Consider the following 914,546-nt stretch of genomic DNA (forward strand, 5'->3'; position numbering starts at 1 on the left):
GTTGCTGGCCACCACCAGGCAGCGAACACCGCTAACCGTGCCAATGCCGGCAATAATGCCGCCACCGGACAGGCTGCCGTCCTTGTCGTCATGCATCTTGTAGCCGGCCAGGGAGCACAGCTCGAGGAACGGCGTACCACGATCCAGCAGGCGATTGATTCGGTCACGGGGCAACAGTTTCCCGCGCTTGATGAACTTCTCCCGCGCCGCTTCCGCCAGATCAAGAACCTTCTGCTCCACATCGCGGAAGGTGGCAATGTGCGCCTCCATCACCTCCGCGTTTGCGCGAAAGTCATCCGACTGGGGATTTACGGTGGACTCCAGTACCTGCATCGAATTCTCCTCAGTCGTCACTCAACACTTTTGGCGTGACTGCCCGGTGGAACCCATTAAAGGGCTCATTGTTCTTCGCTTTCGGGAACGGCCAAACCCGGCCCCCCTGGGACGCGGCACCGTCAATTCGCAGGCAATCCCCACTGATAAACGCCGCCGCCGGGCTCAACAGAAAACAAATCGCTGCACTGACCTCGGACTCCGTCCCCATTCGCTTAAGAGGCACGTTATCCCCGAGGCTACGAATCCACTGCTTCATATGTTCGGGATAGTTATCCATCCCACTGGAGGCAATCCAGCCCGGTGCCACAGCGTTCACCCGAACCCCGGAGCAACCCCACTCAACTGCAGCGGTCTGGGTAAAATTCACCATCCCCGCTCGTGCAGCGCCGGAATGCCCCATGCCAGGCATGCCGCCCCACATGTCCGCCACAATGTTCACGATGGCGCCGCCGGTTTTTGACAACAGCTGATTGTAGGCTTCACGGGCAATGAGAAAGCCACCAGTAAGATTCGTGCGAACCACCGTCTCCCAACCTTTCTGGTTGATATTTGCCAGCGGCGACGGAAACTGACCCCCGGCGTTATTCACGACGCCGTTCAGCCCGCCATGTTCCTCAATGATGGCCGTGACGGTCGCCTTTACAGACTCTTCCTCACGGATGTCGCACACGTGAGTGGAAGCAATACCACCGTCCTCAGTAATCTCGGCTTTCACCGCCTCAACCTTCTCAGCCTTCCGCCCAACGAGCGCAACCCGAGCCCCAAGCGCGGCGAGTTCATGAGCGGTACAACGCCCAATTCCGGAACCACCCCCGGTAACGATAAAAACCTGATCCCGAAAGAGATTCGGGTGAAAAACAGACTGATAGCTCATAACAAGAGGACCTTTTCAAATGTTCGGGCGCTCTGGTGGGAGGATATGTCCGGGACCGTCAAAAACATGGATGTTTTTGTCGAGCGTACAGGGACGTATTCACCGCGTGTCCCGGACATATCCTCCCACCAGAGTGCATGCACCAATGTAAAATCAATCAAGCAGTTCAGCACGAACCGGAACAGGGAACTCAAGCAACTGCTGGGCAAACGCCTTCCCCTGCGGATCAATCCGCAAGCTGGCAACGCCCCCGCCGCCAAGACTGTGCTCCAACAGGAAATTAAAGGCCTGAAACCCCGGCAACGCCCAACGGGTCACCCGACCATGCTCAGGGTGTAGCGTATGGGCCATCCATTCCGCCACAGCCAACTCCGTCAACGCCGCCTCAATAAACGGCACAAACTCCGCCTTGCGGGCAATCACCCCGATATTGGTGTGATCCCCCTTGTCACCACTGCGCGCCCAGGCCAGTTGAATCAAAGGCACCGTGGTATCCGTGGCCGGAGCGGCCGCACTGGCAGACTGCTCAATCAGCTGGCTTGGCTCGAACCCGCCGTCAGTAGCCACGTCTACCGTCTGCTTGTCGCCACCAAGATCCACGGCAACGGACACCTCCGTTTTCGGAACCAGGCACGAATACAACCGAATCTTCGGCCACACCGTCGGCCGTCCACCCACAATGCCCGTAATCCCAGGTGCCATCCCTGTCGCCGCTTGGGCGATTTCCCGGGAAAACAGCACCAGCGCTTCCTTCTTGAGGTGGGCCGTGCTGATCTTCACTACCACCTCCCGACACTCTCCCATACGCCCCTGAGCGCCGTAGGTGGCCTCGGTGCCTAATAGTTCGATGCTGGTTTCCGTGTAGTCCGGCAAGCCCCGCTCACTGAACATCCGCGAGGTTTTGGCCAGGATCGCCTCGGCGACTGTCCGGGCCTTGGCTTTCGCATCCATGCCTGCCAACAAGAAGGTTACCGTGCACTTGAAACCGTCCGGCCAGGTGCCGGACACCTTATAGCTGTCCGTGGGGGGAAGCCCCTTGGCGCCAGAAACCCGAACCTCGTCCGTTGCCACTTCCTCAAGGGAGACCCCGGTAAAATCACAGGTCACATCCGGCAGCAGGTAAGCTCTCGGGTCGCCGATTTCATAGACCAACTGTTCCGCCACCGTGCCCCGGGACACTTTGCCCCCGGTACCTTGCGGCTTGGTCATGATGAAATCCCCGGTGGCGGAGACTTCTGCAATCGGAAAGCCCATATCGGCATAACCCTCGGCTACATCTTCCCAGTCGGTAAAGTTACCGCCCGTGGATTGCGCGCCGCATTCCAGTAAGTGCCCGGCCAGGCTGCCCTGGGCAAGTCGGTCGTAATCGCTCCAGCGCCAGCCAAATTCATGCACCAGAGGCGCCAGCACCAGGGCGCTGTCGGCAACCCGGCCGGTGATAACCATGTCCGCACCCTGTTCCAGTGCTGCGACCAATCCCGGAGCGCCCAAGTAGGCGTTCAGGCTGACCAGCATCGGCGGCATTGGCTGTGCGGTGGTCATCTCGGTGATGCCGGCATCGGCCAGTTGCTTCTTTTTCGGCAGAAGGTCATCACCCAGCACCAGGGCGATCTTCATATCCAACCCCGCTTTTTCGCACAAAGCCTGCAGGGCATCGCGGCAGGCGACGGGATTGACGCCACCGGCGTTCGCCAATACCCGGATGCCTTTCTGTTTGATCTCACCCAGCAAGGGGCCCATCACCGTTTGTACGAAGTCGCGGGCGTAACCCTGGCTTGGGTCCTTCATCTTCTGCCCCGCCATGATGGACATGGTGATTTCCGCCAGGTAGTCCGCCACCAGGTAATCAATATTGCCCTTGTGGACCAGTTGGGCGGCAGCCGTTTCGGTGTCGCCCCAGAAGGCGGCAGAGCAGCCAATACGGACGGTTTGTGGCCTGGAGATGTCGGAATCTGGCATGTCTTCACCTTGTTAACGGAAGCCGCAAAGTGCTTTCAGAGACCCTTACAGGGCCGCTTTTAGCGGAGATTGTCTATCATGCGGTTGACGATACCAAGCAAGCGCTTGGTTTGTAAACAGGCAAATTCGGGATAGAATGGGCGCTCTTCTGTTCCCTGGCTGGAAAACACTGTGAATCAAGACTCTATCCTGCGCTCACTGGTTGCCGACAACCTGGTTTCCGATCCCGCCGGAGCCCGTGGCCGGCTTCTCCACGAGGCCGCAAAGCTGTTTCGTGACAAGGGTTATGAGCGGACCACCGTCAGGGATCTGGCCGCCGCCGTTGGCATTCAGTCCGGTAGCCTGTTCCACCACTTCCGCACCAAGGAAGAAATCCTCAAGGCCGTCATGGTGGAGACCATTCGTCTCAACACAGCCCTGATGCAGGCTGCGGTGGATGCGGCCAGTACCCATCGTGACAAGTTGCAGGCGCTGATTCGCGCTGAACTGGAGTCCATCAACGGGCAGACCGGGGAGGCCATGGCAGTGCTGGTGTTCGAGTGGCGTAGCCTGTCCGAGGAATCCCAGGCTTACGTCCTTGAGCTTCGGGATATCTACGAGCAGTTGTGGTTGGATGTGCTGGAGACCTTGCGTCAGGACGGCGTGCTGGCGGCAGATCCCTTTGTGGTGCGCCGTATGCTCACGGGCGCCCTGAGTTGGACAGTGACATGGTATCGGCCTGATGGTGGCCTGACCCTGGATGATTTGACGGCGCAGGTGGTTGCAATGATGGGTTTAACGACGCCCTGAATCGGATAACCCGGCGTTAAATGCCGATGGTGGTACAAATGTCTCAATTGTAATTTTTTGCATAACTTATTGTTTTAAAGAAATTAAAAGATAATTTCCTCTCGTCTATGTGGGCCATTGGCCTGATCGGCATAACCAAATCGGCAATCCAGCCATTTTTGTCTGACAAGATTCAACGCATTCTTGCCCTCGTCAAAGATGAACGGGACAGTGATTGCGATCGCCCCCGACCTATAAAAACAATGCAAACAGGACGAACTATGAACTCCTCACTGGTGAATTCCTTTGGGCATGCCCTCAACGTTCGCAGCCGTCACCTGCTTCTTCTTGTGGTGACGTTTTTGGCCGGTTGCTCGGCCAACCCCATCTACACTACAACGGGTGTGGTGCTCTCCAATTACTCCGAGGGGGAAGCAACCCCTTACGTCATGCAGATGTCCGATCCGCAAATGGCCTGTGCGTTGGGTGAGGGCGTTGACCCGCTGTTGTACTCGTTTTCCCGCGTGACCGAGGCGCCTGAGAGCACCGGTTCCCTGTTGATGCTGCTGGCCGCGAACTGCTCTGAATACAAGGCATGGGAAGCGGAACTGGAATACCTGCGCGCTGACTTTGCCGGTGATGTACCTGCCGCAAAAGACGCGCGGGAGAAAGCAAAGCGGCTGAATGCCCGAACCGCCAAGCGTCGCTATGTCGCCTATCAGCGCGCCATGGCGGCCTATGACTTTGACCCGGCCGCAAAGGAATTCGAGTGTCCGTTCCTGTTCGATGACCAGGAGGAGCTGACTTTCCTGCTGGGCCTGCTGACCGGCATGCAGGCCATCGTGAACGACGCCAACTCCGGTGCCATGGCAGGGGTTCCCCGCAATATTGCGCCCCGGGCGGAGCGTGCCGCCGAATGCCTGGATAACGAAAAATGGGGCGGTTTACCGAATGCCATACGCGGCATGGTGTGGTTGCTGTTGCCGGACACCCGACCAAGCCTGTCTCCGGATCCTTGGGAAGTGCTTGAGGATAGCTCCCGCCTGGGGGTTGAATCGGGTATACGGGCGTCCATGGCTCTTGAGGCCGTGGCTGCAGAGACGTTTGGTCGCCCGGAGGTGCTCAAGGATGTCATCGCGCGGTTCGCCGAGGCGGATGGAGAGATCAAAGTATGGGCTGAGTATCGCCTGGTAGACGAGATCGCCCGAGACGTCATTCAGTTCTCGTCCGATAAGCATTGGACAGCGAACTACGGCTACCGCACGCCCCGTACCTATTTCGGAAGACTGAGCCCGGAACGGCTCGAAGAGCCTGAAACCATGGATCTGGACGGCCTGCTCTAAGCAGGCCCCCGACTCACTGTAATTACCTACAAACACAAGAAAGACCCGGAGGTCATTCATGATCCGTAAATCCCTTGCTGCCCTTTCTTTTGCTGCAGTTGCTCCGATGGCCGCCGCACAGTCTGTGACGATGTGCGTTTTCGATGTGATCGGCGCAAACGGTGATATGTACAACATGGTCAAAGACTATGCGCTGGAAATGAAAGCCCATGGGGTTGATTTTGAACTGCGCCCCTACACTGACGAAGGGGTTGCCGTGGGTGATTTCAATTCCGGACAATGCGACGCCGTCGCCGCTACGGATCTTCGGACCCGCCCGTTCAACCGATTTACCGGCAGCATCAGCGCCGTTGGCGCGATCCCGACCTATGACGATCTGAAAACAACCCTCGCCACGCTTGCGCAGGCCAAGGCAGCGCCCTTGATGAAACAGGGCGACTATGAGGTGCTGGGCATTGTTCCGGCGGGTGCAGGCTACCTGTTCGTCAATGACCGTAGCATTGATACCGCTGGTGAACTGGCCGGCAAGCGCATGGCCACACTGGATTACCAGAAGGACGCCATCCACATGGTTAACCATGTGAAAGCGACGGTTGTACCCTCCGACATCACCAACTTTGCCGGCAAGTTCAACAATGGCTCGGTGGATACGGCTTACGCACCGGCGTTTGCCTACGAAGCTCTGGAACTCTACAAGGGCATTGGTGAAGACGGTGGCATCGTTGATTATCCGCTGGCGCAACTGACCATCCAGGTCATTGCCCGAGACGATGTGCTCGACGACGACACGGCTCAGAAGTCCCGTGAAGTTGCCTGGGGGATGTACGGCCAGGCCATGGACCTGATTCAGCGGCAGGAGTCCGCCATTCCGGAGGAAAAGTGGATCCGTATTCCCGATGCTGACATCGAAGGCTATCAGGAGATGTTTCGGGAAAACCGCCTGCAGCTTCGGGATGGAACCGATGGTGCCAATAAGGTCTATCACCCGAAGATGATGAGCCTGCTCAGCAAAATCCGTTGCTCCAGCAATCCCGGTGCCTCCGAGTGCACAGCGCCTGACCGCGAATAATAAAGGCTGACCCTCCATGAACTGGCGAGCATTATCAGCGGCAGGCCCGAAAACGCTGTACCCCGTGCATCGATTGCACGGGGTTATCCTCCTGCTGCTCCTTATCTTTACGCTTCTTCTGGGTATGGGAAACTCACTCCACTCGCGCATGCTGTGGGTGGGGGAGCAGACCTGGCCGAACTACTACCTGCTGGACCCGGACGCCACGGAGCCGACCTGCACGTTGTCCATGGATGTGGATGCAGAGGTCAGGAAACGTGTCGAGGCCTACGAGCCAGATCCGGACGATCTTTTCAGCTCGCCGCCGGACCCGGATGCGATCCGCAAGTCCCTGGAAAAAAACCTGGCACTCTGCCAGCAGAAGCATCGCCTCTATGAAGAAAACCAGGAGCATGCCACCGAGGCGTTGGCAGTTTACAAGGCGGTTGAACAGGGCTTTGCGGATTTCCTGCTGGATAATATCGAGCTCACCAAGTTCCTGTTTATCGCCATGTTTGCCATGGCTGCGGCGATTTCGGCCTTCGACGCCGATCACATAGCCCTGCGATTGCCGCGCAACCGGTCAGAGTGGCGTCTGAGCCAGGGCATGCAGTTTGTGGTCAATGGCCTGATGGTGTACTCCCTGTTCTCTTACGTGGGTAAGTTATCCTCTTCGCCGGGCTCGGAAGGCACCGCGTTGCTGCAATACGCCTGGGCGGCAGTCTTCGGGCTGTTCATGGTGATTAACCTGATGCGGTTTGTGTCGGTGCCGTCTCGAATGAGGCCAGGATCACTGGCGGCGTCCTCCGGCCTGGTACTGCCGCTGTATTGCGCAATGGGCCTGATCGCGATGAGTTATTTCTTCTTCGTGGACGGCTACTCGTCCGGCCTGGCGATCTATTTCGGTATGATGACCAACCTGTCATCGATGTTTATCAACATCGGGCTCTATGTGCTTGTGGGCATGGCGCTGAAGCAGACTCGCATTCCGGACCTGCTGTTGAACGTCATCAAACCTTACCATCTGCCCGCGCCCATGCTGGCCTCGGTGATGATATTCGCGACCGCTTTCCCCACTGCGTTTACTGGCGCCTCGGGGATTTTCATCCTGGCCGTGGGTGGTGTCGTCTACGATGAAATGCGCAAGAGTGGAGCAGGGCGACAGCTATCGCTGGCTACCACGGCCATGTCCGGCAGCTTGGGGGTGGTTCTTAATCCCTGTTTGCTGATCGTGGTTGTGGCGGCGCTGAACAAGGAAGTGACCACCTCCGAAATGTACGGCTGGGGTTTCTGGGTGTTTATTATGTCGGCCACCCTGTTCTCTGTGGTTGTCTGTAAAACCCAGGGCAACTGGAAGCCTCGCCCGGCTCCGGGGGCATTCCGTAAATCGCTGGCGCAGCTTCGCCCCCTGGTGCCTTATGCCATCGTTACCGCGGTGGTTATCCTGGCCATCTGGGTCATTCTCGGTTTGGGATTCAATGAGTACAGCGCGCCGATGATCCTGCCGCTGGTGATGCTGGCGCTGGTCTATCTCGATTCGGGCAAGGATCCCAACGAACAGGGCCAATCCCGGGTGCGTGCTTTTTGTATGCGCACAACGGCGGCCGCCAGTGACTCTGCCGTACACATCGGCGCGCTGCTGGCGCTGATTGGTTTCTCTATCTGTCTCGGGGGCATCCTGGAACGTTCCGATGTGGTGCACGCATTGTTCCCGGAAAACCTGACCAGCCCCTGGATCGCCATGTTGGTGATTGTGGTTATGCTCACCATTATCGGCATGGTGATGGACCCGTTCGGCGCGGTCATCCTGGTGTCGGCCACCATCGCGCAGCCCGCCATCCAGTTGGGTATCGACCCGCTGCACTTCTGGATCGTGTGCCTGGTGGCGTTTGAACTGGGCTACCTGAGCCCGCCGGTGGCACTGAACCATCTGCTGACACGGCAGGTGGTAGGTGAAACCGAGGTGTTGGCCGCTGAGCGCACGGGTTCGTTCTGGCATCGCTATGAGAGACTGTTGCTGCCACTGGTGGTGATGGGACCGACATTGCTGACGGCGGCGTTCGTGCCTCTGTTTTTCTACGCACTGTAGATATAGAGCCTCGGAGACACCGACGCGAAACCGCCTGTGGGGTAACCTGCAGGCGGTTTTTTGCATCTGATTATGGGTTTGGAACGTAATCGGTTTCATAGGCGTTTAATGAGTACCATACTGAAAGCATATGGTGTCGTTCTCGCACTTCTAAGTTGTCGTCCTTGTGAGCCCATTATGATTCGGACTGTTCCTGTTACTGCTGGTTTGATCTCGTTTACATTGCTGTTCGCAGGCTGCGGCGGTGGTGGATCCGGTGGTAGCAGTGAGGCGCAACCCGATCTGAGTGGGGTGATTGACATCGAGAGCGGTACACGGGTGGACTCCGATACCGCAGATGATCGTCGTGTTGACCTTGCCACCGCCAATAACACGGCCGTGTCTGCCCAGACTCTGCCGCCGGGCGCAACGGTGGGTGGCTATCTGAGTTCTGGCTCCGATACCTACGCAAATTTTTTCCAGTACTTTGAAGATGCCGTTGATGTCTACGCCGTAGACCTGTCACCCGGAGACCGCGTCTCTTTTCAGGTGTTCAGTTCTCCGGAGGATCTCCTGCCCGCTGGCGCAGCGGCGCCGGAGCGTTCTCTTCGGATACTGAAACAGCAGGCGGGAACCGTTGTGGAAGTGGCGTCTCAGTCTGCTTCGGGTGATCTGCGACCGCTGGTCGAGGTGCTCGACGACACTTTCGAGCCCGGCTCTTACCTGGTGGAAGTCAGTACCACCAGCGGTATTCCATTTCGGTACGTGCTGTCGCTGGCAGGTGAAGGAACAGCCAGCGTGATGAACACCAGCTACTCGACGCCGCCATTCATGATTGATGAAGCCGTAGTCACCCTCGCGCCAGCCTCGGGGAACCTGCCAGTGATCGCAGCGATGGCGACGTCACAGCGCAGGGAACTGGGTCGAGGTGCCTGGCTGGTGCGCCGTGACCGGCCACGAAACCTGGCAACCATGTCGTCCGGGCAGCGAGAAAGTGCGCGTCAGGAAACCCTGGAATGGGTCAGGGAGTTGCAGCAACAGCCCGGTGTGACATCGGCGGAGCCGAACTACCTCTATTCCTCCCAACAAGTGTCCCCGGACAATGATCCACTCTACAGTCGCCAATGGAGTCTGCGACTGATTCAAACGCCGTTGGCCTGGCAGGCCGCACCGAGTGCGGGTGCAGATATTGGTATCGCGGTCATGGATACCGGCGTATTCCGCTCGCCACCGACGGCGACGGGCGACTGGCATCCGGACTTGAGCGCCAATGTGCAACTGATCCCAGGGCAGATCATGGATTACGTATCGGGTGATCTGGATATTGATCGGGAGGACAGTGGCCAACGTGACACAAACCCCGCCGACCCGGGTGACGGCAAGGCCCGGAGCAGTAATTTCCACGGAACCCATGTGGCAGGTATTGCCGCTGCCGTTGATAACACCCAGGGTGTCGTCGGGGTTTCGCCGGGGGCCACTATCTATCCGGTACGGGTGCTCGGGCGTGACGGTGTAGGGTCGTCCGCTGACCTGATTGACGCCCTGAACTGGGCAGCCGGCCGGAATGAAATAGATGTGATTAATCTCAGTCTCGGTGGGCTTGGCCCAAGCAACGCGCTCAAGCAGGCGATCGACGCCGCCTGGAATGGTGGCAACGGCAAACTGATTGTTGCCGCTGCTGGCAACCAGGGCACGGACGAGCCTACCTACCCCGCTGCCTATCCCAACGTTGTCGGAGTGGGGGCTGTAGACGGCGGAAGTGTGCGTGCCTCGTATTCCAACGTTGGCCAGTCCGTCGACGTGGTTGCTCCGGGTGGTGATGCAAGCAGGGATGCCAATCAGGATGGTACGGCCGATGTCATTGTCAGCGCCTGGGGGCGCGACGATACGGGCTCATTCGAGCCGGGATACGCTGGCCTGCAGGGCACCTCAATGGCGGCACCTCATGTGGCGGGCGTTTACGCCCTGATGAAGGCGGAAGTGCCGACCCTTACCCCTGCCGGATTTCAGAGTTTCCTGGTAAATGGTGACCTTACGGACGATGTGGGGCCCGCGTTTGAATACGGAGCGGGACAGATCAACGCATTGGCGGCGATGGATGCGGCCCTGGACGGCAACTTCCCAATCACTCTTGGTTCCTCGCCCACGGCCATACAGTTCAATGCTGCGGTGCTCAGCGAACAGCTGGTATTTTCGACCTACCCCGAAGGCGAGAGCGTCACCATCACAGACGTGGACCCTGGTGCGCCATGGCTTGATGTGAGTGAACCCAGCGATGCGCGACCGTTGTCACTGACAGTGACCGCAGACCCTACGCAACTGGGGGGTGACGGGCGCTACATGGCAACGCTGGTGATTACCTATCAAGCAGACGGCGCACCTGCTGCAACGCTTATGATTCCGGTATCTCTCAGCCTGGGTAGTCCATCGGATGAACGGAACGCAGGCCGACACTATGTATTGCTGGTCAGTGCGGACGACGAGCGCGATACTCTTGAGCAGGCCGTTGTCTCCGCCTCCCGGGGGCGGTACGAATTTGCGTTTGACGAGGTTGAGGCCGGTGAGTATTTCCTGGTTGCCGGCAGCGACATGGACAACAACGGGCTGATTTGTGAAAACGGCGAGGCCTGTGCCGAATATCCGGTCAATGGGTTACCTGAAAAAATCGTTATTGGCGAAGAACCGGTAGGCGGGGTAAGGTTGAGTACCAGTTTTCGTCGGCCCACCATTACCTCCCTGGGTCTGCCCAGAGTGGGCTTTGAGGGGTATCGCCTGAAATCAGGCCCGAAGTCAAAAACTGGCGGTGAGCCGATCCGCAACGTGGAGAGTACCCGTTGACCTGTCGTTTTACGCTGCTAACACTCTGTGTACTCGTGCTCAGTCTGATCACAGGCTGTGCGATCAATCGCTCGGCGACCGCTGATGGTGCGCCTCTGGCGAGACAGGTCACTGAGTCCGATCACTGTGGGCTTACGGCGCCGGGACTGGTCTATGTGTCCAGTGCCGGAGATCTGGACAAGCTTGCCCAACTGCCCTCCGGAAACCTGGCGCTGAGCATGCTTCGCGCCATTGATTTCAAGGAGGAACATCTGGTGTTGGTGGGGCTGGGGCAGAAAACCACTGGCGGCTACGGCCTGACACTGACGTCGTCCGAGATCGTAGACGATGTTCTGGAGTTGGCGCTCAAGGTCAGGCGGCCGGCGGCAGACGCCATGGTAACCCAGGCGTTGACCACACCCTGTGCAGTGATCGCCATCAGCCCCGCAGAGTGGGAGCAGTTGCGGGTGTCCGGGGGAGGCCTCGGGCGTTTCTCGCGACAGCGTTAACGGCGCCGGGGTCGTGCTGGTCCACACCAGCACAAAACAACCGTTGATCTTTCCCTGCGAATCCCTAAGCTATGGGCCAGTTTTATAACAAACCCGTGGAGTCGCTTCCTTCCCATGAGCCAGAAACAGTACAACGCCGATGCCATTGAAGTTCTGAGTGGTCTGGACCCTGTCCGCAAACGCCCAGGCATGTACACCGATACCAGTCGGCCCAACCATCTGGCCCAGGAAGTCATTGATAACAGTGTCGACGAAGCCCTGGCGGGGCACGCCCGCAGGATCGATGTCGTCCTGCACAGCGATGGTTCCCTGAGCGTGGAAGACGACGGCCGCGGGATGCCGGTCGACATGCACAAGGAACATGGCGTTCCGGGTGTGGAGCTGATTCTGACCCGCCTCCACGCCGGCGGTAAATTCTCCCAGGGTAACTACAACTTTTCCGGTGGCCTGCATGGGGTGGGTGTCTCGGTGGTCAACGCCCTGTCGACGCTCCTTGAGGTTTCCATCAAGCGTGATGGGCAACTGCACCGGATGACCTTCGCCAACGGCCACAAGAAGACGGAACTAACAGTTGTCGACTCTGTGGGCAAGCGGAACACCGGTACCCGATTGAAGTTCACCCCGGACCCAAGCTACTTCGACAGCCCGAAATTTTCCGTCAGCCGTTTGCGCCACAACCTGCGCGCCAAGGCCGTTCTCTGTCCCGGCCTGAACGTCACTTTCCTGCAGGAACACACCGGTGATAAAGATGAATGGTGCTACGAGGGCGGTTTGCGGGACTACCTGCGCACCGAGCTTGCCGACATCGAAGCCGTACCGCTGGAGCCGTTCACGGGCAGCTTTTCCGGCAACAAGGAAGCGGTGGACTGGGCGTTCCAGTGGTTGCCGGAAGGTGGCGAAGCGGTTATGGAGAGTTACGTTAACCTGATTCCGACCGCCCAGGGCGGCACCCACGTGAACGGCCTGCGTACCGGCCTGCTGGAGGCCATGAGGGAGTTCTGTGAGTTCCGTAACCTGTTGCCCCGGGGCGTCAAGTTGTCTCCTGAAGACATCTGGGAACGCTGCGCCTATGTGTTGTCGTTCAAGATGCAGGAACCCCAGTTTTCCGGCCAGACAAAGGAACGGTTGTCCTCCCGGGAAGCCGCCGCGTTTATTTCCGGTGTGGTGAAGGACGCGTTCAGTCTGTGGCTGAATCAGCACACGGACATTGCTGAAGCACTCGCTGAATTGTTCATCAGCAATGCCCAGCGTCGTCTCAGGGCCAGCAAGAAAGTGGCCCGCAAAAAGGTCACATCCGGTCCGGCTTTGCCCGGAAAACTGGCGGATTGTTCCGGCAGCGACACCAACCGCTCGGAACTCTTTCTGGTTGAGGGTGACTCCGCCGGCGGCTCCGCGAAACAGGCTCGTGACCGTGAATTTCAGGCGGTCATGCCCCTGCGAGGCAAGATCCTCAACACCTGGGAAGTGGACTCCAGCGAAATTCTTGCTTCCCAGGAAGTCCATGACATTGCCGTTGCCATTGGGGTAGATCCTGGCTCCGACAAACTGGAAGGCCTGCGTTACAACAAGATCTGCATCCTGGCGGACGCTGACTCCGATGGCCTACACATCGCCACCCTGTTGTGCGCGTTGTTCGTCAAGCATTTCCGACCGGTGGTTGCTGCCGGCCACGTATTTGTTGCCATGCCCCCGCTGTATCGTGTTGATTTGGGAAAGGAAACTTTTTACGCCCTTGATGAGCACGAAAAGCAGGGCATTATCGACCGGCTGGCGGCCGAAAACCGTCGCGGCAAGATTTCCGTTACCCGTTTCAAGGGCCTGGGCGAGATGAATCCGCTCCAGTTGCGGGAGACGACAATGGCGCCGGATACCCGCCGGCTGGTGATGCTGACCATTGAAGACGGCGACGATACCGACAGCCGCATGGACATGCTGCTGGGTAAAAAGCGGGCGTCTGACCGCCGCACCTGGCTGGAGACTTACGGAAATATGGCGGATATCGAAGTCTGAACAGCCCCATATTTCTTCTGGTGCTTTAAACAGCATCCTTTATTCTTTCTAAGTATTCGGCAAACTCGTTATCCTGCCCCTTTTATCCAAAGGACCACCAGATGGATTGGCAGGGCTGGTTTGCATTAAGCCTTACGGGTGTGGCGTTGTTATTGATGAGTGTCGGGCGGTTCGGCCCGCATCTCGTCATGCTGGGTGTACTCATCGTTCTCAGTGCCAGCGGCATTATCAGCGCCGATCAGGCCCTTGCCGGATTCAGTAACAGTGGATTGATCACGGTGGTTGCCATGTTCGTGGTGGCGGCGGGCATTCACCATTCCGGTGGGGTGGACCTGGTTGTCCATCACCTGCTCAGATCGCCTCGTACGGTGCGCTCGGCCCAGGCCCGCATCGCATTCCCTGTCGCGTTGCTGAGCGGCTTCCTCAACAACACCCCGGTAGTGGCCACCATGATTCCCGCGGTCCATGCCTGGTCCCGCAAGATTGGCATATCACCCTCGAAACTGATGATCCCCCTGAGTTACTCCGCCATTCTGGGTGGTACCCTCACCCTGATTGGCACCAGCACCAACCTGGTGGTCAATGGCCAGTACCAGCAATTGACCGGGGAGGGCGGTTTCTCGATTTTTTCCATCACCGCCGTTGGGTTGCCGGTTGCTGTGATCGGCTTGGCTGTCATGCTTCTGGTGTTACCGAGGGCGCTTCCGGATCGTAAGGACCAGCAGAAGTTCGGTTCCATGCGGGAGTTCACCCTGGAGGTGGCAGTTGCCTTTGATGGGCCGTTGGTGGGCAAGAGTGTCGGAGAGGCCGGGCTGCGTGAGTTGGAGAGGCTGTACCTCGTCGAGATTGAGCGGGATGGCAGCGTTGTTACGGCGGTACCTTCGGAAGAACGCCTTCGAGGCGGTGACCGGTTGGTCTTTGCTGGCGATACCCAGGCTATTTCCGATCTGCTGCGAATCAACGGTATTGTCCCTTCGGTACACGATGATGAGCCAAGCCTGAGTAAAGACCGGGCAGAGCGCCGGCTGGTTGAAGCCGCGCTGTCCCCGCAGTCGGAAGTGCTGGGTCTGACCATCCGGGATGCCCGTTTTCGGGATCGCTATGGCGCGGTGGTATTGGCAGTCGCCCGGGGTGGTGAGCGGGTGTCGGGCAATCTCGGCAATATTCGTCTGAAAACCGGCGACGTTCTGTTGCTGGAGGCACGTCCCGCTTTTGTCAGTCGTCAGCGATACGCCAAGGACTTCCTGCTGATCAACGACCTGGAAACCGAAACACCCCGCCATGACCGTGCCTATCTGTCCTGGGGCATCCTGCTGGTGCTCGTGGGCGCTGCCGCTTTTGGGGCATTGAGCATGCTGAACGCCGCGCTGATGGGGGCGGCCCTGATGGTTCTTAGCGGTTGCTGTTCCGTCGGTCAGGCACAGAAAGCGGTGGATGTACCAGTGATGCTTACAATTGCTGCGTCATTTGCCTTAGGGGCTGCGCTTCAGGAAACCGGGGCTGCAGGTTATGTTGCGACGGGCATTCTGGAGGTGAGCAGTGGTCACCCACTGCTGACCATCCTGCTGGTGTACTTCGCGGTATCGGTGCTGACCGAGGTCATTACCAACAACGCAGCCGCAGTGTTGGTACTACCCATTGTACTGTCAATGACAACGGCCCTGGGGATCGCGTCAGAGCCCTATGTTATCGCCGTGATGATGGCGGCATCCGCCAGTTTTGCCACACCACTGGGCTACCAGACCAATATGATGGTGTTTGGGCCAGGGGGATACCGGTTTATGGACTTCGTAAAGGTAGGCCTGCCGATGAACCTGTTTATCGGGCTGGTGACCGTCGGCGTGATCTCGGTGGTCTACGGGATCAGCCTTTCCTGAGGGCGGTTTCGGTAGGGTTGGCGAGAATGTCGCAGCAAAGAACCCTCAGCTCGCCCTTGTGGTAGTAACCGAGGGACAGGGTAACGCACATGTATGCGCCGGTAATACAGAGGTAGGGCGCGGTTATATGAACATGGCCTGGCTGGGCAATGGCCTGGCGTAGATACTGTTGGCGATACCAGTCGGCACTGGTGGTGCTTTCCAGCGGCCGGAATCGAGGGTCCAGGCCTCGGGCTGTGGCGTCCGATACCATGGTGTCATCAATTTGTACGCCGTTGGCATCGACCAGGTAACACCGCGACACCGCAGGATGATTCAGCAGGCTACTGCATGCCTCGTTCATCGGCATGCCCTGCGAGAGTGTGTCTACGGCACTACGAAAGAAATCCTCGAAGTAGGAAATCAGTTGCTGTGTTGGGTCTCTCGTTATCCGGTTTTTGCTCTTGTAGTCTTGCAGTAACCCGTCAAGGTCCGTCACTTTGTGGGGAATGTCCGCCAGGGCAGTACTTGGCCTGCTGAAATAGAATCCCTGGACAAAATCAACGCCCGCGTCGATAGCAATCATTGCCTGGTCGTGAGTTTCCACGCCTTCAAGGAGCACTAGGCACCCAGACTGATGCAGCAAAGAGACGATGCCGTTGAGTATCTGTCTGGCCTTGTGGTCGTCTGTGGCCCGAGTCAGAAGCTTACGGTCCAGCTTCACGATATCCGGTGACAGGTTCCAGATGCGCTCAAAGTTGGAATGCCCAGCACCAAAGTCATCGATAGCGGTCAGGCAGCCCAGCTGTTGGTAGTAGGCAACGGTTTCACGCAGTCGTTCTGCGTCGTCCGTTGGCTGCTCCACAATCTCCATCACGATGCGATGGGGGGGCAGGCCCGTTTTCTTCAACAGTTCGCCGAAAAAGCTGTCGGCACGGTTGCCAGCTGAAACCACACGGGGAGATACGTTAAGGAACAGCCAGTTCAGCTGGTCCTGGAATCCGGAATAGTTGCTGATGTGCAGGTATCGGCACAGGCGATCAAGCAGCAGGTTTTCGGCGTCAGAGCTCGGTAGCTCGAACAAATGAAGGGGTAATACCGCTGCATTATCGGTATCAAAGGCGCGAATCAGCGCTTCGTAGCCGACAACCCGTTTGTGGGAAATACTGAATATTGGCTGCAGCGCCGTTCGTAAAGTCAGGCCCTGGTAGTCGGCCGTCCATGATTCCCCCTCCCTGGTTAACATAGGCGACAGCACATCAACTTCCGGTGCGGTCATCTGCTCTGGGAGGGTTCGCGACATAGGCCTTTTCTGGTCCGGATAAACGAAAACATCGGGAAAGCCTGTGGCAGCCCGATCTGTTGATCCTGGTCGCATTTCGTTGACTTATAGGAAAGTAAATCAGTCAGCACGAACAGGATGGTCTAGATAGACAGAAGAGTGCCAAAAACAGCGGGTTATTACCACTATTTCATGTAAAAACAGGCAACGTCAGGCGGCAATGCGCAGGTGGGTGAGCAGGACCGGTGTCCGGCAGCTCCGGTGGGAGCTGCAGGGAATCAGTTGTTGCTGGGTACTGCGACGGATTCGTCGAATTCAAGTTCCATGTTTATTCCTCTCGTTCACTGAGTGACCCGAACCGGGTAAATGAAGTATGTAAAAAGTTTATCGTACCCATTGTTTTCCACAATCCGTAAAACCCGTATCAGACCAAAGGTATAAGGGATCGTACGTATGGGGTTGTTCATCAGAAAATCTGATCTTCGTCTCCAAAACATTTTGATTGGTTTTGTGCGGGGCTCTTCCTAAACTGTTGGGATCTTGTCTGGTATCAGGGAGTGGGACGTTAAGCGTCATGCAGGTACGCAATTCGAGCAGTAATTTTGGTGTGGTATCCGTAGCCATTCATTGGCTGGTGGCTGTAGCGGTGTTTGGCCTATTCGGGCTGGGTTACTGGATGGTGGATCTATCCTATTACGACGACTGGTATCGCACCGGCCCGGATATCCATAGAAGTATCGGTATATTGCTGCTGTTGGTCATGCTGTTTCGCCTGGTGTGGCGACTGTTCAATCCGCTGCCGCGTGCACTCCCGAGCCATAGCCGACTGGAAGTGTTGGCCGCTCATGGCGCACACTCTCTGCTCTATGTGCTGATTTTTGTTGCTATGGCCAGTGGGTATCTCATTTCGACGGCGGATGGGTCCTCAATAAGTGTGTTCAACTGGTTTGATGTGCCTTCGGTGACCGGCCAGATTAAGGGGATGGAGGACACCGCCGGGCTTGTCCATTACTGGTCTACCTGGGCACTTGTCGTGCTTGCCGGGGTACACGGTCTGGCTGCGGTTAAGCATCATCTGATTGACCGGGACGACACCCTTCGACGCATGTTGGGTTCAGGTCGCCGCCAATCGTAATTCAGACTATCGATTCAATCGTGCCTACGGGCTGTTTCAACAAGGAGATGAACATGAAAAAATTGCTGCTTGCATCTGCGGTTGCACTTGCGGTGTCTGGCGGAGCCCAGGCATCCGAGCACAGTGGAACCTATGCTTTTGATACCAAGGGTTCCCACCAGTTTATTACGTTCAAGATTTCCCATCTGGGCTATAGCTGGTTGTATGGTCGGTTCAACGATTTCGATGGTGAATTTGTCTACGATGCACAAAACCCGGCGAACAGTTCCGTTGAAGTTGCCGTGGACACATCCAGCGTTGATTCCAACCACGCCGAGCGTGACAAGCACCTGCGCTCGGAAGACTTCCTGTACGTTGACGAATTCCCAGAGGCCACGTTCAAGAGTAAAAGAGTGGTTGTGGACGATGAGGGCGAGGCCGATATCGTCGGTGACCTGACCCTGCGTGGTGTGACGAAAGAGGTCACCCTGGACGTGGAAATGCTCGGGCATGGTGACGATCCATGGGGTGGTTACCGCATGGGGTTTGAAGCTGAAACCGAATTCAAGTTGACGGACTTCGGTATCCCCATGGATCTGGGCAAGGCGTCTGAAACGGTTGAGATGATCATTTCTGTCGAAGGCATTCGCCAGTAAAAGCTTTCTAAATGCCGCCTTCAGATTTTAGTCCGGAGGCGGCAATGCTCCTTCCTTCAAATTCACACCTTGAACCGGCCAGTCTGCTGCTCAAGTTCCCTGGCATAGCCATCCAGCGATTCGCTAATGCGGTCGATGCTGCCTGAGCGCGTCATGCTCTCTGACGCCAGATCATTGATTTCAGTTACGCTTCGGTTGATTTCGTCAATTACCTGGGTTTGTTCCTCGGTGGCTGAAGCCACGCTGGTGTTCATGTCGCTGATATCCGCCATGGATTCGAGGATGCCCTGAAGCTCCGCCTCCGCCTCCGTGGCCAGCTTTTCAGTTTCCACCGCTTCCTTGCTGCCGGTCTCCATCACCGCAACGATATCGGCAACGCCGGTCTGCAGGGCAGTGATCATGGCCTGGATATCTTCCGTGGATTGTTGGGTGCGCTTGGCCAGGGTGCGAACCTCATCGGCCACAACCGCAAACCCCCGTCCCTGTTCGCCGGCCCGGGCGGCTTCGATGGCGGCGTTGAGGGCGAGAAGATTGGTCTGGTCTGCAATCTCGCGGATAACATCCAGTACCGAGGTGATGTTCTCCGAGTCCTGTGACAGCTTGCGTATAACCTCCACCGCCTTGGAAATCTGCGCCGCCAGTCGCTGTACCTGGACGGAGGAGTTGCGAATGATGGTGGCCCCGTTGCGGCCTTTTTCCTGGGCGTGTTTGGTAATGTCGGCCGCACGTGATGCATTGCCCGCCACTTCTTCAATGGCGCTTTGCATCTCATTGATGGCCGTGGCGACCATGGAGATAGCATCTGTTTGCCGTGTTATCCCGTCGCTGTTGTCGCGCGCCGCACTGGACAGCTCGGATGCGCCCGAGCCAAGTTGCTTGCTGAGGTCCTGGATGGAGCCGATCATGGCCTGGAGGTTTTCCAGCACCTGATTAAAGCTCGTGGCCAGTTTGCCGAGGTCATCGTCCATTTCCACGGGAATGCGTTGTGTGAGGTCTCCTTCGCCCCGGGCAATGTTGTCAAGTTGCTTCCTTAGCACACCAACGGACGCAATAATCATCCGAAGGAACACGATAAACAGAAGAATGCCGGCTATGACAGCGCTGGCGGTGATGGCCAGTATAAAGGCCGAGCTGGCAGCCCCCTCCTGAGATGCTTCGTTGGCTACAATCTGAGCCTGCTCATCGGCGTGAACCCCCACCTGGTCGTAGTAATCCCTGAGCTCACTGAACAGCGGGTTGCTTTGTTCAGTCAGTAGCCTGTGCCCAGCGGCGGGGTCTCCTGACTGTGCAGTCCGCATGGACTCTCGAGCGGTCTCCAGCCAGAGGTCATAGGTTTTGCGAAAACTCTCGGTTTTCTCGGAGATACCAGTGCCTTGCAGGCGTTCTATCGCTTTCTCCAGCCTCTCCAGTGCTTGGTCAGCGTTTTCCTCGAAGTCAGCCTGATACTGGTCCGGAGATTCATTGTTCTCCGTTGCGCTGAGAAAAGACATTTGCGCGACCAGGGCCTGATAAAGGTCTCGATCGCCGTTGAGCGCTTCGCTTACGGCGGGAAGATAACGTTCGGAGAGCGTATCTGTATCGGATACCAGATTCCGTGCCGTCAAGACGCTAAAAAGACCGATGACGATCAAAGCGATGGCGGAAATTGCGAAAGGTAAAGCGATCTTGGCTCTCAGGCCTAAGGAATTCTTGAAATTCATCTTTCCTTCCTGCTTTTCTGAAGACGCGTTTAGTCAGGATAGCATCGGAAAGAAGGTTGTCAGTGTTAGCGGGTTGCTTATGAGGTGTGGTTGGCAGGAATACCCTTAAAGCGTATCAGGGGACTCCTGGGCTGATTGTCCGTTTCGGCAGAGATGGCGCTGGCGCCAGAACTGGGCGAAGAAAATAACCAGTCCGATGAGCAACCCCGCCCACAGGTAAGGGCCCGCCAGTTGGAAAGTGCCGGTTATGGCAAACTCCACCAAGAGCATCAGGGTAAGAGCAAGAACAGCGTTCACCATGGCCGTAATCAGCGCCTGCCCACAGGCTTTCAGGTTGGGTCTCATAGTTCTCCACTCGTGGATGTCGTGAAACGGATCATCGTTTACTGATGGCGAGCATACGGTGAGGGTTACACTCTCTCCATGCGGGAATTCCGCTATTGGAAAATCCACGGGGTGTTGGTGTATCCGTCCCCGCCTCCATATAATGTGCAGTCCCGGCTTAGGCCGGGATAACCAGCGGAATTCATATCAGGCAATAACAAAGGGGCATCCATGCCAGAGTTTCAGACCACGGATGAAGGCTTTGAGCGGGTTTCATTGCGGGACTACACCGAAAAGGCCTACCTCGACTACTCCATGTACGTCATTCTGGACAGGGCGTTGCCCAACGTCGGAGACGGACTGAAGCCGGTGCAGCGGCGTATTATCTACGCCATGTCCGAGCTTGGTTTGAAATCCACCTCAAAGTATAAAAAGTCTGCCCGTACGGTGGGCGATGTCCTGGGTAAATTTCACCCCCATGGCGACAGTGCCTGCTACGAAGCCATGGTGTTGATGGCTCAGCCGTTTTCCTATCGCTACCCACTGGTGGATGGCCAGGGCAACTGGGGCGCGCCTGACGACCCCAAATCTTTCGCGGCCATGCGTTATACAGAATCCCGTCTCGCGAAATTCGCGGATGTCCTTCTCAGCGAGCTGGGGCAGGGCACAGTGGACTGGGTGCCAAACTTTGATGGCACCATGGACGAGCCTTCAGTATTGCCCGCGAGGTTGCCTCACGTACTTTTGAACGGCACCACCGGTATTGCCGTGGGTATGGCAACGGACATCCCGCCGCACAATGTCCGGGAGGTGGCAGCGGCCTGTGTAAGGCTGCTTGACCAGCCGGAGGCCACCACCGATGACCTGTGTGAGCATGTCCAGGGGCCAGATTTTCCCACCTACGCGGAGATCATTACGCCTCGCAAGGATATTCGCCAGATGTACGAGACCGGCCGGGGCTCGCTAAGAATGCGGGCGCGCTGGATTAATGAGAGCGGGGAAATCGTGGTGACCGACCTGCCTCATCAGGTCTCCGGGAACCGGGTGCTGGAGCAGATCGCCCAGCAGATGCAGACCAAAAAGCTGCCCATGGTCGCGGACCTGCGCGACGAATCCGACCATGAGAACCCGACCCGGCTGGTGATCGTTCCACGCTCCAATCGTGTGGATCAGGAAGGGCTGATGGCCCACCTGTTTGCCAGCACGGATCTGGAGAAAACCTATCGGGTGAATATCAACGTCATCGGCAATGACGGCCGCCCGGGCGTGAAGGGCCTGCGCGAAATGCTGACGGAATGGCTCAGCTTCCGTCGCACCACCGTCACCCGGCGCCTGCAGCACAGGTTGGATAAGGTCCTGGCGCGTCTGCATATTCTTGAAGGCCTGTTGGTGGCCTATCTGAACATCGATGAAGTTATCGCGATTATCCGCTACGAAGATAAACCCAAAGCAGAGTTGATGTCCCGCTTCGGGCTGTCCGGAGAGCAGGCTGAAGCCATTCTTGAGTTGAAGTTGCGTCACCTGGCCAAGCTTGAGGAAATGAAAATCCGTGGCGAGCAGGACGAGCTGTCGGCTGAGCGGGATGAGCTGCAGGCGATTCTTGGCTCCGAGGACCGCCTGAGGGAGCTGATCAAGGACGAATTGCTGGCGGATGCGGAAACCTATGGGGATGATCGTCGTTCACCCATTGTCGAGCGCCGGGAAGCCAGGGCCTTCAGCGAAACCGAATTGGTTTCCAACGATCCAGTCACGGTTGTGCTGTCGGAGAAGGGCTGGGTCAGGGCGGCCAAAGGGCATGATATTGAGCCTGAGGGGCTTAGCTATAAGGCGGGTGACAGTTTTGCCATGGCTGCCAAGGGGCGTAATAACCAGCAGGCGGTATTCCTGGACTCCACGGGGCGGGCTTACTCCCTGGTCGCCCATACGTTTCCATCTGCGCGGGGGCAGGGCGAGCCTCTGAGTGGCCGTATCAATCCGCCGTCGGGGGCAACGTTCTCTGGGTTGCTGATGGGCGATCCAGCGCGGAAGGTGTTGTTGGTTACCGATGGCGGCTACGGATTCGTGACCTCCCTCAATGACATGATCAGCAAAAACCGCAACGGCAAGGCCGTGGTGTCGGTACCGAAAGGGGCGAAGATCATGTCGCCGGTGGTGGTGCCCGGCTCGGACAAGCCGCTTTATCTGGGTGCCATTTCCAATGAAGGACGGATGCTGGTGTTCCCGCTGAGCGAGCTGCCGGAGCTGGCCAAAGGCAAGGGTAACAAGATCATCAGCATTCCCTCGGCGCGGGTTCAGAACCGGGAAGAATATGTGGTGGCTGTTGCCGTTTTCGCTGAGGACGACCAATTGGAGATTCGTGCCGGCAAGCGCAAGATGGGGCTTCAGTTCAGCGATCTGGAGCACTACCTGGGCGAGCGTGGCCGCCGTGGCCATAAACTGCCTCGCGGGCTTCAGAGAGTGGATGCGATAGATGTGATTCAGTCAGCCAGCAATGCGGCAGGCGTTTCCGATGCAGACAGCGTTGCCAATGCAGAGGAGCAGCCTGACAGTGAGTGAACTGGTTCTGATTAACGTTTCGGGGCGCGACAAGCCGGGCCTGACGTCGGAGATAACCGGCATCATGGGGCAGTACGATGTGCGTATTCTGGATATCGGCCAGGCGGTGATCCACGACCACCTGACCTGGGGTATCCTGATCGAGATCCCCGATGAGTCCAAATCCTCACCGGTGATTCGCGACCTCCTGTTCCGACTGCATGCGCTGGATCTGCAGGTGCGTTTTGCGCCGATTACGATCGAGGAGTATCAGCAATGGGCGGAGGGACGTAACCGCGCCTGTTACATCGTCACGCTGCTGTCGCGGGATATCAAGGCTGAGCAAATTGCGCGGGTGTCTGCGATTACCGCCCGCCATGGCCTGAACATCGATAACATCAGCCGGCTTTCTGCCCGCCCGTCGCTGAATTCCTCCGAGAACCGCATTGCCTGTGTGGAATTTTCTGTCCGTGGCACACCATCTGATCTCGAACAGCTGCGCTCCGACTTCCTGCATATCGCCGGAGAGATGAACGTGGATATTGCCTTCCAGGAGGACTCCATCTTCCGCCGTAATCGACGGCTTGTCGTGTTCGATATGGATTCCACCCTGATCGACGCCGAAGTGATCGACGAACTGGCTTTGGAAGCCGGCGTTGGGGCGCAGGTGGCGGAGATCACCGAGCGAGCTATGCAGGGTGAGCTGGATTTCGGGCAGAGCTTTGCAGAGCGTCTGGCGCTTCTCCAGGGGTTGGATGAATCCGTGCTTGAGGGCATCGCCGCCCGCCTGAATCTAACCGAAGGTGCGGAACACCTGATACTGAGCCTGAAATCCCTGGGCTACCGAACGGCGATACTGTCTGGTGGCTTCACCTACTTTGCTCGCCATCTGCAGAAAAAACTCGGGATTGACTATGTGTACGCCAACGAGCTGGAAATTGAAAACGGCAAGGTGACGGGCAAGGTGTCGGGCCAGATTGTTGATGGCAAGCGCAAGGCGGAACTGCTTCAGGAAATTGCGGAACGCGAGCATATTTCACGGGAACAGGTCATTGCGGTGGGTGATGGTGCCAATGATCTGCCCATGCTAAGCCAGGCGGGGCTCGGGGTGGCTTTTCGGGCCAAGCCTCTGGTCAAGGAATCCGCACGGCATTCGATTTCGACGCTGGGGCTGGATGCGATCCTCTACCTGATCGGATTCAGGGAAAGCGACAGTCTGCAGGCCCGGGAAAGGTAGCAGAACGCGCGGCATGGGAGGGCTATGCCGCGCGATTCTTCAGTGGTCACCGAAGTCGTAGTTCATCTCCGGGACCGGGGCCTGCAGATAATAGCCCTGGATGTAGTTCACCCCAGCCTGCCACAGGGTTGCAAGCACGCTGGCGTTCTCGACCAGAGGCACGATGGTCAGCTTGCCTGCACTCTGCAAGCTCTTGACCATTTCCTTGACCTCTTCCTTGGCGTCGTCCTTCTTCTGAAGTTCTTCAGTAAAGGAACCGTCGATCTTCACGTAATCCACGTCGATATGCTTCAGGGTATTGAACGGATTCAGAGCGCACCCGAACTGGCAGATCGAGATCTTGCAGTGCAGCTCGTGAACCGCCTTGGCAAACTCTTTGGCCTGTTTCATGTAGTTGTTGGCATCACCTTCGCGTATCTGGAAGATCAGTGAGTCGCCCGGCAGGCGAGCTGCCTTCAGGGCCACACTCAGCCAGGGGGTAAAGGTTTTGTCTTCCAGGGTCTCTGCCGTCACGTTCAGGAACAGGCGGGTATCGTGCCCGCGCGATCGATGGCTGGAAAGCTGCTTGATGGTCTGCAGAATCACCCAGCGGTCAATCTTGATAGCCATCTCCGAGGGGCCAACGGGCGGCAGGAAGTCGTACGGTGAGACTTCCTCGTTGTCCTTGTTCAACATCCTGACGAAGGCCTCGTAGTGTTCTTCACCCTCGCCGCGTAGATTGATAATGGGTTGGAAAAGCAGCTTGAAGCGATTGTCATCCAGGGCTTTCTGGATGGCATCGACCGAGTTGCTTTCATCCATGGCCTCGTAATCTGCCGGGTTGTACACCAGAACGCCGTTGCCCTGCTCATGGCCCGGCTTTTTCTTCAGCTCCGAGGAGGCGGTGTGGGCCCGGCCCATCAGGTCCGGTGCCTTGGGTGCATTCTCGGTAATCGCGGCAACGCCGATGCTGAGAGTCAGTTGTACCGTGCGGCCGTTGATGTCGAACAGATGGTCTTCGACCTTCTTGCGAATGGCTTCACATTGCTCCGCCATGACTTTCTCTTCGCACGGTTGGCACAGCAGGCAGAAGGCGTCGTCGCTGAGGCGGGCGAGGACCATATTCTCAGGCGCCTGCTCCTTCAGCAGGGTAGCCAGGTCGCCAAGCATCAGGTCGGCGCCGGCAATGCCCACCTGGCCTTTCAGGCTCATGAAGTTGTCCAGGGCGATATAGGCCAGTGCACCAGTCTTGTTGTCCTTGCCAGCCGTCGCAATCGTTTGGCCCAAGGCATCCATCAGGTATTGACGGTTAAACAGGCCGGTTAGCAGGTCCTGGCTGCTGATCTGACGAATCTTCTCTTCCAGCTCCGCGTCGCTGTGCTCTGGCTGGATCACGATCTGGGTGCAGGTCTCACCATCATACGTCGCTGCGGATACCGACATGGTGACGCTGAGTTCCTGGTCGTCACTGCGGCGGGCGACGCAGTTCATGGTCATGCCATCCTCACCACTATCGGCGAAGGATTTCATGAACTCCTTGTATTTTTCCTGGCTTTCCGGTGTCAGGGTGTCGAGCACAGGGATGCAGATCAGGTCGTCGATGTCGTCGTAGCCCAGGAACTCCATGTACGATTGGTTGGCGTAGATGTGCATGCCATCGTTAATGTAGGCGATGGCGTCCTTGGAACTTTCCAGCAGAAGCTGGCAGCGTTGTTCAGATTCCCGTAGGTGGGATTCGAGAGTCCTGCGACGCCGCCGATCCTCCAGGGCGCTCAGCTCCCGGTTAACCACCAGCACCAACTGATCCGTGTTCTCGAACGGAACCGTGTCCTGTCCACCGGCTTTCATAATGGAGACTGTGCGCTCGCGATTGAATTCGCCGGTCAGGAGAACGAACGGAATGTCCTTGTCCAAGCGCCGAATCATCGCCAGGGCGCCATCTGCGCCGAACTCCTGTTCAACATCGTCGCGCGCTAAAAGCAGGTCCCAGTTACCCGTTTTCAGGGTTTCTTCAAGGTCTTCCTCGGACGTGATGCGATGGGCTCGCGTGGCTTTGCCCGAGTTTCGGAGCAGGCTGACCAGGGTCTCGGCGTCGTTCTGGGACGGATCAAGGATGAGCAGGTGTACGGTTGCGTTCTTTTTCTGCATTTCGTCAGATGTCTCGTGATACACGTTGGCTGTGCCGACACCTGTCGTAGAACTCAGAGCACGGGGCCGGCTTTCACTAACGCTGAATGATGCAGGGGTTACCGGTTAATAACAACCCTTCGGGCGGGTTCATAAGCGTCCGTTCACAGTAACGGTGCGCTATAGCGAGGGCCATAGCGAGTCGAACTCGTCTTCACTGGTGCCTGCCTCCGGCGGATTGTTGCCGGCTGGCGTTACACTGGCGCTCTGAAGCTTGAGTTCAAACTGACTGACACTGCCGGTCGCTGAAATCTTGCGGGACAGTGTGCCCTGATCTTCCCGACCGTCATGAAGCAATGAAATCCGGCTGCCGGACTGGAACGGAAGTCGCGGTGTGATTAGGGTTGCTGCCTGGTTAACGACGCTGATTTCCGGTAGCAAGAGGCCGCGCAGGTACTCGCTGCTGTTGCCAATTTTCTGAATCAGTCTTACGCCGCATGGCGCCGCACTGGGGGCCAAAAGCTCAATGCCAACCTGTGTGCCCTGGTTGCGAACCTGTCTTATCCAGCGCACAACCGCTACGCTCCAGGGGTGGTTTGACTGCTCGCGGACGCCGAGAACCTCGCCCGCCTGAAGGGAAGAGGGGACGTTGGTCTCCCACGCGGCGCAGTATCCGCCGGGACTGGTGTTCACCAGCAGTGCATGGTGGCGTTTGGGTTTTCTTCGATCACTCTCACTGTCTGGTGTGGCGCCAATACTGTTACGGAAGTTAATTGGCGTATCTGCCGATTGCAATGGCTCGTCGTTGGGCCCGGCGTCATGGGCGCCGGCCCAGGCATCCTGTTTCTGCCGGGACGAGCGCAGGAACATGTTGTCGTCGCCGTTTTGGTTGTCGTTGCCGCTGACAAACTCGTTGAACGTTTTTTCGCCGGCCACGTAATAATGGGTTGCGGTCAGGCCTACGCATATCTCGAGCGTGCCCTGACTGGCAATGCGATTGAAGTTGCGCTTGGCAAGGATGCCGAGCGCCTGGCTCAGGTGAGTCAGAAGTGTGTCGCCAATGCGGGAGGGCAGCTCAAGTTCGCTGGATCCACCATCCCGTTTGTTGCGGGCGTGCAAGGCGTCCGTGATCTGTTCTGATAATTCCCGAGTGTCGAAGTTGTAGCAGTCGTTACCCGGCTTTTGTTCCAGCAGGCTGCGGTAGACCGGCGAGGTGTCCCGCTCCATGTTTACCACGAACAGGCTGTCGTTATCGGTTTCGGGCCCGCAGGAAACCAGGTGGGTCCAGTTCTCGAACAGCTCGTAAACCTGCACCAACTCGCCTTGCCGGAGTTGATTGGGGCGGGCGCAGCCTAGCAGCAGGATGCGCTTGTAGCAGTCTTCCACGGAGCTTCCACGGCGATGGGTCAGAGTATCGTCGTCGACGGACAGCCCCTGAATCTTGTTGCGATGGGCGAATCGGAAAAGTCGATGACATTCCAGCCAACTTTGCGCAGGGCTTGGGCAATACAGTTGATGGGCCCTTACGATCGTAGCCGCCAACTCTGAGATGGCGCGGTGAATCGCTGTCGAGACCGCCTTACGATTTTTGTCCAGGCCGCCGTTGTCCAGGAACTCAAGCACACACAGTTTGTAGCCGCTGGCGGCATGGAGCTGCAGGGCTTGGGACAGATTGGCAACCTTGCGCTGTTTTTCCGGTAGGGCAACGGCCAAGCCAAGGTAGTGGCGAGACAGTTCGGAGCAGACGAAGTGAATCTTCGGGCGAATCAGTTCCAGCAGTTGCAGCCGCTGCTGAGGCGCGATAAACAGATGATTGAGTTCAATGATGGCGTGATAGAGCTGCCGGGAAGCTTCCCCAATATTCGCCATTGGTAACTGGTTTACCCAGTCCCTGAAGGCTTTGGGGGAAGTCTGGCAAAAAGAGAGACTTGCCGTCTTCTGTTCAGGAACGCGGAGATCGGGCTTCAGAATCATGCCTTCCATGCTATCACGCCAATTGTCTGGACCACGGTAGGTACTCCGGGTTGCACCACGAACTACAGGCGTATCTTGGTAACGCCTGCGTGTTTTAATCGGAAAACGCCGCGAATATCGGTTTTTATTGTTATCGCTTTCTGCACTGTAAAATAGCAAACGCACAACAAAAAGCGAGAAAAGCACGAGTTGACAATGTTTAACAAGTAAAATTGGGCCAACATTGCCAAATGGGTCACGCAAACAGGTCCAATGGTGTTTTCCCAGGCTGGCCCGGAATCTCCCTGACAAGCCTGGGTACCAGGAAACCTGGCAGCACTGTGATCAGTTGCCGTACCAGGTCCCGAGCCTTGTCGTCACTAACTTCGAAGTGGTGGGCGCCGGCCACTGGGTCGAAGGCATGGAGGTAATAGGGCAGTACACCGCACTCGAACAATCGCTCGCTGAGTTCCGCCAACACTCTGGCGTTGTCGTTCACGCCTTTCAATATCACGCTCTGGTTCAGCAATGTGACGCCCGCGGCTTTCAGTCGCCCGAGGGCCTGTTGCGTGTCGGCATCCAGTTCGGCGGGATGATTGACGTGGATGACAACGACAGCCTGCAGGCGTGAGCCCGAGAGCCACGCGATCAGCGAATCAGACACCCTCTGGGGGATGACGACGGGCAGTCGGGTATGGACTCTCAGCCTGCGGATGTGTGGGATGGCTGCCAGTGCCTCCGCCCAGGCCGACAGCAGCCGGTCATTCGCCACCAGCGGGTCGCCCCCGCTGAAAATCACTTCGTTTATGCGAGTATCGTCGGAGAGGGCCTTGAGGGCCTGCGACCGGTCCTCCGGCGACAGTCGGTGGTCCTCGTAGGGGAAGTGGCGGCGGAAGCAGTAGCGACAGTTGATGGCGCATTGCCCGGTCACCATTAACAGGGCGCGGCTATCATACTTGCGAATCAGCCCGGTCGCTGGCATCGAGCCACTTTCCTGAAGTGGGTCGGAGACAAACCCGGGATAGGTGTCTGCTTCGGACGATAAAGGCAGCACCTGACGTAGCAGGGGGTCGTCGGGATCGCCCCTCGTGATTCGATTCAGATAGGGTTCGGGTACCCGTATGGGGAACAATCGGTGGCCTTCGTCCGCGCCATGGAGCCAAGCTGCCGGGTCAAGGTCAAGCCGGCGCAGGAGGGCATCCGGCGTAGTGACGGACTCCGAGAGCAGTCGCTGCCAGCTGTGATCAGCGTGATCGACGGGGCGGGCTTCTATACGGGTGGCGGTTCGCTGTATCATAGCCAGCTTCGAATTTCCAAAAGCATCGTTTCAGGTGATAATTTCATGGCTTCATATTCTACCAACGAATTCCGTGGCGGTCTTAAGGTTTTGCTGGACGGCGACCCCTGCATCATTCTCGAGAACGAATTCGTAAAGCCCGGCAAAGGGCAGGCATTCAACCGGGTAAAACTGCGTAACCTGATGACCAACCGGCAGTGGGAACGCACTTTCAAATCCGGCGAGAGCCTGGAAGCTGCTGACGTGATCGATCTGGAAATGGAGTACCTGTATACCGATGGCGAATTCTGGCACTTCATGAAAACCGACGGGTCTTTCGAGCAGTTTCCGGCGGATGCCAAGGCGGTTGGTGACTCGCTTAAATGGCTGAAAGAGCAGGATGTTTATACCGTAACACTCTATAACGGCGCGCCTCTGACAGTCTCCCCGCCCAACTTTGTCGAGTTGGAAGTGGTGGACACGGATCCGGGTATGAAAGGCGATACCGCCCAGGGTGGCTCCAAGCCGGCGACGCTTTCCACGGGTGCCGTTGTCAACGTGCCACTATTTATCACCATTGGTGAAGTGCTCAAGGTGGACACTCGCTCCGGTGAATACGTCAACCGGGTCAAAAACAGCTGATTGGAGCCCTGGTGACTGACTCCCTTCAGTGGCGGCCCTCGGCTTCACAGGTGGCTCTTAAAAGCCGCGCACAACAGTTTGCCTGGGTGCGTGGCTTTTTTGCGCAACGTGATGTGATGGAAGTCGAGACGCCCGTGCTTGGCCGGCATGGTGTTACTGATATCAATATTGACAGTATCTCCGCGAATCCCGCCTCGATCGGAGTCCGCCCAGCGGGCGGGTGGCTGCAGACATCCCCGGAATATCACATGAAACGGATGCTGGCGGCTGGATCCGGCCCTATTTATCAGATCGCCCGGGTGTTTCGCGACGGTGAGTTCGGGCGGCGACACAACCCTGAGTTTTCCCTGCTTGAATGGTACCGGCCCGGTTTTACGGATGTTGATCTGATGGAAGAGGTCTCCGAGTTGGTTTGTGGCTGGCTGGGTTGTGAGCCGCCACGCACCATGGATTATCGCGATGCGTTTGTCCGGTTCGCAGGTATTGATCCGTTTTTGGCCGGTAATGACGAGTTGTCAGAGCGTTGCGAACAATGGATGGAACCATCCCAGCTGGATGGCCTCTCTCGTGACGACTATCTGGATCTGCTGATGAGCTCTCAGGTGGAGCCGGCACTGGCGGGCGTTGGGCCGGTATTCGTGACCGGTTATCCGGAGTCCCAGGCTGCACTGGCCCGTGTGTCTGAACGGTCCGGGGTGCGGCAGGCTCATCGTTTCGAGCTCTACGTGGGCGGTGTGGAGCTGTGCAATGGCTACTGGGAACTGACCGATCCCGACGAGCAGAGGCGTCGGTTTGAGGCGGACAACCAGGCTCGCCGCAGAGTGGGAAAGCCCGAGATGCCCATCGACCAGGCGTTCATGGCGGCCCTGGAGTCGGGGGTGCCCGATTGTTCCGGAGTGGCCTTGGGCCTGGACCGCCTGTTGATGCTGAAGTTGGGGCTTGATGAGTTGGCCGGCGTTATTGCGTTCCCGGCTGACCGGTGTTGATGTCGCCGAAAGCTTCACCCATGCGCACCGTACCGCCTGCTACCTGATTGGCGTTCCATTTCACGGCGCCCTTGGGCATAACCATGATCACCGTTGAGCCCAGGCGGAACCGTCCCATTTCCTCGCCTTTTTCAAGCTGGATGGGTGTTTTGAGGCTGTCATAGCGACTCTCGGAAACCTCACCCCCGCCGGGTGCCACGACGCCAGCCCAGGTCGTCTCGACACTGCCCACGATCATTGCGCCGACCAGCACCAGGGCCATTGGGCCTGCGGGGGTGTCGAATAGACAGGCAACCCGCTCATTTCGGGCGAACAGGTTGGGCACGTTCTCCGCGGTGGTCGGGTTGACGGAAAACAGCTTGCCGGGAACGTACACCATTTCCCGGAGCGTGCCGGCCAGCGGCATATGAATGCGGTGATAGTCCTTAGGGGAGAGGTAGATGGTAGCGAATTCGCCATCGGTAAAGCTTGCCGCCCGCTCCTCATCGCCACCGAGCAGTTCGTTGAGGCTGAAGGACTGGCCCTTGGCCTGGAATACCCGATCATTGCTGACTTGACCCAGTTGGCTGATGGCGCCGTCAACGGGACTGACCAGAGTGCTTTCTCGCTCGTCCACGGGCCTCAGGCCGGGTTTCAGGGCGCGGGTAAAAAAGGCGTTGAAGCTTGCATAGGCCGCCGGGTCCGGTTCCAGCGCTTCGCTCATATTGACGCCATAGCGGCCGATGAACCACTTCACCACACGATCCTTTAGTCCGGGCATGCTTTCATTGTCCGCAAGTCGGCCCGCAAGGCGTGAAACCGCGAGTTGCGGCGTTATGTACTGGCTCATTACAAACAGCTTGTCGAACATTGGAAAGTGATCCTTGGCCCTCAAAGGCGCGAAGTTTAACAAATCGCGGGGTGTGTATAGAAATTGTTTCATATCTTCGCGGTTCGGTCCGCTGCTTGCTATTATCTGTGCAGGCCGGCCAGGCGGCTCCGCTTCAGGCGCCTAGCCTGACAGAAATCATAGAAGGTGTGTTCTCAATCCATGCTACTTATAATCGGTGCAGTCATTGTCATTGCCAGCGTCCTCGGCGGCTATGTCCTCCATGGTGGTAATCTTCTGGTGTTATGGCAGCCCACGGAAATACTCATTATCGGCGGCGCTGCAGTGGGGTCGTTCATCATTGCCAACCCCCTGCACACCATCAAGGAAGTGGCGAAAGGTGTCCTCAGCCAACTGACGGGTTCTCCCTACAACAAGTCCTTTTACATGGATTTGCTCAGCCTGATGTACGAGATTTTCGACAAATCCAGGAAACAGGGTGTGATGGCCATCGAGGAAGACATCGACAATCCGGAGTCAAGCCAGATCTTCAGCCGTTACCCCGCCATTATTAAGTCGAAGTACCTGCTGGCCTTTATCACCGACTACCTGAGAATTATCAGTTCCGGGAACATGGCAACCCATGAGCTCGAAGGCATGATGGAAAATGAGATCGAGAGTCGTCAGCACGAACTTGAAGAGCCAGCCCACGCTGTCAACAAGATAGCCGATGCTCTGCCAGGCCTCGGGATTGTCGCAGCCGTGCTCGGTATTGTTATCACCATGAACTTCCTGAGTGAGGGCCCTGAAAGAATTGGCCTCAGCGTGGCGGCGGCGCTGGTGGGAACGTTCCTCGGAATCTGGATGGGGTATGGCTTCGTTGGCCCCACCTCCATTGCCATGGAGCACACCGCCAAATACGAGATCAAGGCCTACGAATGCGCCAAATCCGCAATCGTTGCCACCGTGTCGGGCCAGGCGCCGCAGATGGCCATCGAGTTCGGCCGCAAGGCCCTGCCGTCGGATAAGCGGCCCGGGTTTCAGGAACTCAACGACCACGTGCGTTCAAAATAGTCTGAGCAAGAGCCGTCAGGAGCAGTTTCTTGGAAGAACAGCCAATCATCGTAAAGAGAAAAAAGAAAGTTGCGGCTGGGCACCACGGCGGTTCATGGAAAGTGGCTTTCGCCGATTTCGCTACCGCCATGATGGCGTTTTTTCTCGTGCTCTGGCTGACCGCAACGGCGTCTCCTGAACAGATTCGTGCTGTGGAAGGTTACTTCAAGGACCCGGTCGGGTTTACTGAGGGTGGGTCTCCCAATCCGGTGGATCTTGAGGGCAGTGCCTCGGTGATCAACGAAAGCAGCGAGGACATCGAGCGCAGCGATATCCAGATCGAAGACCAGGTTGTGGAGGAGCTGGCGCAGACTCTGGAGCAGCGGCAGATGGAGGAGCTCTTTCAGGACCTTCAGGACCGTATAGAGCAGAGCCAAACCCTTCAGGAGTTTAAAGATCAGCTGCTGATCGATATCACCAGCGAGGGCCTGCGTATTCAGATCGTCGACCGCTCACAGCGCCCCATGTTTGACAGTGGTCGGGCCGAACTCAAGTACTATTCTCAAGATATCCTATTTGAGCTTGCCAAGACACTCGGCACCGTCAACAACAAACTGAGCATTACCGGCCATACCGACTCCACGCCCTTCAGCGGTCGCCCGGGTTACACCAACTGGGAATTGTCGGCGGACCGGGCCAACACGGCTCGCAGAGCGCTCGTTGCAGGCGGTGTCAGGCAGGAGCAAATTGGCCGGGTTGTGGGGCTGAGCGATTCGGTGCTGTTTGATCAGGACGATCCTCAGGCGCCGGTTAATCGTCGTATTTCCATTATCGTGATGAACAAAAAGACAGCGGCTGGCATCCAGAGCAATGCCAGTCGATCGGGTGAGCCCTTGATTGACCTGACTGCCCCCTCTGAAGAGGAGCAGCAGGAGGCAATGAAACGGCTGGAAGAAGGCAGCTGGGCGGAAGAGAAGGAAGAACCCAAGCCCGGAGAGCTGAACTGGTAAGTCGGTTCAGTCGGCTTTCAGTCCCCGTGACTGCTGTTCCGCCATATCCTGAAGAATCCGGTTGAAGCTTTTCAGTCGCTCCGTGCTGATGCGACCATCCTCGGCAGCCTGCGCAATGGCACAGCCGGGGTCACCCATATGGCTGCAATTGCGGAACTTGCAGTGACCGATCAGGTCTCGTATCTCCCGGAAGCCGTACTCGATCTCTTGTGGTGTCATGTGCCACAGCCCGAACTCCCGGATACCCGGCGAATCGATGAGATCGCCTCCGCAGTTCAGGTGAAAAAGTTTGGCGGTCGTGGTGGTGTGAACCCCTTTCCCGGTGCTCTCCGAGACCGCGCCTACCCGGATCGATGCTTCCGGCAATAACGTCTGGATAATGGATGATTTGCCAACTCCCGATTGACCCACGAATACGCTAGTCTGACCTTTTACCAGGTCTTCAACCCTAACCGCCTGCTCACCCTCCAGGGTTTTTGCGGAGGTGCGTTCTATTCGATATCCGAGCTTTTCGTAGCGAGCCAGAAGTTGGTCGATTGCTTCCCGATTCTGGTCAGTCACCAGGTCGGTCTTGTTGAGCAGGATGATGACCGGAATGTCTGTGCTCTCGGCCGCCACCAGATAACGATCAATCAGGTTGTCGTGGGGTTCCGGTTCGGGGGCGATCACAAGGATGATGTAGTCAATATTGGCAGCGACGGGCTTGAGTGCGCCGAAGTTGTCGGGCCGTTGCAGTAGGGTGTGACGGTCGCAACGCGCCACAATGACGCCGGTATTGTCGCTGCCTGGGCGCCAGATCACCTTGTCGCCAGTTACCAGGCTGTCGATGTTCGCTCTCACAAAGCAGCGCAGCACCGTGCCGGTGTCTTCCCCCTCCAGGGCTTCCACGTCGAGTTGCTGGCCGTAGTGAGCGATAACAAGGCCTTGTTGCTCCGGGCCGAGATCACCAGCGTCCAGCTTTTCGCTGATGGATTCTTCTTTCTTCGCCGCCCGTGCAGCCCGCTCCTGCTGAATTTTCTTGATGCGCCACTGCTGCTGCTTGTTGAGTCGACGTTTAGCCATATCGTGGGTCGGTTAATTCCTGCTGGGAAATGGTGATTGCTGTAACATCATACGTGAATGATTTCGTCAGAGCCTGTTTGTTCTGTCGGGATTGGCCGATATATTACCAATATTACGAGGGTGGCCGGTCACTGCTTCCCGGGAGCGTCTGAAACCAGGGATGGTTTCAGTCGAGCGCACATGGATGTGCTTGTAGCGTATCCCGGGAAGCAGTGACCGGCCACCCATGCACGCATTGGAAGGCTGGGAGTCACCGAATGCCAGAAGCCAACTACCTTGTCTGGATTGACCTGGAAATGACGGGGTTAGACCCGGAAAAAGAGCGCATCATCGAGATAGCAACCATCGTTACGGATTCTGAATTGAACACGATTGAAGAAGGGCCGGTGATTGCCGTTCACCAATCAGACAAACTGCTCAGTGAAATGGACGAGTGGTGCACGCGGACCCATGGCGAAAGCGGACTGACCCAGCGGGTAAAGGACAGTAAGTACGGCGAGATCGATGCCGAACAGAAAACCCTGGAATTCCTGCAGCGGTATCTCGAGCCGGGGCAGTCCCCATTATGTGGCAATAGCATCGGCCAGGATCGTCGCTTCCTGGTGAAGTACATGCCGGAACTGGAAGCCTTCTTTCACTACCGCAATCTGGATGTGAGTACCATCAAGGAGCTGGCGAGGCGCTGGCGGCCGGATGTGCTGGACGGGGTGAAGAAGAAAGGCAGTCACCTGGCGTTGGACGACATTCGCGACTCCATAGAGGAGCTGCGGCATTACCGGGAACACTTTTTCCAACTGTAGGCCGCGGCGCTTTCAAGCTATAGGCCGTGCCTGCGAAGGGCCCAGTGCACATGCTCCCGAACCATCTCTGACGGAAAGTCAGCCCGCTGTTTTAGGGCTTCGATCACTGGGATGGTTGAAGGCGCATTGCCAAGGCCCACCGCCAGGTTCCTCAGCCATCCCTCGTAACCGGTGCGGCGGATGGCGGAGCCTTCAGTGCGTTTGAGGAATTGTTCTTCCGTCCAGAGGAACAGCGTAGCCAATTCGCTGTTGTCCAGGCCATGGCGGGGCTGGAAGTCTTTTTCCGCCGTTGGCTTGCTGAACTTGTTCCAGGGGCAGACCAGTTGGCAGTCGTCACAACCGAACACGCGGTTACCCATTTTGGGGCGCAGTTCTTCCGGAATGCTGCCCTTGAGTTCAATGGTGAGGTAGCTGATGCATTTGCGGGCATCGAGTTTGTGGGGGCCTTCAAAGGCATCTGTGGGGCAGATGTCCAGGCACGCGGCGCAACTGCCGCAATGTTCCTTTTCAAACGGTTCGTCCAGCGGTAATGGCGCGCTGGTAAAGATTTCTCCAAGGAAGAAAAACGACCCCGCTTTTGGATGAATCAGCATGTTGTTCTTGCCAATCCAGCCCAGGCCCGCGCGCTGGGCAAGGGCCCTTTCGAGCACAGGAGCACTGTCTACGAACGCTCTGTAATCGTATCCCGATACCGCCTCGTCAATGCGTTTTGCCAGGGTCGCCAGTCGTTTGCGCATCAGCTTGTGATAGTCACGCCCAGTGGCATAGCGGGTAATGTAGGCCTTCTCGGGGTTAGTGAGTATTCGCCCCGGGTTATCAGGCGCAGGCAGGTAGTCCAGCCGCACGGAAATGACTCTTTGCGTTCCTTCCACCAGTGAGGTGGGGGTATAGCGTTTGTCGCCATGATCTTCCATATACGACATTTCGCCGTGAAAACCCTTGCGGAGCCAGTCCTTCAGGCGAGCTCCGTGAGCACCGGTGTCCGGGAGGGTAATGCCGACATCACTAAAGCCGAGTTCCCGGGCCCAGGATTGGATATGTTCCGGCAGATGTTCGAGGTTTTGATCGATCGATTCGGTCATGGAGTGCCAGTCGAGTGGCGGCCGGTTTTCCCGGCGGCCCGAAGGGTAATGAAGTTTAATTTGATTAAGTTATGACCTTTTCCGCTGTTTTGCTATTCTTTACAGGTATCTGGCCGATTTTCTTAATCCGAATTCTTTAGCGGGAGCCGATTTTCATGCCCCTGTCTGGTGGTCATAGTTTACCAGAAGACCTCTACTCCGCCGATGCGGTGAGGGAGATTGATCGCTATGTAATTGATCAACAAGGGGTTGACGGATTTGACCTGATGCAGGCCGCAGCCGCCGGTGCGTTTCGCAGGCTGGTACGCAACTGGCCTGAACCGGGCCGGGTTCTGGTGCTGTGTGGCGCCGGCAACAATGGCGGTGACGGCTATTTGGTGGCGGCCAATGCCGTACGCCATGGTTTGGATGTGGACTGTATTGCCGTTGCGCCGACGGGAAAATTGTCTGGTGATGCCCGCAAGGCCTGGCAAAAATCCGTGGCCGATGGGGTAAAAGTGCGGGAACTTGCGGATCTTGGGAGCGGCGATGCGCAGCGATCAATTGCCAGCGCCGGTTTAATCGTGGACGCCATGTTGGGAACCGGCGTAGCAGGCGCTCCCAGGGAGCCCTTTGCGGCGATGATCGACGCGTGCAATGAGGCGCCTGCGCCCGTAATGGCGATTGATTTGCCGTCCGGCCTGAACGCAACCACTGGAGCGGTGGTCGGACAGGCGATACGGGCTGATGCAACAGTGACCTTTATTGGGCTCAAGGCCGGACTGTTTACGGGGCAGGGGGCTGAGTGTGGGGGTGACATCCTGTTCGAGTCCCTGGATACCGATGACTGGGCCTCCGAGAGCGGTCAGCAGCCTTTTGCTCGCCGGGTTGACTGGCAGTCGATTCGTTCGGTCATCCCCAGGCGATCAAGAACCGCGCATAAGGGTCGTTTCGGGCACGTGCTCGTGGTGGCCGGGGACCGGGGTTTTGGCGGTGCCGGCCTGTTGGCAGCCGAAGCAGCGGCAAGAGCCGGTGCCGGACTGGTTGCGCTGGCCACGCGCCCGGAATACGTCTCACCGGCCCTCGCTCGCTGTCCATCGGTCATGGTGCAGGGGCTGATTCATGGTTCTGAACTGCCGCCGTTGATTGAAGCGGCGGATGTCATAGTCTGTGGTCCGGGCATCGGCCAGGGCGCCTGGGGGCAGCAGATGCTCCAGCAGGTGGTTGCGAGCGGTAAGCCGAGGGTGCTCGATGCAGATGCCCTCAACCTGATGGCCTCAAGGGTGGCGCAGCCGGCACACAATCATATCCTTACCCCGCATCCTGGAGAGGCAGCGCGGCTTCTGGCGTGTGATGTGGCGGAAATTGAAGAGGATCGTGTAGGCGCTGCCGGGCGAATCTCTCAGATGTTTGGCGGAGTTGTGCTACTTAAGGGGGCCGGAACGGTGGTGGCAGGCGGAGGTGTAGTGCCGGACGTTGTCAGCGGCAGTAACCCTGGCATGGCGACTGGTGGCATGGGGGATGTTCTTTCGGGCGTGCTGGGTAGTTTGTACGCTCAACTGAAAGATGCCCGTGTTGCAACCTCGGCAGGCGCTGCATTGCATCTGGCGGCTGCGGACCTGGCGTCGGAAACCCGCGGTTATATGGGGCTGTTGCCGATGGACGTTATTGAGGCCCTGTCACAGGTATTGGTGGATTCTGAGCGCTGGCCGGATCGTCGTTCGGCTGGCGGTGGTGGAGACGAATGATGGACGTTGCAGCGCAGGAGCTCTCGCTGTTCCTGAAGGATGAGGTGGCAACAGAAAACCTTGGAAGGGGGCTCGCTACCGTTGTGGTTCAGGCCGGACAGGGAGCCACTGTATTTCTCGAGGGCAACCTGGGTACGGGAAAGACGACCCTGAGCCGTGGAGTTATGCGTGGCCTTGGCCATGACGGGGCTGTTAAAAGCCCGACCTACACCATTGTGGAGCCGTATGAGCACCTGAGCCCTCCCGCTTACCACTTCGACCTATACAGATTGGGTGATCCGGAGGAGCTGGAGTACATGGGTATACGTGATTACTTTCAGGGCCAGAGCCTTTGTTTGATTGAGTGGCCCGAGCGGGGTCAGGGAATCCTTCCGGATCCCGACCTTTGGATACGCTTGAGTGTCAGTGGAGATGGGCGTAAAGCGCTTGTCTCGGCGGCAACGGCTGTGGGTGTGGGGCTGCAGGCCAGGCTTGCAGCAATACCGTTGTCGAGTGTTCGAGGTTAATTATGTGTGATCAGTGCAGGTGGGCAGGAAAATGATGGCAAGAATGTTCTCCAGATGGTGCCTGGCCGGTAGTGTAATGCTGACTCTGTTGTTTCCTATGGCAGCAATGGCGGGCGTTAACGTGGAAGGCGTGAGGATCTGGCCTGCGCCGGACCATACCCGGCTGGTGCTGGATGTTGCCGACAAGATTGATCACAAGGTGTTTGCCCTTTCCGGGCCTTCGCGCCTGGTGATTGACCTTGAGAACACGACGCTCAAGGCCGATTTTGACAAGCTCGATCTCTCGGGCAGTCCCGTAAAGCGTATCCGCAGCGCCCCGCGCAACGGTAATGATCTTCGGGTAGTGCTCGATCTGAAGAGTGACATCAAGCCGCGCAGCTTTCAGCTCGAACCCAATCAGCAGTACGGTCACCGGTTGGTCGTTGACCTGATCGACGAAGGTGGTCTGAAGGCTCGAAAGCCTTCGGAGCCAACCGTCACCGAAAACGCCAACGGCAAGCGGGATATTATCGTGGTGGTTGATGCCGGCCACGGCGGCGAGGACCCGGGAGCAATCGGTCCCCGTGGCACCCGTGAAAAAGACGTGGTGCTGAGAATGTCAAAAACCCTGGCGGAACTGATCGACGCCAAGCCGGGTTATACCGCCAAGCTAACCCGTACCGGCGACTACTACATCGATTTGCGTAGCCGCACACTGCTGGCCCGGAAGCACAACGCCGACCTGTTTGTGTCGGTCCACGCCGATGCCTTTCGCACGCCTCAGCCCCGTGGTGCTTCGGTGTTTGCGTTGTCACAGCGGGGTGCCACCAGTGAAACCGCCCGCTGGCTGGCCAAGACCGAGAACCGCTCTGACCTGATCGGGGGTGCCGGTGGGGTGTCCCTTGATGGTCGAGATGACATGCTGGCGGGTGTGCTGCTGGACCTCTCCATGACCGCCAGTATCAATTCCAGCCTCGGTGTCGGGGACTCTATCCTCGGCAGGCTTGGCAGTGTCGCCAAGCTTCACAAGAAAGGCGTTGAGCAGGCTGCGTTTGCGGTGCTGAAATCACCGGATATTCCATCGGTTCTCGTTGAGGCGGGATTCATCTCGAACCCGAAGGAAGAGCAGAACCTTTCCAGTGCCTGGTATCGTGAAAAGCTGTCCCAGGCGGTGTTTCGGGGTATCGATGACTACTTCCAGAAAACGCCCCCGCCAGGCACGTTGCTGGCGTGGCAGAAGCAGAACGGCCGTGGCGATGGCAGTGTCAGTCAGTACCGGATTCGCCGGGGGGATACGCTCTCAGGTGTCGCTCGGGAGAACCAGACAACCGTCAGCGAACTGATGCAGTATAACGGCCTCAATGATGACCGTGTTATGGTAGGGCAAACCATTCGTATTCCTGCATCCTGACACGAGGTCCCCTGGTAACATGCCCTCCATTCGATTACTGACGCCCCGCCTGGCCAACCAGATTGCTGCCGGTGAGGTGGTTGAGCGCCCGGCTTCGGTCGTGAAAGAACTGGTAGAAAATGCGCTCGATGCCGGTGCCCGCCGGGTCGATATTGAGGTGGAGCAGGGGGGTGTCAAGCTGATCCGGGTACGTGACGACGGCATGGGTATAGACGAGACGGACCTTCCCCTTGCGCTCAGCCGTCATGCCACCAGCAAGATTGAAAATCTCGAAGACCTTGAAGCAGTGGCGTCCCTTGGTTTCCGGGGGGAGGCCCTGGCCAGTATCAGTTCCGTTTCCAGGCTGGCACTGACATCACGCACAGAGCGCCAGGAGGCGGCCTCAAAGGTAGAAGTGGAAGGGCGCGACATGGACGCCAGTATTTCCCCGGCGGCCCATCCGGTGGGCACGACGGTGGAGGTCCGGGACCTGTTCTTTAACACGCCCGCCCGACGCAAGTTTCTCCGTACGGAGAAGACCGAGTTCAACCATGTTGAAGAATGCATTCGCCGCCAGGCCCTGAGCCGTTTCGACACCGGTTTTACGCTTCGACATAACCAGCGTGTGGTCCAGAGCCTCAGGCCGGCTGAGAATCCGCTGGACCGGGAGCGGCGGATTGGCTCTCTATGCGGTCAGCAGTTTATCGACAACGCCGTGGTGATTGATGCTGAGGCTACGGGATTGAAACTTTGGGGTTGGGTTGCCCTGCCGACCTTTTCCCGCAGTCAGGCGGATTTGCAGTACTTTTTTGTCAACGGGCGGGTGATACGGGACCGGCTGGTAGCGCATGCCGTGCGCCAGGCTTATCGGGATGTGCTTTACAACAACCGTCACCCGGCGTTCGTGTTGTATCTGGAGGTTGATCCCGCGAACGTGGACGTGAATGTTCACCCCACCAAGCACGAAGTGCGTTTCCGCGATGGGCGCCTGGTTCACGATTTTATTTTCCGGACGCTTCACAAGGCGCTGGCAGATGTACGCCCGGATGATCATCTCAAGGGAGCGGTAGCCCAGTCCCACGGTCGGGAGGCCGGTACGGCAACCGGTGGTTTTGGCGTTCAGGCTGCCATGCCGGGTGTCAATCACCAGCCCGCCTCCGATCCGTTTACAGGTTCCGGCGGCAGCCCGCAGCATGCCGGGTTCTCAGGGAGCCCGAGGCCCCCGCAGCCTGAATGGCAGGCCCGCGATCAAATGGCGTTCTACCAGTCCCTGAACGGGGGCGGTGGAACCGGGGCGCAGCCCGCGATGGCTGACTCCGGTGATCTGGCCGTTGCGGCGCCTACGCCACCGCAGGACAGCGGTGATGAGCCGCCGCTTGGCTACGCCATTGCCCAACTGCACGGAATTTATATCCTGGCCCAGAGCCGTCAGGGCATGATCGTGGTGGATATGCACGCGGCCCATGAACGTATTACCTATGAGCGTATGAAGCGTGCGCTGGAGGCGCAGGACCTCAAGAGTCAGCCGCTGCTGGTGCCGGTTTCCCTGGCTGTCAGCCAGAAAGAGGCGGCATTGGCGGAGACTCATGGTGAAGAGCTTTTGCAGTTGGGATTGAGGGTGGAGCGCATTGGCCCCGAAACTCTCGCTGTGCGGCAGGTGCCTGCGCTGTTGCGGGGGGCGGACACCGAGCAATTGGTTCGGGATGTGCTGTCTGACCTGATTGAGAACGGCGAAAGCGACCGTGTGGAGGCGGTGATACATGAGTTGCTTGGTACCATGGCATGTCATGGTTCCGTGCGTGCCAATCGGCAACTGACCATTCCGGAAATGAATACCCTGTTGCGGGACATGGAGGCCACCGAGCGCAGTGGTCAGTGCAACCATGGTCGGCCCACCTGGACTGTGGTCACCCTCTCGGAGCTGGACAAATTATTCCTGCGCGGGCGTTAACACCGGTATGACGGCATCAACCGCTAAAGGCACCAAGCCCATGGCCATATGCCTGATGGGCCCGACTGCCTCGGGCAAGACCGACCTGGCCATCGAGCTCTGTCGCCACCTGCCCTGCGATATCATCAGTGTTGATTCGGCGATGATCTACCGGGGTATGGATATTGGAACCGCCAAGCCCTCGCACGAGGAGCTCTCCCAGGCGCCACACCGGTTAATTGATATCTGCGACCCGGCGGAAACATACTCGGCAGCGGACTTCCGTCGCGATGCCCTGCGTGAAATGAACGACATTGTGTCAGCGGGGCGGATTCCGTTGTTGGTGGGTGGCACCATGATGTACTTCAAGGCATTGCTGCATGGTATGTCCAACCTGCCGTCTGCTGATCCAGTCGTCCGGGAGGCCCTTGAGCAGGAGGCGAAGGAGCGAGGCTGGGGTGCCCTTCACCAGGAGCTGGAGCGACAGGACCCTGTGGCGGCGGGTCTCATTCATCAGAATAACCGGCAGCGACTTATTCGGGCACTTGAGGTGATTCGTCTGACGGGACGGCCGATTTCCTCAATATGGCAGGACAAGGCGAGCAGAGGCCAGGCAGAGAACCGTCAGAACAGCGATGGCATTGAGGATTACACCTATTTCACCCAATGGCAGGCAGACGAATCGCCGTCTCTTCCGTATACTGTAGTGCAGCTTGCGATGGCTCCCGCCGAGAGGCGGGTGCTCCATGAAAGAATAGCCCTGCGTTTCAACGCCATGCTGAATGCGGGTTTTCTTGATGAGGTCAGGGCGCTGAAGGCCAGGGGTGATCTGAATGCTGGCCTGCCCTCCATGCGTTGTGTCGGATATCGTCAGGGCTGGGCACATCTGGCCGGTGATTATGATTACGACACCATGGTAGACAAGGGCGTTGCTGCTACCCGGCAGCTTGCCAAGCGACAGCTGACCTGGTTGCGAAAGTGGTCCGATGTGGACTGGTTGGATAGTGGCGACAAACTTATGTCCGACACTGCCTTGAAAATTATTGAGTTTCGCACCACATTTAACAATTGAAGTTGACGATCTGCCTTTACTTATAAACAGGAGAAAACACATGTCAAAAGGGCACTCTCTACAAGACCCTTACCTTAATGCATTACGCAAGGAACGCATTCCGGTTTCCATCTTTCTGGTCAATGGTATCAAGCTTCAGGGCCAGATCGAGTCTTTTGACCAGTTCGTGATTTTGCTGAAAAACACTGTCAGCCAGATGGTCTATAAGCATGCCATTTCCACTGTGGTGCCCGCGCGGAACGTTCGTATTCCGCCACAGGCTCCGGGCGGAGAAGAATCTGAAGACTGATTTATCCGGGCACACCGGTGTTGTTACCCGCGCTCCCGAAGGGCCCGAAAAGGCTCCCAGGGCCGCGGGTGTTTGTTTTGGTGACAGGTGCAGTCTGACTGATTTGGAGTTGTTACTACTTGTTTGAGCGTCCCGACGTTGGTGAACGGGCGATTCTCGTTCATATCGAGTTTTCCTCACACGAAGAAGCTGAGGATCTGGGCGAGTTCCGTGAACTGGTCTGGTCTGCCGGTGTCGAACCCGTAGGTGTTGTCACCGGCTCGCGCAAGCAGCCCAGCCCGAGACTGTTTGTCGGCGAGGGGAAGCTGGAAGAAATTCGTGATGCCGTGACCGCCAACGAAGCGGATGTGGTGCTTTTCAATCACGCACTCAGCCCCAGCCAGGAACGAAACATTGAGCGTGAGCTGAGCTGTCGTGTGCTCGATCGCACGGGCGTCATCCTGGATATTTTCGCTCAGCGTGCTCGCACCCATGAAGGTAAGCTTCAGGTGGAACTGGCTCAACTTGAGCATATGTCGACCCGCCTTATTCGGGGTTGGACGCACCTTGAGCGCCAGAAGGGTGGTATCGGGTTGCGTGGCCCGGGTGAAACCCAGTTGGAGACGGATCGGCGGTTGCTGCGGGAGCGTATCAAGTCCATTCATCGCCGCCTTGAAAAGGTCCGTAAACAGCGTAACCAGGGTCGCCGGGCCCGGATGCGTGCGGATATTCCAACCGTCTCACTGGTGGGCTACACCAACGCGGGCAAGTCCACGCTGTTTAACCGCATAACAACGTCAACCGTTTACGCGGCGGATCAGCTGTTTGCGACCCTGGACCCGACGCTGAGGCGCCTGGAACTTCCTGACATTGGCCCGGTCGTAATGGCCGACACTGTCGGCTTTATCCGTCATCTTCCCCACAAGCTGGTTGAAGCCTTCCGTGCCACCCTGGAAGAAACCACCGAAGCCTCAATTCTGCTCCACATAATCGACTGCCACGATCACCGGCGTGACGAGAACATGGAGCAGGTGGAAGAAGTGCTGGCAGAAATAGGTGCTGACGAGATTCCGGTGTTGCAGGTTTTCAACAAGATCGACCTGCTGGATAACTTCCAGCCGCGGGTTGAGCGCAACGAAGATGGCGTTCCCGTGCGTGTCTGGGTTTCTGCGGTCACCGGGGAAGGTCTTGAAGGCCTGTTTGATACCATCGTCGAACGATTGGCGGAGGACGTGATCCATCAATTCGTACTGCTGGGCCCGACGGACGGCAAGTTGCGGGCGCTTTTGCATGAAGCGGGCTCTGTCGTGACGGAAAGTCACCGCGATAGCGGGGATTCGGTACTGGAAGTACGCCTTCAGCATCGTGACTGGTTACAGCTTTTGAGCCGCGCTGGCGTGCGCGAAAATGATGTAAGGCTTGAAGAACAACGTACATAGGCCGGCTGTGCTATTGCCGGGGCGCTTATAAATCCCTAGTATTTGCAGCCATTCGATTAGTTTGGAACGGAGAACACTATGGCCTGGAATGAACCGGGTGGAAACCGCAACGACAATGACCCCTGGGGTACTGGTGGTGGTCGTGGCGGAAATGACCAGGGCCCACCGGACCTGGACGAGGCGCTAAAAAAGGGTCTCGACAAGCTCAATCGCTTGCTGGGTGGCAAGGGCAACAAGTCCGGAGGCAGTGGCGGCAGTTCGTCCTCGGGTGGCGCCGGCGGTTTTGGTGCCATCCTGGCGTTGGCGGCCATCATTTTTGCCGGATACGTGGTCTTTCAATCGTTCTACACCGTGAACGAGCAGGAGCGTGCGGTTGTGCTTCGCTTTGGCGAGTTCAGTCGTACTGAAACGCCGGGTCTGCGCTTCAAGGTTCCGTTGATCGATAGCGTTTATCTGGTCCGGGTGACGAACGTCCGGAATGCGGAATCTACAGGCCAGATGCTGACACAGGACGAGAACCTCGTCTCTGTCGACCTTCAGGTCCAGTATCGTGTTGGTGATGCTCAGGCTTATGTGCTGAACGTCCGTGATTCCAACCAGGCATTGGCGTTTGCTACTGACAGCGCCTTGCGCCATGAAGTTGGTAGCTCAACACTTGATGACGTGTTGACGGAAGGTCGTGCCGAGTTGGCCGTTCGCGTGGAGCAGCGCCTGCAGAGCTTCCTGGAAGAATACGGCACTGGCTTGACCATTGTCCGTGTAAACGTCGAGAGCACTCAGCCACCCGATGCGGTGCAGGATGCCTTCCGTGAAGTGCAGCGCGCCCGTGAGGACGAGCAGCAGGTCAAGGAAGAAGCTGAAACCTACCGCAATAAAGTGGTCCCCGAGGCTCGTGGCCGGGCACAGCGCTTGACCGAGGAAGCGGCGGCCTACAAGGAAGAAGTGATTGAGCGTGCCCGTGGTGAAACCTCACGTTTCCTGGCGGTTCTTGGTGTGTATCAGACTGCGCCGGAAGTCACTCGCGAGCGTATGTACATCCAGGCGCTTGAAGGGGTTCTGTCGAATACCAGCAAAGTGCTGGTGGACACCCAGAGCAGCGACAATATGATGTACCTGCCTCTGGATAGGCTGACTAACCGTTCCGGTGCCAGCACCGGCAGCCAGAGCGGTTCCGGAAGCTCCGGCAGTGACATCGACATCAAGACCCTGTCAGATCAGGTGATTCAGGAGCTGCGTGGCAGGCAGGATAGTGGCGTTCGGAGGAGCAGATAATGATGGGACCCAAAAGTATTGTGGGCCTTGCAGGCGCCCTGATTGTCGTACTGGTTACGCTCTCCAGTGTTTACATTATCCCGGAAACCCATCGTGGCGTGCTGCTGCGGTTCGGTGAGTTGATCGAAACGGATATTTCAGCCGGGCTTCACTTCAAGGTGCCGGTCATTGATCAGGTCCGGGAATTCGACATCCGATTGCTGACAACGGATCTTCCATCGCGTCAGTATTTGACCATCGAGAAGAAGCCGCTGGACGTCGATTCCTACATCGCCTGGAAAATCCGCAACGTGGATCAGTTCTACCGGGCCACTGGTGGTGACGAATACCGCGCCTCCGAGCTGCTGTTGTCTCGCGTGGATAACGGCCTTCGGGATGAGTTCGGTGTTCGGACCATGGTCGAGGTCGTTTCCGGCCAGCGTGACGAGCTGATGCACACCCTGCGTGACCGGGTGAACGAAACGTCGCTCAAGGAATTTGGCATTGAAGTGGTGGATATCCGCGTCAAAGCCATTGAATTCCCGGGGCAGGTGAGCCAGAACGTCTATCGTCGAATGGCGACCGAGCGCGAGAAACTGGCGCAGGAATTCCGCTCCCGCGGTCGCGAGTTGGCGGAGGGTATTCGCGCGGATGCTGATCGCCAGCGCACCGTTATCCTGGCGGAAGCCTTTGCCAAGGCTGAGGAAATGCGTGGTGAAGGTGATGCTCAGGCCGCCCAGATCTATGCCGATGCCTATGGGTCTAACAGCGAGTTCTATAGCTTCTACCGCAGTCTGGAAGCCTATCAGAACACCTTTGCCAATGAAGACGACATCATGGTCATCGACACTGATAGCGACTTCTTGAAGTTCCTGAAGGACCCTCAGGGAAACCGCTAACCACGACGATGGTAGTGACAAAACCGGAATACCTCGGTATTCCGGTTTTTTTGTGTCTGCCAACAGTGTAAAATTCTGCCGGTTTTGGTTCGGGTTTTTATCTTTCCCCGAGCATCGCCCTAAATCCTGTGCACTCTCGCGGCAAGAAGCTTCCGCCCCGGGACAGAACGGACAACCGAATCTCATGACAGTATCTGATCGCTGGCTACTGCCTGATGGCGTGGAAGACATCCTTCCGCCATTGGCTGGACAGATTGAATCCCTGCGCCGGGATGTAATGGATACCTGCCAGCGTTGGGGTTACCAGCTGGTTATCCCGCCGTTGATCGAATACCTCGAATCACTTTTTACGGGCACCGGGCACGACCTGGAGCTTCAGACCTTCAAGCTGACTGATCAGCTGACCGGCCGGATGATGGGGCTGCGTGCGGACATGACGCCGCAGGCAGCACGCATTGATGCCCATACCCTTGGCCAGGAAGGTATTACGCGGCTGTGTTATGCCGGCCATGTGCTCCACACCCGACCGCGCCATATGCTGACAGGGCGCACGCCCATCCAGGCGGGTTGCGAGCTGTTTGGTAGCGCCTCCGAATCGGCGGATCTGGAAGTGATCAGCCTGATGCTTGAAACCCTGCGTGTATCGGGTTTGCCCAGAATCCATCTGGATCTTGCCCATGTCGCGATCTACGAGACATTGGTTGGAGAGGCCGGGTTTGATCGCGATACCGGCGCGGCCATCTTTGATGCCATGGCCCGTAAGTCTGTGCCGGAACTGGATGAATTGCTGGGCGGGTGCCCACCGGGTTCTGCTGGCGGCATGCTCAGAGAGCTGGCCAGAGTCAGCGGTGGGAAGGATGCCCTGCGTGAGGCAAAGCGCATTCTTGAAGGGGCGCCGGAACCGCTTCGTCAGGCGCTGGATCAACTGGATCGAGTGGCGGATATGCTGTCCGCGAGCTATCCAGAGGTAAGCTTCGGGTTCGATTTTTGTGAGCTTCGAGGATACAACTACCATACCGGGCTGGTGTTTGCGGCCTATGTGCCGGGGCATGGTGACGCGGTTGCCAAGGGCGGTCGCTACGATGCCATTGGCAGTGATTTCGGCCGTGCACGTCCGGCGACGGGCTTTAGTCTTGATATCCGTGCGCTGGTCTCACTTGGTCAGCGAACCGGCCGCGCTGGCAAGGCCATATGGGCGCCAGCCACCGAAGATCCTGCGCTGGATGGCGTGATTTCCGGCCTGCGGATGACGGAGACGGTTATCCGCGCCCTGCCGGAAGACGAGGGCGTTGATCCTGGCACGCGCAATTGCGATCGTGCCCTGGTGAAGCGAGACGGCCAGTGGGTCGTGGAGCAGTTGGACTGATGACCTTCGGGGTCGGGCCACTCATTTACAGGTAAACCTGCGGGCACCCCATCAATTGGCGGGGCCGCACTGAGAGAGAGTCATGGGTAAAAACGTTGTAGTGCTGGGCACCCAGTGGGGTGATGAAGGAAAAGGCAAGATTGTTGACCTGCTGACCGATAAGGTTGCGGCGGTGGTGCGCTTTCAGGGCGGCCACAATGCCGGCCATACCCTGGTTATTGAAGGTAAGAAAACCGCCCTTCATCTGATTCCGTCTGGCATTCTTCGCCAGAATGTCCAGTGCCTGATTGGCAACGGCGTCGTGCTCTCTCCGGAAGCGTTGCTGAAGGAAGTCCGCGAACTCGAAGGCAATGGGGTTGCTGTGCGGGAGCGTTTGAAGATCAGTCTGGCGTGCCCGGTCATCCTCAAGACCCATGTTCGTATCGATCAGGCGCGCGAGCGAGCGCGAGGTGTCGACAAAATTGGCACCACCGGTCGCGGTATCGGGCCGGCCTACGAAGACAAGGTTTCACGCCGTGGGATTCGCGTTGGAGATCTGTGTGACCCGAAGAGCTTTGAAGAGAAGCTCCGGGAAATCATGTCGTACCATAACTTCGTGTTGACCGAGTACTTCAAGGAAGAGCCCGAAGACATTGATCAGGCGTTTTCCGAACTGATGACCATGGGCGAGGAAATTCTGCCCATGTCTGCCGACGTCACGGATATCCTCCATGACCTTCGCAAGCGCGGCGAACACATCCTCTTTGAAGGTGCGCAGGGCTCGCTGCTGGACATTGATCTGGGTACCTACCCGTACGTCACCTCCTCAAATACCACGGCTGGCGGCACGGCTACCGGGTCTGGTTTTGGGCCGTTGTTCCTGGATTACGTGCTGGGGATCACCAAGGCCTACACCACTCGTGTCGGTTCCGGTCCGTTCCCGACCGAGCTGTTTGACGATATGGGCCATCACCTGGCGGTCAAGGGCAACGAGATTGGCACCACCACCGGGCGTTCACGCCGTTGTGGCTGGTTTGATGCGGTTGCACTGCGCCACGCCATCCAGATCAACAGCGTATCGGGCATCTGCCTGACCAAGCTGGACGTGCTCGATGGCATGGATACGGTGAAGGTGTGCATTGGCTACAAAACGCCTAACGGGGAGATTACCCGCCCGCCGATCGGTTGCGATACCTACAAGGACATTGAGCCGGTGTATGCGGATCTTCCGGGTTGGCAGGAGAGCACGGTCGGGCTGACAGGCCTGGACCAGTTACCGGAGAACGCCAGGGCCTATATCCGTTTCCTGGAAGAGCAGATCGAAGCACCGATCGATATCATTTCCACCGGTCCTGACCGGGTAGAGACGGTCATTCTGCGCCACCCCTTCGGCGAGTAACCTTCCTGGGTTGTCGCGGACACCTTCAGGGCTTGTCCGCGATAACCGTCGCCCTTTTCGGACCCGGATAACCTTCCACGGTCTTCGTTGGGTCGTCCGGGTCGAGAAAGTCCTGCAGCGACTGGAATTGCATCCAGTCAGTGCTGCGTTGCTCCTCGATCGTGGTTTCTGTCACATCCACCACGCGGGCGTTGCAAAAACCGGTTCGGTCCAGCCAGCGCAACAGAGTGTCGCAGCTGGGCAGGAACCAGACGTTGCGCATCTGGCCGTAGCGGTCCTCCGGCATCAGGCTGTAACCTTCCGGCCCATCCGCTATCAGCGTTTCCAGCACCAGTTCGCCACCCGGGCGGAGTGTGTCTTTCAGTTCCAGTAAGTGATCAAGTGGTGAGCGACGGTGGTAGAGCACACCCATTGAGAAAGTGGTGTCGAATGCTTCCAGCTTTGGCGGCAGATCCTCTACGCGCACCGGGAGCAGATCAATGCGCTGCTCCTGGCCTGCATACTGTTTGACGCTGAGAAACTGGAACAGGAATAACAGTCCTGGGTCGATGCCAATCACCCGGCCGGCTCCTTCGCCCAGCATGCGCCAACAGTGATAGCCAGAGCCGCAACCGACATCCAGTATCTGCCGACCACTCAGGTCTGACAGGTAGGGAGCGACGCGGTCCCATTTCCAGTCAGAACGCCATTCGGTATCGATATAGGTGCCAAAGAATTCGAACGGGCCCTTACGCCAGGGCATCAGTCCTCGCAGCCCTTCTTCGAGCTTTGCACGGTCTTCTGTGCTGAGGGGCTGGTCGGAGTTCAGGGTAATGGCCGACTGGTTCAGGTTCGCCGTGGCATCACCAATGTGGGGCAGGGTGTCCAGAGCCCGGTTCCATCGGGCAATATCCCCATGAGGGTTGTCGTCAAAGCGCTTTTGTAGCTGTTGCTGCAGTTGCTTTCGCCAGCGCTCAAGGCCACGGCTATCAAGATCGTCAAGCAGCGGGGCAAAGCACCCCTGCCAGTTGAAGGTCGTCATGGAGGCTCCGTTCAGTGCGATTTAATGGCGAGCATGGAGACAAAGTTGAAACACTGGTACCACACCATAACCTGACTAAATCCTGCGTTTATCAGTCTCTCACGGTGTTCGGCCAGGGTTTCCGGTATCAGTACCTGTTCCAGGGCGGAACGCTTCTGACTGATCTCCAGGTCGGAATAGCCGTTGGCCCGTTTGAACTCGTGATGGAGTTGGGTCTGTGTCGATTGCTCGGAATCGGATTCAAAGCGAATTTTCTCGGAGAGGATCAGTACTCCGCCGGGCAGTGTGGCGTCGGCGATGCGAGCCATCAGTTCTGCGCGTCTGTCTGGCGCCACGAACTGCAGTGTGAAGTTCAGGGTGGTCACCGACGCGTTCTCAATCGGGGTGTCGAGGATGTCCTCGCACCGCAGCGAAACCGGCAATGGGTGGTCGTCCAGAGCAATATAATGCTCGCAACGCTCAATCATGGCAGCCGAGTTGTCCACGCCTGTAAGGGTGCAGTCGCGGTCCCCAATGCCATGGCGCATGGCCAGAGTGGAGGCGCCGAGAGAGCAGCCGAGATCGTAGCAGTGACTGCCCGGGCGGGCATACTGTTCGGTGATCACTTCAATCATCGGAATAATCGTGGTGTAACCCGGTACTGAGCGCCGGATCATGTCCGGAAATACCCGAGCCACCGATGTGTCAAACCGGAATTCTCCGGTTTCCCGTTCAGTGGCGAACAGACGGTCCAGCGCCTGGCCCGGTTTTTTGTTCCTGTCAGCCATTGTCTGCTGGCTCCTGGCCCTCATTGACAGGCCTGTCGTGTGCGGGTGTCGGGCCTCGGCTGCAGCGTACGCCCCGGTTCTTGTAATCAACGAGGATGCCCCGGAACTCCGGGTCCACATCGGCGGCGATGGCCAGATACCCCTGTTCGCAGACAGCGTGGAGTTCCGATGACTTGGGCGACATGCGGAACTCTTCGCCAGGTTTGATGTGAACGGCCTCAAATTCCCCCACCGGCACATGATCCTTATTCTCGGCATGATCAATCCGCCCGCTGGCCTCCAAAACCACGATGGTAACGATGATGGTGGCAATGGCAGTGACAATCAGGCTGCGGACGGTAAATCGGGCCTCACTTTGGCTCATCGGTTGGTCTCCGGTCTGTCGGTAATAGTGGCCTCAATATTGGCCGGGTACATGAATGGAAGGGGCCTGTAGCGCCGCCAGTTGTTCCCGAAGTGACAGGATCTGGTCGGACCAGAAACGCGGCTGGGCAAACCAGGGGAAGAAACGCGGGAAGGCCGGGTCGTCCCAGCGCTTGGCCAGCCAGGTGCAGTGGGAAATCTGCCGGAAGCAGCGCATGGGTTCAATCAGATGACGCTCACGACGATTGAAATCGCGGAACATCTCGTAGCCTTCCAGTAGTTCACCAAATTGCTGGCCACGTTCAACGTCATCACCGTTCAGTAACAGCCACAAATCCTGAATCGCAGGCCCGGTACGGCAATCGTCCAGGTCGACAAACAGCATCTGTTCCTCGCGGCAGAGGATGTTGCCGGCGTGGCAGTCACCATGAATTCTCAGGGAGTGCACCTCGCCAGCGTCATCGATCCGACGGGCGCAGTGGTCGACAAGATCGGGAATCAGCGAGTCCCACGCTGGCCGAAGGTCATCTGGAATCCAGCGGTTTTCCGTAAGGAACCGATTGTTATCCTCAATGCCCGAAAGAATCGACATAACCGGGCGATGGTTGAAGGGCTCAGTGTCACCGATATTGTGGAGCTGGCCCAGCCACTGGCCGAGGCGGTACAGGGTATCTGTCACGCTGGTGTCGGGCGCCTGCCCGCCCCGCTGCTGAAATACGGCAAACAGAAAGTCCCCGCAACGGCCCAGTGTATCGCCGGAGGGCATAGCCATGGGCGCCACGACCGGAATATCGGCGTTGAGCAACTGGACGGTAAACTGATGTTCTTCCCGGATCTGGGCTTCGCTCCAGCGCCCCGGACGGTAAAACTTGGCGATTATCGGTGGCTGGTCTTCAATACCAATCTGGTAAACACGGTTCTCGTAGCTGTTGAGGGCAAACAGGCGTCCACTGACCACAAATCCGGCGTCTTCCAGGGCATCAAGAATGGTATCGGGGGTAAGGGCGTCGTAAGGATGGCTGGAGGTTTCGGTCATAAATAAGGTTTAGTATCTCGAATTCTGTTGGGACTTCATGCTGGCGAGGTGATACCAGTTTTCGTCCAGTTCCCATCGCACCCGATCAATGCCAGACGCGCTGAGGACGATGTTGCCTGCCTGGGCCTGGACCTGGGCCAGTTCACGCTCGGCCCGTTGCCAGTCACGATCATTGTCTCCCAGGTTACGCATGCTCGGAAAAATGGTGGTGAGTGCTTCGTGCGTCGAGGTTTCATGGGAGCGCAGTGAGCTCATGATGGCGGTCCCTCCTTCAACCCGGAGAACGCGATGCTGATAAGGATAGTTGGCCACCATTTCATCGGCCTTCAGTGCCTGGTTCAGGCTGATGACTTCAAAGCCTCGCCAGCCAAGCCAGCCAACAAATATGGCCGCCACCAGCATTACAATAATAAACTGCTTCCTGTCAGACATCGGTTCCCTGCTCCGTGCACTCAATTCACGGCCAAGTATAACGTTTCGGGGGCGACACCGTAATGCGATTCGGGCTTTTTAGCCAACGAGCGTGTTGGTGATGCTGACAAACGATCGAAACACAACGCGGGTGACGTTAAAGCAGATGACAGGGCGAGACATAGTACAGGCAGATACCGTGGTCGTCGGTGCCGGCATTGTCGGCCTCGCAGTGGCCAGGACGCTGGCCAAGCAGGGCAGGGAGGTGCTGGTGCTGGAATCCGGCGCTCACTTTGGCGAAGGGGTGTCGTCCCGCAATAGTGAGGTTATCCATGCTGGGATCTACTATCCCGAGGACTCCCTCAAGGCCCGGTTGTGTGTTCGTGGTCGTCGGATGTTGTATGAGTACTGTCAGACCCGTGGCATCGACCACCGCAAAACCGGCAAGTGGATTGTGGCCAATGGCGCGTCGCAGGTGGAGAGGCTCGACACTATCGCCAGTCAGGCCCTTCGCAACGGTGTTCCGCTCCAGCGGGTAACCCGCAGGGCCCTGCGGGTGTCTCTGCCGGACGTGACCGCCCAGGAGGCGTTGTACTCACCGGAAACGGGCATTGTAGACAGTCATGGTGTGATGCTGTCGTTGCTGGGAGAGCTGGAGGACTACGGTGGCCATTTGGTCCGCCAGGCGCCTGTAGAACATGCGGCGACCTGTGACGGAGAGCATCGGTTGCAGGTTGGAGGGCCGGCGCCCTGTGAGCTCAGGGCGCAACGGGTGGTGAACGCAGCCGGCCTCGGAGCAGTACCATTGGCCACGAGCTGGCAGGGAGTGCCAGCGGATATCGCGCCCCGCCAGTGGCTGGCCCGAGGTGTCTACTTCAGCTATTCCGGTCGCCACCCCTTCCGTTCATTGGTATACCCGATCCCTGAACCAGGCGGCCTCGGCGTTCACCTGACGCTTGATCTAGCGGGCCAGGCTCGATTCGGGCCCGATGTTGAATGGATAGAGCGAGTGGACCTCTCGGTTGACCCCGGTCGGGCAAGGTCGTTTGCTGAAAGTATTCGCCGTTGGTGGCCAGCATTGGACGAGTCCCGCCTGCAGCCCGCCTATGCCGGCATTCGTCCCAAGCTTGCTGGCCCGGATGGTGGGTTTGCGGATTTCCGGATCGCCGGAGAACGTCGGCACGGTGTTGCCGGACTGGTGCACCTGTTCGGCATTGAGTCGCCGGGATTAACGGCTGCTTTGGCCATTGCGGATGAAGTGGCAGGGCAGCTCGCCGACTAATGCGTTTGCATACCTTTATCCGGGGGTTCTTGCCAGCGCCCAGATCTGAACCTCCCTGGCGCCGGCCTCAAGCAGCACTTCAGTCAGGCTTCGTGCAGTGGCGCCGGTGGTGACCACGTCATCAACGATGGCAATGCTGGCCGGTGGTATACGGGTAACCTGGTAGATTCCCCGCAGGTTGGCCAGGCGCTCTTCGCGGTTCAGTCCTCGTTGTGGCCGGGTGCGCCGGTTCCTGACGACAAGGTCAGCGCTCCAGGGAATGCCCGATTGACGGCTGATGTGCTCTGCAATATCCGCCGCTTGATTGAATCCTCGTTTTCGTCGACGGGCCGGATGCATCGGGCTGGCCAGAAGCAGGTCCGGCGTGCGTTCAGGATGGGTCTCCAGCATCAATGTCAGATGAGTGCTCAGATCCTGGATCAGGGGGCGGGCATAGGCGCGTTGGCCATTGTATTTGTAGCGCTGGACCATACCGTCAACCGGGAATCGATAGCGCCAGGGCGCGACGATTCGGCTGAAGGGCGGTGGGTCTTTCAGGCACTGACCGCAGATGAGTTCATCGCCAGCGTAGGCGATAGGCAGTGCGCAGCAGCGGCAGTGCGAGTGGTTGGCGGGCAAGTCCTGCCGGCAGGGAGTGCAGAGCCCGAAATGGGCATGCGGTTCCAGGCAGGCCACGCATTGCCCGCCGCGCAGCTGAAATAAGCCCTTGATGCTGATTTGAGCGCGCGGAATCCGTTTCGCGCTGTTAACCTTTGGTGTGATCAAGGTTGACAGCGATTTCAGTCCCTTTATCATCTGTTCAATCCGTAAACCAGAATCCCGGTAAAGTTAACAGGACTGAATCATGACTGCCACCGCACACGCCGATGCACCCTCTATAGCGCCTTCTACCGCGCCTTCTACCTCACCGCGCCACGATTGGACCATGCAGGAAGCCCGTGCGTTGTTCGAACTGCCATTCAATGACCTGGTGTTCCGGGCTCAGAGCGTCCATCGTGAGCATTTCGACCCGAATGAAGTGCAGATCAGCACGCTCCTGTCCATCAAGACCGGTGCCTGCCCGGAGGACTGTAAATACTGTCCCCAGAGCGGTCATTACAACACCGGCCTGGAAAAGGAAAAACTGCTGGAAATTGAAAAAGTGGTTGCTGAGGCCAAGGCCGCCAAGGCAAAGGGCGCGTCCCGTTTCTGTATGGGGGCGGCCTGGCGTAGCCCGTCGAAGAAAAACATGGAATATGTCGTGGATATGGTGCGCCAGGTGAAATCCCTGGGCCTGGAAACCTGCATGACTCTCGGCATGCTGAAGCAGGAACAGGCCGACGAGCTGGCCGAAGCCGGGCTGGATTACTACAACCACAATCTGGATACGTCCGAAAAGTACTACAGCCATATCATTACCACCCGCACCTATCAGGACCGGCTGGACACCCTCGAGAATGTCCGTAATGCAGGCATGAAAGTATGCTGCGGCGGCATCGTGGGCATGGGAGAAGACCCTGACGATCGTGCTGGCCTTCTGGTTCAGTTGGCGAATCTGCCCCACCATCCGGAGAGCGTGCCGGTGAACATGCTGGTGAAGGTGGCAGGAACGCCGATGGAAAATGTGGAAGATCTGGACCCGTTCGACTTTATCCGCACCATCGCTGTTGCTCGGATCATGATGCCTGCCTCGCACGTGCGATTGTCTGCGGGCCGTGAAAATATGAATGAGCAGATGCAGTCCCTGTGCTTCCTGGCTGGTGCGAACTCGATTTTCTATGGCGAGAAGCTGCTGACGACCGCCAACCCCGAGGCGGATGCGGACCGCGAGTTGTTCAAGCGTCTGGGCATTCGGCCTGAAGAGCGCGAGCAGTCCTGCACCGAACAGGAAGCGGAAGAAGCTATCGTTGAAGCGGTCGAATACGAACAGACCCGTCACATGTTCTACGATGCCACCCGTGAGTCTGCATAGGCAGACAGCATGTCTGTGAGGGCTGGCCATGCGTGACTTTGCAGCAGAGCTGGAAGAGCGAAAACAGGCGGGGCTTTACCGCACCCGCCGCCAGATCAGCGGCCCCCAGCAGCCCGCGTTGGTTTCCGATGGCGTGCCGCTACTGTCGTTCTGCAGCAACGATTACCTGGGGCTGGCGAATCACCCCGGGATTATCAAGGCTGCCACTGAGGCCATGCCAAACACCGGTTTTGGCGGTGCCGCTTCGCATCTGATTTGCGGTCACCACGATGCCCACCACCAACTGGAACTGCGGCTAGCGGAATTTACCCGCCGCAGTGCTGCGCTGTTTTTTTCGACCGGCTACATGGCCAATATGGGCGTTATCTCTGCGCTGGCTGGCCGTGGCGATACCATCTTCTCTGATCGCCTGAACCATGCCTCCATCATCGATGGTTGTGTTCTCAGCCGCGCCAGGGTGCGTCGTTATCGCCACGGTGATATGAGTGCCCTGACTGACATGCTTGCCGCTACCGGTGGCCACAAGTTGGTGGTGACAGACGGCGTATTCAGCATGGACGGGGATATCGCACCATTGAGGGAGTTGGCGGCACTGTGCCGGGCGCACGAGGCCCTTCTGGTGGTGGATGACGCCCATGGTTTGGGCGTCCTGGGGCCCCAGGGGCGGGGCAGCCTGATGGAGCAGGGATTGTCCGAGGAGGACGTGCCCATATTGATCGGCACCCTGGGAAAGGCTGTGGGCACCAGTGGCGCCTTTGTGGCTGGCCCGCAGCTGTTGATGGATTTCCTGGTACAGAAGGCCCGCACCTATATCTACACCACCGCCATGCCTCCGGCCATCGCTCTGGCCACCTGTGCCAGCTTTGACCTGATCGAACGGGAAGATAGCCGTCGCAGTCACCTGCAGATGCTGATCTCAGAGTTTCGCCAGGAGGCATCGGCACTGGGCTATGAGTTGATGCCATCGCGCACACCAATTCAGCCAATCATGGTGGGCGACAACTGGGCAGCCCTGGCATTGAGCCAGGCCCTGGAGGAGAGGGGGCTAATGGTTACGGCGATCAGGCCGCCGACTGTGCCGGAAGGCCAGGCTCGTTTGCGGGTCACCTTCAGCGCTGCGCACTCTTCGGAAGACCTGGCAACGTTGCTGTCCGCATTGGCGGACTGCCGTTCACTACTGAACAGGCCCTCTGCAGAGGTGGTATGAACGCTGTGGAATCACGAATCCCGCTGGTGGTTGTGGGTGGTTGGGGTGTCGATGCCGCCATGTTGCTTCCGTTGTTTGATCGTTGGCCAGGGGAGATTCATCTGATATCGCTGAACGACGCCCTGATGTCCCGATGCGACTCGGTCACGGGGGTGGCGGATTATCTGCTGGAGCGTTATCCGTGCCCGTCAGTTTGGGCGGGTTGGTCCCAGGGGGCGCAGGTGGTAATGGCGGCTGCCTCACGCAGTTGTCCCCAGGTCCGCAAGGCAATCACTCTGGCGGGGTTTCCCCGCTTTGTGGCTGGGGAGCAGGGGTCCACAGGGATGGAAGTGGATACTTTTGAGACATTCCGGGAACAGGTGTCGCAAAACGCCGGCCTTGCCTGGCGGCGCTTTCAGCGACTTTTGATTCACGGCAGCCATGATGAGTCGCAAGCCCGGCAGGAACTGCGCCCCTGGCTTGCGCGAGGGCCTTCTGTCAGCGACGTGAACCTGGTTCGGGGCCTGGACTGGTTGGGCAGCGAAGATCAGCGGTCTCTGTGGGGTGCTTTACCAGTGCCGACGCTGCATCTTCAGGCGAGCAACGATGTGGTCGTTGAATGTTGGGAGCACTCGTTTCATCCGTCTCCAGCCGCCAAGGTCGTTAGGGTAGCCGGTATGACCCATTGGCCTCGAGGGCAGGCGCTTTCGCGTTGCCATGACGAAATCCTTCAGTTTGTTTTCGGCAAGGAGGTTGAATGGACCCTGTAACATCCAATATCCACGACTGGGTGCCTCCGAAATCCACAATTGCCCGCGATTTCGGCTCAGCTTCCCATACCTACAATCCCGCTGCCCGGCTGCAGCGCTATATGGGCCAGGTCTTGCTGGACCAGTTGAAGGAAGGGCTGCATCAGGCCCAAAGCGCAGATGGACTCCAGATACTCGATCTGGGTAGCGGCACTGGGTGGTTTACAGGGCAGTTGGCGTCGATTCCGGGGAGCCAGGTGACCGGCGTTGATATTGCTGCGGGAATGCTTCGTTACGCCCGATCTGCCAACCCGAGCGGCATTCGGTGGATCGAGGCGGATGCCGAGGCGTTGCCGTTGCCGGATAACAGTGTGGACGTGGTCTTCAGCAATTTGATGATTCAGTGGTGCCGTGACCCGGCCGGTGTGCTTGCTGAATGCCGCCGGGTTCTGCGCCCAGGCGGTCGGCTACTGGTGTCGACATTGCTGGAGGGTACCCTCGACGAACTTCGGGAAGCATGGCACCGGGCAGACCCCGGGCACCAGCATGTGAATCGTTTTGAATCGGAAGCGCGTTTTCGGGAGCAGGCATTTGAAACGCTCCCGGCTCCGCAACTTGCGATCGAGACCATTTCACTGGATTATCCCTCGCCGCTGGCTCTGCTGGCGGAGCTCAAGGCTATCGGCGCCGGGTACAAAGGCGCCTCGCGGCGGCAAAGCGCGACCGCGCCTGGCCGTTTGCGGGCCATGTGCCGTTATTATCCGCGAGACGGGGAACGCCGGATACAGGCCACTTACACATCGGCATGGCTGGGTTGCCGTCTGCCGGACTGACATGGGGATTCATTGATCTATGGCCAGAAAGAGTTACTTTGTGACGGGTACCGACACCGGCGTGGGGAAAACGCTGGTGTCTGCTGCGATTCTTGAGGCGGCCGCTACCCTGGGGAAGAAAACGCTTGCGATGAAACCGGTGGCGTCTGGTTGCGACGAAACACCGGAGGGGCTGCGCAATGAAGATGCGCTGATACTGATGGAGTCCATGTCGGAACCGTTGCCTTACGATCAGGTGAACCCGGTAGCCTTACAGCCCGCCATCGCGCCCCATGTGGCAGCTGCCCAGGCGGGTCGGCACCTCACGGCGGAACGGCTGGTCGGATTTTGCCGCGGGTTGCAGATGCGTCCCGCGGATTTACTGTTGGTGGAGGGTGCCGGCGGCTGGCGGGTACCACTCAATGATCGTGAAACATACGCCGCCATGCCTGTCGCTCTGGGTATGCCTGTCATTATGGTGGTACCCCTGAAACTGGGCTGTATCAACCATGCACTGTTAACCGCTGAAGCTATCCGCCGTGATGGCTTGCCTGTCGCAGGCTGGGTGGCCAATCGGCCGGACCCCACGGCCATGAACTGTGAGCAGGAAACCCTCGATTATCTGATTCAGAACCTGCCCGCGCCATGCCTGGGGGTGTTGCCATGGCAGAAGCGTGCCGACCCGAAGGAGCTGGCCGAAGCCCTGGATGTTGCCGTTTTGTTTGAAAATTGACCAAATTTGTGGCTTACTGGTGTCAATATATGGTCATTGGGCTGCGCGGTTATGATCAGCAATACATTAGGCATTGGTATTCAGGGTATCCAGGACGGCATGCAAGGCATGGAAAATGCCGCCCGCAGGATTGCCCGTGGCGGTGTTGATGGCCCCCAGGGCACGGCAGAAGGTGTCGGTGGCCTCGCGGAACCGATCATTGATCTGAAACTGTACGAGCGCAGCGTTGAAGCCTCGGCCCAGGTAGTGAAAACCGCCGACGAAACCCTGGGAACGCTTCTGGATATTACTGCCTGAACCCTCTCAGGGCGTCCGAGCCCTGTTCAGGTCCTTTGGATTCGACGGCCAGTCTGCTGACATGATGATTTCGGGCTCCCTTCCGTCAATGGCTCCTGCCTTTCCTGCGCCTTCCGTTGGCTCGGGAGACGCAGCTGCGGGTGCCCCTCTCCGGCCATCTTCGGATGAATCACCTTCATCTCGAACATCTCCTGAAACCTCCGGGTCCGGCCGCGTAGCTGACGATAATGCTGCGGAGGATCGTACCCGCTCGCAGGGTTCCAGCGTAGAGGATGCTCAGGGCCTGGATGAGGCAGAGCTGAAACAGCTTACGGAACTGAAAGCCAGGGACCGTGAGGTTCGTGCCCATGAGGCAGCCCATCAGGCGGTTGGCGGCCAGTACGCCGGTTCCATTTCCTACGTCTATGAACGGGGCCCCGACGGTGCCCAGTACGCTGTTGGTGGCGAGGTCTCGATCAGCACCTCGCCCGTGCGGGGAGATCCCCAGGCGACAATCGATAAAATGCGTGTGGTCAGGGCCGCAGCGTTGGCGCCGGCAGAGCCTTCCCCACAAGACCGGGCAGTGGCGGCAGAGGCCATGCAGTTGATGCTGCAGGCACAAGCTGAACTCTCCTCAGAGTTGGGTCGCACTGACGAGTCCGGGCAATCTGAAGTGTCCGAGGACCAGGCGGGTGACGAAAGCAGTGCAAAGCAGTCGCAGGAAGCGACGAATGCCTATCAGGTCATCTCCGGCGTCGGGAGCAATGATGTAAGCGCCAATCCCTCTTCATCCTTCCGGGCAACAGCCTGAAAACAAGCTGCTTTTTAGTCTAAAACCTCCCCGTGTGCTTAAGCCATCGGTACACATTCGCGACAAAACACAACACAAATTTTGATTGCGCCTATTGACAATTCTGTGCCTCTAAACGTATGTTTCAAACAAGTGTTTTATTGGCGTTCAGCTTCTCTTGCTGAGCGTATGAGTAAATCCCGAGGCTGAGTGTTGTGACCGTGTCGCAGCTGAGACCGAAAACCTGAGGTGGATTCCATGCCTGACTACAAAGCGCCCCTGCGTGACATTAAATTCGTAATGAACGAGCTGCTGGACAGCGAGCAGCACTACGCCAATCTGGAAGGCGCCGAAGATGCAACTCCGGATATGGTCGATGCCATCATCGGGGAAGGTGCCAAGTTCTGTGAGCAGGTTCTGTCTCCGCTGAACCAGGTGGGCGATAAAGAAGGCTGCACCTGGAGCGAAGACGGCGTGAAAACGCCAACCGGCTTCAAAGAGGCCTATCAGCAGTACGTGGAAGGCGGCTGGCCGTCCATGACCGCTGATCCCAACTATGGTGGCCAGGGCCTGCCACACTCTCTTGGCCTGGTAATGAGCGAGATGGTGGGTACCGCCAACTGGTCCTGGGGCATGTATCCCGGCCTCAGCCACGGTGCGACCAACACCATTGAAGCCCACGGCACTGAAGAGCAGAAGCAGACTTACCTCACCAAGCTGATCAGCGGCGAGTGGACCGGCACCATGTGTCTGACCGAGCCTCATTGCGGTTCCGACCTGGGCACGCTGCGTTCTAAGGCTGAGCCCAATGCAGACGGCACCTACAGCATCACCGGCACCAAGATTTTCATTTCCGCTGGTGAGCATGACATGGCCGAAAACATCGTCCACATTGTGCTGGCCCGGCTGCCAGGCGCTCCTGAAGGTACCAAGGGCATTTCCCTGTTTATCGTGCCCAAGCTTCTGCCGAATGACGACGGCTCTTCCGGTGAGCGCAATGCCGTTTCCTGTGGTTCCATCGAGCACAAGATGGGTATTCACGGCAACGCCACTTGTGTGATGAATTTCGACGGTGCCAAAGGCTGGCTGATCGGGCCTGAGAACAGGGGCCTGAACTGCATGTTCACCTTTATGAACACGGCGCGTATTGGTACCGCGATCCAGGGTCTGGGTGCTGCTGAGCTTGGCTTCCAGGGCTCCCTGGCCTACGCCAAAGACCGTCTGGCCATGCGCTCGCTGAGTGGTCCGAAGAACCCCGAGGGTATCGCTGACCCGATTATCGTTCACCCGGATGTTCGTCGCATGCTGCTGAGCCAGAAAGCGGTTGCAGAAGGCGCCCGTGCTCTGATTTACCTGACCGCACAGCAGGCTGATATCGTTCACAGCGGTAAGACCGAGGAAGATCGCAAAGCGGCTGATGAAGCCCTGGGCTTCCTCACCCCGATCGCCAAGGCGTTCCTGACCGAGATCGGTTACGAAGCAGCCAACCTGGGTATGCAGGTATTCGGTGGTCACGGGTTTATCTCCGAGTGGGGTATGGAGCAGAACGTTCGTGATTCCCGTATCGGCATGATCTATGAAGGCACCACCGGTATTCAGGCGCTGGATCTTCTCGGTCGCAAAGTACTGATGACCCAAGGTGAATCCCTGAAAGGTTTCACCAAGCAGGTTCACGTGTTCTGTAAGGAAAACGCCGACAACGAGCAGTTGAAAGAATTCGTTGAGCCGTTGGCCGCCATGAACAAGGAGTGGGGCGAACTGACCACCAAGGTTGGCATGTCCGCCATGAAGAACCGCGAAGAAGTTGGCGCGGCCTCCGTGGACTACCTGATGTACTCCGGTTACGCTGTTTTCGCCTATCTTTGGGCCCGTATGGCCAAGGTGGCGCTGGACAAGATGGTGGAAGGTACCACCGAGGAAATGTTCTATAACGCCAAGGTTCAGACAGCGCGCTTCTACTTCAAGCGCATGCTGCCGCGGGCCAAAGGGCATGCGGAAAGCATGCTGGCGGGCTCAGACAGCCTGATGGACATGCCGGAAGAAGCCTTCGCCCTCTAAGGCGGGTTTCACGGAACTCTAAAAGCCCGCTCTCCCAGGAGGCGGGCTTTTTTGATGACATGGCCGCCGGTGCTCCATGAGTTGGGGGCTCCAATAGGGTAGAATAGGCCACCATAAATATAACCTGTGCGGACACATAGCCGAGGAAGTGATCAGGGCCGAAGGTCCATCGTTGTTCACTTCGCAGACTGACTGAATTGTGGAGAGTTTTGAGATGGCTGATTATCAGGCACCTTTACGTGACATGCGCTTTGTCCTGAATGAAGTATTTGATGCGCCGGCTCTTTGGGCGTCTCTGCCCAAAGTGGCAGAGAACGTTGACCCGGACACTGCCGATGCCATTCTGGAAGAAGCCGGTAAGATTACCAGTGGTGTGCTGGCTCCTCTGAACCGCGAGGGCGATGAGCAAGGCTGTAAGTGGAATGACGGCGACGTGTCCACACCCGAGGGGTTTCGCGAGGCCTACCAGACCATCGTTGAGGGTGGCTGGAACGGCCTGGGCGGCAACCCGGAGTTTGGCGGTATGGGCATGCCAAAAACTCTGGTTGCCCAGTTTGAGGAGATGATGCAGGCGGCCAACATGGCCTTTGGCCTAGCCCCGATGCTGACGGCGGGCGCCTGCCTGGCCCTGGACGCCCATGGCAGTCAGGAGCTCAAGGAAAAATACCTGCCTAATATGTACGCGGGTACCTGGTCAGGCGCTATGGACCTGACGGAACCTCATGCGGGCACGGATCTGGGGATTATCCGCACCAAGGCCGAGCCTAATGGCGATGGCTCCTTCAGTGTAACGGGCACCAAGATTTTCATTACCTGGGGCGAGCACGACATGGCGGAGAACATCATCCACCTGGTGTTGGCGAAGCTGCCGGATGCGCCCAAGGGCCCCAAGGGGATTTCCCTGTTTTTGGTGCCCAAGTTTGCAGTCAACGAAGACGGCTCCCTTGGCGAGCGCAATAGCCTGAGCTGCGGTTCCCTCGAGAAAAAAATGGGCATCAAGGGGTCCGCTACTTGCGTGATGAACTTCGACGGCGCCAGGGGCTGGCTGGTTGGTGAGGAGAACAAGGGACTGGCCGCCATGTTCACCATGATGAACTATGAGCGTCTGGGCGTGGGCATCCAGGGTGTTGGTGCTGCTGAAGCATCGCTGCAGAGTGCTCGTGAATACGCTCTGGAGCGTATCCAGAGCCGAGCTCCCACGGGTGCCCAGCAGCCGGAAAAAGCTGCGGACCCGATCCTGGTCCACCCTGATGTGCGCCGCATGCTGCTAACCATGAAAGGGTATGTGGAAGGAGGGCGCGCGTTCTCTACCTATGTTGCTCAGTGGCTGGATATCGCCAAGTATTCCGACGATGACGAGCGCCGCAAGCATGCCGAGGGCATGGTGGCGCTGTTGACACCGGTAGCGAAGGCTTTCCTGACCGATCGTGGCCTGGACGCCTGTATCATGGGCCAGCAGGTTTTCGGCGGTCACGGCTTTATCCGGGAGTGGGGCCAGGAACAACTGGTTCGCGACTGCCGCATAACGCAGATCTACGAAGGCACGAACGGCATCCAGGCGCTGGACCTGATGGGTCGGAAAGTGGTCGGCAGCCAGGGCAAGCTTTATGAGCTATTTGCTGAGGACGTGGCCACCTTCATCGAGGAAAGCAGCAGCGACGAAAACCTGCGCCCCTACCTGGAGCCACTGGCTGCAGCATTTGAGCGCCTGTCGGATGTGACTGAGCATGTGATCAAGCAGGCTGGGGATAACCCGGACGCTGTGGGCGCGGCCTCCGTGGACTACCTCGACCTGTTTGGCCTGACGGCTCTCGGCTATATGTGGGCCAAAATGGTTAAAGTGGCGGCACCGAAGGCCGATGGCGACACCTCTGGCTTCTACACCGGCAAGGTGAAGAGCGCACGCTTCTACTTCGACCGATTGCTGCCGAAGACCGTCGCACTGGCTGAGGGCATTCGCAGTGGTAGCGACTCAATGATGGCTCTGACGGCTGAGGAGTTCTGAGTAGTCAGCGGTGAACAAAAAGGCAGGCCCGCGGGCCTGCCTTTTTTGTGCTGCTCTATATACTCGCTTACAGGTTTTCTATCCGGCCTGGATCAAGAACAAACGGGTTTTCGTTACCTTGAATGTCGGCCACCTGGCGATGGCGGACAAGCTCTCGATCATCCGGTGGATCGATCTGATTCCAGCTCTTGAACACCCGGGAAGCGCCTGCCCAGGGCAGGTCATAGGTGTCCACCATATAGGCAACCGTGCGGGCGATATCGCCTTTTACCTTTTGCGGGGGTTCAAAAAACTGCGCACTCTCGCGAATTCCGCACTCGTCCGGGCTGCTTGCATTGCCCAATTCTTCGTAAATCGCGTTTCTCCGGGACATTTCAATGCGACTGCGCACGGGGACCATGTTATGAAGGTCCGATGCAATCTGCCGGTATCTGTCGTCATCGTCGCATTGGCTGCTGGTGCCGCACCCAAGTGCATTGCGAACTTCTGCCAGAGGGTAGACATAGCCTTCCGTAAGGACAAAGCCTTTATTTTTGAAGGGTGTGTCACAGAAGAAGGAGTTGCCGCCTTGGGCATAAAGGTTGCCCCAGAACTCGTTTTTTACAACGGTGTCCGGGTCACTGAAGCGGGTGTTCTGGCTGATGACGAGAGACGGGATAAGCAAGGCCGCCAGTGCGACCAAAACAACGTTTTTAGTTTTCATAGGCCATTTATACCTCTCAGCGCGTGACAGCGCCTTTGCTGATCGGGCCAGGAAAGGAAGTGGTTAGATCTGGCCGGTCAGAAAAATGACGGTTTATTCATTTATAATTGAGAAGTATGACACAGAGGCTCCAAAGGGAGAGAGCCTCTGTGTGGCTATTTGTTGCATTATGTTAACTGGTTAACACTTCACTTCTTTCGGTTGCGCAGATTCTGGTAACCCGTTCTCAAATCTTCGCCCAGCTTATGAGCGGTCTCGCGAGCCTCTTTTGATGCATCTTCGGCGTCGTGAAGGATGTGATCGAGTTTGCTCCGAAACCGTTCCCAGTCCTTCTCCAGATCGTCCCACTCGTCTTTCACGTCCTCATGGGCCAGATGCATCTGAACCCGTGCTTCGTCACGGTACTGTTTAATCTTTTCGGACAGTTTTTTCAGTTCGTCCTGGAAGCTCATATCACGCACCTCCTTTAACAGTTAACAACTATACGATGCTACTGAATATCGAAAACTGTCAAGCCGGATGACGGCCATTTCGCGGAGTCAGGCGGGTCTTGCAAGCAAGGTGATCAGGTCTTGCAGGTAGTGCCAGGGGGAGAGCGTATCAAAGCCTTTGGCGGCCCTATCGGTGGTGCTGCATAGTTCCAGTGCGGTATTGAGCTGGTGGCGGTTCAGGCGTCTCGCCGCTTGTTCAACGGCCTTTGCGCGCTGGGGCTGGAACACTCCGCGCTTCTTGAGGAAGCCGGCAGTATTCTCCCGTTTGGCCGCGGCGATATTCAGCTCCATGGTGAGGTTCAGGTCCCGTGTCAGCACCGCCAGCAATCCCAGCGGGTTCTCGCCTTCCTGCTGCAGTACCCCGACGATTTTGCGAGCGTGGGCGGCCCGGCCAGCGAGGAGTTCTGTCACCAGCTCAAAACCGTTGAAGCGGGAGCTGTCCTGAACAGCCTGTTCGACGGTGTCTTCGTCGATGGTGGCGCCGGTGCCCAATAACGCCAGGCGATCCAGTTCCTGACTTGCCGCCAGGAGGTTGCCCTCGAGGCGTTCCGCCAGGATGTCCAGTGCGCCGCGGGTAAGGCTGAGGCCATGGTTGCGAGCCCGCTGTTGCAGCCAACCCGGGAATTTATCCGTATCTATGGGCCATACCGGCACGTGTACGCCTTTGTCCTGCAATTCCTTGTACCACTTCCGGCGGGTTTCGGCGGCATCCAGCCGTGCGCTGATCAGTAGCAGCACAATGTCGTCAGGAGGATTCTGCAGCACGCTTTCAAGAACGGCGCGGCCATCACCCAATTTGCCGGTAGGCAGGTGTATTTCGATACGGCGTTTTTCGGCAAACAGCGATAGCGCACCAAACTCCTCGCCCACGCGGTTCCAGTCCAGCTGCTGGTCGGCGTGGAAGGTTACCCGGTCCTGATAGCCCGCTTCCCGCGCAGTCTTCCGGATCTGGTCGCAGCATTCCTGAACCAGTAGGGGCTCATCGCCTGACACCAGGTAAACAGGTGACAAGCCTTTCTGGAGAAGCTGGGATAGCTGGTGGGCCTGGGTCTTCATGGTTGGCCACTGTCTTGATCGCGGGTCTGTTCCGCTTCCTGTTTCAGCCGGTCAATGCGATCCCGGTCAAGGGGCGCCAGGCGAAAGATAATTTGCTGGGCCAGTCGGTCATAGAGTTGCTCCTGGAGGGCTTCCTCTTCCCGTTGCTTGGCCAGCACATTGGATTCGTCGTAGCGATAGGTTTCACTGCTATTCAAGTCGGTTGGGGCGATCAGAGGAACCTTGTCGGAGGTCAAAACCTCAATATCGACCGTTTGCCGCAACGTATACTCAGCAGCCGCGGCGCGCACGGTGATGGCACTGGCACGACGTTCCCGGCGGAAATTGCTGATGTTGAGCACATAATCGGCTTTTTCGGAGGGCTGAAGGTCGATGTTGCCCAGAGACAGCTGTTCCTTCACCGAGCCACACAGCTGTTCTGGCACATCGCCGGAGCAATCAACAGCCAGCGGCTGCAATGCGGATGACACCGGCGGGGCGCCCCGTAGCTGAAACCCGCATCCTGACACCAGAAGTGACAGGGCGAGGCCAGCCGGAAGTACCTTGGGGAGGCTCGCCAGGAGGTTCATATCAGTTCGCCACCACGTTCACCAGTTTACCGGGCACAACGATGACCTTTCGCACGGTTTTGCCTTCGGTGAAACGGACAACGTTCTCGTTCTCGAGTGCCAGAGCTTCCAGTGCGCTCTTCTCGATGTTCGCTGGGACGTCGGCTTTTGCCCTGACTTTGCCATTCACCTGCAGGACAACCTGAATCTCGCTGCGAACCATGGCGTCCTTGTCTGCCTCAGGCCAGGGCGCGTCAACCACAGGCTCGTCGTGACCCAGTGCGTGCCACAACTGGTGACAGATATGGGGAACGATTGGTGACAGGACGAGTACCGCGGTATCCAGCGCTTCCTGGCGAACCGCCAGGCTCTGGGGCTCATTGTCGGTCAGTTTGCTGACATCGTTGAGCAGTTCCATCACCGCTGCGATGGAGGTGTTGAACGTCAACCGTCGGCTGACATCGTCGCTCACCTTGGCAATAGTCTCATGGGTCTTGCGACGAAGATTGCGCTGACCTTCACTGAGGCCGGTGGTATCCAGGGCAGGAACTATTCCGCTTTCAGTGTGCTCGCTGACCATACGCCACAGGCGCTTGAGGAAACGGTGGGCGCCCTCAACACCGCTGTCGGACCATTCCAGTGACTGCTCTGGAGGCGCCGCAAACATCATGAACAGACGCACGGTATCGGCACCGTGCTCATCGATAATAGCCTGGGGGTCAATGCCGTTGTTCTTGGACTTGGACATCTTGGTGACACCACCGGCCACCACCGGTTGTCCGTCGTCCTTGTGAACGGCGCGCACGACCTGACCCTTGTCGTCTTTCTCAGTAACGACATCCGCTGGCGAGATCCAGATTTTTGCACCGTTATCGTCTTCACGATAATAGGTTTCGGCCAGCACCATACCCTGGCACAGAAGGCGGTTAAATGGCTCGGAACTGTTGACCAGCCCCACATCCCGCAGCAGCTTATGGAAGAAGCGCGCATAAAGCAGGTGCAGAATGGCGTGCTCGATGCCGCCGATATATTGATCTACCGGCAGCCAGTAGTTGGCGGCAGCCGGGTCCAGCATGCCCTTGTCGTAGTTGGGGCTGCAGAAGCGGGCGTAGTACCAGGACGACTCCATAAAGGTGTCAAAGGTGTCTGTTTCCAGCGTGGCCGGTTGGCCTTCAAAGCTGGTCTTTGCCCATTCCGGATCTGCCTTGATGGGAGATTGGACGCCGTCCATCTCCACGTCTTCGGGCAGTGTGATCGGCAACTGATCGTCCGGTACCGGGCGTTCGGTGCCATCGTCCAGGGTCATCATCGGGATTGGAGCGCCCCAGTAGCGTTGGCGCGACACGCCCCAGTCCCGCAGGCGATAGTTGACCGTGCGCTTGCCAATACCGCTTTCTTCCAGATGATCGGCGATTGCGTCAAACGCCTCGGCACTGGTCAGGCCGTTGTACTTTCCAGAGGATACCAGAACACCTTTTTCGGTGAAGGCGCGCTCCTGAACATCGATTTCGCGGCTGTCTGTGGCGGCGATAACCTGCTTGATGGGCAGGCGATACTTGAGCGCGAACTCGTGGTCCCGGTCATCATGGCCAGGCACCGCCATCAATGCGCCAGTGCCATACTCCATGAGCACGAAGTTGGCGACGTAAACGGGAATCTCTTCCTGCGTCAGCGGATGAATGGTCTTGTAACCGGTATCAATGCCTTTCTTTTCCATGGTTGCCATATCGGCTTCGGCAACCTTGCTGTTACGGCACTGCTCGACAAATTCAGCAACCTCGCGATAGCGCTCGGAAGCGGCCTTGGCAATGGGGTGCTCGGCGGCCACGGCCATGTAAGTCACGCCCATGAGCGTGTCCGGGCGGGTGGTGTAGACGTCCAGCGCGTCCTCGCGGCCTTTGAGGGGGAAGGTCAGCTCGGTACCCACAGATTTGCCAATCCAGTTACGCTGCATGGTCTTGACCTGCTCAGGCCAGTCCTCCAGCTCGTCCAGATCATTCAGCAATTCTTCGGCGTAGTCGGTAATGCGGATAAACCACTGGGGAATCTTTTTCTGCTCGACCAACGCGCCGGAGCGCCAGCCGCGACCATCAACCACCTGTTCATTGGCCAGCACCGTCTGGTCGATTGGGTCCCAGTTGACGGTGGACATCTTCTTGTACACCAGGCCTTTTTCGTAAAGACGGGCGAAGAACCATTGCTCCCAGCGGTAATAATCCGGCTTGCACGTCGCCAGCTCGCGGTTCCAGTCGTAACCGAAGCCCAATTGCTTGAGCTGGTTTTTCATGTAGGCAATATTGGCGTGGGTCCACTTCGCCGGCGCGGTCTTATTGGCAATGGCGGCGTTCTCAGCGGGCAGACCGAACGCGTCCCAGCCCATGGGCTGCATGACGTTCTTGCCCTGCATGCGCTGGTAGCGGGAAATGACGTCGCCGATGGTGTAGTTGCGCACGTGCCCCATGTGCAGTTTGCCGCTGGGGTAGGGGAACATGGACAGGCAGTAGTATTTGGGTTTGCCCGGTTCTTCCTTCACCGTAAACGTGTTGTTTTCTTCCCAATAGGTACGGGCTTGTTGTTCAACATCGCGCGGATTGTATTGCTGGTCCATTCCTGCCATTACCAAAGTTACCCTTTATCAGACCGTGTCAAAAAAGATGTGCGAAGCGGCCGGACATTCTAACGCACACAAGGCTTAACAGGTAGTCTGCCAATTTGCCGATACTGTGCCATGCTTGGGGTTATGGTGAAGGGCAGAGCGGGCATGGCTGTCCAGGGCACGCTGTAAATACGTCCCTGTACGCTTGACAAAAACATCCATGTTTTTGACATCCCTGGACAGCCATACCCGCTCTGCCCCGGACTCTGGGAGTCAGGCTTACAAGGCAACTGCCAATGTCTGGTGTCGGGGTGTCGGTTGCCTTTGCGGGACTGTCTGCAGCATGGATGCTGCAGTCAAGCTTACATGGACGTATTTACAGCGTGTCCCGCAAAGGCAACCGACACACCGGCGCGGCACCTGTAACCCGGTATAAGGAGCTGTCATGACCGAACCAGAACGCAATCATCTCTCAGGCAGGGCTCTCGAGGCCTACGACCGCATGCTGGAGCGGGTCCAGGCCCGGCTCAGTGATATGGAGAATACCACTCGCGATACCTTGAAAGACGAAATCGAGCGGGCGGTGGAGTTTGAGTATGAACTGGCAGAGATGACCCGCGAAGAAGCGGACCTGCTTGGCGCGTATCTGCAGCGGGACCTCGAACACCTGCTGCATTTTGTGGAAGAAACCGGCGAAGGTCTGAAGGAATGGTTGCAACTGGATATCTCACTGCTGGAGCACCAGTTGGCGGATATGCTGTTCTCGGTGGCGGATAAGACCCGACTGGATACGCTGGAGCTGAACCAGAAATTGGAAAACCACGAGCCCAGTCAGTATATCAGCGGCGAAGTGGCCACGGCCGGCATGTTCAAATGCCTGAACTGCAGCCACATGCGATGCCTGACCGCAACCAGCCATCTGGAACCCTGTGACGCCTGCGGCTCCCACTACTACGAACGCGTCACCAGCCGCTGGCCACGGAAGTCAGAATAGCCATAGGAAGACTAGGGGAGTCCAGCGCAGAGCCAGAACGGCCATGGGGTGGGGGTCCCTTTTCTGCCAGAAAAAGGTGTCCGAGCAAAGCGAGTTCTTTTTCCAAAGAAAAGGGACCCCCACCCCGTGGCCAGGCACCATTCAGGCAGGCTACGAACCCGCCCCCAGGATAAATCAGTTCCGCGGAATCACTCGCTCCCGAACAAACACAATAAGAATCGCCGCCAGCGTCAGCACCGGCCAGGAACCGGATTGCATGTAGGGCGTATTGCCCTCCGCCGCATAGACCTCACCTGTCATCACCGCACGTTCAAACTGCGGGATGGTTTCGGTGATCTGGCCCTTCTCGTCAATAATGGCCGTTACACCATTATTCGTGCCCCTCAGCATATAACGACCGGTTTCCAGTGCACGCATGCGGGCGATCTGTAGGTGTTGCAGCGGGCCAATGGAATCGCCAAACCAGCCATCGTTGCTGATGGTCAGCAGCATGTCACTGTTGCGGGCATTGGTGGCGACGAAGTCCGGGTAGGCCACTTCGTAGCAAATAAACGGCATGATCCTGATGCCATTGGCCTCAAGCGGCGACTGATTGGCAGGGCCGCGACTGAAACTGGACATGGGCAGGTCAAAAAAGCCGATCAGACCGCGAAGCCACTGCTGCAGCGGCACATACTCACCAAAAGGCACCAGCTTCTGCTTATGGTAGATGCCGCCGCCGCTACCGATGGCCATGATGCTGTTGTGGTACGTAAAGTCTTCAATGCGGTCACTGAAGCCGTACCAGGGGATGCCGGTAATCAGTGTGCTGCTCTCTCCCAGTTCCTCACCGATGTGGTCGATGATTTTGCCAGCCTGGTCCTGGGGAATCGGAATAGCGGTTTCCGGCCACAGAATCAGGTCGGTATCCCAGTGGTCTTCAGTCAGCTCCAGGTAAGCGACGATCTGGTCCCGGAGGAAGTCCGGGTCCCACTTGATTTGCTGGGGAATGTTGCCCTGCATCGCGACAAACGTCGTTGGTTCTGTCTGCAGGGCCGTCCATTGTGCTTGAGAAAAAGCCGGGCCGGTTACCCAGGGCAGCAGCGCCACGCCGGCGACGAGCGCCGTGCTGGCATGGCGGGCTTTCCGGACCAGCCACCAACAGCCTGGAATTGCGCAGCCGGTCACGGCCACCCAGAACGTAAGCCCGTGGACGCCCGTTAAGGGGGCGAAGCCGCCCAGAGGCCCATCAACGTGGGCGGTGCCCAGATACAGCCAGGGAAACCCTGTCAGTAGCCAGCCCCGGACCCAGTCACAGAGTATCCACACCGCTGGAAACAGGATCAGCCGCCTGACCGCGTTGTTTTTGGCAAGTTTTCCCCAGGCCCAGAACGCCAGACCATGGAAAAGAGCGAGTCCCGACACAAAAATGACGGTGAGTATGATCGCGAGTGGAACGGACGTATTGCCGTGTTCACTGATGCTGATGTAGACCCAGCTTGCGCCCGTACCGAACAGCCCCAATCCGACCAGCCAGCCAGCCCGAAACAGCTTTTGCGGGGCGAGCGGCAGGCAGCAAAACAGTATCAGCGCGACCGACAACGGCCCCAGCCACCACCAGTTAAAGGGTGAAAAGGTGAGTGTTTGCAAGGCCCCGGCAACGAGCAGAGTGGCCGCTCGCAGCCAGGCGTGCTCGGACAGGGCGGATGTCAGTTCGGAGGTTCGGGCCGTTGTATTACTGGTCATCACCACGCGTTACCTGCAGCAGACGGATAACACGGTTATCGGCGTTGGCAATGGTGAACTGCAATCCGCCAAACTCAACCGACTCGCCCCGTCTGGGCAGATGGCCGAATTCCTTGAGCACAACGCCGCCAATGGTGTCGAACTCCTCTTCGTCCAGCTCGGTTTCGAAGAATTCGTTAAAGTCGTCGACGGGGGTGACGGCCTTCACGGCGTAAGTGCCATCGCCGCGGGCCTTGATGTGGGTTTCCTCGTCGAAGTCATGTTCGTCTTCGATTTCGCCCACGATCTGTTCCAGCACATCCTCAATGGTGATCAGGCCGGCTGTACCACCGTATTCGTCAACCACAATGGCCATGTGGTTGCGGGTTTCCTTGAACTCTTTTAATAGCTGGTTCAGGCGCTTGCTCTCCGGTACGAACGTGGGAGGGCGAAGAATCTCGCGGATGCGGGTCCAGTTGAGGTCGTTGTTCAGGGCCAGAGGGAGCAGGTCCTTGGCGAGCAGTACGCCAATGACATCGTCCTGGCTGTCGCCAATGACCGGGAAGCGGCTATGGGCAGATGAAATGATTTCGCCCAGGAACTCTTTCGGGTCCTGGGATGCCTTGACGGTGACCATCTGGGAGCGGGGAATCATGATTTCATCCACCCGCATGTCGATCACCTGCATGGCACCTTCGATGATGCTCATGGCATCGGTATCGATGATTTCCTGGGACTCGGCGTCCCGCAGGATTTCCAGCACGTCCTCGACGGACTCAGGCCCGCTGGAGAAGGCCTGTGATATACGCTCCAGCCAGGACTTGTTGCTGCCCTGACTGCGACTCGACTGATCGTCGTTCATGAGTCTTTTTCCGTTTCCTCTGTCTCGTAAGGATTGCTGAACCCGAGCTGCGCAAGCAGCCGGATCTCGAGGGCTTCCATGACCTCGGCATCATTGTCTTCAATGTGGTCGTAGCCCTGAAGGTGCAGCATACCGTGCACCACCATATGGGCCCAGTGTTCCGTCAGTGTTTTATGCTGCTCGGCTGCTTCTTTTTCAACAACCGGGGCACAAATGATCAGATCACCGGCCAACGGAACCGTTATACCGGCTGGCGCCTCAAATGGGAAGGACAGTACATTGGTTGGCCCTGATTTCCCGCGATACTGGCTGTTCAGCTCGGCGCTCTCATCACTGGCAACGATACGGATCGTCACCTCGGATGGATTCTCACCCAACCATGCGGCCCGGGCCCAGCGCTCAAACTCGATGTCATCTGGCGCCTCGGGTACCTCGATGGCCCGCTGCAAGTCCACTGTCAGTTCACTCACTGGCCTGTGGCGCTCCCGTCGTCAAAGGAATCGTAAGCCTCGACAATCCGCTGCACCAATGGGTGACGCACCACATCGCGGGCCTCGAACCGTGTGAAGCCAATACCGGACACCTTGCTCAGCACACCGGCCGCATGGATCAGGCCGGAATTCTGCCCGCGGGGAAGATCCACCTGGGTGGTGTCACCGGTGATCACGGCAGTGGAACCAAACCCGATCCGTGTCAGGAACATCTTCATCTGTTCGCGGGTGGTATTCTGGCTCTCATCCAGAATGATGAACGAATTATTGAGCGTGCGGCCGCGCATGAAGGCTAGCGGCGCGATCTCAATCACGCTTTTTTCGATCAGCCGCGTCACATGATCAAAACCCAGCATTTCGTAGAGAGCGTCGTAGAGGGGGCGCAGGTAAGGGTCCACCTTCTGGGCCAGGTCACCCGGCAGAAAACCGAGCTTTTCGCCGGCTTCCACGGCCGGCCGGACCAGCAAGATGCGCTTCACCTGTTCGTCTTTCAGTGCCTCAACGGCGCACGCCACCGCCAGCCAGGTTTTGCCGGTACCAGCGGGGCCGATGCCAAAATTCACATCGTGGGTACGGATGTTGTGCACGTATTTCTGCTGGTTCTCGCCTCTGGGCTTGGCCTGCAGTTTCGGGGTTTTGATGACGGTGACGGCGCCCTTGTAAGGCACGTCATCCGGCAGCCGTTCGAATCCGGTCTCGCGGATAAACAAATGAACCATGTCCGGCGAGATATCATCGTTGGCTTCGGTTTCCCGATACAGGTGCCGGACAACTTCCGTAGCGGCTGCCACGTGTTCAGTTTCACCTTCCACCCGGAAATGATGGCCACGGCGGCCAATTTTGACGTTCATGCGCCGCTCAATGTGCTTCAGGTGCTCATCAAACTGGCCGCAGAGGGTGGTCAGTCGGCGCTGGTCTACCGGGTGTAGGTCGAATTGTCGGTGATCGTTGGCGTTCAAAAGTGCTCCGTTTGTTTACTCCCGTGGATTCAGGGAGCGGGTATGTCATGAATTGTGCAATTGGGCGCTGGCCGGAGGACTATCCCAAAAAACGCCCGTGAATACGTCCATGTAGGGCTCGGTCGCGCCATCCCTGGCGCTCCACGTTTTTGGAATAGTCCTCCGGCCAGCGCCCTTATCCAACTATGTGCAGGCTCACTTGTTTAAATACAAGACCATTTGCACGCTGAAGACACGAGAAGAAGTTGCGGAGAGTGGTGGGGGCCTCCTCCCAAAAATGTGCGGAGCCATGGATGGCGGAGCCCAAGCGCACATGGATGTGCTTGTAGCGTTTTTTGGGAGGAGGTCCCCACCACTCGCCATTCACCAAACCCGAGACGCGTGGGGCCCAGGTTTAATACATCCCGGAACCCACAGGAACCCCGCGAAGAGAATTAGGCAGAGCCTCCCGAATCTCCACATCAATAAAGTGCCCAACCACCTCCGGATTCTCATGCCGGAAGTTCACAATACGGTTGTTCTCGGTACGGCCCGCGTATTCACCGGGGTCCTTCTTGGACAAGCCTGTCACCAGAATACGCTGTGTCGTGCCCACCATCTTGCGACTGATGTCCATCACATTCTGGTTCAGCCGGTCCTGGAGAATGCTCAGGCGCTGTTTCTTCACCTCCAGTGGCGTGTCATCCGGCAGGTCCGCCGCCGGAGTGCCGGGCCGGGCGCTGTAGATGAAGCTGAACGACATATCGAAGCCAATATCGTTGATCAGCTTCATAGTGTCCTCGAAATCCTTCTCGGTCTCCCCCGGGAAGCCAATGATGAAATCCGAGGAGAAACTGATGTCCGGGCGAATCTTGCGCAGGCGACGGAGTTTGGACTTATACTCCAGAGCTGTATGGCCGCGCTTCATGGCTGCCAGGACTCGGTCTGAGCCACTTTGCACCGGCAAGTGCAGGTGACTGACCAGCTCTGGTACCTGCTCATAGGCCTCGATCAGTGAGTCCGAAAACTCCACCGGGTGTGAGGTGGTATACCGGATACGGTCAATGCCGTCGATGGTGGCGATTAGGGTCACTAGCTCCGCCATGTCCATCACGTCGCCATCGTGGGTTTCGCCGCGGTAGGCATTAACGTTCTGGCCCAGCAGGTTTACCTCACGCACGCCCTGGCTGGCAAGGTGGGCGACTTCCGCGATCACGTCGTCCACCGGCCGACTGACTTCCTCGCCACGGGTGTAGGGCACCACGCAGAAGGTGCAGTATTTGCTGCAGCCTTCCATGATGGACACAAATGCGGACGGGCCGTCGGCACCGGGATCAGGCAAGTTGTCGAACTTCTCGATTTCCGGAAAGCTGACATCTACCACGCCAACGCCATTACCCTTGGCGCGGACTTCGGTGATCATATCCGGCAGGCGATGCAGGGTTTGCGGCCCGAAGACCATGTCCACGTAGGGTGCCCGGTCGATGATAGCCTGGCCTTCCTGGCTGGCCACGCAACCGCCTACACCGATGATCAGGTCCGGTTTGCTGTTTTTCAGTTTCTTCCAGCGACCCAGCTGGTGGAACACTTTTTCCTGCGCTTTTTCGCGGATTGAGCAGGTGTTTAGCAACAGGATGTCGGCGTCGTCCGGCGAGTCGGTCATTTCGACGGTTTCGCCGGTGCGAAGCAGGTCTGCCATGCGTGATGAGTCGTACTCGTTCATCTGGCAGCCATGGGTCTTGATGTACAGCTTCTTGGCCATGATTCTCAACGTGCTTGGTGTGTGATTTGCGCCGGGAGGTTGGGAGTGGCGCTTAAAAAAGTTAGCTGCACATTATAACGGGGTGATCAATCGGCAACCACCTTTGTCTCGGCAATCCTCTAAATCGCTTGTGGTAGTATTGGTTTTTCCAATTTTTTAGAACGCTCAAACAATCATGACTCCCGAACGCCTGGCCCGAATCAAACAAACCCTGGATACTCGCCAGCCCGATCTCAGCGTCCTCACCGACCAGGTCCACAAACCCCGCAATCTGTCGGCCATCATCCGCTCCTGCGATGCGTTTGGTCTTGCCAGCATGCACGTGGTCTGGCCGCGGGAAGGTTTCCGTGCCTTCCGAAAAACCGCCGGCGGCAGCTACAACTGGGTCACCACCCACACGCACCCCACCATGGACGATGCGGTTTCGGAGCTGAAAGGGCGGGGCCACAAACTCTACGCCGCCCAATTGTCGGAAAGAGCGATTGATTACCGGGAAGCGGATTTCACCGTGCCCTGCACGGTGATCATGGGTAATGAAGTAGATGGTGTCAGCGACAGCGCTGCCGAACAGGCTGACGAGCACATTGTGATCCCCATGATGGGCATGGTGGAGTCCCTGAACGTGTCGTCCGCCTGTGCGATTATTCTGTCCGAAGCACAACGGCAGAGGAAACAGGCAGGCCTGTATGCCCACCAGAGGCTACCAGACGATGAATACAACCGTCTGCTGTTCTGCTGGTGCCAGCCGGTCGTAAAACGCTACTGCGACGACCGCAACCTGCCATACCCGCCTATAGACCCGGAAACCGGTGAATTAGTCGACGGCGTAGGCTGGATGCAGGAAGTCCGAAAGCTGCGAGCCAACCGTCCGAGGTGGACTGATAAAACAGAATCAGCCACCAACGAACCTCAATAAAAGGATTAACCACAGTCGATTGATCGGTCACGGTGTGGGGTAGCATTTTCTGCCGGAAAAAGGTGTCCGAGCGCAGCGAGTTCTTTTTCCAGAAGAAAATGCTACCCCATGGCGGGACCAGCCCCAAGAGTTCTCAGTCTAGAAGGTCAGCCCCCAAAGTCATCAGATCAGTGAGCTGCTATTCCTCCCGGCCTTCAAGATAACGTTGCAGCTGCTCCCGCAACGCCTTAGGCAACCGCGTAATCGTCAATGCGTCGTTGTCACGGTCATAGTAAACCGCCTGATTCACCAGATCCGAAGAGAACGACACGCTCATACCACCACCTGAGCCCGCAATCCGAACCAGCTTCTTCACCTTGCGGTGATCTGGATGCAACACCCCGCTTTCCGGCAGCTCGGCAGTCTCACTGGCAAACTCCTTGAAACGCTGGGGCTCGTTCTCGTCCAGATAGCCCGACAGAGCTTCAATGGCCACCGGCTCGCCCAACGCATGCTGCTCCTTCGAGAACTCATAGGCTCGCGCACGAATCTTGCCCGCTTCTTCAGGCTCTGAAGACTTGGCAAACGCCTCCACCGCATCCATGAACGTCAGCGTCTCTTTCTCCACATCCACCTGATTGGTGAAACCGCATAGCTTGATGAACAGGTCACCGCCTTCCCCGGAACCACGAGCGTGGACCAGCGTAAGATAGTTCTCGCCGGCGTTGTCACTCAGCCAGTCGTCCAATTCCACGCGCACCGCCAGATTCAGCCGCGACAGGCTCAGGATGTCCGTCGCGTCCAACGTTTGCTGGGCATCAAAACGCATGGCGCTGTCGTTTTCCAGGATAAACAGATAAACCACCTCCGCATCCGCGAGGGCTTCGTGGACAATCATCAGGTGCCCCTCAAATTCCTCCTGGGCACTGTTCAGCAGTTCCTGCCACTGGCCAAAAAGACGGTCAGTCATCGACGCAAAGCTTTGCTTGTCCTCCCGGTAGTCCTTCAGCCAGCTGCTGAACGGACTTTCACCGATGTCCTCGGAAAAACGACCGTATTTCTTGCCGGGCTTGCTGTTGAACAGGCGCTTCATCTGCTTGTGAAGCGCCTCATAGTCGCCACCCGGCTCGGCCAACGCCTCGCCGGGACGAACCCGCGCCGGCTGTCCGGGCTGATACTGGCTGGCGAAGAGAGTGCGGAGCTGTTTGATGGCCATGGAGTCAAGAGTCCCTTGGTTAATAGAACGTGTAGGAGGCTGAGGGTAAACCTTCAGGGGTTGGGATTGTAATGGTTTTTATAGGACTGTGGGATCAGCCCCAAAACGAAGAAGCCCCCAAGGCCTAAGACCATGGGGGCTATCCTCAAGTCCCAAAAGCGAGGTTAAACCCGCTTATGCCGCATCAGGTCCTGAATCAGTGAAGTCACCGCTTCAGTGACCTCCTTGTCATCGTCTGCAGAAACAGACGCCGATGCCACATCCGCACCCAGGTTCACCGCAATGGCAATCAGGCCATGGGCACTGACCACCTGCGCTGCGCGCCGACGGTCTTCGGCATTGCCGGCATTGTCCTCGCTGAGGACAACGGAGGTCTTGCCCTGATCGAACAGCGCCCGTTCAACTGCCAGGGCCAGCGCCGTGGCCTGCTTGCCGTTACAGGCAATAATGGCAGGCTTCTGCGCCAGACGGCGCTCGCGCTCTTCGCTGGTCACCGGGTCCAGCGACTCAACTGTGCCTGCAGTGCCAGCAATCATGCCCGCACCGATCGTCACGTTGGTCAGTCGATCAATCACAATGAAGCTGCCCGTGGCGTGGTTGCGCTGATAGGCATCAAACGCAATGGGCTGGCTCAGGGTCAGCTCACACAGTCCGATTTCGTTCAGCTGAAGCGCAGACGGGTTGTCGTTCTTCTCCAGCGTGTTGACGTCGGTCTGGTGATGAATCTTTTTGACGGTAGCCGAGGTAAACGTCGGGCCGAGCTTGATGTCGTAAAGGCGACCGGTTTCCAGCGGGCCGTCCGTCATCCAGACAATGTTGGCGGTGAAGCGGTTGCCCACTTCTGGCTCATCCTCAGCCTTGACCAGCATATCGCCTCGGCTGACATCGATTTCATCGGTGAGCGTCAGTGTGACCGCCTGGTCGATATAGGCTTCTTCCAGGTTGCCATCAAACGTCACAATGTCTTTGATTGCGCTGGTGCGTCGTGAAGGCAAGGCCATCACTTTGTCGCCGGGGCGCACAACACCAGAGGCTATGGTGCCGCAGAAACCGCGGAAGTTCAGGTTCGGGCGCGTCACGTACTGGACGGGGAAGCGGAAGTGCTCCAGATTTTTGTCGTGGGATACTTCCACCGTCTCCAGAATGTCCATCAGGGGCTGGCCGTCGAACCAGGGTGTGTTCTCACTCCTGTTAACGACGTTGTCGCCTTCGAGGGCAGACAGTGGCACGAAGCGAATATCCTTCAGGCCAAGCTGATTGGCAAACGCCAGGTAGTCGTCCTTGATTTCGTTGAAGCGTTCTTCGCTGAAATCAACCAGATCCATTTTGTTCACTGCGACCACGATGTGGCGAATGCCAAGCAGAGAGGCAATGTAGGAGTGGCGGCGGGTCTGGGTCAGAACGCCGTGGCGCGCATCGATCATCAGGATCGCAACTTGAGCCGTCGATGCCCCTGTCGCCATGTTGCGAGTGTACTGCTCGTGGCCGGGAGTGTCTGCGATGATGAACTTGCGCTTATCAGTTGAGAAAAAGCGATAGGCAACATCAATAGTGATGCCTTGTTCCCGCTCGGCCTGCAGGCCATCGACCAGAAGGGCAAGGTCCAGCTTTTCGCCCGTTGTGCCCATCTTGGCGCTGTCACTTTTCAGGCTCGCCATATGATCTTCATAGATCATCTTGGTGTCGTGCAGCAGGCGACCAATAAGGGTGCTCTTGCCGTCGTCCACACTGCCGCAGGTGAGTAGGCGCAGCAGTTCCTTGTTTTCGTGTTGCTTCAGGTAGGCCTGAATATCTTCCGCAATCAGATCAGACTGGTGTGCCATCTTAGAAATACCCTTCCCGCTTTTTCTGTTCCATGGAGCCGGCCGAATCGTGGTCGATCACGCGGCCCTGACGTTCGGAGCTGGTTGCCAGCAACATCTCCTGGATGATCTCCGGCAGCGTGTCTGCCTCGGATTCGATGGCGCCGGTCAGTGGGTAACAGCCCAGGGTGCGGAAACGGATGGATTTCATCATCGGCTTTTCGCCTTCTTTCAAAGGCATGCGGTCGTCGTCCACCATGATCAGCGTGCCATCGCGTTCCACGACGGGCCGCTTGGCGGAGTAGTAAAGTGGCACGATTTCAATGTTTTCGAGGTAGATGTACTGCCAGATATCCAGCTCGGTCCAGTTGGACAGCGGGAATACCCGGATGCTCTCGCCTTTGTTGATCTTGCCGTTGTAGATGTTCCAGAGCTCAGGACGTTGGTTCTTTGGGTCCCAGCGGTGGTACTCGTCACGGAAGGAATAGACGCGCTCCTTGGCACGGGATTTTTCCTCGTCCCGGCGAGCGCCGCCGAAAGCAGCATCAAACTTGTACTTGTCCAGGGCCTGTTTGAGGGCCTGGGTTTTCATCACGTCGGTATGCTTGGCGCTGCCGTGAGTAAAGGGGCCGATGCCCTGTTTGATCCCGTCCTCGTTCTTGTGGACGATCAGGTCCAGGCCATACTCTTTTGCTTTGCGGTCCCGGAATTCAATCATCTGCTTGAACTTCCAGGTGGTGTCCACGTGTAAGAGCGGGAAGGGCAGCTTGCCGGGATGAAAGGCTTTGCGGGCCAGGTGCAGCATTACTGCGGAGTCTTTCCCGATGGAATAGAGCATGACCGGGTTGTCGAACTCGGCTGCAACTTCCCGGATGATGTGGATGCTTTCAGCTTCCAGCTGTTTGAGATGCGTCAGGTTGTAAGTGGTCATCGTGTCCTGTTACCGCTTTGCGTGCCTCCGGATTCGATAGAGGCTGGGCGTGTGAATGCCGCAATGATACCAGATCAGGCCATGGCATAAGAAGTCGGGTAACTAGAGTTTACTGCTATAACAATATAGCGGCAGGAAAGGCTGGAGGGTAAAACTTCCGAGTTAGTGCGACGAGGTGGAAAGCAGTTTGCTGACGTAGTTGTTCACGTAGTCGAAACCATTGCCTTCGAACTCCGAGAACTGGATGCCGAGCTGGAACTGGTCGCGGGCAATTCGTCGCATGTGTACAATGTTGCCTCCGGCGATCACAGAAACGGGTTGGTTGGCAACAACCGGCACAGAGAATGTCGTTGTTACGGATATCCAGTTTCCGGGTGCCGGTGTTTTCTGGCCGGGAACCAGTTTTCTCACGGAGTCCTGATCACAGAGGACCATCAGGCCGGTTCGGGAAATGTTGGAGACTTTACAGGTAAGGCAGCTGCCGTCGGTTTTTTCAATCCGGGCTTCGGTAGCGACATCGACGCGTTGTTGGTTGCGTAGGTTTGGCTTGGCGGCAACTGGTTTCATAGTCACTCTTCTTGCATCTCTGGTTTCAAAGCAGGCAGCCTTACCCATCGTTCAATCCTTTATTATTTTTACTCGCTGCCTTCTTTCCAGGCACGCTTTCTATACACACGAGAAAGCCAGCCAATTGTCATAAATCTGCAATATGGCGAGTGCGAAAAACAGCAAGCGCTTGTTGTTTCGATCTTAACTTCCTGAAAGTCTAGTTGTTTGTTTGGTGATCAGCAAGTTGCCTGTCGCCAAAACTGTCAGATTTGTGAACTGAATGTGAGCGTGGTGTCACCAAAATCGATTCGGAGCGCTCGCGATCAGGCGGATACGACGGGCAGCTGTTACTTACGGTGTCGGATTGGCTGCGGTAAACTACGCACCAACATCCACCGGGGCCGCTAACGGCTCCACGATTTCGTGCAGGTTATGACAAACAAGATTTCATCCCTTCCCGCAGGCAGCGGAAAAGTGGGTTTTATCAGTCTTGGCTGCCCCAAGGCCCTGGTTGATTCCGAGCGCATCCTTACCCAGCTTCGGCTGGACGGCTACGATGTGGTACCGACCTATAACGACGCTGATATCGTCGTGGTGAACACCTGTGGCTTTATAGATGCCGCCAAGCAGGAGTCCCTAGATGCCATTGGTGAAGCAATCAATGACAATGGCAAGGTCATCGTAACCGGTTGCATGGGTGTTGAAGCGGACAAGATACGTGACACTCACCCGGGTGTTCTCGCCGTGTCCGGCCCACACGCCTACGAAGAAGTTGTGGGAGCGGTGCACCAGTTCGTGCCGCCGAACAAGCAACACGATCCGTTTACGGACCTGGTACCTCCTCAGGGTATCAAACTGACCCCCCGGCATTATGCATACCTGAAAATTTCCGAAGGCTGCAACCACCGATGCACCTTCTGCATCATCCCGTCCATGCGCGGCGACCTGGTCAGTCGCCCGATTGGTGACGTGATGGACGAGGCCAAGCGCCTGGTGGACGCTGGCGTAAAAGAGCTTCTGGTGATCTCCCAGGACACCTCTGCATACGGTGTCGACACCAAGTACCGTACCGGATTCTGGCAGGGCCGCCCGCTAAAGACCAAGATGCAGTCCCTGTGTGAGGCGTTGGGTGAAATGGGCGTTTGGGTGCGCCTGCATTACGTTTATCCCTATCCGCACGTGGACGATGTGATCCCGCTGATGGCGGAGGGCAAAATCCTGCCGTACCTGGATATCCCGTTCCAGCACGCCAGCCCGAAAGTGCTCAAGGCCATGAAACGCCCGGCCCACGACAGCAAGACGCTGGAACGCATTCGCAAGTGGCGTGACATCTGCCCGGAGCTCACCATCCGTTCCACCTTTATTGTCGGTTTCCCCGGCGAAACAGAGGAAGATTTCCAGTACCTGCTGGATTGGCTGGATGAGGCTCAGCTTGATCGTGTCGGAGCCTTCAAATACAGCCCGGTGGAAGGTGCGAAGGCGAACGAGATCGAAGGTGCCGTTCCGGAAGAAGTAAAGGAAGAGCGCTTGGCCCGGTTCATGGAAAAACAGGCTGAAATATCAGCGGCCCGATTGCAGGCCAAAATCGGCCAGACTATTGACGTTCTCATCGACGAAGTCGACGAAGAAGGCGCCATCGGCCGCTCCAAGGCGGATGCGCCGGAGATTGACGGCATGGTTTACCTCAACGACGAAACCGATCTTGTTCCGGGGCAGATTGTTCAGGCTGCGGTCGAGCATGCGGATGAGCATGATCTATGGGGTCGGCTTGTTCGGTAGCCTCCCACCGAGGCCTCCCCCATATCAAGCAGGCTAGGGCTGCAGCAAAAAGCAACACCCGTAGCCTGCAAAAACGCTGAGAAATCAGCCCCCAAGTTTCTTAACAAGAATCTCATTAAACAGCTTCGGATTACCCTGGCCCTTGGAGGCCTTCATCAGCGGCCCCATGAACCCGCCGAGCATCTTCTTCTGCTTCTTGGGGTCGGATTCCTGCTGGTACTGGGCCACCTGATCCGGCATGGAGGCCAGAACCTCGTCCACCATTTTCTCAAGCTCGCCAGTGTCCGACACCTGCTTCAGGCCTTTGGCATCGATAATCGCATCCACGCTGTCATTTTCGCCGGCCCAGAGCGCCTCGAACACCTTCTTGGCACCCGCCGAGGAAATCGTGTTATCCGCGATGCGCACCACCAGATCCCCTAGCTGCTTGCCGGAAATCGGTGAGTCGGCAACAGATTTTTCCTCCGCATTCAGACGTGCGGAGAATTCGCCCTGAACCCAGTTGGAAGCCAACTTGGCGTCCTTCCCGCGATCAGCGGCGGCTTCGAAGAATGCGGCCAGTTTCGAGTCGCCAGCCAGTAGTCCAGCATCGTAGTCGTTCAGGCCGTACTGCTCCTTGAAGCGGGCCTTGCGGGCATCCGGCAGTTCCGGGAGGCTGTTGCGGGCTTCGTCGATAAAGGCGTCGTCGATTTCCACCGGCAGCAGGTCCGGGCAGGGGAAGTAGCGGTAATCGTTGGCTTCTTCCTTGGTGCGCATGGAGCGGGACTCGTCCCGGTCGCCATTGTACAGGCGGGTTTCCTGAACAATGGTGCCGCCGTCCTCGAGAATGTCCATCTGCCGCTCGACCTCATGGGCAATGGCCTGCTCCATGAAGCGGAAGGAGTTCAGGTTCTTGGTTTCGGTGCGGGTGCCCAGGGTATCGGAACCCTTGGGCTTGAGTGAGATGTTCACGTCAAAGCGCATGGAGCCCTGTGACATGTCACCGTCACAGATGCCCAGGGACGTGACAATGCCGTGGAGTTTCTTGGCAAAGGCGACAGCCTCATCGGCATTGGTCATGTCGGGTTCAGTGACCACCTCAATCAGAGGCGTGCCTGCACGGTTCAGGTCGATGCCCGTCATGCCGTGGAAATCCTCATGGAGAGATTTTCCGGCATCCTCTTCCAGGTGGGCATGGTGAATACGCACCCGCTTGGATTCGCCGCTGGCCAGATCGATATCCACATAGCCGGGGCCGACAATTGGGCGCTCCAGTTGTGTTGTCTGGTAGCCCTTGGGAAGGTCCGGGTAGAAATAGTTCTTCCGTTCGAACACTGAGCGGCGTTCAATCTCGGCGTTGACCGCCAGGCCAAACATCACCGCGTAGCGGAATGCCTGCTCGTTCGGCACTGGCAGCGTGCCCGGCATGGCCAGGTCAACGGCATTGGCCTGGGTGTTGGGTTCGGCACCATAGGCGGTGCTGGAGCCGGAAAAAATCTTGGTTTTGGTGGCGAGCTGAACGTGAATCTCCAGCCCGATCACAATGTCCCATTGCATAGTCGTTCTCCTGTATCGGGCTTATTGCGGTTCGCGCTGGTGCCAGTCGGTCACCTGCTGAAATTGATGGGCGGCGTTCAACAAGCGAGCTTCGGAGAAGTAATCCCCAATAATCTGCAGGCCTACTGGAAGCCCATCCACAAACCCGGCTGGAACGGACATGGCGGGGATGCCCGCCAGGTTGATGGCAATGGTAAACACGTCCTCCAGGTACATGGTCACCGGATCGCTGATTTTCTCGCCCTGGATAAAGGCCGGGGAGGGCGTGGTCGGGCTCATCAGCACATCCACTTCCTTGAAGGCGTTAATAAAGTCCCGCTGGATCAGCCGACGAACCTTCTGGGCTTTCAGATAATAGGCATCGAAGTAACCGGCGGACAGGGCGTAGGTGCCCACCAGAATCCGCCGCTTGACCTCGGTGCCGAAGCCTTCGGCCCGGGTGCGTGTGTACATGTCCAGCAGGTCTTTCGGGTCTTCGCAGCGGTAGCCATAACGGGCGCCGTCAAAACGGGACAAGTTGGCCGAGGCCTCGGCCGGGGCGATAACGTAGTAGGCCGCGATGGCGAGGTCAGCGTGGGGAAGGGATACTTCCTTTACCGTGGCGCCGAGCTTCTCGTACTCCCGGATAGCACCCCGAACCTGTTCTTCCATGGCGGCACTGAGGTTGCCAGAAAAGTATTCCTTCGGCAGCCCGATGCGTAACCCTGTCAACGGCTCGTTCAGCGTTGCGGTATAGTCCGGAACGTCACGGTCAATGGAGGTGGAGTCCTTGGGGTCAAAGCCCGCCATTACATTCAGCATCAGCGCATTGTCTTCGGCTGTGCGGGCCATGGTGCCGCCCTGGTCCAGGCTCGAAGCAAAGGCTATCATGCCGTAACGGGACACCCGGCCATAGGTTGGTTTCAGCCCGGTCACGCCACAGAGCGCGGCCGGTTGACGAATGGACCCGCCGGTATCCGTGGCTGTCGCCGCGGGCACGAGCCGCGCTGCAACCGCCGCCGCGGAGCCGCCGGAAGAACCACCCGGAACCCGCTTCTCGCCCCGGCTCAGCCCCCAGGGGTTGGCAGTGGCGCCAAAGTAGCTGGACTCGGTGGACGACCCCATGGCGAACTCGTCCATGTTGGTCTTACCCAGGCACACAGCGCCCGCCTTGCGGAAGTTCTCCGTGACCGTTGCATCGTAGGGCGGCACAAAATTCGCCAGCATCTTCGAGCCACAGGTGGTCGCCACGCCATTGGTGCAGAATATGTCCTTGTGGGCGAAGGGCACACCCGTCCAGGGTGTGGCCTTACCCGCCGCCCGTTGCTCGTCTGCCGCATGGGCGTCGGCCAGGGCCTGTTCTTCCGTAATGGTGATAAAGCTGTTGAGCTGCTCGTCTTCCTTTTCAAGGCGGCCCAGGAACTGCCGGGTCAGCTCCACGCTGGAAATCTTGCCGCTTTCCAGATCTCGGGAAAGCTCTGCTACGGATTTGTTATGCATGATACGTCCTGTTTACGTCGCTGTTCGTCGGGTCACTCGATGCCCTTTATTCAATCACTCGGGGAACCAGATAGAGGCCATTCTCGGTAGCCGGCGCAATGGCCTGGAAAGACTCCCGTTCATTGGTTTCCGTCACCTCATCCGGGCGCAGGCGCTGGACGGCATCCAAGGGGTGGGCCATGGGCGCCACCGAATCGGTATCCGCCGCGCTCAACTGGTCCACCAGATCCAGGATATTGCCCAGATCCTTTTCCAGCGCTGAAACCTGTTCCTCGTCCACCCGAATGCGGGCGAGCACAGCGACTTTCTCAATGTCCTTGCGGGAAATGGTCACGCTTCCTCCCATATATATGAAGTTTCAGTAATTTAAATGCGCGCTTTATATCAACTGAAGTTTGCACGGATGATGAGGGTGCTTGAGAGACAGCCTTCCAAAACTGTGCGGAGCCATGGATGGCGGAGCCCAAGCGCCACACGGACGTGCTTGAGCGTGTTTTGGAAGGCTGTCTCTCAAGCGCCCATGCACCCAAGTTCAAAAAGAAAGCGCTATGGTAACAGATTCAAACAATCGCGGGAGGGGCCAAAACAAAGGAGAAGAGCGCGAAAGGCGCCTCGGGAGCCCCGATGGTGCCTTGCCTGCGGGGGTGCTCACTGCTAAAGTTGCCGCATCATTTTTGCGACTGCAACTCTCAGGTTGAAACTACACGAATGTTGATCAAAAGACTCCGAGGTTTATTTTCCAGCGACCTGTCCATCGACCTGGGCACCGCCAACACCCTTATATACGTGCGCGAACGCGGTATCGTACTCAACGAGCCCTCCGTTGTAGCCATCCGCACCTCTGGCTCACAGAAAATGGTCGCAGCCGTCGGCGCCGAAGCCAAACGCATGCTTGGCCGCACACCGGGAAACATCACCGCCATCCGTCCGATGAAAGACGGAGTGATCGCAGATTTCGTGGTTACCGAGAAAATGCTCCAGCACTTCATTCACAAGGTGCATGAGAACAGCTTTATCACCCCAAGCCCCCGCGTACTGGTTTGCGTTCCCAGCAAATCCACCCAGGTAGAGCGTAAGGCTATCCGTGAATCCGCCCTGGGCGCTGGTGCCAGGGAAGTGTTCCTGATTGAAGAGCCGATGGCGGCGGCCATTGGTGCTGGCCTGCCGGTGGAGGAAGCCAGCGGTTCCATGATTGTGGACATCGGCGGTGGCACCACCGAAATCGCTATCATCTCCCTGAATGGCATTGTGTACGCCGAGTCTGTTCGTACCGGTGGCGACAAGTTCGATGAAGCGATCGTTACCTACGTTCGTCGCAACTACGGCAGCCTGATCGGTGACTCCACTGCGGAGCGCATCAAACACGAAATTGGCTGCGCCTATGAGGGGCTGGATATCCGCGAGATCGACGTTCGCGGCCGCAACCTGGCAGAGGGCGTGCCCCGGGCGTTTACCCTGAACAGCGAGGAAATCCTCGACGCTCTCCAGGAATCCCTGGCTCAGATCGTCCAGACGGTGAAAAGCGCCCTGGAACAGTCGCCGCCAGAGTTGGCGTCTGATATCGCTGAGCGTGGCATTGTGCTTACGGGTGGTGGTGCGTTGCTGCGCGGTTTGGATAAACTGATCAGCGAGGAAACCGGCCTGCCGGTGATTATTGCGGAAGACCCGCTGACCTGTGTCGCCCGTGGTGGCGGCAAGGCGCTGGAAGTGATTGATCGTGGCGGAATCGGAATGTTCTCCCAGGAGGGCTGACCTTGACTCCGGCTTTACGCCCCGACATTGCCTTTACCCGGCCGCCGCTCGTGAATGATCACGGCGGCGGTTGTCGTATGGACACCTGCATGGAGTGCGGGAGGGTGAGCTATTAAAACCATCTTTGTCCAAGGCCCCGTTCCCGGTTTCAGGCTGCTACTGGTTATTGTGCTCTCTGCGATACTGATTGTTGCGGATGCCCGCTTCGATCAGGTAACGCCGGTTCGCAGCGCGATCGGTACCGGCCTTGCCCCGGTTCACTGGCTTGGCAATGCACCTTCCGAATTCAGCGACTGGGTCGCCAGCCTGTTTACCACCCGTGAAGACCTCCAGGAAGAAAACGAAGCGCTGCGTGCTCGCTTGCTGATACTGGAGCGCCGGGCGCTCAAATATGCCGCCCTGGCCTCAGAAAACAACGAACTGCGCAAGCTGATGAACTCCTCAGAGGTCCTTGATGACCGGGTCATAGTTGGCGAAATAGTCGGTGTTTCACCGGACCCGTTCTCTCACGAAGTGGTGATCAACAAAGGCAGTCGCGACGGTGTTGTGGTCGGCCAGGCTATCCTGGATGCCAACGGCCTGATGGGGCAGGTCCAACAAACCAGCAGTTTTACCTCACGGGTTCTATTGGTATCGGACAGCAGCCACGCGGTGCCTGTGGAAGTGGTTCGCAACGGCTTGCGAGCTATCCTGCTTGGAAATGGGGACACCAGCACGCTTGAATTGGTGCATGTGCCGGATACCGCCGATATTCGCGAAGGGGATCTGTTGGTCAGCTCCGGGTTGGGGGGGCGTTTTCCCAAGGGCTACCCGGTGGCGGAAGTGGACCAGATTTCCAAGGAGCCGGGTGAACCGTTTGTGAAAATTCGTGCTACGCCAATGGCGGAACTGAACCGGAGTCGCCTGGTGTTGGTTGTGTTTTCACCGGAACAGGACGACGCCACGAATGACGCTGAAAGCTCGCCCGAAGGCTCCGATGCTGGATCACCAGAACAGGATGGGGTGCGCTAATGCTGTCGGTGATCAGTTATCCCGTTTTTGCCCTGAGCGTTTTGTTTGCCCTGGTGCTCAGCAGTTCGCTGTTTCCGCTGGGCTGGTTTGAGTTCCGGCCGGAATGGCTGGGCCTGATTGTGTTCTACTGGACATTCCGGGCACCGGCCCAGTTCGGTATCCTGTTGGCCTGGTGCCTCGGTCTGCTGCTGGACGTACTGGAAGCCACCCCGCTGGGCGTGAATGCCCTGGCCATGGGTGTTATTGCGTTCCTGGTGCTGACCATTCACCAGCGGCTGCGTATGTACCCTTTGCCGCAGCAGTGCCTGATGGTGTTCCTGTTGTTGGGCATCAACCAGATGCTGGTGCATTTTATCAAGCAGACACTGGGAGTTGACAGCTCCGGTTTCAGCTACTTGTGGCCGGCGCTGACCAGCGCTCTGGTCTGGCCGGTGTTGTGTGTGTTGCTGGATAACCTGAATCGCAAGCTTGGCTAGGATTGGAGGGCGCTATGCAGTCTATTGTTCTTGCCTCAGCGTCTCCTCGAAGAGCCGAACTGTTAAGGCAGATCGGTCTGTCGTTCCTGGTTCAGCCGGCGGATATTGACGAAACGCCCGCGAGCAACGAGTCAGCCGAACACTATGTCGAACGCCTTGCCCGGGAAAAGGCTCTGGCGGGAAGTGCTTCCAAGCCTGGCTGCCTGGTGATTGGTTCGGACACCTCGGTTGTACTGGAGGGCCGGATTCTGGGCAAGCCAGACAGCACCGGCGATGCGACCGTTATGTTACAGGCGCTCTCGGGAACCACCCATCAGGTCATGACCGGTGTCGCTGTGGTTCACAAGGGTATTTGTGAGTCCCGCCTGGTGATAGCGAATGTTCGTTTCCGCGAGCTGCTGGCGGCGGAAATCGATGCCTATGTGGCAACTGGTGAGCCCATGGATAAAGCGGGCGGCTATGGCATTCAGGGGCGGGGTGGTATTTTTGTAGAGGAACTCCGAGGCAGTTACAGCGCCGTAGTGGGACTGCCCCTGCAGGAAACCGCAGCATTACTGGCCGGTGCCGGATACCCGGTATGGGAAACCTGGAACAGCAGGCAGGAGAGCCGCAATGAGTGAAGAAATACTGATCAATGTGACCCCGGTGGAAACCCGGGTGGCGCTCGTGGAGAACGGTATGCTCCAGGAGGCCTACATTGAGCGCACCAGCCGCAAGGGCATCGTGGGCAACATTTACAAGGGCAAGGTGGTTCGTGTATTACCCGGCATGGAGGCGGCATTTGTAGATATCGGCCTGGAACGTGCGGCGTTTATTCATGCCTCTGATGTCGTCACCAGTCAGCAGCCGGCCAGCGAAGCCCCCGAGACACCGAAAACGGTTCCGGATATCCGCACCCTGCTCCGAGAAGGGCAGTCCCTTGTGGTTCAGGTCACCAAGGACCCCATTGGAACCAAGGGTGCACGGCTGACCACCCAGCTATCCATCCCCTCGCGCTATCTGGTATTCATGCCTGGCGTCCGTCATGTTGGTATTTCCCAGCGAATTGAAGATGAGACCGAACGTTCACGGTTGAAGTCACTGGTTGAAGAGGGTGCTGCCGCAGAACCGGACATCTCTGGCGGCTACATTATTCGCACCGCTGCAGAGGCTGCCTCGGAAGATGACCTGATCGGCGATATGACCTACCTGCACCGTCTGAACCAGGCCATTGAGGAGCGCATTACCCGAAGTCAGGCGCCTTCGGTGGTGTATCAGGATCTTCCCCTGTTTATCCGCACCATTCGCGACCTGATTCGTCCACAGACTGAGAAGGTGCGCATCGATAGTCGGGAAAGCCACCAGCGGGTGATGGAGTTCGTTGAGGAGTTTGTGACCGAGTTTTCCGACAAGGTCGAGTATTACCCGGGCGAACGTCCCATTTTTGACCTGTATTCCGTTGAGGATGAAATTCAGAAAGCCCTCAGTCGCAAGGTCCAGCTCAAATCCGGTGGCTACGTGATCATCGACCAGACCGAAGCGATGACCACGATCGATATCAACACCGGCGCGTTTGTGGGGCACCGCAATCTGGAAGAAACCATTTTCAAGACCAACCTCGAGGCGGCCCGTGCCATTAGTCGCCAGCTCAGGTTAAGGAATCTCGGTGGTATTATCATCATCGATTTCATCGATATGGAGGATTCCGAGCACCAGCGCCAGGTCCACCGAATGCTGGAGAAAATGCTGGAGCGGGATCACGCCAAAACCAAGATTACCGGGGTTTCCGAGCTCGGATTGGTGGAAATGACCCGTAAGCGCACCACCGAAAGCCTTGGTCAGATTTTATGTGAGCCTTGCCCCATCTGTGATGGACGCGGCTTTCTCAAGACCAGCGAAACGGTCTGTTATGAAGTGTTCCGTGAAATTCTCAGGGTCAATCGCGCCTACGACGCGGAAAGCTATCTGGTGATGGCGTCCCAGAGCGTGGTGGATCGGCTGTTGGATGAAGAGTCCGACAACGTGGCAGACCTTGAGACATTTATCAGCAAAACCATCCGTTTTCAGGTTGAGCCATTCTACAGTCAGGAGCAGTATGATGTGGTACTGCTGTAACGCCGGCCCGGCAGGCATTGGTTAGGCGTGGCGATTACCCCTGATGGCATCCAGTGTGGCTGATCAAACTCTGAAACATCTGTTACTTCGAATCGTCTCGGGCGCCGCCAGTCTGATCTGGTGGTTGTTGCTGGCGGTCGTCGTCCTGCTTGCACTTTATGCCGGAATAGGGCGCCAGGTTACTCAGAACATCAACGAGTATCGCTCTTCGATTGAACAACGGTTGTCGTCTGAGCTGGGCCAGCCGGTCAGTATTGGTGGGCTCTCCTCCAGCTGGAACTGGCTGGATCCCACCATTGTCGCCCGCGATATCGTGGTCGTCTCTGAAAGCGACCGTAGTGACGTTGTCGGGTCACTGAAGAGCGTCCGCATTGGCCTCGATTTTCTCGCCTCGCTCATGCGCCTGCGCATTGTGTTCGCTGATTTTAACGCCGACGGGCTGGAACTGACGATCAACCAGACTCCGAGGGGGGTGGTGACCGTCGAAGGTGTCGATATTCCCGATCCCGTCGCTAACGACCTGGAACTCTGGCTGGATATTGCCGGCGAATGGCTGTCCGACCCTTCCGTCAAGATTACACGCCTGGACCTGGGTATTCGCGACGCCAATGGCACTTTGAGGCATGTAGAGGTGCCCCAGTTGGACCTGATCTACCGGCGCGGGCTGTTTCATGCATCAGGCCGTGCCATGCGGCCCGGAACGACCGAGCAACTGGCCAGCTTCGAGCTGGTTGGCCGGCACTTCTTCCGTGGTGACTTCACGGGTCAGGTTTATGCGGATATTAACTCCGGCCGGTTGTTTGATGGACTGGCAGAGGAGTACGCCTGGCGGAACATCCGGGCGGAAGGTTTTGATCTCGGAGGTCAGGTCTGGATGACGTTTCGGGATGGGCGCATCGAGCAGGTCAGTGGCAACCTTGAAACGCCGTATCTGCAACTCGGTGTCGGTCACCAATCCCTGGCCCCACTTGAGAATATCAGGGCGAAATTTGGCTGGCGCAGGCACGACACGTTGGGCGAGCATGAGCCAGAAGCGGCGGCTAAGCCCTGGTACGCCACCGGTGAGTTTCACGTAAAGGAACTTGAGTGGGAGTGGAACGGCAATACGGTTTCTCCGTTCAGCCTCCGGTTCAGTCATCGCGACGGGAGCCGAAGATTGATCGCTGATGCGCTTTCACTCCAACCCCTTCGACAGTTGGCTGTGGGCATGAACCTGTTGCCAGGCAGGGCTGAAAGGGCTCTTGAGAATTATCGTCCCACCGGCCGTCTGGACCGGGTGATGCTGAACCTGCCCGCGGACGATAGCGATGGCTTTGAGCTAACGGCTGCGTTGAACAATCTTGGCGTCAGGGCTCATGATGGCGCGCCGGGTGTGTCTGGTCTCGATGGTACCCTGCTTGTTAATCCGGAAGGCGGTTTCGTCAGAGTGAACAGCGAGGGGCTGTCACTCGGTTTTCCGGAGCTGTTCCGGGGGTTCTGGAGCCTCCGCGACGTCCGCGCAGGTGTGGCCTGGCGTTTTGAGGGAGGGGTAACCCGCGTATACGCGGATGATATCCGTATGGTTTATGGTGCCAACACCCGGCTGACGGGTGCCTTTGACCTGCGGATGGATCTGGGCGGGGAGGACAATTTGGGGCTGAGGGTCGGTGTGCGGGATGGTACGGCCGATATGCTTGCCGACTTCGTGCCAATGAAGGTTGTCGACCCTGACCTCTACCAATGGCTGACGACGTCGATCACCAAGGCCGATATTTCCAGCGGTGAGTTTTACGGTCATGGCCAGATTGATCGTGACGCCCCGGAAAATTCTTTCTCGTCCTCAATGGTTTACCGATTCGAAGAAGCCAGTATCCGCTACGACGAGCGATGGCCCGAGGTGGCGGATGCCAGTGGTGAAGTCTTTATTCAGGATGGTCGCACCCGGGTCGACATCCGCGCAGGACGAACGGGAGGGCTGGAACTGGAGCCCGGCGAGGTGAGGGTTGTCCCGGAGGGTGAGGACATTCAGGTGTACGTCGATGCGTCAGCCCCGGTTCCCGGGTCAGCGTTGGCTTTCTGGATGGACAACAGCCCCCTGGGTGAGCTGGCGGGAGAAGCAGGGCGGAGCATCGTCCTGGATGGCGATTTTCACCTGGATCTCGGGCTTGGTTTGCCTTTGATATCCGATGCGCCGCCCACCATCAACGCCAGCGTCAGAGCCGATTCCGGTACCCTGACTTATCCCGAAGCCGATCTACAGTGGACCCAGGTCAATGGGGAACTGGGGTTTAACAGCGATGAGGGATTTTCCGAGAACCCCCTGCAAGCTCGGTTTATGGGAGCTCCGGTCACGGTTCTGATGCGGCGGAGTGAGAACGGTCAATCGCTCAATATCCGTCAATATGGTCGCCTTGACGTTCGCCAGCTCCTGGATCGAACTGAGTTGCCGGAGGGCATGGACATGGGGCTCAGTGGCGACATTGGCTACCAGGCAACGTTGGACGTCTCAACGGACACCGCTTCTGCCGTTACGCTGTATTCGGATCTGGCCGGGCTCTCGGTTGACTGGCCTGAACCGCTGGCAAAAGACATTGATGATGAAGCGCCCCTGAGGGTAACAGTCACGCCCCGACAAGAGTCCGGCGTTGATATGTCAGTCGACTGGCAAGATCGCGCCAACCTGGATATGACCTGGGAGTCGGGAATGGTAGACGTTGCCCTGAACGAACTGTTTCTGGGCGACCGCCAACTGACTGATATTACGGTGTCTGCGCGGCAAAGTGACAGTGAGTGGTTGATCACTACCGACTCGGAATGGGCGTCAGGCCATGTGCTCTGGCCCCAGGACGATCGACCGGTCAGCGTCGACTTTGAGCGCCTGATGCTCTCCAGGGGCAATAGTGAGTCGGGCGATGAACAGGAGCCCGAACAGCAGGCACAGACATTCCGTGACCTGGGCCTCGGCAACTGGCCGGACGTGGATGTCCATATTGCCGATCTCAACATGGATGGGGAAAACGCCGGTAGCTGGTCGTTCCAACTGAGGCCCGAAGCCACACAACTGCTAGTACAGGACATTGTTGGCACTCTCAAATCCCTGACCCTGACGGGAGAGCTGGCCTGGAGCATCGCAGCCGGGCGGGAAATCACCCGTTTTACCGGTGATATCAACGGTAAGTCGCTGGCGGACCTGGACACCTTGGTTGGCGCTGAGATTCCCTTCCGCAGCAAGAACACGGCCGTTAAGCTTGATGTTGACTGGCCCGGCCGCCCGGATCAGTTTGATGTTTCGGGCCTTAGTGGCTCGGTCAGTGTGCGTTTTGATGACGGTGTCATCCTTGAGGGCAACAATACGGCTCAGCTGTTCCGGGTGTTCAACCTGCTCAATGCTGACACGCTCTGGCGACGCCTCAAGCTCGATTTCTCCGATCTGTACGAAGCGGGTGTCGCCTTCGATGCCATCTCCGGCAAGGCCAGCATGATTAACGGCCTGCTGACGTTGGATCCAGAGCTGCAGGTGGTAGGGCCTTCCGGCGCGTTCAAGCTGACGGGCACCTCCAACATGATTGAGGAAACCCTCGACATGAGAATGGTGGTGGTGTTGCCACTGACTCAGAACCTGCCCCTCGCCGCTCTGTTGATGGGGGCCGGTGCTCCGATTGGCGGTGCGTTGTTTGTCCTCGACAAAGTGTTGGGCGACCCATTGAGCAAACTCACCAGTGCAACCTATAGTGTAAGTGGAAGCTGGGACGAACCAGACGTGCGACTGAGGCGGGTATTCGATACCGGCAATTGATGGTTTTGGCAGGAGGGCCGTAATGTCAACGCAAAGAGACAACCCCGTCAAATGGCAGGCAAGTCGGGTAGCGGCGATACAGATGGTGAGCACCCATGACATCGCCGCCAACCTCGAAGAGGCAGCAAGGCTGCTGAAGGAGGCAGCCGACGCAGGCGCCAGCATTGCAGTGCTGCCTGAGAACTTTGCGGTACTGGCCACAAAGCAGATGATCGGTTGCGGTCGACGGGAAGCGGAACCGGACAATGTGATTCGGCAATTCCTGGCGCAGAAAACGGCCGAACTTGGTATCTGGGTGGTGGGGGGCTCACTGCCCGTTGCGACCAGGTCAGACGGCTCCACTGTGACCGATCGGGTTCGTGCCTGCTGTTATGTCTATGACGACCGTGGCCGTGAGGTTGCCCGCTACGACAAGATCCATCTTTTTGACGCCACGGTGGAAGATGCCCAGGGGCAGTATCGCGAGTCGGATACCTTCGAGCCGGGTGAGGACGTGGTTGTGGTTGATACGCCGGCAGGGCGGCTCGGCATGGCCATCTGTTATGACCTGCGTTTCCCTGAGCTGTTCCGACAACTCCGGGAGCAGGACGCCGAATGGGTATCCCTGCCCAGTGCTTTTACCTGGCATACCGGTGACGCCCACTGGCATGCGCTGATACGTGCCCGTGCCATTGAAAATCAGGTCTGGCTGGTGGCGGCAGCCCAGGGCGGCCAGAACAGCGAGCGCCGGCGCACCTATGGGCACAGCGCGATCGTGGATCCCTGGGGCCGAATACTGTCCGAGATCGATGAAGGGCCGGGTGTCGTCGTTGGCGAGCTTGATCGCGAAACACTCAAGGACATCCGCACGCGGATGCCCGTCTGGGAGCACCGAAGACTTTAGTTTCCGGTGGCTTCCGCGTCGTCGATGCACTCCCTGAGGTAGCGAAACAGCTTTCGTGGCTGGCCGGTATTCTTTTCTTTCTGTACGTCCCGGCGAGCGTTGCGCGCGAGGTTGCGCAAATGCTGTATATCCGCCGTTGCGCAGTAGTTCAGGAATTCGCCGACGGCCGGGTCGCCTTCCTCAATCATCCGGTCACGCCAACGTTCAGCAAGGTGATGTCGGCGGGTGTGCTCTTCGCTCCCGGCATCGAAGGCGTCGATGGCTCGAGTCAGCCCTTCCGGGTCGTCTTCCTGGCGGATAATCTTGCCGATGTACTGCAGGTGGCGGCGACGGGCTTCGTTCTGGCGAATGCGACGGGATTCCTCGATGGCCGCCCGCAGGGTGTCGCTGATGGGCAGGGTATTGAGCTGATCGTTACTCAGATCCAGCATGCGCCTGCCAAGATCCTGCAACTGGTGCATTTCACGCTTGAGTTGGGATTTGCTCGGGCCGAGGTATTCCGGGGCGTCGTCTTGGGAGTCGTTCATTTTAAGTCCGTGTTGTCGGATACAGGTTATCCGTAGAATATCGTCGCCAGACCAAGGAAGGCCATAAAGCCGACCACATCCGTGACCGTTGTCAGTATAACGCTACCGGCCAGTGCCGGATCAATGTTGCGGGACTTCAGGAACAGAGGCAGCACGGTACCCACGAGGGCCGCAGCGATCAGGTTGATAATCAGCGCGGCGGCGATAATGGCGCCAATCATGATGTCGCTGAACCAGAGGGTTGCCGCTGATGCAACCACCACCGCCCACAGCAATCCGTTCAGGGCACCCGCAATAAATTCGCGGTTTAGCAGCCAACCCACGTTAGCGCCACTGATCTGTCCCACGGCCATGCCGCGGATGACCAGGGTCAGGGTCTGACTGCCGGCGATGCCGCCCATGGATGCCACGATGGGCATCAATACCGCCAGGGCCACAACCTTCTCGATGGTCGCCTCAAACAGCCCGATCACGGCCGAAGCGGTAAAGGCTGTGAGCAGGTTGATGCCCAGCCACACGGCCCTGCGCCGGGTGGTCTTCAGAATCGGCGCGAAGGTGTCTTCGTCTTCATCAAGGCCGGCCATGCTCATCAGGGAGTGGTCTGCGTCTTCGCGAATAACGTCAACCACGTCATCGATGGTGATTCGGCCCAGGAGTCGGCCTTCCTCACTGACCACGGGTGCTGAGATCAGGTCGTAACGTTCGAACAGGGTTGCCACCTTGGTGTCGGACAGCGTAACCGGTATCGGTTCGATGTCCGTGTCCATCACTTCCCGCACGGTTGCCGCCGGGTTGGATACGAGCATTTTGGTGATGGGCAACATGCCGATGAACTCGTCGCGCCGGCTGACCACGATAAGACTATCCGTCATCGGCGGCAGGTTGCGATGACGGCGCAGGTAGCGCAAAACCACGTCGATACTGATGTCCGGGCGCACCGTAATGGTGTCCGTGTTCATCAGGCCGCCGGCGGTATCTTCCGGGTAGGAGAGGACTTCCTCGACGCGTTGACGGTCCTGCTCGTCCATGGTGTCCAGGACTTCCTGGATGACCGTGTCGGGCAACTGCTGCAGTAAGTCGGCCAGATCGTCCGACTCGAAATCCTCGATGATGTCAGCGAGTTCCTGAGCGTTCAGCTGGCTCAGGAAGTAACCTCGGATATCGTCGTTCAGATACTGGAGAACTTCGCCTTCAAGCTGCTTGTCGACCAGGTTCCAGAGCAGGGCACGCTGGCGCGGTGGCGATGATTCCAGCAGGTGGGCGATGTCACTGGGGCTCAGGCCACCATTCAGGATGCGGGCAACCTGTTTCAGGGCGCCACTGTCCAGCGCTTCGCTCAGGGAGCGAAGGCGTTGGCGCGCTTGGCTTTTCTCCAGAATATCGGTCATGGATCACCCACGGTCAGAAAACCCTCGTATTATAGCGAAGTTAGGCAACATAGGTGAGGAAGAGTTGTAGGTGAATGCCGTAGACGGGCAAGGATGTCCAGTGTGGAGGTGGTTATTCGCCTTCCCCGAAGTAGTCGTTGATCAGCGTAACCAGCGCATCGACAGCTTCGGACTCATCCGGACCGTCTACAATCAGCTCTACCTCTGATCCCTGGCTGGCGGCGAGCATCATGACTGGCATGATGCTTTTGGCGTCCACCTGTCGCCCTTTGCGACTGATCTGAATGCTGCTGTCGAATTCAGATGCCTTGCCCACCAGTTTGGCTGCGGCCCGGGCATGGAGCCCAAGTTTGTTGATGATGGTAATGGGGCGGCGGATCATAGGCGGTTCAGCTTTCCCTGCTTTGCAGGTGGGGCAGTTCGGTGTGGCGAACCTGCACATTGCTGTATTTGCCCGAGAAATAGCGGCCGAGCTGATCGCAGATATAAACCGAGCGATGCTGGCCACCGGTGCAGCCGATGGATATGGTCATATAGCTGCGGTTGCTGTCTGAGAACGAGGGTAGCCAGTTTTCCAGGAATTGGGTCAGGTCCTCGACCATCTTACGGCTCAACGGCTCCTTTTCCAGGAAATCGATAACCGGCTGGTCGGTGCCCACAAACTGCCGAAGGCTGGTGTCCCAATAGGGATTGGGCAGGCAGCGCACATCGAACACATAGTCCGAATCCAACGGTACACCGTGCTTGAACCCGAACGACTGGAACAGCAGCGCCAGTTCCTGGTGACGCCTGCCCGCAACCCGCTGCTTCACCATATCCCGGAGCTCATACATGGACAGCCCCGTGGTGTCGATGTAGAGGTCTGCCAGCTTGGAGAGCGGCTCCAGAAGCTTCTTTTCGTTACCGATGGCCTCCCTCAGGGAGGTCTTGTCATCACTCAGTGGATGCTTTCGGCGCGTGGCATGGAAGCGCTGCAGAAGAGACTGTTCATCGGCGTCGAGATAGATGATCTCGATGGTTACGCCAGTATCCTGAAGGCTGCGGTAGATATCCTCGAAGTTGCTCAATTCTCCGGAAAGGTTACGGGCATCGATGCTGACCGCCATCTTTCCCAGCCGGCTGGGAGAGTTCTGGTTGGTGGCTTCCTGCGTGAGGGGGAACAGGAGGCCAATGGGCAGGTTGTCAATGCAGTAAAAGCCCAGGTCTTCCAGAACATGTAACGCGGTACTTTTCCCGGAACCTGATCGGCCGCTGACGATGATCAGTTTCATAGCCCGTTCACCTTGGATGTGGAGTGGTTCAGCCTGTCTCGGCTGTCATCCGGCGATAGAGAGAGCCTGCATCAGTGCACTGACGCAGCTGGTCGCAGAATGCACGCTCGTTGAACTTTTCGGCAAGCTGGCTCAAAAGCTCAAGATGCTCGCTGGTGGCTTCCTTGGGGACAATCAAGGTGAAGACGAGGTCCACCGGCTGATTGTCGATAGCATCGAACGCAACGCCTTCTTCCAGGGTCAGCAATACGCCGACCACGTGATCCAGCCCTTCCAGCCTGCAATGGGGGATCGCGATGCCCTGTCCGATGCCTGTGCTCCCCAGTCGCTCCCGCGCGACCAGGTTGGTGAATATCTGGGTGTCGCTGAGCAAAGAGTCGTGCTGCTGGATCTGCTCGGCAATGGTTTCCATAACCCGCTTTTTGCTGGAGGCAGGCACCCGGCAAAGGGTTAGCTCCGGCGCGAGAATGTTCTCGATAGTCAGGGATGTGTCGGTCATGAATCGACTGCATTTCCGTAAAAAAAGGCTGCGGCACCTATTGCATGGTTAGCCAGTGCCGCAGCTCGATTAACTGTCATGCCGGGGCGTCGTCCTAGCGGGCGCCATTCCCGTGCATCCGGTCTACGTTCTTTTCCTTGTGCTTCAGAATCTGCCTGTCCAGCTTGTCTACCAGTCCATCAATGGCAGCGTACATATCGCTGTTTTCGGCCTTTGCGTGAATCTCACCACCTATCACGTGAAGCGTAGCTTCCGCCATCTGGCGCACTTTTTCCACCTCAAGGGTAACCTGGCAATTGCTGATATGGTCGAAGTGCCGCTCAAGCTTTTCAAATTTGCCTGATACGTAATCTTTCAGTGCGGGAGTCAGTTCTACGTGATGGCCTGAAATATTGAGTTGCATAGGCTTCTCCTGTTTTCAGCTTGCCGGCACCCGTTAGGATACCGGCTGTGTGCCACAGCGTTATGCTGCAGGCGGTATACTTTCAGGAAAGGGCTCTCCCCGTGAGGCCGGGAACAGACGCTTCCTACACCAATCGCTTTCGCTCGTTGGACGGAGGAATGTGCATTGCCTCGCGATACTTGGCCACGGTTCGTCTAGCCACCTTTATACCCTGGTCTCCTAGCATGGCTGCAATTTTGCTATCGCTCAATGGCTTTTTCGGAGTTTCCGTTGCAATCAGCTTCTTGATCATCGCGCGGATTGCCGTGGATGAGCACTCTCCACCTTCGTCGGTACTGACATGGCTCGAGAAAAAATACTTAAGTTCAAATATGCCCCGCGGTGTGTGCATGTATTTCTGGGTGGTGACCCTTGAAATGGTCGACTCGTGCATTTCCACCGCCTGGGCAATATCCGAGAGAATCAATGGTTTCATGGCTTCCTCGCCATGGTCCAGAAACCCCTGCTGGTGCTCGACAATGCGCGTGGCCACCTTGAGCAGGGTTTCGTTGCGGCTCTGCAGGCTCTTGATGAACCACTTTGCCTCCTGCAACTGGTCCCGCAGGTAGGTGTTGTCGGCGCTGCTGTCCGCACGCTTTATAAGAGAAGCATAGCTTGCATTCACACGAATGCGTGGTGCAATTTCAGGATTCAGTTCCACGCGCCAGCGCTCATTGTGCTTGCGCACGATCACATCCGGGATGACATAGTCCGGCTCGGCCTGGTCCAGGGTGTCGCCGGGGCGGGGGTTCAAACCGGTAATAAGTGCCAGGACATCCCGTAGCTGTTCTTCTTTCAGGCGGCTGCGGCGCAACAGCTGGGCGTAATCGCGGTTACCCAGCAGGTTTATGTAGTGGGTAATCACCAGTCGCGCCTGAGCCAGCCAGGGTGTTTCCGGGGGCAGTTGGTTCAGCTGGATCAGCAGGCATTCCTGCAGATCACGGGCGAACACGCCGGGTGGATCGAAGTGCTGCAGGCGATGAAGAACGGCTTCCACTTCGTCCAGTTCCAGCGGGTCTTCGTCGGATTCGTCCACCATGCCTGAATGAATTTCTTCAAGCGGAGAGGTCAGGTAGCCGTGGTTATCAACCGCATCCATCAGGGCATGGGCGATGGCCTGATCCCGCTCGCTCATGGGCGTCAGGTTCAGTTGCCATTCCAGGTGGTCCTGGAGCGTTTCGGTGGGGGAGTTACGGGTTTCGAAGTCGTGGTCGTTTTCGTCGTCGTTACGGGCTGCTGACGCGGGGGCTGACTGGTAAATGTCATCCCAGGCGGTGTCGACGGGAAGATCATCGGGAATGGTGTCGGGACTGTCCGTTTCTGATGACCAGTCAGGTCCATTTTCGGATTCGTCCCACTCGGTAGCAGTGTCTGAAGCGGTGTTGGATTCCTCGGTTGACGCTGTTTCAGACGACTCGTTGTCACTGTCCGTTGATTCCGGATTCTGGTTGTCGTCGTCTTCCGAGGTTTCCAGCATTGGGTTGGATTCCAGTGCCTGCTGGATTTCCTGCTGGAGGTCCAGGGTGGAGAGCTGCAGAAGCCTGATAGCCTGTTGCAGCTGGGGCGTCATGGTCAGGCTTTGACCCAGCTTTAACTGTAGTGAGGCTTTCATAACCATGGTTCAGGATCCGTCACTCGGTCTCTCTCTTCCGTCACTCAGGCTCTCTCTTTACGTCATCAGGGCGCTTTCTGGAGCCGGGGTTGCACAAAAACTCTTTGTATGCTGGCTACTTGCCGCACCAAGCAAGTTCTTTGCCGAGTCTACTACAGGCGAAACTCGTTGCCTAGATACACTTCCTTGACCTGCTGGTTGGCCAGTATATCGTCCGAATTACCAGAGGCAATGATGTGGCCGCCGCTGACAATGTACGCATTCTCGCAGATGTCGAGGGTTTCCCGCACGTTGTGGTCGGTGATCAGTACGCCGATACCCTTGTCCCGCAAGTGTCGGATAATCTGCTTGATGTCGCTCACGGAGATCGGGTCGACACCGGCGAAGGGCTCGTCCAGCAGGATGAACGCCGGTTCCATCGCCAGCGCCCGGGCAATTTCCACCCGCCGTCGCTCACCGCCTGACAGGGCCATGCCGACACTATCGCGGATGTGGGTAATGTGAAACTCTTCAAGCAGTTCCTCTAACTTGGCCTCCCGGTCAGCGCGTTTGAGTTCGCGGCGGGTTTCCAGGATCGCCAGTATGTTGTCGCGCACGGTGAGCTTGCGAAACACGGATGCTTCCTGGGGCAGGTACCCGATTCCCTTGCGGGCACGGCCGTGCATGGGCAGGGGCGTGATGTCCTGATTGTCGATGGTGATGCGACCGTTGTCGGCGGAAACCAGGCCAACAATCATGTAGAAACACGTCGTTTTGCCCGCGCCGTTGGGGCCGAGCAAGCCGACGATCTCGCCACTGCGAATTTCCAGGGAAACGTCGATGACGACCTTCTTCTGTTTGTAGCTTTTTGCGAGGTTACTGGCCCTGAGAACTGCCATCGGTATCCTGTCCGTTAGGGTTGTTATCTGGATTGTTGCCGGAGTTGCCGCGTGGCTGGATGACCATTTCGACGCGACCGCTGCCATCGCCCTGGTCAGCAGAGCCCTCTGCGGTCACCACGCGTTCGGCGCTGTCGTAATGAATGACGTCGCCCCGGAACAGGTTGCCGCCCTGTTCGATCACAGCTTCGCGCCGAAAGGTAACCCGGTTGTCGGAGGCGGACCAGGTGATTGTAAGTGCGCGGGCGTCGGTTTCGCCCTGGCCTTCCATGGCAGGCTGGCGGTAGCGTGCCGGGGTACCGGTGGCTTCAATGCGGCTGACGCCATTCTCATCCCGGTGGAGTACAACCTTGTCCGCCATAAGGTTGGCATCGCCCTGGCTCATTTCAACCGAGCCGGTATAGGTTGCAATGCCCTGGCCTTCGTCGAGCCGAGCATTGTCGGCATTGACCCTGATGGGTTGGTCAGACTCAAGATCAAAGGCCGCGGCGAACGGCATGCCCACGGTCAATGTCAGCGCCAGGACAATCGCTGAGACTGCCGTGCGCGATGCCACCGGTTGGTGCCTATTGCGGTGAGGGTTGGGCATGAATTTACTTGCCGGTCTCATAGCGTCCTTCCACGTCAGAGTCGAGTTCGAGGATTCGGTCATCAATCCAGGCCTTCATGCCGGTGGCGCGGGTCAGGCTGAACGAGTCGGTCAGTTCCACCGGGGCGTCTGTGTAAACAGTACGCTCTGTGTTATCCAGTGTCAGCGTTGACGTGGTCAATGTCAGGGGGCGCCCGCCTTGGGGTTGCTGGGACACCCGAACATCCCCCGTCAAGTAAACCAGGTCGTCAGCTTCCATGAATTGGCCTTTGTTGGCCTGGACTTGCCAGGGTGCGTTGCCGGGTTCGCCGTAGAGCGTCGCATTCGGCGATTCCATAATGGTTTCGTTGCGGGCCTCGAATTGCTCGATACGTGGGCTTTCGAAGTGTGCGGTAAGCCGCCCGGTCTCGTCGAAAGACAGATAGCGACCATTGACCACGAAACCGTCTGGTTCCGATTCGCCTCTCAGCGCGGCGGCATCCACCGGCTCTGATGACTCGTCACTTTGCCAGAGCAGGAAAAACAGTGCCACTATCGTGACAGCCAGCCCCAGAGTTCGTACCCAGGGCCGGGTAAAGAGGGCTTCAGCGGCCATTCAGTCCTGCTCCAGGTAGGGTTGCAGGCTTGCGTTGAGCTGCCCGCAGGCGCAGAGCAGCAGTTCGCAGGCTTCACGGACGGCGCCGCTACCCCCCGCGGCCGACGTGCAAAAATCCGCGTGCTGGCGCACCAGCCAGTAGCCGTTGGGTACTGTTATGCCCAGCCCGGCGTAACGGATTGCGGGCAGGTCCGGCAGGTCATCGCCCATGTAGGCAATCTGGTGTGGCGCGATCTCCAGCCGTGCAGCCAGTTCCCGCAGGGCGATTTTCTTGTCCTCTCGGCCTTGCATCAGGTGCGGGATGCCGAGGTCATTCATGCGTTTCTCTGTCAGCGGCGAGCGCCGTCCGGTAATGACGGCAACGTTGATGCCAGCAGCCATAACCTGTTTGATGCCCAGGCCGTCGAGAATGTTGAACCCTTTCATCTCATCGCCTGAAGCGCTGAACAGCAGAGTGCCGTCGGTCATGATGCCGTCCACATCCAGGGCCAGCAGGCGAATGGCAGCGGCTTTTTCAATCAGCTCCGCTGGCCATTGAGGGCGCAGAGTGTCGGCCATCAGATGACTCCCGCCCGCAATAAGTCGTGCATGTTGATAGCGCCGGTCAGTTTGCCGTCGCGATTGATGACGGGCAGGGCGTTGATCTTCAGCTCTTCCATCATGTTCAGTGCCTCGGCGGCCAGTTGGTCATCGTGGATCACACGACCGTTGCGGGTCATGGCCTCGGCAATCGGTGTGTTGTGAATGTCCACGGAGCGGTCCAGGGTGCGGCGCAGGTCGCCGTCCGTAAATACACCGACCAGGTCGCCCTCGGCGTTAATGACCGTTGTCATACCCAGGCCCTTGCGGGAAATCTCCAACAGTGCGCCGCTGAGGGTGGTGTCTTCCTGCACTCGGGGGATCTGGTCCCCGGTATGCATAATATCGCTGACACGCAGCAGCAACCTGCGGCCCAGACTGCCACCGGGGTGTGAGAGCGCAAAGTCTTCGGTGCTGAACCCCCGGGCTTCAAGCAGTGCCACGGCCAGGGCATCACCCATCACCAAAGTGGCCGTGGTGCTGGAGGTGGGGGCCAGGCCAAGAGGGCAGGCCTCCTGGGCGACACTGATGTCCAGGTTGGCAACGGCCTCCCGAGCCAGGATGGAGTTCTCGTTGCCCGTCATACTGATCAGCGGGGCCCCCATGCGTTTGATTAACGGCAAAATGGTCAGCACTTCGCTGGTGTTGCCGCTATTGGAGATGCCCAGCACTACATCCTGGCTGGTGATCATGCCCAGGTCACCGTGGCTGGCCTCGCCCGGGTGTACGAAGAACGAGGGCGTTCCGGTGCTGGCGAGGGTGGCAGCGATCTTGTTGCCGATATGGCCGGATTTGCCCATGCCGGTCACGACAACACGCCCCTTGCACGCCATGATGACTTCGCAGGCGCGGACGAAACGGTCATCAATCCGGTCGGTCAGGGCGTGAATGGCCTCACGCTCGATCTCGATGGCTCGGAGGGCGGATTCTTTGAAGGTCTGGCTGGTTTCGGTGTTCATCTGGCTTCCGGGTTCGAAATGTTGATGCTTTCGTCGTGGCAAAAGTATATCACTTCAACGGCTTTGGCTGCCCTTCATGACAAGACGTTCAGCAAAACTGATCATTGACATCAGTTCATTTTGTGAAGGATGGATTGAGGTTCACGGCAGGTTGACATAATGTAGCGCACTCATTAAAGGCTGGGAATGCGGGTTCACCGACACTCAGGCGGTTCTGGAAGCAGGTATGGACACATCCCCCTACATTGAATTGAGAGACGTGGTTTTCAGTCGCGGGAATCGTCGTATCTTTGATGGCGTCAGCCTGGACATTCCCCGCGGCAAGATTACCGCCATCATGGGGCCGAGCGGCACCGGCAAGACTACCTTGTTGCGGCTGATCGGCGGCCAGCTGAAACCGGATTCCGGCAGCATATCCGTAGCGGGGGAGAACGTTCCTCAGCTCAAGCGCAAGGCGCTTTACCGTCTGCGGGAAAAGATGGGGATGCTGTTCCAGAGTGGAGCGCTGTTTACGGATCTCAGTGTCTTTGAAAACGTGGCGTTCCCGCTCAGGGTTCATACCACCTTGCCGGAGGACATGATCCGCGACATCGTTCTAATGAAGCTCGAAGCTGTGGGGCTTCGCGGAGCCCGGGATCTGATGCCGGCAGAGCTGTCAGGTGGTATGACCCGGCGCGTGGCCCTGGCCCGCAGCATCGCGCTGGACCCTGAGCTGATCATGTACGACGAGCCCTTTACCGGCCAGGACCCGATTGCCATGGGTGTACTGGTGAAGCTGATCCGGGATCTCAACAGCTCCATGGGCCTGACCAGCGTGCTGGTATCCCATGATGTGCCGGAGTCCCTGAGTATCTGCCACTACGCCTGTATCGTTGCAGACGGCCGTATCATAGGCGACGGCACGCCCGAGGAGTTGAGGGCGCACCCATCGGAGCAGGTTCAGCAGTTCCTGCGTGGTCATCCGGACGGTCCGGTGCCGTTCCACTATCCGGCTGCGGATGCGGCTCTGGACTGGAGTGTTGCCGGGAGGGGGGATTGATGGACCGGCTGGCGGCTTTTGGCCGATTGGGGCTGAACGTGATTGCATCGCTCGGTCGCTCCGGGCGTTTCCTTGTCGGTGCCCTGGCAGGTGTTCCGCGGCCCTCGGTTGGTTTTCCGCTGTTGCTGAAGCAACTCTACTCGGTCGGTGTTCTGTCCCTGGCCATCATTGTGGTGTCCGGCCTGTTTATCGGGATGGTTCTGGGGTTGCAGGGATACACCATTCTCAGTGACTACGGGTCTGAGGCCGCGATCGGTCAGATGATTGCCCTGACTCTGGTGCGGGAATTGGGCCCCGTGGTGACCGCGCTGTTGTTTGCCGGCCGTGCGGGTTCCGCACTGACGGCGGAAATCGGGTTGATGAAAGCCACCGAACAGCTTTCCAGCATGGAAATGATGGGTGTTGATCCGCTGCGCCGGGTGATTGCCCCGCGGTTATGGGCGGGCTTTATCTCAGTGCCCGTGCTGGCTGCTGTGTTTTCGGTGGTTGGTATCTGGGGCGGCATGCTCGTGGGTGTGGAGTGGCTGGGCGTGTTTGAAGGCTCTTTCTGGGGCAACATGCAGTCTTCCGTAAGCTTCACCGCCGATGTTCTGAACGGTGTCGTCAAGAGCCTTGTGTTTGGGTTCGTCTGTACCTGGATTGCGGTCTATCAGGGTTACGACTGTGTGCCCACCTCAGCTGGTATCAGTGCCGCAACCACGAAAACCGTGGTGTATTCGTCGCTGGCCGTACTCGGGCTGGATTTTGTGCTTACCGCCGTCATGTTTGGTGACTTCTGACCGCGGTATACTGAAACGTCAGGAAACAGGGGGCCGGAATGGCACAGAGAACAACAGAGGTGATTGTGGGGCTGTTCATGATCGCGGGCATCGCCGCCATAATGTTCCTGGCGTTGCAGGTCAGCGGGCTGACACCGAAGGCCCCGGAAAGTTCGTACACGCTCTACGCCAACTTTAACGACGCTGGCGGGCTGACGCCCCGGGCAAAAGTGTCCATGGCTGGTGTCACGGTGGGTAAGATCCGGGAGATAACCCTGAATCGGGAAACCTACCAGGCCCGCGTGACCATTGATGTGAACGCCAGTGTGGATAATATCCCGGCGGACAGCTCAGCAGTAATACGTACATCCGGGCTGCTTGGTGAACAGTACATTGATATATCGGTGGGCGGTGATATGGAGTCCCTGGGGGACGGGGATACCTTCTATTCCACACAATCCGCCATGAATCTTGAGCGGCTCATATCCAACTTTGCCTCCGGGCAGTCACAATGAAAGAAAGTGGTTCACGGGAGAAAACCATGGTTCTGATCAGACATAGCCTGATGATTGTTGCGTTGCTGATGGTGGCGCTGGCAGCACCGGCCCACGCCGGACCGGAGGAGGACCTCCGCACGTATGTGGATAAAAATACCCAGCGCCTGGTCGACAAGCTCCATCAGGAAAAGGGCCTGTACGAGCAGAATCCACAGGCGTTTTATCGGAGCATGGATCAGGAGCTGAAGAACTTCGTCGACTTTCGCCGAATTGCTGCCCGGGTCATGGGTCGCTATGCGCGGCAGGCATCACCGGAGCAGCGCGACGAGTTCGTTGAGAAGTTCAAACGCAGTCTTTTCGACAGTTACGCTCAGGCTCTGGTGAGCGCTGACGATTTTACCATCGAGGTAAAGGAAGCCACGATCAACCCGAATGACGACGGTCGGGCGTCTGTGCGTATGGAGGTGATCAGTGCCTCTGGCAATCGCTACCCCGTGACTTATTCCATGTACGAAACAGATGAAGGACGCTGGATGATGGAAAACGTGATCGTCGAAGGTGTGAACATCGGGCTGGCTTTCCGTGATCGTTTCAGCCAGGAGATGGAGAAGAACGGCGGCAAGGTCCAGGCTGTTATCAACGACTGGGGCGATGCAGTGGAATCGCTGAACCTCGAAGGTGAAGTCGACAAATCATGAATGCAAGCCGGCCCGTGGTGACTCTTGATGGCGACACGCTATTGGTGAGCGGCGCGGTTGATCCGCTCACCGTGATCTCCGTCAGGCAGGAAGGCGAGAAGTGGATACGGGCGGGCAAGGCGGATTTACAGGTGGACCTGTCCGCCATGGGCACCGCGCACAGCGTGGTGCTGTCTCTGCTGCTGTGTTGGCACCGCCTTGCAGTTGCCCGCAGTCAGGCTCTGCGATTCACCGGCGTAAGTGCGCGGCTGAACTCTTTGGCGGCCCTGAGCGGCCTTGATCGCCATTTGCCGGGCTTTTCCTCCCAGTCCTCTTCTGAAAACCTGCACCATAGCTGACCCGAATGCCATAATTGGTTACAATCTCGCCCCTGATTTAAAAACGCCCGAGGATTATTTATGGAAGCCACCGAAGTTGCCGAGTTGGTTAAAGAGGCGCTGCCTGGCTGTGAGGTCGAAGTGCAGGTCGATGGCAATCACTATCTTGTTGTTGTAGTGGGCGATGTATTCGAGGGTTTGCCAACCATCAAACGGCAGCAACTGATCAACAAGGCGCTGTTCCAGCACATTCTGGACGGTACCATTCATGCCCTGCACCCCAAGGCCTTTACGCCGGCTGAATGGGCCGCGCGCCAGGGCTGACATGCCCGCAAACTACAGGACACCATTGTGGACAAACTTCTGATCAGAGGCCGCAAGCCTCTCGATGGCGAAATCCGGATTTCCGGCGCCAAGAACGCCGCCCTACCGATTCTGGCTGCCACCCTGTTGGCGGATGAGCCGGTGACCGTGGGCAACCTGCCGCACCTGAACGACATCACCACGATGATCGAGCTGCTGGGCCGCATGGGTGTGGAACTGATGATCGACGAAAAAATGAGCGTCGAGGTGCACGCCAACACCATCAAGCAATTCCATGCGCCGTACGAGCTGGTCAAGACCATGCGTGCGTCGATCCTGGTGCTGGGCCCGCTGGTGGCTCACTTTGGTGAGGCAGAAGTCTCCCTGCCCGGTGGCTGTGCCATCGGTAGCCGACCGGTAAACCTGCACATCCAGGGCCTGGAGCAGATGGGTGCCGACATCAAGGTCGAGAATGGCTATATCAAGGCGAAGACCAATGGTCGCTTGAAAGGCGCGCACATCTTCCTGGACACGGTGACCGTCACCGGTACGGAAAACCTGATGATGGCTGCCGCGTTGGCCGATGGTAAAACCATCCTGGAAAACGCTGCCCGGGAACCGGAAGTGGTGGATCTCGCTGAATGCCTGATCGCCATGGGTGCTGACATCAAGGGTCATGGCTCTGCAACGATTGAGATCAACGGTGTCGAGCGTTTGCATGGCTGTCACTACGATGTGCTGCCGGATCGCGTCGAAACCGGCACCTACCTGGTTGCAGCAGCAGCTACCCGTGGCCGGGTCAAGCTCAAGGATACCCGCGAGGATCTGCTGGAAGCAGTCCTGCTGAAGCTGGAAGAGGCCGGTGCCCACATTGATACGGGCAAGGACTGGATTTCGCTGGATATGAAAGGCAATCAGCCAAAAGCGGTTAGCCTACGCACAGCGCCATACCCTGCGTTTCCGACCGATATGCAAGCGCAGTTAGCGGCGATGAACGCGGTATCCGAAGGCACTGGCACCATCGTGGAAACGGTCTTCGAGAACCGGTTCATGCACCTGCAGGAGCTGATCCGCATGGGTGCGGACATTACTCTTGAGGGCAACGCTGCGATCATCAAGGGCGTGGATCACCTCACCGGTGCCCCGGTGATGGCAACGGACCTGCGGGCGTCCGCGAGCCTGGTCATTGCCGGGCTGGTGGCGGATGGAGACACCATCGTTGATCGCATCTACCACATCGACCGTGGCTACGAGTGTATCGAAGAAAAATTGCAGCTGTTGGGCGCCAGTATCCGCCGCTTGCCAGCCTGAACACATTGAACCGGAAAGACGCATGACCGATTCCATCACCATCGCGCTGTCGAAGGGGCGAATCCTCGACGAGACCCTGCCGCTGTTAAAAGAAGCGGGTATCGAGCTGGTCGACGATGTTAAGAAGTCCCGGAAACTGGTGTTTCCCACCACGGACCCGAACGTACGGGTTTTGATCCTTCGGGCCACCGACGTGCCCACCTATGTGCAATACGGTGGAGCGGATCTGGGGGTAACCGGTAAGGATGTGCTGATGGAGCACGGCGGTGAGGGACTGTATGAGCCGCTGGACCTGAATATTTCCCGGTGTCGGTTGATGACGGCCGGGAAGAAAGACTGCAAAGCGCCAGAGGGCCGTTTGCGTGTGGCGACCAAGTTCGTAAACTTGGCTCGGCGCTATTACGCGGCCCAGGGGCGGCAGGCCGATATCATCAAGCTCTACGGTGCGATGGAGCTTGCTCCGATTCTCGGGCTCGCCGACGAGATTGTCGATATCGTTGATACCGGCAATACCTTGAAAGCGAATGGTCTTGAGGCTCGCGAGCTGATTGAAAACATCAGTTCTCGCCTTGTGGTTAACCGTGCCTCGATGAAGATGAAACACCAGGGCATTAATCCCATAATTGAGAAAATGTCGATCGCCGTTGAAAAAAGGCGAGCTTCAGAGTAAGAAGCGCTCAGGGACGGCTTTCCAAAACACGCTCCTTCGGCACGTCCATGTGACGCTTGGACTTCGCCATCCATGGCTCCGTACAGTTTTGGAAAGCCGTCCCTGATCACTTCCCATGCCAAGGCGTTGCCTTAAACACAAAGAGTAAACAATCCGAAACAGGATTTAGTGATGACCGATATCAGCATCAGACGATTGAGCGCTTCCGACAGTGACTTTGACAGTGCGCTGGCCAAGCTATTGGCGTGGGAAGACAGTGTGGATCATCAGGTGAATGAGTCGGTTCGTCATATCCTGCATGAGGTGAAAACCCGTGGGGATGCTGCGGTTCTGGAGTTTACCGAGAAGTTTGATCGCTTGAAGGTTGGCACTGTTGCTGAGCTGGAAATGGGGCAGGATCGCTTGCGGCAGGCGCTGGAGGCTATTCCCCAGGGGCAGCGTGTTGCCCTTGAAAAGGCCGCCGAGCGGGTGCGTGACTATCACGAGCGTCAGAATCAGACGTCCTGGCAGTATGAAGACGATGACGGCACCGTACTCGGTCAGAAGGTCACGCCGCTGGATCGGGCAGGGCTGTATGTGCCCGGTGGCAAGGCGGCCTATCCCTCCTCCGTGCTAATGAACGCCATCCCGGCGAAGGTCGCGGGTGTGGGCGAGGTGATTATGGTGGTTCCCACGCCGGACGGTGTGGTGAACGAACTGGTTCTGGCCGCTGCGGCGATTGCGGGTGTGGATCGCGTCTTTTGTGTGGGGGGGGCCCAGGCGGTGGGTGCATTGGCCTACGGCACACAGACCATTCCTGCCGTCGATAAGATTGTTGGGCCGGGCAATATTTTTGTCGCTACCGCCAAGCGAGAGGTATTCGGAACCGTTGGTATCGACATGATTGCAGGCCCTTCGGAGATTCTGGTGATTTGTGACGGCAAGACTGACCCAGACTGGATTGCCATGGATTTGTTCTCTCAGGCCGAGCACGATGAGCAGGCTCAGTCCATTCTTATCAGTCCCGATGCCGATTTCCTGGATGCCGTGGAAGCCAGCATCAACAAGCTGCTGCCGACCATGGAGCGGGCCGGCATCATCGCTACCTCGATGACGGATCGGGCTGCGCTGATTCACGTGGCCGACTTGTCGGAAGCGGCTCGCGTTTCCAATCGTATTGCGCCGGAGCACCTGGAGCTTTCGGTGGAAGATCCGGAAAATCTGGTGGACGAGATTCGCCATGCCGGTGCCATCTTTATGGGGCGCTATACGGCGGAGGCGCTGGGCGATTATTGCGCCGGGCCGAACCATGTGTTGCCGACGTCCGGGACGGCGCGTTTCTCCTCTCCTCTGGGGGTTTATGACTTCCAGAAACGGTCGTCCCTGATTGGTTTTTCTGCAGCCGGTGCCGACAGGATGGGGCGAGTTGCCTCTGTTCTGGCGCGTGGAGAAGGGTTAACGGCTCACGCCCGTTCTGCAGAGTATCGGGTTCGGGAGGGCCAGTCAGATGAGTAAGTTCTGGAGTTCACGGGTCAAAGAGTTGGTCCCCTATGTACCGGGGGAGCAGCCGAAAATGGCCAACCTCGTGAAACTGAATACCAACGAAAACCCTTTCGGCCCGTCTCCGAAGGTGATCGAGGCGATCAACACGGAACTGAATGACAGCCTTCGGCTTTATCCGGACCCCGAAAGTGAAGCTCTGAAAAGCACCATCGCGAAGTACTATGGCGTGCAGGGCGAGCAGGTTTTCCTCGGTAACGGTTCCGACGAAGTGCTGGCACACATCTTTTATGGTCTGTTCCAGCACGGTGAGCCCGTGTTGTACCCCGATATCACCTACAGTTTTTATCCGGTGTATTGCGGCCTCTACAACATCGAAGGCAAGACCGTACCGCTGACCGACAGCTTTGAGATTGATCCCAAGGACTATAAGCAGCCGAACGGCGGCATCATCTTCCCCAATCCCAATGCGCCCACTGGGCGTTACCTGGCGCTGGATAAGGTTGAGGCTATCGTCGCCGCCAATCCCGACCGGGTCGTGGTTGTGGATGAAGCCTATGTGGATTTCGGCGGCGAGAGTGCGATCAAGCTGGTGGGGAAATACCCCAATCTGCTGGTCTGCCAAACGCTGTCCAAGGCCCGTTCCCTGGCCGGGTTGCGCGTCGGTTTCGCCATCGGCAGCCCGGAGGTCATCGAAGCCCTGAACCGCGTCAAGAACAGCTTTAACTCTTATCCTATTGACCGCCTGGCTCAGGTCGGCGCCATTGCGGCATTCGAGGATGAAGACTGGTTTCGAGCCACCTGCGAAGGCGTCATTGGCGAGCGAGGGTGGGTTACCTCGAAACTGGAAGCCTTGGGGTTCGATGTATTGCCCTCAAAGGCCAACTTTATTCTTGCGCGCCACCCGGATCATGCCGGTGAGGCGTTGGCGAAGGGGCTTCGGGAGAAGGGGGTTATCGTGCGTCACTTCAATAAGCCCCGCATCTCGGACTTCCTGCGCATCACCATCGGCACGGCAGACCAGAACAAGCGACTGGTCGAGTGCCTTAAACCGTTGGTGTAACACAAGACATTCAAGGCAACCACATGGAGGCAGCATGGCTTCACGCAATGAGATACTCCGCACACTGAATGACTGGCTGGCCCCGGAAAACTTCAAGGATTATTGCCCTAACGGTCTTCAGGTTGAGGGCGCTGAAGAGGTCAGTACCATAGTAAGTGGCGTCACGGCTTCCCGGGCGCTCGTGGACGCGGCGATCGAAGCCGGTGCCGATATGATTCTGGTGCATCACGGGTATTTCTGGAAAGGTGAGGATCAGGCCATCCGTGGCATGAAGCGGGACAGGATCAAGCGTCTGCTGGAGCACGATATCAATCTGGTTGCCTATCACCTGCCGTTGGACGATCACCCTGAGTATGGCAATAACCGGCAGTTGGCCGACGTGTTGGGTATTCTCAATCCCCGGCCACTGGGAGGGCTTGTGTGGCAGGGTGAACTGAGCGCTCCGATGGAGCCCCGGGCGTTCGCGGAGTTGATCGGAGAGCGTCTGGCCCGTGCTCCGCTCTGGGTCGGGGACGGCTCCGCAGAGATTTCCAGGGTCGGCTGGTGTACTGGCGCAGCTCAGGGGTTCATTGGCAGCGCATTGGAAGCCGGGCTGGATGCCTATATCAGTGGCGAGATTTCAGAACCCACTACTCATACTGCCCGCGAATGCGGTATTCATTACTACGCAGCCGGCCATCACGCCACTGAGCGGTATGGCGTTCAGGCCCTGGGGCGGGCCCTGGAGCAAGCATTTGGGGTAAGTCACCGGTTTATCGACTGCGATAACCCGGTGTAAGCGTCAGGCTTTTTGCTGTTTTTCCGCCAGGCCAAAGTCTTCGGCCAGGGTGCCTTTTTCCTGGGGGTCGCTCTTGGGGGCGTAGTCCCGGGGTGGCTCTGCATCATCCTTGCTGGCGGCGCCTTCCAGACGCGCCTTGGCGTTCTCTTTCTCGAGCTCCAACAGCCAGTCTTCGTCGTTGCACAGGCGGTTAGCGCCCCGCGCCATGTGCTGATTTACGTCCCGGTAGGTGTCGTTGAAGCGGCGCAGCAGATGCGCAGATTCCATAAAATGCTCGTTCACTTGCGCCTGATAGCGTGTGTACTCGTTTCTCAGCTCCTCGATCTGCTGTTCAGCCCGGCGCTGCCGCAGCGTAGAGCCCTGACCAGACCGGCCAACCAGTACTCCGATGACAATGCCGACAATCAATGCGGCGATGGCTGCCAGAATCAGGTTTGTCATAAGCTGTATGATCCTTTTAATGAATAGGAATTCCTTCCCGAAGTATACCGTCCCAAGGCCCGTTCACGCACGATTGCCTCGTGCGCCAATCGTCGTATTGCGTCGTATGTCTGGCTCGCCCCCGCTGTTGCAGCGGTTTCTCAGGGTGTTGAACGTGGCGAAAAAAGCCAAAATCGGCCACAATACGCCGCCGTTATGAATGACCATACTTCGGGAAACGCCTTAATGACACCCCAAAAGCGAATCCGTATGACCACTACCCATATGACCCCATGGGAACGATACCAGCAGGACCTTGAGCGGCCCGAGTTTCACAAAGACCCGGCCCAGGAAGATGCGGTCCGCCGTTTGCAGTCACTTTACGACAAACTGGTGGCGGCGGAAAGGGAGCGGGACAAACCGATGGTCAAACTTCGCCTCAAGTTCAAGAAGGGCAAAGAAGATCCGGTGAAGGGTTTGTATTTCTGGGGCGGCGTGGGTCGCGGTAAAACTTACCTCATGGATACGTTCTATGAAGCTCTGCCCTTTGATCGCAAGATGCGGGTGCACTTCCACCGGTTTATGCAGCGTGTTCACAAGGAACTGAAAAGCCTGAAAGGCGAGAAAAACCCGTTGGATATCGTGGCGAAAATGTTTGCGGACGAAACCCGGGTGATTTGCTTTGACGAATTTTTTGTCTCTGACATCGGTGACGCCATGATACTGGCAACATTGATGGATGGTCTGTTCAGCCGTGGTGTGACCTTGGTTTGTACCTCCAATATCGTGCCTGACGGGCTTTACAAGGATGGCCTGCAGCGTGCCCGCTTCCTGCCCGCCATCGCGCTGGTCAAGAAACACACCGAGGTGGTGAATGTGGATGGCGGTGTGGATTATCGCCTGAGAACCCTGGAGCAGGCGGAGCTTTACCATTTTCCGCTGGATGAAGACGCGGACAAAAGCCTCCAGAAGAGTTACGACGGGCTTGCGCTTGAGGCTGGCAGCCACAGCCTGGAACTGGATATCAATGGTCGTAAACTCACGGCTCTCAGCCATGCGGACGATGTGGTCTGGTTTGAGTTCAAAACCCTGTGCGACGGCCCCCGTAGCCAGAATGATTACATTGAACTGGCCCGCGAATTTCACGCCGTCATCATCAGCAATGTGCCGGTCCTCGGTAAAGACAAGGAAGACCAGGCCCGCCGGTTCATTAATATGATCGACGAGTTTTATGATCGAAACGTGAAGGTGATCATTTCCGCGGAAGCCCCGATTACCAACCTGTACGCCGGTGGGCGGCTCGGGTTTGAGTTTGAGCGAACAGAATCCCGGTTATTGGAGATGCAGTCCAGGGAATATCTGGAAGCGCCCCACAAAGCCTGAAAAACAACCTGTCAATACGAGAGAGATCCCAATATGAGCACAGACAACGTCGTCATCGTCAGCGGTGTACGCACCCCCATGGGTGGATTCCAGGGCAGTCTGGCCGCCGTTTCAGCGCCGGAGCTTGGCGCCATCAGCATTGCCGAGGCGATTCGCCGTGCCGGGTTGCAGCCGGCCGACGTTCAAGAAGTCATTATGGGCAACGTGCTGCCCGCAGGCCTCAAACAGGGGCCTGCACGACAGGCCATGCGTCAGGCCGGACTTCCCGATAGCACCGGCGCTACCACGATCAACAAGCTTTGCGGTTCCGGGATGAAAGCCGCCATGTTTGCCCACGATGTGATCAAGGCCGGTACTAACGACATCATGGTGGCTGGTGGCATGGAAAGCATGTCGAATGCGCCTTACATCCTGCAGGGTGCCCGCAGTGGCTACCGCATGGGGCCCGGGCAGGCGCCACAGGACCACATGTTCCTGGACGGGCTTGAAGATGCGGAAACCGGTCGGTTGATGGGCGCCTTCGCCCAGGAAATGGCCGACAAGAAAGGCTACACCCGGGAAGAGATGGACGAGTACGCCATCACCTCCCTGACCCGGGCCAAGAAAGCCATTGAAGAAGGCCTGCTGAAAGACGAAATCATTCCCGTCACCGTCAAGACCCGAAAAGGCGAAGTGGTGGTTGAGGACGACGAGCAGCCCCACAACGCCAACATCGAGAAGATCCCGAGCTTGCGCCCGGCCTTTGCGAAAGACGGCACCGTCACCGCCGCCAATGCCTCCTCGATATCCGACGGCGCCTCCGCACTGGTACTGATGCGTGAATCCGAAGCCGAAAAGCGCGGCCTCAAACCGCTCGCCCGGATCGTTGCCCACAGCACCCAGTCCCAGCATCCGTCGGAGTTCACCTGCGCGCCGGTCGGTGCCATCGAAACCCTGTTCGCCAAAACCGGCTGGACAAAGGACGACGTGGACCTGTTCGAGATTAACGAAGCCTTCGCCATGGTCGCCATGATGCCCATCCGCGAGCTCGGCCTGGACCCCGAGAAAGTCAACATCCACGGCGGCGCCTGCGCTCAGGGCCACCCGGTTGGCTCCACCGGCTCCCGCCTGCTGGTGACGCTGATGCACTCCCTCAATCACTACGGCAAGAAGAAGGGTGTTGCAGCACTGTGTATCGGCGGTGGTGAGGCAACGGCGATGGCTATTGAAATGCTGTGATTTGTGCCGGCTGGTTGCATCCAAATTTGTTGACTATAGTGACTCAGTGCGAGGGAAGTCTGCCGCAGAGAGGGGCGTAATAGAGAGAGGCTTAATCGTAAAATCATACTTTTGACTGATCAAAGCGTTCGATGGCGTTAGCTATAGTGCCAACATCACGAGCACTGTGCATGAAGCCTCCAAACATCGTGAACACCAATAATCAGAGCAGCGACTCAGAACAACAATGGAGTAGCCTTCCAATGACAAGAAAAACACATCAATGGCAGCAGTGGACTAAATTGCCGCTGGCCGTAGCAGTTGCAGCCGGAGTATCCGGGCAGGCAGCTGCCTATTCATTTTACGTGGGGGATGTGGAAGCCTCTTTCAACACGACGCTGTCGGCGGGCGTTGGCTGGCGAACCGAGTCACAGGACAGAAGGTTGATTGCCCAGGGTAACCTGGGGCCTGAATACGCTCCCGGTCAGCCCTTGGCCAACATCGGTGCTTCTACCAACAACTATGACGACGGTAACCTCAACTTCGAGAAAGGGGATACCTACTCCAAGATCGTCAAGGGTAACAGCGAACTGTTTCTCAGCTACGATGTGGATAACGATACGCTTACCCGGGTCGGTGGCTTTGTGCGGGGGCGTTACTGGTATGACTTCGAGTTGAAGGATGAGAGCAGAGCGGTTGATCCTGTTGGTCAGCGTCGAGAGTTGAACGAAGAGGCCAAAAAAAATGCCTCTGGCGGTGAAATCCTTGATGCCTACGTATTCTCGGACTGGTACTTTGGTGATGTCCCGGTCAGTCTCCGCTACGGCAAGCAGGTGTTGAGCTGGGGTGAAAGTACCTTCATCCAGGGCGGCATCAATACCATTAACCCGGTTGACGTACCTGCCTTCCGGGCACCAGGCTCCGAACTGAAGGATGCGCTGTTGCCTGTTGAAATGTTCTACGCCTCGGCGGGTATCACGGAAAACGTGACTGTTGAAGCGTTTGTGCAAGCTGACTGGGAGCCGGTTCGCCCAGACGATTGCGGCACGTTCTTTTCCACAAACGACTTCGCTGCTGACGGTTGTGGTCCAGTTTTGCTAGCAGGTCAGTTGCCTGATTCTCAAGCGGCGGCACAGGGGTTCGTCGCTCCTCGTCTTGCGGACCGTGAGGCAGATTCCAAAGACCAGTTTGGTGTCGCGTTGCGCTGGTATGTGCCGGCCCTGAACGATTCAGAGCTTGGTTTCTACTACATCAAGTACAACAGCCGTCTGCCGTATGTCAGTGGTCTGGTGAACAACCCGTCTTCACCCAGCGGCAGCCAACAGAACGATCCGAATGAGCCGAACTCCACGTTTCCGAGCTACTTTATTGAGTATCCCGAAAACATCAATCTCTATGGTATCAGTATCAACACCACGACCCCGGGTGGTTGGTCTCTGGGTGCTGAATACAGCTTCCGTGATAACGTTCCGCTCCAGTGGAACGCATTTGAGCTGATCTTTGGTGGTTTGCAGCAGCGTGGTCCAAACGGGGAAATTCTAAGCAAGCTGGAAAAACAGCGGCTCGAAGAATCCGGTGGAGCCAACCTGGCTGGAAAGCCTGTTGACGGCTACGACCGGTTCAATGTTTCCCAGGCGCAGTTCACGCTGATCAAGTTCTTCGACCAGGTCATGGGAGCAAGCCGCCTGTCCCTGATCACTGAATTTGGTGCCACCTACGTTCACGATCTTCCGGACGAAGATGAAGCCCGTTACGGTCGCTCAGGCACCTTCGGTATCGGTACGTTGCCGGTGGACGGCTCCAACTTCACGGGTGATTTCTGTGAGGCAGGCGCCAACATCAATACCAACTATTGTAATAACGAGGGCTTTACCACGTCCTTTTCCTGGGGCTACCGTACCCGTCTGGTGTGGAGCTACCTGAACGCGTTCTCTGGCATTAACCTTTCACCACAACTGGCCTGGAGCCACGATGTGCAGGGTTACGCGCCTTCTCCGGGCGGTAACTTCAGCGAAGGCAACAAGGCCATTGGTCTGTCATTGCAGGCTGAATACCAGAACCGTATAACCGGTAATATCGGTTACACAAACTTTTTCGGTGGCAAGCCGTATAACGAGTTGACCGACCGTGATTTCGTGAGTGCGAGCGTTTCCTACTCATTCTGATTCGGCCTGAATTCGTTTAACGAGGTAATTTAAATGAAACTGAACAAGAAGCTATTGGCCACTGGCATTCTGTCCGCAACGTTGATTGCGGGTAACGCCTTTGGCGCGGTTTCCGCACAGGAAGCGGCCAAGCTCGGTGACTCGCTCACGCCAATGGGTGCTGAGAAAGCGGGTAACGGGGGCGCAATTCCGGCCTGGGATGGCGGTCTGACGACGCCTCCTGCCGGGTATAAAAACGATGGTATCTATGTGAACCCGTTCCCGAACGAAGAGCCAAAGTTCACCATCAACCAGAGCAACGTTGACCAGTATGCGGAAAACCTGTCCCCGGGACAGGTCGCAATGATCAAGCGTTATGACGATTACGTCATGCCGGTGTACGAGACTCACCGTTCCGCCGCATACCCGGAACAGGTCATGGAGGATACCGTTGACAACGCCACGACAGTGGAACTGATCAAAGACGGTAACGGCCTGGGTAATTACCAGACGGCCACGCCATTCCCGATTCCTCAGAATGGTCTGGAAGTCATCTGGAACCACATCACCCGTTACCGTGGCGGTTCGGTCCAGCGTAACGTTGGGCAGGTCACTCCGACAGAAGACGGCGCTTTCAGCGTTGTGAAATTCCAGGACGAACTGACGTGGAAAACCTATCTGGAAGATTACGAGGCGGGGCAGGACCCGAACGTACTGTTCTACTTCAAGCAGGCCATTACTGCGCCTGCGCGACTGGCCGGTAACGTCCTGCTGGTTCACGAGACTATTGACCAGGTTGAAGAACCGCGTCGTGCATGGGTATACAATGCCGGTCAGCGCCGGGTTCGTCGCGCACCGCAGGTAGCTTATGACGGCCCTGGTACCGCTTCAGACGGCATGCGTACCTCCGACAACTTCGATATGTTCAACGGTGCGCCTGATCGTTACAACTGGGAACTGGTTGGAAAGAAGGAAATGTACATCCCGTACAATTCCTACAAGCTGGTCGACCGTAGCCTGGACTATGACGAGATCATCAAGGCCGGTCATATCAACCAGAATCTGACCCGTTATGAGCTGCATCGTGTCTGGCACGTGCGTGCCACCCTGAAGGATGGTGAGCGTCATATCTACGCCCAGCGTGACTTCTACATTGACGAAGACACATGGCAGGCAGCGGTGATCGATCACTACGATGGCCGTGGAGAACTGTGGCGTGTGGCTGAAGCGCACAGCATGCAGTTCTACGATCAGATCGTGCCCTGGTACGCCATTGAAACTCTTTACGACCTGCTGTCTGGCCGGTATCTGGTCCTGGGGTTGACCAACGAAGAGTCCAACCCGTATGAGTTCGGTGTTGACCGAAGGTCACGTGACTACACGCCCGCTGCTCTGCGTCGTGCGGGGACACGGTAAGTTGTCATGATCCGGGTAGTTAGTTAATCCCGGGTGAAGTAAAAACGGCGGGCTCAAAGCCCGCCGTTTTTATTTAAAGCCTTTGATTTTCCCCGATTGTTGGAAACCTGCCGGTGTTTCGTCACCTCCCCGTCAAAGTTTTGCAGCCTACCCCTGATTTGGTTTAACCTCTCTCTACTAATACTAAAGGCGAACCCGATGCAGGGCGCCGCAGCAACAACAAAGCAGAGATCACATTTGCCGGAGTAAGGGCCCACCAGGCTCATAGATTCCGGGCTTTCAACGGGGCAAAGAGTGAAACCATTCGATGATGGCTGTGCGGCCAACGATGAGTTCCAGTCAACATTAGGCGGTAGTCATCGTGGTGAGTTGATCAGGGACTTGTTGCGCCAACGGATACGGATGCCGGAGCCCGTTCCGAATTATCTCAAAAGGCCGGCGTTGACCGAGAAACTGACCGCTGCAATAACACCGGGCTCTGCCCTGTTGCTGGAGGCGCCGTCCGGTTATGGAAAAACCCACGCCCTGAGTGCGGCGTTCCGTGAAACCGCCCGTAGCCCCGACACCCTCCGGTGGCTGGGCCTGACCGGACAGGAAAACGATGCCGGGCGTCTGTTGGCCTTGCTTGAAATTGCGCTGATACCACCCGACGCCACTTCCCGTCCGTCCGGACAACAGAAAGCCTCCAGTAATATGGATGCGCTTGCCCTGCTATTGTCTGATCCTTACTGGAGCGCCCCTAATGGCGACAACGTGCTCGTGGTTGATAACGTAGGCACGGTCGCCAACCCAACTGCCATAGCTCTGCTTCAGCAGCTCATTGAAAACATTCCTTCTGGTCTGGCCCTGGTTATGGTGTCCAGAAGGCCGTTACCATTTGAGACCCACACGTTCGAACTGGAAGGTCGATTCCACAGAATCGGTGCTGATTCGCTTGAGCTGACACGGTTGGAAACCTTCGAATTCTTTCACGCCGTGGTCAACCGTACTCAACTGACCACGGTTGCAGTGGAGCACCTTTATTCGCTGACAGAGGGGTGGATTACGCCTTTGGGGCTGTATCATAGGGAATTGGACTCCACACCGGAATCACGATTGCCGATCCAGGAGACCTTCAGTGTTGAGCGGTTTCTCAGGGATGCCGTGCTAATTCACCTAACGCCTGGTCAGCAGCGTTCGCTTCGAATTATTGCGGAAATGGAGATCGTCTCGGACGAGCTGTTTCTGGCATTGGCCGATGCCGGCTGTGACCACGCTTTTCGGCCCTCGGCAGCGTCGGAAAGTGGTGTCCCGCTGCGTCCATTACCGGGCCGTGGGCGTTGGTTCCGCTTGAACCCTTTGCTCCATGACTGGTTACAGACACCTGCCCTTGACGGGGCGCAGGAGCGTGCCCTGAAAGCCAGTCGCTGGTTTAGTGACCGTCATCAGTTTCCCGAGGCACTGCGTTATGCGTTGGTCAGCGGTAGTCTTGAGGAGTCGGTCCGGATAGCCTCTGAAGGCTCAGAGGCCTTGCTGATTGGGCAGGATACCGCGTCATTGCTTCGGCTTCGCCGGTCATTGCCGTCGGGGCTGCTGGAGAAAAGCGCGCGCCTGAAGATTGTCTACGGTTGGGTCCATTCCATCGGTGGTCAGTTCAGGCAGGCAAGAATGTTGATCAACGATCTCGATAATGGCGAGCGTCCCGAACTTGCTGGCCGGGTCGATGCGCTCAGGGCTTTTATTCTCCGCGGCGAGGGCAGTGTTGATGAGGCCCTGATGGTCGCAGACAGAGCTCTGCAGGCGGAGGAGTTGTCTACTCAGGGCCAGCTGGTGACGCAGCTGGTTCGTTCCAGTGCGCTATGCGCCGCCGGCAAATTTGGCGATGCCCGGGAGGCCAACCGCATTGCCGCAAGGCTGGCTCGAGAGGCTGGAGACGCTGGTTCGGAAGTTCTGGCAGTCTATGCCCACGCGCGGATCGAGCTGGGTAAGGGATCGTTGAAGCACGCAGAGCAACTGCTGCGCACCGGTCTGGATACCGCCATGAACGAGTCATCGCGGCCCGCACGTGTTGGCGAAACACGCCTACAGCTAAATCTGGTGATGGTGCTTTGGCACCAGGGACGGCAGGCGGAAGCAGACCGCCTCTTGGTGACCTGTATCCGCCATGCAGAGCAAACCCGCGATCTTGGGTTGCTGCTGGCCATGGCGCTGAGGGTGTTGATTTGTCGCACCCAGAATCGGATGGACGATGCGTTCGCCTGGATTGGTCGTGCCGAGCGAACCATGCAGTCGTGGCAGGTCGACGAGTCCGTCTATGTGCCTGTGCTTGAGGCTCTGAAAATCAGCGGCTGGCTGGCATTGGGTCAGACAGACACGGCGGCACAGGCTATGGAGCGGCTCAAGCCATGGCGGGACGTGAATTGCGTGCCGGAAATGTTCCCGATGATGCCCGGCATGCTGCAATGCCTGCAGGCGAGGATCGAACTGGCGCGGGGGGATGACATCAAGGCCGCTGAAACCGTCAGGAACATTCGGGACAACGGCGGCGAGACATTGCCTTTCGGTTTGGACTTATATTCCAGGCTGCTGGAAAGTGTCCTTAGCTGGCGCCAGAAAGGCCCTTCCGCTGCCCAGAAAATACTGACCGCCACTATAGCCATGGCAGGAGAGGAGCACTACATCAGCCCCTTCGCGGAGCTGAGGGGAGAGCTTCAGGAGCTGCTTGAGAAAACCTGGCCCCAACTGCCGGATACACCATTTGTCGGCGCAATAGGAAGGCTGTACGGTCTCACCGACATGAAAGAGCATGCGTCTCTGGCTGAACCCATCAGCGACCGGGAGCAGGGGGTGCTTGAGCTGATTGCCCAGGGGTTGTCGAACCAGGACATTGCTGACCGCCTTCACATCTCCTTGCACACGGTCAAAACCCATGCTCGTCGTATCAACGCCAAGCTTGAGGTGAAGTCACGCACGCAGGCCATCGTCCGTGCCCGCGAATTGGGGCTGCTGTAGCGGGCACGCTACAGCCCAGCACTCAGGCTGAACGCTTCAGTTCGTCTATAAGCGCATCCTTTTCTTCCCATACCTGGCTTACCCAACGCTGGAAGTCCGCCCGTGTTTCACGGTTGTTTTCGTAGTCCATGCCCAGGAAACGGTGTGGAATTTCCCGCGTTCGAATATCAACCACAATCCGTTGGATTCGCCCGCACAGGTAATCCCAGATGCCGGATTTGCCATCCGGATACACGATGGTCACATCCAGCATGGTGTGCAGGGACTCCCCCATGGCTTCCAGTACAAAGGCTGTACCCCCTGCGCGAGGCCTCAGCAGGTGTTTGTAGGGCGAATTCTGACTTTGGTGTTTGGCCGGTGTGAGCCGTGTACCTTCCATGAAGTTGAAAATGGTCACCGGTGTATACCGGAACTTCTCACAGGCGGCTCGAGTGGCTTCCACGTCCTTGCCCTTCAGTTCCGGGCGGCGGGCAATCTGCTCCTTGGTGTGGCGCTGCATGAAAGGGAAATCCAGCGCCCACCAGGCCACGCCCAGCAAGGGGACCCAGATCAACTGCTGTTTCAGGAAAAATTTCAGCAGCGGAATGCGGCTGTTCAACACGTGCTGGATGGCGGGAATGTCGGCCCAGCTCTGATGGTTGCAGGTGACGAAGTACCAGTGTTCGCGGCTCAGGCCCTCAGCGCCGCGGACATCCCACTTGATGTTGTGAAGCACGTCAGCCAGCACATTGTTGAAGCCAATCCAGAACCACGCGATGCGGTTCAGAACGATGGTGCAGCCTTTGCGAACCGAAGGCGTCGGAACCAGCAACTTGATTACCGCAAACACCATCAGGATCGGGAATAGCCAAAGGGTGTTAAGAACAATACAAAGCACTGCGAGCACACCTTTGACGGGTGCGGGCAAGAACCTGGACATTGACGGATGACTCCGGAATACGATTCAGCTTGGTGTTGTAATGGCGGGGGTTAGCCTTCGCCACTGGTTTCATCAGCGCCGGTGGCGCCTGGCAAGAGTGCCTCTGCCTGTTTCGCCGCAGCCAACTCCGAGAGTTGTCTGGAATCCGTTTCCTGAACAATCGCCTGGAATTCCTCGTCGAAATAATCCAGGTTGTTGTAGCGGATCATGCTTCGGATCTCCTCCACATAGTCCTCACCGCGTTCGGAATACCCCAACAGGCCGGCAGCAAGCCTGGCACCGTTGGCCAATTCACCACGGTTATGGGCTTTCAGGCGAATGTCCCTGAGTGGCTGGTAGGTGGGGTGGCGATTCAGGTTCTGGATGTAGGAGCGCACGGACAGGTACGGTGAGGAAAAGCTCGCCACCTCATGGCTGGCGCCTTCAACGCGGCCCCGGGGCACCAGGCCGCAGCCTTTGGAGAAGCACCATTGTCCGAACAGGTTGTTGCCTCTCCGGGCAAAACGGGAGGTGCCCCAGGCGGATTCATTGGCCGCTTGCGCCAGCACCAAAGACGGAGGAATCACATCCAGACGGTTCCGCAGGCGCCGGAACATGTCTTCGCTGGCCGGCTCTTCATCCACCCTCAGGCGCTCGGCCTGGTTTTTCAGCCAGGTCAGTTCCGATTTACTGAGTTTGTCCTTGCCAGCAAGGCTGTCCAGGTACTCGCGTTCGATCAGAACACGAGAGTTTGCCAGCACAATGCGCGGATAAAGAAACGAGAAAAACGCCGCTTTCTTCTCGGTGGTATCACGATAAGCGGAAAAATCCGGCAAGTTGGCTTGTGACCAATCAGGGAGCGACGGCAGCTCGGCCAGCGCAATATCCGAGTCTTCGTTGTCGCGATCATGGTCAGGGTCTGGCGTGTGCAGTGTGCCCCAGACACCAAAAACCACTATCGGAACAATCAGCCACAGAGCCCGGATACCTGAAGACATAAAACCTCTCGTTACAATCGATATGACAGCAATTATAACAGGTTATACGTGGGCGTCGCCCGGGTGGTTTGGTGCCCTCTATTCAGGTAAGCGTGTCGCCATCACCAATCCGAGCACCTCTTCCTGGCCGTCTGTCTGCCTGAGCTGCAGGAAAAACTGCTCCTGGTCGCTGGTGAAAAAGCCGTCCAGCGTCAGGCTACCTGCGTTAAACGTTGCCGACCCACTGTTGTTAGCGCTATAGGACAGGGAGATCGCCCCCGGAGACTGTGCCTGCGGGGCGGACACGGATTCGGCATCAACCTGGTGGACAACATCGAGCCTTCGGCCTTCCAGGCGGGCGCTGCCGGAGGATTCGATCACCAGCAGAGCGTTGTCGACATGCGCCAGCCGGTTGCTGGATTGCGCCATGCCCAGGCCCGCACCCTGAAGCCGGTAACGCCCCTGGGTGGGTGGCGAGGTATTGGCCCGCTCGGCCGCCACCAGGAGCCCATTACCGATGGCGCTGGTATCCAGGTTGAAGGCCATCAGGGAGCCGTCTGGTGTTGACGCACCAACGGCGACATCCGGTTTCTCATCCAGGCCGGCGGCGTCGTTCCGGTCCAGATTAAGGCGGCCGTTACTGACAATACGGTTGCCGGTGTTTGGGTCATAGGCCCGCGACTGGCGTTCACTGATGACCCAGTTGGCATCCCGTTGGCCCGGGTTGTCCGCGGGCACGGCAACACTGACAGCGCCTGTGTTGCCCCTGCGCAGGGTGGTGGTTGCCATGGTCTGGGTGACGTATGGGCCACTGATCTGCCAGTCTCCAACGCCGGCCTCCACCACGAAGGGCTCGGACTCATCCCCCATGCGGGTGGAAAGGTAAACAACGTTATAGTCTCGGCCGTCCAATGTTTGCCGCTCGAACCCCTCTTCCCGAAGCAGGTTCATTTCAAACACCGACAGGTAATGATCTTCCAGCGTGCGTTCGCGTTTCAGCTCGCCGCTTTCGGAGCGCAGTTCAATGGCTTTACCGGCACTGAAATAACCGCTGAGGACGCGGTCAGGCTGCTCGGTGCCTCCGCCGACGTAGGCATTCAGGAAATAAGGGTTTCGGGTCCAGCCGATGATCTTTGAGCTGCCTCGGCCAGTGATGCTCTGATAGAGAGCCCGGCCCGCCAACAGGCGGATTTCGTCCTCCACGGTGGCAGCGCCGGGGGATGAGGAATGGGTGTTCAGATCCCAGGCCGGGCGGTCGAAGAACTCATTGCCATCGGCGTGAATCAGGGCCCGGCGGTCATAGGGGATGTCGCTGGCAAGGGAAGTGGCCCGAATGTTGAAGGCGTCGAGGGAGGTTAGCGTCATGCCCGGGTAAACATAGCCGGTACCACCGTTCTGGTCGGTAGTGGTTTCCTCGCGGGCGATCCGCACGCCCCATTGGCCGGAGCCGGCAATGCTGGACTCGAGAAACGTTTGCCCCAATTCGACGCCCCAGAACACCGAATGGTAATTCGCGGCGCTGGCTTCTATCTTGCCAGAGGAGCTTTCTCCCAATAGTGCATAATCGGCCATAGCGTCCACATATCGGGCGAAATCTCCCCGTTCCTCTAGCAGAGCGAGCGTCCCATCGACATCAAGATTGCCGGGGATATTGATCTCAAAGTCATGAACCTGATCGGCGAGGGTGGCCCACACATACTTATTCAAACAAAGGGTGCTGTTGGCATCGTTCACACAGTCCATGATCTGGGAGAACTCACCAGAGCTGTAACTGTCCAGCGAATTGGCCACTAGGTATTCCGAGAACGGATTCACCTTCACGTCCCGGTCCGCGTCCGCTGCCAGTGCCCGCATGCGGCTGTTGCCATAGGTGGCCTCGATCACCACGTCCGGCCCTATTGGTAGCCCATCTTCAAAGCGAATAACAGTTCGCCCGCTGTCTTCCCGGCGGGACCGGGTGTCTACGGAGCCGAGTTCGCGAAGGGTTTGGTCAGTCTGGTAAACCCGGATGGTCTCTGGCTCCACGATACGCAGGTTGCGGCGGGTCAACTCTCCGCCCGGGGCAACGGCTTCCGGAACCTCCATGGTAATCCGCACTTCATTTCGGGCCAGGCCGGAGGCGTTGCTGGAGTCACCGGTAGAGCCGGACGTAAAGTCGTCGTTGGCATTCTTGGCCGGCGGGAAGCTGTTTCCCCGGCCCGCCACGTCGTCGTTCGCGTCGCCGCTACCGTCGCAGCCGGCCACCAAGGTGATTGTGGATAGGGTGAAAGCAGCGGTAAATGCCCGCGCAGCTAGTTGAAACATAGGGTTGTCCATGCCTGATAAACGTTCCCGGAGCGTGAGCCAGAAGTCTATCAAGTTGGCAAGGCACAAAGAGTGAGGAAGGGCACGAAATGGGGAGTGGTAACCCCGCCCTGATAGTGGCGGGCAGGGTTATCCTGCGGGATCAGGACCTGATCAGAAGAAGATCTTCATACCGGCCATGACGCCTTCATCCAGGTTCAGGTCACCACGACCGTCAAAGTCGGTATTCAGGTAGCGGTAACCGGCAAATAACTCGGCGTTGCGGATAACACGGTAGCTGCCGCGAAGCTCAAGGCTGGTGAGGTCATCGGAATCGCCAAAGGCAAGGATGCTGGGCGCGTAGTGAAGCCCGCCGGTGAACGACAGACCTGGTGCGTTGGGTACGTTTACGGTGGCAAAGCCGCCGAGAGCCACGGCGCCGCCGTCCAGCCGATCATCATCCCATCCGAAGGCGCGAACACCAATGCCCGCTGTGGTGGGCAGGTTGCCAATGGCCGTGCGGCCCTGGGCGTGGAAATCCACGTTGCCGATGTGACGGCTGCCTTCGTGATAGGTATAGCCGGTGCCGACCTGGATGTCGGAATTGGTGCCGAAGAAGTTGACCTGGCCCTTGACCGAGTCGTTGGTCAGGCTCAGGTCCACATCGGAGGCGTATACAGGTGCTGCCGCAAGTGACAGAACGATAAGGGGAATTCGGGACGCTTTCATTCTTCGACCTTCTTAATGTTTGAATGTAACCGCCGGAATGTTAACGGTCCGGCCCAAGTGGCTCAACTTAAAACGGGTTAAGGGCGGGTTAATGCGGGCGATCAATGGGTGGTTGTGTCGCCGCCCTGATCCAGATCGTCGGGGGATGCATTTTCTGCGGGAACACGATATTCCTCATTGGCCCAGGCGCCCAGATCAATCAGTTTACAGCGTTCGGAGCAGAAAGGGCGAAACGGGTTATTCTCATTCCATTCCGCGGACTTTTTACAGGTGGGACATTCTACGTTCATGGTGGCCTTGTGTCGGGTATTCAGGTGGATGCGGAGGATTGGCAGTATTGTTCCAGAACCGCCCGCAACATTTCAATATTGACCGGCTTGGCAACAAACGAGTCCATGCCTGCCTCGCGGCAGCGCTCTTCATCCTTTTCCATAGCGCTTGCAGTCAGCGCCACCACAGGTACCCGATTACGGTTGTGGTCCTTCTCCCATTGGCGCAGGCGGCGAGTGGCCTCGAAACCATCCACCCGGGGCATCACACAATCCATGAAAATCAAATCAAAGGGGTGCCATTGCCAGAGACTGGAGGCGGCTTCGCCGTCATTCGCCGTCATCACATCACAGCCCAACTTTTCCAGCAGCCGGCGGGTGAGGGTGCGGTTGACCGGGTTATCTTCCACCAACAGAACTTTCATGCGGCCGCAGGGTAATTCCTGGCGGCGGGTATTGTCACTGACGGCTTGCAGGGAAAACCGGGTCAGGAAGCGACGTTCGTTACGGACGGAATCCGAAAACAGTTGGTGCAGGATAGGGGTCAGGCACGATTCCCGCAGGGACTTGCTCAGGAAGGCATCGGCGCCGGCCTGCCGGAAGTGCTCTGCATCCCCCCGCTGGGGGTTGGACGACAGAATCAATAGCCGTGTATGGCCCCATTCCGGGTTGCTACGGATCTGTCGGCACAACAGGTCACTGTCCATATCCGGTACAAACCCGTCCAGCACCAAGGCATCAAAGGGCTTGTGGTTGTCCGAGGCCAACCGCAATGAGGTCAGTGCCTCGCCGGCGGATTTTACCGCTTCGATATCCAACTCGTGGCGTGAAAGCATTTCCAGGGTAATCTTGCGGGACAGTTCATAAGAGTCCACCACCAGAATGTGCCGCCCGCGGATCATGCTGGTATCCGGTCGACCGCGGGCGGCGCTCTCTGGCGCAACCTGCAGGCTGAGCTCCATCCAGAAGGTGGAGCCCTCGCCGGGTTTACTCTCAAGGTCCAGTGAGCCGTCCATCAACTGAACCAGCTGGCGACAAATGGTCAGGCCCAGGCCTGCACCCGGCAATTGTCGCTGGAAACGCTGACCGAGCTGAACGTAGGGCTCGTACACCAGCGGTATGTCCTCGGGGTTGATCCCCACGCCCGTGTCTTCAACCGCCACCCGAAGTCGTACGTTGTTATCCCGCCGACCCAGCACCTCGATGCTGATCAGCACGTGCCCGGAGTCGGTAAACTTGATGGCGTTGGATGTCATGTTGAGCAGAATCTGCCTCAGCCGTACCGGATCCCCTTTCAGGGCCCAGGGCAGGTTCTCGTCAATTCGCAGTTCCAGCGCCAGACCCTTTTCCCGAGCCCGTGCGCCCAGCATGTGCACCAGATCATTCAGGGTGTCGCGAAGGTCAAAGGGAATGTCATCCAGTACCAGCTTGCCGGCTTCCATACTGGAGATGTCCAGCAGGTCATTGATAATGGCCGACAACCCCTCCGAAGCGTTGAGCAGGGTGTGGACATATTCCCGCTGGTCCTGATCGAGGGGGGTATCTGACAGGAGATTAGCGTAGCCCAGCACCGATTGTAGCGGAATGCGCAACTCATGGCTGACGTTGGCCAGGAACTGATTCTTGGCATGGTTTGCCCGCACGGCTTGATCTCGTTCATCCTGGGATTGGATGGAGGTCTGGCGCAGGGAGCGGGTGTCTTCCAGCAGCTGCAGGCGCATGGTGTTCAGCGCCTGTTCCAGCTCACTCAGTTCGTCACCCCGCTTTGGGGGCTTGCGGCGGAGCCTCAGCGGTTCAATCAATGCGTCCAGGTTAAGCCGGGCGGCGTAGTCGGCAATCGATTCCAGATGACGGGAAAGGGTGAGCCGAACAATGACCAGAAGCCCGAGAGTGCCCAGCATCACGATCATCGACTGGAACAGCAGTGTGAGCAGCGCCCGGTCCATCAACTCGTTGTAGACGGTTTCCACAGACGACGTCACCGTCAAGGTGCCCATGGCTTCCGGGTTATTGAAGGACGCGCGATTGAACACCAGGGGGAAGGATTGGCTGATCACCCGGCCATCCGGATAGGTGCCCGTGTTGAACTCCTCGCCAGCGGCTGTGATCACCCGGGCATGCTGGATAACCGGAATGGCGCGCATGTCATCCAGGCTGTTGGCAACCTCGCTATAGTTCATCAACCAGAGGTTGTTGCTCATACTGCCGGCAACCAGTTCCGCAGCGCGTTCCTGGGTGCTGCGCAACTCTTCGGTTCTGCGCTCAAACTCGCCAATCATCTGAACGCCGGTGGCAGCCAGCGACAGGATCAGGCTGAACAACAGAACATATACCAGCAGCCTGGCAGCCAGTGGCCGTACACCTATTCGTCTGAATAACCGGATCGGAGGCAAGGCACGCATTCCCTGTGTCGAAAAATCAACCGATCTGCAGTTTAACAGACCGTTAGCACTTCGACACGTTCCTGTGATTCATCATGGATAAAGCGGAAGCGCACGTTCAGATCGTACAAATGCGCTCCGTATATCCGTTCTTCATCCCGGCCACGCCGGAACGACGGGCGAGGGTCGTAGCTCACCACATCTTCTATCAAGTCTCGGAAATCCGGATACTGATCCGCTGGCAAGGCTGCGAGCTGTTGGTCAGCCTCATCCAGGAACACTACCGGTAGACGATCCGTCGGTGCGGACTCCGCCCAACCCAGGGTGGCTTCCGGCACTGAATCTGCAAATGGCAGATAGGGCTTGATGTCCAGGATGGGGGTGCCGTCGATAAGATCGTGGTCCCCAATCCGCAAAATAAGGCGACCGTCTGCATCCCGCGTCAGTCCTTCATTTCGCACGACTGACAATCCCAGGCTGTTGGGCCGGAAAGGTGACCGGCTGGCAAACACACCTATCTTTTTGTTGCCTCCCAGCCGGGGTGGCCGAACCACTGGCCGCCATTCCGCCCGTACCGCCTCATGGAACTGGAACGTCAGCCACAGGTGACTGGCCGTCTCCAACCCTCGGAACGCATCCTCGCGATCGAAGGGCGATTGGATGACCAGGTCAGCGTGGGCAAAGCGGGTCAGTCCTGGTTGTCGGGGTACACCAAACTTGTCCCGGAAGCAGGAACGGGTAATAGCGATGGGGGTCAGCGTCAAGGCATCAACGGCGGGGCGGGAGGGGTGTCGGCTCATAGACACTAGCGCCCAAAGGCTGCCAGGAACGTCTGGTGTAACTGTTCAACCTGACGCTCAACATCCATTATAGCCAGGTTGTTGTCCACCACGTCATCGGCTTTCCGGAGTCGTTGTTCTCGCGGCATCTGAGCGGCGATGATGCGTTCAACCTGCTCTCTGTCGTTGGTATCCCTGGCCATGGTTCTCTGGATCTGCACATCGACCGGCACATCCACCACGACGACTTTCTCGGCCAGCTCATGCTGGTCGGTTTCCAACAACAAAGGCGACACCAGAAGTACATAGGGTAGGGAATAGTTATCCGGACGCAGTTGCCGCATCAGCTCCTCACGGATCACCGGGTGCAACAGCCCCTCGAGCCAAGCGCGTTCCTCCGGCGCATCGAATACGATTCGCCTCAGCGCCGCACGGTCCAGGCCGCCACCCGGCAGCAGGATCTCCTGCCCAAAATGCTCCGCAACCTTTTCAAGGGCAGGTGTGCCGGGTTCGACGACTTCGCGGGCAACATCATCCGCATCCACCCAGTGCACACCCAGTGCTCCGAACAGCCGTGCAACCGTGGATTTGCCAGAACCGATTCCGCCGGTAAGGCCTACGACTGCCATTCAAACCCCCAGATAGGTAAACCAGGCTGCCTGAATTTCTGCCCCAAACCAAAGGCAGAGCAAACCCGCCGCCGCCAAATAGGGCCCGAACGGAATTGGCACTTCGCGGCCGTGCTTGCGGAACACCATCAAACTAATCCCCACAACGGCACCGACCAAAGACGACAACAAAATCACCGCCGGCAGCAATTCCCAGCCCAGCCAGGCGCCCAGCGCCGCCAATAACTTGAAATCGCCGTGGCCCATGCCCTCCTTGCCGGTTACCAACTTGAACAGCCAGTACACCGACCACAGCGACAGATAGCCTGCCACCGCGCCCCAGAAGGCACTGCTGAAATCCGTCAGCACGCCGAAGTAATTCAGGATTAGCCCCAGCCACATGAGGGGCAGCGTCATGCTGTCTGGCAACAACTGGGTGTCGAAATCGATCACCGTCAGCGCGATCAGCACCCAAACCAGCAACAGCGACCATAGTGCAGCCTCAGACGGCCCCATGACCAGAATGGTCACCACCGAAAACAGCGCGGTAATTGCCTCAATGATTGGGTATCGCGGTGAAATGCCCGCTTTGCATGATGCGCATTTGCCGCCCAAAACCAGGTAGCTGATGACCGGGACGTTTTCCCAGGCGCGAATCCCGTGACCGCAGGAAGGGCAGGTGGAGGCAGGTTTGGAGAGCGTAATCGGCTCATCGTTCTTGCGTTGATCGTCTGATAGCTCCAGGAACTCTTCGCATTGGCAGCGCCAGTCCTGCTGCATCATCTTCGGCAGGCGAAGGATCACCACATTCAGGAAGCTACCGATGCAGAGGGAGAAGAAAATGACTGCGGTATAGAGAAGCCAGGGCGTGGCCAGGAACGTATCAACGGAAATCATCAAAACTCTCAATCTGTGCCATCAACCCCCCCTCCCATTGCGGAAGAGGGGTGGGGAGAGGGGTTGGTGAAAGGAAGGGCGTGATCAGCCAACCACCTGACCCATCTGGAAGATCGGCAGGTACATAGCGATGATCAAGCCGCCTACGAGTACGCCCAGTACCGCCATGATGATCGGCTCCAGCAGGGCTGTGAGGTTGTCGACCATGTCATCCACCACCGCTTCGTAATGGACGGCGACTTTCTCCAGCATTTCATCCAGGTTACCGGATTCTTCACCAATGGCAGTCAATTGCACGGCCATAACCGGGAACACATCCTGTTGGCGCATGGTGGCCTGTAATTGGGTACCGCTCGAAACATCGTTTTTTATTCGCTGGATAGCATCCCGATAAACGGCGTTGCCGGTCGCGCCGGCAACGGAGTCGAGCGCATCAACGAGCGGAACACCAGCCGCAAAGGTCGTGGAAAGTACGCGCCCAAACTTGGCAACGGCCGACTTATCCAGGATTTCGCCCACGACAGGCAGTTTCAGCACATATTTATCGACGAGATCCGAGAATTTCTGAGATCGTCTTACAGCTTCCTTGAACAGAAAGATAGTGCCGACAATGCCGAGCAAAACCACAAACCACCAAGTCTGAAGCCATTCCGACAACCGGACCACCATCTGTGTAAATACTGGCAGGTCTGCACCAAAGCCCTTAAACAGGCTTTCGAACTGGGGTACCACTTTTACCAGCAGGATGGCCGTTACGACGATAGCGACCACAACAATAGCAGCAGGGTAGGTCATCGCTTTCTTTACTTTTTTCTTAAGAATTTCAGTTTTCTCAAGATATGTGGCGATGCGGTCCAGCATGCTTTCCAGTGCACCGGCCTTTTCGCCGGAATCCACCAGGTTGCAGTACAGGTCGTCAAAATGCCTGGGATACTTCCGCAGGGCGCCGGCGAAACTGGTGCCCGAGGAAATATCGTTGCGGATGTTGGTAACCAGCTCTTGAAGGCCCCTGTTCTCAAGGCCGTCAGCCACAATATCGAAACTCTGAACCAGCGGAACACCAGCCTTCATCATGGTGGCGAGCTGGCGAGTAAGCATGGCGATGTCGAAAGGCGTGATCTTTTTGCTGCCGCCAAACAGGGGTTTTGGTTTCTTCTTCACCTTGTCTGGAATAATGCCCTGCTTACGCAACTGGGCCTTCACCAGAGCCAGGTTGGTGCCAGACACCTCGCCCTTGGTTTTGTTGCCCTTGCGGTCTTTGCCTTCCCAGACGAACGCCTGAAGTTTCTCTGCTTTCTCTGCCATGCTTAATCCTTCGTCACGCGGTTGGCTTCCTCAAGACTGGTCACGCCCTCAATGACTTTTTTAAGGGCAGACTGCCGCAAGTTCGGGAAGCCTTCGGCCTGTGCCTGCTTTGCAATTTTAATCGAGCTCGCTTCTTCCATAATCATGTTCGCCAGCTCCTCGGTAATCTTGACCACCTCGTAAATCCCGACGCGGCCTTTATATCCACCATTGCATTTATCACAGCCCTTGGGACGGTACAACGTGAACCCTGTATCAATTTGTTCCTGTGTGAACCCCTCCGCTAAAAGCACGTCTTTGGGGATGTCGGCAGGTTGTCGACATGAATTACAAAGCCGACGGCCCAGTCGCTGGGCAATGATCAGGCTGACCGACGTGGCGATGTTGAAGGAGGGAACGCCCATGTTCATCATGCGCGTGAGCGTTTCCGCAGCACTGTTGGTGTGCAGGGTCGAGAGCACCAGGTGCCCTGTTTGTGCCGCATTGATAGTAATGGTCCTTTTCGGCCGGATGGCAATTCCCTGGCTAGCCGCTTCATTGAGATTCGTTTTGCTAGGTGGGCTTCTGTGGTGTCTGCTTTCCTGGGCTATTCCAGAGCTGGTTTTCGAGAAAACCATGATTCGTGGTCTGCATTCCGGTGGTTCCGGGCGTCTGCCGCTTTGGGTCGAAGCATGGGAAATGAGTTTGCAGAACTTCCCGTGGGGAATGGGAGCGCAGTCATGGCTCACTCACACCACTCTTACCAGTAACTATTTGGCTGCGCGGACTCTTGGGCATCCGCACAACATGTATCTGATGTGGGCGGCAGAGTATGGCTGGGCGTTGATAAGTTTGGTCGCTGTTCTCATTTGCGTGAAGGTGAAAAGGCTTATTTCGCTGCGCAGACTGATGGGGTCGGGCATGCAGGGGGCAGCCTCTTTGGTGGTCGCTTTTACTGCCTCATGTGTAGCGGGTCTTGCTCACGCTGGAGTTTCTGCAGTCTTTCTTGTTCCCGCCACAATGTCTGTAGCCTTGCTGGTGCTGGCTATTTTTTGGGCTTTATCGTTACCAATGGTCACGACTGATTCGGACTCGAAGATTATTAGCGGGGAGGTAAAACGTTGGGTCCGCCCGAGTATGCTGCTTGCACCTTTCGTATTATTTTTTGGTATTTTGTGGATACAGGAGGTTTGGCGCTATCACGAAGCGATGACGGAGGACTTGAGGGTTTATGTTGAAAGCCAGAATGCTCCTCTTTTGCCGCGCTTCTGGCTACATGGATTTTTCCCGCGCCCAATACCTGGTGAGGTTGGTCCGGGTTTTGCTGAATGAAGGTATGTCTCGATTTCTGGAATACGTAATATGATTGGAAAAAACAGCGGATTTACCTTGATTGAGCTCATGATTGTTGTGGCGATCGTCGGCATTATTGCGGCAATTGCCATACCAAGCTACCAGGGATATGTTATGCAGTCTCAGGTAAATCAAGCGCTTGGAGAGTTGTCGGCTTACAAAACTGCTGTAGAGGAACGCTTGTCCCAGAGCGGAGCATTGGTTAATTCTGATATTGGTTATTCCCCCTCACCGTTAACAACGGGTACAGCCGCTATCGATATCGCTGTGCTGAATCCTGACGGTTCTGGTCACATTGAGGTGACCATGGGGGGCAATGCGCACGGGAGTCTGACAGGTGTCGTCTTAAGGCTGGAGCGCTCCGTTACGGGGAGTTGGAGCTGTATTGTCGACACAAGTGGCGCCCCTGGATGGAGTGACCGCTATAGTCCGTCAGGCTGTGCAGTCATTTAAGTCTTGGCCGCTTCAAACTAGCACCTGACTTCGGTGCCCCAACCAAGAAGTCTTACAGATTTGCTTTCTATTGACGTTGCTCGCAACTGCTTCTCCGTGGGCGTGGGTGACGTATAGACTTTATGCAGATCGAGAGAGTTATTGTCAGCTAATACCCCTCCACCCCAGTATTTCCCTCGAACCTTCAATGAAAGGTGCCTCCGCATTAGTTTTGATGTGTTGCGTCACTATCGCCCATAATAGCGCAAACGTAATTGACCTGACGCAGGAAGCCGACCCTCATGCACTACAGCTCCATCCTCCCCGATGTCCTGAAAATCGCAGACGCCGCCAGCGAAAAGGTGCTCAGCATCTACATGACGGACTTCAAGGTCGATTTTAAGGCGGACGAGTCGCCGATTACTGCGGCAGACGTCGCCAGCCATCGGGTGATTGTGGCAGGCCTGCGAAACCTCAGCCACGATATCCCCGTGCTTTCAGAAGAGGGTGCAGAGATCCCCTGGAGCGAGCGCAAACAGTGGCGGCGCTTCTGGCTGATTGACCCGATTGATGGCACCAAGGACTTTACTCAGCGCACCGGTGAATTCACCGTTAACATCGCTTTGATCGAAAACGGCGAACCCATTCTCGGGGTCGTCACAGCGCCTGCGTTAAAAGAAGCCTACTGGGGCTTGAAAGGCGAGGGCGCCTACAAGCGGGACCGTACAGGCCGCACCCGGCGGATCAGTGTGGTTGAGCCCGGTGAGGCCAAGCGCGTTGTTGCCAGCAAGAATCACTTGAACGACGAAACCAAAGCTTTCATCGAAAACCTTGGCGCTCATGAGCTGGTGCAGGCTGGCAGTTCCCTCAAGTTCTGCAAGATTGCCGAAGGCCATGCGGACATTTACCCGAGGTTGGGACCAACCTGCGAGTGGGATACAGGTGCCGCCCACGCCGTGCTCTCGGCTGCCGGGGGCAAGGTCGAAACGCTGGAAGGCCGGCCTTTGCAGTACGGAAAGGAGGATGTGCTCAATCCCAATTTCATTGCCGCTGGTAACTGGTACAAATGACCTGGTACGCATTGCAGCACAAACCCAGCCAGGGTGATCGCGCCCTGACTCATCTGCAGAATCAGGACATCGCCTGCTTCTACCCGAAAATCACGGTGGAAAAAATCAAGGCTGGCAAGCGCACCAAAAAGCTGGAGCCATTGTTCCCCGGCTATCTGTTTGTGAACCTGGAGCAAACGGATCCCATGTGGGCCAAGCTACGCTCCACGAGAGGCATCCTGCGGGTCGTCAGCTTTGCCAATAAACCAGCCGCCATTTCGGACGATGTCATACAGCACGTTAAATACAGTCTGCACACCGTTGCAGAGCAGGGTGGCATCAAACCCGGTCAGGCCGTGGATCTGGAAGACGGGCCCTTTAAGGGTATCAGCGCCATCTTCCAGGCTTACGACGGCGAAGAGCGTGCCATTGTCTTGATCAGCTTCATGCAGAAGCAGCAAACGGTCAAAGTTCCCCTATCCACCCTCCACCCACGTAAGTCGGATTAGCGCAGCGTAACCCGACAAGCCAGCCCTAGCTCAAAGAGGAACTTTTGTTCACTTCTATTCGTTCTTCAAACGGTCATAATGTCATTAACGCTTAACAAACGATGGTTACGGAATGCTAGACCCCTCACAAGGGCCATCACGGCCTCAATACGATGACGAAATTAATCTGGTTGATCTGGCCAGGACGTTCCTCAGGCGAAGGCGGGTGTTCTACATCGTTTTTGTGGTGGTCTCTCTCGGAGGCGTGGCGTACGCGTTGTTTGCGCCCGAGAAACACGAATACGTCACCTTGGTGAAATTGGCTGAAAAGGCGAACGGGGATTTCATCGAGGAGCCTGGCACCGTCATCGCCGAACTGGACAGCCTCTGGGTGCCGGATCTGCAGGCCACCTATCACGCAGAAAATAGCAGAAACCTGCCTTTCAAACTAACCGCCAGTAACCCGAAGGATACCGGACTTGTTAGAATCGTTTCCGAAGCCTCGCCCCCCTTGGCAGAGCTTATAGAGAAGAATCATCGGAAGCTGATCGAACGGCTAAGCTCTGAACAAGAGCAGGCATTGTCTAGGCTGCGCAAGAGTCTTGAGAAGCAGATTGCGTCCCTGGATTCGACCATCAAAATGCTCGAAGAAGGGGAGAACACCGGCGATGCAATTGCGTCCGCTGTAGAAAAGCAGCTTGCACTGGAATCGGATCTGCAATCGTTGTCACCATTTGAGGCTCTGGTCGTTAGCAGGCAAAGCGGTGAAAATGCGGGCACGTCGAGAAGCCTGATTGTCGTGCTATCAATAATGCTAGGGTTGATGGCGGGGGTATTTATTGCGTTTCTCGCTGAGTTTATTGGCCTGGTTAGAAATCAGCTTGCTGGCGAGTGATCAAATTTATGAGCCTTTGACAATTCTTCATTTCAGCGCACCTGACAAGGGGCATGTCAGGGGCATTGTCACTTGCGTGTCATATAGGATGCCGTAAAATCGTCACGCTTTTGACACAGAAGCTTCATCAACCGACAGGGATACAGTTGGGATTAGGTTGTTCCCTCCGTGTTGCTCGTTTTTCCTGTCATTTTTCAGAAAGTTGCCGGTATATGACCTCAAAACACTGGACTCTGGTCGGTGGGGCGGTAGCGTGCCTGATTGCCGCCACGTATTCTTCTGCGGCCTTTTCGGCACCTTGGCTGAAACCTGGCGATAACCGTGCCCGCTTTGCCCTGCAAAAGCTGGCGGACCGGGGGCACCTGAACCGCACAACCTCCACCTGGCCGGTGATGATGGGTACTGTCCATAGTGGCTTGGGCCGGGAAACCGGTAACGATGCCCCAGCCATCGGCGGCCCATTGGCTTACCTGAAGTTCGAGATGGATGAACAGGGCCAGCAGGGCTGGCGAGCGGAATACGAACTGGGCGCAACCAGCGAACCGACCTTTGTAAGAGGCTTTCAGGCTGGCCCACGCGAAACAGCCGAGACCAGCCTCAATGTGCAATGGCAGGGTGAATCCTGGGCCTTCGGCATAAAACCAGGCCTGGCAGCCAACCCGGAAGACGACGATACATTTCGCCTGGACGGCTCTTACCTCGCTGCAACCGCCGGCAACTGGGTGTTTGGCGCTGGTGCCATCGACCGCTGGTGGGGGCCCGGGTGGCAAAGTAGCTTGATCCTTTCCAACAACGCTCGCCCCATGCCCGCAGTATGGCTGAACCGTAAGGACGCCGCAGAGCCGGAAACGAGCTGGCTGAAATGGATCGGCCCCTGGCAGTTCACCACTTTTGCCGGCCAACTGGAAAGCGAACGTGCGGTTCCCGAGGCCAAGATGATCGGCATGCGCCTGACGGTAAGGCCGATCGACGGCCTAGATATCGGCTTCTCCCGCGCGATCATGTTCGGTGGCGAAGGTCGGCCGGAAGGCGCCTCCACCATCTGGAACGCCCTGATCGGCCGAGACAATGGTCAACTGGAAGAGAACGACCCCGGAAACCAATTGGCCAGTATTGACGCGCGCTACGGTTTTTCCATCGGCGACCAGGCCATGGGCGTCTACGGCCAGATGATGGGCGAAGATGAGGCCGGTGCCTTTCCAGCTCGCAAATCCTGGTTATTGGGCACGGATTGGACCACTCAATTGTTAGAGAGTGACCAGCAATGGTTTGTAGAGTACGCCAACACGTTGGCCGATGACTTTCTGGGTAATGCCATGCCCAACATCACCTATACCCACTCCCGCTACCGCAGCGGCTACCGGCACAAGGGCCGCAATATGGCCTCCACCTTCGACGGCGATGCGGAAACCCTGACTTTGGGCGTATTTAACTTCTTCCCCGATGGCCGTAACCTGTCCGCATCCCTGGGTTATCTGGATCTCAACAAAGACGGTGCCAATCGCACCGTCATCCCGGACGACGATATTTTCTATAATGTGCCAGAAGGCGATCAGAAAGCCGCCATCGCCTCCGTGGGTTACGGCACACAATTTCTCAACGGCTGGCTGGACCTAACCGCCCAGGCCACCGATAAAAAAATTGAACTCCTAGGTGGCGAAAAGGACCAATGGTCTGTCGGCGCTGCCTGGCGCTACCGCTTCTAAAAAACGGATTTGACTAAGTGAACCTGACTAAACGACTACTGACGTCACTGGCGCTTGTATTGCCAGTAACTACCGCCGCCCAATCCATAAGCCAGTCCCAGATTGAACAATTCAAAAGCATGCCACGGGCCCAGCAGGAAGCCCTGGCCAGCCAGTATGGGGTGGATCTGGATTCCATTGCTGGCTCGGCGAGCCAGCAGAAGCAGCGGCCACAAAATGTAAACGTGGTAGAGCCGGTTGACGCCATATCCGATGAAGAAAGGGAGCGCGCCCGGCAAGAGCAGGACGACAACGATGAACAGGACCGCAAGAACGGCGGCCTGAAGCCTTATGGGTACGATCTGTTTGTTGGAAGCCCCACAACATTTGCGCCAGTGACGGAAATTCCCATTCCCAACAACTACACCTTGGGCCCTGGCGATGTACTGCGGGTACAGCTCTGGGGCAAGGAAAACCAGCAACTGGAATTGCCTGTTTCGCGGGACGGTACCGTGAGCTTTCCGCAGTCAGGCCCCCAAACCGTTGCAGGTCTGACGTTTGACCAAGCCAGACAGCAGATTAAGAAGCGGGTCTCCGAGCAGTACATCGGTGTGCAGGCCAGTGTTTCCCTAGGAGAACTGCGCAGCATGCGGGTGTTCGTGCTGGGGGAGGCCAGAAATGCCGGTTCTTATACCGTCAGTTCTCTCTCCACCATTACCAATGCCCTTTATGTGTCTGGCGGCATCAAACGTACTGGCTCCCTGCGTAAAATCCAGCACAAACGGGACGGAAAACTGGTCGGTGAACTGGATCTCTACGACTTGCTATTAGCGGGCGACACCTCCGACGATAACCGACTGCAACCTGGTGACGTCATCTTTATCCCACCCGTGGGAGATCGCGTAGGCATAGAAGGCGAAGTTTACCGCCCCGCGCTCTATGAACTAAAAAGTGACACCAATCTGCAGGAACTGGTCAATCTTGCTGGCGGCCTTACGCCCCAGGCTTACCCACAATTGGTACGCATTGAACGCAACAATGACGACTTCCTTCGCATCATTGCCGAAGCCAACCTCACTACCCAGAAAGGCAAGCAGGCGAGGGTACGCCCCGGTGACCGCATTGAAGTCGCCTCTATTTCCGATATTACCGGCCAGTACGTGGAAGTAAAAGGTGCGGCCACCCGCCCCGGCCGTTACGCCTGGGTGCCGGGCATGCGGGTAAGCTCCGTGATTCGTTCGCTGGACAACGATCTACTCAGGGAAGCGGACAAACGCTATGCGGCCATTGTGCGCACAGACCCGGAAACCGACACCGTATCGGTCATCAACCTGCGCCTGCGGCAAGCCCTGAATAACCCGGGCGGTGAGAATGATATTCGTCTGCAGGAGAAAGACCAATTCCTGATTTTTGCGGATGAAGGAAAGGTAAGCGCCAGGAGCGAAGACCAGAATGACAACGAGCGCAATCGCGAGGGAGCCAGGCGGCGGAACCAGGAACGATCAGCAAACGAAACTGGAATACAAGATGAAGACGACGAAGACTACAGCCGCTTCAGCAGAGAAGTGTTGTTTGCACCGGTGCTGCAAAGATTGAAAGCACAGGCCAAACCGGGCGCACCACAACAAACCATAAGGGTAACGGGCCCGGTACGATACCCCGGCGAATACCCCTTGCCAGCTTCCGGGAAAGTGGCCGATGCCATCTATGTCGCTGGCGGCTTGAAAGACTCCGCTTCTCTGTACACTGCCGAGCTGGCCCGCTTTGGCATAGACGATGAAGGAACTGGCGAAACCAAAGTTCACAATCTGGACCTGCAGGCCATTATGAAAGGCGTGTCATCGATAACACTCAAAAGCCGGGACCGCTTGCTGATCAAATCCATACCGGAGTTCGCCCAAGCCAAGACTATAGTGCTGAATGGTGAGGTACGCTACCCGGGCGAATACACCATCCGCAACGGAGAAACCCTGAGAGACGTGATCAAACGAGCTGGCGGCCTCACCGACAACGCCTTCCCCGAAGGCGCTATATTCACCCGGGAGAAACTCCGCCAGCTGGAGGCCCAGCGTCTACGTGAAGCCGAAGAGCGGTTACAGGGTGACTTGGTAGGCGTACAACTGGAAGGCGATGACTTTGGTGGCCAAAATGCGGAACGCACCAAGCAGGTCCAGGACCTGCTTGAAGAAGTGCAGGATTCACGCCCCGTCGGGCGAATGGTGATCAACCTAGCGGCGGTTGTGGGCAGCGACGACTATCAGCCCATTCGCCTTCAGGACGGTGACATCCTAACCGTGCCAATCATCCCGCAAGCGGTTAGTGTATTTGGTGAAGTCCAGTTCCCCACCAGTCACCTGCACAGCGCAGGGTTGACCGTGGATGACTACTTGGAACGCAGCGGCGGCCCAACCCGCCAGGCGGATGAGGAAAGGGTGTACGTAGTGAAGGCCGACGGCTCGGTAATGCTGCCAGAGAAAAGCCGCTGGTTCGGCGGGCGCAGCCAGCAATTGGCGCCGGGCGACACCATTATTGTGCCCATTGATGTGGACAGACTGAATCAGTTGGAGCTGTGGAGTAACGTGAGCCAGATCGTTTATCAGATGGCGCTGGGTGCAGCGGCTGTGGGGAACCTGTAATGACCCGTTACGAGCGTGTACCAGAACCGCCAGAGACCAGACATTACCCGGATGATGAGATTGACCTTCGGGAACTCTTTGCCACCCTATGGGTGGGTAAGTGGATAGTCATCCTGGTGACCATACTGTTCGCTGCAAGCGGCGTTGCCTATGCGCTTTACAAACCCGACATCTACCAAGCCAATGCTCTTCTAGCGCCTGCGGATGGAGATAATAGTGGCCGGCTTGGTGGACAGCTAGGCAGCCTGGCCAGCCTTGCCGGTGTAAACATAAGTGAGGACGGCTCCAGCAATACGGTTATCGCCAAAGAAGTGCTTCAGTCGCGGGTGTTTCTGACTGATTTCATTCGTCGCCATGAACTCGCGGCACAGCTAATGGCGACGGAAGCATGGAATATTCGACAGAGCAAATGGGTCTATAACCGGGAAATTTACAACCCAGAGACGAGAGAGTGGGGCACCGATGAAGACGGTGAGAGCTTGGAGCCAACCAACTGGGACCTCGTAAAGAAGTTCAAGCAAAGCCATCTAAGCGTAAGCGAAAATCAAGATAACGGCATGGTAACTGTGAGTGTTAAAAGCCTTTCGCCGGTGGCTGCAAAACAATGGACCGAATGGCTGGTAAAAGACATAAACGAACACATGCGAGCCCAGGATATCGAAGACGCAGAAGCCAGCATTAATTATCTGGAAGCCAAGCTGGATGAAACCAACATCGCCGGCATGCAACAAGTGTTTTATCAGTTGATAGAAAGTGAAACACGAACGGTGATGCTGGCAAACGCGCAGCAAGAATACGTCTTCAAAACCGTAGACCCGGCTGTGGTTCCCCAAGAAAAGAGCGAACCGAAGCGTGTTCTTATAGCTGTCGTGGTGACCATGGTTGGCGGTATGCTCAGTGTATTCATCGTATTCGTTCGAGCCATGCTGCGCAGTGGCAAAGAGCCTGAGCTCACGCGTAAAGGATAAAACGACTTTAGACGGTATTTAAAAGTCAATGACTATTTCCGAAAGCCGTACATCGGTCAGAGCAAAACGAAACTCGGCTCTGTATACCGGACGCAACGTCTTTCTTGCAAATGAAAGTACGTAGTACCGTTTGGCAAACTCAAATCGTGCAACAATGGCGAGTCTCCTAGCGGCCCGTCCTGCCAGCAAACAACCAAAGGCCAAGTCCTAATTAAGAGGGCTTATGCCTCATTTACTCCTAACTCATAGGCACCAATGTTCAGCCAATTAAAAGAGCTCTACTCCTTACTAACGATCGACCAACGGAAAAAGCTCATACGTCTGCAAATCCTGGTCGTACTTATGTCTTTCGCCGAGATCGCTGGCGTCGTCTCCATCGGCCCGTTTATGGCCTTGGTAGGGGAAATCTCCCAGTTGGAAGGGGAAGGCTTCCTGGCAGAAATTTATCGCGGTACCGGCTTGGAAAGCCCACGCGACTTCTTGTTTTGGCTGGGCATTTTTATTGTTTTGTTTCTCGCACTGGCCACGTGTATTTCCATGTTCACTATCTGGCGCCTATCCATGTACGGTGCGCAGGTAGGCGCGGAATTGGCCAACCGCTTGTTTCGGCACTATGTGCAACAACCGTGGCTTTTTCACGCTACCGGTAGCAGCAGCCAGCTAACGAACCGCATCGCTCAGGAAGTACAGAGAATCACAAACCAAATCATTAACCCGCTGATGCAAATGAATGCGAAGCTGGTCATGGCTCTGTTCATGGCGGTGGCCGTTTTTCTTTACAATCCCGCTGTAGCAGTCTCTGGCCTGGTGATTTTTTCTAGCGCCTATTGGCTGCTGTATAAGGTCGTGCGCCGCCGCCTTATTTGGAATGGCCGCTCGATAAGCGAAGCGCAGCAAATGCGCTTCAAACTTATGGGTGAAGGCTTTGGAGGCATTAAAGATGTCTTGCTACTCGGCCGGCAAGACGGTTTCACAAATCGCTTCAAAACCGCCTGTGACAAATATGCTGCTGCTCAGGGTGCTAATATGGCGTTGGCGCAAGCTCCCCGCTACGCGATGGAACTAGTAGCATTTGGAAGTGTAATATTTTTGGTTTTGTACCTACTCGGGACCCATGAGGGTAATTTGGGCGCAATCCTCCCGGTATTATCCGTCTATGCTTTGGCCGGAATGAAAATGTTGCCTGCGTTCCAGCAAGCATACGCTGGGCTATCCCAAATCAGAGGTAATTTAGCGGCGTTTGACACTGTCCGCGACGATCTCCGGGCTAGCAGTCTGGAGTCAGCTAGAGCAGTCGCGCAATCGAATGAACGCCTGGTCCCGCAGCAGGAGGTACGCCTGAGCAACGTACTATTCAGGTACCCTGGTAAAGAGGAACCCGCGCTCAACAATATCGACATGCGAATTCCCGCCAATGGTGTAATTGGTTTGGTTGGTGCCTCTGGGTCTGGTAAATCTACCGCCATCGATTTGCTACTAGGACTTATTGAGCCACAGGAAGGAAGTTTGTTCATCGACGGAGAGCCGCTTACCAATGAGAAGCGTCGGGCTTGGCAAAATACAGTCGGCTTTGTACCGCAATCAATATTTCTGGCGGACAGCTCCATTAGAGAAAATATCGCTTTTGGCTTGCCTTTCGACGCAATAGACGAAGAGAGCGTCAGACGAGCCGCTAAAATGGCCCACTTGGACGAGTTATTAGCCGAGCTCCCGCGCGGGTTAGATACAGAAGTAGGGGAGCGAGGTGTTCAGCTCTCGGGCGGCCAAAAACAGAGAATCGGAATCGCCAGAGCTCTATATAACGATGCCGATGTGTTGGTACTGGACGAGGCGACAAGCGCGCTGGACGGCATCACCGAAAAGCTCATTATGGACGCCATTCATGATTTTTCGGGCAAGAAAACCATTATTATGATTGCCCACCGTCTAGCAACAGTGCGCCAATGTGAAACTATCTACTTATTGGAGAAAGGTGAATTGACGGATCACGGCTCTTATAACGATCTCGCGTTGAGAAGCCCGATTTTTCGACGCATGGCAGACAACGCCTAATCTAGCGTCATAGCCAGTTCAAGCGAATAGCCTAATTTGGAACAAATCTCTCAAAACGCCGAGAAATAGTAAATGAAAAAATGTCCCATATGTAATTCAGCTAGCCTGACTGTTATCCGGCAGCATTCTAGCCAAGAGGCGGCGATGCATGTATTGGAGGGAAATCAAGATAAAACTCTTTTAACAAAGGTTTCTCAATACATTGAAAATATTATTTGGGAGAGTGAATCAGCATTTTACAAACACTGTAATGAATGCGGCTTCGAGTTTTCTTCACCATTCAAGGCAGCGGATTCTCATCTCTATAACATTTTGTATTCCCAATCAAAAATAGATCAGCCATTCTGGAAATGGGATTTTCAAGAGGCCTTCAAGCTCATACCAAAGGAGAGTGGCCAGTTTAATCTATTGGATATCGGCTCAGGGTCCGGTCATTTTTTGAAAAAAATTGATGAATGTTTTTCAGGAAAGGCTCAGCTATATGCCATTGAGTATTCGGACGAGTGTCGTAAATACCTATCTGATTTTGGCGTCAGTTCGTACTCCAGTCTTCAGGGAGTTAAAGAGCTAGGGCCAGATTCCCTTGACTACGTTTGCATGTTTCAGGTTTTGGAACACATTGATGATTTCAACAGCTTGTTGAAACTTGTCCGGGATAGTCTGAAAGACGGCGGCCTTCTGATTATAACGGTTCCTAACTTTCTACAAAGAAAATTATATGATCAGGCAGGTGTGCACGAAGACATGCCACCTGTTCATATCAGCCGATTCAGTCAACAATCTTTGAGAATCTTGGCTAAAAATAATGGCTTTAAAGTGAATTTTTACCAAGTGGAGAAAAGCAAAGGTTATAGAAGAGTTTTACGGTTTGCATACATGGCGCTGAGACATAATGAATTTTATTTAAAAACAAGGAATATTTTCTCGAGTCGCGTCACAAAAAAGATTGCTACTGCTATATTTTTGTTAGTCACCGTGGTGCGTAATGCTTCCTGCGTAACAAAGCTGGCGTTCAAAAAACAAACGGGTGTTAGCCAGATGATCATTCTGGAAAAATGACACTTCATAATTAAGTGCGAGATATAAGAGTACGAATAATTTCAACTTATATTCCTTACCTTATGCAGAGAGTTTAGGAAAGTCTATCGCAATGAATGAAAAGAGCCGAAAAAAGGTCGTGTTTCTGCTGGTGCCGCCAAATTTTTTCGGCCATCGGCATTTTCACGAACGTAAGTTAGCAGCCCTGAGAAGTGTAAAAGTGTCGGCAAAGGCAGTAGCATTTGTGCCAGAGAGTTTGTTTCAGGCTAGGAAAGAAGCTTATAAATCAGTGAATTCAGATGATTTCGATATTGTTACCTATAAAAGAAAGATTTCTAAATCATTTTTAATGGCGAAATATTTTTATCGGGAGTTGGCATTAAAAAGGCATGTAATAGTTCATGCTCTCAGAGAGACCACGGTGCCCCTGATAATTCTTAGAAAATGTCTTTTCTTAAGCGCTAGGTTAAAAATAGCCCAGGAATTTGAGGGCGATAATAGATCGGAGTTCATCTATAACAAAGAGTTTTGTGATCCTGACCGTCCTCCAGACTATCCTAAAAAATTATCTAATGTCATAAAGTATAAAATTATTGCATTCTTTGATTTTTTCAAAGCACAGAATGCCGATGCTTTGATACTGATGTCGAAAGAACATGCCGAGCTATGGACCCAGCGCCTTGTTGGCAGGAAGAAGATGTTCATTTTTCCCACTTTGCCTCTTCCAGATGATGTTTTCTTTGACCGAAATGCTCGTGCGGAAATCCGGAAAAATCTCGGTGTTGATGACAAGATTATATTTGTGTACGTGGGCAATGTAACCTGTACATGGCAGAGGCTCTCGGGAATGTTCAAAGTTTTTAAAGAGATTTCTGAAGTTTACCCGACAGCCAGATTCCTAGTGCTCACTCGAGTCGAAGATTTCAAGCTCGTGAAAGATGAGGCCAAGAATTTCAATGTCGAGGATCGGCTTGTTTTAAAAAATGTACCTCATGAAGAAGTCTATAAATATTTGTCGGCTTCTGACCTAGGTCTATTCCTCCGACATAGTCATATAATGAATAAGGTTGTCACCTCCGGAAAGCTTGGTGAATATTTGGCTTCCGGCCTTCCCGTTGTAACCACGGGTGCTAACTCACGCAATCTGAATGACTTCATTAAAATGAACGATATGGGAGTATTTGTAGATGATAATTTAGGCACGGACGTGGAGATAGAGGAAAAAATAGAGCATATCGTAGCTAATTTGCCAGATTATTCAGAACGAAATGCTTTAGCAGTAAGTTTTCACGAGAGTATGAATTTAACGAATGTTGTGAACATCGACTATCCTAGATTTTTAACAGAGTTATAAAGTTCCAGATTGTTTTGTAATCAAATCGGTTTTCTGAGGTTTATAAGCCCGCTTAGGGGGTGAAATCTATGAAAGATACTTTATCCATTTTGTTCAGTGGTGATTTTGCTCCTTGTCGAGCGTTCGAAAATCCTGTACTTGAGAAGGAGGAGCAAGTTCTAGGCGATGCGTTGCCGTTGATTCAGAGCGCTGACTTGGCATTTGTAAATCTGGAATGCCCCCTCACCAACAGCAATGATCCGATAAGTAAAGATGGTCCAGTTTTAAAGGCTAATCCGGAGTGCATAAGCGCAATAGGCGCCTTTTCTGTTGTGGGGTTAGCGAATAATCACATCCTGGATTACGGTCAAGACGGATTAAGAAGCACCTTGGATGCCTGCGCATCGATCGGCCTGCCAACGGTGGGCGCGGGGGCGACGATCACTGAAGCGCAGAAGGTCTTCATTAAAGAATTGGACGGCGTTAAAGTTGCCGTCATAGCTATTGCAGAACACGAATTCAACCAATCTGAATGCGGCGGTGCTGGTTCTGCACCGATCGACCTTGTTGATAATTACCATCAGATTCAAACCGCTAAATCACTCGCTGACATAGTCATTCTTACATTGCATGGCGGGAACGAATACCTCCCCTATCCTCGGCCCCGTCACCGGAAGATGTTGCAGCATTTCATAGATCTGGGAGTCGATGCGGTGCTGTGTCACCATCCGCACGTCCCTGGTGCTTATGAGCTTTATAAAGGCAAGCCTATCGTTTACTCCTTGGGAAATTTTTTATTTGACCACGGGAATCCTCCAAAAGATTGGAATTTTGGATACATGGCGAAACTTATTTTTGATGTGGAGAGCAAGGCGTTCGCCTCAATTGAACTAATTCCATACGAGCAATCAGTTCAGCTCGGTGGAGTAAGGCTACTGAAAGGTGACAGAAAAGAAGAGTTATTGAGAAAGGTTGAGCATTATCGTGAGAAGCTTGGAAATGAAAGCGAGTGGCTGCAAGAGTGGGATTCTTTCGTAAGAAAGAAAGCAGACGGTTACCTCTTGAAAATGTTTTTTCCGTTCACAATGAGAGGATTGAACTTTTTATCGCGCTATATCCCCATAACACGAATTTTCTATAACAAACGAAATAGCCTGTCCAAGCTTAATTTGCTGCGTTGTCAGTCCCATAGAGAGTTGCTGATATACTCTCTTGAATCTCGAAGTACATCCCGCAATGATTAGTTCGTTTTCTCCGGGGGAGAGCCCTATAAAGTTGCAGGGAGACTTGGCGGGAGAGCACCCGATATACCTTTACTGGCCCAAAGACCGGTCAAGATTGGTTTATAGCCGTTCGATCACAACGCTATTGGACGATAGCCGCGTACCCAAGCCGCTTGCTTTCTCAAACGAGGGCATGTCGTTCATGCTCCAAAATGGCGTAGCCCCGCCACCCCGGACATCGTATGAAGAAATATACATTCTGGGAATCGGGGACGAGGCAAAGATTTTCAGTCGTGGCGACATGGTGGAAGTTGAGTTTACTCACGACTTTCCGTTTTCGAACCGTAACCGTTGTTTAGCGGGAGAAATGGATCCAGATGAGGACAAGATCCTCGAGATGCTGGCGACCGCAACCATCAGCCGGATAGACCCACGGCGCCCAAGCTTTCTGTTTCACAGCGCAGGTAAAGACAGTAACAGTATAGCTTTGGCTCTCGCTGAAGCTGGCTGGCAAAAACACGTAACCCTCATAACGCATAAGTCAAAAGGGCAGGCTGACGAAAGCGAAATCTCGGCTAAGTTTGCCAAGAAGTTGGGATTCAAGCATCGCATATTGCAAGAGGTGGATCAGCTCCAACCACTGCACCATCAATCGATTGATCACTACTTTGCTAATGCTCCGTTTCCTTGTACCGATAATGTGACACTGGCGTACCCGCTTTATGCGGTCCAAATACCGGAATTGCAGGAAGCGAACTTAATTGACGGCGGCGGCAACGATTCATATATGGCTACGCCACCTACTGAGCGCGAATTAAAGACCAATGAACTCGCAAAGCTCACCTCAAGATTGCCGGTTCTTCGGAATTACATCAAATCTGAGAGCATGCTTAATTCGTTGTTGAAAACCCCGGCAGAGTGGTGGGGTATGACGGGCTTTAGCTTGGCAGATGCCAACAGAATATACCCCGGCAATGTACCTGTTTATTCTTATTGGCAGAACGAATCGAAAATTCGTAAGGACTGGGATGTTTATGATTTTAAAACCGATGTTCTAACAACCCGAACTGCCGCAGAAGTGCATATTCGCAAAGTGAGAAATTTTTCTGACACAATCGGTTCCAAACTGATTTTGCCATTCTGTGATGAAAAAATAGCCGATTATTTTGCCAAGCTTCCCGAACCCTACTTATTTGATCGTAAGACGTTAAAGAATAAGTTGATTTTAAGAAAAATCATCAACGAGAAAATGGGTCTCGACTCAGACAAAGTAGGTAAAAAAGGCTTTTCCTACGACTCACGTAGTGTGGTGCTTCAAAATTGGGAAGTGATCATCCGGGAGATTTACGACTGTTCGTTATGGAGTCGAGCAGGGGTGGAAAGAGTAATTACGCGATTGAAGCATACCGTAGAGGCCAGTTCCCGGTACTCACCCCTAGCAGCAGAATTAATTTATCGAATTTATTTAATATCAAAACACAGTTCAAAAAATAAATACTGTTAGCTTCAGAATCAATAAAATTAAAGACACGAAACTTAAGTTAGGGATTGTATGAAGGCTTTCAATAATTTCAGGATAAAAACCGATAAAACAAGAAAGCCTTCCGTCCTGATGTTTGATGCGGCGTACCCGCCTCCAGTTGTTGGTGGAAAAGAAAAACAAGCACATTTGTTAGCAAAGGCACTGAAGGAAATGGGTCTTGATGTCGAGGCGCTATCGTATATCCACAACGGAAATAAAAGCGCACCTTACGAGGGGGTTTATGTAGAGCGAGTTCCAAATACTATTTTATCCTTGGTATTTGTTTTTTTAGCCATATTGAAAAAACGCTCGCGGTTTAATCTACTTCATATTCATACGCCGAGCCGAATAGGGCGTTTTGCTGCGCTGGTTGGCTGGTTAGCCGGTTACCAAGTAATATTTAAGTTTCCCAATGAGTATCTACTGGATAATTTAAGAGCCGTCGACCGCTGGTTTTGGAGGGTTGTCCTCAGCACGGCGTCACTGTTTGTCGTTCTGGAAAACAAGACAAAAGCAAGGCTTGAATCAATTAACGTGGGAAATCAGAGAATATTCCATGTTGCAAATGGTGTCTGTATGGGGCCGTTAAAAAACAGGTCGATAGATCATAACTACGTTAAGCTCGTCTTTGTCGGTCGTTTAACCGCCCAAAAATGCTGTGACCAGCTCATCTACGCTTGCGATCTGTTAGCGAGACGCGGTATTCATTTCCATTTAGAGATTGTCGGCGATGGTCCATTGCGCGATGAATTGCAATCACTGGTCCGGGAGCTTGGCCATGAGGCGAACATTTCATTTTTGGGCCATCAGTCGAATATCTTTTCGCATCTGACTACGGCTGATGTCCTCGTACTGCCCTCAGAAAAGGAAGGAATGTCTAACGTTATCCTGGAGGCAATATCAATCGGAGTTCCGGTAGTAGCAACAGACGTAGGCTCGGTAAGGAGCCAGGTTGGCGACTTTGGTGAGCAGTTTTTGTGTGAGCCTTATAATCCCGACTGTTTGGCTGATAAAATTGAAAGGTTGGTGAAAAACCCCCAGCTTTATTTAGAATTTGGACAGTACCTTCATACTCGGGGCCATAAAATTTTCTCCATGGACACGGTCGCCTCCCAGTACGTTGAAAAATATTTTGAGCTATTAAAAAAAAATGATTCAAACCGCTCCCATTAGAAGAATTATTAATTTAATTCCTGAACTCGTGGTTTAACTGGATGAGTTTTAATTAGAATGTTCTCAATGTTGATGGATGTTGAATGAAAGGGTCTAGTTTTTCCTATAAATTATACCATCTATTTATATATGGCGTGCTTGCCATTTTTTTCTTTTTTGCGTCATTTCTCCTTCTTTCTTGGTACAAAGCGGGTGACCAGGTTTATTACATCAAGTTTTATGAGGGAGTTAGAGAACTTTCGTATTTTGAAGCCTACGCTTACGCTAGAGGTGTTATTGGTGCATCTGATCCTTTAAGTATTTTCTTTCTTTGGTTTGGATCCTTTCTTGGCTTTTCAAAGTTAACGTACATTTCCTTTTGGAACTGCATTTTTTTGCTTTTTATTGTTAAGGTTATTCGAATTTACAAGGTTGATTTTTTTCTTTATCCGTTTATCTTCTCAAATTTCTACGTCCTTGTCTTGCTGACTGGAGCGGAGAGGTTGAAATTTGGTGTTTTTTTCATGGTTTGTTCCATTGTTTTTAGTAACTGGTTAAAGGGGGTTTTTTTTGCGTCAGCGCTTGTATCGCACTTTCAAACTATTTCTTTAGTCCCCAGCGCTTTTGTTTATAGTATGTACAATAATTTAGTTAGACTTTTTTTCTCAGGGAAATTGAGTTTTTACTTGCTTAGATATTTTGTTTTTTTAATATTTGTCTTTCTTTCTTTGGTTATTATTTTTTGGGACGCGCTATTCGGTAAGTTTTCAGATTATTTTAAAGAAGACTTTGATGGGTATAATTTTATAAATATCCTTGCTTTGCTTTTTTGTTCAGTTTTGGTTTCTTCAAATTGGAAAAGAATTGCTTGCTCTTTGGCCCCGTTCTTTTTCCTAGTTTTTTTATTTGGTGATTCCAGAGTGAATATTTTGGCGGTACTTTTTGTTTTTTTTGCTTTTATTAAAGAGAAGAGATTGAGTCACCCGTTGTCAATTGCCTTATTAGTGTATTTTTCATTCAAGTCTATTTTCTTGGTTTATAATATATATATATATGGACACGGTTTTGTATAACTCATCGGAGGACGAAGTTTGATAGTATTAGTTTTTTCTGGGAGCTACCTTCCAGGCTATAAAGGTGGGGGGCCTATAAAGACTGTCAAAAACTTGTTCGAACAAGTCGGGGATAAAATTAGCTTTAAACTTATTACCAGTGATAGAGACTTGGGTGACACATCACCATACGTTTCAATAATCAGTGGTACTTGGAACAAGGTAGGGAACGCATCCGTGTTCTACGCTGAACCCGGGAAAACTGGCTTCCTACAGATCGCTCAACAATTAGTTAATAGAGATTTTGATGTAATTTACCTAAACAGTTTTTTTTCCCCGCGCTTCTCGTTCTTTCCGCTTTTGCTGGGCAAGGTGCTGCTGAGGCAGACCGTAGTACTTGCCCCGCGGGGAGAGTTTTCGGTGGGCGCGCTTTCACTTAAATTTATAAAGAAGCGAATTTTTATTGCTGCATTCAAGATAATTGGCTTGCACCGTCGCATTGTGTTTCAGGCGTCCAGCGGTTTCGAGGCAGAGGATATTCGTAGAAGTCTGGGCCACGGCGTCGATATTCAAATTGCGGAAAATATCGGAACGCCCGAATTTTCAGAACAACTGCCGTCTCGCACTGCCGGGCCTTTGAAAGCTGTTTTTGTTTCACGTATTTCTCCTAAAAAAAATTTGTTGGCAGCTCTCGAGATGTTACAACAGGTCCAACAGCCTCTGGCGTATGATATTTATGGTCCTATCGAAGACAACGATTACTGGCAAATGTGTGAGACGGTAATTGCTGGGCTGCCCTCGCACATTCGCGTTCTGCACAGAGGCCCATTGAGATCCGATGATGTTGTTAAAACTCTCGAAAAGTACGATGTGTTCTTCTTGCCGACCAAGGGGGAGAACTACGGGCATGCGATTGCGGAAGCACTTTGCGCGGGCCTCCCAATTCTTATCGCAAACACCACCCCTTGGCGAGATCTTCAAAACCTTGGCATAGGTTGGGATCTGCCCCTCAACAATCCGGGCGCCTTTAGTGCGGTACTGGATGAGCTGGCTGCCATGCCCGCTGGTGAGCTTCAGAAAATGCGCCAGCGGGTGCTCACCTGGGCTAAAAACAAATTTGTTCAGCCCGATGCCATAGAAGCTAATATCGCTTTATTCAATTACGCCTACGAAAAAAAGTAAGGACCACTCCACATGCCCTTCAAGAGGAAGACCCTGTTAATCACCGGCGGCACCGGCTCCTTCGGCAACGCCGTCCTCAGCCGTTTCCTGAATACCGATATCGAAGAAATTCGCATCTTCAGCCGGGATGAGAAAAAGCAGGATGACATGCGCAAGCGCTACTCCCATTCTAAGCTGAAATTCTACATAGGCGATGTACGCGATTACCAAAGTCTCTTGAGTGCCACCCGGGGTGTCGATTTCATTTTCCATGCAGCCGCCCTGAAGCAGGTTCCGTCTTGTGAATTCCATCCGATGGAGGCGGTGAAAACCAATGTGCTGGGAACTGAAAACGTGCTGGAAGCGGCTATCCAGAACGAGGTAAAGCGAGTGGTCTGCCTGAGCACCGATAAGGCCGTATACCCCATAAACGCCATGGGGATATCGAAGGCGATGATGGAGAAGGTGATGGTCGCCAAATCCCGTAACGTGGACCCCGAGAAAACGGTTATCTGTGGGACCAGGTATGGCAACGTGATGGCGTCTCGAGGTTCTGTTATCCCATTGTTTGTGGATCAGATACGTTTGGCCAGGGCTATAACGGTTACTGATCCGAACATGACTCGGTTCATGATGACGCTGGCAGATGCGGTGGATCTGGTTCTGTACGCCTTCGAACACGGCAGCAACGGTGATTTATTTGTTCAGAAAGCGCCGGCCGCAACTATCGAAACGTTGGCCCGCGCCCTGACGGGTTTGATGGGTATATCAGATCACCCTATTCAAGAAATTGGTACTCGCCATGGCGAGAAGCTTTACGAAGTTTTGCTGAGCCGGGAGGAGATGGCCTGTGCGGAGGACCGGGGTGATTACTACCGCATTCCTCCAGATCTGCGAGACCTGAACTATGGAAAGTTTGTGGAGCAGGGTGAGGAGAAGATCTCTCATTCGGAGGACTACAACTCCCACAATACCGAACGCCTGGATGTAACCAGTATGCAAACCCTGCTTCGAAAGCTGGATTTCATTCGTGCCCTGGAACAGGGTGAATACCTCAACCCGGAGGATTGAGCCATGCGCGTACTGGTCACCGGTGCTAACGGTTTCATCGGTAAGAATCTACAAATGCATCTGCGCGAGCGGGGCGGATTAGAGATCGTGCCGTTCACGCGTAATCACAGCGAGACGGATTTGCCCGATTTGCTGGAAGGTGTGGATTGGGTATTTCATTTGGCTGGGATCAACCGGCCGGAAGATCCTTCGGAATTTGTTACCGGCAATACTAACCTCACTCAGGCTTTATGTGATGCAGTAAGGGAAACTGGCCGTAAGATTTTGGTGGTTTATACGTCCTCAATTCAGGTGGAACGGGATAACGACTACGGTACCAGCAAACGCGCTGCGGAAGAGGCGCTGCTGGAACTGAATCGTTCTTCAGGATGCCCGGTTTATATTTATCGCCTCCCAAATGTATTCGGCAAGTGGGCGCAGCCGAATTACAACTCCGCCGTCGCTACGTTTTGCCACAATATCGCTCGGGGTTTGCCGGTACAGATCAATGATCCGCAGGCCGTGATCAAGCTGGTTTACATTGACGATGTGGTGGCGAGTTTTGTGGCATTGCTGGATGGTGTAGAGCATTCCATGCCCTTTGCGGAAGTGAATCCGGTTTATGAGATCTCTGTTGGCGAGCTGGCTGACCAGTTGCAGCGCTTCAAGGCTACCCGGGATAACCTGGTCACGGAACCTGTGGGCACAGGGCTTACTCGGGCATTGTATTCTACCTACGTGAGCTATTTGCCGCCGGAAAGCTTTACCTACACGGTGCCTCAGCATGGTGATGAGCGTGGTGTGTTTGTGGAAATGTTGAAAACTCCGGACGCGGGTCAGTTTTCGTTCTTTACGGCGCATCCTGATGTTACCCGTGGTGGCCACTATCACCACTCCAAAACCGAAAAGTTTCTGGTGATTAAAGGAGAGGCCTGCTTTCGGTTCCGTCACATGCTGACAGGCGAGTTCTATGAGCTGTTTACCTCCGGCAACAACCCAGAGATTGTGGAAACGGTACCGGGCTGGACGCACGATATAACGAATGTGGGAAAGGAAGAGTTGGTGTGCATGCTTTGGGCCAATGAGATCTTTGACCGAGAGAATCCGGATACTTTTGCTTGCCCGGTAGGCACAAAAGCCTGAACGAATTTTGAAGGACTGTATGAAAAAGCTGAAAGTAATGACCGTGGTCGGCACCCGGCCTGAAATTATTCGCCTGTCTCGTGTGATGGCCAGGTTGGATGAGCATTGCGAACATATTCTGGTGCACACTGGCCAGAACTACGATTTCGAGCTGAATGAAATCTTCTTCCAGGATTTGGGCATTCGCAAGCCGGACCACTTTTTGGCCGCAGCCGGTGCTAGCGGTGCGGAGACCATTGGTAATGTGATTATCGCTGTAGACAAAGTTCTGGCCGAAGAACAACCGGAGGCCCTGCTGGTACTGGGCGACACCAACAGCTGTATGGCTGTTATTTCCGCCAAACGCCGCAAGATTCCGACGTTCCATATGGAAGCGGGCAACCGCTGTTTCGATATGCGCGTGCCGGAGGAGATCAACCGCCGTATTGTGGACCACACGGCGGATATCAACCTTACCTACAGCACCATTGCCCGGGATTATCTGTTGCGCGAAGGTCTGCCACCGGACCGGGTGATCAAAACTGGTAGTCCTATGTACGAAGTGCTTAACCACTTCCGCGAAGGCATTGACGCGTCAGACGTATTGGATCGCCTTGGACTGATGGAGGGGGGGTTCTTTGTAGTCAGCGCTCACCGTGAGGAAAATGTGGATTCCGACAGGAACTTCCTGGCTCTGGTAGAGACTCTGAATGCCATAGCGGAGCAATATGGCTTTCCGGTGATTGTTTCTACGCACCCCAGAACCCAGAAACGGGTGGATGTTATGGGTGTCCAGTTCCATGAAAATGTGCGGCTTTTGAAGCCACTGGGCTTCAAGGACTACAACAAGTTGCAATTAAGTGCCAAGGCCGTGTTGTCTGACAGTGGCACTATTAACGAAGAAGCTTCGATACTTAATTTCCCAGCCCTGAATATTCGGGAAGCCCACGAACGCCCCGAAGGTATGGAAGAAGCGGCCGCCATGATGGTCGGCCTGAGCAAGGAGCGTGTGCTGCAAGGGTTGGCCATTCTGGAAACCCAGGGCCGCGGTGATGAACGTTCCCTTCGGTTGGTGGCTGATTACAGCATGCCGAATGTGGCGGATAAGGTGGTTCGCATTCTTCATAGTTATCGTGACTATGTGATGCAGACGGTTTGGAAACAATATTAAGGTAACTCCCCCTGATGGGATCTAAAAAAACCGATCTTGCTATTGTGAACCGTAGTTTCTGGCCACAAAGCCAGGTGATAGGCGAGAGCCTGCTGCAGTTTGCCGAACAGGCAGCCAAAAAACATTCTGTTTGCGTAATTACTCAGGCCGATGGCGACTTGTCTGAAAAGCTTGCCAGGGAGGGCAGGGGGAAAGGCGTTCAGGTGCGTGCCTGCAAGTCTTACACAACCTCTGCCAGCGGGCTGGTGAAACGCATGGCGGAAGCCATTTTTTTCATGCTTTGGACGTTCATTAGTCTTGTACGAGCAAATCCAGCTAATGTTTATGTATCTACCAATCCTCCGGTGGTGGTGCCGTTCATTGTCTCTTTGTATTGCAGGCTGTTTAATGCCAACTACGTTTACCATTTGCAGGATATTCACCCTGAGGCAGCGAACATAGTGGTGCCTTTGAATGGGGTTATGTTTGGTTTGCTCAAGCGCATTGATAACCACACCCTGCGCCACGCCAAGGCAATTATTACGCTCTCTGAGGAGATGAAAGCGTACATCCGACAGCGCAGTGGTATCCCCGCCCCCATTTACCTGTTGGATAATCCATCCTTTGAAGTAGTTCCGGCCCCCATGGAAGAGCGCGCTAGAGACGTCGTTTTTTGCGGCAATGCTGGTCGTCTCCAGCGAATTTCTTTGCTGATGACGGCAATACGCGAGTACCTTCATAAAGGGGGTAAGCTGAGATTTACTTTCGCTGGTGGCGGTTTGTATGCCCCGGACATAAAAGCTCTGGCTGAAGAATATGTGCAGGTTGATTACCTCGGCATTGTGCCGGCAACTGAAGCAGTCGAGCTGGTTAACCAGCATCGATGGGCATTGCTGCCGATTGATGACGAAGTAACGAAGTACGCTTTCCCGAGCAAGTCCTCTGGTTATGTTTTGTCTGGTTCAGGGATTCTTGCCGTGTGTGGGGCAAAAACCAGTGTGGCGCGTTGGGTCGAGGAACTGAACGTTGGTGTGGTCTGTATGGCGGACCACGAGGCATTGGTTCAGTGCTTATTTTCACTTGAGAATAGAGAGTCAGAGAGTTTTGCGGTTGAGGAGGACGTTCGGGAGCGATTACAGATTCCTTATTTTGCGAAGCGATTGCTGGATTTGACCCTCGCTGAAGGGATGAAGGGTTAGCAGTTGGATATGTTAAAGAGACTTTTTGATATCGCGGGTTCCACCTTGGGTTTACTGCTGTTATCTCCAATCATTTTGATTGTGGCTTTGCAAGTGCGAGGCAAGCTAGGATCGCCGGTGCTTTTTCGACAAATCCGTCCCGGCATGCACGGCAAACCATTCGAAATGATCAAGTTCCGCACTATGAAAGATGCGGTCGATGCAGAGGGCAATTCCTTACCCGATTCAGAACGAATGACTGCCTTCGGACAATTTTTGCGTGCAACCAGCCTGGATGAACTGCCAGAGCTCTGGAACGTGCTGAAGGGCCAAATGAGTCTGGTAGGCCCCAGACCGTTGCTGATGGAATACCTTCCACTGTACTCAGAGGAACAGTATCGTCGACATCAGATGCGACCGGGAATCACTGGCTGGGCTCAGGTAAATGGCCGGAATGCAATTTCTTGGGAAGACAAGTTTAAGTTGGATGTGTGGTATGTCGACAACCGTTCGTTCTGGCTTGACTTGAAGGTGTTGTTTCTTACCGTGAAGAAGGTGGTGGTCCGTGATGGTATCAGCGGTGAGGGTGAAACGACCATGTCGAAATTTACAGGGAATAAAGACTGATGCATCTTGCCATTCTCGGAGCGAGCGGCCATGGCAAGGTGGTTGCCGACTCAGCAGAGCAGGCGGGTTGGCAGAGCGTTACCTTTTTTGATGATGCCTACCCTGGGATTAAAGAAAATGGCCCCTGGAGGGTGCAAGGAGGTACTAGTGCGTTGCTTGAAAATTTGTCGGATTTTGATGGTGTGATTGTTGGTATTGGTAACAACCATATTCGCGCAAATAAACATTCGGAGTTGGCTGATGCAGGCGCGAAACTGGTAAGTATTGTTCACCCCTCCGCAGTTGTTAGTCCGCATGTTGCCATTGGTTGTGGAACTGTCATTTTTGCGAACGCGGTTGTGAATGCCTGTGCTTCAATTGGTGCCGGTGTAATCTTGAACACTGGTGCCGTTGTTGAGCATGATTGTGTGATTGGAGACTTCGTCCACATCAGCCCGAACGCTGTTCTTGCAGGAGGCGTAGTGCTTGAACAACAAGCCTGGGTAGGTGCTTGCGCCTCCGTCAGGCAACTGGTTTCGGTCGGACATGCCTCTATTGTTGGTATGGGAGCCGTGGTGACCAAAGATGTGTCTTCTGGTGTGACTGTAGTGGGTAATCCTGCCCGAGTTCGCACAAAGTGATTATTCAAAAATTACTGGGTAGCCAATGCTGAACGGACCTTTCTCTCCCTGGCCTTCCTTCACTCAGGAAGAGGCCAGCGCTGTATATGATGTTTTGCTTTCTAATAAGGTGAACTATTGGACCGGCCACGAATGCCGGGAATTTGAGCGTGAGTTTGCCGATTTTTCCGATGCGGAATACGCCATTGCTCTCGCAAACGGCACCCTGGCATTGGATCTGGCTCTGAAGGGCCTGGGTATTGGCCCGGGGGACGAGGTGGTGGTTACCTCGCGCACCTTTCTGGCGTCGGTGTCCAGCATTGTAACGGCAGGTGCTACGCCGGTGTTTGCAGATGTAGATGCGGAGTCCCAGAACATCACCCCGGCATCCGTACACAGGGTAATGACGCCCCGAACCAAAGCGATCATTTGCGTTCATTTGGCAGGCTGGCCCTGCGAGATGGACGGCTTTATGGCGCTGGCCGAAGAGTACGGCCTTTACGTAATCGAGGACTGTGCCCAGGCCCATGGCGCCCGTTTTAAGGGGCGTTCCGTGGGTTCCATTGGTCATGTTGGTTGTTGGTCTTTCTGCCAGGATAAAATCATGACCACTGGCGGGGAGGGCGGCATGGTTACAACCAACAACCGCGACCTCTGGAAGCGTATGTGGGCCTTCAAGGACCACGGCAAAAGCTGGGATGCTGTATACGAACGAGATCACCCTCCTGGCTTCCGATGGCTGCACGAAAGCTTTGGCACTAACTGGCGGATGACTGAAATGCAGGGCGTGATTGGCCGTATTCAGCTGCAACGCATGCCGGAATGGACCGCCGCCCGCCACCGCAACGCTAATGCTATTTGGCAAACAGCCCGTCAGTTGCCGGGGCTACGCGTACCGGAGTTGCCAGTTGATATAGAGCATGCAGCATACAAGTGCTACGTATTCGTGGAGTCAGAGCAACTGGCCGACGGCTGGAATCGAGAACGCGTCCAACAAGAAATTGTAGATGCAGGCGTACCCTGCTTCTCCGGTTCGTGTTCTGAGGTGTATCTGGAGAAAGCGTTTGATGGCACCGACTGGCGGCCAAAGGAGAGGTTGCCAGTGGCCCAGGAGCTTGGAGAGACGAGTTTGATGTTTCTGGTGCATCCGACGTTAACAGACGCCGAGATTGACAAGACTTGTTCTGTGCTTACTGAAGTTATGGGTCGAGCTATAACTTAAGAATGAATTCAGTTACAGACACGAACTGACAGTCACCGATGGGATGGAGCTTGGTTATGGTCACGAAAGCATGTGGGTGCGCATCTTTCGGCTTGGGGAGATAGTAGTATCTTTATAGTCTCCAAGTTCGCGATAGCACTTATTTCCCCGCTAGGTACTGCAATATTTGGTGGTCTTCTGGCAGTGGTTCTGGGGTTGGCGAGCCGACACCGTTTGGCTTTTGGTCTCGGGATGGTGTCCGTTGCTTGGCTGTTGATCTGGTCTTTGCCGGTGACCAGCAATGCGATACGCGGTTACCTGGAAAATCAGCACCCGGCGGTGAATGTTAGCGCCATGCCGGAAGCGGGGGCGATTGTGGTGCTGGGCGGGGGCACGTCGCCCCTGAGTTACGGTGAGCAATACCCGAATCTTAGCGCAGCCTCGGACCGGGAATGGCACGGTGCTCGGTTGTATCAAGACGGTAAGGCTCCGTTGCTGATCCTGACCGGCGGGCATGATCCGCAATATCGGGCGACCTCTTCCGCCGAGGCCATGCGCCGGTTTATGAGTGCACTGGGTGTGCCTGATTCTGCCATGGTGCTGGAAGAGCGTAGCCGGAATACCTCTCAGAATGCGGTCTTTACCGCGGATATTCTTGCAAGGCGAGGGATTGATCGTATTTTGCTGGTAACCTCTGCTATACACATGCCTCGTTCCAAAGCGCTGTTTGAGGCCCAGGGGTTGGAGGTGATTCCGGCTGCGACGGATCACGAGGTGCAAGCCATCCCGGCCTGGCGCAACTGGTTGCCGAGCACCGATGCGTTGGATGGGAGCAGCCGGGCGATTAAAGAGATCGTGGGGCGGTTGGTGGGTCGATAATGGTTTTGCGACGTGACGCAATGTTGAATTGCCTCAGTTTTGGGTCTGATGGGTTTCAAATGTTTAATTCCGCGATTATTGCAACTCCCTCCTATACTCGATGCTGGGTTCGTCATTTTTTGAAGAGGGGTGGTTTTCTGATTTGGGATCAGGCCCGTGGGTGGCTGTTGGGCATTTCACTCCGTATGGTGAGGGAGATATCTTGTGAACGGGGATAAACGGAATAAACACTCGGGCAGTAATCCTGTTGTTAAGGCCTTTCTGAACCTTCCCCGGTTCCAGAAGCGGGTAGTCTCTGTACTTTCAGATGCGTTTGTTCTGTTTTTTGCCATCTGGGCCGCATTTTCGCTGCGATTGGAGCAGCACCTGTGGTTGCCAACCCAGGAGCAGTTGACGGTGGCAGCGATTACGGTGGTGTTTACGATTGCGGTGTTCATTCGCCTCGGATTGTATCGGGCAGTTATCCGCTATCTTGGGGACAGGGCTTTTCTGACCATCATCTACGGGGTGGTGGCTTCTGCAACCACCCTGATTGTTTTGGGCTATCTGTTGCAGGTGTTCGTGCCCCGTTCTGTGCCCATCATTTATGGTGCCCTGGCTTTCCTTTTTGTAAGCGGCACCCGTATGGGTGTGCGGATGATCGTAAACCACCCCAAGCAGATGGCGAAGGAAGCCGTTGCCATTGTCGGTGCGGGCGAAACCGGCATGCAATTGGCGTCTGCGCTGGAGCAGGGCACGGAGTACCGGCCGGTGGTGTTTGTGACGTTTGACCGGGCCAACCACAAGTCCATGATCAATGGCTTGCCCGTCGTCAGCATTAATCACATCGCCAAGCATATGCCTAAGCACCGTGTGCAGCGGATATTGCTGGCACTGGATGAGCATTCACAGGTTGACCGCAAGAAACTGCTGAAACAACTGGAGCCGTTGTCTATTCCTGTTCAGACCGTTCCCTCCATGTCTGAGTTGGTGGCTGGCCAGGCTCGGATTAATGACATTCGAGATCTGGAGATTGAGGATCTGTTGGGGCGGGATCCGGTTCGGCCGGATTCGGCTGTTGTTGCCAAGAGTCTGTATCAAAAATCCGTGATGGTGACTGGTGCAGGTGGTTCGATTGGTTCTGAGCTGTGCCGCCAGATTATTCGCCATCGCCCGCGTGTTTTGGTTCTTTTTGATCAGTCAGAGTTTTCCCTGTACGCCATTGAGCGGGAACTGAGTGTCATTAACCGCATCGAGGGGCTTGATGTAGAGCTACACCCACTGCTTGGCAATGTGAGCCACCGCCGCCGGTGTGAATCGGCGATGCGGGCGTTCGGTGTGCAGACGGTTTACCATGCCGCCGCTTACAAGCATGTGCCGCTGGTTGAGCACAATGTGATCGAGGGTGTGCAGAACAATGTATTTGGCACATGGCACACGGCGGAAGCGGCGATTGCAGCCGGTGTTGAGCGTTTTGTGCTGATTTCCACGGACAAGGCGGTTCGTCCCACCAATGTGATGGGGGCCAGCAAGCGGTTGGCGGAACTGGTGCTGCAGGCGTTGGCACAGCGGCAGAAAAAGACGGTGTTCTCCATGGTGCGTTTCGGCAACGTGCTTGGTTCTTCTGGCTCCGTAGTTCCGCTTTTCCGGGATCAGATTCGCGATGGTGGCCCGGTTACCGTTACCCATCCGGACATTATCCGGTACTTCATGACCATTCCTGAAGCCAGCCAACTGGTTCTCCAGGCCGGCAGTATTGGCTTGGGTGGCGAGGTGTTTGTGTTGGATATGGGCGAGCCGGTGAAGATTGCGGACCTGGCCCGCAAGATGATTCACCTCATGGGGCTGGAAGAGAAAACGGAAAGCAATCCCGCAGGTGATATTGAGGTGACCTTTAGCGGCCTTCGCCCTGGGGAAAAGCTGTATGAAGAACTGTTGATTGGTGACGATCCGCAAGGTACTTCGCACCCACGAATCATGATGGCACGGGAAGTTTATCTTCCCTGGGAGCAGGTAGAAGACTTCCTCAGTCAGTTGCAGCGGGCCAGCCAAGCCTTTGATTGTGGTGCGATTGTCGAAGTGTTGAAGAATGCCAAAACGGGGTATGCACCCAACGGCAATCTGGAGGATCTGGTGTGGTGCAATGGGCAGTCCGATGTGGTGGCTGCGGACCGCCAGGGTGATAAAGTGCACCGGTTATCGGTGTAGGAAAAACAAGTTTCAAGAGCAAGGTTGCTGTTTCATGTCTGAAAATATCGTCTGGCATCACCAGAAAGTCACCCGTGCTGATCGCGCTTCCATCAAGAACCAGAGCCCGTGCCTGTTGTGGTTTACGGGCCTGAGTGGTTCCGGCAAGTCCACTATTGCCAATGCGCTGGACGTGGCTCTGTTTGAGCGCGGTTACCACACCTTTCTGTTGGATGGAGACAACGTGCGCCATGGTCTGAACAAAGATCTTGGCTTTTCCGATGAGGACCGGGTTGAGAATATTCGTCGTATAGGTGAGGTGAGTAAGCTGTTCACAGATGCTGGGATGATTGTGCTCAGTGCGTTCATTTCCCCCTTTACCACCGACAGGCGCTTGGTGCGTAACCTGTTTCCGGCGGGTGAGTTCATTGAGGTGTTCATGGATACCCCGCTTCAGACGTGTGAAGAGCGGGATCCAAAGGGTCTTTATGAAAAAGCCAGGGCGGGCAAAATCAAACACTTTACGGGTATCGATTCCCCCTATGAGGCGCCCGAGCGCCCGGAAGTGCGCCTGGATACGTCGCAGATGTCAGTGGATGATTGTGTGAACCGCTTGATCAGCTACCTTCTGGACCGGCAATTGATCTTTGCGTCACCACAAGCCACCGGAGCGTAAGCGCCTATGGCGTGGGAAGCCATTGTTACCCTGCTTACCTTGTTCTCGGTTCTGGCAGCATTGGTGGTTACACGAGTGTCTGCCGATCTGGTGCTGATGGCGGCCCTGGCGTTCCTGTTGATTACCGGCATTCTGGGGCCGGCGGATGCGTTGGCAGGGTTCGCAAACCCGGGTGTGATTACCATCGCGACGCTCTATGTGGTGGCTGCCGGCCTGAAAGAAACGGGCGCCGTGCAGTGGATTGCCCGTTTGCTACTCGGGCATCCGAAGACCGAAAAAGGCGCGCAACTTCGGATGCTGGCGCCGACCGGTATCCTCAGTGGTTTTATGAATAATACGGCCGTTGTTGCCATGTTCATCCCCGCCATCCAGGACTGGGCCCAACGCCTGGGTATTCCTTCCTCCCGCCTTCTCTTACCCTTGAGCTACGCCGCCATTCTGGGCGGTACCTGCACGTTGATTGGCACCAGTACCAACCTGGTGGTGGACGGTATGCTGCAGGCGCGCCTGGGGGTTCATCTGGGGTTATTTGAGTTGGCCTGGGTGGGGGTGCCGCTATTGTTGGTGGGCGGTTGCTATCTGGTGTTGGTGGCCTCCCGGATACTGCCCGACCGTGGCGGCATGCGAGAAGAGCTGGAGCAGGTTCGGGAATACGGCGTAGAAGTGGAAGTGGACGCGGAAGGCCCATTGGTGGGCAAAACCGTGGCCCAAGCGGGTTTACGTGCGCTCAACTATGGTTACCTGACGGAGATTGACCGGGGTGGCCGGCTGATTACGGCAGTAGAGCCGGATCGGATGCTGCAGCCGGGGGATAAGTTGTATTTTGTGGGCGCGCCGGAATGCGCCAGTGAATTGCGTCGGATTCAAGGCCTGAAACCAGCCCATGCCAGTATCCAGAAGCTGGATCTGGCGAACCATCAGCGCTGCCTGGTGGAAGTGGTGCTGGGACAGGAATTCACGGCTCTGGGGAAGACCGTGCGGGAAAGCCGTTTCCGTACTCGCTTTAACGCCGCGATTCTCTCAGTTTCGCGTGAGGGGAGTAGGGTGCCTGGTAAACTGGGGGATATCACCTTCCGGATGGGCGATACCCTTTTATTGGAGGCCAGCCACCAATTTGTAGAGCAGTACCGCTTCCGCCGGGACTTTTTGTTGGTCAGCGCCCTGAACGATTCCACGCCACCGGATTTTCACCGGGCGCCCCGGGCGCTGGGAATCTTGTTGTTGATGGTTGTGGCCAGTGCTACCGGGCTATTACAGATTATAGAGGCGGCCTTCCTGGCCGCGGGCGCAATGATTGTCACTGGGTGCATTACGGCCAGCCGTGCCCGCCGGAGTGTGGATTTGCCAGTACTGGTGGTGATTTCGGCCTCTTTTGCGCTAGGCAATGCCATGACGGAAACCGGTGGGGCCGAGTGGGTAGCCGCCAGCCTGCTGGGCCTGTTCGGCCCGCTCACGCCTTGGCTCGCTCTGGCGTTGGTGTATATCCTCACCGCTGCCTTTACCGAAGCTATCACCAACAACGCGGCAGCGGTGCTGATGTTTCCGATTGCGTTGGCGGTGTCTGAACAATTAGGCGTTCATTTCCTGCCGTTTGCCGTGGCCGTGATGTTCGCTGCTTCGGCGTCGTTTATTACGCCTCTGGGTTATCAGACCAATCTCATGGTTTATGGCCCCGGCCGCTACCAGTTCATGGATTACGTGCGTTTGGGCTTTCCGTTGAGCCTGCTCGTAGGCTCAACTGCTATCGGTTTGATCCCGTTTGTCTGGGGGTTTTGAGCTGTTTGGGAATATACTGGCAGAAAGCGAATTGTGAATAACAAGGATGTGTTGAATGATCGATATAAAACACCACGGAGCGGTGTCAGGTGTAACCGGTTCTTGCCACGAGTTGGTCGTTGGCCGTTCCGGCATTCTGATTGATTGCGGCCTGTTCCAGGGCGCGGAAGCCGGTAACGGCGCGAGTGCGTCGAATCTCGCCGTTGATTTCTCCATTAGCCATATCCGTGCGCTGGTGGTCACCCATGTGCACATCGACCACGTCGGTCGCATTCCCTATCTTCTGGCTGCCGGGTTTGACGGGCCGATTATCTGTTCGGAGCCATCGGCCATTATGTTGCCGGAGATTCTTGAGGATGCCCTGAAGATTGGCTTCACCCGGGACCGAGCCCTGATTGAGAGGGTGCTTGGGTTGATTCGATCCCGTCTTGTGCCGGTGCCCTACGAGCAATGGCATTCGGTGTTCGATGGCAAGGATGAGTCGCTTTCCGTTCGGTTGCAGAGGGCCGGGCATATTCTTGGTTCGGCTTATGTGGAGTGCGAAGCGGAGAGCGATGGCGAGTTCGAGCGTGTCGTGTTCAGTGGTGACCTTGGGGCTTCCCATGCGCCACTGTTGCCTGAGCCACAGCCGCCGGAGCGTGCTGATAGGTTGGTGATTGAAAGCACCTACGGCGATAAGGACCACGAGAGCCGGGAAGAGCGTCGTTATCGTCTCAAGGCGGTGCTGGAGCACGCCCTTGAGGACGGCGGGATGGTTCTGGTGCCGGCGTTCAGCATTGGGCGTACGCAGGATCTGCTGTATGAACTTGAAAGTCTGATTCATGAGTTCGGCAGCGATGAAGTCGGGCCGGACTTGCCTTGGCGGGATCTCGAGATCGTTGTGGACTCGCCTCTGGCCGCCACTTTTACCCGTATCTACCGGGACCTAAAGCCTTTCTGGGACGCTGAAGCCACCGAATTGGTCAGTCAGGGCAGGCACCCGCTCTCGTTCGAACAACTCACGCTGATCAACAGCCATGAAGACCACCTCAATGCCGTGGATTATCTGGCAAAGTCACACCGCCCCTGCGTGGTGCTTGCTGGCTCTGGCATGTGTGCAGGGGGCAGGGTGGTGAACTACCTGAAGGCCATGCTGGCGGATGAACGCAACGATGTGTTGTTCGTGGGCTATCAGGCCAAGGGTACGCCGGGCAGGGATATTCTCGCCTATGGGCCTCGTGGTGGCTGGGTGGAGTTTGACGGCCAGCGTTACGATATTCGCGCCCGGGTTCATCAAGTGGGTGGTTACTCCGCCCATGCGGGGCAATCGGATTTGCTGCGGTTCGTAAGCGGAATTGAGTCGCCACCAACGGAGATCAGGATTGTGCATGGTGATGCGAAAGCCAAAGAATCGTTGAAAAGCCAATTTCATTCCGCCGGACTAACGGGGATAATGATCCCAGGTTTGGCGTAAACCAGTTATTTGTTATTAAAGGATTGTTGGAATCATGAAAAAGATCGCCGTCGTCGGCCTGGGATATGTCGGTTTGCCTTTGGCCGCCGCATTTGGGGAAAAGCGGGACGTTGTTGGTTTTGATATCAACGTAAAGCGAATAGCCGAACTAAAAGATGGCGTGGATTTTACCCGTGAGGTTTCCCGCGAAGAGCTGGCGGCTTCAAAAGGGTTGTCGTTTGCCGACTCCCTGGACGGTATTCGCGATTGCCAGATCTATATTGTGACTGTGCCCACACCAATTGATGAGTTCAAATCCCCGGACTTAACACCGCTGGTAAAAGCCAGTGAGAGTGTGGGGAGCGTGCTCAAGCGTGGCGATATTGTTATTTATGAGTCCACGGTTTATCCGGGGGCAACGGAAGAAGTCTGCGTTCCCATTCTGGAAAAAGTATCTGGTCTTGTTTTCAATCAGGACTTCCACGCCGGTTACAGCCCCGAGCGGATTAACCCGGGTGATAAAGAACATCGTGTTACCACCATTAAAAAGGTAACTTCCGGCTCTACGCCGGCCATCGCCGATGAAGTGGACGCGATTTATGCCGGTATTATTACCGCTGGTACTCACAAGGCCAGTTCCATTAAGGTGGCCGAGGCTGCCAAGGTGATTGAGAATACCCAGCGTGATTTGAACATTGCGCTAATGAATGAGTTATCAATGATTTTTTCCAAGCTTAAAATTGATACTCACGAAGTGATTGCTGCCGCATCGACCAAGTGGAATTTCCTCCCGTTCAAACCGGGATTGGTTGGCGGGCACTGTATTGGCGTGGACCCTTACTATCTGACTCACAAGGCCCAGGCCATTGGCTATCATCCGGAAATTATCCTGTCTGGCCGCCGCGTCAACGACAACATGGGCCCGTATGCAGCGTCTGAATTGGTGAAGGCGATGATCAAGGCCGGGCATACGGTTGCCAACGCTCGGGTGTTGATCATGGGCTTTACTTTTAAGGAGAACTGCCCCGATTTACGTAATACTCGCGTTATTGATGTGGTTAAGGAGTTGTCTGAATTTGGTTGCAAGGTGGATGTAACGGATTGCTGGGCCGACAATGAAGAGGCTGAGCACGAATACGGAATTACATTGAACCAGAATCCGGAGAAAACCCAGTACGATGCGTTACTTCTGGCGGTTCCGCATAGGGAGTATGTGGCGCGTTCGTCCCATAATCTACGCGAGTATATGAAAGACAATGGGGTTTTGTTTGATCTGAAAGGTGTATTGCCACTGGGTGAAGCTGATTTGCGTTTATAAACGCTTTGGCTATTTAAGTAAAAAAGCCAGCCTGCGGGCTGGTTTTTTTTGGGTTACTTTTCCGTAAATGAATTATTTTGCCATGGTCTGTTTTATGGATTACTATTTCTCGTGACTTTCAGTCATAACCGTCATATTCAAAAATTATCCATTCGCAGGTTCCGTGCTTGGTTGTCTGAACTAATTGCGGCCTTCGAATATCGGCAAATCAATAGCAGTTAATTAAATAAGGGTTTGTATCCATGGCAAAGATTAACGATTACTACCAGAAAAAACAGCTTATGGAAAAGCTCTCTGAAGAACTGGCGAAACTGGAGCAGGACCAGGCGCTGAAAAGCGAGCTTGAGTTTGAAAACAAGGTTCGCGACCTGATGAAGAAGTATGACAAGTCGCCAAAAGACGTTCTGCAGATTCTGGGCGCCATTGATCCGTCCATTTCAGGAGCCAAGGCCGACACAGCCAGCGGCAGCCGCCCCAAACGCCCCATGAAGACCTACAAGAACCCGAACACCGGTGAAGTGGTCAAGACGCGTGGTGGGAACCACAAGGTATTGAACGAGTGGCGTCAGAAGCATGGAAAAGAAACTGTGCAGAGCTGGCAGCAGGACTGATTGAGTCGTTTTTAACGTGGTGTCGGATTACGGCTTTGCGTAATCCGACCTACGATTGCTCCCCGAATACCACCACCCGGTTTCTTCCCCCTTCCTTGGCGGCGTACAACGCTTCATCCGCCTGCTGTAACCACTGCATATGATTCTCCGGCCTATCCGTTAAGGGAGCGATGCCAATGCTGACGGTGTACTGGATCGGTGCTGCCGTGGTTTGAACCGTGCTGTTCTGTATGGCCTCCCTTATGCGCTCGCAAATCACCCTGGCGCCTTCGGCATCGGTTTCCGGCAGGATGATGCCGAACTCCTCGCCACCGTAGCGGCCGGGGCTGTCGGACTGGCGCAGGTTGTCTTTCATAACCTTGGCGGTGTACTTGATGACTTCGTCACCCGCCAGGTGGCCGTAGGTATCGTTCACCGCTTTGAAGTGGTCTATGTCGAACATGATCAGGCAGGTGTTGTGACCATAACGGCGGTAGCGTTCGTATTCGGCGTCGATCAGGTTTTCCCAGGTACCACGGTTGAGCAGGCCGGTCAGGCGGTCGGTCATGCTCAGCTTGGCCAGTTGTTCGTTGGCGGTTTCCAGTGCCCGTTTGCTAGTGGCGATGTCGGTGACGTCGTAGACCATCAGGCAGATTTTCTCGACCTGGCCGTCTGGCCCGGAGAGAGGGCTGATGGTCAGATTCTGGTACATGAAGTCTTCCGTGCCGGTTATCGGGCGCGTGTTGCGAAAGCGGAACAGGTAAGGGCGCTGTTCCCAGGAGGTGAATGCCCGGGTGTTTAGCATGGCGACTGAGTCGACCTTGCGGGTCAGCCATGCTTTGGGGATGTCCGGGAACACGTCAAACAGAACCTGCTCGCGAATCTTGCTGGCGGTGATGCCGCTATGGTGTTCCATGAAGCCATTCCAGGCCTGCACGCGGAAGTCCAGGTCCAGAACCACCAGGCCGACTTCCACCGATTCCAGCATGTCCACCAGCCAGTGGAAGGTGCTTGCTCCGATCTCTTTAATGGCCATGGTTAATCCACCAGGTACTGTAGTCGTTGTTCAAGGAAGGGCACTGAATCTTCTGTCAGCAGTACCAGCATGTCGCAACTGATCTCCCGGTCTTCCAGTTCATAGCTGATTTCAATACACAGCAGCTTTTCGTGGCGAGTACTGTGGTGCTCTAGCAGGTCTCCGATCTGTCGATGCTGGCCCAGGACGGTTGGGTGACCAAGACCGAGTTTGAGATCCAGCTGGTCGCCAATGCCTTTGAGGAAGGCGCCAAACAGGATGCTGGACATGTCCATGAGCACCTCTACCTGAATGCTTTCGGTGTCCATGTCCTCGTAATGGAGCAGTTCGGCCATATCGTTGAAGCTGGCATCGGCAAACAACAGAAGGGCTTCCCCCGCAATACCAGCGCCGGTGAATCCCTGGCAGACAGCGGAGTAGTTGCTGTCCGCCTGGGCGGCCGAAATCGCCATGCTGAGCTCCGAGCGAGCAATCATTTCCACCCGGGGGATGGGCTGTTTGACGAATACCCGCAGCAGCCTTGCCAGCAAGTCGGACGAACGGCCCATGGCAACGTTGGCGATCTCCTGGAGATAGTCGTTCAGGCTAATCGGTGCGCTGGTTGAAGTGGTGTTGGTGGTATCGGACGCAGCGCTCTGCTCGTGTTCTTCAACCAGATCCTCAAGGCGCAGAAAACCGTAGTCCTGCAGCAGCTTTAAAACCAGGTCGGTGTCCGTAGGCTTTTTTATGAATTCGATGGCGCCGAGCTTGCGGACTCGAGCCCGCGCTTCTGGTTGGATGTCGCCGGAAACGACGATCGTCAACACGGGGAGATCCTCTTTCCTGATGGCGTCCAGAACCTCGTAGCCATCCATTTCCGGCATATTGAGGTCCAGAAACAGCAATTCGCCGGCACCGGCGCGGAGCTTTTCCAGAGCATTGCGGCCATCAAATGCGAAGGTAACTTCAGCGTTCCAGTTTTTGGGTAAAGCGCGCGCCATTTGTTTTCGGGCGAGAGAGGAATCGTCGCAGATAAGAACGCGGGTGGTCATGGGGGCTCCGTTTATTATTTAACCCCAGTATAGCAGTGCCTGAAGTGAATTCTATGCCCTGTGAACTATCTCACTCTATTGGCTCGGCAGCCTGGTATATAGTGCTCCTGCGGTCATAATAAGAATTGATTCAGAGACACAACACTATGAGACAGGATGCTTGTTGGTATGCTGTCCCTCTCACCATCTGTCTGGGTATGTCGCCTGTTGCCCTGGCAGAGTTGGAGCCTATTTCCGAACAGGAAATGAGCCAGGTGCAAGGGCAGGCAATGATGACGGTGGATCATGTGGATGGAGTAAACCACCGGTTTACCCGCGTGACACTGGGCGTGGACGCAGAAACCCGGCTGAACGCCGATGGTGTGGTGATGGGCGGGGATGATTCTGGCGCCGATCTCGATATCAAGAATTTCGCGCTCGGCCACTACGTGCGCGACGACACTCGTGTCCAGATCGACGGCAACACCTACAACGTGGACGAGGTGGTTCCGTTTGAGGGTGTTGAACCCTATCTTGAACTGGCTGAACGGGATGGTCAGCTCTCCGGTTTCCGCTTTGGTCTGAACCAGGCTCGGGGCACGCTTTCTGGCGAGATCGCCAGCTTCAGTGGCAACCTGAACCTGAAAATCAACGATGCAGACGGCAACCCGGTGGACGCCATGCTGTTCGATGATGCAGGAGTGGCCACCAATCACCGAGCAACCCAGATCGGTCTGGCGGGTGAAGACGGAACCTGCAGTCAATGTGTGCCGCTGACCAATCTGCTGTCCATGGATATTGGTGTGGACAATGGCGATGGCACGGTTGGCTTTACGGAAGACCTGTTCCTGGCGTTCCAGCGTGAGTCTGTGGACTGGCAGGACCTGGGAGGCCCTGGCGCCATTCAGGGGCCTGAAGGCGTGTTCCTGAATCTGCCCACCAGCATGACGCTGGACATGCAGACACTGCAGAACGGTGTTCAGCGGGAGCGCACGCATTACGTGGATCGCGGTACCGGGATGTTTTGATTACACTACCCTGCATTCGACCGATTCACGCAATGCAGGAGTTCTCTCGGTGATCCGTTCTTTCTACTGGCACGACTACGAAACCTTTGGTGTCGACCCCGTACACGATCGTCCCTCCCAGTTTGCCGGGGTGCGCACCGATGCAGATCTGAACATCATCGAAGACCCGCTGATTATCTACTGCGCACCGGCTGACGACTACGTGCCCTCGCCAGAAGCCTGCCTGATTACCGGCATTACCCCACAAAAGGCATTGGAAGACGGTTTTCCCGAGGCGGAGTTTATCGCACAGGTCAACGAGGCCTTCAGCCAGCCCGGCACTTGCGCCGTGGGTTACAATAGCCTGCGCTTCGATGACGAAGTGTCCCGCCATACCCTGTACCGTAACCTTCGTGACCCTTATGCCAGAGAATGGCAGAACGGCAATTCCCGCTGGGATATCATCGACATGGTGCGCCTGACCTACGCGTTGCGACCAGAGGGTATTCAATGGCCAAAGAAGGAAGACGGCAGCCCCAGTTTCAAGTTGGAAGAACTCACGGTCGCCAACGGCATTGCCCATGAAGCCGCTCACGATGCTCTGTCGGATGTAGAGGCTACCATCGCGGTGGCAAAGCTGATCAAGGAAAAGCAGCCAAAGCTGTTTGAGTTTGTGCTGCAAAACAAGGACAAGCACTCCGCCCGCGCCATGCTGGATACTGCCAGTATGAAGCCAGTGTTCCACATTTCCGCAAAGTACCCGGCCACCCGTGGTTGCTGCGCAATGGTGGCGCCATTGGCTGATCACCCCACCAACAAGAACCTGGTGATCGTGTACGACCTGCGCGAAGACCCAAGCGAGTTGATTCACGCTACGCCTGAGCAGATCCGTGAGCGGGTATTTACTTCCCAGGCGGAGTTAGGGGAGGGCACCAGCCGTTTTCCACTCAAAGGCGTGCAACTGAACAAGTGCCCGGTACTGGCCCCCGCCACCATGCTGAAATCCCTCTCTGAGGAGCGGCTTGCCGAGCTGGAACTGGACGGCGACAAGCTGCGTGAGCACCTGGCCATTTTGCGCAAGGCGCCGGATCTGCCAGCCCGAATCGCTCAGGCCTTCGATCACCCCCATGAAGGTGACCTGACGGATCCGGACGAACAGCTTTACGCTGGCGGTTTTATCAGCAAAACCGACCGCGAGAAGCTCAACTGGCTATTGCAACAGCCGGTAGAAACCCTGGGAGAGCAGGAAGTACGGTTTGAGGATGGTCGTCTGGAAGAAATGGTGTTTCGCTATCGCGCCAGGAATTACCCCAATACGCTGATATCCGAAGAGCAGGAGAAGTGGGAAGTCTTTCGTCAGCAGCGGCTGATGCAGCCCAAGAAAGGGTGGCGGTCTCTGGAGGAGTTCTTCAAGATTTTGCAGAATCTTGCCGCTGATCCGGAGCTTACGCCGGAAAAGCGGCATGTTCTGGAAGAGCTTCACCTCTATGGTGAATCCCTGATTCCTTACGTCTAGCGCCGGCGCTGGAAGTACACGGACAGGCCTTGACCCATCAAGCTTTGCACCTCGCTTCCCAGAGCCTCAGCCTGGATCTGTTTCTGTACAGGCTTGGTGGCGAGGCTGTGGCCGTCGGTGTCCCGGGCTTTTGCCAGTTTCCAGTCCACTTCGTTGCTGAGCAGCGCCATCAGCTCTTTTAGCTGCCTGGAATCCTGCTCACTGAACCAACGGTCGCGGCAGCCACCCAGGCCGTAGAAGTCGGTTTCGGCAACCAAGGATTGCCACATCGGATCCTGCCGATTGGTCAGTACCATCCGTCGGAGTTGACGCAGGGCCGTACGTGTCGGTTTGAGGTCGTGTTGGGAGATCAGGCGGCGGATCTGTTTGTCGCCATCGGTCTGTTCGTTGACGGCGGTGTGCATATGGACAACAGCACCGTTGCCGGTCGCTGAACTCACCAGGGCTGCGAGGGACACCTCGGTCATGCTTGTTGACGGCAGGCGCCCGATTTCGATCCAGTGCACCTTGTGGTCATCGGCGACGAATTGCTGGGCGATGGACCAGGGCCAGAACACGATGTTGCTGATGCCCATCTCGCCCGCGAGTCGCGTTGCCTTGGCAACGTTGGCCAGGGATTCATCCACGGCGATTACTTCCACGTCTTTCAGGTAGTGCGCCAGTTCCATGGCGCGCTGGCCGGACTGGGCGCCACACACCATGATTCGGATCGTTTCCGGCAATTGCTCGGTACTCATGCCCAGCTCGGTCGCCATTATGGCTTTCAGGCTGGTTTCGGAGCGATAGGCAAGTTTCGACCAGTTGGGCCAGGCCTGGGGCACATCGGTTTTCTCCAGACAAAGCTCGGCTGATTTCTCGTCGAAATTCTGTTTGATGGCCTCTTCCGACGCGCGGTTATAGTAGCTCGCGGCCATCATCCCCTGCATGGCAACCGGCCAGTCCACCAGGTTCCAGCGGCCAAGGTGTACAGCATACTTCTGATGGAACAGAGCGCCGTACATGGCACTGATGATCAGCGAACCGATCATGCCATCCTGTTGCTCGCCCATGGCAAGTTGGGCGCAAATGCTGTCGTTGATGGCTGAGGCCAGCCGTTCTTCGTCGTCCTCCGCGGTCAGGGCGTAACCGGTGCGATCGGCGTAGACCGCCAGGGCCAGCGCCAGCGGTTGAAGTTCGTCCCGCAGTTCAACAGTCTGTGCGACTTCCGCGATAATCGCCCGGCGCAGCAGGGTGGCCAGCTCTTCCACGGCTGGGTCTGGCATCAGGGTTTTTTCCAGTGCCAGGATCAGCAGTTCGTCCTCGCTGGCGGCGTCCAGAGCCACTTGGGCATTCGGGTTTTCCAGATCGTATTGCTGGCGGATGATGGCGCCTACGAAACGGCCGATTTCCTGGTGGGGCAGGCCGTCATGTCGCAGCAGAAGGATAGCGTCGCGGGCCAATTTGGTGTCAGCCCTGTTCACATCCAGATGCTCCGCACAAGTCAGCATGCCACTATAGATAGACGGCCATTCCAGGCCCATTTCCAGCAGCTTGCGGTAGTGCAGATAGGCTACGTCGAACTGGCCCTGCAGGCGCTTGGCATGGGCGACTCCGCCGAAAGCGGCGGCGGATTGCCGGTCCATTTCCAGGGCCTGGATGAAATACTGCTCCGCCAGGGCCGGGCGCTCGGACTTGATTGCCCAGTAGCCCAGGTTGGTGAACTGCTGGGGCTGTGCCGGGTCATGGCTCAGGCTGTCCGTGAACAGGGTGTGTGCCTTATCAAGTGCCCCTTCGTCCATTTCCACACGCCCCATCAAGCCCAGCGCGCCTGCGTTACCGGGTTCCTGCGCCAGAACCTCATTCAGGTAGTCACGGCATTCCTGCCGCGCCTTGAGACGCTGAACCAGCGATGTCGGGCTGTTTGACTCGGCATAAGCCAGGTTTGCCTGCAGCAGTAGCCGCGCAATGTGGGCTTTTTGTGCGTCTGTGGCATGGATGTTGTGCTGTGCTTGCATGGGGCTACCCCTTTGACTCTGTGACGAAACCCGATTAACCCTGCAGCAACTGCAGAACCTGCTGTGGCCTTGCGTTGGCCTGGGCCAATACCGACAAGCCGGCCTGCTGCAGCACCTGGGTGCGGGCGAGTTCTGCGGATTCAGCGGCAAAGTCTGCATCACGAATCCGTGAGCGCGCGGCCGACAGGTTCTCAGAGGTCGTGCTCAGGTTGGCAATGGTCGACTCGAGTCGATTCTGGGCGGCGCCCAGGTCGGCACGAATGCCACTGATGGTTTCCAATGCCGCGTCCACAACTGCGAGTGCGCTGGTGGCGCCGTCAACGGTGCTTATATCGATACCTGCCACTTCTTCAGGCGTAGAGCCGGCAGCGGTATTCTGCGCACTGTTCAGGACGCTGCCTGCGGCCAGGGTGGCGTCAGACGTCGCGGCGAAGCTAACGGACGAGTCCAGCGTCAATTCGCCGGCAACCCGTGTGGCATTAGCTCCACCACTTGTCAGTTCGATGGCGCTCGGGTCGCCGCTACCCTGTACCGCCAACTGTTGAGAGCCGGCAGCGGTAAAGTCTTCGATAGTGATGTCTTTACCCTGTTCCTGAATCAGCGTGATACTGCCGTCGTTAGCAACTTCCGCGGTAATGCCGGTCTTGCCAGACGCGGCGTTCACCTCACGTGCAATCGCTGAGAGGTCGTTTGCATCGGTGATCTGCGCGGAAATGGTCGCTGAGCTGCTCCCATTGGAAAGGGTGAGCGACACGGTTTGAGGCACGGCGATTGGCGTGGTAGCGGTGTTGCTCAGGGTCGCCGATGTTCTTGCCGTCGCGTTCACACCCGTCGTGGCACCAATGTCGTTGATGGCTGCGGCGATGTCTTCTGCCGTGTCACCTGCTGTAATGGGCACCACCTGGCTGTCCAGCGAGCTGGAAATGGTGAGATTCTGCGTGGCGATCGTGTTTTGTGCGGGTAACGTCGCATTCGCTGCCGTTGTTGAACCGGTGCCCTGGTTCAGGGTTGCGTTGGCCGCGTCGAGCGTGTTGTTGGCCAGGTCGGCGGTTCGGGCGCCTTCGATGGAAACGGCGATGCTCTGGTTTTCATTGGCGCCAGCCTGGAATTTTTGGGCCTGGAAGGTGCCGTCCAGGAGTTTCAGCCCGTTGAACTCGGTGGTGGTGGCAATGCGCTCCAGCTCGCCTTTTAGCTGGTTTACTTCGGACTGCAGGGCCTTCCTGTCAGATGCGGAGTTCGTTGCGTTGGCGGATTGTACCGCCAGTTCCCGAATGCGCTGCAGGATGTTCCCGGATTCGCCCAGCGCGCCTTCAGCAGTCTGAGCCAGAGAAATACCGTCGTTGGCGTTTCGAATGGCCTGGTTGAGGCCTTTGATCTGCGATGTGAATCGCTCAGAGATGGCAAGCCCGGCGGCATCGTCCTTGGCGGAGTTGATGCGCAGGCCGGATGACAGCCGCTGCAGGGCAACGTTGGAGTCTTCCTGTGAAGTGTTCAGGTTTCGCTGAGCATTCAGCGACGCGATATTGGTGTTGATGATCTGAGGCATAACATTTCTCCCTGCTCAGAGATGCCGGTAACCCGGTGCCCGATCAAAATGGACGCCTTGCCGGCGGAAGTTCATTTAATTGCCGTTTTGCAGGGAGGTAAGCGAAGGTTGTGCCAGTTTCGGAGTTTTTTTTGTAAAGCATTGATTGGTATTGGTTTTATTAGTCTGTTTTGAAGTCTGGAGCATGAGTCCAATCGTCAACATGTAGCGGTATAAGGAAGACTATTGCCGCTTTTACATTCCCTTACAAAATACCGTTAATTTTTTCTAAAGGTACGGACGGGGGCGCCGTTAAGCGCAATAACAGGGAGGCGCTCCCAAACTGAAAATGGGCGCCATTCCTTTTCCATGAAATAACGACATATGTCGAAGGAGAAGCAATATGGCTCTCGGTATTAACACTAACGTTGCGTCACTGTCAGCTCAGAACCAGTTGGGCAAATCGCAAAGCCTTTCTGACCAAGCCTTGCAGCGCCTGTCTTCCGGTCTTCGCATCAACTCCGCTAAAGATGATGCGGCAGGTCTTGCGATTTCCACCCGCTTCCAGTCTCAGATTTCTGGGTTGAATGTGGCTCAGCGCAACGCGAATGACGGTATTTCTCTGGCACAGACGGCTGAAGGTGCTTTAGAAGAAACGACCAACATTCTGCAGCGTATCCGGGATCTGTCCATTCAGTCGGCGAACTCTACTAACTCCTCGTCGGATCGCTCTGCGCTTCAGTCAGAAGTAAACCAGCTTCAACAGGAGATGCAGAGAATTGCTGAGACAACTCAGTTCAATGGTTTGAATCTGTTGGATGGCAGCTTTACTGCTCAGAAATTCCAGGTGGGTGCTAACGCGAATCAGACTATCTCGGTTGATGTAGGTAGCGCTAAAACAACTGACCTTGCGAATTATTCCCTGACAGCCGGTAGTGAAGATGCCAACTTTGGTTTGGGTACTGCGGCGAACCCGAACGCCACAATTCCAGGCACAAACACGGTAGCGGCGCAAGACGTCACTATCAACGGCCCTGTCGCTCAGGGCTCATTCAGTCTGACTGGTGGTGAGTCGGCTGAGCAGATTGCAGGTCAGGTCAATGACATTTCTGGGGCGACTGGTGTTTCTGCGACAGCGTCAACCTCCGCGACTTTGTCAAACCTGAGTGCAGGTGGCTCCGTAAGCTTGACGATTGAGAGTGGCGGTCAGTCCGCAACGGCAACTGCCAGTGTGACTACCGGTGATCTTTCTGCACTTGCTGATGCAATCAATGGTCTGACAGGTACGACTGGAGTTTCTGCAGAGATTAACTCCAGTAATGAAATTGTGCTTTCTCAGTCAACAGGTAAAGACATCGGACTTACCTTTCTGGGTGCGGCAGACGGAGATACAATTGAAGTCGCGGGTGCTGGTGACGGCACAACCGCCCAAACTGCAATCGATCTGACTTCAGCGAATACAACTGGCACCAATACGGATTCCACTGTAGTAACCGGCACCGTTGAACTGTCGGCCGATCAGGCGTTTTCAGCGAGCTCAAGCGTTGGAGATGATGCCGGCTCGATTTTTAATAGTGCAGCAGGTGATGTTAATAGCGGCTCTGCAAATACAGTCGCACAGATCGACATTAGCAGCGAGGACGGAGCTGCATCTGCGATTGCAGTAGTAGACTCGGCGTTGTCCAGGGTGAACTCTATTCGGGCTGACCTTGGTGCAATCCAGAACCGCTTCGAGAGTACAATTGCAAACCTGGCGACAACTTCCGAAAACCTGAGTGCCGCCAACAGTCGTATCCTGGATGCAGACTTTGCGGCTGAAACTGCAAAACTGTCTAAGTCTCAGGTTCTCCAGCAGGCTGGTATCTCTGTACTGGCGCAGGCGAATGCCCGCCCGCAGCAGGTTCTGTCCCTCCTGCAGTAACAGGGGCATAACGGCAAGGCCGGGGTCTTTGGGCCCCGGTTTACTGCTGTATGAGGATAGCGAGGTGAGCTATGAATGGCGTTAACCTGAATGGCCCGGATTTGAAGCTGATTCGTTCCAGCGAGCAAGCTCCGGCTCGGGCAATTTCGTCATCTCAGGCCGAAGGCAGGAATGCCTCCGCCCTGACTGCACCTTCATCACCTGGTCTTGCTGAGCGTTCGGAGTTGTTGTCCGGGGCTCAGGAACTTTCGAAAGCTGAGAGGCTCGAAAGGCGCAGTGAGGCACAGAAAGAGAAATTGGATGATGCCGTGTCTCAACTGAACGATTTCGTTCAGACGGTCCAGAGGGATTTGCAGTTTGAAGTGGATAACGAGCGGGGACAGACGATCGTCAAGGTCGTCGATCAGTCCACCCAAGAGGTTATTCGGCAAATTCCGGATGAAGTTGCGTTGAGGTTGGCAGAAAACTTGCAGCAGGATGAACCGCTGACGTTATTCAACACGAAGGTCTAGAGTTTGCCGCTCTTGGCCTGACGTTGAAAACGGTTGTTCAGCACCGCCGCACCCGAAAGGGGCCGGCGGTGTTTTGCTTACATGTGGTTACAAAATTGGTCGGTAGAAAAGGCAAAGTTTTGCCGCTTCAGGCCGATATATGGAATAGCATTGGAAATTGCCCTCCTGAGGAGGCACATACTATGGCAAATATATCATCGTTGGGTATCGGGTCTGGTGTTCTGACCTCCGAGTTGGTCGATCAGTTGGTGCAAGCGGAACGGGCACCGACGGAAAATCGTTTGGCTCAGAAAACCGAGCGCACCCAGGCGCTGATTTCTGCCTATGGCACGCTTCGCAGTGCAGTAACAGAGCTGCGCCTTCCAATGCGGCAATTGAGTGCTCCAGATAATCTCAAAGCCTTTTCTGCAACGTCGTCCAACGAAGACGTTGCTGTGTCTGTGGACAGCTCCAAGGCTAACCGCGGTACTTACAGTGTCGATGTGACAAGTCTCGCCAGTGCTCAGGCGCTCGCGTCTCGTGATGTATTCGCGGATCGCGACAAGACCAGTGTTGGCCAGGGAACAATGACGCTTTCTGTTGGTGACAACACCACCAATATTGTTATAGACAGCAGTAACGACACGTTGCAGGGCCTGGCAAACGCGATCAACGATTCTGATGCAGGGGTTTCAGCGGGCGTAATCGATACCGGTAGTGGTTTCCAGCTCGTACTATCGGCAGACGAAACCGGTACGGCAAACGCCGTTAGTATTTCCGTATCGGGCGACAGCGCCGGCACGGATACCGATGCCCAGGGGCTTTCCCGTTTTGCGTTTAACACATCAATGGATGCGGGCGCCGGTCTCAATGAGACAATCGCCGCGTCGGACGCCGTGATGAGTATCAATGGCGTAGAGGTTACCCGTTCTACCAATAGTTTTGAGAACGTCATTGATGGTTTGACATTTGATCTGACTGCCACTGGTACGTCCACGGTTAAGGTTGAACAGGATCTCGGAGCGGTAGCAGACCGTGTCCAGGGCTTTGTCGAGAAATTTAATGGCCTGCAGGAAACCATTGATGCGCTGGCAGGATTCAATGCAGAGAGCGGTAGCGGAAGCCTTCTGACTGGCGATAGCGTTATTCGGGGTATTCAGAACCAACTCCGCCAAGTGCTGACCCGCGTTGTTCCCGGGCTTGAAGACGCAAGTGTCCGAAGTCTGGCGGATGTGGGTATTACCACAAATTTCGAGACTGGCTCTCTGGAATTTGACCGCGAAGAGTTCATGGCGCAGTTAAAGGCTAATCCGGACGATGTCACGGCCTTGTTTGCCGAACAGGGCAGGGCTACCGACAGCCAGGTAGAGTTTGTTCGCAGTGGTGTAAACACCGAACCTGGAACCTATGATATCAACGTGACCCAGGCTGCGACCCAAGGCACGCTTGCCGGGAATGCCGCAGCCACTTTTCCCGTTACTATTGACGGAACAAATGATGAGTTTTCACTGCTGGTTAATGGTGATACCTCCGTTAACCTTCAGCTTACACAGCAGACTTACAACAGTGCACAGGATCTGGTTGACGAGATTCAGGCTCAGCTTAATAGCAACAACGCGCTGAACGCGTCAGATGGGTCCGTTCAGGTGAGCCTGGGGGCTGGGGATGAGCTGGTTTTCTCTTCCTCCACCTACGGCAGCGAGTCTTCGGTCACCTTGTCGTCCGCTGAAAGCGCGGCTACGTTTGGATTGGATGCCGCCACAAGCACGGATGGCCTCGATGTTGCGGGTACCATTGACGGAAGAACAGCTGAAGGCGAAGGGCAAACACTGTTTCTGGGCGAAAACAGCGGTGCTGCGTCTGGGCTCCAGGTACAAATATTGGGCGATCAGACTGGAAGTCGAGGCTCGATACAATTTATTGAAGGTGTTGGCGAACGTACGGTTGACCTGATCACCAACTTTGTCGGTGCCGATGGTGCAATTGATACCAGAACCGAGAGCCTGAACCGCGATCTGGAGCGAATTCAGGAAAATCAGATTCGGCTGGAAGAGAGAATTACAGCCTATCGAGAGCGCCTGGTGAGTCAATTTACAGCTGCGGATTCATTGATCTCGCAACTGAACAGTACACAGGACTTTGTGAGCCAGCAGCTTGCTGCGCTGGCACCACAGAATAATCGCAATAACAATTGATGTTTATTGCACGAAAAGCGAATAAAGAGGTCACTTATGAACGGTTTACAGGCTTACCAACGCGTAAACGCCCAAACCAGCATTACGGATGCCGATCCTCACAAGCTGATCCAGCTTCTTTACAACGGAGCGTTGGAACGCATTAACATGGCCAAAGCCAGGATGCAGGCGAAGGATTTTGAGGGCAAAGGCCGATTGATTTCCAAAGCGATTGAAATCATCGGTGGCCTCCGTGGCTTTCTGGATTTCGAGAAAGGTGGCGATCTGGCCGTGCGCCTGGAATCGCTTTATGACTACATGGAGCGGACCCTTTTTGAAGCGAATGCCAAGAATGACGTCGCTAAGCTTGATGAAGTCGCGGACCTTCTGCGCTCAATCAAAGACGGCTGGGATGGCATCCGCGAAGAGGCTACCTCCAAGCAACAGCAGGCTGTCTGAATACGACGTTCTGGTGTGAATACCGTGCATTCTATCCAAGATGCCACCTGGCGCCCTGCCGGTGGCATCCGCGGCCAGTAACGAGGTCGCACTCTTGCCCCAATAGCCATTCCCCCCGCTGTCCCGTACAATACGCCCCTTATTTTTGATACATCCATTCTGTTCAGTCTGGAGCAAGGGCATGTCTGATATTAAAAAGGTGGTTCTGGCGTATTCCGGTGGCCTGGATACCTCGGTAATCGTTCGCTGGTTGCAGGATACCTATGAGTGTGAGGTGGTGACGTTCACCGCCGACATCGGCCAGGGCGAGGAAGTTGAGCCGGCGCGTGAGAAAGCGAAAGCGCTGGGCGTGAAGGAAATCTACATTGAGGACCTGCGCGAGGAATTCGTTCGTGACTACGTGTTCCCGATGTTCCGCGCCAACACCATCTACGAAGGGGAGTACCTGCTGGGTACCTCCATCGCACGCCCGCTGATCTCCCGTCGTTTGATTGAGATTGCCAACGAAACCGGTGCGGACGCGATTTCCCACGGCGCTACCGGCAAGGGCAATGATCAGGTTCGTTTCGAGTTAGGTGCCTACGCACTGAAGCCGGGTGTGAAGGTGATTGCACCCTGGCGTGAGTGGGATCTGAATTCCCGTGAGAAGCTGCTGGCTTATTGCGACGAGCGCAACATTCCGGTGGAGAAGAAGAAGGGCAAGAGCCCATACTCCATGGATGCCAACTTGCTGCATATTTCTTACGAAGGTATCAACCTGGAAGATCCCTGGGCGGAAGCCGAGGAAGATATGTGGCGCTGGAGTGTGTCTCCGGAAGCAGCGCCCGACACGCCTTCCTATATCGAAGTGACCTATGAGAAAGGCGATATCGTGGCGATTGATGGCCAGGCCATGAAGCCTCACGAGGTGCTTGAACATCTGAACAAGGTCGCCGGCGAGAACGGGATTGGTCGTCTGGACATTGTTGAGAACCGTTATGTGGGTATGAAATCCCGCGGTTGTTACGAAACTCCGGGCGGCACCATCATGCTGCGCGCCCACCGTGCGATTGAGTCCATCACCCTGGACCGCGAAGTGGCGCACCTGAAGGACAGCATCATGCCGCGTTATGCGGAGGTGATTTACAACGGTTACTGGTGGTCCCCTGAGCGGGAAGCGCTGCAGGCGCTGATCGACCAGACCCAGACTTATGTAAACGGTACCGTGCGCCTGAAGCTCTACAAGGGCAACGTGGATGTGGTTGGGCGTAAGTCTGACGATTCACTGTTCGATGAGAAGATTGCGACCTTCGAGGAAGACCAGGGCGCCTACGATCAGAAGGATGCTGAAGGCTTTATCAAGCTGAATGCGCTTCGGTTGAGGATTGCGGCTGGCAAGGGTCGCAAGCTTTAAGTGGCCTCCCGTGACGCCCGGAACTCTCCGGGCGTCTTCCCCGTCTCTGCTTTGAACTTTCGGTGAAACGACGTTGTTTCGCTGTACCCCAGCCTCAACGCTATCTCCGGAATGCCCAGTTCGCTGTTCGTCAAAAAATCTTCCGCCATTGCCTGTCTTACCTCGTCCAGCAACTGCTGATACGAAACACCTTCCTGGCTAAGTTTTCTCTGCAGCGTTCGGCTGGTCATACCCAGATGGTCTGCGACCATGTCCTGGCGGGTGATGCCGTGCATCAACTGTTTGCGAATGCTGTGTTTAACCCGGTTGGTGAGGGCTGTGTCGGTTTCCAGGGTGGCCAGTTGGCTGAGGGCGTGGGCTTCCAGGGTTTTTCGCAGCAGTGGGTCAGGCTGGCGTAGGGGAGTGCCCAGCAGGTCTTTGTGCAGAACAATGGCATCTTCGTTGGAACGAAAACGTACCGGGCAGCCCCAGCGTTCCGTGTAGGCGCTCTCCAACTCCGGCCCGGGGGAAGGGTGTTCGAGGTGTACTTCCACTGGCGAGGCGGCGTTGTTGTCGGCCAGCCACCGGGCGTAGTTGATCCAGGAGGCGAAGACGTTGTCCACCATCTGGGGGCGAACGACCGGGTCGGTGTAGTTGCAGGCCCAGATCAGTTTGATGTGATCGCCGCTACCCGCAATTTGCGTCGTTCCCATGTCGCCGACCAGTTTCTCGAACGGGGCTATACGAGCTACTGCTTCTCCCAGCGTGGCGGAGCTCATGGTGATATACCCGAGAACACTGTAGGACCCCGGTTGCACGAAGTCACCGGTTTCAAGGCCGAGGATGAGGTTATTGCTTTGTTCACAAAGCAGCCGTATGAATGCCTGGAACTGCTCGCCGTTTATACGCTCGTCGTCGGTCTGGAGAATCGACGCATCAAGCCCGGCGTTGCTGAACAGTGCTGAGGTATCCAGGCCTTGGGTATTGGCGGCGCGGACATATTGTCTTAGGGCTGCTACGGAGGCGGTTCCGAGGGTCTTCATGATTACGGCAACGTCTTGGGGTTATTGTTGCCATCAGTATAACGGAAGCAGAAAAGAAAAAAGCCAGCTAAGAAGCTGGCTTAAAAACAAGGAAAGAACGAAAGTGCCTGAAAAATTCGTTAATTCTGCGGACTTTCCCCATTTGGCGGCGGAGGTACTACTCGGCTCCTCCGCCATGGGGGATACTGCTTAAATCCACAATTTCAGAATAGGGCTTTCGCTCATGGAAGTCTGTTTGTGATGTGTGTCGCAGTGTTACGTAGCGTAATCCGACACTCTTCCTTCAGGCTTTCTCAAGCTCTGGCCTGGTCTCGGTAAACCGCCGGGTCTCATAGGCATCTACCAAGCCTTGAACTGCTGCACGCTCCATCTCCTGAACCGAGGGGGTGCCGTTTTGGGCATCCGCCCTGCAAAGCACCATGCCTGCCTCAACCGAGATGTAACCCGCCGTGGTCTTCAGAGCTTTGTGGTTAATGCCGTCGAATACGCGGCGAAAAGCCGTTGTGGAGCAATGGTCGCTGTTTGGGAAGTGAGCGATAATCGCGTACTGGTTGTCGCCCACGCGGCACAGGGAATCCATGGGCCGGATCAGGTGGCTCAGGCGGCGGGCGATGCCAACGGCCAGCTCACTCATCACCGAGGGAGCGTGCTTACGCTTGAGTTCCTGCCAGTTGCGAATGCCGCACAGCACATAGGCAGAAGCACCGCCTCGGGATTCCGCCTGCCGCAGGCATTTGCCCAGCTTATTCCGGGCATAACGGTTGTTGCAGAGGCCCGTTTCAAGATCAATGATGTTGCTGCTTTCCAGTTCGCGGTTGTTCTCGATCAACAGGGAATTGGCGCGCAGCAGGGTGTTCTGGCGGTCTGCCATGCGGTCGGCCGCGAAAATCCTTGGAATCAGCTGCTTGGTCATGTCCGATTTATAGATGAAATCGTCGACGCCCCGGTCGAATGCTTCTGACAGGGCCTCCACGCTCTCCCGGGCGGTGAGCAGGATCACGTAGGTGTAGTGGTTGTTCTGCTCATCCTGCTGGCGGACCTGATCGGTCAGCTCCAGCCCGTCCATCTCCGGCATCAACCAGTCGGCAATCAGCACACTGACCGGGCGTTGGTCAATAAACTCAAGCGCGGCAGGGGCATTGTTGGCGATTCGTACGTCGCGGTACCCTGCATTGCGGAGGGTTCGGCCCACCACCATACTGCTGAATTTGGCGTCGTCTACCACGAGGATGGGAAGATCAAGATTTGGCATTGTTAACTACTACTCACCAGTCCATTGTCAGATGCGGTGCCGGCCCGGTCTTGGTATGCTTTGGCACCTTGCGCAACCAGAAGGGCACCAGTATAGCGTTTTGTACGTGCCCTGACGTGGATAATTGTAAAAAGTGAGAACACATCATGCCTTCTTTTGACATCGTTTCTGAAATCGACATGCACGAAGTCACCAACGCCGTGGACCAGGCCAAGCGCGAGCTGGGCAATCGCTGGGACTTCAAGAACGTGGACGCGGACATCGAACTGGACGACAAAGGCATCACCATCAGCGCCGAACAGGAATTCCAGTTGGAGCAGTTGATGGACATGCTGCGCATGGCCTTCGCCAAGCGCAATATCGATTCCCGGGCGTTGTCCGAAGACGGAGAAAGCAAAGCCGGCAAACTGGTCAAGCAGCATCTGCAATTGAAGCAGGGAATCGAAACCGACATGGCCAAGAAGATCGTTAAAATGATTAAGGACGGTAAGCTCAAGGTCCAGGCCAGCATCGAAGGTGACAAGGTAAGGGTAAAAGGGAAAAAACGCGACGACCTGCAAACGGCGATTGCGCTGTTAAAGGAAGCAGAGCTGGATATTCCACTGCAGTTCAATAATTTCCGCGACTGAACCGGGAGCCACACCATTTTATCCGGCAACACCCTGGCGTTACTTAAGGAAACCCTCCACACCTACACTCGTTGGCAGGTCATTGCGCTCCTGTTTCTGGGGTTTTCGGCCGGCCTGCCGTTCCTGCTGGTGTTCTCCACCCTGAACGCAAGGCTGGCGGATGTCGGGGTGGAAACGGCCACCATCGGTTTTTTCAGTTGGCTTGGCATAACCTATTCCATCAAGGTGTTCTGGGCGCCGGTGGTGGACCGGTTGAAACTGCCGTTTCTCGACAGGATGCTGGGCAAGCGCCGGAGTTGGATATTATTGGCTCAGGCGGGCATCGCAACGGGCCTGTACCTCATGGCCCACGTGGACGCCACCGTGGCACCGGAGATGATGGCGTTCTGCGGTTTGCTGGTGGCTTTCTCGTCCGCCACCCAGGACGTGGCGATTGATGCCTACCGGATTGAAGTGGCGGAAGAGCGGTTGCAGGCGGCACTGGCGGCCACCTATATCTTCGGCTACCGGCTGGCTTTGCTGGTCGCCGGGGCCGGGGCCTTGTATCTTGCGGAGTTCTGGTCCTGGCAGGTGTCTTACGAAGTGATGGCGCTGCTTGTTGGAGTAGGCATGGTGACGGTACTCATCGTGCGGGAACCCAGGGTCAATCACTACGCCGCCGCACAGGACATCGCCGACAAAATTGAGCATGAGGCGAGTAAGCGCACCCACCTCAACCCCCGCCTGGCTCGATTCATCGGATGGTTCTACGCTGCCATCGCTGGGCCCTTCCTGGACTTCTTCCGTCGCTACAAGGAACTCGCCATCCTGATCCTGGTGATGGTCGCTGTGTATCGCATCTCCGACATCGCCATGGGGGTTATGGCGAACCCCTTCTATCTGGATTTCATGGGCTTCTCAAAAACCCAGGTGGCCGACGTTACCAAAATCTTCGGCTTCTTCATGACCATCGCCGGCTCTCTGGTGGGTGGTGTACTCGTAGTACGGTACGGCGTACGTCGCATCCTGCTGGCTGGCGCCATCATGACCGCGGCCACCAACCTGCTTTTCGTCGTTCTGGCACAATACCCGCCCAACATTGTCACCCTTGCACTGGTGGTCAGTGCCGACAATCTCAGTGGCGGCATCGCCAATGTGGCATTGATAGCCTGGCTGTCCAGCATGACCAGCGCGGCCTTCACCGCTACCCAGTACGCCCTGTTCAGCTCCCTGATGACACTGCCCGGAAAATTCATCGGCGGCTTCTCCGGCATCGTCGTGGCCGGATTCGGTTACGCAGAATTCTTCCTGGTTGCCGGCATAATGGGCGTTCCCGCCATACTGCTGGCCATATACATGATGCGCAAAGGCGAACGCCTGGACGCCTTGGCACCGCGGAACGAAGCTGTTGAGTCGTCATGACCGAACCCACCAAAGACCAGAAAATCTGGCAGGTTGTCGCCGCTATCCCCCCTGGCTGCGTAGCCAGCTACGGCCAGATCGCAGATATGGCCGGCCTGGGCCGGCAGGCCCGGTATATCGGTAAAGCTTTGGGAAAACTCCCAGAAGGGCACGCCATTCCCTGGTATCGCGTGATCAGAAGCAATGGCCAGATCGCCTTCCCCATCGGCAGCGAGGCTTTTGAGACGCAAGCCCAGAGCTTGCGGGAGGAAGGAGTCGTCGTTGTAGATGGACGAATATCAATGAAGCAGTTCGGCTGGCGCCCGTAGTTTATTGGGTTGATATACATCGGAGTACAGTCGGGCACCACCCCCTAGCCAGCCCCCAAACCCTTCAGGCTAGGTAGCAGAGAGGGGCAAAGCTCAAAACCTACAGCCGAAGCGCCCCATCAACCTCAATCATCCGCCCCGACATATAGTCATTCTCAAAAATAAACGCCGCCGCAGACGCAATTTCCTCCGGCTTACCCATACGCTTCAAGGGAATACCAGCGGTCATCTTCTCAAGGGCTTCCGGTTTCATCGAGGCCGTCATCTCAGTCTCGATAAAGCCAGGCGCAATCCCCATGCACCGAATGCCATAACGGGCAAGCTCCTTGGCCCATACCGGCACCAACGCCGAAACCCCCGCCTTGGCGGCAGAATAATTGCTCTGGCCCATATTCCCCGCACGGGAAATCGACGCAATGTTGATAATCGCACCCTGATCGCCATTCTTGATCATCTGCGTAGACGCCTCACGGCCGCACAGGAAAACCCCCGTCAGATTCACATCAATCACCGACTGCCACTGCGACAGCTCCATGCGCTTCTCAACCTGGCCGTCCTTAACCTTCACCATCAGCCCATCCCGAAGGATGCCAGCGTTGTTAATCAACCCGTTAAGCTGACCAAAATCCGCTACGATAGCCTCAAATGTCTTCTCGACATCGTCTTCCTTGGCGACATTGCAGATATAGGTTCTGGCATCGCCACCGGCTTTCTTACAGGCGGCTGCAGCCTCTTCCAGCTTCTCCGGCATCAGATCAATCAGCGCCAGACGAGCCCCTTTGGCTGCCAGATACTCAGCCATGGCTCGGCCCAAACCCTGGCCGCCGCCAGTAATTGCGATCACGGAATCTTGAAGTTTCATGTTTTGCCCTAAGGTTAAGCATTAGCGGAAGCGGCGAGTATATCAGAGGTTTTTACGGTCGCAGCAACCAGACCAACGCTCATCCACGGAGGCTCCCTTGGGCATTTTTCTGTTTTTGTTCATTGTCATGCCCATCGTCGAAATGACGATATTGATCAAAGTTGGCACCATGATTGGCGCCCTGAATACCATTGGCCTTGTCCTCTTGACGGCCATCATTGGTGCCGCGCTGCTGAGGCAGCAAGGGCTCGCCACCTTGTTGAAAGCCAATCAGAGGCTCAATAGTGGTGAGTTGCCGGCGAAGGAAGTGGCGGAAGGCCTGATTCTGGCCGTGGGCGGCGCCCTGCTGCTGACACCGGGATTCGTCACCGACACCATTGGCTTCCTTTGCCTTATTCCGGGCACCCGCCATTGGTTTGCGGCCCAGGCCCTGAAGCGGATGGTGGTGGCCGGTCAGTCCGGCGGTTTCACATTTACCGCAGGCCAGCAGGGGCCTTTCCAGGGGCAGGGGCCCTTTGGTGGCCGCGAAGGGCCGTTCGGGCGTCAAAATCCTTTCGACAGGAACGATGACATTATTGAAGGGGAATACCGCGACGAAACCGAGCGCGACTACGATCGCCTGAACCGGAATACCGAAGGCCGAGAGGATAGTGATCACGGCGATGGCGGTCCGAAAAAAAACTGAAAAATTTTTTGGGGGAAGTGTTGAAAACGCATCGGCCACCCCCACATAGGTCTCACAAGTTCGCTGCGGGCTAATAACCGCTGTAAAACAGTTGGTTAAAAGCCCCGGCTTTTAACGCAACCATCATTGCCAAACCTAACCTGACATTGGAGATATCGAGCAATGAAAATTCGTCCGCTACACGATCGTGTTGTCGTGCGCCGTAAGGAAGAAGAAGAGAAAACAGCTGGTGGCATCGTACTGCCGGGTAATGCCAAAGAGAAGCCGTCCCAGGGTGAAGTTATCGCCGTAGGAAATGGCCGTATCCTCGACAATGGCGAAACCCGTGCGCTGGCGGTAAAGGTGGGTGACACCGTGGTCTTTGGCCAGTACGCCGGTAACACCGTAAAGGTTGACGGCGAAGACCTGCTCATCATGAGCGAAAACGACATTTTCGGCGTTCTCGAGTAAACGCTCGGTTACGCAGCAATCCGATTGAACGATTAAATTGGGTTTAACGAACAGGAATAGAAGACATGGCAGCAAAAGACGTTAGATTCGGTGACAGCGCCCGTAAACGTATGGTTCAGGGTGTCAACATCCTGGCGGACGCGGTTAAGGTAACCCTGGGCCCGAAAGGCCGCAACGTGGTTCTGGATAAGTCCTTCGGCGCACCGACCGTCACCAAGGACGGCGTATCCGTCGCCAAGGAAATCGAGCTGAAAGACAAGTTCGAGAACATGGGTGCCCAGATGGTCAAGGAAGTTGCTTCCCAGGCCAATGATACCGCCGGTGACGGCACCACCACTGCGACCGTTCTGGCACAGGCCATTGTTCGTGAGGGCATCAAGGCCGTTACTGCCGGCATGAACCCGATGGACCTCAAACGTGGCATCGACAAGGCGACAATCGCAGCAGTACAGGCCATCCGTGACCTGTCCAAGCCCTGTGACGACAGCCGCAACATTGCCCAGGTAGGCACGATCTCCGCCAACGGCGACGAGACCATCGGCCAGCTTATCGCAGACGCGATGGAGAAAGTGGGTAAGGAAGGCGTTATCACCGTTGAGGAAGGCCGTGGCCTGGAAGACGAGCTGGACGTAGTGGAAGGCATGCAGTTTGACCGTGGCTTCCTGTCTCCGTACTTCATCAACAACCAGGAAAACATGTCCACCGAACTGGATGACCCGTACATCCTGCTGGTTGACAAGAAGATCTCCAACATCCGTGAGCTTCTGCCCGTTCTGGAATCTGTGGCCAAGGCTGGTAAGCCTTTGCAGATTATTGCTGAAGACATCGAAGGTGAAGCGTTGGCGACCCTGGTCGTGAACAATATGCGCGGCATTGTGAAAGTAAATGCTGTAAAAGCACCTGGCTTCGGTGACCGCCGCAAGGAAATGCTGCAGGACATCGCTATTCTGACTGGCGGCACTGTTATTTCCGAAGAAGTCGGCCTGTCTCTGGAAAACACCACCATTGATGACCTGGGTACTGCCAAGCGCGTCAACGTCACCAAGGAAAACACCACCATTATTGGCGGTGCTGGTGCTCAGGGCGATATCGAAGCCCGCGTTGAGCAGATCCGTAAGCAGATTGAAGACAGCTCTTCCGACTACGACAAGGAAAAGCTCCAGGAGCGCGTGGCCAAGCTGGCTGGCGGTGTAGCCGTCATCAAGGTTGGCGCCGGTTCTGAAGTGGAAATGAAAGAGAAGAAGGCCCGCGTTGAAGACGCCCTGCACTCCACCCGCGCTGCGGTCGAGGAAGGCATTGTACCGGGCGGCGGTGTCACCCTGATTCGTGCCATTGCGGCCCTGGACAAGGTAGACGCCATCAACGAAGAGCAGAAGGCGGGTGTTAACATCCTGCGCCGTGCCATGGAAGCTCCGCTGCGCCAGATCGTAACCAACGCCGGTGGTGAAGCCTCCGTTGTTGTGAACAAGATCATGGAAGGCGAAGGCGCCTATGGTTACAACGCCTCTACCGAAGCATTCGGTGACATGCTGGAGATGGGTATCCTTGACCCGGCCAAAGTGACCCGTTCCGCGCTGCAGGCAGCGGCTTCCGTGGCTTCCCTGATCATCACTACTGAGGCGATGATTGCGGACGAGCCGGAAGAAGAAGGCGCCGGCGGCGGTATGCCGGACATGGGTGGTATGGGCGGAATGGGAGGCATGGGCGGCATGATGTAATGCCGGCCGGACCCGGACCAATTCTCAATTTCTGAGGAATGGCCCCATAAACCCGAAAAACCCCGCATTGGTTCACACCGATGCGGGGTTTTTTGTTTTTTTGTCATGAACTTGCGAAATGGCTTTGCTAGACTCGGCAACCGGCCATTTATCTTTGTGACACTCTATGAGCGAAACCCCAGCAAAAGCCTTTCTCAGACCCGGCAAAGTGTTCCTGCTGACCTTGGCCGGTGTGCTGGTTTATCTGGTGGCGCTGGTGGTTCTCGTACCGGCCGGATGGCTTTGGCATCAGGCGTCTGCCTATGTTGCGCTTCCGCCGGAAGTGCAGGTCAGTCAGGTGTCTGGCAGGGTCTGGTCAGGCGCTGCCGGTGTGGTGGTCGCCGGTTATCCTGTAAGGCTTGAGTGGCGGCTGGGCATGCCGTCCGTTTCCGGATTATCGTTACCCGTCGATTTTTCAGTGTCGTCGTCACAGTCTTCCGTGGATGGCAATGTTAGTCTCGGATGGCAGGGGGCAGGCACCCTCAACGCCAGTGGCCATCTGGCAGTCGCTGAATTTGAGGACTTGATCCGACGCAGCGGTGGAGCAGTCATCGAAGGTGACGTCACCATTGATCGATTGGTGTTGTCGTGGCAGGACAACCGCGTGACCCAGGCCGACGGCGTTGGCCGCTGGGCAGGAGGCCAGGTTACCTGGCCCATGGGGAATAATATTGGCCAGGCAGATTTCCCGCCCATGCTGGCGACGATGGACAGTACGGCCGATGGCGTTGCGCTGGTCATCTCGGAGCAGGGCGGCGATGGCCCCGCGGCGGATGCCGAGATTCGCTGGAACGGTATGATGGAGTTGCGAGTCTATAAACGCATGATCGACCTGGCCGACCAACCCTGGCCAGATTCTGCTAACCCCAGTGATGTCGTCTTCAGGGTCAAGCAGCCCTTGATTCCGGGAGGTGCTCTGTGACAGCAATGGCGGCTGTTATCGGTAGCCGGCGACTGCCCCGGTTGCTGGCCAATTTGTTACTGGCGGGCCTCGTGGTTTATGTTGCCCTGGTACTGGCGCAGACAACCTGGCTCATCGCCTGGGATGACCGCCCGGTGGCCATGGCACCCGCCTCTGACAGCCGCGCGAGCGCTTCAGGTGGCGGCCGATTACAGCCACTGGCGGCCCATCAGGTGTTTGGCAGGGCGGAAGAACAAACCCGTGTCGCAGAAGTGGTACGCCGGTCGGCACCGGAAACCAGGCTCAACCTCAGGCTTGAAGGTGTGCTGGTGGCAGAGCGCCCGGAGGACTCCGGTGCTATAGTTGCGGGAAGCAATGGAGTAACTGAGCACTATCGTGTGGGTGAGGTCTTGCCCGGTAACGCCGAACTGGCGGAAGTGGAACCAGGCCGGGTGCTGATTCGCAGGAATGGGCAATACGAAACCCTGACGTTTGAAGAACAGCTTTCCACTGGCCTGGTTGAGGGCGTGGAAGAAGATTTGGCGGAACCGGCGTCTTCGCCGGAGCAGTTCCTGAGTGAAGCACGGGAACAGCTTGATTCCCAGGGAGTTGCGGCGCTTGCACCATACGGGCTGAGCCCGACCGGGGAGGGAGGTACGTCCGGTTATGTGTACGATGGTTCCAATGCCATGCTCAATGCTGTCAACCTCAGGGCCGGTGACGTCATCACTGCCGTCAATGGCCAGCGGCTGGGGGATCTTGAGCAGGATATGATGCTTTTTGAGAATTGGCGGTCTGAGCCGCAATTGGAAATAGAAATTGAACGGGACGGATCCATTCTGACCGTGAGCTATGCCATACCTGAACAGTGGCGATGAACGGATTTAACGATACAGGACAATAACGCCAGATGCTTAACCACAGATCCAAATTATTCCGGGCCTTTGTTCTGGCCCTGCTGATGCCCCTGATGTCTGTTGCTTACGGGCAGGAAACGGAGACCTGGCGACTGAACCTCAAGGACGCCGACATTCGCGCCTTTGTGACCCAGGTGGCCGATATCACCGGCTACAGCTTTGTTGTGGATCCACGGGTAAAGGGAAAGGTGACCGTCCTGTCCAGCGCCCCCATGAACAAGGACGAGATTTACGACCTGTTCCTGGCCGTGTTGCAGGTGCATGGCTTCACCGCCATTCCCGGCGAGGAAGTGATCAAGGTGGTTCAGCAGGTGGACGCCAAACAATCCGCTGAGTCGCTGGAGCGGTTTACGGAGGTACCCTCAGAGCAGCTGATTACCCGTGTTATCCAGATCGATAACGCCAATGCCCTCGAACTGGTGCCCATCCTGCGCCCGCTCGTGGCCAAGTATGGCCACCTGGCGGGGGTGGCGGCCGCCAACGCCCTGATCGTCAGCGACCACTCTTCCAATATCCAGCGCATCGAACAGATTGTGAGAGAGCTCGACAGTCCGTCCAAATACGAGGTGGAGGTGATCCAGCTCGAAGAGGCCTGGGTGGGCGATATGGTCGAGTTGCTGCAGGAACTGGCTCCGGCGGAATTGGGCCAGGGTGGTGGCGATAACGCTGCCCGCAAGTACAGCGTAACGGCCGATGAGCGCAGCAACCGGCTTATTCTCAGGGGGGATGAAACCTTCCGTGACAAGATGAGGGAGCTGATCAGGAAGCTGGACCAGCCCTCAGCCACCGGCGGTACGACCAAGGTCATTCGCCTGAGCCACGCGGACGCGGAGAATCTTACCGAGATTCTCAAGGGTGTCATGGGTGAGGTGGCCAAGGAATCCACTGGGGGCTCAGGTGGTGCTGGCGGCAGTACCGGAAGCGGGCGTAATACGAGCTTTTCAGTGTTCGCTGACGAGGGTCTGAACGCACTTGTGGTACGCGGTGAACCGTCGATGATGCAAGAAGCTGAAATGATCGTTAAGGCTCTGGATGTTCGTCGTGCCCAGGTAATGATTGAGGCGGCCATCGTCGAAATCAGCGATGAACTGGGGCAGGATCTGGGCGTCCAGTTGGCGCTGGGGGATGAATCCGGCGAGTCTACGCCAGTAGCCGGCACTAACTTCAACAACGTCGGCCGAAGCCTGGGCGACGTATTGGGTGCGATCCTTTCTGATTCGGTGATTGCACCGGCCACCGGCGGTATTACCATTGGCGCAGGCCAGCGGAATGAAAACGGCGTTTCCTGGGGCGTGCTGCTGCAGGCTCTGTCGACCTCGGCGGCGGCAAATCTGCTGTCTACTCCCAGTATCATTACCCTGGATAACCAGGAATCCGAAATCATCGTTGGCCAGAACGTACCTTTCCGTACCGGTCAGTCCACTGTCACAGGTGACGGTACAACCAACCCATTTACCACGATTGAGCGTCGCGATATCGGTCTCACCCTGAAGGTGACACCCACTATCAGCGCCGATGGTCTTGTACGGTTGGTGGTGGAGCAGACCACCGAGAATATTGGTGACAGCGTGGAGTCCGCCTCCGATATCATTACCAACAAGCGTGAAATCAAGACTACGGTCTTGGCAGATGATGGCGAAACCATCGTTCTGGGTGGTTTGACAACCGATGATTTGCAGGTGAATAAGAGTAAGGTTCCCCTGCTGGGCGACATCCCGGTGTTGGGGCGTCTGTTTTCCTCCGAATCCGAGCGCCGGGTGAAACGCAACCTGCTGGTATTCCTGCGCCCGACGATCATGCTGGGCAAGGCCGATGCTGTAGCCGCCACGGATGAGAAGTTCCAGAGCCTGTGGGAGATCAATCTCGGTGTGCGCAAGAAGCTGGGCCTGCCAGACCCGGAAAGACCGCCAACGAAAGACTCGCTGTTCCGGCCTCAGCCTGACTGATCGGCCAAGGGGCTGATCTCAGGCTGCCAGTGGCGGCATCGGGCAGTCCAGTTGATCCGCCACCAGGCGGATCAACTCATATTCCGTGGTATTGATCTCTCCATCCGCAAGCACGCAATGGCCGCAAGCGTCGAGAATTGCCGGTTTTAGCAGCGGCGACAGGGTGTTCAGCACCAAAAGCGCATCCCGCAGATGCTTGATCGACACCGTCTCCAGAAGTTCCGGCTCCTTAGGTCCGTCGGTAAAACCTGCCATCGCCTCAGTGAACAGTCCCTGGCTGTCGATGCCCTGACGAGCACCCGCCCGGGCCATCAGGCTGAACAGCACTTGCAACTGGTCGGTTACTGTCCGGTAGCTGCGATGGCGTACCGGAACCGGGCGGGCCGAGTCTCCCGCCAGGTGGCGGCGAAGAAAGGTATGCATGGCCAGTTCGTAGAGGCTCAGTCGGTTGTCTGCCCTGATCAACACCTCCGTACACGACATTAACTGGTTGCGCTCATCCGGATCGAGCTTTCTCAGGGCCGGCATGGCCAGTTCCAGCGCCGGGAATCGTACTGCCTCGCCCAGTGAGGTAAGGGCGGGCAGCAGTTTGTTCAACAGGTCGGCGTTGGGCGCAAAGAGGGCGTTGGCGGTGACCAGCGCCAGTCGTTTCTGTTGCGATGACTCAGGAAGCTGGTAGATCAGTAGCGCATAGCACAGCTGAATGGCGCCGGCCCGGGTGTAAAGCAGGTTGCGAAATGTTGATGGCAGTCGGTTGAGAAGGTCCACGGCGTAGTCTTCGCTGCGTTTGTTGACGGTGCCTACCGTCGTTGAGATATCTGCCGATGGCCGGGTGTTCAGGGGCGATGTGGAGGCGCGAGGGCTGGCTGCGCTGAAGCCGGAAACCGCTCCATGGGCCGTATCTGCACTGGTTTCGGAGGTTTGGAGCGAGCCCATGGATCGAAGGGCACTTCCCGGTTCGCTGTCTCTAAGCCTGCTGCGAAGGCGGGCAAACATACCCGGCTGGATGGCTTCGATACGCTCCTGAACCGGAGGGTGGGACGCCAGCAATGCTGCAAATTTCATGCGTGCGCTTTCGCCAAAACACATGTGGTTCATGTCACTGGCATGGCTGGTGGTGTCCAGATAGCCCCCTTTGAGGCCAATCTTGAACAGCGCGCCGGCAATGCCTTCGGGGTTACGGGTGAATTGTACCGAGGAGGCATCCGCCAGCATTTCCCGTTGCCGTGATACCGCGGACTGAATCAGTCTTCCGAAGAACACGCCCACATAGCCGATTACCAGCAGCGCCAAACCTACCAGCCCGAAAACAGCCTGGCCCCGACGGTCACGGGATGAGTGGCTGGATACATGGGAGCGGTAGAAGGATGCCCTGAGCAGGAAGGCGCCGATCTGTCCGATCATCAGGATGCCGGCCAGGATGGCGATCAAACGGACGTTCAGACGCATATCGCCGTTGAGAACATGGCTGAACTCGTGACCAACGACGCCCTGGAGCTCATCACGGGTGAGTTGTGTCAGGGCCCCATGGGTCACCACCATGACCGCCTCGCCGGGCGTATAGCCGGCCACAAAGGCGTTGATGCCGGTTTCATGATCCATCACGTAAAGATCGGGCACACTGATGCCGCTGGCGATGGACATTTCTTCCACGATATTGCGAAGCCTACGCTCGTCGGTGTCCCTGGTGGCGGGGTCAATCGCACGGGCGCCGACCATTTTTGCAACACGCTCGCCACCGCCCGACAGGTCCGCCCAGCGGATCAGAGAGCCAATACCGATCAGGGCAACGACCGCTATCGCTGTATACAGCCCATGGCGGCTCAGTAGCCAGTCGGCAAACGCCAGCCCGGTGTATTCGCTGCGGGTTACCAGATAACCCACCAGACAAACCAGGAGCGTGATGATCACGACCGCGGCTAGAAACAGAGCCACCAGCAAGCCCGTGTTGCGACGGGCGCTGGCCTGGCGCTGGAAAAAACCGGGATGTGCCATGGCAACGGGCCTCAGAAGGCGACTTTCGGCGCCTGACGGGCCTCAGGAGATTCCAGCTCCAGCTGGGAGGAAGGTTTGAAAGCGAACAGTCCGGCCACGATGTTGTTGGGGAACTGTTCACGGAAGATGTTGTAGCCCATGACGCCATCGTTGTAGGCCTGGCGGGCAAAGGAAACCCGGTTCTCTGTGCTGGAAAGCTCTTCCATCAACTGCTGGATGGTTTCGTTGGCTTTAAGCTCTGGGTAGTTTTCCGCCACGGCGTAAAAGTTGGCGAGCGCTTTAGAGAGCATGTTCTCGGCGCTTCCCAGGCGCTGGATTTTGCCTCCATCTGCTGGGTCGCCCGCAGCGTCCTTCTGAGCGCTGACCGCATTATTCCGGGCTTCCATCACTTCGGTAAGGGTGTTGCGCTCGTGGGAAAGGTAGGCCTTGGCCGATTCCACCAGGTTGGGAATCAGGTCGTGGCGGCGCTGGAGTTGAACATCAATCTGGGCAAATCCGTTCTTGAACTGGTTTCTCAGAGATACCAGGCGGTTGTAGATAAACACGATGTAGACAACAACGATTGCAATAACAATCAGGCCGATCAGTGTGGTTCCCATGGGCGGCTCCTTGCGTTCCTGGTGGGGTGACTCAGTGGTCAGACATTATTCTCGACAATTTTGTTGTGAAAGCCAGCAACAAATACCTCAAAATCGTGGGGTTTGAGCGGCTTGCTGAAGTAGTAGCCCTGGGCCAGTTTGCAGCCACGCTGCGCGAGGTAGTATTCCTGTTCAGCTGTCTCAACGCCTTCGGCCACCACCGTCAGATTCAGACTCTTGCCAAGGTCGATGATGGTGTTGGCAATGCGGGTGTCTTCCTCGTTAACAAGCAGGTCATGAATGAACTGCTTGTCGATTTTCAGATGCTGGACTGGCATGCGCTTGAGGTAGGTCAGGGAAGAGTAACCGGTACCGAAATCATCCACCGCTATGCTGATGCCTGCTTTATGCAGGCGTTTCAGCTTCTTCACGGCGTCTTCCAGATTGGTCATGAAACTGGTTTCGGTCACTTCCAGTTCAAGACGTCCGGCGGGGATGTTGTGGCGTTTCAGGGTATCCAGAATCTCGTCCACGATGTGGTTCTGACGTAATTGTACCGCTGAAAGGTTGATCGCAATGCGCAGGGGCATGCCGTCGCTGGCCCAGCGCGCCGCCTGCCAGCAGGCCTGATCCAGAACCCACTGGCCGATTTCCACGATACTGCCGTTCATCTCGGCTACCGGTATGAAGTGATCCGGTGGCACAAGGCCCTTCTCTGGATGTTCCCAGCGAATCAGCGCTTCCGCCCCGATAATCCGGTGGGTTTCCAGGTTGATCTGTGGTTGGTAAACCAAGTGGAACTGCTGGTTGTGGAGCGCGATGGAGAGATCTTTCTCAAGCTGTTTGCGTTCACGAATTTCCTGGTCAACGCTGGCAACGTAGAACTGGAAATAATTGTGTCCACCTTCCTTGGCCAGGGCCATGGTTTGTTCGGCGTTTTGTAGCAACCTGTCGGCTTGACTCGCGTCTCCTGGAAACAGGGCGATGCCGAGGGTGGCGGTCATGGTGATGGTCTGCTCATCGAAGATCATCGGGCTGCTTAGAGAGGCCAGTATACGGTCGGCAGTGTCGGCGGCCTGAAATCCGTCTCTCAATCCCTTCTCCACCACAACAAACTGGTCGCTGCCCAGTCGGGCGATGGTAAAGCGCGTACCGCCGAGCTTCTGCGTAAGGCGATCGGCCACGGTTTGCAGGATCATGTCGCCGGTGCGGAAACCGCACTGCTCGTTGATGGACTTGAAGTCATCGATGCCACAACAAATCAGTGACAGGACCAAGTTGTCATCACTGGCGTCTGCAATATCGGCCTGGAGCAACTCCATGAAGGTGTCTCGGCTGGGCAGGCCGGTTAGCTGATCGTACCTTGAGAGCCGGGTAACACGATCTTCTGCTTCCCGGTGGCGGGTCTGGCTGTCGCCAATCGCAACCAGGAGGTTGTTGGTGGCGTTGACCCAAAGGCCCAATTCATCTTTCTGATGGCCGTGAGGCAGGTGGATCAGATTGTCATCGGGGTGATCCGGGTTGACCTGTTTAACAGAGCGTACAATTCGTAGCAGTGGGCGCGTCAGCAGTAGATGGAAAACCACAAACAGCACCATTCCGAGAATGACGGCAATAGCGATGCCGGAGGCGAAGGTGATGGAAGCGCGCTCAAGCCAGGTTCGGGCAGCCGGACCGGTGTCGTACTTTAGCTCAAGGTAACCGTAAACATTGCCGGTGCCAGTGTCCCGGGAAAGCTCTTTGCGATAGTAACGTTCAGATTCAAAAATCGGGTCCGTAATCCGGCGGGAGGCGCTTTCCTTCAAAGGGCGGTCACGGCTGCCGAGAGGTTCGCCGTCGGGGTGGGTAATGCGTGCGACACGCATGGCTTCCTGAGCAAACAGGCCGTCGACCACCTGTTGGGCAAGGTCAGCATCGATACTGAAAACGGCCTGGGTTGATGCGTCCTTGACCAGTGCCATGGTTTGCCGCGCCTGATCATCGAGAGACTGCGATACCCGTCCGGCATCAAGGATGACCTGCACGGTGCTGACGATGACCCCACTAATTAACGCCACGGCGAGTACCCATCGCAGCACCCGGTACCCCAGGCGATGTTCTACCTCATAAGAATTTTGCATGGAGGCCTGTTTGATTCGTTCCAACTGAATGAGACCCGGTATCGCTCACCTGGGGCAAAGGGGCTCTCGGCTGACATATTCTTTTTCAAGTATGGTTCAGTTTTTACCTACTGTACCCAGTATCGGCAATTCTTCCAGATAATTCAGGCTACGGGTGTATCAATTTGTAAGATCGTTTGTATCACAGATACGAAAACGCCCGCGAAGTGCGGGCGTTTTTGCGTGCAGGTTGTGGCCTGCAAGGTATCCGAAGCGCTGTTATGCCAGGTTTTCGTTGACGAAATCCCAGTTAACCAGTTTCCAGAACGCTTCCAGATAATTCGGACGGGAATTGCGATAGTCGATGTAGTACGCGTGTTCCCAGACGTCGACCGTCAGTACCGGCTTGTCGGCGGTTGTCAGCGGCGTTTCGGCATTGCTGGTATTAACAATGGCAACGCTGCCGTCGGCCTTCTTCACCAGCCAGGTCCAGCCTGAACCGAAGTTGTTGGCGGCCTTGTCGTTAAATTCTTTCTTGAAGTCTTCGAAAGAACCAAAGGCTTTTTCGATCGCGTCCTTGGCCGCTCCCGTAGGCTCACCACCACCGTTCGGGCTCAGGCAATGCCAGTAAAAGGTGTGGTTCCAGACCTGGGCAGCGTTGTTGAACAGTGGGCCGCTGGCGCTCTTGATAATGTCTTCGAGCGATTTGTTGGCGTTGTCGGTGCCTTCGACCAGACCGTTGAGCTTGGTTACGTAAGTGTTGTGGTGCTTGCCGTAATGGTACTCAAGAGTCTCCTGAGAGATGTGTGGTTCCAGTGCGTTCTTTTCATAGGGCAGTGCGGGAAGTTCAAATGCCATGAGGTCGTTCTCCCTGATTCTCTCTGTTTATGTGTATGTAAGCCATTATTAAATATAGGGGCGCTTTGAGTTATATCAACCCCTTGTGTGCACCCTGCCTACTGCTCGGACAGGGTGCTTTTAAACTCTGGACAACCGGGTAAAAACTGGGCGCAGTTCTTTACCCGCCAGACCAATTCTTCGTAGCTGTCCGCCAGAACGGTCACATGGCCAAGTTTCCGGCCCGGGCGCTCGCCTTTATTGTAGAGGTGTACATGAGCGTAAGGCAGTTCAAGGATTCGTTCAATGTCGCCATGCTCGGCAATAATGTTGATCATGCAGCTGACACCGCGAGCGTCGGTGCTTCCCAAGGGGTGGCCGCTCACGGCGCGGATGTGGTTCTCGAACTGGCTGGTCATGGCACCCTCGATGGTCCAGTGCCCAGAGTTGTGGACCCGCGGTGCCATTTCGTTGGCGACCAGACCTTCGGTGGTTTCAAAGAGTTCAAGCGTTAGTACGCCGACGTAATTCAGTTCGTTCAGCAGCGCCTTGATGTAACGTTCTGCGTCTTCCTGGACATGTTTTTCCAGCTTTGGTGCCGGAGCAATGGAATAACGCAGGATGCCTTCGTGATGAGCGTTTTCCGCCATCGGATAGAAGGCCAGTTCGCCATCCTCGGCACGCACGGCAATAATGGAGACTTCGCGGCGAAACCCGACGAATTTCTCGACGATCAGACGCGGATGACCAATGGATTTCCAGGCCTCTGCTGCGTCTTCCGGTGAACGAAGAACTGCCTGTCCCTTGCCGTCATAACCTTCGGTGTTGGATTTGGCAACCACCGGGCAACCGAGTTCTTCGGCAGCGGCCTGCAATGACTCTGCGGTGTCTGCAATTCTCCATTCTGGTGTGGGAATGCCAAGCTCGCCAAAGAGCGTCTTTTCAGCTTCTCGATTCTGGCAAACCTGCAGCGCTCGGGGGCAGGGGTGAACCGGCTTTTCTTTGGCAATTCGCTCTGCTACGTCCACCGGCAAGTGTTCGAACTCATAGGTGACCCGATCTACCCGGGAAATGAGGTCGTCCAGGTATTGACCGTCTCGATCAATAATCACTTCACCCAGCCCAGCACTGGGATTACCTGACATATCATAGAAAACAAACGTCTTGGCCAACGGGTAGCCAGCCAGAGCCAACATCCGGCCAAGCTGACCGGCCCCTAAAACACCAATTCTCATTCGTTGTCTCCTGCCTTTAATTAGGCATCTGCATTAGTTCGGGGAGTGGGTGGGGGATGCTTTCCAAAACTGTGCGGAGCCATGGATGGCGGAGCCCAAGCGCCACATGGATGTGCCGCAAGGAGCGTGTTTTGGAAAGCATCCCCCACCCGCTCGTACACCAAAGTCCGATTCCTGATTATTGATCGCTGGGATCAGGATTATCCAGGATTGTCTGTGTCTGTGTAGCGCGAAACTCATCGACCGCTATACGGACATCGTCCTTGAATGTACCGATAATCTGAGCCGCCAGCAGGCCAGCGTTAGTGGCACCGGCTTTACCAATTGCCAGGGTGCCAACCGCAATGCCGCCGGGCATTTGTACGATGGACAGCAGCGAATCAAGACCGTTGAGTGCTTTGGACTGGACGGGAACACCAAGGACCGGCAGTGACGTTTGTGACGCGACCATGCCAGGCAGGTGAGCAGCACCGCCCGCGCCTGCAATGATCACCTTCAGGCCCCGATCAGAGGCAGTCTTGGCATAATCAAACAGCAAATCCGGCGTACGGTGGGCAGAGACAACCTTCGTCTCGTAAGGCACGCCCAGCTTGTCCAGCATCTCGGCGGCGTGTTCCATGGTGGGCCAGTCAGACTTCGAGCCCATGATGAGTCCTACAAGCGGCTGCATATGCAACAGTCCTGATATGTGAGAAAGCCGGACATTGTATGTAAGGCCCCGTGGCCATGCAAACAGTCGATGGCCAAGGAGCGCATACTGTCAGCTCTCCTGGCCGTCATTTTGCTGAGTCGCAAGGTACGGGTATTATCGTGCTTTATTAACGTTACCGTCCATATACCGGAGCTGTTATGGAACCAATCCGTCCAGATGATGATGAAGTACGTACCGGCGTGCCCGGCAATAAAGTGGAAGAGCGCAAAAAACGCCAAGCACCCGTGCCAGAGTCGGCCGGTAATGGCGGCCCGGGCAAACCTGCTGGAAAACGCCGGAAAACATCTGGCGGTGGTGGTTCGGGCCGCAGTGCAGTGTTGTTGATCGCGCTGTTGATTGTTGCCGGAGCGGCGGGCGCTGGCTGGTATCAGCAAGAGCAGCGTATACAGGCACTGGAAGGTCAGCTGGAAGAAGCGGATTACTGGGCGCGCCAAAGCAAACTGGCGCTGGCCCGGTTTGAGGGGGAACTTTCCGAGACCGGCGAGAACCTGCAGGAGAAAGGGCAATCCATTGAAGACACGCTGGCATCCCACAAGGAACGCCTCAATACGGCTGACAGCGAGATCGCCAAGCTGTGGGGGGTTGCTAATGACCGCAACCGCAAGCGGCTCGACGACCACCAGGCCAGGTTGGAATCTTTGAGGTCAGATGTGGATAGCGGCAACAGCCAGCGGGAAGCATTGTCTGCCTCGGTCAAGGAGCTGGAGGCAACGGTGTCCTCCAGGCTGGACAAGGTTCAATCGGACTTTGAGCGGCAGCTTACCGCCGTTCGCGAAACTGGCCAGGAGAATGCCTCACAATTGACGAAGCTGGATGAATCCCTGGCCGGAGTGGACAAGCTGGTGGAGCGTCAGCTGTTGCGTTTCGAGCGAGAGCAAAACCTCACCATTGATGGCCTGGAAAGCCGTATTGCGGCGTTGGAAAAGGCCACCAATAACCTGTCCAGCGGCAGCCAGCTGGATGCCGTTCGCAAAGATCTGGCGGGGCTGAGGGAAACCGTGTCTTCGATTGACTCTTCGCGGGCGCAATTAACCTCAAGGCTGGTTCGCCTGTCGGAAGAGGTCAATGATCTGCGCTCGCGGATGTCCGGCCAATAGAAGGCGGCTGCGAACGGGTAAGCAGGCACAGCAGGGCAGGCAGGGCCTGCTGTGCTTTGTAACAGTTTGTATTCATCCCTTGCGGTAGCTCTCAGTTCCGCGAGATTGCAGTTGTTATGATCGGGACAACTCGCGAAAGGATGAAGAGTGCACAACAATGACAACCCGATTTCTTTTTCCCGGTTTTCCCCGGCCACTGGCGGCCGTATTTGTGGCTTTGCTGTTGGTTTCTGGTGCCGGCTGCACGGTGTACCAGTCCATCGGTAAAAGCGTTGGCTCGTTTTTGCACCCGGTATCCGGGCACGATTTCGTTCATATCGGCAATGATGAGTGGGATCGCAGCAATGCGGTTCTCTATTTCTACCGCACCCATTCCCAGTGGGCTGCGGACGAGATCGAGGCGCCAAGCGTTTACATAGACGACCACCACTATTTCAATATTCGAAACGACAGTTTTACCTGGCTTGAAGTTGCCCCTGGCGAGCGGCATATCGCCATCCGCCGGCCACTGCTGGGGCTTGAGGGGCTCAATTCGTTCAGCCTGAGCCTGATTGCAGACGCCACGCTCAAGGTCGAACCCGGAAGGGTGTATTACCTGCGCTATAACGAGTTGCAAGAGCCGGAGAGTAACCATCCGGAACTCGCCGAAGACCACCCCCTGAGGTCTGGCGACTTGCAGCTCGTGACCCGTGACTACGCCATGCAGGCCAAAGAAATTGTCTCCACGCGTTTTCTGAATAGTGATTTGCTTGCCCCTAATCACGCTGCGACCTCCATTGTTGAGGTGAATGAGGACGCAGACTACGAGCGCAATCTGGTTCTTCTGGAAGAGGAGCGAGCGGCTGAGATCGAGCGCCTGAGAGAGCAGGGGAAGTATGACGAAACGCCTTGGTACTGGCCCTTTGGCGGTGGCCCTACGGTGCCTCTTGAAAGCGATCGTCGATTGCGGGAACTGGAGCGGGAGTATGCGGCGTTGGAACAGGAGCGGGAGCGTCGGGAAGAGGCAGAATCCGGTGGCGGTTGGTGGATATTCTAACGTCGCCGATCTGGTGTGCTGCGAATTGTTGTTTCCGGTTTCGGTTACTAGACTGTGAAGTGTCCGTATTCAGAGGGTTGCCGGATCATGTCGCTGAGAGATTCATTACAACTAACGTTTCGCCGGCTTTCCGGAGAATTGCTTCCCGAGGCACTGGAAAACGCAGGCCACCGGATAGCTAGCCTCAGAAAACGTCTTGATCATCTCAATTGCTCGCTGGCGGAGCGGGCATTGCCTGCGGATCGAAAGTCGCGTGTGAACGAGCTGTCACTTGATCACAAGGCGAGGAAGGCAGGACAGAAAGCCACTCGGTTGAAGTCTGTGAAGGCGGCAAAGAAAACCGGGAGTGACAAACAGGCTTGATTGAAAATTGTACATTTTTTAACGAGTTGCAGGTTTTTTGAGAAAAACTCCGGAAAAAATTTGACACCGCCAGACAAATGCTTAAAATGCGCGTCTCACTTGGTTGAGACAGCAACGCTGACTCACCAGTGTGCTGTAAAAGTGGGCGGTTAGCTCAGCTGGGAGAGCATCGCCCTTACAAGGCGAGGGTCACTGGTTCGATCCCAGTACCGCCCACCACTTTTCAGCATCACCGGGCCACCCCGCCCGGTTTCAGGTCCCTAAGGCCGATCAGGCCGGGATTGATGCGGAGCGGTAGTTCAGCTGGTTAGAATACCGGCCTGTCACGCCGGGGGTCGCGGGTTCGAGTCCCGTCCGCTCCGCCATTTTTTGTTTCCAGATCCCGGGTGGTTAGCTCAGCTGGGAGAGCATCGCCCTTACAAGGCGAGGGTCACTGGTTCGATCCCAGTACCACCCACCATTTTCCCCTTGTTATTTCCCAATCAACGATTGCCCGCAAACCCGAACAACGTTCCCGTTCACGCCGTTTGATGCAGGATTGCAGTACCACGCAATAGCCTCGGCCACGTCGACTGGCAAACCGCCCTGAGACAAGCTGTTCATGCGCCGGCCGGCCTCGCGAATGGTAATCGGCATAGCGGCCGTCATCTGGGTTTCGATGAACCCGGGCGCTATCGCGTTGATGGTCACGCCGTTTTTCACCTGTTTTGCCATCGCCTCTACATAGCCGATCACGCCGCACTTGGCGGTGGAGTAATTGGTCTGGCCAAAGTTGCCAGCAATGCCGCTGATGGAGGAAATGCAGACAATGCGTCCGTTTTCACGCAGCAGCTCCTGGTGCATCAGCTCTTCGTCGATCAGTTCCTCGGCGGTCAGGTTCACGGCAATGGTCATATCCCAGAAATGCTCGGGCATGTTGCCCAGGGTTTTGTCACGGGTGATGCCGGCGTTGTGGATGACCAGATCAATGCCTTCGAAATGTTCCTTCACAAAGTCTGCAATCTGTTTTGGCGCTTTCTCATCCGTAATATCACACGCCATCGCCTTACCCTTGATGGGGGCCATAACTTTCTGCAGGTCCTCAAGGGCCGGTGGGATATCCAGGCCAATGACCGTGGCGCCATCCCGCGACAGGGTTTCGGCAATAGACGCGCCAATGCCGCGGGACGCACCGGTTACCAGTGCAATCTTTCCGGCCAGCGGCGCGACAGGGTTGGTGGCGTGAGCGGTCGCTCCCTTACTGATGCGGGTTACCTGGCCAGAGACATAGGCCGATCGGGGCGATAAAAAGAACCGGATGCTGGATTCCAGCTGCTGTTCGGCCCCGGGGGCCATCCAAAGCAGGTTCGCGGTAGCTCCTTTCTTGCCGACTTCCTTGCCGACACTGCGTACAAAGCCTTCCAGAGCCTGGTGAGCGGCGGCCTTGGCGGGTTGGCGGCAGGTGCCCGGGTCCTGGCCTATCACCAGCACCCTGCCGTTGCCCGCCAGCTTGCGGATGGAGGGGTGAAAGAAATCGTAAACCGCTTTCAGATCGGTGGTGTCTTTCATACCCGTGGCATCAAACACCAGGGCGGAGAATTTGCGATCAATGTCCGCGTTCAGGGGCAACGCTTCGGCCTTGTTGCCGCTTTTGGCAGAATCGTTCAGAGTATCCATGGCGCTGGCATGAAAGAGTTTTGCGGCGCTGGCGCCCAGCACCTTTCCAATCGTCGAGATAGCTTTGCTGCTGTTGGTAGCGCCGATCAGCACGTCGCCCTCAATAAACGGCTGGTCCGCGCGCTTCCAGCGTTTCAGGGGAACCGGGGCGGGCAGCCCCAGGGACTGGGCGGCGGTCTTGCCAAACGGAGTATTGACGAACTTGAGATAGCGATCAGACATGGCATTTTCCTTTTGCGAAACGAATATCGGCGTACAGGTTAAAGAATCCGGCCGCTTTTGAATTGACTCAATGCCCTGTTACGGTTGTCAGGGATGCCAATGAGCCGGGCCCAGTTGGCGCTAGACTGCAACGCAACGGATATACTCGTTTAAACAGGACATCATCATGGCACAGGCACCGAAAAGCACCCAAAAGAAAACGTCGACGGCAAAGAAGACCACGGCCGCTAAAAGCGATATCCGCCGGGTTGCCATTATTGGTGGCAACCGGGTTCCTTTTGCCCGCTCCAACACCGCGTATAGCAAGGTCAGCAACCAGGAGTTGCTGACGAGTGCGCTGCGAGGACTGGTTGATCGCTTCGGGCTGGAGGGGCAGCGCCTTGGAGAGGTCGTTGCTGGCGCGGTTATCAAACACTCCAGGGATTTTAACCTGACCCGGGAATCCGCGCTGAGTAGTGGCCTGGCGCCGGAAACACCCGCCTACGATATCCAGCAGGCCTGCGGTACGGGCCTCGAAGCGGCCATTCTGGTGGCCAACAAGATTGCGTTAGGGCAGATCGAGTGCGGCATCGCTGGCGGCACTGATACCACCTCGGATGCGCCGATTGGGGTAGGCGAGGGTCTGCGTGAAATTCTTCTGGATCTGAATCGGGCCAAGACAGCCGGAGAACGCCTGAAAGTGCTCAGTCGTTTTCGTCCGAGCCATCTGAAACCGGAAATTCCGCAAAACGGCGAACCCAGAACGGGGTTGTCCATGGGGGGGCACTGTCAGATTACCGCCCGCGAGTGGTCCATCCCCCGCGACGAGCAGGACAAGCTGGCCTATGAGAGCCATCAGAAACTGGCATCCGCGTATGATGAAGGTTTTTTCAAGGATCTGATGACCCCACTGGCAGGCCTGGAGAAAGACAACATTCTGCGCCCGGACACGACCCTTGAAAAGCTGGCGACGCTCAAGCCCGTATTTGATCGTGAGAACGGCACCATGACCGCCGCCAACAGCACTGCGCTGACGGATGGTGCCTCCTGTGTGCTGCTGGCCAGTGAAGAGTGGGCAAAAGCCAACAACATGGAGATCAAGGCGTACCTGACGTTCTCCGAGGTGGCTGCAGTGGACTTCGTCGACAAGAAGGAGGGCCTGCTGATGGCACCTGCTTACGCCGTGCCACGCATGCTTGAAAAAGCCGGGCTGACGCTGCAGGATTTCGACTTCTACGAAATCCATGAAGCGTTCGCCGCCCAGGTGCTCTCCACCCTGAAGGCCTGGGAAGACCCTGCGTTCTGCAAGGACCGGTTGGGTCTGGAAAAGCCGCTGGGGAGCATTGATCGAAACAAACTGAACGTCAAGGGCAGCAGTCTGGCCACCGGCCATCCCTTCGCGGCGACCGGTGGGCGTATCGTGGCCACTCTGGCGAAGCTGCTGGAAGAGAAGGGCAGTGGCCGTGGCCTGATCTCCATCTGCGCCGCAGGGGGGCAGGGGGTGACTGCCATACTTGAGCGGTAAGTTGGCGAAAAAATTCATTTTTCCCTTTGACAGACGCATCAGCGCCCCGTACTATGCGCACCTCGTTGATCGGGGCCTTACCCGGTTAACCAGCAGTTTGATGCGGGGTGGAGCAGTCTGGTAGCTCGTCGGGCTCATAACCCGAAGGTCGTAGGTTCGAATCCTGCCCCCGCTACCATCTCAATAAGGGCCGGTCTTTGACCGGCCCTTATTCGTCCGGATGGGTCAGGGCATTCAGGAAGGGGTTGGGCGGAACCCGGCAGGTACTGAGGCCCGTGTCGAGGCAGGCGCGGGGGCTCACCCGTGGACGAACGCGGAGCCGAACGCGCTGATGGAGCAGGTGCTTGAGCGCCCGAACCTGATGCGTGCGTATCAGCGGGTGGTGTCCAACAAAGGGGCGGCTGGCGTCGATCAGATGCCGGTAACAGCCCTGAAGGGCCACCTGCAACAGCATTGGCCAACACTGCGCGAGCGGCTGTTGGCCGGAGACTACCATCCTCAACCGGTACGCCGGGTCAGCATCCCCAAGCCGCAAGGCGGGGAACGGATACTGGGTATTCCGACGGTGCAGGATCGCCTGATCCAGCAAGCACTTCACCAAACACTGAGCCCGATGCTGGAGCCGACCTTCTCGGATCACAGCTACGGGTTCCGTCCTGGTCGAAGTGCCCATCAGGCGGTCAAGGCGATGCAACGGCATATCAACGACGGCCACCGCTGGGTGGTCGATCTGGATCTGGCCCAGTTCTTCGACCGGGTCAATCACGATGTGCTGATGAGCCTGCTGGCTCGTCACATCACTGACCGGCGGATACTCACCCTGATCCGGCGTTACCTGCGAGCAGGCATGCTGTCAGGCGGGCTGGTCAGCCCGAGGGGGGAAGGGACGCCACAAGGCGGTCCCTTATCTCCTCTGCTGTCCAATGTGCTTCTGACCGAACTGGATCGGGAGTTGGAACGCCGGGGGCACCGGTTCTGTCGTTATGCGGATGATTGCAACCTCTACGTTCGCAGCCGACGAGCCGGTGAACGGACCATGACCAGCATTACCCACTACCTGGAAACGCACCTGCGCCTGACGGTGAATACGGCGAAGAGTGCCGTGGATCGCCCCTGGCGCCGGAGCTTTCTGGGTTACAGCGTGAGCTGGCATAAACGTCAGGTCCGGTTGAGAGTCGCGCCCAAAAGCCTGAAGGCCTTCATGGCCAAGCTTCGCCCCCTGCCGTTTCAGGACACGCTTTTCCCGTATCGGCCACGAAAGCTTGCATTGCCACCATCCCCTGGGGTTATCATTAGCCGTCGCCTTTGCATTAGTTAGGCAACTACTAACACGGTGAAATGATGCCCCGTCGCTCCGAACACACATTCAGTCTGTCTGGCAACCTCGTTGCGTTGCTGGCACTGATATTTGTTGTCTGGACATCGGTTACCGTTGCGCTCCCCACCCTGGATGATCCTGTTGCCACCACTGTCGCGCTCAGCGATTGGCAAGGCAGTTCCGAATCCTCAGAAGGGGCCTCGTCACCCGGCGATGTGTCGTCGCTGTCGCCCACATTCGTTTATCCACCGTCGGCGTTGACGTCCCGCGCCCTTCACCAGTTGGCCTTTGACGGCCCCCCCAGAAGAATTCTCAGTTACCCAGGCCAGTCACAGGCACCTCCCTCCCAGCTATAGACATTCGAACTGATTCAGGCGCTGCTGCCCCTGCGTGGGTGCCCCGCGCCTGGAGAAATGGTCTTTAGCCAGGAGAATTGCCATGGGCAATCAATCAAGCGTTCAAGCGTCCCTGTCTGCCGGAGCCAGATACCGGCTTGTTTCACCGGAAGACGAGGACACCCTCACCAATGACGCCGCCGCGTCGGAACTGTTGAAGGACTTCACCAGGCAAGCCCCGGTGATCGTCCGGTCATCGCGAGAGATCCAGGAGGTCAAGAAGACACTGGATGTTTCCGGAGAAACCTTTTGTGTGGTTATCAATCGAAATGATGAAGAGGGCGGGATATTGACCCTGAATGGCCTGAGATCTGATGAATTAGTCGCCATTTTCAAGGGGCTTCATTCGGACTATCTTTTGGGAATGATCAGCATTTAGAGGAAGCTTCCATGGCCATTAAAAAAGTGCTCATCGCCAATCGCGGCGAAATTGCCGTTCGCATTGCGCGGGCCTGCAAGGAGTTGGGCATTCGGTCTGTCGCTGTTTATTCAGAGGCGGACCAGTACTCCTTGCATGTCAAGAAAGCGGATGAGTCCTATCAGATCAGTAAGGACCCGCTCAGCGGTTACCTGAATCCCCATCATCTCGTGAACCTGGCGGTCGAAACTGGCTGTGATGCTCTGCATCCGGGTTACGGCTTTCTTTCCGAGAATGCCGAGTTAGCAGCCATCTGCCAGCAGCGGGGGGTAACGTTTGTCGGCCCGTCATCCGAGGCGATCAGTGCCATGGGCGACAAGACCCAGGCCCGCAAGACCGCCATTGCCGCAGGTGTCCCCGTTACACCGGGTTCGGAAGGCAACCTGGATGACGTCGAAGATGCCGTACGCCAGGCGGAGGACGTTGGCTACCCGGTTATGCTCAAAGCCACGTCCGGTGGTGGTGGCCGGGGCATTCGTCGTTGCGATAATGAGAAAGAATTGCGGCAGAACTACGAGCGAGTGATTTCCGAGGCCACCAAGGCCTTTGGCAGTGCCGAGGTTTTCCTGGAGAAGTGCATCATTGAGCCTCGTCATATTGAAGTGCAGGTATTAGCGGATCATCACGGCAATGTGGTGCACCTGTATGAGCGAGACTGCTCCATCCAGCGCCGTAACCAGAAGCTGATCGAAGTGGCACCATCGCCACAGTTAAGTGAGGAGCAGCGAGAAACTATTGGTAACCTGGCCATCCAGGTTACCCGCCAATGCGGTTACGTGAATGCTGGCACGGTAGAGTTCCTGCTCGACCACGACGACAGCTTCTATTTTATGGAGATGAACACGCGGGTGCAGGTGGAGCACACGATCACCGAGGAAATCACCGGCATCGACATCATCAAATCGCAGATCCGAATCGCGTCGGGCGAGCCGCTGGAGTTTTCTCAGGCCGACATCAGTTATCGCGGTTTCGCCGCTCAATTTCGCATTAACGCGGAAGACCCGAAAAACGGGTTTCTGCCCAGCTTCGGTCGCATCAGTCGCTATTATTCCGCCGGCGGCCCGGGTGTGCGCACAGATGCCGCCATGTACACCGGCTACGAGATTCCCCCTTACTACGATTCCATGTGCGCCAAGCTGATTGTCTGGGCGCGGGAATGGCCGGAACTGGTAGCCCGTTCCCGCAGAGCGCTCAGCGACATGGCTATCTACGGGGTACACACCACGATCCCTTACTACCAGCAGATCCTGAACCACCCGGATTTCCAGGCCGGCACGTTTAATACCGGTTTCGTGGAGCGCAATCCGCAGTTGCTGGAGTACAGCGACAAGTCCCGACCGGAATCCATTGCCACGGCCGTTGCTGCCGCCATCGCAGCTCAGGCTGGCCTGTAATACGAATATTGGAGAGCACCATGAGTAAGAGAAAAATTCACATCACCGACGTCATCCTGCGGGATGCCCATCAGTCCCTGATCGCCACGCGTATGCGCACCGAGGACATGCTGCCGGCCTGTGAATGGCTGGATCAGGCCGGCTACTGGTCACTGGAATGCTGGGGCGGCGCCACGTTTGATGCCTGTGTGCGATTCCTTAAGGAAGACCCATGGGAGCGTCTGCGTACCCTGCGTAAGGCTCTGCCCAACACCCGTCTGCAAATGCTGTTGCGCGGTCAGAATCTGCTCGGGTACCGCCACTACGGCGACGACGTGGTGGAGGCGTTTGTTGAAAAGGCCGCGGAAAACGGCATCGATGTGTTCCGTATTTTTGATGCGCTGAATGACGTGCGCAATCTGGAGACCAGCATTAAAGCCGTGAAGAAGGCCGGCAAGCATGCCCAGGGTACGCTGTGCTACACGGTCAGCCCGGTGCACGACGTGAAAACCTTCCTGGCTCAGGCCGAGACCATGGCAGACATGGGTGCTGACAGTATCGCTATCAAGGATATGGCGGGCCTGCTGACGCCAGCGGTGACCGCCGAGCTGGTCAGTGGCCTGAAGAAGAACCTCAAACTGCCGGTATTCCTGCACTCCCATGCCACGTCGGGCATGGCGCCCATGTGCCAGTGGGCGGCATTGGAGGCCGGTGTGGATCATATCGATACCGCGCTGTCGGCGTTTGCGGGCGGGACCAGCCATCCGCCGACCGAATCGTTGGTGGCTGCGTTGCATGATGCTGGCTGTGAAACCGGCCTCAACCTCGAGTTGCTGGACAAGGCCACCCGCCATTTCCGCGAAGTTCGCAAGAAATACCATCAGTTCGAGAGTGACTACAATGGGGTGGATACTTCCGTACTCCTGTCCCAGGTGCCCGGTGGCATGATGTCCAACCTGGCGAATCAGCTAAAAGAGCAGGGCGCCCTCGACCGGATTCAGGATGTGTTCGAGGAAATCCCCCGGGTGCGTAAAGACCTGGGATACCCTCCGCTGGTGACGCCCACTTCACAGATCGTTGGCACCCAGGCAGTGATCAATGTGCTGGGCGGCAAGCGTTACGACACCATCACCAATGAGGTGAAGAAATACATGCAGGGCTGGTATGGCAAGGCGCCTGCAGAGGTGGACGCACAGCTGCAACGCCGCGCTGTGGGCAAGGAAGAGTTGATTGAAGAGCGCCCGGCCAACCTGATTCCCAAGGAGTTTTCCGAACTGCGCAAGGAGCTGGGTGATCTCGCCGAGAGCGAGGAAGACGTACTGACCTACGCCATGTTCCCGGACCAGGCCCGCACGTACCTGGAGCAACGCCGCGACGGCACCTTGCAGCCGGAAGCCCTGGAGCCCATCGCCAACGGTAAGACCGGCGGCAGTGTGTCCACCGAATTCCGGATCACGGTGCACGGTGAAAGTTACGATATTCATGTGACCGGTGCCAATCCGGTGAGCGAGACCGAGCGCCGGTTCTACATGACAGTGGACGGCGTGCCCGAGGAAATTCAGTTGGAATCCCAGGGCGAAGCTTCTGAAAATACCCGCAAGGGTGGTCGTGCCAGAGCCACCGGAGAAGGCCAGGTGACCACCACCATGCCGGGCAACATCGTTGATGTGCTGGTGAGCGAGGGTGACGAGGTATCCGCCGGTGACGCGGTGCTGATCATCGAAGCCATGAAAATGGAAACCGAGGTTAAAGCCACCAAGTCTGGTATCGTCAAGGCGGTGAATATCTCGAAAGGCGACCGGGTAGCGCCTGGTGAGAGCCTGATCGAAATCGAATAACCAAACCCCCCGGGACGATCGTCCCGGGCACTCCATCGCAGTTGGGAGCACCCCCTCGAATGAAGTCGATCTTGCTGTCGTTAGCGGCCGTGTTATCGCTGGCGCCCGGACCGGTGTGGGCAAATGCCGACCGGGCCGTGGATCTTATTTCCCACCCTGTGGGCTACATTGCCATCGCGATTTTCGTAGTCGCGTATCTATTGGTCATTCTGGAAGAACGGATTCACCTGGCCAAATCCAAGCCGATGCTGATCGCGGCAGGGTTGATCTGGATACTCGTGGCCCTGGCATACCGCGCCGCGGGCGCCAATGGCGAAGTCGAAGAGGCCATACGGCACAACTTCCTGGAGTACGCGGAGCTGTTCTTCTTCCTCCTGGTGGCAATGACCTACATCAACGCCATGCTGGAACGAGGCGTCTTTGACCAGTTGCGGATATGGCTGCTTGGCAAGGGCTTTGGTTACCGGCGTCTGTTCTGGATCACCGGTATCCTGGCGTTCTGTCTGTCACCGGTCGCGGACAACCTGACCACGGCACTGATCATGTGTGCCGTGGTGATGGCCGTGGGCCGGGACAGCGCCAAATTTGTGTCCCTGTCCTGTATCAATATTGTGGTGGGCGCCAACGCGGGCGGGGCGTTCAGCCCGTTCGGCGACATCACCACTCTGATGGTCTGGCAGAAAGGCATTCTCCCGTTCCAGGACTTCTTCCAGCTGTTGCTGCCTTCGATCGTCAACTTCCTGGTGCCGGCGGCGTTGATGCATCTGGCTTTGCCGAAGGGCCAGCCGTCATCACCCGAGTCATTCGGTAACGTTATTCGCCCGGGCGGGCTCGTCATCTGCGCTCTGTTCCTGCTGACCATCGCCACCGCCATCAGTTTTCACCAGTTCCTGCACATTCCACCGGTGTTCGGCATGATGACGGGGCTCGGTTACCTGAAGATTTTTGGGTTCTATCTCAAACGCCATGAGGAATATCACTGGAACGAGGGCTTTGAGTCCCCACCGGGAGATAGCTCGGGTGACCGGGCCCAGGGGCGTCGTGCTTTTGATGTTTTTTCCCATATTGCCCGGTCGGAGTGGGACACTCTGTTCTTCTTCTACGGGGTGATTATGGCGGTCGGCGGCCTGGGCTTCATTGGTTATCTCGGCATGATATCGGCCACGCTGTACGGCGATCTGGGGCCCACCGTTGCTAATGTCATGATCGGAGTGATCTCTGCGCTGGTCGACAACATTCCGGTGATGTTTGCGGTGCTGACCATGAACCCGGCCATGCCGGACTATCAATGGCTGCTGGTTACGCTGACTGCTGGCGTTGGTGGCAGCCTCTTGTCCATAGGCTCTGCTGCGGGCGTCGCACTGATGGGACAGGCCAGGGGGCAGTATACGTTTCTCAGTCACCTGAAATGGACACCGGCGATTGCGCTGGGTTACGGGGCCAGTATCTGGGTGCACTTTCTGGTCAATGGCTGAGGTCCGGCGGCTGCTGGAAGCCGGCAAGTCCGCTGGCTTCCAGCAGCTCTGCGAATCGGATCGTCGTCAGGTCCATCCCCGGCGCACCGATGACCTGCACATTGAACGGCAACCCATCCGCTGTTTTTCCAATAGGAACGGAGGTAGCGGGCAGCCCGAGCAAGGTAGCCAGGGCAATCCAGCAGAACTGGTCCATGTACGCCCTGGGCTGACCTGCAACGGTGATCTGCCGCTTGAACACCGGATTGCTGTGATCGTGGCGAATGGCCGTGGTTGGGGTGATCGGCGTTAATAGCACATCGAATTCGTCGAACAGGGTAGTGATTTCGGCCCTCATCTTCTCCCGCATTTCGCTCCAGGCCATCCACTGGTGTACCGGCTGGTTTACGCCGCGGCCGTATTCTCCGATGAAGGCCGTGACAGGGCCAAACAGGTGTAGCCAGCGTTCAAGCCGGGAGATCCACATCATTTGCCGGCGTTGGGCCGGTTTCATGGACGTGCTGAGAAGGCTGCCCAGTAAGTTGAAATAGGCAGGCAGGATGTGTTCCAGGTTGAGTAGTTGATGCTGGGCTTCGGCAACCAGTGCTCCATTGCTTTCCAGTGTCCGCCCGAGCTGTTGGTAGCCGTTCAGTAATTCGTCGTCGATGGGGCACAGCGGGTCTTTCAGCCAAAGGCCCACGCGTGTCTGTTCCAGAGAATGAATGGTGGCCGGTGCCATGGCCAGTTGCCAGCTGTTGCGTTCCCGTTCTGCGGGGCCGGCAATCACGTTCAGCAGCAGTTCCAGATCCTTTGCCGAGCGCGCCAATGGCCCGCCTTCGGCCAGGTCCGGCCGCGACTCTGTGCCCGGAGGCCCTGGAATGTGACCACGGAAGGAGACCAGGGCACGGGAAGGCTTGTGCCCGAAAACGCCGCAGAAATGCGCCGGTGTGCGGATGGAACCCGCGAGATCACTGCCCACTTCCAACGGTGTCATGCCTGCCGCAAGCGCTGCGGCAGCGCCCCCGGATGAGCCGCCGGGGGTATGTGCCAGGTTGTGGGGGTTGTTGGTGACACCGAAGAGCTTGTTGTAACTTTGGAGGTCGGTGGCGTAAATGGGGACGTTGGTCTTCCCCAGGATGATCGCACCGGCGTCTTCCAGGCGCTGGACCACGTCGGCGTGTTTTGTCGGGATGTAGTCTTTCAGCGCGGGTGCACCGGCGGTACAGGCCATGCCGGCAACCTCCCAAGTGTCTTTCAGGGTGAGTGGCAGCCCATGCAAAGCGCCCAGTGTCTCACCTTGTGCCCGTACCTCATCGGCTTGCCGGGCTTTTTCCAGGGCTTTCTCTTCATCGAGCGTCACCACGGCATTGATGGTGTCATTGCACTGGCGAATTCTGTTCAGGAAGGCCTGAGTGACGTCCACACTGGTTAGCTCCCCGTTTTTAAGGTCGCTAATCAATTCGGCGGCAGAATGGTAGTGCAGTGGTTCCATGAAAACCTCGATGTTGTTGGCAGGTTCAGCTCAGGTCAGTTCGCTACGCCAGTGTTTGACCCTGACCTGGCTTTTGACGGCATCCAGCACTTCGACAATCAGGTTGATCAGGGCTTCGTTGTGTTCGTCGTTATCGTCTTCGTTATCGGGCGATGGCAGGAATACGTTGACGATGTCTTCGATGAACGCGTGGTTGGATGCTGAAGCAAGGTCTTCCAGAATCTGATGAATCACGTTGGCGACGATGTCCCCCACGGCTTCTTCCAGGGTTTCCTGGATGGTGGGGCCGACGACGGGCAGGTATTTCAGCCTCGACAACTCCAGGTTCTGTTTGAGGGCGTTGTCGACGCGGGTTTCCAGGTAGCTTCGCAGGGCGCCGCGATTGGGGATGTACCCTTCCCGGGCTGCTTCCGCAACCCGTTGTGATACCCAGTCGGATAGCATTTCCCGCCTTGGGTAGAGGATGTCGTTCTGAATGCGCTCGAACAAGGGTGAGCCCTTGCGAATCTCGTCTTGAGCACCGGTGAGCACTTTGATGACGATGCGGTCGGAGAGTTCTTCCATAAAGGCTTCGTAGTAGAAGTTGAAGAACTGGAAGGCTCGCGTCTGGGTGACGTCGATCACTTTGTACTGGTGCAGCCGGTAGATGATGGAGATAACCCGCAGTATCCGCAGGAAGCGGAAGCTGCCAACGGGGATGCAGCCGATGATGTCGTACCAGTGGATGAACGGGTAGAAGTACCAGCGGTCGTAGACTTTGGCCTTGATGGCGTAGCCCCAGCGCACGACGAACTCGGTCAGGAAGATGCTGACGAAGATGAGGTCGTAGAACAGAAAGTTTTCGTGGATGGGGTGGTAGAGTTCTTTGATGACCGGGGTATTTTCGGCCAGCAGGTTTTGGACACCGGTGAAGTTGTAGATGGAGTCGAAGATGATGAAGGCCAGGTTGATGATAAGCAGGCCTAGCATCAGGAAGTCTATGATGAACCAGATGAGTTGGTGGCTGGTTTTCAGGTTCTCTCGGTTAATTTTCAGCATTCATCAATCCAGGACTTCGAGTTTGGAGTCTGCGGCGGATGTATCGCTTCTCCCCAGACACGCCGTTAACCCATCCATGGGGGCTCGGCATTGCCATCCTTGGCAATGCACGGTCTGGGGAGAAGCGATACATCCGCTGCGATCAGGCTCTGAGATGCCCGCCCTCCTGTTGAGAAAAACGGGTTGCACCTGCCTGATTTTTCGACGCTTTCGTACAGGTTAGCTTATTTCAGCTCTGCCGACGACTTACCGAGCAGTCTTCTGGCGATGATCAGTAGCTGGATCTGTTGGGTGCCTTCAAAGATGTCGAGAATCTTTGAGTCCCTGGCCCATTTTTCCAGTAGTTCAGTTTCGCCGTAGCCAAGGCTGCCGCAGAGTTCGACGCAGCGCAGGGTGACCATGTTGCCCACGCGGCCGGCTTTGGCTTTGGCGATGGAGGCTTCCTTGGAGTTGGGCAGGCCGTTGTCGGCCATCCAGGCGGCGCGGAGGGTTAGGAGCCGGGCTGCTTCGAGTTCGGCTTCCATTAGTTGCAGTTCGCGGGTGACGGCGGGTTGGGTCCAGGTCTGATGGTGGTATTCCAGGTCGGTGCCGGTTAATGCGATGAGTTCGCGGGTTTTCTGCAGGGCGGCGCTGGCGACGCCTATGGCCATGCCGGCGACGACGGGGCGGGTGTTGTCGAAGGTTTGCATGGCACCGGCGAAGCCTTTTTCGACGCTGACGTCGGGGTCGCCCAGGAGGTTTTCTTTGGGAATGCGGCAGTTGTCGAAGCGGATGGCGGCGGTGTCGGAAGCGCGGATGCCGAGTTTTTTCTCCAGGCGTTCGACGGTCATGCCGGCGGTACCTTTTTCCACCACGAAGGATTTGATGGCGGCGCGGCCTTTATTGCGATCAAGGGTGGCCCAGACCACGACGGCGTCGGCGCGTTCTCCGGCGGTGACGTAGATTTTTTCGCCGTTTAGGATGTATCCGTCGCCGTCTTCGGTAGCGGTGGTGCGGATGGCGGCGGAGTCGGAGCCGGCGCCGGGTTCGGTGATGGCCATGGCGGCCCAGGTGTTGCCCAGTCGGGCGAGTTGTTCTTCGTTGGCAACGGCGGCAATGGCTGAGTTGCCGAGGCCCTGTCGGGGGATGGACAGGGCCAGGCCGACGTCGCCCCAGCACAGTTCGGTCAGCCCCAGAACGGTTTTCATGTTGGTGCCGTTACGATTACCGCCCCCGCCGTTGCTTTCGGAGCGGGCCAGTTTTCCGGCGCCGGTGCCACCATCGGCCGCGCCGTCGTTCATGCCGTCCATGATGGAGGCAAGCAGGTCGAGTTCCTTGGGGTATTCGTGTTCCGCCCGATCGTATTTGCGGGATATTGGGCGAAACACCTCCCGGGCCACTTGTTGTGCCTGATTGATCAGAGGAGAAAATTTCTTCGGTATCTCGAGATTCATCAGAGGTGTCCTTACGTTTTGATCAGGCGTGAAGGCCGCCGCTCAGGGTGGAGATGGAGCGAAGTTCGCGATACCAGCGCTCGACCGGATGTTCCTTGACGAAGCCATGCCCGCCCAGCAGTTGAACGCCGTTGGTGCCGATCTCCATGGCTTTTTCGTTGCACAGTAACCGGGCCAGGGATGTTTCACGGTGCGTTGATAAGCCTTGCTCCAGTCGGCTGGCGGCGCGCCAGGTGAGCATGCGCATGCTGTCGGTTTCTATGGCGAGGTTGCTGATCATGAACGCCACGGACTGGCGGTGGCTGATGGGTTCTCCGAACGCCTCCCGTTCGTTGCAGTAGGGGATAACGTAGTCGAGAACGGCCTGTGATGTGCCGATGGCAAGCCCGCAACGGAGCAACGAGCCGCAGTCCAGGAACGCTTGGTAGTCGAAATCGTTGTCGCCCAGCAGGGCGTCAGGAGACAATTCAACGTTATCGAGCCGCAACTGGACAGGCGCGGAGGCTCTCAGCCCCATGCCCGGGTCGGGTTTGGCCTGGATGCCTGTCACGCCGGCTTCCACGATGAACAGCCGTGGTCGGCCATGCAGTTCCGCGGCAATCAATAGCAGGTCTGCACTGGCGCCGAGGACCACGCTGCTTTTCAGGCCGTTGAGGGTGTAGCCGGTTGCGGTTTCGATGGCGGTGGTCTGCAGCCTGTTCGGGTCAAACAGGGGCATGGGCTCGTCAATAGCAATGGTGGCTGTGGGCGGCGCGTCGTCGCAGAACGCTGGCAGGTATCGGCTCTGCTGTTCCCCGGTGCCCCAGCGGGTGATGGCCTGGGCGACACTGAACGGCGACAGGAGTGCGGTTGCGATGCCCATGTCGCCCCAGGCCAGTTGTTCGGCAATCAGCACGCTGGTCACGGGAGACTGATGTTCCGCCACGCCGCCAAAGGCTTCCGGTACTGCGTACAGGCCAAGGCCAAGCTCGGATGTGGCCGCTGTGACGGTTTCCGGTATTTCCCCGGCTTCATCCGCGTCTGAGGCCGCCGGTCTGATCCGATCCTCTGCCAGCCTGCGGAGCATGTCGGTGATCATCTGTTGGTCATCGGTCAGGGAGAGGTCGAACAGATCCCCGGGTATGCGATTCGGCAATTGCTTGCGGGGCAGCCAGTTGTTCACGCGCTTGAACTCCCGGCCAGCGTGAGCAAGGGTGCGAAACCCGGCACGGGTGCCGTGATAGGCGGTTCTTTCCAAAGACTGACGCAGTCCCAGCCGGTCCAGCATGGGGTTGGCCGCAAGACGATTCATCATCGACAGGGCGAGGCCGACGGGGGTGCGTGTCATACGTTCTCTCCTGGCCATACATTTTCTCCTGGCTAACGCCGCCCGTTTCCGGTTGTCTGGCGATCCGATGCAGTGGGTGTCACGCGATCATGGGGGCATCGGGCATCCTCGCCATTGGCATAGAGCGCATTACAGGCAGGCAAGATGGTCAATTGCCATGGATTAAACGGACCGCTACCCGGTACACTCATACTGCCAACGCGCCTTTTCACCCACTTTCACTGAAGTAATGCTGCTTGATGCGTTCCCACATTAGACCTCTGTTTCTACGCCCTGTCGGGATCGTCTGGCTGATGATGCTGGCAACACCGGGATTGACCTGGGCGCAGCAGGTGGAGGTCAACGTGGAGGGGGACTATCCGCAGCTTCAGGATAATGCGGAAGCCTTCCTGGGTGAGGTTGAGGGCCGCAGTGCCGGAAGCCTTAGACGATACGCCAGCACCGCCGAAGCACAAGTGGAAGAGGCGCTCCGTGCGCTGGGCTACTACAGCCCGATGATTCAGTGGGAAGTGGTCGAACAGCCCGGCGATGACGAAACACCCGCTCGCCTGGTATTGACCGTGCAGCCCGGCGAACCCATTCGCGTCCGTTCCCGGCAGGTGTCCATCGAAGGCCCGGCCAGTCGGGACCCCGATTTCGTGGGAACCCTGCCGGAAAAGCCATCGGAGGGGGATGTGCTGAATCACGGTCAGTACAGCACGTTGCGGCAGACCATCCAGAACCGAGCCACCCGGCTGGGGTATTTTGATGGTGAGTTCACCACCCGCCGGCTGGAAGTCAACCCGGAACAGCACACTGCGGATATTTCCCTGGTCTTTCGCAGTGGCGTGCGATATCGCCTGGGCGAAGTGAGCTTCAAGGAAGGGCATGGTTTCGAGGAGCAGTTGCTTGAGCAATTCGTACGTTTTGAGCCCGGTGAGATCTATCACGCCGACAAGGTCGCGAGGCTAAGCGGCGATCTCTCCAACAGCGGTTATTTTTCCGGAGTGGACATTGACGCTTCGCCTGGTAAAGCCGAGGAGGGAGTGATACCCGTGTCGGTGGACCTGACCACTCGTCCTCCGCGCTCGGTTGCAGCCGGTGTCGGTTTCTCCACGGATGTGGGGCCGCGTTTCAGCGGTAACTGGCGGGAGCACTGGATCAACCCCATGGGTCATCGCCGCGGCGCTCAGACGGAACTCTCGGTGCCGCGACAAAATGTGGGCGCCTGGTACGAGTTGCCCCTTGATCCTCCCATGACCGATTCCATTCGCCTTTCCGCCGGGTATCAGCGGGAGGATATTGAGGATGTGGAGTCTGAGCTGCTGACCCTTGGCCAGCAGTGGAAACACCAGCTCGATAACGGCTGGTTGCAGGTTGCATCGATTCGCTGGGAAGGTGAGCGTTTTCGCATCGGCGATGATGACCCCGAGCAGAGCAGCCTGTTGCTGCCGGGGCTTGGGTATTCGAAACTGCAGGCGGACTCGCCGTTGGATCCATCCCGGGGATATCGTATCCAGTTCGATGTGACCGGTTCTCACCGTGCCGTCATCTCCGATGTGGATATTCTCCATGCCAATGTTCTGGTAAAGGGCCTCTACACCCTGGCGGACAACCACCGTTTTCTGTCCCGGTTCCAGTTTGGTGGCGTGGCCACCAATCGCTTCTCGGATGTGCCGCCGTCATTGCGATTCTTTGCCGGTGGCGACCAGACGGTGCGGGGGTATGGCTATGAGACGCTGTCACCCCGTAACAGCGAGGATGTGGCCATTGGTGGCCGTTACCTGATGGTAGGCAGTGTCGAGTATCAGTACGAGTTTACCGAAAACTGGCGGGTCGCGGCGTTTGTTGACGAAGGCAACGCCATGGATGACCTGTCGGACCCGCTGGCGACGGGTGCCGGCCTGGGCATTCGCTGGATCAGCCCGGTCGGGCCGCTGCGCCTGGACGTCGCCAAAGGCCTGGATCCCGAGTTTGGCGGTGAGTGGCGCATTCACTTTTCCATGGGGCCGGAGTTATGAGCGACGAAGCGAAAACTCCAACACCAAAACGGTCAAAACGCCTGAGAAACGGGTTGTTGATAGCGCTGGCCGTTATTGTCCTGCTACCGCTGTTACTGCTTGGGTTGTTGGTGCTGGCGCTGCGTTCGGAAACCGGTACAGCCTGGGTGATTGATCAGGTTCCCGGCCTCGAGGTCGAGCAGGGGCAGGGTTCGTTGCTGGGACAGTGGCAGGCAGCCTCCCTGACATGGCAGGGCTACGGTGTGGGGCTAAAGGTAGAGTCGCCGGTCGTTGACTGGTCGCCCACCTGCCTGTTCAACAAACAGCTCTGTCTGGAGCGACTCCTGGCAGGCAGCATTGATCTGACTCTGCAGCCGTCCGGCGAGTCCAAAGAAGACAGCGGTGATATCAGTCTACCCAGTGTCGACCTTCCGTTGGGGCTGGTGGTCCGGGACGTGAACCTTGGTCCCTTTACGCTCAACGATGCCAAGGTCTGGGACCGGCTCCAGCTCAAGGCTCAGGGTTCCGGTTCGGACTGGCATCTGCAGAACCTCGCCTTTGTTCGGGACGATATCAGTATTGATGCCTCCGGCAGGCTCCAGACCCGGGGCGACTGGCCGCTGGATCTGGAGGTTGGGCTGATGCTCCCGCCCCCGTATGGCGCTGATTGGCAATTGGCACTCAATCTGACCGGGAGCGCTGCAGACCTGAGAGTTAAGGGCCAGAGCAGCGGTTATCTTGATGCCACGCTGGCTGGCCGGGTGGCGCCGCTGGACAGCGCCCTGCCGGCGGAACTGACCGTTCGTTCCAGCCGGTTCGTCCCGGCGGAGGGGTTACCGAAAACCCTGGTGCTGACAGACACCGTGGTTGCCTTGAAAGGCAGCCTTGAGAACGGTTTCCGCTCGGACTCCCGCACCGTGCTGCCCGGATCGACAGGCGATATTCCCGTGTCACTGAAGGGGTTGGTGACTACAGAGGGCCTCGATGGATTGGAGCTCGTGTTGACGGGCCCCGGGACTACTGAGGCTGAGACGGGCCGCCTCCGGGTCACTGGCAACGTAAGCTGGGAGCAGGCGCTTCAGGCAGACGCCAAGGTCAGTCTCGACGCTTTTCCCTGGTACAGCCTGATTCCGGATTTTGAACAGCCGCCGGTCACATTGCGCCAATTCAACGGCGACGTTCAATACCAGGGGGGAGCCTATCAGGCGAGCATTGATGCCAGTGTCAGCGGCCCCATGGGCGACGCCGATATGGCGGGGGATCTTGAGGGTGACCTGGAGTCCGTTGCGTTGACGAACCTGCGCGTTAATACCGGCGCGGGTTTTCTCGGCGGCCGTGCGGACGTGGCGTTCGCTGATCAGTTGTCCTGGGATGCAAGCCTGACGCTGGACAGCTTTAACCCTGGTTTCTGGCTTCCCGCCCTGGAAGCGAGCTTGAGCGGCGACGTGGATACCAGCGGACGTCTGCAGGAGGAAGGAACGCCTACGCTGCAGGCAAAATGGGACCTTTCCGGGAGTTGGCAGGCCAATGAGGCGCTGATACGAGGTGCGCTGGACAGTGATGCCGGTAACTGGACATTGTCGAACCTGGAGCTTGAGGTAGGGGACAACCGGGTGACCGGCCAGGGCCGATGGGGGCAACAGATTAACGGCAACCTGGAACTGAACCTGCCTGCGCCGGAAACCTTCCTGCCGGGGCTGGCAGGTTCGGTCAACGGTACGGCATCGGTTTCCGGCACCGTGGACCAACCCCGTGGCAAGGTAACACTCACTGGCAGCGACCTGGCATGGCAGGATCAATTGAGTCTGTCCAGCCTGGACCTGACGGCCACGCTACGCGAAGGGTTCAACATCCAGGCGGATCTTCGGGGAAAGGAAGTTCGGTATGGCGAACAGCTACTGGAAGACTTGTCGCTGGCACTGACGGGAACTCGGGATGATCACCAACTCAGGCTAAACGCCCGCCATAAAGAGGCGGAGTTGTCGCTGTTGCTGGCCGGAGACGCCTCGGAAAGCTGGAATGCCTGGGTGGGTGCGCTTGAGCAGGGGCAAATCAGTGTGCCTGCCCAAGGCCAGCAATGGACCCTGTCAGAGTCCGCGGCCCTCGAGTATACCGAAGCGGGCAAGCTCACGTTGGGACAGCACTGCTGGCAGTGGCAACAGGCGTCTGTCTGTGCCGAGGACCAGACTCTGCTCCCGACTCAAGATATCGCCTATCGCATTGAAAATTTCCCGACCACGGCACTCTCCCCGCTGTTGCCGAACACCCTGCGTTGGGACGCAACGCTGAATGCTGACCTGCAAGTGGTCATGACGGAAGATGGGCCGGATGGTGAAGTATCCATCGACGCTGGTTCCGGCGAGTTTGAAGTGCAGGTGAGGGACGAATGGGAGAGCCTGAGCTACAACACCTTCACCACCCGCCTGAGTTTGAAGCCGAATGTGGCGGAGCTGAACCTGCAGTTGCAGGGGCCCGATATTGGTAATCTCTCTGTCGGCATGTCGGTCGACCCGGATAGTGATGCCCGTGAAGTCGATGGGCAATTCAGCATCGAAGGCCTGGATATCGCCATGGCTGGCATATTTGCCGGGCTGGAGGTTGTTGAGGGAGAGCTCAATGGCGAGGGGACACTGTCTGGGCCGCTAATGAAGCCAGCTGTAAACGGCGAGCTTGCGCTCTCTGGCGGTCACATTGCCGATCCACGGTTACCGATTCCGCTTGAGGATCTGGTGGTCAGCCTGGAGTTGAAAGGATATAGCGCGAATTTGTCCGGACGTTGGCGCAGCAATGAACGCGGAAGCGGCAACATAGAAGGGTCGTTGGCCTGGGAGGCGGAACCGTCGGTGGAAGTGCGGCTGACCGGTGACCGTTTGCCCTTCAATTACGAGCCGTACGCCCAAGTGGAGCTGGTGCCGGATATCACTATCGCCTACGAAGGCGGCGATCTGTCGGTTTCCGGTAACCTGAACGTACCCCGGGGCACGATCGAAATTCGTGAGCTGCCCGCCCAGGCCGTGTCCGTATCCGAGGACGAGGTTATCGTCGGTGCTGAGGAGAAGGAAGGCGGGCTCCGCACTCTCAATATGGACGTCACTGTCGTGGTCGGTGAGGACGAGGTCAGCTTTAGTGGTTTCGGTGTCACCGGTAACCTTGAGGGGACACTGCGTATCGGCAACAACCTGGATACCCGAGGCGCCCTGCAGCTTGTTGAAGGCCGGTATGAGGCCTACGGTCAGGAGCTCGACCTGCGCCGGGCCAGGCTGGTGTTTGTGGGGCCACTGTCAGAACCGTACCTGGACATCGAGGCAGTGCGGCGTGTGGACAACGTGGTGGCCGGCATCCGCCTCAGCGGCCCGGTGAGCTCGCCCCGGACCGAAGTGTTTTCGGAACCGGAAATGCCTCAGACCGATGCGCTCTCGTATGTGATCCTCGGCCGGGCACCGCAAAGTCGTGGTGATGAGGGGCAAATGAGCAGGGCAGCCATATCGCTCGGGCTGACTCAGGCTAACAAGGTAACCCAGGGTATTGGCGAGGAATTCGGGATACGCAATCTGACGCTGGAGGCGGAAGGTTCAGGGGATGAATCGGCAGTAGTGGCCAGTGGTTACCTGACGGATGAACTCAGCATCCGCTACGGTGTCGGCATCTTCCAGCCCATCACCACGGTGGCGCTACGTTACGATATCGGACGTTACTTCTATCTGGAGGCTGCCAGTGGCCTGGCAGCCTCCCTGGATATATTCTATACGCGGGACTTCTGAGCGGGTGATTTACTCCAGTTCAAAAGTCGCGCTAACCCGGGCCTCCAGTTCACGGGAACCGACCGCTGAGACAGCGTCCGAGGCGCCTCGCATTTCCGCCATCATTGGCATCGGGGGTTGATGGCCACCATCGACGTTAATGGTCATCACTTCTCCGCACTGTTTGTCCAGTTCCCGGGCAACAAATTCGCAGCGTGATTTCGCATCTGCAATGGCGCCCGCCAGGGCCTGTTTACGTAAACCGACTTCATCGGAATGAAAAAACTGATGGGGACCGACGTTGTAGTCCATACCCAGTAATTGCGCCTGTGCAAGAATCGGGTTGAGCAGAGAGAGGTCATCGATGGTGAAGCTGACCGTTTGTGAAGCCACGGCCACTCGTCGGGGCTCCTCGTGACGCTCTGGTGATGGAATCGAACGGCTGTAAAGGTTCAACGAGGCGTCGCTGTAGGATTTGAGCCGGTCGCGGAAGTCCTCGATGCTCTCCCGCCACTTCTCCATCTGCTCGTTGACTTCCTCAGTGGCCGTCTCGGGAAGCTTGTGCTCGGCGCGGGCGGTGAACTGCAGCCGTGCGCTGTCTGGCGTATACTTGACTGAGGCCTGACCGCTCAGGCTGACTTCTGCTGCTGATGCGCCCAGGGGAAACAGAATCAGGGCCGTGGAGGCCAGCAGGTATCGATGGACGTTGTGGAACATAGTTGGATCTCCATGTTATTGCACGAGAATCAGGTCAGGTTGACGCCCCGGGAGCGTGATATCCTGTTCAGGCTGACCGGGAGCGATCCCCATTATGTGACCACCCGCGAGCAACTGAAAGAGTGGGCGGCCCGTTATTTGACGGCTCTGCCCGACGATGCTCGGGAAATTCGTGAAATTAAGGCCGTGTTGCAGCGTTATCTGCCATTTTGAGCGGTATTCTCATCATCTTCTCCGGCGGCTTCGACGGGTTCATCCAGCCGAATCAGCTTCCTGTCTTCCGCAGCCTGCACGAAATGGCTGAAAATCCGCCGGTGGCCGCCATGATAAAGCAGGTACTCCGGGTGCCACTGGATGCCCATTAGCCATTGCCCACGTGTATTTTCTATCGCTTGCACAAACGAGTCGTTGTCCACGGCGACAACGCGGAGATGTGTGCCCAGTTTTTTGATGCTCTGGCTGTGGATGCGGTTCGCGCCAATCACCGGGCTGCGCATCACCTCTCCCAGGCGGCTGTCACTGACGACCCGAACAGTCTGTAGCGGTAACAGTAACGGCCGGTGGCGGGTGTTCACCCGCAGAGGTGTCACGTTCTGGCACAAAGATCCGCCGCGGAAAATATTGATAAACTGGGCGCCGCGGCAGATACCCAGTACCGGGATGTTCAATTCTTCAGCACGGGACAGCAGACGAACATCGGTTTCGTCGCGGCGCACGTCATACCGGGCGGTTACCTGGGGAGTCTGACCGTACCGCGAAGGGTGCACGTGGGTACCACCGGAGAGCACAAGGCCGTCGAGCAAGGAGACGTCCACCTTCGAACCCGGGCGGATAAAATGGGTTCGCGCACCGTGGAGGCGCAGCGCGAAGGTGATCAGCCGGTGGGCGAGGCTGCGGCGTGCCGGGCCGCTGATGCCAATCGTAAGGCCCGGATGTTCAGGCTTATCTACCGGGCTTTCAGACATAGTTCCCGGACCGAAGCCACTGGTCAGACGTGTCTAACCAGCTGTGGGTCAGGTTATGGAGGCTCAGTTTGCGACTGTTGCGAAACTCCGTAACCAGTTTCGATAAGTCATCAGCGTTGGCCACCAGCTGTTCCAGCACAATCCAGTCATTCCAAACCGTGGAAAAATGCCAGTCAGGGTTATCAATGTCGCAGTCGGGTAGCCGGTAATGCAGCGTTGGCCGGCTTTTGATGCGCTCATCCTCCACATATTCTGCGAGCAAATCGCTGTTCAGGTGTGCGAACAGCGGGAGCAGGTCCAGGGCCTTGTTGCGGGTTGGATTGTAATGCAGATAGTCCCGCATTAATTGTTCCATGTCCGGCGCATAGTCCTCTGAAATCAGAAGGTCAATGTAGGTGCTGCTCCAGGGCTCAATGTAGCTGGTCAGCTTACGGCTGAAATCGATCTGGTGGCGTGCCTTCAGCCACTCGTAGAGCGCAGCGAAGGCCCGCAGGTAGCGCACCAGCGTTGTGGCTCTGAGGTCCGGTAGCTCCGGGTTCAATTGCAAACCAAAGGCATAATAGAGCGCCTCCCGGCTGCCGAGTGCGCCTGCTCTTCGAAGCTCATCGCAAAGTGTCTCTATGCGTTCCAGCTTACTGAAAGCCAGCGGAGGGCTGACGATCTCCAGGGGCACGATTTTCTCGGCGGCTGCGTCGATCACGCTCATGGCCTGGCCGCCAAGCTCCCTGACGGACTCGGGAAGACGCTCGTCGGCCAGATCAAGGTCCTTTATCGGGTCCGAATCCAGTTCGATGGTAAAGTCACCGAGTTCCGTTTCAACCTCGGACACATAGCGTGCAACAGACTTTCCGGTACCTCCCAGCAGTTTTGCGGACAGCGAGACGAGATCTTCGTAACCCAGGCCAGACAACTCAATTTCAACGCCAACTCTGCGTTCCTTGCCATCATCCGTCTTGAGGATGTCCGGTAACCTACATCTGTTGCTCATTCAGGCGACTCCCTATTTTGGTTGTGATTACCTTAACACAGTCATACGTCAGGGCGCGGTGGACGGCCACCCAGTGCGGCTCAAGGAAAAATTGCGTTTACAGGGTTTACACTGGATAAAACACTGTATATAGTCAAATCACTGTATATAAAAACAGGGCTAACCGGGGCAACCTAAATGAAGCTGACAGCTAGGCAGACACAGGTACTGGATATTATTCGTCGCTACCTTGACGAGACCGGGTATCCGCCGACCCGTGCAGAAATCGCGGCGGAACTTGGGTTTCGTTCTGCCAATGCCGCAGAAGAACATCTGCGGGCACTGGCCCGAAAAGGCGCCATCGAGATGGTGCCGGGAGCCAGCCGGGGAATACGTCTTCCCGATGTAGAGGCTGACCTTGGTTTGCCAGTGATCGGTCAGGTGGCGGCCGGTAGCCCCATATTGGCCCAGGAGCATATCGAAGACCATTGCACCCTGCAGCCTGAATTTTTCTCGCCCTCGGCGGATTATTTGCTCAGGGTACGCGGCATGAGCATGAAGGACATTGGCATCCTTGACGGCGACCTGTTGGCGGTGCACCGCACCCACGATGTGCACAACGGACAAGTGGTTGTGGCGAGGGTAGGTGAGGAAGTCACGGTCAAACGGTTCCGTAAGGAAGGCTCGAAAGTGTACTTGATCGCCGAGAACGAGGAATTCGAACCCATAGAAGTGGATCTGACAGAACAGGAACTCTTCATTGAGGGGCTCGGCGTCGGGGTCATACGGCGCTCGGACCTTCACTGACACCCCCAGGGTGTCCGGACATATCCGGCTGTGTTTCGTTGAGTGTTGAACACCGCGGGCGCGGCTTAACGGCAGGTGAGGCTTATCATGGAACAACTCAGCTTTAATCAGAATCTGGCTTATGCTCACGGAGGCGGCAGGTTTGTCGGTTCAGAGGTTGCCGGTATGAGCGACCATGATACCGTCAGGGCGCCTGCTGTCAGGAGTCGCCTAGCCAAACCGGCAGGCAATGTGACCGAAATCATTTTGCCCGAAGGGCAGGTTGAGAACTTCCAGCTATTGCTACCGATGCTTACGCAGTTGAATCAGGAGAAGCGTTGGTTAGCCTGGATTGATCCGCCCCAAAGCCTTGTCAGTAAGTGGCAGACCATGCGTGGCATCGTTGCAGGCGAACTGTTGGTGTTGAGGTCTACTCCTGACTACCCAGCCGGGGAGCTTGCCGAGCGAGCACTGAGCGCAGGCACCTGTCACGCTGTGGTCATGTGGACCCACAAGCTCGGGCGCGAAGCGCTCGCGTCACTGGAGCAGGCTTCGGCTCGGGGTAACAGTCATGGTGTGGTGCTGCGCCAGCGCTGATCGTCAATGAAGTGTGTAGGAGGGCCGGATGTCCTGAGTGTCCGGCTCTTCGTCTTCCCAGTCGATATCATGGGCAACGTTACCGACGGCCTCAATACCGGCTGCAATCATGGCCTTGGCCACGTTCATGTCCCGGTCTTCCATCATCTCCCTGGCTTCCGTCGAAAATGATATCTGGACCAGTGGTGCACTGTCGTCGTCGATGCGGCGAAGCGCATAGTCTCCGTTGCTCAGTTGTACAATCTCGAAAAACGATGGTGACATTAAGTTAGCCTTTCAGTTCATTCCTGTTGGGTCCGGCAACGCCGTGGTTCATTACCATTCGCTGTGCCGATCCTCGAGGATATCGATAAAGTGTTTCATCGCGCCCAGAGTGGTTTCCAGAGCCTGCTTTGAGCGATCCGGGCCGGTGTCAGCTGCAACCGCAATCACGTTTTCATTGCTGACCGTTTTTCGGGTCACCGGGGGATTGCCCTGATGACGCTCAAGCTGCTCGAGATGACTCCACCAACTCCGCCCGTCACTGGCCAGCTGCTCCAGTTCTGTCATTTCCGGGCTGTGGGTTCCGATCAGCTCATCCAGTGCCTCAAGGTCATCAGGCTGGCTATGTTTGTGCTGATACACCCTGGCGATCATTACCAGCGTCAGTTTTCGAGCCCTCAGCCCTAGCTCTATGCTGCCTTGCAGCAGCGCTTCTTGCGTTGGAACGCTGTCGCTGTGCTCCAGCTGCCCCAACAGGTTGCGAGCCAGGAATATTTTCTGGGAAACCAATGAATGCCACTGCGAAGCCATGGTAGTACCTGAGAGCGGTTCACTGCTGTGCGATGAATTAATCGCCAACTATAACATTTTTCATTGTGAATTTCTCCTCCCACCGTTGGTTTGGTGGTTTTGACAAGAAACTACAAAGATTCACTTGAAACGGTCGTTTGAATTTGGCAAAAAGGCGCCCCGATTGAATAACATTTGATCGCCTGTTGTTGTTTCCGGCGTAGGCATGCCAAACCGCGAATGATACATGGGTTGATCGGTTACCTTGGAGGTAGAAGGGAATGCGGAACCAATGGGTCACGGGTTTTACAGTGGCATTGTTTGGGTTGTCAGGCGTTGCGTTGGCAAAGGTCAGTGAATCCGAAGCTCAGCGGCTGGCTAGCGAGCTGACTCCAGTTGGAGCTGAGCGGCAGGGCAATGCCTCTGGCAGCATTCCGGCGTGGACAGGTGGGCTAACCAAGCCGCCCGCTAGTTGGAAACCGGGGCAGGTGGAAACCAACCCGTTTCCCGAGGATGAGCCTCTGTTTGTTATTACCGGCGCGAATGTGGATCTATATCGCGACAAGCTGACCGACGGACACATCCGTATGCTTGAGCAATATGGCCCGGAATTTGTGATGCCGGTGTACCAGACCCGTCGTACCGCGGCCTTCCCGGAAGATGTGTACGAAAAGTCCCGGGAGAATGCCCGCAGCGCGGAACTTCTGGCGAACGGAAACGGTGTGCGTGACACCATCATGACCAGCCCCTTCCCGATTCCAAAGAATGGCCTGGAGGTGATCTGGAACCACATCCTGCGTTATCGCGGAGAGGAACTGTCGTTCCGTAGCGCTTCAGCGACGCCCCAGGTGAACGGTTCCTACAACCAGGTTGTTAACCAGTACGACTATTACTTTGCCTACAGCCGCCGCGGCGCGAACCTCGCCGATATCGATAACAAGATTTTTTACCTGAAAACCGACACCATCGCGCCATCCAGTCTCGCGGGCACCATCACTCTGGTTCATGAAACCCTGGATCAGATTCGCTCACCCCGGCTCGCGTGGCGATACGATGCCGGCTCAAGGCGGCTGCGCCGGTCACCGAACCTGGCCTATGAAACCGATCTGCCGAACTCTTCATCCCTCCGCTCGGTTGATCAGAAAGACATGTACAATGGCGCCCCTAACCAGTACGACTGGGAGCTGAAAGGCAAGCGTGAGATCTTCGTGCCCTACAATGCCTACAAGCTTCACGACGCGGATGTCCAGCCGGACGATGTCATTCGGCCACAGCACATCAACCAGGAGTTGGCCCGATACGAGCTACATCGGGTATGGGTTGTCGAAGCGAAACTGCGGACCGGTATCAGTCATATCTATTCCCGCAGGGTGTTCTACGTCGACGAAGATAGCTGGCAGATTCTTGCAACGGAGGAGTACGACAGCAATGATGAACTCTGGCGGGTGTCCGAAGCTCACAACATCAGCTACTACAGTGAGCCGGTATTCTGGACTACCATGGAGATGACTTACGATCTGAACGCCCAGCGGTATTACATCGATGGTCTGGATAACGGCTTCCCCGCCTATGATTTCGAGCCAGGCTTCCGTGGTAATCAGTTTTCTGCCTCGGCAGCCCGGAGAGCAGCCCGCCGCTGATGACTGGCAGCCCCGGGCCGGTTGAGGCACGGGGCGCTACCGGACCGTTTTCAAGGAGATGCAATTATGTCGGTACCGGAACAGCTAGAGGCAGTGGATACCCTGGTTGAACACCTGAAGACCGCGCTTGCGGAGAAGAACTGGGACGAACTGTCCCGTCTGAATGAGCTGGTCAAACCGACGATCGAGCCAGTTATGGCGGCCCTTGAGGCCGGCGAGCTGAGCCCTGAGCCAGTCAGGGAAAGGCTGGCAGCCCTGCAGACATTCTGTGATCGTGCCAATATTTCGGCAAATGAAGCCAAGGCGGAAGCCCAGAAAGCGCTGAAAGGGGTGAACCAGAACCGCAGCGCGGCAAAAGCCTATCAAAACGTCTCGTTAAATCGGCCAAAATAGCGTCATAAAATTGACTCAGGCCCACTTACAGTCTTAAATACCGCACAAATCCCCGCAAGAGATTCGTTTGGATGTCGAAGAATAACAAGGTGCTGGTGCTCAGCGAGGACGATGCGAAAAGACGTGACATTTCTACCATTCTTGAGTTTATCGGCGAAGAGGGCATTGTCGTTGGGGCCGATGCCCATTCACTGCTGAGCAGCGGTGACGCTGAGGATCTGGAGTCAATTTCCGTTGCCGTTGTTAACGGCGAGGACGATGGCGTGACCGCAGTGATTTCAACCGTGTGCGAGGTCGCTCAGGGGGTGCCTTTGCTGTTGGTTGGCGACCCTGATCTGGCGGGCCTCTCCGACGACGAGACAAGCCGGGTAATTGCCCGCATGGAATGGCCGCTTAACTACACCAAATTCGTGGACTCGCTCTACCGTGCACAGATCTACCGGGATCAGTTTGCACGTTCCCGTGAACGGGGACAGCAACGTGGTCTACAGCTTTTCCGTAGCCTTGTTGGTACGAGTCGAAAAGTGCAATCGGTACGCCAATTAATGGAGCAGGTGGCCGACAAGGATGTGAGTGTGCTGATTACTGGCGAGTCGGGAACGGGCAAGGAAGTGGTGGCGCGAAACCTCCATTACCATTCCTCTCGTCGCGACAAGCCCTTCGTGCCGGTCAACTGCGGTGCCATTCCAGCGGAATTACTGGAAAGCGAATTGTTCGGGCACGAGAAGGGCGCGTTCACCGGCGCGATCACGTCGCGGGTAGGTCGGTTTGAAATGGCCGAGGGGGGCACCCTGTTTCTAGACGAGATCGGCGACATGCCGTTGAACATGCAGGTCAAGATTCTGCGGGTTCTGCAGGAACGCACTTATGAGCGTGTTGGCAGTAACCGGACTCAGTCAGCCGACGTCAGGGTCATTGCCGCGACTCATAAACATCTCGAAGACATGATTGAAACGGGCGATTTCCGTGAAGATCTCTATTACCGCCTGAACGTTTTCCCCATTGAAATGCCCGCTTTACGTGACCGGGTGGAAGACATTCCGCTGTTGATCAATGAATTGATTTCGCGGATGGAGAAAGAAAAGCGGGGCTCCCTCAGGCTGAACTCGGCTGCGATCATGAGTCTTTGCCGCCACGACTGGCCCGGGAATGTTCGCGAACTGGCGAATCTGGTGGAGCGGTTGGCGATTATGCACCCCTACGGTGTCATTGGGGTTCAGGAGTTGCCCAAGAAGTTCCGTTACGTGGACGATTACGACGAGAACCGGCCAGTGGAAGACTCCGGTATGCCCTCTGGCATTCCCGGGCTGGTGGGGCTGGATGCGCCGGCTCTGCTGCCGGTGAACGGCATCGACCTGAAGGACTACCTGTCCAATCTTGAAAGGCAGTTGATTCAGCAGGCGCTGGATGAAGCCGGAGGAGTAGTGGCCCGGGCAGCCGAAAAGCTTCGGATTCGTCGAACGACGCTGGTTGAGAAGGTCCGGAAGTATGGACTTCGGGATGAGGAGTCCGAGGAGAGCTGATCAATCCCCCAAAGAATCGGTTTCTGATGGCGTCAAAGGTTTGTAACCTTCGGCGCCATCGCTGTTTTTAGGCGACGGAAACCCGTCGTATGCCTTTCCTCTGTTTTTCCTTCCTGTTGAAAAATAAACAAAATTTAAAGTTGGCACAGTGCTGGCTTAGTCTCGTCCAAACGATCCATCCGATTGGTACGGGCCGGGGGTTAGTCCGGTCAGAGGGCGAGTTTATGAGTCAGTTACAGTTTGTGGGTTTGTCGTCAGCAAAGGCGTCTGCCAATGCGGCTGCCGATGTCAATGACAAGGTGACGGCGTTGTTCCCGGAGCAGGACGATGAGGCTGTGGGGACAGCGTTGGAGCTGTTTAATCAGATGTCCCGACAGATCACTGATTCCTACCGCACTCTTGAGTCCCGTGTTAATCAGTTGTCCGGGGAGCTGTCCGCGGAATCCCAGCAGCGCCAGGCGGAGCTGGAGCAGAAAGAGGAGCTGGCAGACCGGCTCTCGACGCTTCTGCATGCGCTACCGGCCGGGGTTGTGGTGCTCGACAGCCAGGGGGTGGTGACGCAGACCAATCCGGCGGCGATCACGTTGTTGGGGGAGCCTCTTGGTGGAGAGCGGTGGGTGGATGTTATCCGCCGCTGTTTTGCGCCCCGCCGCGACGATGGCCACGAAGTGTCACTCAAGGATGGCCGTCGTGTCAGTATTGAAATTCGTACCATGGAAAACCAGCCGGGGCAGTTGATCCTGCTGACGGACCTGACTGAAACCCGTCATTTGCAGTCTCAGCTCGCCCATGCCCAGCGGCTTTCCGCCATGGGCAAGATGGTGGCCTCCCTGGCTCATCAAATTCGCACACCGCTGTCGGCTGCCATTCTGTATGGCGGGCACCTCAGCCAGGAAGACCTGGACGAGGAGATGCGTCAGCGTTGTGCCTCACGGTTGATGTCCCGCTTGACGCACCTGGAGCAGCAGGTGCGTGACATGCTTATTTTCGCCCGGGGCGAGACGCGGTTGGCAGAGGAATTGTCTGCCGACACCCTGGTTCAGGCGCTGGCTTTCGCGCTGGAAGGACTGAAGCTCCCTGCCGGTGTGTCGGTGGAGTTGAGTGACCAGGTCAATAGCGCCGCGCTGATGTGCAATCGTGATGCTCTGGTGGGTGCCTGTACCAACCTAGTGAACAACAGCGTGGAGGCCGGGGCGACGAACGTTGAAGTTGCCGTTGTGTCCGTTGACGAGGAACTGGTGGTGCGCGTGAGTGATAACGGTCCTGGGTTTACCACGGAGCAGGCAAGTCAATTGCTGGAAGCGTTCTATACCACCAAATCCCACGGCACCGGCTTGGGCCTTGCCGTGGTCCAGGCGGTGGTGAAAGCGCACCAGGGTCGTTTCTCGATTGATGCGCCTGCCGCCGGAGGTGCTGTTGCCATCATTTCCCTGCCATTGATGCGTTCGTTGTCGACGGGTGACCGTCGGCAGCAGCCATCAAAGAATGACTGATCGGAGGCTATTATGGCCAAAGCCCAAATTCTGATTGTTGAGGATGACCAGGATCTTCGAGAAGCGCTGGTTACCACCCTTGAGCTGGCAAAGTTTCGCGTGCGTGAAGCCGCCAATGCGGAGCAGGCCCTGGCGAAGCTGGCTGAGTCGCCGGTGGATATGGTTGTCAGTGATGTGAACATGCCTGGAATGTCCGGTCACGATTTGCTGCATGAAATACAAAGACGGTACCCAGGTCTGCCGACCATGCTGATCACCGCCTATGGTCAGATCAGCCATGCGGTGTCAGCGATGCAGTCCGGCGCCATTGATTACCTGGTCAAACCATTCGAGCCCTCAGTGCTCGTGGATGCGGTGACCAGAGTGGTCGGCGGAGGCCGTCAGAAAAGTGTCGACCAGCCCGTTGCGGAAGATCCGATCAGCAAACGGATGTTCCAACTGGCGGCGAAGGTGGCAGCCAGTGACTCGACGGTGATGATTTCCGGGGAAAGTGGAACCGGTAAAGAGGTGTTGGCGCGCTATATTCACCAGCAGTCTCCCAGGTCAGACCAGGCGTTTGTGGCGATCAACTGCGCGGCAATTCCCGAGAATATGCTGGAGGCCATCCTGTTTGGCCACGAGAAGGGTGCCTTTACCGGTGCGGTTGCATCCTCCCCGGGCAAGTTCGAGCAGGCCAACGGTGGCACCATCCTGCTGGATGAGATTTCGGAAATGGATCCTGGTCTGCAATCCAAGCTGTTGCGGGTGCTGCAGGAGCGCGAGGTTGAGCGGGTCGGTGGTCGCAAGACCATCGCCCTGGATGTACGGGTTATTGCCACCACCAACCGGGATCTGTCCGATTACGTGCGGGAAAACAAATTCCGTGAAGACCTGTACTACCGGCTGACGGTCTTCCCCATGCACTGGCAGCCACTGCGCGAACGTACACTGGATATCATGCCGCTGGCGAATGCATTGCTGAAAAATCATTGCCGCAAGATGAAATTGACCGGCGTGACCTTCGCGCCCGACGCCAGAGATGCGCTGATGGGTCATCAATGGCCGGGCAACGTTCGCGAGCTGGACAACGCGATACAGCGGGCGCTGGTCTTGCACCAGGGGAATGTCATCCATGCTGGTGACCTTTGCCTGGAACTCGGAATTACCGGGCGTATGGAAAGTGGCTCCGCCGGCACGACATCTCCGGCCTCGCCACACCCAGTCGTTTCCGAATCCGGGGCTGAGTCACCTGATCGGGACGCTCAGGATACCTATGCTGAGGAAAGCCTGTCGGGTCTCGGAGCGCTATCTTCCACGTCACTGGGTGATGAAGTCCGACAGCGTGAATTCCGGATTATCATCCAAACGTTGAAAAAAGAGCGTGGTCGACGCAACCGGGCGGCGGAGCAGTTGGGTATCAGCCCGCGCACGCTCCGATACAAACTGGCCCAGATGCGCGATGCCGGCATCGATCTGGATGCAGAGCTGGCCGCCGCCTGACCACAGCCAACAGGCTCCTTCGTTCGGCACCCAAGGGTGCCGTTTTTTGTGCCCACGTCAAAAGACCGTCGCTGTCTTTCGCCTTTCTCTCCGATTGTTAATTAACATTATGAAAATTAACAAATTAATTATGTTGGCCTGCGGTTTGCTTTGACCTGTTCAGATATGTCCAGGTCAATGGCTTGCCCATTTATACGGCGGGCCGGGAGAGTGAATCATGGTTCAGCGTGCTGACATCAACAGTGTCCTTTCAGAAATTCGCAATATGCGCTCGCAGATGATGGAGAATCAGCGGGTTGAACAGGACAACAACATTCGCGGACGGATGGACGGGCCGTCCAAGGTCCAGGAAACCTCCGACACTCCCAAATTCAGCGACATGCTCAGCCAGGCTGTGGGTTCTGTGAACGAACTCCAGCAAACATCCAGTGATATGAAGACGGCGTATGAAATGGGCGATCCGAACATGGATATCTCCCGCGTCATGATCGCGTCTGAAAAAGCATCCATCTCCTTCGAGGCATTGACCCAGGTCCGTAACCGGGTGGTGAAGGCCTACGAAGACATCATGAATATGCCGGTTTGATAGCGGAGCGGACCCATGGCCAGCGTACCTGCTGAAACCTCATCCTCGAACATGCCCGCGGCGCGGGGAGACGATACCGGCGAGAGCCGTAGCGACCTGATTTTCGGCTTCAACCGGTTGAACCTGCTGCGACAGGTGGGCCTGATGGTGGGGCTTGCCGCCAGTGTTGCCCTTGGCGTTGCCGTGGTGCTCTGGGCCCAGGAGCCCAATTACCAGCCTGTGGTGGGGGATATGTCCGGCTACAACCCACAGGATGTCACGACCATTCTAGATGCCAACAACATCGACTACCGTATGGATCCACGCACAGGCGCATTGCTGGTGCCCTCCGATGAGGTCTATAACGCCCGCCTGAAACTTGCAGCAGAGGGCGTGACGGACGAGCAGACCATGGGCTACGAACTGCTGGACCAGGACCGTGGCCTTGGAACCTCCCAGTTTATGGAAACCATCAGTTTCCGCCGTGGCCTGGAAGGCGAGCTGGCACGAACGATTGGCAGCATGCGCACGGTTCGTGCCGCTCGGGTTCATCTGGCGATTCCGGAGCGCTCGGTGTTTGTCCGCGACGCGCGCACGCCGACAGCGTCCGTGTTCCTTGAAGTAATTGCCGGTCGTCGCCTGGAGCAGGAGCAGATTGCCTCGATCGTGAACCTGGTTGCCGGCAGCATTCCGGAAATGAGCAAGGACAATGTGACCGTGGTCGACCAGAGTGGAAACCTGCTCACCGGTCGTGAGGACGGCGGTGACAGCCAGCAGATTGAAGACCAGTACGATTACACCTCCCGCGTTGAGGATCGCCTGGCTCGTCGGGTTGCCTCCATGGTCAGGCCGGTGGTGGGCGACGGTCGTTTCCGTGCGGAAGTGACGGCGGATCTCGATTTCTCCTCGGTGGAACAGGCTGAGGAGCTGTTCAATCCCGAACAGCAAGCTGTGCGCAGCGAGCGCCAGATGTCCGAGCGGCGTGCCGGTGGCGGCGCCAGTGGAATCCCCGGCGCCCTGTCCAACCAGCCGCCCGCTCAGCCGACAGTTCCGGAACAGGCAACCGCCGATGACGAGGGCAACGTCCAGGCGCCGCCGGTGAACGTGCGTGAAGAGTCGACCCGAAACTACGAAATGGACCGCACCGTCAGCTATATCCGCCAGGAACTTGGCCGCATAAAACGTTTGTCGGTAGCCTTGGCGGTTGATGACATGAAAGTGGTGGATCCCCAGACCGGCGAAGTCAGCTATGAACCCTGGCCGGAACAGGAACTGCAGCGCCTGACCATGCTGGTACGCGATGCCGTGGGGTATTCGGCCGCCCGGGGTGACAGTGTTACGGTGATGAACACTGCGTTCGCCGCCGAAGAGCAGATCGAGTTTGAAGCACCGGCGTTCTGGGAGCAGCCGTGGTTCTGGGACCTGATGAAGCAGGTGCTCGCAGGCCTGGTCATTCTGGTTCTGGTTCTGGGCCTGTTGCGACCCACCTTGAAAAGTCTGTCCGGCGGTGGCCGCAGCGAACGCAGGGGCGACTCCGACGACGGCTATGACGGCCTTGATGGCATCGAAGGCGGCGACGCTCTGCGCGAAGCCATGCATTCACAGGACGATCTGCTTTTGCCCGGCGCGACAGACAGCTATGATAGACAATTGAATGCACTGAAAGGCCTGATTGCGGAAGACCCCGCAAGGGTCTCCCAGGTGATGCGCCAGTGGGTGAATGTCGATGACTGATGAGAACAACCGCCAGCCTGATGCGGCGCAAAAGCCCCAGCGCAAGATTCCGCGGGTGGAGCAGGCGGCAATCCTGCTGATGTCACTGGGCGAAAACGACGCTGCCGAAGTGCTCAAGCACATGGGGCCGAAAGAGGTCCAGCGGGTTGGCGTGGCCATGGCCCAGATGAAAGACGTCAGCAAGGACGACGTTACCTATGTCCTGAACCAGTTTGTCGAGGCTGTTGGCGGCCAGACCGGTCTGGGGGTTGGCAATGATGATTACATTCGCACCATGCTCACCCAGGCCCTGGGGGACGACAAGGCCTCCAGCCTGATCGACCGTATCCTTATTGGTGGCAACACCACCGGCCTGGATACCCTGAAGTGGATGGAACCCCGTGCGGTGGGCGATATTATCCGTTACGAGCACCCCCAGATTCAGGCCATCGTTATTTCCTACCTCGATCCGGACCAGGCCGCGGAGATCCTCGGCACTCTGGACGACAAGGTGCGCCTGGATGTAATGATGCGGGTGGCTTCGCTGGAAAGTATCCAGCCGCAGGCACTGCAGGAACTCAACGATATCCTCGAGAAGCAGTTCTCCGGTGGCTCAGCGGCCCAGACCAGCCGCATCGGCGGGGTCAAACGGGCGGCTGACATCATGAACTTCATGGATCGCAGCGTTGAAGGCGGCCTGATGGATTCCATCAAGGACATGGACCCGGACCTGGCGTCCACAATCGAGGACTTGATGTTTGTCTTCGATAACCTCAAGGACATTGACGACCGTGGTATTCAGGCGTTGCTGCGGGAAGTGTCTTCCGAGGTGCTGGTCGTCGCGCTCAAGGGCGCCGATGACGCCGTTCAGGAGAAAATCTTCAAGAACATGTCCAAGCGGGCCGCAGAACTTCTGCAGGATGACCTGGAGGCCAAGGGGCCGGTACGGGTCAGTGAAGTGGAGTCTGCCCAGAAGGACATTATTACCATTGCCCGTCGTATGGCTGAAGCTGGTGAGATCACCCTTGGTGGTGCTGGCGAAGAAATGATGTGATGAAAGATCCCCGTCGCAACCTCGATCGCATTCCCAAGGAAAACCTCACGGCCTACGAGCGTTGGGAGCTTCCGCTGTTGGATGCGCGCGGCAATGAAATCGCGCAGGAAGAAGACCGCGACGTAAAGCCGTTGACCGCCGCTGATATTGAGGAGATCCGCCAGGCGGCCCGTGAAGACGGTCATGCGGAAGGCCGTGACGCAGGGTATCAGGCGGGGCTGAGCGAAGGTCGTGAGCAGGGGCACCGGGAAGGCTTTGAAGCAGGGCTTGCCGAGGGCCGCGAGCAGGGCGCGGAGGAAGGCCTGGCGGACACCCGCAAGGAGGTGGATGCCAAGCTGGACCGGCTGGAGCATTTGCTTGGCGAATTACTGGAACCAATCAAACGCCATGAAGACGAGGTGGAAACGGCGTTGGTCAATCTGACGACCGTTCTTGCGCGCTCCGTGGTGTTCCGGGAGCTGTCGTTGGATTCTTCCCACATTACCGACGTGGTCCGCAAGGCGATGACGGCGCTACCATCTACAACGGAAAACGTGCGCATCCATATTCATCCGGATGACTATCAATGGGTCAGTGAGGTTGCCGACAGGTTCGAGGCGGCGACCTCCATTGTCGAAGATGCTTCTGTTCTCCGGGGCGGTTGCAAGCTGGAAACCCGCCACAGCCTGGTGGACTTCACGGTGGAAAAACGCTTCCAGAAGGCCGTTCAGGGCATGCTGGACCGCCAACTGGACACCGAATCCGCCGGTGAGGGGGAAGAGCTTGATGCCATGATGGGCGATCTGACCGACTTCCGGCACGATGTGCTTGACTCCGACGAGGATGAAGGCCATGACAGCACACCTGGCTGAACGCCTGACACGACTGCAGGATTACTTTACCGAAGACCCCCAGCCGGAACTGTCCGGGCGGCTGACGCGCATGGTAGGCCTTACCCTGGAATGTGTGGGTTGCCCCATGGTGGTCGGCGACCGCTGCGTGATTACCGGGCAGGGCGCCGGCACCGTGGAAGCGGAAGTGGTGGGTTTTGAGGATGACCGTGTCTATCTGATGCCGCTTACGGCCATAGAGGGGTTGCGCCCTGGAGCCAGGGTGGTGCCGTTGTCGGTGGCCAGCCGGGTGCCGGTCGGCCCGGAGTTGCTGGGGCGGGTGGTCAACGGCAACGGCGAGCCACTGGACGGCAAGGGCCCGCTGCAGGCGGAAGCCCGCGTGTCTCTCAGTGGCGATATCATCAACCCGCTGGACCGTGCGCCGGTGCGTCAGTCCATGGATGTGGGTATCCGGGCTATCAATTCACTGATGACCGTCGGCCAGGGGCAGCGCCTGGGCCTCTTTGCCGGCAGCGGCGTTGGCAAGAGTGTTCTCTTGGGTATGATGACCCGCTTCACCAACGCGGATATCACGGTGGTTGGCCTGATCGGCGAACGGGGCCGTGAGGTTAAAGAGTTCATTGAGGATATCCTTGGGGACGAAGGGCTTGCCCGCTCTGTTGTGGTTGCCTCCCCCGCCGATGACTCACCACTGATGCGCCTGCGTGCTGCCATGCTGACCACCCGAATTGCGGAATACTACCGGGATCAGGGCAAGCGGGTATTGCTGTTGATGGATTCATTGACCCGCTATGCGCAGGCCCAGCGGGAAATTGCCCTGGCCGTCGGCGAGCCTCCAGCCACCAAGGGCTATCCGCCTTCGGTCTTCGCCAAATTGCCGCAACTGGTTGAGCGTACCGGCAATGGCAGGCCTGGTGGTGGCTCTATCACTGCATTCTATACCGTACTGACGGAAGGCGATGACCAGCAGGATCCTATCGCGGACGCCGCGCGGGCGATCCTGGATGGCCACATTGTGCTGTCCCGGCGATTGGCGGAAGAAGGCCATTACCCCGCCATCGATGTGGAGGCGTCCATTAGCCGGGTAATGCCGCAGGTTACCGAGACCGAACATTTTGCCCGCGCCCAGCGCTTCAAACAGGTCTACTCCCGCTATCAGCAGGCAAGGGACCTGATCAGTGTCGGGGCCTATGTAAAAGGATCAGATCCTGAAACCGATTTTGCCATCACCCATATCGGCAACATGGGACAGTTCCTCCAGCAGGGGTTGAACGAAAGCGCACCGTTGGAGGACAGCATCCAGCAGTTGCTCGCGGTGGTGCCGGAAAGACGCTCTCCTGATCGCCCCAAGACCCCGCCGCAGGCTGATGGAGGTGGTAGGTGATGCTCAGGTCCCAGCGCCTTTCGGTCGTGCTCACTCTGGAAGAACGTAAAGAAAAGGCCGCTCTGGAAAAAATGGCGGAAGCACAGCAGCATCATGAAGCCCAGCGCCAGCAGATAGAAAACCTTGAGCGGTATCAGCGGGAATACCGGGAACAGATCCGCAGTAGCCAGAAAGGTGTGGTGTCTGTTGCTCGCCTCCAGGGCTGGCAGGCGTTTATAGCCCAGTTGGATCAGGTGATTGTGCAACAGCAGAAACTGCTGACACAGGCGGCAGAACGGCTCCAGGCATGCCGGGAAGAATGGCAGAGGGCCTGGGAGCGGCGCCGGGGAATGGAAAAGTACATTGAAACCTGTCGCCGGCACGAGCAGCGGGAGCAGGATGTCAGGGAACAGAAGCAAATGGACGAAGCCGCCGGGCGGATACTGGCGAGGCGGCGCTGAGCGGGTTGCCAAATGGCAAACGGCGGATGCAAATTCGGTGTTGTAAGCTATCCTTTATGTCAGGGTGCCCTGGGCACACCTGTCATTTCCCGTTACCCGGCACGCATACCATGGAGGCTCCGGAATGCCGATTCATACGCATCGCAGTGACGATGGCCAGACCCTGACCATAAAAATTGAAGGGCGTTTCGATTTCAGCACCCATCAGGCGTTTCGTGATGCGTACGAACATGGCGACGAAAAGGTGAGCTGCTTTGTCGTCGATCTTTCGGACACCACCTACCTCGACAGTTCCGCCCTTGGCATGTTGCTGTTGCTGCGTGATTACGCGGGGGGTGACCGTGCCCGGATTCGCATCGAAAACTGCAACAGCGATGTGCGTCGTATTCTGTCAATCTCCAACTTTGAACAATTGTTCGCGATTCGCTGAATCACCCGGGGAAGACGTCACGGAGGCCCGATGTGGATGATCCACTCCCAGAAAACCGGCCACTCCGGATTCTCATTGCCGATGACAGCCACAGTGATCGTCTGATACTCAAAACCCTGTTGCGCCGCCTTGGTCACGAGGTTGAAGACGCCGAAAACGGACTGGAAGCCGTCAATATTTTCCGCAAGTCCGCGCCAGACATCGTCCTGCTGGATGCATTGATGCCGGTTATGGATGGAATGGAGGCCGCCCGCCAGATCAAGGTGCTGGCGGGAGAGCAGTTGGTTCCCCTGATTTTCCTGACATCACTGTCGGACGCCGGCGCCCTGGCTCGTTGCCTGGAGGCTGGCGGCGACGATTTTCTGACCAAACCCTACAATCGCATCATCATTGAAGCCAAGATTAACGCCTTCAATCGCATGCGGTTGATGCACCGCACCCTGAGCCATCACCGGGATCTGATTCGCGAACGCAACAGCACGCTATTGGAAGAGCAGAAGGTTGCGAAGCGGGTGTTTGACAACGTTGCCCATACCGGTTGTCTGGACGCGCCCAATATCCGCTTTCATGCGTCGCCAATGTCAATTTTCAACGGCGACGTGCTGTTCGCCTGTCCACGCCCGGCTGGCGGCATGCAAATACTGATTGGGGATTTCACTGGTCATGGCCTGCCGGCCGCCATCGGCGCCATGCCCGTGGCGGAAATTTTCTACGGCATGACCAGCAAGGGATTCAGTGGCAGCGATGTACTCCGGGAGATCAACCAGAAACTGGGCCGGATACTGCCCACCGGAATGTTCTGTTGTGCAGCCATGATCCAGGCGGATTTTCACCTGAACCAGCTGCAGATCTGGAATGGAGGGCTCCCTGACGGAGTGTTACTGAGAAAGGATGGAGCGCGTGAAACCATTGTTTCACGGCACCTGCCCTTGGGGGTGCTCGGCAGTGCACGGTTTGATGCGGGTATGGATGTGTTCCATACCGAGCCGGGTGATACCTTGCTGATGATGACAGACGGTGTGATGGAGGCTGAGAACCATCAGGGTGAGATGTATGGAGAGCAGCGCCTTGCCCGTTCTCTCGACGAAATGAGCCGACAGGGGTCACCGTTTGAAACCATTATGGCCGGCATTCGTACCTTTACCGGAAATCAGCCTGAACAGGACGACCTGACGTTGATCAGCCTGCGAATGGCGGAAGACGCGGAACTGGTTGGTATTTCCGATCGACTGCCCCAGTCCGCACTGGAGGGGCCGTCGGAGTGGCGCTGTGTGTACGAGGTTCAGGATCGAACCCTGGGGCAGTTCAGCCCCCTACCTTTGCTGCTGCATATCTGCATGGAGGTGCCGGGGCTGCGCCGGAAAAGTGGTGAGATATATACGCTGTTGTCGGAGTTGTACAGCAACGCACTGGAACACGGTGTGCTTGGCTTGTGCTCGGACTGGAAGGCGACACCCGACGGATTCGGGCACTACTACGCTGAACGTGAGCGGAGGCTGGCTGATGTGGCGGGCCACTTTATACGCTTTACGTTGACCCATACCATGACAGACAGGGGCGGGCAGCTGGTTATTGTCTGCGAAGACAGTGGCAGTGGCTTTGATTTCAGCAGTGTGCGTCCGGAGGCCGAAGATGAGCGCCGCTATTCAGGCAGAGGTTTGCTGTTGTTACAAAAAATTGGGCGTTCCCTGAATTACCGGGAACATGGCACCAAGGCTGAAATTGTATATGATTGGTATTTTTCTGAGGTTACTGGCCGTGAGGGCAGTATCACCCAACAACCAGGGGGTTGGTCATGACGGACAAACCACACCTTGATGAAGAAGCGTTGGCCGAGTTGCAGGAAGTCATGGAGAATGAGTTCGACATTCTGATCAATACTTACCTCCATGATTCCTCTGACCGTATTGCGCATCTGCGGTCGGCACTGGAAAAATCGGATGCTGACGCGTTCGCAAAATCCGCTCACAGCTTCAAAGGCAGTTGCATCAATATTGGTGCCCCTCGACTGGGCGAACTTTGTTTCGAGGCGGAGAAGGCGGGCCGCGACAATCAATTGTCACAGGCCGGAGCAATGCTCGACGACATCGAGAATGAATTCCGACAGGTTGAGGGCACACTCAAGCGTTTTATTGCGTGACGTGAACGAATGGCATCGCTTTTGCTTTGATACCGTACAGGTGCGCTGAAAAGCAGGATTAGCGCGCTGAAAGGGCGTCTGCAGCGTTCAGATTCCACCGTCATCCAGTAAAAGCGGCAAGAGGTTGCCATGTCCCAAATGGTTCTTCCCCAGGCTTCCCCACAGGGTCCACAGGCCGATAACGGTTCGAAAAGCGTCTCAGGCAATCGGGAAAAAAACGGCGATAGTCCGTTTGATTCCGTGTCTCGTGAGGAGCAGCAACGAATCGATCGAAAACAGGCTGAAAAGCGTGATCAGGCTCGGGCCGAGGATACTGGCCGTGCCGACCAGGCCGGCCGGGACAAAAGCGAAAGCAAACCCGCCGATGACCCTGAGGAGCCGCGAACCAATGCCCAGGCTGACAACTCGGAGGTTCAGGGCAAGGAAGGGGCTCCGGAAAAACCGACTGCAGAAAAAGAGGAGGCCGCTCCAGCTGGGGATGCTGAGTCTCCATCGTTAGTGGATCAGGAAGCGCCGAAGGAGGTTGTTCCCCTGACATTCGCTGAGCTTCAGGCTCTGCTGATGCCGGCGGGGGGGAACACCACGGCAGTGTCAGGCGGCAACCCGGGTGCCGGTAATGGCGTACTGCCGGGTGTGCAAGCATTTGCCGGAATGATTGCAGGCCTGCCTGGCAATACCGCAGGCAAACAGGCTCTGTCGACAGCGCAGGGAGCTGGCTCAGGCGCTGCGCCGGGCCTGGCATTGACCGACGCTTTGTTGTCGGGTGTAGCAGCAGACGCATCGCGTCCTCAGGAAACCCCATCGCTGCAAGGCGCGGTGCGCTTCCAGGCCGCTGCAGAATTGGCTAACCAGCAGCTGGCCAATCCGAATACGGCAAAGCTGCCTGCAGAGGTTGCCAACTTGCGAGGGTATACCACCTCTATTGATGTACCGGTCAGTCACGCGGAGTGGGGGGACAAGCTCGTCGGAAAGCTGACCTGGCTGACAGCACGAAATATGTCTGTCGCCGAAATACATCTCACACCGCCTGATATGGGGCCCATGGAAGTCAGGGTTCAGGTTCAGCAGGAGCAGGCACACATTACCGTTCATTCTGCCAACCCGGCCGTGCGGGACCAGCTTGAACTGCACAGCCACCGTCTCAGGGACATGCTGAGTGAGCAGGGGCTGTCACTGGACCAGTTTGACGTCAGTGATTCATCGCAGCAGCAAGCCGGCGAGGACAATGCCGGGGAGGGCAGCAAGGATGAGAGGGCAGTACTTGCCGATGGCGGACTGGACGAACAGGATCTACCATCTGAATCCCTTGATCTGACCTGGAAAGGCGAAGTTGATATCTTCGCCTGACCTCGGCACCCCTTCACCTGATGATTCTGCATCACTCTCCCTTTGCCCATCCTCCCCAGCAACGCTAAACTGCTGTTCTGATAGGGAGGATGGGGTTATCTGGCCCGTCCTTTGCTTAAACCTCTTTATAACCGTTCCGGTTGACGGATTTCTGGCAGACCTACGTTATGGCTGAAAACAATGCGCCCCCTGAGGCGCCGGCAAAGAAAGGCAAGCTCAAACTGATACTGATGCTGACCGTAGTGATTGTTCTGGCGGTCGGGTTGTCAGTCGTTGGTACCATGTGGTTTCTGGGCGGTGGCATCCCGGGCATGGCTGATGCAGAACAGGAAGACAGCTCGGAGCAGGTTGAAGTGTTTGTGCCCAGCACCTACACGGTGCTGGAGAAGGCTCTGGTCACGACAGTGCAGGCCGAAGGGCGGCAACGCTATGCCCAGGTATATCTGGCTTTCGAGGCTCAGGACCCGGCAGCACTGGCTGCGGCCAACCAGCATATGCCGTTGCTTCGCAGCAAACTGATCGGCGTACTCGGTGGCAGGGACTTTAATGAGTTACAGACGCCGGAAGGCCGGAAGGCGCTGGCCGATGATATGCTGGCGACCGTTAACAGCGCGCTGGAACAGGAAGGGGAGCCACCCTTGCTGGCCGTGCTGTTCAGGAACTTTGTCGTTCAGTAGAGAATGCGTTAGAAATGCATTAACGATGTACTAGAGACAATCTAGGGCAAGCTAAAGAATGCAACCGCGCCCGCTAGGGCGGACATCACAGGCAGAGAAACGTATGCAGGACTTACTGTCACAGGACGAAATTGACGCGCTCCTCCATGGTGTGGATGACGGCGACATTGATACCTATGATGAAACCGACGAAGCCGGTATCAAGTCCTACGACCTTGCCAGCCAGGACCGCATTGTCCGTGGCAGGATGCCCACACTGGAAATGATCAACGAGCGTTTCGCCCGCTATACCCGGATCAGCCTGTTCAATCTGTTGCGCCGCAACGCCGATGTGTCCACCGGTGGTGTTCAGATCATGAAGTTCGGCGAGTACATCCACACCCTGTACGTGCCCACTAGCCTCAACCTCTGCAAGGTTCGCCCGCTTCGGGGGACTTCGCTGTTTGTGTTGGATGCCAAGCTGGTTTTCAAGCTGGTGGACAACTTCTTCGGCGGGGAAGGCCGACACGCCAAAATCGAGGGCCGCGAATTTACCCCGACGGAAACCCGTATCGTACAGATGGTGCTTGACCAGGTGTTTCATGACATGCGGGAAGCCTGGCATGCGGTGTTGAAGGTGGATTTCGAGTACCTCAGTTCCGAAGTCAACCCGGCCATGGCCAACATCGTCAGCCCCAGTGAGGTGGTGGTTGTGAGCACCTTCCACATTGAGCTTGATGGTGGTGGTGGCGAGCTGCACATGGCGCTGCCGTACTCCATGATTGAACCCATAAGGGATGTGCTGGACGCTGGCGTCCAGAGCGACATTGACGACGTGGATGAACGCTGGGTCAGTGCGCTTCAGGAAGATATCAAGGACGTGAATGTTCCCATTAACACCACGGTTTGCCGCCGACGCATTTCTCTTCGCGATATTGCCAAACTGAAGGAAGGTGACATCATCCCCGTGGAAATCCCCGAGTTACTGACCCTGACTGCCAATGGCATTCCGGTCTACAAAGCCACGATGGGAACCCGTGATGGCAAGCTGGCGCTAAGGATTCATGACCGGGCGACGGTGCCCAAAGTGAAAAAACAACTGAAGGTGGGACGCAATGGCTGACGACGATAAGAAAGACGAGCAGGAACTCAGCGAAGACGAGAAGCTTGCCGCCGAGTGGGAATCCGCCATGGAAGAGTCGGGGGATGCCGACGAAGATGGCCGCGAGGACGAGTGGGCTGCGGCCATGGCAGAGGCTGGAGAAACCGACGACGATGACGGCAGCGACGACGCCAAAGATAATGTCCGTGCGGCACCTATGGAAGAGTTTCCGGAGGGATCGAACTTCAGCCAGGGCACTGGTCCCGCACCGGACCTGGATGTCATCCTCGATATTCCCGTGACCATTTCCATGGAAGTGGGTAACACCCAGATTCCGATTCGCAACCTGTTGCAGTTGAATCAGGGCTCGGTCATTGAACTGGACCGGCTGGCGGGTGAGCCGCTGGACGTGCTGGTCAATGGCACCCTGATTGCCCACGGCGAAGTGGTCATGGTGAACGAGAAGTTCGGCATCCGCCTGACGGACGTCATCAGCCCCGGCGAACGCATTAAGCGGTTGCAGAAATAGGATGGTGCGGGTGCATCGTTTTGCTGTCCGTTATGGCGTTCCCGGCGTGTTACTGGCGGCCTTTATGCCTGCCTTGACGCGCGCTCAGGAGCAGGAAGGGCCGGCCCGGGAAGTTGCCAGCGCACCGGATACCGTGGCCACCATGCTGACGCTGGGCGTGGGCCTGCTGGCGGTGATTGCCATTATCTTTGGTTGTGCCTGGATTGTGCGTCGCATGAGCGGGATGACGGGCGGCAACACCCGGGCTATCAAGGTGGTTTCGGTGATGCCCATGGGCACGCGTGAGCGGATTGCCCTGGTCGAAGTCGGTGGCAAACAGATTCTGATTGGTGTTACGCCTTCAGCCATTCGCACTTTGCATGTGTTTGATGAACCGGTCGTCAGTGCCGGTGATCCTGTGTCCAGTGATTTCGCCCGTAAACTCCAGGGCATGATCGGGAAATCCTGGGGCTCCGGTTCTTCATCGAAGGAAGGTTCCTGACATGGCGGTACATGTGTCCGGGCGCATCCTGGCGTTACTGACCCTTTTCATTCTTACGGCCTGGGCGCCCACTGCGCTGGCGGATATACCCGGTATTCCAGCCTTTACGGTAACGCCGGGCGAGGAAGAGGGCGTTCAGGAATACTCCGTATCCCTGCAAATCCTGGCGCTGATGACGGCGCTGACGTTCCTGCCTGCCATGCTGATGATGATGACATCGTTCACCCGCATCATCGTGGTGTTCGCAATCCTGCGTCAGGCTCTTGGGCTGCAGTCCACGCCTTCCAACCAAATCCTTCTCGGCCTGACACTGTTCCTGACCATCTTCATCATGAAGCCGGTCCTGGAAGAGGTGAACGAAGTGGCTCTGCAGCCGTACATGCAGGAAGAACTCAGCTCGTTGGAGGCGGTTGAGCAGGCCAGTCAGCCCTTCCGGAAGTTCATGCTGGCACAAACCCGGGAGAGCGACCTGGGCCTGTTCATGCGTATCGCCGACGAAGAATACGACACCGCTGAAGACGTCTCTTTTTGGGTGCTGCTGCCGGCCTTCGTGACCAGCGAACTGAAAACCGCGTTCCAGATCGGATTCATCCTGTTTATTCCGTTTCTGATTATCGACATGGTGGTCGCCAGCGTACTGATGGCGATGGGTATGATGATGTTGTCTCCGATCATCATTTCACTACCGTTCAAAATCATGCTGTTTGTGCTGGTGGACGGCTGGGCCCTGATCATGGGCACGCTGGCCGCCAGTTACGGGATATAGGGGAGAGCCGACCATGACACCCGAAACCGTTATCGACATTCTGCGTGAAGCTCTGTGGATGATCGTGCTGTTGGCAAGCCTGATTATTGGGCCAGGCCTGGTGATTGGTCTTGTGGTCAGTACCTTCCAGGCCGCCACCCAGATCAACGAACAGACCCTCAGCTTCCTGCCCCGGCTGCTGGTGACACTGATCACCATTATCGTTGCTGGTCCGTGGATGCTGACCCAGCTCCTTGATCATGCAAACCGGCTGATCACCAGCATTCCTTACCTGATCGGCTGACCCGGCATGCCCACGGAGATATCAGCCGACCTGATCAACCAGTGGGTAGGTCAACACCTGTGGCCGCTGTTCCGGCTGGCCAGCTTCATGATGGTCATTCCCTTTATCGGCACCCAGCTTGTCCCGGCACGGGTTCGTTTAGGGCTCGCTCTTATTATCACTATCCTGGTAGTGCCCATGATCCCGCCCGTGCCCCAGGTGGATGCATTCAGTGCTGACGGGGTTGTGATCACCTTGCAGCAGATCCTCATCGGTGTGGGTATGGGGTTTGCCCTGACGGCCCTGTTCCAGCTGTTTGTTGTGGCCGGCCAGATGATCGCCATGCAAATGGGGCTTGGTTTTGCCTCCATGGTTGATCCGGCCAACGGCGTGAGTGTGCCGGTGCTGGCGCAGATCTACACCATCACCATTACTTTGCTGTATCTGGCGATGAACGGGCACCTGGTGGCGTTCGAAGTTTTCATAGAGAGCTTCCGTACCATCCCCATTGGCCTGGAAGGTTTGGGGCAGACTGGTGTGTGGCAGCTTGCCCATCGCATCAGCTGGATATTTGTGTCCGCTATATTGCTGGCCCTTCCTGCTGTCACTGCCGTGTTTATCGTGAATATTTCCTTTGGGGTTATGACACGTGCTGCTCCCCAGATGAACATTTTTGCCCTGGGTTTTCCGATTGGCCTGATTTTTGGATTATTTGCCATATGGGTGCTGCACGCCAATTTTCTGCCACATTTCGAGCAGTACACCCGGGAGACGTTTGAGTTCATGCGCAACCTGCAAGGGCAGCCTTAGTAGCGACGGAAAACCATGGCCGAAGAAAACGACAACAGCCAGGAAAAAACCGAAGAGGCCACCCCCCGAAGGCTTGAGAAAGCCAGGGAGGACGGCCAGACTGCGCGTTCCAAGGAACTGGCGACCATGGCTGTTCTGTTGGCTGGTGCCGGCGGCCTGCTGATGTTTGGCGCGTCAATGGGCGCTTCCCTGGAAAGTATCATGCGCGACAGCTTCGTGTTGGAGCGCTCCGCCATCTTCGACACCCGGCATATGAGCGTCCAGCTGATTGCCTCCACCAAGGAGGCCGCCCTGTCCCTGGCGCCCTTGCTGATCCTCTTGCTCGTCGCTGCAGTCGCGGGCTCGATTGGTATTGGTGGTCTGCTGGTCAGCGGAAAAGCCATCGCCCCCAAGCTCAATAGAATGGACCCTCTCAAAGGTCTCAAGCGCATGTTCTCCATGCGTTCGCTGATTGAACTGGTCAAAGCCATCCTGAAAGTCGGCCTGGTGATGGCGGTAGCGATCCTGATATTGAACCTGCGTACGGATGACCTGCTTAGCATCGCTGAAGAGCCTGCGAGATCGGCCATGGAGCATGTTGTGTGGACCATGGCCTGGAGCTTTTTCATCCTTGCCTGTGCCACCATCGTCATTGCCGCGATCGACGTGCCGTTCCAGATCTTTGATCACCAGAAAAAGCTGCGCATGACCAAGCAGGAGGTGAAAGACGAATACAAGGATACGGAAGGCAAGCCGGAAGTGAAGGGCAAGATCCGTCAGTTGCAGCGTGAGATGGCTCAACGTCGGATGATGCAGGATGTGCCGGGCGCGGATGTGGTGATCACTAACCCGACGCATTATGCGGTGGCTTTGAAGTACGATCAAAAGAAGATGGCGGCGCCGATTGTGGTGGCGAAAGGGTCGGACGAAACGGCCTTCAAGATCATGGAGATTGCCCGCGAGAACAAAGTGGAGATTCTCCGCACGCCACCCTTGGCGCGGGCGGTTTACCACAACACTGACATCGGGGGTGAAATCCCGGATGGCCTGTACATGGCGATCGCCCAGGTGCTTGCCTATGTGTTCCAGCTTCGTCAATTCCGTAAGGGACGGGGCGAGAAGCCCCAGATGCCGAAGTTTCCGATTCCTTCGGATTTGCGGCGCGATGTGTAGCTTGGTGCTGGCCTGCTGTCTAGCCTGATGGTTTGGGGGAGGTGGCTCTGCGGGTGGGCTGCCCAAAACACGCTCCTTCGGCACATCCATGTGACGCTTGGACTCCGCCATCCATGGCTCCGTACAGTTTTGGGCAGCCCACCCGCAGAGCCACTTCTGTCATCACAGATATCACAATAGGACCAATCTGATTACTTACTTTGCTTGCGATATCGATGTTGCCCGAGAGGGTGTGGGGAAGGGGCTCCCAAAAACGTGGAGCGCCATGGATGGCGCGACCGAGCCCTACAGGGACGTATTCACGGGCGTTTTTTGGGAGTCCCTTTCGCACACCCGTTAACGCCAAACCGGAAGGCTAAAAGCAGGTTACACCGAGGCCTCAATAACCCGAACCATAGGATCACGGCGGCTCTCCGGAATTGGAAGTTGGCCGTAGAGGTTAGCAGGGTTGTGGACGGTAACGGAGGGAAAGCCGCAGGCACCGAAGTGCTCAGCAGCTTGCTGGTCGTGCAGGAAGTGGAAGCTGACATCACTGCGGGTAACCGTGCTTAGCAGTCCACCGAGAGATTTCAGGGCACCGCGTAGCAGCGGCTGGTTCGGCATCAGGTAGCTTTCAGACAGGTAGACCGAACCCGGGCGCTGTTGCAGCAGTGCCGCCAGGCGTTTCCAGAATTCGGAAATAACCGGCAAGGAAAAATAACTGGTCAGTCCTTCGGTGACGACAACCACCGGTTCTTTGCTGTCGAACACTCTCTCGAAAACCGCCTCCAGCGTCTGTTCACCGGATTCCGCCAGGATATCGATGGGCATTACCTGATGGTGATCGCCCAGGCGGCCGGAGGCCAGGAGTCGTGCGGCTTTTTTGGTGGCCATGTCAGGGAGGTCGGCTTCCACCATATGGAGGTGTGGGTGCTTTTCCCGCAAGCGGATGCCCCTTGGAGACATTCCGCAGGCAATTTCCAGAACCTGGGTGACGCCACGTTCGAGGGCCTGTTCTATCAGGTGATCGATGATCAGGTGGCGCTGCAGCAGGAAGGTGCGGATGTTGCCGCCGATGAGTGTTTTGCTGCCGACCTCGAAGGGCGTCATCAGGTGATACAGCCAGCGCCCCTGATCCGTCGCAAGCACGTCGTCGGAAAGGCCGTACCGGTGCCATACGGCACCGGTATAGAGGGCGGTAAAGCTGATGCCGGAGCTGTCAGCCATTTTCATGGGTCGGCCGTCAGTGGGTGTCTTTCTCATGAATCCTTGCGCCCCATGCTTCGCCTTTGCCTGGCAGGATCAGGTTGAGGGCTATGGCAACCACCGCGCAAAGGGCGATGCCCTCCAGGTTACCAATCGCCATGCCACCAATCCCGAAGACCAGAGTGACGGCAACGATGACCAGGTTGCGTGCCTGCGACAGGTCGACCTGGTGACGAATCAGGGTATTCAGACCGACAACGGCAATAGAGCCGAACAGCAGGCACAGGATGCCGCCCATCACCGGCGCCGGGATGGTTTGCAGTGCTGCGCCGAACTTGCCGATGAACGCCAGCACGATGGCAATGCACGCCGCCCAGATCATGACTTTGGGATTAAAGTTCTTGGTCAGCACCACCGCGCCCGTAACCTCTGAATAGGTGGTGTTGGGTGGGCCACCAAGGGCTGAGGCAGCACTGGTGGCAAGGCCATCGCCCAGCAGGGTGCGGTGCAGGCCGGGCTTCTCCAGATAGTTTTTGCGGGTAACGGTACCGATGGCGAGGATGTCGCCAATGTGTTCAATGGCCGGTGCGATGGCCACGGGAATCATGAACAGGATGGCTGCCCAGCTGAACTCCGGCGCCACAAAGTTGGGGATGGCGAACCAGGGCGCGTTGGTGATGGGTGACAGGTCCACGATGCCGGCAAAGGCCGACAGAATGTACCCGACAATAATGCCGAACATGATCGGGATCAGGCGGAAGATGCCGCTGGACCAGACAGCCATAATCACGGTCACGGCCAGGGAGATCATCGCAATCCAGATAGCGGTGTCGTAGGGCACCAGTTGTTGCGCGCCATCACCGGTGCGGCCAGAAGCCATGTGGACAGCCACCGGCGCCAGGCCAAGGCCGATGACCATGATCACCGGACCGATGACCACCGGGGGCAGCAGGCGGGTGATGAAACCGGTACCGCGCAGACGTACCGCGCCACTCAAAATGATATAGAGGATGCCCGCAGCCATCAGGCCACCGAGTGTCTCCTCAAGGCCGAAGCGCCCCTTGGCGGCAATGATCGGGGCGATAAAGGCGAAGGATGAAGCCAGGAAAATGGGAATCTGGCCGCCGGTGACGATGTGGAAAATCAGCGTGCCAATACCGGCAGTGAACAACGCAACGTTGGGGTCGAGGCCGGTAATCAGAGGCATCAGTACCAGTGCGCCAAAAGCCACCAGCAGCATCTGTGAGCCGGCAATGGCCTGTTTCCAGACCGGGTCGGTGCTATGGTCCTGCATGATTAAACGTCCTTCTGCTTGGTGCCGAAGATTTTGTCGCCGGCGTCGCCAAGCCCCGGAAGGATGTAGCCTTTTTCATTCAGCCTGTCATCGATTGATGCGGTGTAGATCGACACATCTGGATGTTTCTCCAGCACCTTTTCCACGCCTTCCGGCGCTGCAACCAGAACCAGGGCGCGGATCTCGTTGCTACCGGCTTTCTTCAGCAGGTCGATGGTAGAGATCATGGAACCGCCGGTGGCCAGCATGGGGTCGATGATCATCGCCATGCGCTCATCCAGTTCGCCTACCAGCTTTTCAAGATAGGTGCTGGCTTCCAGGGTTTCCTCGTTGCGTACCTGGCCCACGACGCTTACCCGGGCACCAGGAATCAGGGTGAGCACGCCGTCCAGCATACCGAGGCCGGCCCGCAGGATTGGCACGATGGTGATTTTCTTGCCCTGGATCTGTTCAATTTCCACCGGGCCCGCCCAGCCTTCAATAGTTTTCTTCTGCAGCGAGAAGTCTTTGGTGGCCTCGTACGTCAACAGGGCACCGACTTCCTGAGCCAGCTCCCGGAAATTCTTGGTGCTGATGTCTGAGCGGCGCATCAGGCCGAGTTTATGGCGGATAAGGGGGTGCTTGACCTCGTGAATTGGCATGGGCTCACCTTTGCGTCTGGGTCGATGATGTGGTTGTGGGCGCAGTAAAGACGCCAGCAAATGGCGCAAGGATACCGTATCTTGCCGAGTCCGTCAGGCGCGGTGACAAGAAAAGCCGTAAGGGGTGGTACGGATCTTGCGAATACCCCGTCAAACGATGCGTCTGCGTCAAAAAAACGACCCGCACACCCCTGCGGTTAACCGCCAATCGGAGAGTTTCCCGGCATGGACCGAGCGCTAGTCCTCAATAATGTCAAATCCCTGACGCGGGGTAATATCGGCATTCCCGTGATGTTGATGGGATTGCTGGGCATGATGATTCTGCCCATGCCGGCGTTCATGCTGGACGTTTTCTTTACCTTCAACATCACCTTGTCGATCGTGATCCTGTTGGTGTGTGTCTACGCCTTGCGGCCGATGGAGTTTGCCTCCTTCCCGACCGTTTTGTTGGTGGCAACACTGTTGAGGCTGGCGCTCAACGTTGCCTCCACGCGGATTGTTCTGCTCAACGGCCATGAGGGCGGTGATGCGGCCGGTAAGGTGATCGAATCGTTCGGCGCGGTCCTCATCGGCGGTAACTACGCGGTTGGCCTGGTGGTCTTCGCCATTCTCATGATCATCAACTTCCTGGTGGTCACCAAAGGTGCCGGCCGGGTGTCGGAAGTTAGCGCGCGTTTCACCCTGGATGCCATGCCGGGTAAGCAGATGGCTATCGATGCCGACCTTAATGCCGGTCTTATCAACCAGGAAGAAGCCAAGCATCGCCGGGCTGAAATCGCCCAGGAGGCCGATTTCTACGGCTCCATGGACGGCGCCAGTAAATTTGTCAAGGGCGACGCCATTGCCGGCCTGTTGATCCTGGCCATCAACCTGATCGGTGGCATTGCCATCGGTATGCTTCAGCACAGTCTCGATTTTGGTACCGCTACACAGAACTATGCACTACTGACCATTGGTGACGGCCTGGTGGCACAGATTCCGTCACTGCTGCTGTCGACGTCTGCAGCGATCATGGTTACCCGGGTAACGTCCAGCCAGGACATGGGCGGGCAGATACTGCAACAAATGTTCAACGCTCCCAAGGCGCTGGGTATCGCTGCCGTTATCCTCATCATCCTTGGCCTGATTCCTGGCATGCCGCACGTGGCATTCCTTGGTCTGGGCGCGATTGCCGGTGGTATTGCCTGGTACATATGGCAACAGGAGCGCCAGACCGTTGAGGAAGATGGTGTGTTCCCGGTCCGGGGCGGTGGTGCCCGTCCGGCAGGCCCGGGGCGCGACCTGCCGCCCGGTGGTGAGGGCGGTGAACACAGTGCCCAGCTGCCGCCGCCGGGGGAAACCCGGGAACTCGGTTGGGACGATGTGGCCACCGTGGATGTCGTGGGCCTGGAGGTGGGCTATCGCCTGATTCCCCTGGTGGATAAGTCCCAGGGTGGTCAGCTTCTCAGCCGCATCAAGGGCGTTCGCAAAAAGCTCTCACAGGATCTGGGCTTCCTGATGCCTTCGGTCCATATTCGCGACAACCTCGACCTGATGCCCAATGTTTATCGCATCACCCTGATGGGGGTGACCATTGCCGAGGCAGAAATCCATCCGGACCGTGAACTGGCGATAGACCCAGGTCAGGTGTTCGGCAAGATCGAGGGGATAGAGGGCAAAGACCCCGCCTTTGGCCTGGACGCCAGTTGGATCGAACCGGACAAGAAAGACCAGGCACAGACCCTCGGTTATACCGTCGTGGACGCCAGTACCGTAGTGGCAACACACCTCAACCAGATCCTCCAGAAACACGCCCACGAACTGCTTGGCCATGAGGAAGTCCAGAAGTGGCTGGAACAGCTCGAGAAAGTATCTCCAAAGCTGGCGGAAGAACTGGTACCCACCACCATTTCCATCAGCCTGCTGCTGAAGGTGCTGCAGAACCTGCTGAAAGAGGAAGTGCCGATCCGTGACATGCGCTCTATTGCCGAAGCGATCGTGAACGTTCATCCGAAGAGCCAGGACCCGAAGCTGCTGACCACGGTTGCCCGCCAGTCACTGCGCCGGATGATTGTCCAGAGTATCTGTGGCAACGACACAGAGATCCCGGTGATCACTCTGGATCCAGACTTGGAACAGTTATTGCTGAAGTCCATGCAGCAGAGTCAACAATCCGGCGGTCAGGAAGACATCGGGCTGGTGCTGGAGCCAAATATGGTTGAGAAGCTTCAGCGGTCGCTCCAGGACAGCGTTCAGCGCCAGGAGATGTTGGGCAAGCCGGCGATTCTATTGGTTTCAGGGCCCTTGCGCCCGGTACTGGCGAAGTTTGCCAGCTACGGAGTAGAGCGTCTGCATGTACTGTCGTACCAGGAAATTCCGGATAACAAACAGATCACTATTGTCGCATCCGTCGGTCAGTAAAGGCCGCGGCTGGAAAGGCGGAAGGCGCTGGAAAGCGCTGACCGGGGAGGAAGCATCATTATGAAAGTTAAGCGGTTTTTTGCCCAAAGCATGGCAGAGGCACTGCGTCAGGTGCGGGATCAGATGGGTCCCGATGCCGTAATCCTTTCCAATCGTCGTGTGGATGGTGGCGTCGAAATTGTGACAGCGCTCGATTATGACGAAAATATGGCGCGCCAACGCCTCGGTGACGCTGCGCGGGAAGCCACCAATGGCTCACGGCTAGCCGAAATGCAGGCGGAACAGCATCGCCGCCTGGAGGACGAACTCGGCCGCTCTCGCGATCGTATTCGGGAAGTGCGGGAAAAGCGCGCGACCTATGGTAATGCGGTTGCGGGTGGGGACTTCGGTCACGCTGGCTTGTCGAAAGAATCGCTGGCCGACGATGACATGGTGGTTGAAGAGCCTACCGCTGCCAGCGCTGCCTATTCCGGAGAGCTGGCGCAAATGCGTGCGGAGATCAGTTCCCTCCGTGACCTGGTCAGTGCCCGGAATGGCGGTGAACCCGAACAAACAGCGGTTAACGCAGTACAGCAGAGGCTGTCTGAGAGGTTGCAGGAGTTTGGTCTCGGGCTGGAGCTCGCCAACTCTCTGTCCCGGCGCCACCGCGCAGGCCGGCTTGAGGATGGCTGGAAGCAGTCTCTGAAAATGCTGGCCGCCGGTGTGAAGACCGCGCGTACTGAATGGGCGGATGAGGGCGGTGTCTACGCCCTGGTGGGCCCAACCGGGTCCGGCAAGACGACGACCATCGGCAAGCTGGCCGCGCACTATGTGCTGCGCCACGGCGCCGACTCTCTGGCGCTGGTCACCACCGATCGCTATCGGGTCGCGGCCCATGAGCAACTATTCGTGTTCGGGCGCATACTGAACGTTCCGGTTCGGGTTGTGGACGAAACCCATTCCCTGGACGACATACTGGACGAACTGTCGGACCGGCACCTGGTGTTGATTGATACCGCTGGCCTGACCAGCACCGACAAGGGCTACGAGGAGCAGCTTATGGAGCTGGCTCGCAGTCACCATCGGATTCGAACCCATCTGGTGGTTTCGGCAACCAGTCAGCCGCGCATCATGAAATCCGTTTGGCATTGCTATAAGATGGCAAATCTTACGGGTTGTGTGATGACCAAAATCGATGAAGCACTGACCCTGGGTGAATCGCTGGGATTCGTCATGGAAACGGGATTGCCGGTGGCGTATTACACCGACGGGCAGAAAATCCCGGAAGACCTGCACCACGCTGAGTCCATTCCGCTGGTGCGGTTGGCCGTGGAGAGGCTGAAGAAACTCCAGCAGCAACAGGCAGTCGCTGTTTAAAAACAACACAGCCTGCGGTTAAACGCGGCAAGAGATCAGAGTCAGTATGAGCAAACCACATCCGGTACAGGTGATTGCCGTTTCCGGCGGGAAAGGGGGCGTTGGCAAGAGCAACGTATCAGTGAACCTTGGCATCGCCCTAGCACAAATGGGACGGCGGGTGGTGCTGCTCGATGCCGACCTGGGCCTTGCCAACATTGACGTTCTGCTTGGCATTACCGCCAATCGTAATATCCAGGACGTCATCGCCGGGGAATGTGACCTTCGGGATGTGTTGGTCAACGGCCCCGGTGGCATCAAAATCGTGCCCGCGTCCTCAGGTACCCAACGCATGACCCAGCTTTCCAATCTGGAGCACGCTGGCCTGATCAACGCGTTCAGCGAACTGGGTGACCAGATCGATGTGCTGATCGTTGATACCGCTGCGGGTATTTCCGAATCGGTGGTCAGTTTCCTCCGAGCCTCACAGGAACTATTACTGGTTGTCTGTGATGAACCTACCTCTATCACCGATGCCTACGCCCTTATAAAGCTTATGAATCGGGATTACGGCACCAACCGCTTCCGTATACTGGCCAATCAGGTCAGGAATGAGCAGGAAGGTCGCCATCTGTTTGAAAAACTGACCCGGGTTACCGAGCGCTTTCTTGATGTGGCACTACAATATGTGGGTATGGTGCCGTATGACGAGGCCGTAAAAAAAGCGGTACAGCGCCAGCGTGCCGTGCTGGACGCCTATCCGCGGGCAAAAGCATCGTTGGCGATCAAGAGCCTCGCGGAGAAAGTGGATAGCTGGCCGCTGCCATCATCGCCCCGGGGACATCTGGAATTCTTTGTGGAGCGGCTCGTCGAAGTCTGATTTTGATCCTGTCACTGAATAGCCGGATACATGACATTGGCGAAAGAACTTGGAACCTACAACCGGACGGGTACACGAGGACCTTCCCAGCTCGTTGAGGAGCAGGCCCCGCTGGTCAAAAAAATAGCGCTTCACCTCATGGCGCGGCTGCCGGCATCTGTCCAACTGGATGACCTTATGCAGGCAGGCATGATTGGCTTGTTGGAAGCTGCACAGCGATACAGTTCCGACAAGGGGGCTACCTTTGAGACATACGCCGGGATCCGGATTCGCGGAGCCATGGTAGATGAAATTCGCAAAGGTGACTGGGTACCCCGATCCGTCCACAGGAACTCCCGCCGCATTGCCAAAGCCATCAAGGCTGTCGAGGACCGCCTGGGTCGGGAAGCTCAAGACTCGGAAGTAGCCGAGGAGCTGGGGCTGGACCTCGACGAATACTATTCCTCCCTGAGCGATGCTAACAGTGGCCGACTTTTTAGCCTGGATGAGCTCAATGAATCCGGCGAGCTGCCGATAGAAGAAACAGAGGACAGTGATAACCCGTTGGATGGCTTGGCGTCCGACAACTTCCGGAAGAGCCTGGCAGCTGCGATTGGTGACCTGCCCGAGCGAGAAAAGCTGGTGCTCAGCCTTTACTATCAGGAAGAATTGAACCTGAAGGAAATTGGTGCTGTGTTGGGTGTCAGTGAAAGCCGGGTCAGCCAGATTCACAGCCAGGCCGCGCTCCGTCTGCGGGGGCGTCTTACTGGTTGGCAGAGCTGAACAGGCCGCCAGTCCCATTGAACGGCGTTACCAGGCATTCTTTACTGTAGCCTTTTGGTAACCGGTGCTTTACAACCGGCTCAAAGGCCACACAATAAGCGGTTAAACTACCGGCCTGCTAGACTGTGAGCCGGAAGCCAAAAACGAATTCCGGGCGTTTTTAACTGGAGGTCCCATTGGACAAGAACATGAAAATCCTGATTGTGGATGACTTCTCCACAATGCGACGGATCATTAAGAACCTGCTTCGCGATCTCGGTTTTACCAACACTGACGAAGCAGACGACGGCAATACAGCACTGCCTATGCTCAGGAGCGGCAAATACGATTTTCTGGTAACCGACTGGAATATGCCAGGGATGTCCGGACTCGATCTGCTCAAGGAAGTCCGTGCCGATGACAGCCTGAAAACACTGCCTGTGCTCATGGTGACCGCCGAGGCGAAGCGCGACCAGATTGTCGCTGCTGCGCAGGCCGGTGTGAACGGCTACGTGGTCAAGCCCTTCACGGCAGCCGTACTCAAGGAGAAGATTGAGAAGATCTTCGAACGCATCCAGTAATTCAGAGGTCGGACGGCTCCCATGAGCAATAGAAAAAAAGACCCACAGGGGCTCGACCCGGAGGTCACGGAGAAACTCCGCAGCCAGGCGGCCGAGTTGGTTGAACAGGTCAACGCCGGGGACTATGGCCGCGCGATGACGCTGATCAATGAATTGAGCGAGGTGAGGGACCAGAGCCTGTATCGGGAAGTCGGCCGCTTGACCCGCAGCCTCCACGAGGCGATCCGCAATTTCCAGATCGATCCCCGTAACGCCGAACAGTCAGAAGCTCTGTCGAAGATGACCGATGCGTCGGATCGCCTTGAGTACGTGGTTCAGATGACCGGTAAAGCAGCCAATCGGACCATGGATCTGGTTGAGGAGGCTATGCCCAAGGCCAGCGCACTCCGCGACGAGGCCGCCGAGCTGAGAGACCAGTGGCAGAAACTGCGTCGCCGCGAGATGGCGCCGGCTGAATTTCGTGAGCTCTATGCCCGTATCGACACGTTTTTCGTGACCCTGAATACCGATGCCGGGGCGATGTACGACAACTTGTCGGAAATTCTTCTGGCCCAGGATTTCCAGGACCTCACTGGGCAGGTGATCCAAAAGGTCACCACTCTGGTTAAAGAGGTGGAAGAGCATCTGTTGAGCCTGGTAGTGATGGCGAGTCATGTGGACCAGATGACCGGCACCGTGCATGAACTGGAAGAGCGGGAAAAGATATCGGCGGAACAGGGTGTTGGTCCACAGATCAAGGCCGAAGAACGCGAAGACGTAGTATCGGGACAGGACGATGTTGATGATCTTCTGTCCAGTCTCGGTTTCTGAGTAAGAGAGGGTAACGCATGGCGCTTGATGCCGATGAAGAGATCCTGCAGGACTTCCTTGTTGAGGCAGGCGAGATACTCGAAAAGCTGTCGGAGCAACTGGTCGACCTGGAACAAAACCCGGACGACAGCGATCTGCTCAACGCCATCTTCCGAGGCTTTCACACCGTAAAAGGCGGCGCTGGGTTTCTGCAACTCGATGCCCTGGTGAACTGCTGTCATTCCGCGGAGAACGTCTTCGATATCCTGCGCAACCACAAGCGCAAGGTAGACTCGGAACTGATGGACGTGGTGCTGGAAGCCCTGGATCACGTCAATGCCATGTTTGAACAGGTTCGCCACCACGAGGAACCGACGCCAGCTCCCGAGGAACTGATTGCCGCTCTGGACGCATTGGCGCAGCCGGCAGGGGAGTCGTCGCCAGCAAACGCAGCGGTCGCTCGCGAAGAACAGAACGAGAGCAACGAAGCCAGTTCTGGAGACGATGGCGGTGATATTACCGACGACGAATTCGAGCGGTTGCTGGATGCCCTGGAAGAGGAAAAGACCAGCAGCGCTCCGGTTTCCAGTGACGACGGCAATGAATCTTCAGGCGGTGACGGAGGGAGCGGAGACGACATCTCCGATGATGAATTCGAGGCCCTGCTGGACCAATTGCATGGCAAGGGCCAGTTCTCAGGCCCGCCTGAAACCGGCAAGGCAGCCCCTGACAGCCAGGATGCCTCGGGCGACAAGGTTACCAGTGATGAGGCCAGTGACAGCAAGGGTGGCGACGACCTGATTTCGGACGACGAGTTCGAAAAGTTGCTGGATGACCTGCACGGCAAGGGTGGTAGCCCTACGGCAGAAACTGCCAAGCCGGCCCCTGGGCCTGCTGCAAAGCAGCCGTCGGCCACGTCTCCCAGTGCCAAGGCTGACAAGCCCGCGCAACCGACTGGTAAGCCCGAAAAAGCGCCTGCGGATAATGGCAAGGCAGGCGTAACGCCCGCGATGCCGGCACGGGATGCGAATGCACCAGTGGCTGAAACTTCGGTGCGGGTGGATACCAAGCGCCTGGACGACATCATGAACATGGTGGGTGAACTGGTGTTGGTGCGTAACCGGTTGCAGCGTCTGGGCGCCCAGAGTGAAGACGAGCATATGCACAAAGCCGTCTCCAACCTGGACGTGGTGACCACCGATCTTCAGTCAGCGGTGATGGCAACGCGGATGCAGCCCATCAAGAAAGTATTTGGCCGCTTCCCGCGGGTGGTTCGCGACCTGGCACGCAGCCTGAAGAAAGAAATCAACCTTGAGATGCACGGCGAAGAGACCGACCTGGACAAGAACCTGGTCGAGGCGCTGTCCGATCCTCTGGTCCATCTTGTTCGCAACTCGGTTGATCACGGTATAGAGGCACCCGATGTTCGTGAAAAGGCGGGCAAGCCTCGTCAGGGTCGTGTGACGCTGTCGGCTGAGCAGGAAGGCGACCACATCCTGTTGTCCATCGAAGACGACGGTGCTGGTATGGATCCGGATGTACTGCGCCGAAAAGCGGTCGAAAAGGGCATCTACGAACAGGATGCCGCTGACCGACTGACCAACACCGAGTGCTACAACCTGATTTTCTCCGCCGGGTTCTCCACCAAGGATCAGATATCGGATGTGTCCGGTCGTGGCGTTGGCATGGACGTGGTGAAAACCAAGATCAGTCAGCTCAACGGGCAGCTGAGCGTCGAGTCGGAGCTGGGCAAAGGGTCTCGCATCGTCATCAAGGTGCCGCTGACCCTGGCCATCATGCCTACCCTGATGATCATGCTTGGCGACCAATCCTTCGCGCTGCCACTGGTGAACGTGGTCGAGATTTTCCATCTGGACCTCAGCAAGAAGAACATTGTGGATGGCCGTGAATGCATCGTGGTTCGAGACAAAGTCTTCCCGTTGTTCCACATCAAGCGATGGCTGGTCAAAGGCGCCGCTGGGCAGCCGGAACCAGAAAACGCCCACGTGGTTATCGTGGCGATGGGAACGCGGCGCGTCGGTTTTGTGGTGGATCAGCTGATCGGGCAGGAAGAGGTGGTGATCAAGCCCCTGGGCCGGGCCCTTCAGGGAACGCCGGGTATGGCGGGTGCGACCATCACTGGCGACGGTCGTATTGCACTCATTATTGATGTTCCGAGCCTGCTGCAAAACTACGGCAAATAACGTTGCGGCGGGCCCAGGTTTAGGAGAAATGGATGACGGTTTCTGTCCTGGTCGTTGATGATTCAGGTTTTTTCCGCAAGCGACTGACGGAAATCCTGACCGCTTCCGGTCAGATCAAGGTGGTTGGCGTGGCCACCAATGGGCGCGAAGGTGTCGAGCTGGCTGAAAAGCTGAGGCCTGACGTCATCACCATGGACTACGAGATGCCCGTCATGGACGGTATCAGCGCCGTCCGTGAGATCATGAAGCGACATCCGGCGCCGGTCTTGATGTTCTCCTCTCTCACCTACGAGGGTGCCAGGGTGACCCTGGATGCCCTTGAGGCAGGTGCCGTTGATTTCCTGCCCAAGAATTTTGAGGAAATTGCCCGGGATTCCAGTCAGCTTCAAAAAATACTCATTGAGCGTGTACTGGATGTCGCTGGCAGTCGCCCTGGTGCAAAACCGTCGGCGCCGCCTCCCACCGCTCCGCCGCCTTCGCCCCGTAGCCCTTCACCGGCAAGGCGCAGCGTCCCCGAGCGGCCGGCGGTACCGGACAGGTCCTCTCGCCCCAGCGCCCCAGAGCCTGAAGCACCGGCCCGTCGTTCGATTCGCCGCGGGCCTGCGAAACACTACAGTGTGGTTGCCATCGGCACGTCCACCGGCGGCCCGGTGGCCTTGCAACGTGTACTAATGGCGTTACCGGCCGGGTTTCCCGCGCCTGTGGTGCTCGTTCAGCATATGCCGGCCAGTTTTACCCCGGCGTTTGCCGAGCGCCTGAACAAGCTGTGCCAGATTCAGGTACGCCAGGCTGAAGACGGCGAAATGCTGAAGCCGGGCGTCGCGTTGCTTGCCCCCGGGGGCAAGCAGATGATGATTGAAAACCGGGGTGGCCAGGGCAGGGTCAGGATTCTTCCCGGAGATGACCGGCTTAACTACAAGCCCTGTGTGGATGTGACGTTCGGCTCCCTGGCCAGGAGTTTTCCCGGCAAGACCCTGGGTCTGATCCTGACGGGTATGGGCTCGGATGGAAAGGAAGGCTGTCGCCTGATGAAGCAGTCAGGCTCCGATATCTGGTCCCAGGACGAAAAAACCTCGGTGATCTACGGTATGCCCATGGCCGTGGCCAAGGCCGGGTTGTCTGACGAAATCCTTGCGCTCGATGACATTGGTCCCCGCCTGGCGGATGGGGTGAGCTGATGGATATTCTCAGCCTGCTGGGCGTCATTCTTGCCTTTGTGGCGATTCTCGGTGGAAACCTGCTGGAAGGTGGCGCCATCAGCTCGCTGTTCAATGGCCCGGCCGCGCTGATCGTGATTGGTGGTACGCTTGCAGCCACTATTCTCCAGACCTCCTGGCCGCTGTTAAAGCGGGCCTTTTCCCAGGTGCGCTGGGTGTTCTTTCCCCCCTACATCAGCCTGGAAGATGGTATCGGCAAAGTCATCGACTGGAGCGTCAAGGCCCGTAAGCAGGGTTTGCTGGGGCTGGAAGGGTTGGCTGAGAAGGAATCTGAGCGCTTTGCCCGTAAAGGGCTGCAACTGCTGGTGGACGGCGCTGAGACAGAAACCATCCGTAGCATTATGGAGGTGGACCTGGAGTCCCGTGAACAGCGGGATCTGGAGTCCGCCCGGGTGTTTGAGGCCATGGGTGGCTATTCGCCGACCATTGGCATCATTGGCGCGGTGATGGGGCTTATTCAGGTGATGACCAACCTCGAAGACCCCCAGTCACTTGGCAGCGGTATCGCCACTGCGTTCGTGGCCACCATCTACGGTGTTGCTCTGGCGAACCTGCTGTTCTTCCCGGTTGCCAACAAGTTGCGAGGCATTCTGCGGGAACGCACCCGTTATGAAGACATGATGATCGACGGCATCATCGCCATTGCCGATGGCGAGAACCCTAAATCCATCGAGCTGCGCCTGCGGGGCTTCCTGTAGTGCCGGCACCTGGCTGAGGGGTAAGCTGATGAGACGACGCAGGCAGCAGGATGACGATCTTCACAACAAGGAACGCTGGCTGATTTCCTACGCCGACTTCATCACCTTGTTGTTCGCGTTCTTTGTCGTGATGTATTCCGTGTCGTCGGTGAACGAGGGCAAGTACAAGGTGCTCTCTGAAACTCTGACTGGCGTCTTCAATGCCCCCCAGCGCTCCTTTCAGCCTATCGAAGTGGGCGACCAGCCCCGGCGCGCGACGCCGCAGGCCGCCGAGGATGTGATTAACCCGCCGGTGACCGAAGCTCCGCAAAATCCCTCCATGAGTGCAGAAGGGCGCACCGAGGCGCTGCGTGCCATGGCGGACCAGTTGGCTTTGGAGTTTGACGAACTGATCAATCAGGGTGTGGTTACACTGGAAACCAGCGACGAGTGGTTGGAGCTCAGTCTCCGCAACAGCCTGCTATTTGGTAGTGGTGATGCCGAGCCCCATTACGATGCCTTCGACGTGGTGGAGAAAATCGCTGCTGTACTCCGCAACCGGGATAACGCGATCCGGGTTGAGGGCTTCACGGATAACCGCCCGATAAACACCGGTGCCTTCCCCTCCAACTGGGAGCTGTCCGCTGCGCGATCAGCGGCGGTTGTGCGCATGTTGTCGATGGAGGGTGTTGAGGCCGAACGGCTGGCCGCTGTTGGTTACGGTGAGCACCAACCGGTGGCCCGCAACGATACCGAGGAAGGCCGCCGTCGCAATCGACGCGTGGTCCTGCTGATCTCCCGCGACGCCAGTATCCGTGGCGCGATGCGATAACACCTTTCTGATCATCACGTTGCGGAGTCATGGCGGAAGGTGCCTATAGGCGAGTTGGCACAATATCTGTATTAACGTCTGTACATCTTTAGATCCCGGCAAGCGCTTGCCGGATTGTTTTCAAGTTGAACGGATCGTGGCCGATAACTCGTTATGCGTGCGACGTTTCCGGAACGGGTATTTCTGGAGAATCAGTGTGGTGACGAGGTTGGCGATGAATTTGGTGACGGATATGGAGTGCACAGCGTGCGCATCTGGGCAGTAGCCAATCAAAAAGGCGGTGTGGGCAAAACCACATCGGTTGTCGCCCTGGGTGGCCTCTTGGCCGAGAGCGGCAAGCGCGTTCTGGTGGTCGACCTGGACCCTCACGGATCATTGACCAGCTGGTTCGGGTACGACCCGGATACCATTGCCCACAGTGTGTTCGATCTGTTCCAGCACCAGGGTAAAGTACCGGATGGTTTGCCGGCCCAGTTGATTACCGAAACCAGCTGTCCGGGGCTATCCCTGTTGCCGGCCAGCACAGCGCTGGCAACTCTCGAACGGAGAATGGTCGGTGTTGAAGGCATGGGACTGATTGTATCCCGGGCCCTGACTCAGTTGTGGGACGATTTCGACTACGTCCTGCTGGACAACACCCCATCGCTCGGCGTGCTGATGGTGAACGCGCTTGCCGCCGCACAACACCTGATCATTCCGGTTCAGACCGAGTTTCTTGCCATCAAAGGCCTTGAGCGAATGTTGCACACGCTCACCATGATCATGCGCTCCCAGAAGAACCAGCTTTCCTACACCATTGTTCCGACGCTGTTTGACCGGCGAACGCAGGCATCGGTAAAAAGTCTTAACCAGTTGAGAAAGACCCACAGCGATACGCTATGGCGCTTCGCCATTCCAGTGGACACCAAGTTCCGCGATGCCAGCCAGGCCGGGATTACCCCATCATCCATGGATGCTGAAACCCATGGTGTTCGGGGATATGCCCGCCTGCTGAGTGATCTACAGGAAATAACACGCTCGGTGGCGGAGCGTCGGCATGGCTGACAAAAAAATGACACAGGTGGCGGACCCTGGCTCCGCCATTGCCAGCTATCTGGACGAACTGCTGCATACGGCGACAGATAGCGCTCTGCGTGAGGAACCGGAACCGCCAAAACCGGTGGCTCGTGAACGCACTCGCATCGCGCCGAAGCCTGCGCCCATTGTGGCCCGTCCGGTCGCGGAGGCGAAGTCTGAGTTGCGAAAGCCGGTAACACCGGCCCCGGTGGCGGAAAAAGCACCGGAGGTGGAGTCGCCCCCGGTTGAGCACAAACAGGCCGCCGATATTCCGTCGCCTCCTGAGGTGGAGCCCCCGGGGCGGCCGGAATGGTCAGACAAACCGTTCGAATGCCTGATCTTCACGGTGGCAGGGCTGCAGCTGGCGGTGCCGTTGATACTGCTCGGCGCCATTCATCGAATAGAAGAGCCGGTGAAGCCGATCCCCGGCAGCCCCCGCTGGTATATGGGCATGCGCCCGGACCGGGAACGTAATCTCAGAGTGGTGGATACGGCGGAATGGATTATGGCGGGCCGGGCACCGGAGGACGCACGGGACAACTATCGCTTCGTGATCCGGCTGGACAGCAGTGAGTGGGGGTTGGCCTGTGACGATGTCGCGCAGTCGTTTACCCTGAAACCGGATGAAGTACGCTGGCGGACGGCCCGCAGCAAGCGGCCTTGGCTGGCGGGCACGGTCATCGACCACATGTGCGCACTGATTGATGTTAAAACCATGGCGGACTTGTTGGTCCGGGCTGAGCGGGAACACCACCTCGACCTGAGTTAGCAATTTCCGGTTACCGAATGAAACCGTGCTCTGCTGGCACGGTTTGTGCCCTGAACTATAGTATTGGGCACTGATGATGAATTTTTGACGATCAGGCTGCCCGCCGGGCAGCCGAACAGGAGATACAAGGCTATGGCATCCCCGAGCGGACAGCAAAATCAGGCCCAGGATGATCAGGTACTGCAGTACGTGACCTTCAGGCTGGACGACGAAACCTATGGCATTGACGTCATGCAGATTCAGGAAGTGTTGCGATACACCGAGATTGCGCCGGTTCCAGGTGCCCCGGATTACGTTCTGGGCATCATCAACCTGCGGGGCAATGTGGTCACCGTTATCGACACCCGCCGTCGCTTTGGCCTGGCGGATGCGGAAGTCACTGACGCGACACGCATTGTGGTCATGGAGTCGTCCAACCAGGTGATGGGTATCCTGGTGGATTCGGTTGCCGAGGTGGTGTACCTGAAAGCCAGTGAAATTGAGACCGCGCCCAATGTGGGGAACGAGGAAAGCGCCAAGTTCATCCAGGGGGTGTGTAACAAGAACGGCGAACTGATCATATTGGTCGAGTTCGACAAGATGTTGTCAGACCACGAATGGGCTGAAATCTCCTCACTGTAATGCCGGCTTTGGCCGGACAGCAGGCTGGATGGACGCCCCGTGGTTTCAACTAACCGAGGACGTCCATCATGTTTGCAGAAATCTCTTCCCTGGCCCCGTGGCTTCTGACAGCCGCTGCCCTGTGCCTACTGTTCGCCCAGGGTATGATGCTACGCCGTGAAAACCGAAAACTTCGGGAGCAAATGAAAGAGCGCTGCGAAACCCTTGGCCGCGAGCTCCACGCAACAGCCAGTGGCAGTATGGGGGTTGGGCAGCGAGTGGTCACCTGCGAGCGCCAGCTTCATGAATTGCGCGGTATGCTTGACGAAATGCGCCAGAACGATCCGTTAAGGATTTCCTACGATGAGGCCTCAAGGTTAGTGGACCTGGGGGCGGATATCGACGACCTGATGAATACCTGTGGCATTTCACGGCCGGAAGCCGAACTGGTATCAGCGCTCCGCAAGCGCCAGGCGGCCTGACCTAAGGGTTTATCTGTCTAATCTTCACGGGGCCGTCCGGCGTCCTCTGGCGTACGGCCCTGAAGATTGAAGGCAAAGGCAAGAATTTCAGCCACCACCCGGTAGAGTGTCTCCGGGATTTCGTCGTTCAGTTCCAGTCGCGCCAGTATGCTGGCCAGCTCCGGATTTTCGTACAGCGGCACATTATGCTCACGGGCAATGCGGATGATTTCCTCCGCCAGTTCGTGGGTACCGCTCGCCGCAATGACTGGAGCCCGTTCGCCATCGTATTTCAGTGCCACCGCCGCCGGTGAATCTGTGTTTTGATGATCTTTTCTCATACCCGCGTGTCCACCAGCCGGTGCTCAAGACGGGTGTTTGCACCCCTTGGTGTCCCTCTCCGGCACTCCAGGTCCACCACATCCAGGCCGATATCCGAAAGGCCCTTTCGTAATTGCGGCAGATCTTCCCGCACCTGACGCAGCGTGGACTGCTTCTCCGCCCACACCTGCGCAGACACCTGATCCTGCCGCAGCGATACATCAAAATGCAAAGGCCCGGCCTCATCCAGATCCATGGCCAGTGAAAGACGCCATTCCGTTGCCCGGGGGGTGCCAGAGGTTTTCTGGCCGCTGTCTGCCGGATCCTGTTCGATTCGCAACTGGGCGATCCGTGGTTCGTTGTTGGGGTTCAGCCAGGGGAGCTCAAGCAGCATGGTTGATACCGGTGTTGGCGCCTCGGCGGTGGTCCGTGTGGAGAGTATCTGGCTGTGTAACTGATTCACGGTAATACGATTGAGCATGCCAGCCAGCAGCCTGAGCATTTGCCCAGCTGTGGGTTCGGCAGACCCCTGTGGTGGCGGAGGTGGAAACGTATTGGGGAACTGAAGCGGTGCCTGCACCAGTTCCGGACTTGCCAGCGGTGTAAAGCGGTTGAAGGCGTCGGGGCCGCTCCCCTGTTGTGCGAGCAAGGCGGTAATCACCCGGCCGATAGCCAGCTTGAGATCGGGTAGGGCGGCCTGGGGCGCCCTCGCCAGCCGCGATTCGGCGAACAACCCGCTTTCCTCGACCCACTGCCGCAACTGGCCGGCCGCACCGGGTTGAGTTCCGGCACCTGGCGTCAGTGACTGGCTGGACGGCAGCCGTGATATCAGTTGTTCAATAGCCTGCCTCACCGGTTGGGGAAGTGGCTGTGGTGGATTGTTGATGGGGGTTCCAGTGGGCGCAACGCTGTCGGGTCTCGCACCGCCGGTCAGCGTTGTCAGAATTCTGGCAAGGCCGGCATCAACGGACTGTTGCCAGGGCAGGCGCTGCGCCAGCGCCCGGGAGATCGTGGTTTCCGGCGCCTGGGCCAGCTTCCCCATCAGTTGCAGTTCATTGCCCGCTCGCATGATCTTGACCCAGTCACCGGTTTCCAGGGATGTGTCTCCAATAGCCGCCTGAACGGTCAGCGACTGGCCGCGAACTTCCAGCAACAACTGCGCGCCGGCAGAGGATTGTCGGTTGATCACGTCTGCCACCCGAGCGAGTGTTGCCTCGCGATTGGCAAGCTTGAGCTGGTCGAGCTGCACACGGGCAGAGGCCGCGTCCAGTACCGCCGAAGGTTGTCCGCTGGCTGGCCGCTGAGCGATCGGCACCGGTGACTCGGTTTTGGGTGGTGGTGTGGGGTTACCGTTTGGTAATTTCATTGCCACTGATTTGATGTCAGACAAGAGTATTCCTGAGGCGCTTTCGCTATAATACGCCCCGCCGGTAAGTATTGCCTTTCCGAACGTCTGAACCCGCCGGGTCAGTAAAGTGTACACCAGCTCTGGGGCCCCGATGTCTGAGCCGTTACTACAGGCTGTCAATCTGCAATGTGAGCGTGATGACCGGATACTGTTCCGGGATCTCTCTGTCTCCATACTGCCCGGTACTCTGACCCGTGTCGAGGGGCCTAACGGCTCTGGCAAGACTACGTTGCTTAGAATTCTTGCCGGACTGAACGACAGTTACAGTGGTGACCTGCTCTGGCGAGGAAGGCCTCGTCATACCTACCGGGAGGAATTCCTCCGCAATATGCTCTACCTTGGCCATCGCCCGGGTATCAAACCGTTGCTTACCCCCATGGAAAATCTCCGCGCCCTGATGGCCGGGCGTCGGTATGTGACCGATAAGGTGCTCTGGCAGGCATTGGAAGGCACCGGCCTGGGTGGTTTCCAGAACGTACCCAGTCGTAACCTTTCCGCCGGGCAGCAACGTCGGGTGGCACTCGCCAGATTACTGGTTGCAGATGAACCCCTGTGGATTCTGGATGAGATATTTACCGCCATTGATGCCCACGGTGTGGCTGCTCTCGAGCGATTGCTGGTGGACCGGGTCGCAAGTGGTGGCGCGATCGTAGTGACCACACACCACGACCTTAATCTGCCTTCGATGCACCGAATTACCCTGGGGGGCAGTCATGACCATGGTCTCTGAAGCCAGGCTTCCTGTTCGTACACCGGAGGAGTCGGTAAGCGTATTGTCGGCCATGAAAGCCGTATTCTCGCGGGATCTGAAAACCGCCTTTCGCCAGCCCCAGGATTTGCTCAATCCGCTACTGTTTTTCGTCATGGTCGTAACGCTTTTCCCCCTCGGGGTTAGCCCCGAAGTATCATTCCTGCGGGAGGCGGGTAGCGGTATCCTGTGGGTTGCGGCCTTGCTGTCCGTGTTATTGTCACTGGATCATCTTTTCCGTCATGATTTCGACGACGGCACGCTTGAGCAACTGGTATTGCAGCCCCAGCCGCTGTTTTTGTTAGTACTGGCGAAGTCACTGGCCCATTGGGTACTCACTGGCCTGCCACTGGTGATGCTGGCGCCTGTTCTGGGGGTGATGGTGCATCTTGAGGGGAACTCTGTTGCCATTCTGTGTCTAACGCTGCTGATCGGAACACCGGTCCTCAGCTTGATCGGTTCCATTGGTGCGGCATTGACCCTCGGACTGAGATCGGCAGGCGTGCTCTTGTCCCTGCTGATCATTCCGCTGTACATTCCGGTGCTGATTTTTGGCACAGGCACGGTAATGGCTGCGTCTGAGAGCGCGCCGGTGGGTGGACAGCTCGCGTTGATGGGGGCGTTTCTGGTGTTGGCGCTGACACTGGCGCCGTTTGCATCGGCGGCGGCCCTGAGGATCAGTCTGTCCAACAGTTAAAGGTAAAAAGGTAACAACCTGATGTGGCAAATCTTTCACAAGCTGGGGTCGCCAAAATGGTTCTTCGGCATTGCCTCAACACTGATGCCCTGGCTGCTTGTGGTGGGGGCAGCCCTGTTGTTGACCGGTATTGTCTGGGGGTTGGGGTTTGCGCCACAGGATTACCTGCAGGGTAATAGTTATCGCATCATTTTCATTCACGTACCGTCTGCGTTTCTGGCCCAGTCGGTGTATATCATGATGGCCGTTGCGGCGTTGGTTACGCTGGTTTGGCGTATGAAACTGGCCGATGTTTTCGTCAAGGCCGTGGCACCGGTTGGTGCAGTGTTGACCTTCCTGGCCCTGTTTACCGGTGCGGTTTGGGGTAAGCCCACCTGGGGAACCTGGTGGATCTGGGATGCCCGGCTTACCTCGATGCTGATCTTGCTGTTTCTTTATTTTGGGGTGATGGCGTTGGGAGCGGCCATCTCCGATGAGAAATCCTCGGCACGTGCCGTTGCCGTGCTGGTACTGGTGGGAGTGGTCAATATACCGATCATCAAGTATTCCGTGGAGTGGTGGAATACCCTGCACCAGCCAGCGACGTTCAAGCTCACGGAAAAGCCCAGTATGCCCGCGGAAATGTGGGTGCCCCTGTTGCTCTCGGTATTGGGGCTTTATCTGATATTTGGCTGGCTCGCCTGTCTGCGTATGCAGACCAACATTTTGGCGCGTGAAGGCCGCACCCGCTGGGTAAAAGAACTGGTTCAGGCACGGGAGAACTGACGCAATGGCCTTCGACTCTTTTGGTGCTTTTCTGGCGATGGGCGGCCACGGCCCGTATGTCTGGGCATGCTATGCGGTGTTTTTCCTGCTGATGGGAGTCATGACGTGGTGGTCGCTGCGTCAGCGGCGGGTCGTAATTGCGCAACAGCGACGCCGTATGGCCCCCGCTCCGTCGGTGGACGAGCGCCCGGCGGCGGCCAGCTTTACCCAAATCGAATCTTCTCAAGACTGACTGGTAGATCAAACATGCACCCGATCCGAAAAAAACGGCTTACCATTGTCCTTTTTCTCCTTGTCGGGGTGTCGGTGGCCGTGGCCCTGACGACCTACGCGCTGCGGCAGAATATCAACCTGTTTTACGACCCAAGCCAAATTGCCGCTGGCGAAGCGCCGGTGGACGTCCGCATCCGTGCCGGGGGCATGGTGGAAGAAGGGACTGTGCAGCGTGATCCGGAAAGCCTGAAAGTGGAGTTCAAGGTGACGGACTTTACCTCATCGGTATTGGTGGAATACACCGGGATCCTGCCGGACCTGTTTGCCGAAGGGCAGGGCGTTGTCGCCATGGGGCGCATGGACGGCAATGGCCGTTTTGTCGCGGACCAGGTGCTGGCAAAGCACGACGAGAATTATATGCCACCGGAAGTGAACGACGCCCTGGAAAAGGCCGCCGGCAAGCGGGCCGCCATGCCTGCGACAGCCGGTGAATCCAGCGCCGGTTACTAGCGTTGCTGGCCCACGTTTAAGAGAGTTGGAGAATCCTGATGTATCCGGAACTCGGACAGATCGCCCTGATACTCGCGCTGTTGCTGGCAGTGCTCCTTTCCGTGGTCCCCCTGGTGGGCTCGGTGACGGGTCGTGACCAGTTGCTGGCCTTCGCCCGGCCGCTGTCAGCGGGCCTGTTCGTCTTCGTTGCCCTGGCCTTTGGTCTTCTGACTCACGCGTTTGTGACCGATGACTTTTCCGTGGCCTATGTCGCCAACAACAGCAATAGCATGCTGCCCTGGTACTACAAATTCAGCGCGGTGTGGGGCGGCCATGAAGGCTCGCTGCTGCTCTGGGTGCTGATGCTTGTTGGCTGGACGCTGGCGGTCGCCATATTCAGCCGGCGCCTGCCGTCGGTGATGGTATCCCAGGTGTTGTCGGTGCTTGGTATGGTCACGGTGGGCTTCCTGTTGTTTACCATCATGACCTCCAATCCTTTCGATCGTACGCTCCCCAATGTGCCGGCCGATGGCGCCGACCTGAACCCGCTGTTGCAGGATTTCGGGCTGATCGTGCATCCACCCATGTTGTACATGGGGTATGTGGGCTTCTCCGTGGCTTTTGCCTTTGCCATTGCCGCGCTGATCAATGGCAAACTGGATGCGGCCTGGGCTCGTTGGTCCCGCCCCTGGACCACAGTGGCCTGGGCTTTCCTTTCCCTGGGCATTGCCCTGGGTAGCTGGTGGGCCTATTACGAACTGGGTTGGGGCGGCTGGTGGTTCTGGGACCCGGTCGAGAACGCCTCGCTGCTGCCCTGGTTGTCGGGAACGGCGCTGATGCACAGTCTGGCCGTCACCGAGAAGCGCGGCGTATTCAAGAGTTGGACCGTGTTGCTGGCCATCGTAACCTTCGCCCTGAGCCTGCTGGGAACCTTCCTGGTGCGTTCCGGGGTGCTGACCTCTGTCCACGCCTTCGCCTCAGACCCCGACCGGGGGACATTCCTGCTGGCGCTACTGGCGATTACGATTGTTTCGAGCCTGACCCTGTACGCATTCAGGGCGCCGGTGGTGCATGTGCGCTCCCGTTACGGCAGCCTGTCCCGTGAAATCTTCCTGCTGATGAACAATGTGTTGTTGGTTGCCGCAACCCTGTTGGTGTTGGTGGGGACTCTTTATCCATTGGTTCTGGACTACCTGGACATGGGGCGGCTATCCATCGGTGAACCCTTCTTCAACCTGACCTTCAGCCCCCTTGGAATTGCCGCCGGCTTGCTGTTGGGGGCAGGTATATTCTCCCGCTGGAAGAAAACCGACGGCGGCTGGCTGGGCCGCAAACTGCTGTGGCCGTTGGCTGTTAGTATGATCGGGACCAGTGCTGTGCTGGTTGGGTACGGCACGTTCGAGCCCTGGGCGTTTGGGGGCCTGTTCTCAGCGATGTGGATTACGGTGGCCACCTTTTGGGATCTCTGGGAAAAGTCCGGGTCACGGAAGGGGCGCCTCCACGGCCTCAGGCGTCAATCCCGCAGTTACTACGGCATGGTGTTCGGGCATCTGGGGCTGGCCATCACCATGGCGGGTGCGACGGTCGCGTCCAACTACGGTATCGAGCGGGACGTACGCATGTCGCCCGGGGACACCGCGATGGTCGGTGATTATCGGGTTGCGTTTGCCGAAATTGGCAACCGAAGAGGGCAGAACTTCACCGCGGAATACGGTCGTTTTGACGTTTACGATTCGGATGGCGGTCTGATATCCACGCTATACCCGGAGAAGCGCCGATACATGGTTCAACGTAACACCATGACTGAGGCTGGTATTGACGGCGGTCTGTTCCGGGATATTTTTGTCGCCATCGGTGAGCGGGTGTCTGACGATGCCTGGGCGATCCGGCTTCAATACAAACCGCTGGTCCGCTGGTTGTGGTTGGGGGCGCTGTTTATGGCCGCTGGTGGCTTCCTGGCCATTTCGGACCGCCGCTATCGCATTCGCGGCAAGGTTGCGGAAAACGGTAAGGCCAAGGCACCGAACGCAGGCGGTGAGCGCGGAGCAGACCCGGTAGGAGCGGCGTCATGAAGCGGCTGCTGCTGTTCACGCCGTTGATCCTCGCTGTGGTACTCGGAGTGGTCCTGTTCGCCGGTATTGGCAAAGACCCCAACAAACTCGAGTCGGCGTTGATCGGCAAACCGGTGCCCGAGTTTTTGTTGACGGATCTCCACAACGAAAGTCGCGAGCTGACTCGTGAGGTTTTTGAAGGGCATGTGTCCCTGCTGAATGTCTGGGGTACCTGGTGCCCGGCCTGCCGGGATGAGCATGGTGATCTGGTCTGGCTGGCGGAAGAGAAAGGCGTGCGTATCGTTGGCCTTAACTATAAGGACAACCGGGATGATGCACTGGTCTGGCTTGATCGGTTGGGCGACCCGTATCAGGTGTCGATCTACGATCCCCGTGGCAGCCTCGGGTTTGACCTGGGGGTTTATGGCGCGCCGGAAACCTATGTCATTGATGCCGAAGGTATTGTGCGTTACCGCCATGTTGGCGTGGTCAACGAAAAAGTATGGGAGCAGGACATCAAGCCCATCGTCGACCGGTTCAGGGGGAAGATCTGATGTGGCGCCCGGTGTTTGCATGGCTGCTACTGATGACAATTGCGCCGATGTCGGTAGCGGATGCCCGAGACGTTTACGGGTTTGATACTCAGGCGCAGGAGCAGAGGTTCCAGACCCTGATTTCGGAGTTGCGTTGCCCGAAGTGCCAGAACCAGAACATCGCCGATTCCAATGCGCCGATTTCCAAGGACATGCGCGACGAGGTGTACCGGATGATGTCTGATGGCGCCAGCAACGAGGAAATTGTCGGAGCACTGGTCGACCGCTTTGGTGAATTCGTGCGATACAAGCCGGAGGTGGATAGCCGCACCATCCTGCTGTGGGCAACGCCAGCCATTGTGGTCCTGGGTGGCCTGATGGTGGTGGCCGGGATTGTCATCCGTTCCCGCAGGGCCGGCCAGGACGAGCCAGCCCTGACCGACGAAGAGCATGCACGGGCATCCAGAATGCTCGATGGCGATGACTCCAGCCGCACCTGACTTCAAACAACACTCTTTCTCAACCGGATTAATGACCGTTCTATGACACAGACCTTCTGGCTGACGGCCGCTGTATTAATCGTACTTGCCCTGGCGTTTGTGGTGGCGCCGTTGTTCCTGCACCGTTCCGGCCGGCGCGCGGAAATGGATCTGCGCAACCAGAACCTGTTGGCATATCGCAGCCGAATGGCGGAACTGGATCGCGAGTTTGAAGCCGGCGCGCTGGACGAGGAAAGCTATCAACAGCTCCGGGAAGAGCTGGCAGGCAGTATGCTTGATGATGTCCCGGATGCTGAGCGTGGTGTTATTGCTTCACCGGATCGGGCCAGGGGCGGGAAAAGCGCCATCGTCATTGCGATTGCCAGCCTCGCGGTTATTCCCGCCGCTGCGGTATACCTGTACGGACAGTGGGGCGCCATGGACGACGTCGAGCAGTTCCGCGCCATGCAGGAAATGATGGCAGCCGACAGCGATCGCCTGGGCCAGATGCAGGAACTGACGGCCCAGCTTCGCGAGCGGTTGGAGGACAATCCGGAGAACACCGAGGGCTGGGCCATGCTGGGGCGTAGCTATATGCGCATCGAGCAGTATGAGGATGCGGCGTGGGCCTTCGAACGGCTGGCAGAGAGTATTGAGGACGATGAGAGCGGTAAAGCTGTCGCCTGGGGATTGTCAGCCCAGGCTGCATTTTTCCTGAGTGAGGGTGACCTCAACCCAGAGGTGTCGAACGCCATTGAAAAAGCCAGGTCGCTGAATCCCGACGAGGTCAATTCCCTCGGCCTGCTCGGCATCCATGCCTTCAGCCAGCAGAACTTTGAGGAGGCGATCCGGTATTGGGAGCGCATTGTGTCGGTGGCGCCCAATCATCCCCAGATTACGTCCATCCGCCAGGGCATTGAACAGGCCTATCAGCGCCTGGGTCGGGAGATGCCGCAGGAGCAGCCGTCAGAGGTATCCGGGGCCGGCGTAACCGTCCAGGTGGAAATAGACGAAGCATTCCAGGGCGAGATTCCTGACGACACCACCCTGTTTGTTCTGGCGCGTCGCGCGAATGTTCAGGGCGGGCCACCTCTGGCTGTGGCACGGCTGAGTGCGGGCCAGTTACCGATGGAGATCCGATTGGACGACCGCTTCAATATGTCCGCGAATGCAAAGCTGTCGGAGGCGGGTGAAGTGCGCCTGCAAGCGCGCCTGTCACGCTCTGGCAACGCCAGGCCCCAGGCAGGAGACTGGCAGGGCGAGGTGGATCAGCCGGTGCCAGTGGGTGAAGGCGAAAACGAGCCTGTCACCCTGGTGATTGACACCCAACTGGTGCAGTAATCTGTCACCGGCTGGTGCTCAGGCCCTGCGGGTAGAGCGGCGGCAGCTGATCCCCGGGAGCTGATTCACCGGCGGTTCCACGCACGCGGATGAGCGCTGCCACAAGCCGTTCTCCCTGCCAGGGCTCTGACGTGGCCGATTCACCGGGTGTCCCGAATAATCGCTGCTGAAGCTGTTCGATCTCGGCGGCCAGTTCCGTGTCGTCCAGAAACCGGTTCACATCCGTTACGCTTTGGAAGGTGCGTTCCGGATGCCTTTGAGACATCCAGCGTACAAGCAGGTCGGTCGTTTTGGGCGATCCCGCCTGCGCTGCCTCGCACAGATCCCGGAATAGCACCTTTTCCCGGTTGTCTCCCTGACTCGCCACGACCTTGCCAGCACTGGTGCGATGCCTGCTGTACCACCAGGCCGCCAGAGTGATCAGCCAACCCACCACAACGGCCAGGGTGGCCAACGGCCAGAAGCCAGCGCCGGATTCTCCGTCAGGCTCACCTGATACCGGGTCATCGTTGGTCCTGGTGTCCGTTTCCGACGCGTCTTCCGGATTACTGGGCACCGAGTCGATCTGGCCGGGTATCCCCTCAACGACCAGCGTATGTGCTGGAATAACCGCTACTTTTTCGCTGTCGCTTTCAGTATCCCACCAGGGGATCCGGATCTCGGGTAAGGTTAATTTTCCAGGCTGCACGGGCACCAGTGCCGTGGTCTGGGTCAGTGTCGAAGTCAGCCCTTCGGTGCCGGGTGTGGTCGTGCGCTCGGGCTTTTCCGGGTAAGCCCGTATGCTATCGGGTGTCTGTTCCGGGAACGGCGGCAGGGATTCGGCAGGTAGGCCCTCCGCCCTCATGGTGAGGCTTCTGGTAAGGTTCTGGCCCGCTGTCAGGTTCTGGTTTCGTGGCAGTCCGGACTGGGCCAGCTCCAGCGTGCGGGCGGGCAACCAGGTGTCTCCGCTGAATTCCGCTGGCACACCCTTGACGGTGATATCAAACAGGTTGGCGCTGTCGCGGAGAAACTTCAATTGGCCCTGTTCATTCCGGGCCTGGCCCTCAAAGCGGATGGGCTGCAGACTGAGCTGTCCTTCTCTTTGGGGAAACAATGCGTAACGGCGCTCAACCACACGATAGCGAACACCGTCCCGGTAGCGGGTGTACTCGCTCTGCTTGCCCAGCGATTCGACAATGGCATTCGGGTGCTCCGGTTCGGAGAGCTCGCCGCGAATGAGGTTGCCGGTGAAAAACAGCTTGATGGTGAGCACCAGCTGTTCCTGAACGTACACTTCGTCCTTGTCCGCGGCCAGCTCGATAAAGCTGTCTCTTTGGACCTCGGTCTCCTGATCGGGTGGGGTGCCGCTGATAACCTCAATGGTGACGGGGGTTGAACGGGAATCTCGGAAGCTCAGGGGCGGAATGGTCAATTCACCGGTCTTTTTGGGCGCGAGCTGGTACGTCCATGTGATCTCGCCCACCATTTCATTGTTGACGGTGCGAATGGAGTATTGCTGGTTGCGGGCGAGAATTTCGAAGTCGTCTTCTACCTTTTCGATGTCCGGTTTTGGCAGACTCGACAAGTCGAAATCGAACAGGTTTCCCAGATTGATATCGATTTTGGTGCTGCCCTTGACGCTCAGGGTAAGCACTTCGCCCTCGTAAAGACGGGTTCTGTCGGGTTCGACGGTCAGATCGTTGGCTGCCATGGCCGGTCCTGCCATGGTGACAAGCAGCAGTATCAGAATAAACGGACCGGTCAGCCGGCTTACCATGGTGTATCGCCCTCGTCAGATGGTGTTTCTCGTTCCTGGTATTGTTGCAGGAATTTGCGCCTCAACAGTCCGCCCGGATTATCGGGCACGCGCCGGAGCCATTGTTCCTGTCCCTGGGTCAGCGGGGAAGTATCAAGCTCCGCCGGTGCCCTGGATGTTTGTCCGTCGCTCGCTGAAGCGTCGGCATCACGTTGGCGTTGTTGAGCGCTCTCCTCCTGCTTTTCCTGTTGGTCGCTTTGGCCGTTCCGTTGGCTATCCTCTGGCTCGTTCTTTTGCTGTCCATTGTGTTGATTATCCGGCTGGTTCTGCCCGGCCTGATCTGACGGGTCGCCGTCCTGGTTCTGAGTATCCGACCCATTCTGTGAGTTCTGCTGGTTACCCTGCTGCTGTTGATTGCCGTCCTGATCTGACGATTCACTGCCGTCCCCGCTGGATTGGTTCTGTTGCTGCTCCAGCAGCTGTTTCACCAGGTCACGGTTGAACAAGGCGTCTTCATGTCCAGGTTGCATCGCCAGCACATTCTCGTAGGCCTCGAGGGCTTCTTCCAGCTTGCCGGCACGGGCCAGGGCGTTGCCGCGGTTGTAGCTTGCCCTGGGCGTGTCTTCGCTGGCGAACGCGCCCGCTGCGGACTCATAGTCACCTGAGCGATAGAGTGCGCTACCACGCCACTGGGGATTGTCGAGAATCCTGGCTGCCTGTTCCGGGTCTTCTTCGATCAGCGCGGGCGCACGCTGATCCTCCCGGGACCAAAGGGCGTCCCAGTCCATGGCCATTGCGGGACGTGGGGTGAGGGGCAAAAGTGTTAGCAGTACCGCCACCATGGCACCGCGACGCCAGCCGAGCAATGCCAGTGGCGCGGCCAGCCACAATAGCCAGTAGCCATCATCCTGCCAGCGGTTGACCGTCAGGTCGCGCTCGCTGTCTTGCCAGTTGTCCGAGTCAATGGGGCGCAGCTCCAGGCTGCGGATGTCCTCGTCCGTAATGGTCAGGCTATGACTGTCTCCACCATTGCTTTTCGCCAGTTCCGCCATGCCTGCGGGGTCCGCACGGGTAATCACGATGTCGCCGCCATCACGAATGAATCCTTGGCGTGCCAGCGGTATTGGGCCACCCTCTGAAGTACCAACGGTCAGGGTGCTGAGCGCGAACCGACTGCCCGTCAGGGTATCGCTGATGCGAGGAAGGTAACGCTCGTCCACATTGTCTGCAATCAGTAACAGTCGCCCCGTCCCCGGGGCGCCCTGTTCCAGCAGGTCAAGGCCACGTTGTATGCCGAGATCGGTTCGGTTTCCTGCAGCGGGCATGATCACCGGTTCGAGTACCTCCAGCATGCCCTCGATGGTATTGCTGTCATCCGTCAGCGGTGTGACCGCATGAGCGTCCGCGGCATAGACCACCAGGGCGGTCAGGCTTCCCTCCCGTGCTTTCAGAATATCGCGAATCTTGCGCTTGGCCACGGTCAGGCGGTCGGGCGTTACATCGGTAGAAAGCATTGACAGCGACAGGTCCAGCACGATAACGAGGCTGTCATTCTGTTGTTGCAGTGGCGTGGGCGCCTTGCGCCACGACGGGCCGGCGAGGGCAACGGCAAGCACCACGAGGGCGGCAACGACCGGCAATACGGGCGAGCGTTTTTGACCGCCCGCTGCGCCAGACTGACTGATCAGTGGGCGCAGCAGTTGCGGCGGTATCACGCGGCTCCAGCCACTGTCGCTCTGGCGGACGCGTTTGAATACCAACGGCAGGACAAGGGCGACAAGAAGTAACAGCAGCCACAGTGGGCGCAGGAAGTGAAAATCAGCCATGATTCCCTCCCCGTGCGTTGTTTCTGGTCTCAAGCCGGTTGCTGGCCACTCTGGCGCTCTGGAGTAGCAGCCAGATCAGGACGGCAATTCCGGCGGGCCAGACGTACAGTTCAGTCACCGGTCGATAGTGTTTGCCTTCCAGTTCGATGGGTTCGAGCTGGTTGATGCTTTCGTAGATCAGTTCCAGCTCGGGCAGACTGCGGGCCCGGAAGTACTCACCGCCGGTCTGCTGGGCAATTCGCGTCAGCAAACCCTCATCGAGGTCGCGGGATGGGTTGACCCGGCGCGAGCCGAGCAGCCCACGCTGAACCATGGTTTCGGCACCAATCCCGATGGTGTAGATGCGTACGCCAGCGGCTTTTGCAATCTCCGCCGCCTTGTCCGGCGCGATCTCACCAGCGGTGTTGGCGCCATCGGTCAGCAAGATCACCACGCGTTGTTCCTGGGGGCGATCACGAAGGCGTTTGACCGCCAGACCAAGGGCGTCGCCGATGGCCGTGGCCCGCCCGGCCATGCCGATACCGGCTTCATGCAGCAGCGTGCGAACGGTGGCGAGGTCAAAGGTCAGCGGCGCCTGGATATAGGGTTCCGTACCGAACAACAGCAGCCCCAGGCGGTCACCTTCACGGCGCTGGATAAAGTCATCCAGCACGCGCTTCACCGCCTGTAGTCGGTTTATGCTGCGGCCCTGGATGACCATGTCCTGTTCGTCCATTGACGGGGAAATATCCACTGCCAGAAGCAGGTCACGACCGCTGACCGGCAACTGTACCTGTTCGCCGACGTGTTGGGGGCGCGCCAGGGCCACGACCAGCAGCAGCCAGATCAGCAACAGTGCCAGTTGCTGCCAAAGGGGGGCGTGGCTGCCGCTACGGCTGACACCCGGCAGGTCCGATAACCAATGCCCGACCGGAAAAACAGGTGCCTCCACAGTCTGAGCACTGCGTTTGCGTAAACGGATTATCAGGGGCACCAGAGCCAGTAGCAGGGCCCATGGAAACGCAAGGCTCAGCATTTTTGGCCTCCCAGCCAGACACGGGCGAACGCGATAGCATCACTGGTATGGCACTCGGGGGTTGGTTGCCAACTGCTGTTCACCATGGCTTCCACCACCGGGCGTGAGGCAATGCGATCCTTCGGGCTGGTTTCCAGAAGAAAGCGAACCCAGGGTTCGCCGGACAGGGATTCCGGGAGGCGTTCAGGGTAGCGGATACGCGCGGCTTGTTTCAGTAGAGCGTTCAGCGCGCCGAACCATTGGCTGTTGGGTGTTGCGGCCTGCTCCAGTCGGTTCAATTCTGTAATGGCGGTTTTCAGCCAGCGGTTTTTGCGCCGTTTTCGTCGGATCAGCACAAACGCCAGAATGCCCAGGGCAATTGCGATAGCCATCAGCAACCACCAGCCGGGCGCCGGTGGCCAGAAGCCTCCGGATTGTGGCAGGTGAATGTCTCTGAGCTGGCTCAGTGGGTCCTGTTGCATCATGGGGTCTTTGCGGTTCCTGTCATCCGATGTGCCCCCGGGGGCCAAGCAGTGCCTGCAACGCCAACGCTGGCTGATCGCCGGTCATGACGCTGGCGGGTTGTACCCCCGACGTTCGAAAGCACTCCTCAAGGGCCTCTGTATGCTGGCGAACCTTGTCCGCATAGGCCCTCTGGAAGCGGGGGTTGCTGCTATCGAACCACACCGGTCCGTCTTCGCCGGCAATGGCGAAACGACCGCTTTCAGGTAACTTCAGCTCCAATGGGTCAACAACTCTCAGTGCGCTGACCGTGTTGTGACGTGCCAGTGAACCGAGTAGCCGCGACGTTTCTGAGGTAATGGTCAGGAAGTCACTGATGACGAAAATGCGGCTACCGGTGTGGGCCACACGGCGAGCTTCCCGCAGGGCGGTATCCAGGGTGGCGTTTTCCACGCCGGCGGCCGCAACGGCGCTTGAGTCGCGCGTGCTTCTTTGCTGCCTTGCCACGGTGTCGAGGAACTGCAGTACCGATTTCTTGCGCCGCGCCGGGCGCTGTACGGTGAGTTCGTTGCCGTTGAAAACGATTCCTCCCACCTGATCGCCAGACCAAAGGGCAAGCCAGGCCAGGATACCGGCAATCTGGGCGCCGCGGACCTGTTTGTAGGCACCGGTGCTGGCGAAAAACAGTGAAGGCCCGAGGTCGCAAAGCAGGAGCACGGGGCGCTCGCGCTCTTCCTCGTAGAGCTTTGTGTGCGGCGACTGCCGTCGGGCGGTCACCCGCCAGTCGATGCTGCGGATATCGTCCCCGGGCTGATACTGGCGCACTTCAGCAAAGGCCATGCCCCGCCCGCGCCGGGGAGAGCGTTGCAGGCCGGCCTGCCGGGATCTTACCGGGCGCGCAGCAGGCAACTTCAATGCGCGGGCATCTGCCTGCAGGCGAATGAGACCGGAAAGGGGAATATGAGTCGCTGGCTCTTCGGGCGTCATGGTCACGGTGTCAGGCTGTTACCGGAACGCGGTCTATCAGGCGCTGGATAATAGCATCTGCAGTCAGGCCTTCGGCTTCGGCTTCGAAGGTCAGCAAAATACGATGGCGAAGAACGTCGAAGGCAATGTTCCTCACATCGTCCGGGCTGACGTAGTCCCGTCCTTCCAGCCACGCCATGGCTCTGGCGCAGCGGTCCAGCGCGATGGTGCCTCGTGGGCTGGCTCCGAAGGCAGTCCAGCGGGCCAGTTCCGGGTCGAGTGACGCCGGGTCACGGGTGGCCAGCACCAAAGCCAGCAGGTATTGCTCGACGGGCTCTGACATATAGATGTCGGAAACCGCATGCCGGGCTTCGAAAACCTGGTCGGCCGTCAGGCGGACTTCAGCGGCCACCTGCCCACGGCGGTAGTCGTTGCGCGCCAGGTGAAGAATCTCTTTTTCGGCCACGGCGGACGGATAGTCAATCACTACATGCATCAGGAACCGGTCGAGCTGGGCTTCAGGCAGGGGGTAGGTGCCTTCCTGTTCGATGGGGTTCTGGGTGGCCATTACCATGAACAGGCGATCCAGCGGGAAGGTGCGCATGCCGACACTGACCTGGCGTTCGCCCATGGCTTCGAGTAACGCTGACTGTACCTTGGCCGGAGCCCGGTTAATTTCATCGGCCAGCACCAGGTTATGGAAGATCGGGCCATGCTGGAACTCGAATTGCCCGGTTTCGGCTCGGTAGATCTCACTGCCGGTGACGTCTGATGGCAGCAGGTCCGGGGTGAACTGGATACGGTGAAAGTCGCCTTCGAGGTGGTCGGCGAGGGCCTTGATGGCGGTGGTTTTTGCCAGGCCGGGAGCGCCCTCAACCAGCAGGTGGCCATCGGCCAACAGGGCAATCAGCAAACGGTCCACCAGTTTTTCCTGGCCAATAATCCTTTTTGCTAACTGAGACCTGAGCTCTCCAAACGTATGCTGTAATGCCATGGGGGGTGTCCACTCCTACTGCAGAGACGGTTCGCGTAAGTAGATGCCGCAGTTTTCGCATCTGTGGGGCAAAAATCAAGGCTTTGACTATGCTTATGTGACGGTACACCGATTACGTTTATTTCACACTCACAGAGGTCGACTATGAATGCGCTGACGATCGCCAGCAAGGAACAGTTTTTCCAACAGCTGGACGAAGCTTTCGCTGAAAAAATAGCGAAAACCGAAGCGAAAAAGATCAGTGAATTCGCGAAGCAGCATTATGCTCACATTCCTCTTGAAGAACTTATAAGTCGACGATTTTCCGATACCTATGGGGCTATCCTCGCGGCCTGGCAATTTCTTCAGAAACGGTCCGCCGAGGAAACCCCTGTGTCCGTGTTCAATCCGGACCTCGAAAGTGATGGCTGGCAGTCAACGCATACTGTCATTTTTATTCTTCATCCGAACATGCCGTTTCTAATCGATTCCCTGCGAATTGCCATCAACCAGCGGGAAATCGGTACCCACTCGATTCAGCACTCCATACTTCAGGTGGAGCGGGACACTCAGGGCAAACTGAAAAAACTGCATCCTCCGAAAAAGAAGTCCGCCAATGCCAGCTACGAGGCGTTCATTGTGCTGGAGATTGACCGGCATAGCAGCCCGGAAGACCTGAGATCGCTTGAAGAGGTGCTGCAAACCATTCTTCATGAAGTCCGAATAGCGGTCAGTGACTTCCCGATTGTGACTGAAAAAGTCAATGAAATCAGCCGGGAGCTGGATAATACCACGGCCGGTATCGACGAGGAGGAAAAGGAAGAGGCGAAGGCCTTCCTGGCGTGGCTGGTCAAGGACCACTTCACCTTCCTTGGCTACGACGAATACGATTTCGCCAAGGACAAGAGCGGGTTGGTGGTCCGCCGTGTGGAGAATTCCGAACTGGGCATCCTGCGGGTGAACAACGAGCGCCCGGATCGCGTTCGGCTCAATGAATTGCCACAGCGCACCCGGCATGAAATGACCCGCACCGATGATATCTTCATTTTCGCGAAGTCGGCCCAGCGTTCACGGGTTCACCGTCCGGCCTATCCGGACTACATCGCCGTCAAGAAGTTCAACAGCAAGGGCGAGGTGGTCGGCGAGCGCCGTTTCCTGGGGTTGTATACCTCACGGGTCTACAACGAGCGCCCGGATGAAATTCCCCTGCTGCGCCGCAAGTTCCAGACGGTCATGCGGCGGTCGGGGTTCCTGCGTGATGACTACGCGGGCAAGGAACTGGATCAGATCCTCACGGTGTATCCCCGGGACGAACTGTTCCAGATAGAGCCGGGCGAGCTGCTGTCCGTCGCCAAGAGCATTCTCTATATTCAGGAACGTCGTCGTATCGAGCTGTTCATGCGGGAAGACGTGTATGGCCAGTTCGTGACCTGCCTGGCGTTCTTCCCCCGGGATATCTACAACACCGAGTTGCGCCTGAAGGTCGAACAGGAGTTGCTGGAGACCCTGGGTGCCGAAGACATCGAATTTGTGACCCACTTTTCCGAATCGGTTCTGGCGCGGGTGCAGTTCACGATACGGGTGCCCCAGGTGGAAAACCGGCAGCTTCCGATTTCCGAGATTCGTGACAAGGTGATCGGGCTGGCACAGTCCTGGCGTGATGGCCTGCTGGAAGCGCTGACCGAGGCCTATGGCGAAGAGCAGGGTAACGAGATGTTCCGCGTGTACTCTGGCGGTTTCCCTGCCAGTTACAAAGACATGTTCTCGCCCCGGCGTGCTGCCATTGATCTTGAGCATATCTCCGGTGCAGCTGAGGAAAAGCATCTCACCATGAGCTTCTATCGGGCTCTGGAAGAGGATGAGAGTACGCTTCACTTTAAGCTTTTCTACCCGGATGAGCCGCTGCCGCTGTCCGATGTGATGCCCATATTCGACAATCTGGGTTTCCGGGTGATCGGCGAGCACCCCTTTGAAGTCAGTGACCGGAAAGGCAAGACCGTATGGATACACGACTTCACCCTGCAGGCGCACAGTGGGAAAGTGGTGGATATCCATCGTATCCGGCCTATTTTCGAGGATCTGTTCCGTCGCGTGTGGTACGGCGATGCCGAGAATGACGCCTTCAACAGGCTGCTGCTGTCCTCCTATATGAGCTGGCGGGAGATCGCCTTGCTGCGGACCTTCGCCCGTTACATGCGTCAGATCCGCTTTTCCAACAGCCAGACCTTTATCTCCAACACCCTGGTCAACCATGTGGACCTGACGCGGTTGTTGCTGGAATTCTTTGAGGTGCGCTTCAATCCGGAGCGTTACCAGAGCGAGGGCAAAAGTGCGGCTGCGCAACAGAAGCTTGAGATCGAGTTCAACGCCGGGCTGGATGAGGTAGAGAACCTGAGTGAAGACCGGGTCCTGCGCCTGTTCCTGGAGCTGATGCAGGCTACCCTGCGTACCAACTATTACCAGCCCGACGGCGAAGGTAAGACAAAGCCCTATATCAGTGTGAAATTCGACCCCTCCCGCATTCCGGATATGCCGCTGCCCATGCCCATGTTCGAGATTTTCGTCTACTCACCGCGGGTTGAGGGCGTGCATCTGCGTGGTGGCAAGGTGGCCCGAGGGGGCTTGCGCTGGTCCGACCGTTTCGAGGACTATCGCACCGAGATTCTCGGGCTGGTGAAAGCCCAGCAGGTCAAGAACGCGGTGATCGTGCCAGTCGGTGCCAAGGGCGGTTTCGTGGCCAAACGCCTTCCGGACATGTCGGATCGCGAGGCCTTCCAGGCCGAGGGCATCGAGGCCTATAAAACGTTCATCCGTGGCCTGCTGGACATTACCGACAACCTGGTGGACGCCGGTATCCAGCCGCCAGCGTCGGTGATTCGTCACGATGAGGATGACCATTACCTGGTTGTGGCTGCGGACAAGGGGACTGCAACCTTCTCGGACATCGCCAATGGTCTGGCGGCAGAGTATGGCTTCTGGATGGGGGATGCTTTTGCCTCCGGTGGCAGCAACGGTTATGACCACAAGAAAATGGGCATAACCGCCCGTGGTGCCTGGGTGTCCGTGGAACGCCATTTCCGCGAGCTGGGCATCAACCCGGCCCTGGATGAGTTCACCGCCATCGGTATCGGTGATATGGCGGGAGACGTGTTCGGCAACGGCCTGCTTTCATCGGAAAAGACAAAGTTGGTCGCCGCCTTCAACCATGTGCATATTTTTATCGATCCGGCGCCGGACGCGGCGAAAAGCTACAAAGAGCGTAAGCGTTTGTTCGAGCTACCACGCTCGTCCTGGACTGATTACGACACCAGCCTGATTTCCAAAGGTGGTGGCATCTTTAATCGCAGCGCCAAATCCATTCCAGTCAGCCCGGAAATGAAGAAACTACTGGGGATTAAATCCGACCGGGTGCCGCCCAACATGTTGATTACCCACATTCTGAAGGCCCAGGCTGACCTGCTTTGGGTGGGTGGCATTGGAACCTACGTCAAGGGTCAGGGCGAGTCCCACGGGGACGTTGGGGACAAGGCCAACGATGCGGTTCGTATCAACGGTTCTGAGCTGCGCTGCAAGATTGTGGGCGAAGGTGGGAACCTGGGCCTGACGCAGTTCGGGCGTATCGAGTTCGCGCTACGCGGCGGCCGGCTCAATACCGACTTCATCGACAACTCCGGCGGTGTGGATTGCTCCGACCACGAAGTGAACATGAAGATCCTCCTGAACCAGGCGGTTGCGATGGGGGATCTAACGGATAAACAGCGCAACATCATGCTGGAGGAAATGACGGATGATGTGGCCGCCCTGGTGCTCAAGAACAATTATCGGCAGACCCAGGCCATCAGTATTGCCAGTGTGGGGGCCATTACCCGGCTCGAAGAATACCGCCGGCTGATGAACACCATGGAAAGCGAGGGCAAGCTGAATCGCAGTCTGGAATTCCTGCCTGACGACGAAACCCTGTCCGAGCGTAAGCTGGACAAGAAAGGGTTAACCCGTCCGGAACTGTCCGTGCTGATTTCCTACGTCAAGGGGGATCTGAAGCAGACCCTGATCGACAGCAGTTTGCCGGATGAGCCCCTGTTGGCTGGGGAAATGTACAAGGTGTTTCCTCAGGACCTGACCCGCAAGTTCTCCAAAGAGCTGGGTGAGCACCAATTGCGCCGTGAGATCATTGCGACGCAGATTGCCAACGACATGGTCAACCACATGGGGATCACCTTCGTGGAGCGGTTGAAGCAGTCAACCGGGGCCGACGCGGCGTCGATTGCGTTGGCCTGGATCATCGCTCGTGATGTCTTCCGGCTGGACACTTGGTGGGACAAGGTGGAATACCTGGATTACTTTATCCCGGCCAAGGTTCAGATGGATCTGATGGGTGACCTGATGCGACTGATTCGCCGAGCTGTTCGCTGGCTGCTGCGCAACCGCCGGGCAGAACTTGGTATTCAGAGCCATATGGAGCGTTTCGCCGACAGCGTCTGGAAGATCACGGCCGACCTGCCGGATTATCTCGGCGAACAGGCTTGTGCTGATTGGAAAAAACGCCATAACGAACTGGTCGAGTCTGGCTTGCCGGAAGATCTGGCCTCTGTGGCGGCAGGTACCAGCTACCTCTATTCGTCTCTCGGCATCATCGAGGCCCGCGAGGCAACGGGCATGCCTCTGAAAACCGTCGCCAACCTCTATTACGATCTCGGCGACAAGCTGGATCTGAACTGGTTTGCCAACGCCATTGCAGCCCTGGTGCCCGCGTCTCACTGGCAGGCCCTTGCGAGGGAGAGTTTCCGTGAGGACCTGGATTGGCAACAGAGGGCGTTGACCACGGGTGTACTCAGGCTGGCTGCAAAGCCTGGGGATGTCAGCGGTGCTGTTGATAACTGGATGGCGCGGCACAGCACCATGATAAGCCGCTGGAAGTCCATGCTGACGGAACTCAAAGGGGTACGTGAACCGGAATATGCGATGTTTTCCGTGGCGTTGCGAGAGCTACTGGATCTGGCTCAGAGCACCATGCACGAACATCACGACTCCGACCTGACTCAGACCAGTTGATGATTGATTTATGTCGCGGATTGCCGTTCAATTCTGGGCAATGTTGATCATTAGGAGGAGGTTTGATGGGGCAGCTTGATCATTTGCTGGACAATAACAAGGCCTGGGCCGATGGCATCAAGAGCCAGGACCCTCAGTTTTTTGACCGCCTGTCCAACCAGCAGGCACCAGAGTACCTCTGGATTGGCTGCGCGGACAGTCGGGTACCGGCCAATCAGATTGTTGACCTGATGCCTGGTGAGCTGTTTGTGCACCGAAACGTGGCCAATGTGGTGGTACACACAGACTTCAATTGCCTGTCGGTACTTCAGTTCGCCGTTGACGTGCTTAAGGTCAAGCATGTCCTCGTCGTTGGTCATTATGGCTGCGGGGGAGTTAAGGCGGCCCTGAACAATGAGGGCTTTGGCGTGATTTCGAACTGGCTGCGGCATGTTCAGGACGTTCGAGACAAACACCAGGGCATTCTTGATGGCCTGGCGACCGATCAGGACCGCGTGGACCGCCTGTGCGAGTTGAACGTGGTGGAGCAGGTTGGCCATGTCTGTCAAAACAACATTGTGCAGGAGGCCTGGCGTCGTGGGCAGGCGTTGACCGTGCACGGATTCGTCTACGACGTGGCCGACGGCATCCTTCGGGATATGGGGCTGTCCATTAGCTCCGAGGCCGATCACGAGGCCGTCAAACAAAACAGCATTGATGAACTGGTGTTGAGGCCGGTCCGTGCAGGTCGCCATAAAAATTGACGCAAAAAATGTCAAATTGTGTCAATTATTCGTGACAGGCGTCACTTTCTGACCCGGCACGTCATCACAGTTAACCTCCTGAAGGATTGTTACACTGAATTCGTAACATATCAGGAGGTTAACCATGCGAGAGATCGTTCAAAAAGCGCTCAGTGCCATGAGTCAGCGCAAAACGACGCAGTCCACCCAGGCTCGTCGCCGCACCAGTGAAACGACGCCGCAGCCGGAATCAGTGGAAGATTGGGGTATGTCGCCAGAAGACGCTTTGCGAGCCAACACGGTTGCCCGCTACAAGTAGGAGGCCGGAGTTGTAATCTGCCGGTTTCTGACCGCCCGGGCCAAGACTCAGGGCTCAATTCCGGTTAGAGTATCCCGCCTGATACGAACGCCGGGATACGCTGATCAATGTCTGCACTGCCTAATTCCCACGAAGTCCTGCTCAAGAACCAGAATCTGTTGCGTGGTCGCCTGGCCATTATTGGCATGGTCGATCCCGCGTTGCTTCCCCGGTTGCCGGATCGGGGACTGACGATTTCCGAACACTTTGGCAATTACCAACAGCTGCTGGCCGTCAGTGGCTGGACGGCGGCTTTTGGCTATGATGCGCCGGAGTTGTCATCGGGCATGGCCGATACCCTGGTGGTGTTCCTCCCCAAGGCCCGAGTTGAGTTGTCGGTAAGGCTTGAGTTGGCACTTTGGCTGGCGGCCGAAGGTGCTCGACTGGTCTTGGTGGGCGAAAAGAAAGAAGGTATTGCAGGCGCTGTGAAGCAGCTGAAGGAGCTTGCACCGCAAGCATCGAAGGCAGACAGTGCCCGCCACTGCCAGGTCTGGCAAGCCGATAGCCTGCCCAGGCGCCCAGTGTTTGACCTTCAACGTTGGCTTCAGTGGCATCCGGTTGAGTGCGAGGGAGTTGGCTTCAGGATGGCCGGCTTGCCGGGTATATTCAGTGACGGTGAGCTGGATGATGGTACCGCCATGCTGTTGCAAACCCTTGCTGACTCACCGCTGGGAAAAGGACCCGTGCTGGATTTTGCCTGCGGCGCAGGTGTTATCGGCACCTGGTTGCAGTTGCACCAACGAACCGCGGAGCAGGGCGTTTTTCCGGTCGACGGCGTAGACGTGCAGTTCCAGGCCGTTGCCTGTGCTCGTGCGACCTACCGGGAGGCGGGCGTGGATGGCTTGATTCACGCCTCCGACGGGTTGTCCGGCGTCGACGGCCGCTACGCTGCAGTTGTCACTAATCCGCCATTCCATACCGGTATCCGTACCGATACATCCATGACTGAGCGGTTCCTGCAGGGTGTGGCAAAGCACCTGGAGCCCGGCGGTGAGTTGCGCCTGGTGGCGAACACGTTTCTTCCCTATGAAGCACTGATCCGTCGTCACGTCGGGCCGGTCAAGACGATCGCCGGCGACCGACGCTTCACGGTGTGGAGCGCCCGCCGTCACTGAATTGTCGTCTGGCTGTCATACGGTCGTCATTGCCATCGGACAAGGTATGAATAATCCTTGAGCAGGCCGGTGGGGGAAGCCGATGCATCAGTACCGGAGCGTTTTCATTTCCGATGTTCACCTGGGATCCGCCGATTGTCAGGCGGACTACCTTCTGGATTTTCTCGACAACGTCAGCTGCGAGACCCTGTACCTGGTCGGGGATATCGTTGATCTGATCGCTATGCAACGGCGGGTGCACTTCCCGGAAAGCCATCAGGCGGTTGTGAGGCGGTTTATGGCTATTGCCGCTGCCGGCACGCGGGTGGTTTATGTGCCTGGCAATCACGATGAATTTCTGCGGCACTTCTGCGGCCAGACGTTGGCAGGTATCGAGTTGAAGCAAAAAGCCATTCACACGACGGCGGACGGTCGCCGGTTCGTGGTCTGCCATGGCGACCAGTTTGATCAGGTGGTGCGCTGCAGCCCCTTGATGCTGCTGGTAGGCGATAGGGCTCATGGCCTTCTGCTGCGCCTGAACCGCTGGTTCAATGCCTGGCGGCGCTTACGCCGCAAGCCATACTGGTCCCTGGCGGCCTGGGTCAAAAGCCGTATCGGCAAGGCGCGGTCATTCATTCGACGCTTCGAACTGGCTGCTCTGACGGCGGCAGAACGCGGACACTATGACGGTTTTATATGTGGTCACATCCACTCCGCTGGCTTTCTGCGCAGTCAGGAAGGACTCTACTGCAACGACGGTGACTGGGTGGAACACTGTACGGCGCTGGTGGAGAGGCACGATGGTAAGCTGGATATCCTGCACTGGTCCGAACAGCCGGGCATCCTTGCTTCGGAGCCTGCACAGCCCGCCCCTGAGTTCAGCGGCGGCCAGCGCCCCGTCATCGACGTTCTGTCGCCTGCGTTTATCGAAAGCATCAATGCGACGCCAAAATAGCGGTTTTTTTCGGGCATAAAAAAGGTTCATCGCGGGTTAGCGTGAAAAAGTAGGAGACGGCGGTAAAACCGGTTAGTTTTGAGTTCGCCAAAACAACAAAATTAGCCAATCCACCGCCGCCTCTATGAATGCTAATCTTCTTGATCTGTTCTGGGAAGGATTCACGATGGAATCCTACGTCCAGATTGACGCCCACTCCGTGCTCATCCGACTGCAACCTGCCGCTGATCATCTACCCTGCTGCAGTGGTTGTAACCAGCACACGCTTGCCATCCACGACACTAGTACCCGACGAGTTCGAGAGCGCGACCTGTTTCATTATCGAGTTTGGCTGGATGTGCCTGTCCGTCGAGTTCGCTGTGTATCCTGTGGTCCCAGACTTGAACAGATTCGCTGGTTACCAGGGCGACAGCGCCTGACAGCGGGCATGATCAATTGGATTGAGTCCTTGGTGCGCCTGATGCCAGTTCAGCATGTAGCAACCCTGTTGGGGTTGCACTGGCATACGGTCAAAGCCGTCGACCATCAACGTCTCAAGCGGGAAGTGACTGAGCCTGACAGGCATCGAATTCGCCGATTGATCATGGATGAGTTCGCCTTGTTCAAGGGGCACCGGTACGCCACCGTGGCGATTGATGCAGACACGCAGCAAGTGCTCTGGGTTGGAGAGGGGCGTAGCCGAGCCGCTGTGCGTCCCTTCTTTGAATGGTTAGGAGCTGAGGCGTGCACGCGGATCGAAGCTGTGGCGATGGACATGAATACCGCCATGGATCTGGAAGTTCAGCATCATTGCCCTAACGCTCGCGTGGTTTACGACCTGTTCCATGTTGTCGCCAAGTTCGGACGGGAAGTGATTGATCGGGTTCGGGTCGACCAGGCCAATCAGCTTCGACACGACAAGCCCGCTCGAAAGGTAGTGAAGCGAAGTCGCTGGCTATTGCTCAGAAATCGGACCAACCTCAAAGATGATCAAGCTCTGAAGCTCGAAGAGTTGCTGCAGGCTAACCAGCCTCTGATGACAGTGTATGTGCTGAAAGACCAGCTCAAAGAGCTCTGGTACGCCCCTTCAGAGGACGAAGCCAAGCAACGCTGGCAGGACTGGTTGAATCTGGCAATGAGCAGTGGGCTGGCACCAGTTCAGCAATTTGCCAGACGCCTCAAAGGCTATGTCGAAGGTATTATCGCCAGTGCTGTCTACCGGATGAATACCAGCGTCCTGGAAGGGATGAACAACAAGATTAAGGTCATCAAACGGATGGCCTATGGCTACCGGGACAACGACTACTTCTTCCTTAAGATAAAAGCAGCGTTTCCCGGTAAAGTGCGATGAACCATAAAAAAGCCCCTGGGGTGAGGGGCAAGAAGGTTTGCTACCACAACAAACGGAGCAACCTGAAATCGTTCTTTCAGAGTAGGGTTAATTTCTAGAGTAATCAGCCTAGAATGTCCGCAGTTTTCTGAATGACGATGCGGATGCCTAAAATGACAAGTGAGGTTCTAACATTCAGTGGCGGGCGCTTGCCCCTGAAACGCCCCGGTGGAGGCCACACCCTTCGGGCCTGGGACGCCGCTGATGAGCAGTTGCTGGAGCAGGTTCTGGAGCGTTGCACGCCGCAGAGCCACCCACGGGTGTTGATCATTGACGACCAGTTTGGGGCTTTGACCCTGGGTCTGGCGCCTTTCTTCCCTGTTTCCTTTGCCGATAGCTGTCTCCTCTCTGAATCCCTGGTTATTAATGCTCCGGCCGATCTGTCTATTCCGGCACCAAAGAGCTGGCTGGAGCTGCCGGAAGGGCCCTTCGATCTTGTTGTTATGAGGATTCCCCGGCAACTGGACTACCTGGCGTGCCTGTTGCGGTGGGTGAACAGCGTTCTGTCACCCGAAGGCAAGCTGATTGCCGGTGGCATGATCAAGCACCTGCCGTCACACAGCGCTGATGTGTTTGGGGAACTGGTCAACACCCGGGAAGTCTGTCCCGCGCGCAAAAAAGCGAGGGTGGTGGTTGCCGCCCGGGGTGAGGATACGTTGCGGGAGTGGCCGAATTTCTGGCGGGGATACAGGTTGTCGTCCCGGTACGAGCTATCGGGTATGCCAGCGGTGTTCGCCAGAGCAAAGCTGGATATCGGTTCGCGGTTGCTGCTGCCGGTCATTGAGCGGAAGATTGCGGATCTCGCCCCTGGAGCACGGGTACTGGATCTGGCTTGCGGAAACGGTGTGCTTGGGCTGACGGCCCTGGCCCGCAATCCGGCGCTTGAGATTGCGTTCGCGGACGTTTCCAGTCAGGCGGTTGCCAGCGCACGTCAAAATATCCTGACGGCTTTCCCGGACGCTGTCGCGAGCTTTTATCACAGTGATGGTATTCCGGAGGCGGCTGACCGTTATGATCTGGTGCTGTTAAACCCGCCATTTCATGAAGGCGGTGTGGTCGGTGACCATATTGCCCTTCGTCTCTTCAGTCAGGTGGCTCGGCACCTGTCCCCTGGCGGATGTATGTTGCTGGTGGGGAATCGGCACCTGGGTTATCACCGCAGTCTCCGTCACTACTTTGGCCAGGTGCGACAACTCGATGCAGACCCAAAGTTTGTGGTGTTCGAAGCCTCTGTTCAGGAGGGTGGCCGGTCGTAACCCATGCGTGCCAGCGTATCAACGATGGTCTGGGTCTGACTGTCGATCTCGATGTTAACCCGGTCGCCGACCGTCATATCGGCAAAGGTGGTTGCCCGCAGGGTCTCGGGGATCAGGTGAACGTTGAAGCGATTATCATTGACGTCGCCAATGGTCAGGCTGGCGCCGTTGATGGCGATGTAGCCTTTGGGAAAGATATAGCGAGCCCATGCCTGCGGCACCTCGAATTCGATGGTGCAATTGTTCTCGGGGCGGTCGATCGCGACGATATCGGCCGTGGTGTGCACGTGGCCGGAGAGGAGGTGCCCGCCGATTTCGTCGCCTATCCGGGCCGCACGTTCGAAATTGATGCGATCCCCTGGCTTCAGCTTTCCCAGGGTGGTCAGGCGCAGCGTTTCCTGCATGGCATCGAAATAAAGATTCTGGCCTTCCTGTCGCGTTACCGTCAGGCAGGTGCCGTCGATGGACACTGACGCACCAATGGTCACGTTGTGAGCCTGATTTTCCGGAAAGCGGATGCTGAAGGTGCTCAGACCGGGCACGGCAGAAATCTCGTCAACGATGGCAATACCCTGAACAATGCCTGTAAACATGTCTCAACCTCGACGACTGGTGTCTGTAGCCGTATAGGGCCACACTTGATGGTCGCAAGGATAGCGATCCTGTGGGTCGGTGCCAAGCCATCGTGACCATCTCAGGTATGCTCAGGCACGCTCAGGCATGTCTCTGTGACTCAAGGATCCGGGCCGTTGGCCGATAAACGGTAAGGGCAGGGTGTCGACGACAGCTATTGGCCCGGTGATCCATGACGGACAATCAACCATGGCAGAGAACGAAAACGTACGTCAGAGAACCAGCGATACCGCGCGTGGAGGAGAGCCCTTGCTGCGTAGGGGGCGGCCCGCGGACCCTCATCCGGAAACGGGTGATGCGGGGCGGGTGGCCGGTGCTGCTACTGCTACTGGTGCTGAAGTTCCTGCCAACCGCCCCGAGCGGGGTGCAACGGCCTCTGCTGGCCGGCTTGAGACTGACGACATTCCAGCGAGCGATGAGTCTGTTAAGGAATCGTCGACGGGTGAGAGCCCTCAGAACATCGAAAAAACCCTGGCGGAGTCGCGTCAACGTAAGCTTCGTTTGATGCTGCGCCAGTGCGACCGTGTGTTGCTGCTGGATTTCGACTTGTTGGCTCTGCCTGACTGGCCGGATAATTACACGCTTGCTGCGGCCCGGCGAAATCGTGACATCTGGCTGTTTGGTGCGTTGTTGGCGGCGGTGGTTTTTCTCAGCGGTATGACCGGCTTTGTGCCAGCGTGGATTGCCGGCGGTGGTTTTGGTGCCTTTGTCATCATCCTGCTACTGGGAGTGCCAGGTGTTCGCCGCCTTTATACGTCGCGGCCCTCGTATCTGGATCTGGTCATCCGCCGTCAGAGGATGATTCGCGACGCACGCAAGCACATCGAACACCTGGAAGGGAAAGAGGGGCTGGTGTGGCAGTGTGCTCGTATGGCCGAGTTTAACTCGGCTCTGAAAGCGACCCGGTTCAGTGAACTGCTGGCATTATCCGAACGGCGGGTATTGGCTCGGAACCTGACCCGGCGGGAACATATCCGTCTTTATCTGATCTATCTTCTGGAGGCTGAGAAAGCTTACGGACGGGCACAGCAGGCTTTTTTCGAGGGGCACCAGCAGGCCATTGACCGGGGCTGGTCATCGGTAGCTGCAGAGCCGGGGGACAGAGCTTGACATAGCTGCCGGTCAAACGTATGTTTCAAACAGACGTTTGCTTAGAGGCACTGATAATAAAATGGCTCAGTCTGATACGGTTGACCGAATTCTTGATGCAGCGGAAGAGCTCTTCGCCGAGCGGGGGTTCTCCGAAACTTCCCTTCGCATGATTACCAGTAAGGCTAAGGTAAATCTCGCTGCTGTCAATTACCACTTTGGTTCTAAAAACGCCCTGATCCATGCGGTGTTTGCCCGCTTCCTGACGCCATTCTCCGCCACGCTGGAGGATGCGTTCGATGATCTGGAGGCGAAATGCGACGGCGAACCGCCAACGTTGAACCAGACTCTATGGGCGCTAACTGAAAGCGCAGTACGCATGCCGCAGCGCAATGAAAAAGGTATTTCCATATTCATGCGTTTGCTCGGCCTGGCCTATACGCAGTCCCAAGGCCATCTTCGGAAATTTCTTGAGCAGGAATATAGCCAGCCGTTCAGCCGCTTTATGCGCCTGCTCAAGGAAGCGACGCCGCAATTGTCCGCGGTCGACCGCTACTGGCGCATTCAGTTCATGCTTGGTGCGACAGCGTTTACCATGTCCAGCAGTGATGCCCTGCGGGATATTCTGCAGAACAAGCTGGGTGTGGAAACCACGGTCCAGGAAATTGCAGCACGACTTGTGCCCTTCCTGGCGGCAGGTATGCAGGCTGATGACGCCATGCTGGTGCCACCTGCCCATAAAACCTCGGTTGCCTGAGTCGCTCGCTCTCGGTTAGGCTTCCGGTTGGTTTGTTCACCGGGAGCCTGACGCCGCATGCCACGTAATCCTGTTTCCATACCTGTTCCCGGAATCGAGATCAGTCTCAATGCGCAAACGCTGACACTGTTTCCTGGCGACACATCAAAGCCTCTCTCCTATCCCGTTTCGACGGCACTTAATGGCCCCGGTGAGCGCCAGAGCAGTGGGTGCACGCCCACGGGCCGGCATTACGTGCGCGCGATGGTGGGTGATGGCCTTCCCCTGAATACCGTATTCATCGCCCGCCGGCCCACCGGGGAGGTTTATTCCGAACAATTGGCGCGTCAGTTTCCCGAACGTGACTGGATACTGTCCAGAATTATCTGGTTATGTGGGCTTGAGTCGGGGAGAAATCGGGGCTCCGGGGTCGATAGTTTTCGTCGGTTCATATACATTCACGGCACACCGGATACCGAACCCATGGGCGTTCCGCGCTCCCATGGTTGCATACGCATGAGGAATGCCGACGTTGCTGACCTATACGACCGTGTCTCGCCGGGCCTGCCCGTCACGATACGATAGCGCCGGCGGTTGTCACTAAACCGGTTGTCATCAAACCGAGGGAAACGATGATCGAAGAAGCACCTTCCATACTCAATACCTGGATTCAGGACTGGAATCTGCTGTCAGAGAGCTGGCGAGTGGGGCTCGTGGTTTTCGCTCTGGTGGCTGGCACCGCGGTGGTTGCCTACATTGCGAGTTTCATCGTGGGCGCCGTCGAACGACGTTTCCAGAAAACCGACAACCTCTGGGACGACGCACTGCTTCACGCTGCGCGGAAGCCAGTGGTCGCGTTCGTCTGGCTGCAGGGTGTGTATTGGGCGGCAGAGGTTGCTCACCACTACTCGGAAGCCGAAATCTTTTCAGTCAATCAAACCATTTTGCAGATTGGCTTTGTTTTCCTGCTGGTCTGGACGCTGCTTCGGCTGATCAAACAGGGGGAACAGATTCTCGCTTCTCCGCTGAAGATGAAAAAGCCGATGGATTACACCACGGTCAATGCGGTGAGCAAGCTGTCCCGGACCGTTGTTATCATCACCGCGGTATTGATTGCCATGCAATCCCTTGGTTACAGCATATCCGGGGTGCTGGCCTTTGGTGGTGTTGGTGGTATCGCTGTGGGCTTTGCCGCCAAGGATCTGCTGGCCAACTTTTTTGGCGGGTTCATTATCCATCTGGACAGGCCATTCAAGGTCGGCGACTGGGTTCGCTCTCCCGATCGTAATATCGAGGGCGTGGTGGAGCACATCGGCTGGCGGCTGACTACGATTCGCACCTTTGACAAGCGCCCGCTCTACGTGCCGAATGCTGCCTTTACGACCATTGCCGTAGAAAACCCCTCGCGCATGCACAACCGCCGTATCTCTGAAACCATTGGTATACGCTACGTGGATGTCAGTGGCATGGCTGAGGTTGTGGCGGACATCCGGTCCATGCTGGAGAACCACGAGGACATCGACCAGGACCAGACCCTGATCGTGAATTTCCTGGCCTTTAACGACTCGTCGCTGGATATCATGGTTTATACCTTTACCAAGACCATCGAATGGGTGAGGTTTCATGAGGTCAAGCAGGACGTACTGCTGAGGATTAGCGAGATCATTGAAAGCCATGGTGCCGAAGTTGCCTTTCCGACCCGCACGCTTCACCTGCCTGACGGGGTGCGTGTCGCGTCGAACGGCAAGCCGGCAAAAGGTCGTAGCGATTCGGATTCGTCAGATGAGGCCGTTGACGAAGATGTTGAACAGGGACGTGCGCCTGTTTCCGGAAGCGAACACTCTTCGGAAACACGTGGCGATAGTAACCAGGCGGACGGGGACTGATCATGGGTGTGAATAACCAAGTTGCCCCCGTGGGAATCATCGGGGGAACCGGGCTCACGACGTTGTCTGGGCTGGAAATCACGGGTGAGCGGGTTGTCGACACGCCCTGGGGTGAGCCGTCGTCGGTTTTGGTGGACGGCCTGCTCGGGGATCAGCCGGTGGTGTTCCTGTCTCGCCACGGAAACCCTCACCGTATTCCTCCGCATCAGGTGAACTATCGCGCCAATCTCCATGCGCTCCAGCAGGCGGGAGTACGTACGGTGGTCGGTGTTAATGCTGTTGGCGGGATCCATGCCGATATGGGGCCTGCCCATATCGTGATTCCCGATCAGATCATTGACTACACCTGGGGCAGGGCGAGTACGTTCTTTGAGGGCGAGTTGGAGGAAACCACGCACATTGACTTCACCTTCCCATATTCAGAGTTGGCCCGGGCGCTGTTGATTGATGCAGCTCGTACAGTGGGTTGTTCGTTCTCGGATTTCGGTGTTTACGGTGCAACACAGGGGCCCAGACTGGAGACCGCAGCGGAAGTACGTCGCCTTGAGCGGGACGGCTGTGACCTTGTCGGTATGACGGGAATGCCGGAAGCGGCTCTGGCGGCTGAACTGAAGATGAATTACGTGTGCCTGGCGCTGGTGGTTAACCGCGCGGCAGGGAAGTCGGATCACATCATAACGATGACTGAGATCGAGGTCGCTATCGACCAGGGCATGTCCGGCGTCAAGCGGATCCTCGAAATCGCCATTGGCGGGCTTGGAGCCCTTACTCCTCAACCTTCTTGAAAAACACCAGCACGCCAATGGTGGGGGAGTCGAGGAAATGGACTTCCTCGCTGCGCATGCGGCGTGTTTCCCGTATCCAGGTGATTAACTCCGCCTTTGGCTGACTGGCGCTGGAAACCTGCGTCTGATCTGCTCTTGCAATGTCGCCACCCGTTGCCATTGAGGCCAGCGAGTCCCGGGCTTCATCGTTTTCGAGGGCAGGCTGGTCATTGCCCGTAGCTTCCTGCCCAGCACCGTCGTCCATTGGCTGATTGTTACCGCTTGCCGTCGCTGCTTCGTCTGAACTCTGGCTGAGCGTGGTCTGTTGCAATGACAGGGGCTGCCAGTGGTTGAGGTGGACATCCACGTGGAGATAGCGTTGTCGATCGATGGTGATATGGCCTTCCACTTCCCGGAGCCCGGCATCGGCCAGCCAATCGCCAATAGCGACCTTCAGGGGTTCTCCGTCAAAGTCAGGGGGGAAAGACTGGTACCACCCTGTGGCCAGGAGTATCCGGAAGCGGCCACTGTTTTCCAGTCGGTTGGCGGCTGTCCGCAGGTGAAGCTGGCTTCGCGGGACCAACTGTCGGGTGGTTTCCGCGGTTCCGTTGCGATCCACGGCTCGAAGTATTTCGGTGATGTCCAGGTTGGTCGGCTCTGGAATTCGGTTGGCCATTTTCTCGTTGACATCGGCCGGATCGACGATCCTTTCGAGGATTACGAACTCAGCCCGGTAGTAGTCTTCACGGGGAGGCTGGGCCTGTGACGCAGCGTTGTCGCGTCCCTGTTCTTCGGATGTTGCGCCTGCGGCGGGCCCGGATGATTCCTGGGCTGACACCCAGGGTGACAGGGCCAGCAGGGCCGCCAGAAATAGGGCGCGTGTTCCGTACAACGGTTTACCGGGCGTTCGCAAGGGCATTGCTCCAATGTTCCTGTGATCATCAGGGGGCGCTGAACCGGTTGTTTCAGGAGGCCAGCTGCCCCAGCATGTCGGAAATGCCGTCGAGTTTACCACTGGTTGAGGCATCCTTCAGCCGGAAACGGAAACTGTTGGCGCCTTCCAGCCGATACTGGTCTGGCGAGGATTGCACTTTTTTAACCAGAACCAGCGGATCCACTGGCGTAGAACTGCCGAATTCCAGCCTGGCCCATTCTTTTCCGGCGTCCACCTTCACGATTCCCAGGGCTTCCGCGTGGATTCGGAGCTCGGACTGTCGAATCAGGTTTTTTGCCGGTTCCGGTAATAGTCCGAAGCGGTCGATCATTTCAACCTGAAGTTCTTTTAATCCATCTTTGTCGTTCACGCTGGCGATTCGCTTGTAAAGCATGAGCCGGTTGTGGACATCGGGCAGGTAATCCTCGGGGATCAGCGCTGGTATGCGAAGGTTCATTTCCGTGCCGTGGCTCAGCGGCAACTCGGCATTAGGCGTTCTGCCGTCGCGTATTGCTTCCACGGCTTCGTCCAGTAGCTGCATGTAAAGCGTAAAACCAATGCTTTCGATCTGGCCGCTTTGCTCTTCTCCCAGCAACTCCCCGGCGCCGCGAATTTCGAGGTCGTGGGTGGCCAGCATGAAGCCGGCACCCAGGTCCTGCGCTTCCGAGATGGCTTCAAGGCGCTTTTTCGCGTCGGCGGTGATGGACCGGGGTGGTGGTGTCAGCAGATAGGCGTAGGCCTGATGGTGAGAGCGCCCGACACGGCCGCGGAGCTGGTGCAGCTGTGCCAGCCCGAACTTGTCCGCGCGCTCGATGATAATGGTGTTGGCGCTGGGAATGTCGATGCCGGTTTCGATAATGGTGGTGCACACCAGCACGTTGAAGCGCTTGTGATAGAAGTCCGACATGATCTGTTCCAGCTCGCGCTCGCGCATCTGGCCATGGGCAACGCCCACGCGTGCTTCCGGGATCAGTTGGCGCAGATCCTCGGCGGTTTTCTCGATGGTGGCCACATCGTTGTGCAGGAAGTACACCTGGCCGCCCCGCAGCACCTCCCGCAGGATGGCTTCCTTGACCATGGCCTCGTCCCGCTGTCGCACAAAGGTTTTTACCGACAGGCGTCGCGCGGGGGGCGTGGCGATGATCGACAGATCCCGCAGGTGCCCCATGGCCATGTTGAGGGTGCGGGGGATCGGTGTGGCGGTCAGGTTCAGCATGTCCACCTCGGCACGCAGGGCCTTCAGACGTTCTTTCTGCTGGACGCCGAACCGGTGTTCTTCATCGATGATCACCAGGCCCAGGTTCTTGAACTTGATGTCACCCTGGAGCAGCTTGTGTGTGCCGATAACAATATCGGCTTTGCCGGCTTCGATGGCGGCCATCGCTTTGGTGGTTTGCCCGCCGCTCCGGAAACGGCTGAGTAGCTCGACATGGACGGCGGTATCCGAGAAGCGGTCGCGGAAGGATTCGTAATGCTGCTGCGCCAGCAGGGTGGTAGGCACCAGCACAGCGACCTGCTTGCCGGAGTATGTCGCCATGAAGGCAGCGCGCATGGCCACTTCGGTCTTGCCGAAGCCAACATCGCCACAGACCAGGCGGTCCATGGGTTTTTCACTGACCATGTCCTCGAACACAGCCTCAATGGCCGCCTGCTGGTCCGGGGTTTCCTCAAAGGGGAAACCGGCGGCGAAGGCACGGTAGGCTTCTTTGGGGTCTTCAAAGGCAAAGCCCTTGCGGGCCTCCCGGCGCGCGTAGACATCCAGTAGTTCCGCTGCAGTATCGCGGATTTTCTCCAGAGCCTTTTGTTTGGCGTTGCTCCAGCGATCCGTGCCCAGCTTGTGCAAAGGCGCGTGATCAGTATCCGAACCGGTATAGCGGGAAATCAGATGCAGGCTGGAAACTGGTACATAGAGTTTCGAGCCGCCGGCGTATTCCAGCATCAGGAATTCGCTGGCTTCGCCTTCAACGGTAATGGTTTCCAGGCCCTGATAGCGGCCAACGCCATGGTCTATATGAACCACCGGCGCGCCAATGCGTAGCTCGGACAGGTCCCGGTAGCCGGCATCGTCGGCCTCGGTTGGTTTCTCCCGGCGCCGCCGCTGCAGCACCCGTTCACCGAAGAGGGCTGTTTCCGTGATCAGAGCGAGGTGATGGTCAGGCAATAGCAACCCATATTCCATGGGTGCGACGGTAATGCCGAGGGTGGCGGGCGGGTCGCTGACAAAGGCCTGCCAGTTTTCCAGAGTCGACAGTTTGAGGCCATGGTCAGCCAGGTTCTCAATCAGCGCCTCACGTCGGCCAGAGGACTCCGCACAGATCAGGACCCGACCGTGGAACTCACTGATAAAGCGCTTGAGGCGCCCAGCCGGGTCTGCGGCACGGCCATCCATCGCAACATCGGGCATGACGTCGGTCTGGCAATTGCGGCCGCCGCTGGACTCAGTGGCTTCCGTGGTCATTGTTACCCGGGGAAATCCCTTGAGCAGGCCGAACAGCTCGTCCTTCTGGAGGAAAAGTTCTGCTGGCGGCAGGATAGGACGCATCCGGTCGTGGCGACGGTCCTCGTAGCGTGCACGGGTGTCGGCGTCGAAGGCGCTGGCGGCCTCGTTAAGTCCGGATGCTGTGAATACCAGGGTTTCGCCGGGCAGGTAGTCAAAGAGCGTTGCCGTCTGGTCGAAGAACAGGGGTAGATAGTACTCGATCCCCGGCGGTGTAATGCCGTGGGTGACGTCCTGGTAGATCGGGGCGTCTTTATCGGCATGGGGAAACTGCTCAAACCACCGGTTACGGAACCCTGAGCGGGCTTCTTTGTGCCAGGGAAATTCGTTGGCGGGCAACAGCTCAATGCGTTCAATTCGGTCGATCGAGCGCTGGGTTTCCGGATCAAAGGTTCGCAGTGTTTCAATTTCGTCATCGAACAGGTCGATGCGGTAGGGGCGGGTGGCGCCCATGGGAAAAATGTCCAGGATAGCTCCGCGCACTGCGTATTCGCCGTGTTCATAGACATTATCGGCGTGCCGGTAGCCGGCTGATTCCAGCTGCATTCGCCAGTTGTCGATATCCAGTGACTGCCCAACCTCAAGAAGCAGAGTGTTGCCCTGCAGGTAACTGACCGGCGGCAGCCGGTGCATCAGGGTGCGGGCGGGCACCACCAGGACGCCGTGGTTTGTGGTTGGCAACCGGTGTAGAGCCCGGATTCGACGGGAGGTAATGTCCTGGTGTGGTGAAAACAGATCGTAGGGCAGGGTTTCCCAGTCGGGCAGCGACAGTAGCTCGAGTCCATCCGGTGTGATGGCCGGTTGGTCTTCATCGGTGGGCAGGCCCAGATAGAATCGCATGGACTGCTCGAGGCGGATGGACTCCTCGGTGCTGCAGGTTATTACCAGTGTCAGGCCCTGATGGGCCCTGGCGCTCTCGCAGATGGCCAGGGCGTCGCTGCTGCCATGCAGTTGCCCCCAGATGCGGTGATCCGCAGCCTTGACAGGTGCGACCGGCGCAACCAGTGCGGTGTGTCTGTCGGAGTGGGCGGCGGCTTGCGTCATGGGCTGGTTCTTTCTCCTGGATGCATTGGGAGCCGGGGAGTGGCGAGGCGCGTATTCTACCGGCCAGAAGTGTCGCTGTCATGACAGCGGTCCAACAGTTACGAAAGGATTAACGGGGTGTATTTGCTGTCTGAGAAATAACGTTGGATAATACTGCCCCAATTTTCCAGGTTCCAACTGCAGAGGTTCAAGCGTGAGTCACGAACAGATCAACCAGCACCTGTCTAACTGGACGGAAAGAGAATCCACTGCGGAAGCCATGATTCCGCTGATCGGTCGCCTCTACCGTAAAAACAATGTGGTCACGTCCGTGTACGGCCGGTCCATTATCAACCAGTCGGTCATCGACATCATCCGCGCACACCGCTTCGTGCGTCAGGTTGAAGACAGCGAACTGTCCGTTCACAACACCCTGCCTATTCTGCAGGCGATGGACAAGATGGATCTCGGGCGTGGCCATGTCGATATTGGCAAGCTTGCGGTGAAGTTCAAGGAAGAAGGTGGGTCTCTTGACGACTTCCTCAAACGTGAGATTGGCCCGATTATCGGCGAGTACCAGACCCAGTCTCAGGAAGATGCCGAAAACGACACCAAGGATGTGGTGCTGTACGGTTTCGGGCGGATCGGGCGGCTGCTGGCGCGGATCATGATCGAAAAGGCCGGTGGCGGCAACAACCTGCGCCTGCGCGCCATCGTGGTCCGTCAGGGTGGGGCAAGCAATGACCTCGAAAAGCGTGCCAGCCTGCTGCGCCGTGATTCGGTTCACGGTCCTTTCAACGGTACGATTACCGTGGATGAAGAGAACTCTGCGCTGATCGCCAATGGCAACTTTATCAAGGTGATCTACTCGCCGGGCCCTGATCAGGTGGATTACACCCAGTACGGTATCAACAATGCGATCGTCATTGATAACACGGGTATCTGGCGTGACGAGGCTGGTCTTGGGCTGCACCTGAAATCCAAGGGCGTCAGCCGGGTTTTGCTGACTGCGCCGGGCAAGGGCGACATCAAGAATATTGTTCACGGCATTAACAACGACTGGATCACCCGTGAAGACAGGATCCTGTCAGCGGCGTCCTGTACCACCAACGCCATTACGCCGGTGCTCAAGGCCATTTATGATGAGTATGGTGTTGAGGACGGTCATGTCGAGACGGTTCACTCCTACACTAACGACCAGAACCTGATCGATAACTACCACAAGGGTAGCCGTCGTGGTCGCAGTGCCCCACTAAACATGGTTATTACCGAAACCGGTGCTGCGAAGGCCGTCGCCAAGGCGCTTCCGGAGTTGAAGGGCAAGCTTTCCGGTAACGCCATTCGCGTTCCCACTCCGAACGTGTCCATGGCAATCCTCAATCTCAACCTGGAAAAAGACGTAACGGTGGAGGGTGTTAACGAATACCTTCGCGATATGGCGCTGCACTCCGAGCTGCAGAAGCAGATTGACTTCGTCAACTCGCCGGAAGTGGTTTCCACCGATTTTGTCGGTTCCCGCCATGCCGGCATTGTGGATGCGCAGGCCACCATCGCCAATGGCAAGCGCCTGATCCTCTACGTTTGGTATGACAATGAGGCTGGTTACAGCGCCCAGGTGATTCGCGTGGTTAATCAGATGGCGGGTGTTACCTATCCGATCTTCCCGAAGCGGGTTAGAGGCTGACGAGCCCAAAAGTGCTCTGAGGCAATTAAGAAACCCCGGTCGTTTTCGCGACCGGGGTTTCTTTTTGGGCCCATGTAAACCACTCTCTGATTACGTTAAGGCACAAACTCCGTAGGGTTTCTGGTGGAAATAGTATTCCTTAATCTCTATAATTGGCGCGATTTTGGGTACGTCTGACACCCGCTTCCCATCGCTTTTCCTTAACCGGATGCCTGGCTGTGATTAACGCCGGTGGATCCGTTGCCCTGGCGCCATCATTCGGTTCAGGCCGGATTGGCACAACTGGGCGGCACGCGTCGGGCGTTACAAATCCATCGAATAGTTTCTGATGATTGGATGAGGCTAATGATCAAGATCAAAAAAGGCCTGGATCTTCCCATCAGCGGCGCTCCTGAACAGACCATTACAGACGGCAAACCCGTTCGCCATGTGGCGTTGATCGGTTTTGACTACGTAGGCATGAAGCCAACGATGGCTGTGAAAGAAGGTGACCGTGTAAAGCGCGGCACGCTGCTGTTTACGGACAAGAAGACCGAAGGCGTTCGTTATACTTCACCGGCAGCCGGTGTGGTCAAGGAAATCAACCGCGGCGAGCGCCGTGTGTTTCAGTCGGTTGTCGTTGAAATCGACGGCGACGAAGCTGAGACCTTTGCGCGTTACGATGCGTCTGATGTTGCCGGTCTGGAGCGTCAGCAAGTCGTCGATAACCTGGTCGAGTCCGGGTTGTGGACAACCTTCAAGACCCGTCCCTACAGTAAGGTGCCTGCCATTGATACGGCGCCGCATTCCATCTTCGTGTCCGTCATGGACACTAACCCGCTGGCAGCAGATCCCACAGTGATCATCCGTGAAAACGGTGCGGCCTTCGAACAGGGGCTGAAGATTCTCTCCAAGCTGACCACCGGTAAGGTGTTTGTGACCGGCAAGCCGGGCTCTGATGTGCCGGTTCCGTCTGACGACAGCGTGGAAGTTCAGCAGTTTGAGGGTGTTCATCCGGCGGGTAACGTAGGTACTCATATTCATTACCTCGATCCCATTGCCGGGGACAAAGTGGTATGGAGTATCGGCTACCAGGACGTCATTGATATCGCAAAACTGTTCGAGACCGGCGAGCTGTCGGTGAACCGTATTGTTGCGGTCGGTGGTCCGAAGGCCCTCAAGCCGCGCCTGATTCGTACCCGTGTCGGCGCCAACCTTGATGAACTTCTTGATGGTGAAATCGCCACGGACTGCGAGGTTCGCAAAATTTCCGGCTCTGTGTTCGGTGGTCGTCGTGGTGACGGGCCCTGTAACTACCTTGGTCGTTTCGCCAACCAGATCTCGGTTCTGGAAGAGGGCAACAAACGAGAGTTTATGGGCTGGCTGTCGCCGGGAGCCAACAAGTTCTCGGTTATGAACATCTACCTGTCCAAACTGGTCGGCGGAAAGCGGTTTGATATGACGACCACGACCAACGGCAGTGAGCGGGCGATGGTGCCAGTAGGGATGTACGAAAAGGTCATGCCTCTGGACATTCTGCCTACCCAGTTGTTGCGGTCTTTGATCGTGGGCGACACTGAAATGGCACAAAAACTGGGTGCGTTGGAGCTGGATGAAGAAGATCTGGCGCTGTGTACCTTCGTGTGCCCGGGTAAATACGAGTACGGTCCGATTCTCCGTGAGAACCTGACCAGAATCGAGATCGAGGGCTAAAACGATGGCAATCCGACAGTTTCTCGATGGTATCGAGCATCATTTCGAAAAAGGTGGCAAGTACGAGCGCTGGTATGCGCTTTACGAAGCGGTGGATACGATTTTCTATTCACCGGCTAGCGTGACATCCACAACCTCTCATGTGCGTGATGGTATCGACCTTAAGCGCATCATGATTACGGTATGGCTGTGTACCTTCCCCGCTATGTTCTTCGGTATGTGGAACATTGGCTTCCAGGCCAACAGCTTCCTGGCTGAGAATCCAGACGCGCTGATGGGTGACGGTGGTCTGCGTACTGCCTTTATCAGTGCCCTGGCCGGCAATAATGCCGCCAGCATCTGGGACAACTTTGTCTACGGCATGGCGTACTTCGTACCCATTTACTTCGTCACCTTCGTGGTGGGCGGTTTCTGGGAAGTGCTATTTGCCACGGTACGTCGTCACGAAGTGAACGAAGGCTTCTTCGTGACATCCGTGCTGTTCGCGTTGATATGCCCGCCAACCATTCCGCTGTGGCAGGTTGCCCTTGGTATCACCTTCGGTGTGGTCATTGGCAAGGAAGTGTTTGGCGGCACCGGCAAGAACTTCCTGAACCCGGCCCTCACCGGTCGTGCGTTCCTGTATTTTGCCTATCCGGCCCAGATTTCCGGTGACACGGTATGGACGGCCGTCGACGGTTTCAGTGGCGCGACCGCGCTGAGCTGGGCTGCCAGTGGTGGCCTGGAAGCACTGGAAACCCAGATTGGCTGGATGTCAGCCTTTATGGGTTCGATTCAGGGCTCTATGGGTGAGACCTCAACGCTGGCGGTGTTGATCGGCGGCATTATCCTGCTGGTGATGAAAATCGCGTCCTATCGCATCGTCGGTGGCGTGTTGATCGGTATGATTGCCATGTCGCTGCTGCTGAACGTGATTGGCTCGGATACCAACCCAATGTTTGACGTGCCGGCACACTGGCATCTGGTGATGGGTGGCTTTGCCTTTGGCATGATGTTCATGGCGACCGATCCGGTGTCGGCGGCGATGACCAACACGGGTCGCTGGTGCTTCGGTATCCTGGTCGGCGTGATGACCGTACTGATTCGCGTGATCAACCCGGCATTCCCGGAAGGCATCATGCTGGCAATTCTGTTTGCCAACCTCTTTGCACCGCTGATGGACCATTATGTGGTTCAGGCCAACATCAAACGGAGGCTTGCCCGTGGCTAAAGCTAAAGAAACTGTCTCCAGAACACTGATGGTTGCTCTGGTGCTGAGCGTTGCGTTTTCTGTCGTGGTATCGACAGCGGCGGTAATGCTTCGACCGGCGCAGATCCAGAACCAGAACCTGGACATTCGTTCCAACATCCTGGCGGCCGCCGGAATGCTGAAAGAGGGCGCAACGGCTGAAGAGATTGAGGAGACCTTCTCTCGCTTCGACGTTCGGTTGGTTGACCTCGAGTCTGGTGATTACGTTGATCCCGGGGCCGTTGGCGTGAAGGAGCCGATGAAGTACGACATGTACAAGGCGGCTTCTGATCCGTCCATGTCGGTCAATATTCCTGCATCGGAAGACAAGGCCGGCATCAAGCGCCGTCCGAACGTTGCCAAGATCTACACCCTGAGTGAAAACGGTGAACTGGTCAGGGTAGTCCTTCCGATCCATGGCTACGGTCTGTGGTCCACCCTTTACGGGTTCGTATCGCTTGAGGGCGATGCCAACACCATTGAGGGCCTGGGCTTCTATGACCACGCTGAAACTCCGGGGCTTGGTGGCGAGGTGGATAACCCCCGCTGGAAAAGCCAATGGGTCGGCAAGGAAGTGTACGGCGATGAGTTGGAAGAGCCGCAGATTCGCCTGGTCAAGGGTGGCGTGGGCGCCGGTGCATCCGACAAGGAGCACAAGGTGGATGCCCTGTCCGGTGCGACCCTGACGAGCCGAGGTGTTGAGCAGTTGGTCAACTACTGGATGGGTGACCGGGGCTTCGCTCCGTACCTGAAAAAACTTCGTGAAGGGGAGGTCTGATCATGGCAGACGCTTCAGCCAAACAGGTTCTCTTCGAGCCGATATTCAGTAACAACCCTATTGCCTTGCAGATTCTCGGTATCTGCTCGGCACTGGCGGTGACCACCAGCATGAACGTAACTCTGGTTATGTGCATGGCGGTTATCGCGGTAACGGCCTTCTCTAACCTGGCCGTGTCGCTGGTTCGCACGCAGATTCCCGGTAGTATCCGGATTATCGTGCAAATGACCATTATCGCCTCCCTGGTTATCGTTGTTGATCAGGTCCTCAAGGCGTATGCCTACGAAATCAGTAAGCAGCTGTCGGTATTCGTTGGTTTGATCATCACCAACTGTATCGTCATGGGCCGTGCTGAGGGTTTCGCCATGAAGAACGGCCCCTGGCTGAGCTTCCTGGATGGCGTTGGTAACGGCATGGGCTATTCCGTTCTGCTTATTTTCGTGGCGTTCTTCCGGGAGCTGCTGGGCGCGGGATCGCTGTTCGGCGTGTCTCTGATGCCGGTCGTCAACGAGGGTGGTTGGTACATTCCCAACGGTCTGTTGCTGCTGCCGCCGAGTGCGTTCTTTATCATCGGCCTGGCGATCTGGGGTCTGCGTACCTGGAAGCCTGAGCAGGTAGAAGAAGCGGACTTCAAAATGTCCCGCCACACCGTTAAGGAGGCCTTCTGATGGAGCATTATATCAGCCTGATCCTGAAGGCCATTTTTGTTGAAAACATGGCGTTGGCCTTCTTCCTGGGGATGTGTACCTTCCTGGCGATCTCCAAGAAGATTGAGGCGGCCGCTGGCCTCGGTATTGCCGTTGTCGTGGTACTGACGATCACGGTGCCGGTGAACAACCTGCTCTACAACACTATCCTCAGGGAAGGTGCGTTGGACTGGGCGGGTCTACCGAATGTTGACCTGAGCTTTTTGGGCCTTATTACGTACATTGGTGTCATTGCGGCACTTATCCAGATCATGGAGATGGTTCTGGACAAGTATATGCCGGCTTTGTATGCCGCTCTTGGGGTGTTTTTGCCGCTGATTACCGTGAACTGCGCCATCCTGGGTGCATCACTGTTCATGGTCGAGCGGGACTACACCTTCAGTGAAAGCGTGGTTTACGGATTTGGTGCCGGTGTCGGCTGGGCGTTGGCCATACTCGCATTGGCCGGTATCCGCGAAAAGCTCAAATACAGCGATGTTCCCGAAGGGCTACGAGGCCTGGGTATCACCTTCATTACGGTTGGTTTGATGTCCCTCGGTTTTATGTCGTTCTCAGGTATTTCACTGTAATCAACCCGGTGATTCGGTTTAACGAAAAGGCGAGACCATGAATACAGAAATTATTCTCGGCGTGGTCATGTTCACCGTTATCGTGCTGGCCCTTGTCGCGGTCATTCTCGCGGCACGGTCCAGACTCGTAAGCACCGGTGATGTGACCATTGAAGTCAACGACGACCCAGAGCATACGCTGACAACGGAAGCCGGCGGCAAGTTGCTCGGAACCCTGGCCGGAAGTGGCATCTTCCTGTCCTCCGCCTGTGGCGGCGGCGGTACTTGCGCCCAGTGTAAGTGCAAGGTCCTGGAGGGTGGCGGTGCCATGTTGCCCACCGAAAAGACCCACTTCACCAATCGCGAGGAAAAGGAAGGCTGGCGCCTGTCCTGTCAGGTTCCGGTGAAGCAGGACATGAAAGTGGAAGTGCCAGAGGAGTTCTTTGGCGTCAAGAAGTGGGAATGTGAGGTTATCTCCAACCATAACGTGGCCACGTTCATCAAGGAACTGGTACTGAAGCTTCCCGAAGGTGAAGAAGTCGACTTCCGTGCCGGTGGTTACGTGCAGCTTGAGTGCCCCCCCTACGAAATCCCGTTCAAGGATTTCAAGATTGAGGAGGAGTTCCATGAAGATTGGGACAAGCACGATATCTGGCGTTACAAGGCCATCAACAAGGAGGAGACCATTCGCGCCTACTCCATGGCCAACTACCCGGAAGAGAAGGGTGTTCTCAAGTTCAACATCCGTATTGCCACGCCGCCTCCGGGCACGGATCATCCGCCTGGCATCATGTCATCCTACGTCTTCAACCTGAAGGCCGGTGACAAGGTGACGGTTATGGGGCCATTCGGTGAGTTCTTCGCCAAGAAGACCGAAGCTGAAATGGTGTTCATCGGCGGCGGTGCCGGTATGGCGCCCATGCGGTCCCATATCTTTGATCAGCTCAAGCGCCTGGAGTCCAAGCGTAAGATCAGTTTCTGGTACGGCGCACGAAGCGTCCGGGAGATGTTCTACGTCGAGGATTTCGACCAGCTGTCGGAAGAAAACGACAACTTCGAGTGGCATGTGGCGCTATCAGACCCGCAGCCAACCGATAACTGGGAAGGCGAGACCGGCTTCATCCATAACGTGCTCTATGAAAAATACCTGAAGGAGCACCCGGCTCCGGAGGACTGCGAGTACTATATGTGTGGGCCCCCAATCATGAACGCCTCGTGCATCAAGATGCTCAAGGATCTGGGTGTTGAGGACGAAAACATCATGCTGGATGACTTCGGGGGTTAATTAGCTCACATGACATTCAGCATGTTCCGACCCGTCAGGGTGGTTGCGGCCGGCGCCTTACTGGTGCTGGCCCTGGCCGCGCTGGCGGGTTGTTCGTTTGAGGAAGAGGAAAAAGTCTGGGAAATCGCCGGGCCGGTGTTTGGTACGCGTTATCATATCAACGTCGTATTGACGGACAATCCGGAGCGGCTGGAGAATCTGGCGCAAGGCATTGAAAAGGTTCTGGAAGGCGTGGACGCGTCGATGTCCACATGGCGTGAAGATTCCGAGCTTTCGCGCTTTAACCGTCTGGATGATCAGTCTGAGTGGGTGGAGATCTCAACGCCGCTCTACGAAGTGCTTGCAACAGCTGATCAGGTTTCCGAACTGACCGGTGGCGCTTTCGATGTCACCATTGGCCCGGTGGTCAATCTGTGGGGTTTTGGGCCGGATGCCCGTCCGGAGACGATCCCCAGCGACGATGAGCTCGCGGCCAGGATGGCAGCCACCGGTTACGGTAAACTGGACCTTCAGGCGGATCCTCCGGCACTGAGAGCGAGTCCCAATCAATACATCGATCTGTCAGCCATTGCCAAGGGCTACGGCGTGGACGCGGTGGCCCGTTACCTGAAAGATGAAGGTATCGCCGCGTATCTTGTCGAAATAGGTGGCGAAGTTCAGGCTCATGGGCATAAGCCGGATGGTGAAGCATGGCGCCTGGCCATTGAGCAGCCGGTGTCGGAAATGCGTGAAATCAACCGTGTGGTTGCCCTTGACCGACATGCAATGGCAACCTCGGGTGACTATCGTAACTACTACGAATCGGATGGCCGCCGGTTTTCGCATACAATAGACCCGAAAGACGGTCGACCGATTAGCCATACATTGGCATCGGTAACGGTCATTTCGGATGACTGCATGACGGCAGATGCCCTCGCCACGGCCTTTAATGTGATGGGGCATGATCGGGCAAAGGCGCTTGCCACGCGTGAGAACATAGCTGCGTATTTTATTGTGCGGGGTGACAACGGGTTTGAAACGGATTACACGCCTGCGTTTTCCTCGTTCCTGACACATTGACGGAGAGACCTTATGGGTACTTTTCTGCTGGTCCTGATGATTGTCGTGCTGCTGGTTGCAGCGATGTCCGTCGGGGTAATTTTCGGCCGCAAGCCGATCAGTGGCACTTGCGGTGGCATTGGTGCCATGGGTATCAGCAAGTCCTGTGATATCTGTGGCGGCAACACCCAGAAGTGTGAAGAAGAAAACGAACGTCTTGCCAACGACGGCAAGTCCGCGGAGGCACTGACGTATGACGCCTCCCGCTCAGACGACCGCTGATCCGGCGTCCACCAACCTATAAAAATTCCGGGAGCTTCTGAAAAGCGCCTGCGCCCTGCCAGTGCGTGCCTGCAGGGTCTTTTCAGAGGCTCCCTCACGACGTAGATAAGGAGTCACTGCAGAATGGCAGAACATCATTACGACGTCGTCGTTATCGGCGCAGGCCCTTCGGGAGAAGGTGCAGCGATGAATGCGACGAAACACGGCAAGCGTGTCGCAATCATCGAAGATAAACCCACGGTTGGCGGTAACTGCACCCACTGGGGCACTATTCCTTCCAAAGCGTTGCGTCACTCGGTCAAGCAGATCATCACCTTTAATACCAACCAGATGTTCCGTGATATCGGCGAGCCACGCTGGTTTTCTTTTCCCCGTGTTTTGCAGAATGCACAGAAGGTGATCGGCAAGCAGGTCAAGTTGAGAACCCAGTTCTATGCACGGAACCGCGTGGATCTGATTAACGGCCGTGCCAGTTTTATCGATAGCAACCGGCTCGAGATACGGGGTAATAAATCCCATGAAGTCCTGCATTTCAAGCAGGCCATTATTGCAACGGGCTCTCGTCCGTACCTTCCGCCGGATGTAGACTTCCGTCACCATCGCATCTACAACTCAGATACCATTCTGAATCTGTCCCACACGCCCCGCACGCTGATTATTTATGGAGCGGGCGTCATTGGTTCGGAATACGCCTCGATTTTCGCCGGCCTGGGTGTGAAGGTGGACCTGATCAACCCGGGAAGCCGCTTGCTCACGTTCCTGGACGATGAGATTTCGGATGCTCTGAGTTATCACCTGCGCAATAACGGTGTGCTGGTTCGACACAACGAGGAGTATGAATCGGTCGATGGTGATGATCACGGGGTCGTGCTGTCGCTGAAGTCCGGCAAGAAAATCCGTGCGGATGCGTTTCTCTGGTGCAATGGCCGTAGCGGCAACACCGAAAAGCTGGGCCTGGACAACATCGGTCTGACGCCCAACGGCCGTGGACAGTTGGCGGTTGACGACCATTATCGGACTGAAGTGGAGAATGTCTACGCAGCCGGTGATGTGATTGGCTGGCCAAGCCTCGCCAGCGCCGCCTACGATCAGGGGCGCTCTGCATCCTCCGACATCGTGAAGGACGACTATTTCCGGCTGGTATCGGATGTGCCGACGGGTATCTATACCCTGCCGGAGATCAGCTCGGTGGGTAAAACCGAGCGGGAACTAACCGAAGCCAAGGTTCCCTACGAAGTGGGGCAGGCGTTCTTCAAGGACCTGGCGCGGGCCCAGATCACCGGGGACCCGGTGGGCATGCTCAAGATCCTGTTTCACCGCGAATCCCGTCAACTGCTGGGGATTCACTGTTTTGGCGACCAGGCCGCAGAAATCGTTCACATCGGCCAGGCCATCATGAATCAGGAAGGCGAGGCCAACTCCCTGAACTATTTCATCAATACGACCTTTAACTACCCGACCATGGCTGAGGCTTATCGGGTAGCGGCGCTCAACGGTCTCAATCGGATTTTCTAGCTGCTGATTGCGGGCCGAGTGCTGTCCGTGCTTTCCGCGCTCTCCTGGGGCGTTGGAAGGTGGAGAGCTGCTTTCGCGCGGTTGTCGAAGAACATCCGCGTGCTTGTCGGATAGTCGGTGATGATGCTATCGACGCCCTTGGCTTCAAGCTGAACCATGTCGTGAATGCGGTTTACCGTCCAGGTGGATACGTGCATGCCGCGCCTGTGGGCATCGTCAACGATGGCACTGGTGCAGATACGCCAGCCGATACAGAGAAAATCGCAGTGCAAACGGGCTGCGGTATTGACCGGTCTCGGAAACTTCCGGTCCGTTACGAGTCCGATCCGCACCTTGCGGTCCCGGCGGCGGGCTTCCTGCAGGAACCAGCTGTCGGAGGAGGTAATGACCACCCGCTTGTAAAGATCGCGACGTTGAATGATTTCTGTCAGGCGATTGCACAGAATATTCAGTCGGTGACGGTTGTCTTTCTTTACCTCCAGTTGCAGGTGCTCGAACTCCGGGAATTCGTTGAGCAACGCCTCCAGAGTGGGAATGCCTGCTTTCCGCGGCCAGGCTGTGGTGTTGCGCCGGGCGTCCATGTCTGCCAGTTCGGATGCCGTGTAGTTGGCAACGTTGCCTTCCTGTCCGGTTGTGCGATCAACGGTCAGGTCGTGAATGACCATTGGCATACCATCTTTTGATAGAACCAGGTCAAGCTCAAAGTGCCGAACCCCGTGGCGGTAGGCGTGGGTAAAACCGGCCAGGGTATTTTCGGGGGCTTCCCCCTTAGCGCCCCTGTGTCCATACACGATCATTCTGCAGAAGATTCCTTCAGACGGTTATAGATTTGCTGGCGTTGCTTCCAGGTGTCGTGGCACAGCTGAATGTCTTCCAGATACGCCGGTAGTTCCCGCATCAGCAGGGCCTGAGGGCCATCCACCAAGGCTTTCTCCGGCTTCGGGTGGAAGTCCACCAGTACCATGTTGGCGCCCGCTATCACGCCCTGTGCGGTTGCGTGCATGACATCCAGGACGCCGTCGGGTGCGCGTTCGCGGCTGCCGACTGAGTGGGATGGGTCAACGCATACCGGCATGCGGGTAAGACGCTTTACCGCCGGGACATGGGCGAAGTCCACCATGTTGCGGTGGGGTTGCCCAGCTTCGGTCTTCATACCACGCAGGCAGAAAATCACATTGGCGTTGCCTTCGCTGGCCAGGTATTCGGCCGCGTTCAAAGATTCATTCAGGGTGATGCCGAAGCCGCGTTTAAGCAGCACCGGGTAAGTGCTCTGGCGGCCAATGGCTTTGAGCAACTCAAAGTTTTGCGTGTTGCGCGTGCCTACCTGCAGCATGACACCGGTAGGGCGCCCCAGTTGCTCCAGGCAATGGTCGATCTCTTCAATGTGGCTCTCGTGGGTGATCTCCATGGCAATCACCTTGATGCCATGTTTGCCGGCTTTCTCAAACACCCAGGGCAGGCAACCCTTGCCGTGGCCCTGAAAGGAATACGGGTTGGTCCGGGGCTTGTAGGCGCCCATGCGGGTGCAAACCTGGCCATTGTCCTCAAGGGCCTGCATCATCTGCTCCACGTGCTCTGGCACGTCGACGGCGCACAGGCCGGCGAAAATGTTCAGGTTGGACTGGTCGAAGGTCACGCCGTTATAGGTAAAGCCACTCTGGCGCTTGTCGTCCTTGTGCCGCCCCAGAATCCGGTAGTCGTCGGAGATGCGTATCGCGCGCTCCACGGCAGGCAGGGCCTCGATCTCGTCCTTGTCCAGGGATTTGGTGTCGCCCAACAGGTACACCTCTGTCAGACGCTGCTTGGCACCCTGGACTTCATGCACCCTGACCGATACCCCTGGCAGGTTCTCCAGAAAATGCATGGTTTGGCGATAGGCTTCACTGTCCAGCGCGGTATCCGGGTGGAGAATGGCTAACATACTTGCTCCTTGAGGTTCAGTCAGCGCCTTCAGCACGATGGCGGGCCTGCATGAACTCCCTGTGGTTAAGATGCAGCAGATCCGACATGCGGCGAATAAGGTGTTCCTCGTACTTGTCAATTCGGCCGTCAGCAAATGCAACCCGCCAGATGCTTTCAAGAAGTGCCTGTTTTTCTTCCTGACTCAACTGCTCGTTGATAAGGCCGGTAAACTCATAAAGGGAAGTGGCGTCGTCTGCCTGGTTGAGCGCATCCTGAAGGATCTCTTCGGCTTCGTCACGGGTGACCTGGTGCGCTTCAACCGCAAAGTTGACAATCGTCTTCAGTTCTTCGTCATCCTGATCGTTGTCGACCCTGGACAGCTGCACCATCAGCGCCGTGGCGGCCACCGCAAGCTGGTGGCTGTCAGGTTGTGTCGGTTCATCTTCGGGCGAGCCAAACAGGCTTTTCAGGCGCTCAATCATGGTGTCAGGAATCTCCTCCCGGTGGTGGCTGGCGTCAGGCGGCCTGGGACAGCCGGCGGACGCGGTTTTCAAGCTCTATCTGGTCATTGGTAAAACGACGTATGCCATCGGCCAGTTTTTCCGTGGCCATGGCATCTTCATTGGACTCCCAGCGGAACAGGCGCTCATCAATGTCGCCTGGCCTGTCTGAGCTCTTTGCGCCCTCTGCCGACAACTGGCGTGTCAGCGCGCCGGAGTCGTTCTCCAGCTCCTGAAGCAGGGCCGGACTGATGGTCAGGCGGTCACAACCAGCCAGCATTTCGATTTCGCCGGTGTTGCGGAAACTGGCCCCCATCACCACCGTCTTGTAGCCATTGGCCTTGTAGTAGTTGTAGATGCGGGTTACCGACTGGACCCCGGGGTCTTCTGCCGCCGGGAAGGCATCACGCCCCGTGGCAGCCAGATGCCAGTCCAGGATACGGCCCACGAACGGCGAGATCAGGAAGGCGCCGGCATCGGCGCAGGCAGCGGCCTGGATATAAGAGAACAGCAGGGTGAGGTTGCAGTGTATACCCTCTTTCTCCAGCTGTTCAGCGGCGCGAATGCCTTCCCAGGTGGACGCAATCTTGATCAGCACCCGGCTGGTATCCATGCCGAGGTGGTCATACAGCTCGACCAGGCGACGTGCGCGGGTGAGGGTGGCATCGGTATCGAAGGACAACCGGGCATCCACTTCGGTTGAAACCACGCCAGGTATGCGCCCGAGAATCTGCTTGCCTGCGAGTACGGCCAGTATGTCAGTCGCGTAGGTCAGCTGCTCCGCATCGGAACCGCCGTGTTTGCGGGCGGCTGCCACGGCTTCGTCCAGCATCGGGCGGTAGGCCTCGGATGCCGCGGCCTTGAGAAGAAGCGACGGATTGGTGGTGGCGTCTTCCGGCTTCCACTGGGCAATGGCCTCCAGGTCCCCGGTGTCTGCAACCACCGTGGTCATGGCTTTCAGTTGTTCGAGCTTGCTGGTCATTCGTCCTGTCATCCTGATCGATTTGTTATTGATCGCCCGTTTGGCGGGCACTTTGGGTCATACGCCTACAATAACGGGCCGCTCTGACAGGAACAAGGCAGTATTAAGGTAACAAGGTGCTCAGGCTGGCACTACCGTGGCCTCGGCAGGCTCGGGAACTTTCGCCATGGCCCGTTCGATGACTTCAATGCCGGACCCGGGCTTGTGGGCGTTCTCACTGATGTAGCGCCGGAACTGGCGACCCCCGGGCTGCCCGTGGAACAGGCCCATCAGGTGACGAGAGATGTGACTGAGGTAAACGCCACGGTCCAGTTCACTCTGAATGAATGGTAATACAGCTCGTAATGCTTCGTGCCGTGAAGAAATCGGCATGGGCTGCCCGAAAAACTCGGTATCCACGCCAGCCAGCAGCCAGGGGTTATGGTAGGCCTCGCGCCCCAGCATGACGCCGTCGGTATGTTCGAGGTGCTCCCGGCATTCGGCAAAGGTCTTGATACCACCGTTAATGATGATCTCAAGATGCGGGTAGCGGGCTTTAAGGCGATAAACCCAGTCGTATTTCAGCGGGGGTATGTCCCGGTTCTCTTTTGGGCTTAGACCTTCGAGAACGGCAATCCGGGCATGCACGATAAAGGTACGACAACCGGCCTGGGATACCTTCTCGATAAACTCACAAAGGTCATCCCAGGATTCACGGCCATCAATCCCGATACGGTGTTTGACGGTTACCGGCAGGCTGGTGGCGGCGATCATTGCCTGCACGCCCTCAGCCACTTTATCGGGGTGTGCCATCAGGCAGGCACCGATCATGTTGTTCTGTACCCGGTCGCTGGGGCAGCCCACGTTCAGGTTTACTTCATCAAACCCGTACTGTTCAGCCAGTTTGGCGCAATGGGCCAGTTCCTGCGGATTGCTGCCACCCAGTTGCAGCGCCAGCGGGTATTCCGTCGGGTCGTGCCGCAGAAATCGAGCGGTATCACCGTGGATCAGTGCGCCGGTCGTGACCATTTCGGTGTAGAGCAGGGTGTGCCGGCTGAGTTGGCGCGCCAGATAGCGATAATGGCTGGTGGTCCAGTCCATCATCGGGGCCACGCAGAAGCGGCGGGAGGGCTTCAGAGTGGGAGTTTCCTGGGGCGCGTTCATGTTCATTGACTGCTCAGTTATACCGTTCACAAGTGATTCGAGGGGGCACAGTTTATCAGGAAAACGCACCTTTTGGCGTGAGGGGGTGTGCGAAAGGTAGTGTAAACACGGATGTCGCGACTGGATTCACGAGTCGTTGACGTGGCGATCAATGCGCGACAAAATACTGTATGAATAATCAGTATTGGGTCGAAGGCATGCTCGATTCGGCCTTTCAAAATTTCAACCAGGCAGGTGGATCCGTCATGACTGGACAAGGCCCGGTATCTTTTGTTGACGTTAGGCGCCGGTTCGAATTCCGGAGCATTGAAGTGGGTCGTTGGGTTACACCGCCTGAACGGGACCGGGCGGCAGGCAGGTTCTATGAGGCTTTGTGCGATCTTATGAGTATCCTCCAGGGCCCGGAACATCTGATCTCGTTGCGTGGATCACTGGGGTTGCAGTACGGGATCGGCGGCCGGCCGGGCGTTGCCGCGCACTACATCCCTGCAACCCGACAATTGGCGCTTGCGAAGAATGCGGGGGCAGGAAGCCTGGCCCACGAATGGTTTCACGCTTTCGATCATTACATGGGGCATAAGGCGTTCCGCCGCCTGGGGAGTGGCGGATTCGCGTCCAGTGGTTGGCTGGATAGCGCTGACCAGAAGGAGCATCCTCTCAACAAACGATTGGGCGCCTGTTTTCAGGCCATCTTGCTGAATGAGGATGGCACCAGCCCCAGTTCGTTGTTTCAGTGTTCGAAGCGGGCGGATACGCAGATGAAGGTGCTTTATCACGCGAGGCCTGAAGAACTCTGTGCCCGGGCATTTGAAGCGTTTGTTGAAGACAGTCAGCCGCAGAGCAATTTTCTGGTCAGGGGGACCGTCTACTCTGACGAGGCCAGGGCAGGTCTTTATCCGGAAGGAAAGCAGCGCCAGCGAATCAACGACGCGTTTGAAGGCTACTTTATGGCATTGGGTGGAGCACTTTATCGTGAGCATGCTGAAGATGGCCCTGTTGGCCAATCTTTGTCGTCAACTTCCTGAGATCATCCACATTCGATCGATAACAAAGACAGGGTTGCCTCATGAACAACTGCATTTTTATCACTGGCGCTGCCGCCGGTATTGGCCGGGAGACCGCCCGTCTTTTCGCCTCCAAGGGATGGTTTGTCGGTGCTGCTGACCGGGATGAGGCGGCCCTGGCATCGCTTGAGAGTGAGCTTGGGGATGAGCGGTGCAGTACCCACATTATGGACGTGGTGGACGAGACATCGGTCAGGCAGGGCCTGGCAGACTTTGCCAGTCGTACGGGTGGCCGGTTGAGGTTGCTTCACAATAATGCCGGCATTCTGAAAGTCGGCCCGTTCGAGAAGATCAATTTGGCCGCGCATCGGGCCGTGGTAGAGGTCAATGTGATTGGGCTGATGACGGTTCTGCACGGCGCCTTCCCGTATCTGAAGGCAACGCCGGGTGCCCAGGTGGTGAACATGAGCTCGGCATCTGCCGCCTATGGGATTCCGGACTTCGCGTCTTACTCCGCCAGCAAGCACGCCGTACGTGCGATGACCGAGGCTCTGGATATTGAATGGGAGCCACACGATATCCGCGTGTGTGATCTGATGCCTCCGTTCGTGAATACCGGCATGGTGCAGCAGAACGAGCAGGGATCCCGTTTATTTGAGCGCCTGGGTGTTAACCTGACTCCGGACGTCGTTGCAGCACAGGTGTGGGCTCAGGTCGAGCAGCCACGTCTGCACCGACCAGTTTCCATGCAGTTCCGGGCATTGTGGCCCATCGCCAAATCCGCGCCCACGTCCCTGACCCGGCGTGTGTTAAGAAAACTCTGGCGTCAGTAGTCTGCTTTTGGTCCGGATCACATCCCAGACGATCAACGCGGGTGGTTGGTGGCCTTTTCAATGTACCTTTGCTGCATCTGTTCGGAACCAAATGCCGGCAACGAAAGGGTGGGGCCACTAATATTCAATGGCTGTGGACTTGTCCCGGTTTGATCACGCAAGGGAGCACCCGCTGTCTGATCGAAATTTTGTTGCAGTGCATCCATGTTGCCAAGGCCTGCATTGGCATTCATTAGATCGTCTTCCGTCATAGCTGAAAAGCCGGCGCCGAGAGTGGAGGGAGTGGTTTTTGCCTTGTTACCCGCCGTTGTCTCGCCGAGGGCGTTAAACGAGGCAAGTGTGACGATAATCAGGCATCCACGGCGGAACATTGAAAGCATCCTTTTTTCAGATAATTAGCGATCTTAGGGTATTTATTGGTTGATCAGGCGACAAGCGCGGGCCGGCTGTCCTGGGACGTATGTCGCAAAAAGCATCACATTTCGCACTAAGCGCTATTTAGATGCATGCCATTGAGCTTTCTAATACGATACGGCGTTACTAACATCTGCGGAACGCTATTTATATGCCAGTAATGGTTCAGGCGCTGGTGCCTGTATTTGTATTGATTTTGTTGGGTTATCTGTTCCGGCGCTGGCATTTTCCAGGGGGCGACTTTTGGCCCCAGGCGGAGCGCTTCACCTACTACGTCCTTTTCCCGGCGATGTTGATCTTCAAGTTGGGCCAGGCTCAGATGCCAGCGTCAGCCTACGGCGATATCCTCATTTTGATCGTTGCCATGCTGGCCGCAATGACCCTGTTGCTCATTGCGCTGCAATGGCTCTGGCGTTGGCCGGGGCCGGTATTTTCCTCGGTATTTCAGGGCGGTATCCGTTTCAATTCCTACGTGGCCCTGGCAACAGCCGGTATGTTGCTTGGGGATGACGGCCTGTCGCTGATTGCCATTGCCGTGGCAGTGAAAGTACCGTTGCTGAACCTGCTTTGCATCCTGATGTTCTCCGTGGTGGCGGGGCAGGGTGCGGTGAAGCTGAAGCCCGTATTCAAGGCTGTCGTCTCCAACCCTCTGATCATTGGTTCGGTGGTTGGGATGTTCTGGAGCTATTTTCAGATTGGCTTCCATCCACTGGTGGCAGGTATTCTCGAGCCATTAAGTGACCTTGCGTTGCCGCTGGGTTTGATGACGGTGGGTGCTGGCCTGCAGCTAAAGGCGCTACGCGGCGCCTCCATGCCATTCCTGGTGTCCTCGATGGCAAAGCTGGTAGGTTTCCCGCTGCTTACGGCAGGGTTGGCACTGCTGCTGGGCCTGGAAGGGATGATGGTTCAGGTGGCCATACTGCTGGCAGCGCTGCCAACAGCCACTTCTTCATACATCCTGGCGCGCCAGCTTGGTGGTGACGCGCCCTTGATGGCGGGCATCATCAGTGGCCAGACCTTGCTGGCCATGGTGACTATTCCCCTTCTACTTGGCATCCTCTGGTAAGCACTTGAGCACAGCGTCTGCAAGGCTCTGTTGAAAAGTGATGTAGCCGTCTTGATCGGTTTCAATATCGGTGGCGAGCGGGTCCCAGGTACTGAATGTTATGTCCAGACCTTCGGTGATTGAGCGCCACCATTGACGGTTGAACTGAGGCTCAGTCAGCAGGCAGGGTTGATTGGCGTTGCGCAGTTTTTCCTGGACTTCTGCGATGTGGCCGGCACCTGGAGACAGTTCCGGGTTCAGCGTCAGAATGCCTTCCAGGTTCATGTTGTAGTGTCCCACGAAGCGGGTGAATGCGTCGTGGTATGTGAAGAGATCAATGTCGCGAGCAGGATCCAGGCGTCGATTGATCGCTGTCTCGGTCTCGGCCATAGCCTGCTCGAAACGCGCCAGATTGGCGTCAAGCACGTGGGTGTCTGCACTTTTCAGGGTTGCGAGTACCCGGTGAATATCCCGCGCCATCTCAACCGCCAGGGCCGGATCCAGCCAAATGTGCGGATCCTCTCCGGAGCCGTGGTCGTGGTGATGGTCGTCATGACCGCCTGATTCTTCATGGTCGTCATGGTGGTTGTGATGTTCATGTTCGTCATGGTCACCGTGATTGTTGTCTGACTGCACTTCCGGCACGTTTTCGCCGTGCATGAGTGAATAGGTGCGATCCCGGAACTCGCTTCCGCCGAGCAGTCGGGTCAGGAAGGTTTCCATCTCAGGGCCCACCCAAAAAATGGCGTCAGCAGCTTCCAGTGCCCTGCGCTGTGAGGGTTTCATTGAGTAGTTGTGCGGGCTGGCGCCAGGCTGAACCAGCGTGGTGATTTCCACATCGTCAGCGGCTATGGCTTTCACCAGCAGTTCGATGGGCTTGAGGGAGGTGACAACCTGGGTGCTTGCCAGGGTGCTGGTGGATGCCAGGAGTGTGGCGGCACCCAATGCGATGAGGCCTGTAAAGCGGCTAGTGGTCATGTGACTGAGACTCTGGAAAATCAATGGTACGTTATAATATAACAATACGAGCGGCGAATGAAGAGGGCGATCGCCTGACCATGCGAAATCCGGCTGTGGCCGGTATAATGCGTGGCTTTTAATGCATAGCCTTTTTCAGGCTGACACCATCAGGATGTTTTCATGACCGTACGTACCCGAATCGCACCGTCTCCCACCGGTGATCCCCACGTTGGCACCGCCTTCGTGGCGTTGTTTAACCTGTGCTTCGCCCGTCAGCACGGTGGCCAGTTCATCCTGCGGATTGAAGACACGGATCAGGTTCGCAGTACGCAGGAGTCTGAACAGGACATCCTGAATGCCTTGCGCTGGCTTGGGCTGGAGTGGGACGAAGGCCCTGACGTAGGTGGCCCCCATGGTCCCTACAGGCAATCAGAGCGGAAGGATTCGTATCGTCAATACGCGTTGGACCTTGTCACCCAGGGGCATGCGTTTTATTGCTTCCGCACACCTGAAGAGCTGGATGCCATTCGCGAAGAGCGTAAGGCTCAGGGCCTGAATCCAGGTATCAAGGGCAATCTGGAGCTGACTGAGGAAGAGGTCAAGCGTCGCCTGGATGCTGGTGACCCCTATGTTATCCGGATGAAAGTACCGGAAGACGGCGTTTGTGAAATCGACGATATGCTACGCGGCACCATCGAAATCGACTGGTCCCAGGTAGATAGTCAGATCCTGCTGAAATCCGACGGCATGCCCACCTACCACCTGGCCAATGTGGTTGACGATCACCTGATGGAAATCACCCACGTGTTGCGTGGAGAAGAGTGGATCAACTCTGCGCCCAAGCACAAATTGCTGTACGAATACTTTGGCTGGGACATGCCGGTACTGTGCCACCTGCCGCTACTGCGCAATCCGGATAAGAGCAAGCTGTCCAAGCGCAAGAACCCCACCAGCATCAACTTCTACGAGCGCATGGGATTCCTGCCGGAAGCGGTTACCAACTACCTGGGCCGTATGGGCTGGTCCATGCCGGATGAGCGCGAGAAATTCACCCTGGATGAAATGATCGAAAACTTCGACATCCAGCGGGTTTCCCTGGGCGGCCCGGTTTTCGACGTGGAAAAGCTGCGCTGGCTCAACGGTCAGTGGATCCGTGACGAACTCAGCGACGACCAGTTCGTCGAGCGCATGCGCCACTGGTGGTTCAACGAGCAGGCGCTGCGGGATCTGGTGCCTCACATCAAGGGCCGGGCGGAAGTGTTCAGTGATGTATCGCCGATGGCCTCGTTCATGTTCTCCGGCATGCTCAACCTCAAGCCGGAAGACTTCGGTCACAACAAGCTGGATGAAAGCCAGGTCAAGCGGGTGCTCCAGTTTACCCTGTGGAAGCTTGAAGCCCAGCGCCATTGGAGCAAAGAGAATATCTTTGCCGACGTTAAAGCTCTGGCCAAAGCCATGGAGCTGAAGATGGGTGATTTCATGTTCGCCATCTTCGTCGCTGTCGCCGGTACCCCTAACTCCTGGTCCGTTATGGACTCCATGGCTATCCTTGGTCCGGACATGACCCGGTCTCGCCTGCGCCATGCTCTTGAGGTAATGGGTGGATTCTCCAAGAAGGAAACCAAGCGGGTGGAAAAAGAATACGCGGCATTGCTGGCGGAATAACCAATCTGTTGAATTAGTAAGCGACCAGAACAGGGATGTTCACGAAACTGAAAAAACGTTGGAAAAAAGGTTGACGCCCCAAGGGTCGATCCTTAATATACGCAGCCGTTGAGGGGCCATAGCTCAGCTGGGAGAGCGCAACACTGGCAGTGTTGAGGTCAGCGGTTCGATCCCGCTTGGCTCCACCAATTTCTAGTCCCCTTCGTCTAGTGGCCTAGGACTCCGCCCTTTCACGGCGGCAACAGGGGTTCGAACCCCCTAGGGGACGCCAATACGGCTCAACCGGTTTAGTCCGCCGGTAAGCCATCAAAAAAACCGCCTTCGGGCGGTTTTTTTGTGTCTGAAGGAAATGTCAGCGGGACGCTATAGCCCCTTTTCCGACGCCTTCATAGGCCTTGACACGAATGGCGTCCTCCGGAAACTCGGATTTCAACTGTCCGGCAATGTGCGCCGCAATAAGCTCCACTGTGGTGTCCGAATCCAGCATATAAACCCGGCTCTCCGGCAACGTCAGCGCAAATTCCCCCTGATTCGCCTCGTATTCAAAGGTGACGTACGCTGTGCCATCCTCGGCCACCCAGCGTTGGGTTACGTCCTCCTCGGAGCCCACATAGATATCCTGCCACCGTTTGGCCCATTGGTTCTCAAGATCCCGGTCTCTGTGCTCATTGCGGTCGATCCGAATAGGCGAGCGATGCCCATGGGCGATTCGCTGGCAATTACCCATGTGTTTCTTCAGGCCGTGAACATAGTGGTAGTAGGCCCCTTCAATCACATCTTCACGTAACGCAATATCCACATCCGTCACGTTTGCCGGCAAGACTGCCCGTAACTCCTGCTCCAACAGCCGGGCAACGGCAGATGGCACTACACGGTCAGACGACAGCCACACCACCGCTTCGTCCGGGGACCGATGAAGAATCCGGGTGCCGTCGGTCAGATGCCAGGTGAAGCTGTCTGGCTCATCCTCATTCCACTCAAGCCCCTTATAGGCTCTTGGGATCACCAGCCGGTGGTCCACGCGCTCGTCGATGACCCGCTTGATGGTGCGTTTGACGTTGCTGAAATCAAACACCATGCCTTGGTCATCCAGTTCGCCACCGAGCACCACATCCACAATCCAGCTTTCACCGACGAGCCCTCTGGAAGCATCCAGGTAGGCGAAGTCGATAACCGTTAGATTGTCTACGAAAAGGTGATTCATCGGAGGGGCCTGGCAAGAAAAGGTTGATTGATGCGCAGATTCTAGCAAAAATCCGCCAACGCTAGCAGCCTTGTATGACTTGCGTCAGGGGTAGCGAGGAGACCCAAGTACAAATGCACACTATTGCCGGTTCCGATTACCACGCTTTTCCTGTTCTACTCCTGGCGGCAGGAGCCTCCAGGCGTATGGGAAGGCCGAAGGCGCTACTTAAATTCAATGATGGCACGTTAATGGATCACGCTGTGTCCCAGGCCAAGCAATTGGGAGCGAACGTTACGGTTGTCTCTGGTTCTGGATACCCCTTGGTACGGTATCGATGTCGTAATCAGCCCTCTGCCTGGTGTTACACGCCTGATTGGGTATTTGGGATGGCTGCTTCATTGAAATCCGGGCTCCAGACTATGGGCCCACGAGCCAAGGGCGTATTTGTCACTCTTCTTGATCAACCGTTAGTTTCGGAGTCTGATCTTCGCTCTCTGGCATTTTGTGCGAGGCAAGAGGTGAGTGAGCCGATTGCGGCAGATATCTACGGTAATCCCGGCGCTCCCGCCTACATACCCAGGCGCCTATGGAAAGAGATAATGATGCTGGAGGGTGATCGCGGTGCGGCTCGTATACTGACTCGTCATCAGGCCAGGACACTTGCCATCAAGGGTGTTGAATCCGATGTGGATACGCCAGAGGATTGGAAGCGAATCCGCTACGATTAAGGCATTGCAGGTGCAGAGGATCTGTCTCTGGGCGGCCCAACGGTGTCAGGTTTTTATGCATATAGCGCTCGGATAGAAATCGAAAACACCCCTTACTCTATGAAACTCCGATGAATTGTGATTTTGGCGCGAGCTATGCTTTGGTCATGTGAGGAGGCTGGGGATTCGGCGTTGTCTCCGTGGTGGTTTGGGCATTGATCGAGCTCCCAGGCCAAAATCAAGCATGGAGGGTTAATCATGCATAACCTGACTAGAAACTCACTGACGCCTTGCCTGCTGGCATCGGCGTTACTCTTTTCCAGTGGCAACTCGTCTGCAGCGTTACTTGACGCTTTTGAAAACGGTGGATTCGAAGGTTATACCGGCAATACGAACTCATTCAACAGTGATGTGCCTCCCGGCTGGACTACAACAGAGGGTACGCCGGATGTGTTCAATGCTGGTACAACCATGAATAATTTCGCCTGGCAATCAAGCAGCACCGGCGGTGATTTTCTTCATGGTATTGGCTGGGATGGTCGAGCAGGATCGCCCTATGTGGAGAGTGCCTTGCAGGTTGGTCTCGAAGGGCTGGTTATTGGGCAGCAGTATGAGATTTCCTTTGAGCAGAGTATAAGCAATAGCGCGTTCTCCGAGGCAGGAGGTTATTGGGAGATCATCTTTGGGACAGAGAGTCAGAATTCCTCTGCTATGGAGATGCCCGACCTGGGCACAATCGCGGATTGGATGTGGGAAACCATGATTTTTACCGCGACTGCTGAGATCCAGACACTTGAAGTTATAGCGCATAGTACCTTTGGGCCAAGGGCCGACCTGGGCATAGACAGCTTTTTCCTGGGTGATCCGGGTACCAACCCGGACAATCCGGACACTCCAGATGTCCCTCCAACGGCATCTGTGCCGACTCCAGCAAGTCTTCCGTTGTTTGCGTTGGGGTTGACCGGGGTTCTGATAGCGGGATTGAGAAGACGTCGTCAGTGCTAAGAGCAGAAATACCGAGCCGGGTAACCCGGCTCGGTATTTCCGTCGTTTTGTTGTCCTGCCTTCAGGCGAACAACCCTGAAAGCCAGGCGATGCCCACCGCAAAAATACCAAGGCTGGCGGCCAGGCCGACGGTGTAGATGCGAGAGGTGGCGGAGCGCTGTTGTGCCACGAACAGGTCAATGGTGCGCTGGGCGATGTCCTCCGCGGTTTCCCGGGAAATTTCATGGGCCTGCTGGATGGCCTCGGATTGCAGGGTCTGCCAGAACTCGGTATCAATGGTTTGTACGCTGGTGATGTGATCCTTGAGTTCCGCCATGTGGTCACTGGTGAAGCCGGTATTGCGAGAGAGGTCTTTGCGCAGGTCAGCGAGTTCCCGGCCCAGGTTCAGGTTAACTTCCGCCGCCACGTCGTCACGCAGGTTGCGGGTGCGCTCTTCGATCATTTCGGTCACCGCGTTCAGGCGTTCCTCAACCGCGGTTTCCTGCTTTTTGCTGGATTCGTCCAGTACCCGCTTAAGATGGTCAAACTGCTCGTCGAACAGCGAGCTGAGTAACTCGTGCAGGCGGTTGTTAATGTGGGTTTTTACCGCTGAGCGGGCGATCTGTTCGATCAGATCGCTGGTCAGTGGGACAACCTGGGGGCCGCTGTTGTCGCTCGCGTGTAGCCCATCGTCGGCTTTTGGTGACATTTCCAGGGAGGCATCGGAGGGAATGTCGAGGATGTCATCGTCCAATTCATTTGGCTCGGCATCCAGTTCCGGCGGTTCGGGCAGATTGCCTTCGGTCACATCACTGTCGAGCTGGTCGAGAACGAGGCTAAGCCCCTCGGTGTGTGGGGGCTTGGTCAGAATGTTGTAAACGCCGAAGTTGCGGGCTTCCTCCATGAACGACGACGATTTCTTGGAGGTACACATAATGATGGGGATGGCGGCAGTGTCGGGGTTGCCCTTGATGGCCTTGGTGGCCTCCACACCGTTCATGCCCGGCATAAGGTGATCCATGAAAATCACGTCTGGACGTTGATGGGAGCTCAAAAAATCCAATGCCTCCTCTGCCGAGCCAGCCATGTTCACCTCCATGTCCCGGCCTTCCAGCAGTTTGCTCAGGGCAAATCGAGCCACTTTCGAGTCGTCTACCAGGAGTGCATTCTTGATCGCCATGTCACAACCTCAACCTTTACAGCGTGTGTGTTCGTTATCGGGCCGGCGTTTACCAGCCTTCAAGTGTCGGGCACTGGGTGGCCCGGTAGCTTTTCTCCCGATAACAAACACCGGGTTCCTTGGTCCGGGCAGTAAATACCTCCCCGGCTGCCGTTGTCAGGCGTACCTGTCCATAGGGTTCGCCGTACCGGAAGGTCGCTTCAATCGAACTGCCATTGGGGTTCAGTAGCAGCCCTTTGCCGTGGAACGAGCCTTCAATATACTGGCCTTCGTATTTTTTTCCATCAGCGAAGACTTCCTTGCCGTTCCCGTGGAACTCGCCGTTGGAGAATTCCCCTTCGTAGTGGCGCCCGTCGGGGTAGGTAAGAGTGCCTTCACCATGGAATTCGTCATCCTTGAAGCCGCCGACATAGAGCATGCCGTCCGAGGTGGTGAGCGAGCCATGCCCGTTGAGCCTGCCGCCTGACCATTGTCCGGTGAGAATGTCGCCATTGGCCATGGTGAGCGTGCCCTGGCCGTCAAACTGGTCATTGCGGAACTGGCCGGTGTAGCGGGTGTCATCCGCGTCACGCCAGGTGCCTTCGCCATGACGCTGGCCTTTTTCCCAGTCGCCTTCATAGCGGCTGCCGTCCGGGAGCCAGGCGGTGCCCTTACCGTCAAATTCGCCGTCCACGAAGTGCCCCTCATACCTGAGTCCGTCGGCGTCTTCGTAGGTGCCATCGCCGGTTTTGATGCCGCCAACCCAGGTGCCGTCCCGGTACTCCACCCTCGTATAGGCCTCCAGTTTGCCCACCAGGGTTTTCTCATTGCCGGCGGCGATAGCCACGGTCTGTTGCCAGGGCTTGTAACCTTTCTTGCGGATGATGATGTCGTATTGGCCCGGCTCCAATTCCAGATCCAGCCGTGTGGCCCCGTGGTTCTTACCATTGATGGTGACGTTGTCACCGACGACATTGGAGCGCAGGATCAGCAGCCCGGTTGTGGGAGGCTCTGGCGCATCGCTCCGAGCCTCCGTTTCCGGCATGGCAGACACTGGCTCTGCCATCGCCAGCATCTTGGGGTCTTCCGGCAGGTCGGGAGCGGAAAAAGGCTCTGCGTTTATGCGGTTGGCGTCGGACGCGGTCTCGGAACCGTTGACTGGCGTCTCTCCGGATGCCGCCAGGGCATCGTTTTCCAAGGGCAGTTCGAGGTCGTTTTCGGCTACGTCTTCCCTGCTATTCGGCTGGTAAAGTTCGTCCGAACGCTGCGCGTCCACTGGGGTATCCATGGACGCAAGGGCAATGGTCTCTTCGGTGTCCGGGGCGGTGGCTACCGGTTTCATGCCCCTGGACAGGTCATCGCGGACAGACGCAAAGCCTGCCGTCACCAGAAGCATCAGTGCCAGTGCGTTGACAAACAGGAGGGGTCTGAAATCGACCATGGACAACCTCTCAATTCTGCATTCGTGTAACTGCCAATGTTTCGCCCGTTTCATCGTCGTTGGTCAACGGGTATGAGGGATGGCACCGCTTCATCTTACCCAGTTGGGGCAATGTTATGTAACACAAAGTCACTGAAGTTCACGAGAATGCAGGACAAATCACACTTTGTCCGGAAGCTGGTCATGGTTGAGCTGTTCCCAGGAGCGCATGTAGACGTCTGCTTCATATTCGTAGGGGGATTTGAACGGCGTTAGCACAAAATCGAAGACCAGAAAAAAGAACCCGATCGATGCCCAGGCGATGACCAACGTGCTCAGGGTGTTTGCCTGAATTTCCGGGTTGGCGTCGACGAACCCTTCGAGCAACGGGATCAGGTCGGACGCCATGACCACCGGGTTGAAGCTGGAAAGTACAAAAGGCACCCAGAACGCGATGAAAACCGGAAAGAAACCAAAGGACCAGAGCACCCGGCGAAGCAGATACATACCGATGGCGCGCCAGTAACGCTGCCTTATTTCCGGAACGCGGCGTATGCGCTCCAGGTAGCGTCGGCGCTCGGCCCAATAGGCGGCCACCTCCGGAGCGTGGATGGCGCGGCGATTGCCGGCGGCCTGGTGGGCGGATCTGGCCGACTTTGGCGAAGCGTCCGATGTGTGGATTTCGTGGGGTTCGGTGGTCATGGCGTTGGGTACTGCCTTGTCGCTTCTGGTTAGTGCATGATAATAGAAAGTACGTGTTACCCTACAATCCCCATTTAGTTAAAGACAGGACAGTTTGAATGGCTGCAGTGATCGAAAACACCGTCCATCCGGCCTTTGAAAAGCTTCGCAGTCACCGGATCAGCACGCTGAACGTGACGGTCGAGGAATACCGTCACCGCAAAACCGGTGCCCGCCACTTGCACCTGGCGGCGGATAACGACGAAAACGTGTTCTTTGTGGCCCTGCGAACCTTTCCCATGGACTCCACCGGTGTTGCTCATATCCTGGAGCATACGGCGCTGTGTGGCAGCGAGCGTTTTCCGGTGCGCGATCCGTTTTTCATGATGATTCGCCGGTCCCTGAACACCTTTATGAATGCCTTTACCAGTAGTGACTGGACGGCTTATCCCTTCGCCAGCATGAACCGCAAGGATTTCGACAACCTGTTGACGGTTTATCTGGACTCGGTGTTCTTTTCCTCTCTGGACCCGCTGGACTTTGCGCAGGAAGGGCATCGCCTCGAATTCGATACGCCAGACGATCCGTCCACCGACCTGGTCTACCGCGGTGTGGTCTACAACGAAATGAAAGGCGCCATGAGTGCGCCCACGTCACAGCTGTGGCAGAACCTGTCCAGCCACCTGTTCCCGACCACCACCTACCACTACAACAGTGGTGGTGAGCCAGACCACATTGTAGATCTGAGCTACGACGACCTGTTGCGCTTCTACCGTCATCACTACCATCCCAGCAATGCGATCTTTGCGACCTACGGGGACATTCCAGCTCACGAGCATCATGAACGCTTCGAGGAGCTGGCTCTGAAGCGGTTTGATCGTCTGGATGTGGAGCTGCCGGTACGTGATGAGAAGCGGATGTTCTCGCCGGTGCGCGTCGACCAGAGTTACGCCGTCAGTGAGGGCGAGGAAACCGGCCACAAGACCCATATCGTGATGGGCTGGTTGCTGGGACACAGCTTTGACCTGCAGGAAAACCTGGAGGGGCAGCTGCTGGCCAGTGTTCTTCTGGAAAACAGTGCGTCGCCCCTGATGCGGGCGCTGGAAACCACCGATATTGGTCATTCGCCGTCTCCGATGTGCGGCCTGGAAGACTCCAACCGTGAAATGACCTTTGTCTGCGGCATTGAGGGCAGTGACCCGGAGAGGCAGGACGACCTTGAAGCGCTGATCGAACAGACGTTGGCGAAGGTAGTGGAAGAGGGCGTCAGTGAGGATCGCCTGGAAGCCATTTTGCACCAGTTGGAATTGCATCAGCGCGAGATTGCCGGCGATAGCTTCCCGTATGGCCTGCAACTGATCATGACCGCGATTTCGCCGATGGTCCATGGCGGCGATCCGGTTGAGCTCCTGGATTTGGAGCCGGTCCTGGCTGATATGCGGGAAAAAATCCGTGATCCTCAGTATGTGCCCGGCCTGATCCGCCGCAAACTGCTGGAAAATCCGCACCGCGTTACCCTCACGCTGCGTCCGGATGACAAGCTGGAGAGTCGTCGCCAGGCGGCAATTCGCGATGCCCTTGCCCGCCGCAAGGCCTCATTGACTGACGAAGAGGTTCGCCAGATTATCGAGCGCGCCCAGGCCCTGGAAGAACGGCAGACACGGAAAGACGACGATTCCATCCTGCCGAAGGTTGACCTGACCGATGTTCCCCTGCAGTTGCCGGAACCCGAGGCGCGGTTCGCCGGCGACATGCCTGCGACCATTTATGCCCGTGGCACCAATGGTCTGGTGTACGAGCAGGTGATCCTGCCGGTACCGAACCTGACCGAGGAAGAACTGTTGTTGCTGCCGTACTACACCACCCTGATTCCGGAAGTGGGTTGCGGCGACTTGGATTACCTGCAGATGCAGGATCGTATTTCGGCGGAATCCGGTGGCATCAGTGCGTCCTTCTCCGCCAAGGGAAAAATCGACGATGTTCAGGATCTTGAGGGTTATATCGTCTTTAATGGCAAGGCGCTGGCTCGAAACCGCGAGGCGTTGACTCGCCTCCTGAACGACGTCTTTAATGGCGCCCGCTTTGATGAGAAGGAGCGGGTGCGGGAGCTGATTGCCCAGATTCGTTCCCGCCGCGAGCAGGCGGTTACTGGCAGTGGCCATGCGTTGGCCATGGGGGCGGCATCGCAGGGAATCAGCCCGGGTGCGTGGCTGTCGTTCCGTCTTGGGGGATTGGAAGCTATCCGTGGCGTCAAGGCGCTGGATAAGTCCCTCAGCGAACCGGCCGAGCTCGACAGATTCTGTGAGCGGCTTGCAGCACTGCACGAACGTATTCGGAACCAGTCCCGTCAATTCCTGCTGATCGGTGAGGAAGAACAGCTGGACCCGATGCTGACGGAAATGAAGACCGTTTGGGGCGACTCCGGTGCGGGAGAGCAAGCAGCCTGGAAGCTTGAGCCCGTCAGTTATCAGGCGCGTCAGGCGTGGTTAACGTCAACCCAGGTGAACTTCTGCGCCAAAGCCTACAGCACGGTTGCAATCGACCACCCGGACGCAGCGGCACTGACCGTTTTGGGTGGTTTCCTGCGCAACGGCTACTTGCACCGGGCGATCCGTGAAAAGGGTGGCGCCTATGGCGGTGGAGCTGGCCAGGACAGCGTGAACGGCACGTTCCGTTTCTTTTCATACCGCGATCCCCGGTTGGGCGAGACGTTGGAGGATTTTGATAACGCCTTGGAGTGGCTGCAGACCGAGCAGCACGATCCTCAGGAGCTGGAAGAATCCATTCTCGGCGTGATCGGGCAACTGGATCGCCCACGGTCACCAGCTGGTGCAGCCCGCCATGCCTTCCACAATCGTCTGTTCGGCCGGACGCCCGAGCAGCGTGCGCGTTTCCGGGAACGGGTGTTGGCGGTGACCCTGGATGATATGAAACGAGTGGCCCACGAGTGGCTGAAGCCGGACAGCGCCAGTGTGGCGGTTGTCACCAGCTTCGAAAATCGTGATACCGCTGAAAAACTGGGGCTGGAAATCCAGGAGCTATAAGGCACCTGAAAGCATCCGAAAACGGAAGGCCGACGCTCATTAAGGGAGAGGGCGTCGGCCTTTTTGTTATCTGCTCTATCGGTTCCGTTTAAGCCCGGTGCTGACCATGATGCGCGTAGAGATTTCCTCCACGGAATACGCGGTTGTGTTGAGGTAAGGAATTCGTTCCCGGCGGTACATCAGCTCAATTTCCTCAATTTCATGCATGCACTGCTTCATGGATGAATAACGGGAGTTCGGTCTGCGTTCGTTGCGGATGGTTGCCAGCCGCTCCGGCTCGATGGTCAGCCCAAAAATTTTCTCCTTGTGAGGCCGTAGCGCAGCTGGCATTTGCTGGTCGTCCAGATCTTCCTCGGTTATGGGATAGTTGGCCGCCTTTACACCATATTGCAGGGCCAGATACAGGCAGGTGGGCGTCTTGCCGCTGCGAGAGGCGCCGACGAGAATCAGGTCTGCCTCGTCGTAATGACGCGTGCGGGCGCCGTCATCGTTATCCAGCGCAAAATTAACAGCATGGATGCGCCGTTCGTAGCTGCCTTCGTTGTTGATGGCGTGTGATTTGCCAACGGTATAGGACGACGAGGACTGCAGCTCCTGTTCCAATGGATTCAGGAAGGTACCGAAGATATCCACCATGAAACCGTTTGCGCCGGCGATAACATCGCGGATATCGCTATTAACGATGGTGTCGAAAACCAGCGGCCGCATGCCATCGATTTCCTCCGCTTTATTGATGCGCTTGACCATCTCCCGGGCTTTGTCAGCGTCATCAATATATGGCACCGTAATGCGTTCAAACTCAATTTTCTCAAATTGTGCCAGAAGGCTGTGCCCCAAGGCCTCGGCGGTCAGGCCGGTGCCATCGGATATAAAGAAAGCGGTTCGTTTCATGGTGTGCGGTCCGGCTCCGTATTTGGCGGCTACCCTAGGTAAATTCCACAGGTTACAGTATCATACACGCCAAGTTCGAGAGCCCGCAGTGGAGAATGCAGTAATTGCAGGGTTGAAATCAGCTCCACCTGTCCGGTTTGGCTCTTTGCTACAATGAATCAAGGGAGACACGCTTTGGAAGATTACATTATCTGGTTTGATCACCTGGGAATGTCAGACGTTGACCGGGTCGGGGGAAAGAATGCCTCCCTCGGTGAAATGATCAGTAATCTTGCCAACGCAGGTGTTACCGTTCCGGGTGGCTTTGCTACAACCGCTCACGCCTACCGTGAATTCCTGGCCAAAGACGGTCTTCGTGAAAAGATCGACAACGCTTTGGACGCTCTGGACATCAATGATGTGAACGAGTTGGCTCGGGTCGGCTCCGAAATTCGCCAGTGGATTCTTGATACGCCATTTCCGGACGCGCTGGAAAAGCCACTTGCGGACGCCTACGCAAAGCTACGTGACGGCAACGACAACCTCGCGGTGGCGGTGCGTTCGTCAGCCACTGCGGAAGATCTTCCGGATGCGTCATTTGCTGGCCAGCAGGAGACTTTCCTTAACGTTGTGGGCCTGGAACAGGTGCGGACGTCAGTAAAGGAGGTCTTCGCCTCCCTGTTCAATGACCGCGCCATTTCCTATCGTGTCCACCACGGTTTTGATCACAAACAGGTAGCCTTGTCTGCTGGCATTCAGAAAATGGTGCGCAGTGAGACCGCTGCCAGTGGCGTTATGTTCACCCTGGACACGGAATCCGGTTTCCGGGATGTCGTGTTTATCACCGGCTCCTACGGCCTGGGTGAAACGGTGGTGCAGGGTGCTGTGAACCCCGATGAATTCTACGTTCACAAGCCCACCCTCACGGCGGGCAAGCCTGCCGTTCTGCGCCGCAACCTGGGTAGCAAGGCCATCAAGATGGTTTACCACACTGACCCCGCCGCAGAGCAGTTTGTGGAAACGGTCAAGGTTGAACAGGACGAACGTAATCGCTTCTGCATCACTGACGCGGAAGTGGAAGAACTGGCCAAGCAGGCCATGATCATCGAAAAGCATTACCAGCGCCCGATGGACATTGAATGGGCGAAAGATGGCGACGACGGCCGTATCTACATTGTGCAGGCCCGTCCGGAAACCGTTAAGAGCCGCGCTTCGGCCAACGTGATGGAGCGCTATCTGCTCAATGAGACCGGCACCATCCTGGTGGAGGGCCGCAGTATCGGCCACAAGATTGGCAGTGGCCCGGTCAAGATCATCACCAGTATCAAGGAGATGGACCGCGTACAGGCGGGCGATGTTCTCGTTACGGATATGACCGACCCGGACTGGGAGCCGGTGATGAAGCGGGCGTCCGCCATCGTAACCGACCGCGGTGGGCGTACCTGCCATGCTGCCATTATCGCGCGGGAGCTTGGTATTCCGGCCGTGGTGGGCTGTGGCGATGCCACGGAGATTCTGAAAGACGGCCAGGAAGTGACGGTGTCCTGTGCCGAAGGCGACACCGGGATGATCTACGAGGGCAGCCTCGATTTTGAGCTGAAGGAAAACACGGTAGACTCCATGCCCGCCATACCGTTCAAAATCATGATGAACGTGGGTAACCCGGACCGGGCCTTCGACTTCCAGGCGCTACCCAATGAAGGTGTCGGCCTGGCGAGGCTCGAGTTCATCATCAACCGCATGATTGGCGTTCACCCGAAGGCGCTGCTGAATTTTGACGGCCTGCCGCGAGATATTCGTCAGACGGTGGAGAAACGGATCTCCGGGTACAGCTCGCCGGTGGACTTCTACGTCGACAAGCTGGTCGAGGGAATATCCACCCTTGCCGCTGCCTTTGCGCCCAAGAAGGTGATTGTGCGGCTGTCCGACTTCAAGTCCAATGAATACGCCAACCTGATCGGCGGTACCCTTTACGAGCCCGATGAAGAAAACCCGATGCTGGGCTTCCGTGGTGCCTCTCGGTATATCTCCGAAACCTTCCGTGATTGTTTCGAGCTTGAATGCCGGGCGTTGAAGAAAGTCCGTAATGAAATGGGGCTGACCAACGTTGAGATCATGGTGCCTTTTGTCCGCACGGTGGGAGAAGCCGAGCAGGTGGTGAACCTGTTGGCGGAAAATGGTCTCAAGCGTGGCGAGAACGGATTGCGCGTGATCATGATGTGCGAGCTCCCCGCCAACGCCCTGTTGGCGGAGCAGTTCCTGGAGCACTTTGACGGCTTCTCGATTGGTTCTAACGACCTGACCCAGTTGACCCTGGGGCTGGACAGGGACTCCGGCATCATTGCCCACCTGTTTGACGAGCGGAATGACGCGGTCAAGGCGTTATTGGGCAGTGCTATCCAGGCCTGCAAGAAGGCGAATAAGTACATCGGTATCTGCGGTCAGGGGCCCTCGGATCATCCTGACCTGGCCAAATGGCTGATGGATCAGGGGATCGATTCGGTATCCCTGAATCCGGACTCGGTACTGGATACCTGGTTCTTCCTCGCGGACGAGAAAATCGACTGACCATTTCGAGAAAAGGAGCACGTGCGTGCCTATCGTAACCCCTGATCTGTGTGACGATTACCCCGAAATCCTGGTGGTAGAGCCGGGTTTCCGCAACTTTGGTGGCGTGGACGCCTTCGGGGGCGAGATCGTGACGGTGAAATGCTTTGAGGACAATTCCATCGTTAAGGAACAGGTTGCCCTGCCGGGTAACGGTCGTGTGATGGTTGTCGATGGTGGCGGATCAAAGCGGGCCGCTCTGCTGGGTGACATGCTGGCCGAGAAAGCGGCGGGTAATGGCTGGGCTGGCCTGGTGATCTATGGCTGTATCCGCGATGTAGATGTCATTGGAAAGACAGCCCTGGGAGTGCAGGCGCTGGGTACGCATCCGCGCAAGACCGAGAAGCGTGGAGTGGGTGATCTGGACGTGCCGGTCACCTTCGGAGGCGTGACCTTCCATCCTGGCCATTACATCTATGCCGATAACAACGGTATCGTGGTTTCCGAAAAGCCACTGAAGATCGACTGATACGGCCGTTTGCCCGGTAGTTCCCCCGTACTCTACCGGGCTACACTTCCCTTGACCGCACCGGTCAGCGTTTTACCTTTACAATCTCCATCCCCAGGAGAAACCCATCCCCGTCAGGAACACAGCGAAGCACGCGGCAGACCGTTTCGAATGGCGGGAATTGCTCGCTGGTGGAAGGTAGAAGGGTGTGGATTTCATCCCCTTCGGCAAACGCCCTTTCTACGTATAGCTGCATGCCAGTGCCGCTGAGATCCCGGCAAATGCCTGGAATCGCGACGCCATTGCTGTCTGTGAGTTCGATTTCCGAGTTCATTGTCATGCGGTGGAAATCGCGTTTTTCTGAATAGTCCTTCATGGTTTCAGACATCCCGGCACCTCGCGGTTGTTGTTTTGTTAGTTATAAATGCTAAGGGCGGAAGCGTCAAAGAATTCATGGGAATAAAAATTCGGGAAGCCCTTATATTTAGTATTTAGGTTTCCCGAATGACACTATATGTGGGTTTTCGAAGAGGCGCTTCCTCCAACGTCTCCCGCGATGGGGAGGTGTTCTATGCCCAGTTGTCCGTTTTCCGTGAAGGCTTGAGCAGCGGGATAACAAGGGCCAAAATCACCCCGAGCAGCACAAGGGCTGCACCCAATAGCATGAAATCGGATTCCTTTTTGGCTTCCAGGCGCTCCTTTTCCGCAGTGAGCACTTCCAGGTCGTTGCGCAGCTTCTGGTTCTCTTCGCGAAGCTCGCTATTCCGCCGATTCAGATTGATGGAGTCCGAAGCGACTTCCTTGATATTACGAAGCTCTTCGCTGAGTCTTCCTGCGCGGGCTTCCAGGGACTCTTCCGAGCTCCTGAGTTCGTTCCGTTCCGTTGTGACTTCCTCAAGCTGCGTCCTGAGATTATTCAGTTCATTGCGGGCTTGTTCCAGTTGCCGGTTGGTGGCTTCCAGACGTTGGCGCGCAATAGGAGTGTCGGTGAGATAGCGTGACACCATCCAGCCTTCGATGCCGTCCGGCGTGCGTACACGGCTATACCCTGATTCCGATGTTTCCAGCAGCTCAAGCGAGGTCCCGCTCCGGACTCCTGAGTGCAGGATTCGGTACTGTGTCCCTTCACCACTTCGGATCGGAGCGTAGAGCGTGTCATCGACATAAACGGTTTTGGCGTGGGTTGACGTTGCAGCCACCATCAAAACGATAATGCAGGTAATCAGACGTAAAGGCGTCACTGGTTTTATTCCCTGGAACAGCGATTTAAGGCGCAATTTTGTCATAGATGCCGGGTCATACAAGGTGGAGTTCATTACAAAAAGCTCATGGTGCCAGGTGCAGGCAACCGTGCGCCCTCAGGGCAGTACAGCCTTGAAGGGTTTGACGATCACTTTCTGGTACACACCGGCATCCACGTAGGGGTCGGCATCGGCCCAGGCCTGGGCCGATGCCAATGAATCAAATTCGGCTACAACCAGGCTGCCGGTGAACCCTGCGTCACCGGGTTCCGGTGTGTCCAGGGCCGGGTGGGGGCCCGCGACCAGAAGGCGGCCTTCGTCTCTGAGCAGCTTTAGCCGTTCAATGTGGGCAGGACGGGCAGAAGACCTCAGCGGCAGGCTGTTCTCGACATCTTCGCTGATGATGGCGTAGTACATGATATTCTCCGGATATTTACTGACACAGTGTAATACCTGGCTGGTACACTGGCGTTGATGGTATTTACTCTGAAATCGGGAAAGATGTGACTATAACCCAAGAAGCTGACTTCTGCATTGATCTGCATTGCCACACGACGGCGTCCGACGGCGCGCTGCCACCGAAGGAATTGGTCGCACGTGCGCACGCCAGAGGTGTTACCCACCTTGCCATAACAGATCACGATACCATCGCCGGGCTTGAAGAGGCATTGGAGGCCGCACGGGAGGCTGGTCTTACGCTGATCGCCGGTACCGAGTTGTCCTGCCTCTGGAAAAGTCACACCATACACGTAGTCGGGCTTGATTTTGACGTTGATGACGACCGTCTGAAGCAGGCATTGGAGCGGCAGAACACGAACCGTTGGTCCCGGGCCCGCACCATTACCGACAAGCTTTCAAAGCTGAAAATTGAAAACCTGCTCGAGAAGGCAACGGATAAGGCGGGCGGCGACGTGCCCGGTCGGCCTCATTTTGCCAGGGTGCTGGTGGAAGAGGGGGTGGTAAAGGATATCGCCCAGGCGTTCAAGCGCTACCTTGGAGCTGGCAAGGCGGGGGATGTAAAGGGTTTCTGGCCTGAATTGCCGGAGGTAGTCCGGTGGATTACAGAGGCCGGAGGTGTGGCCGTGCTGGCTCACCCCAGGAAGTACAAGCTTACCGCAACCAAACTGCGTGCGCTCGTTGCCGACTTCCGTCAGGCGGGAGGCCGGAGTATTGAAGTCTCAACGTCGGGGCAGTCCAGCGGTGATCTGGGCTTTTTGGCGGAACTGTGTCGTCGGGAAAACCTGCTTGCCTCCCAGGGCAGCGATTTCCATTTTCCCGGTGCACCCTGGTGTGAGCTTGGGGTCATCATGAAAATGCCAGACGGGCTTGAGCCTGTCTGGCATCATTTCAAACAACCGGCAGGGGTTCCCGCAGCGGATTAATCCGGTGCGTGGAACAGCAGGTATAGGTCGGTCAGCGAGTCGGGAATGGCGTCCGCCATTTGCCGGGACAGTTTCTCGCTGTTGCGGACATTCTGGAAGTCTTCATCCTCGAACAGCCCAGACAGCGTGAGCATCGGCACCAGCAGGTCTGCGGTTTCCTCCTCGCCGGCTTCCAGCCAGGCTTCCTCATTCTCGAGGAAGGTGTCCACGAACCCGGCACACCAGTTCTCCAATGCATTCATCGGATCGCCATCTTCAGGTTCCGGCAACTCAAGGGGCTGGCCCATGTCCAGTGCGTGTGCCATATCCCTGCCGAGTTGCTCAACGGCTTGGCGGAACACATCCGGAACCTGGCCGCTGGGCGCCTGTTCGGCGCCCGTGGCCAGCCTGAAGATGTCTTCAGTGCTCAAGGATGTCGGGCCTACCACGCTGGCGCAGACAACCCCATGCAAACCGAAGAAATCCAGGGCCTCGTCGCCCCAGGGTTCTGCGAAAAGGATGTCTTCCAGCGCTTCGATGTCCGAATCTGATAGCATTCGTCAGTTACTCCCGGCCTTTTTGGCCTCTTCGGCTGCCCGCTGACGCTTACGGACTTCCCTCGGATCATTGTAGGCACGGCCCGGGGTTACCGGTACATTCACCTGCTCACTCGGCTTTTCTTGCTCAGCCGCGGGCTCAACCGGCTTCTCTGCAGGTTTTTGCGTTTCCTCTGCCTCGGAGGCCTCGGCTTTCGGTTCCGCCGCTGGTTTGCTGGTCGTTTCCTGCGGTTCTTTCACCGTATCCGCTGCTGCCGGCTCGCTCGCCGGGGTGGCGGTATCGGGTTGTTCCGCTTTCTCGGTTTTGGTTGCCGTCGGCTCAGCGTCAGCAGTGCTGTCGGCCTTGGATTCCGCCTTGGGTTTGGTGTCAGCTTCTGTTGGTTGTGGCTTGGCATCCACTTCCTGCTTGGGGGTTTCGGCCTCTACCACGGCCTCTGGGGTTTCTTTGCCCGGAGTTGCCTTTTCAGCCTTGTCGGCCGTCGTCGCATCTGCGTCGGTGGGTTCAGCCTTCTTTTCAGCTGGTTTCCTGGATGACCGGCGTGGACGGGCAGGGCGTTTCGGCTTCTCCTCAGCAATAGTCTCGGACTCTGCTTCAGATTTCACTGCCTCATTGCCCGCGGTGTCCGGCTGGGCGGGCTTCGCGGTGCCAGACGTTGCCGGCTGCGGCTGTTTTTCAGGCGCTTTATTGGGCTCCGCACTTTCGGCCGTTGGTTCCGCAGGTTTCGTCGCCGATTTCTCGACCGGTGCTTCCGTCGCGCTTTCCGCTGACGTCGCTTCGACAGGCTTTTCAGCCACGCTTTCCGCCGGCTTCGGCTCTGCCGTATTGGCCGCGGCTACGTCCGGCTTTCCTGCGGGCTGAGTTGTAGGTTGCTTGTCGGTCTGCTCTTCCGGCTGAGTATCCTTCTGATGCCTTTCGCTGCGGGCGGACTTCCGATCTGCCGGTGTTGACGCCGGGTTTTCAGCGGGGGAGCCGTCTCGATTACGATTACGTCTTGGTTTGCGACGTTTTTCATCGGAGCCGGACTTGTCGGCGGCAGCGCTTTTCTGGGAACTGGTGTCCTGTTGTTCCTGACGGTCCTTCTGGTCCCTGCTGGTCTGGGGCTTGTTGCGCCCTTGCCCGCGTCCCTGGCCGTCTTTGCGGTTGCCATCCCTGCGGCTATCGGCTGTCTTGTCGGCGCTCTTGTCAGCACTTCCCTGCTGGCCCTGGCCACTGCGGCCCTGGTCGTCTCCGCGATTGCGGTTTGCACCTCGGTTACGTCCCCGGTTGTCATCGCTGCGGCTGCTGTCGCCACGATTGGCGCCGGCCTGACGGCGGTCAGCACCACTGCGATTTCCGGAGCGGTTGTCGTCACGGGCCACCCTGGATTTACGACGGTCCTGGCGGTCCTGGGTGCGGCGGTCGTCGCGGTTGGAGCCGGCAGGCTGTTCCCGTTTCACTGGTGGTTCACCGATGACTTCCTCACCGCTGAAGAAATCCGCAATCTTGCGGCCAAGTTTGCGGAACAGGCCATCGGTCTGTTCGGCCGGGGTTTCTTGCGCTGCCTTTTCCGGGGCAGGTGCGGGCGCAACCGGGCGAATGGCTTTCACCGCTGCCTGTTCGCGGACCGGTGGCTGGGCAGCAGGGGCCTCGAAGATTTCTTCTTCCCGTTCACTGTATTCCTGAGCGACCTGGTAGCTCGATACATGCTCCACGCCGGTCTCATCGTCACGCATGCGCAGGATTTCGAAGTGAGGTGTTTCCATGTGAGGTGCGGGAACCACCACCACTTCCACTTCCTGGCGTGCTTCGATGTCGGCCAACTGCTTGCGCTTCTCGTTTAGCAGGAATGTGGCAACGGCGACGGGCACCACGGCACGGACCTGGCCGGTCTTTTCCTTGGAGGATTCCTCGTAGATCAGGCGCATGATGCTCAGGGCCAGAGACTCAATGCCCCTGATGGTGCCCTGGCCTTCACAGCGAGGGCAGACTTCGCTGCGGGTCTCGCCCAGGGATGGGCGCAAACGCTGGCGAGACATTTCAAGCAGGCCAAAGCGTGAAATCTTGCCCACTTGTACCCGGGCGCGGTCGATTTCCAGTGCTTCGCGGATCTTCTGCTCGACTTCGCGCTGGTGCTTGGCCGGGGTCATGTCGATAAAGTCGATCACGATCAAGCCGCCCATGTCCCTGAGACGCAGTTGGCGGGCAATCTCTTCCGCCGCTTCCAGGTTGGTCTGGAGCGCGGTTTCCTCAATGTCGTGGCCCTTGGTGGCACGGGAGGAGTTGATGTCAATGGACACCAGTGCCTCGGTGGGATCGATCACGATGGAGCCACCAGAGGGCAGCTTCACTTCACGCTGGAACGCGGTCTCGATCTGGCCTTCGATCTGGTAACGGCTGAACAGGGGGATTTCGTCCTTGTACAGCTTGATCTTGTTTTCGAACGAGGGCATGACGGCGCGAACGAAGTTCAATACATCCTCGTACACCGTTGCGGCGTCAATCAGTACCTCACCAATGTCCTGGCGAAGATAGTCGCGTACAGCGCGGATAATGACGTTGCTTTCCTGGTGAATAAGGAACGGCGCCTTGCGCTCACCGGCGGCCTGGGTAATGGCCTCCCAGAACTGGACGAGGTAGTCCAGGTCCCACTGCAGCTCTTCGGTGGTGCGGCCGATGCCGGCGGTACGAACGATGATGCCCATGGACTTGGGCACCTGTACATCGTTCATGGCCTCTTTCAGCTGCGCCCGCTCTTCACCTTCGATACGACGGGAAATGCCGCCGGCGCGAGGATTGTTGGGCATGAGCACGAGGTATCGGCCCGCAAGGGAGATAAAGGTGGTGAGGGCTGCACCCTTGTTGCCACGTTCTTCCTTATCCACCTGAATAATGACTTCCTGACCTTCGGCAACCACATCCTTGATGTTGATCTTGCCTTCAATCTGGCCGGGTGATTTCTTGAAATACTCCTTGGAGATTTCTTTGAGAGGAAGGAATCCGTGGCGTTCCGCGCCGAAGTCCACAAAAGCGGCTTCCAGGCTTGGCTCTACACGGGTTATGCGACCCTTGTAGATATTGGCTTTCTTCTGCTCACGGGAGCTGGATTCGATGTCGAGGTCAAACAGACGCTGGCCGTCAACCAGGGCTACGCGCAACTCTTCGGGATGAGTCGCATTGATCAGCATTCTTTTCATGGAAAGAAATGGTTCCTGTCGTTTGGTTTGGACAGAAAACCTGGGGAATAGCATCAGCGAAGCAGAACTTGCGTGCCGTGGGCCCCTTGTAACAGGGGTAATCCGACGGCCAGACGAATCAGATCCCTGCGGGGAATTTTCCCGGGGTTCCGAGGCCACCGCCGACGGTTCGCCTGCCTGTGGGCAGGAAAGAGTCGCTTTGGGTCAGAGTCTGTTGGCGCATGTTATCCGTTTTCAGGTTCACGCGGGTGCCTGGGTCTCACGTCGTATTCGTATGCTGGACGGCCCGGCCCTGCGTGCTGGTAATGATTCTTCGCGATGTCGCCCGACGGTTTTCCGTACGGTTTCTTGTTCCCCCGGCTTCTGGACAGTCGCTGTAATCAGCGTCTTCCGTTTTGGCCCGGGAGGATTTCAATCGCCGAGCCCGGTAATGATTGGGCTTTCGGCGTTCAAACTCTCAAATAGTGTCGGTATACTCCTGCCGCTCCGGCTTCTGGCATACTGGCCAGGCCGTAGACAAACGGCAGAGCACGCCGGAATATAACAGTATTCGCCGGCTCCTTCAATCCCGCAGGGTTTCCAGCGGTAAGGTATCCATGTCCAGATCGACCAGGCAAAAACGTCCCTCTTCGTCATCACAGCCTGTCAGTGGCGAAAAGAGTAGCTCTGTGCCCGGCTCCAGAGGTGGCGAAATCAGGCAGGGTGTGCGAAAGGTGGTGGTTGATGAGGATAACCACGGTCAGCGCGTGGACAACTACCTGATGGCGCAGATCCGGGATGTACCGCGCAGTATCATCTATCGGATTATCCGCAAGGGCGAGGTGCGCGTGAACAAGGGCAGGGTGAAGCCCGACACCCGTCTGAATACGGGTGATGAGGTGCGCATTCCACCGGTTACCCGAAAGGAAAAGCCGGCGCAGGTAGTTCCAGGCTCCCGGGTTCAGGGGGTCATGCAGGACGCGGTGGTGTTTGAAAATGATCAGATGCTGGTGGTTAATAAGCCATCCGGTATAGCGGTTCACGGTGGTAGCGGGCTGGATTTCGGGCTGATCGAAGTCTTGCGGGCGGCGCGGCCGGAGGCCCGGTTTCTGGAGCTCGTGCATCGGCTTGATAGGGATACATCGGGGCTGGTGATGGTTGCAAAGAAGCGTTCTGCGTTGCGTTATCTGCAGGACGAGTTGCGTCACAAGCGTATTCGTAAGCATTATCATGCTCTGGTGGCGGGCGACTGGCCTGGGGCTGTCAGGAAGGTCAGCGAGCCGTTGCTGCGGTTTGAGCTTGGCTCCGGTGAGCGCCGTGTTCGCGTGGATGAGGCTGGAAAGGACTCTCTCACCCGCTTCCGGGTATTGGACTCCTTTTCAGGGTATACCCTGGTTGAGGCCTCACCGGTAACCGGTCGCACCCATCAGATCCGTGTTCACAGTGCCTGGGCGGGGCATCCGATTGCCGGCGATGACAAGTATATGGATGATGTAAGCCTGCGGGCATTTCGTTCCGCCGGCGGTCAGCGTTTAATGCTCCACGCCCGCGCCCTGGACTTTACGCTGCCCTCCACGGGAGAGCCAGTTCATCTTGAGGCTCCCTATGATGAGGCTTTCAGCGAACTCATGGCCAAGCTGGCGGCGCGCCGGAAGGCCTCCGAATAATCCGTTGTTCTGTGGTTCGCAAGCAGAATGACCGCACCAAGGTAGTATCAATGGACGTAAAGGTCGTGATTTTTGACTGGGACGGAACGCTGGTGGATTCCGTTGATCATATTGCCGACAGCCTTCATCAGGCGGCCACCGAGCTGGGGTATCCGGAACTGGAGCGGGAAGCCTATCGCGATATCATCGGCCTGGGCATGATTGAAGCTCTGGAAAAGCTGTATCCCGGTATAACGCGGGAGGAAATGACGGCGATTCGCGAAGGTTATGCCCGTTATTTTTTCTCCAAGGTGACTACGCCCCAGAATGTGTTTGCGGGCATGGCGGACGTACTGGCTGACCTTCGTGCAGCGGGGCGCGGCTGCTCGGTGGCCACCGGCAAGAGCCGCCGCGGCCTGGAAGGTGCTTTGGTGTCCAGCGGGCTTGGGCCGCATTTTGATATTACTCGCTGCGCGGATGAAACCCGCTCCAAGCCCGACCCGGCGATGCTCGGAGAGATCATCCGCTTTTACGGCATTGAGCCGGCGGAAGCGGTTATGATCGGCGATACCCGGTACGATCTTGAGATGGCCCAGCGTATCGGGATGCCGTCTATTGGTGTGGAGTGGGGTGTGCATAAACGTGATGTGCTGGGGCATTACGCACCGCACGCGGTCGTCGATTCGGTAAAAGACCTGCGCGACGTACTCGGCCTCTGAGCCGCAACAGTAACAGGAAGTAGCAATGAGCGATTGGGAATCAGACAGGCATCCTGGCTGGGGGAGCGAACCAGAAAACCCGGAAAGCGGGGCGAAAAGGCCTGAGGGAAGTCGCCGCAAGCCGGCGATGCCGCCGGAGTCGGCTCGTGATTGGAAATTAATCGAAAAGTTGGTGATGTCTCTGCAGTCAGAGCAGCGAAAAAGCCGCCGCTGGGGGATATTTTTCAAGCTGCTGACGTTCGGGTATCTCTTTGCCTTGCTGCTGATGATCCAGTTCCCGCTAAGCGGTGCGCTGGAATCCGCTGCCAAGGGAAAGCATACGGCACTCGTGGAGATCGAGGGCACTATTGCGGCGGATGAGCTCGCCAGCGCCGACAACATTGTAGGTTCCCTGCGCGAAGCGTTTGAGGCAGAGAATTCGGTGGGGGTGATCCTGCGCATCAACAGTCCGGGCGGCAGTCCGGTCCAGTCCGGTTACGTCTATGACGAAATCCTTCGGCTGAGGGGTGAGTATCCGGAGAAAAAAGTGTATGCGGTGATTTCCGATATTGGTGCCTCTGGCGCCTACTATATTGCTGCGGCTGCTGATGAAATATACGCCGACAAGGCGAGTCTCGTGGGTTCCATCGGTGTGGTGGCCGGAGGTTTCGGATTTACGGGGATCATGGACAAACTGGGGGTCGACCGCCGTCTGTACACGGCGGGTGAGAACAAGGCGTTCCTGGATCCGTTCTCACCGGAGGAAGAAGAAGAGGTGCAATTCTGGCAAGACGTTCTGGAAACCACTCACAGTCAGTTTATCGAGAGTGTGCGGAAGGGGCGGGGTGATCGGCTTGCGGATGACGAGCAACTGTTCTCAGGGCTGGTCTGGAGTGGTGAGCAGGCGCTTGAGCTTGGCCTGATTGATGGTCTTGGCAGTTCTTCGCATGTGGCAAGACAGGTGATAGGCCAGGAGGATCTTGTGGACTACAGCCGCCGAGAATCGCCGTTCCAGGAAATTGTTGACCAGTTCGGCGTTTCTGTGGGCAGTGGTATTGCCCGCTACTTCGCTGAATCGCGGCTGGAGCTGCGCTGAGGGTCGTGGGGCTGATGCAGTGGATTCAGCCCCCAATTTAGGAGCATTCTGGTGAGTGCGATCAACGGCAGCCCGATCAGGCTGTTCGGATCGTCCCCTTCCAGTCGCTTGAACAGGGTGATGCCCAAGCCTTCCATTTTGAAGCTGCCTGCGCAGTCGTAGGGTGTCTCAGTGTGTAGGTAGTTGTCGATTTCGTCCGCGTCTAGCTCCCGGAAATAGGCATGGAAGTGTTCGCAGTGGCTCTGCCGTTCGTTGGTGCCGGAATCCAGCAGTACCAGGCCCGTCAGGAATGAGACTCTCTGGCCGCTGCTGCGCTTCAGCTGCTGCACGGCGCGCTCATGGTTTCCCGGCTTGTTCAGCACGGTGCCATCCTCGAGGCAGGCAATCTGGTCAGAGCCGATGATCCAGTGGTCAGGATAATCCCCGGCGAGCGCTTCGGCTTTCTTTAGCGCCAGTCGCACGGCCAGCTGTTCCGGGCCTTCACTTATCTCTGGTGATTCATCGACGTTCGGTGATGCGGCCTGGAAGGGCAGTCCCAGCCGTTCCATCAGCTGTCGCCGGTAAGGTGATGATGAGGCAAGCAGAAGTGGGCGGTGTTGCATTGGGTTCCTTATGTCATTGCTTGGTATTATCGTAGAATACACCTATCCGCAGTGTAACCCTTGCCCAAAAGCGCATGAAGTCTTTGACAGCGGGCGGTCAGGTCCCTAAAATTGCGCGCCTATGTCAAAAGCCTCAAGCACCGAGCTGCCCAAAACTGTCGATCCTTACCGATTGGCAGAGCAACAAATAGTGTTGGAGGGAGAAATTCCTCTGCAGGCATTGTCTCGTTTTGGTGATTCTGTATTTGGTTTTGAGGACGGCGCAGTGTGCCGGGTGAGCCTGTCATTCTCCATGGACGGCGAACGCCGACGCATGGTGACAGGTGAGCTGGAAGCACCGGTTACCCTGGAGTGTCAGCGCTGCATGGGGCCCATGCAAAAGACACTGGTCTCCCACTTTACATTGGGGTTGGTGACCAGCGATGAGCAGGCCCAGCAGTTGCCAAAAGAGCTTGAACCGTTTCTGACGGACGATTTCAGCGCGGATTTGTGGTCCTTGACTGAGGACGAACTGTTGCTGGTTCTGCCGCCGTTTCCGCTTCATGAGCGTGACGAATGTCCCGCCCGAGAAGAGCTGGAAGCCTTTGAACCGGATGAATCCGGGGACGAGCCGGTCAGGAAGTCTGAAGACAACCCGTTCAGCGTACTGGCGGATCTCAAGACAAAGAAACATTAATCAGGCGTCGTTTTCCCTGGAAACCGTCGCGAATTTAACGAACACACGTTTATCAGGTCAGGAGCATAATCATGGCTGTACAGAAAAATCGAAAAACCCGCTCAAAGCGCGGTATGCGTCGTTCACACGATGCTCTGAGCACGGCAGCTCTGTCCACTGACACCACGACTGGTGAAGTGCATCGTCGTCACCACGTGTCGCCGGACGGTTTTTACCGTGGCAAGCAGGTAATTGAGGCTCGCGACGAGTAAACCGTCGCGAGCAATCCACCCGCCAGTGCGAGATGGAGGAACGGTGAAGCCGGTCACCATCGCAATTGACGCCATGAGTGGTGATCGCGGAGCCGATGTTGTGGCCTCCGCTGCACTGGATGCGGTGAAAGAAAACGAAGCCTTGAGTCTCGTTCTGGTAGGAATCCGGAGTGAGCTCGAGGCTTTGTTGCATCCTGGGCACTCGCGAATTCGTATCGTCGAAGCTGCCGATGTAGTGCGGATGAATGAGCGGCCCTCCCATGCGCTTCGCCACAAACGCAATTCGTCCATGGCCGTGGCGCTGGGGCTTGTTCGCGATGGCGTTGCTCAAGGTTGTGTCAGTGCTGGCAATACCGGCGCGCTCATGGCGTTCGGCCGTTCTGTTATCCGTATGTACCCGGGTATTGAGCGCCCTGCAATCGCCAAACTGATTCCGTCGCTTCGGGGGCGTTGCCACGTGCTCGATCTGGGCGCCAACGTGGACTCCACTGCGGAAAACCTCTATCAGTACGCACTGATGGGCTCACTGATGGCATCGGCCATCTGCAATCAGCCAGAACCTCGAGTCGCTCTGCTCAATGTTGGCGAAGAGGAGATCAAGGGCAATGAGCAAGTGCGGCTTGCCTCTCACATGCTGGCCCAGTGCGATACCATCAACTACATCGGATACATCGAGGGCAGTGATCTGTTCCGCGACGTGGCGGATGTGGTGGTGTGCGACGGTTTCGTCGGGAATATTGCCCTGAAGACGGGTGAGGGTGTTGCCGGTCTGCTGATTGAATTGCTGGAACAAGCCTTTACGAAAACGTTTTACGGCAAGTGCGTCGGCTTCTTCGCGCGGCCGATCATCGGACGGCTGCTCCGGCTTATGGACCCCTCAAGGCACAACGGTGCCAGTCTCCTTGGCCTCCAAGGGGTGGTGATAAAGAGCCATGGCAACGCCAACGAGCGCGCCATGCTGGCGGCCATACGTCAGGCGGTTCGTGAAGTAGAATTGGAAGTGCCCAGCCGTATCAACGAACGTCTTGACGACCTGATGATCTAAGCGCTCAAGCCTTGGCCTCTCCCTGAGACTAAAGTCTCTCCCCATTTTTGCTAGATTGGCCGGATCGGCCCCCAGGTTGTACTATTGGCTAATCTCCCGTAACCCCTCATTGACGGTAAGATTCCCACTATGAAATCAGCCTTTATTTTTCCCGGACAAGGATCGCAGTCTGTCGGCATGCTGGGAGCAGCTGCCGAGAACTGGCCGATCATAGAAAAAACGTTTTCCGAAGCCTCCGATGTGCTGGGCTATGATCTCTGGCACCTGTGCCAGCATGGACCTGCGGAAGAGCTCAATCAGACCACGGTTACCCAGCCAGCGCTGTTGGCAGCGAGTGTCGCGCTCTGGCGGCAGTGGTTTGTAGCCGGAGGTCAGGCGCCTGACTTTGTCGCCGGGCACAGCCTTGGTGAGTACAGCGCGCTGGTCGCCGCGGAAAGCCTGAACTTCTTTGACGCCATTAAACTGGTGCGCCTGCGTGGGGAGCTCATGCAGGCCGCTGTGCCAGCCGGCGAAGGCAAGATGGCAGCCATTATTGGTCTCGAGGACGACGACGTAACCGCCGCCTGTGCCGAGGCGGCAAATGGCGATGTGGTGGCCGCCGTCAATTTCAATGCCCCTGGGCAGGTCGTGATTGCAGGTGCTGCTGGGGCGGTTGAACGCGCCATCGAAGCCTGCAAGGCCCGAGGCGCCCGCAAGGCCATGCCATTGCCGGTGAGTGTACCTTCCCACTGTGCCCTGATGAAGGGAGCCGCGGAGGAACTGGCAACCGCGTTGGACGAAGTAACGTTTAACGATGCTGTCATCCCGGTAATACAGAATGTTACCGCTTCTGTCGCTCAGGACAGTGAATCCCTCAAGGCTAATCTGGTCAAGCAGCTATACTCTCCGGTGTTGTGGACCGATACAGTTCGTAAACTGGTGGCAAATGATGTGCGGATCGCTGTAGAGTGCGGCGCCGGTAAGGTCCTTGCAGGGCTGGCGAAGCGCATTGACCGTGAATTGTCGGTTTACGGCATTGACGAGCCGGATGCGCTGGCAAAGGCGTCAGAGGCATTTGGACAGTAATAAATAGGAGCAACACATGTCTCTTGAAGGCAAAACAGCGCTGGTAACGGGTGCAACTCGCGGGATCGGAAAGGCCATTGCAAAGGCGCTGGCAGATCAGGGCGCCATGGTGGTCGGTACGGCAACCAGTGAGAATGGCGCCGAGTCGATTTCCGCTGACCTGAAAGCAGCAGGCGCGAAGGGTTTCGGTATCGTAATGAACGTCGCCGACCCGGACAGCATCGAGGCTGGCCTGAAGGAAATCAACGAGAAAGCTGGTGCGCCGGCGATCCTGGTCAACAACGCAGGGATCACTCGTGATAATCTGCTGATGCGGCTGAAGGACGATGACTGGGCGGCCGTGGTGGAAACCAACTTGTCCAGCGTCTACCGAACCAGCAAGGCCGTATTGCGGGGAATGGCCAAGGCGCGATGGGGTCGGGTGATCAATATCAGCTCGGTTGTGGCTGGTATGGGTAACCCAGGACAGGCCAACTATTGCGCTGCCAAGGCCGGAGTTGAGGGTTTTACCCGCAGCCTGGCGAAAGAAATGTCGAACCGGGGCATTACCGCCAATTGTGTAGCGCCCGGATTTATCGATACGGATATGACCCGAAAACTGGACGACAAGCAACGTGAGGCTATGATGGAAGTCATACCTGCCGGTCGTCTGGGTGAGCCGGAAGAAGTGGCTGCGGTGGTTGCCTTCCTGGCGTCGGAGGCCGCTGGTTACGTGACGGGTGAAACGATCCACGTTAACGGTGGTATGTACATGGGATAGTCCCTGAGGGGGGCGTGTGCGCAAACCCTTGTCGCACAACATGTTTGAATGGAACCCCTGCTTGTTTGCAGGTATGGTTTAAACTAAACTGGCAGCACTTAAGTTGCTTGGTTGACACAAAAGTGAGGACATTATGAGTACAGTTGAAGAGCGCGTGAAGAAGATCGTTTGTGAGCAGTTGGGCGTTAAAGAGTCCGAAGTTCAGAACACATCTTCTTTTGTAGAGGACCTTGGCGCTGACTCACTGGACACCGTTGAGCTGGTCATGGCACTCGAAGAAGAGTTCGAGACCGAGATTCCCGACGAGGAAGCGGAAAAGCTGGCGAGTGTCCAGGACGCGATCGACTACATCGTCGCGCACACCTGATACTCCGCACGCTTTATACGCCAGGCAAAAGCCGTCCATGTGATTAGACATCGGACGGCTTTTTTATTGGCAGGAATGACAGTTCATGATCAGCAAGAAACTCAGGTGAAGGGGTATGGCTAAACGACGTGTTGTAATCACAGGCATGGGAATGCTCTCGCCACTGGGTAACGATGTGGATTCGTCCTGGGACGGTATTCGTTCCGGTCGCAGCGGCATTGCCGGGATCGACCGCTTTGATACCACCGGATACAACACACGGATCGGCGGTGGCATCAAGAATCTGGATATGGAACCTTACCTGTCCACGAAGGACGCCAGAAAATTGGATGCCTTCATTCATTACGGCCTGATTGCGGCCCAGCAGGCCGTGGACGCCAGTGGCCTTGATGAATACACCGATCTTGATCGTGAAAGGGTTGGGGTTGCCATCGGCTCAGGCATCGGTGGCCTTGAATACATCGAGAAGAACGTGATCACCATGGAGAAGTCCGGGCCGCGAAAGGTGTCTCCGTTCTTCGTGCCAGCCTCCGTAATCAACATGATTTCAGGAAACGTGGCTATCCGCTTTGGCTACAAGGGCCCAAACATCGCGATCGTGACAGCCTGCACGACCGGCACCCATAACATTGGCTATGCGGCGCGCACCATTGCTTACGGTGATGCCGATGTGATGTTGGCTGGCGGTTCGGAAATGGCCACCACCCGAAGCTCAATTGCCGCGTTTTCGGCAGCGCGTGCGTTGTCCACCCGCAATGACGAACCGGAAAAGGCCAGCCGGCCGTGGGATCGAGGCCGGGATGGCTTTGTGCTCAGCGACGGCGCTGGCGTGCTGGTGCTGGAGGATCTCGAGCATGCTAAACGCCGTGGAGCCACCATTCATGGCGAAGTAATCGGTTTCGGTATGAGCGACGATGCGTTCCATATAACCGCTCCCCCTGAAAACGGTGAGGGTGCCGCGCGCTCCATGAAGAATGCGATTCGCGACGCCGGGCTCGGCGCCAACGACATCGACTACATCAATGCCCATGGCACTTCCACGCTCGTAGGGGATCTGGCAGAGGTGTCTGCAGTGAAATCGGTATTTGCCGACCACGCTTACACGCTGGCAGTCAGCAGTACCAAGTCCATGACCGGGCACTTGCTTGGCGCTGCAGGGGCCATTGAGGCGATTTTTTCAGTATTGGCGATCCGGGAGGGTGTGCTGCCGCCGACCATCAACCTTGACGATCCCGATGATGGTTGTGACCTGGATTTTGTAGCCGGCAAGAGCCGCAAGGCAGATGTCCGGGTTGCGTTGTCCAACTCTTTTGGTTTTGGCGGTACAAACGGCACCCTGATTTTCCGTCGTTACGAGGGCTGATCGGGTTGTGTTGAACGTTATTCGTCCCGACGGCAACGGTATTTCCGCGACAGATCGTGGGTTGGCCTACGGCGACGGGTTGTTTGAAACTATCCGCATGCGTGGCCGGCAAGCCCTGCTGCGATCACACCATCTGGATCGTATGGTGGCCGATGCCGGCCGCTTGGGCATTCCGGTCGAGCGTAGTGACCTGGATGCTGAAATTACCCGCTCGGGTTGCGATTTGGCCTCCCGATACGGCAATGACGGCTGGGTGCTGAAGTTGGTCCTCACTCGGGGGAGTGGTGGGCGAGGATACCGGTTGCCTGTCGAATGTGTGCCAAACCTGATTGTTACCTCCTCACCGATGCCCACGCTCCCCGCACCGGGGGGTGTGGTCGCAGCGCTGTCGCAGTTTCCACTCACCGTGAATCCGAGGCTGGCGGGTATCAAGACCCTGAACCGGCTGGAGCAGGTGATGGCAAGCCGTGAGTTCAGTGGCGAGGAATTCGAACTGATCATGGCGAATGCCGACGGGCAGTTGCTTGAGGGGACGCGAACCAACCTTATTGTCAGGATGGAGAGCGAGTGGGTAACTCCGCCGGTTGAGAGCCTTGCGGTGGCAGGTGTCATGCGGCAGTACGCCCTTGAGTGTCTGCGCGCATCCGGCCATACCATCCGGGAGCAGATCATCCAGCCTGCGTTACTGTCGTCACCCGGGCTGCGTGGACTGTATCTCGTTAACAGCGTTGTCGGCATTGTCGCGGTTCGCAGATTGGGCAGCGTTGATTTGCCAGTTGATGATGGGCTTGAGACAATCTGCGACCCTCTGAAAACTTTGGAATAAAAGCTTGTTCAAGAAGTTACTCATCTGTGTGTTCTGTCTCTCCGTCCTGGCGCTTGCCGGGGGTGGTCTCTGGTTATGGCAGGGGCTTCAGACCCTTGAGCAACCTGTAGCGTTGGATGAGCCGGTTCTGTTCAGCGTGCCCTCCGGGAGCGGTTACGGTCAGGTTGCGCGTAAACTCGAAGCGGAAGGCCTTGTGGGCGACAGTCTGTGGCTGAAGATTCATGGTCGTCTTTACCCGGAGCAGGCGCTATTAAAGGCTGGCGAATATGAATTCACCGATGGCATGACCAGTCTCGACATGATCAATGCGATGGTCGCCGGTGACACCAAACACTGGCAGATTCAGTTTATTGAAGGCTGGACCTTCCGTGACATGCGCGCCGCGCTCGCCAGCAGTGAGCGTCTTGGGCAGGTGACCGCCGACTGGACCGACGAGCGGATCATGGAAGAGATGGGTGCCAACGGGTCGCATCCTGAAGGCCGCTTTTTCCCGGATACCTATCTGTTTACCAGCAGTGAAACCGACCTTGACCTGCTACGCAGGGCCTTTGAGCGAATGGAAGAGGTGCTTGCGACGGAATGGCAGGCTAAGGCTGAAAACCTGCCTTACGATTCTCCCTATGAAGCTCTGATTATGGCGTCGATTGTTGAGCGCGAAACCGGTGCGGTCCATGAGCGAGAAGAAGTCGCCGGTGTCTTTGTCCGGCGCCTGGAGAAAGGTATGAGGTTGCAGACCGATCCTACCGTAATCTATGGGATGGGGGAGAAGTACCAGGGGCGAATCACCCGTAAGGATCTGCGAACCCACACCGACTACAATACCTATCGGATCGACGGGCTGCCGCCCACGCCCATCGCGTTGCCAGGCAGGGAAGCGATTCATGCGGCCCTGAATCCGGCTGAAGGCGACACGCTCTACTTTGTGGCGCGCGGCGATGGCACCCACAAGTTCTCGAAAACCCTGGCGGAACACCAGAAGGCCGTGAGGGCGTTTCAGCTCAACCGCCGTTCAGACTACCGTTCCTCTCCAACTCCGTCTCCAGATACAGCAGCGGAAGAGGGTGACCAATGACCCGACGGGGGCAGTTTATTACCTTTGAAGGTACGGAAGGGGTTGGGAAGTCCACTCAACTAGCGAACGCCGCAAGTACGCTGGACGCGCTTGGTGTTGAATGCGTTGTGACCCGAGAGCCCGGCGGCACCCCGATGGCGGAGTCCATTCGCGAGCTGTTGCTGGCGCCGCGTGATGAGCCCGTGAACGAAACCACCGAGCTGCTCCTGATGTTCGCCGCCAGGGCACAACACCTCCATACGCGTATTCTTCCTGAATTGGAGGCTGGTCGCTGGGTGCTGTGTGATCGGTTCACCGACGCCACCTTTGCCTATCAGGGGGGAGGGCGTGGTGTGCCCGCCGATCGCATAGCGCTACTGGAAAGCCTGGTGCAGGGTACGGTGCGCCCGGATCACGTTATCCTGCTGGACGCACCGGTGGAAACCGGTATGACCCGTGCCCGCCACAGGGGCGACCTGGACCGGTTCGAACAGGAAGCGGTAGCATTTTTTGAGCGAATACGCGAAACCTATCTCGCTCGCGCCGCCAACGCGCCGGGCCGTTATCACATTGTGGACGCCTCTCAGCCGATTGAGACGGTCAGCGACGAGGTCGCGGGCTTGCTTCGGAATCTGGTGAATCGGGCGTAGTCGTGCAAGTTTGCCGATGATCTGCTTTAATTGAGCTACATTCTCAGGAAATTTCCGGATCGCGGGCATGTTGGACGCACGTTTGCTCAAGCTTCCCACCGCTTCACACCACCATCGTCACGAGCATCACCAGATTGTTGTCGGTGTTCGTGGAGAGGCCGACCTGAGTGTGGACGGAACAGGTTCGCACCTGGACACCTGGCGAGCCTGCCTGGTCCCCACTGAAGCGCGCCATGATTACTGTGGTGACCTGCAGAACCACGTTCTGGTTATCAATCTCGATCCCTACATGCCAGCCATCAATAGTCCGGGCCACAGTGAGTATGAAACGCTCGCGCCCCTGTTTGAGCGGCCGCGGACACTGGTTCTGGACAATAAGCTGCAAGGGCTGGTTCAGTTCGTGGCGGGAGAGTTCGATCGCTCGCCGGATAATCAGGATATGCTGCGGCACATGGGGGCAAGCATCCTGCACTGCATGGCCGAACGCCTGAACGAAGGCAGGGAGGTTCGCCAGAACCGCCATGCCATCAGCCCCGACACGATCCGCCGTTACATCATGGAGAATATTCAGCGCAAGATATCGGTAAGCGACCTTGCCGGTGTGGCCTGCCTGAGTGTCAGCCGCTTCCACGAGATGTTCCGTGACGTGACGGGTATTACCCCCCACCAGTTTCTGCTCCAGACCCGACTTGACCAGGCCGTGCAATTCCTGACCATGACATCCCTTTCGGTCTCCGAAGTCAGTTATCGAACTGGATTTTCCTCCCAAAGTGCCCTCACCAACGCCCTCAGAAAACACAAGGGTACGACACCCTCCAGGTTGCGTTTTGGTGACAAAGTCGCCTGATTTGTTAAAAAAGCCTCATTTTCGGACGAATTTACAAAAGAATCGTAGGATTTTGTAAGCTTGCAGTCCGTAGTAATACTAACTTAACAGGGTAGCTGATCACGTCACAGCGCAGTTCGGTATGTGCGCGTTGTTTGACCCAACCATAAAAAGTTCGAGGGGCCCGGCCATTGACGGGAACCGTCGGCGAGGCGCTCAGATGTTCAATGCAAGCAAGGTGCTCGAGCCTGCATTTCAGGAACAGCCAAAGTCGTTCTTCTGGCAATCGATTACTGCCAACTACGCCGTCGACGAAACACGTTACCTCAAAGAACTGATTCCCCTTGCCCAAAGCAATGCTTCTGAGCATCGAGACGTCGCTGAAACGGCAACGAGCCTGATCAGAAAGGTCCGCGAGCAGGATGACTCGGTCCATATGGTTGACGCATTGCTGCAGGAATACAGCCTTGATACCGAAGAAGGCATCCTGCTGATGTGTCTGGCCGAGGCGTTGATGCGTATCCCCGACAAATACACCGCCGATGCGTTGATTCAGGACAAGCTGTCGGACGCCGACTGGAAGAAGCACGTGGGCCGCAGTGAGTCGACCCTGGTTAACGCCTCCACCTGGGGACTGCTGCTGACCGGCCGTGTGGTCAAAATGGATAAACGGCTGGATGGTTCCCCGTCCAGTATCTGGAAGCGTCTTATCAAGCGCAGTGGCGAGCCGGTCATTCGGAGTGCGATGTACCAGGCCATGGCCATTATGGGCAAACAGTTCGTACTCGGACGGGATATCGACGAAGCATTGAGGAACGCCCGCGAGTACCGGGAGTTGGGCTACACCTACTCCTTCGACATGCTCGGCGAAGCGGCAATGACCAGGGACGACGCTGACCGTTATCTGAAAGACTACATGGATGCCATTGAGTCCGTGGGAAACGATACCTACCCGAACAGCCGGGCACCGGCACCTTCGATTTCCATCAAGCTATCCGCACTGCACCCTAGATACGAGGTGTCCCAGGAAGAGCGGGTTCTGGAAGAGCTCTACGCAACGGTCATTGACCTGCTGACGTTTGCGCGGGAAAAGAAGGTGTCCATTACTATCGATGCCGAGGAAATGGATCGGCTGGAAATCTCGCTAAAGCTGTTTGAGAAGGCATTTACGTCACCGGTTGCAAAGGGGTGGGGTGGTTTTGGCCTGGTTATCCAGGCCTATTCCAAGCGTGCTTTGCCGGTATTGTGCTGGTTGACCAAACTGGCGAAACAGCAGGGTGACGAGATCCCCATTCGCCTGGTCAAAGGAGCCTACTGGGACACCGAGATCAAAATCTGCCAGCAGTTGGGCCTGGAGGGCTACCCCGTATTCACGCGCAAAGAGGCCACCGATACCTCCTATCTGGCGTGTTTGCGTTATTTGCTGAGTGACTACACCGAAGGAGCGCTGTATCCGCAGCTTGCGAGCCACAACGCCCATACGGTTGCCTCGGTTCTGACCATGGCGAGGAACAAAGGGCGCAAGATCGAGTTCCAGCGCCTGCACGGTATGGGCGACGCCCTCTACAACAGCATCCTTGAGGCCAACAACCTTCCGGTTCGTATCTACGCCCCTGTTGGTGCTCACAAAGATCTGTTGCCGTATCTGGTACGAAGGCTGCTGGAGAATGGTGCAAACTCCTCATTTGTTCATCGGTTGGTAGACGCGGCAACGCCCATAGAGGCTCTGGTGCAGAATCCGGTTCAGGAACTGCAGGGATACGACTCACTGCCCAACGACCGTATTCCACTGCCCGTCGATATCTTTGGCAACGAGCGGCGCAACTCCAAAGGGATGAATATCCATGTGGCTGCCCATTTGGACCCGTTACTGAACCATCTTGGCCAATGGGCAATGACACGCTGGGAAGCTGCGCCAGTCATTCGTGGCGAAAAGCGCCGGGATGGATCGCAGAGTGATGTCCATGCGCCCTACGATCGTTCCCAGCACGTTGGTCAGGTGTACTGGGCGACCGAAGCCATGGCGGAAGAAGCTCTGGCCGTTGCAACGGAAGGCTTCGCTTCCTGGCGGGAGCGCCCGGCGGAGGATCGCGCCGACTGTCTCGAGCGATACGCCGACTTGATGGAAGTGAATATGCAGGAACTCATGGCGATCTGCTGCCGTGAAGCCGGAAAAACCATTCAGGATGGTATCGACGAGGTGCGCGAAGCCGTCGATTTCTGCCGCTATTATGCCCTCCAGGGCAGATCCCGCTTTGGCAAGGCCATGGCTCTACCTGGCCCTACAGGCGAGAGCAATGAGCTCTACATGGAAGGGCGGGGTGTCTTCCTCTGCATCAGCCCCTGGAACTTCCCCCTGGCTATTTTTACAGGCCAGGTGATGGCGGCGTTGGTGGCAGGGAATGCCGTGATCGCCAAGCCTGCGGAACAGACAAGTCTGGTTGCTCAGCGAGCTTTTGAGCTGATGCTGGAAGCGGGCTTCCCACCCGACGTGATTCAATTTTTACCCGGTGATGGCGCAACAATCGGCGGCAAACTGACCCCGGACCCCAGAATTGCCGGCGTCGCCTTCACCGGCTCTACACAGGTAGCGCACATCCTCAATCGCACTCTGGCGCAGCGTGAAGGGGCGATTGTGCCCCTCATCGCCGAGACCGGCGGACAGAATGCCATGATTGTGGATAGCAGTGCGCTGCCGGAGCAGGTGGTCAGAGATGTCATCCAGTCCGCTTTCGCCAGTGCCGGGCAGCGTTGTTCGGCACTGCGTGTGCTTTATATCCAGAAAGAGGTCGCTGATCGTACAGAAAGCCTGCTGGCGGGCGCGATGCAGGAACTGACTGTCGGTAACCCTGAGCGTCATAGCACCGATATAGGGCCGGTTATTGACCAAAAGGCGCAGGATGACCTGAAAGCCCATCTGACCGAGCTGGGCAACCATGCCAGCTTGGTGTCGCAGTCGCCATTACCGAAGGCCTGCAGCGGGGGCTACTTTATTCCACCGTCCGCCTACGTCATTTCAAGTATCAACGAGTTGAAAGACGAACACTTCGGCCCCGTTCTTCATATAGTCCGCTACACTGCAGAGAAGCTGGACGATGTGATCGATGAAATTAATGCGGCGGGTTATGGGCTTACCCTGGGTATTCACAGCAGAAGTGAGTCCACTGCGGCCTATATCGAGCGACGGGTAAAAGTGGGCAATACCTACGTTAACCGAAACCAGATTGGCGCGGTTGTTGGTGTTCAGCCTTTCGGGGGGAGGGGGCTTTCCGGTACCGGTCCCAAAGCTGGAGGACCGTACTACCTGCTGCGGTTTGCTACGGAGAGAACCCGCACCATCAACACCACGGCGGTGGGTGGAAACGCGTCACTGTTGTCGCTTGGCATTGAAAAGGTTTGATAGGGCGCTTTGCTCACAAGGCAGTGCGGAACGAAAACCTGAACGATAGGAGGTAAGTATTGAGATGGGGAGGCTGGCGTTGTAAGTCGTAGCGCGTTAATTACGTGAGTAGTTTAGGGAATTTAAAAAAACAAAGGGTGCGACTACCGGGTTCACCATGGTAAGCGCGCTAAACGGTCGGAGTTGATTCCGTCCAATTGAACTGGAGGAGTTTCATGGCTATTGGTGTTTGGATCAGTCTATTTGCTTACTTTGCGCTCATGATCGCCATCGGCGTTTATGCCATGCGCAGAGCTACGTCTTCATCCGAAGATTACATGTTGGGTGGGCGAGCCCTCAGTCCAAAGGTGGCAGCCCTGTCGGCTGGTGCTTCGGACATGAGTGGCTGGCTGCTTCTCGGGTTGCCCGGGGCGCTGTTTGCATCGGGCCTGGGTTCGGCCTGGATCGGTATCGGCCTGCTTGTGGGCGCGTTCTTTAACTGGACCCTGGTAGCGCCACGTCTTCGAGAACAAACGGTTCACTATGGTAATGCGATTACCATCCCGTCCTTCCTGGCCAACCGGTTCCCGACACAGGCGCTGTCCCTGCGCACCGTATCCGCCATCGTCATCGTTGTCTTCTTCGCGGTCTACACTGCATCCGGTCTGGTTGCGGGCGGCAAGCTGTTTGAAAGTGCGTTCTCCGGCATCTTTAACTTTGGCGGCTTGAGTGACTATGCCGTTGGTATTGTCATCACGCTGGGTGTGGTTTTGGCCTACACCGTGGTTGGCGGCTTCCTGGCAGTGAGCATGACGGACTTCGTACAGGGCTGCATCATGATGCTGGCACTGGTCATCATGCCGGCGGTTGTGCTCTTTGGTGAAGGCGGCGGTGGTTTCGCCCAGGCGTCACAGACACTGAACGAAGTCGACCCCACGCTCCTGTCGTGGACGGAAGGCCTGACGCTCATCGGTTGGCTGTCTGCGGTAACCTGGGGTTTGGGTTATTTCGGTCAGCCACACATCATTGTTCGTTTCATGGCGATCCGTACGCTTGATGAAGTACCGACTGCCCGTAACATCGGCATGTCCTGGATGCTTATCTCCCTGATTGGCGCCGTCTCCCTTGGTGTGTTTGGCCGGGCATACGCGATTCGCAATGGCATGAATATCGAAGATCCGGAAACGATCTTTATCCTTCTCTCGGACCTGCTGTTCCATCCGCTGATTACTGGCTTCCTCTACGCGGCACTGCTTGCTGCGGTCATGAGTACCATCTCCAGCCAGCTGCTAGTGTCGTCTTCTTCACTGACCGAAGACTTCTACCGCCTGTTCCTGCGTAAAGAAGCGACCGACAAGGAATGCGTGGGCGTAGGCCGTGTGTGTGTTGTACTGGTAGGCTTGGTAGCTGCGGTTATTGCCTCCGACCCGAACTCTCAGGTTCTGGCCCTGGTCAGTAACGCCTGGGCAGGCTTCGGCGCCGCATTTGGCCCGCTGATTATCCTGTCACTGATGTGGCCGCGCACAAACGGCGCTGGCGCCATCGCAGGTATGGTTGTTGGTGCTGCCACGGTCATGATCTGGATCTCTCTGGGCTGGAACGGTGAGTTCATGGGTGGTCCTGGCGTGTACGAGATCATTCCTGGCTTCATTGCTGCTTTCATTGCCATTATGGTGGTGAGCTCGGTTACTGAAGATGCCGGTGAGTATCAGCACATCACCCGGTAAACAGGCGCGTTTTCAACGTTCCGAGTAAGATAAGGGGCTCCTTCGGGAGCCCTTTTTTTGTGCGGGAGAGACTGGTTTCTGGGGGTATATCCAATCAGTCAGGTCGGGCACGGTGTGGGGTACCTTTTCTGCCGGGGAAAAGATGTCTGAGCGGAGCGAGTTCTTTTTCCCAGAAGAAAAGGTACCCCGCGGCGGGCCCAGCCCCATCACCAGCAGGCTACTCATGTAAGACCAAAAAAAACGCCAACCCGAAGGCTGGCGTTTCCATGGAGCTAAACCGGAAGGTCAGATCTTAAGCAACGTTCGCTTCAGACGCCTTCTTGGTGTAGTTCTCCATCTGGTCGAAGTTGAGATACTTGTAGATCTCTTTCGACATGCTGTTCAGGTCCTTGGCGTACTCCATGTACTCCGCCGGAGACGGGAGTTTGCCCAGTACCGCACCAACCGCTGCCAGTTCCGCAGAGGTCAGGTACACATTGGCACCATCGCCCAGGCGGTTCGGGAAGTTACGGGTGGAGGTGGACAGCACTGTGGACTTGGCTGCCACGCGGGCCTGGTTACCCATGCACAGGGAGCAGCCCGGCATTTCGGTGCGAACGCCGGCGGTGCCGTAGGTGTTGAAGTAGCCTTCTTCCATCAACTGCGCCTGGTCCATCTTGGTCGGCGGAGACATCCACAGACGGGTCTTCAGCGGCTCCTTGTTCATCTCCAGCAGCTTACCAGCAGCGCGGAAGTGGCCGATGTTGGTCATGCAGGAACCGATGAACACTTCGTCGACCTTGTCGCCGGCGACTTCGGACAGGAACTTGGCGTCGTCAGGGTCGTTCGGGCAGCATACGATCGGCTCTTTGATGTCAGCCAGATCGATTTCAACAACATGAGAGTACTCGGCGTCTTGGTCGGCACGCATCAGCTTGGGATCAGCAATCCACTCTTCCATCTGCTGGGCGCGACGCTCCAGGGTACGCGGGTCGCCATAACCTTCGGCGATCATCCAGCGCAGCATGGTGATGTTGGAGCGCAGGTACTCAGCCACGGACTCTTCAGACAGGTTGATGGTGCAACCGGCTGCGGAACGCTCGGCCGACGCGTCGGAGAGCTCAAATGCCTGCTCAACGGTCAGGTGCTCAAGGCCCTCGATCTCCAGGATGCGACCGGAGAATTCGTTGATCTTGCCCTTCTTCTCAACGGTCAGCATGCCTTGCTTGATGCCGTACAGCGGGATCGCGTGTACCAGGTCACGCAGGGTGATGCCCGGCTGCATTTCGCCTTTGAAGCGAACCAGAACGGATTCCGGCATATCCAGGGGCATAACGCCCGTCGCTGCAGCAAACGCCACCAGACCGGATCCGGCCGGGAAGGAGATACCCATTGGGAAGCGAGTGTGGGAATCACCACCGGTACCGACAGTGTCCGGCAACAGCATGCGGTTCAACCAGGAGTGGATGATGCCATCGCCCGGGCGCAGGGAAACACCGCCGCGGGTGCGGATGAAGTCCGGCATGGTGTGCTGCATTTCCACGTCAACCGGCTTCGGATAGGCGGCGGTGTGACAGAATGACTGCATCACCAGGTCGGCCTGGAAGCCCAGACAGGCCAGGTCTTTCAGCTCATCACGGGTCATCGGACCAGTGGTATCCTGGGAGCCCACGGTAGTCATGTGTGGCTCGCAGTAGGTGCCGGGGCGAACGCCTTTGTCTTCTTCCAGGCCGCAGGCCTTGCCGACCATCTTCTGGCCTAAGGTGAAGCCCTTGGTGCCTTCTTCCGGATCATTCGGCAGACGGAAGATGTCCGTTGCGCCCATACCCAGTGCTGCGCGCGCCTTGGCGGTCAGGCCACGGCCGATGATCAGCGGAATACGGCCGCCGGCCTGAACTTCGTCCAGGATAACCTCTGACTTGAAGCCGAATTCCGAGATGGTTTCACCCGTCTCGTTCAGGATCTTGCCCTCGTAGGGACGGATGTCGATAACGTCGCCCATGTTCAGGTCGTCAACCGGTGCTTCGAAAACCAGGGCACCAGCGTCTTCCATGGTGTTGAAGAAAATCGGGGCTACCTTATTGCCAATGCACACGCCGCCGGCGCGCTTGTTCGGAACACCCGGAACGTCGTCACCGAAGAACCACAGTACTGAGTTGGTGGCAGACTTACGCGAGGAGCCGGTACCGACCACGTCGCCAACGAAGGCAACGGGCAGGCCCTTGGCTTTGATATCGTCGATCTGACTCATCGGGCCAGTAACACCGGGCTCTTCCGGCTTCAGGCCATCACGCTCCATTTTATAGGCAGCGCGGGCGTGTAGCGGGATGTCCGGACGGGACCAGGCATCGGGAGCTGGTGACAGGTCGTCGGTGTTGGTTTCGCCGGTCACCTTGAAAACCACCATTTTGGTGCTTTCAGGAACCTTCTTCTTGTTGGTGAACCACTCGGCGTTGGCCCAGGATTCAATGACGTCCTTGGCAACGGCGTTGCCGGCGTCCATCTTTTCCTTCACGTCGTTGAAGGCATCGAACATCAGCAGGGTGCGCTTGAGCTTTTCGCCGGCCTGTTCGGCCAGTTCAGAATCGTCCAGCAGGTCGACCAGGGTCGCGATGTTATAACCGCCCTGCATCATGCCCAGCAGATCAACGGCCTTCGGCTTGTCCAGCAGGGGAGACGTCGCTTCACCCTTAACAATGGCAGTCAGGAAAGCAGCTTTTACATAAGCGGCTTCGTCCACACCCGGAGGAACGCGGTTCTCAAGCAGATAGACCAGCGTATCTTCTTCGCCGGCTGGCGGGTTCTTAAGGAGATCGACCAGAGCGGCAGTCTGCTCGGCGTTCAGAGGCTTTGGGGGAATGCCCAGAGCCTCGCGTTCTGCAACGTGTTCACGATAGGCTTCTAACACGATATGGACCCTCATCAGTTGGAATGTCCCGCGCCGTGGGCGTCGTTGCCTGGCGGGAGTTTTATGGCGAAAAGGCGCTAAGTTGGCGCTGCATTCTATAGGAAACCCCTTATAAAGTTAAGTTGGACTGTGGTCGGATATTATGGGTCGTTGCGGTATACTGCCGCGCCCGAGAACCTGACTTGCTGTAAACAATGACCAAAGCCCTCGACGAGATTCATGATTTCCTGCCCTGTAGAACACCACAGCGATGGATTGAAAACGCCCTCGCTAATCAGGACCTGATGCTGATTGATCATGCTCATTGTGAGAAAAAAGCAGCGTCCACGGCCCTGAGTTTGATGTATCGCTACGTCGATAACACGGACCTGCTCAACAGGATGTCGCGTCTTGCGCGGGAAGAGTTGCGCCATTTCGAGCAAGTGCTGGCTATCATGAAAAAGCGGGGAGTGAGTTACGGTCACCTGAGCCCGGCTCGATATGCAGCCGGGTTACGGCAGGAAGTACGCACAGAAGATCCCGGTCGGCTGGTGGACGTGCTGATCGTGGGTGCCATTATCGAGGCCCGTTCCTGCGAGCGGTTCGCAGCTCTGGCACCGCATCTGGATGCGACACTGTCGGATTTCTACACCGGACTCCTGAAGTCCGAAGCCCGACACTACCGTGACTACCTGACACTAGCCGAGCACGCCGCAGGGAATTCGGTGGAGGATCGGGTGGCGACCTTCCTCGCGCTGGAGCAACAACTGATTGAGACACCAGACACCGAGTTCCGGTTTCACAGCGGGCCAGTCTGACTGTAACGCGGGATCAAGAGGGTGTCCTGTCGTACAGTAGGCCACGCTCCTCCGGAAGCGGTGGATCCTGAAGTTGCTCGCACAGGTCGATCCAGCGGTCGATGCCGGCGCTCCGATACTTCTGTTTGTGCAGGATGAAATAGAAGGTTCGGTCGAACTGTCGTTCCTCCGGAACCTTCAACGGAACGAGGCTGCCCCGCCTGAATGCATCAGCAAGGCACACCCGTGACAGGCAGCCGATCCCAAGGTTGGCCTCCACCGCCCGTTTGATCGCCTCGGTATGCTCGAGTTCCAGTAGTATGTCCAGGTCTGGAAGCAGGCCGTGCATGCCGCGTTCAAAGGTCTGCCGGGTGCCGGAACCCTGCTCACGCATCACCCAGGTTGCCGAGCGAAGGTCTGCATCCGAAAGCCTGTCCTTCCGGGCAAAGGGGTGGTCCGGGGAACAGAAGACCACCAGCTCGTCGCCTCGCCAGGGTATAACCTCCAGCTCAGAAGATTGCAGTTCACCTTCAATCAGCCCGATGTCGAGTTCGAAATCCTTGACGCGTTGGGCAATGGTGCGGGTGTTGGCTACTTCTAGCGCCACTATCGGGTGGGTAGGGGTATTCATGTATTGGGCCATGACGCCAACAGCCAGATAGTTACCAATAGTGAGGGTAGCCCCGACTTTCAGGGCGCCGACTTCGGTATGCTTGCTGAACGCCTGTTCCAGCTCCCCGGCCTGGGCCAGCAAAGCCTCGACCTTTGGCCGATAGAGACGGCCGAGCTCATTGAGCTGCAGTCGTTTTCCGACCCGGTCAAAGAGCTGGATATCAAACTGGCTCTCCAGTTCTTTCAGGGCGCTACTGGCCGCGGACTGAGACATTGCCAGGGAATCCGCCGCACGGGTGATGTTCTGGAAGTGCGCCGCAGCCAGGAAGACCTCGAGTTGGCGGAAGCTAAACTTCATAATCGATTATTCCGAATAAGGTTATGAAAATATCCCATTTTGTCGATAGGTTACCCTTGGGTTACTATTTACACAATGATTTTTACTTATTTGCTAACGGCTAACGAACGGGCGATACCATGAGCAACCTGAATAAAGAGCGTGTAACAAGTGTTCGTCACTGGAACGACACACTCTTCAGCTTCACCACCACCCGTGATCCGGGGTTCCGGTTCAAGAATGGTCACTTCACAATGATTGGTCTGGAAACCGACGGTAAGCCGCTGATGCGTGCCTACAGTATTGCCAGTGCCAACTATGAAGAGGAGCTGGAGTTCTTCTCAATCAAGGTTCAGGACGGCCCGCTGACGTCACGTCTGCAAAAAATTGAGGTAGGCGATGAGATCATGGTCAGTCGCAAGCCCACCGGTACCCTGATTATGGACAACCTGCTGCCGGGTAAGAATCTTTGGCTGATCAGCACAGGCACCGGCCTGGCACCTTTTATCAGCATCATCAAGGACCCGGAAGTCTATGAGGCCTATGATAAAGTCATCGTGACCCATGGCGTTCGCTACAAGTCCGAGCTGGCGTACCAGTCCGATATTGAGGAGCTGCCGAATAACGAATTCTTCGGCGAAATGGTTGATGGCAAGCTGCTTTACTATCCCACGGTCACCCGTGAGGATTTCCGTAACACCGGGCGGCTGACCGACGCGATGGAAAACGGCAAGCTGACGCAGGACCTGGACCTGCCGGAATTTGATCTGGAAAATGACCGGTTCATGGTGTGCGGTAGTCCCAGCATGTTGAAAGACACCTGCTCCATCCTCAATAACATGGGGTTCAAGGAAGCTCGCCATGGTAACCTCGGCCACTATGTGATCGAGAGGGCCTTCGTGGAGCAGTAAATTCTCCGCGTCGCCAGGGTTAATCCCAATGTCCGCAAAACCCCGAAGTGAGAGCTTCGGGGTTTTTGCATTTTGCGCCAGTCAGAAAGGTGAATTGTGGAATGATTCAGTGGCTATATTTGTCGGTGGCTATCGTTGCGGAGGTCATCGGAACCTCCTTTCTAAAAAGTTCTGAGGGTTTCACCCGTCTGGGGCCGTCGCTGGTTGTGGTGGTGTCCTACATCCTGGCGTTCTACTTCCTGGCGTTGACCCTGAAAACGTTGCCAGTAGGAGTGGCATACGCGGTGTGGGCCGGTGCAGGCGTGGCCTTGATTGCGCTGGCGGGTTATCTGTTTTTCGGGCAGACGCTGGACCCTCCTGCCATCTTCGGCATCGGCCTCATCGTTGCCGGCGTTATGGTAATCAACGTATTCTCAGGCAGTATAGGATGAACGCATTGAGGCAGAGGTGGATGTTTGAAGAAGGCCATGGTGATTCTGGGTATCGCGCTGCTGGTTGCCGCAATCGCCAGTGTCGCCTCCGATCCGGTACCCATTGAGCAGAAACTGATTTCGATCCAGGCCCGGGAGGCATTGCCCGGTTTTGACGATATCGGGGACGAGCCTGTTGACGTCCAGGCCGCCATTCTGGACTTGGGGGACGATCCTCTTTTGCTGCTGAAGGCCCGGGCAGCGCTGATGGCCCACCCTGACATGGCCCGCGCCGTTTTTCCGCTTTATGCGTCAGAGCCGGAATTCCAGGAGGTGTTGCGCACCTATGGAGAAAACGCCCTGCCACCGATTCACTACTTCCTTCGCCAGCCCATCAGCTCCATTGAATGGATGAACAAGGCAGCCCGTCAGTATGAACGCGCCCGGGACTATATCGCTGAGCTCCGCGGCAAGGACCAGAGCGAACGGACGCCGGAAAAAACGGAGCCTTTGACGCCCGAACAGCGGGGCTGGTACGCAGTGAACTTCATCCGCAACGAGGGCCACGATTTTCTCGGGCAGTTCGTGGTGGATGCGAATGGCCAGACCCAGTGGGTGCAGACCGAGAGGATCACAGAAGGGCTTGCCCAGTTCTTCACCAGCGGCGTGCGACAGTTGGAGGCGGATTATAGAACTGGAGAGGAAATCTCCGCCAGTGACATAGGCTGGGCATCGGTGGATGTGTTGGTGTTTGCCAGTGCCGTAAAGGTACTTCGGGCCGGTCGCACGGCGGCGAAGGCGGCCCAGGGTGCCAGGCTTTCAACACGCTCAGCGGCATTGGCTGCCCGTATTACCGGCAGCGGGCGGCTGATTCTCCGCAGCGCCCGCTATGCGAAGTGGCCCCTGATCATTGGCGCTGGCTACCTGGTGGTTGCCCACCCCAGCATCATCAACGACTTTTTTGCCGGGGTGGCCGATGTACTGGGTGTCTCCCCGATGATGGTCCAGCTCGCGGGTTGGTTGCTGATCCTTGTGCCGCTGTTCTATCTGGCAAGCTGGTTACTTTGGCCGGCCATCGCGCTGTTGAAGGGGCTACTTGCGCTGCTCTACCGGCTTGCTGGCCGCAGGCCCGGTTATTTTTCCGGCCTTCAGTAGAGGGTTCCCACCAAAAGCCCCCCGACCATCAAAACGGCGCCGGTAATCCGGCTAAACGTTTGCGGCCAGGGCACCAGTTTCTCCGCCAGGAAATAAAGCGCAAGCACTGCCATCCAGGCCAGGTTCATCACTCCGCCGACGAACATTAGCAGCATCAGCGCCCAGCAGCAGCCGGTGCAGAAGGCGCCGTGGCGGGCCCCCATTGTAAAGGCACCGATTGCTCCGTCGCGCCATTCCGTCATCAGGAAGGTTATGGGTGACTGGCATTTGTTCAAGCAGGCTTGTTTTAGAGAGCTGAACTGGAAAGCCCCAGCGACAACCAGCAGGCAGCCCCCGAGAAGTGGTTCCAGATGGCCCATTGCCGAGGTCATCAGGGTGTTGGCGTGCAATACCCATTGAGCCACGGCTGCGACCGCGCCGAACGCGGCCCAGACGGCAAGGTACCCGGCCATGAAAAGCCAGGTTGGTACTGCGGCCTTCTCGAGCTGACGCCGACGCTGGTGAACCCGGATATAGGTCATGATCATCGGTGCCGCACCCGGAAGCATCATGGCGACCATCATCACCATCCACATGACGGTGCCGAGGCCGAGAAATGACAGACCTGAACCGGCCTTAATAGTCATTGGCATGGCCATATAGGCCCATGCCAATGCGGTCAGGATTCCCAGGGAGGCGCCTATGGCCGCACGCTCCCACGAATGAATCTTAGCCATTGTCAATTCCATCGAAATCACCTCCGGTGTCTCTCCGTTGTCAGGGGCCGGCGTATTCGAATGGGGAGTAGAGCGCTGTCCGCGCGCTCAGATCCAGATCAATGCCGTGATTCTGATGGCGCAAACTCCGGGATTTCGCAACGACCAGTGAGTGGCCCGGAGCTACGGCAAGTGGGTGGTTATCGATCGTGACCTTGCGTCCATTCTGGCCTTCGATCGCGTTGATATCGGCTTCATAGGACGAGCCGATGGTCAGGTGCCGCCCACTATCATCAACGGAAAACCCGATGGGTTGTCTCTCGACAGCAAGAACGTCTCCGATCATGGAGGCCAGCAGTTCCGGGTGGCCGCCGGCCTTGCCGCCGAAGATATTGCCAAGCGCTTCCTGCTGGTGCTCATCGGCGCGTTGGTCAAGGTACAACACAACTTTCCAGTTGCCTTCTGCCATGGGCCCCGGGGCGTTGAGCGCAAGCGCAATATTCAGATCATCAAGCGCCACCTCGCCGTAAGCTCCTTTCTTGATGTGCCAGCCGACCAGGGCAGAGCAGTCGCCTTCTGTCGGTGGCTCCAGGTAAATGCAAGGGCAAGCGCCTTTGCATGTGCAACTCTCCAGATAGTCACCCTGAATTTGCCATTCGGTGTTCATTGTCGCTTCCTTATTCAAATTGAGGGTTGGTTTGCGGTTACTGCTATTGTCAGTTATAGCCCTGAATAGGTGTTTTGAGGTGATGAGGGGATGAGAATATTGTGAGAATGTAGCGGAGGGAGATGATCATGCCGCAACGGATGTCCGACATACTGGCGGCCCGGGCTCACCGAACGTTTGTAGGACGCGATACAGAGCTTGGCGCCCTGGAAACCATGTTGATGCCAAAGGGGCCGAGAGTGTTACACGTTCACGGTATCGCCGGCATTGGTAAGTCCGCGTTGCTGGCGCGTTTCGCAACGATCGCCCGGGCCGGGGGAGCAACGATTATCCTGCTTGATTGTCGCCATGTGGAGCCCACTGAGCAGGGTGTGCTCGGGGCGCTCGCGGAGGCCATTGGTGACACAGGATTGAGTGTTGGGGACATCGCTGATCGGCTGGGGGAGCTGGGCGGAGCTGTTGTACTGGCCTTCGATACCTTTGAAGTATTCAGGCTTCTGGACACCTGGTTGAGACAGGTGTTTATTCCGCTATTGCCCGAAAATGTAAGGGTGGTTCTGGTGGGGCGCCAGCCGCCTACCTCAGCCTGGTACGCGAGCCCGGGATGGGGGTGGTTAATGCGGGCTGTCCCGGTTTCCTCGTTGACCGACAAAGAGGCGGAGAGCTTCCTGCAGGGCCTGGGCCTGGAGCAGGCGGACATATCCCTAATCGCCCGCTGTACTCATGGCCATCCGTTGGCGTTGAAGCTCGCTGCGGCAGCAGTGCGGGAGGCCTCGCCGGAGCAATGGCCCACAGGTGCGCCTTTACAGCGCGCCCTTGACGAACTCACACAGATTTTTCTTGAGGATGTAGGCGATGAGATTACCCGGCGGGTGCTTGAGGGGGTGGCCGTTGTCCGTCGGGTAACCCTGTCGCTGCTGCAAGCGCTGTTTCCGGACGTGCCGCCCCAGGATGCCTGGGAGAGGCTGCGTCGCTTGCCCATCGTGGTTGGCGCCAGCGATGGTCTGTTGATCCACGATGCGGTGCGAGAGGCCATTGCGCGTTCCCTGCATGCGAGTGATCCGGCGCGCTATCTCGAATACCGCCGTTCAGCCTGGCGGCAATTGGCGACAGAGGCGGGCGTTGCCGGTGGCGGTGATCTCTGGCGCTACACCGCCGACATGCTGTTCATGATTGAAAACCCGGTGGTGCGGGAAGCGTTCTTCCCGAGTGGTTCCCCCACGTTCGCCGTAGAGCCAGCCCAGGCGGACGATGGACCTGCGCTGGAGGATATTACCCATACCTGGGAGGGAAGTGAGGCCGCCGGAGCTTTGATGGCGTGGTGGCGTCGTTTGCCCCAGGCATTCTCATCGGTCCGGGACGGTGATGGCCGCATGGTAGGTTTCTACGGCAAGCTCCGTTCGGACGAGCTCCAGCCGGCCTGGCTGCTGGACGATCCGATAGCTGGCCAGTGGTATTCCCATCTCAAACAACATCCCATGCCCCGGGATGCCATTGCCCTGTTTTGCCGCCGCTGGTTGAGCATTGATGACGGAGACTCTCCGGGTGACGTACAGGCAGCGGTTTGGCTGGACCTGAAACGTGCCTACATGGAGCTTAGGCCCAGACTTCGCCGTGTTTACCTGACAGTCCGGGATATGGGCGCCTACGCTGCTGTCGCCAGACGGTTGGGTTTTGAAGTGCTGGAAGATCACACCGTTGTGTTGGATGGCCAACGCTACCATTCTGCCGTGCTCGATTTTGGCCCCGCCTCGGTGGACGGCTGGCTGGCGGACCTTGCAGCTGCGGAGCTTGGCGTTCGGCGTGCGAACGAACTGTTGGACCCGGACGCCCGGGAACTGGTACTTGAAACGGGCAGGGTAGCTCTGACGCCACTGGAATTCGGTGTCATGCGTTACCTGAATGCTCGTGAGGGCAAGGCCGTGTCGCGCAGTGAACTGTTGCGGGATGTATGGGGGACGCGATACGAGGGTGGCAGCAACGTGGTTGACGCGGTGGTTCGCACCTTGCGCAAGAAACTGGGGGATCAGGCTGCCCGGGTCGAAACCGTGTCTGGCGTCGGGTATCGGCTACGGCTCGGTGGGCAGACTAGCGAAGCCAGTTCCGGAGCTTGATCACCAGAAGTTCTGCGTCGGTCAGCGCCCGCCGGCGTTGTAGCAGTTGCGCCAACACAGCCGGTCGGTCAGTAATGATATTGTCCACCCCCATGTCGATAAAACGTGACATCGCCTGCGGCGTATTGACCGTCCAGACATGGAGTTCGTTGCCAGCACGGTGGGTGCGAGCCACCGTAGCGGGAGTGACACGGTTCTGTCGCAGGCCCAGTATGTCAAACTGTTGCTCCCACAGCGGACCAACGATGAATTGTGCCAGCAGGCTGGTTTTCAGCGAAGGCTCCAGTTGTCGCGCTTCGGCCAGGACCCGCCATTCGGCGGCCGCAATCACTGTGTTCTCCACGGCATCCATACGTTGCAGCATATGGACCACCTCCCTGGTCAGGTCGGGCGTCTCCGGAGCGGGCTTCAGATCGAGGTATAGATGGGCTTGTCCTCTGGTGGTTTCAATGACCTGTTCCAGGGTGGCGATTCGCTCATCGCTGAACGCAGGGCCGAACCACGAACCAGCGTCCCGGGCACGGGCCTCTTCCAGGGTGATATCGGAGATCCTGGCGTTCAGGCCGAAGACACGTCGCATGTCGGTATCGTGCCAAAGCACCGGCACGCCGTCCGCGGTCATGCGGATATCCACTTCAACGTAGTCGGCGCCATCCTCAATGGCTTGTCTTATGGCGCTCATGGTGTTTTCCGGCGCCTTGAAAGCACTGCCACGATGGGCAGTGATGGAAACATCGTCCCGGTGGTCGAAGGATTGCAGGACAAACCAGGCCTGGGTAGCGGCGAGGATGATGATTAAAAGCTCTGCTGACCACGCCAGTGGTGAGGCCCGCCGGGGCAGGGTTTGGGTAGTGCTGTGACGGTGGTGACCTGTCGCCTGCCTGTAAACGCTGTATATCAGCATGCTGTAGGCCGCCATGCCAGCAAAGGCGGCGGTGAGGGTGAACAGGATATAGAGCGCGATCAGGCCCAGGGTGACGGGCATCAGCACGCCCATCCGCTCCGGCAGATTCGTTAAGATCTCGCCTCCCACTGCCTGGAACAACCATGTAACCAAGATGGGAATCAGCGCCAGGCCGACCAGGCCTGCGATGATTGCGCCCATCACAGGCAGTCGCTGGCCGTGGACATAGCGGCTACTCTGTCTGAGAGCGTCGCGCGCACCTCTGCGGTCCAGCAGGAGCAGGGGGACCGACAGGACCCAGCGCAGGTAAAGCCAGCCATTACAGACGGCGATTCCCAGCGCTGCGACACCAGATATGCCCAGGAACCACCAGACTTCGGGGGGCCGTTCCAGCTTCAGATAGTAGATGTCGTGGGGTGCGATCAGCCACTGGTAGCTCACCACTATGGCCAGCAGGAGAGGCGCAGCGATCAGTGCATGGCCGCCCAATTGCAGCAGGGTGAGGGTGAGTAGTTGTTTGAAACGTCGCGCAAGAGCCCACAGCGTCGCAATGGCTATCCGGTATTCGCGGCCTCCGCCGGAGGCGGCAATCCAGGTCATGCCTGCCTGTTGCAGGATTACCAGGAGGGCGGTCAGGGTCGCCGTTGCGCTAATCCATAGTAAGCCGCCAGGGGACACCACAAACTGCACCAGCCCGCCAGTGCTGATGGCGGCGTGACCGGTTATCGGCCGAAGCGCTGTCAGGGCGCTGGAAAAGAGCGGTGCAATGGCGGCCAGAACGAGGCCGGTGAAAAACAGGTAAAAGACCAACAGCGCCCTGCGATGAACGTGCAGGAATGCCAGGGTGTGCAGTGCAAGAATCTTCATTCAGGTAGCCGTTCCCATGTCGAAGTTTCAAGCTCAGGGGTCCTCTGCGGGCTTCATGAGGGCTGCCCTGTTGAACAATGCCGTGCGCTCATCGAACGTCAGGAATGGTTCGGCATTCGTCGCCTCAAGCGTGCCAAACAGCCGCTCCGGATTAAAGCGCCAAGTGGTGCAGTCGGTCATCAGTTCGCTGCAGCTCAGGAGCTGTCCCGACTCCCTCAGGAAGTACTTGAGCCCCGTATAGGTATCTGCCAACAGCAGGTCGCGTTGCTGTGTCGGTTGTTTAACCAGCAGGCTCCGGCCAATCATGTCGCCAGCCTTTTTCCCGAGCCCTGTTGCGTCCAGGATGGTAGGTGGAATATCGATCTGCGCCACAATCTGGTCGCGATGGGCGTAGTCCTCCAGCGAGTCGCTGTCAGGAGGACGTACCGCCAATACGCCAACGTTGCTGTTCAGAGGCACGGATTCATGATCCTTGCGAATGAATCCGCCGGACTCATCCGATGTGATAATGACTAAAGTGTCGTCAAGAATGCCGTCGGACGCCAGGTCGTCAAGAAACTGATTCAACGCATCTTCCATGGTTCTCATGGCCTGTTTGCGCGCCTCCTGAGGCTCTGGTGTGATGTCCACGGCGCTCAATTCACCATCCGTTGATTGTTGCTCCGGCTCTTTTCCGATTTTAAACGGGTGATGGGTACCCACGTTCAGCAGGGTGACCATCCAGGGGCCAGGTTTCGCGTCAAGCTGTCTTAGCCGCTGTGCAACGTTGTTGAAATAGATTGGATCGGGTGGCCCCCAACCCTCCACCTCTTCTTTGGGGCCGTTGAAGATCTTTGCGCCGGTGACGTCGATAAAACCGGCCTGCGGCATGAACTCACCCTTCTGCATATAATCCAGCGGCGCGGCCTGCCAGTAGGCCGTATGATAGCCATGTCCCTTCAGGTGTTTGGGCATGCAGTCCACCACAACGCGGCCTTCAGCCACATCAACCATTTTCCGTGATTGCCGGCGGAAGTCCGGGTATTCGCCACACAGGATGGCAAAGGTGCCACGATCTGTCTGGCGCTCCATGCTCAGCGAATTCCGGTAGATACGAAATCCATGACTGCGCAGGTTTTCTTCAAGGTTGGCCAGGGTAACGGTTGGGTCGAGATCGTGATAGCGGCTCAGGCTTGGGAAATAGCCGCCGGACATCCCCTCAATCATGACCAGCAGCACGTTGGGGTGGTCCCTCACAATGGGGGCGGCAACCTGATGACGAAAAAAGCTCGCCGTCTGCAGGGTTTTCAGGGCTTTTTCAGACCCGTTGAGGTCCTCGTCTTCCGTGGATAGTGTCGGGGCGAGTGGCCCGATGATCGCCCCTGGTATCTGGGCGAAAAAGCTGGCGACAACGTTGTTTGCGGGCGTTGTAAGGCTCTGGAACGACACGCCATAGACCGCGGCCACGAGCACCGCAGCCACCACTTGCCCGGTCCTGCCCACCGGCAGTGCTTCGGTGTCGATACGACGGTGCTGCCAATGAAGAATCCAGGCAAGGGAAAGGTAGACGGGAAGCCAAAGCGCGTGAATGTTGATCAGGCTGCCAGTCACAAAGGTCGGATCAACGCCCTTGCCAATCAGTGACAGCTGGAACAGGGTTCCGTGAACGGTAAGGTGCATGCCGGCAACAAACGTTGCGCATCCCAGAACCACGACCAGAATAACCCTGGAAATGCCTCTAGTGATGCACAGCAAAACAGCGAGAACAAACGCACCGGCCAGGTCGCCGGCAATCATTGCCAGAGGATCGGGAACGACACCGCTTTGCAGCACATAGCTCGCCCTGACAACAACCAGCCAGCAGAAAGCCAAAACCAGTGTCTGGCGGAAATGTCTGGCCAGGAGCCCAGAGAAAAATGTCATAGTGTGGTCCGGTATCGAGCGGCGGTTGAGGTCGTCAGCATTGGCGTGAAAGGCCGGGCGCCAAACAAACAGGTTATCGCTACCGGCTGGAGGCTGGCAATGTCGCGGAACGTTTATGAATCACTGGTAATCGGATGGCTGATCATTTTTACCCTGTCAGGGTGCTCCAATGAATTGGACCCCACGCCTGCGGGAGCAGAATCGACAAGCGTGCAGGACCTAAGCGCACCTACGATTACGCTAAGTGACGCTGAACTCGACTGGGTAGGGCAGCAGATTTTTCGAAATGAATGTTCTGCGAAGAAAGCCTGCCTTGTGCACTGGAACAAAGGAGAAGCCTTTCCGTCGCTCGGTATCGGGCATTTTATCTGGTATCCGTCGGCAGTGGAGGGGCGGTTCGTAGAAAGCTTTCCCGCACTGATTCGGTACATGGCCAAGCGTGACGCACCATTGCCCCGCTGGCTTGCACGGCTGGATCCATTTGACGCGCCATGGCCCGACAGAGCCGCTTTTCTCGAGGTCGCAGATTCTGCCCGTGTTGCTGAACTGAGGGAGTTTCTGCTGGCGACCCGGGATCTCCAGGCCGGCTTTATTGTCCAGCGGGCAAGTAGCTCCCTGTTACGCGTCATACAGGCAGCTCCTGACGCCCAACGAGCACGTGTAAAGCGGCACCTTGAGGAACTGGTCAGCACGTCCGGCGGGGTTTATGCCGTCATTGACTATGTGAACTTCAAGGGGGAGGGGTTGTCCGCCACGGAGCAATACAACGGTGAAGGATGGGGGTTGTTGCAGGTCCTTCTTGCCATGAAAGGCGATGACCGGCCGACCCTTGACCAATTCCGAAGCGCAGCCGCTGAAGTATTGACCCGTCGGGCCGGGAACGCCGACGCTCCGATCGAACGAGAGCGCTGGCTGGCGGGCTGGCTCAGTCGTTTGGAAAGCTATCGGGAGCCGGATCATACTTTGGTCGCACCAAAATAATTCCTGAAAACTGGTTCAATTCGCGAACGCCTTCTACTTTATAGGGAAGTGGTTGAGAAATTGCCTGCCCTATGGTCTGTCAGCGCGTGCTGATGTGAGGCATTCGCTGCACAAAGTTGTGGCCCGTAGAGGTTGAAGGCGGTATTCGAGGCTGCTTATTTGATAAAACAAATACTATAAATCAACACGTTGGTATATCTGGCTCGTAAATTGCTCATATTCAGTGCACCTCTAACCAACGGAATTTTGGAGATAAGATAATGAAGAACGCCAAGTCGATTGCCGTCGGCGCAGCCATGCTGTGTGGAGTTTTTACCGCTTCGGTTGCTAGTGCGGCTACGACGCTTGAAAGCGTCAAGGAAAAAGGGCATTTGCAGTGTGGTGTCACAAGTGGTCTTCCGGGGTTTTCACAGCCGGACGACAAAGGTAACTGGACCGGTATAGACGTCGACACCTGTCGTGCCGTTGCCGCTGCGGTTTTTGGGGACGCGCAGGCAGTCGAGTTCACGCCTTTGACCGCGAAAGAGCGTTTCACCGCACTCCAGTCGGGTGAAATAGACATGCTGTCCCGTAATACCACGTGGACTCTTACCCGGGATGCATCGCTGGGTCTCAACTTTGCCGGTGTTAACTACTACGACGGTCAGGGCTTTCTGATAAACAAAGGTATTGGCGTGGACGATGCCACCCAGCTGGACGGTGCGACTGTTTGTATCCAGGCCGGTACAACTACCGAGCTCAACCTGTCGGATTACTTCCGGGCCAAGGGCATGGAATACAAGCCCATTGTGTTTGACACCTCTGAACAGACGGTCCAGGGCTTTGCGTCCGGTCGTTGTGACGTGCTGACCTCAGACCGTTCGCAGCTTGCGGCACTTCGCTCCAAGTTGTCTGATCCCGATTCCGCCAAGATCCTTCCCAACACCATCTCCAAGGAGCCTCTTGGACCGGTTGTGCGCCAGGGGGATGATCAGTGGTTCAACATCGTGAAGTGGGTATTGTCTGTGCAAATCAACGCGGAAGAGCTGGGTGTTACCAGCGACAATGTTGATGACATGATGAAATCTGACAACCCGAGTGTCCAGCGCCTACTGGGCACTGACGGCGACATGGGGGCCAAGCTTGGCCTGCCGGATGATTTTGGTGCCAAGGCCATCAAACAGGTTGGTAACTATGGCGAGATGTACGATCGTAACGTAGGCCCGGACACTCCGCTTGGCCTGGATCGGGGCATCAATGCCCTGTGGACCGAAGGCGGTGTTATGTACGCGCCTCCGGTACGTTAATACCTGAAAGCACCCAGTGGGCGCGCTCCCGTTGGAGCCGCCCACTGACATCTGTGATTCGTTTCGTCGCGGGCTAGCTTTCCGGGAACATGCATGAAAAAACAAACCTTTGATTCCAAACCTGCGGGGCCAAAGCCCTGGTACGACCCGCGGGTTCGCGCTATTTTTTTCCAGGTAGTAGCCATTGCCCTCGTCTTCTGGGGTGGCTGGATTCTTATCGACAATACGCTTTCCAATATGGAAAGCCGTGGCATAAGCACCGGTTTCGGGTTCCTTGATGAATCAGCCGGGTTCGGCATCATCATGAGCCTGGTCCCCTACGACGCCACCATGTCGTACGGTCGAACCTTTTGGGTCGGCCTGACCAATACCCTTCTGGTGTCGGCAATGGGTGTGGTGACCGCCACTATCCTCGGTTTCATCATCGGTGTCGCCAGGCTTTCAAGCAACTGGCTGGTTGCCAAAGTCTCACTGGCGTACATCGAAGTGATCCGCAACATCCCCCTGCTGCTGCAGATTTTCTTCTGGTACTTTGCGGTGCTCAGTAGCCTGCCTTCACCGCGACAAAGCGTGGACGTCGGCGGCGCCTTTTTCCTCAACAACCGTGGCCTGTATGTGCCGGAGCCGGTGACTCAGGATGGCTTTGGTCTGGTGTGGGGAGGCGTTCTCGCGGCCATTGCAGCCGTCATTGGCATTCGTATATGGGCCAAGAAGCGCCAACTGGCGACCGGAGCGATTTTCCCAACGTTCAAGGTGGGCGTGGGCATCCTGGTTCTGGTTCCGATAATGTCGTACCTCCTCGCCGGTCAGCCCCTGGAATGGGATTTGCCAGCGCTGAAGGGCTTCAATTTCGGTGGTGGCATTTCCATCATTCCGGAACTGGCGGCGCTATGGATTGCCTTGTCCCTGTACACCGCCAGCTTCATCGCGGAAATTGTGCGGTCTGGCATCCTCTCGGTCAGCAAGGGGCAGACTGAGGCATCGAAGGCACTAGGCCTTCCGAATGGTCTTACGCTCAGGTTGGTGGTGATTCCCCAGGCGATGCGGGTGATTATCCCGCCGTTGACGAGCCAATATCTTAACCTGGTGAAGAACTCCTCACTCGCCACGGCCATCGGTTACCCCGATCTGGTCGCGGTGTTCATGGGAACCACGCTGAACCAGACCGGCCAGGCCGTGGAAGTTGTGGCCATTACCATGGCTGTTTATCTCACCATCAGCCTGTTGATCTCCCTGTTTATGAATATCTATAACCGGGCTGTAGCGATTAAGGAGCGATGATGGCTGAGTCAACCATGAAGGCGCCGAAAAAACGCATTGATCCTGTCCGGTGGGCGCGGGAGAACCTGTTTTCAAGCTGGCACAACACGATTCTGACCCTGTTGGTGGGCTACCTGATCGTGACCAGCGTGGGTCCCTTGCTCAATTGGGTATTGCTGGATGCGAACTTCCAGGGCAGTGACCCGAGTGACTGTACCGGAGCGGGGGCCTGCTGGCTGTTTATCAATCAGCGGCTTAATTTCTTTATCTACGGGTTCTACCCCGAGGAATTCCAGTGGCGCGTGGACATTATGTTCGGCCTGACCGGGCTGCCGATTGTCGGCTACTTCCTGGTTCCGGGTGGCGTATTTGGCCTGGAGGAGGTTCAGAGTTCGAAGTGGGGTGGGCTGATGCTGACGCTGATTCTGGCGTATATCGGCATCATTGCCTCGCTGCCGATTGGCACCTTGCTGGCACTGGGACGTCGCTCCGAGATGCCGATCATCCGTGGGCTTTGTGTGGTTTTCATCGAAGTGTGGCGAGCAGTTCCGTTAATCACAGTACTGTTCATGGCCTCGGTGATGCTGCCGTTGTTCCTACCGGAAGGTATGAACTTCGAGAAGCTGGCGCGCGCGCTCATCGGCATCACGCTCTGGCAGTCCGCCTATATGGCGGAGGTCATTCGTGGCGGCCTGCAGGCCATTCCCCGTGGACAGTACGAAGCCGCCAGTGCGCTGGGCCTTGGGTACTGGAAGAAAACGGGACTGATCATCCTGCCCCAGGCGCTCAAGCTCGTTATTCCTGGCATCGTTAACACGTTTATCTCGTTGTTCAAGGACACAACGCTGGTGCTGATTATCGGGCTGTTCGATATTCTCGGCACCGTTCAATCGACGGTTACGGACCCCGCCTGGCAGAACGTGGCTGTGGAGGGGTATGTCTTTGTGGCGTTCTGTTTCTGGGTGTTTTGCTTCGGCATCTCCCGATACAGCCAGAACCTTGAACGCAAACTCGATACCGGTCACAGAACCTGATGGGTAAACCAATGACAGAACAAACGCAAACTCCTGAAACACAATCGTCACCGTCCTCAGACGTTGGCAAGTCCGACATTATTCGGGTGGAGGGCATGCACAAGTGGTACGGCGATTTCCACGTGTTGCAGGACCTCAACCTGACAGTCCGCCACGGTGAGCGGATCGTTATATGTGGCCCATCCGGTTCGGGTAAATCCACGTTCATTCGCTGCATTAACCGATTGGAAGAGCATCAGCAGGGCAAGATCATTGTCGACGACGTGGAACTGACGGACGATGTGCGCCAGATCGACAGCGTCCGGCGAGAGGTTGGCATGGTGTTTCAGCATTTCAACCTGTTCCCGCATTTGACGGTGCTCGAGAACTGCTGCCTGTCACCGATCTGGGTGCGGAAAACGCCGCGCAAGGAAGCCGAGGCCACGGCGATGGAATACCTGGAGCGGGTAAAGATCCCGGACCAGGCCAACAAATTTCCAGGCCAGCTTTCCGGCGGTCAGCAACAGCGGGTGGCTATCGCCAGGGCGCTGTGTATGAAGCCGAAAATCATGCTGTTTGACGAGCCGACGTCCGCGCTGGACCCTGAGATGATCAAGGAGGTGCTGGACGTCATGATTGAACTGGCCGGTAGCGGCATGACCATGTTGTGCGTCACCCATGAAATGGGCTTCGCCAAGACGGTGGCTGACCGGGTGATCTTCATGGACGGCGGTGAAATCGTTGAAGAGGCGCCGCCTCACGATTTCTTCAACAACCCGCAGGAACCCAGAACCCAGAAGTTCCTGAAGCAGATCCTGCAACACTGAACGGCCTGCAACACCGAACGGAAGGAGCCGGGCATCGCCCGGCTCTTTTACAGGGGGTGTTTGGTAAGAACCGGTTCCTTATCCGGCTCTACCTCCAGCCACCAGACGTTCTCGTCCCAGTCTCCCAGCACAATCCGCTTTGCCGGCTTACCGCCTGCCTCCAGCTCGTGAACCGCCGGACGGTGGGTGTGGCCGTGGATCAGGCGTTGCACCCCGTGCGCCTCCATTTCCTTCACCACCTCATCCTCGGTGACGTCCATAATGAACTCTTCCTTGCCCTGGTTCTTGGCCATGCTGATTTCCCGTAATTGACGGGCCATCTGCTGACGTTCGGCCAGGGGTCGTTGGAGGATCATCTGCTGCCATTGCGGGTTGCGCATGTTGGCACGAAACTTCTGGTACTCCACATCCGCGGTACACAGACTGTCACCGTGCATCAGCAGGGTGGGCGTGCCGTAAAGGTCCACCACCGTCGGGTCGTCCAGCAAGGTGGCACCGATTCGGTTGCAGTACTCCTCGCCAATCAAAAAGTCCCGGTTTCCGTGCATCAGGAACAACCTGGTGCCCGAGTCGCTGACCGCGCGCAGTGCCGTCGCAATCTGCTCCTGCAGGGGCGTTCGTTCGTCATCGCCAATCCAGGCTTCGAAAAAATCGCCGAGAATGTAGAGTTGCTCCACCCCTCGGGCCTTTTCTTCAAGAAATCCCAGAAATGCAGTGGTGATGTCGGGGCGAGACTCTTCCAGGTGTAAATCTGAGATGAACAGCGTGGTCACGCCGCGCCTCCATCCCCTGTGATCTCGGCTTTCTCGATCACCACGTCCTCAGCTGGCACATCCTGATGGCCTGAGCGCATAGTGGTACGCACAGCGCGAATGGCGTTTACTGTTTCCATGCCTTCCACAACCTTACCGAAAACGCAGTAGCCCCAGCCTTCGGCGTTTTCCGCAGTGTGATCAAGGAAGCCGTTGTTCTCGACGTTGATGAAGAACTGCGCCGTGGCGGAGTGCGGGTCCATGGTTCGGGCCATGGCAACGGTACCCTGCATATTGCTGAGGCCGTTGTTGGCTTCGTTTTGAATGGGCTCGCGGGTCTTTCGCGGGGTCATGCCCGGTTCAAAGCCGCCACCCTGAACCATGAAGTTGCTGATGACACGGTGGAAAATCAGCCCGTCATAGAAGCCGTCACGAACGTACTGTTCGAAGTTTTTGGCGGTCTCGGGGGCATTGTCGTAATCCAGTTCCAGAGTGATGTCACCGTGGGAGGTTTTCAGCAGAATCATCAGGGTTTCCTGTTCAAGTAGGTATTAAAAGCAACGTGGCTGTTATTGTACTGAAGAGTTTGTACGCGTGCATGAGTTAGGCAATGATTTGTGAGTATAATACGCGGTTTCAGATACACACCCTACGATTGAGATTGTATGAGCGCCGAGTCCAAGAAAGCCCATAACTTCATCCAGAGCCTGATCGAAGACGCCGTTGCCAAAGGCGAACACACGGGTAAGGTTGTGACCCGTTTTCCGCCCGAGCCGAACGGTTATCTGCACATCGGCCACGCCAAATCCATTTGCCTGAATTTCGGCATTGCGGAAACCTTTGACGGCGAATGCACGTTGCGGTTTGATGATACTAATCCGGAAAAGGAATCCCAGGAGTACATTGACTCCATCAAGAAGGATGTTCATTGGCTGGGTTGTGAATGGAGCGGAGAGGTTCGCTACGCTTCGGACTATTTTGACGCCATTTACGACTTCGCCGTTGAGCTGATTGAAAAGGGCAAAGCCTATGTGTGCGCGCTGACTGCCGATCAGATGGCCGAGTACCGCGGCACGCTTAAAGAGCCGGGCCAGAACAGCCCCTATCGTGACCGTCCGGTAGAAGAAAACCTTCAGCTGTTCCGCGATATGCGCGCCGGTAAGTATCAGAACGGTGAGCTGGTGTTGCGCGCCAAAATCGATATGACCTCCCCGAACATCAATCTGCGGGACCCGATTCTGTACCGGATTCGCTACGCCGACCATCACCAGACTGGCGATAAATGGTGCATCTATCCGATGTACGACTTCACCCACCCGATTTCCGACGCCATGGAGGGGATTACCCATTCCCTGTGCACCCTGGAATTCGAGGATCATCGCCCGTTGTATGACTGGGTGCTGGACAACATCTCCGCTCCCTGCCAGCCACGGCAGATCGAATTTGCCCGGCTGAACCTCAATTACACCATCACCAGCAAGCGCAAACTCAAGCGTTTGGTGGATGAAGGCTTTGTGGATAGCTGGAATGACCCACGCATGCCCACCATCTCCGGCATGCGCCGTCGTGGTTATACCCCGGAGTCCATCCGCACCTTCTGCGACATGATAGGTGTCAACAAGGCCGGCGGTACCGTGGATATGGGAATGCTCGAGCACGCCATTCGCGAAGACCTGAACACCCGTTCGCCTCGCGCCATGTGCGTAATGCGTCCGTTGAAGGTGACACTGACCAACTACCCGGAAGACAAGACCGAAACCCTGGTGTTGCCGGTTCACCCCCAGAACCCGGACATGGGCGAGCGTGAAGTGACCTGGAGCCAGACCCTGTACATCGACAGGGAAGACTTCGCGGAAGAACCGCCCCGTAAATGGAAGCGTCTTGCTCCGGATCAGGCGGTGCGTCTGCGTGGCGGATACGTCATGACCTGCCGTGAGGTTATCCGTGACGACAGCGGTGAGATTGTTGAACTGAAATGTGAATACGATCCAAATACCCTGGGCGTTAACCCCGAAGGCTACAAACCGAACGGTGTCGTTCATTGGGTGTCGGCCACTGACAGCGTTGAGACGGATATCAATCAATACGACCGCCTGTTCAACCATGAGTCGCCGGACAGTGATAAAGAGACTGACTTTGTGGACCTGATCAACCCGGAATCTCTGGTGGTCCTCAAAGGCGCCAGAGTAGAGAAGAGCTTGGCCCAGCCCCGTACTGATTTGCCATATCAGTTCGAGCGTGAGGGGTATTTTTTCTGCGATCAGGAACTGACTGCGGCAGCAGGACGTCCGGTCTTCAACCGCACAGTGACCCTCCGGGATTCGTGGGGCAAGGGCAAGTAAGTTCGGTGATACATTTATTCAAACTTTTAACGAGCGTAGCGTGATTAGAATCTACAACACCCTTAGTCAGCAGAAGGAAGAGTTCAAACCGATAGAGCCGGGAAAGGTTCGCATGTACGTCTGTGGCATGACGGTGTATGACTACTGTCATCTGGGCCATGCGCGGGTGTTGGTGGCGTTTGATGTGATCACGCGGTACTTGCGTCACAGCGGCTACGATGTCCATTACGTGCGCAACATTACCGACATCGACGACAAAATCCTGCGCCGGGCCGACGAGAATGGCGAAGTTTATAGTGACCTCACCAAGCGCATGATCAAGGCTATGCACGAGGATGAGGCCAAGCTGGGTGTCCTGTCGCCTACCGAAGAGCCGTGCGCGACCGATTACATTAATGACATTGTGGCCATGATCCACAAGCTCGTTTCAAGCGGTCATGCCTATGCCGCTGGCAACGGCGACGTCTATTTCTCCGTCGAGTCGTATTCCGACTACGGCAAGCTCAGCAAGAAAAAGCTTGAGGATCTGGTGGCCGGTGCCCGCGTAGACGTGCAGGAGGCCAAGCGAAGCCCAGCGGATTTTGTACTTTGGAAAGCCGCCAAAGAGGGTGAGGTAAGTTGGCCTTCACCTTGGGGTGACGGCCGGCCGGGCTGGCATATCGAATGCTCTGCCATGTCCAATCGCTGTCTCGGCGAGACCTTCGACATCCACGGCGGTGGGCCGGATTTGTTATTCCCGCACCATGAGAACGAAATTGCCCAGTCCGAGTGCGCCAATGGCCACACATTCGTAAACACCTGGATGCACGCCGGCGCTATTCGGGTGAACAGGGAGAAAATGTCCAAGTCCCTGGGCAATTTCTTTACCATCCGTGAGATCTTTGAGAAGTATGCGCCGGAGGTGGTGCGTTACTTCCTGGTGTCCAGTCATTACCGCAGTCAGGTGGATTACTCGGAAGACAATCTCGCGGAAGCAGGGCGTACGCTCACCCGGCTCTATCATGCCCTGCGTGGTCTGGTACCGGCCAAAAACGTGGCGGAAACGGTACACGACCAGCGCTTTGCCGAGGCCATGAATGACGACTTCAACACCGCAGGAGCCATTGCGGTTCTTCATGCCGTCGCTAATGAAATCAACCTGGACCGCAGGGAAGGGCGCGACGAAAAGGCTAACCAGCAAGCGGCGGTGCTTGTAAGGCTCGGTGGTGTTCTGGGTTTGTTGCAGCAGGACCCGGAAGCCTACTTTCAGGCCGATACTGGCGGCGAGCTCAGTGCAGACGACATTGAGGCGATGATCCAGGCCCGTGCCGATGCGCGTAAGCGGAAAGATTTCGCCGAGGCGGACCGTATAAGGGATGAGTTGGCCGATAAAGGCATTATTCTGGATGACAGTCGCGAAGGCACCAGTTGGCGCAGAGGATGATGTCAACCAAAGGTCGTGTTGTTGGCGCGGGAATGACCTTGTAGGGAAATTCCCGTACAATACCGCCCTCGAATTATAACGGCCCTGGCGGGTAAATCCGTAAAAAGGGCAGGGAATACAGTAACCCACTGAGGCAAACAACGATGACTGAACGCGTACAAGTCGGCGACCTCCAGGTCGCAAAGAACCTGTTCGATTTCGTTAATAACGAAGCAATTCCGGGCACGGGTGTCGACGCTGACAAATTCTGGGCCGAGTTTGACAAGATTGTTCACGAATTGGCTCCCCGTAATAAAGAGCTGCTCGCCAAGCGCGATGACATCCAGGAGAAAATGGACACCTGGAATCGTGACCACAAGGGCCAGAAGCTCGACATCGCCGAGTACAAGTCCTTCCTGAAGGATATCGGCTACCTGGTTGATGAGCCCGGCGACTTCAAGATCTCCACCTCAAACGTGGATCCCGAAGTGGCCACCATGGCTGGTCCCCAGCTTGTGGTTCCGGTGATGAACGCCCGTTTTGCGCTGAACGCTGCCAACGCCCGTTGGGGTAGCCTTTACGACGCACTGTACGGCACCGATGCGATCTCCGAGGACAACGGCGCCGAAAAAGGCCGTGGCTACAACCCGGTTCGAGGTGCCAAGGTCATTGAATTTGCGCGCAACCTTCTGGACAGTTCCGCTCCGCTGGCTTCTGGCAGCCATAAAGACGCAGCCCAGTATCTGGTTGAGGGTGGCAAGCTGGTGGTCAAGTTGCAGAACGGTGAGTCTACTGGTCTGAAAGACGAGTCCGGCTTTGTGGGTTACACCGGCGCCGCCGATGCACCTACTGGCGTACTGTTGGTCAAGAATGGCATGCACTTCGAGATTCAGGTCGATGCCAGCCACCCGATCGGAAAGGATGACGGGGCACATGTAAAAGATGTGCTGATGGAGTCAGCTCTGACCACCATCATGGACTGTGAAGATTCTGTCGCTGCCGTAGATGCGGATGATAAGGCTCTGGCCTACCGCAACTGGTTGGGCCTGATGAAGGGCGACCTGGAAGAAACCTTCGAGAAAGGCGGCCGGCAAACCACCCGCACGATGCACGATGATCGTGCCTACACCAAGCCGGAAGGCGGAGAGCTGGTGCTGAAAGGCCGCAGCTTGATGTTTGTGCGTAACGTAGGTCACCTGATGACCAACCCGGCCATCCTGCTGAAAGACGGCAGTGAAGTGCCTGAGGGGCTGATGGACGGTCTGATGACCTCGCTGATTGCGATTCACGACCTCAAGAGCACGGGCAAGCTTCAGAACAGCACCGCTGGCTCGGTTTACATCGTCAAGCCGAAGATGCACGGTCCTGAAGAAGTGGCGTTTACCAATGAATTTTTCGGTCGCGTTGAAGATGCGCTTGGCCTGCCGGCTTTCACCCTGAAAGTTGGCATTATGGACGAAGAGCGACGCACCACCGTTAACCTCAAGTCCTGCATCCATGCCGCCAGGGAGCGTGCCGTGTTCATCAATACCGGCTTCCTTGACCGCACCGGCGACGAGATCCATACCTCCATGGAATTGGGGCCGTTTATCCGCAAGGGGCCGATGAAGCAGGCTGCCTGGATCCAGGCCTACGAGCAATGGAACGTGGACGTCGGGCTGGAAACCGGTTTCCGTGGTATTGCCCAGATTGGTAAAGGTATGTGGGCCATGCCGGACCTGATGGCGGGCATGCTGGAAGCCAAGATTGGTCACCCGAAAGCCGGCGCCAATACCGCATGGGTTCCGTCACCAACAGCGGCTACGCTGCATGCCACCCATTACCATCAGGTGAGCGTTGCGGATATCCAGCAAGAGCTGGAAAGCCGCACCCGTGCCAACCTGGATGACATCCTGACCGTGCCCGTGATGGACGATCCGAAATCCCTGTCGGCGGAAGAAATTCAGCAGGAGCTGGACAACAATGCCCAGGGTATCCTCGGCTATGTGGTGCGCTGGATCGACAGCGGTGTCGGCTGCTCCAAGGTTCCCGATATCAACGACGTGGGCCTGATGGAAGACCGTGCAACCCTGCGCATTGCTTCGCAGTTGCTGACCAACTGGCTTTACCACGGCATCTGCACCGAAGAGCAGATCAATGAAACCATGAGGCGCATGGCCGCGGTGGTTGATCGCCAGAACCAGAACGACCCGTCCTACCGCGACATGGCGCCGGAGTTTGAGGGCAGCATTGCCTTCCAGGCTGCCATGGATCTGGTTCTCAAGGGCCGCGAACAGCCAAATGGCTATACCGAGCCGCTTCTGCACGCCTATCGTCTGAAGGCGAAAGAGAAGTACGGTCAGTAATCCGGGCCGGTGATAAAAAAACCCCGCGAATGCGGGGTCAGATTGCTGACGAACCCCGGTTTTCCGGGGTTCGTTGCATTTGGGTGTTTTAAATTCAATTGGCGATGGATTGAGCCCAATATTCCCGATCGGATTGCCAATACGCCAGACAAGCCATTTTCCGGGCCCATTTCCGAATTTGGCCCTGCAAGTCCGGCATCCCAAAGGATTTGAGCCATAAAAGACGCGCCAGGATCTGCGCGATCTTCTTCATATTCTGGGCAGCAGCGGCCAACAGGCATTGCTCACGCACCTTCGAGAGCCCTCGCAAGCGAGCGTAACGGTGACCATGCAACTGCTTGGCATCGGCGAACGACCGCTCCACGGTTTCCTGTCGTCGTTTGTAGAGTGCCTTGCCCCACGGGGTTAACCGGTAGCTGTCCGTTCGGTCCTTGCTGTCCTGCCAGACATGCCGGGTCAGTACTTTGACGTGGTTGGCGCTGCGCGTGCATTGACTCAGCAGCGGGCAGTCTTTGCAGTTCGTGGGGTTGGATTTGTACTCCCGGTAGCCAAGGCGATTGGTGGTGGCGTAGATCAGTTGCTGGCCTTGCGGACAGCGATAGCTGTTGGTCTCGGGGTCGTAAGTGAAGGCCCGTTTTGGAAGGTAGCCCTTGGGCTTGTTCGGCCGCCGGTAGCCCATCACCCCGTAAAGGCCCCGGTCTTCCAGCCCCTTACAGATGCCGGCGGTGTAGTAGCCCGCATCCAACCCCACGCCCCAGACATCGAAGCCAAAGCGCTCACATTGGCGATCCAGTCTGTCCAGATAAGGGCGGCTGTCATGCAGGTTGGCTGGCGTGGCGTAACTGTCCGTGATGATGGCGTTGCGACCATCAACGGTTCGGTGGTCCAGGTAGAAGAACCCCTTGGGCTTACCTTCCCGAACCATATAGCCACTGTCCGGATCGGTACGGCTGATCTTGGTGTCTTTGGTCTTCGGTGGCTGCTCGGACAGCTTCGATTTCAAAGGCTTTTTACCCTGAGCTTTGCGATCGCCCTCAATGGCATCTTCTAGGCTGTCCAGGTAGGCCGCCACCTTCTCCTCTGCCTGTTTCAGGTCGTACTTGTTCTTGTTGGCATTGGCCTTGAGGTGCGTGCTATCAGTGTAAAGCACTTCGCCACCCACCAGGTCATAGCCCATCGCCTGGAGCACGATCTCATCGAAAATCTCCTGATAGATGCGGCTGTCCTGGAACCGCCGCCGGCGGTTCTGGCTCAGGGTGGAAGCATCCGGAATCTTGTCTGTCAGGTTGAAGCGTAAGAACCAGCGATAGGCCACGTTGACCTGTATCTCCCGCACCAGCTGCCGCTCACTGCGAATGCCGAACAGATAGCCGAGAAACAGCATCTTGAACAGCACCACCGGATCCAGTGCCGGACGACCGTTATTGGAGCAGTACAGGTGTCGAACCCGGTCACGGATAAATTCGAAATCGATGTACTGATCAATGTTGCGAAGAAGGTGGTTGTCGGGGACCAACGATTCGAGACTGACCATCTCGAGTTCGTGTTGTTGCGGGGACGGCTCTTTGAGCATGGGGCAGCCTCTGAAAAGTCGATACCCCAATTACAGCAAACCCCCGCCAAAATGGCGAGGGTTTGTCAGCAATCTGACCCCGCGAATGCGGGGTTTTTTTATGAGGCCAGATTAATCCTTGTGTAGCTCGTTCGCTGCATAGAGCGTGTTCTGTAGTAGCGTGGCAATGGTCATCGGCCCTACGCCTCCCGGAACCGGGGTGATGTAAGCAGCCCGCTCCGACGCCGCTGCGAAATCCACATCGCCACGCAGTTTGCCGTCTTCCATCCGGTTGATTCCCACATCAATCACCGTTGCTCCGGGCTTGACCCACTCGCCCTTGATCAGTCCTGGCTTTCCGACCGCGGCAATCAGAATGTCCGCTTCCCGCACAAATTTCTCGAGATTGTCGGTAAACCGGTGGCATATTGTGACTGTGGCGCCTTTGAGCAGCAGCTCCATGGTCATCGGGCGGCCGACGATGTTGGATGCGCCGACGATAACCGCGTGCTGGCCCTTGTAAGGGGTGTCTACGCTGTCCAGCAGGGTGATGACGCCTGCGGGCGTGCAGGGTCTCAGGGCCGGTTTGCGCTGCATCAGGCGGCCGATGTTGTAGGGGTGGAAGCCGTCCACATCCTTGTCAGGGCGGATCTTTACCAGAATGGGGTCTGGGTCCATATGGTCGGGCAGGGGAAGCTGCACCAGGATGCCGTCTACGTCAGGGTTCTCGTTGAGCTCGTCAACCAGTGCCTCCAGGGCCTCCTGTGACGTGTCTTCCGGAAGGTCGTAGGAGAGCGACATGATGCCCGCCTCGTCACAGGCCCTGCGTTTGTTGCCTACGTATACGTGCGAGGCCGGGTCATTGCCCACCAGCACCACAGCCAGCCCCGGCGCACGAAGCCCCTGCTGTTTACGGGCCTCGGTTCCTGCCGCAACCTGTTGTCGCACAGAGGCGGCGATATCTTTTCCGTTGATCAGTTTGGCGCTCATGTCTTTGTCTTGTCGGTTGTGCGAAAATAAAGGCGCAGCATTGTCTCATGCTTGGGCTCCGTCGCCAATCGATGGGCGAAAACCCCAAATGCGTGTTGACGGACCGGTTCGGCGCCGGTAATATGCGCGCCAACTTTGCTGAGGTATCTGTTGTTCAGTTTAGACGGGGTATAGCGCAGTCTGGTAGCGCGCCTGCTTTGGGAGCAGGATGTCGGGAGTTCGAATCTCTCTACCCCGACCACTTTCTGGCCAGTCCAGGATATTGAACAGTCAGGTGGGCGAACGGTTTATGCGCTCGTAGCTCAGCTGGATAGAGCATCGGCCTTCTAAGCCGGTGGTCGCAGGTTCGAGTCCTGCCGGGCGCGCCATACCGCAGACGGTTTGATCCGTCCCGGAGACACCGAATCAGCAAAGTTAACCTGAAGTACCTGTTGGGGTCTGCCCGGCGGTAGTCTGGATGTGGTGGACGTAGCTCAGTTGGTAGAGCTCAGGATTGTGACTCCTGCGGTCGAGGGTTCGAACCCCTTCGTCCACCCCACTTTCCTGCTTGCAGTGATCTATGGGTCCTTTAGGAACAGAATTCCGATTTTTTTGCCTCGGTGGTGGAATTGGTAGACACGATAGGTTTAGGTCCTGTTGCCGCAAGGCGTGGGGGTTCAAGTCCCTCCCGAGGTACCAAATCAAAAACCCCCTCAGAATTTCTGAGGGGGTTTTTTTATGGGTTATAGAAAGTGGACGGAAAAGGATTCTCGTGGCGTTGGCGCACGCAACCCCCTTTCTTTTTACAGTTTAGTCCCCAACTCTCGTTCAAGATGATAGAGCGGTGAGGTTGCATTCCCTGAAACTGCCTGTAACAGGTGGATTCTCTCGGCACGGCAAACCGTGATAAACTACCCGCTTTTAAATTTATGTCCTTTTCAGGAAATTCGTCCTGAAATCGATTTTAGCTTTTATTTTCATTCACATACCGAATCTGTAATTTGAGGATCTTCCATGCAAGTGTCTGTTGAAACGACCTCCAACATCGAACGTCGGATGATAATCGGTGTGCCCGCCCAGGAAATCGACCAGGCGGTTCAGAAACGCCTGCAGGAAACCGCTCGCACGGTAAAGATGAACGGTTTCCGCCCGGGCAAGGTGCCCATGCGTGTGGTGAAGCGTCGTTTTGGTGACAGTGTCCGTCAGGAGATTGTCGGCGAGGTTATGCGCGACAACTACATCAAGGCGCTGCAGGAGCAGGACATCAACCCGGCGGGTTGGCCGAAGTTCGAGCCGAAAACCATGGAAGAGGGCAAGGACCTGGAGTTCGTCGCCATTTTCGAAGTATTGCCGGAAGTGGAGCTGGGTGACTTCAGCAAGATCTCCGTGGAGAAGCCGAAAGCTGAGATTGCCGATAAAGACGTTGACACCATGATCGACAACCTGCGTCGCCAGCAGGCCACCATGAAGTCGGTCAAGCGTAAGTCCAAGAACAAGGATGTGGTGCTGATTGATTTTAAAGGCACTGTTGATGGTGAAGAGTTCGAGGGTGGTGCTGCCGAGAATCACAAGCTGACCCTTGGCTCAGGCCAGATGATTCCCGGTTTCGAAAAGGGCATCGTCGGCGGCAAGGCCGGTGAAGAGCTTGAAATCGAAGTGACCTTCCCCGAGGACTACCAGAACGAAGAGCTGGCGGGCAAGCCGGCTAAGTTCGATATCAAGATTCACGAGGTTCAGGAGCCGCAGCTTCCGGAGCTGGATGCTGAATTCTTCAAGAAATTTGGTATCGACGCTGAAGACGAAGCCACGTTCCGTGAAGAAGTGCAGAAGAACATGGAGCGTGAGCTCAAGCAGGCGGTCTCCAACAAGGTTAAGAATGACGTGGTTGAGGGGCTTCTGGAAAGCACCGAGCTTGATGTGCCCACGGCCCTGGTGGATCAGGAGATTGATCGCCTGCGCCAGGATGCGGTACAGCGGTTCGGCGGCCAGGTAGACTTCCAGCAGCTGCCTAAGGAAATCTTCGAAGAGCAGGCCCGTCGCCGTGTGAAAACAGGCCTTCTGTTCCAGGAAGTCGTCAAGCAGAACGACCTGAAGGCAGATCCTGCTAAAGTGGATGAAAAGATCCAGGAAATTGCGTCAACGTATGAACAACCTGAAGAGGTTGTGGCGCATTTCAACAGCAGCCCTGAACAGAAGCAGCAGATCGAGTCATCTGTTCTTGAAGATGCGGTTGTTGATCTGATTCTTGACCAGGCCAAGGTCAAGGAGAAGAAGCTGAAGTACGAAGAGGCTATCCAGGCCGGTCAGCAGCAGCGCTAAAGACGGCAGGGCTATTACAGATTGGCCCTGCATGCCTGGGAAGTAGAACAGCCGGTACGTCCGGCTGTTTTCATCTTGGCCCGGTGCTGGCACAGTAATAGCGATAAGAAAAACGAGGCGTAGCTGATTTATAAGCGGTGGCGATAAAACGCCACTCCATTGTCCAGAAGGAGTTCACGCGCATCATGACGCAGACACCAATTGATGGTCCCGCAATGGTTACCAATTCCGGCCTGGTACCAATCGTTATCGAGCAGACCGCACGAGGCGAACGTTCTTTTGACATCTTTTCCCGTCTGTTAAAGGAGCGGGTAATCTTCCTGGTGGGCCCGGTTGAAGACCATATGGCCAACCTGATTGTGGCTCAGTTGCTGTTCCTTGAGTCCGAGAACCCGGACAAGGACATTCATCTGTACATCAACAGCCCGGGTGGCTCCGTTACTGCGGGTATGTCTATCTATGACACCATGCAGTTCATCAAGCCCGATGTGGCCACGCTGTGCGTGGGTCAAGCTGCCAGCATGGGCGCTTTTCTGCTGGCGGGCGGTGCAGAGGGCAAGCGTGCCTGTCTGCCGAATTCGCGGGTTATGATTCATCAGCCGTTAGGCGGTTACCAGGGGCAGGCTACGGATATTGAGATCCACACACGTGAGATTCTGAAGATCCGTCACACCCTGAATTCTATCCTGGCCCATCATACCGGCCAGAAGCTGGACACCATCGCCAAGGATACGGACCGTGATAATTTCATGGATCCTCAGCAGGCGAAGGACTACGGGCTGATTGATTCTATACTTGATAAGCGTGTACCGAATAAATAATACTGAAGGTAATCGCAACATTCCCTGCCGGCGTATTGAGGTGAGTGCGCCGGCAAACCAAGCTCAGAGGTATTTCAATGGCAGATGAAAGAAACGGCAGGGGCGACGATAACGGCAAGTTGCTGTACTGCTCGTTTTGTGGAAAGAGCCAGCATGAAGTCCGTAAGCTCATTGCAGGGCCCTCGGTGTTCATCTGCGACGAGTGCGTCGATCTGTGCAACGATATTATCCGGGAGGAAATCCAGGAAAATGCACAGGAAGAGGCCAGTGATCGTCTTCCGACACCCGCTGAAATCCGCGACACGCTGAATGAATACGTGATCGGCCAGGACCGGGCCAAGGTGGTGCTGTCTGTAGCGGTTTATAACCACTACAAGCGCCTCCGCTACGGTGAGGGCAAGGCCGAGGTAGAACTTGGCAAGAGTAATATCCTGCTGATCGGCCCGACGGGTAGTGGTAAGACCCTGCTTGCCGAAACGCTGGCTCGGATGCTGAATGTTCCCTTCACTATTGCCGACGCAACCACGTTGACCGAGGCGGGCTACGTCGGTGAAGACGTCGAGAACATCATCCAGAAACTTCTGCAGAAATGCGACTACGATGTCGACAAGGCCCAGCGGGGCATTGTGTACATCGATGAAATTGACAAGATTTCCCGCAAGTCTGATAACCCGTCCATTACCCGGGATGTGTCCGGTGAGGGCGTTCAGCAGGCCCTGCTCAAGCTGATTGAGGGCACCGTGGCGTCCGTTCCTCCCCAGGGCGGCCGCAAACACCCGCAGCAGGAATTCCTGCAGGTGGACACCGGTAACATGCTGTTTATCTGCGGCGGCGCCTTTGCCGGCCTGGATAAGGTGATTCAGGAGCGCTCAGAGCGCAGCAGTATTGGTTTCTCTGCGCTGGTGAAGAGCCCGGACGACACCAAGAACACGGGCGATATCATTAAGGATGTCGAAACCGAGGATTTGGTCAAATATGGCCTGATCCCGGAGTTCGTCGGTCGTTTGCCGGTGGTGGCGACTCTGACGGAACTGGATGAAGAGGCGCTTGTCCAGATACTGACTGAGCCCAAGAACGCTCTGACCAAACAGTACCAGAAGCTGTTTGACATGGAAGGCGTGGAACTGGATTTTCGTGAAGACGCGTTGCGGGCTGTTGCTCGCAAAGCCATGGAGCGCAAAACCGGCGCCCGCGGTCTTCGTTCCATCATGGAGGCGACATTGCTGGACACCATGTATCAGATACCGTCTGAACATGATGTCTCCAAGGTGGTGATTGACGAGAGCGTCATCAGCGGCCAATCCGAGCCCTTCAAGATTTATGCGAGCAGCGACCACGCCAAGGCGGTGCCGGAAGATTAATGCTCCGGTCAGTCGGCGTTTAAAAAAGGGCGGAAACGCCCTTTTTTTATGCCCGCACCGTGCCGGGAAATGGTGCCTGGGCGCGTAAAAAGATTGCAATTTTTGCTGTCGCCCCAATGAAGGGTGATATGCTGAATCAAACATCGTCAGAGGATTTTCTATGACCCTGATACCTGAAGAGTCCGTGCAAGAATACCCGCTGTTGCCGCTGAGAGATGTGGTGGTGTTCCCGCACATGGTGGTGCCGCTGTTTGTGGGCCGAGAGAAGTCCATACAGGCACTGGAAGCGGCCATGGAGGGCAACAAGGAAATCCTGCTGGTGGCTCAGAGAGATGCGTCGACGGACGAACCAGGCCCGGATGATGTGTTTGCCATGGGTACTGTAGCCACAGTATTGCAAATGCTCAGGTTGCCGGATGGCACCGTCAAGGTCCTGGTTGAGGGCAACGCCCGTGCAACCGTTACCGGCATCGCTGAAGGCGAGTATCTCGCCGGTACGGCCATGCTGATGGATGAGGACTCGCTGCCAGCCAGGGAAGAGGAAGTACTGGTCAAAACCCTGATGGACGAGTTCGAGAAGTACGTGAAGCTCTCCAGGAAGGTGCCCTCGGAAGTCTCCAATGCGCTGACCGGCATCAATGAGCTTGAGCGCCTTGCAGATACCATGGCAGCCCATCTGGAGCTGAAGATTCCCGAGAAGCAGGAGCTTCTTGAAGCCCTCGAGATTCGCCAGCGCGTTGACTTGCTGCTAGGCAAGCTGGACGGCGAAATTGACCTGATCGAAGTTGAAAAACGCATCCGCGGCCGCGTCAAGAAACAGATGGAGCGGAGTCAGCGGGAGTACTATCTCAACGAGCAGATGAAAGCCATCCAGAAAGAGATGGGCAGCCTCGGTGAGGGCAACAACGATTTTGAAGAGCTTGAGCAAAAGCTGGAGGAAGCCGGCCTGCCCGAAGAGGCCCGCAAGAAAACCGAAGCGGAACTGAACAAGCTCAAGATGATGTCACCGATGTCTGCAGAGGCAACGGTGGTGCGTGGTTACATCGACTGGATGCTGGCCATTCCCTGGAAAAAACGCAGCCGTGTTCGTCACGATATAGAGAAGGCCCGCGACATCCTGGATGAGGATCACTACGGCCTGGACGAGGTGAAGAAGCGCATCCTGGAGTATCTGGCGGTTCAGAGCCGGGTGAAAAAGGTGAAGGGCCCGGTTCTCTGTCTGGTAGGCCCTCCCGGTGTTGGCAAGACCTCTCTTGGCCAATCGATCGCTCGCGCGACCAATCGCAAGTACACGCGTATGGCGTTGGGCGGCGTCCGTGATGAAGCGGAGATTCGTGGCCACCGCAAAACCTACATTGGTGCCTTGCCCGGCAAGCTGCTTCAGAAGCTGTCCAAGGTGGGTGTGAAGAACCCATTGTTCCTGTTCGACGAGATCGACAAGATGGGCATGGACCATCGTGGCGACCCGGCATCAGCGTTGCTGGAAGTGCTCGACCCGGAACAGAACCACACCTTCAACGACCATTACCTGGAGGTCGATTACGATCTCTCCGACGTGATGTTCGTGTGCACCTCGAACTCCATGGACATTCCGCCGGCGCTGCTGGACCGCATGGAGATTATTCGTATCCCCGGGTACACCGAGGACGAGAAGGTCAACATTGCGCTGAAGTATCTGCTGCCCAAGCAGGTCAAGGCCAATGGTCTGCGCAAGAACGAACTCGACATGCCGGAGCAAACGCTTCGTGACCTGATTCGCTACTATACCCGTGAGGCCGGCGTACGCGGCCTTGAGCGTGAGATCGCCAAGATCTGCCGCAAAGTGGTGCGGGATCACGTTGAAAGCGGTGACAAGGCCTCTGTGACGCTCTCGCCCGAGATGCTTGAGGACTATTCCGGCGTCAAGAAGTTCAAGTATGGCCTGGCCGAGGAGAAGAATCAGGTCGGGCAGGTAACAGGCCTTGCCTGGACCCAGGTCGGTGGTGAGCTGCTGACTCTCGAATGCGCGTTGACCAAAGGCAAGGGACGGGTGGTCAAGACCGGCTCCCTGGGTGATGTGATGCAGGAGTCTATCCAGGCCGCCCTGACAGTGGTCAGAAGTCGCGCACTGGGGTTGGGTATCAGTGACGATTTCCATGAAAAGCACGATCTGCACGTTCACGTTCCTGAGGGCGCAACGCCAAAAGATGGTCCTAGCGCCGGTATCGGCATGTGCACGGCACTGGTTTCTTCATTGACCCAGATTCCGGTTCGGGCCGATGTGGCGATGACTGGCGAGATCACCCTGAGGGGCCGCGTGCTGGCCATCGGCGGCCTCAAGGAAAAGCTTCTGGCGGCACACCGGGGTGGCATCAAGACGGTGATTATCCCGGATGAAAATGTTCGTGATCTCAAAGAGATACCGGAGAACATCAAGGAATCACTGGAGATCCGTCCGGTCAAATGGATTGACGAGGTTCTGGACATTGCGCTGGCCTATCCGCCCGAACCGCGCGCCGAAGATTCGTCCTCGAAACCGGGTGCAGGTAAGCCCCGTGACGAAGACGGCGACGCTGCAGAGCGCATAAATACACATTAAACCCGCGTTGAATTGTTGACATGCGAGAGAGCCCATTGGTATAACTGTTTCGCCGTGAAGCAGCCAATATCAAGGGCTCCCGCGCAGTTAATGCCTATTCCGAACACCGGTTAGTAACCGAAAGGAATAAAAATAGTGAAGAATGGAATTCTCTGACCGCTTATGCGATAGTCGGGAACGTCCAGGAAACAACAAACCAACCTATAACATCTTCAACCTGAAATCGAAGGGGTTTAGTGTGAACAAGTCCGAACTGATCGATGCAATTGCAGAATCCGCAGATATCTCCAAAGCCGCTGCTGGCCGTGCTCTGGATGCCATGACCACCTCTATCACCGGTGCCCTTAAAAAAGGCGATCAGGTAACCCTGATTGGTTTTGGTACTTTCTCTGTTAAAGAGCGTGCCGCTCGTACTGGCCGTAACCCGCAGACGGGTGCCGAGATCAAGATCCCGGCCTCCAAAGTGCCTGGGTTCAAGGCAGGTAAGGCCCTGAAAGACTCCGTTAAGTAACGGACTCTTTCATCTGGCAATGTCCGGGATTCCCGGTCATTGTCGGAGCGGTTGGCCCGGTGGCGATACCGCTGCCAGCCTGCTCCAGATGAATTCAAGGCGCATTCCTGAAAGAATGCGCCTTTTTACGTTAAGAGACCCTCACAGACTTTGATCAGGGATCCGGGAGAGACATGCTTCAAGATATTCGGGAAAATGCCCAGGGCACCATTGCCAAAATCATCATTGGCCTTCTGATTGTTTCACTTTCTATCTGGGGAATGGACGCGATTGTCGGTGGTTTTTCCGGCGAGCCTGAAGTGGCGACGGTCAATGGGGAAGACATTACCGAGAGGGAATTCCTCCGGGTTGTACAGATTGAGAGTCAACGCCGCCTGTCCGAGATGGAGAATCCAGATCCGTCGTTGCTGGATGAGGATCAGGTTCGTCAGGATGTTCTCGATGCCCTGATCCAGCAGAAAGTGATGACCCTGAACGCCGAAGACCAGGGGCTGGAACTCTCTGATGCCGATATTGACTCCCTGATCACCCAGATGCCCCAGTTCCAGGTAGACGGTACCTTTAACCGCGACCGGTTTGTCTCTGCGGTCAGGAATATGGGAATGGGCGTTGCCGAGTTTCGCGAAACCATGCGCAAGCAGTATGTGGTGAACCAGATCCGTGCCGGTATCTCTCAGAGTGGCGTAGTGACGGATGAAAATGTGGCCCAGTTGCTGCGCATCCAGAACCAGACCCGTGACTTCCGTGTGACGACGCTTTCTGCAGACGCTGTGAGCGATCAGGTGGAGGTGACCGAGGCCGATGTGGAAGCGTACTACGATGAGAACCAGGACGCCTTCAAGCTTCCTGAGAGCGTGGATGCCAGTTACATTGTTCTGTCACTGGCAGCACTTGCCGAAACCATCGATGTCAGTGATGACCAACTGCGTGACTATTATGAACAGCGGTCCTCTGAGCTGGCCCGCGAAGAACGACGTGCCTCACACATCCTGATTGAGGATGGAGAGAACGCTGAAGAGACCATGGCGACAATTCAGGAGCGTCTGGCAGCCGGTGAGTCGTTTGCAACGCTGGCTGAAGAGTTCTCCGTGGATACGGTCTCCGCAGAGCAGGGGGGCGATCTGGGCTTTGCTGAGCGTGGTGTCTACGATCCGGCCTTTGAAGAAGCCCTGTTTGCACTTGAAGAAGGGGAAGTATCCGATCCGGTGTCCACCAGCTTCGGTGTTCATCTCATCAAGCTTGAGGACGTGCAGAAAACCGAAGCACCCCCATTGGCAGAATTGGAAGATCAACTCCGCCGTGAGCTTGCCCAGCGTGAAGCCACCGAGCGTTTTGCCGAAGTTCGCTCAGAGCTTGCTGACCTGGCCTATGCGGCCGATGATCTGGCCGGTCCTGCAGAGGAGCTGGGTCTTGAAGTGCGGGAAAAGAGTGGTATCACCCGGAACGGGGGTGAAGCGCCCTTTGATCACGCGGGTCTGATCCGCCAGTTGTTTTCCGAGGATGTATTGACCGAAGGCTTTAACACCGAGCTGATTGACGTCGGCGATAATATGTCCGTTGTGGCGCGGGTCAGTGAGTACCAGGAGGCACAGCAGCAACCGCTTGAAGAAGTGGCCGATGAAATTCGTGCGGCGCTGACCCGTCAGAAGACTCGTGAAGCGCTCAGCGAGCGTGCTGACGCGATCATCGCTGACCTTGAATCCGGCAAGAACATTGAAGAGCTGGGGCTTGAGGAGTGGCAATCCTATGAGGATCAGCCCAGGAGCAACCCATCGCTCGGTGGTGCTGTCATGTCCCAGGTGTTTTCACTTCAGCGCCCTGGTGACGGTGACAATGTCTACGGCTCGGTGGTGTCCAATGACAGCGCGACCATCGTGGCCCTCGATGCGGTTAACGAGGGTGACGTGAACCGGGATGGTGATGAATTCCGGCAGCTTCGCGGTTTCCTGGCATCGCTTGAGGGGCAGCGCGAGTATCAGGCGTATCAGCAGTTCCTCAGAGAGAACGCCGAAGTAGAACGGCCGTAACAAAAAGGCACCCGGTATCGGGTGCCTTGTTGCATTGCACGAGAGGCCCGGGCAACGCCCCGGGCTTTTTTAGTTGGCTTCGTCGATGTAGATTTCGGGGGTCTCCCCGCGTACATCGAAGTAGAACCCATAGGTACCGGTCTCGGGCGGGGTAAAGCGGAAGTTTTCGAAGACCGCGGAGCAATTAGTCTTTACCGGTTTGTTCAACTGAACATCCTTGTCTTCTTCCGACAGATAGCCGCAATTGGTGCCTGACGTCCAGTTGGCATCACCAAACTTGAACTCGTAGGGTTGCCCGTCAGCCTTGAGTTCCACTTCCGTGCGATAGAGCTCGTTGTCCACTTTCTTGACCTTGTATTCCGGCAGTGCATCCCACCAGGCAAATTGCCCACGTAGATACAGGGATTTGCTGTAATCGCGTTCACCACCGGTGGTGGCGCAACCGGCTGTGATGGCCATAACCGAGGCCAAAGCCAGCGTTGTGAGTTTCCTGTTCATGATTGTCTCCTTTATGGTTGCTGGCCCCATGGGTCTGTTCTTCCATGGGGCCGCCAGGGCCGTTGTCAGCGGCCTTATCGATTGAATACAGCCACTGACAGGGCCGGTACCGTGAAGGTGCCGTTCGCTGCCGCAGCGGTCTGTTCCGGGGAGGTGTCCGCCATCACGGAGAAGGCCTCACTAAGGCTGGTGTCCAGTGCCTGTTGGGTCCCTGTGCTGTTGATCACCACGACGATCTGATCCACGTCGCTGTCCAGATCGGTCAGGCCGTTGTCGGGGCCATCGTCCAGGCTGAAGGCAATCACGCCGGGTACCTGGCTGGGACCGGTGTTGTGGAACGCCAGCCGCTCACTGACCTGTTCAGCGGTGCGTAGACGGAAAAGCTCGCTTCCGCTACGAACGGTCAGCAACTTCTCGACCTGCTTGCGGGTGTAGTCGATCTCGCTTGGCGTTGGGCCGGCCGGGAACTGGCCGATAATCTCGGTGATCAGGTCCCAGTTCGCGCCGTCTTTGTCCTGACGGGGCAGGCCACGATTCCAGGCGGTTTCCTGGTAACTGAAGTCGACTTCATTAAACCAGTCGCCGGAATCGTAACTGTCCCTTTCCATGGATTTGGAACGCAGCAATTCCGAACCCATATGGATGAAGGGAATGCCCTGGCTGAGGATGGGGACGGAAAGGCCCACCACCTGCATCTGGGCACGTTCCTGAAGCGTGGCGGCGAAATCCGCCTTGTACTGGTTGTTGTCCCAGAGCGTCTGGTTGTCGTGCTTGGAGACGTAGTTGATGATTTCCTGGGGGTCGCTGGTATACCCGGCACTCTGACCGTTGTAATCGATCTCCGCGCCGGTTCTGGTGGTGCCATCGGCGGTGACCAGCGAATAGTCGCTCAGGCTAGCGGCGATGCCGACGCGGATCCAGTCGCTGATCTGCAGCAGGCGGGTTTTCTCAGCGTCACTGCCGCTGTTTCGGTCGTTGGGGATGCTGAACAGACCATTGCTGAAGCCCTGGTTGGCGCGCAGTGCGTCACCGCCATCGAAGGGGCCGCCACCACGTACGGCGTCACGCAGGCGATCGTTGAAGGAGCCGATGCCCGTTCCGGCCATGTTCGGCTGGATGGCGTTGACGCCACGCGCATTATTGGCGACTTCACCGAAGTTCCAGCCCTCACCGTAGAAGTAGGTGTCTGGATCGACCGCAGTTACGGCATCCAGTGCCTTTTCCATGTTCGACAGCATGTGATGCCCCATCAGGTCAAAGCGGAATCCGGAAATGCCGTACTCCGACGCCCAGGTGACCAGGGAGTCGATCATCAGCTTTTCCATCATCCGGTGCTCGGACGCGGTATTTTCACAGCAGGTTGACTGCTCAACAACGCCGGTTTCGGGGTTCTGGCGGTGGTAGTAGCCGGGGACCAGTTTGTCGAGAACCGACTTGTCGGCAAGCCCGGAGGCGTTGGTGTGGTTGTAGACCACATCCAGGACCACGTTCAGGCCCAGATTGGTGGCGGACTGCACCATTTCACGGAATTCCCGTATCCGGGTCACGCCGTTGGCATCAGAGGCATAGCTGCCCTCGGGAACGGTGTAGTGCACCGGGTCATAGCCCCAGTTGAAGCTGTCGAGGCCACGAAAAGTGCCATACAGCGCCTGGGCATCGCCGGTTGCAGGGTCGAAGGATGCCAGGACCGTGCGGATGGTGTCGCCACTGCCGCAGAGGCCCGCATAGTTCGCTGCGGCTTCGTCAGACAGGTCGCACAGTTTGCTGAAGTCGTCGTCGATATTGACCACCTCGGCCGGGTTTTCGTTGATCGTTGCGATATCGAAGGACGGCAGCAGGTGGAGGTGGGTGATGCCGGCGTTCGCCAGGCTTGCCAGGTGAGTGACGCCATCGCTGGTGGATTCCGTAAAGGCGGTGTACTTGCCCCGGTTGGCAGCTGCAACGGTTTCGTCGGTGGCGCTGAAATCGCGAATATGGGCTTCATACACCACGACATCCTCGGGTGCCTGCAGTGTCGGTGGGGTCAGGCTGTCCCAGTTGGCCGGTTTCAGGTCGCTGTCAGCCAGGTCGACGACCTGCGCATACACGCCATTTTCGGAAAGGCTCAGGGCATAGGGGTCCGATGTCATGGTGGTTTCGATGGCATCGGTACGGGGGTGGTAGACCGTCACCTCATACTGGTAGAGCTTACGGTCGACATCCGCGGTGTTGCCGGTATGCCTCCAGACACCGTTATCCCGGGCCATGTCTACCGGATAGCCGCTCACCATGCTGCCGTCGGCATTGAACACGTGCAGGCGCAGGCTCTGGGCCGTTGGGGCCCAAACCTCAAACCTGGTATCGGCACCGCTAACGGTTGCGCCCAGAGTGCCGTCATAGGCATAGAGATCGTCGAGCACACCCGGGATCTGAAGGCGGGTAGCCGATATCAGCTCATCATTGCCATTATAAGCGCCGGCAATCAGTTGGCCGCGCAAAGCGTCCATTTTGGTCTGACTGTCTGTGTCCACGCTGTAGGCCGGCCAGCCCGCAAGATGGGGGAAGGCCTCTTCCAGCTCTGGCGAGAGGGTGGTTGCGCTCAGCGCAATAACGGTGCCCCCGTTCAGGGCTTTATTGGCGTTATCGACAGTGATGCCGGCGCCAGCGTCATATCGAAGTTCGACTCGGGTTGCCGCGGCGGTGTCGGCAAAGACGAGCGTATTGGCATCCAGCCAGTGAGCCTTGGCGCCGTTGATGGCCAGTTCCTCGGCTTCGATCGGGTCGGGGGAGAGCAACTGACTGCCGCTGATCGTGAAAATGCGATTGCCCAGGGCACCAAAGTGCCAGCGCTTATCATTATCACCCAGGTCTTTCTCATCGCCCTTGTGCATGATGAAGTTCATGCAGTCGCCGCCGTCGCGCATGGGAATGATGTAATAGGCGCCGTAGGTGTCGTTCACGCCGCTGGCGGTGTGTGGGTCGGTCCACTCGGTCGGCACGCCTTCCGCCAGGCCATCGCAACCGGCTGCGGCGTCGTTCCAGAGATGGAGCCCCCAGCCGTCATAGTCACCGGCGGGGCGTTTGTAATAGAGGATGGCTTCGTTGTCGCCGGGTTCCAGCAGGGCGGTGGAGTCCCCGCCTCCGCCGTCGCCGGAATCGGAAGGTGAGCTGTTGCTACCGGAGTTGCAACCGACAAGAGCCAGGGACAAAGCCAGGGCCCAGCCGCCTGCAACCAGTTTATGGTCAGGCATAACGCGTATCCTTTTTCCATTGTTGTTGTTTGGGGTGTTGCTTGCGAACCGGCAGAACCTGTACGCAAACGTTGCAGGATCATGGTTGCGCGAAGAGCTCGGCCACACATCCTTCGGCAACGGACTTTTGCGGGCGTAGTCTGAGGGGCGTATGGGGAGTAGAGAATAGAGGAGTGGTGCGTATAAAAAAGGGCCGGCTGAAAAGCCGGCCCAAGCCGGCCCAAGGAGGTCCAACGAGAGTGTGTGGTGTTTAGAGCCTTACCACCAGGTTTCGATCTGGGCACCGATCTGGATGTCGCCATCGATGCCCTCACTGCGAGCGGCTTCCGCCTGATCGCCAAAGAACGCTGCGGCGTAGGCGCGGATCACCGGGCGTGCCCAGTAACCGGGACCGGCACTCCACTGCTGCGCAATGGCTACCTTCTGCAGATCGGTCTCTTCGTCGTTATAGGGCTGGTGCACGTCCTCGTAGCCAATTTCCAGAGCCGTGCTGGTCACGGAGTTCCAGTTGTAGATCGGGCGAGCAACAACGCTCAGGCGGGTGGGTTCTTCTTCATTGATCGGGCCGTAGGTTTCACCTTTGGAATACAGGGCGGAGTAGCCAAGCTCCCACGGGCCACCGAGTTTGATTACACCATGGTTCAGAACCCGCCAGCTCTTCTCAAGCGTACCGGGGTAGTAGGGCCCATTGAGGCTTGAATTGCCACCCTGGTTATTGAATGCTGCTTCGCCCAGTGAGTCGGTCGCATACTGCAGGACGAACTTGTTAAAGCCGCCCATAAAGCCCGTCGCAAGCTCAACGGTACCAAAGAAACCATCCTCGTCCATGATGTCGGCCGCTTCCTGCTCATCGGTCAGGTCGGCCATGCCATAGATGCCCGCCAGTGTCAGCGTGCTTTCGCCAACCGGGAAGGCGTAGCGCAGGTCCAGCTTGTTGTTCTGAACGATGGTGTCGCTTTCCTGCTTGTCAAAGTTGATCCATGCAGCGGAGAACTGGCCAGCACCGGCCTGAATGTTTTCAACGCCGGCACCGTAGCCGGAGTTGTTAATATAGTACAGGTCCAGCTGGTGCACGTCGTGACGCTTGTAGTAGCGCTTGCCAGCCCAGAGCGTGGCGCCAGGCAGAGATTCGATGACGTTGGTGCCGGACACGTAAAGCTGACGCACCGCTACTTCGCCGCCGCTATAGGGGTTGCCGTTGTTGCGAGTGGTTTCCTCACCGGCAAAATCGACGCCGTTGACATCGTCGGCGCCGTCAAATGCCTGGTAGTCGTTACCCTGGTTGATGGCTTCGTAGGAGACCATGGAGTCGAAGCGGAACGTTTTACCGTCCTGGCTGAAGAGCTGGTCACCAAAGGCCAGTTCCGCATAAGTGTCGCATTCGTCTGCAAGGCGTCCGACAAAGTGGCCGTTGGCACCGCTACCGAAACAGGTTTGTTCCCCGCCACTGCTGGTGTTGGTGGAAAGGCCTGAGCGGGCGTAACCGTGGAACTCAACGGCGATGGCGGGCGTAGCCATGATGGCAGCTGTGACCGCAGCCGCAAGCGGGAGTTTGTTCGGGAAAAAGCGCTTATTGTTTTGCATCATCTGCATCCTGTGCTTTTTGTCTTTTTTGAATGTCAGGGAAGCGGAAGTTCCGACATCGTGTCGTGGACAGTCAGTTCCGGAACAGGCCTCCGGTTCCCTTGATTGCAGCTTCTGCCAATCAGACATTGGGAAACCGGATTTCATAGTCCTGTAACGGGTGGGGTAGTGCATCCTCCGCCCTGAAGAAAAAGGGGGGTGAGTTTTCAGGGGGAGGAGGGGCGTAGAGGGATGAGATGCTAAATCAGTGGTTTTGCTACCTTTAGACTGTGTGGTGCTCAGGTCGTCGGGAAGCGAGTTGGTTTCAGGCTTTCCTTGATTTTTTTAAGGTGGCCCAGGAAGTCTGCACCGCGCTTGAGAGTCACGCCGGTCGCGAGGATATCGATCACCGTCAGGTGAATAATGCGGGAGGACATCGGCATATAAACCTCAGTGTCTTCCGGCGCGGTTACCTCGATGACCACGGTGCAGACCTCCGCCAGCGGAGAACCGGGCATGGTGATGCCAATAACGGTAGCGCCGTTGGTGCGCGCATGCTGCGCAATCTCGACGGTTTCGCGGGTGCGCCCGGTGTAGGAAATCAGCACGATGACATCGCCCTTGGTGGCCCCCGCGGCAACCATGCGCTGCATCAGGGCGTCATCGTACGACATGACCGGGATATTGAAACGAAAGAACTTATGCTGGGCATCCATGGCAACGGGTGCGGAGCCGCCCATGCCGAAGAAGTTGATCTGCTTGGCCTGGATCAGATAGTCGATAGCCGACGCCAGTGCTTTTGGGTCAAGGGCCTGACGTGCCTTGTCCAGGCTGGCGATGGTGCTGAGCATGATCTTGTCGGAGAACTCTGCGACAGTGTCGTCGGGTTCCACATTCTGGCCAATATACGGTGTGCCAGTGGCAATGCTCTGGGCCAGGCGTATTTTAAAATCAGGAAAGCCGGTGGCTGAAAAGCCGCGACAGAAACGATTAACGGTTGGCTCACTGACGTCTGCTGCCCTTGCCAGAGCGGCAATGCTGTATCGGGTGGCGGCACTTGGGTCGCGAAGAATCGCTTCGGCAACCTTGCGCTCCGATTTATTGAGCGTGTCCAGTCTTAGCTGGATATCTTCGAGCAGGTTGTCATCGCGTTGCGCCTGGTTCGCAGCCATTTGGGATACTCCCTGAATCATCGGCGTTCTTGTGAAAATCCGCGCTGATTATAGCGTGTTTTTGGGAGGTTTGTGGTAGTAAAAGTGTCATTAATTCGAAAATATCCTTGGAAAACGTCATATTTGGTGTCATTATTTGCATAAAATTACTACATTGATGCCTCGAGTCGTGCAGTAGTGCGCTGCTGCATGAAAACAAAGAGAGAAGGAACCGATGGCTGATCCGATAAATACCCGCTGTGACCTGATGATGTTTGGTGCGCTTGGTGACCTGGCGCAACGCAAACTGTTTCCCGCGCTGTATCAGCTTGAGCGTGCGGGGCTGCTCCATAAGGGCACTCGTATTTTAGCAATCGCGAGAAACAAGGCAGACAGCAGCGAGGTTCGCAAGATCCTTCTTGGCAAGTTGAAAGAGCACGTCAAGAAAGTCGAATTTGACGCCGAGGTGGCTGAGCAGTTCCTGCGGCGCGTGGATTACCAGTTCCTCGATTTTGCCAACCCTGATGGCTACGGTGCCCTCAACGACTGGCGCAGCACTGAACCCAGCAACCTGATTGTCTACATGGCGACACCACCAGCCATGTACGGCGAGATTTCGCGTAACCTCAGGGCAAACAACTGCTGTGATCACAACACCCGGGTGGTTGTCGAAAAGCCAATCGGTCACGACCTGGAGTCGTCCAAGGTCATCAACGATGAGTTGGGCGAAGTCTACAACGAAAACCAATTGTTCCGTATCGACCATTATCTGGGTAAGGAAACGGTCCAGAACCTGATCGCGCTGCGATTTGCCAACAACCTCTTTGCCTCGCAGTGGGACCAGAATCATATTTCCCACGTCGAGATATCCGTGGCTGAGAGTGTAGGTATCGAAGGCCGATGGGGCTATTTCGACAAAGCCGGTCAGGTTCGCGATATGGTGCAGAACCACCTTCTTCAACTCCTGTGCCTGATCGCCATGGATCCACCGTCGGACCTGTCTGCAGACAGTATCCGCAATGAGAAGGTGAAAGTGCTGAAGGCGATGCGCCGCATCACTCCGGACATGATGGATACCCATGTGGTGCGCGGGCAGTACACCGCTGGCACCAGTGGCGGAAAGCCCGTGCCGGGCTATCTGGAGGAAGAGGGCGCGGCGCGCGGCAGCAAGACCGAAACCTTTGTGGCCCTGAAAGCCGAGATCGATAACTGGCGCTGGTCTGGCGTACCGTTCTACATCCGTACGGGTAAGCGCCTGCCGGAGAAGCTGTCGCAGATCATCATTCACTTCAAGCCGGCGCCACACTACATCTTTGATCCGGATCAGAAGCACCTGGCGAACAATAAACTCATCATCCGCTTGCAGCCGGACGAGGGCATGTCCCTGCAAATTCTGACCAAGGACCAGGGTCTGGATAAAGGTATGCGCCTGCGCCAGGGGCCTCTGGAACTGACGTTCTCGGAAACCTTCGAAACCGATCGTATCCCGGACGCCTACGAGCGCCTGCTCTGGGAGGTCATGAAAGGCAATCAGTATCTGTTCGTCCGTCGCGACGAAGTGGAACACGCCTGGCAATGGGTTGACCAGATCATGCGCAATTGGGACGACAGTGGCGTGCCGCCAAAACGTTACGCCGCAGGTACCTGGGGCCCGGTTGCCTCCATCGCCATGATTACCCGTGACGGAAGGAGCTGGTATGAAGATGCATGACCTGAATCTGCCGGAGTCAGTGGATGCGTATTTTTTCGACACCCCTGGTGATACGGCGGTTGCGCTGGCGGATGCAGTCGCAAAACACCTCTCGGAACGGCTGCTGATTGCACCCCGCGCCAGTCTGGCGGTGTCTGGCGGCTCAACCCCGCTGCCATTTTTCGAGGCCTTGCGGGAGAAGCCGTTGGATTGGGCGCGCATTGACGTGCTGCTGGCGGACGAGCGCTGGGTCTCCGAAGACGATAACGACAGCAATACCCGCCTGGTGCGGGAAAGTCTGTTACAAGGCCCTGCCTCGGAAGCCCGGTACCTGTCCCTCAAGCAGCCAGGCGACACGCCGGCTGACGGCTTGGCGGCCGCGGAAACAGCCCTTGAGGAGCTCCATCTTCCGCTGGATGTGCTGATCCTGGGTATGGGCAACGACGGCCATACGGCGTCATTGTTTCCAGATGCGCCGGAGTTGGATCAAGCCCTTGATACGGATTCGACCGCCATCGTGGCCCCCATGACGCCACCTTCCCAGCCCCAGAAGCGCATTACGCTGACGCTGCGTGCCCTGAGCCGTGCGGGTTTTACGGCATTGCACCTGAAGGGGGACGACAAGCTGGAAACCCTGCAGGGTGCCTGCAGCGATATCGAAAACATCCGCGAAATGCCCATCCGCGCTTTCCTGAAACCGGGGCTGCAGGTTTATTGGAGCGCTTAAGGCTGTTCGCCCGAGATTTGTTATACCGGAGATATGTATGAACCAATTGTCTGACTTCCACCGCGAGCGCGTCCAGGCGGTCTTGAACGCTTCCCCGCTTGTTCCGGTGATTACCATTAACCACCCGGACGAAGCGCTGCCACTGTGTCAGGCTTTGGTTGATGGTGGCATTCGAGTACTGGAAATCACCTTGCGTACCCCTCATGGCGTGAAGGCCATTGAGCAGGTACGAAAAGCGATCCCGGATGCCTGGGTTGGGGCGGGCACGGTCACCAGTATTGCCCAGTACCGGCAGGTTGAAGCCGCCGGCGCCCAGTTCGTGATCACGCCGGGTGTCACCGAGGCCATTCTGGAATTCGGTGTGACTTCGGAAGCGCCGTTGCTGCCGGGCATTTCAACGATTTCGGAGCTGATGGTTGGCTACAACCTTGGCTACCGTGAATTCAAGTTCTTCCCAGCCGAAGTCGCCGGCGGCATCCCCGCCCTGAAGGCGTTCTCTGGTCCCTTCCCGGACGTCGCTTTCTGCCCGACCGGCGGTATTCGCCGCAACACTGCCAAGGACTATCTGGCCCTTAAGAACGTCTCGGCCGTTGGTGGTACCTGGTTGACCCCTGGTGATGCCGTTGCTTCTGGCGATTGGGGGCAGATTTCTGAGATTGTTCGTGGGAGCCTTGCTGACCTTTAAGTTTTCCTATTGGTCTGTAGCCTGATTGATTGGAGTTTTCGCGGTTGGTGGCAGGGCCGTTCGGGAAACGCTACGAGCACATCCATGTGCGCTTGGAATTGGCCATCCGTGGCCAATTACATTCCCGAACGGCCCTGCCACCAACCGCTTGTTCTGACTCTTAAGATAGCGCTTTCGGTGCTTTGGTCATGTATAAGGTGTGGATACGGCAAGTGTTTTAAGCAGATATAAGATTCGGCACGAATAACACGAACGCTAAAAGTGCTGTCTGGCGACAACTGGTCAGTTCAAACAAGAGGCTGCGGGGCGGGGCTTCCCAAAATGTAATTGGCCAAGGATGGCCAATTCCAAGCGCACATGGATGTGCTCGTAGCGGTTTTGGGAAGCCCCGCCCCGCAGCCTCAAGGCACCAAAACCATCAGGCTACAAAAGACGACACCTCCCAATTCCCGTCTAGCGAATATCAGCCCCAACACGAACAATCTTCATAGTGTTCGTGCCGCCCTGGGCATTCACATAATCGCCCTTGGTAATCACCACCAGGTCACCCTCTTTGACGGCCCCCATCCGAACCAGCTCAGCCACCGCGCGCGAGTTTGTTTGCTCGGGCGGAATCGTCGCCGAATCAAAGGGTACCGTCTGTACACCACGGAACATCGTTACCCGATGCTGGGTAGAGTGATTGCGCGAGAAGGCAAAAATCGGAAGGCTGGATTTGATGCGCGACATCAGCAGGGGAGTGGCACCGGTTTCCGACATGCAGATAATCGACGTCACACCATCCAGGTGATTGGCCGCGTACATGGCAGACAGGGCGATCGCCTCATCCACATGCTCCATGCTTTCATGAATGCGGTGCTTGGACTGATGCATCGACGGATGCTTTTCTGCGCCCATGCAAATTCGCACCATGGCTTCCACCGCTTCCGTGGGGTAGTCGCCGACCGCCGTTTCTGCTGACAGCATGACCGCGTCGGTGTAGTCCATCACCGCGTTCGCCACGTCGGAAACCTCCGCCCGGGTCGGCATCGGGTTTTCGATCATCGACTCCATCATCTGGGTGGCGGTAATCACCACCGTGTTCAGGGCGCGGGCGCGGTTGATGATGTGCTTCTGAACGCCCACCAGCTCGGCGTCGCCAATCTCAACAGCTAGGTCGCCCCTGGCCACCATAACCGCGTCCGACGCATCGATGACCGCATCCAGGGCGGCGTTATCGTGGGCCAGTTCCGCGCGTTCAATCTTGGCAACCAGGCGTGCTTCCGAGCCAGCTTCCTTCAGCAGGCGGCGGGCAACGTGCATGTCTTCGGCGGTGCGTACAAACGACACCGCGACATAATCGGCGCCCAGGCGGGCGGCGGTTTTGATGTCCTGCTTGTCTTTCTCGGTCAGGGCTTCGGCGGAGAGGCCGCCGCCGCGCTTGTTGAGGCCCTTGTTGTTGGACAGGGGGCCGCCGATAAGAACGCGGGAGGAGATGCTGGTGCCGTCAACGGACTCGACTTCCATCTCGATGCGGCCGTCGTCCAGTACCAGGATGTCGCCTGGCTTGACGTCTTCAATCAGTTGCTCGTAGTCAATGCCGACGCGCTCTTCATTGCCGGCTTCCTTGTCCATGCTGGCGTCCAGGATAAACTGCTGGCCGGCCTTGAGGGTCACCTTGTTTTCCGCGAAGCGCGCGATACGAAGTTTTGGCCCCTGGAGGTCGGCGAGCAGGGCGACAAACCGGCCGTTGGCGGCGGCAGATTCCCGCACCCGCAGGGCGCGTTGGATGTGGTCTTCCGCACTGCCGTGGGAAAAATTCAATCTCGTAACATCAACACCTGCAGCAATAATAGCTGACAGTGATTCCGGTGAATCGGTGGCGGGGCCGAGAGTGGCGACGATCTTGGTGCGCCTTAACATGGTTCCAGTTTCCTTTTGTTTTTCAGTGAAGCTTTCCGGTTGTGCTGGACGAAATGGCAGGTGAGCAGAGTTACTGGCTCGCCTTTTTCATCAGTGCAACAGCGTTGTCGAGCATCCGGTTGGAGAAGCCCCATTCATTGTCGTACCAGGCCATGACTTTCGCGTGACGGCCCATGGCCCGTGTGTGATTGGCGTCGAAAATGCTGGACAGGGCGTTGTGGTTGAAGTCCACACTAACCAGTTTCTCTGCGTTGTAGCCAAGGACCGGGTTGTTTTCCGCTGCAGCTTTCACGACCTCGTTGATTTCTTCCACGGTGGTGTCGCGGCTGGCGATGAAGCCGAAATCCACCAGGGAAACGTTGATAGTAGGAACCCGCACGGCCAGTCCGTCAAGTTTTCCGGACAGTTCCGGGATCACCTTGCCAATGGCTGCGGCTGCACCGGTTTTTGTCGGGATCATGGACTGGGTGGCCGAGCGCGCGCGATACAGGTCAGAGTGGTAGACGTCGCTCAGTTTCTGGTCATTGGTGTACGAGTGGATCGTGGTCATCAGGCCACTCTCAATGCCAATTTTCCTGTGCAATGCTTCAACAACCGGTGCCAGGCAGTTGGTGGTGCAGGAGGCGTTGGAGATGATGTTGTGTTCGGCGGTCAGAACGTCGTCGTTGACCCCGTAGACAACCATCGCGTCGGCGTCAGAAGAGGGGGCTGAGATAATGACTTTGCGTGCGCCGGCTTTGAGGTGACCCTCTGCCTTGTCACGGGCGGTAAACAGGCCAGTGCACTCGAAGACCACATCCACATGGTAGTCTTTCCACGGCAGTTCTTCGGGGTTACGGATGGCGGTGATGGCGATGCGGTCACCGTTGACGGAGAGTGATTCGGCATCGTGGTTCACAATGCCGTTGAAGCGACCGTGAACGCTGTCGTATTTGAGTAGGTGAGCGTTGGTTTCCGCGTCTCCCAGGTCGTTGATGGCAACCACCTGAAGCTCATTTCGGTAGTCGTTTTCATAAAGTGCGCGGAGAACATTGCGGCCAATGCGACCAAAGCCGTTAATTGCGATACGAATAGTCATGTTCTGGCTCCAGATTTGTTTGTTTATTGTTCGTTTCAGTTTCTGATGTAGTAAATATAACAACAAATAATGGAAAAATGAATGACTGGCGGGTGAAAGTAGCAAAAAAAGAAAGTAAACTTACGGGAATAAAAAAGTAATTAGATAACAAGTTTCAGGAGACCCACTATGCACCCGACCGTAGACGCGGTTACCAAGCGGATCATCGAGCGCAGTCGCGCTACCCGGCAGGATTATCTGGACAGGATGGGCGAGCTCAAAGCCCAGTCACCCCAGCGCAGCACGCTGTCCTGCGGCAACCTGGCTCATGGCTTTGCCGCCTGTAACCAGTCCGATAAAGATACCCTCAAATTCATGAACAAGGCCAATGTGGCCATTGTCTCCGCCTACAACGACATGTTGTCGGCCCACCAGCCTTATCAGGACTTTCCGGACGTGATTCGCAAGGCGGCCAACGGAATGGGCTCGGTGGCGCAGTTTGCCGGTGGCACTCCGGCCATGTGTGACGGTGTGACCCAGGGCCAGCCGGGCATGGAGCTGAGCCTTTTTTCACGCGACACCATCGCCATGAGTACGTCGGTCGCCCTGAGTCATAATATGTTCGATGCCACCATGTTGCTCGGCATCTGCGACAAAATCGTTCCTGGTTTGCTGATCGGGTCGCTGAGCTTCGGCTACCTGCCGACTATTCTGGTACCGGCTGGTCCCATGCCGTCTGGGCTGCCCAATAAAGAGAAGCAGCGCATTCGCCAGCTCTACGCCGAGGGCAAGATCGGTAAAGACGAGCTGCTGGAGGCGGAATCCCAGTCCTACCACAGCCCCGGTACCTGCACGTTCTATGGTACCGCCAACAGTAATCAGCTTCTGGTGGAGGTGATGGGGCTGCATCTGCCAGGGTCGGCCTTCGTGAACCCGGGTACGCCACTACGTGAAGCCTTGACCCGTGAGGCAACCGAACAGGTTATCCGGCTGTCCAAGCCCCACGGAGGCACGTTGGGTCTGGGCGATATGGTGGACGAAAAGAGTATCGTGAATGCGCTGGTGGCGCTGCTGGTGACCGGTGGCTCCACCAATCACACCATTCACTGGATCGCCATCGCCCGAGCCGCCGGCATCATTGTCGACTGGAACGACTACTCCGAGTTGTCATCGGCGGTACCTTCGATGACGCGTATTTATCCCAACGGCCAGGAAGACGTGAACGCCTTCCACGAAGCGGGGGGAACGCCGTTCCTGATCCGTGAGTTGCTGAGTGCCGGTCTGCTTCATAATGACGTTGAGACGGTTGTGGGGCATGGGCTGGAACAGTACGCACGAATGCCGGAACTGGAGAATGACAAGCTGGTGTGGAAGCCGGCGCCTGAGAAAAGTGCCAAGCCGGATGTGCTGAGTACGGCGGCGGAGCCCTTTGCGCCGGACGGCGGGTTGCGGGTTCTGGATGGCAATCTTGGCCGTGGAGTGATCAAGGTGTCGGCCGTGGCGGAGGAGCACCGCGTAGTGAGGGCACCGGCTGTTGTGTTCAATGACCAGAACGAACTCAAGGCGGCCTTCGATGCGGGTGACCTCAACCGCGATTGCGTTGTGGTGGTCCGGTTCCAGGGCCCGAAAGCCAACGGCATGCCTGAATTGCACAAGCTGACGCCGTACCTTGGTGTGCTTCAGGACCGTGGCTATAAGGTTGCGCTGGTTACCGATGGTCGCATGTCCGGGGCGTCCGGTAAGGTGCCGGCAGCCATACACGTCTATCCTGAAGCAGCGAATGGTGGGGAGCTTTGCCGCGTGCGCAATGGCGACGTGATCAATCTGGACGCGGTTGCCGGAACACTGGAGATTGAGGTGTCGGCTGAGGAATTTGCCAGCCGCGAGGCGGAAAAAGCGGACCTGAGCAGTTATCATCACGGCCTGGGCCGGGAGCTGTTTGGCTGGATGCGTAAAGCCGCCAGCAACCCGGAAGAGGGCGCCAGCTTTTTCTGGAATCACGACGCATGACGAAAGACAACTACTCGCTGGTAGGAGACATCGGGGGTACCAACGCCAGGTTTGCTCTCGTTCGCTCCGGTGACGTTACCCCTGAGGCTGTTGAAGTCCTTGCCTGCGGGGACTACGACAATCTTGATGCTGCCATCGTTGATTACCTTGCCCGCTGCGGCGTAGGGGAGGTGCAGGATGTCTGTCTTGCGGTAGCATCGCCAGTCCAGGGCACCCAGGTGCGGATGACCAACAACCACTGGCGTTTCGACAGCGAGGAGGTTCGCAGGCGGTTTGGTTGGGGCGCGTTCAAGGTGATCAATGACTTTACTGCCATGGCCCTCGGGGTACCCCATGTCAGTGCCGATAAGCTGGTCCACGTTTGCGGCGGCCCGGGCAACGCGGCGCGCCCCCGGCTGGTTATCGGCCCGGGCACCGGCCTGGGAGTGTCAGGGTTGGTTCCGTTGCAGCATGGCTGGGTGCCGCTGATGACTGAGGGTGGTCACGTGGACTTTGCCCCGACAGACGACACCGAGATGGCTATCCTGCGGATTCTGAAGGCCCGGTTCGGTCGCGTTTCCGTCGAACGTATCCTGTGTGGTCAGGGTTTGCTGAACCTTTACCAGGCCCACGCGGAGATACAGGGCGTGGCCGCCCCCCTGGATGCGCCGGAGAAAATAACCGCCGCCGCGTTGGATCAGTCTGATCTGCTTGCCCGCCAGACTTTGCGGCACTTCTGCGAGATTCTTGGGCGCGTTGCCGGCAATGGGGTTCTGACTCTCGGCGGCACTGGGGGTGTTTACCTGTGCGGAGGCATTCTCCCCAGGTTCATCGATTTCTTCCTGGAAAGCCCGTTCCAGAAAGGTTTCGAAGACAAGGGGCGGATGCGTCCCCTGCTGGAATCAACGCCGGTTTACGTGGTGATGGATGGGTACACCGGTTTGTTGGGGGCTGCCGAAGCGCTGGCCAACCCGGAAGTGTAGTCCGGCGCTCATTCACAGGTAGTGAATGAGCGTATCCCTCTCAAAGCGGTATTGGCGGTTATACACGCCCTTGTCTGAGCGTTTCCCCGCCGCCAGTACCATGGTCACCAGGCCCTTTCGCGGTAGCTTCAACAGCCGTCTTACCCGGCATTCGTCAAAGCCTTCCATGGGGCATGAATCGTAACCGTGGGCCCTCAGCGCCAGCATCAGGTTTTCAGCCGCAAGTGCGGTGGATTTTGTGGCCCAGACTTTCATCTCACTCTTTGAATAGGGGCCCCTGGGAACAGGGCGGGAAAGGCCTACAAACAATCCGGCGGCTTTCTTGGCGGCACCGAGCAGGCCGAAAGGCCCCTGGTTGTAGTGGATGGGTGCGATTCTGGAATAGTACTTCTCGACGATGCCCGGCAGCTTTTCCTCCGGCCATTGTTCCAGCGCCATACGGGAGTGCTCTCGCCAGGTGTCAGTACGGGCGACTACGACAATCAGTAGGGGAGCGGTTTTGGCCGCGTTCTGCCCAAGGCAGGCGTCGGCCAGACGCGTTTTGAGGTCTGGGGTCCTGACCACGAAAAATTCCCAGGGCTGAAGATTGCTGGAATTTGGCGCCAGCATGGCCAGCTCAAGGCAATCATCCAGCACGTGTTCCGGCACTGGCTCGTCGGTAAATCGGCGTACTGAACGCCGGCTGCGAACAACCTCGCGAAACGCATTCAGGGTGGCGTTGGAGTCAACATCTGACTTGGCATTCATGGGCGGAGCAGTCCTTGTGCCGTTCTCGGAATCGTCGATTTGTGGCTAACGGGTTGAGGCTTTATGGTTACGTTAAGTGGCTGTGTATGCAATGGCCTATTCTTCTGGAGTGGTTGGCACAAATGACCAGTCTTTATTCCCGGATGCCGTTTGGTGAATTGGTGGCGAACGTTCGCCAGTGCCGGATCTGTGAAGCTCAGTTGCCCCTCGGGCCCCGGCCGGTGGTCCAGATCTCGCAGTCAGCGCGTTTGCTGGTGGTGGGGCAGGCGCCCGGGCGCCGTGTTCACGATACCGGATTGCCGTTCAACGACCCCAGCGGCGACCGGCTGCGTAACTGGATGGGCATTGACCGGGACACTTTCTACGACGAACAGCAACTGGCGATCTTGCCCATGGGGTTCTGTTATCCCGGCACAGGAAAGAACGGTGACCTGCCACCACGGCCGGAGTGTGCGCCTGCCTGGCGGGACCTGCTACTGGAACGCCTGGAGCATGTGGAGCTGACGTTGGTGATTGGACAGTACGCTCATGCCTGGCACTTGCCAGGGGCGAAAACGTCGGTGACTGAGCGGGTGAGGCAATGGCGGGAGGTGTGGCCGACCATGTTGCCGTTGCCACACCCCAGCCCGAGAAACAACCTTTGGCTACGGCGCAATCCCTGGTTCGAGCAGGAGGTTATTCCCGAGCTGCGCCGCCGGGTAAAGGATATTCTGGACGACTGAGCTCCCAGGTGTCTGTTGTACACCTATCGGGCTTCTTCCCAGCGCGCAAGAAGATCCTCGTAGCGAATGGTTTTCCCCGGTGGCTTTTCGTTCTTCAGCTTCGGCTTCGGAGCTCCTGGTTGTGCGAGCCACCAGTCGCGACCTTTTGCATCGTCGTCTGATGCGATACGGGGTGGGCAATTCTTGACTGTGTAGTTGCGTTCCATCACTGCCATCGCCCTGTCCTGACTTTCGGCCAGTTTATCCATGGCCTGCTGTGCTGTGCGTTCTCCCGACATTGCATCGGCGATGTTCGGCCACCAGAGTTTGGCCAGTTTGGGATAGTCGGCGATATTAACACCGGTCGGTGTCCAGGCTTCACGGGCGGGGCTGCGGTAGAACTCCACCAGCCCGCCCAGTTCCGCGCTTCTGGCCTGCATTTCCGGGGAGTCCAGGTCCGATTCGCGAATTGGCGTCAGGCCCACGAGCGTTTTTTGAAGTGATACCGATTTTGAGACGGTGAACTGGGCGTAGAGCCAGGCCGCTTTCTGGCTGCGATCACTCATCACTCTGGGAATGGTCCAGGCGCCTACGTCCTGATAGCCGAGTTTCATGCCTTCCGACCAATAGGCGCCGTAAGGGGAGGGTGCCATTCGCCATTTCGGCGTACCGTCGTCATTGACCACGGGGAGCCCGGGTTTGGTCATGTCGGACGTGAAGGCGGTATACCAGAAAATCTGCTGGGCAATCTGGCCCTGAGCGGGAACGGGACCAGCCTCGGAAAAGTTCATCTCTGGCGCTTCCGGTGGCGCGTAGCTTCTGAGCCAATCTATGTACTTCTGCAAGGCATAAACAGCGGCCGGCCCGTTGGTGGCGCCGCCTCTCTCGACGGAGGAGCCAACAGGATGACATTCCTCCATCCGGATTCCCCATTCATCCACTGGCAGGCCATTGGGCAGCCCGGGGTCGCCAGCGCCCGCCATGGATAGCCAGGCATCGGTGAAGCGCCATCCAAGTGACGGATCTCGTTTGCCATAGTCCATATGGCCGTACACGGGCTCGCCGTCGATCTCCTTCACATGGACGGTGAAGAACTCGGCAATATCCTCATAGGCGGACCAGTTCAATGGCACGCCAAGCTCATAGCCATAGCGCTCCAGGAACTTTGCGCGTAATTCGGGGCGCTGGAACCAGTCGTAACGGAACCAGTAGAGGTTGGCGAATTGCTGGTCCGGCAACTGGTAGATTTTTCCATCCGGGCCCGTCACGAAGCTCAGGCCAATAAAATCCTTCAGGTCCAGCGTGGGCAGCGTGTACTCGCGCCCCTTGCCTTCCATGTAGTCACTCAGTGCCAGTGCCCAGCCGGTGCGCGCGTGGGTGCCAATCAGGTCTGAGTCGTTGACGAAGGCGTCATACCGACCCTTGGCAGCCATGATCCTTTGCAGGTTGACCTGCCGGATGACCTCGCCTTCCGGTTTCAGGTCGTGAGTCACCTTTATGCCGGTAATGTCGGAAAACGCTTTCGCGAGTACTTCGGATTCGTAACGGTGCGTTGCCAGGTTCTCTGACAGAACCGAAATCTCAAGGCCTTCCAGCGGCTTGGCGGTGTGTGCAAACCAGGCAAGCTCTTCTGCCTGTTGCTCCGTAGATAGCGTGGACGCCTGAAAATTTTCTGAAATCCACTGATTGATGACCTGCTTGCGTGCTTCCGGCAACGCACTAAACGTATCTGAACCGTGACCGGCTGCGCTGAAGCACAGCAGACAGGTGGTCGCAGCGACAATTGGCCATTTCCTCATGGAACACCTTTCTTGTTGTTAGTTACACGTGTTTTGTTGGTTTTACTACATTATTGAGAGTAATGTTCGTTTCATGGTTCGTCAACGAAAATTTATAAACATTTCTGTATCTGTAATTAAGTCAATAAAAACAGCAATATATGGATTGTTTCGTTGTTTTTTTCGCCATGCAAGGGCGTAAATTTCAGATAAAATATGTTCTAAAACTTTCCATTTTTTCTTTAGCGCGCTAGATTTGTTCTGTCTCGAAAACAGAAAGCGGCCGAAAACCGCAATGAATGTTCGAGATGACAGTGTCTGTTAGCAAGAGGTAGCCCATCAAGTTACTGATATAAAGGTTATTTCAGGTTCCAACGAGAGGAAGTGCTGATAGGCCAGAAAATCTCAAACAATAATAGGAAGCTATCATGATCGAAAACAAAAACTGCGCGAATGTTAAGTCTTTCAAATTGTCTGCGCTGGCGGCCGGGGTTGCGATGGTTGCCGGAGCGTTTGCTGCGCCGGCATATGCTGATACCACGTTCGAATCCGACAGCGGTTGGAGAGCGGGATTCAATGGTCACATTCCGATCTTCGCGGTACTTGGCAACTACGACGATCCAACGGACGAAGACTCGTTTACCATCACCACAGGCTTTAACCCGGCTACGCTGCAAACCAACATCTACGCTCCCACACAGAATGGCCTGGAAGTATCGGGTCACTTCCAGATGAACGCAGACATAGCGCCTGGTGATGCCAATGCGAATTTCCGCAGCCGCGTGTCCGAGATCGCGGTTGCCGGTGATTTCGGTCAGGTCAACATTGGTAAGGGCTTCGGGATCTTCGGTGTTCCCGCTATCGGGGACAACGGCAGTGCCCTGGGTGTCGGCCTGATCGGCGGCCCGGACCAGGTGGCTGCAACGGCGGGACGTATCGGTAACGGTTACTTCTACGCCAACTTCACGCCGCGTGTGATGTATACCTCGAATAGCCTGGGTGGTCTGCAATTCAAGGTGGGTGTATTCAGCCCCTCCAAGGTGGATGGCGTAGCTGATGCGGAATACAGCGCGCCCCGAATTGAGGGCAACGTGGTCTACACCGCGGATATGTTCTCGTTGTGGTCAAGTGCCTTTACTCAGGATGTAGACTCGAAGACCGGCACCTTTGACGACTACACCATGTCTGGTGTCGATTTTGGTGGTTCGGTGTCGCTCGGCAACCTGAATGTTCGTGGTAACTATTCCATGACGTCCGGTACCGGGAACGGCGTATTTGCCGCTCGCCTGGATCCGAACGAGGAAGACGCCAGTCAGTGGTACGTTGAGACGACATACGGCTTCAACCGCACCACATTGGGTGTCAGCTACGGCGAGGGTGAAGACGACATCAACTCGAGCGCGAACGATACGGATCTGACCATGGTGTTTGCGCGTTACGCCGCTACGGACGCCCTGACCCTGATGGCCGAGTACACGACGCTGGGCACAGAGGGTGGTCAGGGTGAATACGATGCGTTCATCGTTGGCTCACAGCTGACGTTCTGATAGAAGCGGAAGAGCCTTATACACCCTACTGACTGGACGAAGGGTGGGGCAGGAAAAGCCGGGTGCCGTATGGCATCCGGCTTTTTCGTATCCAGGGATACCGGGGAGTGCTTGCCAGTAGAGGGGCACAAAAAAGCTCCGGGCGGGGGAGGCCGGCCGGAGCGAAATGCCTGAGAGAGTGATTCAGGCGCTGTGGTGGAGAGCAACGGTTTGCGGTTGCGGGGTTGCCTGGGCGGATAGATATCTGTCCAGCTCCCGAACATCGTCTTCAGTGGCATAGAGCCCCTGTTTGGTGCGGCGCCAGAGAATGTCCTCCGACGTCATCGCCCATTCATGCTTGATAAGATACTCGACTTCGCGCTCGTAGAGTGTGCCGGCAAACCGAAATCCCAGATCCTGGATGGATTTTGCGTCGCCCAGAAAGTCGTATGCCTTGGTGCCGTAAGTACGCACGTAACGGCTGTATACCGCTTCGGGAAGCCACGGGTATTCGGCTGACAGGCTTGCCTCGAGAGTGTCGTGATTCTCGAAATCACCGCCGGGCAGGATGCCTGTTTTCGTCCACGGACCGCGGGCGTGTGGGAAAAACTGGCAGAGTTTGTCCGTCGCAGCTTCTGCAAGTTTGCGGTAGGTAGTGATCTTGCCACCAAAGACGGAGATGACCGGCGCCTTGCCCTTTTCCCGGCTGACCTCAAACGAGTAATCGCGGGAAGCCTTCTTGGCATCGCCCTCTTCGTCGTCCATTAAAGGTCGAACGCCGGAATAGGACCACACCACATCGCTTTCCGTTAGCTGGCGTTTAAAGTGCGAGTTGACGATATCCAGCAGATATTCGGTTTCTTCCGGTGATATTTTCGCTTTTTTCGGGTCGCCTTCGTAATCCACGTCGGTGGTGCCTACCAGGGAGAACTCGTCCTCGTAGGGGATGACGAACACAATGCGTTCGTCTTCATTCTGGAGAATGTAGGCCTCGGTTTCCCGATTGAGGCGAGGCACCACAATATGACTGCCCTTGACCATGCGAATGGTTTTTGGCGCTTTCATGGACAGGCTTTCGCTGAACAGCCGGCTTACCCAGGGGCCCGACGCATTGACAATCACCTTAGCGGAGACGTGGTGGATACTGTCGTCATTCATATCCTGAAGCGATACGTTCCATGAATCCGCGCCGCGCTCGGCATTGATGCACTTGGTTCTGGTCAGGATGGTGGCGCCGCACTCCTGGGCTTTCTTGGCGGTCAGTACCACCAGGCGAGCATCATCCACCCAGCCGTCTGAATACTCAAAACCCTTGGTGATATCCGACTTGAGCGGATCCTTCTCATCGAACTTTATGGAGCGCGACCCCGGAAGGACCTCTCGCTTGGCCAGATGGTCATAAAGGAACAGCCCGGTCCGGATCATCCAGGCGGGGCGAAGGTGAGGGCGGTGTGGCAACCGAAAGCGCATTGGCCACATGATGTGTGGCGAATTTCGCAGCAGCGACTCCCGTTCTGCCAGGGCTTCACGTACCAGGCGGAACTCGTAGTGCTCAAGGTATCGGAGACCCCCATGAATCAGCTTGCTGCTGCTGGACGAGGTGGCTGAGGCGAGGTCGTTCATTTCGCAAAGCAACACCTTCAGTCCGCGGCCTGCGGCGTCCATGGCGATACCTGTGCCGTTGACGCCACCGCCCACAACGACAACGTCAAATGTATTGTTCTCCTCGGTCATCTCGAGTCATCTCCTGACGCCAATGAAAGGACGCTTCCGGCGCTCTTTCCGATTTTCACAGAAACGTATACCCACATTATGCGAAAGCAAAATATATTCGTAAAGGAAAATACAGAAAAAAAACGAAAAAAAGTGGGCGAAGGCTTTGGGAGTCACGCTGCCAGGCTATGACTGGGTGATGGTTGCGGCGATGGAGGGGTCAGACCAGGTGCAGTTCCACGTTGTTTTCACGCAGGAGCTGGCGGATTTCGACGGGAGGCGGTTCATCGGTAAACACATGATCTGCCTGGGCAATGCTGCCGAGGCGCACCATGGCGTTGCGGCCGAACTTGGAATGGTCCGCGGCCAGCAGTACCTGGCCGGAATTCTCGATGATGGACTGGGCAACCCGCACTTCCCGGTAATCGAAGTCCAGCAAAGAACCGTCACTGTGGATGCCGCTGATACCGATAATGCCGAAATCCATCTTGAACTGGTTGATGAAGTCCCGAGTGGCTTCACCCACGATGCCGCCGTCGCGGTTACGCACTTCGCCGCCGGCAATAATGATGTGGAAGTCTTCCTTGGCGGAAAGAATGGATGCGACGTGAAGGTTGTTGGTGACTACCTGGAGGTTGTTTTTCTCAAGCAGGGCCTTGGCAATGGTTTCCGTGGTGGTGCCGATGTTGATGAACATGGAGGAGTTGTCGGGGATCATGTCCACCAGTGCTTCAGCGATGCGCTCCTTGGCTTCCAGGTCCATGATTTTGCGAGCCTGGTAGGCCGTGTTCACCGTGCTGGAGTCGATGCCGGCGCCGCCGTGATGCCGGCGCAGTTTCTTCTGGCTGGCCAAGTCGTTCAAATCCCGGCGGATGGTTTGCGGCGTTACCTTGAACTGATCAACCAGTTGCTCGGTGGTCACGAAGCCGTTCTGCTGGATGAGCTCCATGATCAGGTCCTGTCGGCGTCGTTGTGCCATTCAACTTCCTCCGGTCCACGGTTTTTCTGTAACGAACGAAATAGCGATTTCAAACCTGAACTCAGTTTAGAGTGTTTTGTGCCTTTGTGCAGCATTTTTAGGGGCTTGTGTGAGGCTTGCGAAGTGCGGGTAAGTTTTCGCCCGCAAAAAGGGTTGGCTTTTGTTTTCAAAAAAGTAAAAATACGAAAAAATAAGAACACTGGCCCGAGGCAAAACAACTATGACTCAGTACATTCTGTCGATCGACCAGGGGACAACCAGTTCCCGCGCCATCCTTTTCACCCTGGACGGCAACATCCACGCGACGAGCCAGCAGGAGTTCCCTCAGCATTTTCCCGCGAGCGGCTGGGTCGAGCATGAGCCGGAAGACATCTGGCGTACTGTCCAGGAAACCTGCGATGACGTGATGGCCAGGGGGTGTGGTGACAACGATGAGGTTGTCGCTGTTGGCATAACGAACCAGCGTGAAACCACGGTGTTGTGGGACCGCGCAACGGGCGAGGCCATCTACCCGGCGATCGTCTGGCAGGACAGGCGAACCGCAGACTGGTGTGAATCGCTCAAGAAGCAAAGCCTTGAACCTTCAGTGAACAACAAGACAGGGCTGTTGATTGACCCCTATTTTTCGGCGACGAAAATTCGCTGGATACTGGACAACGTACCGGGCGCCCGGCAACGGGCGGAACGCGGAGAATTGGCGTTCGGCACGATAGACAGTTTTCTGCTTTGGCGACTGACCGGCGGCAGGGAGCACAGGACCGATGCGACCAATGCCAGTCGCACCCTGTTGTTCAACATTCACGATCAGGATTGGGACCCGGAGCTACTTGACCTGTTCGGCATTCCTGCCTCGTTGTTGCCGCAGGTGATGGATTCGGCAGCGGACTTCGGCCAGATCGTCGGTAACGGTCGGCTGGGTGGTACGTCCGTCATGGGTATGGCGGGGGACCAGCAGGCGGCCCTGTTCGGCCAGACGTGCTTTGAAACCGGAATGGCGAAAAGCACCTACGGTACCGGCTGTTTCCTGATGCTGAACACCGGCGACAAGGCTCTGACGTCAGAGCACCGCCTGCTCACAACGGTAGCCTATCGCCTCAACGGAAAGCCTGCCTACGCGCTGGAGGGGAGTATCTTTATCGCCGGTGCTGCTATCCAGTGGCTGCGAGACGGGTTGCAGCTGATTCGGGACGCCTGTGAGACCGAACCCCTGGCGGAAGGCACACCGGTGGACCACGGGGTCTATCTGGTGCCAGCGTTTACGGGCCTGGGTGCACCGTACTGGGACCCCAACGCCCGTGGGGCGATTTTCGGGCTGACCCGCGATACCGGGATCAAGGAAATCGTGACCGCTGGCCTGCAATCGGTTTGCTACCAGACCAAGGATCTGCAGAAGGCGATGGAGAAGGATGGCATAAGGCCCATTACCCTGCGTGTGGACGGTGGCATGGTGGCCAACAACTGGGTACTGCAGTTCCTGGCGGATATCCTCGGAGCGAGGGTCGATCGGCCTGCATTGGTGGAGACCACCGCCCTGGGCGCGGCCTATCTGGCTGGCTTGCAGGCGGGTGTCTACAAAAGCCTGGAGGATCTGAGCAGTATGTGGCGATGCGACCGCAGTTTTGAGGCAACGATGACCAAAGCCCAGCGTGACAAGCTCTACGACGGCTGGCTTAAAGCCATTCGCAAGCTATGACTACCTTACACCCAGATCCCGAAGTCGCTTGTACAGGGTGTTGCGGCTGACAGCCAGTTCCCTGGCTGCACGGGACACGTTGCCCATGCACTGTCGGTAGACCACCAGTGTCTGATCCATGGTGTCATTCCGGGAGTTGTCATTCGCCTGGGGCGATTCTCTGTAGGGCGATGCATCGAATACCGGTTTGCGCTCGGGCCTGGTTTGACTCTCATAATCCGCCAGGAAATCCTCCGGCAGGTGCCAGAGTTGCACGTCGTCGCCGTCGGCAATGGCCACGGCGACGCGGACGATGTTCACCAGCTGGCGAATATTGCCGGGCCAGGGGTGATTCTCAAGCGCCGCCATTACCTCATTGTTCAGAGTGTCCGATTGGCCGCTGTCACGATGCTCCAGATAGATTCTGCGGATCAGCTCGCGCCGGTCCATTCGATCCCTGAGTGCTGGAAGCTCAAGGCTGAGGCCATTGATGCGGTAGTAGAGGTCCGCTCTGAACTCACCATTGTCGATTCGATCTGCGAGCGGGCGGTTGGTCGCAGATACCAGCAGTATGTCCACGGGAATGCGTTCCGTGGAGCCCACCGGTGTCACTTCCCGTTCCTGCAGAACGCGCAATAGCCGGGATTGGGCGGCCAGGGGCATTTCTCCGATTTCGTCCAGGAACAGGATGCCCTTGTCGGCCTTGCGTATCAGGCCCAGAGAACCCTGGGCGCGGGCGCCGGTGAATGCGCCGGCCTCGTAGCCAAACAGTTCGGATTCGACAAGCTCCGGTGGGATCGCCGCACAGTTAACGGAGACCAGAGGCTGCGCGCATCGTTGGCTGGTTCCATGCAGGGCTTTGACCATCACTTCCTTGCCCACACCGGTTTCACCACAAATCAGTATCGGAACGCCTCTCTCCAGAACCTTCCTCGCCTGGTCGGCACAGCGCCGGACCAGTGGATCCCCATGTTCAATATCGTCCATGGAAACGCCAGCCATGCCTGGCTCCGTGGGCCTGGCACGGGGTATTGCGCGCGCGGGCTTTGTGGTGACGGTGTCGAGCGAGACCGGCCGCTTCAACAGTCCTGACAGCCGCACTCGTTTCGTGGTCGTGAGCTGTATGGGGGTGTTGTGGGAGTGATTCAGTACCAGGTTCCGGTTTTCAATGAACAGCGAGTTCAGGTTGCGCCCTGACAAAGGCTCGCCGAGTAGTTGATCTGCCCGTTGATTGGAGGCAACTATGCGGCCGTTGGGGTCAAACGCGATCAGTCCCGACCAGGGGCTGTCGATATTGTCCGCCGTGGTGTTGAGGGTGAGGATAAAATGATCGCTCCCCAACTGCCTGACGATCAGACGGTTTTCAACCGATTGCGAAAGAAGACGAACCATCCCCAGCGTATGCGCCTGCGGTAGGTAGGCATCACTGAAGGCACTGAGAACCCCCACCAGGGTTCTGTCGGTATCGAATATCGGCGCCGCGGAACTGATGATGCTCCGGTTGAGTTTGAGAAAATGTTCGTTTCGCTGGACCTGGACGGGCGAGCGGGTGGCGATGGAAGTGCCAATGGCGTTGGTGCCAGCGTAGCGTTCGTGCCAACTGGCGCCCGCGCTGAACCATGGCCGCAGATGGCTTTCGGTAATGCGTTTGTCGCCCCAGCCCTTCAGGACCTGGGCATGGGAGTCGGCCAGCAGGATCAGGCAGCGGCTGTTGGACATGATGTTGTTGTAGTAGGGAAGTACTTCCGTCTCTGTTGTGCTGAGTAACGCTTCGTAGTCCTTTTCCAGCGTTTCCCGGGCACGGTCGTCGAGGTTCGCGGGCTCGGGTTCGTAGTCATGGTGAAGCCCGTAACCAATACAGCGATTCCATGAATCCGCGATAATGGATCGGTATTCCGCCCTCTCTTGTTGCCTTTTCACGCGAATCCTCCGCGTTCCTGAAGTTCGTTTTGTTTTTTCGCACCCCGCCAGGGTGGCCCGAGGCCGCGAATCTGTTCGCCACGATGTTCAATAATGTGCTCATTGGTTGTTCAGGTCAATGTTCAAACTGAACAAAAAGTTTGATAGCGAACATTTCTGTTTTCAATAAAGAAATTTTCTAGAAATTTAATGACAATAAAAACAATGATCTACGCATTTTCTCGTGGTTTCCACCTACATTGGTATGCTCATTGCCTTTATGTATTCGAAATCGAATTCTCGCCGGTCGCCTGCGGTGACGGCGGATAACGTGCCACAAGAACAACAAAGGAAAGCCTATGTCCTTAACGCTGGAGAACCTCTCCCGTGTCGTGGATGGAGTCGATTACATCCGCGACGCGAACATCACGTTTGAGGCAGGTTCGTTCAACGTTCTGCTCGGGCGTACATTGGCCGGCAAAACCTCGTTGATGCGGCTGATGGCCGGGCTGGACAAGCCCGATGACGGCCGCCTCATCTACAACGGCAACGATGTCACCGGGCAAAGCGTTCAACAACGCAATGTCTCAATGATCTATCAGCAGTTCATCAACTATCCCAACCTCACGGTGTACGAAAACATCGCCTCGCCCCTGCGTCTGGCCAAGATGAAGGAGAGTGAGATTGACCGGCGGGTCAAGGAAACCGCGAACATGCTGCAGATTGACCCCTTGCTGAAGCGGTATCCGCTGGAGCTTTCAGGGGGGCAACAGCAGCGCACGGCGATGGCCAGGGCCCTGGTCAAGGACGCAACCCTGATCCTGTTTGACGAACCGCTGGTGAACCTCGACTACAAACTGCGGGAAGAGTTGCGCGCTGAGTTGCGGGAACTGTTCCGCGAACGCCAGTGCATTGCCGTATACGCCACCACCGAAGCCAACGAGGCGCTGGCGTTGGGAGGTGTCACCACGCTCCTGAACGAGGGACGGATCGTTCAGAGCGGCCCGGTAATGGACGTTTACCGTAACCCAGTGAACACCCTGGCGGCACAACTGTTCAGTGAGCCCCCCATGAATATGATCAAGGGTCGGGTCACCGCCACGGAAGTGACCTTCGACGAATACTCCCATCATGCGTTGACCCAGGAACTCGCACGGCTCGAACCCGGCGATTACTGGTTTGGTATCCGCCCGAGTCACATCGGACTGGTCCCCAACAATGAGGATGATCTCGAGATGTCGATGGAGGTTGAGCTCAGTGAAATCAGTGGCTCCGAAACCTTCATGCACGTGCGCAATCGGTACTTCGAGATGGTGATGCAGTTGATGGGCGTACACCAGTACCACACGGGTTCGCCCATCAAGATCTACCTGCCCATCAACAAACTGTTCGTATTCGATAAAGACGAAAGCCTGGTGCACACACCGGCACAGGTCGTCACAGGAGGGTCGGTCTGATGGCTGAAATTCATTTGAAGTCCCTGGCTCACAGTTACAGCGACACTCCGGCCGGGCCCGATGACTACGCGATCCGTCAACTGGACCATGTCTGGGAGAAGGGTGGGGCGTATGCATTGCTCGGTCCGTCCGGCTGCGGCAAGAGTACGATGCTGAACATCATTTCGGGTTTGCTCCAGCCCTCCGAGGGCGACGTACTGTTCGATGGCAAGCGGGTGAACGAGCTGTCCCCGAGGGACCGGAACATTGCCCAGGTTTTCCAGTTCCCCGTGATCTATGACTCGATGACCGTGTACCAGAACCTGGCATTTCCGCTCAAGAACACCGGCGTGCCGTCGTCCCAGATCAAGGCCAAGGTGCATGAGATCGCGGAGATCCTGGAGATTGAGAGCGAGCTGCAGAAAAAGGCCAAGAACCTGTCCGCGGACCAGAAACAGAAGGTTTCCATGGGTAGAGGCCTGGTTCGGGGCGATGTGTCCGCCATCCTGTTCGATGAACCGCTGACGGTTATCGATCCCCAGCTCAAGTGGAAGCTGCGCCGCAAGCTCAAGCAGATTCACGAACAGTTCGATATCACCATGGTGTACGTCACCCACGACCAGCTTGAGGCGTCCACTTTCGCCGACAAAATCGCGGTGATGTATGGCGGTCAGATTGTTCAGTTTGGCACCCCAACGGAGCTCTTCGAACAGCCCAACCACACATTTGTGGGGTATTTTATCGGTAGCCCCGGCATGAATCTGATTGAGGTTCAGCGTTGCCCACGCGGGGTCTGCTTCGGCAGCACGGTTGTCCCGCTGAGTGTTCAACACGTCGAGCTGTTGCAGCGCCTGCAGTCCAACAATCTCAAGATCGGTATTCGCCCGGAGTTTATCCAGGCGTCCGATATGCCGGCGGACGATACGTTTGAGGCCGAGGTGTTGGATGTCGAGGACCTCGGCACTTACAAGGTCATGACAGTCAAGCTGGATTTCGAAACGTTGAAGGTTCGGCTGACGGAAGACCAGCACTTTGCAGTTGGCGGCCAGGTTCAGCTCAGCTTTCCGGAAAAGTGGCTGAAGCTTTACGTGGACGAGTTTCTGGTAGAGGAGAAGGACCAATGAATAAGGTTCCCAATAATCGTGCCTGGTGGCTCGTACTGCCAGTTTTCATACTTGTAGCGTTTTCAGCCCTGATACCGCTGATGACCGTTGTGAATTATTCGGTCCAGGATATCTTTGGCCCGGGTAACGCCTATTACGTTGGTACCGAGTGGTTTCGCGAAGTGCTTGCTGACGAGCGGCTGAGAGAATCCCTGCTCAGGCAGTTCCTGTTTTCCGGCGCTGTGCTGGCGATCCAGATCCCCCTCGGGATCGGGGTTGCGCTGATGATGCCAAAATCCGGTATCAAGGCCTCTCTGTGCCTGATCCTTCTGGCCATTCCGTTGCTGATTCCCTGGAACGTGGTCGGGACCATCTGGCAGATCTTCGGCCGTGGTGACATCGGCCTGTTTGGCTGGGGCCTGAATGCGCTGGGGCTGGATTACAACTATACCGGCGACACGGTGGATGCCTGGCTGACGGTGCTGCTGATGGACGTATGGCACTGGACACCCCTGGTGGCTCTTCTCTGCTACTCCGGCTTGCGTGCCATTCCCGAAGCCTTCTATCAGGCTGCCGAAATTGACCGTGCCTCCAAGTGGGCCGTGTTCCGCTATATCCAGTTACCGCGCCTGAAAAGTGTGCTGGTGATTGCGGTACTGCTGCGGTTCATGGACAGCTTCATGATCTACACCGAGCCCTTTGTTCTCACCGGTGGCGGGCCAGGCAGCTCAACAACCTTCCTGAGCCAGACACTCACCACCATGGCGATTGGCCAGTTTGATATCGGCCGGGCAGCGGCGTTCTCGTTGATCTATTTCCTGATCGTGCTGCTGGTGTCCTGGGTGTTCTTTACCGCCATAACTCACCTCGACAAAGAAAAATAAGGAGAGAGTGATGAACTATTCACGTTCCAAGGGCTTCGGGATGACACTGTTTATCGTGCTCCTGCTGACTCCGATCTACTGGCTCCTGAACATGTCGTTCAAGACCAACCAGGAAATTCTCGGTGGCCTGACGTTGTGGCCGCAGAATTTCACCCTGGCCAACTACGCTGTGATTTTCTCGGATTCAAGTTGGTACTCGGGTTACATCAACTCGATGATCTACGTGTCCATGAACATGACCATCACACTGCTGGTGGCCTTGCCGGCCGCCTACGCGTTCAGCCGATACAAGTTCGTGGGAGACAAGCACCTGTTTTTCTGGCTGCTGAGTAACCGCATGGCACCGCCGGCTGTTTTTCTACTGCCGTTCTTCCAGCTCTATTCGTCAGTAGGGTTGTTTGATACCCACATTGCAGTGGCGCTTGCTCACTGTCTGTTCAATGTGCCGCTGGCGGTCTGGATTCTCGAAGGTTTCATGTCGGGTGTGCCGCGCGAGTACGATGAGATGGCCTATATTGATGGCTACAGCTTCCCCAAGTTTTTCGTGAAGATCTTCCTGCCGATGATTCGGTCTGGCATTGGCGTCGCCGCGTTCTTTGCGTTCATGTTCTCCTGGGTGGAATTGTTGCTCGCCCGAACATTGACCTCCGTGGATGCGCAGCCCATTGGCGCAATCATGACCCGAACGGTCGGGGCAAGCGGCATTGACTGGGGTGTGCTGGCGGCTGCCGGTGTGCTCACTATTATTCCCGGCGTGCTGGTGGTCTGGTTTGTTCGCAACCACATCGCCAAAGGCTTCGCACTGGGTCGGGTATAAGGAGAGAACTCATGATTGAATGGATGAACTGGACACCAACGGTTGCGATTTTCTTTGCGGTGATTGCCTGTATCTTGCTGGTGATGACGGTTTACGAAGTGGTGTCGCCGTGCACGGAGCGAAAAGGGTTTCTGCCGATTTCGACAACCCGGGGAGATCGTCTTTTCATTGGTCTGCTATCGGCGGCCTATATCCATCTTGCGTTCCTGGCGGTCAGCGACATTACTCTTTGGGTAGCGTTGGTGGTGTCAGTGGCGTGGCTCCTGGTGCTGTTGCGCTGGGGGTGATGGGAAACGGTGCCAGTGGAAGGCGCTTTTGATTTTCGTTTGCCAGGGAGGCCCGAAAAAAATCTTATGATTTATCGCTCAAAACGGTTGTAAAAATTTCTATAACGAACTATTTTCTTCTTAATGATCGGAATCGAACATCCCTATTCGGCTCCGTTTCCAGGAATAGCGGCAATAACGCTATAGAGGGAAAGCCGGAACGCACTGACACTCGCTGTCGCGTTTCGAACAAACCAAAACAAGACGAACGAGGTTGGATATGTTCAAGAACAATAAATATCCGAAAACCCTCCTTCTGAGCGCTGCGATTGGCTCGGTGGGATTGGGGCTCAGTTTTCAGGCCAGTGCAGATCAGTATTCTGATGCCGCCAAGAAGTGGGTGAATGAGGCATTCAAGAATTCGACTCTGACGAAAGAAGAGCAGATGAAGGAGATGGAGTGGTTCATCCAGGCTGCCGAGCAGTTCCGGGGCATGGACATCAACGTCGTCTCGGAAACCATTGCCACTCACGAATACGAATCCAAGGTACTCGCTGAGGCATTCAGCGAAATCACCGGGATCAATCTGACCCACACGCTGATCCAGGAAGGCGATGTTATCGAGAAGCTGCAGACACAGATGCAGTCCGGCCGGAACATCTACGACGGCTGGGTCAACGACTCTGACCTGATCGGTACCCACTTCCGCTACGGCAAGGTCATGCCTGTTGAGGACATCATGAACGGTGAAGGCAAGGATCTGACCCTGCCGACCCTGGATCTGGACGATTTTATCGGTCTGGACTTCACCACCGGCCCTGATGGCAAGCTCTACCAATTGCCTGACCAACAGTTTGCCAACCTTTACTGGTTCCGCGCTGACTGGTTCGAGCGCGAAGACCTGAAAAAGCAGTTCATGGATATCTACGGCTATGAGCTGGGCGTCCCAGTGAACTGGTCCGCTTATGAGGACATTGCCGAGTTCTTCTCCGTACACGTGAAGGAAATTGATGGTAAGCGTGTCTACGGCCACATGGACTACGGCAAGAAAGACCCGTCACTGGGCTGGCGTTTCACGGATGCCTGGTTCTCCATGGCTGGCGCCGGCGACAAGGGCCTTCCGAACGGCCTGCCTGTTGACGAGTGGGGCATCCGGGTGGATGAGTGCCACCCTGTTGGTGCCAGCGTAAGCCGCGGCGGTGCAACCAATGGACCGGCTGCTGTGTACGCAACCACCAAGTATGTTGACTGGCTGGAAAAATACGCACCGCCGGAAGCGCCGGGTATGACGTTCTCTGAAGCTGGTCCCGTGCCCGCTCAGGGCGCTGTTGCCCAGCAGATCTTCTGGTACACCGCCTTTACTGCCAGCATGATCGAAGACGGCCTGCCGGTGGTTAACGAAGACGGCACCCCGAAGTGGCGCATGGCCCCCTCACCACGTGGGCCCTACTGGGAAGAAGGCATGAAACTGGGTTATCAGGACGTGGGCTCCTGGACCTTCATGAAGTCCACTCCTGAAAAGCGTCGCCTTGCGGCCTGGTTGTATGCACAGTTCACGGTGTCCAAAACCGTATCCTTGGAAAAGACCATCGCTGGTCTGACGCCGATCCGCGAGTCTGATATCGAATCGGATGCCATGACCGAAATGGCGCCCAAGCTCGGTGGTCTTGTGGAGTTCTATCGCAGCCCGGCCCGCGTTCAGTGGTCGCCGACGGGTACCAACGTACCGGATTATCCGAAGCTGGCTCAGCTCTGGTGGCAGTATATTGCTCAGGCTGCAAGTGGCGAAGCAACGCCGCAGAAAGCACTGGACGGACTGGCGCAGGCACAGGATCGTGTCATGGAGCGTCTCGAACGTGCCAGTGTCCAGGAAACATGCGGTCCGAAGCTGAACGAGCCGCGTGATCCCCAGTACTGGCTGGATCAGCCGGGCGCGCCCAAACCGAAGCTGGACAATGAAAAGCCGAAAGGCAAAACCGTCCGCTACGAAGAGCTGCTCAAAACCTGGGAAGAAGCTCGCGAGAGCTGATTTCTGAGGCGGCTCGAGTAGTCACTCAGTAAATCACTTACCTGTAGTGCCCTGCCGTTGTCCCGGGTTTCCTGGGGCAGCGGCAGACCTAACACCGTCAGGTCGGTGGGTCTTGGCCGGTTGCTTTCATTCCCCCCCTATTAGCATTTCAGGTGTTCCCCCGTGTTTAGCGGGTTGACCCTGCCGGCCCTTTTTCCGCCTTTTTGCACCTGATCCTTCCTTTCCAAATTCCGGGCCTGTCCAGGGCTGGCAGTAGGGGTTGATAGGGCATGAGAAAAATTTCAGTTATCCATCGTCTATACCTGGGCTTCGGTTTGCTTTGTGTGATCATCGCAGGCTGGGGGCTGTTCAACGGCGATATGATGACATCCATTTCCGAGGGTACGTCTGCGGTAAAGGAGAGAATTTTCCCGTTTCAGCGTGCTGTCCAGGCTGTCGAGGCAACGACAGGTGGCAGTGGCATGGCAGTCATCTCGCTCGCCAGGGTGAGGGACAACCAGGAACTGGAATCCCGCTATGGAAGGCTGATAAATAAAATGACCGCGCTGGATAAGCAGGTGACGTCACTCGCTGCTGAAGCCGGCGAAATCCGCTTGCTTACTGGGTTCGAGGAACCCGCGCAGCAGTACCGGGAGGCCCTTGGCACGCTGCAAAAACAAGCGGCCAGGCTTAGCGAACACCAGGCGGAGGTCATCCTGGTATCTGAGTCAGTGAACCGTGATTTATCCGACTTTCTGGCCAAAGCCTCGGAAATGAAACAGTTGTTGCTTCGTGAAGCATCAGCGCCCGCAGGGTCTGACATTTATCTGAAAGACCTGCTCATGACGGTCATGGGGAACCTGTCCAATATTGAACTGCTAATTATGCAATTGGTCAGCACCGACGATGCCGAACGGCTCAAAGCAGTGGTGGAAAACCTGCGATTCAACACCGTGACGGTTGAGCAGGATATTGAGGCCATCATTGGCGAGATTGCGTCGCTGGAGTCGCTTGCGCCTATCGCAAGCGATTTCTTTGAGTCGGTCAACAGTGAGGCCGGCATAGTCAGCCAGTATTACGATTACCGCAGCAACCTGCTGGCGGTGAACAGCACCGTCGCGGACATAGAGGCCGGGCTTGATAACCTCAACAGCCATATTGACCGGATGGTCACGGCAGCCGGAGAGGCCGCTGTACAGACCGTCGACAACCTGGATGCCACGGCGCGTTTCTCGGAACAGCTGGTGTATTACCTGGTGCCGCTAATCCTGTTTATTGCCGTTGTGATCTCGGTGTGGTTGGGGCGGTTGATCAGTATTCCTTTGCGCGCCACCGTCAATCACCTCTCGGCGATGGCTGGGGGTGACTATAGCCGCGAGCTGACGTTCCGCGCCAACGGCGAGTTCATTGAACTGAAAGAGTCGGCCAATAAGCTCGCAGCGGCCATGCGGGAGGTGTTGGGCAGCTTGCAGAAAGCCGGCGGTGAAATTACCGGTGTGGCGGCGTCCAACGCGGATTTTTCCCACGACCTGAGCCAGCGTATTCGGGGGCAGGCCGATGACCTCAATTCGATAGCGACCGCCATGACGGAGATGGAAGCGTCCTGCCATCACGTGGCGGAATCCGTCAGGGACACCCACCAACTGGTGGAGTCGGTGAACAGTCGGGTTGATGAAAGCAAAGAGACCGCCAACGCCAACATGGAGTGTGTGAATGAACTGGAAGAGCAGATACAGCAGACCTCCGGCAAGCTGAAAAAGCTGGAGAGTGCGTCCCACGACATCGGGCGCATCACCGAATCCATCGATGAAATCGCCAACCAGACCAACCTGCTGGCGCTCAACGCAGCCATTGAGTCCGCCAGGGCTGGAGAGTTTGGCCGTGGGTTCGCAGTGGTGGCCGACGAAGTCAGACAACTTGCCCAGAAAACCACCAGTAGCACGGACACCATTCGTGGCCTCGTCAACCGTCTCCAGGGGGATGCGGCCGAAGCCGTGAGTTCCATGGAAGACAGCTTCCAGCGCCTGGAATCGGTCAAGTCCCTGATCACCGATGCCTCCAAAGGCGTTGAAACCATTCGGGAGGCCGTCGACCAGATCCGCAATAGCGCGGAACATGTTCGTACCGGCATGGACGAGCAGGAAGACGTCAGCCGTTCGGTGTCGCGCAATGTTACCGAAATCAGCGGGTCGTCATCGGAAAACCTGGCGGAGATCGAACAACTGGTAGCGACCAGCGACCAGCTCAAGGCATCGATGAGTGATATCGAAGCGTTGATCGGGCGATTCCGGGTGTAGTCGAAACCGTTTGAAGTTCCTATTGGGGTTTTCCATATAACAAAATCATATGGAATTGTGTTCTTTTTCGCTTGTGAATGTTCGTAAACGAATATTACAATCGAGTGAACTGTTCGATAGTGCACCTATGTGTGCGGAAACAAAAACAACACGAGCAAGTAGGTTAATGATTATGGAGCGTATTCAGTCCGTATTCGCCCGGGAAATTCTGGATTCCCGCGGTTTTCCCACAGTGGAAGTGGATGTTGAGTTGGGAAACGGCGTGGTCGGACGCGGTCGCGCGCCGTCGGGCGCCTCCACCGGTTCCAGGGAGGCCCTGGAAAAAAGGGACGGTGATCCTGATCGGTACAATGGCAAGGGTGTGCTGGGGGCCGTCGAAGCGGTTAACCGCCACATCGCACCAGCGATTGAAAACCGGGTGGTGTTTGACCAGTTGGTGATTGATCGGCTGATGTGCCACCTGGACGGCACCGATAACAAGTCCGGTTTTGGTGCAAACGGCATTCTCGCCGTGTCCCTGGCGGTTGCCGATGCCGCCGCCAACTTTCGACAGCAACCGCTGTACCGCTATCTGGCAGAACTCTATGGTTGCTCCGGTCCGTGTGTGTTGCCGGTACCCATGATGAATATCATCAACGGCGGTGCCCATGCAGACAATACCGTTGATCTTCAGGAATTCATGATCCAGCCGGTCGGAGCGCCCAGCTATAGCGAGGCATTGCGAATGGGTGTCGAAACCTTCCATGCACTGAAGTCATTGCTGACCGAGAAAGGCCTTTCCACCGCCATTGGTGACGAAGGCGGTTTCGCGCCGGATCTGCGCTCCAGCGAAGAGGCGTTGGATCTTATCCTGGAAGCGGTCGTCAGGGCGGGTTATCGGCCGGGCACGGATATCGTGCTGGCTCTGGACTGTGCCGCCTCCGAGTTCTATCGCGATGGCCGCTACGAGTTGTCCGGAGCCGGAGCAAGCTTTGACTCCGCCGGCTTTGCCGATTATCTGCTGTCGCTGGCGATGCAGTACCCCATCGCGTCCATCGAGGACGGTATGGATGAGGACGACTGGGATGGCTGGAAGCTGCTGACCGAAAAGCTGGGGGAACGGGTGCAACTGGTAGGGGATGACCTGTTCGTGACCAATGCGTCACTGATCGCGGATGGCGTGCGGAAGGACATCGCCAATTCGGTTCTGATCAAGTTCAACCAGATAGGCACCCTCACGGAAACCTTTGAAGCCATTGGAACGGCACAGGATGCTGGCTACACCGCGGTTATATCCCATCGCAGTGGTGAAACCGAGGATACGTTTATTGCCGATCTGGCAGTGGCAACCAGAGCAGGTCAGATCAAGACCGGTTCCCTCTGCCGCTCTGACCGTGTCGCCAAGTACAACCGGTTGCTTCGTATCGAGCAGGACCTTGGCGCCCACGCTTTCTATCCCGGTGTTGGAGCCATTCGCTGTGCCCTGGATACCTGACACGTCGATACGAGGAATCACAGGAGACAAACCATGAGAAAACCCATTCTGATTGCGAACTGGAAAATGAACGGCAGCCTGCACTCCAACCAGGCGTTGCTTGTGCGGATGTTGGCAAAGCTCCGCCCCTTTCGCAAAACCATTGATATGGCCATTTGCCCGCCGTTTCCCTATCTGTTCCAGGTGCGGGACCTGCTCGGGTACACCGGCATCGCACTCGGGGCGCAGAATACCAGCCGTGCGCCGTCCGGTGCACACACCGGGGAAGTAAGCGCCACCATGTTGCATGAAATGGGGTGCCGTTACGTATTGGTCGGGCATTCGGAGCGACGCGCGCTTTACCACGAGTCCGACGATGATGTTGCTGCCCGGTTTCAGCAGGTGCTCTCAGCGGGGCTGATACCGGTGATGTGTGTTGGCGAAACGTTGGAAGAGCGAGAGCAGGGGTGGACGATGAAGGTCGTTCAGCGACAGCTGCAGACGGTGATTGACCAATGCGGCATGTCCGGCCTGGCTGGCAGCATCGTTGCCTATGAACCGGTCTGGGCTATTGGCACCGGCAGGACCGCTACCCCGGAGCAGGTGGCGGACACCCACCGGGCTATCCGCCAGTTTCTGGAAAACTGTGAGACAGGCGCAGGGCAGTCCGTGCGCATTGTTTATGGTGGCAGTGTGAAAGCGGCCAACGCGGCAGCTCTGTTCTCGTCACCCGAAGTGGATGGCGGCCTGATCGGCGGGGCGTCCCTGCAGGCTGACGAGTTTTCAAACATTGGCGCGGCGCTGGCAAACACGGTTAACCCTGTGACATCGACGCTCACCTAGAGGTTAGGTTGAGCGGCTGTCCGGCTTCCTTGCGTCTGGCTTCCCATTCCTGCCGGGTCTGGGCGGCCTCATCGCCGGGCATTGAGTCGATGATCTCGAAGTAGTCAGCCGAGTACTCGTCTTCCATGATCTGATTGCGGGGCTTAACCCTCACAACGTAGACCGTCTGGATGTTCTGGTGGTCGAAGTCGCGCCAGTACTGCTCGTCCTTCAGGAAAGTGTACCGGTGGCCTTCCAGGGCTCGAATAAGCTGGCGTGTGTCCGTGGTGCCGGTCCTTTCCACGGCATCCTTGTACTGGTAGACGATGCTGTAGGCAGAGGCCGCCGCGGTAGAGGGGCGCATCTCGTAGCGGCTTGAGAAGGCCTCTACGAATTCCTTACCGCGGGCGTAGTTGTACTGGTAGGGAACGCTCCACACCCAGGGCGATCCGCCAACGACACCTTCCATAATGGTCGGGCCTACCTGGCGGGCCATGCCGAGCGTGAGGTTGGGTACCACCACCTGCATTTTCTTCGTCAAACCCATTTCGTAGGCGACGTTCAGCGCACGCACCATGTCGTCGCCAAACAACACCATCATCAGGACCTTCGCGCCACTTTGTTCCGCCTGTTCCAGAGCCTGGCGAAAATCCGTAATTAACGCGCGAGGGAAGGGTGTCTTAACGCCCTTGTGAGCGTCGGTGTTTTCGGTATTGGTGAATTTCCGGACCGATTTCTCTACCGACCAGCCCCAAGTGTAGTCTGCCGTGATGTAAAAGTATTCGTCGCCGGCATGCTGGGTATTGAGATATTGGCTCAGTACCTTCGCCGTCATCCAGGCATTATAGGGTTCGCGAAACATGTGACTGTGGCCGGCGGCGCCGGTGGTGGCGTTGGAGTAGGTCAGGGTTCCGAAGTAGATACGGTTTCGGTCCCTTGCTGCTCTGCCGGAGGCAATGGCTACTGCGCTGGAAACGCCACCGAATACCATTTGCACCCCTTCGCGGTCGATCAGCTCAGCGGTGTTTTTGGCGCCCTTGTCCGGTTCGCCGGAGGTGTTGCGTATCACCAGTTCCACTTCGCGGCCCATGATGCCGCCGGCCTTGTTGATTTCATCGACGGCCAGGAAGGCGCCCAGGCGTTGTTGCAGGCCCTGGTCCTTGTAGCGGCCGGTCTGCGGGTAGTTGAGCCCGATTTTCAGGGTTTCCGCTGCAACGGGAGCCGTCGCCAGCAGGGTCAGCAACAAAGAGAGAAGCAGCTTCTTGCAGAGCATTGGCACAGGCCTCCTTGGTCGCGCCGGGCCGGTAACGCGGGCCCTGATATTGTTGTTGTGGATCAGGACCAGTGTCGCGGCTCTCTGCAAAAGCAACAATCGGACGAAGGTGGAAGTTGTGTAACGAATTGTCAGGCGTTGACGGACGTCACAACGCACTTCCGGGTCAGGCAACTGCGGTATTGCGAACCGATTCCAGAAGCCGGTACCAGAGGCCCCGTGGCATAGGGCTTCGAGCGCCATTGAGCGCTGAGTGAATACGCTCGGGATTCATGGAGCCCAGCACGGGTATGGGCGTTCCGGGAATCTGTCGTAACCAGGCGATAGCCAGGCCGGTGTCATCCAGACCGGTTTCTTCCCGAGCCTCTTCCATCAGCTCTGCCGGGATTCGGTCCGCCAGGCCACCACCACCCAGCGGAGACCACGCCAACCAGCGCAGTCCATCCGCAAGATGAGCTTCAAGGGTGCCATCGAACAACGGATCGGTGTGGAGCAGGGATAACTGGCTTTGATTGCACACCAGTGGTAGCGCGGTGTTCCGGGCCAGCCATCGCCATTGCTCGGGCAGGAAGTTGGAGACGCCGATCTGGCGAATCTTACCCGCGGACACCGCCGCTTCCAGCACTCGCGCGACGTCCTCGGCCTGCATCAACGGATCAGGACGGTGAATCAGAAAGGTGTCAATCTGTTCTACCGCCAGTGAGGCGATGGCCTTGTTGATCGCGTTCTCCACATAATCCGCTTCGGCCCGGTAGTGTTTTACCCGCCACTGCGAGGTGTCCCGGTCGGCCGGAACAATGCCGGTTTTGGTGATCACCTGCAGGTTTTGGGCTAGGGCCGGGTGAGCACGTAATGCATCCCCGAACAGCCGTTCACACTCGCCACCACCGTAGATGTCGGCATGATCGAACACGTTCAGGCCGTCATCCAGCCGCGCGGCAATCCAGTCCGCAAGTCGGGCCGGTTGCGTGAGGCTGGGATGGTCATGGAGCCGCATCATTCCCAGAATCAGGGGTGTTTCCGGTGTGAATCCTGCTGTTTGGGTGTTTTGCACGATTACTCCTTGCCGAAGGCGATCACCACCCGGTCGTCGCCGTGGGTTCTTGAAAAGACGTAGGGTTTGGTACTGAGTTGTTTGTGTTCCCCGGCACCAATTGCCGGGTGACGTGCCCGGAACTGGCCCAGCTTTGTCCAGTGGGACAGGACCGGCTGTGCCGTGCCATTTTCGATGTCGGCCCAGTTCATGTCTGAACGGGTGCCCTGGTGGCCGTCAGAACCCGTGGGCCCGAAAGCGCGGCCGGATTCGTCTCCGTAGAATATCTGACTGGTGCCCGGTGTAAACAGCAAGGCCGCAGCGACCCGCTTCTGCATCGCCGGTTTGTTGTCGGCAATGCGGCTGAAAAGCTGGGTGTCGTGGGATGAGATATAGCTCATGACGTTGAAGGGGGTGTCGCCGTGCATCTTGTCGGAATACTCGCTGTAGATGGGCTCCATGGCGGGCAGGCAAGCTGCACCGGCCTGGGCTTCCTCCTGCAGGTCAAAGTTGATGACGGCGTCGAATCCGGCATCAAAGTAGCTGCTTCGGGTCACAGTATGGGGGAATACCTCCGCGACCATCCAGAACTCTTCCGCTGGCAACGGCTGGCCGGGATTATTGGCGCGATAGGTGTCCAGTGCATCCTGAGCTTTGGTTTTCAGTTGTTTCCAGGCTTCCGGCTCCACGTGCTTGGCGGTGTCCACCCGGAAACCATCAACACCGAACTCGCGCACCCAATCGGTTAGCCAGGTGACCAGATAATCCCGGGCGGTGGCGTCTTCAAGCTGTGTGGCGCGGGTGTTTTCCTTGTTCTGCAGGAAAATGGGCAGGTCCACTGCCTGGGTGGATTCCGTCTTGAAATCCGGCAGGAAGGCGAGGGAGCCCCGTACCGGATCAATGGAGGCTTTGGGTGGCGTGTCGTAGTCGCCGATGCCGGCGCGAACCCAGTCCTTGCCCCACCAGTTGGCCCAGCCCGGATGATCGTAGTCGATCAACGCATGGTAGGCGTGGAAGTTCTCCCAGGATTCCGGTCGCCAGTCGCCCCATTGTTCGGGCAGGTGCTTTTCGAAGCCTCCGCGCAGCCCGCCAACGTTGAAGGTCTGCATATCCTGAAGGGTGGCGTAGCCCGGGTGGTTCATAACCACGTCCATAACCACGCGGATGCCGCGGGCATGGGCTTCTTCCACCAGGGTGCGGAATTCCTCGCGGGTGCCGAAGTTGGCGTCAGGGCGGGTGAAGTCCAGAGCGTAATAGCCATGGTACCCATAGTGTTGGAAGTCCCCCTGGTCACCACCGCCAACCCAGCCATGAATCTGCTCGAAGGGTGGGGTGACCCAGACTGCATTGACGCCGAGATCCTTAAGGTAGTCCAGCTTCTGTGTCAGGCCAGCAAAGTCCCCGCCGTGGAAGGTGCCGATTTCATCCTTGCCGTCGGGCTTGCGACCGTAGTTCAGGTCGTTGTCGGTGCGGCCATTGGCGAAGCGATCTGTCACGGTAAAGTAGACGGTTGCGCCCGCCCAGGTGAAGCTCTGCTCCGGAGCGTCCACGGCTTCCAGCAGTAACAGGCCTTCGGCGTCCGGGGCCGGGGTGAGTGTGACCTGGCCATCTATCACCTGTGCCTTGTTGCCACTGTAGTAGTCTCGCACCCAGTCGCCGTCTTTGAAGGCATTGCCGACGGTAACGGTCATCTCTGCCTGGGTGGCGGTGCACATCCCGCCGGTTAAAACAGCGCGGTTGTCCGAGGGTGGGGCGGCGGTCTCGAACTGGCCACCGGCGCAGCCGGCAAGCGAGAGGCACGTCACAAGGCTGGCGGTAAACCTGATTTTTTTCGGGGTCTGGCTCATGCAATGGGCTCCGGTTCCATTTATTGTTGTGGTTATCCAATCAAACCAGACCTGAACGGTGGGTGGTAGACGGAATTCACTACGCCTCACTACTCCCCCGTTCTACGCCTCAGGGAATGAAATCAGGGCTGATGCCAGCAACAGCAAATTGCAACACAGTTCGGTTACTCGCAATAAAAAGATTTGCGTTCAGCCCGCCCGGCCAACCTCGTGTCAGGGCGGACAACAAGAATAAGGCAGGAACAAGCAGAGGAAACACCTGATGAATCGTCGAACTTTTATCCGTAGTTCACTCGCAGCTTCCATTGTTGCAGCAACCTTTGGCATCTCCGCACCGGCTCACGCCGAGATCGAGGAAGGCAAGCTCCTGGTCTGGATCAATGGCGACAAGGGCTATGATGGCCTGCAGGAAGTGGGTGACTGGTTTACCGAGGAAACCGGCATCCCCGTTGAAGTGGCTCATCCAGACAGCGCCACTGACAAGTTCCAGCAATCCGCCGCCACGGGCAATGGCCCGGACATCTTTATCTGGGCCCATGACCGTTTCGGCGAATGGGCGCAAAGCGGCATCATTTCCGAGGTCAAGCCGTCACAGCGTGTTATCGGTGAGAACTTCGATTTCACCTGGGATGCTGTGACCGTCGATGGCAAGATGTACGGTTACCCCATGGCCGTCGAGTCCATTGGTCTGATCTATAACAAGGACCTGGTGCCCGAGCCGCCAACCGCCTTCGAGGACATTCCCGCCATTCACAAACAACTGGCGGAAGATGGCAAGCGCGCCATCCTCTGGGACTACAACAACACCTATTTCACCTGGCCAATGATTGCCGCGGCCGGCGGCTATATTTTCGCCCAGAACGAAGACGGCAGCTATGACGTCAAGGACACTGGCGTGAACAACGAAGGTGCCATGAAGGGCGCCAACATGCTCACAACCCTGATTGAAGAAGGCGTGATGCCTCGCGGTGCGGATTACAGCGCCATGGAGTCCAGCTTCAACAAGGGCGAAACCGCAATGATGATCAACGGCCCATGGGCCTGGGGTAACCTGGAGAAGAGCGACATTGACTTTGGCGTTGCCAAGTTGCCCACCGTCGATGGCCAGCCCAGCAAACCCATGGTTGGCGTGATGGCGGCGACTCTCAATACGGCCAGCCCCAATAAGGACCTGGCGGTAGAGTTCCTTGAGAACTACGCGCTGTCCGTCAAAGGCCTGAAAATGGTGAACAACGATGTTCCCCTGGGAGCCGTGGCCAACAAGGAATTTATGGACGAACTGTCGTCCAACCCGAATATTGCGGCGACGTTTGAAAACGCCCAGTTGGGTGAACCCATGCCGAGTGTGCCTGCCATGGGCGCTTTCTGGTCCTCCATGGGGCCGGCTCTGCAGAACATCACATCTGGAAGACAGCCCGTTGAGGACGCCCTGAACTCAGCAGCACAGCGCATTACCCGGTAATGCCCCTGATGGGAGTGCCGTCGGCCGCCGTGCCGATGGTTCTCCCAGCCGTGCTGACCTGTTGTTGTAAACCTGCCCTCGCCAGACGTTGGCGACGGCTTTAAACGGGCTGACTACAATGATAACGGAAACCCTGTCCTCCCCCGGAACCGAAAGCAGACTTCCAATGACCCGAATAATTCTAAAGTGGGGTGCCCTGGCCGCATTGGTAGGCATGGCGCTCTACCTGATACTGGCATTGTATGCCCAGCAGGAGTTCGTGTTCGCGATGCTGTTCCTGGTGCTGACGGCATCAGCGGTGTTTGTGTTCGTGAACAAGAAACTCTACGCCCATCGCTACATTTTCCCCGCAGTAGCCGGTATGGGGGTGTTTGTTATTTTCCCGCTGATGTACACGGTTGGTATTGGCTTTACCAACTACAGTGCCAGCAACCTGCTGAGTTTTGAGCAGGTGAAGGACAACCTGATGGACCGGACCTACCAGTCCGATTCCGTCCGCTATAACTATGAGCTTTTCAACACCGATGCCGGTTATGTGATCTACCTTGAGGGTAAGCACCAGAACCTGGTTTCGGCTCCGCTGGCGCTGGACGGTTCCGACACCAGCGCGCCGGTCTTACCCGCTTCGGATAAGCCGGCTGGCGAGCCGCTGGCCATTCGCGACATTATCCAGTTGCGATCGGAACTGTCGGAGCTGGACCTGCTGACCGAAGACGGGCGCGAGCTGAGCATGGCCAGCCTGCGTGCCTTTGCGGCCATCAACGCCCAGTTCACGTTGCACGACAACGGCAGCATCACCAACAACCAGACGGACGTGACCTACTTTCCGGACCACGACACCGGCTTCTACCGCAGTGCGGAAGGTCAGACACTGTCGCCGGGGTGGACCGTGAACATCGGCTGGGACAACTACCTGAAGGTGGTGTCCGACCCGAGCATTCGCGGGCCGTTCTTTGAGATCTTCGTATGGACGCTGTCCTTTGCCGTGGCAACCGTGGTGTTCACCCTGGCGCTCGGGCTGTTGCTGGCGAACCTCCTGCAGTGGGACCAGATTCGCGGAAAGGGCTTCTACCGCACCATGCTGATCCTGCCTTATGCGGTACCGGCGTTTATCTCGATCCTGGTGTTCAAGGGCCTGTTCAACCAGAACTTCGGTGAGATCAATCTGGTACTGGAAGGCCTGTTCGGATTGCGGCCTGACTGGTTCAGTGACCCGGCGCTGGCGCGAACCATGATCCTGATCGTTAACACCTGGTTGGGCTACCCCTACATGATGTTGCTCTGCATGGGCTTACTGCAGGCGATACCGAGGGATCTCTACGAGGCCTCCGCGATGGACGGGGCTGGGCCGGTGAACAACCTGTTCAATGTCACCCTGCCGCTGATCATCAAGCCATTGATGCCGCTGCTGATCGCAAGCTTTGCGTTCAACTTCAATAACTTCGTCCTGATTGCGCTATTGACCGGTGGCGCGCCCGATATTATCGGCGCAAGCACACCTGCGGGCACCACAGACCTGTTGGTGAGCTACACCTACCGCATCGCGTTTCAGGATTCCGGACAGAACTTTGGCCTGGCGGCTGCGATTGCCACAGCCATCTTCCTGGTGGTTGGCGCCCTGTCGCTGATCAACCTGAAACTGTCCAAAGTCAAAGTGTAAGGAGCTACCCATGGCAATGGTTCAACCCCGCTCCACCAAGTATCGCGTTCTGGCGTCCCATCTCGGGATGCTGGGCTTTATCGTGATCATCCTGTTCCCGCTGCTGATGGTGATCTCCATCTCCTTCCGCAGCGGTAACTTTGCAGCCGGCAGCCTGCTGCCGGAGAACCCTTCGCTGGAACACTGGTACCTGGCGCTGGGCATTCCCTACACCGGGGAGGACGGCACGGTCACCCAGCCGCCGTTCCCGGTATTGTTGTGGCTGTGGAACTCCATCAAGATCGCAGTGATCTCTTCGGTGATGATCCTGGCCCTCTCGACCACCAGTGCCTACGCCTTCGCCCGCATGCGTTTTGCAGGCAAAGGCTTTGTGCTCAAGTCGATGCTGATCTTCCAGATGTTCCCGCCGGTGCTGTCTCTGGTGGCGCTGTATGCCCTGTTTGACCAGATAGGCAACCATGTGAGCTGGTTGGGGCTGAACACCCACGGTGCTGTGATCGTGGCCTCGCTCGGCGGTATGGCCTTGCATATCTGGACCATCAAGGGCTACTTCGATTCCATCGACCGCTCCCTGGAAGAAGCCGCCATCGTGGATGGGGCAACCACGTGGCAGGCGTTCCGCTACATCCTGCTGCCGTTGTCGGTACCGATCCTGGTGGTGGTGTTCATCCTGGCCTTCATCATGACCATCATGGAATACCCGATGGCATCCGTGTTGCTGGTGGACACCGACAAGCTGACCCTGGCGGTCGGCGCGCAGCAGTACCTGTACGAGCAGAACTACCTGTGGGGCGACTTTGCCGCTGCCGCTGTGCTCTCGGGCCTGCCCATCACGCTGATCTTCCTGTATTGCCAGAAATGGATTGTTGGCGGGCTTACTGCTGGCGGCGTCAAGGGTTGATGCCGCTGGACTGAATTGAACGTTCTCCTACGCCGCCACGGAGGATCCCGGGCGGCCCTTCCGCGAGAAATGCGTCTTCCTTTTCCGCACTTCGCGACCCGGTCAGGCTAATACCCCCCCCTGCTGACCGGGCTTTTTTGATTCCCCTGTCAGCCCCCAACCACAACTCGAGCATTATCTGTCCGCTGAACAGTGGCGGAGGTCCTCCCGAAACACGCTGTGAATACGTCCGTGTACGCTCGGCTACGCCATCCATGGCTCCGCACGGTTTCGGGAGGACCTCCGCCACTATTCAGCTACCTTGGAAATAGTCGATAAACCGGGTGTATTCACAGCGTGTTTCGGGAGGACCTACCAGCCTGTTTGGCGGCCAGGCCAGGCCAGACCAGATTAGACGATACTGAAAGGGCAAAAAAAGGGGCCGGTACGTGACGGAACCGGCCCCTGAAAAGGTGTCAGAGCAGATCAGAAATCAATGCAGGGTTCCCGGTAAAGCCGGGGGCAGGCGTTGCCGTCTTCGCGGAACAGGTGGCACTTGATGGCCTTGATGCCCAGGGTGACTTTCGAGCCTTCCTGGACGGGGTCGCTGCCGTCGGTGCGCATAGTGATCACGCCATCCACGCCGTTCACGTCCATATGCACCAGGGTCTGATAACCCAGCCGCTCCACGACGGTCACTTCGCCGTCGAGGTACATATCCGCTTCTTCGTCGTTGCTCAGGTGCTCCGGACGAATGCCCACGGTGACAGATTCACCAGCGGCCAGCTCATGGCCGTTGATGGGCAGTTCGAGAGAGTGTTTGCCGGGCATGGTAACGGTTACGGACTGGCTGCTGGCACTCTCCACGGTGCAGTCGATGAAGTTCATCTTCGGGGAACCGATAAAGCCTGCCACGAACCTTGTTGCGGGGTAGTGGTAGAGTTCCATGGGCTTGCCGACCTGGGCGATGGTGCCGTTATCCAGGGCAACGATCTTGTCGGCCATGGTCATGGCTTCCACCTGATCGTGGGTGACGTACACCATGGTGGCGTCCAGCCGCTTGTGCAGTCGGGAGATCTCGATGCGCATCTGCACCCGCAGGGAGGCATCGAGGTTGGATAGGGGCTCATCGAACAGGAATACCGTGGGCTCCCGAACGATGGTGCGGCCAATCGCAACCCGCTGGCGTTGACCACCGGACAGATCCTTGGGTTTGCGTTCCAGCAGGTTGTTCAGTTGCAGCAGTTTGGCGGCGTCGTTAACGCGCCGGTCAATCTCGGCCTTGTCAGTCTTGGCGAGTTTGAGCCCGAATGCCATGTTTTCCGCCACGTTCATGTGGGGGTATAGCGCATAGGACTGGAACACCATGCCCACTTCCCGTTCCTTGGGGGGCAGGTTGTTGACCTTGTCGTTGCCGATGTACAGGTCGCCCGAGGTGATGTCCTCCAGCCCCGCGATCATTCGCAGCAGGGTGGATTTGCCGCACCCGGAGGGGCCGACAAACACCACAAATTCACCGTCGTCGATATCCAGGTTCACATTGCGGGTGACCTGGGTTTCGTCATAACTCTTGCAGATGTTTCTTAATGTGACGCTGGCCATAACGTATGTCTTCTTGTTTGATCTGTGAAAGCGGACTCAGAGTGTTGCAATCTCCACACCCCAGGGCTGCAGTTCCAGCTCCCGGTCATTCCAGGAACCGCCGACAAAATCCGGCGCGCCGCTGACTCTCTGGCCCGCGGCCGGAGCTGTGATTCGAACTTGCTGATCAGTCAGGTTCAGGGCGACCAGGAAAGTGGCGCCTTCATAAGTCCGGGTGTAAACCAGAGTGTTTTCGGGGCTGTCCAGAAACTCAATGTCGCCCTTCAACAGTACCGGTTGCTGTGCACGCCAGCCCAGGAATGTACGGTATGCCTGCAGGATGGAGTTTTCCTGTTCGTGCTGGACGGCCACCGCGGCACTGTAGTGTTCATCATAAACCGGTAGCCAGGGGCGTGCATCGGAGAAGCCACCATTGGCCTCTTTGTTGTGCCATACCATGGGTGTACGGCAACCATCCCGGCCTTTGTATTCGGGCCAGAAATTGATGCCATAGGGATCCACCAGGTCTTTGTATTCCAGCTCCGCCTCGGTCAGCCCCAGTTCTTCGCCCTGATAGATGCAAACGCTGCCACGGAGTGTCAGCAGCATTGCCATATAGGTTTTCAACTGTTCGGGCGAACCCGCCTGCCAGCGGGTAGCAACCCGTGAAACATCATGGTTGCCGATGGCCCAGCAGGGCCAGCCGTCGGTCAGTTTTTTCTCTATGGAGTCGACGGTCTTATGGAAAAAGTCGGCTCCATGCTGTTCTGTCAGCAGATCAAAGGAATAGGCCATGTGCAGCTTGTCGCCGCCACTGGTGTATTCCGCCATGGTCTGCAGGGAGTTGTCGTCGCCGATTTCCCCAACGGTAGTCGTGCCGGGATACTGGTCGAGCAGGGCACGCAGGCGCTGCAGAAAGGCCAGGTTTTCCGGGCGGGTCTTATCGTATTTGTGGAACTGGTATGCGTAAGGGTTTTCCTTGCGCACACCAATGGAGCCTTCAGCAACGGCGTTGCTGGGCGGATTGTCCCTCAGTTCCGGATCGTGGAAACAGAAGTTGATGGCGTCCAGGCGGAAGCCGTCCACGCCGCGGTCCAGCCAGAATTTTACGTCTGACAAAACCTGTTCAACCACGTCCGGGCAGTGGAAATTCAGATCCGGTTGGCTGGTCAGAAAATTGTGCAGGTAGTATTGCTTGCGGCGGCTGTCCCAGGCCCACGCGGAGCCGCCAAACACCGACAGCCAGTTGTTGGGTGGGGTGCCGTCGGCATTCGGGTCTGCCCACACGTACCAGTCCGCTTTCGGGTTGTCGCGGCTGGCGCGGCTTTCAGTAAACCAGCGATGCTGATCGGAGGAATGGCTCAACACCTGGTCGATCATGATCTTCAGATCGCGTTTGTGGGCCTCGGCAATGAGTTCATCGAAGTCCTCAATGGTGCCGAATATCGGGTCCACTCCGCGGTAGTCAGAGACGTCGTAGCCAAAGTCCTTCATCGGCGAGGTAAAGAAGGGTGACAGCCAGATTGCATCCACGTTGAGGCTGGCGATGTAATCGAGTTTGGCAGTAACCCCAGGCAGGTCACCAATGCCATCGCCATTGGAATCGTAGAAGCTGCGTGGATAAACTTGGTAAATGACGGCTCCACGCCACCAGTCCGGGTTTTTCATCATCTTGCCTCGCTTAACACCCTGGCGGTGAAAGATTGTTATTGTGAGAGCGGAGAGCATCCGCTGGAATAGCTTTCATGCATAGTGCGACGATGCTCCCGGCTGTTCATCCTCCTGACGCACTTTTTATTGGCGTAGACGGGGGGATGAGGGGGGCGTAGAGGGGATGAGTCAGGGGCTGGCATCAAAACAACGATCAAACACAATTATTGAAATGAGGGTGGGTGGTGAACAACGGATGGTTATATAAGGCGGCAGTTGCACGGACGTTGGCGTGGGGTATGGCCATGCTGCTGACTGTGGCCATGCCGGCCCAGGCCGAATGGGTACGTGTGAGCGGTACGGCAATGACCACCGCCATAGAGATGGAGTTCTGGACCGAGGATCCGGCCGTGGCCAGCGAGGCAGGAGATGCCGTGCTGGCTTTGTTCGACCGTATCGACCGTCAGATGAGCCGTTACCGGGAAGATTCCGAACTGTCCCGGGTTAACCGCGAGGCGGCCAACGGACCGGTGGAGGTGAGCGACAGTCTCTTTACGGTGCTTCAGCAGGCGCTGAGGATTTCTGAATTGAGCCATGGCGCCTTCGACATCAGCTTTGGTTCCATCGGCTACCTGTACGACTTTCGCGCCAGACAACAGCCCTCCGATGAAGAGCTGGCGGAAGGCTTGGCAAAGGTGAATTACAGATCGGTGGTGCTGGACCCCAGTGCCAATACCGTCCGATTCCTTGATGAGGGGGTGCGGCTGGATCTGGGTGGCATTGCCAAGGGGTATACCGTTGACCGTGGTATCGACATCCTGAAATCGTTCGGCATTCGTCATGCCCGCTTGAGCGCGGGGGGAGACCTGCGGCTGCTGGGTGATAAGCGCGGCAAGCCTTGGATCGTGGGTATTCGGGACCCCCGATCTGAATCACGCAACGCTATGGTTTTGCCACTGACCAACGTGGCAGTGTCGACATCAGGCGATTACGAACGCTTCTTTTTTGACGACAACAACGAGCGTGTCCATCACATTCTCTCGCCCGCGACTGGAAAACCGGCAAAAGGCGTGCAGAGTGTGACCATCCTCGGCGACGACAGCATCACAACCGATGGCCTGTCCACGGCGGTCTTTGTGCTTGGGGCGGCCAAGGGGCTTGAAATGGTCAATCGGTTGAAGGGCATCGACGCCGTCATCATTGATGAACAGCGTCAGGTGCATTATTCGGACGGGCTGATGCCACCGGAAAGGGAGTGATGCAAAAGGGGTGTGCGACCGGGCCCGTAAGCCCGGTCACGCCGGGTCACACAATCGGTTCGAGGGCGATGAGCCGATCACGGCTGTTTTGATTCCCGAGGCCATGATTGGGGAACCGATCGGAGTTCTCGAACATGCCTTGTTCCCCATGCAGGGCCATGTAGTTGAGCAATACCGTCTGCACCAACTGGTTTACGTTGTTGGCCGCAGGGCTCGAGGCGGTTTCCACGGAGGCGTCCGAGCGCATAAAGCCAATCTGGTTGGTGAGGGCAGTGGGTTGGCCTGCCGGGCTGTAGACCAGGAAGAAAGACGCAGCCGTCTGCTGGTTGTCGCCTGTCCACTCGCCTTTGCCGCGCCCGGCCATGGATTCGTCCAGCCGACCATTGCTTGATACGGAGCCGTCGCTGAACACGTACAGCATCAGCGGCGTGCCCGTCCGGTGGGCGTATTCCAGGCAGGCACCCATGCAGCGGCCCGCCAGGTAGTCCCGCTCTTCACCGGTGCCACGCTCGCCAGTGTGGTAGTCATAACCACCCAGCGTAACGGTACCGGCACCGGCGTAGCCATTCTGGACCAGTTTCATAACGGCTGCTGTTTTGCGGATTTCCCGGCCCAGCCGCGAGTTTTCGTTGAACTGGGCTTCGGTGAAAATGCCACCCACGATGTCCGTATCCTGAGATGGATCGATAGAAGACGGATCGGCAAAGCGTTCGGTCAGGTCTGCGCTTTTAACATAGCCGCAGTTGACGAGGTCCTTCACCACATCGTCTCTGGTGACAAGTGTGGTATCGACATTGTCCAGTTTCTTGCGGCTGATGCGCTGGATGGACTCCATCACGGCGACGGCATCGTCCTGATCCAGAATGGCGGTCAGGTCGCCCACGTCCACCAGCCCCGAAACATCGCTCGGGCGGTCAATCTTGGTGGGGCGTACTTGAGGATTGATCAGGCTCATGGGCGCCATGGAGTTGCCGCCACTTTCTGAGCTCTGCGAACCCACAAGTGTGAGTAGTTCACCGTCAGCGCCCGCCTTGCTGATGCCGTACATCGGGTTATGGGGGTTATTGCCGGTGTCGTTCTCGGAACGGGCGGCAATGATGGCGCCATTGATGAAACCACGGGCGGCAATCGACGTGCTGTCTTGCATGCCCCGCAGGAAACCGCTGTCGGAATGGAACGCCAGGCCAAACTCCTGGTTCACGAAGGCCGGGTCGTTGGGCAGCATCGTGCCGGGCAAGCCCAGCTTGTTGTAGCCGGCCGTGCTCAGGAAGTCGAACTGGCCACCGGATTTGCCCATCAGCACATTCGAGCCGGCGATGTTGGCACCGCCGGCGAGGTCAAAGCAGATAAAGGGAATCTTGCCCGCGCCTGCGGAGGCGATGCCGCAGGATTCTTTCCAGTCCTCAAGGTCCGGAGACAGCGCTGCAGCCGCCTGTCGTGGATTGGCGAACAAGCTGAACACGGATGCGCCACAGAGGGTGGCTGCACCGGTCATAAAGCCCTGCGCGATGAACTCGCGTCGGGTTTTCGGTCTTGAGTGATCGCTGTGCAGGAGAGGTTGATCCGTCGCCAGTGCACGTTTGCGAGAAGGTTTGATATACATGGTCAACGTCCTCTACTGGATCAGTGTCACTGCACTGCCCAGTACGGCTGCGCAGCTTGCTTTGACAACGGTTTCGGTACGGCCGGCTTCGCAACTACCACCACAGGTGGTGAGTCGTCCCATCAGCGCGTCCAGCTCGGCTTCAATGTCCGCATCACTCGGTTGCGTTGTCAGGCTTGTGCCGACGAACTTCTCCATCAACGGCGTTTTGATGAGATCCCGGCCGGCGTCGTCAAACGCAGTGCTCGCATTCTCGCCAAAGTCAAAGCCCGGGAAGAAGGCGTTGCGGCGCGTGGTATCCGACACCAGAACATCACAGTACTGGATCGCCATCTGGGTAATCGCCATTTGATGGGATGACAGGAAGCCTTCAAGGTCCTCCACGGTCGGTAACTGCTGCTTAACCGTAGTGAATGTTTCGGCAACGCCCGGCTGGGTGGTCGGAATACCCGTCACCTTGGACATGGACGCATTCACTTCGTCAAACGTCTTCAGGCCGATGGCGGAGAATTCCGTGCTACCGGTTTCTGGTGGCTGCGTCGGGACAGGGCCTTCCACTCGAACGTCTGTGTTACTACCGAGCTGTTCAAAGGTCAGGAAGAACTGGTCGTTTTCCGGGCCTTCTTCCAGCGCGAGAACCGTGCCGAGTCTCGACAGTGGCTGGCCGGAGCCTGCTACGTAATCACTGGCATTCAGTGTTAGATCCAGGTTGGCGAACGATTGGCCTACGACCACTTCGCGGCCGTTGATGCCTATTCTCATGCCCTTCAATGGTATACCCGATGGAGACTGGGTCTCGTCGAGACTGATGAAGAACGGATTTGAGAACAAATAGCCGTAGTTGTCGAACTGGCTGACCTCAAAGACGATAAAGCTTTCCGGCATATCCACCAGGTGGGATACGCTGAACAACAGGAAGAACTTCTGGCCAACGCCCACGTCGTAGTTGGCGGCAACCTGCTCTGCGGTGAGGGCACGGTTGTGGATGGCAAGCATCCTGACCGCGCCTTCCCAGGGCGATTCACCGTCCGTCTCATTGCCCAACACCAGGGCGAAACTGTCGTCCCAGTCGGTCAGCAGGCCGGCGGAATCCGGGTCGACATCACCGGAGGGTTCGCCATTCACAAAAATTTCGCGGCCACCGTCCGGTGAAAAGTTCACCACCACGTGTTGCAAGGTCGCCTGCAACAGCATCGGGTTGGCTTCGGTCAGCATTGGATCGTTCTGGTCGGTGGTGGTGCTCCGATGCAGGAACTCGTAGCTCTGCATGTCCTGGCCCAACGTGAAGTTCCGCGCTGTCGAGGAGCCGGAGTAGGTCACGATGCGGGAGTCTTCCTGGGTGATGTTGCCGGGCACAACCCACGCTTCGATGGCGTATTCGCCGGAGGCGGTCAGCAGGGTGTGCAGCTTGCGGCTGTCGGCAGTGGAGCCTTGAGCCTTGCCGGCACGGATCATTTCGCCTTCTTCGGTTTCAAAGGCAGGGCCAATATCAATACCCCAGCCGCCAACCCAGCCAACGTTGCCGCTGAGCGTGAGGTCCAGGGGTGGGGAAATACCGCTGGTATCAAAGGCCGTTGGGCCGTCGCCTGCTTTGAATTCGTAAAGCGCGATGACGTTGTCTTCGTATCGGCCGCCGGCATTGGCCAACAGACCGTCGTTGGCGAGGTTCAGTGCCTTGCTGGTTACCAGGTTGGAGGGGATTGGCTCCGGGTCCCCGAGGCGATCAATGAAGGCCTGGATTGCAGCCAGCATCTCTGTGGCAGAATCGAGGCACTCAGCATCCCAACAGTTATGACGGTCGTCTCTCAGCCTTTCTACGAGCCTTGAAGAAGCTTCATCGGTAAGTATCCATTCATCGGTGACCGGATCTTTTCCGTCGTTCAGATCAATGCGGCTTTTGGACTGATCGTACGCAATGCCGACATTGGAGCTTGCAATGTAGGGTGTCTGGCCGTTGCTGGTGTGGCATTCGCTGCAGTACTGGGTTAGTACTGGGTAGACGGTGTTTGCAAAGTCGTCGGTGTCTGACGGAAAGGTCAGTGTGTTGTTCACGTCCTGGATGTTTGGAGCGCGAAGTTCGACCGTTTTAACCGATCCCTCCGAGCCACCCGCCCAGTTTGAAATGTAGACCGTCAGCAGGTCGGTACAGGCAGTGACGGACGTCGTCCAGCAGTTGTGGCCACCCGCTACCTTGGTCACCATCTCGGACTGGGACGGGTCGGACAGATTAACAATGGTATTGGCCTGGGCGTAGGCAATGTTGATGTCGCCCTCATGCACAAACTGTGGTGACTGGCCGCCGGCGTTGTGGCAGGCGCCGCACTTGTTCTGGCCAGAAAGCTCATCCCACACGCTGCGCTTGAAATTCAGTACATCGTCGCTGGCGGGGGGCGGGCCACTATAGCTAACGGTATTGGAGCCGCCGCCGGTGTTCGGAAGGGCTTCGGTAGACTCGCCACTGTTACAGCCCGCAAGAAAGAGCAGGGCGGCAATAACGGAGAACAGCGCAGCGGGGGCTCGGGTTCCTATACTGATTATGGTTTTCATAATGTCCTATTCCCCCCGGCAATACGCGGCAGATTCCGCAAAGGCAGTTTTGAGGTTGTACCCGCTGCGGAAACTCGTAACGATTTCGCTAATCTTTGAGCGATCGCTATCGTTTGAAGGCTCTCGCAGGCAGACATTGCGGAATACTTTTTTCACCTGGCACTGGGCAAAGGCGTCGGAATTGGCAAACTCCCGCCCCAGGCTCTTGGCGCCGTTACCGGAGCCGGGCAGGGAACCATCCCAGCCCAGGCGCCGATTGGTGCCGGACCGCCAATAGTTGTCCCAGCCATCGTCCGGCGTCACGTATCCCTGCTCAAAGGTGGTTGAATTGATGTGGTATTTGGCGACAACGCGGGTACCCGTTTCCGGGTCCACGTCGCTAACAGAGTTGTAGATCAGCCTGCCCAGTTCGCCGTCAGGGTCCGTGCCCGCGTTGTACTGGTAGTCGTAGTAGGCAAAGGCCTGGGTCATGGGGTCCATGCCGGTATGACAGCCAACGCAGTTGCTGAGGAATACCCGGCTGTCGCCACCCGGGCTTCGCGACACATCCTGGCGGATGCGGTCCGGTGGCAGGGATACGTCCGCGACCTGCTCCAGGTCATTGCACATGTGGTTGAGCAAGGTAAACCGAAACATGGCGCGGTTGGTGCCCGCGCTGAAGAACGCCCTCGCTGCGGCCCGGGAGGTGATCACACCGGCCGTGGCGCCCGTGGGCAATTCGGAGTTCAGGCTGGACTGTGTGGTTTGCTCCAGCACGTTGTCATCACTGAGGGAGTAACCGGAGCGCTCAAGGTCCTCATAGTTGTCGTTGTTCGACGTTGAGTATGCCGAGATGCCGTTCAGGCTGGCGTTGCCGACATAGAGTATGTCGTCATATAAGACGCGTCTAAAATCATGTTCATCCCGCACAATACCGATGACCGTTGCCGTGTAATCATTCAACGGCACGAAGGGGGACATCGCCTCATTTGTCCATGGTGCAACGAAATTTTTGAGGGTAACATCGTAAAACGCTGGATCTTCCATGGCCGTGTAGGCGGCAGAAACGGCGCCTGACGTACCATTGTTGGTTATATTTGCCGCCATCTGATCGAGCACCTCCGGAGAAGGAGGAACACCGGCGATGCGTTCATGGATGCGTTTTGCCTGGTCCCGCGGGCCAGCGCTTGCGATGGTAGCGTGCGTTCCGACCAAAGCCAGCAGGACAGTGAGTAAAAATGTCCTCTTTATAAGTTGCCGGGTCGTACATAAGACTGTCATGATCGATTCCCTCGATTTCGTTAGCATTCGCACATTAGTACCATTTTACAATTGTTCAAAGTCTAGGCGAGCTATTAACTGCGGTTTTGAGTGCTGCTCCACGTTATTACATAGCGTTACGTAAAAGGCTTGGAGCACAGGCCCCGTCTCGACTTAGCGTATGTAAATGGATTTTCAGGCCAAACAGGGTTCGTTGGTGGTGACTAAACATTACGAAAATAAAATGTTCTCTTGCGTCAGTGGGTTACGTTACCATCTCGCTGTCTTGGGCCGGGTATTCGCGCTTCTTCCTGTCGCTCTGGCTGCAGGGTGTCTCCAGAGCGGCGACAGTCAGTCCAGTGACCCTGTGGTTGTTGAGAATCCGGTCGTCTTTGTAAAACGCCCCTTGCTTTTCGATGAGGACAATGGCGCGCTCATCGGTGACAACCTTGCCGAGCCTGCGGAGTTTCGTCCCGGCGCTCGCCTGTTCCTGAAGGATCGCGCGTCTCCCGACGCGCCGTCGCGAGACATCACTTCATCCGCTTTTCCGGGGCCGCTTGGCTACGACGTCAAGGATCTCACCGTCTCTTACGATGGTACTCGCGTTCTCTTTGCCATGAGGGCGCCGGAGATTGAAGACGCGGATGAGGACGAACAGCCAACCTGGAACATCTGGGAGTACGACGTATCTTCAGGCACTCTCCGGCGCGTTATCGAATCCAACGTCACCGCCGAAGCAGGGCAGGATATCGCGCCTGCTTACCTGCCTGATGACCGCATTGTCTTTTCCTCCACGCGGCAACGGGTGTCTCGCGCGATTTTGTTGGACGAGGGCAAGCCCCAGTATCCGGCGCTTGACGAGGAGCGCGAGGTTCCGGCCTTTGTCCTGCACGTGATGGATGCTGACGGGGACAACATCGAGCAGATCACGTTCAACCAGAGCCACGATCTGGACCCATTGGTAACGGACGAAGGCGCCATCGTATTTAGCCGCTGGGACAATGCCGGCCAAACCCAGGGCAACGGATTCAACCTCTATAAGGTCAATCCGGACGGCACCGGGCTCAGTTATCTTTACGGCCGCCACTCTCATGGCTCTGTCAGCGATGACGTCAACATTGAGTATCTGCGCCCGCAGGCGACGGATTCCGGTCGACTTCTGGCTCAGCTCCGTCCTACCGAAACCAACAACTTTGGGGCGGTTCCGGTTGAGATTGATGTCGAACGTTATGTAGAGGCGGGCATCCGCGTTGACGGCAATCCCGGCTCGGCGCAAACGCCGTTGGTCAGCGGGTTGTCCCTTGGCAATGAGATCTCGCTGCGCGGAAACTACAGCTCGGTATCCCCGTTTCTGGATGGCACCCGTCGCTACCTCGTTAGCTGGAGCCCATGCCGGCTGAGGCTTGCCACTGGCAATGGCGACATCCTCAACTGCACGCAGGAGCGGATTGCCTCGGGCGCCTATCGGGCCGCCGCTCCCGTTTACGGGTTGTGGTTGCTTGATATGGCGTCCGGCACCCAGCGCCCGATTCAGTCGCCCGAGGAAGGCCAACAGTTCGATGAGGCGGTACTGATGACCGAAAGGTCTCTGCCGACGTTTATTCCCGAATCGCAGTTCTCAGGCGATGCGGCGACCCTTGCAGAGGATGGTCTTGGCATACTGCAAATCCAGAGTGTCTACGACATTGATGGCGTCGATACTTCTCCAGCGGGTATTCGGCAGACAGCCGATCCGGCGATTGTTTCTCCGGACAACCTTCCCAGGCGCTTCCTTCGACTCGAAAAGCCGGTCTCAATTCCCGATGAAGAGGTCAGGGACTTCGACAACACCGCCTTTGGGCGCAGCCAGGCGCAGTCGATGCGGGAAATTCTCGGCTACGTGCCGGTCGAGCCTGATGGGTCGGTTCGGGTGGCAGTGCCCGCCAACGTCGCGTTTGCCATCAGCGTGTTGGACGATGAAGGACGACGGATTGGCCCCCGTCACCAGAACTGGTTGAACGTCAGGCCCGGAGAAACCCTGGCCTGCAGCGGTTGCCATAACCCTGGCAGCGCGGTGCCTCATGGTCGCGCGGATGCTGGTCCGGCTCCGGCTTATACAGGAGCACTGACCGATATCGAATTTCCTAATGCCGACCCTGCCCTGGTTGCAATGATGGGCGAAACCATGGCGGAAACCTGGGCCCGGATTAACGGAACCCGTCGCCTCGGGCCGGACGCTGTCTATGTCGATCAGTGGACAGACCCCGGTGATGCCAGTCTCACACCGGGCACAGCCTTCTCGCTGAGTTATGCGGACCTCGAAACGGCCGCGCCGATCCGTCCTGAGTGCGCCGATGACTGGCGCGCCGCCTGTCGAACCGTCATCAATTACGAGCAGCACATCCATCCGCTGTGGGGGCTTGAAAGACTCATTGATGATGGGAACGGCAACGTTATTGATGATTACTCCTGTACGGGATGTCATTCCAACACCGCCGCGGATGAGACGACCCAATTGCCAGAAGCCCAGCTGGACCTGAGTGATGGCCCTTCGTCGGATGAACCGGATCATTTCAAGTCCTACCGGGAGTTGTTGTTCAACGACAACGAACAGGAGTTGGTCGGTGACCAGCTCGTTGATGTGCAGGTGCAAGACGGGTTCCTGCTGGACGAAAATGGAGAGCAAATCCTGGATGATGACGGCAACCCAATTCCCGTGTTTGTAAACGTCAACGTGCCTCCCACCATGTCCGTGAATGGAGCGCGGGCCAGCGGTAACTTTTTCAATCTGTTCCGCGAAGGTGGGCTCCACCAGGGATTCCTCAGCCCAGATGAACTACGTCTGATTGCCGAATGGCTCGATATCGGTGGCCAGTATTACAACAACCCCTTTGATGCTCCGGCGGACTGATAGGACCTGAACTGTTAACCATGAGACTGGCCCTTATACTGCTGTTTTTAACCGTGCCCCTGTCCGCCACCGCCGACTGGCTATGGGGCGGTGCTGACGAACCGATGCCCCAGGTTCAGGTGGCGGAGCCGTTTGTGGAGTGGCGTACTGGTCCGGCGGTGGGCTACCCAGTATTCCACACCAGTGAAAAGGGCGAGTGGCTGACGTTGCGCATGCGCAAGACGTCCTGGCTGAAAGTCACCGACCGCAAGGGCCGGGAAGGCTGGGTACATGTGGACGATGTGCAACTGACACTGGATGGCGAGGGCGAGCAGGTCTCACTCAGTAATCCACGTTTTGATGATTTCAGCAGCCGCCGTTGGGAGGCGGGGTTGATGATGGGCGAGTTCGAGGGCGCGGCGGTAACTGCGGTTTACGGCGGGTATCTCCTGACCCGCAACCTGTCGGCAGAGCTCTGGGGTTCGCAGGTACTGGGAAGCGCCTCTGAAATTCGCATGGTGAACGCCAACATCGTTCACCAGCCGTTTCCGCACTGGCGTATTTCGCCGTTCTTCACGCTGGGCGTGGGGCATATTTTCATCGAGCCCAAAGCCACCCTGGCGGACCCCGGAGACCGGGATAACAGCATTGGGCACGCCGGCCTGGGCCTGCGCGCCTATGTCACGGACAACTATTTTATCCGTGCCGAGGTCAAGGACTATAAGATTTTTACCAATCGGGCAACCAACGAAGAAGCAACAGAATGGAAAATCGGATTAAGCATATTCTTCTGACCGTCCTGCCGTTTGCGGGCCTGCTGCTGGTGCCAGCTGCTGTCAGCGCCCAGGAGGACGACCGGCCATTGATTGAGCCGGATGTGCGGCCCCAGAAGGTCGACGAGGCGTTGATCGACACCGAGAACTTCGAGATCGGTGCGTTCGCCGGCATCATCAATATCGAGGATTTTGAGTCATCATTCCTGTGGGGCGGCAAGCTGACCTACCACCTCAGCGAAACCTTCTTTTTTGAAGCCAATGTGGGCTTTGCCGAAGGCGGAGAAACCAGCTTTGAAAAGCTCGCCGGGGACGTTCAGGTGTTGTCGGACGAAGACCGGGACTACCGCTACTACAACATCAATATTGGCATGAATGTGCTGCCCGGTGAGGCCTTCCTGACCGAGAACTATGCCTTCAATACCAACTTCTACCTGATCGGCGGGGCCGGTGCCACGGACTTTGCCGGTGACACCCGGTTTACCTTCAACGTGGGCGCTGGTTACCAGGTATTGCTGACCGACAGCGTATCGATCCATCTGGGGGTGCGTGAACACTTCTACCGGATTGATGTGCTGGGTGAGGAAAAAACGTCCATGAACACTGAGGTCAGTGGTGGCCTCTCTGTCTTTTTCTGATAACAGGAGTCAATGATGACAACACGGTTTTTGGGATTGGCCCTGACCCTGGCGACGCTGGTTGGCGTTTCATCCGTTCAGGCCGAGGAAATGAACATTCCGGCGCCGGACTTCACTCTTGAAAGCCGTCAGGGCGAGAACCTGCGGCTACAGGATTTCCGTGGCGAAGTGGTAATGCTCAACTTCTGGGCGTCCTGGTGCGGGCCCTGTCGTCAGGAAATGCCATTGATGGATGACCTGTACGCTCAGTACAAGGATCTCGGATTCACCATCCTGGCGGTCAACGTGGATGAGAACCGAGACGAGGCACACCGTTTCCTGGACAAGGTGCCAGTCAGCTATCCGATCCTTTATGACCCGCAGAGCGATGTCAGCGAACAGTACGAAGTGCAGGCTATGCCGACCACGGTCATGATTGACCGCGATGGCAACGCACGTTTTCTCCATCATGGCTACCAGCCCGGCTATGAAGACGAATACGAAACGCAGATCCGGCAACTGGTGCGGGAATAGCTTGAGGCAGGTGAGTGTATGAACCCTTTCAAAGCAGTGATGGCATCGGCAATCGTGATCCTCATAACGGCGGGGGCGGCCGGTTGCAGTGACATCAAGCCCTGGGTGAAGCCCTATGAGCGGGACAAGCTCGCGGACCCGGTCATGAGCCTGAGCCGGCATGGAAAAGCGGACGCCTATATGCATCACGTGTACCAGGCCCGTGAATCCGCAAGGGGGGCGGAAGGCGGCTCCGGAGGTGGTTGTGGCTGTAACTGATTGCTCCCGGCTGTTCCCTGTGCTGGTAAAGGGGTTGGCGTGTGCGATGGCGTTTGTACAGATCGCCACCGCAGCAACCCTGCCGCAAGACAACGTGGATGTCCTTTATCACCGCTATGATGGCGGCGGCATGGTCATTGATGGCCCCTCCGTGCTGGTGCGCAAGAGCGTGGGCCCCCAGGTGTCGGTGTCCGGCCAGTATTACGTGGACATGGTATCCGCCGCGTCCGTGGATGTGGTGGCGCTAGCCAGTGAATACACCGAAGAGCGCACGGAATACACCCTCGGGGTGGATTACCTCCATGAGGACTCCATCCTGAGCCTGGGCTACACCAACAGCTCAGAGAACGATTACGAAGCCAACACCGTCTACTTTTCCGTCAGCCAGGAATTCTTCGGCGGCATGTCCACGGTCACCCTGGGTTATGCGCGGGGGCAGGACGAGGTGGGTGTCAGGGGGGACGAATCGTTCAGCGAAGACGCTGATCGCCAGAATTACCAACTCGGTCTGAGTCAGGTCATGACCCGCAACAGCCTGCTGGGCGTTGACCTGGAAGTGGTGACGGACGAAGGCTTCCTGGAGAACCCCTATCGCCGAAATCGCTATATCGACCCAGACGACCCCAACAACTTTATACTCGACCAGCCCGAGCGATACCCGGAAACCCGCACCAGTTTCTCCGTGGCCACCCGGGCCTTGTACTACCTGCCTTACCGGGCATCGATTCGCGGTGAGTTCCGTTATTTCAGTGACAGCTGGGGCATTGACGCCCAGACCTTCGAGCTCGCTTACGTTCACGCCCTGAATCCGCGCTGGACGCTTGAGGGACGTGCCCGGTACTACGTCCAGGACGAGGCGGATTTCTACAGCGACCTCTACGCCTTCGAAAACTCCCAGACCCACCTGGCGCGCGACAAGGAAATGAGTGCGTTTTCCGGCACTACCCTTGGTGGCGGCGTGGTGTACGAGTGGAAACAGACCTCGTTGCCGGGCATCCAGCGCCTGCAGGCGAGCCTCTTGGTGGACTGGCTCGATTTCAGCTATGACAACTTCCGGGATGTCACTGTGTCCGGCGATTTCCTGCCGGGGCAGGAGCCCCTTTATTCGTTCGATGCCTTCGTAACCCGGGCATCGCTGATTCTTGAATACTGACCAGGTCGGGACGATTCAACATGATGACCTTGAAGAACACATTCGCACTGCACATTGTCAGCCTGGCACTGGCGTTCTGGCAGCCGGCAGCCATGGCCCAGGACAATAGCGAAGCCGAAACCGGCGACGGTGCGGTCTCGTTGAGCGTTGAAGAGCTGAAAAAGCAGGTGATCCGCCTGAACCGGGACCTGTTCATTCTGGAAGAGGACCTGCTGTATCCCGCCAGTACCCAGTTTGCGGTGTTTCTCAGCCTCGACACCGGCGAATTCCTCAAGCTGGATTCGGTGAAACTCAAGGTCAATGACGAAACCGTTGCAGCGCACCTGTATACCGAGCGTCAGGCCAAAGCATTGCAGCGTGGCGGTATGCAGCGCCTGCACATCGGTAACCTCAAGACGGGCGAACACGAGGTGACGGTGTTTGTTGAGGGTATTGGCCCGGATAACCGCGCCTATAAGCAGGCCGCGACCTATCAATTGCAAAAGGATACGGATACCGCTGCCCTGGAGGTCCGCATCCGCGACCGCTCATCTGATTACCAGCCCGAAGTGGCGATTGTTGAGTGGGAGTAACGCGGTCCGTGATTGAGTGGCTGAACCGAATGACGACGGGCGCCCCGGCGGGACTGATTCTTGCCGGCACGCTTGCGGCGTTGCTTCATGGTCCGGTGGCTGTGGGTGATGAACTGCCGCAGCGCGCAAGTGATCCTGCCTATGGTGTGGCTCTGTATGAGTATTATCAGGGCAATGCGTTTGAGGCGCTGACCCGCCTGAATGTGGCCTCCGCCGAAGGCGGCATCGATGGCCATGGTGACCATCCGGCCCTCGTAGAGGGCGGCCTGATGCTGTCCTACGGTATGACCCACGAAGCCGGCGCGCTGTTCCGGGAGTTACTGGACGAGAACGCAGCGGTGGCGCCGGGCACCCGCAACCAGGCCTGGTTCTATCTGGGCAAAGTGTTCTACCTCGAGCAGGATTCGATTGCGGCACGAGACGCCCTTGAGCGGGTGGATGACGAGCTGTTACAGGACGAAAGCGACGAGCTTTACCACGAGTGGCTGTACCTTCGGGGCCAGCTGGCCCTGTCCGGAACGGCCGGGACCAGTGGGGAAACCGTTGACGAACTGATCGACTCGCTGCCAGAGAGCTCACCCTGGCGTGCTTACCTGCATTACAACCAGGCGGTTGGCATGCTGTCTGAAGGCCAGACGGAAGAGGCGATGGACGCTTTGGCCAGCCTCGATAGCTTGCTTGGCGAGCTGCCCGAATTCGAGCCGCCGTTAGCCAACGAAATGTCGGCACTTCGGGAGCGGGTAAAGCTCTCCATCGGTCGTCTTCATCTCAGCAGAGGTGATTTTGCCGGCGCCATGGCCAGCCTTGAGCAGATCGCCCTCGACGGCGTGTTTTCCGACCAGGCCCTGTTCGATTATGCAGTTGCAGCCTCTCGCGAAGGTAGCGCGGGCCTGGCGTTGCAAGCGTTGAATACCCTTCAACAACGCCCTCTGTTCACACCCTGGCTACAGCAAGTGCCTTATGCCCGCGGCTTCCTGTTCGAGCAGATGGATCGTCAACAGCAGGCGCTGCAGGCGTACCGTGAGGCTGCCAGTCATTACCAGTCACTGAGTACTCGCCTGTCGGATGAGCGGGAGCAGCTAACCGAAGCGCGATTGATCGAGGCGCTTCGCTTCGTGCGTGAGGGCGATAGTCCCGGGCAGCCCGGATCGATGGACGCGGAGATGGTTCGTCCCGAACCGGGAGAAACAACCGTACTGACCGATGCCTATGGGCGTGTAAAGGTCCGGCCCGGGGATTACAGCCTGGCTGGATTGTTGGCGACGGAGTCCTTTCAGCTGTCCCTGCGTGATCTGCATGAACTCTATCGGTTGCGCGATTCCCTTGGCCAATGGCAAACGCAGTTGGAATCCTTCGATATCATGCTGGAAACCCGTGCCCAACAGCGGGAGCAACGTATCCGCGAGACCCGCGACGCACTTGATGCGCTCAACGCGGATCAATGGCTGGCGCGACAGGCTGAGTACCGCAGCGCTATTGAAGACGCGTTGGCCAGAGAGGATCTGCGCTTCTTCATGACGCAGGAACAGCACGAACTGGCGGACCGACTGGCGCAGGTGGAAAAGACCCTGTCGCAACTGCCGGAGGACGAATCCACCCGCAAACAGCGTGAAACCTTCCAGCGGATGAACGCCTATTTTAACTGGCGCATTGCCGATGATTACGCGGTCAATCGTTGGGCTGCCGAAAAGCAGCTGCGGGAACTGGACCGGGCCATGGAGGTGTTCGTCGATCAGCGCGCGTTGATTGAACAGGAGATGGCATCGGGTGGAGAAAATCAGGCCCTGGCAGCCCGGGTAGAGGCCCGCCAAGTCGCGCTGCAACGTTTGCAGGGCGAGTTGGACAAGGCACTCTCGGCAGCACGAACGGAACTGCTCACCCTGGTGGATACTGAACTGCAGCAACAGAGCCAGGAGGTGCAGGGGTACCTCAGGGCAACCCGTCATGCAGCGGCAAGATTGGCGGACACGCTTTTCCTTGGTCGCAATGGTGCGGCGGCGAATCCGGCCACCGAAGCGGGAGGTGACCGTGACTAAGCCGGTAATCCGCAGGCGCCTGGATACCCTTCTGCCAGTGCTTATCGCAGGCCTCCTCGGGGGCTGCCAGTCGCTTTCAATGCCGGATGTATTCGGCGGTGGGGATGACAGACAGCCCCAGCCGGGGACTCTGGCCACTCTTCAATCCATCGAGGAAACCATCGAGCCTGCGCCGGATACCCGGGGCGGCACCAGTGAAGTATCTCTGGGGGAGGTGATGGACAGTTACCGCGCCTTGTTGCCTCTGTTGGAAGACCCCGCCAAACAGGTTGCCGTACGTCACCGGCTGGCGGACCTGGAATTCCAGCGTGCGGAAAACAAGATGGTTGAAACCGCAGAGGATGAGATGGCCGGGGCTATTGAAGCCTATGAACAACTGCTGGCTGGGTATCCGGAGCGGCCCGGTAATGATCAGGTTCTTTACCAGTTAGCCCGCGCCTACGACCTGCGCGGCATGAGCGAAGAACACCTTGCCACACTGACAACGCTGGTGAATGAGCATCCGGATTCGCAATTCTGGGTCGAGGCGCAGTTCCGGCGCGGTGACTTGCTGTTCAGTAATCGCCGGTACACCGAGGCTGAACAGGCGTTCCGCACGGTGATCGACGCCGACCCGGCCAGAAGGGACGACGCCTCGTTCCTGGTCAACGCCCACTACATGCTGGGCTGGAGCCAGTTCAAGCAGGGGAGTTATCGGGAAGCCCTGTTCAGCTACATCAATGTGCTGGACCTGGTCATGCCGGAAGAGCAGGACGTGGAATCCGTCGGGCAGGAATACCGCACCATGATGGAAGACCTGTTCCGCGTATTTGGCCTGTCACTGTCTTACCTGGACGGTGCGGACACCCTGCAGGCCATCTTCCGTGAGACCGGCGAGAAACCCTACGAAATCCTCGTGTATGACCGCTACAGTGACCTTTTGCTGGAGCGGGAACAGTACACAGACGCCATTGATGTATTCGAGCGCTACATCGATGCGCGGCCACTGAGCCCATGGGCGCCCCGGTACCACATGCGTATCATCGACACCCTGGCACAGGCCGGCTTTACCGCTGACATACCGGATCGCAAGGCGGCGTTTGTTCGGGACTACGGCATTCACAGTGCCTACCTGCAACAGGCGGATGACGAGACAGCGTTCTATATCGGGCAGCAGCTGGAAGAGCTGATCCCGGAGCTTGCCAATCGCCACTATGTACTGGCGGGCGAGACAGAAGGTTTGGAATCGGATGAGCATTATCGTCAGGCGGCGGTGTATTACGAGGCCTTCGCGGATACCTTCCCGGCCCACCCCCGCACACCGGAGATGCTGTTCCTGCTGGGTGAAACCCATGTAGAACTGGCTCAGTGGCCGGAAGCTATCGAAGCCTTTGAACGTGTGGCCTATGACTTCCCATGGGAGGGAGAACCACCCGAACGCGCCGCTGAGGCAGGCTATGCGTCGGTACTGGCCTTCCGCGAATATGCCAAAACCTGGCCCCGTGAGCCCGCTGAAACCTACAATGATTACACCGAGTTCCAGCAGCTGAATCGTCAACGATTCGTGAACGCCTTTCCCGACGACCCTCGCTCGGAAGAAGTGCTCTACATTGCCATGCAGCACGAATTCGAGCGCTATCGCTATGGGCAGGTGGTTGAAATGGCGGATCGCATGATTGCCCGAGTTCCCGCGCCCGGGGCGGATATCCTCACGGAAACCTGGTTGCTGAAAGCCCACAGCCTGTTTGAGCTGGCCCGATACGCCGAGGCGGAAACCACCTATCAACAGGCCTTGCGCGTCATGGCAGAGGCCGATGAGCGGCGGCCGGATGTCATTGAAAGCCTGGCCGCGTCCGTTTTCCGTCAGGCGGAAGCGCTGGCGGATGCCGGTGATACCGCCGGAGCGGTTAGTGAATTCCTGCGTGTGGGCGTGGTTGCGCCCACCTCGGCTCTGAGGGCCAACGCTGAATACGATGCTGCCACCCTGCTGATTGAGCTTAGCCACTGGCAGGATGCCATCGATGTGATGGTGGCGTTTCGGACCCGCTACCCCGAACACGAACAAATCGATACCCTGCCAGCGCGCCTGGCACTGGCCTACCGCGAGACAGAGCAGTGGGAGAAAGCCGGGGATGAGCTGAACAACCTGATTGCGATGGCCACCACGGACGAGGAGAAGCGCGAGAACCTGCTGATCGCCGCGGATCTGTACGAACGTGCGGGAAATACTGGCAAGGCCATCGACACCTGGCGGCGGTATGCCAATACCTATCCTGAACCACTGGACGTTTACATGGAGGCCGCCAACAGCCTGGCCGGCCTGTACGACGGGATTGGCGACGACAGCAGCCGCCGTTTCTGGCTGCGCAAGCAGATGGAGACCGTGGACGACAATCCCGACGAGGCGGACGACCGCATGCGTTACCTGGCGGCCGAAGCTTCGGCGATCCTGGCACGGGAAGCACTGGCCTATTACGACAGCATTCGCCTGACCTTGCCGCTGAATCAAAGCATGGCAGCCAAGACCGAGGCACTGGAAGAGGCCGTTACCGCCTACCAGAAAACCGCGAGTTACGGCGTGTCGTCCTTCTCCACCGAAGCCGGCTATCAGATTGCACACATCTACGCGCGCCTCGGTCGTGACCTGATGGAGTCGGAGCGACCAGAAGGATTGTCGGAGCTGGAGTTATCCCAGTACGAGCTTTTGCTGGAAGAGCAGGCCTACCCGTTTGAGGACAACGCCATCGACATTCATGAACAGAACGCCAGCCGCGCCCGCAACGGCATTTTCGATGAATGGGTTCAGCGCAGTTACGAAGCCCTGAAAACCCTGCTTCCGGGCCGCTACAACAAACCTGAAATCACCGTAGAGGTTGTCGATGAGCTGGGTTAGGTCATTCCAGGGGTGGACGCGAGTGGGCCTGCTGCTGGCTGTCGTGCTGGTGGCCGGTTGTGCGTCCTCGCCCAAAACCGACCCGGCAGATGTGGTGGAGGCAGAGCGCCAGGCCCGGGAGGCCGAGTTAACGCAGGACTTCAGCGAGGCGGTTGCCTTGCTCAGGGGAGGGGATACCGATAACGCGCGGAACCTGTTTGAACAGATCCATCAGGCCGACCCAGAGCGAACCGGACCCTTGGCCAATCTCGGCATTATTGCACTGCAAGAGGGCAACCCCGAAGCCGCTGAAGGGTATTTCCAACAGGTGCTTGAGCGCGACCCGCAACACAGCGCAGCGTTGACCCATCTCGGAGTCATGGCCCGGGAGCAGGGCGAGTTCGAGCACGCTGAAACGCTTTACCGGCAAGCCCTGGAAGCCGATCCGAATCACCTGCCGGCCATGCTGAATTTGGCCATCCTGCTGGATATCTACCTCGGCCGGCTCGAGGAGGCTTTGCCTCTCTACGAGCAGTATCAGTCGCTGGCGGAAGAGCCGAATCCGCGCCTCAAGGACTGGGTATTCGATGTCAGGAACCGCTTATGATCGCTAGAAAACACCTACTCAGTCTATTGCTGTTGATCATCGCATTTCCCTGCGTCGCCCAGGACGGCGTCGTGACGATCGAAGGCACACGAATTCGCGGTGACCAGGAAGTGCCGACGGTGCTTTACCTGGTGCCCTGGCAGGCGCCGGCGGTGCAGTCGCTGGCCCGGCCGGACGAGCAGTTGATGCTCCAGCGCCCTATTGCGCCGCTGGAGCGCCAGGAATTTCAGCGCCTGGTGTCCTATCATCAGTATTTCCGCACCTCAGCGGAGGATTCGACGGTGTCCGGACGTCCTGACTCAACGTCAGAGTGAGACGTGTGTCACACATTGTCTGTGCACATACGCATGTAAAAACAAACCGCTACAAAGACTTGCGTGAACTTACCCCCACCGGGGCCGTTGCCGCATACACTAGCCAGCAAATACGGACTATGGAGTGCCCTGAAAATGATTGAAACTGCCGTTCGCTTCTTCCAGGAAGGTGGCTTTTTCATGTATCCGATCGCCATCGTGCTGATTATCGGACTCATTGTTGCCGCTGAACGTTACATATACCTGTCTGCCCAGAAGATCACTAATCGTCGTGATTTCAACCGGTTGCACCACATGATTGGTGGTAAGGATCTTAAGGGCGCGCTGAACTACGCTACTGAGTCTGGCAGTGCCATGGCCTCCATGATCGGTTTCGGCCTCCAGCGCCTGGCCCGTCGCCAGTCCCGGGAAGAGATCGAGTACGCCATGGAAGAGGGGCTTCTGGAAGTCATGCCCCGCCTCGAGAAGCGTACCCAGTATCTGTCCACGCTGGCCAACATTTCCACGCTGATGGGCCTGCTCGGCACCATCATCGGCCTGATCGCGGCCTTTACCGCGGTTGCCGCGGCGGACCCGTCTCAAAAGGCGAGCCTGCTGTCCCAGAGTATCTCCGTAGCGATGAACACGACAGCCTTCGGCCTGATGTCTGCGATCCCGCTGCTGTTGATCCACTCAGTGCTCCAGACTAAGACCAACGAAATCATCGACAGCTTCGAGATGGCCGGCATCAAGGTGCTGAACCTGATCACCGACGGAACAGGCGCAAGGCCGCAGGCACCGGCTGCCGCCGCTGCCCGCCCAGCAGAGCCTGCTTCCCGTGCGGCCAACCCCGCCGGGTCAGTGGCGTAACGGTTCAATCAGGGAGCTAAAGCCATGAGGCGTAAGCATCGTCGGCTTCGCAGCGAAGCGGACCTGGATATCACACCGTTCATGAACCTGATGATCGTGCTGGTTCCGGTCCTGCTGCTGAATATGGTGTTTGCACACACCAGCGTGCTGGAGCTGAACTTCCCAGATGTGGATAGCAGTTCCGTTGAAGAACAGAAAGAACTCCAGTTACAGGTCGTCATTTTCGAAGACCAGCTTGTGGTGTCCGACAACCAGGGCGGCGTGATCAAGACCATTGCCAACCGCGAAGCGGCCCACGACTTCGAGATGCTCGGTAAGGTCATGAAGGAGCTTAAGGGCAGGCTCCCGGACAAACGCAACATCATCATTATGCCGTCCAGCGACACCTCATATCAGACGCTGGTGTCGGTGATGGACAAGGTGCGCTCTTACGAAGCGGTTGTCGCAGGTGATGTCGTTGAGGCCGAGCTGTTCCCCGAGATCTCACTGGGCGACGCACCGAAGAGGGCTGAACAGTCATGAAAGAGTCTGCGAAAGCCAAACGCCTGAAGCGCCATCATCGGCGGGGCAAACAACAGAGCAAGCTGAACCTGGTGTCGTTGATGGACATCTTTACCATCCTGGTGTTCTTCCTGATGGTGAATTCATCCTCCGATGTGCAGGTGCTGAACCAGGACAACGCCATCAAGCTGCCGGACTCCAGTGCCCAGCAGCCCCCGGGTGATGTGCTCGCGCTGACGGTCACGGACAACGATATCCTGGTGAACGGCCGTGTTGTGATGAAGCGGGACGTGCTCCAGGCCTTTAGTGGTCAGGTAGAGCCCGCCCTGAAGGAAGAGCTGGACTACCAGGCCAGCCGCTCCAGTGCTCCGGCACCGGATGCAGGGCGCCCCATCACCATCCTTGCCGATCGCGAACTGCCCTATGAACTGTTGAAGAAAATCATGTCCACCTGCGTGGACGCGGGCTACGCCAGTATTTCACTGGCTGTAAACCAGAAAACAGAGCAGGGAGCCTAGCTGTGGCAGAGTATCGTCAGGGATTGCCCTGGAATCAGGAGGCCGGAGAACGCAAGCGCTTGTTTGCGGTTGCTACCCTCGTGGTCCCGTTGTTCCTTGTGGCAGCCGCGTACATCACCTGGGTTGAGTTGCCGGAGCAGGATCGCAAAGAGCGTGAAGCCCTGCCGCCGCAATTGGCGAAGCTGATTGTTGAGAAACAGGAACCGCCACCACCCCCGGAACTGAAAGCGCCGGAACCCGAGCCTGAGCCCGAACTTGAACCAGAGAAGCCGGAACCGGAAGAGCAACCCGTTGCCGAACCCGAGCCCCAGGTACAGCCGCCCGCGCCGAAGCCTGAGCCAGAACCAGAACCCGAGCCCCAGGTGGCGGAGAAGCCGGAGCCAACGCAGCAGGATGTCGAAAAAGCCCGGGAAAAGGCAAAAAACACCGGTATCCTCGCCATGGGCGATGAGCTCTCCAAGCTGAGTGCGCTGGGTAAATCCGTCAAACTGGATACACCGGCCACCGTCACAACGGCCGAACCAATCGCCCGCAAGACGGGTGATACCCTGGCACAAAAGGCTAACACCGGCCGCAGCTCCGGCGTGGATGAATCCGGCCTGACCCGCGAAACCCGCGAGGTTGCGCTGGCGGAACGGCAACGAGCCCAGGTAGAGGAAGCGGAAGAAGTGGTCGCCCAGGCGAAAGCCGCCGAGCGTGAGCAGCAGGCCGCTGCCAGCAAGCGCAGCCGCGAAGAGCTCCGTCGCACCATGGACGCCAACAAATCGGCCATCTACAGCATCTACAACCGCGAACTGCGCCGCAAACCCTCACTGCAGGGCAGCGTGACGCCGGAACTGGTGATCGAAGAGAATGGGGCGGTCTCAAGCTGTTCGGTGGTGGAATCCACCCTGAACGAGCCAGCCCTTGAAAAGAAAATTTGCAACCGTCTGCGATTGGTGGATTTCGGCGCCCGCCCGGGTGTCGACAGGACGACTATTCGTTATCCGATCGAACTGCTCTCTGGTTGAGCGGACGCTATTGGCTATCGAGTCCCGGCCGTCAGGCCGGGACTAACGTGCAATCAGCCATTAGTGGCGATCGGACGAGTGGTTGATGCCATCCGTGGTAGGAATATCGCCCAGCTCGAATGGATTTACCCCCTCTATACACGCCACGTTCACCCCAAACTGATTCGGGTTTGAGCGCCGTCTATGGTGTGTATAGATCCCGCAGGTAGCGCAGAAGTAGTGTTCAGCCGTTTTGGTATTGAACTGATAGAGCGTCAAATTCTCTGCTCCCTGCAGGATCCTGAAAGCATCTAACGGAACCGAGGTCACGACAGCGCCACGACGTGCGCACATTGAGCAATTGCAACGGCTCAAGTCCTCAAAGCCACCGGGAAGATCAACTTCGAATTGGACACTGCCGCAGTGGCAGGCGCCGCGGTTTATACCTTTTACATCCATGTTGGGAGACCTACTTGTTTGTAACGCCGTTCAGCATGCGCCGCCACGCAATAGGGGCAAAGCCGCAATGCTGCAGGCGTCGCCGTAACTGACACAGCTATGTGCTTTCTCGGATAGCTCGGACATCCTGGATATCCACAGGTCGTGAGAGCGCCAACTTATATCGGACCAAATCTTCTTTAAGCATAAGTGTAAGCTCCAAACCCAGCAATCTGACTGTCTGATAGCGAGAGAAATCTATATCGAGCGGAACCCAGGCCTGACGACCGGCGTCATAAATTTGCGGATCGTCAGCGCTGCCCACCTCCACTTTCACCCCTTCATACTTGAACTGAACGTAGGTTAGATCCCAGCCTTCCTCTCGGTAGTGCGTGGCTGCCTTGGATATATATTCCTGGCCGGCCTGAACCACTGACGAAAAATGTTCCCCGGGAACGAAAAGGTCAATATCGTTCAACTCACGCTCAGAACCGTACCCCTTTGCTGCGAGTCCTCCACAGATCAGGTAAGGGACATCTCTATCTCCAAGTAACCCAACAATCCATTGGGTTGCTATCTGATGCACGCTTTCTCCTTTTGCGCATAATGCGAAGCGCACCGGTGGCCTTTACATAGCGGAACGGCGAAAAGGGCATCCGCGCGACGAGCCTTGTTGGGCGACCATGCATAAATACAGATATTGGACGCCATTATCCGTCTTGCTTGTCTAAATAGGCCGATAGCCGACCGTCGTGCGCGAGACTCGCCGATAGTCGGTATTCCTCGAAGTCTTGTGCACGCAAAACAACATAGGGTAAGTTGGTCTTACCGCGAACAGAGCTCCTTTCTAGGGCGCCACCTCGCGGGGTTTGTTGGTCAATTTTGACAAAAATAAAAATGCCGCCGACAAGGATCCTGTAACCATTTACGTTTTCCTGCCTATCTGGCTTTGGAGCTCGGTAAGCGAACACCCCGTCGTCGCCATTATGGCTTTTTAGACGACATAGCAAGGCGTCAATGTTCGTGGGAATAGGTTTGAGCGCAAAGGCAATATCTCTCATTACCTTCTGATACGGCCCCAAGTCGATCCTGCCGTTTTTCGTTGATGCGACGCTGTATTTCCACAGCAGGCCGGCCACAAATCGCAAAATATCGTCTCCTGACGCGCCCCTTAATGTGTATTCCCCCAAGGCAGAGTTTTTTGCTTCTTCTCTGATTTTACGAAACGCCGTCGCAGCAATGTTCTCAAATTTACCCAATTCATTGTCGCAAGTTTTGCAAAGTATGTTGCGCTCGAATATGCCCGACTGGGTATGGTCGAAGTTATTTGAACTTCTCACGTAGGCATGTGCTTTACCTACTTGAACCTCTCGGGCGAGAGTCCTGGGTATTAGATGAGATTTTATTGTAGGGGCATCACCACAAATAATGCAGCTCATCAAAAACTCTCCTCAATGATACTTTTTCGCCCAACGAGGCTGTAGAAAAACTCCAGAGCCCTTCTACGGTCTCAAATTGTTTAATTTTCGCGCTAAAAATAGCGCCTTTTCGTGAAATCTGGAGCATTTCTCTCCGAAATATTCCGTAGATTTCGCGTAGGAGCGGTCAACCCCAAAAACCTCGGGACTTTTTCTACGGCCTCAACGCCAGCCAGCACGTGCGGCTTCGACCTGGAGGCGAAGCCGCAATGTCGAAGCCGTCGCCGTGACTGGCTTTGTTGGGCAGCCCGTTCGCTCAGACATGGAACTGCGAAAAGTAGTCAATTACCTCTGCAGCCTGTGTCCCTTTCCGAAACCGTCGTTGCTCATCGAAATCAAGCGAGGGAAACATATGTATGACCTGCTCATCCTTATATAGATCTAATAATGCGTCTGGCTCTATCCCCTCGGCCTTCTGGCCCCTCAAGATTTTTGTCACTTCAATGGCTGCACCGATCATGACATCAGCTAATTGGACAGCCGGACTAGTCTTTGAATCAATTTGAGTGACTGACGTGAGCTTGAGCGGGAATTTAATAGTTGCGATTTCTGACTGCCGAAACTCGATATCGACGTCATGATTGATGTAGCGCTCCAATAAGTTATGGTAGGTGAGCAGGTTTTTTGATTGATCGTGCTCAACCCGGTATGGCCCGTCCGCCATAACCTCCATTCGGCTTATGAGGGCTTGGAGAACGACTAAGGCAGCATCGGTGCTGACACCAGGTGTTGCTATCGCCGATAAGCATTCCGGAGCTCCATAACCCGCCAGAGGCCCTACGGCTTCTGGTAGCTCGTACCACTTTGTCTTGCGTGCTGCTGTGACGAGATCATCCAGAGCTTTCGTGGTTTTCTCCCTCATCGCAGACTGAAAGGCGGCCAATAGCGCATCAAAGGCTCCCTTACCCAAAAGGGTGGGGCCAGCAAAATATAGCAGGGACGCTAGTGAGTAGTTCTGGCCATCCGCATAAAAATCGATCCCTCTTTCGAAGTAGAACGGCTCGACTGCATAGTCCAAGAACATCAGCAACAGCAGGAAGCGCTTGTCACAGACATAAGTCACACACTTGTAGTTAGTATGGATGTTACCCAACAAACCGAGCAGTCTTGGGTGGTTTTTTGGCCGACGGGACAGCGCCTGGTACTTGAGCTCAGTCGCCTGCAAGCTGGGAAAGTGCTCCTTGATTAATCGCTCGGCGTCTTCATCGCTTATGGAAACGGCCGCTGCCCCTTGAAAGGGTTGCTCAGAGTTTAATAGGTCGAATCCTGTATAACCGCTCTCATCAATCCGGAAGCATTCCATGAAAGACCTCTTTTTTTAAAACGGTGGCAAATCTTTAGATCAGCATCTCTGGCAATACCTACGCAATAATCTCTATATCTATGATTGTATTTAGTTTTACAGATCCTGAACCTTCATGCCGCCCAACACTTGCAGCATGCGAGCCCATGAAATGGAGCCAAAGGAGCAATGTAGTGAGCGTCGCCGTGGCTGCACTGGTTAGGCAATCCCACGGGACAGCGCCGACCATGCCTATTTCTTCGCAGATTTGTATTGGCCCCGTTTGGTCAATTGTACTGATAAGGGTGTACCACTACCTATACGCTTGAAGTGTTTGATATCTTTATTCATCGCGATGACCTCGCCTTTCCATGCGGCATCGGGAGCAAGGCTCGAAAGAGAGAAATCACTGTCAACCAGGGCCTTAACCAACTCTGGATATCGTTTCGCATAAAAATCCCATGCCGTTAGAAACTTTGTGCGAACCACAGGGGATTTATGCTCGCGCATGTTCCGGTGGACATCGCTCAAGAAACGGACCTGCCATGGGACATAAGGCGCTTGGTCAATAATTCCGTACTCAGTGATTGGAAAAGTCCCACCAGAGTATTCCACTAGTGTCTCCAAACTCCTGTTTAGATAAACGAAAGATAGGCTCTCATCGAATTCCGCCACTCGAAAAAAACGGTTGAATTTTTGACAATAATTATCAATAAATAGCCCGAGAGAGGGAATGTTCTTTTCTGAGGAATAGGCCCTCACTAGTGCTTGGCCGAAAAAGCACTCTATATTTTCAAGCTGGTAATGAGCGAAAGAACCAGACGTCAGTATCGCTCTAAAGAAGATATCCTGTCCGGTTAAACGGTGATGAAGATCTTCTGCAAACTCAATCAGATACCATACCAAGTACTGACGTTCTTCGTCCGTTTCCGCTAGATCAGGATTGTAAACGAGGACTGTGTCCGAGAAGACAATAGTTTTAAACGAGTTGTGCCGATGAACGTTTAGCTCGTCGAGTATGGAGTAGACACGGGCCACTTTCCTGGGTTCGTTGTTTGTCATCTCTGAGAACCCGAGTATGTCTATGTAGAGTAGAAATCTATCTCCTGCATCCATTCAGGTATGTCTCCTACTGTCTAACATTTGTATATGAGTCCCCACGAACACTTTTCCAGCGACTTATATTTCTAAGCAGATTTCAGTTTAAACTAGGCAAAAAATCCTGTTAGGTCAATCAGTTCCGGAAATTATCACCAGAGGTAAAACGTTGGAATAGTGGTCGCAGCGGCCACTATTCATGTTTTCTGAGACCCGGCTAACCTCATGATACAAATAGAGTTAACCGGGAATTCGTTGTATTGCCAGAAATCATGGTCGGAACGACCAGTTTTCAGGACTCCAACAAACGGTATACCGGAATACTCAGTGCCTGTTCCGCCCCCAAACCAGCGTTATCGCCACGCTAACCACGGCGGAGGCGGCCAGGGCACCCAGGAAGGGGGCCAGGGTAGGGATGCCACCGGGGAAGCTGGCGGCCAGGAGGCCCGCCGTCAGACTGCCACCAGTCACCCAGCCAGGAATGATCGCCCCCGCCAGGCCGGCCAGGCCGCCAAATACGGCTGCGGTAGTGGTCATTCGCTTCCACAGCCCCATCAATACCGGTATCACCGCCGTCGCGCAGAGCAGGTCGGCGATCAGGAACAATCTCAGTACCGAGACGCCCTGGAGTGCGACTATCACCACGGGAATCATCAGGAGGACGGTCACCCATCGTGCCGATATGATGGAGAGCCCTTGTTTTTCAGTTACTGCCAGGGAGGCCAGGGCGTTCTGGAGTGTGTCCACGGATGAGGCGACTAGTGTGAGGGCCAGTACCAGGGCGGGAATGGTCAGCCATGCGGGGGCGCCGGATAGTAGTGCAAAGAACGGAATGGGTGGAGATCCGAGATCTGCACCGCTCATGGCGGCGGCAATGCCCAAGCCGCCGACCACGGCAACCACGATAATAGTCACCAGGCCGCCCAACAGGGCGCCGCTGCGCAGCGCCGAAGTATCGCGGGCGGACCACAGGCGCTGCCAGTAGCCCTGGTGAAACAGATTAGCGGCGGTTACGGCGATCACCAGTGTCAGGGCTACGCCCAGGGCACTGCCTACTGGCGCGGAGGGGGCGTCAGCCATTTGCAGTTCCGGTAGCCGGTCCATTGCCACGAATCCGACAATGGCCAGTAGCCCGATCAGCAGGAACGCCTGCCACTGGTCCGTGACGATGCTGGCTCGCAGGCCACCCCAGGTGGTGTATATGAGTGTGGCAACGGCCACGCCAAGCACCGCAAGGTTCCCATTCACGCCCGACAGCAATGAGGTGATGGCGCCGATGGCGGTGAGTTCGGCGGTAAGGAAGCACAGCATGTAGAGCACGGAGATCAGCGACACGTAGCGGCGAACCGATGAGCCATAACAGGCTTGGGCAAACTCACCAATGCTGCGGCCCTGTGGCAGGTAGCGCCGGATGGCCGGGCCACAGAAGGCAAACACGATAAAGGGCAGGGCGGCGCCAAGGGCGTAACCGGCCAATGCCACCGGCCCCACCAGGGCGCCAACTTCCGGGGGCGCGAAGAGTATCCAGCCTCCCATACCCGACGCCAGGAAGGATAGCCCAAGTGCCCGGGCGCCCTGACTGTTGCGGGCCGTCACGAAATCATCCAGGCCGCCATCGGCCAGGCGAGCCCGCAGCCCGAGCCAGGTGAACAGAACGAGTGCAGCCGCCAGGGCAGCTACCGTGGTGTAGAGCATGGTGTGTTTCTCCGTTAATCATAAAGCCGGGAATAGTGACATATTCCACGCGGTGCTGCGATTGACTGTCTGTCTTATGCTTTACTGTAGTAAGTCACCATTCGGAATTGAACCGACGGGGGAGGCCCCACCCAATGAGTAATCGCAAATCGGAACTGGAAACCCTGCGTGCCGACCTTAAGGCACGCCTGTCAAAGTATGAAGCCCACCAGCATCGCCAGGGTGGCGCGCTGGAGAAAGACTTCGAAGAGCAGGCCGTACAGACCCAGAACGACGAAGTGGTCGATTCACTGGAGACGGAAACCCGCAACGAGCTGGCCCAGATCGAACACGCCCTTGAACGCCTTGCGGAAGGGCTCGGGGACGAATGTGAGGGGTGCGGCGAAGACATTGATCCACGGCGCCTGCAGGTTCTGCCCTACACCACAGTCTGCGTGAAGTGCGCCGAAGACTGAACCCCTATCACTCCCCCTGAATCTTGCTGAGCAGGTCCTTGGCCAGTTCAATGGCCTCTGACCGGTGGCTGATGTTCTGCTTCTGGTAGAGGCTGCGAATGTGCGTCTTCACCGTCGTGGAGGCGACTTTCAGGTGTTCGGCGATCTGGTCATTCGACAGGCCGGCGTGGATCAGACTGAGTATCTGCCATTCCCGGCGGGTAAGGGGAGATGTGCGGATCAGTTCGGGTACATCAGGCCGGTCGATAATATCCTGAATGATGGCTTCGTCCAGTGAAATCCGGATGGCGCGGCTGAAATCCCGTTGTTGCTGAGCCAGCTGGATCAGGCGTTCGGCGCGCTGCAGTTCCATTCCGTCAATCGCTTCGTCATTGATCAGCGCTTTCAGGATCACGATCAGCACCTTGCCCATACGCAGGAAGCTGCCGACGGCCCCGGTGGTGCTGGCCAGTTGGAGCGCGGCGACCATGTGCTTCAGGGCGTTCTCACGGTCTTCAGTGTCCCAGTAAAGCAGCGCCAGCGCGATATGGTTGCGGTTGAGGTCGGTTTTAAGACCCACCTGTTCCGCGACGGCTTGCAGTCCTGTCAGCAGAGGCTGCGCTTTACTGTACAGGCCCAGGCTCATGTACGCCCGAGCCCGGTTGCGACCGTTGCATTGATTGAAGTGGTTGGTCGCTGTGGTGGGGTCGACGGGCGGTGCGATGGTCAGCCAGCGTTGTATGGCTTCCCGGTCCCGAACTGCATCCCAGTAGGCGAGCATGGTGGCGTGGGCGTTGGCGACCCAGTCCAGATGATAGTCACCGGAGGCGAGCATTTTCTGCATCTTGGCGATGTAGTCCGCGCACAGGCTTTGCCGGCCCCTGGCATGGGCCACCTTGGCCAGCGATGTATAGCTTTGCACGTACCAGCGCTCGCCCTGGGCTTCCAGGATTTCGATGCCCTGGAGCGCACACCGCTCAGCATTTTCCAGATGGTGCCATTCCCACATGATCTGACTGCGGATGCGGAACAGGAATTCCAGTATTGGCAGGTGGTTGAGGTGGTTTTCCTCGGCGTACTGGAAACCCCGTTCCTGGATGTTGTAGGCCTTCTGCAACAAGCCCATCGCAACGCTGATTTCAGACTGCTGACACAGTGCCCAGAGCACGTTCTGGTGGGCCTGGTGCGCCCGGGCGAGGTGTTCGGTTTCCTGCATACGGGCGAGGGCTTCTTCCAGTTCGCCCTGGACAAACAGAGCTTCCCCAATGACAGAGGCCGCCGCCACCCGGGAGGTGGGCAAGTAGCGGGCTTCCTGGTCGATGGCCTCGCGGGCGAGGGCCAGGGCACGTTCTCCATCCCCATAATTCATGGCGACCTGAGCACGAATGGCACTGAACTCACCATGCACGGCGCGCTGGGTGTCTTCCGTCATGGATGCTTCCAGACGGGTTTCCGCAGCCGACAACCAGTTTTCAACTTCGTCAAACTTGTACTGGCCCTGGGCCACCCAGGCCCTGAGCAGTGTCAGCGTCGGATCCTGGGCAATCACATCCTGGGGCAGGGCGTCGAGGCAACGCTGCAGCAGGATAAACTGGCCCTCGGTGAAAAACTTGCGGCCGTGAATGGTCAGTACGCGGGTGATACGGTCCGCGTCGTCGGCGGCGATGGCGTGGCGGGCGGCCTCTTCGGCGTGGTCCAGTTCCAGCCAGGCGTCACTGGCCCGTTGGTGCAGCTGTTGGCGGTTTTCTTCGGTGGTGCAGCTCAAAAGGTGCTGGAGATAGACGGAAAACAGCGGATGGTAGCGGAACCACAGGGCGGAATTGTCCACGGGCGTGATAAACAGCCCCATGGACAGAAGGCCACTGAGCAGGGCCTGGCCATTGCTGTCGTCCATCACCCTCATGACCATCCGCGCGTTGAAGCGGTCCAGTATGCTGGTGCGTAGCAGGAATGTTCGCTGCTGTTCCGTCAGCCCCTGCCCAACCAGTTCGTCAAAGTAGTCAAAGATGTGCTGGTTGCCGTACTCGAGCTGATCCACAAAATCGTTGAATTCGATGCTGGTCAGTGCGGATGCGGACAGAAGCTGGAGTGCCGACACCCAGCCTTCAACCCGCCTGACAGCCCGCTCGATGCTTTCCCGAGAAATCTCGAACGGCAATCGGCTGTCAAAGTAGCTCTGTGCTTCGTCTGCACCAAAGGCCAGATCCCGTGAGGTGATCTCGGTCATCCGTCCCTGCATCCTCAGTTGCGCGACGCCAATGGGTGGCACCGTCCGGGTGATCAGGACGAGCGTCAGGCAGGCAGGTTGATGCCGCAGCAGGAAGCGCAGTGCGTTGTGTATGACCTCGTTGTCAATCAGGTGATAGTCGTCCAGCACCAGATACAACGGTTCCCCGTCCAGGGGAAGCTCGGCCAGAAGGTCGGTGAGAAAAACCTCCAGATCGTCGTACCCCTTCTCCTGCAACTTCCGCAGCGTGGCCTTGCAACTGCCGGGAGCTGCAACCTCAAGTGCCTTGGCCAGGTAGCCTGCAAATCGGGCCGGGTCGTTGTCGCCGACTTCCAGGCGGTACCAGGCGCTGGTGGCCTCCAGTGCCTCAAGACGATCCGCCACGGTGGTGGTTTTGCCATAGCCGGCGGGCGCATGCACCAGCAGCAGGCTTACCGGTTCCAGGCCGTGGAGAAGATCGTTGAATTTTTCCCGGTGTAAAAGGGCGGGTGGTGGTTGTGGGCTCTGGTTTTTGGCAGCGATGAACGTCAGTTGTCCCGGATTCAGTGTTGTTGTCATCAGGATCTTCAGTAATTGGTGTCAGACAGTGGCAAAGAATGTGATACCGGCTTTGTGGCTCTGCGTCAACTTCCCGTTGTCGCTATTTGAGGGGCATGAACCAGTTCTCAAAACCGGCAGGGAGGGCCCCTTCTGCAGCGGCAGATTTGAGGCACAGTTATCTTTAAGGCGTTAGCGATTTCGGTATCTTACCGTAACAAGATGTAACTCGGAAAACGTGATGTCTAATAATAACAGGGACTTCGTCTGACCATGCTGCTGGTACTCGCCGGATCCATCCTCACTTTCACTATGGCCCAGGAGGCGGTCGTCGTGGAGCCTTATGAACAGGGCACCATTGTGATTGAGCAGGATTTCGACACCAGCCCCATTGAGTTGAGAACCGACGCCCGGGTGGAACCTCTGGTGGAGCAGAAGTTCCGGAATATCGTGCGTCAGGCTTACGACTACAGCTGCGGTAGCGCCGCCTTGACCACGGTTCTGAATTTCTACCTCGGTAGAAACCTTGGTGAGCGGCAAGTCATGGAGGGGCTACTTCACTACGGCGAGAGTGAACGGATTGTGCAGCGCCGCGCCTTTTCCATGCTCGACATGAAACGTCTCGTTACCGCCCTTGGTTATCCCTCTGGCGGGTTCCGCGCCACGATTGATGACCTGATTGACCTCGATCACCCGGCCATTGTTCCCATCCAGCACGCCGGTTTCAAGCACTTCGTGGTGCTGCGCACCATCCGCGACGGCCGGGTGTATCTCGCCGATCCGGCGGTCGGCAATATCTCCTTCACGCTCGCCCAGTTTGAAGAGAGCTGGGACGACAACGTGCTCTTCATTGTGTTCCCCGGCAGTGACAAGCCGCTGGATTACCTGGAGTTGAAAGAGGAGGACCTCCGGTTTGTGGACGACCAGACATTGACGTTGCTGGCGTTGCAGAAGTTACCCGAATTCCATGAATCCACGGAACGCCGGATCAGAAACATGCTGGAACGCCAGAAGAATAATCCGGACGGCAGCGTTGAGAATACCCGGAAGCAGCTGTTCTACCGGCGCCATTAACGTGCCGGGCGCAAAGCCGGCACACAGGAAACAATACAATTAGAAATAAGGGAGTCAGGATGAATCGTTGGTTAGTGCGAGGTTTTATCCTTTTTTCCGTGACTGGCCTTTTACCAACCATGGCATTGTCGCAGGAAGGAAACGTAGACGAGGCGAGGGAGGCACTTGCCAGGCAGGAGGGTGACGAGGATTCATCCAAACAGTTGGAAGAGGTGTTCCAGGCAGCCGAGACCAGCTACTCGTTGCAGAAGAAGGGCACCCATTCCCTGAACTACTCGTTCGATTACTCCTACACCGGTGACCAGCGTCTCGACCTGGCGATCACCGACGGTTCAGTTCGCAACCTCGATGTGGTGCCGTCCGCGACCCACAACTTCACCAATGCGTTTTCCTACGATTATGGCCTGCTGGATAACCTGACTGTCGGTGCGCGGATACCCCTGGTGGTTAAGTACGATACCCAGGATGAACTGAACATCTACGATTTTGGCGATATCTCCGCGACCGCTCGCTGGCAGCCTTTTGCCTACGTGCCGGGCAAGATGTCCACGACGGTCTTCGGCACTTTCACAACCAAGACGGGTGTCAGTCCCTACGAGATTGATATAGACGAGCAACTGTCCACCGGTAGCGGCTACTATTCGGTTGCCGGCGGCGTAAGTTTCTCAAAGGTGTTGGACCCGGTGGTTGTGTTCGGGTCTACCAGCGCTACCTACAACCTTCCTGAGAGGGACCTCCAACAAGTCCGGGGCGCCAGGGTGTTACAGGAACTGGAACCCGGCTTCGGGCTTTCCGGCTCCGCCGGTTTCGCCTATTCGCTGTCCTACGACATTTCCCTCAGCATCTCCGCCCAGTTGAGTTACAGCGACCAGACCATCCTGTCCTTCAGTGATGGCACTCAGGCCGTTGCTCAGGACCAGATGAGTGGCTTCCTCAGTATGTCGCTGGGTACCCGCGTGAGCGATACCACCATCGTGAACACCAGCCTTGGTATTGGCCTTACCGAAGACGCACCTGATTTCTCGCTGGGCGTGTCCCTACCCATCAGATTTTCAGGTCTCAAAGAGTGAGTTCAGCCTCTGACGTTTTACGGGAAGGGAAGATTTCATGGGAATAACCAGCCACAAGAGACAGATTGCCGCTGCCATTATGGCAGCCTCGGTGACCTGTGGTGTCGAGGCGCAGCTGGCACAGAACCTGACCATTCATCCCAAGGCATTGGCCCTGGGTAACGCCGTGACGGCCGATCCGCCCGGTATTATGGCGATCCATTACAACCCGGCGGGGCTGACCAAGCTGGATGGGCGTCAGCTTGAAGTTAACCTGATGAGCGTCTACCTGGACATTGACGCCGATTTCCACGCCCCGGATGGCTACGAGATTTTCGGCATTGATGGCCTGGAAACAGACCCTCTCACTGGCAAACAGCGGGACCCGGTCGCAAACAAACACAGCCATACCAACAATGTTGCCCTGTATCTCCCGGGATTTGGCATATTGCGGGCGCCGCCTGGCCCCGCCGTCGCCCCGTCTGCCGGTATCAGCATCAACCCGCCCGGGTCGAAACTGACCTTTGGCAACGCCTTCTACCTGCCCCTGGCCGCCGGCTTCTATCGCGACAAGGACGACCCGGGGCGCTATATGCCACAGGCAACGGCCTTGCAGCGGACAACTTATCTGTCGCCAACCGTTGGTTACAAGATCAACGACGAGTGGTCCGTGGGTGCCGGAATCCATCTGTCGCATATGGGGGTTGCCGCAGATCAGTACATGCGCGCCCCCAACATGCTATTGGGCGTTGCGGAGGTTCTTCAGGATGCCTTCAACTGCGAAAGTGGGGATGAGCCTCTGCAGCCATGGCTGGCCCTTTGCGGGGGTAATGTCGGGCCCTGGGACGACATTGGCGCCTTGAGTATCAACGTGCAGGAAACCCTGTCACCCACCTACGCGCTGGGTGTGATGTGGGAACCCAATGAGTGGTTCGCCTGGGGGGCGAGTTATACCTCCGAAGCCGACATGAATATGAAGGGTACTTTCGAGATAGAGTACACCGACGACTGGTCCGGCTTCTGGCAGAGCGTCAACGGCTCGGTGCTGGGTGCCATCACCTCGGCTATCCTGAGCTTGCCGTCCGGTGCCCCAAGGGAAGCGGGCAACGTCTCCATGGACCTGACCTATCCCCAGCATTTCCAGACCGGCATCAGCTTGGATGTCCATCCCAAGCTGACGGTCAATGTGGACGTTGGCTGGACGGACTACAAGCAGTGGGACGCGTTTGTGTTTCGCTTCGATCGTAACCTGGAATTCCTGAACGCCGCGCGGATTCTGTCACCGCAGAACGCCACTCCCAACACACTGAGGTTGCCTCTCGGTTTTACCGATCAGTGGAACTGGGGTTTTGGGCTGGAGTTCCATGCGTCGTCCCGTTTGGACCTTCGCGCGGGTATGGAAATCCGGGATTCGGTAATTCCCGATGACCAGCGCCAGATTATGGCGCCGTTCGGCGGTGCAAACCTCTACAGTATTGGTATGGGGTATCGGTGGGATAAGGATACTGAGATCGACATGAACCTGAGCTATCTGCAATCCATAGAAACGGTTCCTGCCAACGGCAGTTGTAACCTAAACTGTGACAATATTACCAATATCATCTACAACCCCTATGCGGGGCTGGATGTGAAAACCTCGCTACGAGTTGTCACGGCAGGTCTCAGTTTCCGTACCAAATTCTGACGCAAACGCGTTTACGAACAGGGTGTTTCGCCCCGATGTCCAAATGCCATTTTATGGTTATCGCTTGTCTGGCTGTCGTTATAAGTGGCTGCCAGTTGTCTGGCCCCGACGCCTCTGGCAGCCGCGAGGGTTATTTTACCTGGGTGGACGAGCAGGGGCGGGTAAGACAGTCGCCAATACCGCAGAGCACCGGTGAGAGAGATAAGGGCGAGGGCAAGGAGGCAAACGCTGAGGATGCTCCCCCAACTGGCTCTGCGGACTCGTCGGCTTCCGGGGATGCTTCTTCCAGCGGGTACCACGAAGAATTCAATCTCGAAAACTATCCCGATGCCAATCAGCTCGAAAAAGACGGCTATGTTCGTCCGGGCGAACCCAAGCCTTATTTCACCTGGCGTGATGCCCAGGGCAATATTCGTGTCAGCTATTACCAGCCGGATAACCGGACCGCTGTCGAGAAGGGGCGCATCAAGCCGCCGATTCAACTGACGGAGGCCAGTATCCACCAACCGGGAGAAACGGTCGGGCTGCCGGGCCTGCCGGAAGATGCTGACCCCGAAGCCATGGCTGTCCTGGGAATCGATCCCGGAGAGGAACGTTTTTTCCAGCAGTGGGCAGGGCAATGCTGTCAGGCGCTGGAACGGTCGGAGCCTGAGCAATGGCAGGAAGGTCGTGAATTCGGGGTGTCCATGGGTGACGAGGCCCCCCGCCATTCATTCAGCACGGGTGAAAGCCATTACCGTCTGGTCAGGCTGCCGCCGCCGGAGCAAATTACCGATTTCATCCTCCACCTCAGGTCGTTCAACCACGAAGGAATGTTTGTGCCCTCGGTGGCGTTTCTTGATGCCTCGTTCGCCCCGGTTCGAATCGTGACTGACCTGGTTGCCAGCTATGTTCCTGAATCCTGGTACCAGTACGGCTACCTTCATGCTTACATTCCGGTGTTCCCGAGCCGGGGTGAGCGTTGGATGGTGATCTTCACGCGCGGGGCGGATCTGGCGGGGCAGACGGTTATCGAGGACAAGTACGGGCCCAAGGCCATCCCGCACACCCGTACCGGTGAACTCAGTCTCTCCCGGGCTGGCGAGTGACGTTCAGTCTTCCGGCTGGCTCAGGTCAAGCCATTGCTGTGACAGCCAATAATAGCTGCCATCGGGGGCCGGATGGGTGCAGTTGTAGCGAAAACGACGGCTGTTAAAGCTTCTAGGAGCCTTGAGAATGACTTTATCTCCACCCGATACCTGGAAGCCTACGCGCCCCTGGCCGGAGGCAAAACAACTCAACCGGTCGACGCTGATGGTGTTCGGTACGGTAAAAGCGAGGGTGGGCGGGTTCTCAGAGATAACGCCGTCCGGCAGCTTGTTGGCATCGACTGGCAGCGCCTTGCTACGTAGTTTGTCTTCAAGGCTGTTGAGTTGTCCGTAGGCGTTCGCCACCGGGAATCGGGGCAGACGTGTGGCGGCGGAAGTCTCCCCGATGGCGCCGGATTGCTGTCCAAAGCCGAGCCAGCCACGTGCCGCAATCTTGCGTAATAACGCGTCGTCAAACTCGCCGTAGGGATAGGCAAACATCGGAACGTTGGTCCCCAGTTTTTCGGAGAGTGTTTCCTGGGCCTCATCCAGGCTGCGATTGACACGTGCCTCCCAATCGTTATCGGATTCACCTGGGCGTTTTGCGAGGTGGCCGTGGTCTTTGCTGTGGTTGGCGATGGTCACGCCGTCGCGATCTCTGACTTCCTGCAACTGATCCCAGGTCATATAGCCATGGCTGCCCACGGCCTCGGTATTGACGAATATGGTGTACTCATACCCCCGCTCTTGCAGGGCTGGCGCTGCCTGTGAGTAGACGGATTCGTAGGCATCATCAAAGGTGATGGCAACCTGGGACCTGTCGTTCAGCTCACCCGCCAGTGCTGCGCGGGTTCCTGATTCAAGCGGAACGACCTCCAGCCCCAGATCCTCAATCATATCCAGTTGTCCCTGGAACAGGGACACTGACGTACTGGTGGAGGACGGCGTCGAGTCACTGACATGGTGGTACTGAAGCGCTACCAGATCGGCATTGGCAGTGAGCGTGAACGCCGTGATGGGCAGGAGAAGGAGAGATCGGGTCATCATTCTTGGTGCCATTGGAGTGTCCTTGAAATCGGGAATTCCGGTGCAATCAGGTCCGAAAGTGTGCCTTGAGCACGGCGAAGGCCTGGTTTAGGTCCTGGATGGTTTCGGTTTCGCCACCCCGGTCCGGATGCGCATGCATAACTGCCCGCCGGAAGCGTTGTTTGACGTCGTCAAAGCCAGGGGGAATGGCATCAAAACCGAGGACGGCTGCGGCTTCACTCGCTTCTGTGGCGGCGGGTCGGTTGCCGCTGCGCCCGGCCCAGAAATCGTCCATCATCCGGTTTATGGCGTCTTCCGGCAGTTCGTACTTGGACAGGTCCAGGTAAAAATTCCGCAGTTCGTCCATGCGGTCGGGCACACCTGCGCCCGCCACCACAGAACTCTTGCGGAGTTGAATCACCAGTGGCGAAATGGTCAGGGTTTCTCCGCCGGTGGCGAGCTGATCCCGTAGCCGGTACAGCACATGGAACAGCAGGAAATGGACCGGATAGAGCTTGTCCGGTTCGCCAAAGTTAACCTCGCCAATCAGCTCCCAGGGCGGCTCTTGCAGGGTTTTGATAAGGCCCAGCTCGTTGATTCCGGCTGGGTGCCGACGAAGAATATGCTCGGTGGCAACCAGCAGGTGCTGAATCTGAAAATTCAGCGTCTCATTGGGCGCGTCACCATCCAGCGCCTTGGCGCCCTGTGTTGCGGTATCGGGTTGATTCATGCCCCAATGGTAGGCGACAGGGCGCCGTTACGGAAGAGGCATGTCCCGCTCCAACCCCTTCAGGAACAGGTTGGTCGCGAACCGGGTGGCATTCCTGGCCTCGGCCTCGGCCTCGGCGGGCCGATTGTGGGCACGGTAGGCCAGGCGCAAGCTGAGTTCGTAGCCTACCCCGAAGAAAGCGGCGCACAGGTACTCTTCGTCCATCTCCGGCAACAGGCCACGCTCAACGGCGTTCCTGACATCGTCCTCCAGGGAGAGCATGGCAAGCCCGAGAATGTCTGAGCCGAACAGTTCACGGATGGCACGATCGTTACGATGCGCCAGCTCGTAAACCAGGGGGTCGCTGGCGGTGGCCCGGAACAGCGAAAGGTATGCAAAGTAGATGAAGTCTTCAGCGGAATTGGCGGACTTTCGGCACTCGGTAAGGTTGTGATTGAGGCCGCTTAGGAAATCTGTCAGCAGAGCTGCAAAAATGTCCTGTTTGCTGGAAAAATAATTGTAGAAGGTGCCTGCCGCCAGGCCGGTACGGCGTACGATATCGCGGATGGTGGAGTTGTCGTACCCCCGTTCCCGAAAGCACTCCCGCGCCGCGTCAAGAATGGCACTGCGGTTGCGAATACGGTTGAATTCCCGTTTACCGGTGGCTTCCGGTTTTGTGTCTAACATATCCATGTCTGTATCCTGTCCCTGGAACTTTTGCACGCGTATAATCCGACGCTCACTGACCTTATGAACGACGTTTTCCTATGCCCGAAGCAATAACTGCCAACTCCGAAACCGCCCAGGCTCCTGAAGCGGAGCGCAAGCAGAAACTGGAACTGAACAAGCTGCAGAAGCGCCTGCGCCGGGAAATGGGGCAGGCGATTGCTGATTTCTCGATGATCGAGGCTGGTGACAAAGTCATGTGCTGCCTGTCTGGCGGCAAGGACTCCTACGCCATGCTCGATATCCTGCTGAATCTCCAGAAAAGCGCGCCGGTGCGCTTTGAGCTGATTGCTGTGAACCTGGATCAGAAGCAGCCCGGCTTCCCGGAAGAAGTGCTGCCTGAGTACCTTTCGGCTCTTGATATTGAGTATCACATCATCGAGAAGGACACCTACAGTATTGTTAAGGAAAAAGTACCGGAAGGGAAGACCACCTGCGGACTTTGTTCCCGCCTACGTCGCGGAATTCTCTATAATTTTGCAGAAGAACACGGCGTTACCAAGATTGCTTTGGGGCACCATCGGGATGACCTGCTGGAAACGCTGTTCCTGAACATGTTCTATGGTGGCAAGCTGAAATCCATGCCGCCGGTTCTGCACAGCGACGACGGCAGGAACACGGTGATTCGCCCGTTGGCATACAGCCGGGAGAAAGACATTGCGCGCTACGCCAGCTTGCGCGAGTTCCCGATCATTCCCTGCAACCTCTGCGGTTCCCAGGAAAACCTGCAGCGTCAGGTGATCAAGGACATGTTCCAGACCTGGGACAAGCAGCACCCGGGGCGCCTGGAAACCATGTTTCGGGCCATGTGTAACGTTGAGCCGTCACACCTCGCCGATACCTCCCTGTACAACTTCCGTGAGGGTCACCGCCATTCCGAACCGGGCCAAAGTGCCGGGACGGTCGAGCCCCAAACACCCGATTTCGGACGGTTGGACGTGCTTAATATCTGATCGGTTCGAGCCGGTAGTCCAGCCCTTGTCTATCCGTGACCGGTATGCAAAAAGGCGGTGACAGGAAGGGTCCAGATACCGAAACCAATCAGCAGCAGTCCGGCGATCTGCCGAAAGCGTTGGTGTTCCCGCAGTTTTCGTATCCAGGTGGCGGCGTAACCGGTGGCCAGCATGGATGGCAGGGTACCGAGGCCGAAGAACAACATGGTGGTGGCGGCGCTGCCCACCGAGGGTTGCAGGGCAGCCCAGCCCAGGGTGCTGTAGACCAGCCCGCAGGGCAACCAGCCCCAGAGTGCGCCAAGGATGAGCGCCTGGTGGAAATGATGCACCGGGAGCACTCGGGCGGTGAGCGGTGACAGACGTTTCCAGACCGGGGCACCGATGCGTTCCACGTAGCGGATGCCTTGCCACCACTGCCCCATGGACAGTCCCATCAGGATCAGCAGTATCCCTGCCATTGTTCGAAGTATCGGGCCAAGTTGCGTCCAATAGGCCGAGGCGCTGGTGCTCAGCAGCGCGATCAGGGCCGCAATCGCTGCGTAGCTGCCAATCCGCCCGCCATTGAAGGCGAGCAGCATGGCGGTCTGGCGAACACGGAAGCCCCGGCCAACAGGCAGTGCCATGGACAGTGACGCGCTGATCCCTCCGCACATACTCAGGCAATGGGTGCTGCCGAGCAGGCCAATCAGGAAGGCGCTGGAATAACTCAGGTAAAGTTCTTCGCCCATCAGGATTTGTGGCTGTCGCCCGGCTCCTCGGCAGAGTTGGAGTTGGCATCCTGCTTGGGTTGTTTGGCGTCGTCCGGGATCATGTCTTTGTCATCGTCATAAAGGATGCGATGGCCCGGTCCATCAAGGTCATCGTATTGGCCGTTCTTGACGGCCCAGGAGAACAGCAGGATGCCTAGTGCCACCAGGATCAGCATGACCGGAACCAGGATCATTACGATTTGCACAGGGCTACCTCAAACGTATTGGGTGATTCAGTGTTCACGGTATCAGGACGTTGCTTCGGCGCCAACCGCCGGGGCGTGGGATACCGGGTTGCCTCGCTGCCTACCTAGCCGCATGGCATTGAGTACCACCACCAGTGAGCTGAGGGACATGCCGATGGCCGCCAGCCAGGGTGGAACCAGACCCGCTGCCGCCAGGGGCAGGGCGCAGACGTTGTAGGCCAGTGCCCAGGCCATGTTCTGGCGGATGACGCGGCGTGTGTCCTGGCCGGCTTTCAGGGCTTCGGACAGTTGCGTTAACTGCCCGCTCAACAGCACTGCATCGGCCTTGAGTTGGGTCAGATCGGCAGCGCTTCCCATGGCCACGGACACACCAGCACCGGCCATGGAGGGCAGGTCGTTGAGGCCATCACCCACCATCATGATCTGGTGGCCCTGGTCGCGGAGGTTCTCCAGTACGCGGAGTTTCTCTTCCGGTGAGGCCTGGCCGATGGCTTCATCAATGCCGAGTCTGCCTGCTATCTGCTCAACGTGTCCTGAGCGGTCGCCGCTGAGCAGAATGGTGCGCAGTCCTGCATTTTGCAGGGCCTGGACGGCTTCTCTTGCATCCGGTCTGGGCTCGTCGTCCAGTGTGAACCTGGCCAGCCAGCCACGGTCCGTGGCCAGCCATATCTCCATGCCTTTGGAGGTGTCGGCTTCCGGCGCCGGGCTACCCACCTTCTCTTCCACAAAATCCCGGTGGCCAATATAGAGGGGTGCCCCGTCTACCTGTCCCGAGAGACCACCGCCCAAGTGGTTTTGTACCTGCCTGGCGGCGTAACCGGGTATCTGGTGGAATACCCTGGCGATCGGGTGTTCCGAATGTTTCTCCAGGCTGGCTGCCAGTTGCCGGCATCGATCCGCATCAAGGTTGCCGAAGGTTCGGGTATCCACCAGGCTGAGTTCACCTCGGGTCAGGGTGCCGGTTTTATCGAAAATCACCGTGTCGATGGTGTTCAGGGATTCCAGAGTGTGTCCGCGTGTTGGAAGGAAGCCCAGCTTGCGAAGTCTCATGGTTGCCGACGTTATTGCCGTTGGAGTGGCGAGCGACAGGGCGCAGGGGCAAGTCACTACCAGTACCGAGAGCGTAATGTCGAAGGCATTATCGGCGCCGGCCATCCACCAGCCAATCCAGATGAGTGGGGCCAGGATCAGCACACGGCTGACAAACACGCCGGCAATTCGATCGGCCGCCAGCGCAACGGGTGGCTTCTCAGCCTGCACCCGATCCAGCACCCGCAAAATGCCGGACAGTCTGGTCTGTGTGCCGGCGCGGCGAACCTCAACCTCCAACGGGTTCTCGCCGTTGATGCTGCCAGCATGGACGGGGTCACCCTCGCTACGGGTTTCCGGCAGATATTCACCGGTCAAAGCCGCTTCGTTAAGGGTGGAGTGGCCGCTGACGATGACGCCGTCTGCGGGCAATGTTTCGCCAGGCCGGATGCGAATAACGTCGCCGGTAGCCAGGTCATGGGTGGCGACGATATCACTGCCGTTCCCCTGGATGCGGTTGGCGACCATGGGCTGGAAGCCGGCCAGCGCGTTGCCTGTCAGCCCGGCGCGGTAACGGGCCTGCATCTCAATGTAGCGGCCAAGCTGCAGGAAAAAGGTAAACATACAGACGGACTCGAAATAGACTTCCTCGCCGCCGAATACCGTCACCCATGCGCTGGCGACATAGGCCAGGCCAATCGCGGTGGCCACCGGTACGTCCATGGTCAGGTGACGGCTGCGAAGATCCCTGAATGCGTTTGTGAAGAACGGACGAGCGCTGTAAAGGACTACGGGGGTGGCGACCAGAAGACTGAACCAGCGGAAAAAACTGACAAACTCTGGCGACAGGTCATTCACCAGTTCGAAATAAAGCGGAAAGGCCAGCATCATGCTCTGGAACGAGCCTATCCCCGCGACAGCCAGGCGGATCAGTGCAGAGCGATGTTCGGCTTTCAGGGCTTTCTCGGCCTCATCGGCCTGATAGGGGCGGGCTCGATAGCCCAGTTCATGGACGGCAATCAGTAGCTGGCTGAGTTTTGAGTGCTCCGGGTTCCAGACCAGTCGCGCGCGCTGGGTGCTGTGATTGACGGAAAATGACACCACGCCCGGTTGCCTGGCCATGTGGTTTTCCAGCAACCATATGCAAGCGGCGCAGGTGATGCCGCTTACAAGCAGTGTGGCTTCCTGGCCAGCGGTAACGGGAGATACAAACGACTTCTGAACCAGGGGATGGTCCACTTCGAGGATACGGTTCCGTTCGGAATCGCTGAGTGCCTTCGGGGTGACGGCCGGCTCGGTGCGGAACTGGTAGAACCCGGTGAGGCCTTCGGCGCGAATGGTCTCACAGACCGCCTTGCACCCAACGCAGCAGAAGTGTCGCAACGCTCCTTCAAGTTCCAGGGTGATGGGTGGCGTTCCAGTGGCCGGCTCACCACAATGATAACAATCCAAGGGGATCACCCGCGGTCTTCTGTGACCGCACCGAGGCTCAGGGAGCGTTGCGATGGCAGGCTGGACTCACCTTTCAGTCGCCATTGGTTGTCCGGGCCACGCAGGTCAAAGTACCAGCGGCCTTCAATCGGCTGATTCAGGGTGGCGCTGTATAGTCCCTCGCCGATTGCCCGGAATTGTATGGTGCGGTCATACTCCGACATGGTCGGGTGATACAGGCTCAGTATCAGGTAAGGGTAGTTCGCAGGGCCGTCGGCAGTATCCATGGAGAGGGTGATTTCCCGTTCGCCAAATGTCATATCTGCCGTCAGGCCCAGGTCTTCGGCTTTCTGGTCGCGTGCAATTGCCATGTTGATCCCGCGACCCTCCTTGGAATAGTCGTCGGTTACCATGGAGTTGTCGGTGTTTATCGCGACCGTAATGGCGATGGAGCACCAGATAATGGCGGCGCCGGGAAATATCAGCAGGAACCAGAGCCAGGGTTGCCGGTACCAGGGAACGACGGGTGCGTTTTCATTCATAGTGCTGTCTCTCAAGGCTGGTCTCCCTGGTTGGTGTCAGGGGATCAGCGATTTGGACCGACAAACCGGCTTTCGGTTTCAAGAACGAGCGATTCGTCGGATTGTGATTCAAGCGTGAAGACAATGGCATTGTTGCTTTCCGAGAGTTTCTCGGGCGCGACATCCACCACCGTCGGCAGTGCCCGGTTCTCACTGCTCGCCACCGTCAGGGTGTTCTCGGTCAGCAACCGGATGCCTTCCAGGCCTGAAACCGAGATCGTAAAGGTCTGCGGCACTTCCGACATATTGGCGACTTTGAGGGTGTAGGTATTCTCGACCCGGCCTTCACCATTGAAGCTGAAGAGGGCGCCTCGATCCCTCAGGACATCAAGCTGTGCCGGAACCCGGGTGGCAATTGTGAATACAATCGCGCCAACCATCAGCAGCAATACCAGCCCGTAACCAAAGGTGCGCGGTCTCATCAGCTTCGAGGTTTTGCCTTCCAGTTCGTTTTCAGTGGTATAGCGAATCAGGCCGCGCGGATATTCCATCTTGTCCATGACTTCGTCACACGCATCAATGCACAGCGCGCAGCCAATACACTCGTACTGCAGCCCGTCTCGAATGTCGATGCCGGTAGGGCATACCTGAACACACTGGCCACAGTCGATGCAGTCACCAAGGCCCAGTTCCGAGGGTTCAATGCCTTTCTTGCGCCCGCCGCGGGGCTCCCCCCGGTTGGGATCATAGGACACCACGCGGGTATCGGGGTCGAACATGACGGACTGGAAGCGGGCGTAGGGGCACATATACAGACATACCTGCTCACGCAGCCAGCCGGCGTTCAGGTAGGTGGCAGCCGTAAAGAAGGCGACCCAGAAATAGGCCCAACCGTTGGCCTGCAGGGTGAACAGGTCGGTGATGAGTTCACGGATGGGGTAGAAGTAACCAACAAAGGTCAGGCCGGTGGCGAGCGCAATCAGTAGCCACGCGGAGTGCTTTGCGGATTTTTTGGCGATTTTCTCAGCGGAACGGGGCGCCTTGTCCAGCTTCATCCGCTTATTGCGGCTGCCCTCTATACGCTCCTCCACCCACATGAAGATAAATGTCCAAACGGTTTGGGGGCATGTGTAGCCACACCACACCCGGCCGAACAGCGTGGTGATAAAAAACAGACCAAAAGCGGCGATGATCAGCATACCCGACAGCAGGATAAAATCCTGGGGATAGAACGTGGTTCCGTAGAGGTGGAATTCTCGCGCCGGGAGATCGAAATGAATCAGCGGCTGACCATCCACGGTAAACCAGACGAACAGGAAGTACATGCCCATCAGAGCTGTCAGGCTGACATTCCGGATACGCTGAAAGAAGCCCTTCTTGACCCCTTTGACGTAGATCTTTTTGCGGCTGGCGTATAGCTCGACAGTTCCGGTGTTTTTATTGTTGTCGGAGGTGTCAGAGGATGGGTCAATCTGTTTGACCGGAATCTCACTGCTCATCGTTACCTCCCGATGATGTGGCGCCCTGATTCACAGTGGACTGTGGGGCAGTCGATCTTCTCAAGCCTTGGTCCGCAGGTGGCAGGCCAAGGGTTGAGCAGACCGGGCCGGGACAGAATCCCGGCCGGGTACTCAGTTGGACAGGCTGAAGACGTACGCAGCCAGGATCTGGATCTGATCGTCGGAGAGCCGGTCACCCTGTGCGGGCATCTGGTTCGCACGACCGTTTACCACGGTTTCCTTGATCCACTCGTAGGTGGAGCCGTACAGCCAGGTATTGTCGGTGAGGTTCGGGGCGCCCATAGCCTGGTTGCCCTTGCCGTCCTGACCGTGACAGGCCACGCAGGCCTGTGCAAACACCTGCTCGCCCTTGGCAGCGGCTTCTTCGTCTTTTGCCCGGTCGCTGAAACTGAGCACGTAGTTTACCACCTGATCGACCTGCTCAGAGGTCATGCCCGGCATGGTGCCCTTCGCGGGCATGTTGCCGTTACGCCCCTGGTGCAGGGTGGTCAGGATGGTGTCCGGGTCGCCGCCATACAGCCAGTCGTCATCCGTCAGGTTGGGAAACCCGAGGGAGCCGCGCCCAGCGGAACCGTGGCAGACGGCACAGTTGTTGGCGAACAGCCGCTGGCCCATTTTCATGGCGTCGTCGTTCTCTGCCAGCTCGGCCACCGGTGTGTCACCAAACTTGGCGTAGAGCTCGCCGTAACGGGCATCGGCCTGCTGCATTTCGGCCTGCCACTGGTTCTCAGCGGTCCATCCCAGCAGCCCCTTGTAGTTACCCAGGCCCGGGTACAGGGCGAGATAGCCCAGTGCGAAAACACAGGTCGCGATAAAGAGGTAGTACCACCACTTTGGCAGCGGGTTGTCGTATTCTTCAATGCCATCGAACGAATGACCAACGGTTTTGTTGGTTTCAGTATCGGTGGTCTGGCCCTTGCGGGTGGCATACAGAAGCCACCAACAGCCAAACACGGTACCGAGCACGATCACGCTGATCCAGATGCTCCAGAAGGTACTCATTGCTTTTTCTCCGTTTGTTCCTGTTCAAGAGTACGCTTTTCCACGTCGTCATCCTCGAAGGGCAGGTGGGCCGCCTCGTCGTTGGGCTTCTTCCGGTGGGCGCTGTAGGCCCACCAGATGATGCCAAGGAACATGGCCATAATGACCAGTGAGTGAATGCCGCGTAACTCGTTAATATCCATGGGGATCACCGTTTATCTGAAATCACGGTACCAAGCTGCTGCAGGTACGCCACCAGGGCTTCGATTTCGAATTTGCCCCTGACTTCGTCGGCCGCACCGGCAACCTGCTCGTCGGTATAGGGCACGCCCAGGGTCTGGAGTGTTTCCAGCTTGGACTCGGTGCTGGTGTGATCGATGCGATTCTCGAACAGCCACGGGAAAGCGGGCATGTTGGATTCAGGCACAACGCTGCGGGGATCGTACAGGTGCTGGCGCTGCCAGGCATCGGAGTAGCGACCACCGACACGGGCCAGGTCAGGACCGGTACGCTTGGAGCCCCACAGGAACGGACGATCGTAGACAAACTCGCCCGCAACGGAGTAGTGGCCGTAGCGCTCGGTTTCAGCGCGGAACGGACGGATCTGCTGGGTGTGGCAGACGTGACAGCCTTCACGGATATAGATGTCCCGGCCTTCCAGTTCCAGTGCTGACAGGGGCTCAAGGCCTTCAACCGGCTCGTTGGTCTCGTCCAGGAAGAACAGCGGAACCACTTCTGCCAGGAAACCACCACTGATGGTGAAGATGATCAGTACGATCATCAGCCCCAGGTTCTTTTCAACAATTTCGTGTTTCATTGATTCTGTCTCCCGTTACGCCGCTTGCGCTGCTGTATTGTCCTGAGCAACGGCTTCCTTCTGACGCACGGTCATGTATACGTTGTATGCCATCACCAGCATACCGGTCAGGAAAATCACACCGCCAAGGAATCGCACGAAATAGCCTGATTCGGACGCTTCAAGGGCTTCGACAAAACTGTAGGTCAGGGTTCCGTCTTCGTTGACGGCGCGCCACATAAGCCCCTGCATAATACCGTTCACCCACATGGCAACGATGTAGAGTACGGTGCCCACGGTGGCCAGCCAGAAGTGGACGTTGATCAGGCTGACGCTGTACATGGCCTGAAGGCCCCACAGTTTGGGAATCAGGTGATAGATGGCGCCGATACTGATCATGGCAACCCAGCCCAGTGCACCGGAGTGTACGTGGCCAATGGTCCAGTCCGTGTTGTGCGAGAGCGCGTTAACCGTCTTGATGGCCATCATCGGGCCTTCAAACGTAGACATGCCATAGAACGACAGAGACACCACGAGGAAGCGGAGGATCGGGTCGGTACGCAGTTTGTGCCAGGCACCCGACAGCGTCATCATACCGTTGATCATGCCGCCCCAGGAGGGTGCAAGCAGGATCAGTGACATTACCATGCCCGCGGTTTGGGCCCAGTCCGGTAGCGCCGAGTAGTGCAGGTGGTGGCCACCCGCCCATACGTAGGTCGCAATCAGCGCCCAGAAGTGAACGATGGACAGGCGATAAGAGTAGATAGGGCGGTTGGCCTGTTTGGGAACAAAGTAATACATCATCCCCAGAAAGCCTGCAGTTAGGAAGAAACCGACCGCGTTGTGGCCCCACCACCACTGCATCATCGCGTCAGTCACGCCCGCGTAGGCGGAGTAGGATTTGAAGGCGCCCGCCGGTAAGGCCAGGTTGTTACCAATGTGCAGAATGGCCACGGTCAGGATGAAACCGCCGTAGAACCAGTTGGCCACATAGATGTGGGCAGTGGCGCGCCGCATGATTGTGCCAAAGAAAACCAGTGCGTAGGACACCCAGACAATGGCGATAAGGATATCAATTGGCCACTCGAGTTCTGCGTATTCCTTGGAAGAGGTGAGGCCCATTGGCAGGGTAATGATCGCCGCAACCATCACGGCTTGCCAGCCCCAGAAGGTGAACGCCGCGAGCCCATCGGAGATCAGTCGCGCCTGACAGGTACGCTGAACAACGTAATAGGAGGTGGCAAACAGTGCCGAACCACCAAACCCGAAGATGACGAGGTTTGTGTGGAGCGGCCGTAAACGACCGAAGTGAGTCCAGGAGAAATCCAGGTTCATCGAGGGCCAAACAAGCTGGGATGCGATCAGCACACCCATGCCCATGCCAACAATGCCCCAGACCAACGTCATGATGGCAAACTGTCTCACCACCTTGTAGTTGTATGTCAGGTTAGCATTTACTGTGCTCATAGCCTTACCAATGGGTTTAGAGTGGGGAAAATATGCGGGCGCAAGTATGGAGAAACGATTAGCTGTTTGCAATGACGTAGATCAACTCTGAAACTCTGTCAACTGGGTCTAAATCAGTAACATGGCGAATCTACAAGGGTAATCACGAATGCTCCAAAAGCGGTTTTTGATGTTCGGTTGATGCATTGCTTCCCGGAACACTAATGATAGTCATAATTCGGAGGTTTGGTGAATTCTGTAACCGTATTCAAAACCAGGGCGAAAAGTAGTGTGGCAGCGCCGGTGCTTGTCCTTGCACATGGCGCAGGTGCACCCGCCGATTCGCCGTTCATGGAGCTCCTGGCGGCAGCGCTTTCAGCGCAGGGCGTGACGACCGTCAGGTTTGAGTTCCCCTATATGGAGAAGCGGCGGGAGGATGGCAAAAAGCGGCCACCAGACCGCCAGCCAACACTACTTGGGCATTTCCGCACGGTCATTGCAGAAACTTGCGCCGGCATCGACGGGCAGGCCGGCGTTTTTGTCGGAGGCAAGTCCATGGGGGGAAGAATGGCCAGCATTCTGGCTGCTGAGCCCGGCATTGACGACGCGGTGCGTGGTGCTGTGTGTTTCGGCTATCCCTTTCATCCTCCTGGCAAAAATGATCGGTGGCGGACGGATCATTTCCAGTCATTGTGCCGGCCAATACAGATCATTCAGGGAACGCGTGATCCTTTCGGCAAACAGGCAGAGGTTGAGGCGCGTGCACTGGACACCCTGGATAACGTAAATTTGGCGTGGCTGGAAGGTGGAGACCACGATTATCGGCCCCTGGCGCGACAGAGTGAGAGCCGGGAAGACCTGATTCAGCAGGCGGCGGCAGCAGCTGCGAGGTTTATGATCGGGCAGGAATGAGTCAGGAGACCTCGGGCGTCGCTTGCTCAGTCCGGTTTCGACCGCACGCTTTGGCACGATAGAGCGCCTCATCGGCACGCCGGAACAGATCTCGCTCATCATCCCCCTGGGATAACGTGGCGGTACCGGCGCTCATGGTCAGCGTAACCGGTCTGCCATCGTCCGCAGGCACGCGTATCGCAGCGATATCCTCAAGAATCCCTTCACAGACACCCAGAGCGCCATTCGCGTCGGTGCCGGGTAACAGGATGGCGAATTCCTCTCCGCCAAAGCGGATAGCAACATCACGGGGTCGTTTGACGTGGCGCCTGAGAATGTCGGCAATGTGTTGCAGGCAACGATCACCAAACTCGTGCCCCCAGGAGTCGTTGACAGTCTTGAAGTGGTCGGCATCCAATAGAGCAATGGTCAGGGGTTGACCAGTACGTCGGGCTTCGGCACAGAGTTCCGGCAGCAGGTTGTCCATATGACGGCGATTATGGAGCCCGGTCAGAGCGTCATTGAGGCTTAGGGTTGCCAGCTGCCGGTTTGCCTTTTCCAGCTCTCTCATGGCGCTGCGAAGCTGCGCGGTGCGTTCATGCACCTTTAACTCGAGCTCGGTTCTGGCGTTATGCTCTACGTCCAGAAGCTTTTTATTCAATAGCCGCCAACGCTGCACCATGGCGTAATTGAGCAGAATAACCTGCGCTCCAACGGCGGCCTGCATAAAGATTTCCCGCGCCAGGAAGTCAGCCAGGTAACCAAAGGCAGCCATTGAATAGATCAGGGCGCCTGCCAACATGCCAGACCATGCCACTACGTACCACTTGGCGGGAGAATATCCCTGGCGCCAGCGGATGATGCCAATGATAAACAGGCAGGCAATGATCAGCAGTGCAATCCCGGTATTCAATACGATGGATCTGTTGTAGGGCAACAGGAATGCCATGATGAACAGGCCTGCGCTGGTCAGGGCAAGCCCCGTCAACACCTTGTTCGCAATCGTGTTGGTGGGGATTTCGAGGAATGAGCGCCCGAACAGGGTCATGGCCAGCGAACTGATCGACATCAGCATGGGAATCGATGTATTGGCGAAACCGGTACTGTCGGGCCAGAAATACTGGTTGGCGAAACCGCCCATGGCGAACAGGAACAGCCCAAGGGATGCCATGTAAAAGGCGTTGTAGAAGTAGTAACCGGTGCCGGAACTGAAAAAGAGCAGCAGGTTGAATACCGCAAAGACCAGCAACGCCCCATAGAAGAAGCCGTGCAGGAGGGTAAGGTGGTTGCTTTCCGCGATCGTCGTTTCCGGCGTTTTCAGCGACAGCGGAACGTTCAATGCCCCGCTGCTCTGAATCCGCAAGGTGATGGTTTGGGTTTCGCCAGCGCCGAGCGTGACGGGGAGCAGGAAATACCGGTAATCTATGCCCCGCGAGAGAAAGGGGTGCTGGTCCCCCGTGGTCAAGGCTGGTTCAACGAGTTCGCTGGAGCGCCAGAACGTTACTTCATCCAGCAGTGGGTAATTGAGCTTCAGGTACCAGAGCTTCTGGCTATCGCCGGAATTCCGAACATTGAGGCGAACCCAGTACACCGAATCGGTGTGGCTGAATACCAGATCGTGTCCCCTGGCGGATGTCCATTGCATATCCGCCGGCAGTTCACGGGGGGATTTGGCCCGATGTGCGGGCGTGTCAGGTGCTGCGCTCAGGAAGCAGACATGGTTCATCAGCGCTTCCCGTCGCACCGGATCGTTGGCGTCCAGCGCCGGGCAATGGGGTGTCGTTCCCGGATGGGTCGCCAGTGCCAGGTCCGTGACCAGTAATAGCCCGATCAGTGGGAACAGAAAGCGCAGGTACAGCGGCATTAAGGTATTCCTGCCAGCGGAAAGCCCAATAGTGTAGACAAATGCGGGCTGTGTATATGTTAAACAGATTCAAATTTGGGGTTTCTGGTGAGAAGCCCTGTCCAGGTGCCTAATGGAACAACTGATTGCAATTTGTCGTCCCGGGTTCGAGACGGAAGCGGGGCGGGAGTTAACCGACTCGGCTGCCAGCGGCGGGGTCTATGGTTACTTCGAGCCCTCTGTAAACCAGGGATTTCTGACCTTTCACTGCCCGGGGTCCGGGCAGGTGGAGATACTGGTCCAGCGGCTGTCCATCGACCAGCTGGTGTTTGTCAGGGACTGGTTTGTGGTTTTAGCGGACGTAGCCCTGCCCACGTCGGATCGCGTCGGCGCCGTTATTGACGCATTGCGGTCCGTTGATGGGGCGATTCCTGTCTGTGCCCGTATTGAAATTCGTCTTCCCGAAAACAACGCTGACGCAGACCTCGGCAACTTCGCCCGCAAATGGGTTTCCCCACTGTCGAAAGCGCTCAGGGGCGCCGGATTACTGGAGAAGGATTCGAAAGCTGAGTCGCCGGCACGGCTTGAAGTGTTGCTGACGGGGTTTGAACGCGCCATCGTCGGGTTCAGCCTGGCCAGCAATCGTGCGCGTTACGTCAGTGGTATACCAAGGCTTCGACTGCCCGCGTCCGCCCCCAGCCGATCGGCGCTGAAACTGGAAGAAGCGTGGAAGGTGTTCCTGCCCCCGGGCCAGGAACTGGACTACCTGGGAAGCGGCAAGCAGGCTGTGGATCTGGGCGCTGCTCCCGGTGGCTGGACCTGGCAACTGGTCCGGCAGGGTATGATGGTGACCGCCGTTGATAATGGGCCCATGAACGCTGAGTTGATGGCTTCCGGACACGTAGAGCATATTGAGGCAGATGGTTATCAATGGAGGCCCCGGCGCGGTGTGGACTGGATGGTGTGCGATATCGTCGACCATCCACGCCGAACCTCGGAGATGGTCGTGCATTGGCTGTCTGCCAAGCTTTGTCGCTATACCGTTTTCAATCTGAAACTACCGATGAAAAAACGATACGACGAGTGGTTGGTGTGCAAGGACATCCTGGAAGAAGGCCTTGCACAGACGGAAATGAACTTCCTGCTGAGGGCCCGTCACCTCTACCACGATCGTGAGGAGATCACCTGCTTCATAGAACGCAGGGACTGAGCGCCTGTAAATAGCGTGCTTTAGCTATGCTGCCACACGGTGATAATCTCGTCCCGGTCCATCATTGGAATCAGCTCCGCCATCAGTTCCCGGCGTTCCTCTGAGAGGAACCAGCGCTGCCAGTCGGCTTCGGAGCGCCAGTTGGAGAGGGTAAGGCGATGGTTGGAGTCGTGGGTATCGACCAGCGTTTCACCGGAAACGAAGCCGGGGGCGCTTACGGCGTTCTGAAGGACCTTGCGGGATCTGTCCTCGTAGGCGGATTCGAGTGTTTCAGCAATATGACGTTCAATCAGCACCCGGATCATTGTTTACCTCGTTTTGTTTTTTGACATCTATAAACAATAATTTAGCACGTATTTTCCAAAATTCAGGTGGAATCGCAGGAGGAAGAACATTGGGACAACCGGAACACGATGCAGAGCTGGACGCCCGGGGACTGTTTTGCCCCGAACCCGTCATGCTGCTGCATAATAGAATCGTGGATATCAGTATAGGGGGCGTCTTGAAGGTGGTTGCCACGGACCCGTCAACAACCCGGGATATACCGAGGTTCTGCCAGTTCCTGAATCACGAGCTGGTGTACAGCGCCGAGGATGACCAGGAATTTGTTTACTTCATCCGACGAGGGGAGTGACTGAAGGCTGTCAGGAGCCGCCCGACATGTCCAGTGCGTTCAGATGGCCGAGGAACTGTTCGCGGTCCATTTCGCCCAGTATCCGGGCGGTTTCCAGCTCAGCCCCATCGTTGCCATAGAACAGAATGGCTGGCGGGCCGAACAGCCCCAGCTCCTCAAGCAGTGCCTGCTGGGCGGGCGTGTTGTCCGTCATGTCCAGTTGCAGCAGTGTGTAGGGTGACAGCGCCTGGATCACAGAGTCATTGCTGAAAACGTTCCGCTCCATAACCTTGCAGGAGATACACCAGTCGGCGTAGAAGTCCAGCATGACCGGGGTGCCGTTTCGTTTGGCCTGGGCCAGTTGATTGCGAATATCGGCGGGCGATTCCAGGCGGAGGAACTGGGCGTGGGCCATCTGGGAGGCAGAGCCACCCGCAACCGCCGGGTTGGCTGCCGTGAACGGCGCTAATGGCTTCATTGGATCATTGGCGCCAGACACCGCGCCGGCCAAGAGCGCAATACCGTAGGCAAACATCACCAGGCCGAGGCCTTTGCGAGTGCGCTCCCAGCCAGCCTTTGCGGCATCGAAGGCTCCGAGCTGCACGCCAGTCACGGCAATCAGTAACCCCCAGAGTGTCAGCGCCAGCCAGGCTGGTACCAGCCGTTCCACCAACCAGATTGCAACCGCCAGCAGCATGACGCCGTAGAAGGCCTTAACCACGTTCATCCAGGGACCGGTGGAAGGCAACAGTTTGCGGCCACCCACCGCCACGAGTATCAGGGGAATGCCCATGCCGAGCCCAAGGGCGAACAGGGCAACGCCTCCAATGACGGCATCCTGGGTGGTACTGATGTAAAGCAGGCTGCCAGCAAGCGGTGCCGACACGCAGGGTGAAACGATCAGTGCTGACAGCGCGCCGATGCCGAAGATGCTGACCACGCGGCTGCCGGTCAGGCGATGGCTGGCATCGTTGAGCGGTTCCCGGATAAACCGGGGAAGCTGGATCTCAAACAGGTTGAACATGGAGAGGGCAAATACCACGAACAGTGCCGCGAAAACGCTCAGCACCCACGGCGACTGCAGGTGTGCCTGAAGGTTGAAACTGGCACCCAGTAACCCGGTAATCACACCCGCTGCGGCATAAGTCAGTGCCATACCCAGGACATAGCTGCCGGAAAGCAGCAGCGCGTGGGCGGTGGTGCTGGTGTTGCGACTGGACACCAGTGAGGAAATGATTGGCACCATGGGTAGGACGCAGGGTGTAAAGGTCAGCCCCAGCCCAAGTAGCAGAAACAGGGCCGCGATGACCAGGACAGACTGGTTGGCCAAAAAGCCGGCGAGCCCGGTCGCCGAGGATGTATCCGTGGGTGCATTTGTTGACGATGACTGGGCATTGCCTGATGACCCCGAAGAGCCGGACATGCCGGCAGGAACGGGGGCGTCGTTGCTTCCGGCGCTGGCGTAGTACAGCGCGTCACGGGTTTGCGGCGGGTAGCACAGGCCTGCCTTGGCACAGCCCTGGTAGGTAACCTGAAGCTCCGCCTCGCGGACGCCTTCCGGAAGATTGACCGGGACGCGTGCCTGAACCGGGTCGTAGAAGACCGTGACCTTGCCGAAGAACTCATCCTCCGTATCGGTACCGGTGTAGGAGAAATCAGGTTCACCCAGGGTGACGCCGTCTGTTTTGCTGCTTACCTGGATGCGGCCTTTATAGAGGTAGTGTTCAGGGGTGACGTCCCAGGACAGCACAATAGCGCCGGTATCGACGGTGTAATTGAACGGCAGGGCTTCGTCCACCGGAAGGAAATCGTTGCTGCCGCCGAACAGCGAATTGCCTGCCGCGGACGCGAACAGCGATACGGCGGACAGTGCCAGAAACACTAAAAAGCGGCTCAGCACCCGATGGAGAGCACTACTGCGTGAGGCTGTGTTGTTGCCGGTCATAGTCAATGGATTACCGTAGCTGGTTCTGGAAATATCTGCGTGGTCTCAGTGTCTGTTGAAACCCTGCATCCCAAGGTTGCAATGGACTCATTTGTCAGGCAAAAGTTCCCTCTGGTATTGAACGGTCTAAAGTCGCACAATAGCCGTCCCATGAAACACGATCCTGATGATCTTATCATGCTGTTCAGTGACCTGTTCCGGGAGGATTACCGGACCGTTCTGGTCAAGGGCAGCGATGAGCCTGAATACCTGCCCGCAACGGCGTCTGGCAGTTACGCACAGATTATCTTTGCTCACGGTTATTATGCCAGTGCTCTGCATGAAATCAGTCATTGGTGTATCGCCGGTGAGCACCGGCGCACACTTCGGGACTTTGGCTACTGGTACTGTCCCGATGGCCGCGACGAGGCGCAGCAGCAAGCCTTTGAAAAGGCTGAAATCAAGCCGCAGGCCCTGGAATGGCTGTTCTCTGCCGCATCGGGCACACGTTTCCACATCAGCGTCGACAATCTCTCCGGTTGCGGGGCATGGGATGAGAACGCCTTTCGCAGGAATGTGCGGGCGCAGGCAGATTATTACCTTGAGCACGGCATGCCGGCCCGCGCGGGCCTGTTTTTCGAGACGCTCAAGACATTTTACGGAACCGCGGCTGATTTTAACGAAGTCTGGAAGAAAGAGACCAGGCGCCTGATGCCCGACGATTCCGCCACAGACACTGAGGTAGATTGAAGCAACATGACATCTGACGCACCCGAAGCCGGCAAAACCTTCTTCAAGGATCTCAACCTTGACCAGCGAGTGCTCGATGCCATCACCGATATCGGTTTTGAGCATTGCACACCCATCCAGGCAGAGACTCTTCCGTTCACCCTGGCGTGCCAGGACCTGATCGGCCAGGCTCAAACTGGCACCGGTAAAACCGCCGCATTCCTGATCACTGCTATCCAGAGCATGCTGGAAACGCCGATTCCGAAAGAGGACCGGTTCGCCTCGGAACCCCGGGTTCTGGCCCTGGCGCCAACCCGTGAACTGGCCATGCAGATCGCCAAGGACGCCGAGCAACTATGCGGCTACACGGGCCATAATGTGGTCACCGTGGTGGGTGGTATGAACTACGATAAACAGCGCGATCAGCTCCAGAACGAGATTGTTGACATACTGGTGGCAACCCCGGGCCGGCTGATTGATTTCCTGGGCTCTCAGGACGTTTTTCTCGACCAGCTCGACATCCTGATTCTGGATGAAGCGGACCGGATGCTGGACATGGGCTTTATTCCTGATGTGAAGCGCATTATCCGCAAGTGCACGCCAAAGGAAGAGCGTCAGACCTTGCTGTTCAGCGCCACCTTTAACCAGGACGTCCTCAACCTCGCCTCGATGTGGACCAAAAGTGCGGAATTCGTCGAGATCGAACCGGAACAGAAGACCGCCGAACGAGTTAAGCAGACTGTCTACCTGGTGGGCGAGGATGAAAAACTGCCGGTACTGGTCAACTATCTTCAGCGCTCCGAGGTGGAAAAAGCCATCGTCTTTGCGAACCGTCGTGACCAGTGTCGTGACCTGGATGAGGACCTTCGCAACCAGGGCGTAAAGGTCGCGCTGATGTCAGGGGAAATCGCCCAGAACAAGCGGCTGAAGACATTGGAACAGTTCAAGAATGGCACCATTCAGGTGCTGGTTGCCACGGATGTCGCCGGTCGTGGTATCCACGTTGACGGTGTAACCCACGTATTCAACTATAATCTGCCGGACAACGCTGAGGATTACGTTCACCGTATCGGACGCACCGGTCGGGCAGGGAAGCACGGTGTCTCTGTCAGCTTTGCCAGTGAGGACGATGCCTTTTCACTGCCGGCTATCGAGTCCTACATCAGCCAGAAACTGACCACGGCGGTGCCGGATGAAGCGCTGACGACCGAACTCGCCAAACCGCCGATCACTCGCAAGCGTGGTGGCCGGCGTCCCCAAGGCAACCGCAGCCAGGGTGGACGTGGCGGAAACCAGCGTCAACGCAGGAACTAACAGGTTGGGAAGCAGGATCATGCGGATAGTAGCGGACGAGAACATACCCTTACTGGAATCGTTTTTTGGCGATATCGGAGAGATACGACCAGTGTCCGGGCGCACGATGTCTGCTGCGGATGTTCAGAATGCGGATATCCTGCTGGTGCGTTCGGTCACTCGGGTCAATCAGGCGTTGCTTGAAGGAAGCCGGGTCCGCTTCGTTGGAACCTGTACCATCGGTACCGACCATGTTGATCAGAAATGGCTTGAATCCAGTGGGATCGCGTTTTCGGCGGCGCCCGGCTGCAACGCCAACAGTGTGGTTGAGTACGTGCTGTCAGTGATCTCACTGCACGCGGAAAAGCGTGGCGTGGCGGATTGGTCAAAACTCAGTGTTGGTATCGTGGGTGCCGGCAATGTAGGTGGAGAGCTTGCACACAAGCTGGACAGGCTCGGTTTCAATGTGCGCCTTTGTGACCCGCCACGGGCCGAACGGGAAGGCGACGAAGGCGAGAAATTTGTCAGTCTTGACGAGGCCATGGCGTGCGACGTGGTAACACTGCACACGCCACTGACCCGCGAGGGAGAGCACGCAACGCTTCATATGTTCGGGCAGGAACGATTGTCTTCGTTGACTGAAGACCAGTTGCTGATCAATACCAGCCGGGGCGAAGTTATTGAAACCTCCTCCTTGCTGGCGCGTCTGGAAGCGCCAAACGCGCCTACAGTGGTACTGGATGTCTTTGAGCATGAGCCCCGGGTTAACGCTGAACTGGTGGAAAAAGTATGGCTTGTCACTCCCCATATCGCAGGCTATAGCCTGGAGGGCAAGGTGCAGGGTAGTGAGGTGGTGTACCAGGCGCTGAGTCGCTATATGGGACTGCCCGCCCGCAAGAAGGCTGGTCAGTTCCTGCCAGAACCAGCGTTGAGCAAACTCTCCTTTACCAGTGCTGCAGAAGAAATGGCGTCAGCCAATATTGCCATACGGTCCTGCTACGATCCGCGCCAGGATGACGCTCGCATGCGGCTGGCAATGGCGTTGCCGCCGGAGGATCGGGCGCAGGCCTTTGACCGGTTGCGCCGGGATTATCCGGTCCGGCGGGAGTTTTCCAGTTTGAAGATCCAGCTCAAGGGCACCAGTAAATCCATGCAGGATACTTTCCGGGCCCTTGGCTTCAAGCTGAAGCTCTGACGTTCCTTCGAACGCGCCTGTTCGCGCCGATTACAGCTGCGCGCTCTTCAGAGCCTCGATCCGGCTGTCCAGCGGCGGGTGTGTCATGAACAGGGCGCTGATGCCCGCCCTTGCACCTCGATTGATGCCAAACGCCTGCAGGCTGTCGGGCATTTGATCAGGCACTTCGCTTTCCTGTTTCAGCCGCGCCAGGGCGTTGATCATGGCGCCACGGCCTGCCAGTTGCGCGCCAGCGATGTCGGCACGGTATTCCCGGCGACGCGAGAACCAGAACACAATGGTACTGGCAAGAATGCCCAGCACGATTTCCGCCACGATACTGACCACGAAGAAGCCGATACCATGCCCGCTTTCGTTCTTGAACACCACGCGGTCAACAAACGAGCCGATCACGCGGGACGCAAAAATCACGAACGTGTTCACCACACCCTGAATCAGCGCGAGGGTTACCATGTCGCCGTTGGCCACGTGGCCTATTTCGTGGCCCAGGACCGCACGAATTTCCTCCTTGTTAAAGCGGTGCAGCAGCCCCTCGCTGACGGCTACCAGCGAGTTGTTCTTGTTCCAGCCGGTGGCAAAAGCATTGGATTGTGAAGCCGGGAAAATGGCGACTTCCGGCATACCGATGCCGGCATTTTCTGAAAGCTCGCGAACGGTGTCTACCAGCCAGCGCTCAGCCGGCGTACGCGGCGACTCGATCACCTTTGCCTTGGTGCTCCACTTAGCCACGGGCTTGGAAATCAGCAACGATACAATGGCGCCGGCAAAGCCGAAGACCGCAGCGAAGGCAAGCAGCGAACCGTACTGGATACCGTTCTGAGCGAGATAGCTGTCAACACCCAGAAGTTTCAGGGTAAAACTGGCGACAAGAATGACGGCCAGGTTGGTGGCAAGAAACAGCAGAATACGCATCTTGAATCCCTTGTTGAATCGTCGGCCGCAGACCGCGGTTTGTGTCTGGGTATTTATATGTGGCCAGTGTGGCCATGTTCAACAGGTTTACGCCAATTTAATGATCGGACCGGTCGCAAAAGAACGTCGCCTGCATTACGCGGCTGATTTTTGCGGAGCTACCGCTTCGGAGGGCGTTGCGAAGCATGTGTATGTGCGTGGAAAAATCCTCGCGGATAGCCGGTGGCAGGTTCTGGCTGCTTTCAGAGTTGTTTTCTTCATGCAGATCTGGGCTGGCAGGCGAACTCAGGCGCACGAACGCCCGCTGGGTCAGAACGGCCTGGTCCAGGGCTTCCTGGCGGATGGTATCCACGTAGCGGAGCAGGCCTTCCTCAGCTAACCAGAGCAGGGTGCCGAAGCAGGCCATGTGCCGCTTGCTGTGGAGCCCGAACTCGTCTGGTTCGTCGGGGCCAGCAATGTCTTCCACAAACAGGTTCACCCGGCGGGGAAAGGCATTGTAGAGCTGAACCAGGGCGATTGCGGCGTCCTTGTAGAACTCTTCGATATGAATGTCCGCCATCAAGCCCCCTTCACAACTGGTAAGACGACAGGAAGTGTGCCAAACGCTTCATGGCATCCTCAAGGGCGTCCTCGCGGGGTAGGAAGACCACGCGCAGGTGTTGCTTGTCGTCGATGTTGAAGGCGGAACCCTGAACCAGGAGGATGCGCTCCTGCAGCAGCAGGTCCAGTACCAGCTTTTCGTCATTGACGATGGGGAAGCGCTTTGGGTCCAGCTTTGGAAACAGATATAGAGCGCCTTTGGGCTTCACACAGCTGACGCCTGGAATATCATTGAGCAGGTTCCAGGCGGTCTCCCGTTGTTCGAACAGGCGACCGCCCGGTGCCACCAGGTCTTCAATTGACTGGTAGCCCCCAAGTGCGGTCTGGATGGCCAGCTGTGCCGGTACGTTGGCACACAGGCGCATGTTGGAGAGCATTTCGATGCCCTCGATCAGGTCCCGCGCGCGGTGTTTGGCGCCGCTGATAATCATCCAGCCGGAACGGTAACCGGCGGCACGATAGTTCTTGGACAGGCCGTTATAGGTAAAGAACAGCACGTCATCCGCCAGTGACGCGGTGGGGACGTGTTCAGTGCCGTCGTACAGGATTTTGTCGTAGATCTCATCTGACAGCACGATCAGGTTGTGCTGCCGCGCCAGTTCCACCACCTGTTCCAGCAATTCGCGGGAGTACACGGCGCCGGTGGGGTTGTTGGGGTTGATAAGCACGATAGCCCGGGTGCGGCGGGTGATTTTTTTGCGGATATCGTCGATATCCGGGAACCAGTCCTGTTGCTCGTCGCATCGGTAGTGAACCGGCTTGCCACTGGACAGGGTCACGGCGGCCGTCCAGAGCGGATAGTCAGGGGCCGGGATCAGAACCTCGTCGCCGGTATTGAGCATGGCCTGCATGGACATCACGATCATTTCGCTGACGCCGTTGCCCAGGTAGATATCGTCGATATCCACCTTGTCGATGCCACGTTGCTGGCAATAGTGCATCACCGCCTTACGCGCAGAGAACAACCCCTTTGATTCCACATACCCCTGGGCCAGGGGCATGTTGTGAATAACGTCCTGCTGGATTTCCTCGGGAACGTCCAGTTCGAAAGCCGCTGGGTTGCCGATATTGAGCTTGAGAACCCGGTGGCCCTCTTCCTCCAGCCGACGGGCTTCACGCAGAACCACGCCACGTATCTCGTAACACACGTTATCCAGCTTGGCGGATTTGAGATAGTTCTGCATAAGCCCGGTATTTCCTTAGATCGGTAAGATGACAAGTGCCATGTTTCAAAGACAAGCCTGTATTCTAGCGGAGCAACGGCCGGCGGCAACAGGCCAATTGTGATGAATTGTGGCACAAATGCGGAGATTTAACGCCCAAAGCTCACAGATTCCATGAACTGAGCGTGACAACCGTGACGGAATCAGTTGTAAATAGGGTTGTGCAAAATATAATAGCGAAAAATACAAGGGAGGAATGTAATGAGCACGCAAAGCATCTACGACTTTAACGCGGCCGATATTCGCGGTGAGGAGCATTCCCTGGATGAGTTCCGTGGCAAAGTTCTGTTGATCGTAAACACGGCCAGCAAATGCGGTTTCACTCCCCAGTTCGAGGGTTTGCAGTCCCTGTACGTCGAGCTGAAAGAAAAAGGCCTCGAAGTGCTCGGTTTCCCCTGCAACCAGTTCCGGAATCAGGACCCGGCGGACGACAAGGCCATCAGCGAATTCTGTAGCCTTAACTACGGCGTGGACTTTCCCATGTTCGCAAAGATTGACGTCAACGGCCCTAATGCCCACCCGCTGTTTGAGTACCTGAAGCACAGTGCCAAGGGGCTGTTGGGATCGGAAGCTGTAAAATGGAACTTCACCAAGTTCCTGGTGAATCGTGAGGGTGAAGTGGTGCGTCGTTACCCGCCGACCACCAAGCCGTCTGCCATTCGCGCCGACATTGAAGCGTTACTGTGAACCATGACTGACGAAGACGACGTCCTGGCGCTGGATAATCAGCTCTGTTTTGCCCTCTACGCCGCCAACCGGGCAATAACCGCCCGCTATCGTCCGCTGCTGGCGGAACTGAATCTGACCTATCCGCAGTATCTGGTCATGTTGGTGTTGTGGGAAGCCGGGGAGAACGGACAGACGGTCAGGGTGTCTGACCTGGGTAAACGACTGCGCCTGGATTCCGGAACCCTGACGCCGCTGCTCAAACGTCTGGCTGAGCGTGATCTGGTAACCCGTTTGCGGGATACCACCGATGAGCGAGTGGTTACGGTCGCCCCCACTGAGAAGGGCAGTGCCATGCGCCAGCAGGCTCGGGACATTCCCGGCCGCCTGTTGTGTGGTACGGGCATTGATCAGGAGCGCATTGTGGAATTGAGGGAAGAGCTGCGATCTGTCCTCAGTCTTCTGGAGGCTGGGGAGGCGCCCAGCGGTCAATAATGGATTTCAGGTCGGCACGATTGTAAGGTTTGGTGATGTAGTCATTCATGCCGGACTCGAGGCAGTCGTCCCGGTCTCCCTGCATGACGTTGGCGGTGACCGCGATCACTGGCAGATCCTGCCACTCAGGGTTTTCACGAATGTTGCGGGTGGCCTCATAGCCGTCCATCACCGGCATTTGGCAATCCATCAGTACAATATCGAATCTCCTTTCGCCTTGCTGCAAGGCTTCCAGTGCCTGCTTGCCGTTTTCGGCCAGGGTGACGGTGTGGCCCAGCTTTTTCAGCATGCTGCTGGCGACCACCTGATTTACCTGGTTGTCTTCGACCAGAAGAAGATTCAGCGTGCGTGACACGCCAGCCGGGGTTGCGATGATTCTTGCCCTGTCCCCGATGTCCAGCCCAGCGGCCCTGCACAGTGTTCGGTACAACTGCTCACGTCTGAGTGGCATCGACAGTATCTGACGATCTTTGGTGGGATGGGCGGAGCCGTCCCGGTCCACCAGAATAATGCCGGTGCCGGACCAGGACGATGCCAGTTGTGCCGCGGTCTCGTCGCTTTCGTTGGCGGCGATCATCAGAATTCCCTCTCCGTCGGGTGCCGCCTCGCGCAGTGGAATGCCCCAGGCTCTCAGTTGATGCTCGATGGGCGTGCGGTGCGGATAGTCCCGGGGCATCCCGATATCGACGCCTACCTGCTGAAGTAGGCCTGGAATAGCCGGCATCGACGGTTGGCTTTCCTGCTCATCGTGAACCGGCAGGGGCAGGTTCACAGTGAAGTGTGTGCCTTCGTGCTCCTCGGAATCTACCAGGATCTGGCCATGCATCCGCTCCACCAGTTGACGACACAGTGTCAGGCCCAGGCCAGTGCCGCCATAGAGCCGGGTAGTGTCACTGTCAGCCTGTGAGAAGGGTGAGAATATCCTGTGCAGCCCTTCCTTGGACATGCCGATACCGGTGTCGACAACGTCAATGCGTACGTTGCCGTTGTAGCGGGTGGCGTGGATGCGGACGAAGCCTTGCTCGGTGAATTTAATAGCGTTACTGAGCAGATTGTTCAGGATCTGCCGAGTTCGGGTGGGATCGCCAAGAAAGCTTTCGGGCAGGTCACAGTCGATGTCCGCCACAACGTCAATATTCTTGCGCCTGGCTTGTTGGGCATGCAGTGTCGCACATTCTTCCACCAGGTTGCGGAGTGAAAACGGGATGTTCTCCAGGCTCAATTTCCCGGCTTCGACCTTGGAGATGTCCAGGATGTCGTTTAACAGACCGAGCAAACTCTGGCCGGCATTGAGCGCAATTTCCAACCGGTTTCGTTGTGCCTGTTCCATGTCGCCTTCCAGCGCCAGGCCCAACATCCCCAGAACACCGTTGAGTGGTGTGCGTATCTCATGGCTCATGCTGGCCAGGAAATTGGCACGGGCTCTGGCACGGCGTACAGCGTCCTCTTTGGCGCGAACCAGGGCGCGGTTGCCTCGCTGCAAGGCATCGTTCTTCTCGGAAATTTCCCGAGTGCGGTCTTCCACCTCCTGTTCCAGCTGGCTGGAGTAGTTCTTCATCGCACTTTCGGCCATCCTGAGCTGTGCGAGGCTGGAATCGATGGTTTCCAGATGCTGGTTGATGACACCCACCATCAGCCCGATCTCATCTTCACGATGATTCTCCGGCACAGGAAGCCGGACCTTCTCAGGCGTTTCAGCCTTGACCCGGCTCAGAGCACCGATGACGTTCAGCATGGGCCGGGTCAGCACAAAGAAGAAAATGAACAGCAGTGCAGCAGTCAGCACCAGGCTTTTCAGCAGGCCGCTGATGACGGTATAGCCCGCGCGTTGGAGGAACAGCAGGCCGTAGTGGTAGGTATCGATGGTGACCGTGAGGCTCCCGAGGGAGAGGTCGCTCAGCTGCGGTACCACCAGTTCCTGACTGAATACGCGGCTGTCACCAAAGAGCAGGTCGCTGATCCACCGATAGCGCGAATCCGGGCTGCTTTGGCTCGCCGCAGCCATGGTTTGGCCATTGTTATCGATAATACGGGCGTCGATGGTTGCGGGATGGCGAAGCAAGCCATCAAGAAGCTCTTCCGCAAGCCGGATGTCGATGTTGTAGGCGATCTGCGAAGCGGGGCTGTGACTGATTTCGATGAGCGCACGGATCTCCTGCTCCATGGAGTCCCTGGCGCTGAAATAATCGAGAGTGACCTGGACAATGTTGAGCACAAGGCCCAATACCATTGCGATTAAAACGGTGTCACGGGTCAGGCGATAGGATAGCCGCTTTTGGAATGCAGTTGTCACGGCGTTTCACGGTCCCTGTTGTAACGTTTCGGTGGTTTTCGCGGGGCGCCAGTTGGCGCCTAGTCGTCGTAGTCGGCTTTCTTGCGCCACTCATCGTCGTGGAGGAACGTATCCCATTCCTTGTCCAGGCTTGACTGGCCCGCGGCCGCGGCACCGTGTTCTTCGTCCCCCTTGATGGCTTCCAGTTCCTTGATGCGGGTACGGAAACTTTTCACGGCTTTCATGGCCATCGGGTTGTCCCTGGACTTGCCCATTTCGGTACTGGCCAGATGATAGGCGTGAATGGCCTTTCGAATCTGGTTCTGCTTCACATAATCGCGTGCCTGGAACACATGCAGGTCGGCGTGGGTCTTGTGCACCAGGAACAACACGAACTTCAGGTTTTTCTTGGCGGTGGCGCTATCAATCTTGCCGGCCTTGTGCATGCCCTCGATCATCTTGAACAGATTTTGCAGCAGCTCCTGGACATAGGTGGATTTTTCGGGGGAGTCGATCTTGATCGGAGTGCGCTTGTCTTCGCCGTCCATTACGGACTTTTTCAGCTGTTGTACAGCACTCAGTCGTTCTTCAACGGGCTGATCAGATTTCAGGGCCTGGAGGTCTTTGCAAGACTCCTCCATCCGCTTGATCAATAGCAGTTTCAAATCTGCAGTGAAATACTGGCCCGGGATTTCGGAGAGCAGGCGGCCGGCTCTTTTGTAGCTGTCTTCCAGAGCCGTTGTTTTACGAATACGCTCGATACGTGCGCGCTCTCGCATCTGACTGGCCACAATAATAATGATCGAAACGGTAACGACAGCCGCCAGTAGCAGCACAATCATTGTGGTATCCATCTTATTGCAAACACTCCGGCTGAATGGACAGGCCACTGGCAGCTCCGGCCACAGAAAAAATCCGGAGAAATCCAGCAAGTATACGGAAGATTAGCAGAAAACCCCGGATGATTCCGTTCTGAAATGTGAAAGATTGCAGCTTCATATCAATCCGATGAATTGATACCCTGTTGACCATTATTCTAGTGAATAAAAGCCGTTTACGTGTTACTTCCGATAGGGGCCACGTCATGGACATTTCCCGGGTAGACCTCAATCTGCTTGTTTATCTCGATGTACTGTTGAGGGAGCGGAACGTCACCAAAGCCGCCAATCATCTTGGGATTACCCAGCCCGCGATGAGCAACGGCCTGCGCCGACTGCGGGACCTGTTCGGAGACCCGCTGCTGGTTCGTACCAGTGAGGGGATGACCGCAACCGAGCGTGCCACTGAGCTACAGCCACTGGTGCGGAGCATTCTGTCCGATATTGAGCAGGCGGTTCATGAGAAAACCGCGTTCGCGGCTATGGAAAGTCAGCGCGTGTTTCGGATCATGGCCAGTGACTACGCGGAATCCTGCCTGATGCCACGGGTACTTCGCCGGATTCGTCAGGAAGCGCCTCATGTGACTCTGGATGTTCTTACCCCCAGTGACGTGAGCTTCCTCGACGTGGAGCAGGGGCGCCTCGATATGGCGATCAACCGTTTTGACAAGATCCCCCAGTCGTTCCACCAGAAAACTCTGTGGACGGAGTACTTTGCCTGCCTGATGAACGCACGTAACCCGATACTCAAGGAGCCGTTTACCCTCGATACCTACCTGGACGCCAGTCATATCTGGGTCAGCAAGACCGGGTTTGGTGTCGGGGTGGGGGTGAACCCGAAAGACGTCCAGCGCCTGGGGTGGGTGGACGAGGCCTTGTCACTGATGGGCCGAAAACGCCAGATTTCCGTGTTTACGCGGCATTACCAGGTGGCGATGCTGCTGGCGGAGCAGCACGACCTGATCGCCACGCTGCCATGCCGGGCGGCCTGGTTGCAGAAAGACAACGCCAACCTGGTGGTTAAAGTGCCACCGTTCGAGATACCACCGTTCGAGCTCAAAATGGCCTGGAGCCCGCTGTTGCAACACAACACGGATCACCAGTGGTTACGTAAGCTGATTGCCGAAGTGGCGGAAGAGGTAGACGCGGAATTTGCCCCGTTCGGAGCACAGTTTGAATCCACCGGGGTGCCCGGTATCCGCCACTCAGAGCGGTAGTTCTCGCAGTTCCAGAGAACTCCTTCCTGCATCCCACATGCGCTGGAACGACTCAGCGAGTAGTTTTACCCGGCCGCTGTTGGCAAACGTTGCAAAGCCTTCCGGCTTGTAGAAGTCATGCCGGTAAACCACGCCCTCGCGGTCCGCGAGCAGGAAGGGCTGGTCGTCCACCGGGTAATCCTCGTTCACCAGCCTCAGTTCAATCCGGCTGGGCAGGCGGCGCATCAGTTCAACAATCTGGTGACGGCGCTGGACCAGCGGCTTGTCATCGTGAATCAGAAGCCGCACGTCACTGAGCCGATGTCGACGGGCCAGGCCGGATATCAGCTCCCGGAAGCGCAGGCGGTCATAGAGATCATGGTCCAGCACCCGGTCATACAGCCAGAGCCGCTGACGCGCCTGGCCAGTCAGGGAGTCGATCAGATCTACCATGGTGCTCTCGCGGTCAAACAGCCAGGCGTCCCGATCTTCGCCCAACAACATGGGGTTCTCGCGGGTTGAATAGGCGTCGTTCACCAGCTTCGGAGCGAGGCAGCGCATGTCGACATGGGGGATTCCGGCGTCGTCGTAGAGGTCGGAGCACACGTGAAAGCCCGAGCGTTGGTAGAAGGGGATGGCGTGTTCCTGGGCGGAAAGTTGCAGCTCGGTGAAACGCTCTGCGGCTTCGGAGACAAGATGGCGTAGCAGGACTTCACCCAGACCCTTGCCCCGGTGTGCCGGAAGAATAGCCATGCGGCCGATGTGTGCCGTTTCCTCCAACGTGGAGAACAGGCGGGCGACGCCAACGGGGGTGTTGTCGGGTAATACCATCAGGTAGTGGTCGGCAATTTCGTCGGTGTCGTCCCACTCCAGTTCCGGTGGGACTTTTTGCTCGTCCACGAATACGGACTGGCGGATGTTCCGGACATCGGCCGGCGCCAGTTGCCAGCTGTATTTTCGAACCCGTACGTTCATGCTGCCTTCACCCAGGTTTCAGTCAGATGTCAGTCAAAGTACAGAGAGCCCTGGTTGACGAGTGTGCTCAGAAGACCCTGTATGGCATCGTCACCGGCAAAGCTGGCCAGTGCGCCCATGTCCGGGCGAGCGCTGGCACAAAGAAGGGGTGCCAGGGGCCGTGCGTCGCCCCGAAGCAGGAACTGCTCACCGTCCACGAACAGGGCGGTTTCGTCCTCGAAGTCATGGTAGGCGAAACGTGAGCCCTCGTTCCAGCGCAATGGGTTGCCGGCCGCAATCAACTCGCCCAGCAACTCTGGTGTGACCGGTTCTTCCGCGGGCACAACGATTTCCAGACTCTTGGGTGCCGTTGAGTACTGGCCGAACCAGAGTGCCAACTGGCGTTGATCACTGAGTTGGTCGCGGATGAGGCGGTCAAGCCGATGGATAACGTCGGGCTTGATGGCGCCGGGGTTGTCCTGGACCTTCAGGTCCGGATCATCCAGGTGTTCAGAGGCATCGGAGCGGCTGCACAGGAAGTCGGTGAAGCCTGTCAGTACATCGTCGACCGTAGGCGCGCGGAACCCGATAGACAGGGTAATGCAGTCGTCCTCGGCGACCCCGTGGTGGCCAACGCCCGGCGGCAGGTACAGCATGTCTCCCGGTGCCAGGGTTACCGTTTCCTCGCCGTCCCAGCTGCTCAGGATTCGTAGCGGCGTACCGTCCACGCGCGGCGAGGTGTGGTCACAATGGCCGCCAAAGGTCCAGCGACGGTGCCCCTCGGCTTGCAGAAGGAAGACATCGTACTGATCGTAGTGGGGGCCTACGCTGCCACCTTTTGGCGCGTAGCTGGCCATAATGTCATCCAGCCGCCAGTTGGGTACGAAGCGGAATTCGTCCAGCAGGTCCGCAAAGTCAGGAACCCAGTGGTCAAGACCCTGAACCAGCAGTGTCCAGTGGCTGTCTGGCAGTTTGCTGAAACGCTCGGGCTCGAAAGGGCCGTTGTGCAACTGCCAGGGCTTGCCGTTGTCGTCCTCGATCACAATCCGCGATTCAACAGCGTCCTCACAGGCCAGTCCTGCCAACTCGTCGGCCGAGACAGGGCACTCAAAGCCCGCAAAGGCCTGGCGGATGACCAGTGGTTTTTTTTGCCAGTAGTCCCGCAGGAATTCCTGGGCGGGCATTCCGCCGGGCAGTTGCATGGTTCAGATATCCCGTGCCTGTTGCGTGGCGTTGCCAATGTAAGAGCCGGGAGTGAGTTCCATCAGTTCCGCCTTGGCGGCATCGGGAATGTCCAGTGACTCCACAAAGGCCTTGATCACATCCGGTGTCATGGCTTTGCCACGGGTCAGCGCCTTCAACTTTTCGTAGGGCTTCTCGATGTTGTACCGGCGCATAACGGTCTGGATCGGCTCCGCCAGGACTTCCCAGGCGTGATCCAGGTCTTCGTCCAGGCGTGCCGGGTTGATTTCCAGCTTGCCCAGGCCTTTCAGGGAGGCCTCGTAGGCAATCAGGCTGTGGGCGAAACCCACGCCGAGGTTGCGCAGAACGGTTGAGTCGGTCAGGTCACGCTGCCAGCGGGAAATCGGCAGCTTGGCAGACAGGTGGCTGAACAGGGCGTTGGCGATGCCCAGGTTGCCTTCAGAATTCTCGAAATCAATTGGATTGACCTTATGGGGCATGGTGGACGAGCCTACTTCGCCTTCCACGGTTTTCTGCTTGAAGTAGCCCAGGGAAATATAACCCCAGATATCCCGGTCCAGATCAATCAGAATGGTGTTGAATCGAGCAATGGCGTCGTAGAGCTCGGCGATGTAATCGTGGGGTTCAATCTGGGTGGTGTACGGGTTCCAGTCCAGGCCCAGGCTTTCAATGAATTCCTTGGCGTTCTGGGCCCAGTCGATTGATGGGTAGGCAGACAGGTGGGCATTGTAGTTGCCTACGGCCCCGTTGATCTTGCCCATCAGCTCCACGGCGCGAATCTGTTTCACCTGCCGGCGTAAGCGGTGAACCACGTTGGCCAGTTCCTTGCCGACGGTGGAGGGCGAGGCCGTCTGGCCATGGGTGCGCGACAGCATGGGTTGTTCCGCGTGCTCATGGGCCAGCTCCGCCAGCCTGTCAACGATGCGCTCCATGGCCGGGAGCAGGCCGTGGTCCAGACCTTCGCGCAACATCAGGGCATGGGAGAGGTTGTTGATGTCCTCGGAGGTACAGGCAAAATGCACGAATTCAGTAACGGCGTGCAGTTCCGGAACCTCGGAGATCTTTTCCTTGATGAAGTATTCCACCGCCTTTACGTCATGGTTGGTGGTGCGTTCAATGCCCTTGATCCGTTCCGCGTCTGCCAGATTGAACTCCGAAATCATTCGATCCAGAAACTGGTTGGCGTCGGCAGAGAAGGCAGGCACCTCGGTGATGCCGGGATGGGCCGCCAGTTTCTGCAGCCAGCGGAGCTCAACGGTCACGCGGTTCCTGATCAGGCCATATTCACTGAAAATGTCACGAAAAACGCTGACTTTACTGCCATAGCGTCCATCGACCGGGGAAATGGCGGTCAGGGCGTTGAGTTCCATCGAAAACCTCTCAAGTCATCAAAGATACGGTCAAAAGAAAAACTGGGGGCGCATATGATACACCAGTGGTGGCCGGGATTCAGTCGTAAACCGAGCGGTTTGCCTTCTCCGCCAATTCCCGGGCGGTCATGATGACCTTGCGACGAGTGAAGATAAGCTGCCAGCGGCGGCCGCCGGTCTGGTGCCAAAGGACGGCGGAGCGAATACCAGCCAGTAACAGGGCACGTACTTTGGCCGCATTCTCCTCGCGTTGAAGAATCGTGGGCTCACCGCTGACCTGGATACGCTGGCGGAAGGTGCTGATGGTGTCCGTGTAAATCGACGCCACGTTGGCAATCAGGTTGCTGTGGCTGTAGCCGAAATGGCTTGCGGTGTGCCGGGCCTGGTCGATCCGGCTGCCGATTACATCCAGCATGTCGCTGTTTTGACGAAGCTTGGAAGAGAGGTTAATCAGGTTCAGGGCGTAACGCAGTACTTCAATGTCCTGCTGTTTGCTCTGTTGGCTCATTACGCTGGCGAGGGTGGAAAGGCCTTCACGCAGGTCCTTCAGTTCACCGCCGAACACATCCAGGGTCGTTTCAGGTTGCGTGGCGAACAGTGAGCGCAGGCAGGTTTCAAAGCTGGACTCCGCGCACTGGCCGGAATGGGCTATTTGCTGGACCAGAGCAGAGGCCTGGAAGACGCCCGCCAGAGCCAGGGTCTGGTCGTGTATCGATCGGCTCATGCGCCGGCTCCTTCCGCCTTGTTGTCAGTTCCTGTGGGCGTCTGCTCACCGTCCCGCCAAGTTTGTTCGATAACGCCGCCACCAAGGCAGACCTCGTCGCGGTAAAACACGACAGACTGACCCGGAGTGACGGCGCGCTGTGCGTCGTCAAAGACAACCCTGAACCCGTTGTCCAGGGCTGTTACCGTGCAGTCCTGGTCCGGTTGGCGGTAGCGCGTCTTGGCTTTGCAGCGGAACTCCGCAGCCGGAGCTTCGCCGGCAATCCAATCCACCGGTCCGCTGATCAGTCCGCGAGAAAACAGCAGGGGGTGATGCTTGCCCTGAACGGCAACCAGTACGTTGCGGGACAGGTCTTTTTCCGCGACGTACCAGGGCTCGTCGCCAAACTCACTCAAGCCACCAATGCCGAGGCCCTGACGCTGGCCAATGGTGTGGTACATCAGGCCCTGATGGCGGCCGATCACCTGGCCATCGGGGGTCTCGATATTTCCGGGCTGCGCGGGAATGTACTGTTTGAGGAAATCCCGGAATTTGCGTTCCCCGATAAAGCAGATACCGGTGGAGTCTTTCTTGTCGTGGGTGATAAAGCCCTGTTCGGCGGCAATGCGCCGTACTTCCGGTTTTTCAAGCTCGCCCACCGGAAAGAGCGTACGGGCAATACGTTCGCCAGAGACGGCGTGCAGGAAGTAGCTCTGGTCCTTGTTGGGGTCAAGGCCCTTGAGCAGTTCGGCTCCGCCACTGCCGTCGTTCAGAGGGCGCTGGCGGGTGTAGTGGCCGGTGGCAATGTAGTCAGCGCCCAGGGTAATGGCGTAATCGAGAAACGCCCGGAACTTCACTTCCTTGTTGCAGAGGATATCGGGATTCGGGGTCCGGCCAGCCTTGTATTCCGACAGGAAGTGCTCGAATACCCGATCCCAGTATTCCGCCGCAAAGCTGGCGGTGTGCAGCGTAATACCGATGGTTTCCGCCACCGCCTGAGCGTCCGCCAGGTCGGTCATGGCGGTGCAGTATTCGGTGCCGTCATCCTCGTCCCAGTTTTTCATGAACAGGCCTTCCACCTGGTAACCCTGGTCCTTCAGGAGCCAGGCTGCCACGGAAGAGTCTACGCCGCCGGACATGCCGACAATCACTCGGGTATTTTCAGGTGCTTTAGTCATGTCTGGGTCTGTCGGGGTCAAAGGGGCGGATTCTAGCATTTAAGCCAGGTTACGTCTGCGGCTCGACAATGACATCCAGGGGAAAGCGGCGTCCGTTTCGGTAATCTTCTATGCATTGCATGACCAGAGGGCTCCGAAGTTTGTCGGCCTGTGAGCGGATTTCACCGGGTGTTAACCAGTGGGCAGCGATAATGCCGTCGTCCAGCTCATCGGTCACGCGGCCCAGGGCCCTGGCTGAGAAGCAAAACCGGTAGTAGGTAACGCCGTTGGCGGGGGCCTTGTAGGTATAGACGCCAAGAAAGTGTTCAGGGACCACCTCCCAGCCAGTCTCCTCCAGGGTTTCCCGCTGCGCTGCGTCAAGGATCCTTTCGCCTTCCTCTACGTGGCCCGCGGGCTGGTTGAGCACCACCTGACCATGGCTGAGTTCCTCAACCAGCAAAAAACGGCCATGGTCATCTTCAACAATAACGGCAACTGTGGCGTGGGGTGTCCAGGTCATGGGCGGGGTCGCCTCCGGGGTGCGTGTTTGCGGGGTTTCGCCGCCTTCCGCGCCGCGGTTCCAGGCGGGGGCGAAGGCGCATGTACGGATGTTGCCCTGTATTCGCCGGGCGAAAGCCCGTCCAGGGTCCAGTCTCCAATACCATAGCGAACCAATCGTAGGGTAGGGAAGCCGACTGCCGCCGTCATGCGACGGACCTGCCGATTTTTACCTTCGGTGATGGTGATCTTCACCCAGCTCGTGGGGATCGATGCTCTGTAGCGTACTGGCGGGTTTCTGGGCCAGATCTCCGGCGGAGCCATCGTCGTAACTTCGGCTGGGCGAGTCTTACCGTCTTTGAGTTCCACGCCTTCGCGCAGTTTCTTCAGTGCCGTTTCGCTGATCTCGCCTTCAACCTGAACCCAATATGTCTTTGGCATTTTCAGCCGGGGAGAGGCAATTTGATGCTGCAGTTGCCCGTTGTCCGTTAGCAGCAAGAGACCTTCCGAATCATAGTCAAGCCGCCCGGCAGGGTAGACAGCGGGGATCTTGAGCCAGTCGGCAAGGGTGGCGCGGAGGGTGCCATCCGTGCCGCCTTTCTCGTCGGTGAACTGGCAAAGCACCCGGAACGGTTTGTTGAACAGAATCAGCGTTGCCATGGTGGCAAATGAACCTTGATTTAGGGAATCGAATTTGAACAGGCGCATTATGCCAGAAGTAGGGAGAGAGGGGGTTGGGGAGGAGGGCCCGGTCGCCCCATCTGGTTGCGGAACGACCGAACACAGGCTAACTGGCCGGTCATTGTGGGCCGGTGTTATCTGCCTGGGCAGTGGTGGCGTCAGCCGTCAAGCGTTTGCCGCGCGGGGCTGATCCTGGTATCCACTGTCCTGATTCTGTTCCACGTCGTCGTCACTGCCGGACGTTTTCTCAGAAGCGTTCTCTTGGGAACTCTGCTTCTGTGGCTGCTCCTCCGGAACGATGTTGACCGCGTGGATCCCCTTGTCGCTGGGCTTTTTATCGAAGGTGACGGCCTGGCCGGCCTTTAAGGTTTTGTAACCTTCCATTTGCACTGAAGAGAAGTGAGCAAACAGATCGTCACTGCAGCCTTCCTCGATAATGAAGCCATAACCCTTGGCATTGTTAAACCACTTTACTTTGCCTCTTGGCATGATGAACTCCCCTGTTCTTTCACTGTCAGTGTCTTTGTTATTGATGTTATTGCCGAGCGTTTTGCCTTGCACGGATTGCAGCCTGTTATAGGCTTCTTACGCCAATTTACAATATTTTACATTGCTATCGTACTGTTGACCAATATTCGCTCAGAGTCAATAGCAGTTATAGCCGGAATGTATGGTTGAACCGGGGCCGGAGCCTGTATCATGGCGAGATTGATAACCAGCGCACGTCCGGTTACCGGAGGTACCTTGAAAACCGGGCGGCAGACAACCATCTTTAAGCAGAGGCACCGATTTCCGGTAAAGAATCATGCGGACTATCCAGAATTCTCTACTAGTATTAAATCAGGGGGAGGACGAACAGCCAGGACGTCAGGACGATGTCAGTGTTGCTCCCGAGAAGCCCGCCCTCAAGCGCCCCGCGCGCTTCAGGGTTCTGCTTCTGAACGATGACTACACACCCATGGACTTTGTAGTGGATGTGTTGATGAAGTTCTTCGGAATGAACGAAGAAAAGGCGACGCAGGTGATGCTGCTCGTCCATACGCAGGGAAAGGCTGTATGCGGGGTATATACCCGGGACATCGCGGAAACAAAGGCGGCACAGGTGAACCAGTATTCCTCGGAATGCGAACATCCGCTCCTTTGCGAGATTGAACGTGCGGACTGATAGACCTTGGGGTGGCCCATGCTGAGCAAAGATCTTGAAATTACATTGAATGCGGCTTTCAAAAGTGCCCGCGACAAGCGTCATGAATTCATGACCGTCGAGCACCTTTTGCTGGCCTTGCTCGACAACGAATCGGCAGTGGGCGTCCTGAAAGCATGCGGTGCAGACCTGGCCCGGCTTCAGGAAGAACTCGTAGAGTTTGTGGATTCAACCACACCACTGATCCCCAGCAACGACAGCGAGCGGGAAACACAACCCACGCTCGGATTCCAGCGCGTGCTACAACGTGCTGTATTTCACGTACAATCCTCTGGCAAGAAGGAGGTAACCGGTGCCAATGTGCTGGTGGCCATCTTCAGTGAGCAGGAGAGCCAGGCGGTGTATGTGCTCAAGAAACAGAGCATCGCCCGCATTGACGTGGTGAATTTTGTTTCCCATGGCATCTCTCGCGTTCAGGGTGCCGAAGATCAGGAGGGTCACGATCAGGCGTCTCATGATGAAGCCGCAGAAGAAGGCGGTGCATCACGTCCGCTGGAAAGCTACGCAACCAACCTGAATGACCAGGCCCGCCAGGGCCGCATTGACCCGCTGATCGGACGTGAACACGAAGTCGAGCGGGTGGTTCAGATACTGGTTCGCCGTCGCAAGAACAATCCGCTGCTGGTGGGCGAAGCGGGTGTGGGCAAGACAGCGATTGCCGAAGGCCTTGCCAAGCGCATTGTGGATAGCCAGGTGCCGGAGATCATTTCTGACGCGGTGGTCTATTCACTTGATCTCGGTGCCCTGCTGGCTGGCACCAAGTACCGGGGTGATTTCGAGAAGCGGCTGAAGGGGCTGCTTGCAGAATTGAAGAAAGAGAAGCATGCGATTCTGTTCATCGATGAAATCCATACCATCATCGGTGCCGGTTCCGCGTCCGGCGGTGTGATGGATGCCTCCAACCTGCTCAAGCCCATGCTGAGCTCAGGGGAAATCCGGTGCATTGGCTCCACCACCTTCCAGGAATTCCGTGGCATTTTCGAGAAGGACAGCGCGCTGGCTCGCCGCTTCCAGAAGATTGATGTGAACGAACCCAGCGTTGAGGATACCTACCAGATCCTCAAGGGGCTGAAGTCCCATTTCGAGAAGCACCATGACCTGAAGTACACCGATCAGGCACTGCGTGTGGCGGCGGAGCTGTCTGAACGCTACATCACCGATCGCCACCTGCCGGACAAGGCGATTGACGTAATCGACGAAGCCGGTGCCCATCAGCGTCTGCTGGCGGTGGCCAAACGCAAGAAGACAATCGACGTGTCGGAAATCGAGGATGTGGTGGCCAATATCGCCCGCATCCCGCCGAAGAACGTATCCACCAGCGACAAGGACCTGCTGCGCAATCTGGAGCGGGATCTCAAGATGGTGGTCTTCGGGCAGGATCCGGCTATCGAGTCATTGTCCACCGCCATCAAGCTGGCCCGTGCCGGCCTGAAGGCGCCGGAGAAGCCGGAAGGTGCCTTCCTGTTTGCCGGCCCCACGGGTGTGGGCAAGACCGAAGTCACCAAGCAACTGGCCAAGGTGTTGGGTATCGAGCTGGTGCGCTTCGACATGTCCGAGTACATGGAGCGGCATACCGTGTCCAGGTTGATCGGTGCGCCTCCGGGCTATGTCGGGTATGACCAGGGTGGTCTGCTGACGGAATCCGTGAGCAAGCATCCGCATTGTGTGCTGTTGCTGGATGAGATCGAGAAGGCTCATCCGGAGGTCTTTAACCTGCTTCTGCAGGTGATGGATCACGGTACGCTCACGGATAATAACGGTCGTAAGGCGGATTTCCGTCATGTGATCCTGGTGATGACCACCAACGCCGGTGCTGAAAGCATGGCCCGCCGTTCCATTGGCTTCAGCGAGCAGGACCACAGCACGGATGGTATGGAAATCATATCCAAGACCTTTACGCCGGAGTTCCGCAACCGCCTGGATGGCATTATCCAGTTCGGTGATCTCCAGCCGGCCACCATCACCCACGTGGTGGACAAGTTCCTCACGGAATTGCAGGCGCAGTTGGACGAGAAGCACGTGGTGCTCCACGTTGACGACGCCGCGAAGGAATGGCTGGCCGAGAAGGGCTACGATGTCACCATGGGGGCACGCCCGATGGCTCGCCTGATCCAGGACAAGATCAAGCGGCCCCTGGCGGAACAGATCCTGTTCGGCCGGCTGTCGGAGCATGGTGGTGATGTCCACATTCACCTCAAGGATGGTGAACTGGAGTTCGAGTATGAGGACGAACCGGCTGAGGCTGTGTAAGCAGCCCTGAGCGATTCTTCTCCTCCTGGAAAGGCCATGCTGGAAACAGCATGGCCTTTTTTGTCACTGGCCGACCATCAATTGACTCTGTTGAAGGGCCAGCCCTGACATTGTCGTCAATCCAATTGCTCCGCTTCTCTGTCAAATTGTTGTCTGACAGTCAGATTACCTGACGCGTACGCGCCGTGGTCTGTGTTTCCGTGAAACAACAATGATAAGGAGAACCGGGAAATGAAAGCGTTATCCATGCTTTTGCTGGTTGTGCTCGGGCTTTCCGGCTGGAGCAATGCCGGCGCGAGTGAGCGCCGTGAGTTCTGTGTATTTGATGTCGCCGGAGCAAGTGGATTTGTCTACCGTACGTTGCAGGATTACCACCGCAAGGCCGCATTGGCCGGCGTAGGCCTTAACATGCGTCCCTACACCGATGAAGATCAGGCCGTCGCAGATTTAAGAGCCGGGCGTTGCGACATTGTCGCGGTGACCGATATGGGCGCCCGTAAATTCAACGATTTTTCAGGCTCCATCAGTGCCATCGGGGCGATTCCCTATTATGAAGACCTGAAAGTGCTGCTCCATATTCTGGCCAGCCCCAGGGTTGACCGTCATCTTGAGCAGAATGGCTACGAGGTGTTGGGTGTGACGCCGATGGGAGCGGCTTACCTGTTCGTGAACGACCGGGCGATTGACCACGTGGAGGCTCTGGAGGGAAAGCGCATCACGGTGTTCGAGGGGCACCACGATGCCCGTCATATGGTTGAGTATGTTGGCGCGGTGCCGGTTGCGGCGAAAATTTCCGACTTTGCCAGCCTGTTCAATTCCGGCGAGGCTGATATCAGTTATGCGCCGGCGGCTGCCTACGAGGTGCTGGAGATGTTCCGGGGCATGGGCAGCAAAGGTGGTATTGTCGATTATCCGGTAGGGCAGGTAACCGTTCAGTTGATCGCCCGGGCGGATGAGTTCGACGACGCTTTTGTCAGGAAGTCACGGCGGATCATGTCCAGGCTCTACCCGGAGGCCATGCGCATTGTGAGGCAGTACGAACGGTCGATTCCCGAGGAGCGCTGGGTCAAGATTTCACCCGAAGCCGTCCGGGGTTACCAGGAAATGTTGCGCAGCGTGAGGATTGATATGCAGCAGTCCACGGAAGACTCGGGCATGCTGGCTGCGGGTGTGTACCATGACGACATGATGACGATACTGCGGAAGGTGCGGTGTTATACCAATCCAGGCGCGATGGAATGCTCGGCGGACAATCGGGAGTAGCGGCCTGGCATGGAAGGGCCTGAAAATAAAAAGCCCCGATATTCGGGGCTTTCAAGTCTCATACAGCTATCAGCGGGCGCGGTACACGATGCGTCCTTTGCTCAGGTCGTAGGGGGTCAGTTCTACCTTGACCTTGTCGCCTGTCAGAATACGGATATAGTTCTTGCGCATCTTGCCAGAAATGTGAGCGGTCACAATATGGCCGTTTTCGAGTTCAACCCGGAACATGGTGTTTGGAAGCGTATCAACAATAACGCCTTCCATTTCAATAGCATCGGACTTCGCCATTCAGTAAAAACCTCGTAAATTGGCTTGCTGTGATTTTAAATTGCGCAATTCTGCCTGATTTACCGCCATTTGGCAAAATCAGTTCACTTCCATGGTGTGCCATTGCCCGTCCCGAAGCGCTTCGATCGGGCGGAATCGTGTTTTATAGTTCATTTTCCGACATTCTTCGATCCAATACCCCAGATACAGGTGCGGAAGCCCCAGCCGTTTTGCTTCCTCTATCTGCCAAAGCACCGCAAAGGTGCCCAGGCTTCGGCTTTCGTAGGCAGGATCAAATACGGTATAGATGGCGGACAGGCCTTCGTCCAGCATGTCCACGGCGGCCAGGCCCACCAGGTTGTCTCCGTCCATGATTTCGACAAACCAGGAATCGGTGGCGCCTTCCACCAGGAACGACATGAACTGTTCACGGGAGGGTGGGTACATGTCGCCGTCAGAGTGCCGTTGTTCAATGTAATGGGCGTAGAGGCTGTAATACAGTTCCGAAAAGGTTGCCTTGACCATGCGGCAACTAAGATCGGCGTTCTTTTTCATAACCCTGCGTTGGCTGCGGTCAGGCTGGAACTCTTCCACCTTGAGCCTGACAGGAACACAGGCATTGCAGCTTTCGCAGTGGGGGCGATAGTAATGAGAGCCACTTCGACGGAAGCCCAGGGCGGTCAGTTGGCTGTACAGCCGCTTGTCCACATGGGCCCTCGGGTCGACGAACATGGTGGTTGCTTCGCGATCTGGCAGGTAACTGCAGTCGTGGGCCGGCGTGGCAAAAAACACCAGGGTCCTGAGATTGCTCATTCACACCTCCGGGCCGGGCCACTGCCACCGGAAGCCCCAGTCGCTGTGGTCCGGACTACTGTCGACGCATGTCCTGAGTATAGATAAAAATTCGCTGCGTGGGATACTTCGCGCACCCATTCGCAACAGATGGCCGCTTTCCACCTGGCAATCCATAATCTGATAGCCCCAATCCCGGAGTTGATTGGCCAGATGGACCATCAATACTTTCGAGGCGTTGGTTTCCAGTGAAAACATGGACTCACCAAAAAAGCAGCGGCCAATGGCCAGGCCGTACATTCCCCCGGCCAGTTCTCCCTTTGGATTCCATACTTCTATGGAGTGGGCTACCCCCTGTTTGTGAAGCTGGCCATAACTGTCAATCATATCCTGGGTGATCCAGGTGCCTTCGGCACGGGTGTTGGCGCAGAGGCGGATGATGCGGGGGAAAGCCTGGTCGGCGGTGATGGTGAAATAGCCGCGGTTGAGGGTGCGCCGGAGGCTTCTGGAGATGTGGATCTCTTCCGGGAAAAGGACGCATCTGGGGCTGGGGGACCACCAGAGTATGGGCTGGTCGTCGCTGAACCAGGGGAAGATGCCGTTGCGGTAGGCGAGTTTGAGCCGCTCGGTGGATAGGTCACCGCCCAGTGCCAGCAATCCGTCGGGGTCGTCCAGGGCCTGTTCGGCGGGGGGGAACCAGAGTTGGTCGGGGTCTAGCCAGGGTAGTGACGTCATCTCGGTCCGGAGTTAGTACTCGAGTGTTGGTGGAGTCGGCGAGTGGTCACGGATGTTTGAAACACGCTCGAGCACGTCCGTGTGGCGCTTGGGCTCCGCCATCCATGGCTCCGCACAGTTTCAGACATCCGTAACCACTCGCCTTTCAGGCCTCGGAGGTGCCTGCCCTGAACCACTTCCGAATAAGTTTCTCGGTTAAACTCAGTCTTGGTCCAGAAACTTTTCGGCGTCAAGTGCTGCCATGCAGCCGAAGCCTGCAGATGTCACGGCCTGGCGGTAGACGTGGTCGGCTACGTCGCCGGCGGCGAAGACGCCGGGGATGCTGCTCTGAGTGGCCATGCCTTCCAGGCCGGAGCGGATTTTGATGTAGCCGTTTTCCATATCCAGTTGGCCCTGGAACAGGTCGGTGTTGGGTTTGTGGCCGATGGCGATGAAGACGCCGGCCAGGTCCATTTCCTGGGTGGATTCGCCCTTGGTGCTTTTGATGCGCATGCCGGTGACGCCGGTGCCGTCGCCGAGGACTTCGTCCAGGGTGTGATCCCAGATGATGTTGACGTTGCCGTTTTCGGCTTTTTCGAACAGTTTGTCCTGCAGGATTTTTTCAGCACGCAGGCTGTCGCGGCGGTGTACCAGGGTGACTTCGTCGGCGATGTTGGAGAGGTACAGCGCTTCTTCGACGGCGGTGTTGCCGCCGCCGATGACGGCGACTTTCTGTTTTTTGTAGAAGAAACCGTCGCAGGTGGCGCAGGCGGAGACGCCCTGGCCCTTGAATTTTTCTTCCGAGTCCAGGCCCAGGTACATGGCGGAGGCGCCAGTGGCGATGATCAATGCATCGCAGGTGTATTCGCCGCTGTCACCCTTGAGGCGGAAGGGACGGTTACGCAGGTCGGCTTCGTTGATGGTGTCGTAGACCACCTGGGTCTCGAAGCGCTCCGCGTGTTTGAGCATACGTTGCATCAGCTCAGGGCCCTGTACGCCATCGTTGTCGCCCGGCCAGTTGTCCACGTCGGTGGTGGTGGTCAGCTGTCCGCCCACTTCGATACCGGTGATCAGCGTGGGTTTCAGGTTGGCACGGGCGGCATAGACGGCAGCGGTGTAGCCGGCGGGGCCGGAGCCTAGGATGATCAGTCTGGAGTGCTTGGTTTCGCTCATTGTGGTTCTCTCGCTAACGAATCTGGACGTGTTGCGCTGGCCGCGTTTTCACGTAATCGGTACGTTGGTCCGGGGGCTGGCCCGGAGGAAAAGGGCAAAAGGCTAACATGAACAGGATTGGTTTCCAGTTGTTTTGCCCAATTCATTCCATTAAGTGATGCTATCTATTCAATGACAGAGACGGAGGTCAGAAGTTGCCTTACTCTCTCCGCGCTCTTTCCGGACTCGCCCTGTTCCAGGCGGTGTTCGGCGACCGCCGGAAAGACCGCCTGGATGTCGTCCGGTAAGACATGGTGGCGCCCATCCATCAGGGCCCATGCCCGTGCGGCGCGGACCAGGCCGAGACCCGCCCGGGGCGATAGTCCGTACAGCAGGCCGGGCATGCGCCGGCTCTGTTCCAGCAGGCGTTGTACGTAGTCCAGCAGTGCGGGGCTGGTGGACACCCGGTTGACGGCGTCCTGGAGGGTTTGCAGGTTTTCCGAAGAAAGCAGTGATTGCAGTCTGTCGGTCATGACCCGGCGGTCTTCACCTTCCAGCAGTTCCCGTTCGGCGCGCGGGTCGGGGTAGCCCAGCCGTATGCGCATCAGAAACCGGTCAAGCTGGGATTCCGGTAACGGGTAGGTGCCTCCCTGCTCGATGGGGTTCTGTGTGGCGATAACGAAGAACGGGTGGGGCAGGGGGCGGGTTTCGCCTTCGATCGAAACCTGCCGTTCCTCCATGGCTTCCAGCAATGCACTCTGGGTTCTGGGAGACGCGCGGTTGATTTCATCAGCCAGCACAACCTGCGCGAAGATCGGTCCGGGATGGAACACCAGGCTGCCCGCCTGTTTGTCGTACATGGAGAAGCCAAGCACGTCAGCCGGTAACAGATCATTGGTAAACTGGATGCGCTGGTAGGTCAGGCCCATGACCTTGGCCAGTGCGTGGGACAGGGTGGTTTTGCCCATTCCCGGAATGTCTTCAATCAGCAGGTGGCCCTTGGCCAGCAAGCCGCAGAGTGAAAGCCGTACCTGGTGATCCTTGCCCAGCAGTATGCTGTTTAACTCGCGGATAACCGTGTCGGTCAGTTTTTTCATGAAGTGTTTAGTCCCTTACCCGCTTGAGAATGTCACCGTAGGCGTCGATGCGCCGATCCCTGAAATACGGCCAGATGCGACGAATCGATTCACTGCGAGAGCGATTAATGGTGGCGGACAGTAGGGTTTCCGACTTGTCGTCGGCACGGGCCAGGAATTCTCCCTGGGGTCCGCAGATGAAGCTGTTGCCCCAGAAACGAATGCCGTCAGAGTTGCCTGAAGGGTCTGGTTCCGTGCCGACTCGGTTTGGCGCGATGACCGGAAGGTTGTTCGCAACCGCATGGCCGCGTTGAACGGTTACCCAGGCATCCAACTGGCGCGCTTGTTCCTCCGGGTCGTCGGTGACGTCCCAGCCAATGGCCGTGGGATAGATCAATACCTCTGCGCCGGCCAGGGCCATTAGGCGAGCGGCTTCTGGATACCACTGGTCCCAACACACCAGCACACCCAGCCGACCCACGGAGGTGTCAATGGGGGTGAAGCCGTTGCGGCCGTCGTTGAAGCTGGCGTCGCCCGGGGTGAAATAAAACTTTTCGTAGAAGCCGGGATCGTCGGGAATATGCATCTTGCGGTAGAGGCCGGCGATGTTTCCATCCCGCTCAAAAACGACGGCTGTGTTGTGGTAGACGCCGTTCATTCTCCGTTCAAAGATAGACCCGACGAGAACGATGCCAAGTTCCGCCGCCAGAGCGGATAGCCGACGACTGGTCGGGCCGGGAATCGGCTCGGCGAGTTCGAATACCGAGGTGTCTTCGGTCTGGCAAAAGTAGAGCGTGGCGTGCAATTCCTGCAGGACGACGAGCTGGGCGCCGTCCGTAGCCGCCTGGCGGATCAGACGTTCGCTGGTTGCCAGGCTGGTATCCTTGTCAGCGCTGCATTGCTGCTGAATGGCGGCAATGGCCAGATCGGCGGATTGAGGAATCTGAGTCATGCGCCTACAACCCCTGCCGGTATCTGCATGGTGACGCAATGCAGGCTGCCTCCCTGTGTGATCAGTGGTCGACAGTTCACCGGAATCACTTCCCGCTCAGGGAAAACGTTCGACAAGGTGGCGACAGCGTCTTCATCCTGAGGCACCCCGTAAACCGGTACCAGCACGGCGCCGTTGATGACCAGGAAATTGGCATAGGTTGCGGGAAGGCGCTCGCTGTCTTCGTCATGGATGGCATCGGGCCAGGGCAGCGGGGTCAGGCGGTAGGGGTGGCCGTCAGCCTGGTGGAATTGCTGCAGCTCCTCCTCCATGGCCGCCAGGGCGCTGTAGTGCTCGTCGCTGACGTCCGGGCAGGCCACGTAACAGATATGGTCGGGGGCGCAAAAGCGCGCCAGGGTGTCGATATGGCTGTCAGTGTCGTCACCGGCAAGGTAGCCGTGGTTCAGCCAGAGGATGCGCTCGGCGCCCAGTGTTTCCGACAACAGGTGTTCAATACCGGCTCGATCCATGGACGGATTGCGGGAAGGCGTCAACAGGCATTCGCTGGTGGTCAGCAAGGTGCCTTTACCATCGGATTCGATAGAGCCTCCCTCGAGAACGAAGTCGACCGGTATCAGCGGTGTCGTGCCAAAGCTGCCAAAATTCGACAGGTGGCTGTTCAGGGCATTGTCCTTTTCCCAGGGGAATTTTCCGCCCCAGGCATTGAACCTGAAATCCAGTAATTCGTGGCCCTCGCCACGGCTAATGGCTAGGGGGCCGTGGTCGCGTGCCCAGGTATCGTTGGCCGGGGCAGGAACGGCCGCAACGCGGCCGGGCAAACCGTTATCCTGAGCGAACTGATTAAGGTCCCTTTCCAGCTCCTGCAAACGGACAACATGCTCACAGCTGAGTAATACGTGCTGAAAGCGCAAGACGGTCTGCGCGATCTCCATAAACACCGGCTCGACATCGGCAAGGATGTCGCTCCAGTCCGTTCCGGGGTGGGGCCAGGTAAGCATGATGGCACTTTGGGGTGCCCACTCGGCGGGCATCACAGGTCTGGAAGTCAAGTTGTGAACACCTTATCCAAAAGCCGCCATTCTAACGAACGAGCGGGGTTGCGTCAGGATGTGCAGAGGATTTTTTAGCGGCTGGGCTTCAGTACCGCATGGATCACCCGATCGGCTTCAAAGTACACGACAAAATCCGCGTAGTGCCATTGCGATATGGGTGGGTTGCCCACAGGCCCGGAGGTGCGGATCGGGTTGCCCCAGCCGTTGCGAACGCTGGACTGACTCATGCCAGTACGTGGAAGGTTTTCCTGTGCGCCGCGCTCAGCCTGCGACATCACTGGAACCCGAACCTCTTCCGCCACCGCGGTGGCAAGCGGGGCTACCGCCAGTCCTGAGAAGGCTGCGGCGGCGCAAACGGCTTTTATGGTGCGGTTTTTCATCAGTGACTTACTCCCTGGGATCGTCGTATCCGATTGAACGGGGTTGCCTGGAAAATCTGAAAAGTGCCGTGGATGGTACTCGCCAGACATTGATAAAACGTAATATCCACCAAAGACTAACAAAAGTCAGCCCGAATTCGATGATTTGTGGACCGTTTACTCTTTCTGTCGCTGGCGGATCTGCCATCGCATCACGTGGCGGGCGATTTGCTGTCGGTCGCTGTCCTGAATGTCGGTAAATTCCGTATGAACCCTGCCACCGCCGCTTTTGTCAGGTACAACGTCGATGACTCTGGCAGTCGCCACTGGCTGAAACAGCTCCGGTGGCAGCGTCATTCTCAGGGCCAGTTGGTCACCGGCGGAAAAACGGTTGGTGGAGCTGTGGAACGACAGCCCGCCTTCACTGAGTGTGACGTCCTGCCAGTCCCCAGGTTGCAACGGATTTTGCTCAAAGGCCATAATGCGCGCCAACGTATCCAGCTTCCCGTTCAGAGACTTGATCAGCGAGGTCAGCAGGCGGTCACGTTCTGCCAGGTTGGCGAGCTGCGCCCTGACATCCTGGTCCAGGCGTCTGAATTCCGAGCGCAGGCTCTCCATGTGATTGCCGTTAAAGGGGTTTTCCCGATTAGCTTCACCAGGACCCAGCGTTCGGATTTCCAGGCCAATATGGTCACTGATGCGAAAGTAGTCCCTGCGATCAGAAGGATTATTCGCCGGGTTATTGTCGGGTGTCGTTTCAGACATCTGGGCTCCATAACGCGGTATTATTGTTTCCTGATAGCAGTTTAGCAGCTTCCTGACGGTCCGTATCGCCGCAGGATTTTCGACAGACCAGAAGGCAGCGACAGGCTCCTCCCAATGTTCAGACCCTTATCACTGTATGTCGGCTTGCGGTACACCGCGGCCAAACGACGTAATCACTTCATTTCGTTCATTTCCCTGACCTCCATGATTGGCCTGATGCTGGGCGTGGCTGTCCTCATCATCGTGTTGTCGGTGATGAATGGCTTTGACCGTGAGCTCAAGCAGCGGATTCTGGGCATGGTGCCTCACGCTGTGATCCAGGGTAACCCTGATCTTGATGACTGGCAGGAAGTGGACCGGAAAGTAGAGCAACACCCATCGGTGATCGCTGCAGCGCCCTTTATTCAGGGGCAGGGCATGGTCACGGGTGGCGGTGACGTTCGCGGCGTCATGCTCAATGGTGTACTGCCAGAGCAGGAGCGGAGCGTTTCCATCATTGAAAACCATATGATCGAAGGCGGGCTGGACGATCTGAAGTCCGGAGAGTTTGGCATCATTATTGGCCGGCAGATGGCCGCCAGCCTGCGCCTGCAATTGGGTGATCGGGTCACCGTGGTGTTGCCGGAAGCATCGGTAACTCCAGCCGGGGTATTGCCGCGACTGAAGCGATTCACGGTCAAGGGCGTATTCAGCGTCGGGGCGGAACTGGATGGCAACTACACCCTGATTCATATGGATGATGCATCAAAGCTCATACGCACCGACGGCAAAGCCCAGGGCGTGCGCCTTCTGGTGGACGATCTGTTTCAGGCTCCGAAAGTGGCAGAAGAAGTTGCGCGCCAGCTGAGCGGTCGCCACTTCATATCTGACTGGACCCGAACCCATGGCAATCTGTTCCAGGCCATCCGCATGGAGAAGACCATGATCGGCCTGCTGCTGATGTTCATCGTCGCGGTGGCCGCGTTCAACATTGTGTCGACACTGGTGATGGTGGTTACCGACAAGACAGCTGATATCGCTATCCTGCGCACGATGGGCGCAACACCCGGGCGAGTGATGCGGATCTTCATGGTTCAGGGCGCGGTGATTGGCATTACCGGCACCCTGGTGGGCACAGCGCTGGGCATTCTGGGTGCCTACAACATCAGCGGGTTTATTGCCTGGCTGGAGGCGTTCATGGGACATCAGTTCCTGAGTGCTGACGTCTATTTCATCAGTTATCTGCCGTCCCAGCTGCAATGGCAGGACGTGTGGATCATCAGTGGTGCCGGCCTCGCCATGAGTCTGTTGGCAACGATCTATCCAGCGTGGAGAGCATCCCGCGTCGACCCGGCGGAGGCCCTGCGATATGAGTGATTCAGCAACCATGAACGACGACAGGTCATTGGTGATCAACTGCGAAAAAGTAACCAGAACCTATAACGAAGGGCCGGGAAAGCTGACGATTTTCTCGGACATTTCGCTTCAGGTGTCGGCCGGCGAATCGGTAGGCATTGTTGGCAGCAGTGGTGCTGGCAAAACCACGCTGCTAAACCTGCTCGGGGGGCTGGATAAGCCTTCTTCGGGTCATATTGATATCTGCGGGCAGGATATTCACCGGATGAGCGAATCCGGCCGGGCGCGTTTTCGCAATCGTCACTTGGGGTTTGTTTACCAGTTCCATCATCTGTTGCCGGAATTTTCGGCCCTGGAAAACGTCATGATGCCGGGTGCGTTGGGTGGCCGTGGCGTTCGCCAGGCCTCGGAACAGGCAACCGCCATTCTCGAACGTGTCGGGTTAGGCGCGCGTCTGGGGCATAAACCCGGAGAACTGTCTGGTGGTGAGCGTCAGCGGGTGGCGATTGCCCGCGCCCTGGTGAACGAGCCCGAGTGCGTCTTGATGGATGAGCCCACTGGCAATCTGGATGAGCAGACCGGGGAAAGCGTCCGCGAGCTTATCGAGTCGCTCAGGGACCAGATTGGCATTGCGTTCGTGTTGGTCACCCACGATATGGCCATGGCCAGGAGCCTGGGGCGGGTGCTTCGGCTGGAGCAGGGTGAACTGTTTCAGGAGCTTTGATGGGCGTCGGCGCCCGGCTTGGACTTGCGGGTGGCCCGGCGGTGGCGTATTCGAAGTAGCTGGCGCTCCCGCCAGTCGCTGCGGACCTTGCGCCGCCACAGGAATTGAATGACCAGATAGGCAAGGCAGGCCGAGCAGGTGGCCACCAGTACCGAGCCCAGGTAGAGAGGGATGCCGATATCCATCAGGCGGCCGCTGAGCCACGACCAGGACAACTGGATCTCGAAGTTCAGTACCGGTCTGTCCAGTATCCAGGCTCCAATCTTGTAATTGAAGTAGAACATCGGTGGCATGGTCACCGGATTGCTGATCCAGACGAGCACTACCGAAAGCGGCAGGTTGGCGTTGAACCAGATGGCGAAGAAGGCAGCGGCAACCATCTGGAACGGCATCGGTATAAATGTCAGGAAAATACCGACCAGGAACGCCCTGGCGACGCTGTGGCGATTGATGTGCCACAAGTTGGGTTCATGAAGGATATCCCCGAGGAAGTGCAGCGACTCGATCGAGCGCACCCGTTCCGGCGTTGGTAGATAGCGTTTCATGAACTTCTTTGGCATTGGGAAGTTCTGCCTGCTCGGGATAATGGTTCCGGGGTATGGCGGCTCCCGGAATTGACCAACTATCAGGAGGACAAGGATTGTCCGGAAGTTTTATGGCCAGGGTCGGCCTCGTGGGCTTCGCCTGCGGCGTTATCTTACTGTATAGCTTGGCGGTCTTGCCACCTTTGCACTGGCTGATTTCCGCGACACCTATCCCGTTTGTCGCGATACTTCTCGCCAGGTCTCCGCTGTTCAGGGCGGTCGCAGTCCTGCTTGCTGGTGGGATTGTTGGCCTGGCCTGGGCGGCGCTGCAAGCGGACGGCCGGCAGCAGTCGGTGCTATCGACGACACTGGAAGGCTTGGAACTGGACGTCTCGGGGTATCTTTGTGATGTCCCATCCGAAGGCAGCTTCGGTAGCGTCCGTTTCGCCTTTTGCGTGACTCAATGGCATCTGCCCGAAGGCGACAGTACCTTTTCCGATGAGGATTTGCCGGATCGGTTGCGACTCGCCTGGTACGGCGATGAGGCCACGACCAGGCCCGGTCATCGGCTGATACTCACGGTTGCGCTCAAGCGCCCCCACGGTGCGGTGAATCCGGAGGGGTTCCGCTACGAATCCTGGCTGTATCGGAAGGGGTTTGGTGCCACCGGCACAGTCCGCGAGCTTTCCCGCTCAGACCACCTTGAGTGCCCGTTTCGTTGCCGGTATCACCGCTGGCGGGGAGAACTGGTGGACGCTGTCTCGGGCAGGCTGTCTGATGCGCGCCATTTCCCATTAATAACGTCCCTGATGATGGGCTACCGCGGGCATATGCAGCCCGAACACTGGGACGTTCTGAAAGCTACCGGAACCATTCACCTGGTTGCTATTTCGGGTCTGCATCTGGGGTTGATTGCCGCTGGGGCAGGCTTCCTGTGCCGCCGCCTGCTGCTTTGTCTTCCTGAACGTCGAGTATCGCCTGCGGCACTAAGAATGCTGGTTTTCCTTGTGGTCGCCAGTGCGAGCATCGGGTATGCGCTTGTGGCCGGGTTCTCCGTGCCCACCAGGCGGGCGCTTATTATGGTCATCATCGCCGGGTGGGTTCTCGTTGGCGCTCGGCAAACCGGGGTTTTTACGGGGCTGCTGACCGCGCTGGCCCTGGTGTTGTTAAGTGATTCGTTTTCGCCCCTGGACCAGGGGTTCTGGCTTTCTTTCGGCGCCGTGATGGTTCTGGTGTTGCTGTTTGCCCTCCGTGTTGGCAGGACTGGTTGGCTCACGGGGCTATTGCTGGCCCAAGTGGCCGTCTTTGCCGGGCTCTGGCCGATATTATCCACCCTGGGGCAGCCTCAGCCTGTGCTCGGTCTGGTAGCCAACCTGTTTGCCATTCCCTGGGTATCGCTGGTGGTCATGCCGTTATTGGTCGTGGGAGCTTTTGTACTGGTATTGCTCCCCTCTGCGGATGCCCTGGTGATTGGCGTGTTGGATGCCGTTTTTGGGGTTCTGTGGCAGGGGCTTTCCTGGCTCGCGAACGTTGATCTTGTGCTGACGGTGCCCGCCCCATTGCAGGTTGCGGGATTTTCCTTGGTGGTTCTGATGGCTCTGCTGGTCCCTTTCAACGGGTTTCGGAAGGCGGCTGCCTGTGTCACGTCGTTATGGATTGCCATGATCGTGTTTCGGGGCGAGGGGATGGAGGGGACGAACGAGACGGTCGCCCACCCTGAAATCTGGGTATGGGATGTCGGCCAGGGGCTATCCGTCCTGCTTCGCGAGCGGGACCGGGTGCTGCTCTACGACACTGGCCCGGCACTGGAGGGAGTCTACTCGTCGGTGGAGTCGGTTCTGATTCCCAATCTGAATGCTCTGGGCGTACGCCGCATTGATACCCTGGTAATCAGCCACGGCGATGGTGATCACGCCGGAGGGCTGCCATTGCTGTTCGACCGATTCAAAGTCGGGCGGATTGTTACCGGCGAACCCGGGAGAGTTGCCGACAAGTTGCCCGTAGGCGTAAAGGTTGAGCCCTGTTCTGGCCAGGTGGATGTCAAGATGGGCGATCTGGAACTGGAACTCTGGCAAAGCCGGGGCAGGGTTGAGGGTAATGACGCGTCCTGTGTGCTGACAGTATCGTCGGTTGTCCCGCCCGTTGAGGTGGTGTTGCCTGGCGACATAACCCGCCGGGTGGAAGAGGAGTTTATGGCCCGGGCCGACCATTATCGGAATGATACCGACCGCTATCGGGTTGTGCTGGCACCCCACCATGGCAGCAAAACGTCCTCATCGGAACCTTGGGTCGCCTGGATGGCTCCGAATCTCGCCGTAGTCAGTGCTGGCTACCGGCACCGTTTCGGTCATCCCCATGCAGACGTGGTTGAACGGTATCAGTCCGTTGGCAGCGATATCGCCAATACCGCTACCTCCGGCGCGATCAGGCTGGTTCTGGAGCCGGGTGGAGTGATAACCACAAAGGCAAGGGCCGCGACCCCGTTCTGGATTCGTAAACCCGAAACTCCCTGAACAGAGTGTAAAAACCGTGACATTCCGGGTGTGGCCTACACCGGCAGCTATGCTAAAGTAGCGCGGCTTGTAAACAATCAGGGAGACCAAGCGTGTTCGAGCTTTTGAAAGCCGGTGGCATCCTCATGGTGCCGATTCTTGCCTGTTCTATTCTTGCCCTTGCCATCATTCTAGAGCGCTTCTGGACGCTCAGACCGTCCAGGGTAACGCCTCAGCACACCATCAACGAACTGTGGCGGTGGATCAAGAAAAAGGAGCTTAACGGGCGCAAGCTCAAGGCACTGCAGGGGTCGTCTCCCCTGGGGCGGATCCTGGCCGGCGGGTTGATGAATGCCAAACATGGTCGCGAGATCATGAAGGAAAGCATTGAGCACGAGGCGAGTCAGGTCATTCATGAACTGGAACGTTTCCTGAACCCCCTCGGGACCGTTGCGACCATTACGCCTCTCCTGGGCCTGCTCGGGACCGTGATCGGCATGATCAAGGTGTTTGCAGAGATCCAGCTCGCCGGTGTAGGCGATGCCGGTAATCTGGCCGGGGGTATTTCGGAAGCACTGATTACGACGGCTTCGGGCCTGAGCGTGGCCATACCAGCACTGATCTGCCACCGTTACTTTATTCGACGTGTCGATGAGTTGGTTGTCGGCATGGAGCAGGAAGCCATCAAGCTTGTGGAAGTGGTGCATGGCGACCGCGAAATTGACGTGGAAGGAGCCTGAACACTGTGAAGTTCAAGCGTCAGAGAAGTCAGGAAGTCGGGGTAGACCTGACGCCACTGATCGATGTGGTCTTCCTGCTGCTGATATTCTTTATGGTGTCCACCACGTTTACCCGTGAGAGCCACCTCAATATCGAATTGCCGGAAGCCAACGGTGAGCGGTCGGAATCCGAGGCGGAGTTGATTGATGTGGTCATCAACGCCGAGGGCCAGTACATCCTCAACGACCGAACCCTGGTGAATAATCGTCGGGAAACCCTGGAAAGGGCGGTTAGTGAACTGGCACAGGACAACACGTCGCTGCCGTTCATCATCACCGCGGATGCCCGTACCCCTCACGAGTTCGTCGTGCGTGCCATGGATGTGGCGGGTCGTCTTGGTTTTGCCAAACTCAGCATCACCACCGAACGAGAGGCGGAAGGCAGTGAGTGACGCCACGTCGACAGCCGAAGAGTCACACCAGCCGGCATCCAACTGGGGAACCTACAAACGCCTGTTGGCTTACGTAAAGCCTTTCTGGCTGGCGTTCTCGCTCGCCGTGGTTGGCAATATCATCTACGCAGCGGCCTCCACCGGTATGGCTGCGGCGATGGAATACGTCATCACGGCACTGGAAAACCCCACCGACAAGAACCGGATTCTGCTGACGTTGCTGATTGTCGGTGTGTTTGCCTTTCGCGGTGTCGGTACCTTCATGAGCCAGTATTTCATCAGTTACGTTGGGCGGCAGGTTATTAACGCTCTGCGCCAGCAAGTCTTCGACCGTTTGCTGAGCCTGCCGTCCCGCTATTTCGATGAAAACGCTTCCGGCCGTCTGGTTTCGAAGATCACATACAATGTTGAACAGGTGGCAGATGCCACGACCAACGCCGTGACCATCACCCTCAGGGAAGGGCTTACCATCCTGGGCCTGCTGGGTTTTATGATTTACACCAACTGGAAGTTGACCCTCGTATTCCTGGCCGTGGGGCCGTTGATTGCCCTGGTGGTCAGCTACGCGAGTAAGCGCTTCCGCAAAATCAGCAAACGTATCCAGGGGTCGATGGGCGATATTACCCATGCGGCTTCCGAGTCCATCAGTGGCTATCGGGTGGTCCGTACCTTTGGCGGCGAGCACTATGAGCGCGACCGCTTCCGCAAGGTCAGTGAGAAAAACCTGGAGCAGAGCCTGAAGATGGCTTCCACCCAGGCCATCAGCATCCCGGTTATCCAGGTGCTGGTGGCGATTGCCATCGCGGCACTGGTGTGGACCATGCTGGCGCCGGAGATCCGTGGCGAAATGAGTACCGGCCAGCTTGTGGCCTTCATTACCGCCGCAACAACCATGGCCAAGCCCATTCGCCAGGTAACGTCCGTACATGCCAAGATCCAGCGTGGCGTTGCCGCTGCCCACGACGTCTTCGGAACCATGGACGAGGAACCGGAACACGATCCGGGCACCTACGCGCCGGAACGGGTTAACGGCAACATTGAATTTGAAAGCGTGTCCTTCCGCTATCGTGACCAGTTGGACGACGTTCTCAAGGATATTTCCCTGAACATACCCGCCGGTCAGAGTGTTGCCCTGGTCGGGCGTTCGGGCAGTGGCAAGTCGACACTGGTCAGTCTTTTGCCTCGTTTCTACGAGTACACCGGTGGGGATGTGCGTCTGGACGGCCACTCCCTGAAAGAATTCAGCCTGGAAGCCCTGCGCTCACAGATTGCGCTGGTGACCCAGAACGTGGTTCTTTTCAACGACACCATTGCGGCCAACATTGCCTATGGCGCACTCCGCCACTGCAGTCGCGAGCAAATCACTGATGCAGCGGCCAAGGCCCATGCGCTGGAGTTCATCGAGCGTATGCCGGAAGGTCTGGATACCATGATTGGTGACAACGGCGTGATGCTTTCCGGCGGCCAGCGCCAGCGACTGGCCATTGCAAGGGCCCTGCTGAAAAACGCACCGGTGCTGATCCTGGACGAGGCAACATCGGCCCTCGATACGGAATCGGAACGGCACATACAGGATGCACTGGAAACCGTCATGCAGGGTCGTACAACGTTGGTCATTGCCCACCGGCTATCAACCATTGAAAAGGCGGATCGCATCCTGGTGATGGATGGCGGCAGAATTGTCGAGTCCGGTCGCCATGATGAATTGCTGGCCGAGGGCGGCGCCTACGCCCAGCTCCACCAGATGCAGTTCAGCGAGCAGGCATGACCACGCTGGTGGAACGGGTATGGTACAGCGGTAGGCGCCCCCTGTGGCCGTTGTATCCGCTGGTCTGGCTCTACCGCACCATTTCTGAAAACCGTCGCCGCCGGGCCTGGCAGGCGATGAACGAACGCATTCCGGTTCCCGTGGTGGTGGTGGGCAATATCACCGCCGGGGGCACAGGAAAATCCCCGCTGACTGCCGCTCTCACCAGTCTGCTGAAGGACCAGGGTTGGCAGCCAGTGATCCTGAGCCGTGGCTACGGAGGCAAGTCTGATCGCTATCCGCTGTTGGTCAACGCTGACACCGACGCCAGGATCGCCGGTGACGAGCCGGTAATGCTGGCCGCGCAATCGGGATGCCCGGTTGTGGTGGACCCGGATCGCAGACGGGGTGCCCTATGGGCACTGGAGCAAGGGCTGGGTACCATTCTGGTGTGCGACGACGGGCTCCAGCATTATCGGCTTCCCCGGGATATTGAACTTGCCGTCTTCGATGCGGCCCGTGGTGTCGGCAACGGCGCCCTGATTCCCGTGGGGCCGTTGCGTGAACCTCTGGCGCGGCTGGAATCCGTCGACTTCGTGATCACCAATGGCGGCCATCTCGACGAGCTCGAGCATGAGCGCCAGTTCACCATGACCCTGGCCCCTACTGAGCTGCGCAACCTTGTGACCGGGGAAGTGCTGTCTCCGAAATGCCTGGAAGGCCGGCGCGTGAGGGCAGTGGCAGGGATCGGTAATCCCAGCCGGTTTTTCGATACACTGATGGCGCTGGGGGCCCAGGTCAGGCCTCTTGCCTTGCCGGACCATCATCGTTTTACGCCCGCCGACCTGCACTCCGAAGACGGTGAATGGCTGGTGATGACCGCCAAGGATGCGGTCAAGTGCCGCGGGGTCGCCCCTGACAACACCTGGGTCCTGTCTGTCACGGCCAGCCTCCCCGAGGTGTTTTCCGAGGCGTTCGTGGCCCGCGTCAATGACTGCAACCAATCGCTGGATACAATGACATTGTGAGAACCGCACCATGGATAAAAAACTGATGGCCCTGCTGGCCTGTCCGGTATGCAAAGGTGACCTGAAGCTGAACGACGCCAAAACCGAGCTTGTCTGCTATCAGGATGCGATGGCCTTTCCGATTCGCGAGGGGATACCGGTGATGCTCGCCACCGAAGCCCGGACTCTGACGACCGACGAGCGACTCCACAAACGCTGACAGGAAGCCCGTATGTCCTACACCGTCGTTATCCCGGCACGTTATGCCTCTACTCGGCTGCCTGGCAAGCCATTGGCAGACATTGCCGGCAAGCCGATGGTTGAGCACGTCTATGAGCGGGCGTGTGAAAGTCAGGCTGGTCGTGTGGTGATCGCCACGGATGACGAACGCATCAAGGCCGCCTGTGCCGCCTTCGGCGCGGAAGTAGTGATGACCTCCGCCAACCACGCCAGTGGTACGGACCGTCTTGAAGAGGTAGCTCGAAAACTGGGGTTTGGTTCGGACAACCGGGTTGTCAACGTTCAGGGTGATGAACCCTTGATCCCACCGGAACTGATTGACCAGGTGGCCGCAAACCTCGAAGCTCACCCTGACGCAGCCATCGCCACCCTCTGCGAGCGGATTCCTGACGCCACCAGTGTGTTCAATCCCAATGTTGTCAAAGTGGTTTTCGATAACCGGGGCATGGCCCACTACTTCAGCCGGGCGCCGATTCCCTGGGCCCGGGATGCGTGGCAGGACGGTGGCGACACCGCCGCGGCGCGGCCGCTACCGGAAGACAGCAATTACTATCGTCACATTGGCATCTACGGCTACCGCGTCAGCCTCCTGCGGAATTTCGTGACCTGGGCGCCAGCCCCGACCGAAGTCACTGAATCCCTGGAACAGCTGCGGGCACTCTACAATGGCGCCCGCATTCACGTCGAAGAAGCGTGCCGGATGCCACCCGCGGGCGTGGATACCGCCGAGGATCTAGAGCGTCTGCGGCAAATCATGATTACCAGACAAAAGGGGGCAGGACACCCATGAAGCCGGAAGTAAACGTACTGTTTGTCTGTCTTGGCAACATCTGCCGTTCGCCCAGCGCAGAAGGTGTCTTTCGCCAGGTGGTTCAGCAGTCCGGGTTCGAAAGTCGCATTGCCATCGATTCCTGCGGCACCGGCGACTGGCATGTGGGTAAGGCCCCGGACGGACGCGCCATGGCCGCTGCCGGCAAGCGCGGAATCGATATCAGTGATCTCCGGGCCCGCCAGTTCCAGGCGCCGGATCTGGACCGGTTCGATTACGTACTGGTGATGGACCGTCAGAATCTCGCGGACGTCAGGGATATCTGGCAGCAACATGGCGGGACCGAGCCGGCATTGTTTCTGGGGTTTGGTCGTTCTGATGAAGAGGAAGTGCCGGACCCATACTACGGTGGCGATCAGGGCTTCGAGCACGTACTTGACCTGATTACCGAGGCCAGTGAAGGTCTTCTTGAGCATATCCGGGAGCGGCTGGTGTGACCCGTTCCGGGGAGATCAGGGAGAACGTGTCCCTGGGGACGATGAACAGTCTTGGTATCGAGGCGAGGGCGCGGTATTTTGTGTCAGTCACCACTGTCGAGGCGCTCCGGAGAGCGCTGGCGTGGGCATCGGAAGCATCGGTTGAGCCGCTCCTGCTCGGAGGTGGCAGCAACCTGGTATTTGCAGGGGATTATCCGGGGCTGGTGATTCGCATCGCCATCGCACGCCGGTGCTGGGAGCAGGTTAGTGGCGACGAGGCGACACTGGTACTGGGCGCTGGTGAAAACTGGCACGAAAGTGTGTTGTACGCGGCTTCCTCCGGCTACAGAGGGATTGAAAACCTTGCGCTGATTCCTGGCACTGTCGGGGCGGCACCGGTTCAGAACATCGGAGCTTATGGCACGGAGTTGCAGGACACCCTGGTGGATATCCGGGCCCTGGATCGGCAGACCGGCAACGAAGTGGTGCTGACGAACAGTCTGTGCCATTTCAGCTATCGTGACAGCGTGTTCAAACACGAACCCGGGCGCTACGTCATCACAGAGGTTCGTCTGAGATTGTCCCGCACCCGACCATTCTCACTGGATTATCGTGACCTCTGCGACTATTTCGACGGGAAGGACCTGCGCGACCTCACTCCGCTTGATGTCGCCAGTGCCGTGATGGCTGTTCGTCGACGCAAATTGCCTGATCCGGAACAGCTTCCCAATGCCGGCAGCTTCTTCAAGAACCCAGTTGTGCCAATGGCAACCTGGGAGTCATTGAAGGAGCAACACCCAGAGATCGCCGGCTACCCCGGTGATGACAATGCCAAGGTGGCGGCCGCATGGCTGATCGACCAGTGTGGCTGGAAGGGGTATCGCAATAGCCGCGTTGGCGTCCATAACCGTCAGGCACTGGTGTTGGTGAACCATTCGAATGGCAGCGGTCAGGACGTGTTGGCATTGGCCAACCGTATCCGGGAGGATGTTGAAGCCCGCTTTGGTATTGCGCTGGAAATGGAACCGGGCGTAATCGGTTCATGCCCATAGGGCAGGCCTGAACCGATTACGCTCGTTGCACGGTTCCTTAAAGGCCGTTGCGGGGGGAGGCGCTAATCAGGAAGGGGAGTGCCTCAGCGAGTGGAATATCCTGCTTGTCTTCGTCACGGCGGCCCTTGTATTCCAGGGTTTCTGCCGTCAGGCCCCGCTCGGATACCACGAACCGGTGAGGAATGCCGATCAGTTCCATATCCGCGAACTTCACGCCCGGACGTTCGTTCCGGTCATCCAGAAGGACATCAAAACCAGCCTGGCGAAGCTGCTCATAGAGCTTTTCCCCGGCAGCCATGACCGAAGGGGATTTGTGGCCGTTCAGTGTCACGATAGCCACCTCAAACGGAGCAATGGCGTCGGGCCAGATGATGCCCTTGTCGTCATGGTTCTGCTCAATGGACGAGGCGACAATCCGGGAGACACCGATACCGTAGCAGCCCATTTCCAGGATGGCGCTCTTGCCGTTTTCATCCAGTACCGTGGCGTTCATGGCCTTGCTGTATTTATTGCCCAGCTTGAAAATGTGGCCAACTTCAATACCGCGCCGGATTTCCAGGGTGCCCTTGCCGTCCGGGCTGGGATCGCCCTCGACCACATCGCGCAGGTCTTCCACGCGGCTCAGGGCTACATCGCGTTCCCAGTTTACGCCGGTCAGGTGGTGGCCTTCCTTGTTGGCGCCGCAGACAAAGTCCACCATGTGTGCCGCACTGCGATCGACAATGACGGGCACTGTCAGGTTCACGGGGCCGATGGAGCCGGCCTTGCAACCGACAACCTGTTCGATTTCCTCATCGGTGGCCATGGTCAGCGGTTCAGCGACATCGGGCAGGTTTTCCGCCTTGATTTCATTAAGGGTGTGATCCCCCCGAAGAATCAGGGCAATCAGGCCACTGTGGCCGTTGTCGTCTTCTTCGGCCTTGACCAGCAAGGTCTTGGCGCAGCGACTGGCGTCTACGTTCAGGAATGTGGCAACGGCCTCTATGGTCCGTTGCTCTGGTGTGGCCACCTCCGCCATTTCTTCGGAAGGCGATGAGCGGTCTCCGGCAGGCGCAACGGCTTCGGCTTTCTCAATGTTGGCGGCATAGTCGCTGTCGGTGCTGAACACAATGGCGTCTTCACCGGATGAGGCCAGTACATGGAACTCGTGGGACGCGCTTCCGCCGATAGCGCCTGAATCCGCCTCGACGGGGCGGTAATCCAGGCCCAGTCGATCAAAGATGGCGCAGTAGGTGCGATGCATGACCTGATACGTGTCGTTCAATGATTCCGCATTCACATGGAACGAGTAAGCGTCCTTCATGATGAATTCCCGCGCACGCATCACGCCGAACCGGGGACGTCGTTCATCGCGGAACTTGGTCTGGATCTGGTAGAAGTTCGCGGGCAATTCCTTGTAGCTTTTCAGCTCGTTGCGGATCAGATCGGTGATGACCTCCTCGTGGGTGGGCCCGAAGCAGAAGTCGCGACCATGGCGGTCGTTCATCCGCAGTAGTTCACCGCCATACTGTTCCCAGCGCCCGGATTCCTGCCACAGCTCCGCCGGCTGTACCGCGGGCATCAGCACTTCCTGTGCGCCACTCTTGTCCATTTCCTCGCGCACGATGCGTTCAACCTTGCGAAGCACCCTTAATCCCATTGGCAGCCAGGAGTAGAGGCCGGAGGCCAGTTTTCGGATCATTCCTGCCCGGAGCATCATTTGATGGCTGATGATCTCGGCATCGGCAGGCGTTTCTTTTTGGGTGGCAATCAGGTAGCGGCTTGCTCGCATTGTGTTATCCGTAAGCAGTTGAGAAGGGGTTCTTTATTTATCCTGTCGTGCTCGCTATTGTACGGAGCGATTACCACGAGGTACAGATGGACATTGGGAGAGCTGCGAATGACACTGACCGCAACTGAAGTCGAGGCCGTTATCAGGGCCGGTGTGCCCATGGCCGAGGATATCGGATTTACCGTCGACGAAGCGCGGGAAGACGGGTTCGCCCGCACCCGCCTGGTGTTTTCCGAACGCCTGATTCGCCCCGGCGGCACACTGTCTGGCCCGGTGCAGATGGCCCTGGCGGATGCGTCCATGTACGCGGCGGTGATGGCCGCCATTGGTCAGGTTGAGATGGCGGTGACCAGCAACCTGTCGATCAATTTCCTGCATAAGCCGGCACCGGACGACCTGATAGGGGAGGCGAGGGTTCTGCGGATGGGGCGCCGACTTGCTTTTTGCGAGGTGCGGTTGCTATCCGGGCAGGGAAACGAGGAGAAACTGGTCGCCCATGTAACGGGCAGCTATGCTTTACCGTATAACCGCGACTGAAGCAGGAGATATGACCGAAGAAACCGTAGATATCACGCCTCGCCGTCAGCCTGTTCAGGCCAGAAGCCGCGAGCGCGTGAATAGCATTCTCAGCCATGCGGCAGCGATTTTCCACGAGGTGGGTGTCGATGCCACCAGTATGTCTGCCATTGCCCGTCAGTCCGGCATGTCACTCGCCTCCCTCTATCGTTACTTTCCCAACAAGGCGGCCATCGTAAAGGCGATTGCTGAAGGGCATGTTGAGCGCATGGAGACGGCGTTGCGGGAGCGGCTCCAGACTCTGGAGCTGGTGGATGCCGTAGACGTTCTGATTGACCTGTTCTATGAGTTTTATCGGACCGAACCTGCCTATTCCGTGATCTGGAGCGGGGTGGAATCGATGCCCGAATTGCGGGACCTGGATATCCGTGAGCTCTACAGCCATGCCCGCGACCTGGATAACCGCTTGCGGGACGTCTGCCCCCGCATTCCGGAAGACCGTCGGTGGACAGCGAGCCTGATGTTGCCCCGCTCGGCCGGAACCGTTCTCAGGCTTGCGGCGACCCTGCCGGACGATCAGGCCCGTTCGATGGTGAGTGAGCTCAAATGCATGGCCCGGGCCTATCTGGCTGAGCTCATTCGCTAGCGAGTCAGGACAGATACCCCAGAGGCAGGGCCGTGCTGTCAATAACCCGCCTCAGCACAAAGCTGGAATGCACGCCACTGACGCCCTGGATGCGGGTGATGCGATTTAGCAGAAAGTGGTGATAATGATCCATGTCGGGCACTACCACCTTGAGCATGTAATCGGCGTCCTGGCCGGTAATTAGGTAGCATTCCTGAACTTCGGGGTATTCACCCACCTGCCGCTCGAACGTGGCAAAGCGTTCGGGGGTGTGCCGGTCCATGCCGATGAGTATGATCGCCGTAAGGGACAGTCCCAGCTTTTTGTGATCAAGGATTGTTACCTGCCGAACTATGATCCCGGCGTCCTCCAGTGCGCGGACCCGTCGCAGGCAAGGAGAGGGTGACAGACCGACTTTGTCTGCCAGCTCCTGGTTTGTCAGCGAGCCATTCTGTTGCAACTGTTCGAGGATATTTCGGTCAATCCTGTCGATTTTAACAAGCGACTTGTCGGAAGTTGACATAAAATTGCACCTTCAGTGAATATCCTGGAATATTGTGTCTATTCTGGGTTTCTTAAGGGATAAAAAGCAATCATTTTCCCCGTGTGACGCGTTATCCTGATACACAATCAATGAATTCCCCGTGAGAACAGCAAGGAATCACCCCAATGGCATTTGATCATCGTAAATACGTTGCGTTTACGCCGGTGGCGAAAACCGATCGTCGCTGGCCGGACAAAGTCATCACCACCGCTCCCCGTTTTTGTGCGGTGGATCTGCGGGATGGCAACCAGGCACTGGTAAAGCCGATGTCGGTAGCGCAGAAGCAGCGGATGTTTGATTTGCTGGTAAAGCTGGGGTTCAAGGAAATCGAGATTGGCTTTCCTGCAGCGAGCCAACCGGATTTTGATTTTTGTCGCAAACTTATTGAAGAAGATCGCATTCCCGATGATGTGCACATTCAGGTGCTGACCCAGGCGCGGCCGGAGCTGATTGAGCGCACCTACGATGCCCTTAAGGGGGCTCGCAAGGCTATCGTACATGTGTACAACTCGACGTCGACGGTTCAGCGGGAGCAGGTCTTCGGCATGGACCGCGAAGGCGTGAAAGATATTGCGGTCAATGGTGCCCGCATCGTCAAGGCCAACGCCGCCAAGTACCCGGACACCGAATGGACTTTCCAGTATTCGCCGGAGAGCTTTACCGGAACGGAACTGGAATACGCCGCGGACGTGATCGATGCAGTAAACGACGTCTGGCGCCCGGATCAGGGCCAGCCGGTGGTGATCAACCTGCCAGCCACCGTGGAAATGGCGACCCCCAATGTATTTGCCGATCAGATCGAGTGGATCTGCGATCACGTTCGGTATCGCGAGCACATCAGTATCAGCGTCCATACCCACAACGACCGTGGCTGTGCTGTAGCGGCGGCGGAGCTGGCGGTGATGGCCGGCGCTGACCGGGTGGAAGGCACGCTGATGGGCAATGGTGAGCGTACCGGCAACATGGACCTGGTCACCATGGCGATGAATCTTTACTCCCAGGGCGTGGATCCGACGCTGGACCTGTCTGGAATGGCCGAGATTACCGATGTGGTTGAAGCCTGTACCGAGATTTCCACCCATCCCCGCCACCCCTATGCCGGTGAGCTTGTGTTTACAGCCTTCTCGGGCAGCCACCAGGATGCCATCCGTAAATGCCTGGCCCGCCGCACCGAAGGCGAAAGCTGGCATGTGGCGTATCTGCCCATCGATCCTCACGACCTCGGTCGCCGTTATGAGGAAGTGGTTCGCATCAACAGCCAGTCTGGCAAAGGTGGTGTGGCTTATGTCCTGGAGCGTGATTACAACATCAGCCTGCCACGGTGGTTGCAGATCGAGTTCAGTAAGCTGGTGCAGCGAGAGGCCGAAACCAACGGCGGAGAGATTGACTCACTGACGATTCATCGGTTGTTCGAAGATCGTTACCTGAAGGTGGCCAAAGCCTGGGAGTTGAGATCCTATGACCTTCACCGGGATGATGAAGGCGTGAATGCCGTTGTGAGTATTGGCGCTGAAAGCGACCCGATCATACTCAAAGGTCATGGCCTCGGAGCGGTCGAGGCAGTGTCAGCGGCGTTGGAGGCGGAATACGGCGTAACCCTGGCGGTAGAAGCCTACGATGAATTTGCATTGGGTGAGGGCACCAACGCCAATGCACTGGCCTGTATCCGTGTGACGGTGGATGGACATCACTGCAGTGCGGCCGCTCTGGCCGAGGATACCACGTCGGCTACCTTGCAGGCGCTGTTTTCAGCGGTTTCCCAGGTGGTCGAAGCTGGTCGTCGGGATGGGGTCACCAATAAGGCGTCGGCGGAAGCGGATGCCTGAAAAAGAAAAAGCCGGCGAATGCCGGCTTTTTCGGATTCCCTGTGCCCGTGAGGGGCATAGGGCGGGGTCGCGTAACCTCAGACTGGGGTTACGTTTTCCGCCTGGGGACCTTTCGGACCCTGAGTCACGGTAAACTGCACCTGTTGACCTTCGGTCAGGGTGCGGAAACCGCTCGCGTTGATTGCACTATAGTGAACGAAAACGTCACTGCCACCGTCCTGGGCGATAAAGCCGAAGCCCTTGGACTCGTTAAACCACTTTACGTGGCCTGTTTTTGTATCTGACATTGATCTTTCCTGTATTTCTGAAATTTTGCCCTCACGGGACCATCGGTATCCAGTCGGAATACCGGCGCTGTAAAAATTCAGAAAGTACTGAGGAAAGGGGCAACGAAGAGCACTGCGGCAGGACGTTGAAACGCATTCACCAAATACCGCTGTATTTTCACAGCAATTTCAGTATAGACCGAGTTGGGAGGGCGTCAACGCTTTTTTTAGGTTCATCGCACTTTACCGGGAAACGCTGCTTTTATCTTAAGGAAGAAGTAGTCGTTGTCCCGGTAGCCATAGGCCATCCGTTTGATGACCTTAATCTTGTTGTTCATCCCTTCCAGGACGCTGGTATTCATCCGGTAGACAGCACTGGCGATAATACCTTCGACATAGCCTTTGAGGCGTCTGGCAAATTGCTGAACTGGTGCCAGCCCACTGCTCATTGCCAGATTCAACCAGTCCTGCCAGCGTTGCTTGGCTTCGTCCTCTGAAGGGGCGTACCAGAGCTCTTTGAGCTGGTCTTTCAGCACATACACTGTCATCAGAGGCTGGTTAGCCTGCAGCAACTCTTCGAGCTTCAGAGCTTGATCATCTTTGAGGTTGGTCCGATTTCTGAGCAATAGCCAGCGACTTCGCTTCACTACCTTTCGAGCGGGCTTGTCGTGTCGAAGCTGATTGGCCTGGTCGACCCGAACCCGATCAATCACTTCCCGTCCGAACTTGGCGACAACATGGAACAGGTCGTAAACCACGCGAGCGTTAGGGCAATGATGCTGAACTTCCAGATCCATGGCGGTATTCATGTCCATCGCCACAGCTTCGATCCGCGTGCACGCCTCAGCTCCTAACCATTCAAAGAAGGGACGCACAGCGGCTCGGCTACGCCCCTCTCCAACCCAGAGCACTTGCTGCGTGTCTGCATCAATCGCCACGGTGGCGTACCGGTGCCCCTTGAACAAGGCGAACTCATCCATGATCAATCGGCGAATTCGATGCCTGTCAGGCTCAGTCACTTCCCGCTTGAGACGTTGATGGTCGACGGCTTTGACCGTATGCCAGTGCAACCCCAACAGGGTTGCTACATGCTGAACTGGCATCAGGCGCACCAAGGACTCAATCCAATTGATCATGCCCGCTGTCAGGCGCTGTCGCCCTGGTAACCAGCGAATCTGTTCAAGTCTGGGACCACAGGATACACAGCGAACTCGACGGACAGGCACATCCAGCCAAACTCGATAATGAAACAGGTCGCGCTCTCGAACTCGTCGGGTACTAGTGTCGTGGATGGCAAGCGTGTGCTGGTTACAACCACTGCAGCAGGGTAGATGATCAGCGGCAGGTTGCAGTCGGATGAGCACGGAGTGGGCGTCAATCTGGACGTAGGATTCCATCGTGAATCCTTCCCAGAACAGATCAAGAAGATTAGCATTCATAGAGGCGGCGGTGGATTGGCTAATTTTGTTGTTTTGGCGAACTCAAAACTAACCGGTTTTACCGCCGTCTCCTACTTTTTCACGCTAACCCGCGATGAACCTTTTTTTAGCACTTTATTTAAGTTTTTTAATCCGCAAAAACAACAAGTTGTCATAAAATCGTCACCAAACGGATGCACCGTTGTGGCGCAGGTTCCGATTGGTGACGGCGTCTCGTGGTCAGCTTTTGAACTGCTCGCTGATTTCTTCCAGTATGGCGGGGTCGTCAATCGTGCTTGGCACTGCGTAGTCCTCACCATCGGCGATTTGTCGGATTACCCGGCGCAGGATCTTGCCGGACCGGGTTTTGGGGAGTCGTTCCACGACCAACGCCTTGCGGAAGCAGGCAATAGCGCCGATTTTTTCGCGCACCATCTCAACCAGCTCTTCTTCAAGTTCGTCGTGGTCGATGGTTGCGCCGTCCTTGATCAGTACGAGCCCCACGGGCACCTGGCCTCTCATGTCGTCGTGAGCACCGACCACGCAGCATTCCGCGATGGCCGGGTGGGCCGCCACCACTTCCTCCATCTCTCCGGTGGACAACCGGTGGCCCGCGACGTTGATAACGTCGTCCGTTCTTCCCATCACGAACACATAGCCGTCTTCATCAACAAATCCTCCATCACCGGAACTGTAGAAACCTTCGATGGGGGCAAGATAAGTGTTACGGAATCGGGCGTCGTCACCCCAGACCGTGGACATGCAGCCCGGAGGCAATGGCAGCTTAACGGCAATCTGGCCCTGTTCGCCGGCGGGCACCTGATGGCCCTCCATGTCCACCACCTGAACGTTGAATCCGGGGGACGGAAGCGTGGCGGAGCCGGGTTTCGTCGTCATCATTTCGATGCCCACCGGGTTGCAGCAGATTGCCCAGCCGGTTTCGGTTTGCCACCAATGGTCCAGTATTGGCAGGCGGGTATGTTCCTTCAGCCATTCGTAGGTGGGTGGGTCCAGTCGTTCGCCGGCCAGGAAGAGGCGCTTCAGGGAACTGATGTCGTAGCGGGACAGCTGATCAGCCTCAGGGTCTTCCTTGCGGACCGCCCGGAAGGCGGTCGGTGCCGTGAACAACAGATTCACGCCGTGGTCCTGGACCACGCGCCAGAAGGCGCCGGCATCCGGAGTTTTGACCGGCTTGCCCTCGTAAAGGATGGTGGTGCAGCCTGCAAACAAGGGGGCATAGACGATATAGCTGTGCCCGACCACCCAGCCAACGTCCGATGCGGCCCAGTAGACATCTCCCGGGCTGGCGTCGTAAACCAGGTGCATGCTGTAGCGAAGAGCGACGGCATGGCCGCCGTTGTCGCGCACAACGCCCTTGGGTTTACCGGTGGTTCCGGACGTGTAGAGGATATAAAGCGGGTCGGTGGCCCTGACCGGCACCGGGTCTACCGCCCGGGCCCGGCTAACCATTTCACCCCAGTCGAAATCGCGACCTTCCTGAAGCGTGGCCTGAGCCTGCGGGCGCTGAAACACAATGCAACACTCGGGCTTGTGGTCCGCCTGATCGATGGCTTTGTCCACCAAGGGCTTGTATTCGATGACCTTGCTGACTTCGATGCCGCAGGAGGCTGTGATGACGGCCTTGGGCTTGGCATCATCGATGCGCACCGCCAGTTCATTGGATGCGAAACCGCCAAAGACCACGGAATGAATGGCGCCAATCCGGGCGCATCCCAGCATGGCAATGACGGCTTCCGGAATCATGGGCATGTAGAGAATCACCCGGTCACCCTTGGTGATGCCTCTGTCCTGGAGGGCACCGGCGAAGGTTGCCACCTCACGGGTGAGCTCATTGTAGGTGTATGAGCGGGTGGTGCCGGTGACCGGAGAATCGTAAATCAGGGCTTTCTGTTCGCCGCGCCCGGCCCGGATGTTGGCATCCAGTGCTATGTCGGAGGTGTTAAGGACGCCATCGGGAAACCACTCCCCATGTCCGTTATCGGTGGGCTGCCAGATGGTTTTCGGGGGCTCCATCCAGTCAATGGCAGACGCTTTCTCGCGCCAGAAGGCGTCAGGCTGGTCGATTGATTGCCTGAACTCGGAGTGGTAGTCCATAACATCCACCTCGCATCACTGTTGTTGTTGTGTTTTGTAATACCCACAACTTTAGGCGCTTTGAGGTATAGGACTACTAGACCATAGGCTAAGTTTCTGTCTTTTTGAAAGTTATTGGTTTCCTGAATTGACCGCGGTCACGTTCGCTTCAACGTGGCCGCTGGCAACACGGGCGGTGATCCTGTCGCCGGGCGCGAGTTCACTGGCCTGGCGAACTATATCCCCGTTTTCCTGCTGGACGATGGCGTACCCCCGCCCCAGCGTCGCCAGCGGGCTGACCACATTCAGTGTTTGAGCCAGATGCTCAAGGCGCTCCTGGCGTTGGACGACGGACTGGCGAGCCAAGCGGGTCAGTCGTTCGGACAGCTGGCTGACGCTCCTGCGGTTGTCGTCGAGCCGTTTTGCGGGAGATTGCATCCTCAGGCGCTGGCCAAGGTGTTCAGCGCGCACCTTTTCCCGCTCCATGCGTTGACGCATGGCTTTGCCCAGCCGGAGGTCGAGGTCGTCCATGCGCTGGGCTTTTTCCATCAGTTCACGCCGGGGATCCCTGAGCCTGGCGGAAAGATGCGCCAGCTGAGTCCCCATGCGTTTGAGGGCTCGGCTGGCGGCGCCGGCGAGTCGATGTTCCCGTTCCTTGAGCTGTCGCAGCCAGTCCTGCTGATCGGGTGATATCTTTTCCGCAGCGGCGGACGGTGTGGGTGCCCGCAGGTCGGCGACAAAGTCGGCAATGGTTACGTCCACTTCGTGGCCAACCGCACTGACCGTTGGCAGGGGGCATGCTGCTATGGCGCGGGCGACGGCTTCCTCGTTGAAACACCAAAGATCTTCCAGTGAGCCACCACCGCGACCAATAATCAGCACATCGGCGAGTCCGTGTCGGGCTGCCCGGTCAATGGCGCGGACAATGTCAGCTGTTGCTGCCTGCCCCTGGACAGCGGTGGGGTAAAGGGTGACGGGAATGGCCGGGCATCGTCTGGCAAGTACGGTCAGGATATCGTGAATGGCGGCGCCGGTGGGCGATGTCACAACCCCAATGTGGCGAGGGGTTGATGGCAGCGGTTTTTTGCGGGCTGCATCGAACAGACCCTCCATCTGCAGCTTGCGTTTGAGCTCCTCATAGGCCTGCTGCAACGCGCCGAGTCCCGCTGGCTCGACATGCTCGACAATGATCTGGAAATCACCCCGGTTTTCGTAAAGCGTTACCTTGCCGCGGATGCGAACCTGCTCGCCTTCCTTCGGAATTTCTTTCACCCGCTGGTTGAAGCCCCGGAACATGGCGCAGCGGATCTGGCATTTGCGATCTTTCAGGGAAAAATACCAATGGCCAGAAGAGGGGCGGGAGAATCCGGACAATTCACCCTCAACCCAAACCTGCATGAAGCTGGCTTCCAGCAGGTGGCGGGCCTGGTGATTGAGCTCGCTGACACTCAGTGCTCGGGGCCGGGAATCCTGGAAACCGCTGTCCAAAGGGGGTGCTCCTTCGTTTCTGTGGGGTTGCTGTATACGCAAAAGCCGAAAATTGGAGAGTAAAAATAGCGAAAATTCAAAAAGATGCAACCCAATAGGTAGTCAGCCCCGGTTTACTGTCAACCAAGGCCCATTTATAATAGGTCGATTAAGAATTTTGTACTGCCACAGCCTGCGGGGTGTGGTGTCAGAATTCTCCAATCTAGCATGTTCAAAAGGCGGATCCCAATGCTGCGAATTGCCGAAGAAGCCCTCACCTTTGACGATGTACTGCTCGTTCCAGGACGCTCAGAGGTTCTTCCTCACCAGGTCAGCCTGCAAACCCAGCTGACCAAAGGTATCACCCTGAATATTCCGCTGGTATCAGCGGCTATGGATACCGTGACCGAAGCTGATCTGGCCATTTCCATGGCTCAGGAAGGTGGCATCGGCATCATGCACAAGAGCATGTCTGTTGAGCAGCAGGCCGCGGCCGTCCGCAAGGTCAAGAAGTTCGAAAGCGGCGTCGTGAAGGATCCTATCACGGTGACGCCGGACACTACGGTTCGCGAACTCGTGGACATTACCATGGCCAACAACATTTCGGGGCTGCCGGTGGTGGACGGTGTCGATCTCGTTGGTATCGTCACCGGTCGTGATATTCGCTTTGAAAGCCGCCTGGACACGCCTGTCTCGGAAATCATGACCGCCAAGGACAAGTTGGTGACGGTGAAAGAGGGTGCCAACCTGGACGACGTGAAAGAGCTGTTGCATCGTCACCGCATTGAAAAAGTCCTGGTCGTGAATGACGACTTTGAATTGCGCGGGCTGATTACCGTCAAGGATATCCAGAAGGCGAAGGACTATCCGCTCGCTTGCAAGGACGAGCAGGGCCGTCTTCGAGCTGGCGCTGCCGTTGGCACCGGTGCAGATACAGATGCACGTGTAGCCGCGCTGGTTGAGGCCGGAGTTGACGTGATCGTAGTGGATACGGCCCATGGCCATTCCAAGGGCGTGCTCGACCGGGTTCGCTGGATTAAAGAACATTTCCCGGAAGTTCAGGTGATCGGCGGCAACATTGCTACGTCTGATGCCGCAATCGATCTGGCCGACGCTGGTGCAGACGCGGTCAAGGTAGGTATCGGTCCCGGTTCCATCTGCACGACCCGTATTGTGGCCGGCATTGGCGTGCCACAGATCACAGCAGTGTCCAATGTGGCCGCCGCCTTGAAAGACCGTGGCGTGCCCGTGATCGCGGATGGTGGCGTTCGCTTCTCTGGCGATATTTCCAAGGCCATTGCAGCCGGAGCCTACAGTGTCATGATCGGCAGCCTGCTGGCCGGTACTGACGAAGCCCCGGGCGAGGTTGAGCTGTATCAGGGCCGTAGCTATAAAGCCTACCGCGGCATGGGTTCCATTGGAGCCATGGGGCAGGGGTCCAGTGACCGTTACTTCCAGGACGCCAGTAAAGGCATTGAGAAGCTGGTGCCGGAAGGCATTGAAGGCCGCGTTGCCTGCAAGGGCCCGATGCGGAACATTGTGCACCAGTTGATGGGCGGCCTGCGGGCTTCCATGGGTTATACCGGCAGTGCCACCATGGAAGAAATGCGCACCAAGCCTGAGTTCGTCCGCATCACCAATGCGGGCATGCGTGAGAGTCACGTCCACGACGTGACCATCACCAAAGAAGCCCCTAACTACCGTATCGGCTGACCACTGTCGATTCGGGCGCGGCTCACCCAGTGAGCCGCGTTTTTTCTTTCTGCTCCGAGGATTTCATGGCCCATAACATCCACGACCACCGTATTCTGATTCTCGATTTCGGTTCCCAGTACACCCAGCTCATCGCGCGCCGCGTTCGGGAAATTGGGGTCTATTGTGAGATCAAGGCCTTTGATATTACCGATGAGGAACTGAAAGAGTTCAATCCCAAAGGTATCATTCTCGCGGGCGGCCCCGAGTCCGTGACTCAACTGGGTGGCCCTCGTGCGCCGGAAGGCCTGTTCGAAAAAGGGATTCCGGTTCTGGGCATTTGTTATGGCATGCAGACCATGGCCGAGCAGCTGGGCGGTCGTGTTGCCAGTTCCGAGAAGCGGGAATTTGGCTATGCCCAGGTCAAAGTGCGGGCCAAGGGGCCTTTGCTGAAAGATATTACAGACCATCTCACGGCAACCGGCGAATCTTTGCTGGATGTGTGGATGAGCCATGGCGACAAGGTTGTGGTGATGCCGGAGGGCTTCGAACTGCTGGCATCAACGGAGAGTGCGCCGATTTCGGCCATGCAGGATACGTCGCGTAACCTCTACGGCGTCCAGTTCCACCCGGAAGTGACCCATACCCTGCAGGGCAAGCGCATCCTGGAGCACTTCATTCTCAACATCTGCCAGTGCGAGGCTCTGTGGACGCCAGCCAAGATTGTTGACGATGCGGTGGAACAGATCCGTAACCAGGTGGGCAGTGGCAAGGTGCTTCTGGGTCTGTCTGGTGGTGTGGATTCTTCCGTTACCGCTGCACTGCTTCACAAAGCCATCGGCGACCAGTTGACCTGTGTGTTCGTGGACAACGGCCTGTTACGCCTGAACGAAGGCGATCAGGTGATGGATATGTTCGCCAGCAACATGGGTGTGAAGGTTATTCGCGTTGATGCCGAAGACCTGTTCCTGTCCAAGCTCAAGGGTGTTGATGATCCTGAGCAGAAGCGCAAGATTATTGGCAACACCTTCATTGATGTGTTCGACGAAGAAGCCGCCAACATCCGCGATGTGAACTGGCTGGCCCAAGGCACCATCTACCCGGATGTCATTGAATCCGCAGCCTCCAAGACCGGTAAAGCCCATGTTATTAAATCCCACCATAATGTGGGTGGTCTGCCGGAAACCATGAAAATGAAGCTGGTGGAGCCGCTGCGGGAACTGTTCAAGGACGAGGTTCGCCGTATTGGCCTGGAGCTTGGACTGCCTTACGACATGGTGTATCGCCACCCATTCCCCGGGCCCGGCCTGGGCGTGCGGATTCTGGGTGAAGTGAAGAAGGAATACGCCGAAATCCTCCGTCGGGCTGATGCTATTTTCCTGGAAGAGTTGCACCGTGCTGACTTTTACCACAAAACCAGCCAGGCATTTGCGGTCTTCCTGCCCGTCAAATCGGTTGGAGTGGTAGGTGATGCCCGACGCTATGAATACGTGGTGGCATTGCGCGCAGTGGAAACCATCGATTTCATGACCGCCCGTTGGGCACACCTGCCGTACGATCTGCTGGAAACGGTATCCAATCGCATCATCAATGAAATTGAAGGTGTCTCCCGGGTAACCTACGACGTTTCCTCCAAGCCGCCGGCAACCATCGAGTGGGAGTGACCGGTATGCTGGTCGGGTTGGTCAGTTAATTCTGACCAACCCGACCTGATTGGTGCTGCTTTGATGGATTAGCAGGTTTTCTTCTTCAGTCACCCAAACATTGCGAATGATCCCAACTCCCGAGGGAATGGCCCAGCTTTGAAAGGTCTCGGCTTTCGGGTCGAATCTGACGATTGCATCAGGTCGCATGCCCGATTCGTTGTACCAGATAATGTCGTCGATGACGGCCAATGCGTAAGGATGAGAGTCCGTGCCGCTGGGGGAATCCCATTCGGTGATTGCGCCGGTATCCGGGTTCAGTCGGCCGATTTTTCCCCTCGTTGAATTGACGTACCAAACGTTGCCTTGGCTATCCAGGTCAAGTCGACGTACTCGGGTTCGTTTATCCGGCAGGTTGTAATAACGAACCTCCATAGTGTTCGGGTTCATGGCGCCAATCTTGTTCGTGCCATTGTAGGCAATCCAAACGGTGCCGTTGGAATCTACCTTGATTCCATAGGGCCTGGCTTCAGTGTTAACTTCCTTCAATACACCGGTTTCAGGATCCAGTCGGCCCAGCATGGCCGCGTGCTGAGCCGTGAAATACAGGTTGCCGTTGGGATGAAACACGGCAGAGTGAGGGTCTTTGGCCTGCGTTTCATATTCAGTGATATTGCCGGTGTCCGGATTCAGCTTCCCGATAGTGGCGTTGCTGTTTCCGGTGTACCAGATGTTGCCATCCTCATCAGGGACAATGGAGTGTGGCCGGGCTGATGGCGGTAAATTGTATTCTTTCATTTCGCCAGTATTCGGGTTCAGTTTTCCAACCAGGCTCGCCCACATACCTGTCCACCAGATAGAGCCGTCTGGTGCTTCAATCGGGTCCCGAGTGCGTTGCCCAAGGGTAGGTGTTGTCCATTCAGTAATCTCAATGTCGACATTTCCCGGAACCAGAGTTGGTCGCCTGCCGGGGTCTTCCGGAAAGTGTTGGGCCAGATAATTGGCGACCCTGGTGGCCTGCTCATCTTGCAGGTCAATCATGGTGGAGAAAACCCGTCGCCACTCTTCAGGTGAGCTGTAACCAGCTGAGCGTTTGATGGTGGAGACGCCATGGCAGGCTGTGCAGGCGTTCTCGACCAATGCTTTGCCGGCACCTTCGGGTAGTGAAGATTGCGAATTGTTTTGCGCAAGGGAGGCTTGCGTGGTGCCGAGTAGAACGACGACTGCAGCTGTCAGGGATGCAGGTAGGCTCATGAGAACGACTCCTGTCATTCGGGAAGACCTTTATTGTAATCGTACGTCACGATGCTGTGGACATTGTGAGGTAATGAAAGTTCCGGGTTGGCGTGCTTTTACTCTAAACTGAATGCCAGGCAATGATGAAATCTGCTGAATAGACGCGAATTCAGGTATTCGCGCACTCGTTTCCAACTTTGGTAATATGTCGCCTGGTTGATGATGGTACAAATTATGCCGCCTCAGATATTGTTGCTGCACCCTTTAATCATCCCTCAATAAATCTTTTGTTTTAATAGGTTGCATACCCCGTTTTGTCGAGCGCTGACGTGACGAACAGAGGGGTGTGACCGGGCAGGCATTATGGCTGGCACTGATGATGATTATTCCTGGATGAAGCGTGCGCTGCAGCTGGCCCGTCAGGCCGGAGCCGCTGGTGAGGTGCCAGTTGGTGCAGTGGTCGTGCTGGATGGACGGGAAATCGGAGCTGGCTATAATGCACCGATCAGTGGATGCGACCCCACCGCTCATGCTGAAATACGCGCCCTGCGGGACGCGGCAAGACGTGCGGGCAATTACCGGTTGCCGGGTGCCACGCTTTACGTCACCCTTGAGCCGTGCACTATGTGTGTGGGCGCCATTGTGCACAGCCGCATCAGTCGTTTGGTGTACGGTGCGGCGGAACCGAAGGCGGGTGCCGTGGTGTCGGCTCGGCAAACACTGAACGAGCCACATCTCAACTGGCGTGTTGAGTCTGTCGGAGGTGTTCTGGTGGATCAGTGCAGCCATGTTATCAGCGAATTCTTCACGCGTCGGCGGGCCGACATCCGCCGCCGGAGGCAACTGTTTTCAGGGAAGGAGTGACGATCGATCATGAAACTTCTGGTAACCGGCGGAGCCGGGTATATAGGTAGTCATGTCGTAAGGCAACTGGGCGAAGCCGGACACGACATTGTTGTTTTCGATAACCTGTCCACCGGATACCGTTGGGCGGTCACCTGTGGTGAGCTTGTGATCGGAGACCTCTCCGATGAACAGGCCATTGCGGACCTTTTCAGCCAGCACCGCTTTGAAGCCGTGCTGCATTTCGCCGCCAATATCGTGGTGCCGGAATCGGTCGAGAACCCCCTCAAGTACTACAGCAACAATACCCGTAACACGCTGAATTTGCTGAAGGCAGTAGAAGAACACCAGGTACCTTACATGGTGTTTTCGTCGACGGCTGCCGTTTATGGCATGCCAGAGGAAACCGTACTGACGGAAGATCTTCCGCTGGCGCCGATCAATCCCTATGGCGCCTCAAAGATGATGAGCGAGCGGATGATCATGGATCTGGCTGCCGCGTCATCCCTCAATTACGTGATCCTGCGTTACTTCAACGTAGCTGGGGCCAATCCGGACGGTTTGCTGGGTCAGGCAACGCCTGAAGCTACGCACCTGATCAAGGTTGCGTGTGAGTGTGTGACGGGCAAGCGCGATGGCATGAGCGTGTTTGGCACCGACTACGACACCCGTGACGGTACCTGCATCCGCGACTACATCCACGTGGAAGACCTGGCCAAGGCTCATGTGATGGCGTTGGAGTATATGGCCGGTGGAGGTGAGTCACGGGTGCTGAACTGTGGCTACGGGCGTGGGTTTACCGTCCGCGAAGTTATTGATGTGGTCAAGCGCCAGTCAGGCAACGACTTTCCGGTGCAGGAAACCGGCCGTCGGGCAGGGGACCCAGCCGCGCTGATGGCTGACAACTCGCGAATCAAAAAGGTACTGGGCTGGCAGCCGGATTACGACGACCTGGATACCATCGTCGGCACAGCCCTGGCCTGGGAGAGGATCTGGCAGGATAAGCAGGGCTGAGAGGCCGCACATCGAATACCAACCATAAATTGCAGACATCAGGGTTTTAAAGGATGAAAATTACTATTTTTGGCACAGGTTACGTTGGTCTTGTCACGGGTGCCTGTCTGGCCGATGTGGGTCATCACGTTCTGTGTATGGATGTGGATCAGGGCAAGATTGATAAGCTTAGGAACGGCCATATACCGATTTATGAGCCTGGCCTCGAGTCCATCGTAAAGCATACGGTTGAAGCAGGCCGCCTGGCGTTCACCACCGATACTCAAGAAGCCGTGGCCCATGGTTCTCTGCAGTTCATCGCAGTGGGTACACCGCCTGATGAAGACGGTTCCGCCGATCTGCAGTATGTGACCGCCGTGGCGCGCTCCATTGGCCAGTATATGGATGACTACAAGGTGGTGGTGGACAAGTCCACCGTGCCGGTTGGTACTGGCGACAGGGTTAAGGCTGCGGTGCGCTCCGAGCTGGACAAACGCGGGCTGGAGCTGGACTTCGATGTCGTGTCCAACCCTGAGTTTCTTAAGGAAGGCGCGGCCATCACCGATTTCATGAAGCCCGACCGCATCATCGTTGGCACCGACAGTGAGCGGGCCAAAGAGTTGCTGCATGAGGTCTACTACCCGTTCAATCGTAGCCACGACCGCATGATTTTCATGGACATCCGGTCTGCGGAACTGACCAAGTACGCAGCCAACTCCATGCTGGCCACCAAGATCAGTTTCATGAATGAAATAGCCAACCTGGCGGAGCGTTTGGGGGCCGATATAGAAAATGTGCGTCGTGGCATTGGTTCCGACCCCCGCATCGGCTACCACTTTATTTACCCCGGTTGCGGTTACGGCGGCTCCTGTTTCCCGAAAGATGTCCAGGCATTGACCCGCACAGCCAGGGATTGTGACTACGACTCCCGCCTGTTGAACGCCGTGGAAGCCGTGAACAATGCCCAGAAGCACGTGTTGTTCGACAAGATCAGTCATTACTTCGGTGGCAACCTGAAGGGCAAGGTCGTCGCGATCTGGGGGTTGGCATTCAAGCCCAACACCGACGATATGCGTGAAGCATCGTCCCGAGCCCTGATGCAGGACCTCTGGAAGGCCGGAGCGAGCGTGCAGGCCTTTGACCCGGAAGCCATGGAAGAGACCCAGCGTATCTTTGGCGATCAGCCAGGGTTAACCCTGTGCGGCACCAAGGAGCAGGCGCTGAAAGGGGCCGATGTGCTGGCCATCTGTACCGAGTGGAAGGAGTTCCGCTCTCCGGATTTCGAAGCCATAGCCGCAAACCTGAAGGAGCCTGTCGTGTTTGACGGGCGCAACCTGTACGAACCTGAAATGCTTGAGCGCCACGGTATGATCTACTACGCCATTGGCCGTGGCCGGAACCAGTTCCACGGAGGTTAATATGAGTGGGGCGGAGTCGCCGTTTGTTCTGCACGAGCGTCTGGAAGCTGACACAGTCAGCCTCGGACAGAGCAAGCTGTGTGAAATTCGGCTGATGAACGACAGCAACTGGCCCTGGATCCTTCTGGTACCAAGGGTTGGCAGTGTGCGGGAGATCTATCAGCTGGCTCCGGAGCAACAGCGGCAGCTGCTGGCGGAATCGTCCCTTCTTGGGGAGGGCATGATGGAATTGTTCGGTGGGGATAAGCTCAATGTTGCGGCGTTGGGTAACATGGTGCCGCAACTTCACCTTCATCATATCGTGCGTTTTGACGGCGACTCTGCCTGGCCGGGCCCGGTCTGGGGCAAACTTCCGCCGAAGCCCTACAGTGTCAGCGATCTGGCCAGAATAAGCGAACAACTGAAGCCGTTGCTGGGTCGGCTCTCGCAAATAGTGGCGTAGCAATCTCTTCCGGCAAAGCCGGGTAGCTTAGCGTTTGTGCCGGGCGATGGTGCGTGATCCAACGAGGATCATCCTGAGCTCGGTTTTCAGTTTGTCCTTCAAGGCTTCCTTTTCCGGTGGTGTTGCGTCAAGCGCCTCGGCGCCTTGGTTAAACACCAGTGTCACCATGGCGTCTGCCACCAGTTTGGAGTCGGATAGGGGGCGATTCTCTTCATCCGCGATGCGCGCCAGATCTGCAGCCAGTTCGGTCACAAAGTGGTCGATTTCAGCTTTGATGGCGGTGCGGAAGGGTTTTGATACCCCGGTGCTTTCCCTCAGCATCAGACGAAACAGATTGGAGTTGTTGCCAAGATACTCCATGAAGGTGTCCACCGAGGTGCTGATGGCGCTGCCGTTTCGTGCAATTCGCTTGCGTGCCTGGCGCATGAGTTGTCGCAGGGCGACACCGCCTTCGTCCACCAGGGCAAGCCCCAGCTCGTCGAGCTCGGAAAAGTGCCGGTAGAACGATGTCGGCGCAATGCCAGCTTCCCTTGCCACTTCCCGCAGGCTCAGGCTGCCAAAGCCCCGGTCCGCACTGAGCTGAGCAAGGGCGGCGTCCATCAGGGCACGGCGAGTGCGGAGTTTCTGTTCGGCTCGGGCTGACAAGGGCGGCTCCATAGGGCGGTAAATCGGCCCATTCTAGCGGCCAAATGTTTTACCGTCACCCACGGTGATGGAAGCCTGATTTTCCCGTTCATTGTGTTTATAATGGGCCGCTTTTGCAGTAGGGTCCGCCAGAACCATTTTTGCAAACTTTTACGCACACATCAGATACAACGGGAACCGGTATGCGCAGTCATTATTGCGGTGGAATCAACGAATCTCACATCGATCAGGAAGTTACTCTTTGCGGTTGGGTTCATCGTCGCCGCGATCACGGTGGGGTGATCTTTCTGGACCTTCGCGATCGGGACGGTATTTCCCAGGTCGTGTTCGATCCGGATACCCCAGAGAGCTTCAATCTGGCGGAGAAGGTCCGCAGTGAATTCGTTATTCAGGTGACCGGCCGTGTGCGCCGTCGTCCCGCTGGTACCGAAAACGCCAACATGCCGACGGGGCAGGTTGAGCTGCTGGGTAAGCAGTTATCCATCCTGAATGCCGCTGCAACGCCTCCGTTCCCGCTGGATGAGCATGTGGATGTCGGTGAAGACGTTCGCCTGAAGTATCGCTTTGTGGACCTGCGTCGCCCGGAAATGCTGAACCGACTGCGTTTCCGTTCCAGGGTGACCAGCTATATTCGCAACTTTCTGGATAGCAACGGCTTTATGGATGTGGAGACGCCTATCCTGACCCGCGCCACTCCGGAAGGCGCACGTGACTACCTGGTGCCAAGCCGCACCCATGAAGGCTCCTTCTTTGCACTTCCCCAGTCCCCGCAGCTTTTCAAGCAATTGCTGATGGTGTCCGGTGTGGATCGCTATTACCAGATCGCCAAGTGTTTCCGCGACGAAGACCTGCGTGCCGACCGTCAGCCGGAATTTACGCAGATTGACATCGAGGCCTCGTTCATCGATGAGGAGACCTTGATGACCCTGAACGAGAACATGATTCGTTCGCTGTTCAAGGATGTTCTGGAAGTGGATCTGCCTGAATTCCCGCGCATGCCGTACGCCGAGGCAATGCAGCGTTATGGCAGCGACAAGCCGGACCTGCGTATCCCGCTTGAGCTGGTTGACGTGGGTGATCTGGTTGCGGGCGTTGACTTCAAGGTGTTTGCCGGTCCGGCTAATGACCCCAAGGGCCGCGTAGCAGCACTACGTGTTCCGAAGGGCAGCGAGCTGACCCGAAAACAGATCGACGACTACACCAAGTACGTGGGTATTTACGGTGCCAAGGGGCTGGCCTACATCAAGGTCAATGATACGTCCAAGGGCGTTGAAGGCCTGCAGTCGCCGATCATCAAATTCCTGGGTGACGATGTTGCGCAGGCTGTCATCGAGCGCTCCGGTGCGGAAGATGGCGATATCGTGTTCTTCGGCGCCGATAAGATCAACGTGGTCAACGAAGCCTTGGGCGCGCTTCGCATCAAGGTCGGCCACGACCTGAACATGCTGACGTCCGAGTGGGCGCCGATGTGGGTGGTGGACTTCCCGATGTTCGAGGAAACATCTGACGGAAGCCTGACTGCGATTCACCATCCGTTCACGGCGCCATCCTGTTCTGGTGACGAGCTGGAAGCGTCACCGGCGACGGCATTGTCCCGCGCCTACGACATGGTGCTCAATGGCACCGAGCTCGGTGGCGGTTCCATCCGTATTCACGACGAAAAAATGCAGGAAAGCGTGTTCCGTACCCTGGGTATTGAGCACGAAGAAGCACGAGCCAAGTTCGGGTTCCTGCTGGATGCGCTGAAATACGGTTGCCCTCCCCATGGTGGCCTGGCGTTTGGTCTGGACCGGTTGATCATGCTGATGACAGGCGCCAGTTCTATCCGTGATGTGATTGCGTTCCCGAAAACCCAGAGCGCCACCTGTCTGATGACACAGGCTCCCGGAGAAGTGGACGACAAGCAGTTGCGTGAGCTTCATATCCGCCGCCGCAAGCCCGTGGCCAAGGCCGGCGAAAGTAAGGAAGACACCCAGGCAGGCGAGTAACGCAATGCCGGAGCACACCCTCGTGTGCTCCGCGACTGAACGGAGTTGATTATGGCTGGACACAGTAAATGGGCCAACATCAAGCACCGTAAAGCGGCTCAGGACGCCAAACGCGGTAAGATTTTCACCAAGATCATTCGCGAGTTGACGGTGGCGGCCCGTCAGGGCGGGGGAAACCCGGATGACAATCCGCGATTGCGGGGCGTCATCGACAAGGCCCTGACCGCCAACATGAAGAAGGACACCATCGAGCGCGCCGTTGAGCGGGGTGCCGGGGATGGTGACGACAGCAATTACGAGGAACTGACCTACGAAGGGTACGGTCCCGGTGGCGTTGCTATCTTTGTGGAAGTCATGACGGATAACCGCAACCGCACTGTGGCCGACATTCGTCACGCCCTGAACAAGATGGGCGGCAACCTCGGCACTGACGGTTCGGTAGCGTATCTGTTCAGTAAGCAGGGTATTATCAGCTACAGTCCGGAGATGGACGAAGACCGGCTGATGGAAGCGGCCCTGGTTGCCGGTGCCGAGGATCTGGCAACGCTCGGCGACGGCTCTTTCGAGATAGTCACCGTGCCAGATCAGTTCCTCGACGTTAAACAGTCCCTGGTGGAGTCCGGCCTGATACCCGATAACGCAGAAGTCACTATGGTGCCCTCAACCACTGTAGAGCTGGATGAGGAGGGCGCAGAGCCCATCCTCAAGCTGATCGATATGCTGGAAGACCTGGACGATGTGCAGAATGTCTATCACAACGCCGATATACCGGCGGACGTGATGGAGGCACTCCATCAATAAGGGCGCAACGTGTCGATAATCATGGGGGTGGACCCAGGGTCACGCATTACCGGTTACGGCATTGTCCGGGCCGAGGGCCGGGTGATCGAATATATTGACAGTGGATGCATCCGGGTCGGCGAGAAGCCCATGGCGGAGCGCCTGCAAACCATCTTCCATAGTCTGGCAACGCTCATTGGCGAATACCGCCCCGAAGAATTCGCCATCGAGCAGGTATTCATGGCCCGTAACCCGGATTCAGCGCTGAAGTTGGGGCAGGCCAGGGGAGCGGCGATTGTAGCGGCCGCCAACAGCGGTTTGCCGGTTCACGAGTATTCCGCCCGCCAGGTCAAGCAGGCGGTGGTGGGTAAAGGCGGCGCTGACAAGTCCCAGGTCCAGCATATGGTCCAGGTGTTGCTGGCGCTGTCCCGCAAGCCGCAGGCCGACGCCGCAGACGCCCTGGCGATTGCGCTGTGCCACGCCCACATGAGCCAGAGCGTTGCCCGGCTGGCGTCCGGAGGTGGCGGGAAAGTGCGAAGTGGCCGGGTCCGAAGACAATAACCAGACTCATTGAAGTCCAGGGAGAAACCCGTTGATTGGTCGTATCCGAGGCATCCTGATTGAAAAATCCCCCGCCCAGGCATTGGTGGAATGCGCCGGCCTGGGGTATGAAGTCGATATTCCCTACACCACCTTCTTTAACCTTCCTGAAACCGGCGACGAGCTGGTTCTTCACACCCACTTTGTTGTTCGCGAGGACGCCCAGAGCCTCTACGGCTTCTCTTCACGGCTGGATCGGGACCTGTTCCGGTTGCTGATCAAGGTTAATGGTGTTGGTCCCAAGCTTGCCGCGGGGATTCTGTCGGGGCTGGATGCGAATCAGTTTATCCGCTGCGTTGAGGCTCGCGATGCCAATGCCCTGGTTAAGCTTCCCGGTGTTGGCAAGAAAACCGCCGAACGCCTGCTTATTGAAATGACAGATCGTATAGGGCAACTTGAAGGGCAGTTCACGCCAGCGTCGCCAAATGCGACGGTTATCTCCGGCTCAGCCAACGCGGGCATTGCCGCAGGTCATGACCCCAGGGAAGAGGCGGAAGCCGCACTGATTGCTCTGGGTTACAAGCCACAGGAGGCGTCCAAGGCGATCAGCAAGGTTGCGGAGGAGGGCATGTCGAGCCAGGAATTGATTCGGTTGGCGCTACGGGCAATGATTCCTGCCAGCTAATGGGCTGATTAAAAGAGTGTCATTAATCGCATCCTGGCCCCATATGTGTAGAGAGCGTAACGTGACAGCAAAAGCGCCGTTTGTACAATTGGGGCATAATGAACCCGATACGAGTGTACAGGCATGTTGTTGATTTCCTCTGAGCGGGTAGTTCAATGATTGAATCGGATCGCCTGATTACAGCCCAGGCCGGACAATACGAGGAAGTGCAGGATCGAGCGATCCGTCCCGGTGTGCTTGCGGACTATGTGGGTCAGCCGGCTGTGCGGGAGCAGATGGAAATCTTCATTTCCGCCGCGCGAGGTCGCCAGGAGGCATTGGATCATGTGCTGATCTTTGGTCCGCCGGGGCTAGGCAAGACCACGCTCGCCAACATCATTGCCAATGAAATGGGTGTGTCCATTAAGACCACATCCGGCCCGGTGTTGGAAAAAGCCGGTGATCTGGCCGCCATGCTGACCAACCTCGAAGAGGGTGATGTCCTCTTCATTGATGAAATTCATCGTCTCAGCGCCGCCGTGGAAGAAGTGCTCTACCCGGCGATGGAAGACTACCAACTGGATATCATGATTGGAGAGGGCCCGGCGGCCCGCTCCATCAAACTGGACCTGCCCCCCTTTACCCTGGTGGGTGCCACGACACGCGCCGGGCTTCTGACGTCGCCGCTGCGGGATCGTTTCGGCATCGTCCAGCGCCTTGAGTTCTATAACACCAAGGATCTGACGGATATTATTCTCCGTTCCGCGCGATTGTCATCGGTCGCTATCGACAACGGCGGTGCTTACGAAATTGCCCGTCGTTCCCGGGGAACACCCCGTATTGCCAATCGCCTGCTACGCAGAGTGCGTGACTTTGCTGAGGTAAAAGCGGATGGCAGCATTAGTGAGTCCATTGCGGACCAGGCACTGAACATGCTGAAAGTGGACGCCCAGGGGTTTGATCACATGGACCGGCGCCTGCTTTTGGCGATGATTGAAAAGTTTGATGGTGGCCCGGTCGGTGTCGAAAGTCTGGCAGCGGCGATCAGTGAAGAACGAGGCACTATCGAAGACGTTCTTGAGCCGTTCCTGATTCAGCAGGGTTTCATGGTACGTACGCCCCGTGGGCGTATGGTGACGTCCAATGCCTACCAGCATTTTGGTGTCGTGCCATCCGGTCCGGAACGGGAGGACCTGTTTGACTGAGCGTTATGATTCATCGGTCGGGTTGGCGGTTCGCGTGTACATCGAGGATACCGACGCCGGCGGTATCGTATACCACGCGAAGTACCTGCACTATATGGAGCGTGCCCGTACGGAGTGGGTTCGTCACAAGGGTGTCGGGCTTCGCGCCGGCCTGGCGGATAACATCAGTTACGTTGTCCAGCGCCTGTCGATTCACTACGGTGCTCCGGCCAGGCTCGACGATGAGTTGCGAGTGACCGCGGAGCCAGTGGCGTTTGGCCGTGTATGGATGGATTTTCGTCAACGGGTTGTTCGCCGCTCCGATGACAAGGTACTGGCCTCGGCGGATGTGCGTGTGGCCTGTATCGCACTGGATTCCGGCCGGCCAAGACGCCTTCCGGTAAACATGCTGGAGTTGCTGGAAAGCAGCCTGAAAACCAATTCACAAGTGGAATAATCCAGGAGTAAAAGGTGGAGTCAGAAGTTTCTGTTTGGTATCTCATCGCCAACGCCGGCGTGCTGGTTCAGCTGGTTATGCTGTTGCTTGCCCTGGCGTCCATTATCTCCTGGGCACTGATCTTCCAGCGCCTGAAGGTGTTCCGCAAGGCCAAGCAGGCCCAGTATGCGTTCGAGGAACGGTTCTGGTCCGGAATGGACCTGGGTCAGCTCTACCGGGAAGTGAACAGTAATCCGACGCCGTTCTCCGGTATGGAATCGTTATTCCGCGCCGGTTTCAAGGAATTTTCCCGTCTGCGCCAGCAAAGCCGGGATGCCGATGCCGTCATGGAAGGCACCCAGCGTGCGATGCGAGTGGCGTTTTCCCGTGAGCAGGAGCGGTTGGAGATGCACTTGCCGTTTCTTGCAACCGTCGGCTCCACCAGCCCCTATGTCGGTCTGTTTGGCACGGTCTGGGGCATCATGAATTCATTTCGGGGACTGGCTCAGGTTCAGCAGGCGACCCTCGCCACGGTAGCCCCCGGTATTTCCGAGGCATTGATAGCAACGGCAATGGGCCTGTTTGCGGCCATCCCCGCCGTGATTGCCTATAACCGTTTCTCCGCTATTTCCGATGCGCTGCTGAAGAACTATGAAACCTTTGCCGATGAGTTTTCGAGCATCCTCCATCGCCGTGTGCATAACAGCGAGCAGTCAGCCGCATGAGGAAGGCAGCCAGTAACGGACAGCCAGTCGGGAGAGCAGAAACATGAAAGGCATGGGAATGATGCCGGCGAGAAGTCGCAAGCCGATGTCTGAAATCAACGTCGTACCCTACATCGACGTCATGCTGGTGCTGCTGATCATCTTTATGGTGACGGCGCCGATGCTGACGCAAGGCGTAAAAGTGGATCTGCCGGAAACCACATCGCAGCCGATCCAGTCCGACAAGAACGTGGAATCTATCGTGGTGTCCGTCGACAGCAATGGTGCGTATTTCATGGATATCGGGGATGAAAGCAGTGACCCGATGTCACTCGCGGACATTCGCGACCGGATCGCCAAAATCCTGTCCCAGCGTACGGACCGCGAAGTGCTTGTTCGGGGTGATGAGCATGTTGAGTACGGTACCGTTGTTCGACTGATGGCTCAGTTACAGGCCGCAGGGGCGTCTAATGTCGGATTGATCACCGAAGCGCCATCCATTGATGAGTAGGTACAGAGCAGGCAGGTTTTTGTGAGAGGTCATGAGCGTGATGTAACCAACACGGGCCAGCCGCCCTGGAAGTCGCCCGTGGCTCTGTCAATCCTGCTGCATGGGTTGATCCTGGGCGTGGCCTTGGCCGGATGGACGTGGACCAATCCCTCGGAGGATCCGCCGCCGCCCAGTATTTCTGCGCGCCTGATCACTCCGAACGAGCCCGAACCCAGTCCGGTGACGGAACCGGTTGATGAACCGGATCGTGATGAAGAACGCAGGCAGGAGGAAGAGCGGAAGCGTAAGGAAGAAGCCGAACGTCGAAAGGCCGAAGAGGAACGCGAACGGGAAGAGGCTCGCCGCATCCAGCAGGAGAAAGAGCGCAAGCAGGAACAGCAGCGCCAGGAAGAGGCGGCGAAGCGCGAACGTGAACAGCAGCGCAAAGCGGAAGAGGCTGCCCGCCAGAAGGCTGCTGCTGAAGCCAAGGAGCGTGAACGTCAAAAGGCCGAGGAAGAAAAGCGTCGCCAAGAAGAGGCTGCCCGGAAGGCCGCCGAGGAAAAACGCCGTGCGGAGGAGCAGCGCCGCAAGGAAGAAGCTGAGCGCAAGGCGAGGGAAGAGCGAGAGCGCCAGGAAGCTGAACGCAAACGCAAGGAGCGTGAGCGGCGTCTGAAAGAACAGCAACTGGAAGCCCTGGCGGAAGAAGCCCAGCAGGAACGCGAGGCGGAGGAGCGCCGTAAGAGGGAGGCGGCCGCGGCCAAGGCGCGCGAAGCGCAGATGCTGACGGAAAGCCAGAAATATCAGGCGCTGATTCGTGAACGATTGAGCCAGGCCTGGTATCCGCCATCATCGGCAACCGAGGAGATGACTGCGCGGCTTCAGATCACTTTGCTACCGACTGGTGAACTTGCCTCGGTAAAGCTTGTCTCCACCAGTGGTAACACGGCATTCGACAATTCGGCGCTGGGCGCGGTTAAGTCGTTGAATCGTTATCCGATTCCCGATGATCGGGACACGTTTGAAAAGTATTTTCGCCAGTTTACGATTGAGTTCAATCCTCGGCGGTTGAGATAAGGACAATGGGAAATCAAATGACGAACCGGAGTACTAAAGGCACAACCCCAACCGGCATGGTAATGACATGGTTGCTGATGCTGGCGGTGATGATAGGGAGCAGTCCGGCGGCCCACGCAGAGCTGTTGATCCGAATCACGGAGGGTGCGGATTCGGCCATCCCGGTCGCCGTGGTCCCATTCGCTGAATCCGGCACCATGCCGTCCGGCGATAAGATCAGCAGTATCATCCGCGACGACCTCACCATGAGCGGTGAATTCAAGCCACTGCCACCAGAGAAAATGCTCAGCCTGCCGTCAAAGGGTGATGAGGTCTATTTTCGCGACTGGCGACTTCTGGGGCAGCGTTACGTTCTGGTCGGTCAGTTGACACGTACCGGCGACAAGATTGAAGCCCGGTATGAGTTGTACGATGTGAACCGCGAGGAGCGGATCCTTGGGGCAACGGCGTCCTCATCGGTGAACAGCACACGGAGCCTTGCCCACCACATCAGTGACAAGGTCTATGAGGCTATCACCGGGGTGCCGGGCGCATTTTCTACCAAGCTGGCCTACGTCACGCTTCAGCGATCCGGTGGCAAAGCCCTGTATCGGCTGCAGGTCAGTGACGTGGATGGCAAAAGGGCCAAGGTCAGGCTGGAAAGCGATGAACCCATTTTGTCACCAGCCTGGTCGCCCGACGGTAAGAGGCTTGCCTATGTGTCGTTTGAAACTGGCAAGCCCGCGATTTACAGCCATGAGCTTTCATCGGGCAACCGCACGCGGATCGCGGACTTCCGGGGTTTGAATTCAGCGCCCGCATGGGGCCCGGATGGTCGGTCGTTGCTTATGACCCTGTCGAAGGACGGCAATGCCGAAGTCTACAAGATGGATATTCAGAGTCGCTCGCTCAAGCGGCTGACCAATCACTGGTCTATTGATACTGAGCCCACCTGGGATCATACGGGTGAAGGTTTCTTCTTTACGTCTGATCGTTCCGGGGGGCCGCAGATCTACCACAAGTCCAGTGAGAGTGCGGAACCCCGCAGGATTACCTTCGGTAGCCGCTACAATGCCCGCCCGCGGCCAGACAACGACGGCAAGTACGTCTACTATGTGCATCAGAGAGACAAGGCGTTTCATATAGCACGGACTAACTTGCAGACGGAGGAAGAAACGATTCTCACTCGAACTGAGTCCGATGAGTCGCCCAGTGTTTCGCCCAATGGCCGGATGTTGATCTATGCAACCAAGCAGGGCGGCGACAGTGTACTAACTGTAATTGCCGCGGATGGCGGAGCGGCCTATAGTCTGCCGGCCTCGGAGGGTGATGTGCGTGAACCGGCATGGTCACCGATCGTCAAGTAAACCGGAACTCCGAACAGAACAGGTTCGTTTGCATTAACGTACAACAGACTCTCAAAAAGGAAGGAAGTGATTATGAACGTATCAGCTCACCACAAATTATTCGCCATGGTAATGTCTCTTGGTCTGATCGCCGGTTGCAGCAGCACCGGTGAGACCACTGAAGACGGTGCGTACGGTTCCGATGTCTCTGCTGTCGACCAGGAAGGTGGCAGCACTGTTTATGGCGGCGATGATGACGGCGGTGTGTCTTCATCCGAGATGAGCGAAGAGCAGCGTCGTGAAGCGGAAGCTCGTGCTGCGCGGGCGGAAGAAGCCGCCATGCGCGAAATCACCACCTTCTACTTTGATTTTGATACCTCCGAAATCAAAACCGAAGCCCGCGATGTGCTGGTGGCCCACGCCCGGTTCCTGCAAGCCAATCCGGGGCAGAATGTCCGTATTGAAGGGCATGCTGATGAGCGCGGCACCAAAGAATACAACCTCGCATTGGGCGAGCGTCGTGCCAACGCCATCGAGCGTTTCCTGATCGTGAACGGTGCTTCCCGCGGCCAGACGGAAACCATCAGCTACGGTGAAGAAAAGCCGGCAGTGATGGGTTCCAGTGAGAGCGCGTGGGCCCAGAACCGTCGCGTTGAACTCGTTTTCCAGTAACAGGCGAACCCCATGAGACATCTGCTCATGGCGACAGTGATGCTCCCGCTTGCCTTCGGGCATGCGGGCGGCGCGCTGGCGCAATCCGTTTCTCCAGCGTTCCAGGACAATGCGTCCGAGGCAGAACGCAAGGCTGGCAACAGTCAGGCCAATGCGGAACTGTTCTACATGATTCAGCAACTGCAGGGCGAGGTTCGTCGATTGCAGGGGCGGGTCGAAGAGCAGCGCAACCTCATTGATCGGCTTACCAAGCAGTCACGGGACCGCTACATTGACCTTGACCAGCGAATTCTGAAACTCTCTGAAAAGGTCTCGGAAGCACCAGCGACGAGCTCAGCGAGCTCAGAGGGTGCGGCCGATTCGGCTGAGGCAGCAGGAGATTCGGGGGTGAAAACCAGAATCTACCGGCAGCCTTCCGACAAGGAGCGAACGGAATACCAGAAAATCCAGACTCTGATCCATCAGGAAAAGAACTACGACCAGGCGATCAATGGGTTGTACGACTTCATTGATGAGTATGAGGAAGGGGACCTGACGGTCAACGCCTATTATTGGCTGGGCGAAGTGTACCTCGTTGAGGAACAGCTCGAACAGGCGCGGCAGGCGTTCACCATCGTTGCAACCCGTTATGGGGATCATCGCAAGGCGCCGGACGCTGTTTACAAGCTTGGTGTGACCCTGGACCGGCTAGGCGATAAGGAGCAGGCTCGCGGGCGTATGGAAACCGTGGTCCGCGACTATCCGAATACCAGCGCTGCTGAGTTGGCCAAGAAGTACCTCGACTCCAGTAACGGCTGATCGTGCTTGCCACGAAGAATGTTGAGAAACCTGGGAATTAGGGGTTGATCGGCGCTGAAAAATCATTACTATATGCGCCTCGTTTGGGTCGTTAGCTCAGTTGGTAGAGCAGTTGGCTTTTAACCAATTGGTCGAAGGTTCGAATCCTTCACGACCCACCAAATTACGAACGAGGCGGTGGACTGAGTCGTCGCGTTGTTCTGGTCCGGATTCGGGCCGACAGTTATGGGTCGTTAGCTCAGTTGGTAGAGCAGTTGGCTTTTAACCAATTGGTCGAAGGTTCGAATCCTTCACGACCCACCAATAGAACAGGAAGCCAAAGCGGCTCCTGTCGAAAAAAGAGCCTTCGGGCTCTTTTTTTTTTGGGTATACGGTCATACATCTGTGATAGTGGGCGTAGTTAAAAGGGTGCATGTAAGTAACCTAAGCAAAACTCTGTGACAGCAGGGTGTCAGCCCAGTGAAAGTCGTGGCCAAAGTGATATACTTCCGACGTTAACGCAATACAGAGATGCAGTAATGACGCGAGTTGAAGACCGTATTCTCGTTCAGGAACATCTGGCACACCAGGCGGAGCCAAAGACCCTGAGCGACGACGAGAAAGCCAACCTTGAGTCCCGTATTCGAGCAGCGCTGAAAGCGCAGGATGCGGTGCTCGTGGCTCATTACTACACCGACCCTGACATTCAGCGCCTGGCGGAGGAAACCGGCGGCTGTGTTGCCGATTCGCTGGAAATGGCCCGGTTTGGCAACCAGCACAAAGCGTCAACCGTGGTCGTGGCAGGTGTCCGTTTCATGGGCGAAACCGCCAAGATTCTGAACCCGGAAAAACGTGTGCTGATGCCCACGCTGGAGGCCACCTGTTCACTGGATATTGGCTGCCCCGCGGACGAATTCTCGGCCTTTTGCGACCAGCACCCCGACCGTACCGTTGTGGTCTACGCCAATACCTCCGCAGCGGTGAAGGCAAGGGCGGACTGGGTGGTTACCTCCAGTTGTGCTCAGGCCATTGTGGAGTCGCTGGATGCCCGTGGTGAAAAAATACTCTGGGCCCCGGACAAGCATTTAGGCCATTACGTGCAGAAAACCACCGGTGCGGATGTGTTGCTCTGGGATGGTTCATGCATCGTACATGAAGAGTTCAAGTACCGGGGGCTGGAGGATCTGAAAGCGCTGTATCCGGATGCGGCGGTTCTGGTGCACCCTGAGTCGCCCAACGCGGTGGTCGAGATGGCCGATGTTGTCGGTTCGACCTCTCAGCTGATTCATGCGGTACAGACGCTGCCCAACGATCAGTTTATCGTTGCCACCGACAACGGCATTTTCTACAAGATGCAGCAGTTGGCCCCCAACAAGACCTTGATTGAGGCGCCAACAGCCGGAAATGGCGCCACCTGTCGTAGCTGCGCCCATTGCCCGTGGATGGCGATGAATGGCCTCGAGAACCTGCTGTCGGTGATTGAGAACGGTGACCAGGAGGTTCATGTGGACCCGTCGTTGCGGGAGGATGCGTTGAGGCCGCTTCAGCGAATGCTGGATTTCACCGCCGAGATGAATCTGAAGGCCGCCGGCAACGCCTGACGTCAGCTGCGGCGCTGGTTCAGCCGCTCTGACACCTGCGACAATCGTTCGGTCACGATTTGGCGCAATGGCGCTCCGGCGGGGAGTCTTTCCTGGGCCTGTCGCAACTGGCGCTGGGCTGCCTCAAGGTCGCCCATCAGGATATCGTATTCGGCCCTCGCCCGGTGCACCCCAACGATGTTGCGCGCCAACCCTTCGGCTTCCGCCAACCTCAGCCAGAGATGCTCTTTCTTCGGCAGTTCCCGCGTCAGTCTGTGGAGGTATTCGGCGGCACGTTCGCCGTTACCCGCCGCGGTTTCCAGGTGTGCGAGCATGTCGGTAATCGGGTAGTTGCCGGGATTTCTTGCAAGGGCTTCGGAAAGCAGGCTGCGAGCTTCGTTGAGCTTGTCCTGCTCAATCAGCGCCTCTGCGAGTGTCACCTGATAGGTGATGCGCCCCGGTGTTCCATCGAGCAGCCTTTCAAGCTCAATAATCGCCTCACTCTGGTTTCCATTTCTCAGCAACGCCACCGCCAGGCCGTAGCGAATGGCATCCGGCTTTTCGGTGTCCGAACGGTTCAGGTAGTCCTTGAACGTTTCCACAGCGATGTCTGCGGACTTTGCGTAGCGAACCTGAAGCCGGGATCGAACCAGATGATACTCCTGGGCATCGGCCACATCCCTGCGGGGGTATTGCTCGGCGCGGTTGCGGGTGTCGGATACACGATTCTGCGTCAGCGGGTGGGTGGAAAGGTACTCCGGAACCCGGTTTCCCTGCAGGCGGTTCTGTCGCATCATGATCTCGAACATTTCCGGCATCCCTCTCGGGTCCATGCCGGAGCTGGCGAGTATGTCCATGCCAACCCGGTCAGCTTCCTGTTCATGAGCCCGGCTATAAGCCAGCATATTCTGCACTGCCAGTGCCTGAGTGCCTGCGATGGCTGCTATGCCGACATCCGACTGGGTAACCGCTGAGAGGATGATGCCGGCGATCATGCCGGCAATGGTCAGCGGGGCGCTGGTTTCCTGTTGCTCCAGGCGCCTGGCGAAATGGCGCTGGCTCAGGTGCGCCAGTTCGTGGGCCAGAACCGAGGCAAACTGTTGCTCACTCTCGGCATTCAGGAACAGGCCGCCATTAACGCCGACGACATTGCCGGGGACCGCAAAGGCATTGATGTCGGGGCTGTCGATGATCGCCAGCGTGAGGTCGCTGCTACTCAGAGGTGCCGAGGGTACGAGGCGATAAATGATCGAGTTCAGGTAGTCCTGGACCAGGGCATCGGTGATCTGAGGGGCGGATCGCCGGATGGATGTCATCACTTGACGCCCGATATCCGTTTCCTGGCGCTCAGAGATAAGCCCACCACCGGCGCCACCAATGGACGGCAGTGTGCTATCCGACGATTGTGCCGAGGCCTGGCTGACCGTCAGTGAAAACGCCAGGGCAAAGGCGGATGCCAGGATGCCTGGCCGTTGAGCTCGGTGGCGGTTTGTTACAGTCATGAATAGGCGATGTCCGTTGTCATGGGGTTCTCTCTGACAGCATTGTGCCACCGAAAGTTCTTTCGGGGTTCGTCTGTTACGATTGAGGTGCAATACAGTACCACTGTGGGCATAATGCCGGCTCCTGTTTTGAACATACGGATGCCTTATCGCCATGGCTGATCGAACACTGGACGCATCGGGCCTGCGCTGTCCGATGCCGCTATTGAAAACCAAGCTCGAACTCAACAGCATGTCTCCCGGCCAGGAACTTGAAGTTATCGCCACAGACGCCGGTTCTGCAAGGGATATTCCTGCGTTCCTCGAACTGTCGAGTCATGAGCTGGTCCGCACATCCGAACAGGGTGGCTGTTTCACCTTTGTGATAAAGTGCGGCGGTTAAGCCCGTAGTAATGACCCTCCGGAGTCGTTGATGATCAGAATTTTACGTGGTCTCGCCCACAAATACTTTTCAGATGAAGAAGCCGTCATTCTTTTCCTGCTGATACTGGCAGGCGTCGTCTTCATCATTTTTTTCGGCTCCATGCTGGCGCCCGCGATTGCGGCGGTTATTGTTGCCTTTATTCTCCAGGGGCTGGTCACCAAGCTTAATCGGCTCGGCATTCCGGAAATCGTATCCATCATAGGCGTGTTCTTTGTCTTCCTGGGGCTGTTGATTGGCGTCCTGTTCGGGTTGTTACCTCTGATCTGGACCCAGGTGACCGGGCTGGCGGGCGAAGCACCTCGTATTTTCAGAGAGATGCAGTCCTATCTTGAAGTGCTTCCTGAGCAGTATCCAACGTTGATATCCATGGAAGGCATCAACACCATCTACAATCAGGTAACCACCGAAGCCGGCCGCATGACCCAATGGCTGGTGTCCTTTTCACTGGAAAGCATTCCGGATCTGGTGGCGCTGCTGATCTACATGGTGTTGCTGCCGATTCTCGTATTCTTCTTCCTCAAGGACCGCCGGGTGCTACTGGGTGCGATCGCTCGCATGCTGCCATCCCAACGCCCGATGATGGTCCGGATATGGCATGAAGTGAATCTTCAGTGTGCCAACTACGTGCGGGGAAAGGCGGTGGAGATACTGATCGTTGGAGGTATCACCTACGTGGCCTTCAAGGTTCTGGGTATGCCTTATGCGGCCCTGCTGTCACTGATGGTGGGTCTGAGCGTGGTGATTCCCTATATCGGGGCGGCTGTTGTCACCATTCCGGTCGCCATGATCGCCCTGTTCGCCTTCGGGTGGGGCAGCCAGTTTATCTGGGTCATGGTGGTGTACGGTGTGATCCAGGCGCTGGATGGCAACGTTCTGGTTCCCATCCTGTTCTCGGAAGTGAATAATCTGCACCCTGTCGCCATCATCGTGGCTGTGTTGTTCTTTGGTGGCATCTGGGGTTTGTGGGGTGTGTTCTTCGCCATACCGCTGGCGACCATGCTCAAGGCGATCTTCTCGGCATGGCCGGTCAAGTACGGGCAGGCAGAGACGTTGCCAAAGGAGTCTTAAAGACTCCTGACGGCTTCCAGCACTTCGTCAACGTGGCCTGGTACTTTCACGCCTCGCCACTCCCTGCGGAGGACCCCGTCCTTGTCGATCAGGAAGGTGCTGCGGTCAATGCCCATATATTCCTTGCCATAGAGCTTTTTCAGCTTGATGACATCGAACTGTTGGCAGAGGGCTTCGTCCTTGTCGGAAATCAGGTGAAAGGGAAATGCCTGTTTTTCGCGGAAGTTGTCGTGGGCTTTCAGGCCGTCACGTGACACACCGAAAATAACCGTATCGAGTGCTTCAAACTGGTCGTGCCGATCGCGGAAATCCTGACCTTCAGTGGTGCATCCGGGGGTGTTGTCCTTGGGGTAGAAATAGACCACCACATTCTGGCCTTTCAGGTCCGATAAACGAATGGTTTGATCTCCGGTAGCCGGGGCCTCAAAATCATCAACAGGACGGTTCAGTTCGGGTGCTGACATGACATCTCCTTTAATTCCCTTGTGTCAGTGGGTGCCCAACATTACCATATCGTTTTTATTCGTACGGAGTTTTTATGATTACGGGGAGCCTTGTCGCACTGGTCACGCCCATGCATTCCGATGGCAGCGTTCATTGGGAGCACCTTGATAAGCTGGTGGACTTTCATCTCGACAACGGAACGCACGGTATCGTGGCCGTTGGAACGACGGGTGAATCCGCCACGCTGGACCCGGAAGAGCACATGCGGGTGGTGGGGCATATCATAAAACGCGTCAATGGCCGCATTCCTGTGATTGCCGGTACCGGCGGTAACAGTACTCGCGAAGCCATAGAGCTGACCGAAGAAGCTCACAAGCTGGGTGCCGATGCCTGTCTGCTTGTCGTCCCGTACTACAACAAGCCGACCCAGGAAGGGCTCTACCAGCACTTCAAGACCATTGCCGAGGCTGTCCCGGTCGATCAGATTCTCTACAACGTTCCCGGCCGAACGGCGTGCGACATGCTGAACGAGACCGTTGAGCGCCTGGCAGATATTCCGAACATCATCGGCATCAAGGATGCAACCGGCAATATTCCCCGTGGTGCAGAGCTGGTTGAAGCCGTTAGAGGCCGCCTGGTGGTCTACTCTGGCGACGACGCGACGGCCGCCGGACTGATGCTTGCCGGCGCCAAAGGCAACGTCTCCGTTACCGCCAACGTGGCGCCCAAGGGCATGGCTGCGTTGTGCGAAGCCGCCATCGCCGGAAATGAGGAGGAAACCGAGCGGCTTAACGAGTTGCTCATGCCTCTGAACCGCAAACTTTTCCTCGAGGCCAATCCCATCCCCGTGAAGTGGGCTCTCTATCATATGGGTATGATCGGGGAGGGCATTCGCCTTCCGCTCACCCCTCTGAGTGACAGGTTCCACGGCGAAGTGGAAGACGCACTGAAAGCCTCTGGCGTACTCTGAGTCAGGCTGTACCATCTATCGTAACTGGAGTCGCCTGATGGCGTTTAGGTTCAGGACAGAAATCGAAAAAACCGAAAAATGCATCAGGCCCCTGGCGGGCCTGATGTTTGTTATGGCCCTGTCAGGCTGTAGCTTGATCGAAGACCGCTCAGAGCGCTATGTCAATGCCTCGGAAGGCACGCCTCTGAAACTGCCGGAAACGGCGGATGAAGGCGAGTTTGGTCAGATCATGCCGATACGCGAAGCGACCGCTGCCGACTCGGGCCGTATGTATCGGGGAAGCATACCCAGGCCGCCGGATATGACCTCCGATATCCTTGACGAAAACTATCTGGTTGAGGAGCTGGATGGCCAGATATGGCTGCTGGTGAATGATGTTCCAGGTCGCCTTTGGCCTGCAGTCACCTCCTACATGAATGAGAACGGCCTTGGTGTGGCGTACGACAGCCCCCAGCTCGGCCTGATGCAGAGTGAATTGGTTAACTTCAGCAAGCAGGCGAGGGGATTGCTGGGGCTGCCGGACAACCCCGACGGACCAGAAGCGAAAGTGGTTGTCCAAGCCCGTGTTGCGCCCGGTGTGCGCCGCAAAACCACAGAGGTTCAATTCCGTTCCTTCGAAGTTGCTGATGACCCGAACGAACTGATGGCTTGGGGCGGTGGGGACACCCGTAGCCGCGAGCAACTCGATACCAGTCGGAAGCTGCTCGAAGACCTGGCCCAGTATTTACGCAACCGGGAAGACAGTAAGTCTTACTCCCGTGCGGCATTGGGCATGGCCAGCGAACCCCTGGTCAAGTTGGTATCGGACGACGAAACGCCCAGGGAAATTGTAATGAGCCTGGATTACGGCCGGGCTTGGGCGGAGGTTCGCCGAGCGGTGGATGACGCGGGCATACCGGTGATCGACCTGAACCGTGAAGACGGATATTTCTTTGTGGATTTCCGGCCGGAATCCGAGCGCGAGCCGGGATGGTTCAGCTGGTTCTCCGACGCCCCGGAACCGGTACATTCGTTTGATATACGGCTTGAGGAACGCGACGGCGACATTGTCGTTTCCACCGCCATCGCCGAGAGTTACGATGGTGAGAATCGCTCGACCGAGCTGCTTTCAGAACTGTTCGAATATCTTTACTAATGCAAGCAGTGCCTGCACCGAGCGGGCACGTCCGGAGATGTGACATGGAAAAGCGTGAAGAGCTTTACGCGGGCAAGGCCAAATCCGTATACCGTACCGATGACCCCGACCGGTTTGTGATGGTCTTTCGCGACGATACGTCGGCTTTTGACGGCGAGAAGAAAGAGCAGCTCAACCGCAAGGGCATGGTGAACAACCGCTTTAATGCCTTCATCATGGAAAAACTGGAAGCGGCCGGCGTTCCCACGCACTTTGAGGGCCTGCTTTCCGGCACGGAATCGCTGGTCAAGAAGCTGGATATGATTCCGGTTGAATGCGTGGTTCGTAACATCTCCGCCGGCAGTCTGTGCCGCAGGTTGGGTGTTGAGGAAGGGCTGACGCTGAACCCGCCCACCTTTGAACTGTTCCTGAAGAACGACGCCATGCATGATCCCATGGTCAATGAGTCATTGGCGGTCAGTTTTGGCTGGGCGAAAGCAGACGAGCTTGCCAGAATGAAAGAACTGACCTATCAGGTAAATGACGTACTGAAGGCGCTGTTTGAGGAAGCCGGCATGCTGCTGGTGGATTACAAGCTGGAATTTGGTCGTTCGGGTGGCCAGATTGTCCTGGGTGACGAATTCAGCCCTGACGGCTGCCGTATCTGGGACAGGGAAACCCGAAAGAAGATGGATAAGGACCGTTTTCGTCAGGGACTGGGCGATGTGATTGAGACCTACGAAGAGGTTGGTCGTCGTCTCGGCATCCGTTTCGACTGATCAGTCAGGTACAACAACCAGAAAACAGGTGCACTATGCGTAAACTGATTCTTGCCATCGGCGGCTCTTTGGTCATCGCCGCCCCAGTCGCAACCGCTGATGTGGTTGGTGTGGGCGCCAATGTCAGCTACTGGGATTCTGACCTCTCGGGCGAGGCTGGTAAAAACAACAAGGTCGTCGATGTAGAAAATGACCTGGACCTGGAAAGTGACACCAATGCCAACCTGAACGCCTATTTCGAGCACCCGGTTCCGGTGCTGCCGAATGTTCGGCTGAACTATACTCGCATCGAGCAGAGTGGGCGCGGGGAATTGTCCACCGAGTTTGATCTGATTCAAGACGGCGCGGAGGTGGATTCCGATCTGGACCTGAGTCAGTTTGACGTCACCCTGTATTACGAAGTGCTCGACAACTGGGCCAATCTGGATCTGGGCGTGACCGCCCGCAATCTGGATGGCGAACTGATTGTCCGTGAGCGGACCACCAATGGCCAGGTCAGTAAGACTGAGGTCGACGGCGTGATTCCGATGGGTTATCTGGCTGCCCGCTTTGATCTTCCCTTTACCGGTGTTTCCGTCGGTGGCGAGGCCAACCTCATCAGCTTCGACGGCGATTCCATCTATGACTACAACGCTTACGGCCAATACGAACTGTCGTTGTTACAGCTGCGCGCCGGATACCGTCAGATCAGCATTGATTACGAAGACAGCGATGACCGTCTGGACATCGAACTCGGTGGCCCGTTTGTAAGTGCCGGGCTGACGTTCTGAAGGAACAGGAGAGAACACGTTGAAAATTCTGGTTACGGGCACGGCGGGCTTCATTGGCTCCCATCTGGCGCATCGGCTGCTTGACCGAGGTGATGAAGTAATCGGCGTAGATAACGTCAACGATTACTACGACCCCACTTTGAAGGAAGCGCGGCTTGGGCGCCTGACCTGTAAACCAGGATTCACCGAGGTTCGTAAGGACGTGGCCGACAGGCCCACCATGGAGGCCCTGTTCCGAGAGCACAAGCCAGAGCGTGTGGTTCACCTGGCGGCCCAGGCGGGCGTGCGGTACTCCCTGGAGAATCCTCATGCCTACATCGATGCCAATTTGGTGGGTTTCACCAACATCCTGGAAGGTTGTCGTCACAATGATGTGAAGCACCTGGTGTACGCCTCCAGCAGCTCCGTCTACGGCGCGAATGAAACCATGCCGTTCTCCATCCACGACAACGTGGACCACCCCCTGAGTCTGTATGCGGCCTCCAAGAAAGCCAACGAGCTGATGGCCCACACCTACAGCCACCTTTACAACATGCCCACCACCGGCCTGCGCTTCTTCACTGTCTATGGCCCATGGGGCCGACCGGATATGGCGCTGTTCATCTTCACCAAGAAGATCCTGGCCGGTGAACCCATTGATGTGTTCAATCATGGGCACCACAGGCGCGACTTCACCTACATTGACGATATTGTGGAAGGCGTTATCCGGACCCTGGACAGTGTCGCCACCCCCAACCCGCAGTGGAGTGGTGAAACTCCAGACCCCGGCACCAGCAAGGCGCCATATCGACTGTATAACATCGGTAGCAACAATCCGGTGGAGTTGTCCCGGTTTATTGAGATCATCGAAGAGCGCGTTGGTAAAAAGGCTGAGAAGAACCTGCTGCCCCTACAACCCGGTGACGTGCCGGCTACCTACGCCAATGTGGATGACCTGATTGAAGATGTGGGCTACAAGCCATCCACCACGGTGGAAGAGGGCATTGCCAACTTCGTGGACTGGTATCGGGATTTCTACAAGGTCTAGGTTTTTCAGGCGCACACAAAACCGCTGAAGGGCACCTTCGGCGGTTTTTTTATGCCCCCATTACTGGGGGCCAGTATTTAGCGTAACGCAATCAAGCGTTTACCGTGTCGAGAGCTTGCTATGTAGTTTATTGCTGTTATTCTGAGATTGGATTCACAATTATTCAAAATAAAAAAGGAAAGATGATGAATAAACTCGCCTGCGTTACTGCAGTACTTGGCCTCACACTTGGCCTGACTTCCTCGGTCTTTGCCGATGACTTTTCGGATATGGATCCCGTCACTTTGCGCCTGGCTCACGTCGTTAACGAGCAGGATGGCTTCCACATCGCCGCTGTAAAATTCCAGGAGCTGGTCAGTAAGCGCACAGAAGGTGCGGTGACCATCGAACTTTATCCCAATGCTTCTCTCGGCGACGAGCGCACCCTACTTGAGGGTATGCAAATTGGTACCGTGGATATGGGCGTCATAACCAATGGTCCGGTCGCCAATTTCGTAGAAGAAATGGCAGTATTTGAACTGCCCTTCCTGTTTTCTTCCCCGGAAGAAGCCTATGCCGTGCTTGATGGTCCCATTGGCCAGGAGTTGCTGGACAAGTTAAGCGAAGTCAACCTCAAAGGCCTCGCATATGCGGAGCGCGGCTTCCGTAACCTCACCAACAGCGAGCGGCCGGTCAGTCATCCGGATGACATTGACGGTTTGCGCGTGCGTGTCATGGAGAATCCTGTTTACGTTGATACGTTCCGTGAGCTGGGGGCAAATGCCGTTCCCATGGCCTGGACCGAAGCGCTGACAGCAATGCAACAAGGCACTATCGATGGCCAGGAAAATCCTGTCAACGTCGTACACTCCTTTAAGCTCAATGAGACTCAGAACTATATGACGATGTCTCGCCACACCTACGCGCCGGCGATATTTGTCATGGGGATGCCAGTATGGAACCGCTTGCCGGAGGCAGCTCAAGGCGTAATCAAACAGGCGGCCCAGGAAGCTGCGGAACATGAGCGCAGCGTTAATGCTGAAATGGAGTCCAAACAGTTGGCGGAGCTTCGAGCATCGGGGATGGAAATCGTAGAGGATCCTGAGATTGATGCCTTCCAGGCTGCCGTCGCCCCCGTCTATGAAAAGTACGGTAATCAGTTTGGTGATTACCTGGAGCGGATTCGTGAATTCCAGCAGCAATAGTTAAAGGACCCGACGACGTTATGTTGGGAATTCTGAAGAGAGTTGAACGTGCAATCGATGCCATCATGCAGCCTATGGTGTTTGCGGCGATGGTGGCATTGATCGCCGTGATCACGCTGCAGATTATATCCAGGGTTTTCTTTACAGCGGCGGGCTGGACTGAGGAGCTAGCCAGGTTCCTGCTTATCTGGATCACTTTTATGGGGGCCACCCTCGCGTTTCAGCGTGGTCGCCATATCGCTGTTACCTTCGTCGTCAATGCGCTGCCAGGCAGGCTGCGGCAAGTGACGCGTATTCTGGCTGTGGCCATTGTTTTGGGATTCATGATTGCGTTAGTGCTTGTTGGCTATCGCTATATGCAGATGCAAAGCTTCCAGACCTCGGCCTCTCTTGGCTGGTCAATGACCTACGTTTACGCGATTATCCCGGTCTGTGGAGCGCTGATGAGTTGGTATGCATTTGTTGATCTGGTTGAACTGGTGTCCGAAGGACCTGACGCCGCCGAGACTGCTTCTGATATAAGTGACCCGCCACTGTGACTGGTCTGCTGTTCCTACTTTTTTTTCTGTTCATGCTCATTGGCGTACCTATTGCCGTGTCAATCGGTGCCAGTACGATGGCAGCGCTATTTTTTCAGGGTGTGCCACTGATGGTGGTTACCCAGCAGATGTTTCAGGGGATTAACTCCTTCGCCCTGGTTGCGGTACCTATGTTCATACTGGCCGGCGACCTCATGGCCCAAGGCAAGGTCAGTGAGAAGCTGGTCAGTTTTGCGGACTCGCTGTTTGGGTTTCTGAAAGGTGGGCTTTCTATCGTAGCCGTACTGGCAGGCATGTTCTTTGCGGCTATATCCGGCTCAGGGGCAGCCACAACGGCAGCTGTTGGCTCCAGCCTGGTGCCGGAGCTTCGTAAAAAAGGGTATGACCCGGCGGCGGCAGCCAGTTTGATTGCTGCCAGCGGCACTATTGGTGTGGTGATCCCGCCATCAGTGCCGATGATTATCTATGCTGTCATTGCTCAGCAATCGGTTTCCAAGCTGTTTTTAAATGGTTTTATTCCCGGCCTTATCATGGGTTTGGGGCTCATCGCTATTGCCATTACCCAGGGTTACCGTCGGAATTATCCGCGTGGGACAGCATTATCCATCGCTACTATTTGGGGCACGCTCAAGAGCGCAAGCTGGGGGTTGATGACACCCGTCATTATTCTGGGTGGAATATTCTCTGGCATCTTTACACCCAGCGAAGCGGCAGTAGTGGCGGTCAATTACGCACTGTTAGTTTCATTGTTTATCTATCGCGACCTCAAGCTTCCGGATATCTATCGGATATTGATCCGCTCTGCGATTACAACCGCCGTTATCATGTTCGTCATTGCCACATCGGCCGTTCTGAGCTGGACACTATCAAGTTGGCAGGTACCCGGCGCGATTGCTGAATCGGTCCTGTCACTGTCCACTAACCCTTACATCATTATGCTACTCGTCGTCGGTATTATCCTGATAACGGGAGTGTTCATCGAAACAGCGAGTGCCCTGATAATCTTGACCCCGGTTCTGTTGCCGTTGGTCATCCAGCTAGGAATCGACCCAATCCACTTCGGTCTCATAATTGTGGTGGGACTGGCCATTGGTATGATTACGCCTCCAGTCGCAATCAACCTATATGTGGCGTCCTCTGTCACCGGTTTGCCGCTCGAGCGCATCACCCGCGCTATCATTCCCTACCTGCTTGGCTTAATCGCAGTGTTGCTTCTGGTGGTTTATGTCCCGATTTTTACAGGCATATCAGGTTAGGCAGGAATCGCTGCGTCTCAGTTGTCGTGATGAAACGGGAGTGGTAGTAGGAATCTTATTGGAAGAGCTTTGAAACAGTATCGGGAAAGAAAGACGGTATAGAGAAGGGAACTGCAAGAAACGGATCGTTAAGCAGGAATGGTAGGACCAGGCAGATTTGAACTGCCGACCTCTGCCATGTCAAGGCAGCGCTCTAACCAACTGAGCTATGGTCCTATGTCCTGCAACGGGGTGGAAATATACTGATTCCGATGGGCGTGGTCAACCTCTTTCAGGCGGTTTTCTGCTTTCTGGCCCAGCCTTTTATGGCCTTGCTGAGCACTCCCCACCGATTGATCAGCAGTGCGAGGAATATCAGGCCGCAACCGGCGAGTTGTGTGGTGGACATGGATTCGCTGAACCAGCCTGCAGCGAACAGTGCGACCCATACCGGCTCCAACACAAGGATTACAACTCCGTGGCTGTGGGTGGCCAGGCTTTGGGCATAGGTCTGCAGCAGGAAGCGGCCTGCCGTGCCTACCACGGCACTGGCAATCACCCAGCCGGCGAGAATGCCGGAGAAGTTCTCGAGAGTCGGTGTCCAGGGTTCCAGCAGCACTGACTCGGTCAAGGTGACGGTGCCTACGGTGAGCAGCGCAATGGTCGTGAGGGGCAGGGCGGGGACGCGGTGTTTTTCCACGGACTCTCCCCGGCGGTTGATCACCGTGCGCTGGTTGGCCGCGCGGGTGTTAAGGGTGAAATACAGCGCAAAGATAAACGCAGCCACCACAAAGAAAACCTGACCGATTTCGGGCCGGAATCCATTTTTGAGCGACAGCAGCGCGAGCCCGCCCACCGCGACCGGAATTGCAAACCAGGTGCTCAAAGGCTGTGCCTCCTGGAAGATCACCCGGGCAATCACTGGCACGATGACCACGCCAAGGCTGGTCAGGAAGGCACCTTCACCTATGTGGGTGACGTGAAACAGCCCCATCACCCAGAAGCTCATGGCCACTCCGAACACCAGCCCCACGCCAGCACTGCGCTTGAATTGGTCCAGGCTTAGTCGTTTCAGCGAAGGCCAGGCTATGACCGCCAGTACCGAACCGGCCAACAGGAACCGAAGGGCCATGAACATCAGCGGCGGCATCAGTAATACGGCTTCCTTGGAAAATATCCAGCTAATGGCTGCCATCAGGGTGACAACCACCAGTAACAGGTCGGATTTATGAGTGTTCGAGAGGGGCATTCAAGACCGCCATAGAGTGGATAGGCTTTAGAGCGACAGCGGCGGAGTTTATCACGGGCAGGTAAGAATGGCTCTTCCATGAGCCGGTTGGTGCTCCTTCAGACGGTTGGGTCCATCTTGGTATTTTTAGTTGTTGAGTGTGTTGTAGACCAGCGTCGACATATCGGTCTGGTTCGAACCGGGTACTTCAACATATCGGTCACCGGAACCCCACCACTGCCACCAGGCGCGCTTGTTGTAGGTGCGGCTGGCGAAATCGACACGCAGCCCATTGAGGGTTGTGTCATTCACTACCGGGACCGAAATGTTGCCGGTTTCCGAGCCCAGAACGCCGCTGTGGGAAGCACCCTCGTTCATCAGGATCGGAAAGTGGTTGTAGTACAGGTCCGACGGCCCGTTCTGGCTGGACACCTTGCCCGCCAGGCTCAGGTTCGAGCTACAGGAGTCGATACCGTTGCTGCTGGTGGCGCCACAGGCCGAGTGGGTTGGTACCACGCCATCATCGGTACCGGCAATGAACGGCTTGGTGATGCCGCCGTAGGAGGAGCCGCCGGCCACAAACCGCAGGCGCGGAATATTATTGGGACTGACGGCGAGGTTGCGTGCCGTGTTGGTTTGCAGGTCATTGACCACGCCAAGGCTGCCTGGCTCAGGGGTGATGCCGGTGAAGGCACGTACTGCCTGTTTGAGCGGCCAGTTGTACCAGCTGTCGTTGTAGGCAACATTGAGGGCCAGATCGGCCAGCTCTGTACCGCCGCCGGCACCGGAGTAGTCGATCGCAGCGAGTATTTTCAGCGGCTGCAGTCCGTCGGCCTGAAGCCAGCGGGCCTGGTTTTCCAGAAGATATCGGGTGACCAGGTCACCGGTGGAATGGGAAACCACAATGCAGAAATCGTTGCACAGCCCTTGCTGGCTGATGTCGCGTAGCTGCTGATAGGCCTGCTGGGCGATGTTGCCCTCCACACGGCCATCGCTGCCCCAATCTACACGGGCGTCGGAACGGGACAGCCAGAAGGTACGCCAGTAGTCCTCGCCAGCACTTTTTACCTCATTAAGGTTGGCAGGTGGATTGGCCAGGTCTTCCTGCTGGAAGCCGTGAACCAGGATCACGTTGTGGCCCGCAAGCTGGGCGTGGGCGGTGCCGGCGAACAAGCCGCCGGCGATGGCCACCGCAAGGGCGGTCTTACAGGCACTTCTCTTTCTTGTTTTCATAAAGGCTCCGTCTTTGTTTTATTGTTGTATCAGAACTTGTCTGCCAGCCTTTGCAGCAGCGCAGCACGTTGCTCTGATTCGGGGTCACCTGCCGGGCTGTCGGTCAATCCGTCCAGGTCCGGTGGCGAAAACGAGTAGCCATCATCAGGGCCATAGCCATAGTCGGTGCGGTCTCCGGGCGAGGCCGGCAGGCGCCGGATCTGCAGGTTGCGCAGTTCCAGGTTACCGCTAATCTCACGATGGGCGAGCACCGAGCCATGGGCTTTGAGCTCCAGGGTGTCGGTGGTTCCGTCGAGTCGCTTCTCCGCCTGCAGCTGCGCGAGTGCGCGGCCGTTGTGGTAGAGCTGGGCAGAGAGGGCATAGAAGCCGGGGTCTTTGGCGTCGAAATGAACCGGTATTATCAGGTCGTTGTTGGTCACCTTTGGGGCGCCCAGGCCGTCAAACTCTCCCAGGTCGGGCTCAATGGTCAGGGTTGAAACGTGGCGTACGGGTTTGCCATCAATGGTTGCCTCAACGATCAACCGATATTCGCCAGGCTCTGCGTCGGCCTCAATGATGCCTTCATAGTAGGGGGCACCGGCCTCGTTCTGGAGTGTAGTACTGGCAATCGCCTGGCGAGACTCGGGGGACTCCAGGGTCGCGTCCAGGCTTGGCCCTACCACCTGGGAGCCAGTAATGCTCGCTGCCACAAGAACGTCTTCTTCCTGTACGAAGCGGTATTTCTCAAGCGTGACGGTAAATTGTCCGCCCCCGTCCAGCGGCAGCTCCACAGGGTCGAAACGGTTGCCGGCGTAGGCCTTGGCCTGGTCGTCAGAGATTGGAATGGAGTACGTCGGGTAGCGGATGTTCTGGCTGTATTGGGCTGCAGCACTGGCCAACATGAAGCCGATCGCATTCTCAGAGGGTTCCTGCTTTTCCGTGGTCGGCGATTCGGCCGGCCCGGGCTTGGAGCGGGTGGTGTCTGTTCCGGAAGGGGGCGGGCTCCTACCTTCGCTCTCACCGGTTATCCAGGAGAACCGGACTGTATTGTCGGCCGACAGTAGATATCCCAGGCCGACGGCACCGGACACAACGAACGTTAGGGCCAAGAGCAACCGCAGTGGCATCTTTGGATCCTTGTTGGAGGCATTCTATGGCGCGAACGCCATTATTTTTGTTGTTGTATTAACATAACGGGCCAAACTGACTTCGCGCAAAAAAATGGCCCGAATGTGTAACAGAATGTGTCCAGGGTGTGATGTTGTTCACACTACCTCATAACCAGCCGGACTCTTTCACAGCTTCGAGGCCGAACCTGAGGCGAACGTCATCACCCACCAGATCCTGATCAATGCCGTAGGTCATGCCCCAATTGCTGCGCTTAATGGTGGCCTCGGCGGTGATGCCGAGGGTGTAGTCCTCGTGCCCGATGGGGTAGTCGGCAGATTTGTTAAGGGTTACATCAACATCCACCGGGCGGGTTTTGCCCAGAAGGGTCAGGTCACCGGTCACAATGCCGGTGTTTTCGCCGGTGGTTTCGAAATTGGTGATCTCAAAGGTGATGTCCGGGAACTTTCCACTGTTGAGAAAATCCTCGTTGCGCAGGTGGCCATCCCGTTTATCGTGATTGGTGAAGACGCTTTTGCTTTTGAACGTCAGTGTGCCGGAGGTGAGCTGTTGAGTCTCCTCGTCGTAGCCGAACTTTCCTTCCACATCCCGGAACATGCCCATTACCGGGGCATAGCCGATGTGGTTCACCTCAAACGACATCGAGAAATGCTCATCGTCGATAACGTAGGTTTCCGGCTCGGCCATGGCAACGGGGGCGGACAATGCCAGTGAGGCGGTCAGTGCAGCAGTGGATAGGAACGCTTTCATGTCTTTCTCCCTGTTTGGTAAAGCCAGCGCAGGTCTGTAAAAAACGAATAACAGAGCAGTAACAGCGCGATAGCGAGTGTGGCAGTCGCGAAGCCGGTCGGCGTAATCGGTAATATGGCAACCATCAGGGTGACTATTTGCCATACGCAGACAGTTTTGCGTCGAAAGCTGTCGGGTAGTGGTCTGTCCATGAAGCGAAACCAGTGGCCAGCGATCACAAAGGCGTAACGCATCAGCCCCAACGCGAGAACCCATGGGCCGGCTTTGCCCTGGGCCAGGACCGCAACACACAGCCCGAGGATGAACAGCGCATCCAGTTCCATGTCGAATCGGGCACCGAACGCCGTTGTTGAACGGGTGGCCCTTGCGACTGCGCCATCCACGCCGTCAAGAATCAACGCCAGTAAACACAATGACCCGTACAACCACAGCCAGTTCCCTAACCCGGAAGTGAACGGCGCCAGGCTGATGAGGAGTATGACGAGGGAGGCGCGTACCAGGGTTGCCCGATTGGCCCAACCGAAGTCCTGTTCCGCAGGCCAGAAGCGAATAACAGGCACCGCAATTGCCAAGCAGAGCAACACGGCGAGCGCGTAAAAGCTGGCAGGGGGGTGGAATCCGATGCCAGCGGCGGTCACCATGAGCGCCGTCAGTCCGCCGGACCAGGCAAGATCGGCAGCCAGGGGCAGGCGGAACGTGTGAGTGTGGGAATCCATCATCAAACCCCAGCGTATGATTGAGCGTGCATCCGGTCGTAACAGGGCCTTACTGAAAATATGGATGCGCCTGTATGCACTATAGCTGGCAAGGCCGCGTGTACTATAGCCTGCGTATACTATAGTGAGTTACGTGCGCTGTAAGGAAACAGACGATATGACAAACGCATTTTGGGTGACCGGGCCCGGGGAAGGGGCCATTCTCCCAGCAACCTACGATCATTGTTCGGCGACCGACGCTGACAGTCCAGCGGTGTCTGTGCGAGCGCTATACTCGGGCGTCAGTCGTGGAACCGAGTCATTGGTTTTCAACAACCGTGTGCCACCGTCGGAATACGATTCGATGCGTGCCCCGTTCCAGGAAGGCGATTTTCCCTTCCCGGTCAAATATGGTTATGCCAGCGTAGGTCGTGTTGTTTCGGGCCCCGAGGCCCTGACTGGCCAGTCGGTTTTCTGCCTGTTTCCTCATCAGGAGCACTACCAGGTTCCTGCATCCGCCGTGGTACCTCTTCCATCCGGTCTTCCGGAATCCAGGGCAGTGCTGGCCGCCAACATGGAAACCGCGGTGAACGGCCTGTGGGATGCTTCACCACGAGTGGGCGAGCGGGTCGCAGTGGTTGGCCTCGGCGTCGTTGGTCTGCTGGTTGCCTGGCTTGCCAGCCGAATACCGGGTACCCGGGTTACCGCCGTGGACACCAATCCACAGCGTAAAGCGGTTGCGCACACGCTGGGGCTGGATTTCCAGACCCGGTGCCGGCAGGACGATCATGACTTGGTCATCCACGCCAGCGGCCACCCAACGGGTCTTGAAACCGCTCTTGCGCTGGCGGGACAGGAAGCGCGAATTATTGAGATGAGCTGGTACGGCGAGCAGCCAGTGCCGGTATCCCTGGGCCGGGCATTCCATTCCCGTCGGCTGACGATACGGTCTAGCCAGGTTGGTAACCTGCATCCTGAGCAGCGGCCACGCTGGCGCCATCGGGATCGAATGGTGCTGGCCCTGGAGCTGCTGCGGGATGATGTCCTGGACTGCCTGATCAGCGGCGAAACCACCTTCGAATCGCTGCCGGAGGTTATGCCGGCACTTGCTGGAAACAGAGCTGGCGGAACGGCCTCCGACACTCTCTGCCACCGTATCGTATACCCCGACAATTGACTCCCATCATCCGTATCGAGGACCCAAAACCCATGTTCAGCCTTACCGTCAGAGACCACATGATGATCGCCCACAGCTTTAAGGGTGACATTTTCGGCCCCGCCCAGGGCCTGCATGGCGCCACCTACGTAGTTGATGTCTCCTTCGAGCGGGAAGCCCTCGACAACGACGATCTGATCGTCGATATCGGGCTGGCGTCCGAGGTGTTGTCGTCGGTGATTGCCGAGTTCAACATGAAGAACCTGGACGATATCGAGGAATTTGCCAATCGCAATACCACCACCGAATTCATGGCGATGACGGTGTTCGACCGACTGGCCGCGGCGATCCGCCAGGGCCGGCTGGGTGAAACTGGCAAAGGCCTGTGTTCGATGAAGGTCACCCTTGGCGAATCCCATATTGCCTGGGCCAGCTACCATGGCGAACTCTGAGCCATTAACGTCGGTGTTGTTCGTTGTCCCGGGGGATCCTGAACAGAAAACCGGAGGCTACCGGTACGTTCAGCATGTTGTCGCAGGGCTCAGGGATAACGGCGTGGATGCCTTTGTTTCCGGGCTCTGTGGCAGCTTCCCGGTGCCAGACCGGATGGCGGAAGCATCCATGAACAGGTTGCTTGCCGACCTTGCGGATGATTCGGTGGTGGTACTTGATGGCCTGGCCATGGGCGGGCTTCCGGACGTGATCGCCAACCATGCATCCCGTTTGCGGGTTGTGTCGCTGGTCCACCACGCCCTGGCGGATGAAACGGGGCTGACGCAAGAGTTGCAGGATTGGCTTTTCCGGGTAGAGCGTCGGGCGCTGTCAAAGGTGGCCGGGGTAATCACGACCAGTGCCCACACCGCGCACCGACTGAAAGACTACAGCGTACCGGCCACGGCCATCCGCGTGGTTGAGCCGGGCGCCGACACCATTGCCGGTATTGGCGCTGAAACCCAGCCATCAAGAGCCCAGGGCCCCACGATTCATCTGCTCTGTGTTGCCCACCTGTCGCCGCGCAAGGCACAGCACCATCTGGTTGAAGCGTTAAGTGATCTCCGGGACTGTTCATGGCACTGCACCCTGGCAGGCTCGCTGGATCGCGACGAGCGCTATGCCCACGAGCTTCGCGGTATCATTGCGAACCTGGGGCTTGAACATCGGATCAGTCTTTTGGGGGAGCTGGACGACCTTGAGCTTGCCGGCGCCTATCGTAACGCTGATGTTTTTGTGCTGCCGTCCGTTTACGAAGGGTATGGAATGGTGATTGATGAGGCGATTGCCGCGGGGTTGCCGGTGATCACCACGGATGGGGGTGCCCTTTCCACCACAGGCCTGCGGCCTGGCGTCCGGCAGTATCAAGCCGGCGATGTCGCAGGGTTGCGGGCGTGCCTGGAAGACTGGCTTACTAACCCCGGCGCGCTTGGCGAGGCGGCTACCCAGGCACAGCAGGCGGCGCGCTCCCTGCGAAGCTGGCAGAGTACCGCCATTGACTTCCAACGGGCACTGGAAGACCTGCTGCCGCCACCGGACCCTACCACCTTCGACAGCGACTGGCTGGCACTGCGTGAGCCGGCAGACCACCTTGCTCGTAACAAGAGGCTGCTCTCGGAGGTGCTGGTTTGGGCGGAACAGGACTATTGTCACCCGGGCGTTCTGAGCGGTCATCACGCACCACCACTGCTGGTGGTGGATCTGGGTACCGGCACTGGCTCCAACGCCCGTTACCTTGTGCCGGCCATGACGGTACCCCAGCGCTGGGTGCTACTGGACCAGGACGAACACCTGCTTGCCCTTGCCGGAGAGAGACTGCAACACCTTGATGTCCCGCTGGAAACCCATGCCTGTCACTTGAACGCCAAGCGGCTTGCCGGGCAGATTCCGGATGGCACCCGGTTGATCACAGCTTCGGCCCTGATAGACCTGATGTCGGAAGACTGGCTTGAGGCAGTGGCGGTAGCCGCCGCCAGACACAATGCCGGTGTGTTTATCGCTCTGAGTTACGCGGGTGATGTCGAGCTGTTGCCGGCAGACCAGGACGACGACTGGATACGCGAGACCGTCAACGAGCACCAGCACAACGATAAGGGGACTGGTGCCGCGCTGGGGCCATCGGCGACGAATTACCTCAAGCAACAGCTCGAATTGCGGGACTATCAGGTGTCTGTTGCTCCAAGCCCGTGGCGCCTGACGCCTGCTCAAAGTGCACTTCAGCGCGCCTTGCTTGAGGGCTGGCGTGACGCGGTGATGCAACAGTCGCCGAGCGAACGTCAGCGGGCCGAGCGCTGGTTTGGCCTGCGTCTGAAGCAGGCTGATGAGCAGAGCCTGTCAATCCGCGTGGAACATGAAGACTTGTTTGCCCGGCCAGCCAGAGACGGCGTTGCCTGACGTGCGACGCCTGCTCCGAACCCGTTACCTGCGCTGGGGTTTCACCCTGCTGTTGCTAGTGGCGACTGGCTACTTCCTGGATCTGGGCGTGCTCTGGCGGGAGCTGGCGCAGTTCTCATTACTGGCGTTATTGGCAGCCATGGTGGTGTCCGTTGCGCAGGTGGTGCTTTCAGCCTGGCGCTGGCGTTACACCGCCCGGCGACTTGGGTTGGTCTTGCCCATGGCTGTTGCGGTGCGGGAGTACTACCTTGCCACTTTTCTCAATCAGGTGCTTCCTGGCGGGGTGATGGGCGATGTTAATCGGGCCTGGCGTCACAGTCTCGACTCCGGTGAGCGCCTTGCGTCCGCTCATGCCGTCATGATTGAGAGAATGTCCGGGCAACTGGTGATGATGGCTGTGGCGCTGAGCCTGGGTGTTTGGCTTGTCTGGTACCGATACGGAATGCTTGAAGCCCTCTCGGAATATGGCGAACGGGCGCTGCTGTTGCTGGCCGGCCTGACAGCCACAGTGGTATTGGTTACAAGTATTTGGCAGCGCGCGAAAGACTATGTCCATACGCTGCGGCGGGACTTGCGCAAAGCCTTGTTGGAGTGGCCGGCCGTGGGTGTCCAGTTGGTGTCTTCCGCCGGTGTGGTGGCCAGTTACCTGGCCGTGTTCTCGTTGCTGGCTCTGGGCGCGGGTTATTGGAGTGACCCGCACATGGCTTTGGTTCTGACGTCTCTTTGCAGCCTTCTGCTGCTGGTCATGGCCATTCCGGTCACTGTTGCAGGCTGGGGGGTGCGCGAGGGTGCTGCGGCATTGCTCTGGCCCATGGCTGGGATGCCGGCAGAGCAGGGCGTTGCACTCAGTGTCGGCTATGGGTTGGCGGTTCTGTTGTCGAGCCTTCCGGGCGTGCTGTTCGTGTTCACTCGTCGACAGTCGAACGAGTGAAATCCAGGTCAAACAGCATGTCACTGCCCAGGTCCACCATCTGGGCCTTCGGGCGCAGGGCGCTGTCGAGTTTCTTGATCTCCGGCAGTGAAAATGCCGGGCGCCCACTGCCGATGATCATGGGGGCGACCATGACATGCAGCCGGTCGAGCAGGTCCGCATTCAGGAATTCAGACACGGTAAGCCCTCCGCCCTCCACAAAAATCTTGCGAAGGCCAAAGTCCGCGAGAACCGCGAGTATATGGGCAGGGTCCGTGGTGTCATCCTGCCCGAGGCAGGGCACATCTGTTACGCCGTGGCGGGGTGTCAGCTTGTCGCCGGCGTGGTAGTCCCCTGCGACGAGGCGGAGCGTAGGGGATGCTTCGTCGCTGAACAGGTGATGGCTGTCCGGAACCCGATGGTTGCGATCAATCACCACCCGGACCGGATTAATGCCGGACGTCTTGCGGACTGTCAGCCTGGGATTGTCGGTGGATGCGGTTCCGGCGCCGACAATGACCGCTTCCGACACAGCCCGCAAGCGGTGCAGGTGGGTAATGCCATCCTCGCCATTGATGAACTTGGAAGCGCCGGTCACCGTGGCGATACGTCCGTCCAGGCTCTGCCCCATCTGGCCGACAACCCGCGAGCGCGAGCCTTGAGCAACCGGGCAGCACAGAGGCAGGAAAACCGACAGCAGGTTGCGTGCGTCGAGCTCTGCTGGCAGTCGAAGTTCCCATTCGCCGTTCTGGCCTATATCCAGTGCTGGCTTGTCACTGCCCGGCAATGAGAGTGTCACATTGCTGCGGTTCACTGCGTCCAGTACCAGCTCCCATGCGGTGTTCTTATCCAGTGCTTTTGCCGCCATACCAAGTTATTTCCGTTGCTTATGGATTCATTATAGGTAGATTGTGTGTAAAGCTATATGTACGTTACATTTCCGGTTTGATTCACCGAAAGTGCCATCAGGCCACAAGACTAACCACGGCAGAGAACACTCCTATGCGGTACCTGCAAACCTTTAACCGCCGCCTGCGGCAGATTCGGGAAGCCGGGCAGTTGTCGTGCGGGGACGTGGCAGAAATGTGCGGAGTGGACGAGGCGCGGGTGGTGAGTTGGGAATCGACTGATGCGAGGCAGCGGGCATGGCCGTGTGTCACCGAGTTACTGGATTTTTGCCTGAAGACGGAAACCCCACTGGAAGACCTGCTGGATCTGGACGACGCCGGGGACACCGGCCAGTTGGAGTTGCCAGGCCTGGCGTTCAGCCAGGGCGATGACCTGTCAACGGCCCTGAAAGAACTGGAGCGTGAAATCAGCCGGATTCAACTTTCAGAGGAGGAAATGGAACTGCTGCGCCGGTTCCGGAAAACCTCCGGCGAAAACCGGCGCATGATCCTGCAAATCCTCGGCAAATAGGCGCCTATTTACCTTTCTTGTAGATGTTTTCGTAAACGTAGTTGGTTGCTTCCACAAACCCGTCAATACTGCCGCAATCAAACCGGCGGCCCTTGAATTTATACGCCAGCACACAGCCGTTCTTCGCCTGTTCCAGCAGTGCATCCGTTATCTGAACTTCACCGTTCTTGCCGGGCGCCGTGCGCTCGATGATGTCAAAAATATCGGGCGTGAGGATATAGCGACCGATAATCGCAAGGTTGCTGGGGGCGTTCTCCGGCGATGGTTTTTCGACCATGTCGGTGATGCGATAGAGGCCGTCTTTCATCGACTCGCCCGCTATGACGCCATATTTGTGGGTCTCGTCTTCCGGTACTTCCTCAATGGCAACGATGGAGCAGCGGAACTGGTTGTAAAGTTTAACCATCTGGGCGAGTACGCCTTCTTCGGCGCCGTCAGCCACGCAGAAGTCGTCCGCCAGTACAACCGCGAATGGGTTGTCGCCAACAAGGTTGCGACCGGTGAGAATGGCGTGACCGAGACCTTTCATTTCGTTCTGGCGGGTAAAGGCGAACGAGTTATTGTCGATCAGCTCCCGGATGGAGGTAAGCAGGTCTTCCTTGCCCGAGCCGGCAATCTGGTGCTCAAGCTCATAGCTGATGTCGAAGTGATCCTCGATGGCCCTTTTACCACGACCGGTAACGAAACCGAACTCGTGAACCCCCGCTTCTGCAGCTTCCTCCACACCGTATTGAACAAGGGGCTTGTTCACAATGGGCAGGATTTCCTTGGGCATGGCTTTGGTGGCTGGCAGGAAGCGGGTGCCGTAGCCGGCAACAGGGAAGAGACACTTCTTGATCATAACGTTCGTCCTTATTTCGTTTCGGTCACGGCCTGTTTGAAGTCAGTCGTCCGTGTAGGCTGACTCACGAATTGTGCCAAGTGTAACCAAGTTAGTGACCCAAATGGAGGCCTCGGTAGCGAAATGTAGAATTTGGTAATAAGTGGCACCAGTTCTCAATACCTCCGGCCTGTTGAAATCTATAGAAAAAACTTTCAGAGGTATTTGTAATCATCTGTTTTCTATGAAGATTAACTTTGTAAATTTTGGCAACCAGTGATGGATTTAAGGGCGTTAATGCAATACATTCCGCAGTGACGATTTTTTAAGAATAACCGGTATTCGCAGCGACAGGCGGCCGGCGCTCACTGGCAGGATCAGAAACATTGAGACATTCCCTGTTGTTCGCACTGATTTGGTGCGTTCTCAGCCAACCTTTGTACGCGGAATCATCGGGTTCCTGGTTGCGTAATGGCTGGAAACCCTACGCCGATAACTTTGAGGGCACCGTAAATGCGTTTCGCGATGAGCGTGAACACTGGCTAAGATCCCGATTGAAGTTTTCCGGCAAAACCTCCCTGAACAGCGACGGAATGGACGGAGACATCGGTGTGTCTGCTGACAGCCTGGTCGGTAGCAGCGATGCAATCGGGTTTCATTATCGCGATGCCCGGTCCCACAAGAACCGCTCGGACGTCAACGCCACCTCGTTTCGCTACCGCTTTCCGGCCGGCGCCAACCAAGTAACCGTGGAAACCGGAAGTTCTTACTACAGCCACGCCGTTACCAGTGGTGACAGGCGCTACAATGCCAGTGGCGAATCCAGTGTTGTGGGTGTCGGGGCCAGTCGGCCGCTGTTTTCACGGTTTGGTCTGGCGTTTGATGGTGTTGCCCACCATACCGGTCGAGACAGTCGCGCTATGGAGAAGGGGAGCCTGGTATCGGAGAGCCGCTACGAGTTGTCCTCAGTCGGTCTCAAGGCGCAGGGCGGTCATGAGCTTTGGGATGGTTTGCAGGCCAGCACCGGTCTTCTGGCGGTGAGCGGTCGCGAGTACAGTTCGACCGATTATCGGTTGCAGGACGATGTTGGTCGCGAAGACGCCTTCTATAAAGTGGCGATGTCCGCTTCGCTGGAACAGGAGCTCTATCGGTGGCGCTGGCGGATTCACGGACGCTACCAGTTCGCTGATGAAGATCTTCCGGTGTCGGAGTATCTGACCGTCGCAGGCCCCTCCATGATCGCCGGTTTTAACGGGCAATCCGTATCGGTTGTTCGGGGTGGCTGGTTGCGCCTGGATACCGCCAGCCCCTCCTGGCAGATGCCGTTTATGGACGGTGTGCTTTCCAGCGTGAATTTTGCGGTGTTGCACGGCTGGGTTCCATACTCTGAAACCCAGTCCGACCGCCACGGCCGGGCCTCTGCTGGCCAGGTGTCGTTGAAGTTCGAGGGCCGGGCTTTCACAGCGAATGTCAGCGTCGGCCGTATGATTCGTGCTTCCACGATGGCCATGACGATGCCCGAACGCCCGGACGTTCGGTTTTCCCTCACCATGGGTATCTGATTGCTTGCTAACGACGTTCTAGCTCCCTCCTGAAGCCTCTCGGGCCCCCTGCGGCCAACCTGCCTTACGAAGATGTCACTTGAGACGGCGCCGGTCGCAAGTGCTACATTAAAAAGTCGATGGACATTTTTGAGGTAGGAGCTACATGCATTCAGGGAAACGATGGCTGATCGGCCTGATATTGCCGGGGCTGCTCTACGCCCATGCGGCGGGGGCGCTTGAGTTCAGGGAAATAGTGGACAAGGCCAAAGCAAGGGCTGAAGGTGAGTATCAGCCACCACCTTCGGTGCCCGGCTTTCTCAGGAACCTGAGCTACCGAGCCTACCAATCCATCCGTTTCAATCCGCAAGCCAGCCTTTGGCGGGAAGGGCGCTCCCGTTTCCAGGTGATGATGGTGCCACCGGGGAGCTATTACACCCATACCGTCAAGTTGAATGAAGTGGATGCCGACGGTGTAAAACCCATCCCGTTTGATAAATCCGGGTTCAGCTTCCCGGACCCGGAACTCGCCAAAAGGGTTCCCGCGGACCTGGGCTATGCGGGCTTCAAACTCACGTACCCGATGGGCCGTGGCGACGAACAGAATCAGTTTCTGGTCTTCGCCGGCGCAAGCTACTTCCGGGGCGTGGGTGCCGACAATCACTTTGGTCTGTCGGCGCGGGGTATAGCGATAGACACCGGACTGCCCTCCGGAGAGGAGGTGCCATCGTTTGTTGAATTCTGGCTTGAGCGGCCGGGAGGTGGCAGTGAACGTATGCGGGTTTACGGCCTGTTGGACGGCCCTAGCGTCGCCGGCGCCTACCGTTTCGATATCCAGCCTGGCAAAACCACACGTATCGATGTCACTGCTGAGTTGTTCTACCGCAACCCGGTGGATCAACCGGGCCTGGCGCCACTGACGTCGATGTTCTACTACGGCGAAAATACTGCCAGGCCCCGGGGTGAATGGCGGCCCCAGGTGCACGACTCAAGCGGACTGCTGATTCATGACCAGGGCGCGGGCGAATGGTTGTGGCGCCCTCTGACGAACCCATCGCGCCTCCGGCTCAGCTACCTTCAGGTTGATCGCCTGGCTGGCTTCGGTTTGATGCAGCGGGATACCCAGTTTGACCAGTTTGAGGACGCCGAGGCTCGATATGACAAACGGCCCAGTGCGTGGGTTGCGCCAAGGCAGGGATGGTCGAACGGCGAGGTCGTGCTGGTTGAAATCCCCACCAACGCGGAAACCAACGACAACATTGTTGCCTTCTGGAAACCGAAGGAGCCAGTAAAGCAGGGTGACCATCGGGCGTTTGCCTACAGCCTTCGTTTTGGCGACAAGGACGTATCCGGGCAGGACACCGGGCGTGCACTGCAAACGTTTGTTGGAGATGGCAATCGTCCCGGAGGCGGCACGGAAGAGGGGGCCTACCGAATCATTGTTGATTTTGCAGGAGGGCCACTGGACGATCTCAAGCCTAATGCAGCCATCGTCAGTAAGGTCAGTGAGGGCAGCGGAAACAGCGATGCCGTTGAGATCATAGAGCATTTCGTTGAGTACGTTGAGGCTGATGGCACCTGGCGACTGTCGATGCTGGTGCGCCCCGTCGGTGAAAAGGCTCCGGTGCTCCGAGGACAACTCCTGCTTGATAATGAGCCACTGACCGAGACCTGGACCTATTCCATCGGCCCGGATTCCGGGCTTGGCCAGAAACAGTAGAGCGGAGATTTGTTCATGCCGGAAACCTTATGCCAGCAGGCAATCGAGAGGGTCATGACCTATCTGCGCGACGATGGCGTGGAACTGGACGCGGAAACCTGTCGACAGGTGTTGCGTTTGGTTGACGGTGCCATGACAGAAGGTGATGGGCCAGACTTGCCCGCCCGGTGTATTGAGCTCGTGCCGGACTACTTCAACCTGCCGGGAATGGACATCCCGGCGCCCATTCCACCCCTCATGCGCGGCCACCTGGGGTACTACCCCCATGACTGAGGTCATTAATGCAGCCCCAATCGAGCGTTCGGGAACCTGGCGACGTACCGCCACAGTGCGTCGTTTTTTCCTGACACTGTTTGTGGTTGGGCAAACCGTTGTTGCCAGTTACTTCCTGCTCTGGATTCTGCCGTATCACGGCGGCACATGGGTGGAGCTCGGCCTGCTTGCGCTTTTCATCCTCCTTTATATGTGGATTGCAGTGGGGTTCTGGACGGCCGTGTTTGGCTTTGTGCTCAGGCTGGTAGGGGGCGATCGCCACAGTCTTCTCAAGCGCCATCCGGAGTCGGAACTGGAAAACACGGCGTTGGCCAAAACCGCCATCGTTATGCCGATCTACCATGAGCCGGTGCAATGGACACTCAGTGGGTTGAAGGCTGTCTATCAGGATATTGAGCGGACCGGGCACCTGGACCGCTTTGAGTTTCATATCATCTCCGACAGCAGGGACCCGAACGTCTGGCTACAGGAACAGGCCGAGTGGCATCGGTTGTGCGAAGAGTTGGGGGCCGAGGGGCGGCTATTCTATCGTCGACGGCGCGTCAATCTCAATTTCAAAAGCGGCAACGTTGCGGACTTTTTGCGGCGTTGGGGCCGTCGTTACCGCTATATGGTTGTTCTGGATGCCGACAGCCTGCTGAGCGCGGGAACCATCGTGAAAATGGTGCAACTGATGGAGCGGGAACCCAACGTGGGTATCCTGCAGACCGCACCCACCATTATCAACGGTGAGTCTCTCTTTGCCAGAGTGCAGCAGTTCGCGAATCGCCTTTACTCGTCGTTGTTTGCCACCGGTCTGGCAGCCATACAGATGGGAGACGCTGCTTTCTGGGGCCACAACGCCATTCTGCGTGTCGAGCCATTCATGGCGCACTGCGGTCTTCGCAAACTACGGGGCTTCGGGCTTTTTCGCGGGCCCATCATGAGTCACGATTTTGTGGAAGCGGCCTACATGGGGCGCGCTGGTTATGAGGTGTGGCTTGAGCCTGAGCTTGGGAACAGTTTTGAAGAATCACCGCCCACCATTTCGGATGAGCTTTCCCGGGATAATCGCTGGTCCAGGGGCAACCTCCAGCATCTCTGGATCCTTCTGTTCGGTCGGAAGCTGCGTCTGGCCCACCGGATGGCGCTGCTGAACGGCATCATGGCGTACCTGGCGTCGCCGCTCTGGTTGGCGTTTCTGATTCTGACGACCGTTGAAGCCGTGCAAATGACCGTCGCCAGCATCAATTACTTCCCAGAAGGGCACCAGGGGCTATTCCCCCTATGGCCGGAATGGCGGCCGGAATGGGCTATCGGGCTTGCGTTGAGCACTCTATCGCTGCTGTTCCTGCCAAAGTTTCTTGCCATCTTTGATGCTGTAATCCACGGCCTTGTGCGGGGCTTCGGAGGTGTCTGGCGGCTATTTCTGAGTGTGATGCTGGAAATCGTTGTGTCCGTGCTGCTGGCTCCGGTCAGGATGATGGCCCACAGCCGATATGTTCTTGGCGCTCTTCTCAACGTCTCTTTGTCCTGGGCAGGGCAGAACCGTACCGAAGAAACGACATGGCGGGACGCTTTTCTGACCCAGTTTCCCGGCATGCTCGTGGGCGCTGGCTGGTCCGCCTTCGCCTGGAGCCTGGACCCCATGTTTTTCCTCTGGTCCCTGCCCGTAGCGGTGCCGCTTGTGTTGGCAGCCCCGACATCGGTGGTGCTCAGCCGTGTAGGGCTGGGGCGGGCCTTCCGAAAAAAAGGATTACTGGTGATACCGGAAGAACTTACACCAGTCGCGGTATTGAACGACGCCAGACGCGCAAGGGCCGAGAGTGATGAGGTTCCGGTGATTACCGCTGTGGAGGCCGCCGTGATACGGCCGCGACTGAACCAGCTTCATCTCACTTTGGCGCGCGCCGATCGCCAACCCAGAAGGGCGGAGTTGCTGGCGCCATTGGTACGACGACTCGCCGACAAAGGGCCGGAGTCATTGTCCCGGAACGAACTCAGCCAAGTGTTCCGTGACCGCACGGCACTGGCGGAACTGCACCAGCTTGCCTGGCGTTCATCGCCGGACAGTTTCTGGGGACGGCGAATATCCAGTCTGGGCAAGACAAAACCTGAAGAGTAAAGGCTTCAATATTAGACGGGAGCATGACATGGACAGACGCACACTGATCAAAACCTTCGTCAGTCTGGCGGGAGCCCAGGCACTGCCCCTCTCGGCATTGATGTACAGTGGTTCCAGCGTGGCGGGCGAGGTTGGTGAGCCCAAGCCATTCAGTTACGCGTGGCTGAAAGGCCATGCGCGGGCCTTGGCCGGTGAACCCTGGGTGTCACATGAAGGGGAGTTGCCCGGCTCGTTGAAGAATCTGTCCTGGGACGATTACCAGGCGATCGGCTTTCGCCCCGAAGAAGCGCTTTGGCGTAACGACGACAATGCGTTCCAGGTGCAGCTTTTCCATCTTGGCCTCTACTTCAAAACCCCGGTGCGCATCCACGAAGTGGAAGATGGCGAGGCCCTGGAGCTTGCGTACAAGCCGGAATACTTCCGATATGAGGGTGAACAACCCCTGGGAACCCTGCCGGAGGATCTTGGCTATGCCGGGTTCCGTGTTCACTTCCACACGGACTACGAGCGCGACCTGGCCGCTTTCCTCGGCGCCAGCTACTTCCGGGCGGTTGGGTCAGAGATGCAATACGGGCTCTCCGCCAGGGGCCTGGCGATCGACACCGCACTGGAAAGCGGGGAAGAGTTCCCGCAGTTTTCGGCCTTCTGGCTGGAGAAGCCGAAACCGGGCAGCCAGAACATGGTGGTCTATGCACTTCTGGATTCACCCAGCACGACCGGTGCCTATGCCTTTACGTTGACCCCGGGACGGAACATGGTGATGAGCGTGGATGCGGCGATATACCCGAGAAAACCCATTCAGCGGGTGGGGGTCGCGCCACTGACCAGTATGTACCAGACCGGTGAGAATGATCGCCGTATGGCTTATGACTGGCGCCCGGAAATTCACGATTCGGACGGGCTGTCGATCCTGAACGGGCAGGGCGAATGGCTGTGGCGGCCACTGGTCAATCCTCGCTCCCTGCGGGTAAATACGTTTGTTGACAATAATCCTCGTGGCTTTGGCCTGCTGCAGCGCGACCGCCGGTTTGCCAACTACCAGGACGACGGCGTGTTCTACGAGAAACGTCCGAGCACCTGGGTCACGCCTCACGATGACTGGGGCAAAGGCAGCGTGATGCTGGTGGAGATTCCCACCAAGGACGAGACGTTCGACAATATCGTTGCCTTCTGGCACCCCGAGAAGCCCATGGAGCCGGGGCAGGAGTATCTTTATTCCTACACGTTGTCATGGGGGGGCGAGCCGCCGATGGAGCCAGAGGAGCTGGCCACGGTCCAGGCAACACGTACGGGATTGGGGGGCGTTGTCGGGCAGGAGCGAAAATATTTCTCCTGGCGGTTTGCCGTGGACTTTGCCGGCGGCGCGCTGCCGCTGGTGGGGGACGATGCAGAGGTAGAGCCTGTGATAACGGCCAGCCGCGGGGAGGTGGAAATCACCTCTGCGCGGCCATTGGACTCCATTGGTGGTTATCGGGCGATGTTTGACCTTGTGCCCGACGACTCCCTGGAACCGATTGACCTGCGTCTTCAGCTCAAACTCGGTAACCAGGTGCTTACCGAAACCTGGTTGTACCAGTACACGCCGCCTCCGAAGGACGAGCGCACGCTCTATTAGCCTTGCTTCTGGGCGGTGAAGGCTGCCGCTCTGTCAACAATTACGCTGCCAGGTAATCCGGGATTGTTGACAATAATCGAGTTAGGGCGTAGATTTCCGGTAATTCCAGTCACTATTGTTGACAAAATATGCCGGAAGCTATCGCCCAAACCTATACCCGTGCCGATGAAGCCTTCGATTGTCTGCAAACGGCCATCGTTAAGGGCGACCTTGCCCCTGGCGAAAAGATCGGCGAAGTCGAACTTTGCTCCCGTTTCAATCTTACCCGTGGCCCGCTTCGCGAGGCGCTTGGCCGCCTTGAATCCCGAGGGTTGCTGGTGCGCCGGCCCCACGCCGGGGTAAAGGTGGTCTCAGTCAGCGCTGATGAACTCATGGAGCTCTACCGCATTCGCGAAACCATGGAGGGGCTCGCCGCCCGTCAGGCCGCCGAGCGGATGACCGATCAGGAAATCGCTGACCTGTCCGCCACCCTCGATAGCCATGAGCGAATGATCGAACAGGCCCAGGGCCAGGCCTACTATCAGGCGGAAGGCGACTACGACTTCCATCACCGAATTGCCACAGGCAGTCGCAACACCAAACTCGCGCAAATGCTGCTGGGTGATCTTTACTATATGGTCCGGATGTATCGTTACCGTTTGAGCACCTCATCCGGGCGCCCTCACATGGCGCTGGGGGAGCATCGCAGGATTGTTGAAGCCATCGCCCAGCGTGACGGCGAGCTGGCGGAATTCCTGATGAAACGACACATCCATGCGGCCCGCAAAAACATCGAGAAAAAGATTCAGCAAGGCGATTTAACGATCTAGAACCGTCACCCCAAATAACGAGGTTACTCATGTCCAAAACACTATCCCCAGGCGCACGCTTCCGCAAAGCCCTGAAAGAAAACCACCCCCTACAGATCGTCGGCACCATCAACGCCTATACTGCCATGATGGCGGAAAAGGTCGGTCATCAGGCCATCTACCTGTCCGGCGGCGGTGTTGCCAATGCGTCCTATGGTTTGCCAGATCTGGGCATGACCACGCTGAACGATGTGGTCGAGGATGTCCGCCGTATCACTGCGGCCACCGACGTCCCGCTGCTGGTAGACATCGATACCGGGTGGGGCGGCGCCTTCAACATTGCTCGCACAATTCGCGAAATGGAACGCGCTGGCGCAGCGGCAGTCCATATCGAAGATCAGGTGGCCCAGAAACGCTGTGGTCACCGACCGAACAAGGAAATCGTCTCCCAGGAAGAAATGGTGGATCGCATCACGGCCGCCGTGGATGCCCGTCAGGACGATGACTTCTTCATCATGGCTCGTACCGACGCGTTCCAGAAGGAAGGCCTGGACGCCGCGATTGAGCGTGCGAAGGCCTGCATAGAGGCGGGCGCCGACGGCATTTTCGCCGAAGCGGTGACCGAGTTGGAGCACTACAAGGCCTTCTCTGAAGCCCTGGACGTGCCGGTGCTGGCCAATATTACCGAGTTCGGTGCCACGCCGTTGTACAATCGCAAGGAGCTTGCAGAAGCCGGCGCCGGTATGGTGCTGTATCCATTGAGTGCCTTTCGCGCCATGAACAAGGCTGCACTGACGGTTTACGAAAACATCCTCGAGAAAGGTGACCAGAAAGACGTGGTTGATCTTATGCAAACGCGGATGGAGTTGTACGATTTCCTGAACTACCACGATTTCGAACAGAAGCTGGACGAGCTGTTCCAGCAGAAAAAGGGTTAATCAAAATCCAAACATTGATGAGGGGGAAAACCATGGCTGAAGCAAAAAAACTCGGAGGCGCAGGTCTTCGCGGCCAGGTGGCTGGCGTAACGTCGCTGTGTACTGTTGGCCAGTCCGGTGCCGGCCTGACCTATCGTGGCTATGACATCAGCGATCTGGCGGACCACGCCCAGTTTGAAGAAGTGGCTTACCTGTTGTTGCGCGGCAAGCTGCCTAACCGGCAGGAGCTTGAGGACTACAAGAAAAAGCTTGTGAGTATGCGTGAACTGCCATACGCCGTGAAATCCGTACTGGAGCATATTCCCAAAGACGCCCACCCCATGGACGTCATGCGCACCGGCTGCTCCATGCTGGGTAACCTGGAAACGGAGACCGACTTCAGTCAGCAGGACGACAAAATCGATCGCATGCTGGCACTGTTCCCGGCCATCATCACCTACTGGTACCGCTTCGCCCATGAAGGCGTGCGCATCGATACCGCCAGCGACGTGGATTCCATTGGCGGCCATTTCCTGGAACTGCTCCACGGCAAGAAACCCAGCGAACTGCATGAGCGCGTTATGAACGTGTCGCTGATTCTTTATGCAGAGCATGAGTTCAACGCCTCTACCTTCACGGCTCGAGTGTGCGCTTCCACCCTGTCGGATATCCACAGCTGCGTGACCGGTGCGATTGGTACGCTGCGCGGCCCGCTTCACGGTGGCGCCAATGAGGCGGCCATGGCGCTGATCCAGAAATTCCAGACCCCGGACGAAGCCGAGAAAGGCCTGCTGGGCATGCTGGAGCGCAAAGAGAAGATTATGGGCTTCGGCCATGCGATCTATCGGGAGTCTGATCCCCGCAACGCCATCATCAAGAAATGGTCCGAGGAGCTCGCCAAGGAAGTGGGTGATACCGTTCTGTACCCGGTATCGGTTCGTTGTGAGGAAGTCATGTGGCGCGAGAAGAAGCTGTTCTGCAACGCCGACTTCTTCCATGCCTCCGCCTATCACTTCATGGGTATCCCGACCGAATTGTTTACCCCCATCTTCGTGATGTCACGGGTGTCTGGTTGGACCGCCCACGTGAAAGAGCAGCGTGAGAACAACCGCATCATCCGCCCAAGTGCCGATTACGATGGCCCGGCGGATTCGAAGTGGGTGCCGATCGACGAGCGGCCGTAATCCGATAAACCAGAATTTGAGTACCGCCCATGAACACTGATTACCGCAAACCTCTCCCGGGTACCGACCTGGAGTATTTTGACACCCGTCAGGCTGTGGAAGACATCCAGCCTGGCGCCTACGACAGACTGCCGTACACCTCCAAGATCCTGGCGGAGCAGTTGGTTCGTCGTTGTGATCCATCGGCACTGACGGATTCCCTTAAGCAGCTGATCGAACGCAAACGGGACCTGGATTTTCCCTGGTACCCGGCCCGCGTGGTCTGCCATGACATCCTTGGCCAGACGGCCCTGGTAGATCTGGCTGGCCTGCGCGATGCCATCAAGGAAAAGGGTGGTGATCCGGCGAAAGTCAATCCGGTGGTGCCCACCCAGTTAATCGTGGATCACTCGCTGGCCGTTGAGCACGCCGGTTTCGAGAAAGACGCGTTCGAGAAAAACCGTGCCGTGGAAGACCGCCGCAACGACGACCGTTTCCACTTCATCAACTGGACCAAGACCGCGTTCAAGAACGTGGATGTGATTCCTCCGGGCAACGGCATCATGCACCAGATCAACCTGGAGAAGATGTCGCCGGTAGTTCAGAACCGCGACGGTATTGCGTATCCGGACACCTGCGTTGGAACCGACAGCCACACCCCCATGGTAGACGCCCTTGGTGTTATCTCCGTGGGCGTGGGCGGCCTTGAAGCCGAAAGCGTGATGCTGGGCCGCGCCTCCATGATGCGCCTGCCAGACATCGTGGGTGTGGAGCTTAAGGGCAAGCTGCAACCAGGAATCACCGGTACCGACATGGTGCTGGCTATCACTGAATTCCTTCGTAAGGAAAGGGTGGTAGGTGCCTACCTGGAATTCTACGGAGAAGGCGCCGACAGCCTGACCGTAGGTGACCGGGCCACCATCTCCAACATGACTCCGGAATACGGTGCCACGGCGGCGATGTTCTATATCGACGGCCAGACCATCGATTACCTCAAACTGACCGGTCGTGAAGACGAACAGGTCGCCCTGGTTGAGAGATACGCCAAAGAGACAGGCCTGTGGGCCGACAGCATGAAAAACGCCGAATACGAGCGAGTGCTGACGTTTGACCTGTCCAAGGTACATCGTACGCTGGCGGGCCCGTCTAACCCCCACGCGCATCTTCCCACCTCCGAACTGGCCGAGCGCGGTGTTGCCGGCAAATGGGAAAAAGAAGAGGGCAAGATGCCGGACGGCGCGTGCATCATCGCCGCGATTACCAGTTGCACGAATACCAGTAACCCCCGCAATATGGTGGCCGCAGGCCTGATCGCCCGTAATGCCAACAAGCTGGGCCTGACTCGCAAGCCTTGGGTAAAGACTTCCCTGGCGCCGGGCTCCAAGACGGTAAAAATGTATCTGGAAGAAGCCAGCCTGATGTCCGAGCTGGAAGAACTCGGCTTCGGCGTAGTGGCTTTCGCCTGCACCACCTGTAATGGCATGAGTGGCGCACTGGCCCCGAAGATCCAAAAGGAAATTGTTGATCGGGACCTGTATTCCACCGCCGTGCTTTCGGGCAACCGGAACTTTGACGGCCGCATTCATCCCTACGCCAAGCAGGCGTTCCTGGCATCGCCGCCGCTTGTTGTGGCCTATGCGATTGCAGGCACCATCCGCTTCGACATCGAAAAAGACGCCCTGGGGCACGACAAGGATGGCAACCCCATTACCTTGAAGGACATCTGGCCGGATGATGCGGAAATTGACGCCATCGTGAAGTCCAGTGTGAAGCCGGAGCAGTTCCGCAGCACTTATATTCCGATGTTCGACATCACCCGGGATGCGCACGCCAACACCAACCCGAACTACGACTGGCGCCCCCAGAGCACCTACATTCGTCGCCCGCCGTACTGGGAAGGTGGCATGGTAGGCGAGAAAACCCTCAAGGGTATGCGCCCGCTGGCAGTGTTGCCGGACAACATCACCACCGACCACCTGTCGCCGTCCAATGCCATCCTGATGGACAGCGCAGCCGGCGAATACCTGCATAAAATGGGCGTACCTGAGGAAGACTTCAACTCCTACGCCACCCATCGGGGCGATCACCTGACGGCTCAGCGCGCCACCTTTGCCAACCCGAAACTGTTCAATGAAATGGTCCGGGACGAGAATGGCAAGGTGAAGCAGGGCTCCCTGGCGAGGGTTGAGCCGGAAGGCAAGGTCACCCGCATGTGGGAAGCCATCGAAACCTACATGGAGCGGAAGCAGCCACTGATCATCATCGCTGGCGCCGACTATGGTCAGGGTTCCTCCCGTGACTGGGCGGCCAAGGGCGTGGCCCTGGCGGGTGTGGAAGCCATCGTGGCTGAAGGCTTTGAGCGCATCCACCGCACCAATCTCGTCGGTATGGGCGTCATGCCCCTGCAGTTCGAGGAAGGCACCACACGGCAAACCCTGGCCATTGATGGTACCGAAACCTATGACGTAGAGGGCACCGCTGCACCGCGCGCAGAACTCACACTGGTTATCCATCGCAAGAACGGCAGCACAGAGCGTGTACCCGTAATCTGCCGCCTGGATACCGCCGAGGAAGTGTCCATCTACAGTGCGGGCGGTGTTCTGCAACGGTTTGCTGAGGACTTCCTGCAATCAGAGGGGGCGGCATGACCCACGCGCCCCAGATCAAAGTTCCCGCCACCTACATGCGTGGCGGCACCAGCAAGGGTGTGTTCTTTCGCTTGAAAGATCTGCCCGAGGCTGCACAAGTCCCGGGTGAAGCCAGGGATAAACTCCTGCTGCGCGTGATCGGCAGCCCGGACCCTTACCAGAAGCAGATCGATGGCATGGGCGGCGCCACCTCCAGCACCAGCAAAACCGTGATCCTGGCGGAGCCAACCCAACCGGATCACGACGTGGACTACCTGTTTGGTCAGGTGTCCATCGACAAGCCTTTTGTCGACTGGAGTGGCAACTGCGGTAACCTCACCGCCGCGGTCGGTGCATTTGCCATCAACGGTGGTTTCGTCGCTCAGGAGCGCATTCCGGAGAATGGCATTGCCACCGTTCGCATCTGGCAGGCGAACATCCGGAAAACCATCGTGGCCCGCGTTCCCATCACCAATGGCGAAGTACAGGAAACCGGTGATTTCGAACTGGACGGCGTGACTTTCCCGGCCGCCGAAGTGCAGGTCGAATTCATGGACCCCGCCGATGGTGAGGGCGCCATGTTCCCCACCGGCAACCTGGTGGACGACCTGGACGTACCCGGTGTTGGCACCCTCAAGGCCACCATTATCAATGCCGGCATTCCCACCATCTTCCTGAATGCAGAAGACATTGGCTACAAGGGCACGGAACTGCAGGACGATATCAACAGCAATCCCGAGGCCCTGGCGATGTTTGAAACCATCCGCGCCCACGGTGCTGTCAAAATGGGACTGATTCAGTCCGTAGAAGAGGCCGCCAGCCGCCAGCACACGCCCAAGGTGGCGTTTGTGGCAAAGCCGTCTGACTATGTGTCTTCCAGTGGCAAAGCCGTTGGGGCAGGGGATGTGGACGTGCTGGTGCGGGCCCTTTCCATGGGTAAGCTCCACCACGCGATGATGGGAACAGCCGCCGTTGCTATTGCTACCGCAGCTGCGGTACCGGGAACTCTGGTTAACCTTGCCGCTGGTGGCGGTGACAGAACCTCCGTGACCTTCGGCCACCCATCAGGCACCTTGCAGGTTGGTGCGGAAGCCAGCCTGGTCAACGGCCAGTGGACAGCCACCAAAGCCATCATGAGCCGCAGCGCGCGAGTGCTTATGGAAGGTTGGGTGAGGGTGCCCTTGGTCTAATTGTGACGCTGGTTGCGACAGGTTTCACGATTCCAGAATTCAGCGCTTGTAAGCTCTTTGAATAAAAGAGATAAACGCTTAAATTTCAACGGAATGTGAAAAATGTCGCAACCATTCGGTCCGTCTGGCCTTCCTCTTATTGTTTGTTCAATCGCCTTGGCATTGGTTGGATGTGGTGACGGTGGGTCCTCCTCATCATCGAATTCTTCGCAAGCTGGGCAAGACAATGCTGGCCCCGGAGTGAGGGCGAAATCCCTGCCTGAACTGGATGGCTATATTGAGCACGACTATTCCTTACGAGGCACGAACGAGAACCCACGGGTTTATCGTCGTAATCTTGAATCTCACTCGCTGGCTTATGTGCAGGCAGGGGATAAGGTGGGTGGGCAGGTATTTGCCGGGGGTGTCTTTACCGACAATCTGTTCGCTCCAGCCGCCGTAACCGCAAGCTCAACCAGCGTGTCGATTCACAGCCGCGTTGATGGAACAAGTGTCAAACTGTCGAATATTGGTGGCGGGCAGGAACCTTGTTCCGTTAAGGGTTTCGTGAACAGTGACCTGTCGACAGGACTTGTCAATCTGGCGATGTCCGGCGGTAATCTGACATGCGACCTCTCGGTTGATTCCGACGACACGCATTACTGGTGGACATTGGGAGCCAATACGTTCGAGGTCTGGGAAGCGGATGGGGTGTCATCCTACACGGATGTATTCTTCAACGGCGACGGCGATATCGATTTTGTGGTCGCCAATAACTATGCCGAAAGGACGATCATCCTGTATGGAGAGTCAGGCGCTGAGCTGAAGCGGGTGGCGGGAAGCACCTGGGTGCCGAGAGTCTACCCCATGGCAGAACCCGGCCCCACACGGGATGAGACGTTTGTGGGTGTGCTCAGTGACGGCGAGTTTTTGATGACCTCAGTTGCGATGCTGTTGGACTCCGGTCTTGCAGGCGCACAACCTGTGCTGTCGGGACTTTCTGAGTCTGCCCGGTTGGCGTCACTCTCTTTGATCGAGGACGACAAATACACAATCATCGCGGACCGTGGCGTGTTGCACAAGGTCGATGAAATCAATCGATCTGCCTCTTTGTTTGCTGATTTCTCAGATAAGTTTGCGGATGGTTGGGCGCTCGACGATGTTGTCGTTATGGGCGACAAAGCCATCGCTTTATGGACGACTTTTCAGGGTGCTGATCGCTCAGACCCTCTCGGTGAAGTCTATACCGTCGATCTGAGTTCGGGTGAGGTCGATTTGGTTCTGGCGGTGGAATCTACGTTTGTTGCTTCTCGAACGGAATCACTGCTTTTCGTCAATTTCCTGGATTTCTCAGGTCGTAACAGAACCCTGATTGTAGGCCGGCCCGGTGGCCCGGTTGTGCCTAACGCGGAAACCTACTATGCAACGTCGATGAACCTGACTCGTGGCGGAGACCGAGCAAAAGTGCTGGCGATGAGCTCTTCCATCGAGAGGGATGTGCTCAGCCCCGCGGGATTGCTCAACCCCGACATATGGGCCGTCAATGAAACCACCGGGAACATAACAAGCAAGGTAATGACGCTGCCTTACAATTGTTACTCTATGGACTCTCTTTATGCGATTAACAGTCACCTCAGCGTCGTGTCTTTCTGTGAGGATGGGTTCGCGATAGAAGAGCTGGAGCTAGAGAGAGGGACGTTGAGTTTCGTCACCTCGGATCTACGGGCAATAAACTGAAGGGTAATGGTTGGAAAGCTAAAAGCCCCACCAGCTTGAGCCTGGAGGCCCACGTTCCGGCTCCGCAAAACACCTGTCGAGCTTGCGGAGCCGAAGCGCTCTACTTATGCCTTGCGACTACGGCGACGCAGTCCAAAACCCAGGGCGCCAAGCCCCAGCAGGGCCAGGGTGCTGGGCTCCGGAACCGGGTTGGTCGGAGTAATCGGGCTACCGGCGTCGAAATCGTTGTTGTCAGTATCGCTCAGGAAGCTGAACATGCCTGAGAACAGGCTGCCATCGAAATCGATAGCCATGGTTGTAAACAGGTCGTCGTAAAATACACCATCGAGGGAAAGCTTGTCGGAGTATTCAACGTTCACGGTTGTGCTATCCGTCAGATCGCCGGAATTGGACAGTCGAAAAGGCTTGCCCAGGGCTGAATCTGGTGAGCGGGAGTCGCTACCAACAATGTCAAAGATCGTGTTTCCCGGGCGCCCGTTCAATACGATGCTGGTGACGTCTTGAACGGAATTGAAGGTAAACGGGGAGCTGTAGGTGTCTCCATTGATAGACAAGCTCCAGCCACTACCGATGGCTTCGCCGTATGAAGAGCTGCCGACCGTACCGTCAAATGCCACGGTTTCACAGGTCGCGCTGGCAAAGCAAGTAGTGACTTCCATGCCGTCCATCAGCGAGCCGTCGGTTGAATACCCGGTCAGCATTTCGGTGTTGTAGAGGTCGCCGTCAGAGTTGACGACGTTTACGATGGGGGCTGCGTAAGCGTTCCCAGCCATTGCAGCGGCCAATCCCAGGCCAATCACTATTTTGTGGTCAAATCCTTTCATACTTCATTCTCCTTGCGTTTTTACAGATATCCATATTCACCCCGCGTTTCCTGCGGAGTGGTCTCCGGACTGCGTTTTTAGCAAGAAAAAAGCCAGCTTGGATATTTTTCGGTTAAAACAGCCGGTTGCCATTTTCTGAATGCTCTGGTCACCGGTGAGGCATTGAAAAGTGTATAAAAAGTCAACGCTTAAGATCTGGATGGCTGTATCCCGGCCGGGCCGATGTACTAACCTGTTTGGCATGACTGTTTTTCGTTCTTAGTCTCTCACTGAGATCCAAAACCAATAAGGGATTCGCCATGAGCTCCAACGCTGATCAGAACATTCGCCCCGACTATGACGACGTCCTGCAGGCAATCGCCGACTACGCTCTCGGCTATCGGATAAAAAGCAAAGAGGCTTGGAATACCGCGAGAAACTGCCTGATAGATACCCTCGGTTGTGGCCTTCTGGCCCTGCGTTTCCCTGAATGCACCAAGCACCTTGGGCCGCTGGTTGACGGCACCGTTGTACCCCATGGCGCCCGTGTTCCGGGCACGCCTTACAGACTCGATCCGGTAAAGGCGGCCTGGGATATTGGCTGTATCGTGCGCTGGCTGGACTACAACGATACTTGGCTGGCGGCGGAGTGGGGCCACCCCTCGGATAACCTGGGGGGCATACTGGCCGTGGCGGATCATCTGTCCCAGAAGCGGGTGGCGGAGGGCAAGGCGCCCCTGACCATGCGGGATGTCCTGGAGGCTATGATCATGGCCCATGAAATCCAGGGGGTGCTTGCACTCGAAAACTCGTTTAACCGGGTGGGGCTGGATCACGTTGTGCTCGTCAAGGTGGCCTCAACCGCTGTTGTCGCAAAACTGATGGGTGCCAGTCGCGATCAAATGCTGTCGGCCTTGTCCCATGCCTGGGTGGACGGCCAGGCGCTGCGAACCTACCGTCATGCGCCGAACGCTGGCTCCCGAAAATCCTGGGCGGCGGGAGATGCAACGTCCCGTGCCGTGCGGCTGGCCGATATTGCAATGCGGGGAGAGATGGGCATCCCGGGGGTGCTCACGGCACCCCAATGGGGCTTCTACGACATTCTGTTCAGCAAAACCAATAAAGATCAGAAGCTGAAACCTGAGGACAAGCGTCAGTTTACTTTACCCCAGGCTTTTGGCGCCTACGTGATGGAAAACATTCTGTTCAAGATTTCCTTCCCGGCCGAGTTCCATGCTCAAACAGCGGCGGAAGCAGCGGTCATACTTCATCCCGAGGTAAAAGACCGCCTGGATGACATCGAACGAATCGTTATCACCACCCACGAATCTGCCATCCGTATCATCTCGAAACAGGGCACATTGGCAAACGCGGCCGACCGGGATCACTGCCTTCAATACATGGCTGCTGTACCGCTGATTTTTGGGGGGCTGACAGCGGAGCATTATGAAGACAGCTTCCATGAGGCCAATCCGATGATCGACCAACTCCGAGACAAGATGGACGTGGTTGAGGATGAGCGATACACACGTGAGTATCTGGAAGCAGATAAGCGCTCAATTGCCAATGCGATTCAGGTGTTCTTCGCCGACGGCACCAGCACGGATAAGGTGGCAGTTGAGTATCCCATTGGCCATCGCCGTCGCCGAAAGGAGGGGATTCCCCTGCTTGAGGATAAGTTCCGCCATAACCTGGCGACCCGGTTTCCTGGTCAGCGCTGCGAGAAGATCTTTAACCTGTGTAAAGATCAAGCGCTATTGGAGTCGACCCCCGCACACGAATTTGTTGATCTGTTTGTTATCTGAACTGATTGGAGCGCCTGCTCTCCGGGCGTAGCGAGGGGTTGTCGAAAAACTTTACATTGAGAAAATGTGCGGGCTTCTAACTGACTGAAAATGAACCAGTTGAAGCCGTGGCACGTCTTATGCAGCAGTTACTCCCTATCGAAGACGATTCTGTCAGCTTATATGGAGTACTGATATGAACACACTACAAACAGTCGGCGCCATTGGGGTTCTCTTTGGCGCCTGCAACTGGGCCAGCGCTGCGCCCATTCTCAGTATTAGTAGCCAGGGCGCTACAGCGGCCGCCTCCGCGGAACAGGACTTCCTGGACGCTGCGCATTCCGGTTATCTCACCGAAACGTTCGATGATAATTCTTTTTACACCGTTGGAAGCCAGGCTGGCACCATCACGTCCTCAGTGGGTGTTGGGTCCTTTACCAGTGCGGTGCCAGGTTCAGGCGGGTTGTGCGATAGCGGTCCCTATAACTGCAATGGCGGTCTTGCCGTATTGAACGCCGGCGCCAGTCCCTTTAGCGGGCGCTATTCCGTATCCGGGGATAACTGGTTGGACAGTATGGATGCACGCCAGATGGTTATTTCTCCAGCGACTGGTTTTAACGCCATGGGTTTCTATATGACAGACCCCAACGATGCTGGCGGACGCCTCTCGATTGGCGGGTTCGATTTCAGCTTCAACGACATATTTGGGTCCGCTCTGGGCAACGGCAGAGTTTTCTATGTCAGCCTCTATGACGCAGCGGGTTTGGGAGATGTCAGTATTTTTTCCAACAATCCCGATGATGGGTACGGCATCGACAACATAACAGTCGCCAATGTCACAGAGCCGGGTACGCTGGCTTTGTTCGCGCTGGGACTGCTAGGGATTGGACTTTCGCTTTCGCGGAAGTCAAAGCGCAACCGCTGAGGATCAATGGCGGTGTGTCAGTATATTTTACGCAATCCAAATAATGCCAGCGTAAGTGATTGTTTAATAGCGAATAAATAATTGGCACGACAACTGCATTGGTTTGGGTGGTTGATGAGAATCATAAGATGTAGACAAGGAGCAGTAAAATGAAAATGACTTCAAAGCTGATTGCAGCGGCGATGCTGGTGGGAACGTTCTCGGTAGCTCAGGCCGCTCCAATGGACGTTTTCGACCTGAAAACAGACGGTGGCGCGGACGTGTTTACCGATACCCTCGGTGAAGGCGCGTTCTACGACAACGGAGCCTCTTTTGCAAAACTGAACGATGTTGATGGTAACCAGGATTCAGCCGGTGCCTTCCTGCTGTTTGAATTTGCAGGTTTTGCGAACATCAACAACTTCGGTATCTATAACCTGAACGACACCAACGAAACACTTCAGGTGTTTTCAGGGTCAGAAGGCTCTGGCGGTCGCCAGGTAGAATTTGACCTGGACGCCGGAACAGCTTCCACTCACTTCGGAACGGCCAACATTGGCTCTACGTTCGGCTTCTATCTGCAGCGCGGCAACACCACGTTCTATTCAGATGCCAGCCTGAACGGCGGCGTTGACATGACGCGGATCTTTGACGTGACTGGCAGCCAGAACAGCAGCTTCTTTGGCAGCTCACTGATTGTGGCCTTCGAAGACCTGATTGATGGTGACTTCGATTACAACGATCTGATCGTTGGTATTTCAGACGTGCAAGCGGTGCCCGAGCCAGGAACGCTCGCTTTGTTTGGTCTTGGCCTGCTGGGCCTCGGTATGACTCGCCGTCGCAAGTCAGCCTGAGCTAAGTAAGCCATCGTACACCCTGCCTTGATCTCCGGGGCGGGGTGTTTTGCGTTTCTGGCGTCGCGTCGGGTGCCGTCCTTCTACTGTCCCTGATTGCAGTATCATTAAAATGCAGTAAACTCTGTTCATTGTTAGATCTGCAGCATGGGATGCGCAGGCGCGTTTACAGTGAACAGCAAAAGGAGTTGGCGTGGCCCACGTCAGATTGTTCAAGCACTACATTCATGTTCCCTTCGTCATTCTGGGCCTTATTGACTTAATTGTCCTGGCAGTTAGTTTCTGTATCGCCGCTTTTTTCCGCCATTTCGGCGATTCTTCTTTTTTCTTTGAAAGTATTCAGTTCCTACTACCTTCAGCGTTAGCCTTCGGTCTTGCAAATCTTTTGGTTATGGTTGCTCTTGGCGTTCATCAGTCACGCCTCGAAGAGGGTATGTCCGGGATGATGCTTCGCACCATTTTTTCACTCATCATTGGTGTGCCGGCATCAGCGTCTATTTATCTCTTGGCCGATCAATGGTTGTGGTATCTAGGCTTTACCGACTTGCTCACTTCAGCCTCTGTCCTTGGTTTCTTTTTTCTAGGGATTTACCGGTCAATATTCTTTGCATTTACCGGCAAGGACTCTTTCAAACGCAAAGTGCTGGTTCTTGGGTCCGGGTTTCGTGCAAGGCAGTTGCTTGAAGACCTGACTACACCTTTCAATCGCAAAGGTTTCACGCTGTCGGGTTTCGTACCACTACCGGATGAGTCGTCGGAGATTGAAGAAAAGCACCTCATCAGGCTTCCCAATACACTTCACGACTATATACGGAAACACCCGGTCAGAGAGATAGTTGTGGCAGCGGATGACCGCCGCAAAGGATTGCCGATGGAGGATTTGCTTGAGTGCAAAATGGAAGGCGTAAAGATAGTTGACGCGGCGTCGTTCTATGAGCGGGAGTCACGTAAAGTTGCCTTGGAGATGGTTACCCATGGTTGGCTGGTGTTCTCTGACGGGTTTTCAGTCTCATCTGTATTTGGATTTGGAAAACGGTCTCTCGATATACTTGCCGCGACGATCTTATTGTTGGCCGGTCTGCCTTTGATGGTGCTTACCGCTATTGCGATAAAAATTGAAGATGGGTTGGCAGCCCCGGTATTTTATAGTCAAGAACGTGTCGGTCTTAACGGCAGAGTTTTCAGGGTTCACAAATTTCGCTCCATGACCACGGATGCCGAAAAGAATGGGGCAGTATGGGCGAGTAAAAATGACACCCGAGTTACGCGGGTTGGAGACTTTATCCGAAAAGTGCGTATCGACGAATTACCTCAAATATTCAACGTGATCAACGGAACCATGGCATTTGTAGGGCCTCGTCCGGAGAGGCCCATATTTGTCGAAAAATTGTCCGAGAGGATACCGTTCTATAGTGAGCGTCACCGGGTCAAGCCTGGTCTGACAGGCTGGGCCCAGCTTTGTTTCGCTTATGCGGACAACGAAGAGGACACCAGGGAGAAGCTTCGTTACGATCTTTATTACATCAAAAACCAAAGCCTTTTGCTGGATTTGTTGATTATAATTCAGACAGTGGAGGTGGTATTGTTCAAAAAAGGATCAAGATAATTCCAGCCAGTTACGTCGACTGATAAACGGAATACAGCATGGATATCTCAAGAGGAATAAAAATGTCACGGATCACTACTTTGCCAGGACTTGCTCTGTGCATCTCGCTGATGGTTATTGCTTCCGGTTGTGCAGGCCCCACTGCTTCATCCCCCGAAAAAATACAGCAGGCTCTGTCCGCTGGGTCGTCAGGTAGTGTAAATAGCTATGTCCTGGGCGCCACTGACGTCGTCCGGGTGTCGGTATGGCGAAACGAGGATCTTAGTATTTCGGTCCCCATTCGTCCTGATGGCAAAATCTCGGTGCCACTGATCGGTGATGTTCAGGCAAGTGGCAAAGAGCCGGAAGAGTTGGCAGGCGACATCCGGGTTGAGCTTACCGAATATATCAGGGAACCCCAGGTCAGCGTGGTGGTGACCTCAATGGGAAGCCATGAGTTCACTGATCGTGTTCGGGTGACGGGAGCTGTGCGTCAGCAGGTCTCGCAGCCACACCGGGATGGAATGACGGTATTGGATATGTTCCTGAGTGCCGGCGGCGGAAACGAGTTTGCCGCACTAAACCAGTCAATGCTTTACCGGAAAATGAACGGTGAGGTGGTAGCGATCCCTGTAAAGCTTGACGACATTCTTAACCGCGGGAAAATAGAGACAAACTACGCCATGCGTCCGGGGGATATTCTGAGCGTCCCCGAGCGAAATTTCTGATCACGTAAACCCTGTAACAGCCAGACTGTTGGATTGAGCTATGGCACTTCCATTATCCCAGTTACCAGTTGAAATGCTGCGAGAAGTCCGGTCAAAGAAGTGGCTGGCATTTCTGGTGTTTGTACTGGTTAGTTTTGCGGTGCTTGCCGCCGGCTTTCTCTGGCCGTACAAGTATCAATCCGAAGTAGTGATATTCGTTGATGACAGCAATATCATCCGCCCGTTGATGGAAGGCAGTGCCGTTACCACTGAGATTAATGACAGAGCTTCTGCGGCGAGGGAAATGCTCCTTGGCCGCAGTATCATGGAAACGCTCGCGAAGGATAGTGACGTGTACGATAATGTCGATTTGCCGCCTGAGCGCCTGGAAAGTCGAATATCTGGCATTAGGGGAGGGTTAAGCGTACGCACACGTGGTGACAACTTTTTCAGTATCGGTTTCACCTCGTCATCCCCTATGGAAGCGTTCAAGGTGGCTCAGCGGCTTGGGCAACTGTTCATCGAACAGAGCAGAGATCGAAAGCGTGCCGAGAGCCGCAGCGCCTATGAGTTTATCGACCGCCAGGTCAAAGCCTATGAACAGCAACTTGCAGAGGCGGAGCGCCGGCTCAAGGAGTTCCTTTCAACGAACAAGGATGGGACCGAAGAAGACGCCAACAGAAGGATGGCCAATCTCCGCAGCCAGCTTGAGCTGGCCGAGTTGGAGCGCGCTGAGCTCACTACCCGGCTGGAATCGCTGCGAAACCAGCTGTCCCAGGTGCGGCCGACCATCTACCAAGGGCGATCTCAGGACGAATTTCAGGAAAGAATCTCATCGTTGCAGTCTCGGCTCGATAGCCTCCGTCTCCAGTACCACGACTCCTACCCCGATATCATTATCCTGCGGGAGCAGTTGGCAGAGCTGAAGAAGCAGCGCAATGCAGCGCTGGCGGATCGGGAAAATAACGGTGAAAGGTCGCTGGAAGGCAATGAGATTGTTAACCCCTTGCATCAGGAACTTAGTGCAAAACTCTCAACCACCCGTGCTGATATGGAAACGGTTGAGACTCGAATCCGCTCTCTGAAAAGGCTCATGGCCGAGCAGGAGGAGCGGATGGAGCGAATACAGGAAAACAAGACAGAGTACTCGCAGCTCACAAGGGATATGGAGGTCAACAAGGGCATATACGATGATCTTCTGAAGCGCCGTGAGAGGGCGCGTGTGTCAATGTCCCTGGACATTGAAGGGCAGGGCATGAATTACAAGATCAATGAAACCGCCCAGTACCCCACGTCGCCGGTTGGCCCGAAGTTTCCGATGTTTGCAATGGCAGGGCTGGTGTTAGGGCTTGTCGCACCGTTTGGCACCATAGCCGGACTGCTACAAATTGATCCCAGGATTCGCGCCCGTGCGCAACTTGAGGAAGACATTGGCCTGCCGGTGCTTGCTGAAATTCCTGATGTGCGCACGCCCTATGAAAAAAGAAAAGACAGACGTCTCACGATTGCCATAGGGTTTCTCTCTGTTATTGCGATAGCTTTTTACGTTGCTATTGTTGTGGCGTCTGAATTGGGAGCAGTTTGATGTCGGAATCAAGGAATCGAGATGACGATGCGGTAGAACAGAAGCAACGTGCCGGTGGTGAAAGCGGCGACGGGCAGTCCAGGGAAGCCGGTTCCGAGCAATCGTGGTTCACTCAGCGTGACATAGCGAAAGAGGCGGAGAAGGGCGGGTTGCCATACTCTGAGTGGGAAGACTCCAGAATGTTGGTGCCCAGTTCGCTGGAGTTGGGTGCGGGTGCGGTTGACAAATATGTCATCAGCAAACAGATCGTAAAGATGCAGGAGCCACGTCGGCTTACGCCTGATGATCTTGACGAGCGCAGGATAATCTATCCTGAGTCGAAGAACCGCAACCTGGTAAACCGATTCAGGGCATTACGTACCAAATTGCTTGAGAACTCTGGCGGCAACAATTTTACTTTGGTTGTAACGGGTGCTTCAGCGGAGGCAGGCGCCTCATTTGTGGCTCTGAACCTGGCGGCCGCGTTTGCGTTTGACCAGTCGAAAACCGCGTTAATCATCGATTGCAATCTTCGCGAACCAACGCTTCATTCCACCCTTGATATCATGCCTGAAACGGGACTGACGGATTTTCTCGATGATTCCGACTACGACATCAGCCGGATTCTATACCCCACCGGCATTCCTCGGCTCAGGCTTATTCCCGCCGGTAGTCGCAGGGAAACACCGGCTGAGTTTTTCACATCATTCAGGATGAAGCAGTTTCTGCAGGCCATACGGCGTAGATATCCGGATCGCTTTATCGTGTTGGATACCGCTTCCGTGGCGGATTCACCAGACGCCCGGATTCTTTCCGAGCTTTGCGACTACACGATGCTCGTCGTGCCCCATGGGAAGGTAACAGCAGGCACGGTTGAGAATGTCGCCACTGCGTTCAAACCGGAGAAGTTTGTTGGAGCGGTGATCAATGGTTAGAACGATCCGCTCAGCGATACGCTGGAAGCGAGAAGCCTTTATACTCTTCGTTGCTGCCGCAACCGCGGTGTCCTCGGTGGCAACCGCTGAGCCTTTAAAGATGTCAGCAGGCATCGACAATCGGCACAGCGATAATGCCCGAGAGGCGCCATCCAACGAGGAAAGTGACACTGAAACGCGTTTGAGAGTGAGCGTGTCCCATCAGAGTGATCCCGGTCGCTGCACATCGAACCTCGGAGCGACGTTGGGTTACGGTTACTGGCACAGTGATACCTTTGATCCGGAAACCTACACTAATGCCGATTTTTCCGGGGAGTGCGAGCTTGCTCACCAGCTCAACTGGGCTGTTTCCGATAATGTGAGGGATGTCAGCCAGGATAGCAGAGGGCCGTCCACGCCTGACAACACCACTCGAAAAAATGTTTTCAGAACCGGCCCCAACTACACTATTAAACTGACTCCTCGCGACAGTATTCAGTTGTCCGCCGAGTACGAAAATACGCAATTCGAAGAGGCCGAGGAAACCGACAGTGATCGGGTCATCGGCATAATTGCATGGAACAGGCTGTTCAGTCCGACGTTTTCCGGTGGGGTCAGCGCCAGCACAGATCGGGCGGAACTGGATACCGATGAGGAGATCGATAAGGATACCCTCAGCCTTGTTTTCAACAAGCGCTGGCCAGCGATGCGAGTGTCCGGTTCGGTTGGCAACAGCCGGATTGAAAGCAGGTTTCGCGGCGTGAGCCAGGAATCAGATGGGGTCGTCGGTGACCTGATGCTCGAGCGAGAGCTCAATCCTTCGTCCGAAATCTATCTTCAAGCCAGTAGGCAGTTAACCGACCAGACCTCTGACTTTGACATCCAGTTCGATGATTTCGAATTCAATCTTCGAGAGACGACAACGGTTGAAGTAACAGCGCTGGAAGCCGGACTGGGTAAGCGGTTCAGTGATGCGAGTTCGGTCAATATCGGGCTTACTGCCAGCCGGTCTGACTACCTGCAGACGACCGACAAGGAAGAAAGGGCCGGGCTATCTTTGCGTTACTCCCGCCCGCTTGGATACAGGCTTGATTTCAATGTCGGCGCGTCAATGACGCATTACCGCTACGAGGATGAGGGCGAGGATGACGAACTGTTCAATTCCAATGTGGGGTTAACCTACAAGGCAAGCAGAGATCTCAGTGTGTCTGGCCAGATTGGTCATAAGCAACGGACCAGTGATTTAGTCTCCAGAGAATACACGGAGAACTGGATAGCGCTGGGACTCACCTATGCGATCTTTTAAACCTGGCCACGGAATATCAAGAGGAGGCGGCACCGTCGCTATGACTCATGAACACCATCAGTAACGCACTTACGATCGATGTAGAAGATTATTTCCAGGTAGCCGCGCTCGCCGAAGCCGTCGACCGGAAAGACTGGCACGATATGGAATATCGGGTTGAGGCCAATACCGACCGTCTTCTTTCCGTATTGGGTGATCACAACACGAAAGCCACCTTTTTTACCCTTGGCTGGGTTGCGGAAAAATCGCCCGCGCTGGTCCGTCGTATACACGATGCCGGCCACGAGGTGGCGAGCCACGGTTACAGCCATCAGCTTATCTACAAACAGACGCCAGAGGTGTTCCGCGAGGAAACCCGGAGATCCAAGGCTATCCTCGAAGACATTATTGGTGAACCGGTTACCGGGTATCGCGCTGCAAGTTATTCCATCACCGCCCAGTCACGCTGGGCGCTGGATATTTTGTGTGAAGAGGGGTTCACATGGGATTCCTCTATTTTCCCCGTTCACCATGACCGGTATGGAATGCCAGGTACACCCAGATGGCCGCATCGCCTGAAAACCGACAACGGTTCGGAAATCGCAGAATTCCCGCTGAGCACCTTGAAGTTGCCGGGCTACACTCTTCCAATCGCCGGAGGTGGCTACTTCCGTTTGTTCCCCTATTGGTTCAGCCAGTGGGGGCTTGGCTCGATCAACCGTATGGGCAAGCCCTTTGTCTTTTACCTCCATCCTTGGGAAATCGACCCTGGCCAACCGCGGCTCGACGTAAAGTGGTTCTCTCGTTTCAGGCACTACAATAACCTGGAAGTGTGTGAGCAGCGGCTGGTTAACCTGCTGAAAAGGTTTCGATTCACCACGATGAGTGACGTTCTCGTCGAGCAGGGTGTGCTGGGCCGGGATGCCAGCCCCCGGCAGACCGAGATGGGCACTGCCCGTTTGCTTGGGGGTTGAACGAAATGACCTTCTTCACGGATGAGACATCATGCTAACCCTGGTTTTCTGGCTTTCGCTGGCGCTGCTTTTCTATATCTATCTGGGCTATCCGTTACTGGCTTCGTTGCTGGCCCAGATACGAGGCTTGCCAATCTCTACCGACGACTCCTATCAACCCACAGTGACCATTGTCATCGCGGCCTATAACGAAGCGGACAGCATTGAGGCAACACTGAACAACAAGCTGGAACTTGCCTATCCGGACGAAAAAATTGAAATACTGGTAGTGTCTGACGAATCAGACGATGGCACAGACAGCATTGTCGAACGGGTTGCTCAGTCATCCAGTCGCAGCATAAAACTCTTTCGTCAGGTACCCCGGCAAGGCAAGACCGCTGGCTTGAACACGTTGGTTGCGAACGCTACAGGGGACATTATCCTGTTCTCGGATGCGAACTCCCAGTGGGACCAAAACGCAGTGAATCATCTGGTGAGCAACTTCGCTGATGACGGTGTTGGCTATGTGACCGGAAAAATGGTTTACGTGGCCGCTGATGGTTCACTGGTGGGCGATGGCTGCAGCACCTACATGAAATATGAGAATTGGCTGCGGGTAAAGGAGTCTGCCATTGGCTCCGTCGTAGGTGTTGATGGTGGTATTGATGGCATTCGGAAGTCGCTCTATCAGTCCCTGCGAGCAGACCAACTCCCGGACTTCGTGCAACCGCTGAAGGTCGTTGAACAAGGGTATCGGGTTATCTACGAGCCCAGGGCACTGTTGAAGGAAGATGCCAACGAGGACAGCGTCAGCGAGTTCAGTATGCGTGTCAGAGTGAGTCTGCGAGCGTTGTGGGCCCTGAAGGACATGGCACATCTGATGAACCCCTTTAACTACGGACTGTTTGCGCTGCAAATGGTATCTCACAAACTGCTTCGCTATCTGGCGTTTGTTCCGCTGATAACGTTCACGGTGGCTGCCTTGCTGCTGGCCCCCCGGGGAGGCTTCTACGCATTGTGTTTCTTCGGCCTGGTGCTGCTCTACGCCTTTGGCTGGTTGGGACGTAAGGGCGAGGAGCGCGGCCGCAGTAGCTCCTTTGTTTATGCCGTTCCCTATTACTTCCTCTTGCTGAACATCGCATCGCTAAAAGCCACAATGGCGTTTCTGAAGGGAGAAAAGAAAGTAGTCTGGAACCCAAGGAAAGGTTGATACCGATAACATGAGAGTTCTTCACCTGATTGACAGTGGCGGTCTCTACGGGGCTGAGAAGATGTTGTTGACGCTGGTTTCCGAGCAAATGGCCGCAGGTTTGTTACCTACCGTTCTCAGTGCCGGTGAGACTGGTATTCAGAACAAGCCCATTGAAGTAGAAGCTAGGCGTCTTGGTATACCGGTAATTCCCTGGCGAATGAACCCGGGATTCAATCTAAAGGCTGCCCGCGACATACTCCGTTGGGCACAATCCGAAAACTACCAGATCCTCCATTCACACGGTTATAAGTTCAACGTGCTCATGGGCCTTTGGCCCGAATCGATCCGGAAAATACCTTTGATCGCTACACTGCACGGTTACGTAAGGGCGAAGCGATTCACAAAGGCCTGGGTATACGAAACGATAGATCGCCTGATCCTGGCGCGGTTGCGGCGTGTTGTGCTGGTCTCCGAAGCAATGAAACGTCAGGTTCCGGAGAAAATTGCCCGTTCTTCGAAGACTGTAGTGATCCCCAACGGGATGAGCATAGGTTCAATACGTGAGTCTGCGTCGAGTGAGCCCGCTGAGGCTGTGTTCGGATTCCTGAGCCGTTTTGATTCGATAGTATTGGGAGTAGGGCGCTTGTCCGCAGAAAAGGGGTTTGTCCGCCTGCTGGATGCATTTGCCGTGCTCAGGCAGAGCCATGAATTATTGGGCCTTATTATTATTGGCGAAGGTAAACAGCGGGCTGCGTTGGAAAGGCAGGTGTCCGATCTCGGCCTGGAGGATTTCGTTCAGCTACCGGGGTATGTCGACGAGGTTCCAGCGGTAATGAAAAGGAGCGATGTGCTCTGCATGCCGTCACTGACGGAAGGCCTCCCGATTACGCTGCTGGAGGCAATGGCCGTGGGAATCCCGATCGTCGCGTGCGACGTTGGTGAAATCGACAAGGTACTGGGCCATGGTGCGGGCGGACGAATAGTCCGCTATGAAGGGGCATCCCAGCTTGCAGGCGAATTGGCAGCCGTACTTGACCACAAAGACAGCGTCGACGAACAGGTCGAGTGGGCCCGGAACAGGGTGGAAACTGACTACTCGGCAAATGCGATGATGGAAAGCTATCTCGCTGTTTACAGACAGGTCACCCAATGAAGCTTAGTATTATCATGGATCGATACGATAATCCTTACGCCGGCACCGAAAGCCAGGTACTGAAGCTTGTCAATGGATTAATGGAGCAGGGATGGGACATACAGTTCGCTGTGCTTCGCGGAACGGATTACACCCGAAGCGGGATGTTTCCGGTGCCGGTACATGATCTCGGCGTGGGTAGTATTTCCAGCCCCGGCAGTTGGTTCAAAATGTACAGGTATGCCCGGTTATTGCGCAAGCAGGGGTTCTCCGTGGTCCATGCTTTTTTCAACGACACTTCCGTGATCGCTCCCCCCATGATGCGCCTTGCCGGCCTTAAAACACTCATCTCCAGAAGAGACATGGGCTTCTGGTACAGCGGGACCTATCTCAAGGCGCTACGCCTGACGGGTCGCTGCGTGCACGCGGCCGTATGTAACAGCAAAGCGGTAGCTGAAATCACGTCCCGATTTGAGAAGATGCCACTCGGAAAGATCCATGTGATCTACAATGGATACCCCGACATTTCGTCTGGCGAGCAGGTAACAGCCTCCGGGGAAAGTCGTTTTGAGGCCGAGGTTGTCGTGGGTATCGTTGCGAACCTTCGCCCGATTAAGCGTATTGAAGATCTGATTGAAGCGATTGGCCTACTGGCCAGGGAAGGCTTGCATCTCAAACTGAACGTAATCGGCGGCGGTGATCCCAGTGCCTATATGGAACAGGTAACGCGACTCGGGCTTGAAGGGCGCGTCCATCTGTTGGGGAGTCAGCCCGAACCTGAACGCCACATCCGTGACTTTGATATAGCCGTACTTTGTTCGGAAACAGAAGGCTTTTCCAATGCCATCATTGAGTACATGCGATGTGGAAAGCCGGTGGTCTGCACGCGTACCGGCGGCAACCCGGAAATTGTTGAAGAGGGCCTTAACGGCTACCTCGTGCCCGTTGGTGATGTTGAGGCTCTGGCAGACCGAATACGGAAACTGGCGGAAAATCCGAAGCTGCGCGAAAAAATGGGGAAAGCCGCTCAATCACAATTGGCTGACAAGTACTCCATGAAAGCGATGGTAGCCAAACACGTTGAACTTTACCGCCAAATTGAACCAGGGATGGTCGAGATATGATGCGAACACTCTCCAAACATATTTTTTACCCGCTATGGGACTTGAAAGACCGTAGCGGGCGACTTCGGGAATGGAAAACTCTCGAAGAGCAACAGTGGTGGCCACGCCAGAAGCTGCTGGACCTTCAGTTCAAGCGACTTCAGGACATGCTAATTTACGCTTCAAACCACAGCCCTCATTATAGAAAGCTGTTTGCCGAGCAAGGTATTGAGCCGGGCGCCATCAACTCGAAAGCGGCTTTCGAGGCGGTTCCGGTAACCACCAAACAGGATATCCGCAACAACCTGGACCAGTTTGTAAGCGACGAGTTCAGCAAGACCGATCTGGTAATGGCCAAAACTGGTGGGTCCACCGGTGTTTCACTGAATCTGTACTTCGACGAAGCCTGCCAGGAACGCCGTAATGGTGCCCAGTTGATGGCTGATCGATGGGCGGGCTGGGACCTTGGAATGAAGAAGGCCTCGGTTTGGGGTAACCCTCCCGTTGCGGAAACGTTGAAACAGAAACTGCGTCTTCACCTCCTTGACCGCACAATCTATCTCGACACCATGGACCTGAATGACAAATCCATGGGAGAGTTTGTGGAACGATGGCGCAGAGAGCAACCAGGCGCCGTATTTGGGCACGCTCATTCAATCTTCATCTTTGCGAACTACCTGGTATCCAATCGCATTGAGGATTTGAAGCCGGACGGGATTGTTGCCACATCCATGATGCTACTCGACCATGAACGGAGAGTGATTGAACAAGCCTTTGGCTGCCCGGTGACGAATCGCTATGGTTGCGAGGAAGTTGGACTGATTGCCTGCGAGTGCGAACAGCACCAGGGTATGCACCTTAATATACCGCATGTGTACGTGGAATTTCTGGATGCCAATAACTGCCCGGTGAGGCCTGGCGAGCCCGGTAAGATCGTTGTAACGGACCTGAATAACCGTGGCATGCCGCTCATTCGTTATCGGGTTGAGGATGTAGGCGTGTATACCGAGAAAACCTGTAGTTGTGGACGCGGGATGCCTATTCTTGAGCGCCTTGAGGGGAGGGTGGCGGATTTCCTTAAACTGCCTGCAGGCGGGCAGGTAGCCGGCATATCGCTGGTGGAACGAACCTTGACCAAAGTTCCGGGCATCGAGCAGATGCAGCTCGTCCAGGATACGCTGGGCCACGTGATCATCAATCGCGTCAAAGGTCAGGATTTCAATGAACATACAGACACGGGGCTTATAAGCGCTATGCGGGAAGTGTTTGACGACAGCGTAGAACTCGAGATCAAAGATGTCTCAAATATCCCTCAGGAAGCGTCTGGTAAGTACCGGTTCTCAATATGCAAGGTATAAGAATGAATGATCAGCCTCTGGTAAGCGTTGTTATAGCGACATACAACATGGGCCAGTACCTTCCAGAGGCTATTGACTCCGTACTAGCTCAAAGGTGGGAAAACCTGGAAGTGATCGTAGTAGACGACGGCTCAACGGACGATACGCCAGAACAAATGAAGCGGTTTGAGGGCAATGGCCGAGTGAGGTACCTACCCACGGAAAATCGCGGCCAGCCCAAAGCAAAGAATCGTGGCCTCAAGGAGGCAAACGGCGATTTCATTGCATTCTGCGATGCCGATGACGTCTGGCACCCGGAAAAGCTAAACGTACAGATGCCCTTGTTCGAGGACCAGAACACCGGGGTGGTCTACAGCGAAGTCTCGTACATCGACCAAAACGGCAAAACAGTTGACAAACCTCAGCCTTATGAGCGTTATAGTGGCAAGGTAACTAACCAATTGATCATAAAGAATTTCGTCCCGTTCGGCACAGCGGTAATTCGCAGGGAATGCCTGGAAAGAAACGGATACTTCGATGAAAACCTTCCAATGGGGATCGATTGGGATCTTTGGTTGCGGTATTCCGTAGATTGGTCATTTCAGTATACGCCCGAGAAAACCTACGTATACCGTGTCTGGCCTGGCCAGATGTCGAGTAATTATAGAGGTAGATATGATAATGCCTTTGTAATACTCGAAAAATTCATAAAGGATAACCCAAAGAAAGTGCCAGATTATCTAATTTCTCGCGCCTGGGCTGATATGTACGTAAGCCGCGGCTATACAATCGCATGCCACGAAAAGACATTAAGGGAACCAATACTTGATATAACTCGTGGTATTAAGTGTGATTTTGGCTATTTTGTGGCTTGGAGATATTTGTTAAAGGTTCTACTAAGACGCGTCTAAGGCTTTTGGTGGGTTATGAGCTTTAAAAATATTTTATTTAATATTGGTAAGCCATGTGGGCTTTTTAGTGTTACTAAACACATAGCCAGAGCTCATCCACGTATTTTAATGTATCATCGCATATCTGGTTCGAGCGGCGGTAAAAATTTACCCGTTGATATTTTCAGAAAACAAATACAAACAATAAAAAAGACGTTTAATCCAACTACGATCCCTGATCTGATTTCGTCCTGTATTGAGGGTAACCCTATAAAAGATGCGGTCGTGGTGACCTTTGATGATGGTTATCATGATTTTGCCGACTATGCTTTTCCCATACTTCAGGAAGAGAGGGTGCCAGCGGTACTTTTTGCAACGACAGGCTTCATTAACGGTGATCTTTGGCTATGGCCAGATCAGATAATGTATGCTGTCGAAAATAGAGGTAATCAGTCTGTTAGTTTTCCTGGGGCAAGCGGCACGCTGGACAAAAATCTTAGTGATGATGAGTGTTGGAACTATATTGCCGACTTTTGCCTGACATTGCCCCCAGAGGAGAGAAACGAAGTCATATGTCAGCTGTATAGAAACATTGACCTAGATATCCCCAATGAAGCGCCAGATCGGTTTCGCTCCCTAAGTTGGCAGCAGGTCAAGGAAATGCAGGCCCTTGGGCTAACAGTTGAAAGCCACTCCTATAGCCACCCGATACTTACGAAGTTAACCGATCAAGAAATTATTAACGAGTTAAAAAAATCGAAAGAAATGATTCAGACGAATTTGGGTTGTAAAGTTGAAGGCTTTTGTTATCCAAATGGGATGAAGTCAGATTTTGATTTTCGTGTGAAAAATGCCCTTATCGAATTAGGTTATAGCTGGGGTGTTACCGCGTACCCCACGCTATCGCCGTTAGCAGATTTATTTGAGATTTCAAGATATAATGCTGGCGCCTCAATGGAAGACTTTTTCAAAACAGTATTTGGTGTAAAGTATTTATCGATGCGTTTAGAATAGGAGGCGTCGTGCTAGCTGTAAGTGTAGTTATTATTTCTTATAATCGACCGGATGAAATAAGGCGAAATATTTCGGAGTTGTTGTATGAGCTTAATCCTGAAGTAGAGGTTGTTGTAGTTGATAATAACTCGGAAATTCCGGTCCGATCTGTGTTGGTTGAGTTTAGAGACCGTATAAAAATAATAGAAATGGATAGAAATGTGGGCGTGGCCGCGAGAAATACTGGCGTTCAACATGCAACTGGAGAAATTGTAATTACGTTGGACGACGATGTATTTGGCTTGACAGCGCATGATGTTCAACTGATTAAAGAGCAATTCCAAGAAAAAGAATCGATGGCAGCGATAAACTTTCGGGTCATTGATGATTTGACGGAAAAGCAAATTAATTGGTGCCACCGCCGCCATCTAAATGAGTGGGGTGGTAAGGAGTTTAGTACGTACGAGATTAGCGAAGGGGCCGTCGCATATCGTCGGCAAGCTTTTTTGGATGCTGGAATGTATCCGGCGTATTTTTTTATTAGCCATGAAGGTCCTGATGTTGCACTCGCTTTAATGAACATGGATTGGGATGTCGTTTACTGTCCAGATATTACAGTACGACATGCTCACTCTATGGGTGGCCGGCCTGGCTGGAGACGTTATTATTACGACACGAGAAACATGGTATGGCTGGGTGTTCGCCGTTACCCCCTAGCGCTTTTTCTTCGAAAAGTTCCATTGCATCTCATGGCGATGTTTTTCTATAGTTTAAGAGATGGATATTTAAGTTTTATTTCAAGGCTCTATATGACTCGGCGAGGCGGTTAAGTGAAGTCAAGAAAGATCGGCAATATATTTCTAAAAGAACTTATCAAAGGTTTAAAGAAATAGAGCGTTACAATCCAACTCTATTCTACATGATCCGGAAAAGAGTTTTTAAGCGTGAAGTTTCTATCTAATTGAATTCTGAGCGCTGATTGTTTACTTTTTAATAACAAAATTTAATTTTGTAATTTTGTCGAATCGGTATAATAACGAGGTTTTTTTTAGTACCTTTCATTATTACGAAAGCTGATACTGCAATGCTAGTATTGGTCAGTAGGTAACCGACACTGACAACTGATGGTGAAAAGATGCTCGCGAATCGCTCTCTGTATTTTCTACCTGTTCTGGCTTTGGCTAGCGGGATAGCCGCTGCAGCGCCTAGCATAAGCTCGGTAGAGCTTTTATCAGACACAGGCGAAGTCAGGGTATCTGGTAGTGGTTTTGGTTCCGGTCCAGAAGTTGTGATTTTTGATAATTTTGAAGCTGGTCGTGGTGGAGAACCAGTCGCTTATGACGCTGCAACCGTAGGTCGGTGGAGTGGCACGGGATGGTACAACGGCATTGCTAGATATGTAGACGAAGGCAACGGTAATCTCGCGATGACAGCCCGAGATCGTACCCAATCGCTTAGTTCAATGAATCGAATATCGCAACTTCAAGCGAGTTTCAAGAATAGTGAAAAGGTCTTTATCGCATTTTCGGTAAAAGTGCCTAAAGGCACGACTTTTGCCGGTGCGTCTTCGACTCAGGACTTTCCGAGCGTCAGTAGCTGGAAATTCACTTGGGCTCTTGCAGCTGACGGGGCTTACAGCGACCCCTCAGATCTTGATCTAACTCTGCCAACACATGTTGGTGGTGGCAACTTCATATTGGGCGGTAATGATGGAAACATCACTTGGCTAGACGGCGGTGGTGGCTGGTGGTCATGGAATGACTTTAATAACTTGTCAATTGGAATTGATCTCAGTCGCTCCAGTGAGGTTGGCTATTATTGGCGTAGTGTCAGTGATAAGGATTTTCGTTCAGAGCAAAGCCTTAGTGATAGGAGTAAACTATCTGCTAATGAGCTCTTTCTCAACCGGGTGAGTTTCCCCGGATGGTGGGGCAACGGAGACAACAGCGATTTCAACGGACTGTATGACAACACCTACGTTGCGATTGGTGGAAATTATTTGGCACGGGTAGAAGTGCGCGATAGTATGGACGATTCTGATACAACGAGATTGATTGTCGTCCCTGCGAAGTCTTGGTCTAGTTCCGAAATTGTTCTCGATTCCCGCATTGTTGAGGGCTTAGAAGGCTCTTTCATTAGTATCGTAGATGCTTCGGGGAGCGCATCCGATCCTGTCCCGGTAGTATGTACAAAGTGCCCATCCAAGATCCGAGTGTTGGAAATACAGTAACTGAGTCATAACCACGATAACTGACAAGGAGTTTGAAAAATGAGATGGATTCTCGTCTTCATGTTCTGGTTCGTACCATTGTCGGCCTACTCTGATTTGATCGACTACCAGATTCAGGGGCATGCAGAGTGGCTTTCCCATGGAGACAGTAGCGACATTACGGTTAGCTTTAGTGTTGATACAGAGAGTTGGAAGTGGGAATCTTTGAGCGTTGAGCTTTGGGGGCGCACATGGATGCCGACGGACTCAGCTAACAATCAGATTAGTGTGTGGTCTGATGAGCCGGAAGGCGGTCCTACCCATTGGTTCAATTGGTCACCGTCGGTGGAATCTCTTGGCGAAGTGATTACATTTCAGCCGTTCCCAGAGTGGAAACTACATCTTGTGAACGAGGAAATTGCAAACGATCCACTGAGGTTTTTGGACCAATCCTTTTTTGTTAGTGAGTTTGCAACACTGAATACCGGTGAGACCCTTGGTTTATCTGGCCAGATATTAAAAGCCGCTCAAGTGACCGAAGGAGCATCTATTCTGTTGTTGATCACAGGCCTGATTCTTTTCGGGTTTCAACAGTTTTTTCGTCAAGTCCACGGACGCACTTGTCATTTTAGGTAATACTGTCTCTGCTTGGAACTCAACGTAGGCTAGGATAACAGTTAACATCACAGCGTGGTTTGTTTAGCTGGCAGTTTAAGGGCTTTGTATTTGGTGAAAGGGCTCTTGAGCTCTATTGGCGTATTTAAACTTTGCACTCGGGGCCTTATTCTGGAGGTTTTTGGTGATTCTGTACATGGCGATAGTGAGTCCCGCAGCAAACCACCAATAAATTTCATAGGTATCCATCCCGAAAAGTCCTAAAAATAATCTCGCATAAACGAACGCAATTACGGCTTGAGCGATAGCTTTGACAAATGAGCTATTGGTGCGGGTAATGATGTTCTTATTTTCTCTTATAATAGTGCGAATGAATATAAAGAAGGATAGAATTCCCAAAGCACTCATGTTCGTCAATAATTCTAAATAAAGGTTATGAGTGTCTTGATGTCGCCCAAACATTTCTGCACGCACACTTGGGAAAGCGCTGACTCCAACACCCCAGGGCTTCGACAAAAATACGTTCACCGCATCTTTGAGGATTTGTATCCGGGTTTCCGATGAGGATCCTTGAGCTTCTTCTAAAGTTACAATTGAATGCAGGCGTTCAGTATATTCTTCAGGTAGCAATGAATATGTGGTTATGGATACAATAACGCCCAATATCAAGTATTTAAACTTTCTGACTTTAAGTTTTTCTCTCCAGAAATACATTCCCAAAAGTATGGTCGCAACATAGCCAGTACGAGAACCGGTAAAAACGATAATGATGACACAGCACACCAATAACGCAGCTAGCGCAAGCTTTTGAAACTTGTTGGTGACAGGAAAAAGGTAATAAATAAAAGGAAGGCATCCCACTGCCATTCCACTAAATGAGTTCGGATGGAAATATAATCCCGTAGACCCGTGGAGACGTGGAATACCTTGGTTTTGCCACACCATGGAGCCTGAGAGCCACCCTACGAAACCTTCTTGTCCCAGTTTCAACATTGCTAGTAGGAAGGCGGCAACGGCCATCTTAAGGGCCCACTCCGTTCGAATAAATGCAGCAAAGAAAAGGGCAAGCATCGAAAATTTGACGACTCGCTCATAAAACGTAGTCCACGACAGAGAACGGTCGTAAGAGAAAAGGGTGTAAAGGACAAGAATGCTAAAAAAGAAGCAGATGGGCTTCATCAGCGGTGTGGGTGATAGCCTTTCGTTTAGCATTCGAACGACAGCGCAGAGGATAAGAAAGGTTCCAAGTAAGAATTCAAAGCGAATGGCACCAAGTAGGCCGACGCGTCCGCCTAGTTGAAGGTACCAGGTAACAATAAAAACACAGGTAGCGAGAACCAGAAATTTGCTTTCATTGGCCGAACCAGAAGCCTTTGGACTACCAGTCCCCGCAGTCCCGCCATAAATGCGAGTCGCTGGCAAAGTCATCGTTCTCTTATATCTCCGCTAATAGGGATCGCGTTTTGGGAAAAGCCGGTGTCGGAGCGACTGGATACGAGAGCCATTGTAGTTTCGCCAGAACCAAGACATTATCCGCAAATAGTTTTTCTTTGGATGCCAGATAAATACAGGTATGAGCTTCCTGGAAATATGGCACTCCAGTTTTTGATATGGAGTAAGCTTCGGGAATATTTTTTCAAGAAAATCGTTAACCTTAACATCTAATACTAAGTGTGTCCGTGGCTCATCCCCATCGTTGCGCACATAATGTTTCTTGGAAAAGTTGACGTAATAGAGGCGGCCTTCCTTTAGGTGGTAGTTCGTTCCATTAACTATGAACTTTACTTTGTCATTGGTCACTATTGGAATATGTAGCCGAACCTGACCAAAGGCATAGTCTGACACTTCGCTGTAGGTATCCCTGTGCTCATTGATGACGCTATTTGGCATGAGCTTCATAATTCTGATTCTGCCATGAGGGCAGTCGAAGGCGTCAAGGATCTCTTTGAAATAAGGTAACTGATCGACGTAACGTGTTCGTTTATATTCTCCCCACTTGCCTATGCGCTGAGATTCCGCACCATCGGCGCTTCCATCGTGAGAAACAAGTGGAATCGTTGTCCACCCGTCAGCAAGAGCTTCGTCGTAGTGCGAGAGCCAGTTTTCGTTTTCAAGCTCTTCAAGCTCCTTGCGCATACGCTCCACATCAAACTTCATCGGGAAACGATCAGTAAGGTCGTAGTGCTCAAACATGGGGCCCTCCTTTTTACCTCTGGCCGAAATAGCTTGACAGGCATAGCTCAGTTTAGCGCTGATCGTATGGATATAACAGGTTCTTGAGCTTCCCGGCCATCGTAAATTTATGTAGCGGTGCTGTGAATCATACTGGGCGAAGCTAACTCTAACTAGCTGTCAAGGCCTCTGTTTTGACGTTAGTGCCTATAGTCGTTGGTTTCCCTCCTAATTTAATCTCATTAGTGTAGAATCCCGTCGTTCACAGGGAGTCAGCGCGCGTGAAAGAATTCAGTTTCAGTATCATTGTACCAAGCTTCAATGCGGCGAATACGCTACCGGAGACGCTGGAGAGCATTGTCCCGCAGCTGTCTGAGCATGATGAAATCATTGTGGTCGATGACGGATCAACCGATGAAACATCGGATGTTATGGAGGAGTGGCGTAGCTCCCGGATCCGCTATGTCAGGCAGCGCAACAGCGGCGGCCCTGCAAGCCCGCGCAACCACGGTATAAGGGAGGCAAAGGGCTCTCTCATTGCTCTGTTCGACTCCGACGATATCATGCTTCCGGGTAAGCTGGATGCAGCCCGTCAGGCTTTTTCACACCATCCAGATGCAGGCCTGCTGTTCACCAACTTCTCTACGATTGACGAATCCGGAGACGTTTTGACCCCCCGGTTTCTGGATAGCTACACCTTTACTGCTCCGTTCTGTTCGGAAAACGCGGGCTGTGTGAGGATTGAACCGCCGAATGCCTACCGTGCCCTTGGGAGCGAGAACTTTATCGGCACATCCGGTGTTGTTATTCCCCGTAAGGTGTTTGATCGGCTTGGGGGGTTTGATGAATCACTGGCCAACGGGGATGACCGGGATCTGTGGTTCCGAGTCACGCGTCAGGAAGTGGCCCTGTTTCTGCCTGGCACCTACCACGCTTACCGCATCGGCAGTTCGAGCATTTCCAAGGGCAGCGCGAGAAAGCGTACCCCCTCGAAAATAAAGGTGCTTGAAAGGCAACTGGAAAACCCGCTAGACGACGAGTTTGCCCGGGATATCCGTTCCCTCGTTTCAGACAACTACTGTGCATTGGCCTACGAAAGCTTTCAAAAAGGTGAGATGGCACGATGCCGGGCGGAAGCCCTGCAGGCACTGGGCGCCTCTTTCAGTTCCACAGGGTTAAAGCTTTATCTGTTTTCCTTTCTTGGCTCCGGATTAGTTGGCAGGATAAGGCGCCTTAAGAACTGGCGTGTTCGCTAGGGGATCGATCACGCATTCCGGTTGTCAGCTTTCTTTACATTAAGCTTCTTTCATATCTGGTTATTGCGGCTTTTGCCCCCTGTAAGTCTTGGTCTTTCGTATCTGTGGTACGGGCTTTGCAGTTGTCCTTTGAGATAGTTTTGTCCAAAGGAGAGGCAAGGACATGAGCGCACAATGGAAGACCTTCAAGCCAACGATCATGTTTTTGCTGGCGCTACTCTGGACGGGAGCAACAAGCGCAGCTGATTTTGGCGAGCCGCTCATTTGTCTCAACTCAGGGGGCGGCGCTTACACCTCTTCCCAAGGCTTTCAATTCATCGCCGATGCCCATTTCAGTGGTGGCAAAAAGGCGTCCCACGCTCACAATATTTCAGCTACGGACGATGACCCGCTGTTCCAATCGGAGCGCTACGGTGATTTCAGTTACCAGATACCCGTCCCGACGGCGGGCAGCTACATTGCGACACTTCATTTTGCAGAGATTTATTACCAGTCCACCACCAGCGCCGGTGGCGTGGGTAGCCGGGTTTTCGATGTCTACATCCAGGGCGAAAAAGTAGAATCCGAGTTCGATATTATCGAGCAGGCTGCAAGCGTGACTGCGGTTTCCCGAAGCTATTTCGCTCAGGTGGACGGCAGCTCTGTAAACATCAGTTTTGGCGTAATTTCAGATCTTCCGAAACTGTCGGCCGTGTGTGTTTTCCCTAGCAACGGTGATTTCGATGGCGACGGCTATAGTGACAGCGACGACGTATTTCCATTTGATGGTACGGAATGGCTCGATAGCGATGGGGATGGTATTGGCGACAATGCAGATGCGTTCCCATTCGATGCCACAGAATCTGCGGACATGGATGGTGATGGCGTAGGGAATAACAGCGACCCTGACATGGATGGTGATGGCTTCGCTAATGATAACGATGCGTTCCCGGAGGATCCGTCGGAGTGGCTGGATAGCGATAATGATGGCATTGGTGACAACTCTGATCCAACTCCCTCCCTAGCGAGTGTTGCGGAATGTGTGAACGTTGGGGGCCCGGAGTTCACTGCTCAGGACGGCACTGTTTTCAAAGCTGACACCCATTTCCTCGGGGGCAGAACCGGCACTCATAAGCAATCCATAGCCAATACATTGGATGATGTCCTTTATCATACGGAACGTTGGGAGAGTTTCAGTTACAACATTCCTGTTCCTGTTTCAGGTTCTTATCTGGTCGAACTTTACTTTGCCGAAATCTACTATCAGGCGAGGATTTCATCTGGCGGAGTTGGTAGTCGAGTATTTGATGTGTTCGTAGAGGGTGAAACCGTTGCGGAACAGTACGACATAATTGCGGCAGCAGGCAGCAAGTCAGCAACCCAGCTTGACCATGTGGCTGTTGTCGAGGATGGCGAAATTGATGTCGATTTCGGTGCTATTACAGACTGGCCAAAGCTTTCAGCCTACTGTGTAACCGAAATCGTGGGCGCTGACTCCGATGGTGATGGTGTGCCCGACGCTCAGGATGCGTTTCCCTCTGATCCCAATGAAACCGTTGACTCGGACGGAGATGGAGTTGGTGACAATTCGGATCTCTTCCCGAATGATGCGTCAGAATGGTCCGACCTTGATGGTGATGGAGTGGGAGATAATTCGGACCCGGATCGCGATGGTGATGGTGTTGCCAATGCCGATGATTACTACCCGGATGACCCCACCGCCTGGGAGAATCCAGGAAGTGATGGTGGAGACAACGGTGGTGGAACCGGCGGAGATGAGCCTCTCCACCAGATGTGTGTAAATGTGGGTGGGCCGGAATACTCCGCGGCTGATGAAACCCTCTATATAGCCGACAGCCATTTTAATGGTGGCTCGAAAGCCAGTCATGTGTATGAGATAGACCGTACGGCCGACGATACCCTTTACCATTCAGAGAGATGGGGCGACTTCGCCTATTCCATACCGGTTCCTGAGTCCGGAAACTACATTGCGTCATTGGAGTTTGCAGAGATTTACTTCCAGTCCACGGTCGCAACTGGCGGTGCTGGGAGCCGGGTTTTCGACATCATTGTTCAGGGCAATGTCCTGGAGCCCGGGTTCGATATCCTGGCGGACGTGCCTAGCAAGACGGCGCTAACAAGGCACTATCTCACCAGTTCAAGCAGCGGCTCAATCAATATCTCGTTCAATGCAGTTGCCAACGAGCCCAAGGTGTCGGCCATTTGTGTCAGGCAAACCAATGGCGATTATGACGGCGATGGCACTCCGGATGACCAGGACGTTTTCCCGATTGATTCAGCTGAGTGGTTGGACAGTGATGAAGATGGCGTTGGAGACAATACCGACGTGTTCCCGGCCGATCCGGCAGAGTGGTCTGACCTGGATGGCGACGGTATCGGTGACAATAGCGATCCTGACCGTGATGGAGATGGCTACAACAACAATCAGGATGCATTCCCAGGTGATCCCACCGAGTGGCTTGATAGCGATGGTGATGGCGTCGGTGATAATGCTGACCCCACACCCTTCGGTGACATTGATGGGTTCCAGATGTGTGTGAACGTTGGTGGCGGAAGCTATGTGGCGACCGATGGCACAGAGTTCATTGCGGATGCCCATTTTTCTGGCGGAGATACTGGCGGCCCCAATAATTACAGTATTGCTGGCACCGACGATGACAAACTGTTTAGAAGTGAGCGTTGGGGGGACTTCAGCTACGCAGTTCCGGTTCCTGCAGTGGGAGACTACGTTGTTGAGTTGATGTTTGCGGAAATCTATTACCAGGTTGGAACGCCCTCAGGTGGCCCTGGCAGCCGTGTTTTCGATATCTATGTCGAGAACGAATTGACCACCAGCGGTTTCGACATTATTGATGAGGTTGGCCCGAAAACAGCCATAACCAAGCGTTATCTCGCCCAAACCACTGACAACGCGGTCGAAATTGGTTTCGGTGCTATAGCAGATTGGCCAAAACTCTCAGCGTTTTGTATCTCACCAAGTACCGGAGACTTCGACACGGATGGTGATGGTGTTCCTGACAGCGAAGACGCATTCCCCAACAATCCAGATGAGTGGTTGGACAGCGATGGAGACGGCTTCGGGGATAATTCCGATGTGTTCCCCAACGACCCGACGGAATGGGCGGACGTCAATGAGAACGGAGTCGGGGACAACAGCGACGCGAATCTGGATTCCGATGGCGACGGTATCGCCGATATGAATGATGCGTTCCCGTTTGACCCAACGGAAGCCTCTGATTCAGATGGGGATGGCGTTGGGGACAACAGTGACGCTTATCCTAACGATCCAACCCAGCAGTATTACAGCAGTCTCTACCAGGTTCAGTTCGTGAAGAGCGATGGTGTTGTGGATAGCCTGGCGGATGCCCAGGCCTTGATTGATAACGCCACTCAATACGAAAGCGTCGCTTTCGAGACTCATGAGATCAGCTTTACCGACGGTACTTCCGGCAGCGAGGCCATCTTTGCTGCTGGCGAGAGCTTCCCGTTTGTAAACAACTTCGCGATGTTGGCGACTCGGGAGGTTTACGCCCCTGAGTCAGGAGAATACAGCCTGCTTGTCAGAAGTGATGATGGTGTACGCCTGACGGTAAATGGCAACGTTGTCGTTAATGACGACCTGACACGCGCGGTGGACCACAGCGAGGCAGTGCTTTTCCTCGAAGAAGGGTTGCATCAGATTGAAGTTCTCTACTTTGAGAATACCGGCGGGGCTGTTGTTGAGTTCGCTGGCGTCAAAGGTGTCCAGCAGTACTCATTTGATATTGCGGAGTTCTCAGCTGTAACGGATCGCCTGCACGGAGAGGTTTCCACCCCGGTCGTTTACGAGCCGCACATCGGCGGAGAGTGGGGAGAGGTTATTCAGTGGCCGGAAATACCGGTTTCGGCAGCACATCTTCCTGACGGCAAATTGCTGACCTGGGTTGGTGGAACCGAGATAACCGATACGGGTACAAAGAGCACCGCAAGCCTTTACGACCCCGAGACTGGTGTGTTCGTGGGTGTGGACAACGAAACACATAATCAGTTCTGTTCCGGTATTGCCCTGACTGAAGACGGTTCAATCTTCAATTCTGGCGGCAACCCGGACACCAAGAAAACCAGCCGGTTTGATATTGAGACCATGTCCTGGGTACCTCTGGATGACATGGATAAGGCTCGCTGGTATCCGACGACATTAACCATGCCGGATGACCGGGTGTTCACAACCTTTGCCCGAAGTGCGGCCAATACGTCGGAAATCTACTCCAGCGTGACGAACCAATGGACAAATACCCCGGGTGCGAATATGCAGGGCCTGGTGGATGAGCAGAATCTGGTGAATAGCCAACAGCATTGGCAGAACCAGACGGCGAGCATGCAATGGTATGCGTTTATGCACGTGGCGCCGGATGGTAACGTTTTCCAGTCTGGCCCCATGGAAACCATGCGCTGGTTTGGCACTGAAGGACAGGGCTCCGTGGAGGAAATCGGTGCAAGGCTTGGTGGCGATCAGGCAAGGATGTTCGGTTCCGCTGTCATGTACGACGTGGGCAAGATTCTGATTACCGGCGGTAACGATCCATCGAGTGATGATCCGTCTTCTGATACCGCCATCATGGTTGATATCAATGGGCCCGCACCTGTGGTGACGGAAATCGAACCAATGAATTTCAAGAGGACCTTCCACGATGCAGTGGTTCTGCCAGACGGAAGGGTACTCATAATAGGTGGTACCACAGAGGGCAAGCTTTGGGATGATTGGGGCTCGATTCTTCCTGCAGAGATCTGGGATCCGGAAACTGAGGCCTGGACAGTTGTAAACAGCCTCGAGATCCCGAGGAATTACCACTCAACTGCGCTTCTTATGAAGGACGGACGGGTATTTTCTGGTGGTGGCGGCGCCTGCGGACCTTGCGATGCAAATCATCAGGATGCTCAGTTCTATTCCCCTGATTATCTTTTCAACACGGATGGAAGCGATGCAAGTCGCCTCGAGATAGTTTCAGTTGATAGCACAGTGGTCAGCGCCGGAGAGACCTTATCGGTTCAGGTTTCATCCGGTGCGACGGCTTTCAACATGATTCGCTTGCAGGGAACAACCCATTCGATAAACACCGATCAGCGGTTCATTCCTGTTGAGTTCACCCAGCAGGCTTCTGGATACCAGTTGGAGCTGAATCCGAATCCGAATGTTGTGATCCCAGGTTACTACTGGCTGTATGCGCTGGATGAAAATGGTGTGCCGTCAGAGGGCTATACCATCCAGGTGGTGCGTGATACTTCCAGCGACCCGGGCGATGGTTCTGGGGACCCTGAACAACCCTCTGACTGGGCTGTTCGTACGCCGGCGAGCGGGTCTGCGGATGCCCGTCATGAGAACGACTACATAGCGTTCAAGGAGCGGTTCTATCTGACGGGGGGGCGCGGTAGCCGCTCAATAGACGAGTACAATGCCATCTCCAATACCTGGACCAAACATGGTGTACCGGTCGACGAATCCCAGCAGGAGCTCAGGCTGCATCACTATCAGAGCGTTGAGGTGGGCGGTCGCATCTTCGTTGTTGGTGCGCTTGAAGGTGGTTTCCCTGCAGAAACCGGTGTGCCTGAAATCTACAGCTTTGATCCTGACCAACCAACTCAGTGGAAAACTGAGTTTGTGATCCCGGCGGAGCGCCGGAGAGGCTCGGTTGCCGCGGTCAATTATCAGGGCAAGATTTACGTAGTCGGCGGGAACACCCGCGGTCATAACGCGGGCTGGGTGCCGTGGTTTGACGTTTATGACCCCGTCAACAAAACGTGGACGCAGCTTCCGAATGCCCCGCGCGCAAGGGACCATCACAAGGCTGCTGTGGCCAACGGTAAGCTATACGTAGTTGGAGGCCGGCGTTCCTCGGTGAACCTCGGCAACCCGGTAAGCGATACCATTCCCGAGGTGGATGTCTTTGATTTCGAAACCGGGCAATGGAGCACTCTGGACAGTGATATTCCAACGCCAAGGGGTGGAATAGCGATGATCAAGCAGGGCTCTGAACTGATTGTTGCTGCCGGCGAGAGCGGTGCGGGCGCTCACTCCAATGTTGAGGCTCTGGATGTGGTGACCGGAAACTGGCGCACCCTGCCCAGCCTGGGCATCGCACGGAATGCACCTGGCGGAGCCCGCTACGGCAACGAACTGTTCGTGGTTGCCGGTGCCCTCAATAATGGTGCTGAAATCAATGCCCAGGAGGTCATGACGCTTTATCCACGGGACTTTGCAGTGGACACTGATAATGACGGCGTACCAGACGCGTTGGATGCCTTCCCGGAAAATTCCGGTGAGTATGCAGATAGCGATGGTGACGGTGTTGGAGATAATCGTGATGTCTTCCCGAATAACTCTGTGAACTGGGCCGATACGGATGACGATGGTGTAGGAGACAATACTGACGCGTATCCGAATGATCCTTCCCGTTATGCGGAGAGTGCGCCCCAGGTACTTAACTCCACCACGCTGGTGACCGAACGCGATACGGGTTCACGGAGAGTCTGGGTGGTCAATCCGGATAACGACTCGGTGACGCTTGTCGATGACGGCGATGTGGTTGTCGAAGTGCCCGTCGGGGACAAGCCGAGCGCGGTTGCTGTTAATCCTGTTTCAGGTGACGTCTGGGTTGCCAATAAAGGTGACAGCACTCTGAACGCGATTGATCCTGACACCTATCAGGTTGTCAGGACGGTGACTCTTCCGATGGCTTCCCAGCCTCATGGCATTGTGTTCCGCCCGGGATCTCATGAGCTGTACGTCGCCCTTGAGGCGTTGGGGCAGGTATTGAGGTTGAATGTTGCAACGGATCAGACGTTGGGTTCCGCCATGCTGGATGGCAGGGTACGGCACCTGGCGATTGATGTGGGCCGTGACCGGGTTTACGCCACCAACTTCGTAACGCCGTTTGTTCCAGGAGAGGATGGACTGTCTCCGGATGTACAAAACGCCAATGCGGAAATATTTGTGTTGGATGCCGCCTCCCTGGCCCATACATCGACTGTCTCCCTGGGATATCTGAACAAGGGCGTTTCTGAGAGCTCTGGTCCGGGGCTGCCCAACTACCTGAATGCTCCTGTGCTGTCACCGGATGGTAGCTATGCCTATGTTCCCTCCAAACAGGACAATATCCTGTCTGGCGGTCTGAGAGGCGGCGCCGGTATGACCTTTGACCAGACTGTCAGGGCCGTTACATCCCGGGTTAATCTTGCGAACCTGACCGAGAACCCTGGCGTTCGTATCGATCATGACAACGCCAGTGTTGCGACCGGTGCCGCGTTTACCGGCGATGGCCGTTATCTGTTCGTTGCACTTGAAACCAGTAGGGAAGTGGTTGTTTACGACGTAATCAGTGGGTTCGAACTGACCAGGCTGGATACGGGGCGTGCACCGCAGGGCGTTGCGCTGTCGCCGGATGGTGAAGTGCTGTATGTCCATGACTTCATGGACCGCGCGCTGACAACCTTTGACCTGAAAGCCATTCTCAACGGTGACGTAAGTGCGACTGTTGCCGTTGGGTCAACGTCATTGGTCTCGCAGGAAGCGCTTTCCCCAACAGTACTTCTTGGAAAACAGCTATTCTACGATGCCGCCGACGATCGTTTGGCCAGGGACAACTACATGAGTTGCGCATCCTGCCATAACGATGGCGGTCAGGATGGCCGGACGTGGGACCTGAGCACCTTTGGCGAAGGGTTGAGGAATACTATTGGTCTGCTGGGCCGAGGCTCTGGCCACGGGCGTTTGCACTGGACCGGCAACTTTGACGAGGTTCAGGACTTCGAAAATCAGATCCGCTCACTGGCCGGCGGCACGGGGCTCCTGGAGGACGGGGACTTTGCTGTTGTAGAGGATCCAATGGGTGCACCCAAGCAGGGCTACGATGCTGAACTGGATGCCGTTGCAGCGTACGTGGAGTCGCTTACCGCGATTCCCGCTTCACCCTACTACGACGGGAATCTGTCGGCTGCAGGCCAGGTAGGTGAGGGCGTCTTCCAGAGAGAAGGATGTGCAGGCTGCCACTCTGGTAGCGAAGGCACAGACTCTCCCTCCGGAGTAGTGCATGATGTCGGAACTATTACAGCTGTCACCGGTAATGCCTCAGGAGGACCGGTTTACGGTCTTGATACACCCACACTGAATCACTTGTGGGCGACAGCACCCTATCTGCATGATGGCTCTGCGCTTACGATAGCGGAAGCAATCCTGCGACACAGTAATGTAACGGTCACGGAGCAAGAGGCGGTTGAACTGGAGATGTATCTGCTTGAGATCGACGGTGGCCGCTAAGACAATCGGTTCAGGATGAAGCGAGGTAGCCAATTGGGCTTTGAGATTAAGTGGCGTTGGCTGGTTGTTGTGCTTCTCCCGTGGGCCGCAGTCCTGTCCGCGTCGGAAGGAGTTTGCCAGCCTGCGTGCGAGGTAATGTCTGCCAATGGGCATTTCCATCTTCGGGTTCTTCCCGAAGATGGGAAAGTACCGTTAAACAGCCACCACAGTTGGATCATTGAAGTAGAAAGTGACGTTGGTGATCCTGTTGAGCTGAGAGGGTTGGCGGTTTCAGGTGGAATGCCCGCCCACGGCCATGGGTTGCCTTCACAGCCGAGAGTGACTGAGTATCTCGGCGGTGGCCGTTACAGGGTAGATGGCTTGATGTTCAATATGCACGGGGAGTGGCAGTTGAATTTAAGTCTCTCCGATGGCGTAGCGCAGGACCACGCGACGTTGGTCTTTAATCTGGATTATTGATGCTCTTCCGGCTCTTCACCAAGTGTTTGCTTCTGTTGGTTTCACTGTCCGTGTCGCTACCGTCGCAGGCCAACAACGAGCAGTTTGACGAGCGAGATATACGGATACTTCAATCACTGAGCCTTTCTGCTCTTCCGCCGCTGCCTGACACCCCCTCAAACAATGTCGCGGACCACAAACTCGCAGTCGAATTTGGCCGCCAGGTCTTCTACGATCCTCGCTTTGGCAAGGATGGGCAGTTGTCCTGTGCCAGTTGCCATCAACCCGAGCTGGCTTTTACTGACGGGAAGCAGCGTGGAAAGGGTGTCGGGGAAGCGGCCCGTAACACTCCTACCCTTATTGGAGCGGCGTACCAGCGTTGGTTTTACTGGGATGGTCGCCGCGACTCTCTCTGGTCGCAGGCCCTGATTCCTTTTGAAGCTCCGGATGAAATGGGAAGTAGCAGGCTCTCTGTGTTGAGAGTCATCAATAATGACAAAAGATACCGTTCCTACTATGAGGCGCTGTTTGGTGGCTTGCCAAAACTCGATTTCTCCAAACTCCCGGACGAAGCCTCACCTTACGGTGCTTCTGATATCCAGAATAACTGGTACAGGTTGTCACGACCGACACAAACGACGATCAATCGCGCGTTTTCCAATATTGGCAAGGTTCTTGAGGCGTTTCAGAGAACGTTGCTACCGGAGCCATCAAAGTTTGATCATTTTGTAGATGCCCTTACGGCCGGCCAACAGGATAAGGCGCTATCGATGGTTTCCGAAAGCCAGATCCTTGGGGCGAAGCTCTTTATCGACCAGGAAAAAACTCAGTGCCTTCAGTGCCATAATGGTCCAATGCTTACCAATGGTGGTTTTCACAACATCGGCAGCGGCGTGTTCAGTGGTCCAAATATGGACTATGGACGCGTGTTCGGTTTGCAGTCTGTTTTGATGGATGAGTTCAATTGTCTTGGCAAGTACAGTGACGCAGCCCCCTCAGAATGCACCGATTTGAAATACCTCAGCAGGGACAAGCACCAGGGGCTCCAGGGGGCTTTCAAGGTGCCTACTTTAAGGTTTTTGGATAAGACCGGACCTTATTTCCATGATGGCCGCTTCGATCAATTAAAGGACGTGATGGACTACTACAGATCGCCCCCAGAGAAAGGACTTAATGGCCAGCATGAATTGAGAACGCTCGACATAACACTTGAGGAGCGAGACGCTCTGGTTGATTTTCTTGGGCTTCTATCAGTTCCTGCTGAGCATTAGATACAGTTTCTGAGGTACCACTGATTTTATCATGCCCTTAAAGGCAGGGTAGGATGGCTTGTTAATAAAACTTCTTGCAAACCAATTCCTTGCAAGTTCTATATTTCCCTGATCGTGAAAGTCTATGTAGCCAAGCTTGAGGTAGTTTTTCGCGGCCAACGTGTGCACTGCATTTTTTTGTTCAGTGTTGAGATCCCACTGCTTTACCCTTTCCGCTACGGCCACTCGCTCTAAATGCTGGGCTCTGATGCGCTGTGAGGAAATCCCGCTTTCATGTTTTCGATATCTGAATGAGCTGTGGTCCACGAACACTGCGTCGCCATGCCGGCAGAGCTGGAGCCACATATCCCGATCATCGAGGTGTCTTAGGTTCTCATTGAACCCATCGGTACGTAGCCAAACTGACTTTTTAAACACAACGCTGCAGGTTCCGACGAAATTGGCTCTCAACAATGCGGCAAGAAGCCGGCCACCGTTTACGGTATAGGTGTTGGTGCCAGCGGGCGACTTCTCTAACTGTTTTAGAACGCTGTATCTGTCCAGATACCTGTGTTCGGTGATGACACCGTTGGAGTCAGCAAGGCTGAAGTTCGTAAACAGAAATGAGGCCTTTGGAGAGTTTTCCAGTGCCTTCATGGCGACACTTACCTTGTCGGGTTCGGCGATATCGTCCGAATCAAACAGGAATATGTATTTGCCTTTCGCTTCCCTGCATCCAGCGTTCCGAGGAGCTGCAGGGCCACCGCTGTTTGCCCTTTGAACCAAACGAACTCTGGGATCTGAAATATCCGCACAAACGGCGCAAGTGTTGTCAGTTGAGCCGTCATCGACGACGAGTATTTCGTCCTGATCACTCAATTGGGAGAGCAAACTTTGCACAGTTTCAGTTAAATAGGCTGCTGCATTGAATGCCGGGATAACAACACTAATTCTTGTTGACATGAAATCCTCGCCCGATAATTCTTGCCGCGTTTCCCAGCATGTACGGAGCGATTCCAAGGTCACACTTGATAGCCACCATCAGGAAGCGAAGCTGGCCCCGTTTTAACTTATGGAGAAGGCGAAGGGATAATCTATCGCGGGCCGATTTTAGCCGCCGGTGAATTGCTTCATTCATTTCACTGTCCAGCTCGAAGTTACGTAGCACCTTTTTGCGATAAAGGATTTCATCATGTATGCGAAAGAAATCCTTATCCGTCCCAAACGTCTGCTCTGAAAATATACTTACGCCCTTCCCATAGGTTAGCCCTACGGTATCCGAGCAGATGACGTTATCGGATCTTTTCCCGATTGTTAGCCACAGAAATTGGTCTTCGCCAAACCTGTAGAACTCCGTTGGGAATCGTAAATCTCCAAACATTTGATAATCGTAAACAATAGTCGAAGTGGTAACGTAACCTTCGATAACCGACCTGAAGTAGTTGTCTTTCATTCTGCATAGGTGGGGATAACCCTCGATCGAGTCGAGATTATATTTTTCAATAAACTTAAGTTTTTTGAAAAGATCCTCATCCTCACCCTCTACAATGCGGGAGCAGAAGTAGAAATGAGCGCCTAGCTTGAAAGCGAGCATAGCAGTTTCGAGATGCTCAGGTGACCAATAGTCGTCCGAGTCAAGAAACGCGACATAATCAGTCTTTGAATTTAACGCGGCAAGCCCCGTGTTTCTGGCAATACCCGGCCCGCTGTTCTTTTGTTCTATTACAGCGATCGATATTCCATCAGGAGGTGAGAGATCCTGTGTAATGGATTTTGTAGATACGGGTGATTCGTCATCCACAATAACAATATCGATATGCGCGATGACGGTCTGACTGAAAATGGACTCGAGGGAGCGCCTGAGCAGTGTGCCGTCGTTCTGGAAGTGGGGGATAACTACACCAATGCGAGGGGCCGTATTCGCCATAGTTTGCTTGTCCTTGTGCAAGCCAACAGCTTGAATCACGCTATAAGTGTAAGTATATACGACTATTGGTTGGCTGACAGATAGTTTCTCGCCCTGACGCCAAGCTTTCCCGGTAAAAGCTGTGCAAGGTGTCCCCATTCCCGTTTGGACAATGACGGAAGAACAAATAGCCAATATACGGTTGTTATCGCCAGGCCGGTAAATAAAAACTCCGGAAAGGTTCCCGTGGGCAATAAGAAGCGAGTCATTGCTGAGGCCACAATACATGATAATGCTATTAAAACTATGGGTTTACCAAGCTCTTTAATTGCTCTGTTAACTGTAAACCCGACTTCTCTCTGAACGATGAATGGCATTACAAAAGCTCGGCCAATGAATAGTGGTGCCGATACCCCTATGGCTGCGGCCACGATGCCGTAGTCCAGTACCCCGATCAGGAGGAAGATCAACGAGGCTGAAGTGAGTGTTTCCGCGATTCCAAGGAAGGCTTGAAGTCGATGTCGGGATGTTGCCATGAGCACGCTGCCCATGGGTGCTGTCAGGAACATAAGCATGCGGCCGCTGACCAGAACCACCAACGTATGGTAGGCCGTTGTGTATTCAAACTCTGCACCCATCCAAAGGCGTATCAACGGTTCACCGAGCAGTATGAGGCCGAAAAGCGCGAATCCACCGAGGATCATGTTGATTCGCAGAAAAACGGCAATCTTGTCATGCAGATCGACGGTATCGCCCTTAGCCTGCGATGCCGCAAACACCGGGGTGCTCATTCCTGTTGCTTTGGTAAGGAACTGGAGGCTGTACTCAACCAGCCTGACGGCGACGTAATAGGTCGTCAGCAATGAAGTTCCAAGATAGGCACCGATCAGAAATATGTCGGCTTTGTCCTTGGCCAGGTTGGTGATATCGATCAGGAAGGCCCAGTTGCTGTAATTGAAGAGCGACCGCATTGTTTCCCTGTCGACAAACTCCCTGCGGATGCGCATAGCCGGGTGGAGATACTTCGCAATAGAGATCAGGATGATGTCTGTGAGGATAGAGGCGCCCAGTTGGACGAGGCTGATGGCGAGTAGTTCATAGCCACGCAGTAGGGCAATAACAGAGCAGACAGTGGAAAGTACTTTTACGACTATTCGGCACCATGCGGTAAGGTCATATCTCACGTAGGCTGCAGCAATGCCGGCAAATGCCTTAAATGGAAATCCGAGTGCTATCTGGAGCCCGGCAATCAGTATCAGAAGGCGTATCAGCAAGACATTGTCTGGATTTTCAACCCAGACCGGTGATACCCAGGCGATGACAGCGCTGGCCAGCATGACGACAACAGCAAGGCCGGAATAGATAATCAGGGATGAGTTGATAACCTGGTTGGCTTTCCTGGTGTCCTCCTGCTGGATATAGCGCGCCATGAACCGGGTGACAGCGGTCGCGAAACCGAAATCAAACAGGTAAAGAGTGGCTGTGAAGCCACCGATGAGTATCCAGATGCCGTACATGGATTCCCCAAGCTGGGACACCATGAAGGGCAACATGAAAAGCCCGACGCCAATCGTAACCACAATGTGAAGTGTCTGGGCAATTGACCCACGAAACAGGCGTTTTACGAGTGACATGGTCGACACTGGGCTTTCCTGAGTATTCAAGAGTTAACGATGGGCGCACTGGACGTATCGGAATGACGAGGCAGTATTGTACATCCATGCACAAGATAGATAACGCATTTCCTTATTCGTAAGGTAACCTACCACATTCCATGGACGAGCTACGACTTTTCAACCGTTTGTGAGGGACCGGTGAGTATTTTCCAGACAGATGCCTGGCAGACTGCATGGTGGCGTGAATGGGGGCAGACCCGGGGGTTCCAGTTGCTGGAGCAGGGCGGTTCCGGCGCATCCGGAGTCTACATTGACAAATACCTGCTCAAGGGGCTGTTACCGTTGCGCTGTCTGCAGTTTGTGGGCACCAATTACCGTAGAATTTCCACCCCGCGCACGGAGTACAATTCCTTTGTTCGTTCAGAAGAGACGTTTGACCAAGGTGCGGGACGGCTTGAGCGTCTTCTGTCGTCCTGTGGTTGGTCTGAAGCCGTTTTCCGGGATGTGATTAAGCAGTCCCCTGAGGCATTGCATCTGCAGAACCTGGCCCACAAAGCGGGATGGAGCTACCGGGTTGTCGATAGTGATGTGGCCTACAGCATTGAAACGACGGGGAGTTTTGACAACTACCTGTCTGCCTTGGGGCCCAATACCAGGTTGCGTCTCTTTAACAGGCGCAAGGTGCTCGAAACCTGCGGAGAGCTCTCATTTGCGAACGCCTGGCCAGGCAGTCCTGATGACTTTTTTAATGCCCTGAATGCTTTTCATGTCGAGCGCTGGGGGCAGCCCTGCTTTTCCGCGAGGAGCCTGAGATTCCATAAGGATTTCCTCACACACGTTGTAGAGGAAGGGGGTGTGCCCGATCTTTCGATAATGCGTTGTGATGGGACAGCCGTGTCAATGCTGTATAACGTCCATTACCGTGGTCGCTGTTATAACCTTCAATCGGGCTACCAGCAGGATTTTCATCCTAAACTGGCGCTGGGCACGCTCCATTTAGGGTATTCAATTGAAGAGGCATTTGAGAATGCCGGTATTGCGGACTTTGACCTTCTTGCTGGCTCTGGTAAGAATGAAGATTACAAAGCTCGACTTGCAACTCATGCCGAGCCTCTGATTTCGTTTATGCTAGTCAGAAGCCGCATATTTCGGTATCTATACCGTATAAAATCCGGAAACTAAAGCGGGGTGCTCGTTTCCCGAGTGCCAACTTGTAGTAAAAAGGTAAACTACCATTTAAACCACGCTTCTCAGGATCTACTACATGGATCGTAATATCGGCATAGCGCGATACCCTTGGCTGTTTCCCGCGCTGTATTTTGCCTGTTTTCTCGTTGCTACCGCTTCTACGTTGAGCGGTCTGGTTGACCGTTGGCTGAAGTTCGATGAGTCGTACTCCCACGGTTTTCTTGTACTCGTGATCAGCATTTTCCTGACAGTCTCTGCGTGGCGCAGGCATCGCCCGGTAGTTGGGTTCTATTGGTTCTGGCTGCTCCCACTGTGTGTCTCCGGCTTGGTATACCTCGCGGGCAGCGTTCTTCTGATTGAAGCGTTCCAGCAAGTGGCACTTTTGCCGCTATTGATTGGTGGGCTTCTGGTGTTGTGGGGGTGGAGGCAGACTCAAGCGTTTTTTATCCCCATGGGGTTGATGGTATTCACGCTTCCATTCTGGGACTATCTTTCCTGGAACCTGCAACTGATTACAGTTGCTTTCAACCAGCTGATGTTATCGCAGTTTGATATCGAATTTATCGTCGAGGGTGTGTTCGTCTATTTTCCGGGAGTGGGGGCATTCGAGATTGCCCATGGTTGCTCCGGATTACGGTACTTGTTGGTTGGTGCAACGTTGTCGCTGCTATACGGTGAACTGAATTACCGTTTGTGGCGTACCCGCTGCGTTCTTTTGTTTACCGGAGTGGTGATATCCCTTGTTGCCAACTGGATCCGTGTTTTCGTCATTATTTATATTGGATACGAATCTGAAATGACGTCATCACTTATCAAGGAGCACGATTTCTTTGGTTGGTGGGTTTTCGCCGGGACTCTTGTTCCACTGTACTTCTTCGCTCGTTGGCTGGAAGGCACCGAAAAGAACCTTGACTCGGCTGTGGACGGCAACACGGAAGGATCAGGCCTCCATTCTGCCGCTGGCATGTTATCCCCCCTTTTTCTTGTGCTTTTGATGGGAGCGGCTTCCTGGTCTGTTTCACCAAGCCTCGCAGACATGAATGGGGAAACCGAACAACACAGTGTGTCTCTAGTAGATGCTTCCAACTGGATGCCCCTTTTCCGCCGGAGTCTTCTGGGATGGCAGCCTGCCATTGTTCGTCCCGATCGTATCCTTGAACAGACCTATATAAAGCGAGGAACGGCGCGGGAGGGTCAGGCCGGAGTCAGGTTGTTGGTGGCGTTATACAGTTACGACTATCAGCGCCCCAAGTTTGAGGTGGTTCAGTATAACAACCGAATATACGATTCCTCGGTATTGGTTCCTAAGCGTACCTTCAGTGTTGATCCGGTAAGTGGTCAGACACCGTTGGCTGGTCTGGAGTTGGGCTTCCGTCAAACGGATACGACGTTTGTAGTGGCGTATGGATACTATGTTGAGGGTCGATGGGAGAATAATGAACTTCAGGCCAAGCTTGCCCAGCTACCGGGTATGTTTAATTCCCGCAGCGATGCGTCGCTGTTAGTTATTGGTGTTCATTGCGAAGAGTGCGACCGGGATCGCGTGTTACGCGACATTTCGCCGTTAATAAAAGAAGCGGCCCAGGAACACCTAGACCGCCTGTACACAAATTGATTTATATGGTTTTACTTCATTCGACTTGCTGGGATACGACTTCCGATGGCGCACTTGCGAGACCGCCCTGGTCCACGACGCTTATCGAGAAGTACCACACTCCTGACGCCAAATCTCCGAAAGTAAATGAGGTCTCGGCTCCGTCGACCTGCTGGGTTTGTGTGAGTGCTCCCGGTGATTGACCATAGCGAATCCTGTAGTAATCGATTTCACTCAGTGACAGAGACGAGCCATCAAGGCGGGTGCCTGGAGCCGTCCAGGACAGCGTAATACTGCCATTTGGTTCTGCGGGTTCAGGAGATGGCTCGGTTGGGCCGGGGCTAGTGTTCACGGTTCCGACTTCTTCGAGTGTGAACGGATCAAGGCCACTGTTGTATGCCTCAATATTCGAAATACCAGCGTTGTTTGATACAGAGTCAGCGTCGTCAACCCAGGGGCTAAGCCCCTGTGAAAGTTCCCAGGTATCCGGAATCCCATCGTTGTCCGAATCAAGCGAGTGGCTCGTTGTAGGGTCTGGCGCCTTCACAGTGGCAGGCGTGGAGAGGGTTCCGCCTGTATTGGTGTTTGTTGCCCTGTACTCGGCGACCGCTGAACCAACTCGTTCAAAATATTCCATAGAGAGCAGGACTTCTTCCCCGGGGCTGAGTGTGCGTTCATACTGAAATTCGGTGGGAGCATGCTCTGTCCAGTCATCAATAACAAGAGTACCGTTTGCGTAGAGCCTCACGCCGTCGTTGGTCCTGACGGTAAAGCGGTAGGTGTTTGTGCCTGAGTCATGGGGCGCTGTAAATATACCATTCCAGCGAACGCTGAAGTTGTCGTCGGAGAGCTGGGAATGGGGTTGGCCAGTGCCCCAATTGAAGTCGACACTTCTATCGACTCGCGCATCTACAAAATCATCGAACGCTATACCGCTGTAATATTGGCCAACGAAGCCTTCGACGTAAACTGGTTCCTGTTCAGAAGGCTCCGGAACCTCGTTGGCATCTTCGGGCGACGTCCCGGCAAGGTATTCCTCCAGGTTGGTATAGCTATCATTATCCATGTCTCCACTGGCGTCTCCAGCATCAAGAGGGTCCATGCCATAGGCATACTCAGCACCGTCGGGAATGCCGTCTCCATCTGTGTCGGCGTTGTTTTCCGCTGTTCCCAGCAGGAACTCATCCGCCGCACTTAACAGGTCATTGTCTGGGTCAGAGGTGGAGTCCGCCGGGTTCGTTGGGTCTAGCCCGTAAACGGTTTCCCACTTATCGTACAGACCGTCCTGATCTTCATCGAGTGGTGGGTATTCGGGGTTGAAGGCTATACCCTGGTTACCATCCAGAAAGCCAACCCGGTAGCCCAACGAGTAGGCTTCCATCTCGGAAAGGCCGGCCGTCTCACCCGATTGTGCATAGGAGTGGATATAATTAGAGTCGACGATCTGTTGGCTGATTCCAGGGCCTTCCCATGCGACTGCGAAATGGTCACTCCCTGCGCCCTCCTTCTGGAAGACTTCGAAATAGTAGCGCTGAGAAGCGTCCAGGGTTACGTATGGGGAGGTTTGGGAGCTGTATTTGCTGAACTGATTGACATAGGTCCAGCCTGGCACTGTGGCCAGAATGTCGGCGTCATCCGGCGAGCTTGACGTACTCAGCCAGAACTCGACCTTGTCGTTACCGCTCACAAAGAAGCGATATTCGCCGGATGTTGGTGGCTTTATGAACCCTCTGACGTAGGTGCCATAGTTATCGACACGATTTTCGGGGGCTTCCAGACTGGTTAACGTATCCACCTCATCCGGGTTATCCGGAAATTTGGTGGCAGAGGTCATGGTGTCAATTTCAACACCATCAAGATTGTCATAATACCGAATCTCGACAACGCCAGGCTCGCTGGTTTCGGGTAGGGCCGCCGTTGGAGGAAGATCCTCAATGTCCTGTAGCTGCCAGCTTTGGCACCCGCTGATGAGTATTACTGTACTACCGAGACCAAGTACTTTTGTAATAGACATCCTGCCTCACCTTATCGTTCCCAGATTCAGTAGGACAAGTATTGTTTGATAAAGTGAGGGCTGCCACTTATTCGTTGTACCGTTTTGGTCTTTGAGGGTTAATGTTATATCGAATGGTCATGACGCAATTAGCCTTGCCCGTTAAATTTTTCGAGCACTTTCTGCGCTTCGTTGTTTTTACCTGATGCGCGATACGCCTCTGCCAGATGCAGTGCGATTTCTTCCGACTCCGGTTGTAGTTCATGGGCCTTTTCGAGAATGGGTACACTGGCTTCGTGATTACCGGCCTTGAGCATGATCCATCCGTAGGTGTCCGCGACTGCCGCGTTGCCAGGGCTAAGCTCGTAGGCTTGCTTCGCCAGATCGATTGCCCGCTTGTCCCCATTTTCGTGATAGATCCAGGCCAGGTTATTTAGCACCACAACGTTGCCGGGTGCGCTTTCAAGCAGGGTCTCATAATTCGACTTGGCGCTTTCATACTGGCCCTCGGATTGCTGCAGCAGCGCCAGCGTAAGAAGCAGCTGGTTACTGCCGGGATACGTTTTGCGAGCGGACTCGAGGAAAGAGAGTGCTTCCTGTGCCTTGCCGGATCGTTGCAGGTTTGTCGCGTATCCATTTGCGAGTTCGGCGCTGGGGCGCTTGTCGTGGGCGAGTTGGTAGAGTTCAGCCGCTTGCTGATACTCTTTTTGCCGTTCGAAGTAAGCGGCTTCCGTTACGTAGGGCGCAGAGGATTCCGGGTGTTGCTGCTTGGTTTCCTGAATAATTCTCCGCGCTTCGTCTTCCTCGCCTTCGTTGAAGGCTTGTTGAGCGGCTTGAAGAGCGATGTCCTGGTTGTCCGGGAACAGTGCGCGAGCCCGGTCAAGGAGAGCGGCCGCCCGGGCTGTTTCTCCCGAGCTCTGGAATGCGGTTGCTGCGCTGCTATAGATGCCTGCAACGAAGGGCGTTGCGGGTGATGGGGTCGATTGCTCGTTTCGCTCCAGCAGGGAGGCGGTTAAATCGTCCGCTTCCTGCTGATTGTTATCCATGAGGGCAACCTCAAGCAGAATCAGGCGAGGGCCGGTCGCTTCCGGATTCTCTTTGAGAATCTCCCGCATGAAACCTGTGGTTTCTTCGCGATCCAGAACGGTCGCCAGCCCCTGAAGCGCCTGGCGGCTATCCGGGGCGAGCCTGACTGCTGCCCGGAACTGCTTCTGCGCTTCCGCTTGATCGTCTTGAGTCAGCGCCAGTCTACCAAGAGCGATCAGCGGTGCTGGTGATTCGGGCGCTGTTTCCCTGGCCTTGTTGAAGTCTGTTTTAGCCGCGTCCACATTGCCTGCGGTGGCTGCGAGGCTTCCCCTGGTCATCAGGGCATTGATACTGTCAGGAGCTTCTTTAATCCACTGAGAGGCGGATTTTACAGCCTCGTCCATGTTGCCAGAGCGAGCCTGAGCTTCAACGATGACGCTGCGTGCCTGCTCCAACTCAGGGGCGCTTTCAAGAACCCGGGTTGCCTCGGCGATCGCCCGGTCATGTTCACCCCGCTGGTTGAGGTAGGTCGCATACCGTAGCCTCAGCTGGTGGTTGTCGGGGTTGCTTGCCAGGGCCTTGTCCATAAGCGTTTCGCCCGTTTTCAGGTCGCCGCTGGCAAGCGTGGCAATGGCCACCATGGCAAGCGTTTCCGGATCGGAGTCTTTGTCCTCCAGATTGGAGAGTATGGCCTGGGCGCCTTCTGGGTTTCGCATTTGCAGCCGTGCGGCGGCCAGTAATTTGCTGGCGGTTTCTGAATTTCCCGCTTCTGCGATGGGTGCCAGCAGCTTTTCAGCATCCTCTACCCGGCCTTGCCTGAACCGGACAAGGCCGAGCATCAACGATGTCTGCTCATGGTTGGGAGCTTGTGCCAGAACTTCCTCCAGATAGCGCGCGGCCTCATCGAGGTCACCCTGTTCCACTGCCGCCTGGGCGGCCATCAGGTTGCTCTTGATCGTACCGGGGGCGGACTTGGCCAGTATTTCTTCGTAAACGAAAGCTTCTGACTGCTTCCCCTGGGCTCTAAGAACGCGAATAAGGGACGAAATCGTGGCGTATTTGCGCTGGGTCATTACATCGTACTGACCGATGTCTTCGAGGGCCCTGATATAGGCATCTTCCGCTTTTTGCCACTCTTCCTGAGAAGCGGCGAGCTCGGCCTTCCAGAGCCATAATTCACCATTCGCCTCATCGACCTCTTCCGCCTCGGTGACCAGTTTTCGGGCCTTCGATACGTCGCCGCCGGCGAACGCTGTTTTCGAGAGTCCTATCACCGATTCAACTTCCCCAGAGTCTATTTCCCGTGCTCTGTTGAACGCAGTGCGGGCTTTTTCAAGTTCATTGGATGCCAGGTAAATCTGGCCTTCCAGCAGTGCCGCCTGGGTTTCCACCGGTCGGTCCGGGGAGGTGATGTCATCGAGAGCCGCCAGGGCGTCTTCAAAATCTTCCTGAAGCAGATTGGCTTCTGCGAGGATCAGGCTGGCGCGGTTCTGAACCTTTGCATCGATCTGCTCTGCAGGGAGGCGCTCCAGGATCTGGTTAAGGTGCCGTTCGGCATTGGCCGCATCGCCTGCCTTGAGGAGATTGTTGACGATCAGGAAATACGGTTCGATCTTTTCCGGTTGAAGCTCGATCGCGCTCCTGGCTTCCAATGTGCTCGCCTTGAGTTCACCCTGACGCTGGAAAAAACGTGACTGGTCGATATGACTCAGGTACTGGATGTCGTCCTGGCTCATCTCATTGCTGTCGCCACAACCGGCGAGAGCGAATGAGATTGCGACTGAGAGGAGGGTGGCACGTACTGCTGAAACTGGCTTCATGGCCCTGGTCCTTTTCCTTATCGGGTCTTGTTCTGGATTCCTTGCCTGCTATTCAGGCGCCTGACGATTCGGGGGATGTTTCAATCCGATATTTATCAGTCAGGTTATACAGCGTTGGTCGGGTTACGCCGAGCAGGCGTGAGGCCTGCGCCATATTAAAGCTACAGGACTGCAGTGCCTGCACAATGGCGGCACGTTCCGCATTTTCCCTGACCTGCCTGAGATTCAGTTGGCTTTCGGGGCCTTCAAGGTCGCAGTTTAGCTCAAGGTCGGCGGCGGTAACACGTTTGCCGTCGGCCATGATTGTGGCCCGTTTCACCTTGTTGATCATTTCACGCACGTTGCCGGGCCATGGGTGTGTCTTGATGGCCTTGATGGCGTCTTCGGTAAAGGCCAGGTTGGGCCGATCCATTTGTTTGCCCAATGACTGCAACAGCGACTGCGCAACAACGAGGGCGTCACCTTCGCGCTCACGAAGTGCGGGAACGTCGAGAGTAATTTCACTGATCCGGTAATAAAGGTCCTCGCGGAAAGTCTCCTGATCGATCAACTGCTGTACGTCCCGGTGAGTTGCGCACACCACGCGGACATCGACAGGAACCGGGTTGACCGAGCCAACCCGATCGACCACGCGCTCCTGGAGAAAACGGAGCAGCTTTGCCTGGAGGGGCATGGGCATGTCGCCAATCTCGTCCAGGAATAGGGTGCCGCCATTGGCGCTTTCGATTTTGCCTTTCTTGCTCTGGGTGGCGCCGGTGAACGAGCCCTTCTCAAAGCCAAAGAGTTCGCTTTCAAGGAGGTTCTCAGGAATAGCGGCACAGTTAATGGCCGCAAAAGGTTTATCGAAGCGGTGGCTCAAATCATGAAGCGCCCTTGCTAGCAGCTCCTTGCCCGTGCCGGTTTCACCGGTAATCAGGGTAGTGACGTCGGTGGGGGCAACTTTTTCGAGGGTGCGACAGATGCCAAGCATCTGTGGGCTGGCCGCGACGATACCTTTGATGTTGGTGCCATTACGCTGACGGGCCAGCTCCCGGTTGTCACGTTCCAGTTCGGCCAATCGCAAGGCACGGTTCACCACGAAGGTCAGAATGTCCGCGTCCAGCGGCTTCTGGTAGAAGTCACTGGCCCCCATACCGATGGCCTTGACGGCGTTCTCCTTGTCTTCCCGTCCGGTGACCACAATGATCTTGGTCATGGGCGACAACCGAAGAATTTCTTCAAGCAGTAGAAAGCCTTCTTTTGCACCGCCTGGATCCGGAGGCAGACCCAGATCCAGAGTAATGACATCGGGTTCGCTTCGACGCAGTGCGGTCAGGGCTGACTCCCGGTCAGCCGCAACGCTTACTTCCAGATCTTCGCTGAAACACCAGCGCATCTGGCTTTGCAAACCCGGATCATCTTCTACGATTAGCAGTCGTCTACTCACAACGGTTACAAATCCCTTTTTGTAATGGTGACGGTCTTGCGATCAATCCTCTAAACCCTGATTCTTAACCGAAGATTGACACTTTGCAATGATAGTGTTCGTTGTATTTCGGTTTCGCCAATTATTTGGCATTCTGCTGCGGCAGTGGGTCGCCGGTAATCAGTCGCTCGGGTTCTTCCGGGGCCTGTTCCGGTTTGAACCGGGCAAGCGGGAACCGGATTGAGAAACAGGAGCCCAGGTCCGGTTCGCTGGTTACATCTATATTACCCCCAACATTGCGCACATACTCCCTGGCCTGATAGGCACCAATGCCCATGCCCGTCAGCCCCTTGGTACTTTCGAACGGTTTGAATAACTGGGTCTGGATAAAGTCCTCGGTCATGCCGGAACCGGTGTCCTGGATGAACAGCACAACGTTGCCCTTGGCGGTTTTCAGGGTGAGAGTGATTTCGCCATCGGGTGGGGTGGCATCCTGCGCATTCTGAATCAGGTGGCCGAGAATACTGTAGAGTTGCTCCCGATCGGCATTGATGAAAATGTTTCCGGGATTATCGGCAACCCTCGGTGCAGGTTGGCGGCGGGAGTAGTGCTCCGCCAACTGGCTGACAACCTCAGTCAGGTCGATCACTTCGGTCACCAGGGTTTCGTCCGCTGGCTTGCGGATGTGATCCACAAGGTTCGACATCTTGCGCACGGCATGGTCAGTGGTGTGAATCATATCGTCGATAAAGGCCGGGTTGTTCCGGTGCCTGGGGGCATTTTTCACCAGCAACGATAGTTGAGCAATCAGTGTTTTCAGGTCATGCACCATGAAGGCAGACGCCTTGCTTACCGCCTCAAACTGCATGGCCCTGGAAAGCCGGTTCTGGGCGTCAGTTTGTGCAAGCAGGTTACAGGTCTGCCGGGCGACAACCTTGATCAGGTCAAAGTTCTCCCAGTTGAGTTCAACGCGCGCGTAAGGGTTGCCGACCATGGCAATACCGTATAAGTCGTTGCTGAGGTATAGGGGAATGACCAGCCAACCATCCGGTGTATGTGATATCGGGTCGGGGATCTCCAGCAGGTTGTAGCTGACTGGATCGCCACGATATTCATGAAGGTCGATAATCCACTCCCGTTCCCCAAAGAAGCGGACAAGTTCGGAGTTGGCGTCGATGGTCGTGTACTTGGGCGTGACCATGTTGACTGCGTTCTTGAGGATGAAGTCGCCTCTTTCCTCTCGTATCCAGAGTGCGCCGGCGTTGCTTTCAACCAGGCTCGAAAGAATGCGGATGACCCGTTCCGGAAGTGGCGGGCTGTCGCTGAGGTCGGCCATTTCCCGGGTCATTTTCAGCCATTCGTCGCGGTAGTCGTATTTGTAATCGAAAAAGTTCTGGCTGATAAACACCATTAGCCGGGAACGCACACGGCGCGAGACCAGCAGGGTGACGAGGAATACCAGTGCGATGCTGAAGAAGAGTACCTGCAGGGCGTCGCCCCATTCGCCTCCCAGGGTTTTGACGTAGTAGCCACCCAGTGACAGGAACAACAGGTAACCACCGGCGAGTATCAGGGCTCCGGCGTGGAAGACGGCTGAACGGGAGAGCTGGAAATCCACTGGCTGTTTGCGGGTGTTAATCACGTTGACAGCAAACAAGGGCACCAGTGCAGCGTTGACCAGGCCACGGGCGTTCCAGAACGACTCCGAGACCTGGCCAAAGAGCAGGGTGTCGGCATACATGAAGAAATCAAAGGCAAACAGGCTGCCAACGGCAATACAGACATACTTCATGCTGGACCGACCGAATGACACGGAGTTTCGCCAGATCTGCTCAATCAGCGATAAGCCGAGTAAGGATAGGGCTATCTGGCCAACCACTTTGGTTTTACCGTCCAGAATGCTGAGCCCGAAGAAATATTCCAAGACACCGCTGCCGAGTAGGAGAGCAACCAGGATCAGGGTGGCTGCCGCCAGCACTTTTCGTAGGCGACCGACAAGATTGGCAGACCGGAATGAATCGCGAAGTAGGGCGAAGAGGACGGTAATCCACGCGGCATCACGCAGAAGTTCCAGCAGGTAGCGAATAAAAAAGCTTGGTTCGCCCCAAAGGCTTTGGGTAACAAGTGAGCCGGCCCACAGCGTGGTGACCACGGCGGCGAGGAGCAAAGAACGATCAATGTCCCGGCGCAGGTATCGTGTGGCAATCAGCAGCGATAGCAACCCAAAGGCAATGGCTGCCGTGGAATGACTGATCAGGCTGAAATTATTCAACATGTTTCGCTTCCTGCGCTATGCGCCACTTTCCATAACGGCACCGATTTCGATCCTGTGCCGTTCACACCGGCTTCTTGTTCTCCCGGTAGAACCGGAATATCTCTTTTAGCGGGCGCCTGGGAGTGAAACCGAATTCCCTGGCGAACGCCCTGCCGTCGATGACTACAGGATACTTGAAAAAGTGCATCAGGTACGAAGGAAAACTTCGCAGGTTGAGTGTGCGCAGTATCATCCTGGGCAGTATGGGGGGAATGGATGGTACTGGTATGCGGCCGCAGCCGCAGAGCTTCAACGCATGCTGGTAGGCCACCCAGTCCTGCGGCGCGACATTGAAAATTCCCCGCTGGGGTTTGTTGTAAGCCAGCACGATGGCATCCGCCATGTCATCGATATGGATAAACTGCATCATCGGTGAAAAACCGGCCAGAACAGGTGCCCGTTCCATGCCCAGCAAGGTGCTGATGGAGTTGCGCACGCCTGGGCCGACAATGTTGCAGGGCCGCAGAATGGTGATATTCAGGTCCGGGTAGCGCCACAGGTAGATGTTGGCCAGGTTCTCCAGTTCCACGGAATCAATCAGGTCCGCGCTCAGCCCCGCACTTTTCAGCGGAGCTTCCTCGTCTATCAGCGCCGGGTTGTAGGCCACCGCGCCATAGACGTGGAAGGTCGACAGGACCACCACCCTTTTGATGTTGTACTTGTGGCTCAAGTCCAGCAGTTTCTGGGTACCGAGAACGTTGGCGTTGTACCGGCGCATTCGGGTGAGCTGGCTCGACATGATGCGGCCGAGATGAATGACGCCATCAAACCGGTAACGCCGGAAAAGGTCTTCGAAGGAGCGTTTGTTGAAGTCGATGCAGTAGCTGGGGATATCGTCGCCCAGATAGACCTGTTCTCGAAAATCCACGGCAACGAGGTTGCAGGTATCCCGCAGGCGGCTGATTACCTGTTGAGCCAGGGCGCCAGCTGCACCTGTTACAAGAATCTGGGGTCTGCTTTTTTCAACCATCAGAACAGCCTTTTCCTTTCGCTCAGTCCGGTATCGATCAATTCACTGATCGCTGCCTTCACCTGTTCCACCCGCTCTGTCACCTGTTCTTCGGGAATTTCCAGGTCGTCAAACACCATTGGGTCGCCAAAGTTCAGGTGGACTTTGGCCGGCAAGACAAACGGCATGGCCACCGGAGCGTAGGGAATGCCGAGCCACCGAGCCAGTGGTTTGATGTTGGCGATGGCGGGAATGGTTTCCTCACACCCGACCACGCCTACTGGCACAATGGGTGCCTTGTACTTCATGGCCAGGTGCATGAAGCCGTTACCGAACCGCTTGAGCTGGTAGCGATCCTGATACAGCTTTCCAGACCCGCGAATGCCTTCGGGGAATACGATGACGGCCTCGCCGTTGGCCAGCATCTTGGCGCAATTGGTGGGATCGCCCAAAACCGCGCCAAACTCGTTCAGCAAATTGCCGAGGTAGGGGACGGTCGGGAAAAAACGTTCGATCATTGCCCGGGGAATGCGCGGGTTTTTCTCGCGAGAGGCAAGGGCGTAGGCGATCAAAAGTCCATCTACCGGCAACTGCCCACTGTGATTCGGGACGATCAGCACCGGCCCCTCCGAGGGAATTTTGTCAACGCCGGTGGCCTCCACTCGAAAATACTTTTCGTAGATCTGGCGGGTCAGGGAGAAGCCGTACTTCATCACTTCGTTGTTATAGCCCCAGGGATCGTACCCCAGAGAACCAATCGGCTTGCGGATGCGATTGATGTGATTTTCCAGCTCTGCCGGGATCAACCGTGACTTCAGAATCGATGCTAGACCCATGTGATTTCTACTCTCTTCCTATCATAACGCCAAGGGTATGGCTCTGGCCCGCATTAAGCACACGGTAGTCACCAAGGGCATTGGCACTTTCAACGCACAGCATGGACTGCCAGGCAACGTCAGGAAAATCCGATAAACGTGCCGCCTTCTCCGGCCCCGGATTCCAGACAACCGTGGAGTCGCTGCCGATGGCGGTGATGCGCCGGTTCCCTGATGGGGTTTCAACGATCAGCGAATTGCCGCTTTCATAGATGCGGTCGGTTTCACCCTCGAAGCTCACTGGCCCTTGCTGTGTGTGGTAGCTCCAGTCTTTCAGGGAGTCCACGTATCCGCAGTTTTCGAGGCCTCTGACCAGCGTTTTGGAAATGTCCGGGGTCGGAAGATAGGTGTGAAGTGCCTGGGTAAACGCCAGCGGTTCCGAACCCGGATTGGTGGTGGTCAACGCCAGTTGGCAGCCGTCAGCCGAGAAGTGGAAGGTCATCAGTAACCGGGCGCGGCCGTCCCAGGCATCAGAAAAGTCACTGTTTGCATCCAGTGACAGGCTGATTTCCACGTCGTGCGCGGTTTCCCTGACATCCTCCAGCTTCCACACTGCCGTACGGGCGAAACCGTGGGAGCTGGTGGTCAGCAGCCTGCGGCGAACTTCCGGGGGATTTTTCTCGGGCGCCCCAAACCAGGGCCAGCATATCGGGATGCCACCACGGATGGCCACGCCGGGTTCAAAGCGCGCGGTGTCGCTTATCCACAGCCAGTCTGGTTCGTCACGGGCGGCAAAGTGAGTAAGGTGAGCGCCCTGCAGGAAAAGGCGGGCGTGGAACAAGGGGTGGTGTACCTCCATGGCTTCCAGTTGCCCGATGGTTGTCCATCGGGTGAACGACCAGTGCCCGGGTTTTAGTGTCACGTAGTGCCTCGTTACAGCTTTCTGGGTGGTCAATGGATTGTCGGTCTGAGGTGCCGCAAGCGTTACGGCATGTCCCTATACTCAGGGTAAATTAAAACTGTGCTTACGGCGAGAAACCATCATAAAATCGGCCGTCCCCGTCGGAGTTTGATGAATGATTGACCAGATTGCTGCCTCAGTTCCCGAGTCTTGCCAGGCCGGAGTCGACCTATCGACGCCGGGAGGCGATCAGTGGCTGGATGACTTGGCGGATGGTCTAACGGAGCACGGCTGGATGAGCCAGGATGTGTCTGTGCTGTTAACTCCATCCCTTTTGAAGGGGCTTCGTAGTGAAGTTCGGATATTGGACCGGACCGAGGCACTGCGTAAGGCGGGTGTGGGGCGTGGTCAGGACTTGCTCCAGGACAGATCCGTAAGGCGAGACAAGATTGCGTGGCTGCAGGGCGTGACGCCGGTTCAGGCGGCGTTGTTCGAGTTCTTCGAGTCGGTCAGGCTGGGGTTGAATGAGCGGTTGTTCCTGGGGTTGAAACGGTTTGAGGCACACTACGCCACCTATCACAACGGTGATTTCTACCGTCGCCATGTGGATAGCTTCCAGGGCAGGGCGTCGCGGGTTGTCAGCCTGGTTTTGTACCTTAATGAGGGTTGGCAGGAGGCCGACGGCGGCGCGTTGCAGATTTTCAATCGTGAAAACGAGAACGAGGTATGTGGCGTCGTATTGCCACTGGCAGGGCGGATGGCGCTGTTTATGAGCGAAGAAATTCCCCATGAGGTGTTGCCGGCCCACCGTACCCGTTACAGCGTCGCCTGCTGGTTCCGATGCGATGAAGTGCCGCTGCCATTGTAGTGCCGGAACCCTTTTGCTAATATGCGCGCCGCTTTGAGGGATTTCGCCCCAAAGCCCGTTATGGTGGCTCCATTGGTGCCTCCGCAACGATAAACCGTGAACCCGGTCAGGCCCGGAAGGGAGCAGCCGAAGCGGTGGACTTGTGTGCCGGAGTGTCGCTGATGGAGTCACCCCCAGATTTTTCCTTTTAACGCCCCCGATTATCCCTCTCTGATTGCTTCTTGTTGGCTTCTTCTAACATCCTGACCGTGCTATGGTTAAACCCATTTTTAACGGCAGTTGGCAGAACATGAGCTACCAGGTACTTGCCCGTAAGTGGCGCCCCCGGACATTCGAAGATATGGTCGGCCAGGAGCATGTGCTCCAGGCACTGATCCACGCCCTGGACAACCAGCGGCTGCACCACGCCTATCTGTTTACCGGTACCCGGGGCGTAGGCAAAACAACCATTGGCCGATTGCTGGCCCGATGCCTGAACTGCGAAACCGGCGTTACCGCCACGCCGTGTGGAACCTGCTCCAGTTGCCAGGAAATCCAGGAAGGGCGGTTTGTTGATTTGATCGAAATCGACGCAGCCTCCCGTACTGGCGTGGATGATATGCGGGAACTCACCGATAACGTCCAGTACTCGCCAACCCGTGGCCGCTTCAAGGTGTACCTCATTGACGAGGTACATATGTTGACCAACCAGTCCTTTAACGCTTTCCTCAAGACCCTTGAAGAACCCCCGGAACACGTCAAATTCCTGCTGGCGACCACGGATCCCCAGAAGCTGCCGGTGACCGTGTTGTCCCGTTGCCTGCAGTTCAACCTCAAGCGGATGACGCCCGAACACATTGCCGGGCACCTGCGCCACGTGCTGACCCAGGAAGGCATTCCTTTCGAAGAACCGGCCCTGTGGCTATTGGCACGTGCCGCGGATGGCAGTATGCGGGACGCCCTGAGCCTGACAGACCAGGCCATTGCCTTCGGCAATCAGACGCTCAGCGGCAGTGATGTCAGCAACATGCTGGGCACGATTGATCAAAGCGATATCGAGAACCTGGTGAATGCGCTGGTGGAAGACGACGGGCCCGCGCTGCTGTCCGAGATCAATCGTATTTCCGATTTTGCGCCGGATTACAGCGTGATCCTGGCGGACCTGTTGTCGCTGTTCCATCGGGTGACGATGGAACAGGTGGTGCCGGGCAGTGTCGATAATGCCCTTGGGGATGCCGCGCAGGTGGAATCCCTGGCGCGCCGGCTGAGCGCGGAAGACGCGCAACTCTTCTATCAGGCCGCGCTGATGGGCCGTAAGGACCTGGCGGTCACTCCCGATGCCCGCATGGGGTTTGAGATGACGTTGCTGCGAATGCTGGCCTTCCGGCCTGGCACTGACCGCCGTGAACCACCGGTGGTGGCCTCCGGGACGTCATCATCAGGGCAGGAGTCCCGGGAAGACCCTGAGCCTGGCCCGGCAGCGTCGGAGACAATAACAGCGGCTGTTGAGCCTGAACAAGCGCCTCAACAGCCAGATTCAGAACAGCGGGCAGAGCCAGAACAACGAACCGAACCGACGCCCCAGCCGGAGCCTCAACCGGAAGCCCAGGAGCCCGTACTGGAATCCCAACCCGCTCCCGCGCCAGAGGAGCCTGACGCTGCCTGGCTGGCGAGCCTGGATGAAGCGGCTGAATCTGCAGCGGCCGAAGCGGCCAGCACTGAGGATTATGAGCCCGAGCCCGTAGCGCCTGAGCCGGAATACGTCGAAGCGCCTCAGGCCGATGTGCCCCAGGTAGAATCAGCAGCGTCGACCGAATCGACTGAGCCGGCCGAACCGATCGAAGAACCCGCGGATACTGGCGAATTTGTCTGGGAACGTGATTTTCGCAGCCTGGGCATTGTGGGCATGCCGGGTAACCTCGCCAGTAATGCGGCTATGGCCCGCAACGGCGATGAAATCGTGCTGACCATCGATGAAGGTCACGCGCGGTTGTTGAACGCCCGCCATGAAGAAAAAATTATCGAGGCGTTGAGGAATCGGTTTGGCGCCACCATAACCCTGCGTGTGGAGCAGGGCGATGCTGAGGGCAAAACGCCGGCTGCCTGGGAAGAGCGCCAGCGGCAGGCGCGCCAGAAGGCAGCGGAAGACTCAATTCGCAATGATCCCGCAGTGCAGTCGATTGTTGAACGATTCGAGGCTCGGGTCGTCGAAAACAGTATCCGGCCGCCGAATCAGGCAAAGTCCGGCTAAGGTCTGCGGTTGGAGCCACGTGGTGGCAACTCTCTAAGGCAATTCTGTAGAAGGTGAGCGTGATGAACAATATGGGCGACCTGATGAAAAAGGCCCAGCAGATGCAGGAAGAAATGAAGAAGGCCCAGGAAGAGGCCGCCAAGGCCGAGATTACCGGCGAAGCCGGCGCGGGCCTGGTCAAGGTGACCATGAACGGTCGCCATGACGTGCGGAAAGTGGATATCGATCCGTCCCTGCTGAGCGAAGACAAGGAAATTCTGGAAGACCTGCTGGCGGCTGCTATCAACGACGCCGTGCGCCGTGTTGAGGAAAACCAGAAAGACAAAATGTCCGGCATGATGTCGGGTATGGGTATGCCTCCGGGCTTCAAGATGCCGTTCTGATCGAGGATAGCTGATGGCTTTTAGTCCGTTGGTAGACGAACTGGTGGAGTCTCTCCGCTGTCTGCCTGGCGTCGGTCAGAAAACGGCCCAGCGTATGGCCTTCCACCTGCTGGAGCGCGGCCGCTCTGGAGGCTCGCGGCTTTCTGACGCACTGGATCGTGCCATGACCGGTGTGCGCCGCTGTGAGAGCTGCCAGAACTTCGCCGATACGCCTACCTGCAATATCTGCGAAAACCCCGAACGACGGAATGGTACGCTCTGCGTGGTGGAAAGCCCCTCAGACCTTCTTGCCATTGAGCAGGCGGGCGATTATCGCGGCAGCTACTTCGTGTTGATGGGGCATCTGTCGCCCATCGACGGCGTGGGCCCCGAGGAAATCGGTATTGAGCGGCTGCTGCAACGCATCCACGGAGAAGGGGTGACGGAGCTGATCCTTGCGACCAATCCAACTGTGGAAGGTGAGGCGACTGCCCACTACATTGCCGACAGGCTGGATGGCCGCAATATCCTGATTACCCGTCTTGCCCATGGTATCCCGGTGGGGGGCGAACTGGGTTATGTTGACGGATTTACCCTGACCCATGCCTTCCGTGGCCGAAAACCTCTGACTGATTAAACCTGACCGGGATTATTATATGGATTCCAACACCCCGGCCGCTTCCGTTCCTGCGGCTCCCGACACGGTTACCTGGATTCGGGAGCCGGACGACCTGGACCGCTGGCTTGCCGAAGGGCAAGGCGAACCGCTTGCACTGGATACCGAGTTCGAACGGGTCAACACCTTCTTCCCGATTCCTGGTCTGGTCCAGTTGGGGATGGGGCAGCGGTTCTGCCTGGTAGACCCGTCGGTCGCAGAGGCGTCAGAGGGCTTTCGCAACGCGCTCACCGACCCGGACACCCCCAAATTGCTATACGCCATGAGTGAGGATCTGGAACTGTTCCGGCACTGGTTGCAGCTGGAACCGGAGGGCATTCTCGACCTGCAGATCGGCGCCGCGCTGGCCGGTGCCGGCTTTTCCGTCGGTTATGCCCGGCTGGTGGAAACTCTCTTCGGTGAATCACTGGATAAATCGGCGACGCGCTCGGATTGGGTTTCTCGCCCGCTTTCCGCGGCTCAGGAACGCTACGCTCTGGACGACGTTCGCTTCCTTGTTCCCTTGTATCACTGGGTGATTACTCGGTTGCAGAAACGGGGCCTTGAAGCGGCATTGGCTGACGAATCCACTCGATTTTCAAAGGAACTGGCAGCCCAGGATAATCCCGACAGCCATTACCTGAAACTGCGAGGCGGCTGGACATTGAGCCGCCAACAGCAGGGGGTGCTGAAAACCCTGGTGTGTTGGCGGGAACATGAGTCGCGCCTCCGGGATCGGCCCCGCAACCGTGTTGTGGCCGATGCGCTGCTGATTGCCATCGCCCAGAGACTGCCACAGTCAGTACGGGAGCTATCGAATATCCAGGGCTTGCCTCCGGCCGTGGTCAGGCGCTACGGGGATACGATTATTAATATGGTTGCGGAGGCATCGACCGCGGATAATTCCGGCATCGACGTTATTGCCGCTCCGCTGAGCCGCCAGGACCAGATGTTCTATAAACAGCTCAAACGGCTGATGGTGAAGGCGGCGGAGGAACGGGATGTGCCGGTGGAACTGCTGGCGCCTCGCAAGCGCCTTGAGGCTGTTGTACAACAACGAAACCTGGCTGCCGGGCTGTTTGACGAGGGCTGGCGCCGTGACCTCCTGGCACCGGTGCAGGAACAGATTGAGGAATTACTGAAATCATGACCGAAAAGACCTTTGTGTCGGTGTTTCGCAGCAGTAAAAAGCCGGACACGTATATCTACGTTCGACGGGGCCAGGCCTGGGAAGACCTGCCGGATAGCCTGCGGGGCATATTCGGCCAGCCAATACACGCCATGGACCTGATCATGACACCGGAACGGAAGCTTGCCCGAACGTCTGGCAAGCAGGTTCTGGAGGCTATTGCCGACAAGGATTTCTTCCTGCAGATGCCTGAGGAATCCAGCGGCTACGTTGTAGACTTTCGCCGTAAACCGGAGCCCGGCCGGGAATGATTGCAGAGATTCCGTTCTGGCAACGCAAACGTCTCCATGAGATGACCGCCAAGGAATGGGAGTCCCTGTGTGACGGCTGCGGAAAATGTTGTCTGGCCAAGCTGGAAGACGAAGACACCGGCGATGTCTACTACACTGAGCTGGTATGCCGTTACATGGAGCAAGACACCTGTCAGTGCAGCGTGTACTCCGAGCGTTTGCAGAAAGTGCCTGCATGCACGGTGCTGACACCGGATACGCTGAGCGACTACCATTGGCTGCCGTATACCTGTGCCTACCGCACACTGGCGGAAGGGCGTGCGCTTGCAGACTGGCACCCGCTACGGTCGGGTGACCCCGATACGGTTCATGAAGCGGGTGTATCGGTGCGTAATCGCGTGATCTCGGAAGCCGATGTACCGGAAGACGATTGGGAAGAACACATAATTCACTGGATCCTTTGATGATAGACGCAGAAACAAACCTTGCTTACGGAATATTCTGGGCCCTGTACGCCGTCGCCTTCGTGGTGTTCTTCTACACCATATCCCGCCTGTTTCGGGTAATTCCGGTTTATGCCATCCGCACGCTGTTGCAGGCCGCGTTGATTGTCCTCCTGTTGACCCCGGTCGAGTCCGGAGAGGTAGCTGGCTGGTGGATGCCGGCCTGGTTGCACGGCGGCTACGAAACCATTCTGGGTGATGCCGCCAACGCGGGCCGGGCCTTTGTGAACATGGGCATAGCATCCTTGGTGATGGTGTTGGTGTGGGTTCTTGACCTCGTCAGATACCGGCTGGTTAAACGCTGAGACTTTCCTTGATCACCACCTCGCATGGAGCTGCCCTGATGCGACTTCTAAGCCGCCTGCTTGCTGTCATCCTCATCCTGCCAATTACGGCGCTTGCACAGCAGGCGCCAACCCTGCAGTTACCCGACAGTGCCGATGTCCGAATTATTGTCGACATCTCCGGCTCCATGAAAACCAACGATCCGGACAACCTGCGCCGCCCGGCTGTGCGTCTGTTGGCGCGTATGCTGCCTGGGCAAGCCAATGCCGGAGTTTGGACCTTTGGTCAGTACGTCAACATGCTGGTGCCCCATGGCAAAGTCACTGATGACTGGCGGGGGCTGGCTGTCGAACGCTCAGATGAGATCAATTCGGTCGCCCTTCGTACCAATCTGGGGGAGGCGATTCAGGTTGCCAGTGATGATTACCTGTTGGGCTCGGAGAGCCTCGACAATACGGACTTCATTCTACTCACCGATGGCAAAGTGGATATCTCCGATAACGAGAGCGCCAATGATCGCGAGCGTGAGCGGATTCTGGGGGCATTGCTGGACGATCTGAGCAGCCGCGGTGCCACCCTTCATACCGTCGCATTGTCCGAGGAGGCAGATCTTGCTCTTTTGAAGAGCCTTGCGGAACGCACCGGGGGCCGCTATGCCCTGGCGTCGTCCGCTGATGCACTGACTCTGGCTTTTCTTGAAGCACTGAACACCGCCGTGCCGCAGCAGCAGATTCCCATTGAGGACAATGGCTTTCAGGTGGATGGTGGCGTAGAGGAATTTACCGCGCTGATTTTTCGCGCTGGTGACGAGTCTGCCGCTAACCGAACGCTTGAACTGGTCAGTCCCGGCGGCACCAAGGCAGGGCCGGACTCAGCCACCGAGGGAATGCGTTGGGTGCGCGAAACGGAATACGACCTGATTACCGTCACCGATCCTGAGGCGGGCGACTGGACGATCAACGGCGAGTTGGGTGAGGGCAGTCGGGTCACTGTCGTCAGCGATCTGCGGATGGTGGTGAGCCCGGTCCCGCCAACATTCACGGAAAACGAACCAGTATCCCTTCAGGTGGCCTTCTTTGAGGAAGACAGAAAAATTGAAAACCGGGACTTCCTGGGGGTTATCGATGTCAGTGTGTCATTAACCTCAGAGGACGGGCGCAGCGGTAACAAGGTGTTGTCTCCGGATGAGCCGCCGCAGGACGGCGTCTATACGGACACTATCACACGACTGCCTGATGCCGGTGAATACCAACTCAGCGTTGTTGCGGATGGTCAAACGTTCTCCCGACGCTTCAGTACCGTTACCCGATATATTCAGCCCGAGGGCGAACAAGCCCCAATTGAGGCAGTCGTTTCTGACGAGCCCTCGCAGGAAGCGCCAGTGATGGAGGATGAGTTGCCAGAGGCCTCACCCGCTCCCGAAATTGAATCGCCTGTGTCCAGTTCCGGGCCGATCGATATCAGCCAGGTTGAAGAGCCAGAACCGAAGCCGCTTGAGGAACAGCCTGTCGATAAGGAAGAGGCGGAACCGGAAACGCCGGCCACCGTTGAGGAGGCGGCGAGCGGCATTCCGTTCTGGGTATGGGCCGCTGCCGGCACCTTGGGTGTGGTGGCTGTCGCCGGGGTGGCATTCCTGTTCGTCAAGCGCAGAAAATCAGCGCAGGATCAGGGCAACAACGAGGAGCCGCCCCTGGTCGCAGAGGAAACGCCGGAGGAAGAGGCTACCGCCGCACCCGAACCTGAACAGGCGCCTGAAGACGTACCCGAAGAGATACCTGAACCAGAACCGGTGCCGGAACCCGAACCCGAAGAATTGCCGGAACCTGAAGAGGTGCCGGAACTCCAGCAAGACGAAGCGTTGCCCGAGGACGATATCCCCGTTGCTGATGCGGAGGTGGAGGACGGTGAAGACGAATTCGGGCTGGAGGACTTTGATCTCTCCGAGTTCGACGATTTGCCAGCCACTGATGAGGATAGTGAGCCCACAGACGATGAGTCTGAAAACGACGATAAGGATGGCGGAAAGGATCGGTAGTTGGCGGTTAATCGAACAGGGCTCTTATCAGAACGGCTTCGGTTCTCTATACTCTGAGTCTATTTTCAAACAGACGTTTAACCGTTAATTGAACAGGACACTATCAGCATGAAGTTTACCGGTACCGAGAAATATGTTGCGACTGATGACCTGCAGATGGCCGTCAACGCAGCCATAACGCTGCAACGCCCGCTACTGATCAAGGGCGAGCCCGGCACTGGTAAAACCCTCCTGGCCGAAGAAATGGCTGCGTCCCTCGGCCTGCGCTTGATTCCCTGGCACATCAAATCCACCACTAAGGCCCAACAGGGACTGTACGAATACGATGCGGTCTCCCGTCTGCGGGATTCCCAGCTCGGTGACGAGAAGGTCAAGGACATCAGCAACTACATCGTCAAGGGCAAGCTGTGGGAAGCCTTCGAATCCGAGGAGCAGGTGGTACTGCTGATCGATGAAATCGACAAGGCGGATATCGAGTTCCCGAACGATCTTCTGCTCGAACTCGATCGCATGGAATTCTTCGTCTACGAGACACAGCAGTCTGTGCGTGCCAAGCATCGGCCTATCATCGTGATCACCAGTAACAACGAAAAGGAACTGCCGGACGCTTTCCTGCGCCGTTGTTTCTTCCACTACATCAGCTTCCCGGATCACGACACCATGAAGAGCATCGTGGACGTGCACTTCCCGGGTCTGCAGCAGCAGGTGGTTCGCGATGCGCTGGAAGTTTTCTTCGACGTTCGCAAGGTGCCAGGGCTGAAGAAGAAGCCGTCCACTTCAGAACTGATCGATTGGCTCAAACTGCTGATGGCGGATGACCTGTCTGCCAAAATGTTGCAGGAGAAGGACACCAGTTCCGCCTTGCCGCCGCTGTATGGCGCACTGGTGAAGAACGAGCAGGATGTTCACCTGTTGCAGAAGTTGGCCTTCATGGCCCGTCGTCGCAGCTGAAATACAGCAAGAGCAGCACCCTATGTTGATTGATTTCTTTCTCGAAGTCCGGCGGGCCAAGGTGCCCGCCAGTCTGCGCGAACTCCTCGACCTGCTTGAAGCTCTGCAGAACAGGCTCGCCTTTGCGAATATGGAAGAGTTTTACTACCTGGCTCGTGTCTGCCTGGTCAAGGACGAGCGCCATTTCGATAAATTCGACCGGGCGTTCCAGGCCTATTTCGAGGGCATAGAAAACCTCGATGACCTGATGCAGGCGTTGATTCCGGATGATTGGCTGCGCGCAGAATTTGAAAAGCAGCTGTCAGAAGAGGACAAAGCCAAAATCGATTCCCTCGGCGGGCTGGAAGAACTGATCGACACCTTCAAGAAACGCATGGAAGAGCAGAAGGAGCGTCATCAGGGTGGCAACAAATGGATTGGCACGGGCGGTACCTCACCCTTCGGTGCGAACGGTTACAACCCGGAAGGTTTTCGCATTGGACAGAATAAGGGTCGTCATGGCCGCGCCGTAAAGGTTTGGGAAAAACGGGAATTCAAGGACCTGGACGACAGCGTTACCCTTGGCATCCGCAATATCAAGGTAGCCATGCGCAGGCTGCGTAAGTTTGCCCGCCAGGGTGCCGCGGACCAGCTCGACATGGACGATACCATCCGCTCCACTGCCCGCAATGCCGGGTACCTCGACTTGAAGATGGTTCCCGAGCGGCACAATGCGGTCAAAGTCCTGATCTTCTTCGACGTGGGTGGCTCCATGGACCCTCACGTGCGGGTCTGCGAGGAGCTCTTTTCGGCTGCCCGGCTAGAATTCAAGCACATGGAGTACTTCTACTTTCACAACTTCATCTACGAAAGCGTGTGGAAGAACAACATCCGCCGGATGAACGAAACGACGAGCACCTGGGACATTCTTCACAAGTACACGCCGGACTACAAAGTGATCTTCGTGGGGGATGCCACCATGGCGCCCTATGAGGTGTCACACCCAGGCGGCTCCATCGAGCATTGGAACGAGGAAGCCGGTGCAACGTGGTTCCAGCGAATGACCGACCACTTCCGCAAGGTAGTGTGGATCAATCCATTGCCGGAGAATTACTGGGGCATGGGCGGTTCGCTCGGTATGACCCGCCAACTGGTGAATGACCACATGTATCCGTTGACCATTGAGGGTCTGGAATCGGCCATGAAACAACTGAGCAAATAAAAAAAGCCGATGCGGTTGATGGCATCGGCTAAGCTCGGCATATCAAACGGGGGCGCCAATAGGCTTCCCCGCGTTCTTCCCGGAGCAAATCCGGGGCCAGTTAAAGATAACGTCTGTAAATCAGTCAATTAACTGCGATCAAGCGCCTTTCTCTAAAACGTGACATACCCCAACGTTTTCCTCCTGTTAAAAAATCCGACGGTTTCGGATTTCCAATTGGTGATCTGGATACCGTTCTTGCCTGTTACCAAGTGTTACTCTTTCTGCCGGTTTGTTACAGAGCATTGCTAGAGGCAGGAAGCGTATGGTCGCCGGAGCGCAGCAAACAGTAACGGTTGGGCGCCAGGTCAGGGTGGCGTGGCCGGTCATTTTGGTCATGATGGTGGCATCTCAGCTCGGTTTGACGCGTAGCGCCTTTGCTGAATCGCTGGACCAGGAGATCGACCGCCTGAAAGCCGATGTGGCGGACCTCAGCCAGACGTTGTACCAACTGGAGGAGAACGTACTCTACCCAGTCGACACGCAAGTGGCAGTTTTCCTGACACTCAGGAATCGGGAGGGGCTGGATCTGGACTCGGTGGAACTGTACCTGAACGACACGCCAGTTGCTTCCCACCTCTATACCGACCAGGAACGTGACTCCCTGAAGCAGGGCGGTGTCCAGCGGCTCTATATCGGTAACCTGCCTCATGGCGCCCATCAACTAAAAGCGGTTCTGACGGCACGTTCAGCGAATGAACGCTTTGTTCGCCGTGAAGCGACCCATCAATTTCGGAAGCGGCCCGGTGAATCCCGCATACAGCTGTCTCTGGATGCCGCGGCGCCGGACTACGAACCAGTGGTTTCGTTTCAGGAATGGAAATAGGGCGAAAGGATGGTCGTGCTCGCTAAGTTTCGGAAAGTCTCCACACGGTTTGCTCTCAGTCTGACCGCGGCCCTTATCCCGGGGCTGGCGTCCGGAGGCAGCGATTTGGCGTCGTTGCACTTGGGGCTCGCACAATTCGCCCTGGACACCCATGAACCGGCTGCAGCATTGCGTTATACCCGGAATGCCACTACCGAAGCCGAACGCCTGGTTCGCGCTAAAGCATTGTTAGTCACGGGGAGTCATCAGGAGGCTGAACGGCTGCTGAAAGAACTGATCGAAGGACAGTATTACCGCGGGCAGGCGGCACTATTGCTGGCGGAACTGCCGACGGACTCTGGAGACAACAAAACCCGGGAATACCTTGAAACTGCTGCGAAGCGGGCCAGTGGCAGTGACCGGCAAAAGGCGCTTTATCGATTGGCCGAGATTGAGCGGGAGGCGGGGCATACCGATCGGGCCGGGAAGGTGCTGGCGTCCATGGAGCCAGGCTATTGGGCTGCGCTGGGTTACATGAACATTGCGGCTGACTACGGCAGGCAGGACCGGAATCCATCGCGAGCACTGGTTGCACTTCGAGTGGCTCTGGCCATGTCCGAAGAAGACGTCGACAGCCAACGCAGCCAGGAACTCAGAAGCCGACTACTGGTTCGCGCCGGCTACCTTGCTTACGATCACGGAGACTACGAAAAGGCCATCGGCTTCCTGGAGAAAATCTCCCTGGAAAGCTACAGCACATCCCATGGCCTCTACCTTCACGGTCTTGCGCTCTCTGCCAGTGGCAACCAGCGGGCGGCAATGCAGTCCTGGCATCGCGCCAAAAAGTACCCACTGGCCTATCCCGGTGTGGCCAATGCCTGGCTTGGAACGGGTAGGGGGTACGACCTCGCCGGTTACCTGGGGCAGGCGGGTGAAGCTTATCTGGCAGCAAATGCGTCCTATGAAAGTGAACGGGTGACCCTTCGCAAACTGGCTGACCAGATCCGTCAGAAAGGTGCGTATCAGGCGCTGGTACTGGACGCACGGAACTCTGAGGCCCAATGGTTCCTTGCCGACAACCGTACGCTCACACAGCCCCGTACTGCCTATCTGATTCGTTTCATTGAGCAGCCCGCTGCCCAGGCCGCCGTCAACCGGGTGGCTGAACTGAAGGAGATGAGGCAAACACTGAATCAGCGGGAAGACAGCCTTGCTGTTTTTCGGGGGGCCATCAGTGAACGTTTGGGGCCTGTGGGGCACAACGTTGATGGCGGTCCCTTCAACGAAGAAATCAAAGAGCTGGTGCAGCGGTTGGCGAACCTGAAAGCCCGGACCATCTCTCCTGCACAACAAGAGGCGCTGAAAGGTGTAGCCAGGACATTGGCCGATCTGAAAGCGTCCGTTGGCAGGCTTGATGGAAGATTGAAAAAGAAAGATCGCAAGCTCACTGAACTGGTGACACGCACCGACCATGCGCTGGAGCGGATACGGACGGTTCGTCGCACGGCCGATGCACTTCTGAGCAGGGCAGAGTCGGAACTGGATGAACTGGCTCTGGCCTATGTCGAAGAGCAGGATCACCGTATGGCGTTTGCGTTGGATCGGACCGAGCAGCAGATTGCCCACCTGTACGAGTATCTGGCCCTGGAAAACCTTGAGCGAGGTCAGCAATGAAGCCAGTGGTGTCAATTTCCCTGACGGTGCTGTTTACGGCGTTCGCGGCGAGTGCCCAGGCACAGGAATCTTTCCGGGTAGAGCTCGGTCGCGACGGCGAAACCATCGCTGATATGCGCCCGGTTTTTCTGGAATTCCAGTCCCGACCGATGCCGGCCATATCGCCAACAGAAGTTGCCCGTCGATACCAGCGATTGTTTGAACACTCTGATGAACCTGAAGTACGCATTGATGCACTTAACCGACTTTCCAATATCCAGAAGGTGACTGACGAGGACGTCAGCTTCAGCGAAGAACGCGAACAACAGGTATACCGGCAGGCGCTGGAAAGTTACGAATCCATTCTCGACAGGGGCGCCTACCAGGGCCGGCTTGATGAATTGCTATACCAGATGGCGAAGGCTCATGCCTACACGGGGCAGGCGGAGGAGTCTATTGACCGGTTACGCCAACTGGTTGGTCTGTATCCTTCGTCCTCCCTGGTACCTGAGGCCCGCTTCCGCATTGCCGAGGCAGCGTTTTCGGCGGGAGACTATGCCGAGGCTGAGTCCGAGTACAGCCGTGTGATCTCGAGTGACGGCACCGATAGCCTGAAAACCAAGGCCCGATATATGCAGGGCTGGAGCCAGTACAAGCAAGGGTCTTCTGGCCGGACAAGGGCCGCAAAGACGTTCCTGGCGGTACTGGACGGTGTCGGTGAGGAAACCAGTGGGTTTCGCCGCATTCCTGCCAGCGACGCTGAACTGGTTGACGACACCTTCAGGATTGTCGCTCTGATGGCGGCGGAAGACCGGGGCGTTGAATCCCTGGCAAGCTGGTTGACCGATGCGGGTGGCAAGGGCTTCGGGTACCTGCTGTACGACAGGCTGGCAGATTACTACGCCAGCAACCGGCGTTTTGAAGACAGCGTGGCGGTGAACAATGCCTTTGTTCGCGATTTCCAGGCGCATAACGCCGTACCGGCCTTTCTGGCCCAGAATGTGGATGTCTGGCGCATGGCGGGGCAAACTGATCGCGCAAGGGCCGCCAGGGCTGAGTATGTCCAGGCATTTGCCGGCGATGCCCGTTACCAGCAACTCGCGAAAGCGGATCAGGAACGCTGGCAGAATTTCAGCCGGTCACTGGCGGACTATCACTATGATCAGGCCGAAGAGGGGCAAGTGGAGCGCCAAGTGGCATCTTTCCGGTTGGCTGGGGGTTACTACAGTCAGTTGGCTGGCCGGAGCGGCCAGAAGGGAGACGTTCTTCGCATGGCCGGTGATGCGTTCCTGCAGGCAGGTGACCACACTGACGCCTTCAAGCATTACCAGCGTGCGGCTTATGACACGGATCATGAGACAAAAGAGTATCCGGGGGCGGCGGATGCCGCCTGGGCTGCCATCGTAATTCAGCGTGATGCGCTGGACAATCGCAATTCACTTCCCGCGACACTGGACGACCTGGCTGCAGCCGCCGACCGCTTCGCGGCTGAGTTCCCAGAGGACGAACGTCAGGCTGGTCTGACGGCGGATATCGCCAACCGAATGCTCGCGGAGCATCGTTATGCTGACGCCCATCGGTTTGCCGAGCTTGCCATAGCCCATCCGTTGGTCAGCCCAGCCGAACGCTACAGTGCCTGGGTCGCAGCCGGTGAGGCGAACCTGGCGATGGCGTCTTATGGGCTTGCTGAAAATGCCTGGCGTCAAGCACTGGCACTGATTTCAGAGGGGCTGTTACAGGAAGGGCGGGCCAAAGATACCGACAGTCTGAAACGGCAACTAGCCAGCAGCATCTACTACCAGGGGGAGAAAGCGGCGAGCGAGGGCCGCATTGACACCGCCGTGGCGCATTTTCAGCGTGTGGAGTCTGCGTTTCCGGGGTCGGACATTGCGATCAAGGGCCGTTACGACGCAGCGAATACACTTCTGAAGGCAGAGCGCTGGCAGGCTGCCGTTAATGAACTGACCCGATTTTGCACGGATTACCCTCAGCATGACCTGACCCCAACCGTAGGCGAAAAGCTGGTGTTTGCCTATCAGTCATCGGGCCAATGGGTGCGCGCGGCGGATGAAATCATGCGTGCCGACGAAGGAGAGTCGCCGTCCTGGGATCAGCAACTGAGGGCGGCTGAGCTGTATCACAAGGCAGAGGCCCATGCGCGTCGCAATCGCATCTACGTCGTGTGGCTCAACCGCGATTCCGCTGCTGCCGATTCCGAGAGCCATATCCTTAGTCAGACCCTGCGCCAGCGTCTTGTGCTCGACGATGTGGAGCCGCGGCGATATCGAATCGAGTTGGTAGAGCGAGAGCTCGCCAGCCAGTGGCATTCGGAAGACACGCTGACGTGGGCTGGGCGGGCAGCCATCGTGCTGGGGGCGGAGGAGTCCGAGCGGTTTGCCGATGTTCCGCTACAGATTCCATTGGCCGAATCCCTGGGGCGCAAACAAGCGGCCCTCTCGGCTGCGCGGGAACGTCTCTCACAAGCTGAGAAGCTGATTGGCGAGGGCGCAGGTTCGGAAATTCTGTTCCGTCGGGCAGAGCTGTACCGGGTGATGGCGCAGGATCTCATGACGTCAGAAGCGCCGGCGAATCTGAGCGACCTTGAGGCAACCCAGTACCGGATGTTGCTTGAAGAAGAGGCCTACCCGTTCGAAGAGAAGGCTATTGACCTGCACGCAAGGAATCATCAACGCCTGGCGGACGGAAGGTTTGATGAGTGGATGGAACGCAGCCTGCAAGTTCTGGCGGACCTGTTCCCCGGCAGGTACGACCGGGAGGTGCGCTGGATGACGTGGAATGAGGAGGTCAACGATGATGCCTGAAACAGCACGTGCGGTTCTGCTCACTGGGTGTCTCGCGTTGCTAGCGGGGTGCGCCAGCCAGCCCAGGCCGGAGCCGGTGGTCGTCAACACCGCCGAGGCCAGTGAACTGGCACGTCAGGCCTGGAAGGCACACCAGCAGGGACGCAAGGAAGAGGCCCTCGAACGGTACCGTGAGGCTTTTGATATGAACCCGGGCAACGCGCTCACGGCCAACAACCTGGCATTGTTACTGCGAGAACAGGGACGATTTGAGGAGGCGGTGACGGTGCTGGAGACGGGGCTCAGCCACTCCCCGGTTACCGCCGAACTGCATTACAACCTTGCTGTTATCTCAGAGCTGTATCTGCTGGATCTGGATGGCGCACTGACTCACTACCGCCGTTACCGCGAGTTGGCGGGCACCGAGGAGAAGCAGGTGGCCGGATGGATTGCGGACCTTGAAAGAAGGCTGGACTGAATGCGCTTTTATCGACGATTGGCGACGGCCGGGATGAGCTTGATGCTTACCCCGTTCATGGCCTTTGCAAATGAGGCGTCCAATGCCTCGGAAGCGGTTGTGTCTCAGGCCGCGGATAACACCGTCGCACTGGGCGTGGAGGGAATCAACCACCATACCGGAGACGATGATCCCGGCGTGCTTTATATCCTGCCCTGGCAGCCGCCGACCTTGCCGCGGCGTTCACGCGCTGAACTGGATGCCGGAAGCGAGGAACTGCTCGAACCCAAGGACCCGCTGACCCTTGAGCGTCACCGGACGTTTCGTGAAACCCTGAATCCATTGTTGGATTCCACTCTTTCCCTGCAGTAGAGAACCGGGAGTCTGAATATGCTGGAAACTGTTGTTCGTTTTTTTCAGGAAGGTGGTCCCTTCATGTATCCGATTGCCATTGTGCTGGCCATCGGCCTGGCGATTACCGTTGAGCGTTTCATCTATCTCGCTTCGGTGCGCCGCCGGAACCGGCTTGCCTTTGAAAAGGGCATACTGCCGCTGCTGAGGAAGCGGGATTACCAGCGGGCGATGAAAGCCGCGACAGGCTCTGACAGTGCCATCGCGTCGATCATGAGCGCCGGCATTGGTCGGCTACTGAATAATCACTCCCGCGAAGATGTTGAGTACGCCATGGAAGAGGGGTTGATGGAAGTCTTGCCCCGTCTTGAGAAACGTACCCAATACCTGGCAACCCTGGCCAACATCGCGACACTCCTGGGCTTGTTGGGCACGATCATCGGCCTTATCGCCGCGTTTACGGCAGTGGCCGCTGCAGATCCGTCCCAGAAGGCGTCGCTGTTGTCGGAAAGTATCTCCGTTGCCATGAATACCACGGCGTTCGGGCTGATGTCGGCCATTCCCCTGTTGATGTTTCATGCACTGCTTCAGACCCGTACCAATGAAATCGTCGACAGTTTCGAGATGGCCGGGGTGAAGCTGCTGAACATTATCTCCGAGCAGCCCGCCCCCCAATCCGCCTGAGCCAGGGTTTGCCGCATGAGACGAAAACATCGCAGGCTTGTCAGTAATCCGGAACTGGATATCACGCCATTCCTGAATCTGATGATCGTGTTAGTCCCGGTATTGCTGCTGGGCATGGTCTTTAGCCAGATTCGTATGATTGAGCTCGACTTTCCCGGGATGGAGTCGGGTGAGTCGCCACAGGCTGACGAACTGCGGCTGGTGGTGGCGTTGATACCCCAGGGCCTGGAAGTGCTGGACAGTGAGAGAGGCGTGATCCGGACCCTGCCGTTGATTGAGGGGGAACAGGACTTCGACGGCCTGAGGGAAACTCTCAAGCAGATCAAGAAGCGGGTGCCGGAGAAGACTGACATCGTTCTGGAGGTCAGCCCGGACATCGACTATCAGACTCTGGTGACTGCGATGGATACGCTCCGCTCCTATCCGGCAGTTGTTGCGGCCAGTGTGGTGAAGGGAGAGCTTTTCCCGGATGTGGCACTGGCAGACGCACCTGAAAACCGGACGTTATCGGTCGAAGGGGAGGGTGCATGAAGACCTCCCGCCGTGCCCGTCGTATCCAGCGCCACTACAGCCGTATGCACCGCCCGGGAGGCCTGAATCTGGTGTCCCTGATGGACATCTTCACGATCCTGGTGTTCTTCCTGATGGTGAACTCGTCCGATGTAAAGGTTATGCAGAACACGGCCGATGTCCCACTGCCGCAATCGACCGCGGACAAGGAGGCGGTCGAAACCCTGATGGTCCAGGTAATCGGCCGGTCCATTCTCGTGCAGGGCCGGGAAGTTGCACGGTTGGATGGCATTGAAACCGGGGACAGCACCATCGGTGGGCTGGCGGATGAGCTTGCCTGGGTGCGTAACCGGAGGGGCCAGGTGCCGGAGCAGGGCTATGAGGTGACCATCATGGCAGGGCGCGCCACCGACTACCGGTTATTGAGAAAGATCATGCAAACCTGCATCGATGAAGACTTCCGGCAGGTCCGGCTGGCCGTTGAGTCGGCGAAGGAGGTCGGCAATGGCTGAGCGTCAGGACCTTTCTCTCAAAAAGGTGTCTCCCAACAATTTCGCGACCAAACACCTTTCATCCGGATTGCCATGGGGCGCGGAAAAGGGAGAAAACCGCCGTTTTGTGCTGGCATTGTTGGTGATGGTGGCGGTCTTTCTGCCTCCTGCGCTGCTTATTCCGGCGTTTCAGCTTCCGGAACCCGACCGCACCGAGGCGGAGAAGATTCCGCCCCAGTTGGCGCGACTGGTAGAGCAACGCGAGGCGCCAAAGCCGATTCCAGTGCCTGAGGTTGAACCTGAACCTGAACCCGAGCCGGCTCCGGAATCTGAGCCCGAGCCCGAACCTGAAAGTACAGAACCCAAAGCGGTGGAGCCGGAATTGGCTGAAGAGGTGCCCCCACCCGAGCCTGTGCGCCCGACACCCGCTCCTTCCCAAACGGTCGAGCAGGCGCGTGAAACCGCCTCCAGGTCGGGTCTGATGGCAATGCAGGACCAACTTGCCAGTATGCGGGCTCCAGAGCCGGACGCCGTGGACACCCTGGCGGCCAACGTCGATGCCGAGACCGCAAGCGGCGATGGAGATCTGTTCGGTGCCGAAACTGACCCCGGCAGGGCGCTTGCTGGCAGCGGCGGCGTCACTCGGGAAGCCGCGCCAGAAACTGAGGTGGCAGTGGCTGGCCATCAGGTTCGAAACGTGGAGGTGGCGCAGGAAGCAGTACCAGAAGCTGCGCCGGAGCCCACCGGCGGACCGGGGCAGCGGGGCATGAGCAACATCCGCCAGGTGTTCGACGCCCAGAAAACGTCACTCTACTCCCTCTACCGACGCGAGCTGCGTCAGGACCCGACGCTGGAAGGTAAGGTTATGCTGGAATTGGTGATCGAACCGGATGGGTCAGTATCGCGTTGCGAGGTGGTGAGCTCCGAGCTGGGCAATCAAAGCCTGGAGCAACGCATTGCCATGCGCGTGCGCCTGTTCAATTTTGGCCAGGACGATGTGGAACCCAGGACGGTGCGATTCCCCATCGATTTCCTGCCGGGTTAATTCAGTGGCCCGTATACGCTAGTGCGCTATGGTAATTTTTGGTAGCTGTGGCTTGCTCAGGGACATCTTTTGGGTAGGAGCGATCACTTTCGCCTCACCGGTCACCACCCGCTCATCGTTCTGGTTGCGGACATCGCAGGATAGGGTTACGCGGTTTTTGCGTTCCTTGGCCAGTACTGTCAATGTCACCGTCAGGGTGTCGTCCAGCTTTACCGGGCGCTTGAACGCCAGGCTCTGTTCCAGGTATATGGTGCCGGGGCCCGGCATCACGGTGGCCAGGGCCGCGGAAATCAGTGAGCCGCTCCACATGCCATGGGCAATCCGTTCCTGGAACATGGAGTCGGCGGCAAACTCCGAATCCAGGTGGACCGGGTTCACATCTCCGGAGACAGCAGCGAACAACACCAGTTCGTCCTCGGTCAGTGTTTTCACATAGGTTGCGGAGTCGCCTTCCTGGAGTTCGTCGTAGGTGATGTTCTCAAGCGTGTCCAAAGTGTCGCTCATGATGGGCTCCAGTGTTGGTGTGATTAGGTTGGTGGCTACAACCGCTACAGTTCTGCTTTGAAAACTACCTCATCGTTCACAAAACTGCTATTCTCTCCCGACTTTTCGAGGCTGATACTTTTGTCTGGTTGATTTTTTGACCAAAACGACATTGGTAAACATTATAAGCACAAATGCCAAACAGGAGATGGTGATGGATTTTGAGCAGTTCTATCAGGACAAATACCCCGCTGGCGTGTCCCTGAACGTAGACCTGGATAAATACAGTAGCATGGTTGACGTATTTGATCAGGCCGTGAACAAGTACGCTGACCGCCCCGCGTTCAGCGCCGTTGGCGCCACGCTCACCTATCGCGACCTGGACACCCAGAGCCGGAATTTTGCCGCCTGGCTGCAGAACAAGACCGACCTCAAGCCGGGCGACCGGATTGCGGTGCAAATGCCCAACGTGTCCCAGTACCCTGTCGTAGTGTTTGGGGCCATGCGCGCGGGCCTGATCGTGGTGAATACCAACCCGCTGTACACCACTCGCGAAATGGAACACCAGTTCAATGATTCCGGTGCCAAGGCGCTTGTAGTGCTGGCGAACATGGCCCATAACGCAGAGAAAGTGCTTCCTCATACCGGCATCGAGCATGTCATTGTGACCGAAATTGCCGACATGCATTCGCCGCTGAAGCGTACGCTGATGAACGCCGCCGTGAAGCACCTGAAGAAAATGGTGCCGGCATTCAGCCTGCCCCAGGCTCACAAACTCCCGGCGGTGCTCAGTGCAGGGGCCAGGGAAAAATTCTCCCCGGTGGAGTGCAAGAAAGACGACATCGCCGTTCTGCAGTACACCGGTGGCACCACCGGTGTGGCCAAGGGCGCGATGCTGACCCACGGCAATCTGGTCGCCAACCTCCTGCAGGCTCGGCCGATGATGGAAGATTCGGTGGAGGAAGGCACGGAAGTGGTTATTGCTCCGCTGCCGCTTTACCACATCTACTCGTTCACCCTGAACTGCGGCATCATGCTTGAAGCTGGCGCCCACAACGTTCTTATCCCGAACCCCCGTGACATCCCCGGATTTGTGAAAGAGCTCAAAAACCATCGTTTCACCGCATTCCTGGGGCTGAACACGCTGTTCGTGGCGCTGTGCAACAACGAAGAATTCAAGGCCCTGGATTTCAGTGCCCTGAAACTGACGTCGTCCGGCGGCATGGCGCTGACCAGCGACACCGCGAAGATGTGGCAGCGTGTTACAGGGTGTGAAATCAGTGAAGGTTACGGCATGACTGAAACCTCTCCGGTTGTCACCTTCAATCCGAACAGCGCGATCCAGCTTGGCACCATTGGCCTGCCGATTCCCGGCACCGAAATCAAAACCATCGACGACGACGGCAACGAAACGCCTCTTGGCGAGCCCGGCGAATTGTGTGTGAAGGGGCCACAGGTGATGCGCGGATACTGGCAGCGTCCGGAAGACACCCAGAAGTCTTTCACTGACGACGGTTTCCTGCAGACGGGTGACATTGCCCTTATCCAGGAAGATGGCTACATCCGCATCGTCGACCGCAAGAAGGACATGATTATCGTGTCTGGCTTCAATGTCTTCCCCAATGAGATTGAAGACGTGGTCAGTGGTCATCCGAAAGTGGTTGAGTGTGCCGCTGTCGGTGTTCCCGATGACAAGAGTGGAGAGGCGGTTAAGGTCTACCTGGTGGCAACCGCGGAAGGTGTTACTGAAAATGAACTGAAAGAGTTCTGCCGCGAACGCCTGACCGCTTACAAGGTCCCCAAATCCTTCGTGTTCCGCGATGAACTGCCGAAGACCAACGTAGGCAAGATCCTGCGGCGCGAGCTGCGTGACGAAGCCAACAGCAAGTAACCGGTTCGTGCGGGCGGTTTAATCGCCCCGAACGGATGATGTGAACCCCGCCTCGGCGGGGTTTTTCCGTTGTGCGCCAGGCATGGCGCGTAGCGCCTTGACGGGCGCTGTTCCGGTACAGGTGGTGCTGGCCGGATGACTTGGGGGTGCAAGTCCCCTGTGGACCCGGCAAGGGGAACCACTAGCCGGACGGCAAGGGTGTCCATCGTGAGATGGAATCTGAAGGAAGCCGCAGGCAAAGCACTGGCCTGACGAACAGAAATCGCATATGAGGCGGTCACACCGGGTAAGGCGTCAACTATCGTCAAAGCCCTGTACTTGCACGGAAGGTGTGGACGTAAATGCGGCGGGCATAAGTGTGAAGGTCACGCGTCTTACCCTGGGAAGTCTGGTTCTCTGCCGCTGTGCTACTCACTTCGCGAGAGGTGGGGATGGGGAGCCAGAACTCAGCCGAGGCCATAGTAGGTGCGTCACCGCGTACGGAAGGGCCGAACATGGTTGGCCGTTAGTAGGCGATGAGTTCTCGTAGTGTGCTTATGAAGACAGAAGCGACCCGGATGGGGCAGGGCATTCAGGAAGGCGCTGGACGGTATCCGGCAGAGACTGAAGTCCGTGTCGAGGCAGACGCGGGGGCTCACTCGTGGACGAACGCGGAGCCGAACACGCTGATGGAACAGGTGCTTGAGCGCCCGAACCTGATGCGTGCGTATCAGCGGGTGGTATCCAATAAGGGTGCCGCCGGTGTCGATCAGATGCCGGTGATGGCCCTGAAGGGCCACCTGCAACAGCATTGGCCAACGCTGCGCGAGCGGCTGTTGGCCGGAGACTACCATCCTCAACCGGTCCGCCGGGTCAGTATCCCCAAGCCGCAAGGCGGGGAGCGGACACTGGGTATCCCAACGGTGCAGGACCGCCTGATCCAACAAGCCCTTCACCAGGTGCTGAGCCCGACGCTGGAACCGACCTTCTCGGATCACAGCTATGGGTTCCGCCCCGGTCGAAGTGCCCACCAGGCGGTCAAGGCGATGCAGCAACACATCAACGACGGCCACCGCTGGGTGGTCGATCTGGATCTGGCCCAGTTCTTTGACCGGGTCAACCACGATGTGCTGATGAGCCTGCTGGCTTGTCGCATAGCCGACCGGCGGATACTCACCCTGATCCGGCGTTACCTGCAAGCCGGCATGCTCGAAGGAGGACTGGTCAGCCCGAGACGGGAAGGCACGCCGCAAGGCGGCCCCCTGTCGCCCTTGCTCTCTAACGTGCTCCTGACCGAACTGGATCGGGAGCTGGAGCGGCGGGGACACCGGTTCTGCCGCTATGCGGACGACTGCAACATTTACGTCAGCAGCAAAAGATCCGGCGAACGGGTGATGGCCAGTATTACCCACTTCCTGGAAACGCGCTTGCGCCTGAAGGTGAATACGGTGAAAAGCGCCGTGGACCGCCCCTGGCGTCGGAGCTTTCTGGGTTACAGCGTGAGCTGGCATAAACGTCAGGTCCGGTTGAGAGTCGCGCCCAAAAGCCTGAAGGCCTTCATGGCCAAGCTTCGCCCCCTGCTGAAACGGTCACGGGGACAGTCGTTGACGACCACCATCCGGAACCTGAACCCGGTGCTGAGAGGCTGGGCAAATTACTATCGCCTGACCGCCTCGAAGCGTTCGGTCGAAGCCCTGGATGGCTGGATAAGACGGCGGCTTCGCCTGATCCTGTGGCAGCAGTGGAAGCGGACCCGCACGCGGGCCCGCAACCTGGTACGGCTAGGCTTGACTGAGATAAGGGCTTGGAGGAGCGCGACCAATGGTCGTGGACCCTGGTGGAACAGTGGCGCGACTCATATGAACGCGGCCCTGCCTAAGAGGGTATTCGACCGTCTGTCTCTGGTAAGCTTGCTGGATACGATGACTCGGCTTCAGAGCCGACCATGAACCGCCGTGGTACGGAACCGTATGCCCGGTGGTGTGAGAGGACGGGGGAGGTAACTCCCCCTCCTACTCGATTAATGAGGCGCGGGATATCGTTAGACTGTCGCCACGCCCGAAGCGAACCGGGTATCCAAGATCCAACAACGGTAAAACGGACCGATGACGCAAGCCCCCCCGGAACAGTCCACGAATACGCCAGACAGCAAGGCCGCCGTAAAAGCCATCATGGAGCAGTTGGATGCCTGCAACCAGTTGGAAGCCGCCCGTATTCACAAGTTGGTCGCCCGGAAAAAAGGGCGTCCGGGGCAAAAGGACCTGGAGAAGATGGCGCAATGGCTCGATCGGGGTCAGGCGCGTGTCACGGAACGCCAGGCATTGCATAAGCCGGCCACCTTTCCGTCATCGCTGCCAGTGTCTGAACGGGTCGATGATATCCGTGAGGCCATTGAACAGAACCAGGTGGTGATTATTGCCGGCGAAACCGGTTCCGGTAAGACCACCCAGATCCCCAAGATCTGCATGAACAGCGGTCGGGGTATTCGCGGGCTGATCGGCCACACCCAACCCCGCCGGATTGCCGCCCGTACCGTAGCCGGTCGTATTGCTGAAGAGCTTGGAGAGCAGACTGGCGGGCAGGTGGGGTATCAGGTACGTTTTACCGACACCACGTCCGACCAGTCGCGGGTCAAAGTCATGACCGATGGCATCCTGCTGTCGGAGGTCCAGCACGACCGGTTCCTGGATCGTTACGATACCCTGATTATTGATGAGGCCCACGAACGCAGCCTTAATATCGACTTTCTGATGGGCTACCTGCGGCAACTGTTGCCGAAACGGCCTGATCTGAAGGTCATCATCACCTCCGCCACCATCGAAGTGGAACGCTTTAGCGAGTTCTTTAGTGGCGCGCCGGTCATCGAAGTCAGCGGGCGAACCTATCCGGTAGATGTGCGTTACCGTCCTCTCACCGGCGATGAGGACGATCGGGACCAGGGTTGGACGGATGGCGTGCTGCGTGCGATGGAGGAAATCGAACAGCACGAACGTGCAGAAAAGCAGCCACCGGGCGACGTACTCGTATTCCTGCCCGGCGAGCGGGAAATTCGCAGCCTCAGCAAGGTACTGCGACACGCCGAGCTGCGCCATACCGAAGTTCTACCATTATATTCTCGGCTCAGTAACCAGGAACAGAACCGGATATTCCAGGGCCACCGGGGGCGTCGGATCGTGCTCTCCACCAACGTCGCGGAGACCTCCCTGACCGTGCCCGGCATACGCTATGTCATCGACACCGGCGTGGCCCGTATCAGCCGTTACAGCGTACGTTCCAAAATCCAGCGCCTGCCCATTGAGCCGGTGTCCCAGGCCAGCGCCAACCAGCGTGCCGGGCGCTGTGGCCGGGTGGCTCCGGGGATTTGTTTCCGGCTTTACGACGAAACCGATTTCATCAACCGGCCCGAGTACACCGACCCGGAGATCCTGCGCACCAACCTGGCCTCGGTTATTCTGCAGATGACCACCTCGGGGCTCGGGGATATCCGCCATTTCCCGTTCCTGGAGCCACCGGACCGTCGCCTGATCAACGATGGCTACAAATTGCTCGAAGAGCTTGGAGCCGTTGATGACAAGCGCCGTGTGACAAACCTTGGCCGTACCATGGCACGCCTGCCGCTGGACCCAAGGCTGGCGCGCATGCTGGTGACCTCCTCGGAACAGGGCAGTCTGGCGGAAACGCTGGTGATCATTGCCGGCCTGAGCGTTCAGGACCCGAGGGAGCGTCCCCAGGACAAACAGCAGGCTGCCGATCAGGCCCACGCGCCGTTCAATGACAAGGAATCGGATTTCCTGACCTTGTTGAATATCTGGAATTTCTACGAGGAACAGCGCCAGGAACTGTCCCAGAATCAGCTGAAAAAGGTCTGCCAGAAGAGCTTTCTGTCGTGGATGCGGATGCGGGAATGGCGCGACATTCACCGGCAACTGACGCTGATTTGCCGTGAGCAGAAACTGAAACTGAACAGAGATGCGGCCAGTTACGAGTCTTTGCACAAAGCCATTCTTGCGGGTTTGCTGGGCCAGGTGGCGGTGAAGCTTGAAAAGAAGGAGTATCTGGCCACCCGCAACCGTAAGGTCATGATCTTTCCGGGCTCAAAAGTGTCGAAAACCGGCCCGAAGTGGATTGTGGCGGCGGAAATTGTCGAAACCAGCCGCGTGTTTGCGCGGGTGGTGGCGAAGATTGAGCCGGAGTGGATCGAGCCCCTGGCCGGGCATGTGGTGAAGCATCACTTCTTCGAACCCCACTGGGAACAGAAACGTGCCCAGGTCATGGGGTATGAAAAGGTCAGTCTCTACGGCCTGGACATTATTGCCAAACGCCGTATTCCCTACAGTAAGGTGGACCCGGAGGAGTGTCGCAACCTGTTCATCCGCCGTGCCCTGGTGGAAGGCGACTACCAGTCCAAGGCGCCCTTTATTGCCCGTAACCGCGAACTGTTGGACACCGTTGAAAACCTGGAGCGCAAAACGCGGCGGCGGGACCTGTTGGTTGAGGACGAAGTGCTGGTGGCGTTCTATGACCAGCGCCTGCCAGCGGATATTGTCAGCGGCCGTCATTTCGAAAGCTGGTGGAAGCAGCTGAGTGCCGACCAGCTCCGTGACATGGAATTGACGGAGGCCGATATCCTCCAGCGCCCGGTGGATGAGCAGGCGGGCTCACTGTATCCGGATTATCTGGAGTGGGAAGGGGTGAGATATCCCCTGAGTTATGAGTTCGAACCCACCAGCGAGCGCGACGGCGTTACGCTCCAGGCACCGGTGATGGCCCTGAAACAGCTTCCGGCGCGGCGGCTTGAATGGCTTGTGCCGGGGCTCTTGAGGGAGAAGTGCATCGCACTGGTCAAAGGCCTTCCGAAGGCGTTGAGGCGCAACTTTGTACCGGTACCGGATTTCGTGGATGCGGCCCTGGAAAATCTTCAGGCTTCAAACGAGCCATTGGCGCTGCAGCTGGGCGAACAGCTCCGGCGAATGACCGGTGTCAGGATTGACCCCGATGCCTGGCCACAGAAGGACCTGCCGAAGCATCTGCGAATGAATCTTCGGGTTGTTGATGATGCGGGCAAGCCCATCGCCGAGGGGCGGGAAACCGAAAAGCTGCAAAGCGAACTGGAAGAGCGGGCAGAGGCGGCCCTGTCATCGGCAACCCGAAGGGAGTCATCGGCCGAACCAGTAAGCAAGTCAACGGGCTGGGATTTCGGATCGCTGCCCGAATCCGTCAGGACAGAAAAAGGCGGTATGGAAGTCACCGTATACCCGGCATTGGAAGACACGGGGGATTCCGTTCGCCAGACACGGTTCCTGGACCGGCTTACGGCGGAGGACGCAACTCGCAAGGCGGTGGCGCGGCTGATCCTGATTCGGCTGGGTAATACGCTGGAGGACATGGAGCGGCGGCTACCGCACTTCAAGTCATCGGCGCTGATGTTCGCGCCGGTCGGTAAGGCCCGGGTGCTGCTGGACGACCTGTTGCTGGCCACGGCGATGCAGCATTTTGTGCCCGACGACGTGCCCCGGGACGAAAATGCGTTCGAGAACGCGTTTAACGCCGGAAGGGCAGAGTTCGTGCCGGCACTTGAGCTGGCTGACGAGCGGCTGCACCAGGCCATGACGGGCTATCATGGCGTGATGAAACAGCTCAAGGGCAAAATCAACCTCGCGCTCGCGAACAGTATGGCGGACTTGAAGTTTCAGCTGCAAAATCTTGTGTATCCGGGTTTTATTGTTGCCACGCCGCCGGAATGGCTTGCCCATTTTGGACGCTATTTCGAGGCAGCCAGCATCCGTTTTGAGAAAATGCCCAGGGAGCTCGGGCGGGAGCGGGAGTTCCTGCACACCATGGAGCCGCTCTGGTCCCGCTACGCCAGCAAACGCGATGAGCAGCAACGCCAGGGGGTAAGGGACCCGGAGCTATTGCTCTATCGCTGGATGCTTGAGGAATTTCGGGTCTCTTTCTTTGCACAACAGCTGGGCACGGCCGTGCCGGTATCGGTCAAGCGCCTGGACAGGCAGTGGGAGCAGACGCGCGTGTAAGCCGGTCATGTTTGCGGGCAAAACGTTTAGACTGTGTTAGTATTTGGGCAATATTGGTGCAGTTAGATTGTTTGTTTTTACAACTATGACGTGGGGTTAGCGTGATTAGAGCCGTTATCAGCGGGACCGGGTTGTACACACCGCCAGCAACCATTACCAACGAAGAGCTGGTGGAGGCATTCAATGCCTTCGTCGAACTTCACAACGCACGTCACGCTGACGATATTGCCAGTGGCGATCTTGAGCCCCTGCAGCCGTCTTCGTCCGCTTTTATTGAAAAAGCGTCTGGCATCAAGCGTCGCCACGTGATTGACAAGCAGGGCATACTCGACCCTGAACGGATGTGCCCGAACATACCGGACCGACCCAACGAAGAAGCCTCGGTGCAATGCGAGATGGCGCTCTCAGCCTGCGAAGAGGCTCTCAAACAGGCCGGCAAGACCGCGGCCGATGTCGATGCGGTTATTGTCGCCTGCTCCAACATGCAGCGCCCGTACCCGGCTATTTCCGTTGAGGTTCAGGACGCGTTGGGCATCGTGGGTTTTGCCTACGACATGAACGTGGCGTGCAGTTCCGCGACCTTTGGGCTGCAGGCGGCGGCGAACGCCGTAGAGAATGGCACGGCCAGGGCGGTGCTGGTGGTCAGCCCGGAAATCTGCTCCGGCCACCTGAATTTCCGTGACCGGGACAGCCACTTCATTTTTGGCGATGCCTGCACCGCCATCCTGGTGGAAAGAGACGCCGACGTTGCGGAAGGGCAGGGCTTTGAGGTTCTCGGAACCAGCCTGGTGACCAAGTACTCCAATAACATTCGCAACAACTTTGGTTTCCTGAATCGGGGCGATAAAGAGGGCATTAACAAGCCGGACAAGCTGTTCGTGCAACAGGGGCGCAAGGTGTTCAAGGAAGTGTCGCCGTTGGTGGCGGAGACGATCCTCAAACAGCTGTCCAGCCTGTCGTTGTCGCCGGATGATCTCAAGCGGCTGTGGCTGCACCAGGCCAACCTGAACATGAACCAATTGATTGCCCGCAAGGTGCTGGGGCGCGACGCAGACACGAAAGAGGCGCCGGTCATTCTGGATGAGTACGCCAACACCAGCTCCGCGGGCTCGATCATTGCGTTCCACAAACACAAGGACGACTTTGGCGCTGGTGAACTGGGCGTGATCTGTTCGTTTGGTGCAGGCTATTCCATCGGCAGCGTTGTGGTTCGCCGCCGATAGGGTATGGGGTGGCGATAGGCGGTCTTAACTGGCCGCCAACGCCCTGAGTTTGTCAGGCAGTGCCATCGACGTGCGTTTGGTGCGGTCAAACCAGACAATTTTCGCATAGCCTTCCGCGTAGAGTGTGCCGGTCTCGGTATCGGTCAGCGTATGATAGGTGTCGAGGCTGGTATTGCCGGCTTTGTCGGCGTATGTTCTGACCTCAACCGTTGCCGGATGGGCCAGTTCCTTCAGAAAGGTGGCGCTGGTCTTTATAATGACCGGACCGTCGGGGTCATTTTCCGCGCCCAGCTCCAGGGACGCCAGCCAGGTGATGCGGGCTTCCTCGAAAAAGCGGAAATAAACCGTATTGTTGGCATGGCCGTATGCGTCCATATCTCCCCAGCGCAAAGGCATGGAGAGTGTGCTAACCAGATTCCCGGGTACTGACATCGGGGCTACTCCTGAAGCAAGGGGTTAATAATAAAAAAGCAGAGCGCCGGTATTTTCGACGAACAGCAACAGTTTTAACAACCTCAGGTCTGACGATGAGAGACTTTTTTTTCCGGCACCCAGTAATCGGCGCCCTGATTTTTATCTGCCTGTGTTCAGGCAATGCGGTCGCGCAAACCGTGCAGCCAGTCGATCCCGACATGGCAGAACGAAAGCTTGATGCCCCTCCGGGCGAGGTCGATCCTTATGAGGACTGGAACCGGAAGGTCTATGCCTTCAACGAAACCATCGATAACTGGTTCCTCCGCCCCGTTGCGAAAGGGTACCGCACCGTCATGCCAGGCTTTGCGGACCGTGCTGTTACCAATTTCTTCAACAACCTGACTGAAATACGTAATCTAGCCAACAGTATCTTCCAATTGAAGGGGGAGTCTGCCGTCGTGGCGGTGGGGAGATTCAATTACAACACGATTTTTGGTCTGGGCGGGTTGATTGATGTGGCCACCATGTTTGGTTTGCATGAGCGCCCGGAGGACTTTGGCCAGACCCTGGGTTACTGGGGCCTGGATTCTGGACCTTACCTGATGCTGCCGTTTTTGGGGCCGTCGAATCCGCGGGACTTTGGTGGGTTTGTATCCGACAACCTGTTGTTGCCCTCAGCCTGGGACCTGGCTGAAACGCCGGATGTCTATTATGCAAGGGCGCTTCAGATTGTTGACAAGCGTGCCGATCTGATCCCTGCGGAAGGGTTCATCTCAGGTGACGGCTATACGTTCGTGAGAAACGCGTACCTGCAACGGCGGGCTTACCTGATCAACGATGGCAGAACCGTAGATGATCCTTTTGCCAGCGATGACAATGAGGATTTGATGCTCGAGGATTTCTGACGCATCGAATCGGCTGGAACAACGGAGGTTTACCAGATGGTTGATGACCGCATCCGGAAATTCCGCAAAATGCTGGCGGAGGCGCCCAATTACGAAGTCTGGAAGGCCGCGGCGCTGGAGCTGGATTTCCTTGAGGGCAATGTGGAGTGGAAGGAGGAATTTGGCTCCGACCTTTACCATTACGAGCTCATCTACGACCGGCTCAGCAACCTCCGCACCTACCGGCAGCAGAATGATTTCGAGCGCCTGAAGCGCGCGCTCAGGGAAGGGCTGCACCACGACCTGGGGAACATGGGTAATACCGCCCTGTACACCCGCTCACGGGTCGGCACCAAGCATCTTATCGAGGAATACATTACCCAGGTCTGCGAGTCGCTCGATTTCCTGTGTGACACCAAAGTACCGGGATTCCCAGTGGCCGAGAAGCTGCAGTTCTTCCGCGATACCCTGACCAGTTACGGTCGCCCGGCCTTGCTGCTCAGCGGCGGTGCCACGCTGGGCATGTTCCATTTCGGCGTTATTAAGGCACTCTGGGAAAAAGGACTGCTGCCGCAGGTCATTGCCGGCTCCAGCATCGGCGCCATTATCGCTGGCATACTGGGTGTCCACAGCGATGCGGAAATACCGGACATGCTGGTGCCTGAAAACCACGACATGAGGGCCTGGAAATGGCGGGGGCTGTTCAGTGCCATCCGGGGTGACGGCCTGATGGATCAGGAGCAGTTGAAGGCGTGCCTGCGTGCCAATATCGGGGAATACACCTTTGAAGAGGCGTTCCAGAAGACCGGGCGTTCCATCAACGTCAGTGTGTCACCGGTCCAGACCCACCAGAAAGCCCGTTTGTTGTGTGGCTACACGTCACCCTATCTGTTGGTCTGGAGTGCCGTGCTGGCCAGCGCGGCAGTGCCGGGTATCTTCCCGCCGGTACCGCTGATGAAGAAGGACATTCAGGGCAACGTGCTGCCCTACATGTCGCGGCTGAAGTTCGTGGACGGGTCGGTGGTCAGCGACTTGCCCATCGAACGGCTGATGCACCTTTACGACGTGAACTTCACCATTGTCAGCCAGACCAATCCCCATGTGGTGCCTTTTCTGAACCGGCGAGGCCGGGATGAAAAGATCAATGTCGCCAACCTGCCGATGCACCTGCTGAAATCGGAAATCCAGTTCCATGGCCAGGGCCTGTTCGATTATCTGCGAAAACGCGTTCAGCCGGAAATGCTTCGGCAGGTAGCGGGCCAGATGTACACCATTATGGGGCAGCGCTATTCCGGGGATGTCACCATCTCGCCGACGTATCGTCTTCGTGACTACCGTCGCATGTTATCCAACCCTGATCCGGCATGGGTCCGGGAGATGATATTGCAGGGCGAGCGTGCGACCTGGCCCAAGATTTCAATGATTCGCTCCCACGCCAGAATCTCCAAGACCCTGGAGCGATGCATTCGCCGCTTGAAATCCGAACAGCGCCGCTCTACAGCTGAACTGAGACTGGTAAGCAATGCGGATTCCGGCACTTCATGAGATGACAGCCCCGGGAGCCGGGCGGTATGATACCGCGATAGCCGGGGAGCCCGATGGCGGCTCCCGCAAGCTCCGCCTGAGCACCTGACTGGACACGCATGTACTACGATTTCTTCGGTTTTCGGGAGCCCCCGTTTTCGATAGCCCCGGACCCCCGCTATCTGTATCTGAGCGAACGCCATAAAGAAGCGCTGGCGCATCTGATGTATGGCGTGCAGGGGCAGGGCGGTTTTATCGTGATCACTGGAGAAGTCGGCACGGGCAAGACCACTGTCAGCCGTTGTTTCATCGAGAATGTGCCTGATCATGTAGACATTGCACTGATCCTCAATCCCAGGTTGTCTGCCCGTGAGCTGTTGTCATCCATCTGCGATGAGCTTGAGATTGCCCATCCGGTCGGATCATCCATCAAGGAACTGGTGGGACTGATCAATGATGACCTGCTCAAGGCCCATGCAGCGGGCCGCCATAAGGTTCTGATGATTGATGAAGCCCAGAACCTGTCCGCCGAAGTGCTTGAACAGCTCCGATTGCTGACCAATCTCGAAACCGCTGAGAAAAAACTGCTGCAGATTGTGTTGCTGGGACAACCTGAACTGCAGGAGATTCTGGGGCTACCAGAGCTCCGCCAGTTAAATCAGCGGGTAACGGCCCGTTATCACCTCGACGCCCTGGGTCGAGCAGAGATAGAGGCTTACCTGCGTTACCGGCTCAGCGTGGCAGGCCTCCGGGGCGAGATCTTTACTGATCGCGCGATCCGGGCTTTGTACCGCGCCAGCCATGGTGTACCGAGACTGATTAACCTGATCAGTGACCGTGCATTGCTGGGCGCCTACGCCGAAGGCGAGCACCAGATCACTGCTCCCCATATCCGTAACGCTGCCCGGGAAGTGAACGGCCAGAATCTGCCCAGGCGCGCTGGGCCGTCTCGAAAGTCCCATGCGCTGATGTTGGCTGCAGCCCTGCTGATGGCCATCATCATGACCACGTGGCTGTTCATAGGGCTTCCGGGGAGCGGTGGACCCGAGCCCGATGCTGTCGCCGAAAATCAGGGAAGGTCCCTTACTGGCGCCATCGAACGGGTCGAGCTGGATATGCCTGTTGTCGAGTTGTCGGAAAAGCTTCCCGAAGCCAGTGAGCAGACCAGTGACTCACGCGAGGAGGAACCACTGCCCGAATTTGAGTTCCCGGACCAGACCATCTCTTTGCCAGTGGCTTTTCGCGAGCTGTTTGAACTATGGGGGTTGGAATACCGCGCCTCGGAAAGCCCAGTGGCGTGTGAGTTTGCCGAGGGGCAGGGACTGCGTTGCCTGCAGAACAAGGGCGCACGCCGAAGCCTGGAGTTTCTGGACCGGCCGGCGATACTTCAGCTTCGCAACGGCAATGGGGACAGTCACTATGCGGTCCTGAGCGGCCTCCAGGATAATCGCGCCACTATCGAACTCCCGAGTGGTCGCCAGGAGGTCACCTTCTCCAGCCTGGAGCCCTATTGGTTTGGCGAATTTACCGTACTTTGGGAAGCGCCTGCGTACACGTTGGGCGATGCGTCCGGTAGCGCTCAGGGTAATGAAAGGGTGGCCGAGCAGATCTGGATGGGCTCAAGAATGATGGAACTGGCCAGCCGATACGCCGAAAGCCGGCAGGAAGAGAGCCGCGTCAACCGTATGCCGATCGAAGAACAGGTCCGCTGGTACCAGCAGCAAAGAGGCCTGACGGTCGATGGCATTGCCGGTGCCATGACCATCATCCAGATGAATAACGACCTGGAATCCGCCGTGCCCCGGCTGACGTCCGGAAGGATGGTGAACTGACATGTCCTATATCCTTGATGCTCTCCGGAAATCCGAAACTGAAAGACGGCAGGGTCGGATTCCGGACCTTGGCCAGCAGGTACAGCTGATCCACAAACCACGGAAAAAATCGATTCCGATTCTGGTGTGGGTTGCGCTGGGCCTGGTGCTCAACGCGGCTGTATTGGCCTGGATCTTCTGGCCCCAGGGGCGTCAGGCTTCCCTGACGGATCAAACAATCCCGTCGGCTGGCGTGGCTGCGCCCGCACCCACACCCACCGTTGAACCGGTTATAGTTGATGACAAGCCGGAACCTGCGGGCCAGGTATCGACGCCCGAACGTGTACAATCGCCGCCGACCCGTGACACGCTCGAGGGTGCTATCGAGATTCCAACACCGGGAGCGAATACCGACTCTCCAGCGGATGCGGTAGCGGAAACCGGTGACGAGAATGAGCGGGAGCGACCCACGGTGATTGTGCCCACGCCGCGAACGCCAAGTGCCGTCAATCCCAGCGAGCGGGACGGTGCCACCGCACAGACGGCGCCGCACCTTGTAGAGCTTCCACTTTCCTTCCAGAAAAGGGTGCCAGACCTGATTTTTAACAGCCATATCTATGCGTCCGAGCCGTCGGCCCGCCGGGTCATGATCAATGACAACTACCTGCGCCCCGGAGAGTCGTTTTCCGGTATCACCGTCGAACGGATTACCGAGGAAGGCGTGGAGCTGAGCATGGATGGCCGTCGCTTCCGGGTGGGTGTGGTTCGCAACTGGGTGAGCCCCGACTGATGGCACTCACCGAGGACGTCAAACAGCAGATTCAGCAGACCTACCGTGACGTGTTGGCCGGCAAGGACATCCGTGCCCGCTATGGCCAGCGCCTGATGATCGCCGAGATTGCCCGCTACATGGGCGAGATCACCGAGAATGACGGCCAGCGCACCTCTCCAGCCGGCACCTGCGTGGTGGAGGCGGGCACAGGCACGGGCAAGACCCTGGCCTATTTGATTGCCGCCATTCCGGTGGCCCGTGCCCTTGGCAAGACACTGGTGATATCAACAGCGACCGTTGCCCTGCAGGATCAGATCGTCCACAAAGACCTTCCGGACCTGAAAAAGCACAGCAAACTGGATTTCACCTGGACCCTTGCCAAAGGTCGTGGCCGCTACTTGTGTATGTCTCGTCTCGAAGCTCGCCTGCATGACGAGGGTAACGGCGACAGCGATACCATGCCGCTGTTCCTGCTGGATGGGCCCGGCAAGGAAGAACCCGGCACCCGGGCCTATTTTGAAGACATGCTGGCCAGTTACGGGTCCCGGAAGTGGGACGGTGATCGCGACCATTGGCCGGATCAGATACCCGATGACATCTGGCGCCAGGTCACCACCGACCATCGTCAGTGTACCAATCGCCACTGTAGCTATTTCGACAGCTGTGCCTTCTTCGACGCCCGAAAAGACCTCGATGATGCCGACATCGTGGTGGCCAACCACGACCTGGTGCTGGCAGACCTTGCCCTTGGCGGTGGTGCCATTCTGCCGGAGCCGGAAAATGCATTGTTTATCTTTGATGAGGCACATCACCTGCCGGACAAGGCACTGAATCACTTTGCGGCGTCGGTGCCGCTGAATGCCACGCGGCAATGGCTCAAGCAGCTATCCCAGGCACTGGGAAAGATGCAGCCGTTCCTCACGCCCGGCACCCAGGCCGCGAAGACCATCGACAGGATCAGTTCCGCCTCCCGTGAAGTGGATATCTGTCTGACGAGGGTGTACGACGAGGCCGAACAGAATACCGGTTGGGAGTTCAATGAGGAGCGACGCTCCGCCCAGTGGCGCTACCCGGAGGGCGAATTGCCCGAGGTGCTTGCCGGCCTGGCGGTGGAAACCCGGGTGGCGACGGCCACCCTGGTTCGCCAGCTTGGTGTGATGGTGGACGAATTACAGACGGCCTTCGATGAACGCAAGGCCAGCGATGTCGACCGCGATACTGCGGAATCCTGGTATCCGGTGATTGGATCGTTCCACAGCCGTGCTGAGGACCAACTGCGGTTGTGGGTCGCGTGGTGTGATAATCCGGGCCAACCGGCCAGTGAGCCGGCAGAAGGTGAGGAATCAGCGCCTGAGCCTAAGAAGCGGTCCGGGCCACCGGCCGCCCGTTGGTCGGTGCGACAGCGCTGGGAACACGCGGAAGACATTACGCTCTACAGTAGCCCGGTGCTGGCGGATAATCTGCTTTATTCCAGGCTCTGGTCGCGGGCCTATGGCGCTGTGTTGACCAGTGCAACCCTGACCGCCCTTGGGCGCTTTGATCGGCTCAAGGCCAGAGCAGGTTTGCCCGAAGCCAGCCGCTTCGTGGTGGTGCCCAGTTCCTTCCGCTATGGCGAAATGGCAACCGTGGAAGTACCGGCCATGACCGCCATGCCCACGGACGATAGCTTTACGGACCAGGTGGTATCGCGGCTACCGGCCTTGTGGGCCGGGGAGAAGGCGACCCTGGTGTTGTTTACCTCCAGGCGCCAGATGCAGTTGGTGCGGGATGCCCTGGCGCCGGAATACCCGGATCTGATCACCACTCAGGACGATATGGCCAAGGGCGAGGTCCTGCGCCGCCATTGCAGCCGTGTAGATGAGGGGCTGCCCAGTGTGTTGTTCGGTGTGGCAAGTTTTGCAGAGGGCATTGACCTGCCTGGCAAGTACCTGAGCCATGTGGTGATTACCCGACTGCCGTTTTCGGTACCGGATGATCCCATCGAAGCCAGCCTGGCGGAATGGGTGACGCACCGCGGCGGTAACCCGTTCATGGAAATAACCGTACCCGACGCCTCCATCAAACTGGTGCAGGCCGTTGGTCGCCTGCTACGGACCGAGTCGGACACCGGCCGCGTCACCATCCTTGATCGTCGCATCATCGCCCGTCGATACGGGCAGTTGTTGTTGGACGCCTTGCCGCCTTTCCGGCGAATCATAGAGCCCTGATCAATAGAGCACTGATAAAAAGAGAGCCATAAAAAAAGAGCCAACCCATGTGGGTGGCTCTTATAGAGTGGGTCCTTATCGAACCCGGGCGTCGAAACAACGCGGAACAAGAAGTCTGAAGGCCTGAAGTTTCAGAAATCTTACCGAGGTTTCCCTCAGCGTTGGGAGCATAGTAAGGGAGGAGGGGGCGTATCCGGATCGTCCAAAGGGCGTAGTGGGCGTATAAAATTCGACAAAAGCGTGATGCGCGTCACAAAAGTTGCCCGAAAGACGGCTTCAGTGAGTCAAGAGTCAGGCCAGTAGCCGAAGTTCCCTTGCTTTTGCCAACGCCTCGGTGCGGGATCCGACTGCAAGCTTGCCGTAAAGGTTGCGAATGTGGGCTTTTACGGTGGTAGGCGCCACCCCCATCGTGTTTGCGATGTCCTTGTTGGCGAGGCCCTGATTGATGAGATCCAGCACTTCCAGTTCCCGCTGACTCAGGGGTTCGGGGAGATCTGTGTTGCCCGGGGCCGCCTGCGTATCCCTCTGCGAGTCTTCCGGCTCTGTTTCAGCGGTTTCTGCCTCTGCCAGTTCCGAGAGCATGGCTGTGACCCGGCTGTTCCAGCGGCCTGGCGCCTTGAGAACCGGCAGCGCTCTACACAGCTGGCGGATGGTAGGACTCTCCTCCGCAAGCAGGCGCATGAATCCGGCCTCTGATGCCCGCTGGACGGCCTGGGCCAGCATCTGTTCCGCTTCTTTCGTTTTACCTTCGGCGAACAGCGCCTCGCTGTAGACCAACTGGATTTCCACCAGATGGCGGTAGTGCTGATCCTGCTCTGCGCTGAGTCGGAGGGGGGCCAAAGTTGCCATGGCGTCGCCCGGGCGGCCAAGCGCCACCTGAACACGGGCGATGCTGATTTGGTTCTGTTCCCGGTTCAGCGGATTGGTGAACCGGTCAGTGCTCACCTGTTGCACCCATTTTTTCGCCAGCTCCAGATGACCGGTGGCGAGATAGCAACGAGCCAGCATGGCTGAGCAGGCTGGCGGCTCGAACAGGATGTGGTCCCGACGACGTCTTGCAACGCTGGCGGCATCTTCCAATGCTTCCATCGCTTCCTGGTAGCGCCCTTCACTGAAGGCCAGGTGGCCACGCACGTACTGGATAACCACGTGCTGCCCCGGTTCGGTGCCATTGTTGACATGGTCCAGCAGCGGGGCCAGGTAGGAGGCGGCCAACTGGGGTTCGTTTCGCTCCCGGTAAATCTCGATCAGGGCGCTGTTTTGCCAGCATGAAATCAACATGGGCTGGCGTGGGTCGCTGTGGTGCTGGTCGACCCATTGCCGCACACGGGTGCAGGTATCCAGGGCTTCGTCGATATCTCCGCGGTTGTACTGAATCCATGCAAGCAGGCCGCCGCTTGAGAGTACGGTACTGGGTTTGCGCTCCAGTTCCCCATAACGCACAGCGGAGGTCAGGGCGTCCTCGGCGGCTGCCAGGTCCCCCTTACCGTAATAGTCCAGTCCGACTCCGTAATAGGTCACGGATTTCAAGGGTATGCGTGTGTGGTCAATGTCACGCAATACCTGTTGGGTCAGGTCGCTGGCGCTTTTATCGTCGCTTTTCGATCGCGCCAGATAAGAGCGGATCAGTGAAATCTCACTCTGCAGGCCCAGGGCGCCCTCGGCATCGGGGTGGGAATCGGCCACCTGTTGGTCGAGCATGTCTTCCAGTTCGCCCAGGAGTGGCTCCAGCACGTCTACCCGGTTGGCGAAAAACAGCGCCCACACTCTCAGCATCAACAGTTGTGGGCTGTCCTGCAGAGTGTTGGCGGGCAGGGAATCCAGCCAGCTCAGCACCGGAAGATGAAAACCGCCGTGGATCAGGTTGTTGCCGTGTTCAGCCAGTACCTTTGCGAGCCAGGGCCAGTCCTGATGCTGGACAATCTGGGAAATGCCTTCCTGAACGTGGCCATGGATCAGCAACCAGTGGACTGCCCGCTGCCACTGCTTTTCGGTATCTTCCGGCTTGAACTGTCTCACCCGTTGTAACAGCGCGTCCCGGAACAGGTCGTGATAACGGAACCATTCATTGTGGGTGTCCAGCGGAATCAGGAACAGGTTCTCCCGCAGCAGCTGTTCCAGCAGGACCTGGCTGTTGGTAGTGCCGCGAACCGCATCGCAGAGTGAGGCACACAGGCGTGGGCAACAGGCGGTATCAAGCAGGAAGTCGCGCACCGGTGCAGGTTGCTGCTCCAGCACTTCGGTCAATACGTAATCGCTGATGCGTCGCTCGTCCAGGTCGATGCGTTGGTGGCCGGCCCCGGATTTCTGATCATCGATGCTACCGCCGGACAGCGCGGACAATTGCATGGCGGCCACCCACCCCTCGGTTTTGCTGCAGATCCTGCGAATCTCCAGCTCGGAGAGTTCAAGCCCCATGGTGTCGTGGAAGAAGCGCTGGCACTCCTCCTCGGAAAACGCCAGCAGGCCTGGGTGTATGTTCTCCACCCAGCGGCGCACCCGCCAGCGTGAGAGCGGCAAAGCTGGTTCGGTACGGGATGCCAGGGTCACCAGGAACCCAGGCGGCAGGTAGTCCATGAAATACGACACCTGGCGCTGTAATTGTGGGTCACGGATAAAGTGATAGTCGTCCAGGACCAGCGACCAGGGCGCTCCATCGGCGGCGAGAACGTTGATCAGCCCGGTAATGGGGCCTTCCAGTTCCTGGAGGCTGCAGTGGCTGAGTTGTTGACGGCATTGCTCCAGACCCACGAGACCATTGTGTTCAAACGCCCCCACCACGTACTGCCAGAATCGGCGTGGCTCGTCATCATGCTCATCCAGGGATAGCCAGGCAACGGTAGAAGGGGACTGGGAGCACCATTGGCTGACCAGCGTGGTCTTGCCAAAACCCGCTGGCGCCACTACCAGATTCAACCGCTTGGCACCGTCCGGCTGCAGCAGGGCGCTCAGGCGTTCCCGTTTTACCGAACGGGGGTCCGCGGTTGGTCTGAGGAATTTGGTGGTTAACAGCATCGTTTCCCTGAATGCCCGTAAATGGCAAGTGTCCCGTATGGTTAATTCGTTGACCTACTGCGTGACGCTGCGGCCTCTGGCCAAGGCGTCAGTCCGCAGGTGTGGTGGTTCCACATCAAGGGCTGGCAACACGGGCCAGAGGCCGCAGCGTCTCGCCCTTCGGGAGCCACTGAGGGTCTTGATAGCCGCGTTGCGCTGGTTCGATTTGGAGCCACCAAACCTTCACCATCGCGCCTAGCTCTCAAGACCCTCAGTGGCTCAGTAGGTTAACGAATTAACCAGACGGGACACCAGATAACGGATTGTGTGCTTTGTCACAGTTAAGTCAAGGGCCGCAAAGACAAATGACGCCGTCGTCATGCTGCGTTCTGGCGTTTTTGGTCTAAACTGTGTTGGATGGGATTCTGTATACTCAATAAGAATGAAAAATCACGTTTTTATGCATATTCTTCTAATAAGATCAGCGTATACATGCCCGGTCTGTACCGGGCCTTATGGGGAGCGACAGGGTAGATGAAATTACAACAGTTGCGCTATATCTGGGAAGTTGCGCACCATGATCTCAACGTATCCGCCACTGCCCAGAGTCTGTTTACCTCGCAGCCGGGAATATCCAAGCAGATCCGTCTTCTGGAAGACGAACTGGGCCTGGAAGTTTTCGCGCGCAGCGGCAAACATCTCACTCGTATTACACCTGGCGGTGAAATTATTATTCGTGAGGCGGGTGAAATACTGCGCCGTGTGGAAGGCATCAAGAAAATTGCGCAGGAGTTCAGTAACCAGCGCAAGGGCGACCTGAGCATTGCCACCACCCATACCCAGGCTCGCTACGCGCTGCCGCCCATCATCCAGGGCTTTATTGAGTCCTACCCCGAGGTGTCCCTGCACATGCACCAGGGCACCCCCATGCAGATTTCAGAAATGGCCGCCAATGGCGCGGTGGATTTCGCCATTGCCACCGAGGCCATGGAGTTGTTCAACGACCTGATCATGATGCCGTGCTACAAATGGAACCGCAGCATCATTGTGCCGAAAGATCACCCTTTGGCGCAGAAATCCGAACTGACGTTGCCGGATCTTGCCGAATTTCCGCTGGTCACCTACGTGTTTGGCTTTACCGGCCGTTCGAAGCTGGACGAGGCCTTCCAGGCCCACGGGTTGACCCCGAAAGTGGTGTTTACCGCCGCTGATGCCGATGTGATCAAGACGTATGTGCGGCTGGGTCTTGGGGTTGGCATCATCGCCAGCATGGCGTTCGACGAGCAGAATGACCCCGATCTTGTCTGCCTGGACGCCAGTCAACTCTTCCGTCCGAGCGTGACCCGGATTGGCTTCCGCAAGGGGACGTTCCTGCGCGGTTATATGTACGATTTCATCCAGCGATTTGCTCCGCATCTGACCCGTGAGAGGGTGGATGAAGCGGTGACCCACCAGGGCAGCAGGACGGAGATCGAGGAACTGTTCAACGACATCGATCTGCCGACCTACTGACCTACTGACGGGCCTGGCTGGAAGGTTTATTCGCGGGCGATCAGGTTTCCGGCGTGTAAGCCACACTCCTTCTGCGTGGCTTCTTCCCACCACCAGCGGCCCTCGCGCTCGTGCTGTCCTGGCAGGATAGGGCGTGTGCAGGGTTCGCAGCCAATGCTGACAAAGCCCTTTTCGTGCAGTTTGTTGTAGGGGGCTTCCGTCATACGGATATAGTCCCAGACTTCCTTCGAGCTCCAGTTCGCCAGCGGATTAAACTTTACCAGCGTTTTCTCGTCCGTAGAGAAGGCGTCGTCAATCTGTACCACAGGCACGTCATTGCGGGTGCCGGGGCTCTGGTCCTTGCGCTGGCCGGTAATCCACGCATCAACCGTGGCCAGTTTTCGCCGTAACGGATTGACCTTGCGGATACCGCAGCATTCGCCATGGCCGTCTTCATAGAAACTGAACATGCCCTTGCGGGTGACCAGATCCTGCACTTCCGCAGCATCGGGGAACATCACCTCAATGTTAATGCCATAGTGCTCGCGGACCCGATCAATGAACTGATAGGTTTCCGGATGAAGGCGCGCCGTATCCAGGGTGAATACCTGAAGGTTGTCTGTCAGCTTATGGGCCAACTCAATCAGTGCGACGTCTTCCGCACCGCTGAAGGAAATGGCAATGTTGTCGTACTTCGCCAGAGCGGCCTTGAGGATAGCCCTGGGGCTCGCGCCTTCAAGCTCGGCCTGTAACTGTGCAATGTCCGTCATTTGAAAGGATCACCTGGAGTGTAAATGTGTGATAAATCTACCATTAACCGGCAACAGTCTGAAGGAATGGGGGAGTATATCGTTATAGCCGCACAGATGTACGATGCATTCCGCCCCGGTTTTTCTTATCATACCGCCTGATTCCAATCCCCGGCGGCCTTCGCCGGGCTGACCAGCGTTCAACTATCAGGAGACCATTGTGGAACTCGCGTGCCTTGACCTTGAAGGAGTACTGATCCCGGAAATCTGGATCGCGTTTGCGGAAAAAACCGGCATTGAGGAGCTCAAGGCGACCACCCGCGACATTCCCGATTACGACGTACTGATGCAGCAGCGCCTGAAACTGCTGGACCAGCACGGCTATGGCCTGCCGCAGATTCAGGAAGTGATCGGCGAGCTGGACCCACTGCCCGGCGCACGGGAGTTCCTGGATTGGCTGCGGGAGCGGTTCCAGGTGGTGATTCTTTCCGACACCTTCTATGAATTCGCCATGCCGCTGATGGCCAAGCTGGGCTATCCGGCACTGCTGTGCCACAAGCTGGAAGTAAACGAAGACGGCAGGATTACCGATTATCTGCTGCGCCAGCGTGACCCCAAGCGTCAGTCAGTGCGTGCCTTCCAGCTGCTGAACTACCGTGTTATTGCGGCGGGTGATTCCTACAACGACACCACCATGCTGGGCCAGGCGGAAGCGGGCATCCTGTTTCACGCGCCGAAGAACGTGATCGAGGAGTTCCCCCAGTTCCCGGCGGTACATACGTTTGAAGAGCTTAAGGGCGAGTTTCTGAAGGCCAGCGCCATCCATAACTGATAGCGCGGACAAGAGGCCGGGGCAAGCTCTTTGTCCTGGCTTTTCCTCCTTTGCAATTTGCCCTCTATAACGCTTCCAGTACGCTCATCAGCTTCTGAACCTTGTCCACGGATTCCCGGTACTCATCATCCGGGTCTGAATCCGCGACGATGCCACATCCCGCCCAGCAGTGAATCTTTCCTTCTGAATCCGTCATCAGGGTTCGGATTGCGATATTGCTCTCCAGGTTATTGGAAAAATCCCAACGGAAGACCGAGCCGCAGTAAGGCCCGCGACGATGTGGTTCCAGGTCGTCGATGATCTCCATCGCCCTGCGTTTGGGTGCACCCGTGATAGAGCCCCCGGGGAAGGCAGAGAGAAGGGCTTTTAACGGTGTGTTCTCTGGTTGCAGCCGGCCTTCCACCGTGCTGACCAGTTGATGGACGTTTTCATAGCTTTCGATACTGAAAAGCTGTGGCACCGTGACGGAAAACGGCTCGCAGAATCGCGACAGGTCGTTGCGAATCAAGTCCACGATCATCAGGTTTTCGGCCCGGTCCTTTTCAGCGGCGGCCAGGGATTCGGCGATCCGCTGGTCGTTCGCCGGCGAGTTCAGATCCCGGGGCCGGGTACCCTTGATGGGTTTGCTGATGACCCTGTTGCCATCTTCAATACTCAGGAACAGCTCTGGTGAAATGCTGAGGACCTGATAGGAACCAGCGTTGATGTACGCAGCGTGGGGGACCGGAACGGCCTGGCACAAAGCTCGGAACGCTGTGTACGGCTCGCCCTGGTAGCCGCCGGTGTACTTGTTGGACAGGTTGACCTGATAGCAGTCCCCGGCATGGATATAGCTAAGCACCCGGGATACGCCATTGCGGTAGTGTTCGGCGGGTTGGTCGGCTGTAAATCCCGGGCTGATGTGAAAAGGAGTAGGGCGCGTCGGCTTTTCGCCGGTGAGGTTCAGCACCCGTTCACGGGTTCTATCGTCACACTCGGGATGAAAATCGAGCCTGGGCGAATTGGCACCCGAAACATCCAGCGTCAGCTGCCAGAGATAAAGCCCAATATAGCCATAATCCCTCTCACTGGCCTCGCCGGAGAATCCGGGGACCGTGTGGTTGCCAGCCTCGTAAAACAGGGTGCCCATGATGCCGCCTGCCAGTTCCCGGCTCGACGCTTCAGCCAGTCCTGCCCAAGCCTGCTCCAGCACGTCCGTCAGGCGTGAGAACGATAGCGCGTCCTTGGGGACTGGCCAATGTTTCAGCGGGAACGCCGTGACAATCCGCCGTTGCCTGCCGGCGTCGGTGTAGTCGATAAACCCATGTTGGCTGCTGATCTGTGAAACGAGGCGCTCTGCCTCTTCCGCACTTAATGTTTTCACGATGTTACATACTTAACAAAATCTTGCATGGGTTCACGGTAGCCTGTGCGGCAAGTCACCTGACTTCGGGCTCGAAAAGGCTTGGGCCGGTGCATTCTAAACAATAATCCTAAGGGCAGTAACCAGTATGAAGACTTGTAACGGCATTGGTAAGCGATTTGTCTTGGCGATGATCGCCGGATGTGCGATTTCCACCGCGGCGTTGGCGCAGGATGCGATTGATCGGGAAGATCATGTGCTATCCGATGGCAAGCTGGACGACAAAGACCTGGCCGCGGTGGTTGCGGTTGCTCAGAGGCATCTCAGGGAAATGACGGACCAGGTGGTCAATCAGGCGGGCGATGAACTCGAGGAAGCTGGCATCTTTCGTCCGATGGCTTTCATGGTCATGAAGTCTGACAAGGTTCAACAAATGAGATTGGAAGAGGAAGCTGAGCAGGCCCCTGGAAATGTAAAGGTTTTAATGTATCGCGCTGGGCTAAAGGCCATTGCGCGCCGAGGTGAAATTCATGCGGCGGTCATTGCCTACCCAGGAAGCGTTGAAAAAAATGGCGAGACGATCCGAGCAATGGCTCTGGAGCATGAGCATAGGCTTGGAGTTTCTGGAATCAAGCTGATACCGGTCAGATTGGAGGATGGTGAAGCAAGTTTCGGTGAACCGATGTCTCAGGATAAGCCATTTCAGATCTTCTATGATGCAAAAAAGGAGAGTGACGAATGAGCCAAGTGCATGAATTTATAGTGAATAAGTTGCTTTTATTAAGAACTGCTTTGTTTTGTGACAATTTGTGAATGCATTCACGGAACCAGAGTGTAAAACAATCTTAAATGGAGTGGTGAGGTTGAGCCTCACAACAAAGTTAAAAAGTTCAACTGGATAACAATAAGTTCAATCAAGGAGAACAATATGAAAGGCCTGAAGAAACTTGCACTGGCAACAGCCGTTGCCGCTGCGCCCTTCGCCGCTCAAGCCGAGCTGCAGGCGATGGACGACAGCATGATGGGTAACGTCACCGGTCAGGCCGGTGTGACCATTGAGCTGGAAACTCAGGTAAACATTGGTCAGTTTACCTACACGGACGAAGGTACATTCGCCGTAAAGGACATCGCTCTCGGTGGTGCGTTGGCCAGTAGCTCTCAGTCTGCAGCTGACTATGCCGCAGCTACCGGTGCAGGCGCTTTGCTGGACCAACTGAAAATCGACATCGACATCGCTGACGATGGCGACGCTGTCATTCACGTTGGTTCCCTGCAAACCGACGGCAGTGGTAACCCTGTACCCATCGACTGGGGTTTCACCGCTGGATCCATGGAGCTTAACGGTAACGGTGGCGAAAACACCGTTCTGGTTTCGAACATGGACGCCTGGGGTCTCCTCGGTGCTCTGGATATCCGTGTAGATACGGATAACGTTACAGACGGAGCTGGAAACGAAATGGCGGGCACCGGCACCCTTAATTTGGATGCAGCGTTCACCGTTAACGAAATGAGCTTCGATGTTGACTTCCTCGGCGTTGGTGTCCGCGGAATGACCATCAATAGCTCCGAGTCTGGCGGTGAAGTGCTTGGGGCCGCTGGTCTGGCAGCTGTATTCGCGGAAGATCCTACTGCTCCGACCGCTGAAGAGCAGCGCAAGATCGGATTGGCGCAGGCTGGATTTGCAATCATCGGCCTGGACATCTACAAGGGTGACGGTCTCGGTGCTTCCACAGCGACCAACGTACTGCGTGTAGATGTTGATGACGTCCTGATGGACATCAACGTTGCCGAAACCGTTATCGGCGGTGCAAACATCGGTACTATCGGTATCGACAACCTGCACATCAGCAACACCAAGCTGGCTGTATACGGAAAATAAGCTGATCGCATAACACCTCTGGTGTGAACGCCCCGCCCTGCGGGGCGTTTTTTTTTGCCTGCTATAAAGTGCAGGCAAAAAAAGAGCGGTGACTCGCAAGGAGTTACCGCTCTTTGTGTTTCGGACCTGTAGAGATAGTTTTAGCGATCCGGCACCGCTATAGACAGATCAAACCCACCGCCAGGACGGGGTGTTAATGTGATCGGGCCTTCGTTAATGCCATGGGGCACCTGGATCGTATCAATACCCGGCGGGTTGCCAATGGTGAAGTTCAGGTTCTGGCCGTCAAACCCAACGCCCAGTTGATCGTTCAGAAAGGTCTGGCTGAATGGCTCGTCGGGTATTTGGGCCTGCTGTCCGAAAATAATGGGCGGAATGGTTGGGGTGAACTCCGCTGGGGGCTGCACCCGGGCGAGTTCTTCCTGGGGCAGCAGCAGAGCGCGCCGGAGGAACTCCTCTTCCGCGCTCTCAAGGGCACCTTTCTTGCCTTCCCGTTCGAAGCGTTCAAGGGCTTCGCGATAGGCTTCCTCTTCCGCTTCCGTTAGCACCGGCTCACCCGGAGAAATGGTCAGGGAGCGGATAATCTGCTGCCGGTCCGCGTCGGTTTTCTGCCGTTCTTTAGGCACCACGATGACGGCGGAATCCTTCACGTAGGTTTCAACCATTTCGTCAGAGGTCAGGGTCTGCACCCCGGCCATCAGCGGGGAGCTAAACGAAACAGCCAGGCTGGCCGTACCAGCCAGAGCGATGTACAAGGGTGTTCGGCGGTTCATGGCGTAGCCTCTTGCCGTGTCCAAACGCGAAATGGAGGCGCTTCCGACACTAAACTGCAGTCAGTATGCTCCTTGGTTGCAGTATTCTTCTCAGAGATTCGGATTTCAAGGCGATTTTGTGGTGTTTGTGATCAGAATCGGACTATTGTCAGTATTCTTCTGTAAAACCGCGCAAACGTGTTTATATAACAGGCGTAACCATCCAGTTTTTGTAACAGGACTCTTATGTTGAAGGCATTTCGTTCGCGATGGCAGCGCTGGGTCAACCAGCGGATTCCGCGAGCCGATCAGCGAATATTCGGACAGCGCAATGTTTTTATCCTGCCCACGGGTGCCGGGGTGGTGTTTGCCGGTTTACTGTTGATCATGCTGATTACCGGAATTAACTACCAGAACAGCCTGATATACATGCTCACATTTCTGTTGGGCGCAGTAGTTGTTGCGGCCATGCACCAGACCCACCGCAACCTGTCGGGGCTGGAACTGACACTCATACAGGCCGGTGATGGCTTTACCGGCGATACGATACCCTTCCGTTTAAGGGCTGTGTCGCCCCGTCATGATTCGCTGGCGATATCCCTGTTCTGCGATGACAGTCAACTCGAAAACCAGCACGTGCCAGCCGGGCAGCAGGAGGATATGACCCTGGCGATACCGTCCTATCAACGTGGCTACCTGCAGCCGGAACGTATCCGCGTGGAAACCCGCTTTCCTTTTGGCCTTTTCAAGGCCTGGTCCTGGCTGCGGCCGGTCACGTCCGGCATTGTCTATCCAAACCCTCTGGCCGCCCCGGATGTGACCAGCACGGTTCAGGACGGAGAGGAGCAATCGAAGGCCCGCTCGACGGATGGGAATGACCATGCCGACATTCGGCCCTGGCGGGAGGGGGATCTGAGCCAGAGGGTTCAGTGGAAACGATACGCCCGTACCGGTGAGATGGTGATTACCGACTGGGAAGGTGAACAGGGCAGCCCCCACTGGCTTGATTACGACGCTTTCAGGGGCGTGGACCGTGAGCTGCGCCTGGGTTACCTGGCTCATCAGGTGATGGAACGGGCCCGCAAGAACAGCCGTTTCGGGTTGAATCTGCCGGGGCAGGTGATTGAACCTGACACCGGTGCTGCTCACGCCAACCGGTGCCTTAAGGCGCTGGCCATCTTTGGCCTTGAACAACCAAGGGAAGGTGGTCCTCTGCCCCATGGTACCCGCTCCGAAGAGGTTGGGAATCGGACCTCTGCGTCGTCTGGTTTCGGGGAGGGACGGGCATGATTCGCAGGTTCCTGAGTAATTCGCCGAGTTCACGCTCCTTACAGGCTGCGGAATTGGTATCGGGCCGCGCGTTGATATGGCTGATCGCAGGCTTTGGGTTGTTACTGATTCCCCAGTGGGACCGATTGCCGATCTGGCTGGTGGCCAGTTGCGCTGTACTTGCTGGCTGGCGGTGGCTGGCGCAATCCGGGCAGGTCAGGTTACCGGGAAGGTGGATGCGTACCGGGATCATGCTGGTACTGGTGGCCGTTTATATCGCAACTGTGCAGGGGCGTTTCACCGTTGATACTGCGGCGTCGTTTTTTGTGCTGGCGGTGGGGCTTAAATGGCTTGAGACCCGATCCACCCGGGATTTCTATGTGCTGTTTTTTATCCTGGTGTACCTGGCGACAGTCAACTTTCTGTTTCATCAGGAGATTCACTGGAGTGTCATTAACATTGCGGGCGTTGCCTTATTGTTAATCGGCCTGCAGGTGGTGAATGCGCCGGAAATTCCCGGTGCCATGAAGAAGGGATGGCGGCGCTTGGGGCTGATGCTGGTTAAGACCTTGCCGATTGTAGTGCTCCTGTTCGTGTTCTTCCCGCGCATGTCGCCGCTCTGGAGTGTGCCGCTGGTTTCCGGCGAAGCCCGAACTGGAATCAGCGACACCATGACTCCCGGTGATATCTCGAGTCTCGCCCAGAGCAGTGAGCGAGCCTTTCGCGTCACCTTTGGCGGTGAGTTACCGGCCTACCGGGACCGATATTGGCGCGGGCTTATCCTGGATCGCCTTGACGGAGACACTTGGCAACAGGGCCTTGGAAAGCCGTTTCGCCGGCTTGGCCGTGTTGACGTTGATGGTGGCGTAGGGACGCTCGGGCCCAACCAGTACGAGGTGTTATTGGAACCCACGGACCAGACCTGGGCCTTTGCTCTGGAGAACTCCAGGGCGGTCTCCAATAATGTAAAGCAAACGGATGAGAATCTGTTCCGGTTTGACCGGCCGGCTGACAGCGCGGTCCGTTACCGGATGGAGTTGGTCGGGAACCAAACAACGGAGGATGCCAGTGCGGAGCCCGATAACCTTCAGCGTTATCTACAGTTACCACAAAGCGGCAACCCGAGGGCAAGGGCGTTCGGGCAACAACTGGCTGGCCAACACGACAACCCTCAGGCAGTGGTGCAGCAGCTTCTGACCCGTTTCCGGGAGCAGGCCTATTTCTACACCCTGCGCCCACCCGCTATGCCCGTGGATGGCATCGACAGCCTGTTATTCGATGAAAAGCGGGGTTTCTGTGCCCACTACGCCGGGGCTACCACGTTTGTGTTGCGCGCAGCGGGTATTCCGGCCCGAGTGGTGGTCGGATATCAGGGTGGGTCACCCGGCGCAGATGACGAATATCTGATTGTGCGGCAGTACGATGCCCATGCCTGGGTGGAAGCGTGGTTCCCCGGCCAGGGTTGGGTGCGGGTGGACCCGACAGCTGCCATTGCTCCCGAGCGTATTGAGTTTGGTCTACGGGAGGCGGTGGCTGAGGAAGGCTCGTTCCTTGAGAACGATTGGACATCGCCACAGCGCTACGGCGATTTGGCGATGCTGCAGTGGGCTTCCCTGCAGCTCGATAAGATTAATTACCACTGGCAGCGCTGGGTTGTCGGATATCAGGGGCAGTCACAGATGGACCTGATGTCGCGTTTGCCTGGAGGGATAGGAATGCGGGAGCTTGGCTATATTACCGCGGGCATTGTCGGTATGGCGCTGTTACTGGCGGGTTTGGTTACCGCCTGGCAGTACCGTCGCGTGGAAAGCCGGGACCCGCTTGGTCGTCTCGTCAGCCGCTGGTATCGGTTGTGTGACCGTTCGGGAGTGCCTGTACGTCACGGTGAAACACCCTCCCAACTGGCCTCAAGGCTTGCCCGGGCAAAACCCGCGGCGGCCGGCACAGCAACGGCTTTTGCCCGATTGATCAACAAACATTACTATGGCCGGGGTTCCGAAACCGGTCATCATGGCGAACTGGCGAAAATGAAGCGATTGCTGGCCACGATGAAACGACAGGCGGATCGACCGTCAACCAGTTCATCAAAGGGGTGAATACGTGAACGCATCCATAGCAACCATGGCATGGCTTGAAGACGCCTGGAGCCGACTGCTCCAACGCATCGCCGGCAACAGGATGCCCCATGCCCTGATGGTGACGGGCGAGAACGGCGTGGGAAAGCGTCTGTTTGCCAACGCGCTGGCCGGGTTGCTGGTCTGTGAAAAGGCGGATATGGACGCAGGGTCCCCTTGTGGCATCTGTAAGCAGTGCGAGCTGGTTGCCGCGGGCACCCATCCGGATATCCGAATTTACGCACCGGAAAAATCACGGATGATCAAGATTGATCAGATTCGTGCGCTGTCCGCATTCGCGGTCGGCTCTCCCCAGGTGGCCTCCCGCAAGGTGGCCATTATTGATCGGGCGGACCAGTTGAACATCAATTCCGCCAACGCGTTGCTGAAAACCCTGGAAGAACCCGCCGAAGATGTGGTGCTTCTGCTGCTGCAGGAGAGTGGCAGGCCGGTATTGCCGACGATCCGTTCCCGCTGCCAGAGTTTGCTGATTGCTACGCCGGACAGAGATCAGGCTGCTGGCTGGCTGGCGACGGCGGTCAAAGCGATGGATGGCGACAACAGACCAACGCCGGAGCAATGCGCCAAGGCGCTGGTACTGGCAGCCAATGCGCCGCGGCTGGCCCTGGAATATGCTACCGGAGAGTTTATTAGCCTGCGGGATGAGGCGTTGGACAACTTCCGCCATTTCATGAAGGGTCAGCTCACTCTTTCCGAGGCTGCAAAGCCGTTCAAGGCAATGGGGCTTGAAAGTGCTCTATGGCTATTTGAAGGCTGGGCTGGTGACCTGGCCCGCATCAGTGCCGGGGGGCAGCCCCGGGATGCGGAAGCGGCGGACATGTTAACGTTCCTTGCCAGAAACAATCCTTCCTGGCGGGCCCATGAACTCCTGGATGCGATCCACGAGTCCAGGTCTGCCGGCGTTTACAACGTGAACCCTGAGTTGGAAGCGGGCCGATTGCTGATCGCATGGCAGAAACTCATGCCGCGCCGCAGGCCAGCTGCGGGATAAACGGAGTGACCAATGGCGCGGCAGGATAGGGCAGTGATTAACAACTACTGCTATGATTGCGGAATATCAGGAGTTTATTGACTCCGGTTGTTATCAATCCGGTTGCTATCAATACAGAGCTATCAATACAGAGAAAGGTGTTTACTATGGGGCCTGGTTTTGGCGCACGCAGTGGCATTCTCACGCTGACCATCAAGGACAAGGCGGTACTCTACGCCGCCTACATGCCTTATATCCGGCAGGGCGGGTTGTTTATTCCCACGCAAAAACAGTATCAATTGGGCGATGAAGTGTTCCTGTTGCTCAACCTGATGGATGAGCCGGAAAAAATCCCCGTGGCGGGCAAGATGATCTGGATTACCCCGAAGGGTGCCCAGGGCAACCGTGCAGCGGGCATTGGTGTGCAGTTCGATGGTGAAGACGAAACCGCGCGTACCAAAATCGAGTCCTACCTGGCGGGTTCATTGAGCTCGGATCGACCCACCCACACTATGTAAGCGCTTCAATGAACGACACCATTCTGGAAACCCCACCTGATACAACAATGACGTGTCGGGAAATCAACTGGTCTCTTAAACACATCGACCTGGCAGGCCTGCACTGGCCCGCTGCCACGGCCTCTGAAACCTGGCCGGTGCTGATGATCCACGGCTGGCTGGATAACGCCCTGTCATTCGCCAGATTGGCCCCGGCGTTGGCGGGAAATCGCGATGTGTACTCCCTCGATATGGCTGGGCACGGGCGTTCCGGGCACCGGCCTGAAGGCCAGGGTTACCAGTTGATGGATTATGTGGCGGACCTGGCAGAACTGGTTGAGACCCATTTCAAAGACTCGCCGAAAGGGCAGATTGATCTGGTGGGTCATTCACTCGGCGGGATTGTCAGCGTGCTCTACGCGGCGGCGTTTCCGGAACGGGTGCGTCGGTTGGTCATGATCGACAGCATTGGGCCGATCAGTCGTAAACCGGATGAGGTGATCGATCAGATGCGCAAGTCGATCATCAAACGAATGACGGGTTCAGGGAAAGCGGTCGTATACCCTGACATAGAGTTGGCAGCCAAGGCTCGGGAGGGTGGCATGATCCCCCTGTCGCCAGAAGCCGCGAGAATGCTGGTAACGCGGAGCATGAAGTCTTCCGGTGATGGTTTCGTGTGGCAAACCGATCCGCGTTTGCGCCATCCATCGATGATAATGATGGACGAAGCGCAAGTGACCGCTTGCCTGAAGAAAGTAGTCACGCCAACACGTTTCCTGCGTGCGACGCAGGGGCTCCTGGCCAGTCGCCCGGAACTTGATTCACGTTTGGATGCGATCGCGAACCTGGATGTGGTGGCCGTGCCCGGAGGCCACCATTGCCACCTGGACGGGAATGTTGAACCCGTCATTGATGCAGTCAGAGGCTTTTTAGACGATGCAGAATAAGCGCTTGTCGCAGTCAGTAGTGTGGGTCGCCGCCATGTTCATGGGGTTTTCGACCATGGTGTCGGCGCAAATGCCACCGCCGGAACCGTTTCCGGAGGCGCGCCTTGATCAGGAAATCAGCATCAAGTCGCCGGGGCACCTGGTGTTGTTCAGCCCGGTTCGTGAGGTGAACAACGAGATCCGCTCCGCGTCCATGGCCCGGCTCCCGGTCAAGGGCGTCGGGCAGTTATATGAAGTCCAGGGCGGTGCCAACCGGGAAGAGGCTCGCGATCACTATCTAAGGGAACTGCAGGCCCGTGGCGCCCAGATACTGTTTGAATGTTCCGGAAGGAATTGCGGGCGCAGTAACGTGTGGGCCAACCAGATTTTTGATCAATCCAGTCTCTATGGGCGGGACAACAATCAGGACTATCTTGTTGCCGGTTCGGTCGATGAGAATGGCCAGCCGTGGCTGACGCTGGTGTATACGGTTACCCGCGCCAACCAGCGCCAGTTTGTCTGGGTTGAACATTTGGTCGCGCCTCAGGGAACTGATATTCCGGGAATGGGCAACGAAAGCGCCAGAATCAAGGGGCCGGTGATTGTGCCCTGGCAGGGTGGCATCACCTACCGCTTTGAGTGGAGCGGTGCCGACCGGCGCATCATCAATGACTGGGCCGGCGACGCTGAAGCCCGGGTAGTACTGACGGCCTATTCCCAGCTCAAGGATAATGAAACCCTGGAAGCGTCTATGGAGCGGGCAGAGGCTGCAGCGCAGTCACTTTCCCAGGTGTTGGCCAAAAGTGGCGTTTCCGAAAGCCGCCAGATGATCATTACGGTTGGCCCCACGGTTGTGATACCAAATCCCGATCGGCAAGGTGACCGGGTTGAAGTGATGGTGATTACGAGGTGAAGGGAATGAACAGGCCATCCGGGACAGAGCTTCAGGACGAAGATCAGAAGCCGGCAGACGATATCTCCCAGATTGTCACGAGCACCGGAATATCCGCTGCTCAGTCGGCGTCCGAGAAAGGCGATCCCCGGCCGACGGCGCCCGGCAAGGGCAAGACCGTAGCGCTGACTCTTGGCAGTGGCGGGGCCAGGGGCTATGCCCATATAGGTGCGATCGAGATACTGGTGGAAAGAGGCTACGACATTGTCGCCATTTCCGGCTGTTCCATGGGAGCCTTGATCGGGGGCGTGTTTGCAGCCGGCAAGATGAAGGATTACAAGGACTGGGTAACTGGCCTGGGCCAGTTCGATGTGCTGAAACTGCTGGATGTGACTTTTAGCTCCGTCGGCGCCATTCGTGGAGAAAAGATATTCTCCGTGGTGCGGGAAATGATTGGAAATACCCGAATTGAAGACCTTCCGATCGCCTATACGGCTGTGGCGACGGATCTCCTTGCCCATAAGGAAATCTGGTTTCAGGAAGGGCCGCTGGATCAGGCCATCCGGGCGTCGGTTGCCATACCCAGTGTGGTGACGCCTCTGGTGTTGAATGGCCGCGTGCTGGTGGACGGCGCCTTGCTCAATCCACTGCCGATCATTCCGACCATTTCCTCCCATGCCGATATGATTGTGGCCGTAAACCTCAGTGGCGAAGATGACCGCGGGCGGCGATTGCCGGATGCGGCGTTTGCAAACCCTGACGACGATGATACCGAGGAATGGGTCGAAAAAATCCGTGATAAGGCCTCCCGCTGGTTTGACTGGGATGCCCTGAAGACCTTCAGTACCAAGAAAGAGGGTGGTTCGTCGGCTTCACCGGAAGAGAAAATCAGCAAGGCGGTGGCGAAGAACGAGCACAATAAAAAGACGCCCGCGATAAAATCGGAACCGAAGAAACATCAGGATGATCACGAGACCATTGACTGGGATAAGCTGGGTATTGGCAAGTTCGATGTCATGAACCTGACCGTCGAAACCATGCAAAGCGCCTTGGTACAATACAAGATCGCTGGGTATCCACCCGATTTGCTGGTGAACATTCCCAAGAACGCCAGCCGCAGCTATGACTACCACAAGGCGCCCGAATTGATTCAGCTTGGACGGGAACGTATGGCCGCCGCGTTGGACCGGTACGAAGAGAACCAGAACAGCTCTGGCCCGATGGCGATATGACCCTGAAACCGCAATTGCGGCGGTGGGCTGCAGCCTGTGCCGGAAAGAGCGTATAATTCAGCGCCTTGATCATTTCCGAACAGGATGAGCGTGCGTGAGTAACCCCATTGATGACCTGCACACCGTCAGAGACTACCTGAGGTACGTTTCTTCTCGTTTTGCCGATTCGCCTCTTTATTTTGGCCACGGCACTGACAACGTGTGGGATGAGTCTGTGCAACTGGTTATGCGCAGCCTCCATTTGCCTCTGGAAAACAATACCCTGTTTCTGGATGCGCGGCTGACCCGTGAAGAACGTGCGCTGATCCTTGATCGCATGCAACGCCGTATTGACGACAGGGTTCCCTTGGCTTATCTGTTGGGTGAAGCCTGGTTTATGGGGCTGCCATTTCATGTGGATGAACGCGTGCTGGTGCCGCGTTCACCATTGGGAGAGCTGATTCAAGGCGGGTTGCAACCCTGGTTGGGTAACAAACCCGTGGGCAGGATCCTGGACTTGTGTACTGGCAGTGGCTGTATTGGCATTGCAGCCGCGAGCGTATTCGAGGACGCCGAGGTGGACCTTGCGGATATCTCTACCGACGCCCTCGACGTGGCCGCGGTCAATATCGATTATCACGAGGTTGGTGACCGGGTAAGCACCGTACGGTCCGATGTGTTCGATGGGCTTGAAGGTCGATACGATGTCATCCTCAGCAACCCTCCCTATGTGGACGCTGACGATATTGCGGATATGCCGGCGGAGTATGGCCACGAACCGGAACTTGGCCTTGCTGCCGGGGGAGATGGGCTGGACATCGCTCATCGGATACTCGCGAGGGCAGCCGATTACCTGAACCCGGGTGGCCTCTTGATTGTTGAGGTCGGGAATAGCTGGGTGGCGTTGCAGGAAGCCTATCCGGATATGCCGTTTACCTGGCTGGAATTTGAGAATGGCGGCGACGGTGTGTTTCTGTTGACTGCTGAAGACCTACATTAAATACCCTGGATAAGATACTGAATCATGTCGGGAAATAGCTTCGGAAAATTGTTTACGGTGACCAGCTTTGGTGAGAGCCACGGGGCTGCGCTCGGATGCATAATTGATGGTTGCCCTCCGGGGCTTGAGCTGTCCGAGGCTGATATGCAGCGGGATCTGGACCGCCGCAAGCCCGGCACTTCGCGTCATACCACCCAGCGCCGGGAAGCGGACGAAGTGAAGATCCTCTCGGGGGTGTTCGAGGGTAAGACCACTGGCACCCCCATTGGGTTGGTGATCGAGAATACCGATCAGCGCTCAAAGGATTATTCGAAGATCTCGGAGCAGTTCCGTCCTGCCCACGCCGACTATACCTACATGCACAAGTACGGTGTTCGGGATTATCGGGGTGGAGGTCGGTCTTCTGCACGCGAGACAGCGATGCGGGTCGCCGCCGGTGCCGTTGCACGGAAATTTCTGGAGCAGCGCCTTGGCATCACGATCCGGGGTTATCTTTCCCAGTTGGGACCAATCCGCATTGAGAAGATCGATTGGGATCAGGTTCACCAGAATCCGTTTTTCTGCCCGGATGCCGATAAGGTGCCGGAGATGGAAGCCTATATGGATGCCCTGCGCAAAGAGGGCAATTCCATCGGTGCGCGTATCAATGTGGTCGCTGAGGGCGTTCCTCCCGGCCTGGGTGAGCCGATTTTCGACCGGCTGGACGCGGACCTGGCTCATGCGTTGATGAGCATTAACGCGGTGAAGGGTGTTGAGATTGGAGCGGGCTTTGGGTGTGTTGACCAGAAAGGCACGGAGCACCGGGATGAGTTAACCCCTGAAGGGTTCCTGTCGAACCATGCCGGTGGTGTTCTCGGCGGCATTTCGTCGGGGCAGCCAATCCTGGCCAGTATTGCGCTGAAACCGACGTCCAGTTTGCGGTTGCCGGGGCGGAGTATTGATGTTCACGGTGATCCCGTGGAGGTGATTACCACGGGGCGGCATGATCCCTGTGTGGGCATTCGTGCGACGCCGATTGCGGAGGCGATGATGGCCATTGTGTTGATGGATCATTATCTCCGCCATCGTGGTCAGAATGGGGATGTCACGGTGTCTACGCCTAATATTGGGCAGGCGTGAGAGTATTGGAGTTTTCAGCCAGCCTGCGAAGGAACAATTCGCCAACTAGCCGGTCGTCTTAATTCGCGAAGCGGTTCCGGCGGTGAGCATGGTTCAAAAAACGCCCGTAAATACGTCCCTGTAGGGCTCGGTCGCGGTTGGTAATGGTGCTCGCTGCGGCAAGCAGGGCCTCTCAAAACACGCCGCAAGTACGTCCATGTAGGCTCGGTTGGGCCATCCCTGGCCCTCCACGGTTTTGAAAGGCCCTGCTTGCCGCAGCGGTCGGTCTTCTGTGATATCTCATTGGAGCATTCCTATCTATTGGCGCCTTTCAAACCTCTACTTCTGGTTTTTCGCTCTCCTCGGCGGTTTGCTGCCGTATTGGTCCCTGTATCTGGAAGGCCGGGGCTTTTCCTACCTTGAGATCGCCACGCTGATGGCGACAATTCAATTAACCAAGATCGTGGCGCCCAGTGTGTGGGGATGGCTCGGAGATCGGACTGGCCAACGGGTGCGGTTGGTTCGGTTTGGTGCCATTACGGGGTCGCTGTTTTTTGCTGGTGTGTTCATGGAGCCCGGGTTTTATGGGCTGTTGCTGGTCATGCTGGCGTTTACGTTCTTCTGGAACGCGATTTTGCCGCTTTATGAAGTGATCACGTTACGGTCGCTGGGAACGCAGCGTGAGAAATACGGCAAGGTGCGGTTATGGGGGTCGGTAGGGTTTATTGGCGCGGTGGCGCTGGTTGGAGGGATTCTTGAACTGATCCCGATCACTCTGTTGCCGTGGCTGTTGTTGCCGGTGTTTGCGGGGATTGCGGTGTCGGCGTTTCTGGTGCCGTCGGAGCGGGGAGAACGTAAGCCACCGGCGCCCAAGGGCAGTTTGAAAGCGATTGTGACCCACCCGGCGGTGGTGACGTTCTTTTTGATGAACTTTCTGCTGCAGGTATCCCACGGGGCGTACTACACGTTTTTCAGTATTCACCTGGAGCAGCACGGGTACGGAAAGTTGGCGATTGGGTTGTTGTGGTCGCTAGGGGTGCTGGCGGAGATTGGGTTGTTCCTGGTGATGCATCGGCTGACCCGCAATTTCACCGTGCGGCAGATTGCGATTGCGGCACTGGCGCTGACGATGATTCGCTGGGTGTTGATCGCGGAAGTGACGGATGTGGTGGCGGTGCTGATTTTCGCGCAGTTGCTGCATGCGGCCTCTTACGGCGCCCTGCACGCTATTTCGGTGCAGTATATTCAGGGTTTCTTCGGGAAGCATCATCACGGCCAGGGGCAGGCGCTCTACAGTGGGCTGACCTTTGGTGCCGGTGGCGCACTGGGCGCCTGGTTGTCGGGCTTTCTGGTGGACGGGTTCAGTACCTCCGCCGCGTTCTGGGGCGGGGCGGCGGCCATGGCCATTGCCATTGTCATCACTTGGCGGGGCCTGAGGCCGCCGCCCGAGCATTGATTGGTGTTGCTGTGGTGTTTAGCGGGTTTTATTGAAGATCTGCTGCGATATCCAGCAGTGCCTGTGCCTGGGGGCTCAGCGATCGGCCCTTCAGTCCCACACCGCCGAGAATGCGGCTTACGGAGTGGGGCACAGAAAGCACCGTAAGTGAGTCGTCGACCATGCTCACCGGCAAAACGCTCCACCCAAGCCCGACGCTGGCCATCATCTTGATGGTTTCCAGGTAGTTGGTGGGCATCTGGATTTTCAGGGGCAGGCTCGCATCGAGAAACAGTCGGCTGATGGATCGGTAGGTGGCGGTGCCAGCTTCGGGGAGCAGGGCGTCATACCGGGACAGATCCCCGAGCCCCGGGTTGTCCAGCGAGGCCAGTGGATGTTCCGGCGACACCACGAATGCCATGGCATCTTCCCAGCGCACGTGCACATCGAATGCCTGGTCCATGCTCTCGCTCAGGGTCACGAACGCGAGCTCTGCTGTACGTTTACGCATCTGCCCGAAGGCGCTTTCAGAATCCATGAACTGCAGTTCCAGAGACACCTCCGGATAATCCCGGTTCAGCCGCCGTAACCAGGCAGGGAGATGATGCAGTCCGGTGTGGTGGCTGGCAATCACCGACAGCTGTCCTGAAACCGATCCCTCACGATCTGACAGCGCCTGTCGGGCATTGTGCACTTCATCCAGAATTCGCCGGGCATGGGGTAGAAGGCGTGCCCCTGCGTCCGTCAATCGGACCTGTCTATTGCTCCGGTCGATCAGCTTCGTTCCCAGTTGGTTCTCCAAAGCAGCCAGCCGCTTGCTGATTGCGGGCTGCGTTAGGTGTAGCAGTTCTGCCGCCTCGGAGAACGACTCCTGGTCGACGATGGTGAGGAACGCTTTCAGGGAATTTGCATCCATTGTGGTTGAATCCGTAACTGCAGCTTTTGGTGGAGGTCCCACCAAATCCTAATATGCAAAATGGGAATGCGCAACATAAAAAACATGAATTGAGGTTATTCAAGGCTAGGCGTTAAAATAGAACCATACTGAAAAAACAGAAACCCCCAGAGAGTGAGAGAGAACCATGGCGGGCAAGACCTTATACGACAAATTGTGGGACGACCATCTCGTCAAACAGCGGGATGACGGCTCCGCGTTGATCTACATCGACCGGCACCTGCTGCATGAAGTAACCTCGCCGCAGGCCTTTGAAGGCCTGCGGCTGGCCGGGCGTAAGCCCTGGCGGCTGGATGCCAACCTGGCGACGCCGGACCACAACGTACCCACCACCGACCGCGCCCGAGGCATTGAAGGCATTGTTGACCCGGTATCCCGGATTCAGGTGGAAACCCTGGACAAGAACTGCGACGAGTTCGGCATCCTGGAATTCAAAATCAAGGACCAACGCCAGGGCATCGTGCATGTGATCGGGCCAGAGCAGGGCGCGACACTGCCTGGCATGAGCATTGTTTGTGGCGATTCCCATACCTCCACCCACGGTGCATTCGGCTGCCTGGCTCATGGTATCGGCACGTCAGAGGTGGAACATGTGCTCGCCACCCAGTGCCTGGTTCAGCAGAAAATGAAAAACATGCTGGTGAAGGTGAATGGCAAGCTTGGGCCCGGGGTGACCGGAAAAGACGTTGTTCTCGCCATTATCGGGAAGATCGGCACCGCCGGCGGCACAGGCTGTGCGATCGAATTTGGCGGTGAAGCGATTCGTGGCCTCTCGATGGAAGCCCGAATGACCATCTGCAACATGTCCATCGAGGCCGGTGCGCGGGTGGGCATGGTCGCGGTCGACCAGACCACCATTGATTATGTCAAGGATCGCCCATTTGCCCCCAAGGGCGAGATGCGCGAGCAAGCCATTGAATACTGGAAGACGTTGCACAGCGATGACGATGCAGTGTTCGACAAGGTTGTTGAGCTCGACGGTTCCGAAATTATGCCGCAGGTGAGCTGGGGGACGTCTCCCGAGATGGTCGCCGGCGTTGGCGGTAATGTGCCGGACCCGGAAGCGGAAGCCGATCCCATCAAGCGCGAGGGAATTGTCCGTGCCTTGAAGTACATGGGCTTGAGGCCGAACATGCCGATTACCGAGATCAAGCTGGATCGTGTGTTTATTGGCTCCTGTACCAACAGCCGTATAGAGGACCTTCGTGAAGCAGCGGCGGTCGTGAAGGGGCGGAAGGTGTCGTCATCACTCAAGCAGGCGATGGTGGTGCCCGGTTCCGGTCTGGTGAAAGTTCAGGCGGAACAGGAAGGGCTGGACAAGATCTTTATTGACGCCGGTCTTGAGTGGCGTGATCCCGGCTGCTCCATGTGTCTGGCCATGAACGCCGATAAATTGGGGCAGGGAGAGCACTGTGCCTCCACTTCCAATCGTAACTTCGAGGGCCGCCAGGGCTTCGGCGGGCGTACCCATCTGGTTAGCCCGGCCATGGCAGCGGCGGCAGCGATCAACGGGCATTTCGTTGATGTCCGCGAGATGATGAACTGATCCACAGGAGACACACCATGCGAGCCTTAAAGCAACACCAGGGTATTGTTGCCCCCATGGACCGGTCCAATGTGGATACGGACATGATCATTCCCAAGCAGTTTCTGAAGTCCATCAAACGTACCGGCTTCGGGCCGAACCTGTTTGACGAACTGCGTTACCTGGATGAAGGCAAGCCGGACCAGGACTGCTCACAGCGGCCCATCAATCCTGATTTCATGCTTAATCAGGATCGCTACAAAAATGCCAGCGTGCTCCTGGCGCGGCGCAACTTTGGGTGTGGCTCCAGCCGCGAGCACGCCCCCTGGGCGCTTGAGGATTTTGGGTTCCACGTTATCATTGCGCCCAGTTTCGCCGACATTTTCTATAACAACTGCTTTAAGAATGGCTTGTTGCCAATTGTTTTAGATGAAGAAATTGTAGATCGGCTGTTTCATGAAACCGAGGCGGAAGAGGGCTATCAGTTGGCGATAGATCTCGAAGCCAAAACCGTTACCACGCCGTCCGGCGAATCGTTCAACTTTGAAGTTGATGATTTTCGTCGACATTGCCTGCTGAACGGCCTGGACGATATCGGTGTTACGCTTGAAGACGCGGAGGTCATAAAGGCCTACGAAGCGTCGAGGCGCGAAACGGCACCCTGGTTATTTGATGCCGGTCGCTGATCCGCCCTGAATTACCACAACGAATCGACCTTCAAGGAATCACTATGTCCCGTTCTATCCTGATGCTTCCTGGCGATGGCATTGGCCCGGAAATTGTTGCCGAAGCGGAAAAGGTTCTGCGTAAGATAAACGAGCAATTCGGTCTGGAACTGCACTTCGAGTCCGCCCTGGTTGGCGGTGCCGCCATCGACGAAACGGATACGCCACTTCCGGAGGATACCCTGGACAAGGCGCGTAAGGCGGACGCAATCCTGCTGGGCGCCGTGGGCGGCCCCAAGTGGGACAAACGCCCGATGGCCAGTCGTCCTGAAAAAGGACTGCTTGGGCTGCGCTCCAACCTTGAGTTGTTCGCCAATCTGCGCCCGGCCATTCTGTATCCTCAGCTTGCTTCTGCATCCTCACTGAAGCCAGAGGTGGTCTCCGGCCTTGATATCATGATTGTTAGGGAGTTAACCGGCGGCATCTATTTTGGCCAGCCACGGGGCGTCCGCGAACTGGAAAGTGGGGAGCGTCAGGGCTACAACACGTACGCCTATACGGAATCGGAAATTCGTCGTATTGGCCGTGTCGCCTTTGAAGCGGCCCAGCAGCGTGGCAAGAAGCTCTGCTCTGTCGACAAAGCGAATGTGCTGGAAGTGACTGTTTTATGGCGGGAAATCATGGAAGATCTGCGCCGGGAGTACCCGGATGTCGAGCTCTCCCATATGTACGTGGATAACGCCGCCATGCAGCTGGTCAGGGCACCCAAACAGTTTGATGTGATTGTGACTGGCAACATGTTTGGTGATATTCTTTCTGACGAAGCGGCTATGCTGACGGGGTCGATCGGGATGTTGCCCTCTGCGTCTCTGAACTCTGAGAAGCAGGGTATGTACGAGCCCTGTCACGGGTCTGCACCCGATATTGCAGGCAAGGGCATAGCCAACCCGCTGGCTACGATCCTCAGTGGCGCAATGATGTTGCGGTACAGTCTTGGCGAGGAGGAAGCCGCCGAGGCGATAGAGGCGGCGGTCAGCAAAGTGCTGGATCAGGGCCTGAGGACAGCGGATATCATGTCTTCTGAGGGCCGGAAGGTATCGACCCGAGAGATGGGCGATGCCGTTCTGGCGGCACTCTGAGGCCGGCAAGTTTTGAGACCCGACGACAACGCGATGCGGTTGTCGCGGGATCATCCATCCTGTCCCTGCCAGCGATACAGGTAGAGGGCGGGCATAAAACGAGGTTCAAAGGTCGCACATGAAGCGAGTTGGACTTATTGGCTGGCGCGGTATGGTGGGCTCTGTCCTCATGCAGCGCATGCGCGAAGAAAACGATTTTGCAGATATCGAACCGATCTTCTTTACCACTTCCCAGGCCGGAAAGCCGGCACCGGACGTAGGCAAAGAGGGTGTGCCTGCGCTGCAGGATGCCTTCGATATCGATACCCTGAAAACGCTGGATGTGGTGGTTACCTGCCAGGGCGGGGATTACACCGGTGCCGTGTACCAGAAACTCCGTGATGCCGGATGGCAGGGGTACTGGATTGACGCCGCTTCCACGCTGCGGATGGTCGATCATTCCGTCATCGTTCTTGATCCAGTCAACCGCAACGTGATTGACGATGCCCTGGCGAAGGGCGTGAAGGACTACGTTGGTGGGAACTGTACTGTCAGCCTGATGATGCTGGCCCTTGGTGGGCTGCTGGAGCAGGACCTGATTGAATGGGTATCGCCTATGACCTATCAGGCGGCGTCTGGTTCCGGTGCCCAGAACATGCGGGAACTGCTCAACCAGATGGGCGAGCTGAAGGGCAGCGTGAGTGACGAGCTGGCGGACCCATCCTCGGCTATCCTCGATATCGATCGCAAGGTAACCGAAACCATGCGTTCGGACGGCTTTCCCACCGAGCACTTTGAAGTGCCTCTGGCAGGCAGCCTGATTCCGTTTATCGACAAGCAGCTTGATAACGGCATGAGCAAGGAAGAATGGAAAGCGGGCGTCGAGACCAACAAGATTCTTGGTCGCAGCAGCAATCCGATTCCGATCGACGGCATCTGCGTTCGCATCGGTGCCATGCGTTCCCACAGTCAGGCCTTGACCATCAAATTGAAGAAGGACCTTCCGGTTTCCGAGATTGAGTCCATCCTGGCCAAAGCCAACGACTGGGTGAAGGTGATTCCCAATGAGCGGGATGCCACCCTTCGGGAGCTCACCCCGGCGAAGGTTACGGGTACGTTGAGTGTTCCCATTGGCCGTATCCGCAAGCTGACCATGGGGCCTGAGTACATCTCAGCGTTCACGGTTGGTGATCAGTTGCTGTGGGGTGCGGCGGAACCGCTCAGGCGGATGCTTCGCATACTGCAGGAGCAGTAACGCAGTCCCGCAGCGGGCAATATTATGCCAACTGTGTCCGGTTTCAGAGAACCGGCTGGGGGCGGAGGCTGAAATACGCCTCCGCCCCTGTTATTTTCGGAAGCGTTTTGTACATGTTTGGGTTCTTGTGGGCTAGACTTTGGCTATTCGGGGGCACCGGATCATCGTTCGGTAACAATATGTTCCCGACCATTTATGAAAAAATGGTGCAAGGACTGCGGCTGATTGATTGATAAAAGAGGTTTTATCAACAATACTTGCCGGGCTGAATATTAAAAACTTTACATAATAACGATAGTAATCAAGACGGAAGTCATCCAACCTCGTCCGATTCTGTTTGTGAAAACAGTAACGAATAACGGAGACTGGTAAGGAAAAAGCATGAAGGTACGCAAGCTTGCGGTTGCTCTGGCTCTGGCGGGAGGGCTTGGTTCTGGCGTCGCACAGGCCCTGGGTCTGGGTGAGATTGAATTACAGTCCTATCTGAATGAGCCTCTGGACGCGGATATCAGTCTGCGTAAAAGCGAGGGCGTCGACCCTGGTGATGTATTTGTAAACATCGCTCCCGATTCGGCCTATGAACGGGTTGGTATCGACCGGAACTATTTCCTTACCAAACTTGATTTCCGCGTCACCACAGCCAGCGATGGCAGTCTGGTGGTGAACGTGTCGTCCCGTGAGCCATTACGGGAACCCTACCTCAATTTCCTGCTTGAAGTGACCTGGCCCAATGGGCGGCTAATGCGGGAATACGCGGTTCTGGTTGACCCCCCGGTGTATGCGGAGGAGTCCGGTGTGCGGGAAGAGGTTGCCGCTCCAGCCACTCGCCAGGTTTCCGAGCCAGCCCGTCAACAGCAGGCCAGATCGACATCCCAGGAGCCCCGGCGCACAACCACTCAGCGTGCGAGGACTCTCGGGCCCACCGGGCCTTCCGATACCCTCTGGAATATTGCTGAGAGTGTTCGCCCCGACAGCAGTGTGTCCATGCAACAGGTCATGCTTGCGCTCCAGGACCTGAACCCTGACGCGTTTATTGCGGGCAATATCAACCGGCTCAAGCGTGGTGAAGTGCTGCGGGTGCCGGATATGGAACAGATTCGCAGTCGTTCCCGTGCCGAGGCTAATCGACAGGTGGCCGCACAGAACGAAGCGTTCTCGACGCCGCAGCGCACGGTGGATGCCACAGATACCGAAGTTGCTTCAGGGCAAGCGGGTGGTGAACAGACTGGCGGTGATGAGCTTCGATTGCTTGCAAGTGAAGACAGCAGCACTCGTGATGCCGAAGAGGGCGGTTCTGCCGGCGGTGACGGTGATACCGCCGGTGGTGTAGACGCCGGCTCCGCCGTCGTCATGGAAGAGCTCGAAAGCGCCCGGCGAGAAAATGAAGAGCTGGGTGGTCGGGTTGATGATCTTCAAAATCAGGTGGAAACCCTTCAGCGTCTGCTGGAACTGAAAAATACACAGCTTGCCGAAATGCAGCAGGCTCAAGGTGACAGCGGCCAACCCGCAGATGCACCTCAGGCGGAGACATTGTCTGCGCAAGTCGCTGAAGAGGAGATGGAAACGTCCCCCGATGGCGACGCTACTGATATGGCCGCAGAAGACATGGATGCCGCGGACGGTATGGCCACCGACGAAGATGCGGCTGATCCTGCGGCAACCGACATGGATGAAACCACCGCAGCGGGCGCCGAAGAAGGTGCTGACGCACCGGCGATGGGTGATGATGCCGATATGCCAGAGGCCGACGTTGCGTCCGATGAAATGGATGCCGGTACCGCGCCTGAGGAAGAGGCCGGTCAGCAGGAAGCCGATGTAGCATCACCGGCATCCGAGCAGCCTGCCAGCGAGGTGTCAACATCACCGGCGGAGTCTGACAAGGGCTTTCCGGATAACATCATCAGCGCGATTACCAACAACCCGATGTATCAGATAGCGCTTGGCGGTGGTCTGGTTGTTCTGTTGTTGCTTCTGCTGTTGCTGGCGCGTCGCAATGCCAATCGTGAAAAAGCGTTTTACGACCAGCTGAATAGTGAAACCGACGCGGAGACCGATACCTTCGATCTCACCCTGGATGACGAAGACGGTGCGGATGCACCGGAGAGTGACCCTCTGGCGGAAGCCGACGCCTACATTGCGTATGGGCGCATGGATCAGGCGGCACAGTCTCTGGAAACCGCAATTTCCCGTGAACCCAGTCGTACAGATCTGCGCTTGAAACTGCTTGGGGTGTACGCGGATACCCAGGACAGACAATCCTTTGAGAAGCAGCTCGGTGAGGTTGAGACCCTGGACGACGAACAGGCTATCGCCGAAGCTCACGAAATGCGCGCTCGCCTCGAAGAGGCTGAGTCAATGCCTAGCATTGACGATCTGGAATCTCAGCTGAGATCAGATTCTTTCGACACCAGCTCACGTGACGAGGATACCGTATTTGATGAGCCGGCTTTGGACAGCACATCGGAAGATGAGGCTGAAGATGAGTTTGGTAGCCTGGAGACGGATTTTTCCGATCTGGACGAAACTGACGACACCTACGCCGAGGAATCCGAAAAGGAACCGGGCCCGGATGATCTGATCGAGTATGACCTCTCTGGTATCGATACCTCGAGTGGTAAAGAAGAGGCGACCACAGAAAAATCCGATGATCTGGCTGACGACGCCTTCGACTTTTCACTAGAGGACGATTCAGCCGAGGAGCCGAAAACATCCGAGGAAGACGATGATCTGAGCCTCGATTTCGCGGAGGATGAACAGGAGTCGAGCGAAACAACGGACGACTCGGATGCGTTCGACTCACTGGAACTTGATGAGGACGATCTGGAAACAGCCGGCGCTGACGACTCTGAAGGTCAAGAGCTGGAAGTTGACAGCCTGGAAGAAGGCGACCTGGAAGAAAGCGATCTGGATTCCCTGGACGAATCCTTCCTGGACGAACTGGATGCTGAGCTGGATAAAGTTGCCGGCGAAGATGAGGCGTCTTCCGACGACGAACAAAGCGAACTTGACGACCTTGAGCTTGACGTTTCCGACGAGGACCTTGCGCTTATGGAAGAGTTTGCCGATTCCGGCGATTCCGCCGGTACAGATGCGAATAACGATCAGCAGGAGGAGGATTCTACTCCTCTGGATGAAGAGCTCGGCCTTGAGGATACCCTGACGGGTGAGGAGCCCGCAGATCCGGAAGAGACCGTTGCAGGCGTCGAGGAAGTGGAAGAAGATCTTCCAGAACTCAGCGATGATGATCTCGCGGCTGCCGAGTCCGGGGAGGAAGAGTCAGGTGAGCCTCCCGTGGCATCTGATCCCGCATCCTCAAAGGCTGCGTCCAGCGCGGATGACATCGAAGAAGCCGATCTTGGCGACGACGATGACTTCGATTTCCTGACAGGCACCGACGAAGCGTCAACCAAGCTTGACCTTGCCAGAGCCTACGTGGAAATGGGCGACGTCGATGGAGCCAGGGATATCCTTGAGGAAGTGGCTCTGGAAGGAAATGAGGAGCAGAAAGCGGAAGCGCAGGATCTCCTTAAAAATCTGTCCTGATTCGATATAATCAGTACAGCGAATGCGAAACGCCGGTTACCGGGCCCGTCCCGGATTAAAGCCGGCGTTTTGTTTTTATTATCAGCTTGCCAATCCGGACACTTCATTGTTTGTTACGCCACAACCACTGACCACTGACGGCGCCATCGGGGCGGGGCGGGTCGCGCTTGCCTTTGAATACGATGGACGGGGCTTCCACGGCTGGCAATATCAGAAATCAGGCGTGCGGTCGGTTCAGGGAGAACTGACCCAGGCAGTTTCAAAGGTTGCTGACCATCCTGTTGAACTCGTATGCGCGGGCCGCACAGATGCGGGCGTGCACGCCAGTTACCAGATTGCCCATTTCGAGACGCCCTCGGTACGTAACCCCCGGTCCTGGGTCATGGGAATCAACACTTCATTGCCGCAGGATATTGCGGTTCATTGGGCCGGTAATGGGGTGGATGACTTCCACGCCCGTTTTTCCGCGACGTATCGCCGGTACCGTTATGTGATCTATAACCATGCGGTAAGGCCGGGCATCCTTCATGGCCAGGTTAGCTGGACGTTTCGCCCCCTGGATGCAGCGCTGATGCATCAGGCTGCCCAGTTTCTTTGCGGTGAGCACGACTTCTCCTCATTTCGAGCGGCTGGCTGCCAGTCGAGGTCGCCCATTCGGTTTCTTGAAGCCATCGAGGTAACCCGAAAAGGGAACTTCGTCGTAATAGATGTGCAGGCAAATGCGTTCCTGCATCATATGGTTCGCAATATCGCCGGTGCACTGATGTCGGTGGGTACAGGGAAGCAGCGGCCGGCCTGGATTCGTGAGATACTTGAGGCCAGAGATCGGACTGTTGCAGGCGTAACGGCACCGCCCCATGGACTGTATCTGGTGGATGTAGGGTATCCGGAAGGGTTCTCTATCCCGGCAGCTCAGTGCGGGCCAGCGTTCGTCGCACCCTGGTTTGAGGCTGATGAAAACCGACCACGCAGCCCGACTCACATACACCGAAAACAGCGATAGACGGCTTATGAGAACCCGGGTCAAGATCTGTGGTATCACCCGAAAGCAGGACGTTATTGCCGCTGCCAACGCTGGAGCGGATGCCCTGGGCTTTGTATTCTACGAGCCCAGCCCAAGATATGTGACACCTGATGCCGCCAGGGAGCTGGTGGATGCGGTTCCTCCCTTTGTAGCGGCAACGGGGCTGTTTGTTAACCCCGAAGCGTCATACGTCCGGGAGGTGCTGTCACAGGTGCCGTTGGGGCTTCTCCAGTTTCATGGCGATGAATCTCCGGAATTTTGCAACAGTTTCGGTGTTCGCTGGATCAAAGCCGTGCGGGTGCGCGAAACTGATGATATCGAACATGCCTTTGAGCATTACCGTAACGCCAGCGGCCTGCTGGTGGATGCATGGGACCCGAAGAAATACGGCGGTACCGGACAGTCCTTTAACTGGTCATTGATACCGTCCACGCGCCCATTGCCTCTCATATTGGCCGGCGGCCTGGCTTCTGATAATGTATCCCGCGCTGTTGCGCAGGTGCGCCCCTGGGCCGTCGATGTCAGTGGTGGTGTGGAAAGCAGCAAGGGCATCAAAGACGACGAAAAGATCACTGATTTTATAAACGAGGTTCACCGTGTCGATGAAACTGACTGAAGAAATGCTCAAGGCGCTTCCGGATGCACGGGGTCACTTTGGTGCTTACGGCGGAAGATTTGTCTCCGAAACCCTGTTTGATTCGCTGATGACCCTGGAGCGTGAGTACAAAAGGCTAAAGGACGATCCGGAGTTCCAGGCGGAGTTTGATCGGGATCTGGCGCATTATGTTGGCCGGCCCAGCCCGCTCTACTTTGCTGAAAGACTGAGCCGGGAAACCGGTGGTGCGCAAATCTGGCTGAAGCGTGAAGACCTCAACCACACGGGCGCGCACAAGGTAAATAACACCATCGGCCAGGCGCTGCTCGCGAGTTTCCTGGGCAAAAAACGAGTCATTGCGGAAACGGGTGCCGGGCAGCATGGCGTTGCTACAGCGACCGTGTGCGCGCGCCTGGGCCTTGAGTGCCACGTGTTCATGGGCGCCGAGGATGTAAAGCGACAGTCCCTGAACGTTTACCGGATGAAACTGCTTGGCGCTGAGGTTCACTCCGTTCAGAGCGGAACGCGCACACTCAAGGACGCCATGAACGACGCGATGCGTGACTGGGTGGCGAACGTTGACGATACCTTCTACATCATTGGTACGGTTGCCGGGCCTCACCCTTATCCACTGCTGGTGCGTGATTTCCAGTCAGTCATCGGGCGAGAAACCCGCGAACAGTCCCTGGCCCAGGCAGGTAAACTGCCGGATGCGCTGGTGGCCTGTGTCGGTGGTGGTTCCAACGCCATCGGCATGTTCTATCCGTTCCTGACCGACGAGAGTGTGGAGATGTACGGTGTGGAAGCCGGTGGCCTGGGTATTGAGACCGGAAAACATGCGGCGCCGCTGAGTGCGGGGCGTCCGGGTGTGCTTCACGGTAACCGGACGTACCTGATGGAAGACGAGAATGGCCAGATCGCGGGCACCCATTCGGTCAGTGCCGGCCTTGATTACCCGGGCGTTGGGCCTGAGCACAGCTGGCTCAAGGACATTGGCCGGGCCCACTACGTGTCGGTGACCGACGATGAAGCTCTGGATGGCTTCCGGAAGCTGACGCGGGTGGAGGGTATTATGCCCGCGCTTGAGACCGCCCATGCGGTGGCCTACGCTATCAAGCTGGCCGCTACGATGGATAAGGACCAGATGGTGGTGATCAACGTCTCCGGTCGCGGTGACAAGGACATACACACCATCGCTCAACTGGATGGCATAGAAGTTTAAGCAGTTGCCCGGTATCTGACGGCAGGTCGCCGGGCTGGTACGGACTGCAGTGCAGGAATAATCACAGGAGCAGGCATGAGTCGAATCGAAGGGGTGCTGAAAGCCCTGAAAGGGCAGGGTCGCAAGGCGCTGATTCCGTACATTACCGCTGGCGATCCACATCCGGATCTGACCGTTGACCTGATGCACACTTTGGTGTCGGCGGGTGCTGATATCATCGAACTGGGCGTACCGTTCTCCGACCCAATGGCGGACGGCCCGGTGATTCAACAGGCGTGTGAGAGAGCGTTGGTGCACGGGACGTCATTGCGTCAGGTGCTGGGAATGGTGAAAACGTTCCGTGAGAAAGACAATGCCACACCGGTCGTGCTGATGGGTTACCTCAACCCGATGGAGGCCATGGGTCAGGAGAAATTCGCTGACGCGGCTGTTGATGCCGGGGTTGACGGTATCCTGACGGTGGATTTGCCGCCGGAAGAGGCGGACGAAGTGGCTCCGTTGTTCACGGCCCGGAACCTTGATGCGATTTTTCTGTTGGCACCAACCACGACGGACGACCGAATTCGTGCAATCAGTGAGCACAGTTCGGGCTATGTGTACTATGTTTCATTCAAGGGTGTTACGGGCGCCGGTAAGATCGATGTGGATGAAGTGGCCTCGAAGGTGTCCCATATTCACGAACTGACCGCGCTTCCGGTGGGTGTTGGATTTGGTATTCGTGACGCTGCAACAGCGGCAGCGGTCGGTCGGGTATCCGATGGTGTAATTGTCGGCAGTGTACTGGTCGATACAATAGCCCGAAATCAGGCGGATCCTGATCAGCTCAAACGGGCATTGTCGGATCTGCTCCACCCGATGCGAGAAGCACTGGACAGCCTGGCTTCGTGACAGTCGGGTTCCCGCAGGCATCAAAGGACAGGATGAGATCATGAGTAACTGGCTGGACAAGATCATGCCGAGCAAGATCCGCTCGGAATCCAAACAACGGACCGGTGTTCCTGAAGGTCTGTGGAAGAAATGTCCCAAGTGCGGGGCGTTTTTGTACAAGCCGGAGCTGGATAAGAATCTGGACGTGTGCCCCAAGTGCCAGCATCACCTGAGGATAACTGCCCGCCGTCGTCTGGATGTTTTCCTGGACGCCGACGGCCGCCAGGAGATCGCGGCTGATCTGGAACCTTGGGACCGCCTGAAGTTCAAGGACAGCAAGCGTTACAAGGATCGCCTGAGCCAGAACCAGAAAGCCACTGGCGAGAAAGATGCCTTGGTTGCCATGCGTGGCTCCTGCCTGGATATTCCGCTGGTTGCGGTGGCCTTTGAATTCAACTTCCTTGGCGGCTCCATGGGGCAGGTCGTGGGTGAAAAGTTCGTTCAGGCGGCCAATGTGTGCCTGGAAGAGCGGATTCCATTGGTGTGTTTCTCTGCCAGCGGTGGCGCACGGATGCAGGAGGCAATCCTGTCGCTGATGCAGATGTCCAAGACGGCCGCCGTGCTTGAGCGCATGAAGCAGGAGGGCATTCCCTATATCTCGGTCATGACCGACCCGGTATTCGGTGGCGTTTCCGCAAGTCTTGCCATGCTGGGCGATCTGAACATTGCGGAACCTTATGCGCTGATCGGTTTCGCCGGTCCTCGTGTTATCGAGCAAACTGTTCGTGAAAAGCTGCCCGAAGGTTTCCAGCGCAGCGAGTTCCTGCTGGAGCATGGCGCCATCGACATGATTCTTCATCGGCATCAGATGCGTGAGCGCATTGCTGCCTTGTTGGCCAAGTTTACCGATCTGGATAAGCCGGCCACGGAAGCGCCCATCGAGTTCGAAGTGTCGGAGCGACCGGAAACCGATGCCCCCGCAGAATAGCCCTGTCGCCCGGGGCAATGCTGTCCCGGGCGATAAAGCCACGCTTGACCAGTGGCTTGGTTACCTCGAATCGATCCACCCTTCTGAAATCGACCTTGGCCTCGACCGAGTGCTGCTGGTGTTGCGACGCCTGTTTCGCCGCAATCCGGCCGGGCGAATCATCACCATCGCAGGTACCAATGGAAAAGGCAGTGCGGTAGCGGCACTTGAGAAGCTGTTAATGGCATCGGGGCGGTCCACCGGGGCCTATACCTCTCCCCACCTCCAGAACTATAACGAGCGGGTAAGGATCAACGGGGCGGATGTTAGCGATGACCAGTTGGTCTGTGCGTTTTCCCGGGTAGAGGAAGCTCGCCGTGATACCACGCTAACGTATTTCGAGTTTGGAACCCTCGCTGCTTTTGTACTGTTCCTGGAAGCGGGTGTCGAGGACTGGGTTCTTGAAGTTGGGCTGGGCGGGCGCCTGGATGCGGTCAACGTTCTGGATCCGGATCTGGCCATTATTACCTCCGTTGATATCGATCACGTTGCCTTTCTCGGAGACAACCGTGAGGTCATCGGTTTTGAGAAAGCGGGCATCCTTCGCCCCGGCATACCCGCTGTCTACGCCGATATCGATCCACCTGAGTCGGTATTGCAGCAGGCGGCCGCCCAGAAGGTCCAGCTGGAAAGGCCTGGAGAGACGTATCAATTGGTGCCGTGCGACCCAGGCATAGCACCAGCTGGCAGTCTTTGGCTGGAGCAGCCTCGCTACGGCGACCGGGTATTGCTTCCAGACAACGGGCTTCCCGTCCACAGTCTGGCCGCAGCAGTCGTTGCTGTCAGACAGTTGGCGCCGGAATTGGCGCCCAGTGCCATTGAGCAGGTTATCGCCCGGCTGACGTTGCCGGGTCGCTATGAAGTCTTGCAGCAGCAACCTCGGGTGGTGGTTGATGTCGGCCATAATCCCCACGCCGCCAACTGGCTGGCGGCTCGAATCGGGCGGCGGGAGCCCGGGGCCGGGCGTGTTATTGCTGTCTACGCCGCCCTCGAAGACAAGGATGTGGAAGGGGTAGCGGGCGCAATGGCTCCGGTAGTCGACGAGTGGCACCTGGCTGGTCTGGACGTTCATCGTGGGTTGTCCGGTCCTGAGCTGGTTGACCGAATAGGTGGTCTGCTTCGGCTGCCTGCAGCCACAGTTTCCGTCTCGGTCTCAGCGGCCGTGGAGGAAGCTCTGGGTGGCGCCGGTCCGGAGGATATGGTGGTGATATTCGGCTCCTTCTACACGGTAGCGCAGGCCAGGGTGTCCCTGGGGAAAACGGCGCCTTAAATATCCTTCATTCCGTCGTCGAAGCTTTGAGTTCTCAGCATTGGGCGGTTAGTATCGGGCACAGAAAGTCGTCAATGATGGCGGGGCAGGAACAAACAGGGGACAACCTAACGTGGACGGACTGAAACAAAGAATCATCGGGGCTCTCGTGCTGGTGTCACTTGCCGTAATCTTTGTGCCGATGATGTTCGATGAACCACATTCCGAGCGCGAATCCACCACAATCAAGATCCCGGAAGAACCGCCGTTCCCCGAAGTGGATGCACCCGAGCCAGAACTTTCCGATGCCCCGGCGTACCGGCTTGAGGAAAGCGATGCGGCTGGCGAGCCGGACTCGGCCCCCCAGCCGTCAAACGACCAACCAACACCCGATACCGACATGGCGGGTACAGAGCCTCAACCTGTCGCCAATGCCGTCGAAGAACCTCAGAATCCTCCAGAGCCAGCGCCATCTGAAGAGCCGTCGTCATCCGCCAACACCGGCTCCGCTGATCCGGCCACTGAGACGGATTCAGCGGAGTATACCCGCTCGCTGGAAGGCGCGTGGGTTGTCCAGTTGGGCAGTTTTGGCAGTGGTGATAACGCCAGGCGGTTGCGTGACAAGGTTCGTGACAAGGGTTACAACTCCCACCTGCAGCAGGTGACACGCGGTGACACCGAGCTGACCCGTGTCTTTAGTGGTCCTTTCGCGGAAAAGGCGGAAGCTGAAAGAGCAAAACAGGCGCTCGACAAAGCCTTTGGTCTCAACAGCCTGGTGACCTCCGGCGACAAATAACCCGGGCTTCTCCGGTCACTTATGCGCACAGGGCGGTTTGGTCGGGTGACGTTTCCTGATAGAATTCGCGCTTCCTTATTTTCACCGGGTTTTCCATGGATGCGCTGATCTGGATCGACTGGGTCATCATTGCCCTGATAACTGTTTCCACCCTAATCAGCCTGAAGCGTGGCTTTGTGAAAGAGGCGCTCTCGCTGATCACGTGGGTGGGGGCGTTTATCCTTGCCCGGACATTCCATCCCCAGATGCAATCTCTCCTCGAGAGCACCGTTGAAACGCCGCTTGTGCGGCTTGTCGCTGCCTTCGCGATCCTGTTCTTTGGTACCCTTATTGTTGGTGCCATAATCAATAACATGATCGGCCATCTGGTCAGGGCGACCGGGCTTTCCGCCACTGACAGAGTGCTCGGTATGGGATTCGGCCTGTTACGGGGCGTTGTGGTGGTGATTGTCGGGATTGCACTTACCCGCTATACGCCGCTGGCACAGGACACCTGGTGGCGTACGTCCATCATGATAGACCGTCTGGCCGTGGTGGAAGATTGGTCAAGAAGAACCCTCGGAGACGAATTTGCCCGCTTTCTCGGGCCGGCAGGCGGGGAAATGGATAACCCCTCCGGTTCTCAGCAGGAAGATAACGTGGAACCCGCTTCCGCGTCCCGCTAACATTCAGTATTAACGCTTCGGAGATTACCGTATCCATGTGTGGCATTGTCGGCATAGTCAGTACTTCCAACGTGAATCAGACGCTTTACGATGCGCTGACCGTATTACAACACCGGGGCCAGGATGCGGCGGGAATTGTTACCTTTCAGGATGAGCGTTTTTACCTGCGCAAGGACAACGGCCTGGTGCGGGATGTATTTCGTACCCGTCACATGCGCCGCCTGGTGGGTAATGTTGGTATCGGCCATGTTCGGTATCCCACGGCGGGCAGTTCAAGCTCGGCGGAAGCGCAGCCGTTTTACGTCAACAGCCCCTACGGCATTACCCTGGCCCATAACGGCAACCTGACCAACGCCGACGACCTTAGCCGTGATCTGTTTCGCACCGATCTCCGCCACATCAACACCAACTCTGATTCCGAAGTCCTGTTGAACGTGTTTGCCCATGAGCTTCAGAAACTGGGCAAACTCGACCCGACCAAGGAAGAAATTTTTGCGGCTGTTCGGGCCGTGCACAAACGCTGCCGCGGCGCCTATGCGGTCATAGCCATGATCACTGGATATGGCATCGTCGGTTTCCGAGACCCCAACGGCATTCGCCCGGCCTGTTATGGCGTGCGCAAGACCGAAGAGGGTGAGGAGTACATGATTGCCTCCGAGAGCGTGGCGCTGAGTGCCGCGGGCTTCAAACTGGTGCGGGACATCGCGCCGGGTGAGGCGGTGTACATTGAAACCGATGGCACGCTTTATACCCAGCAGTGCGCTGAGGAAGCTCACCTTTACCCCTGTATATTCGAGCACGTGTATTTTGCGCGGCCAGATTCCATTATCGACAAGGTATCGGTCTACAAGGCGCGGCTGCGGATGGGGGAAACTCTGGCGGAGAAGGTGCTGCGGGAGCGTCCGGACCATGATATCGATGTGGTGATGCCGATACCGGATACCAGTCGCACCTCTGCGATGCAGATGGCGCATCGGCTGGGGGTGAAGTTCCGTGAAGGCTTTATCAAGAATCGCTATATCGGCCGTACCTTTATCATGCCGGGCCAGAAGATGCGGAAGAAGTCCGTGCGCCAGAAGCTGAACCCGATCGATCTCGAGTTCCGGGGCAAGAACGTCATGCTGGTGGACGATTCCATTGTACGGGGAACCACCTGCAAGGAAATCGTGCAGATGGCCAGAGATGCCGGTGCCCGTAAGGTTTACTTCGCGTCAGCAGCGCCCCCGGTTCGTTACCCCAATGTCTACGGCATTGATATGCCGTCGGTGAACGAGTTGATCGCCCACGACCGAAGTGTTCAGGAGATTGGCGAGCTCATCGGCGCGGACTGGTTGCTGTACCAGGATCTGGATGATCTCATTACCTGTGTGAATGACGTTAATCCGGAGATCGAGGGGTGGGAGTGTTCCGTCTTTACCGGCAATTACGTTACTGGTGATGTGGACGCAGCCTATCTCAATAAACTGGAGGCGGCCCGCAATGACGAGAACATGTCCCAAGCCGGTGCCGGGGATTCCTCCGACAACGGCATTATCGATCTGTATAACGACGAAGACTGACCCAGCATGGCCATAAACAGGAGTTTGTCATGACCTATCGCCGCGAAGAACATGTTCTGATCCCCGAGTCGGATCTTGAGGGCATGTCGGTGGACACTCTCGCGGTCCGTGCCGGTCAGATTCGCACCGGCCAACTGGAGCATAGCGACGCAATTTTCCCAACGTCGAGCTTCGTTTATGGCAGTGCCGCACAGGCAGCGGCCCGGTTTGGTGGTGAGGAGCCGGGCAATATCTATTCCCGTTTTACCAATCCCACGGTACAGGCGTTTGAATCCCGTATTGCGGCGATGGAAGGCGGAGAGCGTGCTGTAGCGACGTCGTCCGGCATGGCGGCCATCCTGGCGACCTGCATGGCGCTGCTGAAAGCGGGTGATCACGTGATTTGCTCGCGGGGCGTGTTTGGCACCACCAATGTGCTTTTTCAGAAGTACCTGGCGAAGTTCGGTGTGGACACCACCTTTGTGGGCCTGACGGATATGTCGCAATGGCAGGCTGCGGTGCGCCCTGAAACCCGGATGCTGTTCATCGAAACGCCAACGAACCCGTTGTGCGAAGTCGCCGACATGGAGGCACTGTCCGGGTTGGCCCGGGCGAATGACGCCTTGTTCGTCGTGGACAACTGTTTCTGTACACCCGTGCTGCAGCGCCCATTTGAGCATGGCGCCGATGTTATCATTCACTCTGCCACCAAGTATCTGGATGGCCAGGGCCGATGTGTCGGTGGTGTCGTTATTGGTCCCAACACACTGATGGAGGAGGTCTACGGCTTCCTTCGTTCTGCCGGTCCCACCCTGAGCCCGTTCAACGCGTGGGTTTTCCTCAAGGGTCTGGAAACCTTACCAATCCGTATGCGCGCCCATTGTGACAATGCGTTAGAGTTGGCGACATGGCTTGAAGGGCAGGGCGCGGTGGATCATGTATTCTATGCCGGTTTGCCCGATCATCCACAGCATGAATTGGCGAAGCGTCAGCAAAGCGGGTTTGGTGGAGTCCTTTCCTTTACCGTGAAAGGTGGTCGGGAAGAGGCCTGGGCGTTCATCGATGCGACGCGAATGATCTCCATTACCGCCAATCTTGGTGACGTCAAAACCACGATTACCCATCCGGCCACAACCACGCACGGTCGCCTGTCTCCGGAAGACAAGGTTCAGGCGGGTATTACCGAAAATCTGGTACGGATCTCGGTGGGTATCGAAGCTGTTGAGGACCTCAAAACCGATCTGCAACGCGGGTTTGAGGCTCTTGAAAATTACCGTCAGGGAACTGTCTGAGCATTCATGGCTGAGAGCGTAAAAGCGAAAAAATCCGGTGAGTTGACCGAAAAACAGGAGCGGTTCCGTCGCTTCCTGGCCCAGGGGGCCAGGGAAGGAGCGGTGATCGCCCTGATCGCACTGTGCATTTATCTGGGAATGGCGCTGGTTACCTTCAGCCCTTCGGATCCTGGTTGGGCCAGCATTGGCCACGACACCAGTGTGCAGAATTACGCAGGCCGAACGGGCGCCTGGTTGGCCAGTCTACTACGTGACTTTTTCGGCCATGTCGCCTTTCTGTTTCCCGTAATGATCGCCGGCTATGCGTTGATGTTGATTCGCCGCCGGAACGATCCTATCGACATGCACATGCCGCTGTTTCTGCTACGTTTTGGCGGTTTCCTGTTGATCTTGCTGTCGGCGACAAGCCTACTGTCGCTCTATTCTGTGTTCGGTCTTGGGGTAACGTCGGGCGGTGTGCTGGGCTCCGCGGTGTCTGAGGCCATGGTGCGCTTCTTTAACCTGCCGGCCACGACGCTGCTGCTCATTGCGATTTTCCTGTTTGCACTGACGGTCAGTACGGGGATGTCCTGGTTCTGGCTGATGGATCAGGTTGGCAATCTGACGCTCCGTATCGGTAATGCCATCAAAAACCTTTTCTCCTCTTCCGACAAGGAAAAGCCCAAACCGGCAGCAAAAGCCCCGGCTGCACCCGAACCCGCGAAGAAACCAGCGGAGCCGCCCACGGTGCGGGACAGGGTGGCAACCCAGAAAACCCCGGCGGCAGGCAACTCCTGGTGGCGGCGCCTGTTGGGCCTGGGTCCGCGTGCTGAAAAGGTCAAGGCACCTGCATCACGCCCAGAGCGAAAAGAACCGGGCCTGGAAGGCGTACTGCCAGTTGATGATGCCGAACCCGCTCGGCTGGAAAGCTTCAGCTCCCAGGATGACACGACACCGGTGGCCAAACCGTCGCCAAAGGGGAATTCCAAGCCGCCCGGGAAATCCCTGAAGATATCCCCGTTCAAGCGGGATGATCAGTCCGCCGGCAGCACCAATGGCGCCAAGAGCAAACAGGCGTCGTTGCTGGAAGATATTGAAAGCACCATTCCGCCCATAACCCTGCTGGACCCACCGGAGGAGCACAAGGAAAGGGGCTATTCCGAGGAGTCGCTTCAACACATGTCGCGGTTGCTGGAAGAAAAGCTCGCGGATTTCGGCGTTTCCGTGGAAGTGGTCGAGGTTAACCCCGGGCCGGTTATTACCCGGTTTGAGATTAAACCCGCGCCAGGCGTCAAGGTCAGCAAGATTTCCAACCTGGCGAAGGATCTTGCCCGTTCCCTGGCGGTCCTCAGTGTTCGCGTGGTTGAGGTGATTCCGGGCAAGTCCGTGGTGGGTATCGAGATACCGAACGAAGAGCGGGAAATGGTCCGGCTCAGTGAGGTGTTGAACGCCCGGGTGTTCCAGGACTCATCGTCTGCCTTGACCCTGGCGTTGGGTAACGACATCGGCGGTAACCCGATGGTGGCCAATCTGGCGAAGATGCCGCACCTGCTGGTGGCCGGCACAACCGGTTCCGGCAAGTCGGTGGGCGTCAACGCCATGATACTGAGCATGCTGTTGAAAGCCACTCCCGAAGAAGTTCGTTTCATCATGGTCGACCCCAAGATGCTTGAATTGAGCATCTATGATGGTATTCCGCATCTGTTGGCGCCGGTGGTCACCGATATGAAAGACGCGGCCAACGCGCTGCGTTGGTGTGTAGCGGAAATGGAGCGCCGGTATCGGCTGTTGGCGAGCCTGGGTGTACGCAACCTGGCCGGCTACAACCGCAAGGTTAAGGATGCAGCCGCCGCGGGTGAGCCACTGCTGGACCCAACGTGGAAGCCGGATGAGTACCTGGCGGATGACGAGCAGGAACGCCCGGAACTGGAAACCCTTCCGTTCATCGTGGTGGTCATCGACGAATTTGCCGACATGATGATGATCGTTGGCAAGAAGGTCGAGGAGCTCATTGCGCGGATCGCCCAGAAAGCCCGTGCCGCCGGCATTCATCTGATTTTGGCTACGCAACGGCCGTCTGTGGACGTTATCACGGGCCTGATCAAGGCCAACATTCCGACGCGGATGTCCTTCCAGGTATCGTCCAAGATCGATTCCCGCACGGTACTGGACCAGGGTGGGGCGGAGCAGTTGTTGGGGCATGGTGACATGCTCTACCTGCCCCCGGGCTCTGGACTGCCGGTACGGGTGCATGGTGCCTTCGTAGACGATGACGAAGTCCACCGGGTTGTCAGTGCCTGGAAGGCTCGTGGAGAGCCCGTTTATGTGGACGATGTACTGAACGGGGCCGAAGGCGAGAACCTGCCTGGCGTGCCTAACCTGAGTGAAGGCGGCGGTGACAGTGAGGGGGATGCTCTGTTCGACGAGGCAGTAGCCTTTGTTACTGAAGGCAGGCGGGTGTCAATTTCATCCGTACAGCGTAAATTCAAGATCGGCTATAACCGGGCCGCGAACCTGGTCGACGCCATGGAAGCATCCGGTGTGGTCAGCGCAGCCGGGCACAATGGCGCCCGGGAAGTTCTGGCACCACCGCCACCGAGAGATTAGGAGTAGCGATTCATGAGAGTTTCAGCAAAAGCCCTTTGGTTGGTCACCGCGTTTTCGGCCCTGATATCGGCGGTCACGCCGGCCATGGCGGAAGATACCAGTGCAAAGGCCGCAGCGGATCTGTCTGCGCTGCTCAAGAATTACGAATCCTTCCAGTCTGATTTTATTCAGATCGTGGTTAACGAAAACGGCAATCGCGTTCAGGAGAGCCGTGGCTCCCTGAAGGCCAAACGTCCTGGGTTGTTCTACTGGGAAACCCGGAAACCCCATTCACAGTTCGTCGTCAGTAATGGTGAAACCGTGGAAGTCTACGATCCGGACCTGGAACAGGTCACCATCCACAGCCTGGACGAGCGTGTACAGACAACACCAGCGCTTCTTTTGAGTGGTGAGGTTGATAACCTCAATGAGACCTATCGCGTGTCCTCCCGCTCTCCTGGGGAGAATACCCGTGAGTTCACCCTGGAGCCGCGAAGCGAGGATTCCCTGTTCGTCTCCCTGAGGCTGACCTTCTATAACGGTGAGCTGCAGGAAATGCGCATGCGGGATTCACTGGCGCAGCTCAGCGTTCTCAGTTTCGAGGACATTCGCCTCAACGCGCCGGTGGAGGACAAAGCGTTTACCCTGAATTACCCTGACAGCGTGGATGTGATCCGGGACGGGGCCTGATGCAGGATAGCCTGTTCGCGGAACAGCAGGGTTTCCGCCCGCTGGCTGCGCGAATGCGCCCGGCGAGCCTTGATGAATACGTCGGCCAGGCACACCTGGTGGGCGAGGGCAAGCCGCTCCGCAGGGCGGTTGAGCAGGGACAGCTCCACTCCATGATCCTGTGGGGGCCTCCGGGTGTCGGTAAGACCACCTTCGCCCGCCTGCTGGCCAATCTCAGTGACCTCAGCTTTGAGACCGTTTCGGCCGTTCTCAGCGGTGTAAAGGATATCCGCCTCATCGTGGAGCGGGCGAAAAACCGCAAGCGCAGCGAAGGGCGCGACACCCTGCTGTTTGTCGATGAAGTTCACCGTTTCAATAAAAGCCAGCAGGACGCGTTTCTTCCCCATATTGAAGACGGTACCTTCATCTTTGTCGGTGCCACCACCGAGAATCCTTCCTTTGAACTGAACAGTGCGTTGCTCTCCCGTACCCGTGTCTACGTGCTGAAGAACCTTGAAGAAACCGACATTCTGGAACTGCTTGAGCGGTCACTGTCCTCACCAGAGGGGCTGGCAGGGCGTTTCACCGTGGAAAAGAGCGTCCTGGAGCTGATGGCAACCGCATCGGGCGGCGATGGCAGGCGTGCGCTGAACATTCTGGAAGTGGCAACGGATCTTGCCGAGCCTGATGAAGACGGCGCCGCCAGAATTACCTCCGATCATCTGGAGCAGGTGCTGCAAACCAGCCTGAGGCGGTTCGATAAAGGCGGCGATGTCTTCTACGACCAGATATCGGCACTTCACAAGTCCGTGCGGGGCTCCGACCCCGATGGCTCCCTGTACTGGCTATGTCGCATGCTGGATGGCGGTTGTGATCCGTTGTATGTGGCCCGGCGTCTGGCGCGAATTGCCAGCGAGGACATAGGCAACGCCGACCCGAGGGCGCTGCAGATTGCCATGGACGCCTGGGAGGCCCAGGAGCGACTGGGTTCCCCCGAGGGCGAACTGGCGCTCGCTCAGGCAGTTACCTATCTTGCCCTTTCGCCCAAGAGTAACGCGGTCTATTCCGCCTTTAACCAGTGTATGGCCGATATCCGCAATGACCCGGACTATGAGGTGCCCGTTCACCTGCGCAACGCCCCCACCAAACTGTTGAAGTCCATGGGTCATGGTGACGAATACCGTTATGCCCATGACGAGCCGGAAGCATTCGCCGCCGGAGAATCCTATCTCCCCGAGGCCATTCACCAGCGCCGTTACTATGAGCCTGTCCATCGGGGCCTGGAAATCAAACTCGCTGAAAAGCGTGACCGGCTCGACGACTGGAACCGCAACAGCGACCGCAAACGTTACCCGCAACGCTGAAATCCGCCAGCCGCTTTCGCCCGCTGTGGTCATAGCCGGCCGCGCAGGTATAATGCCCAGTCAATCGTGAACAACAGAAACAGGATAATCATGCTCGATCCCAAACGTGTCCGCACCCAGACTGAAGAGATCGCCCGTCGCCTTGCTATCAAGGGGTACACCTTTGACAAAGCCACATTCGATCAGCTCGAGGAGCGCCGTCGCGCGATCCAGGTGAAAACGGAAACTCTGCAGGGCGAGCAGAACCGCCGGTCCAAATCCATTGGCAAGGCCAAGGCGGCCGGTGAAGACATCCAGCCACTACTGGACGAAGTGGAAGACCTGAAGAAACAGAAGTCAGAAGCGGAAGACGAGTTACGGGTGTTACAGGAAGAATTGAACGACTTCCTCGCCAGCATACCGAACCTGCCCGACGACACCGTGCCGGCCGGAGAAAGCGAAGACGATAACGTTGAGGTGCGTCGCTGGGGCACTCCCAAACACTTTGATTTTGAACCAAAGGACCACGTTGCCCTGGGCGAAGCGCTTGGTGGCCTGGACTTCGAGACCGCCACTCGTCTGGCTCATTCCCGTTTTGCTGTGATGCGCGGCCCGGTTGCCCGCCTGCATCGGGCGCTTGCCCAGTTCATGATCAACCTCCACACAGACGAGCATGCGTATACGGAAGCCTACGTGCCGTACCTGGTCAACGCAGACACGCTCTTTGGGACGGGCCAGCTTCCCAAATTTGAGGAAGACCTTTTCCGCATGGACGGGGAGAAGCCTCTTTATCTGATTCCCACGGCGGAGGTTCCGGCCACCAACCTGGTTAGCAACACCATTCTTGATGCAGCAGAACTGCCCCTGAAGCTGGTCTGCCACACTCCCTGTTTCCGTAGTGAAGCCGGCTCTTACGGCCGTGATACCCGCGGTATGATCCGCCAGCACCAGTTTGATAAGGTGGAGCTGGTGCAGGTCGTTCGCCCGGAGGACTCCGAAGCGGCGCTCGAGGCGCTGACCGGGCACGCCGAAAAGGTACTGCAGCTCCTCGAACTACCGTACCGGTTGGTTGACCTCTGTGGCGGCGACATGGGGTTTGCGGCCGCCCGTACTTATGACATCGAAGTCTGGTTACCGGGCCAGGACAAATATCGCGAAATATCTTCCTGTTCCAACGCCAGGGATTTTCAGGCACGGCGCATGCATGCACGCTGGCGTAACCCGGAAACCAATAAGCCGGAGCCCGTTCATACCTTGAACGGATCCGGGCTTGCCGTTGGCCGCGCACTGATTGCGGTGATGGAGAATTATCAACAGGAAGACGGCAGCATCCTGGTTCCCGAGGTCCTGAAACCGTATATGGGAGGCGTAGACAGAATACAATGAGTGACAGACTCGACGATGCACCATGGAAGGGCGTTGGTGCAAAGCCTGCACCAGTTCGGTACCACAAGAATCCGGTAACGGAAAATCCGAATAGCTCCGAAGGGGAGGTTGCACTCGTGGGTGCCGGCCCCGGTGATCCGGAGTTACTGACATTGAAGGCGTGGCGCCTGATCCAGTCAGCGGAAGTGGTGTTGTACGACCGCCTGGTGTCGCCGGAAATCCTGTCACTTATTCCTGAATCCGCCGAGCGTATTCATGTGGGCAAGCAGCGTGCTAACCACACCTTGCCCCAGGATCAGATCAACAGCCGCCTGGTGGAACTCGCCCGCAAGGGACGCAAAGTGGTGCGGCTCAAGGGTGGTGATCCCTTTATTTTTGGCCGTGGCGGCGAGGAGATTGAAACCCTCGCGGCGGCCGGTGTGCGCTTCCAGGTGGTGCCCGGCATTACCGCTGCTTCCGGTTGCGCCGCCTACGCCGGCATTCCGCTTACGCACCGGGACCACGCCCAGTCAGTTCGGTTTGTCACCGGCCACCTGAAGAATGACACCTGCGACCTGCCTTGGAAGGATTTCGTCCAGAACAACCAGACCCTGGTGTTCTACATGGGCCTGGTCGGGCTACCGATTATCTGCCAGCAACTGGTTGCCCACGGTATGTCTCCGGAGATGCCGGTGGCGCTCGTTTCAAGAGGGACAACGCCCCATCAGCAGGTTGTGACCGGGGACCTGACAAACATCGTGGAAAGGGTGGAGAGGAATGCGGTGCCTGCCCCCACATTGGTCATCATCGGCAACGTGGTGACCTTGAGAAGCAGGCTCGACTGGATCGGGGGCTGAAATCAGCCCCGACGCTTCGGCAGAACGTCCTTCAGTTTCTCCCGCATGTCACGCAGGGCTTTTTCAGTGGTCTCCCAGTCAATACAGGCGTCCGTCACGGACACACCGTATTTAAGATCGGCCAGGTTTTCAGGAATCGACTGATTGCCCCAATTCAGGTTGCTTTCCACCATCAAACCCTGGATGGACTGGTTGCCCTCAACGATCTGATGGGTGATGTCCTGCAATACCAGAGGCTGTATGGCCGGGTCCTTACTGGAATTGGCGTGGCTGCAGTCAACCATGATCGACTGACGGAGTTTGGATTTCTCCAGTGCCTGCTCACACAGGGCAACGTTGACTGAGTCATAGTTGGGTTTGCCACCGCCGCCACGCAGAACCACGTGACCGTAGTTGTTGCCCCGGGTACGGATGACCGCGACCTTGCCTTGCTGGTCAATGCCCAGGAAGCTGTGAGGGTGGGAGACCGACTTCATGGCATTAACCGCAACGTCCAGGCTGCCATCGGTACCGTTCTTGAAGCCAATGGCCATGGACAGGCCACTGCTCATTTCCCGGTGAGTCTGAGATTCTGTGGTGCGCGCGCCAATAGCGGACCAGGAGATTGTATCCTGCAGGTATTGCGGGGAGATAGGATCCAGTGCTTCTGTCGCCGTGGGCAGTCCCAACTCGGAGATATCCAGGAGCAGACGACGGCCGATGTGCAGGCCCTGTTCAATGTCGAAGGTGTCGTTGAGGTGGGGGTCGTTAATCAACCCTTTCCAGCCAACGGTGGTGCGAGGCTTCTCGAAATACACCCGCATGACGATCAGCAGGGTATCGCTGACTTCTTCTGCCAGCTTCTTCAGCCTGGCGGCGTATTCCCGGGCAGCTTCGACATCATGAATGGAGCAGGGGCCCACCACCACAAACAGGCGATGGTCCTTGCCGTCCATGATGTCATAGATGGCCTGGCGGCCTTTTTCCACGGTTTCCGCGGCCTTGCCGGAAAGCGGCATCTCCTGCTTGAGCGCTTCAGGGGTAATCAAAGGTTCCTGACTCGCCACATTCAGATTCTCTAGTTTGGTGCCCGACATTCTGTTGTTATCCCCGTCGCATAAAACATGACTGGCCGGCGCTTAGTTGCGGTAAACCCCGGCGAGTTGGTTATACTGCGTTATTTGATGAACCTTTTCAACGCTTCTGACGCGCGGGGAACGGATGCAGCAGAGCACGCAGAAAAAGCGCAAAGTACTGTCCCGGAAACAGGTGGTAAAGAGGATTGGGGACGTGCTTTCAGGCATTCGTGTACCCGATCTTCCCTATCCCGCGGGAAAGGTTGCTGCAGACGCAGCCAGCGACTGGCGCCCATTGTTGCTGTCCTGCTGGACGGAGCAGCGGGATGAGCCCGTGACCCGCGTTATCCGCTCGGTATCCTTGACCTGGTCGGTCAGGCAGATCAATTCCGCCTATGTGGCGGACCGAATCATGGATGTGTTTCTCAAGACCAGCGGCCTCCATCCCGAACTGGCCCTGCGAATTGCCCGCCTTCGGTTCTTTCTCGCCTGGCGAATGAACCTTGAGGGAGCTGGAGCGCTGAACGATACCATCGTGCACTGGCTTGACAGCCTGCAGGACTGCAGGGGCTGGAGTGGTTCCGGCGGGCGCTCAGGGAGGGCCCTCCTGGATCAGTTGGATTCACTGACCATAGCGGTGTCCGGCTGTTTCGATTCCGGGGACGTCGGGCCGGTTATCGAATTCTGCCGTCAGTGGGAAGAGGATGCGGGAAAGCGCGAACAGCAGAATGAGCGTTTACGTCAGCGGTTGCTGGAAACCGAGCAGGGCGCCGCCCGTCAAAGAAAGTCGGAACAGACGGCTAGGGCATTGGTGGGCCGGGCCCTCCAGAATCGTCAGCTGCCGCAAGCCGTGGTTCGGTTTATCTTTGATCACTGGTTTGCCCTGATCAAGCAGATTGTCTGGCAGGAAGGCACCGAGGGCGACAACTGGCGGCATGCCAGCAAACTGTTGGAATGGCTTGTCTGGATTGGTGATCCGGCGCTTTCCGACAAGGACAGGAACCGCCTCTATACGGTGGGGGAGCAAATTGGTGACCGGATCAGCGACGTCTGGAACCGCGTCAACGGTAAGCCCCTGGATGACTCGGCCCTGCAAGGAATCCAGTCGGTTATGGTGGCTCGTCTGAGGGGCGAAACGCCCGAGCTGGTTTCCGCGTTGCCGGAAGGCGACCGATTCTCCTGGGATCCTTCCTGGTTGTCGTTTTCCGCACCGCCCGAGGCCGAGGTTGAGCCGTTGTTGGGAAAATGGTTTGTGGAAGGTGAGGGCGCCGCGGAGCGACGTCGGTATTTCTTTGCTCTGCTACCGGATACCTGTGAAGTGCTCTGGACCAATGGTGCCGGGGTCAAACTGGGACTAATGCCCTGGCCAAGGTTCTCCACGGCTCTCGATAGCGGCACCCTGAGATTATTACCACCATTGACTCCCTTCGGTCAGGTGTTGGCGGAAACCATTACCTCGCTATCTGTGGTGCTTGAACGCCAGACGTTGCAACGGGAAGAAGCCGCCAGGGAGGCGAGAGCCCGGGCAGAAACCTTGCGTCGGGAAAAGGCGGAAGCGGAACAATTGCGCCAACAGGAGGAAGCCGCCAGGCAGGCTGAACTCGCAAGGCAGAAGAAAGCGGCAGAAGATCGACGTATCGCTGATGAAGAAGCCGAGCAGCAACGCCTGTTGCAGGAGCGGGAGACCGCTGCGAGGGAGTTGGTGGAAGGCATCAAACTGGGCGGTTGGATCGTCGAGGAAAGTAGCAGTGAGGGCAAGGATGCCGTTCGCCTGAAGCTGGCCGTACGGATCAATGCCTCCCGGAAGTTGGTTTTTGTGGACCGACTGGGGCTGAATCGCCGCGAATTCCTGGTGGATGAACTCGTGGATCACGTGGTGATGGGCCGGGTACGCGTACTTGGTAGCTCTGCAGAGTTTGATGACGCTCTGTCGCGGGTGGTTGGCCGTATCAGGGTCGGTCGAAACTGACCGGATAAAACACTATCGGATAGATGATCATGAGCGATATCGATTACAGTTTTGGCGACTATGAGGATGCTCCGGAATCTGGGGATAACCGTTCCGAGTACCGGCTGGCTGCGAGCGCAAGTGTGACCCTGGAGCTGGAATCACCGATTCCGGATGTCGAGGGGGATCAGTCCGGACGGTCTCTGGTATCACGCACCAGCGATGTCTCTGCCCGTGGTATCCGGTTGACGACCGCAGAACCGGTAACCCAGGGTGCGCTCTTACCTGCCTGGGTCAGTCTGGAGGATGACAATAAGCCGTTTGGTCTGATGGTGGAGGTTGTCTGGTGTCGTGCAAGCACTGAAACCAGTTGGCTGGTGGGACTTCAGATACTGGAGTCGGATGACACGTCCTATCTGGAGTGGGTGGAAGCTGTCGCAAAGGCGATGTCTGAGGGTTAAGTCGCCCCGGCAAGGCCCGAAAGCCCTGCCGGGAAAACCGGGAGCTTCAGTCTTCCAACTCGCCCATGCCGGTAATGTTGAAGCCGGCATCAACGTACATGATTTCACCAGTAATGCCGCTGGCCATGTCAGAACACATGAAGGCAGCCGCGTTACCCACTTCGTCGGTCGTCACGTTGCGGCGTAACGGTGCCCGCCTGGCATTCTCGGCCAGCATACGGCGGAAGCTCTTGATGCCAGAGGCCGCCAGGGTCTTGATTGGCCCTGCCGAGATGGCGTTGACCCGGATGCCATCACGCCCCAGGCTGCCGGCCATATAGCGAACGTTCGCCTCAAGGGAAGCCTTGGCCAGTCCCATGACGTTGTAGTTCTGCAGTACTTTCTCGGCACCCAGGTAGCTGAGGGTCAGCAGGGAGCTGTTTTCATGCATCATCTTGCGACCGGCCTGGGCCAGGGCAACAAAGCTGTAGGAGCTGATGTCGTGGGCGATGCGGAAGCCTTCCCGCGTGGTGACGTCCACATAGTTGCCATCCAGCTCGTTGGCCGGGGCGTAACCGACAGAGTGGACAATAATGTCGATGTCGTCCCAGTGCTTGCCCAGTTCGGTGAACACAGCTTCTATTTCGTCATCGCTGGCAACATCGCACGGGAAAATCAGCGAACTGCCCCAGCCTTCGGCGAATTTCTCTACCCGGGATTTGAGCTTTTCATTCTGGTAAGTGAATGCCAGCTCGGCGCCTTGTTTGGCAAAGGCTTCGGCGATGCCATAAGCGATCGAGTGTTTGCTTGCAACGCCGACAATCAGTGCTTTTTTGCCACTGAGTAATCCCATAACGATTCTCCCTGTGTTTCAGTTTAAGGCATTATCCATGAACCGCAGCGGTGCGGGTAACGCTCAATTGGTCGTAGTAATCGGGCGTGGCCTGTCATTGCGCTTTATTGGCTGTAGAACAGGGCCGCCCCAAGCAGTTCACGGGTGTAATCGTGCTTTGGTGTATTGAATATCCCGGCGGCATCGCCGTATTCCACGACCCGACCACTCTTCAGTACCAGCAATTTGTGGCTCAGTGCCCGGACCACGGCCAGATCGTGGCTGATAAACACATAGCTTAGACCATATTTGTCCTGGAGATCCCGCAGCAGGTTAATCACCTGTTTTTGCACCGTCCTGTCCAGGGCAGAGGTGGGCTCGTCCAGAATGATGAGTTCCGGCTGCAGCACCAGCGCCCGGGCGATGGCAATGCGTTGGCGCTGACCGCCGGAGAATTCATGGGGGTAGCGGTGACGGGCCTGTGGGTCGAGCCCGACGTCGGTGAGCGCCTGTATGACCCTTCGGTCCTGCTCTTCGGGTGTTGCCGGTACGTGTATTTCCAGGCCTTCACGCACGATCTCGGCGACTGACATCCGCGGGCTGAGGCTACCGAATGGGTCTTGGAACACAATCTGAATACGGCTGCGCCATGGCCGGAACTGCTTCTGGTCGAGCGGACCGAGTTCTTCGCCGCTGAGCCGAATACTGCCGCGACTGGAAGTGAGCTTCAGCAGGGCGTGGCCGATCGTGGTCTTGCCACTTCCGCTTTCACCAACGATACCCAGGGTTTCGCCTTCGTTGAGCGAGAAACTGACGTCATCGACCGCCTGAAACCACGATTGAGGCCGACCAAACAGGCTTTTGCGGGTGACGAAGCGCACATCTAGGTTGTTCACGTCCAGCAGCGACTTGTTGTCGACCACGGCGCCCGACGGCGAGGCCGGTGGTTCCGCGTCCAGCAAGCGACGGGTATAAGCATGCTGTGGCTCTTCAAACAGCTGCGCTGTCGGCGCTTCCTCGATCAGTTGTCCCTGCTCCATCACCACGACATGGTCTGCATAGCGCCGCACGATGGACAAGTCGTGGGTGATCAGCAAGATCGCCATGCCCAGCTTTTGTTGCAGGTCTTTTAACAATTCCAGTACCTGCTTCTGGACAGTGACGTCGAGTGCTGTTGTCGGCTCGTCTGCGATCAGCAGGTCCGGCTCGTTGGCGAGGGCCATGGCAATCATTACGCGCTGCTTCTGGCCGCCGGAGAGCTGATGAGGGTAGCTCGTCAGGCGCTCTTCAGGCGAGGGGATGCCGACCAAATCCAATAGTTCCACGCAACGGGCACGAGCCTGTGGGCCACGCATCCCCTTGTGCAGTGCCAGGGTTTCGCTGATCTGCTTTTCCACCGTGTGCAATGGATTGAGCGAGGTCATTGGCTCCTGGAAAATCATGCTGACGTGACGTCCGCGGATCTGTCGAAGGCGTTTCTGGCTGGCCTTCAGCATGTCCTCTCCCTGGAACAGGATGGCACCTGAGGGATAACTGGCGTGGCGTTCGTCGAGCAGTTGGAGGATGGACAGGGCGGATACGGATTTCCCGGAGCCGCTTTCTCCCACCAGGGCGACGGTTTCACCATTGTCGATACTCAGCGACAATCGATCCACGGCCTGAATGGTGTCGTCAAAACGTATGGACAGATCCCGGATTTCCAGCAGTTGCGACATATCAGTTTTTTCTCGGATCGAAGGCATCACGGACGGCTTCACCGACAAACACCAGCAGCGTCAACATGATGGACAGGGACACAAACGCCGATATACCCAGCCACGGGGCATGGAGGTTGGATTTACCCTGGGCGATCAGCTCACCCAGTGAGGGTGACCCGGATGGTAGGCCAAATCCCAGGAAGTCCAGTGACGTCAGGCCGGTTATGGCACCGGTCAGGATGAACGGTAGAAAGGTGAGGGTGGCCACCATCGCGTTGGGCAGGATATGGCGGAACATGATCTTGCGGTTGCCCAGACCCAGGGCTCTCGCGGCCTTAACGTATTCGAAATTGCGGGCGCGCAGGAATTCCGCGCGAACCACATCCACCAGACCCATCCAACTGAACAACAGCATGATGCCCAGCAGCCACCAGAAATTAGGTTGCACGATGCTGGACAGAATAATCAGCAGGTAGAGCACCGGAAGCCCTGACCAGACTTCGATAAACCGCTGCCCCAGCAGATCAACCTTACCACCGTAGTAGCCCTGGATAGCACCCACAACCACGCCCACGATGCAGCTGAGAATGGTCAGCACAAGCCCGAACAGGACGGAAATGCGGAACCCGTAAATCACCCGCGCAGCCACATCCCGGCCCTGGTCATCGGTGCCGATCCAGTTTTCAGCGCTGGGTGGGGCCGGAGATGGTACCTCAAGGTTATAGTTCGTGGTGTTGTAGCTAAAACGAATGGGAGGCCAGATCATCCAGCCATTTGCCTCGATTTCATCGGCGATAAACGAATCGCGGTAGTCGGCTTCGGTGGGCAGAAACCCGCCGAACGTCTCCTCGGGTACACTTTCCACGATCGGAAAGTAAACATCCCCTTTGTAGTAGGCGACCAGTGGCACGTCATTCGCAATCACCTCGGCGATGAGTGAGAGCCCAAAGAGGGCCAGAAATACCCACAGGGACCAGAAACCACGACGGTTGTTGCGGAAGTTGCGCAGTCGCCGTTGCTGGATGGGAGAGAGCGTCACCATACCTACGATCCCTCCCGGCTTTCGAAATCGATGCGGGGATCCACCAGAACGTAAGTGATATCGCTGATCAACTTCAGTACCAATCCCATCAGCGTGAAGATATAGAGGGTGCCGAATATCACCGGATAATCCCGGTTCAACGCTGCCTCAAAGCCCAGTAATCCGAGGCCATCCAGGGAGAAGATCACTTCAATCAGCAATGAGCCTGTGAAGAATAGCGACACAAGCACGCCGGGAAGGCTGGCAATGACGATCAGCATGGCGTTGCGGAACACATGCCCGTAAAGCACCTGTTTCTCTTCCAGACCCTTGGCCCTGGCGGTCACCACATACTGCTTGCTGATCTCATCGAGGAAAGAGTTCTTGGTCAGCAGGGTGAGGGTGGCAAAGCCACCGATGACATTGGCCGTTACAGGCAATGCGAGGTGCCAGAAGTAATCTCCGATTTTCTGGTACCAGGTAAGTTCATCGAAATTGGACGACGTCAGCCCCCGCAGCGGAAACCAGTCCAGATAACTGCCCCCTGCGAACAGGACGATCAACAGTATCGCAAACAGGAAGCCTGGTATGGCGTAACCCACCACGATGGCAGAACTGCTCCAGACGTCGAATCGCGATCCGTCGGTGACCGCCTTGCGGATGCCGAGGGGGATCGAGATCAGGTAGATGATCAGGGTGGACCACAACCCCAGGGAGATGGACACCGGCATCTTGTCCAGAATCAGTTCGATCACCGAACGGTCCCTAAAAAAGGACTCGCCAAAATCAAAGGTGGCGTAATCCCCGAGCATCTTCAGGAATCGCTCGTGGGCCGGCTTGTCGAAGCCGTACATAACCTCTATTTCTTTGAGCAGCTCTTCCGGCAGGCCACGGGAGCCGCGGCTGTCGCCACTTGAGGAGGTAACCTCGCCGCCGGCACCACCGCCGCTGGCCCGGGAAAGGGCGCTACCACCGTGCCCCTCGGTTTCCGCAATCAACTGCTCAACGGGACCGCCAGGGGCGGCCTGAACAATGACGAAATTGAGCAGCATGATCCCGAGGAGGGTGGGGATTATCAGCGCAAGGCGCCTGAGGATATAACTGCCCATTCAGCGGAACTCCGTCAAAGTTGTATCAGAGATCTGCGTCATTGGTCAGTGCTTTTTACCCACCAGTTGTTGATGTCCACACCGTTTTTGGGAACCGTCTCCGGCCGTTGAAGGAACGACCAGTAGGCGATCCGATCCTTGGCCAGGTACCAGTTTGGAATCACGTAGTGTCCATGCAGCAGCACACGGTCCAGCGCCCGCGTACGATGAACAAGCTCCTCCCGGGTAGGCGCCTGGATGACCAGGTTGACCAATTCATCCACCACCGGGCTATCCACCCCCATATAGTTGCGCGAGCCCTTCACATCGACATTGGAGGAATGCCAGTACTCCCGCTGCTCATTGCCAGGAGAGTCGGACTGGCCGATGCCCTGGACGGTCATGTCGTAGTCGAACTCACGAAGGCGCTGGATGTACTGGTTGGTATCCACCAGGCGTACGGACACATCAATGCCGAGTCTTTCGAGGTTGTTCTTGAAGGGCAGCACCACCCTTTCAAAGGTTTTCTGAAAGATCAGGATCTCGAAGGCCAGGGGATTACCGGTTTCCCGGTTCACCATGGTGCCATCCCTGACCTCATAGCCGGCCTCCCGTAACAACGTCAGGGCGGTACGGAAGTTATCGCGAAGCCCACCTTTACCCGCCGTCGAAGGGGGTTGATACTCTTCATTGAATACATCGTCGGGCAATTGATCGCGGTAAGGCTCAAGGATCTCCAGTTCGCGGCCTTCGGGCAGTCCTGATGACGCCAGCTCGCTGTTCTCGAAGTAGCTTGAGGTACGGGTGTATTGCCCGAAGAAAAGATTTTTGTTGGCCCATTCAAAGTCAAACGCGTAAGCCAGCGCTTCCCGTACACGAGGGTCGCTGAATACCTGGCGGCGGGTGTTCATCGCGAACGCCTGCATGCCGGCAGGGCGGCCATGTTCTACGGCTTCAGTTTTAACCTTGCCGGAGTCAAACTGGTTACCGGTGTAGGCGGTGGCCCAGTTCTTGGCCGAGGACTCTACCCGAAAATCGAAATTACCGGCACGGAAGGACTCCAGGGCGACGGTGTCATCCTTGTAGTAGTCATAGTGAATTTCATTGAAGTTATACCGCCCTTTTCGCACTCCGATGTTCCTGGCCCAGTAATCCTCCACCCGTTTGAAGGTGATGGAGCGGCCCGCCTCGAAGTCGCCAATGCGATACGGACCGCTACCAACGGGCGGTGTCAGACCGTTGTCGCCAAATTCACGATCTTTCCAGTAATGACTTGGAAGAACGGGCAGTTGGCCAAGAATCAGTGGCAGTTCACGGTTGTTGGTGTCACCAAACTCGAAGCGGATAGTCCGCTCATCTTCGATGATTACCTCGGACACGTCTGCATAATAGTTGCGATAGAAAGGATGGCCTTTGGTGGTCAGAACATCGAACGAAAACTTCACGTCCTTCGCGGTAATGGGGTTACCATCCTGGAACCGGGCTTCATCACGCAGATGAAAGGTAACGTAACTGCGGTCTTCCGGGGTTTCAATAGACTCGGCAATCAGGCCATACGCGGAAAAGGGTTCGTCCGCCGACGGTTCCATCAGCGTATCGTATAGGTATGTGTTAATGCCCGCCGCGGCTACACCGCGAATAACGAAAGGGTTAAAGGTGTCGAATCCATTGGCCACCACGGCCATTCGAAGCACGCCGCCCTTGGGCGCCCCGGGGTTAACGTAGTCAAAGTGTGGGAAGCCTTCGTCGTATTGGGGGGCGCCGTGCATGGCGATGCCGTGACGTGCGTCCGGCTCGGCTGAAGCTGATTGCCATGGAAGGAGAACCATGGCGGTAACGGTCAAAACACTGATGAGGGATGAGGCTTTCCGTGTTCTTGTCATAGATCTCGCACGTTTCGGTTCAGACTCAGGGGCTGTTTCTTATGTCGACATAGAGTACCAGACTTTGCCCGGGCTGAAGATAACGTGAGGTGTTGAGGTCGTTCCAGCTTGCGATGTCTCTCACATTAACCGCAAACCGGCTGGCGATGGTCGACAGGGAATCCCCTTTGCGGACCTGATAGCCCACCTTGCGTACCATGCCTTTGCCACGATTGGTGCTGGCCAGCATGGCGGGTTGTTTCGACTTGGACCAGATGACGAGTTTCTTGCCGGGCATCAGTGGATCACCAGGTGCCATGCCATTCCAAGACGCCAGCTGGCGGACGGACACCCGATGCTCGCGGGCAATATCCCAGAAGGTGTCCCCGGAGCGAACCTTGTAGTCAACCCGGGTGCCGTTGGCGTTCTTGCCGCTCCGTTCCTGCTTTCTGGCGAGTCGTTCACTGGCGCTCAGGGAATAGGTGCCCGCCTGTTCGGCAGCAGAGGGAATCATCAGCCGTTGGCCGATGCGAATGATGTGACTGTCGAGGTTGTTGACCTGCTGTATCACCGAGGGTGTGGTGGAGTAGCGTTTGGCAATGGTGCTCAGGGTGTCGCCGGATTCCACCTTGTAGTTCCGCCAGGAAACGCGCTTCGCCGGATCCATGCCCTTGAGGGCCGTAGCGAAGGTTTCAGCTTGGTCGCGGGGAACTAGCAGACGGTGGGGACCATCCGGTGACGTAGCCCAGCGATTGTACGAGGGGTTGAGCAGGTAAATTTCGTCGATATCGACACCGGCCAGTTCCGCTGCCTGGGCCAGATCAAGCTGCGAACCGGTGTCGACGACTTCAAAGTAGGGCTCGTCGTCCAGCGGGGGCAGTTCGATGCCGTGGGCCTGTGGATTATCAAAGATCTTCGCCAGGGCGATCAGTTTTGGGACGTAATGGCGAGTCTCCCGAGGCAGGTCGAGGGACCAGTAATCCGTTGGCTGATTGCGCTTGCGGTTGCGGCGCATAGCGCTGGAAACCGTGCCCCCACCACTGTTATAAGCCGCAAGTGCCAGCATGTAGTCGCCGTCAAATCGCGTTGCCAGTCGGTCAAGGTACGTCAGCGCCGCGTCGGTGGCAGCAATGATGTCGCGGCGATCGTCATGCCACCAGCTTTGGGTCAGGCCAAAATACTTGCCCGTGGAAGGAATGAATTGCCACAGGCCGGCAGCACGGCCGTGGGAGTACGCAAACGGATCGAAGGCACTCTCCACCACGGGCAGTAGGGCCAGTTCCGTGGGCAGCCCGCGTTTCTCGGCTTCGGATACAATATAGTGCAGGTAGCGGCTGCCACGATCGACGACTCGATCAATGTAGCGCGGGTGCTTTTTGTACCAGTTCAGTTGCGCCTGGACCCTGGGCTCGCTGGCATCGTGATCCAGCGCGAAGCCTGCCCGCAGGCGGTGCCACAGGTCCGGTGTGGCGTCATTTTCTTCCGCGATCTTCTGGTCAGGATCGTCGAGCTTTTCCCTGGCGTCTTCCGCAGTTTTCTTGAGCGTTGGGTCGATGGCGTCGTCGAGCTCCGTCCGGGACGCGCGGCCGGTTGATTCGTCACCAGGCGAGGACTCAATCGCTTCTTTAAGCTCATCGTCACCGGCGGCCACGGTCAGTTTTTCTGAGGCCAGTACGTCACTTGATGGAGACTCTGAGAAAGGATCAAGAGCGCTGCAGCCACTGGCAAGTGCGCCAAGGAGAAACAGGGTGGAAAATCGCGAGACCGTCATATGACTACTTCCGGTGGCTGGTCGACGCCGGGGTGAACTGTATGAAAACCCGGCATATTTAATGAGTTATGACACAAAAGTTTCACGGATTCTATTGGAAGGCTTTTCGGGGGGTCAACAAGACTCGCGTTACGTCATTGATAGAAATTGTTACCCGCCTCTGAGCGTATCCTTTAGGACGTGTCCTTTAGAATGTGTCTTTGCCGTGCCTTGTGGCTGCGAACACGTCGTTGTCCGATTCGACGGCCAGGCCCGCTTTCTGAGCGTATTGGTGCGCAGCTTCGATGACCGCCTTGTCGTCCCAGCGCAGGAAAGGGTTAAGTTGCTTTTCCTCACCAAGGATGGATGGAACGGTGGGCATGCCATCTTCGCGACGTTTCTGGCAGCGGGCTTCGAAATCCCTGAGCGGCTCGTCATCAGGTAGCCAATGACGGGCGAATTTAAGGTTGGCTAGTGTGTATTCGTGGGCGCAATACACGGCTGTGTCGTCTGGCAGGCCCCTAAGGCTTTCCAGCGAGCGTTTCATTTGCTCTGGAGACCCTTCAAACAGGCGTCCACAACCGCACACAAACAGGGTATCGCCACAAAACAGGACCGGACGGTCGTTGACATGAACATCGGTATAATAGGCAATGTGGTCGAGAGTGTGCCCGGGAACACCAAGGACACTGAATGTGAGCTGTTGCCAGACCACGTCATCCCCGGGGTGCACCTCACTGGTGGCGCCCTTGAAGGGAGAATTCGCCGGGCCGATGATTCTGCAGTCGGATACTGTTCCGGCGAGTTTGCTCACGCCGCCAACATGGTCAGGGTGGTGGTGGGTCACCAGGATGGTGTCCAGTTCCAGTCCGTTGTCTGCCAGGAACTCGATGACCGGCTCCGCCTGCCCGGGGTCCACGATCAATGCCTTACGGTCCTCACTGTTGGACAGGCACCAGATGTAGTTGTCATTGAAGGCTGGAATAGCGTTAATGGTCAGCATAGGCTCCACATGTGCGATACGAGTGTGACTGTTATCATAGAGTATTAATCCCGGTGCCCCAACACCGGAGAAACGAACCAGGGGAACGCAGCAATGAGCCCAACAGGTGACGTTGACTATCCCGCCCGACATGACAGCTTCGAGAGCTGGTTCCAGACGCCCCTGGGCCGTTCACTGCTGGCTGACCAGCGCGCCTGCGTTGAGCGCCATGTTCGCGCCCTCTCCGGTGCGAGACAGTTGCAGGTTGCCGTCAGTCATCGCCTGCCACTGGCCAGTGGGACGGATTTTGCCCAACGTGTTCTGACGACGCCGAACTGGCAGTCTTCCATTCCCGACGGTGTGGCGGTCTGCGATGCCGATGAGTTGCCCTTTCCCGGTGACTCCATGGACCTGGTGATTCTCCACCACACGGCGGATTTTTCGCCGCATCCCCACCAGGCTTTGCGAGAGGCCTCCAGGGTGCTTAGGGGGGAGGGCATGATGGTGCTGATCGGGTTTAACCCGTTTAGCCTTTGGGGCGTGAGGAAACTGGTTTCCAGGCACCATGAAGGCCCCTGGGGTGGTCGTTTTCTGATGAAGGGACGCATGGAGGACTGGCTCCGGCTACTGGACTTTTCTGTGGAGTCCTCGGGCTCCTCGTTTTTCCAGGTTCCGCTTCAGCGGGCGGCACTCGCAGAGCGCAGGGGCCTGATGGAAAGGGTGTGCGGCAACCGTTTCCTGCCGGTGGGGGCTTATTACTGTATCCTTGCCAAAAAACGCGTTTACTCCAGGTTACAACGGAGACCAGCCTGGCAGGGGCAGAAAGTCATTGCCTTGCCAGGACGGGGCGCAGTGGGAGCTTCCCGTGACTACCCGGCGCGCCCCGAAAACGGTCGGTGCGCCATACTGAAACACAAGCATGTCGAGGAGTATTGATGGCCGGTAAGGTTGTTCTCTATACCGATGGCGCCTGCAAGGGCAACCCTGGGCCAGGAGGCTGGGGCGTTGTTCTGAGGTACGGCGATGCCAACAAGATGTTGCACGGTGGTGAAGCGAATACCACCAATAATCGCATGGAGTTGATGGCTGCGATACAGGGTTTGAAAGCGCTCAGGCGCGCCTGCGACGTGGAACTTTATACCGATTCCCAATATGTCCGTAAGGGCATCACCGAATGGATGACGGGCTGGAAGCGAAACGGTTGGAAAACATCCGCAAAGAAGCCGGTCAAGAATGAAGATCTCTGGCGGGAGCTGGACAATGAGGTGGCCCGCCACAAGGTCAATTGGCATTGGGTGAAAGGGCACTCGGGCAATCCTGACAACGAGCTGGCAGACGAGCTGGCCAATCGCGGTGTGGAAGAACTGGCGAACGCCGGATAACAACGGCGTAACCAATGGGGTAACCATAGGAAAACCATGAGACAGATTGTACTGGATACGGAAACCACCGGTATCGACCCGACGGAAGGTCACCGGATTATCGAAATTGGCTGCGTTGAGTTGATGGAACGTCAGATTACCGGTCGGCACTATCACGTCTACATTAACCCGGAGCGGGAAGTGGAGGCGGAAGCCATAACGGTTCATGGCATCACCAACGAGTTCCTGGCGGACAAGCCAAAATTCGCCGAAATAGCCGACGAGTTCTTTGAGTTCATAAAAGGGGCCGAGCTGGTTATTCACAACGCGGCGTTCGATATTGGATTCATGGATTCCGAATTCGCCCGTCTGAAGCCTGTTCGCAGGACGACTGAACATTGCGGCGTGGTGGACTCCCTTGCCATTGCCCGCAAGAAGCATCCCGGCCAAAAAAATAATCTGGACGCCTTATGCAAGCGTTACGGGATCGACAACAGTAATCGCGAGCTGCACGGCGCTTTGCTGGATGCGGAAATCCTTGCTGACGTCTATCTTTTGCTGACTGGCGGGCAGACAGCACTCTCCCTGGATGCTGGCGGTGACGAAGCTGGCGGTGAGGGCGGTATCCGTCGCCTGGCGGATAATCGCAATCCGTTGCCGGTACCCAGGGCCAGTGACGATGAGCGCTCCGCCCACGACGAATTCATGGCATTGCTGGCAAAGCAGGCCGGTACAACTGTATGGGATAAGCTTACAGCTGAAGAATAAGCCGAGCTAAGCAGAATATTCTTTTGGCAGTGCGAACTGTGTGTCGCGCTGTACGTTTTGTTACATTCCTGCTTTCTTGAGCTACTTGAGTTTTGTGTTATAAGTAATGATAAGTTCGCGAGTTTTCGCGAACTTTTTATTTTAGCCGGGAAGGGTAAATCTGGCTCATAAAGTGATTCTTCAAACAACCGAAAAGATCACATTCCAAGAACAGGACGCGGTAGTTTCCGCATAATTTACAGGAAGCGTTTATGGTTCAATCGTCTCTGGCGACGAAATCACAGTCATTTGATCTGGTCAAAAGTGAGATTGAGCAGACCATCAGACAGGCAGAGTCCAGCCTTGAACGCTTTCAGGAAAACCGTGAAAGCGGTGAGGATCTGCAGAACTGTGTGGATTTTCTGAATCAGCTCCGCGGTATTTTCATTCTTGTCGAACTGCGTGCCGGCACTCTGTTGTGCCAGGAAGCCGTCAGTATGGCCAATGATGTTCCCGTTGGCGCCAACGATGACAAGAATATCCTCCTGACGACTCTCAACAGCGCATTGTTCATTTTGCGCCGTTATGTTGAATACTATCATCAGCAACGTGCGGACCATCCGGAGCTGCTGCTGCCGGTTATCAATGATCTGCGCGAAGCCCGCAAGGAAAAACCCTACCCGGAATCCTGTTTCTTCGATGTTGACGTCAAGGAGCGGCCGGACTTCTGCTCGGGGCTTTCTCTTCAGGCGTTTGACGGTAACGAAGCGGAATACGAGATACTGGCCCGCCGTATGCGTTTGACGTTCCAGGTAGCGCTGTTGGGTGTGCTTCGTGAAAAGAACGATGTGGTGAGTAAAAAGTTGTTTGGCCGGGCGGCGCGTGGATTTGCTCGGCTTTGCCAGGGGCAGCCCATGGGGCAGATGTGGTGTCTGGTTGCCATTGTGGCGGATACCATGCTTGATCGGGTCATGGGGTTCAGCAAAGCCCGCAAGCGCATGTTCATGCGTATCGAGAAATATTCCCGTGAAGTCGTATACGTCGGCAAGGTGGCCACGGCCAAGGATGCGCCGGATTCTCTCATTCGTGATCTGGTGTACCTGCTCTATAGAAGTGGATCGGCAAATCCCGAGGTAACCTCCGTGTTGTCAGCTTATCGACTGACGCCCGCGGAATTCCCGGACTCCATGCTTGATGCCCATGCCCGTCGTCTTTATGGCCCGGGCACCGATGTTCTCAAATCGTTGTCGACGGCGTTGCAGGACGAACTGAATCAGCTAAAGGACAAGCTGGACATTGTTGAGCGCGGCATCGAGCCGGACCTGGCGGAGTTGTCCTCCATTGCAGATGCGCTTGAGCGCCTTGCCAATACACTGGTGATGCTGGATCTCAACCAGCTGGGAACCATGGCCCGGGGTGAGGCCGTGAAGTTGCGGACCTGGGAGGAAGAGAATCGCCTGCCAGCGGACGATGAGCTCTACAAGCTGGCCGATTCCGTATTGGGTATCGAGGACGCGGTGATGCAAATCGTGGTTCGTGGCATCACCTCGGAAACCGACGCTCTTGCTGGTGGGCAGCGTACCCGTGAAGAATCTCTTTACCTTCAGGAAGCCACCTACGTGGTGGCCGACGAAGCGAAAAGTGCGCTAACCCTCGCAAAACGTGCCATAACGGCGTTCATCGAGTCCGACTACGACAAGCTCCACCTCGCCAACCTGCCTGCTACGTTGCACAGTATCTGGGGTGGTCTGCACATGCTGGACGATCCCGGCGCGGCTTCGGTGTTGGAGCGTGTGGCGGCGTCCATTCAGGAACGATTGCTGGATGCCAGGGAAGCGCCTCAGGCTCAGGTGTTGGAAGCACTGGCGGACGCACTAACGTCCCTTGAGTACTATATAGAGAGTGTAGGCAGGCGCGAAGATCGAAATGCTGACCTGTTGAAGCTGGCGGAATCCTCATTGGAGGACGTGGGGCTTTAGTCCTGTTGCGTTATTCAATGGCCATAAAAAAACCTGCCGTTTGGGCAGGTTTTTTTATGGCGTTCAAAGAGCGATCAGCCTATCGATCAGCCCATGTTGAACAGCTCGCCCAGCTTGGTTGCCAGCATCATGTCGCCTTCAGCGCGCAGCTGACCGGCCATAAAGGCTTGCATGCCATCGGTTTCGCCGGAAACGATGCCCTGCAGGGTTTCGGAGTTCATGATCAGGGTGACGGAAGGATCGTCATGGGCGCCTTCAGCCATCTTGCAGGTGCCATCCTTGATAACCAGGTGATAGGTCTTGTCGTCCTCGATGTCGAACTGGAATACCAGATCCAGGCCTTCAGCTGCGTCCGCGTTAAAATTTTGTTCGAGTTTCTCGAATATCTGAGCTACAGACATTATTTTACCCTTATTGATGGTTGTCGTGGCGTATTGACGGCTTCTGGTTCCTGGCCTTTCGCCTGCGTGGAAGCCCGGGTGAGCCGACGTAGCCATTCGACTTTAGGGTTAGACATTACTGGTGTCAAGCTCGATCGAACGCTTGTTTTAATTTGTTATTGGTTCTATGGCTTGTACCTCAGGGCACCTCGGTTACAATCGAGCGCTCAAGAATAATCCTGGAGAAGCAACTTGGAATTTCTGACAGAGTTCGGTTTGTTTATTGCGAAAACGGTCACCCTCGTGGTGGCGCTTCTGGTCATTGTCTCAGTGGTTTTATCCGCTGCCCATAAAGACAAGGACGATCAGGGGAGTGACGGTGAGCTGCGGGTTCGCAAACTCAACGAGAAATACCGCAAGCTGAGGGAGTCACTTCAGGCCAAACTGCGCAGCGATTCAGAGCGCAAGGCTTTTGAAAAAGCCCGTAAAAAAGAAGACAAGGCCAAACAGAAAGCCGAGAAGGCCAAGCGCAAATCCGGTGATGCTGAGGAAAAACCCCGTCCCAAGGTGTACGTGCTGGACTTTGACGGTGATATCAAAGCCAGCGATACGGACTCTTTGCGCCGCTCGATCACAGCGGTGCTCAGCGTTGCGGAGCCCGAAACCGATGAAGTGGTGATACGTCTCGAAAGTGGCGGCGGCCTGGTTCACTCTTACGGACTCGCGGCTGCCCAGTTAGACCGTATTCGCGCCAAGGGTATCCGGCTTACGGCCTGCGTCGATAAAGTCGCCGCAAGCGGCGGTTACATGATGGCGTGCGTGGCTGACCGGATTGTCGCGTCGCCATTTGCGATTCTCGGGTCAATTGGTGTTGTTGCCCAACTGCCCAACTTCCATCGTTTCCTCAAGAAAAACGACGTCGACTTCGAAATTCTGACCGCTGGTGAGCACAAGCGCACCATGACCGTATTCGGCGAGAACACGGATAAAGGCAGAACCAAATTCCTTGAAGACCTTGAGGATACCCACGTGTTGTTCAAAGAGTACGTGGGTGAACGCCGTCCGGAACTGGATATTGCCGCCGTTGCAAACGGCGATATCTGGTTTGGCCGCCGCGCGCTGGAGGTCAAACTGGTGGACGAGATCAAGACCTCCGACGAATATCTCATTGAGGCCTGTGACAGTGCAGACGTAATCTCGGTAGGTTTCCAGCGCAAACGCACGTTGCCGGAAAAGCTTGGCCTGGCCACCAGCGCGGCACTTGAACACACCGTATGGCGGGTACTGGGCGCATTCCGCAACCAGAAAATCCAGTAAACCTACAGTAACGGGAACAGAGTCATGACAAACGACACCGAGTTCAAGGCATGGCGCGTTCAGGAGCAGGACGGCGAATACGAGGGCTCTGAGCAGACGCTGCACGTATCCGATCTGCCCGAAAACGACGTCCTGATCAAAGTCAGTCATTCGTCCCTGAACTACAAGGATGCCTTGTCGGCCTCCGGTAATAAGGGCGTTACACGTAACTTCCCCCACACTCCTGGCATCGATGCTGCCGGGGAAGTCGTAGAAGCCTCCTCTGGCTCCTTTTCAGCCGGCGACCAGGTACTGGTAACCGGCTACGACCTGGGCATGAACACCGACGGCGGCTTCGGCGAATACATCCGGGTACCGGCCGAGTGGTGTGTGGCAATGCCCAAGGGCTGGAGCGCCCGCACCGCCATGATATACGGCACGGCCGGCCTTACGGCGGGTCTGTGTGTACAAAAGCTATTGACCATGGGTGCCAGGCCAGAGCAGGGCAAAGTCGCCGTCAGTGGTGCCAGTGGCGCTGTCGGCAGCGTAGCGGTTGAGCTGCTTGCAAGCCTCGGCTTCGAAGTCGTGGCTATCAGTGGCAAACAAGATCATGCCGACGCACTCAAAAACCTTGGTGCCACGGAAGTGCTGGGGCGCGAAGCTCTGGCAGCCGAAAAGAAGCCAATGCTGAAACCCGCCTATGCCAACGCCGTGGATACCGTTGGCGGTGGTCCACTGGCGGAATTGCTGAAGCAGATCCACCCAGGCGGGTCCGTTTCCTGCTGCGGTCTGGTCGCCGGGCCACAACTGGAAACCACCGTTCTGCCGTTTATCCTGCGGGGCAACAACCTGCTGGGCGTGGATTCGGTTGAAATTCCGCTGTCGGACAAACAGTCAGTCTGGGACAAATTTGCCGGTGACTGGGCGTGCAGGAAAACAGAAGCGTCTGCCCGCGATATCGGGCGTGGTGAACTCGATGGAGCCTTGAAGGCGTTTCTGAAAGGGGAGTCATCAGGGAAAATCGTTCTGGATCACTCCAAGTAGGCAACTACGAGGTTGATATAGAAGAGAAGGGGCTTACTTTCCAAAACTGTGCGGAGCCAGGGATGGCGGAGCCCAAGCGTCACATGGATGTGCCGCAAGGAGCGTGTTTTGGAAAGTAAGCCCCTTCTTTTCGTACTCCTGAAGCGAATGCCTCAGGTCAGGAAGCCCGACGACGAAACAACGGCTCGTCCGTATCCGTCGCCGCCTGATACCCCTGGGTAAAGAAGTTCAGGCAACGAGCTGCCTTGTTGATATCCTTGTCGGCGCGCAGTACGTACGTGTCAAAACCGCACCGCTTCATAAACTGCAGCTGATCAAGAAGCACATCACCGACCGCACGAAGTTCGTTCCGGTAGCTCAGGCGCTCCCGAAGCAGCCGCGCGATACTGTAACCGCGGCCATCGCTGAACTTGGGAAAGTTCACTGCGATAACTGGCAGCTCGTTCACCACGCCAGCCAGAGTCTCCGGCTCGTCATGGCTGTCGAGCCACACACCAATATCATCACGACCTTCAAAGTGTTCTTTGCCCGCTAACCAAAGGTCTGCGGGAATCAGGGCAGGTTGCTCCGGAACATCCAGAGACTCGCCGTCTGCTGGCCTTGGCACAACAACCCAATCGTCCTGACGGATACTTCCGTCACTGGTGATCACATCAGGCATAAACCCGCTCCTTGAATGGCTCGATGCCAATACGGCGATAAGTATCCAGGAAAGGCTCTTCCTCGGTCCGGTTATCGACGTACACATTAATGATTTTCTGCATCACTTCCGGCATATCTTCCCGGGCAAAAGAGGGCCCGAGAATCTTGCCAATCGCGGCATCGTGATGGGAGGAGCCGCCCAGGCTGATCTGGTAGAACTCCTGACCCTTCTTGTCGACGCCAAGGACGCCAATGTTGCCCACATGGTGGTGGCCACAGGCGTTCATGCAGCCGGAAATGTTCAAATCAATGTTGCCGATGTCGTACAGGTAGTCCATATCATCGAACTGGCGCTGAATGGACTCCGCCACGGGAATAGACTTCGCATTCGCCAAGGCGCAGTAATCGCCACCGGGGCAGCAGATAACATCGGTCAGCGTATTCAGGTTCGCCGTGGCAAAGTCCATCGGTGTGATTGCTTGCCACAGCTCAAACAGTTGGTCTTTCCGGACATCCGCCAGAACTACGTTCTGCTGATGAGTCACCCGTACTTCACCAAAGCTGTACTGGTCCGCCAGGTCGGCAATCTGTTCAAGTTGGCGATCACTGACATCGCCCGGCGGCGTGCCGGTTTTCTTCATGGTCAGTGTCACAATGGCGTAGCCAGGGTTCTTGTGGGTATCCACGTTGTGGCTGATCCACTGATCAAACTCGCGGTTCTCGAATCGTTGGGTTGCCAAAGCGTCCTTCACATCCGGAACCTGCTGGTAGTCCGGCTCAGTGAAATACCCTTTGAACTGCTCAATGGCTTCCTGGGTCAGGCGAGTGGGAGAGTCCTTGATGTGGGACCATTCGTCTTCCACCTTCGCCGCAAAGCCTTCGGGCGTCAGGGCCTTCACCAGAATCTTGATGCGGGCCTTGAATTTGTTGTCCCGGCGACCGTAACGGTTGTAAACACGCAGCACGGCTTCAAGATATGTGAGCAGGTCCTGCTCCGGCAGGAAGTCACGGATAACCGGGCCTACCATCGGCGTACGTCCAAGACCGCCGCCCACGTGAACACGGAAGCCGAGTTCACCCTGATCATTGCGCACCATCTGCAGGCCGATATCATGCACCTGGATAGCAGCGCGGTCGGTATGTTCGGAGGCGTTGACGGCCACTTTGAATTTGCGCGGCAGAAAAGCGAATTCCGGGTGGAAGGTAGACCACTGGCGGATGATTTCGCAGTAAGGGCGCGGGTCGGTGATCTCGTCAGCCTGCACACCGGAAAACTGATCCGTGGTGGTGTTGCGAATGCAGTTGCCGCTGGTCTGGTTGGCGTGCATTTCCACTTCCGCCAACTCGGCCAGGATATCCGGTACGTCTTCGATTTCCGGCCAGTTGAGCTGAACGTTCTGGCGGGTTGTAAAGTGCGCATAACCTTTGTCATAGTCACGGGTTATGCGTGCCAGGCGGCGAAGCTGGGTAGAACGGAGCATTCCGTACGGAACCGCGATGCGCAACATCGGGGCAAGACGCTGTACATACAATCCGTTCTGAAGTCGCAGTGGAAGAAACTCGTCTTCGCTCAGCTCGCCAGCCAATGCTCTCTCGGTCTGGTCACGGAATTGTGCAACGCGCTCGGCAGCCATCTGCCGGTCGTGTTCGTCATAAACATACATAGTGGAACGTCCTGCTGAAACGCTGGAAATACGGCTTTAGTGCCATTTCTTGCGTGGGAGAATATCACCGTGTCATTATTCTTAAAATGATTATTTCCAAATATGTTTATCGACTAAGGTGATATAGAAAGCCAGATATTGCTGGACTGATTACAATTTCCCGCCTAGATTTAAAGAGGCGTGTGCGACAAAACAGATAATAACGACATAGCGAGGAAAGAGTATGAAGAAGACCGCGAGAACCGACAGTCAGGCCGACGCCGTTGCCGCCGTTTTACTGGTAATGCTGGTCGTTGCCTTCGCCGTAGTCTGGGTATCCGGGCAGTAATCGCTACTGGCCGGCAAGCACCAGCTTGACGACCACCACGAGGGTAACAACGAAGCCGACCGTAAACAGGATGCCGGCGATGATGTACGGCCAGGGACTGTGGCTTGAGAAATCCTCCTCACGGCGCTTGTCGGACTGAACGCCGAGTGCGCCGGCAAGGATGCTCTGCATCACCTTGAGAACCCCCGGTCCTGCCTTCGCTTTCTTTGCCGATTTGGCAGGCTCGGCAGGCTTGTCGGGTGATTGCTCGTTTTCGTGTTTATCCGTCATGCTTGGCTTCCGCTGGTGTGTGAAGGCGGGGACACCGGCGGTGATTATTCCGCCGGGTCGTACGCAAGGCTGGGCGCCAGCCATCGCTCTGCTTCGGCCTTGGATATTCCCTTTCGTGTTGCGTAGTCTTCAACCTGATCCACGCCAATCTTACCCACCGCAAAATACTTTGATTCGGGATGGGAGAAATACCATCCGGAAACCGCCGCAGTCGGGAACATGGCAAAGTGCTCGGTCAGTTCCAGTCCAGCGTTTGCCGGTGCGTCGAGCAGGTCGAACAGGGTGGCCTTCTCCGTGTGGTCCGGGCAGGCGGGATAGCCGGGCGCTGGCCGGATGCCCCGGTACCGTTCACGGATCAGGTCGTCATTTCTGAGTGCCTCGTCTTCGGCATAACCCCAGAATTCCTTCCGTACCCGTTCGTGCAGGTGCTCGGCAAAGGCTTCCGCAAGACGGTCCGCCAGGGCCTTGACCATGATGGCGTTGTAATCGTCGTTGCGATCCTTGAATTCCAGTGAAAACTCTTCCGCGCCGATGCCAGTGGTTACAGCAAAGCCGCCCACGTAATCCACGGGGCCGTCACCTTCCGGCGCTACAAAATCCGACAACGTCATCATTGGCTTGCCCGGTGCCTTGTCATCCTGCTGGCGCAGATGGTGCAGGGTGGTGAGTTCCTTTTCCCGGGTTTCGTCGGTGTAGAGCACAATATCGTCGCCGCGACGGTTGGCAGGCCAGAAGCCGATCGCCGCCTTGGCGGAAACGCGTTTCTCGTCGATCATCTGCTGAAGGATTTTTTGACCGTCCTCAAACAGCGTTCTGGCGGCTTCACCGCGCTTTGGATCATCGAAAATGGCGGGGTACTTGCCGGACATATCCCAGGAGATAAAGAAGGGCGTCCAGTCGATGTAGTCCACCAGTTGCTTCAGATCATAGGTTTCAAAGGACCGTACACCGGTGAAGGCTGGCTTCGGCGGCTGGTAGTCGTCGAACTGGATTTCCGGGGCACGGGCGCGGGCCTCCTTCAATGAGACCAGTTTGGTACGTTCCCCGCGGTTTTTACGGCGTTCCCGAATTTCGTCGTACTCCGTGCGTGCACCGTCCACCAATGCGGGTTTGGCGGTCTTGCTCAGTAGCTGGGAGGCCACGTTCACGCAGCGCGAGGCATCGGATACATACAGAGCGATGTCGTTTTTGTACTGGGGTTCGATCTTTACCGCAGTGTGAGCCTTGGAGGTGGTGGCACCACCGATCATCAGCGGGATGTTGAAGTCCAGCCGCTGCATTTCCTTGGCAACGTGGACCATTTCATCCAGCGACGGCGTGATCAGGCCACTGAGGCCGATAATGTCGACGTTTTCCTTCTTTGCCACGTCAAGGATCTTGTCGCAGGGCACCATCACGCCGAGGTCGATGACCTCATAGTTGTTGCACTGCAACACCACACCCACGATGTTCTTGCCGATATCGTGTACGTCCCCTTTGACCGTCGCCATCAGGATTTTGCCCTTGGCTTGCTGATTGCCGGATTTCTCGGCCTCGATATAGGGAATCAGATGGGCCACTGCCTGCTTCATAACGCGGGCGCTTTTGACCACCTGGGGCAGGAACATCTTGCCGTCGCCAAACAGGTCGCCAACCACGTTCATGCCGTCCATCAGCGGGCCTTCAATAACCTCGATCGGGCGGGCGGCGCGCTGCCGGCAGGCTTCGGTGTCTTCAATGATGTAGTTGGTTATACCCTTGACCAGGGCATGCTCCACCCGTTTCTCAACCGGCCACTCGCGCCAGGCCAAGTCTTCTTCCTGGGTCTTGCCGCCCTTGCTGCGATAGCGCTCGGCAATTTCCAGCAAGCGGTCGGTGCCGTCGTCACGGCGATTGAGCACCACGTCCTCAACCAACTCTTTCAGTTCCGGATCGATCTCGTCGTAGATCACGAGCTGGCCGGGGTTGACGATGCCCATGTTCATGCCGGCCTTGATGGCGTGGTACAGGAACACCGAGTGGATGGCTTCACGCACGGCATCGTTACCGCGGAACGAGAACGACACGTTGCTGACACCGCCGGAGATGGACGCATGGGGCAGGTTGTCGCGAATCCAGCGGCTGGCGTTGATGAAATCCACCGCGTAATTGTTGTGCTCCTCGATACCAGTGGCGATGGCGAAGATATTGGGGTCGAAAATGATATCGCCGGCGGTGAAGCCGATACCGACGAGGAGATCGTAGGAGCGCTTGCAGATCTCCGTTTTACGTTCAAAGGTATCCGCCTGGCCGTCCTCATCGAAGGCCATGACCACGACGGCGGCGCCGTAGCGCATGCAGTCACGGGCACGCTTGAGGAACTCCTCCTCGCCTTCCTTCAGGCTGATGGAGTTCACCACTGCCTTGCCCTGTATGCAGCGCAGGCCGGCTTCGATGACCTCCCATTTGGAGGAATCAATCATGATCGGAACGCGGGAGATGTCGGGTTCCGAGGCGACCAGATTGAGGAACGTCACCATGACGTCCTTCGAATCCAGCATGCCCTCATCCATGTTGATGTCGATGATCTGGGCACCGTTTTCTACCTGGTCGCGGGCGACGCTGAGGGTCTCTTCGTACTGCTCCTCTTTGATCAGCCGCAGGAATCGCTTGGAGCCCGTCACGTTTGTGCGCTCACCCACGTTGATGAACAGGGTGTTCTCGTCACCCGTAAACGGTTCAAGGCCGGACAGCCTCAGCGCGGGTTTCTGCTCTGGTATCTTTCGTGGCGGGTATTTGGAAACCGCTTCCGCGATGGCTTCGATATGGTCCGGGCGTGAGCCACAGCAACCACCGATGATGTTCAGAAACCCGTCACGGGCAAAGCCTTCAATAATCTCCGCCATTTCTTCCGGCGTCTGGTCATACTCGCCGAATTCGTTCGGCAGCCCGGCATTGGGGTGGGCGCTGACGTAGGTCGTCGATTTATTGGCGAGCTCTTCCACGTAGGGGCGCAGGGCGTCGGCACCGAGGGCGCAGTTCAGACCGACTGAAACAGGCCTGGCGTGAGATACGGAATTCCAGAATGCCTCGGTGGTCTGGCCAGACAGGGTGCGGCCTGAAGCGTCGGTAATAGTGCCGGAAATCATGATTGGCAACTCAATACCACTGTCGATGAAGTACTGCTGGGTGGCGTAGATCGCAGCCTTGGCGTTCAGTGTATCGAAAATGGTTTCGATCAGGATAAGGTCAGAGCCGCCTTGAACAAGGCCTTCCACCGCTTCGTAATAATTGTCGACCAGGGTCTGGAAATCGACGTTGCGATATCCAGGGTTGTTAACATCCGGTGAAATGGATGCAGTGCGGGATGTCGGGCCAACCGCACCGGCCACGAAACGCGGCTTCTCCGGGTTGCGGGCGGTGAATTCGTCCGCGATTTGGCGCGCCAGTTTTGCCGCTTCAATATTCAATTCCTTCGCAATCGATTCGAGACCATAGTCGGCCTGCGACAGCTGGGTGGAGTTGAAGGTGTTGGTTTCAATAATGTCAGCGCCGGCGTCAAGATAGTCCGCGTGTATATTGCGGAGCAGGGCGGGCTGGGTCAGGTTCAAAAGGTCATTATTGCCCTGAACCTCACGGTCATAATCGGCAAACCGGTCGCCACGGAACGCTGCCTCGTCCAGTTTCAGGTTCTGGATCATGGTGCCCATGCCGCCATCAAGGACGATGATGCGTTCTTTCAGGGCGTTGCCAAGCTGTTCCAGGCGGTCCAGGCGAGCGTTGTGGTCGGTCATATCAATTACTTCCGGAAGTCGTTTTTGTCTCAATGGCGCGCGATCATAGCAAAAATGGCGGTTGTCGTCCCACGGCCTCATGATGTTGATCAATGGACCGATTAAAGTCTGACTATTTTACTTGGTCTTTCATGTTGCAGCGATCTCACTTAAAATAAAGGAACACTTTCAAACGGGTTGCAACTATGGCATTGGTTACGGTGACAGATCCCGCTCGGGATTACCTTGCACAACTTATCGAAAAACAGGATGTGGAGGGCATGGGTGTCCGTATTTTTGTAACCCAGCCCGGCACCAAGAACGCCGAGACCTGCCTTGCCTACTGCCCGCCGAACGAAATTGTACCGACGGACGAGCAGGTTGATCTGGGCAAGTTCACGCTGTTTCTTGATCACAATTCGGTGCCGTTCCTGGAAGAAGCCTTTGTGGACTACTCCAAGGACCAGATGGGCGGGCAGCTGACCATTAAAGCGCCTAACGCCAAGGTGCCCAACGTTGATGAGAACGCGCCCTTGCCAGATCGTATCCAGTATATCCTGGCGTCGGAAATCAATCCCAACCTCGCGGCTCATGGTGGCGAAGTGTCCCTGGTGGAAGTAGCCGAGGAATCCATTGCCGTTCTGCGATTTGGCGGGGGTTGCCAGGGTTGCAGTGCGGTGAGTCTCACACTGAAGCAGGGTGTTGAATCGACGTTGAAAGAGCGTGTTCCTGAGATAACGGCCGTTCGCGACGTTACCGATCATACCTACACAGAAAATGCTTACTATCAGTAAGATAAGGCATGTTCTAAAAGTATGACATGAAGCCGGCCGATGCCGGCTTTTTTGTTTTTGGTGCGGGTGTTTGTCAGTCGCGGTTTGTCAGTATCAGGTTTGTGAGTGCCATGAGTGCCGCGCTATCGTCGTTGCTGTGGCGGAACGGCCAATGTTGGATAATTCGATTTACCTCATTATCCGTCACATAATCTGAATCGAACGATGGGTAAGATACCCGTCATACAAAATTACGGCGCGTCCTCATCACCGTGCCCGCCAATCACACACTGGGGTTTGTCTTGGTTGATGTAGCACTTTTCTCTGTGCCACTCATGGCAGCTATTGTCGGCTGGTTTACCAATTGGCTGGCGATCCAGATGTCATTCAACCCCATCCAGTTTGTGGGTATTGGCGTTATTGGCTGGCAGGGAGTGATTCCCCGCAAGGCCGAGAAAATGGCCCACATCTGTATTGACCGCACCCTGCAGCAGTTTGGTGATCTGAACGCCGTCTACCAGCAGCTGGAACCACAACGAATTGTTGAACAGGTGATTTCCCAGGTGAATCCCCGCATGGACGAATACATTGACGAAGTGATGTATGACATCCAACCGGTGCTCTGGGACAACCTCCCGCTGTTCATGAAGAATCGCATCTATCGGTGGGGGCGGGAACAGCTCCCGTCGAGGATAGAGTCCCTGGTGGAGGATTTCGGGGATGACCTCAATGATCTCGTTGACCTGAAGGCTTTGCTGAGCCGGGAGCTGAAAACCCATCCGGACCTGATGAACCGGATTTTCATGGAAGCGGGCTCAGTCGAGCTACGGTCGGTTATCAATCGAGGGGCGATCATTGGCGGCCTGCTGGGTGCCTTGTTGGCCCCCGCCTGGGTGCGCTACCCCGAACCATGGCTGTTGCCGGTTGGCGGCTTTGCAGTGGGGTTCCTGACCAACTGGATTGCCATCAACCTGATTTTTCGCCCGCTCAAACCCCGGCGCTTCCTGTTTTGGCGTTTGCAGGGTCTGTTCCTGCAGCGTCAGCCGGAGATCAGCGACGTATGGGCAAGGTTGGTGGCGGAGGAACTGATCACCGTTGAGAAAGTGGCTGACGCCATGATCAACGGTAACCGTGGGGATCGCACGCGGGCGATCATCCAGAAGCATCTGAGGCCACTGCTGGACAACTCGATGGTCATGAAGCTCGGCGCCCAGGTTACTGTTGGTATGACCGGGTACACGGAACTTAAAAAAGCCATGAACCATAAGGCGGTGCTGGCCACCCGTGATGTCTTCGGGGACCCGGCATTCAACCGAGAGAGGGCACCGGTGGTGGCCGGGGTGCTGGCCGGGCAGATGAAGTCGCTGGCGCCGGCTGAGTTTCAGGATATCCTGCGGCCGGCATTTCGAGAGGAAGAGATTCAGCTCATGCTGGTTGGGGGAATATTGGGTTCCCTGGCGGGTGCGCTTCAGTTTTTGATCATGAGCAACGTATTGAACTAGGCGCCTGGGACACGGTTCCCTGCGTAATGAGCTGACCAGGAGGGCAGTATGGAATTTGGATGGGCAGTCGCGATACAGGCCCTGGTAACAGGATGCGTCGTACTTTCAGTGCTGGCAGGCTTCTGGTTCGGCATTGTGCGACCACATCTTGATCGCAAGGTGGCGGAGCTTATCGACGCGTCGCGGGAGATAGAGCCCAGAGTCAGGCAGGGTGTACGGGAAGGCGTGGAAGAAACTCTTCGGGAGCTGCCGGAGAGTACGGTGAAAGAATCTACCCGCCAGTTCCTCCGGTTCGGTTCGGGGCTGTTCGAAAACGGCCTCAGTAGCTTTCTGGGAGAGGTATCTGACCCCGGTCGAAAGCCCCGAAACGATTCATAGACAATTCGTCGGCCTTGGCAGACCTGCTATGCGGCAGGCTGTTTTGGCCGGTGTACCGGGAAAGAGCTGCATCAGGTAAATGCTGTTGCCTTTCTCTTCGTTAAACGCCTCCCTGACCGCTTTTACAAACAGCCTGTTTGAAGGTGGTGATATTTCATGTTGTTTGTAAAATTCCCTCAGGAATTCGATGATTTCCCAGTGATTATCGGTTAACTCAATATTGTCGTCCGCCGCAATGTCACGGGCCACGTCAGGTGACCACGTCCAGGCGTCTTCCAGGAACCCTTCGTTGTTTCTCGTTGGAATCGTCATTACCAGCTGATCACTCTGGTTGCCTCGGTGGTCAGGGCCACCATTGTGTCAAAATCAATCGATTGTACGTCAAGTCCATCGACGGCGATGGCCCTGGCCTGCAGGTCAGGGGTCAACGCATAAACGGTACCCTTCAGCGTTGCTTCACGGTCCGCCAGGGCAAGCACACCTGATTCCGTCAGCAACAGGCCATCCTGGTCTGTGATGCTCGACAGGCACGCTACAAACGCCGGGTGATCCGGCCGTTTGTTGACGATGTGCAGGGTATGGATGGTTGCCATCAATGCGCTCTCCGGGTGTTTGGGTTGCCTGCTCAGCTCAGGTTGACCACGTGGGCATAGTGTTCGAGCAGTTCGGCACACAGATCTGTCGTGGTAATGCCCGGCATCATATTCTCTTCGTTGAGGCCGTACCGCTTACAGGCCTTGTGATCAGCCATCAGGGCGGAAACGCCAAAAATGGGCGCGGCTGACAGGTTCTTCTCCACCGATTTCTGCTGCACGGCGTCTGCTTGCTGGGCCTTGCGAAGCCAGTTAACGCCCTCTCCGGTGAACAGCAACGTCACCGGCTGGTCGAACGCGGCCAGGGAAAAGGCCATGTCCAGCGACTCACGGCCCGTCCAGTCGCAATACGGCGCGCGGCTAATGATCACCAACGTCTCCATGCCTGGCTCAACCCCCACTGTGAAAATAGATAACGCGATCAGAATGCGCCACGCTGTCAACCCACTCGCCCAAACCGGCAATGGTGAATGGTGCGGCAAGATTGCTGGCGGGCAGTTCGTAGCGCTGCTGTTCGCTCTGGTCCACAATGCCCCGCCGAAGCGCCGACGCAATACAGGCAAAGCCGGCTATGTTGTGGCTTTCCAGGAAATCATGCCACGCCCGCGACCAGTGCACCTCGTCCGAGGGTGGGCTGGTCAGTGCCGACGCCAGATGAACGCCATCACCGTAGAGGAATACCCGGTCAATTCGATGGCCGCTTGCCAGTACTGCCCTGGCGAAGGCGAGCGCTGTTTGTGGCGCCTGGGAGGAGTAGGGCGCTCCGGTAATGACCAGGGTAAAGGAGCAGGGTGTGTGCGGACTCATATGTGCCTGTTTGCCTGTTGGAGTTCAGAGTACAGTTTACCTCATGAATGAAAAAACCCCGACCGAGGTCGGGGTTCTCTGGCAGTTGCCTGTCATCTGGATGATGCCAAGGCGATCAGTCGTCGCCGCTGAACGCCATCATCAGGTGAAGCAGGCTGACGAACAGGTTGTAGATGGCCACATACAGGCCAACAGTAGCGATGATGTAGTTGCGCTCTCCGCCGTTGATGATCCGGCTGGTTTCAAACAGGATCATGATGGAAGCGAAGATGGTGAAACCAGCAGACACCGCCAGGTGCAGGATGGAGCTCTGCATGAAGAACGCCAGCAGCATCGCGCCGATCAGCACGAAGGCGCCCGCTGTCAGGAAGCTGGACAGGAAGCTGAAGTCCTTCTTGGTGATAATGGCCGTTGCCGACAGACCCACAAACGCGGTCGCTGTCAGAGCCAGGGCATTCGCGACGATCTGGGAAGCGCCCGCTGCCACCATCTGGCCGATGATCGGGCCGAGGGTGAAGCCCATGAAGCCGGTAAGGGCGAACGTGGTTACGATACCCCAGGGGCTGTTCTTCAGCTTGTAGGTCGCGAACAGAAGGCCGATGTAGCCTACGATCGTGATCAGGAAGCCGGGATGCGTGCCGTTCATGTTCAGGAACGCAGTCAGTGCGGAGAATGCCAGAGTCATTCCCAGCAGCATGTAGGTATTGCGCAGCACGTTCATGGCATCTGCGCTGATACCCGTCGCCCGACCTTTTTCTGTGGTCGAATAGGCTCCCTGGTTTTGCTGGACGCCAAATCGTCTGTCTTCCATTGTCTTCTCCGTCTGTGTGTCACAACCGTTTGAATCTAACACTCATCATAATGCCAGATACACAACTTTCAATCATTTACGACAGAAAACGGCCTCGCGGATTCCATTAAATAGAGTTAATGTTGAATCGGAAGGAAGACGATGTGGCCAGGGCGTTGACAGGAAACGGAATTCCGGTATCATGCTCCCCGCTGTCGCAATGACGGCTGTGGAGAAAACGGTGGGCTGGCAGAGCGGCTGAATGCAGCGGTCTTGAAAACCGCCGAAGGTTAGTAGCCTTCCCGGGGTTCGAATCCCTGGCCCACCGCCACTTTCTCTTCCTTCCCTGATATTTCCCGTATCCTTTCAAACTGTTTCGTTAGTGCTTCTAATTCGTGGCCAATGCTTTGCGAATCGCCCGAATGCCACTCAGCGCTGCCTCATTGTCACCGTGTACGCACAGGCTGTCGGCCGGCAGTGTCAGCCAGTTACCGGATGAACTGTAGACTCCACCGTTTTTAGCGAACGATACCGCCTGATTGACAATCTTGTCTGCAGACTGATGTACCGCCCCTGGAAGGCGACGGGATACCAACTGGCCCTCATCGTCGTAGGCGCGGTCGGCAAAGGCTTCCAGCAGGATGGGGAGACCAACATAGTCCGCCAGTTTGCGGTGTTGTTCGTGTTTGACCGTCACCGGGAGCATCAGCGGCAGATCCTGCTGATAGCTTCTAACCGCGGTCATAACGGCTTCCAGGGTGCTCATGTCCCGCATCATGTCGTTGTTCAGGGCACCGTGGGGTTTTACGTAAGACAGTGTCAGGCCCTCGGCCCGACATAGTCCCTGTAGCGCGCCAAGCTGGTAGAGGATCAGAGCGTGAATTTCCTCGGGGCTGTGGCTGATGGAGCGGCGGCCAAAACCGGCGAGGTCGTGATAGGAGGGATGGGCACCGATCTCTACTCCGTGCTTCGCTGCCAGAGCCACGGTTTTCTGCATGACCGAAGGGTCCCCGGCGTGAAAGCCGCAGGCAACGTTGGCCATATCGATAAGGGGCATCACCTGATCGTCCTGGCCCATACGCCAGGCACCGTAGCTTTCCCCCAAGTCACAATTCAGTTTCATCTCACAGCTCCCGGCCCGGGTACTGGGCCTGTCTCTGTTCCTCCGCGAGCCTGACCCTCTCTGCCAGTTCTTCGGGTTCATTGCGCGGCACCTGCCAGCCCTGCAGGTTTTCCTCAATCAGCTGCGTCAGGGCATCGATATGTCCCGGTGTGGCGTTGAGGGCGGAGATATAGCTGAAACCCTCGCCGCCGGCTTCCATGAAGTATTCACGGTTTTCCTCGTCAATCTCTTCGATGGTTTCGAGGCAATCCGCCGAAAAACCGGGGCAGAACACATCTATAGATGTTACGCCTTTTTGGGGCAGTGCTTTAAGGGTTTCGTCAGTATAGGGCTGCAGCCACTCTTCCCGGCCAAAACGTGACTGGAAGGTGGTCAGGTATTCATCCTTTCCAAGGCCAAGCCGTTCTGCCAGCAGGCGGGACGTCTTGTGGCACTCACAGTGGTACGGGTCGCCGCGCTCAAGGTACTTCAGGGGAACTCCGTGATAGGAGAGGATCAGTTTCTGGTTGCGCCCATGCTTGTCCCAGTGCGCCTGGATATGGCTGGCCATAGCCTCAATGTAAGGTGGGTAGTCCGGGTAGTGGGACACAAACCTCAGATCGGGCAGCCAGCGCCGACGGGTAAAATTATGGGCAATGGCATCGAACGTCGAGGCGGAGGTCGAGGCGGAATACTGCGGGTACAGGGGCAGTACCAGCAACCGGCGAACCCCCTGGGCCTGCATTTCATCAAGCACCTTCGGGATTCCCGGGTTGCCATATCGCATGGCAAATCCCACCAGGAGGTTATTGCCGTGTTTCGCCTGCAGTTGTTTGCGAATCGCTTCGGCTTGCCTGGCGGTGTGAATCAACAACGGCGATCCTTCCGGTTGCCACACGCCAGCATAGGCTTTGGCTGACCGGCTGGGACGCAGTCGCAGGATAATGCCATGGAGTATCAGCCACCAGATCGGGCGCGGCACTTCAACCACCCTGGGATCCCAGAGGAATTCCCCCAGATAACGGCGCAGGGCAGAGGTGGTTGGGGCATCCGGTGTTCCCAGATTGGTGATCAGTACTCCGGTTTTTTCGGGATGGTCATGGCGAAAATCGGCGGTACCCTTGTACGGCATGGTTCTGGATCCTGGAGAATGATGGGTGTCCGTTCAGAAAGTGGCTCAGGAGCGTTTCCCTGCCTGCTGGGCCATCCGCGGCGCCAGCCCGCCAACATCGTAACCAGCTTTACGGGCCTTGTTGACAATGTCGTGGGCCGGCTCGGTGCGTGCCGAACTCAGTGCCCAGAGCACGGTGCAGCGGGTTCCGGAGCGGCAGAAAGCAAGTACGGGCTTGTCTGCCTGACGGATCATTGCATCAAAGCGGTCAACGTCGTTGTCAAAGATATTCCCGGACTCGACCGGCAGATACACCCACTCCATCCCGTTTGCGCGAGCTGCGGCCTCTATGTCGGCCATGTCCGGCTGGCCGGGCTCTTCGGCATCGGGGCGATTGGCAACGAGTGTTTTGAAGCCGAGTTTTGCAGCTTCGCTAACGTCCTCCACAGTGAGCTGGGGCGAGACTGAAATCGTGTCGTCGATACGTCTGATGTCCATAAGCGATCCTTTTGCCGGTCACATAAATGCCTCAGCATAATGCCACAGGACATAGCCGCTGTCAGAGCCCGGGCCATGGGAAGTTTTAATCCAGGAGATAAAAAAAGCCCGGCACTGGTGGCCGGGCAGAGGCGTGCGAGTAGTATCCATGAAAGACTTCCAGACAAACCGGCATCAGCAGGGACACCGGTACAGTGAAGTATTGACCATATTTTGAACACTTCAAGCCAGTGAGCGATTCGTTTGATCACATTTTTTCATATTGAAAGTGTGCTTATACTAAAGCCGCTCGCTGTGGGCCTTTCAGGCGATTTGGTTTCAGCCCTGACGCAGAGATATTGGCCTGTTGACTGAAATTCAGTGCCCGCTGTAATACAATAATGAGCCATTGAGAGTCCAACGCCTCCGAGGTTTTGCATGTCTGACGAAAACGAAAACACGCCGGAAAACGACGAGCAGCTGGCGGGTAAAATAAAAGGGTCTGCGCGGCAGATCTGGCTGGCCGGGCTCGGTGCCTACACCAAGGCCGAGGAGGACGCTGGTCGCTTCTTTGAGCGTCTGGTTCAGGAAGGCGAGCAGTTGGAGAGTAAGACCCGCGGCGTGGTTGAAAAGCACGTACGCACAGTGGAAGACCGTGTGGACGATGTGCGGGAAAAGGCCACTGGCACCTGGGACCGCCTCGAGAACATGTTTGATGAGCGCGTGTCCGGCGCGTTGCGTCGATTGGGTATTCACCGTAGGGACGAAATCGAAGCCATGGAACGCCGGATTCAGGCCCTGGAAGCGGAACTCCAACGCCTCAGGGAGCAGACCGAGGACCGCTCCGAAGAGGAATGATGCTCGCTTCCGGCCGTTGATGTCAGAGGTAATCCCGGCTCATCAGGTAAATTTGTTCTTTTTCATCCGGGCCCAGGTAGGGCAATAGCAAGTGCATCATCTGGTAAACACCGCGGCCCGGGTCCATGGAGTCGCGGTCATCCAGATGCGACAGGCTGTCGAAGCTGCTCCAATAGCAGGCGGTGAGCGTCAACTGGTCGCAGAGTGCATCCAGCTCCCCATCGGTAATCTCCATGACGCCCTGGCGGCGAAAGCTCTCGCAGATGACCCTGAAACCATGGGTTTTCTTTTTCAGAATGCGCCGGAAGCGGGTTTGAAGCTGCTCGTATCGGGACAGGACGTTCACCAGATCCTGATACAGGAATCGGTAGCGGGCGACGGTTTCGAACAACAGATGCAGGAAAAAACTCTGCTGGTCCAGGCTGATGGTCGCGTCTTCCGGAACCGCCAGCAGGTCGTGCATTTCGTGTTCATAGCTGGCAAACAGTTCCCCGACAATATCGCCCTTGCTCTTGAAGTGGTAATAGAGGTTGCCGGGGCTGATCTCCAGTTCGTCCGAAATCAACAGGGTGGTTACGTTGGGCTCGCCGATGCTGTTGAACAGCATCAGGCTGGCCTCAAGTATACGGTCGCGGGTTTTCATTTTTTTCATGTCGCGGCCCGGCGAGGTGGGTTCAAAGCGAGAAACGAGCCCACACCGGACAATGGTCCGAAGGCCGCTCCATGGCGCGAATATCGTAGCTGACGCCTGCTTCTTCCGCCTTGGGTAGAAGCGGGTCACTGGCCATGATCAGGTCGATCCTCAGGCCGCGGCGTGGGTCTCTGTCAAAGCCCTTGCTGCGGTAATCAAACCAGCTGAAGGTGTCAGATTCCTCGGGGTGCAGGTGTCGAAACACGTCCGTGAAACCACGACTTTCGACCTGTCCCAGCCATTCACGCTCTTCCGGAAGAAAGCTGCATTTGCCGGTTCTCAGCCAGCGCTTGGCGTTGTCGGCACCGATGCCGATGTCCTGGTCAGTAGGCGAGATATTCATATCGCCCATTACCACAATCTCACCGTTGGCGGCTTTCAGGTCGTCCAGGTAGCGCATCAGGTCCGCGTAGAATTTTTCCTTGGCGGGAAACTTTATCGGGTGGTCTCGGCTCTCGCCCTGGGGAAAATAACCGTTGATCACCGTAAGTTTGCGGCCATTGACCGTGAAGTGGCCGGTAATCAGCCTGCGTTGGGAGTCCTCTCCGTCCCACGGGTAGCCTTTCTGGACGCTGTCCGGCGCCTGGCGGGAAAGAAGCGCAACGCCGTAATGAGTCTTCTGGCCATGGAAGTGAACGTGGTAGCCGAGTTCGCGAATGGCGTCCTCCGGGAACTCCTCGTCGGTCACCTTGGTTTCCTGCAGGCCGATAAAATCCGGGTTCAGGCTATCAATCACGGCCTCAAGCTGGTGCAGCCGCGTGCGGATACTGTTGACGTTGAATGAGACAAACATCATCGGCGGAAACCTTCTGTTTTTGCAGTTTTGGCGATTGTCAGGGTGTGTCAGGAAACCGCAAGTCTACCACAACAGGTCGGTGTGTCCGCCTTGGCTGCAAGGACGGATTCAGCGGGTCAGTTCACAATCCGGAGCGGTGTCCACGGCATAGCGGATATGGGCGGTGTAGTTTGAGTCCTTATCCTTGCGGATATTGGTCAACCCAAGGTAGTCCGTCAGCGCGCCGTTGTCGTTATAGCCCAAGAGGATCGGGTCAACCAGAAAGCTCAGGATTGTGCTCGAGGGCTCTATCAGCACCGTATGTGTGGCGTTGATGCGGTCGTCCTTCGCAGGCTCCAGTACAAAGCCATAGGCTTTGCCCCGTGTGGGCGCCAGAAAATCGAATTCGATGCGGTCACCGGAAGTGACCTCGGGCCAGTGGTTGCGGACCAGATTGTCGAAGCCCGCATCTGCCACCAGTTTCCGGGTGACCTCCACCGTCGAGTTTTCCGTGTCGCCTTCCGGAGTCTGCCACTCGATTTCCAGCGTCGCGTCATCCCGGTTGCGGATCTCCATGACTTCATTGAAGCCCGGCTGTCGGAAGGTCATCGCTGGACGTAACGGCGATTGTTCGTAAGACAGTGTCTTTTCAGCAAATGGCTCACCGTTACTGCGAACGTAAGTCACGTTGTGGGAGGTGGGTCGGAAAAGGCCATCGGTGCACTTGCCTGTGACCACGTGCTGCTCTTCATAGAGCAGGTTGTCGCCGTTCAACGGCGTCGCCTGGCCGGTAAACCGCATCTCGGTGGCCCCGGCCGACAGGGGCAGGGCGCAGGCGAGCAAAAGGGCGCTGGACCTCATCGTATCAGCTCCGGATAGAGGGCCTTGCGGAGATAGAGAAGGCTCGGGAATACAACTAGCCAGCCCAATGCCAGCGCAGACAAAGAAAGTATGAGATTCGGAAGTTGCACGGCGCCCAGCGCGCTGGCGGACCAGTAGGCAAAAGGCCCGGCGATGGGGGCACACACAAAGGGCAGCCAGGGTTTGCTTCCAATCCATGACAGGGAATGGCTCAGGGTGGTCATGAATATGGCCCAGATGCCGACCAGCCAGACCGGTGTGATCTGTACGCTGCCAGTGCCATCATCAAGGATGCCGGTCTGGAACCAGATGCCGTCCAGTACACCGCCCAGAACCGTGCCTGCGCCGATAAACTGCAGTTCGGTGGAGCGGTGCTGGCTGACAAACAGCATATGGAAAACCAATAGCAAGACCACGAAACCGGCAGCCGGCAGGCCCGGATAGAGCACGCATGCGAACCAGCCGGCCTGGAACAGGGCGAAGTTCAGGATATTGCGCAGGGTATCATTGTGGATCATACGCTCAGGATGTTCTCACGCTTGTTACCTGGCTTGGCGAACAGGATCTGGGAAACTCCAATGGCACGTTCACTGAAACCGGCTTCGCAATAGGCGAAGTAGAAATGCCACAGGCGGCGGAAGGCCTTGTCGTAGCCAAGGCTGTCGAGCGTGTCCCGGTTCGCCATGAAGCGGTCGCACCAGTCCCGCAGCGTGCGGGCGTAATGGAAGCCGATATCTTCTGCGTGGGTCATTACCAGGTCCGAACCGGTGCGGACGGAGTCCAGCATCGCGCCAAAAGAGGGAATGAAACTGCCTGGAAAAATAAATCGTTGAATGAAATCGACGTTCTTCAGGGCGCGTTTGTAGCGCTGTTCGGGCATATTGATGGCCTGAACCAGGGCCAGGCCGTCCGGTTTCAGCAAGCGGCTGATTTGAGAAAAGTAGCTGTCCAGAAATTGCGGGCCGACCGCCTCGATCATTTCGATGGACACCAGCTTGTCGAACTGGCCTTTCAGGTCGCGGTAGTCGTCAAACAGCAGGGTGATCTGCGCTTCCAGGCCCTCGTCGCTGACCTTTTTTCTCGCCAGTTCCAGCTGCTCGGCGGAAATCGTCGTGGTCGTCACATGACAGCCATAATGTTTGGCCGCATGCACGGCGAATCCACCCCAGCCGGTGCCGATTTCGATCACCCGGTCGCCCGGTTGCAGGTCCAGTTTTCGGCAGATGGTATCCAGTTTGTGAACCGCCGCTTGCTCCAGCGTCGCCTCTGGGCCTGGGTAGATGGCGGAGGAATACATCATCGTGGGGTCAAGGAAGGTCTCGAACAGGTCGTTACCCAGGTCGTAGTGGGCGCTGATGTTCTTGCGGGAACCTTCCTTCGTATTGCGATTCAGCCAGTGCAGGCCCTTCAAGGCCGGTTTGGTGACCCAACTGAATCGGTCCTCGAAGGCGTTCATTCGATCAACGTTTCGGGTAAAGAACCGCAACAGGGCCACCAGGTCCGGCGTTGACCAGTCACCTGCGACATAGGCTTCAGCGGCACCCACGCTGCCGCCCGTTAGCAGATCCTTCCAGGTGCTGTGGTCGTGGATGACCAGCTCCGCCGGCGCGAATCGGCTGTCATTGTCTCCAAAGGTCAGGGTTTCCGCCCCGGCTTCACGAATCGTCAGTGTTCCCGCTTCAAGAAGCGAAAGCTGCTGGCACACAAGGACTTTCGCCCACCGGCTGGTGAGCGGCGCCTGGCCAGTGCCAGTGGATTCAAGCGAGGTGTTTAGGTTCTCCATGAGCTTACCTTTCCGGTTGTCTTGTTCTGGGCTGTGGGTTCGGTGACATCCTGGCCTGAGTCTTCTGCGCCGCGCCGGTGCGCCGGGTCGTTTTCAGGCAGCTTGTTTGGATGGGTAAAGAACGGCACCCCTTTGAGCTTGAGCTTCAGGGCGTGCCAGTAAATACCGCCCACCACCTTCAGCGCTTCCAGTGGAAATTGCCTAAGGCTCCTGTGTAGTTCTTTACGATCCAGGGGGGTGCGTCGGACCACCAATGTGGCATCAAAATGCTTGCGTTCGTCCTGTTTTACACCCATGTGGATTCGAAGTTCAGGGCCGCGGAAACTGAACGTCCACTGGTAATGCTGATCCATGGGATTGAAGGGCGATACGTGAAAGCGTTTGCTGAAATCGAAGCGCTCAGTGCGCCAGCCGGCACTGGTTGGTTCCGCGCCTGTGGTTTCGAGGCAGTACACATGGCGATCTTTCCAGGGTGTATTGGTGATCTGAGCCATGATGACCCGGGGCACGGCTCCATGATCCGGGCGGTCGCCGGCGTGGTAGCAGAAGTAGAAACTGACCGGATTGAACACATACCCGAAATAACGGGGATGAGTAATGAGTTGCACCGCGCCGTCCGGGCGCCATCCCGTCGCCTGTTGTACCTGATCGCTCACGGCCTGCAGGAGGTTGTCGGTCTCGGGCCGGAAATAGTCACGGCGGTACAGGGACAACCAGTTGAAGCGTTCCAGGGAGAACAGGCGGCTGATATGGGTTATGGATGGCCACTCGCGCAGGTCCAGGGCCAGCATGCCGGTGCTGTAGCTGAATTCGTGGCGGACCGGTGCCTTGCGACGATGCCGAATCGTGCCCTCCAGCCATTGGCTGTGAAGCTGATTGGCGACCATGTTTTGCGGTAGGGCAGCGTTCATGGCTACAGCTCCACTCCCAAAGCCTGAGTAACGCGGAGCGCACTGCTCACACCGTCCTCATGAAAGCCATTGAACCAGTAGGCGCCACAGAAGTGGCTGCGGTTGTGGCCGCCGATTTCGTCATAGCGTTTCTGGGCGGCCACGGCCTCCAGGGTGAACACAGGGTGTGCGTAGTCGAAGCGTTTTATGATGCGCTCCGGATCAATGTCCTGGCTGCGGTTGAGGGTGACACAGAAGGTTTCCGGTGCCTCATCGAAATTCTGCAGTACGTTCATGTTATAGGTCACAGACACAGGCTCGGTGCTGTGTTGCGGTATGAAATAGTTCCACGCCGCCCACGCCCTGCGATTCGATGGCAGTACCGAACTGTCGGTGTGCAACACCACATCATTGCGTTGATAGGTAATGGCACCAAGAATATCCAGTTCTTCGGCGGAAGGATCGGCAATCATGCCGAGGGCCTGGTCGCTGTGGCAGGCAAACACCACCTGGTCAAAGTGGTGGTGCTCGTTATTGACGGTGACCACCACATGGTCCGGCTCACGGACGACGGAACTGACCGGGCTGTTCAAATGTATGCGTTCGCCCAGGCGTTCCATCATCGCATCGACATAGCGCGCGGAGCCGCCGGAAATCACCCGCCAGGTCGGACGATCGTCTACCGACAACATGCCGTGATTATTGAAAAACTGGAGAAAGAATCGGATCGGGAACTGCTCCAGGACAATCTCCGGCGCCGACCAGATCGCAGCCCCCATGGGGACGATGTAGTATTGGCGGAAGTAGCGCGAGTAGCCGTTGCGGTTCAGGTATTCGCCCAGGGTTTCGGTGTCTGCGATGTTGCCAGCGGCCAGGTCTGCCCGGGATTCGTTATTGAAGCGCAGGATCTCCTGGATCATACGAAGGAATGGTAGATTCAGCAGGTTTCTGCGTTGGGCGAACAGGGTGTTCAGGCTGGTGCCGTTGTACTGTAGCCCGGAGGAATGACAGTCAACACTGAAACTCATGTCGCTGACCTCCGACGCAACGCCCAAGCGGTCCATCAGCTTCATGAAATTGGGGTACGTCCAGTCATTGAAGACGATAAAACCGGTGTTGACCGGCCACTCCCGACCACCGGCGGTGACCATCTCTGTGTTGGTGTGACCTCCGGCATAGTCGCCGGCTTCAAACAGCTCCACATCGTACTTTTCGGATAAGAGCCAGGCTGTGGTAAGGCCGGAGACCCCAGCGCCAATGACTGCAATACGTTGACGTTCGTTACTCATCCACTGGTTTCCTGTTCATTCCTGCTTTTGCGGCTCATGCTGGCGGCCATGCGATCAATCAACCCCTGGGGCAGGGCGCCCAGGGCCTTCAGTGTCCAGGTGAATCGCTTCGGAAAAGCGATTTCGTTCCGGCCTTGACGCAGTCCTTTGACGATACGCCCTGCAGCGTCTTCCGCTGAGACCAGGAACGGCATCGGAAAATCGTTTCTGTCGGTCAGCGGCGTTTTCACAAACCCCGGCGAAACCACCACCACGTCGATGCCTTCGGGCGCCAGATCCGCTCGTAGCGCGTGGGCAAAGTAGGTGAGCGCGGCCTTGGAGGCTCCGTACCCCTCGGCGCGGCCGAAGGGAAACCACCACGCCGATGAGCTGACAATCACCAGCGTCGCCGGTTGGCCCTTCGCGACAGTGCGCCGCAGAGCCGGCAAGGCAATATCCAGACAGCGTGCGGTGCCCCCCACGTTGTTGTTGATGTTGTTTTCAATCACAGCGCTGTCGTAGTCGGCGATTTCCAGGTATTCACAGGTGCCGGCGTTGAGGATGGCCATGTTGAGGTCGCCGTGGGTTTCCAGGGTGGAGGAAATACCCTGTAGGTCGTCCCGGCTCGTGGTGTCCGCCCGCGCTGCTACAACTCGCTCTGGCGCCAATGCGCTCAAGCCGTCCAATGCCTCCTGCCGTCGGCCGGTGATCACCAAACGGTGCCCCTGGTCTACCAGCGCGTGGGTAACGGCTTCGCCGATCCCTGAACTGGCCCCGGTAATCCAGATGTTGGATGCTGTTCCAAGCCGTTCACTCATCCCGCCTGATTCCTTATCCAACGGATCACGCCACCCAGTAACGGAAGGTTTTCGTAGAGTAACTGGCCGATGTCGAAATAATCCCGATGGGAGAGAACGCGCCCCTCACGAATAACCAACTGACTAATGCCTTCCACCGCAACCGGGTTGCCCTTCCGAATACGCTTGTGTCGGAGGTGCATCACCCAGGGAATGCACACATCCTCGCCGTTGACCACGGGCTCGCCGAAGTCGAAACCGCAGGAAATCACGTTGGCGTAGGCCCCGGAAAAGTATTCTGTCAGTTCACCAATTCCCCGCACGCTCGTGAACGGATCGGTAAATGTCACGTTTTCGCTGTACACGCTGGACAGCTCCGCCATGTTGCCGGCGCAGAGGTTGTTGAAGAGTTGCGTGAAGCGCCCAAGAGTTTCCTGGACGGATGAATTCTGGTTGCCCATTTCGATGACAGAGGCGGTACTCATGAGTGTTTCCTCCTCATGGAATCCAGTTGGCGGGTTTCTTCCTGAATGTGTTCTGGAATAGGGTTCATGTCCCATATGATGCCAAGACGCGCGAGTAGCCACAGTCCGTACCAGGTCATATCCACCTCGTACCACCGGAATCCCTGGCGCACGGATTGCGGCCAGCGATGGTGGTTGTTGTGCCAGCCTTCGCCCATGGTGATGAGCGCGAGCCAGACGTTATTCCTGCTGTCGTCGGAAGTCTCGAAACGGCGTTTTCCCCAGACGTGAGACAGGGAATTGATGGACACCGTGGCATGGAACAGCAACACCGTTGATATGAAGAAGCCCCAGGTCAGCAGCTGCAAACCATTGGTGCCCAGGCCGGGCGCCCACGCCGCCAGAGCTTCACCCAAGGCATAAATACCGACCGCGGCTGCCGCCGGTACCAATGAGTCAAAGCGGTTGAGAAAGCGGAGTTCGGGAAATTTCATCCAGTCCTTCACCCGGCGCTCATCCATGGCAAAGCCCGCGTCACAGGTAAACCAGCCAACGTGGGACCACCAGAACCCGCCTTGGTGTGGTGAGTGCAAGTCCTTCTCGTCGTCCGAGTGTTGATGGTGGTGCCGATGATGGGCGGCCCACCACAGCGGCCCACGTTGGGCTGCGCTGGCGCCCAGGACGCCGAAGAAAAACTGTGCAACACGGCTGGTCTTGAAGGTTTTGTGGGCAAAGTAGCGATGGTAGAAGCCGGTGATGGCAAACATGCGCACGGCGAAAAAGCCAATTGCAAAGATGACCGCAAAGGTACTGGTGCCCGTGACGATGACCAGCAGACAGGCCAGATGAAGTGCTATAAAGGGAACCACCCTGAGAAAATTGAAAGCCCGCGAGCTTGTGTCGAGGTGATCCGAACCCGCAGCGGAGTCGAACCATCTCAGAATGTTTGTCAGCCAGTGTTGCACTCGGGTCATACCCTGATTGCCCTTTCGTTCGTGGTTTAACCTGTAAAGCCTGGGCGTTGAAGAATCTCAACCAGACGCTTGACGGGTTCTACGTTCCAACAACCGAATTTGGATGCACGTTATACGATGTTTAACCAAACCGATCAGATGCCTGTTATACGCCGGATTGCCATTGTTGGTTCAGGCATGGCCGGCCTGAGTGCAGCACTTCTGCTTCAGGAGCAGAACCATGAAGTGACGATCTTCGAGAAAAGCCGCGGCCCGGGCGGTCGCATGGCCGCAAAGCGTGTTGCGGGTGGCTCCGTAGACATCGGGGCGCAATACTTTACGATCAGGAATCCTGCGTTCTCCGCCTTCCTGAACCGTTATGCCGAAGGCAGTTTCAGGCCGTGGCCCGGGCGGTTTGGTTACCAGACCACCTCCGGGCAATGGGAGCCGTTCCCGCAAGAGACCCGCTACGTCGGCGCTCCCCGGATGACCGCCATCACCCGCGGGCTTTCCACCGCTGCAGACGTCCAGGCGCAAACGCGCATTGATAGCCTGGTTCGCCAGGGTCAACAGTGGTTGCTGAACGATACAGACGGCGAGTCTTATGGGCCCTTTGACGCGGTTATCGTCACGGCACCTCCGGCTCAGACCCGGGATCTGTTCAGCAACAGTAGGCTCACAGCGCTCTCGGACCAGATGCAGGACCACGTTAGCCATATCCAGCCGTGCTGGGCAATCGCTGTCTATTTTCGGCAGGCGCTGGAACAGCCCTATGACGGGATGCGGTGCCAGAACCCGATACTCGACTGGATTGCGAATAACTCGAGCAAACCGGGCAGGGACGATTCCGGCCAGTGGTGGGTTCTCCATGCAACGCCTCAATGGTCTCGGGAGCACGAAAATACCTCGGCGGACAAGGTGTCGGCTGCCATGATTGAGGCGTTTAAGAAGGTAACCGGTGTTACTGTCTGCCCTGACGACTGGATTTCGCACCGGTGGCTTTATGCGAAATCCTCGCCCACGGAGCAACCCGGTTTTCGCTGGTATGGCGACCAGCGCATCGGGCTGGCCGGGGACTGGCTGAGCGGCGGCCGCGTGGAGGGCGCGTTCAACAGTGCCAGTGGCCTGGTCGCGCATATGCTGGCGGACTAAACCCAACTTACTTGCCGGTCAGTACGGTTGGCCGAACGTAGAAGTGGGTGATGGTGCCGTCGCTGAACTTGCTGAAGAAGGCGCTGATATCGGTAATCTTGCGCAGGAAACGGGCACGATTGATCGGATCACGCACCAGTACCTTGATGCCGTTGAAATTGTCCTGGATGTTCGAGAACCGTGCCCGCATGGAGCAGGTCACAACCTCGCCCGGGTCCAGGTCCAGCTCCCGGGCCAGCCAACGGCTGTGATCCTCGATGCCGGCGACAGTGAGATCTTCACGGGTGTCCAGGTGGTTCAGTTTGGCCCGGTCCACAATGCAGCGTGAATAACTGCCAGACTTTTTCCGCGCCACTTTGCGAAAAGCCTCCCAGAAGAAGCTGTCTGTCAGTTCTGCGAAGTAACGCATGTCGCTCAGGCAGGTATCCACCCAATCAAATATTTCCGGGTCTTCAAGCACTTCGTTGATCGCTTCCCGCAACAGCCAGTCGAAACCCAGGGCCGTCTTGTGGGCGTAGACCTTGCGGTACATCTGGTGGCGGCTGTAGACGAAGTCCTCCAAGGCGCCAAGACCCTTCTGGGTAATGGCCAGGCCGAGCCAGGGCTCGCGCACGTCCCAGCCGAAGCGCAGGTTGCTCAGCAGGTGGTCAAGGTTGAAACCACCGATGGTGACTGAGGAGTGAAAGCCGTCCCGAAGCATGTAGTCGGCCCGGTCGGCGTCGATTTCACCGGAGACAATGGACGACATCAGGTCCATCACCAGCCGGGGGGTGTCGGCTTCACTCAGAATACCGGAGTCCGCGTCGTTACCGGCGATGAAATTCCAGAAGGTGCGTGCGTGGCGGCAGAACGCATCGCTGGGCCGCACATCCGTGGTCTCCATGATGCCGATCACGTCTCTTGGATCGAGGCCGGCGGTCTCAAGGTCAATGGACGACAGCACTTCGTGGGCAACCCTCACGGAATAGTGCTCGTGCTCCAGTTCTTCCGGGCGTTCACTGTGATACACGGAATAGTCGACACCGCTCCAAAGGTCATCAAACCGGTCGGGCCGCGACATAAGGTCGTGGATGCGCCGCGCCTGGGTGAACTGGTGGGAGAAGCTGGAATGTCCGCTGTCGTGCAGCAGGCAGCCCAGGCGGATGGTCTTGGCCAGGTAGTCAATGGCATCAAGCTGGCTGAGGCTAAGGTCTGTCTGGTCGCTGAGTTGACGTTCCCGCAGGTAGGCGTCGATCATCGAGCGGAACATCCGCGTGCCCACGTGCATCACGCCAATACTGTGAAGGAAGCGTGAGTGGGTCGCCCCCGGGAAAACCAGGCTGAGGATGTCGTTCTGGCAAATGTTGCGCAGGCGCTGGAACAGGGGATGGTCGATAACCTTGATTTCATGCCGGTAAAGCGGAATTCCGCCATGGACCGGGTCCATGATCAGCTTGTCATAAGCCCCGAGCAGGTCATTGACGGCACTTCTCATAGATTACAACCTCCCAAAAACATCAAACATGTCTTGTTATATCACAGGGGCGTGCCAGAATAGGTATCAGAAACCCAATTTCCTGTTTACCGATGGTAGTTTAGGGCAATCGCCATGACATCGCGCACCGAGCGCATTCTTATTATCGATTCGGATGAACGTGCCCGCTCGGAACTGGGTCGATACCTTGAGGCCAGGGGATTCTACGTTACCGGTTATCCGGACCTGGCTTCCGCCCGTTCCCTGTTCGACGATAATATTCCGGACATCATTTTTGCCGACCTGTCGCCGGACGCCATTGGTGAGCTTGCCGGTCGACTGGAAGACGCGGAAACCTTCACCCCCATCGTTGCCTGCTATTCCACCGCAGATGCCTCCGAAATCGTCAATGCGCTGAGAGCGGGCGCGGCCGATATCGTGCTTAAACCCTGTTCCGATGATCGTGGCGCCCTCGATGACGTTATTGGCAAGCTGTTTGATCGGGTACGTGTGAACCGGCTCAACCAGCTTTATCGTCAGGAACTGGAAGAAGCGAACCGGGACTTGCGGGATGGCATTGCGGAATTACGTGCCGACCAGCGCGCCGGCCGTAAGGTCCAGCTCAGAATGTTGCCGGACCGGGAACAGGTGCTTTCCGGCTTTTCCGTCAATCACCTCATCAAGCCCTCGCTGTTTCTCAGCGGGGATTTCCTGGACTATTTCCGAATAACCGAAGACAAGGTGCTGGTGTATATCGCCGATGTGTCTGGCCACGGTGCCAGCTCGGCGTTCGTAACGGTGTTGCTGAAAAACCTGACCAACCGCCTCCAGCGCAATCTCAGGCGTGGCTCCAGTGATGACATCCTGTTTCCCGATCGTTTCCTTGAGCGGATTAATTCCGAACTGCTCGATACCGGGTTGGGCAAGCATGTAACGGTGTTCGTAGGCATCATATCAACGTCTGACAGGAGCCTTCGCTATTCGGTGGGCGCCCATTTCCCGATGCCGATCCTTTCCCTGGAGGGCGGCAGGACAGAGTTCCTCGAAGGCAGTGGCTTGCCGGTAGGGCTGTTCGAGACGCCGGAATGGGAGGTTTACGAAGTTCCACTGGACAAGCCGTTCCACCTGATTCTTTTCTCAGACGGTATACTGGAGGTCATCAAGGCCAAAAGCCTGGATGAAAAGGAAAAGACACTACTTGAACTCGTCTCGGGAGGTAGTCACACTATTGCTTCCCTGGGCGACGCTCTGAATCTCGACGAGATCACAGAGTTACCTGACGATATTGCTATCGTATCAGTAACGGATACCGATCCTGATACCAATGGCCCGACGTCGACATAGTGGCAGTGGATTCAATGGCTGGTTACAAGATCCTGCAAGCTGAAAAACAGGGCATCTATGTCCTTAAGTTTATTGGAGAAATCCGGCTGAACCTGTGTTCGACGCTGGACAATCTGGTTGAGTCCATTACCCAGGATCCTGATTTCAAGACGGTGGTTATTGATCTTACCGAAACCGAGATCATCGACAGCACCACCCTGGGGCTGTTGGCCAAGATTGCCATGGCTGCCCAGAAACGCAGTAATTTCCTGCCCACGATGATATCCACCAACCCCGATATAACCCGAATCATCACCTCCATGGGTTTCGACAAGATTTTCATCATTGTTCGCGAGCCTGCGTCCCGCATCGAAGAACTGGAAGAAATCCCCGTATTGCGCGCGAGCGAGCAGCAGGTCAGGGATAAGGTGTTGGAAGCCCACCGTGTGCTGATGGGCCTGAACAGCCGTAACCGGGAAGAATTCAAGAACCTGGTGCGTGCCCTGGAATGCGAAGAGTCCGGCTGAGCCCGGGGTCATCACTGCGTTCTCCATTCCTGCCGGCCGTTTACCGGGCTGAACCATAAAACATAACGGAACGACTATGCCTGAGAAAAATAACCGTGGGCCCACCGACGTTTCCCAGACCGGCCATGATGTAGCGGTTCTCGGCGGTGGCAGTTTCGGTTCTGCCATGGCCAAAGTGCTGGGGGAGAATGGCCATACCGTCCATTTCTGGATGAGGGACGAAGCCCAGGCGGATGAAATCCGCAACACCGGTATCAACAGCCGCTATATGCCGGATGTCACCCTAACTGGTGATATTCAACCGACTACCAGCCTGCCGGAAGCCGTCGGTAAGGCTGAAATTGTCTTTGTGGCCATTCCCAGCAAAGCCTTCCGCTCCGTCATTCGTGAAAACAGCTCTGAGTTCCGGGAAGGGCAGATCGTTGTCAGCCTGACCAAGGGCATCGAAGAGCATGGCTTCAAGCTGATGAGCGAAATCCTTCAGGAAGAAATTCCGCGTTCCCGCATTGGTGTGCTCAGCGGTCCCAATCTGGCTGGTGAAATCGTCAGTCAGGACCTCACGGCAACCGTTATCGCAGCCAAGGACCCTGACGTGCGCCGCACGGTTCAGGAACTGCTTGGCTGCGAATATCTGCGGGTCTACGCCAATGTGGATGTGTATGGCGTCGAGCTGGCCGGTGCACTGAAGAATATCTACGCCATCGTTGCCGGGCTGGCGTCAGCGCGGAATCTGGGAGAAAACGCCAAAGCGATGCTGATTACCCGCGGGCTGGCGGAAATGAGCCGGTTTGCGGTCAGCCTGGGGGCCAACCCCATGACGTTTATGGGCCTTGCGGGGGTAGGGGATCTTATCGTGACCTGTACGTCTCCGAAAAGCAGGAACTACCGTGTTGGTTACGCCGTAGGTAACGGCCAGGCGCTGGATGAGGCGGTCGCGGAGTTGGGCCAGGTGGCCGAGGGCATCTATACCCTGAAACTGGTCAAGGAGAAATCCGAGGCGATTGGTATCTACATGCCTTTGGTTCGAGGGCTCTATGAGATTCTTTACGATGGCGCCTCCATCAGTGCAGTGATCAACAGTCTGATGATGTCGGTCCAGAATTCAGATGTGGAATTCATTCTTCCACGAACCATCAGTCAGTAAGGTTCGGGTTAGCCGGAGGGAAAGCCAGTGCACTTGATCGTCATGCGCCATGGTGAGGCCGGTTGGCACACTCTCGACAGGGAGCGTGAGCTGACGGAGTTTGGTCGCCACGGGGTGGCGGACGTAGCCGCTCAGATTGCGGAGTCGCCCTGGCGCCCTGAGTTTATTTGGTGCAGCCCATTGGTCAGGGCCCGGCAAACCGCTGCGATTGCATCCGAGATTCTGAATTGCCCGGTCACGGAAAAGGATTATATTACGCCGGATGATGATCCCGGCCGTTGTCTGGATGAGTTGATCGAATCCGCTCCCTCTCCGTTATTGCTGATTTCTCATATGCCCTTTGTTGGCAGCCTTTCGACACTCCTGGTGGATGGTCATCGTAAGGGCATCCCCTTTATGACCGCTCAGGCAGTGGTTCTCGAAATGCCTGTAGCAGGCCCAGGCTGCGCCGACTTGCGGGCACAATTCCTACCCTGAAATCTCTCATAAGACCTTTAAAATCGGTGCCCCAGCGCCCATAGTTTCTGTGAAACCACACAGGAATAACCTTTATGAGCCAGAAGCCCGAGACAATTGCGCAACAAGTGGAAAGTGCACAGGCTCCCGGAAAAGGCCTGCCACCGCTCGAAACATGGAACCCGGAGCTGTCCGGAGACATTGATATCGTGATTGCCCGTGACGGGCAGTGGCTGTATCAGGGCAAGCCCATCGGCCGGGACGCCATTGTTAAGCTGTTCTCGACGATTCTGCGGCAGGAAAGTGACGGGCACCATTATCTGGTGACGCCGGTTGAGAAGTGGCGGATCACTGTCGAAGATACGGCCATTCTTGCTCATTCTCTTGAAGTCTCTGGCAGTGGAAAGGATCAGGTTCTGTCAGTAACTACCAACACAGGAGAGACACTGTTAGTTGGGGACGAGCACCCTCTGCACATTGGGGTTTATGAAGGAACCAACGAGCCACGCCCGGTCATCGGTTTACGCCACGGTGTGGAGGCAAGGCTGGTAACGGCCGCTTACTACGATCTGGCCGACCGGGTGACTGAAGAAAGTTCCGGTGAAGATACCGTTATAGGTGTCTGGAGTAGCGGAAATTTCTACAAAATTGCCGATAACGGTTGAATTACCAGCCGCCGTCCCAACTAACTCACGGTAGAAAACGCAGTCTGACACTTGTTAAACTGTATTTTCGAACTTGTTACCGAGCCTGGCTCTCTAACGAGGCCCGGTGGTCGTAAGTCCCTCTGTGCAGTCTGGCTGTTCAAGATCACTTTCGATTGCCCAAATTTACATCAAACAGTCATTGCGACACGCAAGGAGATCACATGGCCCAACCTCGTGTTGTCACCATCCACTACACGCTCACCAACGACCAGGGAGAAGAGCTGGACTCCTCCCGTGTAGAAGGTCGCGAGCCTCTGTCCTATCTGGAAGGTGCTCAGAACATTATCGGCGGACTGGAAAATGCGCTGAACGAAAAGAACGCTGGCGATCAGGTGAAAGTATCTGTTGAGCCGGGTGAAGGTTACGGCGAAGTCAACGAAGAACTGGTCCAGCCGGTCCCACGTTCTGCGTTTGAAGGTGTCGACACCATCGAGCCGGGCATGCAGTTCCAGGCACAGACTCCGGGTGGCCCCCAGGTCGTTCGTGTCGTGGAAGTAGGCGACGAAACCGTCACCATCGATGCCAACCACCCGCTGGCAGGCCAAACCCTGCACTTCGACGTGGAAGTGGTTGAAGCGCGCGAAGCAACTGACGAAGAGCAAGAGCACGGTCACGCTCACTGATCTCGTCATAGTTGTTCATAAAAAAACGGCCCCTGTTGGGGCCGTTTTTTTGCTACCCGGAACTATTTACATGTTCGGATAGTTCGGACCACCGCCACCTTCCGGCGTCACCCAGGTGATGTTCTGGGCCGGGTCCTTGATGTCGCAGGTTTTGCAGTGAACGCAGTTCTGCGCGTTGATCTGGAACTTCTTGCCACTGCCGTCATCCGCTTCAACCACTTCGTACACGCCGGCCGGGCAGTAGCGCTGCGCAGGCTCGTTGTACTTCGGCAGGTTATCCTTAATTGGGATGTCCGGGTTGGACAGCTTCAGGTGAACCGGCTGATCTTCCTCATGGTTGGTGTTGGAGATAAACACCGAGGACAGCTTGTCGAAGGTCAGTTTGTTATCCGGCTTCGGATAATCGATCTTCTTGGCCTGGTCCGCAGGCTTTAGCGTGGCATAGTCGGGAGTCGTGTCGTGGAACGTAAACGGCAGGCTGCTCCGAAGAATGTTCTGCTCGAAGTAGGCAATCGCGCCGCCCACGAAGTTACCGAACTTGTGCATGCCCGGGCTGAAGTTGCGCTCGGCATACAGCTCTTTATAGAGCCAGCTATCCTTGAATCGCTCTTCGAAACTGGTGATTTCCTCACCGCTCTTGCCGTCCTTCAACGCTTCAAACACTGCCTCTGCGCCCAGCAGGCCGGATTTCATGGCGGTGTGGGAGCCCTTGATCTTGGAGCTGTTCAGGGTGCCTGCGTCACAGCCCAGCAGCAGGCCGCCCGGGAAGCTCATCTTCGGCAGGGAGTTGAAGCCACCTTTGGTGATGGCGCGGGCGCCATAGGCCACTCGCTTGCCGCCTTCCAGGTGTTTCTTGATCTCCGGATGCAGCTTCAGGCGCTGGAACTCGTCGAACGGGCTCATGTGCGGGTTGCTGTAGGACAGATCGCTGATCAGGCCAACGTATACCTGGCCGTTTTCCAGATGGTAAAGGAAGGAGCCACCGGTGGAGCCGGATTCGTTCAACGGCCAGCCAGTTGTGTGGATAACCAGGCCTGGCTCATGCTTGGCCGGATCGATGTCCCACAATTCCTTGATACCAATACCGTAGTGCTGAGGGTCTTTGCCTTCGTCAAGCTTGAAATCGTTGATCAGGCGCTTGCCCAGGTGACCACGGCAGCCTTCGGTAAACAGGGTGTACTTGGCACGTAGTTCCATGCCCGGCATGAAGCCGTCTTTTTCGGAGCCGTCACGGGCCACACCCATATCGCCGGTGATAATGCCCTTGACCTGGCCATCTTCTACGATGGTTTCGGAAGCGGCAAAACCGGGATACACCTCAACGCCCAGGCCTTCGGCCTGCTCGGCCAGCCAGCGGCACAGGTTGCCCAGGCTGATGATGTAGTTGCCGTGGTTGTGCATGTTCTTGGGCACAAAGGCGTTTGGAATCTTGGTGGCGCCTTCCTGGTTCTTCAGCAGGAAAATGTCATCACGGGTGACCGGCGTGTTCAGCGGTGCGCCTTTCTCTTTCCAGTCCGGGAACAGCTCGTTGAGGGCCGTGGGCTCAAACACTGTGCCAGCCATGATGTGGGCGCCGATCTCGGACCCCTTCTCAACGACGCAGACGGTCAGTTCCTGCTCGGCTTCCTGGGCCATCTGCATGACACGACAGGCTGCCGAGAGGCCAGCCGGCCCACCGCCGACGATCAGAACATCAAATTCCATCGATTCGCGTTCCACGTTGGTCTCCTCATCTGTTTTATAGTGATGCCAACAGGCAAATTCTTAGGGGCGTCATCATACCGGTAAAAGCTCGTATAGACGACTCCCTCAAAGCGAAAGCACCTGCCTTAATAGAGTAAAAGGATACCGCAATTGAATAATCAAACAAACGTTTGTTTGAAATTTGGGTCTACCTTTGGCATTGTTTGGTGGCACTGGGCCAAAACGTGTTTTTTGAATCGTTTTTTAGTATCGTCTCACGCTCAGGTGGAGTCAACAGGTGTTCATTGGCCATTGACGCGGCGGTGCAGCGTCTATAGGGACTATTGACCCCGGTAGCCTTTGCCTGCAGTATTATGACGCCCTGACAGACAGCAGGTCCTGCAAGTATGTGCTGTTCTCAATTGTAAACTCATCGTAGAAGAACGAGGAATCTATGAAGGTTCTGGTCGCTGTAAAACGAGTAATCGACTACAACGTGAAGGTGCGCGTCAAGCCGGACAACACCGGCGTTGATCTCGCCAACGTCAAGATGGCAATGAACCCATTCTGCGAAATCGCTGTTGAAGAAGCGGTTCGTTTGAAGGAAAAGGGCGTTGCCAGTGAAATCGTGGTGGTATCCATCGGCCCGAAGGCCTGCCAGGAGCAAATTCGTACCGCTCTGGCACTGGGTGCTGACCGGGGTATCCACATCGAAACTGACGAAGAGGTTCAGTCTCTCGAAGCGGCCAAGCTGCTCAAGAGTGTGGTTGAGAAGGAAGAGCCCAAGCTCGTCATTCTTGGCAAACAGTCCATCGATTCCGACAACAACCAGACAGGCCAGATGCTGGCCGCGCTGACCGGTATGGGTCAGGGCACGTTCGCGTCTGAAGTGGTTGTCGAAGGCGAGAAGGTCAACGTGACCCGCGAAGTCGACGGCGGCCTGATGACCGTGGCCCTGAACCTGCCGGCGGTTGTGACTACCGATCTTCGCTTGAACGAGCCGCGCTACGCGTCCCTGCCGAACATCATGAAGGCCAAGAAGAAGCCGCTGGATGCCATGAGCCCGGCCGATCTGGGTGTTGAGCTTGCTCCGCGTCTGTCCACCCTGAAGGTTGAGGCTCCGGCTTCCCGTCAGGCGGGTGTGAAAGTCGCTGACGTAGCTGAGCTGGTCGACAAACTGAAGAACGAAGCGAAGGTGATCTAAATGAGCATCCTTGTAATTGCTGAACATGACAACAGCAGCCTGAAGCAGGCTACCCTGAACGTCGTCGCGGCTGCCAAGGCCATTGGTGGCGATATCGACGTACTGGTTGCCGGTGAGAACTGCGGCGCTGTAGGCGAAGCGGCTGCGAAGGCCGAAGGCGTTAACAAGGTACTGGTTGCCGACAACGCTGCGTACGGTCATTTCCTGGGCGAGAACCTGGGTGAGCTGGTTGCCGAAGTGGGCAAGGGCTACAGCCATATCCTGGCCGCTGCCGGCACCACGGGTAAAGACTTCATGCCGCGCGTTGCTGCGCTGCTGGACGTTGCCCAGGTATCTGACATCATGCGTGTGGAGTCCGAAGACACCTTCGTTCGCCCGATTTACGCTGGTAACGCCATTGCCACGGTGAAATCCGCTGACAGCATCAAGGTTATCACCGTACGCCCGACCGCCTTTGATCCGGTGGCTGGTGAAGGTGGCTCCGCCGCCGTTGAGCAGCTGGACGTGGTTAAAGATGCTGGCCTGTCCACCTTTGTCGGCGAAGAGCTGGCCAAGTCTGACCGCCCGGACCTGGGAAGCGCGGGTATCGTGGTTTCCGGTGGCCGTGGCATGCAGAACGGCGACAACTTCAAGATGCTGGAGCAGGTTGCCGATCTGATGGGCGCCGCTGTTGGTGCGTCCCGTGCGGCTGTTGACGCAGGATTCGTGCCCAACGACATGCAGGTCGGCCAGACCGGTAAGATCGTTGCACCGCAGCTGTACATCGCGGTTGGTATCTCCGGTGCCATCCAGCACCTGGCCGGTATGTCTGACTCCAAGGTGATCGTTGCGATCAACAAGGACGAAGAAGCGCCGATCTTCCAGGTGGCGGATTACGGCCTGGTCGCGGATCTGTTTGAAGCGGTTCCGCAGCTTGAGGAAGAGTTGAAGAAAGTCCTGTAACTTTCTGACTCTACTAAAAAAGGCACCCTAGGGTGCCTTTTTTATTGCTCGTCTTTCGGCTTTTTTCGTGCCGTCAGCTGTTTTTCCTTCTTACCGAAAAACAGGGTGTCCGCCAGTATATGCAACGCCTTGTTGGTGGTGTGCACCGAGCGATAGATCTGGTCACTGGTCTGGTCGTGGGTTTCCCGCGCCCGACGGGCGTTTTCGCGGAACTCCTCATTGCTTGAAAAGCGGTCAATCAGGCTGAACGTTGTGGTGGTAATGGCCTTGTGAACCTTCTCTACCGCGCTGGTGCCATTCTTGACGGTTTCCTCCAGCAAGCGGGCCCGGTTTCGGGTTTCCATCAGATCCATCCGGGTTTTCTGGATATGGCTGTTGGCCGAAATCCGTTGGGAGTGAAGGATACGGAGAGTTCGGGTGTTGCGGCTGTGTTGCTGGAACGCAACCGCCATAAGCCCCGTTGAGATCACGATGGCGCTTAAACTGAGCAGTGATACGATGTCCATGGCGCCTCCTATCGGTATTCGAGCTTCATTTCCACGTCGATTTCCCGTTCGGCCAGTTCCAGTTCGAGCTCTTTCATGACTTCCTGATACACCAGCCGTTTCACCATCACCGGAAGACGGTCTGCCAACATGCGGGCTGACTTCGATTCGCGTTTTGCCAGGGCAATCGGATCTTTTACTCGCAGCGTAAGTATCAGCTCCGGTTCCCGTGTATTATCAGGGCCATAGCTCTCAGCCATCGCCTTGCCAATGGATCTTTGCTGGAGACGTACCTGCCAGAACAGCCAGGCGCTGAGAGTGGCAAGTATGAGGCTCAGTACCAGAAGCAGGGTGTTCAATGGGTTAACCTCCGGGATTCGGGTTCATTGAGTCTGACAGAGTGTGCAGTATCGGTACGATGATTCGATTGGCCGATGCGACGTTTTGTTGCAACCTCCAGGGAAATAAACGAAAGGATAGTGACATGATTTGGTTAAAAGCATTTGTCAGTGGCCTTCTTGCCACCCTGATCTTTCATCAGGGGCTGTTTGCCGTGTTTTATTTCGTGGGAATGGTGCCATCCGCACCCTTTAACATGGCTGCGGTTCCGCCGCTGGGTATTCCCGCTGTTTTCTCGCTGGCTTTCTTTGGCGGACTTTGGGGGATCGTGCTCTGGGCGATCCTTGGCCGCTTTGGCGGCTTTAAGTTCTGGTTGGGTAATGTAATAGTAGGCGCCATCGGGCCGACAGCCGTCGCCATGCTGGTGGTCTTCCCGCTGAAGGGCATCGCTGTCACCGCCCAGACCTGGGTTGGCGGGCTGATACTGAACGGCTTCTGGGGCCTGGGTGTAGCGCTGTTCCTGGTATTGATGGGTGCAAAAGCGTCGCGGTCGACCGCCACCAATTCATAATTGATCCAAATGGATTAAGGACAACGAATGAGCACAAAGACTGACACCACCTACGACATCGTGGTATTCGGTGCCACCAGCTTCGTGGGGCAGATCCTTACCGGTTACCTGTTGGAGTCCTATGGTATCGGCAAAGACGTTCGCTGGGCCATCGCCGGACGCTCAGAAAGCAAGCTGGCCACCCTCAAACAGGGCCTGGGCCCGTCGGCGTCTGAGCTGCCCGTCATTGTGGCAGACGCCGCCGATGAAAGCGCCCTGAAAGCCATGTGTGACCAGACACGTGTGGTGATCTCAACCGTTGGTCCCTATGCTCTGTATGGCGAACCGCTGGTCAAGATTTGCGCCGAAACCGGTACGGATTATTGCGACCTTACCGGCGAAGTGCAATGGATCCGCAAGATGGTGGACACCTACGAGGACAAAGCCAAGGCCTCCGGGGCCCGTATCGTCCACTGTTGTGGCTTTGACTCCATCCCATCAGACATGGGGGTCTGGTTCCTGCAGGAGAAAGCCGCGGAAACCCTCGGCGCTCCGTGCCAGGACGTGCGGATGCGGGTCAAAATCGCCAAGGGCGAGTTCTCCGGTGGCACCGTGGCCAGCATGATGAACATCGCCAAGGAAGCGGCCGCCGACCCGAAATTGCGCAAGGAACTGGCCAACCCGTTTTCGATCTGCCCGCCGGAGCACCGCTCCAAAACCCGGCAACCGAGCCTGAAAGGCGCAGAGTTCGATAACGACTTCGGCGTTTGGCTGGCACCGTTCGTCATGGGGGCCATCAACACCCGGATCGTCCATCGTTCCAACGCTTTGCAGAACGCTCGTTATGGCAAGGAGTTCACCTACGATGAGGCCATGATGACTGGTCGTGGTGTGAAAGGTCGTCTCGCGGCTTACGGAATTACCGGCGCGCTTGGAGGTTTCTTCACCGCGTCTGCGTTCAAGCCAACTCGTTGGGTGGTGGAAAAGTTCGTGCCCAAGCCGGGCGAGGGCCCAAGCCCGGAAGCCCAGAAAAATGGCTTTTACGATCTGCGCTTTGTGGGCAAGACGACCGACGGCAAGATCATCAGGACCAAAGTCACGGGTGACCGCGACCCCGGTTACGGTTCAACCGGCAAGATGCTGGGCGAGGCAGGTATGAGCTTGGCGTTTGATGTACCGGCCGAAAAACAGGGCGGTTTCTGGACACCATCGTCGCTTCTTGATGGCAAGCTCTATGAGCGCCTGACCAGCAAGGCTGGCCTGACCTTCGAAGTACTGGAAACCAGCTGAGGCCGCTAGGCCAGCCGGATGGTACGGTCGGAGGCGGGTAAGGCCTCCGGCGCGTGCCCCAGTGACACCACCGTTTTTCCTGCCAACCACTGCCTCATACCCGTCGCAATGTTGTTCCGGGTTTCGGCGTCCACTCCGGTGAACGGTTCGTCCAGAATCAATAACGGCGCTTTGTTCAATAGCACCCGTGCCAGTGCAATACGCCGGGCTTCACCGCCAGATAACTGGCTACCCATGGAGCCCAGCCAAGTGTTCAGCTGTGCCGGTTCGTGGACAAACCGGTCTGCCATCGCCACCAGCTCCAAAACCCGCCAGAGCTCGGCATCCGTGGCGTCTGGGCGGCCGATCAGCAGATTGGCTTTCAGGGTGTCATCGAACAGTACGGTTTTCTGTGTCAGATAGGCCAGCGGTAACGCGTGAATACGCCCGACTGCCGGCGTCTCAAGGCCTGCGATGATATCCGCCAGTGAGGATTTTCCCGCGCCGGAGTGGCCAATGATTCCCACCCATTCGCCCTTAGCGACCGCCATATCGAAATGACTGAGCACCGGCGCATGGTCGCTGAAACGGATCGTCACACGCTCGAGTTCCAGGGCGCAGTCACTGCCATGTGGCTGTTGTTCGTGCGCACCCTGGGAGGGTTCTGGAGCGCAGTCCCGGTTGAGCGCCGCAGCAGAAGCAAGCGTGCCCCCCAGGCGCGCGAATGCATCCGGCAGCATCGAATAGATTTCCTGTAAACCGAGGAGGGCGATTGGCAGCAGCACAACCATCGGGCCGGTTATGGACCCCGCCTGGAACAGCTCTAGCCCCATCCACAGCGCGAGCACCACCGACAGGTTCACCATGACCTGGGATAGCCCCAGGTTCCAGCCGGTGCGTGTGTCAGTGCGGGCTTCGTTGCGGGTGATCTGGCCCGCCTGGCGCAGGCACAGGGCGGCATGTTTGCCAATGCGTCCTGCGGCGGTGAGTTCCCCGAAGCCCTCGATGTGCTCGATGACGTCTGTTCTTACCCGTTCGCGGGCCGCCGTCTGCTGGTAGACCAGATGCCGGGTTCGCAGGTAAACCAGCAGCGTTGCCACCAAAAATGCCGGTACCAGCACCAGAGCAAGGCCGACGGCCAGTTCCCCGCGATACATCAACCACGCGGCGATCAGCAGTATCGCCGTTACCAAAGCAGCAAGGGCCGTAGGTGCGATCAGGCGCAGATACAGCGTGTCCAGGGCATCCACGTCATTGGTCAGGCGGGATAGCCATTGCGGGCCGCGTAAACGGGTTCTCCGGTCCCGGCCGGCGGTGGATAAACGCTCGAACAGGGCCACTCGGATATCCGTCAGCAGGCGCAGCACGGTATCGTGGTTGTACACCCGCTCGGCATACCGCGCGACCGTTCGCGCCACGGCAAAGAAGCGAATGCCACCACCAGGGACATACAGATTGATGGACGCCTGCACACCGGCTGCCAGCAGGATGCCGGAGAGCGCCGTGGCGGTAATAAACCAGCCCGACAATGCCAGCAGCCCCATACCCGCAAGCAGAGTGGCCAGTATGAGAATGCCGCCGGTCACCAGGCGACCGGGGCGACGGAAAATCAATGCCAACCAGGGGCCAAGCTCACGCATCTGCAACGCCTCCTTCCGTCACCAGCAAAGTACGGTTGGCCAGTGTCAGCAGTGCCTGGTGGTGAGTGGCGAAAACCAGAGTCTTACCGGCCAGCGCCAGCTTGTGCAGCGCTTCCAGCACGTATATTTCGCTGTCACTGTCCAGCCCCGCTGTGGGCTCATCCAGCAGTATCAGGTCGTAACTGGCCACAAATACCCGCGCCAGGCTCAAGCGGCGTGCCTGCCCGCCGGAGAGCCCCTGGCCGTCTTCGGTAATGGCGCTGTAGATTCCCCGTTCCCGGCCTTTGATCAGGCTTTCCAGGCCAACGTGATGCAAGGCGGTTTCTATGGCGATGTCGGTCGCGTCCGGCGTGGTCAGGCGCAGGTTATCGGCCCAGGTACCATGCACCAGGAAGGGGGACTGACCCAGCCAGCCAAAGGCTTCGTCGCCGGCACGTTCTCCAAACACTGAAATACGCCCCCGGTCTGGTCTCATGAAGCCGGCCAACAGATGCAAGAGCGAGGTTTTGCCGCCACCGGAAGGGCCGGTGAGGGCGATGACATCGCCTTTGTTGATCACCAGAGACGCGCCGTCCAACACCGGCCTGGCGGCATCGTAGGCAAGAGCGACGTCACGAATGGCCACAATATCGGGAGATTCCGGCTGGTGACGGGGCTCTGCCTGCGGTTGTGGTTTATCAACTCCCTGCAACCGATCGACGATTTCAGAACTGGCACCCATCGCCGCAGCGCGATCATGATAATGCTGGGACAACAATCGCAGAGGCTGGAAAAACTCCGGGGCGAGCAGCAGGATCAACAGCCCGGAAAACAGTGTCAGGTCGCTGGACGGTCCAAAGGTGATGTACCCCAGCAACCCGAAGCCGATGTAAATGGCCACGACGGCAATGGCCACGGAGGAGAAGAACTCCAATACCGCTGAGGACAGGAACGCAATCTTCAGGGTTTTCATGGTGATGCGGCGGTATTCGTCGGATCGCTTGCGCAGGGTTTCTGTGGCAGGAGCGGTCTGGCCGAACAACTGCAGGGTGGTCAATCCCCGAACCTTATCCAGAAACTGGCCGGACAAACGACCGATGGTCCGGAAATGCTGCTGGTTGAGCTTTTCCGCGCCCATCCCGACCAGTGCCATGAACAATGGTATCAATGGGGCGGACAGCAGGAGGAAGATCCCCGCGAGCCAGTCCAGTGAAAATACCACCACCAGAATCATCAGCGGCACCACCACCGCGAGCATCATCTGGGGCAGGAAACGGGCGAAATACCCATGCAGGGCGTCCGTGTGGTCAAGCCATTCTCGCGCCAGGGTGCCGGCGGAGGTCTGGCTCATCGAAACCGGCCCGCTGGCCTGCCAGCACCGGTTGATACTATGGCGAACCTCGCTACGCACCTCACGGCTGCAGCGGGCTGCGTAGCGGGCCTGTAACCCCTGAGCCACACCGCGGATCAATATCGCGATAATGGCACCGGTGAACAGCAGCGACAGTTCCGCCACCGGTATCTTATCCACAATACCCTGATGAACAATGCCCGCCAGGAACGCCATTTGCGCGATGGTGGCAAGGGCCACCACAACGCCAGCCGAAACCGTGGCCAGGATCAGCCGCCGGCTGTGGGCGGCAAGTGCCCCCAGCCAACGTTTTGACTCGGCTTGTTCAGCCACCTAGTGGTATCCCTCGCCAGCCCGTACCTTGCCCCGGAACACCCAATAGGTCCAGGCGGTGTAGACCAGCACAATGGGAATCACGAACAGCAGCCCCAGCAGCAGGAACAACTGTGAGCCGTACGCGGAGGAGGCGTCCCAGAGCGTGTATTCCGGCGGCACCACATAGGGCCAGCGGCTGACGATCAAGCCCAGGTAGGTAAAGATGAACAGCCCCACCGTCGCGACAAACGGCATGCCTTCAAACCGGTTCCGAACTGACCGGAAGATCTGAAAGGCACAGAGCAGGGCGAGCACGGGCAATATCCAGATAATGCTCAGATTGGAGAACCAGCGGTTTTTCACCGCTTCATCCACAAACGGCGTCCAGACGCTGATCATCGCAAACACGACCAACACACCCAGCAGCAGCGGAATAGTGATCCGATACGCCCAGTCCTGCAGGCGGCCCTCGGTTTTCATGATCAGCCAGGTGGAGCCCAGCAACGCATAGCCGGCCATCAGACCGAAACCGGTCAGCACCGTGAAGGGAGTCAGCCAATCCAGCGCACCGCCGGTATAGACCCGGTTGGTAATCTCAAAGCCCTGGATATAGGCACCCACCACGGCGCCCTGGGCAAACGAAGCCACCGTGGAGCCACCGGCGAAGGCCCAGTTCCAGAGATAGCGCGAGGTTCTGGCCTTGAAGCGGAACTCAAACGCCACCCCGCGAAAGATCAGACCGGCCAGCAGCAGGAATACACCAATGTACAGCGCCGGCAGAATGGTGGAGTAAACCAGTGGAAACGCCGCCAACAGGCCCGCCCCGCCAAGCACCAGCCAGGTTTCGTTGCCATCCCAGACCGGTGCCACCGTGTTCATCATGGTGTCCCGGTCTTCTTCTTTCGGCGCGAAGGGAAAGAGAATGCCAATGCCCAGGTCAAACCCGTCCATCAGCACATACATAATAATGCCGAAACCGATAATAAACGCCCAGATCAGGGCCAGATCGAACAGTTCCATAATCAGTGGCCTCCCTGGTTCAGTGGCTTTTGACGACCGTTATCATCAATCTCAAACGGCACATGGGTGGCCGAGAAGGGACGTTTCGGCCGTTCGGCTTCATGGCCGTCCTCTGCGTCTTCGTCTTCCATGCCCACGTACAGCACCCGCATCAGGTAATAGACACCGGAACTGAACACCAAAGCATAGACCACGATGTAGCCAATCAGGGAGAACAGCGCCATACCGCCGGTCAATGACGGCGTAACCGACTCGCTCTGGTTCATCAGCCCATACACCAGCCAGGGCGCGCGGCCAATCTCCGTGACAAACCAGCCGGCCAGTACCGCCACAAAGGGTGTCAGACTCATAAAGCGCAACCCTTGCAGGAACCAGGGGGTTTGCCAGTATCGGCCACCGGCCCTCAATACCAGGCCGGCGAGGCCAAAGAGGATCATCAGCATACCCAGGCCAACCATCACCCGGAATGACCAGAACACGATTGCGACCGGCGGCTGCTCGTCCACCGCGACTTCGTTCAGCCCGGGCACTTCGCCGTCCCACTCATGGGTGAGGATCAGGCTGGCCAGGCTGGGAATGGCTACCTCGTACCGGTTGGTCTGGTTTTCCTGATCGGGAATCGCGAACAACAGCAGCGGCACATTACGCGAGGTTTCCCAGTTGCCTTCCATGGCGGCGACCTTCATGGGCTGGTGTTCCAGCGTGTTCAGGCCATGGAAATCCCCGATAACCGCCTGGGTGGGGGCAAGAACCAGAATCAGCCACAGGCTCATGGACAACGCGCGCCGGTTCGCCTCAACCTCACGTTTGCGAAGCAGATACCAGGCACTGACACCCGCCACCACGAACGAGCCAGTCAGGAACGAGGCCACCACCATGTGGGAAAAGCGATAAGGAAAGGACGGATTGAATATCGCCTCGCTCCAGGAGGTGACAAAGAACACCCCATCCCTGAATTCCGTACCGGCGGGGGTATGCATCCAGCTATTGGCTGACAGGATCCAGAACGATGATATAAAGGTGCCCGTGGCCACCATCACTGCCGCAAACAGGTGAACCCCGGCAGGCACCTTGTCGCGCCCGAACAGCAGCACGCCCAGGAAGGCTGCCTCGAGGAAGAAGGCGGTGACCACTTCATAACTCAGCATCGGCCCCAGGAAGTTGGCGGACGCCTGGGCAAAGTTGCTCCAGTTGGTGCCGAACTGGAAGGACATCACAATGCCCGACACCACGCCCATGCCAAACACCACCGCGAACACCTTGGTCCAGAAGGCAGAGAGTTTCGCCCAGGAAGGGTTATTGGTTTTAAACGCCAGGCCCTCGAGCACTGCAATGTAGGACGCAAGCCCGATGGTAAACACCGGAAAGATAGCGTGGAAGGACACCACGAACGCAAACTGGATTCGCGACAGAAAGACGGGATCAAGTTCCATGCGGAACCTCCGGACACTACAGTGAACAGAATAAACGAGCTTGGCGCCCGCTTGGCCGCTGCCTTGGCTGGGTTGTAGTGTTGTTTTACCGGCAGATAGTAGCCATGCTACCCGTAGCACAGGGAAAACCAAGGGACAGAATGTCGCACCCCTTGATTTAAAACAAGTATAGGAAGGCTCCATGGGTTTCTACGACGAGCGAATACTGCCACACCTGATCGATTACTCCTGCTCAGTAGGGCAGGTAATGAAGCTGCGCAGCCAAGTGGTGCCGAAGGCAAACGGCACTGTGCTGGAAGTGGGTATGGGCTCGGGCATTAATCTGGAGTTCTACAATCCGGATACCGTTAGCCTCGTCTACGGCCTGGAGCCGTCCGAAGGCATGCGGCGAAAGGCACAGGCCAACCTGGCCAGATCCAGCGTTGCCGTGGAATGGCTGGACTTACCGGGCGAGCAAATTCCGCTTTCGGACAATAGCATCGACACGGTACTGCTTACGTTCACCCTATGCACCATACCCGACTGGCGAGCCGCGTTGGATCAAATGAAGCGGGTACTCAAGCCCGACGGCGAACTGCTGTTCCTGGAACACGGCGAATCGCCGGACCAGGGCGTGTGCAAATGGCAACACCGCATCACCCCAGGCTGGAAGAAAATCGCCGGCGGTTGCCACCTCAACCGACCGATCGCGGACCTGATCCGGGAAGCGGGGTTTGAGATCACCGAACTGGAAAACCTATACGTGCCCAAGGCCCCGAAATTCGCTGGTTATATCTACAAGGGCAGGGCGCGGAAGCCTCAGCAACCTAGCTAAAAACACCTCCACCGCAATCCCAATTGCGTTACCGGGCGCGGCCTTATACAATCCTGCCCCTCAAAAGTGCCTTACAAGCCCCTCCGAATGCTCCGGTGGTGAAATTGGTAGACACAAGAGACTTAAAATCTCTCGACCTCACGGTCGTGCCGGTTCGATTCCGGCCCGGAGCACCATATAAAACAATCGGGTATGTGTATTCTTCGGTTGCTCGTCAAACGCCTTCTTTAAAATGTAGACAAAATTCTTTGGCGGGAAATGATGATGCGGCGGCCTAGATGATAGTTAATGTTTTGCGGTCATGCGGCCGGCCCGCTAGGGCTTAGAAATCTCGACCTCCAATTGGATTTGGTGTTTGTTCTAACTTCCTATCCTCAGTGCTTTATTGGTCTAAAAAAACGGCTTCAGTGCTGACTTTTGCGTGGCTCTGGCCTCTCCGGATCTCGCAAAAATGAAATTGTCTACCGCCCTCAGTGTGCGTCTCTTGAAACGGTTAATAGTGGATTGCATCCCAGACCAATCTAGTGTCCCATTCGGTTAATTCGCGCGCTTATTATCAATGGCACTCAGCTTTGCCCGCGCCACCGATGTCATAATAGCTTCGGCGCTTTTATGCCACCGGAATGGCTTGGCCAGTTTCTCGTTGTGAATCTTGATGTACTTTTTAATAGCTGACTTCAATTCAGCAACGCTGGTGAAAATGCCTCGATAAAGGGCGCGGCGTTCCAGTTGTCCAAACCACCCCTCAACGGCGTTCAGCCACGATGCGCTCGTAGGTGTGAAGTGCAGTTTGAAGCGAGGGTGCTTGGCCAGCCAGGTTTTGACCTCCGGGGTCTTGTGAGTCGAGCTGTTATCCAGGATCACGTGCAGATCCAGATCCTTCGGGCTTTCCCGGTCGATCTGTCGCAAAAAGTCCAGAAACTCCTTGGCACGATGGCGTTGAGTAACACGACCAATCACCTCGCCCGTCAAAATGTTAAAAGCCGCGTACAGGCTGGTTGTACCATGGCGCTTGTAGTCGTGCGTATGACGCTCAATTTGTCCTGGCCTGAGTTGTAATTTTGGCTGTGTCCGGTCGAGCGCCTGGATCTGGGTCTTTTCATCAACAGACAGAACCAGCGCATTGTCCGGTGGATTCAGATAAAGGCCGACAACGTCACACACTTTCTCAGCGAAGTTCGGGTCGTTGCTGATTTTGAACGTTTTGAGCCGGTGCGGCTTTAAATCCGCCGCTTGCCAGATCTGGCGCACTTGCCAGCGCGTCACCCCGGCATGCTTTGCCATGAGGCTGAGGCTCCAGTGTGTGGCTTCTGTCGGGACCTTGTGGACCGTGTCTTCTAAAATCTTTTTGACAGTTTTGTTGTCCAGTTTTCGGGGTTGACCCGGTCGGGGCGCATCATAAAGCCCCTCAAGACCTTGCACGCTATAACGCTTGCGCCACTTGAAAACCGTTTGAGTGCTAACCTGAAGCGAGTCTGCAATCCCTTGAGGCGTCTCGCCGTCATTCAGTAACAAAAGAATCCTGGCGCGTTGAGCCAGATGCTGACTCAGAGTGTTTGTTCGGCACCAGCCTTCGAGTTCCAGTTGATCGTTTACGGTCAGATTAAATGGGGCTGCGGGCTTGGGCACAATGGGAACCTGTTATTGCTAATCAATGAGCCCTTATTATAACCTATATAAGCCAGCGAATTAACCGAACGGAACACTAGTTGGGCCTGGACTAATATCGGTAAAGATGCTAAAAATTTGTAGAAAATTTAGGCTATTACCATTTGTAGAACGACAATTGAGCATACTGCTTTCAACAGCCGATAGTTGGCGATATCTGAGAAAGTTAGTTTTATCCATAAGGAAAAAAAATGGCAAGGGTATCAAGATTCGCAATCAGAGGGTTATATGAGGAACGAGATATTGAAATTCCCTTTAATAGCCACATTCAGGTTCTTGTTGCTGAAAACGGATATGGTAAAACTACCGTATTAAACGCTCTGTATGCCACGCTTTCAGGCGATGTATCTAAGCTCAGGAAAATTCCTTTTCATAAGATTGAGATCGAATTTGACGATGGCGAAGAATTTTGTATCGAAAAGGATAATCTTGCCCTTCGGAGTGACGCTTTTGCGAATCACGGTTTCTACAATCATTTGATGAAAAAGCTTGGCGTCCATAGAGCCGAAAGGCTACTGGAGGCATACCTTAGTATGCCAAAAGCGCAGTTTCGAAGCTCTGGAATATTTCGCTCCTCCAGAAAAATGATCGAGCTTCCTTATTCTACTTTTTTGGACTTTTTAGAGCAGATAATAGAAGGTAACGAAGGCTTAGCTGAACGCACCAAGGCGAAAGATACTCTGAAGGAAATAGCAGATAAGGTCGACTATCAGTTTCTATACCTGCCAACCTTTCGAAGGGTTGAGCAAGACTTTAAAGAACTTGGGCTAGATCATCAGGATGGTGAATTTATCCATGATAATGCTATTAATTTTGGAATGGGTGATGTTGATACAAAAATTAAAGAAATTACTGAAGAAATAGTGAAAAGTTCGGTTGAGTGGTTCTCAAAGGTGAATGGAGAAATGCTCAGTCAACTGGTAGATGGTTTTAGTGTTGATGAAGATTTAAAGAAGAGCATAAAGAATCCCGATGCTATAAAGATAGTACTGGATCGTATCGGTGATAATATTGACGAAGAGTATAAGCATCGCATTCTGGATCTGGTAGAAAGTGGTGACATATATGACGGCAGGCATGAGCCGCTCATCTACTTTATCGCTAATTTAACAAAGGTTTACGAGCAGCAAAAAGAAAACGATACCTGCATTCAGGAGTTTACTGAAGTTTGTAATCGTTATCTTGGTGACAAGATGATGGTTTATAACGAAAGTAACGTCACAGTAAACATTGTCAGGAGAAAAAATAACCGACTCGTCGATATTGAAACGTTATCGTCGGGTGAAAAGCAAATAATCTCACTTTTTGCAAAACTATATTTGCAAAAAGATGAAAACCTAGCAATATTTTTTGATGAGCCAGAGCTTTCTTTATCGATAGAATGGCAAAAAAGTTTGTTGCCAGATATCTTGAACTCTAAAAAATGTTCCTTTTTATTTACTACGACCCATTCACCATTTATTTTTGAAAATGAATTGATGGAAAATGCTGTAGATCTTTCTACCTATATCCAGGAGTTGTAATGAATAGGGTGGACTATCTAAAAGCGATGACGGAATCTTACTCCGTAAAGTTTATGGAGTTTACGAGAGTTGTCTCTAAAGCCCCTGATGCCGTGGTTTGCTTTTTCGAAGGAGAAGATGAAAAGTATTATTCTTCAAGGGTGTCACATGGTCTATCTGGCTTTTTTTGGCATGGGATTGATACTGGAGGAAAAAAAGTAGTATTAGATGTATTTTCCGAGATTTCTAAACACCCAGTATATAGAAGTTATAGATACTTATTTTTTATAGACAGAGATTTCGAACATTGGTTTGAAAATCCTAACTCAGCTTTGATCTATGTTACTCCTTGTTACTCGATCGAGAACTTGTATATCTCGGAAGACGTATTCAAAAAAGTTCTAGCAGCAGAGTTTGGTGCCACTGAATTTAACCATCAGAGGCACTCTTTCAAAGACTGCGTTGAATTGCTCCGCAGGCTTAAACGAGAATTCGGAGACGCCCTATTTCAATTCAATGTATGGGTTAAAGCCCATCGAATTATGGAGCGAGACGGCCTAAAAGCTGCCAAATTAAATGTTAGGAATATAAAAACAGAAGACCTTGTGTCAGTACTACTTGATGGTGTTGTCACTAAGTATGACAGTGAGGATCCTAGCTCTGTGTTTAAAGATACAGGAAACTTCGTAATTGACGAATGTGCACGGCGCGAGGCTGAGACATCATTGCAAATTGATGAGTGGGAGACTGATTACCGCGGCAAGCAGGTTATTGATTTTCTCCGAATGTTTTTAGTGAAGCTTAGGGAAGACATCTCGAGTACGCGGCCGGTCGTTTTCGACGAAAAGGCAAAAATTCGTCTTACCCTCTCCAAAGATAGCATCATCTCTGAGCTCTCCCAGTATGCTGAGACACCTGAATGCCTCATGGGCTTCCTTGCTTCATACAAGACGTTGCTTTCAAATTCGGCATAATACTCAACGAAGAGAAGAGTCTAGCGGGCAGTTATTGACAGAACTCCAAGGAGGCGTGTTTGCGCCTCTTACTGAAACTTCACACGAACCGCTGAGTTGAATGTCGTCCTCGGACGGCCTAGTTTGACCGATAGTCCACTCGTAGATCTTGGTCATCACCCGACCTGCGGAACCAACCAAGTCTTTCAATTGCTCTGCTATTTCGTGATATTTGTTCTCTATTGTCTTCGGTATCATGAGGGCCCGTAACGGCCGATCCTTTAGCTGGAGGCAAACGTTGCTCATCAGTTCCACGTATTGCTTCCAGTCGTCATTATCGACCGCTTTTTCGAGCTAGCTGATGAGCCCCTTCCGTTCTCCTTTGATGTTCCTGAGCCGCCTGAGCTCTCGGTAAATAATCACACTGGGAGCTCCCATAACTGAAACTGGTGGATACCCCAGCTACCTGCCCAGGCTCTAATTCGAGCCGTTGACTCGACCGCAAGGTCGTGCCGGTTCGATTCCGGCCGGGAGCACCATACATCGACACCTGTTACAAGCCCGCTTTAGGCGCCCGCGCCGCGTGCAACTTCTTATAACTATCAACCAACCGCTGATGCTTCTCCAGGCCTTCCAGTTTCATACTGGTGGGCGTCAGGCCATGGAAGCGTACTTCGCCGCTGACTGAGCCGACCACGGCCGCCATGGTGTCTTCGCCGAACATGCGCTGCAGGTTGGGCAGGTAGTCGGGCAGTTCCAGTTCGTCACTCAGGGTGATTTCCAGAACGGTGTTAACGGCACGGTAGAACAGGTTGCGCTCCACGGTGTTGTCGTTGAACTGCAGGAACATGTCGACAAATTCCTGGGCTTCTTCGTGCCATTGCAGGGCCAGGCAGATCAGCAGTTTCAGTTCCAGAATGGTGAGTTGGCCCCAAATTGTGTTCTCGTCGAACTCGATGCCAATCAGGCTGATGATGGTCATGTAGTTGTCGAGCTGGCTGGCTTCCAGGCGCTCGGCCAGGTCGGCCAACTGATCATCGCTGAGGGCGTGGAGGTTGAGGATATCTTCGCGGTAGTCCAGCGCCATGTTGGTGTTGTCCCACACCAGATCCTCTACCGGGTAGACCTCGGAATAGCCGGGTACCAGGATGCGGCATACCGGCGCGCCCAGGTCTTCGTGGGTCGCCACGTACACTTCTTTGCCGAGGTCCTCCAGAATGCCGAACAGGGTGCTGGCCTCTTCTTCGTTGGTGCCGGAGAAGTTCCATTCGCAGAACTCCAGGTCGGATTTGGCGCTGAAGAACCGCCAGGACACCACGCCCGTCGAATCGATAAAGTGCTCGACAAAGTTGTTGGGCTCCGTCACTGCCTGGGTGCTAAAGGTGGGCGCCGGTACGTCGTTGAGGTTCTCAAAACTGCGGCCCTGAAGCAGCTCGGTCAGACTGCGTTCCAGCGCCACCTCGAAACTCGGATGCGCGCCGAAAGAGGCGAACACGCCGCCGTTTCGCGGGTTCATCAGTGTCACGCACATAACCGGGAATTGGCCGCCCAGGGAGGCATCTTTCACCAGGATCGGGAATCCCTGTGCTTCCAGAGCGTTGATGCCCTCAACAATGTGCGGGTATTTATCCAGCACACTCTGGGGCACGTCCGGCAGCGCCATTTCCTCTTCGATGATCTGCTTCTTGACCGCGCGCTCGAAGATTTCAGACAGGCACTGTACCTGGGCTTCTGGCAGAGTGTTGCCCGCGCTCATGCCGTTGCTGAGGAACAGGTTCTCGATCAGGTTGGAGGGGAAATACACCGTTTCGCCGTCGGATCGGCGTACGAACGGCAGGGACACGATGCCCCGGTCGGTCTTGCCGGAGTTGGTGTCGGTCAGGTTAGACCCGCAAAGCTCGCCTTCTGGGTTGTAGATGGCCAGGCAGTGGTCGTCGAGAATACCTTCGGGCAGCTCGTCGTCCGGTCCTGGCTTGAACCATTTTTCGTTGGGGTAGTGGACGAAATCGCTGTTGGCGATGTCTTCGCCGAAGAACTGGTCGTTGTAGAAGAAGTTGCAGCTCAGGCGTTCGATGAATTCACCCAATGCCGAGCACAGTGCGCTTTCCTTGGTGGCACCCTTGCCGTTGGTGAAGCACATCGGGGAGGCGGCATCTCGAATGTGCAGCGACCACACGTGGGGCACGATGTTGCGCCAGGAGGCGATTTCGATCTTCATGCCCAAGTCCGCCAGTATACCGCTCATGTTGGCGATGGTCTGTTCCAGCGGGAGGTCCTTGCCCTCGATGTAGGTGCTGGTGTCACCTTCCGGCGCCATCAGCAGGGCCTGGGCGTCTTCGTCGAGGTTTTCGACGGTTTCAATCTGGAACTCGGGGCCGGTCTGTACCACTTTTTTCACGGTGCAGCGGTCAATCGAGCGCAGGATGCCCTGGCGGTCCTTGTCGGAAATGTTTTCCGGCAGTTCCACCTCAATTCTGAAAATCTGGTTGTAGCGGTTTTCCGGGTCGACGATGTTGTTCTGCGACAGACGGATGTTTTCGGTGGGAATGTCCCGCGCCTTGCAGTAAACCCGCACAAAGTACGCCGCACAGAGCGCCGATGACGCCAGGAAATAATCGAACGGGCTGGGGGCCGAGCCGTCGCCTTTGTAGCGAATGGGCTGGTCCGTGACCACGGTGAAATCGTCAAACTTGGCTTCAAGCCTGAGGTTTTCGAGAAAATTAACTTTGATTTCCATGAACAGCGTACCGGGTTTGCAGAATTGAGCGGGCTTTCAAAAGCCGGAGGGCCATTATCCAGTTTTTGCCGCCCTGCGTCTTGGGTGGCTTACAAATCGGATGGGAATGTCCGTACATCAACGGATGTGTCAAGCCAAACGGGTTTGCCGATACCGTTTCACCTCTATCCAGCCATGGACCATCAGTGCGGAGAAGACAATGGCGCCGCCGATCAGGCTCAGGGTGGTGGGAACCTCGCCGAGGAACAGCCACACCAGAAAAGAGCCCAGTATGGTTTCCAGTAACAGCATCAGGCTGACTTCTGCGGCCGGTATGTAGCGTGGGCCAATCTGGATGAGCACGCACGCCACCGGCAGGAAGAACAGGCAGAGCAGGGCGATGAATAAGGCATCCCGGGGTGAGAGCAACACTGCGCCGCCCGCCAGCGCTGCAGTGCCGGCAACGAGCAGCGCGCCGAACATCAGTACAAGGCTCATATCGCTGTCCGGTTTTGAGCGTGCCACGTTGAGATTCAACGCCAGAGCGGTTGCCGCAACGCCCGCCATGATCAGCCCTAAAGGATCTCCGCGCCCCCATTCGCCAAATGCCATCAGGGTGGCGCCTGCCACGCACACGAGGATGACCATCCAGGTTCGCCACGGCAGGGCTTCTTTCCAGACCAGCCAGGCGATGAGTGCGGCAATGACCGGAGAGGTGTTGAGAATGACCAGCACGTTGCCAGCCGCGGTGTTTTTCATGCCCATCACAAAACCCAGTTGGCTTAACCCGAAGGCGACGGCGCAGAACACCCCTTTCCAGCCGCATCGACGGATCTCAGCCCCCAGGCGGGTGCGATAGCGGACCGAACTGATCACCAGAAAGCTGAACGCCAGCAACAGCCCGCGCCAGAACAGAAACACCACCGGCTCCACGGAGGTGATTTTCACCAGCAGGGCGTCCGGCACGATGAACAGCACACCCAGTGCGGCAATGGTCAGGCCTTTGAGTCGGGTTGTCTGCAAGCCGCTACTCCGCTGCGTTGTCGTTGGCGGTGCAGGCTTTCTCAAGCCGGGTGATGCAGTCGCTGAACGTACGGCTGATGCGTGTCTGGTCTCGAATCATGGCCATTCGCGGCCAGGTGGCCTGCTCTCCAAGCCGGACGAACATTTCCAGGTCTTCCTTGTTGGGGTTGGACAATATCTTGCGATACAGCAGCGGTTTGAACGGGAACTGTATGTTGATGTCCCCCAAATAGGTCTGCGTGGCCATGGCATGAGCCTGCTCCAGTAAAGGCCGCAGTACCGTCGATGACCAGTTGTTGCGGGTGAGCTGAAGCGTTGTCGCTACCTGGGCGTGCATCAGCGATGCGGCAGCCTGTTTGGCAGAGGCGCCCGGGCCGCGCTGGTGGTGATGGCTGATAAAGGGCAACACATGGGGATTTGCCTGGCTGACGATGGTGCGATTAACGTTATGCAACCGCGCCATGCGCATCAGCGGCAGGTCGCCATGAACACTGCCGTCGATCCATCGCTCGGTGGGCATATAGGGCTTGCCCCCGTTGTCACCCCTATCCTTGTCCCTGGCCTGGAGCGTTACCGGCGGATAGATGCCAGGCACGGCACAGGACGCCAGGATGGCGGAATCCACCAGTACCTCCGGTGAGGCCAGGTTGTTCAACAGGCGGGGTTTCTGGCGAGTACGGGTCGGCGATACCGAAATGTTCAGGGTGCGGCCGCTTCGTTCAGCCGCTTCCTGAAAGCTGGTACGGCCGATGTTGGTGCGAATGTGGTGGAGTAGCTGGGATTGGTCCATGGCGTGACGCTTTCGCCAGATTCGTTTGGGTTCGAGCCAGCGGAAGGCGTCCAGGTGGATCTCCCCGGGTTCGTTGAAAAAGCGCTCGAGCTCGCGATTGTTACGGGTACAGATGGCGCCGGCGACAATCGCCCCCATGCTGGAGCCGGCAATCACGTCGGGAAGCAGTCCTTCCTGCCAGAGTGCGCGGGTGACACCAATATGATAGATGCCGAAGGCGGCGCCACCACTCAACATAAGGGCCGGGCGGCCATACACTCGCTCTGCATCCCGGAACAGGCGCAGCTTTTGCTGGTCAGATACGCCCGGCATGGGGTTGTCGCAGATGAAGTTCATGGAACGTTCCACTTCATAAAGGAACTCGCTGACCAGGACTTTGGTGCCGCTCCAGGAGATGGCGTAGAGGTCAGGGTTGCCAATCTCACCCAGGTGGCGATAAAGGCTTTCCTGCAGAACCCGCGTCAGCGCTCGGGTATCGCCCTTGTCGCGACAGCGTTTCATGGCCGTGATGTGGTCGCGAATCAGGGCTTCGTGGAGCAGTTCGCAGCCATCCTCTTCCCGCCACGCCAGCGTTCCCTCCAGTTCATCCAGGTTTGTGGCGGTGGCGAGCCAGTGCTTGTAGGAGGAGGCTTCGGTGAGTTGCTTTTCCAGTTCCCGGCGTTGTTTCTTTGTATCTCTCATGGGATAAAGGATACATCAGGAAAACGAAGTAGGGGGGATGATGACTGAGCAAACCGAACTGTTGGTAAAGAAATACTCCGAAAACGGAATCACCACGCTCACACTGAACCAGCCGGAGCGCCGCAACAGCCTGTCCATGACCATGCTGGAAGCACTTTCCGCCGAACTGGAATCTGTTGCGGATGACGTGGACACACGGGTGGTGGTGATTGCGGCCGCAGGGCAGGTGTTCTGCGCCGGGCATGATCTGCGGGAAATCCGCGACCAACTCGACAGCCATGAGTTCCAGCTGAGACTGTTCAATCAGTGCAGCAAAGTAATGCAGCAGATTGTGAACCTGCCGAAACCGGTGATTGCCCGTGTGGCTGGCGTGGCGACCGCGGCCGGTTGCCAGCTGGTGGCCAGTTGCGACCTTGCGGTAGCGGCTGATACGGCGCGTTTTGCCACGCCCGGTGTGAACATCGGCCTGTTTTGCTCCACGCCCATGGTGGCGTTGTCCCGCAACGTATCCCGCAAGCAGGCTATGGAAATGCTGTTAACCGGCGAGATGGTCGGAGCATTGAAGGCTGAGCAGATCGGTCTGGTGAACCGGGTGGTGGATGAGCAGGTTCTTGACGAAACTGTCTACCGCCTGGCCACCACCATCGCCGGCAAATCCGGCCATACCCTGAAGATTGGCAAGGAGGCGTTCTATCAACAACTGGAGATGGGGCTGGCCGAGGCCTACGACTTTACGTCGGAAGTGATGGCAAAGAACCTGCAGGCGGCCGACGCCCACGAAGGCATCTGCGCGTTTCTGGACAAGCGCAAACCGGAATGGAAAGACGAGTAGGGCGGCTAACGGCAGTCTGATGGTTTCAGGGAGAGTCGATCTCCCACGCCAATTCCCCGGCTTTCGAAATAGCCCAGGTTCATTTCCAGGGCCCGATAAAATGGGACGCCGGCTTCATAAGTTGGGCAGTCCCGGCCCTGGTCCGACGGGCAGGGCTCCATAGGGTGAATGGCACCGATGGTGCCGTCGCGGTCCAGATAGGCAATATCCAGTGGAATCAGCGTGCGGTACATCCAGAAGCCGTGGTCGGCACGGCGCTGGTTGTTATAGACGAACAGCATGCCGGCGTCTGGAGCCAGCCTCTCCCTGTCCATCAGCCCGCGGCTGCGTTCGGCTGGCGTGCGCGCCACTTCAACCGTGATGGGCATCGCCTGCCCGGCAGAGATCAGGCATGCCTGTTCCACCGGCAGTTCGTCATTGTCCGGGAGTGCTGCCAGGCAACCGGAGAACAGCAGCGCCAGGCAAACCAGCAGGGCTCTCACGAACGCAGCCGGTAGCCGGTCTTGAAGATCCACCACACCGCGACCATGCACGCCGTCAGGAACAGCAGTGTCATGCCCACGCTGATACCCACATGCACGTCAGACACGCCGTAGAATGCCCAGCGGAAGCCGCTGATCAGGTACACCACAGGGTTAAACAGGCTGATGGTCTGCCAGATCTCCGGCAGCATTTCGATGGAGTAGAACGTGCCCCCGAGAAACACCAGCGGTGTCACGATCATCAGCGGAACAATCTGCAGCTTTTCAAACCCGTCCGCCCAGATGCCGATGATGAAACCGAACAGGCTGAAGGTGATGGAGGTGAGCACCAGGAAGGCGAACATCCAGAAAGGGTGGAGCACGTCGTAGTCCACAAACAGTTTGGCGGTAATCAGTATGATGACGCCAAGTATGACGGACTTGGTGGCGGCGGCACCGACGTAGCCGAGAACGACCTCCAGATAGGAGACCGGTGCCGACAGGAGCTCGTAAATCGTGCCGGAGAACTTCGGCATGTAGATACCAAACGAGGCATTGGAAATGCTTTGCATCAGCAGCGACAGCATTACCAGGCCCGGAATGATGTAGGCACCGTAGCTGATGTTGTCGATGTCGCCCATGCGGCTGCCAATGGCGGAGCCAAACACCACGAAGTACAGAGAGGTGGAGATTACCGGCGAGGCGACACTCTGCATCAGGGTGCGGCGCATGCGGGCCATTTCAAAGTTGTAGATTGCTCGGACACCGTAAAGGTTCATTGCGTTACTCCCGCATACCGGTTGGTTTTATTCATGCACCAGGCCAACAAAAATCTCTTCCAGGGAGCTTTCCCTGGTCTGAAGATCCCGGTATTCGATGCCCAGGTCGCCCAGGGTTCGCAGCAGGCGCGCTACGCCAGCCTGCTCCTGTTGTGAGTCGAAGGTGTAGATCAACTCGTAGCCGTCATCTGACAGGTCCACCGGCTCCAGCGTGAGCGTACCGGGGATTTTCTCGAGCGGATTCTGCAGGTGCAGGCGAAGCTCTTTCTTGCCCAGCTTGCTCATCAGCCGGGACTTGTCCTCAACCAGGATGATCTCGCCTTGGCGGATAACGCCGATTCGGTCGGCCATCTCCTCCGCTTCTTCGATGTAGTGGGTGGTGAGGATGATGGTGACGCCGCTTTCCCGCAGCTTGCGCACCATTTCCCACATGTCCCGGCGCAGCTCCACGTCTACCCCGGCGGTGGGCTCGTCGAGAAAGAGGATGCGGGGCTCATGGGATAGCGCCTTGGCAATCATCACTCGACGCTTCATGCCGCCTGACAGGGACATGATGCGGTTGTTGCGTTTGTCCCATAACGACAGGTCTTTCAGGACTTTCTCGATGTGATTCGGGGCGGGCGCTTTGCCGAACAGGCCCCGGCTGAAGGAGACAGCGTCCCAGACGGTCTCGAAGGCGTCGGTATTAAGCTCCTGGGGCACCAGGCCAATGCTCTCCCGGGCTTTGCGATAATCCTTCACGATGTCATAGCCGGCGGCTTTTACTTCGCCATCGGAGAGGTTCACAATGCCACAGATAATGCTGATCAGTGTGGTCTTGCCGGCGCCGTTAGGGCCGAGCAGGGCGAAGATTTCTCCCCGCTCGATGTCGAGGTTGATGTCGTTGAGGGCCCTGAAACCATCCGCATAGACTTTGTTGAGGTGCTTGACGGAGATGTCCGGTTGCACTGGCTTGTCCTGTTGGTGGTGGATCAAAGCGCGGTATTTTCTCATGACCGGTGATGATTTAGAAAGCTTTGCCTTGTTAGCGATTATCCCCATAATGCCCGCTCAATTGTGGAGGAGTGGATGTGTTGAGAGCGCTTGTTGCTGTGCTTGCCATTGCCTGCGTCGTCGCGCTGGGCATTTTGGGCCCGCGTTGGCTGATGTCTGAAGATACCGCCGAGGCCGATCAGGGCACGGTTAAGTGCGATCTCCTCAATGCTACGTGCCACTGGGCACAAAAGGGCAAAAGCTGGCATGCGCGGTTGCAAAAAAGCGGTGTTCAGGCCCAGGGCACGGAATACCATCTAACGGTAAAGACCGACGGGAATCAGCCCCGGATGCTGGCTGTGCTGCGGGGCGAGTCCATGTACCTGGGGGAGTATCCCGTTCCCATGACCAAGGCGGGGATGTCGCCCGATGGTGAGGGCCAGCTTTGGGAAGCACGGTTTACCGCACCTTTCTGCACCACGGACCCAAGCATGACCTGGCGGATCGACCTTCAGGCCGGGATAGATCACGCCTTCGTGATGCCCGTAAAACTGACGTTTGTAGCCAAGGGCCGCGTCTGACGATGGGATGACAGTGTGTCAGGATTGTGTAAAATCAGCAGACCACCATACATCGTCCAGGGAAGCGCATATGGATTATGGCGATAGCGTACACAAAGTCCTGTTAAGGAAAATCCAGAAGGCGGAACAGGATCTGCTTCAACTCAAACTGGATTATTGCCGGTTCATCTTTGGGCTTAGCCACCGGGCCAGAGTGACAAGCAATGGCAACAGCTACGTGGTGCGTTCCGTGGATGTGGAGACTATGGAACGTCTGGACGACGGGTGCTTTTCCCGGCCAGAGGTGGCAGGGAGCCCTGTCGATAAGCCCGATACCGCAGACGCCGTAAACCTTGGCGTCGACTGGACGCTGGAAGAGCCTGCTACCCGCCCAAAAGCCCGCAGTTGAACGGGCACTCCTTTAAGCGTTAGATAAAGGCGTTCGACGTAATCGTTGAGTAGAGGCTGTGTTCCTGCGGAACATAGCGATGCCCGCTCCAGTGCTCTGCACCGTTTACACCACTTCTAAAAAAGGCCAACAAGGTCGAACTACCTGTCATCGTCGATAGCGCCTGGACCGCTTCGGGTTGCCGTATGCCGATTTTTCGGCTGGCCAGCTTGCTGACCAGGTCAAGCAGCGCATCTGAATGCCGCTGCGGCTTGTCACACAGGGCGCAGGCAGCACCGTACAACCAGACGACGGCATATTCCCGAACCGCAAGGGGCGCTGTTTCCAGAACTAGCCCATGTTCCCGGCAATCCCTGTCCTGAAGGCTGAGCAGGATATGCAGTTGGGTGATCAGTCCACACGTGTCTGAGGGGGCTGTGTGGGATGGTTGCGGAGCAGCAACGGAGCGTTTCTTTTGAGCCTCTGGTAGTGGAGGCTGGGCCGACTGTGGGTGTCCAGCCACCATTGTCACCACGGACGCCGGCACGAACGGATCGTTTCGGACCAGTGTAAGCATGCGAAAGAACAGTAAAAGCAGCAGCGCAATCAGCCCGACTTCGAACAGCATAATAAAGCTGCCAATCATAGGTGTTCCCTCTTGCTCAAACCTTACTCAAACCCTGGCCGAGCGGTGTTCCGGTGGAGATTGTTACATTCGTTATCCGAAGTGTAACTAAATGCATCCTGAGCACGAAGGGAAGCAGGGCCAAAAGCGGCGGGAATCCGCGGAACTGTGACGCGGTAGGCAGCTAGCAGGTGGGCATGGTCTGCAGGGCGAGTTTCCTGCGGATAAAGCGGCCCAGCACATCGACACCGATATTCAGCGATGCGGTGATCAGGATCAGCACCATCGCGCGATCAAACTGGATGTTCTGGATGGCGCTGTCGACATAGAAACCCAGGGTGTAGATGCCCAGTATGCCGAGGATGGCAGTTTCCCGCATGATGATCTCCCAGCGGTAGAACAGGAACGCCAGGAACGAACGATAGACCCTGGGCACCAGTTCATAGGTATATCGATTAAGACCATTCGGCGCATCCGGGCGTAACCGGATGGTGCTGGACTGCCGGCCAATCAGATGGCCGATGATGCCCCCATTGTGCAACGCCAACGCGACGACAGCAGGCAACATGGACGGTCCCCACAGTTGCAAAAGGATATACGCCAGGATGTATTCCGGCGTGGAACGCATGATCACCAGGAAGACATGCCCGGACGTGCGGCGCACTGGCCCTCCGAAGTGAGTGGAAATCAACGGGAAGGCCAGCAGTGCAATGATCCCGGTTGCAACCAGGGCCACCTGGGTCAGGATCACCGTGTTCCAGATGCCCGGCATGGCCTGATTGACAAACATGTCCCCCAGCCACGCGCCCATGCCGCCCCAGCCTTCTTCACCGCGCAGTGGCGACGGCACGATGTCCTGGGTGAAAAACCGACCGACGTTGCTCCAGACAATCGGGAGACCTTCGCCAAGAAAAAACGGAGCGCCAACGATATAAACGGGCAGCAGCTTCGGCTTTACCCAGAGCGGCATGGTGGCTATCAGCACATAGAAAAGGATCAGCATGGCGCCGGCGTCGGAATAGTGGCCTTGTGAAAAGGCCGATTCGAGGTAGAAGCCGAGGGTTGGCAAGCCGACAAAGCCAAGGATGGCACTGGAGCGCAAGCCGCATTCCAGCCGGTATGCGGTGTAGGTTCGCAGTTGCACCCAGCAATCCGGTATTTTGGTGTACAGGAAGGCCGAAACAACGCCCGTACGGGGCGGTAACAGGCGACCGGGCTCGGGGTCGGCTTCTTCCAGGATCTCCGAATAGACCTTGGCGAAGATACCAGCGTAGGGGATAGCGATCGCTAGAACGCCTGTCAGCGGATGGAAGCCGAAAAATTGCAGGAAAATAAGCGCCCAGAACAGCTCGTGTATCGCCCGCACAAACGCGCACAGAATCCGAATCGGCATCCAGCGATAAACAAGCGCCAGAAGAAAGCCGCTGATACTGCCGAGAGCGACGCCAACGAAGGCAAAGGCAACCGTCCGAAGCAGGGCGGTTGCCAGCCCTTCGGTACTGAAAAAATCCGGTGTCATCACGCCCAGGAAGAACCGACCAAGATCTTTCCAGGGATTGGCTGCCGTGATAGCGATATCGGCAAACACCAGGCCTACCAGGGCGATGGCGATAAAGATCAGGCTGGTTTTGACGGTTGGCGAAGACAGCATAGGAGTGGAATCTGGGCCGGTTGAGTCAGTAGAGTGGCGCAATGTCGGCCGGTGTGAGCTTTTCGCTCGGCTCGTCCAGCGCGATCTGCCCGTCCTGGATGCCCACGATACGGGTGCAGTATTCCAGTGCGAGCTCGACATCATGGAGTGCGATAACGCTGGTCTTGAAGCGCTCTCTCAATAACGTCATAACCTGATGGGCAAGCGGTCCGTCCAGGGCGGAGACAGGCTCGTCCGCTAACAAAAGTCCTGACTGCCGGTAAAGGGCACGGGCGATGGCCACGCGCTGGCGCTGTCCGCCGGACAGCGATGCAGTGGGCATCCAGGCTTTCTCGGTCATCCCCAATTCCGACAATAGGCTTTTGACGTCACGGCTGTCCCGGGTAAATGGCCGAACCAGGGTAACCATGTTGTACCAGTTGCCGTGGGCATCGAGGCGGCCCATGTACACGTTGTGGAATACCGGTAACGCGTTGACCAGCCCCAGGTCCTGGGGTACCAATGCTGCCAGGCGCTCCACCTGCTCATAGACAAGACGGATCAGAGTGGATTTTCCGGCGCCGCTGCGGCCCACCAGGCCAACGCGCTCTCCTTCCCTGACACTGAGGGAGAGCGGGCCAATCACCCGCTCTCCACCAAAAGACGCCGTCAGGCCGGACAGATCGAATCCCGACATTAATCGATGATTCCGATCTGCTTTCCAACTACCCGGATCGGCTCGTAAGCGTCATTGGAGACTGGGATGAAACCACTACGGGGAAAGCTTTCAAGCAATTCAGGGTCGTCCATCGCAAGCAGGGCTTCCTGAAGCCGTTTCTGGAAACCTTCACCGAACTGTTCGTTGACGTCGCCGCGAACACTCCACTGATAGTTCGGGTACGACGGCGTTGTCCAGATGACCTTCACCGCGTCGGTATCAATGTTGCCGTTTTCCATTTCCTTGTCCCACACTGAGAAGTTGATCGCGCCAACATCGTAGGTGCCCGCCTCTACGAGACGAAGGGTGCGGGTGTGATTGCCACTGAAGCCTACACGGCTGAAGACGTCGTCGGGGCTGTCATCAAAGGATTCGCGAATATAGTACTCCGGAATCAGGCGACCGGAGGTTGACCCCTTGGAACCGAAGGTAAAGGTCTTCCCCCGGAGTTCGTCGGACAGGGTTTCCATCTCGTCAAGTCCGGTACTTTTGTGGGCAATGAAATGAGTGTAGAACGCTTTGTCTTCCACGCCCTGGGCAATCGCTTCAGAGCCGGGAACCAATTCGCGGGCCTGCACGCCGGAAAGCCCGCCGAACCAGGCTAGCTGGACCTGGTTGTTGCGGAAGGCTGAAACCGCGGCGGCGTAGGATTTGACAGGGATATAGCGAACATCTACGTCCAACTCTCCTGCCAGGTAATCGGCGATACCCCTGAAGCGTTCCACCAGTTTGGTTTCGTCTTCATCGGGAATGGCCGTGAAGACGAGTGTCTGGGCTGAAACGGTTGCTGAAGAGAGCAAGGTCAGTAAGCTGGCGACAGCGAATTTCCGTATCAATTTCAAAGCCATTTGAATTTCCTTGTGTCTGGAGCTGAATTTAGCGGGGTCACATGTCCGGACGGGAAGCCCGAAGCTATCCAGAATACCGTGATTTACTGCAACTCTGAACAGCTATACGATTCTATGAGCCAATCAGGTTAGGGGTATCCGGCAAAAAATGAAAATCTTGATGGAAACCGACACTCATGAAAATCATCCTGAATACCCCGGCGCTACCGGGCTCCAGGGCTGGTAATCGGGCCACGGCGGACCGATGGTGCCGGTTGCTTGAGCAGGCCGGACACCGGGTTTTCGTTGTGACCGAATACAACAACGAGCCCTGCGACCTGTACATTGCCCTGCACGCCTGGAGGAGCCATGAGGCCGTTCTTCGCTTCCGTGACCGTAACCCGGAAACGCCGATAATCGTTGTGCTTACGGGCACGGACATATACGACCACCAGTACCGCTACCCGGAGCAAACCCTCCATTCCATGGCCCTCGCGGATTGCCTTGTGGGGCTCCACCATCGTGTTGGCCGGGATATTCCCGAGCGTTTCGTGCCAAAGCTGGTGACGGTGTTGCAGTCCGCCGATCGGCCCGGGGGTAATGCAGGCGTCGATACCAGGCATTTCGATGTCTGTGTTATCGGACACCTGCGCGAGGAGAAGGACCCTCTGAGGGCCGCAATCGCGGCGAGGACATTGCCGCCAGGTTCGACCATCCGGGTGCTGAATGCAGGCAAGGCTCACAGCCATGACTGGGCTCGGCGAGCCATAGCCGAACAGGAGGCCAATCCGCGTTTTCAGTGGCTTGGCGAAATTGACAGACCGTCCACCCATCAGCTTATGAACCGTTGCCGTGCCATGGTTATCAGCTCGGTGATGGAAGGAGGCGCTAATGTCGTATCCGAAGCCTGTCGTGCAGGGCTGCCGGTTATCGCGTCGGACATCTCCGGCAATATTGGCCTACTGGGTGAAGATTACCCGGGGTACTTCCGTGTAGGCGACGAGGCTGATCTTGCGAAGGTGTTACTGTGGGCGGAACAATCCCCCGAATATCTCGGGGAACTGACCGATCGCGTCACCGAACTCGCCTCTTGCTTTGTTCCTGAAGCTGAGCAAGCGGCCCTGCTCACTGCGATTGAGAAGGCCAGGGCCAAAGGCGACCGTCTCAATCCCTGAGTGTGATGGGCTCGATGGGGCCGCTCTCATCCTGCAGCAACACCCGCCCTATAATGGCAGTGTGGGGATAGCCCATTGCTTTCAGCTCACTGATACAGGCATCCGCCTGGTCAGCGGGCACGCTGGCCAGCAGTCCGCCGGCGGTCTGCGGGTCGAAGATCAATGGGTAGCGAGGATGGTTGACCCACTTTTCCTGGTCTCGAATACCACGCCGGAGACGAATGTTGGCCGGCTGCAAGGAGCTGAGGATACCTGCTGCTGCAGTTTCCTCAGCGCCAGGCAAAATCGGTATTGCCGTGAGATCGAGCTCCGCATCAACGCCAGAGGGGCGCGTCATCTCAACCAGATGGCCAAGCAAACCAAAACCCGTTACGTCGGTGCAGGCTCGTGAACCATATCGGCGCAGGCACTGGGCCGCGTCTTTGTTGGACTGCATCATTGAGGCCAGGGCAGAATCAATCCAGCGGCCTTTCGCGGCAAGTTTGGCGTGGGCAGCGAAGAGCGTCCCGGTACCGATAGGCTTGGTCAGCAGCAGAACGTCTCCGGCCCGCAGGCCGCCCTTGCTCATGACGTCATCCGGATCAATCAACCCGTTGACGGCAAAGCCCAGTGCCAGCTCACGGCCTTCACCCGTATGGCCGCCTACCAACGCGCAGCCAGCTTCATTCAGCACTTCCACGGCGCCGGACATCATCTGGTAAACCACGTCTTCCACCTTGGACTCTATGCCGTAGGGCACGGTCGCTACGGCGGTGGCACTCTGAGCTTCGGCGCCCATGGCAAACACGTCGCCCAGGGCGTGATTGGCGGCAACCCGGCCGAACACATAGGGGTCGTCAATAAAGGCGCGAAAGAAATCGACGGTGTGAACCACCGCCTTTCCGGGTGGGACGGTCAGTACGGCGGCGTCGTCTGGGGCGTGTAGACCAATCAGGATGTCATCCCGCTCTATTGGTCGCAGCTCGCCGAGGGCCCGTGACAGCACGGTACTGCCCACCTTGGCACCGCAGCCACCGCAACGCATGGCCACCGCGGAGATGGCCTGGGACGCTTCCTCGGGGTTTTGTGCGGCGCCGGTGTCGGGCAGGGCGGCGTTCTCTTCCATGGCGGGAAGATCATTGAATTTCGCCATGAAGCGTCTATCAATGCTGTTTTTCCAGCGCCAGACCCAAGAACCGGCCAACGACAGGTCACCTCTGGAGGCCACTGCGAATTTGTCGCCGGTACTGATCAGCGCCAGCCATTTTTTCTGCGGCCGGAATGGCTTCGCGGGCTTTCCGAGGGCATGGCGGCGGAGGTTGTCCGCCAGTGGCCGGCCCTGACGAACGGCAAATACGCCGGCTTTTTCCCGGGGGTGATTTACAACGTTGGCAATGTCACCCGCCGCGAAGATATCGTTGTCGGTTTCTGTCTGCAGGGTGTCCGTCACCCGGATAAAGCCACCGTCGTCCAGGGCCAGGCCGGTATCCCGCAGCCACTCGGGGCCGCCGGCACGGGTGACCCAGAGCACTTCGTCAACCGACAGGGTGTCGCCGGACTCCGTGGTCAAACGATTGGCCTCGACCTCTGAGACTGCGGATCCCAGGTGGACCTTCACCCCACGGCTTGCGAGTGTGTCAGCGAATACCGCACGCACCCTGGCGTTGTGGGTAGGCAGGATCTGCTGGTCTGCATCAAACAGATGAAAGTGCAACTGGTCCGGGTCGTGGCCGCGCTTTTCGAGCTCATTTCGTAGCCGGAACTGCATGGCCAGTGTGAGTTCAACGCCACCTGCACCTGCGCCGACCACAGCAACGGTCATCGGGCCGTCATGGTTTTCCAGCCGCGACAATAATGACAGCCAGCGATTGTTGAATCCGTTGATAGGCTTGACGGGCACTGCATGTTCAGTTGCGCCGCTGACGTCACCGACCTTGGGAGCGGACCCGATATTCACCGACAGAATGTCGTAAGGCACGTCCGGTCGGGAGCGGCAGACCACACGTTTTCGATGGCGGTCGATGCCAACAACTTCATCGCGGTAGAAGCGCGCGCCCGCGAACTCGGCCAGTTTGCTGAGGTCTATATGGACGTCGTCGTAGGAATAATGCCCAGCCACATACCCGGGAAGCATTCCGGAGTAGGGTGTATGGGTATCCCTGCAGATGAGGGTAAGGCGGACACCAGGCACTGGGTTCATGGCAAAGCGCTTGAGAACGCCTACGTGGCTGTGTCCGCCGCCAATCAGGACAATGTCCCGTAAAACAGGCTGTTCGGATTGTTGCATTAAATAACTTTCTTGGCTTCGTCGCTGAAGGTGTTAAAGCCTTTCACGCTTGAAAATGCCTGAAGCTTTTCTTTGTCCGCGTCAGACGGATTGGCGATCTGGTCAACCGAGGTGATACCGGCTTCCTTCATTTTGCGGGCGGTGGCCGGCCCAATACCTTTAACCTGGGTCAGGTCGCTCTTGTCCTTCGGCTTTGGAGCGCGTGTTGCTGCAGCCGGCTTTGCCGCTGGCTTCCGCGCGGCCGTGGCGGCTTTCTTGGGAGCGGCTTTAGTGGCTGCGGCCGGACTTTTGGCGGCGGTGCTCGCCTTGGGTTTGGCGGCTTTCTTTGCAGTTGCCGCTTTTGGTGTGGCGGGCTTCTTGGCGGTCGGTTTTTTGGCCGCTGTCTTACTGGCGGTGGATTTTTTCGGAGCTGACTTGCCTTTGGCAGCAGGGCCGGCCTTCTTGGCGGCCTGGCCTGCGACCTTCTTCGCCTCTTCGCTGGCTTCCTTGCTGGCAATACCAAGGCGGTCCAGGATATTGTTTTGCAAATCGTGGAATTCACCCAAGCGACGTTCAAATTCTTCGTTGAAACGTTTCATTTCACGATCACGAAGCTCATCCACTTCCTTCAGCAGTTTGCGGACGGGTTCCTGAATCTGGTTTTGCAGGCTGTCGAACTGCTTGAGGGCGTCGTTGATCAGCTTTTCGATCTGTGATGACGTTTTATCGAACTCTTTGTTCACTTTCTTGACGACTTTATCAACGCTTTGCTTGTTGGCTTTCTTCGCCATGAGGACTTTCTCCTTGAAGTGCAAGTTGATGTGGGGCGTTGGTGAGTTCAGGCCAGTTGCCGAATGCTGGAGGCGGGCCCTGAGGAACGTCTGGATTTTAGCGTCTGCTTCTTGAGCACCACCTCACGAATGCGCTTGAGTTTTTCGCTCAGGGCAGACGAGGAGTTGTCATTGAGTTCTACGAAATCAACGGAATAGAAGAAATTGCTACAGTGTTTCCTGCGTTCCGTTACCAGGCCGGTAATTCCATCCGCCCTGATGTCGTCAAACGGCATTTCCATCACGAGATCCAGGATAACCGTATCACCGGGGTTAAATATCTTGTCCGTCTTCATCACACATCCGAAGTGATCGAGCTCGAACAGGGCGGCCTGCACACGCTCCCGGCGAAAGAGGCCACGCTTGATGTGAAAATGTGCGACAAGATCCGGTAGTGCTTCGTTCATCTAAAAGTGATCTCTTTTGCACCCCGAGGGGGTCCGGACGACACCCCGAGGGCGTGTTCCTGAAAGTATATGGTTAAACAATAGCCACACTCTGTTGGTTTGGCAACGTGTTCAGTGTCATACGATAGAGCTCTCAGGCGGTTCATCAACTGTTTTTATCATTTTGGCCCGTTTGTAGCGTGTTGAGCTCGTAAATATCCGTGCGCCGGTCTTTCAGGTTCGTCACCGAGCCTTCGTTGCGCACCAGCTTCAGCTTTTCCAGATCCATATCTGAAAACATGATCATTTCCGTATTCGGTGTGGTTTCCGCCATCACCGCATCGTGGGGGAACGCAAAGTCCGACGGTGAGAATACGGAAGACTGGGCGTACTGCACGTCCAGGTTCTCAACCTTGGGAAGGTTACCCACACTACCGGTGATCACGACATAGCACTCGTTTTCAATCGCCCGTGCCTGCGCACAGTGCCGCACCCGAAGGTATCCGTTCTTGGTGTCCGTCCAGAAGGGCACCATAATAATATCCACCTCTTCGATGGCCGCCAGGCGCCCCAGTTCCGGGAACTCGATGTCGTAACAGATCATGATGGCCACGCGGCCGGCGTCGGTGTCGAACACCTGGAACTTCTCACCGCCTTCGATGACCCAGTCACGGCGTTCGTGGGGCGTGATATGGATCTTGCGCTGCTCGTCGACGCGGCCGTCGCGGTGGCACAAATAGGACACGTTGTAGACCCGATCATTTTCGAGCAGGGGCATCGAGCCGGTAATGATGTTGATGTTGTAACTGACCGCCATTTCCGACATCTGATTGCGGAATTGCTCGGTAAAGCCTGCCAGAAAGCGAATGGCCCGTGTCTGGTCCACTTGGTCCGTCAGGCCCATCAGCGGTGCGTTGAAAAACTCTGGAAACAGGGCGAAATCGCTCTTGTAATCCGAGAGCGCATCCACGAAGTACTCCACCTGTTCCAGCACTTCCTCCACAGAGGTAAATTCACGCATCTGCCACTGAACGGCACCCAGGCGCACTTGAGTCTTCTTGACGTTAAGCACCGGCGACGGCGGGGTATAGAGGATGTTCCGCCATTCCAGCAGAGTGGCGTAGCCCAGGGATTTCTCGTCTTCCGGCAGGTACTTGTGCATCAGCCGGGTGACCTGGAAGTCGTTGGACAGCTGAAAGCTGAGGATCGGGTCGTAGATGTCCTTGCGATCCACACGCTGGATGTATTCTTCCGGGGAGTGCTGGTCTGAATACTTGTGATATCCAGGGATGCGGCCACCCGCCAGGATGGCGCGCAGGTTCATGGATCGGCAGAGTTCTTTGCGAGCTTCATAAAGCCGCCGGCCAAGGCGGTAGCCGCGATAATCCGGGTGGATAAACACATCGAGGCCGTAAAGCGAGTCGCCTTTGGCGTTGTGCCAGATTTTTTCATTGCGCAGGATCAGGTCGTCGTAGGTGTGCGGATTGCTGAATCGCTCATACTTGACGCACACCGTGAGGGCTACGGCCACCAGGTCACCGGACTCTTCGATACAGATCTGACCATCCGGAAACTGTTGCACCAGAGCTTCGATCGTGTCCTCTGGCCAGGCACCGCCAATATCGTCGTAGACCCTGTCCATCAGTCGCTGGAGCTGTGGGTAATCATCACTGGTCAGGTTACGAAGGTTGAGGTGCAGTTCTTCGTGGGCCATATACGGCAGCTCCCGTTGGGTGTGGAAATGACGGCAAGAATTGTCGATTGCTTCGGTATTTTATCAGAGAGCGCTAAAGACTTCTTATCACCTAAAGCTTAAGACTTCTTATCACATAAAGTTAAAGACTTTGCAGCACACGCCGAAAACCAGTTTATGAATGAAAGACAGCCGATAGGCTGTTTGACTGACCCCCCGAATAGACTGTCTCGAAAAGGACCCGGAAAATGAACCTGAGTTTCGGCCAGAAGTTGCTCGTCGCCTTTGGTATTTTGCTTTTACTTGTTATGGGGGCGTTTACGCTCAGCGGCAACCTCCGGTTACAGGAGACTACGGATACTTATGTTGATGCACTGATTGAAGACACCGTGGCTCAGAGTACGTCCAGCATTGCGGATTGGCTCAACACCCGTCTTGCCATGACCGAAGCAACGGCAAAAGCACTGGAGTCGGTGGAAACCGATGCCGAGGCGAGGGTTATCCTGGCCGCTGCGACAACCGGTGGCGGGTTCATTGACGTCTATGTTGGCCGTGATGATGGCTATATGCTGATGAAGGACGATGCCTCAGAAGCCACGCTGCCTGCGGATTTCGACCCACGCACGCGGCCCTGGTTCAAACAGGCGAAACAAAAGGGCTCAGCGTCGTTCACCGAACCCTACGTGGACGCGGGCACTGGAGGCACCATCATTTCCACGCTGGCACCGGTCAAACGTGGGGCTTACCAGGGTGTTGTCGGTGGTGATATTGCCCTGAAGACCATAGAACAGACGCTCTCCACGATTACGCTGGCCAACACCGGCTATGCCGCCCTGATCAGTGACGACGGCACCGTGTTGTTTCACCCGGACCAGAAACTGGTTGGCAAGAAGATCAGCAGTCTTTTGGGAGAATCTCCTCGGCTCAGCGGTGAAATTCACGAATATGACACCGGAGATGCCAGTTGGACTGCCGGTTTCCATCGCATCAAAGGTGCCCGTGGTGTTGAGTGGTATCTCGGCACTTTTATCAATGAGGACAAAATCAATGCGCCGGTCCATGCCGCTCGCGTAACCGGGCTGATCATCGCAGTAATTGGCTTGTTGGTGTCCCTGGTGATCCTGCGTTTTGGTATCCGCGTGCTGATGGCTCCCGTTCGCAAGCTTAATGCCGCCATGGCATCAATCGCCAGTGGCGAGGCGGACCTCACCAAGCGCCTGGACGATAGCGCCAACGACGAGTTCGGCAAGCTCGCGGCGGAGTTCAACAGCTTTGTTGAGAATATCCAGAATGTGGTCCGGGACGTCCAGCAAGGCACCGCCGAGCTTGGCGAAAACGTGTCCTCCCTGCGGGATACTGCCAGCACCAGCCGAGACAGCGTTGAAAAACAGCAGGCCGAGATTGATATGGTGGCCACGGCCATCAATGAGATGTCTGCCGCTGCCGGGGAAATTGCACAGAATGCCCAACAGACCGCGGATGCGTCCAACACCGCCGATGCAGACAGCCGCGCTTCCCTTGAAACCGTTGCCGCTTCCCGGGATGCAGTCCAGAAATTGTCAAAAGAGATTAACGCCGCTGCGGAAGTCATCGATAAACTCGGCAAGGACGTTACCGACATTACCTCGGTTCTCGAGGTAATTCAGGGGATTGCTGAACAGACCAACCTGCTGGCACTGAACGCGGCGATCGAGGCCGCAAGGGCAGGGGACGCGGGTCGTGGCTTTGCGGTTGTTGCTGACGAAGTGCGCAATCTGGCCCGCCGCACCCAGGACAGCACGGAAGAGATCAACAACATGATTGAGCGCCTGCAAAGCGGTGCAACCCAGGCTGTGGACGTCATGAAGGCATCAACAGCGGTCTCGAATGTGAGCATGGAGAAAGCCCAGGATGCCATGGAGTCCCTTAACCGTATTGCTGATGCCATAACGTCGATCAGCCAGATGACCTCCCAGATCGCAACGGCTTCTGAGGAGCAGACCTCTGTGACGGAAGAGTTGAACTCCTCCATCACCCGGATTGCCGACCAGGGCCAGGAGGCCGCCAAGGCTGCCAGCGAGAACGACGTCTATAGCGGTCAGATCGAATCGGTCGGCCACACGCTTAGTAAGAACGTGTCACGATTCAGGGTTTGAGTAAGACGTTTTCTGGGGCGCGGATAGTATCTGGATTCGCCGTCGGAGTTCGAGGAGGGTTCTGGTGCCGATGGCCCGGGACTCGTCCGTCAGATAGGGATTTTCCAGAACAAGGACGTTCCGGCTGTGCAGGTTTAGCTCGTCGATGGACTGGCCGTAGTATTGGTTGAGGTACGCGCCAAAGCTGCCATCGAAAATGGCCCTTTCCATGCCCAATTGAAGCCGATGTGCTGTTTCGTGGTCGTGCCGGTTGACGAAGAAGTAAGAGGGCATCGGATAGGCCAGCAGCAGGTCCGGCTCGATGGCGAAATCTTCGTTGTTTTCAAGCTCCAGATCGAAAAGAACCTCGTTGACTCCCCGGGCGAAGCATTCAAAACGATGATTCTCCAGCATGCGGAAAAGAATTTCGTACCGCGAGTGAGTCACCACGCTGACTCCGTTGGCCTGAAGAATCGACGAATCCGGCCAGTGTGCGCCCTGGCCGATGCGGATACCGACTTCCTCAAGATTGCCAAGGCTTCGGATGCCTTTGAACCTGGGCAATGATTCTTTAAGCACCACGCACACCCGAAGCCCCAAAAGTCCGCCATCGATAGGTATGGGGATGGCCTGCAGGCTTTCTTCCCTCTGTTTTGATGTCGCGACATTCGCGAGATCGACCAATTTTGATTGCTGGCGCTCAAGTTCGCGGACAACCCGGCCTTGGGCCATCTCCGGGGTGCGAGTGATTCGATACGAACCGTATTCCGGTGTCTTGTCGAAGGCGAGGGCAACCAGGGCACGTATGGGTGGGCTGTCGTAATTGCGGTACCACAGGCGATATTCCCTTGCCTGTGTTTCTCCAGACAGATATTCCGAAGACACACCGGTTCCCGGGCAAGCCAGAAACAATGCCAGGGCCGTCAGCCAGCCACGCGCACGCCTCACTTTCATTGAAGACTTACTCCCGCGTCCATTCGAGTTTCTTGTTATCGCCCGTTTTGATATCCAAGCAGTTTAGGTGAATTTTTCTTTCCGGAAAGGGATAACCGTAAAAAATCCCGAAAACAGTTGCGATACCTTTTAAACGGCTGCAATCATGGGCGTTAAATCACCAACAGGTAAGAAAACATGGCGTTCATCGACAATCTGATAGGTGCAACCGGCCATTGGGTGTCTGAATCGAATCCTGGGGCGCGAATCACGCAACCGCTGGCCTGGCTCCGTAAAACCAGTGGTTATGCGGCCGTCAACCGAATTATTGGCCTATCGATCCCGTTCGCACCACGAAATCGATTCAGTGTTGAGGAGATTCGCCCAGGGTTCGTTAAGGCAAGAATACGCCTGAAAGGCAATAAGAACCACTTTGGTAGCCTCTACGCCGGTGCCTATTTCCTGGTGGCGGAGATCCCCGGTGGTGTGTTGACGCTGTTTGATCTCGGCCCGGCTTACACGCCGATTCTCAAGGAAATGACGCTTCAGTTCCTGCAGCCGGCGAATTCCGATGTGTTTGTGGAGTTTTCACTGGACGCCGCCACGGTTGAAGCCATCAAGGCCGAGGCCGATGCTACGGGCAGGGCCGCGTTTGAGTTGGAAGGCACACTGTACGACAGTGACGGCCATCATGTGGCCACTTCGATGGCCCACTATCGTGTTCGCAAGAAAGGCTTCCAGGCGCAGTGAACTGAGGTTGATTCAAGCGCCGTCCAACTCCCGTAGGGCGGCGAGGAAAGTTTCCCCATATTTTTCAAGCTTTGCCGCACCCACGCCGTTTATCTCAGCCATTTCGGCAAGGCTGTTCGGTTTTTTGTCCAGGATTTCAAACAGCGTGGCATCGTGGAAAATCACGTAGGGCGGCACGCCCTTCTCATCCGCCAGCGATTTTCGGCAGGCCCGCAGCGCTTCCCAGCCGGGTTTGTCAGTGATCTGGTCTGCAATCCTGCGGCGGCCGGACCCTGATGACCCACGGCCACTGGAGGCTTTCACCACGGGATCCTTGCGTAATTGGATAGCTACCTCGCCCTTAAGTAGCGGGCGGCATTGCTCCGTGAGTTGCAACGCTCCATAGCCTTCCGGGTCAGCCCTGAGGTAACCGTTGGCCACCAGTTGACGGAACACGGACTTCCAGTCATTAGCCGATAACTCGGTACCAATGCCGTAGGTGGAAACCGTTTGATGGCCGGACTGCAGGATACGTTCGTTCTCAGAGCCGCGTAACACATCAATTAAATATGTGACCCCGAAACGTTGCCCGGTCCTGAACACGCAGGAGAGCGCCTTCTGAACGGCAACCTTGCCGTCCCAGGTTTCCGGTGGGGTCAGGCAGGTATCACAGTTCCCGCAGGGCTGTTCAAGGGTGTCGCCGAAATACCGCAGCAACACCTGTCGCCGACAGCTTGTCACTTCGCACAGGCCTAGCATGGCATCCAGTTTCTGGCGCTCAACCCGTTTGAAGTGGTCATTGCCCATGGAGCCTTCGAGCATCTGTCGCAGTTTGATCACGTCCTGCAGGCCGTAAACCATCCAGGCGGTCGAAGGCTTTCCATCACGACCGGCTCGGCCGGTTTCCTGATAGTAGGCTTCCAGGCTTTTTGGAAGGTCCAGGTGGGCGACAAATCGAACATCGGGTTTATCGATGCCCATGCCAAAAGCAATGGTGGCCACGATGATGACGCCGTCCTCGCGTAGGAAGCGCTCCTGATTCCGCGCGCGATCACCGGCATTGAGGCCCGCATGGTAGGGCAGAGCGGTGTAGCCTTTGTCACTGAGCAGCTTCGCGGTGCTGTCGACTTTGTTGCGGGACAGGCAATAAACGATGCCGCAGTCGCCATCATGTTCCGCTTTAATAAAATCCAGTAGTTGTTTGTTTGCATTGGTTTTCGGAGCAATTCTGTACTGAATATTCGGGCGATCAAAACCACTGATAAAGTGTCGGGCTTCGGTCAGGGACAGCCGTTCAGCGATCTCCTTGCGGGTGTGCTCGTCCGCGGTGGCGGTGAGGGCTATGCGGGGTACGCCCGGGAATTCATGGGCCAGCCGGCTTAGCTCCAGGTAGTCGGAGCGGAAATCGTGGCCCCACTGGGACACGCAGTGGGCTTCGTCGATGGCAAACAGGGAAATAGAAGCATCATGTAACAGGTCCAGTGTGCGAGGCTGGATCAGCCGTTCCGGCGCGCAGTAAAGCAGGTCGAGTTCGCCGGTCATAAGGGCGTTTTCAGTGTCCCGGGCCTGTTCGAAATCCATGGTGGAGTTCAGGAACGCGGCCCTAACGCCCAGTTCTTTCAGCGCCGCCACCTGATCCTGCATCAGTGCAATCAGCGGTGATATGACGACAGCTGTTCCGGCGCGAACCAGGGCTGGAACCTGATAACAGAGGGATTTACCACCACCGGTGGGCATCAGTACCAACGCATCGCCACCGTTAACCAGCTCGCGGATAATGTCGCCCTGCAAGGGCCGGAAGGTCTCGTAACCGAAAACACGATGAAGGACTTCTTCCGGGTCCTGGTCGTTAACACGGGGGCGCTCTGTGCTGAGTTGTGCAAAATCCATGACTTGGCCAGCGGTGTTGGTTGAGGGTAAAGGGTGCCATTCTGGCAGGCAGGCCATGATACCAGAAAGCGGTCACGGAATCGGCGGAGACAAACAAACCTTATAAACGCTACAATGCGCCTTTTTTCTGCACCCAACAAACAGGAACTCCATGCAGGAATTTGACGCCATCCGACCTTACTCGGACGAGGAAACCGGAACCGCCATCAACAATCTGGTACGGGATCCGGAATTTCTGGATATGATTGGCCGCTTCAAATCGCCCACACTGGCCAAATGGGCGCCGGGAATGCTCCGGGTATGGGTCAAGCGCTGGCTGGCCAGGAACTTTGGCGGACTTACCCGTATCGACGACCTCCAGGCGCGATTGTCTGGCTACGTTGGTGAACTGGTTGATCACACAACGACCCGGGTTACCCACAGCGGGCTGGAAAATCTGGACAAGCAGAGCGCTCACCTGTTCATCTCCAACCACCGCGACATCGTGTTCGACCCGATGGTGGTCAATTACCTGCTGTTCGCGAACGGCTTCAATACCACACGTATTGCCATTGGCGACAACCTGCTGGCGAACCGCGTATTTGCTGAAATGATGCGGCTGAACAAGAGCTTTGTGGTGCGTCGCAGTATGACCAGCCCACGTGAAATGCGGGACGCCTACATCATGCTTTCGGCGTTTATCAATCATAGTATCGACAACAACGAGAGCATCTGGATTGCGCAGCGTGAAGGGCGCGCCAAAGACGGGCTGGATTTCACCGATCCCGCCATTATTAAAATGTTCTACATGAGCCAGAAGAAAAGTGGGTTGGATTTCGGCGAAGCCATGAACCGGCTGCACATCGTGCCGGTGTCCATTGCCTACGAGTATGATCCCTGCGATATGGACAAGGCCCGAGAGCTCGAAACCCGCTCCCGCACGGGCAAATACGTTAAGGCGGAAGGCGAGGATACTAACCAGATAATGCGCGGGCTCACGGGGTTCAAGGGCCACGTGCACGTGCATTTCGGAGCACCCATCGCGGATGCCGAAAACACGCCTAAGGAACTGGCTGCCCGGATCGATCGGGAGATGCATGCCAATTATCACTTGCACACGTCCAACCTGGTGGCCTATCAGCAAAGAGGCATTCATCCTGATTCACACGCCAGCAGAGACTCTGTAAGCGATGCGGTGGTGACGGCAGAGGCCTGGTCAGCGGCGGAAATAGAAGCCGCCGAGGCGGAGATGGAGCGTCGACTTGATGCCTGCGACCCGGCGATTCGGCCCTATCTGCTGGATATGTACGCCAACCCGGTGGTCACGGCGCTTGAAGCTCACAATGGCAACGGCTCGACGGATACACCAACGGAACACCCCTGATACCCGAGGTATTTTGTGCAAGAACTTCAAACTATCGAATTGGAAACCAATCCCAATCCTACTGCCGCCGTTATCTGGCTGCATGGCCTTGGAGCCAGTGGCCATGATTTCGAGCCGGTAGTGCCGGAGCTGGGGCTGCCCGACAATGCCGCTGTTCGGTTCATTTTCCCTCACGCCCCCAACATGCCGGTCACCATTAACGGTGGAATGACGATGCCAGCCTGGTATGACATCAAGGCAATGGATATTGACCGGGTGGTCGACACCGATCAGTTGATGGCCTCGTCAGACGCGGTTGCAAAACTGGTGGACCGGGAAATTGAGCGTGGCGTGAAGAGCGAGAACATTGTGATTGCTGGATTTTCCCAGGGGGGCGCCGTGGCCTACGAGCTTGGGTTGAGCTATCCGAAGCGCCTGGCGGGCATTATTGCCCTGTCAACATACTTTGCCACTGCGAAGACTGTGAAGTGCTCAGAGGCGAATCATGATATCCCGATCCGGATCTATCATGGCACCTTTGACCCCATGGTACCGGAGGCCCTGGGCCGGCAAAGCGTGGAAAAGCTGCAGGACATGGGGTTTGAACCCACGTATGAGACCTATCCGATGGAACACAGCGTGTGCATGGAAGAGATCGTGGATATCGGCAAGTTCCTTCGCGATAACGTACTGTAAAGCTCGCCTGACGTTCGATTGGCGAAGCCTAAGCAGGGCAGGTTGCCTCGCTTAGCTTCGCCAGAACGCTGGTGAAAGCACAATTACCACGCTCAGTATTTCCAGGCGCCCCATCAGCATACCCACCGATAGAATCCATTTGGCAAGCTCCGGGAGCGGTGCAAAGGTGCCCGCTGGCCCAATTGTGTCGCCGAGCGCCGGGCCAACGTTGGTCAGCACGGTGAGTGCTCCGGACAGGCTGGTGATAAAGTCCAACTGCAGAGCTGCCAGCGCGACCGTTATGATCAGCAGGCACAACAGAAAGATAAAGGTGTAGGCAATCATCGAAGCGATAATTTCGTCGCTGACCGCGCGGCCATTGTAGTTGCGGGTGAATACGGCCCTGGGATGCAGCAGCCGCATCAGCTGCTCCCTCAGTACGATCAATGAGAGCTGGAAGCGGAACACTTTCATGCCCCCGGCTGTTGAGCCGGAGCACCCGCCGATAAACATCAGAAAGAAAAACAGCACAAACGCAAGTGGGCCCCACGCAGAGTAATCTTCCGAGGCATAGCCGGTTGTCGTGACCACAGACGTGACATTGAAGAGCGTCGACACGTAGCCGTTAACGAGGTCGAACTCCACTGGTGAGACGTACCAGCGGTAAAGAGTCAGTAAGGCAGGTACCACCAGCAGGATGGTCACGAACAGCCGCACCTGCTGATCCCTGAACAGTACGCCGTGCTGGCCATGCATTTCCCGGACAAAAAGAAAGAACGGCATGCTGCCGATCATCATGAACAGGGTGGCTTCCAACAGAATCAGGTTGGAGTCGAACTTGCCCATGGACAAGTCGGATGTGGAGAAGCCGCCGGTCGCAATACTCGTCAGGCCATGGTTGAATGCGTCAAACAGGCTCATGCCGGACAACCAATAGGTCGTTACCGCAAGCACCGAAAACGCCACGTAAACCAACAGCAGGCCACGACTGAGGGTTTTCATTCGCGGCAGGGCCTTGTCAGTCCATTCTGAAGATTCCGTTGCAAAAAGCCGCATGCCGCCCACGCGGAGGAAGGGCAATACGGCAACGAACATGCCGATGATCCCGATACCGCCAATCCATTGCAGTACAGAGCGCCAGAGCAGTAGGTCCTGATCCATGGTGTCCAGGCCGGTAAGCACCGTGGCTCCGGTGGTGGTGATGCCGGATGTGCCTTCGAAAAAGGCCTCGCCGAGGGTAAGCCCCAGATCACTGAGATAGAACGGGAGCGAGGAGAGCAGGGCGATAATAAACCAGCTGGAGACGGTCAGCACGAACATGTAGCGGGGCTTCAGGTCTCGTGCCTGGCGGTAGGTCGCGAGAATGCCCAGCAGCCCCGTGCCAAAACAGATAGCCGCAGACTCCGCAAACGCCATGGCATTCGGCGATTCAGAAGTTACGAGAAGAAGCACAGGTAAGGTCATGAAAATACTAAGAAGTATAAACATGACGCTCATGATAAAGATTACGGGGTTCAGGTTTCTCAAAGGACGCTCTAGCCGGCTGAACAGAGAGACGGCGTCAGAATACATGCGGCTTGGGGCTTTCGCAAGGTGGAACCCGCAGTGCGTCAGGGCCTTACAGGTACATTAAATCACTGTAAATTCCGCGTAAATAAGGATCCGAACGCTGGTGTTTGTCGTCAGCCTGATGCAACTTCGAATTGTGAGTTCGGTTTGAAACCGGAAGGAGAATTCAAATGAAAAAGTCGATTGCATTGATGCTTGGTCTTTCTGCAGCGCCGCTGATGGCGGTCTCCCAAAGCGCCTTCGCTGATGTCTACAAGTCAGGTGGTGGTAGCCTTTATGCGGGCCTGAACTACAGCTTTATCAATATCGAAAACGGCAGTGACGACGTTGACGTTGGTACGCTGTCCGCGAAGGTGGGTGGCCTGGTGTCGCCTTTCTTTGGGCTCGAAGCCCGTGCTGGGTTTGGCGTGGACGATGATCGCATTGGCGGCGTCGATTATTCGCTGGACAATTTCTTCGGCGGCTACGCCACGCTGAATCTGGCGAACGAATCACCCGCAACGCCTTACGTTATTTTCGGTGTAACCCGGGTTGAAGTGGAAGCGAAGTCGTTCCTGGGGACCACCACCGAGGATGAGTCGGACTTTTCCTACGGCGCTGGTGTGAATGTTGAGCTGGCACCGGAAGTGTCTGGCAACGTGGAATACATGCGTTACTATGACAAGGATGGCTCCACCGTTGACGGTCTGGGCCTGGGCGTCACCTTCAACTTCTGATCGGAGCGCTCTGCACAAAGAAACCTTGGCGGCGGAGGCCTGTTCGCCGCCGTTATTGGGAGCCAGTTTGAATCACCTTGCCCATCTTTTTCTCGCACCAGATTCTCCCAAGGTTCGTGTGGGCAGCCTGCTGGGGGACTTTGCGAGAGGCATAGTGCCGGACGAACTGCCCCGGGAAGTGAGGGTGGGGCTGCAGCATCACAGGGCGGTGGATGCGTTTACCGACCAGCATTCGCAAGTCATTGCCAGCAAGCGGTTGTTCTCCCCTCAGCGCAGACGTTTTTCGGGTGTGGCGCTGGATATCCTCTACGATCACTACCTGTTAAGAAACTGGCAACGCTTTAGTCATGTGAATTCCGATACCTTTATCGATCAGATCTATCGGGAACTCGATGAAAACGCGTCGTTGATGCCTGAGAAAATGCAAAAGGTGACTCAGCAGATCGTTCTCCACGACTGGTTCCGCTCATACCAGGACATTGACAACATTGGGTATGCTCTGGACCGGGTCGCCAATCGCATACGGTTCAGGAATGCGTTCAGCGGAATCATCGAGGAGATCAAAGCCCACGACCAGGAACTCGAACACAGGTTCCTCAGCTTTTTCCCTGAACTCAAACACTTTGCCACAAAGGATTTTGAATGTTGACGGACTCCAAGAGATACGTTGTCGCTGCGCTTTTCGCGTTCCTGATCCCCTCCATCGCCATGGCTGAGAGCAGCAGTAATGAAAACGCTGTGCCAGAGCGACTTGGTTTTGTGGAATGGCTTGTACTCGAGGGTACAGGACTGCGCATGAAGGCCCGGCTGGACACCGGGGCCAAAACCTCTTCACTGCATGCCGTCAATGTTGAGCCGTTCATGAAAGGTGATGAAGAATGGGTCAGTTTCCAGTTGCCGCTGGCTGACCACCAGGATGAGGACGACGCCGACGGCAAGAATCTGGAAGAGGTGATTCTGGAGTTCAGCCTGCCTGTTGAGCGTACGGTTAAGATCAAGCGCAAGGGCGCACCCTCGCAGCGCCGGTTTGTGGTGGTTATGGACTTCTGCATTGCCGGTACCAGTCATAAAACTGAGTTCTCACTCACGGACCGTGGGAAGTTTTCCTATCCGGCGTTGTTGGGTCGACGGTTCATGCGCGACGACAATATCCTGATTGATTCGGCGGACGCCTTCATCGCGAAGCAGGACTGCGAGTACAAAAATCTGGCCGATGTTGCTGAAGAGCACGCTGGGTGAGTTGTTTGTAAAGTCTGCGTATAGACAAAATGTAGCTATAAGTCTACAATGATGCCAAGTGTTAAGTGGGCGAAAGCCTTAAAAACAGTGGTGTCCGCTATGAGTAACGCGCAGAAACTCGCAACCTTCCAAAAGAACAACGTCTCCGGCGTTGGCCTTAAAACCGTGTTTAATATTCTGGACCGTTGGGGCTGTACTCCCGAGCAGGTACAGAAAATCCTTCAGATCTCCCGCCCGGCGTACTACAAGTATCGTAAAGCGCCGGAGCAGGCGAGCCTGACCCATGACCAGATTGAACGTCTCAGTTATCTGGTCAACATCCATGGCTGCCTGCGGATGATCTTCGAGAACCCGAAGAACGTTTACGGCTTTATGGCCCTGAAAAACGACAATCCGTACTTCAACGGCAAAAGTCCCCTTGAGATTATCAGTACGGGCCAGTTTGCTGCTTTGTATGAAACGTTCAGGCGTATCGATGTATTGCGCGGGGGGCTCTGGTGAGTCAGGAACTGCCGCCAACGATCACACCCGAGAGCATTACCGGGTTTCGCCTGATCAACTCGAGGTTTCCGCCCATCAGCCTGTTTGATGATGTGGCGGACGAAGATGAGTTTGATGCGCTCTACGAACTTCAAGCGCTCACCAACCCCCGTCTTCAGACCGAGTTGGGTAATCTCAACCTGATCCGCAAAGCGGAGATCCCGTTCGGAATCCCTGGCTGCTCCTACGCCACCGGCCCGTTTACCCATGTAAACCCCGAAGGCAGCCGCTTCAGCGATGGCCAGTACGGTGTTCTGTATATGGGGGAGAGCATCGATACAGCAATAGCGGAGGTGGCCTATCACCAGTCACGCTACTGGCAGGGCGTTCACGGTTTGGACTACGACCGGCTGGTGTTCCGGGGGCTAAAGTGCAAGGTAGGGACGATGACCCTGCACGACGCCACGACCCTCTCCTTTGGGGACGCCATCTACGATGCTGACAGCTACGCTGCTTCACGGAGTTATGGTCGCAGGCTCTACAGGGCAGGCTCGGAAGGGCTTCGGTATCACTCTGTTCGAAAACCCGGCGATACCTGCTGGGGATTATTCACTCCCAGGCACGTCCGCAGTGTTATCCAGACGGCGCATTTCGAGTTTATCTGGAACGGTGAGCAAATCAGCTCGGTTAACAAATTCACCAAGGCGTGAGAATACCGTTACGGTTTCCATTCACTGACGATCAAATCGAACAGTGCCCGCAATTCTGAACGTTCATAGTTTCGCACGCCGCATATCAGATTGAGGTTGGTGATCATCTCCGGGTCATCAAAAATACGCACCCCTCCGCGGCTCTGTGATTGTTCCGCGAACTCCCGCTCCACAAGCCCAAACCCCATGCCGGATTTGACCATAACCACCGTGGAATACTCGTCGTCGGAACTGGTGGCCGCGTCGGAGAGGCTTGCCTGAGGGCCAAGCAGGTCCTTCATGAAATCAAAAAACGGGCAGTCCCGGTTGGGCCAGATCCAGGGCAGGCGCCGACGTGACTCGAAGTCGGCTGGTAGGGTGTCGAACTCCGTATCCGCAGGGCCAACAACGGAAATACGTACTGGCGTGAGTGGCACCACCTTCAACCTCGGGTCCTCGCAGTTGCCATAGACATACCCCAGATCCAGCTCTTCCGAAAGCACTTGCTCGACAATCTGGGTTGACGCCCGGGTTTTCATTTCCAGGTTGAGGTGAGGGAGAGCGTCCGTCTTCCGGCGAAGCACTTCGTCTACACGAAGGTATTCAGGCGGAGAGTTCAGTCCAAGGCGGAGTGTTGCGTGGGGCACCGAACGCAAGGAAAGCGCAGTGTTACGTACATCTTCCACGGCGGTAAACACCTGGCGAACGGGCATGAGCAAGCGCTCGCCAGCCGCGGTCAGGGACATTCCCTGTTTACTGCGCTCGAACAGCAGAACCTCGAACTCTTCCTCAAGCTGGCGAAGGTGCTCGCTCACCGCAGACGGTGTCGAATGACGACGAGCGGCCGCGCGAGTCAGATTGGCCTCTTCAGCCACCAGAAGAAAAGACTTGAGCCTGTCCAGCTTTATGTTCATATTTTTCGAACACCGGGTTCAAATAATGTCGATGGACGACCTGGTACGGCGGGTCGAGAATGGTTTCATTGTAGTCATCGTTCATATTTAAAGGAAGATGAAAATGAAAGCCATCCTCGTCAATCAAACACTCAGACAAACACCATCGATTGCATGTGTTCCCTCAAAGAGCTCTTTCATGAGGCGAGCCATCGCTGCTATCAAACGCTATGCGGGACGTTGGAGTCGCCGGTACCAATTGAGGCAGTCGCTGTATGAAATGGACACCAGGCTGGTCGAAAAAGACATAGGGTTGCCTCACGGCAGTCTGGTAGAGGAAGCGCACAAGCCATTCTGGCGGGAGTAGTCGTCACGCTGAGCCTTGTTCACCAGGGCTCAGCGATGCGTCTTCCAGAACGGGCTGTGTGCCTCTCGTAGCAGCTGAGCTCTGGTTGTTCCGATGTCCCATGCCAAACGATCCAGCTCTCTCATCGGCATTCCCCGCAGGCGTCTTCTTAGGCGTGTGCGGGTTCTTTGGTTCTCAATATAGTGTTTGAGTGTGCGAAACAGGACTTTGTCGATGTTCATATTCCACCTCCGGTGCTTGATAAAATTCTATTGGACCGGTGTTGGCGGAACAGACACAGAAGGGTGCTATTGGGGGAGTACAGTTTTAAGATACAGTTGACGCCAGCGAAACGGGTGCTAACCTTCCGTAGGTGCCGGGCTCCCATATAATTCATTTTTCAACATGACTACTTGTTTCGTGGCCGACTCGTGAGGGATCACCTGAAATATTCTATTTCCCTAGTTCTCAGCCTGTGTCTCAGCCTGGCGTCGGCGCATGCTTCCATACGCTCGGAATATGAAGTCAAAGCGGCGTTCCTCTACAACTTCACACGTTTTATTACTTGGTCAAATGGAGCAACCGCTTCCGATCCTCTTGATGTGTGCATCTACGGCGATGACCCCTTCGGCAACCTGCTTGACCCCATGCAAGGTCGTAAATCCCAGGGCAGGGCGCTTCAGCTTCGATACCCCAACGTTCCGGCCGATATCGCGGGATGCGACGTACTTTATATAGGGCAGTCCCAGTCCAGAAATGTCGACGAACTGCTCGAAATGGCCGAGAGCCACGAAGGCATACTGACAGTGAGTGATTTGCCAGACTTCATTCGCAAGGGCGGGATTGTCGGTTACGTGAAGCAGGGTAATGTTATTCGCTTCGAAATCAGCCTGAAAGCCGCAATGAAAGCGGGCCTGACCATTAACTCCAGGCTTCTGGAACTGGCGGTGAGGGTCCTGAGATGATGGGGCGGTGGCGATACTGGCGACTGAAAACCAAACTGCTATTCCTTACGTTGTTCACCAGCGCACTTGGCATCACCCTGGTCTGCGCGAGCCTCATCTTTGTTGAGAACCAGAATTACCGGAAACAGCTTGAATCCGAGCTTCATGTCATCGCCGGCATCCTGGCGGAGCAGTCCGCTGCCGCCCTGGTGTTCGAGGACAACGAGCAGCTGAGCAGTATTATCACCAGCCTCAAGCGTATCGACACTATTCGGCAGGCCTGTGTCTACAACCAGCAAGGGGACGTGATGACGTCTCTTTCAGGCCGGCCACAGGGGCAATGCCCGTCGGTTGGTTCGTCGTTGGAAGTAGGGTTCGTCGGGGACGTCTATCAGTTACTGATGCCGGTCACACTGGACAACGAAGTGGTCGGGCAGCTTTTCCTCTCATCACACCTTGAAGTTTTGCGGGGCCATATCCGGACCTTTGTATCCGTAGCCTCCGGTATCGGGGCGGTGATCCTCATCGCGCTGGTATTCCTGGCGCTCAGGTTACAGAGAATCGTATCCGAACCCATTCTCAAGCTTTCGGAGACGGCCGAGCGCATCGCCCAGGATCACGACTATTCCATTCGTGCGCCGGTTTCCGGCACCGACGAACTCGGGCGCCTGGGTAACACCTTCAACGAGATGATCAGCACCATCCAGCAACAGAACCGCCGGATCCTGGAAAGCCGTGACAGCCTGGAGCGCATCGTCGAGGCCAGGACCTCCGAGCTGAGCATGGCCAACCGTGAACTGGAGGCGTTCAGTTACTCGGTCTCCCATGACCTCAGGCAGCCCCTGAGAGCCGTTGAAGGGTTTGGGCAAGCCCTGGAAGAGGATTGTGGCGATCAGTTGAATGAGATCGGTAAGGATTACCTGAAGCGAATCCGCGCGGCCAGTGTACGGATGGCGGGGCTGATCGATGGGTTGCTTGTTCTGTCCCGCGTCAGCCGACAGTCCATGGAAAATCAGACAATAGACTTGAGCCAGATGTTGGAAGAAATTGCGGAAGAACTGCAAGACATCAGCGATGATGTGCCAACGGAAATTCTCATACAGCCGGGTATGTGGGTTGTAGGCGACAGCCGAATGCTGCGTGTTGCCTTCCAGAACCTGATGGCGAATGCCTGGAAATACAGCGCCAAAGAAGAAAAACGAATTGTCGAAGTGTTGTCTCGAAGAGAAGGGCGCTGGGTTGCTATTGAGGTTCGTGATAACGGTGTCGGCTTCGATATGAGGTATATCGACAAACTGTTTGTGGCATTCAATCGACTTCATACGCCGTCGGAGTTCGGCGGCACAGGTATTGGCCTGGCGACTGTATACCGCGTGGTTCGCCGGCACCATGGCGATATTTCCGCTACGTCGCAACTGGGTGAGGGGGCAAGTTTTGTTGTGAAGTTGCCTGTTTCGGGAGATCAGGGCTAGACTGTAGTCAGATTCAACCTATTAATGCAATTCATTGAAAGGGCAAATAAAATCATGGATGGCCATTCAATCCTTGTGGTTGAAGACAACCCGGATGATCAGGTTCTGGCAGTGCGAGCCCTCAAGAGTGCGAGCGAAAACAGCCCTGTCATCGTAAAAGAAGACGGGCAGGAAGCCCTGGACTTCCTGTTTGGCAACGATGCCAGGCAGCCGTGTAAAGATCTGGATTCGCTCGGTCTTGTTTTGCTTGATGTGAAGCTTCCCAAGGTCAGTGGCCTGGAGGTCCTGAAAGGTATTCGGTCCTCGCCACTAACCAATTGGCTGCCAGTCGTTATGGTTACATCCTCTGATGAGCCGGCAGACCTGTTGAATGCATACCGTCTGGGTGCCAACAGCTTTATCACCAAGTCGATCAATTATCGGGAGTTTACGGAACAAATGAAGTTGCTTGCCCGCTATTGGCTTTTTGTCAATAAAGTGCCCAAGGCAGGTGCGGTTCGCTCGTTATAAAAAGGTAAGGCCATTGACAGACACAGCCAGCCCTCTACGGATGTTGATCGTCGAAGATTCAGAAGACGATGCGCTGCTTCTACTGCGAGAGATGCGCAAAGGAGGCATAGCCCCCTATCATGAGTTGGTAGACAGCGAAGACCGTCTGTCCTATGCCCTTCGCCGGGGTAAGTGGGATATCGTCATTACCGACCACAACATGCCCGGCTTCTCTTCGTTCAGGGTATTGGAGCTGACCAAGAAGTACTGCAAGGACCTGCCAGTAATCATCGTATCCGGAACGATCGGCGAGGGCGTTGCCGTTACCGCCATGAAAGCCGGTGCGCAGGATTACATCATGAAGGACAACCTGTCCCGGTTGATTCCTGCCATTGATCGGGAAGTACGTGAAGGATTCATGCGCCAGGCCAAGCGTGTTGCCGAGAATGCCCTGGAGCATATGGCCTATCATGACAGCCTGACTGATCTTGTGAACCGCCGGGAATTCGAGCGGCGGCTGGTGCAGGCGCTCGAAGACACCCATAAAACCGGCCGTCATCATGTACTGCTCTATCTTGACCTTGACCAGTTCAAGATCATAAACGACACCTGTGGTCATGTGGCTGGGGATTACTTGCTTAAGCAGGTCGCCGCATTGCTGTCACTTCAAATTCGCTCTGATGATACCCTGGCTCGCCTCGGCGGCGACGAATTTGGAGTACTGCTGCGCGGTTGCGACGCGGTCCATGCACACAAGGTCGCTGAAAAGCTGTGTGAAGTGGTCCATGAGTTCCGCTTTGTTTGGCAGAACAAGCCGTTCTCGGTGTCGCTCAGCATCGGTATGGTTTTGATCAACGAAAACTACAACAGTGCCGGTGAGCTTCTGAGCCACGCCGACCTGGCCTGCTACGCCGCCAAGGATCGGGGACGCAATAACGTCCAGCTTTACGAAACCGATGACAGTGATATGCAGCAACGTCAGCGGGATATGAACTGGACCAGCCGAATTCAGCAGGCTCTGCAAAATAACAGTTTCTGCCTATGGCAGCAGGAAATGGTTGCCCTTCAGCCAGAAGCCAACGACGGTTATCGCACCGAATTTCTGGTCCGCCTGAACGAAGGGGATGACATCGTACCTCCAGGAGCCTTCATTCCTGCGGCGGAACGCTTCAACTTGATGACACGAGTTGATCGCAAGGTCATCGACCTGGCATTTGACTACCTTGATCGCACTGGGCTCGGGCGTGAGAGCACAGGAACGTTCTTTATTAATCTGTCTGGAAGCTCGTTTAACGAGCCAGAACTGTTTCTGTACATCAGCCAGTTAGCGGAGCGGTACAAGCTGATTCCCGAACGTATCTGCTTTGAAATTACTGAAACTTCCGCCATTGCCAATCTGAACGCGACTCAGAGGTTCATCAATTCCGCCAAAAGAAGAGGGTTCAAATTCGCGCTTGATGATTTCGGTGCGGGCATGAGTTCGTTCTCCTATCTGAAAGCCCTGCCAGTGGACTACCTGAAAATTGATGGTGGTTTCGTCCGCAACCTGCTGGACGACCCAATCGATTTGTCGATAGTCGATGCGTGCAACCGGATTGGCCACTCCGCAGGACTCAAGACGGTTGCCGAGTTCGTGGAGAACGACGAGGTGAGAGCCCGTCTGGTTGAACTGGGCCTCGACTTCGCCCAGGGATATGGGATTTCCATGCCTCGACCGCTGGAATAGCTACCTCTCCGCCTTTGTTCACACTTCAATAATGGACGTAACCTCCAAAAGGATTATCAATGCTCGAAAATGGTGACTTGATATTACGCTATCTGGAGCGTCTGGGTGTCGAGTATGTGTTTGGCGTTCCTGGCGGGAGCATTGAACCATTTTATGATGCGTTGGCAAGAAGTGAACGCCGGGGAGGCATTCGGACCATTACTGCTCGTCATGAATCCGGAGCGGCCTTCATGGCAGAAGGGTATGCCCGCGAAACTGGAAAAATAGGCGTCTGTTGTTCAACTGCAGGTCCTGGTGCCACGAACCTGTTAACCGGTGTCGCATCAGCCTATGCGGACGGCATTCCCATTCTCGTCATAACGGCGCAAACAGGGCTGGACAAGTTTGGCCAGGGTTCATTGCAGGAAACATCTTGCACAGGAATTCATACAGTCGAGATGTTTGCCAAATGTACGCGTTACAACACTTTGGTATCGCATCCTGCGCAACTCGAAACCAAACTGCTTCAGGCTGTAAGCCATGCTGTGAGTAATCAACCCGGGCCGGCACACCTTGCGATCCCCCTGGATGTAATGCGCCATCGGATTCCGGATAACGTAAAGGATCAGGCGCTCAATGCTTTTCTCAACCACGAAGTTGCTCCCAACCAGGCGTCCCTCCAGGCGCTGCTGGACGATTTAGAGTGCACCGATAAGGTCACGCTGGTGTTGGGTGAGGGCGCTACGGGGGCAAATGATATATTGGTAGCGTTGGCGGAATCACGTAATTGGCTACTCGTTACCACGCCGCGAGGAAAAGGGCTCGTAGATAGCTTTCATCCACTCTACAGGGGCGTATTCGGTTTCGCCGGCCACAATAGCGCGACCGACGCGTTAAAAGTGGAGAATGCGGATCGTGTCGTAGCCATCGGCACAGCCCTCGATGAAGTATCCACGTGTGGATGGGACCCGACCACCATACTGTCGGACCGCCTGATTCATATTTCCAGCAACCCTTCACATCTCAGCCGTTCAACAATGGCGAGGTTGGTAGTTCTGGGCTCCCCGAAACTCGTATTTGGAGCGATCGCGGATAAATTGATTGGTGACGCTACTGGAGAGTCCAGACAGCCAGTTACCAGCGATGCTCCCTTGCCGGAAAATACCCGTTTTGATGAACCTGAGGTTTGTCTTGAAAGATCGGGGCGCATTAAAGCCCAGGCACTGATGAATTTCATGAGTACGATATGCCCCCGGGATTCCCGAGTCCTTATGGATACCGGAAACAGCTTCCTGTGGGGGATTCATTACTGGAATGTTCGGCGCCCGAAAGGCATGCCAGCTGAAAGGAATCTGTTCAATATCGGGTTGGGGTTTGCTGCAATGGGCTGGGCGATCGGCAGTTCTATCGGGATGGCCGCGGCCAACCGGGACAAGCCGGTTGTTTGTTTTACGGGAGACGGCAGCTATCTGATGTCAGGTCAGGAATTGACGATTGCGCTCCAGGAAAACCTGAATGTATTGATGCTCGTTCTGAACGATGCTTCATTAGGCATGGTCAATCATGGACAGAAATTGAGCGGAGGGGAACGGGTCGCCACGCAACTACCAAGTGTGGATTTTGCCATGATGGCCAAAGCATTGGGTATTGAGTCTCACACAGTACAGACCATGGAGCAGTTGATAGACCTGGACATACCCGAAATTCTGTCACGTCCCGGCCCTTGCCTTCTGGATATCATCGTCGATGGTGATCAGGTACCTCCATTAGGATCGAGAATGAAGGTGTTAACCGGCTCGATACCCAACGACAATTAACTTAGGGGAAATCGCGTGCCCTCAGATTACGTCTATCACTCTGATTTCTGGTTTGAAGAGCCGGAAGAGTCCAACCCGTTTGCCGCTAAGGCCAGCTACTGTCATGGCTATGATGTGTATGGCCAGGTGATCGCCAAGGCTGGTTGGTTCGAGTATTTACTATTGATGTTCATGGGTGAACGGCCCCGGCCGGATGAAGCTGTGCTACTTGAGAAGCTTGCCCTGGTTCTTGCCAACCAGGGCCCCAAGGAAGCAAGCATTCGTGCGGCTATGAACGGCGGCGTGGCTGCCACTAACCATAGCTCCGCACTTATGTCAGCACTTGCTGTTGGGTCCGGTCTGTATGGCGGTTCCCAGGAATTGGAGATCTGTATCCGCTTATGGGAAGAATGTGGTCAGGACGTGGATCGCTGGAAATCAAGGCTGCAGGCCCCAGAGGAAGATGAAAGAGCCGACATATGGCCCGCGATAGAACATCCTCCAGGGTTTGATCCTAACGGTGATCAGATTCCAACCACGCTCCTGCAGTCGCTGGAACTTTTGGTGCAGTTCGCGCCGAAAGACGGAGCGTTGCACTGGCTGCAAAACCAACGCGGGGCCTTGGAGGAGTTCTTCGGATGCCCGATATCCATAACATCTGTTGCGGCGGCGGCGTTCGTTGATCTTGGTCTGGATCGTGACCAGGGTAGCATGCTTTATCTCATGCTTAGGCTGCCCGGTGCAGCGGTCCATGCGTTGGAACAACGTAAAATGGGATGGAAGAAATTCCCATTTTATAGCTCCGCCATTGAACTGGAAGATGATCCAGGGCCGTTTAAACAGCGAGACGAGGAGGGCGGACGATGAACCATGAGCAGCTACTTGAAACAGAAAGTCACTGGCTGACCCGTATCGGAAAAGCCTTTCTGACAGAACGTGTGGTTATGCATGGTAAGGATCTCCACCATGAACTGGATCATCTGGAATGGCTGCATCTATACCTGTACTGCATTCTTGGGAAAGACCCAGGAGAAAATGTCGCTAAGATGCTCAACTCCTATTGGGTTGGCACCAGCTATCCGGATCCATCTATCTGGCCCAATCACGTTGCGGCTTTGGCAGGCTCCGTTCGAACAACACCGTCTTTGGGTCTCATGGCGGGATTAAGTATTTCGGAAGCCTCTATATACGGCCGTCGGCCAGAGGTTAGAGCCCTTGATTTCTTCTACAGAGCAGGTAAATGGTGCGATGAGGGAGGAATGTTAGAGGAATTCGTTGACCACGAAAAATCCTTAGGGCGAATTCTTTATGGTTATGGGCGTCCGCTCGCGACAACAGACGAACGCATTGCGTTCACATTGGATAAAGCAAAAGAGTACGGCTTCTCTGAGGGACGCTACCTCAAAATGGCGTTTTCGGTCTACGAACACTTGAACACGACGTACGGATACTCGATGAATGTGGCAGCTGTGCACGCGGCGTTAGCTGCTGACATGGGGTTTAGTTGCGAGGAGTACCAACTTATCCTAACCCCTTGCTTCGTAGCAGGAATGGCTCCGTGTTTCCGGGATACCAAAAGTCGCCGCGAAGGTAGCTTCTTCCCGATCCGCTGTGAAAGTATCGTTTACCATGGCAGGGAAAAAAGGGACTGGGAAGGTTAGGCAGTCAGTGCCCGGCTAAAAGCTATAGGAGAGTTCACCGACTACAGTGCGCCCCGGCATGGGGAAGTCATTTGGAATGGGTGGGGCAGGGTCAGCAAACGGGCTGGGGTCTCTCACGTCCTCGTCGAAAACGTTACGAACGGATAGTGAAAGATCCAGCCCTTGCCATAGCCCCCGGGTACGAAGGGTCATATCGACGGTGGTGTAGTCCGATACGGGCTCTCTTTGGTCGCCAGCGGCCCTTTTTTGCTTGCCCACCCAGTTTACCTGTGAGCTCAGCAACCATTGTGGTGATACCGTCCAGTCAACTCGGGTGTAAATCTGATGATTAGGGGCTTCGCCAACCGATTGCCCGGTGCCTTCGTCTTTTGCCGTTTGATAAGCGTAGTTCGCTTGCAATGACAGGTCTTCGTACACCTGATACGTCAACTCGAGTTCGCCACCGTGCCCGGTACGTTGGCCCGCATTTCTATATTGCGTGGCAATGAGCCCTGACATTGGGACCGCGTTAATAAGATCATCAATTTCATAGTAGAACAGGTTAACCCCGTAGAGCAGTTGGGCTGTAATCTGATGAGAAACGCCTATCTCGAACGTGTCGATGGTTTCTGCGTCAAGCTCGTCGTTACCCATGAACACCGGGTTATTGGCGACATATAGCTCGTTCAGTGATGGGGCCCGAAATGCCCGGCCATAGAGCAGCTTGGTCGTGATGTTATCGGTAGTTGCCCATATCAGGGCAGCTCTTGGGTTTAACGTGTTGCCGAAGTCAGAATAGTCGTCAAAACGAATGCCGCTGACCAATTGCCAGTTTTGTGCAAACTGCCATTCATCTTGAATGAACGCATAGTAGTTCGTGCGGTCTTCCTCAGGCATCCAGACTTCCGTTGGGTCATCAGACACATCCACTACACTGCCTTTGGGGCTGAAATCCGGGTTGAAGTTCTTGCGTTCAGTAACTTCATAAAGATCCGCCCACAAAGTACCAATCCCGGTGTGTATGCGGTGGTTTTCGAGGCCCCGATAAATAGCGTTCAGATCAAACCTAAACTGATTCTCTTTATAGCCGGGACTTCCAATCAGGCCCTCAGGGAAGTTTCCGTTAAACGCACCTGGTGGATAGAGAACGATGTCGTTCTCCGGATCCTGCGTTATATTGAAGTAAGAGACCCGTGCCTCGACATCAAGGCCTTCGGCCAGATCAGACCACCGATAACTGTAATCGGCATTCACACGTCGAGACGAGAACTGTCCTTCAGGATCCAACGCCTGCGCAACGCCTGGGCCGGTGCCGAGATTTCCTCTGTCCTGCAGGCCTGCCCGAAAAGTCCATTGCTGTCCGCTCAATTCGAATCGAGCATCTACTTGGTCGACACCTGTATTGACTGGGCCGGGGGCCAACGACGCTGACGTACCAAACGTTTCGTCGAAGTTGGTCTGCGCATCACGTTCTATAGTTTCATCCCAACCATCCGTCGTTTGATATTCCAGTACCAGGCTGAGCCCCATATCGCCGATTTGGTGGCCCGACTCCAACCAGGCTCCCTGTGTATCAAAGCTGCCAACTCTGCCACCGACGGTTTGGTCGTTGATCGATTGATGGTTCTTTGTAGTGATATTAATGACACCGGAGTAGGCATCGGCCCCATAAAGAGCCGAGCCTGGGCCCCGAATGACTTCAATTCTCTCAATGGCCTTCACGGGCATACCGCCCCAGGCGTTGCCACGGTTCCCATACATCATGGTGGTTGTAGGAATGCCGTTGATAAGAAGAAGCGCTTGGGCGTTATTGCTGGAAGTAATGCCCCGAAACACGTATTTGGGCGAGAACGCCTGATCAGAGTGATTCACATGGAGCCCAGGCACTGTTTCAAGTACCTGGTCCAAGTCCGTGGCGCCCATGGCTGCAATATCGTCCGCATTAATGACCGAAGTGATTGCAGCGGCCTTATCGAGAGGTGTTTCGGTTCCAGAGGCGATTGAGACAACACGAATTTGACCAAGCTCTTCCAAGGGAATGTCCCAAAGGGAATCATCCGCGGCAACAACGATGGAAGAGGTTGAATAGCAAAGAACGGCGGCTACCACCCTCGAAACCACCTTGGGGCGTAAAGCTCTGCTTAGGGGCGATAGACGTTCCTGCATGCGCAATCTCAGCACTTTGCTCTTAGCATTATTTGAAACGATTCAGTCAACGATTGCACTCCGAGACCTGCTACTGACAAACCTGGCGGTCACACTGCCAAGGATGGCACATTTCTTAGCCAAACAGCGATGAAAAATGCAAGCTGAATAGGAGTTTAGCTGCATTCATCGTATAAGCAAGTCTTAAACGGCATGGAACCTAACGATACGATCAAACTCGCATTACTCGGCAGGAGGAGGGGAGCAGGGCGCCGCCGTGGCGTCCCAGTTGACCAGTTTATCTTCCAGTATCTGCGCAGTTACTGGTGTGCTGTTCTCGGCGACCGCTTTCTCAATAATGGCTTGGTACCTCCCGTTGTTGCGCAACGTCGCTAATCCATCATTGAACGCCTGCCTGAGGCCGGCTGACTCCGCGTTAAACAGCACGTGGTAAAACGCCTTCCGGAGTGGTTTGGGATGAAACGTCAGTTGATAAGCCTGGGAAGTAAACTGGTTTCTTATCATCGCTTCACCCACAACGGGGTCCATGGGAAACAAATCAATGCGACCAAGGAGCAGCTTCTTGAAATTAGCCGCGTCAGAAGTGGTGACGTCAGCGTCGACGAGACCACTCTCAATAACATCACTGAGTGTTTCGCCGTAACTGTAATCCTGTGTCAGACCAACTTTCTTTCCTTTCAACTCTACAAGGGCTTCCCAGTCAAAAGCCTCGGCAGCGCGGTGATAGAAAACGTATTGATAGGGCAGTAAAGGAGAAGAGAACAGGAAGTCACGGCTTCTTGATTCGGTGCAAGACCAGATCGCCGAGGCCTGATATTTTCCCGATTTGGTCATTGCCAGCGCCCGCGACCAGGGAAGAAATGCAAACTCTACGTCGACACCTTCGCTTTCAAAGGATTCACGAATAATCTGGGAGACAAAACCGCCACCAGGTAGATCTTCGCTCAGGTACGGCGGCCAGTGCCCGGTGCTGATTTTGATGGTGTTCGCTCCAAGCAACGTCGGACTAAACGACATAAATATCAGAATCATTAGGTGCTGTAGGTACTGAAAGTACCGGCATCTCTTTTGGCCTTTCATTTGTCCAAAATCCCGAAATTCCTGCGTTGGAGGATCCACATTTTATACCGTCATCAAACCTCGCAAACATGACAAAGCCATGTTTCTCGCAACATTATGTAAACGACAACCTGCGAAGAACCGTCACCAAGTGTTATAGAAACGTTATGTTTGGGGAGGAACCAAAGCCGGCACCTTTTGCTCTGATCCATTAATACAGATGGCTAATCCGATGAGAGGTTCCCATGACAAAATGGTTTATTGCGTTGCTTTTCTTACTGCCGTCGTTTGCCAGCGCCGCAGAGTGGACTAGTGGAACGAGTAAAACCGACGTTGTTGAGCTGTTTACCTCAGAGGGATGCAGCAGCTGTCCTCCCGCTGATCGTTGGCTGAGCTCTTTGAAGAGCAGCCCTGAGCTGTTCAAAGAATTCGTTCCAATGGCGTTCCACGTTGACTACTGGGATTACATCGGCTGGAAAGACCCGTTCGCAAAAGCTGCTTACAGCGAACGCCAGCGGAATTATGTACGTGAAGGGCACGTTAGCCAGTCTTATACTCCGGGAATCGTTATCAACAACAAAGAATGGCGCCAATGGTTTCGAGGGCAACGAACCTGGACAGACGACACCAAACAGGTTGGGGTACTCAGGGCTAGCGCTAATGACAAACGCCGCTTTAAGGCGGAATTTGATGGCGAGAAGGCTGGCCAGTTGCATATAGCCATACTCGGTATGGGGTTAACAACATCCGTGAAAGCTGGAGAAAACCGCGGCCGGGAACTCACACACGATTTCGTGGTGTTGAAGTTAATAACAGTACCTGGAGAGAAAAGCTGGACCGTTACACTTCCAGAGTTCCCCGAAAAAGGGCAGAAACGAAATGCCATCGCGGCCTGGGTAACACCCAGCAATTCACAGACGATTCTGCAGGCAGTGGGTGGTTACGTCGATTAACGGCTAGCCGTAGTCGGTTTTTATCTTTCAGCCTGGTGATGGCTCTCTTTATAAAGCACACGAGCGAGATCTTCTGGCAAAGGCATTGGCGCAAACGGACTGACGTTCGCACGCCCGGTATTTCCAAGGGGAACCCATATGCGAGAAAACAACAATGCGGCGAACGTTCGAGTAAGCTGCCCAACGACTTCCCGCATGTCACGCGTACGCCAGCCGAGTTTGAGCATGCGAATGTGGGTCCTTGTGTGCGCCCAAGCATACTTCTGGCTCAGAATATGAGCTCGCTCAAGGTGGGCGAACGCCTTTGAAAAGTTACGCGACTCTTCAGCTTCGCACGCCGCGGTGAGTTCCACGTTATAAGCCTGTTTCAGTTCAGTTTTCATTTCAGAAATGCTCCCATTAAATCTGCGCCGTCAGTGGGTATCAAAAACCCTGTAGTAGCTGCAGAGTCAATGGTTTGAAGAAGGTGGCGTATGGGAAGAGAGGGGAATTTGACCGGGGCTGCTGTTCCTACCTTTAAAGAGCTACGTACACCATTTAACATAATATACATTATGCGCAGTTGTGGTAGTGACTTTGAAACGGTATCGTCGTTTCGATTTGAGGTTTAGCACTTACGCTAAATTGAGTTCATACTAGGCGTTGAAAGCATTGGCATCAGGCAAGGCGTAATGCCAATGCACCCACAACTAAAGGTGGACAGATCCCATGAGTAAGAGTCAGGACAGAAAAAAAGACATTAAAAAGAAACCGCTTTTAACCCCCAAGGAAAAGAAAAAGGAGAAGAACGCAAAGAAAAATGAAACCGATGTACTGGGACATTGATTTCAGGAGCCGCTGAAAGCGCCTGGATCAGGGGCGCGATCACGATGAGCAGCTAAGGTGCGACGCCCCGCCAACACCAAAGAGCTCCAGCGGCTTCAGCCTATAGTATTTTCTATCTACGGCCTCTGATTGCTCGGCGTACGGCTGCGTCATCACGTCCTGCAGTTCTCGCAGCAAAGCGTAATTACCCTCTGCCGCTTGCTGATAGGCGGGCACAACGAACCACTCTCTCAAGCTGTACTTCGGGTTAACGAGCTTCATCTGACTGGAAAGCTCCTCACGCGTGCCAGGCTGAATGAGCGATTGCCAATTTGTGAGCCACGCTGACCAACGCTTGTCTAGCCCTTCGGGATCAGCAGCATAGCTCGGGCCTTTGTAGAAGCTCTTCTTGAGTGGCTCAATGTCATCTGGCAACGAGGAGAGTTCCCGGAAGAACATCGTGTAGTCAACAGGCGTTTGCATCATCAGCGTTGCCAGCTCGCGGAATAAAGCCGCGTCAAACGCGTCGAGTCCGAGTTTGGCCGCCCACATCGTCTCCATTTGCGCCTGCATCACCTTTGGGAAATCACTTTGAATGTCCTTCAGCTGCTGCAGACAGTCTGGATGCTCTGCCAATAAAGGCCGAACCGCCGAACAGAACGAGTGGAAATTGCGTTCGGCCGCTGCTGGTTGGTTGAGGAACGCGAAGTGATTTCCCCCGCCCGTCCATGGCTGGTACTGCGGATCAAACACATCGCAGAACCCGAAGGGTCCATAGTCGAGCGTGAAGCCGCCCGCGGCACAGTTGTCGCTGTTGAAGTTACCCTGGCAGTAGCCAACACGGATCCAGTTGGCGACAAGCGAGGTCAGTCGGCTGCGGAACTCATGTGCGAGCGACACCACTTTTTCAGCTGTGGTCCGCGACCGATCGATAACGTCATCGTACTCGCGATCAATCAGGTGCAAGACGATCTTCTCGAGCTCCTCCATCGCCTGCGGGTGTTCCTGCTTGCGGGCACGACGACTAAAGAGCTCCAGCTGCCCTACCCGAATGAACGAAGGTGCAACACGCGTCGAGATGGCCACTGGCTCGGATACAAGAATATCGGGATCTACCGAGCGTGAACCCTCCGAATACCAGGGGCGCCTGACTTTTTCGGTTTTCGACACGTACAGACTCAGAGACCGTGACGTGGGCACGCCCAGCGCGTGCATATGCTCCTGGGCCAGGAACTCCCGCACACTGGAACGCAGAACTGCCCGGCCGTCTGCGCCGCGGCAGTAGGGCGTGCGCCCTGCCCCTTTTAACTGCATTTCCCAGCGCTGCTTGTTAATGACAGCCTCGAGCACAGAAATCGCGCGGCCGTCGCCGTAGCCATTGCCAGTCTGGAACGGGCATTGTTGGTAGAATTCGGTGCCGTAGATGGAAAGTGCATAGCCACACGCCCACCCCACGTTGCGCAGAGGCTCCGGAACATGCGACAAGTCGCCGGAGAACATACGGATGAAGTCGCTGGACTGCGCCATGCTGTCGGCGAAACCTAGTTCGTGAAACAGGTTTTTCCCATGGGCGACGTATTCGGGGTTTTCGATGGGCGTGGGGCTAACCGGAACATAGTGGCCCGAGAAGACTTGTCTTGGCGCGTGATCAGCTCCGTTTGCTTTACCCTCAGGGTCGCAGTTGAGCGTGTCCATGAGTGAATAGTCTGCCAGCGGTGCGAGATCGTCGAGGGTCGCGACCGTTGTAGGCATTTCCAAATGATGTCGCGTTAACATAATAGGGACTCCTCTTTATCTATCATACACTTCTAACTCACGGATACAGATTCAGGGACGACATTGAACCATGGGTAAACAGCGCTTTCGTTACTCTGCCAGCATTCTCAAACCCAGCCACCTGTTTGCAACAATTGGAGCCTTGCTGACGATTTTGCTTGGAAGCCTGCTGCTATTGGCACTGCCTAACCTCGGTGAACAGGATTTCAGCCAACTATACCTGGAAGAACACGGTAACGTGCCTTTCGAACTGCACCTAATTGCGTTGTGTTTGCTGCTGGGTTGCGTCGTGGCGTTTGTTAATCGCCGGGTCTGGCTGGAACTGGACAGCGAGAATCTGACGATTCACATCCCGCGGTTGACCGGCCTCGGGCTAATGGGATTTACCACCGGAGACCACCGCATTCCGTTAAATACTATTCGGAAAGTTGAGCTGACCGCCGTTACGGGATTCCGGAATATGGCTCAGGCACTTCAGCAGTCAAAACTCAGTCTCGTTACCGACAGGCGGACCTATCGTCTGCAACCCTACCATTTTTTGAGAGAGGGCCACCCGGATCACCGTATCGGCATGGGCAGCGCCTTTGGAAAGCCCAAGGCGAGATTGGAATCCATCATTACCGAGGCCCCTCTTGTCAAAGCTCTGTCCGGAATCACCGGCAACGTGGACTTTACGTCAACCCAAACTGATCGAACCGGGCCATTGGCCAACCATTTCAACTTATTGAAACACAAAGGCATGGTGCTACAGCTAATTCTGCTGGCTGTGCTCGGCACCTATGCTCTCGTTGACTACGTACTGCTCACCAACTATCTCGTGATTGGTGACTTGCCACTTTGGCCATTCATTTCAACCGGGCTGCTGCTCGGTGTTTTGGGGGTTCAACTGGGTAAAGGTGCTCCCCGAGCAGAGCGCTTCGGCCTTGCTGCCCTGCTCTGTATCATCGCCTTCGCCGCCACCTATCCCGGTCTTCAGCGGTACGCGTTGGTGGTATCCCCCGAACCACTGACCGTTGCCTACGACAACACTGAAACCGGCTACTTTGAACATTCGCATTACCCTGCGATTGACCAACGGGAAAGCAGTATCCCTGAATATTGGCAGAGCCTTCCCTCAGAAGTGACTTACACCTTCTTCCTGCATGAATCGGAACTGGGCTTTGTCCTGATTGATATGGCGGCCGTTTACGAGAAAAGCCGTGCTTTCTATAGGGAGGATGGCCGCTAACGACCTTGAAATCGAGTCTCAAACCATCACAGTCAGATAGTGAGGTAGCCATTTCCTTAACGAAGGAGAAACGCTATGAAGAGTATTAGCCGTGACGACCTCAAACAGATGAACGAAACCGAGCACGAAGATTTTGTGCTCATCAATGTCCTGCCGAGGGATGCCTTCAACCGAGAACATATCCGCACATCCATCAGTGTTCCTGTGGAGGAACCGTCCTTTTTGGAACAGGTCGAGGCAGTTACCGGCAGCAAAGATCGGAAAATTGTTGTCTACTGCGCGAACTTCGAATGTGATGCTTCTCCCAAGGCTGCCAAGAAGCTGGAAGATGCCGGCTTTACGGAAGTCTACGACTATGAAGGCGGCACCGAGGACTGGTTTAGCCGGAAACGTGCCGCTTGACTGGTTGCAGTAGTGAGGGATGAATCTCAAGGGCTGCTCAACAGGGGCAGCCTTTTTTATGACATACGCACATGCTTCGGCCTAATCCGACGGTGATGTCGTTCGGCGCTGGTGCATATCAGGTCTAGACCGCCTTCAGGTGCCGGCCACAGGGCGAATTGGTCATGATGTCGTGCCAGCGAGCCTGGAGCAGTCTTTCGATATGATTCCTGATCCAGATAATCCCCGGTTCTCTATCATGGCGTGCGTGCCAGATGAGGTAGAGGCTGGTTGGATCTACATCGAAGGGTAGCTCCCCCATCCATAACCCATCGACGAATCCGCAATCCTGGCTGATTAGCTCAGGAACGGCCGCGATGAGATTGGACTCCCTTAACACTTGAGGAACGGACGCAAAATGGTTCATTGTTGCGGCGATACGCCTGCTCTGCCCTTTTTGATCAAGATAACTGTCGACAGAACCGTGGGCGTCGCCCGACATGGTAACCAACAGATGCCGGGCTTCCAGAAACTCTTCCATGGTGATTTGCCGGCCTGCCAGCGGGTGGTCTGCCCGCATTGCGAGAACAAATCCGCTATCGAGAAGCCAGGTACTCCGCAAACTGTAATCGTGCTGGTTAAGCACGCCAATCGCGAGGTCAACGTGAGCTGATCTCAGGTCGTCGTAGCTCCCTTCAGGTGTATAGGGAACGGCGTGTACGTCCACGCCCGGCGCCTCACGCTCAAGCAAGTCAATAAGCTGACGCCAGATCATCTCGACGATGACGTCGGTTACTGCAATGCGAAACGTCCGCCGGGCGGAGGCCGGGTCAAACTGCGTAGCGCTGACGGCGTTTGTCAGCGCGAACATAGGGTCACCCACCTGATCCCATAGACTGAGCGCATAGGAGGTGGGTTCGATGTTGCGGCCCTTTCGCACAAAGAGCGGATCATTCCAGATCTGGCGCATCCTGGAAATCGCATTTGATACCGCAGGCTGTGTCATGGCCAGGCGATCCGCCGCACGAGTCACTGAACGCTCCGTCATAATGGCATCGAAGATGTACAGCAACTGGAGCTCTTGAGTTTTCATAGTAAGTTCTCGGCGTAACTATAAGTGCCCTTTAACGAACGTTCTCAACTGGCTGAGGCTCCCTGCCCCGGCATGTTGGGCAATCACATCGCCATCCTGAAACAGGGCCAATGTCGGAATGCCACGGATACGCATTTTTGCAGTAATCTCCGGGCTATCATCCACGTTGACCTTGGCAACGGTCAGTTGCTCACTGAACTCATCGGCGATGTCCTCAAGCAGCGGGGCTACCGTCTTGCAAGGGCCACACCAGGGTGCCCAGAAGTCAACCAGAACTGTCCGGTCGCTCTGAACAACCGCTTCTTCAAAATTCGCATCGGTTACATGAACAATGGTCGTCATAATATCTGCTCCTGAATGGAATTGCTCACTTTCAATACTGGGGCCTCCAAGCTGATAGCACTAATTTCAGTGCCATATAGATCCCATTTCTCACAATGATGGGTTGGCATAGAGCCCGTTAAAGGCGCTTACTGAATACCAGCCCACCCCACGCAAGCGTGCGGTTTCCGGTCCCGCTCTTAATTTCGGAGCTCTGGACCCGGAGCACGTAACTCAACTCGGTGCCAGCGACGAAACTGTGGGTATAGCCCGCCCAGATTTCCGCCAGGAGCACGTTAAGGTCGTTGGCACCCAGTTCGTGGTCGGAGTGCCTGAATTGGCCTTGAAGGAACGCATTGTAGGCCCGAGCTTTAACAGACACGCCGCCCCAGAAATAGTGCTCCCGGCCGCCAGGGGCCGCGACTCCCGGCGCTCGTTCGCCGTAGGCCATAAGCTCAGGGTTGAAACGATTGTCCGGGGAGGAAATGAGCCCATCCCGAAAAACAAGCGCGGCACCAAACTCAGTCAAATAACCCACCGACCCGAAGTACGTGACTTTGAATTGCTGGTCCGGCCGGCTTTTATCCAGATACTGATGATAGGCAGCGGAGTATCGGAATGTTGGTTCCCCGCCATTGGAGACCTGATGGTCCCAGCCGTTGGCACGGTCACTTCCTACCACCTTGTGAACCGCATTCTGACCCGATTTAAAAACATCCAGGCCCAGCACTCCGACGGTCATCGAGGTGGTCCACCCGGAATCGTCACTCAGGGTCCTGTAACTATGGCTTGACGATAAATAAACGAGGCTGCTGTAGGGACGATCATCCCGATCGATATCCCTCGCCTTGATTTCCTCAGGGGTGAATCCGTAGATGCCAAATTCCAGGGCTGCACTTTCGGGCTCGTTAATATCTGCGCCAACACCCGACAACACGAACCTGTCCAGGTTTTGGCTGATTCCGGAAACCGGATTTTCCAGGAAGTCCTCCGAGTTTGAGGAATAGGTTATGGCCACACCTGCGGTGTAATCCCGATCGGTTTGGGTGGGTGCAAAAAGATCATTGTCCGTAGAAAGCGCAATGACAGAATCAGAGTTCTCAGCATAAGCCATCGGAGACAAAACCAGAACAGTGAGAAAAAGTACAAGCAGACGATGAGACATGGCCAACTCCGAAAGACGATAGGTCGGAAACAAGTTGGCTGCTATTTTTCAACTGAACGCCTTGCGCGACTAATCAGGGCTCAATATTGAAAACATCATGTATTTTGATGAATAGGTGTTTGTACTGCGATGTTTACATCGTTGTCGGCGGGGCGCGTTCTATAAAATGATTTAATTTAGTCGTTTAACATATTGTATTTAATTTATTTCCATGAATTTCGATAAAATCAGTCAAGATAGGAGACATCGAAGTAAGTCGCCGAAAAGCTCTATTTATCAGTTTTGGTGATGTGACTCATGCGGCCTCCTGATTATTCGTGACCTCTCTTCAAGCTCATACTCCACTCCATCTGATCTCGCGCCGATTGGCGAAACGGAGATCAGCCTTCGCTTATCAAAACTGGAGAACATGTTATGCGTACAACTGTACTGGTTGCCCTTACATCACTCTTAGCCGCTGCTGCGCTGCCTGCACACGCGACCCTGGCTGATCGGAAATCGGACGAGACTCATTTTGAAAACGCTCAACCGGCCCCGTACAGCGGCCAGCTCGTCATACGTGGTGAGATACAGGACCGTGATGCAGCAGGCCGTTCAGCAGAACCCGCCCCCTACAGCGGTCACATCGTTATCCGAGGTGAAGTGCGGCCTGAAAGCCACGGTTGAGCGATAAGTCTTTCTTTGCGTCTTGGCACCAGGGACGGTGCTTTTTTGTCAATCCGCTTCGGATGGCGTTACCGCCTCTCCCTCCAACCACGGTGGACGGTTACCAATCCGCTCCAACAGGAAATCAATAAAGACCCGTACCTTCGCCGTTAAAACATTAGACTTGGGATAAACCAGCCAGAGCGCCGGCTCTGCGTCCATCCGGAAGTCCCCAAGAACCTGTACCAGTGTGCCCTCCGCAAGTTCACGATGAACACTCCATAAAGCATGCATGGCAATGCCAGCGCCTGCCATGGTGGCGATCTTATAACTTAGCCCGTCATCAATGATCAGGCGGTTACCAGGCGCACGCGGGTTGAATTTACCCTGTTCACCATCTGGGCCAATCAGGTTGATGGTCGCCTGGGATTTAAACGCAATCAGTTGGTGGGAACAAAGGTCGTCGGGATGCTTCGGTGTGCCCCACTTCGCCAGGTACTCCGGGGAAGCGCACAACAATCGCCTGTCGTCTGCCAGTTTACGAGCCTTCAAATTACTGTCTGGAAGCACCGAGTCCCGCAATGCCAGGTCAAAACTTCCCTGGATAAGATCAAGCTCCATATCCGACAGTCGCAAGTCCAGATTGATGCCTGGGTAAAGCTCCAGAAACTCCGGCATCAGCGGTAACACATACTGCTGGGCAAACGTGCTGGATGCAGTCAATCTCAATGTCCCAGCCACATGTTCATTGCCGAACCCCATCGCCGCCAGGGCTGCGTTCTCCTGTGCCAGTATTTCTCTGGCGAAGGGTAAATGAGGTAACGGACCAACCCGGTAACGTCCCCGGCTAATGCGGCCTGCAATGGCGCCAAATCATTCGTCGCCCGGTAGCCTGAAATCCACTTCCTCAAGTGAGTCTGCCAGGAAGTCCAAAAATGCTCTTACCGCAGGAAGCAGCCCGCGGCGCGACGGGAAAACAGCGTGGAAAATCCCTCCGCGTGGTCGCCAGTCCGGTAAAATACTGACGAGATTGCCGTCAATCAGGTCCTGCCCACCGACGATGAGCGGCATTTTTACCACACCTAAACCACCCACAGCAGCTTTGAGCAACGTAAAGACATCATCGGTGACCAGGCGTGGCTGGTGATGGATTTTAACGGACGCACCAGCGGGCCCATCCAGGCACCAGACATGCTGTCCATCCCATTGCTCAAAATCGATACTGGGAAGTTTTGATAAATCATCGGGAGTTATTGGTTTCGGATACTGCGCAACCACCTCTGGCGCGGCCATCAAGCACTGAGGGCTTTTAGACAGCACTTTCATCGTTAAGTCACTGTCTTCGAGCGGCGGGTATCTCACTCGCAAGGCAACATCGAACCCCTCCCTGACAACGTCGATCCGTCGGCTCGTAGCCTCCATTTCGATTTTTACTTTCGGGTACTGCTGCATAAACCGGATAATCAACGGGGCCACCAGAAAGTAGATGATTCCCGGCGGGCAGCTCACCCGTATCGAACCCACTGGCTCGGAGCGGGAATGATCGATGACTTCCTGTGCCGCATCGGCCTCGACCAGCATTGCCACGCAGTGGCGATAATACTCTTTCCCCAACTCCGTAACAGTGAAGACACGCGGTGAGCGATTAATCAGTCGGGTATCAAGCCGACTCTCGAGCTCTGCCACGCGCCGGCTCAACTTGGATTTGGGTAACCCAAGTGCCCTGCCCGCTGGCGCAAATCCGCCGTGATCTACCACCTTCACGAAGTAAAAAAGATCGTTCAGATCCTGCATATACGATCGTCCTATATATAGAACTCTGAGTATAAGAATTAGTGCCTACTCAGGCCACCCTGGCTGAACTATCGTTAAATTTATTCCCTTTTCCAGTGCCAAAGGAGAGGGGGCCAACGACGACGGTGCACTGCGCCGTCTAAGCCCAGAAAGGAGAACGTCATGAGCAAACCCTATGTTCGACTCGATAAAAACGATGCTGCGGTACTGATGGTAGATCATCAGACCGGCCTGCTCTCCTTGGTCCGCGATATTGACCCGGACAAGTTCAAGAACAACGTATTGGCGATGGGTGACCTGGCTCAATACTTTGGGCTTCCGACCATTCTGACAACCAGTTTTGAGACTGGCCCTAACGGCCCATTGGTTCCGGAGCTGAAAGAACAGTTTCCCTCTGCCCCTTACATCGCCCGCCCAGGGCAGATTAACGCTTGGGACAATGAGGATTTTGTTAAGGCCGTTAAAGATACGGGAAAGAAACAACTGATCATCGCCGGCGTCGTGACAGAAGTGTGTGTTGCTTTTCCGGCGCTCTCCGCGCTGGCCGAAGGCTATGACGTATTCGTGGTGACGGACGCCTCCGGCACGTTCAACGAGCTGACCCGACATTCCGCCTGGGATCGGATGTCGCAGGCCGGTGCCCAATTGATGACATGGTTCGGACTGGCTTGTGAGCTGCACCGTGACTGGCGCAACGATATTGAAGGACTGGGAGCCCTGTTCTCAAACCACATTCCTGACTACCGCAACCTGATTACCAGTTACAACACAATGCCTGAAAAGCAGTGAGGCAATGGCGGGGTATTCGTTCCATAAATAGAACATTAAGTGGAAATATCGCTATCTATTCAGGGCCCGTACGCTGTTTTATCGTCACATTGATGCAGTAAAAACGTTGGGTCGATGGACCCGTTAGGAGGTCAAAGTGAAAAAGATTCTGACAACGTATGGTCGCCCTCGCGGTCATTGGGTGGGTGATGGCTTTCCGGTTCGTTCGCTCTTCTCCTACGATCGCATGGGCGCATCGAATATCTCGCCGTTTCTGCTACTGGATTACGCCGGGCCATCGGAATTTCCTCCGGCTCAACGTCCCCGGGGGGTTGGTCAACATCCACACCGAGGCTTTGAAACCGTGACAGTGGTCTACAGCGGTGAGCTGGAACACCGGGATACCTCGGGTGCAGGTGGGCTCATTGGCGAGGGAGACGTCCAATGGATGACCGCTGGCGCGGGAATCGTGCACGAGGAGTTCCATTCACAGCAATTCACTGAACAAGGTGGTTTGCTGAAAATGGTGCAGCTCTGGGTCAACTTACCTGCATCGGCAAAGGACACGCCGGCGGCATACCAGACGTTGCTCAATAAGGATATCCCTCGTGTGTCCCTGGAAGATGATGGTGGAGCGCTGCGAGTCATTGCTGGTGAGTATCTTGAGCATAAAGGACCTGCCAACACATTCACGCCAATCAATGTGTGGGATCTTAAGCTGGAGCCTGGTGCCCGTGTGAATTTGCCGGTGCCCAAAGGCCACACCACCTTGGTGGCAGTGCTGAACGGTTCAGTTCAGATCAATGACACTGATGTGTTGCGTGAGGCAGAGCTTGCGAACCTGGACAGAGAAGGTCAAGAGATTGTGCTGGAGTCCAATAATGACGCTCGGCTGCTTGTGTTGAGTGGAGAACCCATTGATGAGCCGGTCGTGGGCTATGGACCCTTTGTGATGAATACAGAGGGAGAAATCAAACAGGCCATGCTCGACTTTCAATCAGGAAAATTCGGCGCTCTCTAGCAAGGGTAAAGAGCATGAACTGCTTTTGAGGGGCTGACAGGACGTCGCCCCCAATCATTCAAAGATTGGGAATCACGCTATGAACGAACAAGGGGCAGACGCCGCCCCAAGCATCCACTATGACTCTGGTCGATCCATCATAATCCGGCACACCGTGAAACCCGGACACCGTGACCACTATGAAACCTGGCTCAGGCAGATTATTGCCGCCGCAGCCCAGTTTTCCGGGCACCAAGGCGTTCATGTGGTACGACCGCCCGAAGGGCATGACACCTTTGAAATCGCGGTGCGCTTTTCTCAACCCGAAGAAGCCGATACTTGGCTGAACTCCGATGTTCGGCGGGAATTGGTATCCGACATCGTTCCGGCGCTGGCCTCTGAAGAACAGGTAGAGATTCAGACCGGCATCGATTACTGGTTCACCCCACCCACGTCAAAAGCCAAACAACCTACTCGCTGGAAGCAATGGCTCATTACTACAGCGGTTATTTGGCCACTCACGTTGATCGTACCAATCGTCTTTCAGCCCATATTCAATCAACTTCCAGTGCTTGCGTTATGGGGTGTGCGTCATGGTTTGGTGGCAGCCACTGTCGTCGCACTAGTGGTCTATTTGATCATGCCCCGAGTGGTTCGACTCGTTGCAAACTGGCTGTTTCGTTAGTCGACAGCGCTAGGGGCAGAGGTACAGATCGATTTTCTATGGCAGTTTTGCCGTACGACCGGCGGGAAGATATGGTAAAGACCTGCGGCCTTTCGCACTTGTTTGGACACTAGGGAACACAACACTGAGGGAAATTGCTATGACGCTGAAACTTCAAACAATCATCTGCAGCACGCGCCCTGGAAGGGTTGGCCCATCGATCGCTAAATGGTTCAACGAATTCGCCAATGCCGACGGACGATTTGAGTCGGAGCTTGTCGACTTGGCAGATTTTGAACTACCGGTCTACAACGAACCAAACCATCCGCGTTTACAGAAATACGAGCATGATCATACCAAGGCGTGGTCAAAAAGCGTCGATGCAGCTGATGCGTACGTTTACGTTATCCCCGAGTATAACTATTGCCCTCCCCCCTCCTTCACAAACGCGCTGGATTACGTGTACACCGAGTGGAACTACAAGCCGTGCGGGTTTGTGAGCTACGGTGGCGTATCCGGTGGTCTGCGCTCGGCGCAACTCGCGAAACAGTTGGTAACGACATTGAAAATGATGCCAATGATGGAGGGCGTGATGGTTCAGATGCCCTGGAACCTCCTCGATGAGAATAAGGTGTTCCAGGCGAGCGAGCATCACGAAGGTTCCGGGAAAGCGATGCTCGAGGAGTTGGAGAAATGGGCCAGTGCCTTGCAATCGATCCGTAAGGGATGAGAGCAGACGCTGAATCTGCACCTCCATGCGCCTATCACGGCATTCCGATTGCGGACGCTAATCAATAGGTGTGTGTTGGTGCTGAGGGCGGCCCAGGTTATCCAAGCGCCCGCTTAACCCAGTCCATACGGTCCTGGCCGAAGAACATTTCGTCGTTGACGAAGAAGGTGGGGGCTCCGAACACGCCCCTCTTGGCAGCGGCATCCGTCGCCTCGATCAGTGCTGTTTTTATCTGGGGTTGCGCCATCGCGCCCGCTACCTGTTCCGGATCAAAACCAGCGTTGGTTAGGATCGCCCTCAATGCCTCCGGGGATGAAAGGTCCTCCCCCTGGGCCCATGCGGCTGAAAACATTGCCTGGTTGTAGGATTCGATCTGTCCGTTCGATAGCGCCCAGAGCGCGCCTCTCATTGCATTGACCGTGCTGAAAATAAAGTGAGGATTTAACTGGAACGGAATGCCATAGTGATCGGCATGGCGTTGAAAGTCGGTTTTGATCCATTCCCATTTGGCTGGGACGGTCACCGGAGACGTATTGCCTGTGGCCTTGAGGATGCCCCCGAGAAGAATCGGCTTGTAATTGATATTGGCGCCCGTCCCCTCAGTGAGTTCCTTCAACCGCATCCATGCGAAATAGGACGCGGGGCTTATGAAATCATAGTAAAAGTCGATATTCGTACTCATTATCGTTACCTCTTGTTGGAAAGGATTTACCAGGGCTCAGAAAATGGCCGCGCATCCTGCTCGAATGTCCAGGCTGACCGGGGCTGTGTATGGAGATGCCAGTAAATGTCGGCAAGATCATCGGGCTCGATGATGCCACCCTCCCCCTTACTGGCATAAAGATCAGGCAGAAACTCAGCGGTCGCCTCGTTTCGTATCAGTCCATCAACAATAACGTGACCTACGTGGATTCCTTTTGGTCCAAGCTCCCGCGCCATGCTTTGAGCCAGGGCCCGTAACGCGTGCTTGCCGCCCGCAAAGGCAGAAAAACCGGCCCCACCTCTCAGGCTTGCCGATGCACCGGTGAACAGGATGGTACCCTCGCTACGGGCCAGCATCTTCGCCGCCACCTCCCGGCCCACCAGAAAGCCCGCCAGCGCACACATCTCCCAGACTTTCTGGTACACCCGGGCGGTTGTTTCGCAGAGATCGAATCGAACGTTTCCACCAACGTTGAAGATAGCAACCCGTATAGGGCCCAACTCTGATTCCACCCGATTGATCAGCTCCGTTACTTGCGTCTCATCACGGGCGTCGGAATGAATTGCCGTTGCCGTGGACCCTATGTCGCTGATTTCACGACCGAGCTTTTCCAGATCTCCCCGGCGACGGGTTACCACGAGATGGAATCCTTCCCTGGCAAATCGGCGTGCGATCGCCGACCCTAAATGATCACCAGCCCCAACCACCAGCGCAATGGGTTTGTCGGTCGTGCCCATGTTCCTTCCCCTTATTCCGTTGTGATGCTGGTAAAAACGTATCCCACCTAATAGCGTAGCTAAAATCGATTAAATGTATGCCAATCACAACCAATGGTTACGTCTTTTGGCTTTCTTGGTTGTCGTCACCGATCTCCCAATTGTTGCCTCAGATATTCCATGGCATAGCGAGCGCGCGCAGACAGGGGCCATTCCGCCCGGGAGATCATCCAGAGCGAATCCACCACGTCCCTTTCAAGCGTCATAACCTTGATTTCGCTGTGTCGGGCAAAGGCCTGCCTCGCGTACTGCGGTAGTACGGTAAAGCCCATGCCCCTGGCTACGGGTTCGAGAATTAAGCCTACCTGATTAACAAAACCGCGCACCGGAATATTGCGGATTCCAGGCTCCCCCGGAAAGCAGCGGCTCAACAGGCGCGTTGCCATGGCCCGGCCATCAGGGTGGTCGATATAGCCTAATCGCTCCAAATCCGCCCAGCTCGATACCGATTGCCCTGCCGGCACAATCAGTTCCAGTGGCTCTCCGGCGAAGTGGGAGGACGTCAAGTGGGGATCGTCAGGCTTTGCCGTAACCAAGCCGATCTCATAGCGTTTACCCAAGACCGCATCCAATATTTCCGTATCCGGTGCAAATCGATGACGGACCACCAAATCAGGATGCTGCTCCTGCAGATCGAGCAACAGTGGGTATAGCAGCAAGCCGCAGCTCCCCGGCGTGATAAGACTGAGCTCACCTTTTGTTTTATCGCCTTCCGACATTCGCAGGCGTAAGCGCATATCGGCCTGTTCCATCTCATCACAATACGCCAGGAGTGCGTGGCCGGCCGGTGTTAAATCCATCCGTCGAGGTTGCCGTATCACCAGGGTCCCCAGCTGTGCTTCAAGATGTCTTACATGCTGACTGACGGCTGCCTGGGTCAAGCCGAGCTGGTCGGCTGTCCGGGTAAAACTGCCGACGTCTGCAAGTACAACGAACGAACGTAACCATTGGGGATTAAGCATAAGAAACTCTTATTGATTTGATAAGCAATGACCTGTTTATATTATAGCAATTGCCGCTTACTCTGGTTCTACACTTTCCAGAGGAGAAGAACCATGAGCACCACTTACCCACGCAGTTTTTCCCATATCGGGATTTCGGTGACCGACCTTGATGCCGCTGTGAAGTTCTATACAGAAGTAATGGGCTGGTACCTGATCATGCCGCAAACCACTATTGAGGAAGATGACAGCCCCATTGGAGTTATGTGTACCGATGTGTTTGGTGCAGGCTGGGGCTCTTTCCGGATTGCTCACCTTTCCACCGGCGACCGGATTGGTGTGGAAATCTTTGAATTCAACAACGCAGAAAAGCCGGAAGACAACTTCGAGTACTGGAAAACCGGCGTGTTTCACTTTTGTGTCCAGGACCCGGACGTGGAAGGCCTTGCAGAGAAAATCGTTGCGGCAGGCGGTAAACAGCGCATGCCAGTTCGTGAATACTTCCCCGGCGAAAAGCCCTACCGCATGGTTTACATGGAAGATCCGTTCGGAAACATTCTCGAGATCTACAGCCACAGTTACGAGCTGACTTACTCCGCAGGCGCTTACGAGTAATCCGGTATTCGGTGGGCAATGACCCACCGACCTTTCGTTAACCTAGGTGTGAGCAAGGGCGCTCACAGTTCGACACGCGAACGCCCTCGCCTGACACGCACCATGTCCGCAACGATGGCCAGTGCAATTTCAGAAGGGGTTTTACTGCCGAGGTTGAGTCCGATGGGCATGTGGATCCGCTCAACGTCTTCCTTTGACAGGCCACCAGTCCGACGAAGTCGTTCGGATCGGGCCTGGGAAGTACGAACAGAGCCCATCACACCAATGTAGCTTGCCGAGGTTTTGACAGCAGCCATCATGGCCAGATCATCAATGCGGGGGTCATGGGTTGCGGCGACTATCGCCGTGGAGGGCGTGCAAGCACCAGGCGAAGCGATATACAGCGACGGCAGTTGGGGCACAAACTCAACACCCGGCGGCAGGCTCATGCCATTGGTGACTTCCTCCCGTGGGTCACACAGCACCACCTCATAACCAAGGCTTAAGGCGAACTGTGCACAGGCCTCTGATACCGTTGAATAGCCGGCAAGAATTAGCTTGGCGACGGGGCCAATACGAACCGTCACCGTCTCTTCGGTTTCATTTTGCAACACCCGCGGCCCCGTGGGTTCAGCATCGGACAGCCACCACACTGCATCCGTCAATCTGATATGTCGTGCGATTTCATTTTGGCCGGACAGGGCCTGCTGAATCCGCTCAAGGTGATCCCGGGTCTTTGCGGTGGCAACCATACGTTCCACCAGGACGTCGAGAATGCCCCCGCACGGCAAGCGAATACGGGGGCTCTCCGGGCTGTTGCTGCCCGGGTCGCCATAACGAACAATAACAGCAGGTTGTTCGTACTCTCCGGCGGCAACGCGCTCGAGGAAGTCTTCCTCGACGCAACCACCCGAGAGCGAGCCCACATGATGTCCATCCGAGGTGGCAACCATCAGTGAGCCCGGCTCCCTGGGCGATGATCCGAAGGTAGACAACACCGTGCACAACCAGATCGTCCGGCCACTCCCCAGCCATTCGATCGCCTGCTCCACTACCCGAGCATCCAGACTTTGCATGGTCATGCACTCAACTGATCACCAACGGGAAGACGGCGGATGCGTTTTCCTGTGGCCGCATAGATAGCGTTGCACAGTGCCGGCGCGACCGGTGGCAATCCCGGCTCGCCCACACCGCCCATGGCGTCATCGGGATTATCAATCAGGTGCACCCGGACCATTTTCGGCGCATTTGGCATTCGCGGTAACAAGTATCTGTCGAAGTTGCTTTGTTGAGCGACTCCATCCTGGAACGTCACCTCATTTTGCAGGGCAATGCCGATTCCCATCACGCAGGAACCCTCCATTTGTGACCGGATTCGCTCGGGGTTAGCCTGCGGCCCACAATCAAAGGCAATATCAGCGCGGTGAATGGTCACTTGCCCGTTATCATCCACTTCCACGTCAAAGACGACGGCGGTGTAGGAAACAAAGCTGTGGTGGAAGGCAAGACCCAGGCCACGCCCCTTTGCTGTTTCCTTTCCCCAACCCGCTTCTTCGGTGGCACGCTCAATGACCCGGCGCATGCGGCCTACATCAATTGGATACATCTCCGGATCTTCACCGTAGTTCCAACCATCGCCCACCGTGAGATTGTGAACCTCACGCCTTGGCCCCAACAGGTCCAGCACGTAATCGCGATGATCCTTGCCGGCCGCTACTGACATTTCGTGGGCAAAGCTCTGGATGGCCCACGCATGCGGTAGGTTGTACACCGAGCGGAACCACCCAATGCGGACATGGGCCGGTGCTGGCGGGTTCTCCAAACGGATAGCGGGAATGCTGAATGGCATGGTGTTAAACCCCATGCCCAGCTCAAAGCTCCCCTTGTGTTTTGGATCCGGGGCAAACAGCGATGCAATGCTGGGAGACAGAGTACGGTGGCGCCAACTGGTCGCTCTGCCATCGGCATCGAGGCCCGCATCCAGGTGATCCACAGAAACCGCATGGAAGTAGGCATGCTGAATGTCGTCCTCACGGGACCACTGCAGTTTGATGGGCTGCCCTTCAAAGGCCTTGGCCACTTGAGCGGCCTCAATCACGAAGTCTGGCTTCGATTTACGGCCAAAACCGCCACCCAGCAGGGTTTGATGAACGGTCACGTTTTCCAGGTCGATCTCCAGAAGCCCGGCGATGCCTTCTCGCGTCGCCCTGGGGTTCTGCACTGGCGCCCAGGCCTCGGCTTTGCCCCCGCTTACGCGAACCACGGCGACGGGGGGCTCCATGGGAGCCTGAGCCATATGGGGCATGTAGTAGGTGGCTGACACCCGCTTATTGGCTTCTTTCAAAGCGGCCTCAACATCACCGGACTGGCGTATAACCTTGCCCGGCGATTGCGCCGCTTTTGCCAGAGATTCACGGTAAGTATCCGATGTGTAATCGGCGTTGTTACCGGCCGGAGTATTGTCCCACTCTATCTTCAAAGCTCTGCGGCCTTCCATGGCAGCCCAGGTGTTAGTGGCTACTACTGCAACACCCCCGAGCGGATTAAATGCCGCAGGCTGGCCCGTGCCATCAATGCGTACAGTTTTCTTAACACCTCTGATCTTCAGGGCCTCACTGTCATCGACACTCTTCACCGTCGCGCCATAGACCGGTGGCCTGGCCACCACCGCATAGAGGGTGTTTTCCAGATCCACATCGGCGCCAAAAATCGCCTTGCCGGTAACAATGTCTTCACCATCGATTGCTTTGGGGTGCATGGATTTTAGCTCGCCATTGATCAGGCCGGATTCCTTGCCAATGAAACGCAGCTCACTATCAGATTTCAGAACCAACCCGTCCCGGCCAGGAACGTCCAGCTCCCGTGCGGCTTCTGCGAGCTGGCCAAAGCCGAGTTCACGTCCAGTGGCAGGATGAACAACCTTATGAACATCCGCCCTTACTTGGTCGACCGATACACCCCATTGATTGGCCGCTGCCTGCTCAAGCATCAGCCTGGCAGCAGCGGCCGCACGGCGCATGGGGTCGTACCAGTGACGCATGCTGCGGGAACCATCGGTATTCTGGTTGCCAAACTTATCCTGATCGCCGTCTGCCTGTTCCGCGCGAACCCGGTCCCAGTCTGCGCCCAGTTCATCCGCGGCCACCATAACCAGGCTGGTGCGAATACCCTGCCCCATTTCGGCACGGTTGTTGACGATGGTGACAAGGCCGTTGGCGTCGATATGGATAAACACATTCGGGTTGTCTACCCAGCCCCCCGGCATGGCCCCGGCCCCGAATTGAGCCTGTTCATTGGCCAGCCCAATATCCCATCGGGCTGCGAGCAGGAGCGCAGAGGCTCCGGCCAACCCTTTGAGAAGACCGCGGCGGCTGACATTCGCAAGCAGCAGTGTGTCGTCGGATTGGCTCATGAGCTCACCTCCTTGTCCGCAGCCCGCTCAATGGCCGCCAGAATGCGATTGTAGGTGCCACACCGGCAGAGGTTGCCCGCCATGGCATCAATGATTTCCTGGGTTTCCGGTTCCGGTGTTTTCTTCAGCAGAGCTGTGGCATTCATGATCTGGCCGCCCTGGCAGTAACCACACTGGGCCACACCCAGGTCCAGCCAGGCCTGCTGGACTTTTTGGCCAACCGCGTCATCAGACATGGCCTCGATCGTTGTGATTTCACCTTTGGCGGCAGAAACGGGCATTACACAGGACCGGGTCGCTACCCCATCAAGGTGAACGGTGCAGGCACCGCACTGCGCGATACCGCATCCAAACTTGGTGCCTTTCATCCCCACAACGTCCCGAATAGCCCACAGCAGGGGCATATTATCCGGAACGTCCAGCTCGTGCTCTTGTCCGTTTATCCTCAGGTTGACCATTGGTCTCTCCCATCACCATGTTGTTAGGTTTGCTTTATCGGGAAGCTTGAGTTTACTGACCGGAGAAAAACGACTCGGTATAACCGGTGTACTTCGTAAACAGCTCATCCCTGAAAGACTGTCCTCGTGTCTCCAGGATACGGTCAATGTCATCGCGCAGACCTGTAAGTTCCTTGCGATAACCGGCAACACTGACAGCGGAACCCAGTGCGGGTTCCAGAACGCGAAGCGACAGATCGTGATCTTGAATCAGATTGGCGCTCCAGAAATTGTCCTCAATGAATACGTCGGCCCGCCCGAATTCGAGCATGCGGAAAGGCACCGTCCCTTCGCCATCAGCGGAATAGGTTATGTCTGTAATATCCGGATGGGTTTCTGCCCAGCGTGCAATATTTTCCGGGTATACATAGCCGCTGATAATAAGCACGCTAACGTCGTTCAGCTTCTCCAGAGTTACCGGCTCTTCAATGGATAGACTCTCAGGTACGATCGCAGCCAACGTCCAGTGAGCGAACACCGTCCGTGAGTGCAGTAGATAGCTCCGCCCTTCCGTTACTGGCATGGCAACGTCCGATGCGCCTGACTGGACCTCGGATACGCAGCGTTTGAACGGTAGTTCCTCGTAAGTGGCTTCCAACTCCAGATCACTAAGGGCTGTATTCATCAGTTCCACGGCAATGCCGCGCATCTCTCCCTCGTGATCCTTAAAGATGTAGGGAGCCCAGGACTCATAACAGATTTTTACCGTTGACGTTGGTGCAGCCGCGTGGCTAATAGCTCCAAAGGACACCAGCAACACCGCGACAACTCCATAATGTATGGCAACTGATACTGCACGCTGCATGAAAGGCGCCCCACTACGCTTTTGGTTCGGAAACGGCAGTCATCGCCGTTCTTATAGTCTGATAAGTATAGACAATTGTGACGAACACTAACCGAAGCTGGACGTCATTAACCGTCCCTCCACAAACCATATTTTGATAACAATTCCGTTACCCAGCTCTGGAACACACGTAATCTCAACGGCAGATTTCGACGGCTCGGATACAACAACGATATAGGTAAGGAGGGTGCTTTATAGGCTTCGAGAATCTGTACCAGGTCCCCGCTTTCAAGATCATCCTGAACGTCAAATTTTGGAACCTGAATAATGCCAATACCTGCCTTTGCACTGGCGATATAGGCCTCTGCGTTATCCACGGTAATCGCACTCTGCATTTTCATTACCCGTTGCCGACCGTCCTCCACGTATTCCCATTCTGCCGCTAACGCTGGCAGATTGACCGCGTAGTTGACAAGAATGTGGCCACCCATGTCGTCTAGAGACATCGGCGTACCATGCTGCGCTAGATAAATCGGACTGGCACAGTTTATGACTTCGATATCACCCAATTTTCTGCATACCAGCTCGGAGTCTGGGAGGTGTCCGACCCTGACCACACAATCCACGCCCTCCGTCAGCATGTTGATGATTCGGTCGTTCATACTGAATTCCAGTTTTACCCTTGGATTCTGCTTCAGAAACTCAGGCAATGCCGGAATAACGATACGACGCCCGATACGGCTCGGGATATCTACGTGCAAGCGCCCTTCTGCCTGTTGGGGGCTTTGACGAAATATCGATTCTGCCGCCTCAAAAGCCTCTACAAGCGTTTGTGCAGCCTCGAAAAACTGCAACCCATCGTGAGTGGGCACAACTTGCCGGGTCGTACGCTGCAATAGTTGGGCTTCCAGCCGATCCTCCAAGGCCTGGATAGTCGTAGATACGGTCGAGCGGGGAATGCTCAGTGCTTCAGCCGCGCGCGTGAAATTCCCGCTTTCCATAACCTGGATAAAAACCTGTACTTGCCGAATCCTGTCCATACCATCCAATTGTTCGTGTTTTTCGACAACTGCTGTTCTAAATGCATTATTTATTCAGGATAACCTACAGCCTAACCTGATTGTGAACCTGGCGGGAAGCATCCGCCAATCGAAAAACACACAGCAAGGGATAAAGACAATGTCTCGAAACAGCATTGAAGGCAAAGTAGTGCTCATAGCCGGTGGCGCCAAGAACCTGGGCGGGCTCCTGGCAGAGGACCTTGCCGCCCATAAAGCGAAAGCCATCGTTATTCATTACAACAGTGATTCAACAAAGGCAGCGGCCGAAGAAACGGCCTCTAAGGTTCGTGCCGCAGGGGCTGAAGCTGCGATCTTTCAACAGGATTTGACCAAGGCTGACAATGTCGAAAAGCTATTTGCAGACACCGAGGCGACTTTCGGCAAGCCGGATATTGCGATCAATACCGTAGGCATGGTGTTGAAGAAGCCCATGGTAGAAATCAGCGAGCAAGAATACGACGCCATGAGTGCGATTAACTCGAAGTCCGCATTCTTTTTCCTGAAAGAGGCGGGGAAATACCTCAATGACAATGGAAAGATCTGCACGTTAGTGACCTCTCTGTTGGGCGCCTACACACCTTTCTATGCGGCATATGCGGGTATGAAAGCGCCAGTGGAACACTTTACCCGGGCCGCCTCCAAAGAATTTGGGGAACGCGGCATTTCAGTGACCGCCATTGGTCCCGGCCCAATGGATACACCTTTTTTCTACCCAGCAGAAAGCGACGATGCTGTAGCGTTTCACAAAACGGCAGCCGCCCTTTCGTCGTTCTCCAAGTCTGGGCTAACAGAAATCGAGGATATCGTCCCCTATGTGCGATTCATGGTATCCGAAGGATGGTGGATGACGGGGCAAACCATTTTAGTGAACGGTGGCTATACTACCAAGTAATCGGACAACCAAGAGGAGGCGGTGTTACCGCCTCCTTAACCTACTGTCGACCTCATTCTCTTCACTCGCCATATACCAGTACTAGAGGACTCAATTAATGCATACCTTAATGATTATTCTGGGTGGTTTCGCTCTTCTGGCTGTTGCGATCATTGTCACCCGGACTACGGGCCGGACGTTCAAATCTGTTTTGCCCCTCTACATTGTTGCCTGGTTCCTGTGCGCAGCGGTAAACATGGGGGTTGGGATCCTTCATGCCGGATACTCCTTTATGGCGGAACTGCCTATCTTCTTGTTCGTTTTCGGCGTGCCGGCACTGACCGCAGTCATCTTTGCGAGAAAGCTATAAGGCGCCTGCATGAGTCACCGCGTGCGCACGACAGGCGCTGGCAAAGGTCAGTACGTCTTCAAGTTGCTCCGGGTCTTCGCCCAACGCTTCAAGACCGGCAGCGGTTATATCCAGGTCCGACAACCGATAGAGCAACCCACCAACGAACGTATCGCCGGCATCCGGTTACTGGGTGAAATTGCCAAAAATGCGTATCCAGTACTTCATAGTGGCGCTGTGTTTCGCGCTGACAGCGATTAGCGGCATAAACACCATCTTCTTTTCATTTTGGGTTGATAGCGACTATGTTGGTAGAGAGGATGTATTAACTCACGACACTTGCCCCGCAATAATTTCAACTACTTACATGCTCCTATCGGGCAGGTTGCAAGGAGAACGACACATGTCGACAACACAAGAAGCGCCCTTATCAAATGATGTGGCCGCCTGGCTTGATCCGGAAATGGACTCTGTTAAAGGTACGGAGACCCCAAAGGATCCGAACAAAGGCTATATCGCCCTGCTTGGCTGGAGCGTCAATGCCATCAAGGCCGCACAGAAGTTCGACCGCCGCTACATCGTAGTTGCTCCAGAATGGGCTACGGATTTCTGTACCGCAAACAAGATTCCCTTTATCCCTTGGGACTTTATCCGTTTGAATGATCGGTCCCTGGAGATTGCTCAAAGGCTGAAAGAGGAAGGCGTTGACGTTGCCATACCGTTGTTTGAAGAGACCGTTGAGTGGTCTGGGGCGATCAACTCAGTGCTCCTGGACAGCCCTCGCATGTACGGGCAGTCGATTCTGTTCCGTGACAAGGCTTTGATGAAGCGCCGTGCCCAGCTTGGCGGCATTCGGGTCGGGATCTTCGAGGAGGCCCACGAGAAAGACGACATCGTCCGTTTCATGAAGCGTGTCAACCAGACCCTGTTGAAACTGGATGGCGACCCGGACGACCCCATTCACGTCAAGGCGTTTGACAAGGCTGGTTGCCTCGGCCATCGAATGATCCGTACGCTTGAGGAAATTGACAACATTCCAGCGGAAGAATATCCGTTGCTCATGGAAAGCCATCTGAGCGGCTGGGAGTTTGCCGTTGAGGCATGGATTCACGACGGCAAGATCAAGTTTCTCAATATCTCTGAGTACGTAACGCTGGGCTATTCCGTTTTCGTTCCGGCGACCGAGCAACTCGAAAGCTGGCGTAATGCCATCACCAAGCAGATCGAGTTGCTGATCAAAACGTTCGATATTAAGTTTGGCTTGATTCACCCGGAGTACTTCGTTACTGCTGATGGTGAAATGTACTTTGGTGAGGTTGCTTACCGCCCACCCGGCTTCAAGGCGTTTGAGCTGATTGAACGTGCGTATGGGTTTAACGCGTACCAGGCGTCAATGCTGGTATTTGACCCCAAGAGCACCAAAGAGGAAGTGGAAAAATTCTTCCCACGCGAAGTGGTCGATGCCAAGGGCTATGCCGGTTGCTTCGGTGTTTATCCGCGCCGCCGCGTGGTCAGCAAGCTGGAAATGCCTCCGGAATGCGTTGATCACCCCTATTTTGAGTCACACGAACTCGTTGCACCGGTGGAAGAAACGGTTCCTGACCGGTCCGCCTTCGGCACTCACTGGGGCCTGGTCTTCTTCTTTGGCGATGACCCCATCAAGATGCGGGATCTGTTGAAAGCCCAGGAGGATTTGGACTTCTACGTCTAGGGCAGTCACCGCCCACTCAGGAGCTCTTGATATGGCGTTCCATGATTCTGACCTGTAACTCGGGAATCATGGAACGCCTTTCTTCAAACTATCCCCAACTGTTTATTAACGGCATCACGAATTTCCCGATAACGATCAGGATTCGTGGCCAGGGTATCCAGATCATCTTCAGGAAAAATCTCTTTCTTCGCTTTCCTGGCTTCCTCTTTGGAAAAAATGGCCGGTAGCAGTTGTTCAAGGCACCGCAGCATAACCTCCGGCGAAACCGATGCCCCTGGCGATGCTCCCAACAACGTTCCGTACGTCTTGTCCTTGGACACGAGAATTTCCGTTCCCATCTGCAGGTCGCCGTCCTTGATAATCTGAACCCGTTGGCCAGCGTGAACCGGTTTCCATTCAAACTTTTTGCTCAGGCCGGGCGCAAAGCTTTCAAGCTCCTCGAACATGCTCTTCTCGCCCTTGAAGGTCTCTGAAACCAGGTATTTCACCAACGGAAAGTGCTCCAGAGTGACATTCAGCAAACCTGGAATATCATGCAGGCGCATTGCCCGAAGGTAATCAAAGAATCCGCGGCCTTTCTCAAGAACGGGCTTGAAGGAGGCGAAAGGGCCGAACAGTAAGTAGTGCTGGCCATCTGCCACCCGAAGATCCAGATGCGGCACAGACATGGGAGGCGCGCCCACTTTTGCTTTACCGTAGGTTTTCGCCCGGTAATGATCAGCCTGCTCTGCACTGATCGGGGCTTGTAGAAAACGCCCACCGACTGGAAAGCCAGTAAACCGCTTTGCAAATGGCAGGTGGCTTTTCTTCAGGATTGGGAATGCACCCCCACCCGCACCAACAAACAGCACATCGGCCTTGTAGCGCACGGGCGCTCCGTGACGTTCGGTTTCAACAAGCCAGCTCCCTGCAGGGCTCTTGTGCACGCGCTTTACGTGGGTGCCGTACTCAATCTTCACACCGAGATCCTGGGCGGCATGTTTCGCCATTTGTTGGGTCAGAGCACCGAAATTCACGTCCGTGCCTGTTTCTATGACGGTCGCAGCCATCTTTTCATGGCGAGGACGCCCTTCCATCAAATAGGGGATCCAGCTCTTGATTTCGTCGAAATCCTCTGAGAAACGCATGCTCTCAAAAAAATGATGAGCAGACATTTCCTTGAACCGCAGTCGCAATTCGTCGATTGAGGATTCAGAGACGATGGTGCAGTGCTTGGTCTGATTGATGAACGTCTTGGGGTCCTTGATCGCGCCTTTTTTGATCAGGTGCGCCCAGAACTGCTTGGCCACGTTGAATTGCGCATGGATCTTCAAGGCCTTTTCGACCGAGATAACTTCTTCGTCCACCGGCGTGTAATTCAGCTCGCAGTTCGCCTCATGTCCCGTGCCGGCGTTGTTGAACACCCACGAGTTACCCTCTCCAGCGCTCTCCAATCTCTCCAGGATGGTGATATTCAACTCAGGAGCCAGCTCTTTTGCCAACGTGGCAAACGTGGTTCCCATAATCCCCGCGCCGATGATCATTACGTCCATAGAGTCTATCCACCCGCTTTAGTTTTCTGATATCCAACGATAAAGTTTGCTTGCCCGAAGGTACCACGCTTCCATCGAACACTGAAAACCTGCCACATTCCTGTTTTTCCATCTGGGCACTTCATCTGGCGTCCAGTTTCTACGCCAAATGCCGAATAGTGCATCAGTATACTGTGCCAGCCGGTCAGTCTACACTGATGGCCGCGACGGATATGGAGCGCATTTATGACGTCTGGACAATTTGAGGGGGCTACCCCCATCCCTTCAAGGTTTTTGCGCAGGCTTGGCCCCGTTGCGACAATCGCCCTCGCCCAACTGTTCGGAACATCGCTGTGGTTCAGCGCCAATAGTGCTACGGATACCCTGATGACCAGTTGGCAAATCAGTGCTGCTGATATTGGCTGGCTGACCAACGCAGTTCAGGGCGGCTTTATCCTGGGCACAATGATCATGGCTTTGGGAGGCCTGGCAGAGCGGTATCGTGCCAGTCTTATTTTTGTGGTGAGTGCGGCTTGCGGTGCTTTGTTCAATGCCTGCTTCGCCTGGTTTTCGGAGGGTCTGGCCAGTGGCATTGTGTTCCGCTTCCTGGTTGGCCTGAGTTTGGCGGGCATCTACCCCGTAGGCATGAAGTTGATCGTCAGCTGGGCTCCCGAGCGGACCGGGCAGGCCCTCGCCCAGCTTGTCGCCATGCTGACGCTCGGCACCGCACTGCCCCATGCATTGCGAGAAGCCGGTGCGGACCTGCCATGGCAGTACGTCATCCTGGCATCATCGCTACTTGCGCTATTTGGCGCCGTTCTTATCCATCTGCTTGGAGATGGCCCTCATTTACCAGGTGCAGGCCAGAAAAAACAATCATCGGGCACCGCCTCCGAGCGACCGCTGACGGTCTTTGACGCCTTCAAGGTCAATCGATTTCGTGCTGCAGCCCTGGGCTATTTCGGGCATATGTGGGAGCTTTACGCGTTCTGGACGGTCGTACCACTGCTTGTGGCCAATACGGCACTCATCAGTGAATACTCGGCCGTCGGATTATCCGGTATGGCGTTCAGTATCATTGGCATCGGCGCTTTGGGGTGTCTTGTTGGGGGATTCCTGTCACGTCGTATTGGGAGTGCAAAAGTTGCGGTCGGTGCACTGGCCTCCTCTTGTGTTTGCGCAGTGGTGTTTGCTCTCTTCTGGCGTGACTTGCCTGCCATGTGGCTGGGAATACTCCTACTCGCCTGGGGCGCGACCGTGATTGCGGATTCTCCCCAGTTCTCCGCCCTGTCCGCGCAAGCTTGCCCAAAGGAAGTAGTTGGTGCCGCGCTGGCGATTCAAAATTCCATCGGCTTTGCGATTACCGTGGTATCGATCGCTGCAACCACCGCGCTGTTCGATCGTATCGGTCTGGACGCGGCCTGGCTGCTGGTTCCCGGCCCAATTGTCGGATTACTGGGGTTCGCCTGGGCATCCCGCCGAGCCTCGACGTTCGAAACAGACGCCTGAGCCACGGAGACCGTCCCAACTTACCCTACCGAAGTCCGGATATCAGGACAGCACTGTCCGATAAATCAGACAGCTTTATCCCCATTCTGAACATTGTGTCGCTAAAACCAGACACTCAGAGCGGATGTTCCCAATCCCAACGCCTACCAATTCGCAAATGCTTCTATAAAACAATGACTTAGAGATCTGGCACGGTTCCTGTTTGGTTCAACGGAATAACGATAAAAACAAGCGCTTTCAACAAGAAAGAACGGGTGCAGACTTCACTCGGACAATAATAAGGAACACCCAATGCGTACGCTCCTCCTGGCTCTTCTGCTAGTAAGCCCCCTGTGTTTCAGCAAAACTGTGGTGATTATCGAGAGCTATCATCAAGGCTATAAATGGGACGCTGATTACATCGCCGCCGTCCAATCAGTGCTGGGCGACGACCACGACATTCACGTGCTTGCCCTCGACACTAAAAGATTGCCGAAATCAGAATGGCCCCAAAAAGTAGCCAGCCTCCAGCAATCCATTACCGAGATCCAGCCTGACATTGCCATTCTGGGAGACGACAACGCATTCTCCCTCATGGCCAACCACTTGGTTGAGCGGAAGATTCCGGTTGTTTTCCTGGGTGTCAACGGCGGTCCCGCGCAGCACCCTACCCTGGAACACGATTTGGTCGCCGGTTTGCTGGAACGGCCATTTTTTGAGGAGAGCATCCGTCATCTTCAGAAAGTATTGAAAGTGGATAAACACTTTCTTGTATTAATGGACGACTCACCCACCATGCGAAACGCAGTCAATGAATACTTCGGCGACAAGAGAAGTGCCGAAATATATGGCTCCAAACTGGACATCGTCCTTACCAACGACAAAGACACCTGGTTGCAGTCGGTTGTTCGGGCCCACGAACTGTACGATGCAATCATCGTTGGCACCCACCACACCATCCGGGATGCAGAGGGCACCTACATCGCACCGGACGAACTCATTACCAGAGCGTTCAATCAAAGCCGGGTTCCCATCTTTTCCTTTTGGGATATCAACATTGGTAAGCAGCAAGCCATTGGCGGCTTCACCATTTCAGCTCACCAGGAGGGCATTACCGCCGCTCGCTTGGCATCCCTCATCCTTAATGGAGTCAAGCCCGCCCGCATTCCGAAAATGAATTCCCTGAGCGGGCACTACATCTATAGCCGAAGCGGCATGGCTCATTGGAACCTGGAGCTTTCCCCCATGATTGCGACCCAAGCAAACTTCGTTGAATAAATTGGTTGGGCGGCTCCAGATTATGCCGGAACAGCCGTTAACCAAGAGATCTCGCACGCATACACGCATAGAGGGGCAGACCAGTGGCTGTAGAAAAACTAGAATTCATTGAACGCCGGCTTGGTGTAAGCGGAAAACTCCTGATAGCACCTGTTTTCATTCTGCTTTTGTTCGCCCTCGTCACCTTTTACAGCATCCGGGAATTTCAGAGCCTTGATGCGCGAATGGATACGGTGGCAAGGGATCTGGCACCGGAAACCGCCGTTGCGACCGGTGTGCTTATCAACCTTTACACCATGAGACTGAGAGTCTTCGACTACTACGCCACCGGTAACGAAGACATCCTGGCCCGCTTCGAGCAGTTGGAGACAGATTTCTTCAGGGAGTTGTCGGCAGCGCAACAGACGATCAAAAGTGCCGACCGTGTGCAACTGGTTGCAGAGATCGAAGAGGCGACTTTGCAGTACGCGAATGTCTTCAAAAGCGAACTGGTGCCCGCCAAGCAGCAAGTAAAAAATATCATTGCCGACGAACTGGACCAGTACGGCCCCACAGCATCAGAGGCACTGCGCAGGGCCATTGATGGCGTTACCAACAGAGAACCGGATAGCCGGTTGCGCGTCGTTCTGGAACAGCTGATTCACGATACCCTCATGATGCGAATGGCCTCACAGCGCTTCTTTGCCGATGGCGACGAATCCTCGGAAACTGCATTGGGTTATGCCATGGAGGATATTTCCGATGCGCTCGAGTTTCTGGACATGGATTCGGTCCCCGACTACGTCAGGCAGTATTTCGATACCGCGATAGCGGCACTCGAGAAATACCAGGCTTCGGTCAACGAGCTGCTGGTTCAGCAAAAGGCGATGATCCGAACAAAGGAAGACAGGCTTGACGTACTGGGCCCCCAAATCACTGACATGGCGAGGAATCTTGAGAAAGAGGTTTTTGCCTCCCTCGAAACCGTGGCCGACGAAGCGGAAGCAGAGACCGAGACGGCACTCAACCTGACACTCGCCGCATTCGTTGCGTCTGTCGTTCTGGGCCTGGTGGTCGCCCTGCTGATGAGCCGTATGATGGGTAACAGCGTCAAGCGTGCCCGGTCAGAAATTCTGGGTTACCTGGAAAACATTGGAAATAACGAAGGCGACGTTTCTACCCGGCTGACCAAGGGCCGCCCTGACGAGATTGGCGATTTCATCTCAGCGGTCAATGCCTTCCTGGAAACCCTGGAAGACATCATTTCCCGGATTGTCGCGTCGTCCCGGCGTCTCAGTACGGAATCTGAGTCATTGTCTGGCATTACAAACAGCACCACTGCCAATGCCGAACAACAACGGGACCAGGTGACTCAAGTTTCGGCGGCGATGCAGGAAATGGTCTCCACCTCCGACGAAATCGCGTCCAACACCAGTGACACAGATGAATCCGCACGCCAGGCCGCCGAGCTGGCAGGAACCGGCCAGGAAACGGTGGCGACCGCAGTTAAATCCGTTTCCCGACTCGCAGAACAGGTCGAGGCAGGGTCAAAGCGCATCCAACGGCTTGAGCAGGAATCCGGTGAGATCGGTAACGTACTGGACGTTATTCAGGCTATCGCAGAACAAACCAACCTCCTCGCCCTCAATGCCGCCATCGAAGCAGCACGTGCGGGAGACGCAGGCCGTGGGTTTTCGGTGGTTGCTGATGAGGTCCGGGGGCTTGCCAAGCGGGTTCAGGATTCAACGGTCGATATCGAGCGAATCGTCTCGAATCTGCAAAGCGGTGCCGCCGGCGCGGTGGTTGATATGAGCAAGGCCAAACAGATGGCCTCTGAAGCCAGTGAAGAAGCCGGCAAGTCTGGCGCTGCTCTGTCAGAAATCATGGCGGCCGTAAACCGGATTGTGGATATGACAACGCAGGTTGCAAGTGCCACTGAGCAACAGCGGGCGACCGCTGCTGAGATGACTCAGAACGTGGAGGCCAGTAGTAGTGCCATCGACAAGCTCACCGACGATATTGCCCACGTTAACCAATCCAGCAATTCCCTGGCGGAGATGGCGGAAGACCTTAACGGCCTGGTGCGTCGCTTTAAAACGTCAAACTAGGACCCTTTTCCGCTTGTGTTAACTGCGTCATGGGCGACATGTTCAATTACTGATACTTTCAATACTCAAACAATAGCTATAAATACAGCGTATCAGGGAGAGATTCACCCATGAGCCATTCACGTTTTACCAGGATGCCCAGCTTTCTTGCGGCGCTGACGGTGTCCTTTTGTGCAGTCGCTCAGGCCGATCCTGCCGACACCATCTTTGCTGCTGAAAATGCCCTCTACGGTGCTGGCTATGATATTGGCAAGGCCGATGGGTGGATGGACGACACCCTGCGCTCGGCCATCCGGAAGTATCAATCCGGTCGAGAGGGGTTGCAGGCCACTGGCGATCTGGACCCACAAACGTTGTCTGCCCTGGGAATCGCCGTTAAGGATGGCGATGCCGTGACTGGCAACAGCGCGCGAAGCCGTGAGGGGGCGATGGCTGACGCGGGAATCAGCAAGCAGCGTTTCGGGTCACCCAGTGCAAAACAACCCATTGCAGCTGCGCCTGAACCGGAGGTTAAGCCGGAGCCAGTGCCAGTATCGACTGAAGCGCCAACCTTGGAAGAAGAATCAGCACCTGCTCCGGAGACCATCGTAGCAACAAACGATAAGCCGGTGATTCAGCCCGAAACGGAATTAGCTCAAGATTCAAAGCCTAAACCTCAAATCGCAGAGGAACCTGAAACCGAACCCGTTGCAGTTGCGGCTGTTGAAGAGCCCTCAATTGTTGAAGAGACATCAACGGTCGAAGAGCTCTCAACCGTTGATGCAGAACCTTCCGTGGCTCTCAATGTGCCTTCCGAGGCGACCGAAGAGACATCAACGGATGTTGACTACCAGTTGCCAGAAGAACCGACGGCTTCTGGCAATCCGGAGATTTCGGAGTCATCGCAGGCAACGAGTTCGACCTCAGACAACACTTCGGAATCCACCACTGTCGCGAAAAGCAGTGGCGGTTTTTTCAGCTCGTTATTCGACTTCCTCTTCGGCTGGCTGATCTGAGGACATACGCGTATTCCGAAATGCGTTGGATTAGCTCACACTGGGCGGCCTTGTTTCAAATTTACTGACTTGCAGCCAAGGCCAACCACCCCATGCCCTCTCAATTGCAGGAAGCTCCCTACTCTCCCGCCAGGATTACACTGATCATATTCTCACTCGCCATGGGCGGGTTTGGGATAGGTACGGGAGAGTTTGCCATCATGGGGCTGATGCCCGGCGTTGCCGCGGATCTGGGGGTTACGGAACCACAGGTCGGCCACTTGATCAGTGCGTACGCGCTGGGCGTTGTCGTGGGAGCGCCGCTCCTGGCCATTGGCGGTGCCAGGCTTTATCGGCGGCACCTGCTGATCCTGTTGATGTCGTTCTACGCGCTGGGAAATATTGCCAGTGCCCTGGCGCCGGGGTACGGATCACTTCTGGTGTTCCGGTTCATCGCCGGCCTCCCCCATGGCGCCTATTTCGGTGTTGCCGCCCTGGTTGCCGCCTCACTCGTACCTTTTAACAAACGGGCCAAGGTCGTGAGCCTGGTCATGATGGGGCTTACCCTCGCGCTGTTGATCGGAAACCCACTGGCAACGATTCTTGGGCAACATCTGGATTGGCGGTATGCCTTTGGGTTTGTGGGTGCTATCGCAGCCCTTACCGGATTGATGATTGTTCTTTTCCTGCCTCTCAATCGACAAGAGGAACGGCAAAGCCCATTCTCGGAAATCCGGGCGTTCAATCGCCCGGAAATCTGGTATCCGCTCGCCATCGGCTCCATCGGGTTTGCCGGCATGTTTTGTGTATTCAGCTATATGGCTCCAACATTGTTGGAAGTCACCGGGGTCAATCCCTTCTGGATTCCAATCGCACTCGCGGTCTTCGGGCTCGGAGGATTCGTTGGCAACATCCTCGGAGGTTGGCTGTTTGATCGCCTCCAGTTCCGCAGCGTTGGCTGGATGTTGTTGTGGAGCATCAGCATGCTGCTTCTGTATCCCTACGCCACAGAAACCATCTGGACCATGCTGGTGATGTGCTTCCTGGTCGCCTTGATGGTTGGCCTTGGGCCCGCGCTGCAAACCCACCTGATGGACGTGGCGCACGGTGCCCAGACACTGGCCGCCGCCTCTCACCACGCAGCGTTCAACGTGGCCAATGCTCTTGGACCCTGGCTGGGCGGGATGGCTATCAGTGCCGGCCTAGGATGGCAGTCCACAGGGTATGTTGGTGCCACAACCGCCGTTGCCGGGCTCGCGATATTTCTATTGGCATGGCGTCAGCAGTCCGGCCCAGAGCGTGTCGACGACGACGTTGCGCTTAGCCAGGATTCCTGACCGCGTTGCAGGTTTTGCGTTCACGGGTGGCGCCGTTTGCCAGTACAACACCTATCAAGAGCAGCACCACGCCACCCCACACGGCCCAACCATAAGACTCACCAAAGAAAACGATCCCGAACAATAGGCCAGCGGGTGTAATCACGAACCCCAATTGGCTGAGAAACGTTGGCGATGTCCGCTTCTGTAAGTGAAAGAAGCCGCGATAACTGATCGCAGTCAGGACAGACTGAACGGCCACAATGGTCCAGAGATCCATCCCGCTAACAAGCAGCGAATGTGCGCCCCCAGTCACCACGACCACCAGTAAAATCAGTACGGCACCGGCGAGAAGCATTCCAGGGGCCAGCTGCTCTGGAGTAGCCCCTTTCGGCCAGTGAGACGTGCGATACACATTGCCAATAGCGAGGGACAGTGGAACCAACATACCTAACAGCAGCCATGGCAGCGAGTCCGGATTGATGCCCGCCGGATTGGGCGACAGAATCCAGACACAACCGGCAACGCCCAGACTCAGCCCAACGGACTTTTTCCTGCTCAGTGTTTCCATGCCCAGAATGACGGAGATCCCGTAGGTGGCAAGGGATGGCAGCGCATAGAGAGTCGCCGTCAGGCCGGACCCAATATTCGCAACAACAATGAAGGCCAGCGCATTGGGTACGGCAATGGCGGTCAGTCCGCTGATGCCAAAGTATTGAATCAGGGGCCTGCTGAATCGCACCGGGGAACCCCGGCGACCGCAGAGAACCAGCAGGATACCGCCACCCAAAGCCTGCCAGAAGGCGTACGCCAGTGGTGTCATGCCGACGTCCATGGCGGCCCTGGAAAGCGGCAGCATCAGGGCAATCAGTACGCCAACGCCCAATAACAGAAGCATGGACGTTACATCGGGTTGATGAGATGCGGTACTCGCATGTTGTTTCATGGTTTTTTCTCCGTTAGTTGCGAGCCCTATCATCCCGATGCGGCGACCACGGATCACCACACGTTTCGTGAAAACTGCTTTGCCGATTTGCGCATCGATTCCCCGAAACTCATCGTTTAGTGTCAGCAGTCAACCAACCACCAAAACCGACAGAGGAAGACTGTTATGGATTTTCTGGAAGCCCTGGAATGGCGTTACGCCACAAAACGCATGAATGGCAAATCTCTCCCGGAAGGCACACTGGAGAGAATACTGGAGGCCACACGATTGGCGCCGTCCTCTTATGGGTTGCAACCCTACACCATCAAAGTCATCAGCGACCGCTCGCTGCTTGAGCGCATCCATGAAGACGCTGCACCGCAACCACAGGTCAAGGAATGCTCCCACCTGTTGGTGTTTGCGACCAAGACGGATCTGGATGACTCAACGGTTGATCATTACATCGAGTTGGCGGCGACAGAGAGAGGGGTTGCGATTGCCGATCTGAACGGGTTCGCTGACGCTATCAAAGGTACCATCAATGGTTTGGAAACGGCCGCTGACAAGCAGGCCTGGGCCGCAAAACAGGCATACATTGCCCTGGGCTTTACCCTTGCCGCCGCCGCTATAGAGCGTGTCGATGCCTCGCCGATGGAAGGCTTTGATCCAGCCGCCCTCGATCGCGTCCTGCGATTGAACGAGGATAATCTGAGCAGCGTGGTCATTGCAGCATTGGGGTACCGTGATACGGCGGAGGACCGGATGGCGAACATGCCAAAGGTGCGCAGACCCCTGTCCCAACTGATTCAAAGGGTCTGATCAACAGGCCCGATAGAATTCAGCCACACACCGGCGCTTGCCTGTATAATTCCCTCATCAATCAAGATCTGATGTGGAGCGCCGGCATGGACCGCCTCAAGGGTGTGGAGTATTTCAAGCGAATTTACGAGCTGGGCTCGTTTACGGCTGCTGCCGACGAGTTCCACTGCTCGAATGCAGTTATATCCAAGTATGTCCGGTTCCTCGAATCCTGGACGGGCTCGAAGCTGATCAACCGCAATACCCGTACGATCAGCTTTACGGACGAAGGCGAGCGATTCTACACCTATTGCCTTTCTATCATTGAGCAGACCAGCGAAATGCTCGATTCCGTTGCTGATACCGGCGATCTGTCGGGCGAGTTGGTTATTGCCAGCCCGGTTTCTCTGTCGATGAAAGTGATGGCCCCGTTAATTTTCCAGTTTCGGCAGGCATATCCGCAGCTGACGATTCGATTACAGATGAGCGACCAGTTGACCAGCCTGGTCGGCTCGGGTGTTGATCTTGCCATTCGCGGAATCGGATCCCCCGAGGATTCTTCGCTCATTGCGGTTAGACTGGGAGCGCTCGAAAGGGTTCTTGTTGCTTCTCCAATGTATCTGGCGTCCGCCGGCACACCGTTAACCGTAGAAGATCTCCGACAGCACCAGTGCCTTATTTACAGCCTCAGCACCGATGCGAAGAGCTGGGAATTTGTTCCAGCTGGCGCTGCAGGTAGAAGTCACGCCCCCTTTAGCGTTGCCGTATCCGGGCCCTTGGTGGCCGATAATTCGCTTGTATTGGTTGATGCGGCTGTGGCTGGCCTTGGAATCGCACTGGTCCCACGCGCATACATCAGGCAGGAGCTTGCGGACGACAAACTGCGGAAGCTCGAACTGGACGCGTTGCCTGCCCGGCGCTCCATCTATGCAGTATACTCAGACCGCCACTACCTGCCGCGTCGAGCCAGGTTGTTTATCGACTTTCTACGAGCCAGCCTCGAATCAGGATGACACGCCTTTAGCCCGCATACGTAGCAGGATCTCCTCAGCGATATCCACCCGTACTTTTCCGCCCTCAACCAGCTCTCTCGCCACGGTGTCAATTTCCGGGCCTTTCGCACCGGCCATGACGGCGATATTCTTGGCATGAAGGGCCATGTGCCCCTTCTGAATTCCCGTGGTAGCGAGCGCTTTCAATGCCGAGAAATTTTGTGCGAGCCCGACAGCCGCAATCACTCTGGCCAATTTTTCAGCGGTTGTGGTATTCATAATCTCCAATGCAATGCGGGCAGTCGGATGGGATTTGGTCGCCCCACCAATCAGCCCGACAGCCATCGGCATCTCTATCATTCCGGTCAGATTACCGTCCTGATCGACTTCCCACCGGGTCAGCGAACGATACTGCCCCGACCGCGCGGCATACGCGTGAGCACCTGCTTCAACCGCACGCGTATCATTACCGGTAGCCAACACAACGGAACTCACCCCATTCATAACCCCTTTGTTGTGCGTTGCAGCCCGGTACGGATCAATATCCGCAAAATCAAACGCCGACAGAATTCCCTCTCGAACCGACTTCCCACCAATGGCGTCCAGCGACCAAGTGGCTCTGGCCCTTGCGAGGCGACGATCGGCGAGGTTAGACAGAATCCGGAGATACGTCTTGCCGCCGGTCCATTCCGCAATCAGAGGGGCCACCGCTTCGGCCATGGAATTAACGGCATTTGCGCCCATCGCATCGCGGGTGTCGACGATCAGATGGGTAATGACCATGGGTCCGTTGCGCCCCCCTTCGAGCACCCGTACCTCCAGATCTCGATAGCCACCGCCATGTTTCAGCAATACCGGGTCGGTCTGGTCACAGATTTCTCGAATCCTCTCTTTGTTCTCAAGAATCTGAAGTCGCGCGAATTCGGGATTACTGACATCAATAAGCTGTACCTGGGCAATCATTAACGAGCCTGACAGGGATGTAGTAAACCCACCGGAATCGCGACATTGCCTTGCCGCGTTGCAAACGGCGGCAACGACGGATGATTCCTCAGTTGCCATCGGAATGAGGACGTCCTCACCGTCAACAATCATGTTCGTCGCAACGCCCAGAGGAATATTCATGGTACCGACAGCGTTCTCGATCATTGAGTCCACAACAGACGCTTCGAGATTACCGGTATTCGAGAGTTGTGCCTCTACACTCCGATCAAGGCCAGCAACCTCCATGACCTTGTTGAGCCTTTCTGACATTGAAAGCTTGTGAAAGCCGGATATACGGGAGTTTTGAGTGTGCATTTAAAGAATCTCCATTACATTTGTCAGGAAGCCAGGCGTTGGGATAGCTGGTTAGGCAACCAGGTCACCAAATCCGGGAATACCATAAACAGGACCAGCGCTATCATCTGAAGCAACAGGAAAGGAACAATGGCGCGATAGACCGTTTCCATCCCGATACCGTCAGGAAGCACCCCTTTGATGTAGAACAGGGTGTATCCGAACGGCGGGGTGATATAAGCCATCTGCGCGGTGATCAGGAACAACACGCCAAACCAGATCGGGTCAAAATCGAAGGCGTTAATAATGGGAAGGAACACCGGCACACAAAGCAGAATGATGCCGATCTCATCCAGGAATAGTCCTAGCAGCACCAGGATGCCCATCATTGCAAGTAACACCAGCCAACGGTTCAGTTCCAGATCCTGGATAAACGTCAACAAGGAGTCCGCGCCACCAGTACCGGTGAAGATCGATACAAATATTTTGGCGCCGATGGTGATCCACATGATCATGGTGGTCACGCGCAGCGTATCCATTGCAGCGGCACTCAGGTTGGCGGGCGTGAAGGTACGCTGCAAAGCCGCTGAAACCATGGCGCCCACCACGCCAACGGCGGCTGCCTCGGTCGGTGTAGCAATACCCGCATAAATACTCCCAAGCACACTGAAGACAATCAGCGTCGGAAGAATCAGGGACTTAAGCGACGCAAACATGTCACGTACCGATACTTCCACCTGCTCCGGACGTGGCGCCACACTCGGCTTCAACAGGGTGCGGATCACTACATAGGCAATGTACAGCCCTGCCAACACCATGCCCGGAATGATCCCCGCCGCAAACATTTTTCCCACGGACACCTGCGCGGTTGCCGCGTAAACAATGGTGATGATTGACGGTGGGATCAGAATGCCCAAGGTGCCACCGGCACAAATGGTGCCCAGTGCGAGTTTTTCGTCGTAGCCTCGGCGGAGCATGGATGGCAGTGCCAGAATACCCATTGCCGCAACGGCCGCCCCAACGATGCCGGTCATCGCCGCCATCACAGTGCATATTGCGATGGTGCCCACCGCTAGCCCACCGGGTAGCCGTCGGAACCAGAGTTCCATGGCCTTGTACAAGGCTTCAATGATTCCCGACCGCTGCAGGATACTGGCCATGAGCACGTAAAGTGGTATTGCGAGGAGCACATCGGATGTCATGACATCGAACGTTTGCAAAACCGAAAGAACAAGAGCATCTGTTCCCCAGAGCGTTACGGTAAAAAGCACAGCCAGAGATATAAGAACGAACGCAAGTGGCATCCCGCTGAGCAGCAGCACCAGCAGGGAGATAAACATCGCGGACAGAACAAAGGTCGAGCTCATGACGCGCTCCCCCCGCCCGTCCGGATTCGGACGATTGCCTGCAACGTTTCCGCAATCGACTGAAGCAAGAGCAGCGTAAAGGCGACCGGTATCAAGGTTTTTGCCGGCCATATCGCTGGATTCCATGACGAGAACGACGTTTCACCGGATTCAATTGAGTTAACCGCAACCGGAATGCTCTGGTAGATCAGCACACAGGCAATCAACCCGATGACGGGGTAGATGCCCGTATCCACGATGGCAGCTGCCCTTGCAGACAATTTGCCATAAACAATATCGACATTGACGTGTCCGGCTGTGTGCAGAAGATAAGGGCCAGCCAACATAAAGTAGGGGCCAAGCAATAACGTGGACAACTCCAGCGCCCAGACAGTGGGCGCATCGAAAAAGTAACGGGCAACCACCTCATAGGAGATGACGGCAACCATGATGAACACCAACAACGATGCCAACACTGCCAGCCACCGATTCAGACCAGTGACGGCCTTGCAGTAGCCCTGAACAATAGACATAACTACTCCTCACTCTGCGGTATCAGCCCGGCGAACCGGGCTGGTTCTGATTAATGGCAGGGTGGGTATTATTCCAGCAGTCCCAGTTCCTTCATGAACTCGACCTGACTGTCCAGGACCTTGTTGGCCAGTTCATCGTCGCCAGCCGCTTTTTCCCAGGCTTTCATGGCGGTTGGGCGGCCTTGCGCCACGGTATTGGCGTCCAGGTGGATGATTTCGGCTCCCTGCTCTTCGAATTTCTTCAGAGCAACTGCGTCCTGAGCCACGTTGTGCTGGCGAAGGGCTGCGGATACTTCACGGGCAGCACTTTCCAGCGCAGCCTTGTAGGAATCCGGCAATTTATCGTAGGCACGCTGGTTGGCAACATAGCTGGTAGCAGTGGTAGGTTGGTGAAACCCCGGCACGATAACGTACTTGGCCACTTCGCCAAGGCCTGCTTCCAGGTTGGCAGTCAGATCCCCCCTGTCAGCAAAGTCAATCACGCCTTTTTCAAGTGCTTGATAGACTTCAGCGGTCGGCAACGGCGTGGTCGATACACCGAATTCCGCCATTACAGTGCTGGCCAGGCCGACAAAACGACCTTTTTTGCCTTCAACGTCGCCCAGTGTGTTTATCGGAAACTTGGAGTGAATGGGTTCCTGGCCGTAAACGGTGGGTGCGATATAAAAAAGCCCTGCCTTTGCATAAGCTTCGCGGGCAAACTCAAGGCCGCCACGCTCATAGAACCAGGCTTCATATTGGTCCGACTCAGGAAACCCGAACGGAATCGTGCTTGTGAATGCAAACGCGGGAATCGAGCCTGCCTCGTAACCATCAAACGTTTTCATCATTTCAAAGGCACCACCCCTCACGGCTTCAAAGGCCTGCGCCGAAGGAGCCAGTTGGCCGCCAGCAAAAAGCCGGATAGTAAATTGACCTTCGGTCAGTTCCGAAACACGGCTGACAAATCGTTTCTCAAATTCGTAGGGAGTGGTTCCTGCATCCCACAATGCCTGCATTCGCCAGTTCACCTCAGGCAGCTCTGCGGCCGACGTCACACCGGTAAACATCGCGGCGGCAGCAACCAAACCTTTGCAGGCATGACGAAGACCGACAACGGTCTTCTGGCGTATCGATTCGTTCATAGTGTTCTCCATCGTACTGGTGGTTATTGTGTTTATTATTGCCGCGTACACCTGCATGGCGCACCTGTACAAACTAGGACAGCTGACTAAAATGGACAAGTGACACTTAATGCATGTGTACCACGGACTGTACCAGTCTATTTACTGGTACAATTTGGAGTTGATATGGCAAGTGAAGTATCCCGGGCGCAACACATCGCGGACACATTGATTCAACAGATCGACTCAGGACAGCTAATGCCCGGGTCTCGGCTGCCGTCCATCCGGGTGGCGGCCGAAAGCCATGGGGTTTCAAAGAACACGGTAACGGATGCCTACGATCGCCTGGTGGCAACCGGTTATATCAGCCCTCGGCGGGGTTCCGGATTCTACGTGCAGGCAGCTAACCCGACACAACCTGTCCCCTATTCCGAACACGTCACAGAAGCCCTGGATCTTGTGTCACTCTTGCGCGAGCAATTGAACCAACACTATGAAATCCGTGCAGGTGACGGCCGCCTACCCGCGACCTGGATGGAGAGTTCGGAGATCGGCAGATACCTCAAGCGCAACGCCAGTGCTTCCGGCCTTGCCGACGACTTCGAGTATGGCAGACCACAAGGCCTTCAGGCTTTACGGGAAGACATTGCCCGAGCTTTGACAGACCGAGCAATCAGCGCAAGCCCCGACCAGATTCTGATGACGTTTGGCGCCAACCATGCGCTCGACCTGATCGTTCGGCATTTCGTGCGGCCCAACGACCCTGTTCTGGTCGAAACGCCAGGATATTACCCAATGTTTGGCAAACTCAAACTTCAGAAAGCCAACGTCATTGGCGTAAACCGGGAATCGGACGGGCCGGACCTGGAAATGCTGGAGGAAAAGATACGGCAGTTCAGGCCAAAGCTGTTTTTCGTGCAACCGATGGCTCACAATCCAACGGGCACATCCATGTCGCTCCAGAAGATGCATCGACTACTTACTATAGCGGAACGGCATGATCTGGTTTTAATCGAAGACGATCCCTTTGCCGATATACTGCCAAAGGCAACACCCCACCTCGCTTCACTGGATGCGCTGAACCGAGTAATCTACGTGGGAACGTTTTCGAAAACCTTGTCGGCCAGCCTGCGTTGCGGGTATATCGCGGCGAATCCCGCGTTGATTACGTCGCTGACGGACATCAAGATGCTAACGGTGGTTAACAGCTCCAGCACCACGGAACGCATTGTTCACGAGATGATCGTTAAAGGTCGGTATCGTCGTCATTTGAAGAGGCTGCGGGATCGGGTGGCCAATGCGAGTGTCGACGCGGTGTCTGCGTTGAGAGGCATCGGCCTGGACAACATCGAAAGCCCGGCGGGAGGGTATTACCTATGGTGCCCGCTTCCACACGGTGTGGACGTCATGGCACTAAGCAGGCGGGCTGCAGGAGAGGGTATTTTTCTGGCGCCCAGCCAACTTTTTGAGTTGGCTGACCAAAACGGGGAGTCCGCTCTGCGAATTAACATTGCCCATGCGAACAACCACAAACTACTGCGATTCCTACAGGCAGCCGTGCTGAAATAACCGCCTCAACTCGCTTTTCAGAACTTCCAGAACGGTGTATCCAGACGCTGTGCAACAAGCTCAGGTGGGTAACCAACGTCCTTCAGAAGACGGGGTTCCATGGTCAGGACCAGGTGGAGGAAGTTACGCTTCATTCTCCACCCTTTGTACAGTGATGCGGCTCTTTTCATTTCAATCATCCATCTATCGATAACAACAAAGGGTTAAACCGTAATCGGTTTTAAGTAGTTACCTATTTTATGGATGATTCCTGTCCGGCCCCATACTTGGAAACCACTACGAGGCCTTGTTTTGGGGCCTTTGAGCCTAGCAACTTGTACCTATGCCGCCCCGTTCGACTTCTTTACAAGCGTCTTATACAGATCATCTTTCAGTTGCAGTCGCTGTTGTTTCATCTGGTGCAACTGATCGTCTCCGATCGGGGCATCCCTGCGTTCCAGGCCTTCGATTTCCTGGTCCAGCTCTGCGTACTGCCGAAAATGGTGCTGGAACGTCGGGTCGTTCTTTCTCAGTTCGTCGATCAATTCGCCAAACTGAGGGAATTCGTTA

At 56.6% G+C, this 914,546-nt stretch carries 809 protein-coding genes, 16 tRNA genes, 1 other RNA gene and 3 pseudogenes (1 of these 829 only partly in view); 520 read left to right on the forward strand and 309 right to left on the reverse strand.

The features are described from left to right. The 3 genes from SIC19_RS15715 to SIC19_RS15725 form a co-directional block, all read right to left on the reverse strand. Window positions 1-333 carry the 5' end (the start) of an acyl-CoA carboxylase subunit beta gene (locus SIC19_RS15715; RefSeq protein ID WP_127401733.1) on the reverse strand. It extends 1,284 nt beyond the left edge of the window, so the window shows 333 of its 1,617 coding nt (coding positions 1-333); it begins with the start codon at window positions 331-333; its stop codon lies beyond the left edge, outside the window. A 10-nt stretch (window positions 334-343) separates the two neighbouring features. Beyond that, window positions 344-1,210: an SDR family oxidoreductase gene (locus SIC19_RS15720; protein ID WP_127401732.1), complete on the reverse strand. Its 867-nt coding sequence runs from the start codon at window positions 1,208-1,210 to the stop codon at window positions 344-346. Between the two features lie 153 nt (window positions 1,211-1,363). Continuing rightward, window positions 1,364-3,169, reverse strand: coding sequence for an acyclic terpene utilization AtuA family protein (locus SIC19_RS15725; protein ID WP_127401731.1), 1,806 nt, complete (start codon window positions 3,167-3,169; stop codon window positions 1,364-1,366). A gap of 171 nt (window positions 3,170-3,340) precedes the next feature. On the opposite strand from SIC19_RS15725, the gene SIC19_RS15730 reads away from it, so the two are divergent. From SIC19_RS15730 to SIC19_RS15765, 8 genes are all read left to right on the forward strand, one after another. Further along, on the forward strand, window positions 3,341-3,958 hold the full coding sequence (locus SIC19_RS15730; protein WP_036209652.1) for a TetR/AcrR family transcriptional regulator: 618 nt from the start codon (window positions 3,341-3,343) through the stop codon (window positions 3,956-3,958). 260 nt (window positions 3,959-4,218) lie between these two features. After that, complete coding sequence (locus tag SIC19_RS15735) at window positions 4,219-5,280, forward strand: hypothetical protein (protein ID WP_085681972.1); 1,062 nt, start codon at window positions 4,219-4,221, stop codon at window positions 5,278-5,280. Window positions 5,281-5,338: 58 nt separating this feature from the next. Continuing rightward, entirely contained in the window at window positions 5,339-6,349 is a 1,011-nt protein-coding gene (locus SIC19_RS15740; RefSeq protein ID WP_036209655.1) for a putative solute-binding protein, read from the forward strand. A 16-nt stretch (window positions 6,350-6,365) separates the two neighbouring features. Further along, window positions 6,366-8,417 (forward strand): TRAP transporter large permease subunit, encoded by a 2,052-nt coding sequence (locus SIC19_RS15745; protein ID WP_085679765.1) that lies wholly within the window; start codon window positions 6,366-6,368, stop codon window positions 8,415-8,417. Between the two features lie 177 nt (window positions 8,418-8,594). After that, window positions 8,595-11,234, forward strand: coding sequence for a S8 family serine peptidase (locus tag SIC19_RS15750; RefSeq protein WP_185906451.1), 2,640 nt, complete (start codon window positions 8,595-8,597; stop codon window positions 11,232-11,234). Beyond that, window positions 11,231-11,722 (forward strand): protease complex subunit PrcB family protein, encoded by a 492-nt coding sequence (locus tag SIC19_RS15755; protein WP_127401729.1) that lies wholly within the window; start codon window positions 11,231-11,233, stop codon window positions 11,720-11,722. The genes SIC19_RS15750 and SIC19_RS15755 overlap by 4 nt, the downstream gene beginning before the upstream one ends. A gap of 114 nt (window positions 11,723-11,836) precedes the next feature. Then, a complete protein-coding gene (parE, locus tag SIC19_RS15760) occupies window positions 11,837-13,732 on the forward strand; it encodes a DNA topoisomerase IV subunit B (RefSeq protein WP_091640957.1) in 1,896 nt (631 codons plus the stop codon). 101 nt (window positions 13,733-13,833) lie between these two features. Further along, window positions 13,834-15,609 carry an SLC13 family permease gene (locus SIC19_RS15765; RefSeq protein ID WP_075196544.1) on the forward strand — a complete coding sequence of 592 codons (1,776 nt, stop codon included), beginning with the start codon at window positions 13,834-13,836 and terminating at the stop codon, window positions 15,607-15,609. Here the strand turns inward: SIC19_RS15765 and SIC19_RS15770 are convergent. Further along, window positions 15,596-16,891, reverse strand: coding sequence for an EAL domain-containing protein (locus tag SIC19_RS15770; RefSeq protein WP_091640962.1), 1,296 nt, complete (start codon window positions 16,889-16,891; stop codon window positions 15,596-15,598). The genes SIC19_RS15765 and SIC19_RS15770 overlap by 14 nt on opposite strands. A 553-nt stretch (window positions 16,892-17,444) precedes the next feature. Here SIC19_RS15770 and SIC19_RS15775 point away from each other — a divergent pair. Beyond that, window positions 17,445-18,005, forward strand: a complete 561-nt coding sequence (locus tag SIC19_RS15775; protein ID WP_036209677.1) for a cytochrome b — start codon at window positions 17,445-17,447, stop codon at window positions 18,003-18,005. Window positions 18,006-18,058: 53 nt separating this feature from the next. Then, complete coding sequence (locus SIC19_RS15780) at window positions 18,059-18,640, forward strand: YceI family protein (RefSeq protein WP_036209679.1); 582 nt, start codon at window positions 18,059-18,061, stop codon at window positions 18,638-18,640. A gap of 62 nt (window positions 18,641-18,702) precedes the next feature. On the opposite strand, the gene SIC19_RS15785 is transcribed toward SIC19_RS15780, so the two are convergent. Together SIC19_RS15785 and SIC19_RS15790 are read right to left on the reverse strand one after the other, a co-directional pair. Beyond that, window positions 18,703-20,340 carry a methyl-accepting chemotaxis protein gene (locus SIC19_RS15785; protein ID WP_127401728.1) on the reverse strand — a complete coding sequence of 546 codons (1,638 nt, stop codon included), beginning with the start codon at window positions 20,338-20,340 and terminating at the stop codon, window positions 18,703-18,705. 105 nt (window positions 20,341-20,445) lie between these two features. Next, window positions 20,446-20,685 (reverse strand): hypothetical protein, encoded by a 240-nt coding sequence (locus SIC19_RS15790; RefSeq protein ID WP_036209682.1) that lies wholly within the window; start codon window positions 20,683-20,685, stop codon window positions 20,446-20,448. 210 nt (window positions 20,686-20,895) lie between these two features. On the opposite strand from SIC19_RS15790, the gene parC reads away from it, so the two are divergent. Next, complete coding sequence (gene parC / locus SIC19_RS15795; protein ID WP_036209686.1) at window positions 20,896-23,220, forward strand: DNA topoisomerase IV subunit A; 2,325 nt, start codon at window positions 20,896-20,898, stop codon at window positions 23,218-23,220. After that, window positions 23,213-24,436 (forward strand): phosphoserine phosphatase SerB, encoded by a 1,224-nt coding sequence (serB, locus tag SIC19_RS15800; protein ID WP_036209688.1) that lies wholly within the window; start codon window positions 23,213-23,215, stop codon window positions 24,434-24,436. Before parC ends, serB begins: the two co-directional genes overlap by 8 nt. A 39-nt stretch (window positions 24,437-24,475) precedes the next feature. Here the strand turns inward: serB and SIC19_RS15805 are convergent, their stop codons facing one another. From SIC19_RS15805 to epmB, 3 genes are all read right to left on the reverse strand, one after another. Further along, a complete protein-coding gene (locus SIC19_RS15805) occupies window positions 24,476-26,563 on the reverse strand; it encodes an EAL domain-containing protein (protein ID WP_127401727.1) in 2,088 nt (695 codons plus the stop codon). 159 nt (window positions 26,564-26,722) lie between these two features. Beyond that, window positions 26,723-28,525 (reverse strand): GTPase, encoded by a 1,803-nt coding sequence (locus SIC19_RS15810; protein WP_127401726.1) that lies wholly within the window; start codon window positions 28,523-28,525, stop codon window positions 26,723-26,725. Window positions 28,526-28,751: 226 nt separating this feature from the next. Continuing rightward, complete coding sequence (epmB, locus tag SIC19_RS15815; RefSeq protein WP_127401725.1) at window positions 28,752-29,792, reverse strand: EF-P beta-lysylation protein EpmB; 1,041 nt, start codon at window positions 29,790-29,792, stop codon at window positions 28,752-28,754. A 45-nt stretch (window positions 29,793-29,837) separates the two neighbouring features. Here epmB and efp point away from each other — a divergent pair, with 45 nt between their 5' ends. Further along, window positions 29,838-30,413: an elongation factor P gene (gene efp, locus SIC19_RS15820; RefSeq protein WP_036209698.1), complete on the forward strand. Its 576-nt coding sequence runs from the start codon at window positions 29,838-29,840 to the stop codon at window positions 30,411-30,413. Between the two features lie 11 nt (window positions 30,414-30,424). Then, window positions 30,425-31,399 carry an EF-P lysine aminoacylase EpmA gene (epmA, locus tag SIC19_RS15825; RefSeq protein ID WP_127401724.1) on the forward strand — a complete coding sequence of 325 codons (975 nt, stop codon included), beginning with the start codon at window positions 30,425-30,427 and terminating at the stop codon, window positions 31,397-31,399. Here epmA and asd (SIC19_RS15830) read toward each other — a convergent pair. Further along, window positions 31,371-32,249 (reverse strand): archaetidylserine decarboxylase, encoded by an 879-nt coding sequence (asd, locus tag SIC19_RS15830; protein ID WP_127401723.1) that lies wholly within the window; start codon window positions 32,247-32,249, stop codon window positions 31,371-31,373. The genes epmA and asd (SIC19_RS15830) overlap by 29 nt on opposite strands. A gap of 180 nt (window positions 32,250-32,429) precedes the next feature. Here asd (SIC19_RS15830) and motA point away from each other — a divergent pair, with 180 nt between their 5' ends. Then, on the forward strand, window positions 32,430-33,281 hold the full coding sequence (motA, locus tag SIC19_RS15835) for a flagellar motor stator protein MotA (protein WP_075196537.1): 852 nt from the start codon (window positions 32,430-32,432) through the stop codon (window positions 33,279-33,281). A gap of 29 nt (window positions 33,282-33,310) precedes the next feature. Next, entirely contained in the window at window positions 33,311-34,270 is a 960-nt protein-coding gene (gene motB / locus SIC19_RS15840; RefSeq protein ID WP_127401722.1) for a flagellar motor protein MotB, read from the forward strand. 6 nt (window positions 34,271-34,276) lie between these two features. On the opposite strand, the gene rsgA is transcribed toward motB, so the two are convergent. Then, window positions 34,277-35,332 (reverse strand): small ribosomal subunit biogenesis GTPase RsgA, encoded by a 1,056-nt coding sequence (gene rsgA / locus SIC19_RS15845; protein ID WP_091640967.1) that lies wholly within the window; start codon window positions 35,330-35,332, stop codon window positions 34,277-34,279. 257 nt (window positions 35,333-35,589) lie between these two features. On the opposite strand from rsgA, the gene orn reads away from it, so the two are divergent. Then, window positions 35,590-36,132: an oligoribonuclease gene (gene orn / locus SIC19_RS15850; RefSeq protein WP_036209714.1), complete on the forward strand. Its 543-nt coding sequence runs from the start codon at window positions 35,590-35,592 to the stop codon at window positions 36,130-36,132. 17 nt (window positions 36,133-36,149) lie between these two features. Here the strand turns inward: orn and queG are convergent, their stop codons facing one another. Beyond that, window positions 36,150-37,214: a tRNA epoxyqueuosine(34) reductase QueG gene (queG, locus tag SIC19_RS15855; protein ID WP_036209717.1), complete on the reverse strand. Its 1,065-nt coding sequence runs from the start codon at window positions 37,212-37,214 to the stop codon at window positions 36,150-36,152. A 155-nt stretch (window positions 37,215-37,369) separates the two neighbouring features. On the opposite strand from queG, the gene SIC19_RS15860 reads away from it, so the two are divergent. The 11 genes from SIC19_RS15860 (at window position 37,370) to SIC19_RS15910 (ending at window position 50,419) form a co-directional block, all read left to right on the forward strand. Next, the gene (locus tag SIC19_RS15860) at window positions 37,370-38,941 is read left to right on the forward strand and encodes an NAD(P)H-hydrate dehydratase (RefSeq protein ID WP_127401721.1); all 1,572 of its coding nucleotides are present in this window, start codon (window positions 37,370-37,372) and stop codon (window positions 38,939-38,941) included. Continuing rightward, complete coding sequence (gene tsaE / locus SIC19_RS15865; protein ID WP_075196533.1) at window positions 38,941-39,447, forward strand: tRNA (adenosine(37)-N6)-threonylcarbamoyltransferase complex ATPase subunit type 1 TsaE; 507 nt, start codon at window positions 38,941-38,943, stop codon at window positions 39,445-39,447. Before SIC19_RS15860 ends, tsaE begins: the two co-directional genes overlap by 1 nt. 34 nt (window positions 39,448-39,481) lie before the next feature. Beyond that, on the forward strand, window positions 39,482-40,837 hold the full coding sequence (locus SIC19_RS15870) for an N-acetylmuramoyl-L-alanine amidase (RefSeq protein WP_041332406.1): 1,356 nt from the start codon (window positions 39,482-39,484) through the stop codon (window positions 40,835-40,837). Between the two features lie 19 nt (window positions 40,838-40,856). Further along, on the forward strand, window positions 40,857-42,767 hold the full coding sequence (gene mutL / locus SIC19_RS15875) for a DNA mismatch repair endonuclease MutL (RefSeq protein WP_075196532.1): 1,911 nt from the start codon (window positions 40,857-40,859) through the stop codon (window positions 42,765-42,767). A gap of 7 nt (window positions 42,768-42,774) precedes the next feature. Beyond that, window positions 42,775-43,818, forward strand: coding sequence for a tRNA (adenosine(37)-N6)-dimethylallyltransferase MiaA (miaA, locus tag SIC19_RS15880; protein WP_127401720.1), 1,044 nt, complete (start codon window positions 42,775-42,777; stop codon window positions 43,816-43,818). A gap of 40 nt (window positions 43,819-43,858) precedes the next feature. Then, window positions 43,859-44,107, forward strand: a complete 249-nt coding sequence (gene hfq / locus SIC19_RS15885; protein WP_007154829.1) for an RNA chaperone Hfq — start codon at window positions 43,859-43,861, stop codon at window positions 44,105-44,107. Between the two features lie 119 nt (window positions 44,108-44,226). Continuing rightward, window positions 44,227-45,525: a ribosome rescue GTPase HflX gene (hflX, locus tag SIC19_RS15890; RefSeq protein ID WP_036209734.1), complete on the forward strand. Its 1,299-nt coding sequence runs from the start codon at window positions 44,227-44,229 to the stop codon at window positions 45,523-45,525. 78 nt (window positions 45,526-45,603) lie between these two features. Further along, complete coding sequence (gene hflK, locus SIC19_RS15895) at window positions 45,604-46,797, forward strand: FtsH protease activity modulator HflK (protein WP_041332407.1); 1,194 nt, start codon at window positions 45,604-45,606, stop codon at window positions 46,795-46,797. 2 nt (window positions 46,798-46,799) lie between these two features. After that, window positions 46,800-47,675: a protease modulator HflC gene (hflC, locus tag SIC19_RS15900; RefSeq protein WP_041336347.1), complete on the forward strand. Its 876-nt coding sequence runs from the start codon at window positions 46,800-46,802 to the stop codon at window positions 47,673-47,675. Between the two features lie 184 nt (window positions 47,676-47,859). Further along, window positions 47,860-49,041 carry an ATP phosphoribosyltransferase regulatory subunit gene (locus tag SIC19_RS15905; protein ID WP_036209740.1) on the forward strand — a complete coding sequence of 394 codons (1,182 nt, stop codon included), beginning with the start codon at window positions 47,860-47,862 and terminating at the stop codon, window positions 49,039-49,041. An 82-nt stretch (window positions 49,042-49,123) separates the two neighbouring features. Beyond that, window positions 49,124-50,419 (forward strand): adenylosuccinate synthase, encoded by a 1,296-nt coding sequence (locus SIC19_RS15910; RefSeq protein ID WP_036209743.1) that lies wholly within the window; start codon window positions 49,124-49,126, stop codon window positions 50,417-50,419. A 25-nt stretch (window positions 50,420-50,444) separates the two neighbouring features. Here the strand turns inward: SIC19_RS15910 and cmoB are convergent, their stop codons facing one another. From cmoB to SIC19_RS15935, 5 genes are read right to left on the reverse strand one after another with little or no spacing between them, the layout of a single operon-like run. Then, entirely contained in the window at window positions 50,445-51,440 is a 996-nt protein-coding gene (cmoB, locus tag SIC19_RS15915) for a tRNA 5-methoxyuridine(34)/uridine 5-oxyacetic acid(34) synthase CmoB (RefSeq protein WP_085679786.1), read from the reverse strand. Window positions 51,441-51,451: 11 nt separating this feature from the next. Continuing rightward, window positions 51,452-52,207 (reverse strand): carboxy-S-adenosyl-L-methionine synthase CmoA, encoded by a 756-nt coding sequence (cmoA, locus tag SIC19_RS15920; protein ID WP_036209747.1) that lies wholly within the window; start codon window positions 52,205-52,207, stop codon window positions 51,452-51,454. Then, window positions 52,200-52,571: a kinase gene (locus SIC19_RS15925; protein ID WP_075196529.1), complete on the reverse strand. Its 372-nt coding sequence runs from the start codon at window positions 52,569-52,571 to the stop codon at window positions 52,200-52,202. The genes cmoA and SIC19_RS15925 overlap by 8 nt, the downstream gene beginning before the upstream one ends. A gap of 33 nt (window positions 52,572-52,604) precedes the next feature. Continuing rightward, the gene (locus SIC19_RS15930) at window positions 52,605-53,606 is read right to left on the reverse strand and encodes a serine/threonine protein kinase (RefSeq protein ID WP_127401719.1); all 1,002 of its coding nucleotides are present in this window, start codon (window positions 53,604-53,606) and stop codon (window positions 52,605-52,607) included. A 9-nt stretch (window positions 53,607-53,615) separates the two neighbouring features. Further along, on the reverse strand, window positions 53,616-54,038 hold the full coding sequence (locus tag SIC19_RS15935) for a hypothetical protein (protein WP_007154819.1): 423 nt from the start codon (window positions 54,036-54,038) through the stop codon (window positions 53,616-53,618). A 145-nt stretch (window positions 54,039-54,183) separates the two neighbouring features. Here SIC19_RS15935 and SIC19_RS15940 point away from each other — a divergent pair, with 145 nt between their 5' ends. After that, window positions 54,184-55,299: an NAD(P)/FAD-dependent oxidoreductase gene (locus SIC19_RS15940; protein ID WP_085681973.1), complete on the forward strand. Its 1,116-nt coding sequence runs from the start codon at window positions 54,184-54,186 to the stop codon at window positions 55,297-55,299. Between the two features lie 15 nt (window positions 55,300-55,314). Here SIC19_RS15940 and SIC19_RS15945 read toward each other — a convergent pair whose 3' ends face one another. Further along, window positions 55,315-56,094, reverse strand: coding sequence for a ComF family protein (locus SIC19_RS15945; protein ID WP_085679802.1), 780 nt, complete (start codon window positions 56,092-56,094; stop codon window positions 55,315-55,317). Window positions 56,095-56,143: 49 nt separating this feature from the next. Between SIC19_RS15945 and bioB the strand changes: the two genes are divergently transcribed. The 9 genes from bioB (at window position 56,144) to SIC19_RS15990 (ending at window position 65,859) form a co-directional block, all read left to right on the forward strand. Beyond that, window positions 56,144-57,250, forward strand: a complete 1,107-nt coding sequence (gene bioB, locus SIC19_RS15950) for a biotin synthase BioB (protein WP_144402140.1) — start codon at window positions 56,144-56,146, stop codon at window positions 57,248-57,250. A 28-nt stretch (window positions 57,251-57,278) separates the two neighbouring features. Continuing rightward, window positions 57,279-58,457, forward strand: a complete 1,179-nt coding sequence (gene bioF / locus SIC19_RS15955) for an 8-amino-7-oxononanoate synthase (RefSeq protein WP_127401718.1) — start codon at window positions 57,279-57,281, stop codon at window positions 58,455-58,457. Further along, a complete protein-coding gene (locus SIC19_RS15960) occupies window positions 58,454-59,206 on the forward strand; it encodes an alpha/beta fold hydrolase (RefSeq protein ID WP_127401717.1) in 753 nt (250 codons plus the stop codon). The genes bioF and SIC19_RS15960 overlap by 4 nt, the downstream gene beginning before the upstream one ends. After that, a complete protein-coding gene (gene bioC, locus SIC19_RS15965) occupies window positions 59,194-60,018 on the forward strand; it encodes a malonyl-ACP O-methyltransferase BioC (RefSeq protein ID WP_127401716.1) in 825 nt (274 codons plus the stop codon). Before SIC19_RS15960 ends, bioC begins: the two co-directional genes overlap by 13 nt. 19 nt (window positions 60,019-60,037) lie before the next feature. Then, window positions 60,038-60,730: a dethiobiotin synthase gene (bioD, locus tag SIC19_RS15970; protein WP_127401715.1), complete on the forward strand. Its 693-nt coding sequence runs from the start codon at window positions 60,038-60,040 to the stop codon at window positions 60,728-60,730. Between the two features lie 51 nt (window positions 60,731-60,781). Further along, a complete protein-coding gene (locus tag SIC19_RS15975) occupies window positions 60,782-61,027 on the forward strand; it encodes a flagellar biosynthesis protein FlgE (RefSeq protein WP_127401714.1) in 246 nt (81 codons plus the stop codon). Window positions 61,028-61,115: 88 nt separating this feature from the next. Next, the gene (locus SIC19_RS15980; protein ID WP_226909942.1) at window positions 61,116-61,817 is read left to right on the forward strand and encodes a putative metalloprotease CJM1_0395 family protein; all 702 of its coding nucleotides are present in this window, start codon (window positions 61,116-61,118) and stop codon (window positions 61,815-61,817) included. Between the two features lie 237 nt (window positions 61,818-62,054). Further along, window positions 62,055-63,854 (forward strand): acyl-CoA dehydrogenase C-terminal domain-containing protein, encoded by a 1,800-nt coding sequence (locus tag SIC19_RS15985; protein WP_036209767.1) that lies wholly within the window; start codon window positions 62,055-62,057, stop codon window positions 63,852-63,854. A 214-nt stretch (window positions 63,855-64,068) separates the two neighbouring features. Beyond that, window positions 64,069-65,859, forward strand: a complete 1,791-nt coding sequence (locus SIC19_RS15990; RefSeq protein ID WP_127401713.1) for an acyl-CoA dehydrogenase C-terminal domain-containing protein — start codon at window positions 64,069-64,071, stop codon at window positions 65,857-65,859. Between the two features lie 67 nt (window positions 65,860-65,926). On the opposite strand, the gene SIC19_RS15995 is transcribed toward SIC19_RS15990, so the two are convergent. The 5 genes from SIC19_RS15995 to leuS all read right to left on the reverse strand — a co-directional run bounded on the left by SIC19_RS15995 (window position 65,927) and on the right by leuS (window position 71,265). Beyond that, a complete protein-coding gene (locus SIC19_RS15995) occupies window positions 65,927-66,562 on the reverse strand; it encodes an endonuclease (protein ID WP_041332413.1) in 636 nt (211 codons plus the stop codon). A 188-nt stretch (window positions 66,563-66,750) separates the two neighbouring features. Next, window positions 66,751-67,014 carry a hypothetical protein gene (locus tag SIC19_RS16000; protein WP_041332414.1) on the reverse strand — a complete coding sequence of 88 codons (264 nt, stop codon included), beginning with the start codon at window positions 67,012-67,014 and terminating at the stop codon, window positions 66,751-66,753. Window positions 67,015-67,101: 87 nt separating this feature from the next. Next, window positions 67,102-68,109: a DNA polymerase III subunit delta gene (gene holA / locus SIC19_RS16005; RefSeq protein WP_085679820.1), complete on the reverse strand. Its 1,008-nt coding sequence runs from the start codon at window positions 68,107-68,109 to the stop codon at window positions 67,102-67,104. Next, entirely contained in the window at window positions 68,106-68,678 is a 573-nt protein-coding gene (gene lptE / locus SIC19_RS16010) for an LPS assembly lipoprotein LptE (protein WP_040474681.1), read from the reverse strand. The genes holA and lptE overlap by 4 nt, the downstream gene beginning before the upstream one ends. Window position 68,679: 1 nt before the next feature. After that, entirely contained in the window at window positions 68,680-71,265 is a 2,586-nt protein-coding gene (gene leuS / locus SIC19_RS16015) for a leucine--tRNA ligase (RefSeq protein WP_127402413.1), read from the reverse strand. A 433-nt stretch (window positions 71,266-71,698) separates the two neighbouring features. Between leuS and SIC19_RS16020 the strand changes: the two genes are divergently transcribed. Further along, window positions 71,699-72,247, forward strand: coding sequence for a zinc ribbon-containing protein (locus SIC19_RS16020; RefSeq protein WP_269400096.1), 549 nt, complete (start codon window positions 71,699-71,701; stop codon window positions 72,245-72,247). Window positions 72,248-72,421: 174 nt separating this feature from the next. Here the strand turns inward: SIC19_RS16020 and lnt are convergent, their stop codons facing one another. The 5 genes from lnt to miaB all read right to left on the reverse strand — a co-directional run bounded on the left by lnt (window position 72,422) and on the right by miaB (window position 78,004). Then, window positions 72,422-73,972, reverse strand: a complete 1,551-nt coding sequence (gene lnt / locus SIC19_RS16025; protein WP_127401711.1) for an apolipoprotein N-acyltransferase — start codon at window positions 73,970-73,972, stop codon at window positions 72,422-72,424. Then, window positions 73,962-74,813 carry an HlyC/CorC family transporter gene (locus tag SIC19_RS16030; protein ID WP_036209781.1) on the reverse strand — a complete coding sequence of 284 codons (852 nt, stop codon included), beginning with the start codon at window positions 74,811-74,813 and terminating at the stop codon, window positions 73,962-73,964. Before SIC19_RS16030 ends, lnt begins: the two co-directional genes overlap by 11 nt. Continuing rightward, window positions 74,810-75,283 carry an rRNA maturation RNase YbeY gene (ybeY, locus tag SIC19_RS16035; protein ID WP_036209787.1) on the reverse strand — a complete coding sequence of 158 codons (474 nt, stop codon included), beginning with the start codon at window positions 75,281-75,283 and terminating at the stop codon, window positions 74,810-74,812. Before ybeY ends, SIC19_RS16030 begins: the two co-directional genes overlap by 4 nt. After that, window positions 75,280-76,263: a PhoH family protein gene (locus SIC19_RS16040; protein ID WP_007154798.1), complete on the reverse strand. Its 984-nt coding sequence runs from the start codon at window positions 76,261-76,263 to the stop codon at window positions 75,280-75,282. Before SIC19_RS16040 ends, ybeY begins: the two co-directional genes overlap by 4 nt. Before the next feature lie 394 nt (window positions 76,264-76,657). Then, the gene (miaB, locus tag SIC19_RS16045; protein ID WP_127401710.1) at window positions 76,658-78,004 is read right to left on the reverse strand and encodes a tRNA (N6-isopentenyl adenosine(37)-C2)-methylthiotransferase MiaB; all 1,347 of its coding nucleotides are present in this window, start codon (window positions 78,002-78,004) and stop codon (window positions 76,658-76,660) included. 175 nt (window positions 78,005-78,179) lie between these two features. Between miaB and trmH the strand changes: the two genes are divergently transcribed. Next, a complete protein-coding gene (gene trmH, locus SIC19_RS16050; RefSeq protein WP_075196519.1) occupies window positions 78,180-78,920 on the forward strand; it encodes a tRNA (guanosine(18)-2'-O)-methyltransferase TrmH in 741 nt (246 codons plus the stop codon). A gap of 178 nt (window positions 78,921-79,098) precedes the next feature. Here the strand turns inward: trmH and SIC19_RS16055 are convergent, their stop codons facing one another. The 4 genes from SIC19_RS16055 to SIC19_RS16070 form a co-directional block, all read right to left on the reverse strand. Beyond that, a complete protein-coding gene (locus tag SIC19_RS16055) occupies window positions 79,099-80,115 on the reverse strand; it encodes a nucleoid-associated protein (RefSeq protein ID WP_127401709.1) in 1,017 nt (338 codons plus the stop codon). A gap of 164 nt (window positions 80,116-80,279) precedes the next feature. Then, window positions 80,280-81,938 (reverse strand): sulfate adenylyltransferase subunit CysN, encoded by a 1,659-nt coding sequence (gene cysN / locus SIC19_RS16060; RefSeq protein ID WP_075196517.1) that lies wholly within the window; start codon window positions 81,936-81,938, stop codon window positions 80,280-80,282. Window position 81,939: 1 nt separating this feature from the next. Beyond that, a complete protein-coding gene (gene cysD / locus SIC19_RS16065) occupies window positions 81,940-82,848 on the reverse strand; it encodes a sulfate adenylyltransferase subunit CysD (protein WP_036209815.1) in 909 nt (302 codons plus the stop codon). A 162-nt stretch (window positions 82,849-83,010) separates the two neighbouring features. Continuing rightward, on the reverse strand, window positions 83,011-83,415 hold the full coding sequence (locus SIC19_RS16070) for a PilZ domain-containing protein (RefSeq protein WP_036209818.1): 405 nt from the start codon (window positions 83,413-83,415) through the stop codon (window positions 83,011-83,013). Window positions 83,416-83,829: 414 nt separating this feature from the next. On the opposite strand from SIC19_RS16070, the gene rimO reads away from it, so the two are divergent. Then, window positions 83,830-85,176, forward strand: a complete 1,347-nt coding sequence (gene rimO, locus SIC19_RS16075; RefSeq protein WP_127401708.1) for a 30S ribosomal protein S12 methylthiotransferase RimO — start codon at window positions 83,830-83,832, stop codon at window positions 85,174-85,176. A gap of 84 nt (window positions 85,177-85,260) precedes the next feature. Here rimO and gatB read toward each other — a convergent pair whose 3' ends face one another. The 3 genes from gatB to gatC are packed head-to-tail and all read right to left on the reverse strand — an operon-like array spanning window position 85,261 to window position 88,525. Next, window positions 85,261-86,712 (reverse strand): Asp-tRNA(Asn)/Glu-tRNA(Gln) amidotransferase subunit GatB, encoded by a 1,452-nt coding sequence (gatB, locus tag SIC19_RS16080; protein ID WP_036209830.1) that lies wholly within the window; start codon window positions 86,710-86,712, stop codon window positions 85,261-85,263. A gap of 21 nt (window positions 86,713-86,733) precedes the next feature. Beyond that, a complete protein-coding gene (gene gatA, locus SIC19_RS16085) occupies window positions 86,734-88,191 on the reverse strand; it encodes an Asp-tRNA(Asn)/Glu-tRNA(Gln) amidotransferase subunit GatA (RefSeq protein ID WP_127401707.1) in 1,458 nt (485 codons plus the stop codon). Between the two features lie 46 nt (window positions 88,192-88,237). Continuing rightward, window positions 88,238-88,525 carry an Asp-tRNA(Asn)/Glu-tRNA(Gln) amidotransferase subunit GatC gene (gatC, locus tag SIC19_RS16090; protein ID WP_127401706.1) on the reverse strand — a complete coding sequence of 96 codons (288 nt, stop codon included), beginning with the start codon at window positions 88,523-88,525 and terminating at the stop codon, window positions 88,238-88,240. Between the two features lie 377 nt (window positions 88,526-88,902). Between gatC and SIC19_RS16095 the strand changes: the two genes are divergently transcribed. From SIC19_RS16095 to SIC19_RS16125, 7 genes are all read left to right on the forward strand, one after another. Continuing rightward, the gene (locus SIC19_RS16095; RefSeq protein ID WP_036210335.1) at window positions 88,903-89,943 is read left to right on the forward strand and encodes a rod shape-determining protein; all 1,041 of its coding nucleotides are present in this window, start codon (window positions 88,903-88,905) and stop codon (window positions 89,941-89,943) included. Between the two features lie 168 nt (window positions 89,944-90,111). Further along, window positions 90,112-90,954 (forward strand): rod shape-determining protein MreC, encoded by an 843-nt coding sequence (mreC, locus tag SIC19_RS16100; protein ID WP_252971559.1) that lies wholly within the window; start codon window positions 90,112-90,114, stop codon window positions 90,952-90,954. Further along, complete coding sequence (mreD, locus tag SIC19_RS16105; RefSeq protein ID WP_127401705.1) at window positions 90,954-91,430, forward strand: rod shape-determining protein MreD; 477 nt, start codon at window positions 90,954-90,956, stop codon at window positions 91,428-91,430. Before mreC ends, mreD begins: the two co-directional genes overlap by 1 nt. 14 nt (window positions 91,431-91,444) lie before the next feature. Continuing rightward, window positions 91,445-92,050, forward strand: a complete 606-nt coding sequence (locus SIC19_RS16110) for a Maf family protein (protein WP_041332424.1) — start codon at window positions 91,445-91,447, stop codon at window positions 92,048-92,050. Then, window positions 92,043-93,524, forward strand: a complete 1,482-nt coding sequence (rng, locus tag SIC19_RS16115) for a ribonuclease G (RefSeq protein ID WP_036209846.1) — start codon at window positions 92,043-92,045, stop codon at window positions 93,522-93,524. Before SIC19_RS16110 ends, rng begins: the two co-directional genes overlap by 8 nt. Before the next feature lie 55 nt (window positions 93,525-93,579). Continuing rightward, complete coding sequence (locus SIC19_RS16120) at window positions 93,580-97,299, forward strand: YhdP family protein (protein WP_228712249.1); 3,720 nt, start codon at window positions 93,580-93,582, stop codon at window positions 97,297-97,299. A 22-nt stretch (window positions 97,300-97,321) separates the two neighbouring features. Beyond that, window positions 97,322-98,182, forward strand: coding sequence for a carbon-nitrogen hydrolase family protein (locus SIC19_RS16125; RefSeq protein WP_127401703.1), 861 nt, complete (start codon window positions 97,322-97,324; stop codon window positions 98,180-98,182). Here SIC19_RS16125 and yjgA read toward each other — a convergent pair. The 12 genes from yjgA to SIC19_RS16185 all read right to left on the reverse strand — a co-directional run bounded on the left by yjgA (window position 98,179) and on the right by SIC19_RS16185 (window position 107,521). Then, window positions 98,179-98,709 (reverse strand): ribosome biogenesis factor YjgA, encoded by a 531-nt coding sequence (gene yjgA, locus SIC19_RS16130; RefSeq protein WP_127401702.1) that lies wholly within the window; start codon window positions 98,707-98,709, stop codon window positions 98,179-98,181. The genes SIC19_RS16125 and yjgA overlap by 4 nt on opposite strands. A gap of 26 nt (window positions 98,710-98,735) precedes the next feature. Next, window positions 98,736-100,097 (reverse strand): magnesium transporter, encoded by a 1,362-nt coding sequence (gene mgtE / locus SIC19_RS16135; RefSeq protein WP_007155323.1) that lies wholly within the window; start codon window positions 100,095-100,097, stop codon window positions 98,736-98,738. 112 nt (window positions 100,098-100,209) lie between these two features. Continuing rightward, a complete protein-coding gene (locus tag SIC19_RS16140; protein WP_036209856.1) occupies window positions 100,210-100,479 on the reverse strand; it encodes an HPr family phosphocarrier protein in 270 nt (89 codons plus the stop codon). 7 nt (window positions 100,480-100,486) lie between these two features. Then, the gene (gene rapZ / locus SIC19_RS16145) at window positions 100,487-101,368 is read right to left on the reverse strand and encodes an RNase adapter RapZ (RefSeq protein WP_127401701.1); all 882 of its coding nucleotides are present in this window, start codon (window positions 101,366-101,368) and stop codon (window positions 100,487-100,489) included. Between the two features lie 28 nt (window positions 101,369-101,396). Continuing rightward, the gene (gene ptsN / locus SIC19_RS16150) at window positions 101,397-101,867 is read right to left on the reverse strand and encodes a PTS IIA-like nitrogen regulatory protein PtsN (protein WP_127401700.1); all 471 of its coding nucleotides are present in this window, start codon (window positions 101,865-101,867) and stop codon (window positions 101,397-101,399) included. A gap of 94 nt (window positions 101,868-101,961) precedes the next feature. After that, window positions 101,962-102,270, reverse strand: coding sequence for a ribosome hibernation promoting factor (gene hpf / locus SIC19_RS16155; RefSeq protein WP_126812032.1), 309 nt, complete (start codon window positions 102,268-102,270; stop codon window positions 101,962-101,964). A gap of 124 nt (window positions 102,271-102,394) precedes the next feature. Beyond that, the gene (locus SIC19_RS16160) at window positions 102,395-103,921 is read right to left on the reverse strand and encodes an RNA polymerase factor sigma-54 (protein ID WP_041336355.1); all 1,527 of its coding nucleotides are present in this window, start codon (window positions 103,919-103,921) and stop codon (window positions 102,395-102,397) included. Window positions 103,922-104,073: 152 nt separating this feature from the next. Next, window positions 104,074-104,799 carry an LPS export ABC transporter ATP-binding protein gene (gene lptB, locus SIC19_RS16165; RefSeq protein ID WP_007155317.1) on the reverse strand — a complete coding sequence of 242 codons (726 nt, stop codon included), beginning with the start codon at window positions 104,797-104,799 and terminating at the stop codon, window positions 104,074-104,076. Beyond that, on the reverse strand, window positions 104,777-105,298 hold the full coding sequence (lptA, locus tag SIC19_RS16170; protein ID WP_174447642.1) for a lipopolysaccharide transport periplasmic protein LptA: 522 nt from the start codon (window positions 105,296-105,298) through the stop codon (window positions 104,777-104,779). The genes lptB and lptA overlap by 23 nt, the downstream gene beginning before the upstream one ends. A gap of 94 nt (window positions 105,299-105,392) precedes the next feature. After that, the gene (gene lptC / locus SIC19_RS16175; protein WP_041332425.1) at window positions 105,393-105,983 is read right to left on the reverse strand and encodes an LPS export ABC transporter periplasmic protein LptC; all 591 of its coding nucleotides are present in this window, start codon (window positions 105,981-105,983) and stop codon (window positions 105,393-105,395) included. Then, a complete protein-coding gene (locus SIC19_RS16180; protein ID WP_036209871.1) occupies window positions 105,984-106,541 on the reverse strand; it encodes a KdsC family phosphatase in 558 nt (185 codons plus the stop codon). Beyond that, window positions 106,541-107,521 carry a KpsF/GutQ family sugar-phosphate isomerase gene (locus SIC19_RS16185; protein WP_091640993.1) on the reverse strand — a complete coding sequence of 327 codons (981 nt, stop codon included), beginning with the start codon at window positions 107,519-107,521 and terminating at the stop codon, window positions 106,541-106,543. Before SIC19_RS16185 ends, SIC19_RS16180 begins: the two co-directional genes overlap by 1 nt. A gap of 226 nt (window positions 107,522-107,747) precedes the next feature. On the opposite strand from SIC19_RS16185, the gene SIC19_RS16190 reads away from it, so the two are divergent. From SIC19_RS16190 to SIC19_RS16240, 11 genes are all read left to right on the forward strand, one after another. Beyond that, window positions 107,748-108,560 (forward strand): ATP-binding cassette domain-containing protein, encoded by an 813-nt coding sequence (locus SIC19_RS16190; RefSeq protein ID WP_041332426.1) that lies wholly within the window; start codon window positions 107,748-107,750, stop codon window positions 108,558-108,560. Next, on the forward strand, window positions 108,560-109,339 hold the full coding sequence (gene mlaE, locus SIC19_RS16195) for a lipid asymmetry maintenance ABC transporter permease subunit MlaE (RefSeq protein ID WP_174447627.1): 780 nt from the start codon (window positions 108,560-108,562) through the stop codon (window positions 109,337-109,339). The genes SIC19_RS16190 and mlaE overlap by 1 nt, the downstream gene beginning before the upstream one ends. 38 nt (window positions 109,340-109,377) lie before the next feature. After that, entirely contained in the window at window positions 109,378-109,833 is a 456-nt protein-coding gene (gene mlaD / locus SIC19_RS16200; RefSeq protein ID WP_007155310.1) for an outer membrane lipid asymmetry maintenance protein MlaD, read from the forward strand. A gap of 26 nt (window positions 109,834-109,859) precedes the next feature. Continuing rightward, window positions 109,860-110,513: a phospholipid-binding protein MlaC gene (locus tag SIC19_RS16205; RefSeq protein ID WP_041336359.1), complete on the forward strand. Its 654-nt coding sequence runs from the start codon at window positions 109,860-109,862 to the stop codon at window positions 110,511-110,513. Then, window positions 110,510-110,851: a lipid asymmetry maintenance protein MlaB gene (locus tag SIC19_RS16210; protein ID WP_041332428.1), complete on the forward strand. Its 342-nt coding sequence runs from the start codon at window positions 110,510-110,512 to the stop codon at window positions 110,849-110,851. Before SIC19_RS16205 ends, SIC19_RS16210 begins: the two co-directional genes overlap by 4 nt. 60 nt (window positions 110,852-110,911) lie before the next feature. After that, complete coding sequence (locus tag SIC19_RS16215; RefSeq protein WP_036209886.1) at window positions 110,912-111,154, forward strand: BolA family protein; 243 nt, start codon at window positions 110,912-110,914, stop codon at window positions 111,152-111,154. 27 nt (window positions 111,155-111,181) lie between these two features. After that, window positions 111,182-112,444, forward strand: a complete 1,263-nt coding sequence (gene murA / locus SIC19_RS16220) for a UDP-N-acetylglucosamine 1-carboxyvinyltransferase (protein WP_199448751.1) — start codon at window positions 111,182-111,184, stop codon at window positions 112,442-112,444. Between the two features lie 22 nt (window positions 112,445-112,466). Then, window positions 112,467-113,114, forward strand: coding sequence for an ATP phosphoribosyltransferase (gene hisG, locus SIC19_RS16225; RefSeq protein WP_041332429.1), 648 nt, complete (start codon window positions 112,467-112,469; stop codon window positions 113,112-113,114). Between the two features lie 171 nt (window positions 113,115-113,285). After that, the gene (gene hisD / locus SIC19_RS16230; protein ID WP_199448750.1) at window positions 113,286-114,608 is read left to right on the forward strand and encodes a histidinol dehydrogenase; all 1,323 of its coding nucleotides are present in this window, start codon (window positions 113,286-113,288) and stop codon (window positions 114,606-114,608) included. After that, window positions 114,601-115,656 (forward strand): histidinol-phosphate transaminase, encoded by a 1,056-nt coding sequence (gene hisC, locus SIC19_RS16235; RefSeq protein ID WP_041332430.1) that lies wholly within the window; start codon window positions 114,601-114,603, stop codon window positions 115,654-115,656. The genes hisD and hisC overlap by 8 nt, the downstream gene beginning before the upstream one ends. Window positions 115,657-115,690: 34 nt before the next feature. After that, the gene (locus SIC19_RS16240; RefSeq protein WP_041332431.1) at window positions 115,691-116,434 is read left to right on the forward strand and encodes a Nif3-like dinuclear metal center hexameric protein; all 744 of its coding nucleotides are present in this window, start codon (window positions 115,691-115,693) and stop codon (window positions 116,432-116,434) included. Window positions 116,435-116,437: 3 nt separating this feature from the next. Here the strand turns inward: SIC19_RS16240 and SIC19_RS16245 are convergent, their stop codons facing one another. Further along, entirely contained in the window at window positions 116,438-116,875 is a 438-nt protein-coding gene (locus SIC19_RS16245) for a YhcB family protein (RefSeq protein WP_007155665.1), read from the reverse strand. A 264-nt stretch (window positions 116,876-117,139) separates the two neighbouring features. Here SIC19_RS16245 and zapE point away from each other — a divergent pair, with 264 nt between their 5' ends. From zapE to SIC19_RS16270, 5 genes are all read left to right on the forward strand, one after another. Beyond that, a complete protein-coding gene (gene zapE, locus SIC19_RS16250) occupies window positions 117,140-118,237 on the forward strand; it encodes a cell division protein ZapE (RefSeq protein WP_286810170.1) in 1,098 nt (365 codons plus the stop codon). Between the two features lie 33 nt (window positions 118,238-118,270). After that, window positions 118,271-119,455 carry a thiolase family protein gene (locus SIC19_RS16255; RefSeq protein ID WP_412535533.1) on the forward strand — a complete coding sequence of 395 codons (1,185 nt, stop codon included), beginning with the start codon at window positions 118,271-118,273 and terminating at the stop codon, window positions 119,453-119,455. A gap of 242 nt (window positions 119,456-119,697) precedes the next feature. Continuing rightward, the gene (locus SIC19_RS16260) at window positions 119,698-121,599 is read left to right on the forward strand and encodes a DUF1302 domain-containing protein (RefSeq protein ID WP_412535534.1); all 1,902 of its coding nucleotides are present in this window, start codon (window positions 119,698-119,700) and stop codon (window positions 121,597-121,599) included. A gap of 33 nt (window positions 121,600-121,632) precedes the next feature. Then, complete coding sequence (locus tag SIC19_RS16265; RefSeq protein WP_036209909.1) at window positions 121,633-122,994, forward strand: DUF1329 domain-containing protein; 1,362 nt, start codon at window positions 121,633-121,635, stop codon at window positions 122,992-122,994. Window positions 122,995-123,288: 294 nt separating this feature from the next. Next, window positions 123,289-125,985 (forward strand): LuxR C-terminal-related transcriptional regulator, encoded by a 2,697-nt coding sequence (locus SIC19_RS16270; RefSeq protein ID WP_412535535.1) that lies wholly within the window; start codon window positions 123,289-123,291, stop codon window positions 125,983-125,985. Window positions 125,986-126,007: 22 nt separating this feature from the next. On the opposite strand, the gene SIC19_RS16275 is transcribed toward SIC19_RS16270, so the two are convergent. From SIC19_RS16275 to SIC19_RS16325, 11 genes and pseudogenes are all read right to left on the reverse strand, one after another. After that, window positions 126,008-126,904 (reverse strand): acyltransferase, encoded by an 897-nt coding sequence (locus SIC19_RS16275; protein ID WP_199448746.1) that lies wholly within the window; start codon window positions 126,902-126,904, stop codon window positions 126,008-126,010. Between the two features lie 50 nt (window positions 126,905-126,954). Beyond that, the gene (locus SIC19_RS16280) at window positions 126,955-127,881 is read right to left on the reverse strand and encodes a glucosaminidase domain-containing protein (RefSeq protein ID WP_412535536.1); all 927 of its coding nucleotides are present in this window, start codon (window positions 127,879-127,881) and stop codon (window positions 126,955-126,957) included. Window positions 127,882-127,959: 78 nt separating this feature from the next. After that, complete coding sequence (locus tag SIC19_RS16285; RefSeq protein WP_412535537.1) at window positions 127,960-130,164, reverse strand: hypothetical protein; 2,205 nt, start codon at window positions 130,162-130,164, stop codon at window positions 127,960-127,962. Between the two features lie 153 nt (window positions 130,165-130,317). Continuing rightward, window positions 130,318-130,872, reverse strand: a complete 555-nt coding sequence (locus SIC19_RS16290; RefSeq protein ID WP_075196493.1) for a YfaZ family outer membrane protein — start codon at window positions 130,870-130,872, stop codon at window positions 130,318-130,320. Window positions 130,873-130,973: 101 nt separating this feature from the next. After that, window positions 130,974-131,162 (reverse strand): DNA gyrase inhibitor YacG, encoded by a 189-nt coding sequence (gene yacG / locus SIC19_RS16295; protein ID WP_036209919.1) that lies wholly within the window; start codon window positions 131,160-131,162, stop codon window positions 130,974-130,976. 20 nt (window positions 131,163-131,182) lie between these two features. Beyond that, window positions 131,183-133,543, reverse strand: a complete 2,361-nt coding sequence (locus tag SIC19_RS16300; protein WP_412535539.1) for a response regulator — start codon at window positions 133,541-133,543, stop codon at window positions 131,183-131,185. Between the two features lie 32 nt (window positions 133,544-133,575). Continuing rightward, on the reverse strand, window positions 133,576-134,322 hold the full coding sequence (tsaA, locus tag SIC19_RS16305) for a tRNA (N6-threonylcarbamoyladenosine(37)-N6)-methyltransferase TrmO (protein ID WP_278367192.1): 747 nt from the start codon (window positions 134,320-134,322) through the stop codon (window positions 133,576-133,578). A gap of 5 nt (window positions 134,323-134,327) precedes the next feature. After that, the gene (coaE, locus tag SIC19_RS16310) at window positions 134,328-134,930 is read right to left on the reverse strand and encodes a dephospho-CoA kinase (protein WP_278367190.1); all 603 of its coding nucleotides are present in this window, start codon (window positions 134,928-134,930) and stop codon (window positions 134,328-134,330) included. Continuing rightward, window positions 134,931-135,806, reverse strand: coding sequence for a prepilin peptidase (locus tag SIC19_RS16315; protein WP_278367188.1), 876 nt, complete (start codon window positions 135,804-135,806; stop codon window positions 134,931-134,933). A gap of 84 nt (window positions 135,807-135,890) precedes the next feature. Beyond that, window positions 135,891-137,111 (reverse strand): type II secretion system F family protein, encoded by a 1,221-nt coding sequence (locus SIC19_RS16320; protein ID WP_278367186.1) that lies wholly within the window; start codon window positions 137,109-137,111, stop codon window positions 135,891-135,893. A gap of 2 nt (window positions 137,112-137,113) precedes the next feature. Continuing rightward, window positions 137,114-137,605: pseudogene (locus SIC19_RS16325) on the reverse strand (ATPase, T2SS/T4P/T4SS family); the annotation flags it as partial. Here SIC19_RS16325 and SIC19_RS16330 point away from each other — a divergent pair. From SIC19_RS16330 to SIC19_RS16475, 30 genes are all read left to right on the forward strand, one after another. Next, window positions 137,604-138,422, forward strand: a complete 819-nt coding sequence (locus SIC19_RS16330; protein WP_412535540.1) for an O-antigen ligase family protein — start codon at window positions 137,604-137,606, stop codon at window positions 138,420-138,422. The pseudogene SIC19_RS16325 and the gene SIC19_RS16330 sit on opposite strands and share 2 nt — an antisense overlap. Window positions 138,423-138,452: 30 nt before the next feature. Then, window positions 138,453-138,896 (forward strand): pilin, encoded by a 444-nt coding sequence (locus SIC19_RS16335; protein ID WP_075196486.1) that lies wholly within the window; start codon window positions 138,453-138,455, stop codon window positions 138,894-138,896. A 281-nt stretch (window positions 138,897-139,177) separates the two neighbouring features. Then, a complete protein-coding gene (cysQ, locus tag SIC19_RS16340; RefSeq protein WP_278367181.1) occupies window positions 139,178-139,945 on the forward strand; it encodes a 3'(2'),5'-bisphosphate nucleotidase CysQ in 768 nt (255 codons plus the stop codon). Continuing rightward, the gene (gene rfaH, locus SIC19_RS16345) at window positions 139,942-140,433 is read left to right on the forward strand and encodes a transcription/translation regulatory transformer protein RfaH (protein ID WP_278367180.1); all 492 of its coding nucleotides are present in this window, start codon (window positions 139,942-139,944) and stop codon (window positions 140,431-140,433) included. Before cysQ ends, rfaH begins: the two co-directional genes overlap by 4 nt. A 205-nt stretch (window positions 140,434-140,638) precedes the next feature. Further along, entirely contained in the window at window positions 140,639-141,307 is a 669-nt protein-coding gene (locus SIC19_RS16350) for a lipopolysaccharide biosynthesis protein (protein ID WP_412535541.1), read from the forward strand. Window positions 141,308-141,519: 212 nt separating this feature from the next. Next, window positions 141,520-143,013 (forward strand): capsule assembly Wzi family protein, encoded by a 1,494-nt coding sequence (locus SIC19_RS16355; RefSeq protein WP_278367178.1) that lies wholly within the window; start codon window positions 141,520-141,522, stop codon window positions 143,011-143,013. A gap of 17 nt (window positions 143,014-143,030) precedes the next feature. Next, a complete protein-coding gene (locus SIC19_RS16360; RefSeq protein WP_278367177.1) occupies window positions 143,031-145,628 on the forward strand; it encodes an SLBB domain-containing protein in 2,598 nt (865 codons plus the stop codon). Next, on the forward strand, window positions 145,628-146,596 hold the full coding sequence (locus tag SIC19_RS16365) for a Wzz/FepE/Etk N-terminal domain-containing protein (RefSeq protein WP_278367176.1): 969 nt from the start codon (window positions 145,628-145,630) through the stop codon (window positions 146,594-146,596). The genes SIC19_RS16360 and SIC19_RS16365 overlap by 1 nt, the downstream gene beginning before the upstream one ends. Window positions 146,597-146,851: 255 nt before the next feature. Continuing rightward, window positions 146,852-148,648, forward strand: a complete 1,797-nt coding sequence (locus SIC19_RS16370; protein WP_278367175.1) for an ABC transporter ATP-binding protein — start codon at window positions 146,852-146,854, stop codon at window positions 148,646-148,648. 72 nt (window positions 148,649-148,720) lie between these two features. Further along, window positions 148,721-149,707 (forward strand): class I SAM-dependent methyltransferase, encoded by a 987-nt coding sequence (locus SIC19_RS16375; protein ID WP_278367174.1) that lies wholly within the window; start codon window positions 148,721-148,723, stop codon window positions 149,705-149,707. A 91-nt stretch (window positions 149,708-149,798) separates the two neighbouring features. Further along, window positions 149,799-151,040: a glycosyltransferase gene (locus tag SIC19_RS16380; protein WP_278367173.1), complete on the forward strand. Its 1,242-nt coding sequence runs from the start codon at window positions 149,799-149,801 to the stop codon at window positions 151,038-151,040. 68 nt (window positions 151,041-151,108) lie between these two features. Further along, a complete protein-coding gene (locus tag SIC19_RS16385) occupies window positions 151,109-152,263 on the forward strand; it encodes a CapA family protein (RefSeq protein WP_278367172.1) in 1,155 nt (384 codons plus the stop codon). Between the two features lie 181 nt (window positions 152,264-152,444). Next, window positions 152,445-153,746, forward strand: a complete 1,302-nt coding sequence (locus tag SIC19_RS16390) for an asparagine synthase-related protein (protein WP_412535542.1) — start codon at window positions 152,445-152,447, stop codon at window positions 153,744-153,746. A 48-nt stretch (window positions 153,747-153,794) separates the two neighbouring features. Then, entirely contained in the window at window positions 153,795-154,937 is a 1,143-nt protein-coding gene (locus tag SIC19_RS16395; RefSeq protein ID WP_278367169.1) for a glycosyltransferase family 4 protein, read from the forward strand. Between the two features lie 83 nt (window positions 154,938-155,020). Further along, complete coding sequence (locus SIC19_RS16400) at window positions 155,021-155,989, forward strand: hypothetical protein (RefSeq protein ID WP_278367168.1); 969 nt, start codon at window positions 155,021-155,023, stop codon at window positions 155,987-155,989. Window positions 155,990-156,205: 216 nt separating this feature from the next. Beyond that, window positions 156,206-157,150, forward strand: a complete 945-nt coding sequence (locus SIC19_RS16405) for a glycosyltransferase (RefSeq protein ID WP_278367166.1) — start codon at window positions 156,206-156,208, stop codon at window positions 157,148-157,150. A gap of 12 nt (window positions 157,151-157,162) precedes the next feature. Further along, complete coding sequence (locus SIC19_RS16410; protein ID WP_278367165.1) at window positions 157,163-158,200, forward strand: polysaccharide biosynthesis protein; 1,038 nt, start codon at window positions 157,163-157,165, stop codon at window positions 158,198-158,200. Window positions 158,201-158,203: 3 nt separating this feature from the next. Further along, complete coding sequence (wbjC, locus tag SIC19_RS16415; protein WP_278367164.1) at window positions 158,204-159,322, forward strand: UDP-2-acetamido-2,6-beta-L-arabino-hexul-4-ose reductase; 1,119 nt, start codon at window positions 158,204-158,206, stop codon at window positions 159,320-159,322. A 19-nt stretch (window positions 159,323-159,341) separates the two neighbouring features. Next, window positions 159,342-160,472 carry a non-hydrolyzing UDP-N-acetylglucosamine 2-epimerase gene (gene wecB, locus SIC19_RS16420; protein ID WP_278367163.1) on the forward strand — a complete coding sequence of 377 codons (1,131 nt, stop codon included), beginning with the start codon at window positions 159,342-159,344 and terminating at the stop codon, window positions 160,470-160,472. Between the two features lie 14 nt (window positions 160,473-160,486). Next, window positions 160,487-161,650, forward strand: a complete 1,164-nt coding sequence (locus tag SIC19_RS16425) for a glycosyltransferase (RefSeq protein WP_278367162.1) — start codon at window positions 160,487-160,489, stop codon at window positions 161,648-161,650. 9 nt (window positions 161,651-161,659) lie between these two features. Next, window positions 161,660-162,256 (forward strand): sugar transferase, encoded by a 597-nt coding sequence (locus SIC19_RS16430; RefSeq protein WP_278367160.1) that lies wholly within the window; start codon window positions 161,660-161,662, stop codon window positions 162,254-162,256. After that, window positions 162,256-162,876 (forward strand): acetyltransferase, encoded by a 621-nt coding sequence (locus SIC19_RS16435; RefSeq protein ID WP_278367159.1) that lies wholly within the window; start codon window positions 162,256-162,258, stop codon window positions 162,874-162,876. Before SIC19_RS16430 ends, SIC19_RS16435 begins: the two co-directional genes overlap by 1 nt. Window positions 162,877-162,901: 25 nt before the next feature. Then, the gene (locus SIC19_RS16440) at window positions 162,902-164,077 is read left to right on the forward strand and encodes a DegT/DnrJ/EryC1/StrS family aminotransferase (RefSeq protein WP_278367157.1); all 1,176 of its coding nucleotides are present in this window, start codon (window positions 162,902-162,904) and stop codon (window positions 164,075-164,077) included. 231 nt (window positions 164,078-164,308) lie between these two features. Further along, window positions 164,309-164,935 carry a YdcF family protein gene (locus SIC19_RS16445; RefSeq protein ID WP_278367155.1) on the forward strand — a complete coding sequence of 209 codons (627 nt, stop codon included), beginning with the start codon at window positions 164,309-164,311 and terminating at the stop codon, window positions 164,933-164,935. 204 nt (window positions 164,936-165,139) lie between these two features. Beyond that, the gene (locus SIC19_RS16450) at window positions 165,140-167,122 is read left to right on the forward strand and encodes a polysaccharide biosynthesis protein (RefSeq protein WP_278367154.1); all 1,983 of its coding nucleotides are present in this window, start codon (window positions 165,140-165,142) and stop codon (window positions 167,120-167,122) included. Window positions 167,123-167,156: 34 nt separating this feature from the next. After that, the gene (gene cysC / locus SIC19_RS16455; RefSeq protein ID WP_278367153.1) at window positions 167,157-167,777 is read left to right on the forward strand and encodes an adenylyl-sulfate kinase; all 621 of its coding nucleotides are present in this window, start codon (window positions 167,157-167,159) and stop codon (window positions 167,775-167,777) included. Between the two features lie 6 nt (window positions 167,778-167,783). Continuing rightward, on the forward strand, window positions 167,784-169,553 hold the full coding sequence (locus SIC19_RS16460; RefSeq protein WP_412535544.1) for an SLC13 family permease: 1,770 nt from the start codon (window positions 167,784-167,786) through the stop codon (window positions 169,551-169,553). A gap of 55 nt (window positions 169,554-169,608) precedes the next feature. Then, window positions 169,609-171,006: an MBL fold metallo-hydrolase RNA specificity domain-containing protein gene (locus SIC19_RS16465; RefSeq protein ID WP_289600012.1), complete on the forward strand. Its 1,398-nt coding sequence runs from the start codon at window positions 169,609-169,611 to the stop codon at window positions 171,004-171,006. Between the two features lie 34 nt (window positions 171,007-171,040). Next, on the forward strand, window positions 171,041-172,303 hold the full coding sequence (gene tviB, locus SIC19_RS16470; protein ID WP_289600010.1) for a Vi polysaccharide biosynthesis UDP-N-acetylglucosamine C-6 dehydrogenase TviB: 1,263 nt from the start codon (window positions 171,041-171,043) through the stop codon (window positions 172,301-172,303). Window positions 172,304-172,545: 242 nt separating this feature from the next. After that, window positions 172,546-172,914, forward strand: coding sequence for a histone-like nucleoid-structuring protein, MvaT/MvaU family (locus SIC19_RS16475; protein WP_007154106.1), 369 nt, complete (start codon window positions 172,546-172,548; stop codon window positions 172,912-172,914). Between the two features lie 49 nt (window positions 172,915-172,963). Here SIC19_RS16475 and SIC19_RS16480 read toward each other — a convergent pair whose 3' ends face one another. Together SIC19_RS16480 and SIC19_RS16485 are read right to left on the reverse strand one after the other, a co-directional pair. Then, on the reverse strand, window positions 172,964-173,929 hold the full coding sequence (locus tag SIC19_RS16480; protein WP_075196461.1) for a sensor domain-containing diguanylate cyclase: 966 nt from the start codon (window positions 173,927-173,929) through the stop codon (window positions 172,964-172,966). Between the two features lie 2 nt (window positions 173,930-173,931). Continuing rightward, window positions 173,932-174,960: a response regulator gene (locus SIC19_RS16485; RefSeq protein ID WP_289600005.1), complete on the reverse strand. Its 1,029-nt coding sequence runs from the start codon at window positions 174,958-174,960 to the stop codon at window positions 173,932-173,934. A gap of 146 nt (window positions 174,961-175,106) precedes the next feature. On the opposite strand from SIC19_RS16485, the gene SIC19_RS16490 reads away from it, so the two are divergent. Both SIC19_RS16490 and sbcB read left to right on the forward strand, forming a co-directional pair. Continuing rightward, entirely contained in the window at window positions 175,107-175,967 is an 861-nt protein-coding gene (locus tag SIC19_RS16490) for a hypothetical protein (RefSeq protein WP_036210042.1), read from the forward strand. Window positions 175,968-176,016: 49 nt separating this feature from the next. Beyond that, window positions 176,017-177,462 (forward strand): exodeoxyribonuclease I, encoded by a 1,446-nt coding sequence (gene sbcB / locus SIC19_RS16495; RefSeq protein ID WP_228209814.1) that lies wholly within the window; start codon window positions 176,017-176,019, stop codon window positions 177,460-177,462. Here sbcB and SIC19_RS16500 read toward each other — a convergent pair. Both SIC19_RS16500 and SIC19_RS16505 read right to left on the reverse strand, forming a co-directional pair. Then, the gene (locus tag SIC19_RS16500; RefSeq protein ID WP_289600002.1) at window positions 177,459-179,456 is read right to left on the reverse strand and encodes a tetratricopeptide repeat protein; all 1,998 of its coding nucleotides are present in this window, start codon (window positions 179,454-179,456) and stop codon (window positions 177,459-177,461) included. The two genes, sbcB and SIC19_RS16500, sit on opposite strands and share 4 nt — an antisense overlap. Window positions 179,457-179,490: 34 nt before the next feature. After that, a complete protein-coding gene (locus SIC19_RS16505) occupies window positions 179,491-181,002 on the reverse strand; it encodes a flagellin (RefSeq protein WP_085679970.1) in 1,512 nt (503 codons plus the stop codon). 382 nt (window positions 181,003-181,384) lie between these two features. On the opposite strand from SIC19_RS16505, the gene SIC19_RS16510 reads away from it, so the two are divergent. The 5 genes from SIC19_RS16510 (at window position 181,385) to SIC19_RS16530 (ending at window position 187,419) form a co-directional block, all read left to right on the forward strand. Further along, window positions 181,385-182,902, forward strand: coding sequence for a flagellin (locus tag SIC19_RS16510; protein ID WP_228209812.1), 1,518 nt, complete (start codon window positions 181,385-181,387; stop codon window positions 182,900-182,902). A gap of 71 nt (window positions 182,903-182,973) precedes the next feature. Then, the gene (locus SIC19_RS16515) at window positions 182,974-183,414 is read left to right on the forward strand and encodes a flagellar protein FlaG (RefSeq protein ID WP_041332462.1); all 441 of its coding nucleotides are present in this window, start codon (window positions 182,974-182,976) and stop codon (window positions 183,412-183,414) included. Window positions 183,415-183,596: 182 nt separating this feature from the next. Beyond that, window positions 183,597-185,588, forward strand: coding sequence for a flagellar filament capping protein FliD (gene fliD / locus SIC19_RS16520; protein ID WP_085679976.1), 1,992 nt, complete (start codon window positions 183,597-183,599; stop codon window positions 185,586-185,588). Between the two features lie 36 nt (window positions 185,589-185,624). Then, window positions 185,625-186,026 carry a flagellar export chaperone FliS gene (fliS, locus tag SIC19_RS16525; RefSeq protein ID WP_007154096.1) on the forward strand — a complete coding sequence of 134 codons (402 nt, stop codon included), beginning with the start codon at window positions 185,625-185,627 and terminating at the stop codon, window positions 186,024-186,026. A gap of 181 nt (window positions 186,027-186,207) precedes the next feature. Then, a complete protein-coding gene (locus SIC19_RS16530) occupies window positions 186,208-187,419 on the forward strand; it encodes an argininosuccinate synthase (RefSeq protein ID WP_036210071.1) in 1,212 nt (403 codons plus the stop codon). Here the strand turns inward: SIC19_RS16530 and SIC19_RS16535 are convergent. Next, entirely contained in the window at window positions 187,416-188,441 is a 1,026-nt protein-coding gene (locus SIC19_RS16535) for an AraC family transcriptional regulator (protein WP_289599996.1), read from the reverse strand. The genes SIC19_RS16530 and SIC19_RS16535 overlap by 4 nt on opposite strands. A 283-nt stretch (window positions 188,442-188,724) precedes the next feature. Further along, window positions 188,725-189,693, reverse strand: coding sequence for a response regulator (locus SIC19_RS16540; protein WP_007155700.1), 969 nt, complete (start codon window positions 189,691-189,693; stop codon window positions 188,725-188,727). Window positions 189,694-189,839: 146 nt separating this feature from the next. Here SIC19_RS16540 and SIC19_RS16545 point away from each other — a divergent pair, with 146 nt between their 5' ends. From SIC19_RS16545 to SIC19_RS16555, 3 genes are all read left to right on the forward strand, one after another. After that, on the forward strand, window positions 189,840-190,322 hold the full coding sequence (locus SIC19_RS16545) for a YajQ family cyclic di-GMP-binding protein (protein ID WP_036210083.1): 483 nt from the start codon (window positions 189,840-189,842) through the stop codon (window positions 190,320-190,322). 81 nt (window positions 190,323-190,403) lie between these two features. Then, complete coding sequence (locus SIC19_RS16550) at window positions 190,404-191,723, forward strand: AmpG family muropeptide MFS transporter (protein WP_412535612.1); 1,320 nt, start codon at window positions 190,404-190,406, stop codon at window positions 191,721-191,723. Then, a complete protein-coding gene (locus SIC19_RS16555; protein WP_085679988.1) occupies window positions 191,720-192,031 on the forward strand; it encodes an MGMT family protein in 312 nt (103 codons plus the stop codon). The genes SIC19_RS16550 and SIC19_RS16555 overlap by 4 nt, the downstream gene beginning before the upstream one ends. Window positions 192,032-192,131: 100 nt before the next feature. On the opposite strand, the gene SIC19_RS16560 is transcribed toward SIC19_RS16555, so the two are convergent. Beyond that, window positions 192,132-192,893, reverse strand: a complete 762-nt coding sequence (locus tag SIC19_RS16560) for an SDR family oxidoreductase (RefSeq protein WP_036210092.1) — start codon at window positions 192,891-192,893, stop codon at window positions 192,132-192,134. A 97-nt stretch (window positions 192,894-192,990) separates the two neighbouring features. Here SIC19_RS16560 and SIC19_RS16565 point away from each other — a divergent pair, with 97 nt between their 5' ends. The 6 genes from SIC19_RS16565 to gspD all read left to right on the forward strand — a co-directional run bounded on the left by SIC19_RS16565 (window position 192,991) and on the right by gspD (window position 199,549). Beyond that, on the forward strand, window positions 192,991-193,578 hold the full coding sequence (locus tag SIC19_RS16565) for an FxsA family protein (protein WP_036210095.1): 588 nt from the start codon (window positions 192,991-192,993) through the stop codon (window positions 193,576-193,578). Between the two features lie 162 nt (window positions 193,579-193,740). Next, window positions 193,741-194,028, forward strand: a complete 288-nt coding sequence (gene groES / locus SIC19_RS16570) for a co-chaperone GroES (protein ID WP_007155569.1) — start codon at window positions 193,741-193,743, stop codon at window positions 194,026-194,028. Window positions 194,029-194,093: 65 nt separating this feature from the next. Beyond that, window positions 194,094-195,746: a chaperonin GroEL gene (gene groL / locus SIC19_RS16575; RefSeq protein WP_036210097.1), complete on the forward strand. Its 1,653-nt coding sequence runs from the start codon at window positions 194,094-194,096 to the stop codon at window positions 195,744-195,746. Window positions 195,747-195,912: 166 nt separating this feature from the next. Next, window positions 195,913-196,707, forward strand: a complete 795-nt coding sequence (gene gspN, locus SIC19_RS16580; protein ID WP_075196452.1) for a type II secretion system protein N — start codon at window positions 195,913-195,915, stop codon at window positions 196,705-196,707. A 5-nt stretch (window positions 196,708-196,712) separates the two neighbouring features. Further along, window positions 196,713-197,564 carry a type II secretion system protein N gene (locus SIC19_RS16585; RefSeq protein WP_036210102.1) on the forward strand — a complete coding sequence of 284 codons (852 nt, stop codon included), beginning with the start codon at window positions 196,713-196,715 and terminating at the stop codon, window positions 197,562-197,564. Window positions 197,565-197,596: 32 nt separating this feature from the next. Further along, the gene (gspD, locus tag SIC19_RS16590; RefSeq protein WP_085679995.1) at window positions 197,597-199,549 is read left to right on the forward strand and encodes a type II secretion system secretin GspD; all 1,953 of its coding nucleotides are present in this window, start codon (window positions 197,597-197,599) and stop codon (window positions 199,547-199,549) included. Window positions 199,550-199,567: 18 nt separating this feature from the next. Here the strand turns inward: gspD and SIC19_RS16595 are convergent, their stop codons facing one another. The 6 genes from SIC19_RS16595 to purE form a co-directional block, all read right to left on the reverse strand. Continuing rightward, on the reverse strand, window positions 199,568-201,544 hold the full coding sequence (locus SIC19_RS16595; protein ID WP_289599987.1) for a M48 family metallopeptidase: 1,977 nt from the start codon (window positions 201,542-201,544) through the stop codon (window positions 199,568-199,570). A gap of 11 nt (window positions 201,545-201,555) precedes the next feature. Further along, window positions 201,556-202,143 (reverse strand): LemA family protein, encoded by a 588-nt coding sequence (locus tag SIC19_RS16600; RefSeq protein WP_289599985.1) that lies wholly within the window; start codon window positions 202,141-202,143, stop codon window positions 201,556-201,558. A gap of 38 nt (window positions 202,144-202,181) precedes the next feature. Beyond that, window positions 202,182-204,242 carry a putative bifunctional diguanylate cyclase/phosphodiesterase gene (locus tag SIC19_RS16605; protein ID WP_289599984.1) on the reverse strand — a complete coding sequence of 687 codons (2,061 nt, stop codon included), beginning with the start codon at window positions 204,240-204,242 and terminating at the stop codon, window positions 202,182-202,184. 258 nt (window positions 204,243-204,500) lie between these two features. After that, complete coding sequence (gene sodB, locus SIC19_RS16610; RefSeq protein WP_036210113.1) at window positions 204,501-205,079, reverse strand: superoxide dismutase [Fe]; 579 nt, start codon at window positions 205,077-205,079, stop codon at window positions 204,501-204,503. A gap of 98 nt (window positions 205,080-205,177) precedes the next feature. Continuing rightward, on the reverse strand, window positions 205,178-206,293 hold the full coding sequence (locus tag SIC19_RS16615) for a 5-(carboxyamino)imidazole ribonucleotide synthase (protein ID WP_127401643.1): 1,116 nt from the start codon (window positions 206,291-206,293) through the stop codon (window positions 205,178-205,180). Window positions 206,294-206,471: 178 nt separating this feature from the next. Next, window positions 206,472-206,963 carry a 5-(carboxyamino)imidazole ribonucleotide mutase gene (gene purE, locus SIC19_RS16620; protein WP_036210119.1) on the reverse strand — a complete coding sequence of 164 codons (492 nt, stop codon included), beginning with the start codon at window positions 206,961-206,963 and terminating at the stop codon, window positions 206,472-206,474. A gap of 179 nt (window positions 206,964-207,142) precedes the next feature. Between purE and SIC19_RS16625 the strand changes: the two genes are divergently transcribed. The 5 genes from SIC19_RS16625 to SIC19_RS16645 all read left to right on the forward strand — a co-directional run bounded on the left by SIC19_RS16625 (window position 207,143) and on the right by SIC19_RS16645 (window position 209,961). Beyond that, window positions 207,143-208,102, forward strand: coding sequence for a hypothetical protein (locus SIC19_RS16625; RefSeq protein WP_091641020.1), 960 nt, complete (start codon window positions 207,143-207,145; stop codon window positions 208,100-208,102). 157 nt (window positions 208,103-208,259) lie between these two features. Continuing rightward, window positions 208,260-209,138, forward strand: coding sequence for a DUF2846 domain-containing protein (locus SIC19_RS16630; RefSeq protein ID WP_036210128.1), 879 nt, complete (start codon window positions 208,260-208,262; stop codon window positions 209,136-209,138). A gap of 506 nt (window positions 209,139-209,644) precedes the next feature. Continuing rightward, a tRNA-Val gene (locus SIC19_RS16635) sits at window positions 209,645-209,720 on the forward strand. A gap of 69 nt (window positions 209,721-209,789) precedes the next feature. Continuing rightward, a tRNA-Asp gene (locus SIC19_RS16640) sits at window positions 209,790-209,866 on the forward strand. 19 nt (window positions 209,867-209,885) lie between these two features. Continuing rightward, window positions 209,886-209,961, forward strand: a tRNA-Val gene (locus SIC19_RS16645). A gap of 11 nt (window positions 209,962-209,972) precedes the next feature. Here the strand turns inward: SIC19_RS16645 and SIC19_RS16650 are convergent. Further along, window positions 209,973-211,379 (reverse strand): 3-oxoacyl-ACP reductase, encoded by a 1,407-nt coding sequence (locus tag SIC19_RS16650; RefSeq protein ID WP_127401642.1) that lies wholly within the window; start codon window positions 211,377-211,379, stop codon window positions 209,973-209,975. 166 nt (window positions 211,380-211,545) lie between these two features. On the opposite strand from SIC19_RS16650, the gene SIC19_RS16655 reads away from it, so the two are divergent. The 8 genes and pseudogenes from SIC19_RS16655 to nhaD all read left to right on the forward strand — a co-directional run bounded on the left by SIC19_RS16655 (window position 211,546) and on the right by nhaD (window position 219,700). Further along, window positions 211,546-212,883 (forward strand): acetyl-CoA C-acetyltransferase, encoded by a 1,338-nt coding sequence (locus SIC19_RS16655; RefSeq protein ID WP_075196447.1) that lies wholly within the window; start codon window positions 211,546-211,548, stop codon window positions 212,881-212,883. A 101-nt stretch (window positions 212,884-212,984) separates the two neighbouring features. Further along, window positions 212,985-213,061 (forward strand) — tRNA-Met (locus SIC19_RS16660). 42 nt (window positions 213,062-213,103) lie between these two features. Then, window positions 213,104-214,105, forward strand: a pseudogene (gene ltrA, locus SIC19_RS16665) (group II intron reverse transcriptase/maturase); the annotation flags it as partial. Window positions 214,106-214,224: 119 nt separating this feature from the next. Next, a complete protein-coding gene (locus SIC19_RS16670) occupies window positions 214,225-214,557 on the forward strand; it encodes a hypothetical protein (protein ID WP_126812161.1) in 333 nt (110 codons plus the stop codon). Window positions 214,558-214,639: 82 nt separating this feature from the next. After that, the gene (locus SIC19_RS16675; protein ID WP_185906449.1) at window positions 214,640-214,975 is read left to right on the forward strand and encodes a hypothetical protein; all 336 of its coding nucleotides are present in this window, start codon (window positions 214,640-214,642) and stop codon (window positions 214,973-214,975) included. 11 nt (window positions 214,976-214,986) lie between these two features. Beyond that, window positions 214,987-216,408 (forward strand): acetyl-CoA carboxylase biotin carboxylase subunit, encoded by a 1,422-nt coding sequence (locus tag SIC19_RS16680; RefSeq protein ID WP_127401641.1) that lies wholly within the window; start codon window positions 214,987-214,989, stop codon window positions 216,406-216,408. A gap of 20 nt (window positions 216,409-216,428) precedes the next feature. Next, complete coding sequence (gene oadA / locus SIC19_RS16685; protein ID WP_036204760.1) at window positions 216,429-218,225, forward strand: sodium-extruding oxaloacetate decarboxylase subunit alpha; 1,797 nt, start codon at window positions 216,429-216,431, stop codon at window positions 218,223-218,225. Window positions 218,226-218,284: 59 nt separating this feature from the next. Beyond that, window positions 218,285-219,700: a sodium:proton antiporter NhaD gene (gene nhaD, locus SIC19_RS16690; RefSeq protein WP_036204762.1), complete on the forward strand. Its 1,416-nt coding sequence runs from the start codon at window positions 218,285-218,287 to the stop codon at window positions 219,698-219,700. On the opposite strand, the gene SIC19_RS16695 is transcribed toward nhaD, so the two are convergent. From SIC19_RS16695 to SIC19_RS16710, 4 genes are all read right to left on the reverse strand, one after another. Then, a complete protein-coding gene (locus tag SIC19_RS16695) occupies window positions 219,690-221,171 on the reverse strand; it encodes an amidase (RefSeq protein WP_127401640.1) in 1,482 nt (493 codons plus the stop codon). The two genes, nhaD and SIC19_RS16695, sit on opposite strands and share 11 nt — an antisense overlap. A 30-nt stretch (window positions 221,172-221,201) precedes the next feature. Beyond that, window positions 221,202-222,209 (reverse strand): hypothetical protein, encoded by a 1,008-nt coding sequence (locus tag SIC19_RS16700; protein ID WP_127401639.1) that lies wholly within the window; start codon window positions 222,207-222,209, stop codon window positions 221,202-221,204. 224 nt (window positions 222,210-222,433) lie between these two features. Beyond that, window positions 222,434-223,642 carry an acyl-CoA dehydrogenase family protein gene (locus SIC19_RS16705; protein WP_127401638.1) on the reverse strand — a complete coding sequence of 403 codons (1,209 nt, stop codon included), beginning with the start codon at window positions 223,640-223,642 and terminating at the stop codon, window positions 222,434-222,436. A 22-nt stretch (window positions 223,643-223,664) separates the two neighbouring features. Next, window positions 223,665-224,969: an acyl-CoA dehydrogenase family protein gene (locus SIC19_RS16710; protein ID WP_127401636.1), complete on the reverse strand. Its 1,305-nt coding sequence runs from the start codon at window positions 224,967-224,969 to the stop codon at window positions 223,665-223,667. A gap of 293 nt (window positions 224,970-225,262) precedes the next feature. On the opposite strand from SIC19_RS16710, the gene SIC19_RS16715 reads away from it, so the two are divergent. Further along, entirely contained in the window at window positions 225,263-226,969 is a 1,707-nt protein-coding gene (locus SIC19_RS16715) for an autotransporter assembly complex protein TamA (protein WP_185906448.1), read from the forward strand. Continuing rightward, window positions 226,966-230,709, forward strand: coding sequence for a translocation/assembly module TamB domain-containing protein (locus tag SIC19_RS16720; protein ID WP_228712244.1), 3,744 nt, complete (start codon window positions 226,966-226,968; stop codon window positions 230,707-230,709). Before SIC19_RS16715 ends, SIC19_RS16720 begins: the two co-directional genes overlap by 4 nt. Before the next feature lie 9 nt (window positions 230,710-230,718). Here SIC19_RS16720 and SIC19_RS16725 read toward each other — a convergent pair whose 3' ends face one another. Then, window positions 230,719-231,405 carry an SIMPL domain-containing protein gene (locus SIC19_RS16725; RefSeq protein ID WP_127401634.1) on the reverse strand — a complete coding sequence of 229 codons (687 nt, stop codon included), beginning with the start codon at window positions 231,403-231,405 and terminating at the stop codon, window positions 230,719-230,721. Window positions 231,406-231,417: 12 nt separating this feature from the next. Here SIC19_RS16725 and SIC19_RS16730 point away from each other — a divergent pair, with 12 nt between their 5' ends. Continuing rightward, a complete protein-coding gene (locus tag SIC19_RS16730; RefSeq protein ID WP_007155194.1) occupies window positions 231,418-231,618 on the forward strand; it encodes a hypothetical protein in 201 nt (66 codons plus the stop codon). Here SIC19_RS16730 and SIC19_RS16735 read toward each other — a convergent pair. Next, a complete protein-coding gene (locus tag SIC19_RS16735; RefSeq protein WP_036204783.1) occupies window positions 231,603-232,370 on the reverse strand; it encodes a gamma-glutamyl-gamma-aminobutyrate hydrolase family protein in 768 nt (255 codons plus the stop codon). The genes SIC19_RS16730 and SIC19_RS16735 overlap by 16 nt on opposite strands. Then, window positions 232,363-233,358, reverse strand: coding sequence for an amidoligase family protein (locus tag SIC19_RS16740; protein ID WP_036204785.1), 996 nt, complete (start codon window positions 233,356-233,358; stop codon window positions 232,363-232,365). Before SIC19_RS16740 ends, SIC19_RS16735 begins: the two co-directional genes overlap by 8 nt. Before the next feature lie 177 nt (window positions 233,359-233,535). Between SIC19_RS16740 and lexA the strand changes: the two genes are divergently transcribed. Beyond that, window positions 233,536-234,144, forward strand: a complete 609-nt coding sequence (gene lexA / locus SIC19_RS16745) for a transcriptional repressor LexA (protein WP_036204787.1) — start codon at window positions 233,536-233,538, stop codon at window positions 234,142-234,144. Window positions 234,145-234,309: 165 nt separating this feature from the next. Further along, window positions 234,310-234,720, forward strand: a complete 411-nt coding sequence (locus SIC19_RS16750) for a cell division inhibitor SulA (protein WP_412535613.1) — start codon at window positions 234,310-234,312, stop codon at window positions 234,718-234,720. A 3-nt stretch (window positions 234,721-234,723) separates the two neighbouring features. Here SIC19_RS16750 and SIC19_RS16755 read toward each other — a convergent pair whose 3' ends face one another. Together SIC19_RS16755 and SIC19_RS16760 are read right to left on the reverse strand one after the other, a co-directional pair. Next, window positions 234,724-234,984 (reverse strand): hypothetical protein, encoded by a 261-nt coding sequence (locus SIC19_RS16755; protein WP_007155189.1) that lies wholly within the window; start codon window positions 234,982-234,984, stop codon window positions 234,724-234,726. Between the two features lie 51 nt (window positions 234,985-235,035). Beyond that, complete coding sequence (locus SIC19_RS16760; RefSeq protein WP_036204793.1) at window positions 235,036-235,512, reverse strand: DUF6586 family protein; 477 nt, start codon at window positions 235,510-235,512, stop codon at window positions 235,036-235,038. Between the two features lie 260 nt (window positions 235,513-235,772). On the opposite strand from SIC19_RS16760, the gene SIC19_RS16765 reads away from it, so the two are divergent. The 23 genes from SIC19_RS16765 to flhB all read left to right on the forward strand — a co-directional run bounded on the left by SIC19_RS16765 (window position 235,773) and on the right by flhB (window position 257,680). Beyond that, complete coding sequence (locus SIC19_RS16765; protein WP_036204795.1) at window positions 235,773-237,131, forward strand: DUF1329 domain-containing protein; 1,359 nt, start codon at window positions 235,773-235,775, stop codon at window positions 237,129-237,131. A 66-nt stretch (window positions 237,132-237,197) separates the two neighbouring features. Further along, window positions 237,198-237,524 (forward strand): hypothetical protein, encoded by a 327-nt coding sequence (locus SIC19_RS16770; protein WP_036204810.1) that lies wholly within the window; start codon window positions 237,198-237,200, stop codon window positions 237,522-237,524. A gap of 71 nt (window positions 237,525-237,595) precedes the next feature. Then, entirely contained in the window at window positions 237,596-239,047 is a 1,452-nt protein-coding gene (locus tag SIC19_RS16775) for a sigma-54 dependent transcriptional regulator (RefSeq protein ID WP_036204813.1), read from the forward strand. Window positions 239,048-239,271: 224 nt separating this feature from the next. Beyond that, complete coding sequence (locus tag SIC19_RS16780; protein WP_127401630.1) at window positions 239,272-240,540, forward strand: sensor histidine kinase; 1,269 nt, start codon at window positions 239,272-239,274, stop codon at window positions 240,538-240,540. Window positions 240,541-240,552: 12 nt separating this feature from the next. Further along, complete coding sequence (locus tag SIC19_RS16785) at window positions 240,553-242,019, forward strand: sigma-54-dependent transcriptional regulator (protein WP_126812167.1); 1,467 nt, start codon at window positions 240,553-240,555, stop codon at window positions 242,017-242,019. Between the two features lie 217 nt (window positions 242,020-242,236). Continuing rightward, window positions 242,237-242,605, forward strand: a complete 369-nt coding sequence (fliE, locus tag SIC19_RS16790; protein WP_036204822.1) for a flagellar hook-basal body complex protein FliE — start codon at window positions 242,237-242,239, stop codon at window positions 242,603-242,605. Between the two features lie 15 nt (window positions 242,606-242,620). Beyond that, window positions 242,621-244,318 carry a flagellar basal-body MS-ring/collar protein FliF gene (gene fliF / locus SIC19_RS16795; RefSeq protein ID WP_036204825.1) on the forward strand — a complete coding sequence of 566 codons (1,698 nt, stop codon included), beginning with the start codon at window positions 242,621-242,623 and terminating at the stop codon, window positions 244,316-244,318. Beyond that, the gene (gene fliG / locus SIC19_RS16800) at window positions 244,311-245,351 is read left to right on the forward strand and encodes a flagellar motor switch protein FliG (protein ID WP_041333672.1); all 1,041 of its coding nucleotides are present in this window, start codon (window positions 244,311-244,313) and stop codon (window positions 245,349-245,351) included. The genes fliF and fliG overlap by 8 nt, the downstream gene beginning before the upstream one ends. Then, on the forward strand, window positions 245,351-246,202 hold the full coding sequence (locus SIC19_RS16805) for a flagellar assembly protein FliH (protein WP_036204831.1): 852 nt from the start codon (window positions 245,351-245,353) through the stop codon (window positions 246,200-246,202). The genes fliG and SIC19_RS16805 overlap by 1 nt, the downstream gene beginning before the upstream one ends. Then, window positions 246,174-247,565 (forward strand): flagellar protein export ATPase FliI, encoded by a 1,392-nt coding sequence (gene fliI, locus SIC19_RS16810; RefSeq protein WP_227517887.1) that lies wholly within the window; start codon window positions 246,174-246,176, stop codon window positions 247,563-247,565. Before SIC19_RS16805 ends, fliI begins: the two co-directional genes overlap by 29 nt. Continuing rightward, on the forward strand, window positions 247,565-248,005 hold the full coding sequence (fliJ, locus tag SIC19_RS16815; protein WP_036204835.1) for a flagellar export protein FliJ: 441 nt from the start codon (window positions 247,565-247,567) through the stop codon (window positions 248,003-248,005). The genes fliI and fliJ overlap by 1 nt, the downstream gene beginning before the upstream one ends. A 124-nt stretch (window positions 248,006-248,129) precedes the next feature. Further along, window positions 248,130-248,435 (forward strand): STAS domain-containing protein, encoded by a 306-nt coding sequence (locus SIC19_RS16820; RefSeq protein WP_036204837.1) that lies wholly within the window; start codon window positions 248,130-248,132, stop codon window positions 248,433-248,435. A gap of 32 nt (window positions 248,436-248,467) precedes the next feature. Continuing rightward, window positions 248,468-250,234 carry a SpoIIE family protein phosphatase gene (locus SIC19_RS16825; RefSeq protein WP_036204839.1) on the forward strand — a complete coding sequence of 589 codons (1,767 nt, stop codon included), beginning with the start codon at window positions 248,468-248,470 and terminating at the stop codon, window positions 250,232-250,234. Next, a complete protein-coding gene (locus tag SIC19_RS16830) occupies window positions 250,231-250,575 on the forward strand; it encodes an Hpt domain-containing protein (RefSeq protein WP_036204841.1) in 345 nt (114 codons plus the stop codon). Before SIC19_RS16825 ends, SIC19_RS16830 begins: the two co-directional genes overlap by 4 nt. A gap of 129 nt (window positions 250,576-250,704) precedes the next feature. After that, entirely contained in the window at window positions 250,705-251,922 is a 1,218-nt protein-coding gene (locus SIC19_RS16835; RefSeq protein ID WP_127401628.1) for a flagellar hook-length control protein FliK, read from the forward strand. 167 nt (window positions 251,923-252,089) lie between these two features. Continuing rightward, a complete protein-coding gene (fliL, locus tag SIC19_RS16840) occupies window positions 252,090-252,599 on the forward strand; it encodes a flagellar basal body-associated protein FliL (protein WP_036204845.1) in 510 nt (169 codons plus the stop codon). A gap of 103 nt (window positions 252,600-252,702) precedes the next feature. Next, on the forward strand, window positions 252,703-253,701 hold the full coding sequence (gene fliM / locus SIC19_RS16845; protein ID WP_007155171.1) for a flagellar motor switch protein FliM: 999 nt from the start codon (window positions 252,703-252,705) through the stop codon (window positions 253,699-253,701). After that, the gene (gene fliN / locus SIC19_RS16850; protein WP_036204846.1) at window positions 253,694-254,209 is read left to right on the forward strand and encodes a flagellar motor switch protein FliN; all 516 of its coding nucleotides are present in this window, start codon (window positions 253,694-253,696) and stop codon (window positions 254,207-254,209) included. Before fliM ends, fliN begins: the two co-directional genes overlap by 8 nt. 64 nt (window positions 254,210-254,273) lie before the next feature. Further along, complete coding sequence (gene fliO / locus SIC19_RS16855) at window positions 254,274-254,690, forward strand: flagellar biosynthetic protein FliO (protein WP_051946792.1); 417 nt, start codon at window positions 254,274-254,276, stop codon at window positions 254,688-254,690. A gap of 1 nt (window position 254,691) precedes the next feature. Next, window positions 254,692-255,456 (forward strand): flagellar type III secretion system pore protein FliP, encoded by a 765-nt coding sequence (gene fliP, locus SIC19_RS16860; protein ID WP_085680032.1) that lies wholly within the window; start codon window positions 254,692-254,694, stop codon window positions 255,454-255,456. 13 nt (window positions 255,457-255,469) lie between these two features. Then, entirely contained in the window at window positions 255,470-255,739 is a 270-nt protein-coding gene (fliQ, locus tag SIC19_RS16865; RefSeq protein ID WP_007155167.1) for a flagellar biosynthesis protein FliQ, read from the forward strand. A gap of 6 nt (window positions 255,740-255,745) precedes the next feature. Beyond that, window positions 255,746-256,528, forward strand: coding sequence for a flagellar biosynthetic protein FliR (fliR, locus tag SIC19_RS16870; RefSeq protein ID WP_036204848.1), 783 nt, complete (start codon window positions 255,746-255,748; stop codon window positions 256,526-256,528). 15 nt (window positions 256,529-256,543) lie between these two features. Next, on the forward strand, window positions 256,544-257,680 hold the full coding sequence (gene flhB, locus SIC19_RS16875; protein ID WP_036204851.1) for a flagellar biosynthesis protein FlhB: 1,137 nt from the start codon (window positions 256,544-256,546) through the stop codon (window positions 257,678-257,680). Window positions 257,681-258,046: 366 nt separating this feature from the next. On the opposite strand, the gene SIC19_RS16880 is transcribed toward flhB, so the two are convergent. The 3 genes from SIC19_RS16880 to upp are packed head-to-tail and all read right to left on the reverse strand — an operon-like array spanning window position 258,047 to window position 260,800. Further along, entirely contained in the window at window positions 258,047-258,922 is an 876-nt protein-coding gene (locus SIC19_RS16880) for a class I SAM-dependent methyltransferase (protein WP_228712243.1), read from the reverse strand. Next, on the reverse strand, window positions 258,903-260,159 hold the full coding sequence (locus SIC19_RS16885; protein ID WP_007153962.1) for a uracil-xanthine permease family protein: 1,257 nt from the start codon (window positions 260,157-260,159) through the stop codon (window positions 258,903-258,905). Before SIC19_RS16885 ends, SIC19_RS16880 begins: the two co-directional genes overlap by 20 nt. A 2-nt stretch (window positions 260,160-260,161) precedes the next feature. Then, the gene (upp, locus tag SIC19_RS16890; protein ID WP_036204856.1) at window positions 260,162-260,800 is read right to left on the reverse strand and encodes a uracil phosphoribosyltransferase; all 639 of its coding nucleotides are present in this window, start codon (window positions 260,798-260,800) and stop codon (window positions 260,162-260,164) included. Between the two features lie 225 nt (window positions 260,801-261,025). On the opposite strand from upp, the gene flhA reads away from it, so the two are divergent. The 14 genes from flhA to SIC19_RS16960 all read left to right on the forward strand — a co-directional run bounded on the left by flhA (window position 261,026) and on the right by SIC19_RS16960 (window position 275,363). Further along, a complete protein-coding gene (flhA, locus tag SIC19_RS16895) occupies window positions 261,026-263,200 on the forward strand; it encodes a flagellar biosynthesis protein FlhA (protein WP_036204858.1) in 2,175 nt (724 codons plus the stop codon). A 60-nt stretch (window positions 263,201-263,260) separates the two neighbouring features. Continuing rightward, a complete protein-coding gene (gene flhF, locus SIC19_RS16900) occupies window positions 263,261-264,556 on the forward strand; it encodes a flagellar biosynthesis protein FlhF (RefSeq protein WP_126812177.1) in 1,296 nt (431 codons plus the stop codon). A 46-nt stretch (window positions 264,557-264,602) separates the two neighbouring features. Continuing rightward, window positions 264,603-265,415, forward strand: a complete 813-nt coding sequence (locus SIC19_RS16905; protein WP_036204860.1) for a MinD/ParA family protein — start codon at window positions 264,603-264,605, stop codon at window positions 265,413-265,415. A 30-nt stretch (window positions 265,416-265,445) separates the two neighbouring features. After that, a complete protein-coding gene (locus tag SIC19_RS16910; RefSeq protein ID WP_036204862.1) occupies window positions 265,446-266,177 on the forward strand; it encodes an RNA polymerase sigma factor FliA in 732 nt (243 codons plus the stop codon). 176 nt (window positions 266,178-266,353) lie between these two features. Next, window positions 266,354-266,737 (forward strand): chemotaxis response regulator CheY, encoded by a 384-nt coding sequence (gene cheY, locus SIC19_RS16915; protein ID WP_036204864.1) that lies wholly within the window; start codon window positions 266,354-266,356, stop codon window positions 266,735-266,737. Window positions 266,738-266,758: 21 nt separating this feature from the next. Further along, window positions 266,759-267,547, forward strand: a complete 789-nt coding sequence (locus SIC19_RS16920; RefSeq protein WP_036204866.1) for a protein phosphatase CheZ — start codon at window positions 266,759-266,761, stop codon at window positions 267,545-267,547. A 17-nt stretch (window positions 267,548-267,564) separates the two neighbouring features. Next, window positions 267,565-269,730, forward strand: coding sequence for a chemotaxis protein CheA (locus tag SIC19_RS16925; RefSeq protein ID WP_075194743.1), 2,166 nt, complete (start codon window positions 267,565-267,567; stop codon window positions 269,728-269,730). Between the two features lie 32 nt (window positions 269,731-269,762). Continuing rightward, window positions 269,763-270,908, forward strand: a complete 1,146-nt coding sequence (locus tag SIC19_RS16930; RefSeq protein WP_091641066.1) for a protein-glutamate methylesterase/protein-glutamine glutaminase — start codon at window positions 269,763-269,765, stop codon at window positions 270,906-270,908. After that, a complete protein-coding gene (locus SIC19_RS16935; RefSeq protein ID WP_007153952.1) occupies window positions 270,908-271,645 on the forward strand; it encodes a flagellar motor protein in 738 nt (245 codons plus the stop codon). The genes SIC19_RS16930 and SIC19_RS16935 overlap by 1 nt, the downstream gene beginning before the upstream one ends. Window positions 271,646-271,673: 28 nt before the next feature. Continuing rightward, window positions 271,674-272,456: a flagellar motor protein MotD gene (motD, locus tag SIC19_RS16940; RefSeq protein ID WP_127401626.1), complete on the forward strand. Its 783-nt coding sequence runs from the start codon at window positions 271,674-271,676 to the stop codon at window positions 272,454-272,456. A gap of 246 nt (window positions 272,457-272,702) precedes the next feature. Then, window positions 272,703-273,500 (forward strand): ParA family protein, encoded by a 798-nt coding sequence (locus tag SIC19_RS16945; protein WP_041336586.1) that lies wholly within the window; start codon window positions 272,703-272,705, stop codon window positions 273,498-273,500. Then, window positions 273,493-274,281, forward strand: coding sequence for a chemotaxis protein CheW (locus tag SIC19_RS16950; RefSeq protein ID WP_085680042.1), 789 nt, complete (start codon window positions 273,493-273,495; stop codon window positions 274,279-274,281). Before SIC19_RS16945 ends, SIC19_RS16950 begins: the two co-directional genes overlap by 8 nt. A 132-nt stretch (window positions 274,282-274,413) precedes the next feature. Beyond that, a complete protein-coding gene (locus tag SIC19_RS16955; protein ID WP_007153948.1) occupies window positions 274,414-274,902 on the forward strand; it encodes a chemotaxis protein CheW in 489 nt (162 codons plus the stop codon). A gap of 68 nt (window positions 274,903-274,970) precedes the next feature. Further along, window positions 274,971-275,363, forward strand: a complete 393-nt coding sequence (locus SIC19_RS16960; protein ID WP_007153947.1) for a DUF2802 domain-containing protein — start codon at window positions 274,971-274,973, stop codon at window positions 275,361-275,363. Window positions 275,364-275,380: 17 nt separating this feature from the next. On the opposite strand, the gene SIC19_RS16965 is transcribed toward SIC19_RS16960, so the two are convergent. Then, on the reverse strand, window positions 275,381-275,683 hold the full coding sequence (locus SIC19_RS16965; protein WP_075194746.1) for an EscU/YscU/HrcU family type III secretion system export apparatus switch protein: 303 nt from the start codon (window positions 275,681-275,683) through the stop codon (window positions 275,381-275,383). Further along, a complete protein-coding gene (locus SIC19_RS16970; protein WP_228209790.1) occupies window positions 275,680-277,053 on the reverse strand; it encodes a flagellar hook-length control protein FliK in 1,374 nt (457 codons plus the stop codon). The genes SIC19_RS16965 and SIC19_RS16970 overlap by 4 nt, the downstream gene beginning before the upstream one ends. A 109-nt stretch (window positions 277,054-277,162) precedes the next feature. Here SIC19_RS16970 and ccmA point away from each other — a divergent pair, with 109 nt between their 5' ends. From ccmA to ccmI, 9 genes are read left to right on the forward strand one after another with little or no spacing between them, the layout of a single operon-like run. Then, window positions 277,163-277,801, forward strand: a complete 639-nt coding sequence (gene ccmA, locus SIC19_RS16975; protein WP_036204889.1) for a cytochrome c biogenesis heme-transporting ATPase CcmA — start codon at window positions 277,163-277,165, stop codon at window positions 277,799-277,801. Continuing rightward, on the forward strand, window positions 277,785-278,516 hold the full coding sequence (gene ccmB, locus SIC19_RS16980) for a heme exporter protein CcmB (protein WP_374700661.1): 732 nt from the start codon (window positions 277,785-277,787) through the stop codon (window positions 278,514-278,516). The genes ccmA and ccmB overlap by 17 nt, the downstream gene beginning before the upstream one ends. Window positions 278,517-278,537: 21 nt before the next feature. Next, a complete protein-coding gene (locus tag SIC19_RS16985; protein ID WP_085680044.1) occupies window positions 278,538-279,281 on the forward strand; it encodes a heme ABC transporter permease in 744 nt (247 codons plus the stop codon). Window positions 279,282-279,285: 4 nt separating this feature from the next. Next, window positions 279,286-279,513, forward strand: a complete 228-nt coding sequence (gene ccmD, locus SIC19_RS16990) for a heme exporter protein CcmD (RefSeq protein WP_127401624.1) — start codon at window positions 279,286-279,288, stop codon at window positions 279,511-279,513. A 14-nt stretch (window positions 279,514-279,527) separates the two neighbouring features. Next, window positions 279,528-280,004 carry a cytochrome c maturation protein CcmE gene (ccmE, locus tag SIC19_RS16995; RefSeq protein WP_075194749.1) on the forward strand — a complete coding sequence of 159 codons (477 nt, stop codon included), beginning with the start codon at window positions 279,528-279,530 and terminating at the stop codon, window positions 280,002-280,004. A 38-nt stretch (window positions 280,005-280,042) separates the two neighbouring features. Then, complete coding sequence (locus SIC19_RS17000; RefSeq protein ID WP_127401622.1) at window positions 280,043-282,055, forward strand: heme lyase CcmF/NrfE family subunit; 2,013 nt, start codon at window positions 280,043-280,045, stop codon at window positions 282,053-282,055. Next, on the forward strand, window positions 282,052-282,588 hold the full coding sequence (locus tag SIC19_RS17005; RefSeq protein ID WP_075194751.1) for a DsbE family thiol:disulfide interchange protein: 537 nt from the start codon (window positions 282,052-282,054) through the stop codon (window positions 282,586-282,588). Before SIC19_RS17000 ends, SIC19_RS17005 begins: the two co-directional genes overlap by 4 nt. Then, window positions 282,588-283,067, forward strand: coding sequence for a cytochrome c-type biogenesis protein (locus SIC19_RS17010; protein WP_127402403.1), 480 nt, complete (start codon window positions 282,588-282,590; stop codon window positions 283,065-283,067). Before SIC19_RS17005 ends, SIC19_RS17010 begins: the two co-directional genes overlap by 1 nt. 42 nt (window positions 283,068-283,109) lie before the next feature. Beyond that, window positions 283,110-284,387, forward strand: a complete 1,278-nt coding sequence (ccmI, locus tag SIC19_RS17015) for a c-type cytochrome biogenesis protein CcmI (protein WP_041333707.1) — start codon at window positions 283,110-283,112, stop codon at window positions 284,385-284,387. A 4-nt stretch (window positions 284,388-284,391) separates the two neighbouring features. Here ccmI and SIC19_RS17020 read toward each other — a convergent pair whose 3' ends face one another. The 6 genes from SIC19_RS17020 to SIC19_RS17045 are packed head-to-tail and all read right to left on the reverse strand — an operon-like array spanning window position 284,392 to window position 291,364. Then, window positions 284,392-286,143: a BatD family protein gene (locus tag SIC19_RS17020; protein ID WP_075194753.1), complete on the reverse strand. Its 1,752-nt coding sequence runs from the start codon at window positions 286,141-286,143 to the stop codon at window positions 284,392-284,394. Beyond that, entirely contained in the window at window positions 286,137-287,948 is a 1,812-nt protein-coding gene (locus SIC19_RS17025; RefSeq protein WP_178380759.1) for a vWA domain-containing protein, read from the reverse strand. Before SIC19_RS17025 ends, SIC19_RS17020 begins: the two co-directional genes overlap by 7 nt. Continuing rightward, window positions 287,941-288,963, reverse strand: a complete 1,023-nt coding sequence (locus SIC19_RS17030; RefSeq protein ID WP_075194754.1) for a vWA domain-containing protein — start codon at window positions 288,961-288,963, stop codon at window positions 287,941-287,943. The genes SIC19_RS17025 and SIC19_RS17030 overlap by 8 nt, the downstream gene beginning before the upstream one ends. Next, a complete protein-coding gene (locus SIC19_RS17035; protein WP_041333711.1) occupies window positions 288,957-289,427 on the reverse strand; it encodes a DUF4381 domain-containing protein in 471 nt (156 codons plus the stop codon). The genes SIC19_RS17030 and SIC19_RS17035 overlap by 7 nt, the downstream gene beginning before the upstream one ends. Window positions 289,428-289,446: 19 nt before the next feature. Continuing rightward, entirely contained in the window at window positions 289,447-290,391 is a 945-nt protein-coding gene (locus SIC19_RS17040; RefSeq protein WP_036204927.1) for a DUF58 domain-containing protein, read from the reverse strand. Between the two features lie 10 nt (window positions 290,392-290,401). Continuing rightward, window positions 290,402-291,364 carry an AAA family ATPase gene (locus SIC19_RS17045; RefSeq protein ID WP_036204929.1) on the reverse strand — a complete coding sequence of 321 codons (963 nt, stop codon included), beginning with the start codon at window positions 291,362-291,364 and terminating at the stop codon, window positions 290,402-290,404. 144 nt (window positions 291,365-291,508) lie between these two features. On the opposite strand from SIC19_RS17045, the gene SIC19_RS17050 reads away from it, so the two are divergent. The 5 genes from SIC19_RS17050 (at window position 291,509) to SIC19_RS17070 (ending at window position 299,524) form a co-directional block, all read left to right on the forward strand. Further along, window positions 291,509-296,395, forward strand: a complete 4,887-nt coding sequence (locus SIC19_RS17050; RefSeq protein ID WP_036204931.1) for an NAD-glutamate dehydrogenase — start codon at window positions 291,509-291,511, stop codon at window positions 296,393-296,395. A 65-nt stretch (window positions 296,396-296,460) separates the two neighbouring features. Further along, window positions 296,461-297,138, forward strand: coding sequence for a carbonate dehydratase (gene can, locus SIC19_RS17055; protein WP_036204933.1), 678 nt, complete (start codon window positions 296,461-296,463; stop codon window positions 297,136-297,138). Window positions 297,139-297,262: 124 nt separating this feature from the next. Beyond that, entirely contained in the window at window positions 297,263-297,436 is a 174-nt protein-coding gene (locus SIC19_RS17060) for a hypothetical protein (RefSeq protein ID WP_164732115.1), read from the forward strand. Between the two features lie 107 nt (window positions 297,437-297,543). Beyond that, entirely contained in the window at window positions 297,544-298,590 is a 1,047-nt protein-coding gene (locus tag SIC19_RS17065; RefSeq protein ID WP_127401620.1) for a class I SAM-dependent methyltransferase, read from the forward strand. 82 nt (window positions 298,591-298,672) lie between these two features. Next, window positions 298,673-299,524 (forward strand): UDP-2,3-diacylglucosamine diphosphatase, encoded by an 852-nt coding sequence (locus SIC19_RS17070; RefSeq protein WP_041333720.1) that lies wholly within the window; start codon window positions 298,673-298,675, stop codon window positions 299,522-299,524. Here the strand turns inward: SIC19_RS17070 and SIC19_RS17075 are convergent. Next, on the reverse strand, window positions 299,505-299,756 hold the full coding sequence (locus tag SIC19_RS17075; protein WP_185906500.1) for a hypothetical protein: 252 nt from the start codon (window positions 299,754-299,756) through the stop codon (window positions 299,505-299,507). The genes SIC19_RS17070 and SIC19_RS17075 overlap by 20 nt on opposite strands. Here SIC19_RS17075 and SIC19_RS17080 point away from each other — a divergent pair. Beyond that, entirely contained in the window at window positions 299,649-300,854 is a 1,206-nt protein-coding gene (locus SIC19_RS17080; protein WP_213480225.1) for an ISL3 family transposase, read from the forward strand. The genes SIC19_RS17075 and SIC19_RS17080 overlap by 108 nt on opposite strands. 152 nt (window positions 300,855-301,006) lie before the next feature. Next, on the forward strand, window positions 301,007-302,149 hold the full coding sequence (locus tag SIC19_RS17085) for a class I SAM-dependent methyltransferase (RefSeq protein WP_085680054.1): 1,143 nt from the start codon (window positions 301,007-301,009) through the stop codon (window positions 302,147-302,149). On the opposite strand, the gene SIC19_RS17090 is transcribed toward SIC19_RS17085, so the two are convergent. After that, a complete protein-coding gene (locus SIC19_RS17090; protein ID WP_041333724.1) occupies window positions 302,128-302,742 on the reverse strand; it encodes a riboflavin synthase in 615 nt (204 codons plus the stop codon). The genes SIC19_RS17085 and SIC19_RS17090 overlap by 22 nt on opposite strands. Window positions 302,743-302,971: 229 nt before the next feature. Here SIC19_RS17090 and SIC19_RS17095 point away from each other — a divergent pair, with 229 nt between their 5' ends. The 5 genes from SIC19_RS17095 (at window position 302,972) to SIC19_RS17115 (ending at window position 307,278) form a co-directional block, all read left to right on the forward strand. Continuing rightward, window positions 302,972-303,892, forward strand: a complete 921-nt coding sequence (locus tag SIC19_RS17095) for a hypothetical protein (protein ID WP_085680056.1) — start codon at window positions 302,972-302,974, stop codon at window positions 303,890-303,892. A 61-nt stretch (window positions 303,893-303,953) separates the two neighbouring features. Beyond that, window positions 303,954-304,628 carry a TetR/AcrR family transcriptional regulator gene (locus tag SIC19_RS17100; RefSeq protein ID WP_007153921.1) on the forward strand — a complete coding sequence of 225 codons (675 nt, stop codon included), beginning with the start codon at window positions 303,954-303,956 and terminating at the stop codon, window positions 304,626-304,628. Between the two features lie 57 nt (window positions 304,629-304,685). Then, window positions 304,686-305,192, forward strand: a complete 507-nt coding sequence (locus SIC19_RS17105) for a L,D-transpeptidase (RefSeq protein ID WP_082040526.1) — start codon at window positions 304,686-304,688, stop codon at window positions 305,190-305,192. Between the two features lie 47 nt (window positions 305,193-305,239). Then, window positions 305,240-306,493 carry a mechanosensitive ion channel family protein gene (locus tag SIC19_RS17110; RefSeq protein ID WP_036204949.1) on the forward strand — a complete coding sequence of 418 codons (1,254 nt, stop codon included), beginning with the start codon at window positions 305,240-305,242 and terminating at the stop codon, window positions 306,491-306,493. Window positions 306,494-306,495: 2 nt separating this feature from the next. After that, window positions 306,496-307,278, forward strand: a complete 783-nt coding sequence (locus tag SIC19_RS17115; RefSeq protein ID WP_036204951.1) for an S-methyl-5'-thioinosine phosphorylase — start codon at window positions 306,496-306,498, stop codon at window positions 307,276-307,278. On the opposite strand, the gene SIC19_RS17120 is transcribed toward SIC19_RS17115, so the two are convergent. Further along, entirely contained in the window at window positions 307,259-308,176 is a 918-nt protein-coding gene (locus SIC19_RS17120; protein ID WP_075194761.1) for a CsiV family protein, read from the reverse strand. The genes SIC19_RS17115 and SIC19_RS17120 overlap by 20 nt on opposite strands. 46 nt (window positions 308,177-308,222) lie before the next feature. Beyond that, window positions 308,223-311,732: a transcription-repair coupling factor gene (gene mfd / locus SIC19_RS17125; RefSeq protein WP_085680058.1), complete on the reverse strand. Its 3,510-nt coding sequence runs from the start codon at window positions 311,730-311,732 to the stop codon at window positions 308,223-308,225. 259 nt (window positions 311,733-311,991) lie between these two features. On the opposite strand from mfd, the gene SIC19_RS17130 reads away from it, so the two are divergent. From SIC19_RS17130 to sthA, 10 genes are all read left to right on the forward strand, one after another. Next, window positions 311,992-313,395, forward strand: a complete 1,404-nt coding sequence (locus SIC19_RS17130; RefSeq protein ID WP_369810894.1) for a glyceraldehyde-3-phosphate dehydrogenase — start codon at window positions 311,992-311,994, stop codon at window positions 313,393-313,395. 345 nt (window positions 313,396-313,740) lie between these two features. Continuing rightward, window positions 313,741-315,087, forward strand: a complete 1,347-nt coding sequence (locus SIC19_RS17135; RefSeq protein WP_036204959.1) for a Na(+)-translocating NADH-quinone reductase subunit A — start codon at window positions 313,741-313,743, stop codon at window positions 315,085-315,087. A 4-nt stretch (window positions 315,088-315,091) separates the two neighbouring features. Then, a complete protein-coding gene (locus tag SIC19_RS17140; RefSeq protein ID WP_036204961.1) occupies window positions 315,092-316,297 on the forward strand; it encodes an NADH:ubiquinone reductase (Na(+)-transporting) subunit B in 1,206 nt (401 codons plus the stop codon). Further along, on the forward strand, window positions 316,290-317,093 hold the full coding sequence (locus SIC19_RS17145) for a Na(+)-translocating NADH-quinone reductase subunit C (RefSeq protein ID WP_036204962.1): 804 nt from the start codon (window positions 316,290-316,292) through the stop codon (window positions 317,091-317,093). The genes SIC19_RS17140 and SIC19_RS17145 overlap by 8 nt, the downstream gene beginning before the upstream one ends. Window positions 317,094-317,095: 2 nt before the next feature. Beyond that, complete coding sequence (locus SIC19_RS17150) at window positions 317,096-317,761, forward strand: NADH:ubiquinone reductase (Na(+)-transporting) subunit D (protein ID WP_007153910.1); 666 nt, start codon at window positions 317,096-317,098, stop codon at window positions 317,759-317,761. Further along, the gene (nqrE, locus tag SIC19_RS17155; protein WP_007153909.1) at window positions 317,761-318,369 is read left to right on the forward strand and encodes an NADH:ubiquinone reductase (Na(+)-transporting) subunit E; all 609 of its coding nucleotides are present in this window, start codon (window positions 317,761-317,763) and stop codon (window positions 318,367-318,369) included. The genes SIC19_RS17150 and nqrE overlap by 1 nt, the downstream gene beginning before the upstream one ends. A gap of 37 nt (window positions 318,370-318,406) precedes the next feature. After that, window positions 318,407-319,633: an NADH:ubiquinone reductase (Na(+)-transporting) subunit F gene (nqrF, locus tag SIC19_RS17160; protein WP_036204964.1), complete on the forward strand. Its 1,227-nt coding sequence runs from the start codon at window positions 318,407-318,409 to the stop codon at window positions 319,631-319,633. 9 nt (window positions 319,634-319,642) lie between these two features. Continuing rightward, on the forward strand, window positions 319,643-320,692 hold the full coding sequence (locus tag SIC19_RS17165) for an FAD:protein FMN transferase (RefSeq protein ID WP_036204966.1): 1,050 nt from the start codon (window positions 319,643-319,645) through the stop codon (window positions 320,690-320,692). A gap of 12 nt (window positions 320,693-320,704) precedes the next feature. Next, window positions 320,705-320,953 carry a (Na+)-NQR maturation NqrM gene (gene nqrM, locus SIC19_RS17170; RefSeq protein WP_036204968.1) on the forward strand — a complete coding sequence of 83 codons (249 nt, stop codon included), beginning with the start codon at window positions 320,705-320,707 and terminating at the stop codon, window positions 320,951-320,953. Between the two features lie 123 nt (window positions 320,954-321,076). Beyond that, on the forward strand, window positions 321,077-322,468 hold the full coding sequence (sthA, locus tag SIC19_RS17175; RefSeq protein WP_036204970.1) for a Si-specific NAD(P)(+) transhydrogenase: 1,392 nt from the start codon (window positions 321,077-321,079) through the stop codon (window positions 322,466-322,468). Here the strand turns inward: sthA and SIC19_RS17180 are convergent. From SIC19_RS17180 to dusA, 5 genes are all read right to left on the reverse strand, one after another. Next, entirely contained in the window at window positions 322,465-323,265 is an 801-nt protein-coding gene (locus SIC19_RS17180) for a glycerophosphodiester phosphodiesterase (protein WP_127401618.1), read from the reverse strand. The genes sthA and SIC19_RS17180 overlap by 4 nt on opposite strands. Continuing rightward, entirely contained in the window at window positions 323,262-324,389 is a 1,128-nt protein-coding gene (locus tag SIC19_RS17185) for a 3-deoxy-7-phosphoheptulonate synthase (protein WP_127401616.1), read from the reverse strand. Before SIC19_RS17185 ends, SIC19_RS17180 begins: the two co-directional genes overlap by 4 nt. A 16-nt stretch (window positions 324,390-324,405) precedes the next feature. Beyond that, window positions 324,406-324,852, reverse strand: a complete 447-nt coding sequence (locus SIC19_RS17190; RefSeq protein ID WP_041333737.1) for a TerB family tellurite resistance protein — start codon at window positions 324,850-324,852, stop codon at window positions 324,406-324,408. A 34-nt stretch (window positions 324,853-324,886) separates the two neighbouring features. Then, window positions 324,887-325,852, reverse strand: coding sequence for a transaldolase (gene tal / locus SIC19_RS17195; RefSeq protein ID WP_075194765.1), 966 nt, complete (start codon window positions 325,850-325,852; stop codon window positions 324,887-324,889). A 120-nt stretch (window positions 325,853-325,972) separates the two neighbouring features. Next, window positions 325,973-326,995, reverse strand: a complete 1,023-nt coding sequence (gene dusA, locus SIC19_RS17200; protein ID WP_036205838.1) for a tRNA dihydrouridine(20/20a) synthase DusA — start codon at window positions 326,993-326,995, stop codon at window positions 325,973-325,975. Between the two features lie 245 nt (window positions 326,996-327,240). On the opposite strand from dusA, the gene SIC19_RS17205 reads away from it, so the two are divergent. Together SIC19_RS17205 and SIC19_RS17210 are read left to right on the forward strand one after the other, a co-directional pair. Continuing rightward, window positions 327,241-328,020 carry a CLCA_X family protein gene (locus tag SIC19_RS17205; protein WP_127401614.1) on the forward strand — a complete coding sequence of 260 codons (780 nt, stop codon included), beginning with the start codon at window positions 327,241-327,243 and terminating at the stop codon, window positions 328,018-328,020. A gap of 41 nt (window positions 328,021-328,061) precedes the next feature. Then, window positions 328,062-328,832, forward strand: coding sequence for an SDR family oxidoreductase (locus tag SIC19_RS17210; protein WP_126812219.1), 771 nt, complete (start codon window positions 328,062-328,064; stop codon window positions 328,830-328,832). 32 nt (window positions 328,833-328,864) lie between these two features. Here SIC19_RS17210 and SIC19_RS17215 read toward each other — a convergent pair whose 3' ends face one another. Then, window positions 328,865-329,203: a hypothetical protein gene (locus SIC19_RS17215; protein ID WP_075194767.1), complete on the reverse strand. Its 339-nt coding sequence runs from the start codon at window positions 329,201-329,203 to the stop codon at window positions 328,865-328,867. Window positions 329,204-329,397: 194 nt separating this feature from the next. On the opposite strand from SIC19_RS17215, the gene SIC19_RS17220 reads away from it, so the two are divergent. Further along, window positions 329,398-330,312, forward strand: coding sequence for an AEC family transporter (locus tag SIC19_RS17220; protein WP_127401612.1), 915 nt, complete (start codon window positions 329,398-329,400; stop codon window positions 330,310-330,312). Here the strand turns inward: SIC19_RS17220 and SIC19_RS17225 are convergent. Then, window positions 330,292-331,269: a zinc ABC transporter substrate-binding protein gene (locus SIC19_RS17225; protein WP_127401610.1), complete on the reverse strand. Its 978-nt coding sequence runs from the start codon at window positions 331,267-331,269 to the stop codon at window positions 330,292-330,294. The genes SIC19_RS17220 and SIC19_RS17225 overlap by 21 nt on opposite strands. A gap of 162 nt (window positions 331,270-331,431) precedes the next feature. Between SIC19_RS17225 and gltX the strand changes: the two genes are divergently transcribed. From gltX to SIC19_RS17240, 3 genes are all read left to right on the forward strand, one after another. After that, complete coding sequence (gltX, locus tag SIC19_RS17230) at window positions 331,432-332,916, forward strand: glutamate--tRNA ligase (RefSeq protein WP_127401608.1); 1,485 nt, start codon at window positions 331,432-331,434, stop codon at window positions 332,914-332,916. Window positions 332,917-333,028: 112 nt separating this feature from the next. Continuing rightward, window positions 333,029-333,104, forward strand: a tRNA-Ala gene (locus SIC19_RS17235). A 7-nt stretch (window positions 333,105-333,111) separates the two neighbouring features. Beyond that, window positions 333,112-333,187: transfer RNA gene (locus SIC19_RS17240), tRNA-Glu, on the forward strand. An 81-nt stretch (window positions 333,188-333,268) separates the two neighbouring features. On the opposite strand, the gene SIC19_RS17245 is transcribed toward SIC19_RS17240, so the two are convergent. Further along, the gene (locus tag SIC19_RS17245; protein ID WP_075194771.1) at window positions 333,269-334,120 is read right to left on the reverse strand and encodes a 6-pyruvoyl trahydropterin synthase family protein; all 852 of its coding nucleotides are present in this window, start codon (window positions 334,118-334,120) and stop codon (window positions 333,269-333,271) included. Between the two features lie 185 nt (window positions 334,121-334,305). Between SIC19_RS17245 and SIC19_RS17250 the strand changes: the two genes are divergently transcribed. Both SIC19_RS17250 and SIC19_RS17255 read left to right on the forward strand, forming a co-directional pair. Beyond that, window positions 334,306-334,830, forward strand: a complete 525-nt coding sequence (locus SIC19_RS17250; RefSeq protein ID WP_075194772.1) for an NTP transferase domain-containing protein — start codon at window positions 334,306-334,308, stop codon at window positions 334,828-334,830. A gap of 237 nt (window positions 334,831-335,067) precedes the next feature. After that, window positions 335,068-335,814 carry a hypothetical protein gene (locus tag SIC19_RS17255; protein WP_036204995.1) on the forward strand — a complete coding sequence of 249 codons (747 nt, stop codon included), beginning with the start codon at window positions 335,068-335,070 and terminating at the stop codon, window positions 335,812-335,814. Window positions 335,815-335,875: 61 nt separating this feature from the next. Here SIC19_RS17255 and SIC19_RS17260 read toward each other — a convergent pair whose 3' ends face one another. From SIC19_RS17260 to SIC19_RS17270, 3 genes are all read right to left on the reverse strand, one after another. Next, entirely contained in the window at window positions 335,876-336,973 is a 1,098-nt protein-coding gene (locus SIC19_RS17260) for a response regulator (protein ID WP_041333750.1), read from the reverse strand. Between the two features lie 49 nt (window positions 336,974-337,022). Next, window positions 337,023-338,393, reverse strand: a complete 1,371-nt coding sequence (locus tag SIC19_RS17265) for an MORN repeat-containing protein (protein ID WP_127401606.1) — start codon at window positions 338,391-338,393, stop codon at window positions 337,023-337,025. 159 nt (window positions 338,394-338,552) lie between these two features. Continuing rightward, window positions 338,553-339,074: a hypothetical protein gene (locus SIC19_RS17270; RefSeq protein ID WP_226909934.1), complete on the reverse strand. Its 522-nt coding sequence runs from the start codon at window positions 339,072-339,074 to the stop codon at window positions 338,553-338,555. A 98-nt stretch (window positions 339,075-339,172) separates the two neighbouring features. On the opposite strand from SIC19_RS17270, the gene SIC19_RS17275 reads away from it, so the two are divergent. Continuing rightward, window positions 339,173-342,097: an insulinase family protein gene (locus tag SIC19_RS17275; protein WP_127401604.1), complete on the forward strand. Its 2,925-nt coding sequence runs from the start codon at window positions 339,173-339,175 to the stop codon at window positions 342,095-342,097. Window positions 342,098-342,172: 75 nt separating this feature from the next. On the opposite strand, the gene SIC19_RS17280 is transcribed toward SIC19_RS17275, so the two are convergent. Further along, entirely contained in the window at window positions 342,173-342,988 is an 816-nt protein-coding gene (locus SIC19_RS17280) for a pyruvate, water dikinase regulatory protein (RefSeq protein ID WP_007154087.1), read from the reverse strand. A 153-nt stretch (window positions 342,989-343,141) separates the two neighbouring features. On the opposite strand from SIC19_RS17280, the gene ppsA reads away from it, so the two are divergent. Together ppsA and rraA are read left to right on the forward strand one after the other, a co-directional pair. Further along, entirely contained in the window at window positions 343,142-345,535 is a 2,394-nt protein-coding gene (ppsA, locus tag SIC19_RS17285) for a phosphoenolpyruvate synthase (protein ID WP_369810883.1), read from the forward strand. Between the two features lie 25 nt (window positions 345,536-345,560). Further along, window positions 345,561-346,043, forward strand: coding sequence for a ribonuclease E activity regulator RraA (gene rraA, locus SIC19_RS17290; RefSeq protein ID WP_036205000.1), 483 nt, complete (start codon window positions 345,561-345,563; stop codon window positions 346,041-346,043). A gap of 64 nt (window positions 346,044-346,107) precedes the next feature. Here rraA and SIC19_RS17295 read toward each other — a convergent pair whose 3' ends face one another. From SIC19_RS17295 to SIC19_RS17305, 3 genes are all read right to left on the reverse strand, one after another. Continuing rightward, window positions 346,108-346,410: a PilZ domain-containing protein gene (locus SIC19_RS17295; RefSeq protein WP_226909933.1), complete on the reverse strand. Its 303-nt coding sequence runs from the start codon at window positions 346,408-346,410 to the stop codon at window positions 346,108-346,110. A gap of 181 nt (window positions 346,411-346,591) precedes the next feature. After that, window positions 346,592-347,263, reverse strand: coding sequence for a TIGR04211 family SH3 domain-containing protein (locus SIC19_RS17300; protein ID WP_036205846.1), 672 nt, complete (start codon window positions 347,261-347,263; stop codon window positions 346,592-346,594). 117 nt (window positions 347,264-347,380) lie between these two features. Further along, a complete protein-coding gene (locus SIC19_RS17305) occupies window positions 347,381-347,680 on the reverse strand; it encodes a YciI family protein (RefSeq protein WP_007154082.1) in 300 nt (99 codons plus the stop codon). 86 nt (window positions 347,681-347,766) lie between these two features. On the opposite strand from SIC19_RS17305, the gene SIC19_RS17310 reads away from it, so the two are divergent. Continuing rightward, entirely contained in the window at window positions 347,767-348,645 is an 879-nt protein-coding gene (locus SIC19_RS17310) for a PHP domain-containing protein (protein WP_127401602.1), read from the forward strand. Here the strand turns inward: SIC19_RS17310 and SIC19_RS17315 are convergent. Both SIC19_RS17315 and rne read right to left on the reverse strand, forming a co-directional pair. After that, on the reverse strand, window positions 348,642-349,181 hold the full coding sequence (locus SIC19_RS17315) for a YecA family protein (RefSeq protein ID WP_007154080.1): 540 nt from the start codon (window positions 349,179-349,181) through the stop codon (window positions 348,642-348,644). The genes SIC19_RS17310 and SIC19_RS17315 overlap by 4 nt on opposite strands. A gap of 3 nt (window positions 349,182-349,184) precedes the next feature. Beyond that, window positions 349,185-352,355, reverse strand: coding sequence for a ribonuclease E (gene rne / locus SIC19_RS17320; RefSeq protein WP_127401600.1), 3,171 nt, complete (start codon window positions 352,353-352,355; stop codon window positions 349,185-349,187). A gap of 704 nt (window positions 352,356-353,059) precedes the next feature. Here rne and rluC point away from each other — a divergent pair. Genes rluC through SIC19_RS17335 form a run of 3 tightly spaced genes read left to right on the forward strand, consistent with a single transcriptional unit; the run spans window position 353,060 to window position 355,774 of the window. After that, window positions 353,060-354,001: a 23S rRNA pseudouridine(955/2504/2580) synthase RluC gene (gene rluC / locus SIC19_RS17325; protein ID WP_185906490.1), complete on the forward strand. Its 942-nt coding sequence runs from the start codon at window positions 353,060-353,062 to the stop codon at window positions 353,999-354,001. Window positions 354,002-354,051: 50 nt separating this feature from the next. Then, on the forward strand, window positions 354,052-354,699 hold the full coding sequence (locus SIC19_RS17330; protein ID WP_036205004.1) for an HAD family hydrolase: 648 nt from the start codon (window positions 354,052-354,054) through the stop codon (window positions 354,697-354,699). A 25-nt stretch (window positions 354,700-354,724) separates the two neighbouring features. After that, on the forward strand, window positions 354,725-355,774 hold the full coding sequence (locus SIC19_RS17335) for a S49 family peptidase (protein ID WP_127401598.1): 1,050 nt from the start codon (window positions 354,725-354,727) through the stop codon (window positions 355,772-355,774). Here SIC19_RS17335 and SIC19_RS17340 read toward each other — a convergent pair. Next, complete coding sequence (locus SIC19_RS17340; RefSeq protein WP_036205007.1) at window positions 355,741-356,376, reverse strand: Maf family protein; 636 nt, start codon at window positions 356,374-356,376, stop codon at window positions 355,741-355,743. The two genes, SIC19_RS17335 and SIC19_RS17340, sit on opposite strands and share 34 nt — an antisense overlap. A gap of 121 nt (window positions 356,377-356,497) precedes the next feature. Between SIC19_RS17340 and SIC19_RS17345 the strand changes: the two genes are divergently transcribed. From SIC19_RS17345 to putP, 13 genes are all read left to right on the forward strand, one after another. Next, on the forward strand, window positions 356,498-357,052 hold the full coding sequence (locus tag SIC19_RS17345; protein ID WP_075194781.1) for a YceD family protein: 555 nt from the start codon (window positions 356,498-356,500) through the stop codon (window positions 357,050-357,052). Between the two features lie 71 nt (window positions 357,053-357,123). Then, entirely contained in the window at window positions 357,124-357,303 is a 180-nt protein-coding gene (gene rpmF / locus SIC19_RS17350) for a 50S ribosomal protein L32 (protein ID WP_036205010.1), read from the forward strand. A 43-nt stretch (window positions 357,304-357,346) separates the two neighbouring features. After that, window positions 357,347-358,348: a phosphate acyltransferase PlsX gene (gene plsX, locus SIC19_RS17355; protein ID WP_267285175.1), complete on the forward strand. Its 1,002-nt coding sequence runs from the start codon at window positions 357,347-357,349 to the stop codon at window positions 358,346-358,348. A 129-nt stretch (window positions 358,349-358,477) separates the two neighbouring features. Then, window positions 358,478-359,413 (forward strand): ACP S-malonyltransferase, encoded by a 936-nt coding sequence (gene fabD / locus SIC19_RS17360; protein WP_091644335.1) that lies wholly within the window; start codon window positions 358,478-358,480, stop codon window positions 359,411-359,413. A gap of 16 nt (window positions 359,414-359,429) precedes the next feature. Next, a complete protein-coding gene (fabG, locus tag SIC19_RS17365; protein WP_041333768.1) occupies window positions 359,430-360,173 on the forward strand; it encodes a 3-oxoacyl-ACP reductase FabG in 744 nt (247 codons plus the stop codon). 133 nt (window positions 360,174-360,306) lie between these two features. Next, a complete protein-coding gene (gene acpP / locus SIC19_RS17370; RefSeq protein ID WP_007154069.1) occupies window positions 360,307-360,540 on the forward strand; it encodes an acyl carrier protein in 234 nt (77 codons plus the stop codon). A 115-nt stretch (window positions 360,541-360,655) separates the two neighbouring features. Continuing rightward, on the forward strand, window positions 360,656-361,903 hold the full coding sequence (fabF, locus tag SIC19_RS17375; protein WP_091644337.1) for a beta-ketoacyl-ACP synthase II: 1,248 nt from the start codon (window positions 360,656-360,658) through the stop codon (window positions 361,901-361,903). A 7-nt stretch (window positions 361,904-361,910) separates the two neighbouring features. Then, window positions 361,911-362,729 (forward strand): aminotransferase class IV, encoded by an 819-nt coding sequence (locus tag SIC19_RS17380; RefSeq protein WP_091644340.1) that lies wholly within the window; start codon window positions 361,911-361,913, stop codon window positions 362,727-362,729. Window positions 362,730-362,733: 4 nt separating this feature from the next. Next, window positions 362,734-363,801, forward strand: coding sequence for an endolytic transglycosylase MltG (gene mltG, locus SIC19_RS17385; RefSeq protein ID WP_091644341.1), 1,068 nt, complete (start codon window positions 362,734-362,736; stop codon window positions 363,799-363,801). Further along, complete coding sequence (gene tmk / locus SIC19_RS17390) at window positions 363,798-364,430, forward strand: dTMP kinase (protein ID WP_091644344.1); 633 nt, start codon at window positions 363,798-363,800, stop codon at window positions 364,428-364,430. The genes mltG and tmk overlap by 4 nt, the downstream gene beginning before the upstream one ends. Window positions 364,431-364,497: 67 nt before the next feature. Beyond that, entirely contained in the window at window positions 364,498-365,277 is a 780-nt protein-coding gene (locus tag SIC19_RS17395; RefSeq protein WP_041333774.1) for an AraC family transcriptional regulator, read from the forward strand. A 199-nt stretch (window positions 365,278-365,476) separates the two neighbouring features. Beyond that, window positions 365,477-368,656 carry a bifunctional proline dehydrogenase/L-glutamate gamma-semialdehyde dehydrogenase PutA gene (gene putA / locus SIC19_RS17400; RefSeq protein WP_127401594.1) on the forward strand — a complete coding sequence of 1,060 codons (3,180 nt, stop codon included), beginning with the start codon at window positions 365,477-365,479 and terminating at the stop codon, window positions 368,654-368,656. Between the two features lie 215 nt (window positions 368,657-368,871). Continuing rightward, the gene (gene putP / locus SIC19_RS17405) at window positions 368,872-370,362 is read left to right on the forward strand and encodes a sodium/proline symporter PutP (RefSeq protein ID WP_085680104.1); all 1,491 of its coding nucleotides are present in this window, start codon (window positions 368,872-368,874) and stop codon (window positions 370,360-370,362) included. Window positions 370,363-370,654: 292 nt separating this feature from the next. Here the strand turns inward: putP and acnB are convergent, their stop codons facing one another. Further along, the gene (acnB, locus tag SIC19_RS17410) at window positions 370,655-373,249 is read right to left on the reverse strand and encodes a bifunctional aconitate hydratase 2/2-methylisocitrate dehydratase (RefSeq protein ID WP_127402401.1); all 2,595 of its coding nucleotides are present in this window, start codon (window positions 373,247-373,249) and stop codon (window positions 370,655-370,657) included. Window positions 373,250-373,443: 194 nt separating this feature from the next. Between acnB and SIC19_RS17415 the strand changes: the two genes are divergently transcribed. Continuing rightward, on the forward strand, window positions 373,444-374,046 hold the full coding sequence (locus SIC19_RS17415; RefSeq protein WP_127401592.1) for a tRNA-(ms[2]io[6]A)-hydroxylase: 603 nt from the start codon (window positions 373,444-373,446) through the stop codon (window positions 374,044-374,046). A gap of 13 nt (window positions 374,047-374,059) precedes the next feature. Here SIC19_RS17415 and SIC19_RS17420 read toward each other — a convergent pair whose 3' ends face one another. Continuing rightward, the gene (locus tag SIC19_RS17420; protein WP_127401590.1) at window positions 374,060-374,995 is read right to left on the reverse strand and encodes a LysR family transcriptional regulator; all 936 of its coding nucleotides are present in this window, start codon (window positions 374,993-374,995) and stop codon (window positions 374,060-374,062) included. Window positions 374,996-375,114: 119 nt separating this feature from the next. On the opposite strand from SIC19_RS17420, the gene SIC19_RS17425 reads away from it, so the two are divergent. The 3 genes from SIC19_RS17425 to SIC19_RS17435 all read left to right on the forward strand — a co-directional run bounded on the left by SIC19_RS17425 (window position 375,115) and on the right by SIC19_RS17435 (window position 377,450). Further along, window positions 375,115-375,885 (forward strand): ferredoxin--NADP reductase, encoded by a 771-nt coding sequence (locus SIC19_RS17425; RefSeq protein ID WP_127401588.1) that lies wholly within the window; start codon window positions 375,115-375,117, stop codon window positions 375,883-375,885. 101 nt (window positions 375,886-375,986) lie between these two features. Next, window positions 375,987-376,316 (forward strand): DMT family transporter, encoded by a 330-nt coding sequence (locus tag SIC19_RS17430; RefSeq protein ID WP_127401587.1) that lies wholly within the window; start codon window positions 375,987-375,989, stop codon window positions 376,314-376,316. A 24-nt stretch (window positions 376,317-376,340) separates the two neighbouring features. Further along, the gene (locus tag SIC19_RS17435; RefSeq protein ID WP_228712242.1) at window positions 376,341-377,450 is read left to right on the forward strand and encodes a hypothetical protein; all 1,110 of its coding nucleotides are present in this window, start codon (window positions 376,341-376,343) and stop codon (window positions 377,448-377,450) included. Here SIC19_RS17435 and SIC19_RS17440 read toward each other — a convergent pair. Together SIC19_RS17440 and SIC19_RS17445 are read right to left on the reverse strand one after the other, a co-directional pair. Then, window positions 377,444-378,166, reverse strand: a complete 723-nt coding sequence (locus SIC19_RS17440; protein ID WP_185906446.1) for a DUF2182 domain-containing protein — start codon at window positions 378,164-378,166, stop codon at window positions 377,444-377,446. The genes SIC19_RS17435 and SIC19_RS17440 overlap by 7 nt on opposite strands. Window positions 378,167-378,206: 40 nt before the next feature. Further along, the gene (locus SIC19_RS17445) at window positions 378,207-378,812 is read right to left on the reverse strand and encodes a DUF1326 domain-containing protein (RefSeq protein ID WP_127401583.1); all 606 of its coding nucleotides are present in this window, start codon (window positions 378,810-378,812) and stop codon (window positions 378,207-378,209) included. Window positions 378,813-378,940: 128 nt separating this feature from the next. Here SIC19_RS17445 and SIC19_RS17450 point away from each other — a divergent pair, with 128 nt between their 5' ends. Next, on the forward strand, window positions 378,941-380,926 hold the full coding sequence (locus tag SIC19_RS17450) for a winged helix-turn-helix domain-containing protein (protein ID WP_127401581.1): 1,986 nt from the start codon (window positions 378,941-378,943) through the stop codon (window positions 380,924-380,926). Here the strand turns inward: SIC19_RS17450 and SIC19_RS17455 are convergent. Further along, window positions 380,901-382,697, reverse strand: coding sequence for a glycerophosphodiester phosphodiesterase family protein (locus tag SIC19_RS17455; RefSeq protein WP_127401579.1), 1,797 nt, complete (start codon window positions 382,695-382,697; stop codon window positions 380,901-380,903). The genes SIC19_RS17450 and SIC19_RS17455 overlap by 26 nt on opposite strands. 33 nt (window positions 382,698-382,730) lie before the next feature. Then, entirely contained in the window at window positions 382,731-384,599 is a 1,869-nt protein-coding gene (locus SIC19_RS17460) for an LTA synthase family protein (protein ID WP_127401577.1), read from the reverse strand. A gap of 99 nt (window positions 384,600-384,698) precedes the next feature. Between SIC19_RS17460 and SIC19_RS17465 the strand changes: the two genes are divergently transcribed. From SIC19_RS17465 to SIC19_RS17485, 5 genes are all read left to right on the forward strand, one after another. Further along, window positions 384,699-385,580 (forward strand): hypothetical protein, encoded by an 882-nt coding sequence (locus SIC19_RS17465; protein WP_227544180.1) that lies wholly within the window; start codon window positions 384,699-384,701, stop codon window positions 385,578-385,580. A 260-nt stretch (window positions 385,581-385,840) separates the two neighbouring features. After that, complete coding sequence (locus SIC19_RS17470; protein WP_091641437.1) at window positions 385,841-386,866, forward strand: amino acid ABC transporter substrate-binding protein; 1,026 nt, start codon at window positions 385,841-385,843, stop codon at window positions 386,864-386,866. A gap of 93 nt (window positions 386,867-386,959) precedes the next feature. Continuing rightward, window positions 386,960-388,147, forward strand: a complete 1,188-nt coding sequence (locus tag SIC19_RS17475; protein WP_091641434.1) for an amino acid ABC transporter permease — start codon at window positions 386,960-386,962, stop codon at window positions 388,145-388,147. After that, window positions 388,147-389,160: an amino acid ABC transporter permease gene (locus tag SIC19_RS17480; protein WP_412535548.1), complete on the forward strand. Its 1,014-nt coding sequence runs from the start codon at window positions 388,147-388,149 to the stop codon at window positions 389,158-389,160. The genes SIC19_RS17475 and SIC19_RS17480 overlap by 1 nt, the downstream gene beginning before the upstream one ends. 95 nt (window positions 389,161-389,255) lie before the next feature. Continuing rightward, entirely contained in the window at window positions 389,256-389,966 is a 711-nt protein-coding gene (locus tag SIC19_RS17485; RefSeq protein WP_087149016.1) for an amino acid ABC transporter ATP-binding protein, read from the forward strand. A 47-nt stretch (window positions 389,967-390,013) separates the two neighbouring features. On the opposite strand, the gene SIC19_RS17490 is transcribed toward SIC19_RS17485, so the two are convergent. Next, on the reverse strand, window positions 390,014-390,739 hold the full coding sequence (locus SIC19_RS17490) for a UDP-2,3-diacylglucosamine diphosphatase (protein WP_085680119.1): 726 nt from the start codon (window positions 390,737-390,739) through the stop codon (window positions 390,014-390,016). Next, complete coding sequence (locus tag SIC19_RS17495; protein ID WP_085680121.1) at window positions 390,736-391,245, reverse strand: peptidylprolyl isomerase; 510 nt, start codon at window positions 391,243-391,245, stop codon at window positions 390,736-390,738. The genes SIC19_RS17490 and SIC19_RS17495 overlap by 4 nt, the downstream gene beginning before the upstream one ends. A gap of 138 nt (window positions 391,246-391,383) precedes the next feature. Here SIC19_RS17495 and SIC19_RS17500 point away from each other — a divergent pair, with 138 nt between their 5' ends. The 3 genes from SIC19_RS17500 to SIC19_RS17510 all read left to right on the forward strand — a co-directional run bounded on the left by SIC19_RS17500 (window position 391,384) and on the right by SIC19_RS17510 (window position 396,807). Beyond that, on the forward strand, window positions 391,384-393,060 hold the full coding sequence (locus tag SIC19_RS17500) for a glutamine--tRNA ligase/YqeY domain fusion protein (RefSeq protein WP_085680123.1): 1,677 nt from the start codon (window positions 391,384-391,386) through the stop codon (window positions 393,058-393,060). 40 nt (window positions 393,061-393,100) lie between these two features. Then, entirely contained in the window at window positions 393,101-394,483 is a 1,383-nt protein-coding gene (gene cysS / locus SIC19_RS17505; RefSeq protein WP_091641428.1) for a cysteine--tRNA ligase, read from the forward strand. A gap of 143 nt (window positions 394,484-394,626) precedes the next feature. Further along, window positions 394,627-396,807, forward strand: coding sequence for a malate synthase G (locus SIC19_RS17510; protein ID WP_091641424.1), 2,181 nt, complete (start codon window positions 394,627-394,629; stop codon window positions 396,805-396,807). Between the two features lie 94 nt (window positions 396,808-396,901). On the opposite strand, the gene SIC19_RS17515 is transcribed toward SIC19_RS17510, so the two are convergent. Both SIC19_RS17515 and folD read right to left on the reverse strand, forming a co-directional pair. Then, window positions 396,902-398,380 (reverse strand): IS1182 family transposase, encoded by a 1,479-nt coding sequence (locus tag SIC19_RS17515; RefSeq protein WP_091644695.1) that lies wholly within the window; start codon window positions 398,378-398,380, stop codon window positions 396,902-396,904. A gap of 111 nt (window positions 398,381-398,491) precedes the next feature. Then, entirely contained in the window at window positions 398,492-399,349 is an 858-nt protein-coding gene (gene folD, locus SIC19_RS17520) for a bifunctional methylenetetrahydrofolate dehydrogenase/methenyltetrahydrofolate cyclohydrolase FolD (protein WP_075196075.1), read from the reverse strand. A 164-nt stretch (window positions 399,350-399,513) separates the two neighbouring features. On the opposite strand from folD, the gene SIC19_RS17525 reads away from it, so the two are divergent. The 10 genes from SIC19_RS17525 to SIC19_RS17570 all read left to right on the forward strand — a co-directional run bounded on the left by SIC19_RS17525 (window position 399,514) and on the right by SIC19_RS17570 (window position 408,945). Next, a tRNA-Pro gene (locus tag SIC19_RS17525) sits at window positions 399,514-399,590 on the forward strand. A 50-nt stretch (window positions 399,591-399,640) separates the two neighbouring features. Beyond that, window positions 399,641-399,717: transfer RNA gene (locus tag SIC19_RS17530), tRNA-Arg, on the forward strand. A gap of 94 nt (window positions 399,718-399,811) precedes the next feature. Next, window positions 399,812-399,887: transfer RNA gene (locus SIC19_RS17535), tRNA-His, on the forward strand. A 55-nt stretch (window positions 399,888-399,942) separates the two neighbouring features. Beyond that, window positions 399,943-400,027 (forward strand) — tRNA-Leu (locus SIC19_RS17540). 315 nt (window positions 400,028-400,342) lie between these two features. Beyond that, window positions 400,343-401,647: a trigger factor gene (tig, locus tag SIC19_RS17545; protein WP_127401575.1), complete on the forward strand. Its 1,305-nt coding sequence runs from the start codon at window positions 400,343-400,345 to the stop codon at window positions 401,645-401,647. A 185-nt stretch (window positions 401,648-401,832) separates the two neighbouring features. Next, window positions 401,833-402,468 carry an ATP-dependent Clp endopeptidase proteolytic subunit ClpP gene (clpP, locus tag SIC19_RS17550; protein WP_036205091.1) on the forward strand — a complete coding sequence of 212 codons (636 nt, stop codon included), beginning with the start codon at window positions 401,833-401,835 and terminating at the stop codon, window positions 402,466-402,468. Window positions 402,469-402,545: 77 nt separating this feature from the next. Beyond that, a complete protein-coding gene (gene clpX, locus SIC19_RS17555; protein ID WP_007154039.1) occupies window positions 402,546-403,829 on the forward strand; it encodes an ATP-dependent Clp protease ATP-binding subunit ClpX in 1,284 nt (427 codons plus the stop codon). Between the two features lie 160 nt (window positions 403,830-403,989). Further along, the gene (lon, locus tag SIC19_RS17560; protein ID WP_036205093.1) at window positions 403,990-406,407 is read left to right on the forward strand and encodes an endopeptidase La; all 2,418 of its coding nucleotides are present in this window, start codon (window positions 403,990-403,992) and stop codon (window positions 406,405-406,407) included. A gap of 238 nt (window positions 406,408-406,645) precedes the next feature. Further along, window positions 406,646-406,918, forward strand: coding sequence for an HU family DNA-binding protein (locus SIC19_RS17565; protein WP_036205867.1), 273 nt, complete (start codon window positions 406,646-406,648; stop codon window positions 406,916-406,918). Between the two features lie 173 nt (window positions 406,919-407,091). After that, entirely contained in the window at window positions 407,092-408,945 is a 1,854-nt protein-coding gene (locus SIC19_RS17570) for a SurA N-terminal domain-containing protein (protein ID WP_127401573.1), read from the forward strand. Window positions 408,946-409,014: 69 nt separating this feature from the next. Here SIC19_RS17570 and SIC19_RS17575 read toward each other — a convergent pair whose 3' ends face one another. The 4 genes from SIC19_RS17575 to SIC19_RS17590 all read right to left on the reverse strand — a co-directional run bounded on the left by SIC19_RS17575 (window position 409,015) and on the right by SIC19_RS17590 (window position 415,408). After that, window positions 409,015-409,443, reverse strand: coding sequence for a hypothetical protein (locus tag SIC19_RS17575; protein ID WP_036205099.1), 429 nt, complete (start codon window positions 409,441-409,443; stop codon window positions 409,015-409,017). Between the two features lie 74 nt (window positions 409,444-409,517). Further along, window positions 409,518-412,673, reverse strand: coding sequence for a pullulanase-type alpha-1,6-glucosidase (gene pulA, locus SIC19_RS17580; protein WP_127401571.1), 3,156 nt, complete (start codon window positions 412,671-412,673; stop codon window positions 409,518-409,520). 258 nt (window positions 412,674-412,931) lie between these two features. Then, on the reverse strand, window positions 412,932-414,260 hold the full coding sequence (locus tag SIC19_RS17585; protein WP_412535549.1) for a carbohydrate porin: 1,329 nt from the start codon (window positions 414,258-414,260) through the stop codon (window positions 412,932-412,934). Between the two features lie 275 nt (window positions 414,261-414,535). After that, complete coding sequence (locus SIC19_RS17590) at window positions 414,536-415,408, reverse strand: MurR/RpiR family transcriptional regulator (protein WP_036205103.1); 873 nt, start codon at window positions 415,406-415,408, stop codon at window positions 414,536-414,538. Between the two features lie 214 nt (window positions 415,409-415,622). On the opposite strand from SIC19_RS17590, the gene zwf reads away from it, so the two are divergent. Genes zwf through SIC19_RS17605 form a run of 3 tightly spaced genes read left to right on the forward strand, consistent with a single transcriptional unit; the run spans window position 415,623 to window position 418,489 of the window. After that, window positions 415,623-417,098: a glucose-6-phosphate dehydrogenase gene (gene zwf, locus SIC19_RS17595; RefSeq protein WP_041335525.1), complete on the forward strand. Its 1,476-nt coding sequence runs from the start codon at window positions 415,623-415,625 to the stop codon at window positions 417,096-417,098. Continuing rightward, the gene (gene pgl / locus SIC19_RS17600; protein WP_082040657.1) at window positions 417,091-417,804 is read left to right on the forward strand and encodes a 6-phosphogluconolactonase; all 714 of its coding nucleotides are present in this window, start codon (window positions 417,091-417,093) and stop codon (window positions 417,802-417,804) included. Before zwf ends, pgl begins: the two co-directional genes overlap by 8 nt. Before the next feature lie 37 nt (window positions 417,805-417,841). Beyond that, the gene (locus tag SIC19_RS17605) at window positions 417,842-418,489 is read left to right on the forward strand and encodes a bifunctional 4-hydroxy-2-oxoglutarate aldolase/2-dehydro-3-deoxy-phosphogluconate aldolase (RefSeq protein ID WP_127401570.1); all 648 of its coding nucleotides are present in this window, start codon (window positions 417,842-417,844) and stop codon (window positions 418,487-418,489) included. 453 nt (window positions 418,490-418,942) lie between these two features. Here the strand turns inward: SIC19_RS17605 and pyk are convergent, their stop codons facing one another. After that, window positions 418,943-420,391: a pyruvate kinase gene (gene pyk / locus SIC19_RS17610; RefSeq protein WP_041335519.1), complete on the reverse strand. Its 1,449-nt coding sequence runs from the start codon at window positions 420,389-420,391 to the stop codon at window positions 418,943-418,945. Between the two features lie 70 nt (window positions 420,392-420,461). Next, a complete protein-coding gene (gene gap, locus SIC19_RS17615) occupies window positions 420,462-421,469 on the reverse strand; it encodes a type I glyceraldehyde-3-phosphate dehydrogenase (RefSeq protein WP_036205115.1) in 1,008 nt (335 codons plus the stop codon). 168 nt (window positions 421,470-421,637) lie between these two features. On the opposite strand from gap, the gene edd reads away from it, so the two are divergent. Then, entirely contained in the window at window positions 421,638-423,458 is a 1,821-nt protein-coding gene (gene edd / locus SIC19_RS17620) for a phosphogluconate dehydratase (RefSeq protein ID WP_127401568.1), read from the forward strand. Beyond that, entirely contained in the window at window positions 423,455-424,420 is a 966-nt protein-coding gene (locus tag SIC19_RS17625; protein ID WP_041335516.1) for a glucokinase, read from the forward strand. Before edd ends, SIC19_RS17625 begins: the two co-directional genes overlap by 4 nt. A gap of 12 nt (window positions 424,421-424,432) precedes the next feature. Here the strand turns inward: SIC19_RS17625 and SIC19_RS17630 are convergent, their stop codons facing one another. Next, window positions 424,433-425,167, reverse strand: coding sequence for a nitroreductase family protein (locus tag SIC19_RS17630; RefSeq protein ID WP_041335514.1), 735 nt, complete (start codon window positions 425,165-425,167; stop codon window positions 424,433-424,435). 86 nt (window positions 425,168-425,253) lie between these two features. On the opposite strand from SIC19_RS17630, the gene SIC19_RS17635 reads away from it, so the two are divergent. Continuing rightward, the gene (locus SIC19_RS17635) at window positions 425,254-425,889 is read left to right on the forward strand and encodes a uracil-DNA glycosylase family protein (protein ID WP_256713627.1); all 636 of its coding nucleotides are present in this window, start codon (window positions 425,254-425,256) and stop codon (window positions 425,887-425,889) included. Window positions 425,890-425,912: 23 nt separating this feature from the next. On the opposite strand, the gene SIC19_RS17640 is transcribed toward SIC19_RS17635, so the two are convergent. Then, on the reverse strand, window positions 425,913-427,667 hold the full coding sequence (locus tag SIC19_RS17640) for an ABC transporter substrate-binding protein (protein ID WP_083637252.1): 1,755 nt from the start codon (window positions 427,665-427,667) through the stop codon (window positions 425,913-425,915). Window positions 427,668-428,074: 407 nt separating this feature from the next. Between SIC19_RS17640 and SIC19_RS17645 the strand changes: the two genes are divergently transcribed. Further along, window positions 428,075-429,193 carry a porin gene (locus SIC19_RS17645; RefSeq protein ID WP_075196277.1) on the forward strand — a complete coding sequence of 373 codons (1,119 nt, stop codon included), beginning with the start codon at window positions 428,075-428,077 and terminating at the stop codon, window positions 429,191-429,193. A gap of 183 nt (window positions 429,194-429,376) precedes the next feature. Here SIC19_RS17645 and glpD read toward each other — a convergent pair whose 3' ends face one another. Continuing rightward, window positions 429,377-430,906: a glycerol-3-phosphate dehydrogenase gene (glpD, locus tag SIC19_RS17650; protein WP_085680137.1), complete on the reverse strand. Its 1,530-nt coding sequence runs from the start codon at window positions 430,904-430,906 to the stop codon at window positions 429,377-429,379. A gap of 199 nt (window positions 430,907-431,105) precedes the next feature. After that, entirely contained in the window at window positions 431,106-431,864 is a 759-nt protein-coding gene (locus SIC19_RS17655; protein WP_007155657.1) for a DeoR/GlpR family transcriptional regulator, read from the reverse strand. 220 nt (window positions 431,865-432,084) lie between these two features. On the opposite strand from SIC19_RS17655, the gene glpK reads away from it, so the two are divergent. Continuing rightward, window positions 432,085-433,557, forward strand: a complete 1,473-nt coding sequence (glpK, locus tag SIC19_RS17660) for a glycerol kinase GlpK (protein WP_041335504.1) — start codon at window positions 432,085-432,087, stop codon at window positions 433,555-433,557. On the opposite strand, the gene SIC19_RS17665 is transcribed toward glpK, so the two are convergent. Next, window positions 433,558-435,456, reverse strand: a complete 1,899-nt coding sequence (locus SIC19_RS17665; protein WP_127401566.1) for a sigma-54-dependent Fis family transcriptional regulator — start codon at window positions 435,454-435,456, stop codon at window positions 433,558-433,560. It abuts the gene before it with no gap. Window positions 435,457-435,794: 338 nt separating this feature from the next. On the opposite strand from SIC19_RS17665, the gene SIC19_RS17670 reads away from it, so the two are divergent. The 9 genes from SIC19_RS17670 (at window position 435,795) to tpiA (ending at window position 446,542) form a co-directional block, all read left to right on the forward strand. Then, on the forward strand, window positions 435,795-436,892 hold the full coding sequence (locus SIC19_RS17670) for an ABC transporter ATP-binding protein (protein ID WP_126812285.1): 1,098 nt from the start codon (window positions 435,795-435,797) through the stop codon (window positions 436,890-436,892). Then, window positions 436,892-437,995, forward strand: a complete 1,104-nt coding sequence (locus tag SIC19_RS17675; RefSeq protein WP_041335501.1) for an ABC transporter ATP-binding protein — start codon at window positions 436,892-436,894, stop codon at window positions 437,993-437,995. Before SIC19_RS17670 ends, SIC19_RS17675 begins: the two co-directional genes overlap by 1 nt. Then, a complete protein-coding gene (locus tag SIC19_RS17680) occupies window positions 437,992-438,858 on the forward strand; it encodes a carbohydrate ABC transporter permease (RefSeq protein WP_036205138.1) in 867 nt (288 codons plus the stop codon). Before SIC19_RS17675 ends, SIC19_RS17680 begins: the two co-directional genes overlap by 4 nt. Window positions 438,859-438,868: 10 nt before the next feature. Further along, a complete protein-coding gene (locus SIC19_RS17685; RefSeq protein ID WP_007155503.1) occupies window positions 438,869-439,675 on the forward strand; it encodes a carbohydrate ABC transporter permease in 807 nt (268 codons plus the stop codon). A gap of 11 nt (window positions 439,676-439,686) precedes the next feature. After that, entirely contained in the window at window positions 439,687-439,962 is a 276-nt protein-coding gene (locus tag SIC19_RS17690) for a DUF2160 domain-containing protein (protein WP_041335498.1), read from the forward strand. Between the two features lie 259 nt (window positions 439,963-440,221). Next, window positions 440,222-441,970, forward strand: coding sequence for an extracellular solute-binding protein (locus SIC19_RS17695; RefSeq protein ID WP_127401564.1), 1,749 nt, complete (start codon window positions 440,222-440,224; stop codon window positions 441,968-441,970). Between the two features lie 269 nt (window positions 441,971-442,239). Next, window positions 442,240-444,246: a methyl-accepting chemotaxis protein gene (locus tag SIC19_RS17700; RefSeq protein WP_127401562.1), complete on the forward strand. Its 2,007-nt coding sequence runs from the start codon at window positions 442,240-442,242 to the stop codon at window positions 444,244-444,246. Between the two features lie 172 nt (window positions 444,247-444,418). Continuing rightward, entirely contained in the window at window positions 444,419-445,720 is a 1,302-nt protein-coding gene (gene eno / locus SIC19_RS17705) for a phosphopyruvate hydratase (protein WP_091641397.1), read from the forward strand. Between the two features lie 33 nt (window positions 445,721-445,753). Continuing rightward, window positions 445,754-446,542, forward strand: a complete 789-nt coding sequence (gene tpiA, locus SIC19_RS17710) for a triose-phosphate isomerase (RefSeq protein ID WP_127401560.1) — start codon at window positions 445,754-445,756, stop codon at window positions 446,540-446,542. Here tpiA and SIC19_RS17715 read toward each other — a convergent pair. The 3 genes from SIC19_RS17715 to SIC19_RS17725 form a co-directional block, all read right to left on the reverse strand. Further along, complete coding sequence (locus SIC19_RS17715; RefSeq protein WP_127401558.1) at window positions 446,535-447,794, reverse strand: substrate-binding protein; 1,260 nt, start codon at window positions 447,792-447,794, stop codon at window positions 446,535-446,537. The two genes, tpiA and SIC19_RS17715, sit on opposite strands and share 8 nt — an antisense overlap. Before the next feature lie 166 nt (window positions 447,795-447,960). Next, window positions 447,961-448,848, reverse strand: a complete 888-nt coding sequence (locus SIC19_RS17720) for an aldo/keto reductase (protein WP_226909930.1) — start codon at window positions 448,846-448,848, stop codon at window positions 447,961-447,963. Window positions 448,849-448,850: 2 nt separating this feature from the next. Continuing rightward, window positions 448,851-450,674, reverse strand: a complete 1,824-nt coding sequence (locus tag SIC19_RS17725) for an alpha-amylase (protein WP_127401556.1) — start codon at window positions 450,672-450,674, stop codon at window positions 448,851-448,853. Window positions 450,675-450,936: 262 nt separating this feature from the next. On the opposite strand from SIC19_RS17725, the gene malE reads away from it, so the two are divergent. The 3 genes from malE to malG all read left to right on the forward strand — a co-directional run bounded on the left by malE (window position 450,937) and on the right by malG (window position 454,697). Then, window positions 450,937-452,136, forward strand: coding sequence for a maltose/maltodextrin ABC transporter substrate-binding protein MalE (gene malE, locus SIC19_RS17730; RefSeq protein WP_127401554.1), 1,200 nt, complete (start codon window positions 450,937-450,939; stop codon window positions 452,134-452,136). 166 nt (window positions 452,137-452,302) lie between these two features. Next, window positions 452,303-453,796: a maltose ABC transporter permease MalF gene (gene malF, locus SIC19_RS17735; protein ID WP_085680155.1), complete on the forward strand. Its 1,494-nt coding sequence runs from the start codon at window positions 452,303-452,305 to the stop codon at window positions 453,794-453,796. Window positions 453,797-453,806: 10 nt separating this feature from the next. Then, window positions 453,807-454,697, forward strand: coding sequence for a maltose ABC transporter permease MalG (gene malG / locus SIC19_RS17740; RefSeq protein WP_041335489.1), 891 nt, complete (start codon window positions 453,807-453,809; stop codon window positions 454,695-454,697). Between the two features lie 465 nt (window positions 454,698-455,162). Here the strand turns inward: malG and malK are convergent, their stop codons facing one another. Then, window positions 455,163-456,278, reverse strand: coding sequence for a maltose/maltodextrin ABC transporter ATP-binding protein MalK (gene malK, locus SIC19_RS17745; protein WP_085680157.1), 1,116 nt, complete (start codon window positions 456,276-456,278; stop codon window positions 455,163-455,165). Between the two features lie 36 nt (window positions 456,279-456,314). Further along, window positions 456,315-457,928, reverse strand: a complete 1,614-nt coding sequence (locus SIC19_RS17750) for an alpha-glucosidase family protein (RefSeq protein WP_127401552.1) — start codon at window positions 457,926-457,928, stop codon at window positions 456,315-456,317. A gap of 278 nt (window positions 457,929-458,206) precedes the next feature. On the opposite strand from SIC19_RS17750, the gene SIC19_RS17755 reads away from it, so the two are divergent. Then, window positions 458,207-459,166, forward strand: a complete 960-nt coding sequence (locus SIC19_RS17755; protein WP_323808210.1) for an FAD:protein FMN transferase — start codon at window positions 458,207-458,209, stop codon at window positions 459,164-459,166. Window positions 459,167-459,212: 46 nt separating this feature from the next. On the opposite strand, the gene SIC19_RS17760 is transcribed toward SIC19_RS17755, so the two are convergent. From SIC19_RS17760 to SIC19_RS17770, 3 genes are read right to left on the reverse strand one after another with little or no spacing between them, the layout of a single operon-like run. Then, on the reverse strand, window positions 459,213-460,769 hold the full coding sequence (locus tag SIC19_RS17760; protein ID WP_041334188.1) for a hypothetical protein: 1,557 nt from the start codon (window positions 460,767-460,769) through the stop codon (window positions 459,213-459,215). Window positions 460,770-460,781: 12 nt separating this feature from the next. Beyond that, window positions 460,782-463,316, reverse strand: a complete 2,535-nt coding sequence (locus tag SIC19_RS17765; protein ID WP_127401550.1) for a LamG domain-containing protein — start codon at window positions 463,314-463,316, stop codon at window positions 460,782-460,784. 6 nt (window positions 463,317-463,322) lie between these two features. Then, window positions 463,323-464,402 carry a hypothetical protein gene (locus tag SIC19_RS17770; RefSeq protein WP_227662353.1) on the reverse strand — a complete coding sequence of 360 codons (1,080 nt, stop codon included), beginning with the start codon at window positions 464,400-464,402 and terminating at the stop codon, window positions 463,323-463,325. Between the two features lie 397 nt (window positions 464,403-464,799). On the opposite strand from SIC19_RS17770, the gene SIC19_RS17775 reads away from it, so the two are divergent. The 15 genes from SIC19_RS17775 to SIC19_RS17845 all read left to right on the forward strand — a co-directional run bounded on the left by SIC19_RS17775 (window position 464,800) and on the right by SIC19_RS17845 (window position 480,017). Further along, window positions 464,800-467,445, forward strand: a complete 2,646-nt coding sequence (locus SIC19_RS17775) for a hypothetical protein (protein ID WP_226909929.1) — start codon at window positions 464,800-464,802, stop codon at window positions 467,443-467,445. A gap of 20 nt (window positions 467,446-467,465) precedes the next feature. Beyond that, window positions 467,466-468,218 (forward strand): SH3 domain-containing protein, encoded by a 753-nt coding sequence (locus SIC19_RS17780; RefSeq protein WP_126812302.1) that lies wholly within the window; start codon window positions 467,466-467,468, stop codon window positions 468,216-468,218. Continuing rightward, on the forward strand, window positions 468,188-468,835 hold the full coding sequence (locus SIC19_RS17785) for an outer membrane beta-barrel domain-containing protein (RefSeq protein WP_091641376.1): 648 nt from the start codon (window positions 468,188-468,190) through the stop codon (window positions 468,833-468,835). Before SIC19_RS17780 ends, SIC19_RS17785 begins: the two co-directional genes overlap by 31 nt. A gap of 15 nt (window positions 468,836-468,850) precedes the next feature. After that, a complete protein-coding gene (locus SIC19_RS17790; protein WP_007153661.1) occupies window positions 468,851-469,348 on the forward strand; it encodes a TlpA family protein disulfide reductase in 498 nt (165 codons plus the stop codon). Between the two features lie 18 nt (window positions 469,349-469,366). Then, the gene (locus tag SIC19_RS17795; protein WP_127401546.1) at window positions 469,367-469,606 is read left to right on the forward strand and encodes a DUF4266 domain-containing protein; all 240 of its coding nucleotides are present in this window, start codon (window positions 469,367-469,369) and stop codon (window positions 469,604-469,606) included. After that, window positions 469,593-470,759: a DUF3570 domain-containing protein gene (locus tag SIC19_RS17800; protein ID WP_227662354.1), complete on the forward strand. Its 1,167-nt coding sequence runs from the start codon at window positions 469,593-469,595 to the stop codon at window positions 470,757-470,759. Before SIC19_RS17795 ends, SIC19_RS17800 begins: the two co-directional genes overlap by 14 nt. A 20-nt stretch (window positions 470,760-470,779) precedes the next feature. Continuing rightward, window positions 470,780-471,331, forward strand: a complete 552-nt coding sequence (locus SIC19_RS17805) for a hypothetical protein (RefSeq protein ID WP_036205193.1) — start codon at window positions 470,780-470,782, stop codon at window positions 471,329-471,331. An 8-nt stretch (window positions 471,332-471,339) separates the two neighbouring features. Then, complete coding sequence (locus SIC19_RS17810) at window positions 471,340-473,367, forward strand: hypothetical protein (protein ID WP_127401544.1); 2,028 nt, start codon at window positions 471,340-471,342, stop codon at window positions 473,365-473,367. Beyond that, the gene (locus tag SIC19_RS17815; protein ID WP_127401542.1) at window positions 473,360-476,239 is read left to right on the forward strand and encodes a tetratricopeptide repeat protein; all 2,880 of its coding nucleotides are present in this window, start codon (window positions 473,360-473,362) and stop codon (window positions 476,237-476,239) included. The genes SIC19_RS17810 and SIC19_RS17815 overlap by 8 nt, the downstream gene beginning before the upstream one ends. Further along, the gene (locus tag SIC19_RS17820) at window positions 476,226-476,825 is read left to right on the forward strand and encodes a tetratricopeptide repeat protein (protein ID WP_226909928.1); all 600 of its coding nucleotides are present in this window, start codon (window positions 476,226-476,228) and stop codon (window positions 476,823-476,825) included. The genes SIC19_RS17815 and SIC19_RS17820 overlap by 14 nt, the downstream gene beginning before the upstream one ends. Further along, window positions 476,822-477,139 carry a hypothetical protein gene (locus SIC19_RS17825; protein WP_127401540.1) on the forward strand — a complete coding sequence of 106 codons (318 nt, stop codon included), beginning with the start codon at window positions 476,822-476,824 and terminating at the stop codon, window positions 477,137-477,139. Before SIC19_RS17820 ends, SIC19_RS17825 begins: the two co-directional genes overlap by 4 nt. Before the next feature lie 135 nt (window positions 477,140-477,274). Next, window positions 477,275-477,988, forward strand: coding sequence for a MotA/TolQ/ExbB proton channel family protein (locus SIC19_RS17830; protein ID WP_041334205.1), 714 nt, complete (start codon window positions 477,275-477,277; stop codon window positions 477,986-477,988). 24 nt (window positions 477,989-478,012) lie between these two features. Next, complete coding sequence (locus SIC19_RS17835) at window positions 478,013-478,510, forward strand: ExbD/TolR family protein (RefSeq protein ID WP_085680171.1); 498 nt, start codon at window positions 478,013-478,015, stop codon at window positions 478,508-478,510. Then, a complete protein-coding gene (locus SIC19_RS17840) occupies window positions 478,507-479,007 on the forward strand; it encodes an ExbD/TolR family protein (protein WP_041334208.1) in 501 nt (166 codons plus the stop codon). Before SIC19_RS17835 ends, SIC19_RS17840 begins: the two co-directional genes overlap by 4 nt. Before the next feature lie 2 nt (window positions 479,008-479,009). Then, window positions 479,010-480,017, forward strand: a complete 1,008-nt coding sequence (locus SIC19_RS17845; protein WP_127401538.1) for an AgmX/PglI C-terminal domain-containing protein — start codon at window positions 479,010-479,012, stop codon at window positions 480,015-480,017. 60 nt (window positions 480,018-480,077) lie between these two features. Here the strand turns inward: SIC19_RS17845 and SIC19_RS17850 are convergent, their stop codons facing one another. From SIC19_RS17850 to SIC19_RS17875, 6 genes are all read right to left on the reverse strand, one after another. After that, window positions 480,078-480,455 (reverse strand): GFA family protein, encoded by a 378-nt coding sequence (locus tag SIC19_RS17850; protein ID WP_127401536.1) that lies wholly within the window; start codon window positions 480,453-480,455, stop codon window positions 480,078-480,080. Between the two features lie 97 nt (window positions 480,456-480,552). Then, on the reverse strand, window positions 480,553-481,020 hold the full coding sequence (locus tag SIC19_RS17855) for a hypothetical protein (protein WP_127401534.1): 468 nt from the start codon (window positions 481,018-481,020) through the stop codon (window positions 480,553-480,555). Window positions 481,021-481,144: 124 nt separating this feature from the next. After that, window positions 481,145-481,873 (reverse strand): hypothetical protein, encoded by a 729-nt coding sequence (locus SIC19_RS17860; protein ID WP_127401533.1) that lies wholly within the window; start codon window positions 481,871-481,873, stop codon window positions 481,145-481,147. A gap of 295 nt (window positions 481,874-482,168) precedes the next feature. Beyond that, entirely contained in the window at window positions 482,169-483,215 is a 1,047-nt protein-coding gene (locus SIC19_RS17865; RefSeq protein WP_127401531.1) for a DUF3800 domain-containing protein, read from the reverse strand. A 231-nt stretch (window positions 483,216-483,446) separates the two neighbouring features. Further along, window positions 483,447-484,310: a hypothetical protein gene (locus tag SIC19_RS17870; protein ID WP_127401530.1), complete on the reverse strand. Its 864-nt coding sequence runs from the start codon at window positions 484,308-484,310 to the stop codon at window positions 483,447-483,449. Between the two features lie 306 nt (window positions 484,311-484,616). Then, window positions 484,617-485,987, reverse strand: a complete 1,371-nt coding sequence (locus SIC19_RS17875; RefSeq protein WP_126812321.1) for a sodium:solute symporter family transporter — start codon at window positions 485,985-485,987, stop codon at window positions 484,617-484,619. Window positions 485,988-486,121: 134 nt separating this feature from the next. Here SIC19_RS17875 and SIC19_RS17880 point away from each other — a divergent pair, with 134 nt between their 5' ends. Then, entirely contained in the window at window positions 486,122-486,442 is a 321-nt protein-coding gene (locus SIC19_RS17880; RefSeq protein WP_041334219.1) for a TraR/DksA family transcriptional regulator, read from the forward strand. A gap of 7 nt (window positions 486,443-486,449) precedes the next feature. Here the strand turns inward: SIC19_RS17880 and malT are convergent, their stop codons facing one another. Next, a complete protein-coding gene (malT, locus tag SIC19_RS17885; protein WP_052479483.1) occupies window positions 486,450-489,206 on the reverse strand; it encodes an HTH-type transcriptional regulator MalT in 2,757 nt (918 codons plus the stop codon). A gap of 252 nt (window positions 489,207-489,458) precedes the next feature. Here malT and SIC19_RS17890 point away from each other — a divergent pair, with 252 nt between their 5' ends. The 4 genes from SIC19_RS17890 to SIC19_RS17905 are packed head-to-tail and all read left to right on the forward strand — an operon-like array spanning window position 489,459 to window position 494,080. After that, window positions 489,459-490,259 carry a C39 family peptidase gene (locus tag SIC19_RS17890; protein ID WP_085680181.1) on the forward strand — a complete coding sequence of 267 codons (801 nt, stop codon included), beginning with the start codon at window positions 489,459-489,461 and terminating at the stop codon, window positions 490,257-490,259. A gap of 59 nt (window positions 490,260-490,318) precedes the next feature. Then, window positions 490,319-491,329 (forward strand): hypothetical protein, encoded by a 1,011-nt coding sequence (locus SIC19_RS17895; RefSeq protein ID WP_041334221.1) that lies wholly within the window; start codon window positions 490,319-490,321, stop codon window positions 491,327-491,329. A 37-nt stretch (window positions 491,330-491,366) separates the two neighbouring features. Continuing rightward, window positions 491,367-492,992 (forward strand): OmpP1/FadL family transporter, encoded by a 1,626-nt coding sequence (locus tag SIC19_RS17900; RefSeq protein ID WP_075196246.1) that lies wholly within the window; start codon window positions 491,367-491,369, stop codon window positions 492,990-492,992. A 35-nt stretch (window positions 492,993-493,027) separates the two neighbouring features. Next, a complete protein-coding gene (locus SIC19_RS17905; protein ID WP_052479484.1) occupies window positions 493,028-494,080 on the forward strand; it encodes a MalM family protein in 1,053 nt (350 codons plus the stop codon). Window positions 494,081-494,083: 3 nt separating this feature from the next. On the opposite strand, the gene SIC19_RS17910 is transcribed toward SIC19_RS17905, so the two are convergent. Genes SIC19_RS17910 through SIC19_RS17920 form a run of 3 tightly spaced genes read right to left on the reverse strand, consistent with a single transcriptional unit; the run spans window position 494,084 to window position 496,487 of the window. Then, window positions 494,084-495,106 carry a polysaccharide deacetylase family protein gene (locus SIC19_RS17910; protein WP_127402395.1) on the reverse strand — a complete coding sequence of 341 codons (1,023 nt, stop codon included), beginning with the start codon at window positions 495,104-495,106 and terminating at the stop codon, window positions 494,084-494,086. Window positions 495,107-495,152: 46 nt separating this feature from the next. After that, a complete protein-coding gene (locus tag SIC19_RS17915; RefSeq protein ID WP_041334224.1) occupies window positions 495,153-495,815 on the reverse strand; it encodes a DNA-J related domain-containing protein in 663 nt (220 codons plus the stop codon). 27 nt (window positions 495,816-495,842) lie between these two features. Further along, the gene (locus SIC19_RS17920) at window positions 495,843-496,487 is read right to left on the reverse strand and encodes a TetR/AcrR family transcriptional regulator (protein WP_041334226.1); all 645 of its coding nucleotides are present in this window, start codon (window positions 496,485-496,487) and stop codon (window positions 495,843-495,845) included. Window positions 496,488-496,561: 74 nt separating this feature from the next. On the opposite strand from SIC19_RS17920, the gene ttcA reads away from it, so the two are divergent. Continuing rightward, a complete protein-coding gene (gene ttcA, locus SIC19_RS17925) occupies window positions 496,562-497,473 on the forward strand; it encodes a tRNA 2-thiocytidine(32) synthetase TtcA (RefSeq protein ID WP_075196242.1) in 912 nt (303 codons plus the stop codon). Window positions 497,474-497,502: 29 nt separating this feature from the next. Here ttcA and SIC19_RS17930 read toward each other — a convergent pair whose 3' ends face one another. The 9 genes from SIC19_RS17930 to ccoN form a co-directional block, all read right to left on the reverse strand. Next, complete coding sequence (locus SIC19_RS17930; RefSeq protein ID WP_085680187.1) at window positions 497,503-498,201, reverse strand: sulfite exporter TauE/SafE family protein; 699 nt, start codon at window positions 498,199-498,201, stop codon at window positions 497,503-497,505. Further along, the gene (gene ccoS / locus SIC19_RS17935; RefSeq protein WP_127401528.1) at window positions 498,201-498,428 is read right to left on the reverse strand and encodes a cbb3-type cytochrome oxidase assembly protein CcoS; all 228 of its coding nucleotides are present in this window, start codon (window positions 498,426-498,428) and stop codon (window positions 498,201-498,203) included. Before ccoS ends, SIC19_RS17930 begins: the two co-directional genes overlap by 1 nt. Before the next feature lie 42 nt (window positions 498,429-498,470). Further along, a complete protein-coding gene (locus tag SIC19_RS17940) occupies window positions 498,471-500,918 on the reverse strand; it encodes a heavy metal translocating P-type ATPase (protein WP_127401526.1) in 2,448 nt (815 codons plus the stop codon). Beyond that, window positions 500,915-501,430 (reverse strand): FixH family protein, encoded by a 516-nt coding sequence (locus tag SIC19_RS17945; RefSeq protein WP_091641359.1) that lies wholly within the window; start codon window positions 501,428-501,430, stop codon window positions 500,915-500,917. Before SIC19_RS17945 ends, SIC19_RS17940 begins: the two co-directional genes overlap by 4 nt. A gap of 44 nt (window positions 501,431-501,474) precedes the next feature. Continuing rightward, complete coding sequence (gene ccoG / locus SIC19_RS17950) at window positions 501,475-502,908, reverse strand: cytochrome c oxidase accessory protein CcoG (RefSeq protein ID WP_075196237.1); 1,434 nt, start codon at window positions 502,906-502,908, stop codon at window positions 501,475-501,477. A 132-nt stretch (window positions 502,909-503,040) separates the two neighbouring features. Then, on the reverse strand, window positions 503,041-503,931 hold the full coding sequence (gene ccoP, locus SIC19_RS17955; protein ID WP_127401524.1) for a cytochrome-c oxidase, cbb3-type subunit III: 891 nt from the start codon (window positions 503,929-503,931) through the stop codon (window positions 503,041-503,043). Continuing rightward, on the reverse strand, window positions 503,928-504,113 hold the full coding sequence (locus tag SIC19_RS17960; protein ID WP_036205261.1) for a CcoQ/FixQ family Cbb3-type cytochrome c oxidase assembly chaperone: 186 nt from the start codon (window positions 504,111-504,113) through the stop codon (window positions 503,928-503,930). The genes ccoP and SIC19_RS17960 overlap by 4 nt, the downstream gene beginning before the upstream one ends. A gap of 5 nt (window positions 504,114-504,118) precedes the next feature. Next, window positions 504,119-504,727, reverse strand: coding sequence for a cytochrome-c oxidase, cbb3-type subunit II (gene ccoO, locus SIC19_RS17965; RefSeq protein ID WP_007153695.1), 609 nt, complete (start codon window positions 504,725-504,727; stop codon window positions 504,119-504,121). A 15-nt stretch (window positions 504,728-504,742) separates the two neighbouring features. Then, window positions 504,743-506,173 (reverse strand): cytochrome-c oxidase, cbb3-type subunit I, encoded by a 1,431-nt coding sequence (gene ccoN, locus SIC19_RS17970; protein WP_007153696.1) that lies wholly within the window; start codon window positions 506,171-506,173, stop codon window positions 504,743-504,745. 228 nt (window positions 506,174-506,401) lie between these two features. On the opposite strand from ccoN, the gene SIC19_RS17975 reads away from it, so the two are divergent. Then, window positions 506,402-507,064 (forward strand): alpha/beta family hydrolase, encoded by a 663-nt coding sequence (locus SIC19_RS17975; protein ID WP_052479672.1) that lies wholly within the window; start codon window positions 506,402-506,404, stop codon window positions 507,062-507,064. A gap of 1 nt (window position 507,065) precedes the next feature. Here the strand turns inward: SIC19_RS17975 and SIC19_RS17980 are convergent, their stop codons facing one another. After that, the gene (locus SIC19_RS17980) at window positions 507,066-508,907 is read right to left on the reverse strand and encodes a diguanylate cyclase (protein WP_127401522.1); all 1,842 of its coding nucleotides are present in this window, start codon (window positions 508,905-508,907) and stop codon (window positions 507,066-507,068) included. Between the two features lie 112 nt (window positions 508,908-509,019). Between SIC19_RS17980 and rlmM the strand changes: the two genes are divergently transcribed. Beyond that, a complete protein-coding gene (gene rlmM / locus SIC19_RS17985) occupies window positions 509,020-510,096 on the forward strand; it encodes a 23S rRNA (cytidine(2498)-2'-O)-methyltransferase RlmM (protein ID WP_127401520.1) in 1,077 nt (358 codons plus the stop codon). A 20-nt stretch (window positions 510,097-510,116) separates the two neighbouring features. On the opposite strand, the gene SIC19_RS17990 is transcribed toward rlmM, so the two are convergent. Next, on the reverse strand, window positions 510,117-510,401 hold the full coding sequence (locus tag SIC19_RS17990) for an antibiotic biosynthesis monooxygenase family protein (protein ID WP_041334237.1): 285 nt from the start codon (window positions 510,399-510,401) through the stop codon (window positions 510,117-510,119). A gap of 89 nt (window positions 510,402-510,490) precedes the next feature. Here SIC19_RS17990 and tusA point away from each other — a divergent pair, with 89 nt between their 5' ends. Beyond that, window positions 510,491-510,730: a sulfurtransferase TusA gene (gene tusA / locus SIC19_RS17995; RefSeq protein WP_041334240.1), complete on the forward strand. Its 240-nt coding sequence runs from the start codon at window positions 510,491-510,493 to the stop codon at window positions 510,728-510,730. Between the two features lie 10 nt (window positions 510,731-510,740). Here the strand turns inward: tusA and dsbD are convergent, their stop codons facing one another. Next, window positions 510,741-512,654 (reverse strand): protein-disulfide reductase DsbD, encoded by a 1,914-nt coding sequence (dsbD, locus tag SIC19_RS18000; protein ID WP_127401518.1) that lies wholly within the window; start codon window positions 512,652-512,654, stop codon window positions 510,741-510,743. A gap of 150 nt (window positions 512,655-512,804) precedes the next feature. On the opposite strand from dsbD, the gene SIC19_RS18005 reads away from it, so the two are divergent. Genes SIC19_RS18005 through pdxB form a run of 3 tightly spaced genes read left to right on the forward strand, consistent with a single transcriptional unit; the run spans window position 512,805 to window position 515,850 of the window. Further along, window positions 512,805-513,383, forward strand: coding sequence for an elongation factor P hydroxylase (locus tag SIC19_RS18005; RefSeq protein ID WP_041336666.1), 579 nt, complete (start codon window positions 512,805-512,807; stop codon window positions 513,381-513,383). A gap of 6 nt (window positions 513,384-513,389) precedes the next feature. Continuing rightward, window positions 513,390-514,676 (forward strand): DEAD/DEAH box helicase, encoded by a 1,287-nt coding sequence (locus SIC19_RS18010; RefSeq protein WP_127401516.1) that lies wholly within the window; start codon window positions 513,390-513,392, stop codon window positions 514,674-514,676. A gap of 19 nt (window positions 514,677-514,695) precedes the next feature. Further along, on the forward strand, window positions 514,696-515,850 hold the full coding sequence (gene pdxB / locus SIC19_RS18015; RefSeq protein ID WP_127401514.1) for a 4-phosphoerythronate dehydrogenase PdxB: 1,155 nt from the start codon (window positions 514,696-514,698) through the stop codon (window positions 515,848-515,850). A 30-nt stretch (window positions 515,851-515,880) separates the two neighbouring features. On the opposite strand, the gene htpX is transcribed toward pdxB, so the two are convergent. From htpX to SIC19_RS18030, 3 genes are all read right to left on the reverse strand, one after another. Continuing rightward, the gene (gene htpX, locus SIC19_RS18020; RefSeq protein ID WP_091641347.1) at window positions 515,881-516,762 is read right to left on the reverse strand and encodes a protease HtpX; all 882 of its coding nucleotides are present in this window, start codon (window positions 516,760-516,762) and stop codon (window positions 515,881-515,883) included. Window positions 516,763-516,859: 97 nt separating this feature from the next. Next, window positions 516,860-517,321 carry a hypothetical protein gene (locus SIC19_RS18025; protein WP_075196230.1) on the reverse strand — a complete coding sequence of 154 codons (462 nt, stop codon included), beginning with the start codon at window positions 517,319-517,321 and terminating at the stop codon, window positions 516,860-516,862. 10 nt (window positions 517,322-517,331) lie between these two features. Then, window positions 517,332-518,546 (reverse strand): pyridoxal phosphate-dependent aminotransferase, encoded by a 1,215-nt coding sequence (locus SIC19_RS18030; RefSeq protein WP_036205287.1) that lies wholly within the window; start codon window positions 518,544-518,546, stop codon window positions 517,332-517,334. Between the two features lie 240 nt (window positions 518,547-518,786). Here SIC19_RS18030 and SIC19_RS18035 point away from each other — a divergent pair, with 240 nt between their 5' ends. Next, window positions 518,787-519,272 carry a glutathione peroxidase gene (locus SIC19_RS18035; protein WP_075196229.1) on the forward strand — a complete coding sequence of 162 codons (486 nt, stop codon included), beginning with the start codon at window positions 518,787-518,789 and terminating at the stop codon, window positions 519,270-519,272. Window positions 519,273-519,275: 3 nt separating this feature from the next. After that, window positions 519,276-519,746, forward strand: a complete 471-nt coding sequence (locus SIC19_RS18040) for a MarR family winged helix-turn-helix transcriptional regulator (protein WP_036205291.1) — start codon at window positions 519,276-519,278, stop codon at window positions 519,744-519,746. On the opposite strand, the gene SIC19_RS18045 is transcribed toward SIC19_RS18040, so the two are convergent. Together SIC19_RS18045 and SIC19_RS18050 are read right to left on the reverse strand one after the other, a co-directional pair. Continuing rightward, window positions 519,706-521,976, reverse strand: a complete 2,271-nt coding sequence (locus SIC19_RS18045) for an ATP-binding protein (protein WP_226910015.1) — start codon at window positions 521,974-521,976, stop codon at window positions 519,706-519,708. The genes SIC19_RS18040 and SIC19_RS18045 overlap by 41 nt on opposite strands. A gap of 122 nt (window positions 521,977-522,098) precedes the next feature. Then, window positions 522,099-522,872 carry a hypothetical protein gene (locus SIC19_RS18050; protein WP_127401510.1) on the reverse strand — a complete coding sequence of 258 codons (774 nt, stop codon included), beginning with the start codon at window positions 522,870-522,872 and terminating at the stop codon, window positions 522,099-522,101. A gap of 230 nt (window positions 522,873-523,102) precedes the next feature. Here SIC19_RS18050 and SIC19_RS18055 point away from each other — a divergent pair, with 230 nt between their 5' ends. Beyond that, window positions 523,103-524,113: a LysR family transcriptional regulator gene (locus SIC19_RS18055; protein WP_007153713.1), complete on the forward strand. Its 1,011-nt coding sequence runs from the start codon at window positions 523,103-523,105 to the stop codon at window positions 524,111-524,113. On the opposite strand, the gene SIC19_RS18060 is transcribed toward SIC19_RS18055, so the two are convergent. The 8 genes from SIC19_RS18060 to SIC19_RS18095 all read right to left on the reverse strand — a co-directional run bounded on the left by SIC19_RS18060 (window position 524,102) and on the right by SIC19_RS18095 (window position 531,147). Beyond that, window positions 524,102-525,067 (reverse strand): GNAT family N-acetyltransferase, encoded by a 966-nt coding sequence (locus SIC19_RS18060; RefSeq protein ID WP_127401508.1) that lies wholly within the window; start codon window positions 525,065-525,067, stop codon window positions 524,102-524,104. The two genes, SIC19_RS18055 and SIC19_RS18060, sit on opposite strands and share 12 nt — an antisense overlap. Before the next feature lie 29 nt (window positions 525,068-525,096). Then, on the reverse strand, window positions 525,097-526,248 hold the full coding sequence (locus SIC19_RS18065; RefSeq protein ID WP_075196226.1) for a cupin domain-containing protein: 1,152 nt from the start codon (window positions 526,246-526,248) through the stop codon (window positions 525,097-525,099). A gap of 3 nt (window positions 526,249-526,251) precedes the next feature. After that, window positions 526,252-527,619 carry an adenylosuccinate lyase gene (gene purB / locus SIC19_RS18070; RefSeq protein ID WP_127401506.1) on the reverse strand — a complete coding sequence of 456 codons (1,368 nt, stop codon included), beginning with the start codon at window positions 527,617-527,619 and terminating at the stop codon, window positions 526,252-526,254. Between the two features lie 79 nt (window positions 527,620-527,698). Beyond that, window positions 527,699-528,343, reverse strand: a complete 645-nt coding sequence (hflD, locus tag SIC19_RS18075) for a high frequency lysogenization protein HflD (RefSeq protein ID WP_036205300.1) — start codon at window positions 528,341-528,343, stop codon at window positions 527,699-527,701. Next, entirely contained in the window at window positions 528,340-529,500 is a 1,161-nt protein-coding gene (mnmA, locus tag SIC19_RS18080) for a tRNA 2-thiouridine(34) synthase MnmA (protein WP_075196225.1), read from the reverse strand. The genes hflD and mnmA overlap by 4 nt, the downstream gene beginning before the upstream one ends. Window positions 529,501-529,549: 49 nt before the next feature. Then, window positions 529,550-529,999: an NUDIX hydrolase gene (locus SIC19_RS18085; RefSeq protein WP_041334261.1), complete on the reverse strand. Its 450-nt coding sequence runs from the start codon at window positions 529,997-529,999 to the stop codon at window positions 529,550-529,552. Next, window positions 529,996-530,637, reverse strand: coding sequence for a pseudouridine synthase (locus SIC19_RS18090; RefSeq protein WP_041336668.1), 642 nt, complete (start codon window positions 530,635-530,637; stop codon window positions 529,996-529,998). Before SIC19_RS18090 ends, SIC19_RS18085 begins: the two co-directional genes overlap by 4 nt. Before the next feature lie 186 nt (window positions 530,638-530,823). Further along, a complete protein-coding gene (locus tag SIC19_RS18095) occupies window positions 530,824-531,147 on the reverse strand; it encodes a cold shock domain-containing protein (protein ID WP_041336669.1) in 324 nt (107 codons plus the stop codon). A 316-nt stretch (window positions 531,148-531,463) separates the two neighbouring features. On the opposite strand from SIC19_RS18095, the gene clpS reads away from it, so the two are divergent. From clpS to SIC19_RS18110, 3 genes are all read left to right on the forward strand, one after another. Then, on the forward strand, window positions 531,464-531,823 hold the full coding sequence (clpS, locus tag SIC19_RS18100; protein WP_036205304.1) for an ATP-dependent Clp protease adapter ClpS: 360 nt from the start codon (window positions 531,464-531,466) through the stop codon (window positions 531,821-531,823). 18 nt (window positions 531,824-531,841) lie between these two features. After that, complete coding sequence (gene clpA / locus SIC19_RS18105; RefSeq protein ID WP_036205311.1) at window positions 531,842-534,112, forward strand: ATP-dependent Clp protease ATP-binding subunit ClpA; 2,271 nt, start codon at window positions 531,842-531,844, stop codon at window positions 534,110-534,112. Window positions 534,113-534,343: 231 nt separating this feature from the next. Further along, the gene (locus tag SIC19_RS18110) at window positions 534,344-535,375 is read left to right on the forward strand and encodes a putative solute-binding protein (RefSeq protein WP_051946689.1); all 1,032 of its coding nucleotides are present in this window, start codon (window positions 534,344-534,346) and stop codon (window positions 535,373-535,375) included. A gap of 69 nt (window positions 535,376-535,444) precedes the next feature. On the opposite strand, the gene infA is transcribed toward SIC19_RS18110, so the two are convergent. The 9 genes from infA to SIC19_RS18155 all read right to left on the reverse strand — a co-directional run bounded on the left by infA (window position 535,445) and on the right by SIC19_RS18155 (window position 542,504). Next, window positions 535,445-535,663 carry a translation initiation factor IF-1 gene (infA, locus tag SIC19_RS18115; protein WP_007153725.1) on the reverse strand — a complete coding sequence of 73 codons (219 nt, stop codon included), beginning with the start codon at window positions 535,661-535,663 and terminating at the stop codon, window positions 535,445-535,447. Window positions 535,664-535,741: 78 nt separating this feature from the next. Next, entirely contained in the window at window positions 535,742-536,455 is a 714-nt protein-coding gene (locus tag SIC19_RS18120; RefSeq protein ID WP_126812357.1) for an arginyltransferase, read from the reverse strand. Beyond that, window positions 536,456-537,169 carry a leucyl/phenylalanyl-tRNA--protein transferase gene (gene aat / locus SIC19_RS18125; protein ID WP_036205314.1) on the reverse strand — a complete coding sequence of 238 codons (714 nt, stop codon included), beginning with the start codon at window positions 537,167-537,169 and terminating at the stop codon, window positions 536,456-536,458. A gap of 201 nt (window positions 537,170-537,370) precedes the next feature. Next, window positions 537,371-538,321, reverse strand: a complete 951-nt coding sequence (trxB, locus tag SIC19_RS18130) for a thioredoxin-disulfide reductase (protein WP_041334269.1) — start codon at window positions 538,319-538,321, stop codon at window positions 537,371-537,373. A 164-nt stretch (window positions 538,322-538,485) separates the two neighbouring features. After that, window positions 538,486-539,397 (reverse strand): AAA family ATPase, encoded by a 912-nt coding sequence (locus tag SIC19_RS18135; protein ID WP_036205316.1) that lies wholly within the window; start codon window positions 539,395-539,397, stop codon window positions 538,486-538,488. Between the two features lie 7 nt (window positions 539,398-539,404). After that, window positions 539,405-540,328 (reverse strand): carbon-nitrogen hydrolase, encoded by a 924-nt coding sequence (locus SIC19_RS18140; RefSeq protein WP_075196223.1) that lies wholly within the window; start codon window positions 540,326-540,328, stop codon window positions 539,405-539,407. Then, window positions 540,325-541,326: an agmatine/peptidylarginine deiminase gene (locus SIC19_RS18145; RefSeq protein ID WP_412535614.1), complete on the reverse strand. Its 1,002-nt coding sequence runs from the start codon at window positions 541,324-541,326 to the stop codon at window positions 540,325-540,327. The genes SIC19_RS18140 and SIC19_RS18145 overlap by 4 nt, the downstream gene beginning before the upstream one ends. A 125-nt stretch (window positions 541,327-541,451) precedes the next feature. Continuing rightward, window positions 541,452-541,760, reverse strand: coding sequence for a hypothetical protein (locus SIC19_RS18150; protein WP_075196221.1), 309 nt, complete (start codon window positions 541,758-541,760; stop codon window positions 541,452-541,454). A 156-nt stretch (window positions 541,761-541,916) separates the two neighbouring features. Then, window positions 541,917-542,504, reverse strand: a complete 588-nt coding sequence (locus SIC19_RS18155) for a PilZ domain-containing protein (RefSeq protein ID WP_036205319.1) — start codon at window positions 542,502-542,504, stop codon at window positions 541,917-541,919. A 114-nt stretch (window positions 542,505-542,618) separates the two neighbouring features. On the opposite strand from SIC19_RS18155, the gene SIC19_RS18160 reads away from it, so the two are divergent. Both SIC19_RS18160 and SIC19_RS18165 read left to right on the forward strand, forming a co-directional pair. Beyond that, the gene (locus tag SIC19_RS18160; RefSeq protein ID WP_036205320.1) at window positions 542,619-543,860 is read left to right on the forward strand and encodes a lipoprotein-releasing ABC transporter permease subunit; all 1,242 of its coding nucleotides are present in this window, start codon (window positions 542,619-542,621) and stop codon (window positions 543,858-543,860) included. Next, window positions 543,853-544,563 carry an ABC transporter ATP-binding protein gene (locus SIC19_RS18165; RefSeq protein ID WP_036205321.1) on the forward strand — a complete coding sequence of 237 codons (711 nt, stop codon included), beginning with the start codon at window positions 543,853-543,855 and terminating at the stop codon, window positions 544,561-544,563. The genes SIC19_RS18160 and SIC19_RS18165 overlap by 8 nt, the downstream gene beginning before the upstream one ends. Here SIC19_RS18165 and SIC19_RS18170 read toward each other — a convergent pair. Beyond that, entirely contained in the window at window positions 544,551-545,123 is a 573-nt protein-coding gene (locus SIC19_RS18170) for a DUF2062 domain-containing protein (protein ID WP_036205322.1), read from the reverse strand. The genes SIC19_RS18165 and SIC19_RS18170 overlap by 13 nt on opposite strands. Window positions 545,124-545,218: 95 nt before the next feature. Here SIC19_RS18170 and SIC19_RS18175 point away from each other — a divergent pair, with 95 nt between their 5' ends. The 9 genes from SIC19_RS18175 (at window position 545,219) to murB (ending at window position 554,041) form a co-directional block, all read left to right on the forward strand. Further along, window positions 545,219-547,600 carry a DNA internalization-related competence protein ComEC/Rec2 gene (locus SIC19_RS18175; protein WP_185906444.1) on the forward strand — a complete coding sequence of 794 codons (2,382 nt, stop codon included), beginning with the start codon at window positions 545,219-545,221 and terminating at the stop codon, window positions 547,598-547,600. A gap of 92 nt (window positions 547,601-547,692) precedes the next feature. Further along, window positions 547,693-548,319 carry a MotA/TolQ/ExbB proton channel family protein gene (locus SIC19_RS18180; protein WP_007155358.1) on the forward strand — a complete coding sequence of 209 codons (627 nt, stop codon included), beginning with the start codon at window positions 547,693-547,695 and terminating at the stop codon, window positions 548,317-548,319. Between the two features lie 5 nt (window positions 548,320-548,324). Continuing rightward, window positions 548,325-548,750 carry an ExbD/TolR family protein gene (locus SIC19_RS18185; RefSeq protein ID WP_036205324.1) on the forward strand — a complete coding sequence of 142 codons (426 nt, stop codon included), beginning with the start codon at window positions 548,325-548,327 and terminating at the stop codon, window positions 548,748-548,750. Then, window positions 548,743-550,518 (forward strand): lipid A export permease/ATP-binding protein MsbA, encoded by a 1,776-nt coding sequence (gene msbA, locus SIC19_RS18190; RefSeq protein WP_127401503.1) that lies wholly within the window; start codon window positions 548,743-548,745, stop codon window positions 550,516-550,518. The genes SIC19_RS18185 and msbA overlap by 8 nt, the downstream gene beginning before the upstream one ends. Further along, window positions 550,515-551,525: a tetraacyldisaccharide 4'-kinase gene (gene lpxK, locus SIC19_RS18195; RefSeq protein ID WP_036205326.1), complete on the forward strand. Its 1,011-nt coding sequence runs from the start codon at window positions 550,515-550,517 to the stop codon at window positions 551,523-551,525. Before msbA ends, lpxK begins: the two co-directional genes overlap by 4 nt. Before the next feature lie 10 nt (window positions 551,526-551,535). Further along, window positions 551,536-551,724 carry a Trm112 family protein gene (locus tag SIC19_RS18200; RefSeq protein ID WP_007155362.1) on the forward strand — a complete coding sequence of 63 codons (189 nt, stop codon included), beginning with the start codon at window positions 551,536-551,538 and terminating at the stop codon, window positions 551,722-551,724. A gap of 12 nt (window positions 551,725-551,736) precedes the next feature. Continuing rightward, on the forward strand, window positions 551,737-552,534 hold the full coding sequence (kdsB, locus tag SIC19_RS18205) for a 3-deoxy-manno-octulosonate cytidylyltransferase (protein ID WP_127401501.1): 798 nt from the start codon (window positions 551,737-551,739) through the stop codon (window positions 552,532-552,534). Next, window positions 552,531-553,010, forward strand: coding sequence for a low molecular weight protein-tyrosine-phosphatase (locus SIC19_RS18210; protein WP_036205328.1), 480 nt, complete (start codon window positions 552,531-552,533; stop codon window positions 553,008-553,010). The genes kdsB and SIC19_RS18210 overlap by 4 nt, the downstream gene beginning before the upstream one ends. Further along, a complete protein-coding gene (murB, locus tag SIC19_RS18215) occupies window positions 553,007-554,041 on the forward strand; it encodes a UDP-N-acetylmuramate dehydrogenase (RefSeq protein WP_127401499.1) in 1,035 nt (344 codons plus the stop codon). The genes SIC19_RS18210 and murB overlap by 4 nt, the downstream gene beginning before the upstream one ends. A 37-nt stretch (window positions 554,042-554,078) precedes the next feature. On the opposite strand, the gene SIC19_RS18220 is transcribed toward murB, so the two are convergent. Further along, entirely contained in the window at window positions 554,079-555,812 is a 1,734-nt protein-coding gene (locus SIC19_RS18220) for a proline--tRNA ligase (protein ID WP_127401498.1), read from the reverse strand. A 108-nt stretch (window positions 555,813-555,920) separates the two neighbouring features. On the opposite strand from SIC19_RS18220, the gene SIC19_RS18225 reads away from it, so the two are divergent. Both SIC19_RS18225 and SIC19_RS18230 read left to right on the forward strand, forming a co-directional pair. Beyond that, window positions 555,921-556,349: a PaaI family thioesterase gene (locus SIC19_RS18225; RefSeq protein ID WP_036205331.1), complete on the forward strand. Its 429-nt coding sequence runs from the start codon at window positions 555,921-555,923 to the stop codon at window positions 556,347-556,349. Between the two features lie 10 nt (window positions 556,350-556,359). Continuing rightward, complete coding sequence (locus SIC19_RS18230; RefSeq protein ID WP_036205332.1) at window positions 556,360-556,974, forward strand: TetR/AcrR family transcriptional regulator; 615 nt, start codon at window positions 556,360-556,362, stop codon at window positions 556,972-556,974. Window positions 556,975-556,978: 4 nt separating this feature from the next. Here SIC19_RS18230 and SIC19_RS18235 read toward each other — a convergent pair whose 3' ends face one another. Further along, window positions 556,979-557,476 carry an Lrp/AsnC family transcriptional regulator gene (locus SIC19_RS18235; RefSeq protein WP_127401496.1) on the reverse strand — a complete coding sequence of 166 codons (498 nt, stop codon included), beginning with the start codon at window positions 557,474-557,476 and terminating at the stop codon, window positions 556,979-556,981. A gap of 146 nt (window positions 557,477-557,622) precedes the next feature. Between SIC19_RS18235 and leuA the strand changes: the two genes are divergently transcribed. After that, window positions 557,623-559,323 (forward strand): 2-isopropylmalate synthase, encoded by a 1,701-nt coding sequence (gene leuA, locus SIC19_RS18240; protein WP_075196213.1) that lies wholly within the window; start codon window positions 557,623-557,625, stop codon window positions 559,321-559,323. A 77-nt stretch (window positions 559,324-559,400) separates the two neighbouring features. Here leuA and SIC19_RS18245 read toward each other — a convergent pair whose 3' ends face one another. The 4 genes from SIC19_RS18245 to xseA form a co-directional block, all read right to left on the reverse strand. Further along, window positions 559,401-559,610 carry a cold-shock protein gene (locus SIC19_RS18245; RefSeq protein ID WP_008169155.1) on the reverse strand — a complete coding sequence of 70 codons (210 nt, stop codon included), beginning with the start codon at window positions 559,608-559,610 and terminating at the stop codon, window positions 559,401-559,403. Window positions 559,611-559,822: 212 nt separating this feature from the next. Continuing rightward, window positions 559,823-561,028, reverse strand: coding sequence for an ISL3 family transposase (locus SIC19_RS18250; protein WP_213480225.1), 1,206 nt, complete (start codon window positions 561,026-561,028; stop codon window positions 559,823-559,825). 219 nt (window positions 561,029-561,247) lie between these two features. Next, window positions 561,248-563,122 carry a propionyl-CoA synthetase gene (locus SIC19_RS18255; protein WP_041334286.1) on the reverse strand — a complete coding sequence of 625 codons (1,875 nt, stop codon included), beginning with the start codon at window positions 563,120-563,122 and terminating at the stop codon, window positions 561,248-561,250. A 111-nt stretch (window positions 563,123-563,233) separates the two neighbouring features. Continuing rightward, window positions 563,234-564,589 carry an exodeoxyribonuclease VII large subunit gene (xseA, locus tag SIC19_RS18260; RefSeq protein WP_091641318.1) on the reverse strand — a complete coding sequence of 452 codons (1,356 nt, stop codon included), beginning with the start codon at window positions 564,587-564,589 and terminating at the stop codon, window positions 563,234-563,236. A gap of 228 nt (window positions 564,590-564,817) precedes the next feature. On the opposite strand from xseA, the gene guaB reads away from it, so the two are divergent. Beyond that, entirely contained in the window at window positions 564,818-566,281 is a 1,464-nt protein-coding gene (gene guaB / locus SIC19_RS18265; protein ID WP_007152454.1) for an IMP dehydrogenase, read from the forward strand. A gap of 65 nt (window positions 566,282-566,346) precedes the next feature. Continuing rightward, window positions 566,347-567,924, forward strand: a complete 1,578-nt coding sequence (gene guaA / locus SIC19_RS18270; protein ID WP_036205338.1) for a glutamine-hydrolyzing GMP synthase — start codon at window positions 566,347-566,349, stop codon at window positions 567,922-567,924. 21 nt (window positions 567,925-567,945) lie between these two features. Here guaA and SIC19_RS18275 read toward each other — a convergent pair whose 3' ends face one another. Then, window positions 567,946-569,157 (reverse strand): cytochrome C, encoded by a 1,212-nt coding sequence (locus tag SIC19_RS18275; RefSeq protein WP_201296226.1) that lies wholly within the window; start codon window positions 569,155-569,157, stop codon window positions 567,946-567,948. A gap of 345 nt (window positions 569,158-569,502) precedes the next feature. On the opposite strand from SIC19_RS18275, the gene tadA reads away from it, so the two are divergent. Genes tadA through SIC19_RS18295 form a run of 4 tightly spaced genes read left to right on the forward strand, consistent with a single transcriptional unit; the run spans window position 569,503 to window position 572,835 of the window. Then, complete coding sequence (tadA, locus tag SIC19_RS18280) at window positions 569,503-570,003, forward strand: tRNA adenosine(34) deaminase TadA (RefSeq protein WP_075196209.1); 501 nt, start codon at window positions 569,503-569,505, stop codon at window positions 570,001-570,003. 9 nt (window positions 570,004-570,012) lie between these two features. Then, complete coding sequence (galE, locus tag SIC19_RS18285) at window positions 570,013-570,996, forward strand: UDP-glucose 4-epimerase GalE (RefSeq protein ID WP_127401494.1); 984 nt, start codon at window positions 570,013-570,015, stop codon at window positions 570,994-570,996. A 53-nt stretch (window positions 570,997-571,049) separates the two neighbouring features. Then, window positions 571,050-572,393: a UDP-glucose dehydrogenase family protein gene (locus SIC19_RS18290; RefSeq protein ID WP_036205341.1), complete on the forward strand. Its 1,344-nt coding sequence runs from the start codon at window positions 571,050-571,052 to the stop codon at window positions 572,391-572,393. Between the two features lies 1 nt (window position 572,394). Further along, window positions 572,395-572,835, forward strand: a complete 441-nt coding sequence (locus SIC19_RS18295) for an HIT domain-containing protein (protein WP_041334301.1) — start codon at window positions 572,395-572,397, stop codon at window positions 572,833-572,835. A gap of 27 nt (window positions 572,836-572,862) precedes the next feature. On the opposite strand, the gene fabR is transcribed toward SIC19_RS18295, so the two are convergent. Next, window positions 572,863-573,480, reverse strand: a complete 618-nt coding sequence (gene fabR, locus SIC19_RS18300) for an HTH-type transcriptional repressor FabR (protein WP_075196207.1) — start codon at window positions 573,478-573,480, stop codon at window positions 572,863-572,865. Window positions 573,481-573,662: 182 nt separating this feature from the next. Between fabR and aspS the strand changes: the two genes are divergently transcribed. The 15 genes from aspS to nadA all read left to right on the forward strand — a co-directional run bounded on the left by aspS (window position 573,663) and on the right by nadA (window position 585,715). Further along, window positions 573,663-575,468 (forward strand): aspartate--tRNA ligase, encoded by a 1,806-nt coding sequence (gene aspS / locus SIC19_RS18305; RefSeq protein ID WP_127401492.1) that lies wholly within the window; start codon window positions 573,663-573,665, stop codon window positions 575,466-575,468. 51 nt (window positions 575,469-575,519) lie between these two features. Then, complete coding sequence (locus SIC19_RS18310) at window positions 575,520-576,269, forward strand: YebC/PmpR family DNA-binding transcriptional regulator (protein WP_075196206.1); 750 nt, start codon at window positions 575,520-575,522, stop codon at window positions 576,267-576,269. Window positions 576,270-576,278: 9 nt separating this feature from the next. Then, the gene (ruvC, locus tag SIC19_RS18315; protein WP_075196205.1) at window positions 576,279-576,809 is read left to right on the forward strand and encodes a crossover junction endodeoxyribonuclease RuvC; all 531 of its coding nucleotides are present in this window, start codon (window positions 576,279-576,281) and stop codon (window positions 576,807-576,809) included. A 31-nt stretch (window positions 576,810-576,840) separates the two neighbouring features. After that, window positions 576,841-577,473, forward strand: a complete 633-nt coding sequence (ruvA, locus tag SIC19_RS18320) for a Holliday junction branch migration protein RuvA (protein ID WP_127401490.1) — start codon at window positions 576,841-576,843, stop codon at window positions 577,471-577,473. Between the two features lie 155 nt (window positions 577,474-577,628). Then, complete coding sequence (gene ruvB, locus SIC19_RS18325; RefSeq protein ID WP_036205355.1) at window positions 577,629-578,657, forward strand: Holliday junction branch migration DNA helicase RuvB; 1,029 nt, start codon at window positions 577,629-577,631, stop codon at window positions 578,655-578,657. Beyond that, entirely contained in the window at window positions 578,650-579,093 is a 444-nt protein-coding gene (gene ybgC, locus SIC19_RS18330; RefSeq protein WP_041334308.1) for a tol-pal system-associated acyl-CoA thioesterase, read from the forward strand. Before ruvB ends, ybgC begins: the two co-directional genes overlap by 8 nt. Window positions 579,094-579,170: 77 nt before the next feature. After that, on the forward strand, window positions 579,171-579,797 hold the full coding sequence (gene tolQ / locus SIC19_RS18335) for a protein TolQ (RefSeq protein WP_244264392.1): 627 nt from the start codon (window positions 579,171-579,173) through the stop codon (window positions 579,795-579,797). A 43-nt stretch (window positions 579,798-579,840) separates the two neighbouring features. Then, window positions 579,841-580,287 carry a protein TolR gene (gene tolR / locus SIC19_RS18340; protein WP_036205359.1) on the forward strand — a complete coding sequence of 149 codons (447 nt, stop codon included), beginning with the start codon at window positions 579,841-579,843 and terminating at the stop codon, window positions 580,285-580,287. Window positions 580,288-580,365: 78 nt separating this feature from the next. Further along, window positions 580,366-581,340 (forward strand): cell envelope integrity protein TolA, encoded by a 975-nt coding sequence (gene tolA / locus SIC19_RS18345; RefSeq protein WP_036205360.1) that lies wholly within the window; start codon window positions 580,366-580,368, stop codon window positions 581,338-581,340. A gap of 62 nt (window positions 581,341-581,402) precedes the next feature. After that, window positions 581,403-582,686 carry a Tol-Pal system beta propeller repeat protein TolB gene (gene tolB, locus SIC19_RS18350; RefSeq protein WP_127402392.1) on the forward strand — a complete coding sequence of 428 codons (1,284 nt, stop codon included), beginning with the start codon at window positions 581,403-581,405 and terminating at the stop codon, window positions 582,684-582,686. A gap of 72 nt (window positions 582,687-582,758) precedes the next feature. Further along, window positions 582,759-583,337, forward strand: a complete 579-nt coding sequence (gene pal, locus SIC19_RS18355) for a peptidoglycan-associated lipoprotein Pal (RefSeq protein WP_036205364.1) — start codon at window positions 582,759-582,761, stop codon at window positions 583,335-583,337. Window positions 583,338-583,349: 12 nt separating this feature from the next. Beyond that, window positions 583,350-584,135: a tol-pal system protein YbgF gene (ybgF, locus tag SIC19_RS18360; RefSeq protein WP_075196202.1), complete on the forward strand. Its 786-nt coding sequence runs from the start codon at window positions 583,350-583,352 to the stop codon at window positions 584,133-584,135. 85 nt (window positions 584,136-584,220) lie between these two features. Continuing rightward, a tRNA-Lys gene (locus tag SIC19_RS18365) sits at window positions 584,221-584,296 on the forward strand. Window positions 584,297-584,362: 66 nt separating this feature from the next. Continuing rightward, window positions 584,363-584,438: transfer RNA gene (locus SIC19_RS18370), tRNA-Lys, on the forward strand. A gap of 215 nt (window positions 584,439-584,653) precedes the next feature. Further along, entirely contained in the window at window positions 584,654-585,715 is a 1,062-nt protein-coding gene (gene nadA / locus SIC19_RS18375) for a quinolinate synthase NadA (protein WP_036205367.1), read from the forward strand. A gap of 2 nt (window positions 585,716-585,717) precedes the next feature. Here the strand turns inward: nadA and SIC19_RS18380 are convergent, their stop codons facing one another. Next, window positions 585,718-587,196: a M48 family metalloprotease gene (locus tag SIC19_RS18380; RefSeq protein ID WP_075196201.1), complete on the reverse strand. Its 1,479-nt coding sequence runs from the start codon at window positions 587,194-587,196 to the stop codon at window positions 585,718-585,720. 154 nt (window positions 587,197-587,350) lie between these two features. On the opposite strand from SIC19_RS18380, the gene SIC19_RS18385 reads away from it, so the two are divergent. Together SIC19_RS18385 and SIC19_RS18390 are read left to right on the forward strand one after the other, a co-directional pair. Next, a complete protein-coding gene (locus SIC19_RS18385) occupies window positions 587,351-587,578 on the forward strand; it encodes a sulfurtransferase TusA family protein (RefSeq protein WP_036205371.1) in 228 nt (75 codons plus the stop codon). 30 nt (window positions 587,579-587,608) lie between these two features. After that, window positions 587,609-588,688: an AI-2E family transporter gene (locus SIC19_RS18390; RefSeq protein WP_036205372.1), complete on the forward strand. Its 1,080-nt coding sequence runs from the start codon at window positions 587,609-587,611 to the stop codon at window positions 588,686-588,688. Here the strand turns inward: SIC19_RS18390 and SIC19_RS18395 are convergent. Then, window positions 588,685-589,152 (reverse strand): peroxiredoxin, encoded by a 468-nt coding sequence (locus SIC19_RS18395; protein WP_036205373.1) that lies wholly within the window; start codon window positions 589,150-589,152, stop codon window positions 588,685-588,687. The genes SIC19_RS18390 and SIC19_RS18395 overlap by 4 nt on opposite strands. A 74-nt stretch (window positions 589,153-589,226) precedes the next feature. Between SIC19_RS18395 and dapA the strand changes: the two genes are divergently transcribed. From dapA to SIC19_RS18435, 8 genes are all read left to right on the forward strand, one after another. Continuing rightward, window positions 589,227-590,102, forward strand: coding sequence for a 4-hydroxy-tetrahydrodipicolinate synthase (gene dapA / locus SIC19_RS18400; RefSeq protein WP_036205374.1), 876 nt, complete (start codon window positions 589,227-589,229; stop codon window positions 590,100-590,102). Between the two features lie 37 nt (window positions 590,103-590,139). Continuing rightward, window positions 590,140-591,237, forward strand: a complete 1,098-nt coding sequence (gene bamC, locus SIC19_RS18405) for an outer membrane protein assembly factor BamC (protein WP_036205375.1) — start codon at window positions 590,140-590,142, stop codon at window positions 591,235-591,237. A 44-nt stretch (window positions 591,238-591,281) separates the two neighbouring features. Next, window positions 591,282-591,995 (forward strand): phosphoribosylaminoimidazolesuccinocarboxamide synthase, encoded by a 714-nt coding sequence (purC, locus tag SIC19_RS18410; RefSeq protein WP_036205376.1) that lies wholly within the window; start codon window positions 591,282-591,284, stop codon window positions 591,993-591,995. Window positions 591,996-592,030: 35 nt separating this feature from the next. Then, on the forward strand, window positions 592,031-592,765 hold the full coding sequence (locus tag SIC19_RS18415) for a TIGR04219 family outer membrane beta-barrel protein (RefSeq protein ID WP_127401488.1): 735 nt from the start codon (window positions 592,031-592,033) through the stop codon (window positions 592,763-592,765). Between the two features lie 19 nt (window positions 592,766-592,784). Then, entirely contained in the window at window positions 592,785-593,792 is a 1,008-nt protein-coding gene (locus tag SIC19_RS18420; RefSeq protein WP_127401486.1) for an NAD-dependent epimerase, read from the forward strand. A 185-nt stretch (window positions 593,793-593,977) separates the two neighbouring features. Continuing rightward, the gene (locus tag SIC19_RS18425; RefSeq protein WP_075196197.1) at window positions 593,978-594,976 is read left to right on the forward strand and encodes a TRAP transporter substrate-binding protein; all 999 of its coding nucleotides are present in this window, start codon (window positions 593,978-593,980) and stop codon (window positions 594,974-594,976) included. A 20-nt stretch (window positions 594,977-594,996) separates the two neighbouring features. Next, a complete protein-coding gene (locus SIC19_RS18430) occupies window positions 594,997-595,515 on the forward strand; it encodes a TRAP transporter small permease (RefSeq protein ID WP_075196196.1) in 519 nt (172 codons plus the stop codon). After that, the gene (locus SIC19_RS18435) at window positions 595,512-596,771 is read left to right on the forward strand and encodes a TRAP transporter large permease (RefSeq protein ID WP_075196195.1); all 1,260 of its coding nucleotides are present in this window, start codon (window positions 595,512-595,514) and stop codon (window positions 596,769-596,771) included. The genes SIC19_RS18430 and SIC19_RS18435 overlap by 4 nt, the downstream gene beginning before the upstream one ends. A 139-nt stretch (window positions 596,772-596,910) precedes the next feature. Here the strand turns inward: SIC19_RS18435 and SIC19_RS18440 are convergent. From SIC19_RS18440 to SIC19_RS18465, 6 genes are all read right to left on the reverse strand, one after another. After that, a tRNA-Val gene (locus tag SIC19_RS18440) sits at window positions 596,911-596,987 on the reverse strand. A 55-nt stretch (window positions 596,988-597,042) separates the two neighbouring features. Next, complete coding sequence (locus tag SIC19_RS18445; protein ID WP_075196136.1) at window positions 597,043-597,999, reverse strand: DMT family transporter; 957 nt, start codon at window positions 597,997-597,999, stop codon at window positions 597,043-597,045. A gap of 126 nt (window positions 598,000-598,125) precedes the next feature. Continuing rightward, window positions 598,126-599,211 carry a hypothetical protein gene (locus SIC19_RS18450; RefSeq protein WP_127401484.1) on the reverse strand — a complete coding sequence of 362 codons (1,086 nt, stop codon included), beginning with the start codon at window positions 599,209-599,211 and terminating at the stop codon, window positions 598,126-598,128. A gap of 29 nt (window positions 599,212-599,240) precedes the next feature. Then, window positions 599,241-600,317 carry a hypothetical protein gene (locus tag SIC19_RS18455; protein ID WP_127401482.1) on the reverse strand — a complete coding sequence of 359 codons (1,077 nt, stop codon included), beginning with the start codon at window positions 600,315-600,317 and terminating at the stop codon, window positions 599,241-599,243. Window positions 600,318-600,465: 148 nt separating this feature from the next. Then, window positions 600,466-601,068 carry a YceI family protein gene (locus tag SIC19_RS18460; RefSeq protein WP_075196134.1) on the reverse strand — a complete coding sequence of 201 codons (603 nt, stop codon included), beginning with the start codon at window positions 601,066-601,068 and terminating at the stop codon, window positions 600,466-600,468. Continuing rightward, window positions 601,065-601,787 (reverse strand): CDP-alcohol phosphatidyltransferase family protein, encoded by a 723-nt coding sequence (locus SIC19_RS18465; protein WP_075196133.1) that lies wholly within the window; start codon window positions 601,785-601,787, stop codon window positions 601,065-601,067. Before SIC19_RS18465 ends, SIC19_RS18460 begins: the two co-directional genes overlap by 4 nt. A gap of 154 nt (window positions 601,788-601,941) precedes the next feature. Here SIC19_RS18465 and SIC19_RS18470 point away from each other — a divergent pair, with 154 nt between their 5' ends. Genes SIC19_RS18470 through SIC19_RS18485 form a run of 4 tightly spaced genes read left to right on the forward strand, consistent with a single transcriptional unit; the run spans window position 601,942 to window position 606,235 of the window. Next, window positions 601,942-602,940, forward strand: coding sequence for a zinc-dependent alcohol dehydrogenase (locus SIC19_RS18470; protein ID WP_075196132.1), 999 nt, complete (start codon window positions 601,942-601,944; stop codon window positions 602,938-602,940). Between the two features lie 32 nt (window positions 602,941-602,972). Beyond that, window positions 602,973-603,371: a 6-pyruvoyl trahydropterin synthase family protein gene (locus SIC19_RS18475; protein ID WP_036205386.1), complete on the forward strand. Its 399-nt coding sequence runs from the start codon at window positions 602,973-602,975 to the stop codon at window positions 603,369-603,371. Continuing rightward, a complete protein-coding gene (locus SIC19_RS18480) occupies window positions 603,358-605,304 on the forward strand; it encodes a glycosyltransferase (protein WP_127401480.1) in 1,947 nt (648 codons plus the stop codon). The genes SIC19_RS18475 and SIC19_RS18480 overlap by 14 nt, the downstream gene beginning before the upstream one ends. After that, window positions 605,261-606,235, forward strand: a complete 975-nt coding sequence (locus SIC19_RS18485) for a lysylphosphatidylglycerol synthase transmembrane domain-containing protein (RefSeq protein ID WP_412535552.1) — start codon at window positions 605,261-605,263, stop codon at window positions 606,233-606,235. The genes SIC19_RS18480 and SIC19_RS18485 overlap by 44 nt, the downstream gene beginning before the upstream one ends. On the opposite strand, the gene SIC19_RS18490 is transcribed toward SIC19_RS18485, so the two are convergent. Next, entirely contained in the window at window positions 606,210-607,082 is an 873-nt protein-coding gene (locus SIC19_RS18490; RefSeq protein WP_085680394.1) for a RibD family protein, read from the reverse strand. The genes SIC19_RS18485 and SIC19_RS18490 overlap by 26 nt on opposite strands. Window positions 607,083-607,216: 134 nt before the next feature. Between SIC19_RS18490 and SIC19_RS18495 the strand changes: the two genes are divergently transcribed. Beyond that, window positions 607,217-607,633, forward strand: coding sequence for a helix-turn-helix domain-containing protein (locus SIC19_RS18495; RefSeq protein WP_127401478.1), 417 nt, complete (start codon window positions 607,217-607,219; stop codon window positions 607,631-607,633). Window positions 607,634-607,637: 4 nt separating this feature from the next. Here the strand turns inward: SIC19_RS18495 and galU are convergent, their stop codons facing one another. Next, a complete protein-coding gene (gene galU / locus SIC19_RS18500; protein WP_036205392.1) occupies window positions 607,638-608,474 on the reverse strand; it encodes a UTP--glucose-1-phosphate uridylyltransferase GalU in 837 nt (278 codons plus the stop codon). Window positions 608,475-608,839: 365 nt separating this feature from the next. On the opposite strand from galU, the gene SIC19_RS18505 reads away from it, so the two are divergent. The 11 genes from SIC19_RS18505 (at window position 608,840) to SIC19_RS18555 (ending at window position 624,107) form a co-directional block, all read left to right on the forward strand. Next, a complete protein-coding gene (locus SIC19_RS18505) occupies window positions 608,840-610,015 on the forward strand; it encodes a ShlB/FhaC/HecB family hemolysin secretion/activation protein (protein WP_036205393.1) in 1,176 nt (391 codons plus the stop codon). A gap of 145 nt (window positions 610,016-610,160) precedes the next feature. Then, window positions 610,161-611,714: a glucan biosynthesis protein G gene (locus SIC19_RS18510; RefSeq protein ID WP_126812407.1), complete on the forward strand. Its 1,554-nt coding sequence runs from the start codon at window positions 610,161-610,163 to the stop codon at window positions 611,712-611,714. A 15-nt stretch (window positions 611,715-611,729) separates the two neighbouring features. Further along, window positions 611,730-611,987, forward strand: coding sequence for a hypothetical protein (locus SIC19_RS18515; protein ID WP_036205395.1), 258 nt, complete (start codon window positions 611,730-611,732; stop codon window positions 611,985-611,987). Continuing rightward, window positions 611,980-614,091: a glucans biosynthesis glucosyltransferase MdoH gene (mdoH, locus tag SIC19_RS18520; RefSeq protein ID WP_127401476.1), complete on the forward strand. Its 2,112-nt coding sequence runs from the start codon at window positions 611,980-611,982 to the stop codon at window positions 614,089-614,091. Before SIC19_RS18515 ends, mdoH begins: the two co-directional genes overlap by 8 nt. A 28-nt stretch (window positions 614,092-614,119) precedes the next feature. Beyond that, window positions 614,120-615,706 (forward strand): glucan biosynthesis protein, encoded by a 1,587-nt coding sequence (locus tag SIC19_RS18525; protein WP_127401474.1) that lies wholly within the window; start codon window positions 614,120-614,122, stop codon window positions 615,704-615,706. Window positions 615,707-615,834: 128 nt separating this feature from the next. Next, entirely contained in the window at window positions 615,835-616,515 is a 681-nt protein-coding gene (locus SIC19_RS18530; RefSeq protein ID WP_036205397.1) for a GntR family transcriptional regulator, read from the forward strand. Window positions 616,516-616,544: 29 nt separating this feature from the next. Then, the gene (gene prpB / locus SIC19_RS18535) at window positions 616,545-617,432 is read left to right on the forward strand and encodes a methylisocitrate lyase (protein WP_036205398.1); all 888 of its coding nucleotides are present in this window, start codon (window positions 616,545-616,547) and stop codon (window positions 617,430-617,432) included. 32 nt (window positions 617,433-617,464) lie between these two features. Beyond that, window positions 617,465-618,595, forward strand: a complete 1,131-nt coding sequence (prpC, locus tag SIC19_RS18540) for a 2-methylcitrate synthase (protein WP_036205399.1) — start codon at window positions 617,465-617,467, stop codon at window positions 618,593-618,595. A 29-nt stretch (window positions 618,596-618,624) separates the two neighbouring features. Continuing rightward, a complete protein-coding gene (gene acnD, locus SIC19_RS18545) occupies window positions 618,625-621,222 on the forward strand; it encodes a Fe/S-dependent 2-methylisocitrate dehydratase AcnD (protein WP_041334845.1) in 2,598 nt (865 codons plus the stop codon). Beyond that, window positions 621,219-622,391 (forward strand): 2-methylaconitate cis-trans isomerase PrpF, encoded by a 1,173-nt coding sequence (prpF, locus tag SIC19_RS18550; RefSeq protein ID WP_127401470.1) that lies wholly within the window; start codon window positions 621,219-621,221, stop codon window positions 622,389-622,391. The genes acnD and prpF overlap by 4 nt, the downstream gene beginning before the upstream one ends. A gap of 102 nt (window positions 622,392-622,493) precedes the next feature. Further along, the gene (locus SIC19_RS18555) at window positions 622,494-624,107 is read left to right on the forward strand and encodes a hypothetical protein (protein ID WP_127401468.1); all 1,614 of its coding nucleotides are present in this window, start codon (window positions 622,494-622,496) and stop codon (window positions 624,105-624,107) included. Window positions 624,108-624,211: 104 nt separating this feature from the next. Here SIC19_RS18555 and SIC19_RS18560 read toward each other — a convergent pair whose 3' ends face one another. Continuing rightward, window positions 624,212-624,931: a PEP-CTERM sorting domain-containing protein gene (locus SIC19_RS18560; protein WP_201296229.1), complete on the reverse strand. Its 720-nt coding sequence runs from the start codon at window positions 624,929-624,931 to the stop codon at window positions 624,212-624,214. Window positions 624,932-625,230: 299 nt separating this feature from the next. Between SIC19_RS18560 and prpD the strand changes: the two genes are divergently transcribed. The 18 genes from prpD (at window position 625,231) to SIC19_RS18650 (ending at window position 644,952) form a co-directional block, all read left to right on the forward strand. After that, window positions 625,231-626,715 (forward strand): 2-methylcitrate dehydratase, encoded by a 1,485-nt coding sequence (gene prpD, locus SIC19_RS18565; protein WP_041334838.1) that lies wholly within the window; start codon window positions 625,231-625,233, stop codon window positions 626,713-626,715. A gap of 175 nt (window positions 626,716-626,890) precedes the next feature. After that, the gene (locus tag SIC19_RS18570) at window positions 626,891-627,619 is read left to right on the forward strand and encodes a PEP-CTERM sorting domain-containing protein (RefSeq protein ID WP_127401466.1); all 729 of its coding nucleotides are present in this window, start codon (window positions 626,891-626,893) and stop codon (window positions 627,617-627,619) included. A gap of 149 nt (window positions 627,620-627,768) precedes the next feature. Beyond that, window positions 627,769-628,452, forward strand: coding sequence for a PEP-CTERM sorting domain-containing protein (locus SIC19_RS18575; protein ID WP_051946697.1), 684 nt, complete (start codon window positions 627,769-627,771; stop codon window positions 628,450-628,452). Between the two features lie 193 nt (window positions 628,453-628,645). After that, entirely contained in the window at window positions 628,646-630,058 is a 1,413-nt protein-coding gene (locus tag SIC19_RS18580; protein ID WP_127401464.1) for a TIGR03013 family XrtA/PEP-CTERM system glycosyltransferase, read from the forward strand. A 62-nt stretch (window positions 630,059-630,120) separates the two neighbouring features. Then, complete coding sequence (locus SIC19_RS18585; RefSeq protein ID WP_127401462.1) at window positions 630,121-630,765, forward strand: XrtA/PEP-CTERM system exopolysaccharide export protein; 645 nt, start codon at window positions 630,121-630,123, stop codon at window positions 630,763-630,765. Between the two features lie 40 nt (window positions 630,766-630,805). Beyond that, window positions 630,806-632,329, forward strand: coding sequence for an XrtA system polysaccharide chain length determinant (locus SIC19_RS18590; RefSeq protein WP_036205411.1), 1,524 nt, complete (start codon window positions 630,806-630,808; stop codon window positions 632,327-632,329). Then, window positions 632,329-633,243 carry a polysaccharide biosynthesis protein gene (locus SIC19_RS18595; protein ID WP_041334830.1) on the forward strand — a complete coding sequence of 305 codons (915 nt, stop codon included), beginning with the start codon at window positions 632,329-632,331 and terminating at the stop codon, window positions 633,241-633,243. Before SIC19_RS18590 ends, SIC19_RS18595 begins: the two co-directional genes overlap by 1 nt. Continuing rightward, window positions 633,236-634,528 (forward strand): outer membrane beta-barrel protein, encoded by a 1,293-nt coding sequence (locus tag SIC19_RS18600; RefSeq protein ID WP_127401460.1) that lies wholly within the window; start codon window positions 633,236-633,238, stop codon window positions 634,526-634,528. Before SIC19_RS18595 ends, SIC19_RS18600 begins: the two co-directional genes overlap by 8 nt. 47 nt (window positions 634,529-634,575) lie before the next feature. Beyond that, complete coding sequence (locus SIC19_RS18605) at window positions 634,576-635,481, forward strand: XrtA system polysaccharide deacetylase (RefSeq protein ID WP_052479523.1); 906 nt, start codon at window positions 634,576-634,578, stop codon at window positions 635,479-635,481. A gap of 31 nt (window positions 635,482-635,512) precedes the next feature. Continuing rightward, a complete protein-coding gene (locus SIC19_RS18610) occupies window positions 635,513-636,670 on the forward strand; it encodes a glycosyltransferase family 2 protein (protein WP_127401458.1) in 1,158 nt (385 codons plus the stop codon). A 10-nt stretch (window positions 636,671-636,680) separates the two neighbouring features. Continuing rightward, the gene (locus tag SIC19_RS18615; protein WP_127401456.1) at window positions 636,681-637,805 is read left to right on the forward strand and encodes a glycosyltransferase; all 1,125 of its coding nucleotides are present in this window, start codon (window positions 636,681-636,683) and stop codon (window positions 637,803-637,805) included. Beyond that, window positions 637,802-638,908, forward strand: a complete 1,107-nt coding sequence (locus SIC19_RS18620) for a glycosyltransferase (RefSeq protein WP_127401454.1) — start codon at window positions 637,802-637,804, stop codon at window positions 638,906-638,908. Before SIC19_RS18615 ends, SIC19_RS18620 begins: the two co-directional genes overlap by 4 nt. After that, complete coding sequence (locus SIC19_RS18625; RefSeq protein ID WP_127401452.1) at window positions 638,905-640,245, forward strand: phenylacetate--CoA ligase family protein; 1,341 nt, start codon at window positions 638,905-638,907, stop codon at window positions 640,243-640,245. Before SIC19_RS18620 ends, SIC19_RS18625 begins: the two co-directional genes overlap by 4 nt. 2 nt (window positions 640,246-640,247) lie before the next feature. Beyond that, entirely contained in the window at window positions 640,248-641,135 is an 888-nt protein-coding gene (locus tag SIC19_RS18630; protein ID WP_159265631.1) for a glycosyltransferase family 2 protein, read from the forward strand. A 15-nt stretch (window positions 641,136-641,150) separates the two neighbouring features. Further along, window positions 641,151-642,128: a polysaccharide deacetylase family protein gene (locus tag SIC19_RS18635; protein WP_127401448.1), complete on the forward strand. Its 978-nt coding sequence runs from the start codon at window positions 641,151-641,153 to the stop codon at window positions 642,126-642,128. A gap of 8 nt (window positions 642,129-642,136) precedes the next feature. Further along, window positions 642,137-642,937 (forward strand): glycosyltransferase family 2 protein, encoded by an 801-nt coding sequence (locus tag SIC19_RS18640; protein ID WP_412535553.1) that lies wholly within the window; start codon window positions 642,137-642,139, stop codon window positions 642,935-642,937. Between the two features lie 305 nt (window positions 642,938-643,242). After that, on the forward strand, window positions 643,243-644,337 hold the full coding sequence (locus SIC19_RS18645) for a hypothetical protein (protein ID WP_127401444.1): 1,095 nt from the start codon (window positions 643,243-643,245) through the stop codon (window positions 644,335-644,337). Between the two features lie 39 nt (window positions 644,338-644,376). Beyond that, window positions 644,377-644,952 carry a hypothetical protein gene (locus SIC19_RS18650; protein ID WP_127401441.1) on the forward strand — a complete coding sequence of 192 codons (576 nt, stop codon included), beginning with the start codon at window positions 644,377-644,379 and terminating at the stop codon, window positions 644,950-644,952. A gap of 75 nt (window positions 644,953-645,027) precedes the next feature. Here SIC19_RS18650 and SIC19_RS18655 read toward each other — a convergent pair whose 3' ends face one another. Both SIC19_RS18655 and SIC19_RS18660 read right to left on the reverse strand, forming a co-directional pair. After that, window positions 645,028-646,359, reverse strand: coding sequence for an O-antigen ligase family protein (locus SIC19_RS18655; protein ID WP_127401439.1), 1,332 nt, complete (start codon window positions 646,357-646,359; stop codon window positions 645,028-645,030). 18 nt (window positions 646,360-646,377) lie between these two features. After that, window positions 646,378-647,124, reverse strand: a complete 747-nt coding sequence (locus SIC19_RS18660) for an aspartyl/asparaginyl beta-hydroxylase domain-containing protein (protein ID WP_127401437.1) — start codon at window positions 647,122-647,124, stop codon at window positions 646,378-646,380. Between the two features lie 260 nt (window positions 647,125-647,384). Here SIC19_RS18660 and SIC19_RS18665 point away from each other — a divergent pair, with 260 nt between their 5' ends. From SIC19_RS18665 to SIC19_RS18680, 4 genes are all read left to right on the forward strand, one after another. Then, window positions 647,385-648,359 (forward strand): glycosyltransferase family 2 protein, encoded by a 975-nt coding sequence (locus tag SIC19_RS18665; protein ID WP_127401435.1) that lies wholly within the window; start codon window positions 647,385-647,387, stop codon window positions 648,357-648,359. A gap of 163 nt (window positions 648,360-648,522) precedes the next feature. Then, on the forward strand, window positions 648,523-656,652 hold the full coding sequence (locus SIC19_RS18670) for a malectin domain-containing carbohydrate-binding protein (protein ID WP_127401433.1): 8,130 nt from the start codon (window positions 648,523-648,525) through the stop codon (window positions 656,650-656,652). 135 nt (window positions 656,653-656,787) lie between these two features. Next, window positions 656,788-657,111 carry a FixH family protein gene (locus SIC19_RS18675; RefSeq protein WP_185906443.1) on the forward strand — a complete coding sequence of 108 codons (324 nt, stop codon included), beginning with the start codon at window positions 656,788-656,790 and terminating at the stop codon, window positions 657,109-657,111. Then, window positions 657,111-658,361: a cytochrome-c peroxidase gene (locus SIC19_RS18680; RefSeq protein ID WP_127401429.1), complete on the forward strand. Its 1,251-nt coding sequence runs from the start codon at window positions 657,111-657,113 to the stop codon at window positions 658,359-658,361. The genes SIC19_RS18675 and SIC19_RS18680 overlap by 1 nt, the downstream gene beginning before the upstream one ends. Here SIC19_RS18680 and SIC19_RS18685 read toward each other — a convergent pair. The 3 genes from SIC19_RS18685 to SIC19_RS18695 form a co-directional block, all read right to left on the reverse strand. Then, complete coding sequence (locus SIC19_RS18685) at window positions 658,341-659,303, reverse strand: glycosyltransferase family 2 protein (protein ID WP_127401427.1); 963 nt, start codon at window positions 659,301-659,303, stop codon at window positions 658,341-658,343. The genes SIC19_RS18680 and SIC19_RS18685 overlap by 21 nt on opposite strands. Then, on the reverse strand, window positions 659,287-660,267 hold the full coding sequence (locus SIC19_RS18690) for a glycosyltransferase family 2 protein (RefSeq protein WP_052479515.1): 981 nt from the start codon (window positions 660,265-660,267) through the stop codon (window positions 659,287-659,289). The genes SIC19_RS18685 and SIC19_RS18690 overlap by 17 nt, the downstream gene beginning before the upstream one ends. A gap of 62 nt (window positions 660,268-660,329) precedes the next feature. Further along, window positions 660,330-661,880, reverse strand: coding sequence for a lipopolysaccharide biosynthesis protein (locus tag SIC19_RS18695; RefSeq protein WP_228209952.1), 1,551 nt, complete (start codon window positions 661,878-661,880; stop codon window positions 660,330-660,332). Window positions 661,881-662,060: 180 nt separating this feature from the next. Between SIC19_RS18695 and SIC19_RS18700 the strand changes: the two genes are divergently transcribed. Next, window positions 662,061-663,044 (forward strand): GNAT family N-acetyltransferase, encoded by a 984-nt coding sequence (locus tag SIC19_RS18700; protein ID WP_127401423.1) that lies wholly within the window; start codon window positions 662,061-662,063, stop codon window positions 663,042-663,044. An 82-nt stretch (window positions 663,045-663,126) separates the two neighbouring features. Next, window positions 663,127-664,665 carry an exosortase/archaeosortase family protein gene (locus SIC19_RS18705; protein WP_127401421.1) on the forward strand — a complete coding sequence of 513 codons (1,539 nt, stop codon included), beginning with the start codon at window positions 663,127-663,129 and terminating at the stop codon, window positions 664,663-664,665. 16 nt (window positions 664,666-664,681) lie between these two features. Here the strand turns inward: SIC19_RS18705 and SIC19_RS18710 are convergent, their stop codons facing one another. The 7 genes from SIC19_RS18710 to SIC19_RS18740 form a co-directional block, all read right to left on the reverse strand. Beyond that, the gene (locus tag SIC19_RS18710) at window positions 664,682-666,658 is read right to left on the reverse strand and encodes a PA14 domain-containing protein (RefSeq protein WP_041334791.1); all 1,977 of its coding nucleotides are present in this window, start codon (window positions 666,656-666,658) and stop codon (window positions 664,682-664,684) included. A 128-nt stretch (window positions 666,659-666,786) separates the two neighbouring features. Continuing rightward, a complete protein-coding gene (locus SIC19_RS18715; protein WP_127401419.1) occupies window positions 666,787-669,483 on the reverse strand; it encodes a tetratricopeptide repeat protein in 2,697 nt (898 codons plus the stop codon). Window positions 669,484-669,535: 52 nt separating this feature from the next. Further along, a complete protein-coding gene (gene prsR, locus SIC19_RS18720; RefSeq protein ID WP_051946725.1) occupies window positions 669,536-670,858 on the reverse strand; it encodes a PEP-CTERM-box response regulator transcription factor in 1,323 nt (440 codons plus the stop codon). Window positions 670,859-671,030: 172 nt separating this feature from the next. After that, a complete protein-coding gene (gene prsK, locus SIC19_RS18725) occupies window positions 671,031-673,163 on the reverse strand; it encodes an XrtA/PEP-CTERM system histidine kinase PrsK (protein ID WP_036205430.1) in 2,133 nt (710 codons plus the stop codon). 61 nt (window positions 673,164-673,224) lie between these two features. Continuing rightward, window positions 673,225-674,172, reverse strand: coding sequence for an SDR family oxidoreductase (locus SIC19_RS18730; RefSeq protein ID WP_036205431.1), 948 nt, complete (start codon window positions 674,170-674,172; stop codon window positions 673,225-673,227). Further along, window positions 674,172-674,987 (reverse strand): lysophospholipid acyltransferase family protein, encoded by an 816-nt coding sequence (locus SIC19_RS18735; RefSeq protein ID WP_036205432.1) that lies wholly within the window; start codon window positions 674,985-674,987, stop codon window positions 674,172-674,174. Before SIC19_RS18735 ends, SIC19_RS18730 begins: the two co-directional genes overlap by 1 nt. Before the next feature lie 7 nt (window positions 674,988-674,994). After that, the gene (locus SIC19_RS18740) at window positions 674,995-675,825 is read right to left on the reverse strand and encodes a D-hexose-6-phosphate mutarotase (protein ID WP_185906489.1); all 831 of its coding nucleotides are present in this window, start codon (window positions 675,823-675,825) and stop codon (window positions 674,995-674,997) included. 217 nt (window positions 675,826-676,042) lie between these two features. Between SIC19_RS18740 and SIC19_RS18745 the strand changes: the two genes are divergently transcribed. The 21 genes from SIC19_RS18745 to SIC19_RS18845 all read left to right on the forward strand — a co-directional run bounded on the left by SIC19_RS18745 (window position 676,043) and on the right by SIC19_RS18845 (window position 695,212). Continuing rightward, complete coding sequence (locus SIC19_RS18745; RefSeq protein ID WP_036205439.1) at window positions 676,043-676,735, forward strand: 2OG-Fe(II) oxygenase; 693 nt, start codon at window positions 676,043-676,045, stop codon at window positions 676,733-676,735. 70 nt (window positions 676,736-676,805) lie between these two features. Next, window positions 676,806-676,902, forward strand: an RNA gene (gene ffs, locus SIC19_RS18750) — signal recognition particle sRNA small type. A gap of 122 nt (window positions 676,903-677,024) precedes the next feature. Then, window positions 677,025-678,965 (forward strand): DNA polymerase III subunit gamma/tau, encoded by a 1,941-nt coding sequence (dnaX, locus tag SIC19_RS18755; RefSeq protein WP_075196281.1) that lies wholly within the window; start codon window positions 677,025-677,027, stop codon window positions 678,963-678,965. 59 nt (window positions 678,966-679,024) lie between these two features. Beyond that, a complete protein-coding gene (locus SIC19_RS18760; RefSeq protein ID WP_174447635.1) occupies window positions 679,025-679,348 on the forward strand; it encodes a YbaB/EbfC family nucleoid-associated protein in 324 nt (107 codons plus the stop codon). 13 nt (window positions 679,349-679,361) lie between these two features. Then, window positions 679,362-679,964 (forward strand): recombination mediator RecR, encoded by a 603-nt coding sequence (recR, locus tag SIC19_RS18765; RefSeq protein ID WP_036205441.1) that lies wholly within the window; start codon window positions 679,362-679,364, stop codon window positions 679,962-679,964. A 19-nt stretch (window positions 679,965-679,983) separates the two neighbouring features. After that, window positions 679,984-681,132, forward strand: coding sequence for a ribonuclease D (locus SIC19_RS18770; RefSeq protein ID WP_041334784.1), 1,149 nt, complete (start codon window positions 679,984-679,986; stop codon window positions 681,130-681,132). Beyond that, entirely contained in the window at window positions 681,129-681,422 is a 294-nt protein-coding gene (locus SIC19_RS18775) for a YcgL domain-containing protein (RefSeq protein WP_127401415.1), read from the forward strand. The genes SIC19_RS18770 and SIC19_RS18775 overlap by 4 nt, the downstream gene beginning before the upstream one ends. Then, window positions 681,419-681,865 carry a YcgN family cysteine cluster protein gene (locus tag SIC19_RS18780; RefSeq protein WP_036205444.1) on the forward strand — a complete coding sequence of 149 codons (447 nt, stop codon included), beginning with the start codon at window positions 681,419-681,421 and terminating at the stop codon, window positions 681,863-681,865. Before SIC19_RS18775 ends, SIC19_RS18780 begins: the two co-directional genes overlap by 4 nt. Beyond that, the gene (locus tag SIC19_RS18785; protein WP_036205445.1) at window positions 681,865-682,209 is read left to right on the forward strand and encodes a hypothetical protein; all 345 of its coding nucleotides are present in this window, start codon (window positions 681,865-681,867) and stop codon (window positions 682,207-682,209) included. Before SIC19_RS18780 ends, SIC19_RS18785 begins: the two co-directional genes overlap by 1 nt. Window positions 682,210-682,247: 38 nt before the next feature. Beyond that, entirely contained in the window at window positions 682,248-684,224 is a 1,977-nt protein-coding gene (locus SIC19_RS18790) for a VWA domain-containing protein (RefSeq protein ID WP_127401413.1), read from the forward strand. A 108-nt stretch (window positions 684,225-684,332) separates the two neighbouring features. After that, window positions 684,333-685,175 carry an AAA family ATPase gene (locus SIC19_RS18795; protein WP_075196100.1) on the forward strand — a complete coding sequence of 281 codons (843 nt, stop codon included), beginning with the start codon at window positions 684,333-684,335 and terminating at the stop codon, window positions 685,173-685,175. 22 nt (window positions 685,176-685,197) lie between these two features. Further along, window positions 685,198-686,376 carry a vWA domain-containing protein gene (locus SIC19_RS18800; RefSeq protein ID WP_127401411.1) on the forward strand — a complete coding sequence of 393 codons (1,179 nt, stop codon included), beginning with the start codon at window positions 685,198-685,200 and terminating at the stop codon, window positions 686,374-686,376. Window positions 686,377-686,680: 304 nt separating this feature from the next. Next, window positions 686,681-687,241 (forward strand): AraC family transcriptional regulator, encoded by a 561-nt coding sequence (locus SIC19_RS18805; protein WP_091641142.1) that lies wholly within the window; start codon window positions 686,681-686,683, stop codon window positions 687,239-687,241. Window positions 687,242-687,250: 9 nt separating this feature from the next. After that, entirely contained in the window at window positions 687,251-688,894 is a 1,644-nt protein-coding gene (locus tag SIC19_RS18810) for a hypothetical protein (protein WP_091641139.1), read from the forward strand. After that, window positions 688,891-691,695 (forward strand): tetratricopeptide repeat protein, encoded by a 2,805-nt coding sequence (locus tag SIC19_RS18815; protein ID WP_127401409.1) that lies wholly within the window; start codon window positions 688,891-688,893, stop codon window positions 691,693-691,695. The genes SIC19_RS18810 and SIC19_RS18815 overlap by 4 nt, the downstream gene beginning before the upstream one ends. Then, entirely contained in the window at window positions 691,685-692,152 is a 468-nt protein-coding gene (locus tag SIC19_RS18820) for a tetratricopeptide repeat protein (RefSeq protein WP_127401407.1), read from the forward strand. Before SIC19_RS18815 ends, SIC19_RS18820 begins: the two co-directional genes overlap by 11 nt. Window positions 692,153-692,194: 42 nt before the next feature. After that, window positions 692,195-692,503 (forward strand): hypothetical protein, encoded by a 309-nt coding sequence (locus SIC19_RS18825; protein ID WP_127401405.1) that lies wholly within the window; start codon window positions 692,195-692,197, stop codon window positions 692,501-692,503. Between the two features lie 18 nt (window positions 692,504-692,521). Continuing rightward, a complete protein-coding gene (locus SIC19_RS18830) occupies window positions 692,522-693,166 on the forward strand; it encodes a MotA/TolQ/ExbB proton channel family protein (protein ID WP_036205450.1) in 645 nt (214 codons plus the stop codon). Between the two features lie 15 nt (window positions 693,167-693,181). Further along, on the forward strand, window positions 693,182-693,697 hold the full coding sequence (locus SIC19_RS18835; protein ID WP_041334778.1) for an ExbD/TolR family protein: 516 nt from the start codon (window positions 693,182-693,184) through the stop codon (window positions 693,695-693,697). After that, on the forward strand, window positions 693,694-694,188 hold the full coding sequence (locus tag SIC19_RS18840; RefSeq protein ID WP_127401403.1) for an ExbD/TolR family protein: 495 nt from the start codon (window positions 693,694-693,696) through the stop codon (window positions 694,186-694,188). The genes SIC19_RS18835 and SIC19_RS18840 overlap by 4 nt, the downstream gene beginning before the upstream one ends. Continuing rightward, a complete protein-coding gene (locus SIC19_RS18845) occupies window positions 694,181-695,212 on the forward strand; it encodes an AgmX/PglI C-terminal domain-containing protein (RefSeq protein ID WP_412535554.1) in 1,032 nt (343 codons plus the stop codon). The genes SIC19_RS18840 and SIC19_RS18845 overlap by 8 nt, the downstream gene beginning before the upstream one ends. 18 nt (window positions 695,213-695,230) lie before the next feature. Here SIC19_RS18845 and SIC19_RS18850 read toward each other — a convergent pair whose 3' ends face one another. After that, complete coding sequence (locus SIC19_RS18850; RefSeq protein WP_036205454.1) at window positions 695,231-695,716, reverse strand: MaoC/PaaZ C-terminal domain-containing protein; 486 nt, start codon at window positions 695,714-695,716, stop codon at window positions 695,231-695,233. Between the two features lie 193 nt (window positions 695,717-695,909). Between SIC19_RS18850 and SIC19_RS18855 the strand changes: the two genes are divergently transcribed. The 4 genes from SIC19_RS18855 (at window position 695,910) to SIC19_RS18870 (ending at window position 704,820) form a co-directional block, all read left to right on the forward strand. Continuing rightward, window positions 695,910-697,586 (forward strand): long-chain fatty acid--CoA ligase, encoded by a 1,677-nt coding sequence (locus tag SIC19_RS18855; RefSeq protein WP_091641125.1) that lies wholly within the window; start codon window positions 695,910-695,912, stop codon window positions 697,584-697,586. A gap of 536 nt (window positions 697,587-698,122) precedes the next feature. Next, window positions 698,123-699,514 (forward strand): group II intron reverse transcriptase/maturase, encoded by a 1,392-nt coding sequence (gene ltrA, locus SIC19_RS18860; RefSeq protein ID WP_127401912.1) that lies wholly within the window; start codon window positions 698,123-698,125, stop codon window positions 699,512-699,514. 156 nt (window positions 699,515-699,670) lie between these two features. Continuing rightward, entirely contained in the window at window positions 699,671-703,597 is a 3,927-nt protein-coding gene (gene hrpA / locus SIC19_RS18865) for an ATP-dependent RNA helicase HrpA (RefSeq protein ID WP_185906441.1), read from the forward strand. Window positions 703,598-703,698: 101 nt separating this feature from the next. Continuing rightward, complete coding sequence (locus SIC19_RS18870) at window positions 703,699-704,820, forward strand: beta-ketoacyl-ACP synthase III (protein ID WP_091643847.1); 1,122 nt, start codon at window positions 703,699-703,701, stop codon at window positions 704,818-704,820. Window positions 704,821-704,844: 24 nt separating this feature from the next. On the opposite strand, the gene SIC19_RS18875 is transcribed toward SIC19_RS18870, so the two are convergent. Then, complete coding sequence (locus SIC19_RS18875; RefSeq protein ID WP_075195252.1) at window positions 704,845-705,252, reverse strand: acyl-CoA thioesterase; 408 nt, start codon at window positions 705,250-705,252, stop codon at window positions 704,845-704,847. Window positions 705,253-705,347: 95 nt separating this feature from the next. On the opposite strand from SIC19_RS18875, the gene SIC19_RS18880 reads away from it, so the two are divergent. The 5 genes from SIC19_RS18880 (at window position 705,348) to dinG (ending at window position 712,432) form a co-directional block, all read left to right on the forward strand. Beyond that, complete coding sequence (locus tag SIC19_RS18880; RefSeq protein WP_075195251.1) at window positions 705,348-706,139, forward strand: VacJ family lipoprotein; 792 nt, start codon at window positions 705,348-705,350, stop codon at window positions 706,137-706,139. Between the two features lie 36 nt (window positions 706,140-706,175). Beyond that, window positions 706,176-707,663, forward strand: a complete 1,488-nt coding sequence (locus SIC19_RS18885; protein WP_075195250.1) for a DUF3336 domain-containing protein — start codon at window positions 706,176-706,178, stop codon at window positions 707,661-707,663. Between the two features lie 98 nt (window positions 707,664-707,761). Continuing rightward, window positions 707,762-709,474: an ExeA family protein gene (locus SIC19_RS18890; protein WP_075195249.1), complete on the forward strand. Its 1,713-nt coding sequence runs from the start codon at window positions 707,762-707,764 to the stop codon at window positions 709,472-709,474. Window position 709,475: 1 nt separating this feature from the next. Then, a complete protein-coding gene (locus SIC19_RS18895; protein ID WP_041333270.1) occupies window positions 709,476-710,243 on the forward strand; it encodes a general secretion pathway protein GspB in 768 nt (255 codons plus the stop codon). Next, on the forward strand, window positions 710,243-712,432 hold the full coding sequence (gene dinG, locus SIC19_RS18900; RefSeq protein ID WP_041333272.1) for an ATP-dependent DNA helicase DinG: 2,190 nt from the start codon (window positions 710,243-710,245) through the stop codon (window positions 712,430-712,432). The genes SIC19_RS18895 and dinG overlap by 1 nt, the downstream gene beginning before the upstream one ends. A 291-nt stretch (window positions 712,433-712,723) precedes the next feature. On the opposite strand, the gene SIC19_RS18905 is transcribed toward dinG, so the two are convergent. Beyond that, on the reverse strand, window positions 712,724-715,447 hold the full coding sequence (locus tag SIC19_RS18905; RefSeq protein WP_075195248.1) for a LuxR C-terminal-related transcriptional regulator: 2,724 nt from the start codon (window positions 715,445-715,447) through the stop codon (window positions 712,724-712,726). A 513-nt stretch (window positions 715,448-715,960) separates the two neighbouring features. On the opposite strand from SIC19_RS18905, the gene cysB reads away from it, so the two are divergent. After that, window positions 715,961-716,938 (forward strand): HTH-type transcriptional regulator CysB, encoded by a 978-nt coding sequence (cysB, locus tag SIC19_RS18910; protein ID WP_041333274.1) that lies wholly within the window; start codon window positions 715,961-715,963, stop codon window positions 716,936-716,938. Between the two features lie 26 nt (window positions 716,939-716,964). On the opposite strand, the gene SIC19_RS18915 is transcribed toward cysB, so the two are convergent. Next, a complete protein-coding gene (locus SIC19_RS18915; protein WP_007152588.1) occupies window positions 716,965-717,687 on the reverse strand; it encodes a phosphoadenylyl-sulfate reductase in 723 nt (240 codons plus the stop codon). A 199-nt stretch (window positions 717,688-717,886) separates the two neighbouring features. On the opposite strand from SIC19_RS18915, the gene thrH reads away from it, so the two are divergent. Continuing rightward, complete coding sequence (gene thrH, locus SIC19_RS18920) at window positions 717,887-718,498, forward strand: bifunctional phosphoserine phosphatase/homoserine phosphotransferase ThrH (RefSeq protein WP_041333276.1); 612 nt, start codon at window positions 717,887-717,889, stop codon at window positions 718,496-718,498. A 64-nt stretch (window positions 718,499-718,562) separates the two neighbouring features. Here thrH and pabB read toward each other — a convergent pair whose 3' ends face one another. Beyond that, a complete protein-coding gene (gene pabB, locus SIC19_RS18925) occupies window positions 718,563-719,861 on the reverse strand; it encodes an aminodeoxychorismate synthase component I (RefSeq protein ID WP_083637183.1) in 1,299 nt (432 codons plus the stop codon). A gap of 127 nt (window positions 719,862-719,988) precedes the next feature. On the opposite strand from pabB, the gene SIC19_RS18930 reads away from it, so the two are divergent. Together SIC19_RS18930 and SIC19_RS18935 are read left to right on the forward strand one after the other, a co-directional pair. Then, the gene (locus SIC19_RS18930) at window positions 719,989-720,582 is read left to right on the forward strand and encodes a hypothetical protein (RefSeq protein WP_075195247.1); all 594 of its coding nucleotides are present in this window, start codon (window positions 719,989-719,991) and stop codon (window positions 720,580-720,582) included. A 186-nt stretch (window positions 720,583-720,768) separates the two neighbouring features. Continuing rightward, window positions 720,769-721,719 carry a DUF6160 family protein gene (locus SIC19_RS18935; RefSeq protein WP_041333282.1) on the forward strand — a complete coding sequence of 317 codons (951 nt, stop codon included), beginning with the start codon at window positions 720,769-720,771 and terminating at the stop codon, window positions 721,717-721,719. Between the two features lie 140 nt (window positions 721,720-721,859). Here SIC19_RS18935 and SIC19_RS18940 read toward each other — a convergent pair whose 3' ends face one another. Further along, the gene (locus SIC19_RS18940) at window positions 721,860-722,492 is read right to left on the reverse strand and encodes a hypothetical protein (protein WP_036205472.1); all 633 of its coding nucleotides are present in this window, start codon (window positions 722,490-722,492) and stop codon (window positions 721,860-721,862) included. Window positions 722,493-722,717: 225 nt separating this feature from the next. Here SIC19_RS18940 and SIC19_RS18945 point away from each other — a divergent pair, with 225 nt between their 5' ends. The 10 genes from SIC19_RS18945 (at window position 722,718) to SIC19_RS18990 (ending at window position 733,925) form a co-directional block, all read left to right on the forward strand. Continuing rightward, the gene (locus tag SIC19_RS18945) at window positions 722,718-723,761 is read left to right on the forward strand and encodes a DUF58 domain-containing protein (protein ID WP_127401397.1); all 1,044 of its coding nucleotides are present in this window, start codon (window positions 722,718-722,720) and stop codon (window positions 723,759-723,761) included. Continuing rightward, complete coding sequence (locus SIC19_RS18950; RefSeq protein WP_127401395.1) at window positions 723,758-725,836, forward strand: transglutaminaseTgpA domain-containing protein; 2,079 nt, start codon at window positions 723,758-723,760, stop codon at window positions 725,834-725,836. Before SIC19_RS18945 ends, SIC19_RS18950 begins: the two co-directional genes overlap by 4 nt. Before the next feature lie 25 nt (window positions 725,837-725,861). Further along, entirely contained in the window at window positions 725,862-726,866 is a 1,005-nt protein-coding gene (holB, locus tag SIC19_RS18955; protein WP_036205475.1) for a DNA polymerase III subunit delta', read from the forward strand. Between the two features lie 146 nt (window positions 726,867-727,012). Beyond that, a complete protein-coding gene (locus SIC19_RS18960) occupies window positions 727,013-727,363 on the forward strand; it encodes a PilZ domain-containing protein (RefSeq protein WP_412535555.1) in 351 nt (116 codons plus the stop codon). Between the two features lie 8 nt (window positions 727,364-727,371). Further along, entirely contained in the window at window positions 727,372-728,289 is a 918-nt protein-coding gene (locus tag SIC19_RS18965; protein WP_075195244.1) for an alpha/beta fold hydrolase, read from the forward strand. Beyond that, on the forward strand, window positions 728,279-729,181 hold the full coding sequence (locus tag SIC19_RS18970) for a DUF4892 domain-containing protein (RefSeq protein WP_226909922.1): 903 nt from the start codon (window positions 728,279-728,281) through the stop codon (window positions 729,179-729,181). Before SIC19_RS18965 ends, SIC19_RS18970 begins: the two co-directional genes overlap by 11 nt. A 5-nt stretch (window positions 729,182-729,186) precedes the next feature. After that, window positions 729,187-730,392, forward strand: a complete 1,206-nt coding sequence (locus tag SIC19_RS18975) for a patatin-like phospholipase family protein (protein ID WP_036205477.1) — start codon at window positions 729,187-729,189, stop codon at window positions 730,390-730,392. Between the two features lie 94 nt (window positions 730,393-730,486). Next, window positions 730,487-731,371: a 50S ribosomal protein L3 N(5)-glutamine methyltransferase gene (gene prmB, locus SIC19_RS18980; RefSeq protein ID WP_036205478.1), complete on the forward strand. Its 885-nt coding sequence runs from the start codon at window positions 730,487-730,489 to the stop codon at window positions 731,369-731,371. A 24-nt stretch (window positions 731,372-731,395) separates the two neighbouring features. Beyond that, a complete protein-coding gene (gene aroC, locus SIC19_RS18985) occupies window positions 731,396-732,490 on the forward strand; it encodes a chorismate synthase (protein ID WP_127401393.1) in 1,095 nt (364 codons plus the stop codon). Window positions 732,491-732,761: 271 nt separating this feature from the next. Further along, on the forward strand, window positions 732,762-733,925 hold the full coding sequence (locus SIC19_RS18990; RefSeq protein WP_226909921.1) for an MFS transporter: 1,164 nt from the start codon (window positions 732,762-732,764) through the stop codon (window positions 733,923-733,925). Between the two features lie 28 nt (window positions 733,926-733,953). Here SIC19_RS18990 and SIC19_RS18995 read toward each other — a convergent pair whose 3' ends face one another. Next, window positions 733,954-734,820, reverse strand: coding sequence for a LysR family transcriptional regulator (locus SIC19_RS18995; protein WP_127401391.1), 867 nt, complete (start codon window positions 734,818-734,820; stop codon window positions 733,954-733,956). A 166-nt stretch (window positions 734,821-734,986) separates the two neighbouring features. Here SIC19_RS18995 and leuC point away from each other — a divergent pair, with 166 nt between their 5' ends. From leuC to cobA, 20 genes and pseudogenes are all read left to right on the forward strand, one after another. Next, window positions 734,987-736,405: a 3-isopropylmalate dehydratase large subunit gene (gene leuC / locus SIC19_RS19000; protein WP_127401386.1), complete on the forward strand. Its 1,419-nt coding sequence runs from the start codon at window positions 734,987-734,989 to the stop codon at window positions 736,403-736,405. 17 nt (window positions 736,406-736,422) lie between these two features. Further along, window positions 736,423-737,070 carry a 3-isopropylmalate dehydratase small subunit gene (gene leuD / locus SIC19_RS19005; protein ID WP_036205483.1) on the forward strand — a complete coding sequence of 216 codons (648 nt, stop codon included), beginning with the start codon at window positions 736,423-736,425 and terminating at the stop codon, window positions 737,068-737,070. Window positions 737,071-737,114: 44 nt separating this feature from the next. Beyond that, window positions 737,115-738,188 (forward strand): 3-isopropylmalate dehydrogenase, encoded by a 1,074-nt coding sequence (gene leuB, locus SIC19_RS19010; protein WP_127401383.1) that lies wholly within the window; start codon window positions 737,115-737,117, stop codon window positions 738,186-738,188. Window positions 738,189-738,306: 118 nt separating this feature from the next. Next, complete coding sequence (asd, locus tag SIC19_RS19015) at window positions 738,307-739,422, forward strand: aspartate-semialdehyde dehydrogenase (RefSeq protein ID WP_036205486.1); 1,116 nt, start codon at window positions 738,307-738,309, stop codon at window positions 739,420-739,422. A 381-nt stretch (window positions 739,423-739,803) separates the two neighbouring features. Beyond that, window positions 739,804-742,965: a FimV/HubP family polar landmark protein gene (locus SIC19_RS19020; protein WP_127401381.1), complete on the forward strand. Its 3,162-nt coding sequence runs from the start codon at window positions 739,804-739,806 to the stop codon at window positions 742,963-742,965. Window positions 742,966-743,071: 106 nt separating this feature from the next. Next, window positions 743,072-743,968, forward strand: coding sequence for a tRNA pseudouridine(38-40) synthase TruA (truA, locus tag SIC19_RS19025; RefSeq protein ID WP_036205489.1), 897 nt, complete (start codon window positions 743,072-743,074; stop codon window positions 743,966-743,968). A 7-nt stretch (window positions 743,969-743,975) separates the two neighbouring features. Continuing rightward, window positions 743,976-744,605, forward strand: a complete 630-nt coding sequence (locus SIC19_RS19030; protein ID WP_252971506.1) for a phosphoribosylanthranilate isomerase — start codon at window positions 743,976-743,978, stop codon at window positions 744,603-744,605. Further along, window positions 744,598-745,806: a tryptophan synthase subunit beta gene (gene trpB, locus SIC19_RS19035; RefSeq protein ID WP_197061310.1), complete on the forward strand. Its 1,209-nt coding sequence runs from the start codon at window positions 744,598-744,600 to the stop codon at window positions 745,804-745,806. Before SIC19_RS19030 ends, trpB begins: the two co-directional genes overlap by 8 nt. Window positions 745,807-745,881: 75 nt before the next feature. Continuing rightward, entirely contained in the window at window positions 745,882-746,694 is an 813-nt protein-coding gene (trpA, locus tag SIC19_RS19040) for a tryptophan synthase subunit alpha (RefSeq protein ID WP_036205493.1), read from the forward strand. Between the two features lie 40 nt (window positions 746,695-746,734). Beyond that, on the forward strand, window positions 746,735-747,661 hold the full coding sequence (gene accD / locus SIC19_RS19045) for an acetyl-CoA carboxylase, carboxyltransferase subunit beta (RefSeq protein WP_041333302.1): 927 nt from the start codon (window positions 746,735-746,737) through the stop codon (window positions 747,659-747,661). Continuing rightward, complete coding sequence (gene folC / locus SIC19_RS19050) at window positions 747,645-748,970, forward strand: bifunctional tetrahydrofolate synthase/dihydrofolate synthase (protein ID WP_127401379.1); 1,326 nt, start codon at window positions 747,645-747,647, stop codon at window positions 748,968-748,970. Before accD ends, folC begins: the two co-directional genes overlap by 17 nt. A 112-nt stretch (window positions 748,971-749,082) precedes the next feature. Continuing rightward, on the forward strand, window positions 749,083-749,745 hold the full coding sequence (locus SIC19_RS19055; protein WP_126812548.1) for an SPOR domain-containing protein: 663 nt from the start codon (window positions 749,083-749,085) through the stop codon (window positions 749,743-749,745). A gap of 95 nt (window positions 749,746-749,840) precedes the next feature. Continuing rightward, window positions 749,841-750,410: a CvpA family protein gene (locus tag SIC19_RS19060; protein ID WP_036205497.1), complete on the forward strand. Its 570-nt coding sequence runs from the start codon at window positions 749,841-749,843 to the stop codon at window positions 750,408-750,410. 35 nt (window positions 750,411-750,445) lie between these two features. Beyond that, window positions 750,446-751,969, forward strand: coding sequence for an amidophosphoribosyltransferase (gene purF, locus SIC19_RS19065; protein WP_036205498.1), 1,524 nt, complete (start codon window positions 750,446-750,448; stop codon window positions 751,967-751,969). Between the two features lie 29 nt (window positions 751,970-751,998). Then, window positions 751,999-753,240: an O-succinylhomoserine sulfhydrylase gene (locus SIC19_RS19070; RefSeq protein WP_036205500.1), complete on the forward strand. Its 1,242-nt coding sequence runs from the start codon at window positions 751,999-752,001 to the stop codon at window positions 753,238-753,240. Window positions 753,241-753,246: 6 nt separating this feature from the next. Beyond that, window positions 753,247-755,826, forward strand: a complete 2,580-nt coding sequence (locus SIC19_RS19075) for a DNA translocase FtsK (protein WP_085680550.1) — start codon at window positions 753,247-753,249, stop codon at window positions 755,824-755,826. Between the two features lie 12 nt (window positions 755,827-755,838). Next, window positions 755,839-756,495, forward strand: coding sequence for an outer membrane lipoprotein chaperone LolA (gene lolA / locus SIC19_RS19080; protein ID WP_127401377.1), 657 nt, complete (start codon window positions 755,839-755,841; stop codon window positions 756,493-756,495). Continuing rightward, on the forward strand, window positions 756,495-757,838 hold the full coding sequence (locus tag SIC19_RS19085) for a replication-associated recombination protein A (RefSeq protein WP_127401375.1): 1,344 nt from the start codon (window positions 756,495-756,497) through the stop codon (window positions 757,836-757,838). The genes lolA and SIC19_RS19085 overlap by 1 nt, the downstream gene beginning before the upstream one ends. Before the next feature lie 90 nt (window positions 757,839-757,928). Then, window positions 757,929-759,203 carry a serine--tRNA ligase gene (gene serS / locus SIC19_RS19090; protein ID WP_041333307.1) on the forward strand — a complete coding sequence of 425 codons (1,275 nt, stop codon included), beginning with the start codon at window positions 757,929-757,931 and terminating at the stop codon, window positions 759,201-759,203. Between the two features lie 14 nt (window positions 759,204-759,217). Further along, window positions 759,218-760,039 (forward strand): annotated as a pseudogene (gene cobA / locus SIC19_RS19095) (uroporphyrinogen-III C-methyltransferase); the annotation flags it as partial. 2 nt (window positions 760,040-760,041) lie between these two features. Here cobA and SIC19_RS19100 read toward each other — a convergent pair. Beyond that, window positions 760,042-761,115: a 3-deoxy-7-phosphoheptulonate synthase gene (locus tag SIC19_RS19100; protein WP_036205509.1), complete on the reverse strand. Its 1,074-nt coding sequence runs from the start codon at window positions 761,113-761,115 to the stop codon at window positions 760,042-760,044. Between the two features lie 124 nt (window positions 761,116-761,239). Between SIC19_RS19100 and SIC19_RS19105 the strand changes: the two genes are divergently transcribed. Both SIC19_RS19105 and SIC19_RS19110 read left to right on the forward strand, forming a co-directional pair. Beyond that, a complete protein-coding gene (locus tag SIC19_RS19105; protein ID WP_041333309.1) occupies window positions 761,240-763,063 on the forward strand; it encodes a DUF1631 family protein in 1,824 nt (607 codons plus the stop codon). A gap of 29 nt (window positions 763,064-763,092) precedes the next feature. Then, complete coding sequence (locus SIC19_RS19110; protein ID WP_036205924.1) at window positions 763,093-763,503, forward strand: PilZ domain-containing protein; 411 nt, start codon at window positions 763,093-763,095, stop codon at window positions 763,501-763,503. 46 nt (window positions 763,504-763,549) lie between these two features. Here SIC19_RS19110 and SIC19_RS19115 read toward each other — a convergent pair whose 3' ends face one another. The 7 genes from SIC19_RS19115 to gloB form a co-directional block, all read right to left on the reverse strand. Beyond that, window positions 763,550-764,335: an enoyl-ACP reductase gene (locus tag SIC19_RS19115; RefSeq protein ID WP_036205512.1), complete on the reverse strand. Its 786-nt coding sequence runs from the start codon at window positions 764,333-764,335 to the stop codon at window positions 763,550-763,552. Window positions 764,336-764,439: 104 nt separating this feature from the next. After that, on the reverse strand, window positions 764,440-766,029 hold the full coding sequence (locus SIC19_RS19120; RefSeq protein ID WP_127401373.1) for an ABC transporter ATP-binding protein: 1,590 nt from the start codon (window positions 766,027-766,029) through the stop codon (window positions 764,440-764,442). A 1-nt stretch (window position 766,030) separates the two neighbouring features. Beyond that, window positions 766,031-767,050, reverse strand: a complete 1,020-nt coding sequence (locus SIC19_RS19125; RefSeq protein ID WP_206512174.1) for an ABC transporter permease — start codon at window positions 767,048-767,050, stop codon at window positions 766,031-766,033. A 5-nt stretch (window positions 767,051-767,055) separates the two neighbouring features. Beyond that, on the reverse strand, window positions 767,056-768,141 hold the full coding sequence (locus tag SIC19_RS19130) for a microcin C ABC transporter permease YejB (protein ID WP_041333313.1): 1,086 nt from the start codon (window positions 768,139-768,141) through the stop codon (window positions 767,056-767,058). 38 nt (window positions 768,142-768,179) lie between these two features. Beyond that, window positions 768,180-770,003 (reverse strand): extracellular solute-binding protein, encoded by a 1,824-nt coding sequence (locus tag SIC19_RS19135; RefSeq protein WP_127401371.1) that lies wholly within the window; start codon window positions 770,001-770,003, stop codon window positions 768,180-768,182. A 25-nt stretch (window positions 770,004-770,028) separates the two neighbouring features. Next, complete coding sequence (locus SIC19_RS19140) at window positions 770,029-771,753, reverse strand: LysM peptidoglycan-binding domain-containing protein (protein ID WP_126812554.1); 1,725 nt, start codon at window positions 771,751-771,753, stop codon at window positions 770,029-770,031. 187 nt (window positions 771,754-771,940) lie between these two features. Beyond that, window positions 771,941-772,735, reverse strand: a complete 795-nt coding sequence (gloB, locus tag SIC19_RS19145; RefSeq protein WP_091643895.1) for a hydroxyacylglutathione hydrolase — start codon at window positions 772,733-772,735, stop codon at window positions 771,941-771,943. Window positions 772,736-772,828: 93 nt separating this feature from the next. Between gloB and SIC19_RS19150 the strand changes: the two genes are divergently transcribed. The 4 genes from SIC19_RS19150 (at window position 772,829) to SIC19_RS19165 (ending at window position 776,801) form a co-directional block, all read left to right on the forward strand. Beyond that, window positions 772,829-773,650 (forward strand): class I SAM-dependent methyltransferase, encoded by an 822-nt coding sequence (locus SIC19_RS19150; protein ID WP_085680564.1) that lies wholly within the window; start codon window positions 772,829-772,831, stop codon window positions 773,648-773,650. Then, window positions 773,650-774,096, forward strand: coding sequence for a ribonuclease HI (gene rnhA / locus SIC19_RS19155; RefSeq protein ID WP_091643897.1), 447 nt, complete (start codon window positions 773,650-773,652; stop codon window positions 774,094-774,096). The genes SIC19_RS19150 and rnhA overlap by 1 nt, the downstream gene beginning before the upstream one ends. 36 nt (window positions 774,097-774,132) lie before the next feature. Then, window positions 774,133-774,843, forward strand: coding sequence for a DNA polymerase III subunit epsilon (gene dnaQ / locus SIC19_RS19160; protein ID WP_036207494.1), 711 nt, complete (start codon window positions 774,133-774,135; stop codon window positions 774,841-774,843). A 251-nt stretch (window positions 774,844-775,094) separates the two neighbouring features. After that, the gene (locus SIC19_RS19165) at window positions 775,095-776,801 is read left to right on the forward strand and encodes a chemotaxis protein (RefSeq protein WP_127401368.1); all 1,707 of its coding nucleotides are present in this window, start codon (window positions 775,095-775,097) and stop codon (window positions 776,799-776,801) included. Window positions 776,802-776,887: 86 nt separating this feature from the next. Here SIC19_RS19165 and SIC19_RS19170 read toward each other — a convergent pair whose 3' ends face one another. Then, on the reverse strand, window positions 776,888-777,202 hold the full coding sequence (locus tag SIC19_RS19170) for an SCP2 sterol-binding domain-containing protein (protein WP_007154761.1): 315 nt from the start codon (window positions 777,200-777,202) through the stop codon (window positions 776,888-776,890). Window positions 777,203-777,433: 231 nt separating this feature from the next. Here SIC19_RS19170 and sohB point away from each other — a divergent pair, with 231 nt between their 5' ends. Together sohB and SIC19_RS19180 are read left to right on the forward strand one after the other, a co-directional pair. Then, window positions 777,434-778,498 carry a protease SohB gene (sohB, locus tag SIC19_RS19175; RefSeq protein WP_036207487.1) on the forward strand — a complete coding sequence of 355 codons (1,065 nt, stop codon included), beginning with the start codon at window positions 777,434-777,436 and terminating at the stop codon, window positions 778,496-778,498. A 24-nt stretch (window positions 778,499-778,522) separates the two neighbouring features. Next, window positions 778,523-779,521 carry a YhdH/YhfP family quinone oxidoreductase gene (locus SIC19_RS19180; protein WP_127401366.1) on the forward strand — a complete coding sequence of 333 codons (999 nt, stop codon included), beginning with the start codon at window positions 778,523-778,525 and terminating at the stop codon, window positions 779,519-779,521. Between the two features lie 157 nt (window positions 779,522-779,678). Here SIC19_RS19180 and SIC19_RS19185 read toward each other — a convergent pair whose 3' ends face one another. The 4 genes from SIC19_RS19185 to metH form a co-directional block, all read right to left on the reverse strand. Next, window positions 779,679-780,182 carry a DUF934 domain-containing protein gene (locus SIC19_RS19185; protein WP_127401364.1) on the reverse strand — a complete coding sequence of 168 codons (504 nt, stop codon included), beginning with the start codon at window positions 780,180-780,182 and terminating at the stop codon, window positions 779,679-779,681. Then, a complete protein-coding gene (locus SIC19_RS19190; protein WP_127401362.1) occupies window positions 780,175-781,827 on the reverse strand; it encodes a nitrite/sulfite reductase in 1,653 nt (550 codons plus the stop codon). The genes SIC19_RS19185 and SIC19_RS19190 overlap by 8 nt, the downstream gene beginning before the upstream one ends. 331 nt (window positions 781,828-782,158) lie before the next feature. Then, window positions 782,159-782,425 (reverse strand): DUF2970 domain-containing protein, encoded by a 267-nt coding sequence (locus SIC19_RS19195; protein ID WP_036207475.1) that lies wholly within the window; start codon window positions 782,423-782,425, stop codon window positions 782,159-782,161. Between the two features lie 44 nt (window positions 782,426-782,469). Then, a complete protein-coding gene (gene metH / locus SIC19_RS19200; RefSeq protein ID WP_127401360.1) occupies window positions 782,470-786,177 on the reverse strand; it encodes a methionine synthase in 3,708 nt (1,235 codons plus the stop codon). Window positions 786,178-786,362: 185 nt separating this feature from the next. On the opposite strand from metH, the gene nfuA reads away from it, so the two are divergent. The 3 genes from nfuA to SIC19_RS19215 all read left to right on the forward strand — a co-directional run bounded on the left by nfuA (window position 786,363) and on the right by SIC19_RS19215 (window position 788,809). Continuing rightward, window positions 786,363-786,950, forward strand: coding sequence for a Fe-S biogenesis protein NfuA (nfuA, locus tag SIC19_RS19205; protein WP_007152088.1), 588 nt, complete (start codon window positions 786,363-786,365; stop codon window positions 786,948-786,950). A gap of 314 nt (window positions 786,951-787,264) precedes the next feature. Further along, the gene (locus SIC19_RS19210; RefSeq protein WP_041336538.1) at window positions 787,265-788,431 is read left to right on the forward strand and encodes a hypothetical protein; all 1,167 of its coding nucleotides are present in this window, start codon (window positions 787,265-787,267) and stop codon (window positions 788,429-788,431) included. A gap of 48 nt (window positions 788,432-788,479) precedes the next feature. After that, on the forward strand, window positions 788,480-788,809 hold the full coding sequence (locus SIC19_RS19215; protein ID WP_075195785.1) for a hypothetical protein: 330 nt from the start codon (window positions 788,480-788,482) through the stop codon (window positions 788,807-788,809). Here the strand turns inward: SIC19_RS19215 and SIC19_RS19220 are convergent. The 5 genes from SIC19_RS19220 to SIC19_RS19240 form a co-directional block, all read right to left on the reverse strand. After that, a complete protein-coding gene (locus SIC19_RS19220; RefSeq protein ID WP_036207462.1) occupies window positions 788,804-789,121 on the reverse strand; it encodes a TusE/DsrC/DsvC family sulfur relay protein in 318 nt (105 codons plus the stop codon). The two genes, SIC19_RS19215 and SIC19_RS19220, sit on opposite strands and share 6 nt — an antisense overlap. Then, window positions 789,121-789,402, reverse strand: a complete 282-nt coding sequence (tusB, locus tag SIC19_RS19225) for a sulfurtransferase complex subunit TusB (protein WP_075195784.1) — start codon at window positions 789,400-789,402, stop codon at window positions 789,121-789,123. Before tusB ends, SIC19_RS19220 begins: the two co-directional genes overlap by 1 nt. Window positions 789,403-789,434: 32 nt before the next feature. After that, window positions 789,435-789,785 (reverse strand): DsrE family protein, encoded by a 351-nt coding sequence (locus SIC19_RS19230; RefSeq protein WP_036207456.1) that lies wholly within the window; start codon window positions 789,783-789,785, stop codon window positions 789,435-789,437. Between the two features lie 7 nt (window positions 789,786-789,792). Continuing rightward, a complete protein-coding gene (tusD, locus tag SIC19_RS19235) occupies window positions 789,793-790,209 on the reverse strand; it encodes a sulfurtransferase complex subunit TusD (protein WP_075195783.1) in 417 nt (138 codons plus the stop codon). Between the two features lie 115 nt (window positions 790,210-790,324). Beyond that, the gene (locus SIC19_RS19240) at window positions 790,325-791,020 is read right to left on the reverse strand and encodes a Bax inhibitor-1/YccA family protein (protein ID WP_007152095.1); all 696 of its coding nucleotides are present in this window, start codon (window positions 791,018-791,020) and stop codon (window positions 790,325-790,327) included. 219 nt (window positions 791,021-791,239) lie between these two features. Here SIC19_RS19240 and SIC19_RS19245 point away from each other — a divergent pair. After that, window positions 791,240-791,330 (forward strand) — tRNA-Ser (locus SIC19_RS19245). A gap of 57 nt (window positions 791,331-791,387) precedes the next feature. On the opposite strand, the gene SIC19_RS19250 is transcribed toward SIC19_RS19245, so the two are convergent. From SIC19_RS19250 to SIC19_RS19260, 3 genes are read right to left on the reverse strand one after another with little or no spacing between them, the layout of a single operon-like run. Continuing rightward, the gene (locus SIC19_RS19250; RefSeq protein ID WP_036207449.1) at window positions 791,388-792,122 is read right to left on the reverse strand and encodes a 5-oxoprolinase subunit PxpA; all 735 of its coding nucleotides are present in this window, start codon (window positions 792,120-792,122) and stop codon (window positions 791,388-791,390) included. Between the two features lies 1 nt (window position 792,123). Further along, complete coding sequence (hemH, locus tag SIC19_RS19255) at window positions 792,124-793,233, reverse strand: ferrochelatase (protein ID WP_036207446.1); 1,110 nt, start codon at window positions 793,231-793,233, stop codon at window positions 792,124-792,126. Between the two features lie 45 nt (window positions 793,234-793,278). Next, the gene (locus SIC19_RS19260; protein WP_126812571.1) at window positions 793,279-793,710 is read right to left on the reverse strand and encodes a TIGR01244 family sulfur transferase; all 432 of its coding nucleotides are present in this window, start codon (window positions 793,708-793,710) and stop codon (window positions 793,279-793,281) included. Between the two features lie 417 nt (window positions 793,711-794,127). Between SIC19_RS19260 and SIC19_RS19265 the strand changes: the two genes are divergently transcribed. Continuing rightward, window positions 794,128-794,547, forward strand: a complete 420-nt coding sequence (locus tag SIC19_RS19265; protein ID WP_036207441.1) for a phasin family protein — start codon at window positions 794,128-794,130, stop codon at window positions 794,545-794,547. Window positions 794,548-794,569: 22 nt separating this feature from the next. Here the strand turns inward: SIC19_RS19265 and SIC19_RS19270 are convergent, their stop codons facing one another. The 10 genes from SIC19_RS19270 to SIC19_RS19315 all read right to left on the reverse strand — a co-directional run bounded on the left by SIC19_RS19270 (window position 794,570) and on the right by SIC19_RS19315 (window position 803,050). Then, complete coding sequence (locus tag SIC19_RS19270; RefSeq protein ID WP_036207437.1) at window positions 794,570-795,199, reverse strand: TetR/AcrR family transcriptional regulator; 630 nt, start codon at window positions 795,197-795,199, stop codon at window positions 794,570-794,572. 22 nt (window positions 795,200-795,221) lie between these two features. Beyond that, window positions 795,222-796,034 carry an exodeoxyribonuclease III gene (xthA, locus tag SIC19_RS19275; RefSeq protein WP_126812573.1) on the reverse strand — a complete coding sequence of 271 codons (813 nt, stop codon included), beginning with the start codon at window positions 796,032-796,034 and terminating at the stop codon, window positions 795,222-795,224. Between the two features lie 108 nt (window positions 796,035-796,142). After that, complete coding sequence (locus SIC19_RS19280) at window positions 796,143-796,874, reverse strand: hypothetical protein (protein ID WP_127401358.1); 732 nt, start codon at window positions 796,872-796,874, stop codon at window positions 796,143-796,145. Next, window positions 796,871-797,392: a DUF2878 domain-containing protein gene (locus SIC19_RS19285; protein ID WP_127401356.1), complete on the reverse strand. Its 522-nt coding sequence runs from the start codon at window positions 797,390-797,392 to the stop codon at window positions 796,871-796,873. Before SIC19_RS19285 ends, SIC19_RS19280 begins: the two co-directional genes overlap by 4 nt. Further along, window positions 797,389-798,657 (reverse strand): SAM-dependent methyltransferase, encoded by a 1,269-nt coding sequence (locus tag SIC19_RS19290; protein WP_286749015.1) that lies wholly within the window; start codon window positions 798,655-798,657, stop codon window positions 797,389-797,391. The genes SIC19_RS19285 and SIC19_RS19290 overlap by 4 nt, the downstream gene beginning before the upstream one ends. Then, complete coding sequence (locus tag SIC19_RS19295) at window positions 798,645-799,568, reverse strand: DUF1365 domain-containing protein (protein WP_185906440.1); 924 nt, start codon at window positions 799,566-799,568, stop codon at window positions 798,645-798,647. Before SIC19_RS19295 ends, SIC19_RS19290 begins: the two co-directional genes overlap by 13 nt. 2 nt (window positions 799,569-799,570) lie before the next feature. After that, entirely contained in the window at window positions 799,571-800,836 is a 1,266-nt protein-coding gene (locus SIC19_RS19300) for an NAD(P)/FAD-dependent oxidoreductase (protein ID WP_127401352.1), read from the reverse strand. Beyond that, window positions 800,833-801,633, reverse strand: coding sequence for an SDR family NAD(P)-dependent oxidoreductase (locus tag SIC19_RS19305; protein ID WP_127401350.1), 801 nt, complete (start codon window positions 801,631-801,633; stop codon window positions 800,833-800,835). Before SIC19_RS19305 ends, SIC19_RS19300 begins: the two co-directional genes overlap by 4 nt. Continuing rightward, entirely contained in the window at window positions 801,630-802,097 is a 468-nt protein-coding gene (locus tag SIC19_RS19310; protein ID WP_127401348.1) for a nuclear transport factor 2 family protein, read from the reverse strand. The genes SIC19_RS19305 and SIC19_RS19310 overlap by 4 nt, the downstream gene beginning before the upstream one ends. Next, on the reverse strand, window positions 802,094-803,050 hold the full coding sequence (locus tag SIC19_RS19315; protein ID WP_075195778.1) for an acyl-CoA desaturase: 957 nt from the start codon (window positions 803,048-803,050) through the stop codon (window positions 802,094-802,096). The genes SIC19_RS19310 and SIC19_RS19315 overlap by 4 nt, the downstream gene beginning before the upstream one ends. Before the next feature lie 117 nt (window positions 803,051-803,167). Here SIC19_RS19315 and SIC19_RS19320 point away from each other — a divergent pair, with 117 nt between their 5' ends. Then, on the forward strand, window positions 803,168-804,181 hold the full coding sequence (locus SIC19_RS19320) for an NAD(P)/FAD-dependent oxidoreductase (protein WP_126812585.1): 1,014 nt from the start codon (window positions 803,168-803,170) through the stop codon (window positions 804,179-804,181). 7 nt (window positions 804,182-804,188) lie between these two features. Here SIC19_RS19320 and SIC19_RS19325 read toward each other — a convergent pair whose 3' ends face one another. Continuing rightward, window positions 804,189-805,655, reverse strand: a complete 1,467-nt coding sequence (locus tag SIC19_RS19325) for an HD domain-containing protein (RefSeq protein WP_127401347.1) — start codon at window positions 805,653-805,655, stop codon at window positions 804,189-804,191. A 114-nt stretch (window positions 805,656-805,769) separates the two neighbouring features. Between SIC19_RS19325 and SIC19_RS19330 the strand changes: the two genes are divergently transcribed. From SIC19_RS19330 to SIC19_RS19355, 6 genes are all read left to right on the forward strand, one after another. Continuing rightward, on the forward strand, window positions 805,770-806,978 hold the full coding sequence (locus SIC19_RS19330) for a PP2C family protein-serine/threonine phosphatase (protein WP_127401345.1): 1,209 nt from the start codon (window positions 805,770-805,772) through the stop codon (window positions 806,976-806,978). A gap of 14 nt (window positions 806,979-806,992) precedes the next feature. Further along, complete coding sequence (locus SIC19_RS19335) at window positions 806,993-807,484, forward strand: STAS domain-containing protein (RefSeq protein ID WP_036207409.1); 492 nt, start codon at window positions 806,993-806,995, stop codon at window positions 807,482-807,484. A 76-nt stretch (window positions 807,485-807,560) separates the two neighbouring features. Further along, the gene (locus SIC19_RS19340) at window positions 807,561-808,628 is read left to right on the forward strand and encodes an NAD(P)H-dependent glycerol-3-phosphate dehydrogenase (RefSeq protein WP_041333371.1); all 1,068 of its coding nucleotides are present in this window, start codon (window positions 807,561-807,563) and stop codon (window positions 808,626-808,628) included. Window positions 808,629-808,655: 27 nt separating this feature from the next. Next, on the forward strand, window positions 808,656-809,105 hold the full coding sequence (locus tag SIC19_RS19345) for a SixA phosphatase family protein (protein WP_036207403.1): 450 nt from the start codon (window positions 808,656-808,658) through the stop codon (window positions 809,103-809,105). A 74-nt stretch (window positions 809,106-809,179) separates the two neighbouring features. After that, a complete protein-coding gene (locus tag SIC19_RS19350) occupies window positions 809,180-809,749 on the forward strand; it encodes a DUF1285 domain-containing protein (RefSeq protein ID WP_041333372.1) in 570 nt (189 codons plus the stop codon). A gap of 203 nt (window positions 809,750-809,952) precedes the next feature. Then, window positions 809,953-810,414, forward strand: coding sequence for an FKBP-type peptidyl-prolyl cis-trans isomerase (locus SIC19_RS19355; protein WP_007152117.1), 462 nt, complete (start codon window positions 809,953-809,955; stop codon window positions 810,412-810,414). 66 nt (window positions 810,415-810,480) lie between these two features. Here SIC19_RS19355 and SIC19_RS19360 read toward each other — a convergent pair whose 3' ends face one another. Then, window positions 810,481-812,133 carry an electron transfer flavoprotein-ubiquinone oxidoreductase gene (locus SIC19_RS19360; protein ID WP_036207395.1) on the reverse strand — a complete coding sequence of 551 codons (1,653 nt, stop codon included), beginning with the start codon at window positions 812,131-812,133 and terminating at the stop codon, window positions 810,481-810,483. A 418-nt stretch (window positions 812,134-812,551) separates the two neighbouring features. Here SIC19_RS19360 and SIC19_RS19365 point away from each other — a divergent pair, with 418 nt between their 5' ends. Next, window positions 812,552-813,301 carry an electron transfer flavoprotein subunit beta/FixA family protein gene (locus SIC19_RS19365; RefSeq protein WP_036207392.1) on the forward strand — a complete coding sequence of 250 codons (750 nt, stop codon included), beginning with the start codon at window positions 812,552-812,554 and terminating at the stop codon, window positions 813,299-813,301. Continuing rightward, window positions 813,302-814,243, forward strand: coding sequence for an electron transfer flavoprotein subunit alpha/FixB family protein (locus SIC19_RS19370; protein WP_036207389.1), 942 nt, complete (start codon window positions 813,302-813,304; stop codon window positions 814,241-814,243). Window positions 814,244-814,284: 41 nt separating this feature from the next. Here the strand turns inward: SIC19_RS19370 and SIC19_RS19375 are convergent, their stop codons facing one another. Further along, window positions 814,285-814,749 (reverse strand): hypothetical protein, encoded by a 465-nt coding sequence (locus tag SIC19_RS19375; RefSeq protein WP_075195775.1) that lies wholly within the window; start codon window positions 814,747-814,749, stop codon window positions 814,285-814,287. 8 nt (window positions 814,750-814,757) lie between these two features. Next, complete coding sequence (locus tag SIC19_RS19380) at window positions 814,758-815,087, reverse strand: hypothetical protein (protein WP_036207383.1); 330 nt, start codon at window positions 815,085-815,087, stop codon at window positions 814,758-814,760. 125 nt (window positions 815,088-815,212) lie between these two features. On the opposite strand from SIC19_RS19380, the gene SIC19_RS19385 reads away from it, so the two are divergent. Together SIC19_RS19385 and SIC19_RS19390 are read left to right on the forward strand one after the other, a co-directional pair. After that, complete coding sequence (locus SIC19_RS19385) at window positions 815,213-815,638, forward strand: hypothetical protein (RefSeq protein ID WP_041333373.1); 426 nt, start codon at window positions 815,213-815,215, stop codon at window positions 815,636-815,638. Window positions 815,639-815,665: 27 nt separating this feature from the next. Continuing rightward, on the forward strand, window positions 815,666-816,907 hold the full coding sequence (locus SIC19_RS19390; RefSeq protein WP_075195774.1) for a saccharopine dehydrogenase family protein: 1,242 nt from the start codon (window positions 815,666-815,668) through the stop codon (window positions 816,905-816,907). A 5-nt stretch (window positions 816,908-816,912) separates the two neighbouring features. On the opposite strand, the gene cydC is transcribed toward SIC19_RS19390, so the two are convergent. From cydC to SIC19_RS19410, 4 genes are read right to left on the reverse strand one after another with little or no spacing between them, the layout of a single operon-like run. Continuing rightward, window positions 816,913-818,526, reverse strand: a complete 1,614-nt coding sequence (gene cydC / locus SIC19_RS19395) for a thiol reductant ABC exporter subunit CydC (protein ID WP_127401343.1) — start codon at window positions 818,524-818,526, stop codon at window positions 816,913-816,915. Beyond that, on the reverse strand, window positions 818,519-820,189 hold the full coding sequence (gene cydD, locus SIC19_RS19400) for a thiol reductant ABC exporter subunit CydD (protein WP_127401341.1): 1,671 nt from the start codon (window positions 820,187-820,189) through the stop codon (window positions 818,519-818,521). The genes cydC and cydD overlap by 8 nt, the downstream gene beginning before the upstream one ends. Beyond that, window positions 820,190-821,191, reverse strand: a complete 1,002-nt coding sequence (cydB, locus tag SIC19_RS19405; RefSeq protein ID WP_036207368.1) for a cytochrome d ubiquinol oxidase subunit II — start codon at window positions 821,189-821,191, stop codon at window positions 820,190-820,192. It abuts the gene before it with no gap. A gap of 2 nt (window positions 821,192-821,193) precedes the next feature. Further along, the gene (locus tag SIC19_RS19410) at window positions 821,194-822,624 is read right to left on the reverse strand and encodes a cytochrome ubiquinol oxidase subunit I (protein WP_127401339.1); all 1,431 of its coding nucleotides are present in this window, start codon (window positions 822,622-822,624) and stop codon (window positions 821,194-821,196) included. A gap of 181 nt (window positions 822,625-822,805) precedes the next feature. Between SIC19_RS19410 and SIC19_RS19415 the strand changes: the two genes are divergently transcribed. Together SIC19_RS19415 and SIC19_RS19420 are read left to right on the forward strand one after the other, a co-directional pair. Next, window positions 822,806-823,438, forward strand: a complete 633-nt coding sequence (locus tag SIC19_RS19415; RefSeq protein WP_075195770.1) for a class I SAM-dependent methyltransferase — start codon at window positions 822,806-822,808, stop codon at window positions 823,436-823,438. 89 nt (window positions 823,439-823,527) lie between these two features. Then, window positions 823,528-823,614: transfer RNA gene (locus tag SIC19_RS19420), tRNA-Leu, on the forward strand. 361 nt (window positions 823,615-823,975) lie between these two features. On the opposite strand, the gene SIC19_RS19425 is transcribed toward SIC19_RS19420, so the two are convergent. After that, window positions 823,976-825,067 (reverse strand): IS630 family transposase, encoded by a 1,092-nt coding sequence (locus tag SIC19_RS19425; protein ID WP_075195769.1) that lies wholly within the window; start codon window positions 825,065-825,067, stop codon window positions 823,976-823,978. Between the two features lie 230 nt (window positions 825,068-825,297). Between SIC19_RS19425 and SIC19_RS19430 the strand changes: the two genes are divergently transcribed. The 3 genes from SIC19_RS19430 to SIC19_RS19440 all read left to right on the forward strand — a co-directional run bounded on the left by SIC19_RS19430 (window position 825,298) and on the right by SIC19_RS19440 (window position 828,100). Beyond that, window positions 825,298-826,629, forward strand: coding sequence for an AAA family ATPase (locus tag SIC19_RS19430; RefSeq protein WP_075195768.1), 1,332 nt, complete (start codon window positions 825,298-825,300; stop codon window positions 826,627-826,629). Then, window positions 826,629-827,582 (forward strand): DUF4435 domain-containing protein, encoded by a 954-nt coding sequence (locus SIC19_RS19435; protein ID WP_075195767.1) that lies wholly within the window; start codon window positions 826,629-826,631, stop codon window positions 827,580-827,582. Before SIC19_RS19430 ends, SIC19_RS19435 begins: the two co-directional genes overlap by 1 nt. 409 nt (window positions 827,583-827,991) lie before the next feature. Next, window positions 827,992-828,100, forward strand: a tRNA-OTHER gene (locus SIC19_RS19440). Window positions 828,101-828,114: 14 nt separating this feature from the next. On the opposite strand, the gene SIC19_RS19445 is transcribed toward SIC19_RS19440, so the two are convergent. From SIC19_RS19445 to SIC19_RS19455, 3 genes are all read right to left on the reverse strand, one after another. Then, on the reverse strand, window positions 828,115-830,298 hold the full coding sequence (locus SIC19_RS19445) for an OsmC domain/YcaO domain-containing protein (RefSeq protein ID WP_127401337.1): 2,184 nt from the start codon (window positions 830,296-830,298) through the stop codon (window positions 828,115-828,117). Between the two features lie 129 nt (window positions 830,299-830,427). Then, entirely contained in the window at window positions 830,428-831,300 is an 873-nt protein-coding gene (locus tag SIC19_RS19450; RefSeq protein WP_127401335.1) for a DMT family transporter, read from the reverse strand. Window positions 831,301-831,304: 4 nt separating this feature from the next. Next, the gene (locus SIC19_RS19455; RefSeq protein WP_127401333.1) at window positions 831,305-832,771 is read right to left on the reverse strand and encodes a patatin-like phospholipase family protein; all 1,467 of its coding nucleotides are present in this window, start codon (window positions 832,769-832,771) and stop codon (window positions 831,305-831,307) included. Window positions 832,772-832,811: 40 nt separating this feature from the next. Here SIC19_RS19455 and SIC19_RS19460 point away from each other — a divergent pair, with 40 nt between their 5' ends. Continuing rightward, on the forward strand, window positions 832,812-833,603 hold the full coding sequence (locus SIC19_RS19460) for an enoyl-CoA hydratase (RefSeq protein WP_127401331.1): 792 nt from the start codon (window positions 832,812-832,814) through the stop codon (window positions 833,601-833,603). Between the two features lie 5 nt (window positions 833,604-833,608). Here SIC19_RS19460 and SIC19_RS19465 read toward each other — a convergent pair whose 3' ends face one another. From SIC19_RS19465 to SIC19_RS19475, 3 genes are read right to left on the reverse strand one after another with little or no spacing between them, the layout of a single operon-like run. Beyond that, window positions 833,609-834,085 (reverse strand): DUF192 domain-containing protein, encoded by a 477-nt coding sequence (locus SIC19_RS19465; protein ID WP_127401329.1) that lies wholly within the window; start codon window positions 834,083-834,085, stop codon window positions 833,609-833,611. Continuing rightward, the gene (locus tag SIC19_RS19470; RefSeq protein WP_007152138.1) at window positions 834,082-834,843 is read right to left on the reverse strand and encodes an ABC transporter permease; all 762 of its coding nucleotides are present in this window, start codon (window positions 834,841-834,843) and stop codon (window positions 834,082-834,084) included. The genes SIC19_RS19465 and SIC19_RS19470 overlap by 4 nt, the downstream gene beginning before the upstream one ends. Window positions 834,844-834,870: 27 nt before the next feature. Further along, window positions 834,871-835,791 carry an ABC transporter ATP-binding protein gene (locus SIC19_RS19475; protein ID WP_127401327.1) on the reverse strand — a complete coding sequence of 307 codons (921 nt, stop codon included), beginning with the start codon at window positions 835,789-835,791 and terminating at the stop codon, window positions 834,871-834,873. Between the two features lie 122 nt (window positions 835,792-835,913). On the opposite strand from SIC19_RS19475, the gene SIC19_RS19480 reads away from it, so the two are divergent. Both SIC19_RS19480 and SIC19_RS19485 read left to right on the forward strand, forming a co-directional pair. Then, entirely contained in the window at window positions 835,914-836,396 is a 483-nt protein-coding gene (locus SIC19_RS19480; protein WP_127401325.1) for a hypothetical protein, read from the forward strand. A 70-nt stretch (window positions 836,397-836,466) separates the two neighbouring features. Beyond that, the gene (locus SIC19_RS19485) at window positions 836,467-836,784 is read left to right on the forward strand and encodes a hypothetical protein (protein ID WP_127401323.1); all 318 of its coding nucleotides are present in this window, start codon (window positions 836,467-836,469) and stop codon (window positions 836,782-836,784) included. 19 nt (window positions 836,785-836,803) lie between these two features. Here the strand turns inward: SIC19_RS19485 and SIC19_RS19490 are convergent, their stop codons facing one another. From SIC19_RS19490 to SIC19_RS19505, 4 genes are all read right to left on the reverse strand, one after another. Beyond that, complete coding sequence (locus SIC19_RS19490) at window positions 836,804-837,409, reverse strand: hypothetical protein (RefSeq protein WP_127401321.1); 606 nt, start codon at window positions 837,407-837,409, stop codon at window positions 836,804-836,806. Between the two features lie 163 nt (window positions 837,410-837,572). Further along, entirely contained in the window at window positions 837,573-839,039 is a 1,467-nt protein-coding gene (locus tag SIC19_RS19495) for a PhnE/PtxC family ABC transporter permease (protein WP_127401319.1), read from the reverse strand. A gap of 25 nt (window positions 839,040-839,064) precedes the next feature. Then, a complete protein-coding gene (locus SIC19_RS19500) occupies window positions 839,065-839,715 on the reverse strand; it encodes a phosphonate ABC transporter ATP-binding protein (RefSeq protein ID WP_127401317.1) in 651 nt (216 codons plus the stop codon). Then, window positions 839,715-840,584: a putative selenate ABC transporter substrate-binding protein gene (locus SIC19_RS19505; RefSeq protein ID WP_075194872.1), complete on the reverse strand. Its 870-nt coding sequence runs from the start codon at window positions 840,582-840,584 to the stop codon at window positions 839,715-839,717. The genes SIC19_RS19500 and SIC19_RS19505 overlap by 1 nt, the downstream gene beginning before the upstream one ends. Window positions 840,585-840,760: 176 nt before the next feature. Here SIC19_RS19505 and senB point away from each other — a divergent pair, with 176 nt between their 5' ends. Next, complete coding sequence (senB, locus tag SIC19_RS19510; protein ID WP_036207298.1) at window positions 840,761-841,738, forward strand: selenoneine biosynthesis selenosugar synthase SenB; 978 nt, start codon at window positions 840,761-840,763, stop codon at window positions 841,736-841,738. On the opposite strand, the gene selD is transcribed toward senB, so the two are convergent. The 4 genes from selD to SIC19_RS19530 all read right to left on the reverse strand — a co-directional run bounded on the left by selD (window position 841,728) and on the right by SIC19_RS19530 (window position 846,913). Further along, a complete protein-coding gene (selD, locus tag SIC19_RS19515) occupies window positions 841,728-844,004 on the reverse strand; it encodes a selenide, water dikinase SelD (protein ID WP_127401315.1) in 2,277 nt (758 codons plus the stop codon). The genes senB and selD overlap by 11 nt on opposite strands. Then, window positions 844,004-844,774: a helix-hairpin-helix domain-containing protein gene (locus SIC19_RS19520; protein ID WP_127401313.1), complete on the reverse strand. Its 771-nt coding sequence runs from the start codon at window positions 844,772-844,774 to the stop codon at window positions 844,004-844,006. Before SIC19_RS19520 ends, selD begins: the two co-directional genes overlap by 1 nt. Window positions 844,775-844,821: 47 nt before the next feature. Beyond that, entirely contained in the window at window positions 844,822-845,220 is a 399-nt protein-coding gene (locus SIC19_RS19525) for a hypothetical protein (RefSeq protein WP_007152149.1), read from the reverse strand. 145 nt (window positions 845,221-845,365) lie between these two features. Beyond that, the gene (locus SIC19_RS19530; RefSeq protein WP_036207289.1) at window positions 845,366-846,913 is read right to left on the reverse strand and encodes a bifunctional GNAT family N-acetyltransferase/carbon-nitrogen hydrolase family protein; all 1,548 of its coding nucleotides are present in this window, start codon (window positions 846,911-846,913) and stop codon (window positions 845,366-845,368) included. Window positions 846,914-847,140: 227 nt separating this feature from the next. Here SIC19_RS19530 and SIC19_RS19535 point away from each other — a divergent pair, with 227 nt between their 5' ends. Continuing rightward, the gene (locus tag SIC19_RS19535; RefSeq protein WP_091644281.1) at window positions 847,141-849,027 is read left to right on the forward strand and encodes a methyl-accepting chemotaxis protein; all 1,887 of its coding nucleotides are present in this window, start codon (window positions 847,141-847,143) and stop codon (window positions 849,025-849,027) included. Here the strand turns inward: SIC19_RS19535 and SIC19_RS19540 are convergent. Beyond that, entirely contained in the window at window positions 849,010-849,960 is a 951-nt protein-coding gene (locus tag SIC19_RS19540) for a hypothetical protein (RefSeq protein ID WP_091644284.1), read from the reverse strand. The two genes, SIC19_RS19535 and SIC19_RS19540, sit on opposite strands and share 18 nt — an antisense overlap. A 177-nt stretch (window positions 849,961-850,137) precedes the next feature. On the opposite strand from SIC19_RS19540, the gene SIC19_RS19545 reads away from it, so the two are divergent. Further along, on the forward strand, window positions 850,138-850,689 hold the full coding sequence (locus SIC19_RS19545; protein ID WP_036207280.1) for a PaaI family thioesterase: 552 nt from the start codon (window positions 850,138-850,140) through the stop codon (window positions 850,687-850,689). A gap of 12 nt (window positions 850,690-850,701) precedes the next feature. Here the strand turns inward: SIC19_RS19545 and recQ are convergent, their stop codons facing one another. Further along, entirely contained in the window at window positions 850,702-852,558 is a 1,857-nt protein-coding gene (gene recQ / locus SIC19_RS19550) for a DNA helicase RecQ (protein ID WP_127401311.1), read from the reverse strand. Between the two features lie 151 nt (window positions 852,559-852,709). Here recQ and SIC19_RS19555 point away from each other — a divergent pair, with 151 nt between their 5' ends. Both SIC19_RS19555 and SIC19_RS19560 read left to right on the forward strand, forming a co-directional pair. Continuing rightward, window positions 852,710-853,921: a 1-acyl-sn-glycerol-3-phosphate acyltransferase gene (locus SIC19_RS19555; protein ID WP_036207273.1), complete on the forward strand. Its 1,212-nt coding sequence runs from the start codon at window positions 852,710-852,712 to the stop codon at window positions 853,919-853,921. A 15-nt stretch (window positions 853,922-853,936) separates the two neighbouring features. Continuing rightward, complete coding sequence (locus SIC19_RS19560; protein ID WP_091644289.1) at window positions 853,937-854,596, forward strand: alpha/beta hydrolase; 660 nt, start codon at window positions 853,937-853,939, stop codon at window positions 854,594-854,596. Between the two features lie 51 nt (window positions 854,597-854,647). Here SIC19_RS19560 and SIC19_RS19565 read toward each other — a convergent pair whose 3' ends face one another. Next, window positions 854,648-856,063, reverse strand: a complete 1,416-nt coding sequence (locus SIC19_RS19565) for a TrkH family potassium uptake protein (protein ID WP_075194863.1) — start codon at window positions 856,061-856,063, stop codon at window positions 854,648-854,650. Window positions 856,064-856,314: 251 nt separating this feature from the next. Between SIC19_RS19565 and SIC19_RS19570 the strand changes: the two genes are divergently transcribed. From SIC19_RS19570 to SIC19_RS19590, 5 genes are all read left to right on the forward strand, one after another. Further along, a complete protein-coding gene (locus tag SIC19_RS19570) occupies window positions 856,315-856,860 on the forward strand; it encodes a porin family protein (RefSeq protein ID WP_007152159.1) in 546 nt (181 codons plus the stop codon). 67 nt (window positions 856,861-856,927) lie between these two features. After that, window positions 856,928-857,509, forward strand: coding sequence for an ACP phosphodiesterase (locus SIC19_RS19575; RefSeq protein WP_127401309.1), 582 nt, complete (start codon window positions 856,928-856,930; stop codon window positions 857,507-857,509). Further along, window positions 857,503-858,099: an ATP-dependent zinc protease gene (locus SIC19_RS19580; protein WP_036207262.1), complete on the forward strand. Its 597-nt coding sequence runs from the start codon at window positions 857,503-857,505 to the stop codon at window positions 858,097-858,099. The genes SIC19_RS19575 and SIC19_RS19580 overlap by 7 nt, the downstream gene beginning before the upstream one ends. A gap of 99 nt (window positions 858,100-858,198) precedes the next feature. Then, window positions 858,199-858,600 (forward strand): antitoxin Xre-like helix-turn-helix domain-containing protein, encoded by a 402-nt coding sequence (locus tag SIC19_RS19585; protein ID WP_127401307.1) that lies wholly within the window; start codon window positions 858,199-858,201, stop codon window positions 858,598-858,600. Then, a complete protein-coding gene (locus SIC19_RS19590; RefSeq protein WP_083637157.1) occupies window positions 858,597-859,289 on the forward strand; it encodes an RES family NAD+ phosphorylase in 693 nt (230 codons plus the stop codon). The genes SIC19_RS19585 and SIC19_RS19590 overlap by 4 nt, the downstream gene beginning before the upstream one ends. An 8-nt stretch (window positions 859,290-859,297) precedes the next feature. Here the strand turns inward: SIC19_RS19590 and SIC19_RS19595 are convergent, their stop codons facing one another. Continuing rightward, window positions 859,298-860,182 (reverse strand): LysR family transcriptional regulator, encoded by an 885-nt coding sequence (locus SIC19_RS19595; protein WP_127401305.1) that lies wholly within the window; start codon window positions 860,180-860,182, stop codon window positions 859,298-859,300. A gap of 178 nt (window positions 860,183-860,360) precedes the next feature. Here SIC19_RS19595 and SIC19_RS19600 point away from each other — a divergent pair, with 178 nt between their 5' ends. The 8 genes from SIC19_RS19600 (at window position 860,361) to SIC19_RS19635 (ending at window position 868,574) form a co-directional block, all read left to right on the forward strand. Further along, window positions 860,361-860,528: a DUF1127 domain-containing protein gene (locus tag SIC19_RS19600; RefSeq protein WP_156105500.1), complete on the forward strand. Its 168-nt coding sequence runs from the start codon at window positions 860,361-860,363 to the stop codon at window positions 860,526-860,528. A gap of 410 nt (window positions 860,529-860,938) precedes the next feature. Beyond that, a complete protein-coding gene (locus SIC19_RS19605; RefSeq protein WP_157132739.1) occupies window positions 860,939-861,472 on the forward strand; it encodes a YfiR family protein in 534 nt (177 codons plus the stop codon). Beyond that, window positions 861,469-862,923, forward strand: coding sequence for an ATP-binding protein (locus tag SIC19_RS19610; protein ID WP_007152169.1), 1,455 nt, complete (start codon window positions 861,469-861,471; stop codon window positions 862,921-862,923). The genes SIC19_RS19605 and SIC19_RS19610 overlap by 4 nt, the downstream gene beginning before the upstream one ends. 54 nt (window positions 862,924-862,977) lie before the next feature. Further along, a complete protein-coding gene (locus tag SIC19_RS19615; RefSeq protein ID WP_036207564.1) occupies window positions 862,978-863,433 on the forward strand; it encodes a response regulator in 456 nt (151 codons plus the stop codon). 13 nt (window positions 863,434-863,446) lie between these two features. After that, window positions 863,447-865,138, forward strand: a complete 1,692-nt coding sequence (locus SIC19_RS19620) for an EAL domain-containing protein (RefSeq protein ID WP_226909918.1) — start codon at window positions 863,447-863,449, stop codon at window positions 865,136-865,138. A 59-nt stretch (window positions 865,139-865,197) separates the two neighbouring features. Beyond that, complete coding sequence (locus SIC19_RS19625) at window positions 865,198-866,934, forward strand: thiamine pyrophosphate-binding protein (RefSeq protein WP_127401303.1); 1,737 nt, start codon at window positions 865,198-865,200, stop codon at window positions 866,932-866,934. Window positions 866,935-866,949: 15 nt separating this feature from the next. Further along, on the forward strand, window positions 866,950-867,780 hold the full coding sequence (locus SIC19_RS19630; RefSeq protein ID WP_127401301.1) for a citryl-CoA lyase: 831 nt from the start codon (window positions 866,950-866,952) through the stop codon (window positions 867,778-867,780). Next, entirely contained in the window at window positions 867,777-868,574 is a 798-nt protein-coding gene (locus SIC19_RS19635) for a citrate/2-methylcitrate synthase (RefSeq protein WP_127401299.1), read from the forward strand. The genes SIC19_RS19630 and SIC19_RS19635 overlap by 4 nt, the downstream gene beginning before the upstream one ends. Window positions 868,575-868,589: 15 nt before the next feature. Here the strand turns inward: SIC19_RS19635 and SIC19_RS19640 are convergent, their stop codons facing one another. Beyond that, the gene (locus SIC19_RS19640) at window positions 868,590-870,719 is read right to left on the reverse strand and encodes a TonB-dependent receptor plug domain-containing protein (protein WP_256713541.1); all 2,130 of its coding nucleotides are present in this window, start codon (window positions 870,717-870,719) and stop codon (window positions 868,590-868,592) included. A gap of 222 nt (window positions 870,720-870,941) precedes the next feature. Further along, on the reverse strand, window positions 870,942-871,736 hold the full coding sequence (locus SIC19_RS19645) for a substrate-binding periplasmic protein (RefSeq protein WP_228712240.1): 795 nt from the start codon (window positions 871,734-871,736) through the stop codon (window positions 870,942-870,944). Window positions 871,737-872,023: 287 nt separating this feature from the next. On the opposite strand from SIC19_RS19645, the gene SIC19_RS19650 reads away from it, so the two are divergent. Further along, the gene (locus tag SIC19_RS19650; protein ID WP_091644305.1) at window positions 872,024-872,731 is read left to right on the forward strand and encodes a DUF1223 domain-containing protein; all 708 of its coding nucleotides are present in this window, start codon (window positions 872,024-872,026) and stop codon (window positions 872,729-872,731) included. Window positions 872,732-872,751: 20 nt separating this feature from the next. On the opposite strand, the gene SIC19_RS19655 is transcribed toward SIC19_RS19650, so the two are convergent. Both SIC19_RS19655 and SIC19_RS19660 read right to left on the reverse strand, forming a co-directional pair. After that, complete coding sequence (locus tag SIC19_RS19655; protein ID WP_007152178.1) at window positions 872,752-873,114, reverse strand: DUF3703 domain-containing protein; 363 nt, start codon at window positions 873,112-873,114, stop codon at window positions 872,752-872,754. 481 nt (window positions 873,115-873,595) lie between these two features. Further along, on the reverse strand, window positions 873,596-875,311 hold the full coding sequence (locus SIC19_RS19660) for a protein adenylyltransferase SelO (protein ID WP_127401260.1): 1,716 nt from the start codon (window positions 875,309-875,311) through the stop codon (window positions 873,596-873,598). Between the two features lie 70 nt (window positions 875,312-875,381). Here SIC19_RS19660 and SIC19_RS19665 point away from each other — a divergent pair, with 70 nt between their 5' ends. Next, complete coding sequence (locus tag SIC19_RS19665) at window positions 875,382-876,539, forward strand: hypothetical protein (RefSeq protein WP_036207218.1); 1,158 nt, start codon at window positions 875,382-875,384, stop codon at window positions 876,537-876,539. Window positions 876,540-876,614: 75 nt separating this feature from the next. Continuing rightward, window positions 876,615-876,941, forward strand: coding sequence for a rhodanese-like domain-containing protein (locus SIC19_RS19670; RefSeq protein WP_036207216.1), 327 nt, complete (start codon window positions 876,615-876,617; stop codon window positions 876,939-876,941). Between the two features lie 124 nt (window positions 876,942-877,065). Here SIC19_RS19670 and SIC19_RS19675 read toward each other — a convergent pair whose 3' ends face one another. From SIC19_RS19675 to SIC19_RS19695, 5 genes are all read right to left on the reverse strand, one after another. Continuing rightward, a complete protein-coding gene (locus SIC19_RS19675) occupies window positions 877,066-878,013 on the reverse strand; it encodes a LysR family transcriptional regulator (RefSeq protein ID WP_007152207.1) in 948 nt (315 codons plus the stop codon). Window positions 878,014-878,031: 18 nt separating this feature from the next. Further along, complete coding sequence (gene trxA, locus SIC19_RS19680) at window positions 878,032-878,355, reverse strand: thioredoxin (protein WP_036207214.1); 324 nt, start codon at window positions 878,353-878,355, stop codon at window positions 878,032-878,034. Window positions 878,356-878,473: 118 nt separating this feature from the next. Further along, a complete protein-coding gene (locus tag SIC19_RS19685; RefSeq protein WP_127401258.1) occupies window positions 878,474-879,499 on the reverse strand; it encodes a lipid A deacylase LpxR family protein in 1,026 nt (341 codons plus the stop codon). Between the two features lie 714 nt (window positions 879,500-880,213). Then, a complete protein-coding gene (locus tag SIC19_RS19690; RefSeq protein WP_197061323.1) occupies window positions 880,214-880,867 on the reverse strand; it encodes a substrate binding domain-containing protein in 654 nt (217 codons plus the stop codon). A 150-nt stretch (window positions 880,868-881,017) separates the two neighbouring features. Next, window positions 881,018-881,938: a LysR substrate-binding domain-containing protein gene (locus tag SIC19_RS19695; RefSeq protein WP_036207206.1), complete on the reverse strand. Its 921-nt coding sequence runs from the start codon at window positions 881,936-881,938 to the stop codon at window positions 881,018-881,020. 162 nt (window positions 881,939-882,100) lie between these two features. Between SIC19_RS19695 and ycaC the strand changes: the two genes are divergently transcribed. The 4 genes from ycaC to SIC19_RS19715 all read left to right on the forward strand — a co-directional run bounded on the left by ycaC (window position 882,101) and on the right by SIC19_RS19715 (window position 885,100). Beyond that, entirely contained in the window at window positions 882,101-882,727 is a 627-nt protein-coding gene (ycaC, locus tag SIC19_RS19700; protein WP_036207202.1) for an isochorismate family cysteine hydrolase YcaC, read from the forward strand. A gap of 136 nt (window positions 882,728-882,863) precedes the next feature. Next, window positions 882,864-883,727 carry a pirin family protein gene (locus SIC19_RS19705; protein WP_127401256.1) on the forward strand — a complete coding sequence of 288 codons (864 nt, stop codon included), beginning with the start codon at window positions 882,864-882,866 and terminating at the stop codon, window positions 883,725-883,727. Window positions 883,728-883,806: 79 nt separating this feature from the next. Next, complete coding sequence (locus SIC19_RS19710; protein ID WP_127401254.1) at window positions 883,807-884,391, forward strand: antibiotic biosynthesis monooxygenase; 585 nt, start codon at window positions 883,807-883,809, stop codon at window positions 884,389-884,391. A 139-nt stretch (window positions 884,392-884,530) separates the two neighbouring features. Beyond that, on the forward strand, window positions 884,531-885,100 hold the full coding sequence (locus tag SIC19_RS19715) for an NADPH-dependent FMN reductase (protein ID WP_036207193.1): 570 nt from the start codon (window positions 884,531-884,533) through the stop codon (window positions 885,098-885,100). A gap of 97 nt (window positions 885,101-885,197) precedes the next feature. Here SIC19_RS19715 and SIC19_RS19720 read toward each other — a convergent pair whose 3' ends face one another. From SIC19_RS19720 to SIC19_RS19730, 3 genes are all read right to left on the reverse strand, one after another. After that, complete coding sequence (locus SIC19_RS19720; RefSeq protein ID WP_127401252.1) at window positions 885,198-885,782, reverse strand: 2-hydroxychromene-2-carboxylate isomerase; 585 nt, start codon at window positions 885,780-885,782, stop codon at window positions 885,198-885,200. Window positions 885,783-885,808: 26 nt separating this feature from the next. Beyond that, window positions 885,809-886,540: an SDR family NAD(P)-dependent oxidoreductase gene (locus SIC19_RS19725; RefSeq protein ID WP_127401250.1), complete on the reverse strand. Its 732-nt coding sequence runs from the start codon at window positions 886,538-886,540 to the stop codon at window positions 885,809-885,811. A 125-nt stretch (window positions 886,541-886,665) separates the two neighbouring features. After that, window positions 886,666-887,541 (reverse strand): LysR family transcriptional regulator, encoded by an 876-nt coding sequence (locus tag SIC19_RS19730; RefSeq protein ID WP_127401248.1) that lies wholly within the window; start codon window positions 887,539-887,541, stop codon window positions 886,666-886,668. 93 nt (window positions 887,542-887,634) lie between these two features. On the opposite strand from SIC19_RS19730, the gene SIC19_RS19735 reads away from it, so the two are divergent. Beyond that, on the forward strand, window positions 887,635-888,135 hold the full coding sequence (locus SIC19_RS19735; RefSeq protein WP_127401246.1) for a lactoylglutathione lyase family protein: 501 nt from the start codon (window positions 887,635-887,637) through the stop codon (window positions 888,133-888,135). Between the two features lie 62 nt (window positions 888,136-888,197). Here SIC19_RS19735 and SIC19_RS19740 read toward each other — a convergent pair whose 3' ends face one another. From SIC19_RS19740 to SIC19_RS19760, 5 genes are all read right to left on the reverse strand, one after another. Beyond that, the gene (locus SIC19_RS19740; RefSeq protein WP_127402384.1) at window positions 888,198-889,190 is read right to left on the reverse strand and encodes an XdhC family protein; all 993 of its coding nucleotides are present in this window, start codon (window positions 889,188-889,190) and stop codon (window positions 888,198-888,200) included. Window positions 889,191-889,192: 2 nt separating this feature from the next. Next, window positions 889,193-891,526: a xanthine dehydrogenase family protein molybdopterin-binding subunit gene (locus tag SIC19_RS19745; protein ID WP_127401244.1), complete on the reverse strand. Its 2,334-nt coding sequence runs from the start codon at window positions 891,524-891,526 to the stop codon at window positions 889,193-889,195. After that, window positions 891,523-891,984: a (2Fe-2S)-binding protein gene (locus tag SIC19_RS19750; RefSeq protein WP_127401242.1), complete on the reverse strand. Its 462-nt coding sequence runs from the start codon at window positions 891,982-891,984 to the stop codon at window positions 891,523-891,525. The genes SIC19_RS19745 and SIC19_RS19750 overlap by 4 nt, the downstream gene beginning before the upstream one ends. A gap of 52 nt (window positions 891,985-892,036) precedes the next feature. After that, complete coding sequence (locus SIC19_RS19755; protein WP_127401240.1) at window positions 892,037-892,828, reverse strand: substrate-binding periplasmic protein; 792 nt, start codon at window positions 892,826-892,828, stop codon at window positions 892,037-892,039. 107 nt (window positions 892,829-892,935) lie between these two features. Next, window positions 892,936-893,847, reverse strand: coding sequence for a LysR family transcriptional regulator (locus SIC19_RS19760; RefSeq protein ID WP_127402383.1), 912 nt, complete (start codon window positions 893,845-893,847; stop codon window positions 892,936-892,938). A 139-nt stretch (window positions 893,848-893,986) separates the two neighbouring features. Between SIC19_RS19760 and SIC19_RS19765 the strand changes: the two genes are divergently transcribed. The 4 genes from SIC19_RS19765 (at window position 893,987) to SIC19_RS19780 (ending at window position 896,799) form a co-directional block, all read left to right on the forward strand. Beyond that, on the forward strand, window positions 893,987-894,760 hold the full coding sequence (locus SIC19_RS19765; RefSeq protein WP_126812751.1) for an SDR family oxidoreductase: 774 nt from the start codon (window positions 893,987-893,989) through the stop codon (window positions 894,758-894,760). 97 nt (window positions 894,761-894,857) lie between these two features. After that, on the forward strand, window positions 894,858-895,109 hold the full coding sequence (locus SIC19_RS19770) for a hypothetical protein (protein ID WP_126812753.1): 252 nt from the start codon (window positions 894,858-894,860) through the stop codon (window positions 895,107-895,109). Window positions 895,110-895,118: 9 nt separating this feature from the next. Next, window positions 895,119-895,349 carry a hypothetical protein gene (locus SIC19_RS19775; RefSeq protein ID WP_164732125.1) on the forward strand — a complete coding sequence of 77 codons (231 nt, stop codon included), beginning with the start codon at window positions 895,119-895,121 and terminating at the stop codon, window positions 895,347-895,349. A gap of 142 nt (window positions 895,350-895,491) precedes the next feature. After that, a complete protein-coding gene (locus SIC19_RS19780) occupies window positions 895,492-896,799 on the forward strand; it encodes an ATP-grasp domain-containing protein (protein ID WP_221886049.1) in 1,308 nt (435 codons plus the stop codon). Between the two features lie 83 nt (window positions 896,800-896,882). Here SIC19_RS19780 and SIC19_RS19785 read toward each other — a convergent pair whose 3' ends face one another. Further along, window positions 896,883-898,331 carry a malate:quinone oxidoreductase gene (locus SIC19_RS19785; RefSeq protein WP_127401237.1) on the reverse strand — a complete coding sequence of 483 codons (1,449 nt, stop codon included), beginning with the start codon at window positions 898,329-898,331 and terminating at the stop codon, window positions 896,883-896,885. A 225-nt stretch (window positions 898,332-898,556) separates the two neighbouring features. Here SIC19_RS19785 and SIC19_RS19790 point away from each other — a divergent pair, with 225 nt between their 5' ends. The 5 genes from SIC19_RS19790 to SIC19_RS19810 all read left to right on the forward strand — a co-directional run bounded on the left by SIC19_RS19790 (window position 898,557) and on the right by SIC19_RS19810 (window position 905,474). Next, window positions 898,557-899,819, forward strand: a complete 1,263-nt coding sequence (locus SIC19_RS19790) for an MFS transporter (RefSeq protein WP_127401235.1) — start codon at window positions 898,557-898,559, stop codon at window positions 899,817-899,819. A 351-nt stretch (window positions 899,820-900,170) separates the two neighbouring features. Further along, a complete protein-coding gene (locus tag SIC19_RS19795; RefSeq protein ID WP_227517740.1) occupies window positions 900,171-901,076 on the forward strand; it encodes an ABC transporter substrate-binding protein in 906 nt (301 codons plus the stop codon). An 83-nt stretch (window positions 901,077-901,159) separates the two neighbouring features. After that, complete coding sequence (locus SIC19_RS19800) at window positions 901,160-903,163, forward strand: methyl-accepting chemotaxis protein (protein ID WP_127401233.1); 2,004 nt, start codon at window positions 901,160-901,162, stop codon at window positions 903,161-903,163. A gap of 110 nt (window positions 903,164-903,273) precedes the next feature. Then, entirely contained in the window at window positions 903,274-904,158 is an 885-nt protein-coding gene (locus tag SIC19_RS19805) for a peptidoglycan-binding domain-containing protein (RefSeq protein ID WP_127401231.1), read from the forward strand. 92 nt (window positions 904,159-904,250) lie between these two features. Then, window positions 904,251-905,474, forward strand: a complete 1,224-nt coding sequence (locus SIC19_RS19810) for an MFS transporter (RefSeq protein WP_051946929.1) — start codon at window positions 904,251-904,253, stop codon at window positions 905,472-905,474. Here SIC19_RS19810 and SIC19_RS19815 read toward each other — a convergent pair. Further along, window positions 905,458-906,399, reverse strand: a complete 942-nt coding sequence (locus SIC19_RS19815; RefSeq protein WP_052479532.1) for a DMT family transporter — start codon at window positions 906,397-906,399, stop codon at window positions 905,458-905,460. The two genes, SIC19_RS19810 and SIC19_RS19815, sit on opposite strands and share 17 nt — an antisense overlap. A 165-nt stretch (window positions 906,400-906,564) precedes the next feature. Here SIC19_RS19815 and SIC19_RS19820 point away from each other — a divergent pair, with 165 nt between their 5' ends. Both SIC19_RS19820 and SIC19_RS19825 read left to right on the forward strand, forming a co-directional pair. After that, a complete protein-coding gene (locus SIC19_RS19820) occupies window positions 906,565-907,197 on the forward strand; it encodes an NAD(P)H-dependent oxidoreductase (protein ID WP_075194826.1) in 633 nt (210 codons plus the stop codon). 86 nt (window positions 907,198-907,283) lie between these two features. After that, window positions 907,284-908,189: a LysR family transcriptional regulator gene (locus SIC19_RS19825; RefSeq protein ID WP_041334887.1), complete on the forward strand. Its 906-nt coding sequence runs from the start codon at window positions 907,284-907,286 to the stop codon at window positions 908,187-908,189. Here SIC19_RS19825 and SIC19_RS19830 read toward each other — a convergent pair. The 4 genes from SIC19_RS19830 to dctP all read right to left on the reverse strand — a co-directional run bounded on the left by SIC19_RS19830 (window position 908,181) and on the right by dctP (window position 912,449). Continuing rightward, a complete protein-coding gene (locus SIC19_RS19830; RefSeq protein WP_085680745.1) occupies window positions 908,181-909,467 on the reverse strand; it encodes a hydroxymethylglutaryl-CoA reductase, degradative in 1,287 nt (428 codons plus the stop codon). The two genes, SIC19_RS19825 and SIC19_RS19830, sit on opposite strands and share 9 nt — an antisense overlap. A gap of 23 nt (window positions 909,468-909,490) precedes the next feature. Next, window positions 909,491-910,813 (reverse strand): TRAP transporter large permease, encoded by a 1,323-nt coding sequence (locus SIC19_RS19835; RefSeq protein ID WP_041334889.1) that lies wholly within the window; start codon window positions 910,811-910,813, stop codon window positions 909,491-909,493. Further along, window positions 910,810-911,325, reverse strand: a complete 516-nt coding sequence (locus SIC19_RS19840) for a TRAP transporter small permease subunit (protein WP_075194823.1) — start codon at window positions 911,323-911,325, stop codon at window positions 910,810-910,812. The genes SIC19_RS19835 and SIC19_RS19840 overlap by 4 nt, the downstream gene beginning before the upstream one ends. Window positions 911,326-911,393: 68 nt before the next feature. After that, window positions 911,394-912,449, reverse strand: coding sequence for a TRAP transporter substrate-binding protein DctP (gene dctP, locus SIC19_RS19845; RefSeq protein WP_127401227.1), 1,056 nt, complete (start codon window positions 912,447-912,449; stop codon window positions 911,394-911,396). Between the two features lie 165 nt (window positions 912,450-912,614). On the opposite strand from dctP, the gene SIC19_RS19850 reads away from it, so the two are divergent. Next, a complete protein-coding gene (locus tag SIC19_RS19850; RefSeq protein ID WP_041334892.1) occupies window positions 912,615-913,997 on the forward strand; it encodes a PLP-dependent aminotransferase family protein in 1,383 nt (460 codons plus the stop codon). 320 nt (window positions 913,998-914,317) lie between these two features. Here the strand turns inward: SIC19_RS19850 and SIC19_RS19855 are convergent, their stop codons facing one another. Then, a complete protein-coding gene (locus SIC19_RS19855) occupies window positions 914,318-914,521 on the reverse strand; it encodes a YdcH family protein (protein ID WP_412535557.1) in 204 nt (67 codons plus the stop codon). Window positions 914,522-914,546 lie beyond the last annotated feature (25 nt).

The sequence above is a fragment of the Marinobacter sp. MIT930201 genome (genome assembly GCF_047122665.1).
In the GTDB taxonomy this organism is placed as follows: domain Bacteria; phylum Pseudomonadota; class Gammaproteobacteria; order Pseudomonadales; family Oleiphilaceae; genus Marinobacter; species Marinobacter salarius.

Excerpts from the sequence above, each read along its gene's own strand:
- SIC19_RS15720 (WP_127401732.1), bottom strand. The coding sequence starts at position 1,210 with ATGAGCTATCAGTCTGTTTTTCACCCGAATCTCTTTCGGGATCAGGTT.
- SIC19_RS15725 (WP_127401731.1), bottom strand. The coding sequence starts at position 3,169 with ATGCCAGATTCCGACATCTCCAGGCCACAAACCGTCCGTATTGGCTGC.
- SIC19_RS15735 (WP_085681972.1), top strand. The coding sequence starts at position 4,219 with ATGAACTCCTCACTGGTGAATTCCTTTGGGCATGCCCTCAACGTTCGC.
- SIC19_RS15740 (WP_036209655.1), top strand. The coding sequence starts at position 5,339 with ATGATCCGTAAATCCCTTGCTGCCCTTTCTTTTGCTGCAGTTGCTCCG.
- SIC19_RS15745 (WP_085679765.1), top strand. The coding sequence starts at position 6,366 with ATGAACTGGCGAGCATTATCAGCGGCAGGCCCGAAAACGCTGTACCCC.
- SIC19_RS15750 (WP_185906451.1), top strand. The coding sequence starts at position 8,595 with ATGATTCGGACTGTTCCTGTTACTGCTGGTTTGATCTCGTTTACATTG.
- parE (WP_091640957.1), top strand. The coding sequence starts at position 11,837 with ATGAGCCAGAAACAGTACAACGCCGATGCCATTGAAGTTCTGAGTGGT.
- SIC19_RS15765 (WP_075196544.1), top strand. The coding sequence starts at position 13,834 with ATGGATTGGCAGGGCTGGTTTGCATTAAGCCTTACGGGTGTGGCGTTG.
- SIC19_RS15770 (WP_091640962.1), bottom strand. The coding sequence starts at position 16,891 with ATGTCGCGAACCCTCCCAGAGCAGATGACCGCACCGGAAGTTGATGTG.
- SIC19_RS15775 (WP_036209677.1), top strand. The coding sequence starts at position 17,445 with ATGCAGGTACGCAATTCGAGCAGTAATTTTGGTGTGGTATCCGTAGCC.
- SIC19_RS15780 (WP_036209679.1), top strand. The coding sequence starts at position 18,059 with ATGAAAAAATTGCTGCTTGCATCTGCGGTTGCACTTGCGGTGTCTGGC.
- SIC19_RS15785 (WP_127401728.1), bottom strand. The coding sequence starts at position 20,340 with ATGAATTTCAAGAATTCCTTAGGCCTGAGAGCCAAGATCGCTTTACCT.
- SIC19_RS15790 (WP_036209682.1), bottom strand. The coding sequence starts at position 20,685 with ATGAGACCCAACCTGAAAGCCTGTGGGCAGGCGCTGATTACGGCCATG.
- parC (WP_036209686.1), top strand. The coding sequence starts at position 20,896 with ATGCCAGAGTTTCAGACCACGGATGAAGGCTTTGAGCGGGTTTCATTG.
- SIC19_RS15805 (WP_127401727.1), bottom strand. The coding sequence starts at position 26,563 with ATGCAGAAAAAGAACGCAACCGTACACCTGCTCATCCTTGATCCGTCC.
- SIC19_RS15810 (WP_127401726.1), bottom strand. The coding sequence starts at position 28,525 with ATGGAAGGCATGATTCTGAAGCCCGATCTCCGCGTTCCTGAACAGAAG.
- epmB (WP_127401725.1), bottom strand. The coding sequence starts at position 29,792 with ATGATACAGCGAACCGCCACCCGTATAGAAGCCCGCCCCGTCGATCAC.
- efp (WP_036209698.1), top strand. The coding sequence starts at position 29,838 with ATGGCTTCATATTCTACCAACGAATTCCGTGGCGGTCTTAAGGTTTTG.
- asd (WP_127401723.1), bottom strand. The coding sequence starts at position 32,249 with ATGTTCGACAAGCTGTTTGTAATGAGCCAGTACATAACGCCGCAACTC.
- motA (WP_075196537.1), top strand. The coding sequence starts at position 32,430 with ATGCTACTTATAATCGGTGCAGTCATTGTCATTGCCAGCGTCCTCGGC.
- rsgA (WP_091640967.1), bottom strand. The coding sequence starts at position 35,332 with ATGGCTAAACGTCGACTCAACAAGCAGCAGCAGTGGCGCATCAAGAAA.
- orn (WP_036209714.1), top strand. The coding sequence starts at position 35,590 with ATGCCAGAAGCCAACTACCTTGTCTGGATTGACCTGGAAATGACGGGG.
- queG (WP_036209717.1), bottom strand. The coding sequence starts at position 37,214 with ATGACCGAATCGATCGATCAAAACCTCGAACATCTGCCGGAACATATC.
- SIC19_RS15860 (WP_127401721.1), top strand. The coding sequence starts at position 37,370 with ATGCCCCTGTCTGGTGGTCATAGTTTACCAGAAGACCTCTACTCCGCC.
- tsaE (WP_075196533.1), top strand. The coding sequence starts at position 38,941 with ATGGACGTTGCAGCGCAGGAGCTCTCGCTGTTCCTGAAGGATGAGGTG.
- SIC19_RS15870 (WP_041332406.1), top strand. The coding sequence starts at position 39,482 with ATGGCAAGAATGTTCTCCAGATGGTGCCTGGCCGGTAGTGTAATGCTG.
- mutL (WP_075196532.1), top strand. The coding sequence starts at position 40,857 with ATGCCCTCCATTCGATTACTGACGCCCCGCCTGGCCAACCAGATTGCT.
- miaA (WP_127401720.1), top strand. The coding sequence starts at position 42,775 with ATGACGGCATCAACCGCTAAAGGCACCAAGCCCATGGCCATATGCCTG.
- hfq (WP_007154829.1), top strand. The coding sequence starts at position 43,859 with ATGTCAAAAGGGCACTCTCTACAAGACCCTTACCTTAATGCATTACGC.
- hflK (WP_041332407.1), top strand. The coding sequence starts at position 45,604 with ATGGCCTGGAATGAACCGGGTGGAAACCGCAACGACAATGACCCCTGG.
- hflC (WP_041336347.1), top strand. The coding sequence starts at position 46,800 with ATGGGACCCAAAAGTATTGTGGGCCTTGCAGGCGCCCTGATTGTCGTA.
- SIC19_RS15905 (WP_036209740.1), top strand. The coding sequence starts at position 47,860 with ATGACAGTATCTGATCGCTGGCTACTGCCTGATGGCGTGGAAGACATC.
- SIC19_RS15910 (WP_036209743.1), top strand. The coding sequence starts at position 49,124 with ATGGGTAAAAACGTTGTAGTGCTGGGCACCCAGTGGGGTGATGAAGGA.
- cmoB (WP_085679786.1), bottom strand. The coding sequence starts at position 51,440 with ATGACGACCTTCAACTGGCAGGGGTGCTTTGCCCCGCTGCTTGACGAT.
- cmoA (WP_036209747.1), bottom strand. The coding sequence starts at position 52,207 with ATGGCTGACAGGAACAAAAAACCGGGCCAGGCGCTGGACCGTCTGTTC.
- SIC19_RS15925 (WP_075196529.1), bottom strand. The coding sequence starts at position 52,571 with ATGAGCCAAAGTGAGGCCCGATTTACCGTCCGCAGCCTGATTGTCACT.
- SIC19_RS15930 (WP_127401719.1), bottom strand. The coding sequence starts at position 53,606 with ATGACCGAAACCTCCAGCCATCCTTACGACGCCCTTACCCCCGATACC.
- SIC19_RS15935 (WP_007154819.1), bottom strand. The coding sequence starts at position 54,038 with ATGTCTGACAGGAAGCAGTTTATTATTGTAATGCTGGTGGCGGCCATA.
- SIC19_RS15940 (WP_085681973.1), top strand. The coding sequence starts at position 54,184 with ATGACAGGGCGAGACATAGTACAGGCAGATACCGTGGTCGTCGGTGCC.
- SIC19_RS15945 (WP_085679802.1), bottom strand. The coding sequence starts at position 56,094 with ATGATAAAGGGACTGAAATCGCTGTCAACCTTGATCACACCAAAGGTT.
- bioB (WP_144402140.1), top strand. The coding sequence starts at position 56,144 with ATGACTGCCACCGCACACGCCGATGCACCCTCTATAGCGCCTTCTACC.
- bioF (WP_127401718.1), top strand. The coding sequence starts at position 57,279 with ATGCGTGACTTTGCAGCAGAGCTGGAAGAGCGAAAACAGGCGGGGCTT.
- SIC19_RS15960 (WP_127401717.1), top strand. The coding sequence starts at position 58,454 with ATGAACGCTGTGGAATCACGAATCCCGCTGGTGGTTGTGGGTGGTTGG.
- bioC (WP_127401716.1), top strand. The coding sequence starts at position 59,194 with ATGGACCCTGTAACATCCAATATCCACGACTGGGTGCCTCCGAAATCC.
- bioD (WP_127401715.1), top strand. The coding sequence starts at position 60,038 with ATGGCCAGAAAGAGTTACTTTGTGACGGGTACCGACACCGGCGTGGGG.
- SIC19_RS15975 (WP_127401714.1), top strand. The coding sequence starts at position 60,782 with ATGATCAGCAATACATTAGGCATTGGTATTCAGGGTATCCAGGACGGC.
- SIC19_RS15980 (WP_226909942.1), top strand. The coding sequence starts at position 61,116 with ATGGCTCCTGCCTTTCCTGCGCCTTCCGTTGGCTCGGGAGACGCAGCT.
- SIC19_RS15985 (WP_036209767.1), top strand. The coding sequence starts at position 62,055 with ATGCCTGACTACAAAGCGCCCCTGCGTGACATTAAATTCGTAATGAAC.
- SIC19_RS15990 (WP_127401713.1), top strand. The coding sequence starts at position 64,069 with ATGGCTGATTATCAGGCACCTTTACGTGACATGCGCTTTGTCCTGAAT.
- SIC19_RS15995 (WP_041332413.1), bottom strand. The coding sequence starts at position 66,562 with ATGAAAACTAAAAACGTTGTTTTGGTCGCACTGGCGGCCTTGCTTATC.
- SIC19_RS16000 (WP_041332414.1), bottom strand. The coding sequence starts at position 67,014 with ATGAGCTTCCAGGACGAACTGAAAAAACTGTCCGAAAAGATTAAACAG.
- holA (WP_085679820.1), bottom strand. The coding sequence starts at position 68,109 with ATGAAGACCCAGGCCCACCAGCTATCCCAGCTTCTCCAGAAAGGCTTG.
- lptE (WP_040474681.1), bottom strand. The coding sequence starts at position 68,678 with ATGAACCTCCTGGCGAGCCTCCCCAAGGTACTTCCGGCTGGCCTCGCC.
- leuS (WP_127402413.1), bottom strand. The coding sequence starts at position 71,265 with ATGGACCAGCAATACAATCCGCGCGATGTTGAACAACAAGCCCGTACC.
- SIC19_RS16020 (WP_269400096.1), top strand. The coding sequence starts at position 71,699 with ATGACCGAACCAGAACGCAATCATCTCTCAGGCAGGGCTCTCGAGGCC.
- lnt (WP_127401711.1), bottom strand. The coding sequence starts at position 73,972 with ATGACCAGTAATACAACGGCCCGAACCTCCGAACTGACATCCGCCCTG.
- SIC19_RS16030 (WP_036209781.1), bottom strand. The coding sequence starts at position 74,813 with ATGAACGACGATCAGTCGAGTCGCAGTCAGGGCAGCAACAAGTCCTGG.
- miaB (WP_127401710.1), bottom strand. The coding sequence starts at position 78,004 with ATGGCCAAGAAGCTGTACATCAAGACCCATGGCTGCCAGATGAACGAG.
- trmH (WP_075196519.1), top strand. The coding sequence starts at position 78,180 with ATGACTCCCGAACGCCTGGCCCGAATCAAACAAACCCTGGATACTCGC.
- SIC19_RS16055 (WP_127401709.1), bottom strand. The coding sequence starts at position 80,115 with ATGGCCATCAAACAGCTCCGCACTCTCTTCGCCAGCCAGTATCAGCCC.
- cysN (WP_075196517.1), bottom strand. The coding sequence starts at position 81,938 with ATGGCACACCAGTCTGATCTGATTGCGGAAGATATTCAGGCCTACCTG.
- cysD (WP_036209815.1), bottom strand. The coding sequence starts at position 82,848 with ATGACCACTTACAACCTGACGCATCTCAAACAGCTGGAAGCTGAAAGC.
- SIC19_RS16070 (WP_036209818.1), bottom strand. The coding sequence starts at position 83,415 with ATGAAACCAGTTGCCGCCAAGCCAAACCTACGCAACCAACAACGCGTC.
- rimO (WP_127401708.1), top strand. The coding sequence starts at position 83,830 with ATGACAAACAAGATTTCATCCCTTCCCGCAGGCAGCGGAAAAGTGGGT.
- gatB (WP_036209830.1), bottom strand. The coding sequence starts at position 86,712 with ATGCAATGGGACATTGTGATCGGGCTGGAGATTCACGTTCAGCTCGCC.
- gatA (WP_127401707.1), bottom strand. The coding sequence starts at position 88,191 with ATGCATAACAAATCCGTAGCAGAGCTTTCCCGAGATCTGGAAAGCGGC.
- mreD (WP_127401705.1), top strand. The coding sequence starts at position 90,954 with ATGCTGTCGGTGATCAGTTATCCCGTTTTTGCCCTGAGCGTTTTGTTT.
- SIC19_RS16110 (WP_041332424.1), top strand. The coding sequence starts at position 91,445 with ATGCAGTCTATTGTTCTTGCCTCAGCGTCTCCTCGAAGAGCCGAACTG.
- rng (WP_036209846.1), top strand. The coding sequence starts at position 92,043 with ATGAGTGAAGAAATACTGATCAATGTGACCCCGGTGGAAACCCGGGTG.
- SIC19_RS16125 (WP_127401703.1), top strand. The coding sequence starts at position 97,322 with ATGTCAACGCAAAGAGACAACCCCGTCAAATGGCAGGCAAGTCGGGTA.
- yjgA (WP_127401702.1), bottom strand. The coding sequence starts at position 98,709 with ATGAACGACTCCCAAGACGACGCCCCGGAATACCTCGGCCCGAGCAAA.
- mgtE (WP_007155323.1), bottom strand. The coding sequence starts at position 100,097 with ATGACCGATATTCTGGAGAAAAGCCAAGCGCGCCAACGCCTTCGCTCC.
- SIC19_RS16140 (WP_036209856.1), bottom strand. The coding sequence starts at position 100,479 with ATGATCCGCCGCCCCATTACCATCATCAACAAACTTGGGCTCCATGCC.
- rapZ (WP_127401701.1), bottom strand. The coding sequence starts at position 101,368 with ATGAAACTGATCATCGTCAGCGGCCGATCAGGTTCCGGGAAAAGTACC.
- ptsN (WP_127401700.1), bottom strand. The coding sequence starts at position 101,867 with ATGACCGACACATCCCTGACTATCGAGAACATTCTCGCGCCGGAGCTA.
- hpf (WP_126812032.1), bottom strand. The coding sequence starts at position 102,270 with ATGCAACTCAATATTTCAGGCCATCACGTAGAACTGACTCCCGCACTG.
- SIC19_RS16160 (WP_041336355.1), bottom strand. The coding sequence starts at position 103,921 with ATGAAAGCCTCACTACAGTTAAAGCTGGGTCAAAGCCTGACCATGACG.
- lptB (WP_007155317.1), bottom strand. The coding sequence starts at position 104,799 with ATGGCAGTTCTCAGGGCCAGTAACCTCGCAAAAAGCTACAAACAGAAG.
- lptA (WP_174447642.1), bottom strand. The coding sequence starts at position 105,298 with ATGCCGTTCGCCGCGGCCTTTGATCTTGAGTCTGACCAACCCATCAGG.
- lptC (WP_041332425.1), bottom strand. The coding sequence starts at position 105,983 with ATGGCCGCTGAAGCCCTCTTTACCCGGCCCTGGGTACGAACTCTGGGG.
- SIC19_RS16180 (WP_036209871.1), bottom strand. The coding sequence starts at position 106,541 with ATGGCCGACACTCTGCGCCCTCAATGGCCAGCGGAGCTGATTGAAAAA.
- SIC19_RS16185 (WP_091640993.1), bottom strand. The coding sequence starts at position 107,521 with ATGAACACCGAAACCAGCCAGACCTTCAAAGAATCCGCCCTCCGAGCC.
- SIC19_RS16190 (WP_041332426.1), top strand. The coding sequence starts at position 107,748 with ATGGACACATCCCCCTACATTGAATTGAGAGACGTGGTTTTCAGTCGC.
- mlaE (WP_174447627.1), top strand. The coding sequence starts at position 108,560 with ATGGACCGGCTGGCGGCTTTTGGCCGATTGGGGCTGAACGTGATTGCA.
- mlaD (WP_007155310.1), top strand. The coding sequence starts at position 109,378 with ATGGCACAGAGAACAACAGAGGTGATTGTGGGGCTGTTCATGATCGCG.
- SIC19_RS16205 (WP_041336359.1), top strand. The coding sequence starts at position 109,860 with ATGGTTCTGATCAGACATAGCCTGATGATTGTTGCGTTGCTGATGGTG.
- SIC19_RS16210 (WP_041332428.1), top strand. The coding sequence starts at position 110,510 with ATGAATGCAAGCCGGCCCGTGGTGACTCTTGATGGCGACACGCTATTG.
- SIC19_RS16215 (WP_036209886.1), top strand. The coding sequence starts at position 110,912 with ATGGAAGCCACCGAAGTTGCCGAGTTGGTTAAAGAGGCGCTGCCTGGC.
- hisG (WP_041332429.1), top strand. The coding sequence starts at position 112,467 with ATGACCGATTCCATCACCATCGCGCTGTCGAAGGGGCGAATCCTCGAC.
- hisD (WP_199448750.1), top strand. The coding sequence starts at position 113,286 with ATGACCGATATCAGCATCAGACGATTGAGCGCTTCCGACAGTGACTTT.
- hisC (WP_041332430.1), top strand. The coding sequence starts at position 114,601 with ATGAGTAAGTTCTGGAGTTCACGGGTCAAAGAGTTGGTCCCCTATGTA.
- SIC19_RS16240 (WP_041332431.1), top strand. The coding sequence starts at position 115,691 with ATGGCTTCACGCAATGAGATACTCCGCACACTGAATGACTGGCTGGCC.
- SIC19_RS16245 (WP_007155665.1), bottom strand. The coding sequence starts at position 116,875 with ATGACAAACCTGATTCTGGCAGCCATCGCCGCATTGATTGTCGGCATT.
- zapE (WP_286810170.1), top strand. The coding sequence starts at position 117,140 with ATGACCCCATGGGAACGATACCAGCAGGACCTTGAGCGGCCCGAGTTT.
- SIC19_RS16255 (WP_412535533.1), top strand. The coding sequence starts at position 118,271 with ATGAGCACAGACAACGTCGTCATCGTCAGCGGTGTACGCACCCCCATG.
- SIC19_RS16260 (WP_412535534.1), top strand. The coding sequence starts at position 119,698 with ATGACAAGAAAAACACATCAATGGCAGCAGTGGACTAAATTGCCGCTG.
- SIC19_RS16265 (WP_036209909.1), top strand. The coding sequence starts at position 121,633 with ATGAAACTGAACAAGAAGCTATTGGCCACTGGCATTCTGTCCGCAACG.
- SIC19_RS16275 (WP_199448746.1), bottom strand. The coding sequence starts at position 126,904 with ATGTCCAGGTTCTTGCCCGCACCCGTCAAAGGTGTGCTCGCAGTGCTT.
- SIC19_RS16280 (WP_412535536.1), bottom strand. The coding sequence starts at position 127,881 with ATGTCTTCAGGTATCCGGGCTCTGTGGCTGATTGTTCCGATAGTGGTT.
- SIC19_RS16285 (WP_412535537.1), bottom strand. The coding sequence starts at position 130,164 with ATGTTTCAACTAGCTGCGCGGGCATTTACCGCTGCTTTCACCCTATCC.
- SIC19_RS16290 (WP_075196493.1), bottom strand. The coding sequence starts at position 130,872 with ATGAAAGCGTCCCGAATTCCCCTTATCGTTCTGTCACTTGCGGCAGCA.
- yacG (WP_036209919.1), bottom strand. The coding sequence starts at position 131,162 with ATGAACGTAGAATGTCCCACCTGTAAAAAGTCCGCGGAATGGAATGAG.
- SIC19_RS16300 (WP_412535539.1), bottom strand. The coding sequence starts at position 133,543 with ATGCGTGCCTTGCCTCCGATCCGGTTATTCAGACGAATAGGTGTACGG.
- tsaA (WP_278367192.1), bottom strand. The coding sequence starts at position 134,322 with ATGAGCCGACACCCCTCCCGCCCCGCCGTTGATGCCTTGACGCTGACC.
- coaE (WP_278367190.1), bottom strand. The coding sequence starts at position 134,930 with ATGGCAGTCGTAGGCCTTACCGGCGGAATCGGTTCTGGCAAATCCACG.
- SIC19_RS16315 (WP_278367188.1), bottom strand. The coding sequence starts at position 135,806 with ATGATTTCCGTTGATACGTTCCTGGCCACGCCCTGGCTTCTCTATACC.
- SIC19_RS16320 (WP_278367186.1), bottom strand. The coding sequence starts at position 137,111 with ATGGCAGAGAAAGCAGAGAAACTTCAGGCGTTCGTCTGGGAAGGCAAA.
- SIC19_RS16330 (WP_412535540.1), top strand. The coding sequence starts at position 137,604 with ATGGTCCTTTTCGGCCGGATGGCAATTCCCTGGCTAGCCGCTTCATTG.
- SIC19_RS16335 (WP_075196486.1), top strand. The coding sequence starts at position 138,453 with ATGATTGGAAAAAACAGCGGATTTACCTTGATTGAGCTCATGATTGTT.
- cysQ (WP_278367181.1), top strand. The coding sequence starts at position 139,178 with ATGCACTACAGCTCCATCCTCCCCGATGTCCTGAAAATCGCAGACGCC.
- rfaH (WP_278367180.1), top strand. The coding sequence starts at position 139,942 with ATGACCTGGTACGCATTGCAGCACAAACCCAGCCAGGGTGATCGCGCC.
- SIC19_RS16355 (WP_278367178.1), top strand. The coding sequence starts at position 141,520 with ATGACCTCAAAACACTGGACTCTGGTCGGTGGGGCGGTAGCGTGCCTG.
- SIC19_RS16365 (WP_278367176.1), top strand. The coding sequence starts at position 145,628 with ATGACCCGTTACGAGCGTGTACCAGAACCGCCAGAGACCAGACATTAC.
- SIC19_RS16370 (WP_278367175.1), top strand. The coding sequence starts at position 146,852 with ATGTTCAGCCAATTAAAAGAGCTCTACTCCTTACTAACGATCGACCAA.
- SIC19_RS16375 (WP_278367174.1), top strand. The coding sequence starts at position 148,721 with ATGAAAAAATGTCCCATATGTAATTCAGCTAGCCTGACTGTTATCCGG.
- SIC19_RS16380 (WP_278367173.1), top strand. The coding sequence starts at position 149,799 with ATGAATGAAAAGAGCCGAAAAAAGGTCGTGTTTCTGCTGGTGCCGCCA.
- SIC19_RS16385 (WP_278367172.1), top strand. The coding sequence starts at position 151,109 with ATGAAAGATACTTTATCCATTTTGTTCAGTGGTGATTTTGCTCCTTGT.
- SIC19_RS16390 (WP_412535542.1), top strand. The coding sequence starts at position 152,445 with ATGCTCCAAAATGGCGTAGCCCCGCCACCCCGGACATCGTATGAAGAA.
- SIC19_RS16395 (WP_278367169.1), top strand. The coding sequence starts at position 153,795 with ATGAAGGCTTTCAATAATTTCAGGATAAAAACCGATAAAACAAGAAAG.
- SIC19_RS16400 (WP_278367168.1), top strand. The coding sequence starts at position 155,021 with ATGAAAGGGTCTAGTTTTTCCTATAAATTATACCATCTATTTATATAT.
- SIC19_RS16410 (WP_278367165.1), top strand. The coding sequence starts at position 157,163 with ATGCCCTTCAAGAGGAAGACCCTGTTAATCACCGGCGGCACCGGCTCC.
- wbjC (WP_278367164.1), top strand. The coding sequence starts at position 158,204 with ATGCGCGTACTGGTCACCGGTGCTAACGGTTTCATCGGTAAGAATCTA.
- wecB (WP_278367163.1), top strand. The coding sequence starts at position 159,342 with ATGAAAAAGCTGAAAGTAATGACCGTGGTCGGCACCCGGCCTGAAATT.
- SIC19_RS16425 (WP_278367162.1), top strand. The coding sequence starts at position 160,487 with ATGGGATCTAAAAAAACCGATCTTGCTATTGTGAACCGTAGTTTCTGG.
- SIC19_RS16430 (WP_278367160.1), top strand. The coding sequence starts at position 161,660 with ATGTTAAAGAGACTTTTTGATATCGCGGGTTCCACCTTGGGTTTACTG.
- SIC19_RS16435 (WP_278367159.1), top strand. The coding sequence starts at position 162,256 with ATGCATCTTGCCATTCTCGGAGCGAGCGGCCATGGCAAGGTGGTTGCC.
- SIC19_RS16440 (WP_278367157.1), top strand. The coding sequence starts at position 162,902 with ATGCTGAACGGACCTTTCTCTCCCTGGCCTTCCTTCACTCAGGAAGAG.
- SIC19_RS16445 (WP_278367155.1), top strand. The coding sequence starts at position 164,309 with ATGGTGTCCGTTGCTTGGCTGTTGATCTGGTCTTTGCCGGTGACCAGC.
- cysC (WP_278367153.1), top strand. The coding sequence starts at position 167,157 with ATGTCTGAAAATATCGTCTGGCATCACCAGAAAGTCACCCGTGCTGAT.
- SIC19_RS16460 (WP_412535544.1), top strand. The coding sequence starts at position 167,784 with ATGGCGTGGGAAGCCATTGTTACCCTGCTTACCTTGTTCTCGGTTCTG.
- SIC19_RS16465 (WP_289600012.1), top strand. The coding sequence starts at position 169,609 with ATGATCGATATAAAACACCACGGAGCGGTGTCAGGTGTAACCGGTTCT.
- tviB (WP_289600010.1), top strand. The coding sequence starts at position 171,041 with ATGAAAAAGATCGCCGTCGTCGGCCTGGGATATGTCGGTTTGCCTTTG.
- SIC19_RS16475 (WP_007154106.1), top strand. The coding sequence starts at position 172,546 with ATGGCAAAGATTAACGATTACTACCAGAAAAAACAGCTTATGGAAAAG.
- SIC19_RS16480 (WP_075196461.1), bottom strand. The coding sequence starts at position 173,929 with ATGGCCATTAAAGAGATCGGAGCAAGCACCTTCCACTGGCTGGTGGAC.
- SIC19_RS16485 (WP_289600005.1), bottom strand. The coding sequence starts at position 174,960 with ATGACCACCCGCGTTCTTATCTGCGACGATTCCTCTCTCGCCCGAAAA.
- SIC19_RS16490 (WP_036210042.1), top strand. The coding sequence starts at position 175,107 with ATGAGACAGGATGCTTGTTGGTATGCTGTCCCTCTCACCATCTGTCTG.
- SIC19_RS16500 (WP_289600002.1), bottom strand. The coding sequence starts at position 179,456 with ATGCAAGCACAGCACAACATCCATGCCACAGACGCACAAAAAGCCCAC.
- SIC19_RS16505 (WP_085679970.1), bottom strand. The coding sequence starts at position 181,002 with ATGCCTCAGATCATCAACACCAATATCGCGTCGCTGAATGCTCAGCGA.
- SIC19_RS16510 (WP_228209812.1), top strand. The coding sequence starts at position 181,385 with ATGGCTCTCGGTATTAACACTAACGTTGCGTCACTGTCAGCTCAGAAC.
- SIC19_RS16515 (WP_041332462.1), top strand. The coding sequence starts at position 182,974 with ATGAATGGCGTTAACCTGAATGGCCCGGATTTGAAGCTGATTCGTTCC.
- fliD (WP_085679976.1), top strand. The coding sequence starts at position 183,597 with ATGGCAAATATATCATCGTTGGGTATCGGGTCTGGTGTTCTGACCTCC.
- fliS (WP_007154096.1), top strand. The coding sequence starts at position 185,625 with ATGAACGGTTTACAGGCTTACCAACGCGTAAACGCCCAAACCAGCATT.
- SIC19_RS16530 (WP_036210071.1), top strand. The coding sequence starts at position 186,208 with ATGTCTGATATTAAAAAGGTGGTTCTGGCGTATTCCGGTGGCCTGGAT.
- SIC19_RS16535 (WP_289599996.1), bottom strand. The coding sequence starts at position 188,441 with ATGAAGACCCTCGGAACCGCCTCCGTAGCAGCCCTAAGACAATATGTC.
- SIC19_RS16540 (WP_007155700.1), bottom strand. The coding sequence starts at position 189,693 with ATGCCAAATCTTGATCTTCCCATCCTCGTGGTAGACGACGCCAAATTC.
- SIC19_RS16545 (WP_036210083.1), top strand. The coding sequence starts at position 189,840 with ATGCCTTCTTTTGACATCGTTTCTGAAATCGACATGCACGAAGTCACC.
- SIC19_RS16555 (WP_085679988.1), top strand. The coding sequence starts at position 191,720 with ATGACCGAACCCACCAAAGACCAGAAAATCTGGCAGGTTGTCGCCGCT.
- SIC19_RS16560 (WP_036210092.1), bottom strand. The coding sequence starts at position 192,893 with ATGAAACTTCAAGATTCCGTGATCGCAATTACTGGCGGCGGCCAGGGT.
- groES (WP_007155569.1), top strand. The coding sequence starts at position 193,741 with ATGAAAATTCGTCCGCTACACGATCGTGTTGTCGTGCGCCGTAAGGAA.
- groL (WP_036210097.1), top strand. The coding sequence starts at position 194,094 with ATGGCAGCAAAAGACGTTAGATTCGGTGACAGCGCCCGTAAACGTATG.
- gspN (WP_075196452.1), top strand. The coding sequence starts at position 195,913 with ATGAGCGAAACCCCAGCAAAAGCCTTTCTCAGACCCGGCAAAGTGTTC.
- SIC19_RS16585 (WP_036210102.1), top strand. The coding sequence starts at position 196,713 with ATGGCGGCTGTTATCGGTAGCCGGCGACTGCCCCGGTTGCTGGCCAAT.
- gspD (WP_085679995.1), top strand. The coding sequence starts at position 197,597 with ATGCTTAACCACAGATCCAAATTATTCCGGGCCTTTGTTCTGGCCCTG.
- SIC19_RS16595 (WP_289599987.1), bottom strand. The coding sequence starts at position 201,544 with ATGGCACATCCCGGTTTTTTCCAGCGCCAGGCCAGCGCCCGTCGCAAC.
- SIC19_RS16600 (WP_289599985.1), bottom strand. The coding sequence starts at position 202,143 with ATGGGAACCACACTGATCGGCCTGATTGTTATTGCAATCGTTGTTGTC.
- SIC19_RS16605 (WP_289599984.1), bottom strand. The coding sequence starts at position 204,242 with ATGCAAAATTCTTATGAGGTAGAACATCGCCTGGGGTACCGGGTGCTG.
- sodB (WP_036210113.1), bottom strand. The coding sequence starts at position 205,079 with ATGGCATTTGAACTTCCCGCACTGCCCTATGAAAAGAACGCACTGGAA.
- SIC19_RS16615 (WP_127401643.1), bottom strand. The coding sequence starts at position 206,293 with ATGAGAATTGGTGTTTTAGGGGCCGGTCAGCTTGGCCGGATGTTGGCT.
- purE (WP_036210119.1), bottom strand. The coding sequence starts at position 206,963 with ATGCAGCCGCTTGTAGGACTCATCATGGGCTCGAAGTCTGACTGGCCC.
- SIC19_RS16625 (WP_091641020.1), top strand. The coding sequence starts at position 207,143 with ATGGAACCAATCCGTCCAGATGATGATGAAGTACGTACCGGCGTGCCC.
- SIC19_RS16630 (WP_036210128.1), top strand. The coding sequence starts at position 208,260 with ATGACAACCCGATTTCTTTTTCCCGGTTTTCCCCGGCCACTGGCGGCC.
- SIC19_RS16650 (WP_127401642.1), bottom strand. The coding sequence starts at position 211,379 with ATGTCTGATCGCTATCTCAAGTTCGTCAATACTCCGTTTGGCAAGACC.
- SIC19_RS16655 (WP_075196447.1), top strand. The coding sequence starts at position 211,546 with ATGGCACAGGCACCGAAAAGCACCCAAAAGAAAACGTCGACGGCAAAG.
- SIC19_RS16670 (WP_126812161.1), top strand. The coding sequence starts at position 214,225 with ATGCCCCGTCGCTCCGAACACACATTCAGTCTGTCTGGCAACCTCGTT.
- SIC19_RS16675 (WP_185906449.1), top strand. The coding sequence starts at position 214,640 with ATGGGCAATCAATCAAGCGTTCAAGCGTCCCTGTCTGCCGGAGCCAGA.
- SIC19_RS16680 (WP_127401641.1), top strand. The coding sequence starts at position 214,987 with ATGGCCATTAAAAAAGTGCTCATCGCCAATCGCGGCGAAATTGCCGTT.
- oadA (WP_036204760.1), top strand. The coding sequence starts at position 216,429 with ATGAGTAAGAGAAAAATTCACATCACCGACGTCATCCTGCGGGATGCC.
- nhaD (WP_036204762.1), top strand. The coding sequence starts at position 218,285 with ATGAAGTCGATCTTGCTGTCGTTAGCGGCCGTGTTATCGCTGGCGCCC.
- SIC19_RS16695 (WP_127401640.1), bottom strand. The coding sequence starts at position 221,171 with ATGGAACCACTGCACTACCATTCTGCCGCCGAATTGATTAGCGACCTT.
- SIC19_RS16700 (WP_127401639.1), bottom strand. The coding sequence starts at position 222,209 with ATGCTGAAAATTAACCGAGAGAACCTGAAAACCAGCCACCAACTCATC.
- SIC19_RS16705 (WP_127401638.1), bottom strand. The coding sequence starts at position 223,642 with ATGAATCTCGAGATACCGAAGAAATTTTCTCCTCTGATCAATCAGGCA.
- SIC19_RS16710 (WP_127401636.1), bottom strand. The coding sequence starts at position 224,969 with ATGACACGCACCCCCGTCGGCCTCGCCCTGTCGATGATGAATCGTCTT.
- SIC19_RS16715 (WP_185906448.1), top strand. The coding sequence starts at position 225,263 with ATGATGCTGGCAACACCGGGATTGACCTGGGCGCAGCAGGTGGAGGTC.
- SIC19_RS16720 (WP_228712244.1), top strand. The coding sequence starts at position 226,966 with ATGAGCGACGAAGCGAAAACTCCAACACCAAAACGGTCAAAACGCCTG.
- SIC19_RS16725 (WP_127401634.1), bottom strand. The coding sequence starts at position 231,405 with ATGTTCCACAACGTCCATCGATACCTGCTGGCCTCCACGGCCCTGATT.
- SIC19_RS16730 (WP_007155194.1), top strand. The coding sequence starts at position 231,418 with ATGTTATTGCACGAGAATCAGGTCAGGTTGACGCCCCGGGAGCGTGAT.
- SIC19_RS16735 (WP_036204783.1), bottom strand. The coding sequence starts at position 232,370 with ATGTCTGAAAGCCCGGTAGATAAGCCTGAACATCCGGGCCTTACGATT.
- SIC19_RS16740 (WP_036204785.1), bottom strand. The coding sequence starts at position 233,358 with ATGAGCAACAGATGTAGGTTACCGGACATCCTCAAGACGGATGATGGC.
- lexA (WP_036204787.1), top strand. The coding sequence starts at position 233,536 with ATGAAGCTGACAGCTAGGCAGACACAGGTACTGGATATTATTCGTCGC.
- SIC19_RS16750 (WP_412535613.1), top strand. The coding sequence starts at position 234,310 with ATGAGCGACCATGATACCGTCAGGGCGCCTGCTGTCAGGAGTCGCCTA.
- SIC19_RS16755 (WP_007155189.1), bottom strand. The coding sequence starts at position 234,984 with ATGTCACCATCGTTTTTCGAGATTGTACAACTGAGCAACGGAGACTAT.
- SIC19_RS16760 (WP_036204793.1), bottom strand. The coding sequence starts at position 235,512 with ATGGCTTCGCAGTGGCATTCATTGGTTTCCCAGAAAATATTCCTGGCT.
- SIC19_RS16765 (WP_036204795.1), top strand. The coding sequence starts at position 235,773 with ATGCGGAACCAATGGGTCACGGGTTTTACAGTGGCATTGTTTGGGTTG.
- SIC19_RS16770 (WP_036204810.1), top strand. The coding sequence starts at position 237,198 with ATGTCGGTACCGGAACAGCTAGAGGCAGTGGATACCCTGGTTGAACAC.
- SIC19_RS16775 (WP_036204813.1), top strand. The coding sequence starts at position 237,596 with ATGTCGAAGAATAACAAGGTGCTGGTGCTCAGCGAGGACGATGCGAAA.
- SIC19_RS16780 (WP_127401630.1), top strand. The coding sequence starts at position 239,272 with ATGAGTCAGTTACAGTTTGTGGGTTTGTCGTCAGCAAAGGCGTCTGCC.
- SIC19_RS16785 (WP_126812167.1), top strand. The coding sequence starts at position 240,553 with ATGGCCAAAGCCCAAATTCTGATTGTTGAGGATGACCAGGATCTTCGA.
- fliE (WP_036204822.1), top strand. The coding sequence starts at position 242,237 with ATGGTTCAGCGTGCTGACATCAACAGTGTCCTTTCAGAAATTCGCAAT.
- fliF (WP_036204825.1), top strand. The coding sequence starts at position 242,621 with ATGGCCAGCGTACCTGCTGAAACCTCATCCTCGAACATGCCCGCGGCG.
- fliG (WP_041333672.1), top strand. The coding sequence starts at position 244,311 with ATGACTGATGAGAACAACCGCCAGCCTGATGCGGCGCAAAAGCCCCAG.
- SIC19_RS16805 (WP_036204831.1), top strand. The coding sequence starts at position 245,351 with ATGAAAGATCCCCGTCGCAACCTCGATCGCATTCCCAAGGAAAACCTC.
- fliI (WP_227517887.1), top strand. The coding sequence starts at position 246,174 with ATGAAGGCCATGACAGCACACCTGGCTGAACGCCTGACACGACTGCAG.
- fliJ (WP_036204835.1), top strand. The coding sequence starts at position 247,565 with ATGCTCAGGTCCCAGCGCCTTTCGGTCGTGCTCACTCTGGAAGAACGT.
- SIC19_RS16820 (WP_036204837.1), top strand. The coding sequence starts at position 248,130 with ATGCCGATTCATACGCATCGCAGTGACGATGGCCAGACCCTGACCATA.
- SIC19_RS16830 (WP_036204841.1), top strand. The coding sequence starts at position 250,231 with ATGACGGACAAACCACACCTTGATGAAGAAGCGTTGGCCGAGTTGCAG.
- SIC19_RS16835 (WP_127401628.1), top strand. The coding sequence starts at position 250,705 with ATGTCCCAAATGGTTCTTCCCCAGGCTTCCCCACAGGGTCCACAGGCC.
- fliL (WP_036204845.1), top strand. The coding sequence starts at position 252,090 with ATGGCTGAAAACAATGCGCCCCCTGAGGCGCCGGCAAAGAAAGGCAAG.
- fliM (WP_007155171.1), top strand. The coding sequence starts at position 252,703 with ATGCAGGACTTACTGTCACAGGACGAAATTGACGCGCTCCTCCATGGT.
- fliN (WP_036204846.1), top strand. The coding sequence starts at position 253,694 with ATGGCTGACGACGATAAGAAAGACGAGCAGGAACTCAGCGAAGACGAG.
- fliO (WP_051946792.1), top strand. The coding sequence starts at position 254,274 with ATGCCTGCCTTGACGCGCGCTCAGGAGCAGGAAGGGCCGGCCCGGGAA.
- fliP (WP_085680032.1), top strand. The coding sequence starts at position 254,692 with ATGGCGGTACATGTGTCCGGGCGCATCCTGGCGTTACTGACCCTTTTC.
- fliQ (WP_007155167.1), top strand. The coding sequence starts at position 255,470 with ATGACACCCGAAACCGTTATCGACATTCTGCGTGAAGCTCTGTGGATG.
- fliR (WP_036204848.1), top strand. The coding sequence starts at position 255,746 with ATGCCCACGGAGATATCAGCCGACCTGATCAACCAGTGGGTAGGTCAA.
- flhB (WP_036204851.1), top strand. The coding sequence starts at position 256,544 with ATGGCCGAAGAAAACGACAACAGCCAGGAAAAAACCGAAGAGGCCACC.
- SIC19_RS16880 (WP_228712243.1), bottom strand. The coding sequence starts at position 258,922 with ATGAGAAAGACACCCACTGACGGCCGACCCATGAAAATGGCTGACAGC.
- SIC19_RS16885 (WP_007153962.1), bottom strand. The coding sequence starts at position 260,159 with ATGCAGGACCATAGCACCGACCCGGTCTGGAAACAGGCCATTGCCGGC.
- upp (WP_036204856.1), bottom strand. The coding sequence starts at position 260,800 with ATGCCAATTCACGAGGTCAAGCACCCCCTTATCCGCCATAAACTCGGC.
- flhA (WP_036204858.1), top strand. The coding sequence starts at position 261,026 with ATGGACCGAGCGCTAGTCCTCAATAATGTCAAATCCCTGACGCGGGGT.
- flhF (WP_126812177.1), top strand. The coding sequence starts at position 263,261 with ATGAAAGTTAAGCGGTTTTTTGCCCAAAGCATGGCAGAGGCACTGCGT.
- SIC19_RS16905 (WP_036204860.1), top strand. The coding sequence starts at position 264,603 with ATGAGCAAACCACATCCGGTACAGGTGATTGCCGTTTCCGGCGGGAAA.
- SIC19_RS16910 (WP_036204862.1), top strand. The coding sequence starts at position 265,446 with ATGACATTGGCGAAAGAACTTGGAACCTACAACCGGACGGGTACACGA.
- SIC19_RS16920 (WP_036204866.1), top strand. The coding sequence starts at position 266,759 with ATGAGCAATAGAAAAAAAGACCCACAGGGGCTCGACCCGGAGGTCACG.
- SIC19_RS16925 (WP_075194743.1), top strand. The coding sequence starts at position 267,565 with ATGGCGCTTGATGCCGATGAAGAGATCCTGCAGGACTTCCTTGTTGAG.
- SIC19_RS16930 (WP_091641066.1), top strand. The coding sequence starts at position 269,763 with ATGACGGTTTCTGTCCTGGTCGTTGATGATTCAGGTTTTTTCCGCAAG.
- SIC19_RS16935 (WP_007153952.1), top strand. The coding sequence starts at position 270,908 with ATGGATATTCTCAGCCTGCTGGGCGTCATTCTTGCCTTTGTGGCGATT.
- motD (WP_127401626.1), top strand. The coding sequence starts at position 271,674 with ATGAGACGACGCAGGCAGCAGGATGACGATCTTCACAACAAGGAACGC.
- SIC19_RS16950 (WP_085680042.1), top strand. The coding sequence starts at position 273,493 with ATGGCTGACAAAAAAATGACACAGGTGGCGGACCCTGGCTCCGCCATT.
- SIC19_RS16955 (WP_007153948.1), top strand. The coding sequence starts at position 274,414 with ATGGCATCCCCGAGCGGACAGCAAAATCAGGCCCAGGATGATCAGGTA.
- SIC19_RS16960 (WP_007153947.1), top strand. The coding sequence starts at position 274,971 with ATGTTTGCAGAAATCTCTTCCCTGGCCCCGTGGCTTCTGACAGCCGCT.
- SIC19_RS16965 (WP_075194746.1), bottom strand. The coding sequence starts at position 275,683 with ATGAGAAAAGATCATCAAAACACAGATTCACCGGCGGCGGTGGCACTG.
- ccmA (WP_036204889.1), top strand. The coding sequence starts at position 277,163 with ATGTCTGAGCCGTTACTACAGGCTGTCAATCTGCAATGTGAGCGTGAT.
- ccmB (WP_374700661.1), top strand. The coding sequence starts at position 277,785 with ATGACCATGGTCTCTGAAGCCAGGCTTCCTGTTCGTACACCGGAGGAG.
- SIC19_RS16985 (WP_085680044.1), top strand. The coding sequence starts at position 278,538 with ATGTGGCAAATCTTTCACAAGCTGGGGTCGCCAAAATGGTTCTTCGGC.
- ccmD (WP_127401624.1), top strand. The coding sequence starts at position 279,286 with ATGGCCTTCGACTCTTTTGGTGCTTTTCTGGCGATGGGCGGCCACGGC.
- ccmE (WP_075194749.1), top strand. The coding sequence starts at position 279,528 with ATGCACCCGATCCGAAAAAAACGGCTTACCATTGTCCTTTTTCTCCTT.
- SIC19_RS17000 (WP_127401622.1), top strand. The coding sequence starts at position 280,043 with ATGTATCCGGAACTCGGACAGATCGCCCTGATACTCGCGCTGTTGCTG.
- SIC19_RS17005 (WP_075194751.1), top strand. The coding sequence starts at position 282,052 with ATGAAGCGGCTGCTGCTGTTCACGCCGTTGATCCTCGCTGTGGTACTC.
- SIC19_RS17010 (WP_127402403.1), top strand. The coding sequence starts at position 282,588 with ATGTGGCGCCCGGTGTTTGCATGGCTGCTACTGATGACAATTGCGCCG.
- ccmI (WP_041333707.1), top strand. The coding sequence starts at position 283,110 with ATGACACAGACCTTCTGGCTGACGGCCGCTGTATTAATCGTACTTGCC.
- SIC19_RS17020 (WP_075194753.1), bottom strand. The coding sequence starts at position 286,143 with ATGGTAAGCCGGCTGACCGGTCCGTTTATTCTGATACTGCTGCTTGTC.
- SIC19_RS17025 (WP_178380759.1), bottom strand. The coding sequence starts at position 287,948 with ATGGCTGATTTTCACTTCCTGCGCCCACTGTGGCTGCTGTTACTTCTT.
- SIC19_RS17030 (WP_075194754.1), bottom strand. The coding sequence starts at position 288,963 with ATGCTGAGCCTTGCGTTTCCATGGGCCCTGCTACTGGCTCTGGTGCCC.
- SIC19_RS17035 (WP_041333711.1), bottom strand. The coding sequence starts at position 289,427 with ATGATGCAACAGGACCCACTGAGCCAGCTCAGAGACATTCACCTGCCA.
- SIC19_RS17040 (WP_036204927.1), bottom strand. The coding sequence starts at position 290,391 with ATGACGCCCGAAGAGCCAGCGACTCATATTCCCCTTTCCGGTCTCATT.
- SIC19_RS17045 (WP_036204929.1), bottom strand. The coding sequence starts at position 291,364 with ATGGCATTACAGCATACGTTTGGAGAGCTCAGGTCTCAGTTAGCAAAA.
- SIC19_RS17050 (WP_036204931.1), top strand. The coding sequence starts at position 291,509 with ATGAATGCGCTGACGATCGCCAGCAAGGAACAGTTTTTCCAACAGCTG.
- can (WP_036204933.1), top strand. The coding sequence starts at position 296,461 with ATGGGGCAGCTTGATCATTTGCTGGACAATAACAAGGCCTGGGCCGAT.
- SIC19_RS17060 (WP_164732115.1), top strand. The coding sequence starts at position 297,263 with ATGCGAGAGATCGTTCAAAAAGCGCTCAGTGCCATGAGTCAGCGCAAA.
- SIC19_RS17065 (WP_127401620.1), top strand. The coding sequence starts at position 297,544 with ATGTCTGCACTGCCTAATTCCCACGAAGTCCTGCTCAAGAACCAGAAT.
- SIC19_RS17070 (WP_041333720.1), top strand. The coding sequence starts at position 298,673 with ATGCATCAGTACCGGAGCGTTTTCATTTCCGATGTTCACCTGGGATCC.
- SIC19_RS17080 (WP_213480225.1), top strand. The coding sequence starts at position 299,649 with ATGAATGCTAATCTTCTTGATCTGTTCTGGGAAGGATTCACGATGGAA.
- SIC19_RS17075 (WP_185906500.1), bottom strand. The coding sequence starts at position 299,756 with ATGATCAGCGGCAGGTTGCAGTCGGATGAGCACGGAGTGGGCGTCAAT.
- SIC19_RS17085 (WP_085680054.1), top strand. The coding sequence starts at position 301,007 with ATGACAAGTGAGGTTCTAACATTCAGTGGCGGGCGCTTGCCCCTGAAA.
- SIC19_RS17090 (WP_041333724.1), bottom strand. The coding sequence starts at position 302,742 with ATGTTTACAGGCATTGTTCAGGGTATTGCCATCGTTGACGAGATTTCT.
- SIC19_RS17095 (WP_085680056.1), top strand. The coding sequence starts at position 302,972 with ATGGCAGAGAACGAAAACGTACGTCAGAGAACCAGCGATACCGCGCGT.
- SIC19_RS17100 (WP_007153921.1), top strand. The coding sequence starts at position 303,954 with ATGGCTCAGTCTGATACGGTTGACCGAATTCTTGATGCAGCGGAAGAG.
- SIC19_RS17105 (WP_082040526.1), top strand. The coding sequence starts at position 304,686 with ATGCCACGTAATCCTGTTTCCATACCTGTTCCCGGAATCGAGATCAGT.
- SIC19_RS17110 (WP_036204949.1), top strand. The coding sequence starts at position 305,240 with ATGATCGAAGAAGCACCTTCCATACTCAATACCTGGATTCAGGACTGG.
- SIC19_RS17115 (WP_036204951.1), top strand. The coding sequence starts at position 306,496 with ATGGGTGTGAATAACCAAGTTGCCCCCGTGGGAATCATCGGGGGAACC.
- SIC19_RS17120 (WP_075194761.1), bottom strand. The coding sequence starts at position 308,176 with ATGCCCTTGCGAACGCCCGGTAAACCGTTGTACGGAACACGCGCCCTA.
- mfd (WP_085680058.1), bottom strand. The coding sequence starts at position 311,732 with ATGACGCAAGCCGCCGCCCACTCCGACAGACACACCGCACTGGTTGCG.
- SIC19_RS17130 (WP_369810894.1), top strand. The coding sequence starts at position 311,992 with ATGATTCCGCTGATCGGTCGCCTCTACCGTAAAAACAATGTGGTCACG.
- SIC19_RS17135 (WP_036204959.1), top strand. The coding sequence starts at position 313,741 with ATGATCAAGATCAAAAAAGGCCTGGATCTTCCCATCAGCGGCGCTCCT.
- SIC19_RS17140 (WP_036204961.1), top strand. The coding sequence starts at position 315,092 with ATGGCAATCCGACAGTTTCTCGATGGTATCGAGCATCATTTCGAAAAA.
- SIC19_RS17150 (WP_007153910.1), top strand. The coding sequence starts at position 317,096 with ATGGCAGACGCTTCAGCCAAACAGGTTCTCTTCGAGCCGATATTCAGT.
- nqrE (WP_007153909.1), top strand. The coding sequence starts at position 317,761 with ATGGAGCATTATATCAGCCTGATCCTGAAGGCCATTTTTGTTGAAAAC.
- nqrF (WP_036204964.1), top strand. The coding sequence starts at position 318,407 with ATGAATACAGAAATTATTCTCGGCGTGGTCATGTTCACCGTTATCGTG.
- SIC19_RS17165 (WP_036204966.1), top strand. The coding sequence starts at position 319,643 with ATGACATTCAGCATGTTCCGACCCGTCAGGGTGGTTGCGGCCGGCGCC.
- nqrM (WP_036204968.1), top strand. The coding sequence starts at position 320,705 with ATGGGTACTTTTCTGCTGGTCCTGATGATTGTCGTGCTGCTGGTTGCA.
- sthA (WP_036204970.1), top strand. The coding sequence starts at position 321,077 with ATGGCAGAACATCATTACGACGTCGTCGTTATCGGCGCAGGCCCTTCG.
- SIC19_RS17180 (WP_127401618.1), bottom strand. The coding sequence starts at position 323,265 with ATGATCGTGTATGGACACAGGGGCGCTAAGGGGGAAGCCCCCGAAAAT.
- SIC19_RS17185 (WP_127401616.1), bottom strand. The coding sequence starts at position 324,389 with ATGTTAGCCATTCTCCACCCGGATACCGCGCTGGACAGTGAAGCCTAT.
- SIC19_RS17190 (WP_041333737.1), bottom strand. The coding sequence starts at position 324,852 with ATGATTGAGCGCCTGAAAAGCCTGTTTGGCTCGCCCGAAGATGAACCG.
- tal (WP_075194765.1), bottom strand. The coding sequence starts at position 325,852 with ATGACCAGCAAGCTCGAACAACTGAAAGCCATGACCACGGTGGTTGCA.
- dusA (WP_036205838.1), bottom strand. The coding sequence starts at position 326,995 with ATGAACGCGCCCCAGGAAACTCCCACTCTGAAGCCCTCCCGCCGCTTC.
- SIC19_RS17205 (WP_127401614.1), top strand. The coding sequence starts at position 327,241 with ATGACTGGACAAGGCCCGGTATCTTTTGTTGACGTTAGGCGCCGGTTC.
- SIC19_RS17210 (WP_126812219.1), top strand. The coding sequence starts at position 328,062 with ATGAACAACTGCATTTTTATCACTGGCGCTGCCGCCGGTATTGGCCGG.
- SIC19_RS17215 (WP_075194767.1), bottom strand. The coding sequence starts at position 329,203 with ATGTTCCGCCGTGGATGCCTGATTATCGTCACACTTGCCTCGTTTAAC.
- SIC19_RS17220 (WP_127401612.1), top strand. The coding sequence starts at position 329,398 with ATGCCAGTAATGGTTCAGGCGCTGGTGCCTGTATTTGTATTGATTTTG.
- SIC19_RS17225 (WP_127401610.1), bottom strand. The coding sequence starts at position 331,269 with ATGACCACTAGCCGCTTTACAGGCCTCATCGCATTGGGTGCCGCCACA.
- gltX (WP_127401608.1), top strand. The coding sequence starts at position 331,432 with ATGACCGTACGTACCCGAATCGCACCGTCTCCCACCGGTGATCCCCAC.
- SIC19_RS17245 (WP_075194771.1), bottom strand. The coding sequence starts at position 334,120 with ATGAATCACCTTTTCGTAGACAATCTAACGGTTATCGACTTCGCCTAC.
- SIC19_RS17250 (WP_075194772.1), top strand. The coding sequence starts at position 334,306 with ATGGGAAGGCCGAAGGCGCTACTTAAATTCAATGATGGCACGTTAATG.
- SIC19_RS17255 (WP_036204995.1), top strand. The coding sequence starts at position 335,068 with ATGCATAACCTGACTAGAAACTCACTGACGCCTTGCCTGCTGGCATCG.
- SIC19_RS17260 (WP_041333750.1), bottom strand. The coding sequence starts at position 336,973 with ATGGCGATCAAGAATGCACTCCTGGTAGACGACTCGAAAGTGGCTCGA.
- SIC19_RS17265 (WP_127401606.1), bottom strand. The coding sequence starts at position 338,393 with ATGGTCGATTTCAGACCCCTCCTGTTTGTCAACGCACTGGCACTGATG.
- SIC19_RS17270 (WP_226909934.1), bottom strand. The coding sequence starts at position 339,074 with ATGACCACCGAACCCCACGAAATCCACACATCGGACGCTTCGCCAAAG.
- SIC19_RS17275 (WP_127401604.1), top strand. The coding sequence starts at position 339,173 with ATGGCTGCAGTGATCGAAAACACCGTCCATCCGGCCTTTGAAAAGCTT.
- SIC19_RS17280 (WP_007154087.1), bottom strand. The coding sequence starts at position 342,988 with ATGAAACGAACCGCTTTCTTTATATCCGATGGCACCGGCCTGACCGCC.
- ppsA (WP_369810883.1), top strand. The coding sequence starts at position 343,142 with ATGAATCAAGGGAGACACGCTTTGGAAGATTACATTATCTGGTTTGAT.
- SIC19_RS17295 (WP_226909933.1), bottom strand. The coding sequence starts at position 346,410 with ATGTCTGAAACCATGAAGGACTATTCAGAAAAACGCGATTTCCACCGC.
- SIC19_RS17305 (WP_007154082.1), bottom strand. The coding sequence starts at position 347,680 with ATGTACTACGCCATCATCAGCGAAGATGTCGAGAACAGCCTGCCGCTG.
- SIC19_RS17315 (WP_007154080.1), bottom strand. The coding sequence starts at position 349,181 with ATGCTATCAGATTCGGACATCGAAGCGCTGGAAGACATCCTTTTCGCA.
- rne (WP_127401600.1), bottom strand. The coding sequence starts at position 352,355 with ATGAAAAGAATGCTGATCAATGCGACTCATCCCGAAGAGTTGCGCGTA.
- SIC19_RS17330 (WP_036205004.1), top strand. The coding sequence starts at position 354,052 with ATGGACGTAAAGGTCGTGATTTTTGACTGGGACGGAACGCTGGTGGAT.
- SIC19_RS17335 (WP_127401598.1), top strand. The coding sequence starts at position 354,725 with ATGAGCGATTGGGAATCAGACAGGCATCCTGGCTGGGGGAGCGAACCA.
- SIC19_RS17340 (WP_036205007.1), bottom strand. The coding sequence starts at position 356,376 with ATGCAACACCGCCCACTTCTGCTTGCCTCATCATCACCTTACCGGCGA.
- SIC19_RS17345 (WP_075194781.1), top strand. The coding sequence starts at position 356,498 with ATGTCAAAAGCCTCAAGCACCGAGCTGCCCAAAACTGTCGATCCTTAC.
- rpmF (WP_036205010.1), top strand. The coding sequence starts at position 357,124 with ATGGCTGTACAGAAAAATCGAAAAACCCGCTCAAAGCGCGGTATGCGT.
- fabD (WP_091644335.1), top strand. The coding sequence starts at position 358,478 with ATGAAATCAGCCTTTATTTTTCCCGGACAAGGATCGCAGTCTGTCGGC.
- fabG (WP_041333768.1), top strand. The coding sequence starts at position 359,430 with ATGTCTCTTGAAGGCAAAACAGCGCTGGTAACGGGTGCAACTCGCGGG.
- acpP (WP_007154069.1), top strand. The coding sequence starts at position 360,307 with ATGAGTACAGTTGAAGAGCGCGTGAAGAAGATCGTTTGTGAGCAGTTG.
- fabF (WP_091644337.1), top strand. The coding sequence starts at position 360,656 with ATGGCTAAACGACGTGTTGTAATCACAGGCATGGGAATGCTCTCGCCA.
- tmk (WP_091644344.1), top strand. The coding sequence starts at position 363,798 with ATGACCCGACGGGGGCAGTTTATTACCTTTGAAGGTACGGAAGGGGTT.
- SIC19_RS17395 (WP_041333774.1), top strand. The coding sequence starts at position 364,498 with ATGTTGGACGCACGTTTGCTCAAGCTTCCCACCGCTTCACACCACCAT.
- putA (WP_127401594.1), top strand. The coding sequence starts at position 365,477 with ATGTTCAATGCAAGCAAGGTGCTCGAGCCTGCATTTCAGGAACAGCCA.
- putP (WP_085680104.1), top strand. The coding sequence starts at position 368,872 with ATGGCTATTGGTGTTTGGATCAGTCTATTTGCTTACTTTGCGCTCATG.
- SIC19_RS17415 (WP_127401592.1), top strand. The coding sequence starts at position 373,444 with ATGACCAAAGCCCTCGACGAGATTCATGATTTCCTGCCCTGTAGAACA.
- SIC19_RS17420 (WP_127401590.1), bottom strand. The coding sequence starts at position 374,995 with ATGAAGTTTAGCTTCCGCCAACTCGAGGTCTTCCTGGCTGCGGCGCAC.
- SIC19_RS17425 (WP_127401588.1), top strand. The coding sequence starts at position 375,115 with ATGAGCAACCTGAATAAAGAGCGTGTAACAAGTGTTCGTCACTGGAAC.
- SIC19_RS17430 (WP_127401587.1), top strand. The coding sequence starts at position 375,987 with ATGATTCAGTGGCTATATTTGTCGGTGGCTATCGTTGCGGAGGTCATC.
- SIC19_RS17440 (WP_185906446.1), bottom strand. The coding sequence starts at position 378,166 with ATGGCTAAGATTCATTCGTGGGAGCGTGCGGCCATAGGCGCCTCCCTG.
- SIC19_RS17445 (WP_127401583.1), bottom strand. The coding sequence starts at position 378,812 with ATGAACACCGAATGGCAAATTCAGGGTGACTATCTGGAGAGTTGCACA.
- SIC19_RS17450 (WP_127401581.1), top strand. The coding sequence starts at position 378,941 with ATGCCGCAACGGATGTCCGACATACTGGCGGCCCGGGCTCACCGAACG.
- SIC19_RS17455 (WP_127401579.1), bottom strand. The coding sequence starts at position 382,697 with ATGAAGATTCTTGCACTGCACACCCTGGCATTCCTGCACGTTCATCGC.
- SIC19_RS17460 (WP_127401577.1), bottom strand. The coding sequence starts at position 384,599 with ATGACATTTTTCTCTGGGCTCCTGGCCAGACATTTCCGCCAGACACTG.
- SIC19_RS17465 (WP_227544180.1), top strand. The coding sequence starts at position 384,699 with ATGTCGCGGAACGTTTATGAATCACTGGTAATCGGATGGCTGATCATT.
- SIC19_RS17470 (WP_091641437.1), top strand. The coding sequence starts at position 385,841 with ATGAAGAACGCCAAGTCGATTGCCGTCGGCGCAGCCATGCTGTGTGGA.
- SIC19_RS17475 (WP_091641434.1), top strand. The coding sequence starts at position 386,960 with ATGAAAAAACAAACCTTTGATTCCAAACCTGCGGGGCCAAAGCCCTGG.
- SIC19_RS17480 (WP_412535548.1), top strand. The coding sequence starts at position 388,147 with ATGGCTGAGTCAACCATGAAGGCGCCGAAAAAACGCATTGATCCTGTC.
- SIC19_RS17485 (WP_087149016.1), top strand. The coding sequence starts at position 389,256 with ATGCACAAGTGGTACGGCGATTTCCACGTGTTGCAGGACCTCAACCTG.
- SIC19_RS17495 (WP_085680121.1), bottom strand. The coding sequence starts at position 391,245 with ATGATTCTGCTGAAAACCTCCCACGGTGACATCACTCTGGAACTGGAT.
- SIC19_RS17500 (WP_085680123.1), top strand. The coding sequence starts at position 391,384 with ATGAGCGCCGAGTCCAAGAAAGCCCATAACTTCATCCAGAGCCTGATC.
- SIC19_RS17510 (WP_091641424.1), top strand. The coding sequence starts at position 394,627 with ATGACTGAACGCGTACAAGTCGGCGACCTCCAGGTCGCAAAGAACCTG.
- SIC19_RS17515 (WP_091644695.1), bottom strand. The coding sequence starts at position 398,380 with ATGCTCAAAGAGCCGTCCCCGCAACAACACGAACTCGAGATGGTCAGT.
- folD (WP_075196075.1), bottom strand. The coding sequence starts at position 399,349 with ATGAGCGCCAAACTGATCAACGGAAAAGATATCGCCGCCTCTGTGCGA.
- tig (WP_127401575.1), top strand. The coding sequence starts at position 400,343 with ATGCAAGTGTCTGTTGAAACGACCTCCAACATCGAACGTCGGATGATA.
- clpP (WP_036205091.1), top strand. The coding sequence starts at position 401,833 with ATGACGCAGACACCAATTGATGGTCCCGCAATGGTTACCAATTCCGGC.
- clpX (WP_007154039.1), top strand. The coding sequence starts at position 402,546 with ATGGCAGATGAAAGAAACGGCAGGGGCGACGATAACGGCAAGTTGCTG.
- lon (WP_036205093.1), top strand. The coding sequence starts at position 403,990 with ATGACCCTGATACCTGAAGAGTCCGTGCAAGAATACCCGCTGTTGCCG.
- SIC19_RS17570 (WP_127401573.1), top strand. The coding sequence starts at position 407,092 with ATGCTTCAAGATATTCGGGAAAATGCCCAGGGCACCATTGCCAAAATC.
- SIC19_RS17575 (WP_036205099.1), bottom strand. The coding sequence starts at position 409,443 with ATGAACAGGAAACTCACAACGCTGGCTTTGGCCTCGGTTATGGCCATC.
- pulA (WP_127401571.1), bottom strand. The coding sequence starts at position 412,673 with ATGCCTGACCATAAACTGGTTGCAGGCGGCTGGGCCCTGGCTTTGTCC.
- SIC19_RS17585 (WP_412535549.1), bottom strand. The coding sequence starts at position 414,260 with ATGATGCAAAACAATAAGCGCTTTTTCCCGAACAAACTCCCGCTTGCG.
- SIC19_RS17590 (WP_036205103.1), bottom strand. The coding sequence starts at position 415,408 with ATGGCTGCGAACCAGGCGCAACGCGATGACAACCTGCTCGAAGATATC.
- zwf (WP_041335525.1), top strand. The coding sequence starts at position 415,623 with ATGGCTGATCCGATAAATACCCGCTGTGACCTGATGATGTTTGGTGCG.
- pgl (WP_082040657.1), top strand. The coding sequence starts at position 417,091 with ATGCATGACCTGAATCTGCCGGAGTCAGTGGATGCGTATTTTTTCGAC.
- SIC19_RS17605 (WP_127401570.1), top strand. The coding sequence starts at position 417,842 with ATGAACCAATTGTCTGACTTCCACCGCGAGCGCGTCCAGGCGGTCTTG.
- pyk (WP_041335519.1), bottom strand. The coding sequence starts at position 420,391 with ATGTTAAGGCGCACCAAGATCGTCGCCACTCTCGGCCCCGCCACCGAT.
- gap (WP_036205115.1), bottom strand. The coding sequence starts at position 421,469 with ATGACTATTCGTATCGCAATTAACGGCTTTGGTCGCATTGGCCGCAAT.
- edd (WP_127401568.1), top strand. The coding sequence starts at position 421,638 with ATGCACCCGACCGTAGACGCGGTTACCAAGCGGATCATCGAGCGCAGT.
- SIC19_RS17625 (WP_041335516.1), top strand. The coding sequence starts at position 423,455 with ATGACGAAAGACAACTACTCGCTGGTAGGAGACATCGGGGGTACCAAC.
- SIC19_RS17630 (WP_041335514.1), bottom strand. The coding sequence starts at position 425,167 with ATGAATGCCAAGTCAGATGTTGACTCCAACGCCACCCTGAATGCGTTT.
- SIC19_RS17635 (WP_256713627.1), top strand. The coding sequence starts at position 425,254 with ATGCAATGGCCTATTCTTCTGGAGTGGTTGGCACAAATGACCAGTCTT.
- SIC19_RS17640 (WP_083637252.1), bottom strand. The coding sequence starts at position 427,667 with ATGAGGAAATGGCCAATTGTCGCTGCGACCACCTGTCTGCTGTGCTTC.
- SIC19_RS17645 (WP_075196277.1), top strand. The coding sequence starts at position 428,075 with ATGATCGAAAACAAAAACTGCGCGAATGTTAAGTCTTTCAAATTGTCT.
- glpD (WP_085680137.1), bottom strand. The coding sequence starts at position 430,906 with ATGACCGAGGAGAACAATACATTTGACGTTGTCGTTGTGGGCGGTGGC.
- SIC19_RS17655 (WP_007155657.1), bottom strand. The coding sequence starts at position 431,864 with ATGGCACAACGACGCCGACAGGACCTGATCATGGAGCTCATCCAGCAG.
- glpK (WP_041335504.1), top strand. The coding sequence starts at position 432,085 with ATGACTCAGTACATTCTGTCGATCGACCAGGGGACAACCAGTTCCCGC.
- SIC19_RS17670 (WP_126812285.1), top strand. The coding sequence starts at position 435,795 with ATGTCCTTAACGCTGGAGAACCTCTCCCGTGTCGTGGATGGAGTCGAT.
- SIC19_RS17675 (WP_041335501.1), top strand. The coding sequence starts at position 436,892 with ATGGCTGAAATTCATTTGAAGTCCCTGGCTCACAGTTACAGCGACACT.
- SIC19_RS17680 (WP_036205138.1), top strand. The coding sequence starts at position 437,992 with ATGAATAAGGTTCCCAATAATCGTGCCTGGTGGCTCGTACTGCCAGTT.
- SIC19_RS17685 (WP_007155503.1), top strand. The coding sequence starts at position 438,869 with ATGAACTATTCACGTTCCAAGGGCTTCGGGATGACACTGTTTATCGTG.
- SIC19_RS17690 (WP_041335498.1), top strand. The coding sequence starts at position 439,687 with ATGATTGAATGGATGAACTGGACACCAACGGTTGCGATTTTCTTTGCG.
- SIC19_RS17695 (WP_127401564.1), top strand. The coding sequence starts at position 440,222 with ATGTTCAAGAACAATAAATATCCGAAAACCCTCCTTCTGAGCGCTGCG.
- SIC19_RS17700 (WP_127401562.1), top strand. The coding sequence starts at position 442,240 with ATGAGAAAAATTTCAGTTATCCATCGTCTATACCTGGGCTTCGGTTTG.
- eno (WP_091641397.1), top strand. The coding sequence starts at position 444,419 with ATGGAGCGTATTCAGTCCGTATTCGCCCGGGAAATTCTGGATTCCCGC.
- tpiA (WP_127401560.1), top strand. The coding sequence starts at position 445,754 with ATGAGAAAACCCATTCTGATTGCGAACTGGAAAATGAACGGCAGCCTG.
- SIC19_RS17715 (WP_127401558.1), bottom strand. The coding sequence starts at position 447,794 with ATGCTCTGCAAGAAGCTGCTTCTCTCTTTGTTGCTGACCCTGCTGGCG.
- SIC19_RS17725 (WP_127401556.1), bottom strand. The coding sequence starts at position 450,674 with ATGAGCCAGACCCCGAAAAAAATCAGGTTTACCGCCAGCCTTGTGACG.
- malE (WP_127401554.1), top strand. The coding sequence starts at position 450,937 with ATGAATCGTCGAACTTTTATCCGTAGTTCACTCGCAGCTTCCATTGTT.
- malF (WP_085680155.1), top strand. The coding sequence starts at position 452,303 with ATGACCCGAATAATTCTAAAGTGGGGTGCCCTGGCCGCATTGGTAGGC.
- malG (WP_041335489.1), top strand. The coding sequence starts at position 453,807 with ATGGCAATGGTTCAACCCCGCTCCACCAAGTATCGCGTTCTGGCGTCC.
- malK (WP_085680157.1), bottom strand. The coding sequence starts at position 456,278 with ATGGCCAGCGTCACATTAAGAAACATCTGCAAGAGTTATGACGAAACC.
- SIC19_RS17750 (WP_127401552.1), bottom strand. The coding sequence starts at position 457,928 with ATGATGAAAAACCCGGACTGGTGGCGTGGAGCCGTCATTTACCAAGTT.
- SIC19_RS17755 (WP_323808210.1), top strand. The coding sequence starts at position 458,207 with ATGGCCATGCTGCTGACTGTGGCCATGCCGGCCCAGGCCGAATGGGTA.
- SIC19_RS17760 (WP_041334188.1), bottom strand. The coding sequence starts at position 460,769 with ATGTATATCAAACCTTCTCGCAAACGTGCACTGGCGACGGATCAACCT.
- SIC19_RS17765 (WP_127401550.1), bottom strand. The coding sequence starts at position 463,316 with ATGAAAACCATAATCAGTATAGGAACCCGAGCCCCCGCTGCGCTGTTC.
- SIC19_RS17770 (WP_227662353.1), bottom strand. The coding sequence starts at position 464,402 with ATGGCGGCAAATATAACCAACAATGGTACGTCAGGCGCCGTTTCTGCC.
- SIC19_RS17775 (WP_226909929.1), top strand. The coding sequence starts at position 464,800 with ATGTTCTCTTGCGTCAGTGGGTTACGTTACCATCTCGCTGTCTTGGGC.
- SIC19_RS17780 (WP_126812302.1), top strand. The coding sequence starts at position 467,466 with ATGAGACTGGCCCTTATACTGCTGTTTTTAACCGTGCCCCTGTCCGCC.
- SIC19_RS17785 (WP_091641376.1), top strand. The coding sequence starts at position 468,188 with ATGGAAAATCGGATTAAGCATATTCTTCTGACCGTCCTGCCGTTTGCG.
- SIC19_RS17790 (WP_007153661.1), top strand. The coding sequence starts at position 468,851 with ATGACAACACGGTTTTTGGGATTGGCCCTGACCCTGGCGACGCTGGTT.
- SIC19_RS17795 (WP_127401546.1), top strand. The coding sequence starts at position 469,367 with ATGAACCCTTTCAAAGCAGTGATGGCATCGGCAATCGTGATCCTCATA.
- SIC19_RS17805 (WP_036205193.1), top strand. The coding sequence starts at position 470,780 with ATGATGACCTTGAAGAACACATTCGCACTGCACATTGTCAGCCTGGCA.
- SIC19_RS17820 (WP_226909928.1), top strand. The coding sequence starts at position 476,226 with ATGAGCTGGGTTAGGTCATTCCAGGGGTGGACGCGAGTGGGCCTGCTG.
- SIC19_RS17825 (WP_127401540.1), top strand. The coding sequence starts at position 476,822 with ATGATCGCTAGAAAACACCTACTCAGTCTATTGCTGTTGATCATCGCA.
- SIC19_RS17830 (WP_041334205.1), top strand. The coding sequence starts at position 477,275 with ATGATTGAAACTGCCGTTCGCTTCTTCCAGGAAGGTGGCTTTTTCATG.
- SIC19_RS17835 (WP_085680171.1), top strand. The coding sequence starts at position 478,013 with ATGAGGCGTAAGCATCGTCGGCTTCGCAGCGAAGCGGACCTGGATATC.
- SIC19_RS17840 (WP_041334208.1), top strand. The coding sequence starts at position 478,507 with ATGAAAGAGTCTGCGAAAGCCAAACGCCTGAAGCGCCATCATCGGCGG.
- SIC19_RS17850 (WP_127401536.1), bottom strand. The coding sequence starts at position 480,455 with ATGGATGTAAAAGGTATAAACCGCGGCGCCTGCCACTGCGGCAGTGTC.
- SIC19_RS17860 (WP_127401533.1), bottom strand. The coding sequence starts at position 481,873 with ATGAGCTGCATTATTTGTGGTGATGCCCCTACAATAAAATCTCATCTA.
- SIC19_RS17865 (WP_127401531.1), bottom strand. The coding sequence starts at position 483,215 with ATGGAATGCTTCCGGATTGATGAGAGCGGTTATACAGGATTCGACCTA.
- SIC19_RS17870 (WP_127401530.1), bottom strand. The coding sequence starts at position 484,310 with ATGGATGCAGGAGATAGATTTCTACTCTACATAGACATACTCGGGTTC.
- SIC19_RS17875 (WP_126812321.1), bottom strand. The coding sequence starts at position 485,987 with ATGCTCTACACCACGGTAGCTGCCCTGGCGGCTGCACTCGTTCTGTTC.
- SIC19_RS17880 (WP_041334219.1), top strand. The coding sequence starts at position 486,122 with ATGAGTAATCGCAAATCGGAACTGGAAACCCTGCGTGCCGACCTTAAG.
- malT (WP_052479483.1), bottom strand. The coding sequence starts at position 489,206 with ATGACAACAACACTGAATCCGGGACAACTGACGTTCATCGCTGCCAAA.
- SIC19_RS17890 (WP_085680181.1), top strand. The coding sequence starts at position 489,459 with ATGCTGCTGGTACTCGCCGGATCCATCCTCACTTTCACTATGGCCCAG.
- SIC19_RS17895 (WP_041334221.1), top strand. The coding sequence starts at position 490,319 with ATGAATCGTTGGTTAGTGCGAGGTTTTATCCTTTTTTCCGTGACTGGC.
- SIC19_RS17900 (WP_075196246.1), top strand. The coding sequence starts at position 491,367 with ATGGGAATAACCAGCCACAAGAGACAGATTGCCGCTGCCATTATGGCA.
- SIC19_RS17905 (WP_052479484.1), top strand. The coding sequence starts at position 493,028 with ATGTCCAAATGCCATTTTATGGTTATCGCTTGTCTGGCTGTCGTTATA.
- SIC19_RS17910 (WP_127402395.1), bottom strand. The coding sequence starts at position 495,106 with ATGATGACCCGATCTCTCCTTCTCCTGCCCATCACGGCGTTCACGCTC.
- SIC19_RS17915 (WP_041334224.1), bottom strand. The coding sequence starts at position 495,815 with ATGAATCAACCCGATACCGCAACACAGGGCGCCAAGGCGCTGGATGGT.
- SIC19_RS17920 (WP_041334226.1), bottom strand. The coding sequence starts at position 496,487 with ATGGATATGTTAGACACAAAACCGGAAGCCACCGGTAAACGGGAATTC.
- ttcA (WP_075196242.1), top strand. The coding sequence starts at position 496,562 with ATGCCCGAAGCAATAACTGCCAACTCCGAAACCGCCCAGGCTCCTGAA.
- SIC19_RS17930 (WP_085680187.1), bottom strand. The coding sequence starts at position 498,201 with ATGGGCGAAGAACTTTACCTGAGTTATTCCAGCGCCTTCCTGATTGGC.
- SIC19_RS17945 (WP_091641359.1), bottom strand. The coding sequence starts at position 501,430 with ATGAATGAAAACGCACCCGTCGTTCCCTGGTACCGGCAACCCTGGCTC.
- ccoG (WP_075196237.1), bottom strand. The coding sequence starts at position 502,908 with ATGAGCAGTGAGATTCCGGTCAAACAGATTGACCCATCCTCTGACACC.
- ccoP (WP_127401524.1), bottom strand. The coding sequence starts at position 503,931 with ATGAGTACCTTCTGGAGCATCTGGATCAGCGTGATCGTGCTCGGTACC.
- SIC19_RS17960 (WP_036205261.1), bottom strand. The coding sequence starts at position 504,113 with ATGGATATTAACGAGTTACGCGGCATTCACTCACTGGTCATTATGGCC.
- ccoO (WP_007153695.1), bottom strand. The coding sequence starts at position 504,727 with ATGAAACACGAAATTGTTGAAAAGAACCTGGGGCTGATGATCGTACTG.
- ccoN (WP_007153696.1), bottom strand. The coding sequence starts at position 506,173 with ATGAGCACAGTAAATGCTAACCTGACATACAACTACAAGGTGGTGAGA.
- SIC19_RS17980 (WP_127401522.1), bottom strand. The coding sequence starts at position 508,907 with ATGCCGCTGTACCTGCGCTTTCTGTTCCCACTGATCGGGCTATTACTG.
- rlmM (WP_127401520.1), top strand. The coding sequence starts at position 509,020 with ATGGAACAACTGATTGCAATTTGTCGTCCCGGGTTCGAGACGGAAGCG.
- SIC19_RS17990 (WP_041334237.1), bottom strand. The coding sequence starts at position 510,401 with ATGATCCGGGTGCTGATTGAACGTCATATTGCTGAAACACTCGAATCC.
- dsbD (WP_127401518.1), bottom strand. The coding sequence starts at position 512,654 with ATGACCGGCAACAACACAGCCTCACGCAGTAGTGCTCTCCATCGGGTG.
- SIC19_RS18005 (WP_041336666.1), top strand. The coding sequence starts at position 512,805 with ATGAAACACGATCCTGATGATCTTATCATGCTGTTCAGTGACCTGTTC.
- SIC19_RS18010 (WP_127401516.1), top strand. The coding sequence starts at position 513,390 with ATGACATCTGACGCACCCGAAGCCGGCAAAACCTTCTTCAAGGATCTC.
- pdxB (WP_127401514.1), top strand. The coding sequence starts at position 514,696 with ATGCGGATAGTAGCGGACGAGAACATACCCTTACTGGAATCGTTTTTT.
- htpX (WP_091641347.1), bottom strand. The coding sequence starts at position 516,762 with ATGCGTATTCTGCTGTTTCTTGCCACCAACCTGGCCGTCATTCTTGTC.
- SIC19_RS18025 (WP_075196230.1), bottom strand. The coding sequence starts at position 517,321 with ATGGCGGACATTCATATCGAAGAGTTCTACAAGGACGCCGCAATCGCC.
- SIC19_RS18030 (WP_036205287.1), bottom strand. The coding sequence starts at position 518,546 with ATGCAGAACTATCTCAAATCCGCCAAGCTGGATAACGTGTGTTACGAG.
- SIC19_RS18035 (WP_075196229.1), top strand. The coding sequence starts at position 518,787 with ATGAGCACGCAAAGCATCTACGACTTTAACGCGGCCGATATTCGCGGT.
- SIC19_RS18040 (WP_036205291.1), top strand. The coding sequence starts at position 519,276 with ATGACTGACGAAGACGACGTCCTGGCGCTGGATAATCAGCTCTGTTTT.
- SIC19_RS18045 (WP_226910015.1), bottom strand. The coding sequence starts at position 521,976 with ATGGTATTGGGCCTTGTGCTCAACATTGTCCAGGTCACTCTCGATTAT.
- SIC19_RS18050 (WP_127401510.1), bottom strand. The coding sequence starts at position 522,872 with ATGGATACCACAATGATTGTGCTGCTACTGGCGGCTGTCGTTACCGTT.
- SIC19_RS18055 (WP_007153713.1), top strand. The coding sequence starts at position 523,103 with ATGGACATTTCCCGGGTAGACCTCAATCTGCTTGTTTATCTCGATGTA.
- SIC19_RS18060 (WP_127401508.1), bottom strand. The coding sequence starts at position 525,067 with ATGAACGTACGGGTTCGAAAATACAGCTGGCAACTGGCGCCGGCCGAT.
- SIC19_RS18065 (WP_075196226.1), bottom strand. The coding sequence starts at position 526,248 with ATGCAACTGCCCGGCGGAATGCCCGCCCAGGAATTCCTGCGGGACTAC.
- purB (WP_127401506.1), bottom strand. The coding sequence starts at position 527,619 with ATGGAACTCAACGCCCTGACCGCCATTTCCCCGGTCGATGGACGCTAT.
- hflD (WP_036205300.1), bottom strand. The coding sequence starts at position 528,343 with ATGAGCCGATCGATACACGACCAGACCCTGGCTCTGGCGGGCGTCTTC.
- mnmA (WP_075196225.1), bottom strand. The coding sequence starts at position 529,500 with ATGACTAAAGCACCTGAAAATACCCGAGTGATTGTCGGCATGTCCGGC.
- SIC19_RS18085 (WP_041334261.1), bottom strand. The coding sequence starts at position 529,999 with ATGACCTGGACACCCCACGCCACAGTTGCCGTTATTGTTGAAGATGAC.
- SIC19_RS18090 (WP_041336668.1), bottom strand. The coding sequence starts at position 530,637 with ATGGCAACGCTGATTCTGTTCAACAAACCGTTCCGGGTGCTTTGCCAG.
- SIC19_RS18095 (WP_041336669.1), bottom strand. The coding sequence starts at position 531,147 with ATGCCAAGAGGCAAAGTAAAGTGGTTTAACAATGCCAAGGGTTATGGC.
- clpS (WP_036205304.1), top strand. The coding sequence starts at position 531,464 with ATGCGGACTATCCAGAATTCTCTACTAGTATTAAATCAGGGGGAGGAC.
- clpA (WP_036205311.1), top strand. The coding sequence starts at position 531,842 with ATGCTGAGCAAAGATCTTGAAATTACATTGAATGCGGCTTTCAAAAGT.
- SIC19_RS18110 (WP_051946689.1), top strand. The coding sequence starts at position 534,344 with ATGAAAGCGTTATCCATGCTTTTGCTGGTTGTGCTCGGGCTTTCCGGC.
- infA (WP_007153725.1), bottom strand. The coding sequence starts at position 535,663 with ATGGCGAAGTCCGATGCTATTGAAATGGAAGGCGTTATTGTTGATACG.
- SIC19_RS18120 (WP_126812357.1), bottom strand. The coding sequence starts at position 536,455 with ATGAGCAATCTCAGGACCCTGGTGTTTTTTGCCACGCCGGCCCACGAC.
- aat (WP_036205314.1), bottom strand. The coding sequence starts at position 537,169 with ATGACGTCACTACCCTGGCTAGACCCCGACCAACTCTGGTTCCCCCCC.
- trxB (WP_041334269.1), bottom strand. The coding sequence starts at position 538,321 with ATGAGCGAAACCAAGCACTCCAGACTGATCATCCTAGGCTCCGGCCCC.
- SIC19_RS18135 (WP_036205316.1), bottom strand. The coding sequence starts at position 539,397 with ATGAAAAAACTGACCGACACGGTTATCCGCGAGTTAAACAGCATACTG.
- SIC19_RS18140 (WP_075196223.1), bottom strand. The coding sequence starts at position 540,328 with ATGACTCAGATTCCTCAATCCGCCGATCTGGCCATTGCCGCCATTCAG.
- SIC19_RS18145 (WP_412535614.1), bottom strand. The coding sequence starts at position 541,326 with ATGCTTACCTGGCCCCACCCCGGAACGGACTGGAGCGACATCCTTGCC.
- SIC19_RS18150 (WP_075196221.1), bottom strand. The coding sequence starts at position 541,760 with ATGAAAAACCGCACCATAAAAGCCGTTTGCGCCGCCGCAGCCTTCTCA.
- SIC19_RS18155 (WP_036205319.1), bottom strand. The coding sequence starts at position 542,504 with ATGTCTGAAACGACACCCGACAATAACCCGGCGAATAATCCTTCTGAT.
- SIC19_RS18160 (WP_036205320.1), top strand. The coding sequence starts at position 542,619 with ATGTTCAGACCCTTATCACTGTATGTCGGCTTGCGGTACACCGCGGCC.
- SIC19_RS18165 (WP_036205321.1), top strand. The coding sequence starts at position 543,853 with ATGAGTGATTCAGCAACCATGAACGACGACAGGTCATTGGTGATCAAC.
- SIC19_RS18170 (WP_036205322.1), bottom strand. The coding sequence starts at position 545,123 with ATGCCAAAGAAGTTCATGAAACGCTATCTACCAACGCCGGAACGGGTG.
- SIC19_RS18175 (WP_185906444.1), top strand. The coding sequence starts at position 545,219 with ATGGCCAGGGTCGGCCTCGTGGGCTTCGCCTGCGGCGTTATCTTACTG.
- lpxK (WP_036205326.1), top strand. The coding sequence starts at position 550,515 with ATGACCACGCTGGTGGAACGGGTATGGTACAGCGGTAGGCGCCCCCTG.
- SIC19_RS18200 (WP_007155362.1), top strand. The coding sequence starts at position 551,536 with ATGGATAAAAAACTGATGGCCCTGCTGGCCTGTCCGGTATGCAAAGGT.
- kdsB (WP_127401501.1), top strand. The coding sequence starts at position 551,737 with ATGTCCTACACCGTCGTTATCCCGGCACGTTATGCCTCTACTCGGCTG.
- SIC19_RS18210 (WP_036205328.1), top strand. The coding sequence starts at position 552,531 with ATGAAGCCGGAAGTAAACGTACTGTTTGTCTGTCTTGGCAACATCTGC.
- SIC19_RS18220 (WP_127401498.1), bottom strand. The coding sequence starts at position 555,812 with ATGCGAGCAAGCCGCTACCTGATTGCCACCCAAAAAGAAACGCCTGCC.
- SIC19_RS18225 (WP_036205331.1), top strand. The coding sequence starts at position 555,921 with ATGACACTGACCGCAACTGAAGTCGAGGCCGTTATCAGGGCCGGTGTG.
- SIC19_RS18230 (WP_036205332.1), top strand. The coding sequence starts at position 556,360 with ATGACCGAAGAAACCGTAGATATCACGCCTCGCCGTCAGCCTGTTCAG.
- SIC19_RS18235 (WP_127401496.1), bottom strand. The coding sequence starts at position 557,476 with ATGTCAACTTCCGACAAGTCGCTTGTTAAAATCGACAGGATTGACCGA.
- leuA (WP_075196213.1), top strand. The coding sequence starts at position 557,623 with ATGGCATTTGATCATCGTAAATACGTTGCGTTTACGCCGGTGGCGAAA.
- SIC19_RS18245 (WP_008169155.1), bottom strand. The coding sequence starts at position 559,610 with ATGTCAGATACAAAAACAGGCCACGTAAAGTGGTTTAACGAGTCCAAG.
- SIC19_RS18250 (WP_213480225.1), bottom strand. The coding sequence starts at position 561,028 with ATGAATGCTAATCTTCTTGATCTGTTCTGGGAAGGATTCACGATGGAA.
- SIC19_RS18255 (WP_041334286.1), bottom strand. The coding sequence starts at position 563,122 with ATGGACTACCACTCCGAGTTCAGGCAATCAATCGACCAGCCTGACGCC.
- guaB (WP_007152454.1), top strand. The coding sequence starts at position 564,818 with ATGCTGCGAATTGCCGAAGAAGCCCTCACCTTTGACGATGTACTGCTC.
- guaA (WP_036205338.1), top strand. The coding sequence starts at position 566,347 with ATGGCCCATAACATCCACGACCACCGTATTCTGATTCTCGATTTCGGT.
- SIC19_RS18275 (WP_201296226.1), bottom strand. The coding sequence starts at position 569,157 with ATGAGCCTACCTGCATCCCTGACAGCTGCAGTCGTCGTTCTACTCGGC.
- tadA (WP_075196209.1), top strand. The coding sequence starts at position 569,503 with ATGGCTGGCACTGATGATGATTATTCCTGGATGAAGCGTGCGCTGCAG.
- galE (WP_127401494.1), top strand. The coding sequence starts at position 570,013 with ATGAAACTTCTGGTAACCGGCGGAGCCGGGTATATAGGTAGTCATGTC.
- SIC19_RS18290 (WP_036205341.1), top strand. The coding sequence starts at position 571,050 with ATGAAAATTACTATTTTTGGCACAGGTTACGTTGGTCTTGTCACGGGT.
- SIC19_RS18295 (WP_041334301.1), top strand. The coding sequence starts at position 572,395 with ATGAGTGGGGCGGAGTCGCCGTTTGTTCTGCACGAGCGTCTGGAAGCT.
- aspS (WP_127401492.1), top strand. The coding sequence starts at position 573,663 with ATGCGCAGTCATTATTGCGGTGGAATCAACGAATCTCACATCGATCAG.
- SIC19_RS18310 (WP_075196206.1), top strand. The coding sequence starts at position 575,520 with ATGGCTGGACACAGTAAATGGGCCAACATCAAGCACCGTAAAGCGGCT.
- ruvB (WP_036205355.1), top strand. The coding sequence starts at position 577,629 with ATGATTGAATCGGATCGCCTGATTACAGCCCAGGCCGGACAATACGAG.
- tolQ (WP_244264392.1), top strand. The coding sequence starts at position 579,171 with ATGCTGTTGCTTGCCCTGGCGTCCATTATCTCCTGGGCACTGATCTTC.
- tolR (WP_036205359.1), top strand. The coding sequence starts at position 579,841 with ATGAAAGGCATGGGAATGATGCCGGCGAGAAGTCGCAAGCCGATGTCT.
- tolB (WP_127402392.1), top strand. The coding sequence starts at position 581,403 with ATGACATGGTTGCTGATGCTGGCGGTGATGATAGGGAGCAGTCCGGCG.
- pal (WP_036205364.1), top strand. The coding sequence starts at position 582,759 with ATGAACGTATCAGCTCACCACAAATTATTCGCCATGGTAATGTCTCTT.
- ybgF (WP_075196202.1), top strand. The coding sequence starts at position 583,350 with ATGAGACATCTGCTCATGGCGACAGTGATGCTCCCGCTTGCCTTCGGG.
- nadA (WP_036205367.1), top strand. The coding sequence starts at position 584,654 with ATGACGCGAGTTGAAGACCGTATTCTCGTTCAGGAACATCTGGCACAC.
- SIC19_RS18380 (WP_075196201.1), bottom strand. The coding sequence starts at position 587,196 with ATGACTGTAACAAACCGCCACCGAGCTCAACGGCCAGGCATCCTGGCA.
- SIC19_RS18385 (WP_036205371.1), top strand. The coding sequence starts at position 587,351 with ATGGCTGATCGAACACTGGACGCATCGGGCCTGCGCTGTCCGATGCCG.
- SIC19_RS18390 (WP_036205372.1), top strand. The coding sequence starts at position 587,609 with ATGATCAGAATTTTACGTGGTCTCGCCCACAAATACTTTTCAGATGAA.
- SIC19_RS18395 (WP_036205373.1), bottom strand. The coding sequence starts at position 589,152 with ATGTCAGCACCCGAACTGAACCGTCCTGTTGATGATTTTGAGGCCCCG.
- dapA (WP_036205374.1), top strand. The coding sequence starts at position 589,227 with ATGATTACGGGGAGCCTTGTCGCACTGGTCACGCCCATGCATTCCGAT.
- bamC (WP_036205375.1), top strand. The coding sequence starts at position 590,140 with ATGGCGTTTAGGTTCAGGACAGAAATCGAAAAAACCGAAAAATGCATC.
- purC (WP_036205376.1), top strand. The coding sequence starts at position 591,282 with ATGGAAAAGCGTGAAGAGCTTTACGCGGGCAAGGCCAAATCCGTATAC.
- SIC19_RS18415 (WP_127401488.1), top strand. The coding sequence starts at position 592,031 with ATGCGTAAACTGATTCTTGCCATCGGCGGCTCTTTGGTCATCGCCGCC.
- SIC19_RS18425 (WP_075196197.1), top strand. The coding sequence starts at position 593,978 with ATGAATAAACTCGCCTGCGTTACTGCAGTACTTGGCCTCACACTTGGC.
- SIC19_RS18430 (WP_075196196.1), top strand. The coding sequence starts at position 594,997 with ATGTTGGGAATTCTGAAGAGAGTTGAACGTGCAATCGATGCCATCATG.
- SIC19_RS18445 (WP_075196136.1), bottom strand. The coding sequence starts at position 597,999 with ATGCCCCTCTCGAACACTCATAAATCCGACCTGTTACTGGTGGTTGTC.
- SIC19_RS18450 (WP_127401484.1), bottom strand. The coding sequence starts at position 599,211 with ATGAAAACAAGAAAGAGAAGTGCCTGTAAGACCGCCCTTGCGGTGGCC.
- SIC19_RS18455 (WP_127401482.1), bottom strand. The coding sequence starts at position 600,317 with ATGCCACTGCGGTTGCTCTTGGCCCTAACGTTCGTTGTGTCCGGTGCC.
- SIC19_RS18460 (WP_075196134.1), bottom strand. The coding sequence starts at position 601,068 with ATGAAAGCGTTCCTATCCACTGCTGCACTGACCGCCTCACTGGCATTG.
- SIC19_RS18465 (WP_075196133.1), bottom strand. The coding sequence starts at position 601,787 with ATGATGGATTCCCACACTCACACGTTCCGCCTGCCCCTGGCTGCCGAT.
- SIC19_RS18470 (WP_075196132.1), top strand. The coding sequence starts at position 601,942 with ATGACAAACGCATTTTGGGTGACCGGGCCCGGGGAAGGGGCCATTCTC.
- SIC19_RS18475 (WP_036205386.1), top strand. The coding sequence starts at position 602,973 with ATGTTCAGCCTTACCGTCAGAGACCACATGATGATCGCCCACAGCTTT.
- SIC19_RS18480 (WP_127401480.1), top strand. The coding sequence starts at position 603,358 with ATGGCGAACTCTGAGCCATTAACGTCGGTGTTGTTCGTTGTCCCGGGG.
- SIC19_RS18485 (WP_412535552.1), top strand. The coding sequence starts at position 605,261 with ATGAAGACTTGTTTGCCCGGCCAGCCAGAGACGGCGTTGCCTGACGTG.
- SIC19_RS18490 (WP_085680394.1), bottom strand. The coding sequence starts at position 607,082 with ATGGCGGCAAAAGCACTGGATAAGAACACCGCATGGGAGCTGGTACTG.
- SIC19_RS18495 (WP_127401478.1), top strand. The coding sequence starts at position 607,217 with ATGCGGTACCTGCAAACCTTTAACCGCCGCCTGCGGCAGATTCGGGAA.
- galU (WP_036205392.1), bottom strand. The coding sequence starts at position 608,474 with ATGATCAAGAAGTGTCTCTTCCCTGTTGCCGGCTACGGCACCCGCTTC.
- SIC19_RS18510 (WP_126812407.1), top strand. The coding sequence starts at position 610,161 with ATGCATTCAGGGAAACGATGGCTGATCGGCCTGATATTGCCGGGGCTG.
- SIC19_RS18515 (WP_036205395.1), top strand. The coding sequence starts at position 611,730 with ATGCCGGAAACCTTATGCCAGCAGGCAATCGAGAGGGTCATGACCTAT.
- mdoH (WP_127401476.1), top strand. The coding sequence starts at position 611,980 with ATGACTGAGGTCATTAATGCAGCCCCAATCGAGCGTTCGGGAACCTGG.
- SIC19_RS18525 (WP_127401474.1), top strand. The coding sequence starts at position 614,120 with ATGGACAGACGCACACTGATCAAAACCTTCGTCAGTCTGGCGGGAGCC.
- SIC19_RS18530 (WP_036205397.1), top strand. The coding sequence starts at position 615,835 with ATGCCGGAAGCTATCGCCCAAACCTATACCCGTGCCGATGAAGCCTTC.
- prpB (WP_036205398.1), top strand. The coding sequence starts at position 616,545 with ATGTCCAAAACACTATCCCCAGGCGCACGCTTCCGCAAAGCCCTGAAA.
- prpC (WP_036205399.1), top strand. The coding sequence starts at position 617,465 with ATGGCTGAAGCAAAAAAACTCGGAGGCGCAGGTCTTCGCGGCCAGGTG.
- acnD (WP_041334845.1), top strand. The coding sequence starts at position 618,625 with ATGAACACTGATTACCGCAAACCTCTCCCGGGTACCGACCTGGAGTAT.
- prpF (WP_127401470.1), top strand. The coding sequence starts at position 621,219 with ATGACCCACGCGCCCCAGATCAAAGTTCCCGCCACCTACATGCGTGGC.
- SIC19_RS18555 (WP_127401468.1), top strand. The coding sequence starts at position 622,494 with ATGTCGCAACCATTCGGTCCGTCTGGCCTTCCTCTTATTGTTTGTTCA.
- SIC19_RS18560 (WP_201296229.1), bottom strand. The coding sequence starts at position 624,931 with ATGAAAGGATTTGACCACAAAATAGTGATTGGCCTGGGATTGGCCGCT.
- prpD (WP_041334838.1), top strand. The coding sequence starts at position 625,231 with ATGAGCTCCAACGCTGATCAGAACATTCGCCCCGACTATGACGACGTC.
- SIC19_RS18570 (WP_127401466.1), top strand. The coding sequence starts at position 626,891 with ATGAACACACTACAAACAGTCGGCGCCATTGGGGTTCTCTTTGGCGCC.
- SIC19_RS18575 (WP_051946697.1), top strand. The coding sequence starts at position 627,769 with ATGAAAATGACTTCAAAGCTGATTGCAGCGGCGATGCTGGTGGGAACG.
- SIC19_RS18585 (WP_127401462.1), top strand. The coding sequence starts at position 630,121 with ATGTCACGGATCACTACTTTGCCAGGACTTGCTCTGTGCATCTCGCTG.
- SIC19_RS18590 (WP_036205411.1), top strand. The coding sequence starts at position 630,806 with ATGGCACTTCCATTATCCCAGTTACCAGTTGAAATGCTGCGAGAAGTC.
- SIC19_RS18595 (WP_041334830.1), top strand. The coding sequence starts at position 632,329 with ATGTCGGAATCAAGGAATCGAGATGACGATGCGGTAGAACAGAAGCAA.
- SIC19_RS18600 (WP_127401460.1), top strand. The coding sequence starts at position 633,236 with ATGGTTAGAACGATCCGCTCAGCGATACGCTGGAAGCGAGAAGCCTTT.
- SIC19_RS18605 (WP_052479523.1), top strand. The coding sequence starts at position 634,576 with ATGAACACCATCAGTAACGCACTTACGATCGATGTAGAAGATTATTTC.
- SIC19_RS18610 (WP_127401458.1), top strand. The coding sequence starts at position 635,513 with ATGCTAACCCTGGTTTTCTGGCTTTCGCTGGCGCTGCTTTTCTATATC.
- SIC19_RS18615 (WP_127401456.1), top strand. The coding sequence starts at position 636,681 with ATGAGAGTTCTTCACCTGATTGACAGTGGCGGTCTCTACGGGGCTGAG.
- SIC19_RS18620 (WP_127401454.1), top strand. The coding sequence starts at position 637,802 with ATGAAGCTTAGTATTATCATGGATCGATACGATAATCCTTACGCCGGC.
- SIC19_RS18625 (WP_127401452.1), top strand. The coding sequence starts at position 638,905 with ATGATGCGAACACTCTCCAAACATATTTTTTACCCGCTATGGGACTTG.
- SIC19_RS18630 (WP_159265631.1), top strand. The coding sequence starts at position 640,248 with ATGAATGATCAGCCTCTGGTAAGCGTTGTTATAGCGACATACAACATG.
- SIC19_RS18635 (WP_127401448.1), top strand. The coding sequence starts at position 641,151 with ATGAGCTTTAAAAATATTTTATTTAATATTGGTAAGCCATGTGGGCTT.
- SIC19_RS18645 (WP_127401444.1), top strand. The coding sequence starts at position 643,243 with ATGCTCGCGAATCGCTCTCTGTATTTTCTACCTGTTCTGGCTTTGGCT.
- SIC19_RS18650 (WP_127401441.1), top strand. The coding sequence starts at position 644,377 with ATGAGATGGATTCTCGTCTTCATGTTCTGGTTCGTACCATTGTCGGCC.
- SIC19_RS18655 (WP_127401439.1), bottom strand. The coding sequence starts at position 646,359 with ATGACTTTGCCAGCGACTCGCATTTATGGCGGGACTGCGGGGACTGGT.
- SIC19_RS18660 (WP_127401437.1), bottom strand. The coding sequence starts at position 647,124 with ATGTTTGAGCACTACGACCTTACTGATCGTTTCCCGATGAAGTTTGAT.
- SIC19_RS18670 (WP_127401433.1), top strand. The coding sequence starts at position 648,523 with ATGAGCGCACAATGGAAGACCTTCAAGCCAACGATCATGTTTTTGCTG.
- SIC19_RS18675 (WP_185906443.1), top strand. The coding sequence starts at position 656,788 with ATGTCTGCCAATGGGCATTTCCATCTTCGGGTTCTTCCCGAAGATGGG.
- SIC19_RS18680 (WP_127401429.1), top strand. The coding sequence starts at position 657,111 with ATGCTCTTCCGGCTCTTCACCAAGTGTTTGCTTCTGTTGGTTTCACTG.
- SIC19_RS18685 (WP_127401427.1), bottom strand. The coding sequence starts at position 659,303 with ATGTCAACAAGAATTAGTGTTGTTATCCCGGCATTCAATGCAGCAGCC.
- SIC19_RS18690 (WP_052479515.1), bottom strand. The coding sequence starts at position 660,267 with ATGGCGAATACGGCCCCTCGCATTGGTGTAGTTATCCCCCACTTCCAG.
- SIC19_RS18695 (WP_228209952.1), bottom strand. The coding sequence starts at position 661,880 with ATGTCACTCGTAAAACGCCTGTTTCGTGGGTCAATTGCCCAGACACTT.
- SIC19_RS18705 (WP_127401421.1), top strand. The coding sequence starts at position 663,127 with ATGGATCGTAATATCGGCATAGCGCGATACCCTTGGCTGTTTCCCGCG.
- SIC19_RS18710 (WP_041334791.1), bottom strand. The coding sequence starts at position 666,658 with ATGTCTATTACAAAAGTACTTGGTCTCGGTAGTACAGTAATACTCATC.
- SIC19_RS18715 (WP_127401419.1), bottom strand. The coding sequence starts at position 669,483 with ATGAAGCCAGTTTCAGCAGTACGTGCCACCCTCCTCTCAGTCGCAATC.
- prsR (WP_051946725.1), bottom strand. The coding sequence starts at position 670,858 with ATGCGCTGGTGTTTCAGCGAAGATCTGGAAGTAAGCGTTGCGGCTGAC.
- prsK (WP_036205430.1), bottom strand. The coding sequence starts at position 673,163 with ATGTTGAATAATTTCAGCCTGATCAGTCATTCCACGGCAGCCATTGCC.
- SIC19_RS18730 (WP_036205431.1), bottom strand. The coding sequence starts at position 674,172 with ATGGTTGAAAAAAGCAGACCCCAGATTCTTGTAACAGGTGCAGCTGGC.
- SIC19_RS18735 (WP_036205432.1), bottom strand. The coding sequence starts at position 674,987 with ATGGGTCTAGCATCGATTCTGAAGTCACGGTTGATCCCGGCAGAGCTG.
- SIC19_RS18740 (WP_185906489.1), bottom strand. The coding sequence starts at position 675,825 with ATGGAGGTACACCACCCCTTGTTCCACGCCCGCCTTTTCCTGCAGGGC.
- SIC19_RS18745 (WP_036205439.1), top strand. The coding sequence starts at position 676,043 with ATGATTGACCAGATTGCTGCCTCAGTTCCCGAGTCTTGCCAGGCCGGA.
- dnaX (WP_075196281.1), top strand. The coding sequence starts at position 677,025 with ATGAGCTACCAGGTACTTGCCCGTAAGTGGCGCCCCCGGACATTCGAA.
- recR (WP_036205441.1), top strand. The coding sequence starts at position 679,362 with ATGGCTTTTAGTCCGTTGGTAGACGAACTGGTGGAGTCTCTCCGCTGT.
- SIC19_RS18770 (WP_041334784.1), top strand. The coding sequence starts at position 679,984 with ATGGATTCCAACACCCCGGCCGCTTCCGTTCCTGCGGCTCCCGACACG.
- SIC19_RS18775 (WP_127401415.1), top strand. The coding sequence starts at position 681,129 with ATGACCGAAAAGACCTTTGTGTCGGTGTTTCGCAGCAGTAAAAAGCCG.
- SIC19_RS18780 (WP_036205444.1), top strand. The coding sequence starts at position 681,419 with ATGATTGCAGAGATTCCGTTCTGGCAACGCAAACGTCTCCATGAGATG.
- SIC19_RS18785 (WP_036205445.1), top strand. The coding sequence starts at position 681,865 with ATGATAGACGCAGAAACAAACCTTGCTTACGGAATATTCTGGGCCCTG.
- SIC19_RS18790 (WP_127401413.1), top strand. The coding sequence starts at position 682,248 with ATGCGACTTCTAAGCCGCCTGCTTGCTGTCATCCTCATCCTGCCAATT.
- SIC19_RS18795 (WP_075196100.1), top strand. The coding sequence starts at position 684,333 with ATGAAGTTTACCGGTACCGAGAAATATGTTGCGACTGATGACCTGCAG.
- SIC19_RS18800 (WP_127401411.1), top strand. The coding sequence starts at position 685,198 with ATGTTGATTGATTTCTTTCTCGAAGTCCGGCGGGCCAAGGTGCCCGCC.
- SIC19_RS18805 (WP_091641142.1), top strand. The coding sequence starts at position 686,681 with ATGGTCGCCGGAGCGCAGCAAACAGTAACGGTTGGGCGCCAGGTCAGG.
- SIC19_RS18810 (WP_091641139.1), top strand. The coding sequence starts at position 687,251 with ATGGTCGTGCTCGCTAAGTTTCGGAAAGTCTCCACACGGTTTGCTCTC.
- SIC19_RS18815 (WP_127401409.1), top strand. The coding sequence starts at position 688,891 with ATGAAGCCAGTGGTGTCAATTTCCCTGACGGTGCTGTTTACGGCGTTC.
- SIC19_RS18820 (WP_127401407.1), top strand. The coding sequence starts at position 691,685 with ATGATGCCTGAAACAGCACGTGCGGTTCTGCTCACTGGGTGTCTCGCG.
- SIC19_RS18825 (WP_127401405.1), top strand. The coding sequence starts at position 692,195 with ATGCTTACCCCGTTCATGGCCTTTGCAAATGAGGCGTCCAATGCCTCG.
- SIC19_RS18830 (WP_036205450.1), top strand. The coding sequence starts at position 692,522 with ATGCTGGAAACTGTTGTTCGTTTTTTTCAGGAAGGTGGTCCCTTCATG.
- SIC19_RS18835 (WP_041334778.1), top strand. The coding sequence starts at position 693,182 with ATGAGACGAAAACATCGCAGGCTTGTCAGTAATCCGGAACTGGATATC.
- SIC19_RS18840 (WP_127401403.1), top strand. The coding sequence starts at position 693,694 with ATGAAGACCTCCCGCCGTGCCCGTCGTATCCAGCGCCACTACAGCCGT.
- SIC19_RS18845 (WP_412535554.1), top strand. The coding sequence starts at position 694,181 with ATGGCTGAGCGTCAGGACCTTTCTCTCAAAAAGGTGTCTCCCAACAAT.
- SIC19_RS18850 (WP_036205454.1), bottom strand. The coding sequence starts at position 695,716 with ATGAGCGACACTTTGGACACGCTTGAGAACATCACCTACGACGAACTC.
- SIC19_RS18855 (WP_091641125.1), top strand. The coding sequence starts at position 695,910 with ATGGATTTTGAGCAGTTCTATCAGGACAAATACCCCGCTGGCGTGTCC.
- ltrA (WP_127401912.1), top strand. The coding sequence starts at position 698,123 with ATGAAGACAGAAGCGACCCGGATGGGGCAGGGCATTCAGGAAGGCGCT.
- hrpA (WP_185906441.1), top strand. The coding sequence starts at position 699,671 with ATGACGCAAGCCCCCCCGGAACAGTCCACGAATACGCCAGACAGCAAG.
- SIC19_RS18875 (WP_075195252.1), bottom strand. The coding sequence starts at position 705,252 with ATGTCAGTACCCGGGAATCTGGTTAGCACACTCTCCATGCCTTTGCGC.
- SIC19_RS18880 (WP_075195251.1), top strand. The coding sequence starts at position 705,348 with ATGAGAGACTTTTTTTTCCGGCACCCAGTAATCGGCGCCCTGATTTTT.
- SIC19_RS18885 (WP_075195250.1), top strand. The coding sequence starts at position 706,176 with ATGGTTGATGACCGCATCCGGAAATTCCGCAAAATGCTGGCGGAGGCG.
- SIC19_RS18890 (WP_075195249.1), top strand. The coding sequence starts at position 707,762 with ATGTACTACGATTTCTTCGGTTTTCGGGAGCCCCCGTTTTCGATAGCC.
- SIC19_RS18895 (WP_041333270.1), top strand. The coding sequence starts at position 709,476 with ATGTCCTATATCCTTGATGCTCTCCGGAAATCCGAAACTGAAAGACGG.
- dinG (WP_041333272.1), top strand. The coding sequence starts at position 710,243 with ATGGCACTCACCGAGGACGTCAAACAGCAGATTCAGCAGACCTACCGT.
- SIC19_RS18905 (WP_075195248.1), bottom strand. The coding sequence starts at position 715,447 with ATGCTGTTAACCACCAAATTCCTCAGACCAACCGCGGACCCCCGTTCG.
- cysB (WP_041333274.1), top strand. The coding sequence starts at position 715,961 with ATGAAATTACAACAGTTGCGCTATATCTGGGAAGTTGCGCACCATGAT.
- SIC19_RS18915 (WP_007152588.1), bottom strand. The coding sequence starts at position 717,687 with ATGACGGACATTGCACAGTTACAGGCCGAGCTTGAAGGCGCGAGCCCC.
- SIC19_RS18930 (WP_075195247.1), top strand. The coding sequence starts at position 719,989 with ATGAAGACTTGTAACGGCATTGGTAAGCGATTTGTCTTGGCGATGATC.
- SIC19_RS18935 (WP_041333282.1), top strand. The coding sequence starts at position 720,769 with ATGAAAGGCCTGAAGAAACTTGCACTGGCAACAGCCGTTGCCGCTGCG.
- SIC19_RS18940 (WP_036205472.1), bottom strand. The coding sequence starts at position 722,492 with ATGAACCGCCGAACACCCTTGTACATCGCTCTGGCTGGTACGGCCAGC.
- SIC19_RS18945 (WP_127401397.1), top strand. The coding sequence starts at position 722,718 with ATGTTGAAGGCATTTCGTTCGCGATGGCAGCGCTGGGTCAACCAGCGG.
- SIC19_RS18950 (WP_127401395.1), top strand. The coding sequence starts at position 723,758 with ATGATTCGCAGGTTCCTGAGTAATTCGCCGAGTTCACGCTCCTTACAG.
- holB (WP_036205475.1), top strand. The coding sequence starts at position 725,862 with ATGGCATGGCTTGAAGACGCCTGGAGCCGACTGCTCCAACGCATCGCC.
- SIC19_RS18960 (WP_412535555.1), top strand. The coding sequence starts at position 727,013 with ATGGGGCCTGGTTTTGGCGCACGCAGTGGCATTCTCACGCTGACCATC.
- SIC19_RS18965 (WP_075195244.1), top strand. The coding sequence starts at position 727,372 with ATGAACGACACCATTCTGGAAACCCCACCTGATACAACAATGACGTGT.
- SIC19_RS18970 (WP_226909922.1), top strand. The coding sequence starts at position 728,279 with ATGCAGAATAAGCGCTTGTCGCAGTCAGTAGTGTGGGTCGCCGCCATG.
- SIC19_RS18975 (WP_036205477.1), top strand. The coding sequence starts at position 729,187 with ATGAACAGGCCATCCGGGACAGAGCTTCAGGACGAAGATCAGAAGCCG.
- aroC (WP_127401393.1), top strand. The coding sequence starts at position 731,396 with ATGTCGGGAAATAGCTTCGGAAAATTGTTTACGGTGACCAGCTTTGGT.
- SIC19_RS18995 (WP_127401391.1), bottom strand. The coding sequence starts at position 734,820 with ATGGATGCAAATTCCCTGAAAGCGTTCCTCACCATCGTCGACCAGGAG.
- leuC (WP_127401386.1), top strand. The coding sequence starts at position 734,987 with ATGGCGGGCAAGACCTTATACGACAAATTGTGGGACGACCATCTCGTC.
- leuD (WP_036205483.1), top strand. The coding sequence starts at position 736,423 with ATGCGAGCCTTAAAGCAACACCAGGGTATTGTTGCCCCCATGGACCGG.
- leuB (WP_127401383.1), top strand. The coding sequence starts at position 737,115 with ATGTCCCGTTCTATCCTGATGCTTCCTGGCGATGGCATTGGCCCGGAA.
- asd (WP_036205486.1), top strand. The coding sequence starts at position 738,307 with ATGAAGCGAGTTGGACTTATTGGCTGGCGCGGTATGGTGGGCTCTGTC.
- SIC19_RS19020 (WP_127401381.1), top strand. The coding sequence starts at position 739,804 with ATGAAGGTACGCAAGCTTGCGGTTGCTCTGGCTCTGGCGGGAGGGCTT.
- SIC19_RS19030 (WP_252971506.1), top strand. The coding sequence starts at position 743,976 with ATGAGAACCCGGGTCAAGATCTGTGGTATCACCCGAAAGCAGGACGTT.
- trpA (WP_036205493.1), top strand. The coding sequence starts at position 745,882 with ATGAGTCGAATCGAAGGGGTGCTGAAAGCCCTGAAAGGGCAGGGTCGC.
- accD (WP_041333302.1), top strand. The coding sequence starts at position 746,735 with ATGAGTAACTGGCTGGACAAGATCATGCCGAGCAAGATCCGCTCGGAA.
- folC (WP_127401379.1), top strand. The coding sequence starts at position 747,645 with ATGCCCCCGCAGAATAGCCCTGTCGCCCGGGGCAATGCTGTCCCGGGC.
- SIC19_RS19060 (WP_036205497.1), top strand. The coding sequence starts at position 749,841 with ATGGATGCGCTGATCTGGATCGACTGGGTCATCATTGCCCTGATAACT.
- purF (WP_036205498.1), top strand. The coding sequence starts at position 750,446 with ATGTGTGGCATTGTCGGCATAGTCAGTACTTCCAACGTGAATCAGACG.
- SIC19_RS19070 (WP_036205500.1), top strand. The coding sequence starts at position 751,999 with ATGACCTATCGCCGCGAAGAACATGTTCTGATCCCCGAGTCGGATCTT.
- SIC19_RS19075 (WP_085680550.1), top strand. The coding sequence starts at position 753,247 with ATGGCTGAGAGCGTAAAAGCGAAAAAATCCGGTGAGTTGACCGAAAAA.
- lolA (WP_127401377.1), top strand. The coding sequence starts at position 755,839 with ATGAGAGTTTCAGCAAAAGCCCTTTGGTTGGTCACCGCGTTTTCGGCC.
- SIC19_RS19085 (WP_127401375.1), top strand. The coding sequence starts at position 756,495 with ATGCAGGATAGCCTGTTCGCGGAACAGCAGGGTTTCCGCCCGCTGGCT.
- serS (WP_041333307.1), top strand. The coding sequence starts at position 757,929 with ATGCTCGATCCCAAACGTGTCCGCACCCAGACTGAAGAGATCGCCCGT.
- SIC19_RS19100 (WP_036205509.1), bottom strand. The coding sequence starts at position 761,115 with ATGTCGGGCACCAAACTAGAGAATCTGAATGTGGCGAGTCAGGAACCT.
- SIC19_RS19105 (WP_041333309.1), top strand. The coding sequence starts at position 761,240 with ATGCAGCAGAGCACGCAGAAAAAGCGCAAAGTACTGTCCCGGAAACAG.
- SIC19_RS19110 (WP_036205924.1), top strand. The coding sequence starts at position 763,093 with ATGAGCGATATCGATTACAGTTTTGGCGACTATGAGGATGCTCCGGAA.
- SIC19_RS19115 (WP_036205512.1), bottom strand. The coding sequence starts at position 764,335 with ATGGGATTACTCAGTGGCAAAAAAGCACTGATTGTCGGCGTTGCAAGC.
- SIC19_RS19120 (WP_127401373.1), bottom strand. The coding sequence starts at position 766,029 with ATGTCGCAACTGCTGGAAATCCGGGATCTGTCCATACGTTTTGACGAC.
- SIC19_RS19130 (WP_041333313.1), bottom strand. The coding sequence starts at position 768,141 with ATGGGCAGTTATATCCTCAGGCGCCTTGCGCTGATAATCCCCACCCTC.
- SIC19_RS19135 (WP_127401371.1), bottom strand. The coding sequence starts at position 770,003 with ATGACAAGAACACGGAAAGCCTCATCCCTCATCAGTGTTTTGACCGTT.
- SIC19_RS19140 (WP_126812554.1), bottom strand. The coding sequence starts at position 771,753 with ATGACGGTCTCGCGATTTTCCACCCTGTTTCTCCTTGGCGCACTTGCC.
- gloB (WP_091643895.1), bottom strand. The coding sequence starts at position 772,735 with ATGCTGACCATTAACGCTATTCCAGCCTTCAATGACAACTACATCTGG.
- SIC19_RS19150 (WP_085680564.1), top strand. The coding sequence starts at position 772,829 with ATGAGCCCAACAGGTGACGTTGACTATCCCGCCCGACATGACAGCTTC.
- rnhA (WP_091643897.1), top strand. The coding sequence starts at position 773,650 with ATGGCCGGTAAGGTTGTTCTCTATACCGATGGCGCCTGCAAGGGCAAC.
- dnaQ (WP_036207494.1), top strand. The coding sequence starts at position 774,133 with ATGAGACAGATTGTACTGGATACGGAAACCACCGGTATCGACCCGACG.
- SIC19_RS19165 (WP_127401368.1), top strand. The coding sequence starts at position 775,095 with ATGGTTCAATCGTCTCTGGCGACGAAATCACAGTCATTTGATCTGGTC.
- SIC19_RS19170 (WP_007154761.1), bottom strand. The coding sequence starts at position 777,202 with ATGTCTGTAGCTCAGATATTCGAGAAACTCGAACAAAATTTTAACGCG.
- SIC19_RS19180 (WP_127401366.1), top strand. The coding sequence starts at position 778,523 with ATGACAAACGACACCGAGTTCAAGGCATGGCGCGTTCAGGAGCAGGAC.
- SIC19_RS19185 (WP_127401364.1), bottom strand. The coding sequence starts at position 780,182 with ATGCCTGATGTGATCACCAGTGACGGAAGTATCCGTCAGGACGATTGG.
- SIC19_RS19190 (WP_127401362.1), bottom strand. The coding sequence starts at position 781,827 with ATGTATGTTTATGACGAACACGACCGGCAGATGGCTGCCGAGCGCGTT.
- SIC19_RS19195 (WP_036207475.1), bottom strand. The coding sequence starts at position 782,425 with ATGACGGATAAACACGAAAACGAGCAATCACCCGACAAGCCTGCCGAG.
- metH (WP_127401360.1), bottom strand. The coding sequence starts at position 786,177 with ATGACCGACCACAACGCTCGCCTGGACCGCCTGGAACAGCTTGGCAAC.
- nfuA (WP_007152088.1), top strand. The coding sequence starts at position 786,363 with ATGGCATTGGTTACGGTGACAGATCCCGCTCGGGATTACCTTGCACAA.
- SIC19_RS19210 (WP_041336538.1), top strand. The coding sequence starts at position 787,265 with ATGGCAGCTATTGTCGGCTGGTTTACCAATTGGCTGGCGATCCAGATG.
- SIC19_RS19215 (WP_075195785.1), top strand. The coding sequence starts at position 788,480 with ATGGAATTTGGATGGGCAGTCGCGATACAGGCCCTGGTAACAGGATGC.
- SIC19_RS19220 (WP_036207462.1), bottom strand. The coding sequence starts at position 789,121 with ATGACGATTCCAACGAGAAACAACGAAGGGTTCCTGGAAGACGCCTGG.
- tusB (WP_075195784.1), bottom strand. The coding sequence starts at position 789,402 with ATGGCAACCATCCATACCCTGCACATCGTCAACAAACGGCCGGATCAC.
- SIC19_RS19230 (WP_036207456.1), bottom strand. The coding sequence starts at position 789,785 with ATGGAGACGTTGGTGATCATTAGCCGCGCGCCGTATTGCGACTGGACG.
- tusD (WP_075195783.1), bottom strand. The coding sequence starts at position 790,209 with ATGAGTCCGCACACACCCTGCTCCTTTACCCTGGTCATTACCGGAGCG.
- SIC19_RS19240 (WP_007152095.1), bottom strand. The coding sequence starts at position 791,020 with ATGGAAGACAGACGATTTGGCGTCCAGCAAAACCAGGGAGCCTATTCG.
- SIC19_RS19250 (WP_036207449.1), bottom strand. The coding sequence starts at position 792,122 with ATGAAACTGAATTGTGACTTGGGGGAAAGCTACGGTGCCTGGCGTATG.
- hemH (WP_036207446.1), bottom strand. The coding sequence starts at position 793,233 with ATGCCGTACAAGGGTACCGCCGATTTTCGCCATGACCATCCCGAAAAA.
- SIC19_RS19260 (WP_126812571.1), bottom strand. The coding sequence starts at position 793,710 with ATGGACATCAGACGTATCGACGACACGATTTCAGTCTCGCCCCAGCTC.
- SIC19_RS19265 (WP_036207441.1), top strand. The coding sequence starts at position 794,128 with ATGTCTGACGAAAACGAAAACACGCCGGAAAACGACGAGCAGCTGGCG.
- SIC19_RS19270 (WP_036207437.1), bottom strand. The coding sequence starts at position 795,199 with ATGAAAAAAATGAAAACCCGCGACCGTATACTTGAGGCCAGCCTGATG.
- xthA (WP_126812573.1), bottom strand. The coding sequence starts at position 796,034 with ATGATGTTTGTCTCATTCAACGTCAACAGTATCCGCACGCGGCTGCAC.
- SIC19_RS19280 (WP_127401358.1), bottom strand. The coding sequence starts at position 796,874 with ATGAGGTCCAGCGCCCTTTTGCTCGCCTGCGCCCTGCCCCTGTCGGCC.
- SIC19_RS19285 (WP_127401356.1), bottom strand. The coding sequence starts at position 797,392 with ATGATCCACAATGATACCCTGCGCAATATCCTGAACTTCGCCCTGTTC.
- SIC19_RS19290 (WP_286749015.1), bottom strand. The coding sequence starts at position 798,657 with ATGGAGAACCTAAACACCTCGCTTGAATCCACTGGCACTGGCCAGGCG.
- SIC19_RS19295 (WP_185906440.1), bottom strand. The coding sequence starts at position 799,568 with ATGAACGCTGCCCTACCGCAAAACATGGTCGCCAATCAGCTTCACAGC.
- SIC19_RS19300 (WP_127401352.1), bottom strand. The coding sequence starts at position 800,836 with ATGAGTAACGAACGTCAACGTATTGCAGTCATTGGCGCTGGGGTCTCC.
- SIC19_RS19305 (WP_127401350.1), bottom strand. The coding sequence starts at position 801,633 with ATGAGTGAACGGCTTGGAACAGCATCCAACATCTGGATTACCGGGGCC.
- SIC19_RS19310 (WP_127401348.1), bottom strand. The coding sequence starts at position 802,097 with ATGAGTACCGCCTCTGTCATCGAAATGGGCAACCAGAATTCATCCGTC.
- SIC19_RS19315 (WP_075195778.1), bottom strand. The coding sequence starts at position 803,050 with ATGACCCGAGTGCAACACTGGCTGACAAACATTCTGAGATGGTTCGAC.
- SIC19_RS19320 (WP_126812585.1), top strand. The coding sequence starts at position 803,168 with ATGTTTAACCAAACCGATCAGATGCCTGTTATACGCCGGATTGCCATT.
- SIC19_RS19325 (WP_127401347.1), bottom strand. The coding sequence starts at position 805,655 with ATGAGAAGTGCCGTCAATGACCTGCTCGGGGCTTATGACAAGCTGATC.
- SIC19_RS19330 (WP_127401345.1), top strand. The coding sequence starts at position 805,770 with ATGACATCGCGCACCGAGCGCATTCTTATTATCGATTCGGATGAACGT.
- SIC19_RS19335 (WP_036207409.1), top strand. The coding sequence starts at position 806,993 with ATGGCTGGTTACAAGATCCTGCAAGCTGAAAAACAGGGCATCTATGTC.
- SIC19_RS19340 (WP_041333371.1), top strand. The coding sequence starts at position 807,561 with ATGCCTGAGAAAAATAACCGTGGGCCCACCGACGTTTCCCAGACCGGC.
- SIC19_RS19350 (WP_041333372.1), top strand. The coding sequence starts at position 809,180 with ATGAGCCAGAAGCCCGAGACAATTGCGCAACAAGTGGAAAGTGCACAG.
- SIC19_RS19355 (WP_007152117.1), top strand. The coding sequence starts at position 809,953 with ATGGCCCAACCTCGTGTTGTCACCATCCACTACACGCTCACCAACGAC.
- SIC19_RS19365 (WP_036207392.1), top strand. The coding sequence starts at position 812,552 with ATGAAGGTTCTGGTCGCTGTAAAACGAGTAATCGACTACAACGTGAAG.
- SIC19_RS19370 (WP_036207389.1), top strand. The coding sequence starts at position 813,302 with ATGAGCATCCTTGTAATTGCTGAACATGACAACAGCAGCCTGAAGCAG.
- SIC19_RS19375 (WP_075195775.1), bottom strand. The coding sequence starts at position 814,749 with ATGGACATCGTATCACTGCTCAGTTTAAGCGCCATCGTGATCTCAACG.
- SIC19_RS19385 (WP_041333373.1), top strand. The coding sequence starts at position 815,213 with ATGATTTGGTTAAAAGCATTTGTCAGTGGCCTTCTTGCCACCCTGATC.
- SIC19_RS19390 (WP_075195774.1), top strand. The coding sequence starts at position 815,666 with ATGAGCACAAAGACTGACACCACCTACGACATCGTGGTATTCGGTGCC.
- cydC (WP_127401343.1), bottom strand. The coding sequence starts at position 818,526 with ATGCGTGAGCTTGGCCCCTGGTTGGCATTGATTTTCCGTCGCCCCGGT.
- cydB (WP_036207368.1), bottom strand. The coding sequence starts at position 821,191 with ATGGAACTGTTCGATCTGGCCCTGATCTGGGCGTTTATTATCGGTTTC.
- SIC19_RS19410 (WP_127401339.1), bottom strand. The coding sequence starts at position 822,624 with ATGGAACTTGATCCCGTCTTTCTGTCGCGAATCCAGTTTGCGTTCGTG.
- SIC19_RS19415 (WP_075195770.1), top strand. The coding sequence starts at position 822,806 with ATGGGTTTCTACGACGAGCGAATACTGCCACACCTGATCGATTACTCC.
- SIC19_RS19430 (WP_075195768.1), top strand. The coding sequence starts at position 825,298 with ATGGCAAGGGTATCAAGATTCGCAATCAGAGGGTTATATGAGGAACGA.
- SIC19_RS19435 (WP_075195767.1), top strand. The coding sequence starts at position 826,629 with ATGAATAGGGTGGACTATCTAAAAGCGATGACGGAATCTTACTCCGTA.
- SIC19_RS19445 (WP_127401337.1), bottom strand. The coding sequence starts at position 830,298 with ATGGAAATCAAAGTTAATTTTCTCGAAAACCTCAGGCTTGAAGCCAAG.
- SIC19_RS19455 (WP_127401333.1), bottom strand. The coding sequence starts at position 832,771 with ATGAGAGATACAAAGAAACAACGCCGGGAACTGGAAAAGCAACTCACC.
- SIC19_RS19460 (WP_127401331.1), top strand. The coding sequence starts at position 832,812 with ATGACTGAGCAAACCGAACTGTTGGTAAAGAAATACTCCGAAAACGGA.
- SIC19_RS19470 (WP_007152138.1), bottom strand. The coding sequence starts at position 834,843 with ATGAACCTTTACGGTGTCCGAGCAATCTACAACTTTGAAATGGCCCGC.
- SIC19_RS19485 (WP_127401323.1), top strand. The coding sequence starts at position 836,467 with ATGGATTATGGCGATAGCGTACACAAAGTCCTGTTAAGGAAAATCCAG.
- SIC19_RS19490 (WP_127401321.1), bottom strand. The coding sequence starts at position 837,409 with ATGATTGGCAGCTTTATTATGCTGTTCGAAGTCGGGCTGATTGCGCTG.
- SIC19_RS19495 (WP_127401319.1), bottom strand. The coding sequence starts at position 839,039 with ATGCTGTCTTCGCCAACCGTCAAAACCAGCCTGATCTTTATCGCCATC.
- SIC19_RS19500 (WP_127401317.1), bottom strand. The coding sequence starts at position 839,715 with ATGTCGGGATTCGATCTGTCCGGCCTGACGGCGTCTTTTGGTGGAGAG.
- SIC19_RS19505 (WP_075194872.1), bottom strand. The coding sequence starts at position 840,584 with ATGGCTTTGAAATTGATACGGAAATTCGCTGTCGCCAGCTTACTGACC.
- senB (WP_036207298.1), top strand. The coding sequence starts at position 840,761 with ATGAAAATCATCCTGAATACCCCGGCGCTACCGGGCTCCAGGGCTGGT.
- selD (WP_127401315.1), bottom strand. The coding sequence starts at position 844,004 with ATGCAACAATCCGAACAGCCTGTTTTACGGGACATTGTCCTGATTGGC.
- SIC19_RS19520 (WP_127401313.1), bottom strand. The coding sequence starts at position 844,774 with ATGGCGAAGAAAGCCAACAAGCAAAGCGTTGATAAAGTCGTCAAGAAA.
- SIC19_RS19525 (WP_007152149.1), bottom strand. The coding sequence starts at position 845,220 with ATGAACGAAGCACTACCGGATCTTGTCGCACATTTTCACATCAAGCGT.
- SIC19_RS19530 (WP_036207289.1), bottom strand. The coding sequence starts at position 846,913 with ATGGCCCACGAAGAACTGCACCTCAACCTTCGTAACCTGACCAGTGAT.
- SIC19_RS19535 (WP_091644281.1), top strand. The coding sequence starts at position 847,141 with ATGAACCTGAGTTTCGGCCAGAAGTTGCTCGTCGCCTTTGGTATTTTG.
- SIC19_RS19540 (WP_091644284.1), bottom strand. The coding sequence starts at position 849,960 with ATGAAAGTGAGGCGTGCGCGTGGCTGGCTGACGGCCCTGGCATTGTTT.
- SIC19_RS19545 (WP_036207280.1), top strand. The coding sequence starts at position 850,138 with ATGGCGTTCATCGACAATCTGATAGGTGCAACCGGCCATTGGGTGTCT.
- recQ (WP_127401311.1), bottom strand. The coding sequence starts at position 852,558 with ATGGATTTTGCACAACTCAGCACAGAGCGCCCCCGTGTTAACGACCAG.
- SIC19_RS19555 (WP_036207273.1), top strand. The coding sequence starts at position 852,710 with ATGCAGGAATTTGACGCCATCCGACCTTACTCGGACGAGGAAACCGGA.
- SIC19_RS19565 (WP_075194863.1), bottom strand. The coding sequence starts at position 856,063 with ATGTTTATACTTCTTAGTATTTTCATGACCTTACCTGTGCTTCTTCTC.
- SIC19_RS19570 (WP_007152159.1), top strand. The coding sequence starts at position 856,315 with ATGAAAAAGTCGATTGCATTGATGCTTGGTCTTTCTGCAGCGCCGCTG.
- SIC19_RS19580 (WP_036207262.1), top strand. The coding sequence starts at position 857,503 with ATGTTGACGGACTCCAAGAGATACGTTGTCGCTGCGCTTTTCGCGTTC.
- SIC19_RS19585 (WP_127401307.1), top strand. The coding sequence starts at position 858,199 with ATGAGTAACGCGCAGAAACTCGCAACCTTCCAAAAGAACAACGTCTCC.
- SIC19_RS19595 (WP_127401305.1), bottom strand. The coding sequence starts at position 860,182 with ATGAACATAAAGCTGGACAGGCTCAAGTCTTTTCTTCTGGTGGCTGAA.
- SIC19_RS19600 (WP_156105500.1), top strand. The coding sequence starts at position 860,361 with ATGAGGCGAGCCATCGCTGCTATCAAACGCTATGCGGGACGTTGGAGT.
- SIC19_RS19610 (WP_007152169.1), top strand. The coding sequence starts at position 861,469 with ATGATGGGGCGGTGGCGATACTGGCGACTGAAAACCAAACTGCTATTC.
- SIC19_RS19615 (WP_036207564.1), top strand. The coding sequence starts at position 862,978 with ATGGATGGCCATTCAATCCTTGTGGTTGAAGACAACCCGGATGATCAG.
- SIC19_RS19625 (WP_127401303.1), top strand. The coding sequence starts at position 865,198 with ATGCTCGAAAATGGTGACTTGATATTACGCTATCTGGAGCGTCTGGGT.
- SIC19_RS19635 (WP_127401299.1), top strand. The coding sequence starts at position 867,777 with ATGAACCATGAGCAGCTACTTGAAACAGAAAGTCACTGGCTGACCCGT.
- SIC19_RS19640 (WP_256713541.1), bottom strand. The coding sequence starts at position 870,719 with ATGCAGGAACGTCTATCGCCCCTAAGCAGAGCTTTACGCCCCAAGGTG.
- SIC19_RS19645 (WP_228712240.1), bottom strand. The coding sequence starts at position 871,736 with ATGTCGTTTAGTCCGACGTTGCTTGGAGCGAACACCATCAAAATCAGC.
- SIC19_RS19650 (WP_091644305.1), top strand. The coding sequence starts at position 872,024 with ATGACAAAATGGTTTATTGCGTTGCTTTTCTTACTGCCGTCGTTTGCC.
- SIC19_RS19655 (WP_007152178.1), bottom strand. The coding sequence starts at position 873,114 with ATGAAAACTGAACTGAAACAGGCTTATAACGTGGAACTCACCGCGGCG.
- SIC19_RS19660 (WP_127401260.1), bottom strand. The coding sequence starts at position 875,311 with ATGTTAACGCGACATCATTTGGAAATGCCTACAACGGTCGCGACCCTC.
- SIC19_RS19665 (WP_036207218.1), top strand. The coding sequence starts at position 875,382 with ATGGGTAAACAGCGCTTTCGTTACTCTGCCAGCATTCTCAAACCCAGC.
- SIC19_RS19670 (WP_036207216.1), top strand. The coding sequence starts at position 876,615 with ATGAAGAGTATTAGCCGTGACGACCTCAAACAGATGAACGAAACCGAG.
- SIC19_RS19675 (WP_007152207.1), bottom strand. The coding sequence starts at position 878,013 with ATGAAAACTCAAGAGCTCCAGTTGCTGTACATCTTCGATGCCATTATG.
- trxA (WP_036207214.1), bottom strand. The coding sequence starts at position 878,355 with ATGACGACCATTGTTCATGTAACCGATGCGAATTTTGAAGAAGCGGTT.
- SIC19_RS19685 (WP_127401258.1), bottom strand. The coding sequence starts at position 879,499 with ATGTCTCATCGTCTGCTTGTACTTTTTCTCACTGTTCTGGTTTTGTCT.
- SIC19_RS19695 (WP_036207206.1), bottom strand. The coding sequence starts at position 881,938 with ATGCAGGATCTGAACGATCTTTTTTACTTCGTGAAGGTGGTAGATCAC.
- ycaC (WP_036207202.1), top strand. The coding sequence starts at position 882,101 with ATGAGCAAACCCTATGTTCGACTCGATAAAAACGATGCTGCGGTACTG.
- SIC19_RS19710 (WP_127401254.1), top strand. The coding sequence starts at position 883,807 with ATGAACGAACAAGGGGCAGACGCCGCCCCAAGCATCCACTATGACTCT.
- SIC19_RS19715 (WP_036207193.1), top strand. The coding sequence starts at position 884,531 with ATGACGCTGAAACTTCAAACAATCATCTGCAGCACGCGCCCTGGAAGG.
- SIC19_RS19720 (WP_127401252.1), bottom strand. The coding sequence starts at position 885,782 with ATGAGTACGAATATCGACTTTTACTATGATTTCATAAGCCCCGCGTCC.
- SIC19_RS19725 (WP_127401250.1), bottom strand. The coding sequence starts at position 886,540 with ATGGGCACGACCGACAAACCCATTGCGCTGGTGGTTGGGGCTGGTGAT.
- SIC19_RS19730 (WP_127401248.1), bottom strand. The coding sequence starts at position 887,541 with ATGCTTAATCCCCAATGGTTACGTTCGTTCGTTGTACTTGCAGACGTC.
- SIC19_RS19735 (WP_127401246.1), top strand. The coding sequence starts at position 887,635 with ATGAGCACCACTTACCCACGCAGTTTTTCCCATATCGGGATTTCGGTG.
- SIC19_RS19740 (WP_127402384.1), bottom strand. The coding sequence starts at position 889,190 with ATGCAAAGTCTGGATGCTCGGGTAGTGGAGCAGGCGATCGAATGGCTG.
- SIC19_RS19745 (WP_127401244.1), bottom strand. The coding sequence starts at position 891,526 with ATGAGCCAATCCGACGACACACTGCTGCTTGCGAATGTCAGCCGCCGC.
- SIC19_RS19750 (WP_127401242.1), bottom strand. The coding sequence starts at position 891,984 with ATGGTCAACCTGAGGATAAACGGACAAGAGCACGAGCTGGACGTTCCG.
- SIC19_RS19755 (WP_127401240.1), bottom strand. The coding sequence starts at position 892,828 with ATGCAGCGTGCAGTATCAGTTGCCATACATTATGGAGTTGTCGCGGTG.
- SIC19_RS19760 (WP_127402383.1), bottom strand. The coding sequence starts at position 893,847 with ATGGACAGGATTCGGCAAGTACAGGTTTTTATCCAGGTTATGGAAAGC.
- SIC19_RS19765 (WP_126812751.1), top strand. The coding sequence starts at position 893,987 with ATGTCTCGAAACAGCATTGAAGGCAAAGTAGTGCTCATAGCCGGTGGC.
- SIC19_RS19770 (WP_126812753.1), top strand. The coding sequence starts at position 894,858 with ATGCATACCTTAATGATTATTCTGGGTGGTTTCGCTCTTCTGGCTGTT.
- SIC19_RS19775 (WP_164732125.1), top strand. The coding sequence starts at position 895,119 with ATGAGTCACCGCGTGCGCACGACAGGCGCTGGCAAAGGTCAGTACGTC.
- SIC19_RS19780 (WP_221886049.1), top strand. The coding sequence starts at position 895,492 with ATGTCGACAACACAAGAAGCGCCCTTATCAAATGATGTGGCCGCCTGG.
- SIC19_RS19785 (WP_127401237.1), bottom strand. The coding sequence starts at position 898,331 with ATGGACGTAATGATCATCGGCGCGGGGATTATGGGAACCACGTTTGCC.
- SIC19_RS19790 (WP_127401235.1), top strand. The coding sequence starts at position 898,557 with ATGACGTCTGGACAATTTGAGGGGGCTACCCCCATCCCTTCAAGGTTT.
- SIC19_RS19805 (WP_127401231.1), top strand. The coding sequence starts at position 903,274 with ATGAGCCATTCACGTTTTACCAGGATGCCCAGCTTTCTTGCGGCGCTG.
- SIC19_RS19810 (WP_051946929.1), top strand. The coding sequence starts at position 904,251 with ATGCCCTCTCAATTGCAGGAAGCTCCCTACTCTCCCGCCAGGATTACA.
- SIC19_RS19815 (WP_052479532.1), bottom strand. The coding sequence starts at position 906,399 with ATGAAACAACATGCGAGTACCGCATCTCATCAACCCGATGTAACGTCC.
- SIC19_RS19820 (WP_075194826.1), top strand. The coding sequence starts at position 906,565 with ATGGATTTTCTGGAAGCCCTGGAATGGCGTTACGCCACAAAACGCATG.
- SIC19_RS19825 (WP_041334887.1), top strand. The coding sequence starts at position 907,284 with ATGGACCGCCTCAAGGGTGTGGAGTATTTCAAGCGAATTTACGAGCTG.
- SIC19_RS19830 (WP_085680745.1), bottom strand. The coding sequence starts at position 909,467 with ATGCACACTCAAAACTCCCGTATATCCGGCTTTCACAAGCTTTCAATG.
- SIC19_RS19835 (WP_041334889.1), bottom strand. The coding sequence starts at position 910,813 with ATGAGCTCGACCTTTGTTCTGTCCGCGATGTTTATCTCCCTGCTGGTG.
- SIC19_RS19840 (WP_075194823.1), bottom strand. The coding sequence starts at position 911,325 with ATGTCTATTGTTCAGGGCTACTGCAAGGCCGTCACTGGTCTGAATCGG.
- dctP (WP_127401227.1), bottom strand. The coding sequence starts at position 912,449 with ATGAACGAATCGATACGCCAGAAGACCGTTGTCGGTCTTCGTCATGCC.
- SIC19_RS19850 (WP_041334892.1), top strand. The coding sequence starts at position 912,615 with ATGGCAAGTGAAGTATCCCGGGCGCAACACATCGCGGACACATTGATT.